The 895,152-nt window shown below is 62.1% G+C and carries 905 protein-coding genes, 18 tRNA genes, 3 rRNA genes, 1 other RNA gene, 5 pseudogenes and 1 riboswitch (2 of these 933 only partly in view); of the genes and pseudogenes, 446 read left to right on the top strand and 486 right to left on the bottom strand.

What is annotated here, in order from left to right; genetic code table 11:
- Positions 1-742: the 3' portion of a pantoate kinase gene (locus V5735_RS08690; protein WP_423743168.1), read on the top strand. Its footprint begins 92 nt before the window's first position; the window shows 742 of its 834 coding nt (coding positions 93-834); the start codon falls outside the window, past its left edge; it ends in the stop codon at positions 740-742.
- Between the two features lie 53 nt (positions 743-795).
- Complete coding sequence (locus V5735_RS08695) at positions 796-1,539, top strand: 4-phosphopantoate--beta-alanine ligase (RefSeq protein WP_423743169.1); 744 nt, start codon at positions 796-798, stop codon at positions 1,537-1,539.
- Here the strand turns inward: V5735_RS08695 and V5735_RS08700 are convergent.
- Positions 1,536-2,699: a glycoside hydrolase gene (locus V5735_RS08700; protein ID WP_423743170.1), complete on the bottom strand. Its 1,164-nt coding sequence runs from the start codon at positions 2,697-2,699 to the stop codon at positions 1,536-1,538. The two genes, V5735_RS08695 and V5735_RS08700, sit on opposite strands and share 4 nt — an antisense overlap.
- A 406-nt stretch (positions 2,700-3,105) precedes the next feature.
- On the opposite strand from V5735_RS08700, the gene V5735_RS08705 reads away from it, so the two are divergent.
- Positions 3,106-3,414 carry a MazG nucleotide pyrophosphohydrolase domain-containing protein gene (locus V5735_RS08705; RefSeq protein WP_423743171.1) on the top strand — a complete coding sequence of 103 codons (309 nt, stop codon included), beginning with the start codon at positions 3,106-3,108 and terminating at the stop codon, positions 3,412-3,414.
- An 11-nt stretch (positions 3,415-3,425) separates the two neighbouring features.
- Here the strand turns inward: V5735_RS08705 and V5735_RS08710 are convergent, their stop codons facing one another.
- The 3 genes from V5735_RS08710 to V5735_RS08720 form a co-directional block, all read right to left on the bottom strand.
- Positions 3,426-4,658, bottom strand: a complete 1,233-nt coding sequence (locus tag V5735_RS08710; protein WP_423743172.1) for a digeranylgeranylglycerophospholipid reductase — start codon at positions 4,656-4,658, stop codon at positions 3,426-3,428.
- Between the two features lie 402 nt (positions 4,659-5,060).
- Positions 5,061-5,924, bottom strand: a complete 864-nt coding sequence (locus V5735_RS08715) for a 2-oxoacid:ferredoxin oxidoreductase subunit beta (protein ID WP_007979608.1) — start codon at positions 5,922-5,924, stop codon at positions 5,061-5,063.
- The gene (locus V5735_RS08720) at positions 5,921-7,678 is read right to left on the bottom strand and encodes a 2-oxoacid:acceptor oxidoreductase subunit alpha (RefSeq protein WP_423743173.1); all 1,758 of its coding nucleotides are present in this window, start codon (positions 7,676-7,678) and stop codon (positions 5,921-5,923) included. The genes V5735_RS08715 and V5735_RS08720 overlap by 4 nt, the downstream gene beginning before the upstream one ends.
- Positions 7,679-7,769: 91 nt before the next feature.
- Between V5735_RS08720 and V5735_RS08725 the strand changes: the two genes are divergently transcribed.
- From V5735_RS08725 to V5735_RS08735, 3 genes are read left to right on the top strand one after another with little or no spacing between them, the layout of a single operon-like run.
- Complete coding sequence (locus tag V5735_RS08725) at positions 7,770-8,408, top strand: ferredoxin--NADP reductase (protein WP_423743174.1); 639 nt, start codon at positions 7,770-7,772, stop codon at positions 8,406-8,408.
- Between the two features lie 52 nt (positions 8,409-8,460).
- Positions 8,461-9,306, top strand: coding sequence for a DUF7093 family protein (locus tag V5735_RS08730; protein WP_423743175.1), 846 nt, complete (start codon positions 8,461-8,463; stop codon positions 9,304-9,306).
- A gap of 50 nt (positions 9,307-9,356) precedes the next feature.
- Complete coding sequence (locus V5735_RS08735; protein ID WP_423743176.1) at positions 9,357-9,749, top strand: DUF5611 family protein; 393 nt, start codon at positions 9,357-9,359, stop codon at positions 9,747-9,749.
- Here the strand turns inward: V5735_RS08735 and V5735_RS08740 are convergent.
- A complete protein-coding gene (locus tag V5735_RS08740) occupies positions 9,746-10,105 on the bottom strand; it encodes a cell division protein SepF (protein ID WP_007979619.1) in 360 nt (119 codons plus the stop codon). The two genes, V5735_RS08735 and V5735_RS08740, sit on opposite strands and share 4 nt — an antisense overlap.
- Positions 10,106-10,257: 152 nt before the next feature.
- Here V5735_RS08740 and V5735_RS08745 point away from each other — a divergent pair, with 152 nt between their 5' ends.
- From V5735_RS08745 to V5735_RS08775, 7 genes are all read left to right on the top strand, one after another.
- Complete coding sequence (locus V5735_RS08745; RefSeq protein WP_423743177.1) at positions 10,258-10,695, top strand: hypothetical protein; 438 nt, start codon at positions 10,258-10,260, stop codon at positions 10,693-10,695.
- A gap of 184 nt (positions 10,696-10,879) precedes the next feature.
- Positions 10,880-12,352, top strand: coding sequence for a S8 family peptidase (locus tag V5735_RS08750; RefSeq protein ID WP_423743178.1), 1,473 nt, complete (start codon positions 10,880-10,882; stop codon positions 12,350-12,352).
- Between the two features lie 57 nt (positions 12,353-12,409).
- The gene (locus tag V5735_RS08755; protein ID WP_423743179.1) at positions 12,410-13,108 is read left to right on the top strand and encodes a DUF1028 domain-containing protein; all 699 of its coding nucleotides are present in this window, start codon (positions 12,410-12,412) and stop codon (positions 13,106-13,108) included.
- Between the two features lie 115 nt (positions 13,109-13,223).
- Positions 13,224-13,703: an RNA-binding protein gene (locus tag V5735_RS08760; RefSeq protein ID WP_423743180.1), complete on the top strand. Its 480-nt coding sequence runs from the start codon at positions 13,224-13,226 to the stop codon at positions 13,701-13,703.
- A gap of 47 nt (positions 13,704-13,750) precedes the next feature.
- Positions 13,751-14,053 (top strand): DUF7562 family protein, encoded by a 303-nt coding sequence (locus V5735_RS08765; protein WP_423743181.1) that lies wholly within the window; start codon positions 13,751-13,753, stop codon positions 14,051-14,053.
- A 42-nt stretch (positions 14,054-14,095) separates the two neighbouring features.
- Positions 14,096-15,400, top strand: coding sequence for an RNB domain-containing ribonuclease (locus tag V5735_RS08770; protein WP_423743182.1), 1,305 nt, complete (start codon positions 14,096-14,098; stop codon positions 15,398-15,400).
- 28 nt (positions 15,401-15,428) lie between these two features.
- Positions 15,429-16,037: a uracil-DNA glycosylase gene (locus V5735_RS08775; RefSeq protein WP_423743183.1), complete on the top strand. Its 609-nt coding sequence runs from the start codon at positions 15,429-15,431 to the stop codon at positions 16,035-16,037.
- Positions 16,038-16,046: 9 nt separating this feature from the next.
- On the opposite strand, the gene V5735_RS08780 is transcribed toward V5735_RS08775, so the two are convergent.
- From V5735_RS08780 to V5735_RS08790, 3 genes are all read right to left on the bottom strand, one after another.
- On the bottom strand, positions 16,047-16,352 hold the full coding sequence (locus tag V5735_RS08780; protein WP_423743184.1) for a HalOD1 output domain-containing protein: 306 nt from the start codon (positions 16,350-16,352) through the stop codon (positions 16,047-16,049).
- Between the two features lie 108 nt (positions 16,353-16,460).
- Positions 16,461-16,937 (bottom strand): Lrp/AsnC family transcriptional regulator, encoded by a 477-nt coding sequence (locus tag V5735_RS08785; protein ID WP_423743185.1) that lies wholly within the window; start codon positions 16,935-16,937, stop codon positions 16,461-16,463.
- A 430-nt stretch (positions 16,938-17,367) separates the two neighbouring features.
- A complete protein-coding gene (locus V5735_RS08790; RefSeq protein WP_423743186.1) occupies positions 17,368-17,541 on the bottom strand; it encodes a hypothetical protein in 174 nt (57 codons plus the stop codon).
- Positions 17,542-17,773: 232 nt separating this feature from the next.
- On the opposite strand from V5735_RS08790, the gene V5735_RS08795 reads away from it, so the two are divergent.
- From V5735_RS08795 to V5735_RS08805, 3 genes are all read left to right on the top strand, one after another.
- Positions 17,774-18,055 (top strand): ArsR family transcriptional regulator, encoded by a 282-nt coding sequence (locus V5735_RS08795; RefSeq protein ID WP_423743187.1) that lies wholly within the window; start codon positions 17,774-17,776, stop codon positions 18,053-18,055.
- Positions 18,056-18,060: 5 nt separating this feature from the next.
- Positions 18,061-18,348 carry a winged-helix domain-containing protein gene (locus V5735_RS08800; protein ID WP_423743188.1) on the top strand — a complete coding sequence of 96 codons (288 nt, stop codon included), beginning with the start codon at positions 18,061-18,063 and terminating at the stop codon, positions 18,346-18,348.
- Between the two features lie 143 nt (positions 18,349-18,491).
- Positions 18,492-19,586, top strand: a complete 1,095-nt coding sequence (locus V5735_RS08805; RefSeq protein WP_423743189.1) for a hypothetical protein — start codon at positions 18,492-18,494, stop codon at positions 19,584-19,586.
- 396 nt (positions 19,587-19,982) lie between these two features.
- Here V5735_RS08805 and V5735_RS08810 read toward each other — a convergent pair.
- The 6 genes from V5735_RS08810 to V5735_RS08835 all read right to left on the bottom strand — a co-directional run bounded on the left by V5735_RS08810 (position 19,983) and on the right by V5735_RS08835 (position 24,004).
- Positions 19,983-20,054, bottom strand: a tRNA-Ala gene (locus V5735_RS08810).
- A 5-nt stretch (positions 20,055-20,059) separates the two neighbouring features.
- Positions 20,060-20,677, bottom strand: a complete 618-nt coding sequence (locus tag V5735_RS08815) for a rhomboid family intramembrane serine protease (protein WP_423743190.1) — start codon at positions 20,675-20,677, stop codon at positions 20,060-20,062.
- Between the two features lie 117 nt (positions 20,678-20,794).
- Positions 20,795-21,103 (bottom strand): 30S ribosomal protein S10, encoded by a 309-nt coding sequence (gene rpsJ, locus V5735_RS08820; RefSeq protein ID WP_007979652.1) that lies wholly within the window; start codon positions 21,101-21,103, stop codon positions 20,795-20,797.
- Positions 21,104-21,106: 3 nt separating this feature from the next.
- Complete coding sequence (gene tuf / locus V5735_RS08825; protein ID WP_423743191.1) at positions 21,107-22,372, bottom strand: translation elongation factor EF-1 subunit alpha; 1,266 nt, start codon at positions 22,370-22,372, stop codon at positions 21,107-21,109.
- Between the two features lie 145 nt (positions 22,373-22,517).
- A complete protein-coding gene (locus V5735_RS08830; protein ID WP_423743192.1) occupies positions 22,518-23,468 on the bottom strand; it encodes a homoserine dehydrogenase in 951 nt (316 codons plus the stop codon).
- Positions 23,465-24,004, bottom strand: a complete 540-nt coding sequence (locus V5735_RS08835) for an amino acid-binding protein (protein ID WP_423743193.1) — start codon at positions 24,002-24,004, stop codon at positions 23,465-23,467. Before V5735_RS08835 ends, V5735_RS08830 begins: the two co-directional genes overlap by 4 nt.
- Before the next feature lie 428 nt (positions 24,005-24,432).
- Between V5735_RS08835 and V5735_RS08840 the strand changes: the two genes are divergently transcribed.
- Positions 24,433-24,561, top strand: a complete 129-nt coding sequence (locus V5735_RS08840) for a hypothetical protein (RefSeq protein WP_018128917.1) — start codon at positions 24,433-24,435, stop codon at positions 24,559-24,561.
- A 24-nt stretch (positions 24,562-24,585) separates the two neighbouring features.
- Here the strand turns inward: V5735_RS08840 and V5735_RS08845 are convergent, their stop codons facing one another.
- Complete coding sequence (locus V5735_RS08845; RefSeq protein WP_423743194.1) at positions 24,586-26,772, bottom strand: elongation factor EF-2; 2,187 nt, start codon at positions 26,770-26,772, stop codon at positions 24,586-24,588.
- 141 nt (positions 26,773-26,913) lie between these two features.
- Between V5735_RS08845 and V5735_RS08850 the strand changes: the two genes are divergently transcribed.
- Positions 26,914-27,675, top strand: coding sequence for a DUF5781 family protein (locus V5735_RS08850; protein ID WP_423743195.1), 762 nt, complete (start codon positions 26,914-26,916; stop codon positions 27,673-27,675).
- Positions 27,676-27,728: 53 nt separating this feature from the next.
- Here V5735_RS08850 and V5735_RS08855 read toward each other — a convergent pair whose 3' ends face one another.
- From V5735_RS08855 to V5735_RS08895, 9 genes are all read right to left on the bottom strand, one after another.
- On the bottom strand, positions 27,729-28,346 hold the full coding sequence (locus tag V5735_RS08855; RefSeq protein WP_007979662.1) for a 30S ribosomal protein S7: 618 nt from the start codon (positions 28,344-28,346) through the stop codon (positions 27,729-27,731).
- A 2-nt stretch (positions 28,347-28,348) separates the two neighbouring features.
- Positions 28,349-28,777 (bottom strand): 30S ribosomal protein S12, encoded by a 429-nt coding sequence (locus V5735_RS08860; protein WP_007979666.1) that lies wholly within the window; start codon positions 28,775-28,777, stop codon positions 28,349-28,351.
- Between the two features lie 151 nt (positions 28,778-28,928).
- On the bottom strand, positions 28,929-29,498 hold the full coding sequence (locus V5735_RS08865) for a hypothetical protein (protein ID WP_423743196.1): 570 nt from the start codon (positions 29,496-29,498) through the stop codon (positions 28,929-28,931).
- Between the two features lie 326 nt (positions 29,499-29,824).
- Complete coding sequence (locus tag V5735_RS08870; RefSeq protein WP_069452026.1) at positions 29,825-30,253, bottom strand: NusA-like transcription termination signal-binding factor; 429 nt, start codon at positions 30,251-30,253, stop codon at positions 29,825-29,827.
- Complete coding sequence (rpoA2, locus tag V5735_RS08875) at positions 30,253-31,434, bottom strand: DNA-directed RNA polymerase subunit A'' (RefSeq protein WP_423743197.1); 1,182 nt, start codon at positions 31,432-31,434, stop codon at positions 30,253-30,255. The genes V5735_RS08870 and rpoA2 overlap by 1 nt, the downstream gene beginning before the upstream one ends.
- Positions 31,427-34,357: a DNA-directed RNA polymerase subunit A' gene (locus V5735_RS08880; RefSeq protein ID WP_423743198.1), complete on the bottom strand. Its 2,931-nt coding sequence runs from the start codon at positions 34,355-34,357 to the stop codon at positions 31,427-31,429. The genes rpoA2 and V5735_RS08880 overlap by 8 nt, the downstream gene beginning before the upstream one ends.
- A gap of 1 nt (position 34,358) precedes the next feature.
- On the bottom strand, positions 34,359-36,185 hold the full coding sequence (rpoB, locus tag V5735_RS08885; RefSeq protein ID WP_423743199.1) for a DNA-directed RNA polymerase subunit B: 1,827 nt from the start codon (positions 36,183-36,185) through the stop codon (positions 34,359-34,361).
- A complete protein-coding gene (locus tag V5735_RS08890; protein WP_007979678.1) occupies positions 36,185-37,741 on the bottom strand; it encodes a DNA-directed RNA polymerase subunit B'' in 1,557 nt (518 codons plus the stop codon). The genes rpoB and V5735_RS08890 overlap by 1 nt, the downstream gene beginning before the upstream one ends.
- Positions 37,741-37,968 carry a DNA-directed RNA polymerase subunit H gene (locus tag V5735_RS08895; RefSeq protein ID WP_007979681.1) on the bottom strand — a complete coding sequence of 76 codons (228 nt, stop codon included), beginning with the start codon at positions 37,966-37,968 and terminating at the stop codon, positions 37,741-37,743. Before V5735_RS08895 ends, V5735_RS08890 begins: the two co-directional genes overlap by 1 nt.
- Before the next feature lie 289 nt (positions 37,969-38,257).
- On the opposite strand from V5735_RS08895, the gene V5735_RS08900 reads away from it, so the two are divergent.
- The 6 genes from V5735_RS08900 (at position 38,258) to V5735_RS08925 (ending at position 44,133) form a co-directional block, all read left to right on the top strand.
- Positions 38,258-38,330 (top strand) — tRNA-Asp (locus V5735_RS08900).
- Between the two features lie 250 nt (positions 38,331-38,580).
- Positions 38,581-39,063 carry a group I intron-associated PD-(D/E)XK endonuclease gene (locus tag V5735_RS08905; RefSeq protein ID WP_423743200.1) on the top strand — a complete coding sequence of 161 codons (483 nt, stop codon included), beginning with the start codon at positions 38,581-38,583 and terminating at the stop codon, positions 39,061-39,063.
- Positions 39,064-39,132: 69 nt separating this feature from the next.
- Positions 39,133-39,205: transfer RNA gene (locus V5735_RS08910), tRNA-Asp, on the top strand.
- A 387-nt stretch (positions 39,206-39,592) separates the two neighbouring features.
- The gene (locus V5735_RS08915) at positions 39,593-41,176 is read left to right on the top strand and encodes a hypothetical protein (RefSeq protein WP_423743201.1); all 1,584 of its coding nucleotides are present in this window, start codon (positions 39,593-39,595) and stop codon (positions 41,174-41,176) included.
- A 6-nt stretch (positions 41,177-41,182) separates the two neighbouring features.
- Entirely contained in the window at positions 41,183-43,633 is a 2,451-nt protein-coding gene (locus V5735_RS08920) for an efflux RND transporter permease subunit (protein ID WP_423743202.1), read from the top strand.
- Between the two features lie 68 nt (positions 43,634-43,701).
- Positions 43,702-44,133 (top strand): universal stress protein, encoded by a 432-nt coding sequence (locus tag V5735_RS08925; protein ID WP_423743203.1) that lies wholly within the window; start codon positions 43,702-43,704, stop codon positions 44,131-44,133.
- A gap of 75 nt (positions 44,134-44,208) precedes the next feature.
- On the opposite strand, the gene crcB is transcribed toward V5735_RS08925, so the two are convergent.
- The 3 genes from crcB to V5735_RS08940 all read right to left on the bottom strand — a co-directional run bounded on the left by crcB (position 44,209) and on the right by V5735_RS08940 (position 46,169).
- The gene (crcB, locus tag V5735_RS08930; RefSeq protein WP_423743204.1) at positions 44,209-44,571 is read right to left on the bottom strand and encodes a fluoride efflux transporter CrcB; all 363 of its coding nucleotides are present in this window, start codon (positions 44,569-44,571) and stop codon (positions 44,209-44,211) included.
- Positions 44,568-44,960 carry a CrcB family protein gene (locus V5735_RS08935; protein WP_423743205.1) on the bottom strand — a complete coding sequence of 131 codons (393 nt, stop codon included), beginning with the start codon at positions 44,958-44,960 and terminating at the stop codon, positions 44,568-44,570. Before V5735_RS08935 ends, crcB begins: the two co-directional genes overlap by 4 nt.
- Before the next feature lie 9 nt (positions 44,961-44,969).
- Positions 44,970-45,038, bottom strand: a riboswitch (Fluoride riboswitch).
- A 102-nt stretch (positions 45,039-45,140) separates the two neighbouring features.
- A complete protein-coding gene (locus tag V5735_RS08940) occupies positions 45,141-46,169 on the bottom strand; it encodes an ATP-binding protein (protein WP_423743206.1) in 1,029 nt (342 codons plus the stop codon).
- A 76-nt stretch (positions 46,170-46,245) separates the two neighbouring features.
- Here V5735_RS08940 and V5735_RS08945 point away from each other — a divergent pair, with 76 nt between their 5' ends.
- Positions 46,246-46,731 (top strand): carboxypeptidase-like regulatory domain-containing protein, encoded by a 486-nt coding sequence (locus tag V5735_RS08945; protein WP_423743207.1) that lies wholly within the window; start codon positions 46,246-46,248, stop codon positions 46,729-46,731.
- A gap of 11 nt (positions 46,732-46,742) precedes the next feature.
- Here V5735_RS08945 and V5735_RS08950 read toward each other — a convergent pair whose 3' ends face one another.
- The 5 genes from V5735_RS08950 to V5735_RS08970 all read right to left on the bottom strand — a co-directional run bounded on the left by V5735_RS08950 (position 46,743) and on the right by V5735_RS08970 (position 50,510).
- The gene (locus tag V5735_RS08950) at positions 46,743-47,504 is read right to left on the bottom strand and encodes a protein-L-isoaspartate O-methyltransferase family protein (RefSeq protein WP_423743208.1); all 762 of its coding nucleotides are present in this window, start codon (positions 47,502-47,504) and stop codon (positions 46,743-46,745) included.
- A 26-nt stretch (positions 47,505-47,530) separates the two neighbouring features.
- Positions 47,531-48,442, bottom strand: a complete 912-nt coding sequence (locus tag V5735_RS08955; protein WP_423743209.1) for a class I SAM-dependent methyltransferase — start codon at positions 48,440-48,442, stop codon at positions 47,531-47,533.
- Between the two features lie 50 nt (positions 48,443-48,492).
- Positions 48,493-49,143 carry an HVO_0476 family zinc finger protein gene (locus V5735_RS08960; RefSeq protein ID WP_423743210.1) on the bottom strand — a complete coding sequence of 217 codons (651 nt, stop codon included), beginning with the start codon at positions 49,141-49,143 and terminating at the stop codon, positions 48,493-48,495.
- A 77-nt stretch (positions 49,144-49,220) separates the two neighbouring features.
- A complete protein-coding gene (locus V5735_RS08965) occupies positions 49,221-49,553 on the bottom strand; it encodes a CHY zinc finger protein (RefSeq protein WP_423743211.1) in 333 nt (110 codons plus the stop codon).
- A 12-nt stretch (positions 49,554-49,565) separates the two neighbouring features.
- Positions 49,566-50,510, bottom strand: coding sequence for an aminopeptidase (locus V5735_RS08970; protein WP_423743212.1), 945 nt, complete (start codon positions 50,508-50,510; stop codon positions 49,566-49,568).
- 182 nt (positions 50,511-50,692) lie between these two features.
- On the opposite strand from V5735_RS08970, the gene V5735_RS08975 reads away from it, so the two are divergent.
- The 3 genes from V5735_RS08975 (at position 50,693) to V5735_RS08985 (ending at position 53,014) form a co-directional block, all read left to right on the top strand.
- On the top strand, positions 50,693-51,706 hold the full coding sequence (locus tag V5735_RS08975; RefSeq protein WP_423743213.1) for a type II glyceraldehyde-3-phosphate dehydrogenase: 1,014 nt from the start codon (positions 50,693-50,695) through the stop codon (positions 51,704-51,706).
- A 433-nt stretch (positions 51,707-52,139) separates the two neighbouring features.
- Complete coding sequence (locus tag V5735_RS08980; protein ID WP_007979714.1) at positions 52,140-52,475, top strand: hypothetical protein; 336 nt, start codon at positions 52,140-52,142, stop codon at positions 52,473-52,475.
- 149 nt (positions 52,476-52,624) lie between these two features.
- Complete coding sequence (locus V5735_RS08985; RefSeq protein WP_007979715.1) at positions 52,625-53,014, top strand: Hsp20/alpha crystallin family protein; 390 nt, start codon at positions 52,625-52,627, stop codon at positions 53,012-53,014.
- Here the strand turns inward: V5735_RS08985 and V5735_RS08990 are convergent.
- From V5735_RS08990 to V5735_RS09000, 3 genes are all read right to left on the bottom strand, one after another.
- On the bottom strand, positions 53,001-53,867 hold the full coding sequence (locus tag V5735_RS08990; RefSeq protein ID WP_423743214.1) for an ATP-grasp domain-containing protein: 867 nt from the start codon (positions 53,865-53,867) through the stop codon (positions 53,001-53,003). The genes V5735_RS08985 and V5735_RS08990 overlap by 14 nt on opposite strands.
- 142 nt (positions 53,868-54,009) lie before the next feature.
- On the bottom strand, positions 54,010-54,324 hold the full coding sequence (locus tag V5735_RS08995; protein ID WP_423743215.1) for an ASCH domain-containing protein: 315 nt from the start codon (positions 54,322-54,324) through the stop codon (positions 54,010-54,012).
- Between the two features lie 32 nt (positions 54,325-54,356).
- Positions 54,357-54,722 (bottom strand): DUF5518 domain-containing protein, encoded by a 366-nt coding sequence (locus V5735_RS09000; protein WP_423743216.1) that lies wholly within the window; start codon positions 54,720-54,722, stop codon positions 54,357-54,359.
- A 101-nt stretch (positions 54,723-54,823) separates the two neighbouring features.
- Here V5735_RS09000 and V5735_RS09005 point away from each other — a divergent pair, with 101 nt between their 5' ends.
- Positions 54,824-55,783 (top strand): NOG1 family protein, encoded by a 960-nt coding sequence (locus tag V5735_RS09005; RefSeq protein WP_423743217.1) that lies wholly within the window; start codon positions 54,824-54,826, stop codon positions 55,781-55,783.
- Here the strand turns inward: V5735_RS09005 and V5735_RS09010 are convergent.
- Genes V5735_RS09010 through V5735_RS09020 form a run of 3 tightly spaced genes read right to left on the bottom strand, consistent with a single transcriptional unit; the run spans position 55,753 to position 59,842 of the window.
- A complete protein-coding gene (locus V5735_RS09010; RefSeq protein ID WP_423743218.1) occupies positions 55,753-57,048 on the bottom strand; it encodes a DUF389 domain-containing protein in 1,296 nt (431 codons plus the stop codon). The two genes, V5735_RS09005 and V5735_RS09010, sit on opposite strands and share 31 nt — an antisense overlap.
- A gap of 32 nt (positions 57,049-57,080) precedes the next feature.
- Positions 57,081-58,409, bottom strand: coding sequence for a TIGR00341 family protein (locus V5735_RS09015; RefSeq protein ID WP_423743219.1), 1,329 nt, complete (start codon positions 58,407-58,409; stop codon positions 57,081-57,083).
- 59 nt (positions 58,410-58,468) lie between these two features.
- On the bottom strand, positions 58,469-59,842 hold the full coding sequence (locus V5735_RS09020; RefSeq protein ID WP_423743220.1) for a TIGR00341 family protein: 1,374 nt from the start codon (positions 59,840-59,842) through the stop codon (positions 58,469-58,471).
- A 127-nt stretch (positions 59,843-59,969) separates the two neighbouring features.
- On the opposite strand from V5735_RS09020, the gene engB reads away from it, so the two are divergent.
- Positions 59,970-60,590, top strand: coding sequence for a GTP-binding protein EngB (gene engB / locus V5735_RS09025; protein ID WP_423743221.1), 621 nt, complete (start codon positions 59,970-59,972; stop codon positions 60,588-60,590).
- Positions 60,591-61,217: 627 nt separating this feature from the next.
- On the opposite strand, the gene V5735_RS09030 is transcribed toward engB, so the two are convergent.
- Positions 61,218-61,907 (bottom strand): helix-turn-helix domain-containing protein, encoded by a 690-nt coding sequence (locus V5735_RS09030; protein WP_007979733.1) that lies wholly within the window; start codon positions 61,905-61,907, stop codon positions 61,218-61,220.
- A 152-nt stretch (positions 61,908-62,059) separates the two neighbouring features.
- Here V5735_RS09030 and V5735_RS09035 point away from each other — a divergent pair, with 152 nt between their 5' ends.
- From V5735_RS09035 to V5735_RS09055, 5 genes are all read left to right on the top strand, one after another.
- Complete coding sequence (locus tag V5735_RS09035) at positions 62,060-63,097, top strand: DUF1611 domain-containing protein (RefSeq protein WP_423743222.1); 1,038 nt, start codon at positions 62,060-62,062, stop codon at positions 63,095-63,097.
- On the top strand, positions 63,097-64,152 hold the full coding sequence (locus V5735_RS09040) for a dipeptide epimerase (RefSeq protein ID WP_423743224.1): 1,056 nt from the start codon (positions 63,097-63,099) through the stop codon (positions 64,150-64,152). The genes V5735_RS09035 and V5735_RS09040 overlap by 1 nt, the downstream gene beginning before the upstream one ends.
- Before the next feature lie 100 nt (positions 64,153-64,252).
- The gene (locus tag V5735_RS09045) at positions 64,253-65,446 is read left to right on the top strand and encodes a redox-regulated ATPase YchF (RefSeq protein ID WP_423743225.1); all 1,194 of its coding nucleotides are present in this window, start codon (positions 64,253-64,255) and stop codon (positions 65,444-65,446) included.
- 527 nt (positions 65,447-65,973) lie between these two features.
- Positions 65,974-67,533, top strand: a complete 1,560-nt coding sequence (locus tag V5735_RS09050; RefSeq protein WP_423743226.1) for an APC family permease — start codon at positions 65,974-65,976, stop codon at positions 67,531-67,533.
- Positions 67,526-68,782: a M20 family metallopeptidase gene (locus V5735_RS09055; protein WP_423743227.1), complete on the top strand. Its 1,257-nt coding sequence runs from the start codon at positions 67,526-67,528 to the stop codon at positions 68,780-68,782. The genes V5735_RS09050 and V5735_RS09055 overlap by 8 nt, the downstream gene beginning before the upstream one ends.
- 54 nt (positions 68,783-68,836) lie before the next feature.
- Here V5735_RS09055 and V5735_RS09060 read toward each other — a convergent pair whose 3' ends face one another.
- Both V5735_RS09060 and ddh read right to left on the bottom strand, forming a co-directional pair.
- The gene (locus V5735_RS09060) at positions 68,837-70,228 is read right to left on the bottom strand and encodes an FAD-binding oxidoreductase (RefSeq protein ID WP_423743228.1); all 1,392 of its coding nucleotides are present in this window, start codon (positions 70,226-70,228) and stop codon (positions 68,837-68,839) included.
- A 222-nt stretch (positions 70,229-70,450) separates the two neighbouring features.
- Positions 70,451-71,383: a D-2-hydroxyacid dehydrogenase gene (gene ddh, locus V5735_RS09065; protein WP_423743229.1), complete on the bottom strand. Its 933-nt coding sequence runs from the start codon at positions 71,381-71,383 to the stop codon at positions 70,451-70,453.
- Between the two features lie 113 nt (positions 71,384-71,496).
- Here ddh and V5735_RS09070 point away from each other — a divergent pair, with 113 nt between their 5' ends.
- Positions 71,497-72,069 carry a hypothetical protein gene (locus V5735_RS09070; RefSeq protein WP_423743230.1) on the top strand — a complete coding sequence of 191 codons (573 nt, stop codon included), beginning with the start codon at positions 71,497-71,499 and terminating at the stop codon, positions 72,067-72,069.
- A 182-nt stretch (positions 72,070-72,251) separates the two neighbouring features.
- On the opposite strand, the gene V5735_RS09075 is transcribed toward V5735_RS09070, so the two are convergent.
- The 3 genes from V5735_RS09075 to V5735_RS09085 form a co-directional block, all read right to left on the bottom strand.
- The gene (locus tag V5735_RS09075; RefSeq protein WP_423743231.1) at positions 72,252-72,464 is read right to left on the bottom strand and encodes a hypothetical protein; all 213 of its coding nucleotides are present in this window, start codon (positions 72,462-72,464) and stop codon (positions 72,252-72,254) included.
- A 2-nt stretch (positions 72,465-72,466) separates the two neighbouring features.
- Entirely contained in the window at positions 72,467-73,717 is a 1,251-nt protein-coding gene (locus tag V5735_RS09080) for an NUDIX domain-containing protein (protein WP_423743232.1), read from the bottom strand.
- Between the two features lie 69 nt (positions 73,718-73,786).
- Positions 73,787-74,917 carry a PQQ-binding-like beta-propeller repeat protein gene (locus tag V5735_RS09085; protein ID WP_423743233.1) on the bottom strand — a complete coding sequence of 377 codons (1,131 nt, stop codon included), beginning with the start codon at positions 74,915-74,917 and terminating at the stop codon, positions 73,787-73,789.
- 84 nt (positions 74,918-75,001) lie between these two features.
- Here V5735_RS09085 and V5735_RS09090 point away from each other — a divergent pair, with 84 nt between their 5' ends.
- The 3 genes from V5735_RS09090 to V5735_RS09100 are packed head-to-tail and all read left to right on the top strand — an operon-like array spanning position 75,002 to position 77,317.
- Positions 75,002-75,529, top strand: a complete 528-nt coding sequence (locus tag V5735_RS09090) for a metallophosphoesterase family protein (protein WP_423743234.1) — start codon at positions 75,002-75,004, stop codon at positions 75,527-75,529.
- A 53-nt stretch (positions 75,530-75,582) separates the two neighbouring features.
- A complete protein-coding gene (locus tag V5735_RS09095) occupies positions 75,583-76,344 on the top strand; it encodes a coenzyme F420-0:L-glutamate ligase (RefSeq protein WP_423743235.1) in 762 nt (253 codons plus the stop codon).
- Complete coding sequence (locus V5735_RS09100; protein ID WP_423743236.1) at positions 76,331-77,317, top strand: 5,10-methylenetetrahydromethanopterin reductase; 987 nt, start codon at positions 76,331-76,333, stop codon at positions 77,315-77,317. The genes V5735_RS09095 and V5735_RS09100 overlap by 14 nt, the downstream gene beginning before the upstream one ends.
- On the opposite strand, the gene V5735_RS09105 is transcribed toward V5735_RS09100, so the two are convergent.
- Positions 77,268-77,480 (bottom strand): hypothetical protein, encoded by a 213-nt coding sequence (locus V5735_RS09105; protein WP_264781864.1) that lies wholly within the window; start codon positions 77,478-77,480, stop codon positions 77,268-77,270. The two genes, V5735_RS09100 and V5735_RS09105, sit on opposite strands and share 50 nt — an antisense overlap.
- A gap of 72 nt (positions 77,481-77,552) precedes the next feature.
- On the opposite strand from V5735_RS09105, the gene V5735_RS09110 reads away from it, so the two are divergent.
- From V5735_RS09110 to yciH, 5 genes are all read left to right on the top strand, one after another.
- On the top strand, positions 77,553-77,837 hold the full coding sequence (locus V5735_RS09110; protein WP_423743237.1) for a DUF7573 domain-containing protein: 285 nt from the start codon (positions 77,553-77,555) through the stop codon (positions 77,835-77,837).
- Positions 77,838-78,176: 339 nt separating this feature from the next.
- The gene (locus tag V5735_RS09115; protein WP_423743238.1) at positions 78,177-79,175 is read left to right on the top strand and encodes an AAA family ATPase; all 999 of its coding nucleotides are present in this window, start codon (positions 78,177-78,179) and stop codon (positions 79,173-79,175) included.
- A gap of 1 nt (position 79,176) precedes the next feature.
- A complete protein-coding gene (locus V5735_RS09120; protein ID WP_423743239.1) occupies positions 79,177-80,202 on the top strand; it encodes a DUF58 domain-containing protein in 1,026 nt (341 codons plus the stop codon).
- Positions 80,199-82,436, top strand: coding sequence for a transglutaminase TgpA family protein (locus V5735_RS09125; protein WP_423743240.1), 2,238 nt, complete (start codon positions 80,199-80,201; stop codon positions 82,434-82,436). Before V5735_RS09120 ends, V5735_RS09125 begins: the two co-directional genes overlap by 4 nt.
- Positions 82,437-82,501: 65 nt before the next feature.
- Entirely contained in the window at positions 82,502-82,795 is a 294-nt protein-coding gene (yciH, locus tag V5735_RS09130; RefSeq protein ID WP_007979767.1) for a stress response translation initiation inhibitor YciH, read from the top strand.
- A 99-nt stretch (positions 82,796-82,894) separates the two neighbouring features.
- Here yciH and V5735_RS09135 read toward each other — a convergent pair whose 3' ends face one another.
- The 6 genes from V5735_RS09135 to V5735_RS09160 all read right to left on the bottom strand — a co-directional run bounded on the left by V5735_RS09135 (position 82,895) and on the right by V5735_RS09160 (position 86,117).
- Entirely contained in the window at positions 82,895-83,242 is a 348-nt protein-coding gene (locus V5735_RS09135; RefSeq protein WP_423743241.1) for a rhodanese-like domain-containing protein, read from the bottom strand.
- 71 nt (positions 83,243-83,313) lie between these two features.
- Positions 83,314-83,832 (bottom strand): NUDIX hydrolase, encoded by a 519-nt coding sequence (locus V5735_RS09140; RefSeq protein WP_423743242.1) that lies wholly within the window; start codon positions 83,830-83,832, stop codon positions 83,314-83,316.
- Positions 83,832-84,380 carry an NUDIX hydrolase gene (locus V5735_RS09145; RefSeq protein ID WP_423743243.1) on the bottom strand — a complete coding sequence of 183 codons (549 nt, stop codon included), beginning with the start codon at positions 84,378-84,380 and terminating at the stop codon, positions 83,832-83,834. Before V5735_RS09145 ends, V5735_RS09140 begins: the two co-directional genes overlap by 1 nt.
- Positions 84,381-84,431: 51 nt before the next feature.
- Positions 84,432-85,178 carry an NAD-dependent glucose-6-phosphate dehydrogenase Azf gene (azf, locus tag V5735_RS09150; protein WP_423743244.1) on the bottom strand — a complete coding sequence of 249 codons (747 nt, stop codon included), beginning with the start codon at positions 85,176-85,178 and terminating at the stop codon, positions 84,432-84,434.
- Positions 85,179-85,240: 62 nt separating this feature from the next.
- A complete protein-coding gene (locus tag V5735_RS09155) occupies positions 85,241-85,459 on the bottom strand; it encodes a hypothetical protein (protein ID WP_423743245.1) in 219 nt (72 codons plus the stop codon).
- A 49-nt stretch (positions 85,460-85,508) separates the two neighbouring features.
- Positions 85,509-86,117: a translation initiation factor IF-2 subunit beta gene (locus tag V5735_RS09160; RefSeq protein WP_423743246.1), complete on the bottom strand. Its 609-nt coding sequence runs from the start codon at positions 86,115-86,117 to the stop codon at positions 85,509-85,511.
- 85 nt (positions 86,118-86,202) lie between these two features.
- On the opposite strand from V5735_RS09160, the gene V5735_RS09165 reads away from it, so the two are divergent.
- Both V5735_RS09165 and V5735_RS09170 read left to right on the top strand, forming a co-directional pair.
- A complete protein-coding gene (locus V5735_RS09165; protein ID WP_264781868.1) occupies positions 86,203-86,544 on the top strand; it encodes a dihydroneopterin aldolase family protein in 342 nt (113 codons plus the stop codon).
- Between the two features lie 288 nt (positions 86,545-86,832).
- Positions 86,833-87,309 (top strand): DUF5790 family protein, encoded by a 477-nt coding sequence (locus V5735_RS09170; RefSeq protein ID WP_423743247.1) that lies wholly within the window; start codon positions 86,833-86,835, stop codon positions 87,307-87,309.
- 23 nt (positions 87,310-87,332) lie between these two features.
- On the opposite strand, the gene V5735_RS09175 is transcribed toward V5735_RS09170, so the two are convergent.
- Entirely contained in the window at positions 87,333-88,070 is a 738-nt protein-coding gene (locus V5735_RS09175; protein WP_423743248.1) for a creatininase family protein, read from the bottom strand.
- An 81-nt stretch (positions 88,071-88,151) separates the two neighbouring features.
- Here V5735_RS09175 and V5735_RS09180 point away from each other — a divergent pair, with 81 nt between their 5' ends.
- The 4 genes from V5735_RS09180 to V5735_RS09195 all read left to right on the top strand — a co-directional run bounded on the left by V5735_RS09180 (position 88,152) and on the right by V5735_RS09195 (position 91,681).
- A complete protein-coding gene (locus tag V5735_RS09180; RefSeq protein ID WP_423743249.1) occupies positions 88,152-88,466 on the top strand; it encodes a DUF5789 family protein in 315 nt (104 codons plus the stop codon).
- Positions 88,467-88,655: 189 nt separating this feature from the next.
- Positions 88,656-90,158 (top strand): alpha,alpha-trehalose-phosphate synthase (UDP-forming), encoded by a 1,503-nt coding sequence (locus V5735_RS09185; RefSeq protein WP_423743250.1) that lies wholly within the window; start codon positions 88,656-88,658, stop codon positions 90,156-90,158.
- A complete protein-coding gene (otsB, locus tag V5735_RS09190; protein ID WP_423743251.1) occupies positions 90,155-91,000 on the top strand; it encodes a trehalose-phosphatase in 846 nt (281 codons plus the stop codon). The genes V5735_RS09185 and otsB overlap by 4 nt, the downstream gene beginning before the upstream one ends.
- Before the next feature lie 108 nt (positions 91,001-91,108).
- The gene (locus V5735_RS09195; RefSeq protein WP_423743252.1) at positions 91,109-91,681 is read left to right on the top strand and encodes a hypothetical protein; all 573 of its coding nucleotides are present in this window, start codon (positions 91,109-91,111) and stop codon (positions 91,679-91,681) included.
- Between the two features lie 64 nt (positions 91,682-91,745).
- Here the strand turns inward: V5735_RS09195 and V5735_RS09200 are convergent, their stop codons facing one another.
- Together V5735_RS09200 and V5735_RS09205 are read right to left on the bottom strand one after the other, a co-directional pair.
- Positions 91,746-93,701: an ABC transporter ATP-binding protein gene (locus tag V5735_RS09200; RefSeq protein ID WP_423743253.1), complete on the bottom strand. Its 1,956-nt coding sequence runs from the start codon at positions 93,699-93,701 to the stop codon at positions 91,746-91,748.
- Between the two features lie 276 nt (positions 93,702-93,977).
- Complete coding sequence (locus tag V5735_RS09205; protein WP_423743254.1) at positions 93,978-94,247, bottom strand: DUF7538 family protein; 270 nt, start codon at positions 94,245-94,247, stop codon at positions 93,978-93,980.
- Between the two features lie 85 nt (positions 94,248-94,332).
- Between V5735_RS09205 and V5735_RS09210 the strand changes: the two genes are divergently transcribed.
- Positions 94,333-94,406: transfer RNA gene (locus V5735_RS09210), tRNA-Val, on the top strand.
- A gap of 200 nt (positions 94,407-94,606) precedes the next feature.
- Here the strand turns inward: V5735_RS09210 and V5735_RS09215 are convergent.
- From V5735_RS09215 to V5735_RS09235, 5 genes are all read right to left on the bottom strand, one after another.
- Positions 94,607-95,731, bottom strand: a complete 1,125-nt coding sequence (locus V5735_RS09215) for a hypothetical protein (RefSeq protein ID WP_423743255.1) — start codon at positions 95,729-95,731, stop codon at positions 94,607-94,609.
- A 270-nt stretch (positions 95,732-96,001) separates the two neighbouring features.
- Positions 96,002-96,139: a hypothetical protein gene (locus tag V5735_RS09220; RefSeq protein WP_154652461.1), complete on the bottom strand. Its 138-nt coding sequence runs from the start codon at positions 96,137-96,139 to the stop codon at positions 96,002-96,004.
- 108 nt (positions 96,140-96,247) lie between these two features.
- Positions 96,248-97,204 carry an alpha/beta fold hydrolase gene (locus V5735_RS09225; RefSeq protein WP_423743256.1) on the bottom strand — a complete coding sequence of 319 codons (957 nt, stop codon included), beginning with the start codon at positions 97,202-97,204 and terminating at the stop codon, positions 96,248-96,250.
- A 1-nt stretch (position 97,205) separates the two neighbouring features.
- On the bottom strand, positions 97,206-97,634 hold the full coding sequence (locus V5735_RS09230; protein ID WP_007979807.1) for a hypothetical protein: 429 nt from the start codon (positions 97,632-97,634) through the stop codon (positions 97,206-97,208).
- Between the two features lie 52 nt (positions 97,635-97,686).
- Positions 97,687-97,812: a hypothetical protein gene (locus tag V5735_RS09235; protein ID WP_256388515.1), complete on the bottom strand. Its 126-nt coding sequence runs from the start codon at positions 97,810-97,812 to the stop codon at positions 97,687-97,689.
- Positions 97,813-97,948: 136 nt separating this feature from the next.
- Between V5735_RS09235 and V5735_RS09240 the strand changes: the two genes are divergently transcribed.
- A tRNA-Phe gene (locus V5735_RS09240) sits at positions 97,949-98,022 on the top strand.
- A 198-nt stretch (positions 98,023-98,220) separates the two neighbouring features.
- Here V5735_RS09240 and V5735_RS09245 read toward each other — a convergent pair.
- On the bottom strand, positions 98,221-98,532 hold the full coding sequence (locus V5735_RS09245) for a DUF7521 family protein (protein WP_423743257.1): 312 nt from the start codon (positions 98,530-98,532) through the stop codon (positions 98,221-98,223).
- Between the two features lie 33 nt (positions 98,533-98,565).
- Complete coding sequence (locus V5735_RS09250; RefSeq protein ID WP_423743258.1) at positions 98,566-98,931, bottom strand: ArsR/SmtB family transcription factor; 366 nt, start codon at positions 98,929-98,931, stop codon at positions 98,566-98,568.
- Between the two features lie 172 nt (positions 98,932-99,103).
- Here V5735_RS09250 and V5735_RS09255 point away from each other — a divergent pair, with 172 nt between their 5' ends.
- The 6 genes from V5735_RS09255 (at position 99,104) to V5735_RS09280 (ending at position 103,223) form a co-directional block, all read left to right on the top strand.
- The gene (locus V5735_RS09255) at positions 99,104-99,397 is read left to right on the top strand and encodes a HalOD1 output domain-containing protein (RefSeq protein ID WP_423743259.1); all 294 of its coding nucleotides are present in this window, start codon (positions 99,104-99,106) and stop codon (positions 99,395-99,397) included.
- A gap of 92 nt (positions 99,398-99,489) precedes the next feature.
- Positions 99,490-100,938 (top strand): MATE family efflux transporter, encoded by a 1,449-nt coding sequence (locus V5735_RS09260; RefSeq protein ID WP_423743260.1) that lies wholly within the window; start codon positions 99,490-99,492, stop codon positions 100,936-100,938.
- Between the two features lie 85 nt (positions 100,939-101,023).
- A complete protein-coding gene (locus tag V5735_RS09265) occupies positions 101,024-101,809 on the top strand; it encodes a DUF2182 domain-containing protein (protein WP_423743261.1) in 786 nt (261 codons plus the stop codon).
- Between the two features lie 78 nt (positions 101,810-101,887).
- Positions 101,888-102,013: a hypothetical protein gene (locus V5735_RS09270; protein ID WP_423743262.1), complete on the top strand. Its 126-nt coding sequence runs from the start codon at positions 101,888-101,890 to the stop codon at positions 102,011-102,013.
- A 70-nt stretch (positions 102,014-102,083) separates the two neighbouring features.
- Positions 102,084-102,278, top strand: a complete 195-nt coding sequence (locus V5735_RS09275) for a cold-shock protein (protein WP_007979825.1) — start codon at positions 102,084-102,086, stop codon at positions 102,276-102,278.
- Positions 102,279-102,512: 234 nt separating this feature from the next.
- Entirely contained in the window at positions 102,513-103,223 is a 711-nt protein-coding gene (locus V5735_RS09280; RefSeq protein WP_423743263.1) for a DUF2270 domain-containing protein, read from the top strand.
- A gap of 86 nt (positions 103,224-103,309) precedes the next feature.
- Here the strand turns inward: V5735_RS09280 and V5735_RS09285 are convergent, their stop codons facing one another.
- Positions 103,310-103,927 (bottom strand): hypothetical protein, encoded by a 618-nt coding sequence (locus tag V5735_RS09285; protein ID WP_423743264.1) that lies wholly within the window; start codon positions 103,925-103,927, stop codon positions 103,310-103,312.
- 111 nt (positions 103,928-104,038) lie between these two features.
- Here V5735_RS09285 and V5735_RS09290 point away from each other — a divergent pair, with 111 nt between their 5' ends.
- Positions 104,039-104,653 carry a metal-dependent hydrolase gene (locus V5735_RS09290; RefSeq protein ID WP_423743265.1) on the top strand — a complete coding sequence of 205 codons (615 nt, stop codon included), beginning with the start codon at positions 104,039-104,041 and terminating at the stop codon, positions 104,651-104,653.
- A 59-nt stretch (positions 104,654-104,712) separates the two neighbouring features.
- Positions 104,713-105,243, top strand: a complete 531-nt coding sequence (locus V5735_RS09295) for a 50S ribosomal protein L16 (protein ID WP_007979833.1) — start codon at positions 104,713-104,715, stop codon at positions 105,241-105,243.
- A 56-nt stretch (positions 105,244-105,299) separates the two neighbouring features.
- Here V5735_RS09295 and hisE read toward each other — a convergent pair whose 3' ends face one another.
- The 4 genes from hisE to V5735_RS09315 form a co-directional block, all read right to left on the bottom strand.
- Positions 105,300-105,584, bottom strand: a complete 285-nt coding sequence (gene hisE / locus V5735_RS09300; RefSeq protein WP_423743266.1) for a phosphoribosyl-ATP diphosphatase — start codon at positions 105,582-105,584, stop codon at positions 105,300-105,302.
- Positions 105,581-106,033, bottom strand: coding sequence for a bifunctional nuclease family protein (locus V5735_RS09305; RefSeq protein WP_423743267.1), 453 nt, complete (start codon positions 106,031-106,033; stop codon positions 105,581-105,583). The genes hisE and V5735_RS09305 overlap by 4 nt, the downstream gene beginning before the upstream one ends.
- 87 nt (positions 106,034-106,120) lie before the next feature.
- The gene (gene pdxT / locus V5735_RS09310; RefSeq protein WP_423743268.1) at positions 106,121-106,705 is read right to left on the bottom strand and encodes a pyridoxal 5'-phosphate synthase glutaminase subunit PdxT; all 585 of its coding nucleotides are present in this window, start codon (positions 106,703-106,705) and stop codon (positions 106,121-106,123) included.
- A gap of 36 nt (positions 106,706-106,741) precedes the next feature.
- Positions 106,742-106,906, bottom strand: coding sequence for a preprotein translocase subunit Sec61beta (locus V5735_RS09315; protein ID WP_026177836.1), 165 nt, complete (start codon positions 106,904-106,906; stop codon positions 106,742-106,744).
- Between the two features lie 102 nt (positions 106,907-107,008).
- Between V5735_RS09315 and V5735_RS09320 the strand changes: the two genes are divergently transcribed.
- Together V5735_RS09320 and trxA are read left to right on the top strand one after the other, a co-directional pair.
- Positions 107,009-107,992, top strand: coding sequence for a phosphotransferase family protein (locus V5735_RS09320; protein ID WP_423743269.1), 984 nt, complete (start codon positions 107,009-107,011; stop codon positions 107,990-107,992).
- Between the two features lie 90 nt (positions 107,993-108,082).
- The gene (trxA, locus tag V5735_RS09325; RefSeq protein WP_007979845.1) at positions 108,083-108,352 is read left to right on the top strand and encodes a thioredoxin; all 270 of its coding nucleotides are present in this window, start codon (positions 108,083-108,085) and stop codon (positions 108,350-108,352) included.
- A gap of 70 nt (positions 108,353-108,422) precedes the next feature.
- On the opposite strand, the gene npdG is transcribed toward trxA, so the two are convergent.
- Positions 108,423-109,091: an NADPH-dependent F420 reductase gene (gene npdG, locus V5735_RS09330; protein ID WP_423743270.1), complete on the bottom strand. Its 669-nt coding sequence runs from the start codon at positions 109,089-109,091 to the stop codon at positions 108,423-108,425.
- 120 nt (positions 109,092-109,211) lie between these two features.
- Here npdG and V5735_RS09335 point away from each other — a divergent pair, with 120 nt between their 5' ends.
- The 3 genes from V5735_RS09335 to V5735_RS09345 all read left to right on the top strand — a co-directional run bounded on the left by V5735_RS09335 (position 109,212) and on the right by V5735_RS09345 (position 113,106).
- Positions 109,212-110,027, top strand: coding sequence for an aldo/keto reductase (locus V5735_RS09335; RefSeq protein WP_423743271.1), 816 nt, complete (start codon positions 109,212-109,214; stop codon positions 110,025-110,027).
- Between the two features lie 88 nt (positions 110,028-110,115).
- Positions 110,116-111,069, top strand: coding sequence for a bifunctional 2-dehydro-3-deoxygluconokinase/2-dehydro-3-deoxygalactonokinase (kdgK1, locus tag V5735_RS09340; RefSeq protein WP_423743272.1), 954 nt, complete (start codon positions 110,116-110,118; stop codon positions 111,067-111,069).
- Positions 111,070-111,657: 588 nt separating this feature from the next.
- Entirely contained in the window at positions 111,658-113,106 is a 1,449-nt protein-coding gene (locus V5735_RS09345) for a dihydrolipoyl dehydrogenase family protein (protein WP_423743273.1), read from the top strand.
- Between the two features lie 46 nt (positions 113,107-113,152).
- On the opposite strand, the gene V5735_RS09350 is transcribed toward V5735_RS09345, so the two are convergent.
- Together V5735_RS09350 and V5735_RS09355 are read right to left on the bottom strand one after the other, a co-directional pair.
- Positions 113,153-113,518, bottom strand: coding sequence for a DUF7344 domain-containing protein (locus tag V5735_RS09350; RefSeq protein ID WP_423743274.1), 366 nt, complete (start codon positions 113,516-113,518; stop codon positions 113,153-113,155).
- Positions 113,519-113,645: 127 nt separating this feature from the next.
- On the bottom strand, positions 113,646-114,131 hold the full coding sequence (locus tag V5735_RS09355; protein ID WP_423743275.1) for an Lrp/AsnC family transcriptional regulator: 486 nt from the start codon (positions 114,129-114,131) through the stop codon (positions 113,646-113,648).
- A 208-nt stretch (positions 114,132-114,339) separates the two neighbouring features.
- Between V5735_RS09355 and V5735_RS09360 the strand changes: the two genes are divergently transcribed.
- The 4 genes from V5735_RS09360 to V5735_RS09375 all read left to right on the top strand — a co-directional run bounded on the left by V5735_RS09360 (position 114,340) and on the right by V5735_RS09375 (position 117,059).
- The gene (locus V5735_RS09360; RefSeq protein ID WP_423743276.1) at positions 114,340-114,636 is read left to right on the top strand and encodes a DUF6432 family protein; all 297 of its coding nucleotides are present in this window, start codon (positions 114,340-114,342) and stop codon (positions 114,634-114,636) included.
- 42 nt (positions 114,637-114,678) lie between these two features.
- Positions 114,679-115,797, top strand: a complete 1,119-nt coding sequence (locus tag V5735_RS09365; protein WP_423743277.1) for an aminomethyltransferase family protein — start codon at positions 114,679-114,681, stop codon at positions 115,795-115,797.
- A gap of 143 nt (positions 115,798-115,940) precedes the next feature.
- On the top strand, positions 115,941-116,867 hold the full coding sequence (locus V5735_RS09370) for a sulfide-dependent adenosine diphosphate thiazole synthase (protein ID WP_423743278.1): 927 nt from the start codon (positions 115,941-115,943) through the stop codon (positions 116,865-116,867).
- A gap of 42 nt (positions 116,868-116,909) precedes the next feature.
- Complete coding sequence (locus V5735_RS09375; protein WP_423743279.1) at positions 116,910-117,059, top strand: hypothetical protein; 150 nt, start codon at positions 116,910-116,912, stop codon at positions 117,057-117,059.
- Here the strand turns inward: V5735_RS09375 and V5735_RS09380 are convergent.
- Positions 117,053-117,739: a class I SAM-dependent methyltransferase gene (locus V5735_RS09380; protein ID WP_423743280.1), complete on the bottom strand. Its 687-nt coding sequence runs from the start codon at positions 117,737-117,739 to the stop codon at positions 117,053-117,055. The two genes, V5735_RS09375 and V5735_RS09380, sit on opposite strands and share 7 nt — an antisense overlap.
- Before the next feature lie 139 nt (positions 117,740-117,878).
- Between V5735_RS09380 and V5735_RS09385 the strand changes: the two genes are divergently transcribed.
- The 4 genes from V5735_RS09385 to V5735_RS09400 all read left to right on the top strand — a co-directional run bounded on the left by V5735_RS09385 (position 117,879) and on the right by V5735_RS09400 (position 120,737).
- Positions 117,879-119,015, top strand: a complete 1,137-nt coding sequence (locus V5735_RS09385; protein WP_423743281.1) for a multicopper oxidase domain-containing protein — start codon at positions 117,879-117,881, stop codon at positions 119,013-119,015.
- 4 nt (positions 119,016-119,019) lie between these two features.
- The gene (locus tag V5735_RS09390) at positions 119,020-119,958 is read left to right on the top strand and encodes a halocyanin domain-containing protein (RefSeq protein ID WP_423743282.1); all 939 of its coding nucleotides are present in this window, start codon (positions 119,020-119,022) and stop codon (positions 119,956-119,958) included.
- Positions 119,959-119,986: 28 nt separating this feature from the next.
- On the top strand, positions 119,987-120,229 hold the full coding sequence (locus tag V5735_RS09395) for a PRC-barrel domain containing protein (protein ID WP_423743283.1): 243 nt from the start codon (positions 119,987-119,989) through the stop codon (positions 120,227-120,229).
- A 172-nt stretch (positions 120,230-120,401) separates the two neighbouring features.
- Positions 120,402-120,737 (top strand): hypothetical protein, encoded by a 336-nt coding sequence (locus V5735_RS09400; RefSeq protein ID WP_423743284.1) that lies wholly within the window; start codon positions 120,402-120,404, stop codon positions 120,735-120,737.
- Here the strand turns inward: V5735_RS09400 and V5735_RS09405 are convergent.
- From V5735_RS09405 to V5735_RS09415, 3 genes are read right to left on the bottom strand one after another with little or no spacing between them, the layout of a single operon-like run.
- On the bottom strand, positions 120,734-121,633 hold the full coding sequence (locus V5735_RS09405; protein ID WP_423743285.1) for a thiamine-phosphate synthase family protein: 900 nt from the start codon (positions 121,631-121,633) through the stop codon (positions 120,734-120,736). The two genes, V5735_RS09400 and V5735_RS09405, sit on opposite strands and share 4 nt — an antisense overlap.
- Complete coding sequence (dcd, locus tag V5735_RS09410; protein ID WP_423743286.1) at positions 121,630-122,220, bottom strand: dCTP deaminase; 591 nt, start codon at positions 122,218-122,220, stop codon at positions 121,630-121,632. The genes V5735_RS09405 and dcd overlap by 4 nt, the downstream gene beginning before the upstream one ends.
- Positions 122,221-122,262: 42 nt before the next feature.
- Positions 122,263-122,985, bottom strand: coding sequence for a Yip1 family protein (locus V5735_RS09415; RefSeq protein WP_423743287.1), 723 nt, complete (start codon positions 122,983-122,985; stop codon positions 122,263-122,265).
- Positions 122,986-123,066: 81 nt separating this feature from the next.
- Here V5735_RS09415 and pth2 point away from each other — a divergent pair, with 81 nt between their 5' ends.
- The 4 genes from pth2 (at position 123,067) to truD (ending at position 127,323) form a co-directional block, all read left to right on the top strand.
- Positions 123,067-123,405 carry a peptidyl-tRNA hydrolase Pth2 gene (gene pth2 / locus V5735_RS09420; RefSeq protein ID WP_007979870.1) on the top strand — a complete coding sequence of 113 codons (339 nt, stop codon included), beginning with the start codon at positions 123,067-123,069 and terminating at the stop codon, positions 123,403-123,405.
- Positions 123,406-123,516: 111 nt separating this feature from the next.
- Positions 123,517-125,511: a PAS domain S-box protein gene (locus V5735_RS09425; protein ID WP_423743288.1), complete on the top strand. Its 1,995-nt coding sequence runs from the start codon at positions 123,517-123,519 to the stop codon at positions 125,509-125,511.
- An 89-nt stretch (positions 125,512-125,600) separates the two neighbouring features.
- Positions 125,601-125,960 (top strand): DUF7344 domain-containing protein, encoded by a 360-nt coding sequence (locus V5735_RS09430; protein ID WP_423743289.1) that lies wholly within the window; start codon positions 125,601-125,603, stop codon positions 125,958-125,960.
- 37 nt (positions 125,961-125,997) lie between these two features.
- On the top strand, positions 125,998-127,323 hold the full coding sequence (gene truD / locus V5735_RS09435; RefSeq protein ID WP_423743290.1) for a tRNA pseudouridine(13) synthase TruD: 1,326 nt from the start codon (positions 125,998-126,000) through the stop codon (positions 127,321-127,323).
- Between the two features lie 97 nt (positions 127,324-127,420).
- On the opposite strand, the gene V5735_RS09440 is transcribed toward truD, so the two are convergent.
- Positions 127,421-128,836: a hypothetical protein gene (locus V5735_RS09440; RefSeq protein WP_423743291.1), complete on the bottom strand. Its 1,416-nt coding sequence runs from the start codon at positions 128,834-128,836 to the stop codon at positions 127,421-127,423.
- Positions 128,837-128,931: 95 nt separating this feature from the next.
- On the opposite strand from V5735_RS09440, the gene V5735_RS09445 reads away from it, so the two are divergent.
- Positions 128,932-129,648: a DUF2103 domain-containing protein gene (locus V5735_RS09445; RefSeq protein WP_423743292.1), complete on the top strand. Its 717-nt coding sequence runs from the start codon at positions 128,932-128,934 to the stop codon at positions 129,646-129,648.
- A gap of 336 nt (positions 129,649-129,984) precedes the next feature.
- Here V5735_RS09445 and V5735_RS09450 read toward each other — a convergent pair whose 3' ends face one another.
- A complete protein-coding gene (locus V5735_RS09450; protein ID WP_007979884.1) occupies positions 129,985-130,962 on the bottom strand; it encodes an ROK family protein in 978 nt (325 codons plus the stop codon).
- A 130-nt stretch (positions 130,963-131,092) separates the two neighbouring features.
- Here V5735_RS09450 and V5735_RS09455 point away from each other — a divergent pair, with 130 nt between their 5' ends.
- Positions 131,093-131,485: a hypothetical protein gene (locus V5735_RS09455; protein WP_423743293.1), complete on the top strand. Its 393-nt coding sequence runs from the start codon at positions 131,093-131,095 to the stop codon at positions 131,483-131,485.
- A gap of 34 nt (positions 131,486-131,519) precedes the next feature.
- On the opposite strand, the gene V5735_RS09460 is transcribed toward V5735_RS09455, so the two are convergent.
- Entirely contained in the window at positions 131,520-131,969 is a 450-nt protein-coding gene (locus V5735_RS09460; RefSeq protein WP_423743294.1) for a universal stress protein, read from the bottom strand.
- Positions 131,970-132,074: 105 nt separating this feature from the next.
- Between V5735_RS09460 and V5735_RS09465 the strand changes: the two genes are divergently transcribed.
- Complete coding sequence (locus V5735_RS09465) at positions 132,075-132,812, top strand: SDR family NAD(P)-dependent oxidoreductase (RefSeq protein ID WP_423743295.1); 738 nt, start codon at positions 132,075-132,077, stop codon at positions 132,810-132,812.
- Positions 132,813-132,818: 6 nt separating this feature from the next.
- Here V5735_RS09465 and V5735_RS09470 read toward each other — a convergent pair whose 3' ends face one another.
- Positions 132,819-133,397 (bottom strand): LURP-one-related/scramblase family protein, encoded by a 579-nt coding sequence (locus V5735_RS09470; protein WP_423743296.1) that lies wholly within the window; start codon positions 133,395-133,397, stop codon positions 132,819-132,821.
- A 45-nt stretch (positions 133,398-133,442) separates the two neighbouring features.
- The gene (locus tag V5735_RS09475; protein ID WP_423746013.1) at positions 133,443-135,350 is read right to left on the bottom strand and encodes an ABC transporter ATP-binding protein; all 1,908 of its coding nucleotides are present in this window, start codon (positions 135,348-135,350) and stop codon (positions 133,443-133,445) included.
- 189 nt (positions 135,351-135,539) lie between these two features.
- Between V5735_RS09475 and uvrA the strand changes: the two genes are divergently transcribed.
- The 4 genes from uvrA (at position 135,540) to V5735_RS09495 (ending at position 141,332) form a co-directional block, all read left to right on the top strand.
- Positions 135,540-138,482, top strand: a complete 2,943-nt coding sequence (gene uvrA / locus V5735_RS09480; protein ID WP_423743297.1) for an excinuclease ABC subunit UvrA — start codon at positions 135,540-135,542, stop codon at positions 138,480-138,482.
- Positions 138,483-138,735: 253 nt separating this feature from the next.
- Positions 138,736-139,281, top strand: coding sequence for a DUF7344 domain-containing protein (locus V5735_RS09485; protein ID WP_007979899.1), 546 nt, complete (start codon positions 138,736-138,738; stop codon positions 139,279-139,281).
- Between the two features lie 54 nt (positions 139,282-139,335).
- Positions 139,336-140,424, top strand: a complete 1,089-nt coding sequence (locus V5735_RS09490) for a geranylgeranyl reductase family protein (protein WP_423743298.1) — start codon at positions 139,336-139,338, stop codon at positions 140,422-140,424.
- A gap of 311 nt (positions 140,425-140,735) precedes the next feature.
- The gene (locus tag V5735_RS09495) at positions 140,736-141,332 is read left to right on the top strand and encodes an N-acetylmuramoyl-L-alanine amidase (RefSeq protein ID WP_423743299.1); all 597 of its coding nucleotides are present in this window, start codon (positions 140,736-140,738) and stop codon (positions 141,330-141,332) included.
- Positions 141,333-141,459: 127 nt separating this feature from the next.
- On the opposite strand, the gene V5735_RS09500 is transcribed toward V5735_RS09495, so the two are convergent.
- The 5 genes from V5735_RS09500 to V5735_RS09520 form a co-directional block, all read right to left on the bottom strand.
- Entirely contained in the window at positions 141,460-142,971 is a 1,512-nt protein-coding gene (locus V5735_RS09500) for a carboxypeptidase M32 (protein ID WP_423743300.1), read from the bottom strand.
- Between the two features lie 72 nt (positions 142,972-143,043).
- Positions 143,044-144,126: a M20 family metallopeptidase gene (locus V5735_RS09505; protein WP_423743301.1), complete on the bottom strand. Its 1,083-nt coding sequence runs from the start codon at positions 144,124-144,126 to the stop codon at positions 143,044-143,046.
- 24 nt (positions 144,127-144,150) lie between these two features.
- A complete protein-coding gene (locus V5735_RS09510) occupies positions 144,151-144,411 on the bottom strand; it encodes a hypothetical protein (RefSeq protein ID WP_423743302.1) in 261 nt (86 codons plus the stop codon).
- A gap of 54 nt (positions 144,412-144,465) precedes the next feature.
- Complete coding sequence (locus tag V5735_RS09515; protein WP_423743303.1) at positions 144,466-144,795, bottom strand: DUF7344 domain-containing protein; 330 nt, start codon at positions 144,793-144,795, stop codon at positions 144,466-144,468.
- Between the two features lie 59 nt (positions 144,796-144,854).
- Positions 144,855-145,016 carry a hypothetical protein gene (locus V5735_RS09520; protein WP_423743304.1) on the bottom strand — a complete coding sequence of 54 codons (162 nt, stop codon included), beginning with the start codon at positions 145,014-145,016 and terminating at the stop codon, positions 144,855-144,857.
- 81 nt (positions 145,017-145,097) lie between these two features.
- Here V5735_RS09520 and V5735_RS09525 point away from each other — a divergent pair, with 81 nt between their 5' ends.
- Complete coding sequence (locus tag V5735_RS09525; RefSeq protein WP_423743305.1) at positions 145,098-146,930, top strand: PINc/VapC family ATPase; 1,833 nt, start codon at positions 145,098-145,100, stop codon at positions 146,928-146,930.
- Positions 146,931-146,963: 33 nt separating this feature from the next.
- Here V5735_RS09525 and V5735_RS09530 read toward each other — a convergent pair whose 3' ends face one another.
- Together V5735_RS09530 and V5735_RS09535 are read right to left on the bottom strand one after the other, a co-directional pair.
- Positions 146,964-147,983 (bottom strand): NAD-dependent epimerase/dehydratase family protein, encoded by a 1,020-nt coding sequence (locus V5735_RS09530; protein ID WP_423743306.1) that lies wholly within the window; start codon positions 147,981-147,983, stop codon positions 146,964-146,966.
- An 88-nt stretch (positions 147,984-148,071) separates the two neighbouring features.
- A complete protein-coding gene (locus V5735_RS09535; RefSeq protein WP_026177832.1) occupies positions 148,072-148,350 on the bottom strand; it encodes a winged helix-turn-helix domain-containing protein in 279 nt (92 codons plus the stop codon).
- Between the two features lie 284 nt (positions 148,351-148,634).
- Between V5735_RS09535 and V5735_RS09540 the strand changes: the two genes are divergently transcribed.
- The 4 genes from V5735_RS09540 to V5735_RS09555 all read left to right on the top strand — a co-directional run bounded on the left by V5735_RS09540 (position 148,635) and on the right by V5735_RS09555 (position 152,901).
- Entirely contained in the window at positions 148,635-148,946 is a 312-nt protein-coding gene (locus V5735_RS09540) for a hypothetical protein (RefSeq protein WP_423743307.1), read from the top strand.
- 2 nt (positions 148,947-148,948) lie between these two features.
- The gene (locus V5735_RS09545) at positions 148,949-150,760 is read left to right on the top strand and encodes a ribosome biogenesis/translation initiation ATPase RLI (protein ID WP_423743308.1); all 1,812 of its coding nucleotides are present in this window, start codon (positions 148,949-148,951) and stop codon (positions 150,758-150,760) included.
- 125 nt (positions 150,761-150,885) lie between these two features.
- Positions 150,886-151,602 (top strand): thioredoxin domain-containing protein, encoded by a 717-nt coding sequence (locus V5735_RS09550; protein WP_423743309.1) that lies wholly within the window; start codon positions 150,886-150,888, stop codon positions 151,600-151,602.
- A gap of 45 nt (positions 151,603-151,647) precedes the next feature.
- On the top strand, positions 151,648-152,901 hold the full coding sequence (locus tag V5735_RS09555) for a hypothetical protein (protein WP_423743310.1): 1,254 nt from the start codon (positions 151,648-151,650) through the stop codon (positions 152,899-152,901).
- Here V5735_RS09555 and V5735_RS09560 read toward each other — a convergent pair.
- Positions 152,898-154,268 (bottom strand): cytochrome P450, encoded by a 1,371-nt coding sequence (locus V5735_RS09560; RefSeq protein ID WP_423743311.1) that lies wholly within the window; start codon positions 154,266-154,268, stop codon positions 152,898-152,900. The genes V5735_RS09555 and V5735_RS09560 overlap by 4 nt on opposite strands.
- 81 nt (positions 154,269-154,349) lie before the next feature.
- On the opposite strand from V5735_RS09560, the gene V5735_RS09565 reads away from it, so the two are divergent.
- Complete coding sequence (locus V5735_RS09565; RefSeq protein ID WP_423743312.1) at positions 154,350-155,009, top strand: helix-turn-helix domain-containing protein; 660 nt, start codon at positions 154,350-154,352, stop codon at positions 155,007-155,009.
- Here V5735_RS09565 and V5735_RS09570 read toward each other — a convergent pair.
- A complete protein-coding gene (locus V5735_RS09570; RefSeq protein ID WP_007979933.1) occupies positions 154,997-155,533 on the bottom strand; it encodes an archaemetzincin family Zn-dependent metalloprotease in 537 nt (178 codons plus the stop codon). The two genes, V5735_RS09565 and V5735_RS09570, sit on opposite strands and share 13 nt — an antisense overlap.
- 39 nt (positions 155,534-155,572) lie before the next feature.
- On the opposite strand from V5735_RS09570, the gene V5735_RS09575 reads away from it, so the two are divergent.
- Entirely contained in the window at positions 155,573-155,962 is a 390-nt protein-coding gene (locus V5735_RS09575) for a UPF0146 family protein (RefSeq protein WP_423743313.1), read from the top strand.
- A 47-nt stretch (positions 155,963-156,009) separates the two neighbouring features.
- Here the strand turns inward: V5735_RS09575 and V5735_RS09580 are convergent, their stop codons facing one another.
- On the bottom strand, positions 156,010-156,621 hold the full coding sequence (locus tag V5735_RS09580; RefSeq protein WP_423743314.1) for a methyltransferase domain-containing protein: 612 nt from the start codon (positions 156,619-156,621) through the stop codon (positions 156,010-156,012).
- Positions 156,622-156,719: 98 nt separating this feature from the next.
- On the opposite strand from V5735_RS09580, the gene V5735_RS09585 reads away from it, so the two are divergent.
- The 7 genes from V5735_RS09585 to V5735_RS09615 all read left to right on the top strand — a co-directional run bounded on the left by V5735_RS09585 (position 156,720) and on the right by V5735_RS09615 (position 163,794).
- Entirely contained in the window at positions 156,720-157,592 is an 873-nt protein-coding gene (locus V5735_RS09585; protein ID WP_423746014.1) for a TIGR01548 family HAD-type hydrolase, read from the top strand.
- 25 nt (positions 157,593-157,617) lie between these two features.
- Entirely contained in the window at positions 157,618-157,986 is a 369-nt protein-coding gene (locus tag V5735_RS09590; RefSeq protein ID WP_423743315.1) for a hypothetical protein, read from the top strand.
- Between the two features lie 150 nt (positions 157,987-158,136).
- Entirely contained in the window at positions 158,137-159,576 is a 1,440-nt protein-coding gene (locus V5735_RS09595) for a PKD domain-containing protein (protein ID WP_423743316.1), read from the top strand.
- 73 nt (positions 159,577-159,649) lie between these two features.
- Positions 159,650-160,198 carry a GMP synthase subunit A gene (locus V5735_RS09600; RefSeq protein ID WP_423743317.1) on the top strand — a complete coding sequence of 183 codons (549 nt, stop codon included), beginning with the start codon at positions 159,650-159,652 and terminating at the stop codon, positions 160,196-160,198.
- A gap of 36 nt (positions 160,199-160,234) precedes the next feature.
- Complete coding sequence (locus V5735_RS09605; RefSeq protein ID WP_423743318.1) at positions 160,235-162,088, top strand: DUF2070 family protein; 1,854 nt, start codon at positions 160,235-160,237, stop codon at positions 162,086-162,088.
- Positions 162,089-162,154: 66 nt separating this feature from the next.
- Positions 162,155-163,546: an FAD-binding oxidoreductase gene (locus V5735_RS09610; RefSeq protein WP_423743319.1), complete on the top strand. Its 1,392-nt coding sequence runs from the start codon at positions 162,155-162,157 to the stop codon at positions 163,544-163,546.
- A gap of 65 nt (positions 163,547-163,611) precedes the next feature.
- Entirely contained in the window at positions 163,612-163,794 is a 183-nt protein-coding gene (locus tag V5735_RS09615) for a hypothetical protein (RefSeq protein ID WP_423743320.1), read from the top strand.
- 420 nt (positions 163,795-164,214) lie between these two features.
- Here the strand turns inward: V5735_RS09615 and V5735_RS09620 are convergent, their stop codons facing one another.
- The 3 genes from V5735_RS09620 to V5735_RS09630 all read right to left on the bottom strand — a co-directional run bounded on the left by V5735_RS09620 (position 164,215) and on the right by V5735_RS09630 (position 165,776).
- A complete protein-coding gene (locus V5735_RS09620; RefSeq protein WP_007979951.1) occupies positions 164,215-164,466 on the bottom strand; it encodes a DUF3194 domain-containing protein in 252 nt (83 codons plus the stop codon).
- A gap of 3 nt (positions 164,467-164,469) precedes the next feature.
- The gene (locus V5735_RS09625; RefSeq protein WP_423743321.1) at positions 164,470-164,865 is read right to left on the bottom strand and encodes a prefoldin subunit beta; all 396 of its coding nucleotides are present in this window, start codon (positions 164,863-164,865) and stop codon (positions 164,470-164,472) included.
- 242 nt (positions 164,866-165,107) lie between these two features.
- Complete coding sequence (locus tag V5735_RS09630; protein WP_423743322.1) at positions 165,108-165,776, bottom strand: helix-turn-helix domain-containing protein; 669 nt, start codon at positions 165,774-165,776, stop codon at positions 165,108-165,110.
- Between the two features lie 84 nt (positions 165,777-165,860).
- On the opposite strand from V5735_RS09630, the gene V5735_RS09635 reads away from it, so the two are divergent.
- A complete protein-coding gene (locus tag V5735_RS09635; protein WP_423743323.1) occupies positions 165,861-166,847 on the top strand; it encodes an NAD-dependent epimerase/dehydratase family protein in 987 nt (328 codons plus the stop codon).
- Entirely contained in the window at positions 166,832-167,257 is a 426-nt protein-coding gene (locus V5735_RS09640) for a hypothetical protein (protein ID WP_423743324.1), read from the top strand. Before V5735_RS09635 ends, V5735_RS09640 begins: the two co-directional genes overlap by 16 nt.
- A 12-nt stretch (positions 167,258-167,269) precedes the next feature.
- On the opposite strand, the gene V5735_RS09645 is transcribed toward V5735_RS09640, so the two are convergent.
- From V5735_RS09645 to V5735_RS09665, 5 genes are all read right to left on the bottom strand, one after another.
- Entirely contained in the window at positions 167,270-167,563 is a 294-nt protein-coding gene (locus V5735_RS09645; protein ID WP_423743325.1) for a hypothetical protein, read from the bottom strand.
- A gap of 143 nt (positions 167,564-167,706) precedes the next feature.
- Positions 167,707-167,973, bottom strand: coding sequence for a KEOPS complex subunit Pcc1 (locus V5735_RS09650; RefSeq protein ID WP_423743326.1), 267 nt, complete (start codon positions 167,971-167,973; stop codon positions 167,707-167,709).
- A gap of 5 nt (positions 167,974-167,978) precedes the next feature.
- Positions 167,979-168,113: a DNA-directed RNA polymerase subunit P gene (locus V5735_RS09655; protein ID WP_007979966.1), complete on the bottom strand. Its 135-nt coding sequence runs from the start codon at positions 168,111-168,113 to the stop codon at positions 167,979-167,981.
- A complete protein-coding gene (locus V5735_RS09660; protein WP_007979967.1) occupies positions 168,113-168,391 on the bottom strand; it encodes a 50S ribosomal protein L37ae in 279 nt (92 codons plus the stop codon). Before V5735_RS09660 ends, V5735_RS09655 begins: the two co-directional genes overlap by 1 nt.
- A 42-nt stretch (positions 168,392-168,433) precedes the next feature.
- Positions 168,434-168,589, bottom strand: a complete 156-nt coding sequence (locus V5735_RS09665) for a hypothetical protein (RefSeq protein ID WP_007979968.1) — start codon at positions 168,587-168,589, stop codon at positions 168,434-168,436.
- Positions 168,590-168,783: 194 nt separating this feature from the next.
- Here V5735_RS09665 and V5735_RS09670 point away from each other — a divergent pair, with 194 nt between their 5' ends.
- Together V5735_RS09670 and V5735_RS09675 are read left to right on the top strand one after the other, a co-directional pair.
- Positions 168,784-170,316, top strand: coding sequence for an LVIVD repeat-containing protein (locus tag V5735_RS09670; RefSeq protein WP_423743327.1), 1,533 nt, complete (start codon positions 168,784-168,786; stop codon positions 170,314-170,316).
- Positions 170,317-170,404: 88 nt separating this feature from the next.
- Positions 170,405-170,791: a NifU family protein gene (locus tag V5735_RS09675; protein ID WP_007979970.1), complete on the top strand. Its 387-nt coding sequence runs from the start codon at positions 170,405-170,407 to the stop codon at positions 170,789-170,791.
- Positions 170,792-171,062: 271 nt separating this feature from the next.
- Here V5735_RS09675 and V5735_RS09680 read toward each other — a convergent pair whose 3' ends face one another.
- A complete protein-coding gene (locus V5735_RS09680; protein WP_423743328.1) occupies positions 171,063-172,490 on the bottom strand; it encodes a DUF402 domain-containing protein in 1,428 nt (475 codons plus the stop codon).
- Positions 172,491-172,607: 117 nt separating this feature from the next.
- Positions 172,608-172,778: a hypothetical protein gene (locus V5735_RS09685; RefSeq protein WP_423743329.1), complete on the bottom strand. Its 171-nt coding sequence runs from the start codon at positions 172,776-172,778 to the stop codon at positions 172,608-172,610.
- Positions 172,779-172,939: 161 nt separating this feature from the next.
- Between V5735_RS09685 and V5735_RS09690 the strand changes: the two genes are divergently transcribed.
- Positions 172,940-174,166 (top strand): PrsW family intramembrane metalloprotease, encoded by a 1,227-nt coding sequence (locus tag V5735_RS09690; protein WP_423743330.1) that lies wholly within the window; start codon positions 172,940-172,942, stop codon positions 174,164-174,166.
- Here V5735_RS09690 and V5735_RS09695 read toward each other — a convergent pair.
- Entirely contained in the window at positions 174,163-174,756 is a 594-nt protein-coding gene (locus V5735_RS09695; protein ID WP_423743331.1) for a riboflavin synthase, read from the bottom strand. The two genes, V5735_RS09690 and V5735_RS09695, sit on opposite strands and share 4 nt — an antisense overlap.
- Positions 174,757-174,846: 90 nt before the next feature.
- Here V5735_RS09695 and V5735_RS09700 point away from each other — a divergent pair, with 90 nt between their 5' ends.
- Positions 174,847-175,089: a DUF7533 family protein gene (locus tag V5735_RS09700; protein WP_423743332.1), complete on the top strand. Its 243-nt coding sequence runs from the start codon at positions 174,847-174,849 to the stop codon at positions 175,087-175,089.
- A 527-nt stretch (positions 175,090-175,616) separates the two neighbouring features.
- On the opposite strand, the gene V5735_RS09705 is transcribed toward V5735_RS09700, so the two are convergent.
- The 5 genes from V5735_RS09705 to cca form a co-directional block, all read right to left on the bottom strand.
- On the bottom strand, positions 175,617-177,128 hold the full coding sequence (locus tag V5735_RS09705; protein ID WP_423743333.1) for a carboxypeptidase M32: 1,512 nt from the start codon (positions 177,126-177,128) through the stop codon (positions 175,617-175,619).
- Between the two features lie 98 nt (positions 177,129-177,226).
- A complete protein-coding gene (locus V5735_RS09710; protein ID WP_423743334.1) occupies positions 177,227-179,053 on the bottom strand; it encodes a UvrD-helicase domain-containing protein in 1,827 nt (608 codons plus the stop codon).
- A gap of 70 nt (positions 179,054-179,123) precedes the next feature.
- A complete protein-coding gene (locus tag V5735_RS09715) occupies positions 179,124-179,282 on the bottom strand; it encodes a DUF7563 family protein (RefSeq protein WP_423743335.1) in 159 nt (52 codons plus the stop codon).
- A 131-nt stretch (positions 179,283-179,413) separates the two neighbouring features.
- Entirely contained in the window at positions 179,414-179,593 is a 180-nt protein-coding gene (locus V5735_RS09720; protein WP_423743336.1) for an HVO_0416 family zinc finger protein, read from the bottom strand.
- A gap of 150 nt (positions 179,594-179,743) precedes the next feature.
- Positions 179,744-181,093: a CCA tRNA nucleotidyltransferase gene (gene cca / locus V5735_RS09725; protein ID WP_423743337.1), complete on the bottom strand. Its 1,350-nt coding sequence runs from the start codon at positions 181,091-181,093 to the stop codon at positions 179,744-179,746.
- Between the two features lie 102 nt (positions 181,094-181,195).
- Between cca and V5735_RS09730 the strand changes: the two genes are divergently transcribed.
- A tRNA-Asn gene (locus V5735_RS09730) sits at positions 181,196-181,268 on the top strand.
- A gap of 353 nt (positions 181,269-181,621) precedes the next feature.
- Positions 181,622-181,728: transfer RNA gene (locus V5735_RS09735), tRNA-Ile, on the top strand.
- A 219-nt stretch (positions 181,729-181,947) separates the two neighbouring features.
- Here the strand turns inward: V5735_RS09735 and V5735_RS09740 are convergent.
- From V5735_RS09740 to V5735_RS09755, 4 genes are all read right to left on the bottom strand, one after another.
- Positions 181,948-182,454 (bottom strand): DUF7519 family protein, encoded by a 507-nt coding sequence (locus V5735_RS09740; protein ID WP_423743338.1) that lies wholly within the window; start codon positions 182,452-182,454, stop codon positions 181,948-181,950.
- Positions 182,444-184,426 (bottom strand): DUF7269 family protein, encoded by a 1,983-nt coding sequence (locus tag V5735_RS09745; protein ID WP_423743339.1) that lies wholly within the window; start codon positions 184,424-184,426, stop codon positions 182,444-182,446. Before V5735_RS09745 ends, V5735_RS09740 begins: the two co-directional genes overlap by 11 nt.
- On the bottom strand, positions 184,423-185,115 hold the full coding sequence (locus tag V5735_RS09750) for a DUF4129 domain-containing protein (protein ID WP_423743340.1): 693 nt from the start codon (positions 185,113-185,115) through the stop codon (positions 184,423-184,425). Before V5735_RS09750 ends, V5735_RS09745 begins: the two co-directional genes overlap by 4 nt.
- A 103-nt stretch (positions 185,116-185,218) precedes the next feature.
- Positions 185,219-185,998: an SDR family NAD(P)-dependent oxidoreductase gene (locus tag V5735_RS09755; RefSeq protein WP_423743341.1), complete on the bottom strand. Its 780-nt coding sequence runs from the start codon at positions 185,996-185,998 to the stop codon at positions 185,219-185,221.
- A 141-nt stretch (positions 185,999-186,139) separates the two neighbouring features.
- Between V5735_RS09755 and V5735_RS09760 the strand changes: the two genes are divergently transcribed.
- Positions 186,140-186,868: an HAD family hydrolase gene (locus V5735_RS09760; RefSeq protein ID WP_423743342.1), complete on the top strand. Its 729-nt coding sequence runs from the start codon at positions 186,140-186,142 to the stop codon at positions 186,866-186,868.
- A 15-nt stretch (positions 186,869-186,883) separates the two neighbouring features.
- Here V5735_RS09760 and V5735_RS09765 read toward each other — a convergent pair whose 3' ends face one another.
- Positions 186,884-188,101 (bottom strand): acyl-CoA dehydrogenase family protein, encoded by a 1,218-nt coding sequence (locus V5735_RS09765; RefSeq protein WP_423743343.1) that lies wholly within the window; start codon positions 188,099-188,101, stop codon positions 186,884-186,886.
- A gap of 180 nt (positions 188,102-188,281) precedes the next feature.
- Here V5735_RS09765 and V5735_RS09770 point away from each other — a divergent pair, with 180 nt between their 5' ends.
- The 3 genes from V5735_RS09770 to V5735_RS09780 all read left to right on the top strand — a co-directional run bounded on the left by V5735_RS09770 (position 188,282) and on the right by V5735_RS09780 (position 191,941).
- A complete protein-coding gene (locus tag V5735_RS09770) occupies positions 188,282-189,382 on the top strand; it encodes a phosphotransferase family protein (RefSeq protein WP_423743344.1) in 1,101 nt (366 codons plus the stop codon).
- 158 nt (positions 189,383-189,540) lie between these two features.
- Positions 189,541-191,502 carry a 3-hydroxyacyl-CoA dehydrogenase/enoyl-CoA hydratase family protein gene (locus V5735_RS09775; protein WP_423743345.1) on the top strand — a complete coding sequence of 654 codons (1,962 nt, stop codon included), beginning with the start codon at positions 189,541-189,543 and terminating at the stop codon, positions 191,500-191,502.
- Between the two features lies 1 nt (position 191,503).
- Entirely contained in the window at positions 191,504-191,941 is a 438-nt protein-coding gene (locus V5735_RS09780; RefSeq protein ID WP_423746015.1) for a MaoC/PaaZ C-terminal domain-containing protein, read from the top strand.
- A 90-nt stretch (positions 191,942-192,031) separates the two neighbouring features.
- Here V5735_RS09780 and V5735_RS09785 read toward each other — a convergent pair whose 3' ends face one another.
- Positions 192,032-192,559 carry an Lrp/AsnC family transcriptional regulator gene (locus tag V5735_RS09785; protein WP_007980002.1) on the bottom strand — a complete coding sequence of 176 codons (528 nt, stop codon included), beginning with the start codon at positions 192,557-192,559 and terminating at the stop codon, positions 192,032-192,034.
- Positions 192,560-193,048: 489 nt separating this feature from the next.
- A complete protein-coding gene (locus V5735_RS09790; protein ID WP_423743346.1) occupies positions 193,049-194,194 on the bottom strand; it encodes an acyl-CoA dehydrogenase family protein in 1,146 nt (381 codons plus the stop codon).
- Between the two features lie 123 nt (positions 194,195-194,317).
- On the opposite strand from V5735_RS09790, the gene V5735_RS09795 reads away from it, so the two are divergent.
- Complete coding sequence (locus tag V5735_RS09795; RefSeq protein ID WP_423743347.1) at positions 194,318-195,379, top strand: zinc-dependent alcohol dehydrogenase family protein; 1,062 nt, start codon at positions 194,318-194,320, stop codon at positions 195,377-195,379.
- A gap of 83 nt (positions 195,380-195,462) precedes the next feature.
- Here the strand turns inward: V5735_RS09795 and V5735_RS09800 are convergent, their stop codons facing one another.
- Complete coding sequence (locus V5735_RS09800) at positions 195,463-195,930, bottom strand: FlaD/FlaE family flagellar protein (protein ID WP_423743348.1); 468 nt, start codon at positions 195,928-195,930, stop codon at positions 195,463-195,465.
- Between the two features lie 91 nt (positions 195,931-196,021).
- Positions 196,022-196,381 carry a hypothetical protein gene (locus V5735_RS09805; protein ID WP_423743349.1) on the bottom strand — a complete coding sequence of 120 codons (360 nt, stop codon included), beginning with the start codon at positions 196,379-196,381 and terminating at the stop codon, positions 196,022-196,024.
- Positions 196,382-196,519: 138 nt separating this feature from the next.
- Between V5735_RS09805 and V5735_RS09810 the strand changes: the two genes are divergently transcribed.
- Complete coding sequence (locus V5735_RS09810) at positions 196,520-197,314, top strand: response regulator (protein ID WP_423743350.1); 795 nt, start codon at positions 196,520-196,522, stop codon at positions 197,312-197,314.
- Here the strand turns inward: V5735_RS09810 and V5735_RS09815 are convergent.
- The 7 genes from V5735_RS09815 to V5735_RS09845 form a co-directional block, all read right to left on the bottom strand.
- The gene (locus V5735_RS09815) at positions 197,306-198,769 is read right to left on the bottom strand and encodes a polysaccharide biosynthesis C-terminal domain-containing protein (protein ID WP_423743351.1); all 1,464 of its coding nucleotides are present in this window, start codon (positions 198,767-198,769) and stop codon (positions 197,306-197,308) included. The genes V5735_RS09810 and V5735_RS09815 overlap by 9 nt on opposite strands.
- Positions 198,766-200,088 carry a sulfatase-like hydrolase/transferase gene (locus tag V5735_RS09820; RefSeq protein ID WP_423743352.1) on the bottom strand — a complete coding sequence of 441 codons (1,323 nt, stop codon included), beginning with the start codon at positions 200,086-200,088 and terminating at the stop codon, positions 198,766-198,768. The genes V5735_RS09815 and V5735_RS09820 overlap by 4 nt, the downstream gene beginning before the upstream one ends.
- Complete coding sequence (locus tag V5735_RS09825; protein ID WP_423743353.1) at positions 200,085-201,041, bottom strand: hypothetical protein; 957 nt, start codon at positions 201,039-201,041, stop codon at positions 200,085-200,087. The genes V5735_RS09820 and V5735_RS09825 overlap by 4 nt, the downstream gene beginning before the upstream one ends.
- The gene (locus tag V5735_RS09830) at positions 201,038-201,709 is read right to left on the bottom strand and encodes a glycosyltransferase family 2 protein (protein ID WP_423743354.1); all 672 of its coding nucleotides are present in this window, start codon (positions 201,707-201,709) and stop codon (positions 201,038-201,040) included. Before V5735_RS09830 ends, V5735_RS09825 begins: the two co-directional genes overlap by 4 nt.
- Positions 201,681-202,856, bottom strand: a complete 1,176-nt coding sequence (locus V5735_RS09835; protein WP_423743355.1) for a glycosyltransferase — start codon at positions 202,854-202,856, stop codon at positions 201,681-201,683. The genes V5735_RS09830 and V5735_RS09835 overlap by 29 nt, the downstream gene beginning before the upstream one ends.
- 97 nt (positions 202,857-202,953) lie before the next feature.
- A complete protein-coding gene (locus tag V5735_RS09840) occupies positions 202,954-203,979 on the bottom strand; it encodes a histone deacetylase family protein (RefSeq protein WP_423743356.1) in 1,026 nt (341 codons plus the stop codon).
- Positions 203,976-204,407: a histone gene (locus tag V5735_RS09845; protein WP_423743357.1), complete on the bottom strand. Its 432-nt coding sequence runs from the start codon at positions 204,405-204,407 to the stop codon at positions 203,976-203,978. Before V5735_RS09845 ends, V5735_RS09840 begins: the two co-directional genes overlap by 4 nt.
- Before the next feature lie 113 nt (positions 204,408-204,520).
- Here V5735_RS09845 and V5735_RS09850 point away from each other — a divergent pair, with 113 nt between their 5' ends.
- Positions 204,521-204,727 carry a hypothetical protein gene (locus tag V5735_RS09850; protein WP_423743358.1) on the top strand — a complete coding sequence of 69 codons (207 nt, stop codon included), beginning with the start codon at positions 204,521-204,523 and terminating at the stop codon, positions 204,725-204,727.
- Between the two features lie 30 nt (positions 204,728-204,757).
- Here the strand turns inward: V5735_RS09850 and V5735_RS09855 are convergent, their stop codons facing one another.
- Both V5735_RS09855 and V5735_RS09860 read right to left on the bottom strand, forming a co-directional pair.
- Positions 204,758-206,233 (bottom strand): single-stranded DNA binding protein, encoded by a 1,476-nt coding sequence (locus V5735_RS09855; protein ID WP_423743359.1) that lies wholly within the window; start codon positions 206,231-206,233, stop codon positions 204,758-204,760.
- Between the two features lie 162 nt (positions 206,234-206,395).
- Positions 206,396-206,998, bottom strand: coding sequence for a hypothetical protein (locus V5735_RS09860; RefSeq protein WP_423743360.1), 603 nt, complete (start codon positions 206,996-206,998; stop codon positions 206,396-206,398).
- 167 nt (positions 206,999-207,165) lie between these two features.
- Here V5735_RS09860 and V5735_RS09865 point away from each other — a divergent pair.
- Positions 207,166-207,238 (top strand) — tRNA-Arg (locus V5735_RS09865).
- A 238-nt stretch (positions 207,239-207,476) separates the two neighbouring features.
- Here the strand turns inward: V5735_RS09865 and V5735_RS09870 are convergent.
- On the bottom strand, positions 207,477-208,223 hold the full coding sequence (locus tag V5735_RS09870; protein WP_423743361.1) for a class I SAM-dependent methyltransferase: 747 nt from the start codon (positions 208,221-208,223) through the stop codon (positions 207,477-207,479).
- A 330-nt stretch (positions 208,224-208,553) separates the two neighbouring features.
- On the opposite strand from V5735_RS09870, the gene V5735_RS09875 reads away from it, so the two are divergent.
- A complete protein-coding gene (locus V5735_RS09875; protein ID WP_423743362.1) occupies positions 208,554-209,171 on the top strand; it encodes a DUF309 domain-containing protein in 618 nt (205 codons plus the stop codon).
- Positions 209,172-209,268: 97 nt separating this feature from the next.
- Entirely contained in the window at positions 209,269-209,709 is a 441-nt protein-coding gene (locus V5735_RS09880; protein ID WP_423743363.1) for a metal-dependent transcriptional regulator, read from the top strand.
- On the opposite strand, the gene V5735_RS09885 is transcribed toward V5735_RS09880, so the two are convergent.
- The 6 genes from V5735_RS09885 to V5735_RS09910 form a co-directional block, all read right to left on the bottom strand.
- A complete protein-coding gene (locus V5735_RS09885) occupies positions 209,706-211,415 on the bottom strand; it encodes an acyl-CoA dehydrogenase family protein (protein ID WP_423743364.1) in 1,710 nt (569 codons plus the stop codon). The genes V5735_RS09880 and V5735_RS09885 overlap by 4 nt on opposite strands.
- 28 nt (positions 211,416-211,443) lie before the next feature.
- Positions 211,444-211,854 carry a DUF5809 family protein gene (locus V5735_RS09890; protein ID WP_423743365.1) on the bottom strand — a complete coding sequence of 137 codons (411 nt, stop codon included), beginning with the start codon at positions 211,852-211,854 and terminating at the stop codon, positions 211,444-211,446.
- Positions 211,855-211,878: 24 nt separating this feature from the next.
- Complete coding sequence (locus tag V5735_RS09895) at positions 211,879-212,337, bottom strand: DUF5810 domain-containing protein (RefSeq protein ID WP_423743366.1); 459 nt, start codon at positions 212,335-212,337, stop codon at positions 211,879-211,881.
- Between the two features lie 48 nt (positions 212,338-212,385).
- Complete coding sequence (gene rimI, locus V5735_RS09900; RefSeq protein ID WP_423743367.1) at positions 212,386-212,877, bottom strand: ribosomal protein S18-alanine N-acetyltransferase; 492 nt, start codon at positions 212,875-212,877, stop codon at positions 212,386-212,388.
- A gap of 526 nt (positions 212,878-213,403) precedes the next feature.
- On the bottom strand, positions 213,404-215,383 hold the full coding sequence (locus V5735_RS09905; protein WP_423743368.1) for an aconitate hydratase: 1,980 nt from the start codon (positions 215,381-215,383) through the stop codon (positions 213,404-213,406).
- 132 nt (positions 215,384-215,515) lie between these two features.
- On the bottom strand, positions 215,516-216,247 hold the full coding sequence (locus V5735_RS09910; protein WP_423743369.1) for a hypothetical protein: 732 nt from the start codon (positions 216,245-216,247) through the stop codon (positions 215,516-215,518).
- A gap of 127 nt (positions 216,248-216,374) precedes the next feature.
- On the opposite strand from V5735_RS09910, the gene V5735_RS09915 reads away from it, so the two are divergent.
- The 4 genes from V5735_RS09915 (at position 216,375) to V5735_RS09930 (ending at position 221,363) form a co-directional block, all read left to right on the top strand.
- Positions 216,375-217,076: a hypothetical protein gene (locus V5735_RS09915; protein WP_423743370.1), complete on the top strand. Its 702-nt coding sequence runs from the start codon at positions 216,375-216,377 to the stop codon at positions 217,074-217,076.
- A gap of 111 nt (positions 217,077-217,187) precedes the next feature.
- Entirely contained in the window at positions 217,188-217,670 is a 483-nt protein-coding gene (locus V5735_RS09920; protein WP_423743371.1) for a deoxyuridine 5'-triphosphate nucleotidohydrolase, read from the top strand.
- A 315-nt stretch (positions 217,671-217,985) separates the two neighbouring features.
- On the top strand, positions 217,986-219,233 hold the full coding sequence (locus V5735_RS09925; protein ID WP_423743372.1) for an MFS transporter: 1,248 nt from the start codon (positions 217,986-217,988) through the stop codon (positions 219,231-219,233).
- A gap of 153 nt (positions 219,234-219,386) precedes the next feature.
- Positions 219,387-221,363 carry a bifunctional metallophosphatase/5'-nucleotidase gene (locus tag V5735_RS09930; RefSeq protein WP_423743373.1) on the top strand — a complete coding sequence of 659 codons (1,977 nt, stop codon included), beginning with the start codon at positions 219,387-219,389 and terminating at the stop codon, positions 221,361-221,363.
- 37 nt (positions 221,364-221,400) lie between these two features.
- Here V5735_RS09930 and trpB read toward each other — a convergent pair whose 3' ends face one another.
- The 5 genes from trpB to V5735_RS09955 form a co-directional block, all read right to left on the bottom strand.
- Complete coding sequence (trpB, locus tag V5735_RS09935; protein ID WP_423743374.1) at positions 221,401-222,570, bottom strand: tryptophan synthase subunit beta; 1,170 nt, start codon at positions 222,568-222,570, stop codon at positions 221,401-221,403.
- 116 nt (positions 222,571-222,686) lie between these two features.
- The gene (locus V5735_RS09940; RefSeq protein ID WP_423743375.1) at positions 222,687-223,943 is read right to left on the bottom strand and encodes an FAD-dependent oxidoreductase; all 1,257 of its coding nucleotides are present in this window, start codon (positions 223,941-223,943) and stop codon (positions 222,687-222,689) included.
- Positions 223,831-224,190: an FAD-dependent oxidoreductase gene (locus V5735_RS09945; RefSeq protein ID WP_423743376.1), complete on the bottom strand. Its 360-nt coding sequence runs from the start codon at positions 224,188-224,190 to the stop codon at positions 223,831-223,833. Before V5735_RS09945 ends, V5735_RS09940 begins: the two co-directional genes overlap by 113 nt.
- Positions 224,191-224,246: 56 nt before the next feature.
- Positions 224,247-225,869, bottom strand: a complete 1,623-nt coding sequence (locus tag V5735_RS09950; protein ID WP_423743377.1) for an alkaline phosphatase family protein — start codon at positions 225,867-225,869, stop codon at positions 224,247-224,249.
- Positions 225,870-226,025: 156 nt separating this feature from the next.
- Entirely contained in the window at positions 226,026-227,450 is a 1,425-nt protein-coding gene (locus V5735_RS09955) for an MATE family efflux transporter (RefSeq protein ID WP_423743378.1), read from the bottom strand.
- 458 nt (positions 227,451-227,908) lie between these two features.
- On the opposite strand from V5735_RS09955, the gene V5735_RS09960 reads away from it, so the two are divergent.
- Positions 227,909-229,036 (top strand): glycosyltransferase, encoded by a 1,128-nt coding sequence (locus V5735_RS09960; RefSeq protein ID WP_423743379.1) that lies wholly within the window; start codon positions 227,909-227,911, stop codon positions 229,034-229,036.
- A gap of 217 nt (positions 229,037-229,253) precedes the next feature.
- Here the strand turns inward: V5735_RS09960 and V5735_RS09965 are convergent, their stop codons facing one another.
- The 7 genes from V5735_RS09965 to V5735_RS09995 form a co-directional block, all read right to left on the bottom strand.
- On the bottom strand, positions 229,254-230,783 hold the full coding sequence (locus V5735_RS09965; protein WP_423743380.1) for a flippase: 1,530 nt from the start codon (positions 230,781-230,783) through the stop codon (positions 229,254-229,256).
- Positions 230,784-230,862: 79 nt separating this feature from the next.
- Complete coding sequence (locus V5735_RS09970) at positions 230,863-232,221, bottom strand: sulfatase-like hydrolase/transferase (protein WP_423743381.1); 1,359 nt, start codon at positions 232,219-232,221, stop codon at positions 230,863-230,865.
- A 4-nt stretch (positions 232,222-232,225) separates the two neighbouring features.
- A complete protein-coding gene (locus tag V5735_RS09975; RefSeq protein WP_423743382.1) occupies positions 232,226-232,930 on the bottom strand; it encodes an acyltransferase in 705 nt (234 codons plus the stop codon).
- The gene (locus V5735_RS09980; RefSeq protein WP_423743383.1) at positions 232,927-233,892 is read right to left on the bottom strand and encodes a hypothetical protein; all 966 of its coding nucleotides are present in this window, start codon (positions 233,890-233,892) and stop codon (positions 232,927-232,929) included. Before V5735_RS09980 ends, V5735_RS09975 begins: the two co-directional genes overlap by 4 nt.
- Before the next feature lie 7 nt (positions 233,893-233,899).
- Positions 233,900-234,859 (bottom strand): hypothetical protein, encoded by a 960-nt coding sequence (locus tag V5735_RS09985; protein WP_423743384.1) that lies wholly within the window; start codon positions 234,857-234,859, stop codon positions 233,900-233,902.
- A 1,082-nt stretch (positions 234,860-235,941) separates the two neighbouring features.
- A tRNA-Arg gene (locus V5735_RS09990) sits at positions 235,942-236,014 on the bottom strand.
- A gap of 194 nt (positions 236,015-236,208) precedes the next feature.
- Positions 236,209-236,784: a 2Fe-2S iron-sulfur cluster-binding protein gene (locus V5735_RS09995; protein ID WP_423743385.1), complete on the bottom strand. Its 576-nt coding sequence runs from the start codon at positions 236,782-236,784 to the stop codon at positions 236,209-236,211.
- A 115-nt stretch (positions 236,785-236,899) separates the two neighbouring features.
- On the opposite strand from V5735_RS09995, the gene V5735_RS10000 reads away from it, so the two are divergent.
- Complete coding sequence (locus tag V5735_RS10000; RefSeq protein WP_423743386.1) at positions 236,900-237,469, top strand: class I SAM-dependent methyltransferase; 570 nt, start codon at positions 236,900-236,902, stop codon at positions 237,467-237,469.
- Positions 237,470-237,489: 20 nt separating this feature from the next.
- Here V5735_RS10000 and gnd read toward each other — a convergent pair whose 3' ends face one another.
- Positions 237,490-238,389: a phosphogluconate dehydrogenase (NAD(+)-dependent, decarboxylating) gene (gene gnd / locus V5735_RS10005; protein ID WP_423743387.1), complete on the bottom strand. Its 900-nt coding sequence runs from the start codon at positions 238,387-238,389 to the stop codon at positions 237,490-237,492.
- A gap of 624 nt (positions 238,390-239,013) precedes the next feature.
- Between gnd and V5735_RS10010 the strand changes: the two genes are divergently transcribed.
- The 4 genes from V5735_RS10010 to V5735_RS10025 all read left to right on the top strand — a co-directional run bounded on the left by V5735_RS10010 (position 239,014) and on the right by V5735_RS10025 (position 243,601).
- Positions 239,014-239,208, top strand: coding sequence for a hypothetical protein (locus V5735_RS10010; RefSeq protein ID WP_423743388.1), 195 nt, complete (start codon positions 239,014-239,016; stop codon positions 239,206-239,208).
- Positions 239,209-239,360: 152 nt separating this feature from the next.
- Positions 239,361-241,979, top strand: a complete 2,619-nt coding sequence (locus V5735_RS10015; protein ID WP_423743389.1) for a valine--tRNA ligase — start codon at positions 239,361-239,363, stop codon at positions 241,977-241,979.
- 68 nt (positions 241,980-242,047) lie between these two features.
- Positions 242,048-242,464, top strand: a complete 417-nt coding sequence (locus V5735_RS10020) for a cyclic nucleotide-binding/CBS domain-containing protein (RefSeq protein WP_423743390.1) — start codon at positions 242,048-242,050, stop codon at positions 242,462-242,464.
- 39 nt (positions 242,465-242,503) lie between these two features.
- Positions 242,504-243,601 carry an aminopeptidase gene (locus V5735_RS10025; RefSeq protein ID WP_423743391.1) on the top strand — a complete coding sequence of 366 codons (1,098 nt, stop codon included), beginning with the start codon at positions 242,504-242,506 and terminating at the stop codon, positions 243,599-243,601.
- Positions 243,602-243,880: 279 nt separating this feature from the next.
- Here the strand turns inward: V5735_RS10025 and V5735_RS10030 are convergent, their stop codons facing one another.
- Positions 243,881-244,906, bottom strand: coding sequence for a matrixin family metalloprotease (locus V5735_RS10030; protein ID WP_423743392.1), 1,026 nt, complete (start codon positions 244,904-244,906; stop codon positions 243,881-243,883).
- Between the two features lie 401 nt (positions 244,907-245,307).
- Positions 245,308-245,757: RNase P RNA component (rnpB, locus tag V5735_RS10035), an RNA gene on the bottom strand.
- Between the two features lie 116 nt (positions 245,758-245,873).
- Between rnpB and V5735_RS10040 the strand changes: the two genes are divergently transcribed.
- Positions 245,874-246,476, top strand: a complete 603-nt coding sequence (locus V5735_RS10040) for a TIGR00296 family protein (RefSeq protein ID WP_007980090.1) — start codon at positions 245,874-245,876, stop codon at positions 246,474-246,476.
- Here V5735_RS10040 and V5735_RS10045 read toward each other — a convergent pair.
- Positions 246,473-247,612 carry a nicotinate phosphoribosyltransferase gene (locus V5735_RS10045; RefSeq protein WP_423743393.1) on the bottom strand — a complete coding sequence of 380 codons (1,140 nt, stop codon included), beginning with the start codon at positions 247,610-247,612 and terminating at the stop codon, positions 246,473-246,475. The two genes, V5735_RS10040 and V5735_RS10045, sit on opposite strands and share 4 nt — an antisense overlap.
- 86 nt (positions 247,613-247,698) lie before the next feature.
- On the bottom strand, positions 247,699-249,204 hold the full coding sequence (locus V5735_RS10050; protein ID WP_423743394.1) for an Hvo_1808 family surface protein: 1,506 nt from the start codon (positions 249,202-249,204) through the stop codon (positions 247,699-247,701).
- Positions 249,205-249,319: 115 nt separating this feature from the next.
- Between V5735_RS10050 and V5735_RS10055 the strand changes: the two genes are divergently transcribed.
- On the top strand, positions 249,320-249,892 hold the full coding sequence (locus V5735_RS10055) for a cysteine hydrolase family protein (RefSeq protein WP_423743395.1): 573 nt from the start codon (positions 249,320-249,322) through the stop codon (positions 249,890-249,892).
- A gap of 157 nt (positions 249,893-250,049) precedes the next feature.
- Here the strand turns inward: V5735_RS10055 and V5735_RS10060 are convergent, their stop codons facing one another.
- Positions 250,050-250,955 carry a hypothetical protein gene (locus tag V5735_RS10060; protein WP_423743396.1) on the bottom strand — a complete coding sequence of 302 codons (906 nt, stop codon included), beginning with the start codon at positions 250,953-250,955 and terminating at the stop codon, positions 250,050-250,052.
- Positions 250,956-251,008: 53 nt separating this feature from the next.
- Between V5735_RS10060 and V5735_RS10065 the strand changes: the two genes are divergently transcribed.
- The 4 genes from V5735_RS10065 (at position 251,009) to V5735_RS10080 (ending at position 254,457) form a co-directional block, all read left to right on the top strand.
- Complete coding sequence (locus V5735_RS10065; RefSeq protein WP_423743397.1) at positions 251,009-251,698, top strand: lipoyl protein ligase domain-containing protein; 690 nt, start codon at positions 251,009-251,011, stop codon at positions 251,696-251,698.
- Positions 251,699-251,725: 27 nt separating this feature from the next.
- Complete coding sequence (locus V5735_RS10070) at positions 251,726-252,997, top strand: dihydroorotase (protein WP_423743398.1); 1,272 nt, start codon at positions 251,726-251,728, stop codon at positions 252,995-252,997.
- 37 nt (positions 252,998-253,034) lie between these two features.
- Positions 253,035-253,742, top strand: a complete 708-nt coding sequence (locus tag V5735_RS10075) for a nucleotidyltransferase family protein (protein WP_423743399.1) — start codon at positions 253,035-253,037, stop codon at positions 253,740-253,742.
- Between the two features lie 85 nt (positions 253,743-253,827).
- Positions 253,828-254,457 carry a dienelactone hydrolase family protein gene (locus tag V5735_RS10080; RefSeq protein WP_423743400.1) on the top strand — a complete coding sequence of 210 codons (630 nt, stop codon included), beginning with the start codon at positions 253,828-253,830 and terminating at the stop codon, positions 254,455-254,457.
- 34 nt (positions 254,458-254,491) lie between these two features.
- Here the strand turns inward: V5735_RS10080 and V5735_RS10085 are convergent, their stop codons facing one another.
- The 9 genes from V5735_RS10085 to V5735_RS10125 form a co-directional block, all read right to left on the bottom strand.
- The gene (locus tag V5735_RS10085) at positions 254,492-254,710 is read right to left on the bottom strand and encodes a hypothetical protein (protein WP_423743401.1); all 219 of its coding nucleotides are present in this window, start codon (positions 254,708-254,710) and stop codon (positions 254,492-254,494) included.
- A 40-nt stretch (positions 254,711-254,750) separates the two neighbouring features.
- Complete coding sequence (locus V5735_RS10090; protein ID WP_423743402.1) at positions 254,751-255,107, bottom strand: DUF7268 family protein; 357 nt, start codon at positions 255,105-255,107, stop codon at positions 254,751-254,753.
- Entirely contained in the window at positions 255,107-256,033 is a 927-nt protein-coding gene (locus tag V5735_RS10095) for an ABC transporter permease (RefSeq protein WP_007980114.1), read from the bottom strand. Before V5735_RS10095 ends, V5735_RS10090 begins: the two co-directional genes overlap by 1 nt.
- Entirely contained in the window at positions 256,030-257,043 is a 1,014-nt protein-coding gene (locus V5735_RS10100; protein WP_007980116.1) for an ABC transporter permease, read from the bottom strand. Before V5735_RS10100 ends, V5735_RS10095 begins: the two co-directional genes overlap by 4 nt.
- 52 nt (positions 257,044-257,095) lie before the next feature.
- A complete protein-coding gene (locus V5735_RS10105; RefSeq protein ID WP_423743403.1) occupies positions 257,096-258,796 on the bottom strand; it encodes an ABC transporter substrate-binding protein in 1,701 nt (566 codons plus the stop codon).
- Positions 258,797-258,937: 141 nt separating this feature from the next.
- Complete coding sequence (locus V5735_RS10110; protein WP_423743404.1) at positions 258,938-260,608, bottom strand: ABC transporter substrate-binding protein; 1,671 nt, start codon at positions 260,606-260,608, stop codon at positions 258,938-258,940.
- A 120-nt stretch (positions 260,609-260,728) separates the two neighbouring features.
- Complete coding sequence (locus V5735_RS10115) at positions 260,729-263,254, bottom strand: dipeptide ABC transporter ATP-binding protein (protein WP_423743405.1); 2,526 nt, start codon at positions 263,252-263,254, stop codon at positions 260,729-260,731.
- Positions 263,255-263,333: 79 nt separating this feature from the next.
- Positions 263,334-263,861 (bottom strand): N-acetyltransferase family protein, encoded by a 528-nt coding sequence (locus V5735_RS10120; RefSeq protein ID WP_423743406.1) that lies wholly within the window; start codon positions 263,859-263,861, stop codon positions 263,334-263,336.
- Positions 263,858-264,226, bottom strand: a complete 369-nt coding sequence (locus V5735_RS10125) for a universal stress protein (RefSeq protein WP_423743407.1) — start codon at positions 264,224-264,226, stop codon at positions 263,858-263,860. The genes V5735_RS10120 and V5735_RS10125 overlap by 4 nt, the downstream gene beginning before the upstream one ends.
- A 76-nt stretch (positions 264,227-264,302) precedes the next feature.
- Between V5735_RS10125 and V5735_RS10130 the strand changes: the two genes are divergently transcribed.
- Positions 264,303-265,043 (top strand): DUF5806 family protein, encoded by a 741-nt coding sequence (locus V5735_RS10130; RefSeq protein ID WP_423743408.1) that lies wholly within the window; start codon positions 264,303-264,305, stop codon positions 265,041-265,043.
- 2 nt (positions 265,044-265,045) lie between these two features.
- Here V5735_RS10130 and V5735_RS10135 read toward each other — a convergent pair whose 3' ends face one another.
- A complete protein-coding gene (locus V5735_RS10135; RefSeq protein WP_423743409.1) occupies positions 265,046-265,576 on the bottom strand; it encodes a DUF7529 family protein in 531 nt (176 codons plus the stop codon).
- 163 nt (positions 265,577-265,739) lie between these two features.
- A complete protein-coding gene (locus V5735_RS10140) occupies positions 265,740-266,537 on the bottom strand; it encodes a DNA polymerase sliding clamp (protein ID WP_423743410.1) in 798 nt (265 codons plus the stop codon).
- A gap of 148 nt (positions 266,538-266,685) precedes the next feature.
- On the opposite strand from V5735_RS10140, the gene V5735_RS10145 reads away from it, so the two are divergent.
- A complete protein-coding gene (locus V5735_RS10145) occupies positions 266,686-267,228 on the top strand; it encodes a hypothetical protein (protein ID WP_423743411.1) in 543 nt (180 codons plus the stop codon).
- A gap of 42 nt (positions 267,229-267,270) precedes the next feature.
- Here the strand turns inward: V5735_RS10145 and V5735_RS10150 are convergent, their stop codons facing one another.
- Positions 267,271-267,726 (bottom strand): universal stress protein, encoded by a 456-nt coding sequence (locus tag V5735_RS10150; protein WP_423743412.1) that lies wholly within the window; start codon positions 267,724-267,726, stop codon positions 267,271-267,273.
- Positions 267,727-268,040: 314 nt separating this feature from the next.
- On the opposite strand from V5735_RS10150, the gene V5735_RS10155 reads away from it, so the two are divergent.
- The 5 genes from V5735_RS10155 to V5735_RS10175 all read left to right on the top strand — a co-directional run bounded on the left by V5735_RS10155 (position 268,041) and on the right by V5735_RS10175 (position 272,382).
- Positions 268,041-268,475 (top strand): universal stress protein, encoded by a 435-nt coding sequence (locus V5735_RS10155; RefSeq protein ID WP_423743413.1) that lies wholly within the window; start codon positions 268,041-268,043, stop codon positions 268,473-268,475.
- Positions 268,476-268,511: 36 nt separating this feature from the next.
- A complete protein-coding gene (locus V5735_RS10160) occupies positions 268,512-269,423 on the top strand; it encodes an ABC transporter ATP-binding protein (protein WP_423743414.1) in 912 nt (303 codons plus the stop codon).
- On the top strand, positions 269,420-270,214 hold the full coding sequence (locus tag V5735_RS10165) for an ABC transporter permease subunit (protein WP_423743415.1): 795 nt from the start codon (positions 269,420-269,422) through the stop codon (positions 270,212-270,214). The genes V5735_RS10160 and V5735_RS10165 overlap by 4 nt, the downstream gene beginning before the upstream one ends.
- Before the next feature lie 189 nt (positions 270,215-270,403).
- A complete protein-coding gene (locus V5735_RS10170) occupies positions 270,404-271,165 on the top strand; it encodes a deacylase (RefSeq protein WP_423743416.1) in 762 nt (253 codons plus the stop codon).
- Positions 271,166-271,260: 95 nt separating this feature from the next.
- Entirely contained in the window at positions 271,261-272,382 is a 1,122-nt protein-coding gene (locus V5735_RS10175) for a DHH family phosphoesterase (RefSeq protein WP_423743417.1), read from the top strand.
- 27 nt (positions 272,383-272,409) lie between these two features.
- Here V5735_RS10175 and V5735_RS10180 read toward each other — a convergent pair whose 3' ends face one another.
- Positions 272,410-273,435: a phosphotransferase family protein gene (locus V5735_RS10180; protein WP_423743418.1), complete on the bottom strand. Its 1,026-nt coding sequence runs from the start codon at positions 273,433-273,435 to the stop codon at positions 272,410-272,412.
- Positions 273,436-273,550: 115 nt separating this feature from the next.
- Here V5735_RS10180 and V5735_RS10185 point away from each other — a divergent pair, with 115 nt between their 5' ends.
- Complete coding sequence (locus tag V5735_RS10185; protein WP_423743419.1) at positions 273,551-274,342, top strand: BtpA/SgcQ family protein; 792 nt, start codon at positions 273,551-273,553, stop codon at positions 274,340-274,342.
- A 113-nt stretch (positions 274,343-274,455) separates the two neighbouring features.
- A complete protein-coding gene (locus tag V5735_RS10190) occupies positions 274,456-274,965 on the top strand; it encodes a GNAT family N-acetyltransferase (RefSeq protein WP_423743420.1) in 510 nt (169 codons plus the stop codon).
- Positions 274,966-274,975: 10 nt separating this feature from the next.
- Here V5735_RS10190 and V5735_RS10195 read toward each other — a convergent pair whose 3' ends face one another.
- The 6 genes from V5735_RS10195 to V5735_RS10220 all read right to left on the bottom strand — a co-directional run bounded on the left by V5735_RS10195 (position 274,976) and on the right by V5735_RS10220 (position 279,068).
- Positions 274,976-275,896: a carbohydrate kinase family protein gene (locus V5735_RS10195; RefSeq protein WP_423743421.1), complete on the bottom strand. Its 921-nt coding sequence runs from the start codon at positions 275,894-275,896 to the stop codon at positions 274,976-274,978.
- 37 nt (positions 275,897-275,933) lie between these two features.
- A complete protein-coding gene (locus V5735_RS10200) occupies positions 275,934-276,197 on the bottom strand; it encodes a hypothetical protein (protein ID WP_007980152.1) in 264 nt (87 codons plus the stop codon).
- Between the two features lie 57 nt (positions 276,198-276,254).
- Positions 276,255-277,682 (bottom strand): ATP-binding protein, encoded by a 1,428-nt coding sequence (locus V5735_RS10205; protein ID WP_423743422.1) that lies wholly within the window; start codon positions 277,680-277,682, stop codon positions 276,255-276,257.
- Positions 277,683-277,776: 94 nt separating this feature from the next.
- Positions 277,777-278,190: a DUF5807 family protein gene (locus V5735_RS10210; RefSeq protein WP_423743423.1), complete on the bottom strand. Its 414-nt coding sequence runs from the start codon at positions 278,188-278,190 to the stop codon at positions 277,777-277,779.
- Positions 278,187-278,624, bottom strand: coding sequence for a DUF7112 family protein (locus V5735_RS10215; protein ID WP_423743424.1), 438 nt, complete (start codon positions 278,622-278,624; stop codon positions 278,187-278,189). Before V5735_RS10215 ends, V5735_RS10210 begins: the two co-directional genes overlap by 4 nt.
- Before the next feature lie 42 nt (positions 278,625-278,666).
- Entirely contained in the window at positions 278,667-279,068 is a 402-nt protein-coding gene (locus V5735_RS10220; protein WP_423743425.1) for a 30S ribosomal protein S6e, read from the bottom strand.
- Between the two features lie 100 nt (positions 279,069-279,168).
- Between V5735_RS10220 and V5735_RS10225 the strand changes: the two genes are divergently transcribed.
- Entirely contained in the window at positions 279,169-280,503 is a 1,335-nt protein-coding gene (locus V5735_RS10225) for a metallophosphoesterase (protein WP_423743426.1), read from the top strand.
- A gap of 37 nt (positions 280,504-280,540) precedes the next feature.
- Here V5735_RS10225 and V5735_RS10230 read toward each other — a convergent pair whose 3' ends face one another.
- Positions 280,541-280,990, bottom strand: a complete 450-nt coding sequence (locus V5735_RS10230) for a hypothetical protein (protein ID WP_423743427.1) — start codon at positions 280,988-280,990, stop codon at positions 280,541-280,543.
- A 433-nt stretch (positions 280,991-281,423) separates the two neighbouring features.
- Positions 281,424-282,896, bottom strand: a complete 1,473-nt coding sequence (locus V5735_RS10235) for an aldehyde dehydrogenase family protein (protein ID WP_423743428.1) — start codon at positions 282,894-282,896, stop codon at positions 281,424-281,426.
- A gap of 244 nt (positions 282,897-283,140) precedes the next feature.
- On the opposite strand from V5735_RS10235, the gene V5735_RS10240 reads away from it, so the two are divergent.
- Both V5735_RS10240 and V5735_RS10245 read left to right on the top strand, forming a co-directional pair.
- On the top strand, positions 283,141-283,620 hold the full coding sequence (locus tag V5735_RS10240) for a DsrE family protein (protein ID WP_423743429.1): 480 nt from the start codon (positions 283,141-283,143) through the stop codon (positions 283,618-283,620).
- 73 nt (positions 283,621-283,693) lie between these two features.
- Complete coding sequence (locus V5735_RS10245; RefSeq protein ID WP_423743430.1) at positions 283,694-284,962, top strand: MBL fold metallo-hydrolase; 1,269 nt, start codon at positions 283,694-283,696, stop codon at positions 284,960-284,962.
- Here the strand turns inward: V5735_RS10245 and V5735_RS10250 are convergent.
- Together V5735_RS10250 and V5735_RS10255 are read right to left on the bottom strand one after the other, a co-directional pair.
- A complete protein-coding gene (locus V5735_RS10250; protein WP_423743431.1) occupies positions 284,959-286,050 on the bottom strand; it encodes a hypothetical protein in 1,092 nt (363 codons plus the stop codon). The genes V5735_RS10245 and V5735_RS10250 overlap by 4 nt on opposite strands.
- Positions 286,051-286,053: 3 nt before the next feature.
- Entirely contained in the window at positions 286,054-286,593 is a 540-nt protein-coding gene (locus V5735_RS10255) for a hypothetical protein (RefSeq protein WP_423743432.1), read from the bottom strand.
- Between the two features lie 223 nt (positions 286,594-286,816).
- Here V5735_RS10255 and V5735_RS10260 point away from each other — a divergent pair, with 223 nt between their 5' ends.
- Both V5735_RS10260 and V5735_RS10265 read left to right on the top strand, forming a co-directional pair.
- Positions 286,817-287,356, top strand: a complete 540-nt coding sequence (locus V5735_RS10260; RefSeq protein ID WP_423743433.1) for a DUF2249 domain-containing protein — start codon at positions 286,817-286,819, stop codon at positions 287,354-287,356.
- 128 nt (positions 287,357-287,484) lie between these two features.
- Positions 287,485-287,916: a MoaD/ThiS family protein gene (locus V5735_RS10265; RefSeq protein WP_423743434.1), complete on the top strand. Its 432-nt coding sequence runs from the start codon at positions 287,485-287,487 to the stop codon at positions 287,914-287,916.
- A gap of 65 nt (positions 287,917-287,981) precedes the next feature.
- On the opposite strand, the gene V5735_RS10270 is transcribed toward V5735_RS10265, so the two are convergent.
- The 5 genes from V5735_RS10270 to V5735_RS10290 form a co-directional block, all read right to left on the bottom strand.
- The gene (locus V5735_RS10270) at positions 287,982-288,611 is read right to left on the bottom strand and encodes a helix-turn-helix domain-containing protein (RefSeq protein ID WP_423743435.1); all 630 of its coding nucleotides are present in this window, start codon (positions 288,609-288,611) and stop codon (positions 287,982-287,984) included.
- A 59-nt stretch (positions 288,612-288,670) separates the two neighbouring features.
- Complete coding sequence (locus tag V5735_RS10275; RefSeq protein WP_423743436.1) at positions 288,671-289,099, bottom strand: Rieske (2Fe-2S) protein; 429 nt, start codon at positions 289,097-289,099, stop codon at positions 288,671-288,673.
- 54 nt (positions 289,100-289,153) lie between these two features.
- A complete protein-coding gene (locus V5735_RS10280; protein ID WP_423743437.1) occupies positions 289,154-290,116 on the bottom strand; it encodes an oxidoreductase in 963 nt (320 codons plus the stop codon).
- A gap of 145 nt (positions 290,117-290,261) precedes the next feature.
- Complete coding sequence (locus V5735_RS10285; protein WP_423743438.1) at positions 290,262-290,894, bottom strand: VOC family protein; 633 nt, start codon at positions 290,892-290,894, stop codon at positions 290,262-290,264.
- A gap of 100 nt (positions 290,895-290,994) precedes the next feature.
- Complete coding sequence (locus tag V5735_RS10290) at positions 290,995-291,447, bottom strand: hypothetical protein (protein ID WP_423743439.1); 453 nt, start codon at positions 291,445-291,447, stop codon at positions 290,995-290,997.
- Between the two features lie 111 nt (positions 291,448-291,558).
- Between V5735_RS10290 and V5735_RS10295 the strand changes: the two genes are divergently transcribed.
- Positions 291,559-292,224, top strand: coding sequence for a DUF7119 family protein (locus tag V5735_RS10295; RefSeq protein WP_423743440.1), 666 nt, complete (start codon positions 291,559-291,561; stop codon positions 292,222-292,224).
- A 9-nt stretch (positions 292,225-292,233) separates the two neighbouring features.
- Here the strand turns inward: V5735_RS10295 and V5735_RS10300 are convergent, their stop codons facing one another.
- Positions 292,234-293,520 carry a M20/M25/M40 family metallo-hydrolase gene (locus V5735_RS10300; protein WP_423743441.1) on the bottom strand — a complete coding sequence of 429 codons (1,287 nt, stop codon included), beginning with the start codon at positions 293,518-293,520 and terminating at the stop codon, positions 292,234-292,236.
- 109 nt (positions 293,521-293,629) lie between these two features.
- Here V5735_RS10300 and V5735_RS10305 point away from each other — a divergent pair.
- Together V5735_RS10305 and V5735_RS10310 are read left to right on the top strand one after the other, a co-directional pair.
- Positions 293,630-293,703: transfer RNA gene (locus V5735_RS10305), tRNA-Lys, on the top strand.
- 346 nt (positions 293,704-294,049) lie between these two features.
- On the top strand, positions 294,050-294,250 hold the full coding sequence (locus V5735_RS10310) for a hypothetical protein (RefSeq protein ID WP_423743442.1): 201 nt from the start codon (positions 294,050-294,052) through the stop codon (positions 294,248-294,250).
- A 17-nt stretch (positions 294,251-294,267) separates the two neighbouring features.
- Here V5735_RS10310 and V5735_RS10315 read toward each other — a convergent pair whose 3' ends face one another.
- Entirely contained in the window at positions 294,268-295,080 is an 813-nt protein-coding gene (locus tag V5735_RS10315; protein ID WP_423743443.1) for a hypothetical protein, read from the bottom strand.
- 93 nt (positions 295,081-295,173) lie between these two features.
- On the opposite strand from V5735_RS10315, the gene V5735_RS10320 reads away from it, so the two are divergent.
- Positions 295,174-296,139: a Gfo/Idh/MocA family protein gene (locus V5735_RS10320; RefSeq protein WP_423743444.1), complete on the top strand. Its 966-nt coding sequence runs from the start codon at positions 295,174-295,176 to the stop codon at positions 296,137-296,139.
- 168 nt (positions 296,140-296,307) lie between these two features.
- Here V5735_RS10320 and V5735_RS10325 read toward each other — a convergent pair.
- The 5 genes from V5735_RS10325 to V5735_RS10345 form a co-directional block, all read right to left on the bottom strand.
- Positions 296,308-296,383 (bottom strand) — tRNA-Cys (locus tag V5735_RS10325).
- Between the two features lie 121 nt (positions 296,384-296,504).
- Positions 296,505-296,626, bottom strand: a 5S ribosomal RNA gene (gene rrf / locus V5735_RS10330).
- A 133-nt stretch (positions 296,627-296,759) separates the two neighbouring features.
- Positions 296,760-299,678, bottom strand: a 23S ribosomal RNA gene (locus tag V5735_RS10335).
- A 433-nt stretch (positions 299,679-300,111) separates the two neighbouring features.
- Positions 300,112-301,582, bottom strand: a 16S ribosomal RNA gene (locus V5735_RS10340).
- Together the 16S, 23S and 5S rRNA genes with 1 tRNA gene alongside form the textbook arrangement of a ribosomal RNA operon.
- Before the next feature lie 1,053 nt (positions 301,583-302,635).
- Complete coding sequence (locus V5735_RS10345; protein ID WP_007982309.1) at positions 302,636-302,944, bottom strand: non-histone chromosomal MC1 family protein; 309 nt, start codon at positions 302,942-302,944, stop codon at positions 302,636-302,638.
- Between the two features lie 242 nt (positions 302,945-303,186).
- On the opposite strand from V5735_RS10345, the gene V5735_RS10350 reads away from it, so the two are divergent.
- The 3 genes from V5735_RS10350 to V5735_RS10360 all read left to right on the top strand — a co-directional run bounded on the left by V5735_RS10350 (position 303,187) and on the right by V5735_RS10360 (position 304,920).
- On the top strand, positions 303,187-303,384 hold the full coding sequence (locus V5735_RS10350; protein WP_007982308.1) for a hypothetical protein: 198 nt from the start codon (positions 303,187-303,189) through the stop codon (positions 303,382-303,384).
- A 35-nt stretch (positions 303,385-303,419) separates the two neighbouring features.
- Positions 303,420-304,478 (top strand): quinone-dependent dihydroorotate dehydrogenase, encoded by a 1,059-nt coding sequence (locus V5735_RS10355; RefSeq protein ID WP_423743445.1) that lies wholly within the window; start codon positions 303,420-303,422, stop codon positions 304,476-304,478.
- 133 nt (positions 304,479-304,611) lie between these two features.
- Entirely contained in the window at positions 304,612-304,920 is a 309-nt protein-coding gene (locus V5735_RS10360) for a hypothetical protein (protein ID WP_423743446.1), read from the top strand.
- A 20-nt stretch (positions 304,921-304,940) separates the two neighbouring features.
- Here the strand turns inward: V5735_RS10360 and V5735_RS10365 are convergent, their stop codons facing one another.
- From V5735_RS10365 to V5735_RS10380, 4 genes and pseudogenes are all read right to left on the bottom strand, one after another.
- Positions 304,941-305,402, bottom strand: a complete 462-nt coding sequence (locus V5735_RS10365) for a GNAT family N-acetyltransferase (protein ID WP_423743447.1) — start codon at positions 305,400-305,402, stop codon at positions 304,941-304,943.
- Positions 305,403-305,709: 307 nt separating this feature from the next.
- A pseudogene (gene pheT / locus V5735_RS10370) lies at positions 305,710-306,951 on the bottom strand (phenylalanine--tRNA ligase subunit beta); the annotation flags it as partial.
- A gap of 126 nt (positions 306,952-307,077) precedes the next feature.
- Positions 307,078-307,524: pseudogene (locus V5735_RS10375) on the bottom strand (phenylalanine--tRNA ligase subunit beta); the annotation flags it as partial.
- Positions 307,524-309,032 carry a phenylalanine--tRNA ligase subunit alpha gene (locus tag V5735_RS10380; RefSeq protein WP_423743448.1) on the bottom strand — a complete coding sequence of 503 codons (1,509 nt, stop codon included), beginning with the start codon at positions 309,030-309,032 and terminating at the stop codon, positions 307,524-307,526. The gene V5735_RS10380 and the pseudogene V5735_RS10375, both read right to left, overlap by 1 nt.
- A gap of 350 nt (positions 309,033-309,382) precedes the next feature.
- Here V5735_RS10380 and V5735_RS10385 point away from each other — a divergent pair, with 350 nt between their 5' ends.
- Positions 309,383-310,018: a class I SAM-dependent methyltransferase gene (locus V5735_RS10385; protein WP_423743449.1), complete on the top strand. Its 636-nt coding sequence runs from the start codon at positions 309,383-309,385 to the stop codon at positions 310,016-310,018.
- Between the two features lie 32 nt (positions 310,019-310,050).
- Here the strand turns inward: V5735_RS10385 and V5735_RS10390 are convergent, their stop codons facing one another.
- The 4 genes from V5735_RS10390 to V5735_RS10405 form a co-directional block, all read right to left on the bottom strand.
- Positions 310,051-310,290, bottom strand: coding sequence for a hypothetical protein (locus V5735_RS10390; RefSeq protein ID WP_423743450.1), 240 nt, complete (start codon positions 310,288-310,290; stop codon positions 310,051-310,053).
- A gap of 58 nt (positions 310,291-310,348) precedes the next feature.
- Positions 310,349-311,911 carry a tryptophan--tRNA ligase gene (locus V5735_RS10395; RefSeq protein ID WP_423743451.1) on the bottom strand — a complete coding sequence of 521 codons (1,563 nt, stop codon included), beginning with the start codon at positions 311,909-311,911 and terminating at the stop codon, positions 310,349-310,351.
- Complete coding sequence (endA, locus tag V5735_RS10400; RefSeq protein ID WP_423743452.1) at positions 311,908-312,939, bottom strand: tRNA-intron lyase; 1,032 nt, start codon at positions 312,937-312,939, stop codon at positions 311,908-311,910. Before endA ends, V5735_RS10395 begins: the two co-directional genes overlap by 4 nt.
- A gap of 119 nt (positions 312,940-313,058) precedes the next feature.
- Positions 313,059-313,808, bottom strand: a complete 750-nt coding sequence (locus V5735_RS10405) for a topoisomerase DNA-binding C4 zinc finger domain-containing protein (RefSeq protein ID WP_423743453.1) — start codon at positions 313,806-313,808, stop codon at positions 313,059-313,061.
- Positions 313,809-313,889: 81 nt separating this feature from the next.
- Here V5735_RS10405 and V5735_RS10410 point away from each other — a divergent pair, with 81 nt between their 5' ends.
- Entirely contained in the window at positions 313,890-314,552 is a 663-nt protein-coding gene (locus V5735_RS10410; RefSeq protein ID WP_423743454.1) for an HAD family hydrolase, read from the top strand.
- Here V5735_RS10410 and V5735_RS10415 read toward each other — a convergent pair.
- Positions 314,521-316,863, bottom strand: coding sequence for a DEAD/DEAH box helicase (locus tag V5735_RS10415; protein ID WP_423743455.1), 2,343 nt, complete (start codon positions 316,861-316,863; stop codon positions 314,521-314,523). The two genes, V5735_RS10410 and V5735_RS10415, sit on opposite strands and share 32 nt — an antisense overlap.
- 418 nt (positions 316,864-317,281) lie before the next feature.
- On the opposite strand from V5735_RS10415, the gene V5735_RS10420 reads away from it, so the two are divergent.
- The 5 genes from V5735_RS10420 (at position 317,282) to V5735_RS10440 (ending at position 319,685) form a co-directional block, all read left to right on the top strand.
- The gene (locus V5735_RS10420; RefSeq protein WP_423743456.1) at positions 317,282-317,551 is read left to right on the top strand and encodes a hypothetical protein; all 270 of its coding nucleotides are present in this window, start codon (positions 317,282-317,284) and stop codon (positions 317,549-317,551) included.
- Between the two features lie 157 nt (positions 317,552-317,708).
- A complete protein-coding gene (gene ilvA, locus V5735_RS10425) occupies positions 317,709-318,920 on the top strand; it encodes a threonine ammonia-lyase (protein ID WP_423743458.1) in 1,212 nt (403 codons plus the stop codon).
- Between the two features lie 69 nt (positions 318,921-318,989).
- On the top strand, positions 318,990-319,370 hold the full coding sequence (locus V5735_RS10430; protein ID WP_423743459.1) for a Rid family detoxifying hydrolase: 381 nt from the start codon (positions 318,990-318,992) through the stop codon (positions 319,368-319,370).
- Positions 319,371-319,372: 2 nt separating this feature from the next.
- Positions 319,373-319,561, top strand: a complete 189-nt coding sequence (locus V5735_RS10435) for a hypothetical protein (RefSeq protein WP_423743460.1) — start codon at positions 319,373-319,375, stop codon at positions 319,559-319,561.
- Positions 319,562-319,603: 42 nt separating this feature from the next.
- A tRNA-Ser gene (locus V5735_RS10440) sits at positions 319,604-319,685 on the top strand.
- 171 nt (positions 319,686-319,856) lie between these two features.
- On the opposite strand, the gene V5735_RS10445 is transcribed toward V5735_RS10440, so the two are convergent.
- Entirely contained in the window at positions 319,857-320,474 is a 618-nt protein-coding gene (locus V5735_RS10445; protein ID WP_423743461.1) for an HXXEE domain-containing protein, read from the bottom strand.
- A gap of 225 nt (positions 320,475-320,699) precedes the next feature.
- On the opposite strand from V5735_RS10445, the gene V5735_RS10450 reads away from it, so the two are divergent.
- A complete protein-coding gene (locus tag V5735_RS10450) occupies positions 320,700-321,344 on the top strand; it encodes a helix-turn-helix domain-containing protein (protein WP_423743463.1) in 645 nt (214 codons plus the stop codon).
- 33 nt (positions 321,345-321,377) lie between these two features.
- Here V5735_RS10450 and V5735_RS10455 read toward each other — a convergent pair whose 3' ends face one another.
- The 3 genes from V5735_RS10455 to V5735_RS10465 are packed head-to-tail and all read right to left on the bottom strand — an operon-like array spanning position 321,378 to position 324,978.
- Positions 321,378-322,754, bottom strand: a complete 1,377-nt coding sequence (locus tag V5735_RS10455) for an ABC transporter ATP-binding protein (protein ID WP_423743464.1) — start codon at positions 322,752-322,754, stop codon at positions 321,378-321,380.
- Positions 322,751-323,776, bottom strand: coding sequence for an ABC transporter ATP-binding protein (locus V5735_RS10460; protein WP_423743465.1), 1,026 nt, complete (start codon positions 323,774-323,776; stop codon positions 322,751-322,753). Before V5735_RS10460 ends, V5735_RS10455 begins: the two co-directional genes overlap by 4 nt.
- Positions 323,773-324,978, bottom strand: a complete 1,206-nt coding sequence (locus V5735_RS10465; protein WP_007982278.1) for an ABC transporter permease — start codon at positions 324,976-324,978, stop codon at positions 323,773-323,775. The genes V5735_RS10460 and V5735_RS10465 overlap by 4 nt, the downstream gene beginning before the upstream one ends.
- Positions 324,979-325,288: 310 nt before the next feature.
- Here V5735_RS10465 and V5735_RS10470 point away from each other — a divergent pair, with 310 nt between their 5' ends.
- The 6 genes from V5735_RS10470 to V5735_RS10495 all read left to right on the top strand — a co-directional run bounded on the left by V5735_RS10470 (position 325,289) and on the right by V5735_RS10495 (position 331,507).
- Entirely contained in the window at positions 325,289-326,245 is a 957-nt protein-coding gene (locus V5735_RS10470) for an ABC transporter permease (protein ID WP_423743466.1), read from the top strand.
- A 78-nt stretch (positions 326,246-326,323) separates the two neighbouring features.
- Entirely contained in the window at positions 326,324-326,941 is a 618-nt protein-coding gene (locus V5735_RS10475) for a CAP domain-containing protein (protein ID WP_423743467.1), read from the top strand.
- A 73-nt stretch (positions 326,942-327,014) separates the two neighbouring features.
- Entirely contained in the window at positions 327,015-327,575 is a 561-nt protein-coding gene (locus tag V5735_RS10480) for a DUF7344 domain-containing protein (protein WP_423743468.1), read from the top strand.
- 315 nt (positions 327,576-327,890) lie between these two features.
- Positions 327,891-329,540, top strand: coding sequence for a thermosome subunit beta (gene thsB / locus V5735_RS10485; RefSeq protein ID WP_423743469.1), 1,650 nt, complete (start codon positions 327,891-327,893; stop codon positions 329,538-329,540).
- Positions 329,541-329,822: 282 nt separating this feature from the next.
- A complete protein-coding gene (locus V5735_RS10490; RefSeq protein WP_423743470.1) occupies positions 329,823-330,200 on the top strand; it encodes a hypothetical protein in 378 nt (125 codons plus the stop codon).
- Positions 330,201-330,520: 320 nt separating this feature from the next.
- A complete protein-coding gene (locus V5735_RS10495; RefSeq protein WP_423743471.1) occupies positions 330,521-331,507 on the top strand; it encodes an ornithine cyclodeaminase family protein in 987 nt (328 codons plus the stop codon).
- A gap of 30 nt (positions 331,508-331,537) precedes the next feature.
- On the opposite strand, the gene V5735_RS10500 is transcribed toward V5735_RS10495, so the two are convergent.
- Both V5735_RS10500 and V5735_RS10505 read right to left on the bottom strand, forming a co-directional pair.
- Complete coding sequence (locus V5735_RS10500; protein WP_423743472.1) at positions 331,538-334,057, bottom strand: hypothetical protein; 2,520 nt, start codon at positions 334,055-334,057, stop codon at positions 331,538-331,540.
- 199 nt (positions 334,058-334,256) lie between these two features.
- Positions 334,257-334,481 carry a DUF7535 family protein gene (locus V5735_RS10505; RefSeq protein WP_423743473.1) on the bottom strand — a complete coding sequence of 75 codons (225 nt, stop codon included), beginning with the start codon at positions 334,479-334,481 and terminating at the stop codon, positions 334,257-334,259.
- On the opposite strand from V5735_RS10505, the gene V5735_RS10510 reads away from it, so the two are divergent.
- Positions 334,482-334,898: a hypothetical protein gene (locus V5735_RS10510; protein ID WP_423743474.1), complete on the top strand. Its 417-nt coding sequence runs from the start codon at positions 334,482-334,484 to the stop codon at positions 334,896-334,898.
- Positions 334,899-334,937: 39 nt separating this feature from the next.
- On the opposite strand, the gene V5735_RS10515 is transcribed toward V5735_RS10510, so the two are convergent.
- Both V5735_RS10515 and V5735_RS10520 read right to left on the bottom strand, forming a co-directional pair.
- The gene (locus V5735_RS10515; RefSeq protein WP_423743475.1) at positions 334,938-335,213 is read right to left on the bottom strand and encodes a hypothetical protein; all 276 of its coding nucleotides are present in this window, start codon (positions 335,211-335,213) and stop codon (positions 334,938-334,940) included.
- 77 nt (positions 335,214-335,290) lie between these two features.
- Positions 335,291-338,353: a leucine--tRNA ligase gene (locus V5735_RS10520; protein WP_423743476.1), complete on the bottom strand. Its 3,063-nt coding sequence runs from the start codon at positions 338,351-338,353 to the stop codon at positions 335,291-335,293.
- Positions 338,354-338,496: 143 nt separating this feature from the next.
- Between V5735_RS10520 and leuS the strand changes: the two genes are divergently transcribed.
- On the top strand, positions 338,497-341,178 hold the full coding sequence (gene leuS / locus V5735_RS10525) for a leucine--tRNA ligase (RefSeq protein WP_423743477.1): 2,682 nt from the start codon (positions 338,497-338,499) through the stop codon (positions 341,176-341,178).
- A gap of 54 nt (positions 341,179-341,232) precedes the next feature.
- A complete protein-coding gene (locus tag V5735_RS10530) occupies positions 341,233-341,700 on the top strand; it encodes a hypothetical protein (RefSeq protein ID WP_423743478.1) in 468 nt (155 codons plus the stop codon).
- Positions 341,701-341,726: 26 nt separating this feature from the next.
- Here V5735_RS10530 and V5735_RS10535 read toward each other — a convergent pair whose 3' ends face one another.
- The 4 genes from V5735_RS10535 to V5735_RS10550 form a co-directional block, all read right to left on the bottom strand.
- Positions 341,727-342,179 carry a peroxiredoxin gene (locus tag V5735_RS10535; protein WP_423743479.1) on the bottom strand — a complete coding sequence of 151 codons (453 nt, stop codon included), beginning with the start codon at positions 342,177-342,179 and terminating at the stop codon, positions 341,727-341,729.
- Positions 342,180-342,225: 46 nt separating this feature from the next.
- Positions 342,226-342,663 carry an Hsp20/alpha crystallin family protein gene (locus V5735_RS10540; protein ID WP_423743480.1) on the bottom strand — a complete coding sequence of 146 codons (438 nt, stop codon included), beginning with the start codon at positions 342,661-342,663 and terminating at the stop codon, positions 342,226-342,228.
- A 111-nt stretch (positions 342,664-342,774) separates the two neighbouring features.
- Positions 342,775-343,581 (bottom strand): prephenate dehydratase, encoded by an 807-nt coding sequence (pheA, locus tag V5735_RS10545; protein WP_423743481.1) that lies wholly within the window; start codon positions 343,579-343,581, stop codon positions 342,775-342,777.
- A gap of 48 nt (positions 343,582-343,629) precedes the next feature.
- Positions 343,630-343,938, bottom strand: a complete 309-nt coding sequence (locus tag V5735_RS10550) for a hypothetical protein (protein WP_423743482.1) — start codon at positions 343,936-343,938, stop codon at positions 343,630-343,632.
- A gap of 171 nt (positions 343,939-344,109) precedes the next feature.
- Here V5735_RS10550 and V5735_RS10555 point away from each other — a divergent pair, with 171 nt between their 5' ends.
- Both V5735_RS10555 and V5735_RS10560 read left to right on the top strand, forming a co-directional pair.
- Positions 344,110-344,433 (top strand): DUF7130 family rubredoxin-like protein, encoded by a 324-nt coding sequence (locus V5735_RS10555; RefSeq protein WP_423743483.1) that lies wholly within the window; start codon positions 344,110-344,112, stop codon positions 344,431-344,433.
- Positions 344,434-344,485: 52 nt separating this feature from the next.
- Entirely contained in the window at positions 344,486-345,382 is an 897-nt protein-coding gene (locus V5735_RS10560; protein ID WP_423743484.1) for a ketopantoate reductase family protein, read from the top strand.
- Between the two features lie 95 nt (positions 345,383-345,477).
- Here the strand turns inward: V5735_RS10560 and V5735_RS10565 are convergent, their stop codons facing one another.
- From V5735_RS10565 to V5735_RS10580, 4 genes are all read right to left on the bottom strand, one after another.
- Positions 345,478-346,527, bottom strand: coding sequence for a lysylphosphatidylglycerol synthase transmembrane domain-containing protein (locus V5735_RS10565; RefSeq protein WP_423743485.1), 1,050 nt, complete (start codon positions 346,525-346,527; stop codon positions 345,478-345,480).
- Between the two features lies 1 nt (position 346,528).
- Complete coding sequence (locus V5735_RS10570; protein WP_423743486.1) at positions 346,529-348,031, bottom strand: sulfatase; 1,503 nt, start codon at positions 348,029-348,031, stop codon at positions 346,529-346,531.
- 81 nt (positions 348,032-348,112) lie between these two features.
- Entirely contained in the window at positions 348,113-348,472 is a 360-nt protein-coding gene (locus tag V5735_RS10575) for a NifU family protein (RefSeq protein WP_231186274.1), read from the bottom strand.
- Between the two features lie 123 nt (positions 348,473-348,595).
- Positions 348,596-348,934, bottom strand: a complete 339-nt coding sequence (locus tag V5735_RS10580; RefSeq protein ID WP_423743487.1) for a DUF5783 family protein — start codon at positions 348,932-348,934, stop codon at positions 348,596-348,598.
- 99 nt (positions 348,935-349,033) lie between these two features.
- Between V5735_RS10580 and V5735_RS10585 the strand changes: the two genes are divergently transcribed.
- Positions 349,034-349,822 carry an N-acyl homoserine lactonase family protein gene (locus V5735_RS10585; protein WP_423743488.1) on the top strand — a complete coding sequence of 263 codons (789 nt, stop codon included), beginning with the start codon at positions 349,034-349,036 and terminating at the stop codon, positions 349,820-349,822.
- 23 nt (positions 349,823-349,845) lie between these two features.
- On the opposite strand, the gene V5735_RS10590 is transcribed toward V5735_RS10585, so the two are convergent.
- From V5735_RS10590 to hemC, 3 genes are read right to left on the bottom strand one after another with little or no spacing between them, the layout of a single operon-like run.
- Positions 349,846-351,258 (bottom strand): DHH family phosphoesterase, encoded by a 1,413-nt coding sequence (locus V5735_RS10590; RefSeq protein WP_423743489.1) that lies wholly within the window; start codon positions 351,256-351,258, stop codon positions 349,846-349,848.
- Between the two features lie 27 nt (positions 351,259-351,285).
- On the bottom strand, positions 351,286-352,026 hold the full coding sequence (locus V5735_RS10595) for a uroporphyrinogen-III synthase (protein WP_423743490.1): 741 nt from the start codon (positions 352,024-352,026) through the stop codon (positions 351,286-351,288).
- Complete coding sequence (gene hemC, locus V5735_RS10600; protein WP_423743491.1) at positions 352,023-353,123, bottom strand: hydroxymethylbilane synthase; 1,101 nt, start codon at positions 353,121-353,123, stop codon at positions 352,023-352,025. The genes V5735_RS10595 and hemC overlap by 4 nt, the downstream gene beginning before the upstream one ends.
- 145 nt (positions 353,124-353,268) lie before the next feature.
- Between hemC and V5735_RS10605 the strand changes: the two genes are divergently transcribed.
- Positions 353,269-353,589 (top strand): HalOD1 output domain-containing protein, encoded by a 321-nt coding sequence (locus tag V5735_RS10605; RefSeq protein ID WP_423743492.1) that lies wholly within the window; start codon positions 353,269-353,271, stop codon positions 353,587-353,589.
- 50 nt (positions 353,590-353,639) lie between these two features.
- Here V5735_RS10605 and V5735_RS10610 read toward each other — a convergent pair whose 3' ends face one another.
- A complete protein-coding gene (locus V5735_RS10610; RefSeq protein ID WP_423743493.1) occupies positions 353,640-354,476 on the bottom strand; it encodes a TrmB family transcriptional regulator in 837 nt (278 codons plus the stop codon).
- Between the two features lie 488 nt (positions 354,477-354,964).
- Here V5735_RS10610 and V5735_RS10615 point away from each other — a divergent pair, with 488 nt between their 5' ends.
- Complete coding sequence (locus V5735_RS10615; RefSeq protein ID WP_423743494.1) at positions 354,965-355,504, top strand: NUDIX domain-containing protein; 540 nt, start codon at positions 354,965-354,967, stop codon at positions 355,502-355,504.
- 13 nt (positions 355,505-355,517) lie between these two features.
- Here V5735_RS10615 and V5735_RS10620 read toward each other — a convergent pair whose 3' ends face one another.
- The 4 genes from V5735_RS10620 to V5735_RS10635 form a co-directional block, all read right to left on the bottom strand.
- Positions 355,518-355,976 (bottom strand): hypothetical protein, encoded by a 459-nt coding sequence (locus V5735_RS10620; protein WP_423743495.1) that lies wholly within the window; start codon positions 355,974-355,976, stop codon positions 355,518-355,520.
- 165 nt (positions 355,977-356,141) lie between these two features.
- Positions 356,142-357,482, bottom strand: coding sequence for a glutamate-1-semialdehyde 2,1-aminomutase (gene hemL / locus V5735_RS10625; protein ID WP_423746016.1), 1,341 nt, complete (start codon positions 357,480-357,482; stop codon positions 356,142-356,144).
- Between the two features lie 226 nt (positions 357,483-357,708).
- Positions 357,709-358,893, bottom strand: a complete 1,185-nt coding sequence (locus V5735_RS10630) for an aspartate kinase (protein WP_423746017.1) — start codon at positions 358,891-358,893, stop codon at positions 357,709-357,711.
- Between the two features lie 164 nt (positions 358,894-359,057).
- Positions 359,058-360,716, bottom strand: coding sequence for a PQQ-binding-like beta-propeller repeat protein (locus V5735_RS10635; protein ID WP_423743496.1), 1,659 nt, complete (start codon positions 360,714-360,716; stop codon positions 359,058-359,060).
- Between the two features lie 223 nt (positions 360,717-360,939).
- Between V5735_RS10635 and V5735_RS10640 the strand changes: the two genes are divergently transcribed.
- The gene (locus V5735_RS10640) at positions 360,940-363,267 is read left to right on the top strand and encodes a hypothetical protein (RefSeq protein ID WP_423743497.1); all 2,328 of its coding nucleotides are present in this window, start codon (positions 360,940-360,942) and stop codon (positions 363,265-363,267) included.
- A gap of 40 nt (positions 363,268-363,307) precedes the next feature.
- Here the strand turns inward: V5735_RS10640 and V5735_RS10645 are convergent, their stop codons facing one another.
- Entirely contained in the window at positions 363,308-364,402 is a 1,095-nt protein-coding gene (locus V5735_RS10645) for an ATPase domain-containing protein (protein WP_423743498.1), read from the bottom strand.
- Between the two features lie 123 nt (positions 364,403-364,525).
- Here V5735_RS10645 and V5735_RS10650 point away from each other — a divergent pair, with 123 nt between their 5' ends.
- Together V5735_RS10650 and V5735_RS10655 are read left to right on the top strand one after the other, a co-directional pair.
- Complete coding sequence (locus tag V5735_RS10650) at positions 364,526-364,927, top strand: hypothetical protein (protein ID WP_423743499.1); 402 nt, start codon at positions 364,526-364,528, stop codon at positions 364,925-364,927.
- Between the two features lie 86 nt (positions 364,928-365,013).
- A tRNA-His gene (locus V5735_RS10655) sits at positions 365,014-365,086 on the top strand.
- Positions 365,087-365,166: 80 nt separating this feature from the next.
- Here V5735_RS10655 and V5735_RS10660 read toward each other — a convergent pair.
- Positions 365,167-365,406, bottom strand: a complete 240-nt coding sequence (locus tag V5735_RS10660) for an amphi-Trp domain-containing protein (protein ID WP_423743500.1) — start codon at positions 365,404-365,406, stop codon at positions 365,167-365,169.
- A gap of 273 nt (positions 365,407-365,679) precedes the next feature.
- Here V5735_RS10660 and V5735_RS10665 point away from each other — a divergent pair, with 273 nt between their 5' ends.
- On the top strand, positions 365,680-366,486 hold the full coding sequence (locus V5735_RS10665; protein ID WP_423743501.1) for a ZIP family metal transporter: 807 nt from the start codon (positions 365,680-365,682) through the stop codon (positions 366,484-366,486).
- On the opposite strand, the gene V5735_RS10670 is transcribed toward V5735_RS10665, so the two are convergent.
- Positions 366,483-367,991, bottom strand: coding sequence for a glycosyltransferase (locus V5735_RS10670; protein ID WP_423743502.1), 1,509 nt, complete (start codon positions 367,989-367,991; stop codon positions 366,483-366,485). The two genes, V5735_RS10665 and V5735_RS10670, sit on opposite strands and share 4 nt — an antisense overlap.
- Before the next feature lie 233 nt (positions 367,992-368,224).
- Positions 368,225-369,097 carry a DUF7351 domain-containing protein gene (locus V5735_RS10675; protein ID WP_423743503.1) on the bottom strand — a complete coding sequence of 291 codons (873 nt, stop codon included), beginning with the start codon at positions 369,095-369,097 and terminating at the stop codon, positions 368,225-368,227.
- Positions 369,098-369,205: 108 nt separating this feature from the next.
- Here V5735_RS10675 and V5735_RS10680 point away from each other — a divergent pair, with 108 nt between their 5' ends.
- Positions 369,206-370,429 carry an MFS transporter gene (locus V5735_RS10680; RefSeq protein WP_423743504.1) on the top strand — a complete coding sequence of 408 codons (1,224 nt, stop codon included), beginning with the start codon at positions 369,206-369,208 and terminating at the stop codon, positions 370,427-370,429.
- Positions 370,430-370,476: 47 nt separating this feature from the next.
- A complete protein-coding gene (gene glmM, locus V5735_RS10685; protein ID WP_423743505.1) occupies positions 370,477-371,841 on the top strand; it encodes a phosphoglucosamine mutase in 1,365 nt (454 codons plus the stop codon).
- A gap of 30 nt (positions 371,842-371,871) precedes the next feature.
- Here glmM and V5735_RS10690 read toward each other — a convergent pair whose 3' ends face one another.
- The 4 genes from V5735_RS10690 to V5735_RS10705 all read right to left on the bottom strand — a co-directional run bounded on the left by V5735_RS10690 (position 371,872) and on the right by V5735_RS10705 (position 374,711).
- Positions 371,872-372,984 carry a DUF7118 family protein gene (locus V5735_RS10690; protein WP_423743506.1) on the bottom strand — a complete coding sequence of 371 codons (1,113 nt, stop codon included), beginning with the start codon at positions 372,982-372,984 and terminating at the stop codon, positions 371,872-371,874.
- On the bottom strand, positions 372,977-373,414 hold the full coding sequence (gene hisI, locus V5735_RS10695; protein WP_423743507.1) for a phosphoribosyl-AMP cyclohydrolase: 438 nt from the start codon (positions 373,412-373,414) through the stop codon (positions 372,977-372,979). The genes V5735_RS10690 and hisI overlap by 8 nt, the downstream gene beginning before the upstream one ends.
- A gap of 84 nt (positions 373,415-373,498) precedes the next feature.
- The gene (locus V5735_RS10700) at positions 373,499-373,780 is read right to left on the bottom strand and encodes a GYD domain-containing protein (protein WP_423743508.1); all 282 of its coding nucleotides are present in this window, start codon (positions 373,778-373,780) and stop codon (positions 373,499-373,501) included.
- 76 nt (positions 373,781-373,856) lie between these two features.
- A complete protein-coding gene (locus V5735_RS10705) occupies positions 373,857-374,711 on the bottom strand; it encodes a polysaccharide deacetylase family protein (protein ID WP_423743509.1) in 855 nt (284 codons plus the stop codon).
- A 466-nt stretch (positions 374,712-375,177) separates the two neighbouring features.
- On the opposite strand from V5735_RS10705, the gene thrS reads away from it, so the two are divergent.
- The 4 genes from thrS (at position 375,178) to V5735_RS10725 (ending at position 379,924) form a co-directional block, all read left to right on the top strand.
- Positions 375,178-377,115 carry a threonine--tRNA ligase gene (gene thrS, locus V5735_RS10710; protein WP_423743510.1) on the top strand — a complete coding sequence of 646 codons (1,938 nt, stop codon included), beginning with the start codon at positions 375,178-375,180 and terminating at the stop codon, positions 377,113-377,115.
- 93 nt (positions 377,116-377,208) lie between these two features.
- Entirely contained in the window at positions 377,209-377,922 is a 714-nt protein-coding gene (locus tag V5735_RS10715) for a phosphoribosyltransferase family protein (RefSeq protein ID WP_007982204.1), read from the top strand.
- A gap of 152 nt (positions 377,923-378,074) precedes the next feature.
- Positions 378,075-379,538 (top strand): NCS2 family permease, encoded by a 1,464-nt coding sequence (locus V5735_RS10720; RefSeq protein ID WP_423743511.1) that lies wholly within the window; start codon positions 378,075-378,077, stop codon positions 379,536-379,538.
- Between the two features lie 137 nt (positions 379,539-379,675).
- Complete coding sequence (locus V5735_RS10725; RefSeq protein WP_007982202.1) at positions 379,676-379,924, top strand: glutathione S-transferase N-terminal domain-containing protein; 249 nt, start codon at positions 379,676-379,678, stop codon at positions 379,922-379,924.
- Between the two features lie 104 nt (positions 379,925-380,028).
- On the opposite strand, the gene V5735_RS10730 is transcribed toward V5735_RS10725, so the two are convergent.
- On the bottom strand, positions 380,029-380,976 hold the full coding sequence (locus tag V5735_RS10730; protein WP_069449803.1) for a transcriptional regulator: 948 nt from the start codon (positions 380,974-380,976) through the stop codon (positions 380,029-380,031).
- 145 nt (positions 380,977-381,121) lie between these two features.
- On the opposite strand from V5735_RS10730, the gene V5735_RS10735 reads away from it, so the two are divergent.
- Both V5735_RS10735 and V5735_RS10740 read left to right on the top strand, forming a co-directional pair.
- Positions 381,122-382,390 (top strand): TiaS agmantine-binding domain-containing protein, encoded by a 1,269-nt coding sequence (locus V5735_RS10735; protein WP_423743512.1) that lies wholly within the window; start codon positions 381,122-381,124, stop codon positions 382,388-382,390.
- A 175-nt stretch (positions 382,391-382,565) separates the two neighbouring features.
- Positions 382,566-382,754 carry a hypothetical protein gene (locus tag V5735_RS10740; protein ID WP_423743513.1) on the top strand — a complete coding sequence of 63 codons (189 nt, stop codon included), beginning with the start codon at positions 382,566-382,568 and terminating at the stop codon, positions 382,752-382,754.
- 808 nt (positions 382,755-383,562) lie between these two features.
- Here V5735_RS10740 and V5735_RS10745 read toward each other — a convergent pair.
- Positions 383,563-384,690: a pyridoxal-phosphate dependent enzyme gene (locus V5735_RS10745; RefSeq protein ID WP_423743514.1), complete on the bottom strand. Its 1,128-nt coding sequence runs from the start codon at positions 384,688-384,690 to the stop codon at positions 383,563-383,565.
- A gap of 7 nt (positions 384,691-384,697) precedes the next feature.
- A complete protein-coding gene (locus tag V5735_RS10750) occupies positions 384,698-385,654 on the bottom strand; it encodes a succinylglutamate desuccinylase/aspartoacylase family protein (protein ID WP_423743515.1) in 957 nt (318 codons plus the stop codon).
- Between the two features lie 138 nt (positions 385,655-385,792).
- On the opposite strand from V5735_RS10750, the gene V5735_RS10755 reads away from it, so the two are divergent.
- On the top strand, positions 385,793-386,182 hold the full coding sequence (locus V5735_RS10755) for a RidA family protein (protein WP_423743516.1): 390 nt from the start codon (positions 385,793-385,795) through the stop codon (positions 386,180-386,182).
- A 38-nt stretch (positions 386,183-386,220) separates the two neighbouring features.
- Complete coding sequence (locus V5735_RS10760) at positions 386,221-386,496, top strand: DUF7536 family protein (RefSeq protein WP_423743517.1); 276 nt, start codon at positions 386,221-386,223, stop codon at positions 386,494-386,496.
- A gap of 95 nt (positions 386,497-386,591) precedes the next feature.
- On the opposite strand, the gene V5735_RS10765 is transcribed toward V5735_RS10760, so the two are convergent.
- Positions 386,592-387,797, bottom strand: a complete 1,206-nt coding sequence (locus V5735_RS10765; RefSeq protein ID WP_423743518.1) for a potassium channel family protein — start codon at positions 387,795-387,797, stop codon at positions 386,592-386,594.
- A 100-nt stretch (positions 387,798-387,897) separates the two neighbouring features.
- Between V5735_RS10765 and citZ the strand changes: the two genes are divergently transcribed.
- Positions 387,898-389,037 carry a citrate synthase gene (gene citZ / locus V5735_RS10770; RefSeq protein WP_423743519.1) on the top strand — a complete coding sequence of 380 codons (1,140 nt, stop codon included), beginning with the start codon at positions 387,898-387,900 and terminating at the stop codon, positions 389,035-389,037.
- A gap of 75 nt (positions 389,038-389,112) precedes the next feature.
- Here the strand turns inward: citZ and V5735_RS10775 are convergent, their stop codons facing one another.
- Positions 389,113-389,784, bottom strand: a complete 672-nt coding sequence (locus V5735_RS10775; RefSeq protein WP_423743520.1) for an alpha/beta hydrolase — start codon at positions 389,782-389,784, stop codon at positions 389,113-389,115.
- A gap of 86 nt (positions 389,785-389,870) precedes the next feature.
- Positions 389,871-391,181, bottom strand: coding sequence for an MATE family efflux transporter (locus V5735_RS10780; protein ID WP_423746018.1), 1,311 nt, complete (start codon positions 391,179-391,181; stop codon positions 389,871-389,873).
- A gap of 172 nt (positions 391,182-391,353) precedes the next feature.
- Between V5735_RS10780 and V5735_RS10785 the strand changes: the two genes are divergently transcribed.
- Complete coding sequence (locus V5735_RS10785; RefSeq protein WP_423746019.1) at positions 391,354-391,749, top strand: gamma-glutamylcyclotransferase family protein; 396 nt, start codon at positions 391,354-391,356, stop codon at positions 391,747-391,749.
- A 235-nt stretch (positions 391,750-391,984) separates the two neighbouring features.
- Here V5735_RS10785 and V5735_RS10790 read toward each other — a convergent pair whose 3' ends face one another.
- Both V5735_RS10790 and V5735_RS10795 read right to left on the bottom strand, forming a co-directional pair.
- Positions 391,985-393,391, bottom strand: coding sequence for an MATE family efflux transporter (locus V5735_RS10790; RefSeq protein WP_423743521.1), 1,407 nt, complete (start codon positions 393,389-393,391; stop codon positions 391,985-391,987).
- A 94-nt stretch (positions 393,392-393,485) separates the two neighbouring features.
- The gene (locus V5735_RS10795; protein ID WP_423743522.1) at positions 393,486-393,812 is read right to left on the bottom strand and encodes a DUF378 domain-containing protein; all 327 of its coding nucleotides are present in this window, start codon (positions 393,810-393,812) and stop codon (positions 393,486-393,488) included.
- A gap of 177 nt (positions 393,813-393,989) precedes the next feature.
- On the opposite strand from V5735_RS10795, the gene lipA reads away from it, so the two are divergent.
- The 4 genes from lipA (at position 393,990) to V5735_RS10815 (ending at position 398,933) form a co-directional block, all read left to right on the top strand.
- Positions 393,990-394,928, top strand: coding sequence for a lipoyl synthase (gene lipA / locus V5735_RS10800; RefSeq protein ID WP_423743523.1), 939 nt, complete (start codon positions 393,990-393,992; stop codon positions 394,926-394,928).
- Between the two features lie 360 nt (positions 394,929-395,288).
- Positions 395,289-396,410: a pyruvate dehydrogenase (acetyl-transferring) E1 component subunit alpha gene (gene pdhA / locus V5735_RS10805; protein WP_423743524.1), complete on the top strand. Its 1,122-nt coding sequence runs from the start codon at positions 395,289-395,291 to the stop codon at positions 396,408-396,410.
- Positions 396,411-396,412: 2 nt separating this feature from the next.
- The gene (locus tag V5735_RS10810) at positions 396,413-397,408 is read left to right on the top strand and encodes an alpha-ketoacid dehydrogenase subunit beta (protein WP_423743525.1); all 996 of its coding nucleotides are present in this window, start codon (positions 396,413-396,415) and stop codon (positions 397,406-397,408) included.
- Between the two features lies 1 nt (position 397,409).
- Entirely contained in the window at positions 397,410-398,933 is a 1,524-nt protein-coding gene (locus V5735_RS10815) for a 2-oxo acid dehydrogenase subunit E2 (protein ID WP_423743526.1), read from the top strand.
- A gap of 151 nt (positions 398,934-399,084) precedes the next feature.
- On the opposite strand, the gene V5735_RS10820 is transcribed toward V5735_RS10815, so the two are convergent.
- Positions 399,085-399,441 (bottom strand): hypothetical protein, encoded by a 357-nt coding sequence (locus V5735_RS10820; RefSeq protein WP_423743527.1) that lies wholly within the window; start codon positions 399,439-399,441, stop codon positions 399,085-399,087.
- Positions 399,442-399,583: 142 nt separating this feature from the next.
- Between V5735_RS10820 and lpdA the strand changes: the two genes are divergently transcribed.
- Complete coding sequence (gene lpdA / locus V5735_RS10825) at positions 399,584-401,008, top strand: dihydrolipoyl dehydrogenase (RefSeq protein ID WP_423743528.1); 1,425 nt, start codon at positions 399,584-399,586, stop codon at positions 401,006-401,008.
- 102 nt (positions 401,009-401,110) lie between these two features.
- Here lpdA and V5735_RS10830 read toward each other — a convergent pair whose 3' ends face one another.
- Both V5735_RS10830 and V5735_RS10835 read right to left on the bottom strand, forming a co-directional pair.
- On the bottom strand, positions 401,111-402,421 hold the full coding sequence (locus tag V5735_RS10830; protein WP_423743529.1) for a DUF7282 domain-containing protein: 1,311 nt from the start codon (positions 402,419-402,421) through the stop codon (positions 401,111-401,113).
- Between the two features lie 267 nt (positions 402,422-402,688).
- Positions 402,689-404,200 carry a DNA-directed DNA polymerase II small subunit gene (locus V5735_RS10835; protein WP_423743530.1) on the bottom strand — a complete coding sequence of 504 codons (1,512 nt, stop codon included), beginning with the start codon at positions 404,198-404,200 and terminating at the stop codon, positions 402,689-402,691.
- Positions 404,201-404,283: 83 nt separating this feature from the next.
- On the opposite strand from V5735_RS10835, the gene V5735_RS10840 reads away from it, so the two are divergent.
- On the top strand, positions 404,284-405,075 hold the full coding sequence (locus V5735_RS10840; protein ID WP_423743531.1) for a S26 family signal peptidase: 792 nt from the start codon (positions 404,284-404,286) through the stop codon (positions 405,073-405,075).
- Positions 405,076-405,117: 42 nt separating this feature from the next.
- A complete protein-coding gene (locus tag V5735_RS10845; RefSeq protein WP_423743532.1) occupies positions 405,118-405,333 on the top strand; it encodes a DUF7569 family protein in 216 nt (71 codons plus the stop codon).
- Between the two features lie 398 nt (positions 405,334-405,731).
- Here the strand turns inward: V5735_RS10845 and V5735_RS10850 are convergent, their stop codons facing one another.
- Positions 405,732-407,768: a S9 family peptidase gene (locus tag V5735_RS10850; protein ID WP_423743533.1), complete on the bottom strand. Its 2,037-nt coding sequence runs from the start codon at positions 407,766-407,768 to the stop codon at positions 405,732-405,734.
- Between the two features lie 363 nt (positions 407,769-408,131).
- Positions 408,132-408,854, bottom strand: coding sequence for a DedA family protein (locus V5735_RS10855; protein ID WP_423743534.1), 723 nt, complete (start codon positions 408,852-408,854; stop codon positions 408,132-408,134).
- An 89-nt stretch (positions 408,855-408,943) separates the two neighbouring features.
- Here V5735_RS10855 and hemB point away from each other — a divergent pair, with 89 nt between their 5' ends.
- Complete coding sequence (gene hemB, locus V5735_RS10860; protein ID WP_423743535.1) at positions 408,944-409,927, top strand: porphobilinogen synthase; 984 nt, start codon at positions 408,944-408,946, stop codon at positions 409,925-409,927.
- Positions 409,928-410,350: 423 nt separating this feature from the next.
- Here hemB and V5735_RS10865 read toward each other — a convergent pair whose 3' ends face one another.
- From V5735_RS10865 to V5735_RS10880, 4 genes are all read right to left on the bottom strand, one after another.
- The gene (locus V5735_RS10865) at positions 410,351-411,208 is read right to left on the bottom strand and encodes a DUF7089 family protein (protein WP_423743536.1); all 858 of its coding nucleotides are present in this window, start codon (positions 411,206-411,208) and stop codon (positions 410,351-410,353) included.
- A 464-nt stretch (positions 411,209-411,672) separates the two neighbouring features.
- On the bottom strand, positions 411,673-412,398 hold the full coding sequence (locus V5735_RS10870) for an OapC/ArvC family zinc-ribbon domain-containing protein (RefSeq protein WP_423743537.1): 726 nt from the start codon (positions 412,396-412,398) through the stop codon (positions 411,673-411,675).
- Positions 412,398-412,784 carry a DUF2073 domain-containing protein gene (locus V5735_RS10875; RefSeq protein ID WP_423743538.1) on the bottom strand — a complete coding sequence of 129 codons (387 nt, stop codon included), beginning with the start codon at positions 412,782-412,784 and terminating at the stop codon, positions 412,398-412,400. Before V5735_RS10875 ends, V5735_RS10870 begins: the two co-directional genes overlap by 1 nt.
- Before the next feature lie 5 nt (positions 412,785-412,789).
- Positions 412,790-413,431 carry an Era-like GTP-binding protein gene (locus V5735_RS10880; protein WP_069453137.1) on the bottom strand — a complete coding sequence of 214 codons (642 nt, stop codon included), beginning with the start codon at positions 413,429-413,431 and terminating at the stop codon, positions 412,790-412,792.
- Positions 413,432-415,004: 1,573 nt separating this feature from the next.
- Between V5735_RS10880 and V5735_RS10885 the strand changes: the two genes are divergently transcribed.
- A complete protein-coding gene (locus V5735_RS10885) occupies positions 415,005-416,501 on the top strand; it encodes a Cdc6/Cdc18 family protein (protein WP_423743539.1) in 1,497 nt (498 codons plus the stop codon).
- A 265-nt stretch (positions 416,502-416,766) separates the two neighbouring features.
- Here V5735_RS10885 and V5735_RS10890 read toward each other — a convergent pair whose 3' ends face one another.
- Positions 416,767-417,009, bottom strand: coding sequence for a ferredoxin (locus V5735_RS10890; protein WP_423743540.1), 243 nt, complete (start codon positions 417,007-417,009; stop codon positions 416,767-416,769).
- 69 nt (positions 417,010-417,078) lie between these two features.
- Positions 417,079-417,831: a hypothetical protein gene (locus tag V5735_RS10895; RefSeq protein ID WP_423743541.1), complete on the bottom strand. Its 753-nt coding sequence runs from the start codon at positions 417,829-417,831 to the stop codon at positions 417,079-417,081.
- 123 nt (positions 417,832-417,954) lie between these two features.
- Here V5735_RS10895 and V5735_RS10900 point away from each other — a divergent pair, with 123 nt between their 5' ends.
- The 4 genes from V5735_RS10900 (at position 417,955) to V5735_RS10915 (ending at position 423,335) form a co-directional block, all read left to right on the top strand.
- Positions 417,955-420,213 carry an ATP-dependent DNA helicase gene (locus V5735_RS10900; RefSeq protein ID WP_423743542.1) on the top strand — a complete coding sequence of 753 codons (2,259 nt, stop codon included), beginning with the start codon at positions 417,955-417,957 and terminating at the stop codon, positions 420,211-420,213.
- Positions 420,210-420,698: a KEOPS complex subunit Cgi121 gene (gene cgi121, locus V5735_RS10905; RefSeq protein WP_423743543.1), complete on the top strand. Its 489-nt coding sequence runs from the start codon at positions 420,210-420,212 to the stop codon at positions 420,696-420,698. The genes V5735_RS10900 and cgi121 overlap by 4 nt, the downstream gene beginning before the upstream one ends.
- A 157-nt stretch (positions 420,699-420,855) precedes the next feature.
- Positions 420,856-421,236 carry a DUF5789 family protein gene (locus V5735_RS10910; RefSeq protein ID WP_423743544.1) on the top strand — a complete coding sequence of 127 codons (381 nt, stop codon included), beginning with the start codon at positions 420,856-420,858 and terminating at the stop codon, positions 421,234-421,236.
- A 431-nt stretch (positions 421,237-421,667) separates the two neighbouring features.
- A complete protein-coding gene (locus V5735_RS10915) occupies positions 421,668-423,335 on the top strand; it encodes a homing endonuclease associated repeat-containing protein (protein ID WP_423743545.1) in 1,668 nt (555 codons plus the stop codon).
- Between the two features lie 57 nt (positions 423,336-423,392).
- Here V5735_RS10915 and V5735_RS10920 read toward each other — a convergent pair.
- Both V5735_RS10920 and V5735_RS10925 read right to left on the bottom strand, forming a co-directional pair.
- Positions 423,393-423,465: transfer RNA gene (locus V5735_RS10920), tRNA-Gln, on the bottom strand.
- A gap of 124 nt (positions 423,466-423,589) precedes the next feature.
- The gene (locus V5735_RS10925) at positions 423,590-424,255 is read right to left on the bottom strand and encodes a helix-turn-helix domain-containing protein (RefSeq protein ID WP_423743546.1); all 666 of its coding nucleotides are present in this window, start codon (positions 424,253-424,255) and stop codon (positions 423,590-423,592) included.
- A gap of 127 nt (positions 424,256-424,382) precedes the next feature.
- Here V5735_RS10925 and V5735_RS10930 point away from each other — a divergent pair, with 127 nt between their 5' ends.
- The 3 genes from V5735_RS10930 to V5735_RS10940 all read left to right on the top strand — a co-directional run bounded on the left by V5735_RS10930 (position 424,383) and on the right by V5735_RS10940 (position 426,872).
- Entirely contained in the window at positions 424,383-425,549 is a 1,167-nt protein-coding gene (locus V5735_RS10930; RefSeq protein WP_423743547.1) for an FAD-dependent monooxygenase, read from the top strand.
- 62 nt (positions 425,550-425,611) lie between these two features.
- Positions 425,612-426,187: an IMP cyclohydrolase gene (locus V5735_RS10935; RefSeq protein WP_423743548.1), complete on the top strand. Its 576-nt coding sequence runs from the start codon at positions 425,612-425,614 to the stop codon at positions 426,185-426,187.
- Between the two features lie 25 nt (positions 426,188-426,212).
- Positions 426,213-426,872, top strand: coding sequence for a metallophosphoesterase family protein (locus V5735_RS10940; RefSeq protein ID WP_423743549.1), 660 nt, complete (start codon positions 426,213-426,215; stop codon positions 426,870-426,872).
- Positions 426,873-426,981: 109 nt separating this feature from the next.
- Here V5735_RS10940 and mdh read toward each other — a convergent pair whose 3' ends face one another.
- Together mdh and V5735_RS10950 are read right to left on the bottom strand one after the other, a co-directional pair.
- Positions 426,982-427,899: a malate dehydrogenase gene (mdh, locus tag V5735_RS10945; RefSeq protein WP_423743550.1), complete on the bottom strand. Its 918-nt coding sequence runs from the start codon at positions 427,897-427,899 to the stop codon at positions 426,982-426,984.
- Between the two features lie 126 nt (positions 427,900-428,025).
- Positions 428,026-428,706, bottom strand: a complete 681-nt coding sequence (locus V5735_RS10950; protein ID WP_423743551.1) for a class I SAM-dependent methyltransferase — start codon at positions 428,704-428,706, stop codon at positions 428,026-428,028.
- A gap of 77 nt (positions 428,707-428,783) precedes the next feature.
- Here V5735_RS10950 and V5735_RS10955 point away from each other — a divergent pair, with 77 nt between their 5' ends.
- The 3 genes from V5735_RS10955 to V5735_RS10965 all read left to right on the top strand — a co-directional run bounded on the left by V5735_RS10955 (position 428,784) and on the right by V5735_RS10965 (position 430,284).
- Positions 428,784-429,224, top strand: coding sequence for a DUF2391 family protein (locus V5735_RS10955; RefSeq protein WP_423743552.1), 441 nt, complete (start codon positions 428,784-428,786; stop codon positions 429,222-429,224).
- 94 nt (positions 429,225-429,318) lie between these two features.
- The gene (locus V5735_RS10960; protein ID WP_423743553.1) at positions 429,319-429,510 is read left to right on the top strand and encodes a hypothetical protein; all 192 of its coding nucleotides are present in this window, start codon (positions 429,319-429,321) and stop codon (positions 429,508-429,510) included.
- Positions 429,511-429,693: 183 nt separating this feature from the next.
- A complete protein-coding gene (locus V5735_RS10965) occupies positions 429,694-430,284 on the top strand; it encodes a DUF7090 family protein (RefSeq protein WP_069453153.1) in 591 nt (196 codons plus the stop codon).
- A gap of 4 nt (positions 430,285-430,288) precedes the next feature.
- Here the strand turns inward: V5735_RS10965 and V5735_RS10970 are convergent, their stop codons facing one another.
- Entirely contained in the window at positions 430,289-430,492 is a 204-nt protein-coding gene (locus V5735_RS10970) for a hypothetical protein (RefSeq protein ID WP_423743554.1), read from the bottom strand.
- Positions 430,493-430,538: 46 nt separating this feature from the next.
- On the opposite strand from V5735_RS10970, the gene V5735_RS10975 reads away from it, so the two are divergent.
- Positions 430,539-431,393 (top strand): universal stress protein, encoded by an 855-nt coding sequence (locus V5735_RS10975; RefSeq protein WP_007975975.1) that lies wholly within the window; start codon positions 430,539-430,541, stop codon positions 431,391-431,393.
- A gap of 9 nt (positions 431,394-431,402) precedes the next feature.
- Here the strand turns inward: V5735_RS10975 and V5735_RS10980 are convergent, their stop codons facing one another.
- A complete protein-coding gene (locus tag V5735_RS10980) occupies positions 431,403-432,386 on the bottom strand; it encodes a prepilin peptidase (protein WP_423743555.1) in 984 nt (327 codons plus the stop codon).
- Positions 432,387-432,490: 104 nt separating this feature from the next.
- Here V5735_RS10980 and V5735_RS10985 point away from each other — a divergent pair, with 104 nt between their 5' ends.
- Positions 432,491-433,081 carry a DUF3238 domain-containing protein gene (locus V5735_RS10985; RefSeq protein ID WP_423743556.1) on the top strand — a complete coding sequence of 197 codons (591 nt, stop codon included), beginning with the start codon at positions 432,491-432,493 and terminating at the stop codon, positions 433,079-433,081.
- Between the two features lie 81 nt (positions 433,082-433,162).
- On the opposite strand, the gene fer (V5735_RS10990) is transcribed toward V5735_RS10985, so the two are convergent.
- On the bottom strand, positions 433,163-433,552 hold the full coding sequence (gene fer / locus V5735_RS10990) for a ferredoxin Fer (protein ID WP_423743557.1): 390 nt from the start codon (positions 433,550-433,552) through the stop codon (positions 433,163-433,165).
- A 100-nt stretch (positions 433,553-433,652) separates the two neighbouring features.
- On the bottom strand, positions 433,653-434,840 hold the full coding sequence (locus V5735_RS10995) for an anion permease (protein WP_423743558.1): 1,188 nt from the start codon (positions 434,838-434,840) through the stop codon (positions 433,653-433,655).
- 75 nt (positions 434,841-434,915) lie between these two features.
- Here V5735_RS10995 and hisA point away from each other — a divergent pair, with 75 nt between their 5' ends.
- Entirely contained in the window at positions 434,916-435,638 is a 723-nt protein-coding gene (gene hisA / locus V5735_RS11000; protein ID WP_423743559.1) for a 1-(5-phosphoribosyl)-5-[(5-phosphoribosylamino)methylideneamino]imidazole-4-carboxamide isomerase, read from the top strand.
- Here the strand turns inward: hisA and V5735_RS11005 are convergent.
- Positions 435,635-435,814, bottom strand: a complete 180-nt coding sequence (locus tag V5735_RS11005) for a hypothetical protein (protein ID WP_423743560.1) — start codon at positions 435,812-435,814, stop codon at positions 435,635-435,637. The genes hisA and V5735_RS11005 overlap by 4 nt on opposite strands.
- A gap of 123 nt (positions 435,815-435,937) precedes the next feature.
- On the opposite strand from V5735_RS11005, the gene hisB reads away from it, so the two are divergent.
- Positions 435,938-436,525 carry an imidazoleglycerol-phosphate dehydratase HisB gene (gene hisB, locus V5735_RS11010; RefSeq protein ID WP_423743561.1) on the top strand — a complete coding sequence of 196 codons (588 nt, stop codon included), beginning with the start codon at positions 435,938-435,940 and terminating at the stop codon, positions 436,523-436,525.
- A gap of 52 nt (positions 436,526-436,577) precedes the next feature.
- Here the strand turns inward: hisB and V5735_RS11015 are convergent, their stop codons facing one another.
- Positions 436,578-437,333 (bottom strand): class I SAM-dependent methyltransferase, encoded by a 756-nt coding sequence (locus V5735_RS11015; protein ID WP_423743562.1) that lies wholly within the window; start codon positions 437,331-437,333, stop codon positions 436,578-436,580.
- Positions 437,334-437,389: 56 nt separating this feature from the next.
- Entirely contained in the window at positions 437,390-437,962 is a 573-nt protein-coding gene (locus V5735_RS11020; RefSeq protein ID WP_423743563.1) for a putative glycolipid-binding domain-containing protein, read from the bottom strand.
- A 90-nt stretch (positions 437,963-438,052) separates the two neighbouring features.
- Between V5735_RS11020 and V5735_RS11025 the strand changes: the two genes are divergently transcribed.
- Together V5735_RS11025 and V5735_RS11030 are read left to right on the top strand one after the other, a co-directional pair.
- A complete protein-coding gene (locus V5735_RS11025; protein WP_423743564.1) occupies positions 438,053-438,556 on the top strand; it encodes an ACT domain-containing protein in 504 nt (167 codons plus the stop codon).
- A gap of 68 nt (positions 438,557-438,624) precedes the next feature.
- Positions 438,625-439,278, top strand: a complete 654-nt coding sequence (locus tag V5735_RS11030; protein ID WP_423743565.1) for an IMPACT family protein — start codon at positions 438,625-438,627, stop codon at positions 439,276-439,278.
- 9 nt (positions 439,279-439,287) lie between these two features.
- On the opposite strand, the gene V5735_RS11035 is transcribed toward V5735_RS11030, so the two are convergent.
- The 4 genes from V5735_RS11035 to V5735_RS11050 all read right to left on the bottom strand — a co-directional run bounded on the left by V5735_RS11035 (position 439,288) and on the right by V5735_RS11050 (position 442,335).
- Positions 439,288-440,475, bottom strand: coding sequence for an anion permease (locus V5735_RS11035; RefSeq protein ID WP_423743566.1), 1,188 nt, complete (start codon positions 440,473-440,475; stop codon positions 439,288-439,290).
- 58 nt (positions 440,476-440,533) lie between these two features.
- Positions 440,534-441,223 carry a DUF5828 family protein gene (locus V5735_RS11040; protein WP_423743567.1) on the bottom strand — a complete coding sequence of 230 codons (690 nt, stop codon included), beginning with the start codon at positions 441,221-441,223 and terminating at the stop codon, positions 440,534-440,536.
- A gap of 106 nt (positions 441,224-441,329) precedes the next feature.
- Positions 441,330-441,554, bottom strand: a complete 225-nt coding sequence (locus V5735_RS11045) for a hypothetical protein (RefSeq protein WP_423743568.1) — start codon at positions 441,552-441,554, stop codon at positions 441,330-441,332.
- A gap of 58 nt (positions 441,555-441,612) precedes the next feature.
- Positions 441,613-442,335 (bottom strand): class I SAM-dependent methyltransferase, encoded by a 723-nt coding sequence (locus tag V5735_RS11050; RefSeq protein WP_423743569.1) that lies wholly within the window; start codon positions 442,333-442,335, stop codon positions 441,613-441,615.
- A gap of 105 nt (positions 442,336-442,440) precedes the next feature.
- Here V5735_RS11050 and V5735_RS11055 point away from each other — a divergent pair, with 105 nt between their 5' ends.
- Positions 442,441-443,046, top strand: coding sequence for a hypothetical protein (locus V5735_RS11055; protein WP_423743570.1), 606 nt, complete (start codon positions 442,441-442,443; stop codon positions 443,044-443,046).
- Here the strand turns inward: V5735_RS11055 and V5735_RS11060 are convergent.
- The 3 genes from V5735_RS11060 to V5735_RS11070 all read right to left on the bottom strand — a co-directional run bounded on the left by V5735_RS11060 (position 443,043) and on the right by V5735_RS11070 (position 446,187).
- Entirely contained in the window at positions 443,043-444,791 is a 1,749-nt protein-coding gene (locus tag V5735_RS11060) for a carbon starvation CstA family protein (protein ID WP_423743571.1), read from the bottom strand. The genes V5735_RS11055 and V5735_RS11060 overlap by 4 nt on opposite strands.
- 129 nt (positions 444,792-444,920) lie before the next feature.
- The gene (locus tag V5735_RS11065; RefSeq protein ID WP_423743572.1) at positions 444,921-445,889 is read right to left on the bottom strand and encodes an ArsA family ATPase; all 969 of its coding nucleotides are present in this window, start codon (positions 445,887-445,889) and stop codon (positions 444,921-444,923) included.
- Position 445,890: 1 nt separating this feature from the next.
- On the bottom strand, positions 445,891-446,187 hold the full coding sequence (locus V5735_RS11070; protein WP_007975999.1) for a hypothetical protein: 297 nt from the start codon (positions 446,185-446,187) through the stop codon (positions 445,891-445,893).
- Positions 446,188-446,285: 98 nt separating this feature from the next.
- Here V5735_RS11070 and V5735_RS11075 point away from each other — a divergent pair, with 98 nt between their 5' ends.
- A complete protein-coding gene (locus V5735_RS11075; RefSeq protein ID WP_423743573.1) occupies positions 446,286-447,563 on the top strand; it encodes a GTP-binding protein in 1,278 nt (425 codons plus the stop codon).
- A 92-nt stretch (positions 447,564-447,655) separates the two neighbouring features.
- Positions 447,656-448,333, top strand: coding sequence for a uracil phosphoribosyltransferase (gene upp, locus V5735_RS11080; RefSeq protein WP_007976002.1), 678 nt, complete (start codon positions 447,656-447,658; stop codon positions 448,331-448,333).
- Positions 448,334-448,351: 18 nt separating this feature from the next.
- Here upp and V5735_RS11085 read toward each other — a convergent pair whose 3' ends face one another.
- The 3 genes from V5735_RS11085 to V5735_RS11095 form a co-directional block, all read right to left on the bottom strand.
- Positions 448,352-448,501 (bottom strand): hypothetical protein, encoded by a 150-nt coding sequence (locus tag V5735_RS11085; RefSeq protein WP_423743574.1) that lies wholly within the window; start codon positions 448,499-448,501, stop codon positions 448,352-448,354.
- Positions 448,502-448,599: 98 nt separating this feature from the next.
- Positions 448,600-449,133 (bottom strand): orotate phosphoribosyltransferase, encoded by a 534-nt coding sequence (pyrE, locus tag V5735_RS11090; RefSeq protein ID WP_069452831.1) that lies wholly within the window; start codon positions 449,131-449,133, stop codon positions 448,600-448,602.
- A gap of 61 nt (positions 449,134-449,194) precedes the next feature.
- Entirely contained in the window at positions 449,195-449,758 is a 564-nt protein-coding gene (locus tag V5735_RS11095; RefSeq protein ID WP_423743575.1) for a CDP-2,3-bis-(O-geranylgeranyl)-sn-glycerol synthase, read from the bottom strand.
- A 116-nt stretch (positions 449,759-449,874) separates the two neighbouring features.
- On the opposite strand from V5735_RS11095, the gene V5735_RS11100 reads away from it, so the two are divergent.
- The 5 genes from V5735_RS11100 to V5735_RS11120 all read left to right on the top strand — a co-directional run bounded on the left by V5735_RS11100 (position 449,875) and on the right by V5735_RS11120 (position 453,186).
- Entirely contained in the window at positions 449,875-450,705 is an 831-nt protein-coding gene (locus V5735_RS11100; RefSeq protein WP_007976009.1) for a proline dehydrogenase family protein, read from the top strand.
- 50 nt (positions 450,706-450,755) lie between these two features.
- Positions 450,756-451,409 carry a DUF502 domain-containing protein gene (locus V5735_RS11105; protein ID WP_423743576.1) on the top strand — a complete coding sequence of 218 codons (654 nt, stop codon included), beginning with the start codon at positions 450,756-450,758 and terminating at the stop codon, positions 451,407-451,409.
- 63 nt (positions 451,410-451,472) lie between these two features.
- Positions 451,473-451,868, top strand: coding sequence for a DUF6276 family protein (locus tag V5735_RS11110; protein ID WP_423743577.1), 396 nt, complete (start codon positions 451,473-451,475; stop codon positions 451,866-451,868).
- A gap of 71 nt (positions 451,869-451,939) precedes the next feature.
- A complete protein-coding gene (locus tag V5735_RS11115; RefSeq protein WP_423743578.1) occupies positions 451,940-452,365 on the top strand; it encodes an HIT family protein in 426 nt (141 codons plus the stop codon).
- A gap of 44 nt (positions 452,366-452,409) precedes the next feature.
- Complete coding sequence (locus V5735_RS11120) at positions 452,410-453,186, top strand: MinD/ParA family ATP-binding protein (RefSeq protein WP_423743579.1); 777 nt, start codon at positions 452,410-452,412, stop codon at positions 453,184-453,186.
- Positions 453,187-453,208: 22 nt separating this feature from the next.
- On the opposite strand, the gene V5735_RS11125 is transcribed toward V5735_RS11120, so the two are convergent.
- Positions 453,209-453,724 (bottom strand): hypothetical protein, encoded by a 516-nt coding sequence (locus V5735_RS11125; protein ID WP_423743580.1) that lies wholly within the window; start codon positions 453,722-453,724, stop codon positions 453,209-453,211.
- Positions 453,725-453,905: 181 nt separating this feature from the next.
- Here V5735_RS11125 and V5735_RS11130 point away from each other — a divergent pair, with 181 nt between their 5' ends.
- The gene (locus V5735_RS11130; protein ID WP_423746020.1) at positions 453,906-454,775 is read left to right on the top strand and encodes a transcription initiation factor IIB; all 870 of its coding nucleotides are present in this window, start codon (positions 453,906-453,908) and stop codon (positions 454,773-454,775) included.
- Here the strand turns inward: V5735_RS11130 and V5735_RS11135 are convergent.
- The 6 genes from V5735_RS11135 to V5735_RS11160 all read right to left on the bottom strand — a co-directional run bounded on the left by V5735_RS11135 (position 454,757) and on the right by V5735_RS11160 (position 459,984).
- The gene (locus V5735_RS11135) at positions 454,757-455,419 is read right to left on the bottom strand and encodes a MinD/ParA family ATP-binding protein (RefSeq protein WP_423743581.1); all 663 of its coding nucleotides are present in this window, start codon (positions 455,417-455,419) and stop codon (positions 454,757-454,759) included. The two genes, V5735_RS11130 and V5735_RS11135, sit on opposite strands and share 19 nt — an antisense overlap.
- Positions 455,416-456,030, bottom strand: coding sequence for a hypothetical protein (locus tag V5735_RS11140; protein ID WP_423743582.1), 615 nt, complete (start codon positions 456,028-456,030; stop codon positions 455,416-455,418). The genes V5735_RS11135 and V5735_RS11140 overlap by 4 nt, the downstream gene beginning before the upstream one ends.
- Before the next feature lie 378 nt (positions 456,031-456,408).
- On the bottom strand, positions 456,409-456,747 hold the full coding sequence (locus V5735_RS11145) for a hypothetical protein (protein ID WP_423743583.1): 339 nt from the start codon (positions 456,745-456,747) through the stop codon (positions 456,409-456,411).
- Positions 456,748-456,783: 36 nt separating this feature from the next.
- A complete protein-coding gene (locus V5735_RS11150; protein ID WP_423743584.1) occupies positions 456,784-457,389 on the bottom strand; it encodes a DUF7504 family protein in 606 nt (201 codons plus the stop codon).
- Positions 457,390-457,601: 212 nt separating this feature from the next.
- Positions 457,602-457,886: a hypothetical protein gene (locus tag V5735_RS11155; RefSeq protein WP_423743585.1), complete on the bottom strand. Its 285-nt coding sequence runs from the start codon at positions 457,884-457,886 to the stop codon at positions 457,602-457,604.
- Position 457,887: 1 nt separating this feature from the next.
- Entirely contained in the window at positions 457,888-459,984 is a 2,097-nt protein-coding gene (locus V5735_RS11160) for a minichromosome maintenance protein MCM (protein WP_423743586.1), read from the bottom strand.
- A gap of 169 nt (positions 459,985-460,153) precedes the next feature.
- Here V5735_RS11160 and V5735_RS11165 point away from each other — a divergent pair, with 169 nt between their 5' ends.
- A complete protein-coding gene (locus V5735_RS11165) occupies positions 460,154-460,363 on the top strand; it encodes a hypothetical protein (RefSeq protein ID WP_423743587.1) in 210 nt (69 codons plus the stop codon).
- Positions 460,364-460,518: 155 nt separating this feature from the next.
- Here the strand turns inward: V5735_RS11165 and V5735_RS11170 are convergent.
- Both V5735_RS11170 and V5735_RS11175 read right to left on the bottom strand, forming a co-directional pair.
- Positions 460,519-460,591: transfer RNA gene (locus V5735_RS11170), tRNA-Pro, on the bottom strand.
- Between the two features lie 56 nt (positions 460,592-460,647).
- On the bottom strand, positions 460,648-462,702 hold the full coding sequence (locus V5735_RS11175) for a DEAD/DEAH box helicase (RefSeq protein WP_423743588.1): 2,055 nt from the start codon (positions 462,700-462,702) through the stop codon (positions 460,648-460,650).
- Between the two features lie 240 nt (positions 462,703-462,942).
- On the opposite strand from V5735_RS11175, the gene V5735_RS11180 reads away from it, so the two are divergent.
- Positions 462,943-463,119 carry a hypothetical protein gene (locus tag V5735_RS11180; protein WP_423743589.1) on the top strand — a complete coding sequence of 59 codons (177 nt, stop codon included), beginning with the start codon at positions 462,943-462,945 and terminating at the stop codon, positions 463,117-463,119.
- Here the strand turns inward: V5735_RS11180 and V5735_RS11185 are convergent.
- A complete protein-coding gene (locus tag V5735_RS11185; RefSeq protein WP_423743590.1) occupies positions 463,116-463,478 on the bottom strand; it encodes a cupin domain-containing protein in 363 nt (120 codons plus the stop codon). The two genes, V5735_RS11180 and V5735_RS11185, sit on opposite strands and share 4 nt — an antisense overlap.
- A 25-nt stretch (positions 463,479-463,503) precedes the next feature.
- Positions 463,504-464,715: an RNA-guided endonuclease InsQ/TnpB family protein gene (locus V5735_RS11190; protein ID WP_423743591.1), complete on the bottom strand. Its 1,212-nt coding sequence runs from the start codon at positions 464,713-464,715 to the stop codon at positions 463,504-463,506.
- A gap of 90 nt (positions 464,716-464,805) precedes the next feature.
- Between V5735_RS11190 and V5735_RS11195 the strand changes: the two genes are divergently transcribed.
- The 3 genes from V5735_RS11195 to V5735_RS11205 all read left to right on the top strand — a co-directional run bounded on the left by V5735_RS11195 (position 464,806) and on the right by V5735_RS11205 (position 467,586).
- Entirely contained in the window at positions 464,806-465,972 is a 1,167-nt protein-coding gene (locus V5735_RS11195; protein WP_423743592.1) for a CBS domain-containing protein, read from the top strand.
- 89 nt (positions 465,973-466,061) lie between these two features.
- A complete protein-coding gene (locus V5735_RS11200) occupies positions 466,062-466,742 on the top strand; it encodes an SOS response-associated peptidase (protein WP_423743593.1) in 681 nt (226 codons plus the stop codon).
- A 76-nt stretch (positions 466,743-466,818) separates the two neighbouring features.
- The gene (locus tag V5735_RS11205) at positions 466,819-467,586 is read left to right on the top strand and encodes an HVO_0234 family beta-propeller protein (protein WP_423743594.1); all 768 of its coding nucleotides are present in this window, start codon (positions 466,819-466,821) and stop codon (positions 467,584-467,586) included.
- Here V5735_RS11205 and V5735_RS11210 read toward each other — a convergent pair.
- Complete coding sequence (locus tag V5735_RS11210; RefSeq protein ID WP_423743595.1) at positions 467,583-468,068, bottom strand: hypothetical protein; 486 nt, start codon at positions 468,066-468,068, stop codon at positions 467,583-467,585. The two genes, V5735_RS11205 and V5735_RS11210, sit on opposite strands and share 4 nt — an antisense overlap.
- Before the next feature lie 251 nt (positions 468,069-468,319).
- Between V5735_RS11210 and V5735_RS11215 the strand changes: the two genes are divergently transcribed.
- Positions 468,320-469,168, top strand: a complete 849-nt coding sequence (locus tag V5735_RS11215; RefSeq protein WP_423743596.1) for a ribose-phosphate diphosphokinase — start codon at positions 468,320-468,322, stop codon at positions 469,166-469,168.
- 82 nt (positions 469,169-469,250) lie between these two features.
- A complete protein-coding gene (locus V5735_RS11220) occupies positions 469,251-470,021 on the top strand; it encodes an HpcH/HpaI aldolase family protein (protein WP_423743597.1) in 771 nt (256 codons plus the stop codon).
- A 133-nt stretch (positions 470,022-470,154) separates the two neighbouring features.
- Here V5735_RS11220 and V5735_RS11225 read toward each other — a convergent pair whose 3' ends face one another.
- Positions 470,155-472,254, bottom strand: a complete 2,100-nt coding sequence (locus V5735_RS11225; RefSeq protein WP_423743598.1) for a hypothetical protein — start codon at positions 472,252-472,254, stop codon at positions 470,155-470,157.
- A gap of 360 nt (positions 472,255-472,614) precedes the next feature.
- Positions 472,615-475,812, bottom strand: coding sequence for an isoleucine--tRNA ligase (gene ileS, locus V5735_RS11230; RefSeq protein WP_423743599.1), 3,198 nt, complete (start codon positions 475,810-475,812; stop codon positions 472,615-472,617).
- A 159-nt stretch (positions 475,813-475,971) separates the two neighbouring features.
- Between ileS and V5735_RS11235 the strand changes: the two genes are divergently transcribed.
- The 3 genes from V5735_RS11235 to V5735_RS11245 all read left to right on the top strand — a co-directional run bounded on the left by V5735_RS11235 (position 475,972) and on the right by V5735_RS11245 (position 477,684).
- Positions 475,972-476,379 carry a hypothetical protein gene (locus V5735_RS11235; RefSeq protein WP_423743600.1) on the top strand — a complete coding sequence of 136 codons (408 nt, stop codon included), beginning with the start codon at positions 475,972-475,974 and terminating at the stop codon, positions 476,377-476,379.
- A complete protein-coding gene (locus V5735_RS11240) occupies positions 476,376-476,753 on the top strand; it encodes a hypothetical protein (protein ID WP_423743601.1) in 378 nt (125 codons plus the stop codon). The genes V5735_RS11235 and V5735_RS11240 overlap by 4 nt, the downstream gene beginning before the upstream one ends.
- 142 nt (positions 476,754-476,895) lie before the next feature.
- Positions 476,896-477,684, top strand: a complete 789-nt coding sequence (locus V5735_RS11245) for a hypothetical protein (RefSeq protein WP_423743602.1) — start codon at positions 476,896-476,898, stop codon at positions 477,682-477,684.
- A 30-nt stretch (positions 477,685-477,714) separates the two neighbouring features.
- Here V5735_RS11245 and prf1 read toward each other — a convergent pair whose 3' ends face one another.
- The 3 genes from prf1 to V5735_RS11260 form a co-directional block, all read right to left on the bottom strand.
- Positions 477,715-478,956 (bottom strand): peptide chain release factor aRF-1, encoded by a 1,242-nt coding sequence (gene prf1, locus V5735_RS11250; protein WP_423743603.1) that lies wholly within the window; start codon positions 478,954-478,956, stop codon positions 477,715-477,717.
- 85 nt (positions 478,957-479,041) lie between these two features.
- Entirely contained in the window at positions 479,042-479,614 is a 573-nt protein-coding gene (locus V5735_RS11255) for a cysteine hydrolase family protein (protein ID WP_423743604.1), read from the bottom strand.
- Positions 479,611-480,405, bottom strand: coding sequence for a YqcI/YcgG family protein (locus V5735_RS11260; protein ID WP_423743605.1), 795 nt, complete (start codon positions 480,403-480,405; stop codon positions 479,611-479,613). The genes V5735_RS11255 and V5735_RS11260 overlap by 4 nt, the downstream gene beginning before the upstream one ends.
- A gap of 105 nt (positions 480,406-480,510) precedes the next feature.
- Between V5735_RS11260 and minD the strand changes: the two genes are divergently transcribed.
- The 3 genes from minD (at position 480,511) to V5735_RS11275 (ending at position 483,185) form a co-directional block, all read left to right on the top strand.
- Complete coding sequence (gene minD / locus V5735_RS11265; RefSeq protein ID WP_423743606.1) at positions 480,511-482,346, top strand: cell division ATPase MinD; 1,836 nt, start codon at positions 480,511-480,513, stop codon at positions 482,344-482,346.
- 113 nt (positions 482,347-482,459) lie between these two features.
- Positions 482,460-482,642, top strand: coding sequence for a hypothetical protein (locus V5735_RS11270; RefSeq protein WP_423746053.1), 183 nt, complete (start codon positions 482,460-482,462; stop codon positions 482,640-482,642).
- A gap of 102 nt (positions 482,643-482,744) precedes the next feature.
- Positions 482,745-483,185 (top strand): hypothetical protein, encoded by a 441-nt coding sequence (locus V5735_RS11275; RefSeq protein WP_423743607.1) that lies wholly within the window; start codon positions 482,745-482,747, stop codon positions 483,183-483,185.
- A gap of 21 nt (positions 483,186-483,206) precedes the next feature.
- Here V5735_RS11275 and argS read toward each other — a convergent pair whose 3' ends face one another.
- Positions 483,207-485,009, bottom strand: coding sequence for an arginine--tRNA ligase (argS, locus tag V5735_RS11280; RefSeq protein WP_423743608.1), 1,803 nt, complete (start codon positions 485,007-485,009; stop codon positions 483,207-483,209).
- Between the two features lie 65 nt (positions 485,010-485,074).
- The gene (locus tag V5735_RS11285) at positions 485,075-486,916 is read right to left on the bottom strand and encodes a twin-arginine translocase subunit TatC (RefSeq protein WP_423743609.1); all 1,842 of its coding nucleotides are present in this window, start codon (positions 486,914-486,916) and stop codon (positions 485,075-485,077) included.
- Positions 486,917-487,146: 230 nt separating this feature from the next.
- On the opposite strand from V5735_RS11285, the gene V5735_RS11290 reads away from it, so the two are divergent.
- Entirely contained in the window at positions 487,147-487,950 is an 804-nt protein-coding gene (locus tag V5735_RS11290) for a hypothetical protein (protein ID WP_423743610.1), read from the top strand.
- A 15-nt stretch (positions 487,951-487,965) separates the two neighbouring features.
- Here V5735_RS11290 and V5735_RS11295 read toward each other — a convergent pair whose 3' ends face one another.
- On the bottom strand, positions 487,966-488,304 hold the full coding sequence (locus tag V5735_RS11295; protein WP_423743611.1) for a hypothetical protein: 339 nt from the start codon (positions 488,302-488,304) through the stop codon (positions 487,966-487,968).
- 164 nt (positions 488,305-488,468) lie between these two features.
- Here V5735_RS11295 and V5735_RS11300 point away from each other — a divergent pair, with 164 nt between their 5' ends.
- On the top strand, positions 488,469-489,374 hold the full coding sequence (locus tag V5735_RS11300; protein WP_423743612.1) for an ABC transporter ATP-binding protein: 906 nt from the start codon (positions 488,469-488,471) through the stop codon (positions 489,372-489,374).
- Positions 489,367-490,173, top strand: coding sequence for a hypothetical protein (locus tag V5735_RS11305; RefSeq protein ID WP_423743613.1), 807 nt, complete (start codon positions 489,367-489,369; stop codon positions 490,171-490,173). Before V5735_RS11300 ends, V5735_RS11305 begins: the two co-directional genes overlap by 8 nt.
- A gap of 12 nt (positions 490,174-490,185) precedes the next feature.
- Here the strand turns inward: V5735_RS11305 and V5735_RS11310 are convergent, their stop codons facing one another.
- Positions 490,186-490,545, bottom strand: a complete 360-nt coding sequence (locus tag V5735_RS11310) for a hypothetical protein (protein WP_423743614.1) — start codon at positions 490,543-490,545, stop codon at positions 490,186-490,188.
- Between the two features lie 140 nt (positions 490,546-490,685).
- Between V5735_RS11310 and twy1 the strand changes: the two genes are divergently transcribed.
- Positions 490,686-491,726 (top strand): 4-demethylwyosine synthase TYW1, encoded by a 1,041-nt coding sequence (gene twy1 / locus V5735_RS11315; protein ID WP_423743615.1) that lies wholly within the window; start codon positions 490,686-490,688, stop codon positions 491,724-491,726.
- A 23-nt stretch (positions 491,727-491,749) separates the two neighbouring features.
- On the opposite strand, the gene V5735_RS11320 is transcribed toward twy1, so the two are convergent.
- Together V5735_RS11320 and V5735_RS11325 are read right to left on the bottom strand one after the other, a co-directional pair.
- Positions 491,750-492,112, bottom strand: a complete 363-nt coding sequence (locus V5735_RS11320; RefSeq protein ID WP_423743616.1) for a cupin domain-containing protein — start codon at positions 492,110-492,112, stop codon at positions 491,750-491,752.
- Between the two features lie 63 nt (positions 492,113-492,175).
- Positions 492,176-493,477, bottom strand: coding sequence for an alpha-amylase domain-containing protein (locus V5735_RS11325; RefSeq protein ID WP_423743617.1), 1,302 nt, complete (start codon positions 493,475-493,477; stop codon positions 492,176-492,178).
- A gap of 385 nt (positions 493,478-493,862) precedes the next feature.
- On the opposite strand from V5735_RS11325, the gene V5735_RS11330 reads away from it, so the two are divergent.
- The 4 genes from V5735_RS11330 (at position 493,863) to V5735_RS11345 (ending at position 496,890) form a co-directional block, all read left to right on the top strand.
- The gene (locus V5735_RS11330) at positions 493,863-494,567 is read left to right on the top strand and encodes a DUF120 domain-containing protein (RefSeq protein ID WP_423743618.1); all 705 of its coding nucleotides are present in this window, start codon (positions 493,863-493,865) and stop codon (positions 494,565-494,567) included.
- Positions 494,564-495,223 carry a 3,4-dihydroxy-2-butanone-4-phosphate synthase gene (gene ribB, locus V5735_RS11335; protein ID WP_423743619.1) on the top strand — a complete coding sequence of 220 codons (660 nt, stop codon included), beginning with the start codon at positions 494,564-494,566 and terminating at the stop codon, positions 495,221-495,223. The genes V5735_RS11330 and ribB overlap by 4 nt, the downstream gene beginning before the upstream one ends.
- Positions 495,224-495,361: 138 nt before the next feature.
- Entirely contained in the window at positions 495,362-495,760 is a 399-nt protein-coding gene (locus tag V5735_RS11340) for a DUF5518 domain-containing protein (RefSeq protein WP_423743620.1), read from the top strand.
- A 194-nt stretch (positions 495,761-495,954) separates the two neighbouring features.
- Positions 495,955-496,890, top strand: coding sequence for a branched-chain amino acid transaminase (locus V5735_RS11345; RefSeq protein WP_423743621.1), 936 nt, complete (start codon positions 495,955-495,957; stop codon positions 496,888-496,890).
- A 227-nt stretch (positions 496,891-497,117) separates the two neighbouring features.
- Here the strand turns inward: V5735_RS11345 and V5735_RS11350 are convergent, their stop codons facing one another.
- The 9 genes from V5735_RS11350 to ahaH form a co-directional block, all read right to left on the bottom strand.
- Positions 497,118-497,810: a V-type ATP synthase subunit D gene (locus V5735_RS11350; protein ID WP_007976084.1), complete on the bottom strand. Its 693-nt coding sequence runs from the start codon at positions 497,808-497,810 to the stop codon at positions 497,118-497,120.
- 145 nt (positions 497,811-497,955) lie between these two features.
- A complete protein-coding gene (locus V5735_RS11355) occupies positions 497,956-499,362 on the bottom strand; it encodes an ATP synthase subunit B (RefSeq protein ID WP_423743622.1) in 1,407 nt (468 codons plus the stop codon).
- On the bottom strand, positions 499,362-501,122 hold the full coding sequence (locus V5735_RS11360; protein WP_423743623.1) for an ATP synthase subunit A: 1,761 nt from the start codon (positions 501,120-501,122) through the stop codon (positions 499,362-499,364). Before V5735_RS11360 ends, V5735_RS11355 begins: the two co-directional genes overlap by 1 nt.
- Positions 501,119-501,460, bottom strand: a complete 342-nt coding sequence (locus V5735_RS11365) for a V-type ATP synthase subunit F (RefSeq protein ID WP_007976087.1) — start codon at positions 501,458-501,460, stop codon at positions 501,119-501,121. Before V5735_RS11365 ends, V5735_RS11360 begins: the two co-directional genes overlap by 4 nt.
- Positions 501,457-502,512 carry a V-type ATP synthase subunit C gene (locus V5735_RS11370; RefSeq protein ID WP_069449915.1) on the bottom strand — a complete coding sequence of 352 codons (1,056 nt, stop codon included), beginning with the start codon at positions 502,510-502,512 and terminating at the stop codon, positions 501,457-501,459. Before V5735_RS11370 ends, V5735_RS11365 begins: the two co-directional genes overlap by 4 nt.
- Positions 502,509-503,090 (bottom strand): V-type ATP synthase subunit E, encoded by a 582-nt coding sequence (locus V5735_RS11375; protein WP_423743624.1) that lies wholly within the window; start codon positions 503,088-503,090, stop codon positions 502,509-502,511. The genes V5735_RS11370 and V5735_RS11375 overlap by 4 nt, the downstream gene beginning before the upstream one ends.
- A gap of 25 nt (positions 503,091-503,115) precedes the next feature.
- Positions 503,116-503,397 (bottom strand): F0F1 ATP synthase subunit C, encoded by a 282-nt coding sequence (locus tag V5735_RS11380; protein WP_423743625.1) that lies wholly within the window; start codon positions 503,395-503,397, stop codon positions 503,116-503,118.
- A gap of 202 nt (positions 503,398-503,599) precedes the next feature.
- On the bottom strand, positions 503,600-505,786 hold the full coding sequence (locus tag V5735_RS11385; protein ID WP_423743626.1) for a V-type ATP synthase subunit I: 2,187 nt from the start codon (positions 505,784-505,786) through the stop codon (positions 503,600-503,602).
- Complete coding sequence (ahaH, locus tag V5735_RS11390; protein WP_423743627.1) at positions 505,773-506,105, bottom strand: ATP synthase archaeal subunit H; 333 nt, start codon at positions 506,103-506,105, stop codon at positions 505,773-505,775. The genes V5735_RS11385 and ahaH overlap by 14 nt, the downstream gene beginning before the upstream one ends.
- Before the next feature lie 119 nt (positions 506,106-506,224).
- Between ahaH and V5735_RS11395 the strand changes: the two genes are divergently transcribed.
- Positions 506,225-506,848 carry a methyltransferase domain-containing protein gene (locus tag V5735_RS11395; RefSeq protein WP_423743628.1) on the top strand — a complete coding sequence of 208 codons (624 nt, stop codon included), beginning with the start codon at positions 506,225-506,227 and terminating at the stop codon, positions 506,846-506,848.
- Positions 506,849-506,910: 62 nt separating this feature from the next.
- Here the strand turns inward: V5735_RS11395 and V5735_RS11400 are convergent, their stop codons facing one another.
- Together V5735_RS11400 and V5735_RS11405 are read right to left on the bottom strand one after the other, a co-directional pair.
- Positions 506,911-507,375: a type IV pilin gene (locus V5735_RS11400; protein ID WP_423743629.1), complete on the bottom strand. Its 465-nt coding sequence runs from the start codon at positions 507,373-507,375 to the stop codon at positions 506,911-506,913.
- A 39-nt stretch (positions 507,376-507,414) separates the two neighbouring features.
- Complete coding sequence (locus tag V5735_RS11405; RefSeq protein WP_423743630.1) at positions 507,415-508,668, bottom strand: DUF7096 domain-containing protein; 1,254 nt, start codon at positions 508,666-508,668, stop codon at positions 507,415-507,417.
- A gap of 263 nt (positions 508,669-508,931) precedes the next feature.
- On the opposite strand from V5735_RS11405, the gene V5735_RS11410 reads away from it, so the two are divergent.
- The 5 genes from V5735_RS11410 (at position 508,932) to V5735_RS11430 (ending at position 513,575) form a co-directional block, all read left to right on the top strand.
- On the top strand, positions 508,932-509,927 hold the full coding sequence (locus tag V5735_RS11410; RefSeq protein WP_423743631.1) for a helix-turn-helix transcriptional regulator: 996 nt from the start codon (positions 508,932-508,934) through the stop codon (positions 509,925-509,927).
- Positions 509,928-510,027: 100 nt separating this feature from the next.
- Complete coding sequence (locus V5735_RS11415) at positions 510,028-510,819, top strand: electron transfer flavoprotein subunit beta/FixA family protein (RefSeq protein ID WP_423743632.1); 792 nt, start codon at positions 510,028-510,030, stop codon at positions 510,817-510,819.
- A complete protein-coding gene (locus tag V5735_RS11420) occupies positions 510,816-511,769 on the top strand; it encodes an electron transfer flavoprotein subunit alpha/FixB family protein (RefSeq protein ID WP_423743633.1) in 954 nt (317 codons plus the stop codon). Before V5735_RS11415 ends, V5735_RS11420 begins: the two co-directional genes overlap by 4 nt.
- A 159-nt stretch (positions 511,770-511,928) precedes the next feature.
- Positions 511,929-512,771 carry a polyprenyl synthetase family protein gene (locus V5735_RS11425; protein ID WP_423743634.1) on the top strand — a complete coding sequence of 281 codons (843 nt, stop codon included), beginning with the start codon at positions 511,929-511,931 and terminating at the stop codon, positions 512,769-512,771.
- 348 nt (positions 512,772-513,119) lie between these two features.
- On the top strand, positions 513,120-513,575 hold the full coding sequence (locus tag V5735_RS11430; RefSeq protein WP_007976114.1) for a DUF5814 domain-containing protein: 456 nt from the start codon (positions 513,120-513,122) through the stop codon (positions 513,573-513,575).
- Between the two features lie 14 nt (positions 513,576-513,589).
- On the opposite strand, the gene V5735_RS11435 is transcribed toward V5735_RS11430, so the two are convergent.
- Together V5735_RS11435 and V5735_RS11440 are read right to left on the bottom strand one after the other, a co-directional pair.
- The gene (locus V5735_RS11435) at positions 513,590-513,997 is read right to left on the bottom strand and encodes a ribbon-helix-helix protein, CopG family (protein WP_423743635.1); all 408 of its coding nucleotides are present in this window, start codon (positions 513,995-513,997) and stop codon (positions 513,590-513,592) included.
- Positions 513,998-514,037: 40 nt separating this feature from the next.
- Entirely contained in the window at positions 514,038-514,700 is a 663-nt protein-coding gene (locus tag V5735_RS11440) for a helix-turn-helix domain-containing protein (protein ID WP_423743636.1), read from the bottom strand.
- A gap of 95 nt (positions 514,701-514,795) precedes the next feature.
- On the opposite strand from V5735_RS11440, the gene hutU reads away from it, so the two are divergent.
- Genes hutU through hutH form a run of 4 tightly spaced genes read left to right on the top strand, consistent with a single transcriptional unit; the run spans position 514,796 to position 520,329 of the window.
- Positions 514,796-516,574 carry a urocanate hydratase gene (gene hutU, locus V5735_RS11445; protein WP_423743637.1) on the top strand — a complete coding sequence of 593 codons (1,779 nt, stop codon included), beginning with the start codon at positions 514,796-514,798 and terminating at the stop codon, positions 516,572-516,574.
- Positions 516,571-517,524: a formimidoylglutamase gene (hutG, locus tag V5735_RS11450; protein ID WP_423743638.1), complete on the top strand. Its 954-nt coding sequence runs from the start codon at positions 516,571-516,573 to the stop codon at positions 517,522-517,524. Before hutU ends, hutG begins: the two co-directional genes overlap by 4 nt.
- Positions 517,521-518,765: an imidazolonepropionase gene (gene hutI, locus V5735_RS11455; RefSeq protein ID WP_423743639.1), complete on the top strand. Its 1,245-nt coding sequence runs from the start codon at positions 517,521-517,523 to the stop codon at positions 518,763-518,765. The genes hutG and hutI overlap by 4 nt, the downstream gene beginning before the upstream one ends.
- The gene (hutH, locus tag V5735_RS11460) at positions 518,758-520,329 is read left to right on the top strand and encodes a histidine ammonia-lyase (protein WP_423743640.1); all 1,572 of its coding nucleotides are present in this window, start codon (positions 518,758-518,760) and stop codon (positions 520,327-520,329) included. The genes hutI and hutH overlap by 8 nt, the downstream gene beginning before the upstream one ends.
- Here hutH and V5735_RS11465 read toward each other — a convergent pair.
- The 3 genes from V5735_RS11465 to V5735_RS11475 all read right to left on the bottom strand — a co-directional run bounded on the left by V5735_RS11465 (position 520,326) and on the right by V5735_RS11475 (position 522,270).
- Complete coding sequence (locus V5735_RS11465; RefSeq protein ID WP_423743641.1) at positions 520,326-520,559, bottom strand: hypothetical protein; 234 nt, start codon at positions 520,557-520,559, stop codon at positions 520,326-520,328. The genes hutH and V5735_RS11465 overlap by 4 nt on opposite strands.
- 126 nt (positions 520,560-520,685) lie before the next feature.
- Positions 520,686-521,339, bottom strand: coding sequence for an RPA family protein (locus V5735_RS11470; protein ID WP_423743642.1), 654 nt, complete (start codon positions 521,337-521,339; stop codon positions 520,686-520,688).
- 1 nt (position 521,340) lies between these two features.
- A complete protein-coding gene (locus tag V5735_RS11475) occupies positions 521,341-522,270 on the bottom strand; it encodes a replication factor A (RefSeq protein WP_423743643.1) in 930 nt (309 codons plus the stop codon).
- Between the two features lie 229 nt (positions 522,271-522,499).
- On the opposite strand from V5735_RS11475, the gene V5735_RS11480 reads away from it, so the two are divergent.
- The 4 genes from V5735_RS11480 (at position 522,500) to V5735_RS11495 (ending at position 525,085) form a co-directional block, all read left to right on the top strand.
- Positions 522,500-522,811, top strand: coding sequence for a DUF7091 family protein (locus tag V5735_RS11480; RefSeq protein WP_423743644.1), 312 nt, complete (start codon positions 522,500-522,502; stop codon positions 522,809-522,811).
- A gap of 355 nt (positions 522,812-523,166) precedes the next feature.
- Positions 523,167-523,700 (top strand): HdeD family acid-resistance protein, encoded by a 534-nt coding sequence (locus tag V5735_RS11485; protein WP_423746021.1) that lies wholly within the window; start codon positions 523,167-523,169, stop codon positions 523,698-523,700.
- Positions 523,701-523,781: 81 nt separating this feature from the next.
- Positions 523,782-524,771: a mannose-1-phosphate guanylyltransferase gene (locus tag V5735_RS11490; protein ID WP_423743645.1), complete on the top strand. Its 990-nt coding sequence runs from the start codon at positions 523,782-523,784 to the stop codon at positions 524,769-524,771.
- 44 nt (positions 524,772-524,815) lie between these two features.
- Positions 524,816-525,085: a hypothetical protein gene (locus tag V5735_RS11495; RefSeq protein WP_423743646.1), complete on the top strand. Its 270-nt coding sequence runs from the start codon at positions 524,816-524,818 to the stop codon at positions 525,083-525,085.
- On the opposite strand, the gene V5735_RS11500 is transcribed toward V5735_RS11495, so the two are convergent.
- From V5735_RS11500 to V5735_RS11525, 6 genes are all read right to left on the bottom strand, one after another.
- Positions 525,082-525,741 (bottom strand): ATP-binding protein, encoded by a 660-nt coding sequence (locus tag V5735_RS11500; protein WP_423743647.1) that lies wholly within the window; start codon positions 525,739-525,741, stop codon positions 525,082-525,084. The genes V5735_RS11495 and V5735_RS11500 overlap by 4 nt on opposite strands.
- Positions 525,741-526,526, bottom strand: a complete 786-nt coding sequence (locus V5735_RS11505) for an SDR family oxidoreductase (protein ID WP_423743648.1) — start codon at positions 526,524-526,526, stop codon at positions 525,741-525,743. Before V5735_RS11505 ends, V5735_RS11500 begins: the two co-directional genes overlap by 1 nt.
- A 22-nt stretch (positions 526,527-526,548) precedes the next feature.
- The gene (locus tag V5735_RS11510; RefSeq protein ID WP_007976150.1) at positions 526,549-527,025 is read right to left on the bottom strand and encodes a Tfx family DNA-binding protein; all 477 of its coding nucleotides are present in this window, start codon (positions 527,023-527,025) and stop codon (positions 526,549-526,551) included.
- Positions 527,026-527,089: 64 nt separating this feature from the next.
- A complete protein-coding gene (locus tag V5735_RS11515) occupies positions 527,090-527,545 on the bottom strand; it encodes a TRAM domain-containing protein (RefSeq protein ID WP_423743649.1) in 456 nt (151 codons plus the stop codon).
- Between the two features lie 349 nt (positions 527,546-527,894).
- A complete protein-coding gene (locus V5735_RS11520; protein WP_423743650.1) occupies positions 527,895-528,890 on the bottom strand; it encodes a radical SAM protein in 996 nt (331 codons plus the stop codon).
- A gap of 54 nt (positions 528,891-528,944) precedes the next feature.
- Positions 528,945-529,817, bottom strand: a complete 873-nt coding sequence (locus tag V5735_RS11525) for an alpha/beta hydrolase (protein WP_423743651.1) — start codon at positions 529,815-529,817, stop codon at positions 528,945-528,947.
- 228 nt (positions 529,818-530,045) lie between these two features.
- Between V5735_RS11525 and V5735_RS11530 the strand changes: the two genes are divergently transcribed.
- Positions 530,046-531,146: a DUF373 family protein gene (locus V5735_RS11530; RefSeq protein WP_423743652.1), complete on the top strand. Its 1,101-nt coding sequence runs from the start codon at positions 530,046-530,048 to the stop codon at positions 531,144-531,146.
- 275 nt (positions 531,147-531,421) lie between these two features.
- Here the strand turns inward: V5735_RS11530 and V5735_RS11535 are convergent, their stop codons facing one another.
- The 3 genes from V5735_RS11535 to V5735_RS11545 form a co-directional block, all read right to left on the bottom strand.
- A complete protein-coding gene (locus V5735_RS11535) occupies positions 531,422-534,958 on the bottom strand; it encodes a DNA polymerase II large subunit (protein ID WP_423743653.1) in 3,537 nt (1,178 codons plus the stop codon).
- A 1-nt stretch (position 534,959) separates the two neighbouring features.
- Positions 534,960-535,379: a PPC domain-containing DNA-binding protein gene (locus V5735_RS11540; protein WP_007976160.1), complete on the bottom strand. Its 420-nt coding sequence runs from the start codon at positions 535,377-535,379 to the stop codon at positions 534,960-534,962.
- Positions 535,380-535,583: 204 nt separating this feature from the next.
- Positions 535,584-535,757, bottom strand: coding sequence for a DUF7556 family protein (locus V5735_RS11545; protein WP_423743654.1), 174 nt, complete (start codon positions 535,755-535,757; stop codon positions 535,584-535,586).
- A 317-nt stretch (positions 535,758-536,074) separates the two neighbouring features.
- On the opposite strand from V5735_RS11545, the gene V5735_RS11550 reads away from it, so the two are divergent.
- The 10 genes from V5735_RS11550 to V5735_RS11595 all read left to right on the top strand — a co-directional run bounded on the left by V5735_RS11550 (position 536,075) and on the right by V5735_RS11595 (position 547,331).
- A complete protein-coding gene (locus V5735_RS11550; RefSeq protein WP_423743655.1) occupies positions 536,075-537,922 on the top strand; it encodes an ABC transporter substrate-binding protein in 1,848 nt (615 codons plus the stop codon).
- Positions 537,923-538,119: 197 nt separating this feature from the next.
- A complete protein-coding gene (locus tag V5735_RS11555; protein WP_423743656.1) occupies positions 538,120-539,142 on the top strand; it encodes an ABC transporter permease in 1,023 nt (340 codons plus the stop codon).
- Positions 539,129-540,607 carry an ABC transporter permease gene (locus V5735_RS11560; protein WP_423743657.1) on the top strand — a complete coding sequence of 493 codons (1,479 nt, stop codon included), beginning with the start codon at positions 539,129-539,131 and terminating at the stop codon, positions 540,605-540,607. Before V5735_RS11555 ends, V5735_RS11560 begins: the two co-directional genes overlap by 14 nt.
- Positions 540,607-541,683, top strand: a complete 1,077-nt coding sequence (locus V5735_RS11565; protein WP_423743658.1) for an ABC transporter ATP-binding protein — start codon at positions 540,607-540,609, stop codon at positions 541,681-541,683. Before V5735_RS11560 ends, V5735_RS11565 begins: the two co-directional genes overlap by 1 nt.
- Entirely contained in the window at positions 541,680-543,011 is a 1,332-nt protein-coding gene (locus V5735_RS11570; protein WP_423743659.1) for an ABC transporter ATP-binding protein, read from the top strand. The genes V5735_RS11565 and V5735_RS11570 overlap by 4 nt, the downstream gene beginning before the upstream one ends.
- Positions 543,011-543,460, top strand: a complete 450-nt coding sequence (locus V5735_RS11575) for a DUF7555 family protein (protein WP_423743660.1) — start codon at positions 543,011-543,013, stop codon at positions 543,458-543,460. The genes V5735_RS11570 and V5735_RS11575 overlap by 1 nt, the downstream gene beginning before the upstream one ends.
- Positions 543,461-543,497: 37 nt before the next feature.
- Entirely contained in the window at positions 543,498-544,064 is a 567-nt protein-coding gene (locus V5735_RS11580) for a DUF7529 family protein (protein ID WP_423743661.1), read from the top strand.
- 113 nt (positions 544,065-544,177) lie between these two features.
- Positions 544,178-545,026 (top strand): CBS domain-containing protein, encoded by an 849-nt coding sequence (locus tag V5735_RS11585; RefSeq protein ID WP_423743662.1) that lies wholly within the window; start codon positions 544,178-544,180, stop codon positions 545,024-545,026.
- Positions 545,023-546,753: a glycine--tRNA ligase gene (gene glyS / locus V5735_RS11590; protein WP_423743663.1), complete on the top strand. Its 1,731-nt coding sequence runs from the start codon at positions 545,023-545,025 to the stop codon at positions 546,751-546,753. The genes V5735_RS11585 and glyS overlap by 4 nt, the downstream gene beginning before the upstream one ends.
- Positions 546,754-546,755: 2 nt before the next feature.
- Positions 546,756-547,331: a dolichol kinase gene (locus V5735_RS11595; RefSeq protein ID WP_423743664.1), complete on the top strand. Its 576-nt coding sequence runs from the start codon at positions 546,756-546,758 to the stop codon at positions 547,329-547,331.
- A 69-nt stretch (positions 547,332-547,400) separates the two neighbouring features.
- Here the strand turns inward: V5735_RS11595 and V5735_RS11600 are convergent, their stop codons facing one another.
- Positions 547,401-547,637, bottom strand: coding sequence for a hypothetical protein (locus tag V5735_RS11600; RefSeq protein ID WP_423743665.1), 237 nt, complete (start codon positions 547,635-547,637; stop codon positions 547,401-547,403).
- A gap of 76 nt (positions 547,638-547,713) precedes the next feature.
- Between V5735_RS11600 and V5735_RS11605 the strand changes: the two genes are divergently transcribed.
- Both V5735_RS11605 and V5735_RS11610 read left to right on the top strand, forming a co-directional pair.
- Complete coding sequence (locus tag V5735_RS11605; protein ID WP_423743666.1) at positions 547,714-550,134, top strand: DEAD/DEAH box helicase; 2,421 nt, start codon at positions 547,714-547,716, stop codon at positions 550,132-550,134.
- Between the two features lie 176 nt (positions 550,135-550,310).
- The gene (locus V5735_RS11610) at positions 550,311-550,559 is read left to right on the top strand and encodes a hypothetical protein (RefSeq protein ID WP_423743667.1); all 249 of its coding nucleotides are present in this window, start codon (positions 550,311-550,313) and stop codon (positions 550,557-550,559) included.
- Here the strand turns inward: V5735_RS11610 and V5735_RS11615 are convergent.
- Positions 550,546-550,938 (bottom strand): universal stress protein, encoded by a 393-nt coding sequence (locus tag V5735_RS11615; protein WP_423743668.1) that lies wholly within the window; start codon positions 550,936-550,938, stop codon positions 550,546-550,548. The two genes, V5735_RS11610 and V5735_RS11615, sit on opposite strands and share 14 nt — an antisense overlap.
- Before the next feature lie 25 nt (positions 550,939-550,963).
- Positions 550,964-551,656, bottom strand: coding sequence for an Sjogren's syndrome/scleroderma autoantigen 1 family protein (locus tag V5735_RS11620; RefSeq protein WP_423743670.1), 693 nt, complete (start codon positions 551,654-551,656; stop codon positions 550,964-550,966).
- 86 nt (positions 551,657-551,742) lie between these two features.
- Here V5735_RS11620 and V5735_RS11625 point away from each other — a divergent pair, with 86 nt between their 5' ends.
- The gene (locus tag V5735_RS11625; protein ID WP_423743671.1) at positions 551,743-552,402 is read left to right on the top strand and encodes a CRISPR-associated protein Cas4; all 660 of its coding nucleotides are present in this window, start codon (positions 551,743-551,745) and stop codon (positions 552,400-552,402) included.
- Here the strand turns inward: V5735_RS11625 and V5735_RS11630 are convergent.
- From V5735_RS11630 to V5735_RS11640, 3 genes are read right to left on the bottom strand one after another with little or no spacing between them, the layout of a single operon-like run.
- Positions 552,388-553,002: an L-threonylcarbamoyladenylate synthase gene (locus tag V5735_RS11630; protein ID WP_423743672.1), complete on the bottom strand. Its 615-nt coding sequence runs from the start codon at positions 553,000-553,002 to the stop codon at positions 552,388-552,390. The two genes, V5735_RS11625 and V5735_RS11630, sit on opposite strands and share 15 nt — an antisense overlap.
- A gap of 57 nt (positions 553,003-553,059) precedes the next feature.
- Positions 553,060-553,569 (bottom strand): redoxin domain-containing protein, encoded by a 510-nt coding sequence (locus V5735_RS11635; RefSeq protein ID WP_423743673.1) that lies wholly within the window; start codon positions 553,567-553,569, stop codon positions 553,060-553,062.
- Entirely contained in the window at positions 553,569-553,838 is a 270-nt protein-coding gene (locus V5735_RS11640; RefSeq protein ID WP_007976196.1) for a glutaredoxin family protein, read from the bottom strand. Before V5735_RS11640 ends, V5735_RS11635 begins: the two co-directional genes overlap by 1 nt.
- 117 nt (positions 553,839-553,955) lie before the next feature.
- Between V5735_RS11640 and V5735_RS11645 the strand changes: the two genes are divergently transcribed.
- On the top strand, positions 553,956-555,347 hold the full coding sequence (locus tag V5735_RS11645; RefSeq protein ID WP_007976198.1) for a hemolysin family protein: 1,392 nt from the start codon (positions 553,956-553,958) through the stop codon (positions 555,345-555,347).
- A 67-nt stretch (positions 555,348-555,414) separates the two neighbouring features.
- Here V5735_RS11645 and V5735_RS11650 read toward each other — a convergent pair whose 3' ends face one another.
- Positions 555,415-555,822 carry a hypothetical protein gene (locus V5735_RS11650; RefSeq protein ID WP_423743674.1) on the bottom strand — a complete coding sequence of 136 codons (408 nt, stop codon included), beginning with the start codon at positions 555,820-555,822 and terminating at the stop codon, positions 555,415-555,417.
- A gap of 181 nt (positions 555,823-556,003) precedes the next feature.
- Between V5735_RS11650 and V5735_RS11655 the strand changes: the two genes are divergently transcribed.
- Complete coding sequence (locus V5735_RS11655) at positions 556,004-556,219, top strand: AbrB/MazE/SpoVT family DNA-binding domain-containing protein (protein WP_139136027.1); 216 nt, start codon at positions 556,004-556,006, stop codon at positions 556,217-556,219.
- Positions 556,220-556,517: 298 nt separating this feature from the next.
- Here V5735_RS11655 and V5735_RS11660 read toward each other — a convergent pair whose 3' ends face one another.
- A complete protein-coding gene (locus V5735_RS11660; RefSeq protein ID WP_423743675.1) occupies positions 556,518-557,120 on the bottom strand; it encodes a conditioned medium-induced protein 4 in 603 nt (200 codons plus the stop codon).
- 127 nt (positions 557,121-557,247) lie between these two features.
- Between V5735_RS11660 and V5735_RS11665 the strand changes: the two genes are divergently transcribed.
- The 5 genes from V5735_RS11665 to V5735_RS11685 all read left to right on the top strand — a co-directional run bounded on the left by V5735_RS11665 (position 557,248) and on the right by V5735_RS11685 (position 562,076).
- Positions 557,248-557,835, top strand: coding sequence for a biotin transporter BioY (locus tag V5735_RS11665; RefSeq protein WP_423743676.1), 588 nt, complete (start codon positions 557,248-557,250; stop codon positions 557,833-557,835).
- 18 nt (positions 557,836-557,853) lie between these two features.
- A complete protein-coding gene (locus V5735_RS11670) occupies positions 557,854-558,552 on the top strand; it encodes an energy-coupling factor ABC transporter ATP-binding protein (RefSeq protein ID WP_423743677.1) in 699 nt (232 codons plus the stop codon).
- Positions 558,549-559,256 (top strand): energy-coupling factor transporter transmembrane component T family protein, encoded by a 708-nt coding sequence (locus V5735_RS11675; RefSeq protein WP_423743678.1) that lies wholly within the window; start codon positions 558,549-558,551, stop codon positions 559,254-559,256. Before V5735_RS11670 ends, V5735_RS11675 begins: the two co-directional genes overlap by 4 nt.
- An 87-nt stretch (positions 559,257-559,343) precedes the next feature.
- Positions 559,344-561,470: a heterodisulfide reductase-related iron-sulfur binding cluster gene (locus V5735_RS11680; protein ID WP_423743679.1), complete on the top strand. Its 2,127-nt coding sequence runs from the start codon at positions 559,344-559,346 to the stop codon at positions 561,468-561,470.
- 339 nt (positions 561,471-561,809) lie between these two features.
- Positions 561,810-562,076: a hypothetical protein gene (locus tag V5735_RS11685; protein ID WP_423743680.1), complete on the top strand. Its 267-nt coding sequence runs from the start codon at positions 561,810-561,812 to the stop codon at positions 562,074-562,076.
- Positions 562,077-562,239: 163 nt separating this feature from the next.
- On the opposite strand, the gene larB is transcribed toward V5735_RS11685, so the two are convergent.
- Complete coding sequence (gene larB, locus V5735_RS11690; RefSeq protein WP_423746022.1) at positions 562,240-563,022, bottom strand: nickel pincer cofactor biosynthesis protein LarB; 783 nt, start codon at positions 563,020-563,022, stop codon at positions 562,240-562,242.
- Between the two features lie 172 nt (positions 563,023-563,194).
- Between larB and V5735_RS11695 the strand changes: the two genes are divergently transcribed.
- Positions 563,195-563,362 (top strand): DUF1931 family protein, encoded by a 168-nt coding sequence (locus V5735_RS11695; protein WP_018128851.1) that lies wholly within the window; start codon positions 563,195-563,197, stop codon positions 563,360-563,362.
- A 133-nt stretch (positions 563,363-563,495) separates the two neighbouring features.
- On the opposite strand, the gene rpiA is transcribed toward V5735_RS11695, so the two are convergent.
- Together rpiA and V5735_RS11705 are read right to left on the bottom strand one after the other, a co-directional pair.
- Positions 563,496-564,182, bottom strand: a complete 687-nt coding sequence (rpiA, locus tag V5735_RS11700; RefSeq protein WP_423743681.1) for a ribose-5-phosphate isomerase RpiA — start codon at positions 564,180-564,182, stop codon at positions 563,496-563,498.
- A 184-nt stretch (positions 564,183-564,366) separates the two neighbouring features.
- On the bottom strand, positions 564,367-564,522 hold the full coding sequence (locus V5735_RS11705) for a hypothetical protein (protein ID WP_423743682.1): 156 nt from the start codon (positions 564,520-564,522) through the stop codon (positions 564,367-564,369).
- A 110-nt stretch (positions 564,523-564,632) separates the two neighbouring features.
- Here V5735_RS11705 and V5735_RS11710 point away from each other — a divergent pair, with 110 nt between their 5' ends.
- Positions 564,633-564,902, top strand: coding sequence for a DUF7553 family protein (locus V5735_RS11710; RefSeq protein ID WP_423743683.1), 270 nt, complete (start codon positions 564,633-564,635; stop codon positions 564,900-564,902).
- Between the two features lie 12 nt (positions 564,903-564,914).
- Here the strand turns inward: V5735_RS11710 and V5735_RS11715 are convergent, their stop codons facing one another.
- The 3 genes from V5735_RS11715 to V5735_RS11725 form a co-directional block, all read right to left on the bottom strand.
- Positions 564,915-565,541 carry a rubrerythrin family protein gene (locus V5735_RS11715; RefSeq protein ID WP_423743684.1) on the bottom strand — a complete coding sequence of 209 codons (627 nt, stop codon included), beginning with the start codon at positions 565,539-565,541 and terminating at the stop codon, positions 564,915-564,917.
- 55 nt (positions 565,542-565,596) lie between these two features.
- Entirely contained in the window at positions 565,597-565,812 is a 216-nt protein-coding gene (locus V5735_RS11720; protein WP_423743685.1) for a DUF7511 domain-containing protein, read from the bottom strand.
- A gap of 215 nt (positions 565,813-566,027) precedes the next feature.
- Positions 566,028-566,888, bottom strand: coding sequence for a sulfurtransferase (locus V5735_RS11725; protein WP_423743686.1), 861 nt, complete (start codon positions 566,886-566,888; stop codon positions 566,028-566,030).
- 242 nt (positions 566,889-567,130) lie between these two features.
- Between V5735_RS11725 and V5735_RS11730 the strand changes: the two genes are divergently transcribed.
- The 6 genes from V5735_RS11730 to V5735_RS11755 all read left to right on the top strand — a co-directional run bounded on the left by V5735_RS11730 (position 567,131) and on the right by V5735_RS11755 (position 573,196).
- Positions 567,131-567,910, top strand: coding sequence for a sulfurtransferase (locus tag V5735_RS11730; protein ID WP_423743687.1), 780 nt, complete (start codon positions 567,131-567,133; stop codon positions 567,908-567,910).
- 300 nt (positions 567,911-568,210) lie between these two features.
- Positions 568,211-568,669, top strand: coding sequence for a twin-arginine translocation signal domain-containing protein (locus tag V5735_RS11735; RefSeq protein ID WP_423743688.1), 459 nt, complete (start codon positions 568,211-568,213; stop codon positions 568,667-568,669).
- A gap of 122 nt (positions 568,670-568,791) precedes the next feature.
- A complete protein-coding gene (locus V5735_RS11740) occupies positions 568,792-569,184 on the top strand; it encodes a hypothetical protein (RefSeq protein WP_423743689.1) in 393 nt (130 codons plus the stop codon).
- A 171-nt stretch (positions 569,185-569,355) separates the two neighbouring features.
- Positions 569,356-570,474, top strand: coding sequence for a thiamine ABC transporter substrate-binding protein (locus tag V5735_RS11745; protein ID WP_423743690.1), 1,119 nt, complete (start codon positions 569,356-569,358; stop codon positions 570,472-570,474).
- Positions 570,475-572,148, top strand: coding sequence for an ABC transporter permease (locus V5735_RS11750; protein ID WP_423743691.1), 1,674 nt, complete (start codon positions 570,475-570,477; stop codon positions 572,146-572,148).
- Positions 572,141-573,196, top strand: coding sequence for an ABC transporter ATP-binding protein (locus V5735_RS11755; RefSeq protein WP_423743692.1), 1,056 nt, complete (start codon positions 572,141-572,143; stop codon positions 573,194-573,196). Before V5735_RS11750 ends, V5735_RS11755 begins: the two co-directional genes overlap by 8 nt.
- Positions 573,197-573,361: 165 nt before the next feature.
- Here the strand turns inward: V5735_RS11755 and V5735_RS11760 are convergent, their stop codons facing one another.
- From V5735_RS11760 to V5735_RS11770, 3 genes are all read right to left on the bottom strand, one after another.
- Positions 573,362-574,102, bottom strand: coding sequence for a hypothetical protein (locus tag V5735_RS11760; RefSeq protein ID WP_423743693.1), 741 nt, complete (start codon positions 574,100-574,102; stop codon positions 573,362-573,364).
- Between the two features lie 100 nt (positions 574,103-574,202).
- The gene (locus tag V5735_RS11765; RefSeq protein WP_423743694.1) at positions 574,203-576,536 is read right to left on the bottom strand and encodes an ATP-dependent DNA helicase; all 2,334 of its coding nucleotides are present in this window, start codon (positions 576,534-576,536) and stop codon (positions 574,203-574,205) included.
- Positions 576,537-576,671: 135 nt separating this feature from the next.
- Positions 576,672-576,881 (bottom strand): hypothetical protein, encoded by a 210-nt coding sequence (locus tag V5735_RS11770; protein ID WP_423743695.1) that lies wholly within the window; start codon positions 576,879-576,881, stop codon positions 576,672-576,674.
- A gap of 128 nt (positions 576,882-577,009) precedes the next feature.
- Here V5735_RS11770 and V5735_RS11775 point away from each other — a divergent pair, with 128 nt between their 5' ends.
- From V5735_RS11775 to V5735_RS11785, 3 genes are all read left to right on the top strand, one after another.
- A complete protein-coding gene (locus V5735_RS11775; RefSeq protein ID WP_423746023.1) occupies positions 577,010-577,570 on the top strand; it encodes a DUF1684 domain-containing protein in 561 nt (186 codons plus the stop codon).
- A 242-nt stretch (positions 577,571-577,812) separates the two neighbouring features.
- Positions 577,813-577,962: a DUF7563 family protein gene (locus V5735_RS11780; protein ID WP_423743696.1), complete on the top strand. Its 150-nt coding sequence runs from the start codon at positions 577,813-577,815 to the stop codon at positions 577,960-577,962.
- A gap of 65 nt (positions 577,963-578,027) precedes the next feature.
- Entirely contained in the window at positions 578,028-578,270 is a 243-nt protein-coding gene (locus V5735_RS11785; protein ID WP_007976242.1) for a GIY-YIG nuclease family protein, read from the top strand.
- Between the two features lie 18 nt (positions 578,271-578,288).
- Here V5735_RS11785 and V5735_RS11790 read toward each other — a convergent pair whose 3' ends face one another.
- Entirely contained in the window at positions 578,289-578,882 is a 594-nt protein-coding gene (locus V5735_RS11790) for an NADPH-dependent FMN reductase (RefSeq protein WP_423743697.1), read from the bottom strand.
- Between the two features lie 255 nt (positions 578,883-579,137).
- Between V5735_RS11790 and V5735_RS11795 the strand changes: the two genes are divergently transcribed.
- The gene (locus tag V5735_RS11795; RefSeq protein WP_423743698.1) at positions 579,138-580,520 is read left to right on the top strand and encodes a phosphoglucomutase/phosphomannomutase family protein; all 1,383 of its coding nucleotides are present in this window, start codon (positions 579,138-579,140) and stop codon (positions 580,518-580,520) included.
- 12 nt (positions 580,521-580,532) lie between these two features.
- On the opposite strand, the gene V5735_RS11800 is transcribed toward V5735_RS11795, so the two are convergent.
- From V5735_RS11800 to V5735_RS11820, 5 genes are all read right to left on the bottom strand, one after another.
- Entirely contained in the window at positions 580,533-581,441 is a 909-nt protein-coding gene (locus V5735_RS11800; RefSeq protein WP_423743699.1) for an ATP-grasp domain-containing protein, read from the bottom strand.
- A 115-nt stretch (positions 581,442-581,556) separates the two neighbouring features.
- Positions 581,557-581,748, bottom strand: a complete 192-nt coding sequence (locus V5735_RS11805) for a hypothetical protein (protein WP_007976246.1) — start codon at positions 581,746-581,748, stop codon at positions 581,557-581,559.
- A 25-nt stretch (positions 581,749-581,773) separates the two neighbouring features.
- Positions 581,774-582,199, bottom strand: coding sequence for a GNAT family N-acetyltransferase (locus V5735_RS11810; protein WP_423743700.1), 426 nt, complete (start codon positions 582,197-582,199; stop codon positions 581,774-581,776).
- Positions 582,196-582,393: a ubiquitin-like small modifier protein SAMP2 gene (gene samp2 / locus V5735_RS11815; RefSeq protein ID WP_423743701.1), complete on the bottom strand. Its 198-nt coding sequence runs from the start codon at positions 582,391-582,393 to the stop codon at positions 582,196-582,198. Before samp2 ends, V5735_RS11810 begins: the two co-directional genes overlap by 4 nt.
- Positions 582,394-582,450: 57 nt before the next feature.
- The gene (locus tag V5735_RS11820; RefSeq protein WP_423743702.1) at positions 582,451-583,533 is read right to left on the bottom strand and encodes a polymer-forming cytoskeletal protein; all 1,083 of its coding nucleotides are present in this window, start codon (positions 583,531-583,533) and stop codon (positions 582,451-582,453) included.
- Between the two features lie 169 nt (positions 583,534-583,702).
- Between V5735_RS11820 and V5735_RS11825 the strand changes: the two genes are divergently transcribed.
- The 9 genes from V5735_RS11825 (at position 583,703) to V5735_RS11865 (ending at position 595,008) form a co-directional block, all read left to right on the top strand.
- Positions 583,703-584,680 (top strand): replication factor C small subunit, encoded by a 978-nt coding sequence (locus V5735_RS11825; protein WP_423743703.1) that lies wholly within the window; start codon positions 583,703-583,705, stop codon positions 584,678-584,680.
- 154 nt (positions 584,681-584,834) lie between these two features.
- Complete coding sequence (locus tag V5735_RS11830; protein ID WP_423743704.1) at positions 584,835-585,578, top strand: ABC transporter ATP-binding protein; 744 nt, start codon at positions 584,835-584,837, stop codon at positions 585,576-585,578.
- A complete protein-coding gene (locus V5735_RS11835; protein ID WP_423743705.1) occupies positions 585,575-587,266 on the top strand; it encodes a hypothetical protein in 1,692 nt (563 codons plus the stop codon). The genes V5735_RS11830 and V5735_RS11835 overlap by 4 nt, the downstream gene beginning before the upstream one ends.
- Positions 587,267-587,419: 153 nt before the next feature.
- Positions 587,420-590,191, top strand: coding sequence for an alanine--tRNA ligase (alaS, locus tag V5735_RS11840; protein ID WP_423743706.1), 2,772 nt, complete (start codon positions 587,420-587,422; stop codon positions 590,189-590,191).
- A 492-nt stretch (positions 590,192-590,683) separates the two neighbouring features.
- A complete protein-coding gene (locus V5735_RS11845) occupies positions 590,684-591,442 on the top strand; it encodes a hypothetical protein (RefSeq protein ID WP_423743707.1) in 759 nt (252 codons plus the stop codon).
- 137 nt (positions 591,443-591,579) lie between these two features.
- On the top strand, positions 591,580-592,089 hold the full coding sequence (locus tag V5735_RS11850) for a hypothetical protein (protein ID WP_423743708.1): 510 nt from the start codon (positions 591,580-591,582) through the stop codon (positions 592,087-592,089).
- A 311-nt stretch (positions 592,090-592,400) separates the two neighbouring features.
- On the top strand, positions 592,401-593,405 hold the full coding sequence (locus V5735_RS11855) for a CmpA/NrtA family ABC transporter substrate-binding protein (RefSeq protein ID WP_423743709.1): 1,005 nt from the start codon (positions 592,401-592,403) through the stop codon (positions 593,403-593,405).
- Positions 593,402-594,244, top strand: a complete 843-nt coding sequence (locus V5735_RS11860; RefSeq protein ID WP_423743710.1) for an ABC transporter permease — start codon at positions 593,402-593,404, stop codon at positions 594,242-594,244. Before V5735_RS11855 ends, V5735_RS11860 begins: the two co-directional genes overlap by 4 nt.
- Complete coding sequence (locus tag V5735_RS11865) at positions 594,223-595,008, top strand: ABC transporter ATP-binding protein (protein WP_423743711.1); 786 nt, start codon at positions 594,223-594,225, stop codon at positions 595,006-595,008. Before V5735_RS11860 ends, V5735_RS11865 begins: the two co-directional genes overlap by 22 nt.
- A 207-nt stretch (positions 595,009-595,215) precedes the next feature.
- Here V5735_RS11865 and V5735_RS11870 read toward each other — a convergent pair whose 3' ends face one another.
- The 8 genes from V5735_RS11870 to V5735_RS11905 form a co-directional block, all read right to left on the bottom strand.
- Positions 595,216-595,881 carry a cytochrome c biogenesis CcdA family protein gene (locus tag V5735_RS11870; protein WP_423743712.1) on the bottom strand — a complete coding sequence of 222 codons (666 nt, stop codon included), beginning with the start codon at positions 595,879-595,881 and terminating at the stop codon, positions 595,216-595,218.
- The gene (locus V5735_RS11875; protein ID WP_423743713.1) at positions 595,878-596,399 is read right to left on the bottom strand and encodes a TlpA family protein disulfide reductase; all 522 of its coding nucleotides are present in this window, start codon (positions 596,397-596,399) and stop codon (positions 595,878-595,880) included. The genes V5735_RS11870 and V5735_RS11875 overlap by 4 nt, the downstream gene beginning before the upstream one ends.
- Positions 596,396-597,064 (bottom strand): SCO family protein, encoded by a 669-nt coding sequence (locus V5735_RS11880; RefSeq protein WP_423743714.1) that lies wholly within the window; start codon positions 597,062-597,064, stop codon positions 596,396-596,398. Before V5735_RS11880 ends, V5735_RS11875 begins: the two co-directional genes overlap by 4 nt.
- An 87-nt stretch (positions 597,065-597,151) precedes the next feature.
- Positions 597,152-597,985: an ABC transporter permease gene (locus V5735_RS11885; protein ID WP_423743715.1), complete on the bottom strand. Its 834-nt coding sequence runs from the start codon at positions 597,983-597,985 to the stop codon at positions 597,152-597,154.
- On the bottom strand, positions 597,982-598,965 hold the full coding sequence (locus tag V5735_RS11890; protein ID WP_423743716.1) for an ATP-binding cassette domain-containing protein: 984 nt from the start codon (positions 598,963-598,965) through the stop codon (positions 597,982-597,984). Before V5735_RS11890 ends, V5735_RS11885 begins: the two co-directional genes overlap by 4 nt.
- Before the next feature lie 147 nt (positions 598,966-599,112).
- Positions 599,113-599,514: a winged helix-turn-helix transcriptional regulator gene (locus V5735_RS11895; RefSeq protein WP_423743717.1), complete on the bottom strand. Its 402-nt coding sequence runs from the start codon at positions 599,512-599,514 to the stop codon at positions 599,113-599,115.
- 290 nt (positions 599,515-599,804) lie between these two features.
- Positions 599,805-600,968: an HD domain-containing protein gene (locus V5735_RS11900; protein ID WP_423743718.1), complete on the bottom strand. Its 1,164-nt coding sequence runs from the start codon at positions 600,966-600,968 to the stop codon at positions 599,805-599,807.
- A gap of 83 nt (positions 600,969-601,051) precedes the next feature.
- Entirely contained in the window at positions 601,052-601,231 is a 180-nt protein-coding gene (locus V5735_RS11905; RefSeq protein ID WP_423743719.1) for a hypothetical protein, read from the bottom strand.
- Between the two features lie 233 nt (positions 601,232-601,464).
- On the opposite strand from V5735_RS11905, the gene V5735_RS11910 reads away from it, so the two are divergent.
- The 5 genes from V5735_RS11910 to V5735_RS11930 all read left to right on the top strand — a co-directional run bounded on the left by V5735_RS11910 (position 601,465) and on the right by V5735_RS11930 (position 606,621).
- Positions 601,465-602,256 (top strand): alpha/beta fold hydrolase, encoded by a 792-nt coding sequence (locus V5735_RS11910; protein WP_423743720.1) that lies wholly within the window; start codon positions 601,465-601,467, stop codon positions 602,254-602,256.
- Positions 602,257-602,620: 364 nt separating this feature from the next.
- Entirely contained in the window at positions 602,621-604,009 is a 1,389-nt protein-coding gene (locus tag V5735_RS11915; protein WP_423743721.1) for a class I adenylate-forming enzyme family protein, read from the top strand.
- Positions 604,010-604,112: 103 nt separating this feature from the next.
- Positions 604,113-604,805 carry a type 1 glutamine amidotransferase gene (locus tag V5735_RS11920; RefSeq protein ID WP_423743722.1) on the top strand — a complete coding sequence of 231 codons (693 nt, stop codon included), beginning with the start codon at positions 604,113-604,115 and terminating at the stop codon, positions 604,803-604,805.
- A gap of 80 nt (positions 604,806-604,885) precedes the next feature.
- Positions 604,886-605,308, top strand: coding sequence for a DUF7344 domain-containing protein (locus V5735_RS11925; RefSeq protein ID WP_423743723.1), 423 nt, complete (start codon positions 604,886-604,888; stop codon positions 605,306-605,308).
- A gap of 149 nt (positions 605,309-605,457) precedes the next feature.
- Positions 605,458-606,621, top strand: a complete 1,164-nt coding sequence (locus tag V5735_RS11930; protein ID WP_423743724.1) for an acyl-CoA dehydrogenase family protein — start codon at positions 605,458-605,460, stop codon at positions 606,619-606,621.
- 359 nt (positions 606,622-606,980) lie between these two features.
- Here V5735_RS11930 and V5735_RS11935 read toward each other — a convergent pair whose 3' ends face one another.
- Entirely contained in the window at positions 606,981-607,178 is a 198-nt protein-coding gene (locus tag V5735_RS11935; protein WP_423743725.1) for a hypothetical protein, read from the bottom strand.
- A 142-nt stretch (positions 607,179-607,320) separates the two neighbouring features.
- On the opposite strand from V5735_RS11935, the gene V5735_RS11940 reads away from it, so the two are divergent.
- The 3 genes from V5735_RS11940 (at position 607,321) to V5735_RS11950 (ending at position 609,876) form a co-directional block, all read left to right on the top strand.
- The gene (locus tag V5735_RS11940; RefSeq protein WP_423743726.1) at positions 607,321-608,247 is read left to right on the top strand and encodes a phosphotransferase; all 927 of its coding nucleotides are present in this window, start codon (positions 607,321-607,323) and stop codon (positions 608,245-608,247) included.
- Between the two features lie 90 nt (positions 608,248-608,337).
- On the top strand, positions 608,338-608,790 hold the full coding sequence (locus tag V5735_RS11945) for an MOSC domain-containing protein (RefSeq protein WP_423743727.1): 453 nt from the start codon (positions 608,338-608,340) through the stop codon (positions 608,788-608,790).
- Between the two features lie 174 nt (positions 608,791-608,964).
- Positions 608,965-609,876 carry a DUF4352 domain-containing protein gene (locus V5735_RS11950; RefSeq protein ID WP_423743728.1) on the top strand — a complete coding sequence of 304 codons (912 nt, stop codon included), beginning with the start codon at positions 608,965-608,967 and terminating at the stop codon, positions 609,874-609,876.
- Between the two features lies 1 nt (position 609,877).
- Here the strand turns inward: V5735_RS11950 and V5735_RS11955 are convergent, their stop codons facing one another.
- From V5735_RS11955 to V5735_RS11970, 4 genes are all read right to left on the bottom strand, one after another.
- On the bottom strand, positions 609,878-610,669 hold the full coding sequence (locus V5735_RS11955; RefSeq protein WP_423746024.1) for an aldo/keto reductase: 792 nt from the start codon (positions 610,667-610,669) through the stop codon (positions 609,878-609,880).
- A 1,396-nt stretch (positions 610,670-612,065) separates the two neighbouring features.
- Positions 612,066-612,656: a protoglobin domain-containing protein gene (locus tag V5735_RS11960; RefSeq protein WP_423743729.1), complete on the bottom strand. Its 591-nt coding sequence runs from the start codon at positions 612,654-612,656 to the stop codon at positions 612,066-612,068.
- Between the two features lie 72 nt (positions 612,657-612,728).
- Positions 612,729-613,196: a cupin domain-containing protein gene (locus V5735_RS11965; protein WP_423743730.1), complete on the bottom strand. Its 468-nt coding sequence runs from the start codon at positions 613,194-613,196 to the stop codon at positions 612,729-612,731.
- A gap of 65 nt (positions 613,197-613,261) precedes the next feature.
- The gene (locus V5735_RS11970) at positions 613,262-613,729 is read right to left on the bottom strand and encodes a cupin domain-containing protein (RefSeq protein WP_423743731.1); all 468 of its coding nucleotides are present in this window, start codon (positions 613,727-613,729) and stop codon (positions 613,262-613,264) included.
- A gap of 210 nt (positions 613,730-613,939) precedes the next feature.
- On the opposite strand from V5735_RS11970, the gene V5735_RS11975 reads away from it, so the two are divergent.
- Complete coding sequence (locus tag V5735_RS11975) at positions 613,940-614,260, top strand: 4Fe-4S dicluster domain-containing protein (protein ID WP_423743732.1); 321 nt, start codon at positions 613,940-613,942, stop codon at positions 614,258-614,260.
- A gap of 109 nt (positions 614,261-614,369) precedes the next feature.
- Entirely contained in the window at positions 614,370-614,747 is a 378-nt protein-coding gene (locus V5735_RS11980) for a hypothetical protein (RefSeq protein WP_423743733.1), read from the top strand.
- Here V5735_RS11980 and V5735_RS11985 read toward each other — a convergent pair.
- Both V5735_RS11985 and V5735_RS11990 read right to left on the bottom strand, forming a co-directional pair.
- Positions 614,744-614,953, bottom strand: coding sequence for a DUF6757 family protein (locus V5735_RS11985; protein ID WP_423743734.1), 210 nt, complete (start codon positions 614,951-614,953; stop codon positions 614,744-614,746). The genes V5735_RS11980 and V5735_RS11985 overlap by 4 nt on opposite strands.
- 37 nt (positions 614,954-614,990) lie before the next feature.
- A complete protein-coding gene (locus V5735_RS11990) occupies positions 614,991-615,779 on the bottom strand; it encodes a PHP domain-containing protein (RefSeq protein WP_423743735.1) in 789 nt (262 codons plus the stop codon).
- Positions 615,780-615,957: 178 nt separating this feature from the next.
- On the opposite strand from V5735_RS11990, the gene V5735_RS11995 reads away from it, so the two are divergent.
- Complete coding sequence (locus V5735_RS11995; protein ID WP_007976317.1) at positions 615,958-616,242, top strand: DUF5789 family protein; 285 nt, start codon at positions 615,958-615,960, stop codon at positions 616,240-616,242.
- A 4-nt stretch (positions 616,243-616,246) separates the two neighbouring features.
- Here V5735_RS11995 and V5735_RS12000 read toward each other — a convergent pair whose 3' ends face one another.
- Positions 616,247-617,257, bottom strand: coding sequence for a DUF5784 family protein (locus tag V5735_RS12000; RefSeq protein WP_423743736.1), 1,011 nt, complete (start codon positions 617,255-617,257; stop codon positions 616,247-616,249).
- Positions 617,258-617,462: 205 nt separating this feature from the next.
- Here V5735_RS12000 and V5735_RS12005 point away from each other — a divergent pair, with 205 nt between their 5' ends.
- Complete coding sequence (locus V5735_RS12005) at positions 617,463-617,636, top strand: DUF5786 family protein (protein ID WP_007976321.1); 174 nt, start codon at positions 617,463-617,465, stop codon at positions 617,634-617,636.
- Between the two features lie 23 nt (positions 617,637-617,659).
- On the opposite strand, the gene V5735_RS12010 is transcribed toward V5735_RS12005, so the two are convergent.
- Positions 617,660-618,517, bottom strand: a complete 858-nt coding sequence (locus tag V5735_RS12010; protein ID WP_423743737.1) for a YkgJ family cysteine cluster protein — start codon at positions 618,515-618,517, stop codon at positions 617,660-617,662.
- A gap of 73 nt (positions 618,518-618,590) precedes the next feature.
- On the opposite strand from V5735_RS12010, the gene V5735_RS12015 reads away from it, so the two are divergent.
- Positions 618,591-618,872 (top strand): hypothetical protein, encoded by a 282-nt coding sequence (locus V5735_RS12015; protein WP_423743738.1) that lies wholly within the window; start codon positions 618,591-618,593, stop codon positions 618,870-618,872.
- 117 nt (positions 618,873-618,989) lie between these two features.
- Entirely contained in the window at positions 618,990-621,410 is a 2,421-nt protein-coding gene (locus tag V5735_RS12020; protein WP_423743739.1) for a DUF4350 domain-containing protein, read from the top strand.
- Between the two features lie 221 nt (positions 621,411-621,631).
- Here V5735_RS12020 and V5735_RS12025 read toward each other — a convergent pair whose 3' ends face one another.
- Both V5735_RS12025 and V5735_RS12030 read right to left on the bottom strand, forming a co-directional pair.
- On the bottom strand, positions 621,632-622,951 hold the full coding sequence (locus V5735_RS12025) for an MFS transporter (protein ID WP_423743740.1): 1,320 nt from the start codon (positions 622,949-622,951) through the stop codon (positions 621,632-621,634).
- Positions 622,948-623,097: a hypothetical protein gene (locus V5735_RS12030; protein ID WP_423743741.1), complete on the bottom strand. Its 150-nt coding sequence runs from the start codon at positions 623,095-623,097 to the stop codon at positions 622,948-622,950. Before V5735_RS12030 ends, V5735_RS12025 begins: the two co-directional genes overlap by 4 nt.
- A 303-nt stretch (positions 623,098-623,400) precedes the next feature.
- Between V5735_RS12030 and V5735_RS12035 the strand changes: the two genes are divergently transcribed.
- Positions 623,401-623,610: a DUF7561 family protein gene (locus tag V5735_RS12035; protein ID WP_423743742.1), complete on the top strand. Its 210-nt coding sequence runs from the start codon at positions 623,401-623,403 to the stop codon at positions 623,608-623,610.
- Between the two features lie 116 nt (positions 623,611-623,726).
- Positions 623,727-625,568, top strand: a complete 1,842-nt coding sequence (locus tag V5735_RS12040; protein WP_423743743.1) for a helicase C-terminal domain-containing protein — start codon at positions 623,727-623,729, stop codon at positions 625,566-625,568.
- 178 nt (positions 625,569-625,746) lie between these two features.
- Here V5735_RS12040 and V5735_RS12045 read toward each other — a convergent pair whose 3' ends face one another.
- The 3 genes from V5735_RS12045 to V5735_RS12055 are packed head-to-tail and all read right to left on the bottom strand — an operon-like array spanning position 625,747 to position 628,774.
- Positions 625,747-626,748, bottom strand: a complete 1,002-nt coding sequence (locus V5735_RS12045) for a class I SAM-dependent methyltransferase (RefSeq protein ID WP_423743744.1) — start codon at positions 626,746-626,748, stop codon at positions 625,747-625,749.
- Positions 626,741-627,850: a 60S ribosomal export protein NMD3 gene (locus V5735_RS12050; protein WP_423743745.1), complete on the bottom strand. Its 1,110-nt coding sequence runs from the start codon at positions 627,848-627,850 to the stop codon at positions 626,741-626,743. The genes V5735_RS12045 and V5735_RS12050 overlap by 8 nt, the downstream gene beginning before the upstream one ends.
- 42 nt (positions 627,851-627,892) lie before the next feature.
- Positions 627,893-628,774: an NAD-dependent epimerase/dehydratase family protein gene (locus tag V5735_RS12055; RefSeq protein WP_423743746.1), complete on the bottom strand. Its 882-nt coding sequence runs from the start codon at positions 628,772-628,774 to the stop codon at positions 627,893-627,895.
- A 198-nt stretch (positions 628,775-628,972) separates the two neighbouring features.
- Between V5735_RS12055 and htpX the strand changes: the two genes are divergently transcribed.
- Positions 628,973-629,863 (top strand): zinc metalloprotease HtpX, encoded by an 891-nt coding sequence (gene htpX, locus V5735_RS12060; protein WP_423743747.1) that lies wholly within the window; start codon positions 628,973-628,975, stop codon positions 629,861-629,863.
- Between the two features lie 2 nt (positions 629,864-629,865).
- Here the strand turns inward: htpX and V5735_RS12065 are convergent, their stop codons facing one another.
- A complete protein-coding gene (locus tag V5735_RS12065) occupies positions 629,866-630,396 on the bottom strand; it encodes a DsrE family protein (RefSeq protein ID WP_423743748.1) in 531 nt (176 codons plus the stop codon).
- A gap of 87 nt (positions 630,397-630,483) precedes the next feature.
- Between V5735_RS12065 and pspAB the strand changes: the two genes are divergently transcribed.
- The 6 genes from pspAB to V5735_RS12095 all read left to right on the top strand — a co-directional run bounded on the left by pspAB (position 630,484) and on the right by V5735_RS12095 (position 634,943).
- Positions 630,484-631,089 (top strand): PspA-associated protein PspAB, encoded by a 606-nt coding sequence (gene pspAB, locus V5735_RS12070; RefSeq protein ID WP_423743749.1) that lies wholly within the window; start codon positions 630,484-630,486, stop codon positions 631,087-631,089.
- Positions 631,090-631,222: 133 nt separating this feature from the next.
- The gene (gene radA, locus V5735_RS12075) at positions 631,223-632,254 is read left to right on the top strand and encodes a DNA repair and recombination protein RadA (RefSeq protein ID WP_007976343.1); all 1,032 of its coding nucleotides are present in this window, start codon (positions 631,223-631,225) and stop codon (positions 632,252-632,254) included.
- A 243-nt stretch (positions 632,255-632,497) separates the two neighbouring features.
- Positions 632,498-632,896: a DsrE/DsrF/DrsH-like family protein gene (locus tag V5735_RS12080; RefSeq protein ID WP_423743750.1), complete on the top strand. Its 399-nt coding sequence runs from the start codon at positions 632,498-632,500 to the stop codon at positions 632,894-632,896.
- A gap of 13 nt (positions 632,897-632,909) precedes the next feature.
- A complete protein-coding gene (locus V5735_RS12085) occupies positions 632,910-633,152 on the top strand; it encodes a sulfurtransferase TusA family protein (protein WP_069450976.1) in 243 nt (80 codons plus the stop codon).
- Positions 633,149-634,291 carry an NAD(P)/FAD-dependent oxidoreductase gene (locus tag V5735_RS12090; RefSeq protein WP_423743751.1) on the top strand — a complete coding sequence of 381 codons (1,143 nt, stop codon included), beginning with the start codon at positions 633,149-633,151 and terminating at the stop codon, positions 634,289-634,291. The genes V5735_RS12085 and V5735_RS12090 overlap by 4 nt, the downstream gene beginning before the upstream one ends.
- A 10-nt stretch (positions 634,292-634,301) precedes the next feature.
- Positions 634,302-634,943: a DUF1641 domain-containing protein gene (locus tag V5735_RS12095; protein ID WP_423743752.1), complete on the top strand. Its 642-nt coding sequence runs from the start codon at positions 634,302-634,304 to the stop codon at positions 634,941-634,943.
- Positions 634,944-634,986: 43 nt separating this feature from the next.
- On the opposite strand, the gene sufU is transcribed toward V5735_RS12095, so the two are convergent.
- The 5 genes from sufU to V5735_RS12120 all read right to left on the bottom strand — a co-directional run bounded on the left by sufU (position 634,987) and on the right by V5735_RS12120 (position 640,087).
- Positions 634,987-635,406, bottom strand: a complete 420-nt coding sequence (gene sufU, locus V5735_RS12100) for a Fe-S cluster assembly sulfur transfer protein SufU (protein WP_007976353.1) — start codon at positions 635,404-635,406, stop codon at positions 634,987-634,989.
- Positions 635,407-635,433: 27 nt separating this feature from the next.
- The gene (locus tag V5735_RS12105; RefSeq protein WP_423743753.1) at positions 635,434-636,783 is read right to left on the bottom strand and encodes an MFS transporter; all 1,350 of its coding nucleotides are present in this window, start codon (positions 636,781-636,783) and stop codon (positions 635,434-635,436) included.
- 93 nt (positions 636,784-636,876) lie between these two features.
- Positions 636,877-637,725, bottom strand: a complete 849-nt coding sequence (locus V5735_RS12110; RefSeq protein ID WP_423743754.1) for an ArsR/SmtB family transcription factor — start codon at positions 637,723-637,725, stop codon at positions 636,877-636,879.
- Positions 637,726-637,868: 143 nt separating this feature from the next.
- Positions 637,869-638,510: an HD domain-containing protein gene (locus V5735_RS12115; RefSeq protein WP_423743755.1), complete on the bottom strand. Its 642-nt coding sequence runs from the start codon at positions 638,508-638,510 to the stop codon at positions 637,869-637,871.
- Between the two features lie 332 nt (positions 638,511-638,842).
- Positions 638,843-640,087 carry an aminotransferase class V-fold PLP-dependent enzyme gene (locus tag V5735_RS12120; protein ID WP_423743756.1) on the bottom strand — a complete coding sequence of 415 codons (1,245 nt, stop codon included), beginning with the start codon at positions 640,085-640,087 and terminating at the stop codon, positions 638,843-638,845.
- 118 nt (positions 640,088-640,205) lie between these two features.
- Between V5735_RS12120 and V5735_RS12125 the strand changes: the two genes are divergently transcribed.
- Positions 640,206-640,385 carry a hypothetical protein gene (locus tag V5735_RS12125; RefSeq protein ID WP_423743757.1) on the top strand — a complete coding sequence of 60 codons (180 nt, stop codon included), beginning with the start codon at positions 640,206-640,208 and terminating at the stop codon, positions 640,383-640,385.
- Here the strand turns inward: V5735_RS12125 and V5735_RS12130 are convergent, their stop codons facing one another.
- Positions 640,386-640,676 (bottom strand): DUF424 domain-containing protein, encoded by a 291-nt coding sequence (locus V5735_RS12130; RefSeq protein WP_007976365.1) that lies wholly within the window; start codon positions 640,674-640,676, stop codon positions 640,386-640,388.
- The gene (locus V5735_RS12135; protein WP_423743758.1) at positions 640,673-641,404 is read right to left on the bottom strand and encodes a tetratricopeptide repeat protein; all 732 of its coding nucleotides are present in this window, start codon (positions 641,402-641,404) and stop codon (positions 640,673-640,675) included. The genes V5735_RS12130 and V5735_RS12135 overlap by 4 nt, the downstream gene beginning before the upstream one ends.
- Before the next feature lie 200 nt (positions 641,405-641,604).
- Between V5735_RS12135 and V5735_RS12140 the strand changes: the two genes are divergently transcribed.
- The 4 genes from V5735_RS12140 to V5735_RS12155 all read left to right on the top strand — a co-directional run bounded on the left by V5735_RS12140 (position 641,605) and on the right by V5735_RS12155 (position 643,386).
- Entirely contained in the window at positions 641,605-642,165 is a 561-nt protein-coding gene (locus tag V5735_RS12140; RefSeq protein WP_007976369.1) for a TATA-box-binding protein, read from the top strand.
- Positions 642,166-642,248: 83 nt separating this feature from the next.
- Entirely contained in the window at positions 642,249-642,608 is a 360-nt protein-coding gene (locus V5735_RS12145) for a DUF7473 family protein (protein ID WP_423743759.1), read from the top strand.
- A 43-nt stretch (positions 642,609-642,651) separates the two neighbouring features.
- On the top strand, positions 642,652-643,026 hold the full coding sequence (locus V5735_RS12150) for a hypothetical protein (RefSeq protein WP_423743760.1): 375 nt from the start codon (positions 642,652-642,654) through the stop codon (positions 643,024-643,026).
- On the top strand, positions 643,027-643,386 hold the full coding sequence (locus V5735_RS12155; protein ID WP_423743761.1) for a hypothetical protein: 360 nt from the start codon (positions 643,027-643,029) through the stop codon (positions 643,384-643,386).
- Here the strand turns inward: V5735_RS12155 and V5735_RS12160 are convergent.
- The 4 genes from V5735_RS12160 to V5735_RS12175 all read right to left on the bottom strand — a co-directional run bounded on the left by V5735_RS12160 (position 643,383) and on the right by V5735_RS12175 (position 648,007).
- Positions 643,383-643,862 (bottom strand): dihydrofolate reductase, encoded by a 480-nt coding sequence (locus tag V5735_RS12160; RefSeq protein WP_423743762.1) that lies wholly within the window; start codon positions 643,860-643,862, stop codon positions 643,383-643,385. The two genes, V5735_RS12155 and V5735_RS12160, sit on opposite strands and share 4 nt — an antisense overlap.
- The gene (thyA, locus tag V5735_RS12165) at positions 643,859-644,851 is read right to left on the bottom strand and encodes a thymidylate synthase (RefSeq protein ID WP_423743763.1); all 993 of its coding nucleotides are present in this window, start codon (positions 644,849-644,851) and stop codon (positions 643,859-643,861) included. Before thyA ends, V5735_RS12160 begins: the two co-directional genes overlap by 4 nt.
- Positions 644,852-644,933: 82 nt before the next feature.
- Entirely contained in the window at positions 644,934-646,562 is a 1,629-nt protein-coding gene (locus V5735_RS12170; protein ID WP_423743764.1) for an ABC transporter substrate-binding protein, read from the bottom strand.
- Positions 646,559-648,007, bottom strand: coding sequence for an APC family permease (locus V5735_RS12175; protein WP_423743765.1), 1,449 nt, complete (start codon positions 648,005-648,007; stop codon positions 646,559-646,561). Before V5735_RS12175 ends, V5735_RS12170 begins: the two co-directional genes overlap by 4 nt.
- A gap of 164 nt (positions 648,008-648,171) precedes the next feature.
- On the opposite strand from V5735_RS12175, the gene V5735_RS12180 reads away from it, so the two are divergent.
- Positions 648,172-648,666 (top strand): hypothetical protein, encoded by a 495-nt coding sequence (locus tag V5735_RS12180; protein WP_423743766.1) that lies wholly within the window; start codon positions 648,172-648,174, stop codon positions 648,664-648,666.
- Between the two features lie 16 nt (positions 648,667-648,682).
- Here the strand turns inward: V5735_RS12180 and V5735_RS12185 are convergent, their stop codons facing one another.
- The 7 genes from V5735_RS12185 to thpR form a co-directional block, all read right to left on the bottom strand.
- Positions 648,683-649,651: a methyltransferase domain-containing protein gene (locus V5735_RS12185; RefSeq protein ID WP_423743767.1), complete on the bottom strand. Its 969-nt coding sequence runs from the start codon at positions 649,649-649,651 to the stop codon at positions 648,683-648,685.
- 350 nt (positions 649,652-650,001) lie between these two features.
- The gene (gene ftsY, locus V5735_RS12190) at positions 650,002-651,126 is read right to left on the bottom strand and encodes a signal recognition particle-docking protein FtsY (RefSeq protein ID WP_423743768.1); all 1,125 of its coding nucleotides are present in this window, start codon (positions 651,124-651,126) and stop codon (positions 650,002-650,004) included.
- Positions 651,127-651,132: 6 nt separating this feature from the next.
- The gene (pfdA, locus tag V5735_RS12195; RefSeq protein WP_423746025.1) at positions 651,133-651,588 is read right to left on the bottom strand and encodes a prefoldin subunit alpha; all 456 of its coding nucleotides are present in this window, start codon (positions 651,586-651,588) and stop codon (positions 651,133-651,135) included.
- Between the two features lie 109 nt (positions 651,589-651,697).
- Positions 651,698-652,363, bottom strand: coding sequence for a translation initiation factor IF-6 (locus V5735_RS12200; protein WP_423743769.1), 666 nt, complete (start codon positions 652,361-652,363; stop codon positions 651,698-651,700).
- A 4-nt stretch (positions 652,364-652,367) separates the two neighbouring features.
- Positions 652,368-652,646 (bottom strand): 50S ribosomal protein L31e, encoded by a 279-nt coding sequence (locus V5735_RS12205; protein ID WP_069450385.1) that lies wholly within the window; start codon positions 652,644-652,646, stop codon positions 652,368-652,370.
- Entirely contained in the window at positions 652,646-652,798 is a 153-nt protein-coding gene (locus V5735_RS12210; RefSeq protein WP_026177798.1) for a 50S ribosomal protein L39e, read from the bottom strand. Before V5735_RS12210 ends, V5735_RS12205 begins: the two co-directional genes overlap by 1 nt.
- Positions 652,799-652,851: 53 nt before the next feature.
- On the bottom strand, positions 652,852-653,409 hold the full coding sequence (gene thpR, locus V5735_RS12215) for an RNA 2',3'-cyclic phosphodiesterase (protein ID WP_423743770.1): 558 nt from the start codon (positions 653,407-653,409) through the stop codon (positions 652,852-652,854).
- 107 nt (positions 653,410-653,516) lie between these two features.
- Between thpR and fer (V5735_RS12220) the strand changes: the two genes are divergently transcribed.
- From fer (V5735_RS12220) to V5735_RS12235, 4 genes are all read left to right on the top strand, one after another.
- Positions 653,517-654,173 (top strand): ferredoxin Fer, encoded by a 657-nt coding sequence (gene fer, locus V5735_RS12220; RefSeq protein ID WP_423743771.1) that lies wholly within the window; start codon positions 653,517-653,519, stop codon positions 654,171-654,173.
- Positions 654,174-654,228: 55 nt separating this feature from the next.
- Positions 654,229-655,620, top strand: a complete 1,392-nt coding sequence (locus V5735_RS12225; protein WP_423743772.1) for a signal recognition particle protein Srp54 — start codon at positions 654,229-654,231, stop codon at positions 655,618-655,620.
- Between the two features lie 97 nt (positions 655,621-655,717).
- Positions 655,718-656,296 carry a magnesium transporter gene (locus V5735_RS12230; protein WP_423743773.1) on the top strand — a complete coding sequence of 193 codons (579 nt, stop codon included), beginning with the start codon at positions 655,718-655,720 and terminating at the stop codon, positions 656,294-656,296.
- On the top strand, positions 656,297-656,854 hold the full coding sequence (locus V5735_RS12235) for a magnesium transporter (RefSeq protein ID WP_069450429.1): 558 nt from the start codon (positions 656,297-656,299) through the stop codon (positions 656,852-656,854).
- Between the two features lie 12 nt (positions 656,855-656,866).
- On the opposite strand, the gene V5735_RS12240 is transcribed toward V5735_RS12235, so the two are convergent.
- Together V5735_RS12240 and V5735_RS12245 are read right to left on the bottom strand one after the other, a co-directional pair.
- The gene (locus V5735_RS12240) at positions 656,867-657,286 is read right to left on the bottom strand and encodes an RNA-binding domain-containing protein (RefSeq protein WP_423743774.1); all 420 of its coding nucleotides are present in this window, start codon (positions 657,284-657,286) and stop codon (positions 656,867-656,869) included.
- Entirely contained in the window at positions 657,283-657,864 is a 582-nt protein-coding gene (locus V5735_RS12245) for an AAA family ATPase (RefSeq protein WP_423743775.1), read from the bottom strand. Before V5735_RS12245 ends, V5735_RS12240 begins: the two co-directional genes overlap by 4 nt.
- 93 nt (positions 657,865-657,957) lie before the next feature.
- Here V5735_RS12245 and V5735_RS12250 point away from each other — a divergent pair.
- The 3 genes from V5735_RS12250 (at position 657,958) to V5735_RS12260 (ending at position 660,604) form a co-directional block, all read left to right on the top strand.
- Positions 657,958-658,032, top strand: a tRNA-Arg gene (locus tag V5735_RS12250).
- Positions 658,033-658,658: 626 nt separating this feature from the next.
- Positions 658,659-659,306: a TIGR00266 family protein gene (locus V5735_RS12255; protein WP_423743776.1), complete on the top strand. Its 648-nt coding sequence runs from the start codon at positions 658,659-658,661 to the stop codon at positions 659,304-659,306.
- Between the two features lie 128 nt (positions 659,307-659,434).
- Positions 659,435-660,604, top strand: a complete 1,170-nt coding sequence (locus tag V5735_RS12260; protein WP_423743777.1) for a pyridoxal-phosphate-dependent aminotransferase family protein — start codon at positions 659,435-659,437, stop codon at positions 660,602-660,604.
- A 524-nt stretch (positions 660,605-661,128) separates the two neighbouring features.
- On the opposite strand, the gene rnz is transcribed toward V5735_RS12260, so the two are convergent.
- Complete coding sequence (rnz, locus tag V5735_RS12265) at positions 661,129-662,055, bottom strand: ribonuclease Z (RefSeq protein ID WP_423743778.1); 927 nt, start codon at positions 662,053-662,055, stop codon at positions 661,129-661,131.
- A 242-nt stretch (positions 662,056-662,297) separates the two neighbouring features.
- Between rnz and V5735_RS12270 the strand changes: the two genes are divergently transcribed.
- Both V5735_RS12270 and V5735_RS12275 read left to right on the top strand, forming a co-directional pair.
- Positions 662,298-664,559, top strand: a complete 2,262-nt coding sequence (locus V5735_RS12270; RefSeq protein ID WP_423743779.1) for a DUF7282 domain-containing protein — start codon at positions 662,298-662,300, stop codon at positions 664,557-664,559.
- 103 nt (positions 664,560-664,662) lie between these two features.
- A complete protein-coding gene (locus V5735_RS12275; RefSeq protein ID WP_423743780.1) occupies positions 664,663-665,712 on the top strand; it encodes an AAA family ATPase in 1,050 nt (349 codons plus the stop codon).
- A gap of 153 nt (positions 665,713-665,865) precedes the next feature.
- Here the strand turns inward: V5735_RS12275 and hisG are convergent, their stop codons facing one another.
- The gene (gene hisG, locus V5735_RS12280; protein WP_423743781.1) at positions 665,866-666,714 is read right to left on the bottom strand and encodes an ATP phosphoribosyltransferase; all 849 of its coding nucleotides are present in this window, start codon (positions 666,712-666,714) and stop codon (positions 665,866-665,868) included.
- A gap of 158 nt (positions 666,715-666,872) precedes the next feature.
- Here hisG and V5735_RS12285 point away from each other — a divergent pair, with 158 nt between their 5' ends.
- From V5735_RS12285 to hjc, 5 genes are all read left to right on the top strand, one after another.
- On the top strand, positions 666,873-668,165 hold the full coding sequence (locus tag V5735_RS12285; protein WP_423743782.1) for an amidohydrolase: 1,293 nt from the start codon (positions 666,873-666,875) through the stop codon (positions 668,163-668,165).
- Between the two features lie 191 nt (positions 668,166-668,356).
- Positions 668,357-669,049: a hypothetical protein gene (locus tag V5735_RS12290; RefSeq protein ID WP_423743783.1), complete on the top strand. Its 693-nt coding sequence runs from the start codon at positions 668,357-668,359 to the stop codon at positions 669,047-669,049.
- Between the two features lie 51 nt (positions 669,050-669,100).
- Entirely contained in the window at positions 669,101-670,384 is a 1,284-nt protein-coding gene (locus V5735_RS12295) for an adenosylhomocysteinase (RefSeq protein WP_423743784.1), read from the top strand.
- Positions 670,385-670,503: 119 nt separating this feature from the next.
- Positions 670,504-671,574, top strand: a complete 1,071-nt coding sequence (locus V5735_RS12300) for a hypothetical protein (protein ID WP_423743785.1) — start codon at positions 670,504-670,506, stop codon at positions 671,572-671,574.
- Positions 671,575-671,650: 76 nt separating this feature from the next.
- Entirely contained in the window at positions 671,651-672,139 is a 489-nt protein-coding gene (gene hjc, locus V5735_RS12305; RefSeq protein WP_423743786.1) for a Holliday junction resolvase Hjc, read from the top strand.
- 46 nt (positions 672,140-672,185) lie between these two features.
- On the opposite strand, the gene V5735_RS12310 is transcribed toward hjc, so the two are convergent.
- On the bottom strand, positions 672,186-672,869 hold the full coding sequence (locus tag V5735_RS12310; protein WP_423743787.1) for an SWIM zinc finger family protein: 684 nt from the start codon (positions 672,867-672,869) through the stop codon (positions 672,186-672,188).
- Positions 672,870-673,101: 232 nt separating this feature from the next.
- Between V5735_RS12310 and V5735_RS12315 the strand changes: the two genes are divergently transcribed.
- A complete protein-coding gene (locus tag V5735_RS12315) occupies positions 673,102-673,305 on the top strand; it encodes a DUF7472 family protein (protein WP_423743788.1) in 204 nt (67 codons plus the stop codon).
- Here V5735_RS12315 and V5735_RS12320 read toward each other — a convergent pair.
- Positions 673,302-674,366, bottom strand: a complete 1,065-nt coding sequence (locus V5735_RS12320; protein ID WP_423743789.1) for a DNA primase — start codon at positions 674,364-674,366, stop codon at positions 673,302-673,304. The two genes, V5735_RS12315 and V5735_RS12320, sit on opposite strands and share 4 nt — an antisense overlap.
- A gap of 146 nt (positions 674,367-674,512) precedes the next feature.
- On the opposite strand from V5735_RS12320, the gene V5735_RS12325 reads away from it, so the two are divergent.
- On the top strand, positions 674,513-675,100 hold the full coding sequence (locus V5735_RS12325; RefSeq protein ID WP_423743790.1) for a DUF7474 family protein: 588 nt from the start codon (positions 674,513-674,515) through the stop codon (positions 675,098-675,100).
- Between the two features lie 30 nt (positions 675,101-675,130).
- Here V5735_RS12325 and V5735_RS12330 read toward each other — a convergent pair whose 3' ends face one another.
- Positions 675,131-675,874 carry a DNA polymerase sliding clamp gene (locus tag V5735_RS12330; protein WP_423743791.1) on the bottom strand — a complete coding sequence of 248 codons (744 nt, stop codon included), beginning with the start codon at positions 675,872-675,874 and terminating at the stop codon, positions 675,131-675,133.
- Positions 675,875-676,071: 197 nt separating this feature from the next.
- Here V5735_RS12330 and V5735_RS12335 point away from each other — a divergent pair, with 197 nt between their 5' ends.
- The gene (locus V5735_RS12335; protein ID WP_007976446.1) at positions 676,072-676,227 is read left to right on the top strand and encodes a hypothetical protein; all 156 of its coding nucleotides are present in this window, start codon (positions 676,072-676,074) and stop codon (positions 676,225-676,227) included.
- A 99-nt stretch (positions 676,228-676,326) separates the two neighbouring features.
- Complete coding sequence (locus V5735_RS12340; RefSeq protein ID WP_423743792.1) at positions 676,327-677,091, top strand: 23S rRNA (uridine(2552)-2'-O)-methyltransferase; 765 nt, start codon at positions 676,327-676,329, stop codon at positions 677,089-677,091.
- 9 nt (positions 677,092-677,100) lie between these two features.
- Here V5735_RS12340 and V5735_RS12345 read toward each other — a convergent pair whose 3' ends face one another.
- Genes V5735_RS12345 through V5735_RS12355 form a run of 3 tightly spaced genes read right to left on the bottom strand, consistent with a single transcriptional unit; the run spans position 677,101 to position 680,278 of the window.
- Positions 677,101-677,829 carry a queuosine precursor transporter gene (locus V5735_RS12345; protein WP_423743793.1) on the bottom strand — a complete coding sequence of 243 codons (729 nt, stop codon included), beginning with the start codon at positions 677,827-677,829 and terminating at the stop codon, positions 677,101-677,103.
- Entirely contained in the window at positions 677,822-677,995 is a 174-nt protein-coding gene (locus tag V5735_RS12350) for a ribbon-helix-helix domain-containing protein (RefSeq protein WP_007976451.1), read from the bottom strand. The genes V5735_RS12345 and V5735_RS12350 overlap by 8 nt, the downstream gene beginning before the upstream one ends.
- Positions 677,996-678,031: 36 nt before the next feature.
- Positions 678,032-680,278, bottom strand: a complete 2,247-nt coding sequence (locus tag V5735_RS12355; RefSeq protein ID WP_423743794.1) for a twin-arginine translocase subunit TatC — start codon at positions 680,276-680,278, stop codon at positions 678,032-678,034.
- A gap of 94 nt (positions 680,279-680,372) precedes the next feature.
- On the opposite strand from V5735_RS12355, the gene tatC reads away from it, so the two are divergent.
- A complete protein-coding gene (gene tatC, locus V5735_RS12360) occupies positions 680,373-681,227 on the top strand; it encodes a twin-arginine translocase subunit TatC (RefSeq protein WP_423743795.1) in 855 nt (284 codons plus the stop codon).
- Between the two features lie 213 nt (positions 681,228-681,440).
- Here the strand turns inward: tatC and larE are convergent, their stop codons facing one another.
- Complete coding sequence (gene larE / locus V5735_RS12365) at positions 681,441-682,388, bottom strand: ATP-dependent sacrificial sulfur transferase LarE (RefSeq protein ID WP_423743796.1); 948 nt, start codon at positions 682,386-682,388, stop codon at positions 681,441-681,443.
- A gap of 156 nt (positions 682,389-682,544) precedes the next feature.
- Here larE and V5735_RS12370 point away from each other — a divergent pair, with 156 nt between their 5' ends.
- The 6 genes from V5735_RS12370 (at position 682,545) to V5735_RS12395 (ending at position 689,509) form a co-directional block, all read left to right on the top strand.
- Complete coding sequence (locus V5735_RS12370) at positions 682,545-684,518, top strand: MutS-related protein (RefSeq protein WP_423743797.1); 1,974 nt, start codon at positions 682,545-682,547, stop codon at positions 684,516-684,518.
- 74 nt (positions 684,519-684,592) lie between these two features.
- Positions 684,593-684,751: a DUF1059 domain-containing protein gene (locus V5735_RS12375; protein WP_007976456.1), complete on the top strand. Its 159-nt coding sequence runs from the start codon at positions 684,593-684,595 to the stop codon at positions 684,749-684,751.
- A 75-nt stretch (positions 684,752-684,826) separates the two neighbouring features.
- Entirely contained in the window at positions 684,827-685,957 is a 1,131-nt protein-coding gene (locus V5735_RS12380) for an ORC1-type DNA replication protein (RefSeq protein ID WP_423743798.1), read from the top strand.
- A gap of 465 nt (positions 685,958-686,422) precedes the next feature.
- Positions 686,423-686,737, top strand: a complete 315-nt coding sequence (locus V5735_RS12385) for a hypothetical protein (protein WP_423743799.1) — start codon at positions 686,423-686,425, stop codon at positions 686,735-686,737.
- A gap of 275 nt (positions 686,738-687,012) precedes the next feature.
- Positions 687,013-689,070: an excinuclease ABC subunit UvrB gene (gene uvrB / locus V5735_RS12390; protein WP_423743800.1), complete on the top strand. Its 2,058-nt coding sequence runs from the start codon at positions 687,013-687,015 to the stop codon at positions 689,068-689,070.
- A gap of 169 nt (positions 689,071-689,239) precedes the next feature.
- Entirely contained in the window at positions 689,240-689,509 is a 270-nt protein-coding gene (locus V5735_RS12395) for a hypothetical protein (RefSeq protein ID WP_423743801.1), read from the top strand.
- A 56-nt stretch (positions 689,510-689,565) separates the two neighbouring features.
- Here V5735_RS12395 and V5735_RS12400 read toward each other — a convergent pair whose 3' ends face one another.
- Positions 689,566-690,690 (bottom strand): SPFH domain-containing protein, encoded by a 1,125-nt coding sequence (locus tag V5735_RS12400; protein WP_423743802.1) that lies wholly within the window; start codon positions 690,688-690,690, stop codon positions 689,566-689,568.
- A gap of 138 nt (positions 690,691-690,828) precedes the next feature.
- On the opposite strand from V5735_RS12400, the gene V5735_RS12405 reads away from it, so the two are divergent.
- Positions 690,829-691,140, top strand: coding sequence for an antibiotic biosynthesis monooxygenase family protein (locus tag V5735_RS12405; protein WP_007976461.1), 312 nt, complete (start codon positions 690,829-690,831; stop codon positions 691,138-691,140).
- 81 nt (positions 691,141-691,221) lie between these two features.
- Here V5735_RS12405 and V5735_RS12410 read toward each other — a convergent pair whose 3' ends face one another.
- Both V5735_RS12410 and V5735_RS12415 read right to left on the bottom strand, forming a co-directional pair.
- On the bottom strand, positions 691,222-692,955 hold the full coding sequence (locus V5735_RS12410; RefSeq protein WP_423743803.1) for an excinuclease ABC subunit C: 1,734 nt from the start codon (positions 692,953-692,955) through the stop codon (positions 691,222-691,224).
- Between the two features lie 9 nt (positions 692,956-692,964).
- Positions 692,965-693,573, bottom strand: a complete 609-nt coding sequence (locus V5735_RS12415) for a hypothetical protein (protein WP_423743804.1) — start codon at positions 693,571-693,573, stop codon at positions 692,965-692,967.
- Positions 693,574-693,662: 89 nt separating this feature from the next.
- Here V5735_RS12415 and V5735_RS12420 point away from each other — a divergent pair, with 89 nt between their 5' ends.
- From V5735_RS12420 to V5735_RS12430, 3 genes are read left to right on the top strand one after another with little or no spacing between them, the layout of a single operon-like run.
- Complete coding sequence (locus tag V5735_RS12420; protein WP_423743805.1) at positions 693,663-693,917, top strand: hypothetical protein; 255 nt, start codon at positions 693,663-693,665, stop codon at positions 693,915-693,917.
- A 44-nt stretch (positions 693,918-693,961) separates the two neighbouring features.
- A complete protein-coding gene (locus V5735_RS12425) occupies positions 693,962-694,876 on the top strand; it encodes an ABC transporter ATP-binding protein (RefSeq protein ID WP_423743806.1) in 915 nt (304 codons plus the stop codon).
- The gene (locus V5735_RS12430; protein ID WP_423743807.1) at positions 694,873-695,760 is read left to right on the top strand and encodes an ABC transporter permease; all 888 of its coding nucleotides are present in this window, start codon (positions 694,873-694,875) and stop codon (positions 695,758-695,760) included. Before V5735_RS12425 ends, V5735_RS12430 begins: the two co-directional genes overlap by 4 nt.
- On the opposite strand, the gene ligA is transcribed toward V5735_RS12430, so the two are convergent.
- Positions 695,757-697,814 carry an NAD-dependent DNA ligase LigA gene (gene ligA, locus V5735_RS12435; RefSeq protein ID WP_423743808.1) on the bottom strand — a complete coding sequence of 686 codons (2,058 nt, stop codon included), beginning with the start codon at positions 697,812-697,814 and terminating at the stop codon, positions 695,757-695,759. The genes V5735_RS12430 and ligA overlap by 4 nt on opposite strands.
- A gap of 115 nt (positions 697,815-697,929) precedes the next feature.
- Here ligA and V5735_RS12440 point away from each other — a divergent pair, with 115 nt between their 5' ends.
- Complete coding sequence (locus tag V5735_RS12440) at positions 697,930-698,271, top strand: hypothetical protein (RefSeq protein WP_423743809.1); 342 nt, start codon at positions 697,930-697,932, stop codon at positions 698,269-698,271.
- Positions 698,272-699,002: 731 nt separating this feature from the next.
- On the opposite strand, the gene V5735_RS12445 is transcribed toward V5735_RS12440, so the two are convergent.
- Entirely contained in the window at positions 699,003-700,097 is a 1,095-nt protein-coding gene (locus V5735_RS12445; protein WP_423743810.1) for an aminopeptidase, read from the bottom strand.
- Between the two features lie 105 nt (positions 700,098-700,202).
- Here V5735_RS12445 and V5735_RS12450 point away from each other — a divergent pair, with 105 nt between their 5' ends.
- The gene (locus V5735_RS12450; RefSeq protein WP_423743811.1) at positions 700,203-701,219 is read left to right on the top strand and encodes a threonine aldolase family protein; all 1,017 of its coding nucleotides are present in this window, start codon (positions 700,203-700,205) and stop codon (positions 701,217-701,219) included.
- A gap of 195 nt (positions 701,220-701,414) precedes the next feature.
- On the opposite strand, the gene V5735_RS12455 is transcribed toward V5735_RS12450, so the two are convergent.
- Positions 701,415-701,840, bottom strand: a complete 426-nt coding sequence (locus tag V5735_RS12455) for an EamA family transporter (RefSeq protein ID WP_423743812.1) — start codon at positions 701,838-701,840, stop codon at positions 701,415-701,417.
- A 271-nt stretch (positions 701,841-702,111) separates the two neighbouring features.
- On the bottom strand, positions 702,112-702,264 hold the full coding sequence (locus V5735_RS12460) for a hypothetical protein (protein WP_423743813.1): 153 nt from the start codon (positions 702,262-702,264) through the stop codon (positions 702,112-702,114).
- A gap of 84 nt (positions 702,265-702,348) precedes the next feature.
- Here V5735_RS12460 and V5735_RS12465 point away from each other — a divergent pair, with 84 nt between their 5' ends.
- Complete coding sequence (locus V5735_RS12465; RefSeq protein ID WP_423743814.1) at positions 702,349-702,984, top strand: ArsR/SmtB family transcription factor; 636 nt, start codon at positions 702,349-702,351, stop codon at positions 702,982-702,984.
- Between the two features lie 95 nt (positions 702,985-703,079).
- Here V5735_RS12465 and V5735_RS12470 read toward each other — a convergent pair whose 3' ends face one another.
- Positions 703,080-703,598 carry a metallophosphoesterase gene (locus V5735_RS12470; protein WP_423743815.1) on the bottom strand — a complete coding sequence of 173 codons (519 nt, stop codon included), beginning with the start codon at positions 703,596-703,598 and terminating at the stop codon, positions 703,080-703,082.
- 140 nt (positions 703,599-703,738) lie between these two features.
- Between V5735_RS12470 and V5735_RS12475 the strand changes: the two genes are divergently transcribed.
- Positions 703,739-704,707 carry a cation diffusion facilitator family transporter gene (locus tag V5735_RS12475; protein WP_007976487.1) on the top strand — a complete coding sequence of 323 codons (969 nt, stop codon included), beginning with the start codon at positions 703,739-703,741 and terminating at the stop codon, positions 704,705-704,707.
- A gap of 95 nt (positions 704,708-704,802) precedes the next feature.
- Positions 704,803-706,986, top strand: coding sequence for an ATP-dependent DNA helicase (locus tag V5735_RS12480; RefSeq protein ID WP_423743816.1), 2,184 nt, complete (start codon positions 704,803-704,805; stop codon positions 706,984-706,986).
- Between the two features lie 19 nt (positions 706,987-707,005).
- On the opposite strand, the gene V5735_RS12485 is transcribed toward V5735_RS12480, so the two are convergent.
- The gene (locus V5735_RS12485) at positions 707,006-707,506 is read right to left on the bottom strand and encodes a 2'-5' RNA ligase family protein (RefSeq protein WP_423743818.1); all 501 of its coding nucleotides are present in this window, start codon (positions 707,504-707,506) and stop codon (positions 707,006-707,008) included.
- Positions 707,507-707,568: 62 nt separating this feature from the next.
- Positions 707,569-708,690 carry a hypothetical protein gene (locus V5735_RS12490; RefSeq protein ID WP_423743819.1) on the bottom strand — a complete coding sequence of 374 codons (1,122 nt, stop codon included), beginning with the start codon at positions 708,688-708,690 and terminating at the stop codon, positions 707,569-707,571.
- 351 nt (positions 708,691-709,041) lie between these two features.
- Between V5735_RS12490 and V5735_RS12495 the strand changes: the two genes are divergently transcribed.
- From V5735_RS12495 to argF, 9 genes are all read left to right on the top strand, one after another.
- Positions 709,042-710,211 (top strand): argininosuccinate synthase, encoded by a 1,170-nt coding sequence (locus tag V5735_RS12495; protein ID WP_423743820.1) that lies wholly within the window; start codon positions 709,042-709,044, stop codon positions 710,209-710,211.
- Entirely contained in the window at positions 710,204-711,676 is a 1,473-nt protein-coding gene (argH, locus tag V5735_RS12500) for an argininosuccinate lyase (protein WP_423743821.1), read from the top strand. The genes V5735_RS12495 and argH overlap by 8 nt, the downstream gene beginning before the upstream one ends.
- 151 nt (positions 711,677-711,827) lie before the next feature.
- Entirely contained in the window at positions 711,828-711,992 is a 165-nt protein-coding gene (lysW, locus tag V5735_RS12505; RefSeq protein WP_007976494.1) for a lysine biosynthesis protein LysW, read from the top strand.
- Positions 711,993-712,055: 63 nt separating this feature from the next.
- The gene (lysX, locus tag V5735_RS12510) at positions 712,056-712,916 is read left to right on the top strand and encodes a lysine biosynthesis protein LysX (protein WP_423743822.1); all 861 of its coding nucleotides are present in this window, start codon (positions 712,056-712,058) and stop codon (positions 712,914-712,916) included.
- Positions 712,916-714,043, top strand: coding sequence for an N-acetyl-gamma-glutamyl-phosphate reductase (gene argC, locus V5735_RS12515; protein ID WP_423743823.1), 1,128 nt, complete (start codon positions 712,916-712,918; stop codon positions 714,041-714,043). The genes lysX and argC overlap by 1 nt, the downstream gene beginning before the upstream one ends.
- A complete protein-coding gene (locus tag V5735_RS12520) occupies positions 714,040-714,981 on the top strand; it encodes an acetylglutamate/acetylaminoadipate kinase (protein ID WP_423743824.1) in 942 nt (313 codons plus the stop codon). Before argC ends, V5735_RS12520 begins: the two co-directional genes overlap by 4 nt.
- A complete protein-coding gene (locus V5735_RS12525; RefSeq protein WP_423743825.1) occupies positions 714,978-716,111 on the top strand; it encodes an aspartate aminotransferase family protein in 1,134 nt (377 codons plus the stop codon). Before V5735_RS12520 ends, V5735_RS12525 begins: the two co-directional genes overlap by 4 nt.
- Positions 716,108-717,175, top strand: coding sequence for a [LysW]-lysine hydrolase (locus V5735_RS12530; RefSeq protein ID WP_423743826.1), 1,068 nt, complete (start codon positions 716,108-716,110; stop codon positions 717,173-717,175). The genes V5735_RS12525 and V5735_RS12530 overlap by 4 nt, the downstream gene beginning before the upstream one ends.
- Positions 717,172-718,065 (top strand): ornithine carbamoyltransferase, encoded by an 894-nt coding sequence (argF, locus tag V5735_RS12535; RefSeq protein WP_423743827.1) that lies wholly within the window; start codon positions 717,172-717,174, stop codon positions 718,063-718,065. The genes V5735_RS12530 and argF overlap by 4 nt, the downstream gene beginning before the upstream one ends.
- 1 nt (position 718,066) lies before the next feature.
- Here argF and V5735_RS12540 read toward each other — a convergent pair whose 3' ends face one another.
- Positions 718,067-718,540, bottom strand: coding sequence for a hypothetical protein (locus tag V5735_RS12540; RefSeq protein WP_423743828.1), 474 nt, complete (start codon positions 718,538-718,540; stop codon positions 718,067-718,069).
- A 167-nt stretch (positions 718,541-718,707) separates the two neighbouring features.
- Between V5735_RS12540 and V5735_RS12545 the strand changes: the two genes are divergently transcribed.
- The 3 genes from V5735_RS12545 to V5735_RS12555 all read left to right on the top strand — a co-directional run bounded on the left by V5735_RS12545 (position 718,708) and on the right by V5735_RS12555 (position 722,937).
- On the top strand, positions 718,708-719,661 hold the full coding sequence (locus tag V5735_RS12545) for a CapA family protein (RefSeq protein ID WP_423746026.1): 954 nt from the start codon (positions 718,708-718,710) through the stop codon (positions 719,659-719,661).
- Between the two features lie 109 nt (positions 719,662-719,770).
- On the top strand, positions 719,771-721,030 hold the full coding sequence (thrC, locus tag V5735_RS12550) for a threonine synthase (RefSeq protein ID WP_423743829.1): 1,260 nt from the start codon (positions 719,771-719,773) through the stop codon (positions 721,028-721,030).
- A 215-nt stretch (positions 721,031-721,245) separates the two neighbouring features.
- Positions 721,246-722,937 carry a histidine kinase N-terminal 7TM domain-containing protein gene (locus V5735_RS12555; RefSeq protein WP_423743830.1) on the top strand — a complete coding sequence of 564 codons (1,692 nt, stop codon included), beginning with the start codon at positions 721,246-721,248 and terminating at the stop codon, positions 722,935-722,937.
- A 63-nt stretch (positions 722,938-723,000) separates the two neighbouring features.
- Here V5735_RS12555 and V5735_RS12560 read toward each other — a convergent pair whose 3' ends face one another.
- From V5735_RS12560 to V5735_RS12575, 4 genes are all read right to left on the bottom strand, one after another.
- Positions 723,001-724,242: an MFS transporter gene (locus V5735_RS12560; protein WP_423743831.1), complete on the bottom strand. Its 1,242-nt coding sequence runs from the start codon at positions 724,240-724,242 to the stop codon at positions 723,001-723,003.
- Positions 724,243-724,392: 150 nt separating this feature from the next.
- On the bottom strand, positions 724,393-725,976 hold the full coding sequence (gene serA / locus V5735_RS12565) for a phosphoglycerate dehydrogenase (RefSeq protein WP_423743832.1): 1,584 nt from the start codon (positions 725,974-725,976) through the stop codon (positions 724,393-724,395).
- 123 nt (positions 725,977-726,099) lie between these two features.
- A complete protein-coding gene (locus tag V5735_RS12570) occupies positions 726,100-726,600 on the bottom strand; it encodes a hypothetical protein (protein WP_423743833.1) in 501 nt (166 codons plus the stop codon).
- A complete protein-coding gene (locus V5735_RS12575; RefSeq protein ID WP_423743834.1) occupies positions 726,600-727,574 on the bottom strand; it encodes a prohibitin family protein in 975 nt (324 codons plus the stop codon). The genes V5735_RS12570 and V5735_RS12575 overlap by 1 nt, the downstream gene beginning before the upstream one ends.
- A 104-nt stretch (positions 727,575-727,678) precedes the next feature.
- Between V5735_RS12575 and serB the strand changes: the two genes are divergently transcribed.
- Positions 727,679-728,314 carry a phosphoserine phosphatase SerB gene (gene serB / locus V5735_RS12580; RefSeq protein ID WP_423743835.1) on the top strand — a complete coding sequence of 212 codons (636 nt, stop codon included), beginning with the start codon at positions 727,679-727,681 and terminating at the stop codon, positions 728,312-728,314.
- A gap of 114 nt (positions 728,315-728,428) precedes the next feature.
- Positions 728,429-728,839 carry an Hsp20/alpha crystallin family protein gene (locus V5735_RS12585; protein ID WP_423743836.1) on the top strand — a complete coding sequence of 137 codons (411 nt, stop codon included), beginning with the start codon at positions 728,429-728,431 and terminating at the stop codon, positions 728,837-728,839.
- Here V5735_RS12585 and V5735_RS12590 read toward each other — a convergent pair.
- The 3 genes from V5735_RS12590 to V5735_RS12600 form a co-directional block, all read right to left on the bottom strand.
- The gene (locus V5735_RS12590; RefSeq protein ID WP_423743837.1) at positions 728,755-729,615 is read right to left on the bottom strand and encodes a S1C family serine protease; all 861 of its coding nucleotides are present in this window, start codon (positions 729,613-729,615) and stop codon (positions 728,755-728,757) included. The genes V5735_RS12585 and V5735_RS12590 overlap by 85 nt on opposite strands.
- A gap of 71 nt (positions 729,616-729,686) precedes the next feature.
- Complete coding sequence (metX, locus tag V5735_RS12595) at positions 729,687-730,865, bottom strand: homoserine O-acetyltransferase MetX (RefSeq protein ID WP_423743838.1); 1,179 nt, start codon at positions 730,863-730,865, stop codon at positions 729,687-729,689.
- Positions 730,862-732,193 (bottom strand): O-acetylhomoserine aminocarboxypropyltransferase/cysteine synthase family protein, encoded by a 1,332-nt coding sequence (locus V5735_RS12600; protein ID WP_423743839.1) that lies wholly within the window; start codon positions 732,191-732,193, stop codon positions 730,862-730,864. The genes metX and V5735_RS12600 overlap by 4 nt, the downstream gene beginning before the upstream one ends.
- Before the next feature lie 177 nt (positions 732,194-732,370).
- Here V5735_RS12600 and V5735_RS12605 point away from each other — a divergent pair, with 177 nt between their 5' ends.
- From V5735_RS12605 to V5735_RS12615, 3 genes are all read left to right on the top strand, one after another.
- Positions 732,371-732,961 (top strand): DUF3267 domain-containing protein, encoded by a 591-nt coding sequence (locus tag V5735_RS12605; RefSeq protein ID WP_423743840.1) that lies wholly within the window; start codon positions 732,371-732,373, stop codon positions 732,959-732,961.
- 13 nt (positions 732,962-732,974) lie between these two features.
- The gene (locus V5735_RS12610) at positions 732,975-733,184 is read left to right on the top strand and encodes a hypothetical protein (RefSeq protein ID WP_423743841.1); all 210 of its coding nucleotides are present in this window, start codon (positions 732,975-732,977) and stop codon (positions 733,182-733,184) included.
- Between the two features lie 105 nt (positions 733,185-733,289).
- A complete protein-coding gene (locus V5735_RS12615; RefSeq protein WP_423743842.1) occupies positions 733,290-735,293 on the top strand; it encodes a DUF460 domain-containing protein in 2,004 nt (667 codons plus the stop codon).
- Positions 735,294-735,318: 25 nt separating this feature from the next.
- Here V5735_RS12615 and V5735_RS12620 read toward each other — a convergent pair whose 3' ends face one another.
- Positions 735,319-735,519, bottom strand: coding sequence for a hypothetical protein (locus V5735_RS12620; RefSeq protein ID WP_423743843.1), 201 nt, complete (start codon positions 735,517-735,519; stop codon positions 735,319-735,321).
- Positions 735,520-735,619: 100 nt separating this feature from the next.
- On the opposite strand from V5735_RS12620, the gene V5735_RS12625 reads away from it, so the two are divergent.
- On the top strand, positions 735,620-736,597 hold the full coding sequence (locus V5735_RS12625) for a tyrosine--tRNA ligase (RefSeq protein WP_423743844.1): 978 nt from the start codon (positions 735,620-735,622) through the stop codon (positions 736,595-736,597).
- Between the two features lie 114 nt (positions 736,598-736,711).
- Positions 736,712-737,392: an MBL fold metallo-hydrolase gene (locus V5735_RS12630; protein WP_423743845.1), complete on the top strand. Its 681-nt coding sequence runs from the start codon at positions 736,712-736,714 to the stop codon at positions 737,390-737,392.
- Positions 737,393-737,552: 160 nt separating this feature from the next.
- Here the strand turns inward: V5735_RS12630 and V5735_RS12635 are convergent, their stop codons facing one another.
- The gene (locus V5735_RS12635; RefSeq protein ID WP_423743846.1) at positions 737,553-737,753 is read right to left on the bottom strand and encodes a DUF7470 family protein; all 201 of its coding nucleotides are present in this window, start codon (positions 737,751-737,753) and stop codon (positions 737,553-737,555) included.
- A gap of 167 nt (positions 737,754-737,920) precedes the next feature.
- On the opposite strand from V5735_RS12635, the gene eif1A reads away from it, so the two are divergent.
- The 6 genes from eif1A to thsA all read left to right on the top strand — a co-directional run bounded on the left by eif1A (position 737,921) and on the right by thsA (position 743,062).
- Positions 737,921-738,205 carry a translation initiation factor eIF-1A gene (gene eif1A / locus V5735_RS12640; protein ID WP_069449365.1) on the top strand — a complete coding sequence of 95 codons (285 nt, stop codon included), beginning with the start codon at positions 737,921-737,923 and terminating at the stop codon, positions 738,203-738,205.
- A gap of 141 nt (positions 738,206-738,346) precedes the next feature.
- A complete protein-coding gene (locus V5735_RS12645) occupies positions 738,347-739,006 on the top strand; it encodes a nitroreductase family protein (protein WP_423743847.1) in 660 nt (219 codons plus the stop codon).
- Between the two features lie 46 nt (positions 739,007-739,052).
- Entirely contained in the window at positions 739,053-739,919 is an 867-nt protein-coding gene (gene rio1 / locus V5735_RS12650) for a serine/threonine-protein kinase Rio1 (RefSeq protein WP_423743848.1), read from the top strand.
- Positions 739,920-739,944: 25 nt separating this feature from the next.
- On the top strand, positions 739,945-740,445 hold the full coding sequence (locus V5735_RS12655; protein ID WP_423743849.1) for an N-acetyltransferase family protein: 501 nt from the start codon (positions 739,945-739,947) through the stop codon (positions 740,443-740,445).
- Between the two features lie 258 nt (positions 740,446-740,703).
- Positions 740,704-741,252, top strand: a complete 549-nt coding sequence (locus V5735_RS12660; RefSeq protein WP_007976543.1) for a KH domain-containing protein — start codon at positions 740,704-740,706, stop codon at positions 741,250-741,252.
- A 142-nt stretch (positions 741,253-741,394) separates the two neighbouring features.
- Complete coding sequence (gene thsA, locus V5735_RS12665; RefSeq protein ID WP_423746027.1) at positions 741,395-743,062, top strand: thermosome subunit alpha; 1,668 nt, start codon at positions 741,395-741,397, stop codon at positions 743,060-743,062.
- Between the two features lie 169 nt (positions 743,063-743,231).
- Here thsA and V5735_RS12670 read toward each other — a convergent pair whose 3' ends face one another.
- From V5735_RS12670 to lrp, 3 genes are all read right to left on the bottom strand, one after another.
- Complete coding sequence (locus V5735_RS12670; RefSeq protein ID WP_423743850.1) at positions 743,232-743,561, bottom strand: DUF7344 domain-containing protein; 330 nt, start codon at positions 743,559-743,561, stop codon at positions 743,232-743,234.
- Between the two features lie 124 nt (positions 743,562-743,685).
- Positions 743,686-744,342, bottom strand: a complete 657-nt coding sequence (locus V5735_RS12675; RefSeq protein ID WP_423743851.1) for a helix-turn-helix domain-containing protein — start codon at positions 744,340-744,342, stop codon at positions 743,686-743,688.
- A gap of 41 nt (positions 744,343-744,383) precedes the next feature.
- Positions 744,384-744,842, bottom strand: coding sequence for an HTH-type transcriptional regulator Lrp (lrp, locus tag V5735_RS12680; RefSeq protein ID WP_423743852.1), 459 nt, complete (start codon positions 744,840-744,842; stop codon positions 744,384-744,386).
- Positions 744,843-744,966: 124 nt separating this feature from the next.
- Between lrp and glnA the strand changes: the two genes are divergently transcribed.
- Entirely contained in the window at positions 744,967-746,337 is a 1,371-nt protein-coding gene (gene glnA, locus V5735_RS12685) for a type I glutamate--ammonia ligase (protein WP_423743853.1), read from the top strand.
- Here the strand turns inward: glnA and V5735_RS12690 are convergent.
- Genes V5735_RS12690 through V5735_RS12700 form a run of 3 tightly spaced genes read right to left on the bottom strand, consistent with a single transcriptional unit; the run spans position 746,334 to position 749,567 of the window.
- Positions 746,334-747,179, bottom strand: coding sequence for a phosphatase PAP2 family protein (locus V5735_RS12690; protein ID WP_423743854.1), 846 nt, complete (start codon positions 747,177-747,179; stop codon positions 746,334-746,336). The two genes, glnA and V5735_RS12690, sit on opposite strands and share 4 nt — an antisense overlap.
- A 2-nt stretch (positions 747,180-747,181) precedes the next feature.
- Entirely contained in the window at positions 747,182-748,408 is a 1,227-nt protein-coding gene (locus tag V5735_RS12695; protein WP_423743855.1) for a YihY/virulence factor BrkB family protein, read from the bottom strand.
- 52 nt (positions 748,409-748,460) lie between these two features.
- Positions 748,461-749,567, bottom strand: coding sequence for a tRNA (guanine(26)-N(2))-dimethyltransferase (locus V5735_RS12700; protein WP_423743856.1), 1,107 nt, complete (start codon positions 749,565-749,567; stop codon positions 748,461-748,463).
- Between the two features lie 171 nt (positions 749,568-749,738).
- Here V5735_RS12700 and V5735_RS12705 point away from each other — a divergent pair, with 171 nt between their 5' ends.
- The gene (locus V5735_RS12705; protein WP_026177792.1) at positions 749,739-750,083 is read left to right on the top strand and encodes a hypothetical protein; all 345 of its coding nucleotides are present in this window, start codon (positions 749,739-749,741) and stop codon (positions 750,081-750,083) included.
- 6 nt (positions 750,084-750,089) lie between these two features.
- Here the strand turns inward: V5735_RS12705 and hisH are convergent, their stop codons facing one another.
- Positions 750,090-750,749: an imidazole glycerol phosphate synthase subunit HisH gene (gene hisH, locus V5735_RS12710; protein WP_423743857.1), complete on the bottom strand. Its 660-nt coding sequence runs from the start codon at positions 750,747-750,749 to the stop codon at positions 750,090-750,092.
- Between the two features lie 148 nt (positions 750,750-750,897).
- Here hisH and V5735_RS12715 point away from each other — a divergent pair, with 148 nt between their 5' ends.
- From V5735_RS12715 to V5735_RS12745, 7 genes are all read left to right on the top strand, one after another.
- Positions 750,898-751,920: a phosphate/phosphite/phosphonate ABC transporter substrate-binding protein gene (locus V5735_RS12715; RefSeq protein WP_423743858.1), complete on the top strand. Its 1,023-nt coding sequence runs from the start codon at positions 750,898-750,900 to the stop codon at positions 751,918-751,920.
- 101 nt (positions 751,921-752,021) lie between these two features.
- On the top strand, positions 752,022-752,777 hold the full coding sequence (locus tag V5735_RS12720) for a phosphonate ABC transporter ATP-binding protein (protein WP_423743859.1): 756 nt from the start codon (positions 752,022-752,024) through the stop codon (positions 752,775-752,777).
- Positions 752,774-753,787 (top strand): phosphonate ABC transporter, permease protein PhnE, encoded by a 1,014-nt coding sequence (phnE, locus tag V5735_RS12725; RefSeq protein WP_423743860.1) that lies wholly within the window; start codon positions 752,774-752,776, stop codon positions 753,785-753,787. Before V5735_RS12720 ends, phnE begins: the two co-directional genes overlap by 4 nt.
- 71 nt (positions 753,788-753,858) lie before the next feature.
- Positions 753,859-756,021, top strand: coding sequence for a PQQ-binding-like beta-propeller repeat protein (locus V5735_RS12730; RefSeq protein ID WP_423743861.1), 2,163 nt, complete (start codon positions 753,859-753,861; stop codon positions 756,019-756,021).
- 54 nt (positions 756,022-756,075) lie between these two features.
- Positions 756,076-757,350, top strand: coding sequence for an anion permease (locus tag V5735_RS12735; protein WP_423743862.1), 1,275 nt, complete (start codon positions 756,076-756,078; stop codon positions 757,348-757,350).
- Between the two features lie 71 nt (positions 757,351-757,421).
- Positions 757,422-757,862, top strand: coding sequence for a universal stress protein (locus V5735_RS12740; protein WP_423743863.1), 441 nt, complete (start codon positions 757,422-757,424; stop codon positions 757,860-757,862).
- A 411-nt stretch (positions 757,863-758,273) separates the two neighbouring features.
- Positions 758,274-759,680, top strand: a complete 1,407-nt coding sequence (locus V5735_RS12745; protein WP_423743864.1) for a hypothetical protein — start codon at positions 758,274-758,276, stop codon at positions 759,678-759,680.
- Positions 759,681-759,812: 132 nt separating this feature from the next.
- On the opposite strand, the gene V5735_RS12750 is transcribed toward V5735_RS12745, so the two are convergent.
- The 3 genes from V5735_RS12750 to V5735_RS12760 all read right to left on the bottom strand — a co-directional run bounded on the left by V5735_RS12750 (position 759,813) and on the right by V5735_RS12760 (position 761,275).
- The gene (locus tag V5735_RS12750; RefSeq protein WP_423743865.1) at positions 759,813-760,400 is read right to left on the bottom strand and encodes a uracil-DNA glycosylase; all 588 of its coding nucleotides are present in this window, start codon (positions 760,398-760,400) and stop codon (positions 759,813-759,815) included.
- A gap of 130 nt (positions 760,401-760,530) precedes the next feature.
- Positions 760,531-761,094: a DUF99 family protein gene (locus V5735_RS12755; protein ID WP_423743866.1), complete on the bottom strand. Its 564-nt coding sequence runs from the start codon at positions 761,092-761,094 to the stop codon at positions 760,531-760,533.
- Position 761,095: 1 nt separating this feature from the next.
- Complete coding sequence (locus tag V5735_RS12760) at positions 761,096-761,275, bottom strand: DUF5786 family protein (RefSeq protein WP_423743867.1); 180 nt, start codon at positions 761,273-761,275, stop codon at positions 761,096-761,098.
- 81 nt (positions 761,276-761,356) lie between these two features.
- Here V5735_RS12760 and V5735_RS12765 point away from each other — a divergent pair, with 81 nt between their 5' ends.
- A complete protein-coding gene (locus V5735_RS12765) occupies positions 761,357-762,007 on the top strand; it encodes an MBL fold metallo-hydrolase (protein ID WP_423743868.1) in 651 nt (216 codons plus the stop codon).
- Between the two features lie 96 nt (positions 762,008-762,103).
- On the top strand, positions 762,104-762,649 hold the full coding sequence (locus V5735_RS12770) for a GNAT family N-acetyltransferase (protein WP_423743869.1): 546 nt from the start codon (positions 762,104-762,106) through the stop codon (positions 762,647-762,649).
- 60 nt (positions 762,650-762,709) lie between these two features.
- Here V5735_RS12770 and V5735_RS12775 read toward each other — a convergent pair whose 3' ends face one another.
- Positions 762,710-762,859, bottom strand: a complete 150-nt coding sequence (locus V5735_RS12775; RefSeq protein ID WP_423743870.1) for a 50S ribosomal protein L40e — start codon at positions 762,857-762,859, stop codon at positions 762,710-762,712.
- Positions 762,860-762,910: 51 nt separating this feature from the next.
- Positions 762,911-763,414 carry a DUF367 family protein gene (locus V5735_RS12780; RefSeq protein ID WP_423743871.1) on the bottom strand — a complete coding sequence of 168 codons (504 nt, stop codon included), beginning with the start codon at positions 763,412-763,414 and terminating at the stop codon, positions 762,911-762,913.
- A gap of 264 nt (positions 763,415-763,678) precedes the next feature.
- On the opposite strand from V5735_RS12780, the gene V5735_RS12785 reads away from it, so the two are divergent.
- From V5735_RS12785 to V5735_RS12800, 4 genes are all read left to right on the top strand, one after another.
- The gene (locus tag V5735_RS12785; protein WP_423743872.1) at positions 763,679-764,005 is read left to right on the top strand and encodes a nuclear transport factor 2 family protein; all 327 of its coding nucleotides are present in this window, start codon (positions 763,679-763,681) and stop codon (positions 764,003-764,005) included.
- Between the two features lie 123 nt (positions 764,006-764,128).
- On the top strand, positions 764,129-764,689 hold the full coding sequence (locus V5735_RS12790) for a hypothetical protein (protein ID WP_423743873.1): 561 nt from the start codon (positions 764,129-764,131) through the stop codon (positions 764,687-764,689).
- Complete coding sequence (locus V5735_RS12795) at positions 764,686-766,296, top strand: sodium:solute symporter family transporter (protein ID WP_423743874.1); 1,611 nt, start codon at positions 764,686-764,688, stop codon at positions 766,294-766,296. The genes V5735_RS12790 and V5735_RS12795 overlap by 4 nt, the downstream gene beginning before the upstream one ends.
- Before the next feature lie 7 nt (positions 766,297-766,303).
- Positions 766,304-766,765 carry a hypothetical protein gene (locus V5735_RS12800; protein ID WP_423743875.1) on the top strand — a complete coding sequence of 154 codons (462 nt, stop codon included), beginning with the start codon at positions 766,304-766,306 and terminating at the stop codon, positions 766,763-766,765.
- 42 nt (positions 766,766-766,807) lie between these two features.
- On the opposite strand, the gene V5735_RS12805 is transcribed toward V5735_RS12800, so the two are convergent.
- From V5735_RS12805 to V5735_RS12820, 4 genes are all read right to left on the bottom strand, one after another.
- Positions 766,808-767,533 carry a helix-turn-helix domain-containing protein gene (locus tag V5735_RS12805; protein WP_069452913.1) on the bottom strand — a complete coding sequence of 242 codons (726 nt, stop codon included), beginning with the start codon at positions 767,531-767,533 and terminating at the stop codon, positions 766,808-766,810.
- Positions 767,534-767,686: 153 nt separating this feature from the next.
- The gene (locus tag V5735_RS12810; RefSeq protein ID WP_423743876.1) at positions 767,687-769,105 is read right to left on the bottom strand and encodes an FAD-dependent oxidoreductase; all 1,419 of its coding nucleotides are present in this window, start codon (positions 769,103-769,105) and stop codon (positions 767,687-767,689) included.
- Positions 769,106-769,180: 75 nt separating this feature from the next.
- Complete coding sequence (serS, locus tag V5735_RS12815) at positions 769,181-770,536, bottom strand: serine--tRNA ligase (protein ID WP_423743877.1); 1,356 nt, start codon at positions 770,534-770,536, stop codon at positions 769,181-769,183.
- 299 nt (positions 770,537-770,835) lie between these two features.
- Positions 770,836-771,129: a hypothetical protein gene (locus V5735_RS12820; protein WP_423743878.1), complete on the bottom strand. Its 294-nt coding sequence runs from the start codon at positions 771,127-771,129 to the stop codon at positions 770,836-770,838.
- Positions 771,130-771,244: 115 nt separating this feature from the next.
- Between V5735_RS12820 and V5735_RS12825 the strand changes: the two genes are divergently transcribed.
- From V5735_RS12825 to V5735_RS12835, 3 genes are all read left to right on the top strand, one after another.
- Entirely contained in the window at positions 771,245-772,162 is a 918-nt protein-coding gene (locus tag V5735_RS12825; RefSeq protein WP_423743879.1) for an MBL fold metallo-hydrolase, read from the top strand.
- An 83-nt stretch (positions 772,163-772,245) separates the two neighbouring features.
- On the top strand, positions 772,246-774,180 hold the full coding sequence (locus V5735_RS12830; RefSeq protein ID WP_423743880.1) for an AMP-dependent synthetase/ligase: 1,935 nt from the start codon (positions 772,246-772,248) through the stop codon (positions 774,178-774,180).
- Positions 774,181-774,354: 174 nt separating this feature from the next.
- Positions 774,355-776,247 (top strand): cation:proton antiporter, encoded by a 1,893-nt coding sequence (locus V5735_RS12835; protein WP_423743881.1) that lies wholly within the window; start codon positions 774,355-774,357, stop codon positions 776,245-776,247.
- Here V5735_RS12835 and V5735_RS12840 read toward each other — a convergent pair.
- Positions 776,213-776,788 (bottom strand): DUF7344 domain-containing protein, encoded by a 576-nt coding sequence (locus V5735_RS12840; RefSeq protein ID WP_423743882.1) that lies wholly within the window; start codon positions 776,786-776,788, stop codon positions 776,213-776,215. The two genes, V5735_RS12835 and V5735_RS12840, sit on opposite strands and share 35 nt — an antisense overlap.
- Before the next feature lie 171 nt (positions 776,789-776,959).
- Between V5735_RS12840 and V5735_RS12845 the strand changes: the two genes are divergently transcribed.
- Complete coding sequence (locus V5735_RS12845; protein ID WP_423743883.1) at positions 776,960-778,630, top strand: aldehyde ferredoxin oxidoreductase family protein; 1,671 nt, start codon at positions 776,960-776,962, stop codon at positions 778,628-778,630.
- 112 nt (positions 778,631-778,742) lie between these two features.
- Here V5735_RS12845 and V5735_RS12850 read toward each other — a convergent pair whose 3' ends face one another.
- From V5735_RS12850 to V5735_RS12860, 3 genes are all read right to left on the bottom strand, one after another.
- The gene (locus V5735_RS12850) at positions 778,743-780,359 is read right to left on the bottom strand and encodes an ArnT family glycosyltransferase (protein ID WP_423743884.1); all 1,617 of its coding nucleotides are present in this window, start codon (positions 780,357-780,359) and stop codon (positions 778,743-778,745) included.
- Between the two features lie 210 nt (positions 780,360-780,569).
- Positions 780,570-781,079 carry a hypothetical protein gene (locus V5735_RS12855; RefSeq protein ID WP_423743885.1) on the bottom strand — a complete coding sequence of 170 codons (510 nt, stop codon included), beginning with the start codon at positions 781,077-781,079 and terminating at the stop codon, positions 780,570-780,572.
- 115 nt (positions 781,080-781,194) lie between these two features.
- Positions 781,195-782,337, bottom strand: coding sequence for a thiolase family protein (locus V5735_RS12860; protein WP_423743886.1), 1,143 nt, complete (start codon positions 782,335-782,337; stop codon positions 781,195-781,197).
- A 142-nt stretch (positions 782,338-782,479) separates the two neighbouring features.
- On the opposite strand from V5735_RS12860, the gene V5735_RS12865 reads away from it, so the two are divergent.
- The 3 genes from V5735_RS12865 (at position 782,480) to V5735_RS12875 (ending at position 786,616) form a co-directional block, all read left to right on the top strand.
- A complete protein-coding gene (locus V5735_RS12865) occupies positions 782,480-784,306 on the top strand; it encodes a flippase activity-associated protein Agl23 (RefSeq protein WP_423743887.1) in 1,827 nt (608 codons plus the stop codon).
- Positions 784,307-784,394: 88 nt separating this feature from the next.
- On the top strand, positions 784,395-785,723 hold the full coding sequence (locus V5735_RS12870) for an ATP-binding protein (RefSeq protein ID WP_423743888.1): 1,329 nt from the start codon (positions 784,395-784,397) through the stop codon (positions 785,721-785,723).
- 74 nt (positions 785,724-785,797) lie between these two features.
- Positions 785,798-786,616 (top strand): MBL fold metallo-hydrolase, encoded by an 819-nt coding sequence (locus V5735_RS12875; protein ID WP_423743889.1) that lies wholly within the window; start codon positions 785,798-785,800, stop codon positions 786,614-786,616.
- Here V5735_RS12875 and V5735_RS12880 read toward each other — a convergent pair.
- From V5735_RS12880 to V5735_RS12895, 4 genes are all read right to left on the bottom strand, one after another.
- Complete coding sequence (locus tag V5735_RS12880; RefSeq protein ID WP_423743890.1) at positions 786,613-787,983, bottom strand: PGF-CTERM sorting domain-containing protein; 1,371 nt, start codon at positions 787,981-787,983, stop codon at positions 786,613-786,615. The genes V5735_RS12875 and V5735_RS12880 overlap by 4 nt on opposite strands.
- Positions 787,984-788,051: 68 nt before the next feature.
- Positions 788,052-789,086, bottom strand: a complete 1,035-nt coding sequence (locus V5735_RS12885) for a DUF5787 family protein (protein ID WP_423743891.1) — start codon at positions 789,084-789,086, stop codon at positions 788,052-788,054.
- Between the two features lie 286 nt (positions 789,087-789,372).
- Positions 789,373-789,639 (bottom strand): hypothetical protein, encoded by a 267-nt coding sequence (locus V5735_RS12890; RefSeq protein ID WP_423743892.1) that lies wholly within the window; start codon positions 789,637-789,639, stop codon positions 789,373-789,375.
- Between the two features lie 104 nt (positions 789,640-789,743).
- A complete protein-coding gene (locus tag V5735_RS12895) occupies positions 789,744-790,679 on the bottom strand; it encodes a winged helix-turn-helix domain-containing protein (RefSeq protein ID WP_423743893.1) in 936 nt (311 codons plus the stop codon).
- A gap of 146 nt (positions 790,680-790,825) precedes the next feature.
- On the opposite strand from V5735_RS12895, the gene V5735_RS12900 reads away from it, so the two are divergent.
- The 11 genes from V5735_RS12900 (at position 790,826) to V5735_RS12950 (ending at position 797,657) form a co-directional block, all read left to right on the top strand.
- Positions 790,826-792,064 (top strand): translation initiation factor IF-2 subunit gamma, encoded by a 1,239-nt coding sequence (locus tag V5735_RS12900; RefSeq protein WP_423743894.1) that lies wholly within the window; start codon positions 790,826-790,828, stop codon positions 792,062-792,064.
- 17 nt (positions 792,065-792,081) lie between these two features.
- Positions 792,082-792,441 carry a PIN domain-containing protein gene (locus V5735_RS12905; protein WP_423746028.1) on the top strand — a complete coding sequence of 120 codons (360 nt, stop codon included), beginning with the start codon at positions 792,082-792,084 and terminating at the stop codon, positions 792,439-792,441.
- Position 792,442: 1 nt separating this feature from the next.
- Positions 792,443-793,015 (top strand): DNA-directed RNA polymerase, encoded by a 573-nt coding sequence (locus V5735_RS12910; RefSeq protein ID WP_007976630.1) that lies wholly within the window; start codon positions 792,443-792,445, stop codon positions 793,013-793,015.
- A 2-nt stretch (positions 793,016-793,017) separates the two neighbouring features.
- Entirely contained in the window at positions 793,018-793,215 is a 198-nt protein-coding gene (spt4, locus tag V5735_RS12915) for a transcription elongation factor subunit Spt4 (RefSeq protein ID WP_423743895.1), read from the top strand.
- Positions 793,216-793,219: 4 nt separating this feature from the next.
- Positions 793,220-793,771 carry a GTP-dependent dephospho-CoA kinase family protein gene (locus V5735_RS12920; RefSeq protein ID WP_423743896.1) on the top strand — a complete coding sequence of 184 codons (552 nt, stop codon included), beginning with the start codon at positions 793,220-793,222 and terminating at the stop codon, positions 793,769-793,771.
- Positions 793,772-793,818: 47 nt separating this feature from the next.
- A complete protein-coding gene (locus V5735_RS12925) occupies positions 793,819-794,475 on the top strand; it encodes a DUF7504 family protein (protein ID WP_423743897.1) in 657 nt (218 codons plus the stop codon).
- Positions 794,476-794,552: 77 nt separating this feature from the next.
- On the top strand, positions 794,553-794,876 hold the full coding sequence (locus V5735_RS12930; protein ID WP_007976637.1) for a 30S ribosomal protein S24e: 324 nt from the start codon (positions 794,553-794,555) through the stop codon (positions 794,874-794,876).
- The gene (locus V5735_RS12935; RefSeq protein ID WP_007976639.1) at positions 794,876-795,010 is read left to right on the top strand and encodes a 30S ribosomal protein S27ae; all 135 of its coding nucleotides are present in this window, start codon (positions 794,876-794,878) and stop codon (positions 795,008-795,010) included. Before V5735_RS12930 ends, V5735_RS12935 begins: the two co-directional genes overlap by 1 nt.
- On the top strand, positions 795,011-796,627 hold the full coding sequence (locus tag V5735_RS12940) for a bifunctional N(6)-L-threonylcarbamoyladenine synthase/serine/threonine protein kinase (RefSeq protein WP_423743898.1): 1,617 nt from the start codon (positions 795,011-795,013) through the stop codon (positions 796,625-796,627).
- Between the two features lie 181 nt (positions 796,628-796,808).
- The gene (locus V5735_RS12945; protein ID WP_069449709.1) at positions 796,809-797,081 is read left to right on the top strand and encodes a DUF5808 domain-containing protein; all 273 of its coding nucleotides are present in this window, start codon (positions 796,809-796,811) and stop codon (positions 797,079-797,081) included.
- 39 nt (positions 797,082-797,120) lie between these two features.
- Positions 797,121-797,657, top strand: coding sequence for an XTP/dITP diphosphatase (locus V5735_RS12950; RefSeq protein ID WP_423743899.1), 537 nt, complete (start codon positions 797,121-797,123; stop codon positions 797,655-797,657).
- 29 nt (positions 797,658-797,686) lie between these two features.
- On the opposite strand, the gene V5735_RS12955 is transcribed toward V5735_RS12950, so the two are convergent.
- On the bottom strand, positions 797,687-798,157 hold the full coding sequence (locus V5735_RS12955; RefSeq protein ID WP_423743900.1) for a DUF7384 family protein: 471 nt from the start codon (positions 798,155-798,157) through the stop codon (positions 797,687-797,689).
- Positions 798,158-798,402: 245 nt separating this feature from the next.
- On the opposite strand from V5735_RS12955, the gene V5735_RS12960 reads away from it, so the two are divergent.
- Positions 798,403-800,295 carry a PGF-CTERM sorting domain-containing protein gene (locus tag V5735_RS12960; RefSeq protein ID WP_423743901.1) on the top strand — a complete coding sequence of 631 codons (1,893 nt, stop codon included), beginning with the start codon at positions 798,403-798,405 and terminating at the stop codon, positions 800,293-800,295.
- A 16-nt stretch (positions 800,296-800,311) separates the two neighbouring features.
- On the opposite strand, the gene V5735_RS12965 is transcribed toward V5735_RS12960, so the two are convergent.
- From V5735_RS12965 to V5735_RS12980, 4 genes are all read right to left on the bottom strand, one after another.
- Positions 800,312-800,812 carry a hypothetical protein gene (locus V5735_RS12965; protein ID WP_423743902.1) on the bottom strand — a complete coding sequence of 167 codons (501 nt, stop codon included), beginning with the start codon at positions 800,810-800,812 and terminating at the stop codon, positions 800,312-800,314.
- Between the two features lie 93 nt (positions 800,813-800,905).
- Positions 800,906-802,732, bottom strand: a complete 1,827-nt coding sequence (locus V5735_RS12970) for an LEA type 2 family protein (protein ID WP_423743903.1) — start codon at positions 802,730-802,732, stop codon at positions 800,906-800,908.
- Between the two features lie 213 nt (positions 802,733-802,945).
- The gene (locus V5735_RS12975; protein WP_423743904.1) at positions 802,946-803,812 is read right to left on the bottom strand and encodes a dihydrodipicolinate synthase family protein; all 867 of its coding nucleotides are present in this window, start codon (positions 803,810-803,812) and stop codon (positions 802,946-802,948) included.
- A 636-nt stretch (positions 803,813-804,448) separates the two neighbouring features.
- On the bottom strand, positions 804,449-805,108 hold the full coding sequence (locus V5735_RS12980) for a potassium channel family protein (RefSeq protein ID WP_423743905.1): 660 nt from the start codon (positions 805,106-805,108) through the stop codon (positions 804,449-804,451).
- A gap of 165 nt (positions 805,109-805,273) precedes the next feature.
- Here V5735_RS12980 and V5735_RS12985 point away from each other — a divergent pair, with 165 nt between their 5' ends.
- Positions 805,274-806,581, top strand: coding sequence for a tyrosine-type recombinase/integrase (locus tag V5735_RS12985; protein WP_423743906.1), 1,308 nt, complete (start codon positions 805,274-805,276; stop codon positions 806,579-806,581).
- A gap of 2 nt (positions 806,582-806,583) precedes the next feature.
- On the opposite strand, the gene V5735_RS12990 is transcribed toward V5735_RS12985, so the two are convergent.
- The 3 genes from V5735_RS12990 to V5735_RS13000 all read right to left on the bottom strand — a co-directional run bounded on the left by V5735_RS12990 (position 806,584) and on the right by V5735_RS13000 (position 809,142).
- Complete coding sequence (locus tag V5735_RS12990; protein ID WP_423743907.1) at positions 806,584-806,778, bottom strand: hypothetical protein; 195 nt, start codon at positions 806,776-806,778, stop codon at positions 806,584-806,586.
- 780 nt (positions 806,779-807,558) lie between these two features.
- Positions 807,559-807,846, bottom strand: coding sequence for a hypothetical protein (locus tag V5735_RS12995; protein WP_423743908.1), 288 nt, complete (start codon positions 807,844-807,846; stop codon positions 807,559-807,561).
- Positions 807,847-808,047: 201 nt separating this feature from the next.
- Positions 808,048-809,142: an ArsR family transcriptional regulator gene (locus V5735_RS13000; protein WP_423743909.1), complete on the bottom strand. Its 1,095-nt coding sequence runs from the start codon at positions 809,140-809,142 to the stop codon at positions 808,048-808,050.
- A gap of 219 nt (positions 809,143-809,361) precedes the next feature.
- Between V5735_RS13000 and V5735_RS13005 the strand changes: the two genes are divergently transcribed.
- On the top strand, positions 809,362-810,720 hold the full coding sequence (locus V5735_RS13005) for a cytochrome P450 (protein ID WP_423743910.1): 1,359 nt from the start codon (positions 809,362-809,364) through the stop codon (positions 810,718-810,720).
- Positions 810,721-811,443: 723 nt separating this feature from the next.
- Here V5735_RS13005 and V5735_RS13010 read toward each other — a convergent pair.
- From V5735_RS13010 to V5735_RS13025, 4 genes are all read right to left on the bottom strand, one after another.
- A complete protein-coding gene (locus tag V5735_RS13010) occupies positions 811,444-812,199 on the bottom strand; it encodes a hypothetical protein (RefSeq protein WP_423743911.1) in 756 nt (251 codons plus the stop codon).
- Between the two features lie 94 nt (positions 812,200-812,293).
- Complete coding sequence (locus V5735_RS13015) at positions 812,294-813,532, bottom strand: AN1-type zinc finger domain-containing protein (protein ID WP_423743912.1); 1,239 nt, start codon at positions 813,530-813,532, stop codon at positions 812,294-812,296.
- Between the two features lie 237 nt (positions 813,533-813,769).
- Positions 813,770-814,702, bottom strand: coding sequence for an ImmA/IrrE family metallo-endopeptidase (locus tag V5735_RS13020; protein WP_423746029.1), 933 nt, complete (start codon positions 814,700-814,702; stop codon positions 813,770-813,772).
- 472 nt (positions 814,703-815,174) lie between these two features.
- A complete protein-coding gene (locus tag V5735_RS13025; RefSeq protein ID WP_423743913.1) occupies positions 815,175-815,882 on the bottom strand; it encodes a hypothetical protein in 708 nt (235 codons plus the stop codon).
- Positions 815,883-815,976: 94 nt separating this feature from the next.
- Between V5735_RS13025 and V5735_RS13030 the strand changes: the two genes are divergently transcribed.
- The gene (locus tag V5735_RS13030) at positions 815,977-816,672 is read left to right on the top strand and encodes a DUF6884 domain-containing protein (protein WP_423743914.1); all 696 of its coding nucleotides are present in this window, start codon (positions 815,977-815,979) and stop codon (positions 816,670-816,672) included.
- 672 nt (positions 816,673-817,344) lie between these two features.
- On the opposite strand, the gene V5735_RS13035 is transcribed toward V5735_RS13030, so the two are convergent.
- The 8 genes and pseudogenes from V5735_RS13035 to V5735_RS13070 all read right to left on the bottom strand — a co-directional run bounded on the left by V5735_RS13035 (position 817,345) and on the right by V5735_RS13070 (position 830,151).
- Positions 817,345-817,620 carry a DUF7389 domain-containing protein gene (locus V5735_RS13035; RefSeq protein ID WP_423743915.1) on the bottom strand — a complete coding sequence of 92 codons (276 nt, stop codon included), beginning with the start codon at positions 817,618-817,620 and terminating at the stop codon, positions 817,345-817,347.
- Positions 817,621-817,785: 165 nt separating this feature from the next.
- Positions 817,786-818,276 (bottom strand): annotated as a pseudogene (locus V5735_RS13040) (hypothetical protein).
- 129 nt (positions 818,277-818,405) lie between these two features.
- Positions 818,406-818,999 (bottom strand): SWIM zinc finger family protein, encoded by a 594-nt coding sequence (locus V5735_RS13045; RefSeq protein ID WP_423743916.1) that lies wholly within the window; start codon positions 818,997-818,999, stop codon positions 818,406-818,408.
- 109 nt (positions 819,000-819,108) lie between these two features.
- Positions 819,109-819,279, bottom strand: a pseudogene (locus V5735_RS13050) (TFIIB-type zinc ribbon-containing protein); the annotation flags it as partial.
- 1,057 nt (positions 819,280-820,336) lie between these two features.
- Entirely contained in the window at positions 820,337-824,929 is a 4,593-nt protein-coding gene (locus V5735_RS13055; protein ID WP_423743917.1) for a DNA translocase FtsK, read from the bottom strand.
- Positions 824,926-826,428, bottom strand: a complete 1,503-nt coding sequence (locus V5735_RS13060) for a hypothetical protein (RefSeq protein WP_423743918.1) — start codon at positions 826,426-826,428, stop codon at positions 824,926-824,928. The genes V5735_RS13055 and V5735_RS13060 overlap by 4 nt, the downstream gene beginning before the upstream one ends.
- A gap of 6 nt (positions 826,429-826,434) precedes the next feature.
- On the bottom strand, positions 826,435-827,949 hold the full coding sequence (locus V5735_RS13065; protein WP_423743919.1) for a hypothetical protein: 1,515 nt from the start codon (positions 827,947-827,949) through the stop codon (positions 826,435-826,437).
- Positions 827,950-828,033: 84 nt separating this feature from the next.
- Positions 828,034-830,151, bottom strand: coding sequence for a Druantia anti-phage system protein DruA (locus V5735_RS13070; RefSeq protein WP_423743920.1), 2,118 nt, complete (start codon positions 830,149-830,151; stop codon positions 828,034-828,036).
- A gap of 863 nt (positions 830,152-831,014) precedes the next feature.
- On the opposite strand from V5735_RS13070, the gene V5735_RS13075 reads away from it, so the two are divergent.
- Genes V5735_RS13075 through V5735_RS13085 form a run of 3 tightly spaced genes read left to right on the top strand, consistent with a single transcriptional unit; the run spans position 831,015 to position 839,298 of the window.
- Entirely contained in the window at positions 831,015-832,808 is a 1,794-nt protein-coding gene (locus V5735_RS13075; RefSeq protein WP_423743921.1) for a hypothetical protein, read from the top strand.
- Positions 832,805-833,878 carry a hypothetical protein gene (locus V5735_RS13080; RefSeq protein WP_423743922.1) on the top strand — a complete coding sequence of 358 codons (1,074 nt, stop codon included), beginning with the start codon at positions 832,805-832,807 and terminating at the stop codon, positions 833,876-833,878. Before V5735_RS13075 ends, V5735_RS13080 begins: the two co-directional genes overlap by 4 nt.
- The gene (locus tag V5735_RS13085) at positions 833,875-839,298 is read left to right on the top strand and encodes a DEAD/DEAH box helicase (protein WP_423743923.1); all 5,424 of its coding nucleotides are present in this window, start codon (positions 833,875-833,877) and stop codon (positions 839,296-839,298) included. The genes V5735_RS13080 and V5735_RS13085 overlap by 4 nt, the downstream gene beginning before the upstream one ends.
- Positions 839,299-839,439: 141 nt before the next feature.
- On the opposite strand, the gene V5735_RS13090 is transcribed toward V5735_RS13085, so the two are convergent.
- Entirely contained in the window at positions 839,440-840,828 is a 1,389-nt protein-coding gene (locus tag V5735_RS13090; protein ID WP_423743924.1) for a hypothetical protein, read from the bottom strand.
- Positions 840,809-842,458, bottom strand: a complete 1,650-nt coding sequence (locus V5735_RS13095) for an McrB family protein (RefSeq protein ID WP_423743925.1) — start codon at positions 842,456-842,458, stop codon at positions 840,809-840,811. The genes V5735_RS13090 and V5735_RS13095 overlap by 20 nt, the downstream gene beginning before the upstream one ends.
- A gap of 65 nt (positions 842,459-842,523) precedes the next feature.
- Here V5735_RS13095 and V5735_RS13100 point away from each other — a divergent pair.
- Positions 842,524-842,846: pseudogene (locus tag V5735_RS13100) on the top strand (IS5/IS1182 family transposase); the annotation flags it as partial.
- Between the two features lie 31 nt (positions 842,847-842,877).
- Here the strand turns inward: V5735_RS13100 and V5735_RS13105 are convergent.
- The 3 genes from V5735_RS13105 to V5735_RS13115 all read right to left on the bottom strand — a co-directional run bounded on the left by V5735_RS13105 (position 842,878) and on the right by V5735_RS13115 (position 845,774).
- Positions 842,878-843,378, bottom strand: coding sequence for an XF1762 family protein (locus V5735_RS13105; protein ID WP_423743926.1), 501 nt, complete (start codon positions 843,376-843,378; stop codon positions 842,878-842,880).
- 421 nt (positions 843,379-843,799) lie between these two features.
- The gene (locus V5735_RS13110) at positions 843,800-844,663 is read right to left on the bottom strand and encodes a DNA-binding protein (protein ID WP_423743927.1); all 864 of its coding nucleotides are present in this window, start codon (positions 844,661-844,663) and stop codon (positions 843,800-843,802) included.
- Positions 844,664-845,117: 454 nt separating this feature from the next.
- The gene (locus tag V5735_RS13115) at positions 845,118-845,774 is read right to left on the bottom strand and encodes a site-specific integrase (protein WP_423743928.1); all 657 of its coding nucleotides are present in this window, start codon (positions 845,772-845,774) and stop codon (positions 845,118-845,120) included.
- A gap of 393 nt (positions 845,775-846,167) precedes the next feature.
- Between V5735_RS13115 and V5735_RS13120 the strand changes: the two genes are divergently transcribed.
- Entirely contained in the window at positions 846,168-846,692 is a 525-nt protein-coding gene (locus V5735_RS13120; RefSeq protein ID WP_423743929.1) for a hypothetical protein, read from the top strand.
- An 820-nt stretch (positions 846,693-847,512) separates the two neighbouring features.
- On the opposite strand, the gene V5735_RS13125 is transcribed toward V5735_RS13120, so the two are convergent.
- From V5735_RS13125 to V5735_RS13165, 9 genes are all read right to left on the bottom strand, one after another.
- Positions 847,513-848,040 (bottom strand): DUF7342 family protein, encoded by a 528-nt coding sequence (locus V5735_RS13125; protein WP_423743930.1) that lies wholly within the window; start codon positions 848,038-848,040, stop codon positions 847,513-847,515.
- A gap of 101 nt (positions 848,041-848,141) precedes the next feature.
- Entirely contained in the window at positions 848,142-849,395 is a 1,254-nt protein-coding gene (locus V5735_RS13130; RefSeq protein WP_423746030.1) for a hypothetical protein, read from the bottom strand.
- A 367-nt stretch (positions 849,396-849,762) separates the two neighbouring features.
- Complete coding sequence (locus V5735_RS13135) at positions 849,763-852,786, bottom strand: TraM recognition domain-containing protein (RefSeq protein WP_423746031.1); 3,024 nt, start codon at positions 852,784-852,786, stop codon at positions 849,763-849,765.
- Positions 852,776-853,834: a hypothetical protein gene (locus tag V5735_RS13140; RefSeq protein WP_423743931.1), complete on the bottom strand. Its 1,059-nt coding sequence runs from the start codon at positions 853,832-853,834 to the stop codon at positions 852,776-852,778. The genes V5735_RS13135 and V5735_RS13140 overlap by 11 nt, the downstream gene beginning before the upstream one ends.
- A gap of 140 nt (positions 853,835-853,974) precedes the next feature.
- A complete protein-coding gene (locus V5735_RS13145) occupies positions 853,975-855,168 on the bottom strand; it encodes a hypothetical protein (protein ID WP_423743932.1) in 1,194 nt (397 codons plus the stop codon).
- Positions 855,161-857,197, bottom strand: a complete 2,037-nt coding sequence (locus tag V5735_RS13150; RefSeq protein ID WP_423743933.1) for a VirB4 family type IV secretion system protein — start codon at positions 857,195-857,197, stop codon at positions 855,161-855,163. Before V5735_RS13150 ends, V5735_RS13145 begins: the two co-directional genes overlap by 8 nt.
- Entirely contained in the window at positions 857,194-858,324 is a 1,131-nt protein-coding gene (locus V5735_RS13155; protein ID WP_423743934.1) for a hypothetical protein, read from the bottom strand. Before V5735_RS13155 ends, V5735_RS13150 begins: the two co-directional genes overlap by 4 nt.
- Positions 858,321-859,736, bottom strand: a complete 1,416-nt coding sequence (locus V5735_RS13160; protein WP_423743935.1) for a hypothetical protein — start codon at positions 859,734-859,736, stop codon at positions 858,321-858,323. Before V5735_RS13160 ends, V5735_RS13155 begins: the two co-directional genes overlap by 4 nt.
- Positions 859,737-860,265: 529 nt before the next feature.
- Positions 860,266-860,577 carry a hypothetical protein gene (locus V5735_RS13165; protein WP_423743936.1) on the bottom strand — a complete coding sequence of 104 codons (312 nt, stop codon included), beginning with the start codon at positions 860,575-860,577 and terminating at the stop codon, positions 860,266-860,268.
- Between the two features lie 328 nt (positions 860,578-860,905).
- Between V5735_RS13165 and V5735_RS13170 the strand changes: the two genes are divergently transcribed.
- Complete coding sequence (locus V5735_RS13170) at positions 860,906-861,118, top strand: hypothetical protein (RefSeq protein WP_423743937.1); 213 nt, start codon at positions 860,906-860,908, stop codon at positions 861,116-861,118.
- A 211-nt stretch (positions 861,119-861,329) separates the two neighbouring features.
- On the opposite strand, the gene V5735_RS13175 is transcribed toward V5735_RS13170, so the two are convergent.
- From V5735_RS13175 to V5735_RS13195, 5 genes are all read right to left on the bottom strand, one after another.
- Positions 861,330-862,136 (bottom strand): response regulator, encoded by an 807-nt coding sequence (locus tag V5735_RS13175; RefSeq protein ID WP_423743938.1) that lies wholly within the window; start codon positions 862,134-862,136, stop codon positions 861,330-861,332.
- A gap of 839 nt (positions 862,137-862,975) precedes the next feature.
- Complete coding sequence (locus V5735_RS13180) at positions 862,976-863,782, bottom strand: DUF429 domain-containing protein (protein WP_423743939.1); 807 nt, start codon at positions 863,780-863,782, stop codon at positions 862,976-862,978.
- 297 nt (positions 863,783-864,079) lie between these two features.
- Entirely contained in the window at positions 864,080-867,664 is a 3,585-nt protein-coding gene (locus V5735_RS13185) for a hypothetical protein (RefSeq protein WP_423743940.1), read from the bottom strand.
- Between the two features lie 72 nt (positions 867,665-867,736).
- A tRNA-Thr gene (locus V5735_RS13190) sits at positions 867,737-867,808 on the bottom strand.
- A 51-nt stretch (positions 867,809-867,859) separates the two neighbouring features.
- On the bottom strand, positions 867,860-868,501 hold the full coding sequence (locus V5735_RS13195) for a DUF7114 family protein (RefSeq protein ID WP_423743941.1): 642 nt from the start codon (positions 868,499-868,501) through the stop codon (positions 867,860-867,862).
- Positions 868,502-868,560: 59 nt separating this feature from the next.
- Between V5735_RS13195 and V5735_RS13200 the strand changes: the two genes are divergently transcribed.
- Positions 868,561-869,259: an enoyl-CoA hydratase/isomerase family protein gene (locus tag V5735_RS13200; protein ID WP_423743942.1), complete on the top strand. Its 699-nt coding sequence runs from the start codon at positions 868,561-868,563 to the stop codon at positions 869,257-869,259.
- A 13-nt stretch (positions 869,260-869,272) separates the two neighbouring features.
- Here the strand turns inward: V5735_RS13200 and V5735_RS13205 are convergent, their stop codons facing one another.
- Entirely contained in the window at positions 869,273-870,067 is a 795-nt protein-coding gene (locus V5735_RS13205) for an NAD+ synthase (protein WP_423743943.1), read from the bottom strand.
- Positions 870,068-870,287: 220 nt separating this feature from the next.
- On the opposite strand from V5735_RS13205, the gene V5735_RS13210 reads away from it, so the two are divergent.
- Positions 870,288-870,358, top strand: a tRNA-Gly gene (locus V5735_RS13210).
- A 56-nt stretch (positions 870,359-870,414) separates the two neighbouring features.
- On the opposite strand, the gene V5735_RS13215 is transcribed toward V5735_RS13210, so the two are convergent.
- From V5735_RS13215 to V5735_RS13240, 6 genes are all read right to left on the bottom strand, one after another.
- Positions 870,415-871,572 carry a GAF domain-containing sensor histidine kinase gene (locus V5735_RS13215; protein ID WP_423743944.1) on the bottom strand — a complete coding sequence of 386 codons (1,158 nt, stop codon included), beginning with the start codon at positions 871,570-871,572 and terminating at the stop codon, positions 870,415-870,417.
- A gap of 196 nt (positions 871,573-871,768) precedes the next feature.
- Positions 871,769-872,506 carry a hypothetical protein gene (locus tag V5735_RS13220; RefSeq protein ID WP_423743945.1) on the bottom strand — a complete coding sequence of 246 codons (738 nt, stop codon included), beginning with the start codon at positions 872,504-872,506 and terminating at the stop codon, positions 871,769-871,771.
- A gap of 35 nt (positions 872,507-872,541) precedes the next feature.
- Complete coding sequence (locus V5735_RS13225; RefSeq protein WP_423743946.1) at positions 872,542-872,835, bottom strand: DUF7577 domain-containing protein; 294 nt, start codon at positions 872,833-872,835, stop codon at positions 872,542-872,544.
- 73 nt (positions 872,836-872,908) lie between these two features.
- On the bottom strand, positions 872,909-873,988 hold the full coding sequence (locus tag V5735_RS13230) for a PQQ-dependent sugar dehydrogenase (protein ID WP_423743947.1): 1,080 nt from the start codon (positions 873,986-873,988) through the stop codon (positions 872,909-872,911).
- A 39-nt stretch (positions 873,989-874,027) separates the two neighbouring features.
- Positions 874,028-874,927 carry an acyltransferase gene (locus V5735_RS13235; protein ID WP_423743948.1) on the bottom strand — a complete coding sequence of 300 codons (900 nt, stop codon included), beginning with the start codon at positions 874,925-874,927 and terminating at the stop codon, positions 874,028-874,030.
- A gap of 302 nt (positions 874,928-875,229) precedes the next feature.
- Positions 875,230-876,750 (bottom strand): heme-binding protein, encoded by a 1,521-nt coding sequence (locus V5735_RS13240; RefSeq protein WP_423743949.1) that lies wholly within the window; start codon positions 876,748-876,750, stop codon positions 875,230-875,232.
- A 133-nt stretch (positions 876,751-876,883) separates the two neighbouring features.
- On the opposite strand from V5735_RS13240, the gene V5735_RS13245 reads away from it, so the two are divergent.
- Positions 876,884-877,399, top strand: coding sequence for a PadR family transcriptional regulator (locus V5735_RS13245; RefSeq protein ID WP_423743950.1), 516 nt, complete (start codon positions 876,884-876,886; stop codon positions 877,397-877,399).
- An 87-nt stretch (positions 877,400-877,486) separates the two neighbouring features.
- Here V5735_RS13245 and V5735_RS13250 read toward each other — a convergent pair whose 3' ends face one another.
- The 5 genes from V5735_RS13250 to pyrH all read right to left on the bottom strand — a co-directional run bounded on the left by V5735_RS13250 (position 877,487) and on the right by pyrH (position 882,483).
- A complete protein-coding gene (locus V5735_RS13250; RefSeq protein ID WP_423743951.1) occupies positions 877,487-877,732 on the bottom strand; it encodes a hypothetical protein in 246 nt (81 codons plus the stop codon).
- 53 nt (positions 877,733-877,785) lie between these two features.
- Positions 877,786-879,597, bottom strand: a complete 1,812-nt coding sequence (locus V5735_RS13255; RefSeq protein WP_423743952.1) for a site-2 protease family protein — start codon at positions 879,595-879,597, stop codon at positions 877,786-877,788.
- Positions 879,598-879,669: 72 nt separating this feature from the next.
- Complete coding sequence (locus V5735_RS13260; RefSeq protein WP_423743953.1) at positions 879,670-879,966, bottom strand: hypothetical protein; 297 nt, start codon at positions 879,964-879,966, stop codon at positions 879,670-879,672.
- Positions 879,967-880,111: 145 nt separating this feature from the next.
- Complete coding sequence (gene lysS, locus V5735_RS13265; protein ID WP_423743954.1) at positions 880,112-881,767, bottom strand: lysine--tRNA ligase; 1,656 nt, start codon at positions 881,765-881,767, stop codon at positions 880,112-880,114.
- Complete coding sequence (pyrH, locus tag V5735_RS13270) at positions 881,764-882,483, bottom strand: UMP kinase (RefSeq protein ID WP_007976704.1); 720 nt, start codon at positions 882,481-882,483, stop codon at positions 881,764-881,766. The genes lysS and pyrH overlap by 4 nt, the downstream gene beginning before the upstream one ends.
- A gap of 87 nt (positions 882,484-882,570) precedes the next feature.
- Between pyrH and V5735_RS13275 the strand changes: the two genes are divergently transcribed.
- The 4 genes from V5735_RS13275 (at position 882,571) to V5735_RS13290 (ending at position 886,483) form a co-directional block, all read left to right on the top strand.
- The gene (locus tag V5735_RS13275) at positions 882,571-883,368 is read left to right on the top strand and encodes a molybdopterin synthase (protein ID WP_423743955.1); all 798 of its coding nucleotides are present in this window, start codon (positions 882,571-882,573) and stop codon (positions 883,366-883,368) included.
- A 243-nt stretch (positions 883,369-883,611) separates the two neighbouring features.
- Positions 883,612-883,863, top strand: coding sequence for a DUF7123 family protein (locus tag V5735_RS13280; RefSeq protein WP_007976710.1), 252 nt, complete (start codon positions 883,612-883,614; stop codon positions 883,861-883,863).
- 504 nt (positions 883,864-884,367) lie between these two features.
- Positions 884,368-885,321 (top strand): AEC family transporter, encoded by a 954-nt coding sequence (locus V5735_RS13285; protein WP_423743956.1) that lies wholly within the window; start codon positions 884,368-884,370, stop codon positions 885,319-885,321.
- 34 nt (positions 885,322-885,355) lie between these two features.
- The gene (locus V5735_RS13290; protein ID WP_423743957.1) at positions 885,356-886,483 is read left to right on the top strand and encodes a site-2 protease family protein; all 1,128 of its coding nucleotides are present in this window, start codon (positions 885,356-885,358) and stop codon (positions 886,481-886,483) included.
- 33 nt (positions 886,484-886,516) lie between these two features.
- Here the strand turns inward: V5735_RS13290 and thiL are convergent, their stop codons facing one another.
- Positions 886,517-887,395, bottom strand: a complete 879-nt coding sequence (gene thiL, locus V5735_RS13295) for a thiamine-phosphate kinase (RefSeq protein WP_423743958.1) — start codon at positions 887,393-887,395, stop codon at positions 886,517-886,519.
- Between the two features lie 80 nt (positions 887,396-887,475).
- Between thiL and V5735_RS13300 the strand changes: the two genes are divergently transcribed.
- The 6 genes from V5735_RS13300 (at position 887,476) to V5735_RS13325 (ending at position 891,332) form a co-directional block, all read left to right on the top strand.
- Positions 887,476-888,525: a lysylphosphatidylglycerol synthase transmembrane domain-containing protein gene (locus V5735_RS13300; RefSeq protein WP_423743959.1), complete on the top strand. Its 1,050-nt coding sequence runs from the start codon at positions 887,476-887,478 to the stop codon at positions 888,523-888,525.
- 71 nt (positions 888,526-888,596) lie between these two features.
- Positions 888,597-889,052, top strand: a complete 456-nt coding sequence (locus V5735_RS13305) for a 30S ribosomal protein S19e (RefSeq protein ID WP_069449196.1) — start codon at positions 888,597-888,599, stop codon at positions 889,050-889,052.
- Positions 889,053-889,194: 142 nt separating this feature from the next.
- Positions 889,195-889,536, top strand: coding sequence for a DNA-binding protein (locus tag V5735_RS13310; RefSeq protein WP_007976725.1), 342 nt, complete (start codon positions 889,195-889,197; stop codon positions 889,534-889,536).
- 1 nt (position 889,537) lies between these two features.
- On the top strand, positions 889,538-890,137 hold the full coding sequence (locus V5735_RS13315) for a DUF7411 family protein (protein WP_423743960.1): 600 nt from the start codon (positions 889,538-889,540) through the stop codon (positions 890,135-890,137).
- A gap of 135 nt (positions 890,138-890,272) precedes the next feature.
- Complete coding sequence (truA, locus tag V5735_RS13320; protein ID WP_423743961.1) at positions 890,273-891,064, top strand: tRNA pseudouridine(38-40) synthase TruA; 792 nt, start codon at positions 890,273-890,275, stop codon at positions 891,062-891,064.
- A 31-nt stretch (positions 891,065-891,095) separates the two neighbouring features.
- The gene (locus V5735_RS13325; RefSeq protein WP_423743962.1) at positions 891,096-891,332 is read left to right on the top strand and encodes a hypothetical protein; all 237 of its coding nucleotides are present in this window, start codon (positions 891,096-891,098) and stop codon (positions 891,330-891,332) included.
- Here V5735_RS13325 and V5735_RS13330 read toward each other — a convergent pair.
- The 4 genes from V5735_RS13330 to V5735_RS13345 all read right to left on the bottom strand — a co-directional run.
- A complete protein-coding gene (locus V5735_RS13330; RefSeq protein ID WP_423743963.1) occupies positions 891,329-892,660 on the bottom strand; it encodes a M28 family peptidase in 1,332 nt (443 codons plus the stop codon). The genes V5735_RS13325 and V5735_RS13330 overlap by 4 nt on opposite strands.
- A 43-nt stretch (positions 892,661-892,703) precedes the next feature.
- Entirely contained in the window at positions 892,704-894,086 is a 1,383-nt protein-coding gene (locus V5735_RS13335) for a two-component system sensor histidine kinase NtrB (RefSeq protein WP_423743964.1), read from the bottom strand.
- Positions 894,079-894,660: a response regulator gene (locus V5735_RS13340; protein ID WP_423743965.1), complete on the bottom strand. Its 582-nt coding sequence runs from the start codon at positions 894,658-894,660 to the stop codon at positions 894,079-894,081. The genes V5735_RS13335 and V5735_RS13340 overlap by 8 nt, the downstream gene beginning before the upstream one ends.
- A 106-nt stretch (positions 894,661-894,766) precedes the next feature.
- On the bottom strand, positions 894,767-895,152 hold the 3' portion of the coding sequence (locus tag V5735_RS13345) for a helix-turn-helix domain-containing protein (RefSeq protein WP_423743966.1). Its footprint extends 301 nt past the window's final position; only the last 386 of its 687 coding nucleotides appear in the window; the start codon falls outside the window, past its right edge; the stop codon is at positions 894,767-894,769.

The following is an 895,152-nucleotide window of genomic DNA, read 5'->3' on the forward strand; positions in this document are numbered from 1 at the left end:
TCGCGGGGCGGGGCTGACGCTTTCGGAGGGAGTCACCGTGACCGTCGAACCGGCCGCGGAGACGAGTATCGAACTGAACGGTGAGTTCGCCGCCGTCGAATCCGGGCGACGCGTGTTGGACGAACTGGACGAGACGGCGCGCATCTCGGCCGAGACGACCCTCCCGCTCGGTTCGGGGTTCGGCGTCTCGGGCGCCGTCGCGCTCGGAACCGCGTACGCCGCGAACGACGTCTTCGGCGACGGACGCTCCGAGAACGAACTCGTGACGCTCGCGCACAAGGCGGAGGTCGCGGCGGGGACCGGACTCGGCGACGTGGTGGCACAGGCGCGCGGCGGAATTCCCATCCGACTCGAGCCCGGCGGACCCGAACACAACCGTCTCGACGGCGTGCCGACGCGGGCGACCGTCGAGTATCTCTCGCTCGGTGAACTGTCCACCGCCGAGGTGCTCTCGGGGAGCACGAACCGACTCTCGCGGGCGGGCGTGGACGCGCTCGTCGCGTTGGTGAACCAACCGACGCTGCGGACGTTCATGGCCGAATCGAACGCCTTCGCGGAACGGACCGGCCTGCTCACCGACGAGGTTCGGGCGGTCATCGACGACGTTCACGCGGCGGGTGGGTACGCCTCGATGGCGATGCTGGGTGAAACCGTCTTCGCGCTCGATACGGGGCTCTCCGATGCGGGGTACGACGCACGCGCCTGCAAAACGCACCACGCCGGAGCGACGGTGCTCGAATAGGCGTTCGGAATCGAATCACGGCTGTTTTCTCCCCCCGCTTCGGAGAATCGGGTATGACCGACGAGGTGGAGATTCCCGAGGACCATCCGCGATACCAGTCGCTTCTCACGCGCCACCGAATCGAGGAGGGCGTCGAGAAGGGCATCACGAGCAAGCAGGGACTCATCGCCGAAGGCCGCGGCGAGTCCTTCGACTACCTGCTCGGAGAGGGGACCCTCCAGAGCGCCGACGCGGCGGAGCGGGCGGCGGCGGCGCGACTGCTCCTCGCGGAGCACGCGGTGCTCTCGGTGAACGGAAACGTGGCGGCGCTGGTGCCGGGCGAAACCGTCGCCCTCGCCGAGGCGACCGGCGCGGACATCGAGGTGAACCTGTTCGGACGGACGGAAGAACGCATGCGGGCCATCGCCGACCACCTCCGGGAACACGGCGCGACGAACGTGAAGGGACTCGCCGCGGACGCTCGCATTCCCGGACTGGAACACGAGCGCGGGAAGGTGGACGAAGACGGGATTTACGATGCGGATGTCGTCCTCGTTCCGCTGGAGGACGGCGACCGGGCCGAAGCGCTCGCCGAGATGGGGAAGACGGAGATCGTCATCGACCTGAATCCGCTCTCGCGCTCGCCGCGAACCGCCGCGATTCCGATAATCGACAACATCATCCGCGCGGTGCCGAACGTGACGGAGCACGCCCGCGACCTCGCGGACGCGTCCCGCGACGAACTGGAAGCCATCGTCGCCGACTTCGACCGCGACGCGGCCCTCGACGACGCTGAACGAGCGATACGGGACGTCTAGTCGGTGACGGCGTTCCGAACGGACTCGGCCCACGACGGCCATTCGGAGCGTTCCTCGCCCGAGAAAGTGGGGTCGCCCGACATCGCTTTGATGGCCCGGGCATCGTCCGCGCTCCAGACCGCGCCGTCCTCGTGAAAGATTCCGCTTATCAATCCCTGTTTTCGGCGATAGACCTGATACGCGGGTTTGACCATGAGCGACCAGAAGAAATTGCCGACGCCCGCCCGACGGATTAGGGGGGCGAGCGACGCGTAGTTCGGCGGATGTGTTCCGGTCCCCTTTCGGGGCGGTGCGAGCCGCTGCCACTCCGTCAGCCAGACGGGGCGACCGGTCCGACGTTCGGCCGCGTCGATGCGGCGGAGCAACCGTCGGTACTGTCCTTCGGTGTGGGCGAAGTTCTTGTGGCACTGGTACACCTCGCTTCCCCACGTTCGATAGTCCCGGTTGTTCGGGATGTTGGTCGAACCGACGGACAGCGGGACGCGTCCGCGCTGATTGGCGAGCGTTCGGAACATCGCTCGCGCGAACCGCATCTTCCACGGTTTCCAGCCGGGTTCGTTCATCAGTTCGATGGCCAACAGGCGCGAGTCGTCGCGGTGGCGTTCCATGAACCATCGGATGAAGCGTCGCGGCAGGTTCCAGCGCGTTCGCTGTTCCATGATTTCCCGCGACGGCGAGAACACCGGCCGAGCGGTGAGCGGGTCGGTGTTTTGCAGTTGGCGTTCTGTGGGATTCAACCCGATACCTTCGAAGATACCGAGCAGGACCCGGAGGCCGTGGTTTGCCGCCGTCGTCAGGAAGTGTTCGAGTCGGAGTCCTAACCGCAACGGCTCGCGCCGCCACGTTTCGAAACTCAGCCACACCCGCAACGCGTTCAAGTTTATCCGACTCGCGTAGCAGAGGTCGCGTTCGATGACGTCGGGGTCGTAGCCGTGCCACATCTGGAACGTGTTGTACGCTCTGGACGGGAAGTAGATGGCTCCGCGAACGTCGACCGGGGCGTCCGCTTCGCCGTTCGTCCCGCGGTCACCGGACAGGCAATCGGCGTCGCTCTCGGTTCGTCGACCGGAACTCCCCGCCACGCCGACACCGGCCGCTATCGCACCGAATCGAAGTACTCCTCGCCGCGTCGGATTCCCCTCCAACATCCGAACGTTCAATGACAGCAATCGCTTTCCGAGAACATATTAGTTCGCGGATGATTTCGACGAGAACGCTCCGAAACGGATCGACCCCGGTTTTCAGCGGTGGAAGAGGAAAGGGAAGGAAAGGAGGGGAAGAAGGAGGAGGGAATTATAGTAGGCTTCAGTATGATATAGTAGTTTTCAGTGTATTTCAGTGTTTTTAGTTACATAGAGACGGTGTCAGTAATTTGCCGTAGCAATCAGTGGTTCGAGACGTGGCGAAAGGAGTCGTCATTTCCGTAACCACGGTCAGCGACACGGAAGTCCGGAGCCGCCGTCAGCGCGCGCCGATCGGGATAGTTCGACCACCGCACCGTTGCGTACTGGAAGGCGGCGGGGCGAACCGGAACAGTTTACTCCGACATGACGGGTCGAAGTGAGTATGGACGAACAAGAGGCGGTTGCCGCGTTCGTAGCCGAACACGACCTGGAGAGCGACCCCGCGTATCGAATTCTCGATTTGGCCGCGGAGGTCGGGGAAATCGCGGCCGACGTGACGAAATCGACGGAATGGGGAGACGACCCGGAGGCGCTCGACGTGACGGAAGACGAACTCGGCGACGCACTGTTCTCGTTGCTCGCGGTGGCGAACGCACTCGATGTGGACGCCGGAGCCGCGTTGGACGACGCGCTCGAAAAGTATCGGCGGCGGATTCGAGAGACGGGAACCGCGAGTTCGGCCGAAAAATAGCGTCGGAAACGTTACATCGGGAGCCGTTCTCTGGCGAACCGCTTGAGGAGCGGGATGTCCTCCCAGTGGAGGAGCTTCATGATACCGCGAAGTTTCCCGTTGTTCGCGTTCGAACGCATCTCGTGACTGAGCTGCTTGAGGTCGCGAATCAGCGTGTCGTAGCGCTCGTTCTCGGCGAGATAGAGCAGTTGCGTCATCAGCAGTCGCGTCCGCATCTGCGGCGCGACGTCGCCGTGCCAGAGGTTGTCGTATATCGACATCTTCTCCGCGGAGGTGTCCGAGGCGCTGGTCATAAAACAGCGATCAGCGGTTATCGCCGCCGCTCGCGCGGACTTCATGCCGGTGTGAATCCCCTCTCCCCAGAGCGGGTCGATGGTCGGCACGGTGTCGCCGATGGCCATGAAGTTGTCCGTGGAGAGGCCGCCGGGCATCTGGATGTGAGCGGACCCGCGGTGTTGTTTGCCTTCCATCCGTTCCGCGTTCTCGAACCGCGGGTCGGTGTCCAGCCAGTGTTGGAGGTAATCGTCGATACCCATCCCCTCCTTGGCGTAGTCGTGGTGGCTCTCGTTTTGGATATAACAGAGGCCGACCTTCGCGGTATCCTCTCCGGTGTGGAATATCCACGAGTAGCCGCCCGGCGCGAGGTCGTGGTCGAGTCGAAGCATCATCGCGTCGGTAAGGTCCGCATAGCCGTCGGCGTCCACGTCGACGCCTTCCATCTCGAACTCAACGCCGATGGCCTGATTCTCGCGCTTCAGGTTGGTCACGCCGAGACTCTTTGCGAGCGGCGCGCTCGGACCGGTCGCGTCGATGATGATGTCGCCGTACACCTCTTGGTCCCCGGCGTACCGGATGCCGACGATTTCGTTGCCGCTCATGATGGGCTTCGAGACGCGGGCGTCGAACCAGTATTCGGCACCCTCGTCCCGACCGTCAGCCACCAAAAACCGCTTGAAATCGGCGAATTCGAGGACGGCACCGGGTTGTGCCTGGACGAAGTGTTCGTTCGGCGATTCGAGGACCACGTTGTCGGTGTAGTTCATCACCACGTCGTCCGGGATGCCGAACGCCGCCATCATGGACGAGAACGTCCCGGCCGTGGACTTGTTGCTCTGGCGCGGGAACGTGTCCTCCTTTTCGGCTTCGAGGACGACGACATCGTAGCCCCGTTGGGCCAAATCCCGGGCACACTGTGCACCGGCCGGGCCAGCGCCCGCGATGATAACGTCGAAATGGTCGCTCATACCGCCACCTTCGTCCGATACGGGGACGGTGTTCGCTCCTCTGTTCCGGTTGCTCGAACTGACGACGCGTCGACGGTCGAACGGCCGCCGATAGCGTCGCAAAGTCGGCCAGTGTCGGGGGAATCGAGTAAAACGGTCGCCGCGGTGGGGGAACACCCAGCACCGCTGACGACAGCGCGTATCTCCGCAGTCATCTCTATCCGTTCTTGCCGTTCATATCATAAAAAACAGACGCAAACGGCCGCGAAGAACGAAATTCAGTCGTGAAGAGAGGGTCAGAAGGGGAACGGGAAGGCGAGCGACGAAGACCCGAACGGAAGCGACACGGCTAGTCGGTATCGTGGCGCATGAAAAAGAACGGGAAACGAATTCGGGTCGTCCAGCGTCGAATCGGTCCGCGATTCAGTAGAACTCGCGCACGAGGTCCATCGCGTCCTCGGGTGCGCCGTCGGGAATCTCGGACATGTTGCCCTCGATGCCGTGGAGTTCGCTGTACGGAACGCTGTCCTCGTCCTGGTAGATGACGCCCTGATACTCCTTGCTGGCGTCGAGAATCTTCTCTTTGGCCGCCTCGTAGTCGTGCGGGTCGTGACCCTCGTCCGCGAGGTCGACGATGGAGTCGCGGAAGTAGTCGTACGTGTCCACGTCGTTGAACGTGACGCAGGGCGAGAAGACGTTCACGAAGCCGAAGCCGTCGTGCTCGATGGCCTTCTGAACGATTTCAGCGTGTCGCTGTGCGTCGGTCGAGAAGGACTGTGCGATGAACGTCGCACCCGCCGAGAGGGCGAGGGCGAGCGGGTTGACCGGGGGCTGTTGCGGGCCTTCCGGGGTCGTACTCGTCTCGAAGTCCTCGCGGCTGGTCGGCGAGGCCTGTCCCTTCGTCAGTCCGTAGATGCGGTTGTCCATGACGACGTAGGACATGTCCACGTTCCGGCGCACGGCGTGGATGAAGTGACCCACACCGATGGAGTAGCCGTCACCGTCGCCGCCCGCGACCATCACTTCGAGGTCGGGGTTGGCGAGTTTGACGCCGGTGCCGACGGGAAGCGCACGTCCGTGCACGCCGTGAATCGCGTAGGAGTGCATGAACGTCCCGATTTTTCCGGAACACCCGATACCCGCGACGACGAACGTGTCGTCCGGGCTGTTGCCGGTTTCGGCGAGTGCCTTCATCATCCCGTTCATCGTCCCGAAGTCGCCGCATCCGGGACACCACGTCGGTTGCTTGTCCGACTTGAAGTCGGTGAATCGAACCTCTGAACTCATGCTTCTATCTCCTGTCCGAGTTTCGCTTTGATGTCGTCGGCCAACTCGTCGGCCTTGAATCGAATACCGTTGTACTTGTTTATCCGCTCGACACGGGTAAGCGCGTCGTGTTCGAGAACGTCGGCGAACTGCCCGGTCTCGTTACACTCGACCACGATAACGGTGTCCGCGGACTCGATGTCCTCGGTGAGGTCGGGGCGGGGGAAGATGTACGGAACCGAGAGGAACCGAACGCTCACGTCGTCCTCTTCGAGGAAGTCGAGGGCTTCGCGCATCGGCCCTTCGTTCGACCCCCACGAGATGACGAGCGTGTCGGCGTCTTCGTCGCCGAACTCGCGCGGACTCCAGTCTTCCTCTTCCTGTGCCGTCTCGACCTTTCGGTTTCGCTTGTCGACCTGCTCGATGCGGATTTCGGTGTCCTCGGTCCGCCGACCGAGCGCGTTGTGTTCGAGACCGGTGGACATGTGGGCACCGCCCTTCGTTCCGGGGAACGCGCGGGGGCTGATGCCGTCAGCGGTCGGGAAGTGCGGCTGGAACCGGTCCTGTTCGTCCGTCCACGCCTCGATGTCGTCCTCGTCCACGACGTTCCCGCGCTCGATTTCGACGGCGTCCATGTCGAATTCCTCGGGCGAGAACGTCTGTTCGGTGACGGCCATCGCGAGGTCGGCGAGCAGGAAGACCGGCGTCTGGTACTTCTCGGCGAAGTTGAACGCCTCGACGGTCTTGTGGAAACACTCGGCGACGTTCGTCGGCGCGACGACGAACCGCGGAATCTCTCCGTGGCCGCCGTACAGCGTCATGTTCAGGTCGCCCTGTTCCTGTTTGGTCGGCATCCCGGTCGAGGGACCGGAGCGCATCACGTCGCAGATGACGAGCGGCGTCTCGCTCTGTGCGACGAGACCGAACGTCTCGGTCATCAGGTCGATACCCGGACCGGACGTCGCCGTCATCGAGCGTGCACCGGCGCGCGCCGCGCCGAGCGCCATGTTGATGGCCGACAGTTCGTCCTCGGCCTGCATCACGGTGCCGCCGAAGTGCTCGATTCGCCCCGTGAGATACTCCATGACGTTCGTCGCGGGCGTGATGGGGTAGCCGGAGTAGAAGCGACAGCCAGCGGCGATAGCACCCATGCCGATGGCCTCGTCACCGTTGAGCAGGACGTAGTCGTTGTCCGTCGTTTCCACGTCGTACTCGAAGTCGTAGTCGTACTCCTCCTGGACGTACTCCTGTCCGAGACGGGCGGCTTCCTTGTTGTTCTCGACGATGGCCTCACCCTTCGCGCCGAACTTCTTGTCGAGCGCGCTGTCGAGGTTCTCGATGGGGAAGTTCGCCACTTCGCACGCCGCACCGAGCGCGACGGTGTTTTGCATGATGGTTCCGCCCGCGTCCTTCGCCAGACTGCGGAGCGGAACGGCCAGTCCGATCATCTCCTCGGGGATGTCGACGTCCTCCATCTCCGTCCGTTCCCCGTCGTAGATGATCACGCTGTCCTCGTGAAGTTCGTCGAGGTTCTCGTCGATGGTCCGCTGGGTCAGTGCCACGAGGATGTCCAGTCGGTCCACGACGCTCTCGACTCGATCGGTAGACGACCGGATCTTGTACGCGGTGTAGCCCCCTCGGATACGGGACGCGAAATCCTTCGAGGTGAAGACATGTCGGCCCGCGCGGGAGAGTGCCTGCGCAAAGATTTTCCCGGTCGAATCGATTCCATCGCCGGCTTCGCCGCCGATGGCCCAGTTCAGGTCTTGCATCACTGCTACGTTACCCGGTGGCAAATCAAAAGCCTTCTGAAGCAGAGTCGGCGAAGTGGGAAGGAATTTGGTTCTTACGGCCAAACATCCCATCATGGATGGAACCGAAGTCGAAGTGAAATCGGTGAGAAATGTCGGAGCAGGGACGATTGCGCTGGAAATCGAGTCACCGCCGGGATTCGACGCCCGTCCCGGACAGTTCCTCCAAATCTCCGGAATCGTAGACGGTGAGGAAATCACGCGCCACTACACGCTCTCGTCGCCGAACGCGGCGGAGACGTTCGAAATCACGGTGGGAATCGACCCGGACGGGGACCTCAGCCCGTGGCTCGCGGAGCGCGAGACCGGAGACACGGTGTCCATCGCGGGTCCCTTTGGTCGGTCGTACTACGAGGGCGAAGCCCGCGTCATCGTCCTCGCGGGTGGACCGGGCGTCGGTCCGGCCGTCGGAATCGGGGAGCGCGCGTTGGCGGACGGAAACGACGTGACGGTAGTGTATCGTGACGACGAACCCGCCCACGAGGACCGACTTCGAGAGTTGAAGGCCGACGGTGCGACGGTCGTCCTGACGGAGGAGGCGGTGAGCGAGAGCGAGGAAGTACGGACCGTCCTCTTGCGCGCGGACGGCCGGTCGTTCGTGTACGGGTTCGCCGACTTCCTCTCGGACGCTCGCGACGTTCTGGCAGCGACCGGACACGACCCGGACGAGGCGAAAACGGAAAACTTCGGCTAACGTTAGAAAAAACAATACCCTTTTATCACACCGTGAAAATAACCCACACTCAATGGGTCTCAGATGTTCGCTGTTGGGGCATGACTACGGCGAGTCCGAAATAGAGCGCGAGCGCGAAGAGCAGGGTAACGAAGTCGTCGTGACGGTCCGGGAGTTCGAGGAGTGTCAACGCTGTGGAAACGAGAAGGTGGTCAGCGAGAACAAGGAGGTGACGGCGATAGAGGAACCGGAACCCACGCCGAAACCCATCGAGAGCAAGTCGGCGGACCGACAGGCCGAACCACCGTCCGAGACGGAGATCATCGACTCCTCCCCCACCACGGAGCCGGGCCCTGAATCGGACCCGGAGCCCGTGAGCTTCAACGACGACGACTTCGAACCGCCGGAGAGCGCGGAGGAAGACGATGGCGTCATCCTCGAAGACGAGGACGGCGAGGAAGCCGACGAGGGCGAACGCAGCCACGGCGAGTGGCCCGAGGCGGAAGATACGAACGTGGGCGACGCGGAGCGGGAACCGGTGGAGTGGCCCGACACGGGGATGGAAGACGAAGGATTCGATGCACAGGTCGGCGACGGAACCGACGCCGAGGTGAGCTTCGGCGGGAGTTTGACGCCCGAGAGCGCGCCGAAGATGGACGACGGGACGGAGTTCGTGGAGGCCGAACCGCGCGAGGAGACGAGATTCGTGCGAACCACGCGACCCGACCCGCAGACGGACACCGGTTTCACGCGGGCGCGGGAAGCGCCGAAACCCGACCAAGCCTCGGAGTCGAGCGTCGACGCGGAACTCGTCTGCCCCGAATGCGGCCAGTTCGGTGGGGCAGCGTCGGGGTCCTCGCTTCGAGCGGGGGACATCTGTCCCGAGTGTCGAAGGGGATACCTAAGCGAGCAAGAGTAAGCGCGACGCGAAAAGGGTAAACATCCACCCCTCCAATCTGGGGCCAACTCATGAAAGAATACAAAATGCGACGCGGTGAGCATCTCGAAGACCGAATGCCCGACCTGAAAGCGAGCATCGAGGACTACTTCGGTCACGTAACGGGGACGGAGGAGTTCAACGGGCACGAACTCTACGTGGTCGAGGAACCCGATAATCCGGTGTTCGAGCGGATCGTCGCCGGTGCGGCATCGTACAGCGGCAAGAAAGACAAACTCGCCGTTCACTTCGAAGAGCGACCGGCCGAAGACGTCATCGCGGAAGGAAACGCTGACGCTGCTGCCGACGCGGTAAGCAAGAAAAACGAATTCCTCCTCGAAGCGACCGGCCGCGACGCGAAAGCACGCCGCGATTCGCTGAAGCGAACCGTCGAGGACGATGCGGATGCGCCGGATAACGTCTAGTCCCGACCGAGTTTTGTTCGGCTGATACTGACGCTAGTGGGCGTCACGATGAGTTGGTCGTCGCCTTTCTGAACGATATCGCCGTTGACTTCGCGGGCGACCTGTTGTAGTTCGTCCGTGATTCGTTCGACGGTGGTATCCTGCGTTCGAAGTCGTGTGATGTCTGCGATAACGATGTCGCCGTCGTACACGGCGTCCTTGATGGCGATGACATCCTGTTGGCCCTGAATTTCGGCGATATGGACGCTGGTTTGCGATTCGTCGGGTGCAGCATCAAAATCGTCCAAATCGAGCTCGACATAATCCCCGGCACTCCCGGATGGAGTCTCGCCGAGAATTTTATCCATGAATCCCATAGAACTACGGGGCCATCGAACGAGTATAGTTCTTACGTCAGACGAAGCGTGCGGGAACGCGGCGGCGAGGAACAGAATGGTTCTATCGTGATATAGTTGCGGCAAATTATATGAATAAATATTATATACTACCGGAAAGTAATTCTAATTGTATGGTAGACAAAGACAAACACGCATCGCGCCGCGACGTGCTCAAACTGACCGGCGTCGGTATCGGAGCGGCAACCGGCATCTCGATGACGGGCACGGTAGCCGCGAGAGTTCCGTGTACGGGTTGTGACGGCGGCGGTGGCGGTGGAAGTGGAAGCGGCAGTCCACCGCCGACACCACAAACGGGACCGTACACCGTAGACGACGGCGAGGTCGAGCTCACCGGCTGGGCGTACGGCACCGACGTCGAGGCGTGGTTCGAGTGGGGTCCGGAAGGCGACGGGTTCCCGTACGATACCGAACTTCGCGTAATCGGTGACAACGCGAGTTTCACCGGACACCCCGTCGGCGAAGAAAGCGGCATCACCTACGAATATCGCGCGGTTGCGTACAACGACTACGGGAGAACCGAGGGCGCGACGAGGACGTTCTCCTTCTAAACGAAGTCCCGCTTCAACGGGAACGGTGACTTTTCGTTCGAGACCCTCGAACGGTATCGGTTGCGGTTTGGACAGTTACCGACTCGAACACGCGTTCTCCGGAGAACGACCCACTGAGGACAGTTTTCCGGCACTCTACGCCCGTATAAAAATAGTTAATAATTGATAGAACAGTACTTATTTGATGTCTCATAAAAACGAAGTCATCTCGCGTCGAACAGCACTGAAAGCGACGACCGGTTCCCTCGTCGTGTTCGGAACCGGATTCGCGAGCGCGAGTCCCGGAGACACCGTAGAAGTGAACGTTGGGTTCGAGAACGCCACGGGAAAGGCGATGGCGAGAGACGCCGCCGATGCCGTCGTCCGCGAATTCTCGTTCCCGGCGATGACGATGAAACTTCCCGCCCCCGCCGCGGAACGACTCCAGTCCCACCCGACCATTCGATACGTCGAGGAGAACGGCACGGTTCACGCCAGCGGACAGACCCTTCCGTGGGGTGTCGACCGCGTGGACGCGGACGTGATTCACCCGGAGGGTGGAACGGGTCGGGACGCCGACATCGCAATCCTCGACACCGGTATCGACTCCGACCATCCGGACCTCAGCGGGAACGTCTCGTCGGGTAAATCGTTCGTCGGGTCCAGTTGGGAGGACGACAACGGGCACGGGACGCACTGTGCCGGTATCGCCGGTGCAGCGGACAACTCGTGGGGCGTCGTCGGCGTGACGACCAACGCCAGACTCCACGCGGTCAAGGTCTTGGATTCGAGCGGGTCGGGGTCGTGGTCCGACCTCGCCGCGGGACTGGAACACGTCGCCGACCAAGGCTGGGACGTCGGCAGCATGAGTCTGGGCGCGTCGTCACCCTCGTCCACGGTACAGGACGCGTGTCGGTACGCGAGCGACAACGGCGTGTTCCTCGTCGCAGCGGCCGGAAACGAGGGGTCCTGTACCGACTGCGTGGGCTATCCCGCGGCGTACAGCGAAGTCGTCGCGGTTTCGGCAACCACGTCGAGCGATTCGCTCTCCAATTACTCCTCGCAAGGGCCGGAAATCGAACTCGCCGCGCCCGGCACCAGCATCCACTCGACGTACAAGGGAGGGACCTACGAGACGCTCTCGGGTACGTCGATGGCGACTCCGCACGTCGCGGGCGCGGCGGGTATCCTGATGGTGAACGGCTTTTCCGCGGCCGACGCGCGCATTCGCCTCCGCAACACCGCGGAGGACATCGGTCTCGGCTCGGACGAACAGGGCTACGGTCTCCTCGACGTGGAGGCCGCGACGGCGGGCATCGACTTGGACAAGGACCCGATAGCGACGACGGGACCGGTGAACGTCGACGCCGGAACGCGGTCGGCGGAAATGAGCGTCGAGGTCAGCAATCTCGGCGGCGCGAATTCCGCGACCGTCCACTTCGAATGGGGTCCGCAGAAGGGCCAAGAGCTCTTCCCGTACACGACGCCATCGACGACCATCAGCGGTCCGGATACCGTGACGAAGACGGTTTACACGCCGACCGACGGCGAGGGATACACCTTCCGAGCCGTCGTGGAGGCCAGCGACGGAGACACCGTTTACGCGCCGGGATTCTTCTGGATGCCGACGGACGGCGGCGGAATCATTCCCACTCCGAAGGGCGAGACTGCGAACTGACCCGAACGCTTCGCCGGAAAACCGACTTTTTTGCTCGCACGCTGTGTTACCCGGTTCATGACGTTCAGTATCTGCGTCAGGGAGCGGTACACCGACGAGGAGGGGGACAATCGAACGCGGTTCGGCGTCGCGGTCACGACGCGCTTGCCGGGAGTCGGAACGCTGTGCCCGTTCGCCAGCGAGAACGGAGCGATAGCCACCCAAAGCCTCGTCAACGTCGAACTCGGGCGGAAGGGAATCGAGTACGTGGACGACGGACTCGCCATCGAGGACGCCCTCAACGCGCTCCTCAACGCGGACGACGGGGCCGAGAACCGCCAACTGCACGGCGTCGACGCGGACGGAACGTTCACCTTCTCCGGCGACGAGTGCAACGGCTGGTACGGCCACGAGAGCGGCGAGAACTACACCGTCGCCGGAAACCTGCTGACCGGCGAGTCGGTCGTGACCGAAACCGCCCGCGAATACCGGGAGAATAGGGACGACGACCGACCGCTGGCCGAGCGACTCATCGACGCGCTGGCGGCGGGCTACGCGGAGGGCGGAGACAAGCGCGAGGAACTGCACGTCCAAAGCGCGGCGCTGCTCGTCGAGACGACGGAGGCGGACGAGACGGAGCCGTACTACAACGACTTGCGCGTGGACGCGACCGAGACGCCGATTCTGGATTTGCGGGAGGCCTACGAACTCGCCGGGGACGGTTTCGCCGCGGCCGTCGAACGCTACGAAACGACGCGCGACGAAGCCGACTCGTAATTCGACTTCGAACCGTCTGTCGGTTCGGCGTCGGTTCGGCTGTCGAACCGTCGGTATCAGCCCCGCGTCGGTTCAAACGGGTGGGTTTATGCACGAGACGAACGCACGTCGGATTATGGAAGTCAAGTCTCGCCATCATCTCCGAAGCGACGAGGTTCGAGAGATAGAAACCTCGCTCGAAGACGCGCTGGGCGTCGAACTGGACGCCGACACCTACGAACTGGTGGAGTTGGAGGACTCGAAGTTCGACATCGTGCTCGTCAACGGGGACCCGATGGTCGTCTACATCGACGACGAACCGTTCCTCACCGTGCAGGGCGCGAACGCCTACCCGCCGACGAAGCGGGTCGTCACCGTCGACGCGGGTGCCGTCTCGTTCGTCAGCGACGGCGCGGACGTGATGCGCCCCGGCATCGTGGAAGCGAGCGACGACATCGAAACGGGCGACCTGGTCGCCATCGCGGAGGAAACCCACGGGAAGGTCCTCGCCGTCGGGCGCGCGAAAACGACCGGCGACGAGATGGTCGGCGACTCCGGGAAGGTCGTCGAATCGGTTCACTTCGTCGGCGACGACCTCTACGAGTTCGTGGTCTGATTCGCGGCGGCAAAAAGGGGAAGTGGGGGGGCGTCGAAGGGACTAGTATGTGGGGTTCCCGGCGGAACCGGGAGAAAAAGTCAGTCATCTGCATCGCGTGTGGCGACGCCGTTCGCCGCTCCGCGGCCCGCGAATACGATAAGGAAGGGAACCGCTGGGAGCGAAACGGAAAGACGTTCGAGCACCTCTGTAAGGCGTGTCACCGTGATCTATGCCATCAACCGCGCGACGAGCTGGAGACGCTGTTGGTGGACATCGACGCCGGACGTGTCGATCAGATTGAGTTTTTGGCCCGGTACGAAAGGGCGGTCCAAGACCGTTATGGCCCGTTGGAGGAACGTGAAGGGTAGCCAGTCGATACGCCTAACTTCCCAACACCCTTACCAGCGGCCATGACGAGCGACGCACAGGCCGAGGCGGGAACCGCCGAAGGCCAAGGGCCGGTCGAAATCTCCGAAGACCTCGCCGAGCGACTCGACAGCAAGCGCGAAAAACTGTTCGAGAAGTTCGAAATCAGGGACGAGTTTCCACAGGCCGTGATGACCGAGGCCGAAAAGCGAACCGAGAACATCCAGCAGGAGATTCAGGACGAAGCCGAAGAGCGGACCGACCTGCGCGATATGACGACGTGGACGACGGACCCCATCGACGCGCAGGACTTCGACGACGCCATCTCCGTCGAGGAGCGCGAGGACGAGTACGTCCTCTGGGTCCACATCGCCGACGTAACCCACTACGTCCACCCGGAATCGAACATGTGGGAAGAGGCGGTCAAGCGCGGGAACACGGTGTACCTCCCCGGCTACACGATTCACATGCTCCCGCCGATGCTCGCGGAGACGGTCTGTTCGCTCGTACCGAACGAGGACCGCCTCGCGCACACCGTCGAGATGCACCTCGAAAAGGAGAACCTCTCCTACGAAACCATCGACATCTACAAATCCGTCATTCGGAGCGACGAGCGACTCACCTACTCGCAAGCCGAGGAGCGAATCGACGACGAGGACGCGCCGCTGCACGAGGAGTGTAAGCTCTCGTTCGAACTCGCAGACCGGATGCACGAGCAGCGAAAGGAGGACGGCAGCCTCGTCCTGAATCCGCGGCGCGACCGCGCGCACACCATCATCGAGGAGTCGATGCTGAAGGCGAACAAGGCGGTCACGCACGAACTGATGTGGGGCCGCGGCGTCGAGGCGATGTACCGCGTCCACCCCCAGCCGACGCCGGACGAGTGGGGCAAGGCGCTGCAGGAGATTCAGGACTTAAACGGCGTCTCGATTCCGGGCAGCACGTGGGACGACCCGCGGAAAGCGGTCAACGCCACGCTGGAGGATGCACCGGGCAGACAGCTCGACAAAATCCAGTGGGCCGTGATGAAGGTGATGCCCCGCGCTCGCTACATGAGCGACCCGTTCGGAGGACACCACGCGCTGAATTTCGAGATCTACGGTCACTTCACCAGCCCGATTCGGCGACTGTCGGACCTCATCAACCACTGGATCGTCTACACGAACGACGTGCCCGAGGACCTCGTGGCGCTCTGTGACCGCGCCAGCGACAAGCAGGCCGACGCGGAGGCCTGCGAACGCGAGTACAAACAGTTTTTGGAGGAGGTCGGACTCGACCCCAACGCGGTCAACAACCGCGGCATCGAAATCGTCGAAGAGGACGAAGACACGGACGGGGACGAGGACTGAGCGCGGTCGAACGGGCGATTTTTCAGCCATGTTTCCAGACTCGCGTACCGTCCTCGAACCCGACTGCTCGCGGTGTCCCGAACTCGTCGAGTGCCGGAACCGCATCTCGTGGGGGACCGGGCCGCGTTCGGCCGACGTGATGGTCGTCGGCGAGGCACCCGGCGCGGGGGCACCGGATGCGGAGCGATGGCGAGGCGGTAACTGGACGGGCATGGCCTACACCACGCGCCACTCGGGTCGAAAAATCCGGTCGCTGTTTTCTGACCTCGGGTACGACGCGTACTTCACGAACGCCGTGAAGTGCTTCCCGGAGGGCGAGGACGGGTCGAATCGAGAGCCGCGGGAGGAGGAACTCGACAACTGTTTCGACCACCTCAAAACGGAGCTAGCGACGGTGGACCCGACCGTCGTCGTTTCGACGGGAAAACACGCCACGAAACTTCTGCTCGATTTCGAATCGATACCGATGGAGGGGTTTCTCGACCGAGTGCTGTCGCCAGTGGAGTGCGAACGACTCGACGTGGTGCTGTTGCCGCTCCTCCACCCGTCCTACGAGAACATCTGGCGAGGGAGGCTCGGCTACGACCGAGCGGAGTACGTCGCTGCCATCGAGTCAACGCTCGCGGCACTCGTCTGACTCGTCTTCTCACTCGTCCGCGGGTGCAGTTCCGGACGCGTCGGCCGGGGGAGTCGAATCGTCGGTGATGTGGATCCATCCGTCGCTCTCGTACGTGATTTCGTAGCCGCGATAGCGGAACACCGCTTTGCCCCCGCCCCGGGCTGCGCCGTCGACCCGCGGTCGGAACAGCGAATCCAACGCGTCGGGGTCGATAACGTCGTACAGGCGCGGTCCGATGTCGTCCGGGGAGGCATCTTCGTAATCCGCAATCGAATTGACGACGGCAGTACTGGGACGCTCACCGTCCTGCACACGGTAGGGAGTATGTTCCATTCCGGTACACCCCCTAAGATTCGTCAATGGATAAGTATGTCGGAAAAATCTGTGTGGATTCGATTCTGAAGATAGTATTTTCCGAATTTCGAAATAATCCCGCGCGAGTCACTCCGAGACGGTATCGCCCCCGAAGTGGTCGAACGGTTGCACGTGCTCGTTCTTTACCAGCACCTCCTCGACGACTTCCAACCCGAGTTCGTCGAGTTTCCGCGCGACGTCGGCCACGTCGTCGCGGGTCGTCGCAACCGCTTCGACGTGGAGGTTTTCGACACCGGCCATGATCTCCCTGACGGTGACCACGCCCGGCGCGTCGAGCGCGCGTTCGGCGAGGTCCTCGCGGTCGGGTATCGACGCGGTGCAGATGAAGAGGACGCGGAGCGGAAACCCGGCGTCGTGGTAGTCGATTTGAGGATAGTAGCCGTCGATGACTCCCTTCTCCCGGAGTTCTCGGAGTCGGTTGCCGACGGTGCTGGCGGAGACGCCCACGGCGTCGCCGATTTCGGTCGTCGTCACGTTGCGTGCGTCCTGCTGGAGCAGGTGAAGGATGCCGCGGTCAACCTCGTCGAGTGTGTCGTAGCTCATTGTTCTGGTAACCTCGGTACTCGGTTTCGGTCCTGAAAAAGTCGGCAGGCGTTCGAGATGACAAACTTTCGTGGGAGGCATGGCCGAAACACGGCGAGAGGCCAGCTCGCCACCAGCGCCTCCGGCACCGTCGAACGCTTGCCTGAGAGTACACCCGGGCTTCGGGCGTATTTCACACGAATACCGCTATCGGCTTTATTATATCCCGGCTAAGCGGGGTGCGACGGGCGCGAACTCGGTGAAACGGTTAGGAGAACGGAATCGGGCGATGCGGTCGAATCACCATCGTAAACCGGTCGTGCCGCCGGAATCAGCCGTGAAACGGTGGTCCGCTCGGAGGGAGTTGACGGACGGAAAACAACTCCCCGACACCGCGGGGAACGGGGGACGTGCGAATCATTCGAAAATCTCGTGGGAGGCTGGGATTTTCTCACCGGTCGAAGAAATCCCGCGCGGTTTCCAACCCGACCGAACAGCCACAGGGCCGACACTCGTGGCTCTCCGGCCCGCGCGTCACGACCAGCAGGACGGGCGCGCCACAGACGGGACAGTCGGGGGGCGATAGGGATTCCGTATTCTCGTCCGACGAATTCTCGGAGCACATGGGTTCTCACAGGCGTGTACGGAAGCCACACGGACTCGATTCCTGACGCTTCGACTCGCCAAAATGGGGCTGGGTTGGCGATGAGGTAGTCCGTCATTGACTTCCGTATGATGACATCTCCGAGCAGTCACTTAACACTAGCGTATCAAACCATACACTCAGTGTCTCGATAGAGATGGTGAGAAATTGGAATCAATCAAATTAACATACGAATTGGTTTGGTTACAACCGGATGCGACGCCCTCGGGTAGAATGGATGACGCGGGCAGACAACGTTATTTTGGAGTTTCTACTAAACGAGGGTAACAAGCCGATCAACGCGAATCCGGCAGTGGTTCAGGCCAACATCGATTATCAAATATCCCACATACGGAGTCGCCTCCGTGAACTTCATTCGGCAGGGCTGGTCGAGTACTACGACGAGGACAGGGGGATCTACTGCATCACCGAGAAAGGCAAGCAGTATCTCGCCGGTGAACTTGCGGCGAGTGACTTGGAGCGAGACAAGGAGTAGTCACCATGCGACGCCGACCATCATCGTGGATGACGGGAAGCGATGACCGGATTCTCGAACTACTCGGTGAGAGCTGTGTCGCTCTGAACAAAAAGACGCTTCAAGTCAACTTTGAGCTGGATGGGACGGATATTTCTTATTCGACTATCAAGCGCCGACTGCCGCTTTTGGAGGACGCCGGTTTAATCGAGGAAGTCCGTCAAACCGGGTCGTACTATCGAATCACCGAGAAAGGCGAGCAGTATCTCGCCGGTGAGCTTGCGGCGAGTGAGTTGGAGAGAGACGAGGAGTAGATGCGGTATGCGCCCTCGAGAAGTGATCGACTTCAGAAGTCGTGCTGAATACATGGCGCGTCTGTGGCAGGCATAATTTCAGGTCTATTCGATTACTCTTGTTGCAACAAGAATTTATACAAATAGAGACCAGGACTGATAGTATGCCACCCGAAACCCCAACAGGAGACGGAGGTTCAATTAGAGAACGAGTGGATGATTTCGTTGATAAATACAATGATTGGACTGGATTCTCAGCGAGCGATGGAGTCATGATTGCCGAAAACTCCCATGTATCTCGTAAGAATGTATTTTTAGATGGAGTTGTGCATGACCTTTCCCTGTCAGAGCTAAGGGAATTCCCACGATATTTGTGTGATGTATCTCTCAGGGCGAAAAATTTCGTAGTCACTGCTGAGCACTATTCATACTGGTCGTGGACCTTGGCTTTCGTCCAATATCTCCGGAGGAACAGTAACGTATTTGAAAAGATAACAAATCCATATCATCCAGACCCCGCTCCTTCTCCTGGGAGCGCTAATTTGATAAATGACATGTTCTTGATGCATCGATTACTCAATTTGCCATTAAGAATGAGTGCCCCATACCCAAATCCATCAGTAGAAAATTATATTCAAAATTCTCTCAGGCTAACCAATGATATCTCTGAGATAGACACTTTAAGACTGTTTTCTCCTGTTTCACTCGCTTTATTGGACGGATTGGTTTGCCGACACTGTAGTAGGTTTCTGACAATTGATGGGAGGCTCGAAAATCCACCGGTAAGTAGTCCATGGAGTAGCAATCACAGTTCCAAGTCCGGTGTAGGATATCATGACCGGCTACAATTATGGAGATATCACGTCGCAAATCCAACTACTAATGACACTCTCGCACAAGTGGATGACATTAGTCGATATGAATCAAAACATCTGAAGTCTTTATCTGGAGTAATAGATTCAGATGAAGATATTGGTGAGATGGACCACTTTTTACAGATTCTCTCCAATCAACGACATTACAACGTTCACGGAGAAGGTAGCAGTGTTTCTATCTTACCCATAACATTCAGCCTATGTTGTTTGATATTTTGGGATGCTATAGAACAATCGGACTTCGATAAATATCGATCAAAGTTCGTTGACGAAGTAAGGGCGGCTGTTCCAGGCAACCCACGACAAAGTGAGTATACGGATTATTATCCTATCTTTCGATGGGAGGTTGTTAGTCTAATGCAGTTATGTCCCAGCAGTGATTAAGAGCATTTGAGGCCGCCCGCGCGTTTGTCACAAGTCACGCCGCGCTCATGGCGATGAGGAGGTCATATTCGTGCTCATCTTAGGTCGTCGCTCTGTAAGATAAATCCTCTGTATTCAACAAGCGATTCGTATCTTCTGTGGAGAATTTCAACAGAGCCCGCGTTGAGCATGGCGTCAGCCCCACCCAGTCAGCTTGACGCCGCCCCCTGCTACTCAACGACCTGTCAAAGATGGTGAATATGAATTGAACCGCCATACCCGTCCTGCATAGAATGTGGCGGCATAGTAAATTCCCGCTCGTCGTAGACTCGCCGGGAGTCCCGCAAGCGAACGAAGTGATCGAGGGGGACTACGGCGAGTCCACTGATCGAACGGAACGAAGTGGAGTGAGAGAAGTGGACTCGCCGGGATTTGAACCCGGGGCCTCTTCCTTGCGAAGGAAGCGATCTGCCACTGATCTACGAGCCCTCGACTTATTGTACCGCCCGGTCGTTACTTGTAGCTTGTGTTTCGACGCGGAGTATGTGAAGCCGTCCCGCGATTAGGCCGACGGCGAAGCCGGTGAAGTGGGCGAGGAGCGCCACGCCGGGCGCGGCCGTCATCAGGGTGATGAGGGTGGTGAACGCGACGACGATGACGGCCTGTGCGCGGCGCGAGAGGCGAAGCCGTCCGAACACGGCGTCCGAGACCGGGTTTCCGGCGAGGAGATAGCCGTACAAACCGAGGACCGCGCCGCTGGCTCCGAGGACGGCGGGGGCGGCCGGGGAGAACAGGCCACCGACCCACACCTGCACGAGGCCGGAGAGCATCCCAACCGTGATGAAGAAGGCGTGGAAGCGCACCGTCGTCGTCACGCGCTCGACGAGGAGTCCGGCGAGCACCAGCGCGACGGCGTTGGAGAACAGGTGCCCGAAGTTGGCGTGGGAGTACACGCTCAACGGGAGCGTCCACGGATGAACCGACACGGGCGGCGCGAGGGCGAACAGGCTCACCGCCAAAAACGGTCTGATGAACCCGACCACGGTTTGGAGGACGAACACGACGGCGAAGGCGACGAGCGTCTGTATCGTCGGCGAGCGGGAGAGACGCATACCACTACTCGTCACCGAGAGCACAAAAAACGACCACACGGTGCGCCCGCTGGTCGATAGGTAAAAAACGAAAGAAGATTGCGCGGGCCTCGAACTGAGCGGGATACGGGGTATCCCTTAGTCTTCGAGGACGATTTCGATGCTTACGTCGTTCGGAACCTGAATACGCATCAACTGTCGAAGCGCGCGTTCATCGGCGTCGAGGTCGATGAGGCGCTTGTGGACGCGCATCTCCCAGTGTTCCCACGTCGCGGTGCCCTCTCCGTCAGGCGACTTGCGCGTCGGAATCTCCAGCGTCTTCGTCGGGAGCGGAATCGGACCGCTCAGGGAGACGCCGGTTTTCTCGGCGATTTCACGAACATCGTCGCAGATGTCGTCGAGGTCCGAGGGGTTGGCTCCTGCGAGTCGGACTCGTGCTTGCTGCATCGTTTACTTCTCGTTGACTTCGAGGACTTGACCGGCCGCGACGGTCTGACCCATGTCACGGATAGCGAAGGAACCGAGTTCCGGGATTTCGCCTGCCGGTTCGATGCTGAGTGGCTTTTGCGGTCGGACCGTGACCTTTGCCGCATCGCCGGACTTGATGAAGTCCGGGTTCTCCTCGGCGACTTCACCGGTGGACGGGTTGATCTTCGCGTCGATGGACTCGATGGTACACGCGACCTGCGCCGTGTGGGCGTGGAAGACCGGCGTGTAACCGGCCGTGATGACGCTCGGGTGCTGCATCACGACGATGCGAGCCGTGAACGTGTCGGCCACTTTCGGCGGGTTGTCGGCCGGGCCACACACGTCACCGCGACGGATGTCGTCCTTGCCGATGCCGCGGACGTTGAAACCAACGTTGTCACCGGGTTCCGCTTTCGGAACTTCTTCGTGGTGCATCTCGACGGTCTTCACTTCGCCGCCGACGTCGCTCGGCTGGAACGACACGTTGTCGCCCGTGTTGAGCGTACCGGTCTCGACACGTCCGACTGGCACCGTACCGATGCCGGAGATCGTGTACACGTCCTGGATGGGGAGACGGAGGTCCGCGTCCGTCGGTGGCTCGGGTGCTTCGAGGTCGTTAAGGGCCTCGAGCAGCGTCGGGCCGTCGTACCACGGCGTGTTGTCCGATTGCTCGGAAACGTTGTCGCCCTCGAACGCCGAGGTGGGGACGAACGTCGCGTCGTCGGACTTGAAGTTGACCTGCTTCAGGAGCTTGGAAACTTCGTCCTTGACTGCCTCGTACTTGTCCTCGCTGTAATCAACGACGTCCATCTTGTTGACCGCGATGATGAGTTCGTTGATACCGAGCGTCTTCGAGAGGAAGACGTGCTCCTGCGTCTGCGGCGCGACACCGTCGTCGGCGGCGACGACGAGGACCGCGTTGTCCGCCTGCGATGCGCCCGTGATCATGTTCTTCACGAAGTCACGGTGGCCCGGACAGTCGACGATGGTGAAGTAGTACTCGTCGGTGTCGAACTCCTGGTGGGCGATGTCGATGGTTACACCACGCTCTCGCTCCTCGGCGAGGTTGTCCATCACGTAGGCGAACTCGAAGCCGCCCTTACCCTTCTCTTCCGCTTCTTCGCGGTGCTGTTCGATAACGTGCTCCGGGACGCTCCCTGTCTCGAAGAGGAGTCGCCCGACCATCGTACTCTTACCGTGGTCGACGTGGCCGATGACGGCCAAGTTCTGGTGTGGTTTGTCGCTCATTGTATATCTCACGCGCAGATGCGCTCTGGAGGAATTATTTGGCAGAAGCGGTTAAAACCATTTCGATACGCTATGCAGGCCATCTCGCCGCCGTCTGGCGGTTAATGGCAACAGATGCCATGGTTAGTTGCGGCACGGACGCCGCTCACGTTTCCCGTTCGAGACGGCTCACGTCCGCCAGAACCGCCGTCGCCGTTTCGTCGCCGCCCGCACCGCGTCCGCTGATGTTCAGTTGCCCCGCGTGTTTCGTCTCGAACTGGACGATGTTCCGCGTCCCCGAGACGGCGAGCGTCCCGTTTTCGGGCACGAGCCGTGGCGCGACGCTGACGCCGTTCCGGGACACTTCGCCGACCAGTCTAATCGTCCACCCGTCCTCGGCCGCCAGTTCGAGGGCGCTTCCCGGCAGGTCGCGGATGCCCGAAACGTCCGCGTCCACGAGCGTGTAGCCGCCGTCGAACAGCACGTTGGCGAGAATCGCACATTTCAGCGCGGCGTCGGTTCCGTCCACGTCGAACGAGGGGTCGGCCTCCGCGACGCCGAGGTCCTGTGCTTCGGCGAGGACGTGCTCGTAGCTCAACCCCTCGGTCGCCATCCGCGAGAGGACGAAGTTGGCCGTCCCGTTGAGGACGCCGCGAACCGCGGTGACGTTCTCCGTCCCGACGTCGGTGATGGTCGAGAGGACGGGAATCGCGCCGCCGACCGTCGCCTCGAACAGCAGGACCCCCTCGCTCTCGCGTTCGAGCGCGCGCAACTCGTCGTAGCGTTCCGCGACCGGCCCCTTGTTCGCCAACACGACGTCACGGTCGCGCGCGAACGCCTCGCGTGCGTGGCCGAATCCGGGTTGTGCGTCGCCGAGCGTCGTCGGCGTCACCTCGACCAGCACGTCGTATTCGCTTTCGAGCGCGGTTTGCGGGTCTACGTCCCCGACGGTCCCGTCGCTGGTCTTGCGTTCGAGCGTCGCGGCCACGTCGATGCCGCTCGAATCCACGACCGCACTCGACGAGTCCGCCAGCGCCGTCACGGTGTGCCCGTACTCCCCCGCTAGCTCAACGACGGACCGACCGACGGCACCGGCACCGAACACGGCGAGTTTCATGCGACCCCCTCCCCGTCGGTCAACGGCGCGATGAAGCGCAAATCCTTGTCATCCGCGACCGCTTCGACGGTTTCGAGAACGTCGCGCGTATCGGCGGAGTCCGTGGCGAGGCGGAGGCGCGCGCTCGATACGTCGCTCGTCCCTTCGGGGGCCGACAGGGAGATATCGACGACGGACGCGTTCGATTCGGCCGTAATCCGCGAGAGCGTATCCGAGACGTTCGTATCGATTATGTGACCGGTGAGGATGACGGTCACTTCCTCGTCGTATCGCTCCGCACCCGCGCGGATGACGTTGATGCTCGCTGTGCGAAGTGCGGAAACGATAGTTTCGAATCGGTTGGGATGACACTCGAAATCAACTTCAACCGGGATGTTGCCGCGAGGAGTGAGTGAGCCGCGTTCGTGAAAGACACTGAGTAGATTGCCACCGTAGTCGGCAATCGGTTCGAGAGCCCGAAGGAGTTCACCCGGTTCGTCCGAGAGTTCCAAACGAACCGTGTACGCTTGTACCGGGCCGCCGCCGTGGTCGCTCATGATGACAGGATTGGGGGGCGGGAGGCAATAAGCCTTGAGTCGGTCGCAAAATTCTCCAATCGAAGGACGGCAACGGGATGCAACGGAGAAAAACGATGTGAAACCGGCGTTAGTCACAACCTATGTCATGCGTTAACGGGGTCGTAGTAATACCCGTGGACCGTGAACGGGTGAATCGGTGATAGATGATGCGATTTACCGATGCGGTCGGTGCGAGTAGTACCAGTACGAATGAAGACCACGTGTGTGCGTTCTGCCAGACGGCCTTCGATAGCCGGGACCGCGTGTGCCCGGTGTGCAACGCGGAAATCGTCATCCGGGGTGACCGATAGCTGCGCAGTCGTACTCGGAGCGAGACGGCCATTCTGACGTAGCGACGTCGAAGATCATGCGGTACGCGATGCGGACGATTCTCCGCCGACGACCCCGTGAGACGCATCTCGCCGCGAAAGAGCGAGCGCTGGTTGGTGGCGATGGCACGTGAAAAACGATACCGCGCGGACGGCGACGTGACGAGCGAAATCGAGTTCCTGACTCGGGAGAGACTCAAAAGATAGCGGTTCGAAAGCGGTGAGCGTCGATTAGAAGTAATCGACGGCCTGCGGGAGTTCCAACTTCATCCCCTTGCGCTCTCGGATTTCCATGATGGTCTCGGGTTGGAGGTTGTCCGCCATGACGCGGAACCCGGCGTTCTCGGTGTTCCACGACGCACGACCTTCCGTCGCACTGCGGATGTCCGAGGAGAACCCGATCATCTCGTCAACGGGCGCGATACCTTCGACGACCATGAGGTCACCCTCCTGGTACATGTCGTCCACGCGGCCACGGCGACCCTGAATCTCGCCGGACGCGGCACCCATGTGCTCGTTCGGCACGTCGATGCGGACGTTCTGAATCGGTTCGAGGAGTTTGACGTGACCGTGGATGAGTGCGTTGTGCACTGCCTGTCGGACCGCAGGGATGACCTGTGCCGGACCACGGTGGATGGTGTCCTCGTGGAGGCGCGCGTCGTGAAGTTTGATGAGCGTCCCCTGAACGGGTTCGGCCGCGAGCGGACCGTTATCGAGCGCCTCTTCCAGCCCTTCGATGACGAGTTCCATCGTCTCGTTCAGGTGCTGGATACCCTTCGTGTCGTCGATGAGGATGTTCGTCCCGTGGATGTGCTCCACGTTCTGGCTGGTGTCCTTGTCCATACCGGCTTCCTGCAGGACCTCACGGCGGTCCTGCTCGGGCATGTCCATCGACACGTCGCCGAGTCGAACCTTCTCGACGATTTCATCGCCAAGCGGTTCGACCGTGATGTAGAACCGGTTGTGGCGGTTCGGGGAGATACCTTCGACTTCGGTGGTCGCACCCTGAACCTGCTCGCGGAAGACGACGATAGGCTCACCGGTCGTCACCGGGATACCCTGGTTGCGCTCGATACGCTGGGTGATGACTTCGAGGTGGAGTTCACCCTGTCCGGAGATGAGGTGTTCACCCGTGTCCTCGTTGATGTCGATCTGGATGGTCGGGTCTTCCTTGGAGACCTGTCGGAGCGTCTCGATGAGTTTCGGCAGGTCGTCCATGCTCTTTGCCTCGACGGACTTCGTGATGACGGGTTCGCTGATGTGCTCGATGGACTCGAACGGCGTCATCTCCACGCTCGATACCGTGGAACCGGCGATAGCGTCCTTCAGACCGGTGACGGCCGCGATGTTCCCGGCGGGGACGCGCTCCACTTCCTCGCGTTCGCCACCCATGTAGATACCGACGCTCTGGACGCGGTTCGTTCCGACGGTTCCCGAGATGTAGAGGTCTTGGCCTTTCTCCAGCGTGCCGGAGAAGACACGACCGGCGGAGATTTCGCCGGCGTGCGGGTCGATACCGATGTCGGTGACCATCAGGACGACTTCGCCGTCTGGGTCCACGAGTCGCATCTGTTCGGCGAGTTCTGACTCGTCGTCCCCACGCCAGACGCGCGGGATACGACGGGGCTGCGCCTCGATGGGGTCCGGGAAGTGCTCACAGACCATGTCGAGGATGACGTCCGACAGCGGCGTCTTCTCGTGAAGCTCCTGGCGCTTGTCGTTGCGTTCGAGGTCCATGATGTCGCCGAAGTCCATGCCCGTCGCTTGCATCGACGGCATCGAGACACCCCACTTGTAGAGTGCCGACCCGAACCCGACGGTTCCGTCTTCGACGGAGACGGTCCAGTCGTCCACGTCGTCCATGTCCTCGGTCATGCCGCGAATCAGCTCGTTCACGTCGTCGATGACGTTGAGCAGGCGGCGTTGCATCTCCTCGGGACCCTCTTGGAGTTCCGAGATGAGTCGGTCCACCTTGTTGATGAACAGGGTCGGCTTAACACCCTCGCGGAGCGCCTGTCGGACGACGGTCTCCGTCTGCGGCATCGCGCCTTCGACGGCGTCCACGACGACGAGCGCACCGTCGACGGCGCGCATCGCACGAGTCACGTCGCCACCGAAGTCGACGTGGCCCGGCGTGTCGATGAGGTTGATGAGGTGTTCGTCGCCCTCGTACTCGTGGGTCATCGAGACGTTCGCCGCGTCGATGGTGATACCGCGTTCCTGTTCGTCCTCCTCCGTGTCCATCATCAACTGGGTGGCTTCGCCTTGGTCGGCGATCATGCCCGCACCGGCGAGAAGGTTGTCCGTCAGTGTCGTTTTACCGTGGTCGACGTGGGCGGCGATGGCGATATTCCGGATCTGTTCCGGTTTGTCCATGAGCCGCTCACACTGTTCGACGATCTTCTTTCGTCTACCCATATATGGGTATCCCTACCTGTACGAGGTTGAAAAGCGTAGTGTTTTCCCGCCCGTAAAACGGCCGGAAACGGGCCATTTCCCTGCTAAACAGTCACATATGGCACAAGAGTAATGACGGTGTAGACCGTGCCAACGACACGCATGGATATCCGAGTACACGGTTTGACGTCCCCGAGCCCATTCCTCAGCGCCTCCGACATCTTCGAAACCGAACTCGACCTCGAACGACCGGTTCACGTCCGCGTCCGTGACGACCCAGACGAGCGGACGTGGACCGCCCACCCCGATGACCACCACGTGCTCAACATCTCGCGGCAGGCCGCGACCAGCGTCATGGCCCGCGAGCTCGCGCTCCACGAGTATTCCCACATGGCGCGCAACGAGCAGTCTCACCCCTCGCACACCCAGTCAACCGCGGAGGTGCTGTTCCTCGCGTTCGCCGGGCAGTCGGTCGAGCGGCGGAAGCTCACCCACTGCTATCAAATCGCGAACCACATGAAGGACATCTACGCCGACGACATCACGCTCCGAGTCGGCCCGAGCGACAAACTCGTCACCTTCCTCGAATCGGAACTCGCGTCGGCGGTCGCGGACCGCCCCGCCGAGGTTCGCGGGCGGCGACTGACCGCCACGTCAGACCCGGAGATGACCGCCGTCAACGCCGCGTTTGCACTCGCCATGGTCGAGCGTCACGACCTCGTTCCGCGCGACCATCGCCTCTACGACCTCGCCCGCACCGCCTCCCGAGATGCGCCCACCGTCGACGTGCAGGGATTCAAATACCGATTCCTCTCGCTGACCGACGACCCGACCGAGAGCGAATACAGAAAGGCCCTCGTGGACACCGCGCGCGAGTACGTCCTCGGAAACGGCGACGGTGAACGCACGCAAGCGGCGGACTGAAACACAGAGTCGAAACTCGCGACAAACGATAAACGAGAGAAGTACGAGAGAATTTAACGGGCCGCAGCGGCGACGCGCTCTTTCTCTTCTTTCTGGTTGACAGCGTAGGTCTGGACATCGTAGTCCGCGGCACCGATGAGCTGAGAGGCGAGCGCCTCTTCAGCGTCGGTCGAGGTCTTGAACGACGCGCCGTGGGCACCCTCCGCGATGAACTTCAGGGACTGGTCGACGCGGCGCTGGGGCGCGACGTCGACTGCCTTGGGGACGGAGATACCACCGTATTTCAGGCGGACCGTCTCCTCACGCGGGGCGGCGTTCTCGACCGCGCGGACGAGGACCTGCACCGGGTTCTCCTCGGTGCGTTCGTGAACGATGTCGAACGCGCTGCGGACGATCTTCATCGTCTGCTGTTTCTTGCCCGTGTTCTCTTCCGTCTGCATGAGACGGTTGATGAGGCGCTCGACGATGCTGATTTCGCTCTTCTGGAACTGCTTGGAGGCGTGGCGACCCATCGTGTGCGCGACGGGCGTGATGTTGATGTAGCGCTCGGTGCTCGGGTCGTTGAACTCGATCTCCGAGACGTCCCACGTTCCGAACAGCTTCGCGGCCATCTCCTCGCCTTCGGTGCCGACTTCCTGTTCCGGCTCTGGTTGTTCTTCGTCTGCACTCATGGTTATCGGACCGGTTTCTCCGCGTTTCCGCGAACCAGTTCTTTCAGGCTCACGCCGTTGACCTTCTCGACCTTGTAGTTGACACCCGAGATGTCACCCATCGCACGACCCTTCGCACCACCGATACCGGCGATGGTAACCTCGTCGTGCTCGTCGATGAACGAAATCGCACCGTCACCGGGACAGAACGCGGAAACTTGCTTTCCGTTCTTGATGAGCTGAACACGGACACACTTTCGGATTGCGGAGTTGGGCTGTTTCGCCTCGATGCCCACTTTCTCCAGCACGATACCTCGGCCCTGCGGCGCGCCTTCGAGGGGGTCGGATTTCTCCCCGAGACCGCGCTCGCGTCGGGCGTAATCGGAGTCAGACCACCGATGCTTCTGGCGGTCCTTCTTCAGCTTACGAGCTGCGTACTTGCCGTTCGCCATATGCAGTGGACTATCCGACGAAGGTACTTAAGCGTCCCCTTTTGGAAGCGACGAAACGCCCGCAGGTCGCTCGAAAGGGGTCGATAAAGCGATTTGAGACCGTTTCAATGATTCTAAGCCGAGCCAACGGGTTCGTTGGAACCGGTCTGCATCATCGGTTCAGCAGGGTTCCCATCCCGGACGACCGCGAAACGGCGTCCGTAAACCATCCGAACAGGACGAACAACCACACAACCGACAGCGAAACGCCGACGGCCACGGCAACGAATTGGACGGCGAGCGATTCCCCGAGAAGCACACTCAGGCCGAATCCACCGAGGTACGTCACAAGGAGCGGCCACCCGACGACGACACCGAGCAGTCGCTCGGCGTCACGAAGCCACACCGGCGTGGTCGTCACGTCGAGTAGTTGAACCCCGAGCAGCAGCGAAACGACCGCGAACAGCGCGAGTGCGCGATTCGAGGGGGCGAACAGCCAGCGCCTCCACGTCGAAGCTGAATCCGCATCTCCATCGACCAGTTCCACGACCGCGACGGCGACGACGTAGCTCACGACCACGGCACCCACGGCGAATCCGAGTGCCCGCGGAACGACGCCGGATACCCCGTACGCCGCCGCGATGTCCGCATCACGTATGATGAACCAGAGAAGCGGGTACAGAACGGCGACGAACGGGAACGCGAGCGCCCGTCGGGGGCGGACGAGGGAGCGGAGATTCATACCTCGAAAATGGCGATTCGCTAATATAAACCTTGACACGCGCGTTACTCTCGGCGGTTGTGCCGACCATCCCCGACGCTCCGAGAACGTGTCGATGTGCAGGTCGTCCGAACGTCCCGAAAAATCAGCAATCCGTGTCGCCGCCGCGAATGACGACCACCCACCGCGAGCGGGAGCGGAGCGAGCGGCGAGCGGGCCGATCGACGACCAAAGCGAACGCAGTGAGCGACGGGAGGAGCGCTGGCTTTTGGTCCAGCTTTTTCTGCGGTCGTGAGCAGAGCGCGAGCGCAACTCGCGCTCTGCCTTACTCCCTCGAAAAAGCTGGGTTAGGTCAACTGGATGTCGTCCACGTCGAAGTGGCGCGACACCAGCAGTTTCGCGGCTTCGATGTTGCGGCCGTCCGTCCCGATGGCGACGCCGGTGTCCTGCTGTGCCACCTCGGCGTAGGCGACGGTATCGTCGTTTTCGCTGATGGTGACGTGACGGACCTCCGCCGGTGCCAAGGCGTTGACCACGAATCGGCCCGGTTCGTCCGCGTCTTCGACGAGTTCCACGTCCGCGCCGAGTTGCTCCTCGACGCTCCGAACGTGTTTTCCGCCCGGTCCGATGGCCTGGCCCATCTCGCCGGGTTTGACGACGAAGATGACACGCTTGTCGTCGTCACCGAGGACGACACAGTCCCGGGCGGTCGCACCCGTCTCGTCCTCGAAGAGGGCGATGTACTGTCGCGCCGTGTCGGTGAGCGTTACCGTCATCAGTCGGACGGTTCCGCACCGCGACTAACCGAACCCATCCGGAGATTCACGTCGCCCGTTCCGAGTTTGATCGGTTTACCGACGATGACGTTCTCGATGACGCCGTTCAGGTCATCGACTTCGCCGTGGATGGCGGCATCGAGCAGGTGGTTCACCGTCACCTCGAACGCCGCACGTGCGAGGACGGACTCCTTGCTGCCGGAGATGCCGTGTCGGCCGATGGATTCGATAGTACCACGGTTTGTCATGATGTCGGCCACGAGCATCAGGTGTCGAACGTTCACGTCGCCGAGACCCTGTTCTTCCAGCGTGTCCATCGTCTCCTCGATGATGGATTCGCGGGCCGCCTCGACGCCGAGCGTTCGGTAAATCTCGTGGATGTTGTTACACGTCGTCCGAGAGGCATCGACGCCCTCGATTTCGAGCGTGTCGCTGAACGCCGACCCCTCAGTGTAGAGGACGAACTCCTCGCCGTCGTCGAGCGATTCGCGGCGAATGACGACGCGGGATATCTCCTCGATACCCTTGAAGACGATTTCGCGGAGTTCCTCGACCAACTGTAGGAGTTTGCGGTAACTCGGCTGGTCGGGACCGAACTCGATGACCGATCCCTTCTGGGCCGTCTGGACGCCCAGACTGTCCTCGATGATGGATGCAACCTCGTCGATGGTTATCATGCGCTCTTCGAGCGTGTCCTCGTTCAAGTTGATGGACACGATCATGTCGGCGACGTTCGTCGAGATATCTCCGAGCGCGAGGATTTTCGTCGCCTCGATGTTCCAGACGACTTCGTGTGCTTTCTCGCGGTTTTCCGCGTACTCGTCCTCCAGATAGACGGTCATGATGGGCGTGTCGGGCGTTTTCCGCGCGTCCACGAGTTCGATGAGGCGCGGAAGCCCCTGCGTCACGTCCATCTCCGCCACGCCCGCGTAGTGGAACGTGTTCATCGTCATCTGCGTTCCCGGTTCGCCAATCGACTGTGCGCTCACCGTCCCCACGGGGTCGAGCGGGTCGACCCGCGTGTCGAGGTAGCGGTGTTCGACCGCTTTGGCGATGTCCGTCACCTGTTCGAGCGAGATACCATCGCGCGATTCGATGGTCTCGTACACTTCGTCCTTGAGTCGTCGGGGAAGTTCCGTATCCTCGACGATCGCTTCGATGTCGTCAGTTATCTCAGTCATCTGATTCCACCTGCCGTGTGTCTGCGTGTTCGGACAGATTCGTCGGCGGCCGTCGTTCGCCGAGGAATTCGAGTTTGCGGTCCTCGCTGTCGAACTCCTCTTCGAGAATCTGGTCCGCGATGCCCGCTACGTCTATCGGGTTCTCCTCGTCCGAGGAAACCTGCGTCGGCGAGGTGCCGTCCTCGCCGAACTCGAATTGGACGATGGTGTCGCTGCTGTCGCGCACCGTTCCGTCGTACTGGGTTTCGAGTTCGGACAGGGCGTTGATGAGGCGGCGCTGGAGGTAGCCGGACTTGGACGTCCGAACTGCCGTGTCCACCAGGCCCTCACGACCCCCCATCGCGTGGAAGAAGAACTCGAGCGGCGTCAGACCGCCGGTGTAGGAGTGTTCCACGAAACCGTGGGCGTCGGCAGACAGGTCGTCTTCCTGATAGTGCGAGAGCGTGCGGTCCTCGTATCCGCGGTTGATGCGCTCGCCCCGAACTGCCTGCTGGCCGACACAGCCGGCCATCTGGGTCAGGTTGAGCAGAGACCCACGCGCACCGGAGTCGGCCATGATGACCGCCGGGTTGTCGCTGGCGAAGTGGTCCTCCGCGATGTCACCGGCGGAGTCACGCGCCTTGCCGAGCGTCTGCATGATCTTCATCTCCAACGTCTCGTCGACGGTTCGACCCGGAAGCGATTCCAGATCGCCGTTCTCGTACGTTTGGATGAGGTCCTGGACGCGTTCGTAGGCGTTGTCGATGGCTTCGTCGATCTGTTCCTGTGCGCCCACCGGAATCGTCTCGTCGTCGATACCGATGGAGAACCCGAAGTGCATGATGGCACGCATCGCCAGCGTCGCGACTTCGTTGATGAAGTGACGGGCGCGGGTTTCGCCGTACTCCTTACAGATGGTGTCGACGATCTCCCCGCCGAAAGCGCCGACCGCGTCCTCGTCTATCGTCCCTTCGATGAGCTGACCGTTTTCGATGACCACGGTGTCGCCCGTCGAGCTCGTGAACTCGAGTTCGATGCCGTTCGGCAGGAGTTCCGAGAACAGCGTCTGTCCCGTCCAGTACGGGGTTCCGTCCTCCTCCGTCCCGTCCTCCTCCGGCAGTTCGTCGATCCGCGTCGCGCGGAGCAGGTCGAGCGCCTGCGTCTCGTTGAAGTGCGGATTGTGGTGGGTGAGGAGATACGTTCCCGAGATGTGGTCCTGAATCGCGCCGATGATGTTCTCACCGAAGCGCGGGGAGATGATTTGTTCCTGCACGCGCATGAGCACGCGTGCCTCCGCGCGTGCCTCCTCGTTCTGGAGCGCGTGCATGTTCATCTCGTCCCCGTCGAAGTCGGCGTTGTACGGCGGACAAACGACGGTGTTCAGCCGGAACGTCTTGTACGGCATCACGACCACTTCGTGGGCCATGATGGACATCCGGTGCAACGACGGCTGTCGGTTGAAGATAACGATGTCGCCGTCGATGAGGTGTCGATTGACCTCCCATCCCGGTTCGACCTTCTCCGCGAGTTCCTCGCAGTTCTTCTCGGTCACCTTCAACCGTCGTCCGTCCGGCCGCTTGACGTAGTTCGCGCCGGGGTGGCCTTCGGGTCCGTTTCGAACGTAGCGTCGAGCCTCCTCGATGCTTCGCGGCGTGACGTTCATCGTCTGGGTCATCTCGCGGGCGACCCGTCGCGGGACGCCGACCTCGTTCAGCGAGAGCGTCGGGTCCGGGGAGATGACGGTCCGTGCCGAGAAGTTCACGCGTTTGCCGGACAGCGAGCCACGGAAACGACCTTCCTTCCCCTTCAACCGCTGGGAAAGCGTCTTCAGCGGACGCCCGGAGCGGTGACGGGCGGGCGGCGTGCCCGAAATCTCGTTGTCCATGAACGTCGTGACGTGGTACTGGAGCAGTTCCCACAGGTCCTCGATGATGAGCTGTGGCGCACCGGCCTCGCGGTTCTCCATGAACCGCTGGTTGATGCGGATGATGTCCACCAGCTTGTGGGTCAGGTCGTCCTCGGAGCGCTGGCCGTTGTCCAGCGTGATAGACGGACGGGCCGTCACCGGCGGCACCGGCAGGACGGTCAGAATCATCCACTCGGGGCGCGAGCGACTCGAATCGATACCGAGCGCTTCGATGTCCTGGTCCGGGATGTCTTCGAACCAGTCGCGGATGTCCGAGGGCATCAGCTTGTTCATGTCCTCGGTCGTCAGGTCGATGGAAAGCGCCTTCTCGATGGCCTTCCGGTCCGCCTCGCGTGGCCGGAATTCGCCGGAGATTATCTGGTTGATGCGCGAGAGATCGATATCCGTCTTGTCCGCTAGCTCCTGTGGCGAAACGGGTTCGAGGTCTTCGTCCTCGTCACCCTCCTCGTTTCGACCCTGCATCCGGGACGCGATGCGCTCCGAGTATTCGCTCGTGAGCACCTGCTGAACCTCGTAGTAGGTCGTCGGCTTCTCGTGGTTGATGTCGTACTGAATCTCACCACAGTGCGGGCACCGGTCCTTCTTCCGCGCCTCTCGAATCGCCGCCTTCGTCACGTCGGTTATGTCGTTGCCGAGTTCCTTCGTCCGCGTGAGCATGCCGAGGTACTTTTCCTTTTCCTCCTCGGTCAGGAGGAGTCGGGAACAGTCGCGGCAGGTACCGCGAAGGAGGCGGCGGATGAGTTTCGTGAATCCGACGTGGATGACGGGGGCGGCCAGTTCGATGTGACCGAAGTGGCCGTTACACGAGCCTGAGTGCTGCCCGCACGTCTTACACTCCAGACCGGGGTCGATGACGCCCAATCGCGGGTCCATCAGCCCCATGTCGATGGGGAATCCGTCGTCGTCGTAGGTGTCGGCGGTGATGATTTTCGTCGCCGACATTTCTCGGTACTCCTCCGGGTCCATCAGGCCGAAGCTGACGGAGCCGATCTCCTTGGGAGTTTGATTTGTTGACATTTTAGACTGTATCCTCCAGTTCGAGTCGCGGCGCGATGCCGAGAGCTTTCATCTCGTCGAGCAGGAGCTTGAAAGCGTAGCTCATATCGATTTCGTGAATGTCCGTTTCCTCCTCGCAGTTCGGGCAGTAAACGCGGTTCTGGTCGATGTTCTCGACCGCGCTCATGCCACACTGACCGCAGACGTAGATCCACTCGCGGTCGGAGGAGTCGAGAAGCCGTTCTTTGAGCGCCAGTGCCGCGCCGTGTCCGACGAAACAGTCACGCTCCATGGTCCCGATTCGGAGACCACCTTCGCGGGCGCGACCTTCCGTCGGCTGGCGCGTCAGTACCTGCACCGGGCCGCGCGACCGGGCGTGGAGTTTGTTCGACACCATGTGGTAGAGCTTGTGATAGAGAATGGTGCCGACGAAAATCTCCGCCTCGATCTTCTCGCCCGTCACGCCAGAGTACATGATCTCCTTGCCGGACGACTTGTAGCCGCGCTCTTGCAGCGCCGAGCGGAGTTCTTCTTTGTCCTCGCCGGAGAAGGCCGTCCCGTCGACGCGGCGGCCTTCCATCGCACCGACCTTTCCACCGATCATCTCCAGCACGTGACCGACCGTCATGCGCGACGGCAGCGCGTGCGGGTTGACGATGAGGTCCGGGACGACGCCCTCCTGCGTGAAGGGCATGTCCTCCTGCGGCGCGATGTGGCCGACGACACCTTTCTGTCCGTGCCGCGACGCGAACTTGTCCCCGAGTTCGGGAATTCGCTCGTCGCGCACCGACACCTTGGAGAGCTTCGAGCCATCCTCGCCCTCCATCAGCGTCACGGTGTCCACGACGCCGGATTCGCCCGAGCGCATCGTAACGCTCGTCTCGCGGCGTTTCTGCGGCGACAGTCCGCCCATGTCGTCGGGTTCTTCGAGGAACCGGGGCGGACTCGTCTTGCCGAGCAGAACGCTGTTTTCGTCCACGCGCGTCTCGGGGTTGACCAGTCCGTCCTCGTCGAGGTGCGTGTACGCGTCCTCGCCACGGGCACCGCGAACGTCGTCGCTCGGAATCTCGAAGCGATCCTCCTGTCCACCGGGGTAGCGACGTTCTTCGCCCTCGTAGGTCCGGAAGAAGTGCGAGCGAGCGAGCGCGCGCTCGACCGACCCCTTGTTCATGACGAGCGCGTCCTCGATGTTGAACCCTTCGTAGCTCATGACCGCGACGGTGAAGTTCTGGGCGGCGGGTCGGTCGTCGAACCCGATCTGCTCCGTCGTCTGCGTCTTCACCATCGAGAGCTGCGGGTAGTGGAAGAGGTGCTGGCGCGTGTCCGGGCGAATTCGGTAGTTCGCCGACGGCAGCCCGATGGACTGCTTCATCATCCCCGCACCCATCGTAATGCGCGGGCTGGCGTTGTGTTCCGGGTACGGGATCATCCCGGCACCGATACCGAAGATGAGCTGCGGGTCGATTTCGAGGTGCGTGTGGTCCTCGTTTAACTCCTCGTCGTCGACCGCGACGTAGATGTCCTCTTCTTCCTCGGCGTCGATGAACTCGATCTTACCGCGCTCGACGAGTTCGTCGAACGAGAGGTCGCCCTGATTGAGCGCCTCGACTTCCTCGTCCGTGATGCGAGTCTCGCCGTCTTCGACCACGAGCAGCGGACGGCGGGCACGACCCGCGTCCGCGTTGATGATGACTTCGCTGGTCCGTCCTTTGACCGAGACGTTCACCATCTCGCTCACGTCGCCGCGCCGACGTGCCTCTCGTACCTGATTTGCGAGCTGTTCGGGGTCGGGGTGCGTCCCGACCAAACTGCCGTTGACGTATACTTTCGCTTCTCGTCCCTGACTCATCAGTCTGCGCTCCCTTCGATGCTCTCGATTCCGGGAATCCCCTCGACTCCCATCGACGACAGTTCCTGTTTGAGTTCCTGTTCGTCCTCGATGTTCTGGCTCAGCTCCATCGCCTGCGCGAAGTTCTTCACCAGACCACAGTTCGGTCCTTCAGGCGTCTCGGACGGGCAGATACGACCCCACTGGGTCGCGTGCAGGTCACGCGCCTCGAAGTGAGGCTGGCTCCGCGACAGCGGACTGCGGAGACGGCGAAGGTGTGACAGCACACCCATGAAGTCCGTCCGGTCGACCAACTGCGAGACGCCGGAGCGGCCACCGACCCAGTTGCCGGTTGCAATCGGGTGTTCGAGACGTTCGGTGAGAACGTCGGACCGAACCACCGTGTTCACGGACAACTGCCGGTTGCGCATGTTCGCGCGTTCGAGCTGGTACTTCACGTCGCGCGCCAGTTTGTTCAACGCCGTGCGGAACAGGTCCTTCATGAGGTCGCCGGAGACCTTCAGCCGCTTGTTGGCGTAGTGGTCCTTGTCGTCGGAGTCGCGGCGTCCCAGCGCGAGTTCGAAACACGCCTCGGCCATCCGCGCGAGGTAGTACGCCTTGTTGATGCGCACTTCCTCCTCCTCGACACCGTCCTCGTGGAGGTGCGGCAGGAGATAGCGGTCGATGACGTAGTTCGCACGCTTCAGCTGGTAGTTCTTGCCCTGTCCGGAGGCGACCCGCTTCCCGAGGGTTTCGATGGCCTCCTCTTGGGTCTGGACTTCGGCGGCCTCCAGGTTTTCGAGCATGAACTTCACGATCTCCGGGTCGTCGGAGACGCGGTGGACGATCTCCTCGTCGGATTCGAGTCCCAGCGCGCGAACGAGCGTGACGAAGTTCACGCGTCCGGACACCGACGGGAACGACACTTCGAGCAGGCCGTCGCGCGAGCGCTCGACGAGAACCAGCGCGCGGTAGCCGCGGCGTTGGCTGAACGTCTTTGCGACCTGAATCTCGTCGCCGTACTTCGTGTCGTACTCGGCGAGAATCTTGTTCGGGGCGAGGTCCTCGGAGGTCATCAGTACGCGCTCCGAACCGTTGACGATGAAGTAGCCGCCGGGGTCGGCGGGGTCCTCGCCGATCTCAACCAGGTCCTCCTTGTCGAAGTTGGCGATGTTACACTTCTCAGAGCCGACCATGATCGGCATCCGGCCGACTTTCGTCTCGGTCGAATCGACGACGCGCTTGTCGTCGCCCTCTCCTTTGACGATGGTCATCTCCATGAAAACCGGTGCGGCGTACGTGATGTTGCGGAGGCGCGCTTCCTGTGGATACAGGAGCTCTTCGCTTCCGTCCGCCTCACGTACGCGCGGGGTGACCACGCGAATGTCGCCGAGTTCGACGAACACCGGTTCTTCGCCCTCCTTGTCACCGATGTCCGTGTCGATGATTCCCTTCTCGGTAACGACTTCCTGCATGCCGCGATTCAGGAAGGCGTTAAACGAGCGGTAGTGATGCTCCGCGAGTCGTTCTTTCGAGAAATACTCCCTCGATAGTGTGCGTCGATCTTCCTGTTGCATTATTCCACCACGAGTCGATACACGACGGCGTTCTCCGTCGTTCGGGAGTTGCGGACGATTTTGATGACGTCACCCGGCTCTGCGTCGTCCGGCAGCGCGGGGTCGGTCCGCTTGATTTTCGGCAGGTCTGTACTCTTGATGTCGTATTCCGCGAGCACCTCGTCGATTTCGTCCGAATCGACGATTGAGTGCTCCGGAACCATTTTGTGTTGGCTTACGTCTACCATGTGTGCGCGAGTTTCCGCCTAGCGGGAGAAATGGCTATCACGAGATACTACAGGGTATTACACGCAGCACTCATTTAAGACTTGCTAAGTCGGTTCGCACACGCTCGGCTATCCCGAACCTCCGCACAAATGGACGGAAGTTCCCAACTGAACACCTGTATCTACTCCGTTCTGGTATAAATGGTTTGGGCAATCGGGATGTGTTAGCATCCCTCGGTACGAACCCCCACACGGGACGACTTTGGAAAGCCTTAAGAGTACAAGCCAGAAAGGAGAATATGCGTTGAAGGCCCGGGTGGTGTAGTGGCCCATCATACAACCCTGTCACGGTTGTGACGCGGGTTCAAATCCCGCCTCGGGCGCTTTCTAACAGGAACAACGATTCACGAGCAGTGCATTCTCTATCTCTCGTCTTCGCGCAAACGGGTATTTGGATTTGGCCTTGGACATTACCAGATAGAACAATAACTCGCGTATGGTGAGTCCATCTCTCAACCTCGATGGAAGCCGAATTCTGTCTCGGACGTTGTTTGGCTGAATGACGATTAGCGATCTAAGTCAATCACACAATTGAAATCCGCTAATATATCTCACACCGAAATAGTCAATGAGATGGAATCGAGTCTATTTTCAACAGGTGTCAGAAGGGAGAGGTGTGACACGAAAGATCGAGGTGATAAAACAGAGGCGAAGATAATCCGCGAGATGATATCCTATGGATACAGCGTTTCAATTCCATTCGGTGACAACGATAAATGCGATTTGACAATAGACGATATGGGAAATTTATATCGATTTCAATGTAAAACCGCATGGCAGAACAAGGAAAAAACGATGCGGTTCAACACTCACACTCAAACGACAAAGGAAGGGAACTACCACGAGAACACGTATGATGGAGAGATAGACGCGTTTATTGTTCGGTACCCTGAAAACAAGAGGACCTATTGGATAGCGATTGATGAGGCGACCGAGCAAAAAATGGAACTTCGCTTTGAAGGGGAAATAGACCATCCGTCGATCAATTGGGCAGAGGAGTACGAGTTCACCGGAGAAATCCCTCCGAAAAATAAATCGTACCGGACCCCGCGATAACGGATGCCAAAGGACGACGAAATCGACACCCCTTAATAAGGGCGGGGAAAAGAAGAATATGCGTCGAAGGCCCGGGTGGTGTAGTGGCCCATCATACAACCCTGTCACGGTTGTGACGCGGGTTCAAATCCCGCCTCGGGCGCTTTCTAACAGGAACAATACCTCGCGAGCGATTGCTCCGCTTCACTCCTCATCGGTCGAGAAGATTCGAACTAGACCGGGAACCTGCGCTCCGTGTAGAACCTCGAGCGTGGTTCAAATTCCGAAAGACGCGGAGCGTCTTTCGGCCCTCGCAAACGCACGCGTTTGCTCACGTCCCGCCTCGGGCGCTTTCTAACGGAATACTACTTCTTCAGCGGAACATGCGTCATCGCGTTTCGTTTTCGAAATCCGAATATCGTACGCGAACGAGACATACCACCCGGCATCGTTCGACGGGCCAAACATATAGGAATCATGACGACGTGACAAGAGAGCGGGGGAAACGAATGGCGCAAATGGGGGAGACGGTTTCAGTGGGACGTGACGGATGAACGGTCGAGCCGTTATTTCGATAGGTCTGCTGCTGCTAGTCGTCCACGGGGGTCTGTGGACGGGAACCGCAAATCCGGCGAGCGGGACGGCTATCGACCAGGAAACACAGGCACCGACGGGACAGTTCAGAATCGTATCGGTCGCCTCGAACGTACCGATAAACGGGACCGGGAATCTTTCCATCACGTTCGAGAACACCGGGGAGGACGTTTCGAACGCGAGCATCGCGGTTCGGTCACCGAACGAGAGCGTTCGGTTCGGACCGTCACAGACCGCCCGAAAGCGGGTCGGGAACTGGGCGGCGGGGGAGCGACGGACGGTGAAATACAGCCTCCTCGCGGAGGAGTTCGCCGAAGTCAAGAACTACCCGTTCGAGGCGAACATCTCGTTCACGGCGGGGGACGGCTCACAGAGGCGGGCGGGACCGTACACGTTCGGCGTACAACCGAGCGAGCGGATTCGACTGGAGCGGTTCGAGGTGACGTCCATCTCCTCGAACGCGCAGGCGGGCGATACGGGAGTGATATCGGTGACCGTGGAGAACACGGGACGGGACGTGAACGACGCCATCGTATCGCTTCGGTCCGCGAACGAGCAACTCACGCTCGGCCGGTCGCCCAACGCCAGCCAGTTCGTGAACGAGTGGTCGTCGAACGAACGGCAGACGTTCCAGTATCGGGTGACGGCGAAGAACGATACGGTCGGCGGGAGCTACCCGTTCAGCCTCTCGGTTTCGTACCGGGAGGAGGGGACCAGGAATCGGACGGAGCCGCATCTCATCGGCATCATTCCCGACCCGGAGCAGTCGTTCTCGTTCGATACCGTGAGCAGCACGTTGCGCGTGGGACAGGAGGGAACCGTGTCCGGGACCGTGACCAACGAGGGACCACAGCGTGCGCCCAACGCCGTCCTCGTCCTCACGTCGCAGGGGGAGAACCTCTCGCCGAAGGAGACGGAGTACGCGCTCGGGTCGCTCGATGCGGGCGAATCGACGTCGTTCGAGTACCGAATCGACGTGAGCGACAGCGCCGACCGCGGCCCGCGACAGCTTTCGTTCGTCGTTCGATACCAGAATCAGGACGGCGACCCGCGACAGAGCAAGCCGCTCGAGGCGCGGGTTCCGGTCGGTCCGCGACGGGACGAGTTCCGCATCGACGCGAAACGCGCCTCGGTCGAGGAGGGGTCGACTGCGACGGTTTCGCTCGTCGTCACGAACAACGACGACCGAACGGTGCGGAACATCGACGCGCAGGCGTTCGTTGACAGTCCGCTGACCATCAGCGACAACGGGGCGTTCATCGAGAAACTGGAACCGAACGAATCGGCGACCATCAGGTTCGACGTGAGCGCCGACGGGGGGACGCTCGCGAACGCGTATCCGATGTCGGTGGACTTCCAGTACGACACGCCGGACGGGGAGACGAAACTCACCGACACGTACGAGGTTCCGATTCGGGTGACGGCCCCGAGGCAGGAGGGTGTGCTGTCGTTTTCGAGCGGAACCGGGGGACTCGTCGCCATCGTCGTGCTCGCCGTCCTGCTCGTCCTCGTCGCCGTCTTCGTCATTCGACGGCGGTGAGTTCCGATGGTGGACTATCAACGCGTCATCGATTGGCTCGACGTGTGGATAGCCGACCGATCGAAGAGGGTGATACTCGTCTTTCTCGTGCTGACGGTCGTCCTCGGTGCCGGACTCGTTCGCGTTTCGACCGAATCCGGGACGAGCCAGTTCACCGAGAACAGCCCGGCACAGGAGGCGTTCGACGCCGTGAACCGCGAGTTCACGCCGCCGTTCGCGGCGGAAAACGGGAGCACCCAACTCATCCAGACCGGACGGAACGTGCTCTCGAAGCCCGAACTGCTAGCGATGTTGAAGGCGCAGTATCGCCTCGAACGCCGCACCGAATTCCGCGTTTCCTCGACGACGAGCGCGGCGAGAATCGTCGCCGGGACGCTCGACCCGAACGCGACGACGCTCGAAGCGCAGATTCGAACGGTGCGGCGTGCGACCCCGACCGAGGTCGAAACCGCCGTTCGACGGGCGGCGACGAATCCCGGCTTCCGCGCCTTGTTGAGCAAGGATTTCAACCGTCGGTCGGCGTCCGCGTCGGCGACCATCGGCATCGTCGAGCACGAGATTCCGCGCGGGTTGGCACAGCAGGCGGGTGCCGAATCGAGCGGCGACGACCCGCTAACCCGGATTCAGGCCCGGTCCGAATCGGTCGTCGGAAGCGTCGATAGCGACATTCGGGTGTTCGGGAGCGGCATCATCTCGTCGGAACTATCGAACGTCACCTTCGACTCGCTCATCATCGTCACACCCGCCGCCGCGGTGCTGATACTCGTCTTCCTCCTCTTCGCCTACCGCGACCCGCTCGACCTCCTGCTGGGCGTCGTCTCGCTGGTGATGACCATCATCTGGACGCTGGGGTTCATGGGGTGGATCGGCATTCCGTTCACGCAACTGCTCGTCGCCGTGCCGCCCCTGCTCCTCGCGGTCGGTATCGACTACGGTATCCACGCCATCAACCGCTACCGGGAAGAACGCGTCACCGGGTTGGATATCAGCCCTTCGATGCGTCGGACGACCGACCAGTTGCTCGTCGCGTTCTTCATCGTCACGGGAACGACCACGTTGGGCTTCGCGTCGAACCTGACGAGTCGCCTCCAACCGATTCGCGAGTTCGGGTTGGTCGCTGCGATTGGCATCGTGGTCACGGCCCTCATCTTCGGCATCTTCCTCCCCGCTGCGAAGGTCACGGCTGACCGGTTCCGGGACCGCGTCGGACTTCCCGTGTTCGGGCTTCGACCGCTCGGCGAGGAGGGGTCCGCCTTGGGACGACTCCTGCAGGGGAGCGTCACGCTCGCCCGCCGGGGCGCGCCGGTCGTTCTCGCCGCCGCGCTCGTCCTGACGGTCGTTTCGGGCTACTACGCGACCGGCATCGACACGTCGTTTTCGAACGAGGATTTCCTTCCGCCGGAGCAGACGCCGAGCTATCTCCAATCGCTTCCCGAACCGTTCGCTCCGGGAACGTACACCGTCACCGAGACGACGAACTTCCTCGACGAGAAGTTCGCCGCCGTACAGGGGGATACCGTGACGATATACGTTCAGGGGCCGCTCCGCGAGGATTACGCGCTCGAATCGATTCAGCACGCCAACCGGAATCCGCCGAAGTCCTTCGCCCAAGCGGACAGACGGGCGGAGTCCGAGAGCATCATCACCGTCATCCAAAATTACAGCCGTCAGTCGGACGAGTTCCGACGACTCGTCGAGCGAAACGACATCGACGGCGACGGCGTTCCCGACGATAACCTCGGACAGATTTACGACCGGTTGCTTTCGTCCCCCGCTCGCGGGCAGGCCCTCCAGTACATCACGGAGGACCAGCGGAGCGCACAGGTCGTCTACACGATGAAAAGCGGCGCGTCGCAGAACGCCATCACCCGCGACGCCCAGCAGGTGGCCGACCGCTACCGCCTCGACGCGACCGCCACCGGCGAAACGGTCGTCTTCCAGTCCATCGCGGCCATCATATTCGCGTCCGCGCTTCGAAGCCTCGCCACTGCACTCCTCGCCACGGCCATCTTTCTCGCGTTCGTCTATCGCGTCCTCGTTGGCCGGGCCGCGTTCGGCATCATCAACCTCTTCCCAATCGTCGTCGCGGTCTCACTCCTCGCCGGGACGATGCGGTTGCTCGGCATCCCGTTCAACGCGCTGACCGCGACGGTGCTCGCCATCGCGCTCGGGTTGGGGACCGACTACTCCGCCCACGTCGTTCATCGGTTCACCGACGAATTCGAACACGAGACGGACGTGTTCGCCGCCCTCACGCGCACCGTCCTCGGAACCGGGGGCGCGCTGACCGGCAGCATGCTCACCACGGTCGCCGGGACGGGCATCCTCGTCCTCGCCATCACCCCCGTTCTCGGCCAGTTCGGACTCGTGATCGCCCTGAGCATCTTTTACTCGTATCTCACGGCGGTCCTGTTGACTCCCTCCGTCATCGTCGTGTGGGAGCGGTATTTCGAGTAACACCCACCTTCCCCTCGGACGCCGTGGCTGCAGTACAGTTATTCCGATACCCGTCGAATATGCGGAAAATGTACGGCGAGATACTCGTTCCGACCGATGGCAGTCCCGAAATCGAAGACGCCATCGCGGAGGCGCTCGACCTCGCGGCGTTCACGGGCGGGCGGATTCACGCGGTGTCCGTCGTCGATACGCGCGAGTACAGTACCCTGTCGGATGCCAAGTGGCTCACCATCGAACGCGACCGAACCGAACGAGGCGAAAGCGCGATTGCGGACGTTCGAAAGCGGGCGGACGAACGGGACGTTCCGGTCGAAACCGAACTCATGCGAGGGATTCCTCACGAGGAAATCCTCGACTACGCAGACGAGAACGACATCGACCTCGTGGTGATGGGAACGCACGGCCGAAGCGGGGTCGAACACTTCCTGAACGGGAGCGTCACCGAGAAGGTCATCCGCAATTCGACCCTGCCGATACTGGTCGTTCGCGTGACGGCGTGAGTGGCAATCGGGGGGGGGGAATCAGCAATCAGCGGGAGACTGGCAACAGGTGGGAGACGAAGGGTCCGCACTCAACTAGCCGAGGAGTTGGACGACGCCCCACGCCACCCCGATGGCGATTCCGGCACCGGCGAGATTGCCGAGGGCGTTGACGGTCGCGCGCAACCGTTCGCCGGTCTCCCACAACCGGAAGGTCTCGAAGGAGAACGACGAGAAGGTCGTAAACGACCCGCACGCGCCGGTCCCGAGCAGCAGCGCCAGTTGGTTGTCGATGGAGAGGAAGGTGAGGAGTCCGAGGACGAAGCTTCCCACGACGTTCACCGTGAACGTCCCGATGGGGAACTCGTCGGCATCGACCCGTTCGCTGACGAAATGACGACAGAGCGCCCCTATCGCGCCACCGGTCCCGACGATGTGCGCGGGGTCGAGCGAGGTCATTCGCTCACACCCCCGTTGACGAAGCGGGCGAGCGAGCGGCCGAGCATGACGCCCAGAAACCCGAGTCCGTAGTTGGCCACGACGTTTCCGACCATCCACAGCGGTGACACCGCCTGTGTCGTCTGAACTGCGAACGTGCTGTACGTCGTAAACGAGGAGAGGAAACCCGTGCCGACGACGAAGTGCGTTTGGTCCGCGAGGTAGCCCATGTAGATGGCTTCGTACAGGATGAAGCCGAGCGCGAAACAACCCGCGACGTTGGCGATGAGCGTCCCCGTCAACCCGGGTTCGACGAGGCTGACGAAGTACCGGAGGTTCGACCCCGCGAATCCGCCGACGCCGATCAGCAGCAGGACTTCTATCGTGTGGAGTGGATGTTTGCTTCCCATATCTGTCGCTCTCGAAAAGGAGTCATCAGCCGACGCGTTCGGCGGTTGGGGAAGGCGGACTCCATCGCCCAGTTACTCCGGTACTCCTTATCGAACGCACTTAACGGACTCGAAACGACCCAACAGTCACCGACTACTCACCGGGTGTCGATTACTCGATGGGTATCGTCTGACCGGCGGTCACCCGTCTACCAGTTCGCTTGCGCTCGGGCTACCACCGCCGTGTTCGACGCGTCGGGTTCGAATCTGCACCGCGTGGACGCTTTCGGTCGCGTCGTCAACGACCAGCGCCGACCCGGGTGTCTCGGGCATTCGGTCGGCGAACGACCCGTGCATGTACGTCGGGCGAGCGCGGGCGAGGGCTTCACGGTCGGCCCGCGAGGTCAGACAGTGGGAAACGAGTAGGTCGGACTGTGAAACCGCTACGCCGGGGAGAGCGGCCGGGCGCTGTGTTGCGGCGACGAAACTGACACCCGGCCGCCGCCCTCGCGTCACGATGGTTCGAAGCGCCGGTCCGGCGATTCCGTCGAAGAAGGCGTGCGCTTCGTCCACGACGAGCCACGGGAGCGTCGCCACGGATTCCGTGACTCGACCCCGATACAGGTCCTCCGCAACCGCCCGAACGACGGCGTTCATCGGCGCGGCGTCGTAGCCCGAACAGTCCAGAATCGTCGCCGCGGACAGGCAGTCCGCAGCGGTGAGTCCGTCGGGGGAAAACACGTCCCACGAATCCGCGAGTACGAAGTGATTTCGGGCCGCCCGACGGGTCGCCCGGGCCACGTCGGCGTTCCAAACGTACTCGTCCATCGCCGCGAGCGTTTCCCTCTTCGCGGCCGCCTGCCACACCAGCGACCCGACGGCACTCTCGTGGTCGAGACCGAGGAGTTCGCACCACGCCCGCGGCGAGAGCGCGTTCGCGGAGACACGTGGCTCCTCGACAACCGTGAATCCCGGAACGTCCGCGAACGTCCGAAACGCGCCCATCGGGTCGGCGACGACGGGGGAAACGCCGTCTGCGCTTGCGAGTTCTTCGACCAGCACGCCGAGAGTGTAGGATTTCCCGTAGCCACGTTTGCCGACCACCAACGCGGCGTGCGGCCCGTCCAAATCGATTCGAACCGGTGCACCCGCGCTGCCGTCGCGTGCCCGGTAGGTACCGAGCGCACCTGAAACGCCGCCGTCGCCCGTCCGACCCAGAACGTCCGTCATGTGGGGTACTGGTCCCGACTTCCGATATAAACCCTCGGACGAAGGTTTATATTCGAAACCGGAACCACTCCGGGCCATGTCTGTGCGTCAACGGCTTCGGACGAGGCGAACCAACCGCAAACTCCAACTGTTCCGGTCGGACGACCGAGCCATCGAGGGACTGCCGATTCGGCTGGTCATCGCGCTCGTCGTGGGGGTCGCCAGCCTGAGCGTCATGATGAACATGCTGTCGGGACTCAACGGATTGGCGGTGAGCGAACTCGACGCGAAACCGACCCCGGAAGTGGTTCAACCGGGACACCAGTCGGTCGATATCTCCGTCATCGATTCGGACGGCAAACCGGTGTCGGGAGCGACCGTCGTCGTGAAGGGAGACTCCGCCACGTTGGAACACATCCGGACGGCGACGACCGGAAAGAACGGAGGGGCGACGCTCTCACTCGACCCCGAACTGGGACCGAATCAGGAGGACGGAACGCTCGAAATAGACATCAAACCACCCGCGGGAAGTGAGTTTGCCGACAAGCGAGCGAACACGCAAATACTGGTCGTTGCCGACTAAGAAGGTGGAGATTAGCTGTATCCGTCCCAGTCGATCCACTCGTGTTCCCAGCCGTGGCGGGCTTGGGCGTTGCGGTCCGCGAACTCGCGGTCCTCCCGAGTAGTGCGGTTGCGCTCGATGGTATCCGACTGCTCGCCATCGACGAGGAGCGGGGCGAACGCGACGGTGCCGAACTCACGTCCGATAGCGGGAGTTCCGTCCGAAGCGCGTTCGACGGCGGTCAACCGCTGTATCCCTCCGCCCAGCGGAATCACCAACCGGCCGTCCGGTGTCAGCTGTTCGACGAGGGTGCGCGGCGGTTCGATGGCCGCCGCCTCGACGAGGATGCGGTCGAATGGCGCGTACTCGGGCAGACCGTCTGCACCGTCGCGGCAGTCGACGAAGACGCCGCCGTAGCCCGACGAATCGAGATTCTGCCGCGCCTCGTAGACCATGGTTCGCGTGATATCGACCGCGTGGACGTTCTGCTCGCCCGCTATTTCGGCCAGCACCGCGGACGTGTAGCCGACGCCCGCACCCACGACGAGGACGGAATCGTCCTCACGAACGTCGAGGGCTTCCATCAGTCGGGCGACGGTGCTCGGGGACAGTATTCGCGTCCCGCGGTGGTCGAACGACCGGTCGGAGTACGCGCCGTCGCTGGCTTCGAGGGGGACGAATTCGTGACGAGGGACCGTTCGGAGCGCGAGACCGACGTGCTCGCTCCGGACGAGCCCCTTCATCTCGTGTTCGAGGCTGGCGACCATATCGTCGCGCAGCACCGTCGGTTCCATGAATTCGGTTTGGGGTCCGACGTTCTTCAATGGCGCGGCCTGTAGCCGACGATGGCTTGTTGGTTCGTTCCCGGAACGTCCCGAATCTCGACGGCATCGAACCCGGCGTTATCGAACCAACCTTCGAACTGGTCTTCGGTGTACGTATCGCCGTTCTCCGTCTGTGCGAGCATATGTGCGCCGAACAGCGCCGCGTCGTCGGCCCACCCTCGAACCTTGTCGATGAAGACGGCGACGCCGCCGGGTTCCAGGGCATCGTAGACGTTCTTCGAGAGCGCGCGGTTTTCGGCCGGACCGAGCGCGTGTGCGACCCGCGAGCAGAACGCGAGGTGGAACTCGGTCGGAAGGTCGTCGGTCGCGTCGCCGGGAACGAGTTCGAGGGGTTCGTGTTCGAGGAACGTCTTGTCGACATCGATGACATCGGGCCGGTCGAACAGCGTCACGTCGTAGCCGCGACGGGCGAACTCCTTCGAGAAACTACCGGGACCGCCGCCGATATCGAGGACGCGCTCCGCGTCGGGATTCTCGTGTACCGCTTCCGTGACACACGTCCGAACCGTCGCGTCATCGATGGTCGCCATCGCGCCCATGAAGTTCGCCGTCCACTCGTCGGATGACTCGGGGGGACGTCCGGTTCGCATCGTCTCGGGAAGTGCGAACCAGCGGTCGAGACAGTCCATCTGGTGTGGCACCGTCCCGATGGAACGCACGTCCGTTTTGGCGAACAATCCGAGCGCTCGGTTGGTCGCCTCGTACTCGCCGTTGACGCATTCGAGAAAGCCCAACTCGTCCATCGCGGAGAGCGTGATTCGAGCGGCGCGCTCGGTAACGTCGGTTTCGTCGGCGACTTCGGCGGGCGTTCCGGCGCGGAACGTGACGGCATCGATGATGCCGGTCTCGCGGGCGGCCCACAGTAAACAGAGTTCGCGGTAGTCCATGCCCGAACGACGGTTGCGAGGCGAAAAAAGCTAGGTGCTGGCGCGGTCGATCACCAGGCGGACCACGCGGTCGAACCCTCGTCCTCGGCGTAAATCCGTTTCACGTCCTTGGCGAGCACGGCGTCGCCGTCGAAGTCGAGGCGGTCGTGGTCGTAGCCGGAGGCGTCGTCCGTGACGAGGATGCCGTCGATGGTGAACTCCTCGTCCGCCAGTTCCTCGGTTTCGCCGACGACGAACTCGTAGTCCCCGGGGATGCTCACCTTGACGCTTCGGGAGTTGTCCCGACGGCCGTCGTTGGGGTGAATCGTGACGTTGACGCTCACGTTGTCAACGGCGCGCGTCCAGATGGTTTCGACGTCGGGTGCGAGCGATTCCTCGACGCGGCGGTCGTCCTCCTGTTCGAGGCTGGTAATCCTGACGACGAAGATGGCCTCGTCGGTTTCGAGGACGAATTCCTCGCCGACGGCGAGGTTCTCCTCGACCGGGACGTCGGCTTTCGCGGTGAACGACTCGCCTTCCTGCGAGACGACGACATCTATCTCCTCGGTTGTCTCCTCCTCGATTTTCGTCTTGTGAACGTGGTCGCACTCTGTGCATCGTACCGTCGCCTGTCCACCCGGTTTGAGGACCTCGTGAACCGTCTCCAAATCGGGGGAACAGGATGGGCAGACGACTGCCACACGTTCCGCTGTATCGCTCATGGAGCGGTGTAGGGACTCGGCGCGTAAAAGTGCGTGGAGTTGCGCTACGCCGTGTCCCGTCACGGAATGGCGTGCGCTCACCCGTCGAAATACAATCCGTAGTGGTTCGCACATTCCGGATTGAACGCCGCACCGCAGTCAGGACAGCGCGAACCGCAGTCGAGGTACGCGGTAATCGTCAATTCCGCGCCGCAAACGCCGCACAGCACCACCTCCGTGTCTCGTTCGTCTTCGGGCCACGGTTCCCGCGGATGGTCGGCAACGGCGTCGTGACACCGAAAGCAGGGATAGTATTCCTCACAACACGGAAACCGAATGGCGATTACGTCGCGCTCCGTGTCGTAGTGCGCACAACGGGTCTCGGCGTCCACATCGACGCCGTGGACCGCGATTCCGTGGATGATTCGCATCGCTCGACCGTTTTAGGGCTGTGGCAGTTCAACTTCTTCGCCATCAGCGTACACCGTTGGCTCACGAATGATGCCGTCCAAGTGAAGCGGGGCGTCCGTGTCGCCGCCGATGCCCGCGTCGTCGCCGATGGCGATGTGGACCGTGCCGCCCGCCTTCTCGTCCAGTAGGACGGAACCGACGAGTTCGGACACCGCGACGTTGGTTCCGATGCCGAGTTCGGCGAGGTTGTAGGCGTCCTGTCCGACTTCCTCCGATGCAGTTTCGACCTGCTCTCGGATTTCGTCGTCGCTGATTTCGGTGACGGAGCCGCCCTCGACTTCGAATTCGAGGGTCTGGCCGTCTTCGAGGAGGCCGTGCGGGCGCATGGTTCCGTCCACGACGTATTTGCCGTTGACGTTCTCCGGGCTGACGAACACTTCGCCCGCCGGGAGGTTGGTGAAGTCGCCGGGGTCGTGACAGAGGCCGGTGTCGTCGAACCACTCGCGGTCGCCGGGTTCGAAGGTGATGTCGGTTCCGGCCTCGGTCGTGACGCGGATTTCCTCGGCACCTTCGACTTGCGCGAGCACGTCCGTGCAGTGCTGGTCGATGGTCTCGTAGTCGGCCGCGAGTCCGGTAATCATCACTTCCTTCGTGATGCCGGGGAGGGTGGCGATTCGCGCGCCTTCCTCGTTCGCGTTTCCTCGTGCGCGCGTGTGGCTGAGGCTTTTCGTGGTCGGCGCGAGGACGACGTCGGCGGCGGCCATCGCGGCGGCGACGGAGGCGGGCGGTTCCTCACCGTGTTGGTTCCCGACGGGATAGCAGGTGATAGTCACGTCGTCGGTAATCTCGCTCGCGGTGTCGTACAGCGCCTTGCCGATGTCCCAGCGCTTGTCGTCGGTGATTATCGCACACGATTCGTCCGCTTCGAGTGCCATACACTGCTCGACGGCGGTTCTCGCGGCGTCGTCCAGACTCATACCAGGGCGGTTGCGCTCCGGGGCGGTTAGGTGTTCCCTTTTAGTACGGTCGGATGCGCTATCTCTCGGTTCCCCGAGAGGTGAATTCGCCCGAAAACCCGCGAATTACTCGCTATCGAGTTGTTTTCCTGCATCGTCGCTCGAAACCGTTTTAGCCGCGGGGGTTGGAGCGGCAGATGTACATGCTACAGGTCGGCATTAACGGGTACGGGACTATCGGGAAGCGAGTCGCTGACGCCGTTCGGGCGCAACCGGACATGGAAGTCGTCGGTGTCGCAAAAACCCGGCCCAATTTCGAGGCCGAGGGAGCCGTCGAGAACGGCTACCCACTCTACGCCGCTATCGAGGAACGGGCGGACCGGTTCGACGACGCGGGAATCGAACTGGCGGGAATGGTCGAGGAACTGGTCGAGGCGGCCGACGTCATCGTCGACGCCTGTCCGTCCGGCATCGGCGCGGACAACAAATCGCTGTACGACGAGTACGACACGCCCGCGCTCTATCAGGGCGGCGAGGACGCGAGCGTCGCGGACACGAGCTTCAACGCGCGTGCCAACTACGACGAGGCGGTCGGCGCACAGCACGTCCGCGTCGTGTCGTGTAACACGACCGGACTCTCGCGACTCGTCGCGCCCCTCCGCGAGGAGTACGGCGTCGAAAAGGTTCGCGCGACGCTCGTCCGCCGTGGCGGCGACCCGGCCCAGACCGGGCGCGGTCCCATCAACGACATCGTTCCGAACCCGGTGTCGCTGCCGTCGCACCACGGCCCGGACGTGAAGACCATCTTTCCGGACCTCGCCATCGATACGCTCGGACTGAAGGTTCCGGCGACGCTGATGCACATGCACAGCATCAACGTCTCGCTCGAAGCCGAATCGGACGCCGAGGAGGTGCGCGAACTGCTCGAACGCCAGTCCCGCATCTTCGTGATTCCCGAGCACATGGACATCGACGGCGCGGGCAAGCTCAAGGAGTTCGCCATGGACAGGGGTCGGCCCCGCGGCGACTTCTGGGAGAACTGCGTCTGGGGCGAATCCGTCTCGATGGAAGGAAACGACCTCTACCTGTTCCAAGCCATCCACCAAGAGAGCGACGTGGTTCCCGAGAACGTGGACGCCATCCGTGCGGTAACGAACGCCGCCGACGCCGAGGAGAGCATCGAAACGACGAACGACGCGCTCGGTATCGGCTTCTAACCAACCGCTTCTGACCGTCGATTCGACGGTCCGTTTTTCCTGGGACGGCTGGACGGTATTCGTTCATACGTCCGAGTAACGCCGACAACTCGTAGAGCGGTCCCGTTATTCACCGCGAAGAATTGTGACAGATGGTAACAAAGGACATATAGATTGTGAATTGTCATCAATCAGCCCCGGATTCCGCCATTCGAAACACGGGGCGAAACGTTTACCGACGCGTATCCGCGACCGCGGCAGACGTCCTACGCCCCCGATTTTCCACGTTACCGACGTTTAGGTTCGAATTCCGTCGTTCACAAACGGCGCAAACGAACTCAACGATGCTACCCGTTCATTTACGGCACCCTCGATGAGCCACGATGGGTGGGGCGGACAGCACCGCGGACAGGTGGTGTCCAGTAACGGACTCTCCCGCCCGGAGAGAAAAACAATGAGAAAAGCACTCAAGATCCTGCTCACGATGACCGTCGTGGGAAGTTTGTTCGCAGTCGGATTCGCGGGTAACGCGGCGGCACTCGCCGACGACAACCAAGTACAAGTAAGCGGCCAGTACGCGAGTTCTGACGTCAGCCAGACCCAGTATGTCGCGCAGGGTAACGCCAACTCGCAAGAGGACAACTATGCGGTTTCGGCCGCGGGCAGCATCGGTGGCGATGCGGAATCCGACGACGCAACGGCCATCCAAGCGAGCTACCAGAGCAACGAGAACGCGCAGGTCGCCTGGTCCAACGCCCAGAACTTCAACTGGCAGAACCAGGACGACTAATCGACACGTTCGCGGATAGCGGCATTTTTTCAGACGGGAGGCGAGTCAGTGTTCCGAAAGGTCGGACGTGAGTCCGATTCGTCGCAACGGAATCGGAACGGTTGACGCCTGTCCAAAACCTTTTGCCCGGGAAGGGCTTAGCCTCAGGTATGCGACGAGACGACCGCGACGACCCCTTCGACGATCTCTTTCGAGAGATAGAGCGCATGATGAACGATATGATGGGCGGCAACGTCGATATGCAGGTCGATACCGGCACGACCGGATTCGGTGCCGACACGCACGTCGACATCCACGAAGACGACGAACTGATCCGCGTCATCGCCGACCTCCCCGGCGTCGAGAAGAACGACATCGACCTCAAATGCGACGGCGAATCGATGACCATCAGCGCCGCCAGCGACCACCGCGAGTACGACGAGCGCATCGCGCTCCCGGCGCGCGTGGACGAGAGTTCCGCGAAAGCGACTTACAACAACGGCGTCCTCGAAGTCACGTTCGAGAAGACGGACGAATCAGCGAACATCAGCGTCGAGTAGTCCGAACGAGTTCGGCGAGGCGGTCGTAGAATCCATTTTCGTACTTCGTTTCCGCGTCTATCGTCGGCCGCGCGTTCGTCTCGTTGACGACCACCCGGTCGCCGACGGCGAGCAGGTCGACGCCGCAGAACGGAATCCCGAGCGTCTCCGCCGTCCGTTCCGCGATATCCCGGAACTCCTCGGATAAGCGGACACCGCCCGCCTCGGCACCGCGATGGACGTTGTGTTTCCAGCGTCCGGCGGTCAGCGCGTCCTCGGACAGTCGCCGCTCGACCGCGCCGACGTACTCGCCGTCGACGACCATCGCGCGGTAATCGACGGCCTCCGGGAGGTACTCCTGCACGAGGAACGATTTGTCCCCCGTCGCGCGGTAGTCGTGGACGAGGTTCAGGTAGTCCACCACGCCGAGGAAGGAATCAACGTCGTCCACTTTTGCGATTCCGGTTCCCCGCGTCGTGGAGTTGGGTTTCACCACGACCGGCGGGTCGAACGCCTCGAACGCGTCCACGATGTCCGCCTCCTCGACGGGGTTCGAGACGACGACGGTCTTCGGGACCGGAATCCCCGCTCGGCCGAGTCGGGCGATGACACCGCCCTTGTTCCGCGATGTGAGGACGGCCTCGCGGTCGTTCACCCACGGGACGGCCAACAGCCCATCGACCACGCCGCCCTCCATCATTCGTGACGGGTAGACGAAGCCCGCGTCGAACTCGTCGGGACCCCACGGCGGGTCGGCGAGGTCGAACGTCCGCGACTCGCTCGGAACGTGGCGGACCCTGATTCCGCGCTCCGCGAGCGGGTCGCGGAGTCGCTCGAACGTCTCCTTTCGATAGGCGACCGCCAAATTCAGCATTGGCTATGGATTGGCGTCGGCCGATAAAAAGTTCGTCCGTCTCGTTCGTGTGTCCGTCCCGTTCGTCCCGCCCCCCATCCGCCCTGTTCGTGTACCCACCTCGCCCCATCCGCCCCGTCCGTCCTGTCCCGCTCCGCCGTTCTCACTCGACGCGTTCGAATCGGTGTCTGTACACCGTCGCGCTGTCGTCCCATTCGAAGTCGTCGTGGGCGTGATTAAGACGCTCGCGGTAGGCCTCCAAGTCCTCCGAGCCTTCGGCTTGTGCGTCCTCGTCGGTCAAATCGCCGAGTTTTCGCTCGCTCACTTCGACGACTTCGAACGTCTCGCCGTCGATGTCGAAGGTGTCGCCTTCCTCGGCGTACGGGTTGCCACGGTGGAGTTGCGAGATTCGACCCGCCGTGACCGCCTGCTGAATGTGCGGTGCCGGGAGTAGCGTGTCGGCGTCGATTCGAGCCATACGGCTTCGTTCGGTTTCCAGCGAAAAAACGACTAGCCTTTCAGCACGCCGCCGATGGCACCGCCGACCGCGCTGTCGAGCGCCAGCAGGAACGCGACGAAGACGGCCGCGAAGAAGAGGCCGATACCGCCGAACAGCGACCCGACCGGGCCGCCCGCGAGGCCGCCGACGATGGTTCCACCCAGTCCGAGGAACAGGGCGACGATGACGCCGCCGATGGACCCGGCGAGCAGGCCGTGCCAGAAGCCGCTTCCCAGTCCGCCGCCGGCGACGTAGCCAGCGGCGAACCCACCGGCGAGTCCCGCCGCGACGTGTCCGATTCCGGGGAGAGCGAACGCGACGATACCCGCGAGGACGGAGACGACGAAGCCGACGAAGACCGCGTACCAGTTGGTCATGGGTACATACGTTGGAAGGCGGAAAACAAAAGTCTCTCGCCAAAATCGGCTCGCACGACGGTATGAACGCCCTTTTAAGGGGCGAGAGCATACGAATGCCCATGATTTTCGAGACCCTACCGACGACGCCCACGTCGGAGGAACTCATCGACAAGGCGTTCTCGCGGGCGACACGAGCAGGCCGGGCCAAGAGCGGCATTCAGGCCCAACAGTCCATGCTCCAAACCGCCTCGAACATCCTATCGGACAATCTGCAGAATATCGTCACCGCGTGGCCGGACTTCGAAGAAGTGGACCCGTTCTACTACGAACTGGCCGACGCCGTCGTGAACGTTGACGAGGTTCGAAAGAGCCTGTCGGAAATCCAATGGGCCTCCCGCAAGACGAAGGACATCGGCCGCGAGTACCAGGGAAAACTCCGCGGCGACATCAACTACGCCCGCAAGGTTCGAAAGCAGGGGTTCGCTCGCCTCGCGTCCGTCGTGGAGGAAGTCGAGGACGACCTCGACCGTATCAACGCGGCGCGAAACGACCTTCGGGACCTCCCGGACATCAACCCGGCCGACCCGACCGTGGTCGTCGCAGGGTATCCCAACGTCGGAAAGTCGTCGTTCGTCAACACCATAACCAACGCGCGCAACGAAATCGCGGAGTATCCCTTCACCACGAAGGGGATTCACGTCGGTCACTTCGAGCGCGACCACATTCGCTACCAAATCGTGGACACGCCGGGACTGCTCGACCGACCCGCGGACGAGCGAAACGGCATCGAATCGCAGGCGGTATCGGCGCTCACGCACCTCGCCGACTGCATCCTGTTCTTCGTGGACCCGAGCGCCTACTGTGGCTACCCGCTCGACGCCCAACTCGAACTCCGCGATTCGGTCGAAGAGCAGTTCGGCGACGTGCCCGTCCTCACCGTCTGCAACAAGTCCGACCTCTCGACCGACGTGGAGGCGGACCAGTACATGAGCATCGAGGAGGACGAGAACGTCACGGGGACGCTCGACGCAGCCGTCGAAGCCATCGGCTACGAACCCGAACTTCCGTTCGACGGGTAGGTAGAGCCCGATTCGACGACCTGATAATCCTGATACCGAACGCGAACTTCGGGTGAGCGCCCCGTTCGTTCCCCGATTCGGCGTTGGATTTGTTGCGCAAGGCGAGGGTACGACCGACCGGACGTCCGACTCACCGTGACCGTGACCGTTCGGGGGCCGGAAAGCCCGTCGTAGCTGGTTCGCACCGCCACCGCATCGAGCGCGTCGTAAGACGGACGTTGGAGGACGTCATCGACCGCGCTGGCCGCTCCGCGCTCGAACGACAGTTGAACGGTAGTGCCGAAAAGGACGCCACCGGCGACGAGGAGCAACACGACCAGTTCGGCTATCCGCACACCGTTAGACGGCATCGAAAGCTGGTTTTCGTCGGACCGGTAGCCGAGGTAGCCGAGCGTGACGATAGCGGCGACGTTGATGAGCACGACGGTTACGATGAGCAAGACGGCCGCACCGAACGCGACGACGAGGGTTCCCCAAACGAGAGCGATACCGACGACGGCGGCGGCCGGGAGGAGGGCAGCGGCGATCATGACACCGACGAGCGCCGTGGGACCTTTCGTCGTGAGCGCGAAGGTGGCGGCGGACCCCGCCGCCAGACCGACGGCAACCGTGATGAGCGTCGGTGCGAGGCGAACGCTCACCAGTTCTATCGAGGAGAGCGCGAGTCCGGTCGGGATGAAACCGGTGAAACGGAGAACGAAACTGAACAGGGTCGCCGTGCCGACGGCGGCGACGAGACCGATGACTTGGAAGCGAACGCTGTCGGTGAGCATCCGCTTGTCACCGATGACGGCACCGACGCTGGTCGTGAGAACCGGGCCGACCAGCGGCGCGATGACCATCGACCCCACGACGACCGCCGGGGAATCGACGAGCAACCCACCGGCGGCGATAACCGCCGACAGGACGACCAACGCGACGTACGAATACAGGTCGTGTGACAGGTCCCGCGCTTTCGACCGGAGTTCGGGGGCGGCAAGCGGCGAGAAATCGCTCGCGTATCGATTTTCGAGCAGTTCCATGGTCCCGGTTTCGGCCGTTTCCGCGGCTCCCACGACGATATACGACTCCTCGTCCAGCCCGGCCTCGTGGAGTCCGTCGAGTACGTCGTTGACCGCATCGGTCGGAAGGGGAAACTCGACCAGTAGGCCGCCGTCGGCGACACCCGACGCGGCGGTGATGACGTAATCGACGTCCCGGCCATTGAGCACCCCGAGAACGGCGTCCTGTCGCTCCCCGGGGATGAAAACGTGTATCAGGCGCACGGGACGACAACTACATACCCGACCAAAAGGGTTCAGGCCGACACGTCGTCCGTTTCGACGTACCGAATCTGAACCCCGACCGAGCGGCCCGTCCGCTGGACGATTCGGTCGTGGATTCGGTCTGCGAGGTCCGGGTACTGCTCGTCCCGCGGACGACCGACGGTGACCACGACGCGATGTGGTTCGCGGAACGGAAGATTCCGCGTGTAGGTGGTCTTGCCGAGCGGGAACGTCTGGCGGTACTGTACCTGCATCTGGAGCCGTTCCGCCTGCTGATACTGGGGCTGCTCGAAGACGTTCGTCACCGCCCTATCTGCTCCCTGCTCGAACTGCGCACCTTGATACGAGAAGTAGGTGACGCCGCCGAGAAAGACCGAGAGAACGGCGAGGGCGACGACGAGGGCCCCGATTCGTTTGATGGCTTCCTCTCGGGAGCGCTCCAGTTTGAACCAGCTCTTCGGCCGATACCCCATGTACTGGAGCGTCACTATGGCCGAGAGGTTGATCGAGAGGACGTTAACGAGGACGAGGACCCCAGCACTCAACGCGACCACCGGACTCCCCCACGCGATGCCGATGCCGACGGCGGCGGCGGGCGGAATGAGGGCCGCGGCGATCATAACCCCGACGAGGGCGACCGATACGCCCGCGGCCAGACTGATAACGCCCGCCGAACCCGCGCCGAGCGCGACGATGAGCGAGAGGAAATCCGGAGTCAGCCGCCCGCTTATCTGCGATATTACCGTGATATCCGTGTTCGGTGGAAAGAGGTAGAGAACTCTGACGAGGAATGCGAACAGCGTCGCGCTACCGATAGAAATCGTGACACCGAGCAGTTGCAATTTGACGCCGCGGCGGAACAGGTTGCTTTCGTCCAAAACCGTACCCACGCCCGTCGAGAGCGCCGGGCCGACCAGCGGCGCGATGACCATCGACCCCACGACGACCGCCGGGGAGTCGAGCAGCAACCCCGCCGTGGCGACGACGGCACTCACGACGGTCATGAAGACGAACGTCCGAAACCGGGGCGACAGTTCCCGCGCCTGCGTCAGGATTTCGTCGCGCGCGATGCGGTCGCCGCCGTTTTCCGCCTCGTAGCGTTTCGCCAGTTGCTCGAACTCGCGCGACGTATCGGTTTCGGCGTCGATGATGACAGTGTGAGCCTCGTCGCTCAGCCCCGCATCGTGAAGCTTGTCGATAACCGGCTGCACGGCGTTCTGTGGGAGTGGAAACGTCGCAATCGCGGTATAACGGTGACCACCCGTTTCATCGGTCAGAAAGAAATCGATTCCCTCCGAGTCGAGCGTCTCGACGACCGTTTCTCGCTCGCCCGTCGGGATGGATACCTGTACGAGTCGCACAGTCACCGATGGGGTTTGCAGATTGATATAATCGCGGGCCGATAGTCGGTTATTTCATGTCAAAGTGACGGTCTATTTCTCTCGATACCGCGGCGAGGCGCTTCGTCGATGCCGACGTAACGGATTTGAACGGAGACGTCCCGGCCCGTTCGTCGATAGAGGCGGGCGCGAAGACGTTCCGCCAGTCCGGGATAGCGTTCGTTTGTCGGTTTGCCGACGGTAACGATGACCTCCCGCGGCCGATGAAACGGGACGGCGGGGTCGCGGTACTTCCGAGGGAGCGGGACGGACGGTCCGTACCGGACGTCGATTTCGAGCCGTTCTCCCCCGGAGTATCGGGGCAATTCGAGCACGGCGTCGGTCGTCGTCCGAACGCTCCGTTCGAACTGCGCGTCCTGAATCGACGAGTACGTCACCCCGCCGAGGAAGGCCGACAGGAGGACGATGACGACGACGAGGAGCGAGACCCGTTTGACCGTCTCCCCGCGGGAGTGCTGGAGTTTCAGCCATTCCTTCGGGCGATAGCCCATGTAACGGAGCGTGAGAAGGGCGGAGAGGTTGATGGCCAAGAGGTTGACCAGTACGAGGATGCCCGCACTGACGGTCACAACCGGTTCCCCCCACGCGATGCCGATGCCGACCGTGGCGGCGGGCGGGATGAGCGCCACGGCGATCATGACGCCGACGAGAGCGGTCGAGGCACCGGCCGACAGGCTCACGATACCGGCGATTCCCGCGCCGAGCGCGATGATGAGCGACAGGAAATCGGGGGAGATTCGGATGGCGACCTCCGGAATTCGCGTCACGTCCGTCCCCGGCGGAAACAGCGGGATAAACCGAACCAGCGTGGCGAATGCGGCGGCGCTCGCTATCGAGAGAACGACACCGAGGACCTGTAACCGCACGCCACGTCGAAACAGGTCTCGGTCGTCGAGGACCGTCCCGATACTGGCGGACAGCGCCGGGCCGACCAGCGGCGCGATGACCATCGACCCCACGACGACCGCCGGAGAGTCGAGCAACAGCCCCGCCGTGGCGACGACCGCGCTCACGATCGTCATCGTGACGAACGTTCGGAGGCTCGGCGAGAGTTCGCGGGCATGGATGCGAATCTCCTCGCGGGCGATGCGAATCCGACGACCTCGTTTCGCGGTGTAGCGCTCGACGAGTCGCTCGAAACGCGTCGAGATGTCCACCTGGGCATCGATGATGATGACGTGGGCTTCCTCGCTGAGTCCGACATCGCGGAGTTCGTCGACGACGGGTTGCACCGCGTTTTGCGGCAGCGGAAACGTGATAATCGCGGCGTAGTCCTCTCTTCCCCCACGTCCGCTCGTCTCCTCGGTGATGTAGTAGTCGATATCCCTCGCTTCCAGCGTTTCGATGACCAACTCCCGTTCTCCCAGCGGGATGGCGATTTCCACGAGACGCACAACCCGAACACGACACACGGAACAATAAGTCCCGCCGGGTGAGACGGCGGGATTCCGTCGCGGGAAACAGCGGAGTCTCGCCGCGGGAAACCATGGCCGTTAAGCGTCGAGAGGCGAACGGACGACTATGTTCGAAAATCGACCCGACAGGGACGCCGAAGTCGTGTTCGTCGGGCGCTCGAACGTCGGCAAGTCCACGCTGATGCGCGAGTTGACGGGCCACAGTTTCGAGACCGGCGGCAAGCCCGGCGTCACGCGCCAACCCAATCACTTCGACTGGGCCAGCGAGGATTTCATGCTCACCGACCTGCCCGGATTCGGGTTCATGTCCGGCGTCGAGGAGGACCGACGGGAGCGGATAAAGACCGACATCGTGGAGTACATCGAGGAGAACGCCGAGAAGGTGTTGGTCGGCGTCCTCGTCGTTGACGGCAAGAGCGTCATCGACATCATCGACCGCCACTCCGGCGAGGACGAAATCCCGCACGACGTGGAAATGTTCTACTTCCTCCGCGAGGTTGGAATCCCCGTCGTCGTCGCCGTGAACAAGATGGACAAGGTGGACGACGAGGACGAGCGACTGAACGACCTCTGTGACCGCCTCGGCCTTCACCCGCCGTGGAAGCAGTGGCAGGACACTATCGCCCCCATCAGCGCCAAGCGCGGAAACATCAGTGCGCTGACCGAGGCCGTGAAGACCCACCTGCACGAACAGAAGCGCGACGATCTGTTCAAGTTCTTCTCCTAGGCGGGTTTTCGGCGGTCGGTCGCGTATCAGTTGGTCGGGCACTGGTCGGTTTGGTCCCGGTATCACGTATAAAGGTTCGGAGGGAAGCAGGGGTTGCGAGGGCGGAGAGTACTTTCTCGAAAAATGCCGCCACGCTCGCTACGAATTGTACTTGGGAACGATGTAATTACAGAGAAGTGGACTTCGAAATCCCCCGCCGCGCGGTCGCTGTGCAAGATATCCGCGCTCCCCGCACAACCCGCGCGGATAGTAGCTTGCACGGCAGACCACGATGAACGCGAGTTCAGTCGGAGCGAAGCTCCGACAGCGTCCCCCTCACTCCGTTCGCGGGACCAAGCGGCCCCTTTCATCCCCGCGAGGAACGAGCGGGGAGTTGAAAGGCGGAGCCTTTCAGAAGCCCCGCCCGCGACCGCACTGCAGCAGCCACACCCTCCCCAACCGATTGCGTTCCTCACGAGAACTTCGTTGCGGTACCTGCGGGCCACGGCCGCAGGTCAGCGAGACGCGTCGCGTCTCGCAAGTCTCATCCCTCGCACGACTTCAGCGAGACGACGCGGCCGAGCAGGGCCGCGTCGTCTCGCCAGCACACGCCACGTGGTTCGTTCAGTTAGCGAGAAACGTAGAAACTCACCCGAGCAGTTTCGCCTCGGCCTTCCGGAGGTGTTCGAGGAGCGTGGTTTTGGAGACGTCCATCTCCTCGGCCAGTTCGGATGCCGTCACGTGCCGCGGCCAGTCGTAATAGCCGCGTTGGCGGGCGAGTTCGAACACCTCGCGCTGGCGCTCCGAGAGGTCGTCGGTGCGGAGGACGCCAGCGCCTGCTTCGGCGGTTGCGACGTGACGGACGCGGATTTCGGCGTCCATCTCCTCGCAGACCGCCTCGATTCGGTCGTGCAGTTCGTCCTTCTCGACCTCGACGATGACGGTCCAGTACTCGCGCCCGCCGTACATCCGCACCGGTTCGTCGGGGATGAACCCGCGCGAGACCAGCGCGTCGTTGATGCTGTTGCCGAGGTCGTAGTGGACGACGATACCCCTGCTCGCGCTGCCGAACGCAATGGAGTCCTCGGTGGCGTGCGGATGGTCGGTTTCCCACACGGAATCGGTCAAGTCGGAGTCCCGAATCGCCGCCACGAGTTCGTCCACCTCCTCGCGCGTGTTGCCGTAGACGGTGAACCGCCCGGTCGCCAGTCCGTCGATGGTGTGGACGCCGTGGCCGAGGAGTCCCGCCGCCCGGCCCTCGGTGACTTCGAGCGTCCAGCAGTCGGGATGCCAGATGTCGAGGGTCACCCGAAGTCCGGCGTGCTCCGCTGTGGTCATCTGATGTGATACACGGATGAGACGAGCAAAAACGTATGGCAAGGAGAATGACATACGTTGACATGGACTCGGCTCTGAAATCGGGACCGGGCGTCGGCCCCCCTTCTATGAAAGGGGGTAATGTTTTGCCCCGTTATGCGCCTGTGTAGCACATGAACCTCCGGGACGCGTTCGACGCCCCCGCTCTAGCACTCGTTCTCGCCGAGGGAGCGTTCGGAACGATGGACGGAAAGACGGCCAACGGCGTCGTCATGCACAGCGAACTGTTCGACGCACAGGCTGTCATCGACTCGACGCACGCCGACGAAGCCGCCAGCGACGTTCTCGGACGTGCGGACGTCCGCGACGTACCGATAGTCCCTTCGACCGAGGACGCGCTCGAACGCGCTCCCGACGCCGAGGCGCTCGTCATCGGGGTCGCTCCCGCTGGCGGTGCGCTCCCGGACGAGTGGGTGAACGACATCGAGGAGGCCATCCGCGCGGGGCTGGATATCGTCTCGGGTCTGCACGTCTTCCTCTCCGAACGGGAGCGATGGCAAACCCTCGCGGACGAACACGGCGTCACCCTCTTCGACGTGCGAAAGCCGCCGGGCGAGGACGACCTTCGCGTCGGCGACGGGACCGTGGACGAGGCGGACGCGCAAATCGTGCTGACCGCCGGGACGGACTGTGCGGTCGGCAAGCGGACGACGACGTTCGAACTCTATCGGGCCGCCGAGCGCGCCGGACTGAACGCCGGGTGGGTTGCGACCGGCCAGACGGGAATCATGGTCGGCGCGCATCGCGGCGTCGTCATCGACCGCGTTCCGGCGGATTTCACCGCTGGCGTGGTCGAGGACCTCGTGTCGGCCGTCGCCGAGGAGCACGATATCGTCTTCGTGGAGGGCCAAGCCTCGCTCACCCACCGCGCCTATTCGAGCGTGACGCTCGGACTCCTGCACGGCGCGTGGCCCGATGCGGTCGTGCTGGTGGACGACCCCGACCGGGACCGACGGACCCACTTCGACCAGTGGCCGGTCGCGGGCGTGGAAGCGGAGCGCCACCTCGTGGAGGAACTCTCGGACGCGACGGTCGCCGCCGTCTCGACGTGGGGCGACCCCGCCGAAATCGACTGCGCCGTTCCGGCGGCGAACGTCTACGACGAGAGCGGCGCGGACGACCTCCTCGCGGCGGTCCGCGAGGCGCTCTAATGCGAATCGAACGCGCGTCGGTCGAACCGCTCGACCTGCCGCTCCGCGAACCGTTCGAAATCTCGCTCAGCACGCAACACCGGGCGAGCAACGTGCTGGTGACGGTCGAAACCGAGGACGTGACCGGCTACGGCGAAGGCTCACCCCTGACGCCGGTGACGGGCGAGACGCAGGAGGCGGCGCTCGCAACCGCTCGCGCCGCGACGACGTTGCTCGAAGGGAAGTCTCTCGCCGACTATCGAAGCCTCGTTACCGAAGTCCGGGAGACGTTTCCCGGCATGGTATCGGCGCTGTTCGCGGTCGAAACCGCGATTTTTGACGCCTACTGCCGCGAACGAGGGATGGCCCTCTCGGAACTGTTCGGCGGCGCGCCTACCCCCGTGACGACCGACTTTACCATCGGCATCATGCCGCCGGAAGACGCGCGGGACGGCGCGGCGCGGGCGGCGGACCGCGGGTTCGACCAGTTGAAGGTGAAGACGGGGACGACCGTCGCGGAGGACGTCGCCCGCATCGCCGCGGTGCACGAGGGGGCACCCGACGCGGAACTGACGGTGGACGCGAATCAGGGATGGACGCCGAAGGAAACCGTCGCGTTCGTGGACGAACTCGATTCGCGGGGCATCGACCTCGCACTGGTCGAACAGCCGACCCCCGCGGCGGACGTACCTGGACTCGGGCGGACGCGGGACGCCGTATCGGTCCCGATTGCGGCGGACGAGGCGGTGTTCACGCCGGAAGACGCGATTCGAATCGTCCGCGAGGACGCGGCGGACGTGATAAACGTGAAACTCGGCAAGTCGGGACTCCTCGCCGCGCGGGACATCGCCTCGATAGCCGAAGCCGCGAACGTCGAACTGATGGTCGGATGCATGCTCGAAAGCGCCATCGGGATCCACGCCAGCGCCCACCTCGTCTCCGGAATCGGATCGTTCTCGCACGTCGATTTGGACGGCAACCTCCTCATCACGGAGGACGTGATTCCGTCGGACGGAGGACCGACCATCGATATTTCGGGGGCGGGACACGGAGTCGTACCGAACGGAATCGAGTAACTCGGCAGACCACCGCGTGACCCCGAGTGACTCGGTATCATTCGACAGACGTGTCACCGTTTGAAAACCCCTTTAGCCACCAATCACCCACTCCGGCCTAATGAGTTACAAAATCGGCTTGGTCGGGAAACCCTCCGTGGGGAAATCGACCTTCTTCAACGCCGCGACGATGAACGACGTGCCGGAGGGTTCCTACCCCTTCACGACGATCGACCCGTCTATCGGCGAAGCCTACGCCCGCGTCGAGTGCGCCGCTCCCGAATTCGACGAGTCTTGCACGCCCAGCGTCGGTTTCTGTGAGGAGGGGACGCGCTACGTCCCGACGAAACTCGTTGACGTGGCCGGACTCATTCCCGGCGCACACGAGGGCAAGGGCCTCGGCAACCAGTTTCTCACGGACCTGAACGAGGCCGACGTGTTGGTCCACGTCGTGGACTTCTCCGGCAAGACCGACATCGAGGGCGAACCCACCGAGGGCCACGACCCTCGCGACGACATCGACTTCCTCGAAAACGAACTCGACATGTGGTACCTCGAAATCCTCGAAAAGGGCATCGAGCGCTTCCGCTCGGGCTACGCCGGTGAGGAGAAACACGTCGAGGAGGATCTCGCGGAACAGATGTCGGCGTTCAAGACGAACAAGGACGAGATAAAGCAGGTCATCCTCTCGCTCGGCCTCGACCTCGACCCCGAGACGTGGGAGGACGAGGACCGCCAGGAACTCGCCCGCGAGATTCGCAAGCGCACCAAACCGATGGTCATCGCGGCGAACAAGATGGACACCTCCGCGGCGCAGGCGAACTACGAAGAGATAACCGCGGACCCCGAGTACGAACACCTGACCGTCATCCCCGCCAGCGCCCACGCCGAGAAGGCGCTCAAGAACGCCGCCGAACAGGGTGTCATCGACTACGACGCCGGAGATTCGGATTTCGAAATCACGGGCGACGTGAGCGAGGAACAGGAACAGGGCCTCGCCCAGATTCGGGAGTTCACCAACGAGTTCGACGGGACGGGCGTCCAGCGCGCCCTCGAAGCCGCGCTGTTCGACGAACTCGACCTCATCGCCGTCTTCCCCGGGTCGGCCAACGGCAGCGCCAGCGAGAAGGGCGTCTTCCGCGACTGCTTCCTCCTCCCCGGCGGTTCGACGGCCGAGGACTTCGCGTACCACCTGCACTCCGATATCGGAGATGGGTTCCTCCACGGTATCGACTGCCGGAGCAAGCGCCAAATCGGTTCGAGTTCCGAGTTGGACCACCGCTCCGTCGTGGAAATCGTTTCGACGAGTCAGTAACGACGGACTCTGCTGGTTGATTTTTCTCTCCTATATTCTTCCCCCGAATTTCGTGATTCGGTACGCTTGCTTAGCCGTGATTATGAGTTCACCGTGATTGCAGCGATTGAGAAACAACCCTCGAAAGCCCCCGCCACGCTCGCAGCCGTTCGGAAAATCGGGATGAGCGCTACTGACTAACCGCCGTGGCGCGTGCGCCAGCAGGCTCTCGGCCGCGATGGCCGAGAGCCTGCTTGGTTATCACGCGAGGGATGACTGAGCGAATGCGAAGGAATCGGTTGGGGAGGGTGTGGCCGTCGCGGTGCGGTTGGGGTTTCAGTGACGTCTGTCGTTGCAGTCATAGACAAACCAACACCACCTCCTTGCGAGCGAACGAGGGCTTCGTGTTCCCTAGCGACTGCAATCGTTCTGGAAGTGCGAACCTCGGATCAATCCACAGAAAATCACTATTCTCACCCACTTTCTAGTCTTCACACCGCACATGCTAGGGACGGGGACTAAGCGGGGACATAGGTGTATGTCATCATATGTCATCATCACACGGCAAAGACAGCAATAGCCTTTCGCGGGACATGGGCCTGTTCGGGGCGATGAGCACCGTCGTCGCGGGGACGCTCGGTGCCGGGTTGTTCGTCACGCTCGGCACGGCGAGTTCTACGACCGGACCGAGCGTCATCCTCGTGGTGGTCCTCTCCGGCCTGCTGGCGATGGCCATCGCGGTGAACTACAGTTGGATGGCGACCATCTTCCCGGCCGCCGCCGGGTCGTACGCCTACATCTCCCGGACGTTCGACAGTCGACTTCCCGGCTTCATCGTCACGTGGTCGAAGTGGTTAGGGTACATGGCCGCCGACGCCGTGCTCGCGCTCGGCTTCGGCAGCTATCTCCAAGTGTTCTACCCCAGTATCGACCCGACAATCGCCGGGTTCGCGCTCCTCACCGTCCTCTTTCTCGTGAACCTCGTCGGCACGAAGGAGTACAGCCTCTCGCAGAACGCCATCATGGCGGTGTTGATGCTTGCCATCCTCGTCCTCGTCATTCCGGGGTCGTTCCACGTGAACCCCGAGAACTACCAGCCGTTCTTCACCGGCGGCCGGAGCGGGTTCATCCAAGCCGCCGTCCCGCTGTTCTACGCCTACATCGGCATCGCAGTCGCGGGGCAGATGGGCGCCGAAGTGAAGAACCCGTCCAAGAACCTCCCGCTGGCGATGGTCGGCGGGACGCTCCTCCTCGTCGTCCTCTACGTCTGGACGGCCGCCGTCATCTACGGCGTCGTCGGCGACTACACCGTGCTGGCGAACTCCGAGCGGCCGCTTGCGACGGCCGCCGAATCGTTCCTCGGCGGGAGCGCCACCGCGGTCGTCGCGTTCGGCGGCCTGCTCGCAACGGCCTCCAGCGTCCACGCGGTGATGGCCGCGGGCATCAAGATGCCCTACTCGTGGTCGTGGGACGAGGTGTTCCCGAAACAGTTCTCCGCGGTGAGCCAGCGGTTCGGCACGCCGCACTACTCGCTCGCCACGCTGTACGTCGTCGCCGCCGCGCTGACGTTCTGGAGCGACGGCCTCGACGAGGCCATCGTCATCGCCACGTTCAGCTACCTCATCGCGTACGCCACCGTCTCGCTGACCCTGCTGTACGTCCGGGCGTCGCGTCCCGACCTCGTGGAGCAGGCGGGCTTCGACTACGGCTGGCTCACCCCCGTCACGGGTGTCGTGGCGACCCTCGGTGCGGTCGGTCTGCTGACGAAGGCCGCAAACTTCGGCGGACTGCCGGGCGCGTTCGGTGACTTCATCACCGGACTTCCAGGTGCGTTAGGCGACTTCTTCGCCGCGCCGTTGGCCGGAACCGTTCCGCTCGTGAGCGCGTTCCGCGCGACGGTGGTGAACGCGTACTGGACCGCGTTCGAGGCCGCACCCACGCTCCGCATCTACCTCCCGTGGATGGTCGTGGGACTCGGCATCTTCGCCGTCTACTGGCGGCTCGGAAACCAGCGCGGGACCGACGTCGGCGCGATTCTCAACACGCTCCCGGGCGTGGCGAGCGACGACCACGACCCGACCATCGGGGATGTGACCTCGGATGACTGAACCCGCTGAATCAGCTGAATCCGCTGAACCCGCTGAGTCCGCGGAACTCGCGCGAATCGACCCGGACGCGACCATCTCGCTCCTTCAGGAGATGGTGCAGATTCCCTCGCCGTACTTCGAAGAGCACGAACTGAGCGAGTTCGTGTACGACTGGCTGGATTCGCGCGACCTCGTCCCCGAGTACCACCACGTCAGCGAGCCGAAAATCACGGAGTACGAGGGCGACAACGTGCTCGCACGACTGGAGGGGAGCGACCCGGACGCGCCCACGCTCCTGCTCAACGCGCACATGGACACCGTGCTGTTGGTCGAGGATTGGGAGGAAGACCCCTGCTCGGGGCGCATCGAGGACGGCAAACTGTACGGACAGGGTGCCTGTGACATGAAGGGCGGCCTCGCCGCGGTCATGGTCGCCTTCGAAGCGCTGGCGAAATCGGACGTTGACCTCGCGGGCGACGTCGTTCTCTCCGCGGTGGTGGACGAGGAGGGACCGTACGGACTCGGCACCGACCGTCTCATCCGCGACGGCTACACCGACGACTACGACGCCGCCATCGTCACCGAACCCGGCCCGATTCTCGCACAGGAGGACATCGAAAATCCCGCGCTCCTCCTCGGCGCTCGCGGGCGCTTCCTCTACGACATCGAAGTGAAGGGCCACGCGGCCCACGGTTCGCAACCGCACAAGGGAACCAACGCCGTCGTGGACGCGGGGAAGGTCGCCGACGCGCTCTCGAACCTCGACGTGGGAAGCCACCCGAAACTCGGCGACGGATCGGTCTGTCCGCTCCTACTGGAGGGCGGTAGCCAGACGCTCTCGGTTCCCGAACGCGCTCAACTCATGGTCGACCGCCACGTCGTCCTCGGCGAAACGGAAGAAATCGTGCGCGAGCAGGCCGAGGCGGCAATCGCGGACCTCGACATCGAGAGCGAGGTGGAAATCGGCTTCCGCGAGTCGCCGGACCCCGGCATCAAGTACGGTCCCTACGTCACGCCGGAGGACCACGACCTCGTGACGTCGCTCGTCGGCGCGACGGAATCCGTCGCGGGCGTCGAACCGGAGTTCGGCTACTTCGCCAGCGTCGGCGACTTCAACTACCTCGGCGACCGAGCGGACCTCCCGACCGTCATCGTCGGGCCGGACGGCGAGAACATCCACGGCGCGGGCGAGTTCGTCTACACCGACGAAGTGGTCGAGACGGCGCGAATCGTGGCCGAGGGCGCGATGCGGTTCGTCGGGTCGGAGTAGCGTTTCGTCGAATCGGAGTAGAAACGTATCGCGAGGGAAACGGTTTCCCTGCCCTCAGTTCGCCGGTTCGATGTTCTGGTTCACGTGGAAGAAGTTGTCGGGGTCGTACTTCGCCTTGACCGCACGCAACCGTTCGTAGTTGTCGCCGTAACTGGCTTGTATCCGATTCTTTCCTTCCTCCATCATGAAGTTGATGTACGAGCCACCGACCGTATGCGGGTGGAGCGCATGCCAGTAGTCGCGGGCCCACTTGGTGATTTTCTCGTCGTTCGCCGGGTCGGCATCGACGCCCACGATAACCATCGACCAGTTCGCGTCACGAACGCTCCAGGCGGTCTCGTCCGGTGCGACGTCGTGGACCGCCCCGTCGATGGGATAGAGGTGCATCGTCGATTTCGGGGTCGGCACCTCCGCGAACCGTTCGTGGACGGCGATGGCGTCGTCGGTCAACTCGCGCACGTAATCTCCCTTCCAGTACCACTGGTCGCCCGGCGGGTAGAGGCCGTCGAACATGCCTTGGACCGCCGGATAGGGCATCGACTCGACGTGCTCGAATAACGGTTCGGCGACGTCGCGGGCCGACTGGAGCGCCGCGTCGGTTTCGGCTTCCGACCCCAGACAGCACCACATCAGCCCGCACACGTTCTCACCGTGGAGTTCTTCCGGGAATGGTTCGCCCGGCACCTCGGCGATCAGATAGAACGCGTACACGTCCTCCGGAGCTTGCGGTAGCCACTCGCGGTACCAGCGCATCGTCGTTTCGAGTTCCGATATCGGCCAGAACAGCGGCCCCCCGACCACCGTGTCCACCGGGTGCAACTCGTATTCGAACGAGACGACCACGCCGAAGTTGCCGCCGCCGCCCCGAAGCGCCCAGAACAGGTCCTCGTTCACGTCCTCGCTCGCGCGAACCAAGCGTCCATCCGCGAGCACGACGTCCGCGCTCAGCAGGTTGTCGATGGTCAGACCGTATTTCCGGGTCAGATAGCCGTGTCCGCCGCCGAGGGTGAGACCGCTGACGCCGGTCGTCGAGATGACGCCGCTCACGGTTGCGAGGCCGAACGCGTGGGTTGTGTAATCCACATCACCCCACGTGCACCCGGGTTCGACTCGTACGGTTTTCGCGTCCGGGTCAACATGGATACCCGTCATGCCCGACAGGTCGATGACCAGACCGTCGTCCACCAGTCCCAGACCGGGACCGCTGTGCCCCCCACTCCGGATGGCGGTGTCGAAGTCGTGCTCGCGAGCAAACTTCACGGCCGCCATCACGTCCGCGACGTTGGTACACCGAACGATGAGTCCGGGACGTTTGTCTATCATCGCGTTGTAAATCGTGCGCGCGTCGTCGAACTCCGGGTCGTCCGGCCGAATCACCGTCCCTCGAAGACCCTCCCGAAATCGTTCGATGGTCGTTTCGTCAGCGTCTTTCGCTGTCGTTGCCATTGTGTCCCCACCTCCGTCACGCCCATCCCGACACTGTTCGCGTCCGAACCACCATCACAGCGAGCGCTAGTTCTCCTACTTCACCCACAACGTTAGATGTTATCAACTGTCAAACGATGGCGGCTATATTCACAGAATCCACATCGCATTCGAACGAACTTCGATAAACGTCGCATGGCTCGGTCGGCGACTAGCCGGAAATCCCAACTGGAGACGGCCCGCCTACACGACTCGATTGGTGAGTTCCTCGTCGGCGTCGATGTGCAGCGTGTTCTCCCGGACGAGTTCCGCGATGTGGCGGTAGTAATCGACCTCCGCCGCGGCGGCGTGGGGCGTGACGATAACGTCGTCCATGTCCCACAGCGGTGAGTCCTCGGGGAGCGGTTCCTCCTCGAACACGTCGAGGGCGGCACCCGCGATGTCGCCGTCTCGCAACGCCGCGACCAAGGCGTCTTGGTCGGCACAGTCGCCGCGGGCCACGTTGATGAAGTAGGCGTCGTCGCGCATGGCGTCGAACTCCGCTTCGCCCATCAGTCCCTCCGTCTCGTCGGTGAGGGGAGTCGCCAGCGCGACGAACCGCGCGTCGGAGATGGCTTCGTGGAGGTCGTCGTTCGCGTACACCGTCCGAACGTGCGGTACCGACTCGGCGGACCGGCGAACGCCCGTAACGTGCATGCCGATGGCGTCGGCGCGCTTGGCGATTCCCTGCCCGAGGGTGCCGAGGCCGACCACGCATATCGGCTCGTGCTGGAGCGTGAACGGTTCGTCCCAGTCCGGACGGTTCCACTCGTGGGGGGCTTGCTGACGGGCGAAAGCGTGGAGGCGACGGGCGATTTCGAGCATGGTTCCCAACACGGTTTCGCCGACGCTCGTGCCGTGAATCCCCGTGCTGTTCGTCAGGATGATACCCGCTTCTTCGAGCTCGGAAAGCGGAAAGCGGTCGTACCCCGCCTGAATCGAGTGTATCCATTCGAGGTCGGCGTCGAGGAAGGACTCTCGATAGGCGAATGTGACGAGCGCGTCGCAGTCCGCGAGCGCGTCGCGGTCGCCGACCACCGCGACCGACGGGTCGAGCGCGGAGAGTTCCTCGCGCAACTGTTCGGGCGGGAAGACGGCTTCGACCGACTCGTGAATTCCGAGGTGGGAAATCTGCATGCGGAAGGGTACCAACGGCGTCGGAATGAATCTTCGGAAGGGGGAAGCCGGTACCGGCCAACCGCCACGCGGCATCGGTAGTTTACTGTCGGTTCGTTTCGAAGACGGCCGCAATGACGGGACGCGGCGACATCGGCGGATGGTCGTTCGAGGGACGCGAATGTACTGTCAAGAAACACCTCCTTCGCGAGGAGTTTCGGGTGACCGACCCGGACGGGAACACGCTGCTCACCACCGAACGCAAGGTCGCGGAGGGGCGGGCCACGTTTCCGTTTCAGGACGCCGAGGGAAACGCCGTCTTCCGCGTCGATTCGGGCCAGACGTTCGACGTCGAGGGGGAGTACACGCTCGTGGAATCGGAGACGAACGAGCCCGAACTCGTCCTCTCGCGGGAGTTGGACTTTCGCCGCCACCACTGGACCATCGACCGACCGGACGGGGAACGCATCGCCGAGTTGTCCTCCCGCCGGGGCATCGCTGGCGCGCTGAACACCGTCGTGGACGTTTTCTCGCCGTTTCCGCGCACGTTCGCCGTCACGGCGCCGAACGGCGAGCACGTCGGGACGATTTCGGGGCGACTCTCGCCGCGGACCGTCTACGACGTACGCATCGACCGTCCGGGTGCGGTTCCGCGGACGCCGCTCACCGCTGGCGCGGTCGCCGTCGCGGTACTCGAAAGCGTGTAGGAAGAGACGCCTCTCGGGGCGTATCGAAAGGGCGGCTCGGGGAAAATCCTCGTCACAAGGGGCTCGGAGGGGGTAACTTTCGTCACCGCCGCCCGAGCGGGAGTACCCGCCAGAGCGGTTTGACTCTTGCGCGTTGGGACGGCCGACCGCCGCCGTTCGCGGGTTCGAAATACCGCCGTTCGTCAGTCCGAAACCGTCCGCCAGTACGCGAAATAGAAGACGACGACGTACCCTGCGAGCGCCACGTTGAACAGCCTCCCTCGAAGCGAATTCGCGTTGGCGACGAGGTAGAGCACGAACGCGAGGGTCCCGACGCCGACCACCGCGAGGAGGCGGTCGATTTTTTGGACGAGAAATCCTTTCGACTCGGAGAGCGCGGATTTGGACCAATCCATCGTCACGGAGTATCTTTCATCCATCGTGATAGTTCTTTCAATTCCGAAGCCACCTCCTCGATGTCATTCCGACGGAGGACGCCGCGCTCGGTGACGTAACCCGAGACGAACGCCGCGGGCGTCACGTCGAACGTGGGATTCAGGACCGAGAGGTCCGCGCCGCCGTCGTACACCGCGTCCGACGGGCCGTCTTCCAACACGAGGTCGTCCTCGGTTCGAACCTTGTCGGTGGCGGTGGCGACGGACACCGGCACGTCCTCGTGGGCCGCCGCGAGCGCCGCCCCGCGGGTGCCGGTCTTGTTCACCACGTCGCCGTTCGGGAGGACGGAATCGGCTCCGACGACGACGCGGTCCACATCCTCCGTCGCCAGCACGTGCGCTATCGCGGCGTCGGTGTGAAGCGTCACGTCAGTTCCCTCGGCCAGCGACTCCGCGACGCCGACGCCTTCGCGGGCGGGACGGGATTCGGCGACGAACGCGCGGTCGGCGGCGCGAAGCGCGTCCAGGACCGTCCCGGAGCGGGAAAGCGTGAGGACGGCTTCGTCCGCGATTCGCTCGCGGGCGTTGCTCGTCGCCTCCTCGTCCACGCGATAGGCACGTTCGATTCCCTCGGTTGCGGCGCGTTCGACCGCCTCGGGGGTTCGTCGGTCGCTCGCGTCGGCCACGACGCGGTGCACGCGGTTCGCCAGCGCGGCCATGCTCGGCCGGGCGTCGAGGAGGTCCGCCGCGAGTCGAGTTAGTTCGTCCCAGTCGCCGCCGCGGACGGCGCGCACTCCGGCCCGGTCGCGGAGGACGTCGAGCGCCCGGACGGAGACGTACGCGGACCCGTGTTCGGCGTCCTCCGCGACGGACTGGACCGTCGGCGCGATGCGGTCGTAGGAGGTCCAGAGGTCCGGTACCGTCTCGCGCCGGAGGATTTCGGTCGGGGGAACCCACGCCGTCTCGGTCGTCTCCCAATCCGCGGTCACGTCCCGACTCGTACAGTCGAACAGGTACGGGTGAACGACCCAGCGCTTGTCGAGCGAGTCGTCGTCCACGTCGAAGGTGTCCCCGGCGCGGACGAACGTGCAGGCGGAGAGCAATCCGGTTTCCTCCTCGATTTCCTCGCGGGCGAGCGCGTCCGGGTCGCCCTCCGCGTGTCCGGCGACCCCGCCCCACTGCCCCGAATAGGACCCGACGTCATCGCTTCTCCGGAGGAGCAACACCGCACCGCGGTTGCGCAGAAAGCAGGTGACGACGTGGGTTTCGTCCATGCGAAGGGAGACGGGCCAGTGGCAGTTGAACCCTCGGGCGAGAGGAGCGGCGTCGAATGGGCCGCCGATTCAGCGGTCGTACGCGGCGACGGTCTTCCCGTATCCTGCGACGACCGCGTCGTCGAGGAGAACGGGACGCATCGTGGCGCGGTCGGGTAGGTCGTACTTCGTCAGCCGTTTGCCACCGGTGGCGAAGACGGAGAGGTTCTTTCGAAACTCGCGGTTCCCGCGGTCCGTCTCGACTTTCTCCATGGTCTCGGCGACGATGCCGTCCTCGGTCACGGTGAGGGGGGTCCCGTAGTTGACGCGCGTTCGCCAGCGCTCTACGCCGGTATCGAGGTGGAAGGCGATAAGGTACGTCTCGGTCTCGAACACGGTTCGGCGATGGTTCGAGTAGAGCGACAGCACGGCGTAGACGGTCGAGTCGGTCACCGCGGGAACGGTATCCACGGACGCGATCCAACTGCTCTCGGTCTGCCAGCGTATCGAGCCGTCCGTGGCGTCGAGGGCGGTCATCCCGCCCCGAGTAGCGACGAGAACTGAATCCCCGCGGTGTGTCAACCGTGCCCCCTTCCCGATCTCGCACCGCCAGAGCGTCGCCCCGTCGTCCGCGTGGTAGGCGCGGACGACCCCGGACGGCGACGCGGCGAAGACGCGCTCGCCGTCGGCGGCGATGGACGCCCGAACGGTACCGAACGGGCGGAGCCAGCGAATCCGTTCGGCGGCCAAATCGAGCGCGAAGACGACGTATTTGCCGAACTCGTCGCTGTAACCGACGCCGAACAGGGACGACCCGGAAACGACCGGAGCGTAGTGGCCGAGCGCCAAGTATCCGGTTCGAAGCCGCGTTTGGGAACTGCCGTCGAGCGCGACGGCGCGGACGATGCCCTCGGATTCGACGAGGGCGCGGTGGTCGTAAACGACCGGGGGCGTCTTGACCTGTATCAGTTCGGCGAGTCGTTGGTACTCGCCGGAGAATCGAAGGTGACCGAGTTCGCCGTCGGGCGTGAACGTCGTTGCGATGACGAGGCCACCGTCGGAGAGAGTCGTCGCTCGTGCCGGGGTCCCGTCGAATTCGACCGACCAGCGCGGGTCTCGACGGGGAGACTGCGCTTGGAGGGCGCTACAGCCGCTACCGATTACCGACAGGCCGAGGCCGGAAATACGCAGAAAGTCGCGTCGAGACGAACGACCGACCATAGTCTGAAAACCATCAGCGAAGACTAAAACGTTCCGACGCATCGCGCTCAAACGTTTTTCTACTCGGGCGACGAAACGACGACCATGCTCCGGGTCGCCGTCATCAGCGACACGCACATCCCGTCACGCGCGAACCGAATTCCCGATTGGGTTCGAACACGAATCATGCGGGCGGACCACACGATTCACGCCGGGGATTTCGATTCGGCGGACGCGCTGGCGTCGGTTCACGAGTTGACGGACGGGAACTACACCGCCGTCGGCGGAAACACCGACCCGAAATCGCTTCGCCTACCCGACGTGGCGACCCTCGAAGTCGGCGGCGTCACCTTCGTCGTCACGCACGGAACGGGTCCGAAACGCGGATACAGGGAGCGGGTCGTTCGAATCGTCCGCGAGACGGTCGCGGAAGAAACCTCGGCGAAGCGAGCGACGGACGCATCCGTCATCGGCATCAGCGGCCACACGCACCGACCGATGGACGAGACGGCCGATGGCGTCCGCCTATTGAATCCGGGGAGCGCGACGGGGGCGGCCCCGGCGGAGATGGCAACGATGTTCGTCGTAACCGTCGAGGACGGCGAGATGGACGTCCAGAAGCACGAAAGCTGACCCGTTTTGCACCTTCCGGGCGGGTTTTTATCGGCGCGCACCAACGCCCAGCCATGAACGTCTTCGCGGTATCCGGGATTCCCGAGGTCGAACCCGGCGACGACATCGCGGCGCTCGTCGAGGAACGGGTGGACCTCGAACCCGGCGACGTGCTGTTGGTCGCGAGTACCATCGTCTCGAAAGCCGAGGGGCGGACCGCAACGCTCGACGAATTCCCGGCGAGTCCGCGAGCGGAGGAAATAGCGGGACGGCTGTCCGAAATATCGGGGGAGGAGAAAGATCCGCGGTTCGCACAGGCCGTCCTCGAAGAGAGCACGGAACTCGTCATGGAAGCGCCCTTCCTGCTGACCGCGACGCGGTTCGGCCACATCGGGGTCAACGCGGGTATCGACCGGTCGAACACGGGGGATGCGGACCTGCTCTTGCTCCCGAAGCGACCGAGCGAGAGCGCCGCCAGAATTCGGGAGGGACTCTCGCCGGACGTGCCCGTCGTCGTCACTGACACCTGTGGCCGCCCGTTTCGCCACGGACAGCGCGGCGTCGCCATCGGCTGGGACGGGACCCCCGCGAGCCGCGACTGGCGGGGCGAGCGCGACAGGGACGGCCACGAACTCGAAGTGACCGTCGAATCCGTCGTGGACGAACTCGCCTCCGCAGCGAACCTCGTGAGCGGCGAGGGCGACGACGGCCTACCCGTCGTCGTCGTCCGCGATTGGGAGTTCGGCGACCACGGGGGAAGCGACAACCTGTTCCGGTCGGTCGATGGCGATTTCGTCCGGCAGGCGCTCCGGGGGTGGGAGTTTGCGCGGGATTGAACTCACGCCCGAGGACCCGGTTCCCGAACTGGTCGAACTCGGCGAACGGGCCGAGAAGGAGGGATTCGATACGCTGTTCGCCAGCAGCCACTACAACAACCGCGACCCGTTCACCGTCCTCTCGCGGGTCGCCGACGCCACCGCGGACATCCACCTCGGGCCGGGCGTCGTCAACCCCTACGAGAGTCACCCGGTGACGCTCGCCTCGCGGGTCGCAACGCTCGACGAAGCCAGCGGCGGGCGGGCGGTGTTCGGCGTCGGCGCGGGCGACCGCTCGACGCTCCGGAACCTCGGCATCGACCGCGACCGACCGCTCCGGCGCGTGTTGGAGACGATGAAGGTGTCGAAGGACCTGTGGGCGGGCGAGCGCGTCACCCACGACGGAACCTTCACCGCGCGGGACGCGGGGCTGAACTACGACGTCGGCGAGATTCCGGTGTACGTCGGCGCGCAGGGGCCGCACATGCTCCGCATGAGCGCGAAACACGCCGACGGCGCGCTGGTCAACGCCTCGCATCCGCGGGATTTCGACTGGGCGAGCGACCGCATCGAGGAGGGACTGGCCGAGCGCCCCGACGAACGCGGCGAGTTCGACTTCGCGGCTTACGCCTGCGTGAGCGTGGCCGAAGACGGCGATGCGGCCCGCGAAGCGGCCCGTCCGCCGGTGGCGTTCATCGCGGGCGGGACGGCGGACCCGGTGCTCGACAGACACGGAATCGACCACGAATCGGCGGGGGAAATCGGAAAGAATATCGAGGCTGGCGAGTTCGCCGCGGCGTTCGAGGCGGTGACGCCCGCGATGATAGACGCCTTCTGTATCGCCGGGACGCCGGAGACGGTGGGCGACAGAATCGCCGCCGTGCTCGACTACGCCGACAGCTTCGTCGCCGGGTCGCCGCTCGGACCGGACCGCGAAAACGCGGTCAGTCTTGTTGCGGCGGCACTCGACCGGGCACGTCGGAGACGAGCGTAGCTCCCAGTCCGCCGATGGTCAAGTAGGCGAAAAACAACACGGAAAAGCCGACGAAGATGGCCCCGAAGAGCAACATCAGCGCCGGGATGGGGTTCGACGTCGCCGTCGCCACGTCGGTGAACAGTCGAGCCATTTCGGTGAAGTTCGAGAGGATTCCTGCCATGCCCGATACTCCGTACCGGGGGTACTTGGATGCTCCGTCACGCTTACGACCGGGCGCTCCGTAGGCGCGGACGTGTCAGAGGATACGTCGCTCTCGGAATTCGTGGGGAAGGTGGGCGAGTCGGACGAAGCGAATGGAACGACCGATGCGGCCGAGACGGACGAAACGACCGATGCGGACGGGTCGGCGACGAACCACGAATCCCCCGAGAGGCCGGACGAAGCCGACGTCGAACCCGCCAGAGCGACGTACGATTGGATGCCCGACGGCGCGGCCTGTACGCGCTGTGGGGCGGCGGTCGAGAAGCGCTGGCGGGACGACGGCGGGATGGTCTGTGCCGACTGCAAGGAGTGGTGAGGTGGAAACGCGGATGGGAAACGAAACCGCGCTTAGGAGGTCATCGATAAACGTACCGACCAACCGGTGAAACCGCTGGACGCCGACGGTTGAACGGCGACCTGTCCCTTCGTTCGGGAGTGTCCCGGCGAAATCATGTTTGACGCGAAACCCCGTGAAATTTGTCTTTTTTATCGACAGACAAATCCACAAAGTATTCAAGGATAACTGGAACACCTCTTTGAGTAGCGACAAAAGTTACAAAGGCACGCCCCCATAGTACGTGTAACGAGGGAGACGCCGTTCACAGTACCCCATTGCCCATCAGGACCCGTTTCGACTCAATCGCGCATTCATAGCATGAAGGAAGCTAACAAAGAACCAGAGCCGACCCCTGTAGAGCGACCCACAGACGAATTCGCGGACCCCCTCTCGGTCGAGGACGCGGCGGATTTGACAGGACGCATCATCGACAACATCGAACACGTCATCGTCGGCCAGCACGACGTCGCGGAGCACATTTTGACGACGATTCTCGCGCGCGGACACCTCCTCCTCGAAGACGTTCCCGGCGTCGGGAAGACGATGCTCGCTCGGTCACTGGCGCGCTCCATCGACTGTTCGTTCAAGCGCGTGCAGTTCACGCCCGACCTCCTCCCGTCGGACGTGACCGGCGTCAACATCTACAACCAGAAGACGAACGAGTTCGAGTTCCAACCCGGCCCCATCTTCGGGAACGTCGTCCTCGCCGACGAAATCAACCGCGCACCGCCGAAGACCCAGGCCGCGCTGTTGGAATCGATGGAAGAAGAGCAGGTGACCATCGACGGGAAGACCCACGACGTTCCGCGTCCCTTCACGGTCGTCGCCACGCAGAACGCCATCGAGCAGGACCGCACCTACGAACTCCCGGTCGCCGAAATCGACCGGTTCATGAAGAAACTCTCGCTCGGCTATCCGAACCCCGAGGACGAATCCGAGGTCCTCCGGCGCGTCGTCGGCGAGCACCCGATTCGCCGACTCGACCCGGTCGCGAGCGCCAGCGACATCCGCCGAGCCAGAGCGACCGTCTCGAACGTGAGCGTCAAGAAACCGGTTCGGGAGTACGTCACCCGACTGGCGAACTACACCCGGGACCGCTGTCAACTCGGCGTGAGTCCGCGCGGGTCGATTTCGCTGCTCCGCGCGGCACAGGCCCGAGCGGTCCTCGACGGCCGCGAGTACGTGATACCCGACGACGTGAAAGTCGAGGCGGAAGTCGTTCTCGCCCATCGCATTCGGGGCAACTCGGGCGTCATGGGCGGCGAAGAAGGGCGGGAGATAGTACGGAACGCCCTCGACAACGTACCGGTGGAGTGAGATGCTGACGCGACGTGGCGGTGCGTTCGTCGCGGTCGGAATCGCCGGGTTCGCGTTGGCGTGGTCGTTCGGCGCGCGGTCGCTGAACGCCGTCGTCGGACCGATTCTGGTGGCGCTACTCGTCGGCTACATCCAACTGAAACGGACGACGCACCCGCAACTCGACGTCTCGGTGCCGAGCGTCGGCTCGCGGGAGGACGAAGTGACGATAACGCTCGAGTTCTCCGCGCCCGACCCCTTCGCCGGGACGGTCGAGTTGGAACTCGATGACGGACTCGAATACGACGGCGGCCCCGTGAAGAGCAGCATCGGCGAGACGGCCGTCGAGTTCGACGTTCGACTCGCAAAGCGCGGCGAACAGTCCATCGGACCGGTTCGCATCGTCGGGGAGGACGTCTTCGGACTGTTTGAGCGGACGTTCACCCATCAGGTCCGGGAGACCATCCTCGTCTTCCCGCGGATACGACCGATCGACGGGGACGCCACCGTACGTGCACTCCAAGACGCCCACGTGAACGCGGCCCGGCGCGAGTTCGAACAGCTCCGGGAGTATCAGACCGGCGACCCGCTCCGGGACGTTCACTGGAAATCGAGCGCGAAACGACCGGCGGGTGAGATGCTCGTCCGCCAGTTCGAAGCGCAGGCGGAGAGCGAACGGATAGAAATCGTGGCCGAGGCGAACGCGGGGCGCGTCGATACCGTGGCGGACGCGACCGCCAGTATCGCGTCCGCCCTACTCGACGGCGGCGTCGCCGCCGGGGTGACGACGCCCGAAGGCCGCGTCGCGCCCGACGGCGCGACCGAACAGCAGACGAAGATTCTCACCCTGCTCGCGCACATGGAGAGCGGACGGGTTCACGAACGCGAGCGCGCGCGAGCGGACGTCCTCGTTCGCGGACCGACCGAGCGGGAGCACGCGGAAATTCAGTGGGGCGGCGACACGATGTCGTTCGACGAGTTCGCGTCGGGCGGGCCGCGGACGACCGCGCCACACGCGGCCCGCGCGGACGGAGGTGAGACGCGATGAGCACGGCACGTGGGTTCCAGTTCGGCGGCGTGACGATTCCGTACCGAGGGCTGGCGATGGTCTCGACGGCGGTGCTCATCGGGTCGTACCTGAGCATCCTCTACGATATCGCGAACATCGCGGGCGACAGGGGGAACCTGCTCCTGTTGGTCGCGGGTGCGTTCGTCGGTGCGACCCTGTTGGCGCGGAAACTGCCGGTCTGGGTCGCGTTCGCGGTGGGAGCGGTGTTGTTCGTCGGCGGGATGTTCGCCTACTACGCGACGATACCCGGCGGCGTGAACGTGTTTTCACAGGCGGGGCAGATTGCCGCGGACAACATCGCGCTGTTGACCGGGTTATCGATTCTGGAGATGCGGAAAGTCGGCACGTGGGCGTTGGGGGTCGCACCGGCGACCGTCTTCGTGCCGTGGTATCTCGTCTGCCGACGTCGGTACATGCTCGCGGCGGCGAGCGGCGGCGCGGCGCTCGGCTTTTTCGTCCTCACGGGCGACGCCGGGTCGCTTGTGACGCTCGCGGGGATGCTCGGCGCGCTCGGAATTATCGCCTTCGGGACGATGGTTCGGTACGGTGCCACCGTCGGTCAGATAGACGTGTTGGTCGTCGCGCTGGTCGCGATGGTCCTCCTCTCCGCGACGGCGAGCGTCGTCCCAGGCGGCCGTGCGAGTCCGATACTGTCGAACGGCGGCGGGTCGGGCGGCAACGGCGGACTCATCAGCAACAACCCGCGCGTCTCGGTGCAGGGCAGCATCGAACTGTCGCCGAAGGTGCAGTACACCGTCACGGCGAGCCACGGGGGGTATTGGAAGGTCGCGTCGTACGACCGCTATACGGGGAACGACTGGATACGGACCGGCGGCAGTCGCGCATACGAACAGCAGTCGTCGCCGCCCGGAGACTCCTACGAGATTCGACAGACGTTCACCGTCAAAGCGACGCGGGCGGACGCGATGCCCGCGGCGTGGAAACCGATTCGAGTCCTCGGCAATCAGCAGTCGGATACGCGAATCAGTAGCGCGGGGAGCCTCTCGCCGAAACGACCGCTGACGAAAAACCAGACCTACAGCGTCGTCAGTCGCGTGCCGACGAAGAACCCGAGCGTGTTGCGGAGGGCCGGAACCGACTACCCGAGCGACGTTCGGCAACGGTACACGCACGTTCCGGGGAGCACGTCACAGCGGTTGAAAGAGCGAGCGGGCGAAATCACCGCGGACGCGAAGACGCCCTACGACGAGGCGGTCGCCATCGAACAGTGGTTGGAGACGAACAAGGAGTACTCGCTCGACGTTGACCGACCGGACGGGAACATCGCCGACTCGTTCGTCTTCGAGATGAACGAGGGATATTGCGTCTACTACGCGACGTCGATGGTCGTCATGCTCCGCACGCAAGGGATTCCGGCGCGGTTCGTGACGGGATACACGTCGGGCCAGCGGACCGACGAGGATACGTGGGTCGTCCGGGGCCTCGACTCGCACGCGTGGGTCGAAGTGTACTTCCCCGACACGGGATGGGTCCGGTTCGACCCGACGCCGACCGACGAACGCGTGGACGCGGAACAGTCGATAGTGGAGAACGCGCGCCAAAACGGGAAGTCGGGCATCGACGCGTCCGGGAGCGAGAACGGAACGTGGACCCCGGAGCCGACGACGACTACCACGACCACCACCACGACCACCACGACCACCGGCGACGAGACGAACGACACGTCGAACGGTTCGACGGGCGGGGAGTTGCCCGACCGTCAAGGACCCGGTAACGGAATCGTCGGGTCGAGCAGTCCGTCGCGAACGACGACCACTACGACGAACGCGACGGCTGGTGGCGGCGGAATTCCAATCGGACTGCCGTCGAAGTCGCAAGTGCTCTACGGAGGTTTGCTAGTCATCGGACTGTTGCTCACGGCGAGACGGACCGGTCTGGTGAATCGAGCCTACCGAACCATGTGGATGCGCTGGCAACCGCGCGACGAACCGGACGCCGACGTCGAACGCGCCTTCGACAGACTGGAGTACTACCTGTCGCGCAAACATCGCAAGCGCCGTCCCGGCGAGACGCCGCGCGAGTACATCGCATCGCTCTCGCACGTCGGCGTGGACGAGCGAGCCGAACGTGTCGGGTCGTTGTACGAAAAGGCGCGGTACGCGGGCGAGGTGACACGCGACAACGCGGACGAGGCGGTGTCGCTCGTAAACGACATCGTTCGCGGGTCGGATGGTGGCGAGACGAGTGGGTAACGACCATTCGATATGGCAACACACCCGACAATGTTTAATAGGTTGGTTTCGTAGCCCCATGCGTAATGTCGGAAGTCTGCTCGACGTGCGGGCTGCCTCAGGAGCTTTGCGTCTGCGAAGACGTCGCAAAAGAATCCCAGCAGATCACCATCCGCATCGACGAGCGCCGTTATGGAAAAGAGGTAACGATAATCGAAGGATTTGACCCGAAAGACGTGGATGTCGATAGTCTCTCTTCGGACTTGAAGTCGAAGTTCGCCTGCGGTGGCACGGTCGAGCAGGGTCAGATAGAACTTCAAGGAAACCATACCGGACGCGTCGAGGATTTCCTCCGCGATCGCGGGTTTAACGTCGCCTGACGAAGCATCCGTCGGTCGGGGACAGCTACACAATCATTTTTTACCGGCCTCGAACTGTCGAGAGGAGTCCCGTCTCGGTCGAGCGGGCGAAACTGAACCTCAGAACGGAGCGTCGCGTTCGGCGTCGGCCGACGATTCGAGTTCGTACTCCCACTCGCTGAGGCCACCGGCCATGCTCTCGACCCGAGTGCCCTCCGGGACGCCCTCGTACGACCCGATGAGTCTGGCGGCTTGGACGCTCGATTTGCCGAGCGGACAGACCGTGACGACGTGTTCGGCACCGTCCAGTTCGCCGACCCGAGAGGGGAGCGTGTGAAACGGGATGTTCTCGCTTCCGGGGATGTGGCCGCTGTCGAACTGTGGCTCGGGTCGGATGTCGACGATTCGAACGTCCGCGTCGGACTCGACCAGTTCGTGAACGTCGTCGGTGGAGATTTCCGCGTCCATCGACCGGGGCTATGGGTGCCGCCGGAATAAGCCACCCGGTCGGGGAACGCGGAATCGGGCGTCCACGAACGCTAAATCAACCCTTCCTCGCGCGCGAGCAGGAGCGGGGGCAATCCCCACCCGCAGGTCGGCCCGGCGCGAACCGCGTCGATAGCCTCCGAGACGGGAACCCTTCGGACGTCGATGAACTCGTCGGATTCGAGGTGCTGGTCGCCCGGCGTGAGGTCGGACGCGAAGACGACCGCCCGCTGTTTTCGCATGCCCGCCGCCGGATAGTACGTTTCGAGGAGTTCGACGTGTGTCGCGCGATAGCCGGTCTCCTCGTACAGTTCGCGTTTCGCGGCGCTCTCGTAGGACTCGCCGGGGTCCATTCGACCCGCCGGACAGGAGAGTACTCGTTCGCCGAGTCGCGGGCGGTACTCCTCGATGAGGACGAGTTCGTCGCCAGTTCGGGCCACCACCGCCACGGCGTCCGGCGGGTCGAACCAGCCCCTTCGGACCCGCTTTCCGTCGGGCCGTTCGAGGGTGTCGTAACCGACCGCGTGGCCGAGCAGCGACAACCCGCGTCGGGCGTGGAGTTTCCACTCCATCAGTCGAGCAGGCCCTCCGCGTTCGCGAGGAGGAGCGCCTCGATGGTCGCGTCGTTGGCCGGGTCCTCGCGCGCCGCGTCGAGGGCGTCCTCGACGGGAATCGTCCGCACCGAGAGGAACTCGTTGTCGTCGAGGTTCCGCTCGACCGGCGTCAGTCCCTCCGCGAAGACGATGCCGCGCTCGTGTCGGAGGACCCCCGTCGCGACCCAGAACGTTTCGAGCAGCGAGAGGCCGTCCGCCTCGAAGCCCGTCTCCTCGCGGAGTTCGCGCCCGGCGGCGGTCGTGTACGATTCGCCGTCCTCGACGATTCCGGCGGGACACTCCAAGCAGGTCTTCCGAATGGCCGGACGGTACTGCTCCACGAAGACGACCCGTCCGTCCTCGACGGCGAGGACGACCACGGCGGGCGGGAGGTCCGCCCAGTAGTACTTCTTCGTCGTCCCGTCGGGTTGTTCCACGAGGTCGTAGCCGCCGGTGTACCAGCCCGTTTCGTACTCGGAGTCCGATTCGAGCACCGGCCAGTCGTGGTCGCGCCAGTCGTCGGTCATGGTCGTGACTGAGGTGACGTGCGGTTAAAATCGACGTGATACCGCGACGAATCAGTCGTCGTGGTGGGCCGAGTTGTCCTGCGGGTCGTACCCGAGAACCTCGCGTGCCCGTTCGATGGAGTAGTACTTTCGGTCGTTGTCCGAGATTCCGTAGACGATTTCGTAGCCGTAGTCGGCGGTCAGACAGCAGTCGAACAGGTGGGCACAATCGCGGTAGGACAGCCACATCGCCTGTCCGCGTTCGTAATCTATCGGCGGGTGACCTTCTGTCAGGTTGCCGATGCGGACGCAGGCGACGCTGAGGTCGAACTCGTCGTGGTAGTAGCGGCCGAGCGTCTCGCCCGCCGCCTTGCTGACGCCGTACAGGTTACCCGGACGGGGGAGTTCGGTACCGTCCAGTCGGAACTCGTCGTGCGTCCGGTAGAGGTCCGGTTTCCGCTCCTCCGTCTCGTAGGCACCGACCGCGTGGTTCGACGAAGCGAAGACGAACTTCTCGACGCCCGCATCGACCGCGGCCTGCATGACGGTGTGGGTGCCGTCGATGTTGTTACCCAGTACGCTGTTCCACGGCGCTTCCGGCCGTGGGTCGCCCGCGAGGTGGATGACCGCACCGACACCGTCCACGGCCTCGTACACCGCGTCGTAGTCGGTGATGTCCGCGACGAAGAATTCCTGGGACGGATCCGCCGCTGGTGGTTCTCTGTCGAGCAATCGCCACTCGTATTTCGATTCGAGGTCGCCGAGAATCGCCGACCCGACGCGGCCCTCGGAACCCGTGAGCAGAACGGGATCGTCCATTCAATCGGCTAGAGGAACAACCCCGATAAGAACCATGCGATTTTCCGGCGGGACGACGACAGTTACGCCGTTACGCGGTGCAGAACCTTATCACGGGCGAGCATGAGGCCCGCGATGAGGGCCACGGTACCCATCCAGACGAACCACAGCGCCATCGTGTTATCGCCCGAGAGCGCGTTCTGGACACCTTGATATTCGGTCACTGCACCGAGAACCGTCAACAACCCCGACCCGGCGATGTACAGTGCGAACACGCCGAGTTCGAGGAGCGATTCGAACATGCTCGTTCATCGGAACGTGGAGCAAAAGAAGCTTTCGCAGGAGCTCCGCTCAGGCGAGCCGCGCGAATGCGAGGTTGCCGCGGACGCTCTCGATGTACACCTGCACTTCGTCGCCCTTCTGTGCGCCGGGGACGAAAATCGTGTACTTGCCGCGTTCCGCCACGCCGTCGCCCTTGCGTCCGGTGCCGGTGATTTTGACCTCGTAGGTTCGGCCCTCTTCGACGGCATCGCGCTGTTGGGTTCGGTTCGTCGTGCTTCGCTTCGTGACCGGGCGGAACGCACCACAGGCGTCACAGCGGAGCATGAGGTTGCGGTTCTCGCGCACGAGTCGCGTGTCCGGCAGGCCGCACTCAGAACAGATAACGAATTCTTCCACGTACTCGTCCAGCGCGGTGTTGAAGTCGGACTCGGTGAACGACCCGCTGTATCGTGCCTGTCCTTCCTCGTACTTCCCGCTGGTACCGAGTTCCCGCTGGAGCGCGCTGTGAACGTGTTCGCCGTCTCGTGATAGGGCGTCGGCGATGTCGTCCAAGTTGGTCAGTCGTGTGAACGACCCGTCCTTCTGGACGGCCGGGTCGGGATAGCTGAACCGCTCGTCGCTCGCTTCGAGGTCAGGAACGGCGTCCATGCCTCTGTCGAGGGCTGAATTGTAATCCATACCGTTCGTTGAGAGGTGAACACGTAAAGGTTCTCCGTGTTCCATGTCATCACGAACTTTAACCCCCCGACGCCTCGTTTCCGGCATGGAACCGACGACGCGAGACGCCGCCTGTTTCGAAGCCGGAATCAAGTTCGGTGCGCTGTATCACCAGTTCGCGGGCACCCCCGTCTCCCCCGAGAGCGCAGACAGCCTCGAACGCGCAATCGAGGAGAGCATCGAAAACCAGCCCTCCTGCGAATCGGTCGAGGTGGACATCCTGACCGACAAACTCGAAGACGAGATAGAGCACGGGTATACCGAACTCACGGGACGATATATGGAAGTCGAAATCGTCATCGACCACGAGGGGACAGAAGTCGTCACGCGAATGGAGATGGAGGACGGCTACCCGCTGATGAAAATCGAGTCGGTTCGGGAGGAATGAGGAGCATCGAGTTCGGTCAGCGAACGTGAGCGATAGGCCGTCCGACTTTCCGCCGGGAACTAGAACCCCCACCGCGAGCGACGGAGGAGCGAGCGGACTCGACGCGGACGGAAACGAACGGCGAACGCGAGTGAGCCGTGAGTCGAGGGAGCACCGAGGTTTTGGTCCAGATTTTGCCAGCGGAATCGCGGCATCGCCGCGATTTCCGCGCAGCAAAAGGTGGAGGTCTGGTGTTTCACTTCCGGTTTCGGGTTATCTTTTAAATGTAATCCCGTCCAATCACGCGACATGAGTCAATCTTCGTTCGATGACGAACTGTTCGGTGAAGCGGCGAACGAGATGCGGGAAGACGTCGAAGAACACCTCGCGGCCGCCCGCGAGGAACTGCCCCCCGTGGAAGCCGTTTGGAAGACGGACGCCGAGAACACGCTCGGGGCGCTCAACGCGCTCCGCTCGGCGCTCGACGTCGGCGACGCGGAGGACCACCTCCACGACGCCAAGAAGTGGTACGCGATGGGGCAGCGGGCCGACGCGTTCGAGGACGCAGACGACCTGAAGGACGAAATCGAGACCATCGACGCCGCCATCTCGGACGTCGAGGACGCCCGCGAGCAGGTCGGCGAACTGGCGAGCACGATTCCGAGCCTGAAGGGGTCGCTGGAGGAGTTGGAGGCCGACGACGAGGGCGACGACGATAAAGCCGAGGAAGCGGCGGCTGACGACGAGGCGGAAGAGGCGGAAGCGGAGGAAGAAGAGGAAGAGTAAGGGAGACGAACCGACCGCCTCGTCTACTCGTGGTCGGGACGGGACGCGTCCCGCGATTCGACCGCCGAGAGCAGTTTCACCAGCGATTGCGTCGCCAGTTCGAGCAGTTCTTCACCGCGCTCCTCGTCACCGTCAGTCGGGTCGCCGACGACGCCGTTTTCCGTGAACTCCGCGCTGTCGTAAGCGAGGTTGGTGTAGGACACCCACTCCCCCCAGCCGTCGCTCGCGCCCTCGCTGGCCGCTTCGATTTCGTCCTCGCGCACGAGGTCGGGGCGGGTGTGACGGAGGAAGGCGGTTTCGAGCGGTCCGGCGTGGCCCATGTCGCTCCGGTGGTCGCCGACCGCTTCGAACCACGTGAACGGAACGGTGTATGCCTCGTCGTGGCGGGTTATCGTCCCCGCGACTTCACGGAGCGCGGCCACGTTGCCGCCGTGACCGTTGACGATGACGACGCGATTCCAGCCGTGATGGGCGAGGCTGGCGACCGTCTCGCGGACGTACCGGCGGAAGGTGTCCTCCGAAACCCACAGCGTGCCGGTGAACTGACGGTGCTCCTCGCTCACGCCGACGGAAATCGGCGGGGCGACGACGACCTCGCCGTCGTACGCCGCCGCGCCCGCGTCCGCGACGGCTTCGGCGTTCAACCGGTCGGTGCCGAGCGGTGCGTGCGGACCGTGCTGTTCGGTGCTCCCGACGGGGAGGAGCGCGAGGTCCGTGTCCACGTTGTCGGCGTCGGTCCACGTCGCATCGGAGAGGTGCATACGGGTTTCGTGTTCGGGAATCGCCTTGTAACCGCGGGGTCGGCCGGAAGGACTTACTAACTCAGTGCTGTCGTTCCGTCCATGTCCGACCGAGAACGGGAGCAAGGTGTGGAATTGGGGGAACTGAGCGGAAAACTGGACGAACACGACTATCCCGCGGACGTGGACGAACTCGTCTCGGAGTACGGCGAGTACGAAATCGACTATCCGAAGGGATCGGAAACGTTCGAAGAAGTGCTCGGCCCGATGAACGATACCTTCGATTCGGCGGAGGAAGTTCGACAATCAATCATGACAATGGTTGACAGTGATGCGGTCGGTCGCCAACGCTACTCCGACCGCGGCGGCGTCGAACAGTCCGCGGCCGACGAAGACCCGGATACGGAGTCGTTCTGACGGAACCGTAACGAAGGGATTACCGCGACTAGTTGTAGCCTACGAACACCGTAAGCGGTCGTTACCATCGTTTTTCACGACGAAACCAGTTGAACGGACGACTGCCTTATTCGTCGCAGTCACGACCCACCGATAACTGATGAACGAATACAGACGTGCAAGTCTCGACCGGGGGTCAGAGGCGAAATCATGACAGGGGATGGACCGACGGCCGAAACCGTCTCCTCGCTCCTCGGGGACCGGGAACTGATAGTCGCATCGAATCGCCAACCGTACAGCCACGAACGTGAGAACGGCGAGGTCGTCGTCAACCGTCCGGCGGGGGGACTCACGTCGGCGCTCGACCCCGTGATGCAATCCGCCGGTGGAACGTGGGTGGCGTGGGGAAGCGGCGACGCCGATTTCGACGTGGCCGACGAGGACGGGCGCGTTGGGGTACCTCCCGAGTCGCCAACCTACGACATTCGGCGCGTCGAACTCACGGACGAGCAGGTTGAAGGATACTACTACGGCTACAGCAATCAGGTGCTCTGGCCGATCTGCCACATCGACCCGGCGAAGATGAACGCCGACACCGCGTTTTGGGAGCATTATCAGCGGGCGAACCGCGCCTTCGCGGACGCCATCGCCGACGAGACGACCGAGGAGTCGGTGGTCTGGTTTCAGGACTACCATCTCGGGCTTGCTCCCCGGATGGTGCGCGAGGAACGACCGGACGCGTTCTGCATGCAGTTCTGGCACATCACGTGGCCGTCGTGGGACGCGTTTCAGGCGTGCCCGCACTACGAGCAACTGCTCGACGGGTTGCTGGCGAACGACCTCGTCGGGTTCCACACGGAGCGATACTGCCAGAACTTCCTCGACTGTGCCGCGATGCTCTCGGGAACGCGAGTCGATAGGGCGACGCGAAGCGTCGTCTACGAGGGCGGGCGGACGTTCGTTCGACCGTTCCCGCTCGGCATCGACGCCGACAATCGACAGGAACTCGCCGATTCGGCGGAGACGACGGCGTTCTGGGAGTCGTTCCGTCGGGAGCACGACGTCGGCGAGACGGTCGCGGTGGGGGTCGAACGACTCGATTACACCAAAGGAATACCCGAGCGACTGACCGCGCTGGAGCGGTTCTGGGAGCGACACCCGGAGTGGCGCGGCGAGTTTACGTACGTGCAGAAGGCGAGCGAGAGCAGGAGTCAGATAGACGCGTACGGGGAATTACAAGCGGAGGTGGAATCGGAAATCGAAAGAATCAACGAGCGATTCGGAACGGACGACTGGACGCCGGTCGTCTACCTGAACGAGCACCTCCCGAAGGAAGGGTTGGCGGCGCTGTACCGCGAGGCGGACCTCGGTATCGTCAGTCCCCGGCGCGACGGGATGAACCTCGTTGCGAAGGAGTTCGTCGCCTCGCAAGTGGACGAGCCGGGGGTGCTTCTTTTGAGCGAACTGACGGGGGCGAGCGAGGAACTCGGCGACGAGGCGGTGACCGTACACCCCCATCACACGAACGAGTTCGTGGATGCCATCGAACGCGCGCTCTCGCTCCCCGAGTCGGAGCGGGAACGACGGATGCACGACCTCAGAAAACAAGTGCATTCGAACGATGTGTACGCATGGATGAACGCCCAGTTCCGAACCATCGAAGCGATTCGACGGGGCCGTGAAGTGGCCGCGAAATCACCACAAAGACGATGAACGAAGACGTACCCGACCCGCTCCACCACCATCTCTACGCGTTGGTACGGCGACTGCGGGACACGGACGGCATGTTGGCGATGTTCGATTTCGACGGGTCGCTCGCACCGATAGAAGACCACCCCGACGACGTTCAGCTACCACCGGCGACCAGGACCGTCATCGAAGACCTCCGCGATTCGCCGGACGTACAGGTGGGCATCGTCAGCGGACGGGGATTGGACGACCTCCGGGAACGAGTCGATGTGGACGGCATCGCCTACGCCGGAAATCACGGGTTGGAGATCGGAACGAGCGACGAACGCCATACCCACCCGGTCGCGGAAGACGCGACGGACGAAATCGGACGACTCTCCGCAACACTCGATTCGAAACTCACCCCGATAGACGGAGCCTTCGTCGAGGACAAGGGCGTCACCGCGTCGATTCACTATCGGCTCGCCGCCGACGACCGCGTTCCGGATGTTCGGGAGGCGGTCCGCGATGTCGTCGCGGACGTAGAGGACGTGCGCGTTACGACCGGAAAGCAGGTCATCGAACTGCGCCCGGACGTCGATTGGCACAAAGGGCGGGCAATTCGGTGGCTCTACGAGCGGCGCGTCCCGGACGACGAGACGTGGCTTCCGCTGTACGTCGGCGACGACCGAACCGACGAGGACGCGTTTCACGTCCTTCCCGACATGGGACTCGGAGTCAAAGTGGGGCACGAGCCACCGACGATGGCGAGCTATCGCGTCGCCGACCCCGCCGCGGTGCAAAAAACGCTCTCGTGGTTGGCCGAGTACGGCGTCGAGTTTCTGCAATCCGAACCCGCGATGAACAGGACATCGCCACAGAGCTAAAGAAACCCTCCGTTACCCGTTTCGAAACAGCCGACGGAACTCCGACAAACCGTCTGAACAGTCACGCCAGTTTATCGCTATTTGCGAGTATTTCGGGCCAGAGAGACAATGGTATCAGACGAGAACACCGGACGGGAAACGGAAGAGGAGCGAATCACGGGAGAGACGACGGAGGAGGTATCGGAATACGACGAGGAGCGCGGCGAGGAAGGACGACGAGAGGCGAAACGACGGCGAGAGGAAGAGCGACCGCATCCACCGGCGGGTCCGGCGCGATACGAGGGAAGACGACCACCGGAAGGCGAGTACGAACGACCGTCGAAATCATCCTCGTACGGCGGACGGTATGGAAGCAGAGTTCCGAAACGCGGGGCGGAGGAAAGCGACCTGAGTGCACGCGAAGAGCGCGAGCGGGAAGGGCGCGCGCCGCAGGAGAACGAGGAGGAAGTCGCCACTGAATCGTCGGAGGAACCTGTCCGCGAATCGGAGACGGGCGAGATACCGAAGTACGGCGGTCGCCGCGACCCGAATTGGAAGCAGCAACGACGGTGGGCGAAAAGCAGACAGCGACAGCGCGAGGAGGTGATTCGACGATACGAACGACAGGCGAACGCGGCGCTCTCCAGACAACGGGATTTGCAGGTCGAAAAAGGCGGGCGACGGTACCACCGCGGGCGGTGATAACCGTTCCCGAATCGGTGCTGAAACGCCGCGGTCGGTGACCGTCGGCGGTGCGTAACCGCGGTCAGTCGTTGGCGTCCGTTCGCGCCGTTCTTCGGGCGGCGCGGTCGATGAACTCCTGTGGCAGTTCGTCGATTTCCCCGGCCTGAACGCCCCAGAGATGCGCATAGAGACCGTCGTTGCCGATGAGTTGGTCGTGGCGACCGCGTTCCACGATTTTGCCGCCTTCGAGGACGACGATTTTGTCCGCGTCCTTGATGGTCGAGAGGCGGTGTGCGATGGCGAACGTCGTCCGGTTCTCGGTAAGTTTGTCGAGGCTGCGCTGGATGAGCATCTCCGTCTCCGTGTCCACGTCGCTGGTCGCCTCGTCGAGGATGAGGATTTCCGGGTCCTTCAGGATGGCGCGGGCGATGGAAATCCGCTGGCGCTGACCGCCCGAAAGCTTCACGCCGCGCTCGCCGACTTTGGTGTCGTAGCCGTCGGGCAGATTGGTGATGAACTCGTGCGCCTCGGCGGCCCTGGCGGCCTCCTCTATCTCCGCGTCGCTGGCGTCGAACGTTCCGTACTCGATGTTCTCCTTGACCGTCCCGTAGAAGAGGAAGGTGTTCTGGCTGACGTACCCGATGTTCCGGCGGATGCTCGGTAAACTCACGTCGCGGATATCGGTGCCGTCGATGCGGATGGCACCTTCGTTTACGTCGTACATGCGGAGCAGGAGTTTGAGGACGGTGGATTTCCCGGCCCCGGTGGGCCCGACGAGTGCCAGCGTGTCGCCGCCCTCGACTTCGAAGGTGATGTCCTCCACGATGGTTTCGCTCTCGTCGTAGCCGAAGGTCACGTGGTCGTAGACGACCTCTCCCTCGGTGACGTCGAGGTCCTTCGCGTCGGGGTCCTCCTGAATCCGACTCGGTTCGTCCATCAGCCCGAAGATTCGGGCGCTGGAGGCGTACGCGCGCTGGTACATGTTGATGATGGACCCGAACTGCGCCATGGGCCAGATGAACCGCTGGGTGAGGAGCATGAACGTGACGAACTCACCGGCTTCCAAGTTCCCCGAGAAGAACCACGGTCCTTCGCCGTTGAACACCCAGAGGCCGCCGACGATGAACGTCAGTGCGAAGCCCAACCCCGAGAGAATCTGGAGCGACGGGAAGAACTTTATGCGGGTGACGATGGCGTCCCAGTTCGCGCCGAAGTAGTCGTTCGACACGTCGTTCACGCGGTCGGATTCGAAGGACTCCGTGTTGCTCGTCTTGATGACCTGAATGCCGCCGAGGTTGTTCTCCAGTCGGGAGTTGACCTTGCCGACCGACGAGCGGACGTCGGAGTACTTGGGTTGGATTATCTGGATGAACTTGTAGGTGAACGCCGCGATGAGCGGCACCGGCACCATCGCCACGAGCGCGAGTTGCCAGTTGATGGTGAAGAGGATGGCCGCGATGGCGACGACCATCACGCCGAGTCGGAAGGCGGAGTTCATCCCGTCGTTGAGGAACCGCTCTAAGCGGTTCACGTCGTTCGAGAGGATAGACATCATCTCGCCGGTCTGCTTGTCCGAGAAGAACTCCATGTCCAGTCGCTGCATCTTGTCGTACGTGTCAGTGCGAATCGAGTGCTGGATGTTCTGGGCGAACGAGTTCCAGCCCCAGTTCCGCCCCCAGTGGAACATCGCCCCCACGCCGAACGCGAGCGCGATGACGACGACCGAGAACCAGAACTGGCCGATTTCGGTGCCTGGTGTAACCCCCTCGGCTATATTCGCAGACAGGAACGGAACCTGCCCGGAGAGCGCCTCCGAGTAGGGAATTTTTTTGTCCGTGCTGATGAGAGAATCGATGGCGACGCCGAGAATTATCGGCGGTAGGAGGTTGAGAATACGGGCAAAGAGGCTCGAGACGACCCCGACGACGAAGGCGAAGCGATTTTCGCCCCCGTATTCGACGAACAGACGCCGCATCGGATTGTCGGCGTTCTCCCGCTGTTCCTCGAACGGGTCGTCTTCGTCCGTGTGTATGCTCATTATTCTCTCTCAAGGGACACTGTATTGATAAGAGTTTCCTACGAACCGAAACACCGCCGCTTCAGTCGGTGGTGCACCAACGCAGGAACGGCCAAGTCACGCATAAGCGTTCGGGCAGGGAGGAGATCCGAAGCGATGGTCGCTATCGCGGAGGGACGGATACACCAGGGTTCGTTCTCCGTCCGATCACAGGGAGAGAAGGAACAACTGCGGTAAAAATACGTTGTTTCTAGAAACGAGACACGTGGCCACTCGAAAGAGGAGACGTGGCGGCGGTTACAGGCTACGACTTTCGACGTCGGGGTCGATACCGGCCTCGGTCAAATCCATGCGCACGCGTTCCCGGAGCGGGCCGGGCACCGTCCCGCGGCCGACCGGAACCGCCACGTCGCCGTCCCCCTTCACTTTCCAGTAGAGCACGCATTGGCTGGGCTGATAGTACTCGATGCTGTAGTAGTCGTCAGCGCCGCGGTAGTGGACGCGGGCGGCGAACCCGTCCACCTTCCAGCCATCCTGTTCGCCGAGTTCGGAGAGCGTGTCGTCCATACTTGCGGATTGCTAGCGAGCGTGGTAGTCGTTACGAAACGGAGAAAGTAACAGTTATTCCTCCGGAGCGATTTTTCCACGGTACGGGTTCGTGGTCTAGTTGGTTATGACGCGGCCCTTACAAGGCCGAGGTCGGTGGTTCGAATCCGCCCGAACCCATTGGATTTTCGTGGCATTTCGTGGTGAGCGAAGCGAACCACCGAGGCCACGAAAGGAAACGTTCGGCGGGTTCGAAGTAGACCGGGCACGCGCAACGTAGTGAGCATGTCCGGGCGTCGTTCGAATCCGCCCGAACCCACTGAATTTTGCGCGATGCAATCCACCAAAGAGCAGTGCAACACCTTCGACGGCGAACGCTTCTATCGCGGGGAATCGTCGTGCTGACCGCGAGCAGGAGGTCGCTCACGACCAGCGCGCCGACGTTCCTCCGACGACGAGAACCCGTCCCGGCCGAGCGTGAATAGCTGCTGATAGCCGATACTCGCTAACAGGGCGAGGAAGGGAAGCGGGTACAGCCAGTACGCGCGATAGGCGCGGACGAACAGGGGAATCGTCATCGCGAACGCGAGGAGGGTCGCCGTGACGACGGGAGCGTTCGTCGAACGAAGGACGCGTTTCGAACCGCGTTCGGTGACGAGTTGGTGGACGACGACAGCGGCCGGAACGAGGAGGAAGAGGTGTTTGATGGTTTCACGGTAGAGAGCGGCGAGCCACCGGCTCGTGTCGCCGATGAGCGACGGAACGGCCGGGTTGGTCGTGTACTTCTTCGCGGCACCGAACGACCAGTAGAGCGCGCCGTGGAAGGACGCCGACCCCCATACGGCGTACACGAACGCGAAGGAGACGGCGACGACGCCGAGCCCACCGGCGACGAATTTCGTGAGCCACGCCGTCCAATCATCGCGTTCGAGGTAGCGAAGACCGTCGTAGGCGAGGACGGGAACGGCGAACACCGCGTGCTGGGAGAACAGACCGGCCGCCGCGATGACTGCACCGCGTGCGAGGGGATGTTTGACCCAGAGCGCGAGGAGGATACCCGCGATGGCGAACGAGCGAACGTTGACTACGGTCCCCCCGGTGGCGGGGACGCTCGTCAGGAACAGCAGTCCGGCCATCAGTCCGACGCGGGAGGCGTTGCGTTCGGCGCAGATTCGCCAGAGGAGGATGGCGGAGAACGCGTTCACGATGCCGATGAGCACGAAGAAGACCAGCAGATACTGGCCGGTCGCCGCGACGGCGACGTTCAGCAGTTCGAACAGCGGCGGTTTGTTGTCCACCGCCGGACGGACGTACATCGGCTTCCCGGCGAGGACGGCCTCGGCGAGGGGTCGCCAACAGCACCGGACGTCGATGTGCGCCTGCCGTCTGCCTGATAGAATTCGAAAATACCGATTCAGCGTTTCGAGGATGCCCAACAGGATGAAACCGGGGACGATGAAAGCGGGAGATTTGAGCGTTTCGCGTTCGAAGGATGAGACGTGCATTGTACTAGCGGGGAAGGAGTCTGAACGGTGACGGTGGAGGGTCCGTCTTCCCGTTCGAACCTGTTTGCATATCCACACCAATTGGTAGAATAAATATTTTCTCTTGTTATCCGACGAGATAGTCAAGTAAAATATGTGTCTAGATTTGCCACCGATTAGCCATTCCGGGGGCGGTCGAGGGGAGAACGGTTGCAACACGAGGACAGCACTCGCGTGTTCGCCGGTCGGAAATCGCTCGTTACTCGGGTGCGGCTCGATAGACCCCCGAAGTTACGCTTCCCACGAGAGTTCTACGCCGAGGTCGGACCAAATCCACGCGTCTTCGTTTTCGGGGTCGTACAGCTCGACCCCGCCGTCGATTTCGCGTTCCAAGCAATCATCCCATCTATCGGTGTTCTCTTGCACCATTTGGGTATCTCGACCTGCGGTACCGTGTAGCAATAAGCTTTCTCCCGGTCTCGGTATTCACCGCTTACTCCGTTCCTCACGGCGACCAGACTGAAAAATGAGACGACGCTATTCCGCGGGTTTTTCCCGTGCGGGTGCGGGTGGTTGGAGTTCGATCCCCACGTCGTCGGGCGTCAGAACGTCCGGGAGCGCCTCGTCTCGGTCCCCGGTAATGTCCGCGAGAATCTCTTTCAGGTACGCGTTGAACAGTTCCGGATGCTCGCTCATCGGGAAGTGGCCGATTTGGGCCATCTCGACGGCAGTCGCTCCGTCGCCGACCCCTTTTGCCGTTTCCCGTCCGTCGTCCGGCGTCGTGAGGTAATCGTACTCGCCGTTGACGATGTACAACGGGCACTCGTCGGCGTTCACTTGGTCGAGTTTGTCCCGGTAGTCGTGGTCAACCGAGTAGTAATAGAGGTCGCCCTTGAACACGCCGTTCGCACCCTGTTCGTACAGGTACATCGTCTCTCGTCGTGTCTGCTCCGGGCTCTGTGGAGCCATCAATCCCCAGCAGGAGTAGGCGTTCACCTCGGTGGTGTTGACCTGTGGATGGTCGAGCCAGTCGATGTAAAAGCCCGGACTGTGCGCGCCACATTCCAGTCCGATGAGCGCTCGGAACCGGTCGGGATACCAATCGGCCAACTCGAGCGCGATGTTTCCACCCATCGACGACCCCATGTAGATAGGATCGTCGAGGTCGAGCGCGTCCGCGAGCGCGACCAGCGTCTCGGTGAACTGCTTCGCCGTCATCGTGTAATCTTCCTCCCACCACGATTGGCTGGTCGGGGGAACCGACTTCCCGTGATACGGCAGGTCGTGGGCGATGACGCGGAAGTCCTCGGTTATCTCCTCGTCGGTGAGGAGGTGGCGCCACTCCTGACAGTTGTTGCCCGCGGTGTGCTGACAGAGGAGCGGAATCCCGTCTTCCGGCCCGTTTTCCTCGAAGTAAATCCGGTGGTCCGTACCGCCGATCTCCGTGTGGACGTACTTGCCCGTGATCGGCTCGACGGTCCCGTGCTCGGCCATGTTAGCTCCCCCCGTTGTTGTGTGCGACGCGCATCAAATCGAGCGTTCGCTGAAACGCGCGCAAGTTCTGGAATATCTTCTTGTTGTCTCCCCGCATCTGGAGGTGGCCGTCCTCGTTTCTCACCGCGCTGCGATAGTGCGAGGCGACGATTTCGTGATTGAACGCGGGCGGGTTCTCCTGGACGAACTCCTCCCACGCCTCGCGGGAGCCTTCGACGCCGAACGACCAGCGGTCGTTCAAGGTCGGATTCGGCATGATGTCTCGAACCTTCCCGCCCTGCATCTCGACGAGGAATCGCTCGTCGCCGATCTCAACGTAGAAGTTGTCGTTGAACTTGTCGTGGCCCCGAACGCCCATCTCGGGGTCGCTATTCACCGTTTCCTTGTATCGTTCCCACCACTCGTGCGTGGCGAGGTCTGTGTCGTTCATGCTCTCCCCCAAGACAGGGGGACAAGACCCAACGTGATAAAAAATCACATAATCAATCCGGGGCGTGCGACTCGGAATCAGACAGCGATTTCCCGCAGTCGGGACATCGCTCGTCGACCATCGTCACCGGCGCGTCGCACGCGGGACAAAACTCCAGATAGCAAGCACGTTCACCCATGCGATATAATACCACGACAACGGATAAATGGCTTCTGTTACCCGTGCGTGGGTGCGTCAGGAGTTTTCCCTCCGTCCGTCTTCCCTCGGGTGGATTTCGAAATCCTTTTTTGTACCATCCGCCTTTTCCAGAATGAGCCGCCTTAGCTCAGACTGGGAGAGCACTCGACTGAAGATCGAGCTGTCCCCGGTTCAAATCCGGGAGGCGGCATACTTTTCCGCGAGGCAATCACGCCGAGCGGAAAGTATCCTACCGACCGCGATTTGAATTAGACCGAGGTTCTGCGCGGAGCGCAGGTTCTCGGGCGTTGTTCAAATCCGGGAGGCGGCATTCTTGTGATTCTGATCCGCGAGCGAAGCGAACGACGGCAGAATCACGAATACACGCAACAGTGATTCCCACACCCGCTCACGACCGGTCGGGACTCATCAGCGAGTAGAACAGAAAGACGAGTCCCAGACCGATGAGTGCCGATTCGCCGGTACGGAGGACGAGCAGTTCGGTCATGTCGAGTTCGTTACCCCGCTTTATCAGGAGTTCGTAGACGAGTTCGGTCAGCGAGCCGACGGTCACGGTGCCGAATCCGAGAATCGCGTATCGGAAGGACCGCTGTCCCACCCGTCGGTACGCCGCATAGCTCAGATACGTGAGCGCCGAGCCGACGACGAAGACGAACAGGTTCGTGAGGACGAACGTCCAGAAGAGGACGCCGTTCACCACGAGCGCTCACCTCCGGTGTGGACGAGCGACACGTCAATCAACTCCGTTTTCCGTCCCTTTGAGTCCGGTCCACGCCGATACGAATCGGTCGATGAGGTCCTCGTCGAATCGGATGGTGACGACGAATTCATTGTCACTGATTTCGAAGCAGATGCGGTCCATGTTCGTCCGGTAGGTGTTGTAGTGGTTCCCCCTTTCGTCGATGACGACCTTCTGTTCGAGCAGATCGTACTCGTGGAGCTTGTTGATACGCCGGTACACGGTGGGTTTCGACGCGCCACACTCCTCCGCGAGTTGCTGTGCGGACATGGCCGCGGAGCTGCTCAAGAGGAGAATCTCCCTCGCCGTTCCGCTCGCCAGAACGTCGAAGATGTCGTCAGGCCCCCATTCCTTGCTCACGGACGGACGTAGGGGCGCATCGGATAAAAACGTCGGTCCGGTAGTCGGGCGATTTCGGACCCCGAAATAGCGCGCCTGTCTTTAATCACGTGGCGCTCCATACGTCGTTACAGGACGGGTCGAAATCCGAGTGGTTTGCTCTTAACGTTCGACTCGCCAACGAGTGAGACCCATGAAGGAATCAACGAACAGCATGCCGGTCGAACCGGCGAACACTCGATCACGGGACAGTTACGAACGCAGTATCGGTTCGGACGAATCCGTCTGTGAAGTCGTGGTATCGGCAGTAATGGCGGCAGAAAACGCCGACATGGACGACCTCGAACCGCTCTATTTCGCCGTCGACGGCGATGCCCTCGAACGGATCACCTCCTCGGACGCGGTGTCGTCAGTCACGTTCGCCTATCTCGGTTATCGGGTGGAAGTGACGGGCGATTCGCGCGTGATTCTCACCCCGGGGATGTGAGTCGGAACGGAAACGAAAGCTGAACGATGCGAACTCCCACTTCCCTTACCGCATCTGAAAAGAACTTTTAGTTTCGATTCGAAACAACCTCTGTGGACGCTCGTTTCCCGAATCCGGCACGGTGGACTATTCTCGCAATCGGTCTCGTACTCTCCCGTCTCGGCCTCGTCGACGCGAAAAACGTGCGGCGAACGACGGATTTAGCGTGGCCGCGCATCGTCACCGGCATCGCTCGAATGTCGAAAAACGCCGTCGACGTGGCGTTCGTCGGCATCGCCATCGGACCGGCGGCCATCGCGGGCGTCGGCTTCGCGGCACCGTTTTGGGGCATGGCGTTCTCGCTCGGCGGCGGCTTTGCGGGCGGGACAATCGCGCTCGTCTCACAGCGATACGGGGCGGACGCGTACGAGGAGATGGGACAGGCGATTCGGTCGAGCGTCGCGCTCGTGCTGCTGGTCTCACTTCCGGTTGCGGTCGTCTTCTGGCTGTTTCCGACGGAACTCGTCTCGTTGATGACCGGCGACGAGATGATCGTCGAACTGGGGGCGCGGTACCTGCACATCATCTCGCTCGGGGTTCCGCTCGCGGCCCTCAACCTCGTCGGAAGCCGGATTTACATCGGCGCGGACGACGCGTGGACGCCGATGCTGCTTCGGGCGGGCGGCGCGGTGACGAACATCGTCCTGAGCGCCGTGTTCGTCTTCCAGTTCGGGATGGGCGTCGCCGGTGCGGCGTGGGGAACGGTCCTCTCGAACGTGGTCGTGACCGCGGTGTTCGCCGTCGGGGTCGTCGCCGGTCGGCTTCCCGTCGTGGGCGAACTCCCCGTGAAGGTGGACCCGACCGGGACGTATCTCGACGTGGAAACGCTCCGACAGGTGGTGAACATCGGCCTTCCCGTCGTCGGACGGAACATGGTGTGGACGGTCGCCAAGTTTCCGATGCTCGCCATCGTCGCCCTGTTCGGCCCGAGCGTCGCGGCGGCGTACGTCATCAGCCGTCGGATTTGGGGCCTGATGAACACGCCCGGCTGGGGATTCGGCTTGGCGTCGAGCAGCCTCGTGGGGCAAGAACTCGGGGCGGGAGACGAACGGAGCGCCGAGACGTACGCCCGCGATGTCATCCTCTTCTCCGTGGCGACGTACGTCGTCGCGGCCGCAATCGTGTTCGCGTTCGCAAAACCCATCGTGCTCTCGTTCGTCGCCGACCCGGGGGACCCGTCGATTCCCGTCGCGGTGTCGCTCGTGTACGTCTCGTGCGTCGCCATCCTAGCACAGGGAGTAAACGGGTCGGTCGCGGGGCCGCTCGACGCCAGCGGCGACACCCGCTGGCCATTCTTCGCCCAAGCAGTTGGGATGTTCTGCTGTTCGATTCCGCTGGCGTACCTCGGTGCGACGACGGCGCTCGGAATCGCGGGGTTGTACCTCTCGTTCGTCGCCGAGACGACGATTCCGGCGATCCTCAACTACTATCGGTTTTCGACGGGGCGGTGGAAAATCATCAGCCGACAGTTCCGCCCCGAAGCGTCGTACGCGGACGACTGAGCGGGATTCAGCGGGAGCAGAGCAGTCTTATGCCGACCGCTAACGTATGTCTGTTGAGCGATGGCGGACCCGCTCGGAGGAAATGATGCACGTCTGGAATACCCCGCGTCGGTTCTTCGCCCGCCAGCGACATCCCGTCGTTCTGTTCACCTACGGCGTCGCGCTCCTCGCGTGGATACTGCTCGCAACTCACGTTCTTCCCATGCCGGGGTCGGCGATGGCGATGCACATGTCCGCTCCCGGAGTCCCGGAGGCGATGGCGCTGTCGAACGGGGTGGCCGGTATCGGCCTGTATCTGGTCCTGTGGGGGGCCATGATGACCGCGATGATGTACCCGTCGTCGGCGCACGCGTTTCGAGCGTACGCCGACGCGGTAGGGTCAACGACAAAGGTGCGACGGGCGGCGACCGTCGTGTCGGTGATGGGAACGTACACGCTCGTCTGGGTCCTCACGGGGGTCGTCCCGCTCGCGTTCAATCTCGTCGTTCCCATCGCATCCGCCGCGCCGGAGAACCGCCCCCTCCTGCTGGCGGCGACGCTGTTGGTGCTGTCCGCGTACCAACTGTCGCCGTTCAAACGCCACCATCTGAAACACTGTCGGCGGCCGAGCGGCGTATTCGACGGGGACGTTTCGGGGATTCGCAGTGCGCTCCGTTCCGGATGGCGACTGAGCGTGGATAGCGTCGGGTGCTGTTGGGCGCTGATGGCGTTGATGGTCGTCGTGGGGTCGATGAACCTCCTCTGGGTGGTCGCCGTCACCGCGCTGATATCCGTCGAGATACTGGCACCCGACGGCGAACGACTGGCACGAGGCATCGGGGCACTCTCGGGTGTCGCCGGAGTCGGACTGGTGGTCTTCGCGGTCGTCTGACGAACCCTCGCTCGACTCCCGTTATGTCCCTTTTCGCCCACAAACAGTAACCGTGGGCCGGATGAATCCCAGTCCGTCATGAAAACATCGACGCTCGTCCTGCTCCTCGGTCTCGCCCTGTTCGTCCTCCCGGTTCCCGGGACGTTCATCACCGGTGCGCTCGTCCTCATCGTGGGAGTAGTTGCACGGGTTCTCGGAGAGTAAAAAATCCGGCGGTCATGGTAACACCACTCTCGGAAGTGTTATCCGTGGGGCCCCATTCCATACAAAAGCAATGGCGAAAGGCAAAGTTGATTTCTTCAACGACACTGGCGGCTACGGTTTCATCTCGACGGACGACGCGGACGACGACGTTTTCTTCCACATGGAAGACGTGGGCGGCGCTGACCTCGAAGAGGGACAGGAGATCGAATTCGATATCGAACAGGCCCCCAAAGGCCCCCGAGCGAAGAACGTCACCCGTCTGTAATCGGGCGACGATTTTGTGAGGAATACCCTACTACAACACTTTTACCGACGCGAAACCGCATAGCAGCGCGGCCGAGCGGTCGTTTGCGTCATCACGCAAATCGGAACGCGAGAGCGACGGCGAACGACCGCGAAGAGGGACACGGCGAGACGAAGGTCGGCGGTACGGAACCACGACGGTTTTTACTCTACAGCACAATACTGTAGATATCGAAACCGACACCTCTCACCGATTATGACTGACGAAGATACACCCGAACCACCGGATACCAGTGGCACAGAAATCGGCGCGGGACTGCTGGAGCAGAACATGGGGCCGAGTTCGTCGCTCGCACACCTGTACCGTGGCGAAATTCACCGAATGAAGTTCTGGCGCGAGCGGTTGGACCGGACGAGCAACTGGGCGATAACGCTGATGGCAGCCATCCTGACGTGGGCGTTCTCCAATCGAAGCAATCCCCACTACATCGTCCTCCTCGCCATCATCACGGTGAGCATCTTCCTGCTCATCGAGGCGCGTCGCTATCGCGCCTACGACATCTGGCGCTCGCGGGTACGGATGCTCCAACAGAACGTGTTCGCACTCGGACTCGACGACTCCAAAGGCGTCGTGGACGAGGAGTGGCGACAAAAGCTCAGCGAGGACTACCGACATCCGAAGATGAAGGTCTCGCTGGAAGAGGCGCTGGCACACCGTCTCCGTCGTGTGTACGCGCCGCTCTTCTTCGTCCTGCTGGTGGCATGGGTGTTCCAGTTGACGGCCTACACGAAGGATACGTGGCCGGAAGGGGCTGCCATCGGTCACATTCCGGGAACCATCGTCACGGCCATCGTCGTCGCGTTCTACGCGGGAATCCTCGTCATCGCCTACCGGCCCCGGACGTGGCACATCAACGGCGAAATTGTGCCGAGCGACGTGACGGGGTGGGATTACTCGCGGGAGTGATTCGGAACGCCTTGGCGGGAGACGACGGCCACTACGTGTTCTTCTCGACCCGAGTCGTCGGATAGGTTCGTGTCGTTCGGTGTCGGTCAGTCGCTCTCTCTCGAAAAACGGGCGAGGAGCGTCTCGACCGTCCCGGAGAGGACGCTGGTTCCGAACAGCGCGACCAGCACCGCGCCCGCGGCGTCGAAGATGAGGTCGACGATGGTGTCGTCCAGTCCGTACTGAATGAGCACTGGTTTCACGCCGATGAAGTGAGCACTCCCTCGCGCTGCGAACTCCAGAACCTCCCAGAGGACGCCGGACGCGAGCGTGAACAGGAGGACGTAGACGAACATGAACCGGGGCGGAAAGAACACCGCGTCGGAGTGTTCGTCGAAGGCGCGCGCAGTGGAGTATCCGACGCCCGCGACGAGCGTCGCGGAGAGCAGGTGCGTGAGGTGGTCCCACCACCAAACCTCGTCGTAGAGTCCGAGCATGCCGATTGCGTGGAGGAAGACGGCGGCCGTAATCCACAGCGTCAGCGACGTGTCGAGCGAGAGACGATAGTCGCGCCGCAACACCCCGGGGAGAACGGTGATGCCGAACGCGAAGACGCCGTTCACGAACACTCCGACGTTCCTCGTCACGAGGCCGACGAACGTGATGCCGAGGATGGCCAACTGCATCAGTCGGACGAGACGAGACGAGGAGATGCCGATTTTCATCCCGATTTGCGCTAAGTGTCGGAAGAAGTAAACAGTGGCTATCGGCGTGTGCTATGTGGTACCACGAATTTCCGACAGGTGTTTATGCGAACCTTGCGTATCGGTGGTACTATGATGGCAACGACGCACGCCCTTATCGGCGTGCTGCTCGGGAGTGCCTCGCTCTTCGTCGCACCGGAGTTGGCTCCCGTCGCCGTTTTCGCCGGGCTCGCCGGTGGGGTGTTTCCCGATTTCGACCTGTATTCGGGACACAGGAAGACGCTGCACTTCCCGGTGTACTACTCGATTGCGGCGACAGCGGCGCTCGCCGGGGCGATGTTGGTACCGAACTCGTGGACATTCGCGCTCGGGTTCTTCCTCCTCGCGGCGGCCGCACACTCCGTTTCGGACGCCTTCGGGGGCGGGTTGGAACTGAAACCGTGGCTCGGCCAGTCCGAACGTGCGGTGTACAGCCACTTCCACGGGCAGTGGATTCCGCCGCGTCGCTGGATTCGGTACGACGGCGCGCCGGAGGACTTCGCGCTGGGAGTCACACTCGCGGTGCCGAGCCTCGTGCTCTACGACGGGACGATTCAGACGCTCGTCGTCCTCGCGGTCATGATTTCGGGAGTTTACGCGCTCCTTCGGAAGCCTCTCGTGAACATCGCGGAGTGGCTGGTCGGGCGGATTCCGTCGCACATGCTGGCGTACGTCCCTGACCGGTTTATCGGCGATTTCGTCCGGTGAGGAGCGAACGCGCTTCGAAGGGTTTATTCACGCCCTGACCAACAGATTCGGTAGTAACTATGTCCGACAAACCTGCCTCGATGTACCGGGCCATCGACAAGCCCTCGTACACGCGACGCGAATACATCACCGGAATTCCGGGTTCGAAGATCGCACAGCACAAGATGGGCGAAGTGGACAGCAACGAGGACGACTACCCCGTTCAGATTTCCCTCATCGTCGAAGAAGAATGCCAGATTCGCCACGGTGCGCTGGAGGCCTCCCGCCTGTCCGCGAACCGCTTCCTGCTCAAGAACATCGGCGAAACCGGCTACAAGATGATCCTCCGCAAGTTCCCCCACCAGGTCCTGCGCGAGAACAAGCAGGCGACCGGTGCGGGTGCGGACCGTGTTTCCGACGGAATGCGACAGGCGTTCGGGAAGCCGGTCGGAACGGCGGCACGAATCGCCAACGGTGATCGAGTGTTCACCGCGTGGTGTACCGTGGACGACGCGCCCCTCGTGAAGGACGCGCTCCGCCGTGCCTACAACAAAATCTCCCCGCCGTGCCGCATCATCGTCGAGCGCGGTGAAGAGAAACTCGTCAGCTAAATCCGATTCGTTCTTTTTGCTGTGACGTGCTGTCCGGTGAGCGATAGCACCGCGATTCAGCGCCGCGATTCCAGTTCCGCGCGCAAGTCCGTGGGTTCCATGTCCTTCATCGAGAGCAGAACGAGCAGGTGGTAGATGACGTCCGCACCCTCGTAAGCCATCTCCTCCCGGTCGTCGTCCTTCGCGGCGAGGATGAGTTCCGTCATCTCCTCGCCCAACTTTTCGAGGACGGCGTTCTCGCCCTTCTCGTGGGTGAACAGCGAGGCGGTGTAGGAGTCCTCGGGGAGCGTTTCCTTCCGGTCTTCGATGACCTCGAACAGGTCGTCCAGTACGTCGTTCATTGGCCTATCTGGGCGACTTCCCGGATGTCTTGAAGGTCGTCGAACTGTGCGCGTTCCTGGTGGCCGTGGTCGAACACCTCGTCAGCGACTTCGATGGGCGCGCCGGTACGGGCGGCGAGCGCGAGCGAGTCGCTGGGACGGGCGTCCACGACTTCGTGGCCGCGCGGCGTCTGGATGTGAAGGTCGGCGATGTAGGTGTTGTCGTCCAACCCGGTAACGACGACGCGCTCGATACGGCCACCGAGTTCCTCCATCACGTCGAGCAGGAGGTCGTGGGTCAGCGGTCGGCCGATGTCCTCGGCTTCCATGCCACGGGCGATGCTGATACCCTCCTCGAATCGAATAAAAATCGGAAGCACGTCGTCGCCATCCTCGGGTGCGAGGACGACCACGGGAAGCGGACCCTCCCCCGTGGCGGCGACACGTACCGCGTCGATTGTAACGTCCATAGCGAACCGAAGCGGCCCAGCGGCAAAAATCTGCTTACCGCGGGCGAATGGAAGCGCCCACAAAACCCGTGTCGACCGCCGAACGCCCTACTCGTCGGCGAAAAACGCGAGGCCGTGAATCCGACTGTCGGGGGTGAGTTCGGGGTGGAACGACGTCCCGACCACCGGCCCGTCCTGGACGGCGACGGGGCGACCGTCCCACTCGGCGAGGACGGTCGCCGACCCGACGTCGCTGATGAGCGGCGCACGGATAAACACGGCCGGGTACTGGTGGTCCAAGCCGGTCACGTCGAGGGGGGCTTCGAAACTGTCCTTCTGACGGCCGAAGGCGTTGCGTTCGACGGTTACGTCCAGCAGGCCGAGGTTGTCGACTCGGTCGTCACCGGCGTCGGTCGCGGCGACGATGAGACCGGCACAGGTGGCGAGAATCGGCTTTCCGGCCTCCACGTGATCCTGTATCTCGGGGGCGATACCCTCCGACTGCAGGAGTCGAGAGATGGCGGTCGATTCGCCGCCCGGCATACAGAGGAGGTCACAGTCCGGGACGATACCGGACTGGCGGATTTCGGTGACTGCGACGGATTCGTCGTGGGCGGTTCCGGCCCGCCGAATCGCGTCGGCGTGTTCGCTCACGTCGCCTTGGACGGCGATGACGCCAGCGTTGAGACTCATACCGGCACTTCGGAACAGGTCGGGAAAAGGGCCTCGTTACAGCGCGAGGAAGTTCAGTACCATGATGAAGACGCCGAAGAAGACACCGAACGCGAATATCGTCTTGGGGTTGATTCGAATCGCGTTCCGGTCTTCGGCATCGAAGTATCGCACGAGTCCGGCGCTGGACATCAGGCCACCGGAGTTCTGACCACTGCTCATGGTTTCGGGTCCGAGAGCGGTCGGGGTAAACCTTTCGCAATGCTATCGAATCCAGCCCTCCATACACCCAACCCATTTATCGGGGCAGGAGAAGTGATGTCTATGGACGAACAGATCGCGGCGGCGCTCGACGACGCGTTCCCCGACCGCGACGTGGACGCGGTACATCCCTCCGGCCCCTCGTGGAACGACGAGAATCGAACCGTCGGCATCGACTTCCGCGACGGCGAGTCGGTGTATCTGAAGATGTCGAACGTCGGAGACGGGTCGCGTATCGCCCGCGAACGGGCCGTAATCGACTACGTGGGCGAACGCGGCGGCGTTCCAGTCCCGACGGTGCTGGCGAGCGACAGCGCCGGAGCGGTTCCGTATCTCGTGACGGCACCGGTTGTCGGAGAGAGCCTGCTGTCTTCGTGGTCCGACGCGAACGCGACGGAGCGCGCGGAACTGGCCCGACAAGTCGGGATCTCGCTGGCGAACGTCCACGCGCTTCGTTTCGAGCAACACGGCCGCATCGTCGGCGGGAGCGCGGACGGTCTCGAACTCGAAACGGGGCCGTGGACGGACGTGCTCGTCGAGACGATAGCCGAGATGCGCGACATCGGGTCGCAAGACCGCTTTTCCCATCACTTCGACGCCGTTATCGAGGCCGTGGAGGACAATCGAGAACTGCTGGACGACACACCAGCGACGCTCCTCCACGGTGACCCCGCCCGTCCGAACTGTTTCCACGGAGAGGGACGAAACGAAGGGAAAATCGGACTTCTCGACTGGGAAATCGCGCACGTCGGCGACCCCGTACGGGACGTAGAGCGTACGCGGAGCCTCCAGTTCGACTCGCTCCGTGCCGACGGTCCCGAGGAGATAGTCCACGCGTTCTACGACGGCTATCGGGACCGGGCGGGCGGCCTCCCGGACGGGTTCGAGGAGCGACGACCCATCTACGACGCGGTTCGGTTTCTGGGACACACTGGATTCTATGACAAGTACGCCTCGTTCCGCGACGAGGACCCCGAGGAACTCGCCGCGTGGATGGACGGGGAGATGGAGCGACGAATCGAGCGGATCACCCGACGGGACGGATAGTGATGCGACCGAGACTGACGAACAGGCGGCAGAGGACGAGGAGGAAGAAACCCTTATGCACGCGGCGACGGAACCTTCCAAGAGCAACGCATGACCGTCAAGTTACTCGACTTCTACGCAGATTGGTGTGGGCCGTGCAAGACACAAGACCCGATCCTCGACGAACTCGAAGAGGACTGGGACGAGAGCGTCGAATTCGAGAAAGTAGACGTGGACGAGCACCAAGACATCGCTAACGAGTACCAAGTTCGCTCGATTCCGACCATCGTCATCGAGGACGACGAAGGCGTCGTCGAGCGCTTCGTCGGCGTGACCCAGCGCGACGACTTGGAACGCGTCTTGGAGAAAGCTGGCGCATAATTCCGGTCCCGCCACAACGCAGTCTTTTTCGAACAGCTACGAACCGTCCGGGATTCACGACCAGCGGACGCTATTCGAACCGCACGCCGACGTCGTGCATCCCCTCGTTTTCGAGCGCGAGGTTGATGAGGAGCGGCGTCATGCTCTCGACTTCCGCGCTGTTTCCGATGCCACCGGCGTCGAGCGCCCGCAGTCCGTCTATCTCCTCGGCGAGCCGTCCGACGAGTTCCTTGGCATCGTCGTCGTCGCCGACGAGGAGCGTGTCCTGGTCGAGGTCGAGGCTGAGGTCGGCGAGACGGTCGGCCGAGAGGTTGTGGAACGCGCCGACCACGGGAACGCCGTCGGGTGCGGTGTCCGCGACGAGTTCGCTGACGCTTCCGACGTTCGGCGGCTTGTAGTGGAACCCGGTTTCGTCGCGGTCCATCCCCACGGCGGGGGTGACGAGGACGTCCACGTCGCCGAGGCGGTCCGCGACCGACTCGATAGTGTCGCGGATGTGGAACGGTGGAACGGCGAGAACGACCATATCTCCGCGTTCGGCGGCCATTCCGTTGGCGAAGCCGTTGATGGATCGGGAGACGCCCAGGCTGTCGAGTTCGGTTTCGTACTCCGCCGCCTTCGTGCGGGCTTTTTCGGGGTCGCGCGAGCCGATGATGACCTCGTGGTCCGTGTCGAACGCCCAACGGAGCGCGAGTCCCTGCCCGATGTCGCCGGTACCCCCTAAGAGTGCGATTCGCATACACGGGGAGTCTGTCGGAGCGCGGTTAAGTTCTCCGAAAGCGGGAATCGAGGGGGATTCCCCCACAGGATTTCCGCCGCCACAACCCCTTTTTCCTTGCTCCCCCTTGCAGGGAATACGATGACATACGACGCCAACAGCGACGGAATTCCGAAACTCGGACTCGGAACGTGGGAGAACACGGACAGCGACGAGTGTGCACACAGCGTCGCCTACGCCCTCGATTTGGGGTACGAACACGTCGATACCGCCCAAGCCTACGGGAACGAGGAGGAGGTCGGCAGGGGAATCGCCGACTCGTCGGTGGACCGCGAGGACTTCTTCCTCGCCACGAAGGTCTGGATAGATAACCTCGCACACGACGACGTACTCGAAACGACCGAGAAGAGTCTGGACAAACTCGGCACGGACTACGTTGACCTGCTCTACGTCCACTGGCCCGCCCGCGAGTACGACCCCGAAGAGACACTCGCGGCGTTCGACGAGCTGTACGACGAGGGCAAAATCAAGCACGTCGGCCTGAGCAACTTCGAACCCGAGCATCTGGAAGAGGCGAAGGAAATCCTCGACGCACCCATCTACGCCAATCAGGTCGAGATGCACCCGCTCCTCCAACAGGACGAGCTGGTCGAGTACGCGCAGGAAAACGACATCACGCTCGTCGCGTACTCCCCGCTCGCCCGCGGTAACGTGTTCGACGTGCCCGAACTGACCGACATCGCCGAGAAGCACGAGACCAGCGAAGCGCAGGTCAGCCTCGCGTGGCTCATGTCGAAGGACAACGTGGTCGCCATCCCGAAGGCCACGGGCGAGGACCACATCGATGACAACTACGACGCGCTCACCCTTGAACTGGACGACGAGGACATCGAGAAAATCGAGGGCATCGAGCGGAAAGAGCGCCAAGTCGACCCCGACTTTGGACCGTGGAACTGACTCGCTGAAATCGGCACGGAGCTGAAACGAACTCGTTTTTCGACCTCGCACCGGGGAAACTATGGGCACCGGGGTGCATCTCGCGGGTATGACCGACCTCGTGACATTCGGCGAGACCATGTTGCGGCTCTCGCCGCCCGACCGCGAACGCATCGAGAGCACCTCGTCGCTCGAACTCCGTGCCGCTGGCGCGGAGAGCAACGTCGCCATCGCCGCCCACCGACTCGGTACCGAGGCGATGTGGACCTCGAAGCTCCCCGACTCGCCGCTCGGACGGCGCGTCGTCGCCGGGCTTCGACGGTACGGCATCGACACCGAAATCGCGTGGAGCGACGAAGGGCGGCAGGGAACCTACTACCTCGAACACGGCACCGACCCGCGCGGCACGAACGTCATCTACGACCGCGCCGACGCCGCGGTCACGACGGCGACCGCCGACGACGTGGCGCTCGACCGGATTCGAGACGCCCGAACATTCTACACCAGCGGCATCACGCCCGCGCTGTCCGCGACGCTCGAATCCACCGTGGACGAGGTGCTCGCGGCGGCACAGGACGCCGGGACGACCACCGCTTTCGACGTGAACTACCGGTCGAAACTCTGGTCGCCCGCCGAAGCGCGCGAATCGCTCACCGCGCTGTTCCCCCGCATCGACGTGCTCGTCGCGGCCGAGCGCGACGCCAGAACCGTCCTCGACCGCTCCGGCGACGCCGACGACATCGCCCGCGGCCTCGCTGACGACTGGGACTTCGAAACCGTCGTCGTCACCCGCGGGTCGAACGGCGCGCTGGCGCTCCACGACGGCGAGATTCACGAGCAGTCCGCTTTCGACACGGACACCGTGGACCCCATCGGCACCGGCGACGCCTTCGTCGGCGCGTTCCTCGCCCGCCGCCTCGACGGCGAATCCGTCCCGACCGCGCTGGAGTACGGGGCCGCCACCGCCGCCCTCAAGCGGACGATTCCGGGCGACGTGGCCGTCGTCACGCGGGCGGAAGTCGAGGGCGTGATGGACACGGAAGCGCGCGATATTTCGAGATAGCACAGCACGACCGCACAGTTCTCGACCGTTTCGACCCGCCGGTACACGCGCCGTAGCGATTGACTCGTTCCCCGCATCTCGTCCGTTCATCGTGGCGCGCGCTGGCGAGGCGACGAGGACAGTACGTCCGAGTCGCCTCGCTAAAGCGTGCGAGGTCTTCGTGAGTGACGAAGAAACGAACGAATGGCTCGTCAGAGCGTTACTCTGACGGTGGATGAGCGAAGCGAATCGGTTGGGGAGGGTGTGGTTGATGCGGTTTGCGGTTGCGGTTTCAGTGACGTCTGTCGTTACAGTCCCGAACAAACCAACAACAACTCGACTGCGACGAGGGGGGTTTCAGGGTCTTCGTTACGGCAGTCCCGTTCGGAGGACTCCCGTCAGCAAACTCGTTTCCGACCGAGCGGTGGTACTGAATCCCATGGTAGAATACTGAATCCTATTTTGAAATCCTAGAAGATACTGAATAGTACTAAAATAGACTAAATCATACCAAAAGATACTGGCAAACCGATTTCTAGACGATTCGAGAAACCCTTCATCCTCGCCGCCGCCTAAACCGCTAACATCCCTGAACGAGACTGGATACACATGACAACGCACGTCGTCATCATCGGCGCGTATGGAAGCGCGGGGGTCGCCGTGGCACAGAGTCTCGCGGAAGACCCGAGCGTTCGACTGACCCTCGTCGATGACGGCGACCCCGGCGGCGGGCTGTGCATCCTCCGCGGCTGTATGCCGTCGAAGGAGGTGCTGTCGGCGGCGAGTCATCGGTATCAAGCGCGCCACGACCCGCGGCTGTCCGGGACGCCGGAGGTGGATTTGGAGTCGGTGGTGGAGCTGAAAGACGACCACGTGCTCGGCTTCGCGGAACACCGACGGGCGGCGGTACACAACCTCGCCGAGCGGGAGAACGTGGCGTTCTATCACGACACCGCACGGCTCGTGGACGACCACACGGTCGAAATCGACGGGCGAGAAATCGAGGCCGATTACGTCGTCATCGCCACAGGGTCGAAAGTGAACGTGCCCGACCTACCCGACATGAACGGCGTGGACTACATGACCAGCGCGGACGTGCTGGACGCGACCGAGTTCCCCGACTCGGGCGTCGTAATGGGGTTCGGGTACACCGGCCTCGAACTCGTCCCGTACCTCAGCGAGGCGGCGGGAATGGACCTCACCGTCATCGAACACGACGAGCATCCGCTGGACGAGGCCGATTCGCCGTTCGGCGACGAACTCCTCGACATCTACCGCGAGGAGTTCGGAATCGAGATACTGACCCGAACGTACGAAAAGCGGGTCGAATCGACGGGGGACGGGGTTCGGCTCCACGTCGAACAAAGAGGGAGTGGGAACGGAGGTAGAAACGGAGGCGGAGGCAGAGCCGGAGTCGGCGAATCGAGGACCATCGACGCGGACGAGTTGTTCCTCTTTACGGGACGGCGACCCAACCTCGACGGACTCGGGCTGGAGAACACCGCGCTCGAATTCGGGGGCGGGTGGGTCGAAGATACGATGCAGGCCCGCGACGACCCGCGAACGTTCGTCGTGGGGGACGTGAACGGCAAGGAGCCGATTCTCCACGTGGCGAAGGAACAGGGCTTCAAAGCCGCCGAGAACATCCTCGCACACGCTCGGGGGGACGACCTCGAACCGTACGAAAACGTCCGCCACCACGTCATCTTCTCGGCGGTCGGGGTGTATCCCTTCGCCAGAGTGGGACTGTCGGAGACGGCGGCGGAGGCGACTGGGCGGAACTACGTCGCCGTCAGCCGACGTGCGGCGGACGACGGCGTGTTCAAGACGAAACAGGCGTCGAGGGGGCTGGCGAAACTCGTGGTGGACGGGGACGACGGCACCGTTCTCGGCTATCAGGGGTTGCACTACCACGCCGACGTGATGGCGAAGACGATGCAGGTCGTGATAGAACGGGGTATGGACGTCCGCGACGTGCCGGACAGGGCGTACCACCCGACGACGCCCGAGATTCTGGACGGCTTGCTTCGGGACGCGAGCGAGCAGGTCGGAAAATAGGCATCCCTATCGCTGGCCGCCAAAACCGCGTTCTGGCGGGAGACGGTCACCCGTCGAGCGCCGCAATCACGTCCAACAGGCGTTCGAGTCGCGCGTCGGGGCGATATCGCACGGCATCGGTCTCCGAGTCGTGTGCCAGTAGTCCTGCACGGACCAGCTGTGGGAGGTGGTTGTGGTGCAACGCGACCAGCAACGACTCCCGGGACGTCGTGTCCCGTTCGGCCAGCAGTTCGTCCGCCAGTTCGTCGATGGAAATCCGCCCGTCGTCGGAGGACAACAGGAGGAGTATCCGTCGCCGTACCCGGTTGCTCAGTATCTTGAAGAGCACGTTCAGCGGAACGTCGGAACCGGACGTCGAGTGAGACCGTTCCGTGAGTTCTCGGTTCGTGGGTCGCTTCGGTGCGCTAGGCATCGTTCGACGATGACGTATCGATATGCCAATCGCATAACTCATTTTGACGTCTCGGGCACAGAAGCTGTGAAAGTTTCAACTCGACTTATACCCCGTCGAAACTATTTCGACCGTGGCGGAAGACGGGTCACTCCTCGCCGGTTCGGTCCTCGTCGATTCTGAACTGCTTCAACGGCTGAAAGTACTGGTCCCGAATCAGAATCTCGTCTTTGAGTACCAGCCCCAACTCGGGGAGCGCGGTCGCGATTCTCGTCAAATCGTCGTTCGACACGCCGACGGTTTCGATGCGGATGTTGTTCTCGCCGATCATCAGTTCGCGCACGTTCACGACGCCGGGGATGTCGAGCACCCGGTGGGCTAACTCGCTCCGTTCGCCGACGGGTGCGGAACAGACCATCAACACGTTCAGCGGAAATCCGGCCCGTTCGTAATCGACCGTCGCCTGATATCCCGTGATGATGCCGTCGGATTCGAGTTGGTCGATTCGATTGCTCACCGTGCTGGCCGACACGCCGAACCGGTTTCCGAGGGCGGTCGTGGTCGAACCGCGGGCGTCGCGCTGGAGCGCGTACAGGATTCCTTCGTCGATCTCGTCGAGCGCGCTTGATGTCATATGTTACCAAATGTTATCATACACCATGATAGTTTCCTGAACTATATATGATACGATTCCGCGATCGGCAGTCGCGTTCCGGAGCACGTCGAAACCGAGCGACGAGACGCTCCGCCGACACCGACGACGTGCTGATTTTTTCGGGGTCGCTGGCCGCCGAGGTCGAACGGGAGGTAAGGCTAAAAACCGGGGTGACATAGGGACAAACATGAAGGCCAAGCGGGAGTACCGACGGCGGCCGGACATCGAGGTCCGGGTACTCGACGCCCTCGTCGACCGGAGTGAAGACGGCATGACGGTCTTCGAACTGCGCTCCCACGTGGAGGCGGGCATCGACGAGTTGGAGGACGCGCTCGCGAACCTGAAACGGGACGGGCTGATAGAAGCCGGAATGGAGAGCGGACGAACGCTCATCCGCCCGGACGAGCGCGTCGTTCCCGACCCCGAGGAGATAGACGAGGAGCCGTCGTTCGTGGATAAGCTCATCGAGCGCCTGCCGCTGTAGCGCATCCGACGTTTTTACTCCCCTACGCACCCGACTACGTGTATGAACCTCGAAGCGCTACACGAAGACCACGGAGCGACGTTTTGTTCGGTCGGAAATCGTCGGGTGCCACGCGACTACGGCCGCCCCGAACGGGCACACCGTGCGGTCAGGAACGGCGTCGGACTCACGGAGATGCCCTACGGCGTCCTCGTCGTCACGGGCGATGACAGAATCGAGTACGTCGATAACATCGTCTCGAACACGGTCCCGCGCGAGGACGGACGCGGAACCTACGCCCTTCTGCTCGACCCGCAAGGGAAGGTCGAACTCGACATGTACGTCTACTGTGCGGGCGAGCGACTCCTGCTCTTCGTGCCGCCCGGTGAGGCGACACCGCTCGCCGAGGAGTGGCGAGAGAAGGTGTTCATTCAGGACGTGGATATCTCCGTCGCGACCGAGCGTTTCGCCGTCTTCGGCGTCCACGGACCGTACGCCACCGAAAAGGTCGCCAGCGTGCTGAACGGAGCGAGCACCCCGGACGAACAGCTTTCGTTCATCCGCGGGAAGATGGCCGACGTGGGCGTCACGGTCATTCGAACCGACGCGCCGACGGGCGAGGAGGGTTACGAAGTTATCTGCACGACGGACGAGACGGCGGACGAAATCGGACGCGAACGGCCGAACGTCGAACTCGTCTTCGACGCCCTCGTCACGCGGGGGATGAACGCCGCTCCCTTCGGCCGGGTGACGTGGGAGTCGCTGACGCTCGAAGCCGGAACGCCGCTGTTCGAGTACGAACTACGGGGCGAAATTCCGAACGTGCTCGGCCTCCGAAACGCCCTCGACTTCGAGAAGGGGTGTTACGTCGGCCAGGAAGTCGTATCGCGCGTCGAGAACCGCGGGCAACCGAGTCGGCGACTCGCGGGGCTGCTCCCCGAATCCGTACCGCAAGCGGGCGCGGCGGTCTTCGCGGGCGATGAAGTCGTCGGCGAAATCACCCGCGGAATCGAGAGTCCGTCGCGCGGGGAACCGGCCGCGATGGCGCTGGTGGATTTCGACGTGGAAATCGGGTCGGGGCTGACCGTCCGCGTCGATGGTGAGGACGTCAGCGCGGAACTGGTGTCCCTGCCGCTGGTGGACGGCAGCGACGAATCCGGGCGCGTGCCGACCTACGACTGAGCGATTCTCTCGTGTGCGAAATCGACGCGAGACACCACTGAGCGGAGGTTTTTCGGCAAACCCGATTCGAACCGATAGCGACGACCGCGTGTCACCGACGGAGGAAAAACCTTTTCAACAACTTAGTAATATTACTCAGTGGTATGCAAGCATTCGATGGCTTTGCGGACGTGAGCGAGGCGGAAGTGACGCGAGCGATTGGAACCGCGTGGAGCGACGAGTTTACCGAGTTCTCGGAGACGGACGTCATCATCGTCGGCGGCGGCCCGTCCGGGTTGGTCGCGGCGAAGGAACTCGCCGAGCGCGGGGTCGAAACGATGGTCGTGGAGAAGAACAACTACCTCGGCGGGGGGTTCTGGCTCGGCGGATTCCTGATGAACAAGGTGACGGTCCGCGACCCGTCGCAGGCCGTCCTCGACGACCTCGGCGTCCCCTACGAGGAGTCGGACGAGGCCGATGGGTTGTACGTCGCAAACGGCCCGCACGCCTGTTCCGCGCTCATCGAATCGGCCTGTTCGGCGGGCGCGAAGATGCAGAACATGACCGAGTTCACCGACGTCGTGGTCCGCGAGGGCCACCGCGTCGGCGGCATCGTCATGAACTGGACGCCGGTCCACGCCCTGCCGCGGGAACTCACCTGCGTGGACCCCATCGCGGTCGAATCCGACCTCGTTATCGACGCCACGGGTCACGAAGCTGTCGTCGTCTCGAAACTCCAGGAGCGCGGCGTGCTCGACGCACCCGGCCTCCGCCACGCACGAGAGCACAACACGGGCATGGACAAGTCGGGAGACGGGGAGTACGGCGCGCCCGGCCACGACTCGCCCGGTCACGACTCCATGTGGGTCGCAAAGAGCGAAGACGAGGTGGTCGAACACGCGGGTAAAGTTCACGACGGCCTCGTCTCGACCGGCCTCGCCACCGCGACGACCTACGGCCTCACCCGGATGGGACCGACGTTCGGCGCGATGTTGCTGTCGGGCAAGCGCGCCGCACAGGTCGCGCTTGACGAGTTAAACGTCGGCGGCACCGTCGAAATGGTAAGCAGTCCGTCGCCCGCGGACGACTGAACGGTACGGCCGACGGAAGCCGCAATACTCCAGCGAGACCTCGTGGCGCGCGGCGTCCCCGCTGACCACCCGGATGCGCTCATCGCCGCGACAGCACGCGTACACGGGACGGTGTTCGCCACGGCGGAGAAGCATTTCTGGAACGAGGAGGTACAGGACGTGCTGGACGTGGGCGAGTACGACCCCTACTGATTCTCCGCCACCTTCCCACCCGTAATCCGCACCACCCCGAGCGCGTGCTGGCTGTCGCGCACCGCCACCGTCCGGTCCGACAGCGCCCGCCGCGATTCCGCGATTCGTTCGTCCAGCACGTACCACGGCGGTTTCTCGAAGCCGCTCGTCCCGCCGGGCGTCGAGGCGAGCACGAGGCCCCGGAAGGCCTGGTTCACGGGCCACGAGTAGGCGCGCGAACTCTGTCCGGCGTCGAGCAGGGCGAGACCCCCGCCCGGACATATGCCGTCCAGCCACCGGGAAACGGTGCCGTAGGGGTCGTCCAGCATGCCGATGACGAACGTGGCGAGCACGGCGTCCACATCCTCGCGGAGCGAGAACGTGGCGGCGTCGGCCTGCACGATGTGGACGTTCTCCCATCCCTCGCGGTCGATTCTGTCCCGCGCCTGTTCGAGCATTCCGCGGGTGAAATCGACGCCGATGACCCTCCCCCCGGGACCGACGCGCCGCCGGAGGTGCGGGAAGTTCGCCCCCGTCCCACACCCCATCTCGACCACGGTGTCGCCGGGCGAAAGTCGGAGTTCGTCCACGACTCGACTCCGGAGTCGGGAGAGGCCGGGGGTCGCTACTGCGAGCAGGTCGTAGAGTCGCGCCCAGCGGCCGTAGAACTGCTGGGCGGTGGACGGTCCGCGCCGTGACATGGTTTGCGGTACGACGGAGGCGGATAAAAGGACCCGGGTGATTTTATACACGTCGTTCTCACCTTCTGAGAACAGGTCTCAGGCCGTGAGAAGCACCTTTCGGTCATATCACCCCCGTCGCCGAAGCTAAACATGTACTATGAGGCCACAGATTGGCGCACCCGGAACGGGCATCTCGCGGCGTGATTTCGTAAAGGCGACCGGCACTGCTGGCGTCGTCGCCACCGCCGGTTGCGCGGCACCGTCACAACCGGACCGACAAGGCGTCGCCGCCGCGACCGGAAACGCCGCCCTTCCGAAGACGAGCGCGCCACAAGTCGTCGATTTGGACGAACTCGGTCACGAGGTAACGATGCGGGCCGTCTCCGCCCGACACGAAGTTCATCCGCTCGACAGCATGGGCGGACCGGTAACCCTTCCGCACGTGTGGGCGTTTCAGGCGAACGACTTGCCGCCGAGCGTTCCCGGTCCAGTTCTCCGGACGACCGAAGGACACGACCTGGAGATAACGCTCGACAACACGAACATGAAGAACCCCCACACGCTGCACTTCCACGGCGTCCGAAAGACGTGGGAAAACGACGGCGTGCCGACGACGACGGGTATCACCGCCGACCCGGGGAAGAAGCACACGTACACCATCCCGGCGAACGTTCCCGGCACGCACCTCTATCACTGTCACTTCCAAACGCCGATGCACATGGAGATGGGAATGTTCGGTATTCTCCGCGTCGACCCGAAGGGATACGAGGAGGCCGACAAGGAGTATTTCGCAACCGTCCGAGAGTGGGATTCGAGGCTCTCGCGTGCGTACGCCGGTGAGGACGCGACCTTCGACCTCACGAACCGTCGCCCCGACGTGTTCACGGTCAACGGAAAGAGCGCGCCGCGGACACTCCACCCCGAAGACGGGACGCCGTTTATCGTGGAGTCAGGCGATACCGTCCGGATTCACTTCGTCAATGCGGGGTTCATGTCGCACCCGCTTCACATCCACAACCACCGGTTCCACATCGTCGAAAAGGACGGCGCGAACTATCCCGAGGCGATGCAGTTCCCGCAGGACGTGGTGAACGTCTCCCCGGCGGAACGCTACACCATCGAGTTCGAAGCGGACGCGGACCCGGGTATCTACCTCATGCACTGTCACAAGGTAGATCACGTCAGAAACGGCGCGTCCTACCCGGGAGGGATGCTCTCGGCGGTCGTCTACAAGGAAGCGATGAACACCGACGTCTTCGCCAACCTGATGGAGTACGCGGGGTACGAGGGGTGAACCGATGACGCGCGTAGCACGTCGGGACGTTCTCCGCGGAGGTGCGGGCATCGCGGCACTCTCGTTGCTGCCACCGGTCGCCGGAGAGTCGCCGACAATCGTGGACGAGACCGGAAAGGAAGAAGTCACCGTCGTGGTCGGTGCCGAAGGTAATGGCGGCACCTATGCGTTCGGTCCTGCCGCCGTCAGAATCGACCCCGGAACGAGGGTCGTCTGGGAGTGGTCGGGAGACGGCGGAATGCACAACGTCGTGGCCGCGGACGGGTCGTTCAAGAGCGACCTCCAGCAGAAGGCCGGTGCGACGTTCAGTCACACGTTCGAGACGGACAGTGCCATCGATTACTACTGCGAACCGCACCGTGCGATGGGGATGAAAGGGGTCGTCCTCGTCGGCGACGCCGCGCTTCCCGGAGCGGCGGCCGAAAACGGGACGACGAAAACCACCTACGACGGGTGGTTCGATGGCGTCGATAACTTCGACGGAACGGTCGATATGACCGGCAAAGATGCGGTCACGGTCGATGTCGGTGCACAGGCGAACGGGGGGCCGTACGGATTCGGTCCGGCGGCGATTCGCGTCGACGCCGGGACGAAAGTGACGTGGCGGTGGTCGGGGAACGGAATCCATAACGTCGTCGCGGAAGATGGCTCGTTCAAGAGCGACCTGTACGGCGATTCGAGCGCGACGTTCACCCACACTTTCCACAGCGGTGGAATCACGAAGTATTTCTGTGAGCCGCACCGCGGAATGGGAATGAAAGGTGCGGTCGTCGTGGACGGACCGAAGAACGCGACGGCGGGCATCTCCTCGGGACAACTCGCCCTCGGTGGCGGTTTCGTGACCGCACTACTCTCGCCCATCGCGTTCGCACTCTTCCTCTCGTTTCGAAAGAACCGCGACACGTCACGATTGACACAGGTAAGAAACCGGCCACAGCAGTAAAGTATAGTCAGGTCGCCATTTATATCACATGACAATTGCCCTGACCGAAGGCGACCAAGGGAAGCGTGTCATCGAGGCGGACGGTACGGAGGTCGGAATGGTCATGGAGGTACGACACGGGACGGCGCACGTCGAGGCCGACCCGAGCGTCGTCGAGACGTTACAAACTGCATTCGACACGGGGGGAAACAACGAAAACACGTACGCTCTCTCCGAGGAGGACATCGAACGAATCGAAGACGATACGATAGTCCTCCGGACCCGCGACTGATCGGATAGTTTCGAAGAAAAAATTACCTCGTGTACCCCTACCCGAGGTAACTAAAGAGTGCGACCGGATTGGTATATACTTTGTGTGTGCCAATTCGATCGCTGGAGATAAACGACTCGCACAGGCAAGCACGAGGCAAACATAAATGAGACAACGAAGAAACGAACAAACCATGAACGGTCAGCCGGATGCCGGGGATATCCCCGCTGGCTGGGAACGAGCACCCATCAGGGGGGACGAGATTCAACTCCAGCACGAGGACGGGAGCATCGCTGTGAAGGCGGTCAAAGCAACGATTTCGGACGAGTGGGAACTCGAACTGGAGGACAGCATCGGCAACAGATACACGACGATTCGACCGGTCGGTCGCGTGGCGACGCGCGACCGCGCGGTTTCGGCGCTGGTGTCGTTCGCACGGGAGGTCAACGACCTTCGTCACGAACGCGGGGAGGTGTTGCCGGACGACATCGTTCGGGAAGTACAGCGCAGCGAACGAGTACCCGTTTAAACGATTTTTCGCGCGACTTCGGCCACGGCCTCGGCGGAATCGCCGAGGATGTAGACGATGGGTTCGATGCCGTAGCCGCCGGTGTGATAGAGCACTGTCGCGTCCGGCGACTCGTCGAGAGCGTGGCCGACCGCCTCGCTGAGGTCGTCGTACTCGGCGTCGAACTCGGCGGTCGCGTGGCCCACCGATTCGAGGCGGGCCACGATGTCGGGGTCGTAGCGGACGTTGAGCGCGGCGTGAACGTCGGCACCGTTGTCGCGTGCCGCGAGGAGAATGGAAGCGACGTGTGCGCTGACGCCGAACTCGGGGTCCGCCGGAATCGTCGCCCGACCCTTCACGTCGAAGATGCGACCGGGGATGCCAGCCACGTCGTCGATACTCTCGGCGTTGGGCAGACTCTCACAGAGGTTCGAGCCCACGGCGGGAATGAGCGAGGTGAAGCCGCTCGTCCCCTCCACGATGTGAATCCCGCGGCGCATGGACGAGAGGACGCGCTCGGTCGCCCGGAGTTCGTCGTCCGGGTCGTGAACGTTGAAGTCGCCGCCGTGACCCGCCAGTTCGGGCATCGCCTCCTCGTGCAGTTGCGCGATGAGGTCGTGGTCTTCGAGTCGTCGGATGAGCACCTCCACCTCCACGAGCGCCTGCACCTGACTCATGCTTCCCGTCGCCAACCCCTCACCGACCTCGGTTACGAGGCGGGAGACGCGCTCGTCGTCCCGAATACCGTCGTTTTGCGCGACGTCGCCGTGCGCGTACTTCGAGACGGCGCTCTGGCTGATACCGAGGGCGTCGGCCACCTCGCTCTGGGTCAGGCCCCGCTCGCGCAGGTCTTCCGCGAGCATCGAGCGAAACGTGGGGAGGAACTCCTCGACGACGACTTCCTCCGCGAACTTCACAGTTGGTCACCACCGAACTCGTGGTCGCTCCCGATTCGGGACGCCTGCGGTCCGGCTTGGTCCTGATATTTCGAGCCGCGTTCGGACCCGTACGGCCGCTCCGAGGGGTTCTTGAGCTCCGTGAAGATGAGCTGTGAGATGCGCGTGCCGGGTTTGAGCGCGACGGGAGCGGTCCCGAGGTTCGACAGTTCGAGGGTTATCTGTCCGCGATAGCCGGGGTCCACGACCCCCGCCGTAGCGTGGACGACGACGGCGAGTCGGCCGAGCGACGAGCGGCCTTCGACGTGAGCGAGCAGGTCCGACGGGATTTCGACGCGCTCTTTCGTCGTCCCGAGGACGAAATCGCCCGGGTGGAGGATGAACTCGTCGCCCTCCTCGACGATTGTTTCCGTGACGTAGCTGTCCACCTCGTCCTCGCTATCGGGGTGGATGCACGGGATGTTGGTGCGCTGGAATTCGAGGAACTCCTCGCCGAGTCGAAGGTCGATACTCGCCGGTTGAATCTGCAGGTCGGGTTCGTCTATCGGTTCGACCACCAAGTCGCCGGAGTCGAGACGGCAGCGGATGTCCGCGTCCGAGAGTATCATTGTCGAAAACAGGGGTGGGGGTGTGTAAAGACCCACCGGTCGTCAGGCGAGCGTGGGGAGGAACGAGAGGAAGGCGATGGCTCCGGCGGCCGCCGCGGCCGCCGCCGTCGAGAGCCGTCGGGCGTGTTTCAATCCGTACGTCCACACGACCCACTGCCACGCCGTCCCGAGCGCGGACACGAACAACGTTCCCCCGCGCGCCGTCGCCACGAGCGATTGCAGTTGGTCGAGGACGACCTGCGGGTCGCTCCCCGAGAGGTCCGCCCCCCGAAGCGCGAGGAAGAACAATCCGATACCGACGAGCATCTGGACGAGGGAAGGGAGCATCCCCCATCCGGCGACCGCGAGCGTGTTCGAGAACGACCCCTCACCACCCGCCACCGCCGACGCGACGTGAAGGCCGACTGCGATCAGGGGCCACGCCAAGAGGACGGTGATGAAGACGAACGGGATTTTCTTCTGGAACCCCTCCCAGACGAGGTTGCCGATGACGACGGTCTTCTGTTCGGGTCTGTCACACCCCGTGGAGAGGTTCGCCGCACCACCGGCGGCGAACCCGTCGCAGAACACTTCGTCCGGACGGTTCGGATTGTCAATTTTCGTCGTTCCGGTCATCCGCTGGCTCATCGACCAGCCAACAAATCCGAAGACGGCGGTCGTGACGAGCGCGACCACGAGGACGACGCCGAACGCGCTTGCGAGGCTCGGCCGCGGGGCTCGGTTCTCGAAGAACCGGTCGGGACGGACGAGGGCATCGAAAATCATAGTTCTCGGTTTTTGTCATGTGGTATAAGCTTTCTCGAATCGAGTAGCCAGCGTTTTGGTTCGCTACTACGACGCTCGATTATGAAGCAGGCAATCGTCGCCCGAACCGACATCGGGATGGGGAAGGGAAAACTGGCCGCGCAAGTGGCACACGCGTCCCTCTCGGCGTACGAGGACACCGGAGAGCGAGCGCGAAAGCAGTGGAAGGGAGAGGGGCAGAAGAAGGTCGTCCTGAAGGCCGGAGGCGAGGACGAAGTGTTCCGCCTCGCGGAGAAGGCGCGGGCGGAGGGACTCCCGCACGCCATCATCCGCGACGCGGGTCACACGCAACTCGACCCGGGAACCGTGACGGCGCTCGCCGTCGGCCCGGCGGACGACGACCTCGTGGACCGAGTGACGGGCTCGCTGTCGCTGTATTGATACCGAGCGAAACCTCACTAAAAGATATCAGGCCACAAACCTTTTGCTGACCGAGTCTCTCACATCCGCTAGGCCACGAACTGTGTTACCAAAGAGCTTACCCGACCACTGATGGACGAATCGACCGTCAACGCCGTACTCGACACGCTACCGGACGTGTTCTACGTTTTCGACGCGGACGGGACGCTCGCCGAGTGGAACGACCGACTCACGGAAGTGACTGGCTACGATGACGACGAGCTCGACGGAATGGCGCCGCTCGATTTCATTCCGGCGGAAGACGAAGAGGAGATAGCGACGGCCATCGACGCGGTGCTGTTGGGCGACACCACCGAGACACGCCAGTCGGCGCTCGTGACGAAGGACGGCGAGCACGTTCCGTACGAGTTCAACGCGACGCGGCTCACCGACGAAGACGGGACCGTCGGTGGGTTCGCCGGAACGGGACGCAATCTCTCGAAGCGCCGAAAGCGCGAGCGAACGCTTCGAAGGGAGCGCGACCGGACGAGACAACTGCTCGAAACGAGTCCCATCGGCATCCTCATCCTCGACGGCGACGGCCAGCTCATCGAAGCGAACGAGCGGGCCGAGACAATTCTCGGTCTTCCGAAAAGCGAGATACTCGACCGAACGTACGACGACGACCGCTGGAACGCCATCGACGAAACGGGAGCACCCATGCCGCCCGCCGAACTCCCCTTCGCCAAAACCATCCGCAACGAAGAACCGGTGTACGATACGGTGATAGGTGTCGAACGGCCCGACGGCGAGCGCGTGTGGCTGTCGGTCAAAAGCGCGCCTGTGTTCGACGACGAGGGAACCCCCGTGGAAGTCGTGGCGTCGGTTTCGAACATCACCGACCGCCGCCGCCGCGAACGCGAACTCCGCCAGCAGCGCGACGAAGTGGAGACGCTGAACCGTATCAACGAACTCGTGCGGGAGGTGATTCACGAACTCGTCGGCGCGGCGACGCGCGAGGAGATAGAAGAGACGGTGTGTACTCGACTCGCCGACTCCGACCTCTATCGGTTCGCGTGGGTCGGCGATCACGACCTCGTCGAGGACAGTCTCGTCCCGCAAGCACTCGCCGGGGACGACCAAGCGTTCCACGAACTCGTCGGAGAGGTCGAGCGAGAGAACGAAGTTTGGGAACGCCCTGCGACGAAGGCGTTCCGGACGGGGCGGCACGTCGTCGTCCGCGATTTCTCCAAAACGACCGTCCTCACCGACCGTCTCCGTGAGGGAGGGTTAGAGCGTGGACTCCGTTCGGGAATCGCGGTCCCGCTCTCGTACGGGCAGACGACGTACGGCGTGTTGGTGGTGTACGCGACACGAACCGACGCGTTCAGCGAGCGGGAAGCCGCCGGGTTCGACACGCTCGGCGAACTCGTCGGGTTCGCCATCAACGCGACCGAGAACAAGAAACTCCTCGCGACGGACCAAGCGGCCGTCGAACTGATGTTCCGCGTTACGGACGACGAAGCACTGCTGGTCAACGTATCGCGTCAAATCGACGGTACGCTCGTCCTCGACGGAACCGTCCCGACGTCCGACGGTCGGTATCTCTACTACGTTCGCGTCGAGGACGCGCAACCGAAACGGGTGGCGGATACCGCCGAAACGGTCTCAACCGTGAACGATTCGCGCGTCGTCTGGATTCACGACGACGAGGGGCTTCTCGTGTTGACGGTTTCGTCGTCGCTCGTCGAGAGCTTCATCGAATCCAGCGCGAAGGTTCGGACGGCGCGGGCACACGACGGCGTGGAGGAGGTCGTCGTCGAGGTGACGCGGGAAACCGATATACGAACCCTACTGACGTCGATTCAGTCCACGTATCCCGATATCGAACTCGTCGCAAAGCGTGACGTCGAGCGAACCGAACGGTCGGAACGGCGGTCCCGAGACGTGCTTTCGACGAACCTCACCGACCGACAGCGGTCGGCGTTCCACGCCGCGTATCTGGCCGGATACTACGACTGGCCGCGCGAGAGCACGGCCGAACAGGTCGCGGAGTCGATGGGAATCGCACCGGCGACGCTTCATCAACACCTTCGAAAGGCGGAAGGGAAGCTCGCGTCGTCGTTTTTCGACAGCATGATGGAGTGAAATGTGGTTCGATGGGGCGTGTGACACACGACACGAGCCAACGTACGTAGGTACTGCGTACTTACCCACGACGTACCACTACACGATTGATGGAGAGACAAACAACGACGCGAACATCCCCGGCGAACACACGAACCGAGATATCGGTCGAAACGTTGTTCGACGTTCTTAGCAGCCCGTACCGACGATACGTCCTTTCGTTCCTCTCCGATGCGACGACGCCGACCACGATGGGGGACCTCGCCTACCACGTCGCGGCGTGGGAGGCCGACACCAGTATCACCGAAATCGACGACGAAGACGCGACGGAGGCGGAAATACTGCTGTATCACGTCCACCTGCCCAAGATGGAGTCCATCGGACTCGTCGACTACGACGCCAAATCCGGGGTCGTCGAACCCGGAGAGCGAATCGAGGTGGCGACGGACTGCATCCCGACGAGCGAGTAGGGTTTTTTAATTCGGTTCGGACGTAAGGACCGGACGAATGCGCGAGGCACATCCCATCGAGACCGCGGTCGGCATGGAGTATTACGTCAGCGACGAGGACGGCGTGGGGGGAACCCTCCGGGAGACGAACGAGGACTTCCGAGTGAGAGAGATTGAACGATTCGACGCGGACCCGCTCGACGCGGACCCCGGCTCGTACCCGTATCTGATACTCCGCGCGACGCTCCACGGGTGGGATACCAACGACTTCGCCCGGAGCCTCTCCAGCGCGCTCGGAATCAGCCGCGAGCGGGTGTCGTGGGCCGGGACGAAGGACAAGCGCGCGGTGACGACCCAACTGTTCAGCCTCCGAAAGGTCGAGCCGGACGACCTGCCGGAGATGCGCGCCGCCGAACTCGAACCGGTCGGCCGCGCTGGACGGGAACTCCTGTTCGGCGACCTCGTGGGCAACGAGTTCGAAATTACCATCTCGAATCCGGACCACCCGGAGAACGCGGACGAAATCGCGGCTCAACTGCGCGCGTTCGCTGGCGGGGACGGGGGGCTCGCGGTTCCCAACTTCTTCGGCCAGCAACGGTTCGGCAGTCTCCGGCCGGTGACGCACGAGGTCGGCCTGCACGTCGTCCGCGAGGAGTGGGAGGCGGCGGTGATGGCCTACGTCGGCAACCCGTTCGAGACGGAACCGGAAGACACGCGGGAGGCCCGCGAGCGCGTCGAGAACCTCGCGCCGAACTGGGACGCCGTGCTCGACGCCCTACCGGGACGACTCGGGTTCGAGCGCTCGATGGCCCATCGACTCGTCGAAAACGGCGGCACCGACCCCGAGGACTTCCGGGACGCGCTCGAATCGCTCCCGACGAACCTCCAACGGTTGCTCGTCAATGCCGCCCAGTCGTACGTGTTCAACCGCATCCTGAGCGAGCGACTTCGGCGCGGGCTTTCGTTCGACAAACCGGTCGCGGGCGACGTGGTGTGTTTCGCGGAGGAGGTAGACGGCTTCACCGTTCCCGACATGGACCGCCAGCAGACCGTGAGCGAAAAGCGCGTCCGAACCATCGAGCGCCACTGTCGGCGGGGCCGGGCGTTCGTCACCGCGCCGCTGGTCGGCACCGAGACGGAACTCGCCGAGGGGGAGCAGGGAGACATCGAACGCGAAATCCTCGACGACCTCGACCTCGAACCGCACCATTTCAACCTCCCGGGCGAGTTCCACTCGACCGGCACCCGCCGCGCGATACTTCTCGGAAGCGACTTCTCGCTCTCTCACGACCCGCTCTCGTTCAAATTTTCGCTCCCGTCCGGATCGTACGCCACCGTCTTCCTCCGGGAGTTCCTGAAAGCGAATCCGCTCGATATGGGGTAGGCGACTGCGGGCCGCCTGTACCTCGACGCTCCCCCTTCTTTGACCCCACCTCGCGTGCTCTATCGCCCGATTTACCCGACCATACCGTCCCCCGAGCCTACCGTCCGTTCGGAATCGTGCGTCCGAGCAGGAAGGCTGGCAGACCGACCAGTGCGACGAAGACGAGGAGATACACGAGCAAGAAAACGGAAAGCAAGAAGTCATTCGGGCCTCTGACCCGAGTGACCGGTGTCGTCAGTGCGAGTACGACGGCGAACGCGACGGGCGGAACCGCGAGAGCCATCCGCCTGTGGCGGCGAACCGCGGCGGCGTAGCCGACGACGGTCATGAACGACGCCAGAAGGACCGAAAACGCCGCGAACAGGAATTTGCGTATCGCGTACGGGTTCGAGGCGAAGAGCCGAGCGGCGACGGCCGAATCGACGGCGACGGCCGCCAGCATCGCCACACAGAGGCCGACCACCCACGCGAGGAGGGCGGTGGCCACCGTACGGTAAAACGTCGGCCGGACGTCGCTGAACGCCAGCAACCCGAGGACGGCGTAGGTTCCACCGGCCACGACGATACCCATCGAGTAGCCCGAGACGGTGCGATTCAATCGGAGGGTTCCGACGAACAACGCGAGAACGCCGAGAACGCTGACGATACCCGCGACCGAACGAAGCGTCCGTTCGTTTCGGCTTCCCTCTCGACCCCCGAGTCGAACGAAGCCGACGAGGAGCGCGAACAGGACGCCCGCCGGGAGGAGAACGTCGAAGAGGAGGTTGAACGCGATGTCACCGGACAGCGGTAGCGTGACGGCCACGAAACTCCACGCCTCACCGGCAATCCCGCCCGACCGTGCGAACGCGACGAACGCACCGTCTCCGGTGTCGCGGAAGGCGGTCAGGGAGAAGGAATTGCCGTCCACGCTGGCCCCCCGCGGCGCGCGGGTGACGACGGTTCCGGGCGGCCCGACGACCGTCAGTCGGTCGGCCCCGAGTCCCGAAATCGACCCCTCCCGTGCGTGTCGAAAACCGTCGAACCGGACGACGCCGCCCGGAGCAGTCGCGGCGGCGCTCGTCCGGTACCGAAGGACGACCGTCTTCGTGCCGACGACGCGAGCGTCGAGGAACGGTTCGGGGTCGAGGGAGGAACCGGGACCAGCGTTCTCGGCGATTTCGTCGAGCACCCATCCGTTCTCGCGGAAGTACCGCGCCGTTTCCGCGCTCGCAAGCCGGTTTTCCACCGTCCACGTCGCGGTGCCGTTGTCGTGAACCCGAATCGCGGCAGTGCTGCGCTCGACGTCGAACGTCACGTTTTCGACGCCGAGGGTTTCGGCGTACTGGTGTGCCTCTTCGGTGAAGCTACCCCCGCACGGGCCACAGAACGGCTCCGGCGGTGGCGCACTCGAAGCGGGCGTCGCAACACCCACCGTGAGAATCCACAGGAGGACGAGCAGGGAGAGGAGTGAACGCCGGGAGGAGGGGGAGAAGAGTGAGCACCGGGAAGTGAGGGAGAGGAATGAACGCATACCCACAATTGTATTTCATCCGATATTTTTCTTTCCCTCACCGAACGCGTCGTCGAAACGCCGAGGTTAAACGCCGCGATTGGGAAAGAACGCGCATGAACTGTCGGCAGTGTGCGTCCTCGCTCGAACGCCCGGGCGACTACTGCCTCGTCTGTCGAACGCAGAACGCCGATTCCGTCGTTCTCGCCGTGACCCGCGACCACGCCGACATCACGATGCTCAACGACGAAACCGTGGTCGGGAAGACGGGCGTCAGCACCACGCCCGAGGAGGGCGAAACCGAGGTCGTCGAACTCCGTAACTTCGCGGGGCGCATCGCCGACGAAGTGCGACGGAAACACCCCGAGGACGTGTACGCGGCGGGCGACCGCGGCGTGATTCGCGCCGTCCGCGCCCAACTCCACTACGATTTCTACCGCGTCGGCGACGAGAACCCCGTCGAGGAGGTGCTGGCGCGGCGCGGCGAGCGCTCGCTCGAAGTCGTGGACCTCGACCCCGCCGAGAAAATCGGCGGAACGCACACCACCCTCATCGGCAACCGCGACGGCATGCGCGTGATTCGGGAAGTCGCCTGCCACCCGCACGTCAAGAAAATCATTCCCGGCCCCATCAACGCGGGGGGTGCGAGTTCCGACTCCGGGGTCCGCGCCAAGGCCACCCGCGCCGACGAGAACGGGAACGTCCGACTCCTCCTCCGCGACGGGTCCAGCGTGCAGGAAAACCGCGTCGTCACCACCGCCATGGACCGCGACCTCGGCGAGCGAATCCGGGAGGACCTGAACGAGGCCCTCGAAGAGAGCGGCTTTCGATGAGGACGAAGCAGTTCGATTTCGTGGAGTAGCACCCAGCCATTCCGGCGTGCGCTGGCGCGGGGACGAGGACGTGTCGTCCGAGTCGCCTCGCTGAAGCGCGCGAGGGATGAGCATCACAGCGAAGCGAGAAGCGCAATCGGTTGGGGAGGGTGTGGCTGATGCGGTGCGGTGGCAGTCATGTGACGTCCGTACTTGCACGCACGGGGAAATCACGACCGACGCACACCGGAACACGACCGACGCGTTCCGAGAGGTCATCCACGGACGAAACCACAGCAATCGCACTAACCCGAAAATCCGAATCGGCCACATCCCTCGAACTTCACGTCTCGAAAATCAGTCGGCCAAACGTGTTTCGTCGCCGGTACCATCCGTCAGCGCGCTCGCGATTGCACCTTTCAACACGACTTCATCGCCGAGCGTCGTGAGCTGGACGTCCGGCTGATTGTTCAGCAGGTGGTTGCCGACGCGCTCCCGAATCGGGTCGACGACGAGTTCCTCGTTGTTGAGCACGACGGCACCGCCGAGGTAGACGACCAGCGGCGCGTACGCTTGGACGACGTTCGCCACGCCGACCGTGTTCCAGTGGGCGAGTTGTTCGATAACGTGGTCGGCGAAGGGGTCGATACCGGCGTTCTCGAACACGTCTTTCGCGGAGAAATCGGGGTCGTCGAGCGGGAGCGCGGTCGATACGGTTTCGTCCTCCTCGGCGAGCATCCGTGCGTACTCTGGGATGTTATTGCCCGAGCAGTAGGCCTCCCAGTGGCCCTCCTTGCCGCAGCCACAGGTTCGCCTGCCGTGCGGGTCGACTATCATGTGCCCCACCTCTCCCGCGTTGCCGTCCCAGCCGGTGAGGACGTTACCGTCCACGGTGACGCCCGCGCCGATACCGCTCGAAATCGTGATGTACACCATGTCGTCGGGGTTGCGGTCGCTGTAGAACCGCTGTCCGATAGCGCCCGCGTTGGTGTCGTTGTGGAGGGTCACGCGCTCGCTGTGGATGAGTTTCCCCACCGGTCCCGTCAGGGGGATTCGGTCGATGGTGTCCGGCAGGTTCGCCGGATTATCGACCGCACCCTCCGCGAGGTCCAACGGGCCGATGCTGCCGATGCCTGCCGCCCGAATCTCACTGGGGTCGATGGTCGCGTTCGAACACGCCCCGCGAATGCATTCGAGCACTGCTTCAGTAACCGCGATGCCGGTCGGTCCCTGTGGCGTACCGCGGTCGTACGTGCTGACGACGTTGCCGCCTTCGTCGGCAACCGCCGCCCTGACGTTGGTCGCCCCCAGGTCTACACCCGCGTAGTAGGCCATTCAGGTGAACAAACGTCGTCCGTCCCACTTAACTACAGGCATTTACTCGCCGTCGAGTTTCTTTCGACGACCCGAGAGGTTCGGCCGTTCGCCTGTCGGAGTTAACTGGTTCGACGGCGTTGAGTGGAATATGGCGGACGACCTCCCGGCCATCGACGACGAGACGGAATCCGCGCTCCACGAACTCGAACTGGGTATCGAAGGGCTCCGGAAGGGACACGGCTACCTCGTCCAGTTCCATCACGCCACCGGCCACGCGATGGAACACTTCAGCGAGGCCGAAACCCACCTCCGCGCCGCCGGGCACGACGACCTCGCGGACCACATCCGCGACGAAATCCTCCCGTGTGGCGTCCTCGGCGGCGACCGATGGACCTACGAGTTGGTCGAATCGTTCGAAACGGAGTTCCTCCGCAACATCGAGGCGTTCGAACGAGCGACGCGAGAGGAAGTCGCCGACGGGGAACGACACATCCGAGAGCGGCGAATTCAACGACGCTGGCAGGAACGCGCGGAGGAGTGAGAGACAAAAAAGCGCGACGTCCGATTGCGGGGGTTCAGTCCTCGCGGACGAACGTCACGGGGCAGGGAGCGGAAAGCATCACTTCCTGTGCGGTGCTGCCGAAAACGGCCTTCCCGGTCGGCGAGCGCTTGCGGCCGCCGACGAAGACGCTATCGGCGTTCACGTCCTCGGCGAGGTCGACGATGGTTTCGCCGTGCTCGCCGATCGCACCCCGAACCGAGTAGCCGATGTCCTCGGCGTCCAGCGCGTCCGAAAGCGAGCGAATCGTCGCGTGTCGGGCCGCCACCTCGTCCGAGTTGGGTTTCCCGGCCGGGTCGTAGTCGAGTCGGTCTACAACGTCGTCGAACTCGTCATCGGTGAAGACGTGTGCGAGGACGACCGTCGCGCCGGTCGGCCCGGCCACGTCGATAACGGCGTCGGCGAGTCGTCCGGTTCGGTCCGCGTCGCCCGGTCCTACCGCGAGAAGAATCGTCTCTATTGCCATGGTAGCAACTCTCCATGCAGAATATTAAATATAGGGGGAGATTCACTCAAAAGCGAGATAATCGGGATGTCAAGCTAGTTGGGACTTCGCCGCGAAGCGGACCGTATGATAACGCCGAAACTGGACGGACGAGTCGCGCTGGTCACGGGAAGTTCGAAGGGCATCGGCCGGGAACTCCTCCTCTCGCTCACCGACTGCGGGGCAGACGTGGCCGTTCACTACCATTCGAGTGCGGACGAGGCGCGGGACGTCGCCGAGAGTGCACAGGAGAACGGCGTCGAAGCGACGACCGTGCAGGGGAACGTCACCGACCCGGACGAAGTGGACGCCCTCTTTTCGACCGTCGAGTCCGAACTTGGAAGCGTGGACGTGCTAGTGAACAACGTCGGCCCGTTCGCACCCGACCACTGGGAGGACATCTCCTTCGACCGGTGGAACGCGGTGCTGAACGGCAACATCAACGGAACCTACCTCTGTTCGAAGCGGGCGCTCCCGGAGATGCGCGAGGCGGGATTCGGTCGAATCGTCAACGTCGGCTACGCCAGCGCGGAGAAGGGACTCATCAACCCGAAGAACGCCCCGTACTTCATCGCCAAGGCGGGCGTCCTGATGTTCACCCGGATGCTCGCCGCGGACACCCAAGCGGACGGCGTGACCGTCAACGCGATTTCGCCCTACGTGGTCGAAAACTCGGACGTGTTCCCCGACGACCTGCCTCGCGGCGAACCGGCGAAGTTCGAGGACATGGGGCAGGCGCTGCGCTTCTTCGTGGACGAAGACAGCGACTACCTGAGCGGCGTGAACGTCGAAGTGGACGGCGGTTGGTTGCCGGAGAAGGTCTGAGTCGGGTCAGTTCCCTTCCAGCGCGTCGATGGCTATCGCTCCCGCGACGAGCGCCGTTTTCGGTATCGACCCCGTGTCGTGGATGCGAACGTCGTACTTGTCGCGGAGCGAGAAGTGGCCCTGGATTTCGCCGATGGAATCTCCCTCGGGCGAGGTGATTGAGTACTTGTGCGGGAGGAACGAGAGGACGTCGATGAGCGACCGCAGCGCTTCGAGGACCGCACTTCTGGAGGCGACTTCCGCGAGTTCGGTTCCGTCCGGGAGTCGTATCGTCCAGCGGTGGTGGAAGAAGGTGAAGTTCTTGTCGAGAACCACCACCGGTTCGCCCGAGCGTTCGTCCACGAGGATGTAATCGCCAGCGACATCGAAGACGTTCTTCGCTTTCACCCGAAAGACGACGTTCCCGTCGGCGTCGTGAAACGGAAACTCTTCTTTCATCTTGAACAGCTTCTGTTTCGACTTCAGGACGAGGTTCCCGGCGGAATCGTACACTTTGTACTTGTTCCGGAAGTGGCTCTGTTCGACCGTGTACGTATCGTCGTCGAGAACGATACCGCCGATGTCGCGCCGCGTTGGAGGTTTCATTGTTCACAGCTTGTCGTGTTATTGTATTTAAATGTGGGGGCGAGGCTATCGCTCTCCGCCGTCCGCCTGTGCTTCCGTGACCCCGATATCGCCGTCGCCGTCGACATCGCTATCTTCGATTTCCGCGCGCCGTCGAATCGCCCGCTCGATGAACTCCCGCGGGAGGGCGTCTATCTCCCCGGCTTGCACGTGCCAGAGGTTCGCGTACAGGCCGTCGAGCGCGAGCAAATCGTCGTGAGTGCCGCGTTCGACGATTTCGCCGTCGTCGAGGACGACGATTTCGTCCGCGTCCTTGATGGTCGAGAGGCGGTGTGCGATGGCGAACGTCGTCTTCTCGTCCACGAGCGAGGAGAGACTGCGCTGGATGAGGGCCTCGGTTTCGGTATCGACGTGGCTCGTCGCCTCGTCGAGGACGAGGATTTCTGGGTCCTTGAGAACCGTCCGCGCGATGGAGAGTCGCTGGCGCTGACCGCCCGAAAGCTTCACGCCGCGCTCGCCGACTTTGGTGTCGTAGCCGTCGGGCAGGTTGACGATGAACTCGTGCGCCTCGGCGGCTTCCGCGGCCGTCTCGATTTCGTCGTCCGTCGCGTCGAACGTCCCGTACGCGATGTTCTCCTTCACCGACCCGTAGAAGAGGAACGGTTCCTGACTGACGTGGCCGACCGACCGCCGCAAACTGCGGAGGTTCACGTCGCGGATGTCGGTGCCGTCGATGCGGATGGCTCCCTCGTCAACGTCGTACATGCGGAGCAGGAGTTTGAGGACGGTGGATTTCCCGGCCCCGGTGGGCCCGACGAGCGCCAGCGTGTCGCCGCGTTCGGCGCGCAAATCGATGTCCGAGACGACGGTCTCCCCGTCGTAGCCGAATCCCACGTCGTCGTAGACGACTTCGCCCTCTGTCACGTCCAAATCCGGCGCGTCGGCGCTCTCGTCGAGCGTTCCCCGTTCGTTCATCAGCGAGTACACCCGGTCGCTCGACGCCTCGGCGCGCTGGTAGATGTTGATTATCTGCCCGAACTGCGCCATGGGCCAGATGAACTGCTGGCTCAGGATGACGAAGGTGACGAACACGCCGGGTTCGAGCGCGCCGGTGAGCGGCCCCGGCGCGCCCGAGAGCAGCCAAAAGCCGCCGACGGTGAAGGTGACGGCGTAGCCGATGCCGGTCAGGAGGCTCAGGCCGGGGAAGAAGGTGATTCGGGTCGTGATGGCGTCCCAGTTCGCGTCGTAGTAGTCGCCGGACGCATCCTCGATTCTGCCGGATTCGTAGGATTCCGCGGTTTCGGACTTGATGACGCGGATACCGCCGAGGTTGTTCTCCAGTCGGGAGTTGAGCGCGCCGACGCTCGCCCGCATCGCGGCGTACTTCGGCTGGATGGTTCTGACGAACAGGTACGTGAACGCGGCGAGGAAGGGGACCGGCAGCAGCGCCACCAGCGCGAGCGCCGGATTGAGGGTGAACAGGATGCCGCCGATGCCGACGATGAGCACGGCGATGCGGAGCGCCGAACTCAGCCCGTCGTTCAGAAATGTCTCCAACTGGTTCACGTCGTTGTTCAGGATGGACATCAACTCGCCCGTCTGCTTGCCGTCGAAGAAGTTCATGTCGAGCAGTTGCATCCTGTCGTAGGTGTCCACGCGGAGCTCGTGCTGGACGCCCTGTGCGAACGCGTTCCAGCCCCACCCTTCCAGCCACGAGAACGCGGCACCGACGAGAAACGACGCGAGGACGACGCCGATGGAGAGCCAAAGCTGCCCGGACGGCGTCGTCGGCAGCCACGCCGACGGGATTAGCGGGAGGGAAAACGCCTGCTCGTTCAGGAATATTGCATCGATGGCGATACCGAGGATGACCGGCGGCAGGAGACCCGAGAGGCGTCCGAGTATCGTCCCGACGAATCCCGCGACGAACTGCGGCCAGTAGCCGCGGCCGTACTCGGCGAAGAGTCGCCACATCGTGTGCCGTTCCGCTTCCTCCGGTACCGCTGTGTTCGATGGCACTTACTTTGGTACGGACCGAACGAATATGTCCCGTTCGGTGGTGCGTCTCGGCTCCCACAGTTCCGTCTCCTCACGTTTCACTTTCACTCCGCTTGCATTCCCAACCGATAGGCATACCCTCGTTCAGTCGCTGTCTGAGGATAGATGAGCAAGGACTACATCGAAGTGCGGGGGGCCGAGGAGCACAACCTCAAAGACCTCGACGTCAAGATTCCGCGCGAGGAGTTCAACGTCGTCACCGGCCTTTCGGGGTCGGGGAAGTCCTCGCTCGCCTTCGAGACGGTGTACGCTGAAGGACAGCGACGTTACATCGAGAGCCTGTCGGCCTACGCCCGGAACTTCCTCGGGCAGATGGACAAACCGCAGGTCGAGAACGTCGAAGGCCTGTCGCCCGCCATCTCCATCGACCAGAAGAACGCGGCGAACAACCCGCGTTCGACGGTCGGAACCGTGACGGAACTGCACGACTACTTGCGACTGCTCTACGCCCGCGTCGGCACGCCACACTGTCCGCAATGTGGGCGGGAAGTCGGCGAGCAGAGCGCCCAGAACATGGTTCGTCGGGTGCTCGATTTACCCGAGGGGACCAAGGCGAAAATCGCCGCGCCGGTCGTCCGCGACCAGAAGGGCGCGTTCGCCGACCTGTTCGACGACCTCGTTTCGGACGGCTACTCGCGCGTCGAAGTGGACGGCGAGGGGTTCGATTTGACGCTCGACCGCCCGGACCTCGACAAGAACTACGACCACACCATCGACGTCATCGTGGACCGCGTGAAGGTCAGCGAGGACGCCCGGAGCCGCATCAACGACAGCGTGGAGACCGCGCTGGAGGAAGCGGAGGGCGTGATGAAACTCATCGTCCCGAACGCGCCCGAAGACGTGAACCTCGGGTCCGAATCCCGCTCGACGGGCGACTTGGCTGGAGACGGCGACGACCGACTCGTCGTGGAGTTCTCCGAGGAGTTGGCCTGCACGAGTTGCGGCATCGACTTCCGCGAAATCGAGACGCGAAGTTTCTCGTTCAACAGTCCACACGGCGCGTGTCCCGAGTGTGAGGGTATCGGCGAGACGAAGGAGATAGACGAGGATCTCGTCGTCGAGGACCCGTCGAAACAGCTCAAGCACGTCTTCGAGCCGTGGAGCTACCAGCGGACGTACTATCGCCGCCAACTCGATTCCGTCGCCGAACACTTCGGCGTGGAGTTGACGACGCCGTTCGAGGACCTCAGCGAGGAGGTTCGACAGGGATTCCTCTACGGCACCGACGAGGACGTGCTGTTCAAGTGGAACACGAAGAACGGCATCCGCCGGAAGGAAGAGCCGTTCGAGGGCGTCATCCCGAACCTCGAACGACGCTACGTCGAAACCGACAGCGACCGCGCGCGCGGCCACATCGAGGACTACATGGCCGTGACGGAGTGTCCGGCCTGTGACGGCACGCGACTCCGCCCTGAAAGTCGCTCGGTGTACGTCGACGGCACGTCGATTTCCGAAGTCAACCGGATGTCCATCGGGGACGCGCTGGTTCACTTCGAGAACCTCGAAGCCAACCTGACCGACCGCCAGAACCGCATCGCCGAGGAGATTCTGAAGGAGATTCGCGCCCGACTCGGCTTCATGGAGGAGGTCGGCCTGCAGTATCTCACGCTCGACCGGGAGGCCTCGACGCTCTCGGGCGGGGAGAGCCAGCGGATTCGACTGGCGACCCAAATCGGCTCGGGACTGGTCGGCGTCCTCTACGTGCTGGACGAACCCTCGATCGGACTCCACCAGCGCGACAACGACCGCCTGCTAAACACGCTGTGTGAACTCCGCGACTTGGGCAACACACTCATCGTCGTCGAACACGACGAGGAGACGATGCGCCGGGCGGACAACGTTATCGACATCGGACCCGGCCCCGGCAGGCGCGGCGGCGAAGTCGTCGTGCAGGGCGACGTGGAGGACGTGATGGCCCACGAGGAGAGCATCACGGGCGACTACCTTGCCGGGCGAAAGGAGATCCCCGTCCCCGAGGAGCGTCGGGAGAGCGACGCACACCTCACGGTTCGAGGGGCGCGCCAGCACAACCTCAAGGACCTCGACGTGGAGATTCCGGTCGGGAAGTTCACGGCCATCACGGGCGTGTCCGGGTCGGGCAAATCCACCCTGATGCACGACATCCTCTACAAGGGGCTGGCCCGCGAGATGAACGACAACACCTCGGTGGACCCCGGCGAACACGACGCCATCGAGGGGATGGACGAAATAGAGAAGGTGCGACTCATCGACCAGTCGCCCATCGGTCGGACGCCGCGGTCGAACCCCGCGACATACACGGGCGTGTTCGATTACATCCGCAAATCGTTCGCCGAGACGAAACTCGCCAAACAGCGCGGGTACGAGAAGGGTCGCTTCTCGTTCAACGTCAAGGGCGGGCGCTGTGAGGAGTGTGGCGGGCAGGGCACCGTCAAAATCGAGATGAACTTCCTCTCGGACGTGTACGTTCCGTGCGAGGAGTGTGACGGCGCGCGCTACAACGACGAGACGCTGGACGTGACCTACCGCGGCGCGACCATCGCGGACGTGCTCGACATGTCCGTCGAGGAAGCCCACGACTTCTTCGAGCACGACTCGCGCGTCCGTCGTCGCCTGAAACTGCTGAAGGACGTGGGACTGGACTACATGAAACTCGGCCAGCCGTCCACGACCCTCTCCGGCGGGGAAGCCCAGCGCATCAAACTCGCCGAGGAACTCGGCAAGAAGGACGCGGGCGAGACGCTGTACCTGCTGGACGAACCGACGACCGGCCTACACCACGAGGACGAGCGCAAACTCGTCTCGGTGCTCCAGCGACTGACGGACAAGGGCAACACCATCGCCGTCATCGAGCACGAACTCGACCTCGTGAAGAACGCGGACCACGTCATCGACCTCGGCCCCGAGGGCGGCGAGAAGGGCGGCGAAATCGTCGCCACCGGAACGCCGGAGGAGATCGCGCGCGCCGACGACTCGTACACCGGGCGGTATCTTCGCGATAAACTCCCACACGTCGAACTCGACGGACCACGTGCGGACAGACCCGCACCCGCGGCGATGGACGATTGAGGACCGGCGCGCGAGACCGCTCGTAAACCGGGATGCAACTGTTATCGAGCGAGATACGAAACGATTTTTCGAAGCGGAATGGCGGGCTTACCCGGGAGAATCGGCCGCTTAAGCCCGGTTATCGTAATTAGTTTGAAAACTACAGTCAGCTAAGCACTGGATAACAAAGTGTCGTCCGCGGTAACTTCGCACTCGTGTTACGTCCGGGTGGCGGTGGCATAGCCGAAACAACCGATTGCGACTCTCCGGTGGCATGAGTTCGACTGATGGAACCCCTCAAGAACTGTCCGAAGACCTCATCTTCGACGTTCTGAAAAATAGACGACGACGGTACACGCTCCACTACCTCAAGCAGCAGGGCCGACCGGTGGAACTGAGCGAGCTCGCCGAACAGGTCGCCGCGTGGGAGAACGACACCACGGTCGAGGGCCTGTCCGCGAACGAGCGCAAGTCGGTGTACACCTCGCTGTACCAGACGCATCTCCCGAAGCTCTCGGATGCGGGTATCGTAGAGTACAACCAGAGCCGCGGCATCGTCGAACTCTCCGACAACGCCGCGCAATTGGAGGGGTACTTGCGGCCACAGGACGAGTTTCCGTGGATTCGGTATTACCTCGGTCTCGCCATCGTGAGCGCGATTCTGGTCTTCGCCGACTTTTTGGGTATTCCGCCGTTTTCGGCCATTCCCGACAAGATTTGGGGCGTCCTCATCGTCGCCGCGTTCGCGCTCTCCGCGCTCGTTCATTACCTCCGACGTCGGCAACTCGGGACGGGAGAACGACCGCCATCGGCGCGGTAGCGACCCCGACCCGAGAGAGAAGCTATTTTGCCCCGCGGCGAACAACCGACGATAATGTACGATTTCGTGGTGGTCGGTGCAGGTCCCGCCGGGTCGCGGTTCGCGCGACGGGCCGCGGACGCGGGACACGACGTTCTCGTTCTCGAACGCGGGCAGGTGGGAACGCCGCTCGCGTGCTCCGGCCACGTCAGTACCGACATCTGGAAGTTCACCCCCGAGGGTGCCCGCGACGACCTCCTCCAAAACGAAGTCTACGGCGCGCGCTTCCACATCGACGGCCCGCGGTCCCCCGAACATCCCTTCTACAAAGACGAAGTTATCTCGAACGTCATCGACCGAGTGGGACTCGACCGGACGCTCGCGCGCGCCGCGGAGGACGCGGGCGCCGACTTGCGCGAAGGGCACAGCGTTTCGGACGTGGACGAACACGGCGAGTACGTGGACGTCACCGCCAACACGCCCGACGGAACCGAGACGTTTCGCGGGAAGATGGTCGTCGGCTGTGACGGTCCCGTCTCGCGCGTCCGTCGGGAACTCCACCTTCCGGAACCGGGCGAGAAACTGCAGGGCGTGCTCGGGTTCACGACCGACACGCACAACGGAAACTTCGTGGACGTCCACCTCACCGCGCCGCGATTCTTCGCGTGGCGAATCCCCCGCGGGACGGCCGGTGTCGAGTACGGACTGGCCGCACCGCCGGGCGAGAACGCCCGCGCGCTGTTCGACCGGTTTACGGCCGATTACGGCGTCGAAACCGAGAATTTCTGTGCCGGGATGATTCCCATCGGCCCGGCCCGGAGCGTCACCGCCCACCGAGGCTTCCTCATCGGGGACGCCGCCGCACAGACGAAGCCCTTTACCGGCGGCGGCATCCTCTACGGCATGACCGCGGCGGATCACGCCGTCGAAACCGTGGACCCCGACGACCCCGCCACGCTCGCCGACTACGAGCGCGCGTGGCGCGGGGAGTTGAAAAACGAGATTCGACTGGGCCACTGGGTTCGCCGGGCGTACTCCCTCCCGAAACCCGTCCAGAAGGTGGGACTGACGGCGATGGAGGGCGAAATCGGCGTTCACATGGACAAACCGACCTCGTTCTTCTCGACGGACCACCTCCGGAAACTCCTCTCGCGCTCGTCGTAGGGACGGATTATCCCGACGGTGTGTGACACCGTTCCGAACCTTCGGTCATCGTCCCGCTCTGTTTCGGGATATAACCCGACCCATCGTTCCGCGTTCGAAGCGACGCACCACCGCCACCCGAACGCTCGTCCGGGACGACGCACGCTGCGCAGACCGGAATCGACCGAACGGTCTCGACAGCGGTTTCCAACGCGTGACGTCGAGCGAGCTAGCCCATTTTTCGGTCCCATCTATCGATTCAACGGATAATTAATTGATTAAATTTCTAGAAAAAATATTTTAAATTAGAGCTTGTGACTAGTTGTTGGACCATGACATCCAGACGTAACCTACTCAAGACGATCGGAGTGGCAGGAACGGCAGGTCTCGGTGCGGCCGCGTTCAGCGGAACCGCGGCGGCCAAACCGACGGTCGATTGGGAAGTGGCGGATTCGAGCAACTACACGGCAGCGAACCGCGGTGCCGCAGAGATCGATTGGGTCATCATCCACACCGTTCAGGGGTCGGCCAGCGGTGCGGTCAGCTGGTTCCAGAACCCCGACGCGGACGTCAGCGCCCACTACACCGTCTCCGAGAGCGGCTACAAGTACCAGAGCGTCAGTGACATCAACATCGCGTGGCACGCCGGGGATTGGGACTACAACCAGTACTCGGTCGGCATCGAACACGGCGGCTACGTCAGCGGAACCTACGAGGACGCTCAGTACCGGGCCTCGGCCAAACTTGCCAGTTGGCTCTGTGACCAGTACGGCGTTCCGAAACAGCACCCGACGAGCGTCCCGAGCGACGCGGCGAATCCGGCCAACGGCGGCATCATCGGCCACGAGCAGGTTCCGGCCAGCAGTCACACCGACCCCGGCAGCAACTGGGATTGGGACTACTACATCGACCTCGTGAACTCGTACTGAGACAGGAAGCGAACCGCATTATTTTGCGACGACTTCGAAACGGACGTGAAGTAGCCACGGGAGCGGTCGAACGACGACGGGAGAAAAACCAGTCCTGACCCAGTGCTACGGAAAGAAGGTTTCGCGCCTATTCGAGGTCGTACAGCGCGCCGTACTTCTCGGTCACGTAGTCGAGGAAGTACTCGGCGGTGAACGACTCGCCCGTCGCGTGTTGGATGAGGTCGTCCGTGGTGTACAGACAGCCGTACTGGTGGATGTTCTCGGTGAGCCAGTCGTGGAAGTCGTCGAACTCGCCCGCGCGAATCTGGCCGTCGAGGTCGTCGATGTCCTCGTCGGCTTTCGCGTACAGTTGGGCGGCGAGGACGCTGCCGAGCGAGTAGGTCGGGAAGTAACCGAAGCTACCGTGGCTCCAGTGGATGTCCTGCAGGCAACCGTCGGCGTCCGTGTCGGGGCGAATTCCGAGGTACTCCTCGTACTTGTCGTTCCAGAGTTCCGGCACCTCGTCCACTTCGATTTCGCCGCGGATGAGCGCCTTCTCGATTTCGAAGCGCACCACGATGTGCATGTGGTAGGTCAGTTCGTCCGCCTCGACGCGGATGAGGTTATCCTCGTAGACCTCGTTCGCGGCCTCGTACATCTCCTCGACGGAGACGTCCTCGACGTCCGAGAACCGCTCCTTGACGAGCGGCAGGAAGTTCTCCCAGAAGGCGCGCGAGCGACCGACGTTGTTCTCCCAGACGCGAGACTGGGACTCGTGGACCGTCAGGTCGCGGGCTTCGCCGAGCGGCGTACCGTACTGCTCGTCCGGCAGACCTTGCGTGTAGGTCGCGTGACCGAACTCGTGAACGGTGCTCATCAGCGCGCCGAGCGGGTCGCTCTCGTCGAAGCGCGTCGTCACGCGGGCGTCGAACTGCGTCCCGCTGGAGAACGGGTGCGGCGCGGTGTCGAGGCGGCCGCGGTCCCAGTCGTAGCCGAGCGTGTCGAGCACGTCGCGCGAGAGCTCCTCCTGCGTCTCGGCGTCGTAGGTTCCCTCGAACGGCGTGGCGAGTTCGACGTCGCTCTCGCGCACGTCCTCGATGAGGGGGACGAGTTCGTCGCGGAGTTCCGCCAGCGTCTCCTCGGCGGTGTCGATGCCGAGGTAGGGCTCGTACTCCTCGAACAGGACCTCGTAGGGGTCCTTGTCCGGGTCGATGTGGTCGGCGTACTCGCGCTCCAACTCGACCAGTTTTTCGAGCGTCGGGGCGAAAATCGAGAAGTCGTCCTCCTCGCGCGCCTTCTTCCACTTCGGGAGCGCCTCGGACGTGGTGCGCGAAATCTCCTCGACCAACTCGCCGGGGACGCGGGTCGCCCGCTCGTACTCGCGTCGGACCTCGCGGACGACGGCGGCCTGCTCGTTGTCCAAGTCCTCGCCCTCCAGTTCGTCCAGCAGTTCGCCCATCTCGTCGTCGGTGAGCAGTTCGTGCGAAATCGCCGACAGGGCCGACCGCTGTTGTGACCGCGCGGGGGTGCCACCCTCGGGCATCACGACTTCTTGGTCCCAGCCGAGAATCCCGGCGGCGTTCTGGACGTTCGAAATCCGTTTTACTTTCCCGAGAAACTCCTCGTACGTGGTGTTTTCCGCGGTGGCTTCAGTTGCCATCACCGGGTGTTTGCTGTCACCGATTATCAATGAATGGGTTTCGGTACGAAATAGATCGGAGGCCTTGGTTCGTTAGAGCGTCTCCGCCGTGGTCCGATAAATCCGATAACAGCGCGCCAGCACGTCGATACCCACGCTCTCGTCTTTCGTGTGTGCCTCGCCGGGTTCCGAGGCTCCGCAAACGACGCACGTGACGCCCGCTTGTGCCAACCATCCGGCGTCGGTCGCGTGGGGTTTCGTCACCTGCTCCGGGTCGCCGTCCTGCGCGTCGCGGGCGGCATCCAGCACCGCGTCCGCGAAGTCCGGGTCGTCGCACTCCATCGGCGGCAAGTCCTGTTCGACGGTCCACTCCACGCCGTCGATGTCCTCCACGGCGTCGAGGTCGGCGCGCTCGCCGGGGACGGTTCGCTCGTCGATGGTTATCTCGCACGTGTCCGGAATGACGTTCCACGCGCTCCCGCCGTGGATTTCGGTGGCGACGACGCTCCCCGAGAGGTCGTTGCCCAACACGGAGACGGTCGGAACGTCGCAGTCCCGAACGACGTCCACGGCGTCGCTGGCGCGGTAGATGGCGTTCACGCCCGCTTCCGGTTCGCTCGCGTGCGCCGCGGTCCCGTACGCCGTGACGGTGCTCGCCCGCCGTCCGCGGTGGGCGACGACGACGTCCGTAACGTCCGGTCCCGAGTAGTTCGTGGACCCCTCGGCGACGATGGCGCAATCGGGCGAAAAGCCGTCGTCGATGGCGTGACGCGCGCCGTCGCCGCCCAGTTCCTCGCCGACGAAGCTTGCGAACACGAGGTCACAGGACGGGTCGGCGTCGCGGAACGCGAGCATCGACGCGGCCACGGCACCCTTCATGTCCGCCGCACCGCGGCCGTACAGTCGCCCGTCGCGCTCTTCGACCACGTAGTCCTCGCCATCCACTTGCGAGTCGTCCGGGGGAACGACGTCGTGGTGGCCGACCAAGGCGAGAGAGGTTTCGGAGTCGCCGTCTGGGGCCGGTTTTCGTGCGATGACGTTCCCGATGTCGTCCCGCGTTACGTCCGCGTCAGTCTCCGACCGAAGCCACTCCTCGATAAAATCGCCCGTCGCCGTCTCGTCCTCGTGACTCGGAATCGAAACCAGGTCACGGGTCAGTTCGACCAGTTCGTCCATGCACCTTCCAGTTCGGCGAGGGGGTTAATATCCAACGTCCTCGGCAAGAACGTGGATGTCCTCCTGCAGCGTGTGCAACCGTTCGGCGACCGACCTGTCGGCCTGATGTTCGAGTTCCGAAAGCCTGTCTTCCGTCTCGCGGAACTGCGTCTGCCTCGTCTCCTCGTCGTCCGGGATGTTGGTCAGTCCCTTCCGAATCGACCGGATTTCTCCAGCGACGTCCTGCGAGGCGTCGTCGGCGACCGAATCCAAATCCATCCGAATCTCGTCGAGTTCTCGTGCCATGGTCGGGACGATGGTATCCGAAAACAAATCGATGCTGGCCCGAAGTATCCCGTCTCACTCGTCTCGCGGCGTTCGGTGTTCGAAACAACAGTCCAACAACTCCTCGAGAAGCGGGTTCTCCCGATACCGAACCGTCTCGCTCCGCTCGTCGTATTCGACGAGCGAAAGCGATTCGAGGTGCGGAAGGTGGACGTGTCGAAGACGCGTTTCGGTCCGGCGCGAATCCCCATCGAGCACGTCTCGAAGTTCGTCGACCGTCGCGGTCCCGTCCGACGATTCGGAGAGATGGCACAGCAATTGGCGGCGTTGGTCGTCGGAGAAGGTTTCGAACACGCTGTCGAGGTTCGACGAGTCCGGGGAACCCCTGGATTCGAATGGCAGCATCTACCGATGTTTGGGAAAACATTCCCCTAACCCTACTGCCTGAATTCGCAAGGACCCGCTCAGATGGCGCAGTCGTCGACGAACTCGTACTCGTCGTATCGGTCGAGTTTTCGCTCGATGGCGTCCAGCAGCCACTCGTCGACGGTTTCGTCCGCGAGGTCGGCCTCGATTCGGTTCCGGGTCTCTTCGTCGACGGTGAGCACGATGTGAGCGTGGCGCATCGACCCTCGTACGTCACCGAGGGGCAAAAGGATGACCCACACGCTGAAACCCTTATCAGGCTACCACACGAACCGACAGCCATGAACGTAGTGCCGGACACGAGTGCCGTCGTCGATGGCCGCATTTCCCAACGAGTCGATGACGGCGACTTCGCCGGGGCGACGGTTCTCATCCCCGAGGCCGTCGTCAGCGAACTCGAATCGCAGGCGAACAAAGGAGAGGAGAGCGGGTGGGACGGACTGTCCGAGCTCCAGCGGCTTGCGGACCTCGGGGACGCTGGCGACATCGACCTCGATTACGTCGGGGTTCGACCCGGACCCGAAGAACAGGGCTACGCCCACCGCGGCGAAATCGACGCGCTCATCCGCGAGCTAGCGGACGAACACGACGCCACGTTCGTCACCAGCGACCTCGTGCAGAGCGAGGTGGCGAAAGCCAAGGGATTGGGGGTCGAGTACATCGCGCCGAAAACGGAGGACGTGGGGCGACTCAGCATCGAGGACTTCTTCGACGAGCAGACGATGAGCGTCCACCTCCGGTCGCGGGTCCCGCCGATGGCGAAGCGCGGCGAAATCGGCGAGATGCACTATCAGCGAATCCGCGACGAGCCCTCGACGGACGAGCAGTTGAAGGAGTACGCCCAGGAGATAATCCAGAGCGCGAAACAGAGCCACGACGGGTTCATCGAAATCGACGAACCCGGAATGACCATCGTCCAGTTCCGCGATTACCGCATCGCCATCGCGGAACCGCCGTTCGCCGACGCGTGGGAGATAACCGCGGTTCGACCCATCGTCAAGACCTCGTTGGACGACTACGAGCACGCGGACGAACTCCGCGGACGACTGCTCGAACGCCAGCGCGGCGTCCTCATCTCCGGCGCACCCGGAGCCGGGAAGTCCACCTTCGCGCAAGCCGTCGCGGAGTTCCTCGCGGACAACGACTTTGCCGTGAAGACGATGGAGAAACCCCGCGACCTGCAGGTCGGCCCGGAGGTCACCCAGTACACCGAATTGGCGGGCGAGATGGAGAAGACGGCGGACTCCCTGCTGATGGTTCGCCCCGACTACACCATCTACGACGAGGTGCGCAAGACGAACGACTTCGAGGTGTTCGCCGACATGCGCCTCGCCGGTGTCGGCATGGTCGGCGTCGTCCACGCCACGCGGCCCATCGACGCGCTCCAGCGGCTCATCGGCCGGGTCGAACTCGGCATGATTCCGCAGATCGTCGATACCGTCGTCTACATCGAGGCCGGACAGATAGAGAAGGTCTACGACGTGCGGACGCAGGTCAAGGTTCCCGCGGGCATGACCGAGGAGGACCTCGCCCGCCCCGTCATCCTCGTGGAGGAGTTCGAGACGGGAACGCCGGAGTACGAAATCTACACCTTCAACCGGCAGGTCGTCACGGTCCCTTTGGAGGAGGGTGACGAGAAGGAGACCGGCGTCTCGCGCCTCGCCCGACAGGAGATAGAGCGCGAAATCCAGTCCGTCTCCCGCGGTCACGTCGACGTGGACCTGCAGGGTCAGAACAAGGCCGTCGTCTACGTGGACGAAAACGACATCTCCTACGTCATCGGCAAGGGCGGCGGTCGAATCGACGACATCGAAAACCGCCTCGGTATCGACATCGATGTGCGCACCCACGACGAAAAACCGTCCTCGGTCGGCACGACGGCGACGACCCCGAAAGGCGACGTGGTGACCCCTGAAATCACCTCTCGACACATCATCATTCCGCTGGACGGCCACGCCGGGGAAACCGTCGAGGTGCAGGCCGACGGCGAGTACCTGTTCACCGCGACGGTCGGCCGCGGCGGCGACATCCAAGTCTCCCGCGGCAGCGCCATCGCGGAGGAACTGGAGTACGCCATCGACCGGGAACGGCAGATTACGGTCGTTTCGGCGTAACCGCCGAAACCGCGGTCGTCCCTCGGGTTTCGGTTATCGATACGTCCCCATTTCCGCGACCACGTCGGACGTGGCGACCCGCCACTCCTCGATGAGCGCGTCCTCGAACGGTTTTTCCTCCCAGTCGTCGATTCGGTCCCGCTCGTCCAGCCATTCGACCGTCCGGGCGACGCCCGTCTCGAAGTCTATCGTGTACTCGAAATCGAGGTCACGTTTCGCCTTGCGGTTGTCGAACGTCGTCGCGTACTGGAAGTGGTCGCGGAGCATCGCGGTTCGCTCCGGCGCGACGGCGGTCAGCACCTCGGTCGGGACGTGGACGAGTTCCGGTTCGGGCGCGCCGATAGCGCTGGCGACCCGGCGGTGGTACTGGTTCCACGTGATGAACTCCTCGCTCGTGACGTGGTAGGCCTCGCCGAAGGCGTCCTCGTTGCCGATGGCGTTGGCGAACGCGCGGGCCACGTCGTCGCGGTGGCACGGCCCCCAAATCGAGGTGCCGTCGCCGTGGACGACGACGGGCTTTCCGGCGCGGAGGCGGTCGAGATAGTACGTGTCGTCCCCGAAGGTATGGAGGACGCCGCCGCCTTCGCCGTAAGTGCTCCACGGGCGGATGACGGTCGTCTCGAATCTCCCGTCCTCGTGGGCATCCATGAACACGTCCTCGGCGTCGGCCTTGTTGCGGCCGTAGTCGCTCACGTTCGGGTGTCTAGCTGCGTCCTCGGTGATGGGATTGCGCTCCGGCGGGCGGTGGTAGACATCGACGGTGCTACAGAAGACGTACTGGTCGATGTGGGGCGCGACCGCATCGACGGTCTCACGCGCCGTTTCCGGCGAGAAACAGACCATGTCCACTATCGCGTCGGGGTCGGCGTCCGCGACCGCCGCTTCGAGGGCGTCCGTGTCGTGCCTGTCACCCCGCGCGTGTGTGACGCCGTCCGGTAGCTCGTCGTCGTGGTTGCCGCGCGTGAACACCGTCACGGCCTTCCCCGCATCGGCGAGTTGATCGACGATTCCGGTACTGATGAGGCCGGTACCGCCGATAACGAACACGTTCATATCCGGTCATCCACACGGGAACACAAAGCGGTATGGATAGCGGACACTGGCGGCTTCTGTGAGAGGCGAAAGAAGAGAGACGGCGCGACTATTCCGCGCACTGGGCGTCCGCACACTGGTCCGGTTCCACTTCGGTCGGCACGTCGATTTCGTAGAGGTTCTGTCGAGCATCCGCGAAATAGATGTCCTCGTCCACGACGCCGATGTCTTCGAGTCGTTCGAGCGCGTAGCGGACCGTCCGTGCGGACAGCATCGACTCGTCCACGATCTGCTTCTGGGTGAGCGACCCTTTGTATTCGAGAACCTTGAAAACGAGTTTGGCACTTGGGGGAAGATCGTCGATTTGCTCCCGTTCGGTCTGGCTCATCATCGTTACGAATCGAAACACGCCATCGTGATAAAGCTATTGAGACGCAATGGCACGGAGGCGCTCCGAGGGCACCGCTACGGCAAGACGAATTCGAAGGACGAAGCCGGTCTCGGAGCGTTTTCGACGGCACCCTGTGCCGACGTTGGTACTGAATCACACGCACATCCCAAAAGTCACCCACCGTCAGTATTCGGGTCGGCGTTCGCGGGTGCCGTCTCGAACGACGAGGAGAGGTATGGACAAGCGAACATCTTTTGAGGCCGGGTACCCGATTGCCACGCATGGCGACTGAAAAGGCATCAGAGCGACGGGCGGCCCATCTCCGGAGTATTACCGTCACGTCGCTCGCTTCGATATCTGGCATCGTCGCCGGGTTCGCCTCCGCTATGATAGTGGGGACGTCGAACACGGCGGCGACAGACCAGATGGGATTGACCATCATGCTCGCGTTCGTGGTCGTCCAACTCCCGCTGCTGTATCTCATGGGCTACGAGTTGGACGGAATCAAAGACACCCTCTTCGTCGCGTTCATGACGTTCTCGCTCTGGTACATCACGTGGGGCATTCTCCTCATCAACCACGTGGAGCTCTAATCATGGCGGACGACAGTATCGCGGTCGTGGACCTCGAGCGGTGCTCTCCCGACCGATGCAACTACGAGTGTAAGAACTTCTGCCCGCCGAACCGGACGGGCAAGGAGTGCATCACGCTCCGCGGCGAGGACACCGCCGAGGGACAGCCAGACCAGGTGCACATCAGCGAGGAAATCTGCCTCGGCGAAACCTGCGGCATCTGCGTCGAGAAGTGTCCGTTCGACGCCATCGAGATTATCAACCTCCCGAGCGAACTACAGGAGGACCCCGTACACCGCTACGGCGAAAACGCCTTCTCACTCTACGGACTGCCGGTACCCCAAGAGGGACAGGTCACGGGGATTCTCGGGCCGAACGGGAGCGGGAAAACGACGGCCGTGCGGATTCTCGCGGGAGAACTCGCGCCGAACCTCGGCCAGTTCGAGGACCCGCCGGGATGGGACACCATCCTCGACCGCTACCGCGGAACCGAACTTCAGGACTACCTGAGCGAAGTCCGCGACGGCGACGTGACCGTCGCGCGAAAACCGCAGTACGTCGATAAGATACCCGACCAGTTCGATGGAAGCACCGCCGACCTGCTCTCCCGAACCGACGAGCGCGGCGTCCTCGACAACCTTCTCGAACGGCTCGAAATCGAGCACGTGATGGACCAGGACATCGACAGTCTCTCGGGCGGCGAACTCCAGCGCGTCGCGCTGACGGCGGCGCTCGCTCGCGACGCCGACTTCTACTTCCTCGACGAAATCACGCCGTATCTCGACATCAGCCAGCGCGTCACCGTCGCACGCCTGCTACAGGAGATGGCGAACGAGCAGGGCCGCTCCATGCTCGTGGTCGAACACGACCTCGCCATCCTCGACCTCGTGGCCGACAACCTGCACGTCGCGTACGGCGAACCCGGCGCGTACGGTGTCATCACGACGCCGAAATCGGTGCGCAACGGCATCAACGAGTACCTCAAGGGGTATCTCAACAACGAGAACATGCGGATTCGCCCGAACGCCATCGAATTCGACGAACACGCCCCGCGGGAGACGGTCACCGCCGACCCGCTCGTGGAGTACCCCGACCTGCGAAAGTCGTACGGCGAGGGTGAGTTCTCGCTCGACGTCAAGGGCGGCACGATTTACGAGAACGAAGTGTTGGGCATCGTCGGCCCGAACGGCATCGGGAAATCGACGTTCGCAAAGCTCCTCGCCGGACGGCTCGAACCGGACGAGGGCGACGTGGACTTCGCGCTCGACATCTCGTACAAACCGCAGTACATCGAGATCGACCAACCGATGCGCGTGGACGTCTTCCTCTCGTCGCTGACCGACGACATGGGAACCTCCTACTGGGATACCGAAATCGCCCAACCGCTCCAACTCGACCGCATCATGGAGCAGGACCTCACGGACCTCTCCGGCGGCGAGCGCCAGCGAGTCGCCATCGCGGCCTGCCTGTCGAAACCCGCCGACCTCTACCTGCTGGACGAGCCGTCGGCGTACCTCGACGTCGAACAGCGCGTCCGCGCGACGCGCGCCATCCGCCGCTACGCCGAGATTCAGGACGCGACGGTGTTGGTCATCGACCACGACACGTACATGATAGACCTGCTCTCGGACCGCCTGATGGTGTTCGACGGCGAACCCGCCGAGCACGGTCACGCCGGACGCCCGAAGGGAATGCGCGACGGTATGAACGACTTCCTCGCCAACCTCGACATCACGTTCCGCCGCGACGAGAACGTGGGTCGGCCGCGCATCAACAAGCCGGGCAGTCAGCTCGACCGCCAGCAGAAAAACGACGGCGAATATTACTACAGCTAAGCGGTCCGTTTCGGTCGAAGCGTTCCCTTTTCGGTCGAAGCGTTCGTGACGGCGGATTTCGGTCCGTAACCGACCGCCGAGAACAGACGAAAGGTTCTCAATCGGGAGGTGCGAACGGTAATCAAATGGTCCTCTCACGGCGACGACTTCTCGCAACGACCGGCGTAACCGTTCTCGGTGGCTGTCTCGGGGGCAATCAGGACGGTTCGTCGGGCGGGAACCCCACCGACGAAACCACAACCGCGGCGAACGGAAACTCGAACCCCGTTGCGAGCGCCCCGATTCCGAAGAACCCGGGCGAACACGAGTACGCGATTGCGGGCACGGGCACGGCGGACACGACGGTACGGTATTTCAGCAACTGGAAGTGCCCGTACTGCGCGCAGTTCAGCACGGGCTTTCTGAGCGAGATAGTGAGCGAGTACGTCGAACCGGGCGAAATCGACATCGAACTCCGAACGCTCGGATACTTCGGGGACGAGCCGTTTCTGGGGCCGGACGCACCGCGCGCCTCGGAGGCGGGACTCGCGGTGTGGAACGTCGACCCGCGGTCGTTCTGGGGATACTACGAGTACGTGTTCTCCCACCAACCCTCGGAGAAGAAACAGTGGGCGACGACCGACAAACTGCTCTCGTTCATGGAGAAAGCGGGCGTGAAACGCCGGGACGAGATTAAAACCCAAATCGAGTCGAACGAGTACGAGTCGCTCCTGCACGAGTCGGACACCGCGGCGCAGCGATCGGGCGTCAACAGCACGCCGATGCTGGTCATCGACGGCGAGGCCGTCGTCGCGCTCAAGAAGGACGAAGTGAGAAAACGGCTTGATTCCGCGACGAAGTGAGCGAGAACCGAATCGCTTTTTTCCCCCTCGTCGTAGTTCCGACTAGTGATTTCCGCGCTCTCCTCGTGGCTTTCGGCCTCCGACAACCGAGCGAAACTATTCGCCGCCCTCGCGGTCGTGCTGTTCGCCACCGCCGGAGTCGGGGCGCTCACCACCCACGACCGACCGTCCCTCTCGGTCGACGAGCAACGTCCCGCCAACAACACCCTCATCGCATTGCAGGGGTACCAACACGAGGGGCGCGCCATCGAGGTGAACCCGGCCGGAGAAACCGTCTGGGAGTACACCGAAGCGGACGACGTGTTCGACGTGGAAGCGCTCGGGACGAACCGGGTGCAGATAGCGGTGGCCGACGAACTCCCCGATTCGGACTGTCCGACGAAGTATCGGGACGACGGCTACGACAACTGCGTTCGAAACTCGCTTCGCGTCGTGGCGCAGGACACGAACGAAACCCTGTGGGAGTACTCGTGGTTCGACGCCAAACTGCACGCCCACGAACTCCACGACGCGGACCACTACGTCGTGAACGGCGAGGACCGTTGGGTGATGGTGGACATGGGCAACGACCGCGTGTTCGCCGTGAACCGCGACAAGGAAATCCTCTGGCAGTGGAACGCGACCGACCGCTACGACTTCCCGGAGGGGATGGACGAGGAGGGCGACTGGACGCACGTCAACGACGTCGACCGCATCCGACCGGGCGTCTTCCGCATCAGCCTCCGGAACTTCGATACGGTCGCGGACCTGCACGTCGAGAACGGGTCGGCGCACCTCGAACCCGTCGTCGGCCCGGACTCCTACTCGGCATCGGGCGACATCCTCTACGAACAGCACAACCCCGACACGCTCGGCGACACGCTGCTGGTGGCCGACAGCGAACACGACCGCATCGTCGAGATTCGAAACGGAAGCGTCGTCTGGGAGTACGGGGGGAGTGGCGTCTTCGACTGGCCCCGCGACGCCGACCGCCTGCCGAACGGCCACACGCTCGTCGCCGACTCGTACAACGACCGCGTGGTCGAACTGAACGAGAAGGGAGAAATCGTCTGGTCGGTCGAAACCGGGTCGCTCCCCTACGAAGCGGACCGCCTGCCGGGCGAGGGGAGCGACGGCCCGACCGCGAACGAGGCGGGGATTCCGAACCGGACCCGCGAAGCGTCCCCCGTCAACGAACGGGTCGCGTGGGGGATTTCGATGGCGAAGTACGTCGTCCCCAACAACCTCGCACAGGAGTTGGTCATCATCGTCTTCGGCCTGTTGGCGCTCGTCGGCACCGCCGTCGAGCGGTGGCGCTAACGCGTTTTCGCGGTCATCTCGATCGGGTTCGTCGGTTCCAGCGTCGTCCCCATCCGTAAGTCGAGTTCGTCGGTGGAACAATCGAACTCGACTCGTTGCGCGATGGTCGCCAGCACGAGTCGGATTTCGGCGTTCGCAAAGCGCATCCCGATGCAGTGGCGCGGTCCGCCGCCGAACGGGAAGTAGGCGTAGTCCGGCAGGTCGGCTTTCATCTCGGAGGTCCACCGGTCGGGGTCGAACGTCTCCGGGTCGTCGAACCAGCGGTCGTCGTTCTGAATCACGAACTGCGGGAGCGTCAGCGAGGTCCCCTCGGGTATCGTGTAGCCGCCGAGGACGACGTCCTCCGTCGCCTCGCGGAAGACGACGTAGGCGGGCGGATAGCGACGAAGGGCTTCGGTGACGATTTTGTCGGTGTAGTCGAGCGCCCGCAAGTCGGCCATCGTCGGCGCGTCGCCGTCCAGCACGGTATCGAGTTCGTCGTTCAGTTTTCGACGCACCCGCGGATGGTTCGAAAGCAGGTACAGGCAGTAGGTGAGCGCGAGCGCGGTGGTCTCGTGGCCCGCGAAGAGGAACGTCGCCAGTTCGTCGCGGAGCGCCTCGTCCGACATCCCCTCCCCTCTGTCGTCAGTCGCGTGGAGGAGAATCGAGAGGAAGTCGTCGCCCGGCGGTTCGTCGCGCCGCTCCTCGATGAGTCGCTCGACGGCCTCGTCGAACCGAGTTATCGCGCGCCGATACCGCCGATTCGTCGCGGTGGGAACCCAATCGGGGAGCAGCGAGTCGACCGACCCCGCGTCGCTCTTCTCGTTGATGGCTCGCGCGATACCGCGCGCCGCGTCGCGGATGGACGAGTCCGCGCCGCGAACGTCCTGGTCGAACAGGGCCGCGGCGAGGATTCGAAGCGTCAACCGTTTCATCACCTCCTGGAGCCGAATCGTCTCCCCGTCGTCCCACGAGTCGGCGGTTTCGGCCGCGAACGCGACCATCGGCTCCGCGTAGGTTCCGATGCGTTCGCGGTAGAACGCGGGTTGTATCATCGTCCGCTGGCGTCGCCAGAACTCGCCTTCGCTGGCGAAGAGTCCGTTCCCGATGAACTTCTCACCCGCCTCCCGAATGAACTCGCTCTTTCCGAACTTCGACTCCTCCGTGACGAGCACCCGCTCGACGTGCTCGGGGTGGAGGAGCGTACAGAAGTCCTCGCCCGCGACGGAGTACGACACCACATCGCCGTACTCGCGGAGGCCGTCGTAGAACGCGAACGGGTCGCGGAGGAAACCGATGGTGTTCCCCACGCCGGGATACGATGTCGGTCCCGGCGGAAGCGGGCGGTCGTCCGAGCGCTCGGTCGGCGGGATTTCGGAGGTCGTCATATCTAGATGTCGGGGAGACGGACCGAAGCCGGTTCCGTCGAATCCACTAGGGAATTTATGAGGGGCGATGTATGGTCGGGTATGAAGTACGTTCGGCTCACGCTTCGCCATCCGCGGGAGATGCGGAACCCGATGCGGTCGTTCATCATGGAGCACGACGCGATGGAGCGGGCGGAACTGCTGAACTGGAACCTCTCGCACGAGGACCGGGATTACGTCCTCTTTCGAATCGTCGGCGAGATGGAACCGTACGCCGAGGCTGTGGACGCCGCTCCGCTGATACACGAGTACGAGTTGACGCCGCTCGACGACGCCTCGTTCTACGCCTATATCGAACACGAGAAACGCGACGTGGACGCCGACTTTCGCACCGCGTTCGCGGGGACGAGCATCCTCGTGATTCCGCCCATCACGTACACCAGCGACGGCGCGATGCGGATGGAACTCGTCGGGAAGTCCGCGGACATGCACGCCGTGATGGAGGACGTGGACGCCGACATCGACGTGTCAGTCGAGCGGGTGAGCGAGTACGACACGCCGCGGATGGGACTCTGGGCGGAGTTAACCGAGCGCCAGCGGTCGGCGCTCGAAACGGCCGTCGCGGTCGGCTACTACGACGTGCCGCGCGAGGCCGGTGTCGAGGCGGTGGCGAAGAAGATGGACTGCGCGCCGAGCACGGCTTCGACGCACCTTCGAAACGCGGAGTCGAGAATCGTCAGGGAACTCGTTCAGAGCACCTGACGCTGGCAGGTGCCACAGAGGTTCTCCTCTTTCACGTCCACTTCGCGGACGGTCGGCGAGAAGTTCATCACACAGCGGTTGTTGTCGCAGTGTTCGAGGCCGAGCGTGTGCCCGATTTCGTGGACGACTTCCTTGCGAACGCGGTCCGAGAACACCTCTTCCCGCGGCTTGGTGGAGATGCCGCCGTCCGAGGAGAGACCGTCGGTCGCGGGTTGGAGTCGATAGGTGGAGATGACGCTGCCGCTGCCGTCGAGATAGGCGAGACCGAAGACGTAGTTGCGACGGCGGTAGAAGAGGTCCTGTGGCGTGATGGCGATGTTCTTCTCCCCGGTTCCGATGCGACTCGCCAGTTCGATAAAATCCTCGGCGCGAAACTGGTCGCGGTTGGGGTCGTGGGAACCGGAGGGGATTTCCTGTCGCTCGTGCACCATCACATCGCAGTCATAAATCGCCCGAAGGGCCGCTGACGCCTCGCGTTTGACCCGCCCCGTAACGTCCCCCACGGGGACGATGTCAATCAACATGGCAACTCCTATGAGCGGACGACGCATAAACATCCCGCCGTGAACCCGAACATCCGCGACGAAATCGTCACCCGCCTAGCCGATTATCCGCGCGCGGTCGAGGTCGGAATCGGCAATCGACCGGACGTCGCCGACGAACTCGCCGCGACTGGCGTCGTCGTCACCGCGACGGATATCAGACCGAGAACGGTCCCGGAGGGCGTCGAGTTTCGACTGGACGACGTGACCGACCCGGTGGTGGACGTGTACGAGTCGGCGGACGTGATTTACGCCCAAAACCTGCCGCCGGAACTCCATCGTCCCGCGCTATCGGTGGCCGAAGAGTGCGATTCGGTCTTCGTCTTCACGACCCTCGGCGGTGACCAACCGTCGGTTCCCGTTCGACGGGAGACGATTCCGGGTGAGACGCTGTTTTGGGCGCGGGAGTAGGGACCGTTTTACCGAACCGTCTCGGGTGTTCGAACGCGTCGAAGTGCTTACGCTTCCGGCTTCTCGGCGATTATCGTCTCCGCGGCGTGCTGGTGTGGTTCCCCTCCCGAATCGTCGTTGAAGACGAGTTCGTCTTCCTCCAGAACCGCCCAGTCGTCGTAGTACCCCTGGAGTTCGCCGGGGTGGTAGAAGTGCTCGTTGTCGCCCCAGTCGGGTGCGGTCGGAATTTCGGGGTGGTCCACGAACGCGAACAGGACGTGAATCCCGCCGTCCGTGGTCGCGGTCTTGAACCGCTCGAACTGCGCGTCGCGGTTCTCGGGGCGGAGATACTGGAGCGCACCACAGGAGTACACCACGTCCATCGACGGGAAGTCAAGGTCGTTGATGTCGGCTTCCTTCGTCTGGATTTGGACGCCCCGCTCCTCGGCGAGGCGCTCGGTCTTCTCCAACCCGTTCGGAATCGGGTCCACCGCGAGTACGCCGTAGCCCTGCTCGGCGAGGAATACCGCGTCCCGGCCCTCGCCGCTACCGATGTCGATGGCGGCGGGCGCGGTTCGCTCGGGCGCGAACTCCAGTACCGTCTCGGCCAATCCGTTCGGCTCCGTTCCCCAGTAGAATTCGTCGCGGCCGTAGCGTCGCTGGAGTTCGTCGTGGTCCATGGGGGGTCGTTCAAAGGGCAGGACTATAGTCGGTTCGGCGGGCGATGGCACACTCGACGATTCGGCAAACCCTTATCGCCGCGGACGAACGCGACGGTATGAACGTGGATGCAGTCGTACTCGACATCGACGGGGTACTCGTGGACGTGGCCGACTCCTACCGACGGGCGATACTCGAATCCGTCGAACGGGTCCACGGCGACACAATCTCCGAGGACGCGATTCAGTCATTCAAGAACGCGTCCGGCTTCAACAACGATTGGGAACTCACGTACGCCGCGGCGCTGTACGTCCTCGCCTCCCGCGAGGGGTTGAACAGCACGATAGAGGAGTTCACCGACGATATCGCGGCGAACGGCGGCGGCCTCGACGCCGCGGAGAAAGTGGTTGCCGAGGAACTACCCGACGACGCCCACGAGACCGTCCGCGCGGCGTGGGACCCCGAACACCTCCGCGAGGTGTTCCAGCAACTCTACCTCGGCGCGGAACTGTACGAGGAACTCGAAGGTGAGGCCCCGATGCTCGACACGCGGGGGTACATCAACGACGAACCCGTCCTCCTCGGGGCCGAGACGGTCGAAACGCTCGCCGCGAACTACCCGGTCGGTATCGTCACCGGCAGGCCGAGCGCCGAGGCCGACATCGCCCTCGAACGCGTCGGTCTGGACGTGGCCGACGAGCACCGATTCACCATGGACGACTGGGAGCAGGGCAAACCGCATCCTCACGCCCTGACCACGCTGGCCGAGCGCTTCGGCGCCGAACGCGTCGTCTTCGTCGGCGACACGCTGGACGATATTCGGACCGCGGTGAACGCAAACGAGACGGACTCCGACCGCGAGTACGTCGGCGTCGGCGTTCTGACCGGCGGATTGACGGGTGCGTCGGGTCGCCGAAAGTACGAGGAAGCGGGCGCGGCGGCGGTCATCGACTCCATCGACGACCTTCCGGCGCTCCTCGGGGAAAGCTGATATCTTTCGGTCACGATTCTCTCGTATGGTATCCATCGACCGCCTCGTTCGTATCCTCGTCCTCGCCCTGCTGTCGGCGTTCGTCTTCAGCGCGCTCTTCAGTCCGCCCGACCCGTTCACGCAAGTCATGTTCGCGCCCGTGCTGTTCGTCGCCTCCCTCCCCGTCGCCCGTCTGGCGTCCGACGACCGGTGGACGCTTCGCAACCACAGCCTGTTCTTCCTCGTCGCGTGGCTCATCGGCTTCGCCGGACAACCGCTCATCCGCGGTCTGGACCTCGGCGGCACGATGTGGTTCGTCGTCAGCGTCGGGTGGGTCGCCATCGCCATCCTGTTCTCGGGGTGGTTCACCTATCTCGGCCCGGCGACGGCGTTTTTCGCGGAAGGAACCGCCTAAGACGAACACAGGCGGGACATAACAAAGCCAATCACGACCTTCTCCGGAGTCGATACGCCACGCACGACAGCGTGGTCTTCGGAGAATGGTTTCCATGACGACTCACAGATCGCTACGCAATCAGTATCGCTTCCGGAGGCGACCCGTTCGATGAAACTCCGTCCGGTGCTCATCGCCCTCCTCGTCCTCTCCCTGTTCGGAACTGCGGTCGCACTTCCGCCGCCGGGACTGCCCGGCGGCGACCTGCCCGACGCGCCGACGAACCATCACAGCACCTACGCCGTCGAGCAGGGTGCGTCCTGCACGGAAGTCAGCCCGATTCACGGCGACACGAACGTCGTCGATTTCTACGACTACCGCACCCCGTACACGAATTCGAGTAGTTGGGCGTACGGCTACTTCGGCCCGAAAGCGTTCACCCGCGAGAACGGGAGCACGATGTTCCTGTATCAGGCCCCGAGCGGCGTGACGAGCCTCGTGATGATCCACGACAAGATGAACAAGAGCCGAACCGGCGACAACAACCCGATGAGCACGGTGACGTTCGGGTTCGACGGCCTGCCGAGTTCCGGCCAGTGGGTGCTGATGGACGATACGTACCCCCATCGTGACGACCGCTGGTCGCGGACGCGCCTCGATTGGATATGGGCCGGGTCGCGCACCGACGGCGGCGTCTTCCGCGGCGTGTCCGGCGATTCGAAGATAACCGTCACGCCCTCGTGGAACGAGGACGCGACGCTCTACAACCCGCAACTCAAACACGAACCCGTCACGTCGTGGGCGTTCCTCTCGGGCGGGTCGGGGAGTCCGAGCGCGACTGAACTCGACATGGGTTCACCCGTGACCGTCCGTCCGGGAACGTGTGGTGCCTCGCTACAGGCGTCGTTGCGGGCCGCGGGGACGGCCAGCGCCGGAACGCCGATCACCCTCGACGCGAGCAGGTCGAGCGACTCGGAGGGGACGCCGACGAAGTACCGCTGGGATTACGACGACGACGGGACGGTAGACGAGACGACGACGCGACCGACGACGACCCACACCTATTCGAAACCGGGCGAACACATCGCCCGCGTGACGGTCGTCGATAGCAACGGGCACACCGCCAGCGCGACCACGCCCGTAACGGTGAAGCGGACGAAAGCGAACATCCACGTCGCGGACGTGTCGCTCGACCGAAATCAGGTGTCGAAGGGGGAGAAGGTGACGGTCAGCGCGACGTTCGAGAATACGGGCGACGGCGACGGAACGATTCCGGCCGTCCTCGCGGTCGGTAACTCGGTCGGAGCCAGAAAGCGGGTTCACGTCGCGGCCGGGAAGACGAAGACGGTCACGTACACCTACGAAGCGACGGCTTCGGGCAAACAGACGGTGGCCGTGAACGGCGTTTCGGCGGGGACGCTCGCGGTCGGGCAGCCGACGACGACCGGTGAATCGAACACGACCACGCACGCGAAACCCGGCGGCCAGACGACCCCCGGTTCGAACGAATCGCGTTCGTTCGGTCCGAGCGTCGTGTTCGACCATCCCGGCATGAGCGGATTCGTGGTCGCGGTCATCCTGCTCGGCGCGGCGCTCGTGGTCCGTCGGTGACCCGCGACCGAGCGCCGCGCGCGGCGCGGCGGTGACGAGGCGTTTTTATCCGTGCTCTCCATACCGCCCGGCAATGACGAAAATCCTCGTCGTGGACAACCACGGACAGTTCACCCACCTCGAACACCGGGCGCTTCGGGACATGGGCATCGAAACGGAACTCATCGACAACGACACGCCGCCGAAGGACATCGACGCCGACGGCCTCGTCCTCTCGGGCGGCCCGTCGATGGACGATATCGGCAACTGCGCCGAGTACCTCGACCTCGACATCCCCGTCCTCGGCATCTGTCTCGGCATGCAGGTGATGGCGCACGTCCTCGACGGCGAAGTCGGGGAGGGCGAGTACGGCGGCTACGCCGACGTGACCGTCGATATCACGAACGAAGACGACCCGCTCGTCGGGTCGCTGGCACCCGAAACGCGCGTCTGGGCCAGCCACGCGGACGAAGTGAAGCGGGTCCCGAGCGGCTTCGAGCGGACCGCCAGCAGCGACGTGTGCGGCATCGAGGCCATGAGCGATTCCGACCGCGACCTGTACGGCGTCCAGTGGCACCCGGAGGTGGCACACACCGAAGAGGGCGAGGAAGTGTTCGAAAACTTCCAGAGCGTGTGTGAGTAGTATACTTTAACTCTCCGGGGCGTAGCCTTTCGCCCAATGACAGCGACCCAGAGCGACCTGGCGAGCCTGTCCCGATACATCTTCAGTGCGCCGCGGTGGTACGCGAGCGTGGGGTTCGCGCTCCTCATCGCCGCGATTGCGGGTGTCGGGGCGTTCGACTCGCAGTACATCCTCCAGGACGCGTGGGAAGGTATCTTCTTTATCGGGGTGCCGACGGTCGTCGCGAGCATCTTCACGACGCCGGTCGACCGGCGTCTCGGCGGGCAGTTGACCTACAACCGGTCGTCGCTGCTCGCGCTGACGTGCGAAATCATCGTCGTCACCGTGCTCTCGGTCGCGGGCGTCATCTCGGCGTTCACGGGGATGGGCCAGCAGTTCGTCTTCGACGTACTCATCTTCAGCCTCGCGTCCGTCTTCGCCCTCCGACTCCTCGTCGTGATGGCCGTCTCGCGCGCCTCGTTTCCGGTCGCACTGGTGCCTGCGAGTATCCAAACCGGCACCGCCGCCGTCCTGTTTTTCATCTACAGCGAGACGATTCGCGTCCTCGAAGTCGGCGGGCCGCTCGTCCAGAACCTGCTCGCTCGCGGGGACAAAGCCCCGGCGGCGCTCGGCATCATCACGCCGCGGGATTTCATCCTGCTCGGAGTCGTCAGCGGGATGTATGCGCTCGGCGTCTACGGTTTTCTCACCGTCATCGACCGACCGTGGCGGCGCAGTCTCGGCGTCAGCGCGCTCGATTTCCTTCGCGGATTCATCGGCCACATCGCGGAGGGGACCCGCGAACTGGAGGACTTCTTCGAGCAGATCGGACAACAGGCGGTCGTCCCCGTCACCGTCCTCTCCTTTCGCCGCGAGGACGAGAGCGAGAAGGCGCGGTTCGTCCTGCCGATGATTCATCCGGGTCCGATGGGCGAAATCGGCGGCGGAAACCTTCCGCGCCGAGTCGCCGCCGAGTCGGACGGGTTGGCGTTCCCGCCCCACGCCACCGCCGGACACGACTTCAACCTCGTCACCGAGCGCGAGGTGGACACCATCCTCGAAACCGCACACACCGCTTTCGAGCGAATCGAGTACAGCGACGACGCCACCCGGAGCGTTCGAACGCGGGAGGGCGACGCCAAAATCGTCGGACAGTCGTTCGGCGACGACGCGCTGCTCGTCGCCACCTACTCCCCGTCGTTCGCCGACGACGTGGAGTACGCGGTCGGTCTCGCCGCCGCCGCGGAGGCCCGGTCGGGCGGAATGGACGAAGTGATGCTGGTCGATGCGCACAACTGCAACAACGGTCTCCAGGGCGAGGACATCGGCCACATCTACCCCGGAAGCGAGCGCTCGTTCCACATGATTCAGGCCGCGCGAGCGACGGCGGACGAACTCGGAACCGCGAAGCGAGGTCGCCCGAAACTCGGCGTCGCGTGGGACGAAACCGAGTGGACGCCCGCCGAGGGAATCGGGCCGCTCGGCGTTCGCGTCGGGGTGCTCGACGTCGCGGAACAGCGGACGGCTTACGTCCTCGTGGACGGCAACAACATGGAACCCGGCCTCCGGGACCGCATCGTCGCCGCCGTGGACGCGGACGACGTGGAGGTGATGACTACCGACACCCACATCGTGAACATGGTCGAATCCTCGAATCAGGTCGGCGAGGTAATCGACCACGACGAACTCATCTCGCTCATCACGCGGTTGACGGACGAGGCGGCCGCGGACCTCGAACCCGTCGAAGCCGGAATGGCGAGCGAATACGCCGAAGTGACCGTCTTCGGCAACGACCGCACCGAGACGCTGGCGAGTCACGCGAACGCCGTCATGGCCATGGGTGCGGCGCTCGCCGGGGCGGTCATCCTCGCGGTGACGGCCATCAGCGTCCTCATCTTCTTCCTCGCCTGAGGCTGTCGGACGAATCGCAATCGCGTTTATCGACGCCTCTCGCTTACCTCCACTCGGAGGGGGACAATGGCGATAGAGACGACCGAAACCGGAGTGGAACCACTCCGCGCGCAACTGAAGGGCGAACTCGTCACGCCGGACGACCCGGACTACGACGAGGAGCGCTCGGTGTGGAACGGCATGATAAACAAACGACCCGCGATGGTCGCGCGGTGCGACGGCGTCGCGGACGTCCGAGCGGCCGTGAACGTCGCACGGGAATACGACCTCCCGGTAGCGGTTCGCGGTGGGGGGCACGGCGTCGCCGGACGCGCGGTCGTCGACGGCGGCCTCGTCATCGACCTCGAACCGATGCACTGGGTCCGGGTGAACCCCGAAACGCGCCGCGTCCGCGTGGGTGCCGGAGCGACGTGGGGCGACGTGGACCGCGAGACGCAACCGTTCGGCCTCGCGGTGCCGGGCGGCGTCGTCTCCGATACCGGCATCGCCGGACTCACGCTCGGCGGGGGGATGGGACACCTCCGCCGGAAGTACGGCCTCTCGTGTGACAACCTCGTCTCGGCCGACGTGGTGACGGCGGACGGGGAGTTCCTCACGGCGAGCGAGGACGAACACGAGGACCTGTTCTGGGCGCTCCGCGGCGGCGGCGGAAACTTCGGCATCGTCACCGCCTTCGAGTACGAGGCCCACCCAGTCGGTCCCGACGTCGCCACGTGCTTCGTCTGGTACGACGGCGAGCAGGCGTCGGAGGTCCTCCGAAAGTTCCGGGCGTACGCGGCCGACGCACCCGCCGAGGTGAGCCTCCTGCCGTTCTACGCGTGGGTGCCGGACCTCCCCGAGTTCCCCGAGGAGTTGTGGGGCGACTCGGCGGTGGCCCTCCTCGGGTGTTACGCGGGGGACCCGGAGGAGGGCGAAGCGGAACTCCGCACGGTACGGGAGTTCGGCGAACCGGTCGTCGATTTCAGCGGGACGATGCCCTACGCCGAACTCCAATCGATGCTGGACGAGGACTACCCGAACGGGCGCTACTACTACTGGAAGTCGCTCTACATCGACGAGTTGAGCGACGACATCATCGACGCCATCGTCGGCTGCGCCGAACGCTGTCCGGTTCCGCTCTCGACCGTCGACGTCTGGCAGGGCGGCGGTGCGATTTCCCGCGTCGGCGAGACGGAAACCGCCTTCGCACACCGCGACGCGCCGTACGGACTCAACTTCGAGGCGAACTGGGACGACCCGCGACAGACCGACGCGGCGGTCGCGTGGGTGCGCGAGTCCGTCGCCGAGATGCGGGAGTTTCCCGAAATCCGAGGGCAGTACGTCAACTTCCCCGGACTCGAAGAGGAATCTTCGGAGGTACCGTTCGGCGAGAACGCAGACCGACTCGCCGCCATAAAGGCCGAGTACGACCCCGAGGGCGTCTTCCGCGCCCACGGGAACCTCGAACCGCGAGCCTGAACGAAGCTCTCATTTTCAGTGCTTCACAACACCCGTTTTCGGCGTGTCGCTTAACGAACGCGCGTTTGGCTTCTCAAACTAGCGCTCGCGTGGCCGTTCGCCTACCGTTCGCCCGCCTTCTCCTCACCGTCTTCGCGGCGGTTCCACTGCTCGCCGGAATTGTCGGGTTCCGCGAAGTGGTCGTTTTCGTCCCCGTCGCGTCCGTCACGATGCGGACACCCGGAAAACCGTGGCTGCCCCGCCGCTAGTCCCCATCGCTATCCCGTCGCTCGCCCGAAAACCGTCCCACACCCGTCGGTTCGATACCGGACCTACTCCCCCCCAGCGTCTCCGCCGAGGGTTTTCGGGTCGTCACGTTCGGCCTGTCCCGGCGTGCAGTCGTTCGCGTCGGTCCCCGCGTTCTCCCGTGAGGGAGGGCGTTTGCCACTCGATTGCCGCCGGTTCGCCCGAGGGAAATGTCTCCCGGTCGTCGGTTGTCCCGACGAGTGACGGGTGGGCGGGTCAGCCCGGAGAACGCTGTCTCACGGCGCGAGGAAAGCGCGCCGATTCCGCCGTTTTCGGCGGTCGTCCCCCGAGCGGGCCAGTGACTGACGACACGTCACAACGTGTTAAAATAGAGTCGTAGTTATAATAATTCGGCTTGAATACGCCAGTCAGGAAAGTAACGCTTACGCCGATTCTTCGGCGTCGGCGAACAGGTCATCGACCGCCGCGCGGGCGGCCAGTGCGGCGTCGTTCGCCACCTTCTCCTCGTCCCGACTCGCGTTCGGTGCGTTGACGTACACGTCCACTTCGAGGATACCCTCCTCGAACGTGACCGTCACGTCGACGTCCTTGACGTCGGATTGTTTGATTCGGTCGAATATCAGGCCCTCGGCCGCTTCCGAGGCCGTCTGGACGACCGTCTCGTCGCTGACCATCGCTTACGCGCCGCCAGCGCCGCCGGGACCGGTCGGGCCGGACGGGCCGCCCGCACCGCCGCCGAGCATGTCCTGAAGTTCGCCCTGCAGCTTCTCGAACTGCTCGCGGACGCGCTCTTCCTGCTTTTTGAGCGTTTCGACGCGGATTTCGAGGCTGTCAACCTTGTCTTCGAGGTCGGACTGGGCCGTTTCGTAGTCCGTCTTGATGAACAGTTCGCCGACTTCCTGGAACATCGTCGCGTCCTCGTCGATGTCGTCGAGTTCGTCGAGCGCGTTCTCCGACTCGGAGAGCTGCGTCTCGGCCTGATTCTTCTGCACTGCGACCTGCTGGGCCGTGTCCTGAAGGTCCTGCAGCTGTTCGAGCTTCTCCTGTGCTTCCGGTGGAAGATTACCCTGCATACCCGTCCCTTGTCGCCCGGACTGAAAAAGCCCCGCTTTTACGTTCGTGGAGGCACAGGACGGTTCGGCGAGATATCGTTCGGACGGGCGTTCGACTGGCGGGAACACGTCGAAACGCGCTTCGACTGGCCCTCGTTTGTTCCTTCGTCGCTCACGAGAACGCACCAGAACGAGTTCTGACTGGCTCTCCTTCGCTACGCTCAGGAGAACAGCAAAAGAACGGAGTTCTTCTTGGCTCCCGCTCACTCCGTTCGCGGGAACAACCCTCCGAAGACACGCGACTCGGCCTTGCGGAGGTGTTCCGCGGCCGTACTCGGCGCACAACCCATCGCGTCCGCGACGTCCTCGTGGCTTGCCCGCCGCGGTACGTCGTAATACCCCAGTTCGACCGCGACTCGGGCGGCCTCCCGCTGACGCTCGCTGAGCGACCGCACGACGGACTCGTGGCCCGTCGCTCCGTCGCCGACGAGTTCGACGTCAAGGTCGACACCCTCTGGTACGTCGCCCATGGCGTCCTGGAGCGCGGCCGCCGACCCGCCGACGGCGAACGTGGCTCGACCGTCGTCGTGATACTTCACGGGTGACAACTGAACGATGCTTTCGCGGGAGAACGCGGAGAACAACGCCCCGTCGACCGCCGTCGTCTCGTTGTGGACGTAACAGTAGAACTCCTCGTCCGAGACGGACGTCACGTCGTACGCTAGCACCTCCGAAATTTCGTCGAGGGCGGCGGTGAACCGCTCGACATCACCGCGAACGTACAGGAGGAGGGTCACGATGTCTTCCGAGAGGTCCGACGGGTTGCCGTGGAGCGCGCGGGCATCCTCGACGTACTCCGTATCGGTTAAAATCCCGTACACGGGATGGACGGGCGTCTCTCCGGGGTCGAGCACCAGACGGAGATATTTCATACCGTACGTCACGTTCGGGAGCTTATAAATCGTCCAGAGGACTGCGGCAGAACCGCTATCGGCCGCTCGAACGAACTATCGAGTATGAACGTCTTCGTCGCCGGTGCGACCGGCGTCCTCGGTCGCGAACTCGTCGCCGAACTCGCGGTACGGAACCACCGCGTCGTCGGACTCTCTCGAAGTGCGCGAGGAGACGAACTGGTCACCGAGCGGGGCGGGGAACCGCAACGAGGGGATATCCTCGACGAGGAGTCGCTCGTTTCCGCCGCCGAAGGGTGTGACGTGCTGATTCACGCCGCGACGGCGATTCCGACGAGCGGGAAACCGACCGACGACGAGTGGGTCAAAAACGACCGAGTGCGCGCCGAGGGGGCGCGAAATCTGGTCTCGGTCGCGGACGAAATCGACGCCGACCGCCTGCTCCTCCAGAGCATCGTCTGGGTCGCCCGGCGACCGGACGGACGGGCGTTCGACGAGGAGGCTCCGCCCAACCCCGACCGCACGACGCGCTCCGCGCTCGACGCCGAGCGAATCGTTCGGCGGGGCGGAGAGGACGGAGACTTCGACGTCGGTATCCTCCGCTGTGGCTGGTTCTACTCCCCCGAATCGGCGCACACCCGACAGATGGGGTCCGGCCTGCTGGACCGGAAATTCCCGATTCTGGGCGACGGCCCCCTCGGGCGACGGGATGCGACGCTTTCGATTCTCCACGTCGAGGACGCCGCGCGAGCGTTCGCCGCGGCGGTCGAATCCGACGCGACCGGCCGCTGGCACGTCACCGACGACGAACCGGTTTCTCTCGCGGCGATGCTGACGGCGTTCGCGGACCGTCTCGGAGCACCGACGCCGCGACGGATTCCCGGATGGCTTGCCCGACCGTTCGTCGGCAAACACTCGGTGCGCCTGCTGACGAACTCCATGCCGACAACGAACGAGCGGTTCCGGGAGACGTTCGACTGGAACCCGCGGTATTCGAGTTATCAGGACGGACTGGACGAGGTGGTCGAAACGTGGCGAGACGACGGACTGCTCGCAGTCGAAGAGGACGGGTACGAATGGCGCGGGAACTGAGCGTCGGCGTCACGCTCGGCGCGTATCTCGTGGTCAACCTCGCACACGGGGTCCCGCACGTGGCGGTCCCCGTTCCATTGACGCCGTTTCAGTCGACGTTCGTCGTCCTGATAGTAACGCTCGCGCCGGTGGTAGGCTTCGTGCTCCTGTGGCGAGGCGCGGAACGAATCGGGAGCGCGGTGTTCGCAACGTCGATGGTGGCGTCGCTCGTCTTCGGGGTCTACTATCACTTCATCGTCTCGAATCCCGACAACGTTCACGCCGTGAACGGACCGTGGCAGTCGGCATTCGTCACGAGCGCTGCGCTGGTCGCCATCGCGGACGCTGCGGGCGTCGCCATCGGTGCGTGGTCGTGGTGGACTCTCGGACGCGACGGGCGACGAGAGACATCCGAATCGCTTCGCGGCTAATCATCGTCGCGCTCACTCGCTCTCGAACAGAATCACGTCGTCGTCCCCGTCGTCCTCGTCGTCCAGACAGAGGGGCACCGGCGGTCCCCAGAGATAGCGGTGTTGGTCGCCACAGGCGGGACAGTCGTAGGTCGCAATTCCTTCGCCGTCCGTGACGCTGGAATCCCAGTCGTCGGGGTCGGTGTGCTCCGTGGCGATGGGAGTCATCGTCTCGGGGCATCGAATCACGATACGATGGTCGCGGTCGAAATCACCCGTGTCGTCGTCGCTCTTTTTCCGTCCGAACGGGTTGAGTCGGTCGAACACGCCTATCGCCACCCGAGGGGAACCGCTCGGTACACCCATTCGTGGCGGTTACTGGTTTCCCATCTCTTCTGCAGCACGGTACCAGTGTAAGGAACCCCACGAACACAAATCCGTCGATGCAACCGACAAAGTATCCGAACTATCTAGAGTGACAGTTCGCGTACCGAATCGCCCGTTTCGGCGACCGTCTCGGCGACGCCCACGAGCGTTTGCCACGTGTTCAGCGCCGCACGGAGGGCGATGAGGTCCTCGGCCTCAACGCGGACGGAAACCGTGTTCCCGTCGCGCTCGACGGTCGTCCAAGAACGGTCGTCGTCGATTTCGCCGACCTCCTGTTCGACGCTCCGAAAAACGAGGACCGCACGCTCCTCGGCGTCGTAGTCGAAATTGAGAAGCGCGTCGTGAGACACGGGCGTTACCGGACGTTGACTTCCTTGACGTCGCGGCTGCGCTCTTTCAGCAGGACGCGGTGCCCACAGTACGGACAGCGAACGCCGCCGTACTCGTCCAGTTCGACATCCCGCTTACAGCGCGAACACTTGTAGCTCATTATTCGTCGTCAGCCAATGCGGCGCGGATGGAACGCTTGACGGTCCGTCCGGCAGGCGTCTGCGGGCGGTAGGTACCACCGGCGAACGTGTAGCCGCACCGACCGCACTCCCAGATGCCCGTACCCTGTCGGTCCACGGTGTCGTTACCGCAGTCCGGGCAGGTGTGGTTTTCGTTCATGTCCGCTTCGATTTCGGAGATGCGCTTGCGCGCGACGCGACCGTATCGCGCCCCGAACCGACCGGCGCTACCGGTTCGTGATCGAGAGTCTTCGGCCATAGTACCGAGAAATAACCCGAGAGGACTGATAAAGCCTTTGAGTTAGACCGGTGGTCGAGCCAACGCGTACCCGACGACCAGCACCGCTCCGAGCAGGCCGAGTATCGTCATCGGAAACGACGTGAACTGCCCGGCCACGAATCCACCACCCGATAGCGTCGGAATCGCCGCGAGTACCGCGTCGTAGCGTGAGGCCATGTAATTACATATAATTACGCAACCCCAAAAACGCTGGGGCTGCTCGGCGAGTGCGGATGCAGGAGCATCGAGAACGATCGAGAGCGGGAAACACAAAACCTTCGGCTCGGTCGGAACCGGCATCCGGCACGAACGGTCCACGCCATCGTTTCACCACCCTCGTCTTTATTCCGTTTCCGACCGATTACCGCGTCATGCATCGGCGAGAGTTTCTCCGTACCGCCGCTGTTGGGGGTGGGGCCGCGTCGCTGTTCGCGTCGGGTGGAGTCGTCTCGAATGGAGCCGCCGACACCGAACCGTATCGGCCGCTCGGACGGGTCGCCATCACGAACGCCAAGGAGGCGGTCGTCGGAAACGACGGGAAGACCGCGTTCGTCGCTACGACGGACGGATTCGCGACGGTGGACATCCGAAACCCGAAACAGCCGACGGTGATGGCGGAGCGCCACGACCTCCTCGCCCAGCGCGACGGCGGCCCGCTTCTCCAGATTTGGGACGCGAAGGTGGACGGGGACCGACTGCTCGTCGCCGGTCCCGCGAACCCCATCGGAAGCGACGCGGTGCACGGCTTTCTGCTGTACGACGTGCGCGACCCGACCGACCCGAAACGGGTAGCGTTCCACGAGACGACGTTTCCGATTCACAACGCCTTCCTGAAGGACGACATCGCCTACCTCACCGGCAACGACGGGGACGGAAACCCGCTCGTGCTGGTGAACGTATCGAACGACGCGCCGAAAGAAGTCGGTCGGTGGTCGATGGTGGACTACGACGAGGACTGGGGGGACGTGGACCCGTGGGTGCGGACGCTGCACGACGTCCGGGTCCACGACGGACGGGCGTACCTCGCGCAGTGGGACGCCGGAACGTGGGTCGTGGACGTGTCCGATCCGAAAAAACCCGCGCACGTCTCGCACTTCGGCGGGCGGTCGCCGGACGACCTCGCTTCGATTCCGTCCTCGCAGGAACGGGAAGCGGTCGTCGGCCTGCCGGGAAACGCCCACTTCGTGATGACGAACGAGGACGCCTCCCTACTCGCCTGCAACAAGGAGGCGTGGGACACCGACGGCCCCGACACGACCGGTCCGGGCGGCATCGACCTCTGGGACATCTCGGACGTGACGACGCCGCGAAAGCTCACGACCATCCAGCCGCCGAAGACCGACGACCCGAGTTACGACCTCGGCGCGTCTCTCTCGTCGGTCGCCGCCGCGCTCTCGCCGGTCGGCGTCGCGTCGGGCCACGACTGCCACGAGTGCGGGCGGGGGAGTTCGGCAACTGGCTGGACGACTTCGCACAACTTCGATTTCGTCGGCGACCGCCTCTACACGTCGTGGTACAGCGGCGGCGTGAAGCTGTTCGACGTGAGCGACCCGGAAAACCCGACGGAACTCGCGTGGTGGCGAAATCCCAGCGAAGCCGCGTTCTGGACCGCCCAGCGCGTTTCCGACGACGTGTTCATCGGCGGCAGCATGGGTCAGGAGGGCGACGGTCGAGGCGGTCTGTACACCTTCCCGAACCGCGGAGGGCAACAACGAAACCCGCCGTCGCTCACGGGGACGGGAACCGCCTCGGAAACCACGACCTCGAAACCCGTCACGGGAGGCGACGGGACCACGGATTCGAGCGACGGCGGGACCTCGTTGACCGAGGAAGGCCGATTCGGCGCGGGGGTCGCCGGGCTATCGATACTCGGGGTCGGCGTCTGGAAGCGCTTCCGAGGGTGAAACTGAGCCGATCGTTCGGGAACGATTCCCGCCGAAATCCCGACCGCGAACCCCAAGCTTACCATACTTCGAGTTCCTACGATACGGTATGAGCGAGAACAGCACGACCGACGCCGCGGAGTCGGCGGACGACCTCACGTCACGGGTCGAACGCTGGCTCACCGCCCAGATGCCCATCATCCAGATGCACGGCGGGACGAGCGCGGTTCGGAAGGCGGACCCCGAATCGGGCGAGGTCGTCATCGAACTCGGCGGTGCCTGCGGCGGGTGTTCCATCACCCCGATCACCTCCCAGAACATCGAAGTCGAACTCCTCAAGAAGTTCGACGAGGTGGACGACGTGACCGTCCGCATCGCCGACGACGGCACTAGCCAGTGGAAGACGGACCAAGCCGAGAGCGTCATGGGCATCGACCGCTCCGAGGGCGGGCGCGGCGGGAAACTGAACACGCCGGGCGAGAACGAGCATTTCTAAAGCCCACCTTTTACGACGGTCGCAAGTGGAAGCGCCGACGGTTGCCGTCGGCGCTTGCACCGGCATCTTCACGGCTTCGCCGTGAAGGAACGAGGGAGCGAAGCTCCCTCGCATTCCCTGTAAAAGCTGGACCAAAAGCACTCCTTCTTCCCGTTGGTCAGTCGTCGGCCCGGAAAATCGGAGATTTTCCGGTGAGGATACTAGCGACAAGGGGACTGTGTCACCGGCCGTTTCTGGCGGTTGTGTAGCGTGCCGTTTCCCACTGTTTGCGCTACTTTGACAACACTTTCTCGACGCTCGCCGCGACGCTTCGGGCCTTTTCGGCGAGTTCCTCGGAGATGTGGCCCGTTTCGACGGCCGCGTCGAGTTCGTCGTCGTCCACCCGCTCGACGGTTCCGTCGGGGCGCTTGACGACATCGACGTGGAGGTCCACGTAGCGGACCGACCGGGGGAACAGTTCGACGGGCGTGCAGACGTTGACGTAGGTGCCCTTCGATTTCCCATTTTCGCTCCGGTAGGCCGTCGGATACCACCATCTGCCCTCGCGGAACTTCGTGATGGCCACGTCGCCGCGCTCGCGGTCGGTGCCGATGGCGTCGTAGGTCCCGGAACTCCCCATCTCGCGTCGGACGGTGTACTTTCCGGCCTCGGGGTCCGCCTCCGCGACGGCCCCTTTACCCAACGAGAAACAGCGACCGTCGGGCTTGCCGTGGTCGATGAACACCTCGTCGTCCGCATCGGGGCCGAACCCGCGAAGGGTCGCGCCGGTCGGCATCCCGTCGAACGCCTCCTCGCTGTCGTCGTAGAGGTCCTCCGCGAAATCGACCGCCGTGCTCGCCGACGAGTCGGCGGCCTTGATTCGGTGATGGCCGGGGAGCGTGGTCGTGACCTCCCGGCGAGCCTCGTCCAGTTCGAATCGGGATTCGCGGCCGAACCACAGCCACGCGGTCGCTTCGGGGTCGGCGACGGTTCGCGGGCCATCGATATCCGACTCCTCGGCCAGCGCGCCGTCGATGGTTTCGGCGCGAGAGACGGCCGCGGAGAGCGCGGCGTTCATCTCGTCCAGCGTGGCGTCGGCCGCGGCGTACTCCCAGCGGACGCCCCACTCGTCGGGAACATCCGTCGGAAGCATCTCGGTCGTGCGGGCGAGTTCGCGCCTGCTGGCGTCGTCCGGCGCGCTGGCGACGACTTCGTTCACCCCCTTCGAGAGGCTGGCGACGCCGCCGAACACCTGCACGTCGGTTCCGAGGAGGGAGCGGTCGCGCGACCACGGCGGTTCGGGGTCGTGAACCTGCACGCGAACGTGGTCGCCGTCGTCGATTCGACGGTCGATGGCGCGGAACGGGAGAAAGCCCTCGCCGCGGTCGTCGCCGAAGTCCACGACGGCACCGCTTCCGAGGGTGTCGCTGACGACGCCATCGAACAGCGCCGCGCGCGGGGCCGGGTCCTCCCAGTGGAAGGTGTCGATGGCGGTAGCCGCCACCCGGCATGCGACTCGGGAGACGGTTTCGGGGTCGCCGGAGATACCGATGCCTTGCCTGTCGTCGGTCGTCTCGACCGTGGCGTCGTACTCGCCGGTGTCGAACGACTCGTCGAATCGGCGTCTGATGGGCGGCGAGGCCTGCACCACGTCGAACTCGTCACCGAGCAGGTGCGTGAGTGCGGTGGTGTAGATTCCTCTGATGCGGATTCGGCTCATGGCTGATAGAGAAACGAACGGAGGTCGGTCGTCGTATCGAACGAGAGAGCGTGCATACCTGCCGGTTGGCAGGCAGGGGTTTTCAGGATGACGAGGTTCGGTCGGTCGCGGGAGAAATCAGTCGTCGGCGGGGACGGTGCCGGTCCAATTCGCGTCGGTGACGCTCGAATTGGGGTCGGCCACGGACGGCGTTTCCACGTCGTCCGACGGTTCGGTCGCGTCATCGGCCGCTTCGTCAGCGGCGTCGTTGTCTCGTCGTGTTGTTCCTTTCGGCGGTGCGGAGTACATAATTCCTCGGCTCTGGCTGACGGGTGTCATGGTGTGACGTGATGGGCGATTCCGGTTATTAAGAGTGACCCTACAGGAATAATACGATATATAAACACATATTAGGAATCAAAGGAAGCTCGTGCCGAACGATTTACTCTTCGGCTGTGCGAACTCGAAACATGGACGAGAAACGGGACCCGGTCGCTCGCGGGATGGACGATTCAGTCGATCTATACGGCATCTCGACGTGGGAGGAACGGACGCGTCTCGATTGGTTTGCGACGAAGGTGTACGGCGCGCTCGTGGTCTCGACGCGCGCCTTGGTCATCCTCCTCGCCGCGGCGATTCTCCTGGTGCAGTTCGTTTTCGGCGGCTTGGCGGCACTTGGCAACAACCCTTGGGTCGGCGTCTTCGTCCTCCTCTCGGTCGTGCCGGCGTTCGCGCTCGCCGCCTACATCTGGCACGCCGACGTGGCGATGTCGGAACCCCTTCCGCTTCTCGTCGGGACGTTCCTGCTCGGCGTCCTGTTCGCCATGTTCGCGGCGGTGTTCAACTCGTACCTGCAACCGCTGTTTACCGGAATTCCGCTCTTTGGCGCGGTGCTCTACTTCTACCTCATCGTCGGCCCGGTCGAGGAGACGGTGAAGTGGCTGGCCGTGCGGTTGTTCGCCTACCGGAGCGACAGGTTCAACGCCGTCATCGACGGGGCCGTCTACGGCGCGATGGCCGGACTCGGCTTTGCGACCATCGAGAACGCGCTCTACATCAGCCAGGGCGTGCTCTCGTCCGGTGGCGTCGACCCGATTCTGAACGCCGGGCAGACCACCGTGTTCCGACTGTTCGCCGGGCCGGGCCACGTCATCTACTCCGCGTTCGCGGGCTACTACCTCGGCTTGGCGAAGTTCAACCGCGAGAACGCGGGTCCCATCGCGGTCAAGGGACTGCTCATCGCGGCGTTCATCCACGCGACGTACAACACGCTCGTCGGATTCGTCCCCGACCTGATAGCCGCCTTCTACCCCGGCATCACGCCCGGCATCGCCTACATCGCGTTCGTGTTCGTCTACGACGGCTTCTTCGGCTACCTGCTCTACCGGAAGATATCGCGCTACCGCGTCATGTACGCCGAGGTGGAAGAAAAGCAAGGGGTCGCGGACGAGCGACGGGCCACACCCGAACGGCGGAAGCGACGCGAACCCGTGCAGTTCGACTCGGGCGACGGCAGCGGACTGCTCGGCGGCGAAGCCGACAGCGGCCTGCTCGGAAACGACGGTGACACCGACTTCGCCAACGGTGGCTGGAACGACACCGAGAGCAGCGAGGAGAACGAAAGCGACGAAAGCAACGAAGAGGACGAAAACGCCGAAGACGAACGTTCCGACGAGTTCTCGGAATTCGACTTCTAGCGCCGGTCCGCGAGCAGTTCGTCGGCGTACTTCGCCAGCACGTCCACTTCGAGGTGTACGGGGTCGCCGGGTTCCTTTTCCGAGAGGTTCGTCACCCGCCGCGTCGTCGGGATGATGGCGACGGTGAACGTGTCCTCCCCTTTCTCGGCCACCGTGAGGCTGATACCGTCCAGCGCGACCGACCCTTTGTCGACGATGTACTGCCCGAAGTCCTCGGAGACGGCGAACTCGTACTCCCAGTCTTCACCGACTTCGCGCACGTCCACAACTTCGGTCGTCGTATCGACGTGCCCCTGCACGAAGTGCCCGTCGAGGCGGGCGTCGGCCCGAAGCGCGCGTTCGAGGTTGACGACATCGCCTTCCCCGACTTCGCCGAGGTAGGTCTTTGCCACCGTCTCGGCCGCCAGAAACACCTCGAACGAGTCGTCGTCGAACGTCTCGACGGTCAGACAGGCCCCGTTGACGGCGATGCTCGCGCCGTCTACCACGTCCGAAAGCACCTCGTCGGCCGCGATGGTGAGCCGACGGCCGCCCTCGGTCTCCTCGACGCGACGAATCTCGCCGACTTCCGAAACGATTCCGGTAAACATAACGGAACTGTGACGCCGAGCGGTTGAAAACGGTTCCGAATCGGAAGGCCGTGACGGCGGATTTTTGGTCGGGGGGACGGAAATACGGGCATGAAACTGGGCATCCTCGACACCGTGAGCCTCGCCGCGACGCTGGTGCTCGCCCTCCCCATCGCGCTCTTGGGTATCGACCGCATCATCGCGGGGCAGGCCGCCCTCGGCGGCGCGTTCGTCGCCATCGGCGTTCTCATGGTCCTCCTCCGCGAGAAACTGACGACCCCCTCCGACGTGCCCGCCAGCGCGGCACAGAAGGTCGTCGGCAAGGTTGCGAAAACCGACGACGACGAAGAGTAGGACAAAACGGAGATTTTCGCACACGAGTAAACCGGGAGAACGTCGGCGAGGATGGACGACGCGAGGAGAATAAACGACGACGCCGCAACCGGAAAATCGAACGGGGCAGTTACGACCGCGACTGCCAGGGACCACCCACCGCCTTTTCCGCCCTTTTCACCGCCTGTTCCACCATCCCGGACGGCAGGCGGGCGCGGTCGCCGACCGCGCCCGCCAAGCGATTCCACGAGTTGCCGTGGTTTCGACCGGACGGATAACCGCCGAAAGCGCCCGAGAGGGGAACGGGAACCCCAGTCCGCGGTCGGCACGGTATCGTCCGTTCCCCTCGTTAGGGAACAGTACGATAGGATAGCAAATAGTAGAAGGAGAAGAATGATAGTACAATTCAGGAGTAAATAGTAGACTAAAGTAGATTTTAGTAAGATTCAGTACTACACAGTATATCCGCGAAGAGAACACGTTCGAGCGTCAAAAACGGGGTTTTTCTGAAATTCGAGGCGAAATCGGCGTCTCCTCCCTCGCGCCGCTCAGTTCAACTCGTAAATCTCGCCGTACTTCTCGGTCACGTAGTCGAGGAAGTACTCGGCGGTGAGGGGTTCGCCGGTCGCCTCCTCGATGAGTTCGTCGGTGGTGTACTTTTGCCCCTGTTCGTGGATGTTCTCGGTCAGCCAGTCGCGGATGGGGGCGAACTCACCTTCGCGGATGAGTTCCATCGGGTCGTCCAGTTCCTCCTCGATGGTCGCCCAGAGTTGGGCGGCGAAGACGCTGCCGACGGTGTAGTTCTGGAAACTGGCGAAGCCGCTCGTCCAGTGGATGTCCTGTAGGCAGCCCTCCGAGTCGGTGTCGGGGACGACGCCGAGGTACTCGTCCATGAGTTCGTTCCAGCGGGCGGGGATGTCGTCCACGTCGAGGTCTCCGGCGACGAACTCCTGTTCGATTTCGGAGCGGAGAATGATGTGCATGTGGTAGGTCAGTTCGTCCGCCTCGACGCGGATGAGGTTGTCCGTGAACACCTGATTGGCCGCTTCGTAGGCGTCCTCGGCCGTGACGTCCTCGAACTCGGGGAAGTGCTCGGCCACGGTCGAGAGGAAGAACTCCCAGAACGCCTCCGTGCGGCCGACGTGGTTCTCCCAGAACCGCGATTGGGATTCGTGAATCCCCGAGCTTCGCGACTGGCCGAGCGGCGTGCCGTAGGCGTCGTCCCGCAAGCCGAGTTGGTAGGTGGCGTGGCCGAACTCGTGGACCGTCGAGAAGATGGGATCCACGAACTCGTCCTCGTGGAATCGGGTCGTCACGCGGGCGTCGAACTGCGTCCCGGACATGAACGGATGCGGGGCGATGTCGAGGCGGCCGCGGTCCCAGTCGTAGTTCAACAGGTCGAGCGCGTCCCGACAGAGCGCCTCTTGGTCCGCGGGGTCGAACGTCCCGGCGAACGCGTCGGACGCGATGTCCGCGCCGTTCTCCTCGATCCCCTCGATGAGCGGAACCAATCCCACACGGAGTTCGTCGAATATCTCGTCGACGCGTTCGAGCGGGAGATACGGCTCGCCGTCCTCGAACATGACTTCGTAGGGGTCCTCGTCCGGAGCGATGTGCTCCGTACGCTCGATGTGGAGTTCGCGGAGTCGTTCGAGATAGGGAGCGAACGTCTCGAACTCGTCCTCGGCCTTCGCCTGCTGCCACGCCGGTTGCGCTTCGCTCGTCGTTTCGGAAATCTTCTCCACGAGGTCGCTCGGGACGGAAACCGCGCGGTCGTATTTGCGCCGGACTTCGCGCACGACGGCGGCCTGCTCGTCGTCCAAGTCCTCGCCCTCCAGTTCGTCCAGCAGTTCTCCCGTCCGCTCGTCGGTGAGCAGTTCGTGGCTTATCGACTGGAGCGCGGACAGTTGTTTCGCACGGGCGGGGGTGCCTCCCTCGGGCATCTTCGTCTGCTGGTCCCAGTAGAGAGTCATTCCGGCGTTTTCGACGTTCGAAATCCGTCGTTCCCGGTCGAGAAGCTCGGCGTAGGCGGAGTCCGATTCTTGTTCGGCTGTTGCCATGAGTGGAGTGTGCATCGTGAAACGGTATCAATGCACGGGTATCGGAAAGACGAAAAGACAAAAGAGCGGGACAGAACCGCGGTGTCGATACCGTTCGGCTATTTCGCTTCCGCGGCGTCGAGGATGTCGTCCACCGATTTTCCGTTCGGTTCGTTGTACAACAGCACGTCGAGTTCGAGCGTCGGCGCGCCGCTGACGAGGTTCTCCATGACGACGAGGCGCTCGCGGGCGCGGCTCATACCGACGTAGAAGACGCGGCGTTCGTTGTCCGTGAGAATCGGAACCGGGTCGGTTCCGGCGGTGAACTCGTCAACGCTGGGTACGTCGATGCCCTCGTTTTCGACGGTCGCCGCCATCTGCTCGACGACCTTCTCGGTCAGGTCGGTGCCGATGAACACGTGGTCCGCTTCACGACCTTTGGCGCTGTGGATGGTGCCGATACGGACGCGGCTCCGGTCCATATCCTGATACCGACCGCCGAAGTAGGCCTTCATGGAGCGCTTCTGGTAGCTCGTGACCTTCCGAACCATGTCCGACGCGGATTTCGGACCGGGCATGAACGGCGCGAAGTTCCGCACGAAGTCGGCGTCGAACTCCAGTTCGGTGAGGTCGTCCACCCCTTCTTCCTCCTTGCGCTCGTCGATGGCGTCGAACATCTCGTCGCGCTCGTTCGTGCCGAACGTGGATTCGGTCAGCATGTCCGCGAGTCGTCGGGCCTGAAGCCCGTCGATGGGTTCGTCCTCGTGAATCCGTTCGACCGCATCGACGTACTGGTTCAGTCGGTCGGTCCACATCCGCTGGTCGGTCAGCGTGCGGAACGGAATCCCCTCGTCGATGAACTCATCGACGAAGCGGAACATCTGGTAGCGAGCGCGGAACAACACCATCACGGTGCCGTCGAACTCCTCGATGGTGTAGCGGACGTTGCGCACGAGGTCCAGCATCGACGGGTTCTCCACCGCCTCGACGGTGCCGCCCTCCTTGCGCGGTTTGAGGTTCTTCTCCTGTCGCTCGTCGATGTGGGTGACCTCCTGCTGGACGACCTTGAGGACGCGGGAGGGGAGTCGGTGCGATGTGTCGAGAATCACGTCTTCGCCGCCCTCACCGAGGAGCAGTTTCGGGTCCGCGCCCTGCCACGCGTAGACGACCTGGTCGTCGTCACCGGCGATGAGGACGTTTTCCATGTGGTCTTTCCACTCCTCGTAGATGTCGAACTGGAGTTGGGTGATGTCCTGAAACTCGTCGATGACGAGGTAATCGACGCTCGGGAGGAGCGAGCGTTGTTTCACGCGTTCGAGCATGTCGGCGAAGCCGACGAGTCCCTCGTCGCCCTTGTACTTTCGCCACGCACGGATGGCTTCGGGAACGTCGAACCGGTCGTCGCTGCTCGGCCACGTCGGGGTGTATTTGTTCCCCTCCTGTGCGTTCGGGTCGATGTCCGGCGGGAGGCGAACCGTTTCGACGTCCCACTGGAAGGGAACGTCGTACCAGTCGGCGACCTGTCGCCGGGTTCGCTGGAGCCACTGGGAGGTGGCGATAATCTTGTTTCCGAGCGTCGTGGACCGGGCGGTGCGACGGCCCGAGCCGCTGTACTCGTCCTCGTATTCGAGACCGTAGTCTTCACAAAACTCCTTTTTGTCCTTCTCACCGACGACATCACCGCGAGAGAGATTGAGTAGTTCGTAGGCTTTCGCGTGCATCGTACAGACGTTCCCCTGCAGGGAACGCGGGTCGACGTCGAGTCGCTCGGCGAGGCGCTCCCGAACTTCGTTTGCCGCGGCGCGAGTGTACGAAACGACGAGGAGGTCGTTTACCGTAACGCCATCCTGTGAAAGAATGTCCTCTACCCTGTCGAGTAGTTCGGTGGTTTTACCGCTCCCCGGGCCACCGAACAACCGGGTCACTTTTGCGTCCGTCTCTGCCATTGGCGTGGTCATTACACCAGCACAAGTGCTGGGAACGTATAAAACGACGTGAATCGGATTCACGCGCCGGTCACGTGCCGCGAGATGAACGTGCCTCGCGTACGTTCGCGCCGTCTCGAACCTTGTCCTCGCAGTTCGGACAGACGCGAGGGGCGGTCACGTCGGGGGGCGTAAACACCCGTGCGTACGCCGCCGTCACGAACGAGCCGCAATTCTGACATTCGGGCATACACTCAACGTGGAAAAGTTGGAAATAATATACCAAATGTCTATCGACACGACGTCGAGGAATGTGCGCCGGAAAATCGAAAGGCGGCGGTCGAAAGACGATACGAGGGAAGCTCGAGGAATCAGGGCGGGTTACGGATTCCAACCGCAGACCGTACACTCGGTCGCGGTCCGGTTATGAAGTCCGCCGCATTCCGGACACTGCTTTTTATTATACTCCTGTTCCCAGTCTACTCGGTCGGTTTCGTGGCCGCGGTCTTCGAGGAACTGGTCGAACACGGATTCGTCGTCTCCGGTTGGTGCGGAGGCCATACATGCTATGGTAATGCACACCACCCATATAACCCTGATGGTCAAACAGACCCACACGTAGCGATAGGTGCGAAAACCGGCGAATCGAAGCTCAAGGGATGGACTACCGAGAGGCGACTCAGGGATTGGGATAAAATATCGAGGGCGACCTCAGGGTTTGGGGTCGAAATACCGGGCGAGTTCCGTCCCAAACTCATCGGCCAACAGCCCGATCTCGTCGCCGGAGAGGACGTCGTAGTCCGTTTTCAGCGTCGATTCGACGTGGACGCCCAACGCGGCGTCGAGGATGGCGTCGCTCCGGAGGAAATCCACGGCGGTCGTGAACTTGCGTTCCCGTTCGACCGCGTAGCGGTCGCCGTCGATGAACGGACCGTAGGCGTCCGAGTCGGCGTACTTCTCGTAAAAACCGGTCGCGTGAGCGCGGACGTGAACCGGCGGCCCGTCGTGGCGTTCGATAGCCGGACGTTCGGCGACCGAGAGTTCGAAGAAGAGGATCGCGGACTCGTCGGCGAAGAGGTCGGCCCGAAGCACGTCGAAACCCCGCCGTGAAAGGGCGTCACCGACGCCCGCGAGCGATTTCTGGAGTTGCGGATACAGCTGGTCCTCGACGACATCCGGTGCGTCGAAGCGAACCGCGACCGGCGTCGTCCCCCGCTCGGCGATGAAATCCCGGACTTCCTCGGCCGTGAGGGAGTTCGGCGGCTCGGGGAAGAACACGGATTCGCGCGGCGTTTCGAGCAGGTCGCGGGCGTAGTGTTGCACCCGTGCGACGTTCTCGGCCGAGAGGACGGCGGCGACGTTGCGTTCCGGGTCCGTCGGGTCGATGACCACCAGCGGGTCGCCGAACGTCGCCGTCCCGTGGTCCTCCGGGTCGAACCGGACGGGCGGGTGCCACTCCGCCGCCGCTGCGAGCACCTCACGAAAACCGCCGTATTCGAGAACCAGCAGTTCCGCGAGATAGCCCGAAAATCCCTTCGTCCGAAGGTCGCTGCCGTACGCGCCGATTCCCTTGAGGAACTGCTTGAACAGCAACACCTCGTCGGCGAGGTCGTCGTCCAACCGCGCTTCGAGATACGTCGTGTGGAACGGCGTGCGGTCCACCGCCGACTGGATGTCCGTCGCGGACTCGACGCGATAGCAGGGGACGAAATCCACGTCGAAGCCGTCGAACTGCCCCTTCACGTACGGGTGTTCCGCGTACTCCTCGTGGCCGTCCGGGAGGACGGCGTGACCGAGTTCCAACCCGAGCGATTCCAACTCCTCCCGGTCCATCTCCGGCGGAAACCGAACGAACAGGTCGATGTCCCGGTCACCGCTCGTCCACGTCCCGCGGGCGGTGCTCCCCACCTGAATCACGTCAGCGTCCACCGATAGGTCGGCAATCGCCTCCTCGGCGCGTTCCGTCAACTCACCGGCCGCCGCTCGAAGTCGCTCCCGTTCGTCGGCGTCGGGTCGTATCCGCGCTCGAACCGCCGAGGCGACCTCCTCGAACCGTGCCATCGAGCGAAAGTTTTCCACGAAGGCGTGAAAGCGTATCGATGCGTTCGAACGAAAACGAAAGCCCTATCAAAGGACTCCACCTACCTGGGAATGCAGTTGGAAGCCGCCGTAGCTCAGTTGGTAGAGCACCTGGTTGTTACCCAGGTTGTCCCAGGTTCGAGCCCTGGCGGCGGCGCTTCTTTAATTATTTGTTTTTCGAGGAGAGCGTCCTATGGTCCTCACGAACGGGATGTGCCATAGCTACGGGACACGATACCAGAGTCAAGAGTTCGGGCTATGAACGAGAAGGATACGTCGGTGAAATCGATTCTTTGCTGTGTACAACCCGGCAACTGGCGAAGTGTATTTGATCGAGATCGACGACGCTCCGACGAACAGTATGACGATACGGTGTGACAAGCCTGCGAACGGAAGTCGGAGGGAAATCAATTGGTACGCTGATTATCTATTCGATTCGGCTCTCCCTCGTTTGTGAAATGCGCCCACCATTCGGTAAGCTAAAGAGGGTCCACGAGCAAATTCGCACAAGGGCCCTTAGCTCAGTCTGGTTAGAGCGCTCGGCTCATAATGACGTCTGTCGGGTTCAGACGACATGGGATACCGGGTGGTCATTGGTTCGAATCCGATAGGGCCCATTTGCTGGCGCGAACTTCGTTCGTGAGCACCAGCAGTATGCTGCCCGAAGATTCGAACGAGGCGAGTCGCATGCCCGCGTAGTCGAACCGAAGGAGAGACGAGCAGGAACGTCTCGACGTGGTTCGAATCCGATAGGGCCCATTTCTTGTCGAACAATCCGCGAGCACCGCGTGGTGGGTGTGAGCGTCAGCGATTTACAGGCCACCCTTCGAGAATCCTCATTCCTGGAGCGCGACCAACAGCGCGAGCGCGCCGACGAGGAGCGCGACGAGGGCGAGGAGCGACTGCTCGCCAGTCGCGGTGCGAAACACCGCGTATCCGATAACCGCTCCGACGGAGAGCACGACCAGACCGCTCGCCGAACGAACCAGTTCGATGCGGAGCGTCGAAACCCCGCGACCCATCTCCTCGTTGATACCGAATCCGGTATGGCCGACGTCCCACGCGAGAACCGTGAAAAAGCCCGCGACGAGGAGAAACAGCGGTGACATCCCGAGCAGACCGGCGACCACGACGGCGACGAAAAGCAGGGCGATTCCCAGGGAGAAGACGCCGGACGAACCGCGGACGAGGCCGACGAGAAGGAAGAGGAGGCCGAACACAGCGGCGACGAGCGTGTACGCGGAGACGGCGGTGAGGAAGAGAACGCCGAGCGCCGAGAGGAGCGTCACGGCACTGCTCGAAAGCGGGGGCGTCCCGTCGGCGAGTCCCGGGTTACGAATCACGATACAACACCTCCTCGAGCGGGTCGGTCGGGTCCCAATCGAGGACGGGGATACCCGCGCTTCGGAGGTCGCTCAGTCGGGTGCCACGGGAGAGGGACGCGTAGCCGTGTGCGGCGTCCGGTGGCGCTGACGACGGCGCGGTCGGGTCCGGACTGATGACCGTGACGGGATATCCGTACGCGTCGAGGCGTCGCGCCGCCCGTTTCGCGCCGTCGTCGCAGACGGGTGATAGCAGGACGACTTGGGTCCCCTGACTCGCCAACCGATGGAACTCCGCCACCGCCGCCGACACGTCGAACTCGTCGTCAGGGACGGTCCACCCGAACGCGGGGTCCTCGGCGAGCGCGTCTCGAATCCGGGTCCGATGTGACTCCCCGGCGCTCGGCGGAAGCCAGCACGGGGTCGGGGACAACGCCGTGAGACCGACGGGCGTGCTATCCGCGGTTACCCGGTCCGTCACGCGTCGCGCCGCGGTGACGCACCATCGGACGCTCGGCCTGTCGCCGCCGGACGGTGACGGGTAGGCTTCCGCTCGGGCGTCGACGACGACCATGACCCGTTCGAGGCGGGATTCGCGGAAGTTGACCGTGGTGAACTCGCCCGTCTTCGCCGTCCGTTTCCAGTCGATTCGTGAGCGGGGGTCGCCGGGGCGATACTCCCGGACCGAGTGGAATTCGACGCCCGAACCGTCTATCGTGGAGCGCCCCCGTCCCGCGTGAATCGTGGGCCGGGTTCGGAGCGGAACGTCCGCGTCGAGCGTCTCCGTCTCCCGACACGAGAGTTCGGTCTTCGCGTCGGAGACGAACGTTCGGCGCGCGTAGACGCCGGTCGTGTCCCGCACGATGAGGAGCGCGGGGTCGAACTCGTGTCGCCCCGAAGCGGCCTCGACGGAGTAGGTGAACGTGGCTTCCTTTCCCGGCCGGAGCGCGGTGGCGAACCGAGGCGAACCGTCGGTCACCCGCAACCCGGCGGGCACGCCGTCGATGAGTCGGAGGTCCGTGAGCGTTGTGTCCTCCGTGTTCCGGACGGAGAGGGTGACGGTGACTTCCTCGCCCGGGTCGGGGTCGGTGTCGCTGACGGCGCGGTCGATGTCGACGGTCGCCGACGGCGGCGCACCGAGTCGGGCGGTTCCCGCGACGGTGATGCCGAACAGCGCGAGCAGGAGGAGTCCCGGCCGAAGGGTGACGATACCGAGTCCGCCAGCGACGAGCGCGGCCGCGGTCACGCCGCGCGTCCGTCCCGTTCGAGCGACCGTGGAATCACCGGTCCGACCGTTCGAATCCGACGAGCGAAGTTCGCTCGTCGTCACGACGGGGGCGTCGTCGAGCGTCCGCTCGGTCGCATCGGAGAGTTCCGGCGAGACATCGGCGTCGTCGAGCCGTCCTGCCAAGTCGGCGACCGCGTGGCGCGCTCGGCGAGCGAACGGCGGTTCGGACCCCCGAAGCGAGCGAAGGCGCTGTCGAACCGACAACGGCGGAACCACGTCGTCGGCGAAAAACGCCGCGGCAGCCGAGTCGTCGGTCCAACTGCCGTCGTCCAGCCGCGTCTCGATTTCGTCACGAGGCCGAGTTTCGGTTTGCGACAGGACGGTAACGGCCAGTTCCCGAATCTCGGCGCGGAACGCACGGCGGTCCGACGGGTCATCTTCGCGCCGGTCCGCCCATCGTATCTCGGCGACCCGGCGGGCGAACGCCGTCCCCGGATGGTCGTATCGGGGACGATTTTCGGGGCGGGGGAAGTCGTGTGGCTTCGTCCCATGGGAGTCCTCCGTATCGCGGCGAGCGTCGGTCCCCGCAAGCGCGTATCCCGCCGCGGCGAGTATCGTCATCGACCCGAGCAGGGCGAGCGGTGCCGTCCGCAGGACTCCCGTGGGGTCGAAGGCTCGTCCGACGCCCGGCGACGCGACGAGCAGAACTCCGACGAGGCTCGAAGCGACACCGAGGACGAGGGCGGGACGCTGCAACCGACTCATGTCTCGGAGGAGTCCGCACCGGTGGACCGGTCGGACCGTCGGATGTCTTCGAGTGCGGTCCGTGCGCGCCGTTCGCGCCCCTCGGTCGGAGCATCCCCGCCGTATCGAACCGAGCGGAACAGGGCGGTCAGTTCGGTCACCGGCGCTTCGGGAAGTCCGGCGCTGACCGCGCGCCGTGCGAGTTCGGCGGGGGTGTCGTGGGAACCGCGATGGGAATCGAGAAACGCTCGCATGTCCCTCCACGACCGGTACACGTCGTTCGTCGCGGGTTCGTCGTGGAGTTCGACCGGCGGACTCCGTGCGGGAGGCTCGTTCTCCGGCACGTCCGAACGTTCGCCGGGCGTCGCCTCGGCCCGAGCGTCGTCGTCGGTGAGCCGATAGAGGAGCACCAGCGCGCCGAGCAGGAGGAACAGGACGCCGACGGCGACCCGGCCGAGCGAGCGCCCGGACTGCACGCCGTGAGCGTCGAGACCGTTGTTCACGTTCAACTCGGGGAGCGGACGGTCGCCGAACGCCTGTCTGTTCGACCGCGCTTGACCGCCGTCGGGAGGAGCGGTGTCGGACGGGGGTGTGAACTCGGCGGGACGATTCTCGACCGGGCGTGCGGTGTGCAGCGTGCTCGCGGCGACGCCGAGGACGGCCAGCGCGAACACGGTCGTCAGGAGGGTGACTGCGTGGGACCGGTTCATGAACGGAAGGCTTCGCTCGGTGAATCAACTGTCGGCAAGATAAGATTTTTGAAACGGTTAAATCCGAATTCGAGCGGAAAGCAAACGAGGCCCTCCGACCGACTCACACGTCCGGCGTTTCGAGAATCGGCGGAACACCGGCCGCCGTCACGGTCTCGCCGACGAGGTACGAGGAGGCGGGACTGGCGAGGAACTGCGCGAGGTCGGCTATCTCCTCGGTGGTTCCGATGCGACGCTTGACGGTCTCGCGGTCGATATCGTCGGCGCTGACGCCCATCTGACTCTCGACGCCCGGCGTGGCGACGAACCCGGGCGCGATGCAGTTGACCCGCACGTCGTCGTCCGCCCACTCGTAGGCGAGGGTGGACGTGAGGTTGATGACGCCCGCCTTGGCCGCGCCGTAGTGGCTCATGTGGGGCGAACCCTTCTGTCCCGCGACGCTGGCGAGGTTGATGACGGTGCCACCACCGTTCTCGCGCATCTGCTCTCCGGCGACCTGCGTGCAGTGGTAGGTCCCGTGGAGGTTGATGTCCACGATGGTCTTCCAGCCGTTCTCGCTGATGTCCTCGAAGGGAGCCATGAAGCTCGCTCCCGCGTTGTTGACGAGGACGTCCACGCCGCCGAACTCGGAGACGGTGGCGTCCACGAGGGCGTCCACGGCGTCGCGGTCGGTCACGTCGCACTCGACCGCGACCGCTCGTCCCTCGCGGTCGCTTTCCGCGATGCCCTCGGCGACGGGTTCGACGTTCGCCAGTTCGCGCGAGCAGACGACGACGTTCGCCCCGTCGGCGGCGAATCGTTCGGCGATGGTCTTCCCGATACCGCTCGACGCGCCCGTTACGATTGCGGTTTTGTCGGTGACGCTGAACTGTTCGACGGTCATGCGATTTCCTCCGGGGTCGGCTGATTCGAAGCGAGTCTTTCCATTGGTAACTACAACGGCTACTATCTCGCCTCGCGTTAATAAATCTGGGCTGTGGTTTGTAATCGTTATCTTGATTCCCGAGGAGAGCGGATCCGTGGCATGGTCGAATCCGCGTACGGAACGGAGTGGCGAGCGGTGTTCTGGGACATCGGCGGCGTCATCCTCGACAGCGGGTCGGTTCGCCGAGCGCACGAGGCGTTCGTTCGGACCATCGTCGAGCGGTACGCACCGGAGGCATCCGTGGAGGACGCGCTCGCGCGGTGGCGGGCCGCGGTGGGGACCTACTTCCGGGAACGCGACGGGACCGAGTTCCGCCGCGCGCGAACCGCCTACGACCGCGCAGTGGACGAGATTTCCGGGGAGCCGATACCCGAAGACGAGTGGCGGCCGGTGTTCGAGTCGGTGACGACCGAGACGCTTCGACCCAACCCCGGTGCCGTCGAGGCGATAGAGCGACTGGCGACGGAGACGGGGATACACGTCGGCGTCGTCAGCGACGTGGACACCGAGGAAGGGAAGCGAATTCTGGAGACGTTCGGCGTGAGAGAGCGGTTCGATTCGATAACCACCTCGGAGATGGTCGGGCGAACCAAACCCGACCCGCGGATGTTCGAGACGGGCTTGCGGGCGGCGGACGTCCCGCCGAGCGACGCGGCAATGATAGGGGACCGCTACGAGCACGACGTCGCCGGTGCGTCCGCGGTGGGGATGACGGCCATCGGGTACGGTGCCGAGGAGGGTCCCGAGACGGACTACGCCATCGACGACCTTCGAGAGGTGCTCTCGATAGTCGGTGTGGAAGAGCGCGGGGAAACCGACGGGAATTGAGTCGGTCGTGCCGAACTACTCGGCGTCGTACCGGGTCAGGTGTTCGACTTCGCTCGAGTCGAGGTCGGAAAAGGCGTCCCTGGCGATGACGCGCTTGTGCACCTCGTCCGCGCCGTCCACGATGCGGAACTGACGGACGTTCTCGTAGAAATCCGCGAGCGGCAGGTCCTTGCCGATACCGTTGCCGCCGCAAATCTGGATGGCCGCGTCGATGGCGTCTTGGACGATGTTCGCGGCGTACACCTTGCTCATCGCCACCTCGATGCGGGCCTCTTGGCCCGCCGCGGTTCGCCGGGCGGCGTGGCGGACCATGGTTCGGACGGCGTGAAGTCGCATCTCGATGTCGGCGACCTCGAATCGTATCGACTGCTTCTCCGAGAGTGGGCCGTCGAACGCCTGCCGCTGGTCGGCGTAGGCTTTGGCGATGTCGATGGCCCGTTCGGCCATGCCGGAGTAGCGCATGCAGTGGGTGAGTCGCGCCGGGCCGAGTCGCCGTTGGGCGATGGCGAACCCGGCGTTCTCCGCGCCGAGCATGTTCTCCTCGGGGACGCGAACGTTCTCGTACTTGATTTCCGCGTGGCTCATCCCGGTGACGCCGCCGCCGACGTGCGGAATGTCCCGGACGATTTCCACGCCGGGCGTGTCGGCGGGCACGAGGAAGATGGAACAGCCTTCGTACGGATGGGCGTCGAGGTCGGTGAGCGCCATCACCAACAGCACGTTGGCCTCGCTTCCCTGCGTAGTCCACCACTTGTGACCGTTTATGACCCACTCGTCGCCGTCCTGCTCCGCGGTTGTCCGGAGCATCTTGGGGTCCGACCCCGCTCCCGTGTTCGGTTCGGTCATCGAGAAGCCGGATTTGGCCTCGCCCGCCACCAGCGGGTCGAGCCACCGCTCCTTTTGCTCCTCCGTTCCGACGAGTTCCAGCGTGTGCATGTTGCCCTCGTCGGGCGCATCGACGCGGATGGCGGTCGGTCCGAGGAGGCTTCGCCCGGCTTCCTCGAAGACGGGCAGCACCTCACCGAAATCCATTCCCATGCCGCCGTGTTCCTCGGGAATCTGGGGCGCGTACACGTCGTACTCGCGCGCCGTCTCGCGAAGCTGGCGAACGGTGTCGTCCGATACCGGTCCCTCGCCGAGGTGGTTCCGTTCGACGGGGATGACTTCTTCGCGGACGAACGTTCGGACGCGGTCGGCGACTTCCGTCCCGCGTTTCGGGTCGTCGTACTCCATACCCACAACCCCGGTTCACCAGTGTAAAAATATTTCCCTGGTTCTCTTATCCTCGTAAGTTCTATACCACTGTTGGACGTACAATCGACACGAATCCCGTCGTCGGGACGGCGGTCCGAGCAGCCCCGAGAGGACGAGCGCGACGGCCGAGAACCGACGGCAGACACGGGAGGAGGACCAATGACAAGGGACGACCAGACAACGGACGACCGGACAGCCGACGATCACGATTACTTCGACCGGCTCGTCGATAGGAACGCGCTACGGAACTACCTCGCGGCGGAACTGGGAGCGGCGACGGAGTACGCCGTCTCCCACCACGCGGAGGGCCACTCCAACGAGACCTTGTTCGTGACGTGGGGCGACGGGGAACTCGTCATCCGGCGGCCGCCGCCCGGCGAGACGGCCGAGACGGCCCACGACGTGCTCCGCGAGTATCGGGTGATGGACGCGCTCCAAGACACCGCCGTGCCGGTCCCGAGGACCGTACTGGCCTGTGAGGACCACTCGGTCATCGGAAGCGACTTCTACGTGATGGAGCGTCTCTCGGGCGACGTGCTCCGCGACGAGGAACCCGAGCGCTTCGGAACGACCGACGCGCGGCGGCGAATCGGCGAGGAACTGGTCGGAACGCTCGCATCGATTCACGCGCTCGACTACGAGGCCGTTGGGCTGGGCGAGTTCGGCTACCCGTCGGGGTACACCGAACGACAGGTCGAGCGGTGGACCAAGCAGTTGGACTGGGCGTTCGAGCGCACCGCCGAGGAGCGGGCCGTCCCGGAACTGGAGAGGGTCGGCGAGTGGTTGGTCGAACACTGCCCGACAGAGCACGAACACACGCTGGTTCACGGCGATTACAAACTCGACAACGTGATGTACGGGCCGGGCACGCCGCCCGAAATCGTCGGCGTCTTCGACTGGGAGATGGCGACGCTCGGCGACCCGCTGGCCGACCTCGGGTGGATGCTGTCCTACTGGCGCGACGCCGGGGACCCCGACCCGGCGACCCCGGAACTGACGGCCACGTTCATGGAAGCGGCGGACTATCCGACTCGTCGGGAACTCGTCGAGCGGTACGAGCGCGAGACGGGCATCGAGTACGACCACGACCGATTCTACCGGGCGCTCGCGGTGTACAAACTCGCGGCGCTCGGCGAGATGTTCTACCGGCGCTACCTCGAAGGCAACAGCGACGACCCGATGTACCCGAAGATGGAGGAGCGCGTTCCGGACCTCGCCCGGCGCGCGAAGGGGATACTGGACGGCGAGGAACCGCTGTGAGGACCCCGCAGCGGGGTGAACGAGACGAGAGTGAGTTAACAAACTTCTTTTTAAAAGCATTCTATAGCACCGATACTTGTGAAATGTGCATTTTTTGCTTACAGAAATAACCGCTCCGCGGTGGAGTTAAGATACCGCGGGCCGAAACGGTCGGTCGCATGACGGACACGGACATTGCGCGAGTGACGGTTCTCGGGGCCGGAAACATGGGGCACGGAATCACGGAAGTCGCCGCCATCGCCGGATACGACGTGACCATGCGCGACGTGAAAGAGGAGTTCGTCGCGGACGGATACGGGAACATCGAGTGGAGTCTGGAGAAGTTGGCCGAGAAAGGACGACTCGACGAACCGGCCGAGGACGTGCTCGACCGCATCGACACGGGGGTCGAGTTGGAATCGGCGGTCGCGGACGCGGACCTCGTTATCGAGGCGGTACCCGAGCGGATGGACCTCAAGAAGGACGTTTTCGCCGACCTCGACGAGTTCGCGCCGGAGGGCGCGATTCTGGCGTCGAACACATCCAGTCTGAGCGTCACCGAGATGGCGGGTGCGACCTCGCGGCCGGAGGACGTGATTGGGATGCACTTTTTCAACCCGCCGGTGAAGATGGATTTGGTCGAGGTCATCTACGGCGACCGGACGAGCGACGACACGGCCGAAGCGGCCTACGAGTTCGCACAGTCGCTCGGCAAGACGCCGATTTACGTGCGCAAGGACGTCCGCGGCTTCGTCGTCAACACGGTGCTCGGGCCGTTCGGCGACGAACCGGCGTGGATGGTGTCGAACGACGAGGCCACGATACGCGAGGTGGACGCCGCGATGGTCCACCGGCGGGGCTACCCGATGGGGCCGTTCGAACTCATGGACCTCACGGGCATCGACGTGGGCTATCACGTCCGCAACGAATCGGGACGGGAGATTCCGCCAATCATGGCCGAGAAGGTCGAGAACGACGAACTCGGACGGAAGACGGGACGGGGGTACTACGACTACGAAGACGGGGATGGGGTCAACTACGAACCCGGCGACGGCGAGGGGTTCGACACAGTCAGAATCGAGGCCCGAATGGTCAACGAGGCGGCGCGACTGGTCGGCGACGGCGTGGCCCGACCCGACGAAATCGACACCGGCGTTCGCCTCGGCCTCGGCTTCCCGGAGGGCATCTGCCGACGCGGGGACAAACTCGGCCTCGATGTCGTCCTCGACGAACTCGAAACCCTGCACGAGGAGACGGGCGAGAACCGATTCGAACCCGACGACTACCTCGTCGAACTGGTCGAGGCGGGGAAGACCGGCGAGGATGCGGGAGAAGGCTTCCACGAGTACGGCACGAGCGGCGACGGCCCCGGTGACTACCGATTTTTGAACTACGACCTCACAGAGAACGGATTGCTCGCCGTGGAGCTCGACCGGCCCGAGCGGATGAACGCCCTCTCCGCGGACCTGCTGGGCGAAATCGACGACCTGCTCACGTCGGTCGACGTGGACGAGGTTCGATGCGTCACGTTCGAAGGCGCTGGCGACCGGGCGTTCAGCGCCGGGGCGGACATCGGCGGGTTCGCTGACGCCACCCCAACGGACTTCATGGACGTGACGCCGACGTTCGAGACGGTCAACGACTTCGAGCGCCCGACCGTCGCCAAGGTTGACGGCTACTGTCTGGGCGCGGGACTGGAGTTGGCGCTGGCCTGTGACCTCAGAATCGCCACGGAGGAATCCGAGTTCGGGTCGCCCGAGATTCGCCTCGGCCTGATTCCCGGCGGCGGCGGCACCCAGCGCCTCCTTCGATTGCTCGGCGAGACGCGCGCCACGGAACTCGTATTCCGGGGCAACCGCATCGACGCCGACCGCGCCGAGGAGTGGGGTCTCATCAACCGCGCCGTCCCCGACGACGAGTTCGAGGACGTCGTTGCGGAGTTCGTGGACGACCTGCTCGAAGGGCCGCCGCTCGGCCTGAAGGTGGCGAAGAAAGTGATGAACGAGGGCGAGGACGCGAGCCTCGACGCCGCGCTCGCCATGGAGAGTCAGGGCTTCGGCCTGCTCATGAGCACCGACGACGTGCGGGAGGGGACCGCCGCGTTCCGCGAGGACCGCGACCCCGAATTCACGGGTGAGTGACGTGGCGCTCTCGTTCGAGGAACTGGACGTCGGCCGTCGGATGACGACCCCTTCACGGACCATCACCGAGGCAGACGTGGTGAACTTCGCGGGCGTGAGCGGCGACTTCAACACGCTCCACACCAGCGAAACCGAGATGAAAAGTTCGGAGTTCGGGGAGCGAATCGCCCACGGCGCGCTCGTGTTCTCGGCGATGACCGGTCTCACGCGGCGTATCGCCGACGACCGTGCCGAAGTAGTTGCGTTCTACGGCGTGGACCGACTGCGCTTCACAGCCCCGGTATTCTTCGGCGACACGGTTCACGTCGAGTTGGAACTGCTCGAAAAGGAACGGAGGGACCACCCGACCGCGACCGGCGTCGTTCGATACGAAGCCGAAGTCCTGAACCAGCGCGAGGACGTCGTGCTGTCGTGCGAACTCCTCTCGCTCGTGCGGTAACGGTGTCCGTTCGAACGGTAACGGAGTCCGTTCGGTACCGACATCCGCTCGTCCGGTAGCGAAGCAAGGAATCGGAGCGGGCGACGCGACCTACTCCATGTGCTCGTCGTTCAGTCCCTCGAATATCTCGGGGTCGGTGCGGAACTTGAGCACGTTGTGCACCACCGAGTTGCGGATGTTGTCGATGACGTCCCCGTGTTCCTTGTAGAACTCGTGAATCCACTGTGACTCCGCCTGCCGGTTGGGGAACATCATCACCGTCTTCCACTGGTACTCGCCGTCCGAGAGGAAGTAAAACAGCGTGTTGGGGTCGTCGCGGATGTACTCCATCGCGGCGCGCCAACTGTCCGCGAAGTGTTCCGGGTTGAACTTGAACTCGAAGAGGCCGAAGATGTAGTACTCCTCGTTGGGGATGATGGCCTCCCGGAACACGCCCTCGTTTCGCATCTCACGAATCGACTCGCTCACGGTGACGTGCGACACCTCGATGTCGTACTCCTCCGCGAGGATGGTCGTGAGCTCGCGCGAGGACAGTTGCGGGTCCCGCGTCAACTCCCGCAGAATCGCAATGTCCCGCTCCTTGAACTTCCACTCCGGTGAATCCGTCTCGTCGGTCATAGTACTCCTTCCGGAGAGCGGGTTATCATAGTTCTCCTTCGAACGCCGCGAGAAAATCGAGAGTTGTGTTCGTTTCGGATAGCTGCGAACCGTGGCGGTCGGCGCGCGGAAGCGAGTGCAACGAGCGGCGCGCGAGGGACGAGCGAAGCCTCGCTGAGCGAGGAGGCTGGGGAGGGCCGAAGGAGGAGGTGGTGCGGTTGCGGTCTCATTGACGTCTGTTACTGCTCGCGTCAGAGACACAACTACCGTGATGAAGTCCTCGAAAGCCCCCGGACGTTCGCGGTCGTTGCGTGGGATATTTTGGCCTCTCCGCGCCGGAAGAGCTCCGCTCTTCCGAGCCGTCCCTCGCTTCGCTCGCGGCGACAACGCCCGGCCCCTTTCAGTCCCAACCCCGCACTCGCACCGCGCCACGATGGATAGGTGAGTTGGCGTTTGTGACAGTTGGTCGGTCGAGCGTCGCCCCATCCTGTGAAATTCCCTCTCGAAGTCCTAGAGCAGGTCGTCGGAGATGATGTTCTTCTGGATTTCGCTGGTTCCCTCGTAGATTTTGGTGATGCGGGCGTCGCGGTAGTAGCGCTCGACGGGGTGGTCGGTGACGTAGCCCGCGCCGCCGTGGACCTGAATCGCCTCGTCTGCGACGTCCACGGCGTGCTCGCTGGCGAAGAGTTTCGCCATGCTGGCGAATCGAGTCGCCAACTGGTCGTCGCCCGAATCGACGTGGGAGGCGGCGCGGTAGGTCAGAGAGCGGGCGGCCTCCACGTCCGTCGCCATGTCCGCGACCTTGTGCCCGATGGCTTGGTACTCCTTGATGCGTCGGCCGCCCTGCTCGCGCTCGTTGGCGTAGTCGATGGATTCGTCCACGGCGGCCTGCGCGACGCCGACGGCCTGCGACGCGACGCTGACGCGACCCGAGGCGAAGAAATCCATCAGCTGATAGAACCCCTCGTTCTCCTCGCCGATGACGTTCTCGGTGGGGACGCGTACGTCGTCGAGGACGATTTCCGCGAGGTCCGAGGCGCGGATGCCGAGTTTGTTGTCGATTTTGGTCGGCTCGAAGCCGTCCGCGTCGGTGGGGACGAGGATGGCGCTGATGCCGCGGTGGGGCGGTTCCGCCTCGGGATCCGTCTTCGCCATGACGACGGCCACGTCGGCAACGGTGCCGTTGGTAATCCACATCTTGTTGCCGTCGATGACGTACTCGTCGCCATCGCGCCGGGCGACCGTCTCGATACCCGCGACGTTCGATCCGTGCCCCGGTTCGGAGATACAGCTACAGCAGGCGGACTCGCCGCTGGCGATTCGCGGGAGCCACTCCTCTTTCATCCACTCGTCGCCGAACTTCCGGATCATGTTCGACCCGAATCCGCGGCTGCCGATTGCGCTCCCGATGCCCGCGTCGGCCCGCCAGAGTTCCTCGGTGACGATGACCGACGAGAGGGTGTCCATCCCGGCACCGCCGTACTCGACCGGGATGCCCGGTGCCACGAGGTCCAGTTCCGCCGCCTTCCGAACGACGTCGTCTGGGTACTTCTTCTCCTCGTCGTGTTCGCGGGCGACCGGCGTTATCTCCGCCTCGCCGAACTCCCGCACCGCCTCGCGTATCGCACGCTGTTCGTCTGACAGTCGAAATGCCATACCCCGCCTTCGGATTCCAATGAAAAGAATCTTCGGCATTTCAGTAATATATGTTAACAGAATCCGCTACTTATCCGTACAGTCCGGCGTAGATTTATGTGCGAGAGAAACGAGGATGCGGACATGCGCGCTGCAGTGTTACGCGAGTACGGCGAACCCCTTCGAATCGAGGACGCTGAGCGCCCGGAACCCGACCCGGACGGCATCGTGATAGAGACGGACGCCTGCGGCATCTGCCGAAGCGACTGGCACGCGTGGCAGGGCGATTGGGACTGGATAGGCGCGAAACCGCCGATGGGACATATTTTGGGCCACGAACCCGCCGGAACGGTCATCGAAGTGGGCGAGGACGTGACGCGCCTCAGCGAGGGTGATAGCGTCGCCGTCCCGTTCACCCTGAGCGACGGCACCTGTCCCGAATGTCGAAACGGCCACTCGAACGTCTGTGAAAACCTCCTCCCGCTCGGCTTCGCCGACCCCGTTCCCGGCGCGTTCGCCGAGGAGGTCCACGTTCCCGCCGCCGACCAGAACGCGGTGACGCTCCCGGACGGCGTGTCGCCGGTGGCGATGGCCGGACTCGGCTGTCGGTTCGTGACCGCGTTTCATGGGTTGGTCCACCGGGCGGACGTGGACGCGGGCGATTGGGTCGCGGTCCACGGTTGCGGGGGCGTCGGCCTCTCGGCGGTCCACATCGCTTCGGCCATCGGCGCGAACGTCGTCGCCGTCGATTTGGACGACAAGAAGTTGGCGAAGGCGGAGGAACTCGGGGCGCTCGAAACCGTGAACGCCGCCGAGACGGAGAACGTGCCGAGGGCCATCATGGGCATCACGGACGGCGGCGCGTCGGTGTCCGTGGACGCGCTCGGCATCGCCGAAACCTGCCAGAACTCCGTCTCCAGCCTCCGTCGCCGCGGCCAACACATCCAGATCGGCCTCACGACGAAGGAGGAACGGGGGAGCGTGGAACTGCCAACGGACGCGATGGTGATGAAGGAAATCGAGTTCGTCGGGTCGTTCGGAATGCAACCGCCTCGCTACGACGAAATCCTCCGAATGGTCGAGTCGGGGACCCTCGACCCGAGCGCCGTCGTCAGCGAAACCGTCACGCTGGACGACGTTCCGGACCGGCTGGCCGCGATGAGCGATTACGAGACGATGGGGATTCCCGTCGTGGACACGTTCTGAGGCTGCTGGCGAGAGACTCGTCCGACGTGCCGTTCGGAAAACGAGACCGTACGGGTGCCTCGACGACGCGCTTCGGACGGGAGTCAGAGCGACGCGAGACGGGCGATGTAGATGAGGCTGAGAACGTGGTCGCTCGTGTCGAGCGAGGCGGGACCAGCGGACCCGAACCGGTCCGTCTCCGAGAACCCGTACATGTACGAGCGAAGGGACTCGTAGGCCGATTCGCTCAGCCAGTCGATGTCCACGTAGTAGGAGAGCGCGTTGCCGGTGTTCTCGAATCCGGCCTTTTCGATGAGGAAATCGAGCCATTCGAAGACCACGACCTCCGCGCCGTAGCGGGTCGGCAGTCCCGTCAAGTAGGGTTTTCCCGGAAGCGAACCGGTCGCCAGCAGTTTGGTTTGCAACTTCACCAGCTCCTCGCGCTGACCGATACGGAGGAGTTCCTCAGCCGTCCGCTCGTCGTCGTCCGCGTCGAGGTCGAGGGGTGGTTCGTCCTCGTCAGCCATCCTGCGGAGTTCGCGCAGGTCGTACTCGGCTGGCTTGATACTCATTCTGATACTTAGAAGAAGAGTATTTCAACCCACTTAAACCTTGGTACATGGCAGTTCGTGAAAACTGAGTTCAGAAAAGCGTCACGTCGAGCTATTCGTCGTTGTTTCCGCCGCGGCGCTTTCGCGCGACGAGTACGACGCCGAGGAGACTGGCGAGGAGACCGAGTTTCCGGGTGAGGTTCCCGCTTCCGGCGGGTTCGGAACTGAAATCGTCCGCGCTGATTTCGTCGTCCCCGTCGTCCTCGTCGCCCGTCCCGGAGCGGCGCTTGGCCACGAACAGGGCGGCACCGACGACGAAGAGGAGACCGAGGAGCGGTTTCAGCACCGACGACAGCGACGAGCAGGACGATTCCGATTTCGTGCTGGCGGTCGCGGGTGCGGAGTCCCTGTCGGGGTACACTCGTTCCTCGACGAGCGCCGGTTTTTCGATGTTGATTTTGAGGAGTGACATCACCGTTCCATTCGTCCCGGAACAAGGTTATAGCTTCTGTCTCCCGTCGACTTTCGATAGCAGATGAACACGGTGGAATCAACGCGAAGAACATAAAAAACCCGTCAGACTTACGGTGGCCAGCGAATACCGAAGGGTATGTCGATGCCGATCCGCGTGTTGCTGGTCGACGACGAACCGGACCTCGCGGAGATGGCGGCCCAGTTCGTACGACGGGAAGGAGACGCCTTGGAGACGCACGCGGAGACGAATCCGGCGGACGCACTCGACCGGCTGGAAGCCGAAGCGTTCGATTGCGTCGTCAGCGACTACGACATGCCGAGGATGAACGGCCTCGAACTGCTCGCTGCCGTTCGGGAGACGTTCCCCGAACTGCCGTTCATCCTGTTCACGGGGAAGGGAAGCGAGGAAATCGCCAGCGAGGCCATCTCCGCGGGCGTCACCGACTACCTCCAGAAGGAGACCGGCGTGGACCAGTACACCGTTCTCGCGCACGTCGTCGAAAACGCGGTGGAGAAACACCGCGCCGAGCGCGCGCTCCGCGAGAGCGAACGGCGGTTCGAAGCCGTGTTCGACGACCCCTTTTCCTTCATCGGCCTGCTCGAAACCGACGGGACGGTCATCGCGGTCAACCGAACCGCGCTCGACGCGATTCGCGAGGACGCGGCGGCGGTCGAGGGAGAACTGTTCTGGGAGACGCCGTGGTGGACGGTTTCGGACGAGGAGCGGGAGAAGCTACGCCGACGAATCGCCGCCGCGGCGGACGGCGAGTTCGTCCGGTTTCGCGCGGAAAACCTGACCGACGAACTGGGACCGGTCGTCCTCGACGTCATCGTCCGCCCCGTCCGCGGCGAGTCCGGCACCGTCGAAACGCTCATCGCCGAGGGGCGAAGCGTCGAAAATCACGACGGATGGTCGGAAGCCCTACGGTGAGGAAAACGACCCGCGGACCGCCTCGCTGAACGTGTGTCGAACGCCGGGACTGACGGCGAAGAGGATGCCGACGTAGACGACGCCGCCGAGCGAGACGAGCGAGAGGAGGTCGGTCCACGACGCCACGGGGACGGACGCGTGGGCGACGGAGACGACGACGAACATGACGAGACTCGCACCGACTTGCGCGGCCATCGGACGCGAAACCGGTTCGACGCCGACGAGTTCACCCCGGAGGAATCGAAGCGCGCCGAGATACACGACCGACTCGGCGACGATGGTGGCGACGACGACCCCGACCGGACCGAACCGGAGCGTCAGGAAGACGCCGAGAAGGAAGTTGATGCCGACGGCGAGCGCCGAGAGCCGCATCGCCACGTCCGGTCTGTCGAACCCGTTGACCGCCTGCAAGAGCGGCCCGCTCTGTGCGCGGACGACGCGATACGCGGCGAGACCGACCAGCAGGACGGCGGCGTTTCGGTACGCCGGTCCGTACACCGTCACGACGAGGGCGTTCGAGAGCGCGAGCGAGCCGAAGAGGATGGGAAACGCGAGGATTCCGGCGTAGGCCAGCGTGTTCGAGATGTCGCGGGCGGCACCGCCGACGCGCTCGTTTCTGGCGCTGACCGTCGTCATCAGCCCCCGTCCGGCCATGTCGGCGACGAACACGGCCGGGAGGGTGAACTTCCACGCGACCTCGTACCACCCGACGGCCGACGTGCCGTCCACGAGCAGGAAGCCGAGCAGGAGCACGTCGAGGCGGTCGTAGGTCGTTCCCAACAGCGTCGACGGGATGCTGTACCGAGCGTAGTCGGCGAGGCTCCGAACGAACGCGCGGGACGGAATCGCGGGGCGGGCCGCGACGAGGACGACCGCGAGGGGGAGCACCAGCGCGGAGGCGAGCGCCAGTCCGTACACCATTCCGGCCGCCCCGACGACGGTCGCCGTGCTGAGGAGGGCGACGAACCCGATTTGGAGCGGGAGGGTGAACACCGACCTGAGCGTATCGACCCACGTCGCGGCGCTGATTCGACCCCTGCCCTGGACGAGGCTGTCTATCGTCTCGTACACCGATTCGGTGGCGAGCAGGCAGACGAGCAACAGGGGGGCCAGCGCGAGACCCGTGTAGTTCCGGAGGGCGTCGCCCGCGAGGAAGACGACCGCACCCGCGATGACGACCCATCCGGCGTCGAATAGGAGTTGCGCGCCGAACGCGGGAGGACGGAGCGCGTCGGATTCGGCGACGCGTTTTTTCGCCGCCAGCGACCACCCGTTCATCGGTCGGTCGGCGAACTTCACCAGCGCGAAGAGGAGGTAGACGCCGCCGAACGCGCTCGGCCCGAGCCACCGCGCGAAGACGATGGTTCCGACGAAGCCGATGAGCGCCATCGAAAACTGGGCGACCGTCCCGCCGAGCGTCTCCCTGCTGAGGCTGGTTCCCGCCGCCTCGCTCATGCGTAGCCGAGGTCTCGGAGTTGCTCCTCGACGGCGGGCGAGACGGCCGCGTCGTTCGACACTACCCGTCGATTCAGTTCGTTCACGAGCGTTTCCACTCGCTCCCGCGGCTTTTCCGTTTCGCCGGACTGGCGGAACCCGTCGGGCGTCTCCCACCCGTAATAGCCCGGCGCGACCAGCGCGTGGAGTTCCGCGTCCAGCGGTTCGACGTCGAATCCGTCGTGGGAGAGCGCGGCGCGGTGACGGTCCGTCAAACCGTGGTACTCAACCAGCCACTCGGTTCGGTCCGCGTTGTCGGGGTCAACGAGCAGGTTCCGCCCCCGCGAGTCCCCGTCGAGGTCGGCGATGTCGAGCACCGTTCGATGCACGTCGAGCAGGCTGACCGGTTCCTCGCGGCGGGCGGTCGCCCCGCCCGTCTCGTCCGTACTCCAGATACAGAGCGGCACCTTCGTCACCTCGGGATACAGGCCACAGAGGTGCTCCCACGCGCCGTACTCGCCGAGGGCTTCGCCGTGGTCCGCGAGCGTGATAACGTGGTCGAACTCCTCGCGGAGTTCGGCGAAAATGGCGCGGTAGCGGTCGGAGAGGTAGCGAACGCCGTCGTCGTACGCCCGCCGAATCCGGTCGGGGTCCACGTCGGGCGACGAAAGCGTCGCCCGAAGGCCGTCGAGTTCCGGGGGGTCCACGGTTCGGAACTCCTCGGGCGGGGCGTAGGGCGTGTGGGCTTCCATCAGGTTGACGAACAAGAACTCGTCGTCGCCGAAGTCGGTCTCGCGGACGAACTGGAGCGCCTCCGTCGCGCCGTCGTCGCGGGTCGTCCGACCCATCCCCAAGTCGCGGAGTTTGAGGAACGCGCCGCGCTTGAGCGACGGCACGGTGTCACAATCGCCCAGTAGAATGTCGCGCAACGCGACGGCGTAGCGCTCCGGCCCCATCTCGCGCGTCTCGGCGATGAACCCGTCCCAGTCGAAGACGTCCTCCGAGAGGGCGTCGAGTCGCCAACTCCCCTCGAACCGGTCGAATCCGCGGTGGAAGTCGAACGGGCGCGAGATGTTGACGTTGGCGCTGAACGCGCGGGTAGTGTAGCCGTCCTCGTGGAACGACTCGGGAAGCACCGGTTCGGGACAGTCGAGCAACTGTGCACCGGCGTAGACTCCCAGTTCGCTCGGATACTTCCCCGCGAACAGGGAGGCGTGGGCCGGGACCGTCCAGTGGGAGGTCGAGTAGGCGTTCTCGAAGCGCGTTCCCGGAAGCCAGTCGAAGTGCGCGTCGAAGGCGTCCTTCCGTAGCGTGTCGAGGACGACGAGCGCGACGTTCATCGGTATCCCAGCGCCGACAGGCGCTCTTCGACCGACGCGTCCGCACCGTCGGAGGCGTCCGTTTCGCGCAACCTCTCCACCGTTTTCATCCAGCGTTCGGGTTCGTAACTCCCCGTGTCGGTCCCGCCGGTGACGACCCACGGGACGTCGCGGAGGGCGCTTATCGGCGTGCTGTCGGGGTGCCCGTAGACGTACCACTCGCCGAATCCGTTGCCGTGGTCGGCCGTGATGACGACGCGCTCGGCGTCGAGGTTGTCGAGCAGCACCCGAACCTCCGAGAGGACGTAGTGGAGGTTCTCGCGGTAGGAACTCCACACCTGCTCTGTGGAGAGGTCGCCGCGCCGTAAGCGCTCCCAGACGCCGACGCGCTCGCCGAACTCGTCCCGACTCATCGCGTCGCCCGGAAGCGGAGCGGGAATCGACGGGAAGTGCGGTTGCATGTAGTGAACGACGAGTTTCGTCGGGTCGTCCGCCCGCCAGTCGATGTCCCGCCCCGCGAGGATGGCCCGGTCGGTGACGGCGCGGGCGGGAACCGTCCCGAGTTCGTCGTCCCACCCGTCGCGCCACACCTCCTCCAACCGGTCGAAGTTCCCGGCGTCGAGGTGTTCCGCGGAGTTCGGATTTGCGGTGACGTGGACCGTATCCGAACAGTCCCGCTCCCCGAAGTTCTCGCGCATCCACTCGTCCGAACGGGTGCCAGCGGATTCGAAGCGCCAGACGCGCTCGACGAAGGGGACCTCGGGCGCGACCTCGCACATGCAGTCGAACCGACAGCCGTCGAGGACGACGAGCGCATCCCACGGATGGTCGTAGACGGATTCGCCGAACTCCCGGCGTTCCCCGACGCGTCGGAGAAACCCCTTGTACAGTTCGTACGCCGACTTGTCCACGCCGCGCCAGCCGTCCTCCCGAACCCGCTCCCGACTCTCCTCGACCCAATCGCCGAACGTCATCGGACCCCTCCCGCATCCCGAACTCTATCGACGGCGTTCCAAAAGCCCCGTCGCCACAGCCAGTCGTTGACCCTGCCGAGCCTCGTCTCGGGGACGATTCGCTCCTCGTAGCGGGTCGGGTACTCGCGTTTCAGGCGGGCCTCGGTGTCGGAATCGATAGTGGCGCGGGGGCGGTCGGGGTGCGACATCACCATCGCCGGGTCGTACCGACACGGCCCGTAGGACTCCATCCGCCACCCGAATTCGGTGTCGTCGCGCCACCCCGCGTACTCGCTCCGGAACCCGCCCGCGTCGAGCGCGACCTCGCGGTCGAAGGCGAGATTACATCCCACGTACAGTCCCGTTCCGTCGTAGGTCCGTCCGCCGCTGACGCTCCCTTCGACGCAGACCGTTTCGCCGTCGAGGGCGTTCTCGATTACGGCGACCCAGTCGGGCGGGGGGAGACAGTCGTCGTCGGTGAGCGCCACGACGTCCGCGCTCGCCGCCTCGATTCCGGCGTTTCGCGCCTCGCAGATGTCGAGGGACGCGTCCTCGACGACCAGCACCTCGAACTCGGTAGCGGTCTGGTTCCGCAAGGCGGCGACGACTCCCGCGTGATCGTTCGATGGAACCGTCGGAATGACGACCGACACCCGCGGCTCATCGGATGCGTATGGGTTTCGTATCATCAGCATCGACTGCGGCGCGCTTTTCGGCCGCCTCCGCGTGCGTTCTGTTGACCAGTTCGAGCAGCGACTCGGCGAACGTGGACCGGTCGTATCGACGCGCGAATCGCTGGATTTCCTCGGCGTCGAAGTCGTCGGGGTCGAACCGTTCGACTGCTTCGCGGAGCGACCCGACCGTCGGGTCGAAGCGAAGCCCCGTCCGCCCCTCTACGACTTGGTGGCGAGTGTAGCCATCGTTCACGCCGATGAGGGGTTTGCCCGCCGTCAGCGCCTCCGCTCCGACCAGTCCGAAATCCTCGTTCTTGGGCGCGTAGACGACGGCAGTGGCGCGCGAGACGAGATCCTCCACGTTCGGGACGTATCCCCGCAGTTCGACGTTTTCGAGGCCGCGCGCCTTCCGTTCGAGTCGCTCCCGTTCCTCCCCATCGCCGACGACGAGGAGGCGTTCCTCCAACCCGGCGAACGCGTCGACGATGAGGTCGATGCGTTTCTCCGGCGCGAGACGGGACCACGTGACGAAGTAGCCGTCGTCCCCCTCGTTTCTCCAGTCGCCGGTGACGGGCGGGTAGACGACGGCCGCCTCCCGGTCGTAGTACCGCTGAATTCGGTCGCGGACGAGCTCGCTGTTGGCGACGAATCGGTCGACGTACTCGTTGCCCTCCTTGTCGAGCGTCCGCCACGCCTTCGCGTAGCCCTTCAGCGCGAATCCGACGCCGGGGTAGTCGAATCCCGAGAGCCGTTCGCGGTAGAGGTCGTACAGCCACCGCGGCGGACTGTGCGGGTAGTGAAGGATCGTCTGTTCGACCGGCGGTACGTAGGACTTCGAAAGCGGTGCGCTTTCGAGGAGCACGTCGTACGTCGCCAGTTCGTCGTGCGCGTCGGTCAAATCGACCGCCACCGACAGCGTTTCCAGCGGGTTCATCCCCTCGTTCTTCCATTCGAGCAGTCGCCCCGAGAGGCCCCGGGTGTACTTTTCCTGCCGTATCGGAACGATGGTTACGTCGTCCGGGACGGCGACATCGCCCGCCACGTACATCGTGTAAATCGGCGCATCGAGTACCCGAGCGGCCTCGATGGCGAACCGTTCGCCGCCCCCCATGGCGGGAAACCTGTCGTGTAAAATCGCAACGTCGCGTGATTCCTGTCTCATTGGCCCACCCCTGAGCGTGACGATGCTACAGCACGTTAGCTGATAAATTGTGTGCTCTTCTTGAAAATGTGACGTTAGTGTAACGATCCGGAACGAGTCAGGCGTCGGCGTCCGGTTCGAACGCCGGGTGTGCGTCGCGGATTTCCGCTATCAGTTCGCGAACTTCCTCGCTCGCTTCCTCGTCGGGGACGACCGGTTCCATCCCGTCGAACACCTCGTGGACCATCGCAACGCCGTCCGAGAGCGTGTCCAAGCCGTAGCCGCCTTCCAGGACGAATCCGAGCGCCGCTCCCGCTTCGTCCGCCAGTTCTCGAGCGCGGGCGGTGAGCATGCCGTATCCCTCCGTCGAGACGCGCATCCGAGAGATGGGGTCGTGGCGGTGGGCGTCGAATCCGGCGCTCACCAACACGAGGTCGGGGTCGAAGTCGAGAAGCGACGGCGCGACGAGGTCGTCGAACGTCGAGCGGTATTCGGGGTCACCCGACCCCGCGGGGAGCGGGACGTTGAGCGTCGTTCCCTCCCCGTCACCCTCTCCCGACTCGTCTATTTCTCCCGTGCCGGGATACAGTCCGTCCTCGTGAATCGAGACGTAGAACACATCGTCGTCGCCGTAAAAGATGTCCTGCGTTCCGTTGCCGTGGTGAACGTCCCAGTCGATGATTGCGACCCGTTCTGCCTCCCCATCGTCGATGACCGACCGGGCCGCGACGGCGGCGTTGTTGAAGAAACAGAATCCCATCGCGTCGTCCTCCACCGCGTGGTGTCCCGGCGGGCGGCCCAGCGCGAACGGCGTCGAGCGGCCGTCTTCCCCCGAGAGCGCCGCCTTGGCGGCCCACTCCGCCAGCCCCGCGCTTTCGAGCGCGGCGTCCCACGTCGCCGCCACGGCAACGGTGTCCGGGTCCCAGTTTCCGCCGCCGTCCTCACAGAACTCGCGGAACTCCGTTACGTACCCCGCGTCGTGGACAGCGGTCACTTCGGCCTCGGTTGCGGAAGGTGACTCGACGTATTCGACGCCGTGCTTTCGCGTGAGGGCCTGTCGAATCGCACGCAACCGGTCCGCGTTTTCCGGATGTCGCTTCCCGGTGTCGTGAGCTAAACAGACCTCGCTGTAGCCGAAGTTCATTCGAACAGCCTGAAGTATGTCTCGATGTCCTCGGCCTTAACCGTTCGCCGGTCCGCGTGATGGGCGAGGATCGCCGCCGCGGCCGCGACGTTGTTGGCGTAATCCTCGAGGATGTCGGCGAGTGCCACGCGCGCATCCATCGAAACCCGATAATCGTCGTCGATGTCGAGCCGCGCGATTCGGTCGACCGGCGCGACCGGGAGGACGAGTTCGTCCTTGTCGACGACCTGTTGGACGCCGAAATCCTCCGCCATCAGCGTCTTCCGTCCGTCCTTCGTCGCCCGTTTTGCCGCGTCCACGGCCAACTCCGCCCCGTGAATTTGTATCCGACGGGCGAGTTCTTCGGCGGCGTCCGCGCTGACGCGGAGGTCACCTGCTTTCCGTCGGATTATCGTATCGACCGGCGCAAACGGAAGCTCAACGCTCATAATCCAACAGCGGAAGTCAGTCGCCCTTAATCTTTCCCTACCGTCGTTCGCGGCAAATCCGACGGGAAACTGCCAGCACGAATAAAAAGGACGACGGCGAACTGCCGAACACGATGAGCGACCCACACGAACGCGACCGAACGATGGCAAAGGAAAAAGAAGAATCCGACGAGGCAGACGAGAAGGAGGAGGCCGAACAGGCCCGCGAGGAGGAACTCGAAGACGAAACCGACGTGGAACAGAACCAAGCCCGCGAGGACGCGGCGACCGACGAACAGAACAAGGACAATCACCGCGACGAAGAGCCGTTCCAGAGTTAAGATTCCACGCGAAACGAAGGCGACGCGGCGTTAGAAAACGTCCTCGGCGTCAATTTTTCCGCCGCGACGTTCGCCGCGCGCGGTCACTTCTTGCCCCAGGTGAACGTCCGCGTCCGTCTCGACGCTCACCGTCTCGTCGCCGTCGTCCAGTACGACGGGACTACCCGCCTGAACGACCGTCCCGGTGAACTCCACGTATTCGCCGGCGGCGGCCGTCGCGGTTGTGGTCGTCGTCTCCGTCGTGGTTGTTCCGGAGTCCGTCGCTCGTTCGGCGTCGCTTCCGCCGCTTCCGCTGCTTCCGTCACTGCCACCGCTTCCGTCGCTACCGTTCCCGAACGCGTCGAGACCGGTCCCTTGGCCCGTCTCGTCCGCGTCGTCCGCTCCGGCGTCCGTCGGTGAACCGCTGTCGAGGACGGAGATGGTGGACTGCCACCCCGCGGATGCTTCGATGTCGTCCGCCCAGCCGTCCTTTATCGAAACGTCGGCGAAGGCCGCTTTGTCGCCCGGCGCGAGTTCGCGGTCGGCCTTCTCGCCCCACAGCGCGACGCGGATGTCGCCGGTTTCGTCCTGCACGCGGACGTTTTTCACCTGTCCTTCCGACCCGTCGTCGCGGTCGAAGGTGCGCTTCGGGTCCGTCGAGCGAATCACGCCGACGATGTCGGCCGTGTCGCCGATTTCGAGGTCCGCAATCGGCGTGCTCTCGGGAACGTATTCGATGTCGGCCTCGATCTCCTCGACGGCACCGCGGTTGCCGACGTGCAGTTCGAGGTTACCGTCGCGCTCGCGGACGTAGCCGTCGACGATTTCGACGGTGATGTCCGGGTCGAGTTCCTCGGCCGCGTCCGCGCGCTCGTCCCAGAGCGTGATTCGGATTCGGCCCGTCTCGTCGCCCACCGTGAGGTTGGCGACCCTGCCTTCCGACCCGTCGTCGCGGTCGAAGGTGCGGACGGTCCCCGTATCGAGGAGTTTGCCCTGCAGGTTCACGTCAGAGAGGCCGAGCGAGAGGTCGGACACCGAATAGGAGTCTTGTACCTGCACATCGACCTCCGTGTCCTCGTCGGGTTCGACTTGATCGACGTTGACCTCGGTCCCGCTGTAGCCGTCCGTCGGACGGCCCTTGATGCGAAGCACCTGCCCAATTTCGAGCTGCTCGTTGGCGGCCTGTGCCTGTTCGTCCCAGAGCGAGATGCGAATCGACCCCGTTTCGTCCGCGACGTCGACGTTCAGGACGTGGCCGTCCTCCGCGTCGTCCCCGTCGCGTTCGAAGGTCCGAACGTCGCCGATGCTCGTCACCTTGGCAACGAACTTCACTTCCTCGATGCCGGGTTCGATGTCGGCGACCCCGTTTACTTCGCTCTCGTCTAGTTCGTGGGCGATGAGCATTGCGGCGGTTTCCTCGTCCGCAAGGCCGCCCATCTGTTCGACTTTTTCCTCGACGGCGTCCCGGAACTCGTCCAGAGAGATGTCGGCGTCGAGGTCCCCGTGTACCTCGTCTATAACGCCCATAATCGTACTCGGTTGCAGGGTTGGCCGTCGCTTAAGCGTTGTCTTTGTGTCGGCAATCGGACGGAGTACGTCGATTCCGATGCGATTCGACTCATACAGAACAGTGGTCCCCCCTTCACCCATAAACCTACGCTCCGTCTCTCGATGACGCTTTCGTCGAAATCAGCTTCCCGCGCTTTCGGTGGTGCTCCCGCGGTCAGCGTCCGCGACGACCTTCGATTCCCCCATGCTCTTGTGGGTGACGCTCACCGACTCCGGGAGCGACCCTTCGAACGTGAACGTCGCGCGGTACTTGATTTCGGTGAGACACTCCGAACAGCCGATGCTCCCGTCTTTCTTCTTCGTTCCCATCGTCACCGTGAACGCGCCCGATTTCGAATCGGACTTCGCGCTCTCGATTGTGGGACGCGCACAGGAATCGCTCCCCGTCATCGACCCCGTGACGACGACTCGCTTTTTCGAGTCCTCGAACGCCACCGAGGCCTCGTTGGTGGGCTGTCCGCACTCCACGCTGATGACCTTCAGCGAGCGGTTCTTCGCGGCCTCGTCCGTACCGCTCGTCGTGGTCGTCCCCGTCTCCGTGGTTTCGGTGCTCGTCGTTGTCCCGTCCGTCGTGGTGGTTTGGGTCGTCGTGGTCGTCGTCTCGGTTCCAGAACCGTCGGGTTCTGAGTTACCCGGACTCCCGCCGCCGTCGCTGAGACAACCAGCGAGCAGTCCGACGGTCGTCGCTGCACCGGCGCGTTTCAGGATGGCTCGTCGTTGCATACCAATAACTACTGGACCCATTCTAAAAACACTCCCGTAGACGAAAATAGCGATTTGAGTTACTCCCACGGCGTCGCCACCTCCTCCGATTCGTGGGATTGGGTCTCTCCCTCACACCGCCGCCACATCGCAAGCGCTATTAAGCCGACCGCGAAATGAATGAATGAGTCCTGGTAGGGTAGTGGACTATCCTCTTGGCTTGCGGAGCCAGGGACCGGAGTTCAAATCTCCGTCAGGACGTTTTCAGAGCGTAACGCGATGAGCGAAGCGAAGAGCCTTCGCTCGGAAAACGACTCGCGGAGATTTGAGCAGGGAAATCGCATGCCCGGGAGCGCAACGAAGTGAGCACCCCGGAACGGTTTCGCGAGTTCAAATCTCCGTCAGGACGCTCATTTCATTCGCGACCTGACTTGCCTCACGCTCGCGTGAGACTCCGTCAAGACGTTTTTGCCAACACAATACCGACGAGCGGAGCCTCTCACTTCACCGCCCGAATCAACACCTTCTCGTTGCTAAATTCGGTCACGGTTCCGTCCTCGATGGTTACGTCGTACACGCCCTCGGCTTCGGGCGTTCTGACGAGTTCGTCCAGTTCCTTCCGAGCCGATTCGCCGGGGGTCGTCCGTTCCGCCCACGAGTCGTAGTCGAGGTCCTTGCGCATGGTGGCGGTCTCATCGATACCGAATCCCGCGTCGCGGAGCCACTCTTGCCATCGCGTGACCGAATAGGCTTCGCCGTGGGTCGAATCGCGGAGCCGTTCGAACCGATTGTAGAACGCGGCCAACGCGTCGTCCTCGGGGACGATGTTGTCCTCGAAAGCGAGGACGCCACCGGGCGTGAGGACGCGGGCGACTTCGGCCACGAACGAAACCGGGTTCGGGAAGTGGTGTGCGGCGATTCGACAGGTCACGGCGTCGAAGGTCTCGTCGGAGAAGGGAAGCCGCTCCGCGTCGGCGACCGCGCCGGAGACGGGAAAGGCGTCGGTGGCCGTCCCGACCATCGCGGGCGTGGCGTCGGCGGCGACCACGGTGGGGACTGTTTCGGCGAGCGCACCCGCCGTGTGTCCGGCACCGCAGGCGATGTCGAGCGCGCACGCGGCGTCGTCGCACCACGACGCGAGCAGTTCGAGGTCCGCACCGGTTCGGTGAACGTCGCTGTCGAGATACGCGTCGGCGACGCTCCCGAACGAATCCGTCGTCGCCCGCTTCCGGTCGATATCGTCCATACGGAACGTACGTCGAACGACGCGAAGGCCGTTGCCGTTCGCGCAGTTTTCACCGAGCGCGCGTCTGCCATGGTGTGTCAGGCCAAATATAGCGCGAACCGTGACACTTTTGAACCCGGCGTGAATATTTACTCGTGTATGAGTAAAGTTGAGAACTACCGACTGTTCGTTCGTGACTTGAAGAAATGGGCCGTCAAAAAGGCCGCGAAGTAACCGCTTCCCACGGTTACACTCGCCGAGGACGGCTCCATCAGGTCATTGCATCACCCTTTTCGAGCCGTTTACCGTACATCCGGAGGAGTTTTTCATCATCGACGGGGAATGGACCGTATGGACGCTTCTCTCCGTGCCGGGGTCGCCATCTACAACGCCGGTGAGTTTCACGCCGCCCACGACGCGTGGGAGGACCAGTGGCTAGACCTCGAACGGGACACCGACGACGAACGGTTCCTCCACGGACTGATCCAGTTCACGGCGGTCGTACACCACACCGCCGATGCGAACTGGACGGGTATCCGTGGCCTCGCCGAGAGCGCGGCCGAGTATCTCGCCGGACTCCCGGACGAGTACCGGGGAGCGAACGTCGAACCGGTTCGGTCCTACCTCCGTGCCGTTCGGGACGACCCCGAGCACGTCGAGCGAACCGCACCGCCGCAACTGACCATCGACGGGACCGTTCTCCGCCCCGAGGACCTCGGATTCGACGCGTCCGCGGTGGCCGCGCTGGTCCTCGCCGAGGAGTTCGGCTACGACGAACCGACGTTCGAGCGAGCGGTCGAATTCGCACGGGGGGATTTGGACGCCGGGGACGAGGGAAGTCGGTTCATCACGTTTCTCATGGATTTCGTCCGGCAACCGGAAAACAGGGCGCTGATAGCACAGCGTCTGGGTCAGCACGTCAAAAAGCGGGAGTTCCGGGAGACAGACGTGAGCGGCCTGTTCGAGTGACTCACGAGCAGGTCCGGTACCATGAACCGAATCATCGTTGGACACGTTGTTGCCGTTGGGAATGATTTATGTCCGTGACACCCGCTAGAGCCAGATGATGAGCGAGGTTTCCGCGAGCGTCGGGCGCTACCTCAGCACGATTCACCTCGTCAGCGAGAGCACGGGGCGTCCGGCCAAAACCGGGGAGTTGGCGAACGCCTTGGACGTGAGCGCAGCCAGCGTCACCGAGATGCTCACGACGCTCGAAGCGCGCGACCTTGCGACCTACGAGAAGTACAAGGGGGCGACGCTCACGAACGAGGGAGAGGAAACCGCGCGGGAAGTGATGTGGAAGCGATGTCTCGCGGAGAACTTCCTGACCGACGACCTCGAAATCGACGACCCGGACGAGGCGCGCGAGATGGGAAACGCCCTCTCCGACGAGGTTGCGAGTCGCATCCGCGAGCACATCAATCACCCCTGTAACGGCGAGTGCAGCGCGCCCCAGACCGAATACAACGAATGTTGTGACGACGTGCGCGACACCGAAGCGAACTAGGCGAAGCGAACGATTTCTTCGAAGCCGTCGAGCGAGAGCGCGTCCCCGGAGGTAATCCCTCGCGCGGCGGAGCGGCCGAACGCGTCGGTAACGAACTGGCGAGCGACCAGTCCCTTCCGTCCGTTCCCCGCCGCGAGTTCGCCGTCCGCCTCCGACAGCAACAGCGCGGCGGTGTACACGTCGAAGACGTAATCGGCCAGTTCCTTCGCGTGGAGTTGCGCGTACTCCTCTTCTTCCGTCGCCAGGGTCACGAGGGCATCCTGTAGTCCGTCGAGTTCGTCGCGGGTGGTCGCCACCAAGTCGGCGAGGTCGTCGTGTTCGATACCGTCCAGTCGGTCACGGGTGAGTGCCAGCGCGGGTTTGTGTGCGTCCTCTCGCGCCAACGCGCGAAGCACGTCGAGCGAGAGGATGTTCGAGGTCCCCTCCCAGATGGGAAGCACTTGCGCGTCGCGCAGGAGGCGATTCGTGACGAAATCGTTCACGTAGCCGTTGCCGCCGTGAATCTCCATCGCGTACGACGCGACGTCGACCGCCATCCGCCCCGTTCTCGACTTCGCGATGGGAACGAGCAGGCGCATCAGCGCGACCGCGTCCTCGTCGCCGCGGTGGTAGCGGTCGAACGCCCGCCCGGCGTCGAACGTGAACGCGGTCGCCGCCTCGTGAGCGACGGCCATCTCCACCAGATCGCGGCGCATGAGCGGATACCTATCGATGGGGTTGCCGAACGCCTCGCGGTTCGCGGCCCGAACTTTGCTCTCCAACAGCGCCCGCCCGATGAGACCGCACGACGCGAAGGCGTTGGCGATGCGTTCGAGATTGAGCATCTCGGACATGTACCGAAAGCCGGATTCGAGTTCGCCGACGAGATACGCCTCCGCCCCGCGGAACTCGACTTCACCGGTCGGAACGCTTACCGTCCCCAGTTTGTCCTTCAGCCGACGGACGAGAACGTCGCGGTCGCGCTCGCCGTTGGACGTGGTTCCCGGAACTAGAAAGAGCGAAAGTCCCTCGGTTCCGTCGGGCGCGTCCGGCGTCCGCGCGAGCGTGAGGATGGCCCCGGAATCGACGTTCGAGCAGAACCACTTCTCGCCTGTCAGCCGCCATCCGTCGTCGGTGCGTTCCGCGACGGTTTCGGTCGCGCCGACGTCGCTCCCGCCCTGTCGCTCCGTGAGGAACATCGCGCCCTGAAGCAGGTCGTCGTACTCGCGGGCGGTGAGTCGGTCGAAGAATTCCGAGAGGGACCCGTCGGAACCGTCGTCGAACCGCTCCAGCACCAGCGCGACGCCCGCGGTCATGGCGACGGGGCACGTCAATCCCACGTCCGCGTACGCGAGGAGGTAATCCATCGTCAGGTGGTGGAGCATGGACGCCGGGTCGTCGCGGCCCGGCGGTGCCCGAAACGAGTCGGCGACGATGCCCGCGCCGTACACGAGTTCCTCGTTTTCCAACTGGGCCGGATGGTACTCGATATCGTTCACGAGCCGCCCGTGTCGGTCGTACTGGTGGAGTTCCGGGCCGTGTTCGTCGATGGTATCCGAGTTCGGGGCGACGGTCGTTCCGACGATTGCGCCGAACTCGTCGAAGCGTTCCTCGGCCCAGCCTCGGTCGCCGGGATAGGTTCGCTCGACCTCGTGTTGTAAAACGGGGTCGTACTGCCAGTAGTTCATCCCGCGGCCGCGGTCGAACCGCCCGTAGTCGATACTCATACTGACCGACACATCGCGGCCGAACTAATTAAACGATGTCCCGGTACACCCGTCCGAAGGCGATGCGCTGGAGGGTCGCAATCGCCGCGTCCTCCTTTTGCTGGTAGGTCGCCGCGACGACCGTCTCCGCCGCCGGTGCGACGTGCCACGCGACGTTATCGACGTTTTCGCTCCCCTCGACGTGCACCTCGAATCCGTCGGGAACGTCGGCCTCGAACTCGTCGCGTGTGCCGGTTTCGATTTCGAGCAGCGAGGCGAACAGGGCGTCCCGCGCCGTCGCAATCACGTCGCCGGTCACGCGTTCGCCGTACTCCTCGCGGTCGAAGTCCATCGCTTTAGCCGTCTCCTTGACGACGGTCTGTGCGACCGGTCCGACGTCTTCGTACTGTTCGTGCGCAGCCCCCTCCGTCTCCGGGGCGAAGATTCCGTGCGTCTCCATGGCGGGTACTTTTCGGGGAAGAAACTATTCGTTTTCGTCCTTCGATTCGTCAGATTCGTCGTCCGCCTTGGCGTCGTTCCGGTCCGCCTCCGCATCGTCCCCCGCGTCGAACATCTGTTCGGTCATCTGCCGCGCCTCGGCCATAACTCGCTGGGCGTCAGCGCCCACGGTCGCGTCCCGACCGTAGCCACCGGCCTGTTGGAGTTCGTCCTCCAAGCCACCGCCGTGGTCGTGGTTGCCGTGACCGTGATGGCCGTGGTCGTGAACCGTGTCCTCGAACACCTGCGGGTACTCCTCCTCGTCCGCGTACTCCGTGATTCGCGGCGCGAGTTCGTCGGGTCCCTCCTCGTTCCATCCGGGCGCGTGTTCGTCCAGCCACGACTCGTGGTCCGCGTCGCCGAGAATGGCCGCGAAGGCGAGATGGTTGGCGAGGTGTTCCCCATCGGACTGTGGCGTTTCGCACACCGGACACGCATATCCCATGCACGAGGGTATGGCGTCCGCACTGAAAAACGGTTCAGTCGCCGACGGTCAGTCGAGTTCGACGATCATCACGAGCGCGTCCTCGCCGTCCCCGTAGTACCGCGGTATCGTCCGCAAGTAGCGGAAGCCAAAGTCGCGATACAGCGAAATCGCTGGGTCGTTGCTCGCCCGGACCTCCAGTTTGACGCTGTGCGTCCCCCGCGCTCGAAGGCCCGAAAGCGCCTGTTTCAGAAGCTCCCGCCCGATTCCCTCGCCGCGGCGCGAGGGGTGAACCGCGATGTCCTTGACGTGTCCGAGCGCCCGACCGTGATTCGGAATCATGTCGGCGACGATGTAGCCGACTATCTTCGCGCCGTCCATGGCGACGAGAAACGTGGGCTCGTCGATGTACCGTTCGAACGCCGCGAACGGCCACGGCTGGCTGAACGAGGCCTTCTCGATGCGGAAGATGGCGAGCAAGTCCGCGTCCTCGGCGGGGCGAATCGAAATCGACCCGTTCTCGCTCGCGGTGGTAGTCACGAGCGACCATTCGACGCGCATGATTAAAACATCAACCCCCAGCTTTTACTGCGGTCGTGAACGGGGAGCGAGCGCGACTCGCGCTCGCTCTCGGTCTTACCCCCTGGTGAAAGCTGGACCAAAAGCACGGCGTCACCCCCACTTCCGTCGCTCCTTTCAGTCGCTCCGTCGGGGTTCCTCGGCCCGCTCACTCAGCGAGGCGCTCCGCGCCTCGCCTCGTTCGCGGAAAAAACTCGTGCGACAGAAGGAGGTCTCAGCCTATCGCTCCCTCCGCTCGCTCGCTTGAATCCAGCGACCGGAGGGAGCGATAGGCGGTGACACAGCCACAGAACGCCAGTAACATACCGGAAAATCTCCGATTTTCCGGGCCGACGAGCGACCGGAGGGAGCGAGGAGTGCTTTTGATCCAGCTTTTACAGGGAATGCGAGGGAGCAAAGCTCCCTCGTTCCTCCACGGCGAAGCCGTGAAGAAGCCAGCAAGAGCGATGGCTGTCGCCATCGCTCTTGCTTGTGACCGTCGTAAAAGGTGGGTGCTGAAAGGTGGGTTCTAGTCGTCCGCGGAGGCCGCGGTGTCGCCGCCCTCTGCCTGCTTCTTCGTGTGGGACAGCTTGCCACCGTCGGCGAGAATCTGGCGCTCGCGTTCGGAGGCGTCGAGGGTCGCGGTGAGTTCCCAGTCGTCGTTCACGCGGACCGTGAACTCTTCCTGACCGGAGCGGACCGCTTCCGCAACGTCGTCGACGATTTCGATGTCGTCGCCCTGTTCGAATTTCTCGTAGTCCTCCTCGCTGATTTCGAGGGGGAGCAGACCGAAGTTGAACAGGTTGGCCTTGTGGATGCGGGCGAAGCTCTGTGCGAGGACGCCTTCCACGCCGAGGAACATCGGGCACAGGGCCGCGTGTTCGCGCGAGCTACCCTGACCGTAGTTCTCGCCGGCGACGAGGAAGCCGCCGTCGGCGTCAAGCGCGCGCTGTGCGAACGAGTCGTCGACGCGCGAGAGCGTGAACTCGGAGAGTTTCGGGATGTTCGACCGGTACATCAGGATGTCCTGCGTGGCGGGGATGATGTGGTCGGTCGTGATGTTGTCCTGCATCTTGAGCAGGGCCGGGCCTTCGAGGTCGGATTCGAGTTCGTCCTTCAGCGGGACGTCGCCGATGTTCGGGCCTTTGATGAGTTCGTCGTCGACGGCCTCGTCGGGAGAGATGAGATCGGGGTCGTCGGCGGTGGTGCCGTAGTCGTCGCCCATCTCGAACTCGGGCGCTTCGAGGTCGCCGAGTTCGTCGGCGAGGTCGCGCGGGTCGATGATTTCGCCTTTGATGGCCGCCGCCGTGGCGACTTCGGGCGAGCAGAGGTACACCGAGTCGTCCTCGATGCCGGAGCGACCCTCGAAGTTGCGGTTGAAGGTACGGAGCGAGACGGAATCGGACGCCGGAACGTGACCGATACCGATACACGCACCACAGGTCGCCTCGGAGAAGTTGACGCCTGCCGCCATCAGTTCCGCGACCCAGCCCTCACGGGCGAGCATCTCGGAGGCCTGCTTGGACGCCGGAGCGACGATGAGGTCCGTCTTCCGGTTGACCGTGCGGCCTTCGAGCATCTTCGCGGCGGGGAGGATGTCCTCGTAGCCACCGTTCGTACAGGAACCGATCATGACCTGGTCGACCGACTGACCGGCGACTTCGCGGACCGGGACGACCTTGTCGGGCATGGACGGCTGTGCGATGAGCGGCTCGAGGTCGGAGAGATCGACGACGATTTCGTCGTCGTACTCCGCGTCGTCGTCGGGTTGGAGGTCGACGTGTTCGTCCTCGCGGCCGAGGGCGGAGAGCCACTCCTCGGTCTTCTCGTCCGTCGGGAAGATGGACGTCGTTGCGCCGAGTTCCGTTCCCATGTTCGTGATAGTCGTTCGCTCGGGGACCGAGAGCGTCTCGACACCGGGACCGGTGTACTCGAAGATTTTGCCCACGCCGCCCTTCACGGAGAAGCGACGGAGCATCTCGAGGATGACGTCCTTCGCGGTCGCCCACTCGGGGAGTTCGCCTTCGAGACGAACGTTGACGATTTCGGGCATCTCGATGTAGTACGGGCCGCCACCCATGGCGACCGCGACGTCGAGACCGCCGGAACCGATTGCGAGTTCACCCAGACCGCCGGGGGTCGGGGTGTGGGAGTCGGACCCGAGCATCGTCTTGCCGGGTGCGGCGAAGTTCTCCTTGTGGACGTTGTGACAGATACCGTTGCCGGGACGGGAGTAGTGTGCACCGAACGTGCCCGCCGCTGAGCGGAGGAAGCGGTGGTCGTCCGTGTTCTTGAAGTCGAACTGGTAGGTCTGGTGGTCACAGTACTGTGCGGCGATCTCGGTCTGGACCTCGTCCATGTCGAGCGCCTCGAACTGGAGCCACACGAGGGTCCCAGTCGTGTCCTGTGTGAGAACCTGGTCGATCTCGATTCCGATTTCCTCACCGGTTTCGAGTTCGCCCTCGACGAGGTGGTCGTCGAGAATCTTTTCCGTCAGTGTTTGTCCCATATCGGACGAATATCGACCCTCCGAAGGTATAAATCCCGCGTGTTTACGTTTTCATCGTTCGTGGTAAATTCGGCCCTCGTCCGGCAATCATTGCGAAAATCGGGGCGAGAAAATCACAATGTTTCGCGACGGTCAGTCGAACCGAACAGCGGCGATTTCGACTTCGGTCACGGTCGGCGTTCCGTCGTCGGCACGACTCCACGAGAGGGACGGAACGACGTCGTACGCTTCGGACCCGTTTTGGAGTTCGAGTCGAGCGGTCTTTCCCTCCGCGAGCCAGCGATTTATCTCCGCTCGCTGGTCGTCGATGAACCGGTTGGTCGTCGCGGTGTCCTTCCCGCGTCGAACCGCGACGACCTCGACGGACAATCCGTCGGCGCTGGTCCGAAGGTTCACCCGAAGCGGTACTTGTGCGTTCTCATCGGTGAGGAACGGAAACGAGAGCACCGCGTCTTCGGCGTCCTCCAGTCGGTCGATTTCCGACCCCAGTCCCTCTCCAACGGTACCCACTGACTCGCCGACGGCGTGCATCGACTCCTCGACGGAGTGCATCGATTGCCGCACCGAATCCTCGATTTCGCGGCGGAGTCGGTCGCCGAAGTCGGGGTCGAACGGACTCGGATACCCCTCGTCACGCCCGCGTTTTCGAGCGTCCCGCCGCGACGAAGCACGAGGGGTTCGCTCCGAGCGTGGCGAGCGTTGCGAACGTCCGCGTCGTTCGTTCCCCTCCCGGGAGACGTGGTGTCCGCGCTCCAACCCGCGACGGAGCGCCTCCTCCCACGAGAGGTCGAGTTCGCGCTTTCGCCGTTTCAGCCGTTCGAACACTTCGTCGTCGTCGATGGAGATGCGGATATCCCGACTCATGGAACGGACTACCACCCCGGCACTCATAACTATTTCCATGAGACGCACATCAAATTCACATTTAGAACACAATAGACGCACACATAGTGCATAGATTTATTACCCATTCGACAGAACACCGTGAGTGATGAACACACAAGCAGGACGGGACGAACACGAACGGGACGAGCACGTTCGGGTTTCCGGAATCGCCACCTACGACGACGTGGACGCGGAGCAACTGGACGTTTCGGGCGTGTTGGCCGTCAACGGCGACGCACGCGCCGAGCGAGCGAAGTTGTCCGGGGCAACGAGTGTGACGGGGAATCTCCGTGCGAGTACGACGACGGTTTCCGGAGCGGCCGACGTGGGCGGAGACGTGATCGGCGACGACATCTCCGTCTCGGGGTCGTTGTCGGTGAAGGGAAGCACGGTCGCCGACGAATTGGGCTGCGCGGGGGCGGTACAACTGGAAACGGTCGAGGCGAACCGATTCGAGGCGTCCGGTGCGGTCGAAGCCGGAACGCTGCACGCCGAGACGATTCGCGTTCGGGGTGGGATAGAGGCGGGACGCGTCGAGGGCGACGACATCGGCTTCGACCTCGTGTCGGATTCGGCCGTCTCGCATCTCGTCGGCGGTTCGGTCAACGTCACCCGACGCCGACCGGACGGGTTCCTCCGAGCGGAGCGGGTCGAAGGGAACGGCGTGACACTCGATTACGTCGATGTGGGAACCGTCGTCGCCGATAGCGTACGACTCGGTTCGAACGCCCGCGTCGAGGTCGTTCGAGCGAGCGAACTCGATGCGGCGGACGGCGCGACAGTCGGGTCGTTCGAACGGCGCGAGTAGGCGAAGGGACGGGCGGGCGAACGGATCAACGGGTGTGAGAGCGAATGAGAGAGTCACGCACACCAGTCGGGAACGGTAACGGCTTTACTATCTCGGACACGCCGTCCGTCTATGTTCGAGAGCGGAACGTTCGTCGCGGAGCACGTCTCGGAGGTCAGACGGCAACAGGTGCAGCCGAACGGCGTCGATTTGACGCTGGAAACGGTGTACGAACAGCGGGACTCGGGCCGAATCGGTCGTAACGGCAAGGAAATCGGCGACCGCCAGCAGGTCGAGTCCGAGCAGATAACCGAGAAGTCCCCGGAGAACTACTACCTACCGCAGGGCGGATACATCGTCCAGTACGCGGAGACAATCGAAATCCCGGACGGACACGTCGGCTTCGTCTACCCCCGCTCGTCGCTCATGCGGAACTCCTGTATGCTCAACACCGCGGTCTGGGACGCGGGTTACGAGGGCAAAGGCGAGGGGCTGTTGCAGGTTCACCACGACATCGAACTCGAACGCGGGGCGCGTATCGCACAACTCGTTCTCGCCGAGGCGGACCACGACGGCACCTACGACGGCGACTATCAGGGAGAGAATCTGGGCTAAACGGGGCAGAGAGCGATGCGAGAATGGTGAATCGCAAACACTAGACAAACCGATACGACTATTTCTATCGGGTTTCGATTGCGTCGTGAGCGAACGTGGTAGAGAAGGACGTACTAAAGCGATGTGTCGAATGTGGCGAGAAATTGCTCGAAATATACGTCGAAGACGAGCTGTGTCCGGACTGTCGAGACGAGTAACGATTCGCACTGGCCTGAACAGCGATTCGCACTGACCCGAACTATCATCGCCGCTATCGAGAGCGGCGGATAGGTTTCGAAACGAAAGCGCTTTGCGGGGAAGTTCACAGGTTGTATCGTGCAAGAAAATCGCGCCCAATTCTACGCGCTCTATCTCACGCGGTTCGCCAGCGGCTTCGGTTTTATCACGCTGGCAGCACTGTTGCCGACGTACCTCAACGTTCTCGACCCGCAGTCCGGAATCGTCGTCGGCCTGTTCGTCTCCGGGTTGACCGCCGCGCAGTCGGTGGCCGTCATCCCGCTGGCGTGGAGCGGCGACCGCTACGACAAACGGACCGTTCTCCTCTTCAGTCTCGTCGTGTCCATCGTCGCCTACGCTAGTTTTCCGCTGGTCGAGAGCAGTTGGGGGTTCATCGCGGCGCGGGCGCTACAAGGCGTCGCCATCACCGGAACCGGTCTCATCACGCTCGCGCTCGTCGGCGAACTTTCGACGGCCGACACGCGGGCGAAGCACATCGGCAAGGCGAACGCGGCCCGCTTTGCGGCGTCGATCCTCGGGACGATCTCCGCCACCGCGCTGTACGAACGATACGGCTTCGACGTCGTGTTCGGCGTCATCGTCGCGCTCCTGATTCCGGCGTTGGTCGGCGTTCTCCTCTTCGTCGAGCGCGACGACACGCGAATCGAGGGCTTTCCCTTCGCCGACATGGCGCTCAACCGCAAGCTGCTGACGCTCACGAGTTTCCGCGCCCAGTACGCGGTGGCGGTGACGATGGTCCGAACGTGGATCGTGGTCTACGCGGGCGTCGAAGCCGCGAAAGGTGGTCTCGCGTACGCGCCCATCGCGGTCGGCGTCGTCCTCATCGCGGAGAAGTTCACGAACATGCTCTGTCAGCCGTTCACCGGGCGACTGTCGGACGACTACGGACGGGCGCTGTTCGTCTTCGTCGGCGGCGGCATCTACGGACTCGTGGCGTTGGTCGTCCCCTCCGCACCCGCAATCGGACGGGCGCTGTCGCTTCCCGCCGCGTTTCCCGTCCTCGGCGCACTCTCACCGGCCTTCCTTCCGCTGGTCGGACTCAACGCCCTGCTCGGAATCGCCGACAGTTTCCGCGAACCGGCCAGTATGGCGCTGTTCGCCGACGAAGGCGTCGATGGCGCGGGCGTGGCGAGCAGTTTCGGCGTCCGGGAGTTGGTCTGGCGACCCGGGAGCATCCTCGCACCGATTCTCGCCGGAATCCTGATGACGGGGCCGGGCATCCGGTGGGTGTTCTACGTCGGCGGTATCGCGTCGATTTCGGGCGTGCTGACGTTCTTCGGCGTCCTGTCGTACTCGTACGGGTCCGAGGCGCTGACCCGGTGGTGAACGAGAGCGGGCAACGGATTCCGAGATTCCTCACGAGATTAGTTCCGGTCATGACATGTGTTCTAACCAGATATATTTGTATCCGTAGACACAATTATTCTATCAATATCTCATAGATACAATTAATTTCGAAGAGTCGTTCGAATACGATGAATGCGACGCGCGACAGCACTCATCCTGCTCGTCTGCATCGTCAGTGCGGGGGCGATTCCCGCGCTCGGTGTGGGCGCTGGCGGGCACCAATCCGATACAGGGTCAGCCGACGTGACCGCGAACAGTTCGACGAACGTGACCATCCTCTCCTACAACGACATTCAGACCGCCGCGGCGAAGGACGGCAACCTGCCGCGGCTCGTCCATCGAATCGACGAGCGACGGGCCGTCCACGACAACCCGACGTTCGTGATGGGCGGCGGTGACGAGTTGTCGCCGCACGCGCTCTCGCCCGTCTCGAAGTGGCGCGCGCCGGTCGACGTGTTGAACCTCATCGGGCCGGACGCGGACACCATCGGCAACCACGACCTCGATTACGGTGCCGACGCGTTCGCGAACGCGTCCCGCGCCTCCGAGTTCCCGTGGGTCGTATCGAACCTCGTCAACGAGACGACGGAGAAGACGGTCGAGGGAACGAAACGCTACGAAGTGGTCGAGCGCGGCGGCGTCAAAGTCGGCATCGTCGGTGCCGTCTACCCCGGCGTCGATGGCTCGGTCTCCGAGAACCTCTCAGCACGGAATATCACCGCGAAGCCGGTCGTGCCGTCGATTCGGAAGTACGAACGAGTTCTCCGCGAGAAGGAGGACGTGGACGTGACGGTCGTCCTGCTGCACGAGGGGACGAACGAAGCCGCGACGGTCGCGAACCGAACGGACACCGACGTCGTGCTGACGGGGCACGACGAAGTGGTCTACCGTCCGCGCGTCGTGAACGGAACCATCATCAGCGAGACGCAGGCGCGGGCCGAGTTCGTGAGCGAAATCAACCTCACCGTCGAGAACGGCGAGGTCGTCGCCGCGAACGGGCGACTCCTCAACGTCACCGACGCGACACCGAAGAACGAAACCGCCTCGAACATCATCGACGACTACCGCTCGGAGGTGGACCTCGACTCGACTATCGCGTACACCGAGACGCCCCTCGACGCTCGGTTCGCTACCAACTACCACCGCGAGAGCAACTACGGCGACCTCGTGACCGACGCGATGCGCGCGAAGACGGGGGCCGACGTGGCCATCACCAACGCGGGCGGCATCCGTTCGAACAGCGTCTACGGCCCCGGAAACGTCACGGGCGGCGACGTGTTCAACACGCTCCCGTTCGGGAACGAGGTCGTGACGGTCGAACTGACCGGACGCGAACTGGAGGAGACGCTCGCCAGCCAAGTGACGCCGTTGGAGAGCGAGGCCGGACAGAAGTACGGCGCGGAGATGGCCATGCAGGTCAGCGGCGTCCGGTTCGAGTGGGTCGGCCACGAGGGTCGTGACCGAATCCGGGACGCGTACGTGAACGGCGAGCGACTCGACCCGAACGCGACCTACGAAGTCGCCGTCAACGACTTCATGGCGGGCGGCGGAAGCGGCTATCCGCTCGCCGACGAACCGGTCGTAAACCGGACGGACAAACTCCTTTCGACCACCGTTGTCGACTATCTGAAGGAGAAGCGACGAATCGCGCCGACGACGGACGGCCGGATTCGACGGATTGACACCACCCTCGACGACGCCTCGGTCAGCCTCGACGAACGCGGCAAGGTCGTCATGCACTTCGACGCGCCCGCGGACTACGACGGAACCGTCGCGAGCACGTTCGTCGTCTCGACGCCGAACAACCGCACCGTCGCGGCGGAGAAAGTCACGTACGACGCCGGGGAGGGACGCCTCGCGGTTCGCTTCGACGACGCCGAACTCGCGGCGCTTCTCGGATGCGAGCGGACGGCGAACCTCGACCTCTACGGGAGCTACGACTCCTCGAAGTACGACCAAGTGTACTTCGACCACTCGCGGGTGAACGCCGACGTGACCGTGACGCTCGCGGCAAACGGCGGACACGAGAAGGGGACCGACGAGACGGACGACACCGGCGAGACGAGCGAACGCACCGCATCGCCGACACCGACGGCGGCGGCCGCGTAAGGGGCCTCGTAATCGCGGTTCGAAAAACTAGTTTTTCTCAGTTGCCGAGGTCGAACAGTTCGGCGGCCTGTTCCATGTCCTTGTCCCCCCGTCCGCTCAGGTTGACCAGAATAATGTCGTCTTCGTCCCGCTCCTCGGCGAGTTGCTTCGCCAGCGCGACGGCGTGGCTGGATTCGAGCGCGGGGATGATGCCCTCCAACTCGCTCAGTTCGCGGAACGCGGCGAGGGCCTCGTCGTCGGTGACCCCGGTGTACTCACAGCGGCCGGTTTCGCGGAACTGGGCGTGTTCCGGGCCGACGCCGGGGTAGTCGAGTCCCGCCGAGACTGAGTGGACCTCAACGTCGTCGTTCAGGATTCGGGTTCGCATTCCGTGGAGGATGTCCGTCTTCCCGTTCGCGAGGGGTGCCGCGTGGCGGGTCGAATCCGACCCCTCGCCGCCGCCCTCCGCGCCGTACAGTTCCACGGGGTCGTCGCGGAACGCGTGGAAGAGACCAATGGCGTTCGACCCGCCGCCGACGCACGCGACCGCGGCGTCCGGTAGGTCTCCGGTTTCCTCCTGAATCTGGCGTCGCGCTTCCACGCCGATGACCGACTGGAAATCGCGGACCATCCGCGGGAACGGGTCGGGACCGACGACGCTCCCGACGAGGTAGTGAGTGTCGTCCACGTTGCGGGCGAAATCCTCCAGCGCGGCATCGACGGCATCCGCCAGTCCGGAGTCGCCGCGCGTGACCTCGTTCACCTCCGCGCCCATCAGGCGCATTCGGAAAACGTTCATCTTCTGGCGCTCCACATCCTTTTTCCCCATGTAAATCTCGGTCGGGATGTCGAGAAGCGCACCGACCATCGCGGTCGCGGTGCCGTGTTGGCCCGCGCCGGTTTCGGCGATGAGTCGGTCCTTCCCCGCCTGCTTCGCCAGCAGGGCCTGCCCGAGGCAGTTGTTGATCTTGTGTGCCCCGCCGTGGAGCAGGTCCTCGCGCTTCAGGTAAATCTGTGCGCCGTACGCCTCGGAGAGTCGCTCCGCGTGATAGAGCGGCGTCGGTCGCCCGGCGAACTGTTCGAGGAACCGCTGGAACTCGCGCTGAAACGCCTCCGTCTCGGAAATCTCGTCGTAGGCCTCTGCCAACCGTTCGAGCGGTTCCTCGAGCGGTTCGGGAACGTGGCGGCCGCCGAACGTTCCGAACTCGGTCGTATTCTGCTGGGACATGGGAGACCGATTGCACCCCCATGGACATAAATCTACTTCAATGGACATAAGACAACATCGATGAACAGAGGTGTTCCGATGAACATCCTGAACAGAGACGTTCCGGTGAGGATCGGTCACTCCTTCGGGAGGTCACGAATCGCGGGGCCATCGAGAACGGTACCGTCGTAATCGAAGCGCGACCCGTGACACGGACAGTCCCACGTCCGTTCCGCGTCGTTCCATTCGACGACGCATTTCAGATGGGGGCAAACGGCGGAGACGCGGTGACGTTCGCCGTCGTCGTCCCGATATTCACCGACGGGGATTCCGTTCTCACGGACGACCCGTGCGGCACCCGGGGGAAGCGACGCTTCCGCTCCGCGCGGTTTCAGCACCCAATCCTCGGCGAAGCGTTTTGCGACGTTCGCGTTTTCCGCGGCGAGCGTCTTCACGTCCGACAGCGGCGGCAGTCGTCCGGGGTCGAACACGTCGGCCCACTCGCTTCCGTCGCCCGCGATTTCCTCGGCGAGGATGCGACCCGCCGCGACGCCGCCCGACATTCCCCACCCGCCGAACCCCGTCGCGACGTAGACGTTGTTTCGCCACGGCGCGACGGGTCCGATGAACGGCACGCCGTCCACCGGACGGTAATCCAGCGTGGACCACCGATAGACGACATCCTCGACGTCGAATCGCCGTCTGGCTTCCCGTTCGAGCGCTCGATAGCGGTCCGCGGTCGAACCTCCCTGCCCCGTCTTGTGATTTTGACCCCCAACGAGAACCAACGACTCCCCCTCCGTTTCGTGCGGGCGAACGGAGAAGTACGGCTCGCCCGACCGGTAGAACATCCCGTCCGGCTGCGGGTCGCGCGTCCGAACGGCCAACACGTACGACCGCTTCGGGGACATCCGAGCGAAGTAGCCAGCGGGGTCCAGTATCGGGAAGTGTGATGCGAGGACGACATCGGTAGCGGTTACGGTTCCACCCCCCGTTTCGATTTTGCAGGGAGAACCGGGCTGAACGTTCGTTACTCGCGTCTCCTCGAAAAGGTCACATCCGTCGTCCGATAGCTCCTCGACCACACCGAGAAGGTACTTGCGGGGGTGGAATTGTGCTTGGTCGTCGAATCGAACCCCCGCCACCGCGTCCGAAACGGTCGGCACCTCTTCGACGAACGAGGCGGAGAGGCCAACGCTACGGGCAACGTCGACTTCGCGCCGCACGTCCTCCCGGTCGTTTTCGTCCGAGACATAGGTGTAAGCGCTTCGTCGCTGGAAATCACAGTCGATATCGGCCGCGCGTTCGGCGACGGTTTCGATGGCCGTCTGGTTGGCGACCGCGTACTGCCGAGCGTGTTCGCGTCCGAACCGGGACCGAATCCGGTCGTACACGAGTCCGTTGACTCGTTACTTTGGCCGTCGTCCGCGCCGTGACGCCCGAGCAGATACGGTCGGCTTCGAGCACGGCAATCGTCTTTTCGGTGTTCGTCAATTCCGCGGCGGCCGAGAGTCCGGCGATACCGCCGCCGACGATTGCGACGTCCACTTCGTGGTCCGTTTCGAGAGGGTCGAAGTCGGTCCTGTCAGTCGTTTCCAGCCAGAGCGATGCGTCTTCCCCCAGCAAATCGTTCGTGTTCATAGAACCCCCGACTGCGTTCGGGACCCGTTGGAATAAGGGAGATGGCCGTTCGAACCCTACTGCATGTAGCCGAGGTCGGCCAATCGCTCTTCGACGTCCGCGTCCTCCATCGAAACCGAGTCGTCCTCGTCGTAGGCGGGATACGACTGCGCTCCAGCGTCCTCGACGATGGGAATGACGCTGCCGTCCATCCGGTCGCTGTACGGGATACCGAGCGCGGACATGACGGTGGGCGCGATGTCGAAGAGGTGGGCTTTGGTCGGCATCGCGTCCGCGTCGATTCCTTCCCCTTTCGCGGCGACGACGCCTTCGAGTTTGTGGTTCCACGGTTCGGTCGGCGGCGCGAAGTAGTCGCCGAGGAGTTGCGCCGAGAGGAACTGCCCCATCTCGTTCGGGATGGTCACGATGTCCGGCGCGTTGTCCGCGTTCTTTCCGTGGAAGTACGTCTCGCGCGGCGCGACCTCGCCGAAGACGGGTTCGCCATCGGGGGTTTCGACCGCACTGAGTTTCTCTATCAGGTCGTCGCGAACCTCGTCGTACTGCTCGGGCGGAACGATGCCGTTCGGTTCGCGTCCCTGCAAGTTGATTCGAACGCCCAACTCGGTCCGAGCGCGCATGTACGCGACGGATTTCGGGAAATCGACTTGCTCGTTCGCCGTCCGCGCGACGTTCTTCGGCGCGTACTGCTTTACGATTTCAGCGAGTCCCACCTTCTCCAACCCGGTTCGAATCCGATGAGCGGTGAAACCGAACTGCGCCATCTTCGCGGCCATGCGTTCGATGGCGTTCGGCTCCCACGTCTTCGTGTCCTTTCCCTCCCGAAGCTCGTCCTGGATCGGGTTCCACGACGGCATTCCGCGGCCGCCCTTCCGGGCCTTCACGTAGCCCTCGTCGCGGAGGAACTCGTTGACGCGGAACTCGTACTTCTCGTACGGACCCATCCCGTGGTCGCTCGCGATGAAGACGGTGTTCGGGTCACACTCTTCGAGGAGCTTGCCGACTTGCCTGTCCGTCTCCTCGTAAACCGTCGTCACCTTGTCCCAGTCGCCGTCGAACTCGTGGAAGACGGTATCGGGCTTCTGGAACTGCACGAACCCGAAGTCGGGGTCGTGTTTGTCGGCGAGATAGCGGAACGCTTCCCCGCGCATTCGGACGAGACTCGTGTACTCCTCCATCTTCTGTGCGTCCGTGTAATTCGACTCCTCGCGGGAGTAGGTCGGATACACGCGGTACTCGCCGATGGCGTCGCGCACCTCCTCCAACACCCCATCGGGGTGACAGCGCGGGTCCTCGGGACCGATGAACCCCGGAATGAGCGCCCCGTTGATGTCGTCCGGAGGGTGGGTTACGGGGACGTTCACGACGACACTCGTCAGGTCGTGTTTGTCCAACAGCGTCCAGATGGCGTGTTCCTCGACGTCGCTCCCGCTGACGACGCGGAAATCGTATCCGTCGTAGGCGACGAACCCGCAAACGCCGTGTTTGCCGGGGTTGACGCCGGTGTACAGCGACGGCCACGCGCTCGGCGTCCACGGCGGCATTTGTGATTCGAGCGGTGCAGAAGCCCCACCATCGCAGATAGAACGGATGTTCGGGATAACGTCGTCCCCGTACAGGCGTTCGAAAACGGGCAAGCATCCGGCGTCGATTCCGATGAGAAGAACGTCTACGTTACTCATTGTATGTCACCCAAACAGAAATTTCTGCCAGCGTATCTCGTTTCGTTCGCGGAGCAAGGAGTGTCATCTTGCAATGCGACGGTCGCCAGACTCATTGGAGACGCCTACGCTCTCTAATCATTTTATTATGTTACTCTTAAACAGGACAGCGAATCGTTATTCGCCGTCGCCGTCGGCGACCGCGACGCCCGGTTCGTCGATAACCGTGCGCTTCCACGTCCCCCGAGTAAACCAGAGTGCGGCGACGATAGCGCCGATGATGTTGCCGAAGGCCATGCCGATCCAGACGCCGGTCGGTCCCATGTCGCGGACGAACGCGAGGAAGTACACGATCGGCACCCGACCGAGCCAGAGCGTTATCATGGAGAAGGCCATCGCCAGTTTCGTATTCCCCGCACCGCGGTACGCCCCGAGGAGAACCTGCAACACCGCCATGAACACGAATTCGGCGGAGCGAATCCGAAGGTACTGACTTCCGAGTCGAATGGTGGCGTCCGCCTGCTTCGTCCCCGTCGCCATGAAAACGCCGACAATCGGGCCGGGGAACAACACCGCGACGATTGCGACGGCGAACATCACCCCGGCACCGACCTTCGCCGCGAGCCACACCGCCCGCTCCGCGCGGTCGGGCTTCCGCGCCCCGAGATTCTGGCCGACCATGGTGTTCGTCGCCCGGCCCAACCCCATCGCGGGGAGGAAGACGAGCGACGCGAGGCGGTTTCCGAGGCCGTAGGCGCTGACGACGGGAGGTGCGAACTGGACGACCATCGCGGTTAGCGAAATCATCGCCAGCGAACTGGTCGATTGTTCCAGCGCGCTCGGCGTCCCGATACGGACGATCTTCCAGATGAATCCGAGGTCGGGAAGCAAGTCGTCCAGTCCGACGGTCGGCCCCGCACTCGTGAAAAACAGGACGTACAGGCCGAGCACGCTCGCCACGGCGCGCGCCGAGATGGTGGCGAGCGCCGCACCTTGAACGCCCATGCCGTCGAGCGACCCCCATCCGAAGATGAGCAGCGGGTCGAGGACGACGTTGACCGCCACGCTGACCATCATGATTCGCATCGGCGTGCGCGTGTTGCCGTACCCGCGCATCAGCGACGTGAAGACGAAAAAGCCGAACAGGAACGGCAATCCGAGGAAGTACGTCTCCATGTATCGCCGCGCGAGCGGAACGACCTGCTCGGTCGTCGCCCCCTGCGACGGCATCACCGCGAGCATCGGGTCGGTGAGGAAATACCCGGCAATCGCGAGGAGAATAGCGAGGACGGACACGAACGAGAGAACCTGGCCCGCGACCTTCCCCGCCGAGCCTTCGCTGTCCGCACCGGTAAACTGGGCGACGAGGATGCTCCCGGCCGTCGTAAATCCGCCCGCGACGGAGATGAGGAAGAAGATGAGCGGAAACGCGATACTCATCGCGCCGACCGCATCGGACGACAATCGACCCAACCAAAAGGTGTCCGCAACGTTGTACATTACCTGTAGCAGTTGGATAACGACAATCGGCCACGCGAGTTCGAACATCGGTCGCACCAGCCCACCGTCGGTGATAGAACTACTGGGCTGTGTGCTGGTCATCGTACTTTCGAAACGAAATAGGTCGATTTGAATATTTCGAATCGCAAACGGTTTGGTAATATATGCCGCTACTTTCCGGCGCGATAGTCGTCGAAGGAGCGATTGCGTCCCGAACTGACTCCCCACTAGCGGTCGAAATCGACGGACGAACGACGAGATTAAGAGGAAATTAAACAGTTCCTAATCGGATATCAGTCGGTGTATCCCGTCGACGGCGGAGTCCAACGAGTGCCCTCTCCGCTCTCCTACGCCGATTCGTCCCTGTCGATCCGGGGTAACGACAGGACGGCCATCGCATTAGTCCGCGGATGTCCAACGGATAGAACCATTCGTTGTCGGTGTGATGCATAGAGAGACGAAGATATCTGCCGAAGAATTTGCAGTCGTGTAGGGAAAACCCAAACACTAATCGCAGTCGCTAAATAGTAGGCGAAAATTTTCGACATTAAATAATACGAATGACGTCCATAACAGATGCGTCTGTCGCCGTCGTTCACGGGACTGCGCTCGAACGAGGAGGGGGTGTTCAGGTAGCCGAGGAACTCGCTCGGGTCTTTGATGCGCCGCTATTTTTCGGTCTCTGTACGAAAGCCGTCGAAGACAGAATTTCCGCCGATATCGAACATCACCGACTCTTCCAAGGGATGGTTTCCAGATTCGTCCGCGAGAAACCGTTTCTCCGCAATCTGTATCAAATGGGAAAGTTCCAACACGTCCCACAGCTTCATGACTTCGACGTCATCATTCAATCCGACAACGGGACCAGTTGGTACGTTCCCCCGGAAGAGCAAGTGCTGATACGTTATGTGCACTCTCCACCAGGACCACTCTATCACCGGTTCCCGGAAGTCGGATACTCGAAGGTTACACAGCTAAGTGCGTTTATCTCTCGAATACTTCGCCAGCCCTATACACAGTTCCCGGACGTGCAAGTGGCGAATTCGGAAACGACCAAACGCCGGATGGAGAAGTATTTCAATATCAGCACCGAAGTAGTGTACCCTCCGGTCAACACTGGAAATTATACGCCGAACGAGCGCGAGGACTTCTATTTTACGCTATCTCGCCTCACAGAAGCAAAATCAGTCGACGACATTGTGAAGACGTTTACAAACCACCATCCGGAAAAGCAACTCATCGTCGGAGGAAGTGGACCGCAAGAAGAGTATCTACGGTCGATATCTGGACCAAACGTAGAGATTAGAGGGTGGTTGAGTGAAGAAGAGAAAAGCGGACTAATGGGTTCTTGTGCGGCAATGATCCTCAACTCGGGCAACGAGAGTTTCGGAATCGTCCCCATCGAAGCCTTCGCAAGTGGTGCCCCCGTCATCGCGCTCGACCAAGGACACACACGCTACCAGATAAGGGATGGCTGGAACGGTATTCTCTACTCGAAGGGCAGGCTCTCGGATGCGATCGACCGATTCGAGGAAGACGGAGTCGCGGCAACACCGTCCGAAATCGAACTGTTCGCGGAGCGTTTCAGCGTGGACAAGTTCCACGATGATTTCCGAGAAATTCTTCGACGCGTATTGGAATCGAACGATAGCTGTTCGTCGTGGAAAGAGGATGGCGAACCCGTATAAGCACTTCAGATACGCCGTCGCTGAACTTCGCACGAACTATGCGAACGAAGAGTGATATCGACGGCGAACTCATCCCCTTGTGTGTCGGTGGTCGATGCGATGTCTTGAAAGGAATCATCGTCAATCGAGTAGACGGCACCCACCAACCGACCACCAGACGACTCGTCACTCGATGCATCAACACCGACAATTGACGTGAATAATCGACGCTAGTACGCTACGACTGGAAGTACTGGATGAACTGCTGAACGGCGGCCACATCGATTCCGCGTTCCCGACCGATGTCGTCAATGACGCCCTTTTCCATTTTGCCGACGGAGTAGCGTAGAATCACCACGCCATAGGCGCCCAAAAACACGGTCATCACAACTGCTGCGGCGAAAAACTCGAGAGCGAATATCCGATCTATCGCATACACCCCAACAACTGTCACGGCACCCAATACCGCGGGGGGGACTAATGCTGCGAAGTCTGGAAGTATTTTGGCGTTGCGATACAGGAAGACACTGAACAGGATATTCAACAGCGAGTAGACGGTCGCCGTCGCAATCGCGGCACCAACAGCACCGAAACGAGGAACCAAGACGACGTTCAACGCGATATTCAAAATCGCGACACCCCCATTCAGAATCATAATCAGTTTGCTGTTCCCGATAGACGTGAGCGTATCCCCATTCGGCCCGGTGACGCCCTGAACGAAGAACCCGGCAGTGAGAATCATCAACGTGAGCGCCCCACCGGTGTATTGGGCACCGAACGTCCTGCGGATTATCGTCTCCGGGAACAACAACATCATGAGGAAAATGGGGAGTGTCATTATGAACACCCATTTTGTCACCGTTTGGTAGACGTCACGCATCGAATCGTCGTCGTTTTGAGAATGGAATTTCGAGATGACCGGCATCACCAGGAATCCAAACGAAGCGTTGAAGAGCGTAAGCAGTTGTGCGAGCGGGAACACCACGTTGTAGACACCAACAGAAGCGGTGTCACTTTTGATACCGAGAACCAGGGTGTCGATCGTACCGAGTTGGACAGCCATCGTGGAGGCAATCATTAGCGGGAAAGAGAATCGAAGTAGCTCTCTCGTTCGTGACCGTGAACCCCCTCTCAGTGAAAAGGGGAGGCGAACGACGAGATAGTAACTCGCAATGAGTCCAGTGATGACGAAACTTGCAAGATATGCAGATGCTACACCGGCCACACTAACCCCAACCGCGGCAACGAGGAGTACCGCGGCAAGACGCGTTACCGGGCGGGCAAAATTTTGGAGAAGAACTTTTGGGAATGGCGTCTGAAGGCCCTGCCCGGTTCCGATTGCAACACGGATTAGGGCGCTAAATGGCAGTGCAATCCCGACGAGTCGAAAGACGAACTCTGTGGAAGGGTCACTGAACACATCTACTGCCAGAAATGGGGCCAGAACGACCAAAGACGCTCCAGCAAGAATCGAAAGTGGGAGAGTAGTTTTGAATGCAACGAGAACAACGGCACGCTTCCCCGAGTCCGTCTCTGCCCGTGGAAGATATCGCGCAACCCCTCGATCGACTCCGAGCATGACGAACATTACGAGGAACGACAGTGTTGTAAATCCGAGCGCGATTGCACCGTACTGTGCAGGCGTGAGTAGTTTTGCAACGATAATTTTTGAAGAGAAGTTCGTAGCCATCTCAAGCAACATCCCGACAAATACCAAGACACCGCTAGAGAGAAGAACACTGCCAGTACTACGTGAGCTGTCAGCCATCAATTACCGTGGTTTCTCAAGCAACCCAAAAAGCATATCGTATCAATACCGCGAACAGGACCTTGTGAGCCGCAGAGACCTACAGATAGCCGAGGCTCTGGAGACGAGAGGCAACCGCATCGGGTTGGGCGGTTTCCGTAGACACGATCTCGCCGAAGGTCTTGGCGAAGAACGCCTCGGAATACTCTCTTGGGACGTCTTTCTCGGCGAGGAGCTCCTCGCTCGACGTCGAGACGGAATATTGGCTTGCGTTTCCGAGGCTGTCCCACCGATAAAGTATATCCTCGGTGTAAACGGCACGAACGCCACGTGTCCAAAAGTCTTTTCGGTCGCTTGGACAGTAGTAGACACCAAGTTTCTCTGCTGGAACAGCCGATTGGCTGATGTCCGGGACGTTCTCATTAGCAATGCCGGTAAGTAAGTCTGGGAACGACAACTGTGAAACGAGTTCATCCGTCGATTCCGTCGCGTTTCCGGGGGCGTTGATGATGAGACACGGAACGTGCAAAACCGGCGTTGAGAGCTCTCGATGGCCGAACGAATTTTCCGTCGGATATTGGAGAGCTTCCCCGTGGTCGGCAGTGATAACGAACGTCGTCTCTCCCTGTGTTCGTTCCTGAACCGTATCGACGAATCGACTGACGCGCCGGTCGAGATAGTCGACCGCGGCTTCGTACACATTCCGATAGTTCTCGAGGTACTCTGTATAGTCGTCTGCTGGGCCATCACAGACAGCCCAGCTGTCCTCTTTCCCGGAGTACCATCGATTCGGAACGGTACTGTCCCATCCGCGTACGCTTTCCAGTGGCCCGTGCGCTTCGAGGACGTTTATGAACAAGAAGAACTCTTCTTTCGTCTGGGAGACCACGTCGACCGCTTTGTCAAAGACGCTGTTGGCGCCATAGTCTCGAATTCTGGGGAAGGGAGTTCCCTGGAGCGTACTGTTGAGTTTCGCCATGAACCCGTTTGCGATGCTTTGATAGAGGACACCGTTTTTGTTCGCTTCGTTTAGATATGTGAGATATTTGTCGAGTCCTTCTTCGGTCGTTTCGTCGAGAAAATCAGAGATATTGATGCCGTCAGGGAACCATGCAGTTTCTCCGTTGAGAGTAGTGTATTGGTCAAAGAACGACCCGAACCCCAGTTCATGAGACAGGAACCCCGTATTAGCACTGACACCGAGACGCTGGTGCGGCAAATCACTGAACACCGTGTCCGCTATGTCGAGGTGTCTGTAGCTTGTATTCTTACTGTGTACTCCGTGTCGATGCGGGAGCACGCCTGTAAGCATCGATGCGTGGCTCGGCAAGGTGTAGTGGCTCGCCGCATAGCAACGGTCGTAGGAGATATCCGCACGGCGCTGGAGCCGAGTTGCATACTCATCGAAGGTATCTTTTCGGACGGTATCCAGAACGAGGAGAACGATGTTTCTACTCATGCTCTTAGTCCTCCTGCGTGTTCCACGCGGAGTCCCATGTGACGTTCTCTCGGATAATCTCTGCTGGAGACCCTCCGACGAGCACACCGGGCGGAACGTCTTCTGTCACAACGCTGTTACTGGCAACAATCGCACCCTCACCAATCGTGACCCCCTTTGTAACCGTGGTGCTGTGTCCGATCCAAACGTTGTCCCGGATACGAATCGGGGCCGTTGTCGATTGCGGCTCGGTGTTGTGGTAATGTTGGTGTCGATCCGTATCCAAGAGCGAGATATCCCAAGACAGAGCACAATAGTCACCGATAGAGATGGTATCCTCACACAGAATTTTGGCATTCGCCGTGATAGACGACTCACCCATCGAAAAGTCCCCCTCGACGTGAAGAACGGACCCACAGCCGATGTTTGCGAGCCGACCGTCACACGTGACCGAAACTTCACCTTCCGCGGGAACAGACAGTTTTCCCCGTACCATCTCCGGATGAGATATCCCGGGAGTATTCACGCCCATTGCAAGGTATCCATCGATATGTGCATCCCCCTCCGTCTGCGGTACGACTACGTTTGGATGGAGGAGGAGACGGTCTACTGACCCTGCGAGTTTCCGTGAGTAGTACATCGACCGAAGCACTCCTCGAACGCCGAGGATAGCTGCTTTCTCGCGGAACACATCGGACTGAAGGGCGTGTGTAAGCTTGGAGAGAGTCATACTTTGTATCCTAAATCAGTCAGACGGTCGTTCACGACCTGTTCGTCGACGTCGGTCCGCGACACGCCGTCGTCCGTAATAGTACGTCGGTCTCGGTCAACGACTGCCCACGGGACGTTGACCAACTGTGGATGGCGGAGGTTCGGTGGATGGTCGTATCCGCGAATCGGGAACGGTTTTTGCCATTCGCCGAACATTTCACCGTGGTCACTCGTTACAACGGTCTTACCGTCCAGTTCCTCGATGAGCTGCTGGGCGTGGTGCCACACGTAGTGAAGGTTGTAAGTGTATGCCTCCCAGACTGCCCCCTTGTCTACCTTCCCATCTTTGAGTGGCTTTCCCGGATGGAAATCTGCATCCACTTCAGACGGGTCTTTCAACGAGCCATCTCGATTCCCGATGTAGGGCGCGTGTGGCTGGAAATAGTGGACGAGAAGACGCTTTTCCGGGTATTCTTCTGCCATCCGTTTCGCATGAATATTGAGCGTCTCTGCATCAACCGGCCTACTGTTATCGGCGCCGGTGTCCTTGATAACGTCTGATTCAACGATGGTTTCGACGGACACATCGAATTTTTTCATCCATATATTTTCCACATGGTGAAAAGAATCTTTCGCAAACTTGGAGACCCACGGATTCGCACTCACATAGACGGTATCACCGAATTTCTTGCCCGTGAAGTTCTCTTGTATCCACTCGGGTGTAGCAGAGCCTTGTGAGCGAACGACTCGATATTCATCGAACTGATCGACCCCGATCTCCGTTTCAAAGATGTCTCTCCGGCAGGCATCGATCAACACGAGGTTATCCCAGTCTTCATCCATGACCTCGATCCCATCGTCACCATAGAGACGTGACTGGGTCGGACCGATGAGGTAGTCTTGCAGCCGTTGCCGCCACCACCATCGGTCGGAGTAGTTTTTCCGTATCTCCGAAAGGGCGTAATTGATGAAGTCGATCATGGCAGCGTTATTCGGCGTAGCCGAGATCGCGCAGGCGCTCGTTGACCTCTGTCCTATCGACGTTCGTTGCCTGAATCCCGTCGTCAATAATTTCGGGACGGTCGCCCGAGTCGATAACCGCCCACGGAACGCGAGTGATCGCTGGGAGGCGGAGAGCTCGGGGGTGAGCATACCCACGGATTGGGAACGGCCAGAGACGTTCACCGAACAGTTCCCCGTGGTCGCTCGTGATGACCGTTTTGCCGGGGAGCTCATGCGCGACTTCGAGTGCGTGTTCCATCACGTATTCAAGGTTCTCCCGGTATGCCCTCCAGACCGCTTCCTTGGTAGTTTCTCCGCGCTTGAGCGGCTCACCGGGGTGAATCGTTTCTGCGTTCTCTTTTTCCGTCCCATCAGGGTTCCCGACGTAGGGCGCGTGTGGCTGGAAGTAGTGAGCAATCAGGCGTTTGTTCGGACGTTCTTCAGCCGCTTGGAGAGCTTTTGCGTCGACTTTGTCAGCCGTAATCGTAGCGCCGAAGTCGAATCCGAGTTCCTCGAGGACTTCGACTTCAGCAATTTCCGTCTGAAGGATATCGTGCTCGTCGAGCCAGATGTTGTAGATTTGATTGAACGAATCGGGAGCGATCTTCGATACCCAGGGGTTGGCGCTTACGTATGCCGTGTCCCCAAATTTACGACCTTCGAACGTTCGCTCCATCCATTCGGGAGTTGCAGAGGCTTTTGAGGTGACCACCCTGTAGTCGTCGAATTGGGTCAAGTCTACGGTGTCCTCGAAGATGTCTGCACGACAAGCGTCGATTACGAGAAGACTATCCCAGTCTTCTTCCATCACATCGATGCCGTCGTTACCGTAGACGCGTTGTTGGACGGGACCAACAACCCTATTTTCGAAGCGCATGTGCCACCAGTAGCTGTCGTCGTAGTTCTTGCGAACCTCGTTGAAAATGTATGATAATTTATCAATCATTGTAAGAGAGGTTGGTTATTGGTTATCCAAACCAACTAGGGGCTTAATAATGTTTTGAGCTTCCTCATAGAAGCGTTACACACCAAATTCGTTAACGTAGCCTTCCAGCACCTCTCGTGAGATATCCACTCCAGTAATTTCGAAGCGAAGAGAGACGGCCGAGAAGTTTCCACCGGAGTACAATACACTGTTCCAACCATCCGTGGTTTGGCGGTTGCATGCCTGTCATCGAAGGCGATCATCGGGGGCCACTTACCGACGTCTCGATTGGAGTGATAACCGAAACTTTCGTTGCCCGAATTCGGGATAAATGCACTATAGAACACAGTGATTGTCGTTTCTCGTCTTCGCTTACCCAGCCTCGATTTTCGACGTGAGCACCGCAATAGCCTCGAAGGTGCTCACGGCGACTCGATGGTCATCGTTTCAGCTTCGCAATCGCGCTGGCGGGTGTGGGACCGGACGCGAAACGACCTTCCTCGTTTCTGGCGACCCACTCGTCACGGGAGATTTGACGGACCGATGCGCATCGGGCGGGATTTCGAACCGCGTACTCGGGATGGCACTGGAAGGGCATACGCCACCCACAGCGGCCGAAAAATTAAGTAATTGGCAGCTACGAACCGAGTAGCGCCCCCCTGAAGCACGATATCAACGAGTAGGAACGGCGTTATCCGGGGGGAATCTGGGGTTCACAGAGGTCACAAAATGCGCGGGCGTGACGGGTTTTGAACTACCTGAAGGCGCCTCCTCGCCCCCGGTGAGACTGCCTCTTCCGTACCTCAAATCCGTCCTGGAATCCGGTTTCGACTCACCGACGTTCGCCGAAACCGATACGGGCGCGACGGGATTTGAACCACGTCCAGACGTTCCGGGTCACTCACATTCGTTCGTTTCCCGGGCATGCGACTGGTCTGCTGAAAAACCGCGTGCCGGTTCGCTCGCAGTTACACCGCTCGCTGTACGGGCGCGACGGGATTTGAACCACGCCCGAGAACCCGCGCTCCGCGCGGAACCTCGGTCTCCTTCAGAATCCGTCCCGGAGTCCGGTTTCGACTCACCGACGTTCGCCGAAACCGATACGGGCGCGACGGGATTTGAACCCGCGACATCTTGGTCCGGAACCAAGAACTCTGTCCACTGAGCTACGCGCCCTCAGTCTTTCGTTTGCCCACGAGGGCTTTAGTTTTGTGTCTGCGTCAACCGTCACCGTCGCTACTCGATGGTGGCGGTCGTCGTCGGACATCGATTCCACGAGAGCCATACCGCCCGTTGGGATATGAACGACGTGAATAAGAGGGAAAGTCGGCTCTACGGGTGAAATCGTGGAGAAACGAACGGGATGGTGTTTACGGCGTTTCGTTCGTCTCGACGCTGATGTCCGCCTGCGGATAGGCGGTACAGGAGAGGAAGTATCCGTTGTCGAGTTCCTCGTCGCTCAGTGTGTCGTTGTTGCTGTGAACGATGTCGTCGGGTTCGCCCTCCGCGATGCGGGCACCACAGGACAGGCACTGACCCTCCCGGCAGGAGTACGGTAGGTCCCAGCCTTCGTCCTCACCCGCTTCGAGGATGGTTTCGTTGCTGGCGACTTCGATGGTTTCGCCTTCGTTGACGTACTCGACTTCGAAGTACTCGACTTCGTCCTCCGGGATGGCAGACGGGTCGAAGCCCGTATCCTCTTCCTCTTCACCCTCACCCGCGAGTTCGCCTTCCGCACCGCCGCCGATGGCGACAGCACCGCCGCCGCCGATGGACCGGTTCATCGGTTCGGGGAAGTCGGTTTCGGGAACGCTCGCCGCTCGTCGGTCGAGCACTTCTTGGGAGATGTCGTCCGCGATTCGCCACTCGGTGCCCTTCGTGTAGTGCAGAGCCACCACGACGAGGGCGAGTAGTAGCCCGAGTCCCAGACCCAGTTCGTTTACCATATGGCGGTGGCTACGGAACGGTGGTTTAACAGCATTGTGATTGACGCGGATGCGCGAGAGCCGTCCACCCCGGAATGAGAACACAGTTACGTCGTTCCGCACCATCTGAGATCCCATGTTCCGTGAGCTTCTCCTCGATCGAACGTTTGGCCATCCGACCGGACTCCTCGGACGACTCGGCGGGAGGGTGATGTCCCGGTCGAAAGGGGAGTTCGTCGGATGGATCGTCGACGAACTCGAACTCGACTCGACCGAGCGCGTCCTCGAAGTCGGCTTCGGACCGGGCGTCGGAATCGAACGGTTCGCCGAAGCCGTCTCCGAGGGGTTCGTCGCCGGAGTCGACCCGTCCGCAGAGATGCTCGATCAGGCGCGGAAACGAAATGCGGCTGCAATCGAAGCGGGGGTGGTCGACCTCCGACGCGGCTCCGCGGACGACGTTCCAGCCGATGACCACGTTTTCGACGCCGCGGTGACGATGAACTCCATGCAGACGTGGGCTGACCCGATGGACGGTCTGCGGGAACTACATCGTGTCCTGAAACCTGGCGGTGCCGTCGCGGTCGCGTTCACTCCCCACAGCGGCCAGTCACGGGACGAACTCGCGGGGTTACTGACCGAAGCCGGATTCGAGAACAAAAAAATCGATGACTGCGAGTGGGGGTTCTGTGCGTTCGCCGAGGCGTGAACGCGGAATGCCGCGACGTGTTACTCCCGTTTGACTTCGTGCCGACCGAAGCCGTACCGAAGCCGGTTCGCCAGTCGCCGCGAGAAGCGACCTTCAGCGCGCGCGCGGCTACCGAACCGCTCGGAGAGCGCCTCGTAGATGAGCGGCACCGGAACCTCCTGTTCGAGCGCCTCCTGTACCGTCCACGTCCCCGTCGAGCCGCCCGCGATGTGGTCGGCGACGTCGCCTAAGTCGGTGCCCTCCTCGCGGAACGCCTCCTCGCAGAGTTCCAGGAGCCACGAGCGGATGACCGCGCCGTTGTTCCACGTCCGGGCGACGGCCTCCAAATCGAGGTCGTACCGTCCCTCGTGGAGCAGTTCGAAGCCCTCGCCGTAGGTCTGCATCAGCGCGTACTCCACGCCGTTGTGGACCATCTTGACGTAGTGGCCCGACCCGGACTCGCCCATCCGGTCGTGGCCGTCCGGACCCGTTGCCACGGCGTCGAACACCGGCGTCAGTTCCTCGTAGGCCCACTCCGGGCCGCCGACCATGAGCGAGAAGCCGAGTTCGGCACCCGCCGGGCCGCCGCTCGTCCCGCAGTCGAGGTACGCCGCCGAAGTGGTCTCCCCGCGGCGGACGGAATCCTCGAAGTAGGAGTTCCCGCCATCGACCACCACGTCGTCGTCGTCGAGGTACGGTTCCAAGTCTTCGAGCGCGGCGTCCACGGGGTCCCCGGCGGGCACCATCAACCAGATTCGTTTCTCCTCGCCCAGTTTCTCGGCGAGGTCGGCGACCGAATCGGCCGGTTCCGCACCCGCTTCGGCCGCGGATTCGACCGCTTCCCCGGCCACGTCGTAGGCGACGATGTCGTGTCCGGCATCCAACGTTCTATCCACTACGATTCGACCCATTCGCCCCAATCCGATGACGCCCAGTTGCATGGGAGTAGGTGCAGGTGGGGGAGAGGTAGGGATTGCGGTTCCGGTCGCGGGTCAGGTCGCGGCAGAGTTTCACGCCGTCCCGATACTCTCAGCGTTCATCGCGAACCGTGTGACGATTCGTGCGATTTGTGGCTGGAGCGTCCGTTAAAGAAGTTCTTTGAACCCATTCGACGGGTTTCCGTCGTCTCGCGTCCTATCGTCGTCGGTTATCCCATGGGAGGAACGATGGCGACTCCGAGGAGAATGCCACCGATGAGAAAGGCGAGAAGGACAAGCAGAACTGTCTTCCGAGTTGTTGTATCCATATATAAAAATAAAACCAACGAGATAGCATATAGAATTTTTTCATAGAGAACAGTTAGTTACCGATAGTAGACAGGTGGTTGGGTTCGTGGAAACGGAGCGGCGACTGTCGGAAGCGATATTTTTCCAACGCACATCCGCCTCGATGGCGACGATACCGATCCCTTCGTTGCGCCGCTCAGGTGTGTGGACGTGTTCGCGGGGGAAGCGAATCGGGCGGCGCGGGAACCGGACAGCGGATAGATATCACATGCGAGGATGCTTGTGCTCCATTTTTCATCCGAGCCAAACAAATAACAAGGCGGAGGATGAGTAGGTGGTATGGACGAGGATAGAATCGTTTGGCGACTAAATCTGATTATCGTTCTCCTCTGTGGTATCACTGTTTTCGTGGCGATACCGTACCTCCAGTTCCTCCTCAACCGCTTCCCGAACTTCCTCTTCGCGGTCATTACCGCGCTCGCAACCATGGGCGGGCTCGTTCTCCTCCGGACGTATCGGACCGTTCGGAGTTGATTTACGCGAGAAATGGACGGGAACCTTTATCAGCGACCACACGCAGAGTCACAAGTATGAGCGCGATGGTGTCGGTAGTACGTCTCTAGCGCAGACGACGAGCCGATCGTGTTTCTCACCGATTCACCATTCAGCGACAGCAATTTGCAGCCATGACTGACGTTCCAAGCGATTACGAACCAGAGCGTATCGAGCAAAAGTGGCAGGAGGAGTGGCAAGACTCCGACGTGTACACACCGGACGGTGATTTGGAGTACGTCATCGACACGCCGCCGCCATACCCCACTGGAAGGCTCCACATCGGACACGGACTCCAGTGGAGTTACATCGACTTCGCGGCGCGCTATCACCGCCTGCAGGGCGAGGAAGTCCTGTTCCCGCAGGGATGGGACTGCCACGGCCTGCCGACGGAAGTGAAAGTCGAGGAGAACCACGACATCCACCGGACGGAGGTCTCCCGCGAGGAGTTTCGCCGACTCTGCATCGAGCACACCGAAGAGCAGATAGACTCGATGAAGGAGACGATGAACGAGTTGGGGTTCTCCATCGACTGGAACGCCGAGTTCCGAACGATGGACCCCGAATACTGGGGGAAGACCCAGCGCTCGTTCGTCGAGATGGAAGACTCCGTCTACCGCGACGAACACCCCGTCAACTGGTGTCCGCGCTGTGAGACGGCCATCGCGGACGCGGAGGTCGAAAACGAGGATCGGACGGGGACGCTCTACTACGTCACGTTCGACGGCGTGGACAACGATGATATAGAGATCGCAACCACGCGCCCGGAACTCCTCGCGGCGTGTGTCGGCATGGCCGTGGACCCCGAGGACGAACGCTACGCCGACCGAATCGGCGAGACGTTCGAAGTCCCGCTGTTCGGACAGGAGATCGAACTCGTCGGCGACGACGACGTGGACGGCGAGTTCGGAACCGGTGCGGTGATGATCTGTACGTTCGGGGACAAACAGGACGTCGACTGGTGGGCCAGACACGACCTCGACCTCCGTCCCGTCTTCACGGAGGACGGCCGTCTGAACGAACTCGCCGACGAGTTCGAGGGCCTGACTATCGACGAGGCCAAGGCGGACGTCGCCGACGCCCTCGCGGAGGAGGGGTACCTGAACGACTCGGAGCCGACCGAACAGTCGGTCGGTACCTGCTGGCGGTGTGACACCCCCATCGAAATCCTCTCGAAGGAACAGTGGTTCGTCGAGGTCGAACCGGACGAAATCATCGAGAAGGCGAAGGAAGTCGAGTGGATTCCAGAGCACATGTACTCCCGCCTCGAAGAGTGGGCGGACGGCATGAGTTGGGACTGGGTTATCTCCCGCCAGCGCGTGTTCGCCACGCCGATTCCAGCGTGGGAGTGCGAGGAGTGCGGTCACTGGCACATCGCCGACATCGAGGAACTCCCGGTCGACCCGACGGAATCTGGCCCCGCAATTGGCGACTGTCCCGAGTGCGGTGGGGATTCGTGGGTCGGTGAAACCGACGTGATGGACACGTGGATGGACTCGTCCATCACGCCGCTGCACATCAGCGGATGGCCCGAGAACATCGAACTGGACGAGTTCGAACCGGTGGCGCTCCGTCCCCAGGGGCACGACATCATCCGAACGTGGGCGTTCTACACGCTGCTCCGCGTCGGCGAACTCACCGGCGAGCGGCCGTGGGACGAAATCCTCATCAACGGCATGGTGTTCGGTCCGGACGGCAACAAGATGAGCAAGTCGCGGGGCAACGTCGTCACGCCGACGGACGCCGTGGACGAGTACGGTGCCGACTCGGTTCGGCAGGCGCTGGTCCTCGGCGGACAACCCGGAAGCGACGTGCAGTTCCAGCCGAAGGAAGCGACGTCCGCCTCGCGGTTCCTCACCAAAATCTGGAACATCCTCCAGTTCTCGGAGAACCACTTCGACGAAAACACGCCGGAAATTAGCGACCCGGCGTACCGCGACGCGGACCGCTGGATTCTCTCCCGACTGTCGCACACCGCCGAAAGCGTGAGCGAGGACATGGAGCGGTATCGCTACGATAGGGCGCTTCGAACGCTCCGGGAGTTCGCCTGGGAGGACCTCGCGGACGACTACCTCGAACTGGTGAAGGGTCGCCTCTACGAGGGACGGCCGGGCGAGCGAAACGCCGCACGTCACGCGCTGTACACGTGTGTCTCCTCGGTCGTTCGCATGCTGTCTCCCTTCTCGCCCTTCTTCAGCGAGGAGGTCTACAGCTACCTCCCCGGAACCGAAGAAAGCGTCAATCTGGCCACGTGGCCGGACGTCGAGATGCACGACGACGAGGCCGAACTCGCGGGCGAAATTATCGCCGAGGTTGCGAGCGAGGTCCGAGCGTGGAAATCCGACGAGGGAATGGCCCTCAACGGCGAACTCGACCGCATCGAACTGTACGCCGACGCGGAGCGCCATCCCGACACCTACGACCTGAGCGAAGCGGTGAACGGCCCGGTCTACCTCGAAGAGGGACGACCGAACGTCGAACTCGCGCCGGTCGACGTCAGCCCCGACCACTCGTCCATCGGGCCGAAGTTCCGCGACAAGGCGGGTGCGGTCGTCGGTGCGCTCGAATCGACGGACCCCGCCGAACTCAAAGCGCAGTTGGACACCCACGGAGAAATCACGCTGGACGCCGCGGGAGAAGAGGTCACTCTCGACGGCGACTGGGTGGAAATCGAAGAGGAGTACCGCGCCGAGGGCGGCGAAGAAGTCGAAGTGCTCGAAACGGAGCACGCGACGGTTCTCGTCTTCCCGTAGAGGGGGCGCATCCGACGAGCCGTCGTCTTTAGGTTCCGATCCGTCGTACCCCGATTGGGGGTAGAATCATGCCAATCAGTGACATTGCTTCGATGGAAGTCATCACCGCCAAGGAAGAGACCGACCTCGTGGACATCGCGTCGATGATGAGCGAGGAGAACGTCGGGTGTGTTCCAATCGTCGACGGGGAACGTCCGGTCGGTATCGTGACGGACCGAGAAATCGCGCTCTCGCTCGCCGACGAGGCCGACGCATCGGGCCGAACGGTCGGCGACGTGATGACGAGAGACCCCATCACGATAGACGCCGACGCCAGCGTTCACGACGCCATCGAACGGATGGAGGACGCCGACATCCGTCGAATACCGGTCGTGGAAGACGAGGAGTTGGTGGGAATCGTCACGCTCGACGACGTGCTCGTCATGCTCGCGGACGAGATGGACGACGCCGCCGACGTCATCGAGGAGCAGACGCCGCGCTTTTGAATCACCGGAACTTTTCCTTCGCTCCGCGACTGGCGTGGTATGGACGACCGAGTTCACGAACACGCGGAGGTACTGGTCGACTGGAGCGCGCGAATCGAGGACGGCGACGACGTCGTCGTCGTCACGGACGAGGGAGCACACGACCTCGCCGTCGCGGTCGGCGAGGCGGTCGGAAAGCGAAACGCGAACCTGCTGACGGTGTACAACTCCGGAGAGGTCGAGCGCGCGTACCTTCGCGCACACGACGGGGAGTTCGACGAGAACCCGGCACCCGAACTGGCGATGTACGAGAACGCCGACGTGGTGCTTCGCCTCGTGGGGAGTACGAACACGACGGCACAAGCGGACGTACCGGGGGAGACGAAACAGGCGTACAACAAGGCGCGGATGGATATCCGAAAAGCCCGACTCGACGCGGACTGGGTTTCGACGCTCCACCCGACCCGCGCCTACGCACAGCAGGCGGGGATGGCCTACGAGGAGTACCAAGACTTCGTGTACAACGCCGTCCTCCGCGACTGGGAGTCGCTGGCCGACGAGATGGCGACGATGAAGACGCTACTGGACGAGGGAAGCAAGGTCAGAATCGTCAAGGAGAACACCGACCTCACGATGTCCATCGAGGCGCGAACCGCGGTCAACAGCTGTGCGACGGTGGCCTACGACTCGCACAACCTCCCAAGCGGCGAGGTGTTCACGGCACCGTACGCGACCGAGGGGGAGGTGTTCTTCGACGTGCCGATGACCCTGCAAGGGAATCGCATCCAAAACGTCCACCTCACGTTCGAGGACGGCGAAGTCGTCGATTTCAGCGCCGAAACCGGTGAGGACGAGTTGGCAGACATCCTCGACACAGACGAAGGCGCACGCAAACTGGGCGAACTCGGCATCGGCATGAACCGCGGCATCGACCGCTTTACCGACAGCATCCTCTTCGACGAGAAGATGGGCGATACGGTTCACCTCGCGGTCGGACGCGCCTACGACGCCTGCCTTCCCGAAGGAGAGACGGGCAACGAGAGCGCCGTCCACGTCGACATGATAACCGACATGAGTGAAGAGTCGCGGATGGAAGTGGACGGCGAAGTCGTCCAACGAAATGGCACCTTCCGGTGGGAGGACGGGGTCGAGGAGTAGATTCGAGGATTCGTGCCGTGAGCGAGTGAAACGAGCGAGCGGAATTTTTTGGTGTCTCCGTGAGCGAAGCGAACGGATGGCTCGTCAGAGTACTGCTCTGACGGTGCAGGTTTTTGCGAGGAGCGGTCAGCGAAGCTGACCCAACGAGTAAAAAAGTGCAATGTGGACCTTCCGGTGGGAAGACGGGTTCGAAGGGTAGGTTCGAGAATTTGGAAGACATGTTCGAGAAGTTGTACCGCGAGCGAGTGACCGAGCGAGCGGGTGGTTTTTGGCGCGGCCTTACTTCCACCAGTCGCTCCGTCGGTCGTGTGCGGACGCGTGCAGGAACGGGGGTGCGAGTTCCGACTCTTCGAGCGCGAATCCGTATCCCAGCCAGTAGCCGACGTACCAGCCGACGGCATCGGTATCGACGCCGGAAATCGAAATCGTCAGCCGGTCGTACTGCTCCAGCACGGAGTCGCGGTCCGGGTCGGTTCCGCGGACGCCGCCGCAGGAACCGCTCGACCCCGGATTGCACGGGAGCGTATCGGGGAAGCGAATCAGAACGTCGGCGGCCGAGCGGTCGTCCGTGAAGGTAAACGAGACGTTCGACGGGACGGTTCCGTCCGCGCCGTCGGCGTAGTAGTCGAGCGCGTGGCGGACCTGCTCTTTCACGGCCGGTCTATCGTCCGTCTGGCCGAGGTAGACGGTGAGCGACGCGTCCGCCCACGGGAGGTTGCGCTCGCTCGCGTCCGGCAGCGGGCGGGACGCGAGCGCGGCCTCGGCGGCCATGATGGATTGCGGGGCCGAGCTGTGATTCAGACCGAGGGTGTGGCCGAGTTCGTGTTTCAGGATGAGAGTCGTCGATTCGTTCGAGAACGAATCGTCCACGTCTATCTGCATGGGCCGGGATATCTGTGCGGCCTCGGTGATGTACGGCGCACAGCCGACGGCGTGGTCCACTCGGGGACAGCTCTCGACGGAATCGACGAAGTTGATAACGAGGTCCGGGTTCTCGGCGTCCGGGACGAGTTCGTACTGAATCGAGTACCCCGCGTACTCCGCGCTGTGGCGCTCCCAGTAGTCGAGCGCGCGCCGAACGTCGTCTGTATACCCACGCGTGCCGTCGCTCGTCTTGATAGCGACCGTCACCGGACCACCCCACGGATTCGAACGGTCCGCGACCGTTCCCCTTTCCGTTGCGGTTCGCGTTCCCTGCATCGTCGGGCGGTCAGTCGCGGTGTGTGTCGTCGTTCGGTCGAACTGTGCACCGGCACAGCCCGCGAGAACGAGACAGACGACGAGCATGAGCGCGCGCCAGTTCATTGGTACAGTTTCGGTTCGTCGTACTATCAAACCTTCCGCCTTCGGAAACCGCGGGCGAAACAAACGATCCACGCGAGAGATATTTAGACAGACCCTAATCGCGTATTTTTCACGCGACTATCGAAGGGTAATCACGGATTGAACGAGTATGTCAGACATTTCCAATCATTCCATAGAACGTTTCAAACCGACTGTCAATCGTTTAGAACCGTTCAATCCGTTATTTTGCTGTTGAAACGAGAAACTGTGCATAACCATCGTTCTTACTTATTGGTGGTGGAATCATTGTCCGAAGCGGGCAGCATGACGTACATCAAAGCAAGCGCCGCCTTGGCGGTCGTGGCAATAGAAATACTCGCTGGGGTCGCATTACTGGCAGTCGCGTTCGGAATATGAATGATGGCTGAGGGGAGTAAGCCCCCTTCTGTTCGACCCAGTATTCGGCTCAGCGTCCGAACCATCTCCGGACGAGGTCCGGAGGCGCGTCGGAGTGTATCCGACGGCGCGTCCGGGCTACCAATATGGCACGGACTTGCACCAGCAAGGATTCACCGTTCCATCCATTCTTCGCGGTCACCGCACTGACAGCGCCAGCACGGTCGCGTGATGGCGATACCATCACGCTTCCCTCGGTGGGTTAACTTCCTTCCCTTACGGGTCGGTTCGCACACCTCATCGGTCGCGCGAAGCGGTCTCGTTTCTGTTCCAGAGCCAGTGGTCTCCCACTCCGGACTTGCGTCCGGTTGCCTACCCGGCTGGTGGGGGGACTTTCCTCACGTAGGTACCGGAAATCGATACCGTCCGCACGCGACGAGCGCCGCGTGCACCGCGGAAACCGGGCTCCCTCTGCCGAAGAAAACTAGCCGTTGCACGCGTTTAAGCCGTTCGATACTGGTAGTCACGTCCCCTTAAAGCTGGCCAGATTGAAGGGAAGCGTTGAAGATGTTTCTGTGCATAAGCTACCTGTATGTCTGAGGCACAGGCAGTAACCCTCACCTACGAGGATGGCACGCGCGCGGTCGAACTCGCACGGGAGGCCGTCAATTCCTACGTTATCAACGGACAACGAGAACAACCGGGAAGCATGCGAGAGGCGTTCTACGCACGCACCGGCGTCTTCGTCCGGCTCGAATCCACCCGTGGTCGTGGAAGCCTACGCGGGTGCGCAGGTGCCTACGACACGAGCGAACAGTTAGGGCACGCAATCGTCGACTCGGCCATCGCGGCCGCGAGCGGAGATTCGTGCGGGTCGGAGATCGAACCCGCCGAGTTGTCGAATCTCAACATCTCCGTGTTCATCGTCGAGGACACCACGTTGTCGAACGACCCGGCAAACGACATTCGGCTCGGACGACACGGAGTCGCCGTCGAAGGTCGCGGCGGCGAAGCGTGGATGTATCCGACGCTTCCGGTCGAGCACAACTGGAGCAAATTCGAGTATCTCGACCGAACCTGTCGAAAGGCGGGTCTCCCCCACGGCGCGTGGGAAGACGACGACGTGATGGTGACCATCGTCGACGGACCGGTGTTCCGAGAGCGAGAGCCGGAAGGGAGTATCGAGCGAATTTAAACTTCGACCGCTGTCGCGTCTTCGATAGCCCGCCGAGCAGCGGCATCGATATCGAACTCCCGCACCAGTTCACCGTCGCGGATCAGCGGCCGAAGCAGTTGTTCGCCCGATGCCTCGTGTCGCGCAAGACCGACGTGATGGCCGCCATCGGCGGTTCGATAGACTTGTTTTCGACCGGAGAGTTTGCCGCGCTTCGAAATCGGTTCGCCGTCCACTTCCACGATGTCGAGCGCGAAATCGACCGGTTCCGCGTTGCTGATGTAGCTCCCGACGCCGAAGCCGTCGGCGATGCCATCGAGTCGTCGGAGTTCGTTCGGTCCGAGACCGCCGCTGGCGAAGATGTCCACGTCCTCGAAGCCGTGCGAATCGAGTTCCCAGCGGAGTTCCCGAAGGATGTGCTCGAAGTCGCCGCGCCGCGACCCCGTGGTATCGATACGAACGCTGTCTAAATCGTCGCCGAGCGCGTTCACCGCGCGGAGTACCTCGTCCTTTTCGTCCGAGAAGGTATCACAGAGCGCGACCCGCGGCACGTCCTCGCCGACGGCGGCGTCGAACGCGCGCCACGCGTCCTCCTGATTGCCCGCACCGAAACAGAGCATCAGCGCGTGGGGCATGGTTCCGCCGGGTTCCCGTCCGAGCACCTCGCCCGCGGCGACGTGCGAAAAGCCGTCCAGACCCGCGATGAGGGCGGACCGTTCGACGACAGCCGCGATGGACGGGTGGACGTGGCGCGCGCCGAAGCTCAGGACGGTCGAGTCTGGGGCCGCGAGTCGCGCTTCGAGCGCGTTCGTCGCCATACCGGACGCGTGCGAGAGGAACCCCAACAGCGAGGTTTCGTACCGCGCGAAGTCGAGGTAGTTCCCCTCGATGGACATGATCGGCCCGCCGTCAAACAGCCGCCCCTCGGCCATCGCGTCCACGTCTATCGGGAGTCCTTCGAGGAGGTACGCCGCGTCTTTCACGCCGGAAAGGAGTTCGAACTCGCCGGTCGGGAACTGGTCGGCGGTCACTTCGGCGACGACGTGCGGGTTCTTCCCGGCGGCTTCGAGCGTCGTCTCTGTGCGAAGGAAATAGGCGTCCGTCGCGGTTCCGTCTCGAATCGACTCCTCGGGAACCACGTCGAATCGGTCGCTCACGCGAACCACCTGTCTTGCATATCGGGGGTATCCCCCGCGAGAGAGAAAAAGAACCGGATTCGTCGGTGTCGAGGGAAACGCGGAATCTACGACGCCGCGTTGCCGTGGACGTTCGAGAGGTCGGAAACCGTCGGCGCGTTCACGATGACGACGGTGTTGCCGTTCTGTCGAACCGAGAAGGCGTCACCGAAGCCGGTGCTGTCGGGCACCGTCCACGTGTTCTGCTTTCCGTCGACCCGCTTTGCGTGGTGGTAGTTGAGCAACTTCTCGTACGCGTCCACGAACTCGCGGGCGTCCTTCTTCGAGTCCCACTTCGTCTTGAAGACGTAGCCGGTCTCGTTGTTGCCCGCGTCGTCGTTCGTGTAGACGGCGATTTTGTCGCCGTCCCACCCGTTCGTGGGTTTGCTCTGATAGTTGAGCGGGTCCACTTTTTGCATCTGGCCGTCCGCGTTTCGGTTGAAGAAGTTCCGTGACGGGATTATCTCCGTTTTCCCCTGGCTCTCGAAGTAGGGATACATGAACATGGCGAAGAGGCCGGTTTCGCCGACCTCGCCGTAGTTCGGTCGTCCCTCCGGCTGGAGGCGCGTCCAACCGTCGCTCGTCGAGTCCCGCACCGAAACCGCGGACGGTTCGTCCTTCTGGTACTTGTCCGGGTGGATAATCTGCTCCGTACTGGCGGGCGGATTGGAGTAAACGTCGTTGACGCCCTCCCAACCCGACTGGTTGCGAACGTGGCGCACGAAGACGGGGCCGTCACTGTAGGGCTGATATTTGATGAGGTACGGCCCGTAGTTGGCGAGTCCACCGCCGCTTCCGCCCTGCTTGGTGTCGGAGAAACACGTCCCTTTCCACTCGTTTTTACACCGCTCGTCGTAGAGATATTGGACGTTGTTGGCTTCACCTTCGAGCAGGCCGTCCACGGCATTGTGCCGTTCGCGGGTGGTCTGGTCGAACGAGGAGAGGTTGAAGTGCTGGTCCTGAAGCGCGTGCGTGAGTTCGTGGGCGAGCGTGCTCTCGCTCACGTGCAAGTTCTCGTTGTTATTCGAGACCAACACGATGGAATTCTTCGACGGACTGTAGAAGCCGCCGATGGACGACCCCGAGTTCTGGTTCTGCACGCCGATGGAGTCCGTCGATTCGCCGATCATGAACAGCGATTCGTACTTCACGTTGTCGAACAACCGTCGGTTCGCGGGCGTGCTGTGATTGTTCTGATCCTGTCGGAACTGTTCGCGGGAGATGACTTTCACGGGAACCGTGCTCGTGAACTCCAAGTCCCGTATCCGCTCGTCGCGGGCCATCGACCGGTTGACGATGGCACCGATTTCCGACTTGTTCAGCCCGTCACTCTGGTCTATCGAGAGGGTTTCGTTGTACCAATAGCCGTTCTCCCAACCGAGAACGTCCGATTTGGGGTCCGGTGGATGGACGGCTTTCTCGGTATCCGGACCGGAAACCTCGGTACTGGGACCTTGAGTCGTTTGGGTTACGTTCGGGCCGCTCGTCCGCGTGCTCGTACTCGTTCCGGGGGCTTGCGAACAGCCAGCGAGAACGAGCATGAGAGCGACCGCCGCTACGGTAATCGTTCGCATTATCGTGCCTGTAAACTAGGGCTACTATGTAAAAAAGCTCTTGAAAACGAAACGAAATAAATCGCCCGCCCAGACGGACGAAACCGTTTCGTGAAAACCGACCGTAGTGTCGAACATGAACGTCGATCCCGATTCGACCGCCGTCGTCGTCGTCGATATGCAAAACGGGTTCTGTGACCCCGACGGGAGTCTGTACGCACCGGCCAGCGAGGACGTCATCGAACCGATTCGAGAACTCCTCGGGCGCGCCCGCGAGGCGGAGGCGTCGGTCGTCTTCACCCGCGACGTGCACACGCAAGAACAGTTCGAAGATAACCACTACTACGACGAGTTCGACCGCTGGGGCGAGCACGTCATGGAAGGGACGTGGGAAGCCGACATCGTGGACGATTTCGACGTCCGCGCGGACGACCACGTGGTGACGAAGTACACCTACGACGCCTTCTACCAGACCGACCTCGAAGGGTATCTGAACGCCCACGACATCCACGACCTGCTCATCTGCGGAACGCTGGCGAACGTCTGCGTGCTCCACACCGCCGGAAGCGCCGGACTGCGCGACTTCAAACCGATGCTCGTGGAGGACGCCATCGGCTACATCGAGGAAGACCACCGCGACTACGCCCTCGAACACGCGGCGTGGCTGTTCGGCGAGGGCGTCGAATTGGACGACATCGAATTCGAATAAGATCGAATAAGAAAACGGCACCCGGCAGAGAAGGCCACGAAGTGACCCAAGCGGCGAAGGTTTTTAAACGGTGACGCGACCAGAACCGCCACGATGACCGATACCGGAGACTGAAAGCGGAGTACCGAAACAGTGCGGAGGAAGCCAAAACGCGACTTCAGTGGACGCTCACGGAAATCGAGTCTCCGACCGAGAAGTCGTGTCCCGGACAGACGAGTTTCGCGCCGAACTGCTCCAGCGAGACGAACAGCGAGAGTCCGGTAATCGATTCCCCGTTCGCGCGGATGTCCACGTCGTCCCACGTCACGGTGCGGCCGTTCGCCTGCCCGACGCACGCACCGAGGAGCGAAACGATGGTCGATTCGCCGTCTCGTGAGTCCGGCGCTCGAAGCGCCCCACCGTCTCGCGGCGATGCCGTTCGACGGTCCAGCGTGCGGAGCACCCCGCCGCCCTCGTAATGCGGAAGGCCACCGTCCAGCACCACCGCCTCGCCATCCTCACCGACAACGGCCTCGATACCCGCGAACCGTTCGCCGGGCGCGGGGTGGGTCGGCGAGTCGAGGACGGCGAACGTCTCACCCGTCTCGACGACGCGCCCAGAACCGTCCCACGCGATGGGTTCGATTTCGACTGGAACGTCGAGCGGGAGCGACCCCGACGCACGAATCGGGTTCGTTCCGTGCTCCCGAAAGCCGAGGTGGATGTGGTTTGCGACCCACGGCGCGAAAAAGCCAGAGCGGACCAGTTCGCCCAACGAGTCGCCGACTTCGACCGTCTCGCCGGGTTCGACGGTGGGGGCGACGTGTAGCATCCGGGCGAGATAATCGCCAGTATCGACCACGATGAGGTGGTCGTGCGCGACGGCGTAGGGTTTCGCCGGGGCCGTCACCGTCCGGGTTTCGACCACCTCGCCAGCGACGGGACTCGGCGCGAGCGGCGTCCGTGGCACCTCGTTGTCGGGATACAGGTCGATGGCACAACCGTCGTCGTGTGCGACGTACGGCGAGTTGTAGACCGAAAAGCGGGGATAGCGCGACAACACGTCCGTGGTAAGCCCGACCATGGAGTGAGTTACGACCGGGAGCGTTTACATACATCGGGTCATAATGGAATACTATGCGCGTGCTTCGTGGTCGGGCGGAGACTCGGAACGATGACCGACAGGTCACTGCCGCGATGCTCACGGAGACGGCGAACTCGGGCGAGGCGGCGGTTCGCGTTTGGACCCCACATCGACAGATAGCGTTCGGGCGGCGGGACACCCGCGCCGAAAAGTACGACGTGGCGAAATCGGTCGCCCGTTCGTGTGACTTCGAACCGCTCGAACGAAGCGTCGGGGGGCGTGCAGTCGCCTACACCGGAACCACGGTAGCGTTCGCCACGACGGTCCCGCTGGAGGACATGCGAACCGGGATGGAGGAACGCTACGCGGAGACGACGGAGACGCTCCAGCGTGCGTTCTGGCGACTCGGGGTCCCGGCACAGCGCGGGGAACCGTCACGGTCGTTCTGTCCGGGCGATTATTCGCTCCAGTGGAAGGGGAAAATCGCGGGTATCGCACAGCGGGTCCGAACCGGCGCGGCGCTCGTTTCGGGGGTCGTCGTCGTGGACGACCACGAGGAAATCGCCGCGGTCTTGGACCCCATCTACGCCGCGCTCGACGTGCCGTTCAACCCGGATTCCGTCGGGAGTGTCGCGAAGGCCGGAGGGGACGGCGACCCGAAGGTGGTCGCCGAGACCATCGAGGCGATGTTGGTCGACGACGCGGACGCGATGGTCGAACACGTTGGCGACCGGGACACTTAGGACGGTTGCCGGAACAGTGGCGAGTATATGCTCACCATCCGGAACGCGACGCTTCCCGACGGAAGCAAACGCGACGTTCGCATCGAAACCGACGCGGGGAGAATTTCGGCTATCGGGTCTTCGCTAACGGAATCCGGCGAGGTCATCGACGCGACGGGAAAACTGCTGTTGCCCGGCGCGATCGACGCACACGTTCACTTCCGCCAGCCCGGTTTTTCGCACAAGGAGACGTGGGAGACGGGAAGCGAGAGCGCCGCCGCGGGCGGCGTGACGACGGTCGTAGACCAGCCGAACACCAACCCGCCGACGGTGGATGGGCCGTCGTTCGACGAGAAGGCGGAACTCGCGGCGGAATCGTACGTCGATTACGGCATCAACGGCGGCGTCACGCCCGACTGGAATCCCGACGAGCTGTTCGACGAGCCGATTCTCGCGCTCGGCGAGGTGTTTCTGGCCGACTCTACGGGGAAGATGGGCATCGAAGCGGACCTGTTCCGGTCGGCGGTCGAACGGGCCACGGACAAGTACCTCGTCGTGACGGTGCACGCGGAGAACGCGGACCTGTTCGATTCGGACGCCAAGTCCCGCGACGACGCGGACGCGTGGAGCGCCTACCGCACGGCCGAGGCGGAGGCGGATGCCGTCGAACGGGGCTGTGAAATCGGAAGCGAGCTCGGCGCGCGGTTGCACATCGCACACACCAGCACGCCGGAGGGAATCGACGCGGCGACCGAGGGGGGGGCGACCTGCGAAGTGACGCCCCATCACATGTTCCTCTCGCGCGACGACCTCGACGAACTCGGGACGTTCGGGCGCATGAACCCGCCGCTCCGGAGCGAGGAACGGCGCGAGGAAGTCTTCTCGCGCGTGGCGGACGGAACGGTCGATATGATTGCGACCGACCACGCACCGCACACCCGCGAGGAGAAGGACGCCGGAATCTGGGACGCCCCGAGCGGGGTGCCGGGCGTCGAGACGATGCTTCCCCTGTTGTTGGAGGAGGCCCGCAAGGACAACCTCAGCTACGAGCGCGTCGCCGACCTCACCGCCCGCACCCCATCGAAGGTGTTCGACCTGCCTCGGAAGGGTCGCATCGAGGAGGGACGGATGGCCGACCTCGTTCTCGTGGACCCCGACGCGACGCGCGAGATTCGAGCGGAAGACCTCCACACGAAGTGCGACTGGACGCCGTTCGAAGGCTGGACGGGCGTGTTCCCGGAGATGACGATGGTCCGCGGTAACGTCGTCTTCGATGACGGCGAGTTCGGCGACGACGTGGGCGAGAACGTTCGGGCGTAACCCGAGAAAACATCCGTCGGGACGAAGAACAGGGAGTATGCAAGCAGTCATCCTCGCCGCTGGAAAGGGAACCCGCCTTCGTCCCCTGACCGACGACAAGCCGAAGGCGTTGGTCGAAGTCGCGGGAAAGCCGATTCTCACGCGCTGTTTCGAAACCGTGGCCGAACTGGATGCGGAGGAGGTAGTCGTCGTCATCGGCTACGAAGGAGCACAGATTCGGGACCGCTACGGGGAATCGTTTTCCGGCATTCCGATAACGTACGCCCGGCAGGACGAGCAGTTGGGGATGGCCCACGCGCTGTTGCAGGCCGAACCGTACGTCGAAGGGGATTTCATGTGTCTCGACGGGGATTGTGTGATTCGGTGTGACCTCGAACCGCTGGTCGAACGCCAGCGAGCGGAGGGCGTGGATGGGGTTCAGTTGGTCGAGCGGGTTCCGACAGAAGCGGCGCGCGTGAAAGCCATTTGCGACGTGACCGACGAAGGGGAACTACGGGGTATCGAGAAGGAACCAGACGACCCGCCAGAACCGAGCCTCGTCGCCGCGGGATTCGCCGTGTACGGTCCGGCGATGTTCGACGCGTGTGCGGCGACGGAGCTGTCGGTTCGCGGCGAGTACGAACTCTCGGAGTCGATTCGACGATTCGTCACCGACAACACGATGCTGACGATGCGAACCGAGGGCTGGACGGCGAACGTCAATACACCGACGGAGCGGGACGCGGCGGAACGACGGCTTCGGTAGTGAGTGGGACGGGAGTAGTGGAAACTCGGAGGGAGTGGGACGGGCCGTCACGATTAGGCACTGGCGCGTCGATAGACGATACGACATGACGGGGGAAGATACGGTCGAGATTCCGGTCGATTCGGTTCGACTGGAGGGAAATCTCCACGTTCCGAGCGGCGCAGACGGAATCGTGCTGTTCGCACACGGAAGCGGAAGCAGTCGGAAGAGTCCACGAAACAACTTCGTCGCGGAGGGGCTTCACGAGTTCGGCCTCGGAACGCTCCTGTTCGACCTGCTCACGGAAGCGGAGGACGAGACGTACGCGAACCGCTTCGATATCGAACAGTTGACCGACCGCCTCGTCGCGGTGACGGAGTGGGTGGAACAGCGACCGGAAACGGACGGACACGACATTGGCTATTTCGGGTCAAGCACCGGGGCCGCCGCCGCGCTTCGTGGGGCGGCGCGTCGTCCGGAGGTAGGTGCGACCGTCTCACGCGGCGGTCGAGTGGACCTCGCGACGGAGGCGCTCGCGGACGTGACGGCACCGACGTTGTTCATCGTCGGCGGCCGGGACACGCAAGTGCTCGAACTGAACCGCGAGGCGTACGACCGATTACGCTGTGAGAAAGAACTCGAAGTCGTCGAGGGAGCGGGTCACCTGTTCGAAGAACCGGGGACGTTGGAGTCGGTTGCGACGCTCGCGGGCGAATGGTTCTCCTCGCACCTGTGACGGGGGGAACCGACCCCGGTGAAACGGCGTCGTGTCAGGGAAGGAAGAATGGAATGAGGACGAGCAATAGCCCGAGCAGGACGCAAAGCAACCCGTAGGTTTGATACCGAGCGACGCCGAACTCGCCGAGTTCACCGGTCGATGCGACGGCGACCGATTGTCTGATAAGAAATATTTCTCGCGGTTTCGCCGTCACGAGAACACCGATACCGGCGAAGATGATGCCCACAAGTAACGATTCGAAAACCACCATATGAGCCATAAGAGTGATAGGTCGGCATAACATTTACGGCTCAGTATGCCGCACGTAAGACGAGCGTCATAACGGTCACGCCGACCATGCCGCCAGCGCCGAGACTGCCGATGACCGTCATCGCTTTTCGGGAGTCCGCCTCGGTCCACCCCGTGTTCGAATCGAGGTACTTCTGTGCGTTTTCGACCGCGCTCCCCGCGAACACCGACCCCGACCAGCCGAGGATGGCGAAACCGAACGCGAGCGCCGTGACGGCGAAGACCTTCCGACTGGCGAACGAAACCGTCTCGCCCGCGGCGACGACGAGCAAAACGCCCGCGCCGCCCAGCGCGAGTCCGACACCGCCGAACCGGGAGACGAGACGAACGCGGGGACGGAGATATCTGACGAAATCCATCAGTCCACGGCTTCGCGCATCCGCGGGTCGAGCGCGTCGCGCATCCCGTCACCGAGCAGGTTGAAGCCCAGCACCGTCACGGCGAGGAACAAACCGGGGAAGAACGACCACCACCACGCGCTCGGAACGCTGAACAGGCCGTGTTTGACGCCGTTCGAGAGCATCAGTCCCCACGAAGGGGTTCCCGGGTCGGCACCGAAGCCGAGGAACGACAGCGCCGCGAGGTCGAGGATGGCGAGGCCGAAGTTGAGCGTGCTCTGGACCGTGATGGGCGCGAGACAGTTCGGCAGGACGTGGCGGGCCAGCACGCGCGGGTTCTTCGCACCCAGCGCCACCGTCGCGTCGATGTACTCGTCTTCGAGGACTTTCAGCGCCGCGCCGCGGACGACGCGGGCGAACCGCGGCGTGTAGACGAGCGTCAACGCGGCGACCGCGCGCCACAGTCCCCACTCGTCGGGGAAGACGGCGACCAGCGCGAGCGAGAGCAGGAGCGCCGGGAACGCCAGCAGCACGTCCATCGTCCGCATGATGACGTTATCCGTCAGGTCGCCGTAGTAAGCCGCGATGATGCCGAGGCCGACCCCGAGCGTCGTCGAGGCGGCGACCGTCACCGTTCCGAACAGCATGGCGTACCACGCACCGTAGAGAACGCGCGGGAAGATGTTCTGTGCCTGCAGATTGGTCCCGAAGGGGTACGCCTCGCTCGGCGCTGCGAGACTCGGCTGGAGACCGATTCGAGACTGTTTGATGGCCGCGAGGTCGATGGTCAGTCTCGCGTACACCGCCACCACTATCATGAAGAGGATGATGGTGAGACCGGTGACCGCGAGGCGGTTCGACAGGAGTTCGGAGAGGAACGGCGAGGCCCGCAGGCGACTGAAGAACCCGCGGGAGACCGTTTCGCTGTTTTCTGTTTGCGTGCTCATTGTTGGATCCTCGGGTCGAGGTAGGAGTAGGTGATGTCCACGAACAGGTTGACGAGCGTGAACAGGAGCGCGAACGTCAACACGGTGCCCTGTACCACCGGGAAGTCACCGACTTCGATGGCGTCCACGAGCATCGTCCCGATGCCCGGAATGCCGAAGACGGTTTCCGTCAGCACCGCGCCGCCGAGCAGGGTGCCGAACTGGATGCCGATGACGGTCACGACGGGAATCAGCGCGTTGCGGAAGCCGTGTTTCAGCATCGTGATTTTCGTTCCCTGTCCCTTCGCGCGGGCGGTTCGGATGTAGTCCTGGCGCACGACTTCGAGCATGGACGACCGCATCATCCGCGAGATGAGCGCCATCGAGTAGATGCCGATGACGAGCGCGGGCAGGAACAGGTGCATCACCGCCGACTGGAACGCCGCGAAGTTGCCGTTCAGCAGCGTATCGACCGTGATGAGTCCCGTCACGAGGTTGATGCTGTACTCCGAGGCGATGCGACCGCTCGGCGGGAACAGGTGGAGATACTGGGCGAACAGGAGGATGAGCAGCGGTCCGCTCCAGTAAATCGGGATGCTGATTCCGGTCAGTGCGCCGATTCGGGTGAGATGGTCGGTCGCGGAGTCCTGCTTGATGGCGGAAATCACGCCGAGCGGGATGCCGAACAGGATACCGAATATCTGCCCGTACAGCGCCATCTCGACGGTGACGGGGAGCCTGTGCGTGAGAATCTGCGTGACCGGCACGCCTTTTCGAATCTGGTAGGACTGTCCGAGGTCGAGGTGGAGCGCGTTCCACAGGAAATCCCCGTACTGGACCCAGATCGGTTGGTCCAATCCCATCTCGTGGCGAACCTGCTGGACGAACGCTTCCGAGGCCCGCTGGCCCGCGACCACCCGTGCGGGGTCGCCCGGTGAGAGTTGGAGAATGGCGAAAACGAACGTCGCCACCCCGAACAGCACGGGAATAAGTAGCAACAGTCGTTTGATAACGAACCGCTTGGATATCATCTACCCCAATCTCAAACGTCGGGGGTCAAAAAAGGCTCGTTACCGTGGTTTATCAGTTGAGCTTCACCAGACGCAGGTACGGACCGCTGATGGGAGCGAGTTTGAAGCCGCTGACGCTGTTGTGGACGCCGCGGAGGTCCTTCGCGTGGTCCATGAACACCCACGGGGCCTCGTCGTGTGCGATTTTCCCGGCCTTCTTGTACTTCTTCTTGCGCGTCTCGTTGTCGTAGGTCACTTGCGCGTCCTCGACGAGTTTCATGAAGTCGGTGTTCGCCCAACCCGCGACGTTGAGCGTGTTGAAGCCGTCCGTGTCGAAGCTGATCCAATCCTGTCCGTCCGGCACGTCGTCGATGGAGACGCCGGGGTGGAGCAGCGCGTAGTGGAAGTTGTCCGGGTCGGCGTTGTCCGTCATCCAGCCGAGGAAACACGCGTCGTGCTTCCCGGTTTCCGTGTAGTTGAGGAACGGGTCGAACGCCTGCTGGTTGATGGTCACGTCGATGCCGACCTCTTTCAGGTTGGACTTGACCGTCTGGGCCGCCTGAATCGGGCTCGGGTTGTACGTCCGCGGGTTCTTGAACGTCGCCAACTCGAACGAGAAGCCGTCGCCGTAGCCCGCTTCGTCCAGCAGCTTCTGTGCCTTCTGCTTGTCGTGTTTGTACGGGCTGAGGCTGTCGTTGTAGCCCATCACGCTGCTCGGAATCGGCTGGTTGGCCTCCTTGGCGATACCCTTGAAGATGGTTTCGACGATGGCTTTCGTGTTGATGGCGTGGCTGATGGCCTGTCGGACCTTCTTTTTCTGGAAGGCCTCGACCTTCGCCATGTTGAACGCCATGTAACCGATGTTGATACCGGCGTCCGAAACGAGTTCCGCGTTGCCGGATTTCTTGACCTGCTGTGAGGACTGCGCACCGAGTCCGTCGATGACCTGTGCGTCGCCCGAGTCGAGCGTCTGGGCGCGCGAGGTGTTGTTACCGACGACGGTGAACACGACCTCGTCCACGTAGGGTCCGTCGCCCCAGTAGTCCTCGTTCTTTTCGAGGCGGACGCGGTTGTTGCTCTGGTCCCAGTTCTTCAGCTTGAACGGGCCGGTGCCGTCCGGGTCGGATTTGAGCTTTTTGCCCTTCTCCTGAATCGCCTTCTTCGAGTGGACCGCGGAGACGAACATCGCGAGGTTCGGGAGGATGGGCGCGTACTTCTTCTCCAAGTTGATTTTGAGTTTGTGGTCGCCGTCCGCTTTGACGTTCTTGACGACGCCGAGCGTGTACGGACCGTAGGAAGAGGCGTACTTCTTGCCGGGGTAGTACTCGTAATCCTCGTCCACGAAGCGGCGGTAGGTCGCCACGAAGTCGTCCGCGGTGAAGTCCTCGCCGCTGTGGAACTTCACGTTCTTGCGGAGGTCGAGCGTGACCGTCTTGCCGTCCACGTTCCAGTTCGTCGCGAGGCCCTCGGTGAGCGAGGTCTTGCCCGGTTTGAACGCGATGAGGGTGTCGTAGAGTTGGTTCGTCACCTTTGCGACTTCGCCGCTGGTCGAGTTCTGAAAGTCGAGGGACCCCGAACTGCTACCGCGGGCGTAGGTGAGCGTACCGCCCGAACCGCCGTTGCCGTCGCCGGTTCCGTCGCCGGTTCCGTCGCCGGTTCCGTCGTCGTCGCCCGTCTCGCCGCCGATACAACCCGCGAGTGTCGCTGCCGCGGCCGCGCCGCCAGCAGCTTTGAGGAAACTACGTCTGTCAGTCAATCTGTCGCGTGACGCCATACGCCAGTGTGGTCATATGTTCTATATAAACATACCGGAGCTATAGTATCCAATGAACGAATGAAAGAAACGATGATATTGTGCCGTTTTTCGTATCCATTACGTAAAATTGTGTTGAATGTCCGTTGATTCGGGCGATTTTTACTGTCCTTGCAGCGAAACGAGGTTCAAGAACGGGCCGGAGATGAGTTCGACGACGTAGCCGTCGACGTTGTTTCCGACCCCACGGAGTTCCTTCGCGTGGTCCATGAACACCCACGGAGCCTCGTCGTGTGCGAGCTTTCCCGCCTGTCGGTACAGTTTCGCGCGCTGGTTGTCGTCGTACGTTCGCTGGGCGCGCCGGACGAGTTTCATGAAGTCGGTGTTCGCCCACGCCGCCACGTCGAGCGTGTTGAAATTCTTCGTGTCGAAGCTCACCCAGTCCTGCCCGTTCGGGACCTTGTTAACCGGGATACCGGGGTCCAACAGCGCGTAATAGAAGTTGTCCGGGTCGGCGTTGTCCGTCATCCAGCCGAGGAAACACGCGTCGTGTTTGCCGCTCTCGGTGTAGTTGAGGAACGGGTTGAACGACTGTTGGTTGATGGTCACGTCGATGCCGACGTCGTTCAGGTTGGACTTGACGACTTGTGCGGCTTGAATCGGACTCGGGTTGTACGCGCGCGGATTCTTGAACGTCGCCAACTCGAACGAGAAGCCGTCGCCGTATCCGGCGTCGTTCAGCATCGAGCGCGCCTTGTCCGGGTTGTAGGGGTACGGATTCAGGTTCTTGTTGTAGCCGAGGACGTTCGACGGAATCGGTTGGCTGGCCTGTTCCGCGATGCCCTTGAAGATGGTATCGACGATGGCCTTCGTGTTGATGGCGTAGCTGATGGCCTGTCGAACCCGCTTGTCGCGGAACGCCTCCACATTCGCCATGTTGAACGCCATGTAGCCGACGTTGATTCCCTCCTTCTCCCTGAGGCTGGCGTTGTTCGACTGTCGGACGATTTGTGAGGACTGTGCGCCGAGGCCGTCGATGATGTCGGCGTCGCCCGAGTCGAGCGTCTGGGCGCGCGTCGTGTTCGACGCGATGGCCGTGAACACGACCTGATCGACGTTCGGACCGTCTCCCCAGTAGTCGTCGTACGCCGACAGGCGAATCCGCTGGTTGCTCTTGTCCCAGTTGTCGAACTGGAACGGTCCCGTCCCGACCGGGTTGCTGCTCAACTTCTTGCCGAGGTTTTTGATGGCCTTCTCCGAGAGGATGCTCGACGCGAACATCGCCAGATTTCGCAGGAACGGCGCGTACTTCTGCTTGAGTTCGATGGTCAGGTTGTAGTCGCCGTTCTTTTTCATGTTCTTCACCCAGTTGCCGAGCGTGAACGGTCCGTAGGACGAGACGTAACTGTCGCCCGGATAGTACTGATAGCTCGAATCGGTGAAGCGGCGATACGTCGCTATCACGTCGTCCGCCGTGAACGTCTCGCCGTTCTGGAACTTCACCCCCTCCCGGAGTTTCAGCGTCGTCGTCGTCCCCTTCAAATTCCAGTTCGTCGCGAGTCCCTTGGTCAGACTCGTCTCGCCGGGTTTGAACTGGATGAGCGTATCGTACACCTGATTCGTGACTTTCACGTCCTCGCCGCTGGTCGTATTTTGCGGGTCGAGGGTCCCCGAATCGCTGCCGCGTGCGTACGTTAGCAATCCACCTTGCTGATTCCCCTGTGCCGTCGCCGAACCCACCCCCGAAACCGAGTCGGCGAACGTCGCGGCGGCGGTCGCGCCACCGGCCGCTTTCAGAAAGTTCCGTCTCGAAACCGTGTCGTTTGGTGACATCCCCCAGAAACGTCAACGATAATAGTGATAGTTCTGCCGGACGGGACCACGGTTACCGACGATTGGAACAAGGAGCGAACGTGTCAAACCGAGAACGTAGAGCGGCGACGGGGAACGGAACTACTCGGGTTGGTCGTAGAGGTGGCAGGCCGAGGGATGGGTGGTGTCTTGGAGTACCGGATTCTTTCGTTCGCAGACGCTCGTGAAGTGTTTCGCGAGGAGCGACTCTGCCGCCTCCCAGTCCTCGTCGGCGAGGTAGTCGAACGACTGGGAAACGATGTCGCGCGGTTCGCCGGTCGGTTCCGTCTCGAACAGTCGGTCCCAGAGTACGGCGTGGAACGAATTATCCCCCGGTCGTCTGGTCGCCTGCCCGCTGCCAGTCGAAGCGCCGGAGCCCACGTCCGACGAGGGTCGGGCGTCCGTCGACTTCTCACCGCCATCCGTGGCGGCCCGTGCCGACCGCCCTCCGTCCACCGCCTGTTCGTGAATCGATTCGAGGTTGATGGCGCGGTTTTCGACGCGTTCGCGGTAGTTCATCACCTCACGATACGCCTGCTGGTCGATGTCCATTCCCTCCGGCGGGATTATCTGCGGACACCGCGTTCGGAAGTGACACCCGCTCGGCGGGTCGATGGGCGACGGCACGTCGCCCTTGAGGATGACCCGGTCGTCCGTGTCCGCCCGCGGGTCCGGTTCGGGAATCGCGGAGAGCAGGGCTTGCGTGTAGGGGTGTTTCGGGTCCGCGAACAGTTCGTCTGTGTCCGCGACTTCCACGATTTCGCCGAGGTACATCACCGCGATGCGGTCGGAGATGTGCCGCACGACGGAGAGGTCGTGGGCGATGAACAGGAACGTCAGACCGAACTCCTCCTGCAGGTCTTCGAGGAGGTTGATAATCTGGGCCTGCACGGACACGTCCAGCGCCGAGACCGGTTCGTCGGCGACGATGAAGTCGGGGTCCACCGCGAGCGCGCGGGCGATGCCGACGCGCTGGCGCTGGCCGCCCGAGATTTCGTGCGGATACCGGTCGCGCTGGCTGGGGTCGAGACCGACGTTCTCCATCAGTTCGTTCACGCGCTCGTGTCGTTTTCCTTCGGAGAGGCCGTGAATCGAGAGCGGTTCGGCGATGATTTGACCGATGGACATCCGCGGGTCGAGGCTGGACAGCGGGTCCTGGAATATCATCTGCATGTCCTTTCTCGCCTCGCGCATCTCGTCGCCGTCCAACCCGCCGAGGTCGGTTCCGGCGAAGACGACCCGCCCGTCGGTCAGCGTTTCGAGGCGGAGGAGCGACCGACCGGCGGTGGATTTGCCACACCCGGATTCGCCGACCAACCCCACGGTCTCGCCCTCGTAGATGTCGAACGAGATACCGTCGACGGCTTTCACGCTGTCGTCGCCGTCGGACAGCCACTTGTCGAGGAAGTCGTCCGCGCGCGAGTAGTGTTTCTTCAGGCTGTCCACCGTGACGAGCGTGTCTCCCACCTCGTGTTCGCCCGTCGTAACGCTCTCCTGTTCCTCGACGTATTCGGTCCCGTCGAACGATTCGAGGACGCACTTCGCGCGGTGGTCCACGTCGTCCGGGCCGTGTTGCAGGTTCGGAATCTCGCCCTGCGTACACTCCGGTTGCGCCCACGGACACCGGTCGGCGAAGTGGCATCCGTCAGGCATGTCGATGAGGTCCGGAACGTTCCCCTCGATGGGGGTCAGACGCTCCTTGTCCTCGCGCGGGATGGATTCGAGGAGGGCGTACGTGTAGGGATGGCTCGGGTTGTGGAAAATTTCGTCCACCGGCCCGACCTCCACCAAATCGCCCGCGTACATCACCGCAACGCGGTCGCACGTCTCGGCGACGACGCCGAGGTCGTGGGTGATCATGAAGACGGACATGCCCAACTCGTCCTGCAGGTCGTTGATGAGGTCGAGAATCTGGGCCTGAATCGTCACGTCCAGTGCGGTCGTCGGTTCGTCCGCGATGAGCAGTTTCGGCTTGCAGGCGAGCGCGATGGCGATGAGCACGCGCTGGCGCATCCCGCCCGAGAACTCGTGCGGGTACTCCTCGACGCGGGATTCGGGTTCCGGAATCCCGACCTCTTCGAGGATGTCGATGGTGTCTTCGAGGAGTTCGCCGTCGATGTCGTCCCCGCTGATTTTCGGGGCGATTTCCCGCACCGCGTTCCACCAGCTATCCTTCCGCTTGCCACCGTACTGGTGCAGTTGCAGGCTCTCTGCGACTTGCTCGCCCACGGTCAGCGCCGGGTTGAGCGAGGTCATGGGGTCCTGGAAAATCATCCCCATCTCGCTGCCGCGGATGTCCCGCATGACAGATTCGGGTGCCGACATGATGTCGACGTACCCCTCGTCGGGGAAGACGTACTCCCCGACGCCGCCCGGATACTTGTCTGCGAACGTCGCGGCGACCTCCTCGTGTTGGAAACGAACGTCGCCGGAGGCGACCTCGCCCGGTTCGTCGATGAGTTGCATCGCCGAGAGCGCGGTCACGGATTTCCCGGACCCGGATTCGCCAACGAGTCCGATGGTCTCTCCCTCTCGGATGTTCAGGTCGAAGTCGTCCACCGCCTTGACAGTCCCTCGTTCCGTGTGGAACTGCGTTTTCAGGTTCGAGATGGACAGTAGATCGGTCACGATTACGCGGCAATGGTAGTCGCGTGAGGAAAAGCCGTTCGGTTGAGTGTAGCATACGACACGCGAACGAAAAGAACCGTTACAGTCGGAGAACCATCTCCAACTCGAAGCTCTCGGCGTCCGCGGTCTCGAACCCGACGTTCCGGTAGAGGTTGACGGCGGCGCGGTTCCATCGCTCCACCGTCAGCCACACTTTGTCGATGTCCTGCGCTCGCCCGTAGCCGAGGAGCGTGCGGATGAGGTGCGAGCCGATACCCGCGCGCTGGTAGTCCTGATGGACGAAGATTGCCAGTTCGTACGACGAGTTACCGTCGGGGACGAGGGTCGCGTGGCCCGCAACGTCGTCGTCGTTCCACGCGATGACGTTCAGACCGTCCCCCCCGGTCAGGGTTTCCACCCAGTCGCGCACCCGGTATTCCGTGGCCGGTGGAATTCCCTGTGCGCGGTCGGCCGGGTCGAAATCGACGTACATCGAGACGAGCGGTTCCTTGTCGCCCTCCTCGAAGGGACGGATTTCGATGTCGCGTCCCTCGCGGTCGGTGAACGTCTGCGGCGGCTCCGGGAAGGGTCCAGCGGGGTCGTCGGGGAAGCGTCGGTCGTCGTTCATCGTACCAATTTCACCGAAACGTGGGAGTTTAGCAGGACGAACTCGGCGATGTGGCCCAGTCGAATCTTCCCCATGGGACTGCGCTGGCCGCCGCCGAGAACTATCTGGTCGAAACCCTCGCTCTCCGCGATGTCGAGCAGGCGACTTCCGGGGTCTCCCGAAACGTCCCGAACGGACGCCTCCAACTCGGAATCGTCCAGCACCCCGTTCGCTTTCTCGCGGATTTCGTCCTTCGAGCGGTCGCTCTGTGGATTGTCGAGGATGGCGACCGTCAGTTCATCGCCGGCCGCGACCGCGCGCGATACCGTCCGTTCGAGCGCGGTGAGGGAGTCGTCGCTCCCGCCGATTCCTAATAAGACCTTCATACTACCTCCATTTCCGCCGGGTATCAAAACAGTTGGGTGCGATACGCTTTTGCACCCCGCTCGGTAACGACGGGATATGTCGAACGACCCCTCCCCGCCCGAACCGGAGGCCGAAGACGAATACGGAGACGAAGAGCAGCCCCGCGAGACGAGCGAAGGGGTTTCACAGCAGTTGGCCGACGAAGCGGCGACGGATGCGGCCGGTACCGACGAAGGACCGACGGACGCCGCCAGCGAACCGGCGGACGACGGCGCGACGGGAGAGGATGGGGCAGACTCGACCCCGGACATCCCGCCGGAGGTGCAGAAATACGCGCGGTTCAAGAAGATGGACGGGGCGGAGTACGACCGAGTCAACGAGTTCCTCCGCGACCGAACCTACATCACCGCCCGCGAGTGGGCCATCGCGCGCCTTTGTGCCGACTTCCGAACCGAAACCGGCGTGGAGATGACCAAAATCGGGAACAACCTTCCCTACTTGGTCCCGTTCATGACCGACACGTACACCCCGCAGGCCGTGAATCAAGCGCGGTCGGCGTTCGAGGAGAAGATACGGAAAGCGGGCGCGACGTTCCTCTACGGCGCGATGTCCGGCTTCTTCACTGCCGAGGAGTTGGACGACGTGATGTACGAGGTGACCGAGGTGGCGAAGTTCCTGCTCGAAGTCGAGGGCGTGGACCTCGCGGTGGCGGAGGAACTCGCCGCCGAGGACAAGATTTCGAGCGTCATGCGCGAAGTCCGCGAATCCAGCGAGGAGTTGCGCCACGACGAGATGGAGTGCCCGCACTGCGGGCACGAAATCGGCGGCGAAAAGTAGGGTTACTCGTCGGTTCCTTCGGTGGAGTCCGCGTCTTCGGTCTCTGGTTCTTCGGGGGGTTGGAACAGCGAGGGGTCGTCGTGGGTGAACCGGATGCGGTCCTCGCTCAGCGTTCGGACGAACGAGTACATCTTCCCCGCGTCCATCGCGTCGGCCAGCATCTCCTCTGCGCCCTGCACGTCGTAGTACACCGGGTAGAGAACCGCCGTTTCGTCCTCGCGGTCCTCCATGACGATGACGGCGAAGACGAGTCCGTCGGCGAGCGCGCGGTAGGCTTCGAAGGCGTCGAACGAGACGCCGCCGTCCATCAGTTCCTCCAGCGCCTCGAACTCGTTGTCGGGGACGAGGACGTCCAGTCCGAACTCGCCGTCCTCGTCGCTCCAGAGCGGCGTTACGTCGCCGGGGTGGAGTTCCATGGTTTCCCACCCGTCGTCGTCGTACTCCGCCGTCGTCGCTTCCATATCCGCGATGACGGACTCCCAATGTGGCATCGCCCGTGAGTGCGCCGTGGCGTTCGGCGTCGAACCGTCCATACACCGATGGGCGGGTTTTTCGCGTAAAAACGTTGTGTCATCGCGGTTCACGGGAAGAGAAGGACGAATGCTCGGGGGAGTTGCGCGAACGCCGTGCTGGATGGCGCACCGAACGGCGCGTTCGAGAAGTCGGACGAGGGGCGGGATCGAACCGCCACATTCCTCAATTCGCCGCGATTCGCGGGCAAACTATATACTCGACGGACCCCGCGCCGTCGGCGAACGGATACCGGACCGCCAGCGGGATGTCGAGTCCGAGTTCGAGGCTGACTTCGGGGGTTTTCGGCATCGCCCGGTCGATGGCCCGCAGATAGTCGATGGAGAACAGCGAATGGGCATCGCCGGAGGAAAAGTCGACGAGTTCGTCAGCAGGTACAGCGAGCGAAACGTCGTCCGTATCGCCCGTCGCCTCGGCGTAGAAGGAGTCCCGTTCCTCGTCGATGCCGAGCGTGACGTGATTCGAAACCATATCCGCCGCTTTCACCGCGCGACTGAGTTCCCCGGACTCGGTGACGACCGACCCGGTAAACTCGAACTCGGCGTCGGTCGCTTCGGGGGGAGAACGAACCGTCTCGGGGTCGAGGAGTGCGAGGGTGTACGTGAGTTCGCCGATTCGGATTTCGAGTTTCCGAGTTTCGGAATTCAACGTGAACGATAGCAACTGCCCGCGGTCGGCCATGCCGACGATATCGCCGAGGCGAGAAAGGTCGACGCCGATGTGAGCGTCCTCGGTTTCGTACGCTTCGAACGCGGAACGCCCCAGCGTGAGGTCGACCGCGGCCACGGTCGCCGGGTCCATCGCCGGAATTCGAATCCCGTCTTCGTCGAAGTAGAGATGACACTCATCGACCAACGCATCGACGAGCGCGACCGTCGTTTGAATCGTCCCGGCGTCTACTACCACGTGCAGCAACTGGTCCTCGACATCGGCCTGTCGGGCGCTCGTTCCTGTTTCATCCATCTGTTATCACATTACCTATCAGAAATCAATCCAATAAACGTTTTGCTAGAATATCACATAGATAACCCAAATCAGGTTATTTATATATCTTGGTGTACCAATTCATAACCCGAAATAAGTTATGAGTGGAGATCCACGACCACGAGGCATGTTGAGTGAGGCCGACCGCACGTACCTCCGCGGCGAGTCCGACCTTGCGAGCACGCAGTCGGAACGGAACACCCGCGCGCGGATTCGTGACCGGATATTCGACGCGCTTCTCGACTTCGAACTCCTCGTCGAGCACCTCTCGGAGCACGACCGCGAACTCGTCTTCGAGAAACGGGTCGAGAACATGGAGGGAGCCGAAGCGTTCGACGCGCTCGTCTCCGCGGTTTCGTTCCTGTACCGAGCGACCGCGGATACGAGTCTGGAGTTCGAAACGGTGCTGAACGAAGCCATCAACGTGGCCGAGGCGAAGAACGGACGGGTGGCGACGGTTCGACTCGACACGACCTTTCAGTCGCTCACCGTCGAGCAGTTGGTGCACAAACTGGAATCGGGGGAGACGCTATCCCTCACCGAAATCGCGTACTTACACGACAGCGACGAGGTTCGGATGGACGAACTGGCGCGGTATTTCAGGGATACCGACGAGGCGACCTCGAAAATAGACGACGGCCGGATTCAATCGAAAGTGACCAACTTCTAGCGCGCGACCCAACGACTTCCAGCGCGAACAAACGGGCGAAAATCAGATCGAGAGGACAGGTTGGCTGGCGTAGAGGAGCACGTACTCCGCGGCCTTCTCCAACACCTCGCCGGGTTCGCCCGAGAGCGGTTCCCGCGGGATGACGATGAAGTCGGCGTTTATCTCGTCGGCGCAGTCGAGGACGGCGCTTCCCGGATGTTGGAGCTTTCGCCGCGTCGAGAACCCGTAGGCGATGGAACTGCGGAGTTCGATGTCCGACTCCGACGCTACCGCGCGGGCGCTGTCGATGAACGACTCGGTTTCGTCGATGATGTCGTCCTCCTCGATAGCGCCCGTTTCGATGGCTCGGGATACCTCTTCGCCGAAGACGTAGAGGGCGTGAACGGCGGCGTCGTACCGCTCCGCGATGGAAACCGCGTACTCGATGGCCCGCACCGATTCGTCGCTTCCGTCCACCGGAACGAGTACCGTATTCACTTCGACTGGCGACTCGGTCATACCCGTGGCTGCGCGTAGACGAGGCAAAAACCTTCTCCCGTGGCGGCCGCTCGCCGTCGGTGTCGTTTTCGACTGCGGCGGATTCCGCTTCGACTGCGGCGGGTTCCTTTTCGACTACCGAAGGGAAACCGTACGGGCGTCGCTGCGGCGTAGAATAGAGTCCATGAACAAACCGCAATCGGATGTGATTGCGGTTTGAGTGCAACCTTGCCCCGTCGGGCGTCCTGATAACACGCACCATGCACCTTAGCAGTTTGGATTGACGCAATTTAGCCACTCAGTCTTTAAGAACGATGAGGGAGGATGGAAAAACGATGATAGATACCGTGGTCATCGCCACCGATGGCTCCGAGAGCGTCGAACGAGCAGTGACGGTCGCGCTCGACCTCGCCCGCCGATTCGACGCCGCCGTTCACGCGCTCTACGTCGTGGATGCGGGCGAGGTCGAGTCCTCCCCCGAAACGCTCCGCGAGGAGTTTCAAGACGCGCTCGAATCGCAGGGCGAGAAGGCGCTCGAATCGGTCCGCGAACGCAACGGTGAGAGCGTCACCACAGCGGTCAGGGAAGGCGACCCGGCCGCCGAAATCGGGGAGTACGCACGCGAACACGACGCGGACCTGGTTGCCACGGGGACGCGGGGACGGCACGGCGAAAACCGATTCCTCATCGGAAGCGTCGCGGAGCGCGTCGTTCGGACCTGTCCGACGCCCGTGTTGACGGTTCGGCAACTCGACCCCAGCGAGGCGTGATAAAAGCATATATCAGGTGGTTACGATGTTCGCGGCATGACCGCCATCGAATTGACCGACGTTTCCAAGCGCTTCGGGAGCGTCGTCGCCCTCCGCAACCTGAACCTCCAAATCAAAGAGGGGGAAGTGTTCGGTTTCCTCGGACCCAACGGCGCGGGGAAGTCGACCACCATCGACATGATTCTCGATTACGTGCGACCGACGAGCGGGACCGTCACCGTGTTCGGCCACGACGCCCAGCGTGACACCCGCCGCGTCCACGAGCGAATCGGCGTCCTCCCCGACGCGTACCACGCCTACGACCACCTCAACGCGCGCCAACACCTCGAATTCGTCATCGAAACCCGCGGCGTGGACGACGACCCGATGCGAATCCTCCAGCGGGTCGGCATCCCGGAAGCGGCCGACCGACGGGTCGAGGGGTTCTCGAAGGGGATGACCCAGCGACTCATCCTCGGCATGGCGCTCGTCGGCGACCCGGACCTGCTCATCCTCGACGAACCGACGACCGGCCTCGACCCGAACGGCGCGCTGGCGATGCGCGAAATCATCCGGGAGGAGCGCGACCGCGGGACGACCGTGTTCTTCTCCAGCCACATATTAGAGCAGGTCGAAGCCGTCTGTGACCGCGTTGGAATCCTCGACGACGGGGAGTTGGTCACGGTGGACTCCATCGACGGACTCCGCCGAACGGTCGGGAGCGGTGCCTCGCTGACCGTCGAGGTGGACCGCCTCTCGTCGGGGACGCTCGACCGGGTGCGCGCCGTCGAGGGCGTCGGTCACGTCTCGGCCGACGGAACGACGCTCGTAGTGGCCTGTACCGACCGGGCGAAAAAGCGCGCGCTCGACGCCATCGAGTCGGCGGGCGACACCGTTCTGGACTTCGACACCGAGGAGGCGTCGCTCGAAGAGTTGTTCACGACGTACACGACGGAGGTCCCGGCATGAACTGGCGCGTCATGGCGAAAAAGGACTTCCTCGACGCTCATCGGAAGTGGTCGCTCGGGACCGCGGCCGTCGGGTTCGTCCTCTTCCTCGCCGTGCCGACGTACCTCGGAATGAGCCATGCACGGAACCCCGGCACGGTGGACTTCTTCGGACAGATGGGAATACTGGTCTTCTTCGCACCGCTGGCGGGGTTGATGATGAGTTACGGCGCGATAGCCGCGGAGCGCGAACTCGGGAGCCTGAAACTCCTGCTCGCGCTTCCGTACACCCGCCGGGACGTAATCGCGGGCAAAGCCGTCGGGCGGGCCGCGGTGGTCGGAACGGCCACGTTCGTCGGCGTGTTCGCCGCGACGGCGATATTCATCGCATTCGGCGGGTCGCTGCCGCTCGTGGAGTACGTCGCGTTCCTCGTCCTCGTGTTCCTACTCACGGCGGCGTACACGAGTTCGGCGGTCTGTCTCTCGGCCGCCTCGCCGACGAGCAATCGGGCGATGGCGACGAGCGTCGGGTTCTTCCTGCTAACGTTTCTCGGTTGGTCGTCGGTTCCGCTCGTGATTCGGTACGTCCTCAACGGGTTTTCGAGTCCGAGGGGCGCACCGCCCGCGTGGGCGAACGTCATCGACAGCCTCAGTCCCGTCAAAGCCTACTCGACCGGGATGGACACGTTGGTACACGGGAACGTCGGGAGCACGTTCTACCACACCGGGTGGTTCGCCCTCCTCGTCCTTGTCGCGTGGGCCGTGATTCCGGTGGTGCTCGGCTACCGGCGGTTCAGTTCGGTGGACATCTGAGCCGCCCGGTCAAGCGGACGATTCCAGTCGCGCTGGAAACCTGTTGTCTGTTTGTATTAATATATATTTTTTCGTTAGAAATCCATAATAACAGTCGATGTGTCGTGTTATTTTGAGATGGTTGACAGCCAGCGTTCAAAATCGAAACGAGTAGTGTCTACCGGTGGCAGTTCGCGGAGAGGATTTCTCTTGAAGTCGGGGAGCGTTCTCGCGGCGGCGACGGCGGCGTCCGGAATCGGTGCGGCGGCGATGGAAGAACGGTCGTCCTATCGGATTCGACGGGGGACGGAGGACGAAACGGAGGTGCACATCACGAACTCCGGTGAACCCGGACCGACGGCCGTCGTCGTCGGCGGCATCCACGGAAACGAGGAGGCCGGGTACCGCGCCGCGGATGCGATTACGTCGTGGTCGATAGACAAGGGGAAACTCATCGTGATTCCGCGCGCGAATCCGGTCGCCATCGAGCGGGGAACGTACTCGAACGACGACGGGAACCTGAATTGGCAGTTCCCCTCGGGCCACGAACCGACGTCGGCGCTCGCCCGCACGCTGTGGGAAACTATCGACTACCACGACCCGAAGACGGTGTTGACGCTCCACAGTTCGGAGGGGATTTACCGCGAGGCCGAAGGGCCGGACGGTGACGGACAGGCCGTCTATCCGACGCTCGCGGAGGGCGCGGACCGCGACGCGACGAAAACCGCGACGTACATGAACCGATATCACCTCTCGGACTCGCTCCCGGAGTATTACGAGTTCAAGATGGGGGAGGTCCTCGACGGGTCGAAGCCGGTGTTGATGCACAAAATTAGTGCGGACATGGGAATTCCGGGCTACCTCCTCGATACGACGCGGTACGGAACGGACCTCCACACGCGCGTCAATTGGACGCTGAACATGGTTCGTCATCTCCTCCGCCGAAACGGAATCGACCGGACGTACGAGTAGCCGACCGAAAAACGGTTGAACATCCGACCGGTCGGGCGGCGAACCATCGGAACCCATAACCGGGAACTCTTTGCGTCGGGGGTCGGAGTGGGAGTATGAAAGATTGGGTCATCGACGACGAGAACCTCTCGCTCGAACGGAAATCCCTTCTCCCGGGCGAGGGCTTTTTCTTTCCAGATTCGTTCGAAGCACAACAAGAAGAACAGGAAGCGAAGGAAGAACTGACGGGAGCGGAGCGGGCGGTCGTCGCCGACCCGGACGCCGACGGATTGGCCGCCACGGCGCTCGTCCGCGAGGCGTACGGCGAAACGGCGCTCATCGACGCGGGACCACACGACCTCGCGGACGCGCTCGAACGGGTCGTCGAGTACAGCGAACCCGGCGCGACCGTGTTCATCTGTGACCTCTGTCCCGACGCCTACGAACCGGTCGCACGGGAACTCGAAACGCTGGTCGAGGAGGCGGACGAAGTGTTCTGGTTCGACCACCACCAGTGGGACGACGCGGTGGCCGACGCGATTCGCGCCCTCGGCATCGAACTCGTCATCGGCGAATCGGACGAGGAGTGCACCGCCGACGTGGTTGCCCGGTCGCTCGACTACGACTTCCCGGACTACCTCGTCGAACTCGCGGAAGTCACGCGGGACCACGACCTGTGGCTCCGGAACGACCCGCGGAGCGACGACCTCGCGGACTACTCCTACTGGGCGGAACCCGAGGAGTACATGGAGGTCATCCAGGCCAACGGCGCGGACCTCCCCGAGGACGTCGAGGAGTTCCTCGCGGAACGGCGCGTCGAGAAGGAAGCCCTCATCGAGCGGGCGGTCGAGCGCGCCGACATGAAACAGATCGGCGACTGGACGGTGGGCGTCACCTACGGTCGTTGTTCGCAGAACGAAGTCGCCGAAGCGATGCGCGAGCGAGGCGCGGACGCCTCGGTCGTCGTCAAACCCGCCGGGAGCGCGAGCATCCGCGGGACCGACGAGTTCGAGCGCTGCCACGAGGTCGCACGGCAAGTCAACGGGGGCGGCCACCCGAAGGCGGCGGGGTGCAAGCCGAGCATCTACGACGACATGCTCGATTACGCCCACCACTGGACGACACAGGGTGCGGTGACGAAACGAGTGATTCTGGAGGCGTTCTGGAACCTGAAACACGCAGACGACGAGGCGGCGGAGGAGTTCGAAGCGGGCGAGACGGACGAAGCGGACGAATAAACGTTCGGCGGAAGAGTCGAACCGCGTTCAGGGAAGCAACGACAGCGCGAGTTCTTTCTGCCGCGTCGCGTCTTTTTCCGGGTCGTCGCTTCCGCGATACCACAGGTCGAACCACGCGAGGGCGCACAGTTGCGCGACGAAGCGATAGGCCCGCTGTCGCCGACGAAACGCATCATCGCGGGTCAGTTCATTGGTCTCCGCATAGCCTTCCAACAGCGCGTCGTGGACGATTGCCCGGCGGTCGGCGTCGAGCGGACGCCGACCGCACAGGTAGTGTTCCGTCGTCGCGAGGTCGAACTCGTGGTGACCGGTGAACTGGTTCCCCCAATCGAGGACCGTCCGAACGGCACCCGTCTCCGAATCGACGAGGAGGTTCCCGAAGCGGTAGTCGTCGTGGAGGAGCACCGGCTCGGGGTCCTCGGGAACGGCTTCGAGATGGCTATCCAGACCGGCGCGCAGGTCGTCGGTCAGGTCGGCGAATCGCTCCGACTCCTCGATACGCGAGAGGTTCGCCTCGGCGTAGGAACGAACCCGTGCGGGCCAGTCAGGTTCGAGGTCGGCGAGCGAGAGGTCGCCCGCGCTCGGTTCGGCGTCGACATCCATCCCCGCCCGAAGCCATCCGTAGCCGTCGAACGTGGCGGCGGCGTGAAGTTCGCCGAGGTGTCGCCCGGCATCGTGCGCCGTTCGGGAGAGGGCATCGTCGGTCAGCGACGGCGGGCCGGAAACCGCCTCGCCGGGTGCCCGCTCCATCAGGAAGAAGGGTGCGGACAGGTCGTCGTGCTCGTCGACGTACCCGAGGACGTTCGGTACCGGAATCCCCGTTCGGCGATTCACGAAGTCGAGGATTCTTGGTTCCACCCGAAACGACGGCGGGTCCACGAACGAGCGGGATTTCAACACGCAACTCCGGTCCCCGTCCGGCATCTCGACGGTGACGAAGAACACGTCGTCGGTCCCCTCGTCGGCCGGTACCACGTTCGTGACCGTCCGCTCGCCGAGGATTTCCTGCACCAATCGCGGCACGCGCTCGGTCTGCAGAGTCGTATCCGTCATAGCTTCGACGGTCGGTGACTCGCGGCCACGGCGGTAGAAACCTTGTGGTGTCGAGCCGCCAACAGCAACTCGACCGACTCGATTCGTTTAATCCGGGGCGCGACGAGGCCCCGGTATGAGCATTTTCGAGACTGACGACGCCATCGTCGGCATGATTCACCTCCCCGCCCTTCCGGGGTCGCCCGGTTTCGACGGGAACTTCGACGCCCTCCGGACCCGCGCGCTCACCGACGCTCACGCGCTCGAATTCGGCGGCGTGGACGCCATCATGGTCGAGAACTTCGGCGACTCGCCGTTCTACCCCGACGACGTGCCGAAACACGTCGTCGCCTCGATGACGCGCGTCGTCACCGAACTCCGGCAGGCCGTGGACTGCCCCATCGGCGTGAACGTCCTACGAAACGACGCGGAAGCGGCCCTCTCGATTGCGACGGCCGCAAACGCGCGGTTCATTCGGGTGAACATCCACACCGGCGCGCGCCTGACCGACCAAGGTGTCGTCGAAGGCAGCGCGCACGAGACGCTCCGCCTCCGCGACGAACTCGACTCCGACGTAAAAATTCTCGCCGACGTGGACGTGAAACACTCCGCGCCGCTGGCCGACCGCCCCGTGACCGAACTGGTGGACGAAACCCTCGGCCGCGGCCGCGCGGACGGCGTGGTCGTGAGCGGCGTCGGAACGGGCCACGAAGTCGATACCGACATGCTGGAGTCGGTCGTTTCCTGCCGGGACGAACTCGGGTCGGACGCGCCGGTCCTCCTCGGGAGCGGCACGACGGCCGAGAACGTGCGCGACCTCCTCGACGTCGCGGACGGCGCAATCGTCGGGACGGCGCTCAAGGAGGGCGGCGAGACGACGAACCGCGTGGACGAATCGAAGGTGCGAGAGCTGGTTTCGAGGGTCTGAGTTCGAGAGCGCGATTTCGGCGACGGTTTGTACTCTCAATCGCCCGTGTGAAGGTCGGACAGACTCGTCTGCGAAATCGAACTGGATACCTCGTTCGCCCCGAACAATCGAGTGTGCGCGTTCGTAACGCGACGACCGACGACGTCGAGGCGGTGCGGGCAGTCCACGCCGAATCCATCGCGGAACTCGGACGCGAGGGCTACGACGAACGGCAGGTGGCCGCGTGGGCGGAAGGCTGCGAGTCGGCGGAGTACACGCCTGCCATCGAAGCCGATGCGGGGGTGTTCGTCGTCGCGGAGGACGGAGGCGACGTCGTGGCGTTCGGTACCGTCCGGTTCGAACCACCAAAAGAGCACGCGGCGGCGGTAGACGGCGAAGTCACCGGCGTGTACGTCCACCCGTCCGTCGCCCGAACGGGAGTGGGGTCCGCGGTCCTCGCGGAGTTAGAGCGTCGCGCGAGCGAGCAGGGAACGCGAACGCTCGGCCTCGCGGCGTCGCTGAACGCGGTCCCGTTCTACGAAGCACACAGATACGAGCGTGTGAGAGAGTGCGCTCACGAGTTTTCGAGTCGCGAGTCAGCGGGCGTGACGGGAACGGTCGTGGAGATGAAAAAGAAGCTGTGAGACGAACCGTTTACAGGAACGCTTCGACGTCTTCTTCGGTCGGAAAGCCGCCCCTCGCACCCTCCGCACCGCAGTTCAGCGCCGCCACGGCGGCCGCGAACTCGCCCGCTTCTTCCGCGCTCCGCTCCCCGAGGAGCCACCGGTGAATCAGTCCGGCGGTGTGGGCGTCGCCCGCGCCGGTCGTGTCGGCGACGGGCACGTCGAAGGCCGGAATCTCGGTGACGCCCGACCCGTCGAACAGGAGCGCGCCGTCCCGGCCGCGGGTGACGGCACCGCGTTCGACGCCGCGGGCGCGGAACTCCTCGACCGCTTCGCGCGGGCCGACGCCGAGGTACGAGCGGACCGGCACCTCGCTCGTGACCAGCAGGTCGAAGACGGAAAGCGCCTCGTCCAGCGTCTCGCGGGTGACGCCCCGACCGTCGAGTTCCGAGAGCGGCCCCGCGAGGTCGAAGGCGAGGGGGGGCAGGTCGTCGTTTCGGCGTGCGGAGACGAGGCGGGAAACGACATCGTCGGGTGCGTAAGCGCTGGTGAAGACGACGCGGGATTGCCGGAGGTAGTCGAGGTCGGCGTCGGTCAATCGGAGCGCGGGGACCGCATCGCCGCCCGCGATTATCATGCGCTCGCCGTCGGGGTCGCGGAGGATGAGACAGTACGAGGAGTCCTCGTCGCCGCGGCGGACACGGGTGGCGTCGATGCCGCGGTCTTCGAGGTCGGTTTCGACGAACGCACCGTCCTCGTCGTCGCCGACGCGCGCGACGACGCCGGTTTCGCGTCCGAGTCGCGTGAGGGCGGTGGCGACGTTGGCCGCGACCCCACCGGCGGACCGCGATTCGTCGCGGACGAACGCCCCGCCGTCGGGTTCCGGGAGGTTCGACAGCGAGTACACGCGGTCCACGAGCGCGCTCCCGACCGTCACCGCGTCGAATGCCATTGTCGGGTGGTTGCGGCGGGGCGGGAAGTCGGTTGCGCTACGGCCTGCGGAACACGTAGGTCAGCCCCGCCCGTTCGATTCGAATCACGCCCGCGTCGTGGTCGAAGACGACCGAATCGGCCCGTCCGTCGAACTCGTGGAGCGGCATTCCCGCCGTCACGTGGCCGTCCCGCGCGACGGTGAACCGGGCGACGCCCATCCGCGCGACGAGTTTCGGCCCGTGGTCGTCCACGTCCGGTGCGAACCGGCGAAGGTTGGTTTCGATTTCCCCCCAATCCGCGATGGGCACACGCTCTTCCATACCCGAAAATCGCTCGGGACGGGCAAAGCGATGTCGGCGAGAATGTGAGAATGTAAGTCACGACACGTCCGGACGCTCGACGCCGGTGAACGAAAACAGCGCGCCACCGGCGTCGCTCTCGTCGATGGAGAGGCCCCAATCGTGCGAATCGGCTATCTGCTGCACGATGCTCAACCCGAGTCCGGTCCCCGCCTCTTCGGTCGAGTAGCCCGACTGTAACACCTGTTTTCGGTGGTCTTCCGGGATTCCGTGACCGTCGTCCGCGACGTAAAACCCGTCGCACGTCGAGCCGACGGTGACGGTGACGTCGTCGCCGCCGTGTTCGACCGCGTTCCGAAACAGGTTCGCGAACAGTTCCGTCAGGCGGTCGCGGTCGGCGAGGAGTCGTCCGTCGGCGGGGCCGGTATCGACGGTCGCGGACTCGCTTTCGATGCCGTCCCACACGTCGGCGGCGAACTCGTCGAGGACGACCGTTTCGAGCTTCAGCGTCTTTTGCCCCTCGCGGGCGATTTCGAGGAGGTCGGAGATGATGGCCTCGATTCGGTCCGCGGCCCGCTCGATTTCGTCGAAGTGCTCCGATTCGCCCGTTTTGCGGGCGAGGTCGAGATACCCGTAGACGATGCTCAACGGGCCGCGAAGGTCGTGTGAGACCCGACTCGCGAACTCGTCGAGACGCTCGTTTTCCCTTACGAGCGCCTTTTCGCGCTCCTTCCGTTCGGTGACGTCCCGAACCGCACACACGTACTCGTCGTCCGGGGCGGCGGAAATCGTGAGCGTCAGCGCGAGCGTGCGCCCGTCCTTTCGTTCGCCCGTGATTTCACCGCTCCACTCTCCGGCGGCATCGACCGTCGAGACGACCTCCGACGAGAGGGTAGCCACGGCGTCGTCCGTGAGCGTCGTCGCCCAGTTCCGACCGATGAGCGTCTCCGCGTCGTACTCGAACAGGTCGGCGTAGGCGTCGTTGACGTAATTGAACCGGAAGTCGTCAGTGAGCAACGCGATACCCTCACGGGCCGTGTCGATGGCTCGAAAGCCCCGATGAACTTGTTTTTCCACGTGGCGGTGTGACACCGCTTGCGTGATTTGGGACGCCAGAGTAACGAAGCGTGCACCGGACGTTCCCTTCTGGAGATAGTTCGTCGCGCCGGAGGAGATAGCACGGCTTGCGACATCCTCGCTTCCCGTCCCGGTGAAGACGATGAACGGGAAGTACGGACGGCTCTCGCGCACGGTTTCGAGAAGTTCCAACCCCGAACAGTCTCGGAGTTCGTACTCGCTGACGAGACAGTCGATATCGACGTCACGTTCGAAGAGCCATTCGACGGCATCGTCGGCGTTCGTCACGCCGATGACATCCTCGATGTCGTCCTTGCGTTCCAACGTCTCCCGGGTTAGTCGAAGGAAGTCCTCGTCGGTATCGACGTGGAGCACACGGAATGCAGGGGGAAAATCGTGACCGATAGAAACCGGGTCTACATTCGCCATGCAGTTTTCACTATCAAGAGAGCTAAAGGGCATATATTTAACTGATTGGGGACGGACGCCCGAGCCCGAATACCGACTCTGCCGAATTCCCGGGCTACCGCTCGCCAGCGACCCACTTGTGGGAAAACGAGGTGCCACAGGAGCAGTAGGCGTACGCGTGGATGACGTCGCCCTCGGCGTACAGGCCGCCGACCTCCTCGTTTTGCTCCTCGGCGAACGCGAAGACGAACTCCACGTCGTGGTCCCCCTCCGGGCAGTCAGCGCCCGCGAGGTCCGCCGCGACGGTTCCCTCGGCCCCCATCGCCTCCTTCGCAAAGCTCATCGCGTCCATCCCGGTCGCCTTCTTGAACACGTTTCGTCCGGTTTCGCCCGGAACGACCAACAGCACACCGCCCGGAACCGATTCGCCGTAGTCGGCGAGTTTGTCCCCCGACACGAACGAATCGGCGAGAAAGAGCGCAACGTCGTCGGGGCGGTCACCGGCGAGGAACTCGTCGCGGGCGCTCATTCGTCGTCAACCTGCCGTGCGATGTCGGCGAGACTCCCGTTCGGCGCTTCCGTCGCCTCGTAGACGGCCCGCGAACCGGGTTCGCGGATTCCGTACTTGAACCCCTCTTCGACGACGTCGATGAGAACCGACTGGCCGAACGAGCGGTTGCTGTCGGCGAACCACTCGGAGAGGCGGTTTTCGCCCTCGCCCGGATTCCGAGCGAGTCGCGGAGTGTCGTATACCCCCCGGATGAGGCGACCGTCGCCGGTCAGCGGCCGTTCGATTCGGGCGCGATACTCCGTGTCGTCCATGACGACGCGGACGAGTTCGTCCGCCGGAAAGGAGTCCTCGTCGTCCGCAGGAATCTCGATGTTCGCACGGTTCGTCGCACCCGCCTGCGCCAGTGTCGCTCTGACGGTTTCAGTCGTATCACTAGAAACCCGTTGCGTCATAGTCGTGAAAAGATGGTGTAAATGTTTGAGTGTTCCGCCGCGTTACTCGTCGTCTTCCTCGTCGCCCTCGCCGTAGAGGGACTCGACGGATTCGTCGCCGTACTCGGAGATACGGACGTTGAGTTGTGCGACTTCCTCGCTGACTTCCTTCCCGCGGACCGAGATGCGTCGTCGCTCGCCGTCTCGCTCGGGGTTGTAGCCCGTACCGCCTTCGAGGAGCACGTCCTTGAGGTTCGGACCGGCGACGTCGCCGCGCATCGGGCGACCGGCGTTGTCCGACCCACCGGTGATTTCGACGGAATACCCGTCGAGACCGACGGCACTGCCGTCGACGTCCTCGCCGATGGACTTGCCGAGGAATCGGTTCGCGTCCTGTCCGTCTACTTCGCGCTGATAGGCCGCCCCGGAGTCGGGGTCAGCAACGACGACCTGAAAGTTTGCCATACGGAACGAATATCGGTCCCTCCCTAAAAGGACATCGAAACCCACTCTCCCGGACGAAACCGCTTTCCGCAATCCGGTCGTGTTCCGGAGGCGGGGGAGGATGACAGACGCATATTACTTCGTCAGCGACCTTCACGTCGGGGGCGACGAGCAGTTACAGGAGTGTGAGTTCGAAGACGAGTTCGTCGAGTTCCTACGAACGCTCGAAACGACGGACGAGGACGCCGAACTGATAATCCTCGGCGACGCGTTCGGCCTCTGGGAGTTCACCCAGTCGGCCGGGATGACGAAGTTCGACCTGCTCGTCGAACACCATCCGAAGCTGTTCGAGCAGTTCCGGAAAACGGGAGAAAACGTCCGCATCACGCTCATCCCCGGCAATCACGACGCCGAACTGGCGGGGTATCCCGAGTACGAGGAGCGACTGGCCGAGTACAACGTCACCCTCGACCCGACGCTCTCGCTCACCAGACGCGTCGCCGGGAAGAAGATTTGGATCGAACACGGCATGCAGGAGGACGCGCACAACCGAATGCCCGAGTTCGGCAACCCGCGAGCCAATCCGCTCGGCTACTTCGTCAACCGCCACATCACCGGGAAAGCCGGACAGCTCTCGGGGCGGGGAAAGTACAACTGGCTCAAGGACATCCAGTCGCTCACGCCGTTGGAGGAGATACCGGACTGGATGGCGTCGAACTACTTCTACCGCGAGATGAACCCGTTCCTCCGCTACGGCGCGCTGCCGTTCCTGTTGCTCTTTCAGGTCAGCCTCATCTACCTGCTCGTCCTCGTCTTCGAAGCGTCCGGGGTCGTCGGGTCACACGCCGTTTCGAACTTCACCACGTCCGTCCTCCGGCAGTTGGGGGTCGTCGGCGACGTCGTGGAGTTCGTCATCTACGTGAACCTCGTCGTCGTCGGGCTCCTGCTCGTGATATCGATACCGCTGTACTTCTTCGCCCGCGACGTGCGAAAGACGCTCGAACGGTTCGGCCTCGTCAGGAAAGAGAAACCCGAGGAACCGTCGGACGCGCCCTACGTCGCCGCCGCCGAGGACGTGTTCGAGGAGTATCCCGACGTCGTGGCGTACATCTACGGCCACACCCACCGCGTCTCGCTGACGAACGTCGGCGAGCACGTCATCATCAACACCGGGACGTGGCTCAAGCGACTGCACCGGACCTCGACGCTCATCGGCATCCTCCCGCCGGTGTACTACCCGTCGTTCCGACTGAACTACTTCCGAATCGGCGAGGAAGAGGAGAATATCGTCGTCGAGTACCACACCATCGAGAAGGAAGCGCCGAAAGAGCTGACGCTCCTCCAGCGGTTGCTGACGCGTCGGCCGAAGGTGGAGAACGACGTTCCGAAACGGACGGTCATCGAAGCGTCGGAGAAGGAAGCCACCGAGGAGACGCCGACCGATTCGGCCTCGTGAGACGGGCGCGAACGGTCGGGATGGACCCGCTGGGGGGTCAGTTACACCGAATCGTGCCGTTCCGGAGGAACTCAACCGAGGGTCCCGCGTCGTCGTCGCGTCCGTGTATTTCGACGACGAGTTCGTCGGATTCGTCGCCCCCCGAACAGTCCGAGTTCGGGTAGAAGCGATACCGGCGTTCCACGTCGGCGTCCTGGAGCGAGGCGCGAACGCGATATTCGCGGCTCTCGACAACCCCCGTCCGCTGACGTTCGAACGCTGCCTTTCCGTCCGCTGGTGTGTTGAGCCTGAATCGGTTCCGGAACACCGTTTCATCGCTATCCGTCCGCAGCAGTTCGAGCAGGAGGGTGTGGCTTCGGGAGTCGAAGTTCAACAGCGTTACAGTGAGGCGTTTCTCGGAGAAAGACAGGGCGGAACAACCCGCGAGTGACGTCGCTCCGAGACTCGCACCGAGTCGGAGGACCTCGCGGCGAGACGGTCGGGACATCGGTTTTCGGTAGCGATTCGGCGGATAATACAGTTGTGAATACTGTCCGATACACACGGTATTTCGGCGGATTCGAAAGGAATCTATCTTACGGGGTGGTTACCGCTGATATACCGCCGAAACGTTCGGTTGGTCCGGCGGTCGCTGGTATGGGCGCGGTTCCGGGCGAACCGGGACCCGAAACCGAGGGGAATTGCGAGTTGGTTCATCCCGCAAGACCCGTTGGCGGAGTAGCGAAAGCGACGGAACAGCGAACGAAGTGAGCGATAGGCGCGCCGTATTTTCAGGGAACTAGCAATCGTACCGCGAGCGCCTCGGAAGCGAGCGGACCGACGACTGAGCGGAGCAACGCGAAGCGAAGGAGGAGTGTTTTTGGTCCAGATTTTTATCGAGGGTCGCGCGGTTTGCGACCCTCGCAATAAAAAGATGGGTTCTAGAACGGGTACCGCCGCTGGTCGCGCTGGACGGAAATCCACTTCTCCTGCGTGAGTTCCTCGACGATGGCGTCACCGTCGTAGCGGCCGATTCCGGAGCCTTTCACGCCGCCGAACGGGACGTGGGGTTCCTCGTTGATGGGTTGGTCGTTGATGTGGACCATCCCGGCGTCGATGGCGTCGGCGAGGTCCTGCGCGCGCCCGAGGTCGCCCGCGTGGACCGAGGCGGCGAGGCCGTACTCGGTCGCGTTGGCGAGTTCGACGGCCTCCTCGTCGGAGGAGAACGGGATGACCGGCGCGATGGGACCGAACGTCTCGTTGCACGACGCGGACATGTCGTTGGTCGCGTCGGAGAGGACGGTCGGCTTGACGAACAGGTCCTCGTGGTGGCCGCCGGTTTCGAGCGTCGCGCCCTCTTCGACCGTCGATTCGATGTAGTCGAGCATCTGGTCGCGCTGGCCCTCGTCGATGATTGGGCCGATGACGTTGTCGCGGTCGGTCGGGTCGCCGATGGGAAGCGACTCGGCGCGCTCGGTCAGTTTCTCGACGTACTCGTCGTACACGTCCTCGTGGACGAGGTGGCGGTTGATGGAGATGCACACCTGCCCCTGGTGGAGGAACGACCCGAACACGGCCGAATCGATTGCGGCGTCGATGTCCGCGTCCTCGGTGACGACGTGGGGGTTGTTCCCGCCGAGTTCCATCGCGGGGAGCGCGAGGTTCTCGGCCGCGAGGCTGGCGACGTGTTTGCCGACTTCCGTCGAACCGGTGAACGCCATCACGTCGAGTTCGGGGTGGGACGCCATGCGGTCGCCGATTTCCGAACCCTTGCCGGGGACGACGTTGAGCAGTCCCTCGGGCAGTCCGGCCTCCTCGAAGATTTTGGCGAGGAGCAGACCGCCGGTGACGGGAGTCGGCGAGGCGGGCTTGAGCACGACCGCGTTGCCGAGCGCCAGCGCGGGCGCGACGGCGCGCATCGAGAGGTTGAACGGGAAGTTCCACGGCGAGATGACGCCGACGACGCCCATCGGGATTCGCTTGACGTGGTTTTCCTTCCCCGGAATCATCGAGTCCTTGATTTCGCCGCCGACGCGGAAGGGGAACTCGGCGGCCTGCTGGGTGATGCCGCGCGCGGTCTGCCACTCCGCGAACGCTTTCATGTTCGCGCTTCCGGACTCCACCGCGAGCGAGTGGAGAATGTCGTTTCGGTGCTCGTCCAGCAAGTCGAGCGCGGATTGGATGACGCCGATTCGCTCGTTCGGCGATTGGTCCGCCCAGTCGGCCTGTGCCTCCGCGGCGGCCTCGTAGGCGCGGTCTACGTCGTCCTCGGTCGCTGCCGGAACGGACGCGATTTGCTCTCGGGTCGCCGGGTTCGTCACGTCGATTTCGTCCCGGTCGCCGCCGTCGATCCATTCGCCGTCGATGTAGAGGGCGTTCCAGTCGCCGTCCAAGGTGTAGGCTCTGTCCGACATCACACTGAACTCCGGCCTTCGGCCCGATAAAGGGACAGGAACCGGCGGCGGTGTGGCGTTTTACTCGAGTTCGAAGAACGGATACGTCGGCGTTCGGAGGGAACGTCGTGGAGTCAACCGAGGTGACTCGTGAGGGCACGACGAAAAGTATCGAAATTATACATAGACATGTATTTTTCCACTATTTTCAGGAATAAAAACTCAGAGCGAGCATTATTGCAATCAAGTCCGAAATGAAAAGTGCATGTGGAGAAGAAGCTTCGTTTCGGCCGCTGGTGCGTTCGGTACCCTCCTGTTCGGGAGCGAATCGGTTCGCGGAACCGCCGACCGGTTCGATGAGCGGACGGACGCGTGTTCACGGCCGTCCCCGCCGTCGAAGACCGTCATTCACCTGTCCAGCGGCGAGTCGCCCGCACAAGAACACGCGCTGTTGAACGCGAAGAACCTGCTCGACGACGAGACCGTTCCGGTCAAGGACCTCGTGTTGCTGGCGAACGGGAAGGGGATTCTCGTCTACACCCCGCCAACGGACGACAACGAGTTCGCGGACCGCATCGCGTCGCTACAGGAACGGGGCGTCACCTTCCGCGCGTGTGAGAACGCGATGGAGATGCTGAACGTGACCGAAGACGACCTCCTTCCGGGCGTCGAACCCGTCCCCTCCGGCGTCGGCGAACTGGCCCGCCTGCAGGAGCTGAACTACGGATACATCAAGGCCCCGTGACCGCGAGTCGGTGATTCTTTGCGGGGCGGTCGAAACCGACGAAGAAAAACGGCTTCGTCCGTTAGACCCCCCAATGAATATCCAGTTTCTCGGCGGGGCGCGCGAGGTGGGCCGGAGCGCGATTCTCGTCAACGACTCCCTCCTCCTCGATTACGGGATGCTGACCGGGAATCCGCCACAGTATCCGGTCGGCGACGTGAACCCCGATGCCGTCGTCGTCTCCCACGGCCATCTGGATCACGTCGGTATCCTTCCCTCCCTGCTCTCGGGCGACGAGCGCCCGCCGATTCACTGGACGCCGCCGACCTACGAACTGACGCGCATCCTCGCGCGGGACACGCTGAAACTGCACGGCGGGAGCTACGACTGCCCGTTCACCGAGGCCGAACTCAAACGGGTGACGCAAGTGTCGGAACCCCACGGCTACCGCGAATCGTTCGAGGCGGCGGGCCACGAAATCACGTTCTACAACGCGGGCCACATCCCCGGAAGCGCGCACGTGCTGGTGGACGACGGCGAGACGCGACTGCTGTACACCGCTGACTTCCACACCGGCGACCAGCGACTGCTGTCCGGAACGACCGCTCGCCCCGACGCAGACGTGGTACTCTGTGAGAGCACGTACTCGGACGTGGAACACGGCGAGCGGTCCGCGACGGAGCGGGAGTTCGCGGAGAGCGTGAAGACGACGATTTGGGAGGGGGGCACCGTCGTCGTTCCGGCGTTCGCCATCGGCCGGACACAGGAGATGCTCATGGTCTGTGAAGCGCACGACATCGACTGCTACGTCGACGGAATGGGAAAGCAGGTCACGCGGATGCTCCGCCAACACCCCGAGTTCGTCCGCGACCCCGACGCCCTCCAGCGGGCCGTCTCGAACGCGCGGTTCGTGACGGGGCGGAACGGCCAGCGCAAGCGAATCGCGCGGAAGAACACCGTCATCGTGACGACTTCGGGGATGCTTTCGGGCGGTCCGGCGATGACGTACATCCCCGAAATCCGCGCCAATCCGGTCAACAAAATCACGATGACGGGCTATCAGGTCGAAGGGACGCCCGGACGGGACCTGCTCGAAACCGGACGCGGCGAAATCGACGGCCGCGTCATGCCCGTCAGCGCGCAGGTCGAGTCCTACGACTTCTCCGCCCACGCCGACCGGGACGGCCTCCTCGAATTTTTGAATTCCTACCGCGACGCCACGGTGCTGGTCAACCACGGTGACAGGTGCGCGGCGTTCGCCGAGGAGTTACGGGCCGACGGCTACGACGCGAGCGCGCCCGAACTCGGAAGTCGATTCGAAATCGACGCGGACGCCGCGCCGACGGAAACGACTCGCCCTTAAATAGTTCGGGACCACCACTTCGACCAGCGGCCGTTCGGTTCCCGCTGCCATCGCTGGTGAACCTTCGGCCGACGGGCCGCTTTCGGCGCGTCTTCGAGGCCGAAGACGACGAGTCGCCCGTCCGAGGTTCGGGCGACGTCGAGTCCGGCGCAGCGGACCTTGCCGAATCGCTCCCACAGCGACCAGTCGCCGTTCGGTGACTGCTGTGCCAAACTGTGTAGTCGTCGGCCGGTGATGAACACGACCACCCGACCGGCCTCGTCCCGACCGGTAGCGACGGATTTCGCCTTCGGCCGGTGGAATATCTCGAAATCCTCCGGGTAGCTCAGTTCGCTCCACGTCTCCTCCCACTCGGTGTCCTCGAACCCGACTTGCCGGGTGTGAATCGGAACGTCGTCGTCCCGAACGAGAAACGCCATGAAGCGTCCGTCTTTGTTCTCGCCGACGGCGAGCGAGTGGCCGTTCGCTCGTCCGCGTCGGTGCCAATCGGCCCACTCGTCGCCGTCCGGTTCGAGCTGCCAGCAGTGATGGACCCCGTACAGGAACTCCTTTTCGGCCGCCGTCAGGCCCGCCCCTTCGTCGGCGTAGTTGAGCAGGAACACCTGTAACCGCTCCTCGGCGTCGCGCTCGACGACGATTTCGTCGCCCGCTCGGTCCCCTCGGGACTCCCAGTCGGTCCACGCGGTGCCGTTCTGCTCCGTCTGCCTCGTGTGGAATGTCCCGGTCGTCGGGTCGGTGACGAAGACTTCGAGTCGTCGGTCGCCGTTGGGCGCGACCGCGACCGACCCGCCCGGACGGGGGTCGTCGGCGAGCGGACGCCACCCCTCCCAGTCACCGGTCGTGGAATCCGAATCGGCCGCCTCCCGGCGGGTGTGATACGTCCCGTTCGACGGGTCCGTGACGAACACTTCGAGGCGACCGTCCTCGTTTCGACCGACCGCTATGGACGTTCCCTCGGCCCCGTCCAGGCGCTCCCACTCGGTCCACTCCGTTTCCGACCCCACCTGCCTGCTGGTGTGAACCTCGCCGTCGAGAAGGACGAACAGTTCGAACTGACCGTTCTCGTTTCGCTCCGTCGCTATCTTCATGCGTTACTCCTCCGTCTTCGGCAGTCGAACGAGGTCTTCGGGGTTCTGCGAGGCGAATACCACGATGGACCCCTCCTGTCGTTGCTTTTTGAGCAGGTCCTCGCCCATCTCGCGGTCGAGGTCGGCGAATATCTCGATGGCGGTGAGGACGTCCGGTTGTGGAACCCCGCGACGAGCGGGCGGCAGTCGGCCGGTCGCCGCGACCTTCTCCTCCAGCATGACCCGCACGTACTCGGCGATGTCTATCGTGTCGCTCAACTGCTCGTGCCACGACGGCGGATAGACGCTGACGTTCTCCCCCACCCGATAGAGGTTGTTTCCGGGCGTCCACGTCGACGAATCCGTCAGTCGCTCTTCGAGCAGCGCGTGAGTGCGGTCCCTATCGTAGCCGAGCGCGTCGGCGTAGGCGTCGAGGCACTCCATCGAAATCCCCGGTTCCTCCCCGTGGTGGTGACGTTCGAGGTACGTCACGAAGTCGTCGATCTGATACTCGCGGTCGCGGAGCGAGAGGTCATCGACCAGTTTCTCATCAACAATGACCATGACACTCAGTTCGACCGACAACTCGATAAAAGTCCGCAGAACCGTTCTGAGAACTCGCTGCTAACCGCTACCAGCACTCGCGTCTGTTTCATCGCCGTGGAACGGATGAAAGTAGCGGTACACCAAGGGAGGGTGAGCGGTCGCGATGGCTACCGAACACACACGGGGTGTCGAACATGTTCGGATGAAATCGGATGACGACGGGCAGCGTAGGACGAGTCGCATGACACGAATCGACGTCCGCGACCTGCCACCGTCCGAACGCCACGAGACCATCCACGCGGCATTCTCCGACCTCGGCCGCGGCGAGACGCTGGAACTCGTCAACGACCACGAACCGAAGCCGTTCTTCTACGAGTTGCAGGCCGAGGACCCGACGTTCGACGCCGAGGGCTACGAAGCCGAACAGCGAGGACCGGAGGAGTTCGTGGCCCGGTTCCCGAAGACGACGACGAGTTCGGTCGTCCACCTCGACGACCTCGACGAGACGCCGCACGCGGTCGTCTTCCCCGACAGCGAACCGAAGACGGTTCGCCTCCGCTTGGCGGCGGGCGAAAGCATTCCCGGCCACCAACACCCGGACCGTCAAATCGTTCTCTACCTCGTGTCCGGCGAGATGAAACTCGACGTCGGCGACGAAACGCGAGACATCGAAACGGGAGACGTCGTGCGATTCGACGGAGAACAGGAGGTCGCACCGCATGCGACGAGCGACAGCACGGCGCTGCTCGTGCTCGCACCGCGGGCCACGGACGCCGACTGAGGGACGCGACGACCGACACCGAACGACCGGCCGCGAATCGACCGTTCGTGACCGAGAGGCCCTGGATATCGAGCTCTCCGAACATGTTCGCACACGGATTCTCGGTTCCGGGAGTCGTCTAGAGACGTATGAAGACCGAATCGAACGCGGGAGTGGAGTCGGGTGGAACAGTCGAATCGAGGGAAGAACGCTCGACGGACGAAACCACCGTCGAGGTGCGCTGTACGGGGCACGTCCGGGACGCGGTAGGGTCGCCGAGACTCACGTTCACCTTCGAGGGGACGACGCTCCGCGAATTCCTGACCGCATTCTTCTCGGAGTACGACGTCGAGGACATGCTCATCGCCGAGACGGAGGCCGATGCGACGACGCGAGGATGGGCGACGGTCCCCGGAGAACTCCCCGGAACGTGGCGAAAGAACCCGGAAGGAGAGCAAACCCGCGCGTACGCACGAGTGGCCATCAACGGGACCTTCAACGAGCACATCGACGGATTGAACACCCAATTGGAGGACGGGGACCGCGTAGCGCTGATGTACCCGTTCATCTACTGTTGCTGAGTCGGGACGGGTCGGTCGGAGCGGAGTAGCCGGGCGAGGCGGTCGGTGCGAGGTGGAATACGGGACTACTCGTCGGTGCCGACGTACTGCTTGATGACCTTCCCTTCCGCTCGGTGGAGCGTCTCGCTGGCCGTCGATTTGGCGACGTCGGTCATCGCCGCGAGGTCCGTGAGCGTGCAGGTTCGCGGCGAGTCGTAGTAGCCGCACTCGACCGCGGTCGTCAGCAGTTGTCGTTGGCGCTCGGTGAGCAACCGCTCGGAAGCCGTCATCTCGCGGACGAACTCCACGTCGAAGGCGATGTCGAACAGTTCCAGTTGCGTCCCGAGCGTCGAGAGTCGCTCGTGCGAGGCGGTGACTTCGAGCGTGGCCTCCCCGTCGCGGAAGGTTATCGGCAGTTCGAGCGGAACCCCCGACTCCTGCATCGAGAGGAGGAGAATCGGGTCGGTCGTCTCGAACCGGACGAGCGCCGTCTCCTCGGACGCGCGGAGGGGTTCGACGTCGAGAACGTCGTCGTACGCCGCCATCTCGCGGAGAATCGAAGGGATGTCGGTCGAGGTCAGTTCGAGAAGTCCGACGCCGGTCTGCTCGGCCGGAAGCGCCGCCAACACCCGGAACTCCGCGGTCGGATGGTTCGCCGAGAGGTCACCGACCCAAACGTCCGTCGGAATCGTAATCGTGAGTTTCGCGGTCGCCATCGTCCGTTCATTCGCCCCGTGCGTGGAAACCGATTTCGAACGTGTCCGAAATCGAGAATCTAAAACGAGAGGTGCGAGGACGAACTCGGCACGTCGTCTTCGTCGTCCTCCTCGATGCCGCCCTCGTGTGCGAACTCACACGTTCGGTCGGTCAGGTAGACGTCACCGTCGTCCACCGTAACGTCCACCGTAACGAGGGTCGAACCGGCGGCCTTCCCGTTGTCACAGTGGCCGGAACAGCCGTCGAACATGGACCCGTGTTTCGGGCAGATGATGTCCCCGTCGCGCATCGCCGCGCCGAAACCCCGGTCGAGTCGCTGGTCGGTTTCGTGCTGGCAGAAGTTCTTCCACGCGGTAATGCAGTCGTCGCCGTGGACGAGAACGACCTCCTCCTTCGACCCGTCGCGTTCCCGTACCGTGAACAGAAACGAGTCGTTTTCGGGGAGGTCCTCGACCGTCGTCAAGCGGGGTGCGTCGTCCGTCTCCATACGCATCCCGTTCGCGCCACGACAATTAAAATAATCCCTCCGTCGGGGAGAACGTCAGTGGCTGACGGACTTCGACCGTCGGAAGTCGTAGGTCACGCCGGTCAACTCCTCCGAGGTGTCCCAGAGGCGTCCGGCCACCGCTTCGTCGTAAGAGCGGTCGCCGGACGACTGGACCGAAGGCGGGCCGCGCATGTTCATCAATCCGTCGGGGCCGACGTACTCGCCGCCCGTGATGCCGCCAGCGGTCGCGGCGTAGAGCATCGGCAGGGCACCGCGTTGGGCGCTCTGGGCGAGGACCGCGTTCGCGATGCGCATCGTCCACAGGCGAAGGGTCGAACCTTCCTGTCTCGGGCCGCGACCCTGGAGGTTCGTGCTCGCGTAGCCGGGGTGGCAGGCGACGCTCGCCACGTCGTCGATACCGGCGTCGCCGAGTCGCCGGTCGAGTTCGTAGGCGAACAGCACGTTCGCCAGTTTGCTTTGAGCGTAGGCGTCCCACTTGTCGTACTCGCGTTTGCCCTGCAAATCGTCGAAGACCATCTCCCCGTTCTCGTGCAGGCCGCTGCTCTGGGTGACGACGCGCGTCTCGCCGTCGGTTTCGAGCAGCGAATCGAGTAGGAGTCCGGTGAGCGCGAAATGTCCGAGGTGATTGACGCCGAACTGCAGTTCGAACCCGTCCGCCGTTTCGTCCCGCGGGACCGCCATCACGCCCGCGTTGTTACAGAGGACGCACAGGTCGTCGTACTCGGACTCGAAGCCGTCCGCGAAAGCGCGAATCGACGACAGGTCCGCGAGGTCGATTTCGCGCACGTCGAGCGTCGCATCGGGAGCCTCGGTGAGAATTTTCCCCTTCATCGTCTTCGCGTGATTCGTCCGTCGGCAGGCCATGACGACGGACGCTCCCTTTCGGGCGAAGGCGCGCGTCACCTCGTAGCCGAGGCCGCTGTTCGCGCCCGTGACGATTACCGTCTCGCCAGTCATGTCCGGCATTCTCTCTGCGGTCCACCCGGAATCGGTCATGGAACCGCCTACGGCCGCCCGGTACAGAAAGTCACCGCCCAACGAGGTGGGACTGGGACCATCTATCCGCTTACTATCTGCCCATCTGTCACCCTCCGCCGCCTATCTGTCCACACTCCGCCTGCTATCAATCCACCGTCGGACACTACAACCCGCCCGCTCCCGTCGGCGCGTCGGGGAGGTCCGCCGGTTCGACCGGGATGCCGAGTTCCTCCAGCGCGGCTTCGAGGTGTTCGCCCTTCGCGTACTCCGAGCCGTCCTCCTCGCGCTTTCGTTGAGCGACGGCGAGCACTTCCGCGCGCCTGTCGTCCGGGATGTCGAACTTGTCCGTCGTCAGTTCGATGGTCAGCCCGTTGTGGTCGGAGGTGTACAGCGAGTAGAAGATGCTCCGGTCGAACTCGTTGTATCGGAGACCGTGCGCTTCGAGGCGCTCGCGCACCTCCTCGATGCGCTCCGGGTCGAACCGGAACGCGAGGTGGTGAACCGCACCGATACCAGTTCGCTGTGGCGCGGGATTCGACTGGCGGCCCTCCTCGACGAAGAACGTGATGATGCGGCCGTCGCCGCTGTCGAAGAACAGGTGCGTGACGTTCGGCGCGTCGAGGTTCGGCTGGCGGAGAACGAGCGGCATCCCGAGGATGTCCCGGTAGAACTCGACCGTATCCTCCTCGTTGCTCCCGATGAGCGTGATGTGGTCGGTTCCGGTCAGCGGGACCGCACCGTCGGGGCGTTCGGCGGTAATCGGTGCCTCACCGTCGGTGGAAGGTTCGTCGGACATGGCGTTCTCGGTTCCTCGTTGGTCCCGAACGACGATATACCCTCGCGGACGGGAACGTCACCACCTGACATCGATGTCAGTGGGAGAAATCGACGAGGAGCTACCGGTACGCACCGACGGTCCACGCGAGGCGGGGAAACACCAGCGCGCTTCCGACCGACAGGAGCACCGCGACCGTCGCCGTCGGAGCGGGCGAGTGAAACGCGAGGTCGATAGCCGTCCCGAGATAGGCCACGGCGGCGATGACGACGTTGTAGTACAGCAACCGGAGAAAGAAAAGCGCGGGCGTCACCGGCGGCCAGTCGACGTCGAGCCACGGACCGCGGAACGTCCCGACGCAGAGGACGAGCGCCAACCACGCGAACAGCGCGGCGAACTTCAACGGTACGTTGGGTTCGGCGTCCATCAACCCGTAGAAGGCGGGCAACCCGAGGAAGGTCACCTCCCCGACCGCGAAGAAGACGCTTTCGACCCACTGCTCGACGCCCTCCTTCTCGTCGCGCGGGCGAAGTCGGCGCTCCTCCGTCGAGTAGTCGGTGCTGCGGCCAGTCACGCGGGAAAATTGCGCGGCTTCGTAGATAAACGTGGGGTGCGAACGAAAGACTCGCATCGGGACGTCCGTTCGGGCGGTTCCTTTTTACCCCGTCCGCCCAATCCACGAACGATGACTAACGGCCCGGGAGATGAGCCACCGGCGGACCGCAAGTCGCCGGTCGGAAAGCCCGTCATCCGCGGGAACGCGTCGATCACCGGTTCGCACGCACGAGAAGCGAAGGCGTTCGACCCGGACGACCCGGAGAGCGTTGCCGAGGCGGCGCGAACCGTCCGCGCGTTTGCGGGTGGCAGTCCGGGGAGCGAAGACAACGTGTACATGTTGCGCGGAGCGGCGGCCTGTGCAGCGCTCGTCCGTGGCGTCGGGTCCTACAAAGAGGCCGCGGAACGAGCGGGGGGCGAAACAACGGTCTCCTTCATCCGAAAGTGGGCGCGGGTGCACGACCTCCCGCGGTCCATTCGACGCCACGTCGCCGTCGGCCACATCGCTCCGACGGCCGCCAAACACATCGCCCGGGTGGACGGCGACGCGCGCTACCAACTGGCGTGGGCGGTCCTCGACAACTCGCTGACTGTGCGCGAGGTGCGCGCCATCGTCAGCGACATCAGCGACGGGGCACCCCCGGAGCGCGCGCTCCGAAACCACGGCGTCACGCTCGGCGAGGTGACGCTTTCGCTCCCGCCGGACCTGTACCGCGAACTTCGACGGGAGGCCGCACTCGCCGACGAGGAACCCGAACACGTGGTCGCCCGGGCGCTCGAAAAGGAACTCGGCTGAAAACGGAAGTTAATCGAGGAACGTGCGGGCCGTCTCGGTGAGGACCGTTCCTGCAGTCACGACGTCCAGCCAGTGAACGGTCTCGTTCGGGAAGTGCGCCTGTTCGATGGTCCCCGGTCCGAACAGGGCCGTGGGGATTCCCGCGGCGACGTAGTGGCGCGAGTCCGCGCCGTAGGTTTCGCCGCGGAGCGTCGCGTCGAGTCCCTCACCGTCCATCGCGGACTGGAGCGCGCCGACTATCGGTTCGTCCGCGTCCGTCTCCGCGGATTCGAACTGGATGGAAAACCGTTCGAACGTCGGCGGATGGTCACGAAGCCACTCGTTCTCCCCGACCACTTCGGCGAGCCGCTCCTCGTACATGGCCTCGACTTCATCGACCGTTTCGCCCGGCGCGACGCCGAGGCGCATCTCCGCGGTGAGCGTCGCGGGGACGGACGACGACCACGTTCCCGCCTCGACCGTCCCGAACACGATGGGCCACGGAATCGGAAACTCGTCGTACAGCGGATGCGTAACCGACTCGCTCCGCTCGGCTTCGAGGTCGAAGAACGCCCGCCGGATGTCCTCGAAGTGAGGGTAGACGCTCTCCCCGCGCCACCGCGTCGCCGCGTGCGCGGAGCGACCAGTAAGGCGTAGCCGTTTCATGACCGTTCCCTCGACCGCAACGACCGGCGTGAGGTCGGTGGGTTCGGCGACGATGGCCGCGTCGCGCTCGAACGGATAGGGATTCGAGAGGGCCGCCGCCGCCGCACCCAGTCCGCCCTCCTCCTCGCCGACGACGCTTTCCACGACGAGTCGGCCGTCAAGATTCCGACCCCCGGCGTCCTCGTGGAGGTGTTTCGCCGCGAAGACACAGGACGCGAGTCCGGATTTCATATCGACCGCGCCGCGAGCTGTGAGGTCGTCGCCCTCCAACGTCGGTTCGAAAGGGTCCGTGTCCCACGATTCGCGGGCCACGGGCACCACGTCCATGTGCCCGTTCAGGACGAGCGTCGGGCCGTCGTCCGGGTCGCCGAACTCCAGGACACCCGCGACGCTCGGGCGCTCGACGAGGGTCGGCCCGTCGGCGCTCGCCTCGGTGTGTTCGATGGCGGCAGGGTCGTCCGGGAAGGACGGATGTTCCGCCAACCGCTCGGCGTCGGCCGTCCACTCGTACGTCTCGAAGCCCATCTCCGAGAGCCGGTCGGCGAGCCACTCCTGTGCGGGGCCTTCGTTACCGCCCGTCGTGTCGAACGAACAGAGTCGTTCGGTGAACGCGCGCAACTCGTCACCCTGTTCGGTTTCGAAGTCGGTCATGGTTCAACAGTCGTGACCGGGGGAGAAAACGATGTTCACCCCGGAAATACGGACGGCTGCCGAGCGGAATGGCAAACGTTTAAACGTCGCAACTCGCAAGAAGAGATGAGGGCTGGTAGCTCAGTTAGGCAGAGCGTCTGGCTTTTAACCAGACGGCCAGGGGTTCAAATCCCTTCCAGCCCGCTTCTGTGAGGAACGAAGGTGACGAGCGAAGCGGTTTGAATCAGACCGAGGTTCTGCGCGGAGCGCAGGTTCTCGGACGTGATTCAAATCCCGTCCAGCCCGTTTTCACGACGAATGTAGATGAGGAGTGAAACGGCTCGAAGGATTCGAAGAAGACGAGAGGCATGCCCGCGAAGTGAGTGGAACGAACAAGCAGGAACCTCTCGGCGTCGTTCAAATCCCTTCCAGCCCGTACTTCTCGCGGCGACTACATCGAGAGCGTCGCAAGAAGAAGAGAACCGCCGAAACGAACGCTCGCCGAAGTCGTTCAGTAGATATTATAAGTCATCCGAACACAGGACCGGGTATGAACCGGTACATATCGGACCCACTCGAACCGCTCGGAACCGCGTTCGGGGTCCTGCTCGTTCTCATCGGAATCGGAACGCTCGTCGGCATGCCGTGGGCGCACAAATCCGGAAGTGCCCTGCTCATGCTGGGCCAAATACTCGGTGCCGTCGCCGCTATCGGTATCGGCGCGGCTCTCGCGTGGATCGCTCGGACGTAAAAAGGCGGTTGTAACTGTTATCCCTTGAACGGGAGGTAGGCGAGCATTCCGATGAGCGCCGCCGCGATGAAGCTGAGGATGGACACACCCCACAGTCCCGCAATGCGCTCGTGGAAGTGCGACACCGCTTCCTCCTGTTCGTTATAGGCCTTCACGTCCGACGACAGCAGAACCTTATTGCCTTGGCCGTGTGCGACGAACGTCTCGTTGTTCGGTCCGAGTTCGACCGTCGAACCACTCTCGACCGAGGAAACGGTCGTTTTCGGCGCTTTCCACTGCAGCATCACAGCCTCGGCCGTGATGTTGTCGACCGTGGTGGAGTTGTTCGAGTACTGGTACGAATCGCCCGTACGCAGCGTCTTCGTCGTCGGTTCGCCGAACTGCTGGCGCTTGTACTCGTCAACCGGGACGAGCGACTTGTTACCGCTGCTGCCGTTGACGACGACGTAGGTTTCGTTCCCCTGTTTAACCGTCTGCGTACCTTCCGAGAGGTTCTGGACCTCCCGAAGCGTCGCTTTCTTCGGCTCCGATTTGTTCGGGATGAGAACTTGGAACGTGGTGTTGTCCTGTTCGACTGTCGAGTTGTTCGCCAGTTCAGCCGAATACGTGGCGGCTTGCTGGGTCCACGCGACCTCCGCGGAGCCCCCACTCAACGAGGAGACATTGTACTGTCGCCCGTCGACAGTGAACTTCTGTCCCTGCTGTGAGAGCGTCTGATCCGGGTTCTTCACCGAAACCGTCGGCTCCTTGGCCATGCCGACCAGTGAGTATGCCCCGGCAGAAATGACGAGGAAGATCGCAATGTATACGCCCGCTGCTCGTCGTTGCATACTCTAGCCCCTGTCCGCGTTCGGTATAATGGTTACTTTTTGGCGATACGGTACGACGCTTCTTTTCATTAGCGTCGAAAACGAACGTGAGGCATGAAGTTCGGCGTCATCAGCACGGCAAAAATCGGCGTGAATGCCGTGATACCGGCCATCAAGGAGGCGGGACACGAAGTCACTGCGCTCGCGTCGCGGAGCGAATCTCGTGCTGCGACCGTCGCAGAGCAACTCGACATACCACGCACCTACGGAACGTACGAGGGGTTACTCGAAGACGACGAGATAGAAGCCGTGTACAACCCCCTCCCGAACGCACTCCACGCCGAATGGACGAAGCGGGCCGCAGACCACGGGCACCACATTCTCTGTGAGAAACCCTTGGCAGTGAACGCCGCCGAAGCGCGCGAGACGAGTACGTACTGTGACGAGCGTGGCGTCACGCTGATGGAAGCGTTCATGTATCGCTACCATCCCCGAACCCGACGCGCGGTCGAAATCGCACGGAAATTGGATATCCGCTCGCTCAAAGCCAGTCTTCGATTTTCACTGGACGACCCGGAAGACGTTCGACTCGACCCGAACCTCGCGGGTGGGAGCCTGATGGACGTCGGTTGTTACACGGTCAACGCCGCACGACTGTTCCTCGGAGAACCCCGGCGCGTGTACGCGACAGCGACCGACACCATGGACTGCGGCGTCGAAACCGAACTGACAGCCATCCTCGAATACGAAGACGGTGTAACGGCGGTGATTTCCTCGGGGTTCACGACTGCTGGTACGGAACGATATCGCATCGAAGCCACCAACGGATGGATCGAAGCGCCGGACGCGTTCGTTCCATCGAAAGACGACGAAACCGAACTGACGTACCGAATCGACGACCGACACGTCGTCGAGGAGTTCGACTCAACAAATCAGTACCCACTCGAAGTCGAGGAGTTCGTCGACTGTATCGAAACAGGGCGGTCCCCGGAGACCGATGCGACAGACGCAATCCGAACGATGAAAATCATCGATGCTCTCTACGAGAGCGTCCACGAACAACAACCCGTTCCGCTCTAAGTGAGCCCAAACGGACACCAAAACGGTGCGTATTCAGTCATTTTCACCACGGAGAAGGGGCAGAGGACCGATAAATTACAGCAGAAACGTATTACCGTGGGTAGTATCGGCGACTGCAGATACGTTCTATTCTACAGAGCAATCGATGGAACGAACAATTCGTAGAAAAGCCAAGGGCCGGATTTGAACCGGCGGTAGGCGGCTCTGCAGGCCGCTGCGTTCGGCCGGACTCTGCCACCTTGGCGCAGTCTCTTCTTTGAAGTCGGTCACTTTAAACGTAGCGGTCTCAAGCGGCCGGATAGAAATAGCAAAACACCCGCACAGAGCAGCGGCTCCGTACGGAGGTAATGAATGAGAGTATGAGTGGGAGGCGGCAAATCGGATTTCCCAGAGGCTCGCGCACTCCAGTACTGACCGAAACGCAGACAGGCTTAACTTCCGTGTTCGGGATGGGTACGGGTGTCGCCCTGTCGCTCTGGCCGCCTTAACGTCAACTCACGGAATCGAACCGTGACAGGGATACCAATCGTTGATGGTTCGAACGAACCGTAATGTACGTGCAATCCAGTATACGCCTGGACTCACACACGAGAGTGTGTGCGAAACCAGTATGCGGTATGATTGTGTGGCGTCGATCTGTTAGTACTCGCGGACTGAACGCCTCGTTGCCTCGGCGCGTACATCCCGAGCCTATCGAACTCGTCTTCTACGAGTGATCTCGGTGGTATCTCTTTTCCAAGTGGGTTTCGAGCTTAGATGCGTTCAGCTCTTACCCCGTGGTGCGTAGCTGCCCGGCACGCGCTCTTTCGAACGACCGGTACACCAGTGGCACCCATTCGTAGTTCCTCTCGTACTATACGAACGTTCTCGTCAGATACCGTAACACCCCCAATAGATAGCAGCCGACCTGTCTCACGACGGTCTAAACCCAGCTCACGACCTCCTTTAATAGGCGAACAACCTCACCCTTGCCCGCTTCTGCACGGGCAGGATGGAGGGAACCGACATCGAGGTAGCAAGCCACCGGGTCGATATGTGCTCTTGCCGGTGACGACTCTGTTATCCCTAAGGTAGCTTTTCTGTCATCAATGGGCCGCAACAAGCAGCCTCATTGGTTCGCTAGACCACGCTTTCGCGTCAGCGTCCCTCGTTGTGTAGGACACTGTCAGACTTCCTTTTGCTCTTGCGCTCTTCCTCGGGTCTCCGACCCGAGTGAGGAAATCTTGGGGCGCGCTCGATATCTTTTCGAGCGCGTACCGCCCCAGTCAAACTGCCTGGCTACCGGTGTCCTCCGCCAGGAGTGAGGGTCGCAGTCACTACCGGGTAGTATTTCACTGATGCCTCGGTGATCCGCTAGCGCGGATACCTGTGTAGCGGCTCCTACCTATGTCTGCACAGTAGCGACCACGTCCCAGCGACAGCCTGCAGTAAAGCTCTATAGGGTCTTCGCTTCCCCTTGGGGGTCTCCAGACTCCGCACTGGAATGTACAGTTCACCGGGCCCAACGTTGGGACAGTGACGCTCTCATTGATCCATTCATGCAAGCCGCTACTGAAGCGGCAAGGTACTACGCTACCTTAAGAGGGTCATAGTTACCCCCGCCGTTAACGGGTCCTTCGTCCTATTGTACTAGGTGTTCAGATACCCGCACTGGGCAGGATTCAGTGACCGTACGAGTCCTTGCGGATTTGCGGTCACCTATGTTGTTACTAGACAGTTGGAGCGTCCGAGTCACTGCGGCCTGCTCTTATACAGAGCAGGCATCCCTTATCGCGAACTTACGGGACTAACTTGCCGAATTCCCTAACGTCGGTTGCTCCCGACAGACCTTGGCTTTCGCCGCCAGAGTACCTGTGTCGGATCTCGGTACGATTAACACGCTCGTCTTTTCACGGGCTCCGGGTACCACCAACTTTCGCTATCCCGCCGTTCATCCGCTTCCTGCCATTACGGCTTCCACGAATTTTGACGGTTCGACCGGGCGAAAGCCCGGCTTGATGTTTCCTGAAGCGTCGACTTTGAATGGTGTTAGCACTGGAATATTAACCAGTTTCCCTATTGTCTCATTCGAATTACGGTGAGACTTAGGATCGGCTAACCCTCAGCTGATCAGCATTGCTGAGGAACCCTTACTCATAAGGTCGTCGGGGGTCTAACCCGACTAACGCTGCTACTATGGCCAGGATTTTCGATACTGAACGGTCCACACGAACTCTCGCCCGTGCTTCCACCCATTCAGAATGCCAACCTACTAGATCGCTCGGTCAAGAGCGCTGCCAGGTCTCGGTGATGAACTTGAGCCCCGATCATTTTCGGCGCCGCAAACCTCGGCCGGTAAGCTGTTACGCTGTTCTTAGAGGGTAGCTGCTTCTAAGCTCACCTCCCGGCTGTTTAGGGCTTGCGACCACCTTCAATCGCACTTAGCTCATACTTTGGGACCTTAACCCGGCTCTGGGTTGTCTCCCTCACGGTACACAGGCTTACCCCGCGCACCGGATTCCTCACATCAACGGCGTCCGTAGGTTTGGAGTTTGACAGGGAGGCCGACTCCTCTCGGAGGCGGTTCTCCCAATCGGTCGCTCTACCCCACGAACTACCTTAGTGAAGGTCATGCTTCGACATGTTTCGGTTGGAACCAGCTGTTGCCGGATTCGATGGGCCTTTCACCCCTACACATAAGTCACGAGAGGGTATTGTAGGACACCAACTCTAACAGACCTCCACGTGGCTTTCGCCACGCTTCGTCTTGCTCATGCGTAGATCATCCGGTTTCGGGTCGTATCCAATTGACTCCCCGCCCTTGAAGACGGTGGCCCTCACGCAAAGCGCTGCGGCCGTATTGGTTTCCCTGTGCCTGCCTCGATACTCGAGTTAGGCTCGCCAATTAGATACACTCCCTGGCTCGTTTTTCAAAACGTACGACAGAACACCGGCTCCCACCGATTCCTACTGCGGGCTTGCGCCCGGGTCGTTTTTCGGTGGGCCTTGTATGCCCTGTCGCTCCATCGCCACCTGAGTTCAGGCCCTATTGCACCTCCCTTTTCGGGGTGCTTTTCAGCGTTCGTTCACACTACTTGTTCGCTATCGGTCTCGAGTCGTATTGAGTCTTCGCGGTCGTTGCCCGCGACATTCACAAGGGATTTCCGACCCCTGCTACTCGGGAGCTGACGCACGCCGTACTGATTCTCATTACGGGATTGTCACCCTGTTTCATGCTCCGTTCCAGGAGACTTCATGAGACGGTTCCGGCGATGAGTGTCAGTCCGTACACCACATTGCCCGTGAGGGCTTCGGTTTGGACTTTGTCGTGTTCACTCGCCGTTACTAGCGACATCGCGTTTGCTTTTTGTTCCTGCCGATACTGAGATGTTTCAGTTCTCGGCGTTCCCCATTGCGCGAGGCAATTGCGGGGGGATTCCCATTCGGAGATCTGTAGTTCTTGGCCTCCGTGCGGCTTCCTACAGCTTTTCGCAGCTTGGCACGTCCGTCGTCGGCGCTCGAGCCGAGCCATTCACCAGGTGGCACAGTAGCCACGTTGGAATAACTTGGTTTCACTGTTAACTCACGATGTGTGAGTCCAGTGGACGTCTGGATTGCACGTACATACGGTTGTCATTACACGACACGGTGGTCGCCGAGTGCGTGTATCGAACCCTTCCCAACCGCGTTTTCACGGGTTGGTGCATCGGTTTGTTGGGAGTAGTTCGTTTCGTCGCCCACTACTTAAGGGGCACGATTCGAACCGTCCCACATGACGGCCTTCCACGGGAGTCGAACCCGTAAACCGCTGTCGAACAGCGGCGCTCACCAGCGAGCGAAGGCTACTCTCCCAAGAGGGAGAGGTTGAGACTAGCCTTGGTAGTTCAAAGGTGCCTCGTCGGAAGACGAGTGCTGTCCCGGCGTGTGTGCCAGTTCGTCAACGAAGTTGACGAGTTAAGGTGGGTTGGGCACGTCGGCCCAATCCCGGTCTTTAGGAGGTGATCCAGCCGCAGATTCCCCTACGGCTACCTTGTTACGACTTAAGCCCCCTTGCGAAGCCCAGATTCGACCATCGCCTGATGGCCTCATCCGGACCTCACTCGGGTGCTTTGACGGGCGGTGTGTGCAAGGAGCAGGGACGTATTCACCGCGCTCTGCTGAAGCGCGATTACTACCGAATCCAGCTTCATGAGGACGAGTTTCAGTCCTCAATCCGAACTACGATCGAGTTTCGGAGATTAGCGCCCCCTTTCGGGGTTGCAACCCATTGTCTCGACCATTGTAGCCCGCGTGTAGCCCAGCACATTCGGGGCATGCTGACCTACCGTTGCCCGTTCCTTCCTCCGCTTTGGCAGCGGCAGTCCTCCTAATGTACCCAGCCACCACAAGGGTGCTGCTGGCAATTAGGAGTGCGGGTCTCGCTCGTTGCCTGACTTAACAGGACGCCTCACGGTACGAGCTGACGGCGGCCATGCACCTCCTCTCAAAAGCTCTAGTAAGCTCATCACACTGACTGTCACAGCTATTGTCGATGCTGGTGAGATGTCCGGCGTTGAGTCCAATTAAACCGCAGGCTCCTCCGGTTGTAGTGCTCCCCCGCCAATTCCTTTAAGTTTCATCCTTGCGGACGTACTTCCCAGGCGGCTCGCTTACGTCTTCACTGTGGCACAGCACAGGCTCGTAGCCTGTGCCACACCTAGCGAGCATCGTTTACAGCTAGGACTACCCGGGTATCTAATCCGGTTCGTGACCCTAGCTTTCGTCCCTCACCGTCGGGTCCGTCCTTCCAAGGTGCTTTCGCGATCGGTGGTCCGTCTAGGATTACAGGATTTCACTCCTACCCCAGACGTACCCCTTGGATCTTCCGGCCCCAAGCCAGCGGGTTTCCGCCGGACGCCTGCTCGTTGAGCGAGCAGATTTCCCGACGGACCTGTCTGGCCGGCTACGGACGCTTTAGGCCCAATAAAATTGGTCATCACTTGAGCTGCCGGTATTACCGCGGCGGCTGGCACCGGTCTTGCCCAGCTCTTATTCGTGTACCACCTTACGATACACAAAAGCGAGGACGTTATGCCCTCGCACTTGGAGTTCCCTTATCGCACTGTCGTGCAGTGTAAAGTTTTCGCGCCTGCTGCGCCCCGTAGGGCCTGGATTCTTGTCTCAGAATCCATCTCCGGGCTCTTGCTCTCACAACCCGTACCGATTATCGGCACGGTGGGCCGTTACCCCACCGTCTACCTAATCGGCCGCAATCACATCCTATGGCACCGGAGCGTTTCCAGCTCCACGCATTCCAGCGATGGAGCCTTATTCCGAATTAGCCTCAGTTTCCCGAGGTTATTCGAATCCATAGGGTAGTTTGATCACGTGTTACTGAGCTTTCCGCCACGAGTCTAAACTCGTGCAACTAGCATGGCTAAATCGAACTCCAATAGCAATGACCTCTGGCAGGATCAACCAGAATGTCGCTGAACACAAGGTTCAGCGTATAGGCGGAGACACTCTCAAAGAGAGTGTATCACATATCACACGTTCGGGACACCACATCGAATGACCGACAAGGTGTCACCGAACTACCAAGGCTAACATCAGATTCCATCGTATACGGCTGACCGCAGGGGTGGAATCCTCATTTCCTTCGGACTTGAGTAGAGGCGAGGAAGGGTATTAAACCCTTCGAACCTCGTTTGCCCGAGATTGTGAGACGAGTTGAACGCCTCACAGATCGCGTCTGTGTGTCTTTCTTCGCGTTTGTATCCTGACGACCCTATCATATAAGGGCGTCGGATTTCGCCCGCCCTCGGCCGATTGTGGGCCAGGGGCGCTTCGTATTCAATCCGAGTGCCCTGTAGTACTTAAGGGCACCGGATTGGGTGTGTTCCGTTCGTCCCAAACCGCGGGACACCGTGTACATCACATCCGAGTGCCCCCATACACTTAAGGGCATTGGATTGGGTTTTCGTTCGCCCGAGCCCGGAATCGCATATGTAAATGCGCCGGATTCGGGCGGCCACCTCGCGGGGCAAACCACGAGGCGTCGTTCGCATTCACACAAAATCGGGAGATACACTTAAGGCCGTCGAATGAAAGGCTCATCGGCATATATTGACTAGCATTACTAGAGAGTCGAGGGGACGGAACAGGGAAAGTACACGAGGGAATTCCTCGTGAAACTCGTGCCACTGGCAGGGCGAACGAATCGGACGAGTTTGAGAGCAGTAGACAGTAGTTACCGAGACACCACACGAGTCCGCGTGAGGTCTGACCGATTCACGGGAAACGTCCCTCACAACGGTAGCTTACGAACAGGTCGGTGTTGTCGACAGTGAGTAAATCTATTGCGCGAGCGGAGGCCAAACCGTCATCCCACGCGTCGTGCGTGTAGTCCGGTCGGATGTGCCTCGCGCACCTTGCCGTTTCGCCGAGACACGCAAAAAACTTTCTGCAGTGCGCGCATGCGAAGTACAATATATTACGTACGAATCGGATAAAACGCTCGTGGTTGAATACGTACGACTCACTCGTCCAGGTGCTCGATGCCCTGTTTGGAGACGTTTGCCTCGGTTATTTCGTTGGGCATCCAGTCGGGTTTGTCGTCGGGGGCCTCCTCGTGCCACGCCCAACCCTCATAGATGTGTACCTTGTCGGTACCCTTCTCCCGAAGTCGAAGTTCGATTCTGTCCGCAGCATCTTCGGAACTACCCGGGTCGAGTCGACGCGCTGCTTTGAGCGCGGCCTGTCGTGGGGTGTTGCCCGAAAAGACACTCGATTCATCTCCGTCCGATTGGCGCAGTGCAAAGTTTCGCTTACCATCGTCTCGTACCATGGTTTTCTCCTCCATGCCAACCCAGCACAGGGGCCATTATAAATATATCGCCGATATGAGCGGTTTTCGCCGATAGACATAAATACGAGAGTTACGCCGTGTCGTGGTTTTGCTGTCGAAAACAGGCCGAGCAAGGTAAGTGGCCTCGGCTCATAGGGCATTTCTAAGGAAAGCGGAGCGGAACAGTACGGTAGAAAACACTTAAGTACATCCTACGGTGAAGGACTGCATAAGATACCGCGATGGTACGGAAAAAGAAGCTCAGCCCGAGTGGCGCGAAAGACGAAGACGGGGAGTACCACAACGTCCACGTCAACCTACACGAAGACGAACTCGCCGTCGCCGGCATGGAAATCGGTGACGAAGTCTTCGTACGAGTTCGGGAAGACAAAATTATCATCCAGAAGGCGGACAAAGACGAGGTCGAGCACGAATTTTAGTCGCTGCGGCCAAACCGCAGACGATTCTCAGAACGATGAAGGGATACGACGTCGTTAGACCGCTTTTATTTCAATTGCCGACGGAACGTGCTCACGGGACGGGACACACGCTGTTGAAAACGGTACAGGGAACGCCTGTCGAGCGATTGCTGGAACTGTATTATCGGGTCGATGATCCGCGACTGGCGGTCGAAGCGTTCGACCAATCGTTCCCGAATCCGGTCGGCGTCGCCGCTGGGTTCGATAAGAATGCAGAGATTCCACACGTACTGGCGAGCCTCGGCTTCGGGCACGTCGAAATCGGGGGAGTAACTGCCGAAGCACAACCGGGAAACCCGAAACCGAGGATGTTCCGCCTTCGTGAGGACGAAGGAATCATCAACCGGATGGGATTCAACAACCACGGGGCGGACAGAATCGGGGCACGCATGGCAACGCAGTCGCTCCCCGACGTCCCCGTCGGCGCGAACATCGGGAAGTCGAAATCGACACCGTTGGAGACGGCGGAAGAAGATTACTTGTACAGTTACGAGCGCGTCTCGTCGCACGCGGACTATTTCGTCGTAAACGTCTCCAGTCCGAACACGCCGGGACTCCGCGAACTCCAAAACCGCGAGAACCTCGAACGGATTTTGACGACGTTGCAGGACGCGGGTGCGAGTCCGCTGCTCGTGAAACTCTCGCCGGATCTGCCAGAACCGGCGGTCACGGACGCACTGGACCTCGTGACCGAACTCGGATTGGACGGCGTCATCGCCACGAATACGTCCACCGAGCGTCCGGACTCGCTTCGGAGCGAGAACCGTCGCGAGGAGGGTGGTCTGTCGGGGATGCCCATCCAAGGGCGCGCGACCGAGATGATCCGCTTCGCCGCCGAACGGGTGGACGTACCGATAGTTGGTGTCGGGGGAATCTTCACCGCCGAAGACGCCTACCGAAAGATTCGCGCGGGAGCGCACGTCGTCCAGTTGTACACCGGGTTTATCTACCGTGGGCCGTCCATCGCTCGCGACATCAACGAAGGGCTCCTCGAACTCCTCGACCGGGACGGCTACGACAGTATCGAGGAAGCCATCGGAGCGGACCTCCAGTAGTCATCGAACCGGAGGAGTAAGCGGTCGTTTGAAAGTCGAAGGGGGAGCGGTGGAATCGACGTTCGAAAACAACGTCCGGCTTCCTGGACGGAACGGAACACGTACTGAAGGGACGCCCCGTTGTTGTCGGGCTATGGCTTCGGTCCCCGGCACGTGGTTTTCGACGTGGGCAGAGATTCATTCGTTCGAGCTCGGACTACTGTTGAGCACGCTGGTCGTCCTCCTTCGGCGCGAGTACCGACCCGTGTCACACGCCCTGCTCTGTGTCACGCTCGCCATATGGGTCGTTCCGCCGAGCCACGCGCTCCGTACGACCGTCGCACGGAAGCCGTGGTACTACCTCTTGGCGGTCGTTATGACGGAGACGATGGCGCACAGCCGATACGTTCGGACCCCATCGACGGGCGACGAGCAATCGGGATACGTACACGACGCGGACTGAGGCTGAACCGCGACGGACGGTTACTCGACGACGTATCGCATTCTCACGAACGGATACTCGCCGCCGTTGGTCGCTTGAAGGAACGTCTCGACGCGCTCGAAACCGACCGCCTCGTAGACCGAAATCGCCCGCTCGTTGAACGCCGCAACAGACAACGAGAACGCCGCCGGGTCGTACTCCTCGCGGGCGAACGCCAACCCCGCTTCGACGAACGGCTGCCCGTGTCCGTCCCCGGTCAGGTCGGGACGCATGCCGAGTCCGATTTCGAGCGTGTCGGCGTCCATCTCGAAGGAGAAGAATCCCACTCGCTCACCATCCCCGTCGAAAACCGCGTAGTAGCCGTCCCAGTTGGTGGGGTTCGTGAACAGCGCGAGGTCTTCGGGGTCGCTGTCCATGTCGTAGAAATCATATGGCGGGTCGTACCGCCACGAGACGATAGCGTCCACGTCGCCAACGGAGATGGGGGAGAATTCATACATCATAGAGAAACCGTCGAAGAGAACCAATTTAGGTGTTGTTCGACTGTGGGACGTTCCCGCTCACTCGCTTCGCTCGTCCGCGGTTACTCCAGCGCGTCCAAGTGGAATTCGAATCCCGTCACGGGGACTTCCAAGTCGTGCGTCACCACCTTTTACTGCACTCCCTCGCTGTCCTCGTTCGTTTCACTCACGAGAACACCGCTCGGTCGCTGGTAAAATCTGGACCAAAAGCACTTCGTGCTCCCATCGGAAGACCTTCGGTCTTCCCTGGTCGCACTCGCGCCCGCTCACTCGCTTCGCTCGTCCGCGGTTACTCTAACGCGTCCAACCGGAATTCGAATCCCGTCACGGGGACTTCCAAGTCGTGTTCCACGAGCACTTCCGGGTGAATTTCACCGACGACGCCGACGGTCTCGCCGTCGATGACCACGGACGCCGCACGCCCGGTGATGAACGTCGGGTGCTCCGTCGGCGGCGTTTCGAGGCCGACGTCGAAGTTCCGCGCGACGGCTTGCAGACGGGCCTTCGCGTCCTCGTAGGAGGCGTCGTGACGGGCGAGGACGCCAGCGACCGTTCGGTGTTCCGCGACACCGGTGTTCTCGCTCTCGTCCACTCGCGCGGCCAGACCGATTTCCGTGAGGTCCTGCGGATAGGTGCGGTGGGTGTTGTTCTCCAGCACCATCATGAGCGAGGGGAGCGCCCACGTTCGGAGCATGGTGTAATCCTCGCTGTACGGGTTCTTGATGGCCGCCGGGGTGCCGCCGCCAACCACGTCGGTTCCGGGTTCGACGCGCATCCGCTCGTAGTTCTCCGCCTCGCTGATCATGTGGAAGTTGAGCAGGTCCTCGAAGCCGAGGCCGACGAGCACTTCGCGGGCGGCGTCTTCGAGTTGCGAGCGCTCGTGTCGCCCGCCGACCGTACCCACGTCGGGATAGCGCGGCGAGAGGTCGTTGAAGCCGTAGGCGCGACCGATGTCGTCCACGATGTCCACGGGATGAAGCACGTCCACGCGGTAGGGCGGAATCTCGACCTCGTATGTGACGGTTCCGTCTTCGTTCTCTTCCGCTTCGCCGGACAGGCCTGAGCGCGCCAGTAGTTCCACCACTTCGTCCGGGGTGAACTCGATGCCGAGCAGCGTCTCGATTCGGTCGTGCGTGACGGTCTTCGTCGTCACCTCGAAGTCCGGTCGCACCAGCGTCCGGTCGTCGTACTCGACTGCGACTTCCTCGATGGTTCCGCCGCGGGCGTCGAGCGCGTAGCAGATGATGGCACACATCTTGTCGATGGTCCACTGGTCCGTGCCGGTGAGTTCGATGAACAGGTCGCGCGACTCCGTTTCGACCTCGGTCCGGCGGCCGTTGATGACCGGCGGGAACGAGAACAGACCGATATCGTCGTAGATGGCCGGATACCGGTCGTACTCGGACACGAGATCGGCGTACTTCTCGCCGGTCGGGTGTGCGCGAAGGACTTCCTCGGGCGTCATCTCGGCATCCGAATCGAGCGGGACGAACCGGTCGCCGTCGGGGTCGACGCCGACGTACCGGATGGAGTTACTCCCGTCTTCGGAGGCTGGCTGGCTCGCGGTTTCGCCGGAAGCGCGTCGCGCTTCCGAGCCTCCGGTCGCTTCGCTCCCGGAGACGCCACTCGCCCGTTCCGATGCGCTCCGCGCATCGCGTCCTTTCAGCATCGTCAAATCGTGAATCCCGATGGCACCTTTCGCGCGCTTGCGGCCCATCGTCGCGTGGAGCTTCTCCTGCAGTTGGATAAGCGAATCGAGCGCCTCCTCGTTCAGGTTCAGGCCGCGGACGATGGCACCCGTGACGTAGGGGCGCTCGTCGGGGACGCTCTCGTCCACTTCGATGGTCCAGTCGGGGTCGTTCGTCTTCGGCACGTAGACGCCGGTGTCGTCGCCGTACTGGTAGCGAAGCGACCGAGCCACGCCCTCGATGGAGAGGCGGTCCAGACGGTCCGGAGCGAACTCCAACTGCATGTCGCCGTCCTCGGTTTCGCCTTCGAACTCCAGCCCGAGGCCGAACATGTCCTCTTCCAGTTCGTCGTCGCTCTTCTCGTCGTGGCCGGTCAGTCGGCGCAGTTCGTCGGGGTTGACATCGACAGTTGGCATCAGTGAATCACCTCCACGTCGCGGAGCAGTTCGAGGTCACACAGCGTTCCGTGCACGTCGCGGATGTCCTCGAAGCCGTACATCAACATTAACAGGCGTTCGAGAGCGAGGCCCCACGCCATCACGTCGCACTCGACGCCGAGGGGTTCGAGAACCTCGGGACGGAACATCCCGCTGTTGCCGATTTCGATGAGTTCGCCCGTCTCCGGGTGGTTGCCGAACAGCTCGAAGCTCGGCTCCGTGTACGGGTTGTAGTGCGGCTTGAACTGGATGTCCGTGATGCCGAACTGGGCGTAGAACTCCTCGAACGTGCCCATCAGGTCGCGGACCGAGAGGTCCTCGGCCATCACCCAGCCCTCGATTTGGAAGAACTCCAGCAGGTGGGTCGGGTCGAGGGTGTCGTTGCGGTACACCTTCTCGACGCTGAAGAAGCGCTGTGGCGGTTCCAGGTCGCCCTGCGCGTAGCCCGAGAGGTAGCGCATCGAGAGCGACGTGGTGTGGCCGCGGAGCGCGATGGCCCGCGCGAAGTCCTCGTCCCACGGAGAGTGATAGCCCTCGCCGTGGTCGCCCACGCCGTCGAGGTGCGCGCTGTGAACGCGGTCCACCAAGTCCTCCGGCAGGTCCCCGATTTCCGTCGGGTTCGACAGCGCGAATCGGTCCCAGTGGGTCCGCGCCGGGTGGTCTTGGGGCATGAACAGGCAGTCGTTTATCCAGAAGTCCGCGTCCGCGTGCGGGCCGTCCATCTCCTCGAAGCCCATTCCGACGAGCACGTCCTTCACGCGGTTCGCCGTCTGGCGGAGGATGTGAACCTTCCCGCCGTCCATCCGCTCCGCGTCGGCCGCGACGTTGTATTCCGCGAACTCGACGTCGCGCCACTCGCCGCTGGTGAGCATCTCCGGCGTCAACTGACCGACCGTCTCGGCCGCCTCGATGCCCTCCATCATCGCCGTCACGCCGTCGTCGGTCAGCGTCGCCGAGCGAACCGTCGATTCGGAGCGCTCGACGAGGCCGCGACTCTCCAGTTGGTCGAGAACGTCGGCGTCGTCCACCGATTCACCGGCCGCGAGCGCGGCGAGCGCACTCGCTTCCGCATCATCGTCGGAGTCGGCGTCCGGGTCGGCCGTGATTTCGCCGCTGTCGATGGTCCCGTAGCCCTTTCGGGCGTAGTTCGAGAGGGCGATGTTGACCTGCGGTCCGCCGAGACCGGACGCGCCGATGGCTTGCCCCATCTGAATCGGCGCGTCGCCCGCACCGGCTTCGATGGCCGCCTCGTACAGTTCGATTTCGGGAAGGCCGCCCTCGACGTACTCCCCCCCTTCCTCGGTCAGCGAGACGGACTCCTCTGTTCGTTCGGTCACCGACAGCAGGTCCTCGTCTTCGAGTTCGAAGACCGCACCCGTCACCGTCTCCGGTTTCAGGCCGGTCGCTTCGGCGAGGTCCGCTATCGTTCGTTCGTCGGTTGCGCTCGCGGCTTCCAACACCGCGACCTGAGATTCTGGTAGTTTCATGTACACTCGGTAGTCGTTGGTCGTATCTCCCGTTGCGTCGGTTTAGCCCTTCTGAAGCCAGTCGGGCCGCCGCGGCCGGTTTCGTCCTCTCACCGCGAGAGGAGTCCACCGGTCGCTCAGGCCGCGACGAAAAAGTCGAATCCCGTCGGTGGTCGGTGGTCAACGGCGACACAGCCACGATGGGATTCGGATGGCATGGGTAAAGGGTCGCACAGAATCGACAAAAACGTTGCGAACGGACGGATACCCGACTCGGAGAAGCCGATGCGCAACACGGGGCGCGACACGTGACTCGGAGATGGTGTGGACGATTCGGAGGAGTTTATTCCGTGCCCCGCCATGGGAACTCCATGATGGACTGGGAGCGGTTCTACGACAGGGCGAACTACGACCGTTGTGCCTACATCGGCGGCGAGCGGATGGCCGACCTCGTGGAGCGGTTTTTCGAGAGCGAGGGGACGCCGGACGAGTTCGCATCCGTCGGCTGTGGCCCCGCGGTCGTCCCGTTCCTCATCGCGGAGCGCCACCCCGACATCGAGGTGTTCGGTCTCGACATCTCCGAGACGGTGGTTCGGGACAACGCGGAGAAAGCGACCGAGGAGAAACTCGACAACCTCCACTTCGCCGTCGATTCGCTTCCCGACCTCGACACCGACCGACGGTTCGACGTGGTGTACAGCGTCGCCACGCTCTACTTCGTCGAGGAACCGCGACGGGCTATCGAGAGCCTCTACTCGCACGTCAGCGAGGGCGGCCATCTCATCCTGAACTACCCGAACGAGGAGAGCAGGAAGACGTTCGACAGGGAGTTCGAGGGCAGAAAGCGCGAATCGTTCGAACTCGTGTTGAGCGGCGCGAACGTCATCAGCGAGGAGGTGGTTCGGGAAGTGACGGGTGCGGACACTCGGAACTATTGGAAACTGGTCGATGCCGAAGCGGAGGGGTTCGTGGACGCCGCCACGCCCTGCGTCGTCGTCGAGAAGTGACCGGGTCGAGGATTTACTGACGCGTTCCGGTTTCACCCATCGATAGGAGGAGATCGGGAGGACGAACCGCGCTGATAGGCCATCAGAAGGAGTCCGATTCCGACCAGTGTGAGGAGGATGCCGGGAATCAGAAAAATGATGTTCGGACCGCACTGGCTTTGGACGCCGGTACCGACGGTACACATCTCGTTTCTGAATCCGTACCAAATCGAGAGGCCACCACCGACGACGCCGAATGCGCCGAGTCCTAACAGCAAACGGAGGCGATTCATCTAGTACTACCTTTAAAGCCGTCCGCAAAGCGTTTTTCGAAGTGCGAACCGGTTCGCGCTATCGGCGCGAGGACTCCAACTCGATGTCGAGACCGTCCAACAGTTCTTCCGCCTCCTCGCGCTTCTCTTGGTGGTCCTCCAAGAACTCGCGCATCAACTGGGCGGCCTGTTCCTTGCAGTCGCCACAGAGACGTTCGCCGCCGACGCACTCGTCGTACACGCGCTTCGTGAACTCGTCGTCGTCACCCGCGAGCAGGTAGGCGTACAGTTCGTACACCGGACATTCGTCGGCCTTCCCGCCCAACTCGCGCTGTTTTTCCGCGGTCTCGCGCCCGCCCGTCGTCGCGGACTTCACCTTGTCGTAGCCGTCCTCGGGGTCGTCCATCAGACTGATGTGGCTCGCCGGAACCGACGAGGACATCTTGCCGCCCGTCAGACCGGTCATGAACCGGTGGTAGATGGACGAGGGCATGATGAACCCGTAGCCGCCGTTATCCATCTCGACCTCGCGGGCCAACGCTTTCGCGTCCTCGCGCGAGTAGTCGAACACGTCGATGTGCTCGTCGAAGACCCGCTTTTCGCCCTCGATTGCGTCGATGAGGGCGTCGTAGGCTTCCTCGGTCGCGTTGCGGTCGAGGAACCGGACGCGGGGACGAAGCGGTTCCATCCCGGCGTTTTCGAGCTTCGAAATCGTCGTCTCGACGGCCGGAACGTCGGGGTCGCCGTTTTCGGCGAGCCACGCCGCCGCGTCCTCACAGCGGGGCATCTCGGGGTCGTCCGCGTACTCCTTGCGCGCTTCGTACGCCGCCGCGACGTGCGACAGTTCCTCCTCGTCCGCCTCGAAGCTCGCGTAGGCCTTCGTCACGCCGAAGTACCGCATCCGAACCGCCAAGTCGCGCGCCAGCCTGACGTGCGGGTCTTGGTCGGGTCCGACGGGGATGACGGTCGGTTTCGGCTCGGAAAGTTGCGGGTAGAGGATGTCGGCCATCTGCGTGACGACGCTCTGGACGTGCGAGACGTTGGTTTCGCCGTCGAAGCCGTAGATGGACTGAAACTCCGAGAAGTTCGCCTTCGATCCGAGTTCGAACGCCAAATCCTGCAGTTCGCGGTTCTCTGACTGGCGGTACAGAGTCCCCTCCTCTGGGTCGAATCCGAGCGCGATGAGCGACAGGAGATAGTCGCGCGCGTGTTCGTCGATTTCCTCCCACGACAGGCCGCGAGCGCTGTGAGCTTCGAGGTCGGCGATGAGACCGTAGGTGTCCCCGCCCCGCTGTTGGTGCCAGATGAGTTCGTCGAACACCAGTTTGTGCCCGATGTGCGGGTCGCCGGTCGGCATGAACCCGGATAGCGCGGCGAACGGTTCGTCGTTCCGCATGGCTTCGGCAACGCGGCGGTAACCACGGTCACCGAAGATGACGCTCCGGCGCATCAGGTAGTGCGGATTCGGAACGTCGGGGAGCACATCGTCGAACTCCTCGATGCCGAACTCCTCGAACAGTTTGCGGTAATCGGAGACCGTCGCCGACCCCCACGGGTCGAGGACAACATCGTCCTCTCCCGTCGCGGTGCCGCCGTCAGGGACGGGTTCCGTCCCCGTCTCGGATGAATCGTCTCGTGTCATGGTGTAAGTCGTGTCACCGACAGCCAAGTGTCTATTCGTTCGTTGTCGGTAACGAGTGCAAAAACCATCCGTTTTCGGACCCCGTGAGCCAATCGAACGTCCAGCGCGAGATCGCGGGGGGAAAACTCGTGGCCGTCCCGGAGCACTCGAATCAGGAACTCGGAGTGGCCGAGGTTCTCCACGGACTCCACGTCCGCGTAGGTTCGGAAGTCGGCACCGAACTTGAAGCCGGTCTTCGGAACCACGCCCCGCTCTCGGAGGGTTCGGTACACCAGCAACCGCCGGTCGAACCGCTCGCCTTCGACCTCCTCGCCGCGCTCGACGATTTTCTCGTAGCCACCGTCGACCGACAGGTTCCCCTCCGCGACGAGGTGGGCCGCCTCGACGAGCGACAACTGCAGGATGCCGGTCGCGTCGCGGCCGCCCATCTGCTGGCCGTAAAACGACTCCCCGTGGAGTTCGTCCGGGGGATTCCACAGCAACACGCGGTCGGCGATGAGCGACCCCGATAGGTCGGTTGGGACGTCGTGGTCCGTCGTCCCCCGAACCTCCACGCGGTCGGTCTCGAAATAGGTTATCTCGCTCTCCTCGTCCACGATTGCGAGGACGGTATCGCCCAACTCCGAGACGGGGACCGTCTCGCGTTCGCTTGCGACGCGAATCCGATACAACACCTCGTCGTCCCACGGGCCGCTTCCGCGGGGATAGACGACGAAATCCGAATCGGTCCGAGCGTCCGACACCCAGCCCTCCCGGTCGGGCGAGAGGTAGAAGCCGCGTTCCCGGAGGTCGGCGTAGACGAGAAATCGAGACGCGAACCCGTTGCCCGTCGATTCCTGTAGAAACGCTCGAAAGTCGTTGCCGTCCACCGAATCGAGGTCGCCACGGAGCAACAGGTGGGCGGCCTCGACGCGCGAGAAGGCCACCTCGTTGCCACCGAGCGGGCGACCGTAGCCACGCGAATCGTAGTACCGCTGGCGGGCGTCGCCGCCGACGTGTACCTCGTCGTCGCGTAGGGTTCCATCCATACCTCTTCTGTAGCGTGGGGCATCAAAGGCACTGCGACTTTTCCACGACCGAGGGCTCGCCACTCCCGGGAAGCACCGATGTCGGTCGTGATTTCGGTCGGTCACTTTCGACCGGGAACTCATCCCTCGGACCGCGTCTCTCCGAACGCCTCGCAGTTCGTGTTCAGACATCGGCGACCCGACCGGGTTCGAAAGACGGGAAGGCCACAGTCGCACGAATCCACGATTCGGCCGTTCGGAACGCTGAAACCGGTGTCGCAGTCGGGATAGCGGTCGCATCCGGCGATGATACCGCCGCGGCGTAAAATCCGCATGTCCGCTCCGCATTCGGGGCAGTCCCATTTCCTGTCGAACCGCTCCCGGACGGCCTCCAACACCGTCCCGCAGTCGCGGTCGATGCAGAGTTCGAATTCCGCACCTTGTTCGACGCGCATGGTCGGCAGGCCACAATCGCACGTGTCGTCGCCGACGCTGGCGTGGCGCGGAATCGGGTACTCCCGACGACAACCGAGACAGGAGACCGTCCCGTTCGCCCGCGTCAGTGTACCGTCGCAGTGCGGGCACGTCCCGACCGGAATCCCGGCCACGGACCCCGGGTAGCGGGAAATGCCGTGACAGGCGTGACAATCAACGCGGACGCGGCGGTCGTCAGTCGCCGCGACGAGGGTGAACGAATCGCCGTCGAGCGAGGCGTGAGCCGTCTCCGCGCGGGTGAGCCACTCGACCGGTTGGTAGCCGTCCACGTCGTGAACGAGCAGGGTATCGTCGGGTTTCAACAGGGCGACCATCTCGCCGCGCCGCCGTTCTTCTGTATCGCCGTCCGTGGTGATGGTGCAGTCCCCGGCGAACACGCGAATCGTGTCGGTCATGGCCCGGGTTGGTCTCGGGTTCGGATTTAAAGGTTCGGGCGAAGGGTTTTGAGGGAAACGGGAGAACAGAGGAAGATAGAAATGCAGGAACCCAACGCTGTGTTGTTCGACATGGACGGCGTTATCGTGAACTCCGAGGACTTCTGGGTGGAACTCGAAGAGGAGACCATCTTCCCGGAGGTCGGCGTGGAGGACATCGGAGACAACGAGATAACGGGCATGAACTTCCGCGAAATCTACGACTATCTGGATGCGGAGTACGGAACGGACGTGACGAAAGCGGAGTTCGTCGCCCTTTACAACGAAATCGCGGAGGACCTCTACGGCGAGCACGTCTCGCTGATGGACGGGTTCCACGACCTGCTCACCGACTTGCGCGCCGAGGGGACGGAGGTCGCACTCGTGTCGTCCTCGCCCCATCACTGGATAGAAATCGTCACCGACCGCTTCGACTTGGAGTTCGAGCAGGTCGTCAGCGCGGACGACATCGACGCCCCCGGCAAGCCGGAACCCGCCATCTACGAGTACGCGGCCGGGTTGCTCGACTACCGAGCGGACGAGTGTGCGGCGGTCGAGGACTCGGAACACGGCGTCGAATCGGCGGCTCGGGCGGGGACGTACTGCGTCGGCTACCCGAACGGCGCGAAGGAACTCGACCTCTCGATGGCGGACGTGGTGGTCTCCTCGCCCGCGGAGTTGCGGGATGAACTGCTCACTCGACCCGCACGGACCGAACGTCGGTAATCGGTAGAAGGGGGAGGTCGGGGAACGCGACGCGGACGGTGAACTCCATCTCGTCGTCGGTACCGCCGAAGACGCCGACGGGAACGGTCGTTTCCCCGTCGAGGTAGGTCGATTTCGTCGTCATCTCGACCGCGTTGACGGTCACGTCCATCGCGGCCTGCTCGCCGTCGCCGTGGTTTCGCACGGTGACCTCGCGCATGTCGTTCTCGCCGCGGCCGATTCGGGTCGGGAACGCCCCCCACTCGATTTCGACGTCGGGGAGCTTGCGGGCGCTCGCTTCGACCTGTTCCGCGACGCCTTCCGAGAGGCCCGCACCGACCAGTCCGTCGACGCCCGCCTCGCACACGTCGGCGGGGGTTTCGAGGCCCTCCGTCGCCAGTTTGCTGGCTCGCCCCGCACCGACGCCGTCGATTGCGGTGAGGCCGACCGAACGCTCGCCGACGCCGTTCTCCACGCGGGCCTCGATTCGTGTGACGAGGTTCGCGGCGAACGGCCTGTCGAGGCGCTTCAGGAACGCCCGGAGCGCCGCGAACAGCCTGACCGCGTTCTGCTGGATGACCCACGCGTCGCTCCGGAGGTCGCCCGGCGTCGAACCCGTCATGCTGGACCGGAGGATGGCGAGGACCTTCCGTCCGCCCGCTTCGAGGTCGCCCGAATCCTGCCCAACGAGGACGGAGTTGATGGCATCGCGCTCGGACTGGCGGGAACTCACGCTGTCGAACTCTGCCGCACCGGCGACCGTTTCGAGGATTTTCGACGCGTCGATTTCCTCGGCTTCCGCGAGACGGCGGAACCGTTCCGCCGTATCGAGGTCGAGGTAGAACTTCGAGGCGAGCACGGCGAGCGCCGTGCCCTCTATTTTGAGGTCGTCGCCTCGCTCGACGAAGCCGCGCGAGACGAGGCGCTGAAGGGTGTTCCTGACGCGCTCGCGGTGGTTTTCGAAATCATACTCGTCGGGCTTGCTCTGGGCGCGGACGTAGTAGAACGTCGTCCTGAGCCACGACATCACGTCGTCCAAGTCCGAGATGGTCCCCATGGCGATTTCGGCGTTGAGGTGTGAGTCCAAATCCTCGGCGAGTCGGGACTCTATCTCCTTGCCGTCGCGCAGGAGTTTCCGGTACTTGTCCGCGTCATTGAAATCACAGACGACCCACCCGTACCCCACGTCGTCGTAGCCGGGACGGCCCGCCCGTCCGAGCATCTGAAGCACGTCGAGCGGACTCATGTCCACCTCGCCTTCGAGCGGGTCGTGGAGTTTGGTGTCGCGCAAGACGACGCAGCGGGCGGGGAGGTTGACGCCCCACGCGAGCGTCGAGGTGGAAAAGAGGAGCTGAATCTTCCCCTGCTTGAACCACTCTTCGACCCTATCGCGGTCGTTCTTCGCCAGTCCGGCGTGGTGGAACGCAACCCCGTCGAGCACGGAGTTCCTGAGGGTCTCGTTCCGCAACTCTTGGGTTTCGGTGTGGAAATCGTAGTCGCCGCGAGCGCCGATGGGGATGTCGCGTTCGGCGATTTCGTCGCGCGCCTTCTTCGCGGCCTGTACGGTGTCCTGCCGGGAGGCGACGAAGACGAGCGCCTGCCCGTCCTCGCGGATGTGTGGTTCCGCGAGGTCGAGGGCGCGGTAGAGTCGTCGGTACTTGTCCGCGAAGGAGTTGTCCCCGTGGGTGTACGTCTTCACGTCCGCGTGCAAATCGACGGGGCGGTAGTCGTCCCCGAACTCGAAGGTGGTCTCCGGCGGCGCGTCGAGCCAATCGGCCACGTCGCTCACGTTCGGCATCGTCGCGGACAGCGCGACGACGCGGGGGTCACACAGGCGGCGAAGGCGCGAGATGGTGACTTCGAGGACGGCACCGCGCTTTTCCGAATCGAGCAAGTGCACCTCGTCGATGACACAGCAGTCGATGTCGGTGATGAACGAATAGCGGGCCGAATCGTGTTTTCTGGTCGCCGAGTCGGTCTTCTCGGGCGTCATCACGAGGATGTCGGCGCGCTCGGCGCGCCGGGGATTCAAATCGCGCTCACCCGTGACGACGTAGACGGAGTAGCCGAGGTCCTCGAACCGCTCCCAGTCGCTCTCCTTCTCGTTCGTCAGCGCCCGGAGCGGGGCGATGAACAGCGCGGTTCCGTCGTCGCGCAGCGCCTTGCAGATGGCGAGTTCCGCGAGCGCCGTCTTCCCGCTCGCCGTCGGCGCGCTGGCGACGACGTTCTCGTCGCTTTCGAGCAGCGCGGGAAGCATCTCGCGTTGCATCCGGTTGAACTCCTCGAAGGCGAACGCCTCCGCGAACTGTGGAACCGCCTCGGAGACCTGCATCGTTTCGTAGGGGGAGTGGGGAACAGAAAGGCGTTTCTGTACCGGTTCGATGAGTTCGGTGGCCGTAGCGGGTCGGATACGACCGCCGAAATCGCGAATCGGGATATTTCAAACGGTTCTTTGAGTCATGACAAGAAAGTTGTCATGGGCAGTGGTGACATTCCCTATGAGACGACGGACCGTTTGTGCCTCCGTTGGCGGGACAGTAGCTATTCTCTCCGGTTGCAGTGGTGTCCTCACCGAATTCGGAAGCGGTACGTCACTCGGTACCGACAGAATCGAAGGGACCGAATTCGAGGCCGGTACTCACATGGAACCACTGTTCACGTGCTGGCAGGACGGCGTCACCGTTTCTCGAATCGGCGCAAAAAACCGAATCCGGATTGCCGGGCAAATCGAAAGCGGGGGACGGAGTTGTATGGAGACGGTGCTGCAGACGGTCGGAATCGACGAAGATAGCGACACGCTCGTCGTCGTCGCCGACAGACGGCAGCAAGGTGCGAGCAGTTGTACGTTAGAGGAAGCACTCGTCAGGTACGATGCGACGGTGACGTTGAAAGATTCCGTTCCGAACCGAGTTCGGGTCCGACATCGGAGCGAACTCGGACGGGGTGGGAGTCACGACCAGTTCGACGAAACGATCGTCTTCGAAACCGGAGAGCGGGAAGCGAGAACCGTTTCCTGTTGAGCGACGGCAAGTCGAATCGATTTCCGACCGACTCCCCAACGAGTAACCGTGAGCGTCACAGATATTCACTCGAAATCCGCCTCTCTTCTCCCAACCGTCACCGAATCCGCGGATTCGGTTCCCAAACGATAAAGCGCCGCAAAAACTACCGACAACCATGCTAGAGCTCGAAGACGTGCTGGCGGCGCGGGACCGGGTGGCCGAGACGTCCCGCCACACACCGCTCGACTATTCTCACACGTTTACTCGAATGACCGGGGCGGAGGTCCACATGAAACTGGAGACCTTCCAGCGAACGGGGTCGTTCAAGATTCGCGGCGCGACCAACCGCATCATGACGCTCTCGGAGGAAGAAAAGGACGCGGGCGTCGTCACGGCCAGCGCGGGCAACCACGCACAGGGCGTCGCGCTGGCGGCCACGCGGAGCGGGGTCGACTCCAAAATCGTCATGCCGAAACACGCTCCGATTTCGAAGGTCCGCGCGACGGAGAACTACGGGGCGGAGGCGGTGCTCCACGGCGAGGACTACGACGAGGCCGCCGAGCACGCCCACGAAATCGAGGAGATGGAGGGTCGAACCTACGTCCACGCCTTCGACGACGAGACGGTGATGGCCGGGCAGGGAACCATCGGACTGGAGATCATGGACGACCTCCCCGAGGTGGAAACCGTCGTCGTCCCCATCGGCGGCGGCGGCCTCATCAGCGGCATCGCAACCGCCGTCAAGGGTCGAAACCCGGACGTTCGCGTCGTCGGCGTGCAGGCGGACGGCGCGTCCAGCGTCGCCGACTCGCTCCAGAAGGGGTCGGTCCAGACCCTCGACAGCGTGGACACCATCGCGGACGGCATCGCCACCCGGAGCGTCGGCCAGCAGACATTCGACGTCATCGACTCGCGCGTGGACGAGGTGGTCACCGTCTCGGATTCGGAAATCGCGGTGGCGCTCGCCTACCTGCTCGAACGGGGCAAGACGCTCGTGGAAGGAGCGGGTGCGACGTCGCTCGCCGCAATCCTCGAAGGCGCGTTCGACTACGAGGACGGGGAGGTCGTCGTTCCCGTCCTCAGCGGCGGCAACATCGACATGAACCTCCTCACGACGGTCATCATGCGCGGGCTGGTCGAAACCGGCCGCTACGTGAAGCTCAAAACCGTCCTTAAGGACCGACCGGGGTCGCTCCGAACGCTCCTCGACGTCATCGCCGACGCGCAGGCCAACATCTACGCCATCCAGCACGACCGCACCTCGCGCGATATCGGCATGAACGCGACGGAGGTCGAACTCGACCTCGAAACTCGCGGGCCGGAACACGTCGAGGCACTCCTCGACTCGCTCCGCGAAAACGGGTTCGACGTGGAAGTCCTCGTCTGACTTGCAGGTCGTTCGATTTTTCGTACCCTTTTGACGTAGGTTTAAGTTCTAGGGACCGAAGACACCGACATGAAGCGAACTATCAGCACGCAGGACGCCCCGGAAGCAGTGGGAGCGTACAGCCAAGCGACGACGAACGGAGACATCCTCTTCACCGCGGGACAGATTCCGATGACACCCGATGGCGAACTCCTCGACGACGAGGAAATCGCGGTGCAGACCCGCCAGAGTCTGGAGAACGTCAAGGGTATCCTCGAAGAGGAGGGCCTGACCATGCAGGACGTGCTGAAGGTGACGGTGTTCATGGACGACATCGAGGACTTCGACGAGATGAACGAGTCGTATCAGGAGTACTTCCAGGACAACCCACCGGCGCGGAGCGCAGTGGAGGTCGCCAACCTGCCCAAGGGCATCGGCGTTGAAATCGAGGCCATCGCCAGCACCGAGTAACCGTGAATCCCCGCGTCAAGGCGAGTCTGCTGTGGGGCGCAATCGGCGTCCTCTCGTTTCTCGTCCTCCTGCAAGGCTACGAGCTAATCAGCGGCTATCGATATTCGATAGCGGTCAAGGCAGGGGCGACGCTCGTCGTCGCGGTCGGCGCGCCAGTCCTCAGTTACGTCGGCGACGGGGTACTCAACTAGAACAGAAGGGTTTAAAAGCTACACCGGGTAACGAATTGATAGGCCGGGATGGCCGAATGGCAAAGCGCACGCCTGGAAAGCGTGTTCCCGTATGGGATTCTGGGTTCAAATCCCAGTCCCGGCGTATTTCTCCGCGAAACAAGTCCGTGAGCACCGCGGAGCGTGTGCTTACGGCGACTGGAGCGAGAAATCCCAGTCCCGGCGTTTTCGAGTGAGCTACCCGATGAGCGCCCTCTCTGCGGTTCTCATCGAAGCGGCGAACGAGAAAACGTGTGTGACCGACTACGAGTCGAATTTAGGCGTGCGAAGCGGTCCCGTTCTTGTCATGAATCTCCGCTCTCGTTTCCCAGAGTCGAAGGAAGAGGACGGGACCGAGGACCCAGTAGAGCAGCGACGTGAACAGGCCGGGGAAGTACCCGCCGACCAGCAGCGAATAGATGGGGTGTTGGATTCCGTTCCCGACGACGCCCATGATGGTGAAAAACCACACGATCAGCATCGGACCGTTGACGCCCTTGTAGATGGCGACTGCGCCGAGCGCGAAGGCGCAGTAGGAGAGCATGTTGATGAGGACGAACGTCTTCACGTGGAACGGCTGCGCGTGGAATATCTCCTGGGGCCACCGGTAGTAGAAGCCCGTGATGAACTCCTCGGAGAAGTGGAGGAACTGCACGCTGAACGCGACCAGATAGACCGGGAGAACGCGTTTCGGGTCGGGCATCTCGCGGGCGGTGGTGAGCAGGTGAGCGACGTACGCCAACGCCATCGTCGGAACGAAGGTGACGATGAGGCTCAACCCGGGCGAGAGATACCAGAAGACAGCGATGAGGGCCAGCGCGACGACCCCCGGAACGACCGCATTTTTGGAGAGAAGCCACCCGCTTCCCCGGTCGGCCGTGGCGGTCGTACCCATCAGTGGACCTCCGATTCGGGGAAAGTCGCGTTTCGGCATCGCGCGGAAACGTGGTCGAACGGCGGTACGTCGGTGTGTGCTATCGTCGTCATGCTACGGCTATCCCTTCGTCCCGCCGTCGCTTTCGCCGACTGCCTAGGCTCACACGGGGGATTTAAATACGCACGAAAGTTCGGGCGAGGCGACTCTCGGACGAACTAATTGTGTTCAGAGCGAACTACCCTCATGAAGTCCATCACCGTCGAAATCCGCGTCGAAGATGGGTTCCATGCGGCGAACCGCTTCCTCGCGGAGGAGCCGTCGATAACTCGGGAGGGACTCCACTACGTCGATATTCTCGAAGACGAAACCATCGTTCTCCTGTACCACCTGCGCGGGAATCTCGCGTCCGTGAAAACTCACCTCGAAACCCACACCGACATCATCGCGTGTGACGTACCCGACGGCGAGGACGGACTCGTGTACATCCACGGACGGCCGCGGGAACCCGTCCGCGAGTTCTTTTCGCTGGCGCGGCGGCACGCAGTCGTCTTCGAAACGCCGTTCAAACACGTGGCGAACGGCGTTCGACTCACCATCAGCGGGGAGGAATCGCACCTCCACCGCGTCGTCGACGACGTTCCACGGGGTATCGAACTCGAACTCGTTCGAAAAGGGGAACATCGACCGGAGAGCGGGGAGGTCGAATCGATGCTGACCGACCGACAGCGGGAGATACTCACCGTCGCCGTCGAGAACGGCTACTACGAAACGCCGCGCAAAACGACGCACGAAGGTATCGCATCCGTGGTCGGAATCTCGACGGCGACCGTGAGCGAACACCTCCGAAAAATAGAATCGCGCGTGTTTTCCGAACTCGTCCGCAGGTAGGCGTGCGTCCACCCGCGTTCGCGGCGTTCGGTATCAGTCCAACGACGCCCACTCCCACTCCTCGTCCGGTTCCGTCGCCGAATCGTGGAGGTGACACGCCGCCGGGTGTCCGGCACCGGTCGCCCGTTCCTCGGGAGCCTTCCGTTCGCAAATCGTCGAGAACTCCACCCGAAGTCGTTCGTCCGCGTCCTCGACGGCCCCCGAAACGATGTCCGAGAGGGCGGACGAGAGCACCGATTCGGCGTCAGCGTCGGTCAACTCGTCGGGAATGTCGTACTCCTCGCGGAGCGCGGAGCGGAGGTGGGTATCGGTTACCGCTTCTTCGTTCTCGGCGGGACCACGTGCGACTGCAAGTTTTCGAAGCGCGTCGAGGTTCACGTCCTCGTCCGCGACCGCGACGCGGAGGTCCATGACGGACCGCCACTCGCCCTGCTCGAAGTCGTACCGCTCGGGAGGGATGACCGCCGGGCAGCGCGGATGGAACCGACACCCCGTCGGCGGCGAGGCGGCGTCGGGAACGTCGCCGCGGAGGGTAACCCGGTCGGTTGCCGCATCCGGGTCCGGCGTCGGAATCGCCGAGACGAGGGCTCGCGTGTAGGGGTGTTGCGGGTCGCGGAACAGGTCTTCGGTTGGACCGCGTTCGACGATTTCGCCGAGATACATCACCGCCACGCGGTCACAGATTTCGCGGACGACACCCATGTCGTGACTGATGAGGAGCAACGAGAGGTCGAACCTCGACTGCAGGTCCGAGAGCAGGGCGAGAATGTCGGCCTGCACCGACACGTCCAGCGCCGAGACGGGTTCGTCCAAGACGAGCAAGTCGGGGTTCAGAATCAACGCCCGCGCCAACGCCGCACGCTGTTTTTGCCCACCGGAGAGTTCGTGCGGGTAACGGTCGAACTCCTCCGCCGATAGGCCGACGCGACCGAGCAAGTCCTCGGTTATCGTCCGGCGCTGGTCGGCGTCGGTCATGCCGTGAATAGAGAGGGGTTCCGCGACCGACTCGCCGATTGTCATCCGCGGGTCGAACGTCGTCGTCGGGTCCTGAAACACCATTTGAGCGCGGCGGCGGAACGCCTTGGTTTCGGTGCGGTCGAACGTACCGATGTCGTCGCCGTCGAACACGACCGTTCCGTCGGTCGGGACTTCGAGCGACAGCAGCGTCGTCGCGGCGGTCGATTTCCCGCTCCCCGACTCGCCGATGAGTCCGACCGTCTCGCCGGGGAACACGTCGAAGGAGATGCCGTCCACCGCGCGGATTCGGCCCGTCTCCTTTCGGGTGATTCCCTCCGTGACCGGATACTGCTTTTTCAGGTCGCGGACCGAGAGGAGCGCGGAATGGTACTCCTCGGGCGGGTCGGCCGTCGCGTCCGTTCCGGTCGGGTCGTTCGCTTCATTCGCTTTCATCGCCGTTCCTCCGGTATCGGTTCGGGATCGGCGCCGAGGACGACCGACGAATCGCGGTCCTCGCGGTAGAAGATACACGACGCGTGTTGGGAATCCGTCACGCCCTGCAACGGCGGTTGTCCGCTCCGCTCGCAATCGTCGGTCGCGTGCGGACACCGCGGATGGAACCGGCACCCCGACGGCGGCGATACCGGGTCGGCCATCGACCCGCCGATGGGTTGTAAACTCGCGCCGCGACCGGGGAGACACGCGAGCAACGCTTGCGTGTACGGATGGGCGGGATGGTCGAAGATGTCGTGAACGCTCCCTCGTTCCATCACCTTCCCGGCGTACAGCACGACCACGCGGTCGGCGATTTGGGCGACGACACCGAGGTCGTGGGTGACGAACAGAATCGCCATGTCGCGCTCGTCCTGTAAGTCCGCGAGCAACTCCAGAATCTGAGCCTCGATGGTCACGTCGAGCGCCGTCGTCGGCTCGTCCGCGATGAGCAGGTCGGGTTCGCCCGCCAGCGCCATGGCGATGACGACGCGCTGGCGCATCCCGCCCGAGAACTCGTGGGGATAGTCGTCCGCCCGAACCTCGGCCTTCGGAATCCCGACGCGGTCGAGGAGTTCGACCGCGCGGCGACGGGCCGCGCTCTTGCTCACGTCCCGATGGTAGCGGACGGATTCGGCGACTTGACGTCCGACGCTGTACACCGGATCGAGCGCGTTCTGTGGGTTTTGAAAGACGTACGCGATGCGGTCGCCTCGAATCTCGCGGAGTTCGCTCGACGAGCAGTCGCGGACGTCCTCGCCGTCGAAGACGATTCGACCGTCCGTGATTTCGCCCGGCGGCGTCGGAATTAACCGCGTTATCGACTCGCAGGCGACGGTCTTCCCGGAGCCGCTTTCACCGACGAGACAGACCGTCTCCCCGCGGTTCACGTCGAACGAAACGCCGTCGACCGCCTTGACGGTCCCGCGGGACGTCTCGAACGTCGTCCGGAGTCCCGACACGGAAAGCAACGGGTCGGTCACAGTCCCTCCCTCGTTCTGGGGTCGAGAATCTCGCGGAGCGCGTCGCCCAAAAAGCTGAACGAGGCGACGGTGAGGACGATGAGGACCACCGGGATCACCTCCGCCCACCAGAGGAACGTCGGGTGGAAGTCGTTGTGGAACGCGGCGTAGATGAGATAGCCCCACGAGTTCTGCCCGTCACCGTGGAGTTTGAAGTAGCCGAGCATCGCCTCGATGAGGACGAGGGTCGGAATCTGGAGCGTCACGGAGACGAGGACGGTGCTCGATACGTTCGGAAGGAGGTGGTCGCGGATGACCCGGAGATGGCCGCTTCCCGCACCTTTCGCGGCGCGGACGAACCCGAGTTCGGTCTTCTGGAGCGCCTCGCTCCGAACGAGCCGGGCGGTGCTTCCCCAACTGAGCAACCCGAACACGGCGATCATGAGCAGGATGCTCCCGCCGTAGAGGGCTTGGAGGAGGAGAAAGACGAACAGCGGCGGGATGGCCTGTTGGAGGTCCACGTAGCGCATCAGCACTTCGTCCACCCTGCCGCCGAAGTAGGCCGCGACGGTTCCGACGGCGGTCGCGAGCGGCGCGATGAGCGTCGCGCTGATGAGGGTCACTTCGAGCGCGACGCGCATGCCTTGGAGGATTTCTATCAGCAGGTCTTCCCCGCTTCCGGTCGTTCCGAGGGGGTGAATCAGACTTCCGTGACACGCGTTGTTCGCCAACTGGCCGACACAGCGCGTGATGCCGATGCCGTAGAACGGGACGGTGAACCCGAACGGGGGCTGGTACGGTGTGATATCGTATCGGAACCCGTCCGCGGCCACGATGGCGTCCCGAAGGGGAGAGAGGAACATCGGCGCGACGAGTCCGGTAACGAAGAAGAAGACGAGATAGCCGAGACTGGCGACGGCGACCGGATTCGCTTTGAGTTGCTCCCAGCGACGGCGAGTTAGTTCCCGATTTTGGGCGAGCGGGACGAGAACATAACAGAAGAAGATTGCGAGCGAAAGCGTGAATATCCAATCCAGCGGGGTCGGGTTCCACTCGAAAACGAGGGGTTCGGTGTCGGGAAAGAAGAAGAGGTCGTAGAGAAACCCGAGAGCGACCGCGAGCGCGACGAGCGAAAACGCTACCGTTCGTCGCGCTATCGACCGCGAGTCGGTCGTGTACTCGCTCCATTCTATCGTATCGAACGTGTCGTTTCGTGTAGCCATGGGCGGTCGAATCCTTCTCTCGTATCCCGTGACGGCGGGAGTCTCACCCGCGGACGAGACAATTCAATGACAGACTAACGCTAACAATGCAACAGGGGTATAAAAAATATGGCCATCGGTAGGCGGGCCGTCCGTCGGGGTGCCCGATTCGACATCGGCGAGAGGTCTGTAACACAAGAAACATTTATTCGGGAGGGACGAATTGTGGGCATCAATAGCATGGGGACGAGTTCACTGCCGACTCGACGCGGGACGGCACCGATAACGCCGGTCGAGGACGAGGAACCGCGAGCGGCCGGGGTGCCGTAGCGTGCGTCGATACATCGCCAAACGGGCGCTCTGGACGATATTCGCGGCGTACCTCCTCCTCTCATCCATTTTTCTCGTGTACGCGTACGCGCCGGACCCGAACCAGAGAACCGCGGGGCTCTTAGCGGGGATGGGTGGCGGGTCGGTGGAGAAGGCCGAACACGCCTACGGTGCGGCGAGGAACTACGACCAACCGATACTCGACCGGTACGTGAAGTGGATCGTCGCGTACACGACGTTCGACTGGGGGACGAACATCGGGGGCACGCCGGTAACGAATCTGTTAGCCGACGCGGTTCCGCTCACGCTCGTCTATCTGATTCCCGCCGTCGTGTTGTCTACCATCCTCGGAACGTACATCGGCCTGTACTCGGCGGTGCATCAGCACGGCTACGTGGACCGCCTCGTTACCGCCGTCACGTACCCGGGATTGGGGATGCCGGGCTTTTGGCTGGCGAGTTGGTCGTCGCTCATCGTCCTCGAACGGGTGAGCATTCAGGCGTCGTACTTCGACGGTCGATACGGACTCTGGACGTCCCAGAACCTCCCGTTCATGCTGCTCCCGATATTCGTCGTCACGGTAAACTTGCTCACCGTGCAGATTCGGTACGCGCGGTCCACGTCGCTCGAATACGTTCCCGCCGAGTTCGTGAAGACGCTCCGGGCGAACGGTGCGAGCGCGCGGGACGTCGCACGGCACGTGCTCCGGAACGCCGCGCTACCGCTCGTCTCGCTGTTCTTCACCGAGACCCTCACCATGCTGTTCATCACGCTCCTCGTCGTGGAGATGGTGTTCGGCATCCCCGGGTTCGGGTCGCTCGCGTTCCAAGCCATCAAGAGCCGCGATGCGGGTCTGATTCTGGCGACGACGATGATACCCATCCTCGTAGGACTGGTCGGTAACTTCGTACAGGACGTGGCCTACGTGCTCGTGGACCCGCGGGTCAACTACGAGTAGTTCACGGGTCGCCGCCATCCGCGCGTTCGACTCGAACCGCCCGGACATTCATCTTCGCCGGGGTCGAAAGGCAGACGAATGCGCTCGCTCGTTCCCGTCGCCCTCGTCCTCCTGACAGTGCTGTTTTTCGGGTCGTACTTCGCGGGCTATCACGTTCCCGGCGAACGGACGCTGGATTCCGCACAAGGCGCACGAGTCATCGACGTGCCACACGACCGGCCGGAACGGCTCACGAACCCGAACACGACGCGGTTCCGTCGGTGGGTCGAGTTCTACGTTCACGTCGCGGTAAACGAGGAGCGGACGAAACACGGACTCGACCCGCTGGAATTCGACGCCGCGTTGCGCGACATCGCACGACATCATAGCACCGATATGGGACGGAAAGGGTATTTCGAGCACGTCTCCCCGACGGGTGTCGACCCCGGCGACCGCTATCGCCGAGAGGATTACCACTGTCTTCGCGGTGCGGGGGAAAACATCGCGTACACGTACTTCGATTTACGAGTACGAACCGATACCGGAGACGTCGTTCGGTATCGAACCGCGAGAGCGTTGGCTCGCGGACTCGTGACGCAGTGGATGCACTCGCCCGAACACCGGAAGAACATCCTTTCGAAACACTGGGATAGAGAGGGAATCGGCATCACCTACACCGAGAACGGACGTGTATACGCAACGGAGAACTTCTGTTGAAGCCGGGCAAAATATTAAATAGCTTGAGACACCTCTCGAAAACAAACATTCGCGGTCGACGGGTCGACATCTAATGAGTAAACGAGCCGACGGGATGGAGAAGACGCCGCTGTCCAGAGACATTATATTTCAGATACTTAGTAATCGACGACGACGATACGCGCTTCACTACTTACGACGGAACGAAGGGCCGGTCGAAATCGGCGAGCTCGCGACGCAAATCGCCGCGTGGGAAAACGACGTCACCGTCGAGGAAGTGACCTCACAACAACGCAAGCGGGTGTACAACACGCTGCAACAAGCGCACCTTCCGAAACTCGACGAAACGGGATTCATCGATTACGATGCGGCACACGGCGACGTCACGCTGACGGAACAGGCGGAACCGCTGAACACGTATCTCGAGATAATCCCCGACAACAACCTCCCGTGGTCCGAGTACTATTTCGTGTTGGGCTGTATCAGTCTCGCACTGCTGACCGGAGCGTGGTTCGACGCCGGACCGCTCGGCGTCGTCCCGGACATCGGGTGGGCGGTTGGACTCGCCGCGCTGGTGACCGTCTCCGGGGCGGCACACATGTACTACTATCGAAACCTCAGGCTCGGCCACACGGAAGTGCCGGAAGACGAGTAATCCGCAACGAGTCACGACGAGGAACGGGCGAGGATGAGAAACGGAACGAAGCACCCGCCAGCGGATGCGTCGAGCGAGGAGGGAAGGGGGAGGAGTGACAGCGTTCGAGTGGGAGTCTCCGAGCATCAGAGTATATAAATAGAAGTTTGAGACGAACGTCGAGAAAAAAGAGTCGTGTTAACTACCGGCATGGTTTTCGGCATCCCCGGCCGCCTTACAGCGGTTTCTCGCTCCGAGGGAATATCGAATACCGTATTCTGACGAACGGCTGGATAAAGATTTATATAGAAGCACAAACATAGTCGCTCTTGTACTATGAGTCAGCGCATGCAAGGTCAGCCGATGATCGTAATGTCCGAAGATTCCCAGCGAGTCAAGGACAAGGACGCGCAGGAACACAACATCACCGCGGCGCGAGCGGTTGCGGACGCGGTACGTTCCACACTCGGCCCGAAAGGGATGGACAAGATGCTCGTCGATTCGATGGGCGACGTCACCATCACGAACGACGGCGTGACCATCCTCAAGGAGATGGACATCGACAACCCGACAGCCGAGATGATCATCGAAGTCGCCGAAACTCAAGAGGACGAAGCGGGTGACGGCACGACGACGGCCGTCGCGGTCACGGGCGAACTCCTCAAGAACGCACAGGACCTCCTCGAACAGGATATCCACCCGACGGCGGTCATCAAAGGCTTCCACCTGGCGAGCGAGAAGGCCCGCGAGGAAGTCGACAACATCGCCGACGAAGTGGACACCGACGACGAGGAACTTCTCCGCAAAGTCGCCGAAACCAGCATGACCGGCAAAGGGGCCGAACTCAACAAGGAAGTCCTGAGCCAGATCATCGTGGACGCCGTGCAGGCGGTCACCGTCGAGGGCACCGTCGACCTCGAATACGTCAACATCGAGACGCAGACCGGCCGCTCCGCGGGCGAGTCCGAACTGCTCGAAGGCGGCGTCATCGACAAGGACCCCGTTCACGACAACATGCCGACCTCGGTCGAGGACGCGAAGGTCCTCCTCCTCAACGAGGCCGTCGAAGTCGAGGAGACCGACGTCGACACCGAAATCTCCATCAACGACCCCGACCAGCTCAAGAACTTCCTCGACCGCGAGGAAGCCCAGCTGAAGGAGAAGGTCGAGCAGATCAAGGACACCGGCGCGAACGTCGTCTTCTGTCAGAAAGGCATCGACGACCTCGCACAGCACTACCTCGCCAAGGAAGGCATCCTCGCCGTCCGCCGCACGAAGAAGAGCGACATCAAGTTCCTCCGCGAGATTCTCAACACGACCATCGTCTCGGACCTCGACAGCGCGAGCGAGGACGACGTGGCGGACGGAAGCGTCACCCGCGACGAGAGCGACGAACTGTTCTACGTCAGCGGCGGCGACAACGCACACGGCGTCACGCTCCTCCTCCGCGGCTCCACGGACCACGTGGTCGACGAACTCGAACGCGGCATCACGGACGCGCTCGACGTCGTGGCCCAGACCGTCAGCGACGGACGAGTCGTCTCCGGCGGCGGTGCCATCGAAGTCGAACTCGCCTCCCGACTCCGCGACTACTCCGACAGCGTGGAAGGCCGCGAGCAGTTGGCCGTCGAGGCGTTCGCCGACTCGCTCGAACTCGTCCCGCGCGTTCTCGCCGAGAACGCCGGACTGGACTCCATCGACACGCTCGTGGACCTCCGTGCGGCCCACGAGGACGGCGACAAGCGCGCTGGCCTGAACGTCTTCAGCAGCGACGTCGAAGACACGTTCGAGGCGGGCATCGTCGAACCCGCACACGCCAAGGAGCAGGCGCTCTCCAGCGCCACCGAGGCCGCGAACCTCGTCCTCAAAATAGACGACATCATCTCGGCCGGCGAACTCTCCACCGACAAGGGTGGCGACGAAGGCGGCGCACCCGGCGGCATGGGTGGCATGGGCGGCATGGGCGGTATGGGCGGCGCAATGTAAATTTCGACGAAAGGAGAAATTTCATTGCACGGCCGAGGTTCCCTCGGCCAAGGCTATGTAAGCGAGGTTTCGAAGAAACCTCGAATGTCGAACGGGCGAAGCCCGTGAGACGGAAATCGGTCAACGGCCGATTTCAGCCCGACCGCATCCGAGGTATCGTCGATTGAACTCGAATCGATTTTTTGGACTCACATCGAATAGCGGCGCGTAACGGATAGACCGTGGTCGTCGACGACCGTCGTTTTCATCAATATTTATATCAATTATTTGGGGACGGAAATCATGCACCGCCGCTCGTTTCTCACCACATCGGCTCCGGTCGCCGTTTCGACCCTCGCGGGGTGTTCGAATCCGCTCTCCAACAACGACCCGAAGGCGAACGACGTACCGATAGTCGATAAGAGAGCCGAAGTCGTGATGTTCGACTTCGTGGTGGCACACCCGAGTAGCGACGGCGGTGGAGTGGTGAGTTCGACCCGACACAAAGTCGATCCCGGAAAAACGACCATCGAAAACGTCGCCGACTTCGGAACGTACGACCTGTCGATAGCCGTCGATGGGATGCCCGATCGGAGTCGAATCTGGCACGCGACGGACTGCCATCACCTCACGATAACGATATGGGCGGACAGCGTGAAATTCGCCGAGAAGAAGTGCTAATTCGGGTCATAATCCGGTTTCGTCGTCGCGGGTCGGTGGACCGTAATCGAAGAGATGTGAAATCATCCTCCGTTCGATTTTCATCCCGAGTGAACCGAGGAGTCGTCTACTGAACTCGAACTGATTTTTGAACCCACGTCGAATCACGACGCGTTTGCCGGATGTTACTGCAAGGAGACCATCGAATGTGAATCTCCTTCGAGTATTTTCGAGATTAAGAATTCACACGATATAGACCCTAAATCGCCGGAGGAGACGGCGGTAGGGAGCAAAAATCGGTAAAAGATGGAACTAAGTGGGAACCGCGTATCCCTCCGACTATGGAAACACTCCTGCTCAACCAGGATGCGGTCGACGAAAACACGCAGATGCCCGAACTCATCCGGGCCATCGAGGACGCCTTCGCAGCGTACGCGCTCGGCGACGCGCAGATGCCCGCGAAATCGTACATCGACCTGCCCCAGTACAACGGCGACTTCCGGTCGATGCCCGCCTACCTCGACGCGGACGGCTGGGACGCGGCCGGGATCAAGTGGGTCAACGTCCACCCCGACAATCCCGAGGAGTTCGACCTGCCGACGGTCATGGGCACGATGATTTACAGCGACCCCGAGACGGCGTTCCCGCTCGCCATCATGGACGGGACGGAACTCACGATGAAGCGCACGGGCGCGGCCGCCGCCGTGGCGACCGACCACCTCGCCGTCGAAGACGCGACGAGCATGGGCCTGGTCGGCGCTGGCGTCCAGTCCTACACCCAGTTGGAAGCCATCTCGAAGATTCGCCCCATCGAGGAGGTCATCATCAGCGACCTGGACGAGGAAGCGGTCGCGGACTTCATCGACTACTTCGACGACGAGTTCGACGTTCGTGCCGGATCGATTTCGGAAGCCGCGTCCTGTGACATCCTCTCGACCGTGACGCCCGTCGAGACGCCCATCGTCTCCGCCGATGCCGTCGGCGACCACACCCACATCAACGCGATGGGTGCCGACGCGGAGGGCAAGCACGAACTCGCGGACGAACTCCTACTGGACGCGAAACTGGTCATCGACGACCACGCCCAGACCACCCACTCGGGCGAAATCAACGTCCCGTACAACGAGGGCACCCTCACGGACGACGACATTCACGGCGACATCGGCGACATCGTTATCGGCGACCTCGACGGCCGCACCGAGGACGACGGCGTGACCGTCTTCGACAGCACCGGACTGGCGATTCAGGACGTCGCGGCCGCCCACGTCGTCTACGAGCACGCGAACGAGAACGACAACGGCTACCCGTTCGACCTCCTCGGACTGTAACGACGCGACCCGAGCCGCGAACACTCGTTTTCAGGTGTTGACGCTCGCGCCGAGCGCGTTGTCCACGACGGAATTTGCGCTCGCGGTGAGCGTCGAATCCTGCGTGACTTCGTAGCCGTATCCGGCGGAGTTACGAATCGTGGAGTGTCGAATCGAAAGTCGTGACCCGTTCGTGACAGCCACGTTCGCGTGTTCCTTCGCGTTCCAGAACTCGTTTCCACCGCCGCCGTACTCGACCACGCAGTAGCGGAGTTCGTTTTCGGTGCGGTTCGTGTCGTCGAAGTAGATGCCGCGCCAGTAACCCCGCGTCTTCTGCTCGCCCGTGAACGTGATTGGCTCGTCTCCCGTCCCGACCGCGGACAGGATGCCGCCGTCGTACATCCGAAGGCCGGTGTCCTGCCCGAATTCGAGGGTCGCGCCCGGTTCGATGGTGAGCGTGCCGTACACCGACACCGCGCCGGTATCGATGAAGTAGGGAACGTCGATGGCGTCCCACGTCACGGCCATCGATTCGCGGATGTCGTCGCGCTGCCAGACGTACACCCTGTCCACGTCGTTGCCGGTGTAGGTGCCGGTGTCGGAGAGGAAGTGGGCGGTGTCGTCGCGGACGTGGCCCGCACCCTCGGCGTTCGCAGTGACGGTGTTGCGGGTGAACGAATCGACGGACACGTCGTCCGAGAAGTCGAATCCCCACGCGCCGCTTTCGCGGATGGTGCACCCGTCGATTCGCGCCCGAGACCCGTTCGAAACGGCGACGTTGGCCTTGGCGTCCGCGCTCCAGTACTCGTCGCCACCGCCCCCGTACTCGACCACGCAGTTCCGCAGTTGGTTCTCGGTTCGGTCGGTCTGCTGGAAGTAGATGCCGCGCCAGTAGCCCCGCGTCTTCTGGCCGCCCGTGAACGTTATCGGTTTGGACTCCTCGGTGTCGGGCACGATGCCGACGGCGGTGAGGGTGCCGCCGTCCAGCAGTTTCAGTCCGGCGTCCTGTCCGAACTCGACCGTCGTGCCGGGGTCGATGGTGAGGTTTCCGTACGTCTCTATCGCGCCGGTATCGACGAAGTAGGGGACGTCGATGGCGTCCCACGTCACGTCGAGGTCCGCGCCGATGTCGTCACGCTGCCAAACGTACACCCTGTCCACGTCGTTGCCGGTGTACGTCCCGGTGTCGGAGAGGAACTGCGCGCGGTCGTCGCGGACGTGTCCCGCCCCGGTCGCGTTGCGTGTCACGGTGTTGTTCACGAACGAGTCTATCGTCACCCCCTCGGCGAAGTTGAAACCGTATCCGCCGCTCTCCCGGAGCGTCGAGTGAGTGATGCGGGCGCGAGCGCCACCCCCCACGGCGACGTTCGCGTGCGCGTCGGCGGTCCAGTACTCGTCGCCACCGCCGCCGTACTCGACCACGCAGTTCTCCAGCACGCTCGGAACGCGGTCCGACGTCTCGAAGTAGAGGCCGCGCCAGAATCCGCGGGTCTTCTGCTCGCCCGTGAACGTGATCGGTTTGGATGCCTCGGTATTGGGGTCGATACCCGCGGCCGTCAACTGGGACGACTCCGAGACTTTGAGGCCCGCCTCCTGTTCGAACGAGAGCGTCGTGCCGGGCGCGATGGTGAGGTGGGCGTCCTTGCGCAGTTCGACGAGTTTAGCCACACGATAGCGGGCGTCGAGCGCGTCCCACGTCGCGTCGAAACCGGCCCCGAGTCCGTCGCGGCCCCACACGTGAACGATGTCGTCGTCGTTCCCGGCGTAGGTCCCGGAGCCATCGACGTGATGGGCGGAGGCGTCGCGGACGAAGCCCGCACCCGCGGCGTTCGCGGTGACGATGTTCTTCGAGAAGTCGTCCACGTTCACCTCGGGACCGAAGGTGAATCCCCACGCCGCGCTCTCGCGGACGGCGCAGTTCGAGGCCGCGAGTCGGGAACTCCCGCCGACCGCGAGGTTCGCGTTGTCGTCGGCCTGCCAGAACTCGTCCCCGCCGCCAGCGTATTCGACGACGCAATAGGCCATCGCGTTGGGGTTGTCGGAGTCCTCGAAGTAGATGCCGCGCCAGAAACCGCGGGTCCGTTGCTGGCCGGTGAACACGACGGGACGCTGGCACGTTCCCTCGGCGACGAGCGTCCCGTCCGCGGCGATTTTGAGTCCGGCGTTCTGCTCGAAGACGAGTTCTGTTCCCGCCGTCACCGTGAGCCTCGCGTCGGTGACGTCGACGGTTCCCTCGACGACGTATCGATTGCAGTCGCCCCCGAGCGTCGTGTCTTCGGTGATGTCGTCGGTGAGCGTCTGCGGTGAACACTCTCCGGGGAGAACGCCGGTACAGTCGCCGAACGCGACTCGTTTCCCGTCCGACGGCGGCGCGTCGGTTCCCGCGGTCGTTCCGTCGGCGGTCGTTTTCGAAGCGGTGGAGGAAGCGGTCGCTTTCGACGTCTCGTTTCCGCCTTCGTTCCCCGTGGAAACCGAACTACACCCCGCGAGACCGCTCGCGAGCGCTCCCGCACCGATGGTCTTCAGCAACCGTCGCCGTTTCATCTCCGCGTCCGTTGGTTCGCATGTCATGAGATATCGTTCCGACCGTCAGTGACGCGATTCGGTGACAGACGTTCGATAGTTCCGCGTCGAATGCGCGTCCTGACGCATACCGGGTGATATCAGTACGGAGTGATATACGCATTGAGTGAAATAATTCCGCGATGTGGAAAAATACGGGTCCGGGAACACCGTTCGGGTCCGTGTAGGACTCGTTCGTCCCCGGTCGCTACTCCTCCCCGACGGGTGCCCGTCCGGCGAGTTCGTCGGTCAGTTTCGAGATGACCCACGCGATTATCAAAAACGGCAGGAGCGGAACCAACAGGACGAGCAGGCCCAGAAACACCGCGACGCCGATGGTGTTCATCTCATTGTCCGAGTGACCGCGGGAAGGCGGCGTGACGGTTCGCAGAACTTTCGTGACGGGGTGGTCCCCCGAGTCCCCCTGACTCATGTGGAAACCGGCAACGGCCTGGACGATAAGCGTTCGCACAACACGACCGATTTGCTCGTTCGGTGCCAGATTCGACACGATGGATATCCGTCGGGACGCGTTCGTCGGAGTCGTCGGAGGGACGCTGGCCGTCGCCACCTCGTTCGCCGTCGCGGGGAAAATGCCGGGACCCGCGGTATCAGCCGCGTCGAGGTGTCGACCGACGGCGGCGGGACGTGGGAGAACGCCGACCTCGGCCCGAGACTTCCCGGACGCGACGTGTGGCGACAGTGGCGGTTCCAGTGGAAACCACGGGGCGGAAAACACGAAATCGTGGTCAGGGCCACCGACGGAAGCGGGACGGTCCAACCCGAGGAGTTCCGGAGCGCGTACCCGAACGGGCCGACGGGATGGGTGTCGCGGACGATAGAGGTGTGACAGGAGAATCGGAGGGCGGTGGGGTAGTTGGGTCGTGGGCTATTCGTCGGCGAGTTGGTTGGCCCGGACGATGATATACAGCAGGACGATACCGGACCCGACGGCGAGGACAAGCTGTGTCAGGAACGTGAACAGGAGTTCGAAGAGGGAAGCCAACCCGAGGATTTCGAACAGGGTGGTTTGCAGGAGTATCGGGATGAACGCGACCACACCGACGGCCACGACGAGTTTGGCGAGTGGGAGCGCTTCGTACAGTATTTGATTCGTATCGAGTTCCTCCTCGGGAGCGGTGAAAAACGGTCTGTCGGACGACATACCCTCACGATGAAAATTGCTACGCAATGAATCTTGTGTACCCGTCCGACTAGTGAGACGGAGACGGACGAACGACGTCAGCCTTCCAGATGGATGGCCGGGCGGAGCGGGGTGGCGTGTCGCGCCTTGCCCTCGGGGTCGGGCACGTCCTCACCCTCGCGATACACCTCGACGTCGGCCTCGAACTCGCGTTCGAAGAAGTCCCGCGCGTCCTCGTACACCTCGACCTCGTTCAGGTCGGCCAGCACCGCGACCTGTTCGTCGGGGCGTTCGCGCACGTCCTCGACGAGTTTCTGGACGAGTTGGTTCACCTCGTCTCCCCTCTCGCGCAACTCCTCGTCCTGCATGACCTCGCCCATCACCGCACCGACGTTCGGGCCGGTATCGACGACGGCCGCGAGCACTGTTCGCTTCCAGTCGGCCGCGACGTACACCCGAATCGTCTCGGGGTCGGTGTCGGTCACGTCCACGATGTCGCGCACGTCGTCGGTCAACCCTTCGACCAGCGACTCCTCGATTTCGGTGACGGTGCTCTCGAAATCCGAATTCACGTCGGGCCATTCGGCCTCGGCGATGGGTTCGCCCGTCAGGCGTTCGTGCAATTCCGTCGCCATGAACGGAATGAACGGGGCCAACAGGCGCAGGCGGGCGTTCAGTACCCTCCGGAGCGTCCAGCGAGCGCCCGGCCGGTCGGTGTCGGTGCGCTTTCGGTACCACTTCAGGTGCTCCTCGAAGCCGTAGAAGGCCGCCTGACTGGCGGTACGCGTCTCGAACCGGTCCATCGCGTCGGTGGCCTCGCGGACGGTCCCCTGCAGTTTCGACAGCAACCAGCGGTCGATGCGTTGCAGGTCGCGTTCGCCCTCGGGGGCCGAGATAATCTCGTTCGCGCGGTTCCAGAACCGCCGCAGTTGGTTCCCCGTGCTCTCGACCTGCTCGCTCCGCCAGTCGTAGTCCTGCCACGGTTCCGCGCTGTTCATCAGGAAGAACCGCACGGTGTCGGCACCGTACTTCTCGATGGCGTTCTCGGGCAAAACGACGTGGCCCTTCGAGGAGGACATCTTCTCACCCTCCAGCAGACCCATGCCCATCACCGTGATTCCCCGCGGCCAGTTCGCCGGGTCGAACAGCTCGGCGTGGTGGAACAGGAAGAACGTCAGGTGGTTGCTGACCAAATCGTTCGCGGAACAGCGGTAATCGACGGGGTACCAGTAATCCCACTCCTCGCGCAGGTCGAGGGCGGTTTCGTTGGGGTCGTCAACCGCCTCGCGCCCATAAAACAACGTATCGAAGAACTCCCTGTCCAGTTCCTCGACCGGAACGTCCGAAATCCGGTGGGCGATGGTGTAGTAGGACATGTAGATGGTCGAGTCCGACAGGGGTTCGATGACGAACTCGTCGTCCCACGGCAGGCGCGTGCCCAGTCCGTAGTTACGGATGCAGGGCCACTCGTTCAACCAGTCGATGGTGTGGTCGTACTGCTCGCGGGTGTTCTCGGGAATCGCGTCCAACCCGGCGACCACCTCGTGAGCCTTCGCCTTCCACGCCTCGTCGTCGTAGCGCAGGAACCACGTGTCCTGTTCCGCGACCTCCACGTCGCCGCCGCAGCGACAGACGACCTCCTCGCTGAACTCGTGCATCGTGTCGAACGACCCCTGTCCCCGAAACTCGGCCTTCAGGTCGTCACGCGCGTCCTCCACGATTTCGCCCGCGTAGTCTCCGTACATCCCGCGCAGTTTCCCGCTGTGGAACTCGCGGTTGTACACCTCTTGGGTGGCGTCCTCCAGCGCGGGGTCCGAGGAGTCCTCGATGCCGTACTCCTCCACGGCGTCCTTCGCCGGGAACTCGCCGTAGCCTTCCACGTCGATGATGGCCTTCGGTTCGATTTCCGCGACTTCGCCGGGGTCGATGCCGTACTCCTCCATGCGCGCATCATCTACGTCTCGCGGTTCGTCACCGTCTTCTCGCGGGCTTTGCCCGCTCGAACGGTTCGCGGAACGGTGTTCCGCGCTACTCGATTTCTCCGCGGCCCGTCGCGCCGCGCTCTTCGCTTCTTGCAGGGCAACCCAGTCGTCGGGGCTGTGTGCCGGGACGGACATGACGACGCCCGTCGCGTTGTCCGCGTCCACGAAGTTCGCGGGCAGGACCAGCACGTCGTCGCCCGTGACGGGATTCGTGACGTGCTCGCCGACCAGTCGCTCGCCGGTGAAGCGGTCGTGAACCTCGACGTCGTGCGCCTGCAGTTCCAGTTTCTCCGCCGCGGATTCCGAGACGAGCCACGTCTCGCCATCGACAGCAGCCTCGACGTACTCCGCATCCGGGTCGATGTAGGCGTTCGTCACGCCGTGGACCGTCTCCGGGCGCAGCGTCGCCATCGGGACGGTGATCGCTCGCGGTTCGCTTCGCTCTCCGCTCGAACGGTTCGCGGAACGCCGTTCCGCGCTACTCGCGGATTCCGAGGCGCGCTGCGCCTCGTCGTCCCATCCGAATTTGACCAGCGTGTACTCCTGGAACTCGGCTTCCTCGCCCTCCAGCAGGTCGTGGGTCGTGACGGGATTCCCCTCGTTCGTACAGTATTTGACGGGGTGCAGGCCCTTCTCCAGCAGGCCGCGCTCCTTCAGCGTCTCGTACTGCCACGTGATGAACTTCGAGTAGCGCTCGTCGTTCGTCGTGAACTCGCGCCGCCAGTCGATGGACAGGCCCAACGACTGCATGTTCTTCTTGTAACTGTCCTCGATGAAGTGCCGGGCGAACCCCATCGGCGTCTCCATCTCCGACAGGTCCTCGTCCGAGACGTTGTAGGTGTCCTGTAAAACGGACAGCTGCTTCGGTTCGCGGTTCTTGAGGCGCTCGACCGCGCCGACGATTGGCGTCCCGGTGACGTGCCACGCGATGGGAAACAACACGTTGTCGCCCTGCAGACGGCGGTAGCGCGCCCACACGTCGGGGACGGTGTAGGTTCGCGCGTGGCCGATGTGCATGCCGCCGCTCGGATAGGGATACGGTACCGTGACGAAGGTGGCGTCTTCTCGCGGGCGTTGCTCCGCGCTATCGGAATCTGACGGGTCGACCTCGTACCGGCCCTCCTCCGCCCACCGAGACTGCCACTTCGACTCGATTTCCCGTGGCTCGTAGTCACTCATGTCCTACCGGAGACGTGCGACGGTAAAAGAAGTGTCTACCTGACAGATAATTGTGAACGGACGGAGCGGTGGTCGAACGGCGCTCACAGATGACAACGTATAGAAGCCGAACGGAACAAATAGTGAACAACCCGGATTCTCGCATGCAAACACGACGACAGTTCGACCACACGGAAATCGAGCATCGCTGGCAGGAGGCGTGGGACGACGCCGACGTCTTCCACATCCCGGACGAGGCGACCGACCCGACGTACGTCCTCGGGATGTTCCCCTACACCTCCGGCCAACTCCACATGGGCCACGTCCGTAACTACACGATAACGGACGCCTACGCCCGATACAAGCGCATGGACGGCGAGAACGTCCTCCACCCGATGGGTTGGGACTCGTTCGGTCTCCCCGCCGAGAACGCGGCCATCGAACGCGACACGAACCCGCGCGACTGGACGCTCTCGTGTATCGACACGATGCGCGAGCAGATGGAAGGGATGGGCTTCGGATACGACTGGGAGCGCGAAATCACGACCTGCCAACCCGACTACTATCGGTGGAACCAGTGGCTGTTCACCCGGTTCCGCGAGGAGGGTCTCGTCGAGCGCGAGGCCGCCGAAATCAACTGGTGTCCGTCGTGCGAGACGGTGCTCGCCGACGAGCAGGTCGAGGGCGACGCGGAACTCTGCTGGCGCTGTGACACCCCGGTCGAACAGCGCGAACTCGACCAGTGGTTCCTCAAGATAACCGAGTACGCGGACGAACTCCTCGACGACTTGGACGACCTCGACGGCTGGCCGTCCAACGTCCGGCAGATGCAGCGAAACTGGATCGGTCGCCAGCACGGGGCGACTGTCGAATTCGAGGTGAGCGAGGCAGCTACCTCGGAAACGTCGAGCGGCAAGCAGGGCGAGCCGCGAGACTACGGCCCCGTCGAGGTGTTCACCACCCGACTCGACACCATCTTCGGCGTCACGTTCTTCGCGCTCGCACCCGGCCACCCCATCGCCGAGGAACTGGCCGCGGAAGACGACGATATCGCACACTTCGTGGAGGAGGTCGCCGACCCGGAGGGCGACGAACCGCAAGGCGTCCCCACCGACCTGACCGCGACGAACCCCGCGACGGGCGAGGAGATTCCGGTGTTCGTCGCCGACTTCGTGCTCTCCGACGTGGGAACGGGCGCGCTGATGGGCGTCCCGGGTCACGACTCCCGCGACCACGCCTTTGCAACGTCGATGGACGTGGACATCGTTCCCGTCGTCGCGCCGAGCGAGGACGACGTGCCGGACGTGAGCGAGGCGGCCTACACGGAGGACGGCGCGCTCGTCAACAGCGACGATTACGACGGCCTCGACAGCGACGAGGCCCGCGAGCGGTTGGAGGGCGACATCGAGAGCGCCGCTCACGACGTGCAGTATCGCCTCCGCGACTGGGGAATCTCGCGCCAGCGCTACTGGGGAACGCCGATACCCATCATCCACTGCGAGGAGTGCGGCCCAGTCAGCGTCCCGGACGAGGACCTGCCGGTCGAACTCCCGGAGTTCGTTCGGACGACCGGTAACCCGCTGGACGCGGCCGACGAGTGGAAGCACGTGAACTGTCCCGAATGCGGTGCCGACGCGCGCCGCGAGACGGACACGATGGACACGTTCATGGACTCGTCGTGGTACTTCCTGCGGTACGTCTCGCCGCACCTCGACGACGCCCCGTTCGACACCGAACGGGCGGACGACTGGATGCCCGTGGACCGGTACGTCGGCGGCATCGAACACGCCGTCATGCACCTGCTGTACTCGCGGTTCGTGACGAAATCCCTCTCGGACATGAAACTGCTCGACCACCGCGAACCGTTCACCAACCTCGTCACGCAGGGGATGGTGCTGCTCGACGGCGATAAGATGTCGAAGAGCAAGGGCAACGTCGTCTCGCCGCAGCGCATCGTCGAGGAGTACGGTGCGGACACGGCGCGCCTGTTCACGATGCAGGCCGCACAACCGGAGAAGGACTTCGACTGGACCGAAGAGGGCGTCAAGTCGAGCTACGAGTTCCTCCAGCGCCTCGCCGGGGCGGTCGAATCGTTCGCCGAATCGACGTTCGACGGCGACCACGACGAAATCGCCGAATACGTCGAGCGCGAAATCGACGCCACCGTCGCCATCGCAAACGACGAGTTCGAATCGCTGACGTTCAACGGCGCGCTCCGCGAGACGCAGGAACTGACCTCGCTGCTCGCGCGCTACCGGGAGGAGACGTCGCCGCACGGCCCGACGCTCGAACGCGGCCTGCGAACCGTCGTCAAACTGCTGGCACCCGTCACCCCCCACATCTGCGAGGAACTGTGGAGCGATCTCGGCGGCGAGGGCTTCGTCGTCGAGGCCGAGTGGCCCGAACCGGAGTCGGACCCCGCCGAACTCGAACTCGCCCGACAGTTGGTCGAGAACACGCAAGAGGACGTCCGGCACATCATCAGCGTCGCGGACATCGACGACCCCGAGCGCATCGATATCGTCGTCGCCGCGCCGTGGCAGTTCAAGGCGCTCGATTTGGCCCGCGAGTCCGACGCCGACAACGTTATCGGCGAACTCATGCAGGAAGACGAGATACGAAAGCAGGGCGACGCGGCCGCAAAGTACGGACAGGAACTCCAACAGGAGCGACAGTCGCTCCCGGAAACGCTCTCGCCGGAGCGAGAACAGGTCGCGCTTCGACGGGCGACGTGGCTGTTCCAGCGCGAGTTCGACGCCGACGTTCGTCTGCTGACGGCCGAGGAGGCCGACGGCGACGTGGCGTCGAAGGCCCGTCCGGGTCGCCCCGCGATACACATCGACTGAGCGACCCGTCCATCGACTGCAACGTTTTTAGGGACCCGCTCCGTCGGCCAGCTCGTGGGCGAGTTCGCCGAGACTGTACGCGATTACGTCCGCGATACCCTCGCCGAGCGACTGCCGCGGTTCGACTGGGAGACCGAGCATCGAATCCGACGAACGCCCGTCGATGTCGTCGGGCGAACCGACGACCGCTTCGTCGCCGTCGAACTGGAGTGGCGCAGGGCCGACCCCGTGAACAACACGGCGAAACTGTTCTACCACGTCGATTCGGGCGAGTTGGACGGGTACGACCGAATTTCGGTCGTACAGGTGTTTACGGGGTACTACGACCTGTCGTCGGGCGGCGTCTCCTCGAAGCGCGAAATCGCGGAGTTCGTCGGGACCGTCACGGCCGATTCGTTCGAGCACGTCTCGTTTTCCCCCGTGACGTTCGGACTCGAACCGCCGAAGCGAGGTAGCGGGTGGCCCGACGGATGGCGGGCCGTCGCGGACGAGACGGTTCGAGAAATCGTTCGAGACATCTGAATCGGTCGAGGAAAAATCAGCGACGCTTATTTCAAGACGGCGAGGTCGTCGTCGAGCATCTCCTGCAGGACGTCCCGAGCGTGGCCGTCGGGGTCCACGCCGGGGTAGAACGCCTGTACTTCCCCGTCCGCGACGACGAACGTCGTTCGCGGGGTGAAGCCGTTTTCGACTTCGACGCCGAACGCGTCCGCGATGTCGCCGTCGGGGTCGGCCAGCAGGTCGAAGTCGAGGTCGAACTTCTCGGCGAACGCCTCGTGGCTCTCCACGTCGTCGGTGGAGACGCCGTACACGGTCACGCCCGCGTCGTGATACGTCTCCAGTTCCACGTTGAACTGCTTCGCCTCGACGGTGCATCCCGGCGTGTCGTCGCGCGGATAGAAGTACACGACCGTCGGTTCCTCGAAGGACGGGGAAACCGTCTCGCCGTGCTGATTCTTCGCGGTTATCTCGGGTGCGTCGTCGCCTGCATCGAGCGTCATACACGGCGATTGCGGCCGAATCGACAAGCCGTTTGTGGTCCCGGAATCAGTTGACTTCGATGTCGTGGGACTCGTCGCCGCCGCTCGCCTTCGGGAGCGTCACGGTCAGCACGCCGTTTTGATACTCCGCCGAGACGCTCGATTCGTCCACCGCTTCGGGGAGCGTCAGCGTTCGACTCATCGACTGCTGGCGTCGCTCGCGTCGGAGGTAATCCTCGTCGCCCTCCTCGGTTTCGGCCCCGCTCTCGGCCGCGATTCGGAGGCGGTCGCCCCGAAGCGAGATGTCGATGTCGTCCTTCTCGAATCCCGGCAGGTCGGCGGTCACGACGAACGTCTCGTCGTGGTCGGCCACGTCGAGGGACATGCCGCCGGGTTGCCAGCCCATCCCCTTGGAACCGAACTGGTCACCCATCGTCTCGAACTGGCGGCCCATTCGTTCGAACAACTCTTCGATTTCGTCGAAAGGATTTCTTCGTCCGGCCATTGTATCGCCTCGTCGGACGTTCGACGCGCGACGGCTTAAAAATTCACGCCGACCGACATCAGCGACGGCAGCGAACGCCACCACACTGTCACAGCGACCGACAGACGGCCGTTAGCCGTCGAGGACGTGTTGGGTATCGTACGAGCCGAGGCGACGCACCCACCCGTTTTCGGCGAGGGATTCGACCTCCGCGAGGGCTTCCTCCGCGCGCTCCTCGTACAGCCCCGCCTCGAAATCGAGATGGAACACGTAGTCGCCCAGTCGTTCGCCGCTCGGGCGCGACTCGACGCGGGTGAGGTTGATGGCGCGCTCTGCGAACGGTTCGAGCAGCGAGAGCAACAGGCCCGGATAGTTCGCGCCGGGATAGACGACCAGCGAGGATTTTCCTCCCGCGCGTGAGCGCTCGTCCGCGGGCGCGACGACGAAGAAACGGGTCGCGTTCGACGTTCGTTCCTGGATGTCTTCCGCCAGAACCTCCAACTCCTCGGCGTTGTCGGGGTGAGCGATGGCGGCGACGGACGGGTCGGCGCGGGCGTGTTCGACGCCGCGGGCGGTGCTCGTCACCGCCTCCCGCTTCGCGTCGGGGTATTCGGTTTCGAGGTAGGACCGACACTGGGCGAGCGCCTGCGCGTGGCTGGCGACCGTATCGAACTCCGCGCTCTGTGCCATCAGGGCGTGTCGAATCGGCGTCACGAGTTCGCGGACGACCGCGACGTCGTTGTCGGCGAGGGCGTCCAGCGTTCCCGTAACGCTTCCCTCGATGCTGTTCTCGATGGGGACGACGCCGCGGGGATAATCGCCGTCGGCGACCGCCTCGACGATGCCGGTGACGGACTCCAGAAACTCGACGTCCTCCGCGACCGCGCTCGCGGCCCGGTGTGAGTACGTGCCCGCCGGTCCGAGGGTAACTGCTTGCATGCCGGGGGATTTCGGTCGGGTGGTCAAAAGCCCGTCGGGGACGGTAGATTATGCGTGTTCCGCCGCGGTCGTCCGGTCCACCAGCTCGTAGAAGCCGCTGGATCCATCTCGTTCCTCCCGGTTTCGATACACGAAGGCGAGTTCTTCGGCCTCGAACTCCCGCAGCCATTCGCGCCAGCTGACGGTCGATAGTTCGTCGTCGTCCGTGTCCGGAAACCGGATTCGAAGATACCCGACGCTGTGGTCGCACGTCTCGGCGGTCGCCGGACTGCCGTCGTGTTTCTCCACCCACTTCGTTATCGTCTCGTGGTTCGTCGTCACCTGCCCGCGATTCGTATCGGTTTCGTCCAGTAGCATGGATTTTCTCGTGTCTATCGTTTATTTAACGTATTCCCGCCTGAGTTCCGTGGTTGCACATTCAAGGACGATTTACTGTCGCCTTCCGACCACGATATCGAAGAGAACGAGACGCCGACGAAACCCGAGACGGCGGTCGGATTTAAGGCGAAGAACGGAGAAGGGTCAGCCATGGTGAGTGATTCAGGAGAGAAGCCCGACGAGGATATCGACGTGGAAAAAGTCGAACTCGGACAGCCGGTTCACGACGAGGACGGAAACAAACTCGGTACCATCCGTGGGTTCGACGAGGACGGGTTCTACGTCACGATGCGAGAGGGCTACGAAGCGCTCTCCATCGGTCACGCACGCGCTGGTCACGATTTCGGTGAAGCGGAACTGATGTGGCGCTGTGCGGACTGCGGCGAGATGGGCGACTTGGACGACAACCTGCCGGACACCTGTCCCAACTGCGGCGCGCCGAAAGAGAACCTCTACTACTGGACGGAAGACTGAGACGAAACCGGCAGACGCCCTACTTTTTCACCCACCGCTTCCTCGGTCGAGTATGAACTTCGTCGTGTTCGGTGCGGGAAGCCTCGGAACGTTGGTCGGCGGCTTGCTCGCCCGCGAACACGCGGTGACGCTCGTCGCCCGCGACCCGCACGCGACCGCCGTCCGCGAATCCGGGCTCTCCGTCGCGGGCGAATTCGACTTCCTCGTCGGACCGGACGCGACCACCGACGGAACCGACCTCCGCGCGGATTGCGCCATCGTGACCGTCAAAGCGTTTCACACCGAAACCGCCGCGCGCGAGTTGGCGACGGGCGAGTTCGACGCCGTGCTGTCGCTCCAGAACGGGATGGGAAACGAGGACCGACTCGCGGCGCACCTCGACTGCCCCGTTCTCGCCGGAACCGCGACTTACGGCGCGGTCCTGACCGAACCGGGCCGCGTCGAATGTACCGGAATCGGCGAGGTCGTCCTCGGGGCACGCGACGGCGGGCAGTCCGACCCGGCCGACCGCATCGGAACCGCGTTCTCCGCGGCGGAAATCGAGACGACCGTCGCGGACGACATGCCCCGACGGTTGTGGGAAAAGCTCGCCGTGAACGCGGGCATCAACCCGACGACGGCCCTCGCGCGGGTGGAAAACGGTGCGCTTCGCTCCGGCGACGCTGAGGAAATCGCCGCGACGGCGGCCCGTGAAACGGCCGCCGTCGCCCGAGCGGAGGGCGTCGAACTACCCGACGAGGACGCGGTGGCGGCGGTGCGGACGGTCGCCGAGGCGACCGCCGCGAACACCTCCTCGATGCGCCAAGACGTCGAGGCGGGCCGCCGAACCGAAATCGACGCGATAAACGGCTACGTCGTCGCACGCGGGAAAAAGCGGGATATCGACACGCCCATCAACCGAACGCTCGCCGGACTCGTGAAAGCGTGGGAGCGGGAGAAGGGACCGTAGAGAGGACAGAACGTAAGGAGCACAGAACTCGAGAGATGCGGAACGGAGGAAGTGCCGGAACGCAAGAGGTGCGGAACGGAGGGAGTGCGGTGGTCTTATGAGCGCATGATGACGAACAACGATGCGATGCCGCCGATGAGGAGGACGAACCAGTAACTCGCCACGCGATAGACGATGGCGGCGGCCACGCCCGAACTCCACGGAATCGCCGGAACGAGCGCGACGATGAGGACGGTCAGCGCCGCCTCGACGCCCGCCAGTCCGCCCGGCGTCGGCGTCAGTCCGGCCAACGTGCTCGCCGGAACGATGAAGAGCACGAGCACCAGCGGGAGCGGCAGGCCGAGCGCCCGTCCCGCAAAGTACAGCGGCAGGGCGAAGAAAATCCAGCCGGTGTACGAGAAGACGAGCGCGAACAGCAGTTCGCGCGGCTCGTTTGCGATTCGTTCGAGGGAATTGTAGAAGCGGTCGATGCGTTTTCGAATCCCCTCGACGGTGATGCGAGACGTGCGAGTCGCAATCGGGGCCGCGAGTCGAATCACGAGGTCCTCGACGCGCTGTCGATACCGCCATCCGACGTACGCAATCGCCGGGACGCCGAACGCCAGCACCACGAGTCCCTGCGCGAGCGTCTTCGCGTTGTCGGGGAGCGACGCGCGGATGAGCAGGTAGCTCAGGCCGAGCGCCGCGAAGTTGAAGAACGGCAGGAGGTTGAGCAGGTCCGCCGTCACGACGCTCGCGAGACTATCCTCGTAACTCGCCTCCGTGTCCCGCGAGAGGATGTAGGCGATGAACGGCTCGCCGCCAGCCTGCCCTAACGGGGTGACGTAGTTGGCGAACGTCGCCGCGAGGTAGGTGACGACGAGGCGTCGAAACTCGACTTGGATGTCGAGCACCGCGAGGACGATCTGCCACGCCTTTCCCCACGCGGCGAGGCCGAGAAACGTCGAAAGGCACGCCACCCAGACCCACGTGTAGTCCGCGCCCTCCAAGGTGTCGAGTACCCGCCGCCACCCGGAGGCGACGACGAGCAGGTAGATGAGGACGACCGCGACGACGAACCCCAGCAGTAGCTTACCGGTCCCCAATCGCTCCGACAGTCCTGCGGACAGCGCCTTCCCGCCGTCCGGAGCCGACTTGTCCGTCACGTTAGTCGATGTAACCGAGGTCTTGGAGTCGGTCCTTGGCGTCGTCGCTCATGTCGCCGAGCACGTCGTCGTCGGAGACCTCCTTCCACTCGCCGCCGACCGTCTCCTCGAACGCGGAGAGGGCGGCTTCGAGTTCGACCTCTTCCTCGGTTCCATCGCCCGTTACGTCGTTCAACTCGCCGGGGTCGTCGTCCAGTTTGTAGAACTCGTCCTCGATGCGCTCGTTACGTATGTATTTGGCGTCCGGCCGCCGCGCGGCCCGCATCCGCGAGTAGAAGCGCGAGTTTTCGTCCAGCGTGATGTTCGCGCGCTTCGCCTTCTCCTCCAGCTGTTTCAGTTCGACCACCGGACGGTAGTACTCCACGAACGCACACTCGCCGTCACCCGGCACGTCCTCGGCGAACGCGCGGTAGTCGGCGTTGAGAAGCGACCGTGCCTCTTCGAGCGGTCGGGTCGAGTTCGACCCGGAGACGCCCGTGTGGTCGAGGACGGTGTGGTACAGGTCGATGAGTTCGACCTGTTCGTCGCTCACGCCGGGGTCCATCTCGGGATGCTTGACCATCAGCGGGACGTTGACGAGCGGGTCGTAGATGCAGAATTCGTGGCCGTACAGGTCGTGTTCGCCGTGCAGTTCGCCGTGGTCCGCACAGACGACGACCATCGTGTCGTCCCACTCGTCGTTCTCCTTGAGCCACGAGAAGAGACGCTGAAGTTGGTCGTCGATGTGGCGGATTTCGGCGTCGTAGAGGCCCTGAATCGCGCCCCACTCCTTCTCGCTGATGTCGCGCGCACCGCAGTTGTACTCCTTCGAGTTCTGGCACACCTTCGTCGAATCGACGTTGGGCGCGAACTCCTTGCGGTACTCCTTGGGCGGATGGTACGGCAGGTGGGCGTCCATCAGGTTGATGAACGAGAAGTACGGACCGTCCGAGTCGTCGATGAACTCGATGGTCTGGTCGATGACCTGCGGCGTCTTCGAGTCCGCACCGTCGCCGCTGGCGAGGTACTCGTGAGCCACGTTGCCGAGGCTGACCAGTTTGTCCGCGACCTTCCGAAGCGACTCGTTGTCGTTCATCGTCTTCCACGCCTTCGCCATCGGCCCCGAGAGGAAGTCCCCCGGCATCACTTCGAAGAAGTTGTCTTGGTCGTCGAAGCCGTCCGTTAGGTGCGTGTACGGCGTAATCCACGCGTTAGAGGAGTAACACGCCGTGTCGTATCCGGCGGCGGAGAGGGTCTGTGCGAGCGTCGTCGCCCCCTCAAGATAGGGATTTTCTTGGCTCGCGCCGTGTTCGCTGGGATACATTCCAGTGAACAGGGAGGCATGCACCGGTAGGGTCCAAGGAGCGGGAGAAACCGCTTGCTCGAAGACGGTCGCTTCCTCCGCGAACCGTTCGAGGCCCGGCGTCGTCGGGCGGTCGTATCCGTAGACGGAGAGGTGGTCCTTACGCACCGTGTCCATCACAACGAATACGACGTTTTGCGCCGCGGCGTCGTCGTTCGTCATACTGTCGCCTGCTACACCGTCCGGTGGGATAAATATCGTGATTCAGCGCCTGGAATCGGCCGAAAGCTAAAAATATAACCCTTAGAAGGGAGCCTGGGGTCCCTCGTCGTCGTCACCGTCGCCGCTCGACTCGCCGGGGAAGGAGGGACTCATGCCGCCGCCCATTCCGCCGTCGCCGCCCATGCCGGTTTCGGCGATGACCTTGTTGATTTCGGGGATCTCCTTGACCATTCGGCTCTTGATGGCCTGAATCGTCATCGGGGAGATGCCACAGCCGCTGCATGCGCCGCCCAGCATGATGGTGACTTCGCCGGTTTCGCGGTCGATCTGCTGGATTGCAGCACTCCCGCCGTGCATCTGAATCTGCGGGAAGTTACGGCGCAGGAAGTTGCTGACCCGTTCTTCGAGGTCGTCTCCGTCTTCCTGAGTCTCGGTGCTCATGTGTCGGGATATGGTGCCAGCATCCTTAGGCCTTTCCACTGGCTCACGGTCGAAATCCGGCACGAATCGCCGATGAGTCGTGACTTTTCGGGGATTTCAACGAGGTAGAAAACCGCAGCGTCGTCAGTTTTCGTCCGGGTCGGTCGGGTCGAATCCGAACACACGTGCCAGTTCGTACTCCAACCGCTCGACGTACACCGAAAGCGTCTCTTCGAGTTTCTCGTCCGCCACGACGACGCTCCGCACGCGGTCGGTCGGGTTCTCGGGGAGTTCGATGCGGAACTCGCCGTCCCCCTCGTAGAACGGCTCGCTCTCGTTCAGCACCTCCTGGTCGATAGCGTGGATGAGTTTGGAATCGTACCGCTCGTTCATGTAGCTGAAGGCGTTCTTGTACCCGCGCTGAAGTTCGTTGAAGTAGTGGGCGTACTTGTCCTCGAACTTTTCGGCGTCGAACTCGGTCATGGCTGGAACGTGGGGAGGAGGAAGTAAAAATGCGGGCGATTCGAGTGCCGCGGTCTCCAAACCGAGAGGGATTATGTCATACGAAACAAAGATCATGGTATGCCCGAAGTCACGCTCATAGACCGCGGCCGCGTTCGCGCCGACACCGCCTACGTCATCGACGGCTATTCGATGGCGAGCGCAGAGAACCCGAACCCCGACCACGAACGCATCGACTTCGTGGTCTGGAACGCCGTCGTCGAGACGAACGACGGGACGTACCTCTGGGACACCGGCTGTCCCGAAAACGCGGAAGAGTACTGGCCCGACCCGCTGTACGGCGCGTTCGAAGCCTACGACGCCGCGGAGCACGCCCTCGAAGACGACCTTTCCGACGCTGGATACGAACTCGACGACATCGACGCCGTCGTGATGAGCCATCTCCACCTCGACCACGCCGGGCAACTCGGGGCGTTCGAGGGCCGCGACGTCCCCGTCTACGTGCACGAGGAGGAACTGAAGTTCGCCTACTACTCCGCGAAGACGGACGATGGGTCGATAGCCTACCTCGCCTCGGATTTCGACCGCGATTTGAACTGGAACATCGTCCACCGCGATACGCACACCGTGACCGACGGGTTCGAACTCCTCCACTTACCGGGACACACGCCCGGCGTGCTCGGCGCGCGAATCGAGACGGACGACGGAAGCCTCCTCATCGCGGGCGACGAAGCCTACGTCAATGCGAACTACGCCGACGAGGTTCCGCTCGGTCCCGGTCTCCTCTGGAGCGAACGCGCGTGGCGCGACAGCCTGTACACCCTGAAGGAACTCGAACGAGTCCACGACGCGGACGTGCTTCACGGCCACGACCTGGAACGGTTCGAGGAACTGGCGACGAAATACTGAACACCGATATCGAGTTCGAAAACCTACCCGAGTTGCTCGCCGACCAGTTCGTCGGCGTGTTCGACGAACGCTTTCTCCTTCCCTTTCGGAACCGTCGCACCCGCCGCGACGTTGTGGCCGCCGCCGTCACCGCCGACGGCTTGAGAGGCCGTTTTCATCACGACCGAGAGGTCCAATCCCTTGCGGGTGAGGGCTGGCGTCCCGCGTGCGGAGACTTTGACCTCCTCGTCGTTCTTCTCGGCAAAGGCGAGAATCGGGACGTTCCGGTCGATGCCGTTCGCGCCCACCGCCATGCCCGCCACGATGCCGACGATGGTTTCGCGCACCCTGTCTTCCGCGTGGAACCACTGGACGTGTTCCTCCTTCGTGACGCCCTCCGATTGGACCCAACTGATGGCCTCCGAGAGGTTTCGTCGGTGATTTTTCAGGAGCGTCCGCGCCCGCTCCAAGGCGGCGTCCCGGTCGCCGAGACAGACCGCGAGACCGACGTCCGCCCGGTCGTAGCGCGCCGTGGCGTTGAGCAAAGTGGAAAACTCGCTCACGTCGCGGAGTTCGGTCCCCTCGGGTTCCGCGGCGAGCGTGTAGGTGGTGCCGACCAGTCCCTCGATTTTGCTCGCCGAAACGCCCTTTCGCATCGCGCGCTGGACGAGCGCGCTGGCGACGGTCTGGCGTTCGTCGGCCGTCAAATCGACCCAGCGCCGCCAGTCGCCGTCCTCCTTGAGGTCGATGCCGACGCCATCGAGGAACCGGAGGACGCCGTTCTGGTCGTTCGAGATGCCGGGGATGTACACGTCCGTCGCGTACTCCAGTAGTTTCGGTAGCGGACGCGTCTGTTTGCCGTACAGCGCGAGGTCGGTGCCGGTTTCGACGACGCCCGCGTCGATTCCCTCCTCCACGATACCCGTGTTCGCGCCGACGAGTTCGCCGTCCGAAATCTGCATGTCGCCGACCGCGCCGACGACGGCGAGCGCCGCGAGGTCCCGATTGTCTCCGTCCTCGGGTTCGAGGGCACGGGCGAGGACGTAACTCGCACCCGCACCCGAGAGTTCGGACGAACCGTCGAGACCGAACAGGAGCGGATTGAGATGAAACTCCGTGTCCGCGTCCGCCGGTTGGTGGTGGTCCGCGATGACGGGTTCGAAGTCGCCCGCCGACTCGTGTTCCGCGATGATATCGAGTTGCCCGCTGCCAAAGTCGGTGAAGAGGACGGTCTCGTGGTCGGTCGCCGCGATTGCCGCGAGCGCCTCGGCGTCGAGCTGTTTGCAGAACACCGTTTCGAACGGAAGTTCCGCGCGTTCGAGGGCGGATGATGCGATGGCCGCACTCGTCAACCCGTCGGCGTCGATGTGCGAGGCGAGCAGTACATCGTCCGCGTCGCGTAATCGGTCCGCACAGGCCGCCGCACGCGCGCTCAATTCCGGAACTGGGCCGCTCATAGATAGGTCCTTGTCACGGCTTCCGGTTTAAACTTCAGCCTCGTCGCCACCGTCGGTAATACGTTCGACCGCTTCGCGCGCCAACCGGTCGAAGGAGGCCGTTTCCGGCACGACATCGACGCGGATGTCCAGTTCGCTGGCGGTATCGTGCGTCGGGCCGCCGATGGCACCGACGGTCGCGTTTTCGAGACCGTCCACGGCTTCCGCTCGGATTCCGCGTTCCTCGGCGGCGTCGAGGAAGTGGTGCACGGTGAGCGAGGACGTGAACAGCGCGCCGTCAAGGTGGCCTTCGGCGGCGAGTTCCGCCGAGCGACCCGCCCCCTCGGGACGGACGAGTTCGTACAGCACCGTTTCGTGAACGTCCGCACCGGCGTCCGCGAGACCGTCGGTCAGCACCTCGCTCCCGTGGTCGCTCCGTGCGACCTCGACCGATTTGCCTCCCACGCGGTCGGCGAGGGTTGCGACCAATCCCCGCGAAGAGAACTTATCGGGGACGATATCCACGTCGTAGCCGTACTCGTGGAGCGTCGCGGCGGTGCGCTCGCCGATGGCACAGACGGTCGCATCGTCCGGACTCCACCCGGCCTCGTGTGCGAGTTCGACGCCGGTCTTGCTCGTCAGGACGACGTACTCCGCGTGTTGTGGGGCGTTATCGGTCGGGCGGACCGCGAGCATCGGGTCGGGAACGGGGTCGGCACCGAGCGATTCGAGCAGTTCCACCGCCTCGTCGAGGCGTTCGTCGTCCGGGCGGAAGACGGCGACCTTCATTCGCTTCCCTCGCGCGCCGCCGCGATGAGGTCGCGGGCACCGCGGTCCGCGAGTTCTTCGGCGACCTTCTTCGCGCCGGTGACGTGCGTTTCGACCGGGACGTCGCGCTTTATCGAGATAACCTCGGAGCCGTCCCCACTGAACACCTGCGCCTCGACGTGGACGTTTTCGCCCTGAATGATACTGTGAACGCCGATGGGGGCGATACAGCCGCCGTTCAATTCGCGGAGAATGGTCCGCTCGACGGTCGTTTCGACCCGCGTTCGCGGGTGGTCGAGAACGGTGTGCAGGTCCTGTGCGAGTTCGCCGTCCAACGTCATGACCGCCAGCGCGCCCTGTCCCGGCGCGGGGACGAACTGCTTGGGCGGCAGTCGGTCGTACTCGACGTGATGGGCGAGGCCGCTTCGTTGGAGGCCCGCCTCGGCAAGGACGATGCCGTCGTATTCGGTTTCGATGTCGCGTTCGAGCGCGCGACGTTCGACCTCCGAGAGGTCGTTGAACCACTCGTCGATGGTCTCGTCGTACGGGAACTCGTAGCTGTCCTTCTTCCCGACGTGGCCCTTTCGCTCCTTTTCTTCCTCGGTTCGCTCCTCGTGTTCGGCCTGAAGGACCGGGGCAAGCAGTTTCTCGATTCGCGTATCGACGTTGCCGCGGAGCGGTTTGACGGTGAGGTCGGGGCGGAAGTTCAGCAGTTGAGCCTTCCGCCGAAGGCTGGACGTGCCGACGACGGCACCATCGGGGAGCGCGTCGATGGGCTTTCCGTCCGGCGTCACGAGCACGTCGTTCGCGCTCGCACGCTCGGGGACGGCCGCGACGACCAGTTCGTTCGGATGGTCGGTCGGCATGTCCTTCATGGAATGAATCGCGCCGTCAACCTCCTCGTCCAGCACCTCTTGGTCCAGATTACGAACGAACGCGCCCGTCTTCCCGAGTTCCGTGATGAGTGCGTCGTCCAGTTGATCACCCGTCGTCTCCACTTCGACCAGTTCGACCGAGAACCGGCGGTCTTCCAGTGCCGCCTTTACCTCTCCAGACTGTCGGATTGCGAGGTCGGAACCTCGCGTAGCGAGACGAAGTTCCGTTCCGCGGTTGCTCATATTCGACACTGAGAACCCGACATTGAAACCACCTTCGCAACCCGTTCAGGCGGATTCGAACGTGGTCGCGCTCGGAAACGAGGCATCGTTTACTCACATTATCACACTATGTTTATAACAGGGAACCTTGTAGTGGCACATAGTGATGAGTGGAGAGGAATCATCGGTCGATAACGATGATACCGAAGAAACCGTCGAGACGAGACGGTACGATTGGACCTCCGTGGCACCGAGCATCGCCGTCGCCGAGGTAATCGGCGACGTAAAGAACAGCGATGCGAACGAACTCGCCCCGCTGTACGAGCACGTAGACCCGGAAGCACTAGACCGAATCATCGACCCGGAGATAGCGAGCCGGTTCGACACCCTCAATAGGGTTTCGTTCACGTACGACGACTGTCGGGTCACCGTCCGGAGTAACGGGGAAGTGACCGTCCGATGGGACGGGTCGCCGGGGGACGAATGAGATATCGAAGGATGTCGACGGCGGTAGCGGAACTATCTTCCCGAGCGCCGTTACCGTTCGTCGGCCATCGGTGGACTATCGTCTGTCCCTAATCCCGTCGCCATCAATCGGCGGGCGATGATCACGATACCGTTGTCGAACCCGCGCCCGAAGACCGCATTTTCGCTGTCGGTTTCGTCGGTCGTGACTCCCCGTTCGGAACTGATCAGAATCGTGCTTCCGTCGACGAGCAGGAGCCGACTGATTACCGCATCGTCGTCGGGATCGACCGGCGACGTGTCCAACCACTCCAATCCGGAGACGAAGACGGTTGCGTCGGGGAGTTGCTCCTGAATGAACTCGCGTAACGTCTCGTTCGACGTGCCGATGAGAACGTCGATTTCGGACGTGTGAGCCACTCGTAATCGTTCGATGAGTTCGTCAGTGATGGATTTTTCGTGACCGACGATGAGGAGAATCTCGTCCGTGGCCTCCTCGATGAGTTCCTGTGTCCGCGTTCGAATCGGCTCGGTCCCGGCCAGTGCCCAGACTTCGTGTGTCGCGTCCTCCTCGTCGCCCGGTTCCACTGGCTCGATATCGCTCATCGTCTCGACGAGGGTTTCGGTCCGCGATTCGTACTCTTGGCGAAGCGTCTCGGCCGCCTCCTCTACCGAAACAGATCGAAACTGCTGTGGATTCGAGTGCTGAACCTCGACGAGTCCTTGGGTTTCGAGCGCACGAATCGCGTCGTAGACGCGCGTCCGAGGAACCTCCGAAATTTCGCTTATCTCCTTCGCCGTTCCCTGCGGCATACGTGTCAACGCGACTAAACATTTCGCCTCGTACTCTTTCAATCCGAGTTGCTGGAGCAATTCGACTGCCTGCTGGTGATTAGATACGTCCTTCATGGGTCCCAACCATGCTACCGGTCGCCGCCGGTGCCGTCTGCGATATTTTGACGCCGCTCATAAGTCAGTTCCTTTCCTGTCCATTTGAATAGTTTGACAGGTTCGTTTCACCTATTCGTTTAGACCCTTCGTGCGTATGAACGTCACGAATAAAATAACGGATAGTTCGATTCTTACCGTATGGAGGTTCCTCACTTCGAGAAAGAAGCGACAGGTCGGAGTTGCGAGGCAAAAAACCGACACACTGGAAGGACCCCCATTCGACGAAAACGGGATTTTCGAAATGGTAAATCATCCCATCATTCACCCGAATAATCACAGTAAGGTTATACCGAGGTAGTTCGAAACGATACTCGGTACGGAGTTTGACAGGGTCCCAACTAACTGCCTCCGTACCACCCTCTTTCCCGTTTCGCGGGGGGTAACCGCGATGGGGACGACGATTCGCTGAACAACAGGGTGATAACTATTTGTAACTGACGTATCGTATGGGGAACGAACGTGAACAGTACGTCGGTCAAATAACGCAGAAAGCCGTCCTCTTCGACCCGGACGGGAACGTGCTGGTGACGAAGGTAACGGACCACTGGGAACCGCCGGGAGGTCGATTCGAGTACGGCGAAACGCTCGTCGGCGGACTTCGGCGCGAACTACGGGAGGAACTCGATGTGGACGCCAGAATCGGACCACCGGTCGATGCGGCGTACGGCGGGTGGATGGACGCCGAAACCGGAAATCCGGTCGTGACGCTCGTCTACCGATGCGAAACGGACGAGACGGAGATAATCCTGAACGATGGGCACGACGGCTACGAGTTGGTTTCGCCCGAAACCGCTGCGGAGCGGCTAAAAGCCGTCTTCGGCGGACGGATGGCGCGCGCCGTCGAGCGCGCCGCGACTCTCGACGACACGGAACCGTTCGCGGCAGTGACCGACCCCTACGCGGACACGGAGGTGACGACGGACGAAGTGTTGGCGGACCTCGCTGCCGCGCGTGCAGCGGATCCACCCGAGACGACCGATATCTGAGCGCTGCTCTCGGTCACGGAACGCCGAGGTTGTCGTGGCGTTCGCGGAGGTAGTACAGCGCGAAGGGGACGCTCAGGACGAACCCGGCGATGACCGCGGACGAGATATCGCTCGTCAACAGCCAAACGACGACCGCGGCGGCCAGTCCGAGGAGGCCGGTAAGCGCGTAGTTTCCGCTCGGTGGTTCCCACCCCTGTTCGGCGCGGTGTATCGCCTGCGTGTCCTGAAACACCGCGAACGGAAACACGGCGATGAGGACGGCGAAGGGGATGCCGACCGCGACCAGCGAGACGAGGGCGGCGTGGACGATGGGCGAGTCGTACGTCGAGGAGAAGATGTTCGGTTCCAACGAGATGGCGAACGCGACCCACGCGACCGTCACGACCCAGAAGACGAACACCACCGGCACCGCCGCAATCCAGTACCACCAGCGCGACTGTACCCGGTCGCCGGAGAGTTTTGGGCGTTGCATCTGTTCGTCACTTGGGACGGGGGGATAAAACGAATGTCGTCTCTCAAACGTCCCCGACCCGGAGAAAGAATCGTCGGAGTCGTCGATGGGGGTCCGTTAGGCCGGGGGTCTCGTCAGGCGGAGAGTCCGTCGAGTAGAGGGTGGTCACGTCCGGTTCGGCGGCCGTTACAGCGCTTCCTTGTACGCCTCCAGCGTCTTTTCGATGTCCTCCTCGGTGTGAGCGTAGCTGATGAACTGCGATTCGAACTGGTTTGCCGTGAGGAAGACCCCTTGGTCGAGCATCGCGGGCCAGAACAGCCGCTCCCAGCGTTCGGTTTCGGCGCGGTTCACGTCGCCCTTGTCCTTCGGACAGTACTCGAAGCGGGGACAGTCGGGGTCCTGACGGCATCCGGCGGCACACTGGCCCTCCAAGTCGCGCGGGCCGTTGCGCGTGAAGATGACTTTGAACATGCTGTCCGTGCCGACGACGGTGTACTCCGGCGCGCGGTCTTCGAGGATGTCTGTCAGCCCCGCGCGGAGTTGGTCGCCGAGCGACCGGACGTGGTCGTACACGTCGTTTTTCGCGGCGTAGCGGAGCGTTTCCAGTCCGGCGGTCAGCGCGAGCGGATGGCCGGAGTAGGTCCCCGCCTGAAACACGTCGCCGGTCGGCGCGAACTGCTCGATGATGTCCGCGCGGCCGCCGATGGCACCGACCGGGAACCCGCCGCCGATGACCTTGGCGAGCGTCGTCAGGTCGGGCGTGATGCCGAACTTGCCCTGTGCACACTGCAACCCGCCGATTCGGAACCCCGTCATCACCTCGTCGAAGATGAGCAGAGAGCCGTGGTCCTCCGTCAGCTCGCGGAGGGTCTCCAGATACCCGTCGACCGGCGGCACGCTGGCGCAGTTGCCCAGAATCGGCTCGGTGAGGACGCAGGCGATTTCGTCGCCGCGCTCCTCGAAGAGTTCGCGGGCCGCGTCGGCGTCGTTGAACGGGAGCGTGATAGTCTCCTCGGCGAACGCGGGCGGAATTCCGTTCGAACTCGGCTCCGAGGCCATCCCGGCGGTGCCCCGCACGAGCGTCGATTCCTGTGCGCCGTGATAGCCGCCCTGCATGACGACGATTTTGTCGCGCCCGGTGTAGCCGCGGGCGAGGCGCACGGCGGAAGAGGTCGCCTCCGTCCCGCTGTTGACGAACCGAATCATCTCGACGCTCGGGACGTGGCGGGTGACGAATTCGGCGAGTTCCACCTCGACTTCCGTCGGCGCGCCGTACATCGGCCCGTCGGCGAGTTGAGATTGGACGGCCGACTGCACCGGTTGTGGCAGGTCGTGGCCCAACAGGAGCGGCCCGTAGCCCATCACGTAGTCGATGTACTTGTTCCCGTCCGCGTCGATGACGTGTGCGCCGTCGCCGCGTTCGACGAAGAAGGGATACGGTCGGACGGCCCGAACGGGCGAGTTAACGCCGCCCGGCGTCACTGACAGCGCGCGGTCGTACAGGTTTCGTGAGCGCTCGCGGTTCATGTTCGGCCGGTTCGGACTCCCGCGTAAAGTTTGTGTCGAGAGGTGCGCGGGAACGGGGGAGAGGTCGGGTGGGAGCGAGTGGGGTAGAAGCAAGTCGGTCCGGTCCGGACCCATGCTGTACGTTTCCATGCGACATGTGAATATCGAATCGGCGGAAAAACGACGCGAGCGGTGAACGAACGTCACGGACGGAAACACAACACCGACCGTCCGATGGCGATCGTCCCTACTGCTGGAAGTGGTTCTGAAGGATTTCGAGCGTCTGTTCCCTGTCGTCCCAGTCCACGAACAGGGCGACGCTGGTCGCGCTGGTAATGAGGTCGTGGATGTTGATGTGCGCTTCCGCGATGGGGTCCACGAGTTCGTGGATAATTCCCGGTTCGTTCGGGAGTTCGCCACCCGTCACCCGAATCACGGCGATGGGGTCGTCCACCGTCACGCTGGAGAGCGATTCCTCGTCGATGACCTCCTGATGGAGGATGTTCTCGGCGCGTTCCGCTTCCTCCCTGTCCACGTAGAACGTGATGCTGTCCATACCGCTCGCCACCGCGTCGATGTTGATGTTGCCCGTTCCGAGCGCGGTGGAGAGGTCGGCGAGGATGCCGGGGCGGTTTCGAATCGCACGTCCCGCCAGGGTCATGCAGGCGAGCGGCGACTCGCGCATGTCGATGAGGTTCTCGAACTGTCCCGTGACGTTCGTCCCACCGGCCAGCAGGTCGCCGTGCTGGTAGTGGACGACGCGAACGTGTAGGTTGTCGTCCTTGTACGAGAGCGCGGACGGTGCGACGACTTCCGCCCCGCGGAACGAGAGGTTTCGGAGTTCGTCCACCGTGATTTCGCCGACGTTCCGCGCGCCTTCCACGACGCTCGGGTCGCCGGTCATGACGCCCTCCACGTCGGTAACGATGACCACTTCGTCGGCATCCATGTAGGTGCCGAGCATCACGGCCGTCGTATCGCTGCCGCCGCGGCCGAGCGTCGTCACGCCGCCCTCCTCGTTCTCGGCGAGGAATCCGGTGATGACGGGAACGATGCCGTCCATCTCCGACGCGAGTTCGGCGGCGCGTCCCTTGGTCGCCTCAACGTTGACTTCTCCGCGCTTGTCGGTGATGACGGGCCACTGCTCGCTGCCGGGTTCGAGAAATATCGCGTCCACGCCGCGCGCGGACAGGGCGGCTTTGAGCATGCGGACGCTCGTGCGCTCGCCCATGCTGACGATTTCGGCGCGGTCGGGTTCGTCCGCGTCGAAGTGAATTTCGTCGAGGAGTTCGTCGGTCGTGTTGCCCATCGCGCTGGCGACGACGGCGATTTCGTGTCCCGCTTCGACGGCCGCTGCTACGGAATCTGCGGCGCGGTTGATGCGGTCACCGCTTCCGAGGCTGGTGCCTCCGAACTTGGCGACTACGCGCACCGAACCACCGTCCGTGGTCGGTAATTCATGGGGGGGCATTGCAACGGCGTCCAGATAACTGCTTGCATGTCAAGAATTTCTGCCAGTTATTCCGCTGACAGTATCGGGACGGTTCGGGGACTCCGACGCCGACCTCGGGAGGTCGAACGGTCGGTGACGAAGGCTCAGTTCGTGGAGAGTCGAACGGTCGCCGTGTCGGTAGCACCGTTCGCGTCCGTGACTTTCAGTACCACCGTCAGCGACCCGCACGTCGGGACGGTAACCGAGACTACCGAACCGGACTCCTCGTACCGACCGTCACCGCCGATGTCCCACACGAACTCCAGTTCTCGGTCGGTCGAACAGGAAGCGACGAGTCGAACGATATCCCCGGCATCCACGGAGTCCAAATCGAGATTCGATACGACATCGATACACGCGTCGAGCGGCGGGAAGTCGTCCCCTCCGTCGGGGCCATCGGACGGGAGTCGCTCGTCGCCGTCCGGCCGCCGGTCGCACGACCCGAGGACGAAGAAGTTCGAGTAGTAGGTGTACTTGTAATCGAGCGTCGCGTTGGCTGGATACGTCGCGGCGTACAGTTTGCCATCGGCAACGACGGGTTCCCCGGCGGCCGGGGCGTCTTCCGGCGACGTTTCCAGGCCGTCGTTGTCGAGCAGGCACGACCACCGTCGGTCGCCGGTCGCGCTATCGACGGCGTGAACGAGTCCGCTACCGGCCGCCGGATTCGACTTCGGCGCGTACCGGGAGCCCAAATATACCGTCTCGTCACCCACGACAGGACTGCTGAGGAACCGTCCCTGTAGTTCCGTCTCCCATGCCGTTTCGCCGGAATCCGCATCGAGCGCTCGAAGAGTCGATTCGGCGTCCAAATCGACCAAAAAGACGTGACCGTCGGTGATGGCAGGACGGCCGTCCCACCTGTTGTCACCTTCGGATTCGTACGTCCACTCGACCTCCCCGGTGTCGGGCGACCGAGCTTCTATCCTGACGGTCGTGTCATCGGCGGCGACGTAATCGGTTTGGGTGTAGTACACCATCTCGCCGTTCGTTGCGGGCGTTCCGAGGGTCGCGTCGTCCGGGGGCGCACGCCACTTCACCGACCCGTCCGCCGCGTCGAGCGCGTTTCCGTCGCTCACGAAGACCGTTTCGGCAGCGTAACTCAGGGCATCGCCGACGTCCTTCGCGAGTCCGCTGACGCCATCGGTCTTCCACACGATTTCGCCGTTCTCGCGGTCGAAGGCGTACGTACCATCGCGGTTCGACGTGAATAGCCGGTCACCCGCGACGACGGGCGGGGACCACACGTCGTGGTCCGTCCGCTTCCACGTCGTCGCACCCGACTCGGCGTCCAGCGCGTATAACCCGTCCCCGTCGGCCTCCTCCGAGGTGTGTGTGGAAAAATAGAGCCGTTCGCCGTCGGTCGCGGGGGTCTTCGGACTGAAGATGTTGGTGCGCTTCCACCGTCTGTCGCCGGTTTCGATATCGTACGCGCCGAGATAGCCGGACCGTTCCCCAGGCGTGTTGTTCGTCGTCGCGGCGAGGTACACGACACCATCAGCGATGACGGGTTCGACACGGTACATACCGCCGTCCAAGTCCATCTTCCAGTCGAGCGTGGGGAACGGCGCGGGGCCGCTACCGCCGGTCGCTCCCGCTCTACCCGGGCCGGATCGGGGTCCGTTCCAGCGGTTTTCCCGTCCGCCCGTGCCATCGCCAGCGACGGAGACGGTACTCCCGTAGCTTGCGACACCCATGGTAATACCGACGGTTTTCAGGAACGTTCGACGGTCAGTGCCCGTTCGCGGTGAGAATTCTCCAGACATTATTCGGGTATAAAAATAATCGTTTTCAACATTGTTATGACCCGCCTGAATTGAATATTCAATCTTCAAGCAGTCCATAACAATAGTGGATACAGTTTTTGTACGAAGCATGCGCCACGGAGAAACCAGCAGCGGACGCACACGAACACTCGATATCGTGGACCGAACCCGCGTTGCAACGCGAGAGTCTTTCACCGGGCGGCGGTCGATGGGGGAGCGCTGAATGCCGACCTACGATATCGTCGAGGAGGGTGCCGATAATACCGGGGACACGGCGATCGATTCGGTTCTCGACGACCTCGTGGGAAGCGATACGACCATCGTCTTCCCCTCGGGGACCTACCGCCTCAACGAACTCGTCGTCCCCTCCGGCATGGACAACCTCGAACTCGTCGCGCCGAACGGCGCGCGACTCGTTCCCGGACGATCCGGCGACGACGTGCGGTGGTTGGAGGTGTCTTCGAGGGGGTTCGTCTTGGACGGGTTCGAACTCGACATGCGGAACACGGAGGTCCCACCGTTCGTTCGGATGAACTCCAACTCGGGGAACTGGGAACTCAAACGACTCGTGACCCGCGGAAAGGTTCGCGCCGCCACCGACACGAACGTCGGGTCGAACGATTCGAGTGATGCGCGCACGTACTTCCGGTTGTCGGCGGACGCCGGAACGCGCGGACTCATACAGGATTGTTACTTTCACGAAGGGGCGTGTGAACCCGACGAAGCGAGCAATCGACGGGCGGTGCTGGTCGAGTCCGGAAGCGGCAAACTGCTGTTCAATCGCTGTTGGTTCGAACAGTGGGCCGAGAACACGATATACGCGAAGAAGCCCGCGGGAGCGGTGAAGGTGTACAACTGCTTTTTCCGCAACACGCAAAACGGCATGCGTCTCGGCGGGAACTCCGAGGTGAACAACACCGTCTCGATAAAGGATGCACAGCACGCGCGACAAGCGTGGTCGAACGGGTCGCTACAGCGTGGAGTGAACAGCGAGGCGACCGTTCCGACCGACCTATCGGAGGGAATCGACAGCTACAACGGAACGCTCATCGTCGTCAACAGCGACTTCTATCACCGATACCCCTCGTCGAGTTGCGGCGGAGCAATCACGGCACCGCACCCGTGTCAGAATATTATCATATCGAGAGTCCGCATCAGCTACGATTCGACCAAGAACCACGACGCCATCTACACCCACGAGGGACAGATGAACGACGGGAGTCCGGTGAATCTCGAATCCCTCCGACTCCAGAACGTCCACGTCCGCAACGACCACGATTCGGAGTACGCGGTGTTCATCGGGGAAGAGCCGGACACGTGGGGAACGGTCTCCGGCGTCCTCGGCGGAACGGCAGCGGCGACCAACTCGTCGTACGTGCGAAACCGAATGACCATCGATGGGGACCCCGACCCACCGGTTACGGAACCCGCACTGCCGAGTCCGCCGCCGCTCGGGGAGGTCCCGATGCAGTCGGCGAAAGTCGTTCGCATCGATAACACGGGTAACAGTTCGGAATCGACCTTCGAAATCGAGGGCGGCGATCTCGTCCTCCCGAGCGGGGACGACGGCGCGACGGTGAACATGGGGTGGGCACGTCCGCTGTCGGCGCGACGGGTCCCGAACTCGACGCAGGCGAAGGGAACGATACCGCCCGGTGAAGTGTACGCGTTTTACGTGACGGGCGGTATCGAGTCGACGCAAGGAAGCGGTCCGGCGACGTGGACGGTGGACGGGGAGCCGTTCACACCGGGAACGACCCTCGCAACAAAGTCGTTCACCGCGGACCAACCGGAGGAGGACGCGTGGCGGAGGGCCGGGACGGGCGTCCCAGAGACGCGGGTCGTGGTCATGAAACCCCTCTCGTACAACGGGGGTGAACCGTGTCACACCCGTCTGCGGAACGTCGAGGACGGAAGCTTCCAGTACAAACTCGAAGAGTGGGAGTACTTGGGCGGAACACACACGACCGAAACGGCCCACATGCTCGCGGTGCAACCGACCGAACGGGAGGTACCGCTGGGCGACGGGAGCACGTATTCGGTGACAGCCGGAACCGTGACCGTGGACGATAGTTTCAGTACCGTTTCGCTGGGCGATTTCTTCGACGCACAACCGGTCGTGCTCACGAAATCACAGACGTTCAACGGGTCCAACCCGATAGTCACGCGAGTGAGGGAGGTATCACAGGGGTCGTTCGACGTGCGAGTACAGGAGGAAAGCGGCCTCAACGGACACGTGACCGAAACGGTCGGATACATCGCACTGGAACAAGCGACGGGGCGGCTCGACGGTGAGCCGTTCGAAGTGGGGCGGACCGGTATGAACGTGACGGACGAGTGGTATCGTGTCGACTTCCAGCAACAGTACGACTCGCCGCGGTTCATCGCGGACATGCAGACGTTCCACGGGTTGGATACGGCGGAACTTCGCTACCGGAACCTGACGGGGACCGGCGTCGAAGTCAAAGTCGAAGAAGAACAGAGCGGGGACGAGGAGACGGGTCACGCTACGGAAACGATCGGGTACGCAGTCTTCGAAGGAGCCAATTGAGCCTCCTCCCGCGCGAAAGGGAGCGGATTCCCGACCGCGGTCACTCGTCCATATTCGATTCGCCGGACCCCTCGGGAGCGTCGGGGTCGTCGGCCGATTCTCCGCCGACTCCGGCGGAAGACCGCTTTTCCGACGCTATTTCCGGGGATTCTCCCACGAAGTTCCCCGCCTTTTCGAGTTCCTCCATCGGGTCGAACGTGACGAGTCCGTTACCCCCGGTGTACTCGTAGGCGACCCACTCGGGAATCGTGAGGACGCCGTTCATCTTCCGGATGCGAACCCGTTTGATGAGCACGTCCTCGATTATCGACCCGTTCAACTGCAAGTCGATGAGTCCGTCGATGACGTAGGCCATGTCGTGGGGGAAGGCGTCCTCTTCCCCGGTGAACGTCGCGCCCGCGAAGACGATGACGAACCGGCCTTTGCAGACGTCAGCCCGAATGTCCTTGACGAAATCGTACGCTTGAACGGGTTGGACGAGTGACCCGAATTCGGTCAGCGAGTCGATGGCGACGACGCCGGTGTCGCTCATCGCCAGCGATTCGAGGCAGTTGTCGAGTTTGTTCTGGAGTTCGCTCGTGTCGCTCGGGTCGCGGACCGTCGTCGTCGCGGACGCGACGATGCGGTGGAGGAACTGGTTCCACTCGTCCATCCGAGTGAACATCCGGTCGCGGTCGCCGACGCGGTACGTGAAACAATCGAGGACGTGTAAGAGACCGGATTCGAGGTACGGGAGGACGTTCCACTCCAACGAGAGGAACTGCTCGATGACGGAAATCGGAGGTTCGGTGAAGCTGACGACGATGGCGGGTTCGCCGCGCCGAAGCGTCCGCCAGACGAGTTCCGACTGGATGGCGTTGTCGCGGGTTCCACCCTCACCGGAGAGGAGGACGAACGAGTTCCGCGGCAATCCCTCCGGCAGGTGGTCGTCGAGCGCCGATACGCCTGTGTTTATCTGTCGAAAGCCGTGGTAGGTCGTGAACACGCGGTCGCTTCGGCGCATCTCGTCCCGGCAGGTCCGCGAGCAGAACTCGTAGGTGGTATCGCCGTACTCCAGCGGGACCGGAATCTCGGGACACGGCAGACGACAGAAGTCACACCGAGTTCGGTCGGCGTTCCGGGGCTCCTCGCTCATAGTCACACGTTAGCATCCGATAGGGATGAAGCTACTCCCGACCGAAAACCATCGGTCGGCGGTGTATCGAGGACGGTACGGGTGGGCTGAAGAGTTAATGCGGGGGAGCGAGAATAGCCACACATGCGCGTCCGAGACGCGGTGGAGGCAGACGGGGGACGCCTCGCGGCACTCGCCGACGTACCGACCGAGGTGATGGCCGACGTGGTTCACGACCGGACGGTTTGCGTGGCGGAATCGGACGGAGAAATCGACGCCTTCGTCGGGTTCGAGGCCGACGAGGAGACGGTGCACGTCACGCACCTCTTCGGCGCGGAGGCGGCCTGCGAACACCTCCTCGACGAGCCGATTCGGTTCGCAGAGCGGGAGGCGATGCCCGTCGAGATACTGCTTCCCGAACCCGAGACGGATATCGTCGCAGTCGCCGAGAACGTCGGATTTGAAGAATCCGACCCCGGCCCGTGGTTCGACGGCCACCGAACCCGTCGATTTCGACTGGAGAACCCGACGACCGAGACGGAGTGAGTGCGAGTAACACGGCAGAAACCACCATACGCGACGTTCCTTTCCGAAACGTATTTTAATCTCTCCCGATTACCACGACATGCGTGTCCGGGTTGGGGTAGTGGACTATCCTCCAGCCTTGTGGAGGCTGGGACGCGGGTTCGATTCTCGCACCTGGACCTTTTACGAACATTGCTTCGTGAGCGGGTAGTTCTCGGAACCATCCGCGAGCGATTCACGCGTGACGTTCCCGAAACGGACTACTTCGGTTTCCAGTCGAGTGTTATCGAGACCGTCTCCCGGTCCCCGCGGAGCACGGAGGACGACTCGCGGATGCCGATTTCGTAGCCGATTTTCTTTCGCGGCGAGAGCGTGACCGTCTTGTTACCGACGTCGATATCGGCGGAACCTTTCCCGCGGAGTTGGGCCGCGATATCTTCGAGGAGGTCCGCCGCTTCGTCGCGCGTCACTTGTGCTTCGTGAAGCGTCTTTTCGGACATGGACGAAGGCATACTTCACACTGGAAAATAGCTGTTGTGGGCACGATGTTCGGCCGGACGAACACCGCGAACGGCAGGTTCGGCTCGTTCGGCCGAAATTCACTGATTCGAGGCGTATCGAGGGGGTTTGGGTCCTCCGTCGGTTTTGCGGTCGAATCGTCCGCAATCGAAACGTTTTGTCGGGGTGGGAAAACCCCAAATCGGCCGGTAGAAATCTTAGGCCCGCCAAAATCGGCGGGAAAGCATACAAGTGTGTAGTCCCAATTTTTCGCCATGGATTGGGGGCCGTACGCACTCGTCTTCGTCGCGGGATTGATCGCGGCGTTCGGAACGAGTCTCGGAGCGGTTCCGTTGTTTTGGGTCGACGCCATCGACGACAAACTCGACGTGGGACTGTGGGGTTTCGCCGGGGGATTGATGGCGTCCGCCTCGGTGTTCGGTCTGCTCTTCGAGTCGTACAAAAAGGATAGCGGTTTGCTGCTCGTCGGCGTCGGAATCGTCTCCGGTATCATCCTCGTCATCGTCGCCCATCGGGTCGTGGACCGCTACGGGACGAACTATCGACCCGAAGATATCGCCACGGGAGATTTCCAAACCATCCTCAACATCCTGCTGGTGTTGTTCGTTCACAGCTTTCCCGAGGGACTCGCCATCGGCGTCTCGTTCGCCGAACTCAATCGATCGGGCGGCATCCACCTCCTCGGATTCTCGGTTCCCTTCGTCGCCATCGCCATCACGGGGTCGCTCGCGATTCACAACTTCCCCGAGGGGCTGGCGACCGCGATTCCGATAAACGACGTGGACGGGATCGGAAACGGCCGCATGTGGGGCGCCGCGTTCTTCACGAGCCTCCCGCAACCGGTCGGTGCGGTCATCGCGTTCTACTTCGTGCGACTGGCCGAGCAGTTCCTCGGCTTCGGTTACGGGTTCGCGGCCGGGTCGATGCTGTACCTCGTTATCGGCGACGTGCTCCCCGAGGGACTTGAAGCGGGCGAAAACGTGTCGAGCGCGAAATGGTACCTGTCCGCGGGAGCGCTCGTCGGATTCGTGGCGTTCGTTCCGCTGTTGTTCATCCTCTAATCGACCAACTCGCCGAGCGTATCGAGCCACCGCGTCACCTGCTCGAAGACCAGATAGGTGTCCGTGACGTGCCGCTGGGCGCTGTAGGACCAGTCGTCCCACCGCTCGGGCGACCCGAGCACGTCGTCCAGCGTGCGAGCGACCGATGCGGGGTCGCCCGAATCCGGGACCAACCGTCCGTCCTCGCCGTCGCGGATTTGCGCGCTGATGCCGCCGGTATCCGCGCCCATCAGGACGGCGCGTTTCCACATCGCCTCCGTCACCGTGAGACCGAACCCCTCCTGAAGCGAGTTCTGGGCGACGACCGAGGAACACCGCTGGAGGGCGTTGATGACGAGCGCGCTGTCGTGCTGGTCGGGCGGCATGACGACGACGGCGACGTCGGACCGTACTTCGGGGTCGAGCGCCAGCCATTCCTCCTCCAGATTCTCGAGCGCTTGGCGTCCCTCCGGGTCGTCCGCCACCGAGGAGGGGTCGGGACCGACGAGGAGGAGACGGGCCTCCTCGATTCGCCGACGGTGAGCGGCGGAGCGCTCCGAACCGGTCGAATCGTCGCCGCCGTTCGCGGCCGTCTTCACGGAGGCGTCCATCTCTTCACGAACGTCGCGTTTGAGTTCGGCGAATCCGCGCAACAAGGGAACGAATCCCTTGAGACCGTCCCAGCGGGAGATTTGACAAATCGTCGGACGGAAGAGTAGACCGATATCGTCCGGGTCCGTCGCGGGCGCGAACGTGCCGTCGGCCTGTAATCGCCGCGCCGGTTGGTCGAACCGCTCGACCGGGTGGTCGGTGTCGGTGAGGTCAGCCCGCGCCAGAACGGTAGCGACCTCCTGCGGCTTGAGACGGCGGTTCTTCGCGCTGAACGGGTCGATTGCGGGCGGGATGATGTCGGCCTCGGTTTCCAGAAATGCGGGGACGTACGCGGGGAGCGTGAACACCGTCCGGTCGTAGTCGGCTATCCACGGGCGGAGGAACTCCCACGCGGTTCGGGATTTTTCCGAGTGCTCCTCGGACCCGATGTGACACCGCCAAACGGCGGGAACGTCCAGCGCGTCGGCGACCATCGAACCCGCCGCGAGCGGTTGCGGGTCGTGGACGACGAGCACGTCCTCGGGTGCGATGTGGTCTTCGAGTTCGTCGGCGACCGAGCGACTCGTCGCTTCATAAATCGACCGCTCGTGGTCCACGAGGTCGGGGTCGCCAGCACCGTGCAGGAGGTTGTGAATCCCTTTCGTGAACTCGAAGAAAACCGGTTCGTCCACGTCGATGACAGCCCATTCCGCATCGACACCGAGCGCGCGGACGAGGCCGACGAGTTTCGGCATCATCTCGGCGACGCCGCCGCCGCTCGCCGTCGAGTTCACCATCCAGACGGTGCGTCCGTCCAGCGCGGCCACGTCGTCGGTGACGGCGTTTTGCATCGCTCGGACCGAATCCCGAAGGACGGTATCGGTCGCGTACTCCTCGATACTGTGTTCGACCTCGATGTCGATGAGTCGTATCATTGGTACCGCCGCGATGCTATGTGGAATGACAGCACACCGTAAACAGATTGTGTTCGAAAACTGGCAAACGGGCGGAGAGCGACGAAGAAATTCGGGTCAGCCCTGTGTACTAAAATACACCGAAAAGTACTATTTACTACTGAAAAATACTAAATGGCATCGAATACTACTGAACTCGTTTCTCGACTACTGTACTCTACTTGTCCGGGCCGAGGTGACCGATAGACGAAACGTCATCGTTCACTGACGGTCGTCGAAACGACGGTCCCAGTGTCATCGACGGTCAATCGAAGTTCCTCGGAATCGAGGGGGATGCGAAGACGAAGGCGGGGCGGGTCGTCATCGAGGACGCGCAGATAGTCGCGGTGGAGCGCCCAGTCGAGGTCCCACAGATACCGCTCGTCGAGCGAGACGCCTCGTTCGGCGTGAAAACCAACGACTCGGGGGGAATCGCGGACGAGACACCCGACGGGGAGGTTCGCCATCGCCCAACACGCAGAACAGGAGACGCGGAGTCGGTACGGTACGTTTCCGGTGCCTAGTTCGGGTCGGTAGTCGGTGAGGGTGCCGGACATCCGGGAACCACATTCGGGACAGGTACCGGCGGCGGCGAGAGCGTTCCAACGACGAGTCCACACCTCGAAGGCGTCGAGGAGGTCGTCGCGGCGGGTCGTCGGCGCTGGCGGAAAGGGGTTGTGCAGGAGTTCCTCGCCGCAAGATTCGCAGGCGATGTGAATGCGTTCCTCCTCGTAACGGGCGAACAGCGCCTCGTTTCCGCATTCGTAACACGTTCCGGGCGCGTCGAGCGTCGTCCCGTCGGCCTGCTCGGTGAACACGCCCGCCGTCAGCGCGCTCGCCACCTTCCGGCCCGCGTAGGTGAGCGCGTAGCCGTCGGACGATTTTCTGACGAACTGCCCGACGAGGCGCTGGAGGTGATAGTTGAAGTTGCCGCTGTCGCGGAGGCCAACCCGTCGTTTGAGGTCGGCGTAGGGGAGCGGGGAGTGACCCTCGCGGAACGCCTGCTGGAGTTCGTAGAGAATCGAGACGCGGCGTTCGTTGCCGATAGCGGCGAGCGCGTCGGCCGGGTCGGGTCGCTCGTCCTCCATGTCCGGGCGTTCGGCGAGGGCGAATAAAACCCCCGTGAAAGATGTCAGCGTTCTATGTGCAATCGAGTGCGCAGAAGGAACTCGGTGCTGTCGCACGGTCGAGTACGTATGTGGCAGTCGAATCGGAACATCGGCCTCTACTACGCCTACAAGTCCACGAAAGCGGTGGAGTTCTACCGGCCGATAATGTACCTCTACTTCCTCTCGCTCGGGTTGGATTACACCGGCATCGCCATCCTCGAAGGGATTTACAACGTCACGACACTCGTCTCGGAGATTCCGACGGGCTACGTCGGCGACCGGGTGGGCCGACGGAACAGTCTGCTCATCGGGACGAGCATCATCACGCTGACGCTCGTCGGCATCGGTTTCGCGGGGAACTTCGCGCAACTCGCGGTGCTGTACGCCTGCTGGTCGTTCGGCTACACCTTCCGGTCGGGGAGCAGCGACGCGTGGCTCTACGATACGCTCACCGACGACTTATCGGAGGACAGGTTCGCTCACGTGCGCGGACGCGGACAGGCGGTCGCCCTGCTGGTCGGGGTCGTCGGGTCCGTGCTCGGCGGCTATCTCGGGAATATCGACCTCGCCTATCCGTTCCTGGTCGCCGCGGGAGTGACTGGAATCGGCGTCCCCGTCCTGCTCGCAATGGACGAACCCACGAGTTACGAGGAGAGCGAATCCGACGAACTCGGCATCCGGGAGGCCGTCGGCGTGATTCGGGAGACGCTTTCGAATCCGCGGCTTCGGGCCTTCGTCGTCTACTACTTCGTCCTCTTCTCGGCGGTGTCCTACCTCGTGTTCATGTACGTCCAACCGGTGTTGGAGACCGTCCTACCGCAGGTCGGCGTTCCGAAGGGGAGCGTCGAACCCATTCTCGGCTGGTTCTACGCCGCCATCAGCCTCCTCTCGGCGGGACTGAGCTACTACACCGGAGCGATTCGGGAGCGGATCGGCATTCGAACGTGGTTCCTCGTGATTCCGTTCGTCGTCGGCCTCGGCCTCGTCACGCTTCGATTCGTCCCGGTGCTCGCGATTCCGGCGTTCCTGTTCGCACGCGGTATCGCGGAGACGACCCGGTCGCTGGCGTCCCAATACGTCAACGACCGCATCGAGACGCTCGGACGGGCGACGGTGCTGTCTGCGCTGGCGATGGTGAGTTCGCTGACCGTCATCCCCTTCCAACTCGGGAGCGGACTACTTTCGGACGCCGCCTCCCCGCTCACCGCGCTGGCGGTCGCGGGCGGCGTACTCGTGGTCGGGTCGCTCGCCGTCCTCGGCTGGGAGTCGCCGGTGAAATCGTCCACCGGACAGCGCGCTGAGGCGGAATAGCACCCGTATTCGGAATCTCTTTGAAGGCAGAAACCCCACGCCCCCACATGAAGGTGTTCGGGTCGAGCGGGACGAGAGGGGTCGCCAACGACGAACTAACCCCCGAGTTCGTGCTCAAGATCGCGAAGGCGGCGGGGACGGTCTGGCGCACCGACCGAGTCGCGCTGGCACAGGATACACGGGCTACGGGAGACATGCTCGCGGACGCCGCCGCGAGCGGGTTGGCGAGTGTCGGGGCGAACGTGGACCGACTCGGCGTCGTTCCGACACCCGGCGCACAGGCGTACGCCGAAAGCGAGGGCGTTCCCGCGTTGATGATAACCGCCTCGCACAACCCGCCGGAGTACAACGGCGTGAAACTCATCGGCGACGACGGTATCGAACTCGCCGTCGGCAGCCTCGAACGAGTCGAAGAGAAGTTTCTCACCGAGAAGTTCGAGGAGGTTCGCTGGAGCGAGACGGGTCACAGCCACCTCATCGAGGACTCCCGCGAGCGGTACGTCTCCCAACTGCTCGAATCCATCGACAGGGACCGAATCGCCAACGCGAACCTCACCGTCGCACTCGACCCCGGACACGGTGCCGGGTCGCTCACCTCACCCGAATTTTTCCGCAAACTCGGCTGTACCATCGTCACGACGAACAGCCAACCCGACGGCCACTTCCCCGGTCGTGACCCCGAACCCGTCCCCGGAAACCTCGCCGACCTCGGCCGGTTGGTCGAAGCAAGCGGCGCGGACGTCGGCATCGCACACGACGGCGACGCCGACCGCGCAATCTTCTACGACGAGAACGGCCAGTACATCGAGGGGGATGCCACGCTTGCCGCGCTCGCCGCCGCACAACTCGAACCCGACGACGCCGTCGTCTCCGCCGTCAACGTCTCACAACGCCTCGTCGACGTCGCACACGAGACGGGCGCGAGGCTCGAACTGACCCCCATCGGCAGCACCAACATCATCACGCGAATCAGGGAGTTGGCGGACCAGAACGTCGTGGTTCCAGTCGCCGGAGAGGGCAACGGCGGCGTCTTCTTCCCGAACTACCGGTTGAGCCGTGACGGCGCGTACACCGCCGCAAAGTTCCTCGAACTGCTGGCCGACGAGCGCGCGAGCGCCATCGTCGAACCGTACAACGGCTACCACAACGTTCGGACGAACATCTCCTACACGACGGACGCGGAACAGGACGCGCTCCTCGCCGCCGCCGAACGGGAGGCCGAGGAGTCGAACGCGGAACTCAACACCCGCGACGGCTACCGACTGGACTTCGGCGACGCGTGGGTCCTCGCCCGCCCGAGCGGGACGGAACCGATGGTTCGAATCTACGCCGAGGCGCGCGAACGCCACCGCGCCGAAGAACTCGCAGAAGAGATGGAAACCGCGCTCCGCGCGGCCAAAGCGAACGTCTGAGCGCGATTCTTTTTTTCGACTCGAACGACCCTACCGCGAGGGATACTCGTCGAGCGCGTCGGAGAGCGTGTCTTTTCGTTCCCGTGCGCGTTCGAGTTCGTCGGTCACGTCGCCGCGGGCGAGTCGGTCGCGCTCCTCGTCGGAGAGTTCCGAGCGCGCCCGTGCGGCGGTGCGGAGACGCTCGAAGTCGTCGTCGCGGGTGAGTCGTTCCACCTCTCGAAGCCGCGTGATGGCCTCCGGCGGTGCGAAGCGGTCCGCGACGCGAATCGCCTCGTCGCACCACCAGCGGAGTTCGTTCGCGGCGGCGGGCGGCCAGTCGATGGTGAGCGGTTCGGGACCGAGACGGTCGAAGTACGTCTCGTTCGTGGCGACGGCGCGCTTCAGCGCCGCGGGGTCGGCGACGTAGTGGTCGAGTTTCGACCGGGAGTAGTGCGCGTATTCGAGCAGTTCGGGAAGGGTGAGGTCTCCGACGTCGCTGTCGAGGAGGTACGCGCGGAGTTCGTCCGGCGGCGGCTGGAACTCGATGAGCGGGTAGTGTTCGGTCGCGGCGAGGAATTCTATCAGTTCGCGGACGTCCTCGTCGTGAGTGAACGATTCGAACGCCTCGGTGATGGCGTCGTTGGCGGCGTCGATGGGTTCCCGAAGCAGTTCCGTCGGAGCGTCCAAGTCGGCGTCGCCGAGTTCCCGAAGTCGTTCGAGGTCCTCGATTCGCACCTCCAGTTCCGTTACCCGTTGCGAGACGGTGTGCCGGGCGTCCCGGTAGCGCTTGCGGGCTTCGTTTCGCTCGTCCGAAAGGGCGACGATATCTTCGGCGGGCGAAAGAGCGTTCCGTCCGTTTTCGAAATCGCGCTCGCTCAGCCGACGTTTGTCGATGGCGTTTTCCGCCCGTTCGAACGCCTCGCGCGCGGGCAAGTCGTCGGGCAGGTTCTCCACGAGGTCGGCGAACTGCCCTTGGAACTGGACGAACGCTTGGAAGTCGCCGGTTCCGGTCGCCTTCCCCTCGTAGCGGTCGAGCAGGTGCGTGGTGCGGTCGTAGGCGTCGGCGACGGCGCGGATGGACTCCTCGCCGTACTCCGCGACGGCGGCGTTGGCTTCTCGACACGCCTCGTCCGCGTCGCGGAGTCGGGTCAACGGGTCACTCATAGGCCTCGTCGGGGTCGAACACCCGTTCACCGACGACCGTCGTTTCGGCGGTTACGGCGGACGCGTCGGTGGGGTCGGTCGATTCTTTCTCGTCCCGATTCACGGAGTCGAGGGTTCGGTAGAAACAGGACTCGTAGCCCGTGTGGCAGGCGCCGCCCTCCTGCTCGACGCGGTAGAGGAACGTATCGCCGTCGCAATCGACGCGAACGTCCGCGACGCGCTGGACGTGGCCGCTGGTGCCGCCCTTCTTCCAGAGTTCGTCCCGACTCCGGGAGTAGTAGTGAGCGAACCCGGTTTCGAGGGTCTTCTCGACCGCTTCGGGGGTGACGTACGCCAGCATCAGCACGTCGCCGGTGTCGGTATCCTGCGCGATTGCAGGGAGCAATTCGGTGTCGTCGAACGCGAGGGCGACTTCGGACGACTCGTTCATGAATGAACGAACGAATCGGTGAAGAATATGCTTTTCCGCTCGGGGAAGAAATGATTTTTAGCCGTCATTTTTTAGTGGGAGGGGTCAGTCATCGACCAGTCCCGCGAAATCGGTCATCGGGATTATCTCCATCGTCTGCATGTCCATCCCGTGACGTTCGACCGCGATACCGGCCTTGAACGCGGTGTCGCGGTCCGGCGCTTCGAAGATGAGCAGGAAGTCGTACTCGCCGAGCACGGCAAAGCTTCCATCCAGTTCGACGCCGAACTCCTCGAATTCGAGGCGGATGTCGCCCCACGTCGAAACGAGGTCTTGGGCGTTCTGAACGCTCGTTCGGATGTCCACGAGTGCAACGTACTTCGCCATGAACAACGAATCGAGGCGCAGCGGGAAAACGGTTGTAGCCACCTTCTTAAAACAGTCGTCAGCGAGGGCGGACGGGTCAGTCGCCGAGCATCGCCATCGGCTCACGGTCACCGCTCCGGACCTCCGCCGCGACCGTGCTCACGTCCGCGAACTCGACGCCCGGTTTCGCACGCATGTGCCCTATCAACTCCTCCAACCGGGTCGTTCGCGGGGGTTGCCCGATGACTTGCGGGTGCATCGCCAGCGTGAAAATCCCGTTTTCCACGTGCTCGTGCATCCAATCGAACTGCGCCCGCCAGAGGTCGAACACCGACCGCTCGTCGGCGAAGCCCCACAGAATCGACTGCTCCCAGACGAACATCAGCGCCGGGAAGTCCGCCCGTTTCCACGATATCGGTACCTCCACGATGTCGCTCTTCTCACCGATTTCGTAGGGGTTGTCCCGCGGTGCGCTCCAGTTCTTCCGGAGGTAGTACGGCCGGAAGTCGTTGCCCATCTGGCTCGAATCCCACTCGAAGCCCAGTTCGTCGAGGATGTCGAGCGTGTGCGTCGAGAACTCCCACGCGGGGGACCGAAAGCCGACCGGTGGACTACCGGTGGCGTCCTCGATGTTCGTCATCGCGCGTTCGTACTCGGCCTTTTCGTCCGCCTTGCCGTCGAACGTGCTCGAGTTGACGTGCCGCCAGCCGTGACACTGGACGTCGTAGCCGCGGTCGTGGACCTCGCCGACGCGCTCGGGGAAGCTCTCGATGGTGTGGCCGGGGACGAACCACGTCGCCGGAATCCCGTGTCTGTCGTGCAGGTCGAGGAGTCGGGGTGCGCCGTACACCCCCCGGGACAGTTGCGTCGGCGCGTTCCCGACCTCGAAGGTGTGAATCCACACCGACACCGCGTCGAAGTCGTAAGTCAAACAGACGGTCGCGTCACTCATCGAGAACCGTGACGACGAGGAGCGGCTTACCTGTAGCTCATTGGTACAGTTCCGAGAGGAGTTGGATTACGAGTACCCGGCGGGAACCCATCAGAGCGACGTACCACACTCGCATAACGTCCGTACACCACGTCCGCACACCACACTTTCGCATAACGTCCGCACACCACACCCACACACCATATCCACGTACCACACCCGCACACCACATCCGCACAAGAGATATATATCGTCCCGCGAGTACGGTTGGACGAGCAACACGATGCTAGGTGACTGCTTTACACGCCGGGTTCCCGCCCGCTAACTTAGTCACCACCATCGTCGTTTTTCCGCCCGCTTTCGACACGGAGAGCCACGCACACCGAGAAGAAAACAGCGGCGCGAACGGACGTTCGCGCCGCGCTCGACGGCATCCGGTCGAAGAGGGAGGGCGCTCCATCGAAATCAGAAATCGGCAGTCACAACCATGAGCCAGCAATCACAGAACGGTGTAATCGTATCGCTTCCCGACGGGTCGAAACGCGAGTTCGACGGCCCCGTATCGGTCTCGGACGTCGCCTACGACATCGGGCCGGGACTCGGCGAGGATTGTCTCGCCGGAATCGTGAACGGCAACCTCGTCGCCCCGGAGTATCGAATCGAGTCGAACGCCGACCTCCGAATCGTCACGCCGGGCAGCGAGGACGCCGTGCGCGTCCTCCGACACTCCGCCGCGCACGTCCTCGCACAGGCCGTCTCGCGGCAGTTCCCGGACGCGAAACTCGCCATCGGGCCGCCGACGGACGAGGGGTTCTACTACGACTTCGATGGTCTCGACATCGACGAATCCGACCTCGCGGACATCGAAGCCGAGATGCGGGACATCGTGTCGGCGGACTACGATATCGTGCGCGAGGAGGTGTCCCCCGTGGAGGCCCGCGAGCGCCTCGCCGACCAACCGTACAAACTCGAACTGCTCGACGACATCGCGGCGGACGAACCCGTCACGTTCTACCGGCAAGGGGAGTTCGAGGACCTCTGTGCCGGGCCGCACGTCGCATCCACGGGCGATGTCGGTGCCCTCTCGCTCCTCGAAATCGCGGGGGCCTACTGGCGCGGCGACGAGGACGAGGCGATGCTCACGCGGATTTACGGCACGGCGTTCGAGCGCGAATCCGAACTGGGAGCGTTCCTCGAACGCCGGGAGGAAGCCGCGAAGCGCGACCACCGCAAAATCGGGCGCGAGATGGACCTGTTCTCGGTGCCCGACCACTCGCCGGGATGCGTCAACTTCCACCCGAACGGGATGGCGATTCGGCGCGAACTGGAGGAGTTCGTCCGCGAGAAGAACGCCGAACTGGGCTACGAGGAGGTGAAGACGCCCGAACTCAACCACACGGAACTTTGGAAGAAGTCGGGGCACTACGACCACTTCAAGGAGGAAGGCGAAATGTTCGCGTGGGAGCAAAACGGCCACGAGTACGGTCTAAAGCCCATGAACTGTGCGAATCACGCTCACATCTACGACGACCAGCGTCGGTCCTATCGTGACCTGCCGCTTCGGTTCTCGGAGTTCGGCATGTGCTATCGAAACGAGCAGTCCGGCGAACTCTCGGGGATGTTGCGGGTGCGCGGATTCACGCAGGACGACGGACACGCCTTCGTCCGCCCCGAGGGGATTCGGGAGGAAATCGCCCGCACGCTGTCGGTCATCGACGGCATGTACGAGGCCTTCGGCTTGGACGCCCACCTCGTACTGGAGACGAAACCCGACGACGCCATCGGCGACGACGAACTCTGGGAAAGAGCACACGAGGCGCTTCGGAACGCGCTGGAGGACGAAGGGCTGGAGTACGATGTGGCCGGGGGCGAAGGCGCGTTCTACGGGCCGAAAATCGCCATCAACGTCGAGGACGCCATCGGGCGCGAGTGGACCATCGGAACGGTGCAGTTGGACTTCGTGCAACCCGAGCGACTCGACATCAGCTACGTCGGCGAGGACAACGAGGAACACCGGCCGGTGATGATTCATCGCGCCCTGCTCGGGTCGATGGAGCGCTTCATGGGCGTGTTCATCGAGCACGTCGCGGGGAAGTTCCCGTTCTGGCTGGCACCGGAGCAGATCCGAATCCTCCCCATCACGGACGACGAATCGGGCTACGCCGGGGAAATCGCGGACGAACTCGGGGCGTTCCGCGTCGAGGTGGACGACCGGGACTGGACGCTCGGGAAGAAAATCCGCGCGGGCCACGACGACCGCGTCCCGTACATGATAATCGTCGGTAGCGACGAGGCCGAATCGGGAACGGTTTCGGTGCGCGACCGGAAGGAGAGACAGGAGGGCGGCGTCGAGCTCGACGACTTCCGACGCCATCTGAAAGCCGAGTACGGCGAAAAGAGCCTCCACCCGGACTTCCTCGACTGACCCGCGCCACGAACCGAATCTACATAGTTGTGCCTAAACAAATCGAATCAAGCATCGAAGTGTTCAAGGTTGCACGATGATGAGTAGCGGGGTATGAACCGAGCAGAGAAGGCCAATCTCCAACTACAGGCCGTCTCCGTCCTTCGAATGCTCAAGGAGACTCGAACCTACGACGAACTCGCCGAGGTGACCGACCTCCCGGCGGGCGACCTGAATCGCTACGTGAACGGACACGTCCTTCCAAGTCCCGACCGCGCGGAAGCGGTCGTGGAAGGGGTCGGACGCGAGCAACTCGCGGAAGAACTGCAGGCCCGGACCCGCCTCGACCCGGAAGGGTACGTCGACAACTCCGGCGTCGTCTTCGACCAGTCGTTCCTCGACCTCGTGGCCCCCGTCGCCGTCGAGACGTTCGACTTCGACCTGCCCGACGTCGTGCTGACCGCCGCGACGGACGGCATCACGCTCGCCGCCGCGATGGCGAGTTACTTCGGCGCGCGCTGTGCCTACGCTAAGAAGTCGAAGGAAACCGCCGTCGAGGAGTTCATCGAGGCCCGCCAGCGACTCGCCTCGGGTATCGAACTCACTTACTACCTGCCTGCCTCGGCCATCGCGCCCGGCGAAACCGTGCTGGTCGTGGACGACCTCATCCGTTCGGGCGAGACGCAGGAACTCCTCTTGGACATCGCGGAGGACGCGGACGCGAACGTCGGCGGCGTCTTCGCCCTCATCGCGGCCGGAACGGAGGGAATCGAACGAGCGAAAGGGCGGACGGACGCCCCCGTCGGCGCGCTCGCGTCGTTCGAATAACGGCCCGGTAGCACGCGATAGTGAGCATCGTCATGTAAATTTTGCTCGAATAGGGATGAACGATTTGCCGACATATACATAATTACGTATTGGTGCCTAGATTCGATGAGAACTGTTAAGTAGGTATTCGCGTTTATGCTCACTCGTGAATCATGGGGCTAAAAGACATCAACGGTAATCGGCAGGAATCGGGCGTATCCGGCATGCTAGCTGACTACTTCGGTTTCGAGGAGCACGACACGACCCTCGGGACGGAGATCATGGCAGGGATAACGACGTTCCTGACGATGAGTTACATCGTCGTCGTGAACCCGTCCATCCTCGCGGACAACCCGCAGATACCGATTCAGGACGGTATCAACCTCGTGGGCTACTCGTACAACCAGACGGTGGCGATGCTCGCGGTCGTGACCATCATCGCCGCCGCGGTTGCGACGTTGACGATGGCGTTCTACGCGAACAGACCGTTCGCACAGGCACCGGGTCTGGGCCTGAACGCCTTCTTCGCGTTCACCGTCGTCGGGACGCTCGGCGTCTCGTGGCAGACGGCGCTCGCCGCCGTCGTCGTGGAAGGTGTGCTGTTCATCCTCCTGACCGCTATCGGCGCACGAAAATACATCATCCGCCTGTTCCCCGAACCCGTGAAGTTCGCGGTCGGAACGGGTATCGGACTGTTCCTCGCCATCATCGGACTCGAAGCGATGAACGTCGTCGTCGCCGACTCGGCGACCCTCGTCACGCTCGGTCCGGTCGCCTCCGACCCCACAGCGATCCTCTCCGTTCTCGGTCTCTTCCTCACGTTCGCACTCTACTCCCGCGGAATTCCGGGTTCCATCATCATCGGCATCGCCGTGACCACCATCGCCGGTTACGCCGCCGAGTTCTTCGGTCTCGTCGGCGCGGGAACCCTCACCCCGACGATGACGGGTGCGACCTACGACATCTCTCCCGTCGCTGGCGCGTTCGTGAGCGGCCTCGGAGCCCACGGACTGACCACGCTCGACGGACTGTTCTCGTTCGGCCTCATCGTGTTCACGTTCTTCTTCGTGGACTTCTTCGACACCGCCGGAACGCTCGTCGGCGTCGGGCAGGTCGGCGGCTTCCTCAACGACGAGGGGAATCTCCCCGAAGTCGAGAAACCGCTGATGGCCGACGCCATCGGAACCACGGTCGGCGGTATGCTCGGTACCTCGACGGTGACGACGTACATCGAATCCGCCTCGGGCGTCGAAGAAGGAGGCCGAACCGGGATGACGGCGCTCGTCATCGGCATCCTGTTCCTGCTCTCGCTCGTGTTCGTTCCCTTGGCGGCCGCGGTGCCCCAATACGCCTCGCACATCGCGCTGGTCGTCATCGGCGTCGTCATGCTGGGCAACGTCGTTGACATCGCGTGGGACGACATCACCAACACCGTCCCTGCCGGAATGACCATCCTCGTCATGCCCTTCACCTACTCCATCGCCTACGGCATCGCCGCGGGCATCGTCTCCTACCCCATCGTCAAACTCGCCGCCGGAAAGCGCGAGGAAATCCGCCTCGGCCACTGGGCGCTCGCCGCGGCGTTCGTCCTCTACTTCTTCGTCCGCACGAGCGGCGTCCTGCAAGGGAACGTCTGAACACCGCCCCACTCCGCTCCGCTGTTCGAAAACCAGCGGGGTTTCTCATCGACGGACGGATTCCTTTCGCCACTCGAAATCCGGCGGATTTCCTCGCGAACAGCACACTCTTATTTCTCACTTCCCTATGCGCTCGTATGTCGAACATCGAACTGTACGAACTCAGAGGGTGCCCGTTCTGTTCGAAGGTAACGTCCAAGTTGGACGAACTCGGGCTGGACTACGAGACGCACTCCGTTCCCCGAAGACACTCGCAGCGAACCGAAGTGAAGGAAATCAGCGGGCAAACCGGCGTGCCGGTGCTGGTCGATACGGAACATGGTATCGAAGGGATGCCCGAGAGCGACGACATCAACGAGTATCTGGAGACAACGTACGGCGAGTAACGACGTCGAGTCGAAGCGTTCGGTCGGAGTTCCGACGTTCGGGTTCCTCCCTGTGGTGAAAATCAGCGAAAAATCGGGCTGACGGGAAAACCGAGGCGACGATTTCAGGCTTCCGCGCGTTCCCGAATCAGCTTTTGCAGTTCGTCCGCGTCGTCGATTCCTTCGATTTCCTCGCGTTCGACCAGCGCGGTTCCGTCGACCGTTTCGCGCCGCGCTTCGTCCACGAAGTACACGGAGCGGGTGCGGGCGACGCGGCTGATGGAACTCATGATTCGAGCGCGCTTCTCGGCGGTTCGGGTGAACGTCGAATGGCTCGTCAGGACGCGGTCCTCGCGGTCGTCCTCGCTGACCGTCCTGAACGGGGCGCGGTTCGTCGGATGGACGGTGAACCCGACGCGGGTGAGCGCGGAGAACATGTCCTTGTCGTCGGGTTCGGCTTCCGGTTCGTCCGGCTCGTCGGCGTCCGTCAACTCCTCGGCACCGTCGAACACCTCGACCGGACTCGTCAGCTCGCGGTCGAAGAGCGCTTCGAGTTCGACCGCCACCTCGACGCTGGCGTTCATGCCGCCCTCGTACTTCGAGACGGTGCGGCGGGAGACGCCGAGTTCGGACGCCAACTGTCCGAGGCTCCAACCTCGGTCTTGGCGCTCGTCGCGGAGGATGTCGCCGTCGATGTTGACGTACAGGCCGCCGGGTGCGGCGTACACGAGCGGCGGGACGCCCTCCACGAAGAGGTCGACCGCCGTATCCGGGCTGAACACAGGGACGCCGTGGCGGAAGTACACCACGCCGGTTTCGAGGTCCTGATTTCGCGTCCGGAGGCCGAGCACCAACGGCGTCGCGTCGAGATACGTGCCGAGACGCCGCATCTCGACGCCCGTCTGGGCGTCGAACGCGTCGATGTTGCCAAGGATCTTCAACAGCAGGAGGTCTGGTCCTCGTCGCGCTGCCACGTCGAAACTCTTTGGTCGGATTGCACACCGGTCGCTGACCACGAATCCAGCGTCCTCTAACATCGCAGTCACGTTTCCGACCAGTGCAGACCGGGACATGGTGGCAGGTAAGTGATTCCAGTATAAAGGCGTTTTGGCGCATCGCATCGCCGCCGTCTTGCGATTGTCAAAATTGCCAGCGATAGATTCATATACGTTAGATTTCTTCGAAAGCGGTTAGTTCGCCACGCCGCAACCACCGGACGTGACGGTCATCGGTCTCGACGACACCGACTCCCGAAACCGGGGCATGTGTACGACCTACCTCGCGGCGCGACTCGCCGAACGGATTCGAGACGCCGGGGGGACCGTGGAGCGACTGCTCCTCGTCCGACTCAACCCCGCCGTGAAACACAAGACGCGGGGGAACGCCGCGCTGGCGATTCACACCGATTTCGACGCCGACCCGGCGTTCGAACTCGCCCGCGAAGAGTTGGCGTCCGCCGCCGAGACCGACGACCCGAGAACGAACCCCGGCCTCGTCGTCGCTCCCCACGGCCCCGACGAGGCACCCGACGAAATCGCCGAGTTCGCGCGGCGCGCCGTTCGGGAACTGCTCTCCCGCGGGGAGGCCGAGCGGCGAATCGAGGCCGCGGGCTATCGCCACGCGGGATGGAAGAACGGCCGCGGGAAAATCGGCGCGGTGGCGGCCGTCGGCGCGCACGCCGCCTTCTCCGAGTGGACTTACGAACACATCTCCTACCGCGAACCCGAGCGGTGGGGCACCCCGCGCGAGGTGAACTTTGACTCGGCCTTCGCCGCCGCCGATTCGGGCTACCCGGACGTGTGGGATACCGTTGACCGCGGCACCGGCGAGGCGGTCTGCGTCCCCCACACGCCCTGCCCCATCCTCCACGGGATTCGCGGCGACGACCCGGAGGCCGTCCGCCGCGTCTCGGAGGGCATCGACGGCGAACCCGTCGCCCGAACCGCGCTGTTCGTGACGAATCAGGGAACCGACGCCCACCTACAGGACGCCGCCCTGCACGAGGTCGAAGACGACAGCGCCTACCGGGTGACGGGGACCGTCGCCTCGGACCCGGAGACGCGGCGCGGCGGCCACGTCTTCTTCACCGTGACGGACGGCGAGGCCGAACTCCAGTGCGCCGCCTTCGAACCCACGAAGCGCTTCCGCGACCACGTTCGGAACCTCCGCCCCGGCGACCGAATCACGGCCTGCGGCGAGGTGACGAAGGGAACCCTGAAACTGGAGAAGTTTGCGGTGCGGTCGCTCGACGCGACGGAACTCGTGACGCCGAACTGTCCCGACTGCGGCCGCTCGATGAAGAGCGCGGGGGCCGGACAGGGCTACCGCTGTCAGCGGTGCGGAACCGACGCGGCGGGCAAAGTCGAGCGCGAACTCGACCGCGAACTCGAAATCGGGTGGTACGAAGTCCCGCCGGAAGCGCGCCGCCACATCGCAAAACCCCTCGTCCGGGGCGATTTCGACGCCCCGACGCACCCGGAGGGGTGACCGGTTCGAGGCGGGAGATTTCCACGACTTTTTCTGACGAGTCGTCCGACTGCCCCAACCCCCCAAACCAATAGAATTAACTCACCAACGTTTGATATGTCGAGCGAAGCAACAGGGTTTCGCCGAAAGGCAGGTGGTAGGACACCTACCCTGCTTGCTTCGAGGGTATCGAAGCATGTCGAACAACGAACCTTCTTCGGAAAAGCATATCGCCACCGAACAGACGCCCCTCCGTCTCGGCGGGGTGTCCCCCGAGGACGTGAATCAGGAGCTATTGGTCGATATTCACGATTTGTTCGAGAACCACGACATCCCCATGCACAGCGTCTCCGTCGAACGCTGGCGCACCGGCTACGTGTGTTAGTTGGGTAGGGATACCGGGAATTTTTTCGAGCAAATTCGATACGACGTGGTGTCGTTGTGAACGACTGAATCGCACCTGCTTAGACGTGGACCTCAAAAGCCCCCGCCTGTTCGCTACGAGTTGGTGGTTTTTCTATGACTGCTACTACAGACGTCACTGAAACCGCACCCGCACCGCCTCAGCCACTCCCTCCCCAACCGATTGCGCGCTTCGCTCCGGAAGAGCGATGCTCTTCCGTGCTCTCGTTCACTTCGTTCACGAGAACTCCGCTCCAGTGCTCATCCCTCGCGTGATAACCAACCAACCCCTCGGACGGAGCGTCCTCGAGGTTGGTGGTGCACGCGCCGGGCGAGTCGATTCAGCTTCACGCTACTGAACTTTCCATCGTGGCGCGCGCTGGCGAGGCGACGAGGACAACACGTCCGAGTCGTCTCGGAAAAACGTGCGAGGGATGAGTACCGCAACGAAGTGAGGAACGCAATCGGTTGGGGAGGGAGTGGCTGTCGCGGTGCTGTGCGGTTTTTGTGTTTGGGTGGGTTGAAAGGGGCCGCCCGGTCGCGCTTGCGTGGTCGTCTCGGCGACCCCTCTCGACGCGGGGTTTGCGTCGAAATGTCGGCGAGCGACCGCGAGCGTGGCGGGGGCTTTCAGGGACTGCCTCGTAGCGAGTGCAATCACACCAAAACCAGAACCCGCTCGTAGCAGGAGAATTCGAAAACAGTACGTCAGCGGTTACGACGTCACCGAAGTCACATTTCGACATCATCAAATCGGCAGTACGACGTCACGAAAACCGCTATCCGGTCGCCAGTTACGCTTTCAGTCCGCTACCCGTGAGGGGGACCACCACGTCGGCGTCGTCCGCCAAAATCCCTCGGTCGCGGTACGCCGTCAAACCGGCCGCGGCGACGGCACTCGTGGGTTCGACGTAGAACCCGGTCCGGTGGAGTTTCTCCAGCGCCGCTTCCGTGGAACCCGCGTCCAGCGCGATGGCGTCGCCCTCCGTCGCGTGGATGGCGTCCGCAATCTGGTCGCGGCGGGCGGGACGCGTTATCTGAATCCCGTCGGCGACGTCGTTGCGCTCGTCGGCGCGGCCGTCGCCGGACCGCCCGTCACCCTCGTTCTCGCCAGCGGCGTGAAGGCCGTCCGCGATGGGCGAGACGCCCGCGGCTTGCACGCCGAGGAGTCGGGGCATCGAGTCGGTCCACCCCGCGTCGAGCAGGGCGCGGAAGCCGCGGTACGCGCCGAGGAAGAGCGTTCCGTGCCCGAGCGGCGTCACGACGGCATCCGGGACGTTCCAGTCCCGCTGGGCGGCGAGTTCCAGCGCGAACGTCATCGTCCCCGAGAAGAAGGACGGGTTCCACGCGTGGCTGGCGTACCACCCGTCGCCGTTCTCGACGGCTTCGATGCACGCGTCGGTCACGTCCTGTCTGCTTCCCTCGATTCGGACCGGGGTCGCACCGGCGCACTCGATGGCCGTCAGTTTCGAGGCCTTCGCGTCCGCCGGGACGTAGATTTCGGCGTCGATACCCGCACGAGCGGCGTACTGGGCGATGGCCGCGCCCGCGTTGCCCGAGGAGTCTTCGAGCACCGTCTCGACGCCGAGTTCGGCGGCGCGCGAGAGGGTTGTCGTCGCGCCGCGGTCCTTGAAACTGCCCGAGGGGAACACGCAGTCCAGCTTGAATTGGGCGTTCCAGCCGTCGGCATCGACGAGCGGCGTGAATCCCTCGCCGAGGGTCGCCACGCGCCGGACGGGGAGAAACTCCTCGAAGGCCCACAGGCCGTCCCGCGTGTCGATGTCGCGGAACTCGGGCGCGGGACCGTCGGGAAGCGGTTGCTCGGAGAAATCCAGCGGGTGGCCGCACTCACAGCGCCACGGCTCGTTCGCCCCGGCGGCGTATTCGTTCCCGCAAGCCGAACAGGAGAGGGTAGTTACCATGTGTTAGTCAGTAGCGGCTGACGTCGATGCCCACCGAGCAGACGTATTCGCCCGTGGCGACTTGCGGCAGGCGACGCGAGCGCCAGAAGATGCCGGTGCGGTCGGCGGTGACTTCGGCTTTCAATCTGCCGAACACGTCGGTGATGGTGAACAGCGTCTCCCCCGGCGACACCTCGTCGCCGAGGTCCTTCTGGAAGGTGACGAGACCGCCGCTCGGCGCGCCGTAGCGGTCGAAGCCGGTCGCTCGCGTCTGGCTGTTCATCGTCACGTCCTCGTCGAGGAAGCCGTAGTAGCGAAGGACGTTGAACACGCCGTCGACGCCGTACTGGATGCTCTCTTCGTCCCAGCCGACACAGCCGCCGAGTTCCGGGTCGATGGTCGGGACCCCTTCGTCCGGGGCGGCGCGGGCGAGTTGTCCGTCCGGCCCCTTCTGGTCGAGGACGTAGCCGCAGTCGAACACCTTGGCGAGTTCGAGACACTCGTCGTGCAGTCGGTGGCGCGGGCCACAGCGGACGCGAGCCTCGTTTATCATCCGGCTGGTCGAGCCCTGGTGCAGGTCGAGCACGAGGTCGGCGCGCATCGCGGCCTCGAAGGTCGCCGCCGCGATTCGCTCGCTCGACGTTCCCGACTCGTTGCCGGGGTACGTCCGGTTCATCTTCGTGTCGTCGATGGGATTCCTGTGTTCCGCCACCTGAAAACCGTGGTAGTTGACGAGACCGGTGATGAGAATCGTTCCCGAGAGTTCCTCGGGGTCGAGTTGCGGGACGACTCGGTTGACGACACCGAGTCCGTTGAGTTCGTCGCCGTCGCTGACGGCCTGGATATAGAGCGTCTTTCCGTCGTCCGCGCCGTTGATAACGGCAACCGGGAGGCCGAACTGGCTCCCGTCGCGAGTTTCACCGACCGGGAGGCGGCCCGTGTCCATCTCCCCAGGGGCCGCGCTCGCCGTTCCGAGCGTTGTCATTATCGAAACACCGTCGCCGAAAACCCTTAGCAGTTCGGTATTCCCGTTGCCAGGTTCGGCACGGCACGTCGTTTCCGGGCGAAAATCGGGCGACGATGCGAACGGACGATTTTTGATTGGGAGACGGCTGTCCTCTTCATGGACCGAGAAAAGATATCGAGCGGAACCGAGTGGGAAGGACGCGTCGGCTACTCGCGTGCGGTTCGCGTTGGAAACGAAGTCCGGGTCTCCGGGACCACCGCCACCGCCGACGATGGAACCATCGTCGGCGAGAGAGACGCGTATCGCCAGACGAAACGGACGCTCGAAAACGTCGAATCGGCGCTCGAAGAGGCGGGTGCGAGCCTCGACGACGTGGTTCGAACGCGCATGTACGTCACCGACATCGAGAACTGGGAACCGGTCGGCGAGGCGCACGCCGAATTCTTCGGCGACGTGCGACCCGCCACCAGCATGGTGGAGGTCAGCAGGCTCATCGACTCCGAGATGCTGGTCGAAATCGAAGCCGACGCCATCGTCACGGCGTGACCGACGCACCTTTTATTCGGCCGTTCCAACCACCGAGCGTGCAAGAAGAGATTCCCGAACGCCCGCCGACGTCGAACCTTATCGAGGCGCTGAACATCCGCCGAAACGCCGCGTTCGGCTTCACGATGAGCATCGTGTTCACCGCGCTCGTCTACGTCTACCGAGTCGTCCTCGTCGGGCACGTCAGGGGACAGGCGGGAACGCCGACCGCGTATCTCGCGCTCGGATTCGTGCTTGCGTTCACGCTCGGCGCGCTGTTGACGGCGGCGCTGACGCTCGTTTCGGCACGGCGGCTCGCGCGCGACCTCGACTGACCGACTTCGACCCGCCGACCCCCCCTCACTCGCCGCGCACCGCGCCACTCACGTCACGCTATCCGCACCGCGTCATCCGCACCACCCCGCGCGCCTCACTCCATCCGTTCCCCACCGGACAGTTCGGTGAGCCGTTCGGCACCCAACCGCGTTCCCTTCGCCAACAGCACGTCGCCCGCGTGAACCTCGGTTTCCGGGCCGGGCGAAATCACCCAGTCGTCCGGGGGCCGCCGAACCGCGATGACGCGCATTCCCGTCTCGGTTTCGACCTGTTCCTCGCCGAGCGTCGTGTCGTCGAACGCGCTCCCGTGGGCGACGGTGACGCGAACGATGACCTCGTCGCTTTCCTGTACCGCGTGTTCGACTACCGGATGGGTTCCGAGTCCGCGGAGGACGCCCTCGCTGATTTCGACGGCCGCGTCGCTGATGACCTCCGTGCTGTTGGCGAGGTGGACGAGTCCGCGCAAGGAAACGGGGTCGTCCGCGTGCGCCGCCGCCTGCAACGTCCACGCCTCGAAGCGCGACTGAAGCGCGTCCACTTCGGCTTCGAGTTCCACCACCTCTTCGGCCACGTCCGTACTGTCGAACAGGACGCTCCCGTAGGCCAAATCGACCGCGAGTTCGCTCATGTTCTTCATCAGAACGATGGAATCGACCGCGCGTTCGAGGTCGGTGTCGTCCGCCTCCGGGGGTTCTGGTGGTTGGTACTCCCGGCCGGTCGCCTCCACGTACACGTCGGCGATGCCCTCCTCCGGCCCGCGCAAGAGGAGTCGGTCGTCCACCCGAAGGTCGGTGTCGCGGTGGGGATTCAGAATCCAGTCGCCGCCGCGATGGATGGCGATGACGCGAACTCCGGTCTCGGTTTCGAGGTTCAACGCGCCGAGCGTCCCCCCGGCGAGCGGTGACGACTCCGCTATCGTGGCGTGGACGAGCGTCTCTATCGCCTCGGGGAGCGTCGCGCGCATCGCCTGCGGGAGACCGATGTCCTCCAAGACGACCTTGGCGATGTCGCCCGCCGCGTCGGCGATTTTCTCGGCCGCGCCAACGACGCCGAGGACGGGGGCGAGTTCTTCCGCATCCTCCGGGCTTCTGGCGGCCATGAGCAGGCTCATTCTGGCCTGCATCTGGAGCACGTCCATCTTCCCTTCGAGGGCGAGCACCTCCTCGGCGATGTCGTCGCTGCCGTTGAGGACGGCCGAGTACGAGAGGTCGATGAGCAGTTCCGCGGTGTCCTTCATCTCCGCCAAGACCTCCTTCACGCTCCGGGGTTCGTACTCGACGTCGCCGCTCGCGGGTTCCATACGCCGACGTTGGTCACTCTCGCGTAAAAACGTTCGCGGGTCGTTGGGGAACGACCACGAAAGATAATCCTTTTGCGGCTACCCCGTGAATCGTCCGAACATGGCAGACGAGGTTAAAAAAGGCTTAGAGGGCGTTGTAGTCGCGGAGTCAGCACTGAGCCACATCGATGGTGACGAGGGAAAGCTCATCTATCGCGGATACACGATAGAAGACCTCGCTCGTGGCGCGAGTTACGAGGAAGTGCTGTACCTCCTCTGGCACGGCGAGCTGCCGAATCGTGACGAACTCGAGGCCTTCAGCGACTCCATGACGGAGGAGCGCGAGGTGGACGATGGCGTCATGGACACCGTACGCGAACTCGCCGAATCCGATTCCGAACCGATGGCGGCGCTCCGTACCGCCGTCTCCATGCTGGCGACGTACGACCCCGACGACTCCGACACCGACCCCTCGGACCGCGAGGCGAACCTCCGAAAGGGTCGCCGCATCACCGCGAAGATTCCGACCATCCTCGCGGCGTTCACACGCATCCGGAACGGCGACGAACCCGTCGAACCGCGGGCTGACCTCGGCCACGCCGCCAACTTCCTCTACATGCTCAACGACGAGGAACCGGACGACGTGCTCGCGGACGTGTTCGACCAGGCGCTCGTGCTCCACGCCGACCACGGCCTGAACGCCTCGACGTTCTCGGCGATGGTCACGTCGAGCACCCTCGCCGACCTGCACAGCGCCGTGACGAGCGCCATCGGCACGCTCTCCGGTTCGCTCCACGGTGGCGCGAACGCCAACGTCATGCGGATGCTGAAGGAAGTGGACGACAGCGACCAAGACTCCGTGGAGTGGGTACAGAACGCGCTCGACGAGGGGCGACGCGTCGCTGGCTTCGGCCACCGCGTCTACAACGTCAAGGATCCGCGGGCGAAAATCCTCAGCGAACAGAGCGAGGAACTCGGCGAGGCCGCGGGCGACACGAAGTGGTACGAGATGTCCGTCGCCATCGAGGAGTACATGAAAGAGGAGAAGGGACTCGCACCTAACGTAGACTTCTACTCCGCCTCGACCTACTACCAGATGGGAATCCCCATCGACATCTACACGCCCATCTTCGCGCTCTCGCGCGTCGGCGGCTGGATTGCACACGTGCTCGAACAGTACGACGACAACCGCCTCATCCGCCCGCGCGCCAAGTACGTCGGCGACGAGGACGTCGAGTTCGTCCCCATCGACGAGCGATAAGCGCGATTCGAGTTCGACCTTCGATTTTCGGACTACTATTTTCGATGACGACCATCGGTTCTCGTTTTTACACACTCAGCCCGACAGGAGGTCGTCCATCATCCCATCGACGTGAGCGATTTCTTCCTGCACGACCTCGTGGGCCATCCCCTCGAATATCCGTTCGGTGACCGAGCCGTCCAGTTCCGTTAGGACCGCCTCCGTCTTGTGGACGCGCTCGACGGGGATGTGCGGGTCGCGGTCGCTACACCCGATGTACACAGGCGTTCCGTCGAGCGACCCCTCGTACTCGCGCGGCGTTCCCTCGGGACCGATGAGACCGCCGCTGAACGCCGCGACGCCACCGTATTTTCGGGCGTTCCGCGCGACGAATTCGGTCGTCAGACACGCACCCTGTGAGAAGCCGAGCAGAAAAACGCGTTCCGGCGGGACACCGACCGATTCGAGGTCGGAGACGAGCGTTTCGAGGAGCGAGAGCGCGGACGAGAGGTACGGTTGGTTCGCGTCGAGCGGGGCGAGAAATGACTGCGGGTACCACGTGTTTCGCGCCGCCTGTGGCGCGAAGAAGGCGATTTCCTCGCGTCGAAACTCGTCGGCGAGGTCGAGGATGCTCTGTGCGGTCGCACCGCGGCCGTGCACCAACACCATGGCCGCCGACGCCTCGTCCGGCGACGCGCCGGACGTGACGACGGGTTGTCCCGCATGCGGGCCGTCGATATCGCTCGTCTCGAACTTCGGGTCGGTCATAATCGAGAAATGGGTTCCGGGTCCCTACCACTTTCTCTCGCGGGGAAACGCTCCGGCTTTCGGCGCGGGAGGAAGTCTCGAAACAGCTAGGTTCCGTCCGAACTCCCCCGCTCTTCCATCATCGCCGCGGCGCGGGTCGCCCAGTCGCCGCGATAGAATCCCGTGCCGACGACGGCCAGCGCCCACACGTAGTAGAGGATGATTCCGGCGTACACGCCCACGATGCCGTACTGGAAGTGAACGCCGATGACCCACGAAAAGCCGACCATGAACACGAACATTCCCGACGTTCGGGCGATGAAGGGCGTCTTGGTGTCGCTTCCGCCCTGCAGCGCACCGGCGAGAACGACGAAAGAGACGAGGAACGGCGCGGCGAGTCCGTACACGCGGGCGAAATCCGCGGCGTAACGGAGCGTCGCCGGGTCCGAGGTGAAGATGCGCGCCAAGGGTTCGGCGGCGAGAAAGAGGACGACGCCGATGCCGCCGACTGTCAGGAGTCCGAGCGCCGTCGTTGCCCAGCCTTCGAACCGAGCGCGGTCCGGGTCGCCGTCACCGAGCGCCTGCCCGACGACGACGCTGGAGGCGACGCTGTACCCCCGCGAGAGCGGACCCGTCACCTGTTGGTAGACCCGTCGGCCGATCTGGAACGCCGCGTTCACGTCGGTGCCGAAGGAGAGCAGAATCGCGTTGAACGGGAACTCCGCGACGGTCGCCGCGAATCCCTCGCCGATTCGCGGGGCGCTGACGGCGAGCAACTGCTTCGTGATGGTTCGATTCCGGGGCCGCGTGAACGACGTTCGCGTCACTCCGAACGCGATAGCCAGCACGAGCACGACCGCGGTGAACAGGTTTCCGACCGCGGTCGCCACGCCGACGCCGACGATTCGCAACCCCGGGAACGGGCCGAGACCGAGCCCCAATCCGACCGTCCCGCCGATGTTGAGCACGTTGGAGACCACGTTGACGTACATCGGCGTCCGCGTGTCCCCCGTCCCCTGCAAGGAGCGAGCGGCTACCAGTGAAACGTGGCGAGCGGGCGCGGTGAGAAAGATAACGGTGAGATACGAGCCGCCCATCCGCGCGACGTTTTCGGGTGCGCCGAGCAACGCGATTGCGGGTTCGGCGACCAACAGCCCGAAGAGGACGAACGGAACGCCGGAAACCGCACCGACGAGGATGGCTTGCGTCACCGCCTCGTCGCGGTTGGCCGTCGCACCGCCGCCCGTGTCCTGACTGGAGAGGGCGATCGCACCGCCGCCGAGTCCGAGTCCGATTCGAAGCGGCAACCGCGCGTAGAGGTCCGCGAGCCCGATTGCCGCGACGGCGGCGGGCGAAAACAGCCCGGTGACGATGATGTCGGTCGTCCGCATCATCGTTCGGAGCACCTGCTCGGCCATGACGGGCCACGAAAGCCCGAGGACCCGCCGCCAAACGGCGACGAACCGCGAACGTCCTGTCACGCGACGGAATCGTTTCCGACGGGGTTTGGCTGTACCGGAACGGGCAACCGACGCGCCGGACGACCACACCCGGTAGGGCTAACTGGCCGTCGTTCGTGTGGCAGGCCACATGCTGGTGTTCGTCTACGGTACCCTGACCGACCCCGAGCGCGTCGCGTCCGTCGTCGAGACGTTCGAATTCGTCGGCGACGCGACGCTCGTCGGATTGCATCGCGTAGATGGCCGCTATCCGACGCTCGCACCGGGCGGCCACACGGAAGGCAGGTTGCTCGACACGCCCGACGTGAGTGCACTCGACTCGTACGAAGGCGTCGAACGGGGGCTCTACAGTAGGGTCCCGGTCCCCGGCGACGGCACCTCCGAGGACGAAATCGCGGTGTACGTCGGCGACCCGACCAAACTCGACGTGGCGGAATCGATTTCGTGGCCCGGAGACGGACCGCTCGAAAGCCGAATATACCAATACATTGAAAATGGCATGGTTCGGGTTAGAACGAGCGATTAATTTATGTATGACATCCGTCTGACCCCGAGCGTCTGCCTTCCGTCTGACGCCGGTTCTACCCCGCCGCTTGCTATCGGTTTTACTTTCACCCCGCCCCCCATGTGCTTAAGTAGTACCGCGCGCTGTCTCAAAACGCGGTCACACGCTCCGCGCTCCCATTCTTTCCCCCTTTTACAAGATGAGTGACAACAACGGAGGGTAGTCGAACGAGTATCGAAACTGGTACCGGAACGGGTCAGTCGTCAACAGAACTGTTGGCGCTCCGCGACGCGCGCCGGGTCATTCCGTCGCTCACTTGGAAGTAGTAGTAGACACCGAAACCGACGGCAGCCACGCAGTTCGAAAGGGTAACAGCCCAGAAGACGGCGTGAACGTCGTATCCGAGCCACAACACACCGACAGCGGCGATTGGGAGTCGAATCCCCCAATATTTCACCATATCCGCGACCATCGTCGTCTTGGTCCGGCTTGCACCGTTGAATCCGGCACCGAGGAGGTACATCACGCCGATTCCCCAGTACCCGTAGGCGAGGATGCGGAGATAATCGACCGTGAGGTTGTACGTAGCCTGCGAAACATCGGGAACGAATAGGTTCGTCAACATGCCGGGAATAAACCACTGAATGACGCCGATAACCGAGAGACCGACCGCCGCGATGGCGACGCCGACCCACGTCGTCCTGCTCGCTCGCATCGGGTTTTCGGCACCGATGTTCTGCCCGATGACGCTCTGTGCGGCGCTTTGAAGGCCGCTCGCGGGAATGAAAGCGATACTGGCGACGCTCGCACCGATGGTGTACGCGGAGACGGCAGCAGGGCCGCCAGCGGCCGTCACGACCGCGATAATGAGGACGCGAACGGATTGTGCAGCAGCGCGCTGGCCGAACATCGGCAAGCCGATGTCGAGCAGTTCACGGTAGTCGCTCAACCGGAACGTCATCGCCTCCCGCGTGAGAGTGAAACCGTCCCGACCGCGAATCAACATTCCGAGGCCGAACAGGGACGAACAACCGTACCCGAGTATCGTAGCGAGGGCGGCACCCGCGATGCCGAACCCTTCGAATCCGGGGATACCAAGTCCGAAGATGAGAACCGGGTCGAGAACGATGTTGATACCGACCGCCACGACGTTGATGTAGAGCGCGGCACGCGAGTCACCCCAGCCGACGAATCCCATCTCGATAGCGTCGCCCATTCCCAAGATGGGAAAGCCGAATGAGTACGTAACCAGATAGGTGACGGCGGCAGACGCGACGGCGGGTTCGGCGCCGAACAGCGCGATGATATCGCGCCCGAAAACGAAGATGAGAACGGTCATCGTTATCCCGAGCGCAAATGCGAGCGACATCCCGTGAAACACCGCTCGTCGAGCACGTGATAACTCGTCCGCGCCGACGCGCTGCGAGACGAGAACTTGTGTTCCGGTCACGGTAATCATGAAAACCGAGAAGATGAGCGACGTTAGGGGGATATTGACACCGACCGCGGCAACCGCGGTTTCACCGAGTCGACCGAGCCAGAAGATATCGACGATTTGTTGGGCGACTTGTACGAGATTTTGGGCGACGAGCGGTACAGCGAGAAGGACGAGAGCACGCACTAACGACCCGTTTGTGATTTCGTCCCGTGAGACATCGAGCATGGTTTTTGCCGTTACATGCGTTATAAAATCGTGATGGTATTTATAGATATGGCAATGAAGATGTGAGAAACAAGGACACGGAGATGAGAGGGAATCACTCGGTCCGTCGCGGTTCCGTCTGTTGTGCCGCCTGCTGCCGTGTCTGTCGGCTCGCACGACCGATTTTGTAACTGGTGTAGATGAAGTACAACCCCGCCAGACCGACGAGGACGTAGATGAGGTCCGTAACCACTTGCGCGACGTTGGGGAGGAACAGGAGTCCCGACACCTGCCGGACGACGTTGACTCGCCCGCCGGTCAGGTCGGTGATGCCGAGAATCCCCCAGTTGAGCGCACCGATGATGATGAGAAGCATGCTGAACCAGTCCAGTCCGTTCGTCCGCATGCCGTCGGACGACTCCGTGTTACGATTCGTAGCCATGGGACGGAACTAGGGAAACTACCCGTATTGTTATTTGCCAGTTGTACACGGACCGACGCAAGTATTCGACCGTTTCCATCCCGAAACGGAAATTATGGACGAACGTGGAGCGGAACAGGACGGAGCACTTCGGACAATACCCTATCCTTTTGTCGTGGCGGGCCGAAAGCGTCGGTAATGAGTGGGCGGCGCAAACCCGACTGGTTGAAGATGCGACCCCCGTCGGGACAGGAGTTTACGGGTATCAAGCAGACGCTCCGAGAGCACGACCTCAATACGGTCTGTGAGGAGGCCAACTGTCCGAACCTCGGGGAGTGCTGGAGCGGAAGAGGTGCCGACGGCGGCGGGACGGCCACCTTCATGCTGATGGGGCACAAGTGTACGCGAAGCTGTGGCTTTTGCGACGTCGATACCGGCGGCGGCGAACCCCTTGACCCCGACGAACCGGAGAACGTGGCCAGCGCCATCGCCGAAATCGGCCTCGACTACGTGGTGCTCACGTCGGTCGACCGCGACGACCTCGAAGGACAGGGTGCCGAACACTTCGCGCAGACGATTCGGGAGATAAAGAAGCGTCACCCCGGAATCCTCGTGGAAGTGCTGATTCCCGACTTCCAAGGCGACGAAACGCTCGTTCGGAAGATAATCGACGCGGACCCGGACGTCATCGCGCACAACGTCGAAACGGTCGAACGCCTCCAAGGGCACGTCCGCGACCCGCGGGCGGGCTACGAACAGAGCCTCGGCGTTCTCGAACAGGTCACGCGCGAATCGGACATCTACACGAAGACAAGCCTGATGTTAGGCCTCGGCGAGTACGACCACGAGGTGTATCAGGCGCTTTCGGACCTCCGGGAGACGGATGTGGACATCGTGACGCTCGGCCAGTATCTCCAGCCGTCGCGGATGCACCTCGACGTCGAGGAGTACGTCCACCCGGCGAAATACCGAACGTGGCAGGAAGTCGCCGAGGAGGAACTGGGATTCCTCTACTGTGCGAGCGGACCGATGGTCCGGTCGTCGTACAAGGCGGGCGAACTATTCGTCGATGCCATCCTCCGGGATGGGAAGACGGTCGAGCAAGCGAGGAGGGAGGCCCGGAGGGCCTCCGTATAGCGAGCGGGGAGGGACGATCCGCGAGGCGCGAAGCCTCGCGCGACACGCGTTGTCATATCAAATTGGAGGTGCGAGCCGCGAGAGGGGAAGTACGGCGGGATTTCTGGTTGAACGAACGATGAAATAAGCTGAATGATGTACAATTCTGTCCGAACACATATACAATAGAACTACCGGTAAATTTCGACAGTAACCGAGACGTCCATCATTCAACTGCTATTCGGGGAATAACTTTACATTGAAAGATTATATTGGGTTTCAGATGACGATTCTGTGAAAATCGTGTGAGAGACAATTCCTATGGGAAGTTAATTACGAAAACCCTATAATGCGCGCGAGAGTTTTTTCGTGTATGTCAGGATGGGTTCGATCGTGAGCATCGTACACCAAGACCCCCAGGACCGAGTACAGATACTGGATGAAGACGGGACGGTGCTGGACGGAATGGAGGTGCCGGACCTCTCCGACGAGGAACTGGTGGACATGTACCGCCAGATGCGTCTCGCCCGCCACTTCGACGAGCGAGCGGTGAGCCTCAACCGGCAGGGACGGATGGGGACCTACCCGCCGCTCTCCGGGCAGGAAGGCGCGCAAATCGGAAGCGTCTACGCGCTCTCCGACGACGATTGGATGTTCCCGAGCTACCGCGAACACGGTGCGGCGCTCGTCCGCGGTCTCTCGCTCAAACGGACCATGCTCTACTGGATGGGTCACGAGGCGGGGAACGACATTCCGGACGACTCGAACATCTTCACCGTCGCGGTCCCCATCGCGACCCAGATTCCGCACGCGACCGGCGCGGCGTGGGCGTCGAAACTCAAGGGCGAGGACAAGGCGTTCCTCTGCTACTTCGGCGACGGTGCGACGAGCGAGGGCGACTTCCACGAAGGGCTGAACTTCGCGGGCGTCTTCGACACGCCGTCCGTCTTCTTCTGTAACAACAACCAGTGGGCGATTTCGGTGCCGCGCGAGCGCCAGACGGCCAGCGCCACCATCGCCCAGAAGGCACAGGCCTACGGGTTCGAAGGCGTACAGGTCGATGGGATGGACCCCCTCGCCGTGTATCAGGTGACGAAGGAAGCCGTCGAGAAGGCGAAAGACCCAGCGGAGAACGAACAGCGTCCGACGCTCATCGAGGCGGTCCAGTACCGCTTCGGTGCACACACCACCGCCGACGACCCGACCGTCTACCGCGACGACGACAAGGTCGCGGAGTGGAAGCAGAAGGACCCCATCCCGCGGATGGAGAAGTTCCTCCTGAATACCGGCCGACTGGACGAAGAGGACGTGGAGGAAATCGGCGAAGAGGTCAAAGAGGCCGTCGCCGATGCCATCGACGCCGCCGAGGCCGTCGAACGACCAGACGCCAAGGAAATATTCAACAACGTGTACGCGGAAATGCCGTCACGGCTCCGCGAACAGATGGAATCGTTCGAGCACCTCCGCGAGCAGTACGGTGACGAAACGCTTCTAGAGGAGTAACTATGAGTCAGGCAACTACCGAATCGGAAAATCTCACGCTCGTGCAGGCAGTCCGTGACGGACTGTACACTGAAATGAAACAGGACGAGGACGTCGTCGTGATGGGCGAGGACGTCGGCAAGAACGGTGGCGTGTTCCGCGCCACGGAAGGACTCTACGAGGAGTTCGGCGACGACCGCGTCATCGACACGCCGCTCGCGGAGTCGGGCATCATCGGAACGGCCATCGGGATGGCCGCTTACGGACTGAAACCGGTCCCCGAGATGCAGTTCTCCGGGTTCATGTACCCGGCGTTCGACCAAATCGTCTCGCACGCCGCGCGTCTCCGAACCCGCTCGCGTGGACGCTTCACCTGTCCGATGGTCGTCCGTGCGCCGTACGGCGGCGGCATCCGGGCACCGGAACACCACTCCGAGTCGATGGAGGCGTTCTACTCCCACCAACCCGGCCTGAAGGTCGTCATGCCGAGCACACCCTACGATACGAAGGGCCTGCTCACCTCGGCCATCCGCGACCCGGACCCGGTTATCTTCCTCGAACCGAAACTCATCTACCGCGCGTTCCGCGACGAAGTTCCGACGGAATCCTACGAGGTTCCGTTGGGCGAGGCCGCGGTGCGCCGCGAGGGGACGGACATCTCGGTGTTTACGTGGGGTGCGATGACTCGACCGACGATGGAAGCCGCCGAGGAACTGGCGGACGAAATCGACGTGGAAGTCGTGGACCTCCGCACCGTCTCGCCGCTCGACACGGACACCATCATCGAGTCGTTCAAGAAGACCGGCCGCGCGGCGGTCGTCCACGAGGCACCCAAGACGGGCGGCCTCGCCGGAGAAATCGCGGCGACGATTCAGGAGGAGGCGCTCCTCTACCAGGAGGCACCCGTCGAGCGCATCACCGGCTTCGACACGCCGTTCCCGCTGTACAGCCTCGAAGACTACTACCTGCCCGAGCCGACCCGCATCAAAGAGGGCATCCGCGACGCGGTGAGCTTCTAACATGGTACGCGAATTCAAGCTACCCGACGTCGGCGAAGGCGTCGCCGAGGGTGAACTCGTCAGCTGGCAGGTGGAGGAAGGCGATACCGTCACCGAGGACCAAGCGGTCGCGGAGGTCGAGACGGACAAGGCAATCGTCGAGATTCCCTCACCGGTCAACGGAACCGTCCGCGAGCTGCTCGCCGAGGAAGGCGAAGTCGTCCCGGTCGGCAACGTGCTCCTCACGTTCAACGTGGAAGGCGAGGAATCGGAACCCGAGGAGGAGGCGACCGAGAGCGCCGAAGCCTCGACGGATTCGCAAGAAGCGGCCGTCGAGGAATCGAGCGCGTCCGCGGACGCGGAGGAAACCGAGACGCCCGAGGGTCGCGTCTTCGCGGCACCGAGCGCTCGCCGACTCGCGCGCGAACTCGGCGTGGACATCGCGTCCGTCGAGGGCACCGGGCCGAGCGGTCGCGTGAGCGAACACGACGTTCGCGCGGCGGCCGAGGGCGCGACGGAATCGGAAGCCGAGGAAGAATCCGAAGCCGTCGAAACCGAACCCGCAGAATCCGAACCGGCGACCGAAACCGGAACGACCGGCGGGGGTGCCGCGACCACCGCGGCCACCCCGGCACAGGTCGAATCGGCCGACCGCGAGCGGACGCTGGCCGCGCCCGCGACGCGTCGTCTCGCCGACGAGCAGGGCATCGACATCAACGCCGTGCCGTCCACCGAAGAGCGCGACGGACAGGCGTTCGTCACGCCCGAAGCGGTTCGGGAGTACGCCGAGGCACAGCAGCAGGCGCAGGCCGCCGACGCCGCCGCGGTTGCGACCGGCGAAACCGGCCCGCGCGAGGAGCGCATTCCGTACCGCGGCATTCGACGGACCATCGGCAAGCAGATGCAGAAGTCGAAGTTCACCGCGCCCCACGTCACCCACCACGATTCCATCGACGTGACGGAACTGGTCGAGACGCGCGCCGAACTCAAGGAAATCGCCGAGGAGCGCGGCATCAAGCTGACCTACATGCCGTTCGTGCTGAAGGCCATCGTGGCCGCACTGAAGGACTACCCGTACCTCAACAGCGCGCTGGACGAGGAGAACGACGAAATCGTCGTCAAGAACTACTACAACATCGGCATCGCGGTGGCGACCGACGACGGCCTGATGGTTCCCGTCCTGAAGGACGTGGATAAGAAGGACATGCTCCAGATATCCTCGGAGATGAACGAACTGGTCGAGAAGGCCCGCGACCGCACCATCTCGCGCGAGGAGATGCAGGGCGGCACGTTCACCATCACGAACTTCGGTGCCATCGGCGGCGAGTACGCGACGCCCATCATCAACCACCCCGAGGTCGGTATCCTCGGTCTGGGCGAACTGAAAAAGCGGCCGGTCGTCGTGGAAGGCGAAGTGGAAGCGCGCTACACGCTTCCGATTTCGATGTCCATCGACCACCGCATCATCGACGGTGCGGTCGTGGCGTCGTTCGCCAACCAACTGCTTGAATATCTGCACAACCCGCGACTGCTCCTGCTGGAGTAATCCGACGCGTCGCTGGGTGACTTTTTTCGCGTCGAAACTATCGAGTCCGGGTGGAAATCGTACCCCGCAACCAGTCAGTAAGCCACGTCGCGGCGCCGATGAGAGCTAGTGGAAATCAGATGAACCCGATGATGTTCAGACCGGAAACGGGCTACGGCGAGGGTTCTCTGCCGTGTTCGAACGCGATTCCGGAGACGAAGCCGAACCCGGCCAGTCCGTACCCGAGCACCGCCACACCGAAGTTCGGCGACGGAGTGACACCGTTCAACAGGCTCAAACAGCCGAACGTCATGACCCCGGCGAACGCGCCGGTGACCCATTTCGGACCGTTTTTGCTCCGGAGAATCGGCCAATAACGAAGTGCAATCACCGTCCCGACGCCGTACACGAGTGCGATTCCGAGAAGGATCTGAAGGGATTCCCCGGTCGGAGGTTCGAAGAACGCGATGCTAGCAGTGACGACGCTCGCTACGAGGAGGCCGGTAGCGTACCGCGGAAAGCTATTCATAGTTCTAACAGATGTGACCGAGAGATAATGGTTCCCCCGCACTGTCAGACTGGGTTCGAACTCGTGGCGGTTGTTGACAATCGTCTACTTGTCAGGGCGTAATCCACCTGATTTTTTACCCGGTAGCTACTCTAGTCGCCCAATGGTCGTCGGAGATATCTCGACTGGAACTGAGGTGTTGGTTATCGGCGCGGGACCGGGCGGTTACGTCGCCGCTATCCGCGCGGGGCAACTTGGACTCGACGTAACGCTCGTGGAAAAGGACGCCTACGGCGGCACCTGCCTGAACTACGGCTGCATCCCGTCGAAGGCGATGATTACGGCGTCAGATTTGGCCTACGACGCCAACCACGCTGAGGACATGGGCATCTACACGAAACTCGACGTGAACTACGGCGAGATGGTCGAGTGGAAGGACGGCGTGGTGTCCCAACTGACCGGCGGCGTCGAAAAGCTCTGTAAAGCCAACGGCGTCACACTGATGGAAGGCCGCGCGGAGTTCGCGGACGAAAACTCGGTTCGCGTCGTCCACGAGGGCGAGGGACAGGGTTCGGAGACGGTCGAATTCGAACAGGCCATCATCTCGACCGGAAGCCGACCCATCGAAATTCCCGGATTCGAGTTCGACGGCGAACACGTCCTCGACTCGCGGCAGGCACTCGCCATGGAGGACGTCCCGGAGAGCATCGTCATCGTCGGCGCGGGCTACATCGGCATGGAGTTGGCGGGCGTCTTCGCCAAACTCGGCTCCGACGTGACCGTCGTCGAGATGCTCGATTCGGTGCTCCCGGCCTACGAGGACGACCTCGCGCGACCGGTCAAGAAGAAGGCCGACGAACTCGGCATCGACTTCCACTTCGGACAGGCCGCGAAGGAGTGGGAGGAGTCCGGCGACGGCATCACCGTCATGACCGAGGACGAGGACGGCGAGGTCTCGGAGTTCGGTGCCGAGAAAGTCCTCGTCGCGGTCGGCCGCCAACCCGTCACGGACACGCTCAACCTCGAAGACGCGGGCATCGAAACCGACGAGATTGGCTTCATCGAGACGGACGACCGTGCGCGGACCGAAAAGGACCACATCTACGCCATCGGCGACGTCGCGGGCGAACCGATGCTGGCCCACAAGGCGAGCAAGGAAGGACAGGTCGCCGCGGAGGTCATCGCCGGAGAGCCCTCGGCGCTCGACTATCAGGCCATGCCCGCCGCCGTTTTCACCGACCCCGAAATCGGCACCGTGGGTCTGACCGAGGACGAAGCCGAAGAACAGGGCTTCGAACCCGTCGTGGGTCGATTCCCGTTCCAAGCGAGCGGCCGTGCGCTCACGACGGGCCACTCCGAGGGCTTCGTCCGCATCGTCGCCGACGAACCGAGCGGGTTCGTCCTCGGCGCACAGATCGTCGGCCCCGAGGCCTCGGAACTCGTCGCCGAACTCGGTCTGGCCATCGAGATGGGCGCGACGCTGGAAGACGTGGCCGCCACGGTTCACACCCATCCGACGCTCTCGGAGGCCGTGATGGAGTGTGCTGAAAACGCGCTCGGCCACGCGATTCACACGCTGAACCGGTAACGCAAGTGACGTCCTACTTTTTCGTCGATATCGGCACGTAAGCGCTCGAAAACGAGGATAGGTACCGGGGGAAGGTTGCGATGGGGAATTCGTAATCCGACGTCAGCAGCCGTCCGAGAGCGTGATTTTCGCGTCGTCCACGACGGCCTTCCCGTCCATCGTGTACGGGCCGTCCGTCTCCCCCTCGGACGTGAGGAAGTCGTAGGACCCGCTGTCGTCGCTGTCGAAGTGCGGCATGGCGATGAGCGTGGTGTCTCCGTCCAGCATCGACATCTCGTAGTCGCCGCCGGGGACGCCCTCGTACAGCGAAATCTCGACGTCCTCGTGGGTTCCCGCGTCGAGCGCGTCGGAGACGCCGATAACGCTGTCGAACACCTTGCCGTCGAGGAGGCTCGCGTCGTGGATGGTGACGAAGCCGCCGTCCGAGAGGGTCGCCCTGTTGACCCAGACGATCTCGCCGTCGGACTTCTGGTCGCGGAAGCAGACGTCCGCGGTCGGTTTCGGGTCCATCTCGACGGAGACCATCGCGTCGTCAACGACGGCTTCCCCGTCCGCCGTGTACGGACCGTCCGCCTCGCCCCCGCTCTCCACGAAGTCGTACTCCTCGTTGCCGTTCGAGTCGAGATGGGGCATAGCGATGAGCGTCGCGTCCTCTTTCATCATCTCCATATCGAACTCGCCGCCGGGGACGTTGAACAGGGAAACCGACACGTCCTCGTGGGAACCGGCGTCGAGATAGTTGGATACCCCGATGACGCTATCGAGGACTTCGCCGTCGAGCAGGCTGCTGTCGTGGATGGCCACGAAGCCGCCGTCCGAGAGGGTGGCGGAACCGACGCTGACCATCGTGCCGTCGGAGGTTTGGTCGTCGAGCGTGACCGACGCCATCGGCTTCGCATCGACGGAGACCATCGCGTCATCAACGACGGCTTCCCCGTCCGTCGTGTACGGGCCGTCCTTTTGTCCGCCGGAAGAGACGAATTCGTACTCGCCGTTGCCGTTCGAGTCCACGTGCGGCATGGCGATGAGCGTGGCATCCTCCTCGAACATCTTCGAATCGAACTCCGCGCCCTTCACGTCGAACAGTTCGACACCGACGGTTTCGTGTGTGCCCGCATCGAGCGCATCGGAGACGCCGATGACGCTCTCCAGCGCCTTCCCGTCGAGGAGGCGGTCGTCGTGGATGGCGATGAAACCACCCTTCGGGAGCGTCGCCGACGCGACGCTGACCGACGTGCCTGCCGTGGTCTGGTCGTCGAACGTGACCGACGCCGACGACTGCATCGCAATCGCGGTGCTACTGAGCGCGAGGGCCGACCCCGTCACGGCGGCACCCGCGAGAAACCGCCGACGGGAAGTCGAGTTCGAATCGCTTGGTTGGGTCGTATCGACCGAGGGGTCTGGTGCAGTCATGATAACCGACGATAGCTATTTCTGAAGGTAAATAGAAGAACATTTTCGCAAATCTCACCCAAATTCATCGGTATTCGAACTACCCAACAATACCAATTTGAGAATGTATCTGAAAATCTGGGTTTGAGTTTAGATTTCAGTTTGGGAATTCGAGGATGGGCGATTTTCGCCGACGACTCCCGTTCGTTTCGAAGTTTTTAACGAGGGACTCAGGAAATCAACCCCTCCATTTCGACTGGAAAACAGATAGCGGGCATCGACTTCGCTTCAGGCGAACTTCCGGACCGTTACGTCGAGCGTGTCCAAATCGACGATAGGGGCGAATCCCGAGTCGGGGTCGATGTTCACGCTCTTTTGGAAATCCGTCTGGGCCTGCCAGCAACCGGAGTTCATGGCGAGGACGTTGTGGTACTTGCCGAAGCCGAGTTTGTGAACGTGGCCGGTGTGGAAGATGTCGGGCACCTCGTCGATAACGAGGTAGTCCTTCTCCTCCGGCGCGACGCGTGTGTGGCCCCCGTACTGGGGCGCGACGTGGCGCTTTTTGAGGAGTTGATACATCGCCTTGTGCGGTTCCTCGTAACTCGCCTTTTCCGCGGGCAGTTCGGCGATAACTTCGTCCAGCGAGACGCCGTGGTACATCAGCACCGAGACGCCCTCTACCGTCACCGTGGAGGGGTTGCTCGTGATTTTCGCGTCGTGGACGTCCATGATGGAGCGGAGTTCGTCGTCGAATCCCGGTTGCGGTTCGGCGAGTCGAACCGCGTCGTGGTTGCCGGGAATCATGACGATCTCCAAGTCGCCCGGCACCTCCTTCAGGTACTCCGAGAACTCCTCGTACTGTTCGAAGATGTCGATGATGTCGAGTTCCTCGTCCTGATTCGGGTAGATACCAACGCCCTCGACCATATCGCCGCAGATGAGGAGGTATTCGACGTGTTCGGCCTCCTCTGTGTGAAGCCAGTTGGCGAACCGATGCCACGCGTCGGCCATGAACTCCTGACTGCCGACGTGCACGTCGCTGATGAGCGCGGCCTGCACGTGACGATCTGCGGTCGACGGCCGATAGGTCCGCGGCACGTCGGGGAAGTGAAGCGAATCCACGAACAGGATGCCCGCGTCGTCCGAGAGCGTTCCCTCGACGGCGATGGTTTCGTCCAACAAGAGTTCGTCCACGACGCTGGCGAACTCCCGGTCTTTCATGATGAGACACGGGAAGGTCCCGTTCGTGTCTTCGAGTTCGACGAGCCAGTGCCCGCTCGCCGTGGAGCGAATGTCACTTATCATGCCGACGATGGCGGCGTCGCTTCCGCCGGGCATGCTGGCGACGGCGTTCGTCGGACGGGCGTTCACCCGGCCACGTAGTTTGCCCGAAAGGCGCTGGAACCGGTCGCGGAACACCGTGACGAAATCGTCGTATTCGCCAGTCCCCGTGCTCGCACCGGTCATGTCATTGAGGATGTCCACCGACTGTTCGGTAGGACTTCGTGACACAGACCCCTTCGTTTCAACTGGAGATGAAGTCGCGTCTGCTGTCGATTTCGCGGCAGAAACTCCACCTGAAGCGAAGGGGTCACGCGCCCGGTTCGAGGAGTCATCGAGAACCGTTCGCACGTGTTCGACGGAGAGTTTCAGGGCGTCTTCGGGGGCGGATTCGACTGCACGTTCGAGCGCCGTTCCGGGGTCAGGGGCGGACGCGAGAAGCGTGACGGCCTCGCGGTCGGCGTTGTACCCGCGACTCGTGAGTTCTCTGACGATTCGAGCCGGGGTTTTCAGCGGCACATCTCTCCAGAGACGCGGATAGGCAAAAAGGCTAGCGAACCAACCCAGAAGGTTGACAACGCGGGGAAGATTACGTAACCGCAATGAGTCCCCCAGACGAGTCGTCGTCGGACGGTATACGGGACACCGGACCCGATGGCTCCGGTCCGGTCGCGTGGATTCGTTGGTTCCGACACACCGACAACGGGACAGTCGTGTTCGTCCGTGAGATGCTGGAAAGCGCCGCCGTCGTCGTCGCAATCGGTCTCATCCTCTTCGCCGTCAGCGGCGTGTGGCCGCCGATGGTGGCCGTCGAAAGCGGGAGCATGCAGCCCCAGATGTATCGAGGCGACCTCATCTTCATCATGGACCAGCACCGCTTCCCGCCGAACGCCGCCCACGGCGACACCGGCGTCGTCACCTACCAGGAGGGAAAGGACACCGGCTACAAGAAGTTCAACGATTACGGAGACGTGGTAATCTACCTGCGCTACGGGAGGAGCGACGAAACGCCCGTCATCCACCGTGCTCGCTTCTGGGTAGACAAGGGTGAGAACTGGTACGACAAAGCGAACAAGGATTACATCCTCGGTGCGGAAAACTGTCAGGAGTTACCCAATTGCCCCGCACCGCACGCCGGATTCATCACCAAGGGCGACAACAACGGCGAGTACGACCAGGTGGTCCGTATCAGTGACCCAGTGAAACCGGAGTGGATTCGCGGCACCGCCGAGTTGAAGATACCGTGGCTGGGCCACGTCCGCCTGTTCTTCTCCAAGGCGGCCGTCATCGGTCCGACCGTCACGCAACAGGACGGAACCAGCTATTCGGCCGTCCCGCCGGTACAACAGACACACCCGACGGCAAATACGCCCCAATCCGCAACCACCGTCTGATTTCCGCGTCGTTTTATGTATTTTGCGTCACATTGAGCCTTCATGAGTGACGAGAGCGACCGCGACCCTTGTGATGACTGTCAGGAACCGGTACAGGACGCGCTGGCCCGAACGATTCGATTGTCCGTGGACCGCTCACAGATAGACAGCCAACGACTCTGCCCGGAGTGCTTCGCCAACTGGATAGACCGATACGACAGCGAGATGAAACCGACCGCCGACGCCGGGAGCACGAGTTCCGAAATCATCGTCGATTGAACCCCCTTCTTTCGAGTAGAAAACGGGACACGGAAGCCGAAGGTCTGCCGCTCGACCCGCTACCGAAACCGCCCCCTGAAACGGTATGGAGCCGTCAGTAGCCGAACCAAGATGGCAGACAAAACTCGGTCGAGTTCGATGGTCGAAGATGTCATAGTTCGGATTCGAAGCCGCTCACCAACCCCTTCGTTTCCAGTGAAAAACCGGCCACAGGCGGTGGGATTTCGGACGAACCGACCCCGGACGAAACGTACCTCCCCACGACAATAGTTGTCGTTGTCCGACCGTGGCGTTCACGGGTATCTCTTTTTTCGTCCGTAGCGTTCCCGTTTATCTCGTCCGTGGCGTCCTGGTCGTCCGTGGCGTTCGTGGTCCGCGACGGTTTCCCCGTTCGCGTCCTACTCCCCGTTTTCGTCGTCCTCGCCCTCGTCGTTCTCGCTCGCGGACAATCCGTCGTCGCCGCGGTCCAGCGCCTTCGGTACGCCGCGGTGGTCGGAGTAGCCGTCGAACCAGCGGACGATACGCTCCAAACGGTCCACGACGTGTCCCGGTTCGCCGCTCCGGGAGAGTTCGTGGCCTTCGCGTGGATAGCGCACGAGTCGCGTCTCCACATCGTTTTTCTTGAGGAGGAGGTACAGCATCTCGGCGTTGTTCACCGGGACGCGGAAATCGTTGTCGCTGTGGATGAGCAGCATCGGCGTCGTCACGTCCTCGACGTACGCGGTGGGCGAACGCTCCCAGAGGAACTCCGGTTCCTCCCACGGCGTCGTGTCGAAGTCCCACTCGATGAGTTTGAACGCGTCCGTCGAGCCGTAAAAGCTGCTGAGTTCGTACACGCCGCGCTGGCTCACCGCGCCCTCGAAACGATCTGTGTGGCCGACGATCCACGCGGTCATGTAGCCGCCGAAGCTTCCACCGGTGACGAACATGTCGTCTTCGTCGATGTAATCGCGCTCCGCAACGAGGTCCACGCCCGCCATCACGTCGGCCATGGTCGTATCGCCCCAATCGCGTCCGATGGCGGCCATGTGTTCTTCGCCGTAGCCGGTCGACCCGCGCGGGTTCGACCAGAAGACGGCGTAGCCTTCCGCGGCGAGCGTCTGGAACTCGTGCCACATCGTGCCGCTCGTGGACCACATCGCGTGCGGTCCGCCGTGGATTTCGACGACGAGCGGATACTGCTCGTCCGCATCGAAGTCCGGCGGCGTGAGGAGCCACCCCTGAATTTCGACGCCCTCGTCGGATTCGAAGCGGAGTTCTTCCGGTTGTCCCACCGCGCGGTCGTTCAGGTACTCCGCGTTGGCGCGGGTGAGTCGATGCGTTTCGGCCCCGCCGGGCGTGGAGACGAACAGGTCGCCCGGATGGTCCCACTCGGATTTCGCGTAGGCGACGGCATCGGTACCGACCGAGAAGTCGGTGATGTGCCCGTCGCCGACGACCCGCTGTAGCTCCTCGCCCCCGTCGCCCCGAGCGCGCCAAATCACTTGGTCGCCTTCGTCGGGTGTGCCGAAGTACACCCGCTCCTCCTCGGGGTCCCACTCCGGAGCGATTGCGACCGTTCTGTCGAGCGTTTCGGTGAGCGTCACCGTCTCGCCCGTGGTCCGGTCGAAGACCTTGAGGTCGGCCTGTCGGAGCGTGGCGTTCTCCTCGGGTGAGTAAATGTAGGCGATTCGGCCGTCCTCCGTCGCCGCTAACGACGCGCCCCACGCACTCGTCCGGAAGAGCGTTTCCTCCTCGTCCGCGTCGATGTCGTAGGCGACGACATCGACGATGATGTTGTCGTCCGGGTCATCCTCACGCTTGGCACCGAAGTAGAGCGTCGTCTCGTCACCCCAGTCAGGTGCCGCGAAGTCGAAATCGCCGTCCGTCAGTCGTTCGACGGAATCGTCGTCCAAATCGGCGAGGTAGACGTGGCTCCGTTTCCCGTCGAAATAGCTCGTGCCCGCCCGGTAGATTTTACGGTCGATAACGCGGGGGTCCGGCGTTTCCGGTTCGTACTCTTCGCCGTCGAGGGAGACGTCCCGCTCCTCGTCCCGGTCGTCCTCGGTGCTCGACTGGACGAACGCAATTTTCGTCCCATCGGGGGACCACGCCAACTGTGAGACGCCGCCCGCCACGTCCGTCACCTGTCGCGCCTCGCCGCCCGCCGTGGGCATGACCCACAGTTGCGGTCGGTCGTCGTCCGCGCCCCGAGTGCTCACGAACGCGAGTCGGTCCCCGCTCGGACTCCACCGCGGGCTACTGTCCACGCCCTCGGTGATGGTGAACTGCTTCGGTTCGTCGCCACCCAGCGGAACGACGTACACCGTCGCCTCGTACTTCTCGTCGTCCTTCGGAACCGAGCGGACGAACGCCACTCGCTCGCCGTCCGGCGAGACTTGCGGGTCGGTCACGCTAACGAGGTCGTGATACTCGTTGGCACGTATCGTCTCCATATCCCTTCACTCGAAACGCGAGCCAAATATACTTTCGATTCGAAATATCCCGTCAAACCAATTTATCGACAGTTGCTGATGAGACATCACTCGCCTGGCACCGTGTTAGAATGAAAGTGCGCCCACGTGGCGCTCGTAGCATGGCACGCGACAAACGGTACGCGGGCGCGAGTAGAACTACGCTTTCAGCACTGTTAGGTCTATCGCCATGGTAGGATGACGATGATTTCAACCGGGTCCCCGCCTCGCTCGGAGAGTTTCAAATTGGCCGACAGTTGTCGAGTTTATGGTCAGAACCGAACAGCGGAGAGAAAGTGGCAGTGAATATAAATTTCGGAGGTGGATTCTGGGACCCGCCTACGTTCAGAAGAACTTCGAAATCGCATCCAATAGTATCGCGAACGCTCTCGGGCCGAAAATCGCGAGGAGTGTTTCGAACGAGAGCGAACCGAGCGCAGAGAGGATGATGAAGTTTCTGTCCTTCATTTCGCCGAAACCGGCCGGGACGGTCAGCATCCCACGAGTGAACGGGAGCGTGTTGCTAAGCGGAATGGCGAGCGGACCCCATCGTTCGAGCCAGTGGTCGAACCGGTCCAGCGACGAGTCGTCGATTCGGAACCACGGTTTTTCGAGGAGGTATTCACGCCCGCCGCGCTTCGCCAGCAGGAACAGCGCGTACTGTCCGGCCGTCGAAGCGATGACGGCGACGACAACGATGACTGCTATCGTCCGATAATCGCTGGGCGACTTCGCCAAGACGGTGACGCCGACCGGGACGACGGTCTCGCTCGGCGCGAAGTACAGCATCATCGCGCCTTCGAGGATGAAGATGAAAAACAGAGCGAACAGGCCGTACTGGTCGAGCCACTGTTTCGCGAGCGTTTCGTCGCCGAACAGGAAGAGGAGAATACCGGCGACGGCCACGAGCGCGACGCCGCCCGCGAGCACGAAAACGCCGTAGTTCGCGACGAACGTTCGAATCGAACGAGAGTTCGGGGCAAACGACAGAATCGCCAATCCGAAAACCGAGAAGGCGAGGAGGGTCGGTATGGTCGTCTCGACCGCAACGAGCGAGGCGATGTGCATCAGATACGGATATTGACGGGACGGGCTAAATGCGTTGTGACCCATCCCCAGAGCGACGCGGTTTTGGGGATTCCGCGGGTAGCAGTGATATGAACTTCGCCGAGCGTCCACGTCGCCTTCGTCGTGACGGAATCAGAGAGTTAGTCAGCGAGACGACCCTCGACGCAACCGACCTCATCGCACCCGTGTTCGTCGATGCGACGACGGACGAGCGGGTCGAAATCGAATCGATGCCCGGACACGAGCGCGTCCCGATAGACGAGAGCGTCGCGCGGGTGCAGGAAGTGCTGGAAACGGGCGTCAGGGCCGTGATGCTGTTCGGCATCCCCGAATCGAAGGACGAACGAGGCAGTCGCGCGTGGGCCGAAGACGGCGTGGTACAGGAAGCGACGCGTCGAATCACGGCCGAGACGGACGCCACGGTCATCACCGACGTCTGTCTCTGTGAGTACACCGAGCACGGCCACTGCGGAATCGTCGAGGACGAAGCCGCGGACGACCCGCGACTCACGGTGAAAAACGACGAGACGCTCGACCTGCTGCAGAAAATCGCCGTCTCGCACGCCGAGGCAGGTTCGCAGATGGTCGCACCTAGCAGCATGACGGATGGAATGGTGGAAGCGATTCGCACGGGACTGGACGAAGCGGGTTTTTCCGACGTGCCCATCATGAGTTACGCCGCGAAGTACGAGTCCGCATTTTACGGCCCGTTCCGTGACGCGGCGGACGGCGCACCCGCCTTCGGTGACCGACGGCACTACCAGATGGACCCGGCCAACGCGCGCGAAGCAATGCACGAGGTCGAACTCGACGTGGAACAGGGTGCCGACATACTGATGGTCAAACCCGCACTGCCGTACCTCGATATCGTGCGGGACATCCGAGAAGAGTACGACCACCCGATTGCCGCCTACAACGTCTCCGGCGAGTACGCGATGTTGCACGCCGCGAGCGAAAAGGGATGGCTCGACCTTCAGGAAACGGCGCTCGAATCCCTGCTGTCCATCAAGCGAGCGGGTGCGGACCTAATCTTGACCTACTTCGCCGAAGATATCGCCGAGGAACTCGCGTAGACGGGGAACAAATCACTGAGGCGGCAAAAGAAGGAATCTATCGCCGGATTTGTGCCGTTCTACCGCGCGCCGAATCGTCAAGGAGCGTCGCGGGGGAGCGAAACATCACGAAACGTTCGTCCAGAAATAAGTCGGAGGAGGGCGGTTTTCCGCCCACATTACAACCTTAAACGGATTGTATCCGATAATAAATCGAATGTTCATACAGTTGTGAGCCGAATAAATGGAAAACGTTGACAGGTAAGGTTATATGCGACAGCACTGTTCTGGTTTAGCATGGCACAAGACACGGGCACGGACGACTATTCGATATACCTCGACAGCCAACCCGACGACCTCGTGATCGTCCCGACGGAAGGAGACGGCGAGTGAGAAGATAGAACGGAGCGTGTATAGTGAGAAAACGAACGGGACCGAACGGTGTTATTCCGAATTTGAATTCGAATCAGAACTAGAATTGGTAGTCGAATCAGAATCCGAGTTCGAATCGGAATCCGAACCCACATCGAGCGAACCGAGCGTCTTTTCGGCCCATTTGATGGCGTAGCCGACGCCGTGGTCGCGGTAGGCCTGTGTGTCGAGTGCTGAAAACGGCGCTGGCGGTTCGATACCGTGTTTGATGGCGCTACAGGCGAACTCGGTGGCGTCGGGGAAGTCGGTGGTTCCGGTCACGACTTCCCGGGTGATGCCGTCCACTCGCGGTTCGATTCGTTGACCCGCGTCCTGCCACGCCTCAAACAGTCGAGGATGCGTTCCCTGCCAATCGGCGAACACCTCGCGCGTGTACAATCCGTTGTACGCGTCACACAGGGCGACGGCGAGTTGGTACGTGGCCGCGGGACCGAGCGGAACGACCTCGGCGAACTCCCGGTATCGACCCTCGAAGAATTCGAGGAAGTGCTCGGAAAGGTCGAGTCCGACCTCGACGAGCGCTTCCGCGACCAGAAAGTCGACGAACTCCTCGGGTGACCCCTGAACGCGCGCTTTCACGAAGAGGACGGGTGGGTCGGTTTGGTGAGTCCACGCCACGCTGCCGTCTCCCGGCATCCCGACGACGAGGTCGGACCCGGCGAAGCGTCGGAGGAGTTCCGGAGCGTCGTCGGGTAGCCACTCGTCGGGTGCCGAAAACGGACGGAGTTCGTCCGTCAGGAGTGCGAGGTCGTCGCGCGCCGGAATCGGGAGCGTCTCGAAATCGCGTTCGCAATCCAAGACGAGCGCGTCCGGCGCGTGGTCGTCTCGGACCGCTGCCACGTCGTCCGGCACAGACCGTTGGCGAAACATCAGGCGATGAGCCAAGCGTTCATGATGACTGCAAGTACGGCCACCATCGTCAGTACGACCGTCCCGATGACGATTTTCGTCGGAGTGTTCATACCCATTCGTTCCCACTCGATTGCTTAAAATCTGCCTACTCGGGTCGAAACCCCTTCGTTTCCACTCCAGATTGACCGTTTTTCATCAGTCGGCACGTTTGGTCACCCGGTAGGTACCAGAAATATCCCCGAAATTCGGGGCGAGCCATACCGACTCATCAGTATCGCACCACCCCAGATGGGTAGCGTGTATCCGTACGCCTTCGATTCCGAGAGAAGACTCCGAGCGAGTTGTTCGGACGGATTCATACAGTGCTCTCCGACATACCCGAGCAAAGCCCCCGTCCCTGCTAGTGTACGCGTTTAATACGGCGAGCGATACTTCGGTGGAAGCGTTGGAAATCGAATCGAATCGGCGAAACCGAAACGGAATCAGCTATCCGCCGCACCAGTCCACGAGTCGGGGACCTGAATGACGTATCGACCGTTCTCACGCATGGCGATGATGTACTCGTCGCGTTCGTACAACTCCATCAAGTTGAGTTCGTACTGCCCGGGTTCGACAACCTTGATGCTCTCGAACTGGCTGTTGAGCTCCTCGCGGAGTTCGTCGAGACTCGGCTGGTCGTCTTCGGGCGGTTTGATAACCGTACCCGTTCCCTCGCTGTCCGGCCGTTCCGGAAGTTCGTCGTCCGGGACGATTTCCGAGCGAGCACTCGCCTGTGCGCGGTCCTCAGTCGATTCGGCACTGGGTTCCGCCGTCGGTTTTCGAGTCGGCTTCGACTGAGCCGACTCGTTCGCCTCTGCCCGCTCGCTCGCTTGTGGTGTTTGTTCGGGGCGGTTTGTCGGTTGGGTGGGCTTCGGCGCGGGTTTGTTACGGTCCGAGTTCGCGGATTCCGAGCCCGAACGACCACGTGATCCGACCCACCCTTTGACCGTATTCGCCGCTCGACCTACCGTCCCGGACCCGCCTGCACTGTCAGCCGTCGGTGCAGCGTTCGCGCTCGCACCCGCGGATTCGGTGGCCTTCGTTTCGTCTTGAGATGACCCGGACGGTCGGAATTGGAACTTGTTACCGCCACAGTCGGGACACCCCGAAAGCATCTCCTTCGACCCGTCCGCAAACGTCCGTCCACAGTTCGTACACTCGTGGGGCATTATTTGTGGGAAATGAGGGCGCTGATGAGGTTCTCGTCCTTGTGGAGCGTCTCGATCTGGTTCGCCGGACCGATGACGGTGAGTTTCGAACCGGTAGACTCACGACCCATCAATCGACCGAGGAGACCACTGTCGGATGTCTTCGAACGGGGATACGTTTCGATTTCGATACCACTGAACTCGTCGGGGCTGATTTCGGTCATCGTCACCTCGATGAGCTTACTCTCCTCGTCGGGAGACAACCCTTCTTCGAGGATGACGATGTTGCCGTCACGGACGCCATCAAGTATCATCCGAATTTTTTCCATGCTGGTCTTCCCAGCCATCCGTTCACCACCGATGAGGTCGACTTGAACGCCGTCGTCTGAATTTTTCACTTCCGGCATTGGAATCACCCGAAGTACTCCGCGATTTTCGTGTACACTTCATCCATGTTGTCACCCTCCAGCGCGGAGAGTGGAATCGTCTCGTGTTGCGGATACGCGTTACGAATCCGCTGGACGCTCGAATCGTCGAGGTCGGTTTTGTTCGCGAGGATAAGTACCGGTAGGTCCTGACTCTCGATGATGCCGATGAGCATGGTGTTCACTTGCGTGAACGGGTCGGTCGAGCTATCGAGAACGTAGATGACGCCATCGACATCCTCACGGAGCCAGTGCATCGCTTCCGCGACACCTTCCGTGGCCTCGCGGGAACGGCGAACGGCGTCCTCCTTCTCCATATCGTGGTCGAGGAACTCCTCGTAATCGACTTTCGTCGTGACACCCGGCGTGTCAACGATATCGATGGTGACTTTCCGTCCGTCGCGTTCGATTTCGACGTTTTCCTTCCTACGCGCGCGGCGTGTTTCGTGTGGAACGTGGCTCTCTGGACCAACGGCGTCACCCGTCCAATCACGAGCGATGCGATTGGCGAGCGTCGTCTTCCCAGCGTTCGGGGGCCCATAGATGCCGATCCGTTTCGGCTCTTCCGACGAGAAGAGCTTGTCGGTCACACGTGCAATACTTTGCCTGAGACCAGTAAACAATCCCATCCTTTTTCCTCCCAGACCCCAGTGTCGGATAATCACTCTAGACAACCGGTTGTCGAGATGAGCCGGACGTGCGGGGCTGTTGCGCGTACAAATTTACGCCATTCACTTAAACCTATGTCAGACAACTCTTGACGCAATTCCCATCCGGCAGTGGGAAAGAAATAGCGTAGGACGAACTCGAAGAAAACACGATTAGGACCCCAAGAAAACGAGGAACGAACTCCAAGAGAACACGAGACGGACTCCAAGAAAGGACACAAAGAGGTCGATTCAAGCCCCGGACGATGGTCGAACAAGGGGTACTTTCGTTGCTCCTGGTCCGTCCTTTTTTCGTCGCATCGAATTTTTGTTCAACGGTCGTGTTCGAGGGATAGGTTCCACTGGAAACGGAGGGGTTGTCGGGTCGCGTGGGCGAAAACGACTGGACGATTCTCACGCGAAGGATGGAAATAGAGGCGAAAGTGGGAGAAAAGAGAACGGTAGTGAGTTATCCGTACTTTCCGTTCTACGGTGTCAGTGAGCATGTGAAGAGATAACACGGATAGGTGCTGCTCCAGCGTTGAACTTGAGATAACTCGTTGGTGGAGACGGGTGGATGTGTCGTTGCTTTTACTCGTTGTGACACACCCCCACCCCTTCGTTTCGGGTGGAAACGGCGAGAGGTAGGGAGTGGGGGTGTCGGTTGGAGGTAACTTACAGAGTACAACCTACTCTAGAAAAGAAATGCCTCTAGTTTGCAGATACTGTTGGCTAGATTGTGTAATAAAGCTTCCCGTCCTAGACTAGCCCCTCCCCCCACCCACACTGTTTCTTCGTTCCACCCGAAACGAAGGGGTGGGGGGGTCCAAAGACACGTGGTAACATCTACCGTGGTTTGTCTTCCCGTCGACTCGCCCACCGACTTGTCAATTCCGAACGGCGTCATCTCGGATAGACATCATCCCGGGTATGGAGCCAAAACTATCTCATCCCTGATTTTTCACTATGACGATGGCTCGTACGTGTTCCACCCGAAATTGGGGGGTTCGAATGTTCGAATCATATTGTCTTGACTCACGAATCGTCTTGTCCCCCTTTTTCGACTCCACCCGAAATGCACGGGTTAAATCGGCTCAAATTCGAACGAAACGGACGGTTGAACCAGTCGGCCTCCGCTCCCGGTACCACCGTCTCGAATCCCCTTGCATGCTTTCAAAATCGTCTTTCGACAATTTTAACGACGGCTCTCTAACGACTCTCGACAGGACCGTTCGAAAATCTCGCGGAAATCGCCCCCCTAAAATTCGCGTTCAAAACGGCCACTGAATCATCAATTTTTCATAACTTCCCTTCCTCTCGTTCGACCCGAAACGGTGCTGTTTCAGCGTGAAACCCGGAAAAAACCGTTTTTCGTCCATCATTCAACCGATGAGAAAGATTTTAGTACTGTGCTGTACCTCTTTTTCATCTGCATCAACTGGACGCGCTGTCGCTTCTTTGGGACGAAAATCGTGACGTTATTCCCGGTTTTCTCCCGTCTCTCTCCGCACGGCGTGCCAACTCCAGTCGAAACGAAGGGGTACCAAGCCGACGCATGTCAGACGAAAATACCGACCCGCCGAACGAACGAACAGGCCACATGAACCGTGGCTTCGAGGGCATCGATTTGGACGATGTCGTCTTGGACGACTCGGACGAGGAGGGCAACCACGGGCTGTTCGACGACCTGCTCAGCGGCGAGCCGATCTTCGAGAACAAGGAAGTGCTTCGGCCCTCGTACACGCCACACGAACTCCCCCACAGAAAGGAGCAGATAAACCGGATGGCGACCATCCTCGTCGCTGCACTGCGCGGCGAAACGCCGTCGAACATCCTCATTTACGGGAAGACGGGGACCGGGAAGACGGCGAGCGCCAAGTTCGTGAGTCAGGAACTCGAACGAACCTCGCTGAAGTACGAAGTCCCGTGCGAGGTCGAGTACATCAACTGCGAAATAACGGACACGCAGTACCGCGTGCTCGCGCAACTCGCCAACAAATTCATCGAGAACAATTTGTCCGACATCGAAAGTCGAATCGAGGAACTGAAAGACATCCGCGAGGGCGTGACTGCCGAATCCGAACAGTTGGCGAACGTCGATTTTGCCTCCGTCCAGGAAATCGACGAGCGAATCGAGGAACTCGAAGCGGATTCGGAAGAGATAGAACCGGTTCCGATGACCGGGTGGCCGACCGACCGCGTGTACAACACCTTCTTCGAGGCCGTCGATTACCAGGAACGCGTCGTCGTCATCATGCTGGACGAAATCGACAAACTGGTCGAGAAATCCGGCGACGACACGCTCTATAACCTCTCGCGGATGAACTCCGAACTCGACAACTCGCGCGTGTCTATCATGGGCATCAGCAACGACCTGAAGTTCACCGATTTCCTCGACCCCCGCGTTAAGTCCAGTTTGGGAGAAGAGGAAATCGTCTTCCCGCCCTACGACGCGAACCAACTGCGGGACATCCTTCAACACCGCGCCGAGGTGGCGTTCAAGGAGGACGCCCTTTCCGACGACGTGATTCCGCTGTGTGCCGCCTTCGCGGCACAGGAACACGGTGACGCTCGACGGGCGCTCGACTTGCTTCGGACGGCGGGCGAACTCGCCGAACGCGACCAAGCCGAACGCGTCGAGGAGGGCCACGTCCGAAAGGCACAGGACAAAATCGAACTCGACCGCGTGGTCGAAGTCGTCCGCACACTCCCCACGCAATCCAAACTTGTCCTGTTTTCGACCATCTCGCTGGAGAAAAACGGCGTCCACAACATCAACACGGGCGAGGTGTACAACGTCTACAAACACCTCTGTGAGGAGATCGACGCGGATATCCTCACCCAACGCCGCGTCACCGACCTCATCAGCGAACTCGACATGCTCGGCATCGTCAACGCCGTCGTCGTCTCGAAAGGCCGCTACGGGCGCACGAAAGAGATCAGCCTCTCGGTCCCCATCGAGGAAACCGAGGCGGTCCTCCAATCCGACTCACGTCTCGGCGACATCGACGATATCCAACCGTTCATGCAACAGGCGCGGTTCGACAGTTGAATATTGGGCACGATTCGGTAGTTGAACAATAGCTACGGTTCGACGTCGGAATCCTTCGACTGCCCATCTGTTCCGTATCCGCCGTGCGGTTTCCACTCGAAATACTCCCCCCCCCGTCGCTGTATCTTCCGAACTATCAGTAGTATCCAGTAATTTTTAGTGCAATACAGTGTGATTCAGTATACCAATGTATGATGTCAGTGTAGTATGGTATACTCTTCAGTACAAGACTGTGAGTTCAGTGTAATCCCGGTTTATTACTTCGTTAGACTATCTGCTCTCCGTCGTCGTCGTACACTTTGATCGCGTCCACGGGACAGACGCGGGCGGCCATCTCGGCGTCGAACTCTTCCCCTTCGGGAACGTCGCGGACGAAGATTCCCTCCTCGACCTCCTCGCTCTCCAGCAGGTCGGCCTTGCCTTCCTCGCGGTTTTCGACGAATTTCTCCCACTCCGCGGTGCACTGGAACATCCCCGTGCAGGTGTTCCGGTCGTATTCTATCTTCATAGTTATCACTCTGCTGTGTGCCCTCAAATGGATGACGGAGCGAAGTGGCCGATAACCGGACGACGAGCCTCAGGAAACGTACGTTCGAAGCCCCTCGACCGTCGGGTCCAGCATCGACGGAAGCGGGGACCGTTCGTCCGAATTCGGCACCCAGTCGTCCGCCGTGAGATAGTCGCCGATTTGATGGACGACGCCCGCATCCACGCCGCGATACTCGGCAACCGCCAGCAGAGCCGCTTCCGCCATGCCGAGCGAGAGGACGCCTTCGTTCGCGTAGTGTTCGATTTCGGGTTCCGTCTCGCGGTACATCGCTCCCATCGACCACGTCGGACCGCGGTGCGTGCCGATTCCGGCATCCGAAAGCGCCGATTCAAGATGGTCAGTCACCGTTGGCGTCGATGCCACCGCCTTCTCCGGTGGTAGATAGTGCTGTGAAATTCCGTCGTCTCGGATCGCTCGCGTCGGGAGAATCGCATCCGAGAGCGGGACGTCCGTCTGCAACCCGGCACAGCCACAGAGAACACAGACCACCTCCGCACCCGCCGCAATCGCGTTCTCCGCGACGATTGCGGTGACGGTTGGTCCGATGCCGAAGTCGCCGATGAAGCCGACCTCCTCGGAGAGCAACTGGACCGTCTGATCTCGAACGTAGTTTACGCTCTCCGTCGCTCGTTCGTCCACTGCTTCGAACAGCTCGTCCTCGAAGCCGAGGATGACCGCTTTCGGCATCTCGGGAAGCGCGCCGCCGTGAGCGTCCACGGCTTCCTCCGGCGAGAACAACGCCGGGGCGTCGTATTTGTCGCCGTACTTTGGAATCGGCATACTCGAACATCACAACCGTCTGAAAAATAGCTTTCCTCGGCGACCACCCGACAGTTTAAACGGGAAGACGCGCCAAACGAGGGTAATGACCGGAATCCCACCGTGCACGCAAGGTGAGCGTGCGTGAACGTCGCCGATTTGACGGGCTTGCCGGACGGCGTTCCCGAACACTTCCACGCGCAGGGAATCGAGGAACTCTACCCGCCCCAAGCGGAAGCGGTCGAAGCGGGAATCACCGAGGGTGAGAGCGTCGTCGCCAGCATTCCGACGGCGAGCGGAAAAACGTTCATCGCGGAACTCGCAATGCTGTCCAGCGTCGCTCGTGGTGGCAAAGCCCTCTACATAGTCCCCCTCCGAGCGCTCGCCAGCGAGAAGAAAGAGGAGTTCGAGGAGTTCGAACAGTACGGCGTCTCCATCGGCGTCTCGACCGGAAACTACGAGAGCGATGGGGACTGGCTCGCTTCGAGAGATATCATCGTCGCCACGAGCGAGAAGGTGGACTCGCTCGTCCGAAACGGCGCGAAGTGGATCGACGACCTCTCCTGTGTTGTCGCCGACGAGGTTCACCTCGTCAACGACGCCCACCGCGGTCCGACGCTCGAAGTGACGCTCGCCAAACTACGTCGCGTCAACCCGGACCTCCAGACCGTGGCGCTGTCGGCGACCGTCGGCAACGCGGGCGAGATGGCCGACTGGCTCGACGCCACCCTCGTCGATTCGACGTGGCGGCCCATCGACCTCAGGAAGGGCGTCCTCTACGGACAGGCGCTCCACTTCGACGACGGGACACAGCAGGAACTTGCCCGCGGAAACGAGAAGGAGACCGCCGCGCTCGTTCGCGATACGCTCGAAGACGGCGGGTCGTCGCTCGTGTTCGTCAACTCCCGCCGAAACGCGGAGGCCGCGGCGAAGCGACTCGCGGACGTGACGAAGACACACCTCACGGACGACGAACGCCGGGAACTGCTCGACATCGCCGACCAAATCCGGGACGTGAGCGACACCGAAACGAGCGATGACCTCGCGACGGCCATCGAAAAGGGAGCGGCGTTTCACCACGCGGGCCTCGCCAGTGACCACCGGTCGCTGGTGGAGGACGCCTTCCGCGACAAGCTCATCAAAGTCATCAGCGCGACGCCGACGCTCGCGGCGGGCGTGAACACGCCGAGTCGGCGGGTCATCGTCCGCGACTGGCGGCGCTACGACGGCGATATCGGCGGTATGCAACCGCTCGACGTGCTCGAAGTCCACCAGATGTTCGGACGGGCGGGACGACCGGGACTCGACCCGCACGGCGAGGCCGTGCTCATCGCCAAGAGCCACGACGAACTGCAGGAACTGTTCGACCAATACGTCTGGGCCGACCCGGAACCGGTCCACTCGAAACTCGCCGCTGAACCCGCGCTCCGAACGCACATCCTCGCTACCGTCGCGTCCGGGTTCGCGGGGACCGAGGAGGAACTCCTCGACTTCCTCGAACGGACGCTGTACGCGACCCAGACCGACGAAACGGGGCGACTCGAAACCGTCACCCAACACGTCCTCGATTATCTCGACCGGAACGGGTTCCTCGACCGGAACGACAGATTGCGCGCCACCGGTCTCGGCCATCGCGTCTCGCAACTCTACCTCGACCCGATGAGCGCCGCCGAAATCATCGACGGACTGCGCGATGCGGACGGGAAACCGACGGCGCTCGGACTGTACCACCTCGTCTCGCGCACGCCGGACATGTATCAGCTCTACCTCCGGTCGGGCGACCGCGAGCGATACACGGAAATAGCCTACGAGCGCGAACCCGAGTTCCTCGGCCACATGCCCTCGGAGTTCGAGGACAACGCGTTCGAAGACTGGCTCTCCGCGTTGAAGACCGCCCGCCTGCTCGAAGATTGGGCGAGCGAACTCGACGAAGACCGCATCACCGAACGGTACGCCATCGGCCCCGGCGACATCCGCGGCAAGGTCGAAACGGCACAGTGGTTGCTCAACGCCGCCGAACGGCTCGCCGCCGAACTCCAGCGCGACGACGCCGAGGGAATTCCGTCGGCGACCACCACGGCCGTCCGGGAAGCGCGGAAGCGGGTCGAATACGGCGTCGAGGAGGAACTGCTCGACCTCGCGGGCGTTCGGAACGTCGGTCGAAAACGCGCTCGTCGGTTGTACGAGGCCGGTATCGAATCGCGTGCCGACCTCCGCGAAGCGGACAAGTCCGTCGTCCTCGGTGCGCTCCGCGGCAGGAAAAAGACGGCCGAAAACATCCTCGAAAACGTCGGGCGGCAGGACCCGTCGCTCGATGACGTCGAGGCGGACGCCGAGACGGCGGCGACGAGCGCTCGAGCGACGAACGACGGGGGACAACAGAGCCTCGGTGATTTCGAATGAAACTGGTCGAGGGAACCGCAACTGTCGCCGACGTGAACGAGTTCGTGGCTCGCCTCGGCAATATCGGCGACGAGTTCGACTGTGCGATACAGGCGTTCGACGCCGACTACGTGGCCGGACGGGAACATCTCGAATCGGCGGTGGAGCACGCCAACCGGGCGTTCGAGCGCGGCGAAAACGTCGCCCGCGACCGCGCGGTCGAAATCCTCCTGTACGCGGCGGGTCGCCGTCAGATCAATCAAGCGCTGGAAATGGGCGTCTCGGAGGGAGAACAGGATATCGTCGTCGTCGTGGACGGCGAACGCGAGACGCCCGCGAGCGAAGCCGTCGCCGATGTTCTGACATCCGGTGGTACGCTCGACACTCCGGACCGCGAATCTGTCTTCGAGTTCTTCTCCGTCTCGGAACGCGAACTGGCGGCGACGACCGCCGACCTCACCGATATCGTCTGTGAACGCGTCGCTTTGCTGGAAGTCGAGAAGTGAGAGCGATGGTGGTGCGAAGCGGTGCGAGAGTGAGAGAGAAAGAGATGTGAAGAAATGGTGGTGCGCGGCGAAGACAACGATGGGACGGTGACCGTTGCCGCTCCGTCCGATGGCCAGTATGAATTTCAGACGGCATCGTGTAGCTTGGAACAGAACCATGTCCGACGAGCACCACGACGCCGAACGCGTGCAGGAAAACGCACGGAAACGACAACGTGACCGGGCGGAACGAGTCGAAGATGCGCTCGGCGACGCGGGTCGGATGCTGGGTGAGCACAAGTATCCGACGACGAGCGAGGAGTTGGCGACGGAGTACGGCGACCAGCCGCTCGACTTGCCGAACGAGACGGAGACGCTGGGAAGCGTTTTCGACCGCCTCGTGGACGAACGCTACGAATCTCCCGAGGAGGCTCGGGAAGCGGTGTACAACGAAATTTCCGGCAAAGCCGGCGGCCCGGTCGAGTACAACGACGAGCGGGAAGTGCGCGAGTTAGACGAGGACGAAACCGACGCCGAGTCGGAGACGAACTGGCAGTAGGCGGTCGAATCTTCCAGTTGAAATGCAGGGGGGTTCGAGGGGTTGGAGTCTATAATTCGTCCGTCACGGAACGTTCGCCGTCTTTCGGTCGAAGAGGGCCGTTCGCTTTGCTACCGCGTTTATTAGGACAGCGATACCTCCGTGGCGCTGCCAATCCATTGAAATTTTGTCATATTGTCGTATTCGATAACTCGACCGTCCCGAACGCTCCAGCGGTAATTATCTGGGGTACGTAAACTGGGATGTCGGATGACAACTTCGCGCATGAACCTCTGAATCGTGTATTACTACGGTCTCCAGCAAGAATCTGCTATAATATTGGATTTCATGAGATAATATTAAGACTCTCTCCTACGAACTGGCTCTTCTTCGGAAGAAATATTGTTTGTACACGAATGTTTATATGACCTTGTGGTATTTCATAATCTGCATTGAAGAAAAGGAATTCTGCGAAGAATGTCTGTCGATCTGTCTCCTCTCCGGGAGGTCGGATAGCGGAGGAGAAGCTCCTCGCAGAACTCCAACGGGTCGCGAATCGACTTGATGGAACTCCGAGTATGCGGGAAATGGAAATTCACGGAGCGTACTCGCCCAGCACGTACCAGTCTCGATTCGGTTCCTGGAACGACGCAATCTGTCAGGCTGGTCTCACCCCCAACTCCCGTCATCGACCCAAGTATTCGAACGCGGAACTCCTCTCAGATATTCAAACGCTTGCAAATTCGCTGGATCGGACGCCGACGCGAGAGGATATGCGGGAACGTGGCACGCATTCTCCGTCAACGTATCTCGAACGGTTCGGCTCGTGGCAGACGGCGGTGAAAGAGGCCGGATTGACGCCGCGAACACGGGGTGTGAAAGTCTCCGAAGACGAGTTGCTTCGAGCCCTCTCGGAATTGGCGGAATCACTCGACCGAATCCCGACATCGACCGAAATGGCCGAACAAGGTCGGTTTTCACCATCGACGTACCGACGTCGATTCGGTTCGTGGAACGAAGCGATAGAGCGAGCAGGGCTTTCGGAGACGTTCGACAAGTCGACCCCTCGACGGTTTTCGGATCAGGAGATGCGTGACGAACTCCGGCGGATGGCAGGAGTTCTCGGTCGCTCACCGACATCGACCGAAATGGACGAGCTCGGTGAGTATAGCGCCGCTACCTACCGGCGCCGATTCGGCTCCTGGGTAAACGCTCTCGCCGATGCCGGATTGTGTCAGGATAGTCTCAAACGAAGTGACAGCGCGAGAATCGACGAACGGACGCTTCTGGACGAATTACGGCATCTCGCCACGGAACTGGAACACTCCCCCACCGCCGAAGAAATGTGGAAACGAGGGTCTCACAGTCCGAAGACGTATCTCGATAGATACGGCACTTGGAACGCTGCGCTGGAGGCGGCGGGATTGGAAACCCGTCACTCCCGACGAGATGGAATCGAGGATCGGGAGCTGATACTCGGATTACGACGGCTCGCGAAGATTCTCGGTCACGTTCCTCAACGAAAGGAGATGGAAGAACAGGGTCCGTTCTCCGGGATGACGTACTACAACCATTTCGGTTCGTGGCAAAACGCCGTCGACGTCGCCGGATTCGACGCCGGTACCGAACGGAACGAGCCGACGATTCGTGCCCACTGTAACGTCTGTTGTCGTGCCCTCTCCCGACCGCTCGCTCGAATCGAGGCGAACGGAAAAATCACCTGCGGTAGCGAGTGTCGTGCCGTCTGTGGCGAAGCGACGATTCGGTTCGACACCGACGTTCTCGGTCGAACGGAATCGCGTGACGACACGTTCAGTCGATTGGCTGCACTGATAGACTCCGACACGATTTCCGTCCCGGACGTGCTATTGTACCTCCGACATTCGATAGATATCGTCCGCTCCGGATTCAATTCGGCGGTGCACGGGAACCACTACGTGACTGTAAACGGTGATTTGATCGAAGTCAAATCACAGGACTCGCCGAGACGATTCTTGGTACAAATCGATTCCGTCGACGAACTCGGAGACCGAATCGAAACAGTGCAGCGACGGTCGATTACGAGCTTCGACGGGACGAATCCGACGGAAGACGACCACGCGAACGCGACAAACGGGTGATACACGCTGTCCGTTCTGCGACCTGGGCGGCTTCTACAAGCGTCAGAAAATTTCTGATAGTCCCACACGGATTCGAACCGCGGTCGTTGCCCCCAGAAGGCAACAGGATTGGCCACTACCCCATGGGACTGTTATGCTTCAGCGATTCGGTTCGCTGAATCTGCATTCAACGGTAGCACAGTTCCGTATTTCAGTGTTTCGAACCCGACCGACCCTTGCATCCCGGTATCACGGTCACACATTCGGCTGCGAATCTATCCGTTCGGGGTCGAAAGCGCCGATATTAGCTCGATCTCGATGCGTTGTAACTGTTTGCTGACGGTTCCGGGGGCGACCGACAGTTCGTCGGCGATTTCCCGGTGCGTCGTCTCGCGGGGAATCTCGTAGTACCCCTTCCGAATTGCTACCGCCAACACCTCCCGTTGGCGGTCGGTGAGCGTCGCAATCGGGTCGGAAATCCGCGACGAATAATCGCCCATCCGTTCGAGTTCGATTCCGAAGTCGTCCGGAACGTCGCCGAGCGCTTCGCTCAAGGCCCGCTCCGTTCCGAGAAACGTCACTCGAACCCCGCGGCCGGTCGCGGTATCGACGAACTCGACCGGCCATTCGAGAACGATTTCGTGGTCGAAAAGCACCCCGAGCATCGCGTCCATGAGCGGGGCGGACTCGTAGTGGGTGTACGTGATCCCCTCGCTTCCGGACGGAACGTCGTAGTCTAGCACCTCCGGTGTCGCCTGTAACACCTCTCGTATCCGACCCGGTTTCCCACGAATCCGACTCAGTTCGGCGTACGTCCCGTCGCGAACCGGATTGATGTAGTACGTCAACTCGATGGAAACGTCCGGTGCGCGCGCCACTGCATCGTCTATCGGGTGAAGCTCCCCCTCGTCCCAGCGGACTATGACCGTTGCGTACCTCATGTTTTCGTGACCTCCGTGACGGACCGACGCCGGAGTGATAATCGACTATCGCCGGGCATCTTTAATAAATACCGGTGGCATGCTAGGAGATAGAGCAACGAATCTCCCGTTTGTACACGCAGCTACGATGACGACTACTATTCGATACGGGAGCGATATGCGGATTCTCGTGGTCGGCGGCGGCATCGCCGGGTTGACGCTTGCGGGCCTGCTGGAACAGCGCGGATTCTCACCCGACGTGGTGGAGAAATCGAGCAACTACGGCGGTCTCGGCTACACCCTTAGCCTGTGGCCCGCGGGGTCGAACATCCTGAAGGGTCTCGGCAAGTACGACGAACTCCTCGATAACGCGGACCAGTTCGAGGAGTACCACGTTCTCGACCACGACGGAACACAGCTACACGGCTACGACATGGGAAGCCTCGCCGACGAGTACGGCAAGACGTATCTCATCTGGCGACCGAATCTCGTCGACGTGTTGCAGGAAACCATCTCCGAGGAGAATCTCCAGATGGGAACGACCGTCAGCGAAATCGACCAACACGCGGACGAAGTTGACGTCACCTTCACCGACGGCACGACGGGCACCTACGACCTCGTCGTCGGCGCGGACGGTATCCACTCGAAGGTTCGGGACCTCGTGTTCGGCGAGGTGGAGTTGACGTATCACGACATGACCGGGTGGGCGTTCTGGGTCGACCCTTCGTTGGCGACATCGGGAGAAGTACGGGAGCACTGGGGCGCGGGACGGTTCGCCGGTCTGTACCCGACGGAGGACAAGTTGGCGTGTTTCCTCGCCACGACTGCGCCCGAAGGAACGCCCGACCCCGTGGACGAGCGTCTCAACCGCATTCGTGAGACGTTCGACGACATGGGCGGGTTGGTCCCGGACATCCTCGACGAGATGGACGACCCGGCGGAGATGTGGCACGACGACTTTTACGACCTGCACATGGACGAGTGGACGAAGGGCCGCGTCGTTCTCATCGGGGACGCCGGGCACGCGATACTGCCGACCGGCGGTGTCGGCGCGTCGATGGCGATGGAATCGGCGGCCGTCCTCGCGGACGAACTGACCCGAACCGATTCGAAGTACCTCGAACAGGGACTCGAACACTACGTCTCCCGTCGCCGTGACCGGGTCGATACGGTGCAGAAGAAATCGCGTCGGCTCGGCTCGTTCGTCATGGTCCAAAACCACCTGCTCGCGGGACTCCGCGACAAGAGCGTCAAGTTCTACTCCCAAGAGCGGATGGAGGAGTACTTCCGGGACTTCCTTTCGAGCGAAATCTGAGATGACACCGTAACCGTGCACAAACCAGCACGTATTTCAGTCCCAATTACGCATGTTTGTGTATGTACATCGGACGCTTCATCGTCGTCGGTCCAGACGTCGGCGCCTACCGAGTTTCCTCGCGATCGTTCCCCAACCGAAAAGCGGCCGCTCACGGTGAGACCGTCACCGTCGGCCCGACCGAGGACGCACCGGAGACGGACAACCCTTACATCGCCTACAACTGCGCCCGCGTCGTCGGCGACACGGCGGTCATCGGCAACGGCTCGCAAGTGGACTCCATCGCCGAGAAGATAGAACTCGGATACCCCGCGCGTGACGCCCTCGCGGAGTGTCTTCTCGCGCTCGACTACGAAAAGGACGACTACGACACGCCGAGAATCGCGGGCACCGTCGGCGAGAAATCCTACATCGGCATCGTCCGCCGCGACGCCCTGCTCGTGACGGAGGTCACGGAACCGACGCTCGTGGCGACCTACGAGAAGGACACGCCCGAGGCCTTCGACTTCGATGCCGCGGTCGCCGAAACCGCGGCGAGTGCGGCCTACGACCTCGATTTCGAACACCCCGTCTGCGGCGTCGGCGTCGCTCGAAACGACGAAAACGACTTCTCCCTCGCGGTCGAGAACGGGAATTAAGGCTTTCCCGAACGTATCGACCGATATGAAAGTCGGTATCATCTCGGACGTTCACTCGAACCGCGTCGCGCTCGATGCCGTTCTCGACGACATGCCGCCCGTCGAGGAACTCCTCTGTGCGGGCGATGTGGTCGGCTACAACCCGTGGCCGAGCGAGTGCGTCGGCGGTCTCCGCGACCGCGTTTCGGCGAGCGTGATGGGAAATCACGACCGGGCGGTCGTCACCGGCACCGCCTTCCGATTCAACAGCATGGCGGCCGCGGGCGTCGAGCACGCCCGCGACGAACTCAACGACGTCCAAATCGACTGGCTCTCTCACCGCCCGGATTCGCGTCTCGCGTGCGATGACCGGGTCAAAATCGTCCACGGTCACCCCGACGACCCCGACCACTACACCTACCCCGATGAGTTCGACGCCGACCTGCTGGGTAACGAGGACGTCCTCGTCATGGGTCACACGCACGTCCAACACCACGAAGCGTACGACGAGGGCCTCGTGATGAACCCCGGAAGCGTCGGCCAACCGAGGGACGGCGACCCTCGCGCCGCCTACGCGATTCTCGACCTCGACGATATGAGCGTCGAGGAGCGACGCGTGGAGTACGACATCGAAGCGGTGCAGGAGGCGGTACGGGAGGCGGGACTGCCGGACAAAATCGGCGCGCGATTGGTGAAGGGGCGGTAGGGCCGGAGAGACGTTTCGACCCTCGGCTCGCCTCCGACGATACCCTCGGCTCGCTACGACCGTCGCGTCGAAAAAATCGTTTGAAACTAGAAATCGCTCGGAAACGCGCTTACTCTATCTTCTCGTACTGCTCTGCGAGTTTGTCCGCCGCTTCGCCGAGCTGTTCGCGCTCGAACTCGGTGAGGTCCCACTCGACGACTTCTTCGACGCCGTTCGCGCCGAGTTTGACGGGGACGCCGAGCGCGACGCCTTCGTGGCCGTACTCGCCTTCGAGTTTGATGGAGCCGGGGAGCACTTCGCCCGTGTCGCGGATGACGGCCTCGACCATGTGGCCGACGCCCGTTGCCGGACCCCACTGGGTCGCGCCCTTCTTCTCGATGACGTTCATCGCGCTCTCTTTGAGTTCGCCGAGGATTTCGTCCTTCTCGTCGTCCGAGAACTCGGGGTCCGCGCCGTCGATGCGGACCTTGGAGAAGACCGGAACCTGCGCGTCGCCGTGCTCGCCCATGATGGTCGCTTCGACGTTCTGGACCGGCGCGTCGAAGCGCTGGCTCAGCACGTAGCGGAACCGGGCGCTGTCGAGGCGGCCACCGAAGCCGATAACTTTCTCCCGTGCGCGGTCACCCGTCTCGTACAGGTGGCGGTTCAGGAGGTCGACGGGGTTCGACGTTGTGATCGTCACGAAGTCATCGTCGTTGTGCTCGGCGATGGAGGAGCCGATGTCCTCCATGATGGGCGCGTTGTCGCCCGCGAGGTCGATACGCGTCTGTCCCGGCTGGCGCGGGATTCCGGCGGTGATGACGACGACGTCGGACCCGGCGGTGTCCTCGTAGGTGCCCTGTCGGACGACCGTGTTCGAGTCGTAGGCGGCCCCGTGGTTCACGTCGGCGGCCTGCCCGACCGTCTTGTCTTCCATGTCCGGTATGTCCACGAAAACGAGTTCGTCAGCCACATCACGCAGTGCGATGTTGTAGCCTGCGGCGGCCCCGACAGTGCCTGCCGCACCGACTACGCTTACTTTCACCATGTCACCTAAAAGACGCCCTGCTATTTGGTTAAATCCTCCGGAAGCCTGTGCTCTCTCCCGGATTGCCGCTTCATCCGTGACCTTTGTTCGACAGTTTGCCGGTTCGTTCCACCCGAAACGAAGGGGTTACGGCGCGACGCCGACGGTCAGCAGGGTGCCGAACTCGCGGTAGCGTTCGACCATCGCCTCGCGCGTCTCCCAGCTATCCGTCGGAAACGCGTCTTCCGCGGGTATCTCCGTTTCGCGGTCCGGTACGTGGTTCTGTTCGGCGACGTACAACCCCGCCTCGCGGAACGCGTCACGGTACTCCTCGCGGCTCCAGCGCGTCATCTCGACCGAAATAGAGTCCTGCCACGCGTGGGAGTGGACGTTCTCCTCGTAGTAGTTCACGGCGCAGAAGAACGTGCCGCCGGGGCGAAGTATCCGCCGCACCTCCCGAAGCGTCTCGTGGGGGTCGTTCGCGTAGTAGAACGCTTCCATCGTGAACACGTGGTCGATGCTGTCGTCGGCGAACGGCAGGTGGTCGAAGTCGCCGACGAGGTACGAAACGTTCGAGTCGTCGGTGTAGTTCTGCGCGTTGCGCGCCATCTCGGGCGAACCGTCGAGTCCGTACACCCGTCCCGCTCCCTTCGTATCGCGCACGGCACGTCCGGCGTATCCGCTTCCGCATCCCAAATCGAGAACCGTGTCGCCGTCTTCGACCGGCATCCGGGCGAGCACGTGTTTCGCCGTGTGCCAGTGTCGCTCTTCCATTCCCTTGTCGCGGCCATCCGCCGCCCAGTCGTCGAACTCCTCGCGGACGCTCATGCACGATGGAACGGCCGTCCCCGACAAAACCCGTTCGGAACGCACAGGGCTTTATTTCTCGACCCCTTCTCGGGGATATGGTCGGTTCGAGAAAACGATTCGCCCTCGCCGATACGGCCCAGCAGGTGCTCGGCGGCTTCCTCCTCGCTGGCCCGTTCGTCGTCACGCAGGAGGTCTGGGACATCGCTGGAAACATGTCCACCGTCCACGCGCTTGCGACGGTCTGTATCGTCTTCGGAATCGGGTACGGCGCGCTCTACAAGGCGGACCACGAGCGCGACCCCGACCGCGAGGCGGACGTGGCCGGAGTCCCGACCCGCTTCATCTCGTTGATGGTGGTCTCCTTCGGTTCCGTCGCCATCCTCGCCGTGGTGTTCGCCGCGCCGGAGACGTTCCTTCACGACGGTCTGTTCGACGGCCACACGTCCGGGCAGGCGCTCTTCACGACGGTCAAGGCCGTCAGCGTGGGGTCCGTCTTCAGCGTCGTCGGCGCGGCCACCGCCGACAGCGTGTTCTGACGGACCCCCTCGTTCGGAAGCAAACCGCGACCGCTTATGACATAATTGTATTAATAAATAATATCATCAATGTAGGATGGTAGCATATCCTTCGATGGCAAAATCACGATTATCGTTCGAAGCACGGCTGCGCCTCGCTATCGGCGGATTGTTGCTGTTGGTTTTCGGCGCCTTCATGTCGCTCGGCCCGCTGGACTCCCTGCTGTTCGGCGGGTTGACCGCCTTCGCTGGCGTTGCGTTCGTGGTGGTTTCGTACAAGGGCCGAACTATCCAGTCGTTCCTTTGAGATAGTTCAACGTACGGATAGTACGTCGGTAGTATCAACGTTCATCTCTGAATGGTCGTGACTAAACGGTTCGTCCCGGCCGGTAGAACGGCCGCGTCTCCCTCGGACGTGTTCGGTGCTAACGCGGTGTTCCGACCCGCATTCCCGTATATTTTAAGTCGCTTCCGCTAGTTACCGGATGATATGGATTACCAACTCGATATAGAGAACACGCCGAATTCGATACCGGGCGGCACCGGCGTCCTCCTTTTACATCCGAGCACGGGAGAAACCGACCGAATCGACACCGACTTTTTGAAAACGGACACCGACCGCTTCCTCGTCATTTCGACACGGACGACGGCCCGCGAGGTAAAACAGAAACTCGACCACTACGACGTAGACGAGAACAAGGCCGACATCCTCGACACGTTGAGCATCGAACGCGGCTACTCCCGCCGAAGCACGAACGACGTTCACTACGTCTCCGCCCCTGACGACCTCGAAGGCATCCTCTCGGTTACCGAGCAGTTTCTGACGAAGACCGACGGCAAACGCCGCATCAGCTTCGACTCCATCACCGAGATGGCTTACTACGCGGACGAACAGCGGGTGTACAACACCGTCGAGCAGGTGCTCGAACTGCTCGAAGAACACGATGCGGTCGGACTGTTCCACCTCTCGAAGGGGGTTCACGACGAAGTGCAGATAGAGCGATTCCTCGGTCTGTTCGACGCCGTGGTAGACTTGGACCGGGACGGCAACGTCGATACCGATTTCTCGAAACTGGACTGAAACATCAGTCGGTTTCAGCGACGCCCGCCGAAGGTGTACCGTTTCCACCCGAAACGGTGCCCTTCTCGATAGCGGCGGCGATGCCGACCGTTATCCCGGCGTAGCCGACGCCGATGAACAACGCGCCGACCGCTGACCCGACGAGTCCGCCGACTGCCCTCGTGTATGGGGTCCATACTTCCCGACCCGACCCGCGCGACGAAAACACTACGGGGAGCCAACGCTTTTGCTGACCGACGCCGTACTTCCCGAAAATGGGGGGAACGAGTGACTATCGTATCGCTGTGGCGGTGGCCGACCCCGAGAACGCCGCCCAGTTGACCCGAACCGCGGTCGATATCGCACGCGAACGGGACGGTGACGTCCTCGTCTTGCGGGTTCTCGTGACCGAGCGCCAGTCGCCCTTCGCACTCTACACCGACGAGGTGATAATCCGCGAGTTCGGCGGCGAAGAACAGGAAATCCTCGACCGAGTTGTCGAAACCGCACAGGGAGCAGTTCCCGTGAGCGGGCAGTTGCTCGTCTCGTACGACGTCGCCCGCGCGCTCACGAACGCCGTCGTCGAGTTCGACTGTGACGCCCTCGTCGTCGGGTGGCAGGCGCGCGAACACCCGAGCGAAATCGTCCTCGGAAGCAACATCGACCGCATCGTGGCGCGCGCACCGTGCGACGTTCTCGTGGAGAAGATCGGCCCGGCGGAGACGGCGGACACCATTCTCGTCCCCGTCGCCGAGGGTCCCCACGCGGAACTCGCGGCGGACGTCGCCCGCGCGATTGCGCTGGCGAACGATTCCGAAATCAACCTACTTCGGGTGGGTGAGGACGACGCCACCACCGAACGGCTGCTCGCCAGCATCGCGGCTCGCGTTGCTCCCGCGACCGTCGAACAGGAGGTCCGAAGCGGCTCCGTCACCGAAACCGTCGTTGAGCGAGCGTCCGACCACGACATCACAGTCCTCGGTTCGACCCGACAGGGGATGCTCCGACGACAACTCGTCGGGTCGGTCCCACAAGCGGTCGGACGGCGCGCGGATACGACCGTCATCATCACTCGTCGAGAGGTCGGAATTCGACCGCGGCTCACGCGATTCGTTCGGGAAACGCTGTGAGCGTGGCAATCAGATGGTCGCCAGTCCGAGGACCGACAGCGCCCCCGACAGCAGGTCGCCGTACCCGACCGCGATGAGCATCCCGAGGAACATCGGAACGATGAACGGAATTCCCGGCGACACCCACACTTCGTCTTTCGTCACCAGCACGTCCAGTCCCTCGCGGAGTTGTGTCGGCGTCGTCCCGTAGGCACCGTGGTCGATGCTGTCGAGGAACTGTGCGGCCCCCCACGGGTCCTCGTACCCCGTCGATTCCGTCGCCGACCGTTGTTCGACGACCGCCCCGCCGTCCGTCACCATCCCGTCCGTCGGCGGGTTCGGCGCTTCGGGCAGGCTTTCCGGGTCGCGAAGGTCGGTTGCTCGCTCTCGAAGTTCGGCCAGCGTCGTCCCTCGCCACCGGAAATACATCCGAAGCGCGTCCAAATCCACGCCGTTGCGGGCCACCCCGTCGGGAGTTTCGAGCAGTCGCCCGTGGGCCAACGGAACGGCGTCCCAGTCGATGACTCGGCCGACGAACATCACCGACGAAATCCGCCCGGCGAGGAGGTTCCGCACCAACAGTGCGGCGGGATAGAGCGCACCGAGCAGGACCGTGTTGGTCAGAATCGTCAGCGAGAACACGCCCAGAACGGTACCCTGCATCGGTAACGCCCACTCCCCGAGGTGATAGGTCGGATAGGACGGGAACAGGAGGGCGATGACGAGAAACGCCTTCGCGTCCGCGCCGCCGAACGCCCGGAACCACCAGAAGGCGATGACGAGCGGCGCGACGAACCCGAGACTCACCGCGACGTGAAAGAGGAACAACTTGCGCTGCAGCGGCGGTGCCCCCATCGCGGTCACGCCGTCCCAAACGAGCAGAACGACGGCGAGCGCCGCCAGCGGATACCACGTCTTGTTTGGTACTCGCCGAGTCTTCACGTCACGCCACGCGGCCCATCCGAAGACGGGCAGGGCAAGCAGTCGGAGGAGGTCGGGAATCGAAGTATGCACCAACCGGTAGCCCTCGGTGAGATGTTTTAGCTGTTGCGATATATGTGGTGGAAATTGGAAGTTTTACATAAATTTTATTTTGAACCTATGTCTTCACAGAAGATATGAGTACGCAGGAAGTCGCCCTCGTGAAGATACGAGGCGCTACCTTCATCCCGTCAGCGTGGATTTCGCGTCCCCTCGACGGAGACGGAACGCTCGAATACAAGGGCGATGCCCGCGAGTTTACGCCCCACGCCGTCAACACCGGTCGCTGTCGCGTCGAACAGGAAGCGGTCGTCGATTTCACGGACGACAGTCTCGTCTCCTACGCCGACACCGGTACGTCGGTCGAACGAATCACACATCCCGACGGAACCGTGGACCGTCGTCGCGGCAAAGCATCGCGGGACGGTATCGTCTGTACCGATCCGCTCTGGCACGACGAATACGTCGACTTCGACATGCACGCGAGCGCGAGCAACCCGCTGTCGCCGCACGCGGACCCGGTTGACTACCACCTCGAAGCCACCGTGTGGCGCGACGGAACGGTGGATATCCGCGGCCGCCACGACGGTTTCCCGTGTTTCGAGTTTTACGTCCAGACGGATTTCGGCGACTTCCGGCCGCTGTACCGTCACGACTTCCGTGAAACCGGCGACGAACCGCTCGCGTTGGCCGGGCCGATGGACTACGAGTTCGAGCGAAGCCTCTGAGCGACTGGCTCTTTCGCGAGGATAGATCGGCGAACGCGCCGCTTTTCGGCGTGTAGAAAACCCCTAAAACCCCAGACTCGCTTATATAACGCGGTTCTGCAGGTAGTCGAGGTGCTTGGCGTTGTAGACGATTTTAACCTCGTCCGTCGCCGCGCTACCGATGCAGGTGAGGCGGACGTTCTTCTCGTCCACTTCCTCGTCGCTGAGGATCTGCTGCATGTCCATGTCGATTTCGCCTTCCTTGACGATGGCGGCGCAGTTCGCGCAGGCACCCGCGCGGCACGAGAAGGGCCAGTCGTAGCCCTGTGCCTCGGCGGATTCGAGGATGTATTCGCCTTCGTTGACATCGAGCGAGCCGTAGTCTTCGCTGTCGAAACCGGCGTCTTCGGCCTTCTCGAACAGGTCGTCGTCGTCAATATCCCAGCCCTGATCGTCCAGCACTTCGTAGTTGAGGTATTCTACGGTAGGCATCACTCGGGGCTTCGTCCGGAGGATGGTTAGTAGTTGTTGTTTCGTCCGCCTATAGTGATAAATCGGGAACGATTCGGCCTGCTGACCGAGAGTAGCGTCGTTAGGCGGGTGAAAGCGGGACGAAGGCGAACAGGAGATACGACGCCACGGCGGAGATAGAGGGCGTCAGAATCCAGAGAACGATGACGCGGCCGGTCGTGGACGGGTCGAATAGGTCCCTCGCTTTCAAGGTCTGTGGCTCTTCCTCGCCGATTTTCGCCACTTCCTCTTGTTCCTCCGGGAGGACGTTAACCGCCATTTCCGAGTGCTTTTCCCCGTCGTCGCCGCGGACCGCGGCGGCGGCCGCATCGGAGATTCGAACGGTTCGCGTCGCCCGTCCCCATCCGAGTCCGACGATGCACATCGTCGCACTCACCGCGAGACTGGCGGGGATACCGAGCGCGGAGAGGAACGTGATGAGACTCGCGCTGACGACCTCGACGATGAGCGCCGCCAACAGGGGCAGGTCCGTCAGGTCGTTTCCGACGGTATCGAGCGTTCGGCGGGCGATGGTGAACGCCCCGAGTGCGATAGCGACGCCCGCGAGCAGGACGCCTTCGCTTCCCGTAATCACGTCGCTTCCGACGAGCGGCGCGACCGCGTTGGCGACGTTCGACGCACCCGCCGAGAAGGCCATGTAACAGCCGATACCGACGACGAGAAGGGTGACCAAGACTTCTTTCGCCGACGCGTTCGCGGAGACGGTCGGGTACGGCACCGAACCGACGCGATCAAACTCGAACAGCGGCCCTTCCGACTGTTCGAGATGGAACCACACGTCGAGATACGGGTAGAGATACCGTCCGACGACGGCACAAATCCAGAAGGCGGTGATGGGCGCGAGGAGCCACGCCGAGACGATTCGAAACATGACCGCTTCATCGAGGGTTCCCGTTGCCACCCCGAGTCCCGCGATTGCGCCGACGGCCGTCATCGAGGTGGAGGCGGGCACGCCGAACAGGTTCGAGATGAGCAGCGCTAATCCGACGAAAAAGAGGACGCCGACGCTGGCGGCGAGCGTGAACTGCGAACTCGGGACGATCTCCCCGCCCATCGTTTTGATAACGTTCCGACCGACCGTCCACCCGCCGAGGAGCGCAAAGGCCGTCATCAACCCGGCCGCACCGAGTTTGGAGACGGTGTTACTCCCGACCGCGGGACCGAACGCGACGCCGGTCGAAGAACCGCCGATATTGAAACCGACAAATACTGCCACGGCCAGACCGACGAGGAGCAAAATCGCGACCATACACGTACATTCGTCTGAACGTCTTAAACGGTACCGACTCGTTGGGTTTAGACACCACCCCGCCTAAAGCAGAGTATGTTCCCGACGTTCGAAGTCGTCCCGGCGGTGGATATGCAGGATGGCGAAGTCGTTCAGCTCGTTCAGGGCGAGAAAGGCACGGAAACGACCTACGGCGACCCCGTGGACGCCGCGGAAAAATGGGTCGAGGGTGGCGCGGAAACCCTCCACCTCGTCGATTTGGACGGCGCGTTCGACGGCGAGCGAAAGAACGCGGCCGCCGTCGAATCGATTTTGGAGGCGGTCGACGTCGAGGTGCAACTCGGCGGCGGCATTCGCACCGCCACCGATGCCACCGACCTCCTGTCGCGCGGTATCGACCGCGTTATCCTCGGCACCGCCGCGATAGAAAATCCGGATATCGTCGCCGAAATCAGCGAGGAATACCCCGGCTCGGTTATGGTGAGTCTCGACGCAAAAGACGGCGACGTCCTCGTCTCGGGGTGGACGGAATCGACCGGACTCGACCCGGCCGAGGCCGCGGCCAGATACGAGGAACTAGGCGCTGGCGCTATCCTGTTCACCGACGTCGACGTGGAGGGTCGGATGGAAGGTGTTCAGACGGGTCCCGTTCGGCGAGTCGCCGAGGCAGTCCAAATACCGGTCGTGGCGAGCGGCGGTGTCGCGTCCGTGGACGACGTTCGGACGCTCCGGGATGCGGGCGCGAGCGCCGTGGTCGTCGGGAGTGCGCTCTATCAGGGCGCGTTCTCGCTGTCGGAGGCAGTGGACGCGCTCGATTAGCGGGTCTGTCCGGCGAGGTGACCGAGCACGTCCGGCGTATCGCCGAGTCGGGGGTCTACGATGGCGTAGGCCCCGAGAGCGGCCATGGGCGCGCCGATGACGAGACCGGGTGCCGTCCCGGAGAGGAGGACCCCGATGGCGACCAACAGGACGCTGAGCATATCTCGTTTTAACACATGTTCTCTTTAGAGCGCGGGGTAAATATAACTGCGTCAGACACCTGTCTAGCTTCCCGACCGGAACCACCCTGTAGCTCCCCGAACGGAACCACCTTGTAGCTCCGGCCGAATTACCCCGATATGAGCGACCGCACCGCCGCCGTGACGCGCGAGACGGCGGAGACGACCATCGAGGTGACGCTCGACGTGGACGGCGACGGCGAGTCCACCGTCGAGACGGGTATCGGATTTTTCGATCACATGCTGGACAGTTTCGCCCGCCACGGCCTGTTCGACCTGACGGTCAGGGCCGACGGCGACCTGCACATCGACGACCACCACACCGTCGAGGACGTGGCCATCACCCTCGGCGAGGCGTTCGACGAGGCCCTCGGCGACCGCCGGGCCATCCACCGATTCGCCGACCGAAAGGTGCCGCTGGACGAGGCCGTCGGCGACATCGTGGTGGACGTGAGCGGCCGCCCCCTCTTCCGCTTCGACGGCGAGTTCTCACAGGAGCGCGTCGGCGACATGACCAGCCACATGGCGAAACACTTCCTCCGCTCGCTGACGATGAACGCCGGACTGACGCTTCACGCGGGCGTGGTCGGCGAGAACGCCCACCACGAAATCGAGGCGCTGTTCAAGGCCACCGCGCGGGCGCTGGACGACGCGACGCGAATCGACGACCGGCGAAGCGACGTGGCGAGCACGAAAGAGAGTTTGTAACGATAGTCGAAATTCGACACGTCGTTCCATCGACTGTCGAACCCTCTCCTATCTATTTTACTAATTCCCAGACCTGAACGCTGTCCCCGTCCGCGAGCGGTTCTCCGTCGAATCCACCCGAAACCGACCATCGGTCGAACGGGGAGTGGCGTGCGAGCAACTCTATCTGTTGTGGGGGGAGATGTGAGAGGACGAACTCGTCGCGGCTCAGGACTTTTCCGTCCGAGTCCACCAACTCCTGTTCCGTACGATACGTCTGCTTCACTTGGTCCGCGATGGTCGCTCGGGAACGTCCTCTGAGTTGCGTCCCTTCGTAGTCCACTTCCCGAACCTCCTGCCACTCGCCGAACGATTCGGCGATGGTGTCGTACCGCGGAACGTACACGTCGAACAGGAGGCGGCCGCCGGAATCGAGGACGCCGTAAAGGGCTTCGAGCGCCGCGAGTTGGTCGTTGACTCCGCGAAGATTACAGAACGAATTGTACGGGACCATCGCCAGTGAGTAGGTTCGGTCAGCGCCGATAGACCGTAGGTCGGCTTCCCAAACCGTCGGCTCTACGTCCTCAACGGTAGCCTTTTCGCGGAGGATGTCAAGCATCGCGGGTGAGATGTCGAACCCGTCAGCATCGACACCTCGGCGAAGAAGTTCGAGGTAGAGCCGTCCCGCCCCGCAAGCACCTTCAAGTACCGGTCCGTCCGCGCCCATCGCCGCGTCGAGATAGAATGATTTGTCGCCGACACCACCGTATTCGTGAGACGCATCGTAAAAGGCCGCTAACTCGTCCGAAAATCGGTTGACATCGTTCATATCCGTCGTTACTCTATTCGTGTCAGAATTGTTTTCGGATATGTTCACCTTCTCACCTAAATGTCAACCCGCCGAAACACGCCCGGATAGTCCAGTACCACGCCGTCGGAATCGACGGGGAGGTCCGCGGTGAATCCGCTCTCCAAACTCTCGTATCGGAACACACCGCCGTCGGAATCCAGCGGTTCGAGGCAGGTGTATCGCTGTTCGACCGCCGTCGTCGTCATCGCGGGGACGTCGAGGTACACGACGGAAATCCTCGCCGTCTCCCCGGACGCAAAATCGAGTCGGCGAATCGGAACCGTGTTCGTGAGCGGCGTGACCGAGATATCCACGTCTCGGCATCCCGCGAGGTCTGCCGCGGGAACCCCGTTTTCCGTCCAGTTGCCGTCCCCGTCGTGTTCGAGTTTTATTCCGTCGCCGACGTCGAGTGGGTCGATTTCGACTCGCCGAACCGTCCCCGTTCCGTCACACGCCACGCGATAGCGAACCCGGAATGGCACTGCCGTCCCTTCGTTTTCCGCGATTCCGACCACCGTTCCGTCGGCGCCGAGTTCCTTCCCGAACTCGACCGTGAGGTGCTCGCTTCCGACGGCATCTACCGGTTCCCAAACGACGTGTCGTTCCATGGTGTTCCGTCGAAGGCCGACCGCATGAACCCTCCTGCCTCGACCGAACCCCAACAGGACTAAACCGTCGGGCACGTCTATCCGACAAAGATGTTCGACAGAATTATGCAGAAGTTCGAGGGCAGTCCGAGCCAACAACAGGTCATCAGACTCCTCCTCGAACGCGGGTTCTCGGTCAGCGACGAGGGACGCGTCGTCTCCGGGAGCATCGAGATTCCCAATACGCAGATCGCCCGCGAAATAGGTGTGGACCGGCGGGTGGTCGATTCGACCACGGACGCGATTCTGAAGGACGAGGAACTGCGTCGCATCTTCCAGAACATCTCCTCGATTCCGAGCCTGATGGATTTGGCCCCTGTCCTCGACCTGTCCGTTCTAACCGTCGAAGTGCGGGACGCGGACGTTCCGGGCATCGTGGCGACCGTCACGTCGCTGTTGGCGGACAACGACATCTCCATCCGCCAAACCATCAGCGAGGACCCGGAGTTCACCGACGACCCGCGGCTCTACCTCGTTACGGACGAGGACGTACCGGGCGACGTGCTCAACGAACTGAAGAACTTGGAGTTCGTTCACCGTATCCAAATCAGTTGAATCTCCCCTCGTTCTCCCGTCGCGGCGAATCCGCGCCTTTTCGGTGCTGCCCGTCGAACTCCCGAGCGATGGGTGGCACGACGTATCGAACCGTGGCCGGTCGGGGCGAGTCGGCGTTCGAAGTTCGCGGTTCGGAGTTCATCGGGTACGTCGCGCCCGCGGAGAGCGTCGACGCGGCCGAGTCGTTTATCGCCGAAATCGAGGACCTGCACGAGGATGCGACCCACAACGTGCCCGCCTACCGCGTGCAGAGCGGTCGAACCGTCCCGGACGCCGCGGACGCCGGAAACCCCGACGTCGGCGGGTTCGTCCGAGAATGGTCGAGCGACGACGGCGAACCGACGAGCAGCGCGGGGAAACCCGCGCTGAACGTCCTCCAGCAGCGCGACATCGAGAACGCCGTCGCCGTCGTCACGCGGTACTACGGCGGAACGAACCTCGGGGTCGGCGGCCTCGTCCGGGCGTACTCCCGCGCGGTCAAGGAAGCGGTGGACGAGGCGGGCGTCGTCGAGGAACGGCCGCACCGACGACTCGCCATCGCCGTCGAATACGACGACTCGGGGACCGTCAGGGGGATTCTGGAGAGCGAAGGTGTCGAGTTCGACGCCGACTACGGCGAAACCGTCGGCTTTTCGGTTCGCGTACCGGTCGAGGAAACCGACGCGCTGTGCGACCGACTTCGGAGCGCGACAAGCGGCCGGGCCGATATCGAAGACGGATGAGCCGCGCGTTCAGAAAACCGCTTGGACGGCGGTGAAGACGCCGTATCCGACGCCGAGCGCGAGCGCCAACGAGAGCACCCACGCGAGGACGGTGTAAATCATCTTTTTGCCGCTGACGCCGCCACCGCTCGCGGCGTAGCCGCTGCCGATGATGGTGCTCACGATGATTTCGTTGAACGAGACGGGGATGCCGAAGAAGACGGCGCTCTGTGCGATGGCGAATGCCGGGATGAGCGCGGCGATGGACCGGCGCGGTCCGAGCGCCGAGTAGTCCTGTGCGAGCGCCTTTATCATCCGCGGTGCACCCGTCCACGACCCGGCGAGCAGGCCGAGGCCGCCGCCGACGAGCACCGGAACCACGGGTATCGAATAGGGGTCCAACAGCGGGAGCAGCGGCCCGATTGCGAGACCGACCTGACTCCCACCGGCCGAGAACGCCACGAGTCCGCCGAGCGCGAGCAGAAACCGACGCTGACCGCGGCTCATGTCGGCGACGAGTTCCCGCCTGAGCGCGACGCCGACCAGACCGGCCAGGACGAGCGAGGTGACGACGACGCCGAGGTCGAGACCGGCGACGGCGGGAAGCGACAGATGCCTGCCGACGCTCTGTGCGATGGAGGCGCTTTGATGGGGCGGCCCGAGGAAGACGAACCCGACGTTGGCGATGATGAGGCCGACGAGCGCGCCGAGAAGTGGAATCGAGGTTTCCTCCGCCACGTCGTCGCGCCGGAGCACGCGAGCGGTCGCGTAGGCGATGCCGCCGCCCACGAACGGTGTGAGTATCCAGAGGGACACTATCTGCTGATATTTCGGCCACGCGGGGGTTCCACCGAGCGCCAACCCGACGCCGACGATGGCCCCCGTTACGGTGAACGCCGTGGCGATGGGATACCCCGTGAACACGCCGATTGCCACCAGTATCGCCGCCGTGAGGAGTCCCGTGGTCGCGGCGAGGGGCGACAGTTGGACGCCGTGAATCAGCTCCCGTCCCACCGCTTGCGAGACGTTCGCGCCTTGGAGCGCCGCCCCTAAAAATCCGAGAATGCCCACGAGAAACCCCGCACGCATCACCGAGAGGGCGTTCGCACCCACGGCTGGGGCGAACGGAGTTGACCCACTCGACCCCGCGCCGATGGCCCACGCCATGAACAGACTCGCGACCCCGGCGATAATCACCGTCAGCAACCCTCCAGCCATATCTATCCGGTATACCGTCTCACGCCAATAGTGTACCGACTCGAAAGCAACCGACTGGTCACGTCCTGTCGGCGCGCGGACCGCCGCTCCGTTTCGGCGGTTCCACGCCTTCTGCCGCTTCGACCGTCTCGGTTTCCTTCTCCGTCTCGACGTGCCAGCGGTCTATTTCGTCCTCGTAGGACGTGAGCGACTCCGACACTTCTCCTTTCAACTCGTCGTCGTTGACGTTCACTTCGAAGATGAACCCCTCCTCGCCGTCCTCCATCCGACTCGTCTGCTGGATGTTGGCACTAACGAGTTCGTTGTCGAAGTAGTACGGCGCGAGTTGCGTCATCACCTTCTGATACACCGTGTCCTCGACCTTCCTGATGGCCTTCCGCCCCGCCGAGTCGGCGGCCCGAGCGACGTAGTTCACCGAGTCCTGCCACCTGTCTACGGCGCCTTCGGTGTCGTCTTCTTCCAGTTTCTCGTACGATTCGGTCAGTTTTTCGCCCGCTGTTCGGAGGTCGTCGTCGGGGGATTCGCCCGCCTGCTCGCCTTTCCCTTCGCTGACGTGGGCCTGTTCCGCGGTCTTCTCGGCCACGTCTTCGCCGAGCCGTTCGTGCGATTTCGGCCGCCATTCGTCCCACTCCTCGAACGCGTTGCCCGACACGTTCGCCTCACGGAGCGCTTGCGTGATGCGCTCTCCGTGCTCGACGATATCTCCCCAGCTACCTCGAAGTTTGAAGCCAGAGATGCTCTCTTCCATTCGATTACTCGCTCGTAAGTTCCACAGGGTTTTATCTTTTATCGCTAATATCCGTGACAGCGGCTCTCATGCGCCTTTTCTCGGGGTTACCGTTTCGAGCGTAGAATTATTCGTCTCCGATGTTTCCGTACGTTACCCGCTCCGCGAACGCGTTCAGTCGGTCTTTCGCGCGCCCGAGCAGTTCGACGTGTCCGCTCACCGACCGCATCTCGTCCTCGGACACCTCGATTCGGTCGTCGCCGTAGATGTCGCGCGTCTCACCGTCACCGGTCGCGTCGACGACGGTCGAAAGACCGCATCGACCACACGCTTCCGTCCGTTTGCCACCCATGTTACGGCGTACGGACGCATCCATGTTATGTGTTACCCTGAAATACTAGCCCCCGCTCTCACCGTGTTCCCTTTCGAAGGACGGCTTTGTAGAATCCCTCCCTCGGTTGCACCTCGGCGACGCGCCACGGCGTTCCGACGGTTACGTCCCGCAGTCGCTCGGGCGAAAAGAGGACGAAGTGGAGGGTTCGTCCGACCTCCCGTTCGCCGTCCCGGTCGTACTCGAAGTGAAACGTTCGGTGGGCGATTCCCCGGCGCGGATCGGACCTGTAGCCGAGCAGGTCGTCCGGAGCGAGGTCCGTCGGGTCGTAGTTGTCGACGACGGCGACGCCCTCCTCGTCCGTAATTCGAGCGAGTTCCGAGAGGAGTCGACGTACCCCGGCGAGGGAGTGTGCGAGCCCGAGTTGGGTCCCGCTCAGGAGGGCGGAACGGAACCCGTCCGGCCGGAAATCCATCTCGAACATGTCCATCACGCGAACGTCCTCGACGCCGCGGTTACGGGTGGCTTCGACTGCGCCCGGACTCACGTCGATGGCGACGACTTCGCCTCGCTCTTGGAGAAACTCGGCGTGCTGTCCCGAGCCACAGCCGATATCGACGATGGGTGGTTCGAGCGACGCGAGGAGGGTTCGCCACTCGTCACGCCAGTCCTCCCGTGAGGTGAAGTAGTGCCCTTCGACATTTCCGTCCCGCGTCTCCGCGCCGTCCCGGTACACGCAGTCACCGCGCAGTCCGCCGCGCTGGTAGTCGAGTATCGCTCGACCGAGTGGGTCCGTCTCCATCACACTCTGTCACAGTGTTTCAAATGTAATAAGATGATAACGAGGCTCGGTACCGACTCCCGTCCCAACAACGGATATTTATCGCTCGCTCACAACCGAATCAGTATGGATAGCGGTATCGAGTCTCACGACTCGGAACGACAATCGAACCCCGTCCCGGACTGGGACGACGAGTACGTAGACCGGGTGAGCGACCGACTCTTCGTCAACTACGACCTCGAAAAGGAGTACGCCACCCGCGGCGAATCGTTCACGCTCTACGGACGGCTGTTGATAGAGACGCAGAAGCAGTTTCTCCACCGCTCCATCAACTACGCCAACCACAGCGCCGAGGAACACCTGTTCGTCCGGCGCGCGGATTCGGTCCGCGTCAGCGACCTCGAAGCCCTCGTCGACCTCGGCCACGAACTCGCCGACGACTGGATAGAGGCCGACGAGGAACACTTCGGAACGACGTTCACCTTCGTCGTCATCGCCCCCGACGTTCCGGCCGAAGTGGACGAGTTCGTCTCCGATTTCAGCGACCGAACGCTCCTCAAATACGGACTGCACGGTCAGTACGAGGTCAACCTCGCCGTCGTCTCCCCGGAGAACGAAACGCTCGTCGCCAGCGAGAACGCCGACGTCGGAAAGGCGTTCGCTCTCTGGCGACCGTTGGTGTCCGAAAAATCGGGATTGCTACACCGCGTCGTGCGACGACTCAAACCTTAGTCGTCCGATTCACCGCCGTCCGTCACCGGTGTGCCACCCGGTTCGCGCCGCGCCGACGTGATATTTTCGTATCCGATACGAACCAGCGAGAGCGCGAGGGCGATGAGTACCAAGGCGATTACCGTCTGTACCCCCGCGGACAGTGCGCTTCCGAGCGCCATATCCCCACCCTTGACGAACTTCTCCCAGATATTCTGATACAGCGCGAGGTACAGCAGGCCGAGGATGGTGACGAACGTCATCAGCGCCATCGGGACGCCCGTGCTGATGAGCTGCTTGCTCTTGTTCCAGTTCGCCAGCCAGACCGTCGCGGTCAGCAGCGCCAGCGCCGCGAGCAGTTGGTTCGCGCCGCCGAACAGCGGCCAGAGGTCCGACCACGTGCCGGACGCGACGAGCGCGTACGCAATTCCGCACTGGACGAACGCGTTGAAATACCGGTTCGACGCGACGCTCTGCACTTGCGTTTCGGGCGTCCCGACGATTTCTTCGAACATGTAGCGACCGAGGCGAAGCGCCGTGTCGGTCGAGGTGAGGAGGAAACTCACCATGACGAGCGCCATGAACGGACCGCCAAAGCTGGGGTCGATACCGAAGCTCGTGAGCATGATGCCGCCGCCCTGTGCGAAGTTGGGGAGCGCCTGGCCGACACCGCCGCCAGCCTTGGTGAAGCCGACCAGTGCGACGGTCGAGAGTGCGAGCGTTGCCAGAAGACCCTCGCCGAGCATACCACCGTAGCCGATGACTCGTGCGTCCGATTCCCGGTTGAGTTGCTTCGAGGTCGTCCCGGACGAGACGAGCGAGTGGAAGCCGCTGATGGTCCCGCACGCGATGGTGATGAACAACAGCGGGAAGAGGGGTTGGTCGGTGACGCCCATGAATCCGTTGTAGCCGGAAATGTTCACGGTGAGCGGTTCCGTCGGCGTGATCGCGCCGATACCGAGCCAGCCACCGACGGTTCCGACGATGACCGCCAACAGCGCGCCGCCGACGCCCGCGTACAGCAGGAACGACGACAGGTAGTCACGCGGTTGCAGGAGCGTCCACACCGGCAGGACGCTGGCGATGAACGCGTACACCAAAATGATGGGAACCCACGTTTCCGCCGCGAGTTCGATCGGGTACGCCTGCCCGACGAAGACGCTGGCGAACACGCCGATGACGAAGACGACGGTTCCCGGCCCGAAGGGTAGGTTGAGTTGGTACAGGTACACCCCGAACACGACGGCCAGCGCGATGTACAGGATGCTCGCCGTCGCGGCGCTCGGGTACGCCTCGAACACGACGCCGACGACGAACGCGAATACGCCGACGACGAGGATGATGGTCAGGAACGCGAACCACAGCAACATGTTCTTGCCGCGCTCGCCGACGTACTCCCCGATGATGTACCCGATGGACTTCCCCTCGTGACGGAGACTGCTCGACAACGCGATGAAGTCGTGGGTCGCGCCGAGGAGCGGATTCCCGATGGCGATCCACAACAACGCCGGAATCCAGCCCCAAATCACGCCCGCCGTTATCGGCCCGACGATTGGTGCGCCTCCTGCAATACTGGAATAGTGATGCCCTAACAACACGGGCTTCTTCGCGGGCACGTATTCCTGCCCGTCTTCGTATTTGTGCGCCGGTGTCTCCCGGCTGTCATCCAATTCTACGAACTGTGCGAGATATCGTGAATAGGTTAGATATCCTATGCTGAAAAGTACCAGTACGCCGAGTACTAGCCATATGATTGCAGTCGCCATGGTATTGTGCCTCATAACAAATGGATTGATGATGCACAATAAGTGTTCCTTTACTCTCGGCGGTGTGGTACGCCTCAAATCGTCGTTTTCGGAACGATGTATCGTTGGTTTTGACAGGTGAAATTTCGATTATTCGGCCGCCGCCGCTTCGACCTCGACGTTCAGTTCGTCCGCGACCTCTTCCAACAGCGTTCCTTTCACTTCCGACACCCGCGATTCGATAACCGCGACCACCGGTTCGTCGAACGACTCGCGGATGTGTTCGATTCGTTCACGTTCGGTCCGACAGCGGTCGCGGAGATACGTCGCGCCACGTCCCGTCTCGTCCTCGTCCGGTTCCGGCGTCACCTTATTGATGACGAGTCCCGACACGGGCAATCCGGATTCCGTCAGTTCCTCGACCGCCCTGCCGGTCTCTCGAATCGACAGCTCGTCGGGATTGAGGACGAGGAAGAACGCCGCGTCGTTTCGCAACACCTCGCCCGCGAACTCGAAGTTCTCCTTTCGCTCCTCCAGTCGGGCGATGATGGGGTCGCCCTCCGCCACTCGGCGGGGTTCCCGGTCGCCGATGGCGGCCTTCTCGAACAGGTCGATGCTCCGCCGTCGTTTGTGAAGCAGACGGTCTATCCACCCTTCGAGGAACTCGGGAAGCGAGAGGAGGCGGAGCGTTCCGCCGGTCGGCGAGGTGTCGAAAACCACGCGGTCGTAGTCGTCCGAGTTCCGCATCACCTCGATGAACCGGTCGAACAGCGCCGACTCGTGGGCACCGGGTGTCTGGTGGGCCATCTCGACCTGCCGGTCGATGGCGTTCACCAACCCCGCGCTCACGTGGTCGCCCAGCGAGCGTTTTATCTCCATCAGGTGGTTTTCGACCTCCGTTTCGGGGTCTATCTCCATCGCCCAGAGGTTCTCGATGCCGTCCACGGACCGCGGGTCGTCGTCGAACTGCTGGTCAAACACGTCCGACGTGCTGTGTGCCGGGTCGGTCGAAACGACGAGCGTCTTCAACCCCGAACGGGCGCATTTCAGGCTGTACGCGCTGGAAACTGTGGTCTTTCCCACACCGCCTTTGCCGCCGAAAAACACGAACTTTCGCATGTTAGAAGTGGTACTGTTGGCCTTTGCGTTCGACGAGCGATTCGCGGTCCCACATCCGACGCTCCCACGCCTCGAACTCGTCGGTCAGGTAGGGGAGCAGTTCGGCGGTGTAGTACGAAACGGGACTCGGAACCCCGAAGACGTCGGGGAAGCACGCGAGCATGAATTCGTCCTCCAAATCCTCGGCCTCCTTCTCTATCAGTTCGTACGCGGGATGCGAAATCATCCCGTGATAGAGCCCCCGAAGCCACTCCTCGACGGAGCGACGAAACGTCTCTATTTGGTCCGCGAGAGACATACCCACACAGTGACGTCCTCGCTATTTAAGCGGGGCGGTCAGCCCCCGGTTCGATTGTGGCCACTTAACACGCTGGAATGCCTGTGCCACGATAACGAATGAATCAGGGGTCCATTCCGGTCACGATTCTGAGCGGCAACCTCGGCGCGGGCAAGACGACGACGCTCAACCACCTCCTCCGCGAGAGCGACGACAGGGACATCGCCGTGCTCGTCAACGACATGGGTGAGATAAACATCGACGCCGAACTCCTCCGGGGCGGGACGGAACTCGTCGCCGACGAGGGCGTCGCGGAACTCTCGAACGGGTGTATCTGCTGTGAACTGCAGGACGACCTCCGAACCGAAGTCACCCGCCTCGCGCGCGAGTGGGAGTTCGACACGCTCGTCGTGGAGTCCTCGGGCATCAGCGAACCCGCTCCCATCGCCCGACTGTTCACGACCGAATCCCGCGTCGCGGCGCGCTACGACGTCGATACGACCGTCACCGTCGTCAGCGCGCGGCAGTTCGACGAGTTCTTCGCCGACGGCGCGCCGGTCGAGCGCACGGAAACCGAGGACGGCGACACGCGCCCCCTCTCGGACCTCGTTATCGAACAGATAGAGTTCTGTGACGTGCTGTTGCTCAACAAATGCGACCTCGTGGACGCGGGCCGTCTGGACGAAATCGAGGCGACCTTGCGAGCACTGCAACCCCGCGCGGAACTGATTCGAACCGAACACGGTAGGGTATCCCCCGACCGCATCCTCGACCGCGGACTGTTCGACCTCGGCGACGTGAGCGACTCCGCCGGATGGAAACGGGCGATGGACCACGCCGAAGGACACGACCACGACGAAGCGCACGGTCATGACGAACACGACGGGCACGAGACTCACGAGGCAACTCACGCCCACGAAGACCACGACCTTCCCGACCACCGTCATCCACAGGAGGCCTACGGTATCTCGTCGGTCTCGTACCGAAGCATCCGACCGCTTCATCCCGCGCGACTTCACGACTTCTTCGAGTCGCTCCCGAACGGCATCGTCCGCGCCAAGGGGACGTTCTGGGTCGCCGGACGGGACGACGTGAAACTGGAGTACGGACAGGCCGGGGCCGCCGCCCGCGTGGAAGTCGCGGGGCCGTGGATCGCCAGCCTTCCCGAAATCGACCAGGAACTCTACCGGAGCAACCGTTCTGCGACCTACTGGGACGAGGAGTGGGGTGACCGCCGGACGCAACTCGTCTTCATCGGAAGCGACGTGGACGAGGCGGCCATCACCGCCGCGCTCGACGACTGCGTGCTGACCGACGCTGAGATGGACGAGGACTCGGATACGTTCGACAACCCGTTTCCCGAAGACGAGGGTGAACTGTTGATAGTCGGTGAATAGTCGCGTTTCGGTGCCCAGCGAGGCCTGTCACCGCGTCCCGCGGCTTCGCTCGTATCGTTAGCTTATAGCCCCTTCCCGCGCACGAATCGCATATGACTATCGAAAAACGAGGTGACGCCCACCTCATCACGCACGCGATGGCGAAGGACACCCTCTCGAAGATTCGGGACGAGGAGACCGAACAAGTCGGTTTCCGCAAGGGACTCGTGAAACTCGGCCGCATCTGTGGTTACGAAATCATCGACGGCGCGATGGATACCGAGTACGTCTCCATCGATACGCCGCTGACCGAGACGACCGGCGAGCGCGTCAAAGGGTTGGACGACGTGGTTATCATCAACGTACTCCGCGCCGCGACGCCGTTCGTGGAGGGCCTGCTGAAGGCGTTCCCCCGCGCCAAACAGGGCGTCATCAGCGCCGGACGCGACGAGGAAGCCGGAATGAACGACGACGGGGAGTTCCCCATCACCATCGATTACGTCAAACTCCCCGAAATCACGGAGGAGGATACCGTCATCGTCGCCGACCCGATGCTCGCTACGGGTAGCACCATGTGCGCCGTCCTCGACGAGGTGCTCAACGAGCAACCGAACCCGGAGAACTTCTTCGTCCTCTCGGCCGTCAGCGCACCCGACGGCCTGCTTCACGTCCACGACCAGTTCCCCGAGGCCGACCTCCTGACGGTCAGCATCGACGACCACCTGAACGACGACGGCTTCATCGTCCCCGGTCTGGGCGACGCTGGCGACCGCGCCTTCCGAACGACGTAACGTCCCGGTCGCGTCCTTTTACAGCAGAATTCGAAGCACCCCGATGGCTAACCCCGCGCCCACGAGGCCCGCCCCCCAGAGCGTCGAACTTCCGGGAGCGACGCCGATGAGAAATGAAACGATACCAGAGACGATGAGCGAGACACTTGCGTGGCTTCGGAGCGACATGGTATTTCATCGGCGATAGCCGTAAAAAATCGGCTGGCACAACACGAAAGCAATTCAAATGGCATCCCGAACGCGGCGGACCGTCCGCCGCGCAGCCATTACTCGTCGGCGTCGTTCTCGGCGAGCAGGTCGGAGGCCGAAAGCAGCGCCTCCATCTCGACGTCAGCGTCGGCCAGATTCTCGCGGCCGCCCTCCTCTCGGTCCACGACGACGAGGATTTTGTTCACGTCCGCGCCCGCGTCGCGGAGGGCCTCCACCGCATCGACCGCGCTTTGTCCGGTCGTCACGATATCTTCGAGGACGATGACCTCCTCGCCGTCGTCGAGTCGTCCCTCGATGAGGTTCGCCGTCCCGTACTCCTTCTGTTGTTTCCGCGCGATGACGTAGGGCGTCTCGGTCTCGACGCTCGTCACCGCGACGAGGGGAACCGCACCGAGGGCCACACCCGCTAGCTTCGTCCCGTCCAGTCGCTCCGCGAACGCTTCCGCGATGAGCGACAGACAGTGCGGATCCGTCTCGAAGAGATATTTGTCCACGTAGTAGTCGCTCGTCCCGCCGTGGGAAAGTTCGAATTCGCCGTACTGGACGGCATCCGCCGCGCGCAAGGCCTCGATGAGTTCCTGATTCGCCATGTGCGAGTCGGGGTGGCGAGGCGGGTTAAAAGTAGTTCTTTGTCGCCGGTACCGCGGCGTTCTACCACGGTTCGTTCTTGAGTCCGAGGACGTACGCGATGACGTTCGTCACGATGTGCAGGAGGGGCGTCACCACCAGAACGACGACGACGACCGGCGGTTCGAACGTCTCGAGCGTCCACCCCGGCGCGGCGAGCAGGGTGAGCAGGAGCGACATCACGACGAAATCGAGTTGGTCGATGCCGGGAAACGCCGCGCCGCGCTCCCGGCCGGTGCGCCGCTTCAGGAACGAGGCGGTCATGTCGCCGAGCATCGCGCCCGCCGGCAGGGTGAAAACCACGATGGCGGGAAACGGGTCGGGAAGCGCGACGCCCAGCGCGCCCGCCGCCGTCGGACGAATCGCGTTCAGTAGGAGGGCCAGTATCGCTCCGGCCAGAATCCCGGCCGCCGTCCCGCGCCACGTCTTCCCGTCACCGAGAATGCGCTTGCCGTTCCACGTCCGTCCGCCGTCTATCGGCGTGCCGCCCCCCGCGAGCACCGCGAAATTGTTCGGGACGTACGCGGGCAACATCGCCCACACCGCGACGGCCACGGTTTCGAACACGTCCGCACCGAGAAGATTCATATGGGGATAGATACCCTCCGGGTCTTAAGACCCAGCGGTCTGGCCCGGAATATATGCCGATGACTGTCACGGGTGCAATATACAATGATAAGACGCGGGAGTGTGAAAGAAGATGCATGATACCACCGATTGCCAGTCGGTTCGTCGCGGGTGAAACCCCGGCGGAAGCGCTCGAGTACACGCGGGATTTGAACCAACGCAACGTCAACGTCATCCTCAACCTTCTCGGCGAGCATTATCACGAGCGAGGACCGGCAGACGAGGACGCCGAGGTGTACCTTCGGTTGCTCGAAGACATCGAGCGCTCCGACCTCTCGGCGTGCGTCTCGGTGAAACCCTCACAGGTCGGCTTGGACGTGGGCACGCACGTTTACCGCGATAACATGGAGCGAATCGCGGACGCGGCCGACGACACCTTCGTCTGGATCGACATGGAGGACCACACGACGACCGACGCGACCCTCGACCTCTTCGAACAACTCACCCTCGAACACGACGGCGGCGTCGGCGTCTGCGTCCAAGCGAACCTCAAGCGCACGAAAGAGGACCTCGAACGACTCGCCGACCTCCCCGGCAAGGTTAGACTGGTAAAAGGTGCCTACGACGAACCCCCGGAACTCGCGTACAAGGAAAAAGAGCGCGTCAACGCCGCCTACCGCGAGTATCTCGAATTCATGTTCGAGGAGTTCGACGGCGGTATCGCGGTCGGCAGCCACGACCCGGCGATGATAGAGTACGCGACGGAACTCCACGACGAGTACGGAACCGACTTCGAAATCCAGATGCTGATGGGCGTCCGCGAGGACGCACAGATGGAACTGGCGGAGGAGTACGAAGTCTGGCAGTACGTCCCCTACGGCGGCAAGTGGATGTCGTACTTCTATCGTCGCGCGATGGAGCGCAAGGAGAACCTCCTCTTCGCGGCCCGCGCCGTCCTCGGCAGGTAGCAAAAATATTGCAACTAGTTTATATTCCTGCAACCAGACGCTACACCTAAATGTCTTCGTGGAAACGCGATGCTGGAAGCGGTCTCATCGTTTTGGCCCCTCTACTGGTTACTGCGTACATCATCGCGTGGTTGTTCCTCAAAATCGCCGGGCTGCCGTTCTTGGAAAACCTACAGGATTACATTCTTTTCGGCGGAATGATCATCATCCCCGGCGACCTCATCCGCGTCGGTATCGTCCTCGCGGTGTTCACCGCACTCGTCTTCAGCATCGGCTACCTCATGCGGACAACGCTCGGCAGCGTCGTCGAGAACGCCATCGACGGGTCCATGAACCGATTGCCCGGCCTTCGAATCGTGTACAACGCGTCGAAGATGGCCGCGGAAACCGCCCTCTCCGACACCAACCAACTCCAGAAGCCCGTCAAAATCGAGACGTGGAACGGCCTTCGGATGACCGCCTTCAAAACCGGCAAGCAGGCCGAGGACGGCCGCGAACTTCTCTTTTTGCCGACCGCGCCGAACATCACCACCGGATTCGTCATCGAAGTCGAATCGGACGACATAACGGAAACCGACGAGAGCGTCGAAGACGCCTTGACCCGAATCCTCAGCGCCGGGTTCGGTGAGAGCGACCAGGAAGGGATTCCCATCAACGTCACCGACGAGGCGGACGACCGCACGGAAACGCCGCCATCGACCTGAATCCCCACCCGCTGCTGACGAAACTATACCATCTTTTTGAGGCTTGCGCCGTTCTACTCCCGTATGGAATGTCCCGAATGCGGCGGCGAACGACGAACGTTCGCCGTTCCGTCCGAACTCCGTGCGGACGTCCCGAACCGACCGTCGTCGATTCTCCTCTGCACGCGGTGTCTCGCCTTCGAACCGGTGGAGAATCCGGACGTCGAACCGTCGAACTTCGCCACGATAAGCGACGCGCTCCCGGACGAACCGGACCCCGCCGCCGGGATGGTTCTCGCCACCGCGCTCCTCTCGTCGCTCGCGCTCTATCGCCAACACGTCGATGCGCTGTTCGACCGCGTCGAAGCGGCCGGAGTCGACCCTTTGCTCGTTCTCGACCGATTAGCCGACGACCCGAACCTCGACCCGGATTTCGACATCGAATCGCGGCGACGGCAACTGCTCCAACTCCGCGATTGATTTCGAAAGTCCCCCCTCGAACTACCGCGGAACCCTCAACTTTCATCTGGGAGTCGCACGATTACACTGACATGCCGAACGACTGCATCTTCTGTCAAATCGTCGCCGGAGACATTCCGAGCAAAACGGTCTACGAGGACGAAAGCGTCCTCGCCTTCCTCGACGTGAATCCGCTCGCGCCGGGTCACACGCTCGTCATCTCGAAGGACCACCACGAAACGCTGGATGACCTCCCGGACGACGCCGCGGCGGACCTGTTCTCGGTCCTGCACGACCTCACGCCCGCCGTCGAAACCGCGGTGGATGCCGACGCGAGCAACGTCGCGTTCAACAACGGCGAGGCTGCCGGACAGGAAGTTCCGCACGTTCACGGCCACGTCATCCCCCGTTTCGACGGCGACGGCGGCCATCCGATTCACGCCATCGCGGGTGACCGCCCTGACCTCTCGGACGAGGAACTGGACGCGATTGCGGACGACATCCGCGACGGCCGGTAACTATATATTTTTATACCGGAACGAATCTATTTAGATTCGAACACGTGAAACGAACTGCCGCACTCGTCGGTGCGACCGGCGGGGCCGGAACGACGCGCCTCTGTCTCGAAACCGCCGCCGTGCTCTCTCACGTCGGGCGCGACGTGGTGATTCTGGACGCCGCCTTTGCGACACAGGGGTTGGCGCGCCACGTTCCAGGCCGCATCGACACCGACATCACCGCACTGCTCACCGACGAGCACGACCTCGCCGACGCGCTCCTCGAACATCCGGTCGCAACCCCCGGACGGCTTTCGCTTTGTCCAGCGTACGCTCCCTTCGAGCGCCTCGCACGGGCGAAGACCACAACCGCCGCAGAAGCCTTCGAGCGGCTCGTGGAACGAACCGCGGACGAGTTCGACCACGTTCTCATCGACACGCCGCCCGTCGCCGCGAATCAGGCCGTCGCCGCCGTCCACGCCGCGGACACGGTGACGTTGGTCGCACCGGCCTCCCGTCTCGGAGCCGACGCCGTGCAGGGAATGCGCGGCCGCCTCTCCGACCTCGGAACGGACGCGGACACCGTTCTCGCCAATCGCGCGGACGGTGAGCATCCGCTGGGGGACGCGGTACCGATTCCGATGAGCGACGAGAACGCCGTCGAGGACGTCCCGGCGAGCGCACCCGAACTCGACGCGTCGTTTTCTCCCGCCATCGTCGCCGCCGTCGAAACGGTGTTTGACGTTTCGCTTGACGTCGAGTTTCCGGAGGAGCGGTTCTTGGATATCGACCCGGAGGTGTACCTTCCCGACAACTATCTGCCGGAGTCGCTTCGAAGCTGATTTCCCTGCGTTTCGAAATTCGCTACAATAGGTCGCCCACGTCGCTCATCGTCTCCGCCAGCGCGTCTCGCTTTTCGACGGCGGCGTCCCCGTTCATCGCCAACGCGCTTTCGAGCACTTCGGCCGCACCGTCCAGCTGCTCGTGCGTTTCGATGAACGTCGCCAGCGCGAACTCGGTTTCGTTCGCGCCGGACAGCGCGAGCGCTTCGGACCGCGAGCAGTTCGCGGAGAGCCAGTCCTCGATAAGTTCGTGACCGATGGACGAAAGCGGCGAGATACCGCGCACACCAAGCAGATGGAGCGTCTTCGCGGCCGTCATCGGTGCGACGCCTGCACGGCGGGCGCTTTCGCCGACCGAAGTTCCGGACGCGTGCGTCTCGACTATCGTTACCGCGGCGTCCGTTTCGCAGGGTAACGCGTCGCCGAACGGTGCGAGCCGTTCTCGGAGGTCCCGTCCGGTGTCGTCCACGGTTGCAACACCGTACTCTTGCTGTTCGGCCGTCACCTCCAACCCGGCCGCGATATTCGACAGCGCCATGTATTCAACTTCTCTTTCCACTGACTTTAACCTTCTAGACAGGTATCAAATATGGTAATTGGACGACGGTTATAACGTACCGGTTACCGGTACGCTCGTCACTCGTAACACCGGCTCGTTTTCCGATTTCGGCGCTCGTTTAAATACCATCTCGGACGAAGTTTCAACTGTAATGGGTGCGATACAAACCTCAACCGAAACGTGTCCCGAATGCCGCGGTTGTGTCCGCACACGCGGCACCGAAGCGGTCTGTACCGAGTGCGGGTTGGTCGTCGCGGAAGACGGCTTGGACCGCGGCCCGGAGTGGCGGTCGTTCAGCGACGACGACACCGACCGCAAGCGAACTGGTGCACCACTGACGCGTTCGCGCCACGACCGCGGGTTGACGACCGAAATCGGCTACAAGAACAGCACCGTCCGACTCACGGGCCGGAAGCGACGCCGCATGATGCGGATGCGCCGCCAACACAACCGCGCCAGGCTCTCGTCCAAGGCGGAACGAAATCGCGTATACGGCTTCACCGAGATTCGCCGTCTCGTCGGCGCGCTCCAACTGTCCGAAAACGTCCGCGACCGGGCGTGCGTGCTGTTCGAATCCGCACAGTCCGAGGACCTACTTCGCGGACGGTCGATAGAAGGATTCGCCGCGGCGGCGGTGTACGCCACTTGCCGAGCGTCGGCCGTCTCCCGAACGCTCGACGAAATCGTCGAACGCGCTCGCGCCGAACGCACCGAACTGACGGCCGCCTACGACGCAGTGAACCGCGAACTCGGCCTTCCAATCGGTCCCATCGACCCGCGCGAGTACCTTCCCCGGTTCGCCAGCCGTCTCGACCTCTCGATGACGACCGAACGACGTGCCAAACGGTTCGTCGAACGGGCGGAGGAGAAACACCTCGTCAGCGGCCGCAACCCCAGCGGCGTCGCCGCCGCGTGTCTCTACGCGGCGGCCCGCGACTGCGACGAACGCGTCACCCAACGCGCCGCCGCCGAAGTCGCCGACGTCACCCCCGTGACGCTCCGCTCGACGTATCACGACCTGCAGGAGTAAACCGCCCGACTGAGTTCCGAAAACTGTTCTCTCGCCCCGCTCTCCGGTGCCAGCGTCGCGACTGGACACCCGTTCCGCTGTGCGTCCGCAATCGTCGTCGATTCCGGTAGCGTCGTCACCGGTGCCCCGAGCGTCCGCTCCACGGTTTCGACCGGCGGGTCATCGCGGACCCGGTTCAGTACCACTCGACACAATCCTGCATCGAGTCGCCGCGCGAGCGCCTTCGTCCGCACCGCGTCCGCAAGCGCGAACGGGCGCGGAATCGTCACGAGGACGTAGCTATCCGCGGCGACCAGCGGCAATCCCGCATCGGCCGCCATCCCCGCCGGGCAGTCGATGATTACGTGGTCGTACTCCGTCGCAACCCGCGCTATCGCATCGACGAACTCGGTCACGTCGCACGCCCGCGCACCGGCCAACGTGCGACCGCACGGCAGCATCAGCACGTCCCCGACGCTCGAAACGGCTTCGAGCGCATCCGCTCGTCCGGCGAGCACGTCGTGTAAATCGGGTCCGTGCGACCTCGGCAGGTCCGCCATTGCGAGGTCTGCGTCCACGACGACGCCGCCGAGTTCCGCTCCGAGATTGAGCGCAACGGTCGATTTTCCGACGCCACCTTTCCCACCCGTAACGGCCACGATCATCTCGTTCTCCCGACCGCGTTCGATTTCCCCGTCGATTCGACCCGCTTTCGCACTCGTTGCACCCGGTTTGCAACCGCTTCGAGCGTCCGTTCGTCCGCCGCGATTCTCCGTCGCAACTCCTGTTCTTCTGCTTGCTCGGCGACCGTCCGTTTTTTCGGCCTACCACTTCCCATCTCTTCGCACTCTCTTTCTCCCATCTTTCCTCCTTCTACTTCTCCTATCTCTCCCATCTCTCCGCCTCTCGTCTCTTTGTCCCCTGTCTCGTACCGCTCGATTCGCGTCTCGACGGCCGACAGCCACGATTTTACTGCATCGGGTATTTCCGCCCGGTCGGGTGTCGGAACCGCGTCCGCCGGTGGCCGGGCGTTCCCCAACGCTCGCACGACACCCGCGGTCGTCGGTTCGATGTCGAGTCCGGCGGGAGAATCGTGCCGAGTCGCACCGCCGACCGACGGTTCTTCCGTCTCCGGTGCTCGTTCCGTCCAGACGATTTCGGCGGGCGGCGATTCGTTCCGTCTCCGTCTCGGCCAACTCCCGCGTTGCGCTCCGTAGTTTCGACTCGGCATCTTCTCCATTCCCTCCCGACTCTCGTATTGCCTGTACCCTGCCACGGAGTGCGGCGACTTTCTCCCGAAGTTCCGTTTCCGTCCCGCCCATCTCGGCCACGCGCCGCCGCTCCGAACGAACCGAAACCTCTTCCACATCGAGCGACCGCAACGATGCCTCTAGTTTCGCTAGTTCCTCGTCCTGCGGTGCGTCCATCCCGAGCGACCGCGCGGCGGCGGCCACTGCCGAGCGGACACGAACGGACGTCCCCGACTCGATGTATCCCACGTACTCGTGGACCGGGTGCGGGTCGGCACACTCGATATCGAGCGCGCTCGATTCGGCGTCCGACCGAATCGCTGCGACGACATCTGTCCCCGCAACCGACTCCTCACGCAGGTCGATTGCGCGCCCCCGAAACGTCTTTTCCTGCGTTTCTACCTTCATAAATCAGCGTTTCGCATCGAATCCGGTGCCGGGTGGTCCGTCCCCACGGCGAACTTGTCGTAGGGCGTGCTCGGCCGTTCACGATTCTCGTACGCTTTTGCGGCCTCCCGAACCGCATCCGGTACGTCGCGGAACTCGTTCAGCGGTTCGGTGCGTTCGAGTTGCACGTCTGCTCCGTGTTTCTCGTAGAGACGAAGCGCGAGAAACGCACCCAGTTCCGTCTGCCGTAGCAAGGCGACCCGTCCAAACCGTCGGACGACACATTCCTCGTGTGTCGTGCAGATGTTCCGAAGCGTCTGTCGGGCACCGCTGGAGTAGGTGATTATCAACAGCACAGACGTTCGTTCGAAACCGATGTATTTTAAAATTAATCACCGCGTTTTCACGTTCCACTCGTCCCCGTCGAACTCGGCAACAGCGTCGAACAGCGTTTTGAGGGTGTTGATGGTTTGTGAGTCGTGTGCTTCGGGGTCGAGGTGGAAGTGTGCGCTCACGTCGGCGGTGGTAAAGCGTCCGGTGAGGACGTGCAGAAACTTGTAGACGGTCTGGACGTCCGAGTATTGGAGTAGTGCGGTCAACGAGTGGAAACACGCGACGGTTCGGTTGCCGTTTCCGTGCCACTGTTGTAGCACCTCGCTGATTTTGATTCCGAGCCCCGTCAAATCGCCGGGATTTGAGAGCGTATCGACGACGGCATCCGTCGATGTCTCCTGCACCGGTGCCGATGTCGCCACCGACCGAACCGTCTCACCGACACTGATGAACCGCAAGTTCGCTGGGCGACCGTTCGCATGTGCGAGCCAATCTTGAATACACGCGTCCGGCGAGCGCGTAAATGTCACCCATAGTACGTTTTCCTCCGCTGGTGGTGAATCCGTCAACATACCGACGCACGCCTCGTCGGTTTCCGAATTCATAGAAGGCGAGAGAACGAGGACGCTAGATTCGCCGTCGAGAGCCACCGAAAGACCGCTCATTTCGGTCGTCCCTCGCCGATGCCGCGCGTGCTCGCTGTATCGTCCATCCCGTACCATCCCTCGTGTATCATTCAGCCACCTGCATTATTATGGGATTGATAAATCCCGGAGATTTTGTCGGCTTTGTCGCATTTGATACACCTACACACGCTGTCGTATACTTCTACTCTATTCCGGGCATGTTTATCTAGTTTTCCATCTCCCGGATGTTGTCATTTACTGATGTTCTCGACGTGAAATTCTACCGCTTCATCGCCGAGCAGTTCGATGATCCGTCCCCGCGCGTCGTCCGCCGACTCCGCGACGACGACGATTCCTTCCGCCCGCTCATCTCCATATGCACGGTAGGCGAACACGTCACGCTCGGTTTCGAACTCGGTGGCGTACGTCTGTAACACCGCCAACACTCGACGTTGTGTCTCCCGTAACTCGTCCGCTCCCGACTCGAAGTCCGAGAGGGCGTCCTCGATGTTTCTGAGTGCGGAAATTCGGTCCATCTCAGGTGGTCCGAAGATGGTTTGTCGACGGCTCGTACACCTCGCCTTTCTGTTTCAGCTTGTCGATTTCGTGTTCGGCTTTCGAGGGATCCATGCCAATCTCGTCCGCTCGGTCGAGGACGACTTCCACGGGCGCACCGTCGTCGTACTCCTCCTCGATGTCCGCGATGAGTTGTTTGATGTTCTTGATACGGTCCCGCTGGGACTTCGAGGTCCCCGTCTCCACCACGTCGGCGTCGAACTGCCCCGTCTCCGGGTCCACGCCGATGTCCTGTAGACACGACCGAACGATTTCGATAACGCGGTCCGCGTCCTTCCGCTCGACCGTATCCGACAGTCGAACGCGAGCGCTCGCTTCGGCGAGACGAACGAGCGCCTCCAGCTTTCGGGCCGTGACCGGAATCGGGGCGTCCTCGTCCGTCCCCTTCGAGCGCAAATCGACGTAGAAATCACGAATCGCCTCGCGGGCCTCCTCGGTCATCGTCGGATAGACGTTCGATTTCGCGTAGGCGATGTACTTTCGGAGGAGTTCGGCGTCTATCGCCGGTGCCACCTCCTCCGTCTGGCTGTTGACCTGTTCTTCCGTGATGTTCGGCGCGTTGATTTCCGTCCGCTGCGTGTTCAACTCGCCCGCGAAGTTGGTCTGGAGGATGTGTTCTGCCAGTTGCGAGTCGTGATCCGGGTCCGGCTTGTCCGTCACGGTGAAAATGAGGTCGAATCGGGAGATGAGCGCGGGTTCGAGGTTGATCTGCTCGCCGATGGACTCGTACTGGTCGAATCGCCCGTACTTCGGGTTCGCCGCGCCGAGGAGCGAACAGCGGGATTTTAGCGTCGCGTTGATCCCCGCTTTACTCACGCTGATCTTCTGCTGTTCCAGTCCCTCGTGCATGGCGGAGCGGTCCTCCGGACTCATCTTGTCCAGTTCGTCCACCGCCGCGATGCCCTTGTCCGCGAGTACCAACGCACCTGCTTCCAGCGTCCACTGCTGACCGTCGCCGAAGTCGTCGCGGACCGCCGCGGCCGTCAGTCCTGCCGAACTGGAACCCTTCCCGGAGGTGTAGACGGAACGTGGCGCGATGTGTTGAATATATGACAGCATCTGGCTTTTTCCAGTACCAGGGTCACCGATTAAAAGCATGTGCAGGTCGCCGCGAATCCGCGACCCGTCCGGGAGGTGTTTCGTCACGCCGGAGAACAACTGCAGAATCATCGCCAGTTTCTCTTGGTCGTAGCCGTAGATGGCCGGGGCGATGGAATCGACCATCTGTTCGTAGATGTTCCCCTCGTTCGAGAGTTCGATGATTTCCTGTTTGTCCTCGTCCGTGATGTCCATGTCCTCGAACTCCTCGTCCTCGATTTCCACGGACACGCCTTCCATGTACACGTCGAAGACGGCGGATTTTTCCTGGCCGCTCCCTTGCTGTTCGAGGTGGAGGACGCCCGTCACGGTCACGTGGTCGCCGGGCGAGACGTGGCCGGTGATGTCGTCCTCGATGTGTACGTCGATGCTCTGTGGCGTCTCGCCGCCGCGAAGCCCCTCGGGACTCTCCTGTATGCGGAGTTTCTGCGAGTCGATGAACTCGGACTGGTCGAAGTTGATGCGGAACGGTCCCTGTCGCTCACAGCCCTGACATTCGTGGGGTTCCTGAAAGTCCCCGCCCGCTTGCGGGATGTACGTCAGCGTTCCACAGCGCTGGCATTCGAACGCGGCCTCCTGAATCTTCGGCCGCACGCCGGTCGCCTTGCGGACGATTCCCTGGACGCTCACCAGCGTGTTGACGTGCCGGGCACGAATCGCGCGGATATCCGTGTGCTCCGGCAGGTTCTGCAATCGAACGTGTGCCTGCCCAAGGCTCACGTCCACGGGGAGGTCGTACAGACGGAGCGCCTCTTCGGCGTACTCCTGTAACTGCTGTGGTTGCGCGAGATAATCGTCCGCGATGTCCGCGTCGTACTGATACAGGTCGTTCCAGTTGATGTACAGCGACCGCTTTTCGTTCGGGTAGCTTTGGGCGAGCTCCCCGATTTCGTTTCGGTAGTAGTTCCGATAGAACTGCTCGAACCTGTCTATCAGTTCCGTGTTTTCCGCGCGAGCCATTCATGGGTCATTGGTTCTCGATTAGGTAAGAACTTTCGCAAAGCGTCCAGAACCTCGCGCCACCGAACGCGATTCCCCGCTGCTTTCGATTTCCCCCCGCACGGTAGAATAAACGGCTTGCACCTGCAACCACATACCGGACATCCCCGTGAACGCAATACCCACAGGCATGTTCGGACCACTCGGACCACTCACGGTCGGCAAAAAGGCCGCGAAGGTCGGCTACCGGCGTTTCGGCAAAGCCGGTGCCGTCGCGTTCGGCATCGGCGCCGTCGGCGGCTACGTCGTGCTGAGAAAGAAAGTGAAGTCGATGATGGCGGGCGATACCGACGACAGTTCGTCGGATGACGGCGCCGAAACGAGCGACGAAGCAGCGTAGGTCTCCTTCTTTTTCATTCACGTCGCTCACGAGGACTCTGCTCACTTCGTTGCGCGGGCTGTGACTTACAGGGTTCAAATTCTCGTAGAATCATCTTGGACGACGGATATCGTTCGCGTCGCTAACGCGCCGCTCACGGTGTAGTCGTCGAAGAATGGGATCGCTCGGATTTGAACCGAGGTTATCGGCACCCAAGGCCGAAAGGATACCAAGCTACCCCACGATCCCGTACACTTCAGTAGCGCACTCCCCGTGTAAAACGTTTCGTTTGGTCGGTACCCGTGTCACTCGTCCTCGCCGAACAGTTCGAGGTCGGCGACGATTTCGAACGGGTCCTTGTCCTTCCGGATACCGTCCAGAATCCGGAACGCCTCGTCCGGCGCGAGGAAGTGACTCGTGACGACGCGCCCCAGGTGGGTCGGCGAGAAGCCGTGGATGAACTCGTACTCGAGCAGTTTGCCGAGCGCGTGTTTCGTCGGCACGTCGCCTATCATCCGGTCGTTCAGGCGCTTCGCGGCTTTCCCGCCGACGGTGATGTTCGCCAGCGTCTCCTCGATGGCGGCGCTCTCGTCGTAGAGGGTGCGAACGTCCTCCATCTCGCCTTTGAGGAGTTTGAACGCCACCTCGTCCTCCGACATCTCCATGCTGTTGTGATAGCTTCCGTCGGGTTCGACGAGGACGTACACCTTCCCGCGGTCGTGGTAGTCGGGCCGACCCGCGCGGCCGAGCATCTGGTGGAACTCCTGTACGGTCAGCCACTCGATGCCCATCGCCAGCGAGTCGAAGATGACCTGCGAGGCCGGGAAGTCGACACCGGCGGCGAGCGCGGCGGTCGTGACAACCGCCGCGAGGTCCTGCTCGGCGAACATGCGTTCGACCTTCTTTCGCCGTCCGTAATCCAGTCCGGCGTGGTACGGCGCGGAGTTGTACTCCAACTTTCTCGAAATCTCGTGACAGCGCCGCCGCGAGTTGGTGAAGATGATGGTCTGGCCGCGATACCCCTTCGAGGACTCGCGGTCGAACTCGCGCTTCACTAATTTGTTCTCCGTCACGGGCTTCTCGTGCCCCTCGGTGAAGGTGACGTGGCGCTCCAGTGCGACGGGTCGCTCCTCAAACTCCACGAGATTCGCCTCCAGCGACTGCGCCAAATCCTTCGGATTTCCGACGGTCGCGGAGAGATACACCCACTGTGCGCCGCCGTACTCGGTCCGCTCTTTGGCGCGCTCCTCGCAGTAGTATTTCAGCCGCGAGATGAGGCCGTCGAGGCGGTGGCCGCGCTCCTGTTCCTGTAGCGTATGTACCTCGTCGATGACCACGGTTCCGATGTCGCCCAAATCGCGCCCCGTCCTGAGCGCGTGGTCGATTCCCTCGTAGGTCCCGACGATGATGTCCGCGTTCGGGTCGAAGTGATTGCCGTCGTCGCGAACCCGACTCGCACCGACGCGAATGGTGACGTTTGCGAGGTCACCGTACTCCTCCTCGAAATCCTCGTGCTTCTGGTTCGCCAGCGCCACGAGGGGAACGAGAAAGAGCATCTTCCCCTTCCCGTTCAGCATCCGGTCCAGCCCCGTCATCTCGCCGACGAGCGTCTTCCCCGTCGCCGTCGCGCTGACGACGAGTTGGTCGTCGCCGTCGAGGAGACCGTTTTGCACCGCGAGGCTCTGGACGGGGAGCAGGGTATCGAACCGCGATTCGAGCAAGTTTTGGATGCCGGGGTGGAGGTTCAGCGAATCGGTCCGCTCCAGTTCGATGTCCTCGACGTTCGCGCTGATTTCGTCGAACTTCGTCAGGTCGGGGTCGAGTCGCCCCTTGAGCAGGTTCGTGATTCGCTTCAAGTCCTGAACTTCCAGCAGGAGGTCTTCGAGTCGGTCCTGGGCGGCGCTCGTCAGGTTGCCCCTGAACGAGAGTTCGCGCTCCAGTTCCCGCGTCGCACAGTCGGGACAGATGTACTCGTCGCCCGTATCGATGGCCGTGTCGCCGTTGATGGGCGAATACCGTCCCTTGTTGGCGCACAACCGACACGTCCGAACCGTTTTCGCGTCGAGTTGGTAGCCGTCGAGCATCTCCTTCAACTCTTCGCGCGCCTCGGGCGAGGTCTGCTGCGAGATTCGAATCCGCTTCGCGTTCCGTGCGAGTTCGACGAACTCGTCGGGACTGCGCGGTTTCTCGCTCGACCCGTCCTTCAACAGGAACCGTCCGGGTCGAGGTCCAGCGTCCGTCTCCTTCAGCTCGAGGATGGCACGGAACTGCCGCTCACCGCCCCGTTGGGCGGCCACCTGATAGCCCCTGTCCGTTTCGTGGCAGAAGAGCGTCTCCACCTGCTGGGCCTGCTTCGACACGGGACGTGCTACACACCGGAGCTATTTCAGCGATTCGAACGAGACGGCGGCGAATCGCCGCTTTTCGACCGTGGTAGGCGATGTCACTGTCCGTGGAAAGCCGACGTTGAAAAATGGAAATATCGGCCTAACACCTTCGAGCGGTCGTTATTCTCCCACTACCGCTCCGCAACCGGCACATAACAAAGCTGGTTCGACCGCTAGCGGTGGACAGCGCGCGGTAGCGCTCATGGTGGCATAATGAAAGGCACGCAAGAAGAAGACCTTCCACGGCGCTTCGACGACAACGTTATCCTCGAAATCGAGGACGGGTCCGACCGAGACCGACCGCTCGTTCGAATCACCGATACCCGCGAAGACGCGGCGTGGGTTTCCTCGTCCATCGACTCCGTTGTTTCGCTCTCCGAGTATCGTTAGACGAGCCGAATCTCGTCGTCCCCGTTCGGCACCGCACAGATGAACGCTCCGGGTTCGTCGCTCTCGTTTCGATACCAGTGAACCGTCCCCGCGGGAATCAACAGTGAATCGCCAGCGCTGACTTCGTACTCTTCGTCGCCGATGCCGACGACGTACTCGCCTTCGAGCACGAACTGCTCGTGTTCGACTTCGTTCGTGTGCTCGGGCACCGCGGCGCCGGGGTCGAGCGTGAACCGACGGATGGCGAAGTTCGGCGCATCCTGTTCGTCGCCGATGAGAACCCCTTTTTCCATGCCGTCGGCCGCTCCGACGGCCTCGTATTCGATGTCGTCCGCGTTTCGTACGATTGGTTCGGACATACGTCCCCCATTCGAAGGCGACGTGCTAAGGTTTTCCCACCGCTTCGAGTTCTTCGTTCGGGACGAACTCGCCGTCCGGCGTCACCCGCCCGGAACCGAGCGCGCAGTATTTCGCACCGACCCCCCGCGACGACAGCGGCCCGCGCCGGATACAGCGGAACCCGACGTTCTTCGCCGCATTGTAATCGTCGTTTGCCTCGCTGCCGCATTTCAGACATTCGAACCGATTGTTCTCCACGTCCCGATTTTGCGGATGCGTGAACCCACACGAAGTACAGCGCTGGCTCGTGTACTCGGGATTCACCTGTACCACCGCGATATCCCGCTCGGCCGCCCGATACGCGACGAACTCGAACAATCGCTCGAACGCGTGCCCGTGGAACGGAGTCGATTCCGTGAGCATCTCCTGGACGCCTTCGAGTTCGCCGAACGCGATGACTGCACAGCCGTGTCGCTCCGCTTCCGAGACGATTCCACCGGCGACTTCGTGGAGGGTGTCGCGGGTGAAGTTCTCGATTCGTTCCCCGGCCCGCCGTAGCGTTCGCCGTGCGCTCCGGGTGTTCGTCTCGCGGAGGTCCTCGCGGAGGTCGGCGAACTCGGCGTGTCGGTGGGTGAGTTCCGCGCCGGAGAAAAAGCGGGCCGTGCTCGTCACGGCGAGGTTTTGGACGCCGAGCGAGACGCCGAGGACGGTGGCGTCTTCGGTCGGAAGGTCCACGTCCGGGCGGGGGCGTCGAAATCCGAGGTGGAAGTGGAACTCCCCGTCACGATAGTGGAGCGTGCTCTTTGCGGGTTCCCAGCGGTCGTCGTCCAGATACCGCGATTGGTAGCCCTGGTCGGGGAACACGAGACGACAGCGAACCCGGTCGCCGGTCGTCGTCAGGCTGATGTTTCGGTCGTCGAACATCGTCAGCGTGCGACTGTCGTAAACCACGGTCGGACTGGTGAACTCCGGCTTTGCCGTCTCGTCGCCCCGTTCGAGGGTACGCTTTATCGCTTCGGCGGCGCGGTGCGTGGCGAGAACGGCGTGCTGGCTCCCGAGGCTGGTACGCTCGCGCAACTTCTCGTACGCCAGCTTTTGTACCTCGTTTCGGGTGTGACAGACGCCCCACGCGGCGTTGACCGCTATCTGGCACCCGCGTTTCCACTCGCGTACCATGGACAGCAGCCGCTCGTGGTCCTCGGCCTCCACCGCCAGGCGCGTCACCGCCGTCCGTCTGAAATATTCGGGACCGCTCACGCTATTTTCTCCCCAGAGCGCCCCCTTGAATACTTCGGGACGCCGCTCGCCGCGACGAGGTTTAAGGCGGTTCCGGTGCTATATACTTCCATGCGAAGCTTCAAAATCGGGAGCGTGTTCGGCATCCCGATAAAACTCGACCTCACTTTCCTGTTCATTCTACCTGTGTTCGCGTGGCTCATCGGAACGCAGGTCGAACAATGGGTCCAGATAATGAACGACCTCTGGAGTCTCGGGTTAGACGCCGGTCCCCTCTCGTCAGGAATGATGCCGCTCTATCTCGGTGCCGCCGCCGCCATCGGGTTGTTCGTCGGCGTCATCCTCCACGAACTCGGTCACTCCGTCGTTTCGATGCACTTTGGCTTCCCCATCGACTCCATAACGCTGTGGATATTCGGCGGTATCGCTCGCCTCACCGACCAGCCGGAAGAATGGTCCGAGGAACTCCTCATCGCCGTCGCGGGTCCCGTCGTCAGTATCGTCCTCGGCGTTCTCTCGTTCGCCGTGCTCTTCGTCGTCCCGACGAACCTGCAGGCCGTCCGGTTCGTCTTCGGCTACCTCGCTCTGATGAACCTCGTCCTCGCCGCGTTCAACCTCCTCCCCGGCTTTCCGATGGACGGTGGCCGCGTCCTCCGGGCGCTTCTCGCCCGGACGCGTCCGTTCGCGCAAGCCACCCAAACCGCCGCCGAGGTCGGTAAAGTGTTCGCCATCCTCCTGGGACTGTTCGGCCTCCTCGGCGGCAACTTGTTGCTCATCGGTATCGCCTTCTTCATCTACATCGGCGCGACCAGCGAGGCCCAACAGTCGGTCCTCTCGGCGACTTTCCGAAACGTCCGCGTCCGGGACGTGATGACCGGTGCCGAGGACTTACACACCGTCTCGTCGGACACGTCCATCGCCGACCTCCTCGAAACCATGTTCCGCCAGCGCCACACCGGCTATCCCGTGATCGACGACGGCGAACTCGTCGGCATGATAACGCTGGACGACGCCCGGAGCGTCAGGGAGGTCGAACGCGACGCCTACACCGTTCGGGAAGTGATGTCCACCGACGTCAAGACGATTCCCGCCGACGGCGACGCGATGGACGCGCTCGAAACGATTCAACAACACAACATCGGCCGTCTCCCGGTCATCGATGCCGACGGGAACGTCACGGGTATCATCTCCCGCACCGACCTGATGACGGCGTTCAACATCATCAACAGCAGCGGGCGCACGGAAGACGAACTCGCCCCGCACGAACAGCCGTCGTAGACCGGTCGTAATCCGCTGGTACCTCCGATTTCGACCCGTCGAACCCGTTTGCCCTCGTGTTTATTCCCCTTCGTCGCGGAGTACCGAGTATGTGTGGCCGCCTCTCGCTCTTCGCACCGCAGGACGAACTCACCGACCGGTTCGACGCCGAACCGGTCCGTCCGCTTCGTCCGCGGTACAACGTCGCGCCCGGTCAGGAACACCCGGTCGTTCGCAACGACGCGCCCGAGGAGATCTGCTTCCCGACGTGGGGACTCGTCCCCCACTGGGCCGACGAGTTCGGCGGCGGGCACGTCAACGCCCGCGCCGAGACGCTGGCCGACAAGCCGAGCTTTCGGGACGCCTACCGCGACCGCCGGTGTCTCGTCCTCGCGGACGGCTTCTACGACTGGAAAAAGACCCCGACGGGCAAACAGCCCTACCGAATGACCAGAGCGGACGGCGAGCCGTTCGCCATGGCTGGCCTGTGGGAACCGTGGCAAAACGGGGAGCGGAAAACCTCGTTCACCGTGGTCACCACCGAACCCAACGATGTCGTCGGCGAAATCCACCATCGGATGCCCGTCATCCTCGACCCCGACGAGGAGACGACGTGGCTCACGGGCGACGCGGACGAACGACGGGCCGTGCTCGACCCGTTCCCCGCGAGCGAAATGCGAGCCTATCCGGTTTCGACGAAGGTGAATAGCCCGGACAACGATTCCCCCGAAATCGTCGCGGAAGTCGCCGCCGAGGAGGATACACAGACGGGACTCGGCGACTTCTCGTGATCGACGGCGGTTTTCGACCGGACTTCGGTAGACGGAAATCCGAACGTTTTCCCCGAGTTGCGTCCTTCACTCGCGCATGACCACCATCGACGAGAAGCGAGTTTACAGCGACCGGGAGGGAACGACGACGGTCTTCGTCGCCACCGAACTGGGCGTCGCTCGCGTCGAAGCCTCCGGTGACATCATCGGCGAGTTCTCGCTGGCCCACCGCTGTGCCGCCCGCGACATCGCCGCGACCGACGGAACCCTCGCCGTTGCGACCGATGAGGACGTGCTCGACGCGGCGTTTTCGCCGCTCGGATTCGGCCCCGCCGTCGCCGTCGGGTTCGACGGCGACGACCTTCTCGCGGCGGGGGAGGACGGCCGACTCGCGCGTTACGACGGTGAATGGCACGAATTGGCGACGCTCGACGCCGTACGAGCCATCGACGGCAATCTGGTCGCCACCGCCGAGGGCGTCTATCGCGTTTCGTCCGACGGTATACAGCACGCCGGGTTGACCGACGTTCGGGACGTCTCCGCGGCGGGTGTTCCGCTCGCCGCGACCGCCGACGGCCTCTACCGACTCGGCAACGGCTGGATGGAGGTCTTGGCGGGCGATTTCCGCGTCGTGAGCGCGACGGACGGGGATGCGTACGCCGCAACCGCCGACGAAGTGGTTTCCCGAGCGGGCGACGAGTGGACGGACGTTTCGCTTCCGGTCGATGACCCTATCGCGGCTATCGCGTTCGGCGACGGCGTGTACGCCGCGACCGAATCCGGGACCGTTCTGGCAACCGTCGGGGACGGCTGGCGGAGTCGCCATCTCGGCCTGACGGGCGTGACGGGTCTTTCCGTCCGCTAGTCTACGTCGAGTTCGTACAGCCCCCGATACCGCCGTCGAACGAGGCCGAGTCGGGTGAGTTCGTGGAGCCGATTTTTCACCCATTCTTGCGTCACGTCGAGTTCTTGCGCGAGATATGCGGGTATCGCCCTGCCTTCGGCGAGCAGGTTCAAAATCCCCCGTTCGGTCGGCCTGAACTGGTCGTCGTCGAACGGGACGTCGACGAGAACCGTCTCGGTGTTCCGATACTTCTCGTCGTCCGTTCCTTTTCCGTCCTGTAGCTCGTACAGACCACGATACGGCTTGCCGACGATATCGACATCGCGGAACCCGTCGAGAACTGACCGCGCCGTGTCCGCTCCGATAGCCAGTTCGCTACCGACGTACGCTGGCGTGCACCGACCTTCCGCGAGAAGATTCAGGACTCCCTTTTCCGCGGGGGTCAACTCGTTTTCGTCCACCGGAAGCGATGTCTCGATGCTCAACCGGGTTACCGAAACCATTGTGTGACACTACTATTTCATTGTATAAATAAAATAGTATATTGGAATATGGTGTATTCGAGTGTATATTTAGAATCGTGTACCGTTATCGACGACTCCCGAGCGACTTTCCCGTTTCCTCCCCGCCGCGCCCCGATATCGATGAGCGGCGTTCGAAATCGGCGTGGTCGGTGGGCGACTGTGACGGCTTGACTGGTCACACGTGCCGACGAGTGAAAACCGGTTTAACCCGGCATATCCAGTCTCCTCGTATGATACTCAGTGGGTCCGCCTCGCAATCTCTGGCGGCCACTCTCGCCGACGAATCGAACGAACCCCTCGGGTTCGTGGCGTACGAATCGTTCCCGGACGGCGAACTGCTCGCGACCGCTCCCGAATTCGAGGGCGGTCGTGCCGTCGTCGTCGCCTCGACCGTCTCCAGCGACGCTCACCTCGAACTGCTCCAACTGCAGGACGCCGCCCGCGAGTGGGGTGCCGAGGAGGTCGTCACCGTCCTCCCCTACATGGGCTACGCACGGCAGGACAGGGCGTTCGACCGCGGCCACCCCATCTCCGCCCGAGCGGTCGCTCGCGCCATCAGCACCGGAACCGACCGCGTGCTCACGGTTAACCCGCACGAGGAGGCCATCTGTGACTTCTTCGACGTTCCCGCCGAATCCATCGACGCCGCGGGTCGTCTCGCGGAACCTCTCCCGGACGACTTGACCGACCCCGTTTTCCTCTCCCCGGACGACGGCGCGCTCGACATCGCCGAGACGGTCCGTGACACGTACGGCGACGGCGTTATCGACTACTTCGAGAAGAAACGCATCTCCGGCTCCGAGGTCGAAATCACGCCCAGCGATACCGACGTCACCGGCCGCGACGTGGTCGTCACGGACGACATCATCGCCACCGGTTCGACGATGAGCGAGGCCGTTTCCCTTCTCCAGGAACGCGACGTGGGCCGCGTCTTCGTCACCTGCGTCCACCCGATGCTCGCGCGGAACGCACGAACGAAACTCGCACAGGCGGGCGTCGAAGCGGTGTTCGGCACCGACACCATCGAACGGGCGGTCAGTCAGGTGTCCGTCGCGTCGACGATTGCCGACGCGTTGTAAGTCCGCCCGCACCGAGCATTCCCTCTAATTACGTCCTCCCATCACGTCTCCCTTTTATTACGTGTCCGCCGAAGGGACGCGTATGTCAATCGTAAACCGTTCGATGCGAAAACTCGACCACGGCGATGCGGTCGTCGGTGCGTGGCTTCTGTCGGGGAGCACGCGAGCGGCGGAGGTACTCTCCCGAACGTCGGTCGATTGGGTCGCCATCGATACCGAACACGCACCCCACTCGCCCGAACGCGTGGAAGCGCTCGTCCGGGCGGTCGAACCGCACGCCACGCCGCTAGTTCGACTTCCGTCCGTCGAAACAGCCGTTTCGGGCGGCGCGAAACACGCCCTCGACTCCGGCGCGAAAGGCGTCATCGTCCCCGGCGTCGAGACCGCCGAGGACGCGGATTCCGTCGTCCGAGCGACCCACTTCCCACCGGCCGGGGAGCGCGGCGTCGCTGGCACTACGCGGGCCAACACGTACGGCGAGGAGTTCGACGACTACGTGACCACGGCGAACGAGGAAACGCTCCTCACCGTCCAAATCGAATCGCCGTCGGCCGTCGAACGAGTCGAGGAGATACTCGCAGTCGACGGCATCGACGTTGCGTTCATCGGCGAGAACGACCTGTCCGCGGCGTACGGCCATCCGGGCGAAAAGGACCATCCCGACGTGACGACGGCAGTCGAGCGAGTGTTCGAAGCGGCGAAAACCAACGACGTGTATCCGGGAATCGCGGGACGGACACCGGAAATCAAATCCGAGCGAACCGATCGCGGCTTTCGGTTCTTCCTCCTCGGTGCCGATTTGAGCTTCATGCGTACCGGCGTCGAGGACTTCCTGAACGATTCGTCGGCGTAACTACGTTCGACCTTTTGGGGCACCGCTACTTTCCGATCACCTTCGACTTCCGCGGTCGGTTTTCCCTCTTTCGCCGACGTAATCGCAGTCCAGCTTTCGCCAACGACGGAGTTGACGCGCCGTGACGATGTGACTACAGTAACTCCGTAACTTCTTCCGCCGACAGTTCGTCGCTCCAGTACAGTTCGCCGTCGATTTCGACCGGCGATCGCTCCATTGCGAAATACTCCTCCAATCGCCCCGGAGTGAACTCGAACGTCCCAATTTTGCCGGCCAAAAGACGATACCGGGATGCATTCTCTGCCGCGGTCTCCAAAATCGTCCCTCGATGGGTATCTCTCGTCGGATACATATCCATTTCGACTTCAAATATCTCCGAATCGATGTCTTTGACCCGGATAACGGGAGTTACCACACTCTCGCTTTGACACAGTGTTTTACTACTGTCCCCAAGAGCGATATATCTGTACCCTATCAATTTAATTCGATTTAGCACCGTTAGCGCGGTCTGGAGCTGAAACCCGATACTCAGCAACTGAACGAGCGACCGACCGATGTCCGTCGCGGTCGTGTTGCTGACCTTGGAGAGGGTGGCGATACCCGCCGTCGAGCCACGCTCGATGAGCGCAGTTCCTTGTCTGTAAGAATTGCACGCGTTGAGCAGAAACATCGCCGCGTTTACCTCGGAGAGTCCTCTTGCATCGAGATAGCCGTCCTCACACTGTATTCCGTCGTCCGAAATATGGCCGATGTAGTGGAAAAAGTCGGACTGCTCGATGAGGTGTTTTTCCAGTTCGGCTTTCGTCGTTCGGTGATGAACGGAGATGTCGAACCGTGGCAGTTCGCGGAGGTCGTAGTAGCGAACGACATCGCTTTCGTCCTGCATCGCGGTGTCGTTGCAGACGATGGTGACATCGATAGTTGAGGTGGATGCGTTCTCCGCCGTCCGATTTCGGGTCGCTTTCGCGTACAGTCCATCGTAGGTCAACTTGCTCCACCGAAGCGGGTACCCCGGACCGACCCATGCACGCTCTATCGTGTCCGGTTCGCCCTTCAACTCGAATATTTCCGGTCGCGTCTTCGATTCGATGTCCGTACTGATGGGTGAATCCGTGGCCCCGGCCCGATAAAATTCGTGCATTAGCTCCGGCGCTTTCTCCGTCGCTTCGGATGGCAACCGTGCCGTCCGAACGAATGCGAGCTTGTTGGCCAGAAACGGGAGATATTCGACGTTGCGCTCGGACGGCACCGTATCGACGGCGAGATGCCACGGCGAAATCGCGGGTTCGAGCGTCTCGAACGGAACACCGAGATACGCCGGAAGACGCTCCGTCACCGGTGTGTCGAAGAGCGCGTCTAAATCGATATCGAGTCGCGGTTCGACCACCTCCCGCTCGTGGAGCTGAACCGAATAGAACTCGTTCGTCCGCGTGAGACAATCGAGAAAGAACACCTGCCGAAGGACGCGTTCGACCGCCGCCTCGTAGCCATCGTCACCGTCCAACTCGTACTCGAAGTCACCGGCAACGAGGCGAGGCTGTTTTCCGGGGACGACGGACGAGTTGAGATAGTAGGCGAGCGAGGTCGCCGGATAGAGATACTCCCGCTCCGGCGGAAGCACGAGCGTCGTCTCCGTCGCCGATGACGGTATCGAGGACGATACGTGGAACTCCTCGCCGCGTTCGATGAGCGGCGGATGGCCGCGGAGCGTCGGATACGACCGCTCCGGACTCGTGGTTTTCAACGCCGACCCGAACACCGACATCGCTCGCATGATGTCGTCGGCATCGTCGGTCACCGTGATGGTTCCTGGCGGCTTCTGAAACTGTGAGCGAGCGCCGATAACGATACGACGCTCACGCTCGAACGAGAACGTCGACCCCGAGTGATTTCGCTCGAACGATACCGGCCCGGAAACTGAAAAGTACACTTTCATCGGCGCGTTGCTGAGCTCGACTACGTAGTCGTCGCTCGGCAATCTCGCTTCATCGCTATTTTCGCCGCTCTCGAAACGGAGCCGTCCGTCGAAGTCCCGAACGAAGATGCCGCGACTCAACGGTATTTCGATGGTCGATGTCCGAATCTCGACCGCCGTCTCGACGGGAAAGTCGAGGTCGCTTACCGCCACGTCCGCCGGTGACACCCGCGTCGGCGTACGGATCGGGAATCGTGTCTTTTCGATCGGATCCGTAATTTCGATTCCCTTCGAATCCGAAAACGCTTCCAGTATCATGATTGTGAGAACTGTGTTCCGTTCTATAGCTCCGTCCGACGAACGTTGCTACTCACTTCTCGGTAATAGCTTTGGTCACTTCTCACCGTGAAATATCTCGAACGAGAGGTGCATCGAACCGGGGTGCCATCCGCGCGAACCCGGCTGCTCCGCTCCCCCGCCGTTCGCGGTGATTGCTCTACGCTTCCGCCAATGGCGAGATTGCAATCCAGCTTTTACCAGTGAGCGAGTGCAGTAAAAGCTGGACCAAAAGCACGTCGTCACCCCTGTCAGTCGTGCCCTCGGCACTCCGTCGGGGGTTCCTCGCCCCGCTCACTCAGCGAGGCGCTTCGCGCCTCGCACCGTTCGCGATTCGGTGTTCTACGCTTCCGCTTCCGCCAACGGCGAGATGGCGATTTCCATCTCCACGCCTTCAACGTCCCACGTCTTGCGGTAGCCGTCCTCGACCGGTCCGACGCTCTCCGCGCGGACCTCTTCTTTCACGAGGTCCATGTGGCGCTCGACCAACTCGGCGACGCGCTCGTCCCGCACGTCGAGTTCGAGGTCGATGGTCTCCTCGATGTCGAGGTCCTCCTCCTTTCGCATCTCCTGCACGCGGCGAATGACTTCGCGGGCGTAGCCCTCGCTCTCGATGTCCTCGGTGAGGGCGGTATCGACGTAGACGACGCCGAGTTCCGTACCCTCGACGTCGAACGACGCGCCGGACACGTCGTCGGGCGTCTTCGTGACGAATTCGACCATCTCGTCGTCGAGTTCCACGTCTTCGCCGAGCGCGTCCGAAACCGCGTCTTCGAGCGCGGACAGGTTCTGTTCCGTGACGCGCGCCTCGTTGAGCGCGTTCATGACCTGCCCCGCGTCGCCGCCGAATGCGGGACCGAGGACGCTCATGTCCGCCTCGGCGCTGTAGGCGAGTTCGCCCCAGCCCTCGTCGGGCGAGACCAACTCGACCTCGCGAGCGTTCAGGCGGTCGGCCAGCAGGTCGCCGTGGTGTTCGACGGCGTGAACGACCGAATCGTCACGCGCGTCCACGACGATTCGTGAGACGGGCCAGCGGAGTTTTCGCTCGGCCTGCTGACGGGCGTTCGCACCCGCTTCCTCGACGGCGCGGAGGACGGAAACGTCTTCTTCCAACTGCTCGTCCTGCCAGAACTCGTCGGCTTCGGGCCAGTCGAGCATGTGAACGCTTTCTTTGCCCTCGCCGCCCGTGAGGTTCTGGTAGATGTCCTCGCTCACGAACGGCGCGAACGGCGCGAGCAGGGCGACCAGTTCCTTCAGGACGTGGTAGAACGTCGCGTAGGCGGCCTGCTTGCTCGCGCTGTCGCCCTCGTCCCACATGCGCTCGCGGACGACCTGGATGTAGAACCGCGAGACGTCCTCGACCACGAAGTCGAGCAGCGTGCGGAGCGCCTTGTCCTGCCGGAAGTCGTCCCAGTCAGCGGTCATCTCGGCCGTCACGGTCTGCAACCGCGACAGCAGCCACTCGTCCACGAGTTCCGTCTCGGCATCCCGCACGTCCACCTCATCCGGGTCGAATCCATCGAGGCGCATGTACGGGAGCGGGAACCGGAACACGTTCCAAAGGATGTTCAGGCTCCGTTGCATGTTCTGCATCTCGTCCCACGAGAAGCGCATGTCTTCGCCCTGCGGGTTTTGCGAGAGCAGGAACAGGCGCATCGGATCCGCGCCGTGGCGTTCGATGGCCTCCTCGGGGGAAACGATGTTGCCGATAGATTTGGACATCTTTCGACCGTCCTCGGCGAGCGCCCAGCCGTGCATCAGCACCTCGTCGTACGGCACCTCGTCCAGTGCGGCGGTGCCCATGCCGAGTTGCGACCAGAACCACCCGCGCGTCTGGTCGTGGGCCTCCATGATGAGGTCGGCGGGCCACAGTTCCTCGAAATCTTCTTCGTTGCTCGGGTAGTCGAGCGTACCCCACGACGCGACGGAGGAGTCGAGCCACACGTCGAACACGTCCGGGACGCGGGTGTAGGTCGTCCCGTCCTTCGTGATGGTCAGGTCGTCCACCGTCGGGCGGTGCAGGTCCACGTCCTCGGGGTCCACGTCTTGGTCCACCGCCTCGGCGAGTTCCTCGCGCGTACCGACGACGACCACGTCCTCCATCTCACCCGACCAACCTTCGGGAGTCCAGATGGGTATCGGCACGCCCCAGTAGCGCTGGCGCGAAACGTTCCAATCCGGCGAGTTCTCCACGAAGTTGTAGAACCGCTCGTCGCGGGCCTCCTGCGGGTGCCACTCGCTGTCCTCGATATTGTCGAGGAGTTCCTCCTTGATGTCCGTCACCGTGATGAACCACTGGTCGGTGACGATTTGCAGGATGCCGGTGTCACACCGCCAACAGTGACCGTAACTGTGGTGGACGGTGCCGGACGCAAGCAGGTGGCCGCTCGCTTCGAGGTCGGCCATGATCTCTTCGTCCGCGTCCTTGACGAACTGCCCCTCGTACTCGCCCGCTTCCGGGCCGTACACGCCGTCGCCGCCGACGGGGCAGAAGATGTCGAGGCCGAGTTCTCGACCCCGGTTGAAGTCCTCCTCACCGTGTCCGGGCGCGGAGTGGACGAGTCCGGTACCGTCTCCCTCGACGTCCACGTAGTCGGCCTCGTAGACCTGTAGCGTCCCGTCGCCGCTCGGGTGGTCCGGTACCTCGTCGTCGAGCGGGTGTTCGTACTCCCAGCCGAGCATCTCCTCGCCGGTCAGTTCCGCGACCACCTCGTACTCGTCGTAGCGACCTTCCTTCAGGACTTCCTCGACTTTCGGCGCGCCGACGTACAGCGTCTCGGTCTCGCCGTCTTTGGTCGCTCGAACTTCGGCGTACTCCCCGTCGGCATCGACGGCGACGAACGTGTTCGCCGGGACGGTCCACGGCGTCGTCGTCCACGCGACGAGGCTTCCTTCCTGATCCGAGAGAGGAAATTTCACGTATATCGACGGGTCGTCCACGTCCTCGTACTCGACTTCGTTGTTGGCGATGGCCGTCTCACAGCGCGGACACTGGCTGATGGAGCGCATGCCCTGTTCCACAAGTCCGCGCTCGTGAGTGCGCTGGAAGCCCCACCACGCCGCCTCCATGTACTCGGGGCTCAGCGTCTTGTACGGGTTGTCCCAGTCCATCCAGACGCCGAAGGATTTGAAGTCCTCGTCCATCGCGTCGAGTTGGTCGTTGGCGAACTCCTTGCACTCCTCGATGAAGTTCTCCATTCCGAACTCCTCTATGTCCTTCTTGTTCTCGAAGCCCAGTCGCTCCTCGACTTTCGTCTCGATGGGCAGGCCGTGCATGTCGTATCCCGGCCGGTCGGTCACGTCGTAGCCCCGCATCCGTTTGTAGCGGATGTAGGTGTCCTTCAGCGACTTGTTCCACGTCGTGCCCATGTGCGCTGCCCCGGAGGTGTACGGCGGCCCGTCCACGAAGAAGAACCGCTCTGCGCCCTCTCGCGCCTGCTTCGTCTTCTCGTAGGCGTTCACGTCGTCCCAGTACTCGAACACCCGGTCTTCCACCGAGTGCGGTTCGTACTGGTCGTCTACTTCGGCGAACCTGCTCATGTGCGATGTGAGTCCTTCCGGCAATAAAGTGGGTTCGGTTGTGCAGTCCGACCTGTACGTCCCGTCCGGCGGGGATTGCTCCACGAGCGTCGTCCTTGACTTGCTAGTCATCGTGAACAACGGCAGAAAATATTTGTATTTCAATGTGAATCCATGGTTATGTCTCTTCCCATTGTTACCTATCTCACCTCCATCCCCATTCTGCTGGTAATCCTCTTCGGAATCGTGTCGTTTTCGTACTGGATGCGAAGTGATGCGACCGCCCGCGGCAGTTCATCTCCTCTCTACTGGGCGATTCTTGGACCGATACTCTGGCCTGCCGCCCTCTACTACCTCCTCGTCGTTCGACGGGCGAACAAGCGACGATATCCGCCGACGCGGTGGCAGGGTCTCGCCGGAATTGTCACCATTAGCTATGTCGGCGCGATGGTTCTCGGGTTTGTACTCGGCCCGCCCGACGTGTTCACGCAAATCCTCTACACACCCGTCTACTTCGTGATTCTACTTTTCATCACGTATCTCCTCGTTTACCGACGCCGATACGGACGACTTCCGGAGATTGCATGAAGCGACAACCGCACTGGTTGGTTTCGACCTTCCTGCTCTCCATCGCGTTCTGTGTCGCGTTCTACGGAATCGCTCTTCCACCCGTCACGAAAAACGGCGTTCTCGAACTGTGTGTCCTCGCCGCCGGAACCGCCGCGTACTTCGTCACGTTCCGCTGGCGTCTCTCCCTCCGTCGCGTTGCCACGTTCGTCGTGGTCGTCGCGCTCCTTCCGATTCCAACGAAACTGCTCGTGATTGGGGTGGGTGTCGAGTCCGCAGTCGGCGTACTATCTAGCCGCACCACGTTTCACGTTGTCTCAGGCGTTCTCGTCCTCACCATCGCCTCGACCGTCTCGTATCTCGAACTTCGGGCGCGCCGTGCGACCGCGGAGTGAGAATCGGTACGGAAGTAATGGAACCTTACCCGCCCCGACCGTTCGCTACTAGCGACTGCGTTTATCCCCGTGCGTGTCGGAACCTGTACTCCCGGAACGACCGTCCTTCCGAGACGGCTTGCCGTCCAACAGGTGATACACCATGTCAACCGACTTCGCCGACCTTTCGAATCAGTTGGGACAGTCCCTCGAAGCGTTCGACGACGAAAATTCCCGCACGCGACTCCTCACGCGGATACAGCGGGCGCTGGCGCGACTCGAAGACGCCTTCGAATCGGCCGACACGTTCGAGGAGATTTCCGAGCGGGCCGACACTCTCTGGCCCCTCCTCGACGAAGCGGAGGACGTGCTCGACGGCTTCGACGCCGACGCGTTCCTGAAAACCGTCGACGTTGGGCAGTTACCGAACGCGGTCGAACTCGAAAACGTTCCGGACGCGGTCGAAAGCGGGAACGCGCGGGACGCGCTCGACTCGACGGAACTCGTGAAGGCCGTCAACTTCCGCGAGTTCTGGAGTTCCGAGGAAATGCAGAGCCTGTGGGAGGAGGGAACGGAATTGACGAACGCCATCGGTTCCCTCTCCGGTAGCGATTCTGACGACGACGAAGACGGTTCGAGTCTCGACGATATGACCGGCGACACGGACGAGGTGGCCTCGAAGGCGACGGAAGGCAAACTCCAGTCCGAACTGGAGGAGAACGCCGAGCAGTTCCGAGAGCAAATCGACGCCGCCCGCGACCGACTGAAGGACCAAATCGCCCAAAGCGAGTTGGGTTCCGGTGGCGAGGGAGGGGACGACCGTACCGGCGGCGGGCCGGGAGGTCGCCCGGACATGAAGGTCACGTTCTCGTACTCCACGATGCCGGACGACAGACCCGACATCGACGCCACGCCGCACTATTCGACGATGCCGAAACGGGATGAAGAGTAACGAGAGGACAGCAGCAACGGACCCGACGGTTTACACGCCGGTCGAGTAGCGGAGGATGCCAGCGACGCCGCCGAACGCGTTCATCAGTTGTTCTCCCTTCTCGAAGTCGGTGCTGATGAACTTGGTCTCGGTGCCGCGCTGTTCGGCGATGTTCATGAGGAACTCGATGGCGTCTTCACGCTCGGCCATCTCGGCCTCGGTTCCGTCCTCGCAGGTGTGTTCCGGGTCGCCCTTTCGACGGTCGATGAACTCGTACTCCTCCTTGTCGCCGCACTCGAAGACGGCGACGTCCTTGCGGAGGTCCTCGGAGAGGAGCAGGCGGTCCACGGACCCCATGATGAGGTTTCGGCGCGTGGGCTCGAACCCGTAGGTGGCGAGGTCGCCCTCGTGGAGTTCGCGGAAGAACTCGTTCATTTCCCGCTTGTCCTTCATGACCTCCGCGTCGGCGAGCGTGTCCTCCGCCGCGTTCACGAGGTCATACAGGCCGGATTCGTCGGTGTAGGCGATGTCGAACTTGTCCAGAACCTTTCCGTCGATTTCGTGGTGGAGGTAGTCACCGTCGAGGAACTCGTCTTTCGTCGGCGAGGGACCGCCGACGAGCACGCCGTCCAACTCGTGTCGCTTCGGGACGAACAGGTCGTCCGCCATTCCCGCGACCTCCTGATAGAAGTTGTCGATGGCTTCGAGGCGCAGTCGGTGGAAACGCTGGGCGGACTGACCACCTTTGCGCTGTTTGCCGGGGACGAGCGACGAGGCGGATTTGACCGGTTCGATTCGCTTTCCCTTCAGCCACCCGACGGTCGCCTCGCGTCGGTCGAGGACGATGAGACCGTACAGCCCCTTGTCGCCGAGCATCTCCTCCAGCGGTTCCGTGAGGAACTGGGAGTCACAGTGGTAGCGGAACGACTCCACCGGGTCCGGCGGGCTTTCGAGCACCTTCGTCACCATGTCGGTCTGGCCGCCGCCGGTGTCGATGGCTCCGCTGAACATGACGATTCCCCGCTCCGGCGGGAAGGTGTCGTAGTAGCGCAGTCGGTCCTTGATGGACGTGAGCGCGTCCTGCACGTTGGTTCGCGTCTGCTTCGACTTGATGTTGCTCGCTTCGCTGTGCTCTTGGGTGACGTGCGCAACCACGTCGCTTATCTGCTTGTCCTCCGGGATGTAGATGGTGACGAGTTGGGTCCCCGAGCCTTCGTACTGCTTCAAGTCCTCGATGACCTTCTGGAACTCGTACTTTTTCCTGTCGGACTGTTCTCCGTCCTGCTGGCTCATTACTCCCTTCTAGCCGCTCCAACTGGTAAGTAACCTTTGACCTCGCTTGCGGCGTGTTAGCGCGATATTTCGCCGTCTCGAGTCCTCACGCCATCGCCGAAAGCAGGTCGTCGGTCCCGACGACCGCCGCGAACTCGCCGTCGAGGTGTGCGAGCGCGACGCGGTGGTTCGTCTCGGCCGAAATCTCGGTGCCGTCAGGCGCGCGTCGGTCGAACGTCGCCGTCGCGTCCGAGACGAGGACGGGGCGGAAGCCGAGATTCTCCGCCATCCGCGTCGTCGTCGAAACGCAGTGGTCCGTGGTCAATCCGACGACGACGACCGTTTCGTACCCGCCGTCGCGGAGCCACGCCTCTAGTTCCGTCCCGATGAAGCCGCTGTTGACGCGCTTTTCGAAGACCGTTTCGTCGTCGGTCGGTTCCAGCTCCGGGATGAACGCGAAGCCGTCCGAATCGCCGCGGAGCGGCGAATCCTCCTCCGTCGAATTATGCCGAACGTGAACGACGGGACGGTCCGCCTCCCGCCACGCGTGGAGGAGTTCTTCCGCCCGTTCCTCGGCGTCGGGGTTGTTGCGCTCGCCCCACGCGGGGTCGGAAAAGCCCTGCTGGAAGTCGATTGCCAACAGTACGGCGTCGGTCGGGAGGTCGAGGTCGGACGTCATGCGTCGATGAGAATCGTGCTCTTCGGGTGTTCGCGGGTGGTCCGAATCGGACACTCGTCCGGTGCCTGCTCCTCGTCCTCCGAAAACAGGTACTGGGGCCACTCGCGGTCGCCTTCGACGCCCCAGTCGCCGAGCTGTGCGTGCGGGCACGCGCCGTCGTACTCCTCCAGTCGCCCCTGAATGATTTCGCGGGCACGCTGTCCGCGCTCCGTGTCCGCCGTCACGCCCTCGAACAGGGCGCGCGGCTGGAACGTGATTTCGAGGCCAACGGGACAGTAGCGGCTCTTCCTGCCCTCGTAGAACGGCGCGCGACAGGTCGGAAACATCGGCTCGCCGTTAAAACAGAACTCCCACTCGTTGTCGTCCGGGTCCGTCGGAATCTCCTCCGGCCACGGTTCCGGGTCGTGAACGTGGAGGAACTGCAGAATGTGCCACATCGACTCGTGATACTCCACTTCGGTGGCCGTCTCCGCCGACGGCTTGAAGAACACGGTCAGCGGCGCGCGTTCGCTGTGGTCCTCGTAGACCTCGTGGTACTCCACGATGGTTTCGCCGAGCGAGAGCAGCGCGTCCTTGTCGGTCATCGACGGACAGAAGGTGTACAACGAGTCGCCTCGCTGTTCTGTTTCGATGCCGAAATAACACGGGAACGGGGTGTCGTTTCGCTCTCCGAGCAGGCCGTTCCGAAAGCTCTCGTAGTGTTCGACGCCCCAGTCCGGCACTACACCGGAGTCAACGCGACGCATGATGGTGGTTTGGTCCATCAGCACGTCGATACCCGGTTCGTTCATGACGCGCTCTTAGGACCGATTCGTACTATCAGTTGTGACCCGCGATTTCCCTGCTGGACGGACTAACTTTATATACGTGCTGTTGTTCGGTTTGACACAACGACCATGACAGGGACAGTGTTCGCGGTTGCGAGCGGGAAGGGAGGTGTGGGGAAGACGACGACCGCAATCAACCTCGGGGCGATGCTTGCGGCGGCGAACCACGAGGTTATCGTCGTGGATACGGACCTCGGGATGGCGAACGTCGGCGGCTACCTCGACTTAGAACTGGACGGTGCGACGCTCCACGAAGTGCTCTCCGGCGACGCGAGCGTCGAGGATGCGGTGTACCACGCCCCCGGGAATATCGACGTGCTCCCGAGTAGTACCGACATCTACACGTTCGCACAATCACAGACGGCACAGTTGCAGCGGGTCGTCGCCGACCTCACGGAAGACTACGAGTACGTCCTGCTCGACACCGGTGCCGGTATCAGCTACGACACCATCCTCCCGCTCTCGCTCGCGGACGAGGTGCTGCTCGTCACCACGCCCGACGTGGCCGCGGTGCGCGACACCGCCAAAACCGCGGAACTCACCGCCCGCGTCGAGGGAACGGTCGGCGGTGCCGTGCTCACCCAGCGCGGAAACGACATCCTGAACGCGGACAACGTGGAGGGAACGCTCGACACCGAGGTCCTCACCGTCGTCCCGGATGACGAAACCGTCCCGATGGGTATCGACGCCGGTCGGCCGCTGGCCGCCTTCTCGCCGAATAGTCCCGCCGCGACGGCCTACCGCGAACTCGCGAATATCCTCACCGGAGAGACCGACACCCCGGAACTGTCCGGCGAACCCAGCACCGACGAGGCCGCCGTCCCATCGCTCGCCGACGCCGAATTCGAACTCGGAACCGCCCCTGATGCGGGGTCGTCGGCCACGGCGTCGAATCCCGACCCGGAACCGCCGTCGGAGGAGGCCGACGAAGCGAGTCCGTGGAACGCGGACGCGTCGAAATCGGATCCGACCAAACCGGATCCGGCGAGCGCGGAATCCGGTTCGGTTGCGGAATCCGACTCGGATGCGACGCCTGTCTCGCACGCCACGCCCTCCTCTCCCGTCGCTCCCGACTCGAACGACGACTCCGACTCCGGGTTCGAGTCACCGGTCGAACCCGACCTGAAGGCCGCCGAGTTGGGGATGGACTTTTCGGCCGATGAAGGCGAATCGTCATCCCCGGGTTCCGGCCCTGCCGCCGACCCCGACTCCCGTTCCGATTCTCCACCGGAACCCGCGGCGTCCGAGTCAGCCTTCGATTCCGTCCCCGAATCTCCACCGTCCGACTCCGCTCCCGAATCCGGACCCGAACCCACGGAATCGAAGTCGGAATCGAGTCCCGAAACGTCCGGTCCCGAAACCGACCCGGTTCACGACCTCATCGACCGGCGGGTCATCAAAACCGGCGGCGACGCGGACGACTCCGAACCGTCCTCGGAACCGGCACCGCTCGAACCCGAGGCGGCGACGACTCCGGATAACGACCCGCTCGCCCCCGCGAACGACGAGAACGGTACCCCGGCGGACGACGCGACTCCGGCGGACGACGTGACCCCGGCGGACCCCGGTGCCGCGGACCCTACTACGGAAGATTCCACTACGGCGGATTCCACCGCAACGGACCGGGACGGCTCGGACGAGTTCGATACCGTCCTTTCCGACCACGATGGGACGCGAGCCGAAACGACGAGCGAGGACGCCGCACAATCGTCGCCCGACCTGCCGGACGAAATCGTCGAAGCCGAACCGAACGACGATGACGAGGTGGAGGCCGTCCCGTTTCAGGACGGGCCTGTTCGCTCGGACTTGAACGATGACGCCGACGAGAGCGATGTCGACGAGGATGACGGCGACGACGAGGAAACGAACGGCCTGTTCGGCCGAATCGGTTCCCTGTTCCGGTAGTCTCCTTTCGAATCCCGAGTTTCCCCTCGTCCCGCGCGTGCTGTCCCTATCGTCTCGAATTCATTCATAACGCGGCCAATAACCAAGTAGCCAGCGGTGGTCCCTAGTACGAAATGGCGGATGGTAATTCGGTTCCGTTCTGGTGGATCGTCCTGTTCCTGCTCGTTGCACTCGGATTGGCGTACGCCGGAATACTGTACATCGGCGGAAGCCTCTCCGGGGCGGCGGGGTTCATTCGCGTCGATTCGTTGTTAGCTGCCGCTCCGGCGGTTCGAACCAGCTACCTGACTCCGTGACGCCCCACGATGTCGGTCGCCGACGGACGCTCTCCTTTTTCCGTTCCATTCGCCCTCACTCGATACTCATTTGAAGACGTGATTCATATTTGAAAGTTGTATATGCGAGGTTCCCCTCCGAACCGTCGGCGGTTTCTACTGGGCGCTCTCGGTGGCATCGGCGGTGCACTCTCGGGATGTTCTCTGCTGCACGACCCGAAACCGGCGGTCGTTCTGGAATCCGTTTCCGTCCGCAACCTCGACGATGAAGCGCATACCATCGAGGCGGAGGTTATCCGAAACGAGACGACGGTTGCGAGGAAGACGGTCCACGTTACGGCGATGAAATCGGAGCGCCATCCGGCGAGTAGCACGCTCGGCGTCGTCGCGGACGACTTGAAAAGCGAGCCAGCGGTGTACGAACTGCGTACGAAATTGGCACAGGAAGGGACGTGGCACGAGGTGTCGGCGAAATCGCGGAGTAGCGAACAACGTGTTCGCTACGAGATTCGAATCACGGAGTCGGGCAGTCTCGAAGTGTGGTCCTCGTTTTCACCACGGTGAGAGCACCACTGCCGTCGTCGCCTACATCGACTCCGGCGCTTCGATGCCGATGACGCCCAACGCGTTCGCAATGGTGTGCTTCGCGGCGGCGACCAACGCGAGCCGCGCGTCGCGGACCTCGTCGTCCTCGGCGGTCAGGACCGGACACTCGCGGTAGAACGCGTTGAACGTCTCCGCGAACTCGCGGGTGTAGGTGGCGACCGCGTGCGGTTCGAGGTCTTCCGCGGCCTCCTCGATGACGTTCGGGAAGCGAGCGATGACCTCGATGAGGTCCCGCTCGAATTCGGAATCGAGGACGGACGGGTCGGTTTCCGCCGGAATTTCGCCTCCTGCTCGCGGTTCATCACCGCTCGCTGTATCCGAGGTGCGGAGCACCTCGCCCGCCTCGTCCATGATGCCGCAACAGCGCGCGTGGACGTACTGGACGTAGGGGGCGCTCTGGGCCTCGAAATCCAGCGCGCGCTCCCACTCGAACGTGATCGTCTTCGTCGGCTGTTTCGAGATGATATCGTAGCGGACCGCGCCGATGCCGACCTGTCGGGCGATGCGGTCTACGTCCGCCTCGGAGAGGTCGTCGTCGCGGATGCGGTCGTCCATGCGACTCTCGACCTCCTCGCGGGCGCGCTTTTCGGCCTCGTCGAGCAGGTCGTCCATGTCGATGCCCGTCCCTTCACGCGTGCTCATGCCGCCTTCGGGGAGGTTGACCCACGAGTAGTGGAACGAGGTCAGTTTGTCGGTGTCGTTACCGAGGATTTCGAGGGCTTGAGCGAGTTGGTCGGCCTGTAGCTTGTGGTCCTCGCCGATGATCGTCACGGCGCGGTCGTAGTTGTCGAGTTTCCACTCGTGGTGGGCCAAGTCGCGGGTCGTGTAGAGGCTCGTCCCGTCCGAACGGAGGAAGACGAGGTTCTTTTCGAAGCCGAACTCCGAGAGGTCGAGTTGCCACGCGTCCTCCTCGTAGACGGCGTGTTCGTCCTCCTTGAGGCGCGACACCACGTCGTCGGTGCTGCCGTCGAACATGAACCGCGTCTCTTTGACGAACTCGTCGAACTCGGCCGGGAGGCGGTCCAGCGTGACGCGCATCCCGGAGAGGACGGTATCGACCACTTCGCCCACGCGCTCGTAGGTCTCCTCGTCGTTCTCTTCGAGGCCTTGCAGAATCGCCGCGATTTTCGTCTCGGCCTCGTCCGCGTCCTCCGGGTCGGCCTCTTCGAGGTAGGCGTTCCCCTTGCGGTAGTAGCGCACGAGGTCGTAGTCGGCGCGTTCGCGCTCGGGTTCCGGCAGGTCCTCCTCGTCGAACGTCTCGTAGGCCCACGTGAACACAGCGATTTGACGGCCAGCGTCGTTGACGTAGTAGTGACGGTCCACGTCGTTGCCCGCGAAGTCCAGAATGCGCGCGATAGCGTCCCCCGTAATCGGGTTCCGTGCACGCCCGACGTGCACCGGACCGGTCGGATTCGCGCTCGTGTGCTCGACAACGACGTTCTCGCCGGTGGGTTCGAGACGGCCGTACTCTTCGTCCTGTGCCGTCTCGACAGTCTCGTCGTAGTAGGCGTCGCTGGGGAGGAAGTTGACGTACGGCCCCTGTCCCACCGCGGCCGCGATGTGGTCGTAGCCGTCGGCGTCGATTTCGTCCGCGATGTCGGCCGCGATTTTCGGTGGCGGTGCGCCGACCTCCCCGGCGAGTCGGAACGCCGCGCTGGAAGCGAGTACGGCGTCCACGCCCTCCGGGGGCGTCTCGATTCCGAGGTCGTCGGTCGGAAGGTCGAGGGCGGAAAGCGCCGCGAGAAGGGCGTCCTCGACTTCTTCCCTGAACGTCAGGAACATACCAGTCCGTTCCCGGGCGGTCGGTAAAGGGGTTTCTGAACGATTCCGGTCGCGGTCCGGACGGCCTACGTCGCCACCCGTAACAACCCCCCACCCAGCGAATCGACCCAGAGCACGGCCAACCCGAACCAGTAGGCGATCATCACCGCGGTCCCGACGAACAGCATCAACAGCAGGCCGCCGGGAAGCACCGCCGCGACGACCAGTACGCCGACGGAAACCTCACGCCAGCGCCGCCGCATCGTCCGGTAGGAAACGACGTCGCCGTGATGGAACAACAGCATCGTCACCGGAACGTCGGCCAGCAGTCCGACCCCGACGGTCAGCGCGAACACCAACCAGAAGAACGCCCCCGTGCGGTAGGCGATTATCATGTCCGCGGCGCGGGCGTCGGCCACGAGATAGGACATGACCTCCGGCGCGACGTAGCGGTAGCCGACGAAACTCCCGCCGAACAGTCCCACCGCTAGCGCGCCGCACCAAACGAGGAACACCTTTCGGTCGGCGCGCGCGCCCAGACGGGTTTCGACGGCGGGCCACGCGTAGTACAGCACCAGCGGGAACACCGCCAGCGCGCCCGCGATGAGGCTCACCTTCATCTCGAACGCCAGAGCCTCGACCGGATGCAGGAGGACGATGTTCAACGCCCTTGGATTCACGCCCTCGGGAAGCTTCGTCAGGAAATCCCGCTTTATCGCGCCGATGCCGCCCCCGTAGAGGAACGTGAACGTCAGCGCGACGACGGCCATGAACATCCCCGCGAGGCGGAACGATTTGCTCCGAAGGCTTCCGAGGACGAACCGCAGGTCGTAGTAGTACCCGCCGATGTCGTCCTCGGTTTTCTCTTCTTCCGTGAACACCGACGCCATCCGGGCCGCGGTCCCCTCGACTGCGGTCGTCAGGCCGTTCCCGTCGTCGGCTTCGCTTTCGGGGGTTCGTTCCTCCGCTTCGTCGTCCCCGTTTTCGTTCGCGGCGTCGAAGCGGTCGAGGATGGCCGCCGCTCGCTCGTGGTCGCCCGAATCGAGCGCAGTATCCGCCAGTTCGAGCGCCTCGTGTTCCGCGAGCGAATCGAACGTTTCGGGCGGCGCGGAGCGAATCCCGGACGCGTCGAGGGACGAAAGGTCGATTTCACCCGGACGGTCTCCCCCGATGCCGGTTCGACTCCCGCCGCTCCCGCGGTCCACGAGTCGCGCACAGCCGAGTCCCACGAAGTAGAGCGTCGTCATCGGTATCGCCACGAGCGACATGGAAAACGGGTCCGGCGAACCGTTCACCATCGAACTGATGACGACGATGCCGAAGACGGCGTAGCGCCATCGGTCACGGAACAGGTCGTAGGGAACGACGTCGGCGTACACCAGCCCTCCCATGAGCAACGGCAGTTCGGCGGTGAACCCCAGCACGATGGTCAGCAGGAGCACGAACTGCGTCCACTCCACGATGGAGTAGGTGGGTTTGAAACCGGACCGAATCGCGTTGTCGACGAGGAAATCGAACAGCAACGGGAGGAAGACGAGGTACGCGTAGGCCACGCCGCCGCCGAACAGGGCGACCACCAGACCCGTGACCAGCAGTCGCGTCCGTCGCGTTCCCGGTATCGAGAGGTCCCCACCTCGCTCCGTCCGCCGCGTTCGATAGAGGAGGAAGACCGCGGCCATCAGCAGGCCAGCGATGAGTCCTAGCTTCGCCTGTAGCAGGACGACATCGAACGGCGTTACCGCGACGACGACGGCCTTCGACTCCAGCAGCCGCCGCGCCAACGCGGGCCATATCCAGTAGCGAAGCGCGTAGAACGTCGCCAGAAATCCCCCCACGAAGACGACGAACGCCACCCGTAGCTCGGAGCGTACCCTCCGAAGCGCGATACCCGCCACTCCTCCCAATCTGTCGTATCCAAGTGCCCCCACGCGAACTCCCCCCAATCGCATCCCTAGTAACGCCTCGCTCGGCTATCAACGTTGCTCGCCGGAGTTCGTGGTTCGGCGCTAGCGGTTGCGGGCCGCCCAGCGGAGCACGTCGGCGAAGGCCAACACTGCCGGTTACGCCGAGGAATTCCCGATGCTCTCCTCGCCACCACCGTTCATCTTTCTCCGAAAATGGAGAACGATTAATATGACTCGGAAGCTACGTGTTTCGTATGCAGCTCCGCCCTCCCCGGTTTCGGCCGTTTAGCGTCGCGCTCGGCCTCTTCGTCGGAACCGCCGTCGCGGCCGCCCTCCCGTGGCTGTGGTCCGATGCGCCCGCGAACGAAATCGAAATCGGTCTTCTCGTCACCCTCCTCGGGTGGACCGCCGCCGAGCAGTTCCGCGACGAACTCGACCGCGCGGTCTGCTCCCGCCTCCATCGGTCGCTCGCCGTCGCGGGCGTCCTCCCCTTCGCGGGCGTCTTCCTCGCCGAGGTGTTCACGGACTACGACCCCACGGCCGGAATCATCCTCCGCCTATCCGTGTTTGCAGTCGTCGCACTCGTCGCAACTTCCCTCGGTTCGAGTCGCCACGCGGAGATACTGTACCAAACCCGGTCGGTCCGAGCGAACGTCATCGGTACCAAATCGCGACTCTACGAACTGCCGCTCACGCTGGTTTCCAGCGCAATCGGGATTGCCGTGGTCAAACTGATACTCGGCGAGTTCGTTACGGTTGAATTTCTCTCCGTGACGCTTGTCGGGACGCTCATCGGGACGACCATCGGGTCGCTGTTGACCGGTAACCAAGAAGTCGGACTCGTCGCACTGGACGACGGGTTGCTCGTCCGACCGAACAAAGAAAGCGGCGGGTCTCTCGTCCCGTGGCGGCGCATCCGCGACGTTCGAATCGACGGCGACACGTTGCGAGTCACCCGCGGCCTCCCGTGGCCGATGGTCTACGAAGCCGACCTCTCGTCGGCCATCCACCCCGAGGCGGCCCCGGAGGCGTTTCGGTCTCAACTGCGCTCCCCGTGACGAATCGGGCCTTGGCTACGACTCGTCTATCGTCTCGATGACTCGCTGGGAGAAATCGACCTCCGATAGCTCCTCGTCCTCCAACGCTCGAAGCCACTCGGCCTCGGCACGCCAGCGACCGACCGCTTCGTCGTCGAGGTCGGTCACGGACCCGTGAACGTCCCGCGGCGTCTCGGCGAGGTCCCGGACGACGTTGATGACGCGGCCGACCTCCCGGTGCGGAACCGCGTTCGTTTTCCCGGCGGCGATGGATTCGTATTCGATGTCGATTCGCCCCTCGTCCACGTCGAGTTCGGTGACGTAGACGCCGTGCGTCATCAGTCGCGCTTCGAGTTGGTCCGGGTCGAACTCCATAGCGAAAGGGCCGTCGGCGACGCCTAAAGGGATTGTGTCGTTAGGGGGTGGACCACGGCCTTCTCCTTGCTCGTCGCACACCGTCCGTCGCGGTTCGAAACGCTCCTCGATTTCTCGTCGATTCGGAGCGTTATTATAGCAAAAATGTCAACCATCAACAGTCCATGCTGCGTTTGAACGATGTCGTCGCGGGCTACGGACGACATCGCATCCTAGACGGCCTCTCGATGGTGGCCGACGCCGGATGCACCGCTCTTTTGGGTCCGAACGGGGGCGGAAAAACGACCCTGTTCCGCGTCGGTGCAGGCGTGCTCGAACCGAAGCGAGGGTCGGTATCGATAGACGGCGGGAACCCTTTCGACAACCCCGAGATAAAACGCGACGTCGGCTACGTTCCGCACACGCCGTCTTTGCCGCCGAACCTCCCCGTTCGAGAGACTTTGGCGTTCTGGGGTCGCGTCCTCGAACTCGATGCCGACGACACGCGCGAACGAATCGATTCATTGGCCGACTCGCTCGAATTCCGCGATTTGCTCGCAACCAACGGCAGTGCGCTCAGTCGCGGACAGGCACAACGCGTCGCGCTCGCGCGCGGGTTGCTCTCGGACCCGTCGCTGGTGTTTCTCGACGAACCCACGACGGGACTCGACCCGTCCGTCACCTCGAAACTGCTCGACCTGCTCCGAATGCTCGCCGAGTCCGATACGACGCTCGTCTACAGCACGCACAATCTCCACGAGGCCGAAGCACTCGCCGACGAAATCGTTCTCCTGAACGAGGGGAAAATCGTCTCGTCCGGTTCGACGGACGAAATCGTGAATCGACAGGGAACGCGGAAAATCACGGTGACGTTGGCGACCGACAACGGAGGGTCTCTGCTCCGCGACCTCGGTTTCCAACCGGTTCGTCACGGTCGGTCCTTGCGGTTCGAAATCGACGTTGACACGACCGTCGTGGACGTCATCGAACGTCTCGGTGAACGGGGTGCGGAGGTCGTCGATGTGGAGACCGAACGCGACCCGCTCCAGTCGTTTTTCGAGACGGTGAACCGAGAGGGGACGGATGCGTAGTTTCGACCGCTCGCTCCATCTCAGCGAGGCGCTCCTGTGGCGACAGTTCCGCGCGCTCGGCATCCGGATGTTCCTCTCACCGGTCGGATACGGCGTGTTCTTCCTGTTCGTTACGCTCATCACTGCTCGCTCTCCGAACTTACTGACCGGGGCGACGGAGAACGCGATTCGACTGTACACTCGCCGCTATTTCGGCGGCGTCGATAACGCAAGTGCAGGTGTACTCGCGCTGGTGCTCGTCCAAGGTCCGTACATGCTGTCGATATTCGGCGCGGTCACGGGCCTTCGCGTCGGTCGCAAGTTCACTCAGCGTGAAATCGAGAGCGGTAGGTTCGAACTCCTACTGGCCGCACCCTACGACCCGGACGAGGTGTTTCGCGGGTTGATAACCGGGTCGATGGTCCTGACGTTGGCACAGTTGTTCGTTCTCGCCGTCGTCTCCCTCGGCGGTGCAATCGTCCTTCTGCTGAGCCTCGGCGTTTCTTTCAAAACTCGGTTCGATCATCTCGTCTACGTTGCCTTCCTGACGCCGATTCCGGCCACGCTGTGGGCCGTCGTCGTCACCGTCATCGCCTCGCTCTTTTCGGCGACCGGTCGAGTGGTGAACGCCGTCGAAAATGTCACGAACATCGTCGCCATCGCACCCGCCCTCGGCACGCTCCTCGTCCTGAGTTTCTATCCGAACGTGGACCTCTCCACGGTTGCCCTCCTCACCCTCGGCTTGAGCGTTGCGGGGACGATTCTCGGTTCGGTCGCCGTCGATACGTGGTTTTCCGTCGAAACGGTCCTGTCGCAGTGACTTCCCGTCTCGTCACATTCCACGCGCTTTGAGTACTGCACCGACGGCGAGTATGACGACGACCGCACCGTACGCCGATTCGATCGTGCTCCCGCTGATGCCCTGCGTGAGTAGGGCGGCGTAACCGAGCGTGATGAGACCGAGGACGATGGAGACGCCCCCGACGAGGTTCCCGACCCGCTCTTGGTCTGCGACCGTCGCCATGCTGACGCCGTTGATGAGTTCGGTCATTCCTTGATATCGAATCAGGTAGCCGAACACGAGTATCACGACGCCGACGAGGAGCACGACCGTCGGGTTCGAGGACCCCACGGCGAGCGGTATCGCGTCGTTCGCCCCGGTTATCAAATCGCTCGTACTCTGGGATATCATACCGAATACTTCTCGCCCGATGATTTCAAATCACCGAACTATCTGCCGAGTTGAACGATGTTCGACTGCGTTCGTCGCGCACGGAAACGGGTCGGGCCAGAGGAAAGAACGTTTTACCTATGGACGACATTCATCCGCCAATGAGCGAATCGGATACCGTCGAGGAGACTTCGGCGAGCAATCGGGACGCGTCGGGTTCCGATGACGGACCGAAGCAGGTCTCCTCCCCGAACTACCACAGCGAGAACCACACCGCCGCCCAGACCTGCGGTTGGACGGCGAACGCGCTTCGCGGGGAAGGAAAATGCTACAAGAACATCTTCTACGGCATCGAATCCCACCGCTGTATCCAGATGACGCCGGTCGTGAAGTGCAACGAACGCTGTGTCTTCTGCTGGCGCGACCACCGCGGTCACTCCTACGAACTCGGTGACGTGGAGTGGGACGACCCCGAAGCGGTCGTGGACGCGAGCATCCGCCTCCAGCGCAAACTCCTGTCGGGATTCGGCGGCAACGACGAGGTGCCGCGAGAAATTTTCGAGGAATCGATGGAACCCCGCCACGTCGCCATTAGTCTCGACGGCGAACCGACGCTGTATCCCTACCTTCCGGAACTCATCGAAGCGTTCCACGACCGGGACATCACCACGTTCCTCGTGAGCAACGGGACGAACCCCGAGATGCTGGAACGGTGCGACCCGACGCAACTCTACGTCAGCGTGGACGCCGCGGACCGCGCCACCTTCGACCACGTGGTCCGCGCCGTGGACGACGACGCGTGGGAGAAGCTCATCGACACGATGGACGTGCTGGCCGAAAAGGACGACACGCGAACCGTCATCCGAACCACGCTCGTCGGCGGGGAGAACGTCGCCAATCCGGACTGGTACGCCGCCTTCTACGAGCGCGCCGACCCGGATTTCGTCGAACTGAAGGCGTACATGCACGTCGGCCACTCGCGCGGCCGTCTCGACCGCACGTCCATGCTCGACCACGAGGAGGTCGTCGAGTTCACCGAACGGGTGGGCGAACACATGCCCGACCACGACGTGCTGAAGCAGGTTCCCGCCTCGCGGGTCGCACTCCTCTCGAAAACGGAGGATACGTGGGTACCGAAACTGAAGAAGGACAGCGAGTTCTGGGAACGCGATTCGACGACGTGGACGCGTCTGGGCGAGTAGACGATCTAACCGCGGTCGGTTCGCTACACCTCCTCGAGGTCCGTCTTCGTCAGCTCGCTCTCGACGTTGCCGGTGTTCGTCGTTCCCGCCGGTTCGAACAGGAGTACTTCGGCTTCCTCATCGGCGACCGGTCGGTGTTCGACGCCCCGCGGAACGACGACGAATTCGCCTTCGTCCAGCACCACGTCCTCTTCCTCCCGAAGCTCGATGCGGAGTTGACCGCTCGTCACGAGGAACATCTCGTCCGCGTCGTCGTGGTGGTGCCAGACGAACTCGCCCTCCAGTTTGGCGAGTTTGACGGCTTGCCCGTTCAGTTCTGCGGCAAGCCGAGGAGACCAGTGTTCGTCGAAGGTGTCGAACGCGGCGTCGAGCGTGACTTTCTCCATGCGTGGTCGAGCGTTCCCGGCGCGGAACGGTATATCCGCGGGAAGGGGCGATTTTCGTCGCGCTCAGTTCGGCGCGTAGAACACCCAGCCTTCCGACGGGACCGTGATATCGACCCACCCGCTCCCGTCCGTGGTCACGTCGCCGGACGTGCCGCTGTAGTCGTGGAGGGTCGTGTTCGTCCACGAGGTGTACACCGACTGGGTGCGATTGCTTCCCCCGTTGTTGATGCCGACCAGCAGGTTGTTGTACCGCTCGTAGACTCCGAGGTCGCTGTCCGCGTGTCGCCAGTACGTCTCGCCCCCGGCGAGGTTCGTTTTCACCCAGACCATGTTGTTGATGTCGCTGTCGTCGAGGATGGCGTTCGGGTAGAGGTTGTAAATCATCGGGACGCCCTCGCTGGTGAGGACGAACGCGTGTGCGAGGTGGTACTGCGATGGCGCATCCGCGTCGTGGTTCTGGACGAACGGATGGGCGTGGAACGGGTCTTGCCCGATGAGACCCGCGCCTTGCAGTTGGCTCATGTCGCCGCCGGAGAACACGTCACCGAGGGTGTAGTACAGGGGGTAGTCGAACGCGTCCATTCCGGTATCGACGTAGCCCTGTACGTAGTCGATGCTGCCGCTGTACACCTCGCCGATTCTACTCATGCCGAGGTCGTCCGCCTTCGGGTTCGCGTAATCGCTCCAGTACTTCTCCTCGACGTGTTTGACCGCATCGTAGCGGTAGCCGTCCGCGCCCATGGACGCTATCTTCTCCATGTAGTTCATCAACTCGCCGCGGACGTACTCCGAGGTGGACGATTCGTACTGTGCGAGGTCGGGGAGCCCGAGGAGTTCGCCGTGCTCGACCTGATGGTCGTCGCTCCAGTCGTCGATGGACCCGACGTCGTGGTGGAAGTCGTTGTATGAGAAGCGAGGGAAGTCGTAGTCGTACCCCGTCGCCATGTGGTTCATCACGCAATCGACGAACACCTCCAGTCCTTGGGTGTGCGCCTCGTCGATGAGGGCTTGAAGTTCCGCCTCCGTCCCGAACTCGCTGTCGAACACGGTGTAATCTACCGGTTGATAGCCGAGCGGCGGGTCGTTGCGTCCGCTCTGGTCGCTCCACGTCAGGTCGCTCTTTTGAGGTGCCTGTATCCACACCGCGTCGTACCCCCTGTCCGCGACCGTCGAGAGGTTGTCCGTGATGGTCGGCCACGTCTCGTGGAAGTACTGGAAGTGCACCGGTTCACCCGCCGCCGCCGCACGGTCCGAGAGTGCGGGCAGTCCGGTCCCCAACCCGACGACGGACAGGCCGCCGACGAACGCCCGGCGCGTCAGGTCTCCTCGTCTGGACACCCCTTCGTCCGCCGCTCTCTCGTTCATCTTTTTTCCTCTCCCTTCGTCCGCCGCTGATTGCCCTTTTCGATCGCTTTCTGTGTGAGTTACGTTATCTTCTGCCATCGTGCATCTGTTACGTATTATCACAACACACTTTAATCTAGCCACTACTCAACTAAATTTCAAATACGATTATCGCTCCAAATACTCGGGACGGCGGAGAATGCCCTCGAGTTCGATTTGAAGGTCGGCGTAGCATGGTTTCGACTCTCGTGATAAACCGACGCGCTTTCCGCCGAAAATCAGCACACTTAGATGTTGTCGCACTCTATCTTCTGCCCCAGCGGTCCATCCGCACTCGCGCCATAACATTTCTGTTACGCATCTCACTTCCGGTACGCTTAAAGGACCGAAGCACGGAGTATCACGTATGTCAGCGACATCGCTCGTGGTCGGGTACGACGAACTCGCCGCGTTGAAACTGCTCGCCCTCGACGGGGCGCTCGAAAGCGAGGTCAAAGTCTCGTGTGCCGACCTCGCCGACCGCCTCGACGCGTCCAACCAGACGGCATCGCGCCGTCTCCAGCGCTTGGACGATGCGGGCCTCATCACGCGCGAAATCGTCAGCAACGGGCAGTGGGTCGCCATCACCGACGACGGCGAGTGGGAACTGAAACGCGAGTACGAGGATTACCGCAGAATCTTCGAAGACTTCTCCGGCGTCGACCTCTCGGGAACCGTCACCGGCGGGATGGGCGAAGGAAAACACTACATCTCGCTGTCGGGCTACATGGAACAGTTCATCGACCGGCTGGGCTACGAACCGTATCCGGGAACGCTGAACGTCGAACTCACCCCCGAAAGCGTCCGCGCTCGTTCGGCGATGGACGCGCTCACCCCCGTCGCCATCGACGCGTGGGAGGACGGCGACCGAACCTACGGTCCCGCCGTCTGCTATCCCGCCGCCATCGAAACGACGGACGGCGAGTCGTACGACCCCGTTCACGTCATCGCTCCCGAGCGAACCCATCACGACGAGGACCAGTTGGAACTCATCGCGGCGGCGAAGCTCCGCGACGAACTCGGTCTGGAAAACGATGACCACGTTACGGTCCACATCGAGGAGAGACAATGAGCCAGACAACCGCCGCGGCCGTCGAAACGGCAATCGCCGCATTCCGTGAGGGTTCACCCGTCCTCGTCCACGACGCGGCCGACCGCGAGGGCGAGACCGACCTCATCTATCCCGCCGGTGCGGTTACCCCGGACGCCGTTTCACGACTTCGAAACGATGCCGGTGGACTGGTCTGTGTCGCCCTCTCACACGACGTCGCCGAAACCTTCGACCTCGATTACATGGACGACATCATCGACCACCCCGCGAGCGAGGGCCACGAACTCGGCTACGATTCACGCTCGTCGTTCTCGTTGACCGTGAACCACCGCGACACCTACACCGGTATCACGGACGACGACCGTTCGCTGACGATTCGGGAGCTCGCAAACGTGGCCGCGACCCCCGCCGAAATCGACTTCTCCTCCGAGTTCCGTGCACCGGGACACGTCCACTTGCTCAAGGCCGCCCCCGAACTGCTCGCCGAGCGACAAGGCCACACCGAACTCGGTATCGCCCTCGCGGGCGCGGCCGACCGCGCCCCCGCCGTCGTCGTCTGTGAGATGTTGGACGACGAAACCGGCGGTGCACTGTCCCCCGCGGACGCACGCGCATACGCCGAGCGTCACGAGTTCCCCTATCTCGAAGGGTCGGAGATAATCGAATCGCTCGACTGACGCTTTTCACCCGTCTTCCGGGCGAGACGGTAAGACTCCCTTTTACTAACGAAATTTCCGCCCCGAATTGCGCTAATATCGGAATAGGTATCTATATTATAAAAAATGTTCATGTTTCCGGAAGTCCATATGCTACGTATGGACTTCAAAGCAAAAGCTATCGCATACGGAATCGTCGCAACCATCATCGTCGGCCTCCTCAGTGGCGCTGGCATCCCGTTCACGGACATGACGCTCCCGGTCGTCGGCGCTGGTCTGACCGGCATCATCGGCGGTCTGGTGGCAGGGTACGTCTCCGGGACAAAACTCGACGACGGCGCGCTCAACGGCGGCGTCGCAACCGCTGCGGGGGCCATCGTCGCGCTCGTCGTTCTGACTGTCGGCGGATTGCTCGCCGGTCCGGTCCCGGCGATGGGCCTGTTCGCCTTCGGCGTGCTGTTCGTCGTCGTCGCGGCGATTCCCGGCATCGTCGGCGGCGCGCTCGGCTCGTGGCTCAACGGCCGCTCGGAACGCCGCGCCGCGGCGCGGCCCGCCTGATACCAACCGACCCATTTTTACGACCGACTCATTTTCACCGGCGTAACGGTTCGAGAACGCTTTTCTGACGCCTCGCTCCGGCGAGCGCCATCGATTCACGGTTCCCGTAGATTACTCTTAGATGAGTAATCCTACACAATCGTCCAAAGACAATCGCCAAAACTCATTACCGTGGCCTTCGTTGGGGCGGACGTATGAGCTTTGACGAAATGGACGTGGACACTATCTGGATGGACGGAGAATTCGTCGATTGGGACGATGCGAAAATCCACGTTCTCACGCACGGACTGCACTACGGGACGGGCGTCTTCGAAGGAGTCCGGTGTTACGATACGGAAAAGGGTCCCGCGATTTTCCGCTGGGAAGACCATCTCCAGCGTTTCTACGACTCGTGTAAACCCTACGACATGGAAATCGAGTACAGCCCGGAGGAGCTCACGGAAGCGACCCTCGAACTCATCGACCGCCAAGACCTCCGCTCCTGTTACGTCCGGCCCATCGCCTACTACGGCTACGACAGCCTCGGTGTCAGCCCCGGCGACTGCCCGACCGACGTGACCATCGCCGCGTGGCCGTGGGGCGCGTACCTCGGCGAAGACGCCCTCGAAAACGGTGTCGAGGTCATGATATCTTCGTGGCGCAAACACGCATCCAGCCAGATTCCGACGAACGCAAAGACGACCGGCCTGTACGTCAACAGCCTCCTCGCTGGCGAGGAAGCCCGACGCAACGGCTACGTCGAAGCCCTCGTCCTGAACAAGGAAGGCAACGTCGCGGAAGGTCCCGGCGAGAACATCTTCATGGTCCGCGACGGCGAGATTTTCACCCCCGGTCTCTCCCAGAGCATCCTCGACGGCATCACCCGCAACAGCGTCATCACGATGGCCGAGGAGATGGGCTACACGGTCCACGACGACGCCACCATCAGCCGCGGCGAACTCAACACCGCCGACGAACTGTTCTTCACCGGCAGCGCGGCGGAAGTCACGCCAATCCGGCAGGTGGATAACGTCGAAATCGGCAACGGCAGTCGCGGTCCCGTGACCGAAGAACTCCAATCTGCCTTCTTCGACCTCGTGAACCGTCGCACCGACGACCACGACGAGTGGTTCACGTACGTCGAAGAGTAATCCTTTCCGGCGAGCGCTCGATTCCGAGCGTTCAATTCACAGACTCGCTGTTCGAGGACAGGACGTTGGTCGCGTTTTCGCTTCGACTATCTCTCTCGGACTCCCGTCTCTCCAAGGGCATCGTTTCGGATGGAGAGTCAGGGATGCCGTGACCTTCGGCGTCCACTTCATCGACTCGAAACGCACCGATTTCTACGTACCCAAACCGCAGAAAGAAAATATCGGGATTAGCTCGTGACGACGACTTCGCCTTCCGCCATCTCCGGTTCGCGGGCTTCCTTCTCGGCCCGTTCTTCCTCTTCCTTTTTGGCCTTGATCTTCTTCATTCGGAAGATTTCTTCGCGCTCTTGCTCTTCGAGTTTCTGCTCGATGTAGTCCTGCGCTTCGTGGAGTTCCGGGAGCAGTTTGAATTCGAGCGCGTTGACGCGGCGCTTCGTCGTCTCGATCTCCGTCAGCATCTTCTTCATCGCCGTCTCGACTTCCGCGGCGAGGATGATGCTTTCGAGCAGTTCCTCGTAGGCGTCCGCGGTTTCGTCGATGCGCGCGCTCGTTCCGAGGACACCGTAGCCTCGCTCGTCGAGCGACTTCTTGACCTTCGAGGACTCGATCTGCGGGACGACGACGCCCATGATGTTCTTCGACTCGGTCGTGATTTCGGGGTGTTCCTGCAGCGCGGCGGCGGCACCGCGAACCGCCACGTCGCCCTCCATCGCGCGGGCCATGTTGATGGTCTGTTGTGCGCGCTGGTAATCCTCTTCCAGCCCGGAGCGTACGTCCTGCGCTTGGTCGAGGATGTCCATGAACTCCATGATGAGGCCGTCACGCTTCTTCTCCAGCGTGTCGTGGCCCCGTTCGGAGAGGTCGATGCGGTCCTCAATCGCCATGAGGTTCTTCCGAGTGGGTTTGACGTCCTTGGCCATGTTGGTTGATGCTAGAAACTCGAAGGGGATAATTCTTTACAGTCGAACGCCGCTCCGCGGGGACGGCTCCAGGACAGAGACGCGGAATACTCTCATCGCTCCGTCGATTACACGAGTGGAAAACAAAAACGAAACTGAAACCGCGTTAGTCAGCCGCGACTTCTTCCGCCTGCTCTTCGGGGTAGTACTCCTCGATGAACTCCTCGTCGATACGGTTGAGTTCCTCTTTCGGCAGCATCGAGAGGAGGTCCCAGCCGATGGTGAGCGTCTCTTCGATGCTTCGGTTCGTGTTGAATCCCTGATCGAGGAATTCCGTCTCGAACTGATCCGCGAAGTCGAGGTACTGGTTGTCCCGCTCGCTCAGCGCTTCGCGGCCGACGATGTTCACGAGGTCACGAAGGTCCTCACCTTGCGCGTACGCCGCGTACATCTGGTCGGAGACGCCGGAGTGGTCGGCGCGGGTGAGTCCCTCGCCGATACCGTCGTCCATCAGCCGCGAGAGGCTCGGAAGCGGGTTGATCGGCGGTTGGATACCCTGCGAGTTCAGGTCGCGGTCGATGTATATCTGTCCCTCGGTGATGTACCCGGTCAGGTCGGGAATCGGGTGCGTGTCGTCGTCACCCGGCATCGTGAGGATGGGAATCTGCGTGACGGACCCGTCACGACCCTCGATACGACCCGCGCGCTCGTACAGTTGCGCAAGGTCTGTGTACATGTATCCGGGGTAGCCACGGCGACCCGGCACCTCTTCACGCGCGGCACCGATTTCGCGCAGCGCCTCGCAGTAGTTCGTCATGTCCGTCAGGATGACCAGCACGTGGTAATCCTTCTCGAACGCGAGGTACTCCGCCGTCGTCAGCGCGAGACGCGGGGTGACCGTCCGCTCGACCGCGGGGTCGTCCGCGAGGTTCATGAAGACCACGGAGCGCTCCAGTGCACCGGTGCGCTCGAAGTCCTCCATGAACTCGTTCGCCTCTTCTGCCGTGATGCCCATCGCGCCGAACACCACTGCGAACTCGCTCTCTTCGCCGTCTTCCTCGTCTTCGAGCACGCTCGCCTGTCGCGCAATCTGGAGCGCGAGGTCGTTGTGCGGAAGCCCGGATGCGGAGAAGATGGGCAGTTTCTGTCCGCGAACCAGCGTGTTCATGCCGTCGATGGCGGACACACCGGTCTGGATGAACTCTTCGGGGTACTCGCGTGCGTAGGGGTTGATAGCCGCGCCGATGATGTCGTCACGCCGGTCCGGAACGATTTCCGGGCCGCCGTCGATGGGCTGTCCCGACCCGTCGAGCACGCGCCCGAGCAGGTCTTCGGTGACGGGCATCTTCATCGTCTCGCCGAGGAATCGAACCGAGGACTCTCGGTTGATACCTTCCGTTCCCTCGAACACCTGAATCGAGACGAGGCCGTCGCTCGATTCGAGTACCTGTCCGCGCAGCGTGTCGCCGGTCGGCGTCTCGATTTCGACGATTTCGTCGTATCCGATCGGCTCGTCGACTTCGGCGAACACCAGCGGACCGCTGATTTCCGTAATGGTCTGGTATTCTTTCATTAGTACTTCTCCCTGAGCTCGTCTTTGATCTCTTCTTCGATTTCGCCGATGAAGTCGTCCCAGTCCTCGGCCGTTCCCATGCGGTTCAGGCGCGGGGCGGCGTCGATAGCCGTGATTTCGTCCACCGGAACGCCAGCTTCGAGTGCGTTGAACGCCTCGTCGTTGAACGTCTGGATGGCTTCGAGCATCCGGTAGGTCTTCTTCGGCTCACAGAACATGTCCACGTCGTGGAACGCGTTCTGCTGGAGCCACCCTTCACGGAGGTAGCGTGCGACTTCGAGCGTCAACTGCTGGTCTTCCGGCAGCGCGTCCTTACCGACGAGCTGAACGATCTCCTGCAGTTCGCCCTCTTCGTCGAGCACGTCGGTCGCCCACTGGCGCTTCTCCGGGAAGTCGGGTTCGACGTTCTGTTCGTACCACGGGTCGAGCTGGTCCTTGTACAGCGAGTAGGACTCGTCCCAGTTGATGGCCGGGAAGTGCCGCCGTTCCGCGAGGTCAGCGTCCAGCGCCCAGAACGTCTTCACGATACGCAGGGTGTTCTGCGTGACCGGCTCGGAGAAGTCGCCGCCCGGGGGCGACACTGCACCGATAACCGACACCGAACCCTCCGTACCGTTGATGTTCTCGAACTTGCCTGCGCGCTCGTAGAACTCTGCGAGACGGGCGGCGAGGTACGCCGGGTACCCTTCCTCACCGGGCATCTCTTCGAGACGCGAGGAAATCTCACGCATCGCCTCCGCCCACCGCGAGGTGGAGTCGGCCATGAGCGCGACGTCGTATCCCATGTCGCGGTAGTACTCCGCGATGGTGATTCCCGTGTAAATGCACGACTCGCGTGCTGCCACGGGCATGTTCGACGTGTTCGCGATGAGGCACGTCCGCGACATGAGCGGTTTGCCCGTTCGCGGGTCCTCGAGTTCCGGGAAGTCCTCGATAACCTCCGTCATCTCGTTGCCACGCTCACCACAGCCGACGTAGACGACGATGTCCGCGTCGGCCCACTTGGCGAGTGAGTGCTGGGTCACGGTCTTCCCGGAGCCGAACGGTCCCGGAATCGCGGCCGTCCCACCCTTTGCGATGGGGAACAGGCCGTCGAGGATGCGCTGACCGGACACGAGCGGCGTCCGGGGCGTCTGTTTGTCGACGGAGGGCCGTGCTTCACGAACCGGCCACTCCTGTTGCATCGCGATTTCTTCGCCGTTGTCGAGTTCGACGACGGTTTCGGTCACGTCGTAGTTGCCCTCGTTCGTGGCAACCACTTCGCCGCCCTCGTAGTCCGGCGGCACCATGACCTTGTGTTCGATGCTCTCGGTTTCGGGAACGGTCCCGACGACGTCGCCGGGTTCCACCTCGTCGCCTTCGCTGACGGATGGGGTGAACTCCCACGTCTTCTCCTGGTCGATACCGGGAGCGTCGACACCACGGTCGAGGAACGCGCCCATCTTGTCTTCGAGCACGTCGAGCGGGCGCTGCACGCCGTCGTAGATGGAGTACAGCATTCCCGGTCCGAGGTCGACCGACAGCGGTTCGCCCGTGTTCTCGACGGGTTCACCGGGGGCGACGTTCGAGGTCTCTTCGTACACCTGAATGGTGGTTTGGTTTCCTTCGATTTCGATGACCTCTCCCATCAGCCCTTCCTCACCGACGTACACAACGTCGTTCATCCGGGCGCCGAGGTCCGTGGCGGTAACGACAGGTCCGCTCACGCTCTGAATGACGCCGTCCTCACGGACGACGTCGCTGTCTGTTGCCTGGCTCATTCGTTATCACCTTGTTCGTCTTCGTCCATAAGGTCGATACCGATCGCGCGCTTGATTTTGTCGCGGAGTCCGCCGCTTCCCGCGCCACCACCCAGCGTCACAAGGGTGGGTTCCACACTCGTCTCGACGTCGTTTCGGACGTTCCGCGAGAGGTGCGTGAGGTCGTCGTCGTGCATCACGATGATGCCCACGTCGTCGTCTTCCAGCGTCCGAGAAACAGCGTCGTCCAAGTTCGCATCCTTTTCGTCGTCCGGAACGTTCGCAAACTTCCGGACGCCCGCGAGTCTGAATCCGGTCGTAAAGTCCGGACTCCCGATGACGGCGATTTCTTGGCTCATAGTACCACCAGTTCCTCTTCGATTCGGTCTTCGGACAGTCCCGCTTCGCGTCCACGCGCGATGGCACGGATGTTATCGACTTCGCGCTGTTTGGCGAGAACGTAAGCGAGCACCGGACACACGGATAACGGAAACACGTGTGAAAGGTGGTCCGAGTACTCGAGCAGTGCAATATCCAATGCGTGCTCGAATCCGATGAGACTGTCGGCTCGCTCAAGCTCGTCCAACGCTTCGTCCAACTCGTCCCCGTAGGGGCTGTCTCGAATCCTCGCTATCAGTTCGTCCGTGCTTCCCGCGAGCTGCGTCAGCTCCTTCGCGCCGAACATCCGACCGCCGGAGATGTAGTACTCCGAGGGGTCGATGTCCGCGCCGCTCCGACTGATTCGGAGCACGTTACGGATGTTTCGGAAGTCGATCTCCGCCTGCAGGAACTCGATGTACAGCCGCGTCGCGCGGTCTTCCGTCTCCGACACGCCGTCCATCAAGCCCTCGTAGTAGGCCCGGTCCACCGCGTTTTCCAGCGGAATCAACAGGCCCGTCGACTCGTAATCGTCGTAGGCGGCTTCGAGGCTGTCCCCGAAAATCGTCGTTCCGAGCATCTCGACGACGTCTTCGATGGTGCCTGCTTCGGCCAATCGCGTGAGGAACTCTTCGTCGAACTCACCGGCGTGAATCAAGTCGTCGCGCACGGACTCGCTGTCGGTATCCGCGTAGATACCGCGCAGTATCGTCTTGACGTTCCACGCGTCGAACGTCCGCAGATATCGGGCGATGAGGTCGTACAGCTTCCCGTCGGCCCAATCCAACAGGTCGTTGAAGTGCTTCGCGAGGTTGCGGTTCAGCGCGTACTCCACGAGGTCCACACCGTCGTAGCGCGCACCGAGTGCGTTCACCTCGGACTCGTACTCCGTCTCCTCCATGTAGCGGGCGATTTCGCCCGGTCCCATGCGCAGGAGCTTTCGGTAGTCCTCTTCGTCGAACAGGGCCGCTCTGCGCGCCCTGACTCGCGCGGTGACGTACTCGTAGTTCGATGTTCCTTCGGTCGTGCTCATTGCTCGAACAACCGCGAACTGATCTGTTGGAGGTTGTTCTCCCACACGTCCTCCAGAATCGAGTCGAACGTGTTGTTCACGCGGACGCGGGAGGCCTCGCTCTCGGCGACGATGCCACCGAGGCAGTCGTACTCACCCGCGTACTCGAAACCGTCGTAATCCGCGACGATATCGGTGAGGAGCGCTTCGTCGTCGGGGCGTCCGTAGACTCGGACGGTGTTCCCCGATTCGAACTCCTCCGCGGCCGCGTCGAGCAGAGAGCGCGTCAGTTCTTCGCGCTCGTCGCCACCGAGGGTGGCGATGCTCTCTTCAGCGTCGGCGCGCACTTCCTGCAGCACGTCGCGGCGGGCTTCGAGCCGCTTCTGCTTGGCTTCGAGTTTCGCGCTGGAGAGTTTCTGCTCTCGTTCTCGCTCGATTCGGTTTTCAACCTCCTGTTCTTTCGCCGCGAGTATCTCCTCGGCTTCCGACTCCGCCTCGTCGACAATCTCGTCCGCGCGGGACTCGCCTTCCGTACGAATCTCTTCCGCGCGCTCGCGGGCCTCGTTTCTAATATCCTCAACTACCGTTTCCAAGCTCATTGATGAAGAGGGTGTGTAGGGTGTTCTAAGGAACGACGAACACGACGACCAGTGCCAGGATGACGAGCGTCTCCGGCAGCACCGTCATGATCAGTCCGGTACCGAACAGATCCTGGTCTTCCGCGATAGCGCCGACAGCGGCGGCACCGATACCGCGCTCCGCGTAGCCTGCTCCGAACGCCGCGAGACCGACTGCGAGTGCTGCTGCGGCTTTTGGGGGGATTGCGGGTTCAGCGGCCGCCTGAGCGGCATTTTCCTGCAGAAGCGGTGCAACTGTGTTGACGAATGCGAATATAGCTTCGAACATTGGTTTGATCCTTTTGTAGGCTCTCTATAGCCGAACAAGTCGTAGTTCGAGTCACTGGATTCTTAAAACTTCCCAAAGCGCTTTGCCGGATTTGCTTGTATCGAGGGCTGTACCCGCTAAATCATGGTACCAAATACCAGTGTCAAGACGAAAAAGAGGCCAGTCTGGTCGTGAAAGAAGAAAAACGACGGACGAGGAGTACTTAGTCTTCCGTCGTGTACGCTCGGTCGTAGCCGAACGGTTTGTACGCTTCGCCGCCGCCCTCGTAGAACTTGCCGAAGAACTCCACGTACTCGAGACGCACCGCCTGCAGTCCCGCGCTGGTGATACCCAGCGTGAGGACGAGCGCGTGCCCGAGGACGAGGACGAGCAGTCCGACGAGGATGCCCGCGACACCCGAGTGGAGCAGTCCGGGGAACATGATGTCAGTGACTGTGTGCCCGTGAGCTGTCGCGCTTTCGTGCGGCATGTGGGTGAGTCCGAAGTGCCACGATTCCTCTTCTCCGTGGCCCGTCACGTACACGCCGAAGAACAGGAGATTGACCACGAAGGCCATCCCTGCCTTGGCGAGCAGCACGGCGGCGAGACGGGTGTACGAGAGGACGTTCACCAGCACGTTGAGGAACTCGACTGCCTCGATTGGTTCGCCCACGACGAGCAGGACGAGTCCGAGGAAGAACACGAGGAGCCACACCGAGAACGGGAAGTTAATTCCCGGTATCGTGAATAGGTTGAACGCCGGAAAACCGGTGAATCCGAACGGGAACGGATTTCCGTTGAAGACGCTCTCCGACCCGAAGAGGAGACCGGGCGCGCTTCCGCCAGCACCCGAGAAGATCCACACCCAGAGGCCGAACATCATTATGATCCACGACCCGCTCTCGGTCATGGCGTCCTTGAAACTGTGTTCCAAGTTCTCGATGAAGTCGAAGCCCCACCCGATAGTGAGGTGGGCGATACCGGCGAGCAGGCTCAGCACGAGCCAGCCGGTCGCGAACTCGCCCTCGATGGGCTGCAGTCCCTTGTGAATCGGCGGATTACCGCTCCAGACGAACTCCCCGAGGATGTGCAACCCGAAGATTTCGCCGTACAGGACACCGAACAGCATCGTGAACGCACCTGCCCAGATGGCGATTCCGCCGAGGCTCTTGATGGCCTCGTTGTCGAACTTCGTGTAGATGAAGTATCCGATGAGGGTGTACAGCGCCCCGTATCCGAGGTCGCCGATCATGAACCCGAAGAACAGCGGGAACGTGAGGAACAGGACGACCGTCGGGTCGAACTCGAAGTACTTCGGCCGGTTGATGGTCTGGACCAGCACTTCGAACGGTTTGACCGCGCCGGGGTTCTTCTGGATGACTGGCGGGTTCTCTTCCTTGGTGACGTGGCCGCCGTCCGTGGCGACACCCGTCTCCTCGGCCTGTTCGAGCGGCGCGTGGTGGCCGCCCTTCTCCTCGTAGGACGCGCGTTCGAGCTCGTCCACTTCGACGTGCTCACCGACCGCGCTGTCGAGGTTGCTCTTCAGTTCCGCGTACTTCTCCGTCGGAATCCAGCCTTCCGCGACGAAGGCGTTCTCCGTCGTCGCGAACTGCAGCGGCGCTTCGGCCTTCTGGACCTCGATGGCGAGTTTCTCCTCGGCCGCGAGGAGGAATCCCGCGGCGTCGAGTTTCACGTCGTTGAGTTCGTTCTCGACGCCGTTGAGCTTCGACTCGAGCTTCTGCTTGTCGTGTTTGAGCTCCGCGACGTACTCCTCGGGGCTGCCGGACGCGTCGGGGATTTCGAGCGATGCGAAATCCGCGCCGACGAGCGCATCGTCGAGCGCGTCGTCGTCCGCTTCGTCCGTCGGATACACGAAGACGGCGACCGTTTGCCCTTCCGTGAACAGTTCGTACTCCTGAACGTCCTCAGAATCCGCGAGCGCGCGCTCGATTTCGTCCGCGTTCCCTTCGCCGACCGCGACCTGTAGATGGTCGTAGCCGGACAGCAGGTCGAGGTCGATACCGAGCGTGGCGAACGGCTCCATCGAGCCGATTCGGTCCTCGACGCTTCGAAGCTCCTCGCCGAGTTCGTTTCGGCGGTCGTCGAGTTCGTTGACCTGCGCTCGGATGTCCTCCAGTTCGTCTTCCAGCGCTTCACCGGTGACGATTCGCTGCGGTCCGGCGTCCTCCGCGTCCACACCGAGAATGCTCTCGATGGAACGAACGGTGACGAGTTTGTCGGACGCTTCGTCCGCACCGCTGACCGGGTTTCCGGGGTCGAACCCATCCCACGACCCGTCGTAGTTCGACAGGTGGACGAGGTTCAACTCGTGGATAGTCTCGATGACGTCGGACATGACGGTGCGCGAACCCGTCACCGAGATTTTGCTCATCTGTTCAGGTCTGAGCATGCACCGCCTCCCTGAACCTGTCGAGGACGAACTCTATCGCGTCATCGACGTTTTCCTCGGCGCGCGTTTCGAGTGCTTCGCGCTCTTCCTCGCCCTCCGCGAGGAGCTTTTTGCGCTCGGATTCGATGTCGTCCCGTGCGTTTTCGAGTTTTCTCTGCTCCAGTTCTTCGGCCTCTTCGTGGGCTTCCGAGCGGATGTCCTCCGCTTTCGTGCGCGCCTCGGAAATCCGCTCTTCGCGGGCTTCCTTAGCGTCCGCAACGATGTCGTCAGCCTCCGTTTCGGCCTCCTTTATTCGTTCGAGAACCTCTGGCCTCGGCATATACTGTAATCACGCGGAAGGTTGCGCGAGTGGCTATAAACTACTTGCGGAACCATCTCGACCCCTCCACGGGCGAAAATGGTGGGGATTCATCATCGCTCGGTCCCAATCGCCGAATAATGGGTATCCTCGAAGACAAACGTCGAGCACGAATCTTCTACAAGTACCTCTCGAAGGTGTACGACCAAGTGAATCCGTTCATCTGGGACGAGGAGATGCGTGACGAGGCCCTGTCGATGCTCGACATCGACGAGGATGATACGGTGCTCGATGTCGGCTGTGGCACCGGATTCGGAACCGAAGGACTGCTCCAACACACCGAGAACGTGCACGGTCTCGACCAGAGCGTCCATCAACTCGAAAAGGCGTGGGCAAAACTCGGCAAATACGACCCCGTGAGCTTCTATCGCGGCGACGCCGAACGGTTGCCGTTCATAGACGATTCCTTCGATATCGTCTGGTCGTCCGGGTCCATCGAATACTGGCCCGAACCCGTCGAAACTCTTCGAGACATCCGTCGCGTCACGAAACCCGGTGGAGAGGTCTTGATCGTCGGTCCGAACTACCCCGGAACGAGCGTCATGCAGAAAGTCGCTGACACCATCATGCTCTTTTACGACCGCGAGGAGGCGGACCGGATGTTCCGAGAGGCGGGGTACGAGGACATCCGCCACCGGGAGATGGGACCGACGTACGACCCCGATATCGCCATCACGACTGTCGCGCGCGTGCCAGAAAAATAGAGCTCCGAGAACGGCGCGAAAATAATAGATACGACCGTACGAAAACGGGAACCGCGTCGACGTCACCGCACGGTCGTTTCGATTTCGGCGACCAGCGTCTCGTTCTCCACGATTCGAACGTCTATCTCGTCCTCCGATTCGAGCAGTGGCGCGTTCGTTTCGGCCAGTTCGAGACTTGCGACCTCCCCGACGCTCCACGTCGAATCCGCCGCGCTATTGAACGGTCCCGTCGGTCCCGCCCGAAATCCGTCCGCCGAAAAAAACGGGACCGGTGGCTGTTCCTTCAGTGGTTCGCCGTTCACGCTGATCTCGATATCGAGTTCATCGACATTGAGCGACTCTCCCGCGCGATGCGTGAACGTCACCCGATTCGTCGTCGCACTGGCGGACACCCCGATGGCGGCGTGCTCCGGTGCCTCCAGCGACAGTGACTGTACCGCAACAGCCCCGATTGTTCCGGCTACAACGAGCGTAACGACGAGAAGGAGGACGGTTGCGACGACGGGTGAGAGCGCGCGATTCGACACGCCGAGGAGTGGTTCGGTGTTGGTATTTCAATCTTGGCCCTATCCGGCGATGTCTTGCGGCGGCCCGCTCGTCGCGTTCGTGCGCGTGATACCGTACGGGGAGACTGTGACGTTTACCGTCTCGGAGCCGTGTCTCGCCGAAACGGTGAACGTCCGCCGCGGGGAGACCGTCAACAGGATTCCGTCTGAATCGGTCTCTCCGACCTCGCTCTCCCCTATTTCGATAGTGCTTCGAACCGGGTCACCGTTCGCGTCGGTCAGGTTTATCCGCAGTGGTCCGCCCGGATACGTCCGATTGACGGCGAGGTTGAGATTGGTGCTATTGTTCCGGATGGCCGCGCCGTAGGGTGTGTGGTCGTCTCCGGTGAGGAGCTTGTACTGTATCTCTCGATATATCTTCTCCGTCCCGCTATCGAGATACGCCGTGATGACGCCCTGTGGATAGACCATCTTGGTTTCCGACACGCCTTTCTTGTACTGTATGTTCGAAGACGTTCCGGGATTCTTCTCTTTCACCCACGGATAGCTGTTCACTGTGATATTGGTTTTCTCCCGCCCCGTGAGGTAACTATCCAAACTGCTGTTTCGGTAATCGGAGCGATACGCTTCGCGAACGTATTTGCTGCCGAGTACGGTCGACAACACGGTTCCATCGCTCGTCGTCGCTACGTAGACGTACTTCGAACCGGTTCCGCTGCGAACGCTTTCGACCACGTCGTTGCGAACCTCCCCACGTAGGGGTATCAAATCCGCTCGAAGTTCGTACTCGTGTGGCGCGAATTGGATGACGCTTTTCCCCTTCGTTTTCATGTGCTCGATTGCGCGGTTTACATCGTCCGCCCTGCTATCGAGCACGGCAAGTCGTTCGACATATTCGCGCACTCCGATTCCCTGGTTGTTGAACTGCTTGCTCGCGCTCCGTTCTTTGTTTTTCAGCGACGATAGTTCCAATTCGAGATCGGTTCTAAATCGAGTAAGGAGCTGATATCTCTCCTCATCGTCGTCTGCATTCGACAGTTTCTCGTCGAGCGTGTACATCTTCTTCTGCGACTGAACCTTGTTCCTGTCCATTTCGAGCGTGGTGCTGAGGCTCAGTGATGGGGTGTACGTCTCGCTCCGCTCCGGCGTTCCGAGGCTCAGTTGGGAGGACGTCTCGTTGACCCCCGGCGGTTTCGCGGGATTGTTCGCACTCGGCTGCGTCGAAGCCGCGGGTTGCGAGCCGACTCCGAACGCAACGGCAGGCGAACAGAAGAGGAGGAGGGCTACTAGCAGGATAGAGGACACCCGGCTCATACCGTTGATTACGTAACTACTCATTAAAATACGTACGGGATTCCGTGTTATTCGATAACCGGCCGAAATCGCGCGAGACCTTTTAAATCGTCCCCTGACCTTTTATCGCACAGATGGAAAGTATTTTCTTGCCTGCTTAACCACAGTGGGATATGCGGTCACATTTCGCCCTCCTCGTGGTCCTCCTCCTTTCCCTTTTAGCCTCGGGAACCGCCCTTGCGGCGGGTGATGTGCAGACTCATCCGGCTACTACCGATTTCGTAGTGAGGGACCGCAGTGCGCTCAACGAAACGCCGACGAATGGGACGACGATTCAGATCACGCCACGGGCCAATGGCGACGCTCACTGGAACGTTTCGATGGAGTTCTCGCTTCACGACGAAAACGAAACGGAGGCGTTCAAGCGCTTGGGGCGTGATTTCGAGCGGGGGGATAGCAGTGTCGGCTTCTCGGCGGAAACGTTCCGAGAAATCGCGAAACGCGAACAAGCCGAAACCGGTCGCGAGATGAAAATACGGAACGTCAATCGCGACTACACCGTGAGCAACGAATCCGGTATGCTGACCCTCTCGTTCATCTGGACGAACTTTACCCGTGTGAACGGCGATAAAATCTACCTCGGGGACGCGTTCTTGCTCGACGACGGGGAGTCCACGTGGTTCCGTTCGCTGTCCGCGAACCAAAACCTCTTAATTCACTCCCCCGACGAGTACGAGATTCAAAACTCGAATTTCGGTCACAACAACGGGACGATCACCCTCAGTGGCCCGATGACGATTCGTTCCCCGACCGGCGATAGTCGCTTTATCCGAGTGACGTACGCCGAAGATTCCGGTCCGGCTAAGCAACCGACTCAACTGCTGACGTATCTCGCTGGCTTCGTGATCCTCGTGGGAATCGTCGGCGCTGGCGTCTACGCGTTCACCCAACGAGACGGGGACGAACCGGGAACCGATTCCGAACATACGGACGAGGAACCCATCCCGTCGACGACCCCTGACCCCGACCCCGAACCGGAAGATGACGAACCGAACCTCGAACTCCTCTCCGACGAAGAGCGCGTCGAGCACCTGCTGAAACGGAACGGCGGTCGGATGAAACAGGCGACCATCGTCAAGGAGACGAACTGGTCGAACGCGAAGGTGTCCCAACTTCTCTCGGCGATGAACGATTCCGACCGAATCGACAAACTTCGCATCGGGCGGGAGAACCTCATCACGCTTCCCGGCGAGGACGTGACCGACTTCGACGACGAGTGAGCGCTCGAACGCCGGAATTGGTAAGATTCTCGATTAGTACGGCACGTGCATTGTCGAGCGTTTCGAAAACGTTTACCCGCTACCCGGAAAGGAATTGATTATGAAGGTCCTTGTAACGGTAAAAGAAGTCGCCGAACTCGCGGATGACTTCGAAGTGGACGGGACCGAGGTAGACGACCGCTACCTCGAATATGACCTGAACGAGTGGGACGACTACGCCGTCGAGGAAGGCGTCCAGTTGAACGAAGCGGGCGTCGCCGACGAAGTGGTGACCGTCACCATCGGCCCGGAACGGGCCGAGGAGACGATTCGGATGGCGCTCGCCAAGGGCGCCGACCGCTCGATTCGCGTGTGGGACGAGGCGCTCGAAGACCCCGACTTGCTCGACGTGGAGACGAAAACCCAAATCCTCTCCGCCGTCGTCGCGGAGGAGGACCCGGACCTCGTGCTGACCGGTGTGCAGGCCGGAGATGACGCGTTCGGTGCGACCGGCGTTGCACTCGCGGACGATATCGACTTCGAGTGGGGTGCGGTCGTCAACGCGCTCGACATGGACGCCGACGAAGGCGTCGCGCACGTCCACCGCGAACTCGAGGGCGGCGTCGAGGAGTTGACGGACATCGAACTCCCCGCCGTGCTGACCATCCAGACGGGTATCAACGAACCGCGATACGCCAGTCTGCGCGGCATCCGACAGGCACAGTCGAAGGAAATCGCGCCCAAGACGCTCGACGACCTCGGCCTCGACGCCGACGCCGTGGAGAGCGACCTGAAACTGACGGACATGTACGAACCCGAGAGCGAGAGCGACGCGGAAATCTTCGAAGGCGACGCCGGGGAGACGGCCGGGAAACTTGCTGACGTTCTCCGCGAGAAGGGGGTCGTCCAATGAGCGACGTCCTCGCGGTCACGGAACACCGCCGCGGCGAACTCCGCGACGAGAGCTTCGAAGTCATCTCCGCCGGGCGCGAGCTCGCCGACGACGCGGGCGGCGACCTGCACCTCGCCGTCATCAGCGGCGACGTCGATTCCTACGCCGACACGCTGAACCGCGACGGTGTGGACGCGATTCACACCGTCGAATACGGCGAGGAGTTCAACCACGACGTGTACGCGCAGGCCATCGAGGCGCTGTTCGCCGACCTCGAACCGACGTTCGTTCTCATGCCCAACAGCGTGAACGGACTCGACTACGCGCCCGCGGTCGCCAACAGCCTCGACCTGCCGCTCGTGACCGACGTCATCGGCTTCGAGTACGACGGCGCGCTCACGGCGACACGCGAGATGTACGGGTCGAAAGTCGAGACCACGGTCGAGGTCGAAGGTGACCGGTTCGCCCTCACGACCCGCGGCGCGGAGTGGCCGGAAGCGGAGGGCGTCGGTGAAGCCGACGTGTCCGCGTTCGACTTCGAACTCGACGAGGATGCCGTCCGCTCGACGGTCACCGGCTTCGAGGAAGTCGGTGCTGGCGACGTGGACATCAGCGAGGCCGAGTTCCTCGTCAGCATCGGCCGCGGTATCGAGGAGGAGGACAACCTCCCGCTCATCGAGGACCTCGTGGAAGCGACCGGCGCGACGCTCTCGTCGTCGCGTCCCATCGTGGACAACGGCTGGCTCCCGAAGAACCGACAGGTCGGACAGTCCGGTTCGCAGGTGACGCCGACGGTGTACCTCGCCATCGGTATCTCCGGTGCGGTTCAGCACGTCGCCGGGATGAAGGGGTCGGACACCATCATCGCCATCAACAACGACCCGAACGCGCCCATCTTCGACATCGCCGACTACGGTATCGTTGGCGACCTGTTCGACGTGGTGCCGGAACTCATCGAGCAGTTCGAATAACGACCGTTCTCTTTCCCGTTTCGGAGTCCGGTGTATGACCGACGAGCGAGAGCGTTCGAACGCGTCCCACGGGAACCGACGTTTCTGTCGGTTCGGGCGGTGATGACAGCGGACTGAACCCGTCACGTATTTGCGTCCGCCGTCCTGAAGCACAGACGAATGGAGTACCTGATGGCCCGCAGGACGCTCGTCGAAGACCGGTTGGAGGAGGTCGTCGAGCGGGTCGAACCACGCGAACTGTCGAAGCAGTTGGCCCACACGGCACTCTCGGGTGGCAAACGGGTTCGGCCGACCGTCGCCATGCTGGCCTGTGAGGCCGCGGGTGGCGATGCCGAGAACGCCGTCGATTTCGGCGTCGGTATCGAACTCGTCCACGACGCGTCGCTCGTCGTGGACGACATCATCGACCGGTCGGACGTGCGGCGCGGGACGGAGAGCGCGTGGGCGGAGTACGGCTACGGCCCGGCCATCATCGCCAGCGACGGGATGCTCGGCGAGGCGTTCGAACTGTTTTCTTCGGACCCCCGCGCGATGGAAGTGGTCGCGGAGTCGATGATAGAACTCGGAATGGGCGAGGCGTCGGAACTCGTCGCCACGCCGTCGAATCAGTCCGAGTACATGGAACTCGCCCGCCGGAAAACGGGCGCGCTGTTTCGCGCCGCCGCCGAACTCGGTGCCATCGCGGCCGACGCCGACCCGGAGACGGTGGACGCTTTCGGCGAGTACGCCGAGCGCGTCGGCATCGCGTTCCAGATTCGGGACGACGTGCTCGACGCCACGGCGGACCCCGACGACCTCGGCAAGCCCACAGGCCAAGACGAGGAAATCGGCCGCCCCTCCATCGTCCAAGTGACCGACCTCAGCGCGAAGGAGGCCAACGAACTCGCGCACAAACAGTCCGACGCGGCGCTGGCCGCCCTCGATAGAGTTGACGCACCCGATTCCGCCGCGCTGGACTATTTGCGCGACTTCGCCGAGTTCGTCGTCACGCGCGAACACTGACTGGAAGCCGATTTTCTATCCGAAGCTGATTTTCTCCCGTTTCTCGCATTTCACCCGCTTTGAGGACGCGCGATTCGGACAGGTCGCGCGGATGGCGCGACCTGTCCGTATGCCCGGGGAGGAATGGGGACCCCGAGGGCGGTTCGCGCAACCCGCGCGAACCGTCCGCATGCGGTGCGGTCATTTTCCCTAGCAACTGCCATCGCGCTCGTCGTCGCTGTTGTCGCATTCGTCACTGCTGTTGTCGTTTTCACCGTCTCCACACTTACCGCCGATACAGCCTCGTCCGCGTTTCCCCTTCGTTGACGACACCCTTATCCGAACTCACCGAATAGAAATCCAACAAGCGTGGCTATCACGGACAAAATCTACGTCAAAAACCATCGGCAGATTTCCTCGCAACTGGAGACGAACATCCCGAAAGGGGCGTTCAAGGGCGCGACCCTCGACATCCTGTTTCAGGGCGACGGCCTCCAGAAACTCGACGAGGCGACGCGGGACCGCGTGCTCGACTTCGCCGAGGACTTTCTGGATTGTGACTGCCAGAGCAACCCCTACTGTGGCTGTCCGGAGCGCAAGTTCATGCGCTACCTCCTCGAACTTCGAGAGGGTGGCCTCGGCCCCGACGCCATCGTGGACGTGATGACCGACGACTATCTGGTGTACGCCTATCCGGGCGACATCCTCTCCTTCTTGGACGACTCGGTTCGGACGCTCGAAGCCGTCGAGGAACTCGCCCGCGTCGAGGGCGACGACTCGATGGAATCACGGTCGCGGCAGAAGAAACACTCGCTGTCGGGCTGAGTTCGGAACCTCGACTACCCCAATCGGAACGGTTCGTCGCTCTCCAGTTCGTCGTCCAACTCCTCCAGTTGGATGACCTCTTCCTCCCCGTCATCGCTGACCTTCGACTGGAGATGGCGAAGGTACTCCTTGTGTTCCTGTAGCTGTTCGCGGAGGTGTTCGGCTTCCAGTTCGAGGCGCTCGTGTTCGCGGACGAAGCTCTTCGGGACCTCGACTTTCGGCGGGAACGAACTTTCGTCGCTTTCCTCCCCGATTTGGTTTTCCGGAACGACTTTGACTTTCCCGTCATGGGCGACCAGCAGGTCCACGTAGTCGCGGAACACTGCCGACAGCGAGATGTCGCGCTTTTCGGCGATCTCCCGCAGGGTTTCGAACGCGTCCTCGTTCACCCGGAAGGAAATCGTTTTGTTTTTGTTGCCCATCCTAGCGTAGATTAGCATCGTGGCGCTACTTAAGGTTTTGTCAGACGTTGCCACGGCTGCCGTAGAACGACACCATTCCGCCGACTATCTTGTTCTCCGCCCGTCGCAGGTGCTCCTCCAGCGTCCGCCGCTCGACGCCCATCTCCGCCGCGATTTCTCTCGTCGTGGTCTCGCGCGGAATCCGATAGTAGCCCATCTCGACCGCCAGCACCAACGCCTCCTGCTGACGCGACGAAAGGTCGGGCAACGCGGTTTCCGGCGTGAGAAGCGGTCTGTCACCCGAAACCGCCCTGATTTCGCGCTTCGACTCTATCGTCACCGGAAACGTCGTCACGAGGTCGCGGTACAACGCGGTCAGGTTCGCCGAATCGAGCGCCAGTATCCGACACCACTTCTCACCGGCGACGTACCGCAACGGCGGGACGAGCAGGCAGTTGTGGCGGGCGAGAAACGACTCCACGGTGTCGGCTTCGTGCTCCTTCAGACACGCTTCGGTCATCGCCACCCGCTCGTCGCCCTCGACCAGCAGTTCCTGCACGCCGACGAGCCGTTCGATGCGTTCGAGGACGGCTTCCCCGTCCGGGCCGCTGAGGTGTAACAGGTCACAGTGGTCGTTACACCACAACTCGACCGCCGTCTCGGTTCCCGCCGTCGCTTCCGCCGGAACGCTCGGCTGTTCGATCCGCATTACGACCTCGTGCATCACCGGGAATTCTCGCCGAGGATATTTAAAAAACCCTCCGAGAGGAGGGTCGTGGGTATTTGCGCCTCGCGTGCATACTACAAGCTAGAAACCGAATGAACGACTCATCGGACCCCGACCACGACATCGGCGACCCGAGCGCCCAGTGGCGCGACTATCAGGGCGCGCCCACCGGGACGGACATCGAGTGCAAGGGCTGGCGGCAGGAGGCGGCCCTCCGCATGCTGAACAACAACCTCGACCCGGACGTCGGCGAGAACCCCGAGGAACTCGTCGTCTACGGCGGGACAGGGCGGGCGGCCCGCTCGTGGGACGCCTACGACGCCATCATGGCCGAACTTCGCGAACTGGACGACGACGAGACGCTGCTCGTCCAGTCCGGCAAACCCGTCGGGCGATTCACGACGCACGAACGCGCCCCCCGCGTTCTCATCGCTAACTCCAACCTCGTCGGTAAGTGGGACGACTGGGAGCACTTCCACGAACTCGAAGCGAAGGGCCTCATCATGTACGGCCAGATGACTGCCGGGTCGTGGGCCTACATCGGCACGCAGGGAATCATTCAGGGCACCTACGAGACGCTGGCCGCGCTCGCGGACGAACACTACGACGGCGACCTCTCCGGCAAAATCGTCGTCACGGGCGGTCTCGGCGGGATGGGCGGTGCTCAACCCCTCGCCGTCACGATGAACCACGGCGTCTGTATCGCGGCCGAGGTGGACGAGGACCGAATCGACCGCCGCATCGAAACCGGCTACTGCATGGAGAAAACCGACGATTTGGACGACGCCATCGAGAAGGCGACGGACGCCGCCGAGAAGGGCGAACCGTACTCCGTCGGCGTCCACATCAACGCCGCCGACATGCTGGAAGGGATGCTCGACAGGGGATTCGTCCCGGACGTCATCACCGACCAGACGAGCGCCCACGACGAACTGGAGGGCTACTACCCGTCGGGCTACACCGTCGAAGAAGCCGACCACCTCCGCGAGGAAGACCCTGAAACGTACGTCGAGGAGAGTCTGGACACGATGGCGCGCCACGTGCAGGGCATCCTCGACATTCAGGATGCGGGCGCTGTCGCCTTCGAGTACGGCAACAACATCCGCGGACAGGTGAAAGAACACCGCGACATGCAGAACGCGTTCGACTTCCCCGGATTCGTCCCCGCCTACATCCGCCCGCTGTTCTGTCAGGGCAAGGGTCCCTTCCGCTGGGCCGCGCTGTCCGGCAACCCCGAGGACATCCACCGCACCGACGAGGCCGTCGTGGAACTCTTCCCCGAGAAGGAGCAACTCCACCGCTGGATAGACCTCGCACAGGAGCAGGTCGAGTTTCAGGGGCTTCCCTCGCGGGTCTGTTGGCTCGGCTACGAGACGGGCGATGCCCCGGGGGAGCATCGAAACGAAGGCGGCCCTGCCGCCGGAGGCGAAGACGGCCTCACAGAACGCGCTCGCTTCGCCCTTCGAATCAACGAACTCGTCGCGGACGGCGAAATCGAGGCCCCCATCGTCGTCACCCGCGACCACCTCGACGCCGGGTCCGTCGCCAGCCCCAACCGCGAGACGGAAGCCATGCGCGACGACTCGGACGCCATCGCGGACTGGCCGATTCTCAACGCCCTGCTCAACTGCGCGGCGGGCGCGGACATCGTATCCGTCCACGACGGCGGCGGCGTCGGCATCGGCAACGCGCTCCACGCGAACAACCACGTCGTCCTCGACGGCTCCGAGTTGGCCGCCGAGAAGGCCCGACGCGTCTTCACCACCGACCCGGGAATGGGCGTGATTCGCCACGCCGACGCGGGCTACGACGAGGCGATAGAACAGGCCGAGAAATCGAACGTCGCGGTTCCGATGCGTGACCGAACATGACCGGACTGAACCCGCCGTCCGAATGGCGCGGTACGTCGTCCGATCCGAACGACGAGCAGTTCGGCGACGTCGTGGAACCCATCTCTGAACTGGACGACGACCGCCTTTCCGAGTTCGACGCGGTACTCCTCGGCGAACCGTTCGACCACGCCGTCATCGGCCGGAAAGGTGCGGCGGACGGCCCGGCGGCGCTCCGCGAGAGCCTCGCCGGTGTGAAAACCCACCACTTCGACGCCGGACCGGTCGGCAACGTCGGCGACGCTGGCGACCTGCTGCTCATGCTCGACTCCGACGAACCGAACGAGGTCACGACTCGACTGCTCCAGCAGGAGGCCCGCATCCTCACGAACCGACTCCACGACGCTGACACGCTCCCCGTCTTCCTCGGCGGCGACAACTCCTTCACCTACCCGAACGCCGCGCCGCTCCTCGAAGACGGGTCGCTCGGTGTCGTCAACTTCGACGCGCATCTCGACGTGCGCGAAGTGCGCGACGACCCGACCAGCGGCACGCCCTACCGACAGTTGTTCGACGCGGGCCTCGACGCCTACGCCTGCGTCGGCGCGCGCCACTTCGAGACGAGTTCGGGGTACGCCGATACCGTCCGCGAATCGGGCGGCGAAGTCGTCACGGCCGAAGAGGTCGGCGAGGATTCCGTCTCCGCCATCGACACCGCGCTGGAGTCGCTGGACGATGTGGACGTGATATACGTGAGCGTCGATTTGGACGTGCTCGACGCCGCGTTCGCACCCGGCGTCAGCGCGCCGACGCCCGGCGGAATCTCTCCCCGAGAACTGTTCCGCATGCTCCGACTCGCCGCCAGCGACGACCGCGTTGCTGGTTTCGAGGTCGTGGAATGCGCCCCGTCGCTCGACCGCGACGACCGAACGGTCAACGCCGGTGCACGGGTAATCGCTCACTTCCTCTCCGCCGTCGGAGGTGGCCGATGAGCGGCTCGGAACCGGACGAAAACGACCTCACCGCCGTCGTCCACGACGCGAAACAGGTCGTCACGGTCGAAGACGACGGGTCCCTCGGCATCTACGAGGACGCCGCAATCGCGGTGGTCGACGGCGACGTCGCGCGTATCGGCGCGACGGGTCCCGTCACCCGCGAGTTCCCGCCGGAGAACGCGACTCACGTCGTCGATGCGAGCGGCAAAGCGGCAATTCCGGGGTTCGTGGACCCGCACACCCACGCGCTGTTCGCCGGGGACCGCTCGGACGAGTTCGAGGCGAAACTGCAGGGGAAGACGTATGGTGAAATCCTCGCGGACGGCGGCGGCATCCTCCGAACCGTCCGCGCGGTGCGGAAGGCGAGCGACGAGGAACTCCTCTCGAACCTGCTCTCGCATCTCGATACGATGCTCGCCCACGGGACGACGACGGTCGAGGTGAAATCAGGCTACGGGCTGGACACAGAGACCGAACTCAGAATGCTCGACGTCATCGCTCGGGCCGACGACCACCACGCAGTCGATGTCGTCCCGACCTTCATGGGCGCTCACGCGATCCCGGAAGGCCGGGACGCGGACGACTACGTGGATGAAGTCGTCGAGGAACAGATTCCGGCCGTCGTGGAACAGGGCATCGCGGAGTTCTGCGACGTGTTTTGCGAGGAAGGCGTCTTCACCGTCCCGCAGTCACGCCGCGTCCTGAAGACCGGCGAGGAGCAGGGATTGACCCCGAAGGTCCACGCCGAAGAACTCGCCCGCATCGGCGGTTCGCAACTCGCCGCGAATCTCGGCGCGACGAGCGCGGACCACCTCCTCTACGCGACGGACGACGACATCGCCGCCCTGACCGACGCCGGTGTCGTCCCCGTCCTTCTGCCGGGAACCGCCTTCGGCCTCGGCGCGGAGTTCGCCGACGCCCGCGCGTTCATCGATGCGGGCGCACCGGTGGCGATAGCGACGGACTTCAACCCGAACTGCCACTCCCAGAGCATGGGCTTCGCCTCGTCGCTCGCCTGCGTCGAGATGGGCATGACGCCCGCCGAGGCGCTGGTCGCCGGGACGAAACACGCCGCGATGGCGCTCGATATCGGGGACGGAACCGGGACGCTTCAATCGGGCACCCCGGCCGACATCGCGGTCATCGACGCACCGAGCTACGTTCACGTCCCTTACAACTTCGGCGTGAACACGGTCGAGACGGTGCTGAAAAACGGTGAGGTGGTCCATCATGAGTGAAATCCAGATTGACGGCGAATCGCTAACGCCCGAGGACGTCGAACGCGTCGCGCGCGACGACGCGACCGTCTTCGTTCCCGAAGACGCCCGCAAACGAGTTCGAACCGCACGAAAGCGGGTCGAACAGGTCGTCGAGAGCGGCGAGGCCGTCTACGGCGTCAACACCGGCTTCGGCGAACTCGTGGACGAACGAATCCCGCGCGAGGACATCGAAACCCTCCAAACCAACCTCATCAGGAGCCACGCCGCTGGTGCGGGAAGGGAACTGCGCCGCGAGGAAATCCGGGCCATGATGCTCGGCCGGGTCAACGCGCTCGTCAAGGGTTACTCCGGCATCCGCGAACTCGTCGTGGACCAACTCGTCACGATGCTGAACGAGGGCGTCCATCCGGTCGTCAAATCGCGCGGCAGCCTCGGTGCGAGCGGCGACCTCGCCCCGCTCGCACACCTCGCGCTGGTCATCATGGGCGAGGGAACCGCGACGGTGGACGGCGAACGACTCGACGGTGTCGACGCGCTCGAAACTGCCGGACTCGAACCGGTGACGCTCGCGGCCAAGGAGGGGTTGGCGCTCATCAACGGCACGCAGCTCTCGGTCGGTCTCGCCGCCCTCGCCGTGTGCGACGCCGAACGAGCGGTTCGAGCGGCCGACGTCGCGGGAGCGCTCACGACCGAGGTGACGATGGGAACGACGGCCTCCGCCGACCCCGTAATCGCCGACGTCCGCCCTCACGACGGCCACGCGAAGAGTGCGCGGAACGTAAAGCGCCTCACAGCCGACTCCGAAATCGTCGAATCCCATCGCAACTGCGACCGCGTGCAGGACGCCTACTCGCTTCGCTGCCTGCCGCAAGTCCACGGTGCGGTCCGGGACGCCGTTGCCCACCTCCGTGGCGTCGTCGAAATCGAACTCAACAGCGCGACCGACAATCCGCTCATCTTCCCCGCCGAGACGGTGAACAGTCGCGCGAGCGGTGCGGGCGACGCGGCGGTTCTCTCCGGCGGTAACTTCCACGGCGACCCGCTCGCGCTCCCGCTCGACTACCTGACGAACGCAGTCACGGAACTCGCGGCCATCTCGGAACGCCGGGTGGACCGCATGCTCAACCCGAACACGCAGGAACCACACCTGCCGCCGTTCCTCACCGAACACAGCGGGCTGCGCTCGGGCTACATGATCGCCCAGTACACCGCCGCCGCGCTGTTGAACGAAAACCGCTCCATCGGGCGCGCCTCGATGGACAACACGCCCGTCAGCGGGAATCAGGAGGACCACGTGAGCATGAGCGCCCAGAGCGCGTACAACGCCCGCCGTGCCGTGGCGAACGCGCTTTCCATCGTCGGCATCGAACTCATCTGCGGCGCGCAAGCCGCGGAGTTCGTTTCCGACGACCTCGCCCACGGTGTCGGTACCGCGGCCGCCTACGAGGCTGTCCGCGAAGTTGTCCCGCCGCTCGTCGAGGACCGCCCCATCCACGAGGACATCTCGGCGGCCGAGACGCTGGTGTGGTCCGGCCTGCTCGGAGAGCGCGTCGAAAACGCGCTCTCCGAATCCCTCGACTAATCGGCCATCGTCCGGTTCGAGTCCGTCGGCGTCCCGATTCGCGGCTTCCCAGTTCTGTCGAGCGCCCACACGCCGTGTTCCTCGCACTCGAACACGCGACGAAAGATGCGCGCCGACTCCGCACCGCAGTTCGGGCAGGGGTGAACCGGCCCTTCCGCCGACGTGTCCGCCCCCATCTCCGCGTACACGACCCGCCAATCACCGCTCGGTGAGGTTCGTTCGTCGGGCATGGGTTGGTGTGGTGTCGGTTTTATCTCCGCTCGTTTCATCCGTCGTCGAGAGCCGTCGCTCTTCGCGTCGTCTGCCCAGCCCTTTCGAAATCGTATCCGCGGTCGAAAGGGTGCTCGCGGAGTTCGCTACTGTGGCGTCGTTTCGCCCTCGGTAGACGCTCCGCCGTCCGCTCCGCCGTCCGCTTCGTCGCCGCCGTCATCCGCCCCATCGACGGTGGCGAGGCTTTCGAGCGCCCGAATCGCGTTGTCGCGGTAGGTGTCGATTGGTCGCTCGTACTCCTCTTTCGCCATCGAGGCGTAGCGGTTCGTGTCGTCGTCGAACGCCTCGATGCGTTCGAGGGTTCGCTCGGCAGTTTCGACCACCCAGCGGTCCCGCGTCGATTCGTCCACCACCGTGATGGACTCCGGTCGAAGCGAGACGTTCACCGTTCCGTCGTCCATCTCGAACGTCCGGGGTTTCCCGGCGATGGCGACGTAGGCCGGCGCTTCGAGTTCTCGAAGCATGGCCGCGGCGTCCGGCTGATACTGTCCGGCGTAGACGAAGAACGTGTCCCCGTTCGGGTCCACGACCCGTCCGCGCCAGTATTCGCTGTCCTCACCGACGTCTTCCTTCTCGGTCAGCGTCCCGACAACGAAGACTCGGTTCGCTCGCTCGCCCGTGGGGAGGAGCAAGTAGACCGGTGCGCGTTCGTCGTCCGACTCCTTGAACGTGTAACTCGCGTCGTTGAACTCCGCCGCGAAGGTGCGGCGTGCGACCTCTCGTGTTGGTGCGTTGCTCATGTTACATCGACCTCGCTTTGATAAGCGCCGCTTCGGCGTCCACCGGCCCGGAGAGCAGTTCGACGTCGTTCGCGAGCAGGTACCGACCCATCGTCGGTCCCGCCACGCGGTAGTAGTGGCCGAGCGTCTTCTCGCGCATCTCGTCGGCCACGACCGTCGTGTCGAGCGCGTCCATCGCCATCTGCTTCGCTTCCTCCAGTTCGATGCCGGTCAGGTTCTCGGTCGATTCCTGATTGAAGATGACCTCGTGTACGTCGAGACCGTCGTCCAAGACGCCCTTGATTCGGAGGTCGAATTCGCCTTCCTGCTCGCCGTGCTCCGAACAGCGGCCGTTCTGCAGGACGCGCGTGCAGTCTTCCTTCGGACACCGCTTGATGAGCCCGCTCCCGGACTGGATGTCCACCAGCGCGCCCTCCATCTCGGTGCTGTTGTCGCCGACCTCGATGTCGGCGTCGAGTTCCTCGATGGTAGTCGTGCGGTTGAGTTTCACCGAATAGCGGCCCTGATACTCGTCCGTGACGACGTTACCGAGCGAGTAGACCGTCCCTTCCTCCAGTTCGGGGAGGTCGGATTTGGCCCACTTGGTGAACTTGATGGTGCCCGTCTCGTCGCCGAGGAGGCCGACTTGGCCCACGGCGTCGCTTCGCGGTTCCCAAAGGTCGACGACCTTCGCGGTGAGGTTCACCCACTCCTCGTCGGTTTCGATGTCCTCGACGTTCACGTCGCTGGTCCCGCCGGTTCGAATGTCGTCGCGTTCCAGTCCGGCTTCGTCGAGATAATGGCTGGTGACGCTTCGTCGCGCCTCCTCCATCGGCACTTTGTACTCGTTGACGAGGCTGTCGAGACGCGACGCTACGTCGTCTACGGTCACGTCGAGATGATCGGAGAACTGTTCGTGTATTTCCTCTGCGTGCTGTCGCACATCGGTCATGGTTGCTCCGTCTCCACTTCGTTTTCTATGGGAGACATGCCGTGGTTGGTTCGCAATAGTATAAAAGGTTACGTGGAAGCAGAGCGGAAGTGAAATCGGCTCGTTCGGGCCGCTAGACGTGTTATTGGTGCGATTTTGCCCGCCAGGAACTCACCGCCGTCCTCTCGGCGGTTGTTTTGCTCCACCGAGTCGGGTTAACCTTTCATTCCCCCACCACCAAGAGGGAGGTATGGACGACCGCTTCGACCGTTTCCTCCGCGTCAAACTCCGGAAGGTGGGAAAGAAGTACGCCGAAACCCGTCAATCGGCGAACCGCCAGATAGAGGAGGCGAAGGATGCGTACCGAAACGCCCACGATACCGTCCTCGCCGATTTGCCGCGGGACGAACACGGCCGGGCCAAAATCGTCTGCAGAAGGCACGTCGACCGTCGGGCAGCGCCGATAGACCAGGAGGGGCGGCCGAAGTGTTTCGACCCGGACCACCCCGCGTGCGAGGGATGCGTCGAAGACATCCGCGAGGGGACCATCGAGACGTGGTGAGACGACTGGTGATGCGACAGCCGTTGAACGGACGGTTCGATTTCGGAATCAAACGCTACGTTGAAACGGTCAGATAGCAGGGAAAAACGTCAAACCGGGAGCCGGGGTGGTGACTAGTTTTTTGGATAATTAAAACTACTGTCGTGTTTCGGAAATTCGTATTCTATGGATAAAACGCTTCTAACCCTTTCAATCACGAGAAATAGGTCTGACACTTGGAATTTCCTTCAAATAACCAACACTATTTATATGGTTAGCTATCGAATATGTATCCGGTGAAGTTCAAATGAGCACTGAAGTACAAAGCGGTGCGGAAATGGTATCGGAGACCACCGAACAATCGTGGCGTGCTTCGATGGGGGCCGGGGCTATTATCGCCGTAATCGGCGTACTCGCCATCTTAGCGCCGTTCGCGGCCGGTGTTTCGCTATCGATTCTGCTCGGAGCGTTGCTGGTCGTCGGGGCGCTGGTTCACATCGCACGCGCCTTCTCGGGTGGCTGGAAGCGGTTCTTCGTGCAGGGACTGCTCGCGGTCATCTACGCCATCGCCGGCATCTCGCTCCTGGCGAACCCGGTCATCGGACTGACGACGCTGACCATCCTGCTGGTCGCGTTCCTCGTCGTCGATGGCGTCCTCGAAATCGTCATGGGGTTCCAGGCCCGCGGCAACCGGGGCTGGGGGGCACTCGTCGTGAGCGGCGTTCTCGCGCTGCTGATTGCGGGCCTCATCTGGGCCGGATGGCCCGCAACCGCCGTCTGGGCGGTCGGCCTCCTCTTCGGCGTGAACCTCCTCGTCAGCGGCGTGTCGATGATGTTCATGGCGCAGGGCACCCGAACCGAAGCCCGCGAGGGGACGACCCCGGAAACGGAAGCCCGCGGCGCGGCCTAAACACGCTTTTTTTACGAACGAGAACTCGACCCCGACGTTCCGATGAGAGGAATTTAAACGTCGGAAAGTCCTGCACAGAATATGGACCGCCCGCTCGTCGCACTGATCATGGCTGGGGGTACCGGTACCCGACTCTATCCCGCGAGTCGAAGCGACCGACCGAAACAGTTCTTGTCCCTCCTCGGAGACGACTCGTTGCTCTCCCAAACCGTGACCCGCGCCGGTTTCGCCGACGAAACTTTCGTCTGCACCGCGGAAGCACACGCCGACCTCGTTCGCGAACACGCACCCGAAGCAGGCGTGCTCGTCGAGCCCGAGCCGAAGGATACCGGTCCGGCGCTCGTCTACGCCACGCACCGAATCCGCGAGCAAGTCGGCGACTGCGTGCTCCTCTGCTTGCCGAGCGACCACTACATTACGGGCGACTTCGAGACGACCGCTCGCCGCGCCGCGTCAACTGCAGTCGAAACGGAGGGGGTCGTAACCGTCGGAATCGAACCCACTCGCCCGGCGACAGGATACGGGTATATCGAACCCGGACACGACCGAGACGGCTACCTCGACGTTTCTCAGTTCAGAGAGAAACCCGACAAATCGACCGCCGAGCGCTTCGTCGATGAGGGTTTCTACTGGAACGCCGGTCTGTTCGCGTGGACGCCGGACGCGTTCCTCCGGGCCGCCCGCGACTCCCCCCTCGAACCCCTCGTCACCGCGCTCGAAGACGGCGACCCCGCCGCCGGATTCGACGCCGTATCTCCCACGAGCGTAGACTACGCCGTGATGGAGCGCACCGACGACGCCTTCGTCGTTCCCGCCGCGTTCGAGTGGGACGACCTCGGCTCGTGGGACGCGTTCGACCGATTCGATTCGGCCGAGAACGTCGTTCTCGGCGACGCGTTGACCATCGACGCCATGGGGAATATCGTGGCCGGTGACAAACACGTGAGCATCGTCGGCGTCGACGACCTCGTGGTCGCGGCCTACGACGACCGCGTGTTGGTCGTGCCGAAATCGGAGGCCCAGCGCGTTCGCGAAGTCGTCACGAAACTGCGCGACGACGGCCGTTTTTGATCGGCCGTCAGATTTCTGGATTCGCGTCCCGAACCCGGCACGCTATGGCTGACACACCATCCGTCAAGTCGGTCGAAACCGCGGACGACTACATCCACGTGCGATTCCGTGACCCGGACGTGTTCGATACGATTCGAACCCCTGATTGGGCCGCTGACGTCGCACGGGACATTTCGAACGGGGCAGAGGTTCGAACCGGCAAACGAAGCGGGAGCGACGAGTGGGAAATCCAAAGCGTCCTCATCAAAAAACAAGTGGGTACCGAGAAGGCCCGCGACGAAGCGAAGGAAATCGCGCAGGAAATCGAGGCCTAGTACGAATCGCAGTAGTGGAACGCGCCGTCGCCCACCGCTCGGGTAACCGTCTCGCCGACGTCGACCGAGAGCGGCGAGTCGAACGTCGGCCCGTCCCAAACGAACGTGTGAAACTCGCCGTTTTCGCCACAGGGGTCGACTTCTTCGGGAAGGTCGGTGAGGAACGCCTCGTCCAACTCCCGTCCCGCGAACGATGCGTCGAGCGTGTCGCCATCGACCGTGACGACCGTCGCGCGGAACCCGGCGTCGAGGAACGACCGAATCTGCTCGTCGGTATCGGGATTCCAGACCGGCCAACAGCCTTCGATGGCCGTCTCCGACAGCCGTTCCTTCCGATACGCTCGGATATCTTCGAGGTAGAGGTCCGCGAAGGCGATGCGCTCGATTCCGCGCGCTTCGTACTCGTCCATCACGCTCGCCATCCGTGCGGCGTACTCCTCGTTCGAACACTCCATCGGGAGTTCGACGTATCGAATCGGAATCTCGAGCGCCTCGGCTTGCGCGTCGTACAACTCCCGGCGCACGCCGTGCATGCTGCTCCTGCCGTTCTCCGAAACCGTCGTGAGCAGTTCGGTGACGTGCGGCAGTTCCAACAGGGCGTAGGCGGCGTCCTTGCCGCCGCTCCACGAGAGCACCGTGTTCTGTTGCGCCGTCATCAGCTTCGGAGTCGTCCGCCGTCGATGGGAAGCGCGACGCCGTTCACGAAACTCGCCCGCTCGCTAGAGAGGAACGCCACGGTGTCCCCGAGTTCCATCGGGTCGCCCACGCGACCCATCGGGATGTCGCTCGCCCAGTCCGCCAATCCTTCTTCGTAGCTGTCGTACTCGCCGCGTTCGAGGGCGGCCTCCACGAGGTCCTGAATCCGCGGCGTTTCGTGCGCGCCCGGAAGCACCGCATTGACGCGGACGTCGGGCGCGAACTCCCGGGCTTGCGTCTGCATCAACCCGATGACGCCCCGCCGAACCGCGTTCGAGAGGACGAGTCCGTCGATGGCCTCCCGAACGCTCGTCGAGGTGATGTTCACGACCGTTCCCGCGTCGCTTTCCACGAGGTGCGGATGTGCCCGTTTCGTCAACCACACCACGCTCATCACCAGCAGGTCGTAGGCGGCGTACCAATCGCGCTCCGTGGTATCGAGAAACGGCCCGCTCGGCGGCCCGCCCGCCGAGGTGACGAGGTGGTCGAGTCCGCCGAACTCCTCGACGGTCGCCTCGACCAGCGCCTCGATTTCGTCCGGGTCGGTGATGTCCGTCGGCACCGCGAGCACGTCGCCGCCGCCGAGGTCGGCGATTTCTTCCTCCGCGCTCGCCAGTCCGTCCTCGCTCCGCGCGCAGATGACGACGTTGGCTCCTTCCCGCGCCAACGCCTTCGCGCTCGCCAAGCCGAGGCCGCTCGAACTCGCCGTTACCAGTGCCGTATTTCCTTCCAGTCCGAGGTCCATACGTTCGCATCCGTGGGAACCGCTAAAACTCCTCGGGACCCGGCCGTCTGACCGCTACCTCGCCGTCGTGCGTCACGCCGATGAGCAGGGCCGTTCGAATCGTCCGCCCCTTCACCGCCTCGCCCGCCTCGTCGCTGATTCGCTTCATGAGTTCGGGAGCCGCGTGGTTCACCTTTACCCCCGCCTCGTCGCACGCTTCGTACACCCGCGACGGAACGTCGTAGAGGTCGCTGTCGGATTCGACTTCGATTCGAACCGGCGCGCGGAGCGCCTCCGCGAACGCCACCGTTTCGCGCGCCTTGCTGATGTTCTCCCGAGCGCTGGCTTCGATGCTCGACACGTTCGCCCGCGAGGTTCCCAGCCGGTCCGCGATGGCCGCCTGTGCGGTGTCGCGCTCGCGGAGCGCGAGCACTTCCGCTTGTCGCCGGGTCAAAACACTCGTCTCCGCGTCGAATCCCGCCCGTCGGAGAATCTCATTCACGTCCAGTTGCTCACTCATTTCGTACCTCCGACATATCTCGGTCTACGCCCCCCACCCGCAAATGACTGTCCACTCGTTCGGTTTATCCGCCCCAGAAGTTGTCCCGACTTCCAAGGCGTTGTCGCCGTTCCGCTTTCCTGTCGTCTTTCGTCTCGGCATCGCCGTCCACGGCGTCGTCGCCGTCTTCTTCCGTTTCCTCCGGCTCCATCGGCAGCCGTTCGATGGGGTCCGCGAGCGCGTGGTTTCCCTTCACGTTCGTTATCTTCACCTTGGCGCGGGCGTCGGGGAGGATTCCGTCGACGAGGACGATGAATCCGTCTTCGGTTCGACCGACGCCGGAGCCGCTTTCGTGGATGTCGTCGATTTCCACGACGACTTCCTCGCCCGGCTGGACCGGGGCGGTCTTCAACTCGCGGATGGGTTGGTTGTAGTGATTGCACCATTCCGCGCCGCCGCGGTCGCCGTAGTGATGACACCCCATCCCGTTGATTCGCTCTTCGAAACTGGGGCAGTCGTCGGCGAGTGGACAGTCCGGCATGCTACAGGCTATAGCGGCGCGTGCCTAAACACTTCCGCAACCTTTTCTTGCGGTCGGAAACCGAACCCGGCGCGGTTCGCGCCGGGTTCGGTCTACCTCCCTGAGAAAAGGTTGATCAAAAGCCTCCTCACCCCCTCCCGTCGCGTCCGAAGACTCGCGTTCGCTCGTCTTCGTCGCTCCGTCGGAGGATTCGTCGGCCCGGAAAATCGGAGATTTTCCGGTCGAATTGGTGGCTTTTGGCGGTTGTGTCACCGGCCGATTTCGGTGGGTTGTATTCCCTGTTATCGTAGTGTCTGTTGCTCATCCCGGAAACCTGCCGCAAAACATCCCGTTCGCTCACGCCCGTGGTTTAAGCCAACGGCGTCCGCTCCACCACTTGTCCGTCGTAGGTCGGATACTGCTCCACGATTTCGCCCTTCTCCACGTCGCCCTCCTCTATCATCTCCTCCAGCAGCCACCACGCGACTTCGATGTGGTTCGATTTGACGGCGTAGAACTCCTCGGGGACGCCGAGGTCGGCGAACCGCTTCTCGTCGGCCCACGTCTTCCCGTAAATCAGGGTGCCGTCGTCCGTCACGTCGTCGAACTCGCGGCGAATCTGGCGGGCCATCCGCTTCAGGCGGTTGCGGTGCTGGGCGGCGTCCTTGAACACCGAGGTACAGAAGTACGTTCGCGGGTGGTCACCCATCACGTCGAGGATGTCCTCCTTGGATCCATCGACGGCGGACATGTGACCCTCTTGGAGTTCGAATCCCTCGGCCTGCATCCGACGGTAGTTACCCTGAGACATCTCGAACTCGTTGATGTTACAGAACTCCGCCGCGCCCTCGTCGAGGAAGTCGAGGAACTCCTCTTCGGCGCGGATACCCGGAATCTCGAACGCGGGGGTGAGTCCCTCCTCGCGGGCGATGTAGAGGATGTCCTCCCACTCGGTCCCGTGGAGTTCTCCCCACTGTTCGTACGGCGGATGGAAGCGGATTTCGTCCAATCCGGCCTCCGACAGTCGGCGCATGTTCTCCCGCCCGCCCGTGATACCGGTGTAGAGGTGCGTGTGGTGGTCCTCGCCGAACTCGTCTTTGAGAAGCGAGAGGTACCGACAGGTCTTGTTCATCGCCTCCTGCGGTTCGCCACCCGTGATGGACGTGCCGAGCGCGTTCATGCGCTTTGCCTCCGTAATCACGTCCTCGTCGTCCTCGACGATGCGCTCGTTGGCGTACACGTCGGTGACGTTCTTCCGGTTCTCACCGAGGGGGCAGTAAAAACAGTCGCGCTGGTCGCAGTAGCCGTAGACGAAGAGAACCATCTTCCCTCCTTCAGCACACTGTTCACAGCCCTTGGAAATCATTCGTTGTACCGTTTTGCCCGTCGAGCCTCAAAAAGCGTGCGAATCTCGCTTTCCTCACCCGCAGACCGTCCGCAGCAGGCCGTTCATCATCGACCACATCGCGTCGGAACTCGATTCGAACACGCGTTGGCCGTGCGCGCTTCCATCGACGGTTTCCAATCGCTTGGGGTTCGAAGCGGCGTCGCGAATCCGTTTCGCCGTTTGCACGGACTTCTCGTCGCCGCGGCTCACGACGAACAGCTTCCAGCCCTGCATCTCGGCGGCGGAATCCACGCCCGCTTCCGGTGAGACGACGAGCGTTCCGTCCACCGTTCCCGACTTCGCCCGTACGTTCGCGCGGATGACGGCGTTCGCGCCCGCACCGGCACCGACGAGGACGACGCTTCCGACGCCGACCCGGCGTCGAAGGTAGCGCACCGCCGCGAGAACGTACTCCGGTGCCGCGTCCCCGTCCAGGTTCAGGTCGATGGGGAGGCAAGTGTGACCGTCCTCGGCGAGTCGCTTCGCCTGGGGAAGCCAACTCTTCCTGTCGAATCCCTTTCCGTGTGCGAAGACGACGCCGCACTCGCCGTCGCCGAGCAGCGTCCCGCGAACCGTCGCCCCGCCTTCGGTCACGAACTGAACGTCGCCACCGTCCGCTGGCGGCTCGGTTCCGGTCGTGGTTTCGTTGGTCGTCGTCCCGTCTCCGGTTGTCGTTTCTGTCGTCGTCTCCCCCGCTGTCGTCGTCTCCCCCGCGTCCGTCGTCCGGTCGGTGGTCGTTCCGGTCGTCGTTCCGTCTGCTTGGGTATTCGTCGTTCCGGTTCCCGTCTTCGTTTCGGTCCCTGTCGGTTCGTCGTCGTCCCCAGTGGACGAACAACCCGCGAGCGTCGCCGTCGCTGTGACCCCGACCGCGTGGAGGAGGCGGCGGCGTGTCGGCGTTCGAGTCATCGGTCGAAAACTCCCGTATGAGGCCATTATTATACGCGGGCTAATGTCGGTCGAACGACGGCAAGCGCACCGTTTAGACCGTTTATTCCTCGACCATTCCTATTTTATTACTTCTATATTGGGGTCTATTTTGCATCCTGCGCTCTCCGTCTGTTCCACTGGACCATCTCCGCACCTCGGACCCTCACTCCCGAAAACAGTTAACCATCCGCCGCGTACGCACCGCCAATGCTGCTGGTGTTGTGCGTGGACCTCGACGACGACCTCGGTCGGAAGACCCACTTCGACACGCCGGTCGTCGGTCGGGATAACGTCGAGGCCGCCGCCGTCGCGCTCGCCACCGCGGACCCGGAGGACAGCGACGTCAACGTCATGTTCGAGGGGATCCACCTCTACGACCGAATCCGCTCCGACGAGAGCGTCGAAGTCGCCATCGTCACCGGAAACGACGGAAGCGACATCGGCGCCAACCGCGAGGTCGGCGAGGAGGTGGACACGGTGCTCGCCAGCCTCAGCACCAGCGAGGAGATAACGACCGTCATCGTCACCGACGGCGCACAGGACGAGAGCGTCATCCCCGTCATCCGCTCGCGCATCCCCGTCGATGGCGTCCGTCGGGTCGTCGTCCGGCAGGCACAGGACTTGGAGTCGATGTACTACACCATCAAGCAGGTGCTCGACGACCCCGAAACCCGCGGCACGATTCTCGTTCCGCTCGGCATCCTGATACTCATCTACCCGCTCGCGCTCGCCGCCGACCGCCTCGGCATGCCCGGCGGTGCCGTCTTCGGCGGCCTCTCCGGCCTCCTCGGCTTGTACGTCCTCTTTCGCGGCCTCGGCCTCGAACGCGTCGTGGACCGCCTCGCCGAGAAGACCCGTCGGAGCCTCTACTCCGGTCGCGTGACGCTCATCACCTACGTCGTCGCCGCCGCCCTGCTCGTCATCGGCGGCGTCAGCGGCGTCGATACCCTCGAAGCCGTTCGCCAGCAGAACGACGGCCGGAGTCTCGGCGCGCTTCGCGTCCTCGCGGCGCTCATCTACGGTGCCGTCGTGTGGTTCTCGGCGGCGGGCATCACCTCCAGCCTCGGCCAAATCACCGACGAGTACCTCGCCGACGAGTTTCGGTGGCGCTACCTGAACGCGCCGTTCTACGTCCTCGCCATCGGCGGCGTCCTCTACGCCGTCAGCGCCTACTTCCTGAGCCGCGCGTCGCTCGAGTTCCTCGCCGGAATGCTCACGGCCGGAACCCTGCTCGGCCTGACGAGCACGCTCGTGTTCGCCATCGCGGAATCCCGCTATTCGAGGTCAGGACAGGCGCGAGCGAGCTAGAAATCCGTTTCCGCGTCCCAACTTTCCGGGCGGCGCGCGCTGCCGAGGCGACGTGGCCTCTCTCAGCCACGTCGCCTCGGTGAAGTCGTGCGAGGGATGACGGAGGGAGCGTTAGCGACCGGAGGAATCGGTTGGGGAGGGTGTGACGTGCGAGGTTTCGGAGAAACCTCGAAAACGAACGGCAACGCCGTGAGTATGCGGTGCGGTTGCGGTTTCATTGACGTCTGTACTTGCGGTCCCATGCAAGTCAAATACGATTCGCCGGTTCCGGTGAGTTACATGAAGTCCGCGATTCCGGACTGTTTGTTTTTATCGTTTTCAAACACGCTCTCCAACGAGCGCTCCAGAATCTGAAGCCGCTGTTTCGTGTACTCGCGGCAGTCGTACTCGTCGGCGACCTGAATCGCGGTGTCCATGTACTTGTTCACCGAACCCTGATGAACCGTCAGGTTCACCCGGCCGCCACACTCCCGGCAATCCCCCGAGAGCGGCATCCGACGGTACTTCGCGCCGCAGTCCAGACAGCGGGTCTCCTGGCGCGAGAACGCGCGCAGGTTCCCGATGAGGTCGGGCAGGAAGTGCCCCTCGATGACGCGCTCGGCCACGTCGGTCTGGTCCACCGCGCGGGTCTTCCGGGCCAGTTCCAACTGGGCGTTCATCTTGTCCATCATCGACCCGAGGGTCTTGTACGCCGAGAGGTCCGGCCCGAGCGCGATGTTCGAGGTGTCGTGTGTGTGCCGGAACCCGGTGTACTCGCGGTCGGTGCCCAGATACTCCTCCGCGATGGTGATGTCCACGTCCTCCGGGTCGGCCATCTCGAGCGTCGCCTCGTAGAACTCGCGAGGATACCGGTCCACGATGTCCATGTTGTGCGCCTCGTCGTCGATTTCCGAGGGGTCGATGCGCGAGGACATCACCAGCGGCGCGTCCATCTGCCCGCCGCGCTTGTCCGGCAGGAACTCCTTCGAGAAGTTGAGCAGGCCGTCCATGAGGAGCATCACGCAGTCCTCGTCTCCGTCGCAATTTCTTCGCTTCGCCGCGTGGAAATAAGGGTGTGCGTACCCCACCGCCGCGCTGGTAAAGCCGATGACGCGGCCGACGACGGCGGCGGAGGTGTGGGGTGCCATCCCGAATACGAGTTCGCCGACCAAATCGTCACGCTCGTCCATGTCGTAGAACGGTTCGAGGCCGTAGTAGTCCTCCAGCAACTGGTCCACGAAGTCGGCGGTTTTGAGCAGGTGGGTGGCCGCGCCGTCCGAGAGCACGATGTCCTGTACCCGGAGTTCAACGAGTTGGTCGTCGTGCTGGAGCGGTTCGCCGTGGATGTCCTCCTCGTAGCCGAGCGCGCGGAGTTGCCCCGGTTCCACGTCCAGTTCGGACGCCCTGACCGAGGTGACGGGAAGGTCGGTCATGTCGTAGCGAATCGTCCCGTCCTTGAACGCGCTGACGCCGTGTTTCGCGCGGAGGACGCCCTTCTCGATGGGTTCGGGCGTCTTGTGCGCCGAGGTGAGTCCCTTGACGCCTTTGAGCGTGTCGAAGACGTTCGGGCGCTCGCCGACGGATTCAAGCGCGCCTCGGAACTCGTCGTTCATCTCTATCGTCTGCCACTCGACGCTCGTGGCGGGGACCTCACAGCGGGGGCACTCCGCCCGTCCCGCTTGGTCCGGTTCGACGCGGGTTTCACAGTCGGGACAGCGGTACACGGGATAGGTGTTGCCGCCGCACTCCGGGCACAGACATTTGAACGCCTCGTGCCCGCACTCTTCGCACTCTCGACGGCCGATTTGGACCTCGATTTGGCCGCGCTTCCCGGACATGCCTTCGGTGTGGGAGGCGGCTTTCGCCACGTCGCGCTGGTCGCCGCCCGCTTCGCCGAGCGGGAAGAGGGTGTGCACCGCGGGGCTCATCTCGCGCTTTTCCGACTTCTCCGGGCGTCCCATCCGGTTCCCGATTCGCGTCGGTGCGCGCTCCCTGACGGAAAACGGTGCGACTTCGTTGACCGCCTTCACGGCGTTGTCTCCGGGTTCGTTCTCTCCCCACTCGCGCGCCTCCCTTGACAGTGACTCCCACGCGCGCGTGAGGTCCGCATCCAACCCGAGCGACCGAACGAGAGGTTCCCGGTCCGGTATCTCCAGGACTTCACCCTGTCTGTGTTCGATGAGGAGGTGTTCGAGCGCCGTTCGAACCGTTTCCGTATTCGAAAGGACGAGTCGCTCGTCGCGGACCTCGCCCGACTCGACGGCTTCGGCCAGCGCTTCGAAATCCGCCACCGAAATGTCGTGCCAGAGGTAGGTGTACTTCGGATGCAGCGGCGCGTCGTACTCCGTTGCCCACACTAACGCTTCCGCTGCCGAGGGGTCTTCGAGGTCGATGTGGGGGTCGTCGCGCATGGCCTGCACGTCCGCACCGGCGTGTTCGAAGTCCTGAACCCACCACTCGAACACGTAGGACGCGGGCGGGAGCGGGTGGTTGTTCTCCACGAACTCGCCGTAGTTGACGAGGTATTCGCCGAGGTCGAGAATCTCCTCGACGCCGTTCCTGATTTCGAGCGCCTCGTCGGTGTCGTCGATGCGGCGCACGTCCCCGTTCGCCAACCTGACGGTCGGCCCCTCGATGGTATCGACGGGGATGACGCCGCCCGCTTTTCCGGGTCGCTCGGTCTTGATTTGAGTTCCGGTCGCGAGGAAGTCGTCCACGAGGTGCATCGTCGCGGGTTGAACCCCCGCCGTCGCAAAGCCGTGGTTTCGCGCCCGTCCGTAGCGAAGCCGGAACCCGCCGGGCCTAGACGGGTGGGTGAAAACCGGACGTCCGGCGATGAGGTCGCGGAGGAACTTCGTCGCCTCCTCGACGCGAGGTGGACCGTGTAACTCGTGGTCGCCTTCCGCCTCGCCTTCGGCTCCTTCTTCCGCCTCATCGTCGTCGGATTCGTCGTCCGTTCCCGCGTCGTCTTCCTTCGATTTGCCGTCGTCCTTTCCGATGGTGCCGTCGATGAGGTCCTGCAACCACGGCCAGTCGATTTCGTCCAGGTTCCGAGTGTACCGTTGGATTTTCGGCGCTTTGAGCGCGATACCTTCCGCCAGAACGAGACACATTCCGCCACGGGCGCTGTTGGTATCCACACGGTCCAAGTCGCGGAACCCCGAAACCTCCTCGTCGCCCGTCGCTTCCCCGTCCAGCATGACGGGCATGTTCTTGGCGATGAACTTCGACTCCTTGTCCTTCGGGGAGTACTGGAGTCCGGTTTCGGAGTCGTAGAGGTTTATCTCCTCGGCGTACCGCTCTATCTCGTCGTCGCGCGCCTTGTACTCTCCCAGTCCGATGAGCGCCCGCGTGTAGTCCGCGACGAGGACGGAAAGCGCCTGTGCGGTCCCACCCGCGGAGCGAATCGGACCGGCGTAGTAGACGTTGACGAACTCCGTGCCGTCGTCGTTTTCGAGGAGTTCCACCCGGTCGATTCCTTCGATGGGCGCGGCGACGACACCTTCGGTCAGCAGCGCGACTGCCGTTCGAACCGCGCCCTCGATTTTCCCGGCGCGCGTCTCGTAGTCCCCGACGTTGCCGTCCGCGAAGTCCTTCGCCAGTTCGAGGGCGGCCTCCTCGCGGGACATCTCGCCTTCGAGTTCGCGGACGCGTTCCGCGACGTTCTCGATTCCGAGGATGTTCTCCACGCGGTCGGCCATGTCCTGCGCGACCGGTATCTCGACTTCCGGTTGCGGGTCGCCGCTGCGCTCTTTGGCCGCCTCCGCGACGTCGAACGCCTCGTCGAGCCGCGACTCCAGTCGCTCGAAATACTGCCGGTCTTCGTCCCGCATGTTAGAGCCAGAGGTCGAGGTCGGTCGGCTCGTCGTGCTCCCGGACGAGCGGTTCCTCGAACGTCCGCATGTACAGCTCCCCGGCGAACACCGTCGCCGAGTCGAGGTGTCCGGCGACCGCTTGTCCCGACCGACGAGAGAGAACCGCGTGCGTGTGCGCGAACGGCTCACCGTCGAGCAGGGAGACGTTGCCTACGCACGAGGCGACTTCCAGCGGTTCGTCGAATCGGACCTCGCGGTACTCCGTTTCGTCTTGGTCGTAGAACCAAACGTCGGCGTCCTGTACCGCGCCCATCGCGACGAACCACGCCGCGTCCACGTCCTCGTCGTCGGCCAGTGATTCGATCTCTTCGCGCCAATCCGCTCCGTGTCCGAGTCGGGCAACGAACTCCTGTTCCCCGGCGACCTCCCGATAGTCCATATCTGCATGGAACTTCGTCCGGGGACAAAAAAGGTTAGTATCGCACCGTCAGTTCTCCGTTCCAACGAACGTATGCATCGCTTTCCCGAGTACGGTGTCCTTTCTTGTCAGGCGTATAATTGGTTCTGGCGACGGCTCCTCGCGGAGTGAAAAACGTGGAGTCGTGATGAGAGGGCTGTTCGAGGACCGCGGCGGTATGGGGGACTATCGCCAGTTCGGGAGTGCGGCAGTGTCCGATACTCGCATGCAAATCCACGCGTCGTCGCGTGACACATCCGCGATGACGAGTCGTTCCGCCTCTCCGTCATCGTCCACCGAGGCCATGACCTCGGAGTCGTTTGCAAGCGACACCGACACTGCTGCCGTATCCGGCGTCATACTTTGAGAATGTGTACCAAGGGATATAAGGCCACCGAAACGATGATACCCACTCTCGTGATGCTATGATTTTCCTGAAAAATCGGGTAAAATCGGCGACAATGATGTATTTCACGAAAATAGTACCACGTTACCCGGTCGATTTTGCCAACGTATCACTTTCTCCGGACTTTATTCTATTATAATTCTCTGTAAAATAACTTGGTGGTATAAAAGGAGAATCGGCCTCGGACTGCAATAAACCTCCTGTTTAAGACCGTAACGATGCCATTCTCAAGCGGTAAGTTTATCCGCTGTGATACACAAGCCGAGTGTGGATGACAGATACTGACAACCTGACCCGTCGGCGGTTCCTACAGGCAACTGGGGGTGCGGCATCCGCTGTCGCACTTGCTGGCTGTACTGGTGGCGGTGACGATGACAACGGTAACGGCGACGGTAACGGCGACGGTAACAACAGTAGCGGCAACAAGCTGCAACTCATCAACTCGACGATGACCACGCTGGACCCGGTCAAGGCGGCCGACACGGCGTCTGGAACGGTTATTCAGCAGGTCTTCGACTCCTTGATGAACTATCCGAACTCGGAGATTGCCGTCGAGAAACAACTCGCTAAAGGTCACGAGGTTTCCGACGACCAGAAGACCTACACCTTCCACCTCAAAGAGGGCGTTAAATTCCACAACGACAAGGAAGTCACGGCGAAAGACATCGTTTACTCGTGGCGCCGTCTCGCCGAATCGAAGAACTCCCGTCGGCAGTACTTTATTCTGAGTTCCATCGGCGTCAAACACGAGACGACGACGAAGACGTACAAGGACGACGAGGGCGAACACGAACTGACTGTCGCAAAAGCGAACTCGCTGGCGCTCAAGGCGAAGGACGACTACACGCTCGAGATGACGCTCGAAAAGCCGTTCCACGCCACGCTCGAGATGCTCGCCTACACGTCCTTCGCGGCAATCCCCGAGGGCATCGTCGGCGACATCGATGGCTACGACGGCGAGATGAAACAGAGCAAGTTCGCCACGAAGAACCCGATTGGTGCCGGTCCGTTCAAGTTCGATCACTGGAAATCCGACGTTTCCGCGGAAGTCACCAAGTTCGAAGACTACCACGGTGACGTTCCCAAGGTCGATGGCGTCCACTGGAAGATCTCTTCGAACTCCGAGGAGATGTACACCTACGGTGTCATGAACCAGAACGCGGACATGGGGTACGGGAGCAACTTCATCCCGACCTCGAAATACGACCCCGGAAAAGTCAGTGACACCAGCACCGACGACCTTGGTAGAACCGTCGGTAAGTACGGTCCCATCCAAGGGAACACGTTCGATTACCTCGGTGTCTCGACCATCAACACCTACTACATTGGCTTCAACACCGAAGCGGTTCCGAAGCCCGTTCGACAGGCTATCGCCTACGCTGCCAACCAGGAAACCATCGTCGAAGAAGTGTTCAAGGGCCGTGGTGCACCGGCGTACCACCTCACGCCTCCGATGATCTACCCCGGCGGCGCGAAGAAGTACGAGAGCCACGCCAAGAACAAGTATCCGTACAGCTACGACGAGTCCGACCGTGACAAAGCGAAGCAGATCATGGAGGATGCTGGCTACAACGAGAACAACAAGTTCAAGTTCACCTTCACGGTCTACAAGTCCTCCTCGACGTGGCCCAAGCTGGGCAAGCGCCTCCGCGCCCAGCTGCAGGCGGCACACATCGAGATGGAGATCCAGAAGACGGCGTTCTCGACGCTGCTCCAGCAGGGTCGTCAGGGTAAGCTCGAGGCCTACTCGCTCGGTTGGGTCATGGACTGGCCCAAGCCGGACAACTTCCTCGGTCTACTCTACCCGCCGCTGACCGACACGTCCAAGGACTCGCCGCAGTCGTACACCAACTGGTCCGGAACGCCCGCAGCGAAGAAGGCGACGAACGCGTGGGATACGATCCAGAACAACACCGGTCCGACGGACAAAGAACAGACGGCTCGAGAGAAGGCTTACATCAAGATGGAGGAGGCCAACTGGGAGGACGTCACCTTCCTCAACATGTACCACGGTCTCTCCGAGCGCTTCTCCTACGAATGGGTCGACGCACCCAAGTACGGTGGCGCCGACTACAGCCGTCAGATGTACAACAAAGTCAAACTTAGCGAACGGAAATAATCAGGACAGTTCGGCGTTCATTTTTCTTTAAACGTCCCGTTAGCGGTGTCTATGTCCAAAAATTCGGGGTAATGGTATCGCAAGACATAATGAGAGGAACGCGAAATACGTACCCGTATCAGCCATGAACGCGGTTACCATTGGGTGCAACCTACCGCACGACACGACCACGCTTGAACAGGAGGTGAACTGACAGTATGAGCCGATGGCGCTACCTCGGTCGCCGTCTGTTACTGTCCATTCCGATCCTGATATTCGGAATGACGATTACATTCGTCTCCCTCCGTATGGGTCCGATCGACCCCGTTGGGGCCATTCTCGGTCCGACAGGAGACCCACAGGCATATCAGCAGATCAGGAATCAACTCGGCCTTAACAAGCCGTTATGGGCACAGTACATCGACTACATGATCAACATGGCCACCTTTAACCTGGGCAAATCGTGGGTGCTTCAACCCGACGTGAGTGCGTACTCGATCATTCTGGACTACGCACCGCGAACCATCTGGTTAGGTTTCTGGTCGGTGCTCATCGCCGTCTTCGTGGGCATTCCCCTCGGATTCTACGCCGGACTGAACCCGAACTCGTGGAGCGACTACGTCGCTTCGTTCGGCGGTATCGTCTGGCGTGCGATGCCGAACTTCTGGTTGGCGGTCATCTTCATGTCGGTCCTGTCTCTCTCCGAACAGGTTCTGTTCGGCTTCGACTGGCAGAATTGGCTCGTCCATACGACCGTCACCGGCGTTCCGTTTCAGGATCCCAGTAACTTGACCAACCCGCACGACCTGCTCGCGGCCATCAAGAAGATCGCACCGGCGGCCATCGTCCTCGGTTCCGCGTCGATGGGGAACGAGATGCGTATCGGCCGGACCGCCGTGTTGGAGACGGTGAACTCCAACTTCATCGAGACGGCGCGCGCGAAGGGCGTTCCCCCGCGCTCGCTCGTCTGGAAACACATCTTCAGGAACGCGCTCATCCCGCTCGTTCCCATCATCACAAGCGAGGCGTTCCTGCTCATCGGTGGTTCGGTTCTCGTCGAGTCGGTGTTCGGCATCAGCGGTATCGGGCAACTGTTCTTCGATGCGATTACCCACGGTGACCTGCCGCTCGTGGGAGCGCTGATGTTCATCTTCATCCTGCTCGTCGTGATAATCAACATCGTACAGGACATCCTGTACACCCTCATCGACCCCCGCGTCGGCTACGATGGAGGTGCGTAATATGAGTTCAAATTCGACCATTCGAGAAGAACGTCCCCTCCGCGAACGAATCGCAGACAACCCACAACCGGCCACGCTGTGGCTCGCCGGATTCCTACTGCTCGTCGCGGTCGAATTCGGTGCGCTCTCGGGCATGATAATGTCGTTCCCGTGGGCGGCGCTGATGGACAAACTGCCCTTCCTCAAACCGGTCGCCGCGCCGTTTGCGACCCTCGGCGACGCGCTGGCGAACCTGCCGACGCTCCTTTCGAGGGAGATATTCGACAACACCGGATGGCAATCGCCACAGGGCGGTTGGAAGGGAACGTTCCTCGGACTCTCCCCGGCCGTCGTTTGGGCGATCCGGGTCACGCTCATCTACGCCTATTCGCTCGCCTTCCTGTACTGGATTTGGCGTGGCTACCTCACGTTCCGGAAACACTATCGATACGCCGACTGGACTCCCCGTGACGACATGATAAACCGGTTCCGCGGTCACACGTGGGGTCTGTTCGGGTTCGTCATCGTCTTCATGTTCGTCGTGATGGCGATTTTCGCACCCGCACTCGGAACGACGACGGTCGAGCGCAACATCAAAAACCCGTACTCCTACGAGGTTAACTATCTCAACAAGGACACCGGACAGGTCGAAAAAATCAATATCGGTGACGCTAACGCGGATTCGACATCGGAAGGTCCGAGCGGAAACGTCGCTCCGATGACCTACGACGACTACGGCCGATGGCACCCGTTCGGGACGTTACCGTTGGGGTCGGACATGTTCACCTTCATGGTACACGGTGCTCGCGTGTCGATGTTCATCGGTGTCACCGCCATCTCGGTGAGCGGACTCATCGCGACGGCGTTCGCGCTCCTGACGGCGTACTACAAGGGTCTCGTCGACCTCGGTGCCGTCATCATCGGTGACTCCATCATGTCGATTCCCCGTCTCCTGTTCCTCATCTTGCTCTCGTACGTGTTAGCGGACACCTGGATTGCGGACGTCTACAACGGCGGTTTCCTGCTCGCCTTACTGTTCGCCGCGACGGGATGGCCGTATCTCTGGCGTGCGGTGCGCGGTCCCGCGTTCCAAGTGGCCGAACAGGAGTGGATCGACGCGGCGAGGAGCTTCGGACAGAGCCCCGTTACGACCATGAAAAAACACATGGCACCGTACATCCTCGGCTACCTGCTCGTCTACTCCTCGATGACCCTCGGCGGCATCATCATCGGGGTCGCGGGACTGTCGTTCCTCGGCCTCGGTATCAACGCGCCGACGCCCGAGTGGGGTCGTGCGGTAAGTATGGGACAGGGCTACGTAGCGGGTCCCTCGTGGCACATCTCGTTCATTCCGGGTGTGCTCATCGTGCTCGTCGTCACCGCCTTCAACGCGCTCGGCGACGGCATCCGCGACGCGGTTGACCCGCAGAGCGAGACCGGCGAAGACGCCGGTGCCGAAGTCGCGGCGTCGGGAGGTGGCGCATAATGGCGTCGAGCCAACACCCCTCGTCGATCGCCGACAGGGAACCGATCCTTCGCGTCGAGAACCTTCAAACGGCCTTCTTCACCGACAAGGAAGTCATCCGCGCCTGTGACGGCGTTTCGTTCGACATCAAACCCGGTGAGACGGTCGGCGTCGTCGGCGAATCCGGGTCCGGAAAGAGCGTCACCGCACGCTCCATCATGGGACTCATCAAGTCGCCGGGTCGCATCCTCGATGGAAGTATCCAATTCAAGGGCGAGGAACTGACGACGAAGAGCGAAAAGGAGTACCGACAGATTCGCGGCGGCGACATCGCGATGGTGTTTCAGGACCCCCTGACGAGTCTGAATCCCGTGTACTCCGTCGGAAATCAGATCAAGGAGGCGCTTCGACTCCACCAAGGGCTGACGGGAACGGAAGCGACCAAGGAGGCCATCAACCTCCTCGAAGCGGTCGGAATCCCGGACGCCGGACGACGGGTCCGCGAGTACCCACACGAGTTCTCGGGTGGAATGCGCCAGCGGGCGGTCATCGCCATGGCGCTCGCGTGCGACCCCGAACTGCTCATCTGTGACGAGCCGACGACGGCGCTCGACGTGACGATTCAGGCCCAAATCCTCGAACTCCTCGACGAGCTCCAGGAGGAGCGCGACCTCGCCATCATGTTCATCACCCACGACATGGGTGTCATCGCGGAAATCGCTGACCGCGTGAACGTGATGTACGCGGGCGAAATCGTCGAGAGCGCCCCCGTCGTGGAACTGTTCGAAAATCCACGACACCCCTACACTCGGGGGCTTCTTCGAAGCATTCCGGGGAACAACCCGGACGCGGACCGCCTCGTCACCATCGAGGGCGACGTTCCGACGCCGAACGAACCGGCGACGTACTGCCGGTTCGCCCCTCGGTGTCCAGAAGCGTTCGATTCGTGCGACAAAGTGCATCCGGTACCCGTCGCGGTCAACGACGATTCGGAGGACCACGCCGCGGCGTGCTTGCTGTACCCGGAAGACGTATCCCAATCAGAGGCCATCGACGTGCATCGAAATGCGGCAACCGAAAGTGAGGATGAACTATGAGCGAAGTACAGCAGAGTAAATCCACCCCCGTCTCGGAAGGCGAGACGCTCGTCGAAATCAACGACCTGAAGACCTACTACGGCGACGGCGGTCTCATCGACTCGACCCCCGTGAAGGCGGTCGACGGTGTGTCGCTCGAAATCAAACGCGGCGAGACGCTCGGGCTGGTCGGCGAATCCGGCTGTGGTAAATCGACGCTCGGGCGGACGCTCATCCAGTTGGAGGAAGCGACGTCCGGTGAGGTGCTGTTCGACGGCACCGACATCACCGAACTGTCGGGACAGGAACTCAAAAACTGGCGACGGAACAGCCAGATGGTCTTCCAGGACCCCGAATCCAGCCTCAACGACCGGATGACGGTCGGGGAGATCATCCGCGAACCGCTCGACGTTCACGATTGGAAGACGCCGCGCGAGCGCCGGGAACACGTTCGAGAACTGCTCGACGTGGTTGGATTGCAACCCGAGCACTACTACCGCTATCCGCACCAGTTCTCGGGGGGTCAGCGCCAGCGCATCGGCATCGCCCGCGCGCTGGCGCTCGAACCCGAGTTCATCGTGCTGGACGAACCCGTCTCGGCGCTGGACGTGTCCGTGCAGGCCCAGATTCTCAACCTGCTCGAAGACCTGCAGGAGGAGTTCGGCCTGACGTACCTGTTCATCGCCCACGACCTCTCGGTCGTTCGGCACATCTGTGACCGCGTGGCGGTGATGTATCTCGGTCACATCATGGAACTCGGTCCGTCGGACGAACTGTTCGAAGAACCGAAAAATCCTTACACGATTTCGCTCCTGTCTGCGATTCCCGACCCCGACCCGACGAGCAATCGGGAACGCATCACGCTTCGGGGGACGCCGCCGAGTCCCCGCGACCCACCGAAAGGGTGTCCGTTCAGCACGCGCTGTCCGATGAAGATTCGGCCGGAGGAGTTCCAGGACGTGGACGACGACCTCTGGCTCAACATCGAGGTCTTCCGCGAAGTCGTGCGCGCACGAACCCGTGCGGATCGGTCGGTGACCGATCAGGTGAAGGAACTGCTCGGCATGGAGACGCGCTTTTCGGACATCGGCGAGATTCAACAGGAGTTGTTCGCCGACACCGACATCCCGCGCAACGTCGAACAGCACATCGACGAGGCGACGGGCTACATCGAGAACAACGACGACCAGCAGGCCCGCGAGTATCTCCGCGACGTGTTCGGAAGCGTCTGTGACTCCGACTCGCCCGGCGACAACGTGGTGAGCAATTCCGGTCGCTTCAGCCACTGTCACCGCCACCTCGACGAGTATGACGAACCGGACGAGTTCACGCCCTACGCGAATCGGTAATGGCTGCACCGGACCGGTCCCCACGGCGGGCACGACAGGTGCTCGACGCACTCGTCTACGCCATCGCAGTGACCGGTGTGGCGTTCGTCGTCGGCGGCTTGGTAAGCTTCCCGCTCGGCGGCGGCCTGGTCGGCGTGAAGTACTTCCTGTTTCTGATCGGCTTTCTGCTGTTCGGATACGGAGCGTGGCAGTTACGACCCGACCGTCCGTGGGACGTGGATAAATCCGACGGCGAGATAGAGATCGTGCGAAACGACACCCGGGGCGAGGTCATCGGTGCGCGCGAGGAGACGCGGTTTCAAGCCGCCGTGCAGCGACTGCCGCCGCTGTCGTGGTATTCGATTCCGCCCGAGGAGCGGTTTTCTCCCGGTGCGAAGCTGTTTCTGGCGAGCATCGCGATTCTCCTCGCTTCGTTCCTCATGGAAGCCGTGTTCGGCGTTGGCGCGTAGCAACAGTTTTTACCGCTTCCGCGCCCGAGGTCGCTGTATGCCAGAAACCGGCGACGAGGAAGGCAGCTACGCCGAGAGAATCGCGGCAAACGCCGATGCCGAGAAGGATGCGTGGGGGATGACGCTCGAAGACATGAACGCGATGGCGGACGACCTCGAATCGGAGGGGTGGGACGTCGTTACCGCTCCCGCCAGCCACACCGCACCGGAGAACCCGGACGCGGGCGACACCGACCGGTTCGGTTTCGTTTACGTCATCCCGGACAACTACGCCGAGGACTTCAGAGAAGCGGTCGAAGCGGGGACGTTCCCGAAATATCAGGTTTTCCGCAAGGAAGTCGGCTCCCGCGTGTTCCAGCTCACGCAGTTCCTCGACCCCGACACCGAAACCGCGATTCTCATCGCGGGCACCTACGAGATGATGCACGCGCCGCCGCTCGTCAAAACGGCGATGGAAGAAGACGAGATGTTCAGTCACGTCCAGACGCTGGACGGGACGGTTCACGGGTCGTTCCGACACGACGACTACACGAAGTTCTTCCCGGAGCCGGAAAAGTACGAAGACTACGTTGTGGAAGCGAACGTCGGAACCGACGACGAATAGTCACCATTCGTCGGTGTCCCTCTGTCTCACCTCGATTTTGCATCCGCGCTTCCGATCTTTCGTCCCCCCACGCTTCGTAGGGTACAAGAAGGGTGAAGCCGTATCCGGCGGATATGAACGTTGCCGAAGCGATGACACCCCGGTCAGACGTGGTTACTGTCGAGCTTCCGGGCACGCGCGACGATGTGCTCGAATACTTGCAGGAACGCTCGTTTTCCTCCGTTCCGGTCGTCAAGCAGACTGACGACGGCGAGCAGTACCGCGGTCTCATCTCGCGCGATGACCTCATCGAGAACCCCGACGAAGACCAACTCGCGATGCTCATGCGCGATGTCGCGACGACGACGCAGGACGCGTCCGTCGAAGACGTCGCCAAGTTGATGTTGGACGAACGAACCCGCCGCGTTCCCGTCGTCGACGGCGAACTCGAAGGAATCGTCACCGTCACGGACGTCGTTCGAGCGATAGCCGAAGGCGAAGCCGATGGCGACACGGACGTCGGCGAACTGGCGAGTCCGGACGTCAACACCTGCTACGTCGACACGCCGCTGAGCGTCGCCGAACGCGAAATCTACTACGCGAACGTCCCGTACGCGGTCACGCTCGGTGAGGACGGCGAGATGAGCGGCATCCTCACCGAAGTCGATATCATCGACGTCGCCCGCGTGGTCGAAGGCGAGGACGACACCGGCGGCAGTATCGCAAACGAGGACGACGCGTGGATGTGGGAGGGGATCAAATCGGTCGGCAACAGTTACATCCCGACGCGAAACGTCCAGATTCCGTCCGCCCCGGTCAGCGAGTACATGACCGACGACGTGGTGACGGTTTCGAAACACAAGACCGCGCGCGAGGTCGCACAGATGATGCTGACGAACGATATCGAACAGGTCCCCCTCGTCAGCGGCGACCTCCTCGTCGGCATCGTGCGCGACGTGAACCTGCTGGAGGCGCTTAAATGACCGGAGAGCTGGTCGAACTCGCCAAGCGTCGTGGTTTCTTCTTCCAATCGTCGGAAGCATACGGCGGCGTGTCCGGCTTCTACGTCTACGGCCCGCAAGGTGCGGCGCTGAAGCGGAACATCGAGGACTCGTGGCGCGACCGCTTTCAGGTACGGGAGGGCCACCGTGAGATAGAAGCGCCGACGGTGATGCCGGAACCCGTCTTCGAGGCGTCGGGCCACCTCGACACCTTCGATGACATGCTGGTCGAGTGCCCCGAATGCGGCGAGAGCCACCGGGCGGACCACCTCATCGAGGACAACACGGACATCGAAGACGCGGAAGCCATGCCGCTCTCGGAAGTCGGCGACCTCATCGCCGAGTACGACCTCCACTGTCCGAGCTGTGATACGCCGCTGGCTGGTGAGCCGGTCGAGGACTTCAACCTCATGTTCGAGACGGACATCGGTCCCGGCTCGGGACACCCCGGCTATCTCCGTCCCGAGACGGCACAGGGCATCTTCGTCGAGTTCCCGCGACTCAAGGAGTACGCGCGCAACCAACTCCCGTTCGGCATCACCCAAATCGGCACGGCCTACCGGAACGAGATCAGCCCGCGGAAGTCCATCATCCGCGTCCGCGAGTTCACGCAGGCGGAACTCGAACACTTCATCGACCCGGAAACCGACGAACCGCCGCTTCACCGCGTCGAGGACGTGGAGGTGACGCTGTACTCCGCCGTCGCGCAGAACGACGAGGACGGCGACTACCTCCGAACGACCATCGGTGAGGCGGTGGACGAGGGCATCATCGCCAGCGACTGGGTTGCCTACTACCTCGGCGTCGGTCAGGAGTGGTACGAACGAATCGGCGTGGACATGGACCGTTTCCGCTTCCGACAGCATCTCGCGGGCGAACGCGCCCACTACGCGAGCGACTGCTGGGACGCCGAAGCCGAAATCGACGGCGACTGGATAGAGATCACCGGCTACGCCTACCGGAGCGATTACGACTTATCGAAGCACGACAAATACTCCGACGAGGACTTCACCATCTTCCGGCAGTACGACGAACCGAAGGTCGTCGAACGGGCGACGGTCGACCCCGACATGAGCTATCTCGGTCCGGAGTTCGGCGGCGCGGCCGCCGACATCGCCGAGGCGCTCCAGACCCTCGCGGAGCGCGACCGAACCGCCTTCGACGGCGACGAGGTAACCGTGGAAGCCGACGGCGACACCCACACGATTCCGGTCGAGAAGACCGGTTTCAGCGTCGAGGAAGTCAAGGAGTCGGGCGAACACATCGTCCCGCATGTCGTCGAACCGTCCATCGGTATCGGCCGCGTGCTTTACACCGTCCTCGACCACGCCTACGACACGGACGAAATCGAGGGAGAAACGCGGACGCGGCTGTCGCTCGACCCCGAAATCGCACCGACGACGGTCGGCGTCTTCCCGCTCATGGACAAGGACGGCATGGGTGAAAAGGCCAGAGATATCGCGGCCGACCTCCGAAGACACGGTCTCGACGTGGTCTACGACGACTCCGGAAACATCGGCCGTCGATACCGGCGACAGGACGAGGTGGGCACGCCGTTCTGCGTCACCGTCGATTACGAGGGCCTCGAAGACGACACCGTGACGCTCCGCGAACGCGACTCCACCGGACAGGTTCGCGTCGCCGTCGACGACCTCCCGAACCTCATCGCCGACCTTCGGAGCGGCGAGCGCGCCTTCTCCGAACTCTAACCGTGGCGGGTGAAGTCAAGCGCAGGCTGGTACACGTCAGCGGAACCGGGTTTCCGGCGCTGTACCTCCTCGGTTTGCTGACGTGGGAGCAGTTGCGCTGGCTTCTCCTCCTCGGTTCCGCGGTTGCGCTCGCACTCGAAATCATCCGCCTGCTCGTCGGCCTCGACTGGAAGATATACGACGAACTCACGCGGAGTTACGAACAGGACAACCTCGCGGGCTACGCTCTCTACTTCTTCGGCATGACCGCGACGGCGTGGGTGTTCGAACCGCGAATCGCCATTCCCGCGATGCTCATGCTGACCATCGCCGACCCTATCAGCGGCCTCATCGGGTCGGGCGAACTCGGCATCAAGGCGGTTCACACCCTGTTGGTGACCTTTGCGGTCTGTGTCCTCATCGCGTCCGTGCTCGGCCTGCCGCTACCCGCTGCGATTCTCGGTGCGGTCGCCGCGACGCTCGCGGACGGCGTCAAACCCGTCATCGCGGGCTACGTCATCGACGACAACCTCACGATTCCCATCGGTGCCGCCGTGGCGATTTTCGTCGCGTTGCGGTATCTGCCTGCGGTGGTCTAGCGACGGTCGATAGCCCGACCATCACACCCACTCGAAGTCCGCTACCGTGTTGACTTGGAGTTCGAAATATCATTCGGAAAGAAAATACGCAGCAAACGCGGCACCGAGGACGGTCCCAGATATTTGCCAAAAAACAACGTTGTTGGACTGGAGAGCGAAGCCGACGAGTGAGTCGAGGAGGAACCCGAACGAAGCAACGGCAATAGTAACTCCATCTCTAAAATCTAAGATCATATTGGACAACACAATGACGGATAATATGAAAATCAGCATTTGAATTATTGATGTTATGGGTGTGGTTATCACGAATATCCTCGGTCGTGCTCCACTTTCACTCCGCCACACGAATCCTTTAACCGAATGACGACCAAACTCACGACGAATGGCGACCACGGACGCGGAAACGAACTACGTGGAACACCCCTATCTCTCGCCCTCGTTCATCGAGCGGCGACTCTATCAGATTCAACTCGCCGGGACGGCGCGGAACGACCACACGCTCGTCTGCCTCCCGACCGGACTGGGAAAGACGACGGTCAGCCTGCTCGTGACGGCCGAACGGTTCGACGACGTGGGCGGGAAATCGCTCCTTCTCGCGCCGACGAAACCGCTGGTGAACCAGCACGCCGACTTCTATCGGGAAGCCCTCTCGATTCCGGACCAGGATATCGTGGTGTTCACCGGCGAGGTCCGCCCCGACGAACGCTCGGAGCTTTGGAAATCGTCGAAAGTCATCATCGCTACGCCGCAAGTCGTGGAAAACGACATCGTGGGCGGGCGCATCGACCTCGGGCCGGTGACGCACGTCACCTTCGACGAGTGTCACCGCGCGACCGGCGACTACGCGTACAACTACATCGCGGAACGCTACCACGCGGACGCGGACGACCCGCTCGTTACCGGAATGAGCGCGTCGCCGGGCGGGGACAAGGAGTCGATTCTGGAGGTCTGTGAGAACCTCGGACTGCACGAAGTCGAAGTGATGACGGAGGAAGACAGCGACGTCTCGACGTACACCCACGACACCGAAGTCGAGTGGGTTCGCGTGCAACTCCCCGACGAAATCATCGAGATTCGGGACGCCCTGAACGAGGTCATCTCCGACAGACTGGAGCGCCTGAAGGACCTCGGCGTCATCAACACGACGCGCCCCGACGTCTCCCAGAAGGACCTGAACAAGGTCCGGGGTCAGTTGCAGAAACTCATCGACAACGACCAGTCGGAGGGGTACCAGGGCATGTCCGCGCACGCGGAGGTGATGAAACTCCGCCGGGCGGTCGAACTCGCGGAAACCCAGAGCGTCGAATCTCTCCGTCGGTATTTCGAACGCCAGCGCAACTCCGCCCGCTCGTCGGGCGCATCGAAGGCGAGCCAGCGCATGGTTTCCGAGCCGAAAGTGCAGGAAGCGATGCGGAAAGCAGTCCAGTACGAGGGTCGGCATCCGAAGTTCCAGAAGGTCAGGACCTACGTCGCCGAAACGCTGGGACTGAACGACGGGGAGCGTATCATCGTCTTCACCGAATCACGCGACACGGCGGAGACGCTGACGGACTTCTTCAACGACGAACTCGGAAACCAGTTGACCGCCCGGCGGTTCGTCGGGCAGGGCGACAAGGACGGCAGCGACGGGATGACCCAGAAGGAACAGCAGGACGCCCTCGACAAGTTCCGGGCGGGCGAGTTCGAGGTGCTCGTCTCCACCTCCGTCGCCGAGGAGGGACTGGACGTGCCCGAAGTCGATTTGGTGCTCTTCTACGAACCCGTTCCGACCGCGGTGCGGTCCATTCAGCGGAAAGGTCGGACCGGCCGACAGGCACAGGGGCAAGTCGTCGTCCTTCTCGCCGAGGATACCCGCGACGAGGCGTACTTCTGGATTTCGAAGCGTCGGGAGGACGAGATGGAAGAAGAGCTACGGAAGCTCAAAGGCGTCGCCAAGGAAGTCGAGGAGGAACTTGACGATTCACAACAGACGCTCGGGTCGTTCGGCGACGACGGTGACGGCGGCGGAAAGACGAGCGAGGTGGGCCACGGCTTACAGGAGTTCGAGACGGAGGCGGCGGGCGACACGGACGATGCCGAGGACGGTGCGGGCGATGGGGGGTCGGAACCGGATGGCATCGTTGCGACGGCGCGCAAACGCGACAACTCGGATGCCGTCGAAATCGTCGCCGACCAGCGCGAACTCGACGCGAACATCGCCCGCGACCTCTCCGCTCGGGAGGGCGTCGACGTTCGCCTCGAAACGCTCGCGGTCGGCGACTACGTTCTGAGCGACCGCGTTGCCGTCGAGCGAAAGTCGGTGAGCGACTTCCTCGATACGCTCGTCGGGAGCGACCGCTCGATGTTCGAGCAGGTTGGGGACATGAACCGCCACTACGCCCGTCCGGTCGTCATCATCGAGGGCGACGGACTCTACGAGGAGCGAAACGTCCACCCGAACGCGATTCGGGGTGCGGTTTCGTCCCTCGCCGTCGATTTCGGCGCGAGCGTCCTCCGAACCGAGGACGAGGCGGACACGACGGACCTGCTCGAAGTCATCGCCACCCGCGAACAGGAGGTCGCACAGCGCGAGGTTTCCGTCCACGGCGACAAACACGCGAAGACGCTCGCGGAGCAACAGGAGTACGTCGTGGCCTCCATCGCGGACATCGGGCCGGTGACCGCTCGAGCGTTGCTCTCCGAGTTCGAGACGGTTCAAGCCGTCATGACCGCCTCGAAAGACGACCTTATGGAGACCGAGGGGGTCGGCGAGATAACGGCCGACAGAATTCGCGAGGTCGTTTCGAACGAGTATGATCCGTAAGGCATGCTTACCGCAGGACAGGTGTGATGTTTGGTACTAAATGGCATGATGTCGGTCATCACGGCCTAAATCCGTTCTTTCGACGCTCGTACGGCGGCGATGACGGCGGATAAACGGGGTGAACGGTCGAGACACGTTAAATCCCTCCCTGCCGTTTACCCGGATGAGAGTAAACTATGTTACCTCGCCTCACGGGGCAGGATGACGATGAGGAGCGGACAGTCGAACAGTGGTACGGAAAGCCACAGCACGAGATGACCCCTTCGACAAGCGAACAGGAACTGTACGGTGACCCGCAGCACGACGTAGCAGACGGCGGTTCTCCGCCGGATTTCGACTTGGACCTCGGGTACACGTTGAACTGGTTCGACCTCTCCGAGGAGTCGGACGCCGACGTCGAACGCCAGTTGCTTACGGAACGATAGTCACCGGTACCGTCTCGGAGCGGACTATCTTTTCGGCCGCGCTGCCGAGAATTGCTCGGTCGACGGTTCCCGACCCGTGATGGCTCATGATGACGTGCTCGTAATCGTTCTCCGTCACCAGTTCGAGGACGTTCTCGCCGACTCGCTCCGCCGGTCGGAACTCCAGTCGCATATCGGTCGAGAGCTCCGGTTCCGACTCGATACCCGCCGATTCGAGCACGTCACGAGCGCGTGCGAGTATCTCGTCGGTTGCGGACGTCGCTTCGTCGGAAAAGTGCACGACGTGGAGCGTGGCGTCGAACTTTCGAGCGAACTCCGCGGCGAACGCGAGCGCGCGAAAACTCCCGTCGGAGCCGTCGATAGGAACCAGTACGTCCATGGGGTGACTGTCGGCCGGTTTCGGCTTAACGATTCGCCCGGTCGAGCGCGGCGAGCGCCTCCGCCGCCTCACGCGTCGCGGCCAGCAGTTCCCGCGAATAGCCGACGTCGTTCGTCCCTTCCGCCTCCCGTGCAAGGGCCGTCAGTTTCCGCACCAACGCCTCCCGCGCCGCCGAAAGGTCATCCGTCCCCGACTCCGCGGCCGTCCGCGTTCCCGCCGCTCGCGTCTCGGGTTGTCGTGCCCGTTCGCTTCGATTTTCCCCTCCCGTCTGGCTCGGGGGTACACGCCGAGACTGACGCGGAACGCTTTGCGGTGGCGTCGGCGACTGTGCGCGGTTCGGTTCCCGCGACTGACCCATCCCTGTCGATTCCGTCTGTGCGTCCTCCTCGCGGTGTCCGGGCGATTCGACCGAAATCTCGCCGGGCTCTCCGGCGGTTTCGGTTTCAGCACTCGCGTCGCTCCCGACCGTCTCCGGCGTTTCCGCCTCCGTGGTTTTTGCCTTCGACGCTTCGTTCCCGGCACCTTGGCAGGTCGGGCAGAACTCCGTCCCGTTCATTCGGAAAATCGGGTCGCCGCAGGTGTCGCAGTGTTTCCCCGTCATCGTCGCGCCCTGCAACAGCAGTTCGCTCATCCGCTGGGTCGATTTTCGCTCCTCCTTTTCGTTCTCGTACTGCTGGCGGAGCTTTTCCCGCTCCGCTTCCTTATCGAAATCGCTCATGAACGGACAGAGACTGTCCAGACTCTTGCCCCTTTCCCTCGTCTCTCGCCCCGAGATTTATATACCAAATCGCGGCCAGAACTACCGTGTCGAAGATACCGTTCAGCGAACTCGAAACCGTGGCGTACTGCCCACGGAAGGGCTACTACCGGCGACAGGACAACATCGAAATCCCGAACCTCGTTGCCGAACGGCGACGACTCGCGTTCGAATACGGCAGCCTCCTCGATGCCCCCGATTCGGAACTCGCCGACCGTCCGCTGGAAGTCCCGCCCGCCCGGTTTCGTGCGAATCTCGAACGCGCAACCGAGTTCGATGCGTGGGACCATCTCCGTTCGCCCGAGACACGCGACAGACTGGTCGAAGGGAAGGACTGTCGCGGCATCGTCCACAAAGTCCTCGACTGTGACCCACCGATTCCGTCGATGGTGTTCACCGGAACTCCACCAGAGACCGGCGTCTGGGAACCCCAAAGCGTCCGCGCGGTCGCCGCCGCGAAGGCGCTCTCGTGGGAACACGAGCGGCCTATCGAACACGCCTTCGTGGAGTATCCGGCGTGCGGCGTCGTTCGGAAGCTTCGCCTCTCGACGCGACGGAAGGCGACGTATCGACGCGCCCTCCGAACCGCTCGCGCGCTCGACGGGCCGCCGCCGCGGTTGACCAACCGGTCGAAATGCGATGCTTGCGAGTACCGCGCCGAGTGCGGCGTGAAAACCCGAACGCTTCGCTCGCTACTCGGCGGCTAGCCACGCTTCGATTTCGTCCGCGTTCTCCCCGCGCCGGAGGATTTCACCCTGCTCTACGTTCACCACGGTGCTTCCGGTTCCGCCGGTTTCGCCACCGTCGATGACGCACTCGGCGGCGTCCCGAATCTCGTCGTCGAGGCCGTCGGTGCACGTCACGCTCCCCCGGCCGCTCACGTTGGCGCTCGTGCTAGTGATGGGCGCAACTTGCCGGAGAAGGGACAGCGCGACCGGTTGGTCGGGAATCCGAACGCCGACGCGCGACCGTCCTCCGGTGAGCACGTCGGGAACGACGTCGCGCTTCTCACAGAGCACGGTGACCGGTCCGGGGAGAAATGCCTCCATGAACGCCAGTTCCCGCTCGGTCGGACGAACGTAGTTCCGCGCGGTTTCGATGTCGGGAACCGCGAGCGATATCGGCTTATCGCGCGCTCTTCCCTTCGCGTCGAACACCCGCTCTACCGCCGTCGGGTCGAGGGCATCGGCACCGAGACCGTACACCGTCTCGGTCGGATAGACGACGAGGTGACCGTCCCGCATCGCCGTTGCCGCGCGTTCGAGTTCGTCTTCGCTCACGCCGTTTCCATCGCTCGCGTCTTCCATAATCGGGTGTTGTGGCTCCACGCGAAAAAAGCGTCGCGTCGTCCTCGACTGCTCGCTTCAGTCCTCTAGCGCCTGCTTCACTTCGTCGTAGTCCGGGAAGTCGGGCCACTCCGCGGCGACCCACGCGTACTCGACCGTCCGGTCTTCGTCCAGCAGGAACATCGCCGGTCGCGGTTCGCTGATGCCTTCCATCCCGTCCAACTCGTGTTCGATGCCGTACGATTTTCCGACGTCGTTCGCCGGGTCGCTGAACAGCCGGTACTCCATCTCGCGCTCCTCGATGAACGTCTTGTGCTCGTACGGCGTCGAAATCGACACGCCGACGATTCGAACGTCGTACTCGTCGTCCCACGCGCGGTCTCGCAGTTCGTTCCACACGTAGGTCGCCGGGAACGCGCCGTCCATGCCGTGAAAGACGAGCAGCGTCCGTCCGTCGTCCGTGATGTCGGATAGGGAAACGTCCTCCCAGAGTTCGGCATCCACGAGCGGACGCGTGAAGTCCGGTGCCGTCTCCCCCGCCTCGGGATGGTCCGACGGTGGCAGTTCCACGACATCGAAATCGACCATTATTCGTCTCCTCCGTAGGTGTTCTCGATGTACTGGACGATGTTCGCGCTCTCGCTCATCGTGACGCCCGTGTTTTCGTCGACGATGGCCGGGACGGTCCGCTTGCCGCTGATGCGCTTGACGACGTTGCGGTCCGAGTGCATGGGTTCGACGAATCGCGATTGGTAGGTGATGTCGTGGTCTTGGAGTTTGCGGACGACGCGCTCACAGAACGGACACGCCTGCAATCGGTACAGCGTGAGGTCCGGCTCTGTCGTCTCGGTGCTCATATTCACCGATTGGGACGAAACGTCCGTAAGGTCTTCGTTCTCGGAAGTTTCGCTCAAAATTTGGAACAGCACAAGAATAAAGAGTTAATCCCGCTGACGCTCAAGGTGGGTTATTGAATGACACTCTCCCCGACACTCATCGCACTTTCACAGACTGCGCCGCTGAATAGTCTGTTCAGCATCAACCCCTCCGGACAGTTGACTCTGTGGGGTGGGATCGCCTCCGTTCTCCTCCTTCTCGTGCTCTCCGCGTTCTTCTCCTCCTCCGAAATCGCGATGTTCTCGCTCGCCAAACACCGCGTGGAAGCGCTCGTGGACGAGGGCGTCGACGGCGCGAAGACCGTCGATTCGCTCAAGAGCGACCCGCACCGCCTGCTCGTGACGATTCTCGTCGGTAACAACATCGTCAACATCGCGATGTCCTCGCTCACGACGGCGCTCGTCGGCATCTACTTCGACAACCCCGGCGCGACCGTCCTCATCTCGACGTTCGGCATCACCTCGCTCGTCCTGTTGTTCGGCGAGAGCGCGCCGAAATCCTACGCCGTCGAGAACACGGAGTCGTGGGCACTCAAAATCGCAAAGCCGCTCAAATACTCCGAGTACCTCCTCCTGCCGCTGGTCGTCACCTTCGACTACCTGACGCGGGCGGTCAACCGCGTCACGGGCGGTCGCTCCGCCATCGAGACCTCGTACGTCACGCGCGACGAGATTCAGGACATGATCCAGACTGGCGAGCGCGAGGGCGTCATCGAGGAGGACGAACGCGAAATGCTCCAGCGCATCTTCCGGTTCAACAACACCATCGCCAAGGAGGTCATGACGCCGCGCCTCGACATGACCGCCGTTCCGCAGGACGCGAGCATCGACGAGGCCATCGAGACGCTCGTTCAGTCGGGTCACGAGCGCGTCCCCGTCTACGAGGGAAGTCTGGACAACGTCATCGGTATCGTCACGGTGCGCGACCTCGTGCGCGAGAAGAACTACGGCGAGACGAAGACCGACGGCCTGAAACTGAGCAACCTGATTCAGCCGACGCTTCACGTCCCCGAGAGCAAGAACGTGGACGAACTGCTGACCGAGATGCGCGAAAACCGGATGCAGATGGTCATCGTCATCGACGAGTTCGGAACGACGGAAGGGTTGGTGACGATGGAGGATATGGTCGAGGAAATCGTCGGTGAAATCCTCGACGGCGAGGAAGAGGAACCGATAGAGCGCGTCGACGAGGACACCGTTATCGTTCGCGGCGAAGTCAACATCGACGAAGTGAACGAAGCCATGAAAATCGAGCTCCCCGAGGGCGAGGAGTTCGAAACCATCGCCGGGTTCATCTTCAACCGTGCGGGCAGACTCGTGGAGGAGGGCGAGGACATCGACTACGAGGGCGTCCGCCTTCACGTCGAACAGGTCGAAAATACCCGGATCATGAAGGCTCGAATCACGCGGTTGGACGAGGAGGTCGAGCCGAACACGATAGAGGAAGGCGTCGAATCCGGCGCGGAATAGCGGTCGCTGTTCCGTTTTCGGTCGGTACGAAAAATCGGCGCGCGGACTCTCGAACGACGGTCTCGGATTATTCGACCGTCGTCGTTACCTCTTCTTCCACCATCTCTTCTTCCTCGTGGTCGAACTGACCCTCACCGAGTGCGATGAGGAAGGTTCCGATAAGGTCGAGCGGCAACGTGAAGAACGTCACCAACCCGAGCACGCCAGCGGTCATGCTGCCGTACCAGTTGTGACCGTTGTACGCCGACCAGCCCCCCGCGAATTCGATAATCGAGAACACGAGGACGATGCCAGCGAGGATCGCCGCGCCGAGCCCGGTCACGCCGAGCATCTGCCCGGCGGCGCTGGTGATGAGCAATCCGAGGCCCACGATGACGCCGATGATTCCCGCCAGCATCAGCAGGAAGCCACCGGCTTTGTACGTTCGCGGCGTGTACGTTGTCTCACGCTCGACTATTCGTTCGGTTGTTGCCATTCTATTTCCCCCGTGTGAACGGAAGCGCCGTTTTCACTTATCCCCATCGTCCGTTCTAGAAATTGGATGGATTCAGATTCGGTACTCGTTCGGTTACTTTCCTCTGACAAAGTACGATTTCGTAAACGAACGTCGTACTTTTGCCGACCAAGCGTCTACCCTGATGGGAGGTGAGTCGATAGTGAACATTCCACATTTGCGCTTTCTGGACGACGACGAACAAGAAGAGCGAGCACATCCTCTCGGCATTCGAACCCTCCGCAAATCCGGCGGTTCGGTTGTCGTCACTATCCCGCCGGACGTCATCGACCTCGTAAACATGAACGTCGACGACGATGTCGTCGTTCACGCGACGTCCGATTCGATCACGCTGACGAAACTTCCGAAACAGGAATAGCCGCGTTCCTTTTGCGACGGTAATGGCCCGTTGAACGGTGAGCCGAGAATGAGAACCGTTAATAGCTCGCCATCGTGATTCAATGCTATGAATGCAATTTATATATTGGCTGCGTGCTGGCTCGTCTTTTCGCTCCTCGGGGCGACGTTCCTGTACTGGCACGACTCCACGGAAGCCCTCACCCAGTGGTGACGCGCGGACCGTCGGTGCGTCCGCGACCCGTGGAGCGACAGCTGTTCGCACCTGACTCTCCTCTGGCGTTCCTCGTTTAAACGACGGCCGGTCGTCGAAAGGAATACTAAAACGAGACGTTCGTTTCCATTCCGTCCGTCGCGTCGTCCAACCCGTCCTGTTGGATGTCACTTGTCATTCTATCGGATATCTCTCTGTCTTGTAGAATGTTCTCGAACTCGTTGATATACTGTTGATTCACGGTTCGCGCCTCGTCTTTCGCCTCGATAACGCGACGGTAGCGCCGAACGGTCGATTCGTCGGTCTCGAGTTCCGCCGCGCAGTCGGCGGTCGTCGCGCCGTCTCGGACGAGCATCCGAAGGGTCTCGATTTCGAACGGCGCGTCGGTGTCCGATGGTCGAAAGAGGTGGAGGTCGATTCGGGCGCTGGCGACGTCTTCTTTGAGCGATTCGTCCCCGAGTTCGTCGGCGATTCCGTCGTCGCCGTCCCCGGCGTAAAATCGCCGAACGACCGTCTGTAGTTCCTCGTCGGTGAGCGAGGTATCGAAGTCGTACCGTTCGCGCATCTCCACCACCACGGCGAGTAACTGCTCCTCAACTCTTTCCTCCGTTCCGAGCGAGCCGTGCGTCTCCTCCTGTTTTTCGGTGACTGTCTCCTCGTCGGTCATGTCGAGGAACATGTCACGGAGTTCTTCGGTCTTCTTATTCATAGCGCGTACCTCATGCCGGGAATCTATAAAAACCTGTTGGGCGGTGGGTGAAATTTCGTTCCGACGATTGAAACAAGCACCGCCGTCAACCGAAGTTATCATGGCGGTTGACGAGCGACCCTGTTCCATGTCCACCGAAACCGGCTCCGTCGAACTGGTCGGCGAGCAAACCGTCGGAAACATCGCACGAACCGCGCTGTTCGCCGCCATTGTCGGCGCGTTCGCGCAAGTCTCGTTTCCGAATCCGCTCGCTCCCGCCATCCCCGTCACGCTCCAAGTACTCGGCATCTTCCTCGCCGGAATCTTCCTCGGACCGCTCTGGGGGTCCGCGTCGCTCGTCCTCTACCTCGTCGCCGGTGCGGTCGGCGCTCCCGTCTTCGCCGGTGGTTCCGCCGGGTTGGTCAACGTCGTCGGTGATCTGACGAGCGGCTACCTGCTCTCGTACCCCTTCGCCGCGTTCGCCATCGGCGCAATCGTCCACGACGGACTAACGCTCCGGGACCCGAAGCGCGCGGATATCGTTCGTCTCGTCGGCGGAATGGTCGTCGGAACGGTCATCATCTACGCCTTCGGGACCGTCGGATTTTCCTACTTCGGTGACTACGGCCTCGTCGAGGCGTTCATGCTCTCGGCGGTCGCCTTCATCCCCTTCGAGGCGTTCAAAATCGCCGCCGCGGTCGGCATCGTTCGAAACGACCGCGTTACGGCCGAATAAAACTCGAACACCGACCGAATGATAACGACGCAAAATCTCGTCCACCGCTTCGGCGACGCGGTGGCGCTCTCCGGCGTCTCGCTCACGATTCCCGACGGGGAGTTCGTCGTGATTTCCGGTCCGAACGGGAGCGGTAAGACGACGCTCGTCCGGCACTTCAACGGCCTCCTCTCGGCCGACGAGGGGACCGTTTTGGTGGACGAGACGCCGGTCCAAGAGGACCTCGTGGCCGCCCGAACTCGCGTCGGCATGGTGTTCCAACACCCGCGGGACACCTTCGTCTCCGCGACCGTCGGCGCTGACGTGGCGTTCGGGCCGGAAAATCTCGGTCTCTTGCGCGAGGAAATCGACCGTCGCGTCGAAACGTCCCTGTCCGCGGTCGGAATGGCCGACCGCAGGGACGCGCGCATCGACACGCTCTCGGGCGGCGAGTGCCAGCGCGTCGCCATCGCGGGCGCGCTGGCGATGGAACCCGCCCATCTCGTGCTGGACGAACCGTTCACCGGACTGGACGGCCCGGCCCGGGAATCCGTGGTGTCCCACCTCGAAACGCTCTCGACGTCGGGAACTGGAATCGTCGTCGTCACTCACGACTTGCGGGACGTCTGGTCGCTCGCCGACCGCGCGGTCGCGCTTCGTGACGGGGAAATCGCGGTCGATGGGTCGCCCGAGGAGACGGCATCCGAACTCGCACGCCTCGGCATCCGGACGCCATGACGCTCGCCTACCGTTCGACGGGGGCGTTCGCCGAACGACTCGACCCGCGCGTGAAACTCCTGTTTCAAGCGGTCTTCGCGGCCGTCGCGCTCGCGCACACGACTCCCGTCGGACTCGCAACTCTGACGCTGGTGGTCGCGGCGGTGTTCCTCGGGGCGGCCACGTCCCCCGTGCGGGTGCTCCGCGAGTTCCGCTACCTCTTCCCGTTCCTCGTCGGTGGCCCCGCGTTCGCGGCGCTCACGCTCGGCCCGCCGTGGGTGGTGCCGGGGGACGCCGTCGCGCCCGCGCTTGCGAGCTATCGCGTATTCCTCGTCCTCTGTGTCAGCGCGGCCTACGTCCGAACGACGCCGGTCCGCGAGTCGCGCGCGGCGATTCAGTGGCTCGTCCCCGGTCGCGTCGGACAGTTTCTCGGCATGGGCGTCGCCTTCGTCTTCCGCTTTCTTCCGGTTCTACAGGCGGATTTGCGGTCGATTCGGGACGCGATGGCCGCCCGACTCGGCGACGAGCGTTCGCTGACCGACCGGATGGAACTCGTCGGCGCGGCGGGGCTGTCGCGGGCGTTCTCTCGCGCCGATACGTTCTCGCTCGCCCTCCGCGCTCGCTGTTTCGCGTGGAACCCGACGCTTCCCCGTCTTGCGGTTTCGTCCGCGGACGCGCCCGCAGTGTTTCTGACCGCGGCGCTCCTCGTCTGGGGGGGCATTTAAACTCCAAACTGATTTTTTATTCTCGCACGACGGCGGCGGGGCGGGTGGGTGGCAAGATTTAAGCAATTCGTCTCCTCCTGATAAAACATGGCAATCTTCGCGCTCGCGGAGGCGGCGGGTACGACGCGCCCGACGTTCTGGAGAATCGGTCTGATGGGCGAGGCGATATTCTATTTCCTCGCCGTCGTGACCGTCCTCTTTTTCGTCTACGGCGTCTACAACCGCTTCGCGCGGTACACCGACGGCGAGGAGGACTGGTTCGACCGGTTGGACGACCTACCGGGACGGATGACTCGTGCGGCGAAAACCGTCATCACGAACGAGAAGCAGTTCAACCGCGACCTGTACGGCGGGTTGATGCACTCGTTTATCCTGTGGGGTTTTCTGACCCTGTTCATCGGGACGACCATCCTCGCCATCGACATGGACGGCTATCGAAAGTTCACCCACTACTTCCTCGGCGGCGAGAAGTCCTTCTTCGTTGGGAGCTTCTACCTCGCGTACTCGCTCGTGATGGACGCGATGGGGCTCCTGTTCGTCGTCGGCATCTCGATGGCGCTCTATCGGCGCTACTGGGTCCGTAACGAACGGCTCTGGGGCAAGCACACGGGACGGGAGGACGACCTGTTCATCTGGACGCTGTTCCTGCTCGGCGTCGGCGGCTACCTCACCGAAGGGGTGCGAATCCTCGGCACCAGCGCGGTCCGAAACGTGGACTTCGAGACGGTCAGCTTCGTCGGCTGGTTCGTCAAGGACCTACTCTCGGCGGCGGGCGTCACCCCCGAGATGGCGATGACGTGGTATCCCGTCACGTGGTGGGCGCACGCGCTCATCGCGCTCGTCTTCATCGCGGCGATTCCCCACGCCAAACCGTTCCACATGCTGTCGTCGTACGCCAACGTCGTCACCCGCGACGAAAAGGCGGGTAAACGCCTGCCGGGCGTTCCCTCCGACGCCAGCCCCGACGAAATCGGCGCGAGTTCCATCGACGACTTCTCGTGGAGACAACTGCTCGACCAGGACGCCTGTACGAAGTGCGGCCGCTGTTCGTCGGTCTGCCCCGCGAAGGCGTCCGGCCGCCCGCTCGACCCGCGCGACGTGATTCTCGACCTGAAACAGTACCGCGAGAACCTCGACATGGGCGGCGACGAAAAACCCATCATCGCCGATGGGGGCACTAGCGTCATCGACAGCGAGACGATGGAGTCCTGCATGGCCTGCATGGCCTGCATGGACGCCTGCCCGGTCGAAATCGAGCACCTCTCGTCGTTCACGGAGATGAACCGTCGGCTGACCGAATCCGGCCAGATGGACGTCAACGTGCAGGACGCGATGATGAACGTCTTCCAGAACGGCAACGCGTTCGGCGACCCCGAACGCCGCCGCCCCGAGTGGACCGAGGAACTCGACTTCGAGATACCCGACGCCCGCGACGAGGACGTGGAGTTCCTCTGGTACGTCGGCGACTACCCGTCCTACGACGAGCGCAACCGCCGCGTCGCTCGCTCGCTGGCGACCATCTTCCACGAGACGGGCGTCTCCTACGGCATCCTCTACGAGGACGAGCAGAACGACGGCAACGACGTGCGCCGCGTCGGCGAGGAAGGGCTGTACGAGATGCTGGTCGAGGACAACGTGGCCGCCTTCGAGGAGTGCGACTACGACAAAATCGTCTGCACCGACCCGCACAGCTACAACACGTTCAAAAACGAGTACCCGGAGATGGACGAGGACTTCGACTCCCCTGTCTACCACTACACGCAGGTCGTCGAGGAACTGTTCCAGTCCGGTCGCATGGGTCTCTCGGGTACCGAACTCGACTACACGGTCACCTACCACGACCCGTGCCACCTCGGGCGCTACAACGACGAGTACGAGGCCCCCCGCGAAATCGTGAAAGGAACCGGCTGTACGCTGGACGAGATGCCGCGCAACCGCTCCAACTCCTTCTGCTGTGGCGGCGGCGGTGGCGGCCTCTGGATGGACTTGGAGGAGACCTCCAAACCCAGCGAGGAGCGCATCCGCGAGGCACTCGAAGACACCGACGCCGGGTCCGGCGTCGAGAAGTTCGTCGTCGCCTGCCCGATGTGCATGACGATGTACGAGGACGGCCGGAAGACCGGCGGCTACGAGGACGACATCGAAATCGTGGACGTGGCCGAACTGGTCGTGGAAGCCCTCGGTGCGGAAGAGAAAATCAAAGTCTCGAACTGAGCTTTCCGTTCTCGATTTCTGTTTCGCTCGTCTCTTTTCGCGACAGTCAGCAGGCCGAACAACCGACAGGACGCGCGGCTCAGTCGATTCGCACGAGCGGTGCGAATCGACTGAGCGCCCGGGGAGGTATGGGGACCCCGAGGGTGGGTGGCCGTGCGGTTCCGGCCGCCCGCACGCGGTGCGGTCGTTTACCCCAGCAACTGTCGTCCCGATATCCGTTCCAACACCGCCCGAATCTCGTCCCGAAGAACGCCGAATCGTGACGACAACCGACTTTCGTTCCACCTCAAACGATTGGAACCCTAACAACTATCTGAAGCGAATCCGATTGTGCGAGCGATGAACTCCCTCCTCGTCGGCGTGGCGGTGTTCAGCTTCGTCTCGCACGTCGTCACGCTCTACGTGTGGTATCTCCAAGACAAACCGCCAATCGCCCTCATCACGTGGGCCGCATACGCGCTGTTCTGGGCATACCTCGGCGTCACGGCGTTCTTCGAACTGGCGTTCGCCACCGTCGGATTGGCGGTCCTCCTCGTGGTCGTTCTCTCGCTTACGGCCGTTCTCCTCCATCACGAGTGGACGAATGACCGAACGCAGTCCGCCTGACGCGACGACCTCGACGCGACCGGTTACTGTTTCCTATCGACTGTTCCTATATCCTCCTTCGAAGTACTATTTTCGATGAAATCCTACTGTATGCTACTGTCATTTACTAAATTATACTGGTTCACACCATCACGCGATAGCGACCAGCGTTTCCTCTTCCCTGTCAGTGCTCTCCGTCCTCGTGCTCCCGCGCCGCACCGACGGCGCGCGCTATCAGACCGGCCTGTCCGCCCGCCACGAACCCCGCGTCGATGTTGACCACGGACAGCACCGTACACGACTGCAACATCCCCGAGAGCGCCGCCTCGCCGTCGCTCGCGTGGCCGTAGCCGTTCGACACCGGCAGGCCGATGACGGGCGTGTCCACGAGTCCGGCGATGACGGTGGGGAGCGCGCCCTCGCGCCCCGCGGCGACGACGAGGGCGTCCGCCGCGCGGAGGGCGTCCACCTCGTCCAACACGCGAACCAGGGAGGCGACGCCCACGTCGTGAATCTCCTCGACGGTCGCGCCCATCTCCGACGCGATGACCGCGGCTTCCCCGGCGGGAATCGCGTCGCTCGTGCCCGCGCTGACGATGCCGACCGTCGCGTCGAGGTCCGGCGGCTCGAAGGTCGTCGCGTGGGCGACGAGCACGTTCGCTCGGGTTCGAACCCGCACGCTCGCGTCCGGGTGGTCGGCGTCGAGCCTCCGCTGGACCGCTCCCGCGTGTTCGTCGTCCACTCGCGTGACTATCGCCCTGCCCGCGGTCTCGACGGCCGTCGTGGCGAGTTCGGCGACTTCGCTCGGCGTCTTTCCGTCGGCGAGTATCGCCTCTGGGACGCCGCGACGCTGCTCGCGGGCCGCATCGAACCGCCCGGCCCCGTTCGTCGCGTATCCCGATAGCATCGCCTCCGCTTCCGCGACGCTGGTCTCCCCGTTCGCCACCGATTCGAGTAGTTCGCGCATATTCGCCACTCTGTGGCCCTCCTACTCCTGTCTGTCGTCCGCGGTCAATCTACTTTACTTCACTTAAAACTTTTGGCGGTACCGACAGAGTAGGTCACATTCTTCGACTCGTGGCTGTTCACCGCATAATTTGGGAAGCTTTATTAAGCGCGCTACGGAACGTCAATCCTGTATGGCAGACCTTATTGTCAAAGCGGCTGTGAAAGAAGCGCTCGACGACAAAAACGTTGCCTCGGACTTCTACGATGCACTCGACGTTGAAGTCGAGGAGCTCCTCGAGGACGCTGCACGACGCGCAGAAGAGAACGACCGAAAGACGGTCCAGCCGCGCGACCTGTAAAAACGGAACTCCCTTCATTTATTTTTTCGCCGTCTAGCGACGGCGTTCGACGCACCAGCGGTCGTCTCGGTCGTCCTGACGACCGCCATAACGGCGTTTTCGCCCCTCTCAGGGCGTTTTTCGCCGCTCTTCGTCACACTCGTCTCACGTCTACGCCGTCGTCGTTCCCGGCGTGTATCTCGTCGGCCATCCCGACGAACAGTCCGTGTTCCACCACGCCCGGAATCGCCGAGAGGTCGGCCGCGAGGTCGCCGGGCGAGCCGATTTCTCCGAACTCACAGTCGAGGACGAGGTTTCCGTTGTCGGTCACGACCGGCCCATCCTTTCGCTCCGCGTCGCGCAACGTCGGGTCCCCGCCGAGACGGCGAACGTCGTCGGCCACCGTCGTGCGCGCGGCGGGTAGCACCTCGACCGGAACCGGATGGTGCAGCCGTTCTGCCGCTTTGTTCGGGTCCACGACGACGAGAAACCGGTCCGCCGCGCCGTCCACGATTTTCTCCCGAGCGTGCGCCGCTCCGCCGCCCTTGATGAGGTCGCCTCCGGCGAACTGGTCCGCGCCGTCGATGGCCACGTCGATTCTCGACACGGTATCGAGGTCGGTGAGTGGAATCCCCTCCTGCCGTGCCAGTTGTCGCGATTGGAACGACGTCGGCACCCCGCGTACGTCGAGACCCGAATCGACCATCCGCCCGAGTGCTCGAATCGCGTGAGCCGTCGTACTCCCCGTTCCCAGTCCGACTACCATGCCGTCTTCGACCGCTTCCGCCGCGCTCTCGCCCGCGTTTCGCTTCGCCTCGTCGCTTCCACCCGTCGTTTTCATGTTCGTGGAAATCGGTGCGGCCCGGAAAAAGGTTGCTAGCGCGTCCGCGAGACTCCCCCCGATAAATAAACTGGACGTTCGAACCGACAGCTACAGGCCCGTTTCCCCGTTACATCCATTCGGATGTGGCTCCCCCACATTCGGGAGGATGGGGTTCGGTTCCTCTTGTAGCCTTTCGCCCGATTCAATCCTCGAACGGGAGGGTTCCGGGCTCCTCGACGACTACCCACCAGTGGTAGTCGGCTTTGGGATGTCGCCGCTCCACGTGTTCTCGCAACTCGTCACCCTGTTCGAAGTCACGCCCACAGAGGTTACACCGGTGATGTCGTTTTCGAGCCATGGGACTAGAACGCCGTGAACCGCTAAAACTCGTCGTCCGTTCGCGCGCCGATAACCGTCGTTTTTTGCACCGCCCATAGCACTATTTCGCTCGCTGTCGTAGGCCCGGTCATGACGCGCGAACAACTGATACACGCGGCGGAGGAACTGAAACAGGCCAGCGCCGACACCACCGGCGAGGTCAAAGAACGTCTTGAATCGCAGGCTGACTCCCTCCATTCGCTCGCCGAGGCCGACCACGGCCCGGACCACGGGCGACTCGACCGCATCATGCACGCCCTCTCGGAACTGGAAGACGACGTGGACGAGGGAACCGCGAAACGGATCGATAGCGCCTACGACCACGTGAAGGCCCACCGCGAAACCGTCGGCGGCGTTTAAAAACAACCTCGCTCAGCAGACCGGTTTCGGATTGACGCCCATCGACTCCAGCGAGTCGGTGTACTCCTCGTAGGCGGCGGTAATCGCACCCTCGGCGGCCTCTTTTGCTGTCTCCCAGTCCTCGTCCGAATCACAGCGCTCGCCGAGGAGCGCGAGCGTGTCGTCCAACTGGTCGTCCAAATCGCCTTTCAGGTCGCGGAACAACTGGGCCGTCGTCGGGTCGGCCTGTCCCGTGAAAAAGCCCGTCATCTGCTTTTTCGATTTCTCGCTCGCCAGCGTCCGCCCGACGAATCCGCCGAGGCGCGCGGTGGTGTCGTCCAGTCCGCGGAGGTACTCGTGGAGCGCGGGCGTTTCGTTCGGTTCGTGGTCGTCCACCTTCCCGGAAACGCGGTCGTAGTGGTCGTTCTCTACGTCCGCGATACCCGCGAACAGTTCGCTCGCGTCGGAGTCGTCCTCGTCGTCTGCCCACCCTTCGAACGTTCGGGCGGCCGCGTGTTCGGAGTCGGCGGCGGCGTGGAACACTTCGTCGGCGTCCATTTCGCCGTTCGTCGCGGCGTACAGCGACTTCGAGGAGCCGAGGCGCGAGAGGGCGGTTTCGTTTTCCTTGCGGACGGCTTCGAGAAATTCCTCCGAGTTCATGTGCCACGATACGAAGCCGTTCGGCTTGTAATCACCGACGTCGGAAACGCTCGCTCTACTGCATGTCGTCCAAACCGACGAAAACATCCGCGTCCGCGGTTATCCAGCTCGCCATGCGTTCGAGGCGGGTGGCTTCCGTCGGGTAAATCGTACACCGATTCGGTTTGCCGTCGTACTCGACCACGACGGAGGACAACTCGAAGGACTGCGGGGCGGCGACGTTCTGTTCCGGTTCGGACGGCTTGTCGACGGTATGGAAATGTCCGGTCATGATGTCCTCGTGGGGGCGTCCCGACGACGCCGTACTATTGAGATTCGCCCCGCTCTCAATAATCCCTGCTAGTTGTTCTCCATAGCCCTCGATAGCGGTCGGTATCTGTCGGCCGTCTGGGTTATCGGTGTTTCGGTCATCGGCCGCTTGGGATGTTACTGCCACGGGACGTATCGGCTCGAAGAAAACGGTGTCAGTCGTTTCGGTCGCTGTGGTCAGTTTCCGGTTTCGATTGGCGCGTCCACGAGGTTGCCCCACTCGGTCCACGACCCGTCGTAGTTGGCGACGTTGTCGTACCCGAGCAGTTCCGAGAGTGCGAACCACGCGATGGACGAGCGCTCACCGATACGGCAGTAGGCGACGACCTGCTGGTCGTTGGTGACGCCTTCACTTTCGTACAGGTCGCAGAGCTCCGCTGCCGACTTGAACGTCCCGTCGTCGTTCACGGTGGCCGCCCAGGAGATGTTCGATGCACCGGGGACGTGGCCGCCGCGCTGGGCCGTCTCCTGCAGTCCCGGGGGCGCGAGAATTTCGCCGCTGAACTCCTCGGGCGACCGAACGTCCACGAGGGGAACGCCGCGGTCGATGGCTTTCTCCACGTCGTCGCGGTAAGCGCGGATTCCCTCGAAGGGACCGCGGGCGTCGTAGTCGACTTCGGGGTACGACGGTACCTCGTCCGTCGTCGGGAAGCCGTTTTCGAGCCAGTAGTCGCGCCCGCCGTCGAGGAGCTTCACGTTCTCGTGGCCGTAGTACGTGAACTGCCAGTAGGCGTAGGCGGCGAACCAGTTGGAGTTGTCACCGTACAGGACGACCGTGGTGTCCTCGGCGATGCCGTGTCCGCCGAGCAGGTCCTCGAAGTCGTCCTTTTCGAGGATGTCGCGCGTGGTCTGGTCCTGCAGTTGCGTCTCCCAGTTGACCCCGATTGCACCCGGCGCGTGGGCGGCGTCGTAGGCTTCAGTGTCGACGTCGACCTCTACGAGTCGATAGTTCGGTTCGTCACTTTGGAACTCGTCGAGGTGGTCTTCCACCCACTCGGCGCTGACGAGAACGTCCTTGGCGTAGTCGCTGTCGCTCATGCATCCCCTTCTTTCCGTGCTCCGGTTATATTCTTGTTACTGCCGGAAGGTTCCGCCTTCTGTCGAGCTTCCCGGCAAAAATCTCTGCAAGTTCGGAGCGGATTCCCGACTACCCGGTCCCCGGTAGGTGGCGAACCGAACGCGACGACCAACTATCGGCAACATCGGCCGGTATCTGCAGTCTGAAGCCGGATTCGACGGTACCCGGAGGGCTAAGACGCTGGACTCGGTACCGGGGACCGATGCACGAGAACGTCGTCGTCTCGGCAGGATGGCTCGCCGAGCGACTGGACGAGGTACGAGTCGTTGACGTCCGCGACGCGTGGGAGTACGACGGAATCGGCCACCTCCCCGGCGCGGTCAACATCCCGTTCGACGCCTTCCGGTCGTCCGACGCCGACGATGCCGGAATGCTCCCCGGTGTCGAGGCGTGGAAGGATCTCCTCGGAAACGCCGGTATCGACGAAGATGACACCATCGTCGCCTACGACGACATGCACGGCGTGTTCGCGGCGCGGTTCCTCGTCACCGCCGAACTGTACGGCCACGACCGACTCCACCTGCTCGACGGCGACTTCAGTTCGTGGCAACGCGACCACGGGACGACGACCAACGTACCATCGCCCGACCCCGTTTCCTACTCGCCCCGCGATTCGGAGGGCACCACGCTCGTCGGACGCGAGGCGGTCGAAGCCGCCATCGACGACCCGGAGGCCGTGCTGGTGGACACCCGCGACCCGACGGAATTCGCCGACGGTCACCTTCCGGGTGCCGTCAATGTGGATTGGCTCGACCTCGTTGACGAGGAGAGCCGCGGCCTGAAATCTCCCGACGAACTTCGTGAAATCCTCGAATCCAACGGTGTCATCCCCGACAAACGCGTCATCCTCTACTGTAACACCGCCCGGCGGATCAGCCACACCTACGTCGTCCTCTCTTCGCTCGGCTACGACGACCTCGGATTTTACGAGGGGAGTCTCACCGACTGGACCGCGGCCGACGGCGAACTCGAACGCGAGTGAGAGCGGCCCGGGTGGGAACGCGATGGCGCCTCCCCGCTCTCTTTTTCGTCCGTTTTGTCTATTCGCCAGTCAGAAAACGGTCCGCGACGAACGAAGCCCGGTTCAGTTTCAACCGCGGTAACGGGCATGGAATCCCCCGTAACCGCGAATACCGACCGGTGTCGTGTACGCCCTCGTGGTGAGCCGTGATTGCCCGTCTGACCCTAACTACGATAGTTTTCCATTGGTCACTGAAACAGTCGCGGCCATTTATCTTCGGTTCCGGCCTATAGCCTGTCGCCCCGGGAGGGGGGAAAAGGGATGACTGTGAGAGAACAACAAGACGCAGAAAACGTCGAATCGGAAGAACGTCGCTCGTTTATGAAGAAAGGTGCGCTCGCAACGGGCGCACTCGCGTTGGGGTTAGGTAGCGCCGGGAGCGCCTCGGCGCAGGGCCGAAACGTGTTGGTGTACACCTACGACTACCACCCGCAAGTGCAGTTCCGGGTCGTGAACTCGTTGGAGCAAGCCACCACGGTTCGCTTGCTTGAACGTCCCGGCGGCGGCAACGTGCCGGAGATCAGCCAGCCGGACGACTACGACGGCTACATCATCCGCTACCTGCTCGGTGGCGGCGGTGGCGGCCAAGGTCAGATCACCACGTTCGTCTTCGGCCGCAACCTCTCGCTGAGTCAGGGTGACACGCGTCAGTTCAGCGGTGACGCGTCGGTCTTCAGCAGCACGCTCAACCTGCTCAGCACCAGCCTCCGAAGCAGCTAATCGATTCGACGTCGCATCGGGGGGTAGCAACGACGCGGTTCCGTACCCATTTTTTGGCCGTCCGTCGGAGCCGACGGTAGCGTTACGGACAGCACGACCGATTTCCATACCTCGGAGCATGCATGAGAGACGAATTCGACACCGAGCCGCCGTCAACGGACCGCTCAGCCGACTTCAGTGCCCTCGTTCGACCGTCCGCCCAGCCATCCGGGAGCGTGCTGGTGTTCACCCGCGATTTCTATCCGAACGTCCCGTTCCGAATCGTCTCCCAACTGCCCGCGTTCATCACGGTGTCCATCCTCGACGAACCGCCCGACGACGTGCAGGTGATATCGCAACCGGACGAGTACAACGGCTACGTCGTCACCTACGAGTTCTACGAGACGCCCGTCTTCGTCTTTCTGTTCTCCCGTCGCTACCTTCCGACGGGAGGCCGATTTCGATTCGCGGACGACGCCACGTACTTTAGCGCCAATCTGGACCTCCTCGAAGTGTCCGTGACGAGGGTGGAGTGAGAGGACACTTCTTGGCGTACTTCGGAACGCGATGGTTGAGGGACCGTATCAAATTTCATATAGCACTAACTGATTTATTTACGGATTTTACCCTCGTTCCCTGTCCGGATGAATGATGCACTCTTCCCGACATCACGTCCGTTAAGTACCACCGACTACAACCACCAAGTAATGAAACGACGAACCTTCCTTACGGCGAGCGCGACGGGACTCGCCGGACTCGCTGGCTGCCTCGGGAACTCCGACGATGCTGGTTCCGGCGGTGCGGGTTCGACCGGCGACCCGACCGCGACGACCACGGCACAGACCGAACTGAGCGGCACGCTGAACGTCGCAACGTACAGCGCGCTCGTGGACGCGCCCAGTTCGTCGCCCGGCGCGTGGCTGAAAAAGGAGTTCGAGAAGGAGTACCCGAAAGCCACCCTCCAGTGGCAAACTCCTGAAAACGAGGTCAACTACTTCATCCAACGCAAGACACAGGGCGTCGGCATCGACGCGGACGTGTACGTCGGGCTGAACGTGGACCAACTCATCACCATCGACGACAAACTCGGCGGGAAACAGCTGTTCACCCCGATAGCCGATTCCCTCTCGAACTACGGCCACGTCAAAGAGGGGTTGACGTTCGACCCGAAAAACCGGGCCGTCCCGTACGACACGGGCTACGTCAGCCTCGTCTACGACGAGACGAAGGTCGACGGCCCCGGAACGTTCGACGCGCTCACGAAACCGAAGTTCGAAGGGACGCTGTTGACCGAGAACGCCCAGCAGGCCGCGACCGGGCGGGCCTTCCTGCTCTGGACGATTCACCAGATGGGCGAGGATAACTACCTCGACTACTGGAAGCGACTCTCGAACAACGACGTTCAGATTCTCGGCTCGTGGGACGCGGCCTACACCGCCTTCTCGAACGGCGAGCGACCCATCGTGGTCTCCTACTCCACCGACCAGGTGTACGCCAACCGCGACGGCGCGAACCTGAAGAAACACCAAATCGGCTTCCTGAACGGACAGGGCTACGCCAACCCCGAGGGGATGGCGAAGTTCGCTGACACGGACAACTCGAAACTCGCCGACGCCTTCCTCGACTTCGTGCTCTCGAAGAAAGCTCAGTCGAAGATTCCGACGCTCAACGTCTCGTTCCCGGCGACGGACTGGGCCGAACCGGGCGAGGAGTTCGAAAAGTACGCCAAGGCCCCAGAAAAACCCGTCACCTACTCCTACGATCAACTAAAGGGCAACGTGGAAGGATGGGTTGATGAGTGGGCGCGCCAGATTGCGAGCAAGTAGATGAACCCCGGGCGCTGGCTCGAACGACACACGCTCTCCCTCCTCGGCATCTCCACCAGCGCCGTGCTCGCCGTCTTGTTCTACTACCCCGTCGCCATCGTCTTCGCTGACGCGGGGGGACTCGACGCCTTCCTCGACGTGCTGACCGACCGCTTCTACCTCTTCGACATCTTCGGCTTCACGGCGTATCAGGCCCTCCTCTCCACGCTCGCCAGCGTCGCCCTCGGTCTCCCGGGCGCCTACGTCCTCGCGCGCTACGAGTTTCCGGGGCGTCGCACGATTCGCTCGCTGACCATCCTCCCGTTCGTCATGCCGTCCATCCTCGTCGCCATCGGATTCGTGGCGATGTTCGGGCAGAACGGCCTGTTCAACGACCTGGTTGGCGTTATCGGCCTCGGACCGTACTCGCTGCTGTACAACCTCCCCGCCATCGTCGCCGCCCACGCCTTCTACAACGCGCCGCTCGTCGCCCGCGTGACGAACGCGGCGTGGGAGAGCGTGGACGCCCGCGAGGTCGAAACCGCCCGAAGCCTCGGCGCTGGACGGTTTCGAGCGTTCCGAGACGTGCTCGTCCCCCAACTGCTCCCCGCGATCCTCACCGGCGCACTTCTCACGTTCATCTTCACGTTCATGTCGTTCCCAATCGTTCTCGCGCTGGGCGGATTCCAGTTCCAGACCGTCGAAGTGTGGGTGTACGCGCTCGTTCAGCGACTCGACTACTCCGAGGCGGCGGTCCTCGCCGTCCTCGAAACCACTCTGTCGCTCGCCCTGACCTACGGATACCTCCGGTACGAGGCCCGCCAGAGCGCCGTCTCGCGGGCCAGCAGACCCCTCCCGCGGAAACGCCTCTTTTCGGGCGACGGCGGTCTCGCCGAAACCCTGGAACGGGCGGGCGTCGCGGTCTACCTGCTCGTCGTCCTCGTCCTCTTTCTCGGTCCGCTCGTGAGCACCGTCCTCGAAAGTTTCACCGGGCCGTCCGGGTTCACCCTGCGCTATTACGAGTTCCTCGTGACGCGGCAGGTGTCCGGCGCGTCGTTCCAGACCAAACCTGGCGTCGCGGTCCAGAACTCCTTGATCTTCGGCGTCGGAACGCTCCTCGTCGCGCTCCCGATGGGCGTCGTCATCGCCGTCCTGACGCGGGCACGGAAGAGCCGAATCGTGGAAGCCGTGGCGATGGCCCCCCTCGCCGTGAGCGGCATCATGGTCGGATTGGGCATGCTCCGCGGCCTCGTCTTCGGGATTCCCATTGCCGGAACGCGGATACGGGTCGGCGGCGCGGTGGCTATCGTCGCGGCCCACGCCGTCGCGGCTTATCCCTTCGTCACGCGCAACGTATCGCCCATGCTTGCCGGAATCGACCGACGAACCGTCGAATCGGCGCGGGCGCTCGGCGCGACCCGCGTACGCACGCTGGTCGATATCGAACTCCCACTCGTGGCGGTCGGTCTCGCCGCTGGAGCAGCCTTCGCATTCGCCATCAGCATCGGCGAGTTCGACTCGACAGTTATTCTTGCCACGGGGAGTAGCAGTTACACGATGCCGGTCGCAGTCGAACGTTTCCTCGGCAAGCAGACCCTCGGGCCAGCCACGGCCATGGGCACCGTCCTGCTCGTCGTCACCGCCGTCAGTTTCGTCATCATCGACCGCCTCGGCGGGAGGTGGGAAGGTGGTTGAACTCGGCCTCTCCGGCGTCCGGAAGGAGTACGACGGCGTGACCGCCCTGAACGACGTGTCCCTTCGCGTCGCCGACGGCGAGTTCTTCACCCTCGTCGGCCCGTCGGGATGCGGCAAGACGACGACGCTCCGCGCCATCGCGGGCTTCGAGGACCTCACCGCCGGGACGGTTCGATTCGGCGACCGCGAGATGGCTGGCGTGCCGCCCGAGGAACGCGGCGTCGGCTTAGTCTTCCAGAACTACGCCCTATTTCCGCACATGACCGTCGCGGAAAACGTCGGCTACGGTCTCCGCTTCCGCGACCCGCCGGGTGCGATAACGGACGAGGAGCGCGTCCTCGAACTGCTCGAACTGGTCGGCTTGGACGGGTTCGAGGTCCGCGACCCAGACGAGCTGTCCGGCGGCCAGCAACAGCGCGTCGCCCTCGCCCGCGCGCTCGCTCCCGGTCCCGACCTGCTCCTGCTGGACGAACCGATGAGCGCGCTGGACGCCCGCCTCCGCGACGACCTCCGCACGCAAGTCTCTCGCATCCAATCCGACCTCGGAATCACGACGGTGTACGTCACTCACGACCAAGAGGAGGCGCTCGCCATCAGCGACCGCGTCGCCGTGATGAACGACGGTCGAATCGAGCAAGTCGGCCGCCCCGAGGACGTGTACCGCCGTCCCGAATCACGGTTCGTCGCGGAGTTCGTCGGCGAGAACAACCTCTTCTCGGGCGAGACTCGCGCACACGAAGCGAGGGGGTCGCTGGTCGCCGTCCGCGGCCACGAGTTCCTCGTCCCCGGTTCGACCGCCGACTCGGTGACGTTCTGCGTTCGCCCCGAGGCGCTCCGACTGGGCGGCGGCGAGAACGCCTTTTCAGCGACCGTCGAAGCCGTCGAGTTCCTCGGCGAAGCGTTCCGCGTCCACCTCGATTGGGACGGGAAACCGGTCACGCTTCGCGTTCCCGAGGCACCGGACGACGAGCGCGTTCGCGTCGGCTTCGACCCCGACGACGTGCACGTCATCGACGGCGGGACGGCCGACATCGTAGAGCAGCGATAGCCACGCGACGGTCGTCCGGGTTCAGCGCGTACACGGCGTGGTGGAACCAGCGAGCAGATGGAATCAACACTCCCCGACGGATCGCCGTCGATGTTCTCTTCGGCGTCGTACTTCGTCGGGTAGTCGCCGCAAACGTACACCGCATCCGCGGTGACCGTGGGCGCGCTATCGACTCGTCGTTTCGGTGGTATCGGTGGTGAACGTGCCGTCGGTGGTGTCGGTCGTAAACGTCCCCTCGGTCGTCTCTGTCGTGTATCCGCTGCCCGTCGTAAACGTCCCCTCGGTCGTCTCTGTCGTGAACGTCCCGCCTGTGGTTTCCGTGTTGAAGGTCCCTTCGGTCGTGTTCGTTCCGGTCGTCGTTCCCGTGGTGAACGTCCCGCCGCCACCGCCGAACCGCCCCGACCTGTCGATGTCCCCGCGCATGCTGTCGGGATGGTACCGGCAGCGGTACCGCCGAATCCGATCTGTCGGCTCGAACGTCAACGTCCGCGTTTCTCCTCGTTTCGACGACGAGTCCGTTCGGTAGATTACTTGGCCGAAATCGCCGTTTTTCTGGCCGATTATCTGGAACTCGTGTCGATTTCCGTCGAGGTTGATCCAGATGACTTTGTATCGCTCGGTCGGAATGAACCCCAGTGTCGGGTTGCGCCGTCCCTCGATGACCTTCGGTGCCAATCCGAGCCAGTGACCGACTCGCGCCCCGAGGATGATGGTTCGACGGGACTCCTGTCCCCCGTTGCCACCCGACCGGTCCGTCGTGCTCGTCGTATTCGACGTCCCGTTCGTCGTCGTTCCAGAATCGGTGGTGTTCTGTGCGGTCGTCAGTCGCCCGAGAACGCCGAGTCCCGTCAGCGCACCCGCCGTTTTCAGGAGCGTCCGGCGTTGTGATTTGGGTGTCCCTGTCATATGTTCCTCCGAACGAGGGACACCGCCTCGACGCAAAAAGCGCGCGCACCGTTCGAGCCTACAATTCGAACTTATCTCCTCGAAACGGTCGTTATTCCTCTCAATTCCTGTCCCAAAACCGCTCCAAGCCGAACGAGAGCATGTCCGGACTGACCGGTTGGAACTCCTCGCGCTCCGTTTCGGGGAAGAACTCCCGAACGCTGTCCCACGACTCGCGGGCGTAGCGGCTGTCCACCAGCACGCGAATCCCCCGTTCGTCCGAGCCGCGTATGACCCTGCCGAGCGCCTGCCGCGCCTTCCTGACCGCCGGGACGGTCAATGCGTAGGTGAACCCGTCGCCGAATTTCCGCTCGTAGGCGGTTCGCACCGCACGCGTCCGCGGACTGGCGGTGTTGATGATGGGAACCCCGCAGACGACTGCCGCGCGGAGTCTGTCACCGCGATAATCGACGCCCTCCGTCAGCGTTCCACGGAGGCTCGTCACGAGCACCTTCGACTCGCCGCCGAAGAACTCGTCCTTCAAGTCCTCCGTCGCCTCGTCCGCGCTACTCTCGTCCAACAGCACCGGTTTGTCCACGACGCCCCGCAGGTGTTCTGCGGCCCACGTCGCCTCCGCGTAGTTCGGCATGCCGACGAGGACGTTGCCCGGCGAGCGCGCCACGTCCCGAACCGCGTCCGCGTACACCTGCCGCTCCGGGGTTTCCTCGCCCGGCGCGCCCCGGTTGTCGTAGGTGAACTTCGGGGCGTCCACCGCGAAGCTCTCGCGGTTCGACTCGGGGAAGTTCAGGCCGAAGGTCCGCTCCACGATGGGCCTACCGTCGGCTTCGAGATGCCCGAGTCCGGACACCTCCTCGAAGATTTCGAGCGGTTCGAGCGTCGCGCTCATCAAAATCCCGCCGCCGAACTCCCCGAGTTGCTCGCCGATGGCACCGCTCGGCACGCAGTTCTGCATGGCGAGTTGCGCGTTGTACGCTCGCCGCCACGAATCGTCGGGTTCGCGGTCGTTCCACGTCCGTTCGAGGACGATTTCGCGGAAGTACTCCTCGTGGTCGTTGCGGTACCACTCGCCGAGAACGCGCCCGGCGGGAAGCGCGGCGCGCTCCCTGTCCTCGTCCTCCGCCTCGTCGAGGATTCGCGCGACGATTGCCCCCACCGCCTCCGCGCGCGCCCATGTCCCGCCGTCGTAGCCCGCGTCCGCGGCCCATTCGGAAATCTCGTCAGGTTGCGGAACCGTCGGGTCGCGGAGGGGTATCTCCTCGTCCGGCAGGTCGGTGAGGTTCGTCTTCCACCCGCGGTGTTCGCGCTCCAGATGGGCCGTCACGCGCCGGTCGAGTTCGTCGCGCAAATCCCGGATAAAATCGCGGGTGTCCTCCAGTTCGCGGAGCGTGACGTTCGCATCTTCGAGTTCCGTCCGAACCAACTCCGCGTCGGCGGTGGTGTGTTTCGCGTCCCGGTCGTCGAACTTGACGGGTTGGATGACGCGCGTGAGTTCCGACTCCGCGTCGCGGAGCGTCGAATCGCCGACCGACTGGCTCACGAGGTCGCGGACGCGCGGTTCCAGCATGTGCGCTTCGTCGCAGACGAGGAAGGTGGAGTCGTCCACCAGCGCGCCGGTGAACGTCGCCGTCGTCACCGGGTCGAAGGCGTGGTAGTAGTTGCCGACGACGACCTCCACGTGACCGAGGAGCGCACCCATCATCGAGTGCGGACAGGTGCCCCACTGGACGGAGTTGGCGACGAGATCGGCGGGTTCGATGAGCCCCATGTCGTCGAAATCGAACGGAACGGCCTCTATCGGGTCGCCGTCCTCCGGCATGTCGTCCAAGAATTGCGCGTAGAACGGACAGTACTCCACGTCGTTGTACTCGGGCATCTCGGGAGGGTACGGCGTCGGTTCCTCCGCCGTTTCGAGGAACGACGCGCCGCTTCGTTGTTTTCCGGAGTCGGCCAACCCCATCTGCTGGCTTCGGGCTTGGGACGCGAGGTTCTGGGCCGTCACCGCGCCGCCCTCGCCGGTCAGGTCCCGGGTGCGCTCCCGAAGTCCCTCACAGCGGTCGTACACCGTCTCGTCGTCGATGTTTCCCGCGTTCTCGCGGCTGTAGGGGCAGACGTCCGCCTTCCCGACGAGCGTCATCGCGGAGATGGGTTTCCAATCGTCGGGGAGGTTCGCGTTGATGGTCTTCAGATCGGTTTCGAACTGGCGGAGTTGCTGTTTGACGCTCGTGAGGACGAACACGCGTTCGTACTGACTGTCCGGGTCACGAACGAGGTCGAGACCGGCCGTCAGCGCCAGCATAGTCTTGCCAGTCCCGCAGGCACCTTCGATGACGGTGAAGCCGTCGTCGCGGGCGGTTTCGATGGCCGTCTCGATACCGTCCCGCTGCTCGTCGTAGGGCGCGTCGTGTCCGAATATCGTCCGCCAGTCCGGCATCATCGTGTCTCTGTTTCCCCCCTGCTTAGGGCTGTTGACCTGAGGTGCTCCCGTCTCGGTATTTAAACCTAAGCACGCGGCGGAAGTGATCGGGGGAAAAGGGACGAATCGGTGTGCATGGGTAGCGACGCGACGACCTTAGCCGAGAAGTAGGCCGAGACCGATGACGGTGAGGATGACGCCCATCACCCGCGTCCACAGTACTTTCCATTCCGCCGGTTCGACTTCCGACGAGCGTCGTTTGCTTCCGATGGCGTCCATCTGTTCCTGAAACCGCGCGAATCCGTACGGTTTTGCGGCTTGTGCGATACCGAAGAGAGCGAGGATGAGTCCAAGTGGATTTCCCATACGTCCTCCCGGTTCGCGTTCTCGGGTAAATTCTTTGTGGAGAATTGATGTTTTCCCTCGCTCTCCCGCTCTCGGCGCGACTGGCGAAGGACGGAGCGTTTACCCGCCGCGAACGAGTACGCCACGGTATGACCGAGTTCGAGACCACGGAGGCCGACTGGCGCGAGGAACTGCTCTCCACCCGAGCGGAGAAAGACGACTTCTTCGGGAGCCACCCGCAGTCACCGATTCCGCCGGGGGAACGCGACGATTTCGATGACCTGTCGTACTTCGACCCCGATGCCGACTATCGAGTGACGGCGACGGTCGAGCGACACGACGACCCCGAACCCCTCGACCTCGAAACGACCGCCGGGCCGTCACAGCGCTACCTGCGGACCATGACGCTCCACTTCGATGTGGACGGCGAGGAGGCCTCACTCGTGGTGTACCAGCAGGAGGGTCAAGACTCGTTGTTCGTTCCGTTCCGGGACAAGACGACGGGGCAACAGAGCTACGAGAACGGTCGCTATCTCGAACTGTACCCCGACCGCGAACCGGCCGACGGAGACGAAATCGTCGTGGACTTCAACCTCGCGTACTCCCCGTTCTGTGCCTACAGCGAGACGTTCTCGTGTCCGCTCCCGCCCGAGGAGAACTGGCTGGATCTGCTGATTCCCGCGGGTGAGAAGACGTGGGACGACCACTGAGCGTTGAACGACGACTGAGGTCTCCCGTTTTCCACCGGAAATGAGGGGGTCGTCGCCCCGTGTTTTTCGATTCACAAAACGAATCTATCCACACGCAATCGAACAGTATTGTTTGAGCATATTGTTGTGTAATAGGCGAACAAATCTTTGCCATCGACGAATTTGGGTCTGATTTTGGAAAGCATATTTATGCGCTCACCGAGAAGGTTCAGTTGCCGACGAGGTAATCGTCGGCTGACAGCATGCCAAACTGTGACCACTGTGGCGCGCACGTCTCGGAACGATTTGCGCGCGTCTTCGCTGACGAATCCGGTTACATCCGCGCTTGCCCTGCTTGCTCGGCGAACGCAGGTATCGCCGAGGTGGCACGAGAGCGTGCGCAAAAAGTATAGCCCGCTGTGGCTGAACGGGGGCGGAACCGACAGGACAAAGACGAACCACGCGAAGCCTGTCAGGTGTGACCGACCACTGGGTTTACGTCGTCGAATGCAGTGACGGCACTTTTTACACCGGCTACACGACCGACGTCGACCGCCGGGTGGCGGAACACGACGCCGGAAACGGGGCGAAATACACCCGCGGGAGGACACCGGTCACGCTGCGCCACACCGAGCGATTCGAGTCGAAATCCGCGGCGATGTCCCGCGAATACGAGATAAAACAGTTGCGCCGAGCCGAAAAGGAACGTCTTATCGACTGAGAGTTTTCGAAACCGGTTTCAGTCGTCCGCCGCCGCTTCCTCCGCTTCCGTCTCGTCGGCTTCCGCCGAGGTGACGTCGGGCGTGATGAAGGCGTATTTTGCGGCCTGCTGTCCGAGCTTTCTCGTTCGCTCCTCCAAATCCTCGTCCTTGAACTCGCCGTTCTCGAACTGGTCGTACGCATTCCGAATCCCGACTTGGTGTGGAAGCACCCACCCGTGGACGCCGCGAACGGTGATTCGCATGTGGTCCAGCGTGCTGCCGTAGGAGCCACCACCGGCGACCGCGAGCAGGCCGACGGTGGTATCCTCGAACTCGTCGAAGCTACAGTAGTCGTGGACGTTGCGGAAGGCGGAGGTGTACGACCCGTGGTACACCGGACTGCCGAGCACGACGGAATCCGCCTCTCGAATCGTCCGCGTTATCTCCTCCGCATCCTCCGGCATCTCCTCGTCGGGGTCGAATATCGGGAGGTCGTACTCCCGAACGTCGATGAGTTCCGTCTCGGCCCCCGCTTCCGCGGCGGCGTCGAGGACGTGTTTCAGGGCTGTCCGCGTGTGACTTCCGTCGCGCATGCTGCCGCATACCGCGACGACTGTCGGTTTGGGTTGCATTATTTGCTCTGTTGGTGCCACGAACGTTTAACGGGCTTGTTCCGTCCCGACCGTCGTTGGTGCCGGTTGAACTGTCCCGTATTCCAGTAGCACGTGGATGCGGATGCCGCTCGTATTCGCCTCCGTCTCATGAACGAGAACTCTCGTCGGGTTCACAAAACGATTCCCGAAAGCGCGTTTTGGTTGGATGTTCAATATTTCTCTGGGACCACGCCACACGGTGGTTTTTTCGACCCCGGCGGTGACGAACGATGTATGGATACGCCGATTTCGTTCGGAACCGACGGCTGGCGGGCGACGCTCGACGAGTTCACGTCGCCGCGAGTGCAAATCGTAGGCCAAGCGGTCGCCGACTACCTCCGCGAGGTCGAGGACCGTGCGGGCGAGACGGTCGCCGTGAGCTACGACGCCCGCGAAACCTCGCGCGGATTCGCGGAAGACCTCTGTCGCGTCCTCGCCGCGAACGGGTTCGACGTGCTCATCCCCGAGCGGGACACCCCGACGCCGATTCTCGCGTGGACGCTCGTGAACCGCGACCTCGCGGGCGGACTGATGATAACCGCCTCGCACAACCCGCCGGAGTACAACGGCGTGAAGTTCATCCCGTCCGACGGTGCGCCAGCCCTCCCCGAAGTGACCGACGAGATAATGGCCCGACTCGCCGAACCCGACCCGCTGCCGGAGTCCGAACACGGCCGGGTCAGCGAGGAGGACTTCGTTTCCCCGTACGCCGACCACGCCTTCGACCTCGTTGACGCCGACTTCGAGGACCTCTCGGTCGTCTACGACGCCATGCACGGGAGCGGCCGCGGCGTCACCGACGAACTCCTCGAAGAAGCGGGCGCGAGCGTCGAATGCCTCCGCTGTGAACGGGACCCGGAGTTCGGCGGGTCGTCGCCGGAACCGAGCGAGGAGAATCTTCAGGAACTCGTCGCGGCGGTCGAAGACGGCGACGCCGACATCGGTATCGCGAACGACGGCGACGCCGACCGAATCGCCGTCGTCACCCCCGAACGCGGCTTCTTGGACGAGAACCTCTTTTTCGCCGCGCTGTACGAGTACCTCCTCGAAGCCGACTCGGGGTCGGCGATTCGCACCGTCTCGACCACGTTCCTCATCGACCGCATCGCCGAGAAACACGGCGAGGAGGTCCACGAGACGCCGGTCGGGTTCAAGTGGGTCGCACAGGCCATCGCGGACCACGACGCGCTCGTCGGCGGCGAGGAGAGCGGCGGGTTCACGATTCGCGGCCACATCCGCGAGAAGGATGGCGTGCTCATGGCTCTCCTCGCCGCGGCAATCGCGGCCGAACGCCCCTTCGACGACCGCGTGGACGACCTGCTCGCCGAGTTCGGCGAGATTCACCAGAACAAAATCAGTCTCGACTGTCCGGACGACGAAAAGGAGCGCGTCCTCGCCGACCTCGAAGCCGAACTCCCCGACGAGGTCGCGGGTCACGACGTGGCAGACGTGGTGACGAAGGACGGCTTCAAAATCCTCCTCGACGACGGGTCGTGGCTGCTCGTCCGCCCGAGCGGAACGGAACCGGCGATGCGAATTTACGCCGAGGGAGAGAGCGACGACCGCGTTCGTGACCTCCTCGACGCCGGTACGGAACTGGTCGAACCGCTGATTTAGACTTTCATCGACTTATTTTCGGACGACGCGAAGCGCGGACTCGATGGCGTCGGCGAACGTCGTCACCGACCCTTCACGCGTGTCGAGACTCAGATACGGCTCGACGAGTTCGAGTTCCATCAGGTGGAATCCACCATCCCGTTCGAGACCGTCCACGCGAGCGTACGGGAGGGAAACGGGGTCGATGTCCAGAATTTCGCACGCAGTTTCGAGCACGTCTCGCGCCTGCTCGACGAGTTTTCGCGGCGGGTCGTAGGCCTCTCCCGTCCCGCCGTACCTGTTGTGGGCGCGGAAGTCCCCGTCGGCGGGATAGCGCCGCCGCGCGTGGCTGAACTCGCCGCCGAAGAAGACGAGCGACCGCTCCCCGTCAGCGATTTCCGGCGCGAACTGCTGGACGAGCACGCCTCGGTCGGCCACGAGCGTCTCGAACTCCTCTTGCCGGTCTGCCGCCTCGTCAACCGACGTGCGCCACGCGTTCGCCGAACTCGTCCCGATGGCCGGTTTCACCACGGCTTCCTGCCAGTCGTTTTTCCGAAACACGGACCGAAGGTCCCTGTCGCTCCCCCGCTCCACCCACGCCGTCGGAAGGATATCGACGCCCTCCGCGGCGAGTTCGCGGAGGTAGAACTTGTGCATGTTCCAGCGAACGACCGCGGCCGGATTGAGTAGCGTCACCCCCGCCTCCTCGACGGTTTCTGTCCACTCGCGGAAGGCGTCCGGTCGGATGTGATAGTTCCAGCACGAGCGGACAAGCGCGACGTCGAAGCGCGACCAATCGATATCTTCGTCCGTCCAGATGACGGGTTCCGCCGCCCAGCCACGGTCGCGTAACTCTGCCTGCACGGCACGTCCGTTTCCCGACAGTTCCGGTGCCCGCTCTCCCGTGACGATGCCGAGGGAGCGTGACTCCTGTCTGACCATTACGTTGGACTACCGAACGAACACAGTAAAGCGCTCCCGAAACCGAATTTTTGTAAAAAATACATCAGTCGGGTTTCGGGAGGACGCCGCCTCCGCGACTCTCCGCCGCTCCCGTTCAGTTGAACGACAGCACGTCGCCGGGATTGAAGTAGTAGAGCGCCGCCAGTCCGACGCCGAACAGGGCGACGAGAAGGCTCAGTAACTCGCCGGTCGCGGCGTCGAACCCGTCAGCGAGCGCGTAGTACCCCATCGCCAGCGCGAACGCCATCCAGATGAGCGAGAGACGGCGGCGTTTCGTCTCGTCCATGGTCGTCGTTGGCGAACTCGCGGTATCAGTCTTCGCTTTCGAACCGTCCCCACAACCGTCCGTCCCCTTCGGTTTCGCCGCCCGTTTCCGGCTCATCTCCATTCCCTCCCTCCTCGATTTCGAACCCCAACGACTCGTAGAACGGCCGCACTCTCGGCGCGAAATCGGCCGTCAGCGCTCCCTCGCGTTCGACGGCGGCCGCTACCAGTTCGCCGCCGATTCCCTGCCCCCGCCGCGCTCGTCGCACCGCGATTGCCTCGATGTGGGTCGGTCGGTCCGCCGCGGCGTTGAGCACCGCCGCGCCGAGGGGTCGCCCTTCGTCTTCCGCCACCAGCACGTCCCCGGACTCGATTTTCTCCTCGACTGCCGTGGCGTCGATTTCGAGCATCGCGCCGTTCACGATTCGCAACACGTCGAGGTGGTCGTCCCCGGTCGCGGCCCGGACGGTCATCCGCCCTTGATGAGCCGGAGGATTTTCACGCGTTCCGCTTCGACCGGTTGGTCCTCCGGAACCGGCCGCCCGTCCACCATCACGGACACCTCGTGCGGACTCAGGTCCACTTTCGACACCAAGTCGGCGTAGGTTTCGTCGTCCACGTCGAACTCGTGGCTCCCCTCGCCGACCACCTCGACGGTCACGTTCATTACCGTGACTTACCGTTCTCGGCCCTTGAGCGTGTCGAAGACGACGAAAATAGTATCTCAGTCCGCGGGCGTCTCCTCGTCGGTTCCCCTGCGCGTCGTTTCGGCGTACTCCGGCGTGCTCCGGCGTCCGCGGTAGTGCGCCCGGAGCGCCATCGCCAGCGCTCCGAGTCCCAGCAGGAGGACGACGAACTGGACGATGCCGCCGACGATGGGAATCCGGTCGAGAACGGCGATGACGAACAGGCCGAGCACCAAGCCAATCCACCGACTCCCCTCGTCGGCCAGCGAGAGCAGCCAGACGCCGACGGTGAACGACCCGTACACCGTGGCGATCCAGAGGAAGATGGCGAAGATGATGGCACCGAGAATCGAAATGGGGATGCCGATGAGGGTCACGGCGAAGACGATGAGCACGATGGGGATGAGGACGAGGAGGAGGAGGCCCACCCCGACCGAAAGCACCGGGTCGGCTCGCCCCCGGTCGGCGACGCCCTCGGAGAAGCCGGGGAACGCCGCCAAGAGCACGATGCCCAAGAGGAGGTTGACGAAGAAACCGTACACCGCGCCGACCCAGTTGGGCACTCGCGGCACGGGTGCGGGACCCGCGTCACCAAGCGATTCGTCCTGTCGGACCGTCCCGCTGACGGTGGCACCCTGTTGGCGGTTGAACGTTTCGGTGTCGTAGACGAGGTTGCCGCCGACGTTCGCCGTGTTGGCGAGCGTGAGCGTATCGCTCGCAACCCGCGCGTTCCCCTCGACGGTGCCCGCTATCAGGGTGTACCCCGCCGCGCCTTCGAGGGACCCGACGGTGGCCGACTGGGCGATGGCGAGGTTGCCGGTCTGTGCGTCGACGGTTCCGGTGACGGTCCCCTCGATTCGGACGTTCCCGGCGACAGCCGACACGTCGCCGTTGACCCGTCCGTTTTGGGCGACGAGGACGTTCCCGGAGAAGGCGCTCAGGTCGCCGTCGACCGTACCGCGAATCACGACGGTTCCGCCGGTGGCGGTGAGACCGTCGCGGACGGTTTCGCCCTGCTCGACGACGACCGTTCCGCCGGTTCGCGTCTGTTCTGCCGCCGCCGTCGCGGGCATGACGGCGAGCAGTAGCACCACGACGAGGATACTCACGTGTGCACGCATGGGCCGGTTGTCGGCGTCCGGCCGAATAGTAATTGAGTCGTTGTCGCGGAGAATCGTGCGTTGTTCGCCGGAATCGCTGGCCTAACCGGCCGTTCTCTCGACGGGAAATCGTGAACCGCGGGCGCGGAGTCTCGGGGACTTTAAGAACGATAGGTACCTCTGCTGGACCATGAGCGAGGCCGACGCGGAAACCGTCCCCGGACGTGGAACCATCTGGGTCGAGAAGTACCGGCCCCAAACCCTCGACGACGTGGCGGGCCACGACGACATCACGGCTCGACTGAAGAGCTATATCGAGCGGAACGACCTGCCCAACCTGCTGTTCTCCGGGCAGGCGGGCATCGGAAAGACGACCTGTGCGGTCGCCATCGCCAAGGAACTGTACGGCGATAGCTGGCAGAGCCACTTCCTCGAACTGAACGCCTCCGACGAGCGCGGTATCGACGTGGTGCGCGACCAGATCAAGAACTTCGCCCGCCACGACCCCGGCGCGGTCGATTTCCAGATCATCTTCCTGGACGAGGCGGACTCCCTGACGAGCGACGCGCAGGCCGCCCTCCGCCGCACGATGGAGCAGTTCTCGGACAAGACGCGCTTCATCATGTCGTGTAACTACTCCTCGAAGATCATCGACCCCATCCAGTCGCGGTGTGCGGTGTTCCGCTTCGGCCCGATTCCCGACGATGCGGTCGCCGAGTACGTCCGGTACGTCGCCGACGAGGAGGGCATCGAAACCACCGATGACGGCATCGAGGCGCTCGTCTACGCCGCCGACGGCGACATGCGGAAAGCCATCAACGCCCTGCAAGCCGCCGCGGTCATGGGCGAACAGGTGGACGAAGAGAGCGTCTTCGTCATCACCAGCACCGCACGACCGGAGGACATCAAGGAGATGGTTCGACACGCCATCGACGGCGATTTCACCCGTTCGCGCTCCATCCTCGACGAACTGCTCACCGAGCGCGGCATGGCCGGTGGCGACATCATCGACCAACTCCATCGCTCGATTTGGGAGTTCGACTTGGACGACGACGACGCGGTGCGCGTCCTCGAGCGCGTCGGCGAAGCCGACTTCCGCATCACGGAAGGTGCGAACGAGCGCGTGCAACTCGAAGCGATGTTGGCGTCGCTGGCGCTCGATAACTGACCCCTCACCGCTATCCTATCACTTTTCTATTACAAAACTGACTGACCGTTTCAGTCGGATTTTTTACGTCTCGGTACACTCCACGAAGTATGGTTCGCACAGTCCCCACGAGCGTCGCTCTCCAATTCGAACTCGCGCGGCCGGAGGGTAGTCGATGAGGCCCGCCATCGAGACGGACGGACTGACGAAGCGGTTCGACGACACGACGGTCGTTTCGAACCTCGAACTGACCGTTCCGTCCGAATCCGTCTACGGCTTCCTCGGCCCGAACGGTGCGGGGAAGACGACGACGATGCGGATGCTGACGACGCTGACGCCGCCGACGAGCGGTACCGCACGCGTCGCGGGCCACTCCATCGCCGACCGGGACGCCGTCGTTCCGCACATCGGCTACATGCCCGAGGAGCCGCCGCTGTACGACGAACTCACGGCCCGCGAGCAGTTGCAGTACATCGCCGGGCTTCGTAACGTGGAGGCCGACGACCGAATCGAGACACTCCTCCGCCGCTTCGACCTCCTCGACGACGCGGACGAGCGCGTCGGCACCTACTCGAAGGGGATGAAACAGAAGACGGCGCTGATTCAGACCGTCCTTCACGAACCCGACGTCGTGTTCCTCGACGAACCCACGTCCGGCCTCGACCCGCGTGCCGCCCGCACCGTGCGCGAACTCATCTCCGAACTCACCGCCGACGGCATGACCGTCTTCCTCTCGACGCACATCCTCCCCGTGGTCGAAGAGCTCGCCGATACCGTCGGCGTGCTGTACGACGGGTCGCTCGTCGCCGAGGACTCGCCGGAGCGACTCACCCACCGCGCCGAGAAAGAACAGACGCTCGAAGACGTGTTCCTCGACGTGACGAGCGAGGAACCCGCCGCGACACCGGTGGAACGATGAACTGGAGTCCCGGACGGAGCGTTCGAATCGCCCGCATGGAGTACCGCCGGAGCGTTCGCGCCATCGGGAAGAAGCCGATTCAGATGCTCGCCTTCGGGCTGTTCGCCCTCATCTTCATCGGCGTCCCGACCGTCGCCGGTTCGTACGCCGCGTACAAGTTCGGCGGCGAACTCGCTACGACGGACCTCCCGCTGTTGGAGGGCGCGCGCGGCGGTATCGCCGTCTGGTGGCTCATGGTCACCGGGATGATCGCCGCCCGCGTCATCGGCAAAACCGGCCGTATCGACCAAGAGGCGGGCATGTTGACGACCGTCTCCGCCCGCGACGTGGTGGGCGGACTGCTCGGCGCGGAACTCGCCCGCGTGGTCTCCATCGCGGCGATACCGCTGCTGTCGATAACCGCGGCGTTGAGCCTCTCCCTCGGCACGCCGCTTCCGCTCGTTACCATCGTCCTCGCCCTGCTCGGACTCGTCACGACGGCTCTTGTCGCGGGCCACATCCTCGGTCTGCTCATCAAACTCGCGCTCGAACGGTCGGAACTCCTCGCCCAGTACAAATCCGTCCTCGCTGTTCTCGCGTTCGGCATCTACATGGCCGCGGTCATGAGCAACGCGCTCGGTACGGTCATGGCCTCGCTCGCCGGGGTGTTGCAGAACGCGCCGACCGCGTGGCTGGGGGACTTCCTCGTCCTCGGAATTCCCGGCGCATCGCCGTCGCTCGCGCGGGTCGGCGGCGCGGTCGCCCTCGTCGTCGTCGGCCTGCCGGTCCTGTTCGCGCTCGACGTTCGGTTGGCGACGCGACTCTGGTACGGCGACCGGGTGCAACCCGAAAACAAGCAGTACGACGCCAGCGAGTCGAACGCCGACTTCCTCGCGGGCATCGCGTCCAAACCGACGCGCTCCGTGGTCGCCAACGTCTGGCGGCGAACGAAACGCTCCCCGATTCGACTCCTCTACGTCGTGTATCCGGTGTTCCTCGTCTCCGGTCCGATTCAGGAGGCGGTCCAGGCGGGTCACGTCACCGAATCGCTACCGGTCGTCGTCTCGCTGTACGGCGCGTGGGCCATCGGCGGCGCGACGCTGAACCCCCTCGGCGACGAAGGTTCGATGCTGCCGGTGACGCTCATCTCGTCCATCCGCGGAAGGGAGTTCGTCAAGGGACACGTCCTCGCCGTGACCGTCGTCGGCCTCCCCATCGTCGTCCTCGCCACCGCGATTACCGGGTTTTTGAGTCCCCTCGGACTGACGAGGTGGCTTTCCTTGACCGGCCTGAGCGTCCTCCTCGGACTCGCGGGGGCGGTCGTCGCCATCGGCATCGGGACCACGTTCCCGCGGTTCGGCGAAGTCAACGTCACCAAGAGTCGGACGGCCGTCGTCCCGAGCAAGACGGCGTTCGCGACGTACTCGCTCGTGGTGCTCCTCGGCTACGGCGGTGCCGTCACCGCCATCACGCCCGGCACGGCGGCGGGGGTTTCGAGCATGTTCGAGTTCATCACGGGATTCCTCGGGTACGCCGTGGCGATTTCGCCGCCTACGGTCCGCCTCATCGGCGGCCTCATCGCGGTGCTCCTCGGCGTCGTCGCGCCTCCGGTCGCCTACCGCTACTCGGTTCGGCGGTTCGAATCGTACGCGCTCGACGCCGACGTTTCGGGCTTCGCCGTCTTCGAGTTCGTCGGCGAACTGTTCTAACTCGTTCGACTCTTTCGCCCGTTCCCTGGCATCGCTTCCCTCGCGGGTTCGGAGCGGCGACGGACGCGTTCCCCGCTCCTGGCGGATGTCTCGCCCGGCCTGAACGTGCTTGCGGAACTGTTTTACGCACCGATGGGTGACAAACTACCAAGAATGAGCGAACTCGAGGAGGAGTATCGCCTCGATTATTTCGAGGAAAACGACTTCGTGCGAAAAGAGTGCTCCGAGTGTGGAGCGCACTTCTGGACGCGCGACCACGACCGACAGACGTGCGGGGAACCGCCGTGTGCGGAGTACGGGTTCATCGACGACCCCGGCTTCGAGGAGGAGTATTCCCTATCGGAGATGCGGGAGGTGTTCCTCTCGTTCTTCGAGGAACACGACCACGAACGAATCGACCCCTACCCGGTCGCGGCGAATCGCTGGCGCGACGACGTGCTGCTGACACAGGCATCCATCTACGACTTCCAGCCCCTCGTCACCAGCGGGAAGACGCCGCCACCGGCCAACCCGCTGACCATCAGCCAACCCTGCATCCGCATGCAGGACATCGACAACGTTGGCAAGACGGGACGGCACACGATGGCCTTCGAGATGATGGCCCATCACGCCTTCAACGTCCGCGAGGACGCCGAGGAGGAGTACGCCTACGACGGCGAAGTCTACTGGAAGGACGAAACCGTGGCCTACTGCGACCAACTGTTCGAGTCCGTCGGCGCGGATTTGGACGAAATCACCTACATCGAGGACCCGTGGGTCGGCGGCGGCAACGCCGGACCCGCCATCGAGGTCATCTACAAGGGTGCGGAACTCGCCACCCTCGTCTTCATGTCGATGGAGCAGGACCCCGACGGCGAGTACGAGATGAAGGACGGCAACCGGTACAGCCCGATGGACACGTACATCGTGGACACCGGGTACGGACTGGAACGCTGGACGTGGATGAGTCAGGGAACCCCGACCGTCTACGAGGCCGTCTATCCCGACATGATAGCCTTCCTCAAGGAGAACGCCGACATACATCTCTCCGAGGAGGAAGCGGAACTCGTCCACCGCGCCGCGAAGCTCGCGGGTCACATGGACATCGACGAGGCCGAGGACATGGACGCCGCCCGCGACAACATCGCGGAGAAGGTCGGCGTCTCGACGACGGAACTCGTCGAACTGATGGAGCCGCTCGAAACCATCTACGCCATCGCCGACCACAGCAGGGCGCTCGCCTACATGTTCGGCGACGGCATCGTCCCGAGCAACGTCGCCACCGGCTATCTCGCCCGCATGGTGCTTCGCCGGACGAAGCGCCTCTGTGATACCGTCGGCGTCGATGCGCCGCTGGACGAACTCGTGGACATGCAGGCCGAACGCCTCGACTACGAGAACCGCGACACCATCCGCGACATCGTTCGGACGGAGGTCGAAAAGTACCGCGAAACGCTCGAACAGGGCGGCCGCCGGGTTCGTCGCCTCGCCAAACGACACGCCGAGGAAGGCAAACCCATCCCGACCGAGACGCTCGTCGAGTTGTACGACTCCCACGGCCTACAGCCCGATATGGTCGAGGAAATCGCCGACGAGTTCGGTGCCTCGGTGTCGGTTCCGGACGACTTCTACAGCCTCGTCGCCGAGCGCCACGACGGCGGACAGGCGTTCGAGGAGGAAGAATCCGAGGACGACCGGTTCACCGACCTCCCCAAGACCGAACGCCTCTACTACGAGGACCAGTACCGAACGGACTTCGAGGCCGTCGTCCTCGACGTGTTCGACCGCGAGGAGGGCTACGACATCGTGCTCGACCAGACGATGTTCTACCCGGAGGGCGGTGGCCAACCCGGCGACCACGGAACGCTCTCGACCGACGAGAAGACGGCGAAGGTCACGGACACCCAAATCGACAACGGCGTGGTGCTCCATCACACCGACGAACCCGTGGATAAGGGCTCCATCGTCCGCGGACAGATAGACGCCCAGCGTCGCCGTCGCCTGATGCGCCACCACACGGCGACCCACATCGTCGTCCACGCGGCGCGCCAGATTCTCGGCGACCACATCCGGCAGGCCGGTGCCCAGAAGGGAACCGACAGCTCGCGCATCGACGTGCGCCACTACGAGCGAATCGACCGCGAGACGGCGAAGCAAATCGAACTGCTGGCCAACGAAATCGTCATGGAGAACACGACGGTCCAGCAGGAGTGGCCCAACCGTCACGAGGCCGAAGAGGAGTTCGGCTTCGACCTTTATCAGGGCGGGATTCCCGCCGGGACGAACATCCGCCTCATCCACGTCGCCGAGGACGTGCAGGCCTGCGGTGGCACTCACGTCCGTCGGACCGGCGACGTCGGCTGTATCAAACTCCTCAACACCGAGCGCGTGCAGGACGGTGTGGAACGTCTCACCTTCGCCGCCGGTGACGCCGCCATCGAGGCGACGCAGGAGACCGAGGACTACCTCGGCGCCGCCGCCGACACGCTCGACGTTTCGCCGTCGGAGGTACCGGAGACGGCCAACCGCTTCTTCGAGGAGTGGAAGGCCCGCGGCAAGCAGATAGAGGACCTCAAAGAGCAACTCGCCGAGGCCCGCGCCAGCGGTGCGGGCGGCGGCGAGGAAATCGAAGTCGGCGACACGACCGCCGTCATCCAGCGAATCGACACCGACATGGAGGAACTCCGCGCCACGGCCAACGCGATGGCCGAGGACGGTAAAATCGCCGTCATCGGCAGCGGTGCCGACGGCGCGCAGTTCGTCGTCGCCATCCCCGACGGTTCGTCGGTGAACGCCGGTTCGGTCGTCGGCGAACTCGCCTCCTTCGTCGGTGGTGGCGGCGGCGGCCCCGCCGACTTCGCGCAGGGCGGCGGTCCCGACGCAGACAAACTGGACGAGGCGTTGGAGAGCGCTCCCGACGTGCTCAAGCAAGTCGAGAACGCCTGAATTTCGGCGGTTGATTTTTTGATCGCTGGCGGGGAGTAGAGGCGTTGTTTCCTTGGGAGAATCCCTGTTGCGACCGTTTTTCGGCTAGTTTCCGGTCCAAAGACTCCGTTTTAGCAAAACAGAGATACAGCGATCATGTGATGTTGGTATCAGAATGGAAAATTCGCCGAACATAGATGATAGAGGGTGTCAGAAGGTAATTCAAGCATACTTTTATCATTGATAAAGTGGACCGGGAATGAACCCTCGTTCTCACGGCCGACTCTTCGGCAATCTGTTTGTCGAATTCCTAACCAAAACCTCGTGTCACTTCTGTAAGTGATTCTTGGTTAGTTTCATGCTATCCTACCATGAATTTGAGGCAACTATAGCCGTTATATTGACAAGATGGTGGACGAAAATCGGCCCCTCATTTGCTCATCCGGGATTTAAATTTAATATGTATGTATCAACATTAAATATATATGGATTAGAAATGTAGAATAAATTGTCATGCGAGACAGTAAATGGCAAACACGGAGGAAAGTTCTCAAGAGTATGGGTGGAGCTTCGCTGGCATTGATGGGTACAGGAGTTACCAGCGCAAAAAAACCCAACCAAGATGAAGAATCGAAGGGACGAATAATTAAAGAAGAATCTAGTAAACCAATACTCAAACAGATCATCGAAGACTACGGTATGCATGATGAGGTCACCTTAGAAACGTATAGAATGGGTGAAGATGGGAATGTTTCGAAGGAGGGTGAATCTACAATCAATCTAGAACGTATAAATTCACTACGCCAAGCTCGAAACGACGAATCAATAATTCAAAAGATACCCAATCATTTAAAATATAACATTAGAGGGGCAGAAAATAGCCGCGTGTATAAAGATACAGGAATAAAAAGTAAAAATTTCGCAACAATTCAAAGTAGTGGGCACAACACAAACTACTCGATAGCAAAAAAGAGTGCCCTTGGAAATATCCAATGGAAATTAACGCTTTATAGTACCTGGAGCTGGGATGAGGAGGATAGAGTTATAGATAGCCCATATGGATTTACGTTTGCTCACTCAGAGGGTAATCCATATAATTGGAATGGACTCCAAGATTCAGAGATAACAGGGTTAGGCACTGATGAGGGCCACCATAGAATCGAAGGGAAATTCACGGGATACGCCTTATCAGACAAACCCTACGTCGAAATCGGATTTAAGGTCCGGGCGCTCACTGCAGGGGTTGAATATAAAAAGGCAGGGAAATTATAATAATACTCTCTCGCTTTGGGTATCTATAAACGTCTTATTTTTACAATATTTCTCCAATATGGGTGGTTTGTCTCATTCTTAAAATTCCTCACTACATAACAAAGCTTTTAATTGGTGGTAAATATATCAAATATAGTATGGGAACAGAAACACTCGAAAAGTGGGTAGATGCCTCCGGTTCCGGACCGGAATCTCTGCTACAGCGCCGGTTTCTTAAACCTCCCTACGGCTACGTAATTGGAATTGTTCTCTGGCCTGTCTTCATCTCGATCATGTCTGTGTGGGGCGTGTTGTTGCAATCCGGTCCTCCCTCAATCGTCGTTACTGTCGGAGGCCTCGTCGTCGGTGTCGGAAGCTTTGTGGTGGCGAGCATGGGTTCGGCACTTGTGATGGGTATAACCGCTTGGAACACTCCGGACGAGCGTATTCGGCGACAGTTGGCACTCCTGTTTCCGTCTCTTCCTCTCGCAGTGCTACTGTTTGGTCTGTATCTCAATTGGCCAATGACTCCCTATCGATCCAAACTGGGGTTGAGCGCCTTTGTTGCGAACGAATTGTCGAAGATCGTATTTCTCGGCCCGGCGATTGGATTCGCGTTCGTGATCTCCCCGCTGGCGGTACTCGTTCACAGGTCCCGCCTCAAATGAATATCTGATAGAACCGTACCACTGAAGATGGCGAAATAGCGCACGAGTATACGTCGCGTGCGTGATTTTATTCGGGGCCGCTTCACCGAGAATTCGACCTCACCACTCGTGTATCCGTTTTCGATCTGCCAGCAACGCCGATACCGACAAAACGTCTCGGCCTCTCCCGATTCATGCGGTCGGGGGCACCTTCGACGTGCGCTGGCTCAGCCGCTGACAGAAGCGAACCGAGCGGATACGATCTATTTAATAAAATCTGGAAACAAAATAGTAACCTCTATTAACTTCACTTCCTAGATTGTTAAACCGGCATGGACACTATATCACGACGCGGACTGTTGGCAGCGACGGGAGCGGGAATGGCGGGGCTCGCGGGTTGTACCCTCGGAGGGAGCGGTAAGACGGAATCCCTCCACATCGGGTGGGTGCCGATATATTCGAACATCCAACACTTCGTGATGAGCGAACGCGGGTATTACGACGAACTCGACGTGAAGCTCTCGACGACGAAGTTTTCGTCCGGTCCCGCCGCCGTCAAGGCGTTCGCCGCTGGCGACATCGACGTCGGTTTCTTCGGCATCACGCCCGCGATGGTCCTGACCGACAAGGGTGTGGACGCGGACGTCCTCGTGGCGAACTCGCGGAACGGATTCAAGATGGTTGCAACCGACGACTTCGCGGACCGCTACGACGAGGAAGGGAACGGAACCTTCCGGTCGTACAGGGACGACCACGGTTCGAAACCGGTCTGGGGGACCGCACCCGACGGTTCCGTTCCCGATATCCTCACCCGATATTGGCTCGAAGAGCACCTCGAAGCCGGTGAGACGGCAAACGTGATCAACAAGCCGAAAGTGCCGCCCGCGAAGGCTCCACAGGCGGCGCAATCGGGTGACATCGTTGGCACGACCGTTCAAGAGCCGTACGCGACTCTCGTCGAGCAACTCGACGGGTATCGGAAGATAGAGTGGTCCGGAACCGTTCTTCCGGACCATCCCGTCACCGTCTCGTTCGTCTCGAACACGATTTCGGACTCGTTGAAGCGGAAATTCGTCGAGCGGCACGTTCGGGCGACGAACGCGGTTCACGACGACCCGATGGCGGCGGCGGCGAACGCCGCAACCGTTCTCGACCTCGATGACGACCTCGCCGAGCGTGCGATGCGCTCTCCGGCCTCGGATTTCCTCTCGAATCCGAACGAAATCGCGTCACAGTCCGAAACGATGTCGAAATTCGTCGCCGAGGTCGGCAACATCGGCGGGGAAATGAGCGCGGACGAACTGTTCGACGTTTCGGTGTACGAGGATGTGGCATGAGCCCCGAGACGAAACTGTCCCGTACTCCGAGCCGAACCGCCGACGCGACGAACATCGACCGAACCGTGGCGGGTACGCTGGGTATCGCCTGTTTCCTCGGCGTCTGGTCCGCGCTGGCGACACTCGTTCATCCGGAATATCTCCTCCCGGGGCCGCTTCCGGTGTTATCCGCACTCGGAGCCGAGTTCACCACTAGCGCGCCGTTCGTACTCCCGGTCGTCGGCGTCCCCGTCGAGCTTCCGCGCGCACTGACGCGGCTCGCTCAGACGTCGCTCCATCTCGTCCCCGGCTTGGTCATCGGTGCGTTCGTCGGAAACGCGGTCGGTCTGCTAGTCGGCTACTCCCGTCGCATCGACGCGACCGTGACCCCCGCCATCCGCGTGCTTCGTCCGATTCCCGAACTCGCGTGGATAGCCTTCGCTATCGTCTGGTTCGGCATCGGCCACGCCGGTGCGGCGTTCATCGTCGCAATCGGCGCGCTGTGGATCAACTATTACGGCGCGTACTCGGGCGTTCACGGCGTCCGCGACGGCTACAAGGAAGTCGCAACCAGCCTCGGCGTTCGCACGCACTTGGGGATGCTCCGTCACGTGGTCCTCCCCGCCGCGTCGCCGTCGATGGTCACCGGCTTTCGAACGAGTATCGGTCGCTGTCTCATGATCGTCGTCGGCGCGGAGCTGTTCGGCGCGCCCGGCGTCGGCTACGAGATTATCAACGCGTCCAACAACCTCGACATGGCGCGAAGCATGGCCTACATGCTCCTGATCAGCGCCGTCTACATCTGCGTTGACTCGGCGTACGCGATGGTCGAAGCGAGGTGGTTCGCGTGGCGTCCTTGAACGAGGACCACGAGCCGAAGACGAACGCACCCGCCATCGAGGTTGATGGTGTTTCGAAACGGTACGACGCTCGTACGACCGTCCAAGCGCTTCGAGACGTATCACTGACGGTCGCGGACGGGGAGTTCGTCTGTCTCGTCGGACCCTCTGGGTGCGGAAAGACGACGCTTTTCCGCCTCGTCGCCGGACTCGAACCCCCGACCGACGGCGAAATTTTCGTGTCCGGCGCTGGGGTCACCGGTCCGGGAATCGACCGAGGAATGGTCTTTCAGGAGTACAATCTCTTCCCGTGGAAGACGGTCGAGGGGAACGTTCGATTCGGTCTGGACCGCCCCGCCTGTGAGTGCTCGGACTGTACGTCGCGGGTCGAGGAACTCGTCGATTTGGTCGGACTGACCGGCTTCGAAGACGCCTACCCGAAGGACTTGTCCGGGGGCATGAAACAGCGCGTCGCCGTCGCCCGCGCGCTCGCCGTGGATCCCGAAATTCTCCTCATGGACGAGCCGTTCGGGAGTATCGACGCACAGACGCGCGACCGGCTACAGCGCGAACTGCTCGACATCTGGCAACGAACCGGAAAGACCGTCCTCTTCGTTACGCACGAAATCGAAGAGGCCGTCACGCTCGCCGACAGAATCGTCGTGTTCGGTCGCAATCCCGGACACGTCGTCACGACTATCGATGTGGACATGGAACGGCCGCGCGAGCGAACGAATCGGGAATTCGTGGCTACCGTCGAGCGGATTCGTAAACGAATCGAATAACGGGGCGTTTCGGAACCGTCCGGTAGCCGTCGAAAACGACGGCCCACGTAATTCCGGTAGTCACGGTAGAACGGTCAGCGCGGTCAGAATAAATCTCATACCGCGATATGAAATCGGTCGCGTTCGAAACCGACGATTTCGACACCGATGCGAGCGCCGACTTCCACCGCAAAATCCGTGGTAGCTCTCACGACCGATTCGGTTCGGTCAGAACGCGTCGAGGACGACGAACGAGAGATACAACTGCCCGATACCCGCCAGTATCATCAGGCCGCCCGCGACGCGTTCCAAGGCGTACGAATACTTACCCAGTTCGCGCCACCAATCGACGCCCGCCGCCATCAACAACGTCACGCCGCTCAAGGGAATCACGACGCCCAGCGCGTAACTCCCGAACGAGAGGATGCGGCCCGAAAGCGGGAGCGTGAGCGTCTGGGCGACGACGCCGAGGAAGACCGGTGCCACGCATCCCGCCGCGGCGAGCGCGTACCCGCCGCCGAAGAGGACGAACCCGGTGGTCGACGCGGGGCGTTCCGGGAGCGGAACGCGAATCGTCGGCTGCCTGCCCGCGACGACGAGCAGTCCGACGACGAGCAGGACGACACCCGCCAGCGGTTCGAACCACTGGAGGTATCGGACGAGTTCCTGCCCGGCCACGAAGACGGCGATGCCGACCGCGCCGAGCGTGACGAGCGCCCCGACCGCGGCACCGGTGGCGGGAACGAGTGCAGACGAAACTGTTCCGTCGTCCTGTTGTTGCAGGTAGTAACCGATGTATCCGGGAAGCAACGGAAACGCACACGGCGCGAAGAACGTCGCGATTCCCGCGCTCGCGGCGAAGGCAATCGTCGGAAGGAGCGTGGAGGCACTCATCTCTTTTCTGCCGCGTCGATCTGCTCGCGGAGCGTGTCGATGCCCGCCACGCCGTGGTGCGTCCACGTGACCGTTCCGTCCGGTGCCGCGACGCCGACGAACGGGAGACCCCCCGCGTTCAGCGCGGCCATCACCGAGGAATCCGGGTCGAGGCCGAGCGTCCACTTCCCGTCGTTTTCGTTCCACCACGAGCGGATGTCGTCTTTCGTCAGCGTGCCGCCGATGCGCTCGTTCGTGATGGAGACGAATCGAACCTCGTCGCCGTATTCGTCGTGCAGTTTCGTCAGCGCCTCCATCTGCTCTTGACACGGCATACACCACGTGGCGAAGAGGTCGATGATGGTGACGGTATCGGGAGCCGGAACCTGCACCGTCCCGGAGGTCGAACCCTCCGCGCGCATCGTCTCGACGCGTTTGGGCAGTCCGCCGTCGTCCGACAGGCCGTTCAGCGCGACCCACGCGCTCCCGCCGGTGATGCCGAGTCCCGCAAATCCGGTGAGGAGGCGACGTCGATTCATCCGCGGACGGTTTCGAGGTCGTCGATTATCTGCTGTTGCTTCGGCGAACTGCCGTGGTACGCCCGTTCGACGTATCCCTTTTCGTTGACGAGCAGGATGAGCGCCGAGTGGGAGAACATGTAGTCGTCCTTCGATTTCTGTTTCGTCTTTTCGAACTGGACGCCGAACGTGTCGGTGATGACGCGTTTCGCCCGGTCCTCCGATTTCGGTCGGAGGAAGCTCCAGTCGTCGATGGACTGGTCCACGTTCATCTTGTCCGTGTACGCCCGCAACTGCTCTGCGTCGTCCCGCCGGGGGTCGAACGTCGTCGGCAGGAAGGTCACGTCCTTCGCGTATCCGTTCTTGGTCGCGTGCGTCTGGACGTTGCGAAGCGTCGAGATGAGCACCGGACAGATGGTCATGCAGTGGGTGTAAAAGAACGTGACGATGCTCGGCGTTTCGACGTCCCGAAACGAGACGGCCCGGTCTTCGAGCGGTGCGGGAATCGTCACGTCGGGGATCTTCTCGCCCCACGCCGGGTACGGAAGATCGGAACTCTCGACGTTCCTGTCGGGTTCGCTTAGCGCCACGTTCGGGTTCGAGTCGCCGAGCGACCCCAGACAGCCCGCCGCCGAGACCGCCGCTCCCGTCGCCGCAACGGAACGGAGGTACGTCCGTCTATGCATGTCCGTGGTTTTCGACGGAAGGGGCAAATGCAATCTGGTTCATTCCTCGAAGGCGGGAATGGGGCCGTTCGAATGGCTCCCCTTTCCTCACGCGCTGGCGCTGGTCGCCCGCTTGAGGACGACCAACGCGATGCCGGTCAGCACGAGGTCGAGCGCGATGAGGATGGCGATGGACGGCAGAATCGTGTTCCACTCCCAGCCGTTGATGACGAGCGCCCGCGCGGCATCGACGCCGTAGGTGATGGGGTTGACGGCGCTGATATACTGAATCCACTGGGGCAGTCGGTCCACCGGGAGGAACGCACTGGAGACGAACAACAGCGGGAGTTGCAGGAAGTTCACGGCGATGATGGTCGATTCCGTGTCGCCGGTCTGGATGCCGACGACGTTCGAGAGCGCCGTGAACCAGATGGAAAACAGGATGCCGATGAACATCAGTGCGAGGACGCCGAGGAATCCCGTGGCGATGTTCGCACCGAGGAGGACGCCGACGACGACGACGATTATTATTTGGACGCAAATGCGTGCGACCTCGGCGAGCGTCTTCCCGAGGAACACCGCACCGCGGTTCATCGGCGAGACGAGCGCCTTGGCGAACATTCCCGTCTCGATGTCGTTGACCAACCCGATACCGGAACTCGCCGCCGCGACGAGCGACACTTGGATGATGATGGCGGGAAGGAGGAAACTGATGTACTCGATGTTTTGCCCGGGACCGCCGATAGCGCCGCCGGTGACCTGCCCGAACACCTGCGAGAACAGGACGAGGAAGATGAGCGGCTGAACGATGGAGGAAGTTACGATGAACGGGTTTCGCACCGACTTGAGCAGCCAGCGGCGCATGTTCACCCACGTGTCGCCAAGGAAGCCATTGCCCGGCGCGAGCGTTTGGTCCCCGCTCGCTCCCGAATCGGTGCTCACGCGACCACCTCCGTATCTGATTCCTCTTTCTCGTCGTCTTCGACGCCCTCGCCGGTGACCGCGAGGAACACGTCGTCGAGCGTCGGCGACCGGACGTCGAAGCCGTCCACCGCGACGCCCGCGTCGCGGAGTTCGGCGAAGTAGTCCGCCCCGTGCGTTCGAATCGTCGTCGCACCGACCGAAATTCCGGTGTCCGTCTCGGTCACGACGGCATCGTCGAACAGGTCGCCCGATTCGGCGAGGCGCGTCGCCACGTCGACGTCCGACGGCGCGATTTCGAGTTCGAGGATGTCGCCGCCGACCTCGTTTTTGAGTTCGTCCGGGGAGCCGGTCAGCGCGATTTCGCCGTCCTTGATGAGCGAGATGCGGTCACAGAGCTGGTCGGCCTCCTCCAAGTACTGAGTCGTCAGGAACACGGTGGTTCCCTCGCGGTTTATGTCGCGGAAGTAGTCCCAGAGGCGGTTTCGCGCCTTCGGGTCGAGTCCCGTCGTCGGTTCGTCGAGGAAGACCACCGGCGGATGGTGGACCAGCGCGGTGACGGCATCGAGCCGCTTTTTCATCCCGCCGGAGAACGTCTTCGCCGACTTGTCGGCCACATCGAGCAGGTCCGCGAGGTCGAGGAGTTCGTCGGCGCGCTCGGCGCGCTCTGACTTCGGAATCCCGTACGCCGCCGCCATGTATTCGACGTTCTCGCGCGCGGTCAGCTCCTCGTCGATACTCGTCTCTTGCGCCATGTAGCCGACGGAGCGACGCACGCTCTTCGGGTCGTTTCCGACATCGTAGCCGTTCACCGTGACGGACCCGTCGGTCGGCCGCAACAGCGTCACGAGCGTTCGGATGGTCGTGGTCTTCCCGGCACCGTTCGGGCCGAGGAAGCCGAAGAACTCCCCTTCCGGCACGCGGAGGTCGACCCCATCGACGGCGCGGGTGCCGTCCGGATAGACCACGCGCACGTCGTCGGCGCGAATGGCTTCGCTCATCGGCCCCTCCCGTTCGTACGCTCGGCTGACGGTGATGTGTCGAAGTGGTGGAACATACTCGTTGCTTTCTCTTCTGTAGTCATATACTATCGAGTCGGTAGTCTCGTATCGACTACGGAATCTGTAGTATTGGCGCTTCCCTGGATTTCACCCGTCTCCGTCGAGGTCGTGGACGGAGGCCCACTCGTAGAGGTGGATGAACACGGGTGCGAGGTCGTCTGCCACGTCGGTCGGTTCGTACTCGACTCGCGGGGGAATCTCGTCGTACGACCGTCGCGTCAGCAACCCCGCCTCGGTGAGTTCCGAGAGGCGCTTCGAGAGCGTCGTGGGCGACACGTCGAGTCGCTCTTCGAGGTCGGTGAACCGAAGCGGACCCTCGTTCATCGAGAACGTGTGGAGGACGGGGAGCGCGTAGGCGCGGCCGAGGAGCGTGAAGAGTTTCGTGATGGTCTCTTTCTCCGCCCTCTCCTCGTACTCGTCGAGTTCGGCGCGATACCGCCGTCCGCGTTCGATTACCGCCTCCGGGTCGGGAAACTCGTCGCCGCTCATGGTTACACTTCGTATTCGGTAGTAATAGCGTTCCCGCCCCGTTCCGAGCGAAACCCGGGGCAGAGTGACGTTCTTGCCCGTTGGAATTCTCGAAAAATCGAGACGTGACGCAAACGGGCGTCTTCCGCTCTCCGTCTTGTTCCTTTGCTCCGATCGTAGAACGCCATCCGCGATTTGATATCGCAGAATTTGATTTATGATGTCCTCGCGCGCAGCTAACCTTCGTTTCGTGGAATCGAACGAAACGGTCGATATCCCGCCGCAGACGCGATGTCGGGGGTATTCGTCGTTCAGTAAACCAGTCCGAGTACCGACGTCGCCGCTTTCTCCACCGCATCCGTGACCCCCTCAGGTGCGTAGACGCCCAACCGCCACTGGGTTCGTTGGGAGGCTTGCAGTCCCTGCACCAGCGGCGATTGGTCCGCCAGCCGCCTGATTTCTCCGTTGACGACGACGCGACTGGACGATTCGGGGATGGTCGGTTCGCCGGGCGTGTCGAGCAGGACGTGTTCCGGTTCTACGCCCGCCTTCGCCGCGATGTCTCGTTCGAACTCGCGGACGTCGGCGTGGTCAGCCGCGACCACTTCGCCGGGTACCGACTCCCACTCCGCCCACACCGCCCGCTTGAAGAGGTTCCGCTCGGCGATTCGGTTCGCCATCGGTCGGGTTTCCTCGTGGTTGCGAAGCGCGGCGAGCAGTTCGGCGTCGGTGAATCGATGGAACTCCGCGGCGCTCACGTCGCTGGAATCGAGGAGGCGCTCGCTCGTCCGCTCCAACATCGCGCCAGCGATTCTGGAGACGTGGTGGCGATACACCGTCGCGTTCATCAGCGCGCGGGCGACGAGCAGGCTTTCCGCCGTCTGGACGTTTCCCTCGGCCAGCACGAGTGTTCCGTCCGTGAATCGGAGCGCCGCCAGCAAGCGGCCGTAATCGACCGTTCCGTACGGAACGCCGGTGTGGTGGGCGTCGCGGACGAGGTAGTCCATCCGGTCCACGTCGAGTTCACCGGCGACTATTTGGCCGAGTTCGCCCTCTCCGGCAACCAACGCGGCGATTTCGTCGGGTGCGAGGTCGTGGCGTTCGAGCGTGGCCGCGAGTTCGCCGCGGTCGAGCAGGTCCGCAACCTCGTCGTGGTGTCGGCCCAGTCGCCGCTCGATGATACCCTCGGTCTGGTGGCCGTAGGGACCGTGCCCAACGTCGTGAAGGAGCGCGGCGGCCTGCACTCCCTTCGCCCGCCGGTCGTCGATGCCGAGGCGGTCCAGTGCTCGTCCCGCGAGGTGGGCGACGCCGATGCTGTGTTCGAAGCGGGTGTGGTTCGCCGACGGGTAGACGAGTCGAACCGTGCTCAACTGCTTGATATGTCGGAGCCGTTGTACCGGTGCCGCGTCCAGCAGTTCGGCGGCGACCGGCGGGAGTTCCACGTAGTCGTGGACGCTATCCTTGATGGCCTGCATGAGGTGTGGGTCTTTCGGCGGCGAGGGGTAAAGTGACTAGATTCCCGACGGGAATCTCGAATCTCTCCGGTCGATTTCACGCATTAGAATTTCCGCTGTGGCGCGCGCTGGCGGGACGACGCGGCCACGCTCGGCCGCGTCGCCTCGGTACAGTCGTGCGAGGGATGAGCATCACAGCGAAGCGAGAAGCGCAATCGGTTGGGGAGGGTGTGGCTGATGCGGTTTGCGGTTGCGGTTTCAATGACGTCTGCATTTGAAGTCACGGAAGAAATATCAACAACCCTCAACGAGTGGTCGGGGACTTTCTGAGACATCATCACGGTCGTTCCGCTCGGAGAACTCCTGCAACCGAACTCATCTCGGCGCGGTCGGGAAATTTCGGAAACGACTCGTGAGTTGCTCCAACGGCACCACTATCAACGTCGTTCCACCCCGCTCCTCGTCGAGTTCGAAACGGACGATTTGAAACGCTCCCGTCCCCTACCCCTCGCCAAGGATGCCTTTCGCTGACAACGACGGACTCTCGATATACTACGAAACGGACGGCCCGGCGAACCACGACACGGTGGCGTTCATCGGGGACGCGGCCTTCGGCGCGTGGCAGTGGGGCTGGCAGCACGCGGCGGTGGCCGGTCCGTTCGAGTCGCTGGTGTGGGACAACCGCGGAACCGGGCGCTCGGACGCGCCGGAAGGTCCGTATTCGGTCGCGGCGATGGCGGGCGACCTAGAGGCGGTGCTGGCCGACCACGGGGTCAGGAAGGCCCATCTCGTCGGCGCCGGACTGGGCGGGATGGTCGCGCTCCACTACGCGAAGCAGTTCTCCCGGGCGAAGACGCTGACGCTCATCGGGACGGCGGCGAGCGGGTCCCGAATCGACCCGGCGGTTCGGGAGGAACTGCTCGCCGAGAAGACCCCCGACGCGCTCCACGAGTCGCTCCGCCCGGTCGTGAGCGGGGCGGCGTTCGCCGCCGGATTGGAGGACGTGGTGGAGTGGCGGCTCGACGACGACGCCGAACTTCCGGCCCAACGCGCCCAGTTCGCGGCGCTGGACGGCTTCGACGTGAGCGACAGCCTGTACGAAATCACGACCCCGGCGCTGGTGCTCCACGGCACCGACGACCGCGTGGTTCCCGTCGATGCCGGAACGGAACTCGCTAACGGACTGCCGCGCGGCGAGTTACGGACGCTCGAGGACGCACCGCATCTCGTGCACGTCGAGCGGTCGAAGGAAGTGAACGACGAACTGCTCGACCTTCTCGCCGCGAACGCGGAGAACGCGTTCGACTGACGTCTGAACGCTCGGTCGAGTCCTCAAAATCGGAAGCGGTCGTGTGTTCCCCACACGCCGACCGGTTCCCACGAACCGACTACCTCGCGAACGGGCGGGGACTATCCGTCCCGGCATTTCACGCACATGCCGTTTTCGAGGTACACGCTCAGCGTCGTTCGTCCACACTGGTTACACTCGTCGAGTACTTGGTCCGGCTCTGGTTCGTTCTCGGTCACTGTGCGTCACCCTGTTGTGACGTTGTGGTGCTTGCACATCAAACTATTTTATATATCGATATAGGATGACGGACGGAGGACAATTGGAGCACGGCGTTCCCCCTGCGTCCCCGAACTGCTAACCGCTCTCGCGTCGCAGACGGTGTATGTCACTCTTCTCGGAGCGACACGCCGACCGCTGGGGGGACCGGACGGCAATCGTGGACGGAGGCGAGCGGGTTTCCTACGCCGACCTCGACGACCGAATCACGACCGCGGCGGGGCGACTCGCAACGCTCGGTATCGACGAGGGGGATTCGGTCGCTCTCGTCTCGCGGAATCGCATCGGGGTGCTGGTCTCCATGCTCGCCGTCTGGCGCGTCGGCGGCGTGTTCGCACCTGTTTCGCATCGACTGACTCCGGCCACCGTCTCGCGGCCGATGGAACGCATCGACCCCGACCTCGTGTTGTACGAGTCGGCACAGCGGGACCTCGTTCGGCAGTTCGACGCCCGCTCGTTCGAGGAGTTCGAACACGTCACGCCCGCCGACTTCTCGCCCGTCGAACGCGCGGACGCGGACACGCAGCTGCTCGTCCACACAGAGGACGGCGAACGGGTCGTGGAACTGTCGAAACGGGCCGTCGAGTGGAACTGCCGCACCGCGACCGCCGGGTGGGGTCTCGGGAGGGACGATTGCACCATCGCCCTGTTGCCGCTGTCGCGTCCGAACTGCTTGCTCGGGTTCGCGCTTCCGCTTCTCGCCGTCGGGGGTCGAGTCGTACTGCGGCGCGCGTTCGACCCGGACGACGCCGCGACCGCAATCGAAGAACGCGGCGTGACCTGTCTCGTCGCCGCCCCGACCGAGTTCCGCGAACTGGCCGACGCCGGGTTTCGAGGCTCTTTTCCGGCGCTCGATTGGCTCGCCGCTCGCGGTCGCGTTCCGCCGGAGGTGCGTCAGACCCTTCCGATTCCGCCCGTTCACGTCTACGGCCGCGCGGAAACCGGCGTCAATATCCTCCGCGAAACGCCGGGGTCGGGAGCGGTCGCGTACCCGTTTCCGAACTGCGCGGTCCGAATCGAGGGCGAGGAGTCGGGCGACCTGCTCGTTCGCGGTCCGACGACCGCGACGGGCTATCTCGACGGCGAGGCGTTCGAAGAGTGGGTGTCGATGGGGGACGTGTTCCGGCACGAATCGCCCGATAGACCCGACGCGCCCGATTCGCGTGGGTTCGTTCCCGTCGGTGACGGCGACGACGATGCGTCCGAAACCGGCGGTCAGCGGGTCCATCCGCGAGCGGTCGAAACCGTGCTCGAATCGCACCCGGACGTGCAGGAGGTCGGCATCGTCGAGGCCGTCGCGGAGACGGGCGGCACGGCACCGAAGGCGGTGGTCGTCGGCGACGTGCCGCCGGGCGCACTTCGCGAGTTCGCGGAGAAACGGCTCGAACCGGACGAGGTGCCGCGGGCTATCGAACCGGCCGCGTCGCTTCCGCGACGCCCCTCTGGTCAACTCGACCGGGCGGCACTGCGCGAGCGGTTCATGACATGGGAGTGAGTGATGGATACGACGGATGGAACTCACGTGACGTCGCGGAATCGGCGGCTAAATCCCCTGTAGCGAAACTCATTTGATGGCTCGCGTCGCTAGTGTCACCCGAATGAATCGGCTCAGAATCGCATTTTTGAACGCCGCACACGGCGACGAAAACACGCGGCGAAATTTCCGACGCGAACTCGACGCGGACCTCGTGGAGTTCGACGCGACCGAACACCACCTCCCCGAGCACTTCGACTTCGACGCGGCCGTCATCACCGGGTCGCGGTCGTCCGTCTACTGGGACGAAAGCTGGATTCCGGCTCTTAAATCGTGGGTCGGGGACGCCATCGAAACCGGGATGCCCATGCTCGGTATCTGCTACGGCCATCAACTGCTGGCGGACGTTCTCGGCGGCGACGTTCGTGACATGGGCGAGTACGAAATCGGCTACCGGACGGTCGAACACTCCGGCGATTCCGTGCTGTTCGAAGGGGTTGACCGACGGTTTACCGCGTTCACGACCCACTCGGACGAAGTCGCGGAGCTCCCGCCCGGCGCGGAACCCATCGCGGAAAACGACTATTCGAACCACGGCTTCCGCAAGGGGGACGTGTTCGGCGTCCAGTTCCATCCCGAGTACGATACGAGGACGGCGGAGGACGTCACCCGCGGCAAGGATCTCGGGGAAACGCGTCTTATGGAGGTCTTGGACGGCATCGACGAGGAGAACTACGCGGCGGCGTGCGAGGCGAAAGCCGTGTTCGAGAACTTCACCGAATACGTCCGAACGGTGCGGAATCCTGCTGCCGACTGACACGAAATTCCGATAGTGTGATAAATAACCTGAATACTGAACCACCAGAGTCTCCCCCGTAGGACGAGTGGTTTCACTCCATGGCAGACCAGACGACAAACGACGACGGTGGTTCTTCACGCGCCACCGCTTCGCCGACCGGGCCGAGTGCCGACGTCCCTCCGCTTTCACAGGACGCGCTCTTCGACGCCCTCTCGTCCCGCCGAAGCCGATACATCCTCCACGAGTTGCGGACCGAAGACGCGCCGGTCACGCTCGAAAACCTCGTTGACACCGTTGCCGCGTGGGAGACGGACAAATCCATCGACCTCGTGTCCGACGAACACCGCCGCAACGTCCTCATGTCGCTCCAGCACACGCAACTCCCGAAACTGGCGATGGCCGGACTCGTCCAATACGACGACGATAGACGCCTCGTCGATACTGGCATCCACTCCGACCAAGCCGACGCCTATCTCGACATCGCAATCGCGCGCGACGACGCGGTTCCGACCTCCGAGTAACGCTATTTTGCGGTCGAGTCCGAAGAGTCGGTAGCGATGCGTACGGTGCGACATCCTCGTCTCGGTTTCCTCGCTCGTAGCGTCGCTTTCGGTCGCTCCCGTTCTCCGCAGTAGGAGGGCTTTTTAACATCCCCTCCGGAGAGTTTTGCATGCTCGATTACGTGGATTTGGAGGCAGACCTCGGACAGGAAGAGCGGATGGTTCGGGACACCGCCCGCGAGTTCGTCGAAGAGCACGTCAAACCCGACATCGGGGACCACTTCGAAGCGGGGACGTTCCCGGAGGAAATCATCCCCGAGATGGGGGAACTCGGGTTCTACGCGCCGAACCTCGACGGCTACGGCCTGCCGAACCTGAGCGAGACGGCCTACGGCCTGCTGATGCAGGAACTCGAAGCCTGCGACTCCGGCCTGCGCTCGATGGCGAGCGTGCAGGGCGCGCTCGTGATGTATCCCATCCACGCTTACGGGTCCGAGGAGCAGAAAGAACGCTGGCTTCCCGACCTCGGCGAGGGCAAGGCGGTCGGTTGTTTCGGCCTGACGGAACCCGAACACGGGTCGAACCCGACGGCGATGGAAACCTACGCGGAAAAGGAGGGCGACGAATACGTCCTCAACGGTTCGAAGACGTGGATTACGAACTCCCCCATCTCGGATGTGGCAGTCGTCTGGGCGCGCGACCGCTCCGCCGAGGACTCGCCCGTTCGCGGCTTCCTCGTGGAGACCGACCGCGACGGCGTGACGACGAACCAGATACACGACAAACTCTCGCTCCGCGCGTCCATCACGGGCGAAATCAGTCTCCAGAACGTTACCGTTCCGGAGGACGCCGTTCTGCCCGGCGTCGAGGGGATGAAAGGCCCGCTCTCCTGTCTCACGCAGGCCCGCTACGGCATCGCGTGGGGTGCGGTCGGCGCGGCCCGCGACTGCTTCGAGACGGCCCGCGACTACGCCACCGAACGCGACCAGTTCGGCGGCCCCATCGCGCGGTTCCAACTCCAGCAGGACAAACTGGCCGAGATGGCGACCCAGATTACGACCTCGCAACTGCTCGTCCACCGTCTCGCCGAGTTGAAAGAACGCGGCGACCTCCGCCCGCAGCACGTCTCGATGGCGAAGCGGAACAACGTTCGAATGGCTCGGGACCAAGCCCGCGTCGCCCGCGAGATGCTCGGCGGCAACGGCATCACGACGGACTACCCGCCGATGCGCCACATGGCGAACATGGAGACGGTGTACACCTACGAGGGGACCCACGACATCCACACGCTCGTCCTCGGGCAGGATTTGACGGGTATTGCGGCGTTCGAATGAACGACCAGCGGGAGTGAATTCGAGCACGCAAGATGCGGTTTGTCTTGCGGCGTTCGAATGAGCCGAGCGGGACCTTCGATCCCGCTGTAAGCCGGCGCTTTGCGCCGGCGACGACGGAGGAGCGAAGTCGAGCCTGCGGGAACTCTGTTCCCGCAACGTTCGAGTAGTACCAATTTATTCGGTCCTCCTCGATGCGCGAAGCGCATCTCGTCGAACCGCTCGCAAAAATCTACGGTAAAAATGCCGTCAGCGAAGCAGCGCTTCGCTGACGGCGAACCGCGTTCGCGCGGATGCTAGCTTCGATGTTTCATTTGTCTCCGGGGTGGGTGACCAATTCATCTGTCGAAATCTTACACCTCTTACCATGCACTCTGTCGTTGTAGGTAGAGAAACAGCAGGCCGACGAGGAAGAGTGCGACGAGAAATGCGATGACCCCGCCCATAGTAGTGACGAGGCTCTGGGGACCTTCATCAGTGGTCATGAGTACCCCGAAAACGGTCAGGCCGAGGACCGTCCCGAAGATGATTCGAAAGTCCGTCAGCGTTATTTCGGTCATGGTTCGGACAATAGTTGGAAAAGTATTAAGTCAACCCGTGTCCCTCTTGAGGTCGTCCACCTTTTTCGGTCGGAGCGACAGCGCCCGCGCTCGAAGTGGTCCTTCGTCCCGACCGGTCGTCGCACGTAACGCGACGAACACCATGCAAGAAGAACGAGCGGTACGCGAGCGACTCGAATCGCATACGAACGACTACGGAGTGGGACGAAAACTGCACGACGTGCCGCCGCACCAAACGCACGAAGTGCGGATGGAGGGGAGGCGAGCGGTCTGCAAACGTGCGACGAGCGACGAGGGCGACCCGGCGATGGAAGCACGGGTCATGCAGCACCTCGAAACGAACACGTCGGTTCCGGTGCCGCATGTCCTCGCGGTCGGGGACGACCACTTCGTCGCGGAGTGGATCGAAGGAGTGCCGGAAGAAAGGATACTCGACGAGGAACGCGTTCGGACGATGGGTGCCGGAATGGCGACGCTTCACGCCGAGACGTCGTTCGAGGCGACGGGGGTCCTCCGGGATGATGACGGCAACCTCGCGCTCGACGCCGATGAGACGTGGCACGGGACCGTCTGCGAGTTCCTCGCCGACCGGCGCGATTTTCTCGAATCGTTCGGCTACTCGGACGTGGCCGCCGACGTACTCGCGCTCGTCCGGGAGCATCCGGGCCTGTTCGATGGAGCGGGTGCCCCCGTCCTCTGTCACGGCAACTACTTCCCGGAACACGTCGGGATTGACGGCGACGAGGTGACTTGCGTCATCGACTTCGAACACGCAATCGTCGCCCCCGGAGAGTACGATTACTGGCGGACGACGCTCCCCGTCTTCACGGCTTCCGAGCGGTCCGACGAAGGGCTGGACGAGTCGTTTCGGGAGGGATATCGGTCGGTTCGTTCGCTCCCGGACGGGTTCGACCGGCGGCGGCGGGTGTACTGGATGATCAATTCGGTTTCGTACGTTCGATCGCTCTTCCTCCAGCGCCAGCAGACCGGTCACGAGGCGGCCCGAACAGCGGCCTTCCTCCGGGACTACGTGTACGACACCATCGACTCACTCCGGGAGGAACTGTAGCGACGACCGCTCACGTTCCGTTTGCTACGACACTGGTAACGACGCGCACAGTCTCCCAGATTTTATCCCACCTGAATGCAATCGACGTGCATGAACGGAACGGGCGAAATCGAGGCGATTCACGTCGCCGACGAGGCGGAAACCGAACCGGAAGGTGTCGCGGAAGTAGAGGCGGTCGCAGGGCGCGGACTTCGCGGTGACCGCTATTTCAGCGACGACGGAACGTTTTCGGGCGATGACATCACGCTCATCGAAGCGGAGGCGCTCGACGCCATCGAGGAGGAGGCGGGAATCGCGCTCGAACCGGGTGCCCACCGCCGAAACGTGACGACGCGAAACGCGGCGCTGAACCACCTCGTCGGCGAACGGTTTCGCGTCGGCGAAGCGGTTTGTGAGGGGGTCGAACTCTGTGAACCGTGCTCGCACCTGGAGTCGCTGACCGAGAAGGGAACGCTTTCCGCGCTGGTTCACCGGGGCGGCCTTCGCGCCAGTATCGTCGAATCCGGCGAGATTCACGTCGGCGACGGCATCGAACAACTGTAGACGGCGGCGATTGAGACGACTCGCCGAACACGCCGGTAGGCGGTTCCTACACCGTAACCTGCCGCCGATTACGTCGAAACGTTTTCCGTGAACTGTTCGAAGGTCTCGCGTACTCGAACGTAAAAACGAGTCAACGACAGAGTGTTTATTTCCACTCTCGTACGTAAATTACCCATGCGCCGTAGAAGATTTCTGCTGACGTCCGGAGCGACACTCGCCGGGGGGGCCCTGGCGGGGTGTACCGGTTCCGAACCGAAGAACGGCGGGAATGGGGACGATTCGACTACGAACGAAACGGGCGGGTCGGGGACGTCGAACGAGACGACCACGAGTGGGGGTGGCGGTGGCAAAACGACCATCGATGGCTTCCAACTCGTTTCGACCGACGTGCCGAAGCAGGTCACGATGGGACAGCAGTTCTCGCTCTCGCTCACGCTCAAAAACGTCGGCGACGAGCCGAAGGCGTTCCAGTCCTCGGTTCAGGTGGACGGCAACTCGCCGGGGTCACAGCAGACGGGGCAGATGCGGACCGACAAAATCGACCCCGGAAAGACGACGAAGTGGTCCACCACGCTCACGTACCCGTACGTGGCGAAGGTCAACTATCGAATCGAGAAGTTGGACGAGACGTTCACCATCGATATCGCCGGCGAGAAACTCTCGTTCGGCGAGGCATTCCGTAGTCCGACCGAAGTCGCCATGACGATACAGGACATCACTCTCACCGACCATTACCGATACGAACCGAGCGGTGGGGGGTCCGAGAACGTGGAAGCGAGCGACGGCCGACAGTGGGCCTTCGTCACCGTTAAAGCCGAGAACAAGTTCCGTATGAAACAGACCCTTCCGAAGGGCGAGCAGATTCACCTGATAGTCGGCGGCGACAAGGTTTCGATGGCGGACATCGCCAAGGAAGACGGGAAGTACCAGGTCAACCGGTTCGGCGACCGAACCGTCGCGTCCGGTGAAAGCCTGACCGGCTGGCTCGCCTACGAAATCTCCGCCGATACGTCGGTGGACGACTTAACCGTCGAGTGGAAAGGCAGCGACGGTAACGGGTCGTGGTGGGCGCGCTGGAGTCAGTAGTTCAGTTCCACGCGGCTCCGTCCGGGTCGATGAGTCGCTCTTCGCTGTCGATGGCGGCGATTACCTCCATGTCCTCGTCGGCCAGTTCGGGGACAGAGAGGTTTTCTCGGAGATGACGCTCTCCCGTGGCTTTTGGGATTGGGACGACGTTCTCTAGCCCCTGCAACCACGCGATGCTGATTTGGGTCGGCGTCGCATCGTACTTCGCCGCGACGTCGCGGAGTTCGGGTACGTCGTCGGCGTCGCCCTGCAGTATCGGTGCGTAGGCCACGAGCGTGATGTCGTGTTCCGTGGCGTACTCGTGGAGTTCGTCCTGCTGGAGCAGCGGGTGCATCTCGACTTGGTTGGCGACGATTGGCGCGTCGAGCAGGTCGCGCGCCTCGTCCAGTAGTTCGGGCGTGAAGTTGCTCACCGCCACGTTCCGTGCCGTCCCGTCGTCGTACAACGTGTCGAACGCCGGAAGGGTGTCTTCCGCGTCGTAGGCCTTCATGGGCCAGTGGACGTAGAGAAGGTCAACGTAGTCGGTGCCGAGTCTGTCGAGGCTTCCCGCCGTGCTCTCCAGCACGTCGTCGTGTGCGAGGTTGTCCGGGAGGACCTTCGTGGCGAGGAACACCTCCTCGCGGGGAACGTCCGCGGCGGCGATTCCGTCGCCGACTCCCGATTCGTTATCGTACATCTGCGCGGTGTCGATGTGTCGATAGCCGAGCGAGAGCGCGGTCCGAACCGTCTCGGCACACTGTTCGGGGTCTTTGTTGCCGGACGTTCCCAAGCCGGGCGATGGAATCTCCGTCATGGCGTCGAGAACGGACGCGATGGCGAAAAAGGTCCGTATCGCGGAAGCGGTGGCCCGTTCGAGCGGCGGCGATGGGTCGCCACCGTCACGCTCGCCGCTTTTGCGGTCGCTCATATCGACTTTCTTCGCGCCGATTCCGTCACGAACTCGTCACGTTTCCACTGGAAACGGTGGGGTCCTCGATGTGCCACCGATCCGCACGTCTGACGTGTGTCTGTCGACCGGCACCCTTCCCGAACGTTCCCCTTTCGACGGCGGTAGTTCGACCACCTGGATGCGGTTTGTGAATCCTTCTCTAACCCCTCCGTTTCCGGTGGAAAAGTTACACCGGGGTTTCGAGGGGGTTGTGTCCCCCGCGGAAACGCGCGTCAGCGGCCGGTGGCCATCGTTTCCTGTGGAAATTCGAGACGGTAGGTGCGGTCGTTTGCGAAGTTTCCTTCGGGGTGTCGGGCCGGTATCGTGATGTCTGAGAATCGGCACCAGCGATATCCGATGATATCGGGGTGAATTTCGACGAGATGTGGTTCGGGTCCAGGTTTCACTTTCACCTCGCCTGTCGAATCCTTTTAATCCCAGGACAGGAATTATCGAATAGCGTGGATGAGAAGAACTCTCTGACACTCTGTGACGAGAGAGCCGTCTACCGATGTGCTACGCACGCAAGTCCCTAACAACGGGGCGAGCACGAGGGCTGGTTACCCCGTGTCTTCGGAAAGGACAATGGAAGCGAACATACAGATTGGCTCCTCTGGTGTAGGAGTCTACGTCGGCGCACAGTTACTAAAATCGGGGCTGTTGGGCGGAAATATCGGTGTTTCCCTCGCAGGCGCAACCATCTGCGGGTCGAGCCTGGTGCTCGGCTACGCTAGCGTATCCTCGACTACAGTCGGTCAACACCTCGAAGAACGCGTGAGCGAAGTAGGGGTGTAGGCACCGCCTCGGAAGGCGGTTTAACTGTCGGATACCATTCATTTCGCCGCGGATTGGGCAAGTGCTTCTCCGCTAATTGAGCGAGATACTTCTCTCGGTTCTTTCAAAATCGGAAGGGATGGAAGCCAACCTTCATCACGACCGGTGGTGAGTCGGCCGCTCTTCCGTCGAGCGGTCGGTGGTTAAACGACCGCGTTATTTACAGTCGATAGGTCAACTGCGGTGCTTGGCAAGATCTGTTACTTGGTTTGGCACTGCGATGGACAACGGCTATTGGCTTCTCAGGGTTGTCCACTCTAGCGTATCATCTACTTCGTCCTAAATGTTATGGTTAGTAGAATGTCTGTGATTATTTGGCTTCACAGGCTTTGAGCGTACAAAATACGAGTCGAAAATCGAGTATGATAAATCGTCTCTCGATGGCTCTCCACGTCACCGCGGGGGTGGCGAAACGGTCCGTGGTCGTTCAGTAGTCCCCGTCGATGACGTAGGGGTTGCTCCACAGCGTCACCTGCAGGACGACCGCCTTGAACCAGGCGTCGTGCATCTTTTCGACGGTTTCCTCGTCGTGGTCGCCGCTTTCGAGGAACGGCCGCATCGTCGCGGTGATGGGGTAGATGAACGCCGACATGTAGCGGAAGGGGATGTGGTTGACCGAATCCACGTCGTCGGTTTGGTTCTTCTTTCGCCGGGTGTGGCGCAGGCCGATCTCCTGTTGGTAGCGGAGCCAATCGTCGTCGTAGGGCGGGTTGCAGGTGTCCCGTATCCACTGGCCGAACCGGGCCCGCACCCGCTCCAGATACTCCTCGATGGGTTCGCCGCCGGGGGTGCTGAAATACTGCATCAGATGGGGGTGGTCGGCGACGAACCCGTACCACGTGTCGATCACGTCGTCGATTTGCCCGTCGAGGACCTCGCCCGCCAGTCGAAGGTGCTCTTCGTCCTCCTCGGTGAACATCACGGTCTCCTTGAGCAGGTCGAAATCCTCGCGGTCGATGGGTGAGTCGGGAACGGACTCCTCGCCGTAGGTGTAACCGGGGATGTCTTCGTGACTCATGGGAGTTCGAACCGAGTGACGACCCCCGAGTCGATAATCGTGATGGCCGTCACGATGGTCACGTAACCGCCCTCAGTCCATCGTTCCGGTGACCGTATCGCAGGTGAGACAGTACACTTCCACTTCGTCTCCATCGTCCGTCATCCGCATCCAGTGTTGGGTCTGCGCGCCGCACTCGGGACAGTCCCCGAGGAGTTCGCCGTCCTCGCTCTCGCCCGGTGCACCGAGTGCGAGGGCGACGACGCGCTCGTCGCCGTCGTTTTTTCCCATCTGGTAGTCACCCGGCGCGAACCGGACGATTTCGCCCGCCTCGACCACCACGCTGCCGTCTTTCGTCTCGAACGTCGCGGTCCCGGATTGGACGTAAAATACCTCCTCCTGGTCGAAGTGGGTGTGGAGGCCGGGGGAGAAGGTGTCGCCGGGCGCGAGTTCGTAGTAATTGATGGCCACGTCTTCGGTGCCGAGGGCGTCACCGACCGGTCGTGTCAGGTCCGCCGAGCTGATGCGTCCGTCAACGTCGTCAATGGTGACTTTCTCCATACTTCCCGTCCGATGGCCGGTCGGAAAAAGGTGCTCCCAACGGGGACCCACTCGGTCGAAGCGGTTCAGTCGAAGCGGCCGGTTTCCGCGCCGCAGTCCAGGCAGGAGGTGACGAGTTCGTCTCGGCTGTCGGCCATCTCGATTTTGTTCCGGGTTCGCTCCCCGCACTCCTCGCAGTGGCGGTACATCTCTATGTCCTCGGTGTCGCGGGGCGCGCCGAGTGCGAGGGCGACGACGCGTTCCTCGCCCTCGTTGACGCCGCGCTGAAACTCGTCGGGCGCGAACCGAATCAGTTCGCCCGCCGAGACGACGGCATCCTCGTCGTCCGTCTCGAACGTCACGGTCCCGGATTGGACGTAAAATACCTCCTCTTGGTCCCCGTGCGCGTGGTAGCCGAACGCGAAACTGTCACCGGGCGCGAGTTCGTAGTAGTTGATGGCCACGTCCTCGGTACCGAGCGCCCTCGAAACCGGGCGTCGAACGTCGGCCGCGCTCATTTGTCCGTCAACGTCGTCGATGGTGACTTTCTCCATGGGGGTTCCTTCGGAGGAGGCGCCCTAAAACCTCCCACCGATTCGAGTCGATATTTAAACCTACCGTCGGGCGAAAAACCCACTCCCGGTTTTCCGGGCCTCTTCCGCTTGTTTTTAGCCCAACCTAAAAAATCTCGCCCGCACGAAGTTTTAAGTGATGTACCGGGATTTAAGTACTACTTTCGCGTCTACCCGGTAGGTGAGAGACCGATGGCTATTGACCCACAATTTCACGAAAACCGCGAGAAAGTAGACGACCACGAGGGCCACGACGTGTGGGGCCCGGTGGACGAACCCGACAAACTCGGCATCCACGGCACCCACGTCGCGGTCGATTTCGACCTCTGTATCGCCGACGGGGCGTGCCTCGAAGACTGCCCGGTCGACGTGTTCGAATGGGTGGACACCCCGGGCCACCCCGAGAGCGAGGAGAAGGCAGACCCGGCCAACGAAGCCCAGTGCATCGACTGCATGCTCTGTGTGGACGTGTGCCCGGTCGATGCCATCGACGTGGACGCTGGCCGCGTCTGAGCGGAAGCGAAAATCCTCTTTTGTGTTATCCGCGGTTATTTATATATCGGCTCACAAGTAGCTGTATGAATCTTCGAAGCCCTCCAACCTCCGTGGGGCGGTGGTAGCCGTGGGTCCGACTATCGGAAGTGAGGAAGACGACGTTCTCGATCTCGACCTCGACGACGTTGACGTTCCGTTCGAACCCGTCGATGTCCTCGGCACGGAACACGAGGGCGATACGCTCACCGTCTATACCGTCACCGGCGGCGGCGCATCGCTCGTTCTGTCCGCCGAGGAATCCTCCCGAACGCGTTCGACGCCGGTGACCGAAACGGACCTGACGGCACCGCTCAGAACGGGACTGTCCTATCTCTTTCGGGACGGTATTCGAACGGTTCGCGTCCGAATCCCCCCTGAATCGGCTACCGACGCGCTCTCGTCGCTCGGCACCGCTCCCCTGTATCGATACGACGGACTCTCGTTTACCGCGAGCGCCGAAAACTAACGTTCGTCCGCGCCGTCCACTCCGTCCAAGTTGTCCACGTCGAGTTCCCGCCGCAAATTTTCCATCACGTCCGACTCCGAGAGCGATTCGAACTGCTCTCGAAAGTGGTCGTCGCAGAGGCCGACCACCACGCCGTCCATCTCGGGCTCGAACGTCGCTTCCCGATCACAGTAGTGACACCGCATGGGACGGGCTACGGGTTCCACGAAATTGAACCCACCGCTCCAGGACGCCGAACCGACGTCAGAGCGTCACCGTGCTTCTGAAATGACGATACTCCTCCTTCGAAAGTCCCGCTTTCCCGAGCACGTCCTCGTGAGCGTCGCTTCCGCCAGTGGGTACGAGGTTGTTGTCGGCGATGGCGCGTTCTATCGGTCGCGTGTCCACCTCGCGCCCGTAGGGGTAGTATCGCTCCACGGCGTCCAACTCGCTCGTCAGGTCGAGTGCCGACCGCGGGTCGTCGTACCGATACGGGTGGGCCAGTCCGACGAGGCCGCTCGCTTCCGAGAGGAGTTCGACGCCGCGCTCGAAACTCGGCACGTCCCGGGCGACGTAACACGGCCTATCGGTGCCGATGAGTTCCTCGAACGCGTCGGAGAAACCGTACTTCGTCTCCGGATGCGCGGCGATGGCTCGGGCGATGTGCGGCCGTCCCAACCCCTCGCGCGATTCGAGGTCGAGGGAAATCCCGAGACGGTCCTCGACGCAATCGATGATGGCTTGGCCGCGCTGTTTTCGGTCGGCCTGCAGACGCTCCAACTCGTCGGCGAGTTCCGGCGTCGGATAGACGCCGTAGCCGAGCAGGTCGAGGTGTTGTCCGTCCGGCGCTTCGACTCGGAGTTCGATGCCGTGGACGACCGTGATGCCGTCCACGACGGAGACCGGCGTCGGCAGGTCGGGGTGGAGTCTATCGTGGTCGGTGATTGCGACGACCGAGACGCCCGCCGACCGGGCGGCCGACGGAACCTCGGATAATTCCATCGCGCCGTCGGAGTTGGTCGTGTGGACGTGAAGGTCCGCGAAAACGCTCATACTCCCTGTCGGGTGGCTCCGACGAAGGTGTTTGTGGTTCGATCACCGTCTTCAACCCACCGTCTCCCACGACAAAAACTCGAGACGCTCCGAGTTTATACTGATTGTACATCCTTATATTCTCCTATGACCCTTGCCGACAAAGTTTATAATGAACTTTACTGTATGACTTCTCGTAATGACGCTGAAACAGGCAAGCCAACTGCTCGACTCACACCAGTATCCGACCGACACGGAGCGGTTGATCGCGTCCCACGGCGACTACACTATCGACCTCCCCAACGGCACCGAAACGCTCGAAGAGGTGTTCAACCGCGTCGGGAACGAGACGTACGAATCGTCGCAGCAGGCACAAGAAGCGATGTACAACGGTCTGAGTAGCAAAGCGATTGGCCGCCGCCACTACAGCGACCGCGACCCCACGACGATGGGGACGTTCGGACCCGACCAGATCTCCTTCTAACCTGTCAGACCCATTCGAGGGAACGATTCAGCGAGAGCGGAACCGACCCTTTTTCGTAGGCCTCGATGTTCCCGGACGGTCGAGCGCGGAGGACGACCGCCGGTCGGTGGCGAACGCCGGGTTGTTCGCCGACGACGGCGGCCCACTCGTCGTCCCGGAAACCGGTGCAATCGACGAACAACACCGCACCGCCGCCGTGTTCGCTCAACTGCCCGTTCGTCTTCGTTTCGGCCGTCTCGCGCACCGCCGCGACGGGCGTATCGGCGGCCCGCCGCGTGGGGGGACGCGGACGAGTCACTTCGACCAACGAGGACTGGTCGCCGTTCGGCGGGTCGGCGCGGAAGTCGAGCGAGTGGCCGGTCGTCACTTCGATTTCGGGTTCTACGTCGTATCCGGCGTCGGTCAACACCTTCGCCACGGTGAACTCGCTCATCGTGGAACTCATTCGGTTCTCGTCGAAGTACTCGCTCGTCCCGAGTTTCGAGGCCATCGTGTACCGATAGTCGTCCAACGCGCCGGTGCTGAGGAACCGTTCGTAAAACGAGAGCGCCTCGTCGCGCGTCGCGTCGGGGAATCCCGCCGCGTACTTGCGGAAGAACGCCCGCGAGGTCTCCCGTCCGTCCTTCGAGAAGAAGACGGGAAGGAAGAACCACGAGAGGTAATCGTACTCGGCCAGCCACGGCGACTCGACGGCCAAATCGGCGAGGAGTTCGCGTTGGCTCCATCGCGCGATGGGGTACGGAACCTCGTCGAAGGTGTGTTTGTTCGTTCGCCACAGCGCGGGCGGCGTCTCGGTGTTCCCGAGCCAATAGGCGAGGTCGTCGTTCCAGACGAACAGCGCCACGTCGCCGTTGTCCATCTCGAAGCGTCGCGCCTCGAAGCCGTTTGGTTCGACGTAATGGGGCGTCGTCGAACGCGCCCCGAGGTTCGAGTCGAGGTGCGAATACAACTCCGTCGTTATGCGGTCGTCGTCCCACCGCTCCGTAGAGCGGCGAAAGCGGAGCGGGCTTGCCACGTCGATACCTAGTAACCGAGAATGTTTACGTGTTGTGCACCTCGTGGGATTCTCCCGCCTCCCTTTTCCGTCGTTTTCGCCGTCGTCCCGTTCGGTCCATTTTTCCTGATTCCCCCTTCTGTCTGACGATGTTCCATCGTGAAGGTATAATGTGATTATCCGTTACATTAATAACTGACCCTCGCCAAGTATGAGTGTGGTTGTCATGTCAATGGGTGCCTATGACGAAGAAGAACACGAGCGTCGTGAGCGGAAGAACAGTACCGTCGATGCGGCTTTCGACGACGAACGGTCGCAGTATCACGGGACTGTCGAGTACGACTCCGGCGATTCGGCCGAAGACCTTCTCAAGCAGTTCGAGAAGATGAAGTCCGAGTAGTACGTTCCTTCTTCGCGCTTCGTTCACCAACCGGGAGGCGATGGTGCACCGGCTCCCGTTTCGATTCGCTCCGCGACCGACGGGTCCGGGACTCCGGTCTTTGTTTGCGACATCGCTTCCCACGCACGAATCGACCGACCGACCCACGAGTCGGTCTCGCGCGCCGTCGCCAACACCGTTTCGTACGTTTCACGGTCGGTGCTCGTCGTTCCGGGTCGATTAGCCGCGGCAGTGGCGACGAACCGTGCGCGGTCCTCGTCGGTTAACTCGCCCGCACGCATGCGTTCGGCGACTTCCTCCAGTTCGTCGGGGTCGGGATGGACGAAGACTTTTTCGCCGACGGCTTGGGGTCCGAGCAGGAGTCCCGAGAGCGCGTCCGGCGCTTCGTCGTCCACCAGTCGGTCTCCGTCGAACGCCGCCTCGACCCGTTCACACTCCGTCTCCTGTCCCAACTTCAGGTTGTGACCGGGGTACTCCGCACACTCCAGCGGATACAGGTCGTCCCCGTGAATCCGGCACTGGAGCGTTTTCGGGTCGAGAAACGCACAGGCCGGGAGCCATTTCGGTTCCTCTCTGTCGAACGGCTCGACCGGTTTGGTCGGTTTTCGAAGGCCGATGAAGAACGCGGGTTTTCCCTCGATGGCGGCCAGTTTCACGTCGCCGACGTCCCTCCCCGAATCGTCCTGCCAGAGCCGCGGCGTCAGCGCGTCGGCGAGTCCCGCTTCGACGAACGCCATCACTTCCTCGCGCATGAGCGGGACGAAGTTGTGGGCGTCGTCCAACGGCTTTCGTGCGCTGCGCCGTTCGTGGTCCTCGGTTTCGGGTGCGATGTCGCGCCAATCGATGCAACAGCCCGCACATCCCTCACAGTTCACCTCCATACCGACCGAAGTACGGTAGTCGTTCGCATAAACGGTCGGGTGGAACTATCCCGTCATAGAGCCATTCGTACGTATGGACGACGATACCGACGTGCGCGTCTGGCTGGTCGAACGGACGTATTCGGACGACGAACAGAACCTCATCATCCTCGTCTACGCGACCCTCGACGGGTCGCGCTACTTCCGGAAGGAGCGTGCACTCACGAGTTTCACCGGTGCCGCGCGGGAAACGACCGCCGCACTCGACGTGTCGCCGAATCAACTCGGGACGGTCGATGACCCGGAGACGCGCGAGCGATACGCGACTGAAGCCGAACGTATGGCGGACGAATACGACCCCGCGGAGTCCGTGTGAACTATTGTGTTACGGACGGATATTTTCTACAAATATCTAAATATATGAGGGCGTAGAAGATTAAATACTAAGACAAAACAGAATAATTTATAACTTACTAGCTGTATTTTCGAAGCGATGCGAAGACGAACGTTCATGTCAGCGCTCGCGGCGGCAACCGCAACGGGACCGATCACGACAACCCTCAGCTCCGAAGTACGCGCCGCTTCGGGCGAGATTTCACCCCTCGTCTGTCACTCGACGTCGAGTTTCCTCGACGCCAGCGGCGGCGAGTTGACCGACAGTTCCATTATCGCGGTGTGGGCGGAGGACACCGCCACGAATCACGACGCCGATTCGAACGGCGACGCGACCCTTTACAGCAGCGGAACGTCCATTCCGCTGGTCGTCTCCGATTCGAACGTCGTCGCGTTCGGTTCGATGTTGGTCGAGGACGGCACGAACTGGCAACAGGGCAACGAGGAGTTCGTCCTCAACGCGTGGGACGCCGAACTCGGCGGGTCCGGCACCGTCCTCTTCGACGAGGGCCACGGCCAGTACTACGACCTCGCGTCGTTCTCCAAGTTCGAGAGCTACGCCGAGAACAACGGCTACACGGTCACGGCCACCTCGAACCTCTCGGCCGACCTCTCAAGCGCGGACGCGGCGGTCATCACCTCGCCGAGCACCGCGTTCTCCAGTTCGGAACTCGACGACCTCGCCACCTTCGTCGCGGGCGGCGGTACGCTGTTCGTCCACGACCAATCCGACTACGGCGACCACGACGCCACGGCCAACCTGAACGACTTCGCCAGCTCTCTTGGCCTCTCATTCAGGTTCAACGACGACGAGGTGCTCGACACCACGAACAACGGCGGCGCGGATTACAAACCGCTCACCGGCCAGTTCAACACCGCGTTCGACTACTTCACCGACCGCGACGGGTTGGGACTGGACAAGAACAAGACCTACACCGTCGACGTCACCAAAGTCTCGGACGGCGACACGGTGACGGTGCAGTTCGCGGACGGTTCGACCGAGAGCATCCGAATCCTCGGCATCGACACGCCCGAGAAGGCGTCGAACAGCTCCGCCGAGCGGATTCAGGAGTGGGAGGGCATCGAATCGATGACCTACCTCCAGACGTGGGGGTCGAACGCGACCGACTTCGGCAAGAGCGAACTGGGCGGCGCGACCGTCGAACTCTCGTTCGACCAGAACGAACCGCTTCGAGACACTTACGGCCGCGTGCTCGGTTACATCCACTACGACGCCACGGGTGACGGCACCCGCGACGACTTCTACAACCTCCGCGCCGTCGAAACCGGTAACGCCCGCGTGTACGGTTCCGGCTCCTCGTACCACGACGACATCTGGCGCGCGGAAGACACCGCACGGTCGAACGGCACGGGCCTCTGGGCGCAGAGCGACCCCGACGCCTCCTCGGAAATTCGCAACCGCGCTGTGGACGACCTGTTTCTCCCGCAAGCCGCCAGCGTCAAGACCGCCTCCGGCGGCGTGAGCGATTCCCGCGTCCCGATTTACGCGGAGAGCACCGCTACCCAGTCCGGTGGCTACACCTACAGCGGCGACATCCCGCTCGCGGCTGTGGACGAATCCGCCAACGTTGCCGTGGTCGGCAGTCCGCTCATCGACGAGAACTACGAGAGCTCCGAAGGCTTCGCCGTCGATACGTCGGACTACGAGAATTTCGTCTTCCTCACGAACCTCATCGATTACGTGAGCGACCGAAGCGGTGATATTCTCATCGACGGCGGTCACGGGCAGTTCGACTCGAGCTACGCCGTCTCCAACGACGACGCGGCGTACTACCAGCGCTACCTCGAAGGCGTGGACCTCTCGTTCGACCAGGCGAACGACCTCGACACGTTCGACCTCTCGCGCTGGCGGGCCATCATCGTCACCACGCCAGCCAACGCGTTCACGCAAGCAGAAATCGACGCGCTCACCTCGTTCGTCGCGGACGGCGGCGCGGTCGTCCTCGTCGGCGCTGGCACGGCACCGTCGGGTGCGCGAACCAACCTGAACGACCTCGCGTCCGCGCTCGGAACCGACCTCCGAATCAACGGCGACCACGTGACCGACGGCACGAACAACGTCAACGGCGATTCGGGCATCCCGACGACGACGGTTTTCGACACTTCCTTCCCGCTGTTCGACGCCTACGACGGCTCGATCGGCGGCGGCGACGGCGGTAGCGGCAGCGGCGACCTCTCCATCGCTCAAATCCACGAGGACGCGACGGGCAACGACAACGACAACCTCAACGACGAGTACGTCGTCTTCGAGAATCCCGGAACCGGTTCCATCGACCTCTCGGGGTGGACCGTCGAGGACGAAGCCGCCCACACCTACGCCTTCCCGAGCGGCTTCACGCTCGACGCGGGCGCGCAGGTGACGCTCCACACCGGAACCGGTTCGGACACGAGTTCCGACCTCTACTGGGGCAACACCGGTACCGCGATCTGGAATAACGGCGGCGACACGGTGTCCGTCTACGACGACAGCGATGCGCTCTACACGAGCGAGTCGTACTGAACCGCGCGGGACGGACGACGCGGACGACACCGCTCTTCGCGGCTTTTTCGATTTACAGCGTCTCCGATCGATCACACTGATTTCGAAGAGAACAGCCGTCTACGGACGGAAATAATGTGCGTCCCGAGTCCTGGAGTATATTGGATAGTGCTATACGAAATGGGCCACTTCGCCCGATAGTCGATACCGCTTCGAAACGGCGTACGGGTCGGAGACCCGTGTTACTCCTCGTTTCGGTCAGACGCGACCGTCACGTCGAACGCCGCCGGGTCGGCGTCCGCGACGGCGGGGAGGTGCCGGACCCGCGGTCGTAGAAGTACGTACAGTCCCGTGAATCCGAACCCGAACGCGGCGAGTCCCATCGTCGTCGTCGTTCCCAGCACCTCGGCGACGACGCCGCCGACGAGCGACCCGAGCGGTAGCGTGGCCCCCGAGGCGGTTCCCTTGATGGATGACACGCGGGCGAGGCGGTCGCTCGGAAACACGGTCTGGTTCAGCGTCGCCGTGAGGACGCTGCTGATGCCCGCGGGAACCCACGCGAGGCCGAAGAGGACGACGGTGAACGCCGTCTTCGGCGCGTACACCGCGGCGAACCAGCAGCACGCGGCCACCGAGTTGCCGACGAGCAACAACCGGCCGTACGAAACGCGTTCGAGATAAGGCGCGAGGAGCGAGCCGACCAGTCGGCCGATGCCGAGCGCACCGAGCAGCAGGCCATAGACGGCGGGGCCGCCGAGCGCGTCGCCGAAGGCCGGGAGAATCGCGAGCGTCACGCCGGTCGCCAAGTTGGCCACCGCCGTGGTGAGTATCAGTTCGACGAAGACGGTTCCGCGTAGCACGTCCGCTCCGTCCCGTAGGTCGGCGACGTACGAGTCGAGTATCGACTCGTCGGCTCGCTCCCCTTTGTCGTCCCTCTCGCCGACCTTCGGGACGGCGATACCGGCGAACAACAGTCCCGCGACGGCGAACGTGGCCGAGTCGAACAGGAACAGCGTCGTCGCGCCGAAGACGGCGATGAACGCGCCGCCGAGCGCGTCGAACACCATGTCGAGTCCGAGCGTGACGGTTGCGAGGGCGGAGTTCGCCCGCGATAGCCGCGAATCGGCCACGATGCGAGGGACGAGCGTCGTCTGCACCGGTGCCATCAACAGCGTCGCCAGCGTCAGTATCGGGACCACCGCGAGCAGGACGCCGACGCTCATCCACCCCGTCGCCGCGGCGAGCGGGAGTACGAGAACGACGACGCCTTGGAGGACCTGTGTCCCCACGAGCACCGGTTTGAGCGGGAGTCTGTCCACGACCGGTCCGGCGAGTATCTGTAAGAGCCACGGGAGCAACAACAGCGAGTTGGCGATTCCCGTGAGGACCGTCGAGCCGCTGAGGTCGAAGACGAGCCACAGGACGGCGACGGTGTAGAGGCTGTCCCCGGCGTTCGTCACGAACTCCCCGGCGAAGAACCGCCGGAAGTCGCGGTTTCGCCACAGCGATGGCGCGGTCTCGTCCGCGTCGGTCGCGGTCCCGTCCGCATCGGTCACGGTCATTCACGGCCACCCCCGGCGCTTCCGGCGGTCGTCGGCCGCGGTTCGAGCGGTCGCCACGACCGCGAGCGATGCGTCCGTCGTTCGAGAAGCGATGCGTGCACTAGTGAGCCGCGGCTGTGTGCCCGCGACTCGATGGATGTCGGCATATGCGTGTGTGTTCGGTCGAGAAAGTGCGGCTACGGAATGTAGCGGAACGAAACCCGAGTGCTGCGGCTATCGGGCCCCGCTCCTGGGCGTGAGCGCGAGGGGTTCGAACACCGGACGATACGCGTGCCGGCAGGTCATAGAACGGTTCGTACGGAACGTGTGTCGTATGATATATATATTTGATGGCGCTATGATATGTGGTCGCAAACCGCTAGCCGCCCGTCCGGTGGGAATCCTCCTCGACCGACCGCTCCCGCGAACGCGCCGAACGTTCTTTGCCCGTGACCCACCAATTCTTACCGATGAGCACCGAGAAGTGCGACGGTTGTGGGGCGGACGTGCCAATCGCGGGCGGTATCGCCAACCTCTGGAGTTCGAACCCGCAAACGACGGGCGGAATGATGCTGGAGTTCGAGGACGGGAGCGAGCATTTCCTCTGCTACGCCTGCATCGAGGAGTTACCGGACCATCCGTCGGCGGCGGACGTGGCGACGCTCGAACGGAGCGACTAACCGGCCGTTCTCCCGTCGGTTCGGGCGTTTCGACGTTAATCGTACCTCCGTCGTTCGCTGTACCATCCGCCGAAAAACCCACAGGTTTTACGCGTTCGCCGTCGTTGTCACGGATAGTGAATCCCGAGCGGATTTTCGACGAGTTCCCCGCACCTTCCTTCCGTGGCAACCAGCGGGAGGCGCTATCGGACATTCGGGAAGCGTTCGAAGGGGACAACGACGTGGTGTTGGTTCGCGCACCGACGGGGAGCGGTAAGTCCCTGCTCGCTCGGGCGATTGCGGGGTGTGCCCGCCAGGTGGACGAAGCCGCCCCGACCGATTCGACGGGGGCGTACTACACCACGCCGCAGGTATCCCAGTTGGACGACGTGGCCGAGGACGCCCTGCTGGACGACCTCAAGATAATCCGCGGGAAGCGAAACTACTCCTGTATCCTGCCGGGCGAGCACGATACCCCCGTGAACCGAGCACCTTGTGCCCGCGAGAAGGGCTACGATTGCTCGGTCAGACACCGGTGTCCGTACTTCTCCGACCGCGCCATCGCCAGCAACCGCGAAATCGCGGCGATGACCCTGGCGTACTTCATGCGAACCGCCGGGTCGGAGGTGTTCCGCAAGCGCGACATGGTGGTCATCGACGAGGCTCACGGACTCGCCGAGTGGGCCGAGATGTACGCGGCCATCGACCTGAATCCGCGCACGGTACCCATCTGGGACGACCTGAAGATCCCCGAGATAACCGGACTCGACAGGGCGGTCGACTACGCGGACCGACTCGTCGGCACCTGCAAGCGACGGAAGGACGACCTCATCGCGCAACCGGAACTCACGGCCGCCGAGGTCGCCCGGCGGGACCGGTTCCAGGAACTCATCTCCGAGTTGGACTGGTTCGTGGACGACTACCGCGACCCGGACAGCGCGACGGAGTGGGTGGTGGACCAACCGGACGGCGCGGGCGGGCCGATAACCATCAAGCCGATGAACCCCGAGCGCTACCTCGCCCACACCGTCTGGGAACGCGGGAACAAATTCGCGCTCCTCTCGGCAACGATTTTGAACAAGGAGGCGTTCTGTCGGCAGGTCGGCCTCGACCCCGAACGCGTCGCCCTCGTGGACGTCGGCCACACCTTCCCGGTCGAAAACCGGCCGCTGTACGACGTGACGCAGGGGAAGATGACCTACGAGCACCGCGAGGAAACCCTGCCGAAAATCGCGCGGACGGTCGTCAGAATCATGCAGGAACACCCGGACGAAAAGGGTATCGTCCACGCCCACTCCTACCACATCCAGAAAAAGCTCGCCGAGCAACTGGAGGCGTTCGGCGTCGGCGGTCGGGTGCGCGCCCACGGCCGCGATTCGCGTGACGCCGACCTCGATTCGTGGAAGGCGACCGACGACCCGGACGTGTTCCTCTCGGTCAAGATGGAGGAAGCGCTCGACTTGAAGGGCGACCTCGCGCGCTGGCAGGTGCTCTGTAAGGCTCCGTTCTTGAACACGAGCGACTCGCGGGTCGCCCACCGACTCGAACACGGGCAGTGGGCGTGGTACTACCGCGCCGCGCTCCGAACCGTCATTCAGGCCTGCGGGCGGGTGATTCGCGCCCCGGACGATTACGGCGCGACCTATCTCGCGGATTCCAGCCTCCTGCAACTGTTCGACCGCGCTCGCACCGATATGCCCGACTGGTTCGCCGAGCAGGTGGACCGCATGGCGCACCCCGACCTGCCGGAGTTCGACCCGCGTTCGGCGGGCGGTTCCGGCGGCAGCATCGGCCACGGTAGCACCCGTCAGTTCGGTGGTAACGTCGGCGACAACGGCGGCGACAACGGCGGACGCAACGATTCGTCCGGCGGAACCGAGGCGGACGATTCCGATTCCGGGTCGAACTCGCGACGGAATTCACGCTCGCGGCGCTCCCGGAAGAAGAGTCCCATGGCGGACGTGTGGGACACGGAATGATCTCCGCGAAGTCCACCGAACGGCTATATGAGCGTGACGGCGTAAGCGACGCCCGAACTCAGCATCAGCAGGACGAAGAACAGCGAAATCCACTTTTGTCTGTCCATACGTGACCGAACGGTTCTCCGCTGATAGGTTTTTCCCCCGACAGTTCGACCCGCTCCGCCACGAAACTTTCTCAGTCGACCCGCGCATCGACGACGACGTGCCACACGCCCTCGCTGTGGCTCTTGACGCGGCGCGTATCCAGAATCTCCACGTCCCGTCCGTGCTCGTGGGCCGCCGATTCCAGCCGCGAAACCGGACGCTCCCACAGCCGATTTTCGGGCGTCGTCTCGTGCATGTGGACGACGCCGCCGGGTTCGAGGGCGGTCAGGGCCGTATCGAGGTACTCGTGCGCGTCGTAGTAGCCCATGACGACGCGTTCGGCGCGCACGTCCGTCATCTCCCGGCAGTCGGCGCGGTAGGCGTCGATGCGGTCGGGAACGTCGTTCAGCATTGCGTTCTCCACGAGGAACTTGAACGACGCCGGGTTGCGCTCGATCGCGGTCACGTTCGCCCCGGCGCGGGCCATCGGGAGCGTGAAGTAGCCGATTCCGGCGAACATGTCGAAGACGCGTTCGTCCGGCGAAACGACATCTCCCATCCGGGAGCGCTCGCGCTGGTTTCCGGGGGCGAACATCACCTCCCGGAGGTCGAGGGCGTACTTCGTCCCGTGCTCCGTGTGGACGGTTTCCGTGTCGCCGGACCCCGCGACGACGCTCACGTCGGGTTCCCGGTGCTCGCCGGAGATTCCGCCGCGGGAAAGGACGGTTTCGGCTTCGCCGTGGAGGGCGAGCAGTTCCTCGCCGACCTCCTCGGGTCGCGGACAGTTGCCGAACTGGACGAGAATCACGCTCCCGACGACGGCCCACGACTTCGGTGCGCGGTCGATGTCGTCGTCCGACCACCCGCGCTCCCGAAGCAGGGAGTCGAGGTCGGTGTGTCGAATCTCCGGGTCGGATTGTTCGAGTATTCCCTCGAACCGCGTTTCGGTCGGCCGTGCTGTCACGGGCAGTTCGACCAGTTCGTCGTCGTGTTCGCTGACTCTTCTGGAGTCGTCGTAGACGCCTTCCGCCTCCAGTTCCGCGATGGTCGCTTCGGCCCGCTGTTTCGCCACCAGGACGGCGAGGTTACGCATCCGGGACCACGTACAGCCCGTTTCGACTCTTGAAGACGGGGACCGTCTCCGCGTCCTCGTCCATGTACGACGGCTTGGAAATCGTCTTCGTCTGGTAGGTTTCCGGGTCGAGCACCTGCACCGCGCGCTCGTCCGTCACCGCGACGAGCGTTGTCTCCTCGGCGTCGCCGATGGTGCCCAACTTGCGCGCGTCCGAGGCGTCCTCGTCTCCGAACTGCGCCTCGTACTCCTCGCCGGTCGTGATTCGTTTTCCTTTCAGGTTTCCGCGCACGCTCCGAACGAGCACCGGCCCGTCGTCGTCCGGGCTGATGATGTCGCCGGGCGTGAACGGCGGCAGGCGGACGGAGTAGGTGACGCGATACACCTCGTTGCCGTCCTCGTCCTCCGTGACGAGGGTTTCCGAGTCGGTGAAGCTCCCGCCGAACTCCTCGACCAGTTTGTTCGAAATCTTCTTGCCGATGTTGTTGGTCGAGACCTTGATGTTCAGGCCGTCGGGCGTCGCGTCCATGTCGGTGACGAAGGCGTTTCTGTCGCCCGTCGCCTCCATGTCCGCGACGATTTCGTTGGCGATTTCGCGGGCGCGCTTCTCCTCTTCCGGCGTCGGCGTCCGGTCCACGCCGCGTACTTGCACGATGCTCGCGTAGTAGTCGCCCGCGATTCGTCCACACCGGGTACACGTCTGGCGGGCGATCATCACGGGGACCATGATCTCCTCCTCGACCAGCGTGTCGCGGACGACGCCGGAGAAGTAACAGTGCATCCGAATCGTGTTCGGGTCTATCTGTTCGGGTTCCACCTGCCACGACACGTCGCGGGCATCGACGTGGACCGCGAGCGCTTCGCTCACCTCCTCGATGGCGATGTCGGTGTAGTCCCGCGCGCCCACGTCCACCCAGCGTCGGCCGCGGTAGACGGCACCGCACTGTGCACACACCCGGACTTCGATTCGCTCCGGGGCGTCCACGAGGTCGAATCGGTCGAAATAACACGCGTCACAGAGCTTTCGCTCGCGTGGAGAGGCGGAGGTCGGATAGTCCCGTTCCGTGATATCGACCTCGATGGGGTCGCCACAGTTCGGGCAGAATTCGCCAGAATCGGTCATTGACGGTTCTATGTCGTTCGCGCTTTTAAGCCTGTAGAAGGCTCACGACAGGACGAACTCGTCATCGTCCACGGCATCGCGCCACGAGTGGGTCGGCTCCCAACCGAGCATCGACTCGGCTTTCGCGGTCGAGAAGGCCGAGTCGGTTCCGGCGATGTCACACCGTTCCGGGACTCCGCCGAAGAACTCGACGAGGGCGTCTTCGATGGGTTCGTCGAGGTAGTTGTCGGCCGCCGAGACGATGAAGGGTTCGTGACCATCGAAGTCCGCCGTGATGGCGCGTTCGATGGCCGTCACGACGTCCCGAACGTCCACGTAGGACCAGAAGTTCCCCGCGCCCGTTGCGAGGTTGTCGCGCGCGTCGAGACAGTCGTACTCGTCGGGAAACTGCACCCACGACCCGCGCATCGACGCGACCGGAACGTCGTATCGACGGGCGACCATGCCTCCGATTTGTTCGCCGACGACTTTCGAGGTCCCGTACGGGTCTTCGGGTCGAAGCGGGTGTTCCTCGTCCAGCGGTAAGTACTCGGGGAGGGTCGGTTCGCCCGCGAGTTGGAAGCCGTAGGCGCTCTCGTTCGACGCCCACGCGATTCGGGCGTTCGTTCGCCCCGCCGCGGTGAACACGTTGTAGGCCCCGACGACGTTGTTTTCGAAGATGCGCATCCCCGCGTGGCGCTCCGGCGACGGCAGCGTCGCCCAGTGAACGACCGCATCGGGATTCTCCGTCGAAATCGCCTCCGCGGTTTCGACCTGATCGGTCAAATCCGCCGCACGAAACGAGAGCTCCCGATATCCTCCGAGTTCCCAGTTCGACCGAGAAAGACCGAGACAAGTGACGTCCCATCCTCGTTCGGCGAGGTGTTTGGCGAGCCATCGGCCAGAACGGTTGAGACTACCGGCTAAGACGACCGTACCGGTCATCGAGATACCCTCGCCGGTTCAAACGAGAACATACGCCCCTTATTCCGCCTCCGGGGGTAAGCGTTCCGGCCTCAGCGAAACTGAAATTTTAACTTTCGTTATGGTTCTATCGGTCGGAGAAAACTCCCTCTTCCCCGATTGCTACATATCCGCACACGACGACGAATCTTTAAACGGTCGGAATGCCTAGACTGAAGCATGAAATGGAAGGCAGATTGGGGACTTCGAGCCCGGATGGGTCTCACGATGTTCCTCCTGTTCGCGCTGTACATCGTGTTCATCGGAGCGCTGACTACGGTCTTCAGTGGTAGTCGGTTCGCCCCTATGTTACTCATCGGCGTCGTTGTATTCGGAATCAGCCAGCTCTTCTTCAGCGATAAACTGGCGCTGTGGAGCATGGGTGCCCACGAAGTGAGCGAAGACGAGCGGCCGGACCTCCACGCGACTATCAGTCGGCTCTGCCAGCAGGCTGACCTGCCGAAGCCGAAGGTGGCCGTCGCCGACACGCGCGTCCCGAACGCCTTTGCGACCGGACGGTCCCAGAAGAACTCCGCCGTCTGCGTGACGACGGGACTGCTCCAGACGCTGAATCAGGAGGAGCTAGAGGGCGTGCTGGCCCACGAACTCGCCCACGTCAAGAACCGGGACGTGATGGTGATGACCATCGCGTCGTTCCTCTCGACCATCGCGTTCATGATTGTTCGCTGGGGCTGGCTGTTCGGCGGCGGCCGCAACAGTCGGGACGGGAATCAGGTTCCCGTCTTCGTCGCCATCCTCGCGTCGCTCGTGGTGTGGATTATCAGCTACTTCCTCATCCGCGCGCTCTCGCGCTACCGCGAGTTCGCCGCCGACCGCGGCGGGGCGACGATTACGGGCAAGCCGTCCGCGCTCGCGTCCGCCCTGCTGACCATCGACGGCGGGATGGACCGGGTGCCACAGGAGGACCTGCGCGAGACGTCGGAGATGAACGCGTTCTTCATCATCCCCGCAAAAGCAGGCTTCATCAGCAAGCTGTTCAGCACGCACCCGAGCACCGAGGCGCGGGTCGAGCGACTCCGCGATATGGAACGCGAGATGGAGTCCTACTGACGCTACGGCGTCTTGATGTAGACGTATCCCTCTTTGGCCTGTAGTTTCGTGAGTTCACCGACGCCCGCGGGGACGACTTCGACCCCTTCGAGGAGGTCCTCTTTCGCGTAGTTGAGTTTCTCCATGCTGTTGTGACACGCCTTGAACTTCACGCCCTTCCTTGCGAGCGATTCCACTGTCTCGGCTTGGGTGGAGTCGGCCGAGAGGAGTTTGACGCCCACGCCGTTGGCGACGAGCGCGATGGTCTCCGTGTCCGTCGAATCGTCGTTCAACAGGTTGGCGACGTTCGCCACTGCGTGTTTCTGGTGGTCGTCCCCTTCGCTGAAGTGGAATACTGAACTCATTGTGATGTCGTTGGAAGCGTCTTCCGTGGTTCCGTCGTCCGTCTCGGTCGTCGTCTCTGTCGTCTCGGTTTCCGTCGTGGAGGCGTCGGCACCTTCGGCGTCGCTCGGGGCGCTCGAACACCCCGCGAGCGCGACGGCGGTGCCAGCACCTGCCAGTTCGAGAAACCGGCGTCGGGAATGCGTTCCCATCGGTTTCACGGACGGTCTCGATACTCTTTATTAACTGCCACATAAGTATCGCCTCCCTTTTTCCGCACCGACTTCGTACACCTCGATATGGGATTATTCGACGGTATCCGTGAGGTGCTCGGCATCCGCGCTGAGACGGACGCGGGACGCGAGGCCGACCCCGAAGACCTCTTCGGGATGAGCACGGCCTACGTCACGATGGAAGCCGACCTCGGCTACGAATCGGTCGGGCAGGCGGCGCTCTGTTTCTCGGAAGTCGATAGCACCGACTTTCAGGATGCGGTGGACGAAGTGCACGCCATCCTCGAAGCCGGAAAGGAGGAGACCGGAACCGAGGCGACCGCGCACGTGGACAATCACGGTTACTCGTGGTTCGTTCTCGAAGACGACGACCCTGAAGACCTCGTGACGAGCCTTCACTTCGCGGCGGACACGTTCGTTGAGGAGGGCTACGGGTCGCGTCTCCTCGCCGCTATTTTCGGCTTCCAGCGGGACGGCAACTACGTCTACTGGGTGTACTCCTTCCGCCGCGGGGCCTACTATCCTTTCGCGCCGAAGCGCGGCCACGAGCGCGACTCGGCGGCCGAGTTCAAACTCCGGAGCAACATGGACGGTGAACTCGAAATCGAGTCCGACGAACAGTACTGGTATCCGCTCTGGCCGGACCACGCGAGCAAGCATCCGTGGGAATAACCCTCACGCGACTTCCTTTTCGTATCTAAAGGCTTCCCTTCCGATTCGGATACCCTGACACCGGTCGTCAGTTTCACTTTCACCCCGCTGTTAACGGGGGTTTATATGATGACGGGAACAAGGCAGGAGTACAATGGCAGACGTAGACCTCGAAGCACTCCCCGGCGTTGGTCCAGCGACAGCAGAAAAACTCCGTGACGCGGGATTCGATTCCTATCAGAGCCTCGCGGTTGCGAGTCCCGGCGAACTCAGCAACACCGCCGACGTCGGCGAGAGCACGTCCGCCGACATCATTCAGGCCGCCCGAAAGGAGGCCGACATCGGCGGATTCGAAACCGGTTCGCAGGTGCTCGAACGACGCGAGCGAATCGGCAAGCTCAGCTGGCAGATAGACGAGGTGGACGAGTTGCTCGGCGGCGGCGTCGAGACCCAATCCATCACCGAAGTGTACGGCGAGTTCGGTGCGGGGAAATCCCAGATCACCCACCAGCTTTCGGTGAACGTCCAACTGCCGCCCGAACAGGGCGGTCTCCACGGCAGCGTCATCTTCATCGACTCTGAAGACACGTTCCGCCCCGAACGTATCGACGACATGGTTCGGGGTCTGCCGGACGAGGCCATTCAGGCCACCATGGACGACCGCGAAATCGACGGGTCGCCGGACGACGAGGAAGCGATGGAGGAACTCGTCGCCGACATCCTCGACAAAATCCACGTCGCAAAGGCGTTCAACTCCAACCACCAGATGCTCCTCGCGGAGAAGGCACAGGAACTCGCGGGCGAACACGAGGACAGCGACTGGCCCGTCCGACTGGTCTGTATCGACAGCCTTACCGCCCACTTCCGCGCCGAATACGTCGGTCGTGGACAGCTCGCTACCCGCCAGCAGAAACTCAACAAACACCTCCACGACATCGACAAGGTGGGCAACCTGTACAACACCGCCGTCGTCGTGACGAATCAGGTTTCGTCCAACCCCGACTCGTTCTTCGGCGACCCGACCCAGCCCATCGGTGGCAACATCCTCGGCCACAAATCGACGTTCCGGATGTACCTCCGAAAATCGAAGGGCGACAAGCGTATCGTCCGACTCGTCGACGCGCCGAACCTCGCGGACGGCGAGGCCGTCATGCGCGTGCAGGACGGCGGTCTGAAGCCGGAATAACCGTCCGATTATTTTGAGCTTTTCTCGCACAATCGACTATCCGAAGAGCGGTTGAAATCATCGAGCAGCGTTCGATGATATCGGCTGCCCCCGAGTATATCCGTCTTCACCGTTCCTCTCTGGTTCATTTCGATCTGTCCTCGTATTATCCGTGAACATGTCTTCGAATCTAGTTCTCACGATTTTGGAATAGCATCACAATATTATGCCTGTGCGTCGCGTCTCTTCAGGTGTGGTGAGCACATGAACGGCTATGCAATCGTCCTCGCGTCCGAGGACATAGAAAAAATTCAGGCGGCGAGCATGATCGGGTCCATCGCCGCGGCGTCCGACATTCCGGTCGAGGTTTTCGTAACGATGAACGCGCTCAACGCGTTCGAGACGGAGACCGTCGAACGGAATGACTTCAAAGGCGGCCGCGTCGCCGAGGCGATGATGAGCGCTTCGGACGTTCAGGTTCCCCTGTTCACCGACCAACTCGAACAGGCGAAGGACCTCGGTCCGATGACGGTGTACGCCTGCACGATGGCGATGGACCTGCTCGGAAACACGCTCGACGACTACGTGGACGTCTTCGACGCCGAACTCGGCGTCGCCGGATTCCTCGAACGAGCACAGGACAAGAACGTCATATTCGTCTAAACTGGTGATTACAATGAGCGAAACAGAAATCGAACCCGACGTAACGATCGACGCGCGCGGTGCGACCTGCCCCGGCCCCCTGATGGACCTCATCGGGAAGATAAAGAGCGTGGACTCGGGCACCGTCGTCGAACTACAAACGGAAGACAGCGGCTCGAAAAAGGACGTCCCGGAGTGGGTGGACAAGGCCGGACACGAACACCTCGATACCGTCGACCACGACGGCTACTGGAGCCTCTACGTGAAGAAAGCATGAAACGAATCGCAATCGTCGGTGGCGGGACCGGCGGGACGGTCCTCGCTAATCGACTCGCCGACGAACTCGGGCCGGAGATAGACGCGGGCGACGTCGAGGTCACGCTCGTCACCGACGACCCGGACCACGTGTACAAGCCGCTCTATCTCTACGTGGCCTTCGGCAAACGGGAGGTTCAGGAGGCACGCCGACCGATTTCGGAACTCCTCGACAGCCGCGTCGAACTCCGAATCAACCGGGTCGTCTCCATCGACACCGACGAGAAACGGCTCTCGTGTCAGGACGGGGGGACGACGCTCGACTACGACTATCTCGTCCTCTCGACCGGCGCGAAACTCACCCCGGAGGACGTCCCCGGTCTGAAGGAGGGCGGACACCACTTCTACGGGCCCGACGGGGCTGAGGCGTTGCGCGACGACTTGGCCGCGTTCACCGGTGGGCACCTCGTGCTCTCGGTCATCGGCGTCCCGCACATGTGCCCGGCCGCGCCGCTGGAGTTCGTCTTCATGGCCGACGACTGGCTCCGCGAACGGGGACGACGCGAGGACGTCGAAATCACGTACACGTACCCCATCGGACGCGCCCACGGACTCGAATCCATCGCCGAGTGGGCGACGCCGGAACTCGAAAAGCGGGACATCAACGTCGAGACGTTCTTCAACGCGGATGAGGTCGACCCGGAGGAGAAGGTCATTCGGACGATGGAGGGCACGGAGATGGACTACGACCTCTTGGTCGCCATTCCGCCCCACAGCGGCGACGACCTCATCAAGGAGTCCGGCCTCGGCGACGACGGCTGGGTACCGGTCGATAAGGAGACGCTCGAAGCGGACGCCGCGGCGGACGTCTACGCCATCGGCGACACCGCCGACGTGCCGACGAGCAAGGCGGGTAGCGTCGCCCACTACGAGGCGGGCGTCGTCGCCGACCGCCTCGCCAGTCGGATCCGCGGCCACACCCCGACGGCCAGATTCGACGGCAAGACGGTCTGTTTCATCGAATCGGGCATGGACGAGGCGACGTTCGTGGAGTTCGAGTACGGCCGACAGCCGACGGTCCGCGACCCGTCGAAGTTCGTCCACTGGGCGAAGCTCTCGTACAACGAGTCCTACTGGCTGACCGCACGGGGACTCCTGTGAGGTGACCGAGATGGCAGAACAGACAACGCAGGACGATGCCCGAGACGCTCTCGAATCAGCGATAGAGGAGAACCCGGAGGAAGTCGCCCGCCTGATGGAACGACTCGGGCTGGTAAACGGCGTCCTCGATGCGGTTGAGGTCGGAACGTCCGCCCTCGACGACCGGATGGTCGCGGAACTGGCCGGGACGGGAGGAACTCTCGCCGAGGCCGCGGACGGTCTCGCAACGAAGGAGACGGTGGAACTGTCCGAATCGGTCGGCGCGAACGGGGCGGAACTCACAGAAGCCCTGGAGACGCTGGTACGACTGCAGAAGAGCGGTACTCTGGACGAACTCGCCGCGCTCGCAGACCTCCTTCCGCTGGCGTCGGGCGCTCTGGACGACGAGATGATATCCACGCTCGTCGATGCCGGGAGTTCGCTCGGCGAGGTCGCGGATACGGCGTCCGACCCCGACACGGTTCGGGGCATGGAGACGGTGTTGCAGGCGGTCGGCGACGCCAGCGACGCCGAATCGCCGCCGGAGCGCGTCGGCGTTGTCGGCTTGCTCCGTGCGACTCGCGACCCGGAGGTTCAGGCGGGATTAGGCTTCGTGCTCGCCATCGCAAAGGCTCTCGGTCGGGAGACGCGGCGGGAACCGGCGAGAAAGTAGTCGATGGGTCACACCATCGACTCCATTGTGGGTAGAAAACCGTTTAGTCTTCGGTCGTCGTGCGCTCTTCGTCCTTTTCGCCCTCGTAAATCTCCGCTCCGTCTTGGACGACTTTCTCGGCCAAAACGGCGCATTTCACGCGCATCGGGCTGATTTCGACGCCCAGCATGTCGATAACGTCGTCACGGTCCATCGCCGCCACTTCGTCCAGACTCATTCCGGGGAGCTTCTGGGAGAGCATGCTGGCGCTGGCTTGGCTGATGGCACAGCCGTCGCCGCGGAACGCGACGCGCTCGATGGTTTCACCGTCGTCTTCGAGGGAGACGTCGAACTCCAGTTCGTCGCCACAGGAGGGGTTTACTCCCTCGTGGCTGAACTGGGCGTCGGCCAACTCCCCGTAGTTTCGCGGGTTCCGATAATGGTCGAGAATCTGCTGCCGGTACATGTCCGAACCCATGCTCATAGTTGAATCTGGGTAAGAGAGAGTCACCTAAAAGGATTCCGACGATTCGACCCCTGTCGCGGTCGTGAGGCCGTACTTCTCGGCGTCCAACTCGTCGGCCTTCGCGATGTCTCGGAGCAGCGGGTGCGCCACCCAACAGAACGCGATGCACAGGAACCCGAACCCGGCAGTCGCCATGACCGGTGTAATTCCGAGAGCGTCACCGCCGACGCCGCCGAGGAGGGACCCGAGCGGCATCGCGCCGACTGATACGCTCGACAGAACCGACGACACGCGGCCCATGAGTTCCTCGGGGACGACGGACTGTATCATCGCCGCGAAGATGACGTTCGTCGCGCCGACCGGAATCCACGCGAGGAAGAACAGGGCCATCGTCGCCGGAAACCAGCCGATGAGGACCGCGGCGAGCCACGTGATTCCGCTGAAGATGAACCCGCCGATGCTCAGTTTGGCGAGCGAAAACCGCTTGAGCGGCGTCGCGGCGAGCGACCCGACGAGCATCCCGCCGACCACCGTGGCGAGGAGGAAGCCGTACGCGTCCGACCCGCCGTTGGCCTGCGCGTAGGCGGGCAGCACTGCGAGGGTGCTGCCGATGGTCGCGTTGACGACGAGGCTCCCGGCGAGTATCCAGACGAGCACCGACCCGCGAACGTACTGGATGCCGTCGAGGAGTTGGCTTCGGTACGCCGCGACGGCGGCGGTGATACCCTCGGATCGAGTGGGATTCGTCTCTCCAGCCGAATTTGCGCCCGTCTTCGTCTCCCCATCTGAATCCGCGTCTGTCTCCGGTTCGGAATCGGTTTCCGCGGGCGGGATTCGAACGCCGAGGAAGACGAGCGTCGCGGCGAGGAAGGTCACGGAGTCGAGGACGTAGAGCGCGATCGCGCCGACCAGCGCGACGACGATGCCGCCGAGCGCGGTGAAGGCGAAATCGACGCCCTGGTAGGCGAACGAGAACGCCGAGTTGGCTTCCACGAGGTCCTCCTTCTCGACGACGCGCGGGAGGGCGGCCTGCTGCGCCGGGTAGACGAACTGGTTGATGAGCGAGACGACGGGCATCACGACGAGGACGACCCAGACCGAGAGCCACCCCATCACGTACGCGACGGGGACACAGAGAACGAGGATGCCCTCCGCGACTTGCGTGGCGACCAAAATCCGGCGGATTCGCCACCGGTCGACCAGCGGACCGGCGAGGAACTGGAGCGTCTGTGGCAGCATGGTGAGAAATCCGGCCAGTCCGGTGTAAAACGACGACCCGCCGAGTTGGAAGGCGAGCCACATCGCCGCGACGGCGTACGCGCTGTCCCCCGCGTTCGTTATCAACCGACCGACGAACAGCCGAGTGAAGGTCCGATTTCTGAATAGAGAACGCATGAACCGAGACAGGAGCGGCGGACGGATATATGATTCCAGAATTACATTTCTGTTGCTGAAACGACCGAAAGCAGGTTCTGTTGGGAATTTGGTCTATTCGACGCTGACGGTCAATTCTCCATCGACGCTCAGTCTGAGTTCGTCGCCGTCGAGTTCGATGACGCATTCGACCAGCAACGGGTCTTCGGAGACGATTCGGGCGTTCCCCGGACGTGGCCATTCGAGTTCCCACACGGGGTAGTCCGTGAGGTCGATACCGTGGTCGTAGTGGAACGCGACGACCGCCGGGTGCTCCAAGAGGTACGTTCCGACGTTCCCGGCGGCGTAGTCCCCGCAGCGCTCACAGAGGAATTCGATGCCCGCTTCCTGCTCGTCGGCGAAGTACTCGGACTCGGTGACGAGCGACCCGACCGTCTTCCCGGAGCAGTTCAGACACACGCCGTCGGCCATGAGCGAGAACACGTTGAGGAGCCAGCGCTCGAACGTCTGCCGTAACTCCGTCTCGTTTCTCCCCTCGAACGCCCCCGGCGGCAACCCGAACGTCGAGCGGTTCCGCTCGCACGTCTCACAGCGGACCCGAACCGTCTCCTCCTCGTACTCCGCGATGAGTTCCGTTCCGCAGTCGGGACAGTACGTATCGAGCGCGAACGTCTCGGCTTCTGCGCGCTGGGTGTACGTCCCCGAGAGAATCGCGCCCATGATTCGAAACCCAGCGTAGGTGGGTTCGTACTTCTCGTCCGTCTGCCGGACGAACAGGCCGACGAGTTTGTTCAGGTGGTAGTTGAACTGTCCGCTGTCTCGAATTCCCACTCGGTCGTGCAGTTCCGAGAACGACAGCGGGTCGTCGGCGTCCCAGAGGGCTTGGATAATCTCGATTCGCGTGTCGTTCCCGAGCAGAGAGAAGGCTTTCTCGGGGGACACGTCCCGTTCATCCGCGTCCATGCCCGGAGATGGGCGGGACGTGTGAAATAGCTTTCAGCACGTGTTCGATTTTCGTTCGGTTTTCATCCCCTTTCCGTCCGCTTCCGTTCTCCTCTGTCCGCTTCCGTTCTCCTCTGTCGCTTTCGGTCCCGGCGACGACCGCCTCAGCGTTCGCCCGCGGCTTCCGCTTCGAACCGCTCGACGAACGCCTCCACGAACGCTCGGCGCTCTTCGGCCATGCGTCTACCCGCGTCGGTGTACATCCGCTCCGGGAGTCGGAGGATTTTCTTGTGGAAGTGGTTCACCGACGTCGCGCCCGAACGCGTCTCGTCGGCCTCGATGGGAACGTCGGGGTCGTGCATGGGTTGGTCGTGTTCCGCGCCGTAGCAGAAGACGCGCCCGATACCGACGGCACCGAGAGCGTCGAGGTTGTCGGCATCGGACAGCAGTTTCGCCTCCAGCGTCTCGGCGTCCACGTCGTTCGAGAAGCGGTGTGCCCGAATGCAGTGCTGGACAGCCTCGACTTCCGAATCCGTCACGTCGAATCCGTCGAGGAGTTCGCCCGCCTCCTCGGCACCCCACTCGGCGTGGTCGTCGATTTCGCCGCGGTCCTCGCGTCCCCGGCCGATGTCGTGCAACCACACCGCCGAAAAGAGGATTCGCTCGTCGGGGTCGTACTCGGCGGCGAGCGTTTCGGCGAGGGCGGCGACCCGCTGGACGTGGTGCCAGTCGTGTGCGGGTGCGACGTTTTCGAAGTACTCCTCGGCGTGCGGTCGAATCTCGTCCGGGAGGGTTCGCGGTGACATGTCGTTTCTGAGGTGTTTCGATGGCGTCGATAAAAACGATGTGAAGGATACGATTTCGACGGTGAGAAACGGAGTGCGTTTGAGTACGTCGTTCCGATGCGGCCGTCGTGGCGCCCGTGACTTCGACTGCTAGGGTCCATACCGCATCCGCATGCGGACGGTTCGCGCGAGTTGCGCGAACCGCCCTCGGCGTCCCCTGACCTCCCCGGGCACGCGGACACCTGCGCCGACCGCTGGCGCAGGTGTCCGCATCGCGCGTCCCGAAAGCGGATGCATCGCCGTCGCTCTCCGGGATGTGGTTCGAAAACTTCGAAAAACGAAATCGCCGCCGCTTATTGGGCGAACAACTGCCGGGCGTCGTCAACGGCCTCGACCAGTTTGTCGATTTCCTCGCGGGTGTTGTAGATGTAGAAGGAAGCCCGCGCGGAGGCCGCGATGCCGAGTTTGTCGTGGAGCGGTTGCGTACAGTGGTCGCCCGCACGGATTGCGACGGCGTGGTCGTTGAGGATGCTGGAGAGGTCGTGGGCGTGGACGCCATCGACGTTGAACGAGACGAGGCCGCCGCGGTCGTCGGCCGGGGGTCCGTAAATCTCCACGTCGCCCTCCTCGGTCAGGCGGTCGTAGGCGTATTCGGCGAGTTGCTCCTCGTGGCGCTGGACGCGCTCCACGCCGATATCCTCCAGATAGTCCACGGCGGCCGCGAGTCCGATTCCCTGCGCGATGTTCGGCGTTCCGGCCTCGAACTTCCACGGCAGGTCCTCCCACGTCGAATCGTCGTAGGTCACCTTGCGAATCATGTCGCCGCCGTAGAGGTACGGGTCCATCTCCTCCAGAACGTGTTCCTTGCCGTACAGGCCGCCGATGCCGGTCGGGCCGACCATCTTGTGGCCCGAGAACGCGTAGAAGTCGGCGTCGATGGCTTGCACGTCCACGGGGCGGTTCGGCACCGCCTGCGCGCCGTCCACGAAGATGTAGGAATCGTGGTCGTGGGCAATATCCGCGAGTTCGCCGACGGGGTTCGTCGTTCCGAGCGTGTTCGAGACGTGGACGACGCTGACCATCTTGGTGTCGTCGGTGATCATCTCTTTCGCGGCTTCCATGTCGAGGTAGCCCTCGTCGGTCACGGGGATGTACTTCACGTCCGCGCCGGTTTTCTTCCCGAGCTGTTGCCACGTCACGAGCGACGCGTGGTGTTCCATCTCGCTCAGGACGACCTCATCGCCCGGGCCGAGTTCGTTGAGTCCCCACGCGTAGGCGACGAGGTTCTCGGATTCGGTCGTGTTCTTCGTGAACACCATCTCCTCGCGGCCGTTCGCGCCGATGAATTCGGCGAGTTTGTCGTGGGCCTCCTCGTAGGCGATGGAGGCCTCCTGGCTCAACTGGTGGATGCCGCGGTGGACGTTCGCGTTGTAGTTCCGGTAGTAGTCGCTGATGCTCTCGATGACGGCTTCGGGCGTTTGGGTGGTCGCCGCGTTGTCGAGGTACACCACCTGATTGCCGTTGAACTCCCGCTGAAGAATCGGGAAATCATCACGGATGCGTTCCACATCCAGCGCGTCGGATTGCTGTGATTCCATTGCGTAGGAATTGGGTTTCGAGTGGGAACACTTCTTCGGTCTTCACAGGCCGTCGAAACCGTATTTGGTTACGAGAACGACGGTGTGGATTAAGTCGCTTCGACCCCTCCGTTTCGGCATGGTTTCGAAACGACGGCTCGGCGCGAGCATGATATTTCTCGGCCTCACGTTCGTCGGCGTGTTCCACGCGTTCGCCGCCATCGCGTTTCATACCGGACTGCTGTCGGTCGCGGTCGGAACGGTCGTCGGGTCCGTGCTCTGTCTGGTCGCGGTGAACGTTCCGGCGTACCTCGACTGACTACATCCGCAAGAACTGCGCGTGCCGGGTCGAATCCAGTTCGAGGACGTTCGCCTCGTTCACGAACCCGGCTTCGACCGCGAGCGCCACGGCGTCGGTGCCGACGATGTTCGCCACGTCGGCGCGGTTGAGGCTGTGGACGACTTCGTCCTCGTCGGCCTCGTCGCCACCGTAGAACTCCTCCGTCACGGTAAACGACATCTCGCCCGTCTCGAAGGTCTCGCCGAGCACGTCGTCGTCGCAGACCGCGACCAACAGTCCCTCTCCGGTCTCGCGCTCCTTGAGTATCATTCCTGGACCAGCTCTTCCTCCGCCTCCTTGCGCATTTCTTCCGCCTCCTCGGCGAGCCGCTCTGCTTCCTCGTCCTCGCCCAGTTCCTCCAGCGCGCGCGCCTTCTCCTCGATGACGTGCGCGTTCCGGAAGCCGAGCCGAATCGCGTTGTCGAAGCAGTTCACCGCGTCCTCCACGAGGCCGCGTTCGAGCAGGAAGAACCCGCGGTTGAACCACGCCTGCGGGAAGCGCTGGTCGATTTCGACCGCGCGCTCCGAGTGTTCGAGCGCCTGCTCGGTCCGTCCCGACTCCCAAAGTGCGTACGCGAGGTTGGTCTCCGCCGTCGCGGCGTGTTCGCTGTCGTCGTCGATGTGGATGGATTCCCGGTACGCGCTGATGGCCTCGTCCCACTCTTCGAGTTCGGCGTGCGCGACGCCCTTGTTCGTCCACGCCTCCTGTTCCTCACGCGACCCGTCGTCGGCGAAACGCGCCGCGCGCTCGAACGTTTCCGTCGCTTCTTCGAAGCGATTTATCCGCGTGTAGCTCAGGCCGACCTCGATGAGGTCACCCACCGACACCTTGTCGCGCGGAATCGACTGCTGGTCGAGGAGGTCGGTGACGACGCGGGAGTCAACCGGGTCCACTTCTTCCGGGTTCACTTCGAGCTCCGGCGGCTCCAAATCGAACCCTTCGTACGGGTCGTCAAAGCCTGTCCCCTCAGAGAATTTGTGACTTCGCTCGTCGCTCATTACCCGCCGATTGGGGCGGCGCACTGTTAAGGTCTGCGCCATGGAATATCGACGGGATTCGATTCGAAACACCGAAAATCAGAGCGATGAACCTCCTACATCAGGATTTCGTTCGTCGTTCGCTCATAAAGGCCGATTTCGTCGTGTCAGTCTGGACTACCAACCTTTATAAACCTTAAATACGTCATTTAAGTCGCGCTATGACCGACCCCAAGGAAACCATCAACATTGAAAACGTGGTCGCCTCGACGGGCATCGGGCAGGAACTCGACCTCCAAAGCGTCGCTATGGACTTGGAGGGCGCGGATTACGACCCCGAGCAGTTCCCCGGTCTCGTCTACCGTACCCAGAACCCCAAATCGGCCGCACTCATCTTCCGCTCCGGCAAAATCGTCTGCACCGGCGCGAAGAGCACCGCGGACGTCCACGAGAGTCTCGAAATCGTCTTCGACAAGCTTCGTGAACTCAACATTCAGGTCAACGACGACCCCGAAATCGTCGTCCAGAACATCGTCACGAGCGCGGACCTCGGACGCAACCTGAACCTCAACGCCATCGCCATCGGTCTCGGCCTGGAGAACATCGAGTACGAACCCGAGCAGTTCCCCGGCCTCGTCTACCGCCTCGACGAACCCGAAGTCGTCGCTCTGCTGTTCGGCTCCGGCAAACTCGTCATCACCGGCGGCAAGAAGCCCGAGGACGCCGAACAGGCAGTCGACAAAATCGTCTCCCGTCTCGAAGAACTCGGTCTGTTGGAATAACGTCTCATCTCCTTTCCTTTCGCGGTCCATCGTTCCGGAGTGACATCGCCATACACAAGCCGATTCGGTCCGGAACCACGGGTATGGCACTGCTGGGTGACTTGACGCCGCTCGTCGGAACGTACCTCCTGTTGGCGGGGTTCCTCTCGTTGACGGGGTTCATCGCCGCGCGAAACGTCCTCGGGAGCATCCCGTTCAGGCGCGCCCTCGTCATCGGCCCGCCGATAGCCGCCCTGCCGTTTCTCCTCCAACAGTACTTCCCGCCGCTCGTGGTCCTCATCGCGCTCGCGCTGGACGTCTCGCTGTTCCACATCGTTTTCCGCCTGAAGTGGCGCACGGCCGGATTCGTCACCTTCATCCACGTCGTCGTCACCATGCTCGGCGGCATCGTCATCGGCGGACTCGTCTACCTCATCTCCATCGGGCCGCCGTCGCCCCAGTGAACGGGGAAGAAAGCATTTACCCTCAGCCTGACAACCATACGGTATGTCCCTCCCCCGCCGCCTCGAACAGGTCGGCATCGTCGTCGGCAGCGTGCTGATGCTCACGCTGCCGTTTTCCTTTCTCTGGGCAGTCTTCCTGAGTGGCCCCGGTTGGGTGGACAACCTTCTCGTGTACGTTCCGGGCCTCATCGTCGGCGTGCTCGTCGCTCTCCGGATGCTCCCGGTTTCGTACGGACAGGTGTGGCTGTTCGGAATCGCCAGTTGGGTGGCAACCTTCTCTCTTTGGTGGGTTCTCGGGGCCGCAGACGTTACGAAAAATCAACCGACGCTACTCGTCACGTGGGTCGTCGCCCTTCTCGTCGGCGCGGTCGTCGCGTGGGCGAAACCGAAAATTCTGTGGCGCGGAAGCGAGGCGTAGATGGGCACGCTCACAGACCCTTTTTGGTACTACAGCGGAACCGGGTGGGTTCTCACGGTTCCGACCTTCGGTGTCGTCGGAATCGATAGTCCGTACTACGATACGCTGTTCTTTCTCGGGTTCGGCGCGACACTTTTGACGACGTGGCTGTGTCTGTCTTACCGCCCCGAAGAACCGACACGCGTCGCGCTGTTCGGCTTGCTGACCATCGTTGGAACGACGGTTCTCGGCATCCTCACCGGTACCGACGGCGTTCGAGCGTTGGTCCCGACGCTCGCAAAGTGGGTCGTCGCCATGCTGTTCGCGGCCGCCGTCGTGCGGTTCCGAATCGACCACAAAATCCGGGCGATGGCGACTTAACGCTCGTATCGGACGAAATCCAATTCCTCGCGTTCGTCCCGTTCGACTTCCGTCCACTCTTCCGGGTCCCATTCGGGAAAGTAGGTGTCGCCGTCGTACGCCTCGTGAATCTCGGTGAGCAACATCTCGTCCGCGTGCGGGAGGAACTGCTCGTACACCGTCGCACCGCCGATGACGAAGGCTGTGTCGTCCAGTTCTTCGACCGTCTCCATCGCCTCCTCGACGCTGTGGACGAGGACGACTTCCTCCGTGAGGTCGGGATTCGACCGACTCAAGACGACGTTGGTTCGACCCGGAAGCGGGCCGTCGAGTTGCCCCGCGATGCTCTCGTAGGTCGTCCGTCCCATGACGACCGGATGGCCCATCGTGGTCTCCTTGAAGCGGCGCAAGTCGGCCGAGTAGTGCCACGGCATGTCGCCGTCGCGTCCGATGACGCCGTTCTCGGCGACCGCGGCGATGCAGACGAGACGGGTCATTCGGCCACGCTGAATTTGATGCCGGGGTAGGCGTCGTACTCCCGGAGCGTGATGTCGTCGTAGGTCAACTCGTCGATGGAATCCGCCGTCACCTCGATTTCGGGCCGGGATTTCGGGGTGCGCGAGAGTTGGGTCAGCAGGCCCGGCACGTGGTCCATCGCCTCCGTCTCCTCCTCGGGGGCTTCGGATTCGAGCCACGAACGGACGTTCTCGTACTCGGACTTTTGGCTGACGTCGGCGAGGCGCGTCTGGAGTTCTTCGAGGTTGTCGCGGTACCACTCGCCGCGGTCGCCCTCGCCGCAGTAGACGTGCGCGTCGACGATGGTGTGGGCGAACTTGCCGACCTCGAACCCGGTCTGGCGGGCGAGCACCGTCGCCAGCAGGGCGTAGGCCGCGACGTTGAACGGGATGCCGAGCGCCACGTCGCCCGAGCGCTGGGTGAGGTGGAGGTTCAGCATGTCGCCCTGCACGTTGACGACGAAGGTGTAGTGACACGGCGGGAGCGTCGAGACGGCGGCGTTCGCGGGGTGCCACGCGGAGACGACGAAGCGTCGTGAGTTCGGATTCTCGTCGAGGCCGTCGATGAGGTACCCGATCTGGTCGAACGTTCCGTCCTCGTTCATCCAGCGGTGGTCCGCCTCGGGCCACGATTCGCCCGGCAACCCCTCCTCGGGAACCGGGAACCGTCGCCAAAATCGGCCGTAGGCCGTGTCGAGGTTGCCGTCCTCGTCGGCCCACTCGTTCCAGATGCCGGTCTTCTCGCGGAGGTTTCGGATGTGCTCCTCGCCGGAGAGATACCAGAGGAGTTCGTGGAGCATCGAGTCCCAGCGGAACCCGTCCATCTTCTTCGTGGTCAGCAAGGGGTACCCCTCGCGCAGGTCCATCTCGTAGTGCTGGCTGAAGGTCGAAATCGTGTCCACGCCGGTTCGATTGGGCTTGTACGTCCCGTCCCGGAGGACGTCCTCGACGAGCCCGAGGTACTGCTTCATGGGTGGGTGTCCCCCCTACGAGTTTGAAAAGATATTGATGCCCGACCCGTCTCACCGCTACTCATCTGACTCCCCTGTCACCTCACTCGCCGACCGTAACCCGATACTCCGAACCGACGAAACGTGGATTTTCCTCCGACATCGGGGACAGCTCGAAGTCGTCGAGTTCCTTTTTCACCCCGAAGGCGTTCTTCGGCTGGTATATCGGCAGGTGCACGCGGTCCTCCAGCAGGGTCGTGATGGTCTCTTCGTAGAGCCTCCTTCGCTTCGCGTGCTCGTCCGACTTCCGCGCTTCCAGTATCTTCTCCATCACGTCGTCGTTCTTGTAGAAGACGCCGTTCGTCTCGCCCTCCGCCCGCTGGTGGAACAGGGGGTAGACGTAGGCGTCCGGGTCGGGGAACGCCGACCACTCCGTGACGAACATGTGGTAGTCGCTCGGCGACCCCGAGACGATTTTGTCATGGAACACCGACCACGAGTACTTCTCGACGCTGGCCTGCTGGAACCCGGCGAGCGTCAGCCCCTGCTTTACGGCGTTCGCCATCATCATCAGCAACTCGTCGCCGGAACTCTTCGACGCCGGAACGGCTATCTTCGGTGCCCACGCCTCGACGCCCGCGTCGCGGAACAGCGTTTGCGCTTTCTCGATGTTCCGCTCGTTGGGTATCCGCTTCCACTCGTCTACTGGCATGTCCCACTCCTCGGCCAATTGGTGTGGAAGCGGGCTGTACGTGCGCTCGCCCGCCGGACGGAGGATGTTCTCCACCATCCCGTCGAAGTTGACGCAGTAATCGACCGCCTTCCGGACTTTCTCCTCCGAGGTCGGCCCGCCGTTGCAGTTGAAGCCGAGGAACGTGTAATCGTAGCTCTCGCTGGATTTCACGGTCGCGTTCGGTTGGTCGTTCGTCGCCTTCCAGAGGTGGGGCTCTACCTCCTCGACTAGCTGGTTCTGCCCCGTCTTCAGGCTCATCGTCCGCGACAGTCCCGAGTACTCCGAGACGAACTTCAACCGGTCGATTGCGGCCTTCGGCGAGTCCCAGTAGTCGTCCCAGCGCGTCAGAACCGCGTACTTCTGGGGAACGAACCGGTCCACCTGAAACGGCCCGGAGCCGACCGGATTTTTGGCGAACGTCTCGGGGTCGGGGTCGCGGACCGATTTGGGGACGACGGCCCGCGTGAGCACCTCGTGGAAGGCGTCGTACGGGTACGACAGTTCGAACCGAACCGTGTGGTCGTCGGGCGTCTCGATGGTGTCTATCATGTCCACCTCCCACTTGTTCGGCGTCCCCCGTCGCCACGGCGTGTTCTCGTCCCGGTGGCTCGGCGCTTCGAACGAGTATTTCACGTCCTCCGCCGTGACCGAGTTTCCGTTCTGGAACCGCGGCTCCGACTTCAGCGACACCTCGTACCGCGTCCCGCCGCGGCTCACCTTCGGTTCGCCGTCGGCGAGTTCGGGTTCTAACGTCGTCCCCTCGCCGTAGGTGTACAGGCCTTCGAACACTTGCGTGGCGACCTGCGCCGACGGCACGCTTTCGATGACGACGGGGTCGAGGGTCGTCGCCGTGAGCGGTTGTGCGATTCGGAGTTGCGAGCCGCTTCCGCCGGACACCCGTTCGATGGCCGAACAGCCCGACAGGGCGCCCGCACCCGCGATTCCGAGCGATGCAAGCAGTTTCCGTCGCGTCAGTCCGTTTTCCTCGTGTTTCGTCATGATTGCGCACCTCCGGTCTGCGCACCGGCGAATTTGAAGTACACCAGTTCGGAGCCGACCACGAGCAGGCCGATGACGATGACCAGCCAAAACGTGGACGAACTGTGCACGTACAGGTCGTACAGCAACACCGGGAAGAAGAGCGCGCAACCGACGGTACCCACGCCGGGTATCGCCGGATGGATGTCGAGGTCCTCGCGCTCCCGGTAGGCGACGTAGCTCACGCCGCCGAAGACGGCGATGAACGCGAGCGACGCGAACGTCGTGATGCTCATCAGGCTCCCGTACACCGCGAACGCCATCGACAGCACGCCGAGGCCGATGACGATTCCCGAGGGAATCTGATTCCCGTCGCCGTCGCCGCTATCGTTGTCGCCGTTTCCGTCGTTGCTACTGTCGTCGCTACTACTGTCGCTGTCGTTGCTATCGCTTCCGTCGTTGCCGTCACTTCCGCTCTTGCTACTGCTCCCGTCCCCGCCGTCGCTTTCGACGCCGGTCAGGTCCGGGAGGACGCCGATGTCGATGAGTTCTCGGGAGAACTGCGCGCTGCTGAACAGCGTCGCGTTGACCGCACTCGCGGTCGAGAACAGCGCGGAGAATCCGATGAGGAGCGCTCCGAGTTGCCCCGCGAACGGCAGCGCGGCGTACAGCAGCGACGTTTCCGGGCTGACCATGATGACCGGCAGTTCGAGGATGCTCGTCGTCGTGAACGCGACGAGGACGTACAGCAGGGTCGCCACCGGGATGGCGATGTAGATGGCTTTCCGAATCGTCTCCTCCGGGTTGCTGAACTTGTCTTGGTCGTACAGCAACAGCTGCCAGCCCTGAAACGCCACGAACGACATCGCCGCGCCGAGGAACGGGTCCGCGATGCCGATGGTCGGATTGAGCATGAACTCGTAGAATCCCGGCTGGAAGATGTTGCCCGTGACGGCGAAGTAGACGCCCCAGATTCCGAAGCCGCCGATGACGGCGACTTTGAAGAACGTGAGGAAGTCCTCGGCTTTGCCGGTCGAACCGGCTCCCATCAGGTTGAGTCCGACGAACGCCCCGATGACGACGATGGAGATCAGATTTGCGATGGGTATCTGATTGAACGCGAGCCGACCGAACAGCTTCGTGAAGAACGACGAGAACGCGTAGGCGTACAGCGCCATCGAGACGATGTACCCGAACAGGAGCGTCCACCCCACCATCCCGGTCAGCATCGTGTCGCCGAACAGGTCGTGGAAGTAGGTCGGCGCGCCACCCCGGTCGCCGACGTATTGGTTCATCTTGATGTAACTGTACCCCGCGCTGAGTGCCACGATTCCCGCGAGCAGAAACGCGATCCACGATAATCGTCCCGAGATTGAGACGACGAGGCCGAAGGCGGAGTAGATTCCACCCCCGATCATCCCGCCGACTGCCATCGCTACTGCCTCTTTGAGACCGAGCTTTCCCATGCTGTTTCCCCGTAAGCCGACTTTCAGCAAACATCCATTGCTTGCTACAGCAACCATCAAATCCCCGCCACGTCGGAGTCGGTATCATTGCCTTTCCCCCGGAACGAAAGCATGCCATGGCAAGCAGGGAGACTAACACGTCCTTCGGCGAAGCTATCGTGTCCATGTCAACGCAAACGTCACTTCGCGTCGAGGGACGTACCGACACCGGCATCGGGATACTGCTCAGCGGGGGCATCGCCGGACTCGTCGCCGCCGCCGTGATGGCCCCCGTCTGGATATACTTCCGCCCGTTCATCGTCACGAACGCGGCCGCGGCGCTCTACAACCTTCAGGGGTCGCTCATGGGGTGGGTCGTCCACCTCGTCCACGGGACCGTCTTCGGCGTGCTGTTCGCGTTCCTCGTCACGAAATCCCCGCTCGGGACGAAAGTCGGCGGTATCTCCCGGAGCGTCGCCTCCGGCATGGCCTACAGCCTCGTGCTCTGGGTCGTCGGCGCGGGAATCGTCCTCCCGCTCGGACTGATGATTTCCGACGTTCCGGCGGCACCGCTCGTTCCGAATCTCCATCCCGCGGGGCTGGCGGCTCACCTCGTCTACGGTGCCGTCCTCGGTCTCCTCGTCCCGCCGCTGCTGTCGGCGACGGGCAAAATGAGCTGAAGATTTCGACGCTCTGTCAGCGCGAGAGCACCACGACGTAGCGCGTCAGCGACCGATGGACTCGCCGTTCGAACTCGTTTTCGACGCTCCACCCCGCGTCAGTCGCTTCGCTCGCCCACGAGCGGTCCCCGACGACGACGGCGCGGGAGGCGACTCGTCGCGCCTCCGCGAGCGCACCGGCAACGAGGTCGTCGAGTTCGAGGTTGGCTATCTTCGACTGCCTGCCGTAGGGCGCGTCGAACACCACGCCGTCGATGGCGTCGTCGGGGAACGGCAGGTGCGTCGCGTCGCCGCGGACCGTGGCCGCGGCGGCGTCCGGCGCATAGTGGTCGAGATTTTTCGCCGCGCCGCGGACCATCTTCTCCTGTGCGTCGGCACCGAGCGGCCGCGCGCCGACCAGCGCGGCCTCGATGAGCACGCCGCCCGTCCCGCACATCGGGTCGAGGAGCGTCGTTCCCGCTCGTGCCCCGGCGACGTTCACCAACGCGCGTGCGAGCAGCGGGTCCATGCTCCCCGGTTGGAAGAACGGCCGGTCGGTCGGTTTGCGCGTGCCGTAGTCGCGCACGCTCTCGGCTTCCAGCCACCCCAGCGCACACAGGTCCCCGGAGAACGTCGCCCGGAGTTCGTGGTCGGGGTCGTCCAAATCGACCGCGAAGCCGCGGTCCACGAGCACTTGCCCCAACTCGCGTTCCGCTTGCTGGGTGCTGATATCGGCCGTCTCGCGGACCCCCCGTGCACGCACCGCGACCGTCCCCTCGCGCTCTATCGGCGCGGCGGAGAGCAGCGTTCGGGCGCTCGCCACGTCGGCGTCTGTCGTCCCGACCAACTCGCTCGCGCGGTGGGTGTACGCGAGGCTGGAAACGCGCTCCGTAATCGTCGCCGCGCGCGCGAGGCCGGGCGCGACGAGTTCCACCCCGCTCGCCGCGCTCGCCGCTTCGCACGCCGCGAATTCGTCGTCTTGTCCGCCGAGTTCCAGTACGTACACGATATCTCTCCGTCGTCCGGTTTCGTTCGAGGGGAGTGGGGCCGTCGTCTTGGGGATTGCGAATCGCGACGGGGACGAGAGGGATTCATGCTCGTGTTTCGTGTCGATTCGGTGACCGAGACCGCAACAATCCTGTCCGTCTCGGTGACTGAGACTGCAGCACAGTGAACGACCGCAACCGCATGCGGGCGGGTGGCCGGAACCGCATGGCCACCCGCCCTCGGCGTCCCCATGCCTCCCCGGAACTCGTGTGCCCTCGCCGACCGCTGACTCGGGCACACTCGTCGCGCGTCCCGAAAGCGGCTGTGTCGCCACTCTCGAACGGCGGCTTCGAAAAAATCCGGAGTCGATTACTCCTCTTCTTCCTCGTCGCCGAGCAGTCGTTCGACCATCCGTTCGGGGTCGAACTGCTCGATGTCGTCGTAGCCCTGTCCGGTTCCGAGGAACAGGATGGGCTTGCCCGTGACGTGCGAGATGGAGATGGCGGCCCCGCCCTTCGAGTCGGCGTCGGCCTTCGTCAGAATCGAGCCGTCGATTTCGGCGGCGTCGTCGAACTCCTTCGCGCGCTGCACGGCGTCCTGCCCGGCCACGGCTTCGTCCACGAAGATGGTCATATCCGGGTCCACGACGCGACCGATCTTCTCCAACTGGTCCATCAGGCCTTCGCTGGTGTGCAGGCGACCCGCAGTGTCGCCCAGCACGATGTCGATGTCGTGGGCGTCGGCGTACTCCACCGCGTCGTAGATGACGGCGGCGGGGTCGCCGCCCTGCTCGTGGGCGATGAGTTTCGTGTCGAGCGCGTCCGCGTGCTCTCGAATCTGCTGGTTCGCACCGGCACGGTAGGTGTCGCCGTTCGCCATCACCGAGGAGTAGCCGCGCTCCTCGAAGTACCGCGATAGCTTGGCGATGCTCGTCGTCTTCCCGACGCCGTTGACGCCGGTGAAGATGATGACGAGCGGTTTGTCCGCCTCGGCGACGCGCTGGTCGAAGTCGAACTGCCCGACACTGATGACCGACAGCAGGGAGTCGTGCAGGGCGTCCTCGACGACGTCGCCCGTCTCGGCGCTGAACTTGCGGGTCGCGCCGACCAGGTCGTTGCGGATGCCGTCGAGCATCTCCCGTGCGACGCTCATCTCGACGTCGCTTTCGAGCAGCGCCATTTCGAGTTCCCAGAGCGGGTCCTCGACGTCCTGCTCCTCGATGACGATTTCACCGCGGGCGAACGATTTGGCCTTCTGGGCGAAACCGCCGCGCCCGTTGCCGGACTCTTCGTCCTCCGAGTCGGAGTCGTCCGTCGATTCCGGCTCGGGTGTCGTCTCCGTTTCCGTCTCCGCGGGTTCCGTTTCGACCGTTTCATCGACCGTTTCAGCGTCCGCCTCAGCTTCCGCTTCGTCGGCCTCCTCGGCCTTCTCCTCGGTCGTCTCCTCGACGTCCTTACGGAACCCGCTCAGCTTATCCTTCAGACTGTCGAACATCGCCGGTTACTCGTCCTCGTCTTCCTGCTGTTGCATCTGCTGCATCTGCTGTTGCATCTGCTGCTGTTGCATCTGCTGTGCCTTCTGCTCGAGCTGGTCGCTCTCGGCTTCGACCTCGCCGATTTCCTCCTGCAGGTCGGAAATCTGGTCGTCGAGAAGGTCCTTGCGGCTCTTCAACGACGCGACCGCGCCCTCTTGGTCGCGCTCCGCGGCGTAGCCGCCGCCGAGTTCGACGACGATTTCGTCGATATCCTCGACGTTCGCGCGGATGTACGCGCCGCCGCCGAGCGGAACCTGGACGACCGAGCCGGTATCGAGCGATTCGATTGCCTCGATGGCCTCGTCGACTTCATCTTTCTCGTCGCGCAGGTCTTCGACTTCGCCGTTCAGTTCTTCCTTCTCGGCTTCCAACTGCTGGAGCTGCTGTTGCATCTGCTGCATCTGTTGATTGCCGCCGCCCATCATCGTGCTTCACACTCCGTTCCGCGAGTAATCGTGCTCATGTCCACACGTGCGTGAGCAAGCGGGAAGAATGTTGCTAACTCGGACCGAAAACGTAACGAGCCGAAAATCAGTCGATATAGCCCAGCGCGTCCTCGATACGGCCGAGTTCGGGACCGGTCGTCTCCTCTCCGACCACGTAGCCGTGGGCGTTGGCGAGGAGTCCGGACCCGACCAGCGGACCGCCGTAGTTGATGGTGCCGATATCGGCCGGGACGCCGAGCACGTCCTCGATGGTATCGAGTTCGTCGTCGGTCGCTTTCGGGTGACAGAGAACGCCTCTGTTCGTCGCCACTCCGGCCGTTCCGACCGTTTGAACGCCAGCGATGGTGCCGCGTTCGACCGGAACGTCGAGACCGTCCGAAACCGCTTGCACGGCCTCCCGAGGGAGGTCCGGGTGGACGTAGGCCCCGGTGTCGTTCGCGAGCACGACGTTTCCAGCGGCGTTGATGCGCCCCGGGAACTTCGTGAGCGGAACGTCCACGACGGCCTCGATTCGCTCGCGCTCGTGGTCGGTGATGCGACCGCTGACGAGCAAGCCGTTCTCGTTGCCCGCCACCAGCGCGCCGACGGTGGACGAGCCACCGAGCGTGGTTCCGACGACATCGACTTCCAGTTCCTTGCGGAGGGAGTCGAGGAGTTCGTCGTCCAAATCCGGGCGGACGAGCAGATACTTGTCAGTCGCACGTGCGAAGACGCCGATGTACGCCGAGCCGTTGAACGCGGTACGAAGCACCGCTCTACTCTTCGTACTCCGCCTCGACGACGGACTCGCCCTCTTCTTCGAAGCGGGCGGCGTGAACGCGGAGCTTTCGCGGCGGGTTCTTTCGGCCGCGCGACCAGATCGCCTCGTTGATCGAGGGGTCGAGACGCACGTCGTCCTCGTCCACCTTGAAGTGCTGGGCGAGGTGCCCGCGCACCAGTTTCATCGCCTTGTTCGCTCGCTTGTGCTTTGCCTCTGCCGTCACGTCTCGGAGCGGAACCGTCACGACTCGCTCCTCGAAATCACTTGCGCTCATTATTCGTCAGTGTCGCTACGCCGCCAGCTGCGGCGCTTCGGGTTTCGCATTACGTCGCGGTCCGTCTTCATGATGACCCACGCCGGGATGCGGCTGTTCTGCCGTTCCAGCTTGGCCAGTCGCTTCTTTTTGGCCTTCGACTTCTTGCCCATAGTGGTTGCCACTTTTCCGCCGTCGCATAAAATCTTGTTCCTTTCAAGCGGCCTCACAGGGGGAACGCCGCGACGGTCGAATATCTCGGCCCGTTCGCGCCCAGTTCGCTCTTCGTCAGCCTGACCTCCGAAACGTCCATTCGACCGACCGTCGGGTCGAGTTCGCGGACGTTCCGCTGAACGAGTTCCTTTCCCCCCGCGTGCTTCATTCTGGCGATGGTGATGTGCGGGACGAACTCGTTATCGTCCGGCGAGAAGCCGAGGTCGTACAACCGCGACTCGACGGCATCGTTGAGCAGGACCATCTCCTCCGCGCCGTCCCCGACGCCGACCCACACGACCCTGATGTACTCGAGACTCGGAAAGACGCCCAAGCCGCCGACTTCGGCCTCGAACGCCCCGAAGTCGATGTCGTCATCGACGGCCGATTCGAGCGCGTCCTCGACGACGGGTACGCGGTCTTCGTCCACCTCGCCGAGGAACGAGAGCGTGACGTGGGCCTGTCTCGGGTCCGTAAACGAGAGCCCGTCGGCGTCGCGGAACCTGTCTTGAACGCCGTCCACGCTTTCCGCGAGGTCGTCGGGCAAGTCGATGCTCACGAACAGTCGCATACGCGACCCTTCGTCGTCAGCGGGCTTGAACGTTGACGCCGGTAACAGGTTCGACCCTGACCGGCAGGGGAAGAGGATTTATGCGCTCCATTTCCTACCACTCACATGTGGACTCCCCGTTCAGCGTTCTCGGACTCGATTCGGATGCGGATGACGAGGAAGTCGTCGAGGCGTATCGACGACGGATAAAGGAAGCCCACCCGGACCACGGTGGGTCCCACCGCGAATTTCAACGGGTCCGAGCGGCGTATCAGGCGATTCAATCGGGCGACCTCGGTGGCGAGGAGGACGAGAAAGCGACCGACGAAGAACGCGTCGAGGAGCGGGAGCGAACGCCGAAGCATCCGATGGTCGAGTTTCTCAACTACGAGGTCATCGACGACTACGATTGGAACGTGGACGACGACGGACTGTTCGACAAGGCCGCCGCCATGGGGCTGGACGCCGAGGATTACGGACAGTTCTACGTTCTCAACAACGAGACGCTTCTCGAAGCGGCGGAAAACAGGGGGTACGAGTGGCCGTTCGCCTGTCGCGGCGGGGCGTGTGCGAACTGCGCGGTCGCGGTCGTGGAAGGGAAGATGGACATGCCATCGAATCACGTCCTCTCGTCCGAGATGCTGGACCGCGGGTTCCGACTCTCCTGTATCAGCGCGCCCATCACGGACCACATGAAGGTCATCTACAACATCAAGCACCTGCCGGGTCTCGATGAACTCCGTCTGCCGCCTCAGCAGTTCGGGCAGGCGCGGTCCGGTGACTGACGCCGACGGACTAGAAAAAGCCTTTAAACGACTACGAACCCAAGGGAGCACAACGATGGTGCTCGACAATCTCGGCAGTTCTCTTCGCGGCTCACTCGACAAACTGAGTGGGAAATCGCGCGTCAGCGAAGACGACGTCGAGGAAATTGTAAAGGAAATCCAGCGTTCCCTTCTGCAGGCCGACGTGGACGTGAGTCTCGTGATGGACCTCTCCTCGTCCATCAAGGAGCGCGCGCTGGAGGAGGAACCGCCGGGCGGGACGACGGCCCGCGACCACGTGCTGAGTATCGTTTACGAGGAACTCGTCGGCCTCGTCGGCGAGAGCACGGAAATCCCGCTCGAAAACCAGACCATTCTCCTCGCCGGATTGCAGGGGTCGGGGAAGACGACCACCTCCGCCAAGATGGCGTGGTGGTTCTCGAAGAAGGGGCTTCGCCCCGCCGTCATCCAGACGGACACCTTCCGACCCGGCGCGTACGACCAGGCGAAGGAGATGTGCTCCCGCGCGGAAGTCGATTTCTACGGCGACCCGGACAACGAGGACCCCGTGGACATCGCGCGGAAAGGACTCGAAGAGACGGCCGACGCCGACATCCACATCGTGGACACGGCGGGTCGCCACGCGCTCGAAGACGACCTCATCGACGAAATCGAGGAGATCGAGTCCGTCGTTGACCCCGACCGAAACCTGCTCGTTCTCGACGCGGCTATCGGACAAGGTGCGAAAGACCAAGCCCAGCAGTTCGACGAATCCATCGGCATCGACGGCGTGGTCATCACGAAACTCGACGGGACCGCGAAGGGTGGCGGTGCTCTGACGGCGGTCAACGAGACGGACTCGTCCATCGCCTTCCTCGGGTCCGGTGAGACGGTCCAAGACGTGGAGCGCTTCGAGCCGAACGGCTTCATCTCACGCCTGCTCGGCATGGGCGACCTGAAACAGCTCACCGAGCGCGTCGAGCGGGCCATGTCCGAGACGGAGGAGGAAGAGGACTGGGACCCCGAGGACATGATGAAGGGGACGTTCACCCTGAACGACATGCGTCATCAGATGAACGCGATGAACAAGATGGGGCCGCTCGAACAGGTCATGGACATGATTCCCGGCTTCGGCGGCGGAATCATGGACGAACTCCCGGACGACGCGATGGACGTGACGAAAGACCGGATGCGGAGTTTCGAAATCATCATGGACTCGATGACGGACAAGGAACTCGAAAACCCGCGGTCCATCGGCGCGAGCCAGATTCGCCGCATCGCTCGCGGGAGCGGGCAGGACGAGGAACGCATCCGCGAACTGCTCCAGCAGCACAAGATGATGGCCCAGACCCTGAAACAGTTCCAAGGGATGGGACAGGGCGGCGACATGGAGCGCATGATGAAGAAGATGCAGGGCGGCGGCGGTGGCGGCGGTGGCGGTATGGGCGGCATGGGGCCGTTCGGATAGTCGTTTTTCTCTTCGGTTTCGTCCGACCGGAACTATCGGCGCAAGTGGAACCGAGACACACCGCTTTTTTGTCCCGTGCCCGTGTCCACAGCAGTAGATGACCGTCCGGGAAGTCGCCGCCGAGGCGTACCGCGAAGCGCTCCCCGCCCTCGCCGCGAGCATGGTCGGTGGGCTGTTCGCGGGCGTCGTCCTCAGCGGAATGCGCGCCGAACTCCGTCAGGTGGCGGGGTTGCTCGTCCTCGTCCCCGCCCTCCTCGCTACCCGCGGGAACGTTTACGGGTCGCTCGGCGCGCGCCTCGCGTCCGGTCTCCACCAGGGGTTGGTCGAACCGTCGTTCGTCCCGGACGACGACCGGGTGTGGGCGGCCATCGTCGCCTCGCTGGCGAACGGCATCCTCGCCAGCCTATTCGCGTCGGTGGTCGCGTTCGTCGTTCTGAAGGCCCTCTCGGATTCGGTCGCGCCCTTGCCGACCCTGCTCGCAATCGCGCTCATCGCGGGGTTGCTCTCGGGAGTCGCCCTGACGGTGGCCGTCGTTCTCGTCGTCTTCGCGGGGTATCGCCGCGGCCAAAACCCGGACACGTTGGTCGGTCCGCTCGTAACGACGACGGGTGACGTGTTCGGCATCTCGTTCCTCCTGCTCGCCGTCCGGATCGTCATCGCGCTCGGGGGTGGCTAGATGCCGACGCGCTGGACGGTTCGCGCCATCATGCGAGCGATGCTTCCGGTGTTGCTCGTCCTCACGATGGTCGAAATCGGAAGCGGGCTCGTCCTCGGGTCGTTCGAGAGCACCCTGTTACAGTATCCGACGCTCCTCGCGTTGGTACCCGTAACCATCGGCACGGCGGGTAACCTCGGGAGCATCCTCGCCGCCAGACTCTCGACCGCGTTTCACCTCGGGACGCTCTCGTTCGGTCGGGGGGACGAGGTGCTCGCGGGGAACGCCGTCGCCACGGTCCTCCTCGCGGTCACGATTTTCCCGGTGGTCGGGTTCGGCGCGTGGACGCTGACGTGGCTCATCGGCGAGACGCAACTCGGCCTCTTCATCGTCGTCCTCGTGTCGCTGGTCAGTGGCATCGTGTTAGCGTTCGTCGCCATCCTCGTGACGCTCGTCGCCACGTACGTCGCCTATCGGTTCGAACTCGACCCCGACGACGTGGTGATTCCGGTCGTGACGAACGCCTGTGACGTGCTGGGCGTCATCGTGCTGTTCGTCGTGGTGCAACTGCTGGTGTGAAAACGAGCTCCGCTACCGCCCTTCATCGGTGCCGATGGGTTTTCCATCCTCGGTCGGCGGTGCGACGTAATCGACGAACTCCTCGACGGTTGGGTCGGTGACCCGCATGCGAACGTGGAGTTCGCCGAGTTCGTCGGGGTTGCCGACGGCGAAGTTGACCACGCCCTGAAACGCGGCCTGCTTTTTCAGGTCGAACGAGAGCGTGTCGCCGTCCCGCCCCGAGAAGAACTCGCCGCGCGCCGTGTCGAGGATTTCCTGCCGATGGAGCAGTTCGGAGAAGTGCTCGACGCTGTGCGCTTCGGCGACGACTTCACCCGTCTCCGATTCTATCTCCGCGCCGGGAAAGACGTTCTCGATGGCGTCCGTGATCCGCGCTTCGATTTCGGTGTCGTTTACGGGTGCCGTGATTCGGATATCGACGCTGTATATCATCGATTCTCACCCGCCTCTACGCTCTCCAGTCCCGAAAGTCCGTCTTCGAGGAGCGCGCGAATCCGGCGGCGGAAGCCGTCGAGCGTTCCGGTGTTGTCGATGACGGCATCGGCCCGCGCCATCGCTCGGTCGAGGCCGAACCCGAGTTCACGTTCGTCGCGCTTTCGAAGGCGCGCTTCGTCGGCGTCGGAGTGGTCGCGTCCCCGCTCGCTCAACCGGTCGGCGCGGACCTCGAACGGGACTTCGATGCTCACCAGTACGAAATCGTCGCCGAAGGCGTCCTCGAACCGTTCGACCTCGACGCCTGAGCGAATCCCGTCGACGAGGACGGTTTCCGAAGTAGTCAGCGCCGCGTCGATTTGCGGGAGTGACGCCTGTGCGATGGCGTCCGGGCCGTTCTCCTCGCGGAGTGCTTTGGCGATTTCGCCGTGGTGCTCCGCCGGGTCGAGGCCCCGCTCGCGGCACGCCGCGCGGATGACGTCGCCCATCGTGACGACGGGGATTCCCATCTCCTCGGCGACGGTGGCGGCCTCGCCTTTGCCGCTCCCCGGGAGGCCGACGGTTCCGATTACTCGCATCGTCTTCGTTTTCTCGTGAACCGTGCTTAAGGGCTGTGTTTGCGGGGGAGAATCCCAACTCCTTATGAAGGTTCGCCGATAATGCGGTACCGAGGGCACGTAGCTCAGTCTGGATAGAGCGTCGGACTTCTAATCCGACGGCCGTGGGTTCGAATCCCATCGTGCTCGTTCGTGAGGAACGGACGTGACGAGCGACGAGCACAGGATTCGAATTAGACCAGTCACAGCCCGCACAGTGAGAATCGGGCGCGAAGCGCCCCGGTTCGAACGAGCAGGAATGTCTGGGCGTTGTTCGAATCCCATCGTGCTCGCTCGACTTCGCTTACGCTCGTCTCGCTCACACGATGTAGTCACCCTCGCCACGCTCGCGTGACTCCCATCGTGCTCGTGAACCTTTTCCTGCGCTCGCTTCGCTCGCTGGCAAAACGTTCATGAAAAGCATCGGAAGTCGTTCCTGCTCACTCACTCCGTTCGTTGTGCGGGCATGCGACCTCCGAGCCGCTCGTTCGTTCCACTCGCGAGGACACGGCGTCACCCCCTCAGTCGTTTCACTCCATCGGGGATTCCTTGGCCTGCTCGTTCCGCGAGAGCGTTGCTCTTGCGTGCTCTCGTTCGCTCCTTTCAGTCGCTCACGAGAACTCCGCTCGGAGTTCTACTTCTGGAGTAGATCACCCACGAACCGCCGTGAATTCCGCTCCAGCATCCAGTCGAGAGCCCATCACCGAAAAAGCAGGTCACGAATTGGGGAGGAGGCCGGGAGGACTATCCGTCGCGGCGTCGTGGCTTAGTCGAGCATGGAGTATGAAATCACGAACCAACCAGCGTTCGCCGAACTTCTCCTCACGCTGGACGCCGACGAGGAGATTCGGGCCGAGTCGGGGTCGCTGGTCAGTCATTCGGCGGGAGTCGGGGTGCCACCGGATTCGGAAGCACTACTCGAACGCTCCGTTCTCGGTGAGGAAACGCCGTTTTCGACGACGTTCGCCGCGGACCACCCCGGAACCGTTCGGCTCGCGCCGCCGTTTCCGGGCGATATCTTTCACTACGAACTCCAGGACGAAACGCTGTACGTCCAGTCCTGTACGTTCCTCGCGGCGGAGCCGGGTGTCGATTTCGAGGAAAAAGGAAGTTTCGTGGAGTGTGCGGGGGACTTCCTTCTCGAACTCTCCGGGTCGGGTCTCGCGTTTCTTTCGAGCTACGGGGCCGTCTCGATAGTGAGCCTCGACCCTGGCGAGCGATACATTCTGGACACCGGCCACGTCGTCGCGTTCGAGGGGTCCGTGGACTTCGAGGTGACGCGCGTCGATACCGTTCACTCGCACGCTGGCGGGCGGGGCGCCCTCGTCTGTGAACTCGACGGACCGGGAACGATTTGGACGCAATCCCGGAGCCCGGTCGCGCTTCTCTCGTGGATTGCGCCGAATCTGCCGGATGGCGAGTAGGCTCGTTGTTTTCTGCGTGGGACCGACACTTCCCACGGATTACTTAGGTATCGAATGATACCTTCGGACAAGTGGCGGAATTTGCGCCCCGCACGACGCTTATTTAGGGGGAGGTAGAACGGGTGAGTATGCGAGAGGATTTTCTCCTACTCAATCCGGGTCCGGTACCCCTCGCGCGCGACGTTCGACAGGCGATGAGCGAGCCGATGGTATCGCACCGCTCCGCGGAGTTCGAGTCGGTGTACGAAAACGCACAGGACGGCCTCGATTACATCTTCGAGCGCTCCTCGCTCGACGGAACGCCGACGACGAGCGGCGGTACCAGCCTCATCTTCAACGGGACGGCGACGATGGCGATGGAGGCTGCCGTCGCCAACCTCGCCGGTGAGGACGACGAAGTGGTCGCCGTCGTGAACGGCAAGTTCGGACGGCGGTTCAAGCGAATCGCCGATCGCTACGCGAACGTGACGCCGGTCGCGTTCGACTGGGGCCAATCCATCGACCCCGAGGCGGTCGCGGAGGCCGTGACGGACGAGACGAAAGTCGTGACGATGGTCCACAACGAGACTAGTACGGGGCTCCTCAATCCCGTCGCCGAAGTCGGCGACGTCGCGGCGGAACACGGCGCCTACTTCGTCGTGGACGGCGTGACCTCCCTCGGCGGCGACGAGTTCCTCGTGGACGAGTGGAACGTCGACGTTGCGGTGACGGACGCCCAGAAGGCCCTCGCGGCCCCGCCGGGGACGAGTGCCATGTACGCCACGCCCCGCGCACAGGAGGCCTTCGACGGCGAGAGCGCACCGTTCTACGAGGATTTGGACTGGCACCTTCGCAAGGCCGACTCCCACCAGACGCCGTTCACGAGCGCCGTGCCGCTCTTCCGCGGCCTCGCGCTCGCCGTCGGCCACATCGAAGAGGAGGGTATGCCCGAGCGCATCGCCCGCCATCGCCGTCAGTCCGCCGCGTTCCGGTCGGCGTTCACCGCGATGGGGCTGTCGATGTTCCCCGAGCGAAACGACGCCTCGGAGTACTCGAACACGTTGACGGCCGTCGCGCTTCCGGCGGGTGTCCGCGAGACCCCGACCGAGTTCTTCGACGCCGTGACCGAGCGCGGCGCGAGCATCAGCGGCGGGCAGGCCCACCTCGGCGGCGAGATATTCCGCGTGAGCAACATGGGCAACCTCTCGTCCGAGCAGATTCTGCGCGGCGTTCGCACCATCGGCGAGGCGTTCCTCGACGTCGGCGAGGACGTCGATTTGGAGGCCGGAATGGCCGCCGCCCGCGAACAGTTGCGATAACGGCGAGCAAACGCGATTCGACAACTCGATTCGAGTTTCCCTTTTCGAGGTGGCGGGGTGATGGCGGTTGCATTTCCTCGAATAGCATTCAGTCGGGTAGTAGTATTTAGTAGCCTCTAGTAGAATTCAGTAGAAAATAGTACCCCAGTAGGATTTCGTTTTCACCTGCGAACGTCAGTCGATAGCTGGCTATTTTACAGACGGCGGCGCTCGACCTTTTGTGACGTCTTCTCATCGAACACGACGTGATATCGGCTTTGAGAACGTCGAAACTGCAGAGAGGCCGTCCTCGAAAGCCCCGCCCGCACAGCACCCACGATAAACGTGAGCGAACGTCCCCGTTCACGAAGACCTCGAACGCTATCAGCACATCCCGTCGGACGACGACTCGCGGCGGCGCCGCTCGCTGTCCTCGGGGCTGTGCCAGCGCGCGCCGAGGACGTTCGCGTGGCTTCACGCGAAATCGTCCGGGTAATAGGTGCTCCAAAACGGCGTCCGCTGGCCTCGCGTCCGTGCGAATGGTTCTATTCGTCCGGGAAGGGGACGTCGATGAGGTCGCCGTCGTCGGGGGCGACGACCTCGCCGTCGAACTCCTCGCGGGCCTCCGTCAGGTGCTCGGAGACGTTCCCGCCGTAGCGCGAGGAGACGTGCGTGATGGCGAGGCGGATCGCACCGGAACGCCGGGCGACGTTCCCGGCCTGTCTCGCGGTCGAGTGGGCAGTCTTCCTCGCGCGGTCCTTCCGGTCGTCGGCGAACGTCGCGTCGTGGACGAGCAGGTCGGCGTCCTCGGCGGCCGAGACGACCTGCTCGGTCGGCCGGGTGTCGCCGGTGTAGACGAACCGGCGGCCGGGCCGCGGTTCGCCGACGACCTGCTCGGGGCGGACGACGGTGCCGTCGTCGAGTTCGACGGGGTTCCCGGCGTGGAGTTGCTGGAACTTCGGACCGACGGGGACGCCGAGTTTCTCCGCCCGCTCGCGGTCGAAGCGGCCCTTCCGCTCGTCCTCAACCAGCGCGTACCCGAGCGAGTTCGCGTCGTGGTCGGTGCGGAAGGCGCGGACCTCGTACTCGTCGCGTCGGACGGCGACCTCGCCGGGCGCGACTTCCGTGATGTGGATGGGAAACGAGGGTTGGTGACCCGCCGTGCGAACGAGCGCGTCGATGTCGTCGCCGGTTCCGCGCGGCGTGTATATTATGAGCGGGTCGTCGCGGTCGTTGAAATCCCACGTTTGTACCAGTCCGGGGAGTCCGAGGATGTGGTCGCCGTGGAGGTGCGTGATGAAGAGGTCGGAGACGGTAAAGCCGGTGCCAAAGCGCATCATCTGGCGCTGGGTTCCCTCACCGACGTCGAAGAGCAGGCGGTCGCCTTCTCGGTTGACGAGGATAGAACTCGGGTTTCGTTCCGTCGTCGGCACTGCCCCGCTGGTTCCGAGGAAGGTAACGCGCATCGACATTGACCCCAAATCGAAGGCCGACGATTAAACAGCCTTCGAAAGCGTCGCTGTGGCGGTCGGAAATCGGCGGTTGTTCGCTCCGCTGTTGGCCCGCGCCGTCCGGGGAAGGAGCGACCTAACCAGGCGAATCGGCGTCTTAACCCGTGAACGGTGGACGGCGTTTATCGGTCGTCTCGTCGTCGCATCGTTCGCGGAATGGGAGAGATATGACACGAATCCCGAGAACAGTAAGTGCCGTACTCGTGTCCCTTCTCGTCGTCTTCGCTGGCGGTGTTGCGACATCGCTAGCGACTTCGGGGGGGTCAAGTACGGCACCGGAAACGCAGGTTACGAGCCTGAACGATGTGACGCAGGCGAACACATCGCAGGCAAACGTAACGATAAACGACCAACAAAGTGACGGCGAGACCATCGTCATCTCGTCCGTGACCATGCAAGAGGGTGGCTTCGTCGCCATCCACGACCAGAGCCTGCTCGACGGGAACGTCGTCGGCAGCGTGTTGGGCAACTCCGTGTATCTCGAACCGGGAACGCACGAGAACGTCACCGTGACGCTCGCGCGACCCATCAACGACACGGAGACGCTCATCGCGATGCCGCACATGGACACGAACTCGAACCAAGTGTACGACTTCGTTATCGGTAACGGCACCGTCGACGGACCGTACACGGCGAACGGCGAGGCCGTCGTCGACGACGCCCAAATTTCGGTGGGCCAGCAAGGCCCCACGATGGGGAACGAGACGGATCAGACGGGACAGCAGTTCGTGTTCCGCATCGAATCGCTCTCCATCGCCGAGTGGTCGTTCGTGGTGGGTGACAGCACCCAGCCCGACCGCACCGAAGTCATCAGCGACGTCGACTTGAAAGACGAGACGGTTCGCATCAACACGACGGCGCTGCTCCAGAACGGTTCGGCGGAGGAGGTCGTCCAGCGCGGACCGAGCGTCTCGCAGAGCGACGTGAACAAGGCCTCGGAGCAAGCCAACGCGGCGGCGACGACGGGCGACCTCGATACCGTCCGCGTGGTACTCCGTGACATCACGATACAGAACACGACGCTCATCGTGGACGCGCCGCAGAACGTGACCCTTCCGCAGATGCCGGGCCAGCCCGGCGTCCCGGAACAGCCGACCCAGCAACCCCTGGACGCGAACGTCACGTTCGACAACCAGACCAGTGACGGGCAGACCGTCACGGTCGATTCCGTCACCATGTCGGAGGGTGGCTTCGTCGCCATTCACGACACGAGCCTGCTCGACGGGAACGTCGTCGGCAGCGTCGTCGGCGCTTCGGAGTACCTCGAGCCGGGAACGCACGAGAACGTCACCGTGACGCTCGATAAGCCGTTGACGGAGAGCCAGACGCTCATCGCGATGCCGCATCTCGACACCAACGACAATCAGGTGTACGACTTCGTGACATCGGGTGGCAGCGCGGACCTGCCGTACGTGGTCGATAACAACATCGTCGTCGACCCGGCCTACGTGACCGTCGAGAACGGCGGCGGTGCGACGACTACGACGACCACGACGCCGGAAACGACGACCGCGACCGCCACCGAAACGCCGACCACCACGTCCACGACGACGGGTGCGGCGGCAACGACGACGGCGGCAGCGACCACGACCGCACAACCGACGACTACGACGCAGGCCGGTGGAACGACCACCACGTCGACCGGAACGAGCGAATGTGGGTGTGTGAAGACGACGACGGCGCAAGGGACGACCACGACTGAACAGCCGACGACGGCGGCAGAGACGATGACCACGACGGCGGAGATGACGACCACGGCGTCCGAAACGACGACCACGACTGAACAGCCGACCACGACGGCGGAGACGACGACCACGACGACCCAAGCGGAAAGCGGTTCCGTGGAGAACGTCTCCGACCTCGGGCCGTCGTTCAGGGTGAGCAACCTCGAAGCACCGGCGAACGCGACCGTCGGCGAGACGCTCACCGTGAGCGCGACCATCATCAACCCGACCGACCAGCAGCTCACGCAACCCGTGGACTTCCGGTTGGCGGGGACGGTGCTTCAGCGCAAGAACGTCACCTTGGACTCCGGGCAGCGCACGAACGTGTCCTTCGAGATAGACACGAGCGACGTTTCCCCCGGAACGTATCCGCACGGCGTGTACTCCCGTAACTTCGGTCAGATCAACTCGATAACGTTCGTGACGGCCGAAAACGCGACGACTACGGCGGCGGAAACGACAACGACGGAACAGCCGACGACGGCGGAAACGACGACACAGACTGGTACGGCAACTGCACAGCCGACCACGACGGCCGCTCCGGCGACGACCGCACAGGAGACCACGACGACGCAGGCCGCGACGACGACCAGCGCAGGAAACGAGACGACGGCCGGGACTGAAACGGCCAGTGCCGGAACAACGACGACGCAGGCCGCGACGACGACCAGCGCGGGAACCGACACGACGAACGCGAGCGTCGTCGGGTCGGTCTTCGACGCGTTCGGGGACCTCTTGTAACGTCCTCGGTCGTTTCTTTCGTCGAGCGTGTTCATCGGCTGCCATTTTTCATCGCGGGACGCAACCGACCGATTCTTGTCCGGCGACCCCCTACCGATTCCCAATGGAGTCGCCGCTGTGGACCCAAACGCACGCGCCCGACCTCGCCGACCTGCCCCAACCGGAGGTACGCGACTATCTGGAGCGGGCGGTGAACGAGCCGATAAACCTCGTTCTTCACGGCCCGGAAGGGAGCGGGAAGACCGCCGCCGTGCGCGCATTGGCACGCGAGGCACACGACGACCCGGACAACGACCTCGTGGAGATCAACGTCGCGGACTTCTTCGACCGGACGAAAAAGGAGATTCGGGAAGACCCCCGATTTTCCAACTTCCTGCAAGGTCAGACCGAGTTCTCGAAACAGTATCGGCAGGGCTCGGGCAAAAAGAAGTACAAGCGCAACTGGTCGAAGCGCGAGATGATAAACCACGTCCTCAAGGAGTACGCGGGCTACGCGCCATCGACGGGTTCGTACAAGACCATCGTCCTCGACAACGCCGAATCCATCCGCGAGGACTTCCAGCAGGCGCTCCGCCGCGTGATGGAGCAGTACCACGAGACGACCCAGTTCGTCATCACCACGCGCCAACCGACGAAACTCATTCCGCCCATCAAATCCCGCTGTTTCCCCGTTTCGATGCGCAAACCGACCGGCGGCGAAATCGAGGACGTCCTCCGGTCGATTCTGGACGACGAGGGAGTCGAGTACGACGAAGACGGGGTTCAGTTCATCTCCGCCTACGTGAAAGGCGACGTTCGCAGGGCCATCCTGTACGCGCAACTGCTGTACGAACAGGAGGGTCGGGTTCACAGCGACGACTACGAAGTCATCCGCGAGTTCGGTATCAGCGGGCGCATCAGCGACATGCTCGATAAGGCCGAGCGCGGCGATTTCAACGACGCCCGCAAGGACTTGGACGACCTGCTCGTGGACGACGGCTACAGCGGCGAGGAGGTGCTCGAAGCCATCATGGACGCGTTCAGGCAGAACCGCTATTCGGGCGACGAACTGGCAGAACTGGTCGTCCTCGCGGCGGAAATAGACATGGACTTGGCACAGGGAACGAGCGACCGGCTACAGCTTTCCCATCTGCTGGCCGAGTTGGGCGCGTAGAAATCGGGCCGGTCCTGTCCGCTTCTCCTCCGGTCGTTCTCTCTGTTTCTTTCCAGTCGTTCTCTCTGTTTCTTCTCCGGTCATTCTCCTCTTCTACGTTCGCGGACGCACGAAGGATAGCAAAACAAAATAGCCGCCGAACTGAAGCGTTCGTCAGTCCACGAGACGTTCGATTTCCGTCACGAGGATGCCGCTGGCACCGAGTCCCTTGACCTCGTTGATGGTCTCGAACACGTCCCGCTCGTCGACGACGGTATGGACGGCGACCTTGCCGTTTCCGGCGATGTCCATGACCGTCGGCCCGCCGAGACCGGGAATCACGTCCCGAATCTCGTCGAGTTTGTCCTCGGGTGCGTTCATCATGAGGTAGCGCTTGCCCTCCGCGGAGATGACCGACTGAAGCGCCATCGTGACCTGTTCGACTTTATCGTCGCCCACCACGTCCTCGCGGGCGAACAGCCGAACCGAACTCGACAGCACCTCGTCGATGATGCCGAGGCGGTTGACCTTCAGCGTCGTCCCGGTGCTCGTGATGTCGATGATGGCGTCGGCCATATCGACGTGCGGGGTGAGTTCCGTCGCACCCGAGACCTCCACGATTTCGGGCGATACTTCGGTTTCGGCGAAGTACTGCTCCGCGACGCTCGGAAACTCGGTGGCGACGGTTTTTCCCGCGAGGTCGGCGACTTCGTTAATGTCTCCCTCCTCGGGCGCTGCCAACACGAGCCGACACTGGCCGTAGCCCAAATCGAGGAGGTCCGAAACGTTGCCGGGGTTCGCCTCCCGCATCTGGTCGAGACCGGTGATGCCGATGTCGGCGGCGCCGTCGCTCACGTACTCCGGGATATCGGCGGCCCGGGCGAACAACAGCGTCACGTCCGGGTCGACGGTATTCGCGTACAGTTTGCGGTCCGCACCGTCCACGACATGTAGCCCGGCGTGTTCGAGCAATTCCATCGACGGGTCGTGCAACCTGCCCTTGTTAGGGACCGCGATTCGCATTATCTCGGGTTCGGTCGGCCAGACGGATTACTCTTGCTTTCCCGGTTCAAACTGCAAATCGTGATACAACGTACCGTATCGCGGACTCCAACCCACCAGAGTCGTGTCGGGGACTCCAATCCACCAGAGTCATGCGAGAGGGACGACAACCCCGAGCCATGACGACGCTCCGAATCGCCGGGGGGCAGGTACTGCGACCGGACATGACCGTCGAACGCGCCGACGTGCTGATAGACCAGGACGACGGGACGATTCTCGCCGTCGGCGACGTCGTGGACGCCGACGAGACGCTGGACGCCAGCGACGGTCTCGTGATTCCGGGTCTCGTGAACGCCCACTGTCACGCCGCGATGACGCTCCTTCGCGGGTATGCGGACGATAAACCGCTCGATTCGTGGCTCCGCGAGGACGTGTGGCCGGTCGAGGCCGCCCTGACGCCGGAGGACGTGCGTGCCGGGACCGAACTCGGCATACTGGAGATGATTAAATCCGGGACGACCGGCTTCGCGGACATGTACTTCGAGGTCGACGAGGTTGCCGAAGCCGTCGAGGAGGCGGGGCTTCGCGCCCGAATCGGTCACGGCGTGGTGACCGTCGGAAAGGACGAGGAAGTCGCCCGCGAGGACTTCGAGACGAGCCTCGCCATCGCCGAGGAGTTCGACGGCGCGGCGGGCGGCCGCATCAGAACGGCCGTGATGCCGCACAGCCTCACGACGGTCGGCGAGGAGTATCTGGACGACTACATCCCCCGCACGCGTGACCTCGGCGTCCCGCTCCACTACCACGCCAACGAAACCCGCGACGAGGTTGCCCCCATCGTCGAGGGGCGCGGGAAACGACCGCTCGAATACGCCCGCGAGATGGATATGACCGGCTCGTCGGATTTCGTCGCCCACGGCGTCCACGTCAACACCACGGAAATCGACCTGCTGGCGGAGACGGGCACGGGCGTCATCCACTGCCCGGCCTCGAACATGAAACTCGCCAGCGGGATGGCCCCCGTGCAGGCGATGTTGGACGCGGGCGTCACGGTCGGACTCGGGACGGACGGCGCGGCGTCGAACAACGACCTCGACATGTTTGGCGAGATGCGAGACGCAGCCATGCTCGGGAAACTCGCCGCGAACGACGCCAGCGCGGTCGCCGCCGAGTCGGTCGTGGAGATGGCGACACGCGGAAGCGCGACCGCCCTCGGGTTCGACAGCGGCCGCATCGAGGAGGGTGCGAACGCCGACCTCGCCGTAATCGACCTGTCGTCGGCCCACCTCGTCCCCCATCACGACCTCGTGAGTCACCTCGCCTACGCCGCGCGCGGCAGCGACGTGAGACATACGATTTGTGACGGGACCGTCCTAATGGCAGATAGGGAACCACTTACGCTGGACGAAGGATCGGTGCTGGAAAACGCAGAAAAGCGGGCGAAGGAACTCGTCGAACGCGCTACCGAGTAGATAGATGCGGTTCGCTCACGGAGACTATTTTACGACTGAGGATACATTCTACGAAATTGTCAACAATGGTAAATTGAACGATTATATCGGTTTTTAAACTCTCTAGCGTTCTCTGAACTATTTATGTACAAATATAACGATGCCAAACGGGAATCGGGATTTATGGGGGTATCCCCGGTGGGAGAAATCGCATGACAGCAAAACGATTTGCGATACTGCTCGCGGCGACGGTGCTGCTTTCCGTCGCCGCGCCCGCCTTTGCAACGACTGGCACTGACGGACTGACGGTCGGTGTCTCCCAAACCGAGAGCGTCGTCGTGACTGTGACCACGAACGGAACGGCGGCCGAGAACGCTTCGGTCTCCGTCGAGGCGCTCAACAACTCCACCTACGCGGGTGCCGGGAGTTACACCACCGACGAAAACGGGACCATTGCACTACCGACTCCTGCGAACAACACCACCATTCACGTCGTGGCGACGAAAGGGAATCTGACCGATTCGACGACCGTCGCGCTGGTCGCGCCCGCGAACGAGGATGTCGAATCCGACGACTCCTTCGGTCACGGTGTCTCCTCGTTCGTCCACAAACTGCTCTCGGGCGAGGACGTGAAACACCCGGGGAGAGTCATCTCGACGTGGGTGACGTCCCACAACCCCGGTGCACAGAAGAAGGCCGACCACGCGAAGTCGAGCCACGACGCCGACGACCACCCCGGAAACGGCCGCGATGCGGAACACGAACAGGGACACGGAACCGACGGTGACCACCCCGGAAACGGCCGCGACGACCACCCCGGAAACGGCGGTGACAACGGCCACAAACAGGGATACGACAAGGGGAAGACGGGCCACGACGACCGCGGCACCGACTCCGACGAATAGGCGTTGACCGCCTTCGGTACCGTTTTGAACGCGCTCGCCCATCTCGAACGTATGGGAACTTATCCGCCGATAAGCGAGCAGTTGGACGACGTTGAGTCCGCTCGCGCCGAGGGGCACCGCAAGATGGATTGGGCGCGCCAGCACATGCCGATAATGACGACGATTCAGGAGGAGTTCGTCGCCGACAAACCGCTGGACGGCCAGCGAATCGGCATGGCGATGCACGTCGAGGCGAAGACCGCGGTTCTCGTCGAGACGCTCGCGGAGGGTGGCGCGGAAGTCGCCGTCACCGGTTGTAACCCGCTCTCGACCCACGACGACGTGAGTGCCGCGCTGGACGAACACCCGAACATCACCTGCTACGCGAAGCGCGGCGTGGACGACGAGGGCTACTACGAGGCCATCGAGTCCGTCATCGACCTCGAACCCACCATCACGGTGGACGACGGCATGGACATGGTTGCGGCCATCCACGAGGACCACCCCGAACTCATCGAAACCGTCGTCGGCGGCTGCGAGGAGACGACGACCGGCGTGCACCGACTCCGCGCGATGGACGAGGACGGCGCGCTCGACTACCCCGTCTTCGCCGTCAACGACACGCCGATGAAACGCCTGTTCGACAACGTACACGGCACCGGCGAGTCGTCCCTGGCGACCATCGCCATGACGACCAACCTCTCGTGGGCCGGGAAGAACGTCGTCGTCGGCGGCTACGGCTACTGCGGCAAGGGCGTCGCGAAGAAGGCGGCGGGCCAGAACGCGAACGTCATCGTCACCGAAGTCGAACCGCGCCGCGCGCTCGAAGCCCACATGGAGGGCTACGACGTGATGCCGATGGCCGAGGCCGCCGAAGTCGGCGACGTGTTCATCACGACGACGGGCAACCGCGACGTCATCACGAAGGAGCACTTCGAGGTCATGAAGGACGGCGTTCTCCTCGCCAACGCGGGGCACTTCGACGTGGAAGTCAACCTCAACGACCTCGCGGACCTCGCCGTCGCCGAGCGCGACGCCCGCGACGGCGTTCACGAGTACGAGATGGAAGACGGCCGCCGACTCAACGTCATCGCCGAGGGTCGCCTCGTCAACCTCGCCGCGCCCATCGCGCTGGGTCACCCGGTCGAGGTCATGGACCAGAGCTTCGGCGTGCAGTCCGTCTGCGTCCGCGAGATGGTCGAAAACGGCGAGAAATACGACGCCGGTGTCCACGAGGTGCCCGACGAACTCGACAAGGAAATCGCGGAAATCAAACTCGACGCGGACGGCGTGGAGTTCGACTCCCTCTCGGACGACCAGAAGGAGTACATGGGTAGCTGGCAGCACGGGACGTAACACCGTTTTTCTCCCCGTATCGAGAGCAATTCGAGTCGAGTTGCGTCGAGTCGGGTTTTCGTTCTTCGTCCGAGCTGTCGTTCAACAAATATTTACCGTCTCCTTTTTCAAACGGACGTATGCAACGCCGCCAGTTCCTCCAGAAGAGCGTTCCGCTCGCCGTCGGTGTCGGTGCCGCCGGGTGTACCGATTCGAGTACCGACACCAACTTCGCCGGATACACCACCGACGAGGTTGCGTCGAACGAGGGTAACGCGTGGGACGATTCCGATACCGCCGAACCGGACGGAAGCGACCCGGCGCTCGAAGCGCCACCCCGCGAGTCCGAAGTGTTCGCAGCCATCGAATCCGGCGACGGACGGGAAACCGTCGTTGTCACGTTCGAAGCGAACCCCGTTGTCCAAGCCCGAATCGGTTCGGGGACGACGACTACGACGATGGCGACGCACACGGAAGCGGAGAACACGACGACGCGAACGACTGTCGAGAGCACGACGACTACCGACGAAGAAAGTTCCCGGACGTGGATGGATAGTCTGTCGCCCGGTTCCCTCCTCCCCGTCGGCGTCGCCGCCGGACGGGGTAGGGGAGGTCGAAGCGGCGGCGGACGGAGCGGTCGGAGTGGACGAAGCGGAAGAAGTGGAAGCGGACGGGGCGGTAGCGGTGGTAGTGGGGGCGGGAGGAGTAGCGGTGGAAAGAGCGGAAAAAGTGGGAGCGGAAAGAAGGGAAAGAACGGGAAGGGGAAGCCGAAAAACGGCACCGGAAAGGGAGACGGGAAAACGAAGTCCGGTCGTCGCGGTAGCGGGACGAGCGCGTTCGTCGGACGGAACGGGCGGTTCAAGTGGCACGGCGGGCGGTACGCGGCGTGGCACGACCGGCACGACAACGAACTCGACGAGTACGATGCGGTCGTGAGCGATTGCGGGGTCGGACACATCGGCTCCGCGGACGCGACGGAGGACGACCTTCCCGGCGTCGGTGCCATCGACTGGGACAGCGAGTGCGACGGCGACCACGCTGAAATGTGGTTTACGCCGTCCGCATCGGGGTGGTACCGCGTCGGTGCGCGACTGCGGGCGACGGACGAGGGGCGCGACTTCGGGTGGGAAGCGGTGGACGTAAAAATCGTCGAAACGGACGAATCGAGCTGGGAGATAGCGAGTCAGTGGAAGGTCTCCCCCCGACTCTGAACCGTCACTATCCCCGCTCCGTCGGGCGAAAAGCGGGAAACTAAGTCGGTGCGTGCGAGAGGTCGAACCGAACAACATGGCGAATCGGAAAGGTGACAGGCGGGAGCGCGAACTCGTCAACAGGCTCGACGACACGGGATTCGCGGTCATGCGCGCTCCCGCGAGCGGGGGGGCAACGCAGCGCGAACTGCCGGACGTGCTGGCCGGAAACGGGAACGCGTTCTACGCTATCGAGGCGAAATCGAGCGCGGGCGACCCCATCTATCTGACGGGCGAGGAGGTCGAAGCGCTGGTGTACTTCTCACAGAACTTCGGCGCAAAGCCGAAAATCGGCGTCCGCTTCGACCGAGAGGACTGGTACTTCTTCCACCCGGCTGACGTCCACCAGACGAAGGGCGGGAACTACCGGGTCAAGAAGGAAACCGCGCTGGACGAGGGTGAGACGATGGACGAGTTGTGGAAAGACGACGAGGACGAGGCGTCGAAACACAGCGTCTCAGACGTCCTCCACGCGGTCGAACAGGGGGTCCTCTCGGTGGACGAGGCGACGGAGATTTTGGAGTAGCCTTCGCTCCGCGGTCGGGGTCGAAAAAACCGAGAAACCGGTTCGACTACTTCAGTTCCGGGAAGTCGGACAGTTCCGACTGATTCCCCGGACGCTCGGGGCGTTGGAGCCGAGAACGCGGGAACGAGTAGCGCCGCACGTGACGCGGCTCGACCTGTTCGGGACGAAGGCCCGACGGAATCGGGTAGAGCACTTCGACCACGGGGTCGTCCGCCGGGTAGCCCTCGTTCGCCGGGTACTCCGCGACGGTGCAGTCGCGGCCCGGAACCTCGACTTGGCTGGCCCGATAGTCGGTCATGTCGACGACGACCAACAGGTCGCCTGTCGCGCGGTCGACCACGGGTTCGCCGGGCTCCAGTCGGCAGCGGTCACAGAAGTGCGGCCCGGCGGCCGCCGTCTTCTCGTCCACGAAGACGACCGACTCGCATCTCGCGCACTCGACCGCCTCCTTTCCCGGCGGTGGGACGCGCCCTTCGTTAATCTCGATTGCGACCCGTCGGAGGTGTTTGCACCGAACCCCTCGCATCATGTGGTCTGGGCAGGTGCAACGACCGCCGAGCAGGTCGACGAAGTACGTGTTGTCGCTCTGGCTTTCGACTTCGTACAGTCCGCCACCGAGCGGCGTGACGGACATGCGCTCCGCTCTGGCGCGTTGGGACCGCGGGTCGGTCTCCTCGGTCTCGGCCAGCGGCGTCAGCGATACTTTTCCGGAAGCGGCTGTGTCTATCATGGGTGCTTCCTCCGACGTGAAACCGGACGACGAAAATCGGCGCGTTCCGACCACACAGCGGCGGTTTCGACGTATTATCGTACGTGCCGAATGACCCTAAGGCTTTCATCTGTCAGCGCAAGCATCGAACGCGTTCTCCCGTTCGCACCGCGTGGTGTCACGAAATGACGACGATTCACGACACCGACTTCGAAACGGAGAACTTTTGATGTAACCCCCGGAAATCCAGAACATGGATATCGAGGGCGATACGCTCCGCGACATCGTCGTCTCCGTCGTGTCAGTTGGCTTCTTTATCGTAGCGATGTTTATCGTCGGCTCGCAGTTTGAGGCCGGCGGCATCACGGGAGCGGGTGCGCTCGAAATGGTCGGCGTCATCACGCTCTTCGTTCTCGTCATGACGGGCGTCGGTTTCTGGCTGGCCAACCAGTACTAACGGTCGCGCCAATCTGTCACGGTACCGCTTTCGTCCAGCGCGTCTTCGTAGTAGACGAGCGGATGCGTCACCGTCTCACATCGTTCGTCCTTGTTCACACAGTCCCCGTACGCTTGGAGCGTCGCGCAACTCGGCGGCGCGAACTGCGTCGTCCGTTCGTCCCGGAGTCGTTCGATTCGGGCGCGTAACCGGTCCGCGCGTCCCGACGACCGAACTTCACAGAGCGAGAGAATTTCGTCCGCGTCGAGTCCGATGCTCGTGAGAAACGAGACGAGCGTGAACTCGGAGTGTGCGGGAAGCGACTCCGCGTCACGAGCGCGCGCGAGCAGTGCCGACATACACGGCGGGAACAGTTCCGGTGCGAGCGTATCGATGTCGTGGGAGAAATCGGCGTCGGTGAACGACGACTCCAGTTCCGACAGTTCGTCGGCGAGCGTCGCGCCGATTTCGTCGGGGACGGGAAGGGGAAGGTCGTCGGCGATGCGTATTTCGACCGCCGTCCGAAGCAGTTCGTGTAGCTCCGCCTGCGAGACGACCACGACGCCATCGTCGAGTTGACGCGTCACGAGTCGCCACTCGTCGCCGAACTCCCGGGCGAGCGAGATGTAGGTCGAGACGGCCACGCCGAACCCGTCACGACGGGTCACCACGTCGTCGTCGAGGTCGAAATCGGCGAGGAACGTTTCGAGCGTGAGCGACGTGCCCCGCGTGCTTTTCAGCCCGTCGTCCGGCGTCTCGAAGTCGGCGGTGAACCGCTCGTAGGCCGTCGTCGCCTCGGCGTTGGCGTACTTCTCGACCGCTCCCGGCGCGTCGAGGAGCGACACCAACATCCGGGCGATGGGGTACGAAAGCACCTCCGCCGACGTCGACCAGCGCCGCCCGTCGTCCGGCGCGCGCACGGTCCCGTCGAGGAGCGCCCGTCGCACGCGCTCCACGCCGCGCTCGACTGCCGGGTGGCGGTCGCCCTCCCCCGCGATGACTGCCGCGAGGTCGAGGTTCGCGTCCCGAACCGCCTCGCGAGCGGACGCGAGAAACGGGTATCGGGCATGGAGCGAATTCATTAATCGCCTTTTCGAGCGGTGCCCGATAAACGCGACGGTCGCGCGGTAACGCGAGATTTCCCCGACTCGACCGCCGCGGAAATCCCGCGTTTCCCCGGTTCGGCCGAATCCAATCACCTATTACCGCGGCGTGAGAAGCGGGGTTCGTGCCACGCTTCGCTTATCCGTGCCCCGACTGTCGAACGACGACGAACCTTCACGGCCCGGACTGCCGGTTCGACGGGGAGCCGTGGACGGACATCGAGAAAGCGTATACCGATATCATCGCGGTGCTCTCCGCCGATTCGGTGACGGAGGAGGAACTCCGCGACGCGGTGCACGGCCGGTGGAACGCCACGCACGTCGCGGCGCTCGACCGCCTTCGTCACGAAAAGCGGGTCGTGGAGAGCGACGGAACCGTACGCCTCCTCACCGCCGACGAGTTCCGCGAGACAGTCTCGGAGCCAAGCTTCGAGCCGATGCGGACGATTTACGAGAAGGGAAGCGTTCCGGGCTGTCACGACAACGCCGTCTTCGCCATGATAGCGTGGTACGAGATGGTCGGCCTGTCGTGGCCCGAGACGCGCGAGAACGTCGTCGAGTGGCTCCACAAGAGCGGAACGTGGGGACGCGGCGGTTTCGAGGAGTCTTCACCGGAGGAACTGGTCGAAACCAAGCGGCACGTCTACGAGGCCGGGTACGGGTGGAAGGAGAAAGCCCAGTCGGCGAAGGCGGTCATCGACCGGAACCTGTAGAAGCGAAAATCGAATCGAGTCGGCGCTTCCTCAGTCGCTCTGGATACGCGGCGCGAGCATGTAGGTCACGTCGCCCATTCCTTCCGCGATTTCGAAGTGAAGCTTGACGGGGAACTCCTCGCCGAGGTCGATGGCCACTTCGCCGTCGTTCGGGATTGCCTTGTTCATATCCTTGAGATAGTCGAGGCTGAACAGGGAGTGGGCGGGACCGGTCGTGAGGTCGATGAGGTCGTCGCGGTCGAGTTTCAGGTCGACGTTGTCGGTGTCGCCTTCGGCTTCGACGTAGAATATCTCGTCGTCCTCGTTCACGCCGAGGGCGATGTGGTCGGAAACCATGTCGGCGGCTTTGACCGCGCGGTCGATGTCGGACCCTTCGACGACGATGGTCGCCGAGAGGTCGAGATCCGGGATGTCCGGTTCTTGGCGGATGGAATCGGGGTCGATGAGCGCGAGGGTGTATTCGAGTCCGTCGATTTTGATGTGGAGTTTGCGCGTCTCTTCGTCCAACTCCATCTCGATGAGTTGGTCGGAACTGGCCATGCCAGCGATGCTTTCGAGACGGTCGAGGTTGACGCCGAGGACGCCCCCGTCAGCCTCGTAGGATTCGAACGCTTCGGAATCGAGTTGGAGGTCCACCATTCCGACGTTGGCCGGGTCCACTGCCTTGATGGTGAGGCCATCCTCCTCGAGGTGGATTTTACATTCATCCACCAGAACGCCCACGGAATCGATCGTCGTCCGGAGCGTATCCGCGCTCACGATAGCCTTGAACATGTTGGTGATTCCTATGAAAGGGTGGCATAAAAAGTCACCCGTTCGCGCGCGCGAGGTGCAACGTTGCAGGAACGACGGACAGAGGATAGGAACCGGGAGCGCCCGGAGTTAAACTCACCGCGCCTCCACAATTATTACAGTAGATAATATAAAGATTTTTGATAAACGTTTTACGCTAGAAGGTATTCTGAACGTATATGTCGCAGGAGTGGCGGCCGGAAGAATACACGCTCGACGAAGACGACCCGCGATGGGGAGTCTGTAATTACTGTAAGAAGAAGGTCTTCGTCGGTGGAAAGAACAAATCGGATCTCATTCGGCATCAGGCCGAGTGTGAGTATCGAGACGGGTAGTTTCCCGTCGGCTAATTATTCATTTTGCGTCGTAACGGCCAGCGACGGGGCGACGAACGAAGGGCGTAAACATCCGCGTAGACAACCGTCTCACAACGAATGGCCCGTAAAGACCACTACTACAACAAATCCAAGCAGCAAGGCTACCGATCGCGGGCGGCCTACAAACTCAAGCAGTTGGACGAATCCACACACCTCCTCCACGAGGGCGAGACGGTCGTGGACCTCGGAGCGGCCCCCGGCGGCTGGCTCCAAGTCGCCGCCGAGGAGGTCGGCGACGACGGAACCGTCATCGGCGTGGACCTCCAGCGAATCAAGGACATCGACGGCGTGGAAACCATCCGCGGCGACATGACCGAGGAGGAAACCCAAGAGGAGGTCATCGACGTCGCCGGGTCCGCCGACGTCGTTCTCTCGGACATGGCACCGAACATGACCGGCGAGTACAGCCTCGACCACGCTCGCTCGGTGTACCTCGCCCGACAGGCGTTCGAGACGGCGCTCGAACTCCTCGATTCCGGCGGCGACTTCGTGGTCAAGGTGTTCCAAGGCCCGGACTTGGACGACCTGCGCGAGGACATGGAACCCGAGTTCGAGTACGTTCGAACCATGAGTCCCGACGCCTCGCGCGACGAGTCCTCCGAGGTCTACCTCGTCGCCCGGAAACGCCTCACCGCGCCCGTCAGACCCGGCGACACCCTCGAAGTGACCATCGAAGGCGTGGGGAGCGAAGGCGACGGCGTGGCGAAAGTCGAGGAGTACACGTTGTTCGTTCCGAACACCGAGGAGGGAGAGACGGTCGAAATCCGCGTCGATGACGTGAAACCGAAGTTCGGCTTCGCACAGCGATTGGACCGAGACTGAAGTCCGCGTTCAGTCGGCCGAACTCGGCACCCTACTTGCGGACGTTTGCGACCGGAGAAACCCGACGACGGCGTAGACGAACGGCGTGTCGAGCAGCGCGACGAACAGTTTGAAGACGTACTGGCCGACGATGAGCGAGAGGATGACGTTCTTCGGGAGTATCGGCCCGATACCGGCGAAGCGCGGGAGCGCGTAGAACGCGACGCCGACGAAGATGACGGTATCGATTGCCTGACTGCTCGCCGTGGACCCGATGTTGCGAGCCCAGAGGTGGTCGCCGTCGGTGAGGTCGCGGATTCGGTGGAAGACGATGACGTCCCAGTTCTGACTGACGACGTAGGCACAGAGGCTTCCGACGACGATGTTCGTGCTCGCGCTGAGGACGGTGCGGAACTTGGCGGGGTCCACGCTGTTCTGCGCGGCGGGCGCTTCGATGGTGGACCAGACGAGCACCAGCATGACGAATATCATGACGAAGGCGACGTTGACGAGTCGCTGGGCCGCCTTCCGGCCGTACACCTCGGCGTAGCAGTCGGAGGCGAAGAAGGTCAGCGCGTAGGCCAGCGCCGCCCCCGGCAGGACGAGCGCGTCGCCCGTAATCGGCAGGGTGAGCGGAATGGTGAACTGGAGCACCTTCGCCGCCGTGAGCTGTGCCGTCACGAGCGCCGTCACGAACAGCGCGGTGAGGCCGAGTTGTCCGGTGGCCAGTACCGAGTGAGCGTCTCGCCGCTCAGTCATCTTCCAGTCTCCCGTGGCGTTCGTCGATTTCGTCCAGAATGTCCAGCATCTTCCGAATCGAGGCGCGAATCGCCTCGCTCCTGTTGACGAACTTGCCGTCGTCGCCCACGTGGTCGTCCAAATCGGAGAGGAGTTCGTCGGGCACTTCGACGCTTATCTTGGTCATACCGGGATATTCCGGGAGGAATACTTAAGCCCAGCGTCAGGCGCGTCGTCCGCCGATCGTTCCTACCCAGAGGACGCTCAGCCCGAAGATGTACGCGACGGAGACGGGGATGGCGACGAGGAACATCGTGTAGAGGCTGTCGGGGGTCACCAGCGCGGCGACGGTGAAGACGCCGATGACGACCGGACGCCAGTACTCGAACATCGACTCGAACGGGACGATTCCGGCCCAGTGGAACAGGAACATCGTCACCGGCACGTCGGCGAGCAACCCGATGCCGACCGTGGTGAGGAACACGAGCCAGAAGAACGCCTTCACCCGGTAGTAGATGAGCATCTCGGCGTTGTGGGCGTCGGTAACGAGCCACGAGATGATGTTCGGAGCGACGATGGTGTAGCCGATGTAGCTCCCGGCGATGAGTCCGACGAACAGCGTGCCGCCCCACAGGAAGAACACGTTGCGGTTGCCCCTGACGAGTTTTCGCTCCTTCATCGCGGGCCAACTGTAGTAGAGCACCATCGGGAGCACCGACACGGCGGCGAGCAGGGTGCTTATCTTCACTTCGAAGATGAGCGCCTCGACCGGGTGCAGGGTGACGACGTTGAGCTGTTGGCCGTTCGCCAGTATCGACTGCGGCACACGGCTCGTGAAGTCGCTGTTGATGTCGCCGATGCCGCCCTGATACAGGTAGACGAACACGCTGGCGAGAACGAGCATGAACACGCCGACGATGCGGAAGAACTTCGACGTGAGGCTCTGGAGGATGAACGCGAAGTCGTAGTAGTAACCGCCGATGTCGTCCTCTGTCGTCTCGTCTTCCGTGAACGCGTTCGTCACGCCCGCGGCGGTGCGCTGGAGGACGTTGCCCTCCTCTTGAGTCTCTTGGCTCGGTTGCTGGGCGACGTCCTCGGCGAGCGGTGCGCCCTCCGCCTCGCGGACCTCCGAGTCCGCCTCCGCGGCTTCCGCTTCTTCTTCATCTTCGGCGTTCGCTTCGTCGAAACGGTCGAAGATGGCCTGCGCCTTCTCGGGTTGGTCGGCCTCCATCGCGGCACGGGCGTAGTCGAGCGACTCGCCCTCGTCCATCTCGGTGAACACTTCGGGCGGAGCGGCTCGAACCCCGGCGGCGTCGAGCTGTTCGATGTCGATTGCGGCCGGTGCGCCACCGCGCTGCTGGCCGACTGCGGCGTTCGCTTCGAGCGAGACGAACAGGTAATAGAGGGCGGCGACGACGAGCGCGACCAGCGCGACGGCCCCCGCGACGAGGAGGATGGCCGTCCCGCGCGGCATGCCCAACGCCTCCTCGATGGGGGAGAACGCCGCGGGTCGGAACTCGGCCGGAAGTGCAGGAAGCAGTTGGCCGTTCACGTAGCTGACCCCGACTCGGCTGAAGAACAGGTACGTCGCGCCACCGGCGATGAGCGCGATACCGAGGAGGTAGTTCCACCGTTCGACCATCGTTTTCCCGATGTTCACCTCGCTGCTCCCGCGCTTGATGGTGACGAGGATCTTCGACAGATAGAGACTGAATCCGTAGAGGATGACGAGCGGAATCGCCCACATGACCTGCGTGAACGGGTCCGGTGGGGACGCGACCGCGCCGAAGACGAAGATGGTGAGGATTGCGTAGCGCCACTTGTCGCGGAACGTCTCGTACTTCACGATACCCGAGTAACTGAGGCCGCTCATGATGAGCGGCAGTTCCGCGGCCAGCCCGAACGAAAGCGAGATGATGAGGACGAACTCGGTCCACTGGACGATACCGTACTTCGGACTCAGGTTCGCCTGCACCGCGTTCTTGGCGAGGAACTGGAACATCAGCGGGAGATAGACGGAGTACCCGTAGGCTAGCCCGCCGATGAACAGCGCCGCCGCGAGGGCGACCAGCGGGATTATCTTCCAGTAGGAAATGGAGAATTCGGGATACCATTCGCGTTGCCGAATCGAATCACGACCGAGATAAAGCAAAACGGGGATGGCGAGAACGATCCCGGAGAACATCGCTATTTTCGCTTGGAGGAGAATGACGTCGAACGGCGTCACCGCGACGATTTCGACGTGTTGCATCACTTTCTGTGACATCCCGGAGGTCGTCACGTCGCGCAGGAACGGCCACACCACCATCGACATGGCGTAGAACATGCCGATGAAGCCGAGAACGAACACGATGAAGACTTTCTGCAGGTGCGTCTGTGCCGTCGACAGCATCGCTCCGATGGTTTCTCGCCCGGAAGCGACGGTGTTGGCGGTATCCTCGTCGATGAGACTGTTCCCCGAGGTAGACATTGCTTGAGAATGGTAACCCCCTGCCAGTTATCAATCTTCTCGTCTCGCAAGATGAAGAAAGCCTATAATAACTCGGCTGCTTATCCTCGGGTGAATGGGCGAAGAATCGGAGGCGACGGCAGGCAGTAATATCTCGAACGTTCCGGCGTCGGAAGAAGCGCCGGAGCCGCCGGACGAGAACCTGTATGCGCCCGAGGACCCGGAGCCAGCAGTCGAGCGGCCGAGCCAGCCGATGGACGACGAGGAGATGCCGCTCGCCGACCACGTGGAGGAGATGATAAAACGGCTCGCCATCGTTCTCGTCGTCGCTGGCGTCGTGAGTCTCATCACCCTCCCGTTCGCGGACCACGTCATCAACTTCCTCTGGAACCAGATTCTGCCGGTCGGTCCCGAAACCCGACCGCGGCTCTACGCGCCGCTGGCGCTCGTGATGACGAAACTCAAGGTCGCCAGCCTCGCGGGTCTCATCATCGCCCTCCCCGTCATGGTGTACGAGACGTACCTCTTCATGCGCCCCGGTCTCTACCCGAACGAGCGTCGGTACTACCTCGCGGCGGTTCCGACGAGCCTCGTCCTCGCGTTCGTCGGTGTCAGCTTCGCGTACTTCCTCATCCTTCCCGCCATCTTCACCTACTTCCTGTCGTACACACAGAGCGCGAACGTCGCCATCGCGTTCGGTCTGACGAAGACGTTCAACCTCATCCTGATGATGATGGGCGTGTTGGCCGTCGTCTTCCAGATTCCGCTCCTCATCATGCTCGCCATCATGATGGGCCTGACGACGCGCCAGTGGATGGCCAACCGACGGCTGTACTTCTGGGGTGCGTTCGCCGGATTCGCGTTCCTGTTCAGCCCCGACCCGACCGGGATGGCCCCGTTCCTCGTCGCCATCACGATGGTCGGCCTGTTCGAAGGCACCTTGCTCCTCCTGAAATGGACGGGCAAGTGACGGTTTCGAACCGTTCTCTCGTCCTCCTCGAATATTCGGAATCACACAATGGCACCTTTCGACGTTCGTAACCGGGTTATAACTAAGGGAGTTTGTCTCCAACGAAGCGGTAGCGTTCGTGCCTGCCCTTAGCTCGCGTGCCAGCAGCTACAGACCGCAGTTCGCGTGCCAGCAGACTGCCACCCTTCGGGTGCGAACGCCCGACGCTGCTTTCTACCGACCACCGGTCGGATACTCGGTGCTGAACACGTCTTCGACCAGCGGTTCGCTTTGCGATTCCGACTCGTGCGCATCGCCGCCCGCTCGCTCGCGGGTCGTCCCTCCCTGCTCGCCGTTCGATGCCTCGTCGGCATCGCCTTCCGGACTCACACTCCCGGTGCGATAGCCGTGCAAGTCGAGCGTGACGTGTTCGAATCCGAGGTCCGTCAGGTGGTCCCGTGCGGCGCGGACGAACTCCTCGTCCAGCGCCCGCGATAGCTCGTCCTCGCCGATTTCGATGCGCGCCAGTCCGTCGTGGTCGCGGACGCGGAACTGGGTGAATCCCCACTGGCGGAGCACCGTTTCGGCGCGTTCGATTCGGGAGAGGCGTTCCTCGGTCACTTCCAAACCGGTCGGGATGCGCGAGGAGAGACATGCCATCGCGGGTTTGTCGGCGACGGAGAGGTCGTACGCTTCCGCGATTTCCCGGACCTCGTCCTTCGAGATATCGTGTTGGAGGAGCGGCGAGTAGGCGTCCAACTCCTCGACGGCGCGGAGGCCGGGGCGGTGCCCCGCGGATACGTCGTCGGCGTTCGTCCCGTCGCAGACGATATCGATGTCGAGTTCGGCCGCCTTGTCGAACATCGCGCCGAGGCGCATCGTCCGGCAGTGATAACAGCGGTCGTCGCCGTTCTCGACGAAGTTCGGGTCGTCCAACTCGCTGAACTCGGCGATGACGTGGCGGATTCCGATTTCGTCGGCGACCCGATTTGCGTCCCCGAGTTCGGCCTCGGGCAGGGTTTCGCTCTTCGCGGTGCACGCGACGGCATCGTCTCCCAGCGCATCGTGGGCGATAGCGGCGACGACGCTCGAATCGACTCCACCGCTGAACGCGACGAGCACGCCGTCGCGCTCCGCGAGGTCTGCCTTCGCGGCGGCCAGTTTCTCCTCGACGGTTGGCATACCTCGTGATTGTTGCGAACGGGCAAAAGCGCCTCGTCACGCGTCCGTGTCGTCGCAGTTCGATTCGATTCGACGCTTCACTTCGGGTGCGGAACCGTCTTTTCGCCGATGCACGTCGGGAACGTTTTTTATGTATGACGCAATATCACGGAGCGAATGGACCTTGAGGCGGTACCCGGCGTCGGTGCGAAGACCGCGGACGCGCTCGCGGAACTCGACGACGCCGAGCGAGCGTTGGAAACCGGCGATGTCGCCACGTTGGCGCGAGCGCCGGGAATCACGGAAGGGCGGGCCGCTGCCATCGCGCGCGGTGCCATCAGGATTCGACACGACGACGACGGCGGCTTTCTCGCCACAGACAGGGCGCGGGAGTTGTACCGCGATGTCCTCTCGCTCGTGAAAGCGCGGGCCGTCACGACGTACGCGAAAAAGCGTCTCGAAACGCTGTATCCCAGTTCCGCCGCATCCAGAATCGAGGAGGTACAGGCGTTCACGCGCGCGGCGATGGAGCGAACGCCGACGGCGGACGTTCGGGAGGCGTTGGCCGACGTCGAACCGCTCTCGGCCCCGCAAGGCGTTCGGGTCACCGACCGCTGTCTGGCGACGACCGACGCCGAGCGGTACGCGAAAGCGCGCGAGGTGATTCCCGAACTGCCCGTCGAAGTCGTGGAGGACACGCGGGAACTGGCGGAACTCGCGCGCGGGTACTCCACCGTCGTCGCGCTGGACGAGGCGTTCGCGGGCGTCGCTATCGACGGGGACGTTCGCGTCGAACCGGGTGCGCTGGAAACCCCGGCGGAACTCGTCCCCGAGCGTCCGCTCGCCTTCTTCGCCGCGAACCGGGACACCCTGCTCGCCGCCGCCGAAGTCCACCGCGTCGCGGGGATGGACGCGCCGCTCGACATCGACGGGTTGGAGTCCGCACTCGCCCGCGTCACCGCCGACGGCGGGGTGACGGGCGACGCGGAACTCGCTCGGTTGACGGACGCCATCGCCGACTTGGACGCCGCCGTTTCGATGGCCGAAAACGTCGCCAACGACCGACTTCGGGAGGCGATTCGGGAGCGGGACGTGACCATCGAAGGCTCCGACCTGCTCTCGCTGGTCGAGCGCGGTGCGGGCGTCGATTCGCTCCTCTCGCGCGAGTTGGGCGACGAGTACGACGCCGCCGTCGAGGCCGCCCGCGAGCATTTGGTCGAGACGCTGGCGCTGGACGCCGGTGAAACCGAACTCGCGCGCCAGGCGTTCCCGGAGGACCCGACGTTTCCCGTGGAGCACGACGAGAGCGTGATTTCGCGGCTCCGTGAACGACTGGAAGCCGAAAAGTCGCGGCGGGCGGCGCGACACAAGCGCGAACTCGCCCGCGAACTCGCGGACGAGCGCGAGGCGGCGGAAGAACTCGTTCGCGCCGCGCTCGAACTGGACGTGGAACTCGCCGTCGCCCGGTTCGCCCACGACTTCGAGTGCGTCGTGCCCGACTTCGACGGCGACGGGTTCGACATCGCGGCCGGGCGTTCACCCCTCCTCGACGTGGAGTTCGCCGCCGTCGAACCGGTCGATTACGGCGTCTCGGGCGTGGCCCTGCTCTCGGGGGTCAACAGCGGCGGGAAGACGTCAACGCTCGACCTCGTGGCGCTCGTCGTCATCCTCGCCCACATGGGCCTGCCGGTTCCGGCGGACTCGGTTCGCTTGCGACGGTTCGAGGAACTGCACTACCACGGCAAGACGCAGGGGACCCTCGACGCAGGGGCGTTCGAGAGCACGCTCCGGGAGTTCGCGGCCCTCGCCGACGGGCGGGCGGGCCGCCTCGTGCTCGTGGACGAACTCGAAAGCATCACCGAACCCGGCGCGAGCGCGAAGATAATCGCGGGAATTCTGGAGGAACTCGGCGAGCGCGACGTGACCGGCGTGTTCGTCTCCCACCTCGCCGACGAGATTCGGGACGTGGCGCGGTACGACGTGGCGGTGGACGGCATCGAAGCCAAAGGACTGGTCGACGGCGAACTCGTGGTCGAACGCTCCCCGGTGAAAGACCACCTCGCGCGCTCGACTCCCGAACTCATCGTGGAAAAGCTGGCCGACGGCGGCGAGAACGGGTTTTACGACCGACTGCTGGCGAAGTTCGAGTAGCCCGACAGCCAGAACTGTTACCTACGAGGCTGACGTTCCCGTTTGTGCCCCGCCGGGGGGAGGAGAGATTTCACATGGCACACCAGTTCGAATGTACGCAACAGGATTGTGACTTTATGGTACGGGCCGACGACGAGCAAGAAATCGTCGATATGGTGCAGGAACACGCCCGAGAAAAGCACGGTATGTCGATGGACCGAAACGACGTCCAAGGTGCGATAGAGCAAAGCTAGTCGCTCAAACGGCCGTTCGTCGGCTCTTTTGTCTCTGGCGAAGGATTAAGTAGCTACGGGAGCGTGGTGAAAGTGATGGCAGACGACCCCGAAGAGGGGATGTTGTCGTGGGACGAGTCGGTGTTCCGCGAGGAGCACGTCTTCGAAATCGACTACGTCCCGGAGACGTTCAAACACCGCGAATCCCAGACACAGAGCCTACAATACGCGCTTCGGCCAGCAGTTCGCGGGTCGCGCCCACTCAACGTCATGGCGCGCGGACCGCCGGGGACTGGCAAGACGACATCCGTACAGAAACTGTTCGACGAACTGTCGGCCCAAACCGACGTTCGGACGGTTCGCGTCAACTGTCAGGTGGATTCGACGCGATACGCCATTTTCTCGCGCATCTTCGAGGGGATATTCGACTACGAACCGCCGTCCAGCGGCATCTCGTTCAAGAAGCTGTTCCGCCAAATCACGGACAAACTGGTGGAGGAGGACGAGGTGCTCGTCGTCGCGCTGGACGACGTGAACTACCTGTTCTACGAGGGAGAAGCATCCGATACGCTCTACTCGCTCCTTCGCGCTCACGAGGCCCACAGCGGGGCGAAAATCGGCGTCATCGTCGTCTCCTCCGACCTCAACCTCGACGTCATCGAGGAACTCGACACCCGCGTCCAGAGCGTCTTCCGCCCCGAGGACGTGTACTTCCCGGTCTACGACCGACAGGAGATTGTGGATATCCTCGGCGAGCGCGTCAAACGCGGCTTCCACGAGGGCGTCATCGGCCCGGACGTGCTGGAGCGCGTCGCCGAACTCACCGCCGAGAGCGGCGACCTTCGCGTCGGCATCGACCTCCTCCGGCGGGCGGGCCTGAACGCCGAGATGCGCGCCAGCCGAACCGTGAGCCTGCAGGACGTGGAGGACGCCTACGAGAAATCCAAGTTCGTCCACCTCTCCCATAGCCTGCACGCCTTGAGCGAAAACGAGGTCGAGCTCGTCCGCGTCATCGCCGAACACGACGGCGAACAGGCTGGCGAGGTGTACGACGTGTTCCACGAGGAGACCGACTTGGGCTACACCCGATATTCCGAAATCATCAACAAGGTGGACCAACTCGGCATCATCGACGCCACATACACCAACGTCGATGGTCGCGGGCGGTCGCGGTCGCTGTCGCTGCGATACGACCCCGAAGCCGTGTTGGCGCGGTTGGACGACTGAGACAGTGTGGTGATAAGTCTATTGTACGATATATTTATGATAGTCACGTCTCCAATGAATAGGTAAGCACGACTATTTCATGAATGACGGAGAACGGGCTTCTGTAGGAAACGACGAACGGACCGAACAACGACCAGTAGCCCGCAAAAAGTGGGCAACGGAGTTTCTCAAACGTATCTCCTATCCCGAGCAGGGATTACCGAAATATCATCAGTCGTGGTATCGAAACCGTACGATACAACGAGAGGCACGGAAAACGGTCGAAGGGCAAGTGAAGTGGATCCGAGAGATAGACAATAAGGCGATGAAAACGGTTCGGTTCAATACTATCCTTCTCGGACTCATTCTCCCCGCCTTTTCTTTTGCAGTCAAGTATGATGTAGTCGAACGGATAAACGCGCATTCTATACGGTGAATACCGGTATTGGAATCGGGTGTCTCATCACTTCGACGGCATTGGCAGGAGTGACGTACACGTCATCAAGTCTCGAAGCGGGTGTTTCAGCGGGTGATATACGAACTGCTGACGAGCGTGACCTCACGGACAGGCAGGTTCACGACACGCTGGTCAACAGTTATGTTGGGTGGATACAGTCCAACAAGAAAACGATTTTTTGGAACACGGTGGCAGTGACACTGACTATTTTAACAATGATTTATGCACTCGTATTCTTTTCGCTCGGCATCACCTCCGCACTTCTACACGGAGTGCCGACAACGGTGGAGTACATAGCGTATCTCGGCCTCTTCATCGTCACCGTTCTCTCCTTGATTATATAGTCTAGTTGTCTGACGGAACCCCGTCGTTTATATATCATACACACATACAACCAAATATGAAGCAGAATCCAGCGAATAGCGTTGATTCGCGGCGCTCTACAAACGCTGGTGCCAACGATGAGGCGCTCGAATTTGAGGGCGAAACCCTCTCACATCGTCCTCAATTGGGTCGCCGTATCGTAGGATGGATTTCCCGCCAATTTGAGTAGTCACCGTCTCTTTTGATTCCCGCTAACGACCATCTCAAGTAGCTACAGTCCGTATGCCATTTCACCATGAGCGACACCCAGTCCGGCCCGCTTCGACCGGACAACCCGGACGCCGAAACCGACTTTCGAGTTGACGCGCCGTTCGACCCGGCGGGGGACCAACCCGAGGCCATCGAGCAGTTGGCCGAGGGGTTCGACGAAGGGATGGAGAAACAGACCCTGCTTGGCGTCACGGGGTCGGGGAAGACGAACACGGTTTCGTGGACGATAGAGGAGGTCCAGAAACCGACGCTCGTCATCGCGCACAACAAGACGCTGGCGGCGCAGTTGTACGAGGAGTTCCGGAACCTCTTCCCGGACAACGCGGTGGAGTACTTCGTCTCCTACTACGACTACTACCAACCGGAGGCCTACGTCGAGCAGACGGACACCTACATCGACAAGGACGCGTCCATCAACGAGGAGATAGACCGCCTTCGACACTCCGCGACGCGCTCCCTGCTCACTCGGGACGACGTTATCGTGGTGGCGTCCGTCTCGGCGATTTACGGGTTGGGTGACCCGCGCAACTACGAGGACATGCGCCTGCGACTGGAAGTCGGCGAGGAAATCGGACGCGACGAACTCCTCGCCCGTCTCGTGGACTTGAACTACGACCGAAACGACGTGGACTTCACCCAAGGAACCTTCCGCGTCCGGGGCGATACCGTCGAAATCTTCCCGATGTACGGCCGCTACGCGGTTCGCGTCGAACTCTGGGGCGACGAAATCGACCGGATAGTGAAGATAGATCCGCTCGAAGGCGAAGTCAAATCACAGGAACCCGCCGTACTCGTTCACCCGGCGGAACACTACTCGATTCCCGAGGAGACGATGGCGGAGGCAATCGCCGAAATCGAGGGGGATTTGGAGCGCCGAATCCGCTACTTCGAGCGAAACGGGGACTTGGTGGCCGCCCAACGAATCGAGGAGCGGACCACGTTCGACCTCGAAATGATGAAAGAGGCGGGCTACTGTTCCGGCATCGAGAACTACTCGGTGTACTTCACCGAGCGCGAGGTCGGTGACGCGCCGTACACGCTTCTCGATTACTTCCCCGACGACTTCCTCTGCGTCATCGACGAATCCCATCAGACGGTGCCCCAGATTCGGGGACAGTTCGCGGGCGACAAGTCGCGCAAGGATTCGCTCGTGGAGAACGGCTTTCGACTCCCGACGGCCTACGACAACCGTCCGCTCACGTTCGAGGAGTTCGAGGAGAAGAGCGCGAAGACGCTCTACATCTCGGCGACGCCTGCGGACTACGAGCGCGAGGAGAGCGAGCAAATCGTCGAACAGATCGTTCGCCCGACGCACCTCGTGGACCCGAAGGTCGAAGTCGCCGACGCTTCCGGCCAAATCGACGACCTGATGGCGCGCATCGACGACCGAATCGAGCGCGACGAGCGCGTCCTCGTCACGACGCTGACGAAGCGGATGGCAGAGGACTTGACCGAGTATCTGGGGGAGGCGGGCGTCGCGGTCGAGTACATGCACGACGAGACGGACACGCTCGAACGCCATGAACTCGTTCGCGGACTCAGGTTGGGCGAGTTCGACGTGCTCGTCGGCATCAACCTGCTCCGCGAGGGGTTGGATATCCCGGAGGTGTCGATGGTCGCCATCCTCGACGCCGACCAGCAGGGATTCCTGCGCTCGGAAACCGCGCTCGTCCAGACGATGGGTCGCGCGGCCCGGAACGTCAACGGCGAGGTGGTCCTCTACGCCGACGAGGTGACGGACGCGATGGAGAGCGCGATGGACGAAACCGGACGGCGACGTCGGATTCAACGGGAGTTCAACGAGGAGCACGGCTACGAACCACAGACCATCGAAAAAGCGGTTTCCGAGGCGAATCTGCCGGGTAGCAAGACCGACACCGGCGGCGTCACCCGCAACGCGCCGGAGACGGACGACGAGGCGCTCGAACAGATTGCCCAACTCGAAGACCGGATGGAGGAGGCCGCCAACAATCTGGAGTTCGAACTCGCGGCCGACATCCGCGACCGGATTCGTGAGTTGCGCGAGGAGTTCGACGTGGAGACGGAAATCGGCGGGGTCGAACCCGAATTGGACGAGTTCTGACCGCCGATTTGTATCTCCTCCGGAATCGGACCGAACACCGACTTTTTCACCGCAATCGTGCGTACAGCAGTCACGATATCGGTCTGGAATACCGCACTGACCGCTTGAGGCGGTCGATACAACGGTTGAATTCGGGACAGTAATCATCCTCGATGTCAATCATACGGGCATGAGAGCCGATTCAACCGCTTTACTTCGCTTCGGAGCGTGGGGTCAGGTCGTTATTATCGCTCTCGCGGTAGTCTTCTGGTTTCTCGGGCTCGTCGATGGTTTTCTTGCGTCGTGTATCGGATACCTCGTCATCACGACAGTGGGAATAGGAGGTATGGCCAGAACGGAGTCAGCCATCGCTGGACCCTTGTTCTATCCGTTCATAGTTCCGGGATTCGTGCCACTCTATTACTTCGCCACCTGGAAGCAGTCGTCGACGGACGAATGACCATCCGTGTGCTGTACCTGATAACTGGGTTCCAACGCGAGTCGTTTTCGCCCGAATCAGTTCGACTCGGGGTCGACTTCCGCACCGACTTGCGGAATTTCGTCCACGTCGTTGTCGAGTTCGGAAAGCGTCTCCTCGATGTCGTTCAACCCGAGTAGTTCGCGCGTCTCGGGGTCGAACTCGTTCGATTCGAGGAACTCCGCGCCGTCGCGCACGTCGCTGCCGGTGAGGTGCTTGCCGTAGCGGCCGACGAGCGAGGAGAGTTCCTGCGGCAGGACGAACGTCGTGGATTCTCCCTCGCCGATGGTTTGGAGCGTCTCCATCCCCCGGTCGACGATGGCGCGTTCGCCCATCGACTGGGCCGACTTCGCGCGGAGAACTATCGACACCGCATCCCCTTGCGCCTCGAGAATCTGGCTCTGTTTCTCACCTTGCGCGCGGATAACGTTCGATGCCTTCTCGCCTTCCGCCCGCTCGACGGCACCGCGGCGTTCACCTTGCGCTTCGAGAATCATGGCGCGGCGTTTCCGCTCGGCGCTGGTCTGTTGTTCCATCGCGTTGACGACGGCGCGGCTCGGCATCACTTCCTGCACTTCGACGCTCTCGACGCGAATGCCCCACTCGTCCGTCGGCGGGTCTATCTCCTCGCGGATTCGCCGGTTGATGACGTCACGGCGCGAAAGCGTCTCGTCGAGTTTCATGTCGCCGATGACGGCACGGAGCGTCGTCTGTCCGAGGTTGGCGACAGCGCGTTCGTAGTTGTCAACGCCGAGAAACGCCCGCTCGGGGTCCATCACGCGAACGTAGAGGACGGCATCCGCGACGACGGGTGAGTTGTCTTGCGTGATCGCTTCCTGTTTCGGGACGTCGAACACCCGCGTTCGCATGTCGAACCGTCGCGTGGCGCTCACGAACGGCGGGATGAAATGGATACCGGGGTCGAGCAGTTTGCGGTACTCCCCGAAAACGGTCAACGCGCGCTTTTCGTACGGTCCGACGATTTCCACGGCGCTGTTCACCGTGGCGATTACCAGGGCGAGCAGGAGGAGCCCCGCTATCGCCATCGTGTCGAGAAACGGGAGGGCGAGAAAGAAGAAGACGGCGAAACCGATGGCGAAGAGGGCTTTCCCCGCATTCATCCTCGACGTCGCCTTGCCGAGGGTGTAGAAGGGATTGTCCATACTACCCGATAGTTGTTCAGTTCGCATAACAGTTCCCACCGCGTCCGTCCCGAATCGAAGCCTATAATCGGATTTGGATTATATAAAATCGGTTTCGAGGGATAGAGTTAAACCCGGAAGCGGCGCAGTATCCGGTGCATGATAGTCGTCGAAAACAGATTGTTCGTCGCCGAAGAGTACGCGGACCAGTTCGTCGAGCGGTTCCGAAACAGCATGGGTGAAGTGGAGTCCCAGCCCGGTTTCGTCAAGTTCGAGTTGTTGACCCCCGCTCGCCCCGACACGGATTCCTACGTCGCACAGACGTACTGGGAATCGATGGCGGACTTCGAGGCGTGGACCGACACCGACGCGTTCCGCGAGGCGCACGCCGACAGACCGCCGAGGGAGATGTTCACCGACAAGAACCAACTGGAAGTACACGAAGTCGCGTTCGAGCGGACGGGCGAGTAGTCGAGGGTCCGTCTCTTCCGACGCTTTTCTCCGCTCGACGCTCGTCTCACAGCCAGCGCTCGACCCCTCTCGACGTTCGACTCACAAGCGGCGTCGTAACGCCGTCACCGTTTTTTCACCGATACCGTCCACGTCCCGGAGTTCGGCGTCGGAGGCCGCTCGAATCCCGTCCAGACTCCCGAATCGTCGGAACAGTTTTCGACGCGTCTGGGGTCCGACGCCGGACACGTCGTCCAAGGCCGTCGAAACGTCGTCGCGGAGCGTCTGGTGATACTGCACTGCGAATCGGTGTGCCTCGTCGCGCACCCGCTGGAGGACGTGGAGGTGTGGCGCGTCGTTCGGCCAGTTGTAGGTGCCGTTCGGCGTGACGACGATTTCCTCGGCTTTGGCGAGTCCGACGGCGGGGACGTCCCAGCCGATGTCCGTCAGCGCTTCGCGCGCGGCGTCGAGTTGGCCCTCCCCGCCGTCGATGAGGAGTAGGTCGGGGTCCGGTCGTTCGTCGCGGCCTTCGACGGCCCGTTTCGCCCGCCAGCGAACGAGGTCGTGCATGTTCGCGTAGTCGTCGTTCTTCTCGGTCAGCTTCTTCCGGCGGTAGTCGCGCTTCTCGGGCGACCCGCCGACGAGGACGACGTTGCTCCCGACTACCGACGACCCCTGCGCGTGGCTCACGTCGAAGCCCTCGATTCGCTCGGCGGACGGGAGGGAGAGCGCGTCCGCCAACGCCCGGAGTTCGTCCGGGTCGCCTGCCCCCCGGCGGGCGTTTTTCAGCGCCAAATCCACGAGCGTCGCCTCCCGACCGGCACCCGGCACGCGAGTTCCGACGCCCTCCGCGTCCAACCAGTCGAGCACGTCCGCGTCGTCCGGTCGCTCGGAGAGCAACAGCGCGTCGGGCAACTCGCGTTCGGCGTAGAACTGCGGGATGAACCCGCCCAGTACCGCCGCCGCGTCGTCGCCGTCCGGCACCGACAGCGAGTGGTGGTCGCGGTCCACGAGTTGCCCGCGTTCGCTGTGCAGTCGGGCGACGGTCGCCCGCTCCCCCTCGACTGCGGCACCAAGCACGTCCACGGTTCGTTCGTCCGTCGGCGACGAAATCGCGCCCGCGTCACCGCCGTGGAACGATTCGACGGCTTCGAGTCGGTCCCGGAGGTTGGCCGCCCGTTCGAACTCGCGGTTCTGGGCGGCGGCCTCCATCTCGCGGCGGAGCGGCCGCGCCAACACGTCCACCTCGCCGCCCAGGAACCGCTCGACGCTCTCCACGTCGTCGAGGTACGCTTCCCGGCCGATTTCGTCCGTGCACGGCGCGGTACAGAGGCCGATGTCGTGGTCGAGGCACGGTCGGTCGCGGTTGGCGAACTTGTGGTCCGAACAGCCGCGGATGCCGTACGTCTCCCGGAGCGCCTTGACGACCGTTTCGACCGTCGATTTGTTCGTGAACGGGCCGAACACCGTCGCCCCCGTGCGGTCGGGGTCACGGGTGATCTCTATTTGCGGAAATTCGTGCCCCGTCACCTGCACCAGCGGGTAGGATTTGTCGTCCTTCAGGCGGACGTTGTACCGCGGCTGGTAGCGTTTGATGAGGTTCGCTTCCAACAGGAGCGCCTGTGTTTCGGTGTCCGTGACCGCGAAATCCAGCGCGTCGGCGCGTTCGACCATCCGACCGATGCGGTCGCTCCGCGGGTCCGCGTACGACCGAACCCGTGCCCGGAGGTCGACGGCCTTCCCGACGTACCGAACCGTTTCACCTTCCAAAAACTGATACACGCCGGGTTCGCGCGGCAGTTCGCCCGCACGCTCCCGAACGGTGGCCGCGTCCATCGATTTCGACTAGTCGGCGCTCGGCTTTGAACTTGTCCCTACCGCCGCTCGAATTCGACGGGCGGCGTCTTTCGCCTCGTCGCCATCGACGGGCACGCGGATCGGGTCCCGACCCGCACGTTCGATTATCAGTTCCTCCGACCGAGTGGTGACGTAGAGCGCGCCGAAGACGGCGGCGGCGAGCAACAGTACCCCACCAACCGGTAGTAGCACGCTCGTGAGTAGGGTGAACGCGCTCACCATCATGCCGACCATCTGCTGGAGACCGAGAATAACGCCTCCGTCGGTCGATGTCGTTCCGTCGAGGTTCGTGAGCAAACCGCTGCTGTTGAGCAGGTAGCCGCAGCCAACGAGAAGCAGGCCGTAAACGAAGCTCCTGACGCTCCACGAGAGGTAGTCGGGTTTTCCGGCGGCTTGGACGCGAGCGTCGAGAACGTTCGGTCGGTCTTCGTGGTCGAACCGTCTCTCACCCCCTTCGGGCATGAACGCGAGTAGACGATGGCTCGTCACGGCGATTCGTGCACCTTCCAACTCTATTTCCTCCTCTATTTCTTCACCCGCAAAGAGCATGTCGAGCAGGCGGTCGTCGGATGCCTGTGACAGCGGGGACTGTTCCATCGTTTACCGGGACAATCACTGCGATAAATAAGGTTGTGGCTGGGAACTCGCTCGCCAGATACAAATTCGGGACCCGCGAACGTCCCGCCATGGACGACGTTCGAGTGTGGTTGGTCGAGCGAACGTACAGCGACCGCGACCTACTGACGCTGGTGTACGCGACACCCGACGGCGAGCGATACCTCAGGAAGGAACGGGCGGGACGACTCGGCGGCGAGACGACCGCCGCAATCGACGTCGATGGTGAGCGGCTTTCCCCCGTTCCCGACGAGGATAATCGAGAGCGATACGCCGCCGAGGCGACTCGAATGAAGCGAAAACGCGACCCGAGCGACACTGTGTAACATAGAACAACAATGTTATCCGTCCGTTACCGAAAGCTGAAACTATGACCGCCATTCGACTCGACGGCGTGACGAAACGGTACGGTGACGTCACGGCCGTCAACGACCTCTCCCTCGACGTGAAAGAGGGGGAGGTGTTCGGCTTTCTCGGGCCGAACGGTGCGGGGAAATCGACGACCATCGACCTCGTTCTCGATTTCATTCGTCCGACGAGCGGCACCGTCACCGTCCTCGGCCACGACGCGCAGGCAGAAAGCATCGAAATCCGGACCCGGACCGGCGTGTTGCCCGAGGGGTTCTCGGTCTACGACCGCCTGACCGGCATGCAGCACCTCGAATTCGCTATCGAAGCCAAGGACGCCGACGACGACCCGGCGGAACTCCTCGACAGGGTAGGTATCCTCGACGCCGCGGACCGCAAGGCAGGTGGCTACTCGAAGGGGATGGCCCAACGCCTCGGACTTGCCATGGCGCTCGTGGGAACCCCGGACCTGCTCATCCTCGACGAACCCTCGTCCGGGTTGGACCCCACGGGTGCCCGCGAGATGCGAGAAATCATCCGCAAGGAACAAGAGCGCGGGGCGACCGTGTTCTTCTCCAGTCACATTCTCGGCCAAGTCGAAGCCGTTTGTGACCGCGTGGGTATCCTCCGCGATGGGGAACTCGTCGCCGAGGACTCCATCGAAGGGCTTCGAGCGAACGTCGGCGACGGCACGACCCTCCGCGTCGAAACCACCTCGCTTCCGTCGGCGGCAGTCCAGCAGGTACGAGACATCGACGGCGTGGGAGGCGTCGAACGCGACGGCGAAACGCTCACCGTCGATTGTGATCGGGACGTCAAGACGACGGTCATCACCACGCTCGAAAACGCGGGTGCAACCGTCGCGGACTTCGACACGGACGAAACCTCGCTCGAAGACCTCTTCGTGGCCTACACCAGAGGAGGAGTGACAGCATGACGTGGCAATCCGTCGCACGAAAGGATTTCCGCGACTCCCTCCGATCACGGTGGCTGTGGGTGTTGACGGCGCTGTTCGTCGTCCTGTTCGCCGTCCCACCGATTCTGGCGTATCTGATCGAGAACGGGTCGATACAGGGTTCCGCCGGACAGAGTACGGACCAGTATCTCTACCTGATGAAACAGGAGACCGCCGTCCTCATTCCCCTCATCTCCATCGTCATCGGCTACGCCGCCATCACCGGCGAACGCGAGTCGGGAACGCTCAAGCTCATGCTTTCCCTTCCCCACTCGCGGACCGACGTGGTGCTCGGCAAGGTCCTCGGTCGAAGTAGCGTCGTCGGCATCTCCACCGTTCTCGGGTTCGTCGTCGCCGCTATCATCCTCCTGGTGACCTCTCTCACGTTCAAATTCGTCAACTACGTCCTCTTTGCCTCTCTCACGCTCCTACTCGGACTCGTGTTTGTCGGCTTGGCGGTCGGCATCTCGGCGGCCGTAAAAACCGGCCGTCGAGCGATGGTCACGACGATATCGTTCTACATCGTCTTCCTCGTGCTCTGGAGCGGGCTGGCCAAACGGGTGGCTAGCCTCCTCGGACGGCACGCCGGTGTGGGAACTGCTGGACAGGTATCGACGATTCTGTTCATCCGCCTCTTGAACCCGATGACGGCCTACAAGACGCTGGTCGATACGATACTCCTGTCCAGCCAGCTCGATGCACGGGTCTTGCTGTTCAACCGCTACCTCCAGGGCACCGTCGCCACCGTCCTCGGCAAACCCGTTCCGATATACTTCAGCGACGCCTTCGTCATCGTTTACCTGCTGTTCTGGCTGTTCGTCCCCGTCGCGGTCGGCTACTACGTCTTCGACCGGGCGGACCTCTAACGGTCGACACCCGCGTCTTCCAGCAGGGTCCAGAACTCGTCTTCGGACAGTATCGGCACGTCGTTTTCGTCCGCGTCGTTCGGCTTCGACTGCCCCGGATTCTCGCCGACGACGAGGTAATCCGTGTTGCCGGAGACGCTCCCCGTCGCGTTTGCGCCGTGGGTTTCCACGAGTTCGGAGATGTTCGACCGCGGTTCCGAGAGCGACCCCGTGAACACGAACGTCAGGTCGGCGAGTTCGTCGCCGCCAGCCGTCTCCTCTCGTTCGGGTTCGACGTGCTCTAACAGCTGCTCGACTACGGACCGGTTCCGGTCCGAGTCGAAGAACTCCCGAATCCCGGCGGCGACCTTCGGCCCGATGTCCGGAACGGCTTCCAGTTCGTCGCTATCGGCGTTCATTACGTCGTCCATCGATTCGAACGTCCTCGCCAACTCTCGGGCCGTCTCGGTTCCGACGCGGGGGATTCCGATGGCCGAGAGGAAGTCCGCGAGCGAGGGCCGTTTCGACTCCTCGATTTCGGCGAGTAAATTCTCGGCGCTCCTTTCCCCCCAGCCCTCCAGTTCGAGCAGTTCCTCCTCGTCGAGTTCGTAAAGGTCGGGGAGGGATTCGAGCAGTCCCGCGTCGATGAGTTGGTTCACCCGCTCCTCGCCCAATCCGTCGATATCGAGTCCGTCGTCGCTTCCGTAGTACGCCACGGCCTGTCGAAGCTGTGCGGTACAGGCGAGTCCGCCGGTACAGTAGGCAATTGGCCCGTCGCGCTCGACCGGACTCCCGCAGACGGGGCACCGATCCGGCAGTTCGTAGTGCCCCTCGCTGCGCTTCTCGACGACCTCGGAGACGTAGGGAATCACGTCCCCCGCGCGTTTCACCTGCACCTCGTCGCCGACGTTGATGTCCTTCTCGGCGATTTCGTCTGGATTGTGGAGACTGGCGCGCGAGACGGTGACGCCGCCGACATCGACGGGTTCGAGCAGCGCGACGGGAGTTAGCCGTCCCGTCCGTCCGACTTGCACCGTCACGTCCATGATGCTCGTTCGCTCCGAGCGGGCCGGGAACTTGTAGGCGTACGCCCAGCGGTACGAGCGCGCGGTCGTGCCGAGTTGCGCGCATTTCGCCCGGTCGTTCACCTTGATGACCGTCCCGTCGATTTCGTAGTTCAAGTCCGCGCGGTCGGCCATCAACTCGTCACGATATTCGATGCAGTCCTCGATGTCGTCCACCCGTTCGGTGCGGTCGTTCACCTTCAGACCGAACTCGGGTAACGCCTCGTACTCCGACCAGTGAGTCGGGAACTCCTCGCTCGCGGCGAGCACGTCGTAAAAGAAACAGTCGAGCGGACGTTCGGCCGTCACCGACGGGTCGAGTTGTCGAAGCGACCCCGCGGCCGCGTTTCGCGGATTGGCGAACGAGTCTTCTCCCTGTTCGACTCGCTCGCGGTTGAATTCGGTGAACGCGTCCAGCGGAAGGTACACTTCTCCGCGAACCGCGAGATAATCCGGGTAGTCGCCGCGGAGGTGGTGCGGAATGCTGGCGATGGTGCGCACGTTTTCGGTGACGTCTTCGCCCGTCTCGCCGTCGCCACGCGTGGCGGCGCGAACGAACTCCCCGTCCTCGTAGACGACTTCCAGCGACAATCCGTCGAACTTCGGGTCACAGACGTACTCGACGTCCCCGACTTCCCGACGAATTCGGTCGTCGAACCCGCGGATGTCCTCGACTTCGCCGCTCGAATCGATGGAGAGCATGGGTGCGACGTGCTCTACGCTTTCGAGTTCGTCCACCGGTTCGCCGCCCACTCGCCGAGTAGGGCTGTCCGGCGTTTGGACGTCGAACGCCTCTTCTAACTCTTGTAGCCGCGTGAAGAGTGCGTCGTACGTCCGGTCGCCGATGCGCGGGTCGTTTTCGACGTAGTAGCGGTAATCGTGATGGCGAATCGCCTCCCGGAGCAGTTCGGCTTGCTCGCTCGCCTCGGCTTCGTCCATCTCGGCTACGGGTTCGAAATCGGTGTCCGGCTCTTCGACGTACGGGTTATCGTCCGCGCTCACCTCTGCCATCGTTCGGGCATTGTTCGTCGTCCGGGTAAATACCTCGGTACCGCTGGTGCACGGGAAACAAACCCCTGCAGTAGCAATCCAGCGTTCACATCGATTCCTGTTGGAATGCCGCTTGATGACGGAGTACAGCGTTCACGAACCGACGTTCAGCGGAACGACCGACGACGATTGGAGTGCACCCGAGGAGAAGGATTTCGACACGAACGACCTCTCGGACATCGCGAGCCACTTCGTCCTTTCCTCGTCCGGGTTCGACGACCCAGACCGGTACCGCGACCTGACGCTCCCCGTCGTCGGCCCGGACGGACAGTTGAACAAGCACGCGGTCAAAACCGCCTACAGTGGTGCCCATAGCGTCCAACAGGTGGACGATATCGACGATGACACGAAATCGAATGCGAAGGACGTTCTCTCCGACCTCGCGGATAACTTCGACGACTTGGATGTGAACGACTAACGCGTTCGTGAGTGTCGTTCGGGTTCGGTAACCGTTCCAGAGAGGCTGGTCGCTATCGAACTGACGGCGGGTAACGATGTGCGATATCGACCGTCCACTGTCGCGTCACTGCTGCTCGATAGAACGTCTCAAAGAACAGTTACAGCAGCTCAGCAACGTTCTCGATGGCGTTCCGGCAGAACGGACAGCGGTAGTTCGTCGAGAAGCCACTGGACTGAGCAATGGTTCTGGTTTCCAGTTCGTGGAACGCGATGTTCCGTCGACAGTCTGGACAGGCTACTTTTGACACGATTGTTGGTTTTCGACTGGACCTACTTAACTCTCGGGGGCCACAACAAATATATATCAACTCGTCGTTGGGCGTTATCCTACACGACGCCGGAATCGTTTGCGGGTACTCGCACCTCCGACGAACGTCGAGACAACAACTTATCTCCTCACGAATGTGTCGCTACGATTTGTCGAACTAAATGCGAACAGGTGGCACAACTGATTTCGCGCGAGGGAAGGCCACACACCCGCCTCGACCGCTCGCGCGCCGACGCTCAGATTATGCCGGGGTTGGTCCCGGCACGGTATATAAATCCTCGCGGAACTACCCCTCGAAACCGTCCTCGAATCGGAACGTCCACATTCCACGTTTTTACGTCGTCGGGTCGGCTTCGCCGACCACTCCTCGCAAAAACCTGGACTAAAAACTCCCCGCTCGGTCACGGTGCTCCCTCGCGGAACTACCCCTCGAAACCGTCCTCGAATCGGAACGTTCCGTTGCGCTGGACGACTTCCCCGTCCACTTCGATGAACGAGTCCTCGCTCATGTCCACGATGATGTCCACGTGCACCGCACTCTCGTTTTGCTCTCGCTCGTCGGGAACACAGATGTCGTAGGCCATGCCGACGGCGAGGTGAACGGTGTCGCCCATCTTTTCGTCGAAGAGCATGTTGTAGGTGAAGCGGTCGATGTCGCGGTTCATGCCGATGCCGAGTTCGCCCAGTTTGCGTGCGCCTTCGTCCGTGTCGAGCACGCCAGCGAGCACCTCTTCGTTCTTCTCGGCGCTGAAATCGACGACCTCGCCGTCCTCGAATTCGAGCCAGACGTTCTCCACGATGTTGCCCTGATGGACGAGGGGTTTGTCGAAGAGGACTTCGCCCTCGACCGAATCGGGGACGGGCGCGGTGAACACTTCCCCGCCGGGGAGGTTGTTCTTCCCTTCGTCGTTGATGGTCTTCATGCCCGAGACGGACATCGTGAGGTCGGTGGTGTCGCCGGAGACGATGCGCACCTCGTCGGCGGGGTCGAGGAGTTCGACCATCTGCTGTTGGAACTCGCGCTGTTCGTCCCAGTCCTTGTTCATCGCGCTGTAGACGAACTCCTCGTAGGCTTCCGTGCTCATCTCGGCGAGTTGCGCGCTACCGGGCGACGGGTACTGCGTGAGACACCAGCGCGACGAGAGGATTTCCTGCTGTATCGGCTGATACGCCTGATTGTACGCCGCGTGCGTTTCGGCGTCCACGTCGCTCATATCCGAGGCGTTCTCGTGCGCTCGAACGTGGACGATGGCGTCCGCGGCCTCGAAGAGCGCCCGCTCGTGTTCGGGCGTTTCGAGGTCGTCCGGGTCGATAGCACGGAGGAAGGCCGCCCGCTTTCTGTCCCGCCGACCCGCGGTGACGAGCGGAAACGCACCACGTTCCCCGAGGAGTTCGGAGAGCGCAACCGCGAGGTCGTCCGCGACCGTCGGTGCGCGAACGACGACCGTATCGCCCGCTTCGACGTCGATGGAATGGTCAACTATCGTCTCGGCGTGGTCCCGAATTCGTTGGTCCATGGTGGAAAATTTTGCTGATACTGGGAACCACTTTCGATGTGATTTCTCCGGGAACACCCTGCTCCTACCCTCGACTATTTGTCCGCCGGTGCGAAAGGAGCGCACATGCTAGACCTTCGGAGCGACACGGTAACGAAACCGAGCGAAGCGATGCGGGACGCGGCCACGGACGCCGACGTGGGCGACGACGTGTACGGCGAGGACCCCACCGTGAACGAACTGGAGTCCGTCGCCGCGGAACTGATGGGGATGGAGGCGGCCCTCTACGTTCCGACCGGGACGATGGGCAACCAGATTGCGGCGCGCGTCCACACCGAGCGCGGACAGGAGGTGCTGGTCGAGCGCGAGAGCCACATCTACAAGTGGGAACTCGGCGGGTTGGCCCAGCACTCGGCGCTTCAGGTACGAACGCTGGACGGCGGCGACCGCGGGATTCCGACGCCCGAACAGGTCCGTGACGGCTACGTCGAGGAGGACGCTCACCGACCCGGAACCGGGCTGTTGACGCTCGAAAACACGCACAACAGCAAGGGCGGCGTCGCTATCGCTCCCGAGAAGATAGACGCCGCGGCGGAAGCGGCCCACGACCTCGGCCTTCCGGTCCACCTCGACGGCGCGCGCGTGTGCAACGCGGCGGTCGCGCTCGACGTCTCGCCGTCCCGTATCACCGAGAACGTCGATTCCGTGATGTTCTGTCTCTCGAAGGGGTTGGGTGCGCCGGTGGGGTCGGTTCTCGCCGGTGACGAGGAGTTCGTCGCTCGCGCACGACGCGTGCGGAAGTTGCTCGGCGGCGGCATGCGACAGGTAGGCGTGCTGGCCGGGCCGGGCCTGCTCGCGCTGGACAACGTGTCCCGACTCGAAGCGGACCACGAGAACGCCCGCGTTCTCGCGGAACTCCTCGCCGACGTGGACGGCCTCTCCGTCCAGTCGCCCGAGACGAACATCGTCCTCGTGAACACCGAAGACGCCGGACTCAACGCCGGGGAACTCCTCGACGCGTGCGAAGAACGCGGCGTTCTCGGGTCGGAATTCGGAACGCACGTCGTTCGGTTCTGCACCCATTGGGATGTGGACCGCGGGGATGTCGAAACCGCCGCGGAGCGGGTTCGGGACGCGCTCTAACTCGACGGAAGAGATTCACCGTCCGACGTGGACGCCAGTGTACGCGAACGTTCGATTCTCTTTTGCTCGGAATCCTGTTGTCCCTGCTGGGCGGAATCGAGCACCTCGGAAACGTCGTGCTTCCTCGTCCTTCCGTACGAATAGGCGAAAGCGACGATGTGCAGTACTGTTTTCCGACCATCGTGTAGCGGCTATCTATCGAGCAACCAAGACGACGCCAATAACCGCGAACGCGATACCGGCGAATTTGGTCATCGTAACCTCGTCTCCGAGGACGACCATACCGATGATGGCTGCGACGACGAAGTACATGGCACCGAGAGTTGAGACGACAGTGGTTGATCCTTGAGCTAACCCGAAGTACATCGAAATAAGGCCGATTCCGGTGAACAATCCGGCCATGCCAGCAAGCAACCCTCCCCTCGCAGTAATGGCGATGGATGCGTCCGAAACGAGGATGAATCCGAGTGCGAGGAGTCCCGCTGTGAGATACGAGATTGCGGCTGCAGTCCTGGGGTCGATGGATTCCGACGCGGCGTTACCCAAGACGATCCAGATACCCCACGTCACCATCGTAATCAAGCCGAACAAAACGGCCGAATCCGCTTCGATGAATTCCATTGGTGAGCCTCTCGTGTCTCCCCCCTAAGTAATCTCGTCCTCGTAATCACAGATTATTAAGTACCCACCGCCACTGTGACATCCTCCCCGCCGTGAACGGCGGGGCTTGAGAACCGAGAAACAGCACGGCGGGTCAGCACGACAGCGCGTTCGACGAACCAGAGGCGTCGTGACTTCGACAGGGTATCCATCTTATCTCGCGCTCCTCACCCGTCATGCTTCTCAGCAATGGTTTCGACGAAGCCAAAATAGCGTACTACCTCGGTATCGACTAGCGCTGCCCCTTCTGCACTCCTTCCTGAAACCCCGTCAGCGTTCGGCGGATGAACAGGTAGACGAAGAAGACGAAGCCGAGCATGATGACGAGAAGCGCGACGAACAGGGGGTCGTTGAGGAAGTTTCCGAAGATTCCGAGTGGTTCCATACCCAGTCTATCAGTCCACGAACCAAATTCGTTTCGCCGCTCTAGTGACAAAGTTGATTGACGAGCGGTTTCATACGGTCACTTATGGCTGATCTCTTGCCCTCCAGTTCCGACGTGGAACCCCCTTCGGGCGGCACTCCTCGGGTGCTCGGGGTGGACAGCGACGACGCCGACGATCTACTCGGGGCGCTCTCGTCCGAAACCGCACGTGGTCTTCTCTCCGAACTTCACGACCAACCGGCGACCGCTTCCGAACTGAGCGACCGCGCCGACACTTCGCTTCAGAACGCCCAATACCACCTGAAAAAGCTGGAAGATGCGGACCTTATCTCCCCCGTCGATACCATCTACTCCGAAAAGGGCCGGGAAATGAAAGTGTACGCGCCGACGGACGGTCCACTCATCCTCTTCGCGGGTAAAGAAGAGCAGACGACCGGACTGAAAGACGCACTTTCCCGCGTCCTCGGCGTTGCCGTCCTGCTCGGTCTCGTCAGCGCCGCGATTCAGTACGCCGTCTCCGAAGGGCTGTTACAAATCGGCAAGAGGGCCGCGGAAACGGCACCCAGCGGCGGCGGGCAGATGGGGACGTTTTCGACCGAATCGACGGCGGACGCCGCCGGAAATGTACTGGCGACGATTCCGCCGGGAGCGTTGTTTTTTGCGGGCGGTGTGCTCGTTCTCGCCCTCGGTGCAGCGGTATATTTCGTGCGAAATCGATAACTAAAACGCTCTTTTGAGCTTACCAAGGGTACATTATGTCCCTCCGCATAGGATGAAATGGAGCCGCCTTGCTTCGGCCCTCCACTGGTACGCCATCAACTTTCCAGCCCTCCAACGGGAAACTCCCCCATGATTTTCCCGTCCTGCCTGTAAATCCTCCCAGCGAAGCCCTTCTCCCTCGGTTCGAGTTCGATGTGTGTCGGATGATTTCCCCGCGGCTGTGCGTAGCTTCCCGGATTCAACAGCAACACCTCGCCAGCGCGCTCGGCGAGGTGTCGGTGCGTGTGGCCGAACACGACCACATCCGCCTCTCGTTCCCGGCCGAACAGGGACAGTGCCGTGCTGCCGCCTCGTTTCCGGTGCGTGAGTGCGAACCGAATCTCGTTCTCCTCGAACGTTCGCGCCTCCGGAAGCCGGTCGGCGACCGCTTCGGTCGCGTTGTTGCCGCGAACCGCCACCAACCGCGAGCTTTCCGCTTCGAACGCGTCGAGCGCCGCCGTGGTCGCAAAGTCCCCCGCGTGGATGACGAGCTCGGCGTTCCGCACGGCGTCGAGCGTTCGTCCCGAAAGCTCGTGACTGGTCGTACTGTGGGTGTCCGAAACGATGGTTATCATGCTCCGACGTTGGCGGTCCCCCGCTTTCCGTCTTGCGTCGGGTCGCGCTCGTTCTCACGGGTCCGTTCCGCGGTGTCGCCGGACTGCCGTTCGGCCCTCCGTCGTAAGGACTTTGACACCTCCTCGCCGCTAGTGGCATAATGGCGAATAGCAAGTCCGTCGTGATTGCCGCCCTCGTCGCAAACGCGGCGATTGCAGTGATGAAGTTCGTCGGTTTCGTCCTCACCCAGAGTCCGGCCATGCTCTCCGAGACGTTTCACTCCATCTCCGACACCGGAAATCAGGTGTTCCTCCTCATCGGTATCTGGTTCGGCGGGCGGAAACCGACGCGCGCTCATCCGTTCGGCTACGGCAAGGCACAGTTCTTCTACAGCTTTCTAGTCAGCGTCCTCCTCTTCGGCATCGCCGGGTGGGAGAGCGCGAAACACGGGTACGAAGCCCTGCTCCATCACGAGACGGTCAACGGTGAGGCGGTCCATTTCCTCGGACAAACGTTCCCACCCGTCTACGTGAACTACGCGGTTCTCATCGGTGCTATCGTCTTCGAGAGCTACGCCTTCAGCAAGGCATACCGCGCGACGAAACTCGAAATCGACCGCCGAAACTGGAGCGGATTCCGAGAGGCGTTCCACAAGACGAGCGACGTTTCGACGTTGACGGCGCTCACCGAGGACACGGTTTCCGTCAGCGGTGCCGGGTTCGCGCTGTTCGGCATCTGGTTGTCGCAAATCACCGGGAACCCGATTTACGACGCCGCCGCGGCGCTCCTCATCGGGCTTCTCCTGATGGGCTTCGCCGTCGCGCTCGCGTGGGAGAACAAGCGCCTCCTGCTCGGCGAAAGTCTGCCCAAGGAGGAAGAGGACCTCCTCCGGTCCAAGCTCGACGGCTGGGAGGGCGTCACCGAGATAATCGACTTCCGAACGGTCTACTTCGGTCCCAACCGAATCATCGTCACCGCCGACGTGGCGTTCGACCCGACGCTCGACACCGGCGAAATCGACGAACACATCACCGACATCGAAAACGAACTGTTCGAGACTAACGACAGCGTGAAGAAGGTGTACATCGAGCCGGAGGTGCAGGAGACGGCATCGGAATCGGTCGTTTAACCGCAGCACTCGAAACCGGTCCGCATGGGGTACAAAACACGCGTTTCTCTCACGTAGGCAAGGGTTTTTGAACCAAGCCGCGAATATCCCGTATCGTGTCCACGACGAACGAGTACATGCGGTTCTTTCCGTACGATTCTCCGTACGAGAATCAACGGGAGGCGATGGACCGCATCTACAACGGATTGACGCGCGGGCAGGACGTGCTCTTCGAAGGCGCGTGCGGGACGGGCAAGACGCTCTCGTCGCTCGTCCCCGCGCTGGAGTTCGCGCGCGAGGAGGACAAGACGGTCGTCATCACGACCAACGTCCACCAGCAGATGCGCCAGTTCGTCACGGAGGCGCGCGAGATAACGCGAAAGGAACCGCTCCGCGCCGTCGTCTTCCGAGGGAAGGGGTCGATGTGCCACATCGACGTGGATTACCAGGAGTGTCAGGTGCTCCGGGACAACACCTACGAGGTAGTCGATAAAGAACGCGACAAACGGGAACTCGAACAGCGCCAGAGCGAACTGCTCTCCGATATGCAGGAGGGCGATTCGAACGCCGCCGAGGCGCGCAGCGCGGTGATGGACGAACTCGAACAGATTCAGGACGAGGTGGAGAATCTGAAGGAGAAGAACGTCTGTGAGCACTACTACAACAACCTCACGGAGAACACCGAGGAGTTCTATCAGTGGCTCTACGACGGCGTTCGGACGCCCGACGACATCTACGAGTACGCCGAGCAACAGCAGATGTGCGGCTACGAACTGTTGAAGGACGGGATGGAGGGTGTGGATTTGGTCGTCTGCAACTATCACCACCTCCTCGACCCGATGATACGCGAGCAGTTCTTCCGGTGGTTGGGCCGCGACCCCGAGGACGTCATCACCATCTTCGACGAGGCGCACAACATCGAGGGAACGGCCCGCGACCACGCTTCGCGCACGCTGACCGAGAACACCATCGACAGCGCGCTGGACGAACTTCAGGAGAGCGACGACTTCCGGAGCGAGGCGGGGTTCAACGTCCTCGCCGCGTTCCAGCGCGCGCTGAAAGCAACCTACGAGGATTCGTTCGGCTTCGGCGAGCGCGAAGCGGTCGGCGAGAACTGGCAGGACGTGGCCGTCGCGAACGAGAACAAACGCGACGACCTGACGCTGAACTTCCTGCAGGAGTACTCCGGGAAGGGCATCGACGCGGAGTTGGACGACGCGCTCTCGCTCGCCAAGGAACTCGACCAGAAGTACGAGGACGCCTATAAGGAAGGCGACGCGACGACGCGAAAGGAGTGCCAGACGTTGCAGGCCGCGGCGTTCGTCAAGTCCTACATGGACGAGGGTGCGGAACTCGGACAGTATCCGGTCGCCGCGGTGCGGCGCGACGAGGGAACGGATCAAGTGTACGGACGGGCGGAACTGTACACCTGCATCCCGCGAGAGGTGACGCAAGCCCTGTTCGACGAGGTGTACGCGACGGTGCTGATGAGCGCGACGCTTCGCCCGTTCGACGTGCTGTCGGACGTGTTGGGTCTCTCCGAACCCGTCACGCTGGCGTACGGACTCCAGTTCCCCGAAGAGAACCGTAGAACCTTCGCGGCCGAAACCCCGGCGCTGTTCGCCAGCGAACGAAGCGACCCGGAGACGCAGGAAATCATCGCCGACGCGTTGGCCGACGCGGTCCGGTTCACCGCCGGAAACACGCTCGTCTTCTTCCCGAGCTACGCCGAGGCGGAACGCTACCGCGACCTCGTGGGAAGTCGAGTCGATTCGAACGTGTACTTCGACGAGGCCGGAACCCCCGTCGAGGAACTCCGCCAGCAGTTCACGTCGGACGGGAACGGCGTGCTCTTCACCTCGCTGTGGGGGACGTTGGCAGAGGGCGTCAGTTTCGACGGCGACGACGCCCGAACCGTCGTCGTGGTCGGCGTCCCGTACCCGCATCTCGACGACCGAATGGACGCGGTGCAGGACGCCTACGACACGGTGTTCTCGGACCGCTCCGGGCGGAACTCGGGGTGGGACTACGCCGTGGAGATTCCGACGATTCGGAAGACCCGGCAGGCGCTCGGCCGGGTGATTCGCTCGCCGGAGGACTTCGGCGTTCGCATCCTCCTCGACAAACGCTACACTGAAAAGAGCGTTAGAGAGATGGGAAAGTACAGCGTCCGGGAGACGTTCCCGCCCGAGGAACGCGGGGAGACCATCGACATCGCGCCGGAAAAGCTCAAGTTCGCCATGCTGAACTTCTTCACGGACAAGGACGCGTGGAACGGCGACCCGCCGAAACCGCGGTAAAAACGGAAGCGAGAGCGAATCAGACGGGAAGCGCGATTCTGGCGGCGGTTTCCTCGTACTTTGCATCCCAGAGGTGGAGTTCCGTGACGCTCCACGAAATCGAATCGATATTGCGCTCGGCGAGTTGCCGCGCCGTCTCCACGTCCCCGCCGCGCGCCAGCGTGACGTGCGGAACGTAGTCCTCGCCTTCCAACCCTTCGATGGTCCCGAACTCCTCGGTCAGTTCGTCGTGGAGGCGCTGCAGGCCGGGGCTTTCGACGCCGAGGTAGACGACGGGACCCGCGCCGCGGGTCGGCGTTTCGAAGTAGTCGACGCTCGAAACTTTCGCCTCGAACGCGGGCGTTCCGACGAGCGCGGTTCGGACCCGCATCTCCAGTCGGTCGTAGTCCCCATCGTTTCCGAAGCGCTTGACGACGAGCGTCCGTCGGTCACGAACCTTGTCGAACCCGTAGAGGGAGGGGCGTAGCTCCTCCGCGAGTCGAGCGATGTCGCCGGGAACCGGGACGTTGAGGCTGAACACTGTTCGCTTCGAGCAGTGGGAGGAATATCAGGGTGGCGTTTGTCTGTCGAGACCGGCTGAACTCATGCGGTGCTGTTGCTGTCGTTCCGTATCGCGGAACCCAAAATCGAAACCCGCCACCTCTCCGTTCGGAGGCCGATACCCGACGCCCATTTGGTGTGGTTTATCGCCGGGTTGATCGACGACGGACGGTTGATCGTCGCGTTTCCAGTGATACGGTAGGAATGTCCTTCTGTGTCTTCGAGGGAGGTGACGGTGATGTGGGCAGCGTCACCCTTTTCGAGCGATTTGGGGAGCTGAACCGTTCCCGAACCGAAGATGGTATCGTTCGAAACGGACACCCTCACATTCGTTCCTGCCGGAATACGTTTCCCGCCGTGGTGTTCCACGGTGACCTCGCTCTCGTTCCGTTGAACGGTCAATCGCGGACGGTCGTCCATCCACTTCGGGGGCGTGGGCGGGTTCGACACCAACTCGTGCTGATAGTCGAACTCGACGGTCGCGGAGCGTGTTCCCGTCGTTTGAACCGTTCCGGATAGGTCGTGGATGATGCCGCGTTCGTCGACGAGTGCGGTCGCGGAGAGCGTCTCGACGCCCTCCAGCGTCGAGGACCCCGAGGCCTCGTATCGGTACAACTTCGTTCCGTTGCGAACCGTCGTTCCGTTCGCGAGGAAGTCCGCGCTGGAGAGGATGGTTTTCATTCGTGGAGCAACGGATCCGATGCGTTGTCGGATGAAATTGGAGTCCCACCCGGAATTAACTCGGCAGGTGTCGTCCGCGAGTCGACACCATGCTACGCTATCGTTCCACGTGTATCCTCGATACGGGTTCCCCATTTTGTTCACTACCACTCCCTCACCCGTCTCCCGTATTCCCGCGCGGCCACCTCCTACGTGCGCGGTGAGGGTCGAGTTCATCCAGTTTCTCGACCCGACGTCCTGTCTCGGGCGGATACGAACGGTCATTCGATAGGGCTCCGATTCGAGCGCCGATTCGTGTGCGGACACCAACCGCTCGGCGTCGACTATCCACTCTCCGTTCGCGCCGGGCGGCGGTGACAGCGAACCGGTCGAAGTCGCGGTCGGTGTTTCTTCACCGGAACCGGAGTCGGTCCACGGGAGAAACCCCGAACAGCCGGAGGTCAGGACGAGGAGGGCCAACAGGAGGGCGGGTAGCCGTCGCATTCCACGACGTTACCGTCGGAACACAATAAAATCTGTCTACGGAGGGAACCGCTGGCAATCGTTGCCGTGCCGAAAGGCTTTAAGGGGTGAGCGACGGAAAGACTCGGTAATGTCGCGGACTCGCGCCACCGGGGTTTGCCCTCCGATGAGCGACGAGTCCGCCCGCGACTCCTTCTGCGTGCGACGACGACCGGGGCTTTTCTAGTCCCAATAATACCTATTCCACTCCGTTCCGATGTTCGTTCAAGACGCACTCACCTGTGATTAACTCGTCTTTAGTCTGTTCTCCGATTTAATTTCTCAAATGTTTGGGAAGAATTTAAGTAGGTGTAGCCCCTGGCGACTCGTACAATGAAAACGGTTGCACTCGCCTTCTCGGGCGGACTCGACACGACAGTATGCGTCCCACTCCTCGAAGAGGAGTACGGCTACGACGACGTTATCGGCGTCACTGTCGACGTGGGTCAACCCGAAGAGGAGTTTGCAGAAGCGGAGGAAACCGCGGAGGCATTGGATTTGGACCACTACGTCGTGGACGCCAAGGACGCGTTCGCGGAGCAGTGTCTCGACGCGGTGAAGGCGAACGCCACGTATCAGAGCTATCCCCTCGGCACCGCGCTCGCCCGCCCCGTCATCGCCGAAGCGATTCTCGACGTGGCGAAGGAAAACGACTGTGACGCCGTGGCCCACGGCTGTACCGGCAAAGGGAACGACCAGTTGCGCTTCGAGGCCGTCTGGCGCGCCTCCGACTTGGAGGTCATCGCCCCCGTGCGCGAGATGGGACTGACACGCGAATGGGAGATGGGCTACGCCGACGAGCACGACCTGCCCGTCGAGGGCGGCAACGAGGGCGTCTGGAGTATCGACACGAATCTCTGGAGCCGCTCCGTCGAAGGCGGCAATCTCGAAGACCCCGGCTACGTCCCGCCGGAGGACATCTACGAGTGGACCCTCGCACCCGGCGCGGAAACCGAACTCGTCGAAATCGAGTTCGAGGCTGGAAAACCGGTCGCCGTTGACGGCGAAGCGATGGACGCGGTGTCGCTCATCGAGTACCTCAACGAACTCGCCGGAAAACACGGCGTCGGTCGCACCGACCTGATGGAAGACCGCATGCTCGGCCTGAAGGTCCGCGAAAACTACGAACACCCCGCCGCGACTACGCTCCTCAACGCCCACGAGGCGCTCGAAGGATTGGTGCTGACGAAGGAGGAGCGCTCGTTCAAGACCGGCATCGACCAACAGTGGGCCGAGAAGGCCTACGAAGGCCTCCTCTCCGCGCCGCTCGTGGACGCCCTCGACGGCTTCATCGACACCACGCAGGAGAAGGTGACCGGCACGGTCACCATCAAATTCCAGGGTGGACAGGCTCGCGCGGTCGCCCGCGAGAGCGAACACGCCGTCTACTCCGAGGACGCCGCCTCGTTCAACACCGAAACGGTCGGCAAAATCGAGCAGGCCGACGCGACAGGGGTCGCGAAATACCACGGCTATCAATCACGCCTCGCGAACGATGAGTGACGGCGGACACGCGGCGAGCGAGGACGACCTCGGGGACGGAGACGTCGTTCGCGGCGACCGCTTCAGCGGCGGTCCCGCCCGCGGGTTCCTCTCGTCGCTCGCGGCCGACGAGCGCATCTTCGCGGCGGACCTCGAAATCGACCGCGCGCACGTCGTGATGCTGGCCGAACAGGGCATCATCGACGACGAGGTGGCGGGCGAAATCCTCACCGGGCTGAACGTGGTCGAAGTCGAGGGCCACGAGACGCTCCCCGAGGGCGAGGACGTTCACGCCGCCATCGAAACAGCCGTCGTCGGACGGGTCGGCCACGACGGCGGGAAGATGCACACCGCACGCAGTCGGAACGATGAGGTTACGACCTGCATCCGCTATCGACTCCGCGAGGACGTTCTCTCGCTCCTCGAAACCACGACGGCGCTCCGCTCGGCCCTGCTCGACGCCGCGGAATCGAACGCCGGGACGGTGATGCCGGGCTACACCCACCTTCAGCCCGCGCAACCGACGACCGTCGGGCACTTCCTCGCGTCCTACGAACAGGCGGTTTCGCGCGATACGGCGCGCCTGCTCGACGCTTACGGGAGAATCAACCAGTGTCCGCTCGGCGCGGCGGCGTTCGCCGGAACGCCCTTCGACGTGAACCGCGAGCGCGTGGCGGAACTGCTCGGCTTCGACGGCGTTCTGGAGAACTCGATGGACGCGGTTTCGACCCGCGACTTTTTGGTCGAGACGGTCGCCGCCGCGGCGAACCTCGCCACGACGGTCTCCGGTGTCTCCGAGGACCTCGTGATTTACTCGAACCGCGGCTTCGTGGAACTCTCGGACGACTACGCGTCCACGTCGTCCATCATGCCGCAGAAGAAGAATCCCGATACGCTGGAACTGGCTCGCGCGGTCGCGGGCGACGCTCACTCCGGACTGTCGGGGCTTCTCACCACGCTGAAAGGACTTCCCCGCGCGTACAACCGCGACCTGCAACGCGCGACGCCGCACGCGTGGGACGCCATCGACGCCGTGACCGACGCGACCGAAGTCGCGGCGGGCGCGGTGGCGACCGCGACGTGGAACGAAGACGCGCTCGCGGACGCGGCCGGAGAGGGCTTTTCGACCGCGACGGGCGTCGCCGACCTGCTGGCGATGTGCGGCGTTCCGTTCCGCACGGCCCACGAAGTCGTTGCGACGGCGGGCGACGCGGACTACGACGCTCTCGACGCGGCGGCCGAGGAGATCCTCGGCGCGCCGCTCTCGGAGTTCGTCGCCCCCGAGGAAGTCGAATCGGCACTCGACCCGGCGACGAGCGTCGCCATGCGCGATTCGGTCGGGGGTCCGGCGAGCGAATCGCTGTCCGACTCGCTGGCCGACGCGGAAGCGACGCTCGTGGACGACGAAACGACGACGACCGAACTCGCCGAGTCGCTCGAAGCGGCCGGTGAAACGCTCCAGACGGAGGTTAACGATTATGCGTAAACTACCGCGACCCCCGCGTGGGGCACTACTTGATTACTAACATCGAAACCGCGGTGTTCGCCTTCTCACGCCGTTAGACGACGGTCTGGCCCTTTTCTCCATAATTAATAACGATGGATTTAAGTCCGATAGGGCGATACGGGAGAGTACAATGGCAGAATGCGTTGAGTGCGGAGCCGACGTGGCTTTGCACGACGATTTGGAAGCGGGCGAAATCATCGACTGTGGAACCTGCGGTGTCGAACTGGAAGTCATCGACGTGAACCCGCCAGTCCTCGACCGAGCGCCGGAGCTCGAAGAGGACTGGGGGGAGTAAATTGCACAGCACAGACGTTCAGAGCTTGTTGGCTCACGCTCGCACCCACAAGGGGGTGCTCGCATGAATATCGGCATCCTCTACTCCAGGATTCGCCGCGACGAAAAGCTCCTCCTCGCGGAGCTCCGCGAGCGCGGACACGAGGTAACGAAGATCGACGTGCGCAAGCAGACGTTCGATCTGACCGAGCCACCTGAGGCATTCGAGGGGCTCGATCTCGTCGTGGACCGCTGTCTGGCGACCAGCCGGAGTCTCTACGCCACGAAGTTCTGCGAGGCGTACGGAATTCCCGTCGTCAACAGCCACGAAACCGCGGAGGTGTGTTCGGACAAGGCGAAAAACAGCCTCGCGCTCGCTGGCGCTGGCGTCCCCACGCCCGAGACAAAGGTCGCCTTCACGACCGAGAGCGCGCTGGAAGCAATCGAGAAGTTCGGCTACCCGTGCGTCCTCAAACCCGTCGTCGGGTCGTGGGGCCGCCTCATGGCGAAAATCGACTCGCGCACCGCGGCGGAAGCCATCCTCGAACACAAGGCGACGTTGGGACACTACGAGCACAAGGTGTTCTACGTCCAGGAGTTCGTGGACAAACCGGAGCGCGACATCCGCGTCGTCGCGCTGGACGGGAACCCGGTCGCCGCGATGGTTCGTCACTCCGACCACTGGCTAACGAACGCCGCGAAAGGCGCGGAGACGGACGAGTTCAAACTCGACGACGACGCGAAATCGCTCGTGAAGAAAGCCAGCGATGCGGTCGGCGGCGGTCTCCTCGGCGTCGACTTGATGGAGACCGAATCGGGTTACACGGTCCACGAAGTGAACCACACAGTCGAGTTCAAGGCGCTGAACGAGGCGGTCGGCGCGGACGTTCCCGCCGCCGTCGTGGACTGGCTTGAAACCAAGGTCCCCGCGGAGGTGGTCGCCTGATGGCCGCCGCGACCGACGCGGAGCAAGCGGACGCGAGCGGGAAGACCCTCTCGGCCACCGTCATCGGGGCCAGCGGCTTCACCGGCGGGGAACTGCTCCGCCTGCTCGTGGGCCACCCGAACTTCGAGGTGGCCCAAGCGACGAGCAGGGAGTACGCGAACCGCACTCTCGGCTCCGTCCATCCGAACCTGCGCGAACTCGACCTCCGCTTCTCGGAGCCTTCGGACCTCGAATCGGTTGACGTGCTGTTCGCCGCGACGCCACACGGCGTCTCGATGGAGCACATCGACTCGTTCCGCGAGGCCGCCGACACCGTGGTCGATTTGAGCGCGGACTTCCGCCTCGACACGGAAGCCGAGTACGACGAGTGGTACGACGGCCACAGCTGTCCGGAGTATCTGGACGAGGCCGTCTACGCCCTGCCGGAACTCACGCGGGAGGAGTTGCCCGGCGCGGACCTCATCGCTGCGGGCGGCTGTAACGCCACCGCGACGCTTCTCGGTCTCTCGCCGCTGTTCGACGCCGGAATCCTTTCCGGCGGCGAGCAGGTCGTCGTGGACGTGAAGGTTGGGTCCTCCGAGGGTGGTGCCTCGCCGAGCAAGGCGAGCAGCCACGTCGAGCGCTCGGGCATCGTTCGTCCCTATGCGCCGACGGGCCACCGCCACGAGGCCGAAATCGAGGGTATCCTGGGGACGAGCGTCTCGTTCACGGCTCACGCCGTGGACATGGTTCGCGGAGCGGCCGCGACGTGCCACGTGTTCCCCACGAGCGGCGCGAGTGGGGACTCGGAAGGCTCGTCTTCCGGTGTTCCGGACTCGCCCGTCTCGAAGGGAGACCTCTGGCAGGCCTACCGGGGTGCCTACGAGGACGAACCCTTCGTCCGCCTCGTCGCGGGCGGCGGTGGCGTCTATCGCTACCCCGAACCCAAGACGGTCGCCGGAACGAACCACGCCGAGGTCGGGTTCGAACTCGACCCGAGCAACGAACGCATCGTCGTCTTCAGCGCCATCGACAACCTGATGAAAGGGTCGGCGGGGCAGGCAGTCCACGCCGCCAACCTCGCGCTGGGACTGGAGGAGACGGCCGGACTGGAGTTCGGCGGACTGCATCCCGTTGGAAGCCCATGAATCACCACCACACACGTGACGAGTTGCTTGCAGCACACGACCAACTGATAGACAACGACAACGACGACGGGCTTCGAGCGGACGGCGGGGTCGTCGAGGACGACACCTCCCCCGTGGTCGTCAAAATCGGCGGCGCGCGGGCGGTGAATCCCGACGGCGCGCTCTCGGACGTGGCGCATCTCACCGCAAACGGACAGGACGTCGTGGTCGTCCACGGCGGTTCGACGGCGGTGGACGACACGCTCCACGAACTCGGCGAGGAACCCGAGTACGTCGAGTCCCCCAGCGGCGTCGTGGGACGGTTCACCGACGAGAAGGCGATGGAGGTCTTCGAGATGGTGATGCCGGGCAAACTCAACACCGAGTTGACGGCGAACCTGCAGAACGAAGGCGTCCGCGCCATCGGACTGTCCGGCGTGGACGGCGCGCTTCTGACCGGGCCGCGCAAGTCGGCCGTTAGGGTGGTCGAGAACGGCAAGAAGAAGATACGCCGCGGCGACCACTCCGGAAAAATCGAGGACGTGAACGCCGACCTCCTCGAAACGCTCCTCGACGGCGGATACACGCCGGTCGTGACGGTTCCCATGCTGGCCGACGACGGAACGCCCGTCAACGCGGACGCGGATCGCGCGGCGGCGGCCATCGCCGCCGCGCTCGGCGGGGAACTCGTCGTACTGACGGACGTTCCCGGCCTCCTCGAAGACCCGGACGACGAGACGACGCTCATCGAACAAGTGGGCACTCCCGAGGAGATGGAAACCGCGAAATCGGCCGCCGAGGGGTTCATGACGAAGAAAGTCATGGCCGCGACGGAGGCGCTCGAAGGCGGTGCGGAATCGGTCGTCGTCGCGGACGCGAACAACCACGACCCGATCACGGCGGCCCGGAAGGGGCACGGAACGCGCTTTACGCCCGCCTCGCTGGAGGTGTCGTCATGAGCGGCTTCGTCTACAACGAGAAGCCCATCCGCATCGCGAGCGGCGAGGGACCGTACCTCTACGCGGAGGACGGAACCGAATACCTCGACTTCGGCGCGAGTTACGCGGTCACACCGGTCGGCCACTGCCACCCGGACGTGGTTTCCGCCGTCCAAGAACAGGCCGCGGAACTGCTGTTCGTCCACGCGTCGTATCCCACCGACGCCCGCGACGACCTCTACGCGAAACTGGCCGCCGTCGCACCCGAAGGCCTCGAAAACGTCTGGCTCAACAACTCGGGGACGGAGGCGAACGAGGCGGCGCTGAAGTTCGCCCGGAGCGCGACCGGGAAGTCGAAACTCGTCGCCGCGAAGCGCGGCTTCCACGGTCGAACCATGGGTTCGCTGTCGGTGACGTGGAAGAAGAAGTTCCGCGCGCCGTTCGAACCTCTCGTGGACGACGTGGAGTTCGTCACCTACGGCGACGAGGAGGAACTGGCCGACGCCATCGACGACGACACGGCGGCCGTCATCCTCGAACCCGTACAGGGCGAGGGCGGCGTCAATCCCGCTACGAAGACGTTCCTTCAGGACGCCCGTGAGTTGACCGCGGACGCCGGAACGGCCCTGATATTCGACGAGGTGCAGACAGGCCTCGGCCGGACGGGTGCCTTCTGGGCGTGCGAACACGCCGGCGTCACCCCCGACGTTCTCACGACGGCGAAGGGGTTGGCGAGCGGCCTGCCCATCGGCGCGACGCTCTGTGCCGACTGGATAGCCGAGTCCGCGGGGTCGCACGGTTCGACCTTCAGCGGCAGTCCGGTCGTCAGCGCGGCGGCGGAGGCGACGCTCTCGGTGCTCGTGGAGGAGAACTTGCCGGAGCACGCCGCCGAGATGGGCGAGTACCTCCGGTCCGAACTCGAAGCCGCCGACCTGCCCGTCCGCGAGGTTCGCGGCCACGGACTGCTCGTGGGAATCGAGGTCAAACGCGGAGCGAACCGCGTGTTGAAGGAGCTGGCGCTGTCACACGGCGTTCTCGCGCTTCCGGCGGGACGGAGCGTCGTCCGCCTCCTCCCGCCGCTGACGGTGGACACGGAACACGTCGATACCGTCGTCTCCGCGCTGGCCGACGTGCTGGGAGGGAACGAATGATGGGAACGATGATGGACTCCATTTCTGTATCACAAGCCGACGCGCACGATTTGCTGGTCGAACTGGTCGAAACGCCCTCGGTTTCGGGCGAGGAAGCGGACTGTGCCGAACGACTCGCCGCCTTCCTCGAAGCGAACGGGCGCGACGTCTGGATGGACGACGTTGGCAACGTCCGCGCCCCCGGAAACGGGGTGCTTCTCACTTCGCACATCGATACCGTGCCCGGCGACGTCCCGGTCGAACTGGACGACGGAATCCTCCACGGTCGCGGAAGCGTGGACGCGAAGGGGCCGCTCGCCGCGATGGCGGTCGCGGCGGTCGAAACCGGCGCGAGCTTCGTCGGCGTCGTCGGCGAGGAGACGAACTCGCGCGGCGCGCGCCACCTCGTTTCCGACGTGAACGAACCCGAATTCGTCGTCAACGGGGAACCCAGCGGCTGGGACGCCCTGACGCTCGGCTACCGCGGCTACCTGACTGGTACCTACTCGGTCACGGTCGATTCCGTGCACACCTCCCGCCCGGAATCGAACGCGATTCAGTACGCGACGGAGTGGCTGACGCGCGTCGAATCGGCGTTCGACACGGCGGCGTCGGACGCCGACGAATCCTCGACGGCGACCTCGGTGACGGTGAAACCCGTCGAGTTCGACGGCGGTCTGACCTCGGACGGCTTCGCCACGGAGACGACGGTCGAAATCCAGTTCCGCATTCCGTCGGGCACGACGGCCGAAGAGATTCGGTCGGCCGCCGAAGCCGAACTCGATGTCGGAGCGCTGTCGTGGAACACCCCGATTCCGCCGACGCTCTCCAGCCCGCGGACGGAATTGGGTCGTGCGTTCCGCGTCGCCATCCGCGAGGAGGGCGGCGACCCTTCCCTGCTCCGGAAGACGGGAACGAGCGACGCGAACCTCTACGCCGAGGCGTGGGACTGTCCGGTCGTCACGTACGGACCGGGCGACTCCTCGCTCGACCACACGCCCGAAGAGCACATCGAACTGGTCGAGTTCGACAGGTCGATTTCGGTGTTGACTGACGTTTGTGAGAGCTTGGAGGTGGATGCATGACGCGCCACTTCCTCGACGTGGACGACCTGTCGCCGGAGGAGGTGGCGGAGGTGCTGGCGCTCGCGTCCGAATACAAGGAGAGCGGGTCGCCGCACGCGCTTTCCGGCCAGACGCTCGCCATGCTGTTCGAGAAGCCGAGCACGCGCACCCGCATCTCGTTCGAGACAGGGATGACGGACCTCGGCGGGCACGCCATCTTCCTCGGTCCGAACGACACGCAACTCAACAGGGGCGAACCACTCTCTGACACGGGGCGGGTGCTCTCGGGCTACGTGGACGCCGTGATGGCCCGCGTGTTCGAACACGACAGTCTGGTCGAGATGGCCGAACACGCCACGATTCCGATAATCAACGGGCTTTCCGACGTGGCCCATCCGTGTCAGGCGCTCGCCGACCTCCAGACGATTCGGGAGCACTTCGGCGGGTTCGAGGACCTCACGGTCGCGTGGGTCGGCGACGGCAACAACGTCGTCAACTCCTTCGCCATCGCGGCCTCGACGGTCGGTATCGACCTGGCCATCGCAACTCCCGAGGGGTACGAACCCTCGACCGACGCCATCTCGACGGCGGCCGCCCGCGGACCGAAGCCGACGGTGACGAACGACCCGGACGCGGCGGTCGCGGACGCGGACGTCGTTTACACCGACGTCTGGGTCAGCATGGGCGAGGAGGACGAACGCGAGTCGAAACTGGCCGCGTTCGACGGCTTCCAACTGAACGAGGAGTTGCTCCCCGATTCGATGCCGGTCATGCACTGTCTGCCCGCCCACCGCGGCGAGGAGATTACCGGTAACGTCCTCGAAAGCGACCGCTCGCTGTCGTGGGACCAAGCGGAGAACAGGCTTCACGCACAGAAAGCGCTCCTCGCGTTCCTCGCGGGAAAACGGTGAGTCAGCGCCGGTAGGCGATGGCGAACACCGCACCCAACAGGACGCCGTAGACGACGTGGCCGACGAGGCTCACGACGTCGAACGTCGGGACGGCGAGCGTCATGCCGACCGCGCCGAGCCAGAACGGCATGACGAAACTCGCGGCGACGACCCACAACACGATACCGTACGCCACGCCGATTCCGGCCGTCGGGCCGGGGCGGTCGGCGTACGCTCGAAGTCGCGTCATCGTCATCACGGCCCCGAAGACGAGACCGAACACGACGCTGTTGAACAGGTGGGCGACCCAGCCCATCGTCGTCCCGTCGAGTCCGTACAGCGCCGCGACGGTCGGCAGCGCCCCCATCGACTGCAGCAGCAGGCCGAACACGATGCCGCCGACCAGTCCCCCGAGTATCGAACTCGACCACGTTCTGTTGATAACCCCGCGCTCCCTGATTCGCTCGCCGATGGTTTCGCTCCGTTCTTGTGTCATACGTGACCATAGACCACGGTAGTAGATGTGGGTTTCCGCAGGAACCGAACAGGACGGTTTCTTGTCCGGTAGCCGTCCCACGAGCGAGTAGCCTTTTGCCGGTGTCACGCCAACCCTAGTGGGGGTGAGAACGGGGGATGACTCGACTCGGATTCACGGGGGACGTGATGCTCGGGCGGTTGATAAACGAACGACAGCGACAGCGGAGCGTCTCGGGGGTTTGGGGCAACGTTGAAGGGACCCTCCGCGCGCTCGACGGTCTGTTCATCAATCTCGAATGCTGTCTCTCCGCGGGTGGAACGCTGTGGACGGACACGTATCGGCCGTTTCACTTCCGGGCCGACCCGGACTGGGCGATTCCGGCGCTCGAATCGGTTGGCGTCGAGTGGACGAATCTGGCGAACAATCACGTGCTGGATTACGGCCCGGACGCGCTCGCGGACACGGTGGGTCACCTCGACGACGCCGGAATCCGTCACTCGGGTGCGGGGGCCGATTTGGAAGCGGCCTGTTCCCCCGCGTTCGTCACCGTGGACGGATTGGAGGTCGCGCTCGTCTCGTTCACCGACAACACGCCGGAGTTCGCGGCGAAGTCTGACAAAGCCGGGACGGCGTACGTGAACTTCGACGTCACCCACCCGCAGGCGGTGCGACGCGTCGGTCGGTCCCTCGCCCGCGCTCGAACGGAGGACCCGGACTTACTCGTGGCGTCGCTCCACTGGGGGCCGAACATGCGAACCGAACCCACCGTCGAGTTTCGGGAGTTCGCCCGCTGGTTGGCGGAGGAGGGCGTGGACATCGTGCACGGTCACAGCGCGCACGTCTTTCAGGGCGTCGAAGTCATCGACGATACGCTCGTGCTCTACGACACAGGGGATTTCGTGGACGATTACGCGACCGATTCGGAACGCCACAACGACCGGGGTTTTCTCTTCGAAGTGACCGTCTCGGACGGCGAACCCTCGGAGCTTCGACTCCGACCGACGGAAATTTACGACCTCGCCGTTCACGAGGCGGAACACTACGCGGGAACGTGGAGCGTCCAGCGGATGGACGCGCTTTCGTCGGCGTTCGGTACCGAGTTTCGGCGCGATAACGACGACCTCGTGCTTTCGTTGTAGCGTGCCGCGGTCGCGGCGTTTTCACGGGTCGGCGCGGTGCTTCCGACGGCCGCTGCCAGCGTTGCCACCGTCCGCGCCTTTTTCACCTCGGAACCCATCCACCCGCTCAATGAACCTGACGCTCTCGAATCCGACCGCACCCGAACCCGACGGTGCGGACGACGGCGTATGGCTCGCCTGCATCGACTGCGAGTGGACCGGCGCACCCTTCGACGAGATTCGCTACCGCTGTCCCGACTGTGACGGACTGCTCGAAGTCCGCTACGCCGACCACCCGACGTTCGACGACTTCGAGGGAAGCGGCGTCTGGCGCTACGCCGACGCCCTGCCCGTCGAGTCCGGCGTGAGCATCGAGGAGGGGAACACCCCGCTCTACGAGGTGCCGACCATCGAGGAGGACGTCGGCGTCGACGCGCTCCGCGTCAAACACGAGGGGATGAACCCGACCGGGAGTTTCAAGGACCGCGGTATGACGCTGGGCGTCAGGGTCGCCGAAGAATTGGGCGTCTCCCGTCTCGCCTGTGCGAGCACCGGCAACACCAGCGCGGCGCTCGCCTGCTACGGCGCACGGGCCGGAACCGAAGTACTCGTGCTCCTCCCCGCCGGGAAAGTCGCCGCCGGAAAGGTCGCACAGGCCAGCCTCCACGGCGCGCGAATCCTCGAAGTCGACGGCAACTTCGACGACTGCCTCGACGTCGTTTCCGACCTCGCAAATCGGGGCGAAGCCTATCTGCTCAACTCGCTCAACCCCTTCCGACTGGAGGGGCAGAAGACCATCGGCCTCGAAATGATAGAGCAGTTCCGCGATCAGACGGGCGAACTGCCCGACAGAATCGTCCTCCCGGTCGGCAACGCCGGAAACACCAGCGCGCTGTTCAAGGCGTTCCGCGAACTCGTCGCCGCCGGGGAACTCACGCCCGAGGAGGTGCCCGTCCTGACCGGCGTGCAGGCCGAAGGCGCGGCCCCGATGGTCGAAGCCGTCGAGAACGACGCCGGGGAAGTCCGTCGCTGGGACGAAGTGGAGACCATCGCAACCGCCATCAGAATCGGTAATCCCGTCAACGCCCCGAAGGCGCTCCCCGCGATTCGGGAGACGGGCGGCACTGCCATCGCCGTCACCGACGAGGAAATCACCGACGCCCAGCGCGCGTTGGCGCGGGATGGCGTCGGCGTCGAACCCGCGAGCGCGGCGAGCATCGCCGGATTGCGAAAACTCTGCGAGTCGGGAGAAATCTCGACGGACGAGAACGTCGTCTGCCTGACGACGGGTCACCTCCTGAAAGACCCCGATGCGGCGGCCGCGGCGGGCGTCGAACCGGAACCGGTTCCGGCGGACACGGACGACGTGCTCGACCTGCTCGGTCGGTAGCCGAGCCGTATCGCGTCGAAACGCCGCACGGTAGCCCCCCGACTGACGACGAGTCGATAGAATCCGTTCGAACGCTCGAAATTTTCATTATAACAATCGCAACGATATCCTGAATCTCTCGAAAATATTGTGGATATGATGATTCAGAACCAGATATTGCAGTGGGATGATTTATCAGCCCCACTACGAAACCTGAAACGCAAAGCGATACCGAAATGCAAGTCACACCGTCCGCGACCCTCTCGGTCGTTTCGACTCTCGTCATCCTCGGCGTTACCGCGTTCATATGGCGCTATCGCGCTCGTCCGGGCGCGACGCCGTTAGTCGGATTTACGACAGCCGCGGCCGTTTGGACGGCCGGAAACGCGCTGCAGATAGCGAGCACGTCGCTCGCTGGGAAACTGTTCTGGGTCAACGTCCAGTACTTCGGCATCGTCGCCATTCCGATAACGTGGTTCGCCTTCGCGTGTGAATACACGGGCCACGATGAGTGGCTGACGCGGCGAACGTTCTCGATACTTTTCTTGTATGCTGGCGGTACGCTGGTGCTCGTCTGGACCAATCCCGTCCACCACCTCGTTCGAACGTCGAGCGAACTCGTCGTCACCGACGGCGTGGTCCGGTTGGACCGAACGTTCGGCCCGTGGTTCTGGACGAGCGTCGTCTATTCGAATCTCGTGGACGGTCTCGGGACGCTGTTGCTCCTTCGAGGGTTGATACGAGCCCGCCGGTTCTTCCGGGGACAGGCGACCGCGCTGATAGTCGGGACGATGATTCCGTGGACGGCTTCCGCGCTGTTCTACAACGGACTGCTGGGAATCGACCCGGAGGTGTTTTTCGCCGCCACGGCCATCGCGTTCGCCTACGCTATCTGGTACCACCGACTGTTCGATCTGGTTCCGGTCGGTCGCTCCGCGGTCGTGGACGAGATGACCGATGCCGTCATCGTCACCGATGACGGCGGCCGCTTGGTGGATACGAATCCCGCGGCAAACCGACTGCTCAGCGTTTCGACCGACGACATCGGCCGACGGTTCGATGACGTCTGTGCAGCGTTCCCGGAACTCGTGGAGTGTTTCCGCGCACGGCGGGTTCCCGAAACCCCCATCGTCAGCGACGTCGGTGGCGAACGTCGGTACCTCGACGTCCACTGTTCGAAGGTATCCGACTCGGGGACGAAGCTTTCGGGGACGATACTCATCGTTCGAGACGTGACCGAGTTCGAGCGGAAAAAACGGGCCGTAGAGCGGCACAACGAGCGGCTGGAGCGGGTCGGACACACCATCGCCCACGACCTTCGCAATCCCCTCAACGTCGCCGAAGGGTATCTCGGACTCGAACGCGAGCGCTCCGACGGCGAGTACTTCGATAACGTCGAACGCGCCCACGACCGCATGGAGGAGATAATCGATGACGTCCTTTCGATGGCGCGCCACGAGCGCTCGGAACGGTTCGAAAACCTCGACCTCGAACGACTCGCCGAGCGGGCGTGGGAGAACGTCGAGACGGACGCCGCCACGGTCTCCATCGAAACCGGCCCCGTCGTCGTTCGAGCGAACGAGGGGCAGTTGTCGAGCGTGTTCGAGAACCTGTTTCGAAACGCGGTCGAACACGCTGGACCGACCGTGGCCGTCGAAGTCGGATGGAAAGAGGACGAGGACGAACAGCGGGGAGGAACGATATACGTCGGTGACGACGGGCCGGGAATCCCGCCGACCGAACAGGGTCGCGTCTTCGACCACGGCTATTCGACCCGAACCGACGGGACGGGCGCGGGACTCTCCATCGTCGCCGACATCGCCGAACGACACGGGTGGGAGGTGAACGCGACGGACAACACTCGTCGCGGAGCGCGCTTCGACATCAGCGGCGTACAAACTTCATCGCCGGGGCGAGAACTCGATTGACGGTCGCTCACCGTCGCGGTTCCGACTTCTGGTGAGTCACGGCGAGCCCCCCGTTTCGCGGTGTCAGTCCGACCGCGACCACCGCGCCAGCGCGAACACGATGCTCGCGCTGACGATGAGACAGGCGAGCAGTCCGGTGAACGCCGTCTCGTATCCCGACTGCCCCGCGACGTACCCGACGTACGTCGTCCCGAGGCTGCCGAAACCGATGTAGACCGTTCGCGTCGCGCCGAGGTCGCCGCCCATGCTCCCGTCGGGGAACACGTCCATCAGGTGCGCCTGCATGGCTGGCGGATAGGCCATCAACCCCGCCGCGAACAGGGCGACGCTTCCGGCGACGGCCAGCGTCCCGCTCGCCAGTACGAGCGCGGCGAGGGCGACCGTCGCCAGCACGAGCGACCCGGCGGCGACGACCGGGCGCGATATCCGGTCGCCGAGCGCTCCCGAAACCGGTTTCACCAGCGTTCCGACGATGAACAGCGCCGCGAACGCGCTTCCCGCGAGTTCGGGCGAAAAATCCTTCGACTCCTGGAGGAACGACGGGAGGAACCCGGCGACGGACTGCCAGACGAACGCGTAGAGCGAATAGGCCACGAGGAGCGCCACGGTTCGGCGGTTGCCGAAGCGCCGCGCCGTCGCCTCGACGTCCGCGACGACCGCCCGTCCCGCGTCCGCGTCGATGGTCGGTCGGGTGTAGCCCTCCCGACTCCAGCGGTGGAGCAAAACGAGTACCAACACGGTCACCAGCACGACGGGGACGAACGCGGCCCGCCAGACGGCGACGGCGAGGACGGCGACCGCCAGCCCCGCCGCTATCACTCCACCCGTGTCCCCCGACGCGCCGTGAAGGCCGAACGCTTGCCCTCGACGGGAGACGAACAGGTCGGAGACGAGCGCCCGCGCCGGTGTCGGATACAGTCCGGCACCGCACCCGACGACGGCCGCGCCGAGCAGAAAGACGGCGTAGGTCGGCGCGCCCGCGAGAACCGTGAATCCGACCGCGAGGAGCGAAAGCCCGGACACGAGCAGGGTTTTGCGCGAGAAGCGGTCGGACAGCCTGCCGCTCGGATACTGACCGAGCGCGTACAGACCCCAGAGGAGGGTGAACGCGACGCCCGCCTGAAGCTCCGTGATGTGGAGATCCTCCATCACGGCCGGGAGCATTGGCGAGAGGACGAGCCGTCCGGCCTGAATCATCATCCACCCGAGCGAGACGACGAGGAGCAGTCGCCCGGAATACCCCGTCACGAGCCGCTCCTCGCGTCCGGCTCGTTCGTCGCCGCGGTTGGATTCGACCGACGTCACGACTCGACGGTGGCGTGGCGGCTACTTGAGTCCCGCTTTCGCGGCAGGGTAGCTCAATCGTACCGTTTGTGCGCCTCCTCTATCGTGTCGTATCACACCGACTGCTGGCCTCGTCTCCGCATAAAAAGGTTCGCCGCTCGTGGTCGGTTTTCAGTTCCCGTTTAGCGCGATGTTCCGCACTTCGATGATGCGCTCGTCCGCTTCGAGCGCTTCCTTCGCGGCCGTACTGACTTCGCTGTCCAGGTTGTAGACCGACAGCGCCTCGCCGCCGTCGGTTTCGCGGGCGTTGAACATGCCCGCGATGTTGGTGTCGTGTTCGCCGAGGACGGTTCCGATGAATCCGATGACGCCGGGCTTGTCCTGATTGCGAGCCACGAGCATGTGACCGTGGGGGATGGCGTCCACGCGGTAGCCGTCGATGCGGACGATGCGCGGGTCGTTGTCCGCGAAGAGGGTTCCTTCGACCGTTATCTCTTCGTCGTCGCTCTCGACCGTGACCGTGATGAGGCTCTGGAAGTCGGCGGCCTGCCGGGTCTTGCTCTCGGTCACTTCGACGCCGCGCTCCTCCGCGATTTGGGGGGCGTTGACGGCGTTGACCTGCCATTCGAGCGGCTGGAAGACACCCTTCTGGGCGCTGGCGGTCACGAGGTCGACTTCCTCCTCGGCGATGTCCCCCTCGTAGTTCACCTCGATGCGCTCGATGCGCTCGTCCAGCAGTTGCGTGGCGATTTTGCCCGCGGTTTCGGCGAGTTCGATGTAGGGTCGAACGCGGGGGAACGCGCTCTCCTCGACGGACGGCGCGTTGAGCGCGTTGATGACGGGTTCCTCGCGGAGCGCGGCGACCACTTGATCCGCGGTGCTAGTGGCGACGTTCTCCTGTGCGGCCTCCGTGCTCGCGCCGAGGTGAGGCGTGAGGATGACGTCGTCCACGTCGAGCAGCGGGTTGTCCTTGGGGAGCGGTTCCTCCGCGAACACGTCCACCGCCGCCCCCGCCAGCACGCCGTCGGCGACCGCTTCGGCGAGCGCGTCCTCGTCGATGACGCCGCCGCGGGCGCAGTTGACGATGTACCCGCCTTCGACCTGCGCGAGTTCCTCGGTGCTGATGAGGCCCTCCGTTTCGGGCGTGAGCGGGGTGTGAACCGTCAGGAAGTCGGCTTGTTCGAGACAGTCGTCCAGTTCGACCAGTTCCGCGCCGAGTTGCCTGGCGAGGTCCTCGCTGATGTACGGGTCGTACGCGACGAGGTTCATGCCGAGGCTGTCGAGCTTCTTTGCGACCTCCTGCCCGACGCGGCCGAGGCCGACGATGCCGAGCGTCTTGCCGTTCAGTTCCGTTCCGAGGTAGTCGCCCTTGGCCCACTCGCCGCCCTTGAGTCGGGCGTGTGCCTGCGGGATGGAGCGCGCGGCGGCGAACGCCATCGCGACCGTGTGCTCCGCGGCGGCTCGAACGTTGCCCTCCGGCGCGTTCGCCACGATGACGCCGTTTTCGGTCGCGGCCTCGATGTCGATGTTGTCCACGCCGATACCCGCACGTCCGACGATAACGAGGTCGGACGCCGCTTCGAACACGTCTCGGTTGACGTCCGTCCCCGAGCGAACGATGAGTCCGTTCGCATCGGAAACCGCGTTCAAAAGTGCGTCGCCCTCTACGTCGTATGCCGTTTCTACCTCGTATCCGCTTTCACGAAGTCGCTCGAGACCCGCGTCCGCGATGGGGTCCGTGACGAGAACCTTCATTGCTGGAGAGAATGCACCCCCCACCCGTTAACCCTTTCTCTCACAGCGAAGATTGCCAATATATTTTCTTATTCTATTTTCTAAAAATATGTTGTCATGGGTGGGAACTGCTACGGCCGGTGGCTACCGATTCCGTTCGCGGCGGTCGGAGGACGGCCGTTCGGTCTCGTCTTTTTCGTGGGCTTCGACCGCTTCGTCGCTCGCATCGCTTCCGTCGTTTTCGTCCCCATCCGACTCGGACGCGAAACACTCACGACAGTAGTCGTTGCTCCCGCTTTCGACCAGCGCAATCGGGACGCCATCGACGACGAGTTCCCTCACGAACCGCCGTCGAACGCCGTTCCCGCCGTGCGTGCCACAGACGCTACATTCCCCGTCACCGAGCGCAATTCGCTCGGTGACGACGCGACGGCCGACGCCGTACCGCCCGCGGTCGTAGGCACGCTCCGCACGACTAAGCCGATAGGAGAGGAACGTCGCCGGGACGAGAACGACGAGCAACAGGAGGAGGGCCTTCCAACTCACCAACGACCGGACGACGACGCCGAGGAGCACCGCGAGCGAGGCGAATCCGACCGCGACGAGGACCCACTTCGCCAATCGGGTCGTGGCGTCGTCCGTCATCAGGCCGACGCGTTCGTCGAGTTGGCGGACGTCCCGGGCGGCGAATCGCCGTTCGACCCGCCGACGTTCCGCACGAACTGCGGGTAGCCGCCGTCGCCGACCGGGATGTAAACCGTATCCGTGTCGTCGAGTTTGTCGATGTACTGCTGCGTGAGGACCTTCTGGTCGAGCGATTCGCTCAGGATGCGGTTCGCTTCTGCCTCCCCGTTCGCCTCGATTTTCTTCCGGTCGGCTTCGAGTTTCTCGACTTCGAGTTCGTTCTCCTTCTGCTGTCGGCGCTGTTTCGTGATCTCCTTCTGTTCGACCGCCTGCTCGTACTGTTTCGGCAGGTTGACCTTTCGAATCTGGACCGCTTCGAGGATGAGGCCGTCGCGGCCGAAGTCCTTCTTCAGGGCGCTCTGTGCGGCCTGTTTCAGTTCCGTCTGGCCCTTTCCGGTGTAGATTTCGGTCACGGGGAGGGCACCCGCCTCGGTGCGGAGCACGGAGCGAATGCTCGGGCGGATGAGGCGCTGCTCCGCGGACCCGAGCGTCCGGTAGTTCTTGTAGAATTTCACGGCCTGTCCTGCATCCACGCGATACCGCACGGTGATGTCGATGTCCACCCGGAGTCCGTCCTCCGTCAGGACGGTGATGGAGTCGTCTGTATCGGCCTTACTCCCTTCGCCCTGTTGGCTGGACATGGTGTAGGACTGGGGGCGCGTGGAGAGCGACACGGTGTCCTGGGAAACCGGGTTGATGAAGTGGGCACCCGGTTCGAACACCGTTCCCGTCGCGGCACCCCACTTTTTGACCACCTGGACGTTCCCCTCGTCGACGGGCGTCCACGAGAGGAACCCGATCACCGGGGCGGCGATGAGGACGATGACGAGGACGATGAGGAGGGTGTTGCCGAAGATGCTTCGGAGGTCGATATCGGGAATATTCGGTCCCGAGGAACCGTCGGGGTCTATCGGAATGTCACTATCGGAACTCATTCAGGTACGACCACATGTCTTGGGAGACATGTTATATCTCTTGGCGTTTGTCGCCAGCGGCGTGCATCGAACTTTATACCGTTGGGTTGCGAATCACGACTCGAATGACGCTAGTCGCGTTCGATTTCGACGGAACGCTTTCGGATTCGGAAATGACCGTCCTCCTCGGGAAACAGGTCGGTGCGGCCGACGAGATGGCGGACATCACCGCCCGAGCGATGAACGACGAACTCAGCTACGCGGAGAGCCTCCGCGAACGGGCGTCTCTCCTCGAAGGGCTGTCGGTCAAAAAGGCCGCCGACGCGTTCTCGGAGGTGACCCTCCGCCCCGGTGCGGCCGAAATCCTCGGCGAACTGGAGGAAAAGGGAACCCACGTCGCCATCCTCACCGGCGGGTTCGAGTGGGGCGTCCGAGACGCGCTCGAACGCGAGGGCGTCTCGGTGGACACCATCGTCGCCAACCGACTGCTGGACGACGGTACGAAACTGACGGGCGAGGTCGAGGGGCCGCTCATCGAGGGGACGAAGGACGACGCGCTCGAAGCGCTCGCGGAAGAACAGGACATCGACATGGTGAACACCGTCGCAATCGGCGACGGCGCGAACGACCTCCCGATGCTCGAGGTCGCGGGGTTGGCCGTCGGATTCGACCCGAAACCCGCCGTCGCGCCCGCCTGTGACACCATCGTCACGCACATGAACGAACTCCACGACGTGCTGGGTCGAAAGAACGCGATTTGAGCGTTCGTCACCATCTCATATCGTGAATGAGGATAGCGGCGCTGAGACGCGTGATATTCCGGGTCTCGCTATCTTTAATATCTCAGCGAGCGTCTAATACAGTTGGTGATTATCATGGAACGATACACTCCCTTCGAGGACATGGACCGAATGTTCGAACAGATGCGTTCTCGCATGTGGGGGACGAGTGCCCCGCGGAGCGAACTCCGAGGAACATCCCACGGGACGCACGTGGACCTGAAAGAACGCGACGGCGAGTTCGTCCTCGTCGCCGACCTCCCCGGATTCGAGAAGGAGGAGATAGAACTCTCGTTCGCGGATGATACGATGACCGTCGCCGCGAAACACGAGGTGTCCGGCGACGACTTCAGCCGCGCCCGCGAACTCTCGGAGCGCGCGACGATGCCGAAACCGGTCGAGAAGGACGGAATCGAGGCGACCTACCGCAACGGTGTCCTCGAAGTTCGGCTTCCCATCAGCGAGGTGGAGATCGACGACGGCGACCGTATCGAAATTTCGGACTGATTTTTTTGGCGCGACCCGTCGACCAGCGGCGGCACCGTCTCGCGGAGCGCGCTCGCTGGAATCGCAAAGCCGAGGTTCTCTCCGCCGACGATTCCCGCCGTGTTGACGCCGACGACGCGTCCGTTACAGTTCACGAGCGGTCCGCCGCTGTTGCCCGGATTGATGGCCGCGTCGGTCTGCACGACGCCGGAAATCGTCGCCCCGTGTTGGGACGGCAGCGTCCGGTTGACCCCGCTGACGACGCCCTGCGTGATGGTTCCCTGCAGGCCGAGCGGACTGCCGAGGGCGGCGACTGACTGTCCCGGTTCCGCCCGACGCTCCGCGAGCGGGAGCGACTCGACGTACGACGGGACGTTTTGCACGCGGAGGACCGCGAGGTCGCGTTTCGGCGCGGCCCCGACGACCGTCGCACGTCGCCACTGACCGCGGTCGAACTGGACGCGGAGTCGGGTCGCCCGCGCGACGACGTGCTGGTTCGTGACGACGTAGCCGCCCCCCTCGGACAGTTCGTAGACGAATCCCGACCCTTCGCCTTCGCTCCGGGGCGTTTCGACGCCGACCGAGACGACGGAATCGATGCTCCGGTCGTAGAGGCTCGAAAAGTCGCACGTCGATTGCTCCGCTCCTTGCGTGCCCTGTGCTCGGACGGTTCCGTTCGACGCGACGGTCCCCCACGACGGGACGACCCCCCAACTCGCGGTGACGAGAAGGACGGCGACCACGGTGACGATAGCGACGGTGAGCGTGCGAGACGGCGGAAGCGGTCGAGTTCCCATCTCGCACTCTGGACGACACGCGCGCTAATCAGTGCCACGGCCGAACGACGGGGACGGCGGCGCGACGGGAACTACTGCGCGAACAGGCTGGCGTGAACGGGCGCGAAGTCGCTCGAATCGGACGAGAGGAATCGGCGAATCGGCGGACCGACCAGTTCGGGTTCGGTGAGAAACGCGTCGTGCCCGTGGTCGCTGTGGAGGGAGCGGTGCGTCGCTTCGACGCCCGCCCGTTCGAACGACTCCATGAGGTGATTCGACTGCTCGACGGTGAAATGCCAGTCGCCCGAAATCGAGATGAGGAGCGCCTCGCCGTCGAAGTCGGCGAGCGCCTCGGCGTCCGAGTCACAGTCCGCCGCGAGGTCGTAGTTCTCCATGGCATGCGTGAGGTGGAGGTAGCTGTTCGCGTCGAACCGCCGGACGAACTTCTCGGCCTGGTAATCGAGGTAGCTCTCCACGTCGCGGTAGGAATCGGGGCCGAATCCGGCGATTCGGTCGTCCGCTCCTCGGCCGTTCGACGGAAACGACCCCGGCGCGGCGTCGGCGAAGTCCCGGCCGAACTTCTCGCCCATCGAATCCTTCGAGAGGTACGTGATGTGGCCGAGTTGGCGGGCGAGCGCCAGTCCGCTGTCCGGGTGGTCGGGGTAGTAATCGCCGCCCTGCCACGCCGGGTCGGAGGTAATCGCCCGCCGCGCGACCGCCGACAGGGCGAGCAGTTGCGGGTCGAGTCGGGAACCGGTGGCGACGGGAATCACGCGTTCGACCATCTCCGGGTATCGCTTCGCCCATTCGAGCGCGTTCATCCCGCCGACGCTGCCGCCGACGACGGCCCGCAATCGGTCGATTCCGAGGTCGTCGAGCAGTCGTCTCTGGACGCGAACCCAGTCGCCGACGGTCACGGCTGGGAAGTCGGAACCGTACGGGTCGCCCGTCTCGGGGTTCGTGCTGGCCGGGCCGGTGGTCCCGTAGCACGACCCCGGCACGTTCGCGGCGACGACGAACTGCTCGTGGGTGTCGATGGCTTTGCCGGGGCCGACGATTTGGTCCCACCAGCCTTCGCCCTGCCCGTCGGCGGCCCCCGTCACGTGGTGGCTTCCGGTCAGCGCGTGACAGACGAGGATCGCGTTGTCGCCGGTGAACTCGCCGTAGGTCTCGTAGGCGGCTTCCAGTTCGGGAATCTCCTCGCCGCACTCGAACTCGAACGGGCCGAGCGAGAGCGTGGAGTCCACGGTGGCGTCGGTCGGTTCGGTCATCGTGTCGAGTCCTCTGTTCGTGTCACCTCGTTTTTCGTCGTGGCGTCCGCCCTGTCCGTCGCCGATTCGATGGCGTTCTCGATGTCGGCGAGGATGTCCGCGGGGTCCTCGATGCCCACCGATAGGCGAATCAGGTCGCGCGTGACGCCCGCCGACCGCTGTTCGTCGGGCGAGAGTTGTGCGTGCGTCGTGCTCGCGGGGTGGATGACGAGCGTCTTCGCGTCGCCGATGTTGGCGAGGAAGGACGCGAGGTCCACGTCCTCGCAGAACGCCTTGCTCGCCTCGAACTCCCCGAGGCCGAAGGCAATCATGCCTCCGTAGCCCCCCGACAGGTACCGACTCGCGTTGTCGTGCGTCCGGTGGTCGTCGAGGCCGGGGTAGGCGACCCACGCCACCTCCTCGTGGTCCGCGAGGTACTCCGCGACGATGGCGGCGTTCTCGCAGTGCCGGTCCATCCGAAGCGGCAGCGTCTCGATTCCTTGGAGGGTCTGCCACGCGTCGAACGGCGATTGCTGGTTGCCGAGGCTTCGAACTGACCGGAGCCTCGCGGCGGCGGCGAGCGGCGCGTCAGCGAAGTCGCGCGAGAAATTTACGCCGTGGTACGCCGGGTTCTCGCCGCCGATTTCGGGGTAGTCGCTCCAGTCGAAATCGCCGCCGTCCACGAGGACGCCGCCGACCGTGGTGCCGCTCCCGTGGAGCCACTTCGTCGTGGACTCCCAGACGGCATCCGCGCCGTGTTCGAGCGGGCGACAGAGCGCGGGCGTGGCGAACGTGTTGTCCACGACGAGCGGAACGCCGTGGTCGTGGGCGATGGCCGCCACGCGCTCGAAGTCGGGCGTGACGAGCGACGGGTTGCCGACGGTTTCGACGTGAACGAAGGCCGTGTCGTCGTCGATCTCCTCCTCGTAGGCGTCGTAGTCGAGCGTTTCTACGAGACGGGCGTCGATTCCCCGGCGGGTCGCGGTGTGGGCGAAGTAGGCCGTCGTGCCGCCGTAGGTGTCGGTCGAGAGGACGACGTTATCGCCCGATTCGGCGAGGACGAGCGTGAGGGCGTCCAACGCGGCCATGCCGCTGGCGGTGGCGACCGCATCCGCCCCGCCTTCGAGCGAGGCGATGCGGTCTTCCAGCATCTCGACGGTCGGGTTGCTCAGGCGCGAGTAGATGTGACCGTCGGCCTCCAGCGCGTACAGGTCGGCCGCGTGGTCGGCGTCATCGAACGCGTAGGACGTGGTTTGGTAGAGTGGCGGGGCGACCGCCCCCGTCGCGGGGTCCGGCTCCTGTCCCGCGTGAACGCTTCGAGTATCGAATCGGGACCCGTCGTTGCTCATGTGTAATACGCATATTCTCCAAGAATTTTATAACCAGCAGTTACGGCAACGTTTGCTAACCGTGAGTGTCAGTGACACTGGTCGTGCTGTTGACTTGATGATGGGACGTGAGTCGGAGTTTCGTTCCCGGACACTCGGCGCGAAACAGCCAAGACCGCCGGACGCGTTTTCATCCCAATGGCCGCTCCGTCCCCTCCCACCGGATACCGCCCTCCCGAACGGTTCCGCTACTCCTCTCCCTTTCTCGCCCTCGCGTCGCTCGTCGCGTTCGTCGTCTCCGTCGTCGGCTTCGGTGCCCTCCTCTGGTTCCTGCAGGGGACCCCCGAGGGCGGGTCCGTCTCGTTCGGCTTCGCGGGAGTCGTCGCCGTCTTCCTCGTCTGTCTCGCCACGCTGGTCGTTCACGAGGCGATACACGGCCTCGTCTTTCGGTGGCTGGGATATCGCGTCTCGTTCGGCTTCGCACCGCACGTTCCCGCCCTCTACACCGCCGCGTTCGGGCAGTTCGTCACTCGCCGGGACAACCTCCTCACCGGAGTCGCACCGCTCGTCGTCGTCACCGCCGTCGCGGTCCCGCTGTTGGCGGCGCCGCTCCCCGTCGCGTCCGTGGCGTATCTCGTCCTCCTCGTCAACACCTCTGGTGCGGTGGGGGACGTCTACATCTCGTGGCGACTGTGGCGACTGCCCCCCGAGACGCTGTGTTACGACGCGGATATCGAGCACAGCTACGCCTTCGAACCCGCGAACGACACCGCTATAGGTGCCGAGTAACTCGCCACAACCGATGCAAAGGCGCACGTTCACGCTCCTCGGACTCGGTGCGTTCGGCCTCACCGTCGTCAGTTTCGTCCTCCTCGGGTTCGGCCGCCTCGTTCTCTCCTACCGGACGGCGCGCTATCTCTCCGCCCCGACGATGTTCCTCTCCTTCGCGCTCCTCGTCAGTCTGTTCGTCTACTCCGTGCTCGTCTACGTCGGCGTCGCGGAACTGGAGTGAGGGGGGACGGAGTGGGGACCGTCTATCTTGCGTCGCCGGTTTTCCCCCACGCGGCACGCTACCACCCGCGCCGGATTTATATTTCGACGGTCCCTACCACGGACCGTGAGCGAGCGCACGAGTGCCCTTGACACCCTCGTTTTCGGTGTCGATATCCAAAGCGGGGACGTTCGGGGTGATTCTCCCTCTTACGCACTGGTCGTCTATGATGGCGAGGAGTTGGACCGCGACGTCGTCTCCTACCGCAAACTCCGTCGGCTCATCGACCGCGACGAACCGACGTTCGTGGCGACGGACAACATGTACGAACTCGCGGCCGACAAGAACGCCCTCGTCCACTTCCTCGGTAGCCTGCCGAACGAAACCCGCCTCGTGCAGGTGACGGGCGCTGAACGACCCGAACCCCTCTCCCGTGTCGCGTCGCGCCACGGCGTTCCCTACGGAAAGAAACCGATGCGCGAAGCGGAGGCCGCGGCCCGCCTCGCCGCGATGAACGTCGGGCAGGTCGTGTCGGCATTCACGGACACGACGCGCGTCAGGGTCTCCCGCGGGCGCTCGACCGGAAAAGGCGGCTGGAGCGAGGACCGCTACACCCGCCGGATTCACGGGTCGGTGAAAGAACACTCCCGAACGGTCGAATCCAAACTCGAGAGCGCCGGACTCGACTACGAGCGCGAGGTGACGGAGAAGTACGGCGGCTACTCCAACGCGACGTTCGACGTGGACGCCCGGCCGGGCGACATCCCCGTCTCGTCCCGGCGCTCCGGCGACATCCGGGTCGAAATCGAGCGACTCCGCCGCGACGGCATCGAGTTCGAACCCCTCGCAAAGCGCCGCGACCACGTAATCGTCGGTATCGACCCCGGTACCACGACGGCGGTGGCGATGACCGACTTGGACGGGACCCTCCTCGACGTGTTGAGCACGCGGACCGCCGACACCGCCGACGTCATCGAGTGGATAATCGAGCGGGGCCGACCGGTCATCGTCGCGGCCGACGTGACGCCGATGCCGGAAACCGTGGAGAAGTTCCGCCGGAGCTTCGACGCCGCAGGGTGGACGCCCGAACGCGACCTGCCGGTGGACGAAAAGCAACACCGGACGCGGGAGGACGGCTACGACAACGACCATCAGCGCGACGCGATGGCCGCCGCGTTCTTCGCCTTCGACAGCCACGAGGACCAGTTCCGGCGAATCGCCCGCAAGGTGCCGCCGGGAATCAGTCGAGGGGAAGTCACCGCCCGCGTCGTGGCGAACGACGAGAGCGTCGAGAGCGTCCTCCGTGACCTCTCGGACGACCCGGAACCGGAACCGGAGGAATCCGAACACACGGTCCGCGAACTCTCGGCCGAGGAGAAGCGCATCAAGCAACTCGAATCGCAGGTCGAGCGGTTGCAGTCGCACACGGCGGAGTTGAACGAAATCGTCGAGAAGAAGGACGAGCGAATCGAGGAGTTGGAAACCGAACTCTCGGACACGCGGCGAAAGGAGCGACAGAACGCCCGCGAGCGCCGGGAAATCTCCCGGCTTCGACGCGAGAACAATCGACTGGAGGACGAACTCGACGACCGCGACGACAGAATCGAAGAGGTGGAGGGCAAACTCGCCCGTCTGAAGAAACTGTGGAAACTCGACCACTCGAACTTCAGCGACGTGTCCGAGAAGAAGGCCGGACTCGTCGCCGTCAAACCGGTCGAGAAGTTCACCAACGACGCCATCGACGCCGCCCACGAGAGCTACGGACTCGCCGAGGGCGACGTGATCTTCCTCCGCGACGCGAGCGGCGCGGGTCGCTCGACCGCCGAGCGACTGGCCGACATCGGGCCGCGCGTCGTGCTCAAGGCGGGCGGGATTTCGGACGTTGCGGACGAAGTGCTGTTCGAACACGAGATTCCCGTCGGCCCCGCCGACGAGGTGACGATTCAGGAGATAGACGAACTCGCCGTGGCGCGCGAGTCGGAAGTCGAAGCCGTCATCGACGACTGGCACGACCGCGCCGAGGAGCGCCAGAAGGAAGAGAAGGTCGAACAACTCGACCAACTCATCAGCGAACACCGGGCGGAACGACGGGCGGACGGTCGCGGGTCGTCGTCCTCGTTCGGCAACTAACCGCTCTCGTTCCCCCTCGTCCTTCCTACGTCGTCCACTCCGCTGTCAGCGTTCGGAGGACGCTCAATCCCCAGATAACGATGCCGAACCCGACCGCTAGCAGGGCCGCGTAGAGGAAGACGTATTCGGGAAGCGTCGTCGAGACGCCCTCCTGCAGGCGAATGGCGGGATACAGCGCGAGTCCACCGACGACGGCCAACCAGAGGCCGATCCGTGTTCCGTTCATATCCCCGCATTTCGACCCGGACGACTTGGCTGTTGGGACGTGCGATTCCCGGTAACGCGATGACGCAACCCTAAAGCCGGTCAACACTCTTTTTCCGGGCATGGACGCCTACGAGCTAATCTCACGGAACGCCGAGGAGTTGGTAACCGAAGCGGAAGTGCGCGAACTCGCGGAGGACCCCGAGGGCAAGCGCGCCTACGTCGGCTACGAACCCTCCGGCGTGCTCCACATCGGGCACATGCTCACCGCGAACAAACTCATCGACTTGCAGGAAGCGGGCTTCGAAGTCGTCATCCTGCTCGCCGACGTGCACGCCTACCTGAACGACAAGGGCACCTTCGAGGAGATTCGGGAGACGGCGGAACGGATGAAAGAGCAGTTCATCGCCTACGGGCTGGACGAGGAGAACACGGAGTTCCGGTTCGGCTCCGAGTTCCAGATGGACGACGACTACGTGCTCGACCTCCACGCGCTCGAACTGGAGACGACGCTCAACCGCGCGAGCAGGGCGATGTCGGAGATTCAGAGCGGCGACTCCACGAAGGTCTCGCAGGCGGTCTACCCCCTCATGCAGTCGCTCGATATCGAGTACCTCGATTTGGACCTCGCCATCGGCGGGATGGAACAGCGCAAGGTCCACATGCTCGCCCGCGACACCCTCCCGAGCATCGGCTACGAATCGCCGACCTGTCTGCACACGCCGCTCATCGCCGAACTCTCCTCGGGCGAGGGCAAGATGTCCTCCAGCAAGGGCGTCACCATCTCCATGGAGGATTCGACCGAGGACATCGAGGAGAAGGTCAACGGCGCGTTCTGTCCCCCGACCCCCGACCCCGATGGGGACCTGGAAAACCCGGTTCTCCAGATTTTCGAGTACCACGTCTTCCCCCGCTTCGAGAACGTCGTCGTCGAGCGTCCCGACAAATACGGCGGCAACCTCGAATACGGCGACTACGAGTCGCTCGAAGACGACTTGGAGAGCGGCGAACTCCACCCCGCCGACGCGAAGAGCGCGCTGTCGACGTACCTCGACGAACTCATCGCGCCCGGCCGCGAGAAGCTTCGACAGGCCGAATAGCGCGGTTTCGATTGCTATCCTTTTGCGTGTGTCGTGCCGAACGGAAATCGGTTCGAGACCGCGTGGATTTCTCGACGAGAAACTATACTATGATTCGTAGATTTGTCACATCTGATGACGGCATCCCTACCGGACGGCCTTCGCCACATCGACTGTCGGACACGGGACAAACCGAACGTGTACATCGTCGACGACGGCACGATTACGCTCGTGGATGCCGGTTGGCCCGGCGATGAAACGACGGTACGAGACGGTCTCCGTGACGCCGATATCGGACCGCGGGATATCGACCGAGTGCTGTTGACCCACTACGACGCCGACCACGTCGGGACGCTCTCCGGACTGACTCCCGAGTTGGATGCGCCAGTGTACGTTCATCGGCTGGAAGCACCGTACGTCGCCGGGAATCGACTTCCTCCGTGGACCGCCCGCCACGGAATCGAGGCACTCCACCGATTGTACTACCGACGGCTTACGCTGCCGGACCTTCCCATCCGTTCCGTCGAAGACGGGGATACGGTCGGTGACTTTCGGGTCTATCACACGCCGGGACACACGCCCGGTCACGTGGTCTACCTTCACGAGGACCTCTCCGCCGCGTTTCTCGGCGACCTCGCGTACGGGTTAGGGGACCGCCTCCGCCCGTCGGGGCGGATTTCTAGTTACGACACCGGACGAGTCGCGGACAGCATCGAGTCGCTCTGCGACCGAACCGAGGGGTTTCGATACGCGTGTCCGGGGCACGGCCCCCCTCTCGAGGACGGTCACGACCTGTTGTCGAGTATCGTCGCATAACTGGGCCTGCCGTCGACCACCCCGTGAACACGCTTCGGACCAGTCTCCGTCTTCGACGACTTGGCCTAACGCTCGAGAAGAGAGACATGTCCACGAAACCAGCTCTCTCGACGGGATTCGTGGGCGATTCACCGACCCAACGGGAATCGATGGCGTCCGACTATTCGAATCCGCCCATCATTCCGCCCATGCCGAAACTGGAGAGCATCCCCGAAACGAGTCCCCAGGCGGCTAGAACGAAGCCGATGACGACGAGACCCATTCCGGCGGCGATAATGACGCTCTTGATAGCGATGACGCTGATTCCGGCGAGGAGGACCAATAACCCCGCGATACCTTTCGCACCGAGTTTGTCGAACATAGGCCGGATTGCGTCTGCCACTGCCTTAAAACCGACAGTTGGCGAGACGAGCGTTACAGCGCCGCCTCCACGACGTACCCCCACCGCTCGACGTCGCGTTCGACACGTGCGACCGAAGCCACGGACGGCGGATTTAAAGGTATACCACACGAACGTGGGGACGAGACATGAGTGACAGCAGTGGACGGAAAAACCTCCGAATGCCGGACGACGACGAGGTATTCGCCACAGTCACAAACATGCTCGGTGCCAACCGGGTGAAAGTGCGCTGTGCCGATGGCAAGGAACGAACCGCTCGAATCCCCGGAAAGATGCAAAAACGCGTCTGGATTCGGGAGGACGACATCGTGCTCGTCGAACCGTGGGACTGGCAGGACGAGAAGGCGGACATCACGTGGCGCTACGACAAGCAACAGGCCGACCAACTTCGACGCGAAGGTCACATCAACTGATTCGGCGGCGGACGTTTTGGTCGGACAGTGTACCGAGAGCGATCGCTGCAGCGGTTTTCAGCGTCGTCTGCTACCACACTCCAATCGGAAATCGCGGCCGTTTCCGTGCTTGGGTTAAATACTCGATTCCTTGTGACGTGTATGTCCGAACAACTCGCTGCCGAAGACGTCGCACACGACGCGGAGTTTCCCGAACTCGTCGAAGGACTGCGAACCCGCCGCTCGGGTCACAACTTCGACCCGGAGGAGGACATCTCCGACGAGACGCTCGAAGCGCTCATCGAGGACGCGGCGATCGCGCCGTCCTCGTACAACCTCCAACCCTGGGAGTTCGTCGTCGTCCAAGACGAGGAGCGACTGGACGAAGTGGTCAAACTCGCCTACGGCCAGGAACACATTCGCGATGCGGGGACGGCCATCCTCGTCGTCGGCCACACGAACGCCAAGACGGCGGACCGCGTGTTCGAGGATTGGGTCGACGCGGGCCGCATGGACGAGGAAACCGCCCAGCAGACGAAGGCACAGACGGCCGAGATGTACGACGACGACGGAATGGGTCGGGACTACGCGATTCGGAACGCCAGTCTCGCCGCCGAGAATCTCATGCTTTCCGCACACGCGCGCGGCCTGACCGCGACGCCGATGATAGGCTTCGACCAGGAAGGAATCGCGGAGTTCCTCGGCCTGCCCGACGACGAGATTCCCGTGATGTTGCTCGCGGTCGGACCGAGCGGCGGCGAGGAACCGGACCGACTGCCGCGTCGGTCCGCGGACGAAATTCTGCACCGCGAATCCTACTAACCGAACGGGCCACCCTTTTACGGTTCCTCCACATAGTCGGGAGTAGATGAACGAGGAGTACGGATTGCTCGACCCGGACAACGCGGACGCCCCCGGCGACGAGTGGGAGGAGATAGACGTCTCCGACACCGAAGCGGACCGCATCGCACGGCGGCGTGACCGCGAGTTCAACCAGTTCAGAGAACGGATCAAGGACTCCGAGCAGTTCAAAGTCGAGCAGTCCGTCTTCGATGACGCCACGCTAGCCGCGCTGTACAAACTCGTTCAGGACGGCTACGTCCAAGCGTTCGGCGGGCCGATTTCCTCGGGCAAGGAAGCCACCGTCTACAGCGCACTGGGCGACGACAACGAACACGAGGAGGTCGCGGTCAAAATCTATCGTATCAGCGCCAGCAACTTCCGCGACATGCGGGAGTATCTCGTCGGCGACCCGCGGTTCGAAGAACTCGGTGGGGACAAAAAGCGAATTGTCCTCGCGTGGGTTCGAAAGGAGTTCGCCAACCTCGAACGCGCCCGGAAGGCGGGCGTTCGCGTTCCGGAACCCATCGCGGTCCAGCGGAACGTGCTCGTGATGGAGTTCATGGGCAACGACGGCCGTCGCGCGCCGACGCTCGCGGACGCGCGACTCGAAAACCCCCAGACCGCCTTCGAAGTCGTCCGGGAGTACATGCGACGACTGTTCGACGCGGGACTCGTCCACGGCGACCTCTCGGAGTACAACATCCTCGTCAGCGACGGCGAACTCTGCATCATCGACGTCGGACAGGCCGTCACGTTCCACCATCCGAACAGCGGCGAGTTCATGACGCGGGACTGTGCGAACGTCGCGTCGTTCTTCCGCCGACAGGGACTGGACGTGCACGGCGACGAACTCGAAGCGTGGATTCGGGAGAACGCCGAGTCGGAAGGCTGATTTTCCGCCCTCTAAGACTGTCTGTATGGGTGACATCGAGAATCGTCCGGCACGTCCGTCGGACGTGCCGGACATCCGCCGCGTGGCGAGGAGCGGGTGGTTCGACGCGTACGCTGATTTCCTTTCGACGGCGGTCATCGAAGCCGAACTCTCGACGTGGTACACGCCAGATGCCGTCGAGGCCGCGGTCACGGACCCTACCCGTCCGTATTTCGTCGCGGTGGACGGGGACACCGTTGTCGGCTATTCGAAAGGGGTCGCCGACACGCCGATCGCCGACCTCTCGACCCTGTACGTCTCGCCGGACTGTCAGCAAGGCGGCGTCGGAACTCGACTCCTCGAAATCGTCTCCGATGAACTCGAATCCCGTGGTGCAACGACGCTCGAACTGACCGTCTTCGCCGAAAACGACGGCGCAATCGGGTTTTACGAAGCACGCGGATTCGAACGCGTCGGCGAGCAAATCTCGGAACTCGAAGCGGGAAGCGCCCCGGAGTACGTCTATCGGACGGAACTCGACCCGTAACAGCCGGTGAGACAGCCACTTGAAACAGCCGGTGAGGCAACCACCGTTGTCCCCCTTTCCCCACCGGAAAATCTCCGATTTTCCGGGCCGAGGAATCCCCGAACGCGCGTCGAAGACGCGCTGGAGGGGATGACGCTGGCTTTTGATCCACTTTTGCAAGGGAGGAAGGCCGAAAGCGACGCCGCTCGGCGTCGCTTTCGGCTCCCGACCGCAGGAAAAGGTGGAAGGGCTTAAACGGCCTCACGTGGTAGAATTCGTATGAAGCACGTGACGATTCCGCAGGACAGGATTGGTGTTCTCATCGGCCAAGGTGGTGAGACGATGCGCGAAATCGAAAGCCGTGCAGAGGTGCGTCTCGATATCGACTCGGACGACGGGTCCGTTCGCGTCGAGCAGACCGGCGACCCCGTTCGTGGATTGAAAGCGCCGGAAATCGTCAAGGCTATCGGACGAGGATTCTCGCCCGAAGAGGCCCTCGTCCTCCTCGACGATGACCTGATGCTGTTCGACCTCCTGGATATCGAAGCCGCCGCACGGAACAAGAACGACCTCCAGCGCCAGAAGGGCCGTCTCATCGGTGAGAACGGCAGAACGCGGCAGTTGATGGAGGAACTGACGGGCGCGAATGTGGTTATCTACGGCACGACGCTCGGTATCATCGGCCAACCACAACAGGTCGAGGCCGTCCGAAGCGCCGCCGAGATGCTCCTCGACGGCGCGCCACACGGGTCGGTGTACTCCTTCCTCGAACGCAAACGCAACGAGATGAAGCGACAAGGAATGGAATACCACCAGTTCAGCGGATAACGACCTCCTTTTTCACATATAAACGCTCTGTGTTACTTTGTGCCACTCGCCCGCGAGAGTCCTGTGTGGCACGTTCTCACTGCGCCAAGAAAAGATTTATATAGAATCGCAATCAACGAACGTGATGACTATGTCACAGCCAATGGGCAACCAGCCGCTTATCGTTCTTTCCGAGGACAGCCAGCGAACCTCCGGACGGGACGCACAGTCGATGAACATCACCGCCGGAAAGGCGGTCGCAGAGGCCGTACGTACCACACTCGGCCCGAAAGGGATGGACAAGATGCTCGTCGATTCGATGGGCGACGTCGTCGTCACGAACGACGGAGTAACCATCCTCAAGGAGATGGACATCGAGCACCCGGCGGCGAACATGATCGTCGAAGTCGCCCAGACGCAGGAGGACGAAGTTGGCGACGGAACGACCAGCGCCGTCGTCGTCGCGGGTGAACTCCTTCAGAAGGCAGAGGACCTCCTCGAACAGGACATCCACGCCACGACCCTCGCACAGGGATACCGACAGGCCGCCGAGAAGGCGAAGGAAGTCCTCGAAGACAACGCCATCGAGGTCGACGCGGACGACACCGAATACCTCGAAAAGATCGCCTCGACGGCGATGACCGGCAAGGGCGCGGAAAACGCCAAGGACCACCTCGCCAACCTCGTCGTTAACGCCGTGCAGAGCGTCGCCGACGAAGATGACGTCGACACGGACAACATCAAAGTCGAGAAGGTCGTCGGTGGCACCATCGACAACTCCGAACTCGTCGACGGCGTCATCATCGACAAGGAGCGCGTCCACGACAACATGCCGTACTTCGCCGAGGACGCCGACGTGGCCCTCGTCGACGGTGCGCTCGAAATCGCGGAGACGGAGATCGACGCGGAAGTCAACGTCACCGACCCCGACCAACTCCAGCAGTTCCTCGACCAAGAGGAAAAACAGCTCCGTGACATGGTGGATTCCTTGGTCGATGTCGGCGCCGACGTCGTCTTCGTCGACGGCGGTATCGACGACATGGCCCAGCACTTCCTCGCGCAGGAAGGCATCCTCGCCGTCCGCCGCGCGAAATCCAGCGACATGCAGAAACTGGCTCGCGCGACCGGCGCGACCCTCGTCAACAGCGTCGACGACATCACGGAAGACGACCTCGGGTTCGCCGGAAGCGTCGCACAGAAGGACGTCGGCGGCGACCAGCGCATCTTCGTCGAGGAAGTCGAAGAAGCGAAATCCGTCAGCCTCATCCTCCGCGGCGGCACGGAACACGTCGTCGATGAGGTCGAGCGCGCAATCGAGGACAGCCTCGGTGTCGTTCGCGTCACGCTCGAAGACGGCAAAGTGCTCCCCGGCGGCGGTGCCCCCGAGACGGAACTCGCGCTCGCCCTGCGCGACTACGCCGACAGCGTGGGAGGCCGCGAACAGTTGGCCGTCGAAGCGTTTGCCGACACGCTCGAAGTCATCCCGCGCACCCTCGCGGAGAACGCTGGACTCGACCCCATCGACTCGCTCGTGGACCTCCGCAGCAAACACGACGGCGGCGAGGAGAGCGCCGGACTCGACGCGTACACCGGCGACATCGTGGACATGAAAGACGACGGCGTCGTCGAACCCCTCCGTGTGAAGACCCAAGCGGTCGAGAGCGCGACGGAAGCGGCCGTCATGCTCCTCCGCATCGACGACGTTATCGCGGCCGGTGACCTCTCCGGCGGCAAGGTCGGCGACGACGATGACGAAGGCGGCGCGCCCGGCGGTGCCCCCGGCGGCATGGGCGGCATGGGCGGAATGGGTGGCATGGGCGGCGCAATGTAAATTTCGACGAAAGGAGAAATTTCATTGCACGGCCGAGGTTCCCTCGGCCAAGGCTATGTAAGAGAGGTTTCGAAGAAACCTCTACCGTCGAGCGGGCGAAGCCCGCGAGACGGCCCGCTTACCCACTCCAACCGACGAACCGTCTTCGAGAGAAACGCCGTTTTAACCGTTATTTTTCGTGCATCGAGTCGTACCGCTCCGCCAGCAGCAGGTATGGTTCGATGGCATCCGCGTGTTCTTCGAGCGTAACGCGGTCGCCCTCGATACCTACCATCCCCGAATCTTCGAGTTTCGGGAGGTGACTGTGGTGAAGTTGGGCGAACACGCGCCGTTGGTCGGTATCCGACTGTTGGTCGGAAATCCGCTCGGCGAGGGTCGGTACGGTGAGCGATGGTCCGTGTTCGATGAGTTGCCGAAGCACGAGTCGTCGGCGCGAACTCGCCAGTGTGGAGAAGATGACGGACGGTGCGGGCGTGTCGATGTTGTCTAAGGTGGGCATCCGTGGGGTCCTACGATTGGTGGAAATCCGTCGTTACGGTTATGTTTCGAGTCACGAAACTCGTACCCGGAAATATGTGCTCGAACCAAACTGAATGTTGGCCTTATATTTCAGGCAGTTTATTTCATGACTGATCTCGTTTCTCGAGAACGGTGTTCTCGACGAGGCGGGACTGTGCCCGTCGCAATCGCTCGGAAACCGACTGTTTGCTGATGTTCAGCGTCGAACTCAACTTCGAGAGCGTGGCGTCGCGCGGCACTTCGAAGTAGCCCGACTCGTAGGCCGATACGAGCGCTTCGCGCTGTGGCTCCGTGAGGTGAAACGCCGATTCGCTGTCACCCGGCGTGTACAAGCGCTCGAGGGAAAATGCGATGTCGTTTCGGCTGCAGAACTGCTGAAACTCGACCAGTGCGGTCCGTTCGGGGAAGCGGACTCGCCGCGTCCACGTCCCGTTCGCGCCGTGACCCGCCATCGGAACGGCACCGAGCTTCTGGTAGGCCGGATACACCGGGAACAGCGTCTCCCGATTCATCCGAAGTCGATACAGCTTTCGAACGTCTAACTCCTCGACGATAGAGTGCGATTCTATCGTCGGGTCGTGGTGAAGCGCGTCGTCGAACGCGTCGAAGTCTCCGCCCGTCGCCCAGACGATGAGGAGCGCGGTTTCCGACGAACTCGCCATCTGCTGTTCGAGTTCGACGGTCATCCCCGGAACCGCTTCGAGCGTCGCTGTCAGTACGAGGTCCGGTGCACTGATGGTGAACTCCGCGATGACGCTCATGACCGAGGCGACTCACCCCGGGGTTAAGTAGTATTGGTCGTTTACTCGTCCTCGTCGAGTTTGAACTGTTCGTGCTCGCTCGCGGCGTTGAGCACGACGCTCGTGTTGCTCTCCTTGATGTCCGGGTCGATGAGCAGTTTCTTGATCTGCTTGTTCATCCCGTCCGTATCGGTGAACTTCCCGATGGCGATGATGTCGTAATCTCCGGTCACCTCGTATACGCTTATCATCTGGTCGTGGTCCTGCAGCCGTTCGGTCACTTCCGGGAGCGCGTTCCCCTCGACTTTCAGCTGGACGACCGCTGTCACGTCGTATCCCAGCGCGTCGTAATCGACGCGCGGGGAGTAGCCTCGAATGACACCCTGTTCTTCGAGATGGGTCAGGTGATTCGAGATGGTCGTAACCGAGACGTCCAGTTTCTCCGCCAGGCTTCGAAGGCTCGCTCGACCGTCGCCGAGTAGTTCGTTTACGAGCTTCGCATCGAGATTTTCGTACGTCATTACACCAACCAACTCACTCCACCCATTAGAATTTAACGAATATCCAATTCTGGGCGAAAATCGCACAGTTGACCAACCGATACTGTTTTAATGGTGGATGTATTTGCGTAGGGTGTCTATAAAGATGACAGACGGAAATATTGCCACTGAGGAGGATACAGGGTTATCCGCAGAGGAACAGGAAGTTTTGGACGCCATCGAGACGGAGAACGTCGATTTCGTCCGTCTCCAGTTCACCGACATCACGGGGACGGTAAAGAACGTCAGCATCCCCGCCCATCAGGTCGAAAAGGCCTTCGAAGAGGGCATCTGGTTCGACGGCTCGTCCATCGAAGGGTTCGTTCGCATTCAGGAAAGCGACATGCGCCTCGAACCCGACCCGTCGACGTTCGCCGTCCTCCCGTGGCGCTCGAACGGCGACTCCGCGAGTGCACGTCTCATCTGTGACGTCGTGAACACCGACGGAACGCCGTTCGACGGCGGTCCGCGCCAAGTGCTGAAACGCGTCCTCGCCCGGGCCGACGAGATGGGCTACACGGTCAGCATCGGACCCGAACCCGAGTTCTTCCTCTTCGAGAAGGACGAGGAGGGCAACGCGACGACCATCCCGCACGACTCCGGCGGATATTTCGACCTCGCGCCGAAGGACATGGCGAGCGACGTTCGCCGCGAAATCATCTTCACGCTGGAGGAGATGGGCTTCGAAATCGAGGCCAGCCACCACGAAGTCGCGGACGGTCAGCACGAGATCAACTTCAAGTACGAGGACGCGCTCGCGGCGGCGGACAACATCGCCACCTTCCGCGCCGTCGTCCGTGCGGTCGCCGAGCAGAACGACATCCACGCGACGTTCATGCCCAAACCAATCAGCGAGATCAACGGTTCGGGCATGCACAGCCACATCAGCCTCTTCACCGAGGAGGGCAACGCGTTCGACGACCCCGACGACGAGTTCAACCTCTCCGAGACGGCCTACAAGTTCATGGGCGGCATCCTGAACCACGCGGAGGCGTTCACCGCCGTCACGAACCCGACCGTCAACTCCTACAAGCGCCTCGTCCCCGGCTACGAAGCGCCCGTCTACGTCGCGTGGAGCGACACCAACCGCTCGGCGCTCATCCGCGTCCCCGACGCCGCCGGTGCGAGTTCGCGCTTCGAAATCCGTAGCCCCGACCCGTCGTGCAACCCCTACCTCTCGCTCGCGGCTGTCATCTCGGCCGGTCTCGACGGCATCGAGAACGACGCCGACCCCGGAAAACCCGTCCGCGAGGACATCTACGAGTTCACCGACGAGAAGCGCGAGGAGTACGGTATCACGACGCTCCCAGGTTCCCTCGACGAAGCGGTCGACGCGCTCGCGGAGGACGACGTTATCAGGGAAGGTCTCGGCGAGCACGTAGTCGAGAAGTTCATCGAGGCCAAGCGCGCGGACTACGCCGACTACCGCGTCTTCGTCTCCAACTGGGAGAAGGAGAAGTACTTGGAGAAGTTCTAACCGCCGATTTCCTTTCGACCTATTATTTTCGGATACGCGAGGATTCCACCCTGAACGACCGCGTTGATGACGAAGACGACGACGAGCGGTAGCGACGCCTTCAGTCCGATTGCCGACAACCCACCGAAGACGAGCAGTCCGACCATGCTCGACCAGCCGCCGACCGTTCCGTCCGGCGGACCGACCAGTTCCCACGTCACGAACGCGCCGACGGTTCCGCCGAGCGCGGTGACGGCATCGACGAGGCCGGTCTCTGCGAGGGCCGTTTCGACGGGCGACAACACCACCGCGACGGCGAACGCCGCGAACGCACAGAGGACTGCAAGGGCGAACGTCGCCCGCGGTCGTCGATTCAGCCCCCAGACCACGACGGCGAGGTAGGCAACTCCGACGGCGACCCCGGCGACGACATCGACCGCGAAGTGGACGCCGAGGACGAGCCGAGAGAGGCAGACGACGGCGACCATGGCACCCGCGGCCGCGAACCGCTTCCCTCGGCTCCAGCGGTCGAGCGACAGCGCGAGGAGGAACCAGAACACGGTCGAACCGATAGCGTGACCGCTCGGGAAGCCGTACCCCGTCGCCTCGACGAAACGGACCGCATCCGGGGGTCGTGCCAGCGCGAAGAATCCCTTCAGCGCGAGCGTCAACGAGAGCGCCCCCAGCGTCGCGCCGATGAGGAACCCGAACGTGTCGCGGTCGTCGCTGTACCAGTAGAGGAGCGCGCCGAGGAGGAAGAACAGCCACGCGTCTCCGAGTTGCGTGACGACGGAGAACGCCTCCTGTACCCAGTGTGGCAACGTCCTGTGGAGGAATTGAACGACGCCCCAACCCCGACTCATGGTTACGAGCGCCAGTCCTTAATCCGACCGCCGACGCGTCCCGGAACCCCGGCGGCGCTCACGCCGAACCCGACGAGCACCATGAGGGTGTACAGCCCCAATGTTGAAAGCCAGACGACTATCATCGCGCCGATGGCCCATCCACCGTCGAGCCATCGGAACGCGCCGAGCGTCATCACCGTCCCGTAGAGGAGGACGAGATACGGACCCCACCCGCGTGCGTGTCCGCGACGCATCCGTCTGCGGACGTACCCCTTCAGCTCCGACTCCAGCTCGGATTTCTGAACCGTGCGCTCATCGACGTCGTGCTCGAACTCCTCGAACTCGGACTGTAGCCGCTCTACGTTGCCGTGGAGTTCGAGGATGTCCGGTGCGGACTGCTCTGTATCGTCGGTCATGTCCTCTCCTTTGACTCCCTGCTGTCTTTCTGTGGTGCCTGCCACGCCTTTAGTTTTCCTGAAGTGCCGTCCCGCGAGAACGGCGTTGATGACCGCCCCGAACAGCAGGACGATACCGCCGAGATAGAGCCACGTGACCACCAACAGCGCCCCGCCGAGGACGCCGTAGGCGGAAAACTGGGCCGCCGAATCGACGTAGACGCCGAATATCGCTTGGAGGGCGGTCCACCCGAGCGTGGCGAACAGCGTCCCCGGAAGAACCTCTCGAATCGTAACGTCGGTGTCGGGGAAGAAGTAGTACAGGGGTAAGAAGACCGGAATCAGTCCGAACAGGAGCGCGACGGAGACGATGGTCCGCCTGAAGGGAACCCACGAGAGCGACGGCAGGAGGACGTTGACCACCGCGACCCCGGCGACGCCGAGCGCGATGACCGCCAGTACGACGGCGGCGTCGGTCATCGTGTCGACGAACGGTTCGGAGGCGTTCACGTTGTAGACCCGGGAGAACGCCTCGTCCAATCCGCGGAACACCCGTAACGTACTCCAGACGAGGACGAGCGACCCGACGACGGTCGCGCTCCGCCGACCGGACGCGTTCGAGAGCGAGCGTTGGACGACATCTTTCGCCTTCGGCGAGAGTAGACTCTGGACCGTCCCGACGACGGTGTTGGCGAACGCGTCGCCGCCGACGAACGACGCGATGGCGAGCGCCAACAGCAGCGTCGGGAGGATGGAGACGAACGCGTAGTACGCGATTCCCGCCGCGAGAAACGTTATCTCCTGTTCGCGCGCGTAGTCGATGGTTTCGCGTGCCGTCGTTCCGATAGTCACGACGGGTACTTCCACGAAACCAACCAAAAGCGTTGGCTACTATCGACCCCTGCTACGGTCGCGTCGCCGCTCGAATCTCGGCGACGCTGGCGGGCGTCTTGAACGTCGTCCCGCCGTAGTGGGTGCGCGAGGCGTCGTAGCCCGCGTCCCGGAGGCGCTCCAGGAACTCATCCATCCCCGAGGCCGAACGCGTCCACTCCTTGCAAAGCCGGTGTTGGTCGTAGTGGGTCGGTCGGTGGAGTTCGCCCGAGAGTTGCGTTAGAAGCTTGTTCGCCTTCTTCGCGGTTCCCATCTCCTCGGTCACGTTCTCGCTCACGGCGTCCACGAAGTCGGCGTCGTGGGTCGGACCGAGCCACACCGGACCGGCGGTGAGGACGCGGTTTCCCTCGCACGCCGGGCAGGTTTCGGGCGCGTCGGCGATGAGTTCGTACTCGTGGTCCCGGTGGAGACAGTCCTCGCAGTGATAGAGATGGCCGAGTTCGTCGATGGCTCCGTTGGCCGTCGTCGCCCCTTCGTCGAGTTCGAGGTACGTTCGGACGTAGTGGCTCGTCGCGTGCGTCAGGAGCGGCGTGACGCCCTTGTCGTAGCGGGCGGCGGTGCGGGCGAGCGCGGAGAGGAGGATTCGAACCCCCATCTCGGCGTGGTAGTCCGTGTTGCGCGGCACGGCACTGTACTTCCGGACGCCGCTGTGAAAGTGTGCACCACAGAGCGGCGCGGTGTCGGTCGCCGTCACGCAGACCAGGTCGCGCGTGTTGGCGAAGGCGGCGTCGGCGAAGGGAATCGGCGTCCCGAACGGGTCGATGTCCACCACGTCGAACACCTCCTCGTGCATGAGCGCGTTGGCGTTCCGGTGGACGACCTCCCCCGGCAGGTCGTTGCGCTCGAAGTTCTCCCGGCAGAGTTCGATGGCGTCCGGGTCGATGTCGGCACAGGTCGCGTTCCAGCCGTTCGCGGCGGCGCGGACGCCGCGAATTCCCGAGGCCGCCATGGCGTCGAGGTAGTACTCCGCCCGCGGTTCGCGGTCGCGGTACGTTCGTAGGACGGCCACCGTCAGGTCGCGGTTCAACTCCTGCACCGGATTGAAAAACACGTCGTCGATGATGGCATCCCCCTCCTGCTCGGGAACTTCCACCTCGATTCCTCCTTCGCGGACGTTCATGCGTGCCCGTCGGCGTTCCGTCCCGAAAAGGGATACGGGTTGCCGTCGCGTCGGCGGTCCGACCGCCTCCTCGCTATCGGAACGGGTTTATTTCGTCCGTCCGAACCGATGGCCCGTGCCCTCGGTTTCGAACTCCGTCTGCCGGTCGCATTCTCCCGGGGAGTGGATACCGTGAACCGCGTCGAGGAGTGGGAAACCGAACTGGCCGACGCGGGGTCGCTCACGCCCGACATCGTGGGAAGAATTCTCTCGACGCACGACGACAGGGGAAAACAGGCCATCGAAGCCGTTTCCGAACGGCGCGTCAAGGAGTACCGGGATTTCGTGGTCGTCGTCGGGTTCGAGGACGAGTACATCGTGGAGGAGGGGTGTACCTGTCGTGACAGCGAGTACAATCTCGACCCCGCCGACCCGACCGACCTGTGCTGGCACGTCCTCGCCGCCAAAATCGCCCGACACATCGACGCGATGGACCACCACGACATGTGGTACTCCGACGTACGCGAGTTCCTGTAATCCGTTTTAGCTATCGAGGCAGATGTTCACGAAGTTCTCGAGGATTCGAAGTCCCGTGTCGCCGCTCTTCTCGGGGTGGAACTGCGTGCCGAAGACGGTCCCAGACTCGTCGGCGATGACGCTCGGGAAGTCCGTGCCGTAGTCCGTCGTCGCCACGACGGCGGCGTCGTCCTCGGGGACGGCGTAGTAGGAGTGGACGAAGTAGGCGTACTCGCCGTCCACGCCGTCGACCAGTGGGTGGTCGCGCTGGACGGCGAGTTCGTTCCAGCCCATCTGTGGCACCTTCTGGTCCCCGTCGAACCTGACGTTCGTCCCCGGAATGAGGTCGAGTCCGGTAACGTCGCCCTCCCCGGCGTGCTCGGCCTCCTCGCTCGTCGTCAACAGCATCTGCATCCCGAGACAGATGCCGAACACCGGCGTCCCGCTTTCGGCGGCATCGACGAGCGCTTCGCGGTACGGTCCGGCGTTTTCCACGCCCTCACGGAACGCGCCGACACCCGGCAGAACGATGCCGTCGGCCGCGTCGAACGTCGCCGGGTCGTCGGACACCTCGACGTCCGCTCCCGCGCGTTCGAGACCCTTGACCGCGCTCCGGAGGTTGCCGAGGCCGTAATCGACCACGACGACCGACGCGGACCGTTGCTTCGCGTGCGTGTTCCCTTCCATGGGTGTGGGTTACGTCCCGGACTACAAACGGTTTCGTGTTTCCGGGAAATATGTCCGCCACATCGTGACTATGGTTACCACAAATGGCTCAAAAGCGACGAATAGGAAGATTTAACAGATAACTAACGAACGAATAACATGATTTCAGATGGTAAATCGACGCGCGTTTATAAAATCCGCGACCGCGGCGGGAATAATCGGAGTCAGTGCCGGTTGTACGAGCGATTCGAAGGGCGACGGCGCGGACGGTGAATCCACGACGCCCGGAACCGGAACGGGAACGACGACGAAGAGCGGCGAGGGCGAGACCGTCAACTTCATCCTCACACCGGCGGAGTCGTCCGTCAACGTCAAAAAGCAGTACCAGCCGTTGTTCAACTACCTCGAATCCGAAACCGGCGTCACCATCGAGTCACAGAAGGCATCGAGTTACCCGGCAGTGTTTCAGGCGCTCAAAGGCGGCCGCGGCGACCTCGCGGACGCGTCGCCCACGCTCGCCGTCGTCGGTGACGACGAGAACGTCACGGACGTCGTTGGCATCCGCGTCGCCTACGGTTCGGCGAAGTACTTCTCGCTCCTCTCGACCACGACGGACAGCGGCATCAGCAAACTGTCCGACCTCAAGGGCGAGACCGTCACGTTCGCCGACAAGCTCTCGACCAGCGGGTCGCTGTTCCCGCTCTACATGCTGAAGCAGGCCGGACTCGACATCGGCAACGCCCCGGAAGGGAAGCCCAAAGGCTTCACCGGACAGTGGGCGGGTGACCACGACACCGCTGTCAAGCAGATGATGAACCGGCCGGACGTGGCCGCCGCCGGTTCGGGTGCGTTCGTCGCCGCACCGCACATCCCGAAGGACCAGTTCCCGAAGCGGTTCAAGGACCAGTCCTCGGAGTACGACGGTGCCGGAAGCGAGGACCCCAAACTGAACCTGCTGAAGGCGTCCCAGCCCATTCCGCGTGCGCCCATCCTCGCTCGCTCGAACTGGGACTCGCCGAAACGCGAGGAGGTCCAGCAGGCGCTCATCAACGCGACCGAGGACGACCTCAAAGGCGACGCGAGCGGCGACGAGGAACTCTGGTTCACCGGTCTTCAGAAGGGCGACGCGAGCGACTACAAACCCGTTCGAGAGGTCAAAGAGGAACTCGGTTTGGAGTTCGGTAACAACTAAGCGAACTATTTTTTCGTATCGTTTTAGTATTTGACTTCTTTCTATATTCAAACGGAAGGCTAACCGGGCGATACGGCCCGGAGGACAAACTACAGACGCACATGAGCACAATCAAAGTAGAGAACCTCAGTAAATCATACGGCGACGTACAAGCCCTCGAAGACGTCTCGTTCGAGATTCCCGACGGCGAGTTCGTCGTCCTCCTCGGCGAGTCGGGTGCGGGGAAATCAACTCTCCTTCGTTGTCTGAACGGATTGACGAAACCGACGGACGGGACTGTTGCCATCGACGGTGAAGAGATAACCGGCCCGCGCGACGACGTGGCCATGATTTTCCAGCAACACTACCTCATCGAACAGATCAGCGCGTACGCGAACGCGCTCACCGGGTCGCTCCACCGCACGCCGTTCTTCCGGAGCCTGTTGCAGATGAACGCTCCGGGCGACAAACGCGAGGCGCTCGACGCGCTTAAGACGGTCGGGTTGCTCGACGAAGCGGGACAGCAAGCGGGTCGCATGAGCGGCGGACAACAGCAACGGGTCGGTATCGCCCGCGCACTGGTTCAACAACCGAACCTCCTGCTCGCGGACGAACCGGTCGCGAGCCTCGACCCCGCCAGCGCGGAGAGCGTGATGGGATACATCCGAGGGGCGGCGAGCGAGCGAAACCTCACGACAGTTGCGAGCCTCCATCAGGTGAACCTCGCCCGCGAGTTCGGCGACCGGTTCCTCGGCATGAAGGACGGGAAACTCGTCTTCGACGGTTACCGCGAGGACTTCACCATCGACGTGGTGGACGAAATCTACGGTAACATCCAGACCGAAGCGATCCGCGGCGACGCGGAGGTGACGGCATGAGCGACGGCCGTGGCGAATGGATTCGAACGTACTTCGGGTTCAGCCAAGCGGGTACCGGGGCCGTTGAACGACGGTTGACGGAACTGAAGCGGGCCAAGACGATTCGACGACTCGGTTCGCTCGTGGCGCTCGTCGTGTTCGCCTTCCTATTTCGCTTCGCCCTCGGTCAAGTCGGCTTCTCCGTGAGCGAACTCGTCAAGTACATGCCCGTGTTCGAGGACGCGCTCGGTGACTTCTTCCCGATGACGACGTACTTCGGGACGATTCCGTTCATCGACTTCGGGGCGTACGCGCATTTCATTCTGGTCGAACAGCCACAGCAGAACGGCCTCTCGTTCGTCGATGCCGCGCTGACGACGCTCTCCATCGGGTTCGCCGGAACGGTCCTCGGCATCCCCGGCGCGCTCATGTTCGGCGTCTTGGGGAGCGAGCGCGTGACGCCGTTCCCGTTCAACTTCCTCTTCCGCGGCGTCATGAGCACCATCCGGTCCATCCCGGCGCTCGTCTGGGCGCTCATCTACATCCCGCTCGGCGGCTTGACACCCTTCACGGCGACGCTGGCTATCGGAACCGACACCATCGGGAACCTCGGCCGACTGTTCACCGACGAACTCGAAGAGGTCGATGAGGGTCCAATCGAGGCCATCGAGAGTACCGGCGCAAGCGGTCCGCAGACCATCGTGTTCGGGATGCTCAGTCAGGTGTTCACCCCCTTCATCGCGTGGACGATGTACATCCTCGAAATCAACGTCCGCGTCGCGGTGACGATGGGGCTCATCGGCGCTGGCGGAATCGGCGGCATCCTCAACACCCAGCAGGGACTGTTCGCGTACACGAACATGATGGCGACCATCTTCGTCATCTTCTTCCTCGTGGTGAGCGTCGAGATGCTCAGCCAGCGGACCCGTTCGTACCTCCGCGGTAACGACGAGGGTCGCGGACTCGTCACGCACTTCCTCGACCTCCTTCGCGGCGTCCCGGAGCGACTGGGCCAATCCGCGTGGAAGTAACGGGTCCGACCCGGACTGTCGTTTCGTTCCATATCTCCAACTATAAATAACTCCACGCAGTGACTTCGAGTATGAATCCCTCGCCCTCCTCGCTCTCCAGACGTGGATTCTTGACGACGACGGGAACGCTCGGCGCGGCGGTCGGCGTCGGCGGTGCGACGACCACGACGACCGGAACGACGACGTTCTCGGACGACGCGCCGAAACCGGCGTGGACGATTCCCGAATCGCCGGAAGACTCCGACCCCCGGTACGAAGCCGCGTATCCCATTACCGTCGCCGACGGAATCGCCGTGGTCATCGTCATCTCCGACTCGACCGAATCGACCACGTACCAGTTTCGCGGGTTGGACGAATCCGACGGAACCGAGCGGTGGACGAAGGAGTTCCCCGGTATCTCCCTCCCGGTCATCGACGACGATTCGATGTACTTCTACGTTCGGAACGTGCGGAACGACACCGACTCGGAAGGGGCGTTCGTCGCGCTCGATTTGAAAACCGGCGACGAACGGTGGCGCAAATCGACCGACACGTCCTCGAGGTGGACAGCAGTGGGCGGCGGGAACGTGTATCGCCTCTCCTCCGACGACCGATTCATCCTCGCGTTGGACGCCGAATCCGGAAAGCAAGTGTGGAGTTACCAAGCCACACAGGACGATATGCGCGCCGTCAGTTTCCAGTTCGCCAACGACACCCTCTACACCAGTTTCAACGACGCTATCTACGCGTTCGCGCCGGACGGGACGAAACGCTGGCAGAACGTCGAAACCGGCCTCATGACTCTCTACGTGCGGTCGGTTACCGACTCTCACCTGTACGCCACCGAAGGCAGTTCCCTCTACGCGTTCGACGTCGAGGACGGGTCCCGGGACTGGTCCGTCGAGAGTCAGGGACAACCCGTCGAGAAAGACGGCGTGCTCTACTCGTGGGGACCGGACCTCAAGGCCATCGACGTGGAAGACGGGTCGGTCCAGTGGCAGTACGACGACGTCGGGCGCACTCGCGCCGAACCGGTCGTCGCCGACGGGGCGGTGTTCGGCGTGGACAGGGAGGGAACCGTCTCCGCGATAACGACCGACGGGACGGAGCGGTGGACGTTCGACATGGAGTCCACGGAGGAGTACAGTTTCACCACCCTCAACGTCAGCGACGGGTCCGTGTACGTCTCTTTCGAGCGAACGCTGTACGTCCTCTCGACCGACGACGGTTCGTTACAGTGGTCGTTCACGGGTGAGAACCGTGCCATCAACACCATACTCGCGGACGATGTACTCCTCTTCGGAACCCGCGGTACGCTGTACGCGTTCGACCGCCATCATTCGCTTCTCTCCACTGCCGTCGACGGAACGGGTGAGTTCCTCACGTCCGGTCCAGGGATGGCGCTCTCGGGCATCCTCGTCGGGACCACGGCGTTCGCGGCGTACCGACGGTGGAACGATGACGACGAGGCGGTCACGGCGGACGCCACCGAACCGACGCTCGAATACGGTCGGCTCGACCGCCTCGCTTCGGACGCGCTCACCGAGTCGTATCGCGTCAGGAAACGCACCGACGACGGCCCGGAAGTCGTCGTGGAGCGCCACCTGACGGACCCGCAAGTCGCGGGGACGTTCCGCTCGGCGGCCGAACGCTGGGCCGAGATGAGCGACCGCCCGGGCGTCGTTCCCGTCCTCGAAACCGACGGCGACAGCGTCGAACTGCCCTACTACGCGGACGGGTCGCTCGCCGATTCCCACCGGTCAGTCGAGGAGCGACTCGACGCGCTCTCGAACGCGAACACGGTGGTTCACGACGCACACTCTGACGGCGTGATTCACGGCGGTCTGACTCCGAAGTCGATTCTCCTCGACGGCGACGACGTTGCCGTGGGCGACTGGGAACTGGTCGCCGCGCTGGCCGAGTTCCGCGACCGGTCACCCTACGACGCGCCGGAACAGGTCGCGGGCGAGGCGGATGACGAGCGAACCGACGTGTACCGCCTCGGCGCGATTGCGGCCTTCGTTCTGACCGGCGAGGACCCCGACGGGGGGTCGCTGCGCATGCTCGATCCGGAGTATCGGAAACTCCTCCTCGCCCGAGCGGACCCGAACGAGTACGAATCGCTTCGCTCTGATTCCGTCTCACCGGAGCTGTACGAGGTGATATCGAAAGCGATGGCGGACGACCCGGACGACCGGTTCGAGTCGGTCGTCGCGTTCGACGACATGCTTCGTTGGGCGGCGTTTCGCGCTTGAGGTGCGAGCAAGAACGAAATACTTTGCCACCGTTGTACGAGTGGGGGGAAGAGAGTGGTCACCGCATTACTGATAGTCGGATTGTTCGTTGCCGTGTTCGTCGGCTACAACATCGGGGGGTCCTCGACGGGGGTCGCCTTCGGTCCCGCGGTCGGCAGCCGAATCATCGGGAAGGTCGGAGCGGCGGCGCTGTTCACCGGTTTTGCCCTCTTAGGCGGGTGGACGGTCGGTCGAAACGTCATCGAGACCATGAGCAACGGTATCGTCCCGGCGAGCCAGTTCACGCTGGTGACGAGCATCGTCGTCCTCTTTTTCGCCGGGTTCGCGTTGCTCATCTCGAACCTGTTCGGCGTGCCAGCGTCCACCTCGATGACGGCGGTGGGCGCAATCGTCGGCTTGGGGTTGGCGTCGAACACGCTCAACGAATCGCTGATGTTCACCATCGTCTCGGCGTGGATCGTCGCGCCGCTTTCGGCCTTCTTCGTCGGGTTGGTCGTCGGACGGTACCTCTATCCGCATCTGGACGCCCGATTCTCGTTCTCACGCATCGAGGACGGATTGCTGACGGTGGACCGGTCGGGGTCGATTCCCCGCCCGAAACTCGGCGGTAACGTCGGCAAACGAGAGGCGGGCGGCGCAGCGTCGGTGCTCATCATCGCCTGTTACATGGGATTCAGCGCGGGTGCGTCGAACGCGGCCAACGCGGTCGCCCCGCTCATCGGAAACGGGTCGATAACCGCCAGCCAAGGAATCCTCTTGGCCATCGGGGCTATCGGTCTCGGCGGGTTTACCATCGCTCGCCGGACCCTCGACACCGTCAGCGACGGCATCACCGACCTGCCGATTCTGGCCGCGCTCATCGTCTCGCTCATCGGCGCGACCATCATCACGATTCTCTCGCGGCTCGGGATTCCGGCGAGTCTCGCGGTCAGCACCACGTCGTGCATCATCGGACTCGGGTGGGGTCGCGCCAGTCGCGCGGTGACGGTCGCGGAGGTGGCGGACACCGCACTGCAGGGCGAACAGACGCCCACCGCGGAACTCTCCTCGGGTGCGTTGATAGCGGAGACGAGCGAATCCGAGGTGCCCCCCGGCCCGACCATCGGCGACGTGGCGGACGGCGACGTTCCCGACCCGAATGCGGTCGGCGACGGCGGTGAAGCCGGAGAAGTGCCGCCCATCGGCGAGGAGAGCATCGAGGAACTGACCGCGGAAAACCTGTTCGACCCGGCGGCGACGAGTCGAATCGTCCTCCTCTGGGTCCTCTCGCCCACCCTTTCGGCGGTCGGGTCGTTTCTCATCTTCGAGTTCATCCTGAACGTCGGGTGAGTTCGTTCCCCGGGAACAGCTGTCAACAACAGAGAAAACTGTTTTACTGGCGTTCGCCCGTTCAACGTGCCATGGGGGAACACGTTCTCGTTCCGTTGGATGGTTCGCCGAAATCGGTGGAGGCGTTCGAATACGCGGCGTCGATGCCGGACGTCGAACTCACGCTCATCACCGTCGTCAACCCGTTCGATATCGACCCGCTCTCGCCGGGGTATCAGTCGCCGATAGGGAAGTCGGGGATGCCCGCCTATTCTCAGGAGTGGTATCAAGAGGAGTGGGACAACGCCCACGAACTGCACGAGGAACTCGGTGAGCAGGCGAACGTTCCGGTCGAGAGCGTCGTCAAGATGGGCCAGCCCTCCCGTCAAATCCTCATCTACGCCCGCGAAAACGACGTGGACCACATCGTCATCGGAACCCACGGAAAGGACGACATCTCGAAAATCATCCTCGGCTCGGTCGCCGACAAGGTGATGCGCCGCGCGCCGATGATGGTCACGGTCGTCCGCTGATTCTCTCACTCGTTCGCCGTTTCCTCCGACCGTTTGCTGATTCGTGCGGCAAAGACGGGTCGCCGATTCCGATGGCGGTGGTTCGTCGGGTGTGACGATTGTCGCGCCGATCCACCGGTTCCGGTCGCGGTGCTGGTAGGTTTCTTGTCCGGCCAGGACGTTTCTTGCCGGATGGTACTCGTTGAAACCGGGGACGTCCCGCGATTTTGTTTTCATCGAAGAGTGATAATACAACATCGAAATACGTATTCGAATACCTACAATTTTTGTCCGTTTTACCGTTATAACTAGGTCCTACTCGCTAAGTATTGCCGACAGGTGGCTCATAACGAAATGTGAACCGATGTTTTACCAGGTTGCACTATGCGAGGAAACAACCGTAATCGCGGCAAGCTTAAACGCAGAGGCTATTTGAAGGGAATCGCGGCAACTGGCATCGGCGCCGGAGCGGTGAGCAAGTTCTCGGGCGCAACGAACGCGGCCACGGACGATGTCGTACAGGCGGACGGAGATAACGTCTACCTCATCTTCGGGGTCGACACCGACTCCACCGACCTCGAATCGTGGCTGGCAGACCACAAAAACGACCTCCAGACCAGTTCACAGGAGTCGTCGTCCGAGGTCATCCAGTACCAGGACGTCTCCCAACTGAACGTCAACCAGCAGAAGTATGCCGTCGCCATCTCCATCGACGGTGGGGAGGCAGACGCCATCCAGCGCACCTACCAGAACAATCAGAACGTGCAGGCGGGGAAGGCGTGGTCGAAGAACGCGAAGGCCGACCACAAGAAACAGACGTTCAAGGACGTCAAGAACGCCTACATCATCTTCGCGCACGAGACGGAATCGAGCGAGTTCTCCGGGTGGGTCGTCAGCGACGGCGAATACCAGAGCGAACAGTCCGCCGACGCCGAAATCGACCAAGAACAAGAGGTCGATCAGGTCAACTACAGCAGCCAGAGCCGCGCCGTCGCGGTCGCGGAAGGCGGAAGCTACGCCCGTTCCTACCAGCGAAGCTACCAACTCAACCAGAACGTGCAGGACGCGGAGGCGCTCGCGAAGAACGTCGGCGACGGCGATAACCAGAGCGCCGACTCGTCCGTCGACCAGTCACAGGAAGTCAACCAGCTGAACTACAACAAACAGGGCGTCTCGGTCGCCCTCGCCGTCGGCGAGGGCAGTACCGCCAAAGCGTGGCAGATCAGCTGTCAGTTCAACCGGAACAAGCAGATAGCGAAGGCCACGGCGCTCAACTTCGACCTGACCCCCGTCGACGAGTACATGTCCACCGCCAAGATGACGGGCGACTACTCGGACTCCGACGTGAAACGCACGTCGGACGGGTCGATGCAGGCGAACGAGCAGGGTGCCGAATCCGAAATCGACCAGTTCCAGGACGTCAGCCAGCGTAACTCCAGCGTGCAGAACGCGGCCTTGGCGGTCGCGCTGAACGGTAGCGAGTCGACGGCCACGCAGGCCAGCTATCAGGGCAACTTCAACGCCCAAATCGCCTCGGCGACATCGGTCAACGTGGACGAGGGCGCCCTCCAAATCGAGGGCGTGGTGAAGGGTACCGACGCGAAAGGAGACGGGTCGTGGGCGGTCGCGTACGACAACGGCGGCGACCAAGTCAACACGCAGCAAGCGCTCTCCGAAATCGAACAAGTACAGTACATCGAACAGCTGAACGTGAACGAGCAGAACAGCGCCATCGCGTTCTCCATGGACGACGGCGACGCGACGGCGGAACAGCTGAACTACCAGCGGAACGAAAACGTCCAGTACGCAGAATCGAACGCGGGCAACTGCCAGAGCTAAACGATTCGAGACTCGGCTTCGAAACGTCTCGTCGGTGACGAAGAGAAAGCCCCGTTGATTCTGTCGTTATTTTCGCGGTTCGTGTCCGACTCCGTAGCCACGGCGTCGCCGAATCCCGTCCGTCTCGCCCACTCAGAAATCGCCGAGGTTCGACTGGCCGCCGTTCGCGCCCGCCATCGTCGCCGCCTTGTCGAGCGCGCTCTCGAACGTGGACTCCTGACTCCGGTCGTAGAGCGTGGCGGCGGGGTGCAGGCAGACGAGCACGTCGCGTTTCGTCCCGCCGAGTTCGACGGCTTCTATCGACCCGGCTTCGTTCGTCACTGCCACGTCGCGGTCGAGGACGTGCTGGCTCGGAACTTTCCCGAGCGTGACGATGACGTCGGGATTCACGAGTTCGATTTCTCGCTCCAGATACTCCCGGCAGTTGCCGAGTTCCTCCGTCGTCGGGTCGCGGTTCTCCGGCGGGCGACAGCGAACGCAGTTGGTGATTCGAACGTCCGCCCGCGACAGTCCCCTGTCGCGGAGTTTTTCGTCCAGCACCGATCCGCTCCGACCAACGAACGGTTCGCCCCGTTCGTCTTCCCGCGCGCCCGGTGCTTCCCCGATGAACAACACGTCCGCGTCCTCCGGACCGACGCCGTTGACGATTTGACTTCGGCACTCGACCAGTGCCGGACAGCGCGTACAGTCGGTGACGTCCAGTCCCTCCATCGTACCCATGGTCGCCCGAACGGGCGGGACGTATTAAGTATCCTCGGCCTACGCCGCGACAATCGAACGGAGAGAATCGACGACGGCTCCGACCTCGCGTGACCGCTCGCCCTAGCGGTCGGTTCCATCGCACTGCTCCTCAGCGATCTGTTCCGCTGTCCCACTCGTCCGCGGCGCGGGCGGCCAACCGCGCGACTCGGAGGGGTTCGGGTCGGCCGCCCTCGGGCGTAAACGCCCTGACGACATCGCGGGCCTCTCCCTCTGGGAGGCCGACCTGTCGAACGAAGACCGTCTGGTCGTTGACCGCGAGTTCGCGCCGCGGCGGTTGCCCCCGATAGCGTTCGCGCCGCCGGTCGAGCGCATCGCCGGAGAACTCGGCTTCCAGCGATGCGAGCAGGCCGTCGCTCTCCTCGAAGGTGACGGCGATGACCGGTCGGTCGGTCGCCTCGTGAAGGCGGTGCATGTCCACGACGTTGTACCACGCGAGGGCGATGCCGCCGACGAGGACGTAGCGTACGTCTTCGCGGTCCAGTCGCTCCACGAGGTCGATAATCCCGTCGGTCACGTCCGTTCCGCCGACCGTACAGTCTCCAAAAACAAAACCGTCCGTCACCCTGCTCGCGCGGGTGACCACGCCAGCGAGCGTGCTGGTGTTGCGGCGGTAGGATTCCGCGACACCGAGCGCTCGAACACCCGACTTCACGCTACTCTTCGTCTTTGATTTCGCTGAGTCGGTCCAACAGCTCGTCGTTCGATGCCCCAATCTCGAAATCTACGCTGCCTTCGTGGTCGTGCTCCGACGTTGCGACACCGCTGTCGTCGTCCAAGTCCGCGCTATACTCCTGATTTTCTTGTTCTGATTCGTCGTAGCTCCCGAAGCCCATACGATAGTTAGTATGCACTTCGAGCACTAAAAACGCTCGGCGCCCGTCAGAATTTTGGTAGATGGGGGGAAACGACCCGATATGCAAGTCGTCACCGTCACCGCCGATGCCGAGACGTTCACCTGCAACGCGTATCTCGTCCTCGGCGAGCGCACCGTCCTCGTCGACGCCGGGGCGATGGATGGCGTCGTGGACGTCATCCGCGAACACACCGACACGCTCGATGCGGTCGTCCTCACTCACCAGCACGGCGACCACGTCGAACAACTCGACGCCGTGTTGGACGAATTCGACGCGGAACTCGCCGCCTACGCCCCGCATCCTCGCCGCGATACGCCCCTCTCCGACGGCGATACGGTTCGCATCGGCGACGAGGAGTTCGAGGCTGTGCACACGCCCGGCCACGCGGACGACCACCTCGCGTTCGTCAGCGATTCGACCGTCTTCAGCGGCGACGTCGTGGTCCACGACGACGGCGCGTTCGACGACGGCAGTTTCGGACGAACCGACATGCCGGGGCAGTCCCGCGAGGAACTCATCGAGAGCATCCGCGACCTCCTCGACCGTATGCCGGATTCTGTCGAACACATGTACGCCGGACACGGTGACGAATTCCACGGGGACGGTCCCGAGAGCCAGCCGGAACGGCAGGACAGTTCTGGCGACGTGCGCGACGTCATCGAAACCGCACTGGAGCGGGCGGAGAAACGCGAACCGAAGTATCCCGAGTGAGCGAGACACTCCGTGTCGCCGGATAGCGAGACGCTCTGCGCCGTATGGTAACACGAATCGAACACGCTTTTCTCCTCGGTCGAACCTCTCTCTTTCATGCCCGGACCCGTTTTTCTACGCGGCGACCGAATCGAACTCAGGACGGTCGAAGCGGACGACTTGGATTTCCTGCAAGAGACCATCAACGACCCGAACGTCCGCCGGTTCCTCGGCAGTCGCTCGCCAATCAACGGCGAACAGGAACGAGAGTGGTACGAGGAGCGCGCCTCGGACGCCGACACCGACCACACGCACCTGCTCATCTGCCGCGACGGCGAAGCGATGGGGACCATCGGCCTCCACCCGCACGACTCGACGGGCGTGAACGCCGAAATCGGCATCTCTCTCGCCGAGGAGTTCTGGGGCGAGGGCTACGGTACGGAGGCCAGTCGGCTCATCACCGACTTCGGGTTCCGCGAACGCCGCCACCACCGGATCTTCGCCCGCGTCTTCGAAGGCAACGTCGGCTCCGCCCGCATCTGGGAAAAGCTCGGTTTCCGCCACGAGGCGACACACGTCGAAGCCGAGTTCCTCGACGGCGGATACGTAAACGTCGAGCGCTACGCCGTCCTCGAAGACGAATGGTTCGGGGGAGACGAATAGCGGGACGCGGAGAAACGCGCGGCTCCCGGTTGCGATTCGAACGAAAAATCGGCGACCCGATTATGCGCTGCGCGATTCCTTGCTCTTCGGGCGGAGCTTGCTGTAGCCGCACTTGCGGCACTTCTCCGCTCGCTGCGGGTTGCGCGCGTTACAGCGCATGCAAATCATCTTTTCGAGCGTTCGTTTCTCTGCTGCGTCGAAACTGGCCATACCGTGCGTTTTCTTCCCCGCGCGTTTAAACGTTATTGAGTTACCGCGTCGCTACTCCTCCCCGGCGTCCAGATATTCCTGCTGAATGGCTACGACGTCGGTCGAATCGGCACAGTCGGCGTAGCGGCGGAGCGGTTCCGCGTTCAGTTCGAGGAACGTCTCCCCCCAGCGGAACTTCGAGAGTATCCCCTCCGCTTGGTCGCGCTCCCCGAGGATGCAGAGTCCCGCCGCGAACGCCTCCACGGTGTTCAACCGAAACGGCTTGCCGTAGTTGACGGGGTTCGCGGCGACGAGGAACGGCAGCGCTCGGTGGACGCCGGGCATCTCGAACAGCGCCCGCTCCGCGCTCTCCCACGAACAATCGAGGGCGACGAGGGTGTCGGTTTCGGCGCGGTCGGCGGGCGACAGCGCCTGCTCCGCGTGCGGATTGAGGACGATGCCGTACGGCGTCGCTCGGGTCGTGCGGTGGAGTTCGGCGAGGTCGAACCGCGCGAGCTTTCGCGCCGTACACTTCTTCGGGTCGTCGTCACCCTCGTACCGGACGTGGAGGTTCACTGCCGAACGCTTGGCGTGGCTCGGTAAAAAGTGGCGCGAAGAAGGCCCCGCCGGGGGTGCGGTGCTGTGCGGAGCGGAGCCGTATGGAAACAGTTCCTCTGTCGTACTGGCGTACCGGATTCCACCGGCGAATGTACGAGCTCGCGGGGACGACATAGACGTTTATATGACCGCTATTGTGGCCTCAAATTTATCCCGCGGACTATCGAGAACTCAATAGCTCGTGCCGAGAGGATAAAAAGGGTCGTCCGCGTTGTCCCGCGTATGGACTCCGAAGCGGTCGTTCGGGCGTACTACGATTCCATCGACGCACACGACTACGAGACGTTCGCCGGGTTGTTCGCCCCGAACGTGGTACACGAGCGACCCGACCGGACCATCGAGGGACGCGACACACTCGTCTCGTTCATGCGCGACGACCGCCCGAACAAAGAGACGAGTCACGAACTCTCGCGGGTCGAGGAGAACGGGGAGTCGGTCGTCGCCGAGGGCCGCCTGCTCGACGCCGACGGCGATACGATGTTCGCCTTCGAGGACGACTTCACCGTCGTGGACGGCCGAATCGCGCGGATTCGGACGCGGACGCGGTAGCCGTCCCCGCCGTTTCGACATCCGCAGAAGTCATCTCCCGCGACCGGCGAAAAATCAGCGCTCGAACATTCTTTACATATCAACCCGCCGTTTTTCGACATTTGGTACCTTGGTGCACAGTTGATGGCATCTTCACGAACGTCGGCGAATCGAGGCGCGCGGAACAAAGTCATGGGCACGATAGCCGCACTGGCCGTCGCGCTGTTACTCGCCGCGGCGACCGGGGCGTATCGGCTGTTTTCGTACTGCGCCGCGCTGTTCATCGTGGCGAACTTCGCGGCCGCGGCCGTCGAACGGAACGACGGCGAACTGAACCTCGCCCCCTACACGTGGTTGCTGGTCGGACTGGCCGCGGTTTTCGCGGTCGGGTTCAGCATAATCTGGCTGCGGTGGCATCCCGGCGTGACCGACTACACGTACGTCCTCGGCCTGCCGGTTTCCACGTTGGCGTACTTCGTCTTCCTCTGGTTGCTCCCGATACTCGGCGCGGTCTACTACGCCCTCGTCTTCCCGGACATCGGCAGCGACGACGTGGTTGACGATCTGATGGACGACGTGCGGCGGGTCCAGCGGGGCAAACAGTTCCCGATGTCCGTCGCCCGAACGGAACCCGACGGCGGCGAATCCGGCGGTGCTGACCCCAGCGGCAAGTCGCCGCAAACGGACGGGGGTGACCGACGATGAGTCCCGTCCCGTTCGTCCCCCTCCAAGAAATTCCGGTGACGGATAGCCCGTACGTCCTGCTGTTCGGCGGTGCCTATCTGCTGATCGTGTTGGCCATCGGCGTCTGGGGCTACATGCAGACCGAGAGCACCGCGGACTTCCTCATCACCGGCAAGAGCATCGGCACGTGGGTGCTCGCGCTAACGGCGTTCTCGGTCATTCAGTCCGGGTTCGGCTTCGTCGGCGGTCCCGAACTCGTCTACTCGTTCGGAACGACGGCGCTGTGGATTTTCTTCACCGCGCCGCTCGGGTTCGTCATCACGTGGGTGCTGCTGGCGAAGCGGATGCGCCTGCTCGCCGACATCCGCGACGTGATGACGCTCGCCGACGGGATGTACGTCAGATACGAGAGTGCGTGGGTTCGCGGCCTCACCGCCGTCGCCGTCATCGTCGGCGTGATGGCCTATCTGGCGACGAACCTCGCCGCGCTCCAGTACGTCATGCGGGCGATCTTCGGCCTGCCGGTGATGTGGGGCCTGCTCATCGGCGCGCTCATCCTCCTGCTCTACAGCATGCTCGGCGGCATGATAGCGGGCGTCTGGACGGACTTCGTGCAGGCCATCACGATGATAGTCGGTTCCCTGTTCGTCTTCGCCTTCGCGCTGTCGTTCGGCGGCGGCATGGGTTCGATTTCGCGCAATCTCGCCACCGCCGACCCGGCGTTCGTCTCGCCGTTCGGCGCGATGGGCGCGCCCGCGGCGACCATCTTCACGGCGCTCGGCTGGTGGATTCTGTTCTCCGTCGGCGCGGCGGGACAGCCACACCTCATCACCAAGTTCTACATGAGCCGCAACCTCAAAATCCTGCGCTGGGGCGCGCCAATCGCGGCGGCGACGTACGCGATTTCCAGCCTCCTCGCCTTCTCGACCGGACTGTCGATGCGCGCCATGGTCGAGGCGGGTCAGACCGCGGCCCCGAAGAGCGCGTCCGTCGTCGGTCCCGTCTTCGTCCTCGAACACACGCCCGGCGTCGTGGCCGGACTCATCCTCGCGGCCCTGCTCGCGGCCATCATGAGCACGAGCGACTCGTTCCTGAACATCGGTGCGGCCGCGGTGTCCCGCGACATCCCCCGCGCGCTCGGCCGACCCATCGAGGACGACAAGACCGAACTTCGCGTGACGCAGGCCGCGCTGGCGGGCCTGACCATCGCCTCGACGCTCATCGTCTACTACTCCCAGACGCTCGTCGGCATCCTCGGAACCATCGGGTGGGGCTTCTTCGCGGCGGCGTTCTTCGCCATCGCGGCCCTCGGCCTGAACTGGAAGGGCGCGACGAAGGAAGGTGCCATCGCCGCGCTCCTCGGTGGGTTGGTCGTCAACCTGTTCTACAGCGCCGTCCCGCGAATCGCGGATGTCGTTGCCGGGATGGATGGGTCGCTTCCGACATTTGTGGTCTCCGGCGCGGAGTGGATTGCGACGACCGTTCCAAATCTCTATCCCTTCCCCGGTTCGTTCCCGGTCGGAACGGTGGCGCTCCTCGTCGCAATCGCGCTCTTCATCGGCGTCTCGCTGGTGACGCAGGAACGGCAGACGGTTCCGGAGGACATCGCCCTCCTTCTGGAGGGATAGAATGAGCATGACCGAGACACGAGATGACGGGGACGAAACGCGAATCGCCCACCTCTCCGGGTGGTTCCGCCAGCGCCCCACGTCGATGGAGTACTGGGACCTCCTCGTCACGGACGAGCGACTCGTCTGGTGTTTCGTCGGCGAGTCGTTCAAATCGATGCTGTTGCGGGCGGACACGGGCGAACGCGGTCGGAAGGAGCTCGCGGACGCCACGCCCAACCGTGCCCTGTCGTTCAGCGACCGCAACTTCGCGGTTCCGCTCGATTCGGTTCGGTCGATTCGCCTTCGAGAGGGCACCCTGTTCCGGCGGGCGAAACTGACGGTTTCGTGGACCGACGGCGACGCCGACGAGTTCGAGCTTTCGGCGACGAAATCGGCTGACTCACACGTCGGAGACGTGGAGACGCTCGAAACGGATGATCGACTCTCGCACGTCGATATCGGCGTCGAATCCGCCGGGTTGTTCTGATTTCGGTTTTCGTTTTCGCTCCCTATTCGATTCGCCGTCCGCCTATTCGCGGGTCAGCACGTCCTCGGATTCGATTTCGGGGAACGACGCCACGACGCGTTCGAGCACCTTTGCCTCCGCCCGTCGGAGGTTGTTCGACGCCGCCGTCTTCGAAACGTCGAACTCCTCGGCCAACGTGCCGAGGTTCGCGTCCCGCGGCGTTCGGAAGTACCCTCCGTCGACGGCTTTGCGGAGCGTTTCGCGCTCCGTCTCCGACAGTTCTCGACAGCCGTCGAGGACGTTTTTCGCCGCGCCGAGGTGCTGGATGACGTCGAGGTACTCCTCGAACGACGTGGCGTTTCGGCTCTCGACGCGGAAGTCGTTGTTCCTCTCCAAATCCGAGAGGGCGTTGTCGGTGTTGTCGGCGGAGTCGAACCCGACGTTCCAGCGTTCGCTCCCGTCGCTGATCTGAAACGGCCCCGTAATGTAGCCGTCGTGCTTTCGAATCGTCCGCATCGCGTCCGTCTGCCCGATGAACGACTTGATGACCGCGGTGTCGCCGCGGCGCGAGAGGAGTTCGAACTCCAACATCCGGTCGTGGTCCTGCAGCGCGCCGAGACCGTTGGTCAGCGCGCCTCGGTCGTCCCCGCGAACGAGAATCCGCGTCTCCAACTTCCGCTGGGCGGTGTTGAAGTCCCAATGCATGGTGTGAAACGAGACGTCCGTTTCGTCCGTCACGTCGATGTATGGACAGTCATACTGCACCATGTCCATTGTTACCGAAATCATATCCCATTTCATCGTTCATTATGGAAATAAATATCGGAATCTGACCTCTCTATTGTAAATCCGTTCCGTCAGGTACCGCCCGGAAACGAGGGTGAAAACGGTCGAATATCGTTCGGAACGGAGGTCGTGCCTCGCTCGAATCCCACCCGGACTTCAGTCGAGCTTTCCGTGCAGGACCTTCGCAGCCGTGAGCACCGGGTCCCAGACGGGACCGAACGGCGGCGCGTACGCCAAGTCGAGGTACTCGACCTCACCGACGGTCATCTCGGCGTGGAGGGCGGTCGCCACCGTGTTGATGCGCTGTGCGACGCCCTCGCGGCCGACCATGCTCGCGCCGAGCAGGCGGCCGGACTCCCGGTCGGCGGTCAACCGGACAGTGATGGGCGACCCGCCGGGGTAGTAGTGCGCCCGCGACCCCTGCTCGATGACTTGCGATACGGGGTCGTATCCGGCGGCTTCGGCTATCTCGTGGTCGATGACTCCCGTCCGCGCGGCTTCGAGGTCGAACACCTTCACCACCGCCGTGCCGACGATATCGCCGACGGGCGTCGGGGTACCCGTGACCGTTTGTCCGATGGCGCGCCCCGCCCGGTTCGCGGTCAGCGCCAGCGGTACGTAGTCCGGTTCGCCCGTCACGGCGTTGCGCGCTTCGGCGCAGTCGCCCCCGGCGAAGACGTTCTCGTCGTTCGTTCGCCCGTACTCGTCGGTGGCGATGGCCCCCGTCTCGCCCAGTTCGACGCCGTTCTCCCCCGCGAGTTCGGCGTTCGGCGCGACGCCGGTTGCGACCAGCACCACGTCAACTGGGATCGTCTCGCCGTCGGCCTCGATGCCGGTCACGCGGCCGTCCTCGCCGACGATGCGCTCGACCATCGTGTCGAGCGAGAGGCCGACGTCGTTCGATTCGAGGTGGTCCTCGACCTTCTCGGCGACGTCTTCCCCGAACGGGGCGAGCACGTGCGGCAGCATCTCGAAGACGTGGATGTCCATATCGCGGGCGTCGAACGCCTCCGCCATCTCCAAGCCGATGTAGCCGCCGCCGATGATGCCCACTGAATCCGGGTTCGCCGCGGCGAGGTATTCGTGAACCTGTGCGCCGTACCCCTCTTGGAACTCGTCGTCCGGCACCGCAGCCGGTGGGGAGAGCGCGCGTTTGACGGTCGCCGCCGAGTTCATGCTGTGGAGCGTGAATACCCCGTCGAGGTCCGCGCCCTCGATGGGCGGGACGACGGCGCGCGCGCCGGTGGCGACGAGCAGGTCGTCGTAGGACTGCTCGACTCGTTCTCCGTCGTGGACGGCCGTGACCGTCCGTGCCTCCCGGTCGATGGAGACGACTTCGTGGTGCTGTCGGAGGTCGATGCCGCGTTCGGCGAACTCCTCCGGCGTGAGCGTCACGAGGTCGTCCAGCGACTCGATTTCTCCCTTCACGTAGTACGGAAGCCCGCAGGCTCCGTAGGACACCCACTCGCCCTTCTCGAAGACGACGACTTCGAGGTCGGGGTCGTCCCGCTTCGCCTTGCTCGCTGCACTCATTCCCGCGGCATCACCGCCGACGACGACGAACGTTCGTCCCATACGTCACACTTGGTCGTCACCGATTAAAACAGTATTGCACAAATTGAACAAGACGGTTCGCGGAGCGAAACTCCTTCAGTCCCGTTCGCCCGACCCGAGCGCGCTCTCGCCGACGGGTTCGTGGCCTTCGATGACCTCCTGTCCGCCCATGTACGGCCGGAGGGCTTCGGGAATCGTCACCGTGCCGTCGTCGTTCTGGTAGTACTCAAGAATGGCGACCATGACGCGGGGGAGCGCCAGCCCCGAGGCGTTCAGCGTGTGCAGGTACTCCGTCGATTCGTGGCGTTCGGGGCGGTAGCGAAGTCCGGCCCGACGGGCCTGAAAGTCCTCGAAGTTCGAAGCGGTCGAGACTTCCAGCCAGCGGCCTCCTTCCTCCGGTCCGTCGTCCAAGTCGTCGCCGGGTGCCCACACTTCGAGGTCTATCTGCTTGGTCGCCTTGAACCCGAGGTCGCCCGTACAGAGTTCGAGGACCCGGTACGGCAGTTCGAGGCGGCGCAGGACTTCTTCGGCCTCGTCCAACAGGACGTCAAGGCGGTCGTAGCTCTCCTCGGGTTCCACGAAGTTGACCATCTCGACCTTGTTGAACTGGTGGACGCGCACGATACCGCGCGTTTCCGTGCCGTGTTCACCGGCCTCGCGGCGGAAGTTCGGCGTGTACGCCTGGTGTTTCAGCGGCAGGTCGTCGCGCAGGAGGATGTCGTCCGCGTACATGTTCGTCACCGGCACCTCCGCGGTCGGGCAGAGCCAGAGGTCCTCGCCCTCGATTTTGTAGGCGTCTTCGGCGAACTTCGGCAGTTGGCCCGTCCCCGTCATCGAGTCGCTGTTGATGGGTATCGGTGGGAAGATGTCCACGTAATCCTGCTCACGGTGCACGTCCAGCATGAACTGCATGATGGCGTGCTCCAGTCGCGCGCCGTCGCCCTTCAGGAAGTAAAAGCCGCTGCCGGTGGTTTTCGCCGCTCGCTCCTCGTCGATGATGTCCAGTTCCTCGCCGAGTTCGTAGTGCGGAATCACGTCCGCCGGGAGGTCTCGGAGGTCGCCGAAGCCCTCGCGCCGCTGTTCCACGTTGTCGTCCTCGTCCACGCCGACTGGGACGCTCTCGTGTGGCACGTTCGGGATTTCGAGCATCCGCTCTTCGAGTTCCTCCTCCAGTTCGCTCGCCTTCGTCTCGACTTCTTCGAGCTCTTCTTTGAGCGCGCTCGACCGTTCGATGGCCGCCTGTGCTTCCTCCTCTTTTCCTTCCTGTTTCAGCTCGCCGATGCTTCGGCTGACCTCGTTTCGTTCGTGCCGAAGGTCGTCGCCGCGCGCCTTCAGTTCGCGCCACTCAGCGTCCACATCGAGAAAGCCGTCCAAATCCACGTCGCCGCCTCGGTTTTCGAGCCCCTCTCGAACTTCGTCCGGGTGGTCCCGGATAAACTTCCTGTCGAGCATTCCTGACTCGGGTTTCACCACGCCTGCAAAAAACCGTGTCGCTATATCGAGACGATGTGACAGTGTTCGCAATCGGCTTCGAGGACGTTGTAGGTGGGCGTTTCTGCATCGCACCGACCGGGTAGGGGATGTCGAGGAGAATCCGTGGCTAACGCTCCCAACACTGATACGAAGTCTCGGAAAGCCCCCACCACGCTCGCACACCGACCACGATGAACGCGAGCGCGCGGCCCCTTTCAATCCCGCCCAGCACCGCAACCGCATCAACCACACCCTCCCCAACCGATTGCGTTCCTCACTCACGTCCGTTCGCTCCGGTACTCATCCCTCGCGTGATAGCCAACCAACCCCTCTGACGAAGCGTCCTCGGTGTTGTTGGCGCACGCGCCGGGGTCCTTCGGTCGGTATCGCGCACCACGAATAGCCGCCATGGAACGCACGATTACGCTTCCGGGAGGGTGCGCCAGCGCGCGTCGCGCGAGGCGGAAGACGCGAACGGCGAGCGCATTCCCGCGCTGGCGGGGAGGTGTGGGGACACCGGCGGTGCGGGTGGGGTACGGTGCGGGATGCTCGCCGCCAGCGGTCCTCGGCACACGGAAACGGTTCGCCGTAGCCACACGTTCGATAAAACGAGGAACTCCTCGCAGGTGAATCACGAAACACGTGTGACGCGAATCGTTTTTCCCGTCTCCCCACGCGAGGTACGGTATGGCAATCGGCGACCTACGGGAAGTCACGATGGGGGACTGTTCGGACCTGTACTACCTCGACACCGGAATGTACGACACGGAGGCCTACGGCGCGGTGTACATCCTCGACACCGACCGTCCGGCCATCGTGGAGACCGGCATCGGGACCCACTACGACCGAATCCTCGACGCGCTCTCCGAGTTGGATATCGCGCGGGAGGACGTGGCGGTCATCGCGCCGACGCACGTCCACCTCGACCACGCGGGCGGCGCGGGCTTTCTGGCCGCGGAGTGCCCGAACGCGGACGTGTACGTCCACGAAATCGGCGCGCGCCACCTCGTGAACCCCGAGTATCTGGTGAAGGGAACGAAGGCGGCCGTGGGCGACCAGTGGCAGTTCTACGTCGAACCGAAACCCGTCCCCGAGGAGCGCGTCGTGGAAGTGACGGACGGCGACACCATCGACTGCGGCAGTCACGAACTGGACGTCATCCACGCGCCGGGGCACGCGCCGCATCAAACGATGTTCTACGACCCGGCGAACGACGCGGTGTTCACCGCCGACGCCGCGGGTATTTGGGTGCCGAGTATCGGCGAAGTCCGCGAGACATCGCCGCCGACGGACTTCGATTTGGACCAGTGTCTGGACGACGTGGAGACCATCCGCGACCTCGCGCCGGGGACGCTCCTCTACACGCACTTCGGGCCGCGCGAGTACTCCGAGGACGCGATGGACGAGTACGGCGAAGTTCTCTCGAAGTGGGTCGCGGCGGTGGACGCCCAGCGCGCGGCCGCGGACGACGACGAGGAGATAATCGAGCACTTCGTCGAGGAAGGCGAAATGGACGAAATCTGGGGCGAGACGAAGGCACACGCCGAGACAGCGATGAACACCCGCGGCGTTCTTCACTATCTCGACACCCACGAAGGTATGTGAAACGCTCGAAACCGGAAAAACTGGAGTAAACTTTCGCACCGTTCTACACTACCTTAATGGGTGAGAACTTGCAAGTGACTGGTATGGAGTGGCGTGACGCCGAGAAGGAGTTTACCGACCCAGCCATCGAGCGGACGACGCTGGCCCGCATGTTCGAGGACAGCGCCGAACGACACCAAAATCGTCCCGCACAGCAGTACAAGGGCGGCGTCTACAGTCGCTCGCTGACCGAAACCGCGCTTCCGGCGGCACCGGATGGCGAGTTTCGGTCCATCTCGTACGCGACGATGCGCGACATCGTTCGCAACCTCGCCGCCGGGTTCCGCGACCTCGGTGTCGAAGCGGACGACAGAATCGGCGTCTTCGCCGACACGCGGATGGAGTGGGCACAGACTGACTTCGCGTTGCTCGCGGCGGGCGCGGTCGTGACGACAGTTTATCGGAGTTCGTCCGTCTCCCAAGTCGAGTACCTCCTCGGCGACCCCGAGGCGACGGGCGTCGTCGTCGAGAACGAGAACTTGCTGGAACGCGTGTTCGAGGCGGAAGACGCACTCGACCTCGAATTCATCGTCGTGATGGACTCCCTCTCGCGGGAGTACGACCGCGACGACCTCTACACGCTCGGCGAGGTACACGACCGCGGCGAGGAGGCGTTCGACGCCGACGAGTACGAATCGTGGATCGACGCCCGCGAATTGGACGACCTCGCCACGCTCATCTACACCAGCGGAACGACGGGCAAACCGAAGGGCGTGAGACTCACCCACTGGAACTTCCGGTCGAACGTCAACCAGTGTTATCGGCGGTTCGGCCCCCGACCCGACAAGGAGGTTCCGGTCGTCGACCAACACTCGAAGACCGTCTCGTTCCTCCCGCTCGCGCACGTCTTCGAACGAACCGCCGGTCACTTCATGATGTTCGCGGCCGGTGCGACGGTCGCCTACGCTGAAAGCCCGGACACGTTGCAGGACGATTTCCGCGCGGTCAGGCCGACGACCGGCACCAGCGTCCCCCGCGTCTACGAGCGGATTTACGACGCGATTCGGTCACAGGCCGACGAGAGCGACCTGAAACGCCGAATCTTCGAGTGGGCGACGGACGTCGGCAAGGCGTATCACGAAGTGGACTCACCGGGCGTCGGCCTCCGGGCGCAGAAACTGCTCGCCGACAAACTCGTCTTCGACCAGGTGAAGAACGGACTCGGCGGCAACATCGAGTTCTTCATCAGCGGCGGCGGCAGTCTCTCGGCTGATTTGTGCGCGCTCTATCACGGGATGGGACTGCCCATCCTCGAAGGCTACGGACTCACCGAAACGTCGCCCGTCATCTCGGTCAACCCGCCCGAAGCGCCGGAGATCGGGACCATCGGCTACCCCGTCGTGGACGAAAAAGTGAAGGTCGACGATTCCGTCGTCGGCAAGCAGTTCTCGGACGCGGCGGGCGAGGTCGGCGAACTCCTCGTCAAGGGTCCGAACGTCACCGACGGCTACTGGAACAAACCGGAGGAGACCGAACAGGCCTTCACGGAGGACGGCTGGTTCCGAACCGGCGATATCGTCGAAATCCGCCCCGACGGGTACATCGTATTCCGCGAGCGCGCCAAGGAACTGCTCGTTCTCTCGACCGGCAAGAACGTCGCGCCCGGCCCCATCGAGGACGCCTTCGCCGCCAGCAACATCGTGGAGCAGTGTATGGTCATGGGCGACGGCCGGAAGTTCGTCAGCGCGCTCATCGTCCCCAACGCCGAGGAGGTCCGCGAGCGCGCCGCCCGCGAGGGTCTCTCGCTTCCCGACGACGACCGCGAACTGTGCCGGAACGACACGGTGTACGAGTGGGTCGAAGCCGAAGTCGAGCGCATCAATCAGCGCTTCGAGTCCTACGAGCAGATAAAGCAGTTCAGGCTCGTCCCCATCGAGTTCACCGAGGACAACGACCTGCTCACGCCGACGATGAAGAAGAAACGCCGCAACATCCTCGACCGCTTCGCCGACGACATCGACGCCATCTACGTCGACTGATTCTCACCTCGAACCGGTCTTTTCGAAGAGAATCTTGACAAACGACCACGTTTCGATCGAAAATAGAAACGATTGACAATCCAGTTCGGCTCCTTTCCCGCTGCAGTGTCCCATTCAGACCATGCTATTTTATACCCGTCCAGCTTTTCCTTCCCGATACATGGAGGGCCAGCAGTGAGTGCCGAGGCAGCGAGTGCGCAGTTGCTGTACATAGTCACCGCCATCATCGGACTGGGCGTCGTCTCACAGGTGCTCGCGGATCGATTTCAAGTGCCGAGCGTCCTGTTTCTCATCTCGGCCGGTGTTCTCTTCGGCCCGGTCGGACTCGGGCTGCTCGACCCGTCGGCGTTCGGTGACGCGCTCTCGTCCATCGTCGGCTTGAGCGTCGCCATCATCGTCTTCGAGGGGGCGTTCCACCTCAAAGTGAACAAACTCCGGGAGGCACCGTCGGCACAGATACGTCTCATCACCGTCGGTGCCCTCATCTCGTTGCTCGGGACGGCCACCGTCGTGCGCTACGCGCTCGGGCAACCGTGGGACCTCTCCCTTCTCATCGGGTCGCTGCTCGTGGCGACCGGTCCGACGGTCATCACCCCGATACTCTCGGTCGTGGCGGTGCGAGACCGAGTCGGTGCCGCGCTCGAAACGGAAGGTATCGCGAACGACGTGTCCGCCGCCATCCTCGCCGTGGTGATGTTCGAAGTTCTCGTCCTCACCGGGTCGAACGGGTTCGACTTCGGCGAGTTTCTGGCGTCCTTCGTGCGCCGACTCGGGACCGGCGTCCTCGTCGGTCTCGTCGTCGCCGGTATTCTCTGGTACATACTCCACCGGCTCAACCTCTCGCGAGGGAACGCGCCACAGAACTCCCGCCTGCTGATTCTCGTCGGGGCGCTGACCGCGTACGCCGCCGCCGACTTCGTTGCCAAGGAAGCGGGCATCGCGGCCGTCGCGACGGCGGGCATCCTGCTCGGCAACGCAAACCTTCCGTACGAGGAGAAGATAGAGGAGTTCAAGGGCGACATCACGCTCGTCGTTCTCTCGTTCGTGTTCATCACGCTCGCGGCGCAGCTGAAACCGACGTACTTGTTCGACCTCGGTATCGGCGGTATCGTCGTCGTCCTCGCCGTGATGTTCGTCATTCGGCCGCTGGTCATCTTCATTTCGGCCTCCGGCGGCCGATTCACGCGGGGCGAAAAGACGTTCATGAGTCTCGTCGGACCGCGCGGCATCATCCCGGCGTCGGTCGCCACGCTGTTCGCGATTCGCATCCGGAACGAAGCCGACGTGATTCCGAACGCCGAGACGGCGGCGGCGGTGCTCATCGGTACCGTCTTCCTCGTCATCGTCGTGACCGTCGTGTTCGAGGGCGGATTCGCTCGACACATCGCAGAATACCTGAACGTGATTCCAATGCGTGTACTCATCATCGGAGGCGGAAAGGTGGGCCGGTCGCTCGCCGCACGCCTCGAAGACCGCGGAGAGAACGTCGTGCTCATCGAGAACGACGAAACGATACTGCAGACCGCACGTGAGGAGGGCTACACCGTCCACGAAGGTGACGGAACCGATACGGAAGTCCTTCGGGCGGCGGGAGCCGACAACGCGAAAATCGTGGTCGCCGCGACCGGTGACGACGACGTGAATCTCCTCGTCGCGCAACTCGCCGAATCGAAGTTCGACGTGGAGACCATCATCGCTCGGGCGAACAACCCGGACAACGTGGACGCCTTCGAGGACCTCGGGGTTCGGACGATTTCGTCGTCGCTCGCCACCGCGTGGGCCATCGACAACGTTATCGAACGCCCCGCGCTCTCGAACTGGATGACGGAACTCGGACGGAGCGGCGACGTACAGGAGATAGAAGTAACCGAACCGAGCATGGTCGGCAAGACCATCGAGGAACTCGACGCCGAACTCCCGAACGGCGTTCTCATCGCGCTCGTGGGCCGCGACGGCGAGACGCAAGTTCCGAGCGAGGACTTCACGCTTCAGAACGGCGACCACGTGACCTTCCTCGGTCGCAAGTCGGCCGTCAGAAGCGCCATCTCGCTGTGTCATCCGCGATAGACGAGTCACGGTTTCCACTTCGGTTTCGTCGTACGACTTCCAAATTCGCCGCCGAGAGGAGGGTGAATCCCGCGAGAAGCAGCGCGACGTACACGAGAACGTGTACGAGCGAAAACGGATACATCCCGAGGAGGTTACTGACGATGGCGACCCCACCGACGAGCGCCAACGCGAGGTAGTACCGACTCCAGTTTTGCGTCTTCGACGGCGGATTGACGAATCTGTCGAGTTCGGTCGCCGTGTCGCTGAGTCGCACCTGTCCGCGCTGTCTGTCGTAGACGATGATGCCCGCGTCGGCCATCTTCGGGAGATGGGTCTGGTACAGCGAGGTGTACACCGACTTTCGCTCCTTCGAGGAGACGAGTTCGACGCTGGTGTCCTGCTCCCACGCGGCGACGGCCTCGGCGAGTTCGCCGATGGAAACCCGTCCCGACTTCGACCCGAGGTAAGAGAGGGCGTACCGACGCCGCGGGTTGGTGAGGATTTCGAACGCGGTATCCGGCGAAATCCGCCCCTCCCCCCTCGGTGGCTCGGTGGTCATTGTCGAAGACTGTGTGATGTCCCGGCCGTACGATACACTACCCCCCACTTGGATAGCTGACCGCAAAAAGATATTCGTCTGTTTACACCTTTGGCGCAGAGAAACAAGCCCGTTTCGGGTTCCCGGAACGCGACCTGTGTCTTTATCACTCTCAATCTCTCATCGTCGTTCATGTTGCACGCGACAGGTTCGCTCCTGACTATCGACGTGGGCGACCGGACGACCGTCGTCGAGGACGTTGACGACGTGCTGTCGTCGTTCATCGGCGGACGTGGCGTCGGGGTGAAACTCGCACACGACCGGATTCCGTTCGACGCGGACCCGTTCGGGTCCGACAACAGCCTCTTTTTCACCACCGGTCCGCTCCAGTGTTCGACGATGAGTTTCACGGGTCGGATGAACTGTACCGGCGTCTCGCCGCTGACGGACGGCCTGCTCTCCTCGAACGCGGGCGGATTCCTCTCGCGCCACTTCGCGGCCACCGGGTACGGCGCGGTGCAAGTCACCGGCCGAAGCGACGACCTGGTAGCGGTTCACGTCACGGACGAGGGAATCGAGTTCGAAGAAGTCCCCCAACTCGCCGGAGCGACCGTCACCGAGGTCGGCGAGTACATGGCCGACGAACACGGTTTGGGCGACGAGCAGTTGGTCGTCGCCGGACCGGCGGGCGAGAACCGCGTCCGCTTCGCGTCCATCATGACGACCGAACACCGGGCATTCGGTCGCGGCGGCCTCGGCGCGGTGCTGGGCGCGAAGGGCGTGAAGTGCATCAGTTTCGCGGGCGACTCGGCCCCGGACATCGACATCGACCCGGTACAGACGGACGTCCACCGGGAGGCCGCCACCGCGAACGACCACCCGATGAAATCGGCCGGGACGACCAGCGTCACCGAGTACGCGAACCACGTGAGCGCACTGCCGACGCGCTACTTCTCCGAACTGGAGTTCGAGGGCGCGAGCGACATCGGCGGCGAGGCCGTCGCCGAGAAGAAGTACAAGAAAGGCACCTGCTCGCAGTGTGCCTTCGCCTGCAAACTCCCGACGAAGGACGAGGAGACGGGGCTGGAAACCGAAGGCCCGGAGTACGAGACGGTGATGGCCTTCGGGAGCAACGCGGGCGTGGACGATATCGTCTCGGTGATGAAGTCGAACGACCTCTGTGACGAACTCGGCATGGACACCATCTCCTGCGGAGACGTGATTTCGGCCTACCTCGCCGCCAACGACGAGTTCGGCAACGACGAACTCGTCCACGACCTCGTGGAGAGGATCGCCTACCGCGAGGACGAAGGCGACCTCCTCGCGGAGGGCGTCCACCGCGCCGCGGACGAACTCGGCGTCGAGGACTGGACGGTCAAGGGACTCGAATTCTCCGCCCACGACGGTCGCACCCTGAACGGACAGGGCCTCGCCTTCGCCGTCTCGAATCGCGGCGCGGACCACATGTACGCCGAGTTCTACTCGAAGGAGTACCCCCTCGTCGGCAAGGACGAGGCGGTGGACCCGACAGGCCTTGACGGTAAACCGCCGCTCATCGTGGCGAAGGAAAACCACAACGCCGTCCTCGACAGCGGCGTCGTCTGCAAATTCTCGCGCGACTTCATGACCGAGGAGCGCCTCGAAACCCTGCTCGATACGGAGTACGAGAAGTTACAGGATACCGGCGCGGAAATCGTCGAACTCGAACGGCACTTCAACAACGAACGCGGGTTCGACCGCGAGGACGACACGCTCCCCTACGACCTGCCCGACTTCGAGGACGCCCTCTCGGAGTACTACGCCGAACGCGGGTGGAACGACGACGGCACGGTGAAGTCCGGTCCCATCAGTGCGGACGACTGAGACCGACGGCTCGTCTCCTTTCAGCTATCCGTTTTCAGCTATCCGTTTTCAACCATCCATTTTCAGCCGTCGACCGTTCTCACTCGACGACCACTTCTCTCGGCGATCATCGTCACCCATCGACTTTCACGACCGCCACGTCCCGATTTCGGAAGACGACCCTCGTCCCGTTCGACGTTCCGAGGCGTTCCAACATCTCCGTCCACTGTGCCCGATTCAGCGTCTCGCGGGCGGTCCAACTCCGGGACCCTTCGCGGGTGAGATAGACGTACTCGGGCGATACGTCGTCCCTGTCGAGAATTTGCCGGATGCAGGTCGCCGACGCGCAGGCCGACGCGTTCCGGTACAGCGAGATTTGCCGTTCGCGCTCCTCGGGCGGCAGCCACTCGGCTCCCCACGGAGAGGCGGCGACCGTTCGATGGGCGAACACCGGGAACCACTCCGCGGCGTCACCGGCGACGAGGACCGTCGCGTCCCTCGGCGTCCGCTCTCGAATCCACCGCATCGCCGTCATATCGTCGCCGTCGATGTACGAGGGGAGCGGTTCCTTTTGAAGTCGGTGGAGCGGCCGCTCCGGGACCGGCCCGTAGTTCGCGGCGTAGAGGCCGCCGGTCGCCACGCCGTAGGTCGAAAGCAACAGGAGCAAAACGAGCGAAACGCGCGGCAATCGTCCGCCGTCGGTCGAGATGCCGTCCCGCTTCGACGCCGCCTCCGCGATGGTCGGCAACCAGTCGAACACGACGGCGGCGACGACGAACGCGCCGACGAGCATGAGGAATCGCGGCTTTGGGAACATCACGACCGTCGCGGCGAACCAGAGCGGCAGGAAGTAGCGCTTCCGCACCGCAAGCGCGACCACGCCGACGAGCGTGAGGACGTGCCAGACGGGGAGGAACCGCGTGCGGCGGGCATAGAGGAACTTCGAGGGGAACCAGAAGATTCCCCGACCGATTCCGAGGCGCGACCCGGCGGTCCGGGTGAGGAGGCCGATGCCGTGGACGGACGCGATGTGGCCCCACCACGGAACCGCGAGGAGCAGGCCACCCGCGGCGACGAACGCGCCGCGCTTCAGTCCGGCGACAGAGCGGTCGAAGACGACGAAGAAGACCAGATAGCTCGTCCCGAAAAAGACGGGGTACGACGGATGGGTGAGTATCGACAGGCCGAACAGGACCGCCCCCGCCACCGCCCAGCGAACGGGGTTCTCCGGGGTCCGAAACAGCCGGATGCCGACGTACAACCCCGTCACGGTGAACAGGAAGGCCGGAGCGCGGACGATGCCGCCCGCCGAGAGGTGCCACTTGAACACGGCGGGGCTGACCGCGACGACGAGTGCCGCGAGCCCCGCTCGTCGGTTTCGGTCGGGAGCGTCGGCGAACACCTCGCGTCCGAGGAGATAGGCCGGAACCACGGTCAGAACGGTGACGATTCCGGGTAGGAAGCGTGTCAGGGTCAGCGGGCCGACGCCGAGAAAATCGCGCAGAAACGCGGCGACGTAGAACGCGAGCGGCGGATAGCCGAACGGAATCCCGTTCGACGTGTACCGCGGAACCCGCGCCGGAAGGCGGTAGCCGTTGTCGCGTATCGCGTCGGCCATCGCCAGATACAGGCCGCCGCCGGTCGCGGGATACGGATGCGTGAGCAGGTAGGCCGCGAACACGACGAGACCGGCGAGGAGGGCGGGAACCATCCACGCGAGCGTCGCGGAGGAGGGACGGTTTTGGGGCACGTTCCGAGAACTTGACGCACAGCGTAATTATTCTATGGCCCAATATCGATGCATGGAACGTTCGGTCCGTCCAGTTGCTCGGTGCCAGTCGTTTTTAGACAAGCACGGAAGAACCCGCAGGCGCGGGGGTCCCCCGACCTGCCAAGCGGTTTCGATTCGTTCGGAGCGGCGGCGCGAACGTTCGAGGGTTTCGAGAGCAACTCAGAATAGTTACTCACTAACGGTATTTTGTATGCGAATATCGAAACTCCAAGCGTGGGTCTCACATCTATCATCTCTAGAAAGAACGTCACTGAACGAATACTTTCCCGGTGACAAGCAACTATCCGATCTATGGTCGCCCCAAACTTCTACTCGGCAGGATAGTATCTCTCCTTCGTCTACTTCTATTCGCTGAAGCCCAAGTGCATGTCCAAAGTCGTCATCCGGAGCCAGATTTACCCGCCAACACTCCGGTTCATCACCTTTTCTCTCAAAGCCGTGATTGTCTGGAAGTAAAACTACCCCGTCATCCGGTTCGGAGCACCTTTTTGGTAGTTCTATCGGACTCGTTTGTCCAAAGTAGAGAGCCGTAGGCTCACCGAGCCATTTCACGCCGATTTCCAGCTTTGCAGTAGACTCCACTGTGATTTCACTAGATACGAGCTCAACAAAAACGTCCGCTTCTAACTGCCCCGGTTGTTCGATATTCCCCACTTCAACCGTTCTCAGAATCCCCATACTATGGTGTTCGTATAAATCGCAAAAAGATTTCCCTTCGTTGACCATTGGTGGCCAGCTATGTTCATTTACTATACGGTAAGAAGCAGTACCGCGAACCTTCGATTCGCGGCAGTTACTCGCGCTTCAACGTAATCGCCGCACCCTGACCGAAGCCGACACAGAGGGTTGCGAGGCCCTTCTTCGCGTCGCGCTTTTGCATCTCGTGGGTGAGCGTCACGGGCAGGCGTGCGCCGGAGGCACCCAGCGGGTGACCGATGGCGATGGCACCGCCGTTGACGTTGAACTTCTCGTCCGGGACGCCGAGTTGGCGCTGGCTGTAGAGCGTCTGGCTGGCGAAGGCCTCGTTCAGTTCCACGAGGTCGAACTCGTCGATGCTCTCGCCCGTGCGCTCCAGCAGGCCCTTCGTGGCCGGAACCGGTCCGATTCCCATCACGGTCGGGTCCACGCCAGCGACGTTGTTGTCGCCGACGGTCGCCAGCACGTCGAGGCCGTGGTCCTCCGCGAACGCCTTGCTGGTGACGAGGAGCGCCGCCGCGCCGTCGGAAATCTGAGAGGCGTTGCCCGGCGTCACGGTGCCCTCGGCTTTGAACACGCTCGGGAGGCCCTGCAGGGCTTCCATGCTCGTGTCGGGGCGGATGCCCTCGTCTTCCTCGACCAGTCCGTCCTCGGTTTCGACGGGGACGATTTCGTCGTCGAAGCGCCCGGTTTCGGTCGCCTCGGCGGCGCGCTGTTGACTCCGGAGCGCGTACTCGTCTTGCTCTTCGCGGGAGACGTCGTACTTCTCGGCGACCTTTTCGGCGGTCATCCCCATCTGGAGTTCCGGGACGTTGTACTGTTCCGCCAGCCCCGGATGGACGGATTCGTAGCCGCCGGACATCGGCACGCGCGACATGTTCTCGACGCCGCCCGCGATGATGGCCGTGCGCTGGCCCGCCCGAATCGCGTCGCTCGCGCTGATGAGCGCCTGCATCGAGGAGGCACACCAGCGGTTGATGCTCGTCGCGGGGACCCCCTCGCCGAGGTCCGAGAGGAGCGCGATGACGCGCGCGACGTTGTTGTCCTGCTCGCCGCGCTGTTGGGCGACCCCCCACATGAGGTCGTCCACGTGGTCGCTCGTCAGTCCCGTCTCGTCGAGGATGGTGTCCACGAGCGGAATCGAGAGGTCCTCGCTCCGTACGTCGGCGTACACGCCGCCTTCTTTCCCCTGCGGGGTCCGAACCGCCTTTGCGATGACTGGTGTGGTATCGCTGTCCATGGTTCCCGATTCTCGCTCATGACCCTTAAGTGACCGTAGAACTCGAAGTAAATGAGAAACAGTTTGTAAGTTTATTGACTTTCCGTGCGGGTTCAGAAACTATTTGGTCGGACCCGAACCATATCGTCGGTAACTCCCGACGATGCAAGGTTCCGACACCGCCCAGAAGCGTGCTCGCCCGCTCACATCGAGCGACGAATCAAGCCTCCTCCAGCGACTCACCGAACCGGTCCCCCTCGTCGTCCTCATCACCGCGTTCGGACTCGCCTTCCGCCTCGTAAATCTCGGCGCGCGCGTCGCCCATCAGGACGAGGCCCGCGTCGCCTACTGGGCGTCCAGGTTCGCCAAGAACGGCGTCTGGTACTATCGGCGCATCATCCACGGCCCGTTTTTGTTGCAGATGGATTCCGTCGTGTTCGCGCTGTTCGGCGCGAACGACTTCACCATGCGCCTCATCGTCGCCCTCATCGGCGGCCTCCTCCCACTCGCGGCGCTCCTGTTCAGGAAGCGCCTCAGAGCGTCCGAGACGGTCGCTCTGGCCTTCTTCTTCGCCATGAATCCCGTTCTCCTCTACTACTCGCGATTCATGCGCAACGACGTGATGCTCGCGGCCGTAATGGTGTTCGCACTCGGGTTCGTCGTCCGCTACTTCGACACCCGTCGCCTCCGGTACGTCTTCGCGACCGTCGCGTGTTTCACGCTGGGATTCACGATGAAGGAAAATGCCCTCCTGTATGCGGCGTGCTGGGCGGGCGGGGCCGTACTGCTCTACGACCACCGTCTCTTTCTTCGACGCGTCGGCAACGAGGGAATCGGCGCGGCGATTCCGCCGCGAATCAGGAACGGTGCGCTCCGACTGTACGAGCGGGACAGGTCGGTCGTCAACTCGCTTCTCAAAGGGGTCGGTATCGCACTCGTCGCCGCGCTGGAAGCCCTCGCCATCATCGTGTTCTTCTACGCGCCGCGCTCCCAGGACCAACCCGGTCCGGGGCTCTGGAAATCCTTCTCGCATCCGTCGATGATTCCGAAGGTGTTCACCGCCGCGACGACGGACGTGGCGAACGAGTTCATCGGATGGCAGGGACACACGGACCACGCCTACCTTCCCTACCTCGACCACTTCCTCACGTCGCTGAAAGTCGGCGCGCTCGCGCTCTGCATCCTCGCCGTCGTGGGCTTCATCGTCGACCGCTACTCCGGCGACCGCCCGCGCGATCTCGTTTCGCTCGGCTTCTACTGGGGCGTCGTCAGCATCCTCGGGTATCCGCTCGTGATGGACATCAAGGCGGGCTGGGCGACCGTCCACGCCATCGTCCCGCTTGCGTTCCCCGCGGCGGTGGGCCTCGCGCTGATATTCCGCTGGGGATGGGAAGCGTACGAGGACCACGACGACGTGAGCCTCGCCGCCGCCGCGGTTCTCCTCCTGCTCGTCGTCGGGTCCGTCGGGACGACCGCCTACAGCACGTCCTATCAGCATCCGCAGGACCCGGACAACCAGTTCGTCCAGTACGCCCAATCGTCCTCGACCGATGCGAAACCGCTCATCCGCGACCTCCAGCGCATCTCACGCGAGAACGAGGGAACCGACGTGCTGTTCTACGGGAGCAAGTTCTACTCGTCGAACGAGGCCGCCGACGACGTGTATCCGGTAGAAGCGGGTGAAGGCGGCGGTGGATGGTTCGCCCGCCTCCCGCTCGCGTGGTACTTCGACACCGCCGACGCGAAGATTGCGAGCACGACGAACGCCACCGACCTCGGCGGCGACAAACCGCCGATAGTCATCGCCCCCGCCGACGTCTCCACCTGCACCAGCCAAGACAGCACCGCACAGGACATCGAGGGCTACATGTCCGGCTACACGCGCTACGAGTTCCAGCGCTTCGGCTTCAACAGCGGGTGTCACATCAGCACGACCGTCATCTACGTCCAGAACAGCTCTCTGCCGTCGAATACCACCCCGACAGCGTAGGTCGGCCCTTCCTTTCGGCTCTCGAAACGCGTAGCGAGCGGAACGTCTCCGACGGCCTTAAGATTCTCCCGTGATTACCCACGGGAGAATGAACAGCGGGGCGCTGGACGTAATCGAGTTCTTGCTCACTGCACGGGTCTACAGTGAGAACCGAAATCTGGACGAAAACGACCTGCCGCCGAAGATTCGGCAGGTGTTCTGGCACGACGGAACGATAGAGCGACCGCTTCGGACGACCGTCGAGACGGCGCGCGAGGCGACCGGCCTCGACCAACCGTGGGAAGCGATCTCCGAACTGATGTTCACCGACCGGGATACGTTCTCGGGGAGCATCGAACTCACCCAACAGGAGATGGCGGAAGAGTGGTTCGTGGACCGCGACGAGGAGCGAATCGCCGCGAACCCGACGCTCGCGTACGCGCTCTCCGGCCGCGACGGCGTGGACGCGTCCTACGAGGCGGTGCGAGAAGCAAACCGGCCGGTCCAGTCCGACCGGGCGTGGATAGACAGCCTGCTCGAAGAGCACTTCGACGAGGACGAAGACGAGGACGGGGAGAGCATGCTCGACCTCGTGGACATCCACGCGCCCGAGGAGGTCGAACTGACGCTGGACGACCTCGTGCTCACGGAGGACCAAGAGGCCGAAATCCACAAAATCGTCAAGGCCATCGAGCACCGCGAGTATCTGGCCGAAATCGGGCTGCGCGAAATCGGGAAACTCCTCTTCGTCGGCCCGCCGGGAACCGCCAAAACCTCGACGGCGCGGGCGCTGGGATACGACTTGGACCTCCCGTTCGTCGAAGTCAAACTGTCGATGATAACCAGCCAGTACCTCGGCGAGACGGCGAAGAACGTCGAGAAGGTGTTCGAGGTGGCGAAGCGACTCTCGCCGTGTATCCTCTTCATGGACGAGTTCGACTTCGTGGCGAAAACCCGCCGAAGCGACGAACACGCGGCCATCAAACGCGCCGTCAACACGCTCCTCAAGAGCATCGACAACATCTCGCTCATCGAGGACGACGTGTTGCTCATCGGCGCGACCAACCACCCCGACCAACTCGACGCGGCGGCGTGGCGGCGCTTCGACGACATCCTGAACTTCCCGAAACCGGACGAGCAGATGCGTTCGGACATCCTTCGGGTCATCACCCGGCGGATGCGCATCGCCGACTTCGACCCCGACGAAATCGCGGAGATGACCGAGGGACTCACCGGGAGCGACCTTCGACTGGTCCTCCGCGAGGCCGTGCTCGAAGCGCTCACCGAGGAACGGACGGAACTCACGCAGGAGGACCTCCACTACGCGATTCAGGACTTCGAGGAGCGCGACCACCTGAAGGACATGGACATGATAGACGGCGATCACGACGCGCTGGTCGCGGGCGGGGATATCAGCGGTCACTCCCACGACCACTGACGGCGCGACGATTTTTCCTGCACCACCATCGCGGACCGCGACCTTTAGCATCCGTCGCCGTTCATCTTGTACCGATGGAAGTCACCCTCCTCGGAACCGGCGACACAACGGGCACCCCGACGGTCGGATGCGACTGTGACACCTGCCGCGAGGCTCGGGACCGCGGGGTCGAACGCTCGCGGTTCTCGGTTCACGTCCGCAACGAGGAGACGGACGAATCGCTCCTCATCGACGCCAGCCCGGATTTTCGCTCCCAGTTTCTCGACAACGACGTTTCGCTCCCCGACGAAATTCTCATCACGCACATCCACTTCGACCACCTCGACGGGTTGGGGAACGCCTATCGACTGTTCGATTCGTTGCCCGTCCACGCGACGGGCGAAACCGACCCGAAGACGGGCGAGAGCGTCTCCGACGCGATTCGAGACAAGTTCGACTACCTCGACCAAATCACGGTCCACGACCGAGAACCGCTCTCGTCGTTTTCGGCGTGCGGGTTCGACGTGACGTTCGTTCCGGTCGAACACCCCCCGCTCGTCTGTTACGGCGTCGTCGTGGAGGACGACGGTTCGAAACTCGCTCTGACGGGCGACACGGGCTATTCGATTCCGGACGCGTCTCGGGAGGCCCTGTCGGACGCCGACCTCTTTCTGGCCGACGCCATCGTCCCCGCGTCGCTCTGTGAGTACCACCCGGCGGGCGGCCGCCACCACACCGACGACGGCGTTCCGCGCACCTTCGGGCACAAGCACATGACGCGCGAGGGTGCGCTCTCGCTGGCCGACGAACTGGATGCGGCGGAGACGCGACTGGTGCACGTGTCGCACTTTTATCCCGAAGAAGAGGCGTTCGAGGAGCCGTTGGCGGTTGACGGCGAGCGGTATCTGATTTAGTCTCGATTCTCTCGGACCAGCAGCGCGGCCGCGGCGAGCAGGCTGGCGAGCGCGACGACGACGTTGAAGCCGGGGAGTGACGTGGCGGAGTTGCCGGAGTCGTCGTCCTGCACGCCCGTTTCGTCCGAGGTGGTCGTGTTCGCCGGTTTCTGCCCGTCGGCCCAGCCGTCGATGGAGTTGAGGTAGGCGTTACACTGCTTCATCGACTCCGCGTCGTACTTCTGGGTGGCCCCCTTGAACGCGTAGCTTCCAGTGGCGTTCTGGTCGGCGATGGTCGGGCTTTCGGCCCGCTCGTCGGGGAGGCGCGCCACGTCGTAGACCAACCACGGCGTGTAGAACTCCCAGACGACCTTCCCCTTCGGGGTGACCTCCATCACGCGTTCGTGTTTCGAGTCGCCGACGAGGGTGTTGCCGTTCGACAGGCGGTCCGCGTCGCGCGGCCACGAGAGGTCGTCGCCCTTCCCGAGCGACCACGTTCGGTTCCACCCGTCGCCCTCCTTTTCGTACTCGACGATGCGGTTGTTCTCGGAGTCGGCGACGAGGAGCGTCGGGGTGCCGTCCTCGCTCTCCAAGTAGTCCGGGTTGTGTTGTTTGTCGAGGATGTCCTTCTCCCCGTAGGAACCGAGTTGCATGTCGATGTTCCCCGTCGAGCGGTTGATGACGATAGCTTGGTCCAGATTGCGCGGCGAGGCGAGATACTCGCCGGGACCGATTTTGTCCACGTCGTTGACGTGCGTCCAGTCTTTGGTGTAGTTTCCTCCCACGTCCGAGTCGTAGTGGTTCCGGAAGTACCACCGCCAGACCACCTCGTCCTTCTGGAGGTCGTAGACGAAGATGCTGTCGTCGTTCCTGTTCTCTTCCTCGTTGTAGTTGCGCAGGTTGGCGACGAGGAGTTGCGTCCCGTTGTTGATGAGGTCCACGTCGTGGGTGTCCTCGATGGGGAGCGTCTCCTTCCAGACGTGTTCCTGCGTTCGAGGGTTGAACTCGTAGACGACGGTTTCCCCATTCGCCGTTCCCGTGACGAACAGGTTGCCGTTCGACATCGGGTCCACGTCGTAGCCCCAGACCATGCCGTGCTCGCCGGTGTGATGGACCCACTTTACGTTTCCATTCGGGCCGATGGCGACGAGTTTCGCTTCTCGCTTCTGTCCGCCGTCTACCCACGAGTAGCCCTGTACGGCGACGACGGTCGTTCCGTTCGCAGGGCTGGTGATGGTTCCAACACACGGGTTATCGGCGACGCTTCCGTTACCGGCAGCGCTTCCCTGTCCGTTCGACTGCGCGGCGAGCGTCGGTGCGAACAAGGAGAGGCAACACAGGAGTATCGCGCCGACGGCCAACGACTGCCGTCGGGAGGGCGTTTGCATATAACCCCCTTCTTGACCGCGGTTCTTGTATGTTTACACTTCAACCCTCGACCAAAACGGGTTGTATTTTATACGTCTCGCCCGAACTTGTCGAGTCCCGCCTGCCGACGTTGCCGCCCTGTCGGGTCCGCGACCCACGGCGTCCGAACGTCTCGCTCGGCATCGGTATCGACCGCTGGCGGGTCGGCGGGGTCGTGGCCCGGACAGTCCGCCCCGCAGCGCGCGGGGTCGACGACGCGGCCCTTCCAGCGACAGTACGGCACCGCGCCGCCCCGCGATTCGATTTCGCCGCAGGCCGGAAAGTCGTACGTCCGCCAGCCCTTTCCGTAGGCGCGCTCGGCCATTCGCCGTCGTCGTTTCGCTTTCCCCTCCGCGCTCGCCACGCGAACGTCCGTTCGCCCGACGCGCTCCTCGATGAGTTCCGTCCCCGCTCCGTCCGTGTCGAGTGACGTCGGCTCTCGAATCACTTCGATTTTCCCGCCTTCCTCTTCTCCATCTCTCCCTTCATCCCCTCTTTCTCCCACTTCATCTCCATTTCCACTTCCCTCCTCTCCGCCGTGGAACCGCCAGACGCCGACCTCCTCGGGGATGCGGTTCAGGTGCGCGCCGGTGACGTAGCTCTCGGTCGCCAGAATCACCTCGTCCACGAGACCGAGGCTCACGTCCTTGCGGAGTTGCGTTTCGAGGTCGCCGGGGTCCGAGAGATCGGGTTTGTTTTCGATTCCCACCAGTCGCCCGAACCAGTCGGGATAGCGGGCGACCTGTCGGACGTACTCTCTGCCGCCCCGCCGCTCGCGCTCGAAGAAGCCCACTTCGACCGCCCGTTCGACTACCCCTCGGGCGTACTCGGGCGACGTGTCGAAGGCGTCGCGCCAGTAGCGCGCTTCCCCGACGCCCACGTCGCTCTCGATTGCCGCGTCGGGAATCCGTTCCGCCGAGATATCCGTCCGGGAGCCGAAGTCCGGGCCGGGTTCGACGCACAGCACGTCGATGATGCGGTTCGAGGGCGCGTGGACGCCAGCGCCGACCTGCCGGGCGATAACGTCGTCAGTCGTCGCTTCCAGATGGGCGCACAACGCCAACTCGAACGGGAACTCTCGCACGACTCCTCAGAGGGATTCGGTCGGCAAAAAAGCCGCGGGAACAGGGATGTCGAGACGTATTCTCCTTCGTTCGACTTCTCGACCGCCGAACCTACCTCCGTGGCGGAGCGGTCAGAATATCCCACACAGCAACCGCGAGCGTGGGGGGCTTTCGAGGTCTGCTTCCGGGCCGTTACGATTCGGTCGCTCTCGACCACACCATGTCGTAGCGCGGGTGTTCGAAAACCGCCTTCATCAAAACGAACGGGAAAGAGGGACGTCAGCGGGAAGATGGCCGCGAGATGTCTCAGAGTCGAAACGCGGTGAGGGCCGCGGTGACGAGGCGGACGACGAGGAACGGAAGCGCGAACGCAACGCCGATGCTGGCCGCCCAGCCGAGAAGCAGTACCGGGACGCCCGCTCCGGCCAACTCCGCGCCGTAGACGAACGCGGTGCCGACCGCGAGGGCGCTTGCGACGCCGAGCGCGGAGACGAACAGGGTGGCGAGTGCTCGGCGAACGATGCCGTGGCCGGGAGTCGGTTCGGCGAGTCCGGTGGTGGTCTCGTACTTCATGGGTGCTCTCCTCGTTTGAACGGAGGGGAGCTACCGACAAAACTGTTAGCTGAAAAACACTTCTGTAGGATACGCTACTGAAGTCCGTTCCTGTAAATGAAATGTCATACTGCGCCTTTCGCGTCGGTTGCGGACGAGCGGGTGCGCTCGATTTCGACGACGGCCATGTCGCCGTCGAGGGTCACGTCGAGCGTTTCGTCGTCAAGCGGAATCGTGACGTGGACTCGCCACGGGTCCTCCGAGCGAATCGTGGTGTTCTCGTCCTCCACGCACCACGGGAGCGCCCAAAACGGCTTCGTGCAGAGGTCGATGCCGTGGTCGCTGTAGAACGTGACGACCCGCGATTGGTCGAGGAGCGACAGTCCGGCCGTCGAGTGGAGTTGGTGGTGACACTGCGCACATTCGTGGTCCACCCGGACCTTCGTGCCGAGGAGGTCCTCGGTGTCGCGGGTCACCGTCGTTTCCATCCGTCCGTTGCACTCCGGGCAGACGCCGTCGGCGGCGAGGCAGTGGAGGTGGCGCACGCGCTGGTTGAACGCGTCCATTATCTCGTCGTCCGTTCGGTCGTTCAGGCCGCCGGGCGGGAACGGGTAGTTGCCGTGGGCTTTGCCGCAGTCGGGGCAGGCGACGGTCAGGGTCTCCTCCTCGTAGGCCGCCCGGAGATGGGCGTCGCAGTCCACGCACGTCTCGTCGAGTTCGATGGGGTCGAGGTGCGGGTGTTCGTTGAACGACCCGGCCAGCACCGCGCTCACGACCTTCTTCCCGGCCTGTCGGAAGTCGTAGCCCGCGTCGGTTCGAACGACGAAGTGGTCGGTCAACTGCTTCAGGTGGTAGTTGAACTGGGCGCTGTCGCGCATCCCGACCTCCTTGCGGAGTTCCGAGAAGCCGACCGGCCGCTCCGGGGCCTGCCAGAGCGCCTCCAGAATCGAGAGGCGCGTCTCGTTGGCGATGACCGAGAACGCCTCCGCCGGTGCGAGACAGTCCTCACACTGCTGTAATCCGGTATCGCTGCCGGTATCGCTGCCGGTATCGCTGCTCATGCTTGTACTATCGTCGGGAAGCGAATAAAACGTTACCTGAATTACAGTTTTGTAACGTCCTTGTCAAGAATGCGGCCCATACGAGAACAGTAGGTTTATCAGTCGTTCGGGCCGAATCTACGACAAATTACTTCAGGAGGTCAACGTTGACAGGAACACACAACCAACCGGAGGTGAATATCGGACTCGTCGGCCACGTAGACCACGGAAAGACGACGCTCGTGCAGGCTCTTTCCGGAGAATGGACCGACCAGCACTCCGAGGAGATGAAGCGGGGGATTTCCATTCGACTCGGATATGCGGACGCGACGTTCCGGCAGTGCCCGGACGTCGATGCGCCGGAGTGCTACACGGTAGACGAGACGTGCGCCGACGGTTCGGAAAGCGAACCGATTCGAACAGTATCGTTCGTGGACGCGCCCGGCCACGAAACGCTCATGGCGACAATGCTCTCGGGAGCGTCGCTGATGGACGGCGCGGTGCTCGTCGTCTCGGCCACGGAGAACGTCCCGCAGGCCCAGACGGAAGAACACCTGATGGCGCTCGACATCATCGGCATCGAGAACATCGTCATCGCACAGAACAAGATCGACCTGGTTAGTCCCGACCGAGCGCGGCGCAACTACGAACAGATTCAGGAGTTCGTGGAGGGAACGGTCGCCGAAGACGCGCCGGTCGTCCCGATCAGCGCCCAACAGGAGGTCAACATCGACCTGCTGATTCAGGCCGTCGAGGAGGAGATTCCGACGCCGGAACGCGACCCGAACGACGAACCACAGATGTACGTCGCCCGCAGTTTCGACATCAACCGTCCCGGAACGACGTGGGACGACCTCACCGGCGGCGTTCTCGGCGGCAGTCTCGTCCAGGGGAAACTCACCGAGGGCGACGAACTCGAACTTCGACCCGGCCGCGAAATCGACGAGGGCGGACAGACGCAGTGGGAACCCATCCAGACCGACGTCCGGTCCCTCCAAGCGGGCGGCGAGATGGTAGACGAGGTGACGCCCGGCGGACTCCTCGGCGTCGGAACCGGCTTGGACCCGAGCCTCACCAAGGGCGACGCGCTCGCCGGACAGGTCGCGGGGACGCCCGGTAGCCTCCCGCCGACGTGGGAGCAATTCACGATGAAAATCGACCTGCTCGACCGTCTCGTCGGCATGGACGAGCAGAACGTGGACGAAATCAGCACGGGCGAACCGCTCATGCTGACGGTCGGGACGGCGACGACGGTCGGTGCCGTCACCAGCGCGCGCGACGACGAGTGTGAAGTCTCGCTCAAGCGTCCCGTTTGCGCACCCGAAGGTGCCAAAATCGCCATCAACCGCCGTATCGGCGCTCGCTGGCGGCTCATCGGCATCGGGACGCTCACGACCGAGAACTGATGGTTCCCACCGTCGTCATGGATACCAGTGCCCTCATGATGCCCGTCGAATCCGGCGTCAGGGTGTTCGACGAACTCGACCGGCTATTGGGTCGATTCGAGTGCGTCGCGCCCCGCGCCGTTCTCGACGAACTCGACGGCCTATCACGGGGCAACGGAAAGGAGGCAACCGCGGCGAGTGTGGGTGCCGACTTGGCGACGCGCTGTCGAACCATCGACCACGAGGAATCGTACGCGGACGACGCGTTGGTCGAACTCGGTCCCGAGTTCGACTTCGTTGTCACGAACGACGCACCCCTTCGGACGCGCCTGCTCGACGCTGGCGTACCGGTAATTCATATAAGGGGGAAGAACAAACTCGCAATCACTCAACCATAGCATGTACAAACGGGCCAGATTGAAGGACACGGTCGAAGTACCTCCCCAGTTCCTCGCGGACGTTACGCCGGAACTGGTGAAGCGGCTACTACAGGACAAACTCGAAGGACGGATGGACGAGGACGTTGGCAGCGTCGTCAGCGTCACCGAAGTCCACGACATCGGCGAGGGCGCAGTGTTGCCCAACCGCCCCGGCGTCTACTACGAAGCGGAGTTCGACGCGTTGACGTTCGACCCGCAGATGCAGGAAGTCGTCGACGGCGAAGTCGTCGAAGTCGTCAACTTCGGGGCGTTCGTCGGTATCGGACCGGTGGACGGCCTGCTCCACGTCTCACAGATTTCGGACGAATACCTCGCGTTCGACGAGGAGGGCCAAGCGCTCGCCTCCCGCGAGTCCAACCGCGCCCTCGGCGTCGGCGACTCGGTTCGAACGCGTATCGTCACGAAGAGCATCGACGAGCGCAACCCGCGCGAGAGCAAAATCGGTCTCACGGCAAAGCAGGTCGGCCTCGGAAAGCACGGCTGGCTGAAAGAAGACCGACAGAAACGTCACGCGACGACAGAGAGTGAATAACCATGGCAAGCAACCGACTCGCCTGCCGCGATTGTCACGCCGTCGTCGAAGCGGACGAGGAGATCTGTCCGATCTGCAACTCCACCAGCCTCACCGAGGACTGGAGCGGCTACGTCTCCATCGCCCACCCCGAAGAGAGCGAAATCGGGCAGGAGATGGAAGTCACGAAGCCGGGTAGCTACGCGCTGAAAGTCAGATAGACTCGTGACCGAAACCGTCGTTTCGCTCCCGCGCGCGTTGCGCGGCGAGTTAAAGGAGCCACTCGGACCGATTTTCACCGACGCGGAGCGACTGCTCGAAGCAGCGGAGGCACCCATCGTCGCGGTCGGCGATGTCGTCACCTACCACCTCGAATCGGCGGGCGTCACGCCGGACGTCGCGCTCGTCGATGGCATCACGAAACGCGAGCGCGTTACCCCCGAAGTGCGCGAGGCGGTCAGCGACGACGCCCGACGTGTGACGGTCGAGAACCCGGCGGGCGTCCTCACGGACGACCTCCTCACGGCCCTTGTTGCGGCCATCGAGGTGGCCGACCCGACGGTCCTCGTCGTCGAGGGCGAGGAGGACCTCGCGGCGCTTCCCGCTGTTCTCGCGGTCCCGACGGGTGCGAGCGTCGTCTACGGACAACCCGATGAAGGAATGGTGCTGGCGCGGGTTTCACCCGAGTTACAGGCCGAAGTCGCCGACTTGTTGGCGCGAATGGACGGCGAGACGGAGCGGCTGTTTTCGCTCGTCGGCTACGCTGACCGTCGATAGCTAGCAGGCCAAACGGTTTATACGATGACTCTCACAATTGTATCACGATGGATGGGCGTGAAACTGACGAGGTGGTTGCGACCGAGTTCGCTCGGACGCTCCAGCAGTTAAAGCAGCAGGGGTGTAACCTCCTCCTCGTCGGTTCCGTCCCGGACGACGTGCTGTCGGCGGCGAGTCGGAAACTGTTCGGCGACCCGGACGAGCGGCGGTTCCGGGTCGCGGTCCTGTCCGGGACGCCCAGAACGACGGTGTACGAACGGCTCCCGAAGGCGACGCTCGACGAAACTGCGACCGTTATTGCACACGACACGGACGCGATGCCGCCGCACGTTCGATCCCCGGTCGTTCGCGTCGATTCTGGTATCCGCGAGCTCACCTGTTCTATCTCGGAGGCGATAACGTCGTTCGACGTTCCGGGCGGTTTTCGACCGGGGGAACTTCGTTTCGGTCTCGACTCGCTGGCGTCGATGTTGACGCGCTACGACCCGACGCTCGTTCGGCAGTTCCTCGGTATCGTCGGCGGGCAAGTCCGCGGCGCGAACGGGATGGGACACTACGTCCTTCCGCGGCCGTACGACCACGAGCTCGTGGGTACCCTCGCGCCGCTGTTCGACGGAATCGTCGAGTACCGGGTCGATGCGGGGCGAGAAGAGCGGTGGCACTTCCCCGACCGGGACCTTCGCTCGCCGTGGCTTCCGCTGTGATTCCATCGGTGGAATCGCCCACTTCGAAATCCTTTTACACGCTTCGGGGAGAAGAACACTATAACTGAGTGTTACACATGGAAGTCGAAATCCTCTCACAGGAGCAAAACCCAATGCTCCACCGGACTGAAGTGCGGTTCCAGATCGTTCACGACGAGGCAACGCCGTCGCGTCTCTCCGTCCGCGACAGTCTCGCGGCGAAACTCGACAAGAACGCCGACGAAGTGGTCGTTCACGAGATGAACACCAAGTTCGGCATGCGCAAGACCGTCGGCTACGCGAAGGTCTACGACAGCTCCGAGCACGCCCGCGACATCGAGCAAGACTACATGCTCGAACGCAACAAGATCACGGCCGACTCCGAAGGCGAGGCGGAACCGGAAGCCGAGGAGGCTGAATAATGCCGCGACACGAACTCTACAACGACGACGGTACGACCGAGCGCGAGCAGTGCCCGCGCTGTGGCGACTCGTTCCTCGCGGACCACGGCGACCGGCTTCACTGCGGCAAGTGCAGCTACACCGAGTGGAAGTAAATGCGAATCCTCGGCGTCGAAGGGACTGCGTGGGCGGCCAGCGCGGCTCTCTTCGATTCTGAGACGGATGCGGTTTTTATCGAAACTGACGCTTATCAACCCGAGAGCGGCGGCATTCATCCGCGCGAAGCCGCGGAACACATGAGCGATGCGATTCCCCGCGTCATCGAGACGACGTTGGACGAGGCGGCCGGGGACATCGACGCCGATCAGCGAAGTTCGTCGAGCGAACGGGCGTCGCCCGTTGACGCCGTTGTCTTCTCGCGGGGGCCGGGACTCGGCCCGTGTCTGCGCATCGTCGGGACGGCGGCGCGCGCCCTGTCCCAATCGTTGGACGTACCGCTCGTCGGCGTGAATCACATGGTCGCCCACCTCGAAATCGGTCGGCAACGTTCCGGTTTCGACTCCCCCGTCTGTCTGAACGCGAGCGGTGCCAACGCCCACGTCTTGGGCTACCGAAACGGTCGGTACCGCGTCCTCGGCGAGACGATGGACACGGGCGTCGGCAACGCCATCGACAAGTTCACCCGCCACGTCGGCTGGTCCCATCCCGGCGGGCCGAAGGTCGAGCAAGCCGCGACGGACGGCGAGTACATCGACCTGCCCTACGTCGTGAAGGGGATGGACTTCTCGTTTTCGGGCATCATGAGCGCGGCGAAGCAGGCCGTGGACGACGGCCACGCCGTCGAGGACGTCTGTTTCTCGCTGCAGGAGAACATCTTCGCCATGCTGACGGAGGTGGCCGAACGCGCCCTCTCGCTGACCGACCGGGACGAACTCGTCCTCGGCGGCGGCGTGGGGAACAACGCGCGCCTCCGCGAGATGCTCGCCGAGATGTGCGAGCAGCGCGGCGCGGAATTCTACGCCCCGGAACCGAGGTTTTTGAGCGACAACGCCGGAATGATAGCCGTCCTCGGCGCGGAGATGCTGGCGGCGGGCGATACGATTCCAGTCGCGGACTCGGCCGTGGACTCGAACTTCCGCCCCGACCAGGTGTCCGTTACGTGGCGCGGGAGGGAAGCCGACGCCTTCCGTTCCGACGAGGCCGACGAGGTTCGCGGTGCGGAAGCGACGGTGGACATCGGCCCGGAGCGCGTGACGAAGCGCCGGACGCCGAAATCCTACCGGCACTCCTCGCTCGACGCCACTCTACGAAAGGAACGGACGACGCTCGAAGCGCGTCTCACCAGCGACGCGCGGCGTACGGGCGTTCCGACGCCGGTCGTCTACGACGTCGACCTCGCGGAGTCGGCCATCGAGTTCGAACACGTCGGCGACGCCGACCTTCGGGACGAACTCACTGCCGACCGGGTGCGCGACGTGGGTCGGCACCTCGGAACCCTTCACCGAAACGGCATCGTCCACGGCGACCCGACGACGCGGAACCTCCGCTGTTCCGCCGACCGCACCTACGTCATCGACTTCGGCTTGGGCTACTACTCGGCCGACGTGGAGGACTACGCGATGGACCTGCACGTCTTCAGCCAGAGCCTCGCCGGAACCGCCGACGACGCCGCGGAACTCCAGCGTGCCTTCGAATCGGCTTACGCGGAGGCTGGTGACGACGCGGTGCTCGACCAACTGCGCGAAATCGAAGGGCGCGGTCGGTATCAGTAGCGCCGATTTTCGCGCCGAAAATTCCCGCGTCTGATTTCCCTTCGCAATTACCGTCCCGTTGTGGCCGTCTTCATCGCTGTCTGCCTCGATTCTCTCCGTTGGCGAACGCACCGTAGCGTCCGCGCAACCCTTCCAATCCAATGCCCCAAACGCTATAATAGGTGCGGCCCATGTTTATCACATGTCCGACAAGGAAACCTCCGGCACGCTCTTCGGTGTCCCGTACAACTTCGAACGACCCAGCATGGGCCGAATGCTCTCGGCCTACTGGAAGCCCGGCGAGGGAATGTTGGTCGAAAAGCCGTTCGGCATCGGCTACACGCTCAACCTCGCCAACTGGCGCTCGTGGGTCATCCTCGCCGTCGCCGGACTCATGTTCTGGATGGAGAGCAACAAAGGCGCCGAGACGGAATCCGAAAACGAGCCCGTCGAAGTCATCGTCGACGACGACTGATTCGACGCTTCTTTTTCCCCGCGCGACTCTCTCTCGCGTATGATTCGGTTCGTCACCGGCAACGAGGGTAAGGTCCGCGAGGCGCGCGAGTATCTGGACGACGAGGTTCGTCAAATCGACTACGACTACACGGAGGTCCAGAGCGACGACCTCGCCGAAATCGCGCTCCACGGCGCGCGGGAGGCGTTCGAGGAGACGGGCGGCGAGGAACCCATCGTCGTGGACGACGCGGGCCTGTTCATCGATGCCGTCGGCGGCTTTCCGGGACCCTACTCGGCCTACGTCGAGGACACGCTCGGCGTCGAGCGCGTCTGGCAACTCGCCGAGCGCGAGGAGAACCGCCGTGCGCGTTTCCGCTGCGTCGTCGCCTACTACGACGGCGAGAACGCGGAGACCTTCTCCGGCGCGGTGCCGGGGACGCTCGTCGCGCCGCGCGGCGACGGGGGATTCGGCTACGACCCCATCTTCGAACACGAGGGGAAGACGCTCGCGGAGATGAGCACGGAGGAGAAGAACGCCATCTCCCACCGCGGGCGCGCGCTGGCGAAGTTCGCGGACTGGCTGGCGGAGCAGTAACGAACCCGCTCTTTTCCGGCCGACGTGACCTACTCCCGAGCGTCTTCATCCGGGCCGGGGTACTCCCCGCCCACTACCACGTCGTACAGGCTTTCGGGGTCGAACAGGGTCACGAACCCGTCGGGGCGCTTCACGCTGACCGGAATCCGTCCTTGGAGCGCGCTTCCGGTCTTCGCGCTCCGCAACGAATCGTCGTAGGAGAGGATATGCGCCGCGTTTCCGGCGTGGGCGCTGGCGAGCGCGGGGTGGTCGCCGGGCGTCTGTTCCACCTCGATTCGCAATTTCTCGATTCGTTCGCGCCAGTCGCTGGCGAGGTCGTCGTCCGCCAGTTCGCGGATGACGGCTTCGGCGTCGGAAAGGAGGTCGTCGCTGGCGACGAGTTCGACCCACGAGTGGCCGCGCACGATGTCCATCGCGTCGCGGGCGTCGCCGCCGACCAACACGTCCGCCGCCAACACGTCCGCATCGACCGCGAGGCGGGCGGGATGCGGGTCACTCATCGCGTCGCTCCGCGAGCGTTTCCCGAATCGTTTCGACGTCGGTTTCGGCCCCTGCCGCCCGCTCGAACAGTTCTCGCCACGTCATGATTCGACGTGAGGTCCCGAGCGGGAAAACTGGTGCGGGTCCCTCCGTGATATTTCTCCGTCGAATCATGTCGAATATCCTAATTCACGAGGAACGGTGCCATACCGCAACGATTCGGCATAGCAGAAGTATTTTAACACTTCCGTAGAATGATATCTTCATGGTACGGAACGTATCGAAGTACACCGTCCTCGCCCTCGTGCAGGTGCTGGTGTTACTCATTGCCCCCGTTGCGGCGACCGGATCGACTACCGGGCCGCAGTCCTCCCAGCAACGAACGCTCTCCAACAGTGCCGACCCCGCCGATTCCATCTACGTGATGGAGAACGGCGACGCGGTTCTCGCCTACAACGACTCGAATTCGGGGAACGGCACCATGGAGTTCGGAGCGAACGTGACGAGCGGTCTCGTTCACATCCTCGCGACCGACGAAACCGAATCGGACATGGACGCCGTGGCGTCGCTCGTGATGACGCCGGACGGCTACAGCGGAAACGGGTCGCTCACCGCCAACCGCCCCGACTCGATTTCCGACCTCACGCTCGACGTCAACAGCAAGCAAAACCAGCAGACGTCGACGGGCGACCTCTCGCTCGACGCGACGTTCGACAGCGGTTCCTCGCTGTCCATGCTCAACTCCGTGAACACCGAGGGTCACGTGACGGTCACCGCCGACTCGTTCAGCACGAAGGGGTCGGGAACGGTGTCCTCGGCCATGGCGGCGGGTGCCGACAAGGAACTGAAATACGACCTCCGCGAGACAGAGAACGGCTTCGTCCTGAAGGGAACCCAAAGCGGCGCGATTTCGCCGTACATGTCCGGTTCGTGGGACAGCCGCGAGAACGCGAAGGAACACCTGAAATCCCAGTACGCGTCCGTCGCGACGCAAAACGGCGGCTCCGCGACGGTGACTATCGACAGCTACGAGTACGACGAATCGGGCGTCAAGCCGACGCTCGACATCCAGTACCACGTCGAGTTCACCGGCCTCAAGGACGCCATCACACAATCCATCGCACAGGGTCTGAAGTCCTCACAGCAGGTTTCGCTCTCCGACGAGGAGATCGACTCCCTCTCCGAGGACATCGAGAAGATGCGGATCGACCACGTGACGTTCGGACTGAACCAGCACGACGGTACGATGAAGCTCAGCTGGGACGTCGAGGTCGATAACTACGATTCCGCCGCCCTCGCCGCGCTCGAAGTGGTAGGGAACACGAACGCGTCGATGAACGGCCAAAACATCGACCGGATGAAAAAGACGCTCGAAGCACAGCAGGCGGCGAACCTCGAACAGACGGTCGAGTGGTCCGCCGAAGCGACCCACCCCGCCTCGGAAACGACCACCGTGACGGCCGAGATTCACTACGACAGCAAGAACTGGAACGCGTACGTTCAGGAACTGAAGGACCGTGACATCGAACTGGGGCGCTCGTCGGTGACGCTCCACGCCGAGTCGAACGGCGACGAGGTGACCGCACGCGGTTCCGTCGAGATGAAACAGAAGGAGATGCTCTCGAAGGTGACCGACTCGATGCTCTCCTCGTTCGGCTCCTCGAAAGCGACCTCCGGCGGGTCGGAACTGGTGAAGACGTTCCGAAGTAGCGACTTCCAATCCGCTCGCATGGACGTGGACGTCGAATCCGGGACCGTCACCGTCGAAGGTGGCGCGAAGTTCGATAACATGACCGCCTTCGCGGACGTGCTCGGAGACTCCTACGGCGACACGGAGGTCGCCAGCATCGTCGGTCGGACGAACAACGACACGACGACGACCTACGTCCGCGTGACGGGTCTCGTCGGTGAGAACGCCACGAAGGAAGACGTTCGCGCGCTCGCCGTCGCCAACGCCGACACCGAGATTCACATGCCCGGCGAGTGGGACCGCGAGTTCCCCTCGATGGACACCGAAGACGCCGCGACGTATCTCGGCGTGCAGCAGGCGAACGGAAAGGAAACGAGATCCGCGAGTAAATCCGGTCAGCCCGGTTTCGGCGTCGGAATTGCAGTCGTCGCCCTCGCCGGTGCGGCGCTGCTCGCCCGCCGCGACTGATTCGATTCCGACCGAACTACGACCGCTTTTTTCGGCCGCTTGCGTCCCACGTTCCCTCGTTGCTACGGATTCGTATCTTCGAGTTCGAGTAGCTGGCTCGCACGCGGTCACCCACTTGCGCCCGGTTGAAATCGTCGCGTCCCGTCGGCGCGGTGTAACATCCGACCGAATCCGAACCCTTCGACCAGTCCGGGCTACACACGCCCACGACGTAGCCGAGGGTCTCGTACTCGTCCCGCAAGCGGTCGTCGAACGTCTCCGAGATTTCCATGCGTTTCGGGTCGGGGAACCGCTCGACCCACCGTTCGGCGACGCTGACGAGGGGGTCGTCGGCCGGTTCGCGTAACTCGACGCTGATAACCGTCTCGTCGCGTAACCCCCCGTTCTGCCGTCGCGTTCCCACTATCTCCTTCTTTTCGACGTAGCCGCCGACGGCGGCGAGCGCGGAACAGCCAGCGAGAGCCCCACCGGCGGCGCACGCCGAGATGGTTGTTAACACGTCTCGCCTCGAAGGCATACGAATACCTCGACCGTCGACAACTAATAAATTATGTCAGCTTGTGGCATGGGTCCGGGCAGAACCGAACGCACGAAATGAAATCGGGTATCCTCAGGCCGACGCGTTACCGAGGACGTTCGTTCGCACCGTCTTCCGGTAGTTGAGCGAGTCGAGAGCGATCCGCTGCGTGTGGCCGCGATATTCGACAACGACGTAGTAGCTGACTTCCAGCGTGCTCTCCTCGCCGCGGCGGAGGTGGGTCTTCCACCACGGGCCGAGTTTCGCGTTGTCGAGCGCCACCGTGTCCTGAATCGTCGTCTCGCTGTGCGGACTGATTTCGACGTTCTTCGCCGTCGATTCGTCCGAGAGGACGATGCCGTTCATCGTTATCCGGGAGCCGATTTCGACGACGCGAACGGACTCGCTCCGGTCGTTTTTCACCGTCGCCGACGCCTCGATGGGCGTTTCGTCCATCGTCGCGTGGCCCCAGTCCGCCCGTATGTCCTCGATGCGTCCGATCGGTCGTCCCGCGACCGAGAACGTCTGACTCGACTCCGAGTCAACCGGCCCGAGCATGTCAGTTCGGATGGTTCCGCGGTCGGCCTTCCCGCCGACGGGGAGGCGGGCGAATCCGGCATCGACCGTCACGCCGCGCTCGACCACGCGGTCGGTCTTCTCGCCGTTATTGACGTGGGTGGCCCACCACCGTTGTATCTTCTCGTCTGTGATCTCTCCGGTGAGATTGATATCGGTCTTCCCCGGTCCGATATCCCGGGTCGTCTTACCGTCGACCAGCGGCACGTCGTTCATCAGCACGCGGTATTTCGCATCGACCGAAAGGTGTTCGGCGAACACCGACCCCGGTTCGTTCGGGTTGGTCACGGTCGCGTGGGTTCGAACGCCGGTGTTCCCCTCGTCGGGGACGACCCACTCGCTTTGAACCGACTGGAGTTCCGGCGGGGCGAACGACCGCGCTTCGTTCCGCGGCACGACCTTCGTCGTCGTCTTGCCGCCGCCGAGAACGTCGGTCGTGAACACGATGCGCTTGCTCATGAACGGGAGTCCGACCTTCTGCGTCGTCCCGTTCTCGTGGACGACCGCGTAGAACTGCACGTCCATCGTCGTCTTCTCGCCCTTCTCGACGTGGCTCCGCCACCACTCCGGCAGCTTTCCGTTGTCGAACGTCGAACCGATGCCGAACGAGGTCGTCCGGCCGGGTTCGACGTGCACTTCGCCGTCGGTCGTTCCGTCGGCGACGGTCACGTTGTTCATCGTGATGGTGTATCCGAGCTGTGAGAAGACGACCTCGCCGCTGGTCGGATTCTCGACGGTCGCGTTGACGTTCAAGGGCGTCGTCTCCGTCGTCGCGTGTCCCCACGACGCTTCCGTCTTCGTGACCCGAAGGATTTCCCGATTTCCGGCGGTCATCGTCCGCGTTTTGCTACTGTCGAACGCGCTCAGCAGGTCGGTTTCGAAGGTGCGCTTTTCGGCGGGAAGGTCCTTCGAGAACATGGGGACGCTGATGGACGGTCGGATGCTGACCGTCGTCTTCTCGCCGTTGTTGATGTGGGTCGCCCACCACGCCGGTATCTTTCGATTGTCCATGCGGGTCGTCATCGAAACCGTCGATTTTCCGGATGGCAGGCCGAGGTTCTCGACCGTTCCCCTGGCGACCGTCACCTCGTTCATCCCGACTTCGTAATCGAGGTCCGCCACCTTCGGCACGCCGACCGAACTAGGGTTGTTCACCGCGATGTCCGTTCGGATTTCCGTCGTTTTGGCGGTGACGGCACCCCAGTCGGTCTGGACGTTCTCGACGGTCGGTTGGCCGACCGTCACGATTCCGGACGTGAGCGCGACGCCGACCCCGCCCGCCGTCACGACGAAGAGAGTCAACACGGCCACGACCAGTTTTCCGATGAGGCTACGAACCGCCATCGTCGTTCAACCTCCGTGATGTATCTTTTGATATACAATTCATTATGGGGTCAATTCGCACCCACCACCAAGTAAGTTTACCTGTAACCATCCACAGGAGGCGAAACTGTTGTCCCTCGTCCACTCAGTTATCTGTCTATTTGTCATATTCCCCTCCACCGAAAACTGTCGTCACACGTGCCAAATCATCCGGCGTGAAACCTCGCTTCGCGGTCAGCGCTCGGCGGCGCGGACGAGTTCGACGACCTCCGCCCGAACCTCTTCGGAGGCGGGGCGATGCGGACTTCGCGGCTCCCCGGCGGGTGCTCCGCGTTCGCGCATCGCCGCCTTGGCTCCGGGGACGCCGTGTTCGCTCGTGACCGCCCGATTCAACTCGACGAGACTGGCGTTCAACCGCCGCGCCTGCCCGTCGTGACCGCCTCGGTGAAGCCGGTAGATTTCGCTGGCCCGTTCGGGTGCGACGTTCGCCAATGCGAGGACGCCGCCGTCGGCACCGGCGTCGAGTCCGGCGGCGTAGACGCTCCCGCTTCCGACGAGGAGGTCGAAATCGTCGTCCTCCGTGCGGGCGCGTTCCCGCTGGAGTCGCGTCAGGTTCCCGCTCGAATCCTTCATCCCGGCGACGTTCTCGTGTCCGGCGAGCTCGCCGACCGCTTCGGGCGACAGGGAGACGTTGGTGTATGCCGGGACGCTGTAGAGGTACACGGGGAGCGGACTTTCGTCGGCCACCGAGCGATAGTACTCGACCATCGTTTCCTCGTCGTGGCCGTAGTAGAACGGCGTGACGACGAGCGCGGCGTCCGCACCCGCTTCCGCCGCGAGGGTCGTCTGGCGGAGCGTCTCGCGGAATCCGGGATGGCCGGTTCCGGCGAGAACCGGTACGTCGGCCTCCTCCACGACGATTTCGACCACGCGGGCGCGTTCCTCGACGCTCATCAGTTCGCCCTCGCTGTTCGACCCGCAGGGGACGATGAAATCGACGCCCCGTCCTTCGACCCACGCGACGAGTTCCCGGAGGTCGTCCTCCTGCAGGGTACCCTCCTCGTCGAACGGCGTCAACAGTGGCACACCAGTTCCGTGCATGGCTATCACCTCTCGCGGCGACCGTATGAATTCGAGGGTCGCGGTAGAGGCATACGGCCGTCTGACGCGGTTTTAAGTTATCACCGAACCCATCCGCGAACGGGCGCGCACAACACCCTCTCTCCCATCCTCCCACTCCGCGCGCCCGGCACACACCACCCACACCCACCCTGCACCCCGCTCTCCCACACCCTCCGCTCGGCACTCCCCCCTTTCGTCCGACGCGATGTTTCCCGTCGTAGGCAGTACCTTCGCCGTCGTAGCCGCGTCCTGATTGGGGCAAAGGCTTCCTGTCCCCCGGACAAACGGCACATAACAAAGAGGTGTCCGGCCATTCGTACAGTTGCGCCCGACGGCTCGGGCGCGAAGCGTGTCGCAGTCTCGCGGTGGGTCTCCCGGCGGGGCCGGGGGCTCTGGCGACGGGTTGGCTTCCCGTTACAGTGTCACCAACCCCCCCACGAAAGTTCTCGTCCCGGACGACCCTAGAACCCCGCGCTGCCCAATCGTTTTTCGCTTCGTTGATGATCCCCGTCGAGCGGTGTCACCGTCGGGTCACCGATGGGTTCGTCTCCTCCGCTCAGATGGTCTGCTCCTCGGATAGTCACGCTGCTCGAAAACGGATACGTCGAACGTCCCTCAGGCGGTCGCCTGCAGTCGTTCGCGCACGTCCGGGAGCGCGTCCCGGGCGGCGATGAGCGCCACGCGGTCACCGCCTTCGATTTTGGTTCCCGGGAGCGGAATCGTCATCCGCTCTCGGTTACGGCCATGGGCGTAAATCCGTGCGTCGGTCGGCAACTCCACGGCGTGCACCCGCGTTCCGACGAGCGGCGATTCGCTCGGAATCGTCATCGTCGTCAACTGTAGGTTCTCGGTCAGGTCGGCGATGACGTCGAAGTCGCCGCCGAGCAGCGCCGTTTTCGCACCCGCCGCTCCGAGGCGCTCGGGGTATATCACTTCGTCCACGTCGTCCGCGTACTTGTGATAGATGTCCTCCCGGTAGTCCTCGTCGATGCGCATGACGGTCCGACAGCCGTGGTGTTTGCCGACCATGCAGGCCGCGAAGTTGACGTTCAGGTCCCCCGTCAACCCCGCGATGGCGTCCGCGGTATCGAGACCCGCGTCCACCAGAGCGTCTTCTTTCACCCCGTCTCCCTCCGTGACGGTGAACCCCTTGTCACGCGCCCGTTCCACCCTGTCCGGGTCGTCGTCGACGATAACGACTTCGTGCCCTTCTTCGGTCAGAACCCGGGCGGTTCGGAGTCCCACGCGACCGGACCCGACGATAATAAATCGCATGGGAATGAATGGCACGGCAGGGGCAAAAACGTTGGTGTCAGAGATGTGAATAGAGGGGTTCTCTCGGAGTGAAAGCAACTGCTAACGAACTGAATTCGAAGAAAGCCTAGGCCGGGATTCTAGCCACATGGTTAAATCCTGCTCGCCCGTGGTACTTAATACCGTATGCCCAAGCGCGAACGAATCAGAGTACTCAAAGAACGCATCCGCGCCGGGGGCGCTGCCGCCTACTACGACGACCCCAAATACGACGATGATACCATCAGCGACGATGACGCCGCCACGCTGCTCACCGTCTCCGACCAATTCGACCTTCACGACTACAGCGACAACCGTCACGAGAAACTCCTGCGCCATCTCGTCCGCGTTGCCGAGAAGGTCGGCGGGTTGACCGACGCGCTCGATGACCGCGAGGCTGCCGAGGCTCTTGTCCGTTGGATCAACCTGGAATACGACAACCCCCGCACGAAGTGTGACTACCGACTCGCCATCCGTGCCATGGGTAAGCACGCCCTTCGACGCGGTACGCACGGCGAACCACCGGAGTCCATCGCGTGGATGTCCTCGAACACGCCTCGGAACTACGACCCGCAGCCATCGCGAGCCGATATGCTCGACTGGCAGGATGACGTCCTCCCGCTCATCAACGAGGGAACCGACCCCGCACGGAACAAGGCACTGTTCGCCGTCCAATTCGAGGGTGGGTTCCGACCGCACTGCGAACTCTACGAAATGCGGGTCGGCGATGTCAAAGATACCGACTACGGTGTCGAAATCGAAGTGGACGGAAAGACCGGTGAGCGCTCCGTGACGATGATTCTTGCACTGCCGTATCTGAACCGCTGGCTGGGTGACCACCATCCCTGTCCTGGCGACAAAGACGCCTATCTCTGGGTGAAGTCCAACGGCGAGCGGATGAGCTACGTCACTTTCCAGCGGTACTTCAAGCGCGCTGCCAAGCGTATCGGCCTCGACAAACCCGTCACGCCGAAGAACTTCCGTAAATCGAATGCGACGTGGCTCGCCAAACTCGGCAAGAACGAATCGTTCATCGAGGATCGCCAGGGCCGCAAACGCGGCAGTGACGCCATCTCGCATTACGTGGCGATGTACGGCGAAGACCGCGCCCGCGAATACGCCGCGATGCACGGACAGGACGTCGAAACTGAGAATCCGCAGGACTACACGCCCATGACGTGCCCCCGATGCCGGCAGCAGACGCCCCGGGACAAGGACATCTGCATGTGGTGTAATCAAGCGCTCGACCACGACACCTACGAAGACCTCGCCGAAACCGAATCGACGGTCACGGACATGGCCCTCCATCTCTTCCAACAGGACGAAGAATTCCTCGAAGACGTCCTCACGCGGAAGGCGGTCACCCAAATGCTGCTTGACGATGACGACTTCTTCGAGCAGGCAGTCGATATTGCGGGCGATCTTGATGTCGAAGTCCCGTCTGCTGTCGAGTAGCATTAGGGATCAGCCCTCCGTTTGGCCACCAATTCGAGTTCTTCGGAGAGCGTTTCAAAGTCGTTGTCTGGCGTGTAGCGGTCGAGCAATGCCCACGCGCATGCTCGGGCGAACGGGTCGTCGCTGCCACGGATGACAGCGAGGATTTTCGTACGGTTCTCTTCGATGTATTCGGTGGGGTCAGTGTCGTACGTCATGGCCGGGACACCTCCGGCGGCGCTCGGCGGGTAGCGAGCGGGTGGTGAGTGATCCATTGGTTGCTGCCGGATCGGGGGGACATCGTGGTCTGCCCCTGGTTTGGTATATGAAAATACGCCTGGGTCTCGGGGAATCGTCGGCGACCGATGCCTCTAATAGAGAATTCAACCTGTCGGTGGGTCTGGGTTGCGCGCTTCTCCAGTGTCGTCGGGGTAGCTTTACAAAACGTGGTCGCCAAGATGTACTTGCTCTGGGACATGGTCATGGGCTTGTGATTTGGTCATGATGCAGGTGCCAGAGATGCTCGGTGCGCCCGCGAACGAGTGATTAGAGCCCACTTGCGTTCGCGTGATTTGCGCACCGGCGACTTCTCATCCGCTAGCCGCGCGCTTTCGATTCTCGAAGCCGTTATACCGACGGTTCAACCGGTAGATGGTCGTCGAGGCGCGATCTCTGACGGCTATGGTTACCCACTACGGCATATTATTTGCACCGGCGTTTACACCGTAAAAGCGTGTGAAATACTGGAAATCCTGCGTACAAGTTCTAGGTTCGCTGGTGAAACCGGAATTGCCAGTCTTGTTGAATCTCCTGTATCTGCTGAGATAATCGTGGACTCGTTAACAGGTATTTCCTTTACAACTTAGAGAGAAGCCCTACTGTTTCGGTAGAAGCCGAGGGTGTCAATAGTCTGTGGAGTGTGAAATACTGAAGATAGAGGTTGTATTCAGTGTGGTTTGATTTGTTATGCCGTGCGGTTTAATTCCGTCCTCATGAACTCACTCCTCGTTTTCGACATACCAGTGTTGCTCACGATCTGCACCAAGCGTCACGTCAACAAGCATTCCTGCCTCGTCTTCTTTGGGCGAGTGATCGTCAAGTAAGTACAATACATCTTGGACAACAAACCGCCGAACACCCTCTGTAGCGTCGTTTCGAATGGCTTTTCCGCGGATGTTGACTCGCTCACCGACCCGTGGAACTGGGCCACCGAGCCGTACTGCGATTGACTTTCCATTGTACGTGAACTTAATCCGTGCAGGTTCCGACTGCTCTAACTCGTCCATTGTATACTTGATTCAGAGCCAGAATATTAACGATATCGGGAAACACATCGGAACAAGAGATCCGATCGTGCCAATTGGCAAGGGCCTATCTGGATTTCGTAATGATCGATATACACTCTGTATTCAGCACGGTCCTTAATCCAGTCTCCTGATGATGAGTTTCAGCAATGCCCACCCCGTAATATGTGCGTGTTAGGATGCCTATCTCCTATTTAGATCAACTTCGTTAGCAGGAAACGCGTCCGTACGATAGGATTCGTACAATTCAATTCCCCAGTTGACCAGCCTCTCGTTTGAACTCACAATCATCGCAATGTGCTTCCCACTGCCAGCCTCATTGTACGCTGCAACAGCGACTTTCCGATCGTCATAGATTCCGATTCCGAGTGTCTGAGACTCCTCTAGCACGAGGGGGTGGTAGTGACTGTATTTTCCACTCTGGACAGCGTATCGGGTACCTGCGTTGCTAGCCGCTTTCAATGCTGTCGGCCAATCAAGGATCGCCTCTGACTCGATACCGAGTTCGAGCAACCCACGATATGCGTGGAAGAGAACGGGATTGTACACGGAACAGAGGCATCGGAACTGGCTGATGTTTCGGTCATACAGCTTCAGACACGTCGAAAGGACCGATGCAGGATTTCGAGGGTTTGAGACGACGAATTCAGCGTCGTCGAGTGCATCGATCGGTAGTGGCACGACTTCCGGTGGAAGACGCTGAAACCACGGGGCTTTCTTCACGAGTTGCTCGACGATTACAGCCAATTCGGTATACGCAGATAGTGCGTCGCTTCCTACAGGTGTAATCCGGTGCGTACGACCATCGTCACTCAGCCACTGATACTCTGTAAGGCCAATGAGAGCACGGCGGATCGTGGATTGTGAGGGTAAATCGCTCGCTGCGGTCGGTAGGTCGCTCAACCGATAGGGTTGCTTTGCAAGCAACTGTAAGAGGGTGAGTGGATGGGCGGTCCTAGTCAAATACGAGAGCGCTTCAACCGGGACAGTCTGCAGGCAGTCTTCGATCGCATCGAGAAACAAGAGACCACCAGTAGTGAGTTCGATTCCGCCATCGTAGCGATTGACCAATCCTTGCTCGTGAAGAACACCGAGATGTAGAGAAACTGCTTGTCGAGAGACGTTGGCGTGGGTAGCGAGGTTCCTGCTTGTTGTCGGGTTTGAAAGCTCCCTGAACGCGCGAAGGACAGCGAGGCGTACCGAGTCCACCGTCTCACTAATGACGGTTCGAATATCGAGCACCTCATCTGTGAGTGGGTTCTGTGCGGTGGCAGTCACGATTTGAAATCGGTGATGCCCTCTCGGTTCCTGGCTCTAATATATGATTTGTGTCTTTACAAGATAATTGCAACATCCCCGAACTAACTCTCCAAATATGAGATTTCACATTGAATATAGCAGAGATACGTCTTTCTTCAGCCATAATATCTCACTATCGTTGAAAATGATGGTTTGGGGTGCAATGGCTTTATCTAACTGCTGCATTGCTATGGGAGTATGAGTCCCGAACCGCAACCTCTACCCACTCCATCAGGTTTGCCGGTACTCGGCCATACTCTCGATTTCGCCCGGGATCCATTCGAATTCACGTATCGTGCAATCGATGAGTGTGGAGATATCTATCGGCTAGTACTGCCGACCACCGAGGTCTGTGTCATGGCTCATCCGGACTATTTTCGACAAGTACTGGTAACCGACGTCGACGCGTTCGGAAAAACGGACGACTATCGGAAGGCGTTCGGAAGTGGAGTACTCGCAACAGACGGTGCACAGTGGCGTCGCCAACGGAAAATCCTCCAACCACTCTTTCACCGAGATCGTATTACGGGCTACGGAGACTACATGGTCGCCTCGACACAGCGCCGCCTCGATACGTGGACTCCAGGCGAGATTCAGGATGTCGAATCAGAGATGCAGGATCTCACATTGGAAATTCTCTTCGCAACTCTCTTCGGCCGGGAATTGGCACCAGGAGAGGGGGATGACCTGCGTACTGCATCGGAGGGACTCAATAAGTGGTTTGCGCCAACCTCGTGGCTTCTTCCTAATTGGATGCCGACGCCATCTCGCCGGGCGTTTTTCGACTCGAAGGAACGCCTCCGAACAGAGATTCGACGATTGCTTACAGAGCACGATCCAGACAAAAGAGCAGACGAGAATTCACCGCCGGATGGTCTCCAACGGGACACACTACTGTCGAAACTCGATGAGGCGCGGCATTCGAGCGGGCAAAGCCACCTCAGCACCGAAGAAGTCGAGGGACAACTGCTCACGATGCTTTTTGCAGGATACGAGACAACTGCTGCTGCCCTCGGGTTCGCCTGGTACTCGCTGGCGATGAATCCCGACATCCAACAGGCGTTTCACGAGGAACTCGACACGGTACTCGGCGGTGACCCACCTATGCACGAGGATATCGACGACTTGGAACTCACACGTCGAATCGTCACCGAGACGCTTCGCATGTACCCGCCTGTGCATACGATTCCTCGACAAACCACACGTACCGTCGAGGTCGACGGATACCAGATTCCAGCGGATAGGGAAATCCACCTCGCTGTACTCTCGGTTCACCGTGACGAGCGCTTCTACGACAATCCCGACTCATTCCGCCCCAACCGCTGGACATCGGAGTTCGAGAACGAACTTCCTGACTACGCGTTCATGCCGTTTGGTGGTGGTCGGCGGACGTGTATTGGTCGAGACTTCGCTCAGTTAGAAGCGACACTTGTACTGGCGACAATCGGACAACACTGGTCGTTCGAGTGGGCCGGTGAAGAGACGACAGTCTCGATTGAACCAGAGATTACCACGAAGACGAGGAACGGTCTGCCGATGCGGCTTAAGGCGCGATAGGAGCGTATCGTCGGCAGAGATGCAAGAGACAGGATGGATACATGGCGCAATCACCTAGTCCTGTCTATCACCAACGAATGGCCAAACGTACGTCTCAACCTCTGATTCAGTCCTCTGTACGATCGATCCAATGGACGGAACCATTCAATGGGTCGAATCATTTCCAAAACGAGGAATGCGAGCGGTACTCCCTGTTGATGACTCATTATACGTGTTTACACCACAAATAGAAGACCTTCAGCAAGCGTAATCGTAACATTAGGTACAAGCTCAGTACTAAATTCACACCCTCTTTTCAGCGCACTCCACCTTTTGCTCCAATAAAAGGAAAAATACCTCGGTAGATTTATTATTGACAATAGATAGTATATCGCATGCCAACAAAAATAGTTCATACTGCAGATTGTAACGATTGCCCGTATGAACGGCAGTTCTTTGACGAGGGCAAAGCAACCAGAGCGAGAAACTATCATACCCATCTCAAACCTCACCACGAAATCTCGGTGGAATCAGTTGAAGAGTCTCTGAGTCGTAATCGAGAAAAAGATATCTACTGGTGGACACACGAACGAGAATACGAATTCGAAAACTGGCATCAGCGTAGAAAGCGAAAGCGAGTAGTTGTATCTGTCTGTGTGGTTGTCCTTCTCATTGGCATTACTACTGCCGCTTTTCTCATCTGATTCCTCTCCTATTCAAGTTCCGATTGTGTCGACAGAGAGTTCACATCTTGATAGAACAGACTCTCTCTGATTTCTTGTATTTCGTATTCAATGTAGCACTCGTTTTGAGCTTCGGTATCGATTCAATTTCTAATTCTGTTTCGGTGGGGATGATGGTACAGTTGTCCTCCTTCCGGAATGGGAGGCCCTGTGTCGATATCATCGTATCACCTTCGTACGAGACGAAGTTGCGTACTGCTGCACTGCCTTCATCGGTGACTACACGTCGAACAAAAACCGGAGCATTGCCTTCATTTCGCAATTGAAGTGAGATCCGTTGATTCTTAACGAGGCTCGTCGTTTCCACTGAAAGCGAAGGCTCGATATAAAAATTCACTTTGCCAATTGTTTCTTCGGCGATGTTCAATATCGACCCGAACTGCCCTTTGTAAGCCACGAGTTGGTATTTCCCTGCAGGAGGGTAGCTATCTTTGTCAGCAAGTGCACCGAAGAAGTTGAGTGAAACCGTTCCGCCATAGCTGGGTGCCTCTTTCACCACGATGTCGTCCTCTATGGAGTCCTTCGCATAGTAGCGAATCCCGAGTCCGTCCATATCGTGATCGTCGGCTACCGTCACTGCGAGTTTGTTCTCATTCGTCCATTCGGCACGCTTGAAGCCGCTCTTTCCCCCAAATTCCTTGTAGGGTTTCTGGTTTGCCTCGTTGTGAGACAACTTCTCGGAGAGTTTTCCCGAGCAGCCAGCAAGTGCTGTAGCACTGATTGTTCCAATTGATTGGAGTGCCCTTCGACGATTCATGTCTCTCTTCACAAATCAAAATTATATAAATATTATTACTTTTGGAGTCTCTAATCAGTGATTCAACGGTCGTGGATGCGATTGAGAAACCCTGTCAGCAACTTCCGACGCCCGTCTTGCTTGCGATATCGATAGAATCATCTGACGAAGGAGTACCGAAGACTTTGAGCGTATAGGAATTTGGCATACAACCGTCATGGAACGGCGTCGCAAGCGATTTGACCTTACCCGCCTCGCCGGGAGTGAGAAAGTTAAAGCCACCAACTGGCACTGGCTCATGGTCGCCGATGGACATTTTCTTGACGAGGACAGGGGCGTTGCCGGTGTTCTTCACGGCAATCTCGATGGTGAGGTCACGGGTATCAATCGTCGGAATACCTTTAAATTTGAGTTCGCTGCCGACGTTCCAGACCACGTATCCGAGAACATCGGCGTCCTCTGTCATAGGCCCCTTGCGTGCAACGAGTCTCCATGTCCCCGACGAGAGTGAGTTCTCTACAAACTTGTCCAAGAGGTCGATCCGAACTGCACCTCCACCAGTCGGTGCGTTCTGTCTCACGACTGTTCGTTTGTCATCAAACGGTCGGAACGACCCGAGGCCAGCGGCGGCCTCGACGTGGAACCAGTCCATAGTGTGATCCTCGGCGACCTCAACGACGAGCTGTGCAGAACGGTCTGCGGTGTCCCACGAAACACGCTCAAAATTTTCTGACGCGGCGAAGGTCTTGGCTCCCTCCTCGTTCGTCCCGCCGGTTGTGAGACGGTCTGGGATAGCTGCGATGTCGTCAGCAGTCTCTCCGAAGTCGAACCCATTTTCTGCTGATAGCCAGCCAGTACTCAGGAGCGATACAGATCCGAGGGCGAGGAGAACTTTCCGGCGGCTTCGGTTCTTCGGTCCGTAAGTTCGCCTTCGACGTCTCGAGAACTTCGCCTTCGTCCATTGACTGAGTCGTCGGACCGGAGCCGTTACCCGGTGAAGGGCAGCCTTGATGCGAGTTCGTCTCCGAATCTTATCGAGTTCGGCGTTGATTTCGTCATCCGATTTCGTTTCGACCGGCGGACTTGAGTCGAGATTCTCGACAGCTTCTGTGGTGCCGGTGGTTCGGATGTCCTTCTTGTCCATCGACTTGACGGAGTCGTTCTCTGGTTCGTTCGACTCTCCAAGTGTGGCCTCGAAACCGCTCTCAAAGTGGTTCCCGATGTTTTTGGCTGAGCGAACCGACGCACAGTTGTGCTTCTCGGGGAGAATGTGTGACGAACAAACTTTCTTCCCACAGTAGTTACACGACCGAGCGAGGTCGTCGGACGTGCCACAAACGGCGCACTTTCCCATCTACCTATTGATTATTTTCCAGAAGTATAATTATTCTGTTTTGATTAAGAATTGGACGTTAGTGCGAATACATGTGATTTGTTCGTGGCTTTAATCCTTTATTAGCGAAAATGAACAGGTAATCATCTACACCCGACTTAACATTCTCGTCTACAGAATAGTAGGTCCCTGGTATGTACAACCCCTGTGTTCAGCACGCCATCTCTGTCACGCTCTGAGAAATTTGATAGAGCCGATTCACCTTATTCTTTCAGTCATCTCAATGATTGTGCTTGCAGTCCGGCAAATCCGGCCAAGTCGATTCGTAACTTTCTCCGGTTGTTCACCCTGCCACGCGGCGAGATAAAATGCCGAGCCATTCGTATCCAGCCCGAAGTAGCGGCCGACGACGTACGCCACTGCCTCTGCCTCTACCTCGCGTTTCGACCGCTCATCTACGTCCTCGACATCGGAGTGGAGCAGCGCATGAGCGTACTCGTGAACCAGCGTGACCGCGAGATCGGCTTGGTTCGTTCTGGCTTTCACTTCGATGACTGGGTTGGGATCGTGGAAACTACGTTGCTTACAGACACCTTTCGCGTTACCATGCTCCCAGTCCTCACTGTCGACGATGTTAACCGTCACGTCGAGGTCGTCTGCTGCATCGAGGAACGCAGGCACGAGACTATCAGCATTCCCAGTTGCCTCGGTCTCTAATTCGGGAAGGGGATCACCCTCAGTTTGTGAGACGTCGAAAATGGCGGCCGGTTTGAACCCAACAAGTCCCTTTGACCACTCATTGGGTGGCGTCTCGTCGTACGCACACTCGCTCGACTCATGATAAGAGGGCGAATTCTCACACTCGGGACATTGCTTGGTGATGACGGGTGCCCAGATCCAGATGGCTTGTTCGCCTTCCTGGACGTGCCGGTCGAACTCGGACTGCCAGGTGTTATACCCCGCGACCTTCGTCGCTTCGGGACACTGCAGGTTGATCAGAAGTGTGTTTCGATGTGAGTAGTAGTGGAACTGAGACTGGACGTCAAGCCACGCTTGGAATTGCTGGCTCGCTCGTGCTTCGTCAGTCAATGTAACGAGGTCGTCAATCCAGTCTTCGATGGTGCTGTGCATCTGGTCGCGTCGGGTGTCGGAGTCGTCGAACGACACCGCTGAGAAATCACTTGTCGCCATAAGTTCGTGCTGGGACATCCCGATTCGGCCTGCCCCGCACCCTTTAGGGGCAGAAAAATTCACTCGAGTTTATGGGATTGATTTGATGCCGTGCACCGATGGGACGAGAAGGACGGATCTGTATTCCCTGTCTTTGTCCTCGATCTCTCCGAGGTCCTCAGAACCGAACGGTTCCATATTAGCGCTGCATGAACCTGTTTGCTCGTTCATTAACAAGATGAACGAGTTCTAAAGCAGCTTCCCATCGAGTCTCTCCAAACCCTTCATAGTCACCAAAATCCTCGAACGTGGCCCGCCATTTCCCATCTTCCAGCCGTTCCGTTTGGAGTACATACTGTTCATCACTGGGCGAGTTGCGACCCGTAATCGTCGTCATCCGTTACTAGTTTCTAGAAATATTAGATAAGGATAATGGTGAATGAGTAGTACCACGGGGCGTCGAAAGATTCTCCATCTAACTACCGATCTGAATTCAGGTATCCATCTCTCGAATCAACTCTTCAAACCGATTGAGGAACGATGGATCGTATTCCTCTTCGACGTGATTGACGTTCCAGAGCCCCGACTCGGCGATCTCTGATTTTGGGCTCGCGTTCCCAAGCCAGTTGTCCTCACGTGGATCGATAGTCGTTTTTTGGTAGTTGCTGACGAGTGCGATAGCGTTTCGTTCGATGTAAGCGCGCTCGTTGTCTGGAGCAGGATAGTCCTCGACTGTCAACCAGACCATTGGAAGCTTTCGAATGTACTCACTGACCTGCTGTTCGTGGTCGTGTTCTTGGCGTCGAACAGCGGGATCTGCGTGAGACCCCTGCCCCCACTCAGGATATGCATTGTGCAGGTCACTTCGTTCGATCATTGCTTCACCGACTCGAAGCCGAAATACCGACCCACGATGGTTTCCACCGTTTTCTCCGTATTTGCTATTCATCGATCCTTGATGGGCCTTTAATCGACTCCACAGTGATGCACTGGAGCCTTCGGCAACCGCGTGAGTGCCAATTCGTGTCACTCGCTCCTCTGTGCCCGCTGTACGGTTGTTCTCGCTCAGAAAGAAATAGACTCCCTGATCGGGCCAATCCATGTATCCAGAACTATCTTCGAGCGTTCGAGTTCCGCCGACGACAGTCTGGAGGTCTTCGAGAAGCTCGTAAAAGTGGTCGAGATCGGATGAACGGGACATTGTATTCTCAAATCGATGTGATTCGTGATCCTATATGTCTTTTTGGAAATCTATGATTGGTAACATTGATGAGATGGCACAAAAAATTCCGTCTATGAGCATTCTTGTCATCTCTGCGTGTTCGGGATCGAAAAAATACGACGCTGAGGTTGGACAACAAGAAACGGATGCGAAGTCACGGGTCGAACTTCTTGCGGAAGTTGAATCTACAGCATCGGCGAGAGAGATGTATACCGGTCGAGAGCATCAGCACGTTCGATCGGCTGTTGAGCAGTTAGAACAGGTCACAACCGTCGACTGGCACATCATCTCGGCTGGACTCGGACTCGTTCGCAGCGACGAATCGATCTGTTCCTATGAATGTACATTTAGTGGGAAGTCCAAGGGAGAACTCAGAGAACGAGCGATTGCTCTCGGGATTCAGCCAGATGGCCAAACAAAAGACGATCTAATCAGCAACATCGGCGATGCAAAAGGAATCTCACGAGATCTTCTTGCTTTAGGGCCTGAATCGTATGACTACGTTCTCTTCGTACTCGGTCGGGAATACTTCATGGCAGCAAACCACGCGGTCACCAATCTCCCAGATTCGACAAATGCCATCGCATTCGCCTCAGAAGCAAACCGAAAACACATCGGCAACTGTCGATGGATCCGTTCTTCGGAGCAAGAACGAGCCGAACTCGGTGTCGCGTTTATCGAGTTGAAAGGTCAGCAATTGCTGTCGTTCGTAGAGGATAGCAAAACGTTGGATGAATTTACTGCACAGGTCGACCGAGCGGCAAACTGATTGACATTCGATTAATCGCTGAAAAACTGGTCTGTCTAGATCACTCAGAGCGTTCGGAACCATACTTGCAACAACAGAGCCTTGAGATCGACGTCAATCTCACTCTGTGATCCGCAAATTATCACCGACTTCGTATAAATAGCCACGGAGCAACAGTGTTTCAAGCAGATCATCGGCAAGAACGGACTCCATATCGTACGTTCGCAGCACTTGTTTTGCGTGTTCATACGTAAACGACTCGTCTGGGCCGATTTGAGCACGGAGATGGGTGAGTGCCTCCTCTGCCATCGGTGAAAGTGACGTGGAGTTAGAGTTCCGGGGAGACATTGTAGACAGCACCAATTTAGACACTCCATGAGTTAAGAATTCGCCCCTCGAAAGAGTCTTTCAGAATTTCATTCTATCTTCGAAACGTTACTCTCTTACTTTTCACCCCATTTCGGCAGCTGAGACCCCATGTTTACGAAGAAATCACGTTTTCCGTTTTGTTGGCCATGAATCATCGCACCGCCTTGCGTACCTCATAATGATTGCAAGGCGGCAACTGCGCCTAAAGGCGCAGGAGGAAGCCGACAACACTGATATAAGCCCTCCTCAATAACAGACAGATTCCTTCACGCGAACCAGAATTTTTCTATGATTGATTACTTATGTTTCATTTTTCCTTACTATCTATTCACTCTCATACTCTGGTTGGATCTGCCGAACGTCTTCAGCGAGATCATGGACGTACGTACGAAGTATCTCCATTTCCTCACGTGCCTCGTCCAATGTTTCCGCTTTCACTTTGGCGGTGATCTTATCTTGATCTCGCGTGCCAGTCCCGCGTGTAAGCTTCACCGTGAGTGAGATTCCGACGTCTGTACGTTCGACGTACTCCGTATCTATTGACTCACGGGCTCGGTTCGACTCTTTTTCTTCACTAGGTACTTTGGTAGACTCAGTCATGTGTTTTATACGGGGATCTGTCTGCCCCCGCACCCTTGAGGGGGCAAAAAATTTCCCGTTGCTGAACTCGTGAGAATGATACCTTACCCGAATTAACCAACACTACTCACCAAGTGGCACATACGTTGGTTAATAGCTGAGCAAGAAGGTGTGGCTGCTGATTGTTTAGTAATGGACATCAGCCGGGATGATCCACATCTGCTCGTCGGCATCAAGCACATGATCGAGATGTTCACAATTACGAATCGCATCGCCATATTCGGTGTATAGGTAAAGCGACGGGCCACGATACGCGCCGAGATTGTAACAGGCGTGGCGGGCGAGATCTTTGTCGTGCATGAGTTCATCATCGCTAAACTCGTTGACCGCCGTTCTCACCCGTTCGAGATTTCGTTCGAACTCCTGTCGGGTTGCCTCCCAGCCACGTTCTAAGAGTTTTGCGCCGTCATCGGAGTCAACTGGTGCGATGACTGGAAGTCGCCCCACCGAGCCTTGCCTGCGACGGACGACCGCTCGTCATCGAACATCACATAGTAATCAAAGATGGCAGCATTGTCGGGACCAGCTCCGACAAGCCGGTCAAACGCTGATCTTCCGCATGCAAGCGCAGTGTCTTCAGTCGATGCTTCTACGAGTGTGTAAATTACCTGGTGCATATCGGTCACCTCGCCGACGCATTGATTCGACACAACTCCATCACACAACACCTTATTCATACGCCGGCACCCATCGCCGGCTCCAATAATATCACTCTGCGAAAGGAGCAGACTCACACCTGATTCGCACTACTCTTCCGGGAGGTCGCGCCGACCTGACCGTACGCAGGGCCAACACGGAAAGCCACCAAGCCCATCACAGTCACAGTCTTCCGGCTGGTCACTGTCGCTGTCTTCAACATGGGTTTCAGCTTCTTTCTCGATTTGTGTTCCTCCGTCTGCAACAAGGAAATGATTAGTCGCTGCCTGCAGAAGTGGCGTTCGAATTGCGACACCAACTCGGTGTTTGCACGCACCCTCATAACGGGCGTCCGCAGGGCACTCACAAGCGATGGGGATACCATTGCGAATGGTGACACGATATTCGTGATCCGACGGGTTTGGGTGACTGGTATTTCGAACACGAACACCCCTCGTTGTGAGTGAAAATTCGAGGGCTTCGTACTGGGCGCGCTTTGCAACTCGCTTTGTAAACGCTAGTTGGGACAGGACGTTTTTACTGGACATACTCGCTCCACGAGGCACATCTGATTCGCCTCGCACCCCTCGGGGGCATAAAAACCGTCTTCGACGCTTGCAGAACGGAATCATTTGTAGCAAGGATCGACAGGAGAACAGGTTGGTCAATCGAATCGGTAAATTGCAATCCCGTCGTGATCGCATTCCGGACACTCGCTCGTTTCAACCTCGACCGTGGTTCCACACTGCCGACATTCGGCGATGACAGTGCTATGCGACCGACCAGTGAGCTGCGTCAGGAGGTCTTTCACGCGAACTCCGGTCTGTGATTGATTTGTTGTTCGTGGATAACGAGGCCACAGTCCTCGCAGACTGTTTCAATTAGGTTGGTAGTGACCAGGCCGCCACATCTGGGACACTGGTTGGTTAGTTCGCTCGGTACGTCTTCGTCGAAGCCTGTTGCATAGCTGTCGCTGAGTATCATCGAAATCACTCCTGATTGAGGCGCTCAGTCTGGAACGCCCCGTACTCCTAATGGGGCGAAAAAACTCCCTGCGATATCATTTCGCAGGAATGTCGGAAAATCGTTGATTACAATATTACCCTTGAAAAGAGCTTCGCGGCGTTTTAAGCAAGCACTGTTATTGATGTAGTGGGAGTAATTTTCCTGACCATGATTTACCACATAGACTTCAAGTTCCCTTGATCCGAGCGTCTTTCTGCTCGAAGTCGTCAATACGGTTGGTGAGTGTCTGGATATGTTTAGTGAGGTCGCTGACCGATACGTCGCTATCAAGAGTACTGAACACTCCGGAAACAGTGGTGTCACTTATTAATACGTGCCTCGGTTCTTGGTATCGAGACGGCCGCTGGCGTTGAGAAGCAGAATACGTCCGCTACAACAATAGCGTTTCCAACGTTTAACGAACACATGTGCGACACAGCGCACAAACTAGTAGCCGCGTGCGCCGCCGTCAGTCCCCCACCGATCAGGGAGGCGTACGTTATCCCGAAATTCGGGAATTATCCATTCACACTCACGTGAATCGCGCCGTCTATGTCTGGGCTCAAGGAGGCTACCAGGTCAATTGTGATCCCGACGACTACCCGTTATTTCTCGTTGTACGCGAACAAGACATTGACGCCTGGGAGGGTTCTTCGCATCGTTCGGGTTTCCAACTTCCTTGAAGCACCAGCCCAGAGACGAAACCGATGGTCCGTTACAGATTCTTCTCGATCCGCATATGCCACTCGAGATCGAAGATGGGAGGTTGTCCCGTCATACTTCACGAGGACAAGATAGAGTATATGCGCGAGTACTATGTGCAGTTCCAATCGGCACTCGCAACGCTCGACTAGTATTCGAGAACCTTGATTTTGGAGTCGATTATCGAAAGAGTAAGTAAGTGTAGCCATGAGTTTCAACACCCAGAGTGACGCGCTCATCGAACTCCTTGAGGAACTCTGGAAGGGCACGAGTTCGTTCTTCCCAGGAAATTGATTAGGCAACGCTGACTAGGTAAGTTATACTGGTTTGGTGGTTACCGGTATTGATTGATGAGTTCGCGAATATCGTCGGAGTCCACATAGAGACCCTGGAGGCGAGTAGTTCTATCTGCTTCTTTTAATAGCATATCACCGTCACCACCAAGTTCCTCGGCTCCGCCTTCGTCAATCAGAATCCGAGAGTCGGAGTGTTTCGGAAGACGGAATGCTACCCGGGTATCCAAGTTCGCACGGAGATCTGTGTCAATGGCCTCATGTGAAGGCCGCTGGGTTGAGATAACGAGGTGGATGCCCTGCGCTCGTGCGATCTGGGCAATCCGCCGCACATTGTCTTCGGTGTCGTCAGCATCTTCTCCCAATTGCTGGAGTAGGTCGCTGTATTCGTCGATGATAACAACGATAGGTTTCATCTGTTCGTCAGGATTCTGTTCGTTGTACTCCCCGATATCTCGGCAGACGCTCTCCCGAAATAACTGCTTTCTACGCGGGATTTCTTCATCGACGAGCCACTCGAACAAGTTAGCTGCGTCTTCTGCGTCGGTTATCACTTCATCATTTGAGAGATTCGGTAGTGCATCGAAGAAAATGAAATCTGTTTCTTTCGGGTCGACTAGGGCGAACTCGACATTGCCCTCCCCTTTCTGCTCCATGAAGTTCATGATCAAAGAGTACAGGAAAACGGTTTTTCCGCCACCTGTTGCTCCACCGACCAACATATGCGGTGCATCGGAAAGGTCCGAACGGTAAACGTCACCATCGGGGGTGACACCTGCCAAGAAAGGCAAAGCAGATATCTCGATCTCGCTAGGCGGCTTGTATCGATCTCTGTAGTCGCGTAGAGGAACCACGACGTTGTTCTCGCGGGGTACGTCCAAAGCTATATACTCCGTTCCGGGGAGTCGTTGGACGATCGGTTCTTTCTCGAACGCCATTTCCCGGGCGATGTCTTCTGTGCGTTGCTCTAGGGAGTTCTGTCTTTCACCTGGGGCTAGCCGGATCTTAAATCGGATGACGTTTGGTCCGACATCGATATTGCTGGGGTCAATGTCCCGGATGTTGATTTTAAAGTCGTTGAGAACCCGTTTCAGGGTTTCTACCTGATCGGTATATTCTTCAGGGTCGCCGAACCGCTCACTAGATCCTGTGTCGACATCTATTTGCTTGCTTTCGACGACGATTTCTTCTTCCTCTTCGCCAGTTTCCTCCTTGTCGGCTTCCAACTCTGTTTTGTCGGACTCGTCTTCGTCTTTTCCTCCAGTCTCCTGCTCTGGGTGCTGGTCTTCTCGGTCTTCGATACCGCTTACGATCAGCCGCTTAATCGACTGGCGGGGAAGCTTGTCGACTCGGATGGATTGGGCATTTGGAGTTACGCCGTCAATCCGCTCTTCGGACGTGGCTTCGCTGGTGACTTCGACCGATACGATTCTCGGATTGATTTCGAGTTGTTCCTCTCCTTTGAACACGTCATTAATCCGATCTGCCCACTCTTGCTTGCTCTTCATCCCTTCCGAGGAAGTCAGTTCGTAGTAGAGTTGCTCGCGTAGGGCTTCTTTCCGAGGCGACGTGGTGAGGTTTTTGTCGCCGGTGAACAGGCCGCGGATAGTGTCTGTTGTCTCGAAGACCTGGTCTACAGCACTTCCTTCTACGATCTTGGTGCCGTCTTCGTCTTTGACGGTGTAGGCGCTGCTGATCTCTTCCAGAGTCTTTATCTCGATTATGTCAAGGATGAGGCCTCCGTCATTGTCGAACTGAACGGTGAGTATGTCGGCCCGACTCTCGCTATCTCCCAAGTTCAGCCATTCCCGAGTACGTGGGTTGTCTATGGAGAAGATTAGCTTGGGGTCAACCAGCGTCTGCTGAAGCCATTGAACCGCGATAATCGATCCTAGTAAGCCCTTTGTGTTCCTTGATTTCCCACCTCCAAGAGTTTCCCGCGTGATGAGGCGGAGAAGACCACTCTGCTGTAGGTCAGCGATTCTCTCCGCAATCTCCTCAAGGTCGGTGTCGTTAGGAGCAAGACGGTATTCGTTGATGATACGTCGGAGGACTCGTCGGAAGTAGTCGATGTCCTCAGAGTAGGTGGCGAAGTCGCGTTCGCCGCGTCGTTCCTTGGAAATCAAGTTATCCTTCCAGAACGGGTTACCATTCATCGACGGTGAAGATATGGAGGCCCAGATTGCGGAGTCAAGGAGTTTGTCAATAGTTTCCTTCTCGATGTTGAGTTCATTGACCTCGGCATTGTGGATGGCCTGCCGCTGGTTGTACAATTGGTTGATTAGGTCCTGATACTCTGAGAAGAGGACACCCTCCTTCGACGGTGAGATATTGATTTTGTCCTCAAGTAGGTCGTAGTCGAACTCTTTCGGAACGTACAGTGGGTGGATCGTGGTCTCGGCATCACGTTCGAAGGTTTGGATGCTGAAGTCGCTTTGATCGTTAATCAGGATGAAGTGCTGTGGATCGCTTTCTAAGTCCTCGGCGTACGAGTCATAGCTGGCGTGTTTGGTTGTGAATATCTCAAACCTACCAGAGTCGTTGTCTGGGCCGAATAGATTGATGATATCCTCGGAGACACTGGGTGAGGTAGTACCGTTTAGGACTGGTTTCTCTTCGTTCTCAATGAAGGCGAACTCTACTGTCGCACCATGTATCACGTCTTTCTCCGCCAGGTTAGCAATATCTGAGAGAAGATCCACGGGATCTAGGGGATCGACGACGCTGATCTTGAGTTGACGTCGGGATGGCGGATACGCCGACGTGAATTTATTGAGTACGTAGTCGTAGAACTTGGAGTTGGTGCCCTCTGCAGCGTTTTCGATCCGAGTGTAGACTGGTAGCCTGCCGATTTCATCTGACTGTACGAGGTATGTTTCATCGGCCAGCCGGTAGTTGCCTCCGACGTGAATGCTACGAAGGACATGCGGCTGCTCTTCGACGCTATTGATGAGGAAGTCGCGTTCTTCCTCAGTCAGTGATTCCTTCTCGTCTTTCATCTCCCGCGCCAACTTGGAGTATTTCCAGAGATGAAGCGGATGAAGCGGTGAGACGATGAGTTCCCGATCGTCTTCGTATTCAAGGATAATGGAATCGAATAGGAGGAAGTCGGAGAGAAGTTTGGAAGATCCTTCGGAGCTGACGTTCTGAATCTCTCGGTACTTCTTGTCCAGTTTGTCCTGGACTTCACGGTACGCCTCGATGTACTCCTCTGCAGAGTCCAGTAGATCTTCATCTCCGAGAAGTCGGATAAGCGGTGCGGATAGTAGTCCAGGTAGGGCATCGACGAGTTCGCTTCGTGCTGTTACGTATCCGTCGATGGAGTCAACCAGGTCCTCGAACTTCCCGCTATTCTCAGCTACTTTTCGTAGTTTTTCGAAGCTGCTGTCTTCTTCTCGTGGCTGGAATTTCTCGGTTCTCAGGGCTTGGAAATTCTTGACCGCGCTCTGCCTGTCCTCCGGATCATATATAATGCCACCAAAAGAGTCCTTGGTGACGAAGTGCTCAACGAAGTAGTAGAGATTATCGTTGACTTCGAAGGCCAATTGTTCGTCCCCGGAGAACTCCATGTCGACCCGGTTCTCTTCTTCCTCTACGGCTTCTCGGTACTGATCATCGAACTCTTCTGAAAGCCGCTCCAGTTCCTCGTCTTTATCGTCGAAAACAGCTTCCACACTGGCTGATTCGACGTCTTTCCGGGTACTCGTAGTTGAACGTCGCTGACTAGATTGGCCGGAAGTGGAAAAAATATCCTCAACCTCTTTGTAAGTCAAGTCGGCGAGGATATCCGAATTCCCTGTTCGTTCGAACCGTCGAAGCTTGGCTACTGACTTTTCTCGTTCTTTCCTTTCATTATCTTCGACTTTAGTAACGCTGTTAGTGAGTCTACGTCGATCCCTGTTTGACATATGCGAGACTCGCAGGACGAGGTCCAAGTTGTCCGATAGCCTTTCAGGAATTTCGTCCGGGTTATTGAGTCCTGGGTCGTTAAAAAGTCTTAGTCTGTAGAGTTGGGTCCCGAGAGCGTCAAGTGAGGCTTGTTCTGATTGCTGAAGTGTCGAGGTTGCGTAATCGGCTACCGCAGGAATTTCGAACCTGTCGTAGAGGTCGGACCCGAGGGTTTCCCAGATAGCCTGACCTGGAGGACTATCTGCGAATTGATCCTTGGCCTGCATTAGGTCGGTGATTTCTCGAGTGATTTTTGCCAGTGGAAGGTCAACCATGCCCTCGAAATCTTTCATCGAGTTTAGGCGAGCGTGGTCTCCCCGAACCAGAATCACTATTTTCTCCGGTTCGATGTATCCATCCCATTCGAATCCGGTGTCGGTTCCGTTCCGCCAGTTGACGGCGTCACTGACTTTTTCTGTTAGTCTAACTGAAGAATCCTCAGTCCGTGACTGGAGGTCGCCGATATTTGCTTCATCGATGTTGACCATTGCCAGACCGACATTGTACCGTATGTTACTACAGAGGTTGTCGATGAACGTCTCATCATCGAACCGGGGTGGTGATTCGATGATGACTCCGATGTTTTCCTCAGTTAGTTGTTCGACTGTCTCGTTGGCGATTGCTTCGCCAATAAGCGCCTCGTTGCTCTTGTAGGAACTATCTTGAGTCTGTGTACTTTCGCTCATATTTCCTCCTCGGGGACAGAAACGATGGTGACGCCGTCCGCGTATTCTTCCGCGTAACCAAGGCTAGATACGGCTTCTTTGAAGCCCTCGTAGTTCTGGTTGTTCAGCGGGTCACTTTCAGATGCGCTAGCACCAAGACGGATGTCCCACTCCGCCAGGTGGCTACGGTCCTGTTCAGTTCCGCCTACGATGATCCCGTACCGTTCCCGAAGTTCTTCTGAGAGGTCCTGGAGGGACATGCTGATACCTGGTTCGATTACGGAAAGCAGGATTGGTTCCAGCATCTCGGGGTCAAGTCGGTACCTGCGTTTGTTCGCCCGGTTTCCACGCGGTTTGAGTATCCCGGCACGCCAAGCGAATGTCTGAGCGGTAGACTGCGGTGTGTAGGTGTCGAATCGGTTCGAAAAGTCGTGAATAACGTTGCTGACAGCGTCCACCAACCTGTGGAACGTGGTATCTTGCTCAGGATCCCGCGAGGCTCGGAACACCTGTTCAAATTTTTCGTAGTCCTGTGCGATCTTGTCCTCCTTTTTCCTATTCAACTCCAAGAAATTGTGGTTCTCTATTTCTCGAAGGATGTCGTTCTCGCTGTAGTCTTTGTAGCCCTGTAAGTCGAGGACGTGCTTGACTCCGACCCGGGTAGCTAACTGGATCTCTGATCCGACGACGCGGAAGGATTCGAGGCTGGCGTCGGCTACCGGATTATTCCTGTTTCCAGTGTAGTTCAGGACGAGAGGGACGGGTTCATCTTTGCCTCCGTTTTCCTGGATCTCATTGTGCCGATTGGCCATAAAGACGTAGAACAGGAACCCGCCGAATTTGATGGTGCGACGAAGGTCACGGGCGTAGTTCAGGTCGTAGTCACCATTGGAATCCTTCAAATGCTTTGATAGAGTTTCGAATCCTTCGACGAATTTCTCCGCAATCTTTTCTTCTCCGAATGCATCTCCGAGAACCGGTTCTTCCCAAGGTGAGACCGTGACGTTTTCTTTCTCCCCGTCTTTGGCGAGAGGTCGGAACAGGAGAGAAATAGCGTCGTGGTGATCCTGTAGTTGGTCAGTTAGTTTCTGGTTGATGTCGCTGTCGGATCTGTCCAGTACGGTATAGATGAACTGTGACGGGGTAACACCAATTCGGCGGTAGGCGACGAACCAGTCGCTCATCGAGGTCATTGCGGAGTGCTCTGGACTACTTGCGTAGAGAGCGTTGTCGTTGTTCAGCACTTTCCGCATTCTGTACCGGAGATTGTCCATCTGTTCGTCGCTGAGATCACGGGAGGACTCGAACAGGTCGTGGTATTTCTCTTCCAAGTTGCTGGAGGGGGTTTTCCCGGGTTTCTCGACGAATTTGAAGAGGTCCTCCGACTGGTGAGTAGAGGCGAGGACATTACTGAAGACGACTTGGGAGAGGTGTACCGGTTTCAGAGAGGCAGAGGTTGCCTTGAATCCGAATGCAGCCACCGATGCATCGGAGTTGACGTCATTAAGTCTCATTGGCATCGGTGTTCACCTCCGCTCCATCTGGTACCGGTCATCGTTAACTGTCAATATTTCAAGCTCGCCGGTCTCAGTGTCCATAATGTGGACAGTACCGTAGTCTTCATCATGGCTCTCCCTGTACTCGATTTCCTCCATAAATTCCAGCAATTGCTGTTCTTCCTCCCTGCCACGTAGGATGTAGGGAATATTACCATCCAAGGCACCGAGTGTTTCTGACAGATCTGAGTCGATACGGAGTCTAACGGTCGAATCCCGACCTTCGTATTCGAGGACATGATGATCGTTGTTGTAGTCCATAGCATCGCTAATTACGGGATGGAGCTGGGGGACCCGACGGTTCAGCTCGCGTTTAGGGATTTCTGTCCGGGATATCAGAGACAGGGAGCTTTTAGACCGGTAATTGTGGGAAATCCAGACCCGGAGATCGGACCCTTTAGAAGAATTCGGCATGAAGTAGTTGTTAACCATCTCTATGACGTCTTCTTTCACGTTTTCGTCTGGGCGCTCTCTGTTCCGCTGGTTGTGGAAGGAGTAGTTAGTCTCGTGGTAGAGGTTGCGGGCATCGTACCTTTTGATAGCTACGTCCTCGAAATAGAACTGGCGTTTTTTCTCAATGAAGCGCTGGTCGACTTCTTCCTCCGAGTCTTCTTCGTCTCTCCGTGAGACTTCTTCTTCGGCGTCTGCCCACAGCTTGCTGTCGATGAATGGATGGGTGAGGTCGCGGGGATGGAAGTATTCATGTAGTAATGAGAATATCTTCCCGCTGCCGCTGAAGGCCAAGTTGTAGTATTTCAGATTTTCGCTGAAGTCAGTGACACTACGTTCCTTGGCTCCTGTGATACAGTAGGCAAGAAAGTTCAGAAGGTCTCGGACGGTGACGTGGGCATCCAGTTGACCGACTGACTGAAGGAGGCGGATGATGTTTTCTCTGACACGGTCGTTCCGCATTTTGTCCATGTTGTAGGCGATGTGGCCGTCGATATCGTCGCCGTCGTTCTCTTTAAGGAACTTGTTCGAGGTCAGATTCTTGATAGCCTGGCCGATGACTTTGCGGGTGAGGATATTTCGGTTATTTAGGTCGATGACGATGATCGAGTCAAAGTCAGCATTGTCGGCTTGGTCTTCATCGTATATGATCTGGTTCTGGAATTGGCTTCTAACTTTCTCTAGGAAAGGATACTCGTCTTTGTAATTGGTTGTCATCTCATAAATGGGACCATCGTTGATCGCGAGGATACCAGGGCGGCCGTTGTCAAGGGCATCTTTCCATTTATCGAGTAAGACAGTATAGTCGTCGTACTCGGAAGCGTCAGATAAATAGAAATAATCTGGTTCTGGGAACTCGGGCTTCATCTGCAGAATATACTGGGTTTTCCCGTCGCCAGGATTTCCGGTGAGAACAACCTGCTTTCCTTCTTCCAGTGTATTCTGCAGGTACTCCTCTCCATCTAAGCGGGTTGTTATGTGTATTTCTCGGCGTTGTTCATCGGTGAGTTGTTCAGCGAAGCCTCCCTGTGCCAACTGCGAAAGGAATCGTAGGTCCAATGTCGATGTTTCAATTCCCATATTTACTTTTGATGTTGATGACTGAATGTTCCCGGCATGTTAACTGTTGCTTATAATGAATTCACTGAGACTGGCTTGTCGTTTGTCAAAATCAATCTCATTGCTTAGTTTAAATCTGTGCTTGTCGAACTTACGGATGTCTTCGAGTACGTCCTGTTTCTGAGCTCTCATGCTTGCCCACCGATTAATCCAGTAATCGTAGATGGACTGCTGTTCTTTCTCTGGGTCATCGAAATTCCAGTAGTATCCGGGTTTTTCGTCGATGCCGAGGAGGTAGTCTTGAGCATTTTCTGCGAGATCAATCCCGTAGACGATTCGCCGGGATTCATGCTTCAAGAGGTCCGTTTCCAGTCCGCAGTTCTTCAGACCACGACGGATTTTACGGATGCGTGGAGACACACCTTCCCCAAACCGACCTCTGACAACTTTGCGGCCTTCTTCGAACTGTGTGACTTGGCTTAGTCGTTTTCGTGTCTCGGGGCCGAATTGGATCGAGCCATATCCCTCGGTATACCCGATCTGGTCGTACTCGATCCGGCCTTTCTCGGCAGGTACTCGGATACGGTCGTACTGGGCACTGCCGATTTCGAACAACCCTGTAGTGTCGAGGAACACGAGTTCGTTTTGCTTGCTCACCGGTTCGCCTTTCATCGAACTGGCGATCTCACTTTGGTAGTCACCGTACTTGTCCTGGTACATATTGATGACCTGGGGACCGGTCAAGGCCATCGCGACGAGCTTCCCGCCGAGGATACGGTTATAAGGAGGGATAGCGCCGCAGACCATGATATTCATCATTCCCGCTCCGACTCTTTCCTTCTTGATTTCCTTCAGCGCGGTTTTGATAGCTCGTTGCCCAGATTTGTTATTTAAACTGGTGCGGATAAACTCCTCATCGTCTTCCTCACTGTGTTCCTGGAAATACTTTCGGTCCCGAAGCAGCTTTTGAAGCGCTCTTGCACGCTTCTTCCGGAATAATGCAGTTTCACTTCTTTCCATCCAAGAGTCTATTTTATCTGGATTTTCGTCTTTCCCGTCTTCGATGGTCTGCTCGGCTTCCTGTTCAATCTGTTCCAGGATTTCGATGACGCGTTCGCTCGGGTTATCGAACCCTTCTTGTGATAATTCATCGTATTCGTCAATGAAGTCGTCGTAGCGAATATCCTCAACAGCGTCCCTAATTGACTGTTCTAAGGTTTGCCGTATATCCGAGCAGAATTGACTGACTCTCTGATGGTACTCCTCTTCAGATTCAAGCCATTCAGTCTGAGTTACTACCCGCGTTTTTTTGTTCGGTTTTCGCTTCTCTTCCGGTAGTTGTTCCTCGTATTCATGTACTCGTTTCCTCCGCTGCAGTTTTTCCTCAACCGCCTCGATTCTCCACCCGATGTATTTATCCCGGACAGCGAGGTTCATCATGGGGCTCGCAAGGGTGGCAATCCCCATCACAGGATTTTTCGGCTTCGCGGCATTTCTAATAAGAAAATTGATATTTCTCCCCGGGACGGTGTTGTACGGGGTTAGCCAAGTATATCGGAAGTACCGCCAAATATCCATCAAATCCAAACCTGTGTGTTCACATTTTTCTCCTCTCTCGACTTTTTGTATATAGGGTTGGACGACATCATCTAGTTCCTCGGCGATCTTCTCTTGGTTTTGATTCTGAAACGGTGCTAAGTCTTGGTAAAGTTGTTCTCCCTCAGTTATCAGTTCAAGAATACTCCTCCCACCGTTCGTATTGCGGCGGGTATCTCTCTCCATTTTCCGAACGAACTCGCGGACGCTTTCCTCTTTGAATTGCGCCCGCCGTTCCTTCTGGAGGATAGTTCTCTCCTGTTCCTTGAATTCCTCTGGATCGTCCTTATAGCGATCCGGGTCTGGACGGACAACTTGTAGTCCGGAGTTTTTCCGAATGTCATAGTTGATCTCGATGAGGTCCAGAAGAACTTCTAACGCAGCGAGATATCGAATCTGTCCTTCGGTTACTTCATCTTCTATTTTGCTCTCAATAGAGCGAATCTCGTCTTTGATAGCAACTTCTCGGTCAAGTATCTCCTGAAATTCGATTAGTTCATCGGTTAGAGCGTCAAATCTTCGTTGATACTGGCCAGGCAGATCGGGCGAAAAATCTACTTCTCGCTCAGAGTTTGCACCCATAGTAATCTGGTTAATGTGGCAAATCCTTCGCAGCTGAAATTCAAAAGAGTACCGAATCGGATCGTATGCTTGAACGAAAGCAATTTTTCAGCAAATCTATCTAATTATTACTTTGATATGATCAAAATTGGAATTTTAAGCTCTGTCGATTTTTTATCCTCTTACATATAAGTACGAAACCGTATGGAATCGGAGACAACCCTGTTTGGTTAAACTCCCGAGTTAATATACGTCCATCGAGTAACTAATGCGGTCGTTGAACACCGTAGTAGTGCTCGAATATCACAAGCATCCGGCAAACGCTCAGGTGACGCCCACTCACGAGTTGTGGAAATAGTGACCCGTATTTTCAATTTCTGAAACTATTTTTTGATCAGATTCAGGTCAGTATATTTGAATCGACCATCCAATCCCAATCAAGCAAGTATAGTCCAATATCCAATTGACCTACGAGAAACACTGCCTATGAGAAGTCGCGTTTCTCAGTGAGTCCAAATGGGAACGCAGCGCCGAATTCATGCCGTGTCGTTTAAACTACGTTACGTCGAGAACCAATCTCGTATCGGAGTCTTTTGCAGTATTCAGTTATGGCCACTTGCCATTGATTTTGAGACCGTTTTGCGCCGAGTAACTGGAGACCCGTTTCTATTTTTCCGTATGATAGTATTGCATAATAGGATCTTGAGTAAGTTTGACAGCTTTAGAATACTATTTCTTGGACCTGTTCACTCCTTAATTATACAGTGCCTCCAGTGGCTACTTCACGGCTATTATGAATTATAGTAATAATTTATTCTGTTTGAATATCTGTGATTGGGTGGTTCCTTCCGAAATAGTAAAGGAACAATAGGAAAGAATGTTATATGAACCATACCATTAGTGAGATAGTCGACAAAATAGCCACTAGCAGTAAACCCTCTATCAACAATTTTGAAAAGCAACTCACACAACTGATGACAAAGATTCCATTCGCACTGGATCCACACGGGAATGAAGTCCACATTGAGGACGCCATTAGCGGGAAACGGGAATATTATCAGTGTATCGACTGCAAGGGGCACCTCCAAGCCAGGAAAGGTCCCGAACGTGAACACTATTTTGCTCACTACCCTGGCGTTCTAGACGAGCGAAATTGCAGCCTTGGCACGCCTGAAGCTATACGTAAACTCACCGAGGAAAAACGTACCACGAATCGAGAACGCGCTCACAACCAACACCAAATCGAAGTGGCAGTCCGCATCCGTTACGGCACTATTGCAGAACTTGAAGGGATTCTCCCAGTCCTGCGTTGGGACGATCTCAAAGAGGATACTAACCCGGACACGCTTCTCGATTCTCTCTCACTCAAAGGGAAGAACATCGCTGGGACGTTCAGCCTCCAGGAATTCCATCCCAACCATACTGATGCGACCATCCAACTTGACACCGACAAAGACGAGTACATCATCCGTATAGGGACTAACGACCATCCGGAGCTTTCGCGACTCGAAGGCGAGTGGCGTGCTGACGGCGTCGAACCAGGAGATGTATTCATCGGCGATGAAACTCAAGCAATTCGGATTAACGGGCAACCGAAAGCAGCTGAGGGAGATTGGATAGGAATCGTCAAATCAGAGGATCCCAACGATAACCGGAACGGGGTCGACGTCTACGAACTTGGCAACAATTACCTGATTGGCTTCCACTACCACGAACATGAGGACATCTTCAGCGATTATTTTGGATCGAGTGCTATTCAGCATGAACAGTTCGCTGCGGATTTGGTACTCCCAGATCGTGCCACACCCAATACGGAAACACCACAACTAGTCATGCCCGGCGAAGAGGTCCTAATAGGTATTACACCAGCACCTGACACCGACCCGAAATTCGAACTAGTTCCAGTCCCTCGTGAGGCAGGGACGGTCGAACAACTCGATGCCCTAGGTGAAGGGGTCGTACGATTCTGGAGTGATTCCTTTCCGGGTCTAGATCCAATTCAGCTAACCGTCCATCGACCAAACACCGATGAGCACCGGCTCTTCCAATTCGAACCGACAGATGATGTCGAATACCCAACATGGGAGCATGACTCCAGAGTAACCCTTACTGTAGGAACAACCGGAGAACCCTCGGTCCTTGACTCGGTTGCCGGTCCGACCAAATTGACGGTGCCGTCTCCGTCTTCAATTGAGACCTTTGTTGAGTCAGTTGAGATGACGTGTCCGAAGGGATATCGGTTTGATTTCAAGGCTGAATTCGGCTCTGAGGATGGCCAGCAGATTGTCCGTCGACAAGAACAAACGCTTCCCACAGTCGCAGGACTCCTAGAAGACGTAATCGATGAAGGCTGCACACGTATTCAGTTCAAATTAGATGGTGTACACGATCTGACAATCGAATTCGAATCTGAACCCGAAGTACCTGACCCGGAATCACGTCCAGATCCGGATGATCCAGAACCGATGTATCGGCAGAAACTCCCTGACAAAGTCGTAAAAGACCGCCTCCACGATATGAACCCGCTACCAGAGAAGGCTCGCTGGAAAGTAGTACGCGAGGTCTACAACATTCCGAAAGGCACACCACATCGCGAAACTCCTGGCGGGACGAAAAAACAGGTCCGACATGCACTACAAGAAGTTCAAGACGAACAAGAGGAGGAACCCAGCGAATGAGCACTCCACCGTCTCATAGGTCACTCCTCACGTCATTCACAGGCGTCTCCGAAGGACGTATCCATCTAAGTGATGAGGTTGTTCGACGTGCTCTCGTTGCCGAGGGTATCCGTCTAGCAATAGCCGATATCGTGGACCAAAATGACGACTGGCCAACAGTCCATAACCTCCGGTTACGGAACTGGGTTACGCGGAAACTCCAGACGGTTCTTGATTTCGAGCGAGACGCCGATGACCGGGACTCTGATATCGATACTCACCTGTTCCGGCGTGTTCTCACTGAAGGCCCGGAGCCTTCACTTGAATTCCTTGGCGATATCATCGAACTCGATGGAGGCTACTATGCATCTGCCCCAACGCGCGCTGTGATGACAACCGAATCGACGGCCGTCCTCATTTCGGGACTTCCAACTCGGTCGTTCACTGAGACCTTTTCTGTGGAACTCCGGGGAACGAGTAGATACTTGGTCGAAACCAGCAAAGAAGCGATAGAGGCATCAGGAATCAAGACAATCCCGATAGAGGCGTACGTGGATATCGAAGAAGGCCAGTCGTTCGATTTCGACTGGCTCGAAACCTTCTTCGAAGGCGCATTTGACGATTCAATCCATCCTGAGGTGCACTGGCGTGGGTTCCAGCGGTGCACCCCGTATGGGATTGAGTGGGGTGATGAGGAGAACGATATTCGAAAGCCAGGTACCTTCTATTCGGTATTCCAGGACCTCGGCGAGAACCGGGCTGCTAACTACTGGCTCCGACGGAAACCGGTTGAGGAGAATCCACGGAGTGAGTTCGCACAGATACCGAGGCGATACCTGAAATATGTGTGCTTGATTTTGGATAATATCAACGACACAACACATGAGGTCATTTTCGAGTATATCGACGAGGGGTTAGTTGTGAAGGCTGATTTCAAGCCGCCACGCCCGATTTTCCGGTGGATGGCGGCGAGCGGGGCGGTATATAGTCCAGCCGGAGGATATATGCGGTGGGTTATCACACCGGATGATAAGGAGAGCACAGCAGCACTGTTCGACACACTTCCAGTTACAATCATTGACAATTCATGAAATCCATTACAGAAGTCTCCGAAGATCTTGAAGAGGATCACCGAAAGTACATCGAATCAACGTATCACCTCCAACATCCACGGCTCCTGAAAGAACGCCGGAAGCTGATGGCGGAAGGCGAACTTTCTACCCAACCCTGGGTCGAGGCTTCCCCACGATACGTTTCTGGGAACCATTTCCGGGATCTCGACCTTCCTACGTCCGTCAAACGCCTCTTCGAGGATCTCAAAGGGCACAACCTCGATATCTACGATCCCCCATACAAGCACCAGTCAAAAGCACTAGAGGCGTTCTTCGCGGATGATCAAGATCTAGTCGTCTCAACTGGCACTGGGTCCGGGAAGACCGAAATCTTCCTCTATTCGATACTCGGCCAACTCGCGCGCGAAGCAGAGCGCAATCAATCCACGGATCAACGCGGCATCCGGACCTTGGTCCTCTATCCGATGAACGCACTGGTGGCAGATCAACTTGCCCGGATGCGACTCCTCTTCGGGAACGACACAGCAGCCGATATCCTCGAAGGCAGGATGGGACGCACTGTCCAGTTCGGAATGTATACCGGGCGAACCCCATATCCGGGAGAATACGATGAAGAACGGAATTATCGCGAACTGGCGCCAATCTTCGATAGGTTCCTGTCGCTCCAAGAGACGGATTCGGACTTGTACAACGATCTTCTTGAACGGGGCCGTATCCCTGCAAAGGACTTGGAGGCATTCCGAAACAAGGGATGTAGTCAATCTGACCAGTTCAGAACTCAACCAGGGGACACTGAACTCTTCACACGCCAGGAAATGCATAGCCCCAACGATTATGGGGGGGTTCCGGATATCCTGGTAACGAACTACTCAATGTTGGAGTACATGCTCCTCCGGCCAATCGAACAGCCAATGTTCGCGGAGACACGGCAATGGCTTGAGAAGGATGAGGACAATCAACTCAACATCGTTCTTGACGAAGCCCACCTCTATCATGGCGCGCAGGGTGCAGAAGTCTCTCTTCTGTTGAATCGACTGTTACAGAAACTGGATATTCCCCGTTCTCGCGTCCGATTCATCCTGACCAGCGCAACGATGGGTGGCGACGTCGAATCCATCGCCCCGGAGTTCGCTGCAGAACTCACATCGTCGAATCCGGACGACTTCGAGGTTATCGAGGGCACCCGTGAGAGGTTATCCGGTGGCGATACTGGGGATTCGACCGCCGCTGAGGCCTTCGAGAGTGTCAATTACGACATCGAAGAATCTGCCATCCGGAATCTGGCCTCGACGCGTAACTGGAATCCGTATGAGGGGAAGCAAGACCTTGAGAAATACGTCGCTGCGGAACTTGAATCGGATCCTGTCTTCCGGTTCATCCACAGCAAACTCCGCGAGAAGACTGTCGAACTAGATGAGTTAGCGGCGGCAGCATTCAAGACTGATAATGAAGAGTTAGCAATCGAAGCAACAGGTAATCTTCTCTATCTTGCGACCGAGTCCACCTGTCCGGATGGGTCGTCCTTGCTCCCCACACGGCTCCATATGTTAATGAAGGGACTCCCGTCACAGTACATCTGCACGAATCCAGAGTGCAGTGGACGACGCGAAACCGATGAGGAATATCTACTGGGGAAACTCTACACGACACCGAAACGCAAGTGTGACTGCTGTGAGTCTCGGGTGTTCGAACTGTATAGTCACCGCGATTGCGGAGCGGCGTATCTCCGTGTATTCCGAGACCCCAATGAACGGCAAAACAGAACGTTCCTCTGGACGTCTAATGACACTGCCAGCGATCTCGAAGAGGTGCATCTTCTCGTGGAGGAACCCCGAGATGATATCGGTCCCGAAGGGTCAACAGGTAGGTCATTTGCTGACATTACCCAGAAGCAATATCTGAATCTGACTACTGGACATCTCCTCCCGTCACCACCGGAGACAAGTTCATATATCACTGTCTGGGTGCCAACCGAAGAACCACCGGATGAGGACTACCCCTGGTGTTTCAACCCATGTCCGGCATGTGGACAACAGAACCGACGGAAGAACAACGGTGAAACCAAAGTCTCCGACTTGGAGACAAAGGGTGAGGAACCGTTTGCGAACATCGTCCGATCGATGTTCGACTTCCAGCCCCCGGAAGAGAATAAAAAGAAGTACCCCAACGAGGGCCGGAAAGTGCTCTGTTTCTCTGATGGCCGTCAGAAAGCAGCGCGCCTCGCGCGCGATCTTCAAGCACACGTCGAACAGGACTCCTTCCGAGAGGTAGTCGCTGATATCATGGCCAATCTCTTACCCGAGTCAACTGGGATGGACAAGTTCTTCGCCGCGTTCGTGATTTACTGTTATCAGAACAATATCGTTTATTTCGACGATCATGATGAACGTTATACGCAGGGGGGTGAGAAGTATCCTGGGTCACGAACCAAATTCTCTCGAATTCAAGACATGATTCCTGATTTAATGGACGACGATAACCTGGATGCGCCTAAAGAACTCCTCAATAGCCCATATATTTCGGAAGATCTCTCTGGCGGCGGTCAAGGCCGACCACGTCAATACGATGCGATGTTACTGAAGGCCCTGGGCGATGATTTCTACTCCCTCCCAGAGACCCTCGTCGCATATATTGCACCCACCCCCCCTGTATTGGAAGCGATTACGCGAAAAAGCGATCTCGATGAAGAACTCCTCGAAACAATAATTATCGAGATACTCCGGAACGCTTGTAACGAGTGGGCGTATGATCCGTCCATTTCGATACAGAACCGGAATGATGTCCTCCGATACGGAAGAATGCGTCCTGAAGAAGCAGGACTCGAAAAACCGGATATCATTCCGGAGTATCTGAAGAATACAGTCGACGATAGACTCGATCAGGAGGACTGGGATGAGGTGAAGAAACTCCTCCGTAAGACTCCTGGGGGAACCCGGATATTCGAGCGAAATGACGAATTCCGGTTCTTCGTTAATCCCTCTGCAGTGACGCTCGAACTAGCTGTGGACTCAGAGTGGTACCGATGCACTGGCTGCAACAAATACACGATGACATCGTTCGAGAGGAACTGTCCACGAGAAGGATGTCATGGGGATCTCGAGACCGTAGATGGGTCGGATCTTCGGCTTGAAACACGGAAGAGTTTCCTCCGTGACCCACCGCGTAACGTTGCGCATGGTGAAAATGAGCCGTTCACGCTTCGCTCTGAGGAGCATACGGCCCAACTCAATAAGAAAGACAGTTCAGACGCGTTCTCGAAAACGGAACGGTATGAACTGCTCTTCCAAGATATTCTCCTTGGTGAGAACGAGGTAGAGCAGCCCGTTGACGTGTTGTCGTGCACCACTACGATGGAGGTTGGTATCGACATCGGGAGTCTTACTGGAGTGGCGATGCGAACGGTTCCACCACAACCGGAGAATTACGAACAGCGTGCCGGGCGTGCAGGACGCCGAGGCGCGGGTCTCTCAACCATCATCACCTTCGCTGACAATTCGCCTCATGAGTCGCACTACTTCAACCATCCAGAGAAGATGGTCGGGGCAGAAGGGACGGACCCAACAATCTATGCTGGCAACGAGAAAATCGCACAACGACATATCAATGCATCGCTGATTGCGGAGTTCTTCGAACCTGAGGATCTCGGCGGGGAATCAGGCGTATTCGAATCACTCGGGACTTGCAGCGAATTCTTTGAGGAAGATGGAGACCAATCTTTCGAGAGATTCCGAGAGTGGTTGAACGAGAATGTCATCGGAATTGACTCTGGGATCACCGACCAATTGGGAGCGCTACTCCCGGACGAACTTGGAGAGGGCCGCAGTGGGGATTGGCGACAACCATTTATTGAAGAGACTGCTCGGGAGTTCGAGCAAGATCTTTCTGAACTGGCATCGGTGACCGATTGGGAGAGCGAGGAAAACGAGGACCGAAAACTGCTTGAAACTCTTCTCGATCAGGCACTTCTCCCGAACTTCTCGTTCCCAATCGATGTCTGCGACTTCGTTGTCCAGCAGTACGATCGGTCGAAGGGGGAAGTGAACACGGTGTATGATACGTCTCGTGACACGAAGGTTGCATTGTCAACATATGTGCCGGGGCGTGACATCGTGATGGACAAGAAGACGTTCACGTCGTATGGTGTCTTCTACAAGTTTGCTCCGAACCCCGTGAATAGGGCTGTCCAAGAGAACTGGGATTCGTTGGAATGGCTTAACATCTGCCCGGAATGCAACACCGTCTATGACTCTTCGAACGGCAATATGCAGGGTGAAGAATGCGATGTTTGTGGCACGGGCTTGAATTCCGTCCATAAATACACGCCACCTGCATTCGCACCTGAGGTTGACCCGGACTACGGCATCAATGATGAGTCTACATGGGAGGAAGAGCGTATCTACCCAACACCACCAAAGTATCCACTTACATCAACGTCCTCTGTCCATGAAGATAGTGATGCGGATGAGGGAGTGATTCGAACGAAGGAGACTGGTATCGGTGAGTTACAGAATCTCTCCGACGAGGAATTGCTAGTTGCGAACCTCGGGCCTGACGAGGCAGGCTTCGAGGTCTGCAGGCTCTGTGGCGCTGTCGATAGCGATGGGAACCTGTCAGGTGCTCATAATCGTCCGTACCCCAAGAATCAACGAGCGGAGTGGGCGATGGATGACGACGATGATATCCAAGAATGGACTCCAAAATGTCACGGGGAGCCGATCCAGACCTCGTTTTCTCATGATTTCCGCAGTGACCTGACGGTATTCCGGATTCCAATCCGGGAGCCAATGAACTGGGCACCAGCAGCACCCTGGTTTGAAAGCGCGGCACAATCACTATCTGAAGGGTTAGTGTTAGCCGCCTCGCGAACGCTGGGGATCGATGCGGATGAACTCGAAGGCGGCTTCCGGACCCGCGATGCAACCGAGGATGACACGGAGGGATATCTAGAAGTGTATCTGTTCGATACTACCCCTGGTGGAGCTGGGTTCGCAGCCCGCGTCTGGGAAGAGTTTGACGCGACGCTCGATACTGCGAAGGAAATTTTCGCTGACTGTGATTGCGACTCGTCGTGCCACGCCTGCCTGAACGTCTACCAGAATCGCCACTTGCATGACTCCTTGAATCGGCATCTTGGTCACGATCTCCTTACGTACGCGCAATCGGGAGATGCACCGACCTTGACTGCCAACCGCAGAGAATGGTTGGCAACCCAGATTCGTGACACGCTCGAACTACTCGACGAAAAGAATGAGGTCGTCCAGAACCCAGACGGAGCGTGGTCTGCGCGCAGTCCTGCGAATGAAGTCACCTTTGACATCCGATCGTGTCTCCGAACCGACCGATCAGGGGACGGGGCAGCAATCGACCATGACTTCTCAAGTTATGAGTTGACGAGTGAACTCCCTCGGATCACGTTCCTCCTCAATCATCAACTGTAACCGACCTCAACGTTCCTCAATTCTTGATTTCCACCTCGTCGGGGTAGGTTCCAATCGCTGGCGGTAGTGGTGCGTGACTGGTAGCAGAGATTCCAACAATGCTCACCGGCTTTCGCCGTCCCTCGTGAGTGAATTATGGAGTCACTCACTATCGCTCGATTTGAGTGCCTCTCGTACGAGGGCGGCAACTTCGTCACGTTGTGATTCGAGTGCTGCAGGTCGAAGAGCAATGTGCTCCACATCGAAGAGACCTCCGCTTGAACGCATGGCTGTCGTAGCTTTGTCTGGGTAGAACACACTCACACACCGATTGGCACCCTTCGGGAACAGATCGCCAGCATAACTGAACAAGCGCTGGTAATCCTCCAGATTAATATTTCTCCGAGGCCGAAATTTTGCGTCACCAATCCAGGTAATCCTCCCATCAACAGTAATCACATAGTCAGGACGTCCGGGATTATCAACAAATATGTCAAGATGTTGACTCTTCTCTTCGTGTGCCTTATCATAGTGGAGGGTAACGCTGGGGCCAAAGTCGATTGTCTCGATTGATTTGTCCGAGACTCGTGGGGGTTCATCATAGAACGATGCTATTTCACTGACAAGCACCTGCAGTACCCATACTTCATATACCTTACTGATAGGCTTAACGCCGAGCGTGAGTTGTTCATCGAACGAAATCGACAGCGCGCTATCAGTCTGGAAGGCTTCCCACAAATCGACAATCTCAGCAAGCTCACCGGAGCATGCAGCTTGAGTCGCAGCGAGCACCGACGAGTCTTCGAACTCGGTTCCGATTGCGGTATCAAGTAACTCCGCAGGGAGCCCCTCTTCGAGAAACTGGAGGTGATACTGTCGATGGTTCTCGAAGCGCGTATCAAGCGAGAGTCTGCCAACTCGTACCTCGTTGAGCGCTTCAGCAAGCGCGAGATGGAAGCGGACAACGAGTAGATTCGGGAGTGTTTCCACCGAGAATTCTGTTTGCTCACTAACAAGTTCCTTGTTCCCGGATCCCCACTCGGCGATTGTCTGCTCAACCAACAACCGACCTTGCATCTCGGGACCAGTGGTAGGCTCACGACTCACCTCAATATGTGGGCGGTGCGCAAGAACAGCTTCCGTAAGATCGATGAGAGCCTGACTATACCCCAATACCATCGCCTGCGGTTCGATACTTCTACGTGCGATGATCGGCAATACTGCAGCCGCCGTTGGAACCGACACCATCTCAAGCCAGCCAGCGACATCAGCAAGTAACTGTTCGTACTCTGGTTTCGAGAGTTTTCCCGGCAGAACAATGATATCGCCGGGATACCGTCCAACCCATCCCCATGGCTTGAACTGAGGCGGGTACTCGTCGGTGATCTCCGGCCTCGGCTCTTCGATGCCATACATCTCCCGGCTCTGCTCGAATCTCGATACATTCCTTTGAAGAAACCGACGGAGTTCCTGCCATTCGCTATCGCTCTGACCTAACCTCCTCTGTGTTCTCTCTGTGTAGGTCCGCATCTTAGAGTAATTCTTGGCCATTTAGGAGGCCGTCCATCAGGCTAGCTGTCCGTGTGAATCCTAATGCCGACGCTGTATCGCGAGCATCTGTGAACCGAGTAACGGCATCAGTATCGCTTGCGACTGTTGTAGCACGCCTGAGTTCTGATCCGAAGGCATCCAGTTGTGGGACAATGTATGCTGTCATGGCCGTATCGACCAGAGTCCAATCCGCGGAGTCGGGAAACAATTCACGATATATAATAATGAATTTAATTGCGTCGATTACCAATCCTTGTCCAATATCAACGATATTCTTGTCAGAGAGCACTTGCACAAATCTGAGGATGACATCGATGAAATCTGTTCCGCCGTGAGTAGATAGGGCGCCTGTTGCGGACTTCAGTGCAGACTGAGGAGACAGGATTGCCTCGATAACGGGTAGGACAAACGGGGAATCATTCGGGATTTTTGAGTCCAAGTTGAGATCCGTAAGGACAGCGGTCTCGATGACTTCTCTGGATTGTTTGATATGCCGAGAGAGGTCAACCTGGCTCGATGGAGGTATTGGTTCTTGGGTGTCTTCCGCTGCGAACAGCGATGGTACGTTCACAAAGGCAAACCGTCGTCGAAAGGCGTATCCAAGCGAGAACAATTGTGCCCGATCTTGAGTATTCATCGTGGCAATGATTCTAAATGCCAACGGGACCAACTGGCTACCGTTCTCACCCGCGTACGTGAGTGGATTCCCCATTCGATGCCCGAGGTCAAGGGCTGTGAATACATCGCCGAATGCCTGATCGAGATTCGCACGATTAAGTTCGTCGATGACGAGCCAAGATGGGAGGGCGTCATCTCGAAGCGACTGTTCACATTGCGAAGCGGCAGTAGTGAGTACACCGGGAGTTGGAACAAATGTGTCGCCTGCGGGTTGGTAGCCGCCGACCACATTGTGGTGTGTCCATTCAGCATTCGCAGTGGCGAACGCCAGATGGGGACAGAGTGCGTCGCCGATGCGAGTAGCGGCACGGGTTTTCCCACTACCTGGCGGGCCATAGAGGACGATGTTTTTCCCAGCAAGAAGATGCGCTAACGACTCCCGATAATGTTCAGTTCGGAGTTCACCCGCCGTGATTGTTCGTAATAGTACTGTGCCTGGCTCCCTGGCCGTCTCAAGAGCATTCACGACCTCATCTACAGCCCATTCTCCTTGTGCAATTAGGGTTGGAATCAGTTCATCGAGTGGTAATGTAGTAGTTGCATCTTCGCTGCTTTGTTCAGTCAGGGTAATGGTCCCATCAGATGTAATCGTGACAGGTGTTCCGGTAGTTCGAAACGCGTCGATGATTGTTGCTTCTTGGTTGTTGGTGATTGGATTATTTGAGGAGGGAACGTTAAGTGGGGAGCCAGTGTTTTTAAGTTGATAAATATCGCCCCAGGTGACGCGGACTTGCGATGTAAAGCGGCCATTCCAGGCTGTAGAGTCTATGTTCTGTTGCTGGTCGGTAGTGGCTTCGAAGGGACCGTATTGGGTGTTTTGTTGGTAGTTACAGAGAATGAGTGTGTCGCCGTCTTCAACCGGAGTCTCTCGCATATCTTTCTCACCAAACAGTTGTTTTGCCAGACACTCCTGTTGTGTGTTGGTGTCACATACAAACTGATGGATGGCCATTAGAGTTGATGTTTGTGTAGCCGACATATATCAATTGAGGGTCTGGCAGAAGTTCGGTTGATTAAATTGCTGTCGGAGGCCGAGGTGAATTCGCCGCCCTCGAAGAGGGTGGCGGGTTAAATGATTACGCAGTCTTGTTCCCGCACTGTTTGCGGGTTTACCCGATGAATCCTATCGAGATAACCTCGGTTTGCTGAGCAAGATGACACATATTCTAGGGAAAACTGGCCTCAACGAGGATAATATTCCAGATCACTCCACGTTAGTCAAACAAACGTTTGATAGATTGAGTATGAAGACCAGGCGAGTGTTGCTGCGCCTGTCGGCACAGATCCATGATGCAATTGGTCACGCCGCTATCGATTTAACGTTCTTCGACCGTGGGAATCTTCTCGGTTAGTACTCTTGAACGACTCTCCTTAGTCACGTAAATTGTAAATCCATTTTCGACGGATAAAGTCATCAACTGCTGAACGTCCTTCGCGCGACTGCCAGCTATCACCTTGTGCTTTCTCTTCGCGGACTAGTTCGAATCCAGCGGCTGCATAGATCGTTCCTTCATTGCCCGCTACTCCAGCGTGAGCAGAAATTCGTTGATATCCTTCCAAAAACGCCCAATTGCGAGCTCGAGCGATAAGCCAGGAACCAGCATTTGACGGCCTCTCAGGTCGAGATGCATATCTCGTAATTGAGATCTCTTCGTCTGCATCCACCATTCTGGCAACAGGCCGTCCAAGAACACAGACAGCGATTAGATTAGATTTATATCGTGCTCCAAAGGCAGCTTTCCACCCTGGAATACCTCCTAGTTTGTGATTCACTTCATCTGACTCTAAAAAATCGTTTATTTCAGTTCTGCTTCGCTCTCTTGTTAGTTGAAGGTTTGATACCGAATCAGGGAACAACTTTTGATTATCCATTTTTCTTCAGGGGACAATGTGCGCCCCGCTCATTCGGGCGCGAAAATAGAATCTAACGGAGGCGACTTTGACATACAGATATTCTGAAAATGCCTACTGGTGTGATCTTTTATCAGAATCGTGGATCCCTGCCAGTTCTGGGACACCAGCAACTCAGGAAGTATTACTCCTGGAACCCTATCTGAAGTTTTCCATCCCACCTGCATAATCGACTTCTTCACCATCGGTTAGTGTGTTGAACTTTGCCCTGCGCTCACTCCAATGTCGCTCCTCTTCACGTACTGGCTCGGTTGTTTGGCCTTCTAACGGGTCGTCGTCTTTAGGTCGTGGCTGCGCGCGCAGCGACGCGAGCACGGAGCGGAGGGGGGGCGGTGGGGTCTGGGTCGGCTCGGCACACAACAAAAAAAGCCGTTTTAGCTGGCTACGCTTTCCACCACCGACCACGCTCTGGGACGTGAATAGCACTCCACCCAGTCACCGCTACCGAAACACGACCCTCGTACCAATTTTTCGCGACAGATTCCAACTCCACGGTTTCACCCTCACGAACCATCGTTTTTCGTGAAGCTCGCCACACCGTGAATTTGATTGTCCCCGTATCGTCCTCAAGCAAACCAACTTGTTGGATTTTCGGATGTGTAGACTCCCACAGGGTCTTAACACGTCCTTGGATGCTCACCTCTTTGCGATTCACGTCTTGCACATCTGCAATTGGAATTACCTGCCCCGGTGCCATCCGCAACTCTTCGTACACCCCGACGACCGCGCTCATGAGACTTGTCCCGTCTACGACCCGCTCGGCTAACCGCCGACTGATTGCTGCTCTTGACCACCCATTGAGCTTCTCTTCCAACCGCATCGATTGTTGATTCACTGCCGCCAACTGCTCTTGCACCAACTCCTCACGTGGATCTCGCCTATCCGGGTCACACCACGGGTCTACACTCGCTGCTCGTTTCTGGAATTCACGACGTCGCTTGACGCTCACTCGTTCTGCCGCTGTTCGACATTGTGCTTCCCGATCTGATCCCTGCGACCGATCATACCGTTCACGCGTTCGTTTGATTTCCAGTTCACGGGCTACCAATCGCTCTTCTGCCGCCAACGTCAGTCCACGTCCAACTCCATCCGGATGATTCGTATCGACCTTCCCTTGGATTGTCTGCTCGACCGACGGCCGCAGCTCAGGGTCATTTTCGACGCCCTCAAACCGCTCTTCATCTCCGTGTTCAATTTCCAATTCTTCGACCGAAACTATTTGACCAATCGTGCGTTTAGTACTCATTGGACTACAACTCCGAAGGCGCGTCTCCTACCGCGTCTTTTTCGACACTCGCTCCTACACGAGTCCCATCTCTATACCGTACAACTCATCCGACTCCTGCACGCGCTCGCTTGCGCCTTCGCGAGCGTCCCCTGGGCGCGAAGCGAGCGCGTGCTATCGAAAGGACACAGACGAGAACGCGCGCCGTCCCGGTCGGGCCGAGTGGCCAGCGGAGTTAGTCTTGTCGCCGAGCGATGCGCGGTCGCTTGCCGACCGCGGGCTAGCCGAACGGCACCGCCGTGAGGCAGTGAGGGAAGTTCCGAGCACCGACGGCGCGCAGGAACCGACCGACTAACCCGCTGGCGTTCCGGAAGGGAACGAACGACGGCCCGACCGAAACGGACGGCGAGCGGGCGTACCGTCAACGAATACCCGGTAAACAACTAGTCTGATGTCTGGAGAACAACTCCACTGCTCACTGACCGTACTGCGTCCGAGTCTGAGGCATCGTCCCGAACTGCGGTCGCTCTGTTTCTGGTTCGCCACCGAGGAAGTCGATTTTCGCGCACTCACGGCGGATAGCTTCGGGTGAGAACTCACCCAGGTAATGCCGCCGGAATGTGTCCCAGTCGTCCCAGCCACCGAACGCCATCACGACACTCGGCAGAACACCCTGTTCGAGCAAATGAGTTCCCCACGTCCGTCGAAGGTCATGCGGGCCAACGAACTGCCATCCTTCATCACCGGTCTCTTCCTGGAGGCGGTCGGCTGCACGCCGAATCCAGCGGTAGACGTACTTGTCGGGGACGTCGACTATGGGAGCGTCGTCGTCGCGATCCCACGCATACGTCTCGACGATACTGTACAGGGTGTCGGGAACGGGCGGTTCGCGATAGTGGTCACGCTTGGCGTAGTCCTCCCAGATACGGACGTGCTTTCCAGTGGGCCCGGTGACGAAGTCTTTCGGACAGACCTGGGTGATCTCACTTCGTCGGAGGCCACAGCGTCCACCGAGGAGGAACGCGATTTTTTGCTGGGGGCCGTCGGCTTCGTCGATGAGTTGGTCCATCTCGTCAGCACTGAGCCAGACGCGCATGCCGTCGTCGCGGGTTGGGTAGGAGTCGAGTCGCATGGGTGTCCGTTATTCTAGAATACAGGACAACAGTACTTAAAGGATGGTTCGTGTGGAGTGGATCGAGGGGTGATGTAGGAGTTCGTATGGGTGCGAATGGGGGATTCCCGGACAGTAGTCTAACACCTTCGCTTTCGAAATCTCGCTGTATTGCGCTTCGGTAGATGCAAACAGCGATGTAGTCTGCTGTTTAGAATATGGACCTCATTTGTCAAGAGCACCGTGCTGAATGCAGGGGATGCATTCAGCGTACCCGACGAAATCTATCACTACCAGAGTATTCCTATGACAGGATATTTTACACAATAAGGTTTGGTGGAAGGAGCTCAGCGTTTCCATCCTTCGTAATGTCGTACGAAGAATTCAAACCCCACCCGCCCCATGACTCTGATCATGTCAGATTCCTCTCGAAAGAACGGACATGACAAACAGACAAAAGACGAGAACACATCCGACGACGCCCCCGAATCCTTAAAGTCGAACAGCAAAGATACCGGAGGCGACACCTCGGAGTACGAACCCCTCTTCGACAGCGTTGACGATGTCGACAGCAACCAAGAAACGGTCGACCGCATCGAGCAAGAGAACAAGCCCGCTTCCGACCAGCCGCCCGCTGCGACCGCGCTCAACGAACTCGCACAGGGCGAGAGCCTCACTGAGGTACTCACGGTTGCCCTTCAGGAGTGGCGCGAGATGCAACAGATTAGCCGACAGCGCGACGAAGCAGAATTCGCGTTCCAACGAAGTGTCATCATAATCGGGGCGCTCGCCTTCGGCGTCGTTATCGTCGTTTCCGGCATCCTCAGCTTCACCGGAAACCTCCCAGGCAGTAGCTTTGCGTTTATCCTTGGAACCCTCTTCGGCAGTCTCGCGACCATCCTCCAGTCGTTCCTAGGGAAGCACCAGCCCGACGAGTAGATTGCCACGAGAACGGTTATGTCACTAACGGTGGGAACAGAAGGTAGAACTGAAGTATCCAGACTTCTCGTTCCACTCACAAATAAACGCTACAAGATACGTGCCTCGAGGCTTGACCCCGTGGTTGTTCATATCATCTATCTGTCGCGGAGACAGAGACGGAGGAAATGATTTAGCGGCGCGTCTGCACCTACCGGCCATGGGTAGCCAAGTGGGAGTACCAAGTTGGGAAGAAGAGATAGCTGATGAGAGCGACGAGTCAGAATCACAACTCGGCGATCTGCTTTCCGGTCGGTTAGCAGATGTTGCCATTGACTCCGTTAGGACGGTGGGCGACAAGCGGGAACGAGAGTAAGTGATTACATTGTAGCGCCGGTAGTCGGTCATACGCCGTGGTGTTCTTGGACTCGGTCGCCAATCCAATCAAGGACAGCAAAGAGAACGCCCAGATGGTGATCGGCATCGAGTGGCGATGGCTCAACGGTATCTTCCGCAGTCGGTGGTGGATGGAAGTGTTCTTTCGGTGCATTTGGTTTTGGGTGGCGATCCCATCGGCATTGCCACGTCTCGTCTGCGGATATCTCGAGGTAATGGACTGAGTAGTTCTCACCTTCGAACCACCGAATATCAACGCGAACGTCATCAACCGCCGCTGGATACTGCTCCGAGTCTACTTGGAGTTCGAGTACGCGCGGCGTGATCGAATCTGGACGGAACTCCCAGCCACTGATCAGTGGATGCGTGGCTGCCCGCTGTGCAAGAACGGTGAGTGTTGGAATATCGAGTGGCCCGCTTGGACCTTCAGGTCGCCCTGTCACGGTTAGGCCTGCGCTCGATCATCAGTCGTGGACTCGGCTCGCTGAACCGCCTGTTTGAGGACGATGATATCGCGCCGAATCGTTCGCCACTCGGTGAGGTCATTCCAGCGCTCGTGCAACGAGTCATGATCCTCAATCGCATCGTCAGAAGTTGCCACAGCGTCTGGGTCGGGAACACCGTACTCCGCTTGGAAAGCCTGATCGTCCTCAATGAGGTCATCGATTCGGGCACGAAGATCGTTCGGACTGTGTTCACGAGCCAGTTGTTCCACGCGCTTCCAACGGAAGTACGAGGGGTTACGCTGGTAGGTTGCTGGTCGCGTGTCGCTTCGCTCGGCGATTCCCATCTCCGTCAGTTGCTCGAGTGCTTGCCGCGCACCGTTCTCAGAGCAGTCAGCCCACTCAGCGAATTGCTGTGCCGACGCTGGATCGGATGTCCCGACGAGGACGTCATAGACCCGCTGGAATGTCGTTCGATCGGCCTGCCACTGCTTACGCGATCCGGACGCAGGTATCCTATCCTCAGTCATAACTGTCTTTTAGATGCCCAAGCGCATATATCTTCCTCTGAGAACTCATATGTGCGCTAAATAGTCTATCCGCCAAAAATCGAGAGGAACAGGCCTGTCTGTCACTCAGTGTTGTCTCCGAGGAGGGTCTTTGTCCGCTCCCAGATCGACTTGGGAGGCGGATTAGTTTCTGAGATGGAAGAGGGCGCTGTTTGAGTGGTGGTTGCCGGGGGTGACTGTCCATCGGCGTGTTCTGATTCCAAGAATTCTAGTTCTGCTTCGAGCGTTTCAATGCGATCGTCTTTCGCTTCGAGTTCTGCTTCGAGTTCGATGATACGGTCGGTCAACAGCCGATTCTTCTCGGTGAGATATGCTTGATTCCGAGTGGATTCATCACGGGTGGTTTCGAAACCAGAGGTGACCGGAGCATCGGTAGTCACTGAAGACTCGTCCCCTGTATCTGGGTCGTAGAACTCAGATGTAGTTGCAATCGCTCGTTCGATAGTTTTCTCACCGTACGTCGAGCCGTCTGCGTAGTGGATTTCATCCCACTTCTCACGAAGCAAGCCGGACTGCCGGAACAATTGATCCATCCACGTTGCGTCGCCACCCGTCCAGAACGCAAGTAGACAACACAGTGCCATGTCGGCTTCCGACTGACTGTCGTAACCGGCTGTGTTCCCATTCCAAAGGCGCTCGAACTTTGCACCGTTCGAGGCATTTTTCGCTTTCTGCAGTAATTCGTCGTTCTCGAGATCGACATCAACAGCAACTCCGACATCGTCCCCGTTGTTTATCTCTCTGCTATGGTCGGCATCATCCACCGAGTCGATATCTTGCACGTATTCACGATGGATCGCCACGAGAGCATCTTGACGTCGTGCAACCCGCGTGGGTGTCTCCTCGACATGGTCGCCAGTTACGGTGAAAAAGCGAGCTTTATCATACAGTTCGATGTTTCCTCGTCGATTACGCCCTTCTGGTAGTTCGCCTTTGATAAGCACGTGATAGCCCGTTCCGGACGGCGACACCTCGGTATAGGAATCCAATCGTTCGATGATATCCAGTGCTGTGTCGTCGACGTCACCCGACTCGGGATTGCGGCAGTCATCGAGATCCACGCCGACGATTGGATCATCTTCGGCGAACACGAACCCGATACCATCGGCAGCACCTGTTGTGACGTAGTCGAGTGCCGTCTCGAAGTCGGTCCATGTGTCTGCGTCTGTCGATGATGCAAACACTCCTGTTTCTGGTGTTACCGGTATCTTCGTTGCTTTTCCGTCACGGTGTTTTTTCTTCCAGCACACCCACTGGTCGCGCTGTCGCAAGTCATCCGGAATCACTGTGTCGTCGATTGTCTGTGCAGAATCCATCATGGATTCCTCCGGATCTGAACAACTCGCCCTACTCGACGATCTATATCAATATTCGAATATAACGCTCGGTTCTCAAGCCCGCGGCCTACCCGCTGTCCACTCAATCCTTCTGCGGATGCAGCCCAATCTATACTAGTTGGTTTTGATGGACTGTTCTGCGTGGACAGTCCTCTCGTTGTGCGATTTTGCATGGACACCAACGTTCGCCGATTTCTCTGATTGGACAGCCTGCGTGGACAGGGAGTGGAAATGGTCGTTAGTAACCGCGAAAGATTCGAATACCGGCGAATGGTCCGACCGAAGCAACGGTGAGCAATACGGCCTGATGTAGGCCTTCGACAGTACCTCATGTTTCTGATGTCTCTCATTGGTTGAGGAGTGTTCGCCCCGCTTCTGTCAGGGTAAGACCGGTGTAGAATTGCACACGGTCGCCGTCTACTCGACGTCGCTCGGTATCGAACTCAATCACGGCCCCCAACTTCCGTGTGAACCAGCCTTTGGTCGTCCCGTCGATATCCTGCTGGTCGACCCAGTTGGCGTACGCTTGGAATACCTCGTCTTTCGGTACTCGTGCGTCATCGGCTTGCCTGACGTACATCGCAGTGAATGCTCCGATGGCGTCGCCATTCGGACCGATTTCCAGTGGCTCATCTACATCTGTCTGATCAGCTGTTGAGTAAGTCTCAGACAGGTTGTCAGGGCTGTCGACAGTAGGCCAGAGGTCGGCACTTTCAACGCATTCAGCCAGCGGATACGATTGCCCATGTTGGTAGAGTGTTGGTGTACCACCCTCGGGGAGAATCAGTATGATGTAGCGTTCACGCGAAACCTCTGCGCCGGATAGTTCGATGTTAGGAACGAATGGCCGCTTGATCGGAACCCACTCCGCCTCGAAGCTGTCTTTGGAGTCGTAAACAGAAGTTGTTCCCGGTTCATGCACTGTGTACTGGCCAGTCTCACGGTCGTAACTGTAGTAGGCCGGGATGCTATCTTTCGAGAGTGACTCCTGATCAGGAACGCGAGCGAACTCCGTCTCACCATCCGAGAGCACGCGTTCATCGTCCTCGCGTGTCCAGACTGTTCGGTTCGAGTCGGTTGTTCGTGGCCGAACGGCAGTTACGCCACCACGACTCGTCGCCCCGCCACCGAACATCACAATCTCGTCGCAGTTGTAGAATTGCTCAGTGCCGTCTGCCAACTCTTGCACCGGTGGTGAGCAGATATTCTCGATGCGGGTCGCCCATTGCGTCGCTGAATCACCGGGGCGAACAACGAAGATGGGGATTTGATCTCCTTCGTGAGCACGGGCGAGATTCTTGAGGACTTTCGCAGGGCGCTCCGGTGTCGTCGTCTCGGCTTCGATAGTGAATGCGGTATCGTACTCTGGGTGTGTGGCAGTGCCGTCGGGTTGTTCACTCCCATCCTGCTCGACGATACTGACGCTGAATCCATGCTCGGTGAGTACTCGTTCGGTATCACTAAGTAACGCATCGTGGCCTGTTCCCCCAGCAGAGCGTACAGTGCCCGTCTCTGGACGTACTACTTTCTCACCGCCCTCGGATAGACGGGTTACGACGGCGTCGTCCTGGAGGTCAATATCGACTTCGATCAACCGCGATGTATCGCGTATGTCCGGGAAATTCAGTGGGTCGTAGTCGATGTCGGGTTGCTCGTGATCAGTGTGTTCGAGACGATGGACGAGTTCTTCGTCAACGGCAGGGGCGTCCACCCAGCCATTGGTAGCACGCACACCCTCCCGGAGTTGTACCGCACGAATCGCCTCGGCCATCGTTTCGGCCAAGAGTTTCTCCGGGTTGGCCGCGTCGTTGGAATCGCTGTAGAGGAGGTTCCGGAGTATTTCATCATCGGTCAGCCGCTCAATGCCGTATCGGCTCAAACTCTGTTCGATAATGTCGTCAACTGTGTCCGCCGACCGCAGCGGTGGATATGGCGGGAACGATCGAAGCAAGACTGGTTCGGAGTACTGTCCTCCATCAAGTGGCAGTTTTGTCCAGGCCTGATACTGATCGGTAGAGATGAGGTCTTCAGCATTGTAGCCCCGAAACCGTTTCATCAATAGCTGAGCATCGTCGACGTCGTTCACCGAGAATGCGATGAGGTTGTCGCAGTTGTTCAACATCGCCTTACGCGTATCCTCATCGAGTTGCGAGGGATACTGCGATGCGAGAGTCACGGAGAGGCGCATCGACCGAGCACGGGCGAGCATCGATTCGATATCCAAGTTCTCGCTCGCGATGGTGTCGAACTCGTCACAGAGCACGAAGTACGGGTCTGGCTCATTCTTCTGTTCATAGGATCGGTGCTGGATGGCGCTCCAGAGATTCCGCATCACGCCGAGCGTGACCATTTTCTTGATATCCGTGTTCTCGACTGGTGTGGAGACGATGACGATGCGGTCGTTATTGATGATGTCGCGGAAGTCGATCGTACTCTCGCGATGGGCGATGATCCGCCGGATGACTGCGTTCTCGACCCACGATTTGATTCGCTTGAGCAGTGGGCGAACCGTCTCGTCGTCCATCCGTGCGATTTCGAGACAGAACTCTCGCACGTACGGATCATCGACGTCACGCGCGAATTCTTCGCGTCGCTTGGCGTTCAACAGCGTGAAGTACATATCGATCACCGAGAACGGCTTTTCGGACTGCATCATCGCCCGCCCCATTGATTCGGTGATCGACTCCATGTTCACGCCCCAGTACTCGTCTGTATCGAAGATCGCCTTGAGATTCTCGATGCGATTCTCGATCTCGTTTTCACGTTCCGTCGTGGTGGCGCAGTCGGGGAGTTCGAGGAAGTTCAGCCCGACAGCCTTGTCATGGTTTGCGGCACCGGGTTCGATCCAGACCACGTCATCGAGGCGATGCTCGGGAAGCTTCCGCAGTAGTTCACGAGAGTCACGAGCCTTGGGGTCAACGTAGACGAAGCCGTAGCCAGCGTACGCCCACTGCACCATCATGTTGAGCAGTTCCGTCGTTTTCCCGTAGCCGGTCGTGCCCGTAATCCAGATGTGCCGAAAGAGCGAGTCGAAGCGGAGTGGTGCTTCGCGGAATCCACGATGGGTGTCCTCGTCGTACCCGACCCAGAGCGGCGCACGTGATGACTCGCCACCCGATTCGAACATGTCACGGACGCGTGCTCCCGCGACAGTGCCTTCACTTACTGTTTCCGTGAGAACCGGCTTCCCGTCGACAGAGACGCTATTTTCAGCAGTGATATCGTACGGTTCTCCGAGTCGTGAGTGAGGGGGAGAGTCGGAATCGCGTGTCGATGTCGGGTCAGTACGTGTTTCACTCCGAGATTCCTCCTCGGGATCGGATTGCCCTCCTACCGTCTGTGCGTCGTCGAAGAATCGATCAAACACCATCGTGCCCCTTGTTTCCGTCAGGTTCGTCGTGGCCGGGTCGTCCGTGGTCACCGAATCGGTGTTTCTCACTAGGTGATGTCGAAAACGCCTCAACGTCGGCAGGAACACCGACCCCCGCAGCCCTTCGTGACCAGTCGACAGCTGAATTCTCGATTTCCTCGTTCGGGAAATGCACGAGCCCAGCGAGTTCGTTCACCGTCAGGACGTTCGTCCGCCCCCAGAGTGTGCGTTTGAGTCGGCTTTCCGCAGTGAGAACGCGCATCCCAGCGGCCTCGAGAACGGCAGGAAGGTGAGATTCGACGACGTATCTGGGTTCTAATCCCTGATTGGTGTGATTGTGATCGAAGACACTGACAGCGTCGGCGATGCGTCTGAGCCGGTGTTTCGCCGTCGAACCGTCGGGTGCAATTGTGACGACGCGGATGGTAGTCGCGAACGCTGGAAACCCCAACTGAGCCACGATGTCGTCGGCAGCACGCGTATCTCGTTTCGACTGCACGACTTCGGGCTGAAGATACCCTTTGACCCGTCCTTCACGGCGTGTCTGTGCTAGACGGGTAACGTCGCCATGCCCAAGTCGACCCACGAGTCCGCGTCTCGCCCACGTCTGACTCACTGGCATGAACACGATCTGGAGAATGGCCGTTTCGTCGTCGCCCCCGATGAGTCGTGACAGGAGCGTCCGATACGGGTCATCGTCAAACGTCGGTCGGGATTCGAGATGCTTGAGTGGGAATGCAGCATCCTGCCGGAGTTCGAGATGGCAGGCAGCGATATGTGCTCCGGAAGTGACGTCAAGGAAGTTAGCGCCATCGACTGTTTGCGTCTCACTGTTCGGGTAGTGTGCGTTGACGAGCGCGATTGCATCCTGTTGGTCGGAAGCGCGGAGATAGAACTGGAGTTTTCCATCCGCGAACCAGATCTCGGCGGCATATACCGGCGGACCGCCACGCCGGAACGTTCCGGCAGGCGTGGTGTGGAGTCCACGGAGAAACCGTGGTCCAGCCGCAATCCCATCAGTGTCGATGAATGGCCGAACCCGTATCATGGGTTCGGCGGTTGCGGCGTTGCGAACTCGGTCAACCGTTTCCGATGTGAGTTCGGTGCTGGTCGGTGAAGCTGTGTCAGTGGAGTTGGTGAATACCATGGTCGTGTGGATTGGTGGGTGAACTGCTGTTTGTCAGTGTGCTACTCTCGGCGATGTTCGTCTGTGAGAACGGAGAGAATCCACTCGGGGAGTAAGTCGAGGATGGCATCGCGCGTCCGGGAATCGTGTGGGAGACGCAAGCCAACGAACGCAAAGGCGACGGCGGCCGGTACCGCGGCGAGGATGCCAGTAGCGGTCGGGGCAACAATGCCGGAGAACGGAACACCAGCGGTGAGTGCGAGCAGGCCGGGTAACAACCCGATTCGACCAGCGATAATCCACGGACCGCGGTCGGGGTACCAGATACCGATAGCGAGGTCGTGGCGGATGGCGAGGTCGATGTACCAGGCCACGCCAACAGCGCCAATCGTCCAGACAACTGCGGCGAGCAATCGCACCAGCAGTGTTGAAGGAACGACGCCTATTGCGATGCTGACGAGACCGAGTGCGCCGACACCGGCGGTCACGCCAGCGACGGTGAGTACCAGCCACGGACGATGTTGGCGAGTGCAGTACCCGCGTGGATCGTGACGAATACGTTCGATGGCGTGGACGACATACGCGAGACCGACGAGACTGCCCACGACCCAGGGATGTGCGACGAGCGCGCCGATGATGGAACCAGCAGCCTCGACAACTGTGGTAGTCCAGTGCCATCCGGTGACGATGTCTGCCGTGAGACTTCCGGCGATGCCAGTTACCGTTGCAGCGAGGGTGACAAGGGCCGTGACGCCGAGAAGACCCGCAACGACACGACGAGCGAATAACGAAATTGCGGTCGGGTCAGAGACCCAGTGAGCGAGGTAGTCACTCCAACTCGGTGTGTGATCACGTTCTTGAGCCCGCTTCGTTCGGACATCGGCCTGCCATGCAGCAGTCGGCCGGTTTGCGCACGTCGCACACAGAAGAACCTGATTCTCAACGGTGTAGACGTTCTCGACAAGTTCCCGAAGGACGAACGGCTCTCCATCGGCTAAATCCCCGCCATTGGGGTGATGAACGGTCTCCTGACACGCCTCACAGGTCGCGCTTTCCCGCCCGAGGACCTCATCCAGGATCGTCGGGAAATCGTATTCGCCGGTAAGAGGCGACCGGATGTCGGCGGTCCGGCGTGTTTCCTCGATAGGAACGTACTCGTCAAAGTTCATGGGAATCCGTGTGAACGGATTTGTCTCGATTCCCGGTCGGTCGCGTCCATTGTCTGGATCCGGACCGGCAGGCACGAAATCAGTCATTCGACCGACCTCCGTTCGGTTCTGTGTCCGCTTCCCTATCTGGCTGTGTCTCGTGTGGTACCTCTCGGAATTCTTCGCTCTCGAATATTGCCTCCTCTTCAGGAAGCGCGGTGACGCGAAGCGGATAGGTGCCGCCTTCGTCGATATCGAGAAGGGCAGTGCTGAACCCGAGTCCTTCTTTCCCAACGACGGCGTCGCGGACGAACGCGGCCTGCGCGTCGGTTAGTCCGAGAGCGTCAGCGTGTTCTGGAGTGAGATTTCCCTGCCGATGCAGGATCTTGATCGACGATTGGTTGATGAACGTCTCGGCTCCGTCGGTATCGTAGAAGTCGGCGAGTTCCTGCGTGATGAAGTGCAGTGAGAGGTCGAGATGGCGAGAGTGACGGGTCGTCCGCTTGAGCCATTCGACGCTTCCGGGCGACTCGACGAGGTAGTGCGCTTCGTCGATTGCCACGATCGTGTGACCCGTCGCGGCCTTGAGGCGCTCATAGACGGCGTCGTACAGCGGTTGCATTACGAGACCGGCGAGTGCGTTGTTCGAGGCACCACCGAACTGCTGTAAGTCGAGGTAGATGACGCGACTCCCTGTAAGATCGACCTCGGTCTGCCCATTCAGGAAGTCGAACTGGCCGCCGGTCGTGAACGGTTCCAGATTCAGGCGAAGATCCTCGGCATGACGCTGCCACTTCTCCAATTCACCAGCGGAGTATTCGTCTCCATTGAGAACCGCGAGTGGGTCGGCGGCAACGTCACCCAAGACGGCACGGATATCTCCAATTACGGGACTCTCGTGGTGGTGGGTCGTCGGGTCGGCTGTAATGTTGGTCCGGGCATACGCCTCACGAACACACCGTTCGAGAACCTGTCGCCGGTCGCCGAGTGGCGCACCTACGTACGCGAAAAAGGATTCGAAGAAGTCCATTACGGCGCTGATGCGCTCGGTGAATGGACTGCTGTTCTCGTTCTCCAGGAGTTGACTCGGAGTCGGCCGTATTTCGAGCGGGTTGACCGTTCGCGTCCCACCGATGACGTAGTGTTCGGCATCGAGGCTGCTAGCGAGACTGGCGAAGCCACCGACGGGGTCGATCATGACGAGCGCAGTGTCGCGATCTTTTGCCACTCGCCGAAGCAGGAGTCGCTTGGTGTCGTACGATTTTCCGGACCCGATTTCACCGGCAACCAACACGTTGTACCCGTTTTCACGACAGAATCGATCCAGATAGATCGGGGCACCCGTCGTGGCGTGGTATCCATAGAGGATACCACTCTCTTCAATCGTCGTACTCGCAGCGAATGGAAACAGCGCACCAGCGGCCTGCCCGAGCATCGGTGTCGTCTGTCCCAACTCGTCTTTCGCGACCGGACTCCCGGTGATGAGCGCGTCTTCCTGCCGGTAGGCCGCGGTCTTGGTCGTCATTCGAAGGCGCTGGAGTTCCCCACGGATGCTTGTGGCAACATGATCGACATGGTCCTCGGAGGGTCCACGGATGGTCAGATAGACGCCAACGTCAAGGATGCGCTGGGCATTCTCTTGCAGTTGTGTGTACACCTCCTCGTGGTCACGAATACGCCGCTCCGTAACTGTCGCCTTCGCCGACCCCTGATTCTGCGCCTCGATGTGGTCGACCTTGAGCGACTTGATCGCACTCTCGAACTGCATGAGTGACGTCCGGGGATTCTCTGGATTCGCGTATATCGTCACGTCCACATCCGCACTTGGGTGGGTACAGACACGGTCGAGGAGTCCCGGTGATGCGGATTCCGGGAACCCGGTCACGAACAGAATCTTGACCCACAGATCACCCGTCCGTGCTGTGGTCGATTCGAGACGCACACCCGACGGGGCTACTCGTGTTGCAACCATCGGCCCACGGGGCGTCTTACCCTCTCCGGCAAGGGGTGGCTCCTCGTCGATGGAGTCGACGTCGATGTCTGTATCGGTATCGTCAGCGGTATCAGCGGCTGTATTGGCGGTCGTTGCGACAGTACGCTTCGGAACGAGACTGGTGAGTCTCGATGGTAATTTCATTGGTGGTCACTCCGAATTTCATCGGAAGTCGGAGGTGTGTTCGGTGAACGATACACGGCGTCGTCGTCACTCACGACAACAGGAGTTGTACGGAGATGCGGACCAGCGTCTGGGTACGCAGTTCGATACCCGGACCAGTATTCCTCTACTAACGTGACGAGGTCGGCCGCATCCTCGGAGTGGACGTGGATACCCTCGACGCTCGTCAACTGCTCGGCGAGATGGGTACGACGCTCCTCGAGGAGTGTGCGTTGTCGTGCGTGGATACTCTCGCGGCGGTCATCCTGCAGTAGTACGTCTGCGAATACCGATGCGAGGTGGTCACCGACGAGTGGAAGCGTTGAAAGACGACGAACCCACGCGTTGTCCTCCAGACTTACTGACTGTATTTCGACCGGGACGATCGCGTGATACTGGCGGATGCTCGTACCGCGTTCACGGAACTCCTGTGGTCGGCGTCGTCGGTAGACCTCGACGATTTCTCCAAGCGCTGGTGTCGATCGGACATCGGCGTCAGTTCGGCGAGTGTGATATGCAGCAGTCAAGCGATCCGGGTCGACGCGTCGTGCCGATGAGTGAATCTGCACCGGATAGTCGAGCGCGTTCAGAACGTCTCCGAGTCCGCGGGCCGCTCTGTCCCACTCGTTGTGGTCGGCGAGCGCGAGATTCGCCGGTTCGATACGAATGGCACCGATGAGCGTCTCGTCTCGACGGCGAATCGCATCGGCATCCGGTTCGACTGCGCGAATCTGCGTCAACTCCCGAGTATCGGGCGGTGCGTTGGCATCTGAATCGGTGTTGGAATTGGTGAGAGTCATGATCGAGTCTCGTCGGTAGTAACTGATGAACGACCGGAGAAAGCCAAGCGGTGTCCGGTGATCGGGACAGATGGTCACGTACGCGCCTGCGACGCCAAGGACGACCAGTGAGAGTCCAACGCCAACGAAGAATCGCCCCGTTACGATGACGGCGACTTCGAGTGTCACCATTGCGATGACGAGTGCTGGGACGAGAAACAGGAGATCCGCGTTGGATACGTCTGCGAACGCGAGGAAGCCAGAATCAGACCCGAAGTCATCGAGGATACGCCGTTCTGGGTCGTCGCCTCTCGGACCAAGGCGCGTCATCGCGAGTCACCTCTCCCATCGCGAGCGTCGAAAACTGCATCACGACTGATTTCCGTTTGCTCGGATGTACTCGATTCCCAGTTCTCCCCGGCAACCGGTGCCGCATCGTACAGTGCCCCGTCCCCTTCGCCACGGTAATAGACGCCGGGATGGTCACCATCGGAATCGTAGGCCGCCGCGAATCGGTCGTGTCCCCGGACTATCAGTGAGCGCTCCTGGCCCCGTGATTCGATCGGCTGGAATTCGCCACCCGAGAGGTAGCCGGGTTGATATCGCTGTTCGGCTGGCAGGTCGCTCCGTTGGTTGACGATAATTGGCTCATCAGTATCGGAGGCAGTCGTCGTGTCAGTACCGGTGCCTGGCGTCGAGGATGTACTCGTATCTGGAGTGGCTGGCCGACCACCAGTTGGCGTCCCTATTGGAGCGACGGCACCGGAACTGCCGTCACGACGTTCAGTGTCGAGGACGCCGGATGGTGCAGTAGCCGAGTTAACAGTGGCGTTGGGACGTGTCGTTGGCGTTCCATCGATTAGACCAGACGGGGAACCAGTCCCGGTCCCCATCGTCGTATCGGTCGTCGAACTAACAGCACCCGAAGGTGACCCAACACCCGCCATTGACGCCCTGTTGGAGAGTGACTTTGCTCCTGCCTTTGCTCGCGAGTACATCGCAGCTCCGCCAACCCCCGCCATGATGCCACCTGCCGTCCTCGCTGCTCGTGATCCCAAGAGCATCCAGAGGGTTGCGACCAGTGCTGCCAACTGTGTGACGAACGTGACGGCGGCGAACGCGAGTGTTCCGGCGACTGCGGAGAAGCCACTGACAGCGACTGCACTCTGAACGAATCCCATCGTTCCGCTAGCGATGTATGCCCCGGCACCGAGGACGAGCGCCGCTGGAAGCGGGAAGAACGCCGCCCGGATGAAAATGTCCCATCCCGTTTGTCCGAACTTTCCAATGGTCCCCAGAACGCCACCGATGTCGAACAGCATGAGTGCCGAAAACACCGGCAGGAATACCATGAACGTGAGACACAGGACGTACGCCAGGAGCGTCGTGATGAGCAGGATTGTCACGATAGCCGCTGTGGCAACCCAGAGCAACCCCGCGAGAAGCCCCGTCCCGAGCAGCGTTCCGATGCCGGATTTCGGACCCATAACGAGTTGATCGCCACGTGGGGCAACGGCGAGAATCAGACCATTCGCGAGATGGAGGACGAACGCTCCGACCCACCACGATCCGATGGTGAGCAAGAGATTCCGGACGATGTTCTGTTCGATCTGGAAGCCTTGGGTGGCGAACGTGGTCTCCGGGCGGAATCGGCTGGCGAGCGCAATGCCAACGCCGACGACCCACACCAGAAACCCGAGCGGGAGACCGACCGACGTCCATCCGTGGTATGCACCGGCCAATGGTTGATTCGTCGGTGGTCGGAAGACAACGATCTCGCCACCCCGTTTCGGCACTGGCCGTCGGAGAATCAATTCGAGCGTACTACGGGCAATGTGCTGTGCCGCGTCGAGCGCACCCTTGAGGATGCTCCGCTTGGCGTTCTCGATGACGTTGCAGATACCGCCCTGAACGAAGCCTTTCCCCGAACACGCGGCGTACGACCGTGTGTTCGGCGTCAGAATTGATGGGACACTGGTACCCGGAACAACCGGATTTCGGACTGTCGATGACGTCGTCGTTACTGGTCTGTAGGAACTCTTGAGTGTGGAGATGGGACGATCCGCTCCACTCGTGACGAGAGACGCCCCGGTTGTGCTGGCGGATACCGGTGTTACGAATACGGTCATGAGGAGAATCACAGCGACGACGATGACCGCGTACTGGTGCAGTCGTGTCGTACGTCCGGTGTCGATGGCAATCGTGGGGTGCATGCGGATGACTGGTGAAAGAGTGGTTCGTCGGTCCTCTCTGTACGGGGGTATTTTTCGGTCAGAACCACGGCGTCAGATGTGCGCATTGGGCAGCGTGGAAACCAGCGGCACCGGCGGCTTGTTTGCCCAGGACGATGACGAGGCCGAAGATGGGACCTGCAATCATTGCCATGGTTCCCGACTGGCGATGCTCACTCGACCGTTCCGGGTTCCGGGACATCCCGGCGCGTGCGTGTTTGTACGCACCGTAGAGCAGACCGCCGAGGAACAGCACACCAGCACCGGTCCGGGCCGCCCATTCGAACAAGCTGATGGCGGGCGTTCCACACAAGCCGTTACTGCCGGTTTGAGCGGCTGCTATGCCTGTCATTACGACGAGGACGACTGTCACTGTCACGACCGACGGCAGAATACGACTGTTTACTGTGAGACGACGGTTGACGTACTCAGTGGCTCGTTCAGTCTGAGTCGCTGTCGTAGAGTTGTTCTTTGCCAGTAGCGCTACTTTGCGTGCAAAACCAGTCGAATCGGGGGGCAGTATTCTGCTTTTCATGATTCTACGAATCGTAGTACGAATCGTAGTGCGATATATTCTTTGTATCGTAGTATGATGTTTATTGAGATTCGGTATATGAATCAGACGAGAATCGCCACTCGATATGTAGAATAATATAGCAAGCGTGTGCAGGTAGAAGCGAATGGAATTGACCGCTCTTGACGAAGCGATCCTCGACGAACTCGACAAAGGAGCGCGCACTCAAGGATTTCTCGTCGATGCGACAGAGGAACCGCGATACAAGGTTCACGAGCGGCTAAAACTGCTCACTGCGGTGGGGTACGTGGAGAATATTCACGAGAATACGGCACTCTACGAATTACGGGGCGATCTCCGGGGTGAAGATGATGAATAGTTTTCAGTGAGTAACGTATCTTCGAATCAGCCGATTTTCAGGAATTGTGTGCGGAAATTACGGCTTCTTCATTCTCCTCTAAGTGGAAGTAGAACCACCTCAGGAGTGCCACCGTAATCTATGCGCGTCGGCTAACCGATGACGGAGATAATTCGAAATCATCCCGGACTCGAGTTCCCTTGCGGACCAATCTTGTTATTCGATCTTAATTTCATATATTTCGCGATTTTTCTATCGCTTTGAGTATATACGTGAATAATGATCGTGGATTTTTAGCCCAGCCAAATGCCTTCTTATCTTTCCAGTCTTCAGCCTTTTCAAATGTATATATTATTACTGGAGTACTGACATTCTCCTCTTTCAGCTCGTTTATTAAAGTATATCCAGCAGTGAGATCATCTCCTCGTGTTTGATCAGTAATAATAAAATCAAACCCATCCTCTAAGACTTTCTCGACAGCTTTCTCTGTATTTTCACTAGTTGTAACGCTAATTCCCAACTCTTCAAGAATTTCTCTCTCAATTTCAATATTATCGGGTTTGTCATCAACCCATAAGCCACTAGCATCATCTATATTTTCTTCTTTTAGAAATCTATCTATATTTAGTATGGCAGATGTCATCTCTTCAAGTTCACGTTTTGTTTCTAATATTTTTTGAGCATCTGGCTTTTTTACTGATCTACTCTCCTCTGTTCCTTCGGATGTTTCTTCATCAATTTCAGAATCTGAAGCTTTGGCTGGCTTCAACTCTACTAGCGCACCAGCGGCTGTTAATACCTCAAAATCAATTGAATGACTACCACTCTGAACATGTTTAACTCTCCCAATTAAATCCTTGATATCAGATTGATAATATAATAAAAATATAGTTGCTATCAATGGCCAAATAATCCCCTGGACAAGTGTAAAAATAAGTTTTACCCAATCAAAAACGTTGTTCCCCGTTTGAGTGGCGGCAAAGGTGATCTGGCAGCTTGGTATTAATCTCTTTGTACCCCCTGTTAACAACTCTTTCACTACTCACCACTCATCTCATCCGCTAATAGTTATTTCACCATTTCTATCACAATCGGGAGGAGAAATGCAGATTAATTAATTGAAATATATGTTACCGGACCATTTTGGCACTTCTGATCGTGACTAGTGGACCATCCAGTAAATTCGCACCCAGTCGCGATTTTCACCGAAGATAGGCTTGTGCAGCGGTGTCAAAGCAATTTTCGGGCGATCCTGCGAACGAGCCGTTGAGCGTAATCGATGGCTCGTATCGCTTGTCACTGTAATTGTAGAAAGCGAATCCCCACGAATCAGGGTTGCCAGTCCAGGCTAATCGGCACAATTTCGTTGACGTCTGCCGGATACGTTCTTTTTCTTCCCCGCTCGCGTCGGGCATCATCCACGGATCGCTTTCGAACGCGTCGACGTATGCGTGTTCGCCACGAAACCGAACTTCTACACGCGCGCACCGCTCGCTCCAGGCGGTGCGCGCATGTCTCTTAAGTCGGTCTTGGAGTTCTCAGCAAACGTATTCTGGAATCTCAGCCATACGCCAGAGACGCGCCCAGCGAGATTTCTCTTGGTGAAACGAACAACGCGAGTGCAGTCGGTGCGTATGAGTACACTCGACAGGATGTTCAGGCGAAGCAGAAGACGATGGCGTATCTTGAACAGCGACTGACGCCGCCTGAACTCAAGAAGGTCGCGGAACTGCTCAGCACACGGGAAATGCCAATTGACTATATCTACCCCAGCATCTCGATTGGATCTGATTAGTAGAAACTAAGATAGTGGTGAGTCAGTGACGTTGCGAACACTATTGATAGGTACAGAGGGTGTAATGGTCAGCAAGGAAGCTGCTATACGTAAATATGGCCCTCGATCTGAGTCTGTGGACTTATGTTGAAAAGAGACGAATTTTGTGACGCCCGAAATGCCGCTAGTGCCGCAACAAGACTATCCATGGCATCTCCTCTTTTGTTATCTACAATTTTATTATTTGATATTCCACCAATGTCTAAATCTTGTAGATGTGATAGGGCGTGAACGTTATGCTTCCGACGGTCGCGTGTGGACGCCCTATTTTTGTAACGGGTAGCAAATAGTCCCTCTTCCTTTGCCAAAGTGGCTGCTGGGTATGTTTCAAGAACGGTGGTATTCCCGTTCTTGACCATAGGGGCGATAGACACGTTACGCTGGAGCAATGGTTGAAGTATGTCCTTGACGCCGTAAAACGTCTGTTTGTATATTCGTATACTATGTGGACAGTCTGCCCGATGCATCGCATCCGTATCCCGAAGTTCATTTTTTGAAAAGTTAACACATTGTTGACGGAATCTCTCGGGATTCAGCCCCGACCAAAGTGAACTATTTACAAATTCTTTCCAGGACTTCGCTTGGAACATGACTTCTGCCATCACTTTGGGGACTCCGAATGGAAAATCAATTCCCACGGTTGCATTGTTCAATGAATCAATCCAATCGACAAGCTCTTTGAAAACCGTGTTCCTATCGGTTCCGACGCCAAAGAAATCCGATGCTTGCTCACAGTATGTGATTTGCAAGGTTCCTGGGTATTCCGTTCCAGTTGATATCCAGATATGTTTCCCTGCATCTTTCGCTCCACTAAAATCTATTCCGACCACATCTGGGTTTGAACTAGCCACGTCTGCCAATATGTCCCTCATTGTAAATGAGTTTCTGAATTACTACTACCTTATCTGATGCTTTTCTTAGTCAGATATCTGTGAAGCGACCGGCAAATAGCTTGTCTGCGTTTAACATTCTGCTTTCTATCAAATGGCGACTGGCGAGTGACCGATACGCGCCCTGTTTCCAGCATGCCCACTGAAACCTATATTCGGTGGAGGGTTCTACGAAGCTGAGTTCTGCTATTTGGACAACGAACAGGAAATCGCAGCCCTGCCGCTCACGCGAAGGGCAGACATCCCGATGAGTGGGCACTACTCGGGAGGTGGACCGTCCCGGAACGCTTCTAGTGACACGGTTCGCAACGTGGGCGCGGGATCTCCGGGCCGTGTAGGTGTGAACTCAGGCGGCTCGACGTCATGGATCGCGAACGACCACGTATAGGAACCCCATACGCCACTGTTCGTGATTTCGTCCGGCGTTAACTCAACCACGCCGTCCGTCGGCTCGTCGCCAGTGTGGAACACGTCTGCACCGTGGGCACCGGCACCTTTCCGACAGGTAACGACACCATCGTCAAGGAGGCGTGACAGCGTCTTCGCAACGTGGCGCTTCGACACGTCCGTCTCGTCGGCTAGTTCGCGGGCCGTCGCAGACCGTCGATCACGGAGTGCCTCGATCACGGCGCGCTGGGCGTCGGTTGCCACCCACTGAACGCCAGCCACTTGGTGATCCGCAAACCCTGCCGGGATGGCACTCGTGTGGATGTAGACAATCGCCTGGTTGTCGGGATCGTCAGCATTCCGAGCATACCGACCAGCGGATTGGGCAACGTGATTTTCCCGAACCGACGCAAGAATCTCGTCTGCGATATCAGCATCGGTCCCAACGAATCCACGCCCATGTGCCCGTCGCTCGTCACCGTCCTCAGTCTCGACAGTCTCCGGTTGGGCGTGAAGGTCACACTCTGCCAGCAGATTCAGCACATAGTCGTCACCGGGGTCGATTGACCCATGGATGAGTCCGACGGTGCGGTCACCGAAGTCACCACGGGAGCGCTCCTCGCCGAAATGCATCGTCTCGGGGTCCTCGATCCCTACCTCACGCATCTGCTGTTTGACTCGATACTCGACACTTGAGGCGGTGATACAGGTGTCGAACGCTTCACCATAGTGGTGACCGAGGTGATTCAGCAGAACCCGCGTTGTGTCCGGGTTGAAGTACTCGCCACTGGCAAGTGGTCGAACCGCGTCACCGACCTGGACGACGCGCAACCCGCGCTCGTAGCGCCGCCAGAGCCGACGTTCATCGACATCGAGCACACGCTCTGGAAGGATGTCCTTCGTCGTATTGCGCTGCCACAATGGCAGGCTCGGATGCGCGTCGAACCCAATCACACACCGCGCACCCGAGAGGTCTGGGACGCTTCGAATGGTTCGTACGTGATTATCTTCGTCGACGACGATAGTGACCCACGTCCGCGACCACGAATCTTCATCATGGGCACCGGCATCGAGTCGAGGCGGCGTATGACTGACAGTCCCTACACTGCGCCCGTTCTCGTCGAAGCCGTGAGCCAACGCCGACCAGATCGCCTTCGCTAACGCGGGCACGAGCGTGTGAGCATCTGGATGTTTGAGAAACCACTCGCGGTCAGGTTCGTAATCCAAGACAGCGAGCGTCGCATGCGCCTCCCGGAGTGCGTCCCCGTGGACGTTCCGTCCATACGTTCGTCGTGCGAGTTGGACGAACGCCTCCCACGTCGTAACCGGCGCACCCGCATCCTGAAGGAATGCCGTGACACCCCGTTGAATCCGCTCGTTCGTCAGGTACTCACCACCGACGGCGAAATCCGGTCGCTCGTCGAAGATGACGTTACACGATTGAACGAGTCCGGGGACGTACGCGAATTGGTGGGTAGCGTGAATCACGTCAACCGCTGGTGTGCCGTCATCTGCTCGCGGAATCCCCTCCCACTGGCTGATTGCGGGACAGGGATCTTCACCACGTGAACATGGTAGTTCGACTCCCTGATCGTTGTGTTCAGCGAGATAAGCGTGCGCTGTCGAAAACGGAATCCCGCGGCCATCGCACACGGTGTCGAACCACTCGGAGGCAGGCATCCGGTTCATCGTGATTTCTACAACATCGTTGTCCTCCTCCGATGGATCGTGGATGCCGTGGGCGACCGTGCATTTCTCCTTTCGTCCACGAAGAACGGCATAGGTCACTCCATCAGCCTCGTGGCTATGCTCGGCCGCTGCATCACGGGATTTTCGCGTCGGACTGAAGTGAACGACCGGCTGTTCATCGGTCACGTCGGCGTGGTTCAGCCACGGTTCAGTCGCAACGGTGTAGCTCTTTCCGAGGCCGGTCGGCGCGTCGATGACGACTTCCTCTCGATGCCGGACGGCGTCCAGCAGGTTCTCTCGCAAGCGGTCACGCGCCTCGTCCGTCGTGGGCCACTCGACATCGTTCGACGCAGCAACGCGCTCTCGCTCTCCATCGTCGGCGACGTCGAGTTTCTCAAGTGGAAGCGAACTCACTGGATCGGTTTCATTGTCATCGGCTTCGTACTCTGGAATGTGAGCGCCGCGGGCACGCAACGCCTCGACAGCTTCCCAGAACGCTTCACCACGGGGATACTCCGTGACCGCGGTGATAATCCGTTCTTCGAGCGCGATGACTTGGAGGGCATCCAGTCCATACATTCCCTTCCGATAGACCCAGCCATCGCCAACCTGTGCTAACCGCGTTCCACTCTTCGACTGCTCCCAACTCGGGTCGAGGTCCTTGCTGCCGTCGCTCCGCTCGTGCGTGACGGTCGATCGGAGTCGGATGTCGGCAGGGCCTGTGTGTCGGATGGCGTCGAAAACATCCTGGATCTCGGATGTAATCTCGATGTCTGCGAGGTCAGCTTTCGATATCTCGGGTTCGCGGTCGAATCCGTCCGGGCGACCAGCAGGTGTCTTTGCCCGCGCTGCATCGAGCGCCCCCGGATTGGCAGCGAGGATCTCGTCGACGATGCCGTGGACGTCGTTCGTCTCGGTCGCAGTGCCGGGGATGTGGTCACCCGTGATCGTCGTATACCGTTTTCCAGGGTAGATTTCGAGTTCTGCGTCCGGCCACTCGGGAGACGACAGGTCGATTTTGAGCGCCTTTACTCCCTCTGGCAGGCAGAAGCCACCAAGCGCGTGTGCGCCGGTTCCCGAGGGCGACCATTCACAGAACGTTCCGGCCAATCGCTCCAAGAGATCTGCGGCGGCTGGTGCCACTGCACCAGAGTCCGGGTCGCGGATATCGTCGAAATCGAGGAGGCCAACGTGTGGTTCGTCGGGGACGTCTTCGGTAGGATCGACGTGGGCGTACTTCTCATCGTCGTCCCAGTCATCGCGGTCGGGGTTCGTGAGGTAGTATGCAAGCCCGAGGTCGTCATCATGGTCAAGCCATCTGGTGGCTGCCTCGAACTCGAACCAGGCCCGAGGGTCCTTCGCACCGACAAACGCGTAGCCCGATCCGTGGTTGGAGTACCCCCAGGATGGATTGCGAGGCACCTTTCGTTCGTCGCTGTACTGCCAGAGCAACCAGCGGGAACCGTTCTCGACGAGATCCTCGGGATAGGTTCCGCGCGCGACATCGTACAGACCGATTTCTCGCTCCCGTTCGTCGTGGTCAGAGTCATCGGATTGGGCTGCTATCTCGGCTTCCCTCTCGTCCTCTAGCGTCTCGGAAATCGACCGCACCGTCGGCAAATCCTCGGACGTTCCGTTGCCTTCGGTATCCAGATGTAACTGCCTGAAATGGTAGTCACAGAGCGCTCCAGGGCCAACAGAGTGGACGGCGTTCTGCGGACAGCGGGGCATCGAACAGCCGCGACCCAACGAATTGTCGCGGCTCATACAACCACCCCCAGCTGACCGAAGTGGTCACTGTGGAGGTTTATATACGCAGGATTTAACCAGAATACAGTAAGCCTAGGCCGGGATTTGAACCCGGGCTCTCGTCCTTACCAAGGACGCGCTTTACCGCTAAGCTACCCAGGCGCGGGCATTAATTTCTACACGCCGAACCGGGTTTAGGCGTTTCGATTCGCGTCAGGGGTCGGTGGCCGACGAGGTGGTTTCGTCGCGCCAGTTCGGCCGTCGTCCCGACAGTTTCGTCAGCATGTCCACGGCCTCGTCGAAGAGTATCTCCGTCGAGTCGCGGGTGGCGACCGAGGTGGCGAGTCGCTCCGCGTACCGGCGGATACCCGTCGGGACTTCGCCGCCGGTCGCCGTCGTTCCGGCGACGATTGCGAGTTCGAACACGTCGGTTTCGAGCGCGTGGTCGTCACGGCGCTCGGTCTGGTCCCGTCCGAACGATTTGACGGTTCGAACCGCGGTGTCGGCCGCCTCCGTCCGAGCTAGCAGCGAAAATCCGCGCGAAACCATCACGTCCGCGGCCAAGATGGCGACGTTGCTTTCCGTGTACGGCTGTTCGCCGTCCCACGGCTCGTCGCGTGCAAGCGTCCGTGTGAGTCCCAATCCTTCGTAGATGAGTTGCACTCCGGCGGCGCGGCTTTCGACCTCGGTGGTGCTGGCACCGCTCTCGACTGCTCGCGCGCTCAGTAGCGTCAATACCCCCGGGACGACCGTCGATGACTCCAGTAGTCCGTCGATGTGATCGCGGAGATGCGCTGGCGTGATGTCTCCGATAGCCTCGCGCGCAGCTCCGCGCGCCCGGACGGCCTCTTCCATTGTCGGGTCTTACGACGGAATCGCCAAAGACCTTTGGAAAGCGTCTCCAACGTGATGGTATGATTCGCGTCACGGACGACCCGAAAATTAGAATCGTTACCATCGACCGCCCGGAACGGCGGAACGCGCTCACCCTCGACGGGTTGGATTCCCTCTCCGAGGCGGTCCGGGAAGCGACGCAACCGGTCGTCTACCTCCGTGGCGCGGGCACGGCCTTCTGCGCGGGTGCCGACCTCGACGTGGTGGCCGGATTGGACGACGAATCGGCGACGGAACTCGCTACCAGTGGACAACGCGTGGCGAACGACATCGAAGGCGCAGAAAGCGTCGTCGTCGCCGGTATCGACGGTGCGGCACGCGGCGGCGGCGTCGAACTCGCGTTGGCCTGTGACGTGCGGGTCGCCACCCCCGACGCGACGTTCGCCGAGCCGGGCGTTCGCCTCGGCATCTTCGGCGCGTGGGGCGGCACGACCCGCCTCCCGGAAATCGTGGGGATGGGCGACGCGCTCGACCTCGCGCTCACCGGCCGCGTCGTGACCGCCGAGGACGCACATCGGATGGGCCTCGTCTCCCGCGTCGTAGAGCAACCGCGGAAGGTGGCCGACCGTCTCGCCGCGAACGACCCGGACGCGCTCCGCGTCGTCAAAGGTCGCGTCCGCGACCGGTCTTCCACGGACGTCCAACTCGCCCGCGAAGCCGAGGCGTTCGGCGAGCTCGTCGCGGCGAACGCGGACGACATCGCGGCGCGGCGCGAGTAGCGGAAAAACGGGTCTACAGCGGGTTCGGCGCTGGTGGGACGGCGCGTTTGTGTTCGCTTCGTTCGTACATCTCGCCGATGCGTCGCACGTCGTCCGCCGTCGCGCCCTCGACCTGTCGCGCGGTCGCCGAAACCGACAGCGGTCCGTCAACGTGCAGCGCCAGAATCGCGTCGAGCGTGTCGTAATCGATGCCCAGTTCTTCCTCGTCGGTCTGTCCCGCCCACAGCCCCGCCGTCGCTTCCTTTTCGGCGAGTTCGTCCGGCGCGCCGACGTGCTTGGCGAGTTGGCGCACCTGCTGTTTGTAGAGGTTGCCGATGGGGTGGCAGTCAACAGCGCCGTCGCCGTACTTCGTGAAGTAGCCCACCAGCGCCTCGGTCCGGTTGCCGGTTCCGAGGACGACCGACCCTTCGTGGTTGGCGACGAGGTAGTTCATCACCGCGCGGGTTCGGGCGCGGGCGTTGCCGACCGCCATGTGGTCGCCCTCGGCTTCCGAGTAGGCGTCGAGGAACGAGTCCACGATGGGGTTGATCTCGAACACGTCGTAGGTGATTTCGAGTTCCGACGCGACCCATTCGGCGTCGCTCATGTTGTCCTCCCGACTCACCGCGCCGGGCATGACGAGTCCGTGGAGGTTCTCAGTTCCCAGCGCCTCCGCCGCGAGGTAGGCCGTCAACGTGCTGTCGATGCCGCCCGAGAGCCCGAGGACCGCCGACTCGGTTCCCGCGTCCGCCACCGTCTCGCGGATGAACGATACGATGTGGTCGCGGCGTGCGTCGAGTTCCTCGTCCGACAGTTCGAGGTCTATCATGTACGACCGTAGGAACGCGGCCGACTAAAACCTCTCCTCCGTGTCGTATTTCTGGACGAACGTCCGAAACGCTACGTTGAAGTGAGCGCGGAATGAAGTAGGTAGTACAGAACTTCGCTTTCGTCCGGTTGAACCTATTTTGGGTTCGAGCGCACCGGTGGCGACCAAATCCTTCGGATTTGCGGGTCACGGTGCGCGGGGCGAACGAAGTGAGTGCCGTGCACCGGTGGTCTAGTGGCAGGACATAAGCTTCCCAAGCTTATAGCCCGGGTTCAACTCCCGGTCGGTGCATTCTGCGAGGAACGGACGTGACGAGCGAATGCGCTTACGGGCGTTGTCTCTCCCTTCTACACGTCGTCGATTTCGAATCGCACGCCGTCGTTCGTTCCGTCCGTCACCGAAATCGACCAGCCGTGGGCGTCGATGATTTCACGGACGGTGCCGAGTCTCGTGTCGTCGTCGGTGCCATCGGGGTGAAACACCTGTCCGTGTTCGTCGGTGGAGAGTCCGTGGCCGTCGTCCTCGAAGTAGAAGCCGGGGCGGTCGGGGAGCGCGCCGACGCGGATCGTCGCGCCGGTGTCGGCGTGTTCCACCGTGTTTCGAATCAGGTTCTCGAACGCCCGCTGGAGGTGGCTGTGGCTTCCCACGACGGGTTCGAGTTCGTCCTCGACCTCCAACGTGATGGTGTCGTTCGCGGTGGACACCCACGCGTCCACGACGACGTGTTCGAGGTCCACCGCGGTGGCGTCGATGTCGTCCGCTTCGGCGTCGGTGACCGAACGCGCGTCGTCGATGAGTGCCTCGATTCGGTCGAGCGCGTCCTCGATGCCGTCGAGGTGCTCGGTATCGTTTTCCTTGCGGGCGAACTCGACGTACGCTTGAGCGACGTGTACCGGGGTCCGGAGGTCGTGGGTGACGGTGATTTCGAACTCCGCGAGGCGGTTTCCCTGTCGGGTGAGGTCCGCCTCGCGGCGGTCGCGTTCCAGTTCATCGCCGATCCACTTCCCGATGAACTCGACGAGCGTGATTTCCCACTGGGTGAACTCCTCGATGCGGTTCTGATTGTCGTAAAAGCAGACGGTGCCGTACACGTCGTCGCCGACGACGACCGGCGTTCCGATGTAGCAGCGGGCGCCCATGTCGATGAACCCGGCGCGGGAGGTCATTTCCGGGGCCTCGGCGGCGATGTCGGCGAGGGCGACCGTTTGCCCGGTGTCGATGGTACGCTTACAGTTCGTCTCCGCCACGGGAACGATGTCTCCCGCTTTCGTCTCGTCCGTCGGGTCGTGGACGAATTCGAAGACGTACTCCTCCCCGTCGACGGCGGAGAGAGCACAGCACTCCGTTCCGAGGACGTCGCGGCCGATTTCCAACAGCGCTTCGACTTTCCGCTCGAACGATTGTCCCGTGTCCGTGATGGCGCGGTAGATCTCGGTTAGAACGGGGTCGTCCCGCTTCGAATCCGATTCGAGTCCCGCGTGCTCGGTTCGTTTGTCCCTGCTCATGCTACGTACCTACGGTGTGTGGTTGGCCGCGTGCGAGTGACGCGAGTCGCGTGGACGCCGCGGAAACGCGATGTCGGCGAAAACCCGTATCACGCTCTTTCGCACTTCGTCCGTGATATACGACGGGAGACATGACTGTTTGGTTCTCTGTTCGGCAGTTTACATTCGATCGACATAAAAGCATTCGCTCCGACCCCTATCCATCTTCTTCACTGTCAAAACACTGCTCGAAGGCCTCGTCGGCCCGAATTGAACGTAGTTCCTCCGTCTCGTCGTCCCCGAATTTCATGGGTCGTCGCCACCACGGACCCTTTCCCGAATCGCTCGACAGTTCGGTTACGATTCGGTTCGCCGTCACTCCCGCTTCGGGACTGCTCAACGGAACCGCCGTCTCGTAGAGTTCTGACTCGTCCTCGCTCCCCACCACCAGCACCTCCGCGTCGAACTCCTCGCGCTTCAGGTGGGCGTTGTTCTCGAACGTCGCCCGCGTCTCCGCCGGAAGTTCCGCGAACTCCTCGCCGGAAATCGGGTCGAGCGCCAGCCGAAACTGACCGATGATGTACGTCCCCCACTCCGGTGCAATCCACTCGCGGTTTGGCTCCCCGGCCGTCGAGAGCGTCGCGTAGAAGAAGACGTAATCGCCCGCGGTCAGCGACAGCAGCGGTCGAGCCTTCACGCCGAAGGGGTCGCCGTAGGTGTAGCGTTCACAGCAGGGGTACTCGGCGAACTCCGGGTCGAGGTGAACGGAGAGTTCCTCCGCCCCGCTCGGCAGTTCGACGGTAGTGTCGAGGTCGGCGTACGTCGGGACGGAGCGAGCGGTCGGCTCCGGTTCCGGTATCGGGAGGTACTCGAACCCCCCGTCCGGGAATATCGGACCGCGGACGCCGGGTTGGTTCGTATTAGCGGCGACGTTGATGGCGACGGCGCGAGGCATGGCTCACGGTGGGTGTGCGGTCGGGAAAAGCGTGACTACCACACGCCGAGCGGGCCGATACACTCCCGGCAGAACGTGTACTCGGTACCGTTTTCCGTGCCACAGTGTGGACAGACGCGTCTGTCCGAGTCACTTTCGTTGAACTCCTCGAGGATGCTATCTCGACGGATGTCGTCGGGAACCCGTCCGTCCGGCCCGGATGGAGTGGACGCGAACAGCGGTGAATCGTCCTCACTCCGGAGATACCGGTAGATGAGGAGCTGTAGGCCTACGAACAGGACGACGTACAGGATTATCCACCCCCAGACGTTCATGGGATACCATGACATACGTCGCCATGCTACTTGGTAGCTTCGCACGACAGGATTCAGAAGTGTTTTCGAACTGAATGAACTCTGGCGGTTACGCCGGTCGGAGTTTGAGAATGCGGTCGTCCTGCGGTGCCGGGTTCGACGCGCGCCCGTCTCGGTTGCTCGTCATGACGTACAAATCCCCGTTCGGTCCGGTGAAGGTGGTCCGGAGGCGGCCGTACTCCCCGTCGAGGAGTCGCTCCTGTTCGACCACGTTCCGCCCGTCGATTCGTACCCGGTGAAGGTGCGTATCGACGAGCGACCCGAAGAAGAAGTCGCCCTTCCACTGTGATATCGGACCGTCGTAAAACGTCGCTCCGCCGGGCGCGATGGTCGGCGTGTAGGTCGCAATCGGGTTCGCGTACTCGTCGCTCTTCCCGGTCACGTCGGGCCACCCGTAGTTGCGCCCCGCTTCGAGGATGTTGATTTCGTCGTTCACGTCGGGACCGTGTTCCGTGCTGTAGAGGGTCCCCTCGTCGAACGCCAACCCTTGCGGATTTCGATGACCGTAGGTGAACACTTCGTTGTCGAACGGATTTTCCGGGTGCGGGCGTCCGTCCAACGTCAGCCTGAGGACCTTCCCGGCCAACGAGTCCGCGTCCTGTGCCAGCTGTCTGTCCGACGCGTCTCCGGTGGTGACGAACAGCGCGTCGTCGTGAATCAACAGTCGTCCACCGTCATGGTTGGACGTCGCCGGAATTCCGTCGAGAACGACCGCCTCCCGTTCGAATCCGTCGCTGACGCGGTGGCGGACGACCCGGTTTTGGAGCGTTCCTCCGGACTCGTAGGTCTGGTAGGTGTACGCCAAATTCTCGTTTTTCGGGTGGAACGCGAGGCCGAGCAATCCACCTTCTCCGACGTGCGCGATTCGGTTCGTCACGTCAGCGATTATCTCGTGGTCGTTGTCCCGAATCCGACGAATCCGTCCCGGCCGCTCGGTGAAATAGAGGTCGCCGTTCGACGAGAACGCGGCACCCCACGGCACTTCGAGGTTCATGGCGACCGTCTTCACACGCACCCCCCGTTCCCCGTTCGTGGTCGTCGCTCCCGTGGACCGGCCAGGGGAGTCAATACACCCGGCGAGTCCCGTGATACCGAGTGCCATCGATTGGAGGTACGTGCGGCGTCGCATACCTCACATGACGGATTGACAGGAGAAAAGCGATACGGGTTACTCCGACGAATCGAGGGGCCGCTGGAACTCGTCGAACGGTTCGAAGTCCTCCGGGAGTTCGTAGTCGATGCGCCGCGACTCCTTTTCCGTCGGCGGAACGTCGTCCAACGGAGCGGCCTCGTCCTCCCATCCCGGCTTGATTTTGATGCTCTTTGCGGGGGTGCCGACGGCGATGTGATGGGCGGGAATATCGCTCTGGACGACGGACCGCGCCCCGACGACGGCGTCTTCGCCGACCTTCATACCGGCGCGCACCATCGCGTCGTAGGTCACGCGCGCGTCGTCTTCGATTATCGTGTGGAAGTTCGTCACGTCCGTCTGGTCCACGATGTCGTGGTCGTGGCTGTAGATGTGTACGTTGTCGCTGATAGAACAGCGGTTCCCGATGGTCAATTCCCCGCGGTCGTCGAGGTGCACGTCGTCGTGGATAACCGTGTTGTCGCCGACGGAGATGTTGTGGCCGTAGGTCATCGTGACGCCCTTGAAGATTCGGAGGTTGTCGCCCGCCTCCTCGAAGAGGTGGTTGGCGAGCATCTCGCGGAACCGAAGGGCGAATTCGACGTTATCGGCCATCGGCGTCGCGTCGAACTGCCGCCAGAGCCACTGGAGGTGTTTGGACGTGCGGAACTTCTCCTCGTCCTTCTCGGCGTAGTATTCGCTCTCCAGCGTCGAGTTACAGGGGTCGTAGCTCTGGAGGCGTACGCGTTCGGCGTTCGACACCGGTTCGCCGTTCTGCCACGATTCGTAGGCGTCCCGGTCGCCGTGCAGGTCGATGAGCACCTCCTTTACCACCCTGCACGTGTCTTCGTCACTTGCGAGCCGTTCGTCCACTTCGTCGATGAACCCGCGTACGCCCGCCTCAGCGGACTCCGGGAGCGTGACGTGTCGCTTTGTCATAGGCTTATTTCACTCTCGATTTTCTTATCGCTTAATAACCCATCCGTGGGGAAGGGGGTTTTGGTTGCGGCGGCGAGTGCCCGATTTTCGAATTTTCGATACGAACCGTGATTCGAAGGACGGTATCGAGTTCTTTGTGGTCCATCTCCGTCGCTCGGAACGCGGACCCATTCGTTCTCGTCCCGCCTTCACACCACGACCGACGACCCGTTGACCGCCGCGTTTCGGCTGAACTGGCGGGACGAGCGTCGGTGGACATCGACGTCGAGTCGGTGTAAAAGAGAAACGGTCGGTTCGCCCGCTTACGCCAGGAAGACGTGTCGCGGTCGGTCGGCCAGAACGTCACGACCCCAGCTAACCGTGTTCCTGAAGTCGTCGCTTCGGAAGAAGTCCATCGCGTCGTCCTTCGAGCGCCACTGGCTGGCGATGAACATATCGTTTTCGTCCTCGTAGTTCGACAGCAGTTCGGAGTCGAAGTGGCCGTCCATCTCGGCGAGCACTTCGCCGACGGTCCCGAACTTCTCGACGAAATCCTCGCGGTGTTCGGGCTTGACGGTGTAGAACATCCCCATCGTGCCGAAGCCGCTCTCTTCACCAGCGCGAGCGACGACTCCGGGGAGGTCGGCGAGGAAGCCGCCCGCCGTCTCGGCCGCGCTCTGGGTGTCCCAGATGCTCACGACCGCGGCCCGCTCGTCTCCCTCGTACACCGCCGTTTTGACGTGGGTGTCGTAGTGGTCGAAGTTCTTCCGCAGACCGTCGACTTCCTCGAACAGTTCGTCCGCGTCGGCCTCGGAGTACAGCACGATGGAGTACACGTCCTCGCCGTGGGGCTGTCCGGCGTAGATGTCGAGGTCTTGGAGTTCGCCGCGGATGCCTTCGGCCTCCTTCTCATCCGTTCCGTGTGGGCTGTCCGCTCCGTCGTCACCGTGTCCGTGGCTTTCGCCGTGTTCGGCGTGTCCGTGTTCATGTTCGGTGTCCCCGTGACTGTGCTCGTGTCCGGCGGCCCCGTGTGCGCCACCGTGCGGGTGTGCGTCCTCGGGCGTCGGGATTTCTTCTCCCGCCATGAACGCGGGGAGGTCCTCCGGCGGGAAGCGCCGTCCGAAGGAGAACGACCCGAACTCCGCGAAGCGGGAACTCGCCTCGTCGAAGCGCATCTCGTACAGGATGTCCTTGATGTGCGTCGGGTCGTTGCTGAACAGGTCCACGCCCCACTCGTACTCCTCCATCCCGATGCTTCCGGTGATGATTTGGGTGACCTTTCCGGCGTAGGTCTTCCCGATTTCGCCGTGGCTGGCCATCATCTCTGCGCGCTCGTCGTACGGCGTATCGTACCAGTTCGCCTCCGGCAGGCGGCGTTTGCTCATCGGGTAGAAACAGACGAACTCCGCGTCCGGGATATCGGGATAGAGTTTGCTCGCCACGTAGCGGGCCATGCCGGTGTCCTCGATGTCCTCGGGCGCTTTCACCATCTCGTCGGAGGTGTAGCTCCCGACCTCGGTGACGGAGGTGTAGGAGTCGGTCCGCTCGGTGAAGTCCGCGAACTCGGTCCGCTCGAAGGCCCGTTCCGCCGTATCGAGGGCCGCGACGGTCGGACGGAAGTGGAGTATCAGCAGGTCCGCCTCGTGGCCCATGATGCTGAACACGGCCGAGGAACCGTCCTCCGCGTCGGTGACGCTTTCGCGCGCTTGGAGAAACTCGACGCCATCCGCGAGTGCGGCTTCCCGGGTTCGTTCCGGTGCGTCTCGCCACGCGTCCCAGTCGATGGTTCGGAAGTCGTGAAGCGCATACCATCCTTCGCGGGTCGGTGGTACCTGTTTCGGCATACGTGGAGGTTGGGAGCCACCGGACAAGGAACTTTTGAGTTTGGGCCGTCCACAGTCCCGACCGTTGACAGTACTCCGGTAGCGGTCGCCCCGACCGAAAGCCTTTCAAAATCACGACTTAAATCCCCACCCGATGCGGAAAAGTGGCCCGCCGAAAGGCCTGATATCGTACCTCGTGCTCGAACTTCTAGACGAAAAACCACGGTACGGGTACGAGATACTGAAAGAAATACGCGAGATAAGCGGCGGCCACTGGGAACCGTCCTACGGGTCGGTGTATCCCATTCTCTACAAGTTCGAAGACAAGGGATGGACCGAACGAATCGAGCGTGAGGACGAATCGGACCGGAAATATTTCAAGCTGACCGACGAGGGACGCGACGAACTCCACGAGAAGCGCAAGGAAAGCGGAACGAAAGCCCGCGAGTTCGCCGACGTCATCCTCGGCTTCTATCACGTCTACGTCTCCTTTTCGACCGACGATCGGTTCGAAGTCGAAAGTCCCGAGGGGGAATGGCAGTTCGACGAGACCTTCAGCTCGTGGATCGTCGAGCAGATAATCCGCCACCACGAGCGCGACTTCGGCGACTTCGAGCGCATCCCCGACACGCCCGAGGAGTTCTACGAGCGGATGGGCCTCGAAGACTGACCGGTCGGCGATTCGACGTTCGCCGCTCTCGTTTCTTCCCGTTCGTGTTTTTTGCCGCTCTCGTCACTTCTCGTCACCGACCGCCCTTCAGTCCGCGTGACTGCTGTCCGTCGATTTTTCGCCGCCGTCGATTGTCGGCGGTGTCTCCCCGAAGTACGACTGCAGTGCTCCTTTCACGCCGAAGTAGACGGACGTGACGAGGACGAACCACCCCCCGAACACGAATCCGAGCAGTTCCAGTAGCGACATGTCGTTGGCAAGCGCGACGGGAACGGTAAATCCGACGATTGCCGCGCGGGTGAGAACGATGGAACAGACGAAAACGGCGGACAAGAACCGACGGAAAACGGCGCACAAAAAGAATCTGACTCGTCGATGGATACCGGCTATCCCGAGAGCAGGCGCGGCCCGAACACCATGAGGATGAGGCTGGCGAGCATGACCAGTCCGACCGTCGTCGTTATCATCGTGGTCACCTGCCGCCCTTGTTTCGTCGGGAGGCGCGAGACGATGGCTTCGGCACCCATGCGGAGGATATGCCCGCCGTCGAGCGGGAACGCCGGGATGCAGTTGAAGAAGCCGAGGTTGAGGTTAATCCACCCCGTCCAGAACAGCACGTTCGCCAGCAGGAAGGTGCCGCCGCCGAAGGCCGACAGCGGTCCCTGCACGACGTAGAAGTTGCTGTTCCAGCCGACGAAGCCAGCGAAGTTGTAGCCGACGGGCATCGAGAGGCTCGCGAACGGAAGCAACAGCGTGCCCGCGATACCGAGCAGGAACGTCGTCACCGGTCCGCCGCCACCGCCGCCGCCGAACACGGAGATGAACTGCCCCGACACGAGGTCGTGGAACGTCCCCGCCGGGTAGAGCCGAGTTCCGAAGCTGCTCACCGAGATTCCCGAGACGCCGGGCGAGACGAGGATGCCGACGATGGCCTTCCCGTTGCCATTGTCCTTGAGCGTCACGTCGTAATCGTGTCGAACGTAGGTCCCGCTCTGGTTGACGTAGGCTTCGACGCTCACGGTCTGGCCCGCCTCGTACCCGTCGAGGGTGTCGCTCAACTCACTGCTGTTGCCGATTCGGTTGTCGTTTATCGACGTGATGACGATGGCGTCCCCGGACTGCAAGTCCGTCTGACTGGCGATGGGGCCGTCCGCCTGCACGGTCGAGAGCGCCCCGACCGGACCGCTCACCTGCTGTCCGTTCACGGTCAGGGTGGCGATGTTGTCGTCCGCGAGTTGCCGACGCAGCGTGCGTTCGGTGTACACGGACTGTCCGTTGGCCGCCGTGATGTTTTCTCCCTTCTCCGCACCCGCCGCGAACGGCGAGCCCTGTGCGACGCCGGTGATGAGCAGGCTGCGCTGAATCGTGGTTTTGCGTTCCTCGCCGTCGCGGTTCAGCGTCACCGACACGGACCGACTCTGAATGTCGGCGAGTTTGTCGTTGAGGTCGCCGTTGCTCTCCACGGCCGTCCCGTTGACGGCGACGATTCGGTCGCCGCGCTGGACGTTCGCGGTGTCCGCCGCGGACCCCGGGAACACCCCGCCGACCGCCGCGCCCGAGGCGACGGAAATCGAGGCCATCACCGGGCCGAAGAGGAGCAAAAACGCGAGGATGGTTATCGCGAAGTTGTTCGTCACACCGGCCGCGAACATGCGGCTTTGACTTCCCCGGTCGGCGTCCTTTCTGCTCTCCTCGTCCGGTTCGACGAACGCGCCGACCGGGAGGAACGCGAGGAGCGCGAGCCCCATCGACCGGATTTCGATGTCTTCGACGCGGCAGAAGATGCCGTGTCCGCCCTCGTGGACGACCAATCCGATGAGGAGGCCGAGCAGGATTTCGGGGGCGACCGACAGCGGCAGGAACTCGTTGACGCCCGGGATGACGAGCACGTTCCGCGGTTGGGTGACCGCCGACGGTGCGGGCGGATTTTGCACCACGACGATTGCCTGCACGACGAGCAGGAGGAAGGTCCCGACCATCACGACGAGCGCGATTCCGAGACCGAAGTTCCCCCACGCCCGCCAGAACCGTTTCGGCCGTGCGAGGCGGTCGATGAGTCTCTTTCCTCGTTGCGTGTGAAGGGTCAGCACCGGTCCCTGCATGCCGATATAGGAGGGCAGCATATCGTTCGCCCGTAGTCCAAGCAGGATGAACCAGTAGGCGGCGAGTCCGAGGAGGACCCAGAGGAGCGTATCCATTGGTGAAACGAAGGGGGCCGTCGCTCAAAGGCGTTTGGGAACGAACGTGAAAAAATTTCGGACGGTACTCCGTTATTCCGCGGTCTGCCAGTCTTCTTCGAGTTCCTGCTGCTCTTCGTCCGTACCGCTCCGTTTCTGCTGGAGCTTTCGGGCCGCGGCGAGTCCGGCGGCGGTGCCACCGAGGACGGCCGCGCGGCGGGCGAAGGTGCGGACTTTGCTGCCGCCCTTCGTCTCCTCGACGTCCGTCTCTTCCGCGTCCGCCGTTTCGGTTTCCGTTTCTGGTTCCTCGGCCGTCTCGACCTCGGATTCCTCGACGAGTTCGGTTCGCTTCAATGCTGGCTTCTCTAGATTGAGTTCTATCAGGGCCATGATATCATATCGGTTTCGTCGTTGACGTGATTGGTCGTCAATCCGACTCTACATTGTTTCGTACGACTGGGAGGTACTTTGTTATGTCCTTGTTAGTCGGACGTAATAGGGTACTACCTGCCAATTGACTTAACTCTGTTGGCAGCTAGCGTTCGCGGCGCAGACGCCCTAAGACGAACTCCTCGTCCAGATTCGAGAGAAACGGTCCGAGTTTCGGACCCTGTTCCTCGCCGAAAAAGAGCTGATAGCCCACGCCGAAGAAGTCGCCGATGTCGATGTCGTGGCGCTTTGCGGTCTCGTAGATTTCGCCCTGAATCTCCTCGCCGTCGTGACCCGCTTCGATGAAATCCGCCAGTTCCGACAGCGCGGCGTCGGTCTCGGTATCGAGGTCCACGTTCGGCATCTCGGTTCGCTTCAGGTCGTAGTCGTACTCGTTGCCCGTCCGCTTCGCCCACGCCTCCGCCTGTTCGACGCGTGCGAGGGCGGCCTCGACGGCCCACTCCGGCGCGTCGTCCGGGATGTGGCCTTCGCGCCGCGCGATTTCCTCGCGGAGTTCGCGGTCGTCCGTCATGCCCAAGATGGCGGCGAAGGTGTACGGGATGCGAATCCGCTCTTCCCGCGGGTCCGCCACGACCATCGGGTACACCCGCTCGGCGAGCGCCTGCTCGCGCTCGTCGGCGTCCTCTTCGCCGAAGTAAATCCGCTCGAAGCGGTCGAACTCGTCCACCAGCAGGTCGAGGCGGCCGATGTCGAAGTCGCGCGCCTTGCTTGGGTCCTTGGTGAAGAAGTAACGCAACACCTCGAGTTCGAGCAGTTCCAACACTTCCGAGACGAGCACGATGTTCCCCTCGGAGGAAGAGAACGGCTTCCCGTTGAGCGTGAACCACTCGTATGTCATCGGCACCGGCGGTTCGAAGTCCATCACGTTGCGGGCGATGTCCTCGCCGCTCGGCCACGAGCCTTCAGCGTGGTCCTTGCCGAACGGTTCGAAGTCCACGCCGAGCGTCTTCCACTGGGCTGGCCACTCGAAGCGCCACGGGAGTTTCCCGTCGCGGAGGGTCGCCGTCCCTTCGTGTCCGCAGCCGTCGATGACGTTGTCGCCCGCCTTCAGGTCGGTGCAGACGTACTCGACGGTGCCCGCATCCACGTCGAACGCCGTCACCGTCTCCGTCACCTTGCCACACTCCTCGCAGATGGGGTTGAACGGGATGTACTCCTCGTCCACCTTGTCCTGATACTCCGCGAGCACCTCGCGCGCCGTCTCGGCGTTTTCGAGGAGGTCTCGGGTCACGTCCTCCAACTCGCCGGACGTGTACATCTCGGTGTTCGACATCACGTCGATGGGGACGCCCAAGAGGTCCGCGCTCTGCTGGATGAGGTTCGAGAAGTGCTTCCCGTAGGAGTCACAGCAGTCGAACGGGTCCGGGATGTCGGTGTACGGCTTTCCGAGATTTCGTCCGAGCGCCCCGGCGTTCACGTCGCCCAACTCGACGATGTTGCCGTCCAAGTCGGCGAGCTTTCGTGGGAGCTTTCGGAGCGGGTCGCGGTCGTCGGCGGTGAACACCTGTCGGACCTTGTGGCCCCTGTCGCGGAGCACTTCGGCGACGAAGTAGCCACGCATAATCTCGTTGACGTTTCCCAGGTGGGGAACGCCGGACGGCGAGATACCGCCCTTGATGACGATGGGGTCCTCGGGGTCCCGCGCCTCGATTCGGTCAGCCACCTCGTCGGCCCAGAAGACGTGGTGGTTTTCCTCGTCCACCTCGTCGCGGTCGTCGGTCGGTGCCGTCCCGGCGCTCATTCTTGTACCCAGTAGGTCATCTCGTCTTCCGCTCCCTCGGGGATGATGTCCGTACCGGTGTGGTCCCCGTTGAGGACGGCATCGGCGATTCGCTCCGGTTCGGTTCCGTCGAGGACGATGGTTCGAACGCCGGAGCGCCCGATGAGTTTCGCGGCCAGCAGGTCAACGGGTGCGGAACTGCCCGCGGTCATTTCGAGGTCGGCGATGACGTCCACGAGTTCGCTCGCGGAGAGTTCGTCGTACTTCGTCGCGTCCGCGACCTCGTTCGGGTCGTCGCTGTACACGCCGTTCACGCTCGTCGCGTAGACGAGCAGGTCGGCGTTGGTGTACTCGGCCAGCGCGGCGCTCACGGCGTCCGTCGTCTGTCCGGGCATCACGCCGCCCATGACGGCGATGTCGCCGCGATGCATCGCGGTCCCCGCCTCTTCGTACGTCTCGGCCGGACTCGGCGCGGCTTGCTCGCCGAGCGCCGCGATGAGCAAGCGAGCGTTGAGTCGCGTCACGTCGATTCCGATATCGTCCAGTTCTATCTCGTTCGCGCCGAGGTTCCGCGCGGTTCCGATGTACTCCCGGGCGACGCCGCCGCCCCCGACGACCGCGCCGATAGTACACCCCTCCGTTGCGAGCGATTCGATGACTTCGGCGTGTCCGCGCACTCGTTGGGACTCCAGGTCCGGCGCGAGCACACTACCGCCGATAGAAACGACCACCTTCATTCTATCGCCGTCTTACCCGGACGCGGCCTTAAGCGTTCTCAACTTCCGACCGAAGGCTAAAAGCGACTCGCTCCCGCCTGTACGTTCATGAAGGTAGTGGGTGTCGTCGGCGACGGGGCCGATGCCGTCGCCGACCGACTTGCTGACCGATTCGCGGACCGAGGAAGGGTGGGAACCGTCCGGCACGAATCGCACGACTCGGAGGTTCCCGAGCCATCCGACGCTTCGACCGCCGAGACCGCGTTCGAACTCGATACCGACGGTTGGCGCGCACGCGGGGAAGACAAATCCGTGACCGACGTTCTCGATACGCTCGCACCGACGCACGACTACGCCGCCGTCATCGGGTTTCCGAACGCCGACCTGCCGACCGTCGTTCTCGGCGACGCGGGCCACGTGGGTACGACCCTCGTCCGCGCGGACGGTCCCGCGGAACTCGACGTCGAAGCGGTCGTGGACGAACTCGAAGCGACCGAACCCTACGAGACGCTCGAATCGCTCGTCGCGCGGGTGAAACGCGACCCGAAGGCGGAGCGCTCGGGTGCCATCGCCACGTTCACCGGACGCGTTCGGGCGAAGGACTCGGACGACGACACGCCGACCGAATTCCTCGACTTCGAGATGTACGAGGGCGTCGCGGACGCCAAGTTGGACGCGATTCGCTCCGACCTCGAAGCGCGGGACGGCGTTTTTCGAGTTCTCATGCATCACCGAACCGGTCGCATCGACTACGGCGAGGACATCGTGTTCGTCGTCGTGCTGGCTGGACACCGCGAGGAGGCGTTTCGCACCGTCGAGGACGGCATCGATCGGTTGAAAGACGAGGTGCCGATTTTCAAAAAGGAGGTGACGCTTGACGAGCAGTTCTGGGTTCACGAACGATAACGACGGAAAATTGTCCCTATTCTGTCCACTTTCCTCCCTTTCGGGTAGCAAGCTATTTTCTCAGAAATAAAATTCGAGAAGTGATTTTAAACTTTTAGAAGAGATTAGAGGCGGTCGTAAAACGTCGTTTTTACTCGTATTCACGCTACTTTGCGTTCAATTCTCCTAAAGATTCCCGAAACTACCCTAAGCTTCCTCCCTTTATAACATATCCCCGCTCCATGGTGAAACCGGAGTCAGCACATGAGCGCTACCACCCAAGCCGCCACCGAAAGCCCTGAACCGGAATCCAAGGAAGCCCGCCTCAAGCAGTACCTTTGCGAGAAAGCGAGCGATGGCGAGCTCTACTTCAAGAGCAAGTTCATCGCGGACGAAGTCGGCCTCTCCTCCAAGGAGATCGGCGCGCTGATGGTCAAACTGACCGACTGTGCCGAACTCGAAGTCGAGAAGTGGTCGTACACGAGCGCGACCACGTGGCGCATCGCTCCCGCGTAACTTCGGCTCACCGCTCCCCGCGTGCGTCCCGCAATCCCTGACCGCCCTCCGAATCCCACGCCCGCAACCCCCAACCAGAATCCACCCCGAATTCCACCACAGCCACACCCTCCACCCCGAGAACATCCGTCGCAACGACGCTCCATCGCCCCACATCGCAACCCGCTCAAAAGCCCCGCACCCCGAAACGCTCCGCACCCGCCGAATCGCGTTCCCGAACTCGCAACCCCTCCTGAACCGACCGCCCCTCAGTTCACGACCTGAAACGGTTCCCGTCCGCTGTCCCGAGTCTGCCACGCACGCCCTCCCTCTTACTCGTCCCCTTCCGCCGCTCTCCTCCGTTCCCCGCATTCTCTCCCGCTCCGTTCCCCGCATTCTCTCCCGCTCCGTTCCACCCTCGTCATCTCCCTCTTTCGCCTCCCGATGATCCACCTCCTGATCCTGACGCCTCCCGCTTTTCCGCCTTCGACGCTTTTGTAGTCGCCCGCTGTTTTCGTTCGACCAGTGTCACTCCTCTCTGCGTTGACGTCCGCGATTTTGCCCGTTCTCGCCGTCGCCGCCGTCGGATTTCTCCTCGGTACCGTGCGCGACATCGAGGTGAGCGCCCTCGGAACGGTCACGATTTACGTTTTGACGCCCGCGCTGGTGTTCCACAGCCTCACGACCTCCTCGCTCGGCGGGGAAACGGTGCTCACGCTCGCCGCGGGTGTGCTGGTCTTCACGGTCGGCATGGCCGTCGTCGCGGAACTGGTCGGTCGTGCGCTCGGCGAGACGGAACCCGTCCTCGGCGCGCTCGTCCTGTCGAGCACGTTTCCCAACGCGGGCAACTACGGGATTCCGCTCTCGCAGTTCGCCTTCGACGGCGTCGGACGGAGTACCGCGATTCTCTACATCGCCGCCCAGTCGGTCTTGACCTACACCCTCGGCGTCTACATCGCTTCGCGCGGCGACGAAACCTCGAACCTCGCCGCCGTTCGGGAGGTGTTCAAACTCCCGCTCGTCTACGCCGTCCTCGCGGCCGGAGTCGTCCGGTTCCTCGGCGTCGTCCCGCCCGCCGACTCGGCGATGATGAGCACGCTGAAACTGACCGGCGACGCCGCGATTCCCATCATGTTGCTCATGCTCGGGATTCAACTGGCGAACACCGACTCGGGGGCGGCCGTGGCACGCGTCGGCGTTTCGAACGTCTTGAAGCTCGTCGTGGCCCCGGTTCTCGCCGTCGGCGTGGTCTTCCTGCTCGGGTTTTCGGACGTCACCGTCGCACGCGTGTTCGTCCTCGAATGTGCGATGCCCGCCGCCGTAACGCCGCTCATCCTCTGTATCGAATACGACCGCGGGTCGAGCGGAGGTCTCTCCGGCCCGGAGTACGTGAGCACCGCCATCTTCGTGAGCACGCTCGCGAGCGTTCCGGTCCTGACGCTCCTCATCGCCGTCCTGCAGTCCGGCGCCGTCGTCTAGGGGTTTATACCCATTCGTTCCGTAGTAGGACCGAATGGCTTCAACGGAGCCGCTCGATTCAGGCCCCTCGCTAGAACGGTTACGCTCGGTGTTTCGGGTGTACGACGTTCGAACTGATGGCGAGCAGTTGGTTTATTACGGGGAACCGCTCGTCACCCAAGAGCGACTGATGCAGACCGTCTGGCCGCTCTTTCGCGAACAGGGGTACGAGGTCTCGCTTTCGACGCGGATGGGGGAGTACGTCCTCGTCGCCGAACCCGTACACCTCGGCCCGAACGGGGTTCCGTGGAAGAACGTCGTCCTGTTTCTCGCCACCGTTCTCTCGACGCTGTGGGCGGGGACACTGTGGTACCACGTCAATCCCGTCTCGAACCCGGTCGGGGCCGTGATGACCGCGTGGCCGTTCACGTTCGCCGTCATGGGCGTGCTCGGGACTCACGAACTGGGTCACTACGTCATGAGTCGCTACCACGGCGTGGAGGCGAGCCTTCCGTATTTCATCCCCGTTCCGCTTTCTATCATCGGAACGATGGGTGCCGTCATCCGGATGAAGGGCCAGATGCCCAACCGAAAGGCGCTCTTCGATATCGGCATCGCTGGCCCCATCGCGGGCCTCGTTGCGACCGTCGTCGTCACCGCGGTCGGTTTGACGCTCGACCCCGTGACCGTCCCGCAGTCGGTCATCAACAGCGCGAACACCATGGAAGTGCAGTTCGGCTACCCGCCCCTGCTCAAGGGCATCGCCGCCGTGATGGGGCAACCGCTCACCTTCGCCGACCCGTCGCGGTCGGTCAATCCGGTCGTCATCGGCGGGTGGGTCGGCATGTTCGTCACCTTCCTCAACCTCATCCCGGTCGGCCAACTCGACGGTGGCCACATCGTTCGCGCGATGATCGGCGAGCGCCAGGAAAGTATCGCGGCCCTCGTCCCCGCGATGCTGTTCGGCCTCGCCGCCTACGTCTTCTACGTCCTCGACGTGAGCAACGCGACCGTGCTGTGGGTTATCTGGGGCTTCTTGTCGATGTTCTTCGCGTACGTCGGCCCGGCGAATCCCGTCAACGAGGACGGCCTCGATGCGAAACGGATGGCGATCGGAATCCTGACCTTCATCGTCGGCGTCCTCTGTTTCACCCCGGTTCCCATCGAGATAATCGGCCCGTAGACCGAATATCAGATAATCATCCCGGGGACCGAATCATTCACTCCCGTGCGTGTAGCCCCGGTCGGGAAGCGCCTCGTCGTCCAGTTGAATCCCGTCCTCCGTCACCGACCCGACGACGGAGATCGGCGTCGGCGATGCCTCCCGCGCGTCCTCTACAGTCGCCTTCGGGACGGTGAACACCAGTTCGAAATCCTCGCCGAAAAAGAGGCTCAGGTCGCGCTCGTCGTCGGCGTCAGTTGCGACTTCCCGGACGCTCTCCGCGACGGGAATCGATTCGCCGTCGAGTTCGAACCCGCACTCGCTCGCCTCCGCGAGTTGGTGAACCGAGCGAGCGAGACCGTCGCTCGAATCCATCATCGCGGTTGCGAACGGCGCGAGCGCTCGTCCGGCGGCCACCCGCGGTTCGAACCGGAACAGTTCGTTCGCCTGCTCGATTTCCCCCGCTTCGAACAGTCGGAGCGCCGCCGCGCTCCGTCCGAGCGTGCCGGTTACGCACAGCGCGTCTCCCGGTTCCGCGCCCGAGCGTAACACCGGGTCGTCGGTTTCCCCGAGCACCGTCGTCGACGCCGTGAACTCCTCGAAGGTGTCCAGGTCGCCGCCGACGTACCGCGCGCCGACCGACTCGCACACGTCGCTCGCACCCGCGACGAACGATTCGAGATCGTCGGGGTCGAACTCCGGGGCGGCGTAAACGGCGACGCCCGCGACTGCGTTCGCGCCCATCGCGGCGACGTCGGAGAGCGAGGCACCGACCGACCGCCAGCCAGCGGTGTACCGCGTCGTTCCCTCCGGGAAATCCGTCGTCTCGTGGAGCATGTCCGTCGTCAGCACGTGTCCATCGATGACTGCCGCGTCGTCACCCGCGTCGGAGAGGGTTCCTTCGAGCAGACGGAGCGCGGCCCGTTCGTCCATACCCGACGTTCTCTCACGGTGGGGAAAAAGACGAACGGTCTTCGTTGGCTTCAAGCCATCCGCGCGTTATTGGAAAGTTGATGCGTCTCGACCTGGGTGACGTGCAGACGATTCTCGTCGGCTTCGTAGCCGCGCTTGCCGTCCTGCTCGTCATCTTCTTCCTCGCCGGTATCGACGAGGTGATGACCACGCTCTCGATGGCCGACGGTCGCGTTATCGTGCTCGTCGCCGTCGTCGCCCTCGGATGGCTCTTCGCGTGGTCGATGTCGCTTCGGACCGTTCTCGGCGTCCTCGGCATTCGTATCACCGTCCTCCGCGCGTTTTTCCTCTACGCGGGGGCGACGTTCGCCAACAACGTCACCCCGTTCGGACAGGCGGGCGGCGAACCGTTCGCCGCGCTCCTCATCTCGCGGACGACGAACGCCGACTACGAGTCGAGTCTCGGTGCCATCGCCAGCGTGGACTCCATCAACTTCGTCCCGTCCATCTCGTTCGCGCTGGTCGGCGTGGCCTACTACGCGACGGTGCTCACGCTCGGCGATACGGCGGTGATTATCGCGCTGTCCATCGTCGCGCTCGCCGTCGCGGTTCCGACGGTCGCGGTCGTCGGGTGGCGAAAGCGGGATACCGTCGAGCTGACCGTCGCGACGGGCGTCGTTCGGGTCGTCGGCTTTTTCGCTCGATTCGTGCCGCCGGTTTCCCCGACGACGAAACCCGCGGTGGTCCACCGACTCCGCGGGTTCTTCGACGCCATCGAACGCGTCGCCGGAGACCGACGCAAACTCGCGCTCTCGGTCTTCTTCTCCGCGCTCGGATGGCTCCTGTCCTCGGTCTCGCTGTGGTTGTCGTTCTACGCGCTCGGCTACACCGTCCCGTTCGCCGCCGTATTGTTCGTCGTCCCCATCGGGAGCATCGCGGGTGTCGCGCCGCTTCCGGGCGGCCTCGGCGCGCTCGACGCCGCGCTAGTCCTCTTACTCGTTCCCATTGCTGGCGTTTCGGGGGCGACCGCCGGAGCGGCGGCCATCATCCACCGCGGCGCGACCTACCTGCTCCCCATCCTCATCGGCGGCTCTACCACCGCGATGCTGGAAGCCGACAACGCGAGTACCGGCAGCGTCAGGAGCGATTGACGGGGAGACGCTCGCTCCCGGTTGAACTCCGTAACGATGGCTTTAAACGCCGCCGCACGGAAATCAGTCGTATGACGACGCTCTACGACGTTCCGGCGGATGCGCTTATCGACGCGCTCGCCGACGAACTCGAGGATCGATTCGACCGACCAGATTGGGCCGAATTCACCAAAACCGGTTCCCAGCGCGAACTTCCCCCCGAACAGGAGAACTTCTGGCACATCCGTGCGGGGAGCCTCCTCCGTAAGGTCGCCATGAACGGCCCGATCGGCGTCGAGCGCCTCTCGACCGAATACGGCGGCAGCAAGGGCGGTTCGAACCGCTACGCCGTCGCACCGAACCACCGCTCGGACGGCAGCAAGAAGGTCATCCGCACCATCCTCCAGCAGCTCGAAGAGGAAGACCTCATCCAGTCCAACGAGCACCGCGGCCGCGAAATCACAGCGGACGGCCGAAGCCTCCTCGACGACACGGCTGGCGAAGTCCTCTCGGACCTCGACCGACCGGAACTCGAACGCTACGCATAAACTGAGTACCGTCTTTTTCGGTTGCCGTTTCTCACCGGACAGCCGCTCGTTTCCGACGAGTCGTGCGTCCGCTCTCGGTTCCCCGCGGGACGGACGCCTCCGTAATTGTTTTTGGTCGTGCGGGGTAAACAACCGACAAGGCATGAGTGGAAGCCCCGACGATGACCGACTCGAAGAGCTTCGAAAACAGAAGATGGAGGAGCTGCAGGACCAAAAACAGCAGGAGGAAGCCCAGCAACAGGCTCAACAGCAGGCCGACGCACAGAAACAGGCGCTTCTCCGCCAGTACCTCACCGACGGCGCGCGAAAGCGACTGAACTCGGTTCGGATGAGCAAACCGCAGTTCGCGGACCAAGTCGAACAACAGATACTCGCCATCGCACAGAGCGGCCGTATCAACGGCAAAATCGACGACCAGAAGATGAAGGAGTTGCTCCGAGAGCTGAAGCCCGACAAGAAGAGCTTCAACATCAAGCGCCGCTGAGATGGACCTCGGACTCCTCTACAGCGGCGGCAAGGATTCGACGCTCGCAGCCCTCTTGCTCGCCGACTTCTACGACGTCACCCTCGTCACCGCCCACTTCGGCGTCACTGATGACTGGAAGAACGCCCGTGACACCGCCGATGCGACCGGGTTCGACTTCGAAGCGGTCGAACTCGACCGCGACGCCGCGGTGACGGCGGTCGAACGGATGGTCGAGGACGGCTATCCGCGGAACGGCATTCAATACGTACACCTCCACGCGCTGGAAACCGTCGCCGCCATGGGCTTCGACGCGATAGCGGACGGTACCCGCCGCGACGACCGGGTGCCGACCGTCTCGCGCGCACAAGCCCAAAGCCTCGAAGACCGCCACGACACCGACTACATCGTTCCACTCTCCGGGTTCGGTCGCGGGGCGGTCGACCGCCTCGTCACGGCGACGCTCGACGTGGAATCCGGGCCGAGCGACGAGATTCGAAAGGCCGACTACGAGGCCGAACTCCGGACGCTCCTGGCGCGCGAACACGGCGCGGAAACCATCGACGAGGTGTTCCCTGCCCACGAACAGACGTACGTTACGGGATTTACCGAACGGCGTTAACTCCGATTTCTGACTATATTTTGTCGATACGCCGCCCGAACGTCGTTCCTGTGTTTCGGTACGCGTTCTCAACGAGTTCGTGAACGCGCGGTAACATCCGACGAACTATACCCTCGGATTGTGTATGGATTGGCGATGCGTGCCTTTCGAGTCGCCTATGACGGCCGCCCGTTCTACGGATTTCAGCGCCAGCCGGACGTTCCGACGGTCGAGGATTCGCTGTTCGAGTCGCTTCGTGCCCTCGGCGTCGCGGACAGGGTGCCGGACGGCTACGCCGCCGCCGGACGGACGGATTCGGGGGTGTCCGCCCTCGCACAGACGGTCGCGTTCGAGTGTCCCGAGTGGCTCACGCCGTCGGCGTTCAACAGCGAACTTCCGGCCGAGATTCGCGTCTGGGCCAGCGCCGACGTCGTTCCCGCGTTCCACGCAACTCACGACGCCTACTACCGGGAGTACGTCTATCACTGCTATGAACCTCGTGCGAACCTCGGATTGGCGAAGGAGGCGTCCGACCGCCTCTCGGGAGAACACGACTTTCACAACCTGACGTCGGACACCGAGGGGACGGTCCGCGACCTCGACATCGACGTGGTGCAGGATGGCGATTATCTCGTCTTCACGCTCCGGGCGGGCGGTTTTGCCAGAAATCTCGTTCGACGGGTCGTCTCCTTGATTCACTCGATTGCGACCGGCGACGCCGAGATGGCGAAAACAGAGACCGTCCTCGCATCGGAACCGCTCGACGGGAGAGCGGGCGTCCCGTGTGCGTCGGCACACCCCCTCTATCTCGCCGACGTGGGGTACGACTGCGAGTTCTCGGTCGACGGCGCGGCGGTAAAAAGCGTCCGCGACGTGTTCGGCGACCTCCGAGTCGAGCGGCGGACGCGGAGTCGTGTAACGCGGGATATCTGTCGCGGCGTGGAATAATTTTATACTTCCTTTCGTCTTTTCTGTGTCTATGGTTAACGATGAGCTGCTGTGGGAGGTAACGACGGATATCGTGCTCGGGATAGTGGCCGTCCTTCTCGGACAGGCACTCGGCGGCATCGCGGCGAGTGTGTTCGGATTCCTCGGTATCCTTCTCTACGCGCTGTTCGCCCTCGGTTCGCTCATCGTCGGCGTCTTTCTCGTCGTTCGCGGATTCGGAAAGCTCGTCGAGGAAACCGTCCGCCGCGAAGTCAGGTACCGCGCTTAGTTCCAGCCCTCCGGCCAGATGCCCGCCGCCCGCATCCCCTCCTCGTACTCCTGTTCTCTGAGGTTCGCCACGATGTCCTCGGGTGTCGGTCTCGGAACTTCCTCGCGTGCGGCCACCTCTTGAACCAGCAGCGCCGCCAGCATGGCGTGTTCGCGGAGGTTGCGGTCGTCCACCTTGTCCCGGGTGTCGGCGTGGGTGTGGCCCCAGCCACGGCCGCGTTCGCCGGGCGCACTGCCGTCCGGTTCGCTGTGCAGTTGCAGCGCCGGAACGCCCTCCTTCAGGAACGGCCAGTGGTCGCTGAAGGGGTGGACCCCCTCTTGGAGCAGTATCGGCTGATTCGCCTCCTCGGAGACGGTCTCGACGACCGACTGCATCGTCTCGGAGCCGTGGAGGTAGGCGCGCATGTCGCGGAACCGCCCCGCGCCGTCGACGTTGACGACCGCTCGGACTCGTTCGGTATCGAGCGACTCGACCAACGCCTCGCTTCCCAGCAGACCGGTTTCCTCACAGCCGACGCCCGCGACCCGGACGCGCGTGTCGAGGTCCAGTTTCGAGAGCAGGTGTGCCATAGCGACGACGACGGTGATGCCACACCCGTTGTCGAGCGCCCCTTCCGCGATATCGTGTGCGTCCAAGTGGGCGACGACCACGACCTCCTCGTCCGTCTCGGGGCCGAGTTCGGCGATTGCGTTGTGGCTCGTTCCCGGTTCGGTGTTCGCGTCCACGACCAGTCGCGCCGTCGCACCTTTTTCCGCGTACTCGGTCAACCACGCGCCCGACTCCTTGCTGACGCCGACTGACGGAACCGCGGCCTCGTCGCCGAAGGTGAGCGAACCGGTCGGCGGTAGCTGTCCCGGCACGTGATTGTGGAAGACGAATCCCTCCGCACCCGCGGCGGCGGCGTGGCCGAACTTCTCCATCCGGTGGATGAACCGACTGCCTTTCGGCGTCGTCGTGCTGGCGACCGCTATCTTCCCGGCCACGTCCTTTTCGTCTATCTCCTCGGGCATGCCGTGGCCTACGTCCACCAGTTCGCCCCGCACGTCTCCCGCGAGCGAGTACGGAAGCGCGATGGTTTCGAAGGACCGTTCGACCGGTTCGGTCAGGGCGAGTTCCGCGGACCCGCGAGTCCAGCAGTTCATGTCGAACGGTTCGACGTGTGGGTTGCGCGCTCCGGCCCGCTCGAACCCCTCGACGACCAATTCCGCCGCTCGTCGTTCGCCGGGATGACCGCCCATCCTGTTTTCGAGTTCGGTCAGTTTCGTCAGAAATTCCCACGGGTAGTCATCGGTCCACGCATCGCCGAGCGCACGTTCGACGTCGTTCATACGACGAGACGTGTTGCCACGGGTCAAAAAGGTACGCTACCGCTCACGTCTCGTTCCTGCTCGCTTTTAATTCGACCCCGGACACCTCGAACCGTGCGCCGCCGTCTTCGCTCTCGCCGACGGCTATTTGCCATCCGTGAGCATCTGCTATCTGTCTCACGATGGCGAGGCCGAATCCGGTCCCCTCGGATGCGGTCGTGTACCCGGATTCGAAGACCGTCGCGCGCTCCGTTTCGGGGATGCCCGGTCCGTCGTCGGCTACGTACATTCCCTCGTCGGTCGTTCCGACGGTGACGGACACGTCCGGACCGGCGTGGACCACCGCGTTCGAAAAGAGGTTTTCCAACAGTTGGCACAACCGCGTTTCGTCGGCGACGACTCGTCGGTCGCTATCGACCGATAGCGTTGCATCGAGCGCGTCGGTCAATTCCCACGCGTTCGTCGCCACGTCGGTAAGCGCCACCGGTTCGGGGTCGAGCACCGCCTTCCCCTGTTCCGCGAGTTTCAGGAGTTCGTCGATCAGTCGGTTCATTCGGGAAGCGGCGCGAAGCGCGGCGTCGAAGAACCGTTCGTTCCCCCTCTCGCGTGCGAGTTCCACCTGCCCCTGAACCACGTTCAGGGGATTCCGAAGGTCGTGTGCGACCGTCCGTGCGAACGATTCGAGACGCTGGTTCTGTTCTCGAAGTTGGTCTTCGTAGGCCTTCTGCCGCGAAATATCGCGGTTGACCGCGACGAACCTCGTCACGCCGCCGACCTCGTTGGTGATAGGGGCGATGGTCTGCTCGATGGGGTAGTGATATCCCGACCGGTGACGGTTCTCCAGACGCCCTTCCCACACCTCGCCGTTGAGAATCGTCATCCAGAGGTCAGTGTAAAACTCCCGGTCGTGCTCGCCCGATTTGAGGATGCTGGGACGGCGGCCGACGGCATCGCTTTCGTCGTATCCCGTCGTTCGCTCGAACGCCGAGTTGACGTACTCTATCGTCCCGCTCCGGTCGGTTATCATGATGGCGTGCCCGGCGTGTTCGACCGCCTCTCGAAACCCCGCGAGGTCGCGCAATCCACGGCAGAGTTCGACCTCGCGGCGAATCCGCCTGGAAAGGAGCTCCGGACGTCCCCAGTCGGAGAGGACGACCGGCAGTCCGGGTCGGAGCGCCCGAACGTCGTCGAGAAACGACTCCACGTCGTCCGGGAATTCCGCTCGGGCGATGACGAGGCAGTCGATGGAGCGCTCCTCGTCGAGACGGCCGAGTGCGTCGTCCGCCGAGGGAACGGTTCGCGTCGAAAGTCGATGTTCGTCCTCCAAGGCGGATGCGACCCGCTTCGTCTCCGCGTTCGTCGCAACCATCAACACCGTGAGCCTGTCCGGTTCGATACCGTCGCTCGAAACGTCCGTTGGAGTGGAACAATGACCGTCGTCAGTCATGCTGCTCTCCGGTGGCCGTCTTCAGTGCTGCTTCGTAGTCGCTCCTGAACGATTGCAGCGACTCGTCCGTTCGCTCGCGGAGTTTCTCGACCCGAGCCGTGAGATCGGCGAACTTCGAAGACTCCGAGAGTTCCGCCTCGTCGAGCGTATCGAGTAACGTGGCTCGTTTCGTGGCGACCGCGTACAGTTCCTGTAACTGCTCTCCGTACGCCAATCGTCGCTCGAGTGATTCGACCAGCGAGCGAAGTCCGTCCCGACCGATAGGTTTGGTGGCGTAGTCGTCGAACGGCATGTCGATGACGCTCACGTCCGGGTCCACCGCGGTCAGCATACCGACCTGAACGTCGAGACCCCGCTCGTCTATCTCGTCCAGCAGTTCGTCGCCGGAGGTCCCCGGCATCTTGCGGTCGAGCAGTATCACGTCGGCGGTATCGAGATACGCACGCGCCGAACCGACGTCGTTCGCCTCCTGTACATCGTACTCGTGGTCGAGCCACGCCGCGAACGTCGCCGCGAGGTCCGGTTCATCGTCCACGATCAACACGGTAGTTCGTTCGGAGTCATCTCTAGTCATCGCTCATCGGTGCTCCGGAGTCCGTTGGAGTCCATGTACCGATTTCGGACAGGTCTAGATTAACGCAGTGTCGAATTGTTCGGGGGTTTAAACGGTGTCGCCGGAATCAGCCGTCGTCGGAAAGTTGACACAGCAATTTCCGAACTGCAAGCCGCACGTGCGTCGAAAACGTCGACGGCGAGATGCCGAGTTCGTCCGCGAGTTCGAGTGCGTCGGACCCCTCCGGACCGAAATAGTCCCCGGAGATAGCGAGTTCGAGTGCGTCCCGTTGGCGACCGGTTAGGGTTCGAAGGTCGAGAACGACGTTCGACTCGGCGCCGGGTTCGCTATCGCCGTGCAGGAGGTGTTGGAGTTCGATGCTGTATCCGCCGGTCCGAAACGACTCGATCAAGGCCGACAGTTCGCGCCGGTCTCGAAGCGCGAACGAGAGACAGAGCCGTCGCTCCCGCCAGAACACTTCGTACGGGTCCGCCGGGAGCGACGGAAACCGGT

This window comes from Haladaptatus sp. SPP-AMP-3, from assembly GCF_049568665.1.
Lineage (GTDB): Archaea > Halobacteriota > Halobacteria > Halobacteriales > Haladaptataceae > Haladaptatus > Haladaptatus paucihalophilus.

What these genes read in the sequence shown, in the direction of transcription:
- V5735_RS11045 (WP_423743568.1), bottom strand. Translation starts at nt 441,554, where the DNA reads ATGGGTGGCAAACGGACGGAAGCGTGTGGTCGATGCGGTCTTTCGACC.
- V5735_RS09680 (WP_423743328.1), bottom strand. Translation starts at nt 172,490, where the DNA reads ATGAGCCGAATCCGCATCAGAGGAATCTACACCACCGCACTCACGCAC.
- V5735_RS12290 (WP_423743783.1), top strand. Translation starts at nt 668,357, where the DNA reads ATGACAGCAAAACGATTTGCGATACTGCTCGCGGCGACGGTGCTGCTT.
- V5735_RS09030 (WP_007979733.1), bottom strand. Translation starts at nt 61,907, where the DNA reads ATGACCACAGCGGAGCACGCCGGACTTCGGGTGACCCTCGACATCTGG.
- V5735_RS08830 (WP_423743192.1), bottom strand. Translation starts at nt 23,468, where the DNA reads ATGAAACTCGCCGTGTTCGGTGCCGGTGCCGTCGGTCGGTCCGTCGTT.
- otsB (WP_423743251.1), top strand. Translation starts at nt 90,155, where the DNA reads ATGAACGAAGACGTACCCGACCCGCTCCACCACCATCTCTACGCGTTG.
- V5735_RS09125 (WP_423743240.1), top strand. Translation starts at nt 80,199, where the DNA reads ATGAGCACGGCACGTGGGTTCCAGTTCGGCGGCGTGACGATTCCGTAC.
- V5735_RS10680 (WP_423743504.1), top strand. Translation starts at nt 369,206, where the DNA reads ATGTGGCAGTCGAATCGGAACATCGGCCTCTACTACGCCTACAAGTCC.
- V5735_RS09095 (WP_423743235.1), top strand. Translation starts at nt 75,583, where the DNA reads ATGAACGTCTTCGCGGTATCCGGGATTCCCGAGGTCGAACCCGGCGAC.
- V5735_RS08895 (WP_007979681.1), bottom strand. Translation starts at nt 37,968, where the DNA reads ATGGTAGACGTAAGCCAACACAAAATGGTTCCGGAGCACTCAATCGTC.
- V5735_RS11780 (WP_423743696.1), top strand. Translation starts at nt 577,813, where the DNA reads ATGCCAAACTGTGACCACTGTGGCGCGCACGTCTCGGAACGATTTGCG.
- V5735_RS11490 (WP_423743645.1), top strand. Translation starts at nt 523,782, where the DNA reads ATGGACCGCCCGCTCGTCGCACTGATCATGGCTGGGGGTACCGGTACC.
- V5735_RS11290 (WP_423743610.1), top strand. Translation starts at nt 487,147, where the DNA reads ATGCAGCTCCGCCCTCCCCGGTTTCGGCCGTTTAGCGTCGCGCTCGGC.
- V5735_RS09875 (WP_423743362.1), top strand. Translation starts at nt 208,554, where the DNA reads ATGGACGCTTCTCTCCGTGCCGGGGTCGCCATCTACAACGCCGGTGAG.
- V5735_RS09535 (WP_026177832.1), bottom strand. Translation starts at nt 148,350, where the DNA reads ATGAGCCAGACCGAACGGGAGCAAATCGACGATCTTCCCCCAAGTGCC.
- V5735_RS09600 (WP_423743317.1), top strand. Translation starts at nt 159,650, where the DNA reads ATGACGAAAATCCTCGTCGTGGACAACCACGGACAGTTCACCCACCTC.
- V5735_RS09690 (WP_423743330.1), top strand. Translation starts at nt 172,940, where the DNA reads ATGGACGAGAAACGGGACCCGGTCGCTCGCGGGATGGACGATTCAGTC.
- argS (WP_423743608.1), bottom strand. Translation starts at nt 485,009, where the DNA reads ATGTTCCTGACGTTCAGGGAAGAAGTCGAGGACGCCCTTCTCGCGGCG.
- V5735_RS11475 (WP_423743643.1), bottom strand. Translation starts at nt 522,270, where the DNA reads ATGACCGATGTGCGACAGCACGCAGAGGAAATACACGAACAGTTCTCC.
- V5735_RS12975 (WP_423743904.1), bottom strand. Translation starts at nt 803,812, where the DNA reads ATGCACGGAACTGGTGTGCCACTGTTGACGCCGTTCGACGAGGAGGGT.
- V5735_RS09640 (WP_423743324.1), top strand. Translation starts at nt 166,832, where the DNA reads ATGGCGCGGGAACTGAGCGTCGGCGTCACGCTCGGCGCGTATCTCGTG.
- sufU (WP_007976353.1), bottom strand. Translation starts at nt 635,406, where the DNA reads ATGAGCATGGGTTCGGACATGTACCGGCAGCAGATTCTCGACCATTAT.
- thrC (WP_423743829.1), top strand. Translation starts at nt 719,771, where the DNA reads ATGAACCTGACGCTCTCGAATCCGACCGCACCCGAACCCGACGGTGCG.
- V5735_RS12065 (WP_423743748.1), bottom strand. Translation starts at nt 630,396, where the DNA reads ATGGGAACGCATTCCCGACGCCGGTTTCTCGAACTGGCAGGTGCTGGC.
- V5735_RS09860 (WP_423743360.1), bottom strand. Translation starts at nt 206,998, where the DNA reads ATGCAACGACGAGCCATCCTGAAACGCGCCGGTGCAGCGACGACCGTC.
- V5735_RS10365 (WP_423743447.1), bottom strand. Translation starts at nt 305,402, where the DNA reads ATGATGTATGAATTCTCCCCCATCTCCGTTGGCGACGTGGACGCTATC.
- serA (WP_423743832.1), bottom strand. Translation starts at nt 725,976, where the DNA reads ATGAAGGTTCTCGTCACGGACCCCATCGCGGACGCGGGTCTCGAGCGA.
- V5735_RS13215 (WP_423743944.1), bottom strand. Translation starts at nt 871,572, where the DNA reads ATGAGCAGGGACAAACGAACCGAGCACGCGGGACTCGAATCGGATTCG.
- V5735_RS13080 (WP_423743922.1), top strand. Translation starts at nt 832,805, where the DNA reads ATGAGCACTCCACCGTCTCATAGGTCACTCCTCACGTCATTCACAGGC.
- V5735_RS10785 (WP_423746019.1), top strand. Translation starts at nt 391,354, where the DNA reads ATGCTGGTGTTCGTCTACGGTACCCTGACCGACCCCGAGCGCGTCGCG.
- V5735_RS12460 (WP_423743813.1), bottom strand. Translation starts at nt 702,264, where the DNA reads ATGGAACCACTCGGAATCTTCGGAAACTTCCTCAACGACCCCCTGTTC.
- V5735_RS10475 (WP_423743467.1), top strand. Translation starts at nt 326,324, where the DNA reads ATGCGCTCGCTCGTTCCCGTCGCCCTCGTCCTCCTGACAGTGCTGTTT.
- V5735_RS12985 (WP_423743906.1), top strand. Translation starts at nt 805,274, where the DNA reads ATGCCCAAGCGCGAACGAATCAGAGTACTCAAAGAACGCATCCGCGCC.
- V5735_RS09385 (WP_423743281.1), top strand. Translation starts at nt 117,879, where the DNA reads ATGAGGCCACAGATTGGCGCACCCGGAACGGGCATCTCGCGGCGTGAT.
- V5735_RS11960 (WP_423743729.1), bottom strand. Translation starts at nt 612,656, where the DNA reads ATGAGTCACGAAGACATCCCCGGTTACACCTACGGCGAGGAGTCCGTT.
- V5735_RS08925 (WP_423743203.1), top strand. Translation starts at nt 43,702, where the DNA reads ATGTACGGCGAGATACTCGTTCCGACCGATGGCAGTCCCGAAATCGAA.
- V5735_RS11635 (WP_423743673.1), bottom strand. Translation starts at nt 553,569, where the DNA reads ATGGTCGATTTCGATGTCGTGGAACTGCCACCGTCGGACCATCCCGAG.
- V5735_RS11345 (WP_423743621.1), top strand. Translation starts at nt 495,955, where the DNA reads ATGAGCTTTGACGAAATGGACGTGGACACTATCTGGATGGACGGAGAA.
- V5735_RS09720 (WP_423743336.1), bottom strand. Translation starts at nt 179,593, where the DNA reads ATGGCCTCCGCACCAACCGGAGACGACGAATCCGTGTTCGACCAGTTC.
- V5735_RS09345 (WP_423743273.1), top strand. Translation starts at nt 111,658, where the DNA reads ATGACAACGCACGTCGTCATCATCGGCGCGTATGGAAGCGCGGGGGTC.
- V5735_RS10135 (WP_423743409.1), bottom strand. Translation starts at nt 265,576, where the DNA reads ATGGACGGTTCGACGCCGAACGCCACGGCGCACTCACGGGCGATGCCA.
- twy1 (WP_423743615.1), top strand. Translation starts at nt 490,686, where the DNA reads ATGAGCGAATCGGATACCGTCGAGGAGACTTCGGCGAGCAATCGGGAC.
- V5735_RS08790 (WP_423743186.1), bottom strand. Translation starts at nt 17,541, where the DNA reads ATGTGCTCCGAGAATTCGTCGGACGAGAATACGGAATCCCTATCGCCC.
- V5735_RS08970 (WP_423743212.1), bottom strand. Translation starts at nt 50,510, where the DNA reads ATGAGTCTGGACGACGCCGCGAGAACCGCCGTCGAGCAGTGTATGGCA.
- V5735_RS13185 (WP_423743940.1), bottom strand. Translation starts at nt 867,664, where the DNA reads ATGAGCCGCGACAATTCGTTGGGTCGCGGCTGTTCGATGCCCCGCTGT.
- V5735_RS11810 (WP_423743700.1), bottom strand. Translation starts at nt 582,199, where the DNA reads ATGACCGTCCGGGCCGCGACCGGGGACGACCACCTCGACGTGTTGCGA.
- V5735_RS12050 (WP_423743745.1), bottom strand. Translation starts at nt 627,850, where the DNA reads ATGACCGATTCTGGCGAATTCTGCCCGAACTGTGGCGACCCCATCGAG.
- rpiA (WP_423743681.1), bottom strand. Translation starts at nt 564,182, where the DNA reads ATGAAAACGACGGGTGGAAGCGACGAGGCGAAGCGAAACGCGGGCGAG.
- V5735_RS10295 (WP_423743440.1), top strand. Translation starts at nt 291,559, where the DNA reads ATGACTAACGGCCCGGGAGATGAGCCACCGGCGGACCGCAAGTCGCCG.
- V5735_RS09530 (WP_423743306.1), bottom strand. Translation starts at nt 147,983, where the DNA reads ATGAACGTGTTCGTTATCGGCGGTACCGGCCTCATCAGTACCGGAATC.
- V5735_RS12175 (WP_423743765.1), bottom strand. Translation starts at nt 648,007, where the DNA reads ATGGGAAAGCTCGGTCTCAAAGAGGCAGTAGCGATGGCAGTCGGCGGG.
- V5735_RS11935 (WP_423743725.1), bottom strand. Translation starts at nt 607,178, where the DNA reads ATGACCGAAATAACGCTGACGGACTTTCGAATCATCTTCGGGACGGTC.
- V5735_RS09395 (WP_423743283.1), top strand. Translation starts at nt 119,987, where the DNA reads ATGACAATTGCCCTGACCGAAGGCGACCAAGGGAAGCGTGTCATCGAG.
- V5735_RS13020 (WP_423746029.1), bottom strand. Translation starts at nt 814,702, where the DNA reads ATGGCGACAAGTGATTTCTCAGCGGTGTCGTTCGACGACTCCGACACC.
- V5735_RS12445 (WP_423743810.1), bottom strand. Translation starts at nt 700,097, where the DNA reads ATGGACCAACGAATTCGGGACCACGCCGAGACGATAGTTGACCATTCC.
- V5735_RS11075 (WP_423743573.1), top strand. Translation starts at nt 446,286, where the DNA reads ATGAATCAGGGGTCCATTCCGGTCACGATTCTGAGCGGCAACCTCGGC.
- V5735_RS10010 (WP_423743388.1), top strand. Translation starts at nt 239,014, where the DNA reads ATGGACGAGGATAGAATCGTTTGGCGACTAAATCTGATTATCGTTCTC.
- V5735_RS10700 (WP_423743508.1), bottom strand. Translation starts at nt 373,780, where the DNA reads ATGGCGAAGTACGTTGCACTCGTGGACATCCGAACGAGCGTTCAGAAC.
- V5735_RS11055 (WP_423743570.1), top strand. Translation starts at nt 442,441, where the DNA reads ATGGATAGCGGTATCGAGTCTCACGACTCGGAACGACAATCGAACCCC.
- V5735_RS08785 (WP_423743185.1), bottom strand. Translation starts at nt 16,937, where the DNA reads ATGAGCTACGACACACTCGACGAGGTTGACCGCGGCATCCTTCACCTG.
- V5735_RS11900 (WP_423743718.1), bottom strand. Translation starts at nt 600,968, where the DNA reads ATGCAGGCCATCAAGGATAGCGTCCACGACTACGTGGAACTCCCGCCG.
- larB (WP_423746022.1), bottom strand. Translation starts at nt 563,022, where the DNA reads ATGCGCGAACTACTCGAATCGGTGGCGAACGGGGAGACCAGCGTCGCG.
- V5735_RS10085 (WP_423743401.1), bottom strand. Translation starts at nt 254,710, where the DNA reads ATGGTGGTTTTCGAATCGTTACTTGTGGGCATCATCTTCGCCGGTATC.
- V5735_RS12475 (WP_007976487.1), top strand. Translation starts at nt 703,739, where the DNA reads ATGGCGAATAGCAAGTCCGTCGTGATTGCCGCCCTCGTCGCAAACGCG.
- V5735_RS13155 (WP_423743934.1), bottom strand. Translation starts at nt 858,324, where the DNA reads ATGACGCGCCTTGGTCCGAGAGGCGACGACCCAGAACGGCGTATCCTC.
- V5735_RS12370 (WP_423743797.1), top strand. Translation starts at nt 682,545, where the DNA reads ATGGACCTTGAGGCGGTACCCGGCGTCGGTGCGAAGACCGCGGACGCG.
- V5735_RS10345 (WP_007982309.1), bottom strand. Translation starts at nt 302,944, where the DNA reads ATGGTACGAGACGATGGTAAGCGAAACTTTGCACTGCGCCAATCGGAC.
- V5735_RS08835 (WP_423743193.1), bottom strand. Translation starts at nt 24,004, where the DNA reads ATGAGCGACCACGGCGGCGGCCCGGTACAAGCGTACACGGTTCGTTTG.
- V5735_RS12600 (WP_423743839.1), bottom strand. Translation starts at nt 732,193, where the DNA reads ATGAGCAACGACGGGTCCCGATTCGATACTCGAAGCGTTCACGCGGGA.
- V5735_RS10705 (WP_423743509.1), bottom strand. Translation starts at nt 374,711, where the DNA reads ATGAGTGACGCGACCGTCTGTTTGACTTACGACTTCGACGCGGTGTCG.
- V5735_RS09910 (WP_423743369.1), bottom strand. Translation starts at nt 216,247, where the DNA reads ATGAGTCGGGATATCCGCATCTCCATCGACGACGACGAAGTGTTCGAA.
- V5735_RS13245 (WP_423743950.1), top strand. Translation starts at nt 876,884, where the DNA reads ATGCGGAAAAGTGGCCCGCCGAAAGGCCTGATATCGTACCTCGTGCTC.
- V5735_RS12570 (WP_423743833.1), bottom strand. Translation starts at nt 726,600, where the DNA reads ATGACGGACGACGCCACGACCCGATTGGCGAAGTGGGTCCTCGTCGCG.
- V5735_RS12380 (WP_423743798.1), top strand. Translation starts at nt 684,827, where the DNA reads ATGGCAGACGACCCCGAAGAGGGGATGTTGTCGTGGGACGAGTCGGTG.
- V5735_RS09445 (WP_423743292.1), top strand. Translation starts at nt 128,932, where the DNA reads ATGAACTGTCGGCAGTGTGCGTCCTCGCTCGAACGCCCGGGCGACTAC.
- V5735_RS11355 (WP_423743622.1), bottom strand. Translation starts at nt 499,362, where the DNA reads ATGAAAGAATACCAGACCATTACGGAAATCAGCGGTCCGCTGGTGTTC.
- V5735_RS13205 (WP_423743943.1), bottom strand. Translation starts at nt 870,067, where the DNA reads ATGATAGACCTCGAACTGTCGGACGAGGAACTCGACGCACGCCGCGAC.
- V5735_RS08815 (WP_423743190.1), bottom strand. Translation starts at nt 20,677, where the DNA reads ATGCGTCTCTCCCGCTCGCCGACGATACAGACGCTCGTCGCCTTCGCC.
- V5735_RS09500 (WP_423743300.1), bottom strand. Translation starts at nt 142,971, where the DNA reads ATGGCAACTGAAGCCACCGCGGAAAACACCACGTACGAGGAGTTTCTC.
- V5735_RS12430 (WP_423743807.1), top strand. Translation starts at nt 694,873, where the DNA reads ATGACGTGGCAATCCGTCGCACGAAAGGATTTCCGCGACTCCCTCCGA.
- V5735_RS11065 (WP_423743572.1), bottom strand. Translation starts at nt 445,889, where the DNA reads ATGCGAAAGTTCGTGTTTTTCGGCGGCAAAGGCGGTGTGGGAAAGACC.
- V5735_RS11515 (WP_423743649.1), bottom strand. Translation starts at nt 527,545, where the DNA reads ATGCCGGACTGTCCACTCGCCGACGACTGCCCCAGTTTCGAAGAGCGA.
- V5735_RS11320 (WP_423743616.1), bottom strand. Translation starts at nt 492,112, where the DNA reads ATGGAGAAAGTCACGCTCGACGCCGCGTTCGACACCTTCGACGAACAC.
- V5735_RS11910 (WP_423743720.1), top strand. Translation starts at nt 601,465, where the DNA reads ATGCCTTTCGCTGACAACGACGGACTCTCGATATACTACGAAACGGAC.
- V5735_RS10895 (WP_423743541.1), bottom strand. Translation starts at nt 417,831, where the DNA reads ATGCCGATTCCAAAGTACGGCGACAAATACGACGCCCCGGCGTTGTTC.
- V5735_RS13030 (WP_423743914.1), top strand. Translation starts at nt 815,977, where the DNA reads ATGAGCATTCTTGTCATCTCTGCGTGTTCGGGATCGAAAAAATACGAC.
- V5735_RS13200 (WP_423743942.1), top strand. Translation starts at nt 868,561, where the DNA reads ATGATTCGCGTCACGGACGACCCGAAAATTAGAATCGTTACCATCGAC.
- V5735_RS12465 (WP_423743814.1), top strand. Translation starts at nt 702,349, where the DNA reads ATGGCTGATCTCTTGCCCTCCAGTTCCGACGTGGAACCCCCTTCGGGC.
- thsA (WP_423746027.1), top strand. Translation starts at nt 741,395, where the DNA reads ATGGGCAACCAGCCGCTTATCGTTCTTTCCGAGGACAGCCAGCGAACC.
- V5735_RS11465 (WP_423743641.1), bottom strand. Translation starts at nt 520,559, where the DNA reads ATGCCCGACGAACGAACCTCACCGAGCGGTGATTGGCGGGTCGTGTAC.
- V5735_RS09810 (WP_423743350.1), top strand. Translation starts at nt 196,520, where the DNA reads ATGTCGATGCCGATCCGCGTGTTGCTGGTCGACGACGAACCGGACCTC.
- V5735_RS09380 (WP_423743280.1), bottom strand. Translation starts at nt 117,739, where the DNA reads ATGTCACGGCGCGGACCGTCCACCGCCCAGCAGTTCTACGGCCGCTGG.
- ribB (WP_423743619.1), top strand. Translation starts at nt 494,564, where the DNA reads ATGAGCCAGACAACCGCCGCGGCCGTCGAAACGGCAATCGCCGCATTC.
- V5735_RS12115 (WP_423743755.1), bottom strand. Translation starts at nt 638,510, where the DNA reads ATGTCACCGCGAACCCTCCCGGACGAGATTCGACCGCACGCCGAGGAG.
- V5735_RS11895 (WP_423743717.1), bottom strand. Translation starts at nt 599,514, where the DNA reads ATGAGCGGCGACGAGTTTCCCGACCCGGAGGCGGTAATCGAACGCGGA.
- cgi121 (WP_423743543.1), top strand. Translation starts at nt 420,210, where the DNA reads ATGAAACTGGTCGAGGGAACCGCAACTGTCGCCGACGTGAACGAGTTC.
- V5735_RS11610 (WP_423743667.1), top strand. Translation starts at nt 550,311, where the DNA reads ATGTTACCTCGCCTCACGGGGCAGGATGACGATGAGGAGCGGACAGTC.
- V5735_RS10105 (WP_423743403.1), bottom strand. Translation starts at nt 258,796, where the DNA reads ATGGCGTCACGCGACAGATTGACTGACAGACGTAGTTTCCTCAAAGCT.
- V5735_RS11240 (WP_423743601.1), top strand. Translation starts at nt 476,376, where the DNA reads ATGAAGCGACAACCGCACTGGTTGGTTTCGACCTTCCTGCTCTCCATC.
- V5735_RS10090 (WP_423743402.1), bottom strand. Translation starts at nt 255,107, where the DNA reads ATGGATTTCGTCAGATATCTCCGTCCCCGCGTTCGTCTCGTCTCCCGG.
- V5735_RS13310 (WP_007976725.1), top strand. Translation starts at nt 889,195, where the DNA reads ATGAGTGGAAGCCCCGACGATGACCGACTCGAAGAGCTTCGAAAACAG.
- hisB (WP_423743561.1), top strand. Translation starts at nt 435,938, where the DNA reads ATGAGCGACCGCACCGCCGCCGTGACGCGCGAGACGGCGGAGACGACC.
- V5735_RS12295 (WP_423743784.1), top strand. Translation starts at nt 669,101, where the DNA reads ATGGGAACTTATCCGCCGATAAGCGAGCAGTTGGACGACGTTGAGTCC.
- V5735_RS12340 (WP_423743792.1), top strand. Translation starts at nt 676,327, where the DNA reads ATGGCCCGTAAAGACCACTACTACAACAAATCCAAGCAGCAAGGCTAC.
- V5735_RS09290 (WP_423743265.1), top strand. Translation starts at nt 104,039, where the DNA reads ATGATGGCAACGACGCACGCCCTTATCGGCGTGCTGCTCGGGAGTGCC.
- V5735_RS11100 (WP_007976009.1), top strand. Translation starts at nt 449,875, where the DNA reads ATGATACCACCGATTGCCAGTCGGTTCGTCGCGGGTGAAACCCCGGCG.
- V5735_RS12840 (WP_423743882.1), bottom strand. Translation starts at nt 776,788, where the DNA reads ATGACCACCGAGCCACCGAGGGGGGAGGGGCGGATTTCGCCGGATACC.
- V5735_RS09075 (WP_423743231.1), bottom strand. Translation starts at nt 72,464, where the DNA reads ATGGATTGGTCCAAATCCGCGCTCTCCGAGTCGAAAGGATTTCTCGTC.
- V5735_RS11485 (WP_423746021.1), top strand. Translation starts at nt 523,167, where the DNA reads ATGGGGGCCGGGGCTATTATCGCCGTAATCGGCGTACTCGCCATCTTA.
- V5735_RS10575 (WP_231186274.1), bottom strand. Translation starts at nt 348,472, where the DNA reads ATGAGCACCGAGACTCAGGAAGACGGAGACGACCTCGAAGAACGGGTC.
- V5735_RS11255 (WP_423743604.1), bottom strand. Translation starts at nt 479,614, where the DNA reads ATGACGTCCGACCTCGACCTCCCGACCGACGCCGTACTGTTGGCAATC.
- V5735_RS13135 (WP_423746031.1), bottom strand. Translation starts at nt 852,786, where the DNA reads ATGGTGTTTGATCGATTCTTCGACGACGCACAGACGGTAGGAGGGCAA.
- V5735_RS08980 (WP_007979714.1), top strand. Translation starts at nt 52,140, where the DNA reads ATGAGAAAAGCACTCAAGATCCTGCTCACGATGACCGTCGTGGGAAGT.
- V5735_RS09525 (WP_423743305.1), top strand. Translation starts at nt 145,098, where the DNA reads ATGAACGTAGTGCCGGACACGAGTGCCGTCGTCGATGGCCGCATTTCC.
- V5735_RS12110 (WP_423743754.1), bottom strand. Translation starts at nt 637,725, where the DNA reads ATGGACGCGGATGAACGGGACGTGTCCCCCGAGAAAGCCTTCTCTCTG.
- V5735_RS13095 (WP_423743925.1), bottom strand. Translation starts at nt 842,458, where the DNA reads ATGGCCATCCATCAGTTTGTATGTGACACCAACACACAACAGGAGTGT.
- V5735_RS09490 (WP_423743298.1), top strand. Translation starts at nt 139,336, where the DNA reads ATGTACGATTTCGTGGTGGTCGGTGCAGGTCCCGCCGGGTCGCGGTTC.
- V5735_RS10145 (WP_423743411.1), top strand. Translation starts at nt 266,686, where the DNA reads ATGTTGAGTGAGGCCGACCGCACGTACCTCCGCGGCGAGTCCGACCTT.
- V5735_RS09775 (WP_423743345.1), top strand. Translation starts at nt 189,541, where the DNA reads ATGACGGACACGGACATTGCGCGAGTGACGGTTCTCGGGGCCGGAAAC.
- V5735_RS10025 (WP_423743391.1), top strand. Translation starts at nt 242,504, where the DNA reads ATGGACGACCGAGTTCACGAACACGCGGAGGTACTGGTCGACTGGAGC.
- V5735_RS08880 (WP_423743198.1), bottom strand. Translation starts at nt 34,357, where the DNA reads ATGTCAACAAATCAAACTCCCAAGGAGATCGGCTCCGTCAGCTTCGGC.
- V5735_RS08955 (WP_423743209.1), bottom strand. Translation starts at nt 48,442, where the DNA reads ATGGACTACCGCGAACTCTGTTTACTGTGGGCCGCCCGCGAGACCGGC.
- endA (WP_423743452.1), bottom strand. Translation starts at nt 312,939, where the DNA reads ATGGATGGAACCCTACGCGACGACGAGGTACACGTCGGCGGCGACGCC.
- hutI (WP_423743639.1), top strand. Translation starts at nt 517,521, where the DNA reads ATGAGCGGCTCGGAACCGGACGAAAACGACCTCACCGCCGTCGTCCAC.
- V5735_RS13240 (WP_423743949.1), bottom strand. Translation starts at nt 876,750, where the DNA reads ATGCCGAAACAGGTACCACCGACCCGCGAAGGATGGTATGCGCTTCAC.
- V5735_RS11750 (WP_423743691.1), top strand. Translation starts at nt 570,475, where the DNA reads ATGAACCCCGGGCGCTGGCTCGAACGACACACGCTCTCCCTCCTCGGC.
- V5735_RS12590 (WP_423743837.1), bottom strand. Translation starts at nt 729,615, where the DNA reads ATGGGAACTCGACCGCTTCCGCCGTCTCGCACGCTCACCGTCGCTATC.
- V5735_RS10885 (WP_423743539.1), top strand. Translation starts at nt 415,005, where the DNA reads ATGTCAGACGAAAATACCGACCCGCCGAACGAACGAACAGGCCACATG.
- V5735_RS12045 (WP_423743744.1), bottom strand. Translation starts at nt 626,748, where the DNA reads ATGCGTAACCTCGCCGTCCTGGTGGCGAAACAGCGGGCCGAAGCGACC.
- V5735_RS12145 (WP_423743759.1), top strand. Translation starts at nt 642,249, where the DNA reads ATGGCACTGCTGGGTGACTTGACGCCGCTCGTCGGAACGTACCTCCTG.
- V5735_RS11995 (WP_007976317.1), top strand. Translation starts at nt 615,958, where the DNA reads ATGACGCTGAAACAGGCAAGCCAACTGCTCGACTCACACCAGTATCCG.
- V5735_RS11795 (WP_423743698.1), top strand. Translation starts at nt 579,138, where the DNA reads ATGGATACGCCGATTTCGTTCGGAACCGACGGCTGGCGGGCGACGCTC.
- V5735_RS11015 (WP_423743562.1), bottom strand. Translation starts at nt 437,333, where the DNA reads ATGAACGATGTCAACCGATTTTCGGACGAGTTAGCGGCCTTTTACGAT.
- V5735_RS12715 (WP_423743858.1), top strand. Translation starts at nt 750,898, where the DNA reads ATGGTAAATCGACGCGCGTTTATAAAATCCGCGACCGCGGCGGGAATA.
- V5735_RS12090 (WP_423743751.1), top strand. Translation starts at nt 633,149, where the DNA reads ATGAAACGAATCGCAATCGTCGGTGGCGGGACCGGCGGGACGGTCCTC.
- V5735_RS08760 (WP_423743180.1), top strand. Translation starts at nt 13,224, where the DNA reads ATGGAAGTCAAGTCTCGCCATCATCTCCGAAGCGACGAGGTTCGAGAG.
- V5735_RS11070 (WP_007975999.1), bottom strand. Translation starts at nt 446,187, where the DNA reads ATGTCTCTCGCGGACCAAATAGAGACGTTTCGTCGCTCCGTCGAGGAG.
- hisE (WP_423743266.1), bottom strand. Translation starts at nt 105,584, where the DNA reads ATGAACGACGTACTGGACGACCTGTTCGAGGTCATCGAAGACCGGAAG.
- V5735_RS12875 (WP_423743889.1), top strand. Translation starts at nt 785,798, where the DNA reads ATGGAAGTCACCCTCCTCGGAACCGGCGACACAACGGGCACCCCGACG.
- V5735_RS13105 (WP_423743926.1), bottom strand. Translation starts at nt 843,378, where the DNA reads ATGGATAATCAAAAGTTGTTCCCTGATTCGGTATCAAACCTTCAACTA.
- V5735_RS13010 (WP_423743911.1), bottom strand. Translation starts at nt 812,199, where the DNA reads ATGAATCGTCGAAGGGCACTCCAATCAATTGGAACAATCAGTGCTACA.
- V5735_RS13315 (WP_423743960.1), top strand. Translation starts at nt 889,538, where the DNA reads ATGGACCTCGGACTCCTCTACAGCGGCGGCAAGGATTCGACGCTCGCA.
- V5735_RS11095 (WP_423743575.1), bottom strand. Translation starts at nt 449,758, where the DNA reads ATGAATCTTCTCGGTGCGGACGTGTTCGAAACCGTGGCCGTCGCGGTG.
- V5735_RS09560 (WP_423743311.1), bottom strand. Translation starts at nt 154,268, where the DNA reads ATGACGACCTCCGAAATCCCGCCGACCGAGCGCTCGGACGACCGCCCG.
- hemC (WP_423743491.1), bottom strand. Translation starts at nt 353,123, where the DNA reads ATGAGCAACCGCGGAACGGAACTTCGTCTCGCTACGCGAGGTTCCGAC.
- V5735_RS09120 (WP_423743239.1), top strand. Translation starts at nt 79,177, where the DNA reads ATGCTGACGCGACGTGGCGGTGCGTTCGTCGCGGTCGGAATCGCCGGG.
- pyrH (WP_007976704.1), bottom strand. Translation starts at nt 882,483, where the DNA reads ATGAAGGTGGTCGTTTCTATCGGCGGTAGTGTGCTCGCGCCGGACCTG.
- V5735_RS11705 (WP_423743682.1), bottom strand. Translation starts at nt 564,522, where the DNA reads ATGGCTCGAAAACGACATCACCGGTGTAACCTCTGTGGGCGTGACTTC.
- V5735_RS12420 (WP_423743805.1), top strand. Translation starts at nt 693,663, where the DNA reads ATGGACGACGTTCGAGTGTGGTTGGTCGAGCGAACGTACAGCGACCGC.
- V5735_RS12965 (WP_423743902.1), bottom strand. Translation starts at nt 800,812, where the DNA reads ATGCCTTCGAGGCGAGACGTGTTAACAACCATCTCGGCGTGCGCCGCC.
- V5735_RS11370 (WP_069449915.1), bottom strand. Translation starts at nt 502,512, where the DNA reads ATGAGCACGACCGAAGGAACATCGAACTACGAGTACGTCACCGCGCGA.
- V5735_RS08870 (WP_069452026.1), bottom strand. Translation starts at nt 30,253, where the DNA reads ATGACGGTAACGCTCACCGACACGGCGCGACAGTACATCGCCCTCTTC.
- engB (WP_423743221.1), top strand. Translation starts at nt 59,970, where the DNA reads ATGTTCGAAAATCGACCCGACAGGGACGCCGAAGTCGTGTTCGTCGGG.
- V5735_RS10225 (WP_423743426.1), top strand. Translation starts at nt 279,169, where the DNA reads ATGACAGACGCATATTACTTCGTCAGCGACCTTCACGTCGGGGGCGAC.
- V5735_RS11375 (WP_423743624.1), bottom strand. Translation starts at nt 503,090, where the DNA reads ATGAGCTTGGAAACGGTAGTTGAGGATATTAGAAACGAGGCCCGCGAG.
- V5735_RS13025 (WP_423743913.1), bottom strand. Translation starts at nt 815,882, where the DNA reads ATGTCCCGTTCATCCGATCTCGACCACTTTTACGAGCTTCTCGAAGAC.
- truD (WP_423743290.1), top strand. Translation starts at nt 125,998, where the DNA reads ATGCGCGAGGCACATCCCATCGAGACCGCGGTCGGCATGGAGTATTAC.
- V5735_RS08740 (WP_007979619.1), bottom strand. Translation starts at nt 10,105, where the DNA reads ATGGGATTCATGGATAAAATTCTCGGCGAGACTCCATCCGGGAGTGCC.
- V5735_RS11685 (WP_423743680.1), top strand. Translation starts at nt 561,810, where the DNA reads ATGAACTCCCTCCTCGTCGGCGTGGCGGTGTTCAGCTTCGTCTCGCAC.
- V5735_RS09180 (WP_423743249.1), top strand. Translation starts at nt 88,152, where the DNA reads ATGTCCGACCGAGAACGGGAGCAAGGTGTGGAATTGGGGGAACTGAGC.
- hisA (WP_423743559.1), top strand. Translation starts at nt 434,916, where the DNA reads ATGTTCCCGACGTTCGAAGTCGTCCCGGCGGTGGATATGCAGGATGGC.
- V5735_RS09495 (WP_423743299.1), top strand. Translation starts at nt 140,736, where the DNA reads ATGACATCCAGACGTAACCTACTCAAGACGATCGGAGTGGCAGGAACG.
- fer (WP_423743557.1), bottom strand. Translation starts at nt 433,552, where the DNA reads ATGCCTACCGTAGAATACCTCAACTACGAAGTGCTGGACGATCAGGGC.
- hisI (WP_423743507.1), bottom strand. Translation starts at nt 373,414, where the DNA reads ATGAACGAGTCGTCCGAAGTCGCCCTCGCGTTCGACGACACCGAATTG.
- V5735_RS10275 (WP_423743436.1), bottom strand. Translation starts at nt 289,099, where the DNA reads ATGGAGACGGACGACGCACCCCGCTTGACGACGGTCGAGGACCTCCCC.
- thpR (WP_423743770.1), bottom strand. Translation starts at nt 653,409, where the DNA reads ATGCGACTGTTCGTGAGCATCGACTTGCCCGACGACCTCGCGGAAAGC.
- glyS (WP_423743663.1), top strand. Translation starts at nt 545,023, where the DNA reads ATGACCGGAGAGCTGGTCGAACTCGCCAAGCGTCGTGGTTTCTTCTTC.
- V5735_RS10050 (WP_423743394.1), bottom strand. Translation starts at nt 249,204, where the DNA reads ATGCGAACGATTACCGTAGCGGCGGTCGCTCTCATGCTCGTTCTCGCT.
- V5735_RS13335 (WP_423743964.1), bottom strand. Translation starts at nt 894,086, where the DNA reads ATGACTGACGACGGTCATTGTTCCACTCCAACGGACGTTTCGAGCGAC.
- V5735_RS08890 (WP_007979678.1), bottom strand. Translation starts at nt 37,741, where the DNA reads ATGCAACAGGAAGATCGACGCACACTATCGAGGGAGTATTTCTCGAAA.
- citZ (WP_423743519.1), top strand. Translation starts at nt 387,898, where the DNA reads ATGGCAGACGAGGTTAAAAAAGGCTTAGAGGGCGTTGTAGTCGCGGAG.
- V5735_RS09285 (WP_423743264.1), bottom strand. Translation starts at nt 103,927, where the DNA reads ATGAAAATCGGCATCTCCTCGTCTCGTCTCGTCCGACTGATGCAGTTG.
- V5735_RS08725 (WP_423743174.1), top strand. Translation starts at nt 7,770, where the DNA reads ATGGATGGAACCGAAGTCGAAGTGAAATCGGTGAGAAATGTCGGAGCA.
- pspAB (WP_423743749.1), top strand. Translation starts at nt 630,484, where the DNA reads ATGGGATTATTCGACGGTATCCGTGAGGTGCTCGGCATCCGCGCTGAG.
- V5735_RS09315 (WP_026177836.1), bottom strand. Translation starts at nt 106,906, where the DNA reads ATGAGCAGTGGTCAGAACTCCGGTGGCCTGATGTCCAGCGCCGGACTC.
- V5735_RS12125 (WP_423743757.1), top strand. Translation starts at nt 640,206, where the DNA reads ATGGTTTCGAAACGACGGCTCGGCGCGAGCATGATATTTCTCGGCCTC.
- V5735_RS10310 (WP_423743442.1), top strand. Translation starts at nt 294,050, where the DNA reads ATGAACCGGTACATATCGGACCCACTCGAACCGCTCGGAACCGCGTTC.
- V5735_RS10055 (WP_423743395.1), top strand. Translation starts at nt 249,320, where the DNA reads ATGAACGTCGATCCCGATTCGACCGCCGTCGTCGTCGTCGATATGCAA.
- V5735_RS09400 (WP_423743284.1), top strand. Translation starts at nt 120,402, where the DNA reads ATGAACGGTCAGCCGGATGCCGGGGATATCCCCGCTGGCTGGGAACGA.
- V5735_RS13045 (WP_423743916.1), bottom strand. Translation starts at nt 818,999, where the DNA reads ATGCGATCACGACGGGATTGCAATTTACCGATTCGATTGACCAACCTG.
- V5735_RS12030 (WP_423743741.1), bottom strand. Translation starts at nt 623,097, where the DNA reads ATGCCGACATCCATCGAGTCGCGGGCACACAGCCGCGGCTCACTAGTG.
- V5735_RS13195 (WP_423743941.1), bottom strand. Translation starts at nt 868,501, where the DNA reads ATGGAAGAGGCCGTCCGGGCGCGCGGAGCTGCGCGCGAGGCTATCGGA.
- V5735_RS09770 (WP_423743344.1), top strand. Translation starts at nt 188,282, where the DNA reads ATGACAAGGGACGACCAGACAACGGACGACCGGACAGCCGACGATCAC.
- V5735_RS08745 (WP_423743177.1), top strand. Translation starts at nt 10,258, where the DNA reads ATGGTAGACAAAGACAAACACGCATCGCGCCGCGACGTGCTCAAACTG.
- V5735_RS11295 (WP_423743611.1), bottom strand. Translation starts at nt 488,304, where the DNA reads ATGGAGTTCGACCCGGACCAACTCGAAGCGCGACTGATGACGCACGGC.
- alaS (WP_423743706.1), top strand. Translation starts at nt 587,420, where the DNA reads ATGAGCGAACTCGAGGAGGAGTATCGCCTCGATTATTTCGAGGAAAAC.
- V5735_RS09890 (WP_423743365.1), bottom strand. Translation starts at nt 211,854, where the DNA reads ATGGAGACGCACGGAATCTTCGCCCCGGAGACGGAGGGGGCTGCGCAC.
- V5735_RS11185 (WP_423743590.1), bottom strand. Translation starts at nt 463,478, where the DNA reads ATGTCCGAACCAATCGTACGAAACGCGGACGACATCGAATACGAGGCC.
- V5735_RS12585 (WP_423743836.1), top strand. Translation starts at nt 728,429, where the DNA reads ATGGAACGATACACTCCCTTCGAGGACATGGACCGAATGTTCGAACAG.
- V5735_RS11830 (WP_423743704.1), top strand. Translation starts at nt 584,835, where the DNA reads ATGAGGCCCGCCATCGAGACGGACGGACTGACGAAGCGGTTCGACGAC.
- V5735_RS11735 (WP_423743688.1), top strand. Translation starts at nt 568,211, where the DNA reads ATGACTGTGAGAGAACAACAAGACGCAGAAAACGTCGAATCGGAAGAA.
- V5735_RS10420 (WP_423743456.1), top strand. Translation starts at nt 317,282, where the DNA reads ATGGAGACGGTGCTGCAGACGGTCGGAATCGACGAAGATAGCGACACG.
- V5735_RS11300 (WP_423743612.1), top strand. Translation starts at nt 488,469, where the DNA reads ATGCTGCGTTTGAACGATGTCGTCGCGGGCTACGGACGACATCGCATC.
- V5735_RS13090 (WP_423743924.1), bottom strand. Translation starts at nt 840,828, where the DNA reads ATGGCCAAGAATTACTCTAAGATGCGGACCTACACAGAGAGAACACAG.
- V5735_RS09830 (WP_423743354.1), bottom strand. Translation starts at nt 201,709, where the DNA reads ATGATACGAAACCCATACGCATCCGATGAGCCGCGGGTGTCGGTCGTC.
- V5735_RS11225 (WP_423743598.1), bottom strand. Translation starts at nt 472,254, where the DNA reads ATGATACTGGAAGCGTTTTCGGATTCGAAGGGAATCGAAATTACGGAT.
- V5735_RS08805 (WP_423743189.1), top strand. Translation starts at nt 18,492, where the DNA reads ATGCCACCCGAAACCCCAACAGGAGACGGAGGTTCAATTAGAGAACGA.
- lysX (WP_423743822.1), top strand. Translation starts at nt 712,056, where the DNA reads ATGAATATCGGCATCCTCTACTCCAGGATTCGCCGCGACGAAAAGCTC.
- V5735_RS10845 (WP_423743532.1), top strand. Translation starts at nt 405,118, where the DNA reads ATGAGTGACGAGAGCGACCGCGACCCTTGTGATGACTGTCAGGAACCG.
- V5735_RS12605 (WP_423743840.1), top strand. Translation starts at nt 732,371, where the DNA reads ATGGCCGCTCCGTCCCCTCCCACCGGATACCGCCCTCCCGAACGGTTC.
- V5735_RS09195 (WP_423743252.1), top strand. Translation starts at nt 91,109, where the DNA reads ATGGTATCAGACGAGAACACCGGACGGGAAACGGAAGAGGAGCGAATC.
- crcB (WP_423743204.1), bottom strand. Translation starts at nt 44,571, where the DNA reads ATGACCTCGCTCGACCCCGCGCACATCGTCGGGACCGGTGGCGCGATA.
- V5735_RS11210 (WP_423743595.1), bottom strand. Translation starts at nt 468,068, where the DNA reads ATGGTTTCGGTAACCCGGTTGAGCATCGAGACATCGCTTCCGGTGGAC.
- V5735_RS12120 (WP_423743756.1), bottom strand. Translation starts at nt 640,087, where the DNA reads ATGGAATCACAGCAATCCGACGCGCTGGATGTGGAACGCATCCGTGAT.
- V5735_RS08845 (WP_423743194.1), bottom strand. Translation starts at nt 26,772, where the DNA reads ATGGGTAGACGAAAGAAGATCGTCGAACAGTGTGAGCGGCTCATGGAC.
- truA (WP_423743961.1), top strand. Translation starts at nt 890,273, where the DNA reads ATGCGTGCCTTTCGAGTCGCCTATGACGGCCGCCCGTTCTACGGATTT.
- uvrA (WP_423743297.1), top strand. Translation starts at nt 135,540, where the DNA reads ATGAGCAAGGACTACATCGAAGTGCGGGGGGCCGAGGAGCACAACCTC.
- V5735_RS13130 (WP_423746030.1), bottom strand. Translation starts at nt 849,395, where the DNA reads ATGGATTCTGCACAGACAATCGACGACACAGTGATTCCGGATGACTTG.
- V5735_RS12795 (WP_423743874.1), top strand. Translation starts at nt 764,686, where the DNA reads ATGAGTCCCGTCCCGTTCGTCCCCCTCCAAGAAATTCCGGTGACGGAT.
- V5735_RS09235 (WP_256388515.1), bottom strand. Translation starts at nt 97,812, where the DNA reads ATGGGTGAACGTGCTTGCTATCTGGAGTTTTGTCCCGCGTGCGACGCG.
- V5735_RS12410 (WP_423743803.1), bottom strand. Translation starts at nt 692,955, where the DNA reads ATGGACGCGGCCACCGTTCGGGAGCGTGCGGGCGAACTGCCGCGCGAA.
- V5735_RS09430 (WP_423743289.1), top strand. Translation starts at nt 125,601, where the DNA reads ATGGAGAGACAAACAACGACGCGAACATCCCCGGCGAACACACGAACC.
- pyrE (WP_069452831.1), bottom strand. Translation starts at nt 449,133, where the DNA reads ATGGCGAATCAGGAACTCATCGAGGCCTTGCGCGCGGCGGATGCCGTC.
- V5735_RS12530 (WP_423743826.1), top strand. Translation starts at nt 716,108, where the DNA reads ATGATGGGAACGATGATGGACTCCATTTCTGTATCACAAGCCGACGCG.
- V5735_RS12520 (WP_423743824.1), top strand. Translation starts at nt 714,040, where the DNA reads ATGAATCACCACCACACACGTGACGAGTTGCTTGCAGCACACGACCAA.
- V5735_RS11670 (WP_423743677.1), top strand. Translation starts at nt 557,854, where the DNA reads ATGATAACGACGCAAAATCTCGTCCACCGCTTCGGCGACGCGGTGGCG.
- V5735_RS13230 (WP_423743947.1), bottom strand. Translation starts at nt 873,988, where the DNA reads ATGCGACGCCGCACGTACCTCCAATCGATGGCACTCGGTATCACGGGA.
- V5735_RS10280 (WP_423743437.1), bottom strand. Translation starts at nt 290,116, where the DNA reads ATGACCGATTCCGGGTGGACCGCAGAGAGAATGCCGGACATGACTGGC.
- V5735_RS10870 (WP_423743537.1), bottom strand. Translation starts at nt 412,398, where the DNA reads ATGCCCCACGAGTGTACGAACTGTGGACGGACGTTTGCGGACGGGTCG.
- V5735_RS11570 (WP_423743659.1), top strand. Translation starts at nt 541,680, where the DNA reads ATGAGCGAAGTACAGCAGAGTAAATCCACCCCCGTCTCGGAAGGCGAG.
- phnE (WP_423743860.1), top strand. Translation starts at nt 752,774, where the DNA reads ATGAGCGACGGCCGTGGCGAATGGATTCGAACGTACTTCGGGTTCAGC.
- V5735_RS10950 (WP_423743551.1), bottom strand. Translation starts at nt 428,706, where the DNA reads ATGAGCGTCCGCGAGGAGTTCGACGACTGGGCGGCGGATGGCCGCGAC.
- V5735_RS08855 (WP_007979662.1), bottom strand. Translation starts at nt 28,346, where the DNA reads ATGAGTGCAGACGAAGAACAACCAGAGCCGGAACAGGAAGTCGGCACC.
- V5735_RS12910 (WP_007976630.1), top strand. Translation starts at nt 792,443, where the DNA reads ATGTACAAACGGGCCAGATTGAAGGACACGGTCGAAGTACCTCCCCAG.
- V5735_RS10820 (WP_423743527.1), bottom strand. Translation starts at nt 399,441, where the DNA reads ATGAATAGCTTTCCGCGGTACGCTACCGGCCTCCTCGTAGCGAGCGTC.
- V5735_RS12925 (WP_423743897.1), top strand. Translation starts at nt 793,819, where the DNA reads ATGGATGGGCGTGAAACTGACGAGGTGGTTGCGACCGAGTTCGCTCGG.
- V5735_RS11890 (WP_423743716.1), bottom strand. Translation starts at nt 598,965, where the DNA reads ATGAGCGAAGCCATTCGCGCCGACGACGTGCGCGTGGTCTATCCGGAC.
- V5735_RS12775 (WP_423743870.1), bottom strand. Translation starts at nt 762,859, where the DNA reads ATGGCCAGTTTCGACGCAGCAGAGAAACGAACGCTCGAAAAGATGATT.
- V5735_RS10455 (WP_423743464.1), bottom strand. Translation starts at nt 322,754, where the DNA reads ATGAAAGCGAATGAAGCGAACGACCCGACCGGAACGGACGCGACGGCC.
- V5735_RS11125 (WP_423743580.1), bottom strand. Translation starts at nt 453,724, where the DNA reads ATGGCGCTGTCGAATATCGCGGCCGGGTTGGAGGTGACGGCCGAACAG.
- V5735_RS11425 (WP_423743634.1), top strand. Translation starts at nt 511,929, where the DNA reads ATGGAGTACCTGATGGCCCGCAGGACGCTCGTCGAAGACCGGTTGGAG.
- V5735_RS09185 (WP_423743250.1), top strand. Translation starts at nt 88,656, where the DNA reads ATGACAGGGGATGGACCGACGGCCGAAACCGTCTCCTCGCTCCTCGGG.
- V5735_RS10855 (WP_423743534.1), bottom strand. Translation starts at nt 408,854, where the DNA reads ATGCACATCGCCTCGCTCGTTGCGGTCGAGACGACCATACCGACCCTC.
- V5735_RS09465 (WP_423743295.1), top strand. Translation starts at nt 132,075, where the DNA reads ATGATAACGCCGAAACTGGACGGACGAGTCGCGCTGGTCACGGGAAGT.
- V5735_RS11275 (WP_423743607.1), top strand. Translation starts at nt 482,745, where the DNA reads ATGCGAGGTTCCCCTCCGAACCGTCGGCGGTTTCTACTGGGCGCTCTC.
- V5735_RS10215 (WP_423743424.1), bottom strand. Translation starts at nt 278,624, where the DNA reads ATGACGCAACGGGTTTCTAGTGATACGACTGAAACCGTCAGAGCGACA.
- V5735_RS09795 (WP_423743347.1), top strand. Translation starts at nt 194,318, where the DNA reads ATGCGCGCTGCAGTGTTACGCGAGTACGGCGAACCCCTTCGAATCGAG.
- V5735_RS09760 (WP_423743342.1), top strand. Translation starts at nt 186,140, where the DNA reads ATGGTCGAATCCGCGTACGGAACGGAGTGGCGAGCGGTGTTCTGGGAC.
- V5735_RS12330 (WP_423743791.1), bottom strand. Translation starts at nt 675,874, where the DNA reads ATGTTCAAGGCTATCGTGAGCGCGGATACGCTCCGGACGACGATCGAT.
- V5735_RS09970 (WP_423743381.1), bottom strand. Translation starts at nt 232,221, where the DNA reads ATGAGTAGAAACATCGTTCTCCTCGTTCTGGATACCGTCCGAAAAGAT.
- V5735_RS08850 (WP_423743195.1), top strand. Translation starts at nt 26,914, where the DNA reads ATGGATATCCGAGTACACGGTTTGACGTCCCCGAGCCCATTCCTCAGC.
- V5735_RS09570 (WP_007979933.1), bottom strand. Translation starts at nt 155,533, where the DNA reads ATGTTGATTGACATCGTCCCCGTGGGGGACGTTACGGGGCGGGTCAAA.
- V5735_RS09635 (WP_423743323.1), top strand. Translation starts at nt 165,861, where the DNA reads ATGAACGTCTTCGTCGCCGGTGCGACCGGCGTCCTCGGTCGCGAACTC.
- lipA (WP_423743523.1), top strand. Translation starts at nt 393,990, where the DNA reads ATGAGTGGGCGGCGCAAACCCGACTGGTTGAAGATGCGACCCCCGTCG.
- V5735_RS12320 (WP_423743789.1), bottom strand. Translation starts at nt 674,366, where the DNA reads ATGAATTCGCTCCATGCCCGATACCCGTTTCTCGCGTCCGCTCGCGAG.
- V5735_RS10165 (WP_423743415.1), top strand. Translation starts at nt 269,420, where the DNA reads ATGAACTGGCGCGTCATGGCGAAAAAGGACTTCCTCGACGCTCATCGG.
- V5735_RS09355 (WP_423743275.1), bottom strand. Translation starts at nt 114,131, where the DNA reads ATGACATCAAGCGCGCTCGACGAGATCGACGAAGGAATCCTGTACGCG.
- lysW (WP_007976494.1), top strand. Translation starts at nt 711,828, where the DNA reads ATGGCAGAATGCGTTGAGTGCGGAGCCGACGTGGCTTTGCACGACGAT.
- V5735_RS09225 (WP_423743256.1), bottom strand. Translation starts at nt 97,204, where the DNA reads ATGGCCGAGCACGGGACCGTCGAGCCGATCACGGGCAAGTACGTCCAC.
- V5735_RS09915 (WP_423743370.1), top strand. Translation starts at nt 216,375, where the DNA reads ATGAACACACAAGCAGGACGGGACGAACACGAACGGGACGAGCACGTT.
- thiL (WP_423743958.1), bottom strand. Translation starts at nt 887,395, where the DNA reads ATGGACGAACGGGCCGCGCTCCGTCTGCTCGAAGGAACCCTCTCCGAC.
- V5735_RS10060 (WP_423743396.1), bottom strand. Translation starts at nt 250,955, where the DNA reads ATGGTCGGGCTTACCACGGACGTGTTGTCGCGCTATCCCCGCTTTTCG.
- V5735_RS13235 (WP_423743948.1), bottom strand. Translation starts at nt 874,927, where the DNA reads ATGACAAAGCGACACGTCACGCTCCCGGAGTCCGCTGAGGCGGGCGTA.
- V5735_RS10660 (WP_423743500.1), bottom strand. Translation starts at nt 365,406, where the DNA reads ATGTCCGAAAAGACGCTTCACGAAGCACAAGTGACGCGCGACGAAGCG.
- V5735_RS13330 (WP_423743963.1), bottom strand. Translation starts at nt 892,660, where the DNA reads ATGAACGACGTCGAACGTGCGCTCGGCGATGCGTGGACCGATGACTAC.
- V5735_RS09455 (WP_423743293.1), top strand. Translation starts at nt 131,093, where the DNA reads ATGGCGGACGACCTCCCGGCCATCGACGACGAGACGGAATCCGCGCTC.
- V5735_RS10690 (WP_423743506.1), bottom strand. Translation starts at nt 372,984, where the DNA reads ATGAGTGACCCGTTGACCCGACTCCGCGACGCGGACGAGGCGTGTCGA.
- serB (WP_423743835.1), top strand. Translation starts at nt 727,679, where the DNA reads ATGACGCTAGTCGCGTTCGATTTCGACGGAACGCTTTCGGATTCGGAA.
- V5735_RS12140 (WP_007976369.1), top strand. Translation starts at nt 641,605, where the DNA reads ATGACCGACCCCAAGGAAACCATCAACATTGAAAACGTGGTCGCCTCG.
- azf (WP_423743244.1), bottom strand. Translation starts at nt 85,178, where the DNA reads ATGGACGATCCCGTTCTGCTCACGGGTTCCGAGGGCCGCGTCGGGTCG.
- V5735_RS11615 (WP_423743668.1), bottom strand. Translation starts at nt 550,938, where the DNA reads ATGGACGTACTGGTTCCTATCGACGGCTCCGACGGGAGTTTTCGCGCG.
- V5735_RS10180 (WP_423743418.1), bottom strand. Translation starts at nt 273,435, where the DNA reads ATGACGGATACGACTCTGCAGACCGAGCGCGTGCCGCGATTGGTGCAG.
- V5735_RS11505 (WP_423743648.1), bottom strand. Translation starts at nt 526,526, where the DNA reads ATGGACCTCGGACTGGAAGGAAATACGGCACTGGTAACGGCGAGTTCG.
- V5735_RS10985 (WP_423743556.1), top strand. Translation starts at nt 432,491, where the DNA reads ATGAGTACGCAGGAAGTCGCCCTCGTGAAGATACGAGGCGCTACCTTC.
- V5735_RS08945 (WP_423743207.1), top strand. Translation starts at nt 46,246, where the DNA reads ATGTCTGTGCGTCAACGGCTTCGGACGAGGCGAACCAACCGCAAACTC.
- metX (WP_423743838.1), bottom strand. Translation starts at nt 730,865, where the DNA reads ATGACCGAACCGACCGACGCCACCGTGGACTCCACGCTCTCGCTCGGC.
- V5735_RS09820 (WP_423743352.1), bottom strand. Translation starts at nt 200,088, where the DNA reads ATGAACGTCGCGCTCGTCGTCCTCGACACGCTACGGAAGGACGCCTTC.
- V5735_RS10080 (WP_423743400.1), top strand. Translation starts at nt 253,828, where the DNA reads ATGACGGGGGAAGATACGGTCGAGATTCCGGTCGATTCGGTTCGACTG.
- V5735_RS12455 (WP_423743812.1), bottom strand. Translation starts at nt 701,840, where the DNA reads ATGGAATTCATCGAAGCGGATTCGGCCGTTTTGTTCGGCTTGATTACG.
- V5735_RS09855 (WP_423743359.1), bottom strand. Translation starts at nt 206,233, where the DNA reads ATGGGCGTTATAGACGAGGTACACGGGGACCTCGACGCCGACATCTCT.
- V5735_RS11135 (WP_423743581.1), bottom strand. Translation starts at nt 455,419, where the DNA reads ATGATCGTGGCCGTTACGGGTGGGAAAGGTGGCGTCGGAAAATCGACC.
- V5735_RS12740 (WP_423743863.1), top strand. Translation starts at nt 757,422, where the DNA reads ATGGGGGAACACGTTCTCGTTCCGTTGGATGGTTCGCCGAAATCGGTG.
- V5735_RS10495 (WP_423743471.1), top strand. Translation starts at nt 330,521, where the DNA reads ATGGAAACACTCCTGCTCAACCAGGATGCGGTCGACGAAAACACGCAG.
- V5735_RS10155 (WP_423743413.1), top strand. Translation starts at nt 268,041, where the DNA reads ATGATAGATACCGTGGTCATCGCCACCGATGGCTCCGAGAGCGTCGAA.
- htpX (WP_423743747.1), top strand. Translation starts at nt 628,973, where the DNA reads ATGAAATGGAAGGCAGATTGGGGACTTCGAGCCCGGATGGGTCTCACG.
- V5735_RS12130 (WP_007976365.1), bottom strand. Translation starts at nt 640,676, where the DNA reads ATGATACTCAAGGAGCGCGAGACCGGAGAGGGACTGTTGGTCGCGGTC.
- V5735_RS13140 (WP_423743931.1), bottom strand. Translation starts at nt 853,834, where the DNA reads ATGATACGGGTTCGGCCATTCATCGACACTGATGGGATTGCGGCTGGA.
- V5735_RS12225 (WP_423743772.1), top strand. Translation starts at nt 654,229, where the DNA reads ATGGTGCTCGACAATCTCGGCAGTTCTCTTCGCGGCTCACTCGACAAA.
- V5735_RS11945 (WP_423743727.1), top strand. Translation starts at nt 608,338, where the DNA reads ATGAACGGAACGGGCGAAATCGAGGCGATTCACGTCGCCGACGAGGCG.
- V5735_RS11205 (WP_423743594.1), top strand. Translation starts at nt 466,819, where the DNA reads ATGACCACCATCGACGAGAAGCGAGTTTACAGCGACCGGGAGGGAACG.
- V5735_RS10590 (WP_423743489.1), bottom strand. Translation starts at nt 351,258, where the DNA reads ATGAGCGGCCCAGTTCCGGAATTGAGCGCGCGTGCGGCGGCCTGTGCG.
- V5735_RS09415 (WP_423743287.1), bottom strand. Translation starts at nt 122,985, where the DNA reads ATGATTTTCGATGCCCTCGTCCGTCCCGACCGGTTCTTCGAGAACCGA.
- V5735_RS10555 (WP_423743483.1), top strand. Translation starts at nt 344,110, where the DNA reads ATGGTGAGTGATTCAGGAGAGAAGCCCGACGAGGATATCGACGTGGAA.
- V5735_RS10235 (WP_423743428.1), bottom strand. Translation starts at nt 282,896, where the DNA reads ATGTCGGACAGAGCCTACACCTTGGACGGCGACTGGAACGCCCTCTAC.
- V5735_RS10765 (WP_423743518.1), bottom strand. Translation starts at nt 387,797, where the DNA reads ATGGAACCCGCGAGCGGCGACGTCGAGTACGAACCCCGGAGCGTGAAG.
- V5735_RS12010 (WP_423743737.1), bottom strand. Translation starts at nt 618,517, where the DNA reads ATGGAGGTGAACTGTGAGGGATGTGCGGGCTGTTGCATCGATTGGCGC.
- V5735_RS12155 (WP_423743761.1), top strand. Translation starts at nt 643,027, where the DNA reads ATGGGCACGCTCACAGACCCTTTTTGGTACTACAGCGGAACCGGGTGG.
- V5735_RS09840 (WP_423743356.1), bottom strand. Translation starts at nt 203,979, where the DNA reads ATGAACTTCGGCTACAGCGAGGTCTGTTTAGCTCACGACACCGGGAAG.
- glnA (WP_423743853.1), top strand. Translation starts at nt 744,967, where the DNA reads ATGACAGACGGAAATATTGCCACTGAGGAGGATACAGGGTTATCCGCA.
- V5735_RS12355 (WP_423743794.1), bottom strand. Translation starts at nt 680,278, where the DNA reads ATGTCTACCTCGGGGAACAGTCTCATCGACGAGGATACCGCCAACACC.
- hjc (WP_423743786.1), top strand. Translation starts at nt 671,651, where the DNA reads ATGGCGAATCGGAAAGGTGACAGGCGGGAGCGCGAACTCGTCAACAGG.
- thyA (WP_423743763.1), bottom strand. Translation starts at nt 644,851, where the DNA reads ATGAAGCAGTACCTCGGGCTCGTCGAGGACGTCCTCCGGGACGGGACG.
- V5735_RS10665 (WP_423743501.1), top strand. Translation starts at nt 365,680, where the DNA reads ATGGATTGGGGGCCGTACGCACTCGTCTTCGTCGCGGGATTGATCGCG.
- V5735_RS11770 (WP_423743695.1), bottom strand. Translation starts at nt 576,881, where the DNA reads ATGGGAAATCCACTTGGACTCATCCTCGCTCTCTTCGGTATCGCACAA.
- argH (WP_423743821.1), top strand. Translation starts at nt 710,204, where the DNA reads ATGAGTGACGGCGGACACGCGGCGAGCGAGGACGACCTCGGGGACGGA.
- V5735_RS12990 (WP_423743907.1), bottom strand. Translation starts at nt 806,778, where the DNA reads ATGACGTACGACACTGACCCCACCGAATACATCGAAGAGAACCGTACG.
- thsB (WP_423743469.1), top strand. Translation starts at nt 327,891, where the DNA reads ATGAGTCAGCGCATGCAAGGTCAGCCGATGATCGTAATGTCCGAAGAT.
- V5735_RS10615 (WP_423743494.1), top strand. Translation starts at nt 354,965, where the DNA reads ATGGGGAACGAACGTGAACAGTACGTCGGTCAAATAACGCAGAAAGCC.
- V5735_RS11420 (WP_423743633.1), top strand. Translation starts at nt 510,816, where the DNA reads ATGAGCGACGTCCTCGCGGTCACGGAACACCGCCGCGGCGAACTCCGC.
- V5735_RS11790 (WP_423743697.1), bottom strand. Translation starts at nt 578,882, where the DNA reads ATGCAACCCAAACCGACAGTCGTCGCGGTATGCGGCAGCATGCGCGAC.
- V5735_RS09520 (WP_423743304.1), bottom strand. Translation starts at nt 145,016, where the DNA reads ATGCGCCACGCTCACATCGTGCTCACCGTCGACGAAGAGACCCGGAAC.
- V5735_RS12860 (WP_423743886.1), bottom strand. Translation starts at nt 782,337, where the DNA reads ATGGACAGCGATACCACACCAGTCATCGCAAAGGCGGTTCGGACCCCG.
- V5735_RS11040 (WP_423743567.1), bottom strand. Translation starts at nt 441,223, where the DNA reads ATGGAAGAGAGCATCTCTGGCTTCAAACTTCGAGGTAGCTGGGGAGAT.
- V5735_RS12575 (WP_423743834.1), bottom strand. Translation starts at nt 727,574, where the DNA reads ATGAGTTCCGATAGTGACATTCCGATAGACCCCGACGGTTCCTCGGGA.
- V5735_RS12300 (WP_423743785.1), top strand. Translation starts at nt 670,504, where the DNA reads ATGCAACGCCGCCAGTTCCTCCAGAAGAGCGTTCCGCTCGCCGTCGGT.
- V5735_RS13280 (WP_007976710.1), top strand. Translation starts at nt 883,612, where the DNA reads ATGAGCGCTACCACCCAAGCCGCCACCGAAAGCCCTGAACCGGAATCC.
- V5735_RS09425 (WP_423743288.1), top strand. Translation starts at nt 123,517, where the DNA reads ATGGACGAATCGACCGTCAACGCCGTACTCGACACGCTACCGGACGTG.
- V5735_RS12350 (WP_007976451.1), bottom strand. Translation starts at nt 677,995, where the DNA reads ATGACCAAGATAAGCGTCGAAGTGCCCGACGAACTCCTCTCCGATTTG.
- V5735_RS12085 (WP_069450976.1), top strand. Translation starts at nt 632,910, where the DNA reads ATGAGCGAAACAGAAATCGAACCCGACGTAACGATCGACGCGCGCGGT.
- V5735_RS09475 (WP_423746013.1), bottom strand. Translation starts at nt 135,350, where the DNA reads ATGTGGCGACTCTTCGCCGAGTACGGCCGCGGCTACTGGCCGCAGTTC.
- V5735_RS10380 (WP_423743448.1), bottom strand. Translation starts at nt 309,032, where the DNA reads ATGAAACTACCAGAATCTCAGGTCGCGGTGTTGGAAGCCGCGAGCGCA.
- V5735_RS09515 (WP_423743303.1), bottom strand. Translation starts at nt 144,795, where the DNA reads ATGCTGCCATTCGAATCCAGGGGTTCCCCGGACTCGTCGAACCTCGAC.
- V5735_RS09140 (WP_423743242.1), bottom strand. Translation starts at nt 83,832, where the DNA reads ATGGAGTGGAAACTCCACGCCCGACGCGGGTTGTCGCTGCTCGGCCAC.
- V5735_RS11340 (WP_423743620.1), top strand. Translation starts at nt 495,362, where the DNA reads ATGGACTTCAAAGCAAAAGCTATCGCATACGGAATCGTCGCAACCATC.
- V5735_RS10890 (WP_423743540.1), bottom strand. Translation starts at nt 417,009, where the DNA reads ATGAAGATAGAATACGACCGGAACACCTGCACGGGGATGTTCCAGTGC.
- V5735_RS11220 (WP_423743597.1), top strand. Translation starts at nt 469,251, where the DNA reads ATGTCAATCGTAAACCGTTCGATGCGAAAACTCGACCACGGCGATGCG.
- V5735_RS08795 (WP_423743187.1), top strand. Translation starts at nt 17,774, where the DNA reads ATGCGACGCCCTCGGGTAGAATGGATGACGCGGGCAGACAACGTTATT.
- V5735_RS12805 (WP_069452913.1), bottom strand. Translation starts at nt 767,533, where the DNA reads ATGATTTCGGTAACAATGGACATGGTGCAGTATGACTGTCCATACATC.
- V5735_RS09460 (WP_423743294.1), bottom strand. Translation starts at nt 131,969, where the DNA reads ATGGCAATAGAGACGATTCTTCTCGCGGTAGGACCGGGCGACGCGGAC.
- V5735_RS12490 (WP_423743819.1), bottom strand. Translation starts at nt 708,690, where the DNA reads ATGCGACGGCTACCCGCCCTCCTGTTGGCCCTCCTCGTCCTGACCTCC.
- V5735_RS10000 (WP_423743386.1), top strand. Translation starts at nt 236,900, where the DNA reads ATGTTCCGTGAGCTTCTCCTCGATCGAACGTTTGGCCATCCGACCGGA.
- V5735_RS10150 (WP_423743412.1), bottom strand. Translation starts at nt 267,726, where the DNA reads ATGACCGAGTCGCCAGTCGAAGTGAATACGGTACTCGTTCCGGTGGAC.
- V5735_RS11510 (WP_007976150.1), bottom strand. Translation starts at nt 527,025, where the DNA reads ATGAGTGAGCAACTGGACGTGAATGAGATTCTCCGACGGGCGGGATTC.
- leuS (WP_423743477.1), top strand. Translation starts at nt 338,497, where the DNA reads ATGCAAACACGACGACAGTTCGACCACACGGAAATCGAGCATCGCTGG.
- V5735_RS11955 (WP_423746024.1), bottom strand. Translation starts at nt 610,669, where the DNA reads ATGACGGAGATTCCATCGCCCGGCTTGGGAACGTCCGGCAACAAAGAC.
- V5735_RS13110 (WP_423743927.1), bottom strand. Translation starts at nt 844,663, where the DNA reads ATGAGTACTAAACGCACGATTGGTCAAATAGTTTCGGTCGAAGAATTG.
- V5735_RS10560 (WP_423743484.1), top strand. Translation starts at nt 344,486, where the DNA reads ATGAACTTCGTCGTGTTCGGTGCGGGAAGCCTCGGAACGTTGGTCGGC.
- V5735_RS09365 (WP_423743277.1), top strand. Translation starts at nt 114,679, where the DNA reads ATGAACCTCGAAGCGCTACACGAAGACCACGGAGCGACGTTTTGTTCG.
- tuf (WP_423743191.1), bottom strand. Translation starts at nt 22,372, where the DNA reads ATGAGCGACAAACCACACCAGAACTTGGCCGTCATCGGCCACGTCGAC.
- V5735_RS13290 (WP_423743957.1), top strand. Translation starts at nt 885,356, where the DNA reads ATGGCTTCAACGGAGCCGCTCGATTCAGGCCCCTCGCTAGAACGGTTA.
- minD (WP_423743606.1), top strand. Translation starts at nt 480,511, where the DNA reads ATGACAGGGACAGTGTTCGCGGTTGCGAGCGGGAAGGGAGGTGTGGGG.
- V5735_RS09660 (WP_007979967.1), bottom strand. Translation starts at nt 168,391, where the DNA reads ATGGCCGAAGACTCTCGATCACGAACCGGTAGCGCCGGTCGGTTCGGG.
- V5735_RS09755 (WP_423743341.1), bottom strand. Translation starts at nt 185,998, where the DNA reads ATGACCGTCGAACAGTTCAGCGTCACCGACAAAACCGCAATCGTAACG.
- V5735_RS09085 (WP_423743233.1), bottom strand. Translation starts at nt 74,917, where the DNA reads ATGGTCGGTCGTTCGTCTCGACGCGACTTTCTGCGTATTTCCGGCCTC.
- V5735_RS13075 (WP_423743921.1), top strand. Translation starts at nt 831,015, where the DNA reads ATGAACCATACCATTAGTGAGATAGTCGACAAAATAGCCACTAGCAGT.
- V5735_RS09510 (WP_423743302.1), bottom strand. Translation starts at nt 144,411, where the DNA reads ATGGCACGAGAACTCGACGAGATTCGGATGGATTTGGATTCGGTCGCC.
- V5735_RS11675 (WP_423743678.1), top strand. Translation starts at nt 558,549, where the DNA reads ATGACGCTCGCCTACCGTTCGACGGGGGCGTTCGCCGAACGACTCGAC.
- pdhA (WP_423743524.1), top strand. Translation starts at nt 395,289, where the DNA reads ATGGGTTCGATCGTGAGCATCGTACACCAAGACCCCCAGGACCGAGTA.
- V5735_RS08940 (WP_423743206.1), bottom strand. Translation starts at nt 46,169, where the DNA reads ATGACGGACGTTCTGGGTCGGACGGGCGACGGCGGCGTTTCAGGTGCG.
- V5735_RS10810 (WP_423743525.1), top strand. Translation starts at nt 396,413, where the DNA reads ATGAGTCAGGCAACTACCGAATCGGAAAATCTCACGCTCGTGCAGGCA.
- V5735_RS11710 (WP_423743683.1), top strand. Translation starts at nt 564,633, where the DNA reads ATGACGCGCGAACAACTGATACACGCGGCGGAGGAACTGAAACAGGCC.
- V5735_RS11930 (WP_423743724.1), top strand. Translation starts at nt 605,458, where the DNA reads ATGCTCGATTACGTGGATTTGGAGGCAGACCTCGGACAGGAAGAGCGG.
- V5735_RS10015 (WP_423743389.1), top strand. Translation starts at nt 239,361, where the DNA reads ATGACTGACGTTCCAAGCGATTACGAACCAGAGCGTATCGAGCAAAAG.
- V5735_RS11305 (WP_423743613.1), top strand. Translation starts at nt 489,367, where the DNA reads ATGCGTAGTTTCGACCGCTCGCTCCATCTCAGCGAGGCGCTCCTGTGG.
- V5735_RS11965 (WP_423743730.1), bottom strand. Translation starts at nt 613,196, where the DNA reads ATGGAGAAAGTCACCATTGACGACGTTGACGGACGCATCAGCTCGGCG.
- V5735_RS12025 (WP_423743740.1), bottom strand. Translation starts at nt 622,951, where the DNA reads ATGACCGTGACCGATGCGGACGGGACCGCGACCGACGCGGACGAGACC.
- V5735_RS09665 (WP_007979968.1), bottom strand. Translation starts at nt 168,589, where the DNA reads ATGGCCTCACGCTACGACGCGGTACTCGCGGCGATTCCGACGCTATCG.
- V5735_RS12825 (WP_423743879.1), top strand. Translation starts at nt 771,245, where the DNA reads ATGGCAATCGGCGACCTACGGGAAGTCACGATGGGGGACTGTTCGGAC.
- V5735_RS09870 (WP_423743361.1), bottom strand. Translation starts at nt 208,223, where the DNA reads ATGGACGATATCGACCGGAAGCGGGCGACGACGGATTCGTTCGGGAGC.
- V5735_RS11565 (WP_423743658.1), top strand. Translation starts at nt 540,607, where the DNA reads ATGGCGTCGAGCCAACACCCCTCGTCGATCGCCGACAGGGAACCGATC.
- V5735_RS09950 (WP_423743377.1), bottom strand. Translation starts at nt 225,869, where the DNA reads ATGAGTAACGTAGACGTTCTTCTCATCGGAATCGACGCCGGATGCTTG.
- eif1A (WP_069449365.1), top strand. Translation starts at nt 737,921, where the DNA reads ATGAGTGACAGCAGTGGACGGAAAAACCTCCGAATGCCGGACGACGAC.
- trxA (WP_007979845.1), top strand. Translation starts at nt 108,083, where the DNA reads ATGACCGTCAAGTTACTCGACTTCTACGCAGATTGGTGTGGGCCGTGC.
- V5735_RS10125 (WP_423743407.1), bottom strand. Translation starts at nt 264,226, where the DNA reads ATGAAGGTCTTATTAGGAATCGGCGGGAGCGACGACTCCCTCACCGCG.
- V5735_RS09785 (WP_007980002.1), bottom strand. Translation starts at nt 192,559, where the DNA reads ATGACCGACGAGACGGATTCACCGGAGTGGAAGTTCAAGGAGCGGGAC.
- V5735_RS13150 (WP_423743933.1), bottom strand. Translation starts at nt 857,197, where the DNA reads ATGAAATTACCATCGAGACTCACCAGTCTCGTTCCGAAGCGTACTGTC.
- V5735_RS08695 (WP_423743169.1), top strand. Translation starts at nt 796, where the DNA reads ATGACCGACGAGGTGGAGATTCCCGAGGACCATCCGCGATACCAGTCG.
- V5735_RS12765 (WP_423743868.1), top strand. Translation starts at nt 761,357, where the DNA reads ATGCAAGTCGTCACCGTCACCGCCGATGCCGAGACGTTCACCTGCAAC.
- V5735_RS09815 (WP_423743351.1), bottom strand. Translation starts at nt 198,769, where the DNA reads ATGAGCGAGGCGGCGGGAACCAGCCTCAGCAGGGAGACGCTCGGCGGG.
- V5735_RS12555 (WP_423743830.1), top strand. Translation starts at nt 721,246, where the DNA reads ATGCAAGTCACACCGTCCGCGACCCTCTCGGTCGTTTCGACTCTCGTC.
- V5735_RS09605 (WP_423743318.1), top strand. Translation starts at nt 160,235, where the DNA reads ATGACAGCGACCCAGAGCGACCTGGCGAGCCTGTCCCGATACATCTTC.
- pth2 (WP_007979870.1), top strand. Translation starts at nt 123,067, where the DNA reads ATGAAGCAGGCAATCGTCGCCCGAACCGACATCGGGATGGGGAAGGGA.
- V5735_RS10585 (WP_423743488.1), top strand. Translation starts at nt 349,034, where the DNA reads ATGCCCGAAGTCACGCTCATAGACCGCGGCCGCGTTCGCGCCGACACC.
- V5735_RS11545 (WP_423743654.1), bottom strand. Translation starts at nt 535,757, where the DNA reads ATGACGCCGGATACGGCAGCAGTGTCGGTGTCGCTTGCAAACGACTCC.
- V5735_RS12160 (WP_423743762.1), bottom strand. Translation starts at nt 643,862, where the DNA reads ATGACCCGTCTCGTCTGCATCGCCGCGGTCGCCGAGAACGGCGTCATC.
- V5735_RS09625 (WP_423743321.1), bottom strand. Translation starts at nt 164,865, where the DNA reads ATGCAGGGTAATCTTCCACCGGAAGCACAGGAGAAGCTCGAACAGCTG.
- V5735_RS11760 (WP_423743693.1), bottom strand. Translation starts at nt 574,102, where the DNA reads ATGACAGGGACACCCAAATCACAACGCCGGACGCTCCTGAAAACGGCG.
- V5735_RS10265 (WP_423743434.1), top strand. Translation starts at nt 287,485, where the DNA reads ATGAAGACCGAATCGAACGCGGGAGTGGAGTCGGGTGGAACAGTCGAA.
- V5735_RS10200 (WP_007980152.1), bottom strand. Translation starts at nt 276,197, where the DNA reads ATGGAAGAGCGTGTGCCCATCGCGGATTGGGGGGAAATCGAAACCAAC.
- V5735_RS12655 (WP_423743849.1), top strand. Translation starts at nt 739,945, where the DNA reads ATGGGTGACATCGAGAATCGTCCGGCACGTCCGTCGGACGTGCCGGAC.
- V5735_RS09550 (WP_423743309.1), top strand. Translation starts at nt 150,886, where the DNA reads ATGGTCCTCTCACGGCGACGACTTCTCGCAACGACCGGCGTAACCGTT.
- V5735_RS09295 (WP_007979833.1), top strand. Translation starts at nt 104,713, where the DNA reads ATGTCCGACAAACCTGCCTCGATGTACCGGGCCATCGACAAGCCCTCG.
- V5735_RS12055 (WP_423743746.1), bottom strand. Translation starts at nt 628,774, where the DNA reads ATGACCGGTACGGTCGTCTTAGCCGGTAGTCTCAACCGTTCTGGCCGA.
- V5735_RS09200 (WP_423743253.1), bottom strand. Translation starts at nt 93,701, where the DNA reads ATGAGCATACACACGGACGAAGACGACCCGTTCGAGGAACAGCGGGAG.
- V5735_RS08865 (WP_423743196.1), bottom strand. Translation starts at nt 29,498, where the DNA reads ATGAATCTCCGCTCCCTCGTCCGCCCCCGACGGGCGCTCGCGTTCCCG.
- V5735_RS09370 (WP_423743278.1), top strand. Translation starts at nt 115,941, where the DNA reads ATGCAAGCATTCGATGGCTTTGCGGACGTGAGCGAGGCGGAAGTGACG.
- V5735_RS08770 (WP_423743182.1), top strand. Translation starts at nt 14,096, where the DNA reads ATGACGAGCGACGCACAGGCCGAGGCGGGAACCGCCGAAGGCCAAGGG.
- V5735_RS12080 (WP_423743750.1), top strand. Translation starts at nt 632,498, where the DNA reads ATGAACGGCTATGCAATCGTCCTCGCGTCCGAGGACATAGAAAAAATT.
- V5735_RS10405 (WP_423743453.1), bottom strand. Translation starts at nt 313,808, where the DNA reads ATGACCGACACGATTCGCGTGTTCGCCGGGGACTGCACCATCACCACG.
- V5735_RS11870 (WP_423743712.1), bottom strand. Translation starts at nt 595,881, where the DNA reads ATGAGTGCCTCCACGCTCCTTCCGACGATTGCCTTCGCCGCGAGCGCG.
- prf1 (WP_423743603.1), bottom strand. Translation starts at nt 478,956, where the DNA reads ATGAGCCAGCAGGACGGAGAACAGTCCGACAGGAAAAAGTACGAGTTC.
- V5735_RS09885 (WP_423743364.1), bottom strand. Translation starts at nt 211,415, where the DNA reads ATGAGTATCGACTACGGGCGGTTCGACCGCGGCCGCGGGATGAACTAC.
- V5735_RS11605 (WP_423743666.1), top strand. Translation starts at nt 547,714, where the DNA reads ATGGCGACCACGGACGCGGAAACGAACTACGTGGAACACCCCTATCTC.
- V5735_RS11715 (WP_423743684.1), bottom strand. Translation starts at nt 565,541, where the DNA reads ATGAACTCGGAGGAATTTCTCGAAGCCGTCCGCAAGGAAAACGAAACC.
- V5735_RS11395 (WP_423743628.1), top strand. Translation starts at nt 506,225, where the DNA reads ATGGGTATCCTCGAAGACAAACGTCGAGCACGAATCTTCTACAAGTAC.
- V5735_RS11835 (WP_423743705.1), top strand. Translation starts at nt 585,575, where the DNA reads ATGAACTGGAGTCCCGGACGGAGCGTTCGAATCGCCCGCATGGAGTAC.
- V5735_RS09825 (WP_423743353.1), bottom strand. Translation starts at nt 201,041, where the DNA reads ATGACGTTCGGCGATTGGGTCGAGGAGAGTCGGGAGCGGGTTCGGGAG.
- V5735_RS12950 (WP_423743899.1), top strand. Translation starts at nt 797,121, where the DNA reads ATGATTCGGTTCGTCACCGGCAACGAGGGTAAGGTCCGCGAGGCGCGC.
- ftsY (WP_423743768.1), bottom strand. Translation starts at nt 651,126, where the DNA reads ATGTTCGACAGTCTGAAGGATAAGCTGAGCGGGTTCCGTAAGGACGTC.
- V5735_RS10430 (WP_423743459.1), top strand. Translation starts at nt 318,990, where the DNA reads ATGAAGCGAACTATCAGCACGCAGGACGCCCCGGAAGCAGTGGGAGCG.
- hisH (WP_423743857.1), bottom strand. Translation starts at nt 750,749, where the DNA reads ATGGAAGGGAACACGCACGCGAAGCAACGGTCCGCGTCGGTCGTCGTG.
- V5735_RS09920 (WP_423743371.1), top strand. Translation starts at nt 217,188, where the DNA reads ATGTTCGAGAGCGGAACGTTCGTCGCGGAGCACGTCTCGGAGGTCAGA.
- argC (WP_423743823.1), top strand. Translation starts at nt 712,916, where the DNA reads ATGGCCGCCGCGACCGACGCGGAGCAAGCGGACGCGAGCGGGAAGACC.
- lpdA (WP_423743528.1), top strand. Translation starts at nt 399,584, where the DNA reads ATGGTCGTCGGAGATATCTCGACTGGAACTGAGGTGTTGGTTATCGGC.
- V5735_RS08920 (WP_423743202.1), top strand. Translation starts at nt 41,183, where the DNA reads ATGGTGGACTATCAACGCGTCATCGATTGGCTCGACGTGTGGATAGCC.
- V5735_RS12620 (WP_423743843.1), bottom strand. Translation starts at nt 735,519, where the DNA reads ATGAACGGAACACGGATCGGCCTCTGGTTGGCCGTCGTCGGTGGACTC.
- V5735_RS09090 (WP_423743234.1), top strand. Translation starts at nt 75,002, where the DNA reads ATGCTCCGGGTCGCCGTCATCAGCGACACGCACATCCCGTCACGCGCG.
- V5735_RS11820 (WP_423743702.1), bottom strand. Translation starts at nt 583,533, where the DNA reads ATGCGTGCACACGTGAGTATCCTCGTCGTGGTGCTACTGCTCGCCGTC.
- pdxT (WP_423743268.1), bottom strand. Translation starts at nt 106,705, where the DNA reads ATGAGTCTCAACGCTGGCGTCATCGCCGTCCAAGGCGACGTGAGCGAA.
- ddh (WP_423743229.1), bottom strand. Translation starts at nt 71,383, where the DNA reads ATGCAGATTTCCCACCTCGGAATTCACGAGTCGGTCGAAGCCGTCTTC.
- V5735_RS12625 (WP_423743844.1), top strand. Translation starts at nt 735,620, where the DNA reads ATGGACGCCTACGAGCTAATCTCACGGAACGCCGAGGAGTTGGTAACC.
- thrS (WP_423743510.1), top strand. Translation starts at nt 375,178, where the DNA reads ATGAGCCAGCAATCACAGAACGGTGTAATCGTATCGCTTCCCGACGGG.
- V5735_RS12345 (WP_423743793.1), bottom strand. Translation starts at nt 677,829, where the DNA reads ATGACTGAGCGGCGAGACGCTCACTCGGTACTGGCCACCGGACAACTC.
- V5735_RS11660 (WP_423743675.1), bottom strand. Translation starts at nt 557,120, where the DNA reads ATGAATAAGAAGACCGAAGAACTCCGTGACATGTTCCTCGACATGACC.
- V5735_RS09705 (WP_423743333.1), bottom strand. Translation starts at nt 177,128, where the DNA reads ATGGCAACAGCCGAACAAGAATCGGACTCCGCCTACGCCGAGCTTCTC.
- V5735_RS09790 (WP_423743346.1), bottom strand. Translation starts at nt 194,194, where the DNA reads ATGGCATTTCGACTGTCAGACGAACAGCGTGCGATACGCGAGGCGGTG.
- V5735_RS09080 (WP_423743232.1), bottom strand. Translation starts at nt 73,717, where the DNA reads ATGGACGAAACCCACGTCGTCACCTGCTTTCTGCGCAACCGCGGTGCG.
- V5735_RS10535 (WP_423743479.1), bottom strand. Translation starts at nt 342,179, where the DNA reads ATGACGCTCGATGCAGGCGACGACGCACCCGAGATAACCGCGAAGAAT.
- V5735_RS12730 (WP_423743861.1), top strand. Translation starts at nt 753,859, where the DNA reads ATGAATCCCTCGCCCTCCTCGCTCTCCAGACGTGGATTCTTGACGACG.
- V5735_RS08800 (WP_423743188.1), top strand. Translation starts at nt 18,061, where the DNA reads ATGCGACGCCGACCATCATCGTGGATGACGGGAAGCGATGACCGGATT.
- V5735_RS11360 (WP_423743623.1), bottom strand. Translation starts at nt 501,122, where the DNA reads ATGAGCCAGGCAACAGACAGCGACGTCGTCCGTGAGGACGGCGTCATT.
- V5735_RS11035 (WP_423743566.1), bottom strand. Translation starts at nt 440,475, where the DNA reads ATGGCTGGAGGGTTGCTGACGGTGATTATCGCCGGGGTCGCGAGTCTG.
- V5735_RS11575 (WP_423743660.1), top strand. Translation starts at nt 543,011, where the DNA reads ATGGCTGCACCGGACCGGTCCCCACGGCGGGCACGACAGGTGCTCGAC.
- lysS (WP_423743954.1), bottom strand. Translation starts at nt 881,767, where the DNA reads ATGAGCGCCGGGACGGCACCGACCGACGACCGCGACGAGGTGGACGAG.
- V5735_RS09995 (WP_423743385.1), bottom strand. Translation starts at nt 236,784, where the DNA reads ATGGTAAACGAACTGGGTCTGGGACTCGGGCTACTACTCGCCCTCGTC.
- V5735_RS08775 (WP_423743183.1), top strand. Translation starts at nt 15,429, where the DNA reads ATGTTTCCAGACTCGCGTACCGTCCTCGAACCCGACTGCTCGCGGTGT.
- V5735_RS12255 (WP_423743776.1), top strand. Translation starts at nt 658,659, where the DNA reads ATGGAGTATGAAATCACGAACCAACCAGCGTTCGCCGAACTTCTCCTC.
- V5735_RS10910 (WP_423743544.1), top strand. Translation starts at nt 420,856, where the DNA reads ATGTCCGACGAGCACCACGACGCCGAACGCGTGCAGGAAAACGCACGG.
- V5735_RS11115 (WP_423743578.1), top strand. Translation starts at nt 451,940, where the DNA reads ATGCCGAACGACTGCATCTTCTGTCAAATCGTCGCCGGAGACATTCCG.
- V5735_RS10110 (WP_423743404.1), bottom strand. Translation starts at nt 260,608, where the DNA reads ATGTCACCAAACGACACGGTTTCGAGACGGAACTTTCTGAAAGCGGCC.
- V5735_RS11310 (WP_423743614.1), bottom strand. Translation starts at nt 490,545, where the DNA reads ATGATATCCCAGAGTACGAGCGATTTGATAACCGGGGCGAACGACGCG.
- V5735_RS10645 (WP_423743498.1), bottom strand. Translation starts at nt 364,402, where the DNA reads ATGAGCGAGGAGCCCCGGAACGCCGACCGAACTCGGTGTGACTTCTGT.
- spt4 (WP_423743895.1), top strand. Translation starts at nt 793,018, where the DNA reads ATGGCAAGCAACCGACTCGCCTGCCGCGATTGTCACGCCGTCGTCGAA.
- V5735_RS11195 (WP_423743592.1), top strand. Translation starts at nt 464,806, where the DNA reads ATGCGAAGCTTCAAAATCGGGAGCGTGTTCGGCATCCCGATAAAACTC.
- upp (WP_007976002.1), top strand. Translation starts at nt 447,656, where the DNA reads ATGACTATCGAAAAACGAGGTGACGCCCACCTCATCACGCACGCGATG.
- V5735_RS09955 (WP_423743378.1), bottom strand. Translation starts at nt 227,450, where the DNA reads ATGACCAGCACACAGCCCAGTAGTTCTATCACCGACGGTGGGCTGGTG.
- V5735_RS12400 (WP_423743802.1), bottom strand. Translation starts at nt 690,690, where the DNA reads ATGGACAATCCCTTCTACACCCTCGGCAAGGCGACGTCGAGGATGAAT.
- V5735_RS09805 (WP_423743349.1), bottom strand. Translation starts at nt 196,381, where the DNA reads ATGTCACTCCTCAAAATCAACATCGAAAAACCGGCGCTCGTCGAGGAA.
- V5735_RS12260 (WP_423743777.1), top strand. Translation starts at nt 659,435, where the DNA reads ATGCGAGAGGATTTTCTCCTACTCAATCCGGGTCCGGTACCCCTCGCG.
- V5735_RS12425 (WP_423743806.1), top strand. Translation starts at nt 693,962, where the DNA reads ATGACCGCCATTCGACTCGACGGCGTGACGAAACGGTACGGTGACGTC.
- V5735_RS09390 (WP_423743282.1), top strand. Translation starts at nt 119,020, where the DNA reads ATGACGCGCGTAGCACGTCGGGACGTTCTCCGCGGAGGTGCGGGCATC.
- V5735_RS13015 (WP_423743912.1), bottom strand. Translation starts at nt 813,532, where the DNA reads ATGGGAAAGTGCGCCGTTTGTGGCACGTCCGACGACCTCGCTCGGTCG.
- V5735_RS12275 (WP_423743780.1), top strand. Translation starts at nt 664,663, where the DNA reads ATGGAGTCGCCGCTGTGGACCCAAACGCACGCGCCCGACCTCGCCGAC.
- yciH (WP_007979767.1), top strand. Translation starts at nt 82,502, where the DNA reads ATGTCGGAAGTCTGCTCGACGTGCGGGCTGCCTCAGGAGCTTTGCGTC.
- V5735_RS09905 (WP_423743368.1), bottom strand. Translation starts at nt 215,383, where the DNA reads ATGGGACAAACACTGACGGAAAAGATTCTCGACGACCACCTCGTCGAG.
- V5735_RS13085 (WP_423743923.1), top strand. Translation starts at nt 833,875, where the DNA reads ATGAAATCCATTACAGAAGTCTCCGAAGATCTTGAAGAGGATCACCGA.
- npdG (WP_423743270.1), bottom strand. Translation starts at nt 109,091, where the DNA reads ATGCGAATCGCACTCTTAGGGGGTACCGGCGACATCGGGCAGGGACTC.
- hutG (WP_423743638.1), top strand. Translation starts at nt 516,571, where the DNA reads ATGACCGGACTGAACCCGCCGTCCGAATGGCGCGGTACGTCGTCCGAT.
- kdgK1 (WP_423743272.1), top strand. Translation starts at nt 110,116, where the DNA reads ATGACCGACCTCGTGACATTCGGCGAGACCATGTTGCGGCTCTCGCCG.
- V5735_RS10030 (WP_423743392.1), bottom strand. Translation starts at nt 244,906, where the DNA reads ATGAACTGGCGCGCGCTCATGCTCGTCGTCTGTCTCGTTCTCGCGGGC.
- V5735_RS11580 (WP_423743661.1), top strand. Translation starts at nt 543,498, where the DNA reads ATGCCAGAAACCGGCGACGAGGAAGGCAGCTACGCCGAGAGAATCGCG.
- V5735_RS11975 (WP_423743732.1), top strand. Translation starts at nt 613,940, where the DNA reads ATGGCTATTGACCCACAATTTCACGAAAACCGCGAGAAAGTAGACGAC.
- V5735_RS09745 (WP_423743339.1), bottom strand. Translation starts at nt 184,426, where the DNA reads ATGAGTCGGTTGCAGCGTCCCGCCCTCGTCCTCGGTGTCGCTTCGAGC.
- V5735_RS10670 (WP_423743502.1), bottom strand. Translation starts at nt 367,991, where the DNA reads ATGATACGACTCATCGACATCGAGGTCGAACACAGTATCGAGGAGTAC.
- V5735_RS12630 (WP_423743845.1), top strand. Translation starts at nt 736,712, where the DNA reads ATGACGGCATCCCTACCGGACGGCCTTCGCCACATCGACTGTCGGACA.
- V5735_RS10130 (WP_423743408.1), top strand. Translation starts at nt 264,303, where the DNA reads ATGTCGAACGACCCCTCCCCGCCCGAACCGGAGGCCGAAGACGAATAC.
- rio1 (WP_423743848.1), top strand. Translation starts at nt 739,053, where the DNA reads ATGAACGAGGAGTACGGATTGCTCGACCCGGACAACGCGGACGCCCCC.
- V5735_RS09220 (WP_154652461.1), bottom strand. Translation starts at nt 96,139, where the DNA reads ATGGTGCAAGAGAACACCGATAGATGGGATGATTGCTTGGAACGCGAA.
- V5735_RS10640 (WP_423743497.1), top strand. Translation starts at nt 360,940, where the DNA reads ATGCCGACCTACGATATCGTCGAGGAGGGTGCCGATAATACCGGGGAC.
- V5735_RS09230 (WP_007979807.1), bottom strand. Translation starts at nt 97,634, where the DNA reads ATGAACGACACAGACCTCGCCACGCACGAGTGGTGGGAACGATACAAG.
- V5735_RS08755 (WP_423743179.1), top strand. Translation starts at nt 12,410, where the DNA reads ATGACGTTCAGTATCTGCGTCAGGGAGCGGTACACCGACGAGGAGGGG.
- V5735_RS11085 (WP_423743574.1), bottom strand. Translation starts at nt 448,501, where the DNA reads ATGTCGCTCCGAAGCCACGCAAGTGTCTCGCTCATCGTCTCTGGTATC.
- V5735_RS11245 (WP_423743602.1), top strand. Translation starts at nt 476,896, where the DNA reads ATGTCAACCGACTTCGCCGACCTTTCGAATCAGTTGGGACAGTCCCTC.
- V5735_RS09055 (WP_423743227.1), top strand. Translation starts at nt 67,526, where the DNA reads ATGACTGAACCCGCTGAATCAGCTGAATCCGCTGAACCCGCTGAGTCC.
- V5735_RS09710 (WP_423743334.1), bottom strand. Translation starts at nt 179,053, where the DNA reads ATGGCAGAGACGGACGCAAAAGTGACCCGGTTGTTCGGTGGCCCGGGG.
- V5735_RS08960 (WP_423743210.1), bottom strand. Translation starts at nt 49,143, where the DNA reads ATGAGCGATACAGCGGAACGTGTGGCAGTCGTCTGCCCATCCTGTTCC.
- V5735_RS11880 (WP_423743714.1), bottom strand. Translation starts at nt 597,064, where the DNA reads ATGCATAGACGGACGTACCTCCGTTCCGTTGCGGCGACGGGAGCGGCG.
- V5735_RS08715 (WP_007979608.1), bottom strand. Translation starts at nt 5,924, where the DNA reads ATGAGTTCAGAGGTTCGATTCACCGACTTCAAGTCGGACAAGCAACCG.
- V5735_RS12210 (WP_026177798.1), bottom strand. Translation starts at nt 652,798, where the DNA reads ATGGGCAAGAAGTCGAAGGCCAAAAAGAAGCGACTGGCCAAGCTGGAA.
- V5735_RS12135 (WP_423743758.1), bottom strand. Translation starts at nt 641,404, where the DNA reads ATGAGCGACGAGCGAAGTCACAAATTCTCTGAGGGGACAGGCTTTGAC.
- V5735_RS09630 (WP_423743322.1), bottom strand. Translation starts at nt 165,776, where the DNA reads ATGAAATATCTCCGTCTGGTGCTCGACCCCGGAGAGACGCCCGTCCAT.
- V5735_RS12810 (WP_423743876.1), bottom strand. Translation starts at nt 769,105, where the DNA reads ATGGGACGAACGTTCGTCGTCGTCGGCGGTGATGCCGCGGGAATGAGT.
- V5735_RS08950 (WP_423743208.1), bottom strand. Translation starts at nt 47,504, where the DNA reads ATGGAACCGACGGTGCTGCGCGACGATATGGTCGCCAGCCTCGAACAC.
- V5735_RS11330 (WP_423743618.1), top strand. Translation starts at nt 493,863, where the DNA reads ATGTCAGCGACATCGCTCGTGGTCGGGTACGACGAACTCGCCGCGTTG.
- rpoB (WP_423743199.1), bottom strand. Translation starts at nt 36,185, where the DNA reads ATGAGTCAGGGACGAGAAGCGAAAGTATACGTCAACGGCAGTTTGGTC.
- V5735_RS09070 (WP_423743230.1), top strand. Translation starts at nt 71,497, where the DNA reads ATGACGGGACGCGGCGACATCGGCGGATGGTCGTTCGAGGGACGCGAA.
- V5735_RS13340 (WP_423743965.1), bottom strand. Translation starts at nt 894,660, where the DNA reads ATGACTAGAGATGACTCCGAACGAACTACCGTGTTGATCGTGGACGAT.
- V5735_RS08990 (WP_423743214.1), bottom strand. Translation starts at nt 53,867, where the DNA reads ATGCTGAATTTGGCGGTCGCCTATCGAAAGGAGACGTTCGAGCGACTC.
- V5735_RS10385 (WP_423743449.1), top strand. Translation starts at nt 309,383, where the DNA reads ATGATGGACTGGGAGCGGTTCTACGACAGGGCGAACTACGACCGTTGT.
- V5735_RS11725 (WP_423743686.1), bottom strand. Translation starts at nt 566,888, where the DNA reads ATGAGCGACAGCGACTACGCCAAGGACGTTCTCGTCAGCGCCGAGTGG.
- V5735_RS13115 (WP_423743928.1), bottom strand. Translation starts at nt 845,774, where the DNA reads ATGCGACTCGACTCCTACCCAACCCGCGACGACGGCATGCGCGTCTGG.
- V5735_RS10610 (WP_423743493.1), bottom strand. Translation starts at nt 354,476, where the DNA reads ATGAAGGACGTATCTAATCACCAGCAGGCAGTCGAATTGCTCCAGCAA.
- V5735_RS12150 (WP_423743760.1), top strand. Translation starts at nt 642,652, where the DNA reads ATGTCCCTCCCCCGCCGCCTCGAACAGGTCGGCATCGTCGTCGGCAGC.
- V5735_RS09275 (WP_007979825.1), top strand. Translation starts at nt 102,084, where the DNA reads ATGGCGAAAGGCAAAGTTGATTTCTTCAACGACACTGGCGGCTACGGT.
- V5735_RS09360 (WP_423743276.1), top strand. Translation starts at nt 114,340, where the DNA reads ATGAAGGCCAAGCGGGAGTACCGACGGCGGCCGGACATCGAGGTCCGG.
- V5735_RS08765 (WP_423743181.1), top strand. Translation starts at nt 13,751, where the DNA reads ATGTGGGGTTCCCGGCGGAACCGGGAGAAAAAGTCAGTCATCTGCATC.
- V5735_RS11730 (WP_423743687.1), top strand. Translation starts at nt 567,131, where the DNA reads ATGCACGAGAACGTCGTCGTCTCGGCAGGATGGCTCGCCGAGCGACTG.
- V5735_RS11385 (WP_423743626.1), bottom strand. Translation starts at nt 505,786, where the DNA reads ATGCTCAGACCTGAACAGATGAGCAAAATCTCGGTGACGGGTTCGCGC.
- hutH (WP_423743640.1), top strand. Translation starts at nt 518,758, where the DNA reads ATGAGTGAAATCCAGATTGACGGCGAATCGCTAACGCCCGAGGACGTC.
- V5735_RS11150 (WP_423743584.1), bottom strand. Translation starts at nt 457,389, where the DNA reads ATGAGCGGTCTTTCGGTGGCTCTCGACGGCGAATCTAGCGTCCTCGTT.
- V5735_RS09880 (WP_423743363.1), top strand. Translation starts at nt 209,269, where the DNA reads ATGAGCGAGGTTTCCGCGAGCGTCGGGCGCTACCTCAGCACGATTCAC.
- V5735_RS10730 (WP_069449803.1), bottom strand. Translation starts at nt 380,976, where the DNA reads ATGTCCCGGTCTGCACTGGTCGGAAACGTGACTGCGATGTTAGAGGAC.
- V5735_RS13055 (WP_423743917.1), bottom strand. Translation starts at nt 824,929, where the DNA reads ATGAGCGAAAGTACACAGACTCAAGATAGTTCCTACAAGAGCAACGAG.
- V5735_RS09005 (WP_423743217.1), top strand. Translation starts at nt 54,824, where the DNA reads ATGATTTTCGAGACCCTACCGACGACGCCCACGTCGGAGGAACTCATC.
- V5735_RS09305 (WP_423743267.1), bottom strand. Translation starts at nt 106,033, where the DNA reads ATGGACGTTACAATCGACGCGGTACGTGTCGCCGCCACGGGGGAGGGT.
- V5735_RS11645 (WP_007976198.1), top strand. Translation starts at nt 553,956, where the DNA reads ATGACACTCTCCCCGACACTCATCGCACTTTCACAGACTGCGCCGCTG.
- V5735_RS10995 (WP_423743558.1), bottom strand. Translation starts at nt 434,840, where the DNA reads ATGGTCGCGATTTTGCTCCTCGTCGGTCTGGCCGTGGCAGTATTTGTC.
- V5735_RS12790 (WP_423743873.1), top strand. Translation starts at nt 764,129, where the DNA reads ATGGCATCTTCACGAACGTCGGCGAATCGAGGCGCGCGGAACAAAGTC.
- V5735_RS13300 (WP_423743959.1), top strand. Translation starts at nt 887,476, where the DNA reads ATGCGTCTCGACCTGGGTGACGTGCAGACGATTCTCGTCGGCTTCGTA.
- V5735_RS11025 (WP_423743564.1), top strand. Translation starts at nt 438,053, where the DNA reads ATGTTCGACAGAATTATGCAGAAGTTCGAGGGCAGTCCGAGCCAACAA.
- V5735_RS10965 (WP_069453153.1), top strand. Translation starts at nt 429,694, where the DNA reads ATGGATTACCAACTCGATATAGAGAACACGCCGAATTCGATACCGGGC.
- V5735_RS12675 (WP_423743851.1), bottom strand. Translation starts at nt 744,342, where the DNA reads ATGAGCGTCATCGCGGAGTTCACCATCAGTGCACCGGACCTCGTACTG.
- V5735_RS11805 (WP_007976246.1), bottom strand. Translation starts at nt 581,748, where the DNA reads ATGGACGAGACGAAACGCCGCCGTCTCTCGCTCATCTGGATGGCGTTC.
- V5735_RS12525 (WP_423743825.1), top strand. Translation starts at nt 714,978, where the DNA reads ATGAGCGGCTTCGTCTACAACGAGAAGCCCATCCGCATCGCGAGCGGC.
- V5735_RS12440 (WP_423743809.1), top strand. Translation starts at nt 697,930, where the DNA reads ATGACGGAGTACAGCGTTCACGAACCGACGTTCAGCGGAACGACCGAC.
- V5735_RS10285 (WP_423743438.1), bottom strand. Translation starts at nt 290,894, where the DNA reads ATGTCCGACGAACCTTCCACCGACGGTGAGGCACCGATTACCGCCGAA.
- V5735_RS10360 (WP_423743446.1), top strand. Translation starts at nt 304,612, where the DNA reads ATGGCTTCGGTCCCCGGCACGTGGTTTTCGACGTGGGCAGAGATTCAT.
- V5735_RS09265 (WP_423743261.1), top strand. Translation starts at nt 101,024, where the DNA reads ATGCACGTCTGGAATACCCCGCGTCGGTTCTTCGCCCGCCAGCGACAT.
- V5735_RS12105 (WP_423743753.1), bottom strand. Translation starts at nt 636,783, where the DNA reads ATGCGTTCTCTATTCAGAAATCGGACCTTCACTCGGCTGTTCGTCGGT.
- V5735_RS11020 (WP_423743563.1), bottom strand. Translation starts at nt 437,962, where the DNA reads ATGGAACGACACGTCGTTTGGGAACCGGTAGATGCCGTCGGAAGCGAG.
- V5735_RS09035 (WP_423743222.1), top strand. Translation starts at nt 62,060, where the DNA reads ATGAACCTCCGGGACGCGTTCGACGCCCCCGCTCTAGCACTCGTTCTC.
- serS (WP_423743877.1), bottom strand. Translation starts at nt 770,536, where the DNA reads ATGCTCGACAGGAAGTTTATCCGGGACCACCCGGACGAAGTTCGAGAG.
- samp2 (WP_423743701.1), bottom strand. Translation starts at nt 582,393, where the DNA reads ATGAACGTGACCGTCGAGGTGGTCGGCGAGGGGAGCCACGAGTTCGAC.
- tatC (WP_423743795.1), top strand. Translation starts at nt 680,373, where the DNA reads ATGGGCGAAGAATCGGAGGCGACGGCAGGCAGTAATATCTCGAACGTT.
- V5735_RS09610 (WP_423743319.1), top strand. Translation starts at nt 162,155, where the DNA reads ATGGCGATAGAGACGACCGAAACCGGAGTGGAACCACTCCGCGCGCAA.
- V5735_RS09045 (WP_423743225.1), top strand. Translation starts at nt 64,253, where the DNA reads ATGAGTTACAAAATCGGCTTGGTCGGGAAACCCTCCGTGGGGAAATCG.
- V5735_RS12495 (WP_423743820.1), top strand. Translation starts at nt 709,042, where the DNA reads ATGAAAACGGTTGCACTCGCCTTCTCGGGCGGACTCGACACGACAGTA.
- V5735_RS10160 (WP_423743414.1), top strand. Translation starts at nt 268,512, where the DNA reads ATGACCGCCATCGAATTGACCGACGTTTCCAAGCGCTTCGGGAGCGTC.
- V5735_RS10210 (WP_423743423.1), bottom strand. Translation starts at nt 278,190, where the DNA reads ATGAGCGCCCGCGACGAGTTCCTCGCCGGTGACCGCCCCGACGACGTT.
- V5735_RS09165 (WP_264781868.1), top strand. Translation starts at nt 86,203, where the DNA reads ATGGAACCGACGACGCGAGACGCCGCCTGTTTCGAAGCCGGAATCAAG.
- V5735_RS09590 (WP_423743315.1), top strand. Translation starts at nt 157,618, where the DNA reads ATGGTATCCATCGACCGCCTCGTTCGTATCCTCGTCCTCGCCCTGCTG.
- V5735_RS10220 (WP_423743425.1), bottom strand. Translation starts at nt 279,068, where the DNA reads ATGGCAAACTTTCAGGTCGTCGTTGCTGACCCCGACTCCGGGGCGGCC.
- V5735_RS10175 (WP_423743417.1), top strand. Translation starts at nt 271,261, where the DNA reads ATGAAAGATTGGGTCATCGACGACGAGAACCTCTCGCTCGAACGGAAA.
- V5735_RS09765 (WP_423743343.1), bottom strand. Translation starts at nt 188,101, where the DNA reads ATGGAGTACGACGACCCGAAACGCGGGACGGAAGTCGCCGACCGCGTC.
- V5735_RS09895 (WP_423743366.1), bottom strand. Translation starts at nt 212,337, where the DNA reads ATGGGATATGCGTGTCCGGTGTGCGAAACGCCACAGTCCGATGGGGAA.
- V5735_RS12940 (WP_423743898.1), top strand. Translation starts at nt 795,011, where the DNA reads ATGCGAATCCTCGGCGTCGAAGGGACTGCGTGGGCGGCCAGCGCGGCT.
- V5735_RS12800 (WP_423743875.1), top strand. Translation starts at nt 766,304, where the DNA reads ATGACCGAGACACGAGATGACGGGGACGAAACGCGAATCGCCCACCTC.
- V5735_RS11350 (WP_007976084.1), bottom strand. Translation starts at nt 497,810, where the DNA reads ATGGCCAAGGACGTCAAACCCACTCGGAAGAACCTCATGGCGATTGAG.
- V5735_RS13325 (WP_423743962.1), top strand. Translation starts at nt 891,096, where the DNA reads ATGGTTAACGATGAGCTGCTGTGGGAGGTAACGACGGATATCGTGCTC.
- V5735_RS09440 (WP_423743291.1), bottom strand. Translation starts at nt 128,836, where the DNA reads ATGCGTTCATTCCTCTCCCTCACTTCCCGGTGCTCACTCTTCTCCCCC.
- V5735_RS09750 (WP_423743340.1), bottom strand. Translation starts at nt 185,115, where the DNA reads ATGAACCGGTCCCACGCAGTCACCCTCCTGACGACCGTGTTCGCGCTG.
- V5735_RS12700 (WP_423743856.1), bottom strand. Translation starts at nt 749,567, where the DNA reads ATGAACGTCCGCGAAGGAGGAATCGAGGTGGAAGTTCCCGAGCAGGAG.
- V5735_RS10350 (WP_007982308.1), top strand. Translation starts at nt 303,187, where the DNA reads ATGGTACGGAAAAAGAAGCTCAGCCCGAGTGGCGCGAAAGACGAAGAC.
- V5735_RS12980 (WP_423743905.1), bottom strand. Translation starts at nt 805,108, where the DNA reads ATGCGATTTATTATCGTCGGGTCCGGTCGCGTGGGACTCCGAACCGCC.
- gnd (WP_423743387.1), bottom strand. Translation starts at nt 238,389, where the DNA reads ATGCAACTGGGCGTCATCGGATTGGGGCGAATGGGTCGAATCGTAGTG.
- V5735_RS10850 (WP_423743533.1), bottom strand. Translation starts at nt 407,768, where the DNA reads ATGGAGACGATACGTGCCAACGAGTATCACGACCTCGTTAGCGTGACC.
- V5735_RS09215 (WP_423743255.1), bottom strand. Translation starts at nt 95,731, where the DNA reads ATGCACGTCTCATCCTTCGAACGCGAAACGCTCAAATCTCCCGCTTTC.
- V5735_RS09975 (WP_423743382.1), bottom strand. Translation starts at nt 232,930, where the DNA reads ATGACTCTCTCCAAGCTTACACACGCCCTTCAGTCCGATGTGTTCCGC.
- V5735_RS10250 (WP_423743431.1), bottom strand. Translation starts at nt 286,050, where the DNA reads ATGAAGATAGCGACGGAGCGAAACGAGAACGGTCAGTTCGAACTGTTC.
- V5735_RS09545 (WP_423743308.1), top strand. Translation starts at nt 148,949, where the DNA reads ATGGCGGACGACAGTATCGCGGTCGTGGACCTCGAGCGGTGCTCTCCC.
- V5735_RS11855 (WP_423743709.1), top strand. Translation starts at nt 592,401, where the DNA reads ATGGACACTATATCACGACGCGGACTGTTGGCAGCGACGGGAGCGGGA.
- V5735_RS10230 (WP_423743427.1), bottom strand. Translation starts at nt 280,990, where the DNA reads ATGTCCCGACCGTCTCGCCGCGAGGTCCTCCGACTCGGTGCGAGTCTC.
- V5735_RS10580 (WP_423743487.1), bottom strand. Translation starts at nt 348,934, where the DNA reads ATGACCGAGTTCGACGCCGAAAAGTTCGAGGACAAGTACGCCCACTAC.
- V5735_RS11555 (WP_423743656.1), top strand. Translation starts at nt 538,120, where the DNA reads ATGAGCCGATGGCGCTACCTCGGTCGCCGTCTGTTACTGTCCATTCCG.
- V5735_RS11745 (WP_423743690.1), top strand. Translation starts at nt 569,356, where the DNA reads ATGAAACGACGAACCTTCCTTACGGCGAGCGCGACGGGACTCGCCGGA.
- V5735_RS09930 (WP_423743373.1), top strand. Translation starts at nt 219,387, where the DNA reads ATGCGACGCGCGACAGCACTCATCCTGCTCGTCTGCATCGTCAGTGCG.
- V5735_RS13005 (WP_423743910.1), top strand. Translation starts at nt 809,362, where the DNA reads ATGAGTCCCGAACCGCAACCTCTACCCACTCCATCAGGTTTGCCGGTA.
- V5735_RS09170 (WP_423743247.1), top strand. Translation starts at nt 86,833, where the DNA reads ATGAGTCAATCTTCGTTCGATGACGAACTGTTCGGTGAAGCGGCGAAC.
- V5735_RS09845 (WP_423743357.1), bottom strand. Translation starts at nt 204,407, where the DNA reads ATGAGCGTTGAGCTTCCGTTTGCGCCGGTCGATACGATAATCCGACGG.
- V5735_RS12890 (WP_423743892.1), bottom strand. Translation starts at nt 789,639, where the DNA reads ATGAAGTACGAGACCACCACCGGACTCGCCGAACCGACTCCCGGCCAC.
- V5735_RS10715 (WP_007982204.1), top strand. Translation starts at nt 377,209, where the DNA reads ATGAACCGAGCAGAGAAGGCCAATCTCCAACTACAGGCCGTCTCCGTC.
- V5735_RS09470 (WP_423743296.1), bottom strand. Translation starts at nt 133,397, where the DNA reads ATGAAACCTCCAACGCGGCGCGACATCGGCGGTATCGTTCTCGACGAC.
- glmM (WP_423743505.1), top strand. Translation starts at nt 370,477, where the DNA reads ATGAAGGTGTTCGGGTCGAGCGGGACGAGAGGGGTCGCCAACGACGAA.
- V5735_RS09835 (WP_423743355.1), bottom strand. Translation starts at nt 202,856, where the DNA reads ATGAGACAGGAATCACGCGACGTTGCGATTTTACACGACAGGTTTCCC.
- V5735_RS11925 (WP_423743723.1), top strand. Translation starts at nt 604,886, where the DNA reads ATGGCAGACCAGACGACAAACGACGACGGTGGTTCTTCACGCGCCACC.
- V5735_RS11560 (WP_423743657.1), top strand. Translation starts at nt 539,129, where the DNA reads ATGGAGGTGCGTAATATGAGTTCAAATTCGACCATTCGAGAAGAACGT.
- V5735_RS12470 (WP_423743815.1), bottom strand. Translation starts at nt 703,598, where the DNA reads ATGATAACCATCGTTTCGGACACCCACAGTACGACCAGTCACGAGCTT.
- V5735_RS12905 (WP_423746028.1), top strand. Translation starts at nt 792,082, where the DNA reads ATGGATACCAGTGCCCTCATGATGCCCGTCGAATCCGGCGTCAGGGTG.
- V5735_RS09850 (WP_423743358.1), top strand. Translation starts at nt 204,521, where the DNA reads ATGAGCGACCCACACGAACGCGACCGAACGATGGCAAAGGAAAAAGAA.
- V5735_RS11950 (WP_423743728.1), top strand. Translation starts at nt 608,965, where the DNA reads ATGCGCCGTAGAAGATTTCTGCTGACGTCCGGAGCGACACTCGCCGGG.
- V5735_RS11235 (WP_423743600.1), top strand. Translation starts at nt 475,972, where the DNA reads ATGTCTCTTCCCATTGTTACCTATCTCACCTCCATCCCCATTCTGCTG.
- V5735_RS12245 (WP_423743775.1), bottom strand. Translation starts at nt 657,864, where the DNA reads ATGCGAGTAATCGGAACCGTCGGCCTCCCGGGGAGCGGCAAAGGCGAG.
- V5735_RS11105 (WP_423743576.1), top strand. Translation starts at nt 450,756, where the DNA reads ATGTCTTCGTGGAAACGCGATGCTGGAAGCGGTCTCATCGTTTTGGCC.
- V5735_RS10315 (WP_423743443.1), bottom strand. Translation starts at nt 295,080, where the DNA reads ATGCAACGACGAGCAGCGGGCGTATACATTGCGATCTTCCTCGTCATT.
- V5735_RS10930 (WP_423743547.1), top strand. Translation starts at nt 424,383, where the DNA reads ATGACGACTACTATTCGATACGGGAGCGATATGCGGATTCTCGTGGTC.
- V5735_RS13070 (WP_423743920.1), bottom strand. Translation starts at nt 830,151, where the DNA reads ATGGGTGCAAACTCTGAGCGAGAAGTAGATTTTTCGCCCGATCTGCCT.
- V5735_RS08735 (WP_423743176.1), top strand. Translation starts at nt 9,357, where the DNA reads ATGAAAGAATACAAAATGCGACGCGGTGAGCATCTCGAAGACCGAATG.
- trpB (WP_423743374.1), bottom strand. Translation starts at nt 222,570, where the DNA reads ATGTCCCAGCAGAATACGACCGAGTTCGGAACGTTCGGCGGCCGCCAC.
- V5735_RS12970 (WP_423743903.1), bottom strand. Translation starts at nt 802,732, where the DNA reads ATGGCGGTTCGTAGCCTCATCGGAAAACTGGTCGTGGCCGTGTTGACT.
- V5735_RS10040 (WP_007980090.1), top strand. Translation starts at nt 245,874, where the DNA reads ATGTCTGAGGCACAGGCAGTAACCCTCACCTACGAGGATGGCACGCGC.
- V5735_RS12995 (WP_423743908.1), bottom strand. Translation starts at nt 807,846, where the DNA reads ATGGACGAGTTAGAGCAGTCGGAACCTGCACGGATTAAGTTCACGTAC.
- V5735_RS12945 (WP_069449709.1), top strand. Translation starts at nt 796,809, where the DNA reads ATGTCCGACAAGGAAACCTCCGGCACGCTCTTCGGTGTCCCGTACAAC.
- V5735_RS11695 (WP_018128851.1), top strand. Translation starts at nt 563,195, where the DNA reads ATGGCAGACCTTATTGTCAAAGCGGCTGTGAAAGAAGCGCTCGACGAC.
- V5735_RS09270 (WP_423743262.1), top strand. Translation starts at nt 101,888, where the DNA reads ATGAAAACATCGACGCTCGTCCTGCTCCTCGGTCTCGCCCTGTTCGTC.
- V5735_RS11940 (WP_423743726.1), top strand. Translation starts at nt 607,321, where the DNA reads ATGCAAGAAGAACGAGCGGTACGCGAGCGACTCGAATCGCATACGAAC.
- V5735_RS10960 (WP_423743553.1), top strand. Translation starts at nt 429,319, where the DNA reads ATGGCAAAATCACGATTATCGTTCGAAGCACGGCTGCGCCTCGCTATC.
- V5735_RS10740 (WP_423743513.1), top strand. Translation starts at nt 382,566, where the DNA reads ATGTCGAACAACGAACCTTCTTCGGAAAAGCATATCGCCACCGAACAG.
- V5735_RS09115 (WP_423743238.1), top strand. Translation starts at nt 78,177, where the DNA reads ATGAAGGAAGCTAACAAAGAACCAGAGCCGACCCCTGTAGAGCGACCC.
- V5735_RS12240 (WP_423743774.1), bottom strand. Translation starts at nt 657,286, where the DNA reads ATGATATACAGCGTCGATATCCGAATCACGGCACCCGTAAACGACACC.
- V5735_RS11165 (WP_423743587.1), top strand. Translation starts at nt 460,154, where the DNA reads ATGTTCGGACCACTCGGACCACTCACGGTCGGCAAAAAGGCCGCGAAG.
- V5735_RS11680 (WP_423743679.1), top strand. Translation starts at nt 559,344, where the DNA reads ATGGCAATCTTCGCGCTCGCGGAGGCGGCGGGTACGACGCGCCCGACG.
- V5735_RS11365 (WP_007976087.1), bottom strand. Translation starts at nt 501,460, where the DNA reads ATGAGCCAAGAAATCGCCGTCATCGGGAGTCCGGACTTTACGACCGGA.
- V5735_RS12415 (WP_423743804.1), bottom strand. Translation starts at nt 693,573, where the DNA reads ATGGAACAGTCCCCGCTGTCACAGGCATCCGACGACCGCCTGCTCGAC.
- V5735_RS12540 (WP_423743828.1), bottom strand. Translation starts at nt 718,540, where the DNA reads ATGACACAAGAACGGAGCGAAACCATCGGCGAGCGAATCAGGGAGCGC.
- V5735_RS10140 (WP_423743410.1), bottom strand. Translation starts at nt 266,537, where the DNA reads ATGGATGAAACAGGAACGAGCGCCCGACAGGCCGATGTCGAGGACCAG.
- V5735_RS11740 (WP_423743689.1), top strand. Translation starts at nt 568,792, where the DNA reads ATGAGAGACGAATTCGACACCGAGCCGCCGTCAACGGACCGCTCAGCC.
- V5735_RS09485 (WP_007979899.1), top strand. Translation starts at nt 138,736, where the DNA reads ATGAGTTCGACTGATGGAACCCCTCAAGAACTGTCCGAAGACCTCATC.
- V5735_RS09800 (WP_423743348.1), bottom strand. Translation starts at nt 195,930, where the DNA reads ATGAGTATCAAGCCAGCCGAGTACGACCTGCGCGAACTCCGCAGGATG.
- V5735_RS11215 (WP_423743596.1), top strand. Translation starts at nt 468,320, where the DNA reads ATGATACTCAGTGGGTCCGCCTCGCAATCTCTGGCGGCCACTCTCGCC.
- pfdA (WP_423746025.1), bottom strand. Translation starts at nt 651,588, where the DNA reads ATGGGCGGCGGCAATCAACAGATGCAGCAGATGCAACAGCAGCTCCAG.
- V5735_RS09685 (WP_423743329.1), bottom strand. Translation starts at nt 172,778, where the DNA reads ATGTACTCCGCACCGCCGAAAGGAACAACACGACGAGACAACGACGCC.
- V5735_RS11875 (WP_423743713.1), bottom strand. Translation starts at nt 596,399, where the DNA reads ATGAATCGACGTCGCCTCCTCACCGGATTTGCGGGACTCGGCATCACC.
- V5735_RS11535 (WP_423743653.1), bottom strand. Translation starts at nt 534,958, where the DNA reads ATGCGGGACGAAGACCGGCAGTATTTCGAGCGACTGGAGTCGCGGCTC.
- V5735_RS12450 (WP_423743811.1), top strand. Translation starts at nt 700,203, where the DNA reads ATGCTAGACCTTCGGAGCGACACGGTAACGAAACCGAGCGAAGCGATG.
- V5735_RS10620 (WP_423743495.1), bottom strand. Translation starts at nt 355,976, where the DNA reads ATGCAACGCCCAAAACTCTCCGGCGACCGGGTACAGTCGCGCTGGTGG.
- V5735_RS09000 (WP_423743216.1), bottom strand. Translation starts at nt 54,722, where the DNA reads ATGACCAACTGGTACGCGGTCTTCGTCGGCTTCGTCGTCTCCGTCCTC.
- rpoA2 (WP_423743197.1), bottom strand. Translation starts at nt 31,434, where the DNA reads ATGACTGAGATAACTGACGACATCGAAGCGATCGTCGAGGATACGGAA.
- V5735_RS12180 (WP_423743766.1), top strand. Translation starts at nt 648,172, where the DNA reads ATGTCAACGCAAACGTCACTTCGCGTCGAGGGACGTACCGACACCGGC.
- V5735_RS13145 (WP_423743932.1), bottom strand. Translation starts at nt 855,168, where the DNA reads ATGACTGATTTCGTGCCTGCCGGTCCGGATCCAGACAATGGACGCGAC.
- V5735_RS09135 (WP_423743241.1), bottom strand. Translation starts at nt 83,242, where the DNA reads ATGGACGCGGAAATCTCCACCGACGACGTTCACGAACTGGTCGAGTCC.
- hemB (WP_423743535.1), top strand. Translation starts at nt 408,944, where the DNA reads ATGAACTTCGCCGAGCGTCCACGTCGCCTTCGTCGTGACGGAATCAGA.
- V5735_RS09155 (WP_423743245.1), bottom strand. Translation starts at nt 85,459, where the DNA reads ATGTTCGAATCGCTCCTCGAACTCGGCGTGTTCGCACTGTACATCGCC.
- V5735_RS10875 (WP_423743538.1), bottom strand. Translation starts at nt 412,784, where the DNA reads ATGCCGGAAGTGAAAAATTCAGACGACGGCGTTCAAGTCGACCTCATC.
- V5735_RS10550 (WP_423743482.1), bottom strand. Translation starts at nt 343,938, where the DNA reads ATGCTACTGGACGAAACCGATACGAATCGCGGGCAGGTGACGACGAAC.
- V5735_RS10300 (WP_423743441.1), bottom strand. Translation starts at nt 293,520, where the DNA reads ATGACCGACTTCGAAACCGAACAGGGTGACGAGTTGCGCGCGTTCACC.
- V5735_RS10815 (WP_423743526.1), top strand. Translation starts at nt 397,410, where the DNA reads ATGGTACGCGAATTCAAGCTACCCGACGTCGGCGAAGGCGTCGCCGAG.
- V5735_RS09695 (WP_423743331.1), bottom strand. Translation starts at nt 174,756, where the DNA reads ATGTTTACCGGAATCGTTTCGGAAGTCGGCGAGATTCGTCGCGTCGAG.
- cca (WP_423743337.1), bottom strand. Translation starts at nt 181,093, where the DNA reads ATGGCACGGTTCGAGGAGGTCGCCTCGGCGGTTCGAGCGCGGATACGA.
- V5735_RS09160 (WP_423743246.1), bottom strand. Translation starts at nt 86,117, where the DNA reads ATGGATTACAATTCAGCCCTCGACAGAGGCATGGACGCCGTTCCTGAC.
- V5735_RS11520 (WP_423743650.1), bottom strand. Translation starts at nt 528,890, where the DNA reads ATGATTTCCAAGGGCTGTGAACAGTGTGCTGAAGGAGGGAAGATGGTT.
- V5735_RS10955 (WP_423743552.1), top strand. Translation starts at nt 428,784, where the DNA reads ATGGTCGGTTCGAGAAAACGATTCGCCCTCGCCGATACGGCCCAGCAG.
- V5735_RS11540 (WP_007976160.1), bottom strand. Translation starts at nt 535,379, where the DNA reads ATGGACTATCGGGAGGTCGCCGGGGAACAGGAGTTCGTTGCCCGACTC.
- ileS (WP_423743599.1), bottom strand. Translation starts at nt 475,812, where the DNA reads ATGAGCAGGTTCGCCGAAGTAGACGACCAGTACGAACCGCACTCGGTG.
- V5735_RS09620 (WP_007979951.1), bottom strand. Translation starts at nt 164,466, where the DNA reads ATGGTCAGCGACGAGACGGTCGTCCAGACGGCCTCGGAAGCGGCCGAG.
- ahaH (WP_423743627.1), bottom strand. Translation starts at nt 506,105, where the DNA reads ATGCCGAGGCCAGAGGTTCTCGAACGAATAAAGGAGGCCGAAACGGAG.
- dcd (WP_423743286.1), bottom strand. Translation starts at nt 122,220, where the DNA reads ATGATACTCTCGGACGCGGACATCCGCTGCCGTCTCGACTCCGGCGAC.
- V5735_RS09670 (WP_423743327.1), top strand. Translation starts at nt 168,784, where the DNA reads ATGCATCGGCGAGAGTTTCTCCGTACCGCCGCTGTTGGGGGTGGGGCC.
- V5735_RS09655 (WP_007979966.1), bottom strand. Translation starts at nt 168,113, where the DNA reads ATGAGCTACAAGTGTTCGCGCTGTAAGCGGGATGTCGAACTGGACGAG.
- V5735_RS11665 (WP_423743676.1), top strand. Translation starts at nt 557,248, where the DNA reads ATGTCCACCGAAACCGGCTCCGTCGAACTGGTCGGCGAGCAAACCGTC.
- V5735_RS10245 (WP_423743430.1), top strand. Translation starts at nt 283,694, where the DNA reads ATGAATATCCAGTTTCTCGGCGGGGCGCGCGAGGTGGGCCGGAGCGCG.
- V5735_RS11435 (WP_423743635.1), bottom strand. Translation starts at nt 513,997, where the DNA reads ATGGGCAACAAAAACAAAACGATTTCCTTCCGGGTGAACGAGGACGCG.
- V5735_RS11550 (WP_423743655.1), top strand. Translation starts at nt 536,075, where the DNA reads ATGACAGATACTGACAACCTGACCCGTCGGCGGTTCCTACAGGCAACT.
- hemL (WP_423746016.1), bottom strand. Translation starts at nt 357,482, where the DNA reads ATGAACCGCGAGCGCTCACGAAACCTGTACGACCGCGCGCTGTCAGTG.
- V5735_RS09255 (WP_423743259.1), top strand. Translation starts at nt 99,104, where the DNA reads ATGAAGGAATCAACGAACAGCATGCCGGTCGAACCGGCGAACACTCGA.
- V5735_RS12310 (WP_423743787.1), bottom strand. Translation starts at nt 672,869, where the DNA reads ATGATAGACACAGCCGCTTCCGGAAAAGTATCGCTGACGCCGCTGGCC.
- V5735_RS11650 (WP_423743674.1), bottom strand. Translation starts at nt 555,822, where the DNA reads ATGGCAACAACCGAACGAATAGTCGAGCGTGAGACAACGTACACGCCG.
- V5735_RS10065 (WP_423743397.1), top strand. Translation starts at nt 251,009, where the DNA reads ATGCGCGTGCTTCGTGGTCGGGCGGAGACTCGGAACGATGACCGACAG.
- V5735_RS09700 (WP_423743332.1), top strand. Translation starts at nt 174,847, where the DNA reads ATGAAACTGGGCATCCTCGACACCGTGAGCCTCGCCGCGACGCTGGTG.
- V5735_RS10270 (WP_423743435.1), bottom strand. Translation starts at nt 288,611, where the DNA reads ATGGCGACCGCGAAACTCACGATTACGATTCCGACGGACGTTTGGGTC.
- V5735_RS10100 (WP_007980116.1), bottom strand. Translation starts at nt 257,043, where the DNA reads ATGATATCCAAGCGGTTCGTTATCAAACGACTGTTGCTACTTATTCCC.
- V5735_RS10490 (WP_423743470.1), top strand. Translation starts at nt 329,823, where the DNA reads ATGCACCGCCGCTCGTTTCTCACCACATCGGCTCCGGTCGCCGTTTCG.
- V5735_RS11765 (WP_423743694.1), bottom strand. Translation starts at nt 576,536, where the DNA reads ATGATGCCGGACTGGCGGACGATATTCGGACACGACGCGCCCTACGAC.
- V5735_RS12930 (WP_007976637.1), top strand. Translation starts at nt 794,553, where the DNA reads ATGGAAGTCGAAATCCTCTCACAGGAGCAAAACCCAATGCTCCACCGG.
- V5735_RS09105 (WP_264781864.1), bottom strand. Translation starts at nt 77,480, where the DNA reads ATGGCAGGAATCCTCTCGAACTTCACCGAAATGGCTCGACTGTTCACC.
- V5735_RS10720 (WP_423743511.1), top strand. Translation starts at nt 378,075, where the DNA reads ATGGGGCTAAAAGACATCAACGGTAATCGGCAGGAATCGGGCGTATCC.
- V5735_RS10795 (WP_423743522.1), bottom strand. Translation starts at nt 393,812, where the DNA reads ATGGCTACGAATCGTAACACGGAGTCGTCCGACGGCATGCGGACGAAC.
- V5735_RS11160 (WP_423743586.1), bottom strand. Translation starts at nt 459,984, where the DNA reads ATGGCTCGCGCGGAAAACACGGAACTGATAGACAGGTTCGAGCAGTTC.
- V5735_RS10445 (WP_423743461.1), bottom strand. Translation starts at nt 320,474, where the DNA reads ATGGGTACGACCGCCACGGCCGACCGGGGAAGCGGGTGGCTTCTCTCC.
- V5735_RS09205 (WP_423743254.1), bottom strand. Translation starts at nt 94,247, where the DNA reads ATGGACGACACGCTCTCCGAACTCGGCGAACAGGATGGCTGGAAGGTG.
- V5735_RS12960 (WP_423743901.1), top strand. Translation starts at nt 798,403, where the DNA reads ATGGTACGGAACGTATCGAAGTACACCGTCCTCGCCCTCGTGCAGGTG.
- V5735_RS10185 (WP_423743419.1), top strand. Translation starts at nt 273,551, where the DNA reads ATGAGCATTTTCGAGACTGACGACGCCATCGTCGGCATGATTCACCTC.
- V5735_RS09985 (WP_423743384.1), bottom strand. Translation starts at nt 234,859, where the DNA reads ATGATTGATAAATTATCATACATTTTCAACGAGGTTCGCAAGAACTAC.
- V5735_RS10465 (WP_007982278.1), bottom strand. Translation starts at nt 324,978, where the DNA reads ATGGCTACACGAAACGACACGTTCGATACGATAGAATGGAGCGAGTAC.
- V5735_RS11525 (WP_423743651.1), bottom strand. Translation starts at nt 529,817, where the DNA reads ATGACTCGAACGCCGACACGCCGCCGCCTCCTCCACGCGGTCGGGGTC.
- mdh (WP_423743550.1), bottom strand. Translation starts at nt 427,899, where the DNA reads ATGGTGAAAGTAAGCGTAGTCGGTGCGGCAGGCACTGTCGGGGCCGCC.
- V5735_RS10355 (WP_423743445.1), top strand. Translation starts at nt 303,420, where the DNA reads ATGAAGGGATACGACGTCGTTAGACCGCTTTTATTTCAATTGCCGACG.
- V5735_RS09175 (WP_423743248.1), bottom strand. Translation starts at nt 88,070, where the DNA reads ATGCACCTCTCCGATGCGACGTGGACCGACGCCGACAACGTGGACACG.
- V5735_RS11440 (WP_423743636.1), bottom strand. Translation starts at nt 514,700, where the DNA reads ATGCACGAGGTCGTAATGCGGATCGAACAGCCGAGCGTTCCGGCGGAA.
- ligA (WP_423743808.1), bottom strand. Translation starts at nt 697,814, where the DNA reads ATGGCAGAGGTGAGCGCGGACGATAACCCGTACGTCGAAGAGCCGGAC.
- V5735_RS08935 (WP_423743205.1), bottom strand. Translation starts at nt 44,960, where the DNA reads ATGGGAAGCAAACATCCACTCCACACGATAGAAGTCCTGCTGCTGATC.
- V5735_RS08975 (WP_423743213.1), top strand. Translation starts at nt 50,693, where the DNA reads ATGCTACAGGTCGGCATTAACGGGTACGGGACTATCGGGAAGCGAGTC.
- V5735_RS09540 (WP_423743307.1), top strand. Translation starts at nt 148,635, where the DNA reads ATGGCGACTGAAAAGGCATCAGAGCGACGGGCGGCCCATCTCCGGAGT.
- V5735_RS11495 (WP_423743646.1), top strand. Translation starts at nt 524,816, where the DNA reads ATGGCTGACACACCATCCGTCAAGTCGGTCGAAACCGCGGACGACTAC.
- V5735_RS08750 (WP_423743178.1), top strand. Translation starts at nt 10,880, where the DNA reads ATGTCTCATAAAAACGAAGTCATCTCGCGTCGAACAGCACTGAAAGCG.
- V5735_RS09595 (WP_423743316.1), top strand. Translation starts at nt 158,137, where the DNA reads ATGAAACTCCGTCCGGTGCTCATCGCCCTCCTCGTCCTCTCCCTGTTC.
- V5735_RS12170 (WP_423743764.1), bottom strand. Translation starts at nt 646,562, where the DNA reads ATGACGAAACACGAGGAAAACGGACTGACGCGACGGAAACTGCTTGCA.
- V5735_RS08710 (WP_423743172.1), bottom strand. Translation starts at nt 4,658, where the DNA reads ATGAGCGACCATTTCGACGTTATCATCGCGGGCGCTGGCCCGGCCGGT.
- V5735_RS11060 (WP_423743571.1), bottom strand. Translation starts at nt 444,791, where the DNA reads ATGGCGACTGCAATCATATGGCTAGTACTCGGCGTACTGGTACTTTTC.
- V5735_RS12645 (WP_423743847.1), top strand. Translation starts at nt 738,347, where the DNA reads ATGTCCGAACAACTCGCTGCCGAAGACGTCGCACACGACGCGGAGTTT.
- V5735_RS12545 (WP_423746026.1), top strand. Translation starts at nt 718,708, where the DNA reads ATGCTCGGGCGGTTGATAAACGAACGACAGCGACAGCGGAGCGTCTCG.
- V5735_RS11050 (WP_423743569.1), bottom strand. Translation starts at nt 442,335, where the DNA reads ATGGAGACGGACCCACTCGGTCGAGCGATACTCGACTACCAGCGCGGC.
- V5735_RS12285 (WP_423743782.1), top strand. Translation starts at nt 666,873, where the DNA reads ATGACGACGCTCCGAATCGCCGGGGGGCAGGTACTGCGACCGGACATG.
- V5735_RS11920 (WP_423743722.1), top strand. Translation starts at nt 604,113, where the DNA reads ATGAATCGGCTCAGAATCGCATTTTTGAACGCCGCACACGGCGACGAA.
- V5735_RS12015 (WP_423743738.1), top strand. Translation starts at nt 618,591, where the DNA reads ATGGACGACGATACCGACGTGCGCGTCTGGCTGGTCGAACGGACGTAT.
- V5735_RS13220 (WP_423743945.1), bottom strand. Translation starts at nt 872,506, where the DNA reads ATGCCTCGCGCCGTCGCCATCAACGTCGCCGCTAATACGAACCAACCC.
- V5735_RS09350 (WP_423743274.1), bottom strand. Translation starts at nt 113,518, where the DNA reads ATGCCTAGCGCACCGAAGCGACCCACGAACCGAGAACTCACGGAACGG.
- V5735_RS11990 (WP_423743735.1), bottom strand. Translation starts at nt 615,779, where the DNA reads ATGAGCGTTTTCGCGGACCTTCACGTCCACACGACCAACTCCGACGGC.
- V5735_RS11405 (WP_423743630.1), bottom strand. Translation starts at nt 508,668, where the DNA reads ATGAGCCGGGTGTCCTCTATCCTGCTAGTAGCCCTCCTCCTCTTCTGT.
- V5735_RS11860 (WP_423743710.1), top strand. Translation starts at nt 593,402, where the DNA reads ATGAGCCCCGAGACGAAACTGTCCCGTACTCCGAGCCGAACCGCCGAC.
- V5735_RS09565 (WP_423743312.1), top strand. Translation starts at nt 154,350, where the DNA reads ATGAAGTACGTTCGGCTCACGCTTCGCCATCCGCGGGAGATGCGGAAC.
- V5735_RS09040 (WP_423743224.1), top strand. Translation starts at nt 63,097, where the DNA reads ATGCGAATCGAACGCGCGTCGGTCGAACCGCTCGACCTGCCGCTCCGC.
- larE (WP_423743796.1), bottom strand. Translation starts at nt 682,388, where the DNA reads ATGCCAACCGTCGAGGAGAAACTGGCCGCCGCGAAGGCAGACCTCGCG.
- V5735_RS10925 (WP_423743546.1), bottom strand. Translation starts at nt 424,255, where the DNA reads ATGAGGTACGCAACGGTCATAGTCCGCTGGGACGAGGGGGAGCTTCAC.
- V5735_RS10260 (WP_423743433.1), top strand. Translation starts at nt 286,817, where the DNA reads ATGACACGAATCGACGTCCGCGACCTGCCACCGTCCGAACGCCACGAG.
- V5735_RS10650 (WP_423743499.1), top strand. Translation starts at nt 364,526, where the DNA reads ATGCGCGTCCGAGACGCGGTGGAGGCAGACGGGGGACGCCTCGCGGCA.
- V5735_RS12830 (WP_423743880.1), top strand. Translation starts at nt 772,246, where the DNA reads ATGGAGTGGCGTGACGCCGAGAAGGAGTTTACCGACCCAGCCATCGAG.
- V5735_RS10395 (WP_423743451.1), bottom strand. Translation starts at nt 311,911, where the DNA reads ATGACACGAGACGATTCATCCGAGACGGGGACGGAACCCGTCCCTGAC.
- V5735_RS08995 (WP_423743215.1), bottom strand. Translation starts at nt 54,324, where the DNA reads ATGGCTCGAATCGACGCCGACACGCTACTCCCGGCACCGCACATTCAG.
- V5735_RS10255 (WP_423743432.1), bottom strand. Translation starts at nt 286,593, where the DNA reads ATGGTCATTGTTGATGAGAAACTGGTCGATGACCTCTCGCTCCGCGAC.
- V5735_RS10675 (WP_423743503.1), bottom strand. Translation starts at nt 369,097, where the DNA reads ATGGAGGACGAGCGACCCGACCCGGCCGACGCGCTCGCCGCTATCGGC.
- V5735_RS08985 (WP_007979715.1), top strand. Translation starts at nt 52,625, where the DNA reads ATGCGACGAGACGACCGCGACGACCCCTTCGACGATCTCTTTCGAGAG.
- V5735_RS12670 (WP_423743850.1), bottom strand. Translation starts at nt 743,561, where the DNA reads ATGCCCACCTTAGACAACATCGACACGCCCGCACCGTCCGTCATCTTC.
- V5735_RS11850 (WP_423743708.1), top strand. Translation starts at nt 591,580, where the DNA reads ATGGGAACAGAAACACTCGAAAAGTGGGTAGATGCCTCCGGTTCCGGA.
- V5735_RS10515 (WP_423743475.1), bottom strand. Translation starts at nt 335,213, where the DNA reads ATGTCGTCCGACAGACCGTTTTTCACCGCTCCCGAGGAGGAACTCGAT.
- V5735_RS12760 (WP_423743867.1), bottom strand. Translation starts at nt 761,275, where the DNA reads ATGGGCTTCGGGAGCTACGACGAATCAGAACAAGAAAATCAGGAGTAT.
- V5735_RS11720 (WP_423743685.1), bottom strand. Translation starts at nt 565,812, where the DNA reads ATGACCGGACATTTCCATACCGTCGACAAGCCGTCCGAACCGGAACAG.
- V5735_RS09580 (WP_423743314.1), bottom strand. Translation starts at nt 156,621, where the DNA reads ATGGACCACGACGAACTCCAGCGACGCTACGGCCGCGACGAATTCTAC.
- V5735_RS12235 (WP_069450429.1), top strand. Translation starts at nt 656,297, where the DNA reads ATGCCGACGCGCTGGACGGTTCGCGCCATCATGCGAGCGATGCTTCCG.
- V5735_RS10780 (WP_423746018.1), bottom strand. Translation starts at nt 391,181, where the DNA reads ATGGCCGAGCAGGTGCTCCGAACGATGATGCGGACGACCGACATCATC.
- V5735_RS11270 (WP_423746053.1), top strand. Translation starts at nt 482,460, where the DNA reads ATGGCGGATGGTAATTCGGTTCCGTTCTGGTGGATCGTCCTGTTCCTG.
- V5735_RS11845 (WP_423743707.1), top strand. Translation starts at nt 590,684, where the DNA reads ATGCGAGACAGTAAATGGCAAACACGGAGGAAAGTTCTCAAGAGTATG.
- V5735_RS10070 (WP_423743398.1), top strand. Translation starts at nt 251,726, where the DNA reads ATGCTCACCATCCGGAACGCGACGCTTCCCGACGGAAGCAAACGCGAC.
- V5735_RS11915 (WP_423743721.1), top strand. Translation starts at nt 602,621, where the DNA reads ATGTCACTCTTCTCGGAGCGACACGCCGACCGCTGGGGGGACCGGACG.
- V5735_RS11155 (WP_423743585.1), bottom strand. Translation starts at nt 457,886, where the DNA reads ATGGACCGAATTTCCGCACTCAGAAACATCGAGGACGCCCTCTCGGAC.
- V5735_RS11200 (WP_423743593.1), top strand. Translation starts at nt 466,062, where the DNA reads ATGTGTGGCCGCCTCTCGCTCTTCGCACCGCAGGACGAACTCACCGAC.
- V5735_RS09715 (WP_423743335.1), bottom strand. Translation starts at nt 179,282, where the DNA reads ATGCCCGAATGTCAGAATTGCGGCTCGTTCGTGACGGCGGCGTACGCA.
- V5735_RS11585 (WP_423743662.1), top strand. Translation starts at nt 544,178, where the DNA reads ATGAACGTTGCCGAAGCGATGACACCCCGGTCAGACGTGGTTACTGTC.
- lrp (WP_423743852.1), bottom strand. Translation starts at nt 744,842, where the DNA reads ATGACGTACGAAAATCTCGATGCGAAGCTCGTAAACGAACTACTCGGC.
- V5735_RS11620 (WP_423743670.1), bottom strand. Translation starts at nt 551,656, where the DNA reads ATGAGCGATTTCGATAAGGAAGCGGAGCGGGAAAAGCTCCGCCAGCAG.
- V5735_RS12720 (WP_423743859.1), top strand. Translation starts at nt 752,022, where the DNA reads ATGAGCACAATCAAAGTAGAGAACCTCAGTAAATCATACGGCGACGTA.
- V5735_RS10075 (WP_423743399.1), top strand. Translation starts at nt 253,035, where the DNA reads ATGCAAGCAGTCATCCTCGCCGCTGGAAAGGGAACCCGCCTTCGTCCC.
- V5735_RS10635 (WP_423743496.1), bottom strand. Translation starts at nt 360,716, where the DNA reads ATGTCTGGAGAATTCTCACCGCGAACGGGCACTGACCGTCGAACGTTC.
- rnz (WP_423743778.1), bottom strand. Translation starts at nt 662,055, where the DNA reads ATGTCGATGCGCGTTACCTTCCTCGGAACCAGCGGGGCAGTGCCGACG.
- uvrB (WP_423743800.1), top strand. Translation starts at nt 687,013, where the DNA reads ATGAGCGACACCCAGTCCGGCCCGCTTCGACCGGACAACCCGGACGCC.
- rimI (WP_423743367.1), bottom strand. Translation starts at nt 212,877, where the DNA reads ATGCGCGTCGAATGGTCGCTCGTGACTACCACCGCGAGCGAGAACGGG.
- hisG (WP_423743781.1), bottom strand. Translation starts at nt 666,714, where the DNA reads ATGCGAATCGCGGTCCCTAACAAGGGCAGGTTGCACGACCCGTCGATG.
- V5735_RS12895 (WP_423743893.1), bottom strand. Translation starts at nt 790,679, where the DNA reads ATGAGCAGCGATACCGGCAGCGATACCGGCAGCGATACCGGATTACAG.
- V5735_RS09965 (WP_423743380.1), bottom strand. Translation starts at nt 230,783, where the DNA reads ATGGCTGACAGCTCACGTAGTACTGGCAGTGTTCTTCTCTCTAGCGGT.
- V5735_RS12035 (WP_423743742.1), top strand. Translation starts at nt 623,401, where the DNA reads ATGAGCACCGAGAAGTGCGACGGTTGTGGGGCGGACGTGCCAATCGCG.
- V5735_RS10450 (WP_423743463.1), top strand. Translation starts at nt 320,700, where the DNA reads ATGAAGTCCATCACCGTCGAAATCCGCGTCGAAGATGGGTTCCATGCG.
- V5735_RS08860 (WP_007979666.1), bottom strand. Translation starts at nt 28,777, where the DNA reads ATGGCGAACGGCAAGTACGCAGCTCGTAAGCTGAAGAAGGACCGCCAG.
- V5735_RS10880 (WP_069453137.1), bottom strand. Translation starts at nt 413,431, where the DNA reads ATGGGATTGTTTACTGGTCTCAGGCAAAGTATTGCACGTGTGACCGAC.
- V5735_RS09050 (WP_423743226.1), top strand. Translation starts at nt 65,974, where the DNA reads ATGTCATCATCACACGGCAAAGACAGCAATAGCCTTTCGCGGGACATG.
- V5735_RS13125 (WP_423743930.1), bottom strand. Translation starts at nt 848,040, where the DNA reads ATGACTGAGGATAGGATACCTGCGTCCGGATCGCGTAAGCAGTGGCAG.
- V5735_RS12955 (WP_423743900.1), bottom strand. Translation starts at nt 798,157, where the DNA reads ATGAGTGACCCGCATCCCGCCCGCCTCGCGGTCGATGCGGACGTGTTG.
- V5735_RS08905 (WP_423743200.1), top strand. Translation starts at nt 38,581, where the DNA reads ATGGAATCGAGTCTATTTTCAACAGGTGTCAGAAGGGAGAGGTGTGAC.
- V5735_RS10775 (WP_423743520.1), bottom strand. Translation starts at nt 389,784, where the DNA reads ATGACCGACCCGAAGTTCGAGACGAGCGATATCGACGGCCCGCATGCG.
- V5735_RS09060 (WP_423743228.1), bottom strand. Translation starts at nt 70,228, where the DNA reads ATGGCAACGACAGCGAAAGACGCTGACGAAACGACCATCGAACGATTT.
- V5735_RS10505 (WP_423743473.1), bottom strand. Translation starts at nt 334,481, where the DNA reads ATGAGTCAGGGGGACTCGGGGGACCACCCCGTCACGAAAGTTCTGCGA.
- V5735_RS09450 (WP_007979884.1), bottom strand. Translation starts at nt 130,962, where the DNA reads ATGGCCTACTACGCGGGTGTAGACCTGGGGGCGACCAACGTCAGGGCG.
- V5735_RS12335 (WP_007976446.1), top strand. Translation starts at nt 676,072, where the DNA reads ATGTCGCAGGAGTGGCGGCCGGAAGAATACACGCTCGACGAAGACGAC.
- V5735_RS10790 (WP_423743521.1), bottom strand. Translation starts at nt 393,391, where the DNA reads ATGCTCGATGTCTCACGGGACGAAATCACAAACGGGTCGTTAGTGCGT.
- V5735_RS10750 (WP_423743515.1), bottom strand. Translation starts at nt 385,654, where the DNA reads ATGACAACGCTCGGAACGGCGAGCGCGGCCCCTGGGGAGATGGACACG.
- V5735_RS12610 (WP_423743841.1), top strand. Translation starts at nt 732,975, where the DNA reads ATGCAAAGGCGCACGTTCACGCTCCTCGGACTCGGTGCGTTCGGCCTC.
- V5735_RS10195 (WP_423743421.1), bottom strand. Translation starts at nt 275,896, where the DNA reads ATGGCATTCGACGCGGTGACGGTCGGGAGCGCGCTCGTGGACCGCGTG.
- V5735_RS12635 (WP_423743846.1), bottom strand. Translation starts at nt 737,753, where the DNA reads ATGTTCGACAAACTCGGTGCGAAAGGTATCGCGGGGTTATTGGTCCTC.
- V5735_RS09945 (WP_423743376.1), bottom strand. Translation starts at nt 224,190, where the DNA reads ATGAACACGAACGATTTGCTGGGGGAAGACGCATCGCTCTGGCTGGAA.
- V5735_RS12845 (WP_423743883.1), top strand. Translation starts at nt 776,960, where the DNA reads ATGTTGCACGCGACAGGTTCGCTCCTGACTATCGACGTGGGCGACCGG.
- ilvA (WP_423743458.1), top strand. Translation starts at nt 317,709, where the DNA reads ATGCTAGAGCTCGAAGACGTGCTGGCGGCGCGGGACCGGGTGGCCGAG.
- V5735_RS11470 (WP_423743642.1), bottom strand. Translation starts at nt 521,339, where the DNA reads ATGAGCAACGCACCAACACGAGAGGTCGCACGCCGCACCTTCGCGGCG.
- V5735_RS12315 (WP_423743788.1), top strand. Translation starts at nt 673,102, where the DNA reads ATGGATATCGAGGGCGATACGCTCCGCGACATCGTCGTCTCCGTCGTG.
- V5735_RS12870 (WP_423743888.1), top strand. Translation starts at nt 784,395, where the DNA reads ATGAACAGCGGGGCGCTGGACGTAATCGAGTTCTTGCTCACTGCACGG.
- V5735_RS11380 (WP_423743625.1), bottom strand. Translation starts at nt 503,397, where the DNA reads ATGTTCGAAGCTATATTCGCATTCGTCAACACAGTTGCACCGCTTCTG.
- V5735_RS11500 (WP_423743647.1), bottom strand. Translation starts at nt 525,741, where the DNA reads ATGACGGCGCAACAGAACACGGTGCTCTCGTGGAGCGGCGGCAAGGAC.
- V5735_RS12395 (WP_423743801.1), top strand. Translation starts at nt 689,240, where the DNA reads ATGAGAGCCGATTCAACCGCTTTACTTCGCTTCGGAGCGTGGGGTCAG.
- V5735_RS10975 (WP_007975975.1), top strand. Translation starts at nt 430,539, where the DNA reads ATGGGGGGAACGAGTGACTATCGTATCGCTGTGGCGGTGGCCGACCCC.
- V5735_RS13120 (WP_423743929.1), top strand. Translation starts at nt 846,168, where the DNA reads ATGTCAGATTCCTCTCGAAAGAACGGACATGACAAACAGACAAAAGAC.
- V5735_RS11630 (WP_423743672.1), bottom strand. Translation starts at nt 553,002, where the DNA reads ATGGAAGACGCGAGCGATGGAAACGGCGTGAGCGAAGACGAACTCGAA.
- V5735_RS10745 (WP_423743514.1), bottom strand. Translation starts at nt 384,690, where the DNA reads ATGGTAACTACCCTCTCCTGTTCGGCTTGCGGGAACGAATACGCCGCC.
- V5735_RS11825 (WP_423743703.1), top strand. Translation starts at nt 583,703, where the DNA reads ATGAGCGAGGCCGACGCGGAAACCGTCCCCGGACGTGGAACCATCTGG.
- V5735_RS12095 (WP_423743752.1), top strand. Translation starts at nt 634,302, where the DNA reads ATGGCAGAACAGACAACGCAGGACGATGCCCGAGACGCTCTCGAATCA.
- V5735_RS12770 (WP_423743869.1), top strand. Translation starts at nt 762,104, where the DNA reads ATGCCCGGACCCGTTTTTCTACGCGGCGACCGAATCGAACTCAGGACG.
- V5735_RS08965 (WP_423743211.1), bottom strand. Translation starts at nt 49,553, where the DNA reads ATGCGAATCATCCACGGAATCGCGGTCCACGGCGTCGATGTGGACGCC.
- V5735_RS11110 (WP_423743577.1), top strand. Translation starts at nt 451,473, where the DNA reads ATGGAATGTCCCGAATGCGGCGGCGAACGACGAACGTTCGCCGTTCCG.
- V5735_RS09960 (WP_423743379.1), top strand. Translation starts at nt 227,909, where the DNA reads ATGACGTCCATAACAGATGCGTCTGTCGCCGTCGTTCACGGGACTGCG.
- V5735_RS13260 (WP_423743953.1), bottom strand. Translation starts at nt 879,966, where the DNA reads ATGGCCCTGATAGAACTCAATCTAGAGAAGCCAGCATTGAAGCGAACC.
- V5735_RS11180 (WP_423743589.1), top strand. Translation starts at nt 462,943, where the DNA reads ATGAAAGGCACGCAAGAAGAAGACCTTCCACGGCGCTTCGACGACAAC.
- V5735_RS08915 (WP_423743201.1), top strand. Translation starts at nt 39,593, where the DNA reads ATGAACGGTCGAGCCGTTATTTCGATAGGTCTGCTGCTGCTAGTCGTC.
- V5735_RS13275 (WP_423743955.1), top strand. Translation starts at nt 882,571, where the DNA reads ATGAAGGTAGTGGGTGTCGTCGGCGACGGGGCCGATGCCGTCGCCGAC.
- V5735_RS10935 (WP_423743548.1), top strand. Translation starts at nt 425,612, where the DNA reads ATGTACATCGGACGCTTCATCGTCGTCGGTCCAGACGTCGGCGCCTAC.
- V5735_RS11260 (WP_423743605.1), bottom strand. Translation starts at nt 480,405, where the DNA reads ATGAACGAACCGGGTATCGACGTGCTGATGGACCAAACCACCATCATG.
- V5735_RS12880 (WP_423743890.1), bottom strand. Translation starts at nt 787,983, where the DNA reads ATGCAAACGCCCTCCCGACGGCAGTCGTTGGCCGTCGGCGCGATACTC.
- V5735_RS10540 (WP_423743480.1), bottom strand. Translation starts at nt 342,663, where the DNA reads ATGGCCGGACGAAGAAATCCTTTCGACGAAATCGAAGAGTTGTTCGAA.
- V5735_RS10840 (WP_423743531.1), top strand. Translation starts at nt 404,284, where the DNA reads ATGAGTCCCCCAGACGAGTCGTCGTCGGACGGTATACGGGACACCGGA.
- V5735_RS10595 (WP_423743490.1), bottom strand. Translation starts at nt 352,026, where the DNA reads ATGAAGGTCGCCGTCTTCCGCCCGGACGACGAACGCCTCGACGAGGCG.
- V5735_RS12020 (WP_423743739.1), top strand. Translation starts at nt 618,990, where the DNA reads ATGCGAAGACGAACGTTCATGTCAGCGCTCGCGGCGGCAACCGCAACG.
- V5735_RS13305 (WP_069449196.1), top strand. Translation starts at nt 888,597, where the DNA reads ATGACGACGCTCTACGACGTTCCGGCGGATGCGCTTATCGACGCGCTC.
- V5735_RS08730 (WP_423743175.1), top strand. Translation starts at nt 8,461, where the DNA reads ATGGGTCTCAGATGTTCGCTGTTGGGGCATGACTACGGCGAGTCCGAA.
- V5735_RS12205 (WP_069450385.1), bottom strand. Translation starts at nt 652,646, where the DNA reads ATGAGCGCAAGTGATTTCGAGGAGCGAGTCGTGACGGTTCCGCTCCGA.
- V5735_RS13060 (WP_423743918.1), bottom strand. Translation starts at nt 826,428, where the DNA reads ATGCCAATGAGACTTAATGACGTCAACTCCGATGCATCGGTGGCTGCA.
- V5735_RS09145 (WP_423743243.1), bottom strand. Translation starts at nt 84,380, where the DNA reads ATGACCGACGACTGGCGCGACCACGACTGGCCGGTGCTCGAATCGGAC.
- V5735_RS10480 (WP_423743468.1), top strand. Translation starts at nt 327,015, where the DNA reads ATGAGTAAACGAGCCGACGGGATGGAGAAGACGCCGCTGTCCAGAGAC.
- V5735_RS12865 (WP_423743887.1), top strand. Translation starts at nt 782,480, where the DNA reads ATGCAAGGTTCCGACACCGCCCAGAAGCGTGCTCGCCCGCTCACATCG.
- V5735_RS12405 (WP_007976461.1), top strand. Translation starts at nt 690,829, where the DNA reads ATGATAGTCGTCGAAAACAGATTGTTCGTCGCCGAAGAGTACGCGGAC.
- V5735_RS11325 (WP_423743617.1), bottom strand. Translation starts at nt 493,477, where the DNA reads ATGAACGAGAGAGCGGCGGACGAAGGGGTGTCCAGACGAGGAGACCTG.
- hutU (WP_423743637.1), top strand. Translation starts at nt 514,796, where the DNA reads ATGAACGACTCATCGGACCCCGACCACGACATCGGCGACCCGAGCGCC.
- V5735_RS10120 (WP_423743406.1), bottom strand. Translation starts at nt 263,861, where the DNA reads ATGAACGACGACCGACGCTTCCCCGACGACCCCGCTGGACCCTTCCCG.
- V5735_RS10095 (WP_007980114.1), bottom strand. Translation starts at nt 256,033, where the DNA reads ATGAGCACGCAAACAGAAAACAGCGAAACGGTCTCCCGCGGGTTCTTC.
- V5735_RS12750 (WP_423743865.1), bottom strand. Translation starts at nt 760,400, where the DNA reads ATGGGTACGATGGAGGGACTGGACGTCACCGACTGTACGCGCTGTCCG.
- V5735_RS12660 (WP_007976543.1), top strand. Translation starts at nt 740,704, where the DNA reads ATGAAGCACGTGACGATTCCGCAGGACAGGATTGGTGTTCTCATCGGC.
- V5735_RS09335 (WP_423743271.1), top strand. Translation starts at nt 109,212, where the DNA reads ATGACATACGACGCCAACAGCGACGGAATTCCGAAACTCGGACTCGGA.
- V5735_RS11640 (WP_007976196.1), bottom strand. Translation starts at nt 553,838, where the DNA reads ATGAGCACCGAGACGACAGAGCCGGACCTCACGCTGTACCGATTGCAG.
- V5735_RS13225 (WP_423743946.1), bottom strand. Translation starts at nt 872,835, where the DNA reads ATGTCATGGTATCCCATGAACGTCTGGGGGTGGATAATCCTGTACGTC.
- V5735_RS12375 (WP_007976456.1), top strand. Translation starts at nt 684,593, where the DNA reads ATGGCACACCAGTTCGAATGTACGCAACAGGATTGTGACTTTATGGTA.
- V5735_RS10410 (WP_423743454.1), top strand. Translation starts at nt 313,890, where the DNA reads ATGCAGGAACCCAACGCTGTGTTGTTCGACATGGACGGCGTTATCGTG.
- V5735_RS10865 (WP_423743536.1), bottom strand. Translation starts at nt 411,208, where the DNA reads ATGTTTCGCCAACGGTCTGTGCCGGACGACGTGGCAGCGGTCCGAGAC.
- V5735_RS08705 (WP_423743171.1), top strand. Translation starts at nt 3,106, where the DNA reads ATGGACGAACAAGAGGCGGTTGCCGCGTTCGTAGCCGAACACGACCTG.
- V5735_RS12935 (WP_007976639.1), top strand. Translation starts at nt 794,876, where the DNA reads ATGCCGCGACACGAACTCTACAACGACGACGGTACGACCGAGCGCGAG.
- radA (WP_007976343.1), top strand. Translation starts at nt 631,223, where the DNA reads ATGGCAGACGTAGACCTCGAAGCACTCCCCGGCGTTGGTCCAGCGACA.
- V5735_RS09675 (WP_007979970.1), top strand. Translation starts at nt 170,405, where the DNA reads ATGAGCGAGAACAGCACGACCGACGCCGCGGAGTCGGCGGACGACCTC.
- V5735_RS10500 (WP_423743472.1), bottom strand. Translation starts at nt 334,057, where the DNA reads ATGACATGCGAACCAACGGACGCGGAGATGAAACGGCGACGGTTGCTG.
- V5735_RS11970 (WP_423743731.1), bottom strand. Translation starts at nt 613,729, where the DNA reads ATGGAGAAAGTCACCATCGACGACGTTGACGGACAAATGAGCGCGGCC.
- V5735_RS12785 (WP_423743872.1), top strand. Translation starts at nt 763,679, where the DNA reads ATGGACTCCGAAGCGGTCGTTCGGGCGTACTACGATTCCATCGACGCA.
- V5735_RS11800 (WP_423743699.1), bottom strand. Translation starts at nt 581,441, where the DNA reads ATGGTCAGACAGGAGTCACGCTCCCTCGGCATCGTCACGGGAGAGCGG.
- V5735_RS11480 (WP_423743644.1), top strand. Translation starts at nt 522,500, where the DNA reads ATGGACGACCGCTTCGACCGTTTCCTCCGCGTCAAACTCCGGAAGGTG.
- V5735_RS09980 (WP_423743383.1), bottom strand. Translation starts at nt 233,892, where the DNA reads ATGATCGACTTCATCAATTACGCCCTTTCGGAGATACGGAAAAACTAC.
- V5735_RS10415 (WP_423743455.1), bottom strand. Translation starts at nt 316,863, where the DNA reads ATGCAGGTCTCCGAGGCGGTTCCACAGTTCGCGGAGGCGTTCGCCTTC.
- V5735_RS10390 (WP_423743450.1), bottom strand. Translation starts at nt 310,290, where the DNA reads ATGAATCGCCTCCGTTTGCTGTTAGGACTCGGCGCATTCGGCGTCGTC.
- V5735_RS12690 (WP_423743854.1), bottom strand. Translation starts at nt 747,179, where the DNA reads ATGAGTCGGGGTTGGGGCGTCGTTCAATTCCTCCACAGGACGTTGCCA.
- V5735_RS12855 (WP_423743885.1), bottom strand. Translation starts at nt 781,079, where the DNA reads ATGGGGATTCTGAGAACGGTTGAAGTGGGGAATATCGAACAACCGGGG.
- V5735_RS10240 (WP_423743429.1), top strand. Translation starts at nt 283,141, where the DNA reads ATGTGGAGAAGAAGCTTCGTTTCGGCCGCTGGTGCGTTCGGTACCCTC.
- V5735_RS10830 (WP_423743529.1), bottom strand. Translation starts at nt 402,421, where the DNA reads ATGACTGCACCAGACCCCTCGGTCGATACGACCCAACCAAGCGATTCG.
- V5735_RS10605 (WP_423743492.1), top strand. Translation starts at nt 353,269, where the DNA reads ATGAGTGGAGAGGAATCATCGGTCGATAACGATGATACCGAAGAAACC.
- V5735_RS08780 (WP_423743184.1), bottom strand. Translation starts at nt 16,352, where the DNA reads ATGGAACATACTCCCTACCGTGTGCAGGACGGTGAGCGTCCCAGTACT.
- V5735_RS10940 (WP_423743549.1), top strand. Translation starts at nt 426,213, where the DNA reads ATGAAAGTCGGTATCATCTCGGACGTTCACTCGAACCGCGTCGCGCTC.
- V5735_RS11415 (WP_423743632.1), top strand. Translation starts at nt 510,028, where the DNA reads ATGAAGGTCCTTGTAACGGTAAAAGAAGTCGCCGAACTCGCGGATGAC.
- V5735_RS10020 (WP_423743390.1), top strand. Translation starts at nt 242,048, where the DNA reads ATGCCAATCAGTGACATTGCTTCGATGGAAGTCATCACCGCCAAGGAA.
- V5735_RS09320 (WP_423743269.1), top strand. Translation starts at nt 107,009, where the DNA reads ATGGACGAACAGATCGCGGCGGCGCTCGACGACGCGTTCCCCGACCGC.
- V5735_RS12005 (WP_007976321.1), top strand. Translation starts at nt 617,463, where the DNA reads ATGTCAATGGGTGCCTATGACGAAGAAGAACACGAGCGTCGTGAGCGG.
- argF (WP_423743827.1), top strand. Translation starts at nt 717,172, where the DNA reads ATGACGCGCCACTTCCTCGACGTGGACGACCTGTCGCCGGAGGAGGTG.
- V5735_RS11530 (WP_423743652.1), top strand. Translation starts at nt 530,046, where the DNA reads ATGCTGCTGGTGTTGTGCGTGGACCTCGACGACGACCTCGGTCGGAAG.
- V5735_RS10520 (WP_423743476.1), bottom strand. Translation starts at nt 338,353, where the DNA reads ATGAGTGACTACGAGCCACGGGAAATCGAGTCGAAGTGGCAGTCTCGG.
- V5735_RS11030 (WP_423743565.1), top strand. Translation starts at nt 438,625, where the DNA reads ATGGGTGGCACGACGTATCGAACCGTGGCCGGTCGGGGCGAGTCGGCG.
- pheA (WP_423743481.1), bottom strand. Translation starts at nt 343,581, where the DNA reads ATGCAAGCAGTTACCCTCGGACCGGCGGGCACGTACTCACACCGGGCC.
- V5735_RS10205 (WP_423743422.1), bottom strand. Translation starts at nt 277,682, where the DNA reads ATGGCGAATGTAGACCCGGTTTCTATCGGTCACGATTTTCCCCCTGCA.
- V5735_RS10755 (WP_423743516.1), top strand. Translation starts at nt 385,793, where the DNA reads ATGGACCGAGAAAAGATATCGAGCGGAACCGAGTGGGAAGGACGCGTC.
- V5735_RS13165 (WP_423743936.1), bottom strand. Translation starts at nt 860,577, where the DNA reads ATGACAGGCATAGCAGCCGCTCAAACCGGCAGTAACGGCTTGTGTGGA.
- V5735_RS13255 (WP_423743952.1), bottom strand. Translation starts at nt 879,597, where the DNA reads ATGGATACGCTCCTCTGGGTCCTCCTCGGACTCGCCGCCTACTGGTTC.
- V5735_RS09505 (WP_423743301.1), bottom strand. Translation starts at nt 144,126, where the DNA reads ATGGACGAACTGGTCGAACTGACCCGTGACCTGGTTTCGATTCCGAGT.
- V5735_RS13170 (WP_423743937.1), top strand. Translation starts at nt 860,906, where the DNA reads ATGGAATTGACCGCTCTTGACGAAGCGATCCTCGACGAACTCGACAAA.
- V5735_RS10570 (WP_423743486.1), bottom strand. Translation starts at nt 348,031, where the DNA reads ATGACGAACGACGACGCCGCGGCGCAAAACGTCGTATTCGTTGTGATG.
- V5735_RS10725 (WP_007982202.1), top strand. Translation starts at nt 379,676, where the DNA reads ATGTCGAACATCGAACTGTACGAACTCAGAGGGTGCCCGTTCTGTTCG.
- V5735_RS11775 (WP_423746023.1), top strand. Translation starts at nt 577,010, where the DNA reads ATGACCGAGTTCGAGACCACGGAGGCCGACTGGCGCGAGGAACTGCTC.
- V5735_RS09280 (WP_423743263.1), top strand. Translation starts at nt 102,513, where the DNA reads ATGACTGACGAAGATACACCCGAACCACCGGATACCAGTGGCACAGAA.
- V5735_RS12230 (WP_423743773.1), top strand. Translation starts at nt 655,718, where the DNA reads ATGACCGTCCGGGAAGTCGCCGCCGAGGCGTACCGCGAAGCGCTCCCC.
- V5735_RS10320 (WP_423743444.1), top strand. Translation starts at nt 295,174, where the DNA reads ATGAAGTTCGGCGTCATCAGCACGGCAAAAATCGGCGTGAATGCCGTG.
- rpsJ (WP_007979652.1), bottom strand. Translation starts at nt 21,103, where the DNA reads ATGCAGCAAGCACGAGTCCGACTCGCAGGAGCCAACCCCTCGGACCTC.
- V5735_RS13035 (WP_423743915.1), bottom strand. Translation starts at nt 817,620, where the DNA reads ATGACTGAGTCTACCAAAGTACCTAGTGAAGAAAAAGAGTCGAACCGA.
- V5735_RS09585 (WP_423746014.1), top strand. Translation starts at nt 156,720, where the DNA reads ATGAACGTGGATGCAGTCGTACTCGACATCGACGGGGTACTCGTGGAC.